The sequence below is a fragment of the Superficieibacter sp. BNK-5 genome, assembly GCF_047456055.1.
Taxonomy (GTDB): domain Bacteria; phylum Pseudomonadota; class Gammaproteobacteria; order Enterobacterales; family Enterobacteriaceae; genus Superficieibacter.
Genome location: NZ_CP179893.1, coordinates 1,717,175 through 2,639,920, shown reverse-complemented (window position 1 = coordinate 2,639,920; position 922,746 = coordinate 1,717,175). Strand labels below are relative to the sequence as shown.

Annotated in this window: 868 protein-coding genes, 10 tRNA genes, 7 rRNA genes, 12 pseudogenes, 1 riboswitch and 1 other annotated feature (1 of these 899 running past the window's edge); of the genes and pseudogenes, 328 read left to right on the top strand and 569 right to left on the bottom strand. The window is 53.8% G+C overall.

Translation table 11 applies throughout. The features are described from left to right. The first annotated feature begins 101 nt into the window (after positions 1–101). The 3 genes from ACMGGS_RS12705 (at position 102) to ACMGGS_RS12695 (ending at position 2,438) form a co-directional block, all read left to right on the top strand. A complete protein-coding gene (locus tag ACMGGS_RS12705; protein ID WP_414162965.1) occupies positions 102–413 on the top strand; it encodes a DUF1778 domain-containing protein in 312 nt (103 codons plus the stop codon). Beyond that, the gene (locus tag ACMGGS_RS12700) at positions 397–939 is read left to right on the top strand and encodes a GNAT family N-acetyltransferase (RefSeq protein WP_414162964.1); all 543 of its coding nucleotides are present in this window, start codon (positions 397–399) and stop codon (positions 937–939) included. The genes ACMGGS_RS12705 and ACMGGS_RS12700 overlap by 17 nt, the downstream gene beginning before the upstream one ends. A gap of 134 nt (positions 940–1,073) precedes the next feature. Further along, on the top strand, positions 1,074–2,438 hold the full coding sequence (locus ACMGGS_RS12695; protein ID WP_414162963.1) for an MFS transporter: 1,365 nt from the start codon (positions 1,074–1,076) through the stop codon (positions 2,436–2,438). A gap of 37 nt (positions 2,439–2,475) precedes the next feature. Here ACMGGS_RS12695 and ACMGGS_RS12690 read toward each other — a convergent pair whose 3' ends face one another. Continuing rightward, a complete protein-coding gene (locus tag ACMGGS_RS12690; protein ID WP_103674902.1) occupies positions 2,476–2,967 on the bottom strand; it encodes a YajQ family cyclic di-GMP-binding protein in 492 nt (163 codons plus the stop codon). Between the two features lie 124 nt (positions 2,968–3,091). Here ACMGGS_RS12690 and panE point away from each other — a divergent pair, with 124 nt between their 5' ends. Continuing rightward, a complete protein-coding gene (gene panE / locus ACMGGS_RS12685) occupies positions 3,092–4,003 on the top strand; it encodes a 2-dehydropantoate 2-reductase (RefSeq protein WP_414162962.1) in 912 nt (303 codons plus the stop codon). Further along, a complete protein-coding gene (gene yajL / locus ACMGGS_RS12680) occupies positions 3,966–4,556 on the top strand; it encodes a protein deglycase YajL (protein ID WP_414162961.1) in 591 nt (196 codons plus the stop codon). Before panE ends, yajL begins: the two co-directional genes overlap by 38 nt. A gap of 61 nt (positions 4,557–4,617) precedes the next feature. On the opposite strand, the gene thiI is transcribed toward yajL, so the two are convergent. After that, positions 4,618–6,066 carry a tRNA uracil 4-sulfurtransferase ThiI gene (gene thiI / locus ACMGGS_RS12675; protein WP_414162960.1) on the bottom strand — a complete coding sequence of 483 codons (1,449 nt, stop codon included), beginning with the start codon at positions 6,064–6,066 and terminating at the stop codon, positions 4,618–4,620. Between the two features lie 208 nt (positions 6,067–6,274). Here thiI and xseB point away from each other — a divergent pair, with 208 nt between their 5' ends. The 4 genes from xseB to ACMGGS_RS12655 are packed head-to-tail and all read left to right on the top strand — an operon-like array spanning position 6,275 to position 10,332. Next, on the top strand, positions 6,275–6,517 hold the full coding sequence (xseB, locus tag ACMGGS_RS12670) for an exodeoxyribonuclease VII small subunit (RefSeq protein WP_414162959.1): 243 nt from the start codon (positions 6,275–6,277) through the stop codon (positions 6,515–6,517). Further along, positions 6,518–7,417, top strand: coding sequence for a (2E,6E)-farnesyl diphosphate synthase (gene ispA / locus ACMGGS_RS12665; protein ID WP_414162958.1), 900 nt, complete (start codon positions 6,518–6,520; stop codon positions 7,415–7,417). A 22-nt stretch (positions 7,418–7,439) separates the two neighbouring features. After that, on the top strand, positions 7,440–9,302 hold the full coding sequence (gene dxs / locus ACMGGS_RS12660; RefSeq protein WP_414162957.1) for a 1-deoxy-D-xylulose-5-phosphate synthase: 1,863 nt from the start codon (positions 7,440–7,442) through the stop codon (positions 9,300–9,302). A 55-nt stretch (positions 9,303–9,357) separates the two neighbouring features. Next, positions 9,358–10,332, top strand: a complete 975-nt coding sequence (locus ACMGGS_RS12655) for an aldo/keto reductase (RefSeq protein WP_414162956.1) — start codon at positions 9,358–9,360, stop codon at positions 10,330–10,332. 1,136 nt (positions 10,333–11,468) lie between these two features. On the opposite strand, the gene thiL is transcribed toward ACMGGS_RS12655, so the two are convergent. From thiL to nrdR, 5 genes are all read right to left on the bottom strand, one after another. Further along, positions 11,469–12,440, bottom strand: coding sequence for a thiamine-phosphate kinase (gene thiL, locus ACMGGS_RS12650; RefSeq protein WP_414162955.1), 972 nt, complete (start codon positions 12,438–12,440; stop codon positions 11,469–11,471). 74 nt (positions 12,441–12,514) lie between these two features. Continuing rightward, positions 12,515–12,934, bottom strand: a complete 420-nt coding sequence (gene nusB / locus ACMGGS_RS12645) for a transcription antitermination factor NusB (protein WP_176916802.1) — start codon at positions 12,932–12,934, stop codon at positions 12,515–12,517. A gap of 19 nt (positions 12,935–12,953) precedes the next feature. Next, complete coding sequence (gene ribE / locus ACMGGS_RS12640; protein WP_414162954.1) at positions 12,954–13,424, bottom strand: 6,7-dimethyl-8-ribityllumazine synthase; 471 nt, start codon at positions 13,422–13,424, stop codon at positions 12,954–12,956. 85 nt (positions 13,425–13,509) lie between these two features. After that, positions 13,510–14,613 (bottom strand): bifunctional diaminohydroxyphosphoribosylaminopyrimidine deaminase/5-amino-6-(5-phosphoribosylamino)uracil reductase RibD, encoded by a 1,104-nt coding sequence (gene ribD, locus ACMGGS_RS12635; protein WP_414162953.1) that lies wholly within the window; start codon positions 14,611–14,613, stop codon positions 13,510–13,512. A 4-nt stretch (positions 14,614–14,617) separates the two neighbouring features. Further along, positions 14,618–15,067, bottom strand: a complete 450-nt coding sequence (gene nrdR / locus ACMGGS_RS12630; protein ID WP_176916805.1) for a transcriptional regulator NrdR — start codon at positions 15,065–15,067, stop codon at positions 14,618–14,620. A gap of 155 nt (positions 15,068–15,222) precedes the next feature. Between nrdR and ACMGGS_RS12625 the strand changes: the two genes are divergently transcribed. Together ACMGGS_RS12625 and ACMGGS_RS12620 are read left to right on the top strand one after the other, a co-directional pair. Beyond that, positions 15,223–15,765, top strand: a complete 543-nt coding sequence (locus ACMGGS_RS12625; protein WP_414162952.1) for a DUF3251 domain-containing protein — start codon at positions 15,223–15,225, stop codon at positions 15,763–15,765. 405 nt (positions 15,766–16,170) lie between these two features. Next, the gene (locus ACMGGS_RS12620; RefSeq protein ID WP_414162951.1) at positions 16,171–17,025 is read left to right on the top strand and encodes a nucleoside-specific channel-forming protein Tsx; all 855 of its coding nucleotides are present in this window, start codon (positions 16,171–16,173) and stop codon (positions 17,023–17,025) included. Between the two features lie 121 nt (positions 17,026–17,146). Here ACMGGS_RS12620 and secF read toward each other — a convergent pair whose 3' ends face one another. Genes secF through queA form a run of 5 tightly spaced genes read right to left on the bottom strand, consistent with a single transcriptional unit; the run spans position 17,147 to position 22,611 of the window. Beyond that, complete coding sequence (gene secF / locus ACMGGS_RS12615) at positions 17,147–18,118, bottom strand: protein translocase subunit SecF (protein ID WP_414162950.1); 972 nt, start codon at positions 18,116–18,118, stop codon at positions 17,147–17,149. A gap of 10 nt (positions 18,119–18,128) precedes the next feature. Further along, positions 18,129–19,976 carry a protein translocase subunit SecD gene (gene secD, locus ACMGGS_RS12610; RefSeq protein WP_414162949.1) on the bottom strand — a complete coding sequence of 616 codons (1,848 nt, stop codon included), beginning with the start codon at positions 19,974–19,976 and terminating at the stop codon, positions 18,129–18,131. Between the two features lie 27 nt (positions 19,977–20,003). Continuing rightward, positions 20,004–20,336: a preprotein translocase subunit YajC gene (gene yajC / locus ACMGGS_RS12605; RefSeq protein WP_176916817.1), complete on the bottom strand. Its 333-nt coding sequence runs from the start codon at positions 20,334–20,336 to the stop codon at positions 20,004–20,006. Between the two features lie 22 nt (positions 20,337–20,358). After that, the gene (tgt, locus tag ACMGGS_RS12600; protein WP_176916818.1) at positions 20,359–21,486 is read right to left on the bottom strand and encodes a tRNA guanosine(34) transglycosylase Tgt; all 1,128 of its coding nucleotides are present in this window, start codon (positions 21,484–21,486) and stop codon (positions 20,359–20,361) included. A 42-nt stretch (positions 21,487–21,528) separates the two neighbouring features. Beyond that, positions 21,529–22,611, bottom strand: coding sequence for a tRNA preQ1(34) S-adenosylmethionine ribosyltransferase-isomerase QueA (gene queA, locus ACMGGS_RS12595; protein WP_414162948.1), 1,083 nt, complete (start codon positions 22,609–22,611; stop codon positions 21,529–21,531). Positions 22,612–22,701: 90 nt separating this feature from the next. Here queA and acpH point away from each other — a divergent pair, with 90 nt between their 5' ends. Next, positions 22,702–23,283 carry an ACP phosphodiesterase gene (gene acpH, locus ACMGGS_RS12590; protein ID WP_414162947.1) on the top strand — a complete coding sequence of 194 codons (582 nt, stop codon included), beginning with the start codon at positions 22,702–22,704 and terminating at the stop codon, positions 23,281–23,283. 242 nt (positions 23,284–23,525) lie between these two features. Here the strand turns inward: acpH and malZ are convergent, their stop codons facing one another. The 5 genes from malZ to phoB form a co-directional block, all read right to left on the bottom strand. Further along, positions 23,526–25,343 (bottom strand): maltodextrin glucosidase, encoded by a 1,818-nt coding sequence (gene malZ, locus ACMGGS_RS12585; protein ID WP_414166265.1) that lies wholly within the window; start codon positions 25,341–25,343, stop codon positions 23,526–23,528. 210 nt (positions 25,344–25,553) lie between these two features. Further along, entirely contained in the window at positions 25,554–26,906 is a 1,353-nt protein-coding gene (gene proY, locus ACMGGS_RS12580; RefSeq protein WP_414162946.1) for a proline-specific permease ProY, read from the bottom strand. Between the two features lie 81 nt (positions 26,907–26,987). After that, positions 26,988–28,307 carry a branched-chain amino acid transporter carrier protein BrnQ gene (gene brnQ / locus ACMGGS_RS12575; protein WP_414162945.1) on the bottom strand — a complete coding sequence of 440 codons (1,320 nt, stop codon included), beginning with the start codon at positions 28,305–28,307 and terminating at the stop codon, positions 26,988–26,990. Between the two features lie 410 nt (positions 28,308–28,717). Beyond that, positions 28,718–30,007 carry a phosphate regulon sensor histidine kinase PhoR gene (gene phoR, locus ACMGGS_RS12570; protein WP_414162944.1) on the bottom strand — a complete coding sequence of 430 codons (1,290 nt, stop codon included), beginning with the start codon at positions 30,005–30,007 and terminating at the stop codon, positions 28,718–28,720. Positions 30,008–30,028: 21 nt separating this feature from the next. After that, complete coding sequence (phoB, locus tag ACMGGS_RS12565; RefSeq protein WP_103674858.1) at positions 30,029–30,718, bottom strand: phosphate response regulator transcription factor PhoB; 690 nt, start codon at positions 30,716–30,718, stop codon at positions 30,029–30,031. Positions 30,719–30,894: 176 nt separating this feature from the next. Here phoB and sbcD point away from each other — a divergent pair, with 176 nt between their 5' ends. Next, entirely contained in the window at positions 30,895–32,097 is a 1,203-nt protein-coding gene (gene sbcD, locus ACMGGS_RS12560; protein ID WP_414162943.1) for an exonuclease subunit SbcD, read from the top strand. Beyond that, positions 32,094–35,237: an exonuclease subunit SbcC gene (gene sbcC / locus ACMGGS_RS12555; RefSeq protein WP_414162942.1), complete on the top strand. Its 3,144-nt coding sequence runs from the start codon at positions 32,094–32,096 to the stop codon at positions 35,235–35,237. Before sbcD ends, sbcC begins: the two co-directional genes overlap by 4 nt. A gap of 244 nt (positions 35,238–35,481) precedes the next feature. On the opposite strand, the gene mak is transcribed toward sbcC, so the two are convergent. Continuing rightward, positions 35,482–36,390 carry a fructokinase gene (gene mak, locus ACMGGS_RS12550; protein WP_414162941.1) on the bottom strand — a complete coding sequence of 303 codons (909 nt, stop codon included), beginning with the start codon at positions 36,388–36,390 and terminating at the stop codon, positions 35,482–35,484. Positions 36,391–36,514: 124 nt separating this feature from the next. Between mak and rdgC the strand changes: the two genes are divergently transcribed. Next, positions 36,515–37,426: a recombination-associated protein RdgC gene (rdgC, locus tag ACMGGS_RS12545; RefSeq protein ID WP_176916889.1), complete on the top strand. Its 912-nt coding sequence runs from the start codon at positions 36,515–36,517 to the stop codon at positions 37,424–37,426. A gap of 50 nt (positions 37,427–37,476) precedes the next feature. On the opposite strand, the gene ppnP is transcribed toward rdgC, so the two are convergent. From ppnP to ACMGGS_RS12520, 5 genes are all read right to left on the bottom strand, one after another. After that, a complete protein-coding gene (gene ppnP / locus ACMGGS_RS12540) occupies positions 37,477–37,761 on the bottom strand; it encodes a pyrimidine/purine nucleoside phosphorylase (RefSeq protein WP_414162940.1) in 285 nt (94 codons plus the stop codon). Between the two features lie 74 nt (positions 37,762–37,835). After that, the gene (locus ACMGGS_RS12535) at positions 37,836–38,513 is read right to left on the bottom strand and encodes an AroM family protein (RefSeq protein WP_414162939.1); all 678 of its coding nucleotides are present in this window, start codon (positions 38,511–38,513) and stop codon (positions 37,836–37,838) included. A gap of 255 nt (positions 38,514–38,768) precedes the next feature. Next, positions 38,769–38,960, bottom strand: coding sequence for a YaiA family protein (locus tag ACMGGS_RS12530; RefSeq protein WP_276163968.1), 192 nt, complete (start codon positions 38,958–38,960; stop codon positions 38,769–38,771). Positions 38,961–38,988: 28 nt separating this feature from the next. Next, positions 38,989–39,531, bottom strand: coding sequence for a shikimate kinase AroL (aroL, locus tag ACMGGS_RS12525; RefSeq protein ID WP_414162938.1), 543 nt, complete (start codon positions 39,529–39,531; stop codon positions 38,989–38,991). Between the two features lie 204 nt (positions 39,532–39,735). Continuing rightward, the gene (locus tag ACMGGS_RS12520; RefSeq protein ID WP_414162937.1) at positions 39,736–40,185 is read right to left on the bottom strand and encodes a YaiI/YqxD family protein; all 450 of its coding nucleotides are present in this window, start codon (positions 40,183–40,185) and stop codon (positions 39,736–39,738) included. A gap of 120 nt (positions 40,186–40,305) precedes the next feature. Between ACMGGS_RS12520 and proC the strand changes: the two genes are divergently transcribed. Beyond that, complete coding sequence (proC, locus tag ACMGGS_RS12515) at positions 40,306–41,115, top strand: pyrroline-5-carboxylate reductase (protein ID WP_414162936.1); 810 nt, start codon at positions 40,306–40,308, stop codon at positions 41,113–41,115. 39 nt (positions 41,116–41,154) lie between these two features. Here the strand turns inward: proC and psiF are convergent, their stop codons facing one another. From psiF to ACMGGS_RS12490, 5 genes are all read right to left on the bottom strand, one after another. After that, a complete protein-coding gene (gene psiF, locus ACMGGS_RS12510; RefSeq protein ID WP_414162935.1) occupies positions 41,155–41,472 on the bottom strand; it encodes a phosphate starvation-inducible protein PsiF in 318 nt (105 codons plus the stop codon). Positions 41,473–41,565: 93 nt separating this feature from the next. Beyond that, complete coding sequence (phoA, locus tag ACMGGS_RS12505) at positions 41,566–42,981, bottom strand: alkaline phosphatase (RefSeq protein ID WP_414162934.1); 1,416 nt, start codon at positions 42,979–42,981, stop codon at positions 41,566–41,568. 91 nt (positions 42,982–43,072) lie between these two features. Beyond that, on the bottom strand, positions 43,073–43,333 hold the full coding sequence (iraP, locus tag ACMGGS_RS12500) for an anti-adapter protein IraP (RefSeq protein ID WP_414162933.1): 261 nt from the start codon (positions 43,331–43,333) through the stop codon (positions 43,073–43,075). Between the two features lie 264 nt (positions 43,334–43,597). After that, positions 43,598–44,794 (bottom strand): multidrug efflux MFS transporter, encoded by a 1,197-nt coding sequence (locus ACMGGS_RS12495; RefSeq protein ID WP_414162932.1) that lies wholly within the window; start codon positions 44,792–44,794, stop codon positions 43,598–43,600. Positions 44,795–44,902: 108 nt separating this feature from the next. After that, positions 44,903–45,586 (bottom strand): extensin family protein, encoded by a 684-nt coding sequence (locus ACMGGS_RS12490; RefSeq protein ID WP_414162931.1) that lies wholly within the window; start codon positions 45,584–45,586, stop codon positions 44,903–44,905. Between the two features lie 97 nt (positions 45,587–45,683). Between ACMGGS_RS12490 and ddlA the strand changes: the two genes are divergently transcribed. Further along, entirely contained in the window at positions 45,684–46,784 is a 1,101-nt protein-coding gene (ddlA, locus tag ACMGGS_RS12485; RefSeq protein WP_414166264.1) for a D-alanine--D-alanine ligase, read from the top strand. Here the strand turns inward: ddlA and ACMGGS_RS12480 are convergent. After that, the gene (locus ACMGGS_RS12480) at positions 46,781–46,999 is read right to left on the bottom strand and encodes a DUF2754 domain-containing protein (RefSeq protein WP_414162930.1); all 219 of its coding nucleotides are present in this window, start codon (positions 46,997–46,999) and stop codon (positions 46,781–46,783) included. The genes ddlA and ACMGGS_RS12480 overlap by 4 nt on opposite strands. 250 nt (positions 47,000–47,249) lie before the next feature. On the opposite strand from ACMGGS_RS12480, the gene ACMGGS_RS12475 reads away from it, so the two are divergent. Further along, the gene (locus ACMGGS_RS12475; RefSeq protein ID WP_276163959.1) at positions 47,250–47,552 is read left to right on the top strand and encodes a DUF2755 family protein; all 303 of its coding nucleotides are present in this window, start codon (positions 47,250–47,252) and stop codon (positions 47,550–47,552) included. Here the strand turns inward: ACMGGS_RS12475 and ACMGGS_RS12470 are convergent. Continuing rightward, positions 47,549–48,646 (bottom strand): DUF1615 domain-containing protein, encoded by a 1,098-nt coding sequence (locus ACMGGS_RS12470; RefSeq protein ID WP_414162929.1) that lies wholly within the window; start codon positions 48,644–48,646, stop codon positions 47,549–47,551. The two genes, ACMGGS_RS12475 and ACMGGS_RS12470, sit on opposite strands and share 4 nt — an antisense overlap. Positions 48,647–48,665: 19 nt before the next feature. Further along, positions 48,666–49,886, bottom strand: coding sequence for a peptide antibiotic transporter SbmA (sbmA, locus tag ACMGGS_RS12465; RefSeq protein WP_414162928.1), 1,221 nt, complete (start codon positions 49,884–49,886; stop codon positions 48,666–48,668). A gap of 310 nt (positions 49,887–50,196) precedes the next feature. Here sbmA and ampH point away from each other — a divergent pair, with 310 nt between their 5' ends. Beyond that, complete coding sequence (gene ampH, locus ACMGGS_RS12460) at positions 50,197–51,354, top strand: D-alanyl-D-alanine-carboxypeptidase/endopeptidase AmpH (protein WP_414162927.1); 1,158 nt, start codon at positions 50,197–50,199, stop codon at positions 51,352–51,354. A gap of 1 nt (position 51,355) precedes the next feature. Here the strand turns inward: ampH and ACMGGS_RS12455 are convergent, their stop codons facing one another. Together ACMGGS_RS12455 and ACMGGS_RS12450 are read right to left on the bottom strand one after the other, a co-directional pair. Continuing rightward, the gene (locus ACMGGS_RS12455; protein ID WP_414162926.1) at positions 51,356–51,982 is read right to left on the bottom strand and encodes a helix-turn-helix domain-containing protein; all 627 of its coding nucleotides are present in this window, start codon (positions 51,980–51,982) and stop codon (positions 51,356–51,358) included. A 95-nt stretch (positions 51,983–52,077) separates the two neighbouring features. Next, a complete protein-coding gene (locus ACMGGS_RS12450) occupies positions 52,078–55,032 on the bottom strand; it encodes an autotransporter outer membrane beta-barrel domain-containing protein (RefSeq protein ID WP_414162925.1) in 2,955 nt (984 codons plus the stop codon). 600 nt (positions 55,033–55,632) lie between these two features. Between ACMGGS_RS12450 and hemB the strand changes: the two genes are divergently transcribed. Beyond that, entirely contained in the window at positions 55,633–56,604 is a 972-nt protein-coding gene (gene hemB / locus ACMGGS_RS12445) for a porphobilinogen synthase (RefSeq protein ID WP_414162924.1), read from the top strand. 136 nt (positions 56,605–56,740) lie between these two features. On the opposite strand, the gene ACMGGS_RS12440 is transcribed toward hemB, so the two are convergent. Genes ACMGGS_RS12440 through ACMGGS_RS12430 form a run of 3 tightly spaced genes read right to left on the bottom strand, consistent with a single transcriptional unit; the run spans position 56,741 to position 59,256 of the window. Further along, on the bottom strand, positions 56,741–57,553 hold the full coding sequence (locus ACMGGS_RS12440; RefSeq protein ID WP_414162923.1) for a MetQ/NlpA family ABC transporter substrate-binding protein: 813 nt from the start codon (positions 57,551–57,553) through the stop codon (positions 56,741–56,743). 19 nt (positions 57,554–57,572) lie between these two features. Next, complete coding sequence (locus tag ACMGGS_RS12435) at positions 57,573–58,241, bottom strand: methionine ABC transporter permease (protein ID WP_276163953.1); 669 nt, start codon at positions 58,239–58,241, stop codon at positions 57,573–57,575. Further along, positions 58,234–59,256, bottom strand: coding sequence for an ATP-binding cassette domain-containing protein (locus tag ACMGGS_RS12430; RefSeq protein WP_176916849.1), 1,023 nt, complete (start codon positions 59,254–59,256; stop codon positions 58,234–58,236). The genes ACMGGS_RS12435 and ACMGGS_RS12430 overlap by 8 nt, the downstream gene beginning before the upstream one ends. Positions 59,257–59,683: 427 nt before the next feature. Between ACMGGS_RS12430 and ACMGGS_RS12425 the strand changes: the two genes are divergently transcribed. The 8 genes from ACMGGS_RS12425 (at position 59,684) to ACMGGS_RS12390 (ending at position 67,378) form a co-directional block, all read left to right on the top strand. Continuing rightward, the gene (locus ACMGGS_RS12425; RefSeq protein WP_414162922.1) at positions 59,684–61,051 is read left to right on the top strand and encodes a pyridoxal-phosphate dependent enzyme; all 1,368 of its coding nucleotides are present in this window, start codon (positions 59,684–59,686) and stop codon (positions 61,049–61,051) included. A 12-nt stretch (positions 61,052–61,063) separates the two neighbouring features. After that, complete coding sequence (locus ACMGGS_RS12420; RefSeq protein WP_414162921.1) at positions 61,064–62,209, top strand: trans-sulfuration enzyme family protein; 1,146 nt, start codon at positions 61,064–61,066, stop codon at positions 62,207–62,209. Between the two features lie 142 nt (positions 62,210–62,351). After that, positions 62,352–63,170: an ABC transporter substrate-binding protein gene (locus tag ACMGGS_RS12415; RefSeq protein WP_414162920.1), complete on the top strand. Its 819-nt coding sequence runs from the start codon at positions 62,352–62,354 to the stop codon at positions 63,168–63,170. 1 nt (position 63,171) lies between these two features. Then, positions 63,172–63,990, top strand: a complete 819-nt coding sequence (locus tag ACMGGS_RS12410) for an amino acid ABC transporter ATP-binding protein (RefSeq protein ID WP_414162919.1) — start codon at positions 63,172–63,174, stop codon at positions 63,988–63,990. Continuing rightward, the gene (locus ACMGGS_RS12405) at positions 63,987–64,739 is read left to right on the top strand and encodes an amino acid ABC transporter permease (RefSeq protein WP_414162918.1); all 753 of its coding nucleotides are present in this window, start codon (positions 63,987–63,989) and stop codon (positions 64,737–64,739) included. The genes ACMGGS_RS12410 and ACMGGS_RS12405 overlap by 4 nt, the downstream gene beginning before the upstream one ends. Beyond that, the gene (locus ACMGGS_RS12400) at positions 64,739–65,440 is read left to right on the top strand and encodes an amino acid ABC transporter permease (RefSeq protein WP_414162917.1); all 702 of its coding nucleotides are present in this window, start codon (positions 64,739–64,741) and stop codon (positions 65,438–65,440) included. The genes ACMGGS_RS12405 and ACMGGS_RS12400 overlap by 1 nt, the downstream gene beginning before the upstream one ends. Positions 65,441–65,546: 106 nt before the next feature. Further along, positions 65,547–65,795, top strand: coding sequence for a glycine zipper domain-containing protein (locus ACMGGS_RS12395; RefSeq protein ID WP_414162916.1), 249 nt, complete (start codon positions 65,547–65,549; stop codon positions 65,793–65,795). A gap of 290 nt (positions 65,796–66,085) precedes the next feature. Beyond that, positions 66,086–67,378: a glycoside hydrolase family 28 protein gene (locus ACMGGS_RS12390; RefSeq protein ID WP_414162915.1), complete on the top strand. Its 1,293-nt coding sequence runs from the start codon at positions 66,086–66,088 to the stop codon at positions 67,376–67,378. 34 nt (positions 67,379–67,412) lie between these two features. Here ACMGGS_RS12390 and zinT read toward each other — a convergent pair whose 3' ends face one another. After that, positions 67,413–68,066, bottom strand: coding sequence for a metal-binding protein ZinT (gene zinT, locus ACMGGS_RS12385; RefSeq protein ID WP_414166263.1), 654 nt, complete (start codon positions 68,064–68,066; stop codon positions 67,413–67,415). 259 nt (positions 68,067–68,325) lie between these two features. Here zinT and ACMGGS_RS12380 point away from each other — a divergent pair, with 259 nt between their 5' ends. Genes ACMGGS_RS12380 through ACMGGS_RS12360 form a run of 5 tightly spaced genes read left to right on the top strand, consistent with a single transcriptional unit; the run spans position 68,326 to position 73,195 of the window. Beyond that, a complete protein-coding gene (locus ACMGGS_RS12380; protein WP_414162914.1) occupies positions 68,326–69,648 on the top strand; it encodes an MFS transporter in 1,323 nt (440 codons plus the stop codon). Between the two features lie 17 nt (positions 69,649–69,665). Further along, positions 69,666–70,829, top strand: coding sequence for a mandelate racemase/muconate lactonizing enzyme family protein (locus tag ACMGGS_RS12375; protein ID WP_414162913.1), 1,164 nt, complete (start codon positions 69,666–69,668; stop codon positions 70,827–70,829). Next, positions 70,823–71,716: a dihydrodipicolinate synthase family protein gene (locus tag ACMGGS_RS12370; protein WP_414162912.1), complete on the top strand. Its 894-nt coding sequence runs from the start codon at positions 70,823–70,825 to the stop codon at positions 71,714–71,716. The genes ACMGGS_RS12375 and ACMGGS_RS12370 overlap by 7 nt, the downstream gene beginning before the upstream one ends. Further along, positions 71,716–72,609, top strand: coding sequence for a 2-dehydro-3-deoxygalactonokinase (locus ACMGGS_RS12365; RefSeq protein WP_414162911.1), 894 nt, complete (start codon positions 71,716–71,718; stop codon positions 72,607–72,609). Before ACMGGS_RS12370 ends, ACMGGS_RS12365 begins: the two co-directional genes overlap by 1 nt. Continuing rightward, the gene (locus ACMGGS_RS12360) at positions 72,599–73,195 is read left to right on the top strand and encodes a 2-dehydro-3-deoxyphosphogluconate aldolase (RefSeq protein WP_414162910.1); all 597 of its coding nucleotides are present in this window, start codon (positions 72,599–72,601) and stop codon (positions 73,193–73,195) included. The genes ACMGGS_RS12365 and ACMGGS_RS12360 overlap by 11 nt, the downstream gene beginning before the upstream one ends. On the opposite strand, the gene ACMGGS_RS12355 is transcribed toward ACMGGS_RS12360, so the two are convergent. Continuing rightward, entirely contained in the window at positions 73,175–73,867 is a 693-nt protein-coding gene (locus tag ACMGGS_RS12355; RefSeq protein WP_276163938.1) for a helix-turn-helix domain-containing protein, read from the bottom strand. The two genes, ACMGGS_RS12360 and ACMGGS_RS12355, sit on opposite strands and share 21 nt — an antisense overlap. 164 nt (positions 73,868–74,031) lie before the next feature. Here ACMGGS_RS12355 and ACMGGS_RS12350 point away from each other — a divergent pair, with 164 nt between their 5' ends. Beyond that, positions 74,032–74,589 (top strand): sterol desaturase family protein, encoded by a 558-nt coding sequence (locus ACMGGS_RS12350; protein WP_414162909.1) that lies wholly within the window; start codon positions 74,032–74,034, stop codon positions 74,587–74,589. Here ACMGGS_RS12350 and crtB read toward each other — a convergent pair. The 37 genes from crtB to ACMGGS_RS12165 form a co-directional block, all read right to left on the bottom strand. Continuing rightward, the gene (crtB, locus tag ACMGGS_RS12345; RefSeq protein WP_414162908.1) at positions 74,516–75,448 is read right to left on the bottom strand and encodes a 15-cis-phytoene synthase CrtB; all 933 of its coding nucleotides are present in this window, start codon (positions 75,446–75,448) and stop codon (positions 74,516–74,518) included. The two genes, ACMGGS_RS12350 and crtB, sit on opposite strands and share 74 nt — an antisense overlap. Further along, on the bottom strand, positions 75,445–76,923 hold the full coding sequence (locus ACMGGS_RS12340) for a phytoene desaturase (RefSeq protein WP_414162907.1): 1,479 nt from the start codon (positions 76,921–76,923) through the stop codon (positions 75,445–75,447). Before ACMGGS_RS12340 ends, crtB begins: the two co-directional genes overlap by 4 nt. Continuing rightward, positions 76,916–78,088: a lycopene beta-cyclase CrtY gene (gene crtY / locus ACMGGS_RS12335; RefSeq protein WP_414162906.1), complete on the bottom strand. Its 1,173-nt coding sequence runs from the start codon at positions 78,086–78,088 to the stop codon at positions 76,916–76,918. Before crtY ends, ACMGGS_RS12340 begins: the two co-directional genes overlap by 8 nt. Continuing rightward, positions 78,070–79,356, bottom strand: coding sequence for a glycosyltransferase (locus ACMGGS_RS12330; RefSeq protein WP_414162905.1), 1,287 nt, complete (start codon positions 79,354–79,356; stop codon positions 78,070–78,072). The genes crtY and ACMGGS_RS12330 overlap by 19 nt, the downstream gene beginning before the upstream one ends. Beyond that, positions 79,356–80,381 (bottom strand): type 2 isopentenyl-diphosphate Delta-isomerase, encoded by a 1,026-nt coding sequence (gene fni / locus ACMGGS_RS12325; RefSeq protein WP_414162904.1) that lies wholly within the window; start codon positions 80,379–80,381, stop codon positions 79,356–79,358. Before fni ends, ACMGGS_RS12330 begins: the two co-directional genes overlap by 1 nt. Beyond that, positions 80,381–81,292, bottom strand: coding sequence for a polyprenyl synthetase family protein (locus ACMGGS_RS12320; protein ID WP_414162903.1), 912 nt, complete (start codon positions 81,290–81,292; stop codon positions 80,381–80,383). The genes fni and ACMGGS_RS12320 overlap by 1 nt, the downstream gene beginning before the upstream one ends. Before the next feature lie 450 nt (positions 81,293–81,742). Next, entirely contained in the window at positions 81,743–82,060 is a 318-nt protein-coding gene (locus ACMGGS_RS12315; protein ID WP_414162902.1) for a DUF1493 family protein, read from the bottom strand. Further along, positions 82,060–82,512 carry an STM2901 family protein gene (locus tag ACMGGS_RS12310; protein ID WP_414162901.1) on the bottom strand — a complete coding sequence of 151 codons (453 nt, stop codon included), beginning with the start codon at positions 82,510–82,512 and terminating at the stop codon, positions 82,060–82,062. The genes ACMGGS_RS12315 and ACMGGS_RS12310 overlap by 1 nt, the downstream gene beginning before the upstream one ends. 408 nt (positions 82,513–82,920) lie before the next feature. Then, positions 82,921–84,186, bottom strand: coding sequence for a Y-family DNA polymerase (locus ACMGGS_RS12305; RefSeq protein WP_414162900.1), 1,266 nt, complete (start codon positions 84,184–84,186; stop codon positions 82,921–82,923). Next, the gene (locus ACMGGS_RS12300; protein WP_414166262.1) at positions 84,170–84,607 is read right to left on the bottom strand and encodes a LexA family protein; all 438 of its coding nucleotides are present in this window, start codon (positions 84,605–84,607) and stop codon (positions 84,170–84,172) included. The genes ACMGGS_RS12305 and ACMGGS_RS12300 overlap by 17 nt, the downstream gene beginning before the upstream one ends. A 199-nt stretch (positions 84,608–84,806) precedes the next feature. Then, positions 84,807–86,660, bottom strand: a complete 1,854-nt coding sequence (locus ACMGGS_RS12295) for a hypothetical protein (protein WP_414162899.1) — start codon at positions 86,658–86,660, stop codon at positions 84,807–84,809. A gap of 21 nt (positions 86,661–86,681) precedes the next feature. Continuing rightward, a complete protein-coding gene (locus ACMGGS_RS12290; protein WP_414162898.1) occupies positions 86,682–87,122 on the bottom strand; it encodes a tail fiber assembly protein in 441 nt (146 codons plus the stop codon). A gap of 1 nt (position 87,123) precedes the next feature. Next, on the bottom strand, positions 87,124–87,762 hold the full coding sequence (locus tag ACMGGS_RS12285; protein ID WP_414162897.1) for a hypothetical protein: 639 nt from the start codon (positions 87,760–87,762) through the stop codon (positions 87,124–87,126). Next, positions 87,762–88,535: a DUF2612 domain-containing protein gene (locus ACMGGS_RS12280; protein ID WP_414162896.1), complete on the bottom strand. Its 774-nt coding sequence runs from the start codon at positions 88,533–88,535 to the stop codon at positions 87,762–87,764. The genes ACMGGS_RS12285 and ACMGGS_RS12280 overlap by 1 nt, the downstream gene beginning before the upstream one ends. Then, positions 88,532–89,731: a baseplate J/gp47 family protein gene (locus ACMGGS_RS12275; protein WP_414162895.1), complete on the bottom strand. Its 1,200-nt coding sequence runs from the start codon at positions 89,729–89,731 to the stop codon at positions 88,532–88,534. Before ACMGGS_RS12275 ends, ACMGGS_RS12280 begins: the two co-directional genes overlap by 4 nt. Beyond that, the gene (locus tag ACMGGS_RS12270; RefSeq protein ID WP_414162894.1) at positions 89,731–90,084 is read right to left on the bottom strand and encodes a hypothetical protein; all 354 of its coding nucleotides are present in this window, start codon (positions 90,082–90,084) and stop codon (positions 89,731–89,733) included. The genes ACMGGS_RS12275 and ACMGGS_RS12270 overlap by 1 nt, the downstream gene beginning before the upstream one ends. A gap of 3 nt (positions 90,085–90,087) precedes the next feature. Continuing rightward, positions 90,088–90,741, bottom strand: a complete 654-nt coding sequence (locus tag ACMGGS_RS12265; protein ID WP_414162893.1) for a Gp138 family membrane-puncturing spike protein — start codon at positions 90,739–90,741, stop codon at positions 90,088–90,090. Between the two features lie 57 nt (positions 90,742–90,798). After that, positions 90,799–91,173: a hypothetical protein gene (locus tag ACMGGS_RS12260; protein ID WP_414162892.1), complete on the bottom strand. Its 375-nt coding sequence runs from the start codon at positions 91,171–91,173 to the stop codon at positions 90,799–90,801. 6 nt (positions 91,174–91,179) lie between these two features. Continuing rightward, positions 91,180–91,452, bottom strand: a complete 273-nt coding sequence (locus ACMGGS_RS12255) for a hypothetical protein (RefSeq protein WP_414162891.1) — start codon at positions 91,450–91,452, stop codon at positions 91,180–91,182. Continuing rightward, entirely contained in the window at positions 91,449–92,009 is a 561-nt protein-coding gene (locus tag ACMGGS_RS12250) for a hypothetical protein (RefSeq protein ID WP_414162890.1), read from the bottom strand. Before ACMGGS_RS12250 ends, ACMGGS_RS12255 begins: the two co-directional genes overlap by 4 nt. A gap of 209 nt (positions 92,010–92,218) precedes the next feature. Beyond that, a complete protein-coding gene (locus ACMGGS_RS12245) occupies positions 92,219–92,533 on the bottom strand; it encodes a hypothetical protein (protein WP_414166261.1) in 315 nt (104 codons plus the stop codon). A 32-nt stretch (positions 92,534–92,565) separates the two neighbouring features. Next, entirely contained in the window at positions 92,566–93,597 is a 1,032-nt protein-coding gene (locus ACMGGS_RS12240; RefSeq protein ID WP_414162889.1) for a hypothetical protein, read from the bottom strand. A 2-nt stretch (positions 93,598–93,599) separates the two neighbouring features. Then, positions 93,600–93,902 (bottom strand): phage baseplate plug protein, encoded by a 303-nt coding sequence (locus tag ACMGGS_RS12235; protein WP_414162888.1) that lies wholly within the window; start codon positions 93,900–93,902, stop codon positions 93,600–93,602. A 1-nt stretch (position 93,903) separates the two neighbouring features. Next, on the bottom strand, positions 93,904–94,497 hold the full coding sequence (locus ACMGGS_RS12230) for a phage baseplate protein (RefSeq protein WP_414162887.1): 594 nt from the start codon (positions 94,495–94,497) through the stop codon (positions 93,904–93,906). Beyond that, positions 94,497–96,521: a transglycosylase SLT domain-containing protein gene (locus ACMGGS_RS12225; protein ID WP_414162886.1), complete on the bottom strand. Its 2,025-nt coding sequence runs from the start codon at positions 96,519–96,521 to the stop codon at positions 94,497–94,499. The genes ACMGGS_RS12230 and ACMGGS_RS12225 overlap by 1 nt, the downstream gene beginning before the upstream one ends. Then, on the bottom strand, positions 96,511–96,663 hold the full coding sequence (locus tag ACMGGS_RS12220; RefSeq protein WP_414162885.1) for a DUF6889 family protein: 153 nt from the start codon (positions 96,661–96,663) through the stop codon (positions 96,511–96,513). The genes ACMGGS_RS12225 and ACMGGS_RS12220 overlap by 11 nt, the downstream gene beginning before the upstream one ends. A 35-nt stretch (positions 96,664–96,698) precedes the next feature. Next, positions 96,699–97,130 (bottom strand): phage tail assembly chaperone, encoded by a 432-nt coding sequence (locus ACMGGS_RS12215; protein WP_414162884.1) that lies wholly within the window; start codon positions 97,128–97,130, stop codon positions 96,699–96,701. A 3-nt stretch (positions 97,131–97,133) separates the two neighbouring features. Beyond that, on the bottom strand, positions 97,134–97,574 hold the full coding sequence (locus tag ACMGGS_RS12210) for a DUF3277 family protein (protein WP_414166260.1): 441 nt from the start codon (positions 97,572–97,574) through the stop codon (positions 97,134–97,136). A 10-nt stretch (positions 97,575–97,584) separates the two neighbouring features. Further along, positions 97,585–98,730, bottom strand: a complete 1,146-nt coding sequence (locus ACMGGS_RS12205; protein ID WP_414162883.1) for a DUF3383 family protein — start codon at positions 98,728–98,730, stop codon at positions 97,585–97,587. A 3-nt stretch (positions 98,731–98,733) separates the two neighbouring features. Continuing rightward, complete coding sequence (locus ACMGGS_RS12200) at positions 98,734–99,279, bottom strand: hypothetical protein (RefSeq protein ID WP_414162882.1); 546 nt, start codon at positions 99,277–99,279, stop codon at positions 98,734–98,736. After that, on the bottom strand, positions 99,269–99,655 hold the full coding sequence (locus ACMGGS_RS12195) for a head-tail adaptor (RefSeq protein ID WP_414162881.1): 387 nt from the start codon (positions 99,653–99,655) through the stop codon (positions 99,269–99,271). Before ACMGGS_RS12195 ends, ACMGGS_RS12200 begins: the two co-directional genes overlap by 11 nt. Next, on the bottom strand, positions 99,642–100,136 hold the full coding sequence (locus ACMGGS_RS12190) for a hypothetical protein (protein ID WP_414162880.1): 495 nt from the start codon (positions 100,134–100,136) through the stop codon (positions 99,642–99,644). The genes ACMGGS_RS12195 and ACMGGS_RS12190 overlap by 14 nt, the downstream gene beginning before the upstream one ends. After that, positions 100,133–100,537: a DUF4054 domain-containing protein gene (locus tag ACMGGS_RS12185; protein WP_414162879.1), complete on the bottom strand. Its 405-nt coding sequence runs from the start codon at positions 100,535–100,537 to the stop codon at positions 100,133–100,135. Before ACMGGS_RS12185 ends, ACMGGS_RS12190 begins: the two co-directional genes overlap by 4 nt. Continuing rightward, positions 100,503–100,883: an STY1053 family phage-associated protein gene (locus tag ACMGGS_RS12180; RefSeq protein WP_414162878.1), complete on the bottom strand. Its 381-nt coding sequence runs from the start codon at positions 100,881–100,883 to the stop codon at positions 100,503–100,505. The genes ACMGGS_RS12185 and ACMGGS_RS12180 overlap by 35 nt, the downstream gene beginning before the upstream one ends. Positions 100,884–100,920: 37 nt before the next feature. Next, entirely contained in the window at positions 100,921–101,859 is a 939-nt protein-coding gene (locus tag ACMGGS_RS12175; protein WP_414162877.1) for a DUF2184 domain-containing protein, read from the bottom strand. A gap of 14 nt (positions 101,860–101,873) precedes the next feature. Continuing rightward, a complete protein-coding gene (locus ACMGGS_RS12170; RefSeq protein WP_414162876.1) occupies positions 101,874–102,368 on the bottom strand; it encodes a hypothetical protein in 495 nt (164 codons plus the stop codon). A gap of 10 nt (positions 102,369–102,378) precedes the next feature. Then, positions 102,379–103,620: a DUF2213 domain-containing protein gene (locus tag ACMGGS_RS12165; protein WP_414162875.1), complete on the bottom strand. Its 1,242-nt coding sequence runs from the start codon at positions 103,618–103,620 to the stop codon at positions 102,379–102,381. 66 nt (positions 103,621–103,686) lie between these two features. On the opposite strand from ACMGGS_RS12165, the gene ACMGGS_RS12160 reads away from it, so the two are divergent. Next, a complete protein-coding gene (locus ACMGGS_RS12160; protein ID WP_414162874.1) occupies positions 103,687–104,139 on the top strand; it encodes a hypothetical protein in 453 nt (150 codons plus the stop codon). Here ACMGGS_RS12160 and ACMGGS_RS12155 read toward each other — a convergent pair. From ACMGGS_RS12155 to ACMGGS_RS12135, 5 genes are read right to left on the bottom strand one after another with little or no spacing between them, the layout of a single operon-like run. Further along, positions 104,105–104,743, bottom strand: coding sequence for a phage minor head protein (locus ACMGGS_RS12155; RefSeq protein WP_414162873.1), 639 nt, complete (start codon positions 104,741–104,743; stop codon positions 104,105–104,107). The two genes, ACMGGS_RS12160 and ACMGGS_RS12155, sit on opposite strands and share 35 nt — an antisense overlap. Continuing rightward, positions 104,703–106,175, bottom strand: coding sequence for a DUF1073 domain-containing protein (locus ACMGGS_RS12150; RefSeq protein WP_414162872.1), 1,473 nt, complete (start codon positions 106,173–106,175; stop codon positions 104,703–104,705). Before ACMGGS_RS12150 ends, ACMGGS_RS12155 begins: the two co-directional genes overlap by 41 nt. A gap of 2 nt (positions 106,176–106,177) precedes the next feature. Further along, the gene (locus ACMGGS_RS12145) at positions 106,178–107,581 is read right to left on the bottom strand and encodes a PBSX family phage terminase large subunit (protein ID WP_414162871.1); all 1,404 of its coding nucleotides are present in this window, start codon (positions 107,579–107,581) and stop codon (positions 106,178–106,180) included. Beyond that, complete coding sequence (locus ACMGGS_RS12140; protein WP_414162870.1) at positions 107,505–108,293, bottom strand: hypothetical protein; 789 nt, start codon at positions 108,291–108,293, stop codon at positions 107,505–107,507. Before ACMGGS_RS12140 ends, ACMGGS_RS12145 begins: the two co-directional genes overlap by 77 nt. Positions 108,294–108,295: 2 nt before the next feature. Further along, a complete protein-coding gene (locus ACMGGS_RS12135) occupies positions 108,296–108,481 on the bottom strand; it encodes a hypothetical protein (RefSeq protein WP_414162869.1) in 186 nt (61 codons plus the stop codon). 226 nt (positions 108,482–108,707) lie between these two features. Here ACMGGS_RS12135 and ACMGGS_RS12130 point away from each other — a divergent pair, with 226 nt between their 5' ends. After that, on the top strand, positions 108,708–109,400 hold the full coding sequence (locus ACMGGS_RS12130) for a hypothetical protein (protein WP_414162868.1): 693 nt from the start codon (positions 108,708–108,710) through the stop codon (positions 109,398–109,400). Positions 109,401–109,605: 205 nt separating this feature from the next. Here ACMGGS_RS12130 and ACMGGS_RS12125 read toward each other — a convergent pair whose 3' ends face one another. The 15 genes from ACMGGS_RS12125 to ACMGGS_RS12055 form a co-directional block, all read right to left on the bottom strand. Beyond that, positions 109,606–110,040, bottom strand: coding sequence for an Rz lytic protein (locus ACMGGS_RS12125; RefSeq protein ID WP_414162867.1), 435 nt, complete (start codon positions 110,038–110,040; stop codon positions 109,606–109,608). Next, entirely contained in the window at positions 110,037–110,474 is a 438-nt protein-coding gene (locus ACMGGS_RS12120; protein WP_414162866.1) for a lysozyme, read from the bottom strand. The genes ACMGGS_RS12125 and ACMGGS_RS12120 overlap by 4 nt, the downstream gene beginning before the upstream one ends. After that, positions 110,458–110,817 (bottom strand): phage holin, lambda family, encoded by a 360-nt coding sequence (locus ACMGGS_RS12115; protein WP_414162865.1) that lies wholly within the window; start codon positions 110,815–110,817, stop codon positions 110,458–110,460. Before ACMGGS_RS12115 ends, ACMGGS_RS12120 begins: the two co-directional genes overlap by 17 nt. A gap of 164 nt (positions 110,818–110,981) precedes the next feature. Next, positions 110,982–111,557, bottom strand: a complete 576-nt coding sequence (locus ACMGGS_RS12110; RefSeq protein WP_414162864.1) for a DUF1133 family protein — start codon at positions 111,555–111,557, stop codon at positions 110,982–110,984. A 33-nt stretch (positions 111,558–111,590) separates the two neighbouring features. Then, positions 111,591–111,875, bottom strand: a complete 285-nt coding sequence (locus ACMGGS_RS12105; protein ID WP_414166259.1) for a hypothetical protein — start codon at positions 111,873–111,875, stop codon at positions 111,591–111,593. Between the two features lie 2 nt (positions 111,876–111,877). After that, entirely contained in the window at positions 111,878–112,480 is a 603-nt protein-coding gene (locus tag ACMGGS_RS12100) for a DUF1367 family protein (RefSeq protein WP_414166258.1), read from the bottom strand. 133 nt (positions 112,481–112,613) lie between these two features. Further along, positions 112,614–113,150 (bottom strand): hypothetical protein, encoded by a 537-nt coding sequence (locus tag ACMGGS_RS12095; RefSeq protein ID WP_414162863.1) that lies wholly within the window; start codon positions 113,148–113,150, stop codon positions 112,614–112,616. Between the two features lie 460 nt (positions 113,151–113,610). Further along, positions 113,611–114,087, bottom strand: coding sequence for a class I SAM-dependent methyltransferase (locus ACMGGS_RS12090; RefSeq protein WP_414162862.1), 477 nt, complete (start codon positions 114,085–114,087; stop codon positions 113,611–113,613). Continuing rightward, entirely contained in the window at positions 114,080–114,424 is a 345-nt protein-coding gene (locus ACMGGS_RS12085) for a hypothetical protein (RefSeq protein WP_414162861.1), read from the bottom strand. Before ACMGGS_RS12085 ends, ACMGGS_RS12090 begins: the two co-directional genes overlap by 8 nt. 124 nt (positions 114,425–114,548) lie before the next feature. Further along, on the bottom strand, positions 114,549–115,160 hold the full coding sequence (locus ACMGGS_RS12080; RefSeq protein ID WP_414162860.1) for a hypothetical protein: 612 nt from the start codon (positions 115,158–115,160) through the stop codon (positions 114,549–114,551). An 8-nt stretch (positions 115,161–115,168) separates the two neighbouring features. Then, positions 115,169–115,492, bottom strand: coding sequence for a DNA-binding protein (locus ACMGGS_RS12075; protein WP_414162859.1), 324 nt, complete (start codon positions 115,490–115,492; stop codon positions 115,169–115,171). Between the two features lie 2 nt (positions 115,493–115,494). Continuing rightward, a complete protein-coding gene (locus tag ACMGGS_RS12070) occupies positions 115,495–116,190 on the bottom strand; it encodes a replication protein P (RefSeq protein ID WP_414162858.1) in 696 nt (231 codons plus the stop codon). Further along, a complete protein-coding gene (locus tag ACMGGS_RS12065; protein WP_414162857.1) occupies positions 116,187–117,110 on the bottom strand; it encodes a replication protein in 924 nt (307 codons plus the stop codon). Before ACMGGS_RS12065 ends, ACMGGS_RS12070 begins: the two co-directional genes overlap by 4 nt. A 330-nt stretch (positions 117,111–117,440) precedes the next feature. Continuing rightward, positions 117,441–117,761, bottom strand: coding sequence for a CII family transcriptional regulator (locus ACMGGS_RS12060; protein ID WP_414162856.1), 321 nt, complete (start codon positions 117,759–117,761; stop codon positions 117,441–117,443). 39 nt (positions 117,762–117,800) lie between these two features. Then, positions 117,801–118,016, bottom strand: coding sequence for a helix-turn-helix domain-containing protein (locus ACMGGS_RS12055; protein ID WP_414162855.1), 216 nt, complete (start codon positions 118,014–118,016; stop codon positions 117,801–117,803). A gap of 103 nt (positions 118,017–118,119) precedes the next feature. On the opposite strand from ACMGGS_RS12055, the gene ACMGGS_RS12050 reads away from it, so the two are divergent. Continuing rightward, entirely contained in the window at positions 118,120–118,746 is a 627-nt protein-coding gene (locus tag ACMGGS_RS12050; protein ID WP_414162854.1) for a LexA family protein, read from the top strand. A 196-nt stretch (positions 118,747–118,942) separates the two neighbouring features. Beyond that, on the top strand, positions 118,943–119,161 hold the full coding sequence (locus tag ACMGGS_RS12045) for a hypothetical protein (protein WP_414162853.1): 219 nt from the start codon (positions 118,943–118,945) through the stop codon (positions 119,159–119,161). On the opposite strand, the gene ACMGGS_RS12040 is transcribed toward ACMGGS_RS12045, so the two are convergent. Further along, on the bottom strand, positions 119,127–119,321 hold the full coding sequence (locus ACMGGS_RS12040; protein WP_414162852.1) for a hypothetical protein: 195 nt from the start codon (positions 119,319–119,321) through the stop codon (positions 119,127–119,129). The two genes, ACMGGS_RS12045 and ACMGGS_RS12040, sit on opposite strands and share 35 nt — an antisense overlap. A gap of 276 nt (positions 119,322–119,597) precedes the next feature. Between ACMGGS_RS12040 and ACMGGS_RS12035 the strand changes: the two genes are divergently transcribed. From ACMGGS_RS12035 to ACMGGS_RS11995, 9 genes are all read left to right on the top strand, one after another. Continuing rightward, entirely contained in the window at positions 119,598–119,876 is a 279-nt protein-coding gene (locus ACMGGS_RS12035) for a hypothetical protein (RefSeq protein WP_414162851.1), read from the top strand. Continuing rightward, positions 119,876–120,058, top strand: coding sequence for a DUF1482 family protein (locus ACMGGS_RS12030; protein WP_414162850.1), 183 nt, complete (start codon positions 119,876–119,878; stop codon positions 120,056–120,058). Before ACMGGS_RS12035 ends, ACMGGS_RS12030 begins: the two co-directional genes overlap by 1 nt. An 18-nt stretch (positions 120,059–120,076) precedes the next feature. Then, entirely contained in the window at positions 120,077–120,238 is a 162-nt protein-coding gene (locus ACMGGS_RS12025; protein ID WP_414162849.1) for a YdaE family protein, read from the top strand. 85 nt (positions 120,239–120,323) lie between these two features. Next, complete coding sequence (locus ACMGGS_RS12020; protein WP_414162848.1) at positions 120,324–123,278, top strand: RecE family exodeoxyribonuclease; 2,955 nt, start codon at positions 120,324–120,326, stop codon at positions 123,276–123,278. 12 nt (positions 123,279–123,290) lie between these two features. After that, positions 123,291–124,376, top strand: coding sequence for a RecT family recombinase (locus ACMGGS_RS12015; protein WP_414162847.1), 1,086 nt, complete (start codon positions 123,291–123,293; stop codon positions 124,374–124,376). 34 nt (positions 124,377–124,410) lie between these two features. Next, on the top strand, positions 124,411–124,590 hold the full coding sequence (locus ACMGGS_RS12010; RefSeq protein ID WP_414162846.1) for a hypothetical protein: 180 nt from the start codon (positions 124,411–124,413) through the stop codon (positions 124,588–124,590). Continuing rightward, the gene (locus tag ACMGGS_RS12005) at positions 124,587–124,829 is read left to right on the top strand and encodes a DUF4060 family protein (protein ID WP_414162845.1); all 243 of its coding nucleotides are present in this window, start codon (positions 124,587–124,589) and stop codon (positions 124,827–124,829) included. The genes ACMGGS_RS12010 and ACMGGS_RS12005 overlap by 4 nt, the downstream gene beginning before the upstream one ends. A 9-nt stretch (positions 124,830–124,838) precedes the next feature. Beyond that, entirely contained in the window at positions 124,839–125,189 is a 351-nt protein-coding gene (locus ACMGGS_RS12000; RefSeq protein ID WP_414162844.1) for a helix-turn-helix domain-containing protein, read from the top strand. Then, positions 125,111–126,229 carry a site-specific integrase gene (locus ACMGGS_RS11995; protein ID WP_414166257.1) on the top strand — a complete coding sequence of 373 codons (1,119 nt, stop codon included), beginning with the start codon at positions 125,111–125,113 and terminating at the stop codon, positions 126,227–126,229. The genes ACMGGS_RS12000 and ACMGGS_RS11995 overlap by 79 nt, the downstream gene beginning before the upstream one ends. A gap of 14 nt (positions 126,230–126,243) precedes the next feature. On the opposite strand, the gene ACMGGS_RS11990 is transcribed toward ACMGGS_RS11995, so the two are convergent. The 3 genes from ACMGGS_RS11990 to proB form a co-directional block, all read right to left on the bottom strand. Next, positions 126,244–126,319, bottom strand: a tRNA-Thr gene (locus ACMGGS_RS11990). Between the two features lie 117 nt (positions 126,320–126,436). Beyond that, positions 126,437–127,690, bottom strand: a complete 1,254-nt coding sequence (gene proA, locus ACMGGS_RS11985) for a glutamate-5-semialdehyde dehydrogenase (RefSeq protein WP_414162843.1) — start codon at positions 127,688–127,690, stop codon at positions 126,437–126,439. Positions 127,691–127,700: 10 nt separating this feature from the next. Then, positions 127,701–128,804, bottom strand: a complete 1,104-nt coding sequence (gene proB, locus ACMGGS_RS11980; RefSeq protein WP_414166256.1) for a glutamate 5-kinase — start codon at positions 128,802–128,804, stop codon at positions 127,701–127,703. A 291-nt stretch (positions 128,805–129,095) separates the two neighbouring features. Between proB and phoE the strand changes: the two genes are divergently transcribed. Further along, positions 129,096–130,163 carry a phosphoporin PhoE gene (phoE, locus tag ACMGGS_RS11975; protein ID WP_414162842.1) on the top strand — a complete coding sequence of 356 codons (1,068 nt, stop codon included), beginning with the start codon at positions 129,096–129,098 and terminating at the stop codon, positions 130,161–130,163. 68 nt (positions 130,164–130,231) lie between these two features. Here the strand turns inward: phoE and crl are convergent, their stop codons facing one another. From crl to gpt, 3 genes are all read right to left on the bottom strand, one after another. Beyond that, positions 130,232–130,624 (bottom strand): sigma factor-binding protein Crl, encoded by a 393-nt coding sequence (crl, locus tag ACMGGS_RS11970; protein ID WP_414162841.1) that lies wholly within the window; start codon positions 130,622–130,624, stop codon positions 130,232–130,234. Between the two features lie 57 nt (positions 130,625–130,681). After that, positions 130,682–131,926 carry an esterase FrsA gene (frsA, locus tag ACMGGS_RS11965; RefSeq protein WP_414162840.1) on the bottom strand — a complete coding sequence of 415 codons (1,245 nt, stop codon included), beginning with the start codon at positions 131,924–131,926 and terminating at the stop codon, positions 130,682–130,684. 100 nt (positions 131,927–132,026) lie between these two features. Then, a complete protein-coding gene (gene gpt / locus ACMGGS_RS11960) occupies positions 132,027–132,485 on the bottom strand; it encodes a xanthine phosphoribosyltransferase (RefSeq protein WP_276163927.1) in 459 nt (152 codons plus the stop codon). Positions 132,486–132,741: 256 nt separating this feature from the next. On the opposite strand from gpt, the gene pepD reads away from it, so the two are divergent. Next, the gene (gene pepD, locus ACMGGS_RS11955) at positions 132,742–134,199 is read left to right on the top strand and encodes a cytosol nonspecific dipeptidase (protein ID WP_414162839.1); all 1,458 of its coding nucleotides are present in this window, start codon (positions 132,742–132,744) and stop codon (positions 134,197–134,199) included. Positions 134,200–134,275: 76 nt separating this feature from the next. On the opposite strand, the gene prfH is transcribed toward pepD, so the two are convergent. The 3 genes from prfH to dinB all read right to left on the bottom strand — a co-directional run bounded on the left by prfH (position 134,276) and on the right by dinB (position 137,296). Then, positions 134,276–134,893 carry a peptide chain release factor H gene (gene prfH / locus ACMGGS_RS11950; protein ID WP_414162838.1) on the bottom strand — a complete coding sequence of 206 codons (618 nt, stop codon included), beginning with the start codon at positions 134,891–134,893 and terminating at the stop codon, positions 134,276–134,278. Next, positions 134,890–136,029, bottom strand: coding sequence for an RNA ligase RtcB family protein (locus tag ACMGGS_RS11945; RefSeq protein WP_414162837.1), 1,140 nt, complete (start codon positions 136,027–136,029; stop codon positions 134,890–134,892). Before ACMGGS_RS11945 ends, prfH begins: the two co-directional genes overlap by 4 nt. 211 nt (positions 136,030–136,240) lie before the next feature. Then, the gene (gene dinB / locus ACMGGS_RS11940; protein ID WP_414162836.1) at positions 136,241–137,296 is read right to left on the bottom strand and encodes a DNA polymerase IV; all 1,056 of its coding nucleotides are present in this window, start codon (positions 137,294–137,296) and stop codon (positions 136,241–136,243) included. Between the two features lie 271 nt (positions 137,297–137,567). On the opposite strand from dinB, the gene dpaA reads away from it, so the two are divergent. After that, entirely contained in the window at positions 137,568–138,299 is a 732-nt protein-coding gene (gene dpaA, locus ACMGGS_RS11935) for a peptidoglycan meso-diaminopimelic acid protein amidase (RefSeq protein WP_414162835.1), read from the top strand. Here the strand turns inward: dpaA and ACMGGS_RS11930 are convergent. Beyond that, the gene (locus tag ACMGGS_RS11930; protein WP_414162834.1) at positions 138,270–139,037 is read right to left on the bottom strand and encodes a class II glutamine amidotransferase; all 768 of its coding nucleotides are present in this window, start codon (positions 139,035–139,037) and stop codon (positions 138,270–138,272) included. The genes dpaA and ACMGGS_RS11930 overlap by 30 nt on opposite strands. A gap of 38 nt (positions 139,038–139,075) precedes the next feature. Further along, positions 139,076–139,657 (bottom strand): D-sedoheptulose 7-phosphate isomerase, encoded by a 582-nt coding sequence (gene lpcA, locus ACMGGS_RS11925; protein WP_176916876.1) that lies wholly within the window; start codon positions 139,655–139,657, stop codon positions 139,076–139,078. A gap of 239 nt (positions 139,658–139,896) precedes the next feature. Between lpcA and fadE the strand changes: the two genes are divergently transcribed. Both fadE and ACMGGS_RS11915 read left to right on the top strand, forming a co-directional pair. After that, entirely contained in the window at positions 139,897–142,344 is a 2,448-nt protein-coding gene (fadE, locus tag ACMGGS_RS11920) for an acyl-CoA dehydrogenase FadE (RefSeq protein WP_414162833.1), read from the top strand. 93 nt (positions 142,345–142,437) lie between these two features. Continuing rightward, positions 142,438–143,208, top strand: coding sequence for an amidohydrolase (locus ACMGGS_RS11915; protein WP_414162832.1), 771 nt, complete (start codon positions 142,438–142,440; stop codon positions 143,206–143,208). Between the two features lie 121 nt (positions 143,209–143,329). Here the strand turns inward: ACMGGS_RS11915 and ACMGGS_RS11910 are convergent, their stop codons facing one another. The 35 genes and pseudogenes from ACMGGS_RS11910 to tssH form a co-directional block, all read right to left on the bottom strand. Further along, positions 143,330–144,931, bottom strand: coding sequence for a gamma-glutamyltransferase family protein (locus ACMGGS_RS11910; protein ID WP_414166255.1), 1,602 nt, complete (start codon positions 144,929–144,931; stop codon positions 143,330–143,332). A gap of 9 nt (positions 144,932–144,940) precedes the next feature. Then, on the bottom strand, positions 144,941–145,816 hold the full coding sequence (locus ACMGGS_RS11905; protein ID WP_414162831.1) for an ABC transporter permease: 876 nt from the start codon (positions 145,814–145,816) through the stop codon (positions 144,941–144,943). A gap of 2 nt (positions 145,817–145,818) precedes the next feature. After that, entirely contained in the window at positions 145,819–146,760 is a 942-nt protein-coding gene (locus ACMGGS_RS11900) for an ABC transporter permease (RefSeq protein ID WP_176916880.1), read from the bottom strand. Between the two features lie 18 nt (positions 146,761–146,778). Continuing rightward, entirely contained in the window at positions 146,779–148,293 is a 1,515-nt protein-coding gene (locus ACMGGS_RS11895; RefSeq protein WP_414162830.1) for an ABC transporter substrate-binding protein, read from the bottom strand. Between the two features lie 2 nt (positions 148,294–148,295). Next, positions 148,296–149,378, bottom strand: a complete 1,083-nt coding sequence (locus ACMGGS_RS11890; protein WP_414162829.1) for an ABC transporter ATP-binding protein — start codon at positions 149,376–149,378, stop codon at positions 148,296–148,298. After that, entirely contained in the window at positions 149,375–150,388 is a 1,014-nt protein-coding gene (locus ACMGGS_RS11885; protein ID WP_414162828.1) for an ABC transporter ATP-binding protein, read from the bottom strand. The genes ACMGGS_RS11890 and ACMGGS_RS11885 overlap by 4 nt, the downstream gene beginning before the upstream one ends. Then, the gene (locus ACMGGS_RS11880; protein ID WP_414162827.1) at positions 150,385–151,104 is read right to left on the bottom strand and encodes a FadR/GntR family transcriptional regulator; all 720 of its coding nucleotides are present in this window, start codon (positions 151,102–151,104) and stop codon (positions 150,385–150,387) included. The genes ACMGGS_RS11885 and ACMGGS_RS11880 overlap by 4 nt, the downstream gene beginning before the upstream one ends. Before the next feature lie 471 nt (positions 151,105–151,575). Next, positions 151,576–152,025 carry a hypothetical protein gene (locus tag ACMGGS_RS11875; RefSeq protein WP_414162826.1) on the bottom strand — a complete coding sequence of 150 codons (450 nt, stop codon included), beginning with the start codon at positions 152,023–152,025 and terminating at the stop codon, positions 151,576–151,578. After that, positions 152,012–156,688, bottom strand: coding sequence for an RHS repeat-associated core domain-containing protein (locus ACMGGS_RS11870; protein WP_414162825.1), 4,677 nt, complete (start codon positions 156,686–156,688; stop codon positions 152,012–152,014). The genes ACMGGS_RS11875 and ACMGGS_RS11870 overlap by 14 nt, the downstream gene beginning before the upstream one ends. A gap of 19 nt (positions 156,689–156,707) precedes the next feature. Then, positions 156,708–157,163, bottom strand: a complete 456-nt coding sequence (locus ACMGGS_RS11865) for a DcrB-related protein (RefSeq protein ID WP_414162824.1) — start codon at positions 157,161–157,163, stop codon at positions 156,708–156,710. 49 nt (positions 157,164–157,212) lie between these two features. After that, a complete protein-coding gene (locus tag ACMGGS_RS11860) occupies positions 157,213–159,156 on the bottom strand; it encodes a type VI secretion system Vgr family protein (RefSeq protein WP_414162823.1) in 1,944 nt (647 codons plus the stop codon). Positions 159,157–159,582: 426 nt separating this feature from the next. Beyond that, positions 159,583–160,431 (bottom strand): hypothetical protein, encoded by an 849-nt coding sequence (locus ACMGGS_RS11855; RefSeq protein ID WP_414162822.1) that lies wholly within the window; start codon positions 160,429–160,431, stop codon positions 159,583–159,585. Between the two features lie 102 nt (positions 160,432–160,533). Then, positions 160,534–161,007 (bottom strand): hypothetical protein, encoded by a 474-nt coding sequence (locus tag ACMGGS_RS11850; protein WP_414162821.1) that lies wholly within the window; start codon positions 161,005–161,007, stop codon positions 160,534–160,536. Further along, positions 160,992–161,462 carry a glucosaminidase domain-containing protein gene (locus tag ACMGGS_RS11845; protein WP_414162820.1) on the bottom strand — a complete coding sequence of 157 codons (471 nt, stop codon included), beginning with the start codon at positions 161,460–161,462 and terminating at the stop codon, positions 160,992–160,994. Before ACMGGS_RS11845 ends, ACMGGS_RS11850 begins: the two co-directional genes overlap by 16 nt. A 14-nt stretch (positions 161,463–161,476) precedes the next feature. Further along, positions 161,477–161,605: pseudogene (locus ACMGGS_RS11840) on the bottom strand (hypothetical protein); the annotation flags it as partial. An 8-nt stretch (positions 161,606–161,613) separates the two neighbouring features. Continuing rightward, a complete protein-coding gene (locus ACMGGS_RS11835; RefSeq protein ID WP_414166254.1) occupies positions 161,614–161,970 on the bottom strand; it encodes a hypothetical protein in 357 nt (118 codons plus the stop codon). Positions 161,971–162,059: 89 nt separating this feature from the next. Further along, positions 162,060–162,530 (bottom strand): glucosaminidase domain-containing protein, encoded by a 471-nt coding sequence (locus ACMGGS_RS11830; RefSeq protein ID WP_414162819.1) that lies wholly within the window; start codon positions 162,528–162,530, stop codon positions 162,060–162,062. An 11-nt stretch (positions 162,531–162,541) separates the two neighbouring features. Beyond that, positions 162,542–162,673, bottom strand: a pseudogene (locus tag ACMGGS_RS11825) (hypothetical protein); the annotation flags it as partial. A gap of 8 nt (positions 162,674–162,681) precedes the next feature. Then, positions 162,682–163,140 carry a hypothetical protein gene (locus tag ACMGGS_RS11820; protein ID WP_414162818.1) on the bottom strand — a complete coding sequence of 153 codons (459 nt, stop codon included), beginning with the start codon at positions 163,138–163,140 and terminating at the stop codon, positions 162,682–162,684. Between the two features lie 147 nt (positions 163,141–163,287). Beyond that, entirely contained in the window at positions 163,288–163,596 is a 309-nt protein-coding gene (locus tag ACMGGS_RS11815; RefSeq protein ID WP_414162817.1) for a hypothetical protein, read from the bottom strand. 25 nt (positions 163,597–163,621) lie between these two features. Further along, positions 163,622–164,404, bottom strand: coding sequence for a TagF domain-containing protein (locus ACMGGS_RS11810; RefSeq protein ID WP_414162816.1), 783 nt, complete (start codon positions 164,402–164,404; stop codon positions 163,622–163,624). Then, entirely contained in the window at positions 164,404–168,273 is a 3,870-nt protein-coding gene (gene icmF / locus ACMGGS_RS11805) for a Type VI secretion protein IcmF (RefSeq protein ID WP_414162815.1), read from the bottom strand. Before icmF ends, ACMGGS_RS11810 begins: the two co-directional genes overlap by 1 nt. Positions 168,274–168,496: 223 nt before the next feature. Beyond that, on the bottom strand, positions 168,497–168,928 hold the full coding sequence (locus ACMGGS_RS11800) for a Shiga toxin A subunit (RefSeq protein WP_414166253.1): 432 nt from the start codon (positions 168,926–168,928) through the stop codon (positions 168,497–168,499). 13 nt (positions 168,929–168,941) lie between these two features. Beyond that, the gene (locus ACMGGS_RS11795; RefSeq protein WP_414162814.1) at positions 168,942–169,310 is read right to left on the bottom strand and encodes a tlde1 domain-containing protein; all 369 of its coding nucleotides are present in this window, start codon (positions 169,308–169,310) and stop codon (positions 168,942–168,944) included. Continuing rightward, positions 169,310–170,110 carry a Rap1a/Tai family immunity protein gene (locus ACMGGS_RS11790; RefSeq protein WP_414162813.1) on the bottom strand — a complete coding sequence of 267 codons (801 nt, stop codon included), beginning with the start codon at positions 170,108–170,110 and terminating at the stop codon, positions 169,310–169,312. Before ACMGGS_RS11790 ends, ACMGGS_RS11795 begins: the two co-directional genes overlap by 1 nt. A 4-nt stretch (positions 170,111–170,114) precedes the next feature. After that, positions 170,115–171,419, bottom strand: coding sequence for a type VI secretion system protein TssL, long form (tssL, locus tag ACMGGS_RS11785; protein ID WP_414162812.1), 1,305 nt, complete (start codon positions 171,417–171,419; stop codon positions 170,115–170,117). Next, the gene (gene tssK / locus ACMGGS_RS11780; protein WP_414162811.1) at positions 171,416–172,759 is read right to left on the bottom strand and encodes a type VI secretion system baseplate subunit TssK; all 1,344 of its coding nucleotides are present in this window, start codon (positions 172,757–172,759) and stop codon (positions 171,416–171,418) included. The genes tssL and tssK overlap by 4 nt, the downstream gene beginning before the upstream one ends. Before the next feature lie 3 nt (positions 172,760–172,762). Next, entirely contained in the window at positions 172,763–173,296 is a 534-nt protein-coding gene (gene tssJ, locus ACMGGS_RS11775; protein WP_414162810.1) for a type VI secretion system lipoprotein TssJ, read from the bottom strand. Positions 173,297–173,362: 66 nt separating this feature from the next. Beyond that, positions 173,363–173,848 carry an Hcp family type VI secretion system effector gene (locus ACMGGS_RS11770; RefSeq protein WP_276163893.1) on the bottom strand — a complete coding sequence of 162 codons (486 nt, stop codon included), beginning with the start codon at positions 173,846–173,848 and terminating at the stop codon, positions 173,363–173,365. Between the two features lie 219 nt (positions 173,849–174,067). Continuing rightward, positions 174,068–174,508, bottom strand: coding sequence for an STY0301 family protein (locus ACMGGS_RS11765; RefSeq protein WP_414162809.1), 441 nt, complete (start codon positions 174,506–174,508; stop codon positions 174,068–174,070). Positions 174,509–174,518: 10 nt separating this feature from the next. Next, positions 174,519–174,902: a BPSL0067 family protein gene (locus ACMGGS_RS11760; RefSeq protein ID WP_414162808.1), complete on the bottom strand. Its 384-nt coding sequence runs from the start codon at positions 174,900–174,902 to the stop codon at positions 174,519–174,521. Positions 174,903–174,957: 55 nt separating this feature from the next. Then, complete coding sequence (tssC, locus tag ACMGGS_RS11755; RefSeq protein WP_276163892.1) at positions 174,958–176,466, bottom strand: type VI secretion system contractile sheath large subunit; 1,509 nt, start codon at positions 176,464–176,466, stop codon at positions 174,958–174,960. Positions 176,467–176,489: 23 nt separating this feature from the next. Next, positions 176,490–177,035 carry a type VI secretion system contractile sheath small subunit gene (tssB, locus tag ACMGGS_RS11750; RefSeq protein WP_414162807.1) on the bottom strand — a complete coding sequence of 182 codons (546 nt, stop codon included), beginning with the start codon at positions 177,033–177,035 and terminating at the stop codon, positions 176,490–176,492. A gap of 61 nt (positions 177,036–177,096) precedes the next feature. Further along, positions 177,097–177,387: a hypothetical protein gene (locus tag ACMGGS_RS11745; RefSeq protein WP_414162806.1), complete on the bottom strand. Its 291-nt coding sequence runs from the start codon at positions 177,385–177,387 to the stop codon at positions 177,097–177,099. A 306-nt stretch (positions 177,388–177,693) separates the two neighbouring features. Further along, positions 177,694–180,402, bottom strand: a complete 2,709-nt coding sequence (gene tssH / locus ACMGGS_RS11740; protein WP_414162805.1) for a type VI secretion system ATPase TssH — start codon at positions 180,400–180,402, stop codon at positions 177,694–177,696. 377 nt (positions 180,403–180,779) lie between these two features. On the opposite strand from tssH, the gene tagK reads away from it, so the two are divergent. Genes tagK through ACMGGS_RS11710 form a run of 6 tightly spaced genes read left to right on the top strand, consistent with a single transcriptional unit; the run spans position 180,780 to position 186,944 of the window. Continuing rightward, on the top strand, positions 180,780–181,685 hold the full coding sequence (tagK, locus tag ACMGGS_RS11735; protein WP_414162804.1) for a type VI secretion system-associated protein TagK: 906 nt from the start codon (positions 180,780–180,782) through the stop codon (positions 181,683–181,685). Continuing rightward, on the top strand, positions 181,672–182,496 hold the full coding sequence (locus ACMGGS_RS11730) for a type VI secretion system accessory protein TagJ (RefSeq protein WP_414162803.1): 825 nt from the start codon (positions 181,672–181,674) through the stop codon (positions 182,494–182,496). The genes tagK and ACMGGS_RS11730 overlap by 14 nt, the downstream gene beginning before the upstream one ends. After that, positions 182,493–182,987 (top strand): type VI secretion system baseplate subunit TssE, encoded by a 495-nt coding sequence (gene tssE, locus ACMGGS_RS11725; RefSeq protein WP_414162802.1) that lies wholly within the window; start codon positions 182,493–182,495, stop codon positions 182,985–182,987. Before ACMGGS_RS11730 ends, tssE begins: the two co-directional genes overlap by 4 nt. Before the next feature lie 15 nt (positions 182,988–183,002). After that, complete coding sequence (gene tssF / locus ACMGGS_RS11720; protein ID WP_414162801.1) at positions 183,003–184,886, top strand: type VI secretion system baseplate subunit TssF; 1,884 nt, start codon at positions 183,003–183,005, stop codon at positions 184,884–184,886. Continuing rightward, positions 184,883–185,878, top strand: a complete 996-nt coding sequence (gene tssG, locus ACMGGS_RS11715) for a type VI secretion system baseplate subunit TssG (protein WP_414162800.1) — start codon at positions 184,883–184,885, stop codon at positions 185,876–185,878. Before tssF ends, tssG begins: the two co-directional genes overlap by 4 nt. A 10-nt stretch (positions 185,879–185,888) precedes the next feature. Next, positions 185,889–186,944, top strand: a complete 1,056-nt coding sequence (locus ACMGGS_RS11710) for an ImpA family type VI secretion system protein (protein WP_414162799.1) — start codon at positions 185,889–185,891, stop codon at positions 186,942–186,944. A 605-nt stretch (positions 186,945–187,549) separates the two neighbouring features. Here ACMGGS_RS11710 and ACMGGS_RS11705 read toward each other — a convergent pair. Both ACMGGS_RS11705 and dnaQ read right to left on the bottom strand, forming a co-directional pair. Next, a tRNA-Asp gene (locus ACMGGS_RS11705) sits at positions 187,550–187,626 on the bottom strand. Positions 187,627–187,756: 130 nt separating this feature from the next. Then, on the bottom strand, positions 187,757–188,485 hold the full coding sequence (gene dnaQ, locus ACMGGS_RS11700) for a DNA polymerase III subunit epsilon (protein ID WP_176918691.1): 729 nt from the start codon (positions 188,483–188,485) through the stop codon (positions 187,757–187,759). Here dnaQ and rnhA point away from each other — a divergent pair. Next, positions 188,433–189,006: pseudogene (rnhA, locus tag ACMGGS_RS11695) on the top strand (ribonuclease HI). The gene dnaQ and the pseudogene rnhA overlap by 53 nt on opposite strands. A 2-nt stretch (positions 189,007–189,008) precedes the next feature. On the opposite strand, the gene ACMGGS_RS11690 reads toward rnhA, so the two are convergent. Then, on the bottom strand, positions 189,009–189,725 hold the full coding sequence (locus ACMGGS_RS11690) for a class I SAM-dependent methyltransferase (RefSeq protein ID WP_414162798.1): 717 nt from the start codon (positions 189,723–189,725) through the stop codon (positions 189,009–189,011). 32 nt (positions 189,726–189,757) lie between these two features. Between ACMGGS_RS11690 and gloB the strand changes: the two genes are divergently transcribed. Beyond that, positions 189,758–190,513, top strand: coding sequence for a hydroxyacylglutathione hydrolase (gene gloB / locus ACMGGS_RS11685; protein WP_414162797.1), 756 nt, complete (start codon positions 189,758–189,760; stop codon positions 190,511–190,513). A 70-nt stretch (positions 190,514–190,583) separates the two neighbouring features. After that, positions 190,584–191,951 (top strand): murein transglycosylase D, encoded by a 1,368-nt coding sequence (gene mltD, locus ACMGGS_RS11680; protein ID WP_414162796.1) that lies wholly within the window; start codon positions 190,584–190,586, stop codon positions 191,949–191,951. Positions 191,952–191,998: 47 nt separating this feature from the next. On the opposite strand, the gene ACMGGS_RS11675 is transcribed toward mltD, so the two are convergent. Further along, positions 191,999–192,769 carry a class I SAM-dependent methyltransferase gene (locus ACMGGS_RS11675; RefSeq protein ID WP_414162795.1) on the bottom strand — a complete coding sequence of 257 codons (771 nt, stop codon included), beginning with the start codon at positions 192,767–192,769 and terminating at the stop codon, positions 191,999–192,001. A gap of 74 nt (positions 192,770–192,843) precedes the next feature. Beyond that, entirely contained in the window at positions 192,844–193,644 is an 801-nt protein-coding gene (locus ACMGGS_RS11670) for an endonuclease/exonuclease/phosphatase family protein (RefSeq protein WP_176918697.1), read from the bottom strand. Positions 193,645–193,873: 229 nt separating this feature from the next. On the opposite strand from ACMGGS_RS11670, the gene yafC reads away from it, so the two are divergent. Next, positions 193,874–194,758, top strand: coding sequence for a DNA-binding transcriptional regulator YafC (yafC, locus tag ACMGGS_RS11665; RefSeq protein WP_414162794.1), 885 nt, complete (start codon positions 193,874–193,876; stop codon positions 194,756–194,758). A gap of 73 nt (positions 194,759–194,831) precedes the next feature. Here yafC and ACMGGS_RS11660 read toward each other — a convergent pair. The 6 genes from ACMGGS_RS11660 to gmhB all read right to left on the bottom strand — a co-directional run bounded on the left by ACMGGS_RS11660 (position 194,832) and on the right by gmhB (position 200,909). Then, a tRNA-Asp gene (locus ACMGGS_RS11660) sits at positions 194,832–194,908 on the bottom strand. A gap of 55 nt (positions 194,909–194,963) precedes the next feature. Beyond that, positions 194,964–195,079: ribosomal RNA gene (rrf, locus tag ACMGGS_RS11655) — 5S ribosomal RNA — on the bottom strand. Positions 195,080–195,175: 96 nt separating this feature from the next. After that, positions 195,176–198,082: ribosomal RNA gene (locus tag ACMGGS_RS11650) — 23S ribosomal RNA — on the bottom strand. A gap of 186 nt (positions 198,083–198,268) precedes the next feature. Then, positions 198,269–198,343: transfer RNA gene (locus tag ACMGGS_RS11645), tRNA-Glu, on the bottom strand. Between the two features lie 88 nt (positions 198,344–198,431). Further along, positions 198,432–199,973, bottom strand: a 16S ribosomal RNA gene (locus tag ACMGGS_RS11640). Together the 16S, 23S and 5S rRNA genes with 2 tRNA genes alongside form the textbook arrangement of a ribosomal RNA operon. Positions 199,974–200,348: 375 nt before the next feature. Continuing rightward, a complete protein-coding gene (gene gmhB, locus ACMGGS_RS11635) occupies positions 200,349–200,909 on the bottom strand; it encodes a D-glycero-beta-D-manno-heptose 1,7-bisphosphate 7-phosphatase (protein WP_194207730.1) in 561 nt (186 codons plus the stop codon). 189 nt (positions 200,910–201,098) lie between these two features. Here gmhB and metN point away from each other — a divergent pair, with 189 nt between their 5' ends. The 6 genes from metN to proS all read left to right on the top strand — a co-directional run bounded on the left by metN (position 201,099) and on the right by proS (position 206,675). Continuing rightward, complete coding sequence (metN, locus tag ACMGGS_RS11630) at positions 201,099–202,130, top strand: methionine ABC transporter ATP-binding protein MetN (protein WP_176919732.1); 1,032 nt, start codon at positions 201,099–201,101, stop codon at positions 202,128–202,130. Beyond that, a complete protein-coding gene (locus ACMGGS_RS11625; protein WP_176919733.1) occupies positions 202,123–202,776 on the top strand; it encodes a methionine ABC transporter permease MetI in 654 nt (217 codons plus the stop codon). Before metN ends, ACMGGS_RS11625 begins: the two co-directional genes overlap by 8 nt. A gap of 37 nt (positions 202,777–202,813) precedes the next feature. Then, complete coding sequence (gene metQ, locus ACMGGS_RS11620) at positions 202,814–203,629, top strand: methionine ABC transporter substrate-binding lipoprotein MetQ (RefSeq protein WP_414166171.1); 816 nt, start codon at positions 202,814–202,816, stop codon at positions 203,627–203,629. 107 nt (positions 203,630–203,736) lie between these two features. After that, positions 203,737–204,141: an Rcs stress response system protein RcsF gene (gene rcsF, locus ACMGGS_RS11615; RefSeq protein WP_414166170.1), complete on the top strand. Its 405-nt coding sequence runs from the start codon at positions 203,737–203,739 to the stop codon at positions 204,139–204,141. Beyond that, positions 204,138–204,845: a tRNA (N6-threonylcarbamoyladenosine(37)-N6)-methyltransferase TrmO gene (tsaA, locus tag ACMGGS_RS11610; RefSeq protein WP_414166169.1), complete on the top strand. Its 708-nt coding sequence runs from the start codon at positions 204,138–204,140 to the stop codon at positions 204,843–204,845. Before rcsF ends, tsaA begins: the two co-directional genes overlap by 4 nt. 111 nt (positions 204,846–204,956) lie before the next feature. Further along, on the top strand, positions 204,957–206,675 hold the full coding sequence (proS, locus tag ACMGGS_RS11605; protein ID WP_414166168.1) for a proline--tRNA ligase: 1,719 nt from the start codon (positions 204,957–204,959) through the stop codon (positions 206,673–206,675). A 51-nt stretch (positions 206,676–206,726) separates the two neighbouring features. Here the strand turns inward: proS and nlpE are convergent, their stop codons facing one another. Genes nlpE through ACMGGS_RS11590 form a run of 3 tightly spaced genes read right to left on the bottom strand, consistent with a single transcriptional unit; the run spans position 206,727 to position 208,404 of the window. Continuing rightward, positions 206,727–207,407, bottom strand: coding sequence for an envelope stress response activation lipoprotein NlpE (gene nlpE, locus ACMGGS_RS11600; RefSeq protein WP_414166167.1), 681 nt, complete (start codon positions 207,405–207,407; stop codon positions 206,727–206,729). A 32-nt stretch (positions 207,408–207,439) separates the two neighbouring features. Further along, the gene (gene arfB / locus ACMGGS_RS11595) at positions 207,440–207,862 is read right to left on the bottom strand and encodes an alternative ribosome rescue aminoacyl-tRNA hydrolase ArfB (RefSeq protein ID WP_414166166.1); all 423 of its coding nucleotides are present in this window, start codon (positions 207,860–207,862) and stop codon (positions 207,440–207,442) included. After that, positions 207,859–208,404, bottom strand: a complete 546-nt coding sequence (locus ACMGGS_RS11590) for a YaeQ family protein (RefSeq protein ID WP_414166165.1) — start codon at positions 208,402–208,404, stop codon at positions 207,859–207,861. The genes arfB and ACMGGS_RS11590 overlap by 4 nt, the downstream gene beginning before the upstream one ends. 196 nt (positions 208,405–208,600) lie before the next feature. Here ACMGGS_RS11590 and ACMGGS_RS11585 point away from each other — a divergent pair, with 196 nt between their 5' ends. Next, positions 208,601–208,801, top strand: a complete 201-nt coding sequence (locus ACMGGS_RS11585; RefSeq protein WP_176919742.1) for a YaeP family protein — start codon at positions 208,601–208,603, stop codon at positions 208,799–208,801. After that, positions 208,788–209,048 carry a Rho-binding antiterminator gene (gene rof / locus ACMGGS_RS11580; RefSeq protein ID WP_414166164.1) on the top strand — a complete coding sequence of 87 codons (261 nt, stop codon included), beginning with the start codon at positions 208,788–208,790 and terminating at the stop codon, positions 209,046–209,048. The genes ACMGGS_RS11585 and rof overlap by 14 nt, the downstream gene beginning before the upstream one ends. Positions 209,049–209,081: 33 nt before the next feature. On the opposite strand, the pseudogene tilS reads toward rof, so the two are convergent. From tilS to rpsB, 21 genes and pseudogenes are all read right to left on the bottom strand, one after another. Then, a pseudogene (gene tilS, locus ACMGGS_RS11575) lies at positions 209,082–210,380 on the bottom strand (tRNA lysidine(34) synthetase TilS); the annotation flags it as partial. 63 nt (positions 210,381–210,443) lie between these two features. Continuing rightward, on the bottom strand, positions 210,444–210,833 hold the full coding sequence (locus ACMGGS_RS11570; protein WP_414166163.1) for a VOC family protein: 390 nt from the start codon (positions 210,831–210,833) through the stop codon (positions 210,444–210,446). A 58-nt stretch (positions 210,834–210,891) separates the two neighbouring features. Next, complete coding sequence (gene ldcC, locus ACMGGS_RS11565) at positions 210,892–213,030, bottom strand: lysine decarboxylase LdcC (protein WP_414166162.1); 2,139 nt, start codon at positions 213,028–213,030, stop codon at positions 210,892–210,894. 76 nt (positions 213,031–213,106) lie between these two features. Next, positions 213,107–214,867, bottom strand: coding sequence for a glycoside hydrolase family 19 protein (locus ACMGGS_RS11560; RefSeq protein WP_414166161.1), 1,761 nt, complete (start codon positions 214,865–214,867; stop codon positions 213,107–213,109). 163 nt (positions 214,868–215,030) lie between these two features. Next, positions 215,031–215,990 carry an acetyl-CoA carboxylase carboxyl transferase subunit alpha gene (gene accA, locus ACMGGS_RS11555; protein ID WP_176919748.1) on the bottom strand — a complete coding sequence of 320 codons (960 nt, stop codon included), beginning with the start codon at positions 215,988–215,990 and terminating at the stop codon, positions 215,031–215,033. A 12-nt stretch (positions 215,991–216,002) separates the two neighbouring features. Further along, a complete protein-coding gene (gene dnaE / locus ACMGGS_RS11550; RefSeq protein WP_414166160.1) occupies positions 216,003–219,485 on the bottom strand; it encodes a DNA polymerase III subunit alpha in 3,483 nt (1,160 codons plus the stop codon). Between the two features lie 40 nt (positions 219,486–219,525). Then, positions 219,526–220,122 (bottom strand): ribonuclease HII, encoded by a 597-nt coding sequence (rnhB, locus tag ACMGGS_RS11545; RefSeq protein ID WP_414166159.1) that lies wholly within the window; start codon positions 220,120–220,122, stop codon positions 219,526–219,528. After that, entirely contained in the window at positions 220,119–221,267 is a 1,149-nt protein-coding gene (gene lpxB, locus ACMGGS_RS11540) for a lipid-A-disaccharide synthase (protein ID WP_414166158.1), read from the bottom strand. Before lpxB ends, rnhB begins: the two co-directional genes overlap by 4 nt. Continuing rightward, a complete protein-coding gene (gene lpxA / locus ACMGGS_RS11535) occupies positions 221,267–222,055 on the bottom strand; it encodes an acyl-ACP--UDP-N-acetylglucosamine O-acyltransferase (RefSeq protein ID WP_414166157.1) in 789 nt (262 codons plus the stop codon). Before lpxA ends, lpxB begins: the two co-directional genes overlap by 1 nt. A gap of 3 nt (positions 222,056–222,058) precedes the next feature. Beyond that, a complete protein-coding gene (gene fabZ / locus ACMGGS_RS11530) occupies positions 222,059–222,514 on the bottom strand; it encodes a 3-hydroxyacyl-ACP dehydratase FabZ (RefSeq protein ID WP_049842007.1) in 456 nt (151 codons plus the stop codon). 105 nt (positions 222,515–222,619) lie between these two features. After that, positions 222,620–223,645 carry a UDP-3-O-(3-hydroxymyristoyl)glucosamine N-acyltransferase gene (gene lpxD, locus ACMGGS_RS11525; protein ID WP_414166156.1) on the bottom strand — a complete coding sequence of 342 codons (1,026 nt, stop codon included), beginning with the start codon at positions 223,643–223,645 and terminating at the stop codon, positions 222,620–222,622. A gap of 3 nt (positions 223,646–223,648) precedes the next feature. Continuing rightward, entirely contained in the window at positions 223,649–224,134 is a 486-nt protein-coding gene (gene skp, locus ACMGGS_RS11520; protein WP_176919754.1) for a molecular chaperone Skp, read from the bottom strand. A gap of 122 nt (positions 224,135–224,256) precedes the next feature. Then, a complete protein-coding gene (gene bamA / locus ACMGGS_RS11515) occupies positions 224,257–226,692 on the bottom strand; it encodes an outer membrane protein assembly factor BamA (protein ID WP_414166155.1) in 2,436 nt (811 codons plus the stop codon). 31 nt (positions 226,693–226,723) lie between these two features. Then, positions 226,724–228,073: a sigma E protease regulator RseP gene (rseP, locus tag ACMGGS_RS11510; RefSeq protein ID WP_414166154.1), complete on the bottom strand. Its 1,350-nt coding sequence runs from the start codon at positions 228,071–228,073 to the stop codon at positions 226,724–226,726. Between the two features lie 11 nt (positions 228,074–228,084). After that, positions 228,085–228,942, bottom strand: a complete 858-nt coding sequence (cdsA, locus tag ACMGGS_RS11505; RefSeq protein WP_176919757.1) for a phosphatidate cytidylyltransferase — start codon at positions 228,940–228,942, stop codon at positions 228,085–228,087. Between the two features lie 12 nt (positions 228,943–228,954). Further along, entirely contained in the window at positions 228,955–229,713 is a 759-nt protein-coding gene (gene ispU, locus ACMGGS_RS11500) for a (2E,6E)-farnesyl-diphosphate-specific ditrans,polycis-undecaprenyl-diphosphate synthase (RefSeq protein ID WP_176919758.1), read from the bottom strand. A gap of 189 nt (positions 229,714–229,902) precedes the next feature. Further along, entirely contained in the window at positions 229,903–231,099 is a 1,197-nt protein-coding gene (ispC, locus tag ACMGGS_RS11495) for a 1-deoxy-D-xylulose-5-phosphate reductoisomerase (RefSeq protein WP_414166153.1), read from the bottom strand. 92 nt (positions 231,100–231,191) lie between these two features. Further along, the gene (gene frr / locus ACMGGS_RS11490) at positions 231,192–231,749 is read right to left on the bottom strand and encodes a ribosome recycling factor (protein WP_176919760.1); all 558 of its coding nucleotides are present in this window, start codon (positions 231,747–231,749) and stop codon (positions 231,192–231,194) included. Between the two features lie 153 nt (positions 231,750–231,902). Then, positions 231,903–232,628 (bottom strand): UMP kinase, encoded by a 726-nt coding sequence (gene pyrH / locus ACMGGS_RS11485; RefSeq protein ID WP_176919761.1) that lies wholly within the window; start codon positions 232,626–232,628, stop codon positions 231,903–231,905. A 146-nt stretch (positions 232,629–232,774) separates the two neighbouring features. Next, complete coding sequence (tsf, locus tag ACMGGS_RS11480) at positions 232,775–233,626, bottom strand: translation elongation factor Ts (RefSeq protein WP_414166152.1); 852 nt, start codon at positions 233,624–233,626, stop codon at positions 232,775–232,777. Positions 233,627–233,762: 136 nt separating this feature from the next. Continuing rightward, positions 233,763–234,488 carry a 30S ribosomal protein S2 gene (gene rpsB, locus ACMGGS_RS11475; RefSeq protein ID WP_103678247.1) on the bottom strand — a complete coding sequence of 242 codons (726 nt, stop codon included), beginning with the start codon at positions 234,486–234,488 and terminating at the stop codon, positions 233,763–233,765. 323 nt (positions 234,489–234,811) lie between these two features. Between rpsB and map the strand changes: the two genes are divergently transcribed. Continuing rightward, positions 234,812–235,606, top strand: coding sequence for a type I methionyl aminopeptidase (map, locus tag ACMGGS_RS11470; protein ID WP_414166151.1), 795 nt, complete (start codon positions 234,812–234,814; stop codon positions 235,604–235,606). A gap of 85 nt (positions 235,607–235,691) precedes the next feature. Here the strand turns inward: map and ACMGGS_RS11465 are convergent, their stop codons facing one another. Continuing rightward, positions 235,692–235,838 (bottom strand): hypothetical protein, encoded by a 147-nt coding sequence (locus ACMGGS_RS11465; protein ID WP_414166150.1) that lies wholly within the window; start codon positions 235,836–235,838, stop codon positions 235,692–235,694. A gap of 23 nt (positions 235,839–235,861) precedes the next feature. Here ACMGGS_RS11465 and glnD point away from each other — a divergent pair, with 23 nt between their 5' ends. The 5 genes from glnD (at position 235,862) to ACMGGS_RS11440 (ending at position 244,076) form a co-directional block, all read left to right on the top strand. Next, complete coding sequence (glnD, locus tag ACMGGS_RS11460; RefSeq protein WP_414166149.1) at positions 235,862–238,537, top strand: bifunctional uridylyltransferase/uridylyl-removing protein GlnD; 2,676 nt, start codon at positions 235,862–235,864, stop codon at positions 238,535–238,537. A gap of 30 nt (positions 238,538–238,567) precedes the next feature. Further along, positions 238,568–239,392 carry a 2,3,4,5-tetrahydropyridine-2,6-dicarboxylate N-succinyltransferase gene (gene dapD / locus ACMGGS_RS11455; protein ID WP_176919765.1) on the top strand — a complete coding sequence of 275 codons (825 nt, stop codon included), beginning with the start codon at positions 238,568–238,570 and terminating at the stop codon, positions 239,390–239,392. Positions 239,393–239,449: 57 nt separating this feature from the next. After that, positions 239,450–240,277, top strand: a complete 828-nt coding sequence (yaeI, locus tag ACMGGS_RS11450) for a phosphodiesterase YaeI (RefSeq protein ID WP_414166148.1) — start codon at positions 239,450–239,452, stop codon at positions 240,275–240,277. Positions 240,278–240,517: 240 nt separating this feature from the next. After that, entirely contained in the window at positions 240,518–240,907 is a 390-nt protein-coding gene (locus ACMGGS_RS11445) for a DUF3461 family protein (RefSeq protein WP_194207752.1), read from the top strand. Between the two features lie 208 nt (positions 240,908–241,115). Then, the gene (locus ACMGGS_RS11440; protein ID WP_414166147.1) at positions 241,116–244,076 is read left to right on the top strand and encodes a putative mucin/carbohydrate-binding domain-containing protein; all 2,961 of its coding nucleotides are present in this window, start codon (positions 241,116–241,118) and stop codon (positions 244,074–244,076) included. Positions 244,077–244,267: 191 nt separating this feature from the next. Here the strand turns inward: ACMGGS_RS11440 and cdaR are convergent, their stop codons facing one another. From cdaR to dgt, 3 genes are all read right to left on the bottom strand, one after another. Next, positions 244,268–245,425, bottom strand: coding sequence for a DNA-binding transcriptional regulator CdaR (gene cdaR / locus ACMGGS_RS11435; RefSeq protein ID WP_176919769.1), 1,158 nt, complete (start codon positions 245,423–245,425; stop codon positions 244,268–244,270). A gap of 154 nt (positions 245,426–245,579) precedes the next feature. Next, positions 245,580–247,010, bottom strand: coding sequence for a serine endoprotease DegP (gene degP, locus ACMGGS_RS11430; RefSeq protein ID WP_414166146.1), 1,431 nt, complete (start codon positions 247,008–247,010; stop codon positions 245,580–245,582). A gap of 134 nt (positions 247,011–247,144) precedes the next feature. Continuing rightward, entirely contained in the window at positions 247,145–248,659 is a 1,515-nt protein-coding gene (dgt, locus tag ACMGGS_RS11425; RefSeq protein ID WP_414166145.1) for a dGTPase, read from the bottom strand. An 83-nt stretch (positions 248,660–248,742) separates the two neighbouring features. Here dgt and mtnN point away from each other — a divergent pair, with 83 nt between their 5' ends. From mtnN to ACMGGS_RS11410, 3 genes are read left to right on the top strand one after another with little or no spacing between them, the layout of a single operon-like run. Then, positions 248,743–249,441 (top strand): 5'-methylthioadenosine/S-adenosylhomocysteine nucleosidase, encoded by a 699-nt coding sequence (gene mtnN, locus ACMGGS_RS11420; RefSeq protein WP_414166144.1) that lies wholly within the window; start codon positions 248,743–248,745, stop codon positions 249,439–249,441. Next, positions 249,434–250,231, top strand: a complete 798-nt coding sequence (gene btuF, locus ACMGGS_RS11415) for a vitamin B12 ABC transporter substrate-binding protein BtuF (protein WP_414166143.1) — start codon at positions 249,434–249,436, stop codon at positions 250,229–250,231. Before mtnN ends, btuF begins: the two co-directional genes overlap by 8 nt. A 2-nt stretch (positions 250,232–250,233) precedes the next feature. Next, entirely contained in the window at positions 250,234–250,845 is a 612-nt protein-coding gene (locus ACMGGS_RS11410) for a TRIC cation channel family protein (RefSeq protein ID WP_414166142.1), read from the top strand. A 93-nt stretch (positions 250,846–250,938) separates the two neighbouring features. Here the strand turns inward: ACMGGS_RS11410 and erpA are convergent, their stop codons facing one another. After that, positions 250,939–251,283 (bottom strand): iron-sulfur cluster insertion protein ErpA, encoded by a 345-nt coding sequence (gene erpA / locus ACMGGS_RS11405; RefSeq protein WP_097162931.1) that lies wholly within the window; start codon positions 251,281–251,283, stop codon positions 250,939–250,941. Positions 251,284–251,364: 81 nt separating this feature from the next. Beyond that, on the bottom strand, positions 251,365–252,774 hold the full coding sequence (gene clcA / locus ACMGGS_RS11400; protein ID WP_414166141.1) for a H(+)/Cl(-) exchange transporter ClcA: 1,410 nt from the start codon (positions 252,772–252,774) through the stop codon (positions 251,365–251,367). Between the two features lie 168 nt (positions 252,775–252,942). Here clcA and hemL point away from each other — a divergent pair, with 168 nt between their 5' ends. Continuing rightward, complete coding sequence (gene hemL, locus ACMGGS_RS11395; RefSeq protein WP_414166140.1) at positions 252,943–254,223, top strand: glutamate-1-semialdehyde 2,1-aminomutase; 1,281 nt, start codon at positions 252,943–252,945, stop codon at positions 254,221–254,223. Between the two features lie 57 nt (positions 254,224–254,280). Here the strand turns inward: hemL and fhuB are convergent, their stop codons facing one another. From fhuB to hrpB, 6 genes are all read right to left on the bottom strand, one after another. Further along, a complete protein-coding gene (fhuB, locus tag ACMGGS_RS11390) occupies positions 254,281–256,263 on the bottom strand; it encodes a Fe(3+)-hydroxamate ABC transporter permease FhuB (protein WP_414166139.1) in 1,983 nt (660 codons plus the stop codon). Next, the gene (gene fhuD / locus ACMGGS_RS11385) at positions 256,260–257,141 is read right to left on the bottom strand and encodes a Fe(3+)-hydroxamate ABC transporter substrate-binding protein FhuD (protein ID WP_414166252.1); all 882 of its coding nucleotides are present in this window, start codon (positions 257,139–257,141) and stop codon (positions 256,260–256,262) included. The genes fhuB and fhuD overlap by 4 nt, the downstream gene beginning before the upstream one ends. 8 nt (positions 257,142–257,149) lie before the next feature. Then, positions 257,150–257,947 carry a Fe3+-hydroxamate ABC transporter ATP-binding protein FhuC gene (fhuC, locus tag ACMGGS_RS11380; RefSeq protein ID WP_414166138.1) on the bottom strand — a complete coding sequence of 266 codons (798 nt, stop codon included), beginning with the start codon at positions 257,945–257,947 and terminating at the stop codon, positions 257,150–257,152. Positions 257,948–258,000: 53 nt separating this feature from the next. Then, positions 258,001–260,193, bottom strand: a complete 2,193-nt coding sequence (gene fhuA, locus ACMGGS_RS11375; RefSeq protein WP_414166137.1) for a ferrichrome porin FhuA — start codon at positions 260,191–260,193, stop codon at positions 258,001–258,003. 225 nt (positions 260,194–260,418) lie between these two features. Beyond that, positions 260,419–262,965 carry a bifunctional glycosyl transferase/transpeptidase gene (gene mrcB / locus ACMGGS_RS11370; protein WP_414166136.1) on the bottom strand — a complete coding sequence of 849 codons (2,547 nt, stop codon included), beginning with the start codon at positions 262,963–262,965 and terminating at the stop codon, positions 260,419–260,421. 214 nt (positions 262,966–263,179) lie between these two features. After that, positions 263,180–265,609 (bottom strand): ATP-dependent helicase HrpB, encoded by a 2,430-nt coding sequence (hrpB, locus tag ACMGGS_RS11365; RefSeq protein WP_414166135.1) that lies wholly within the window; start codon positions 265,607–265,609, stop codon positions 263,180–263,182. A 73-nt stretch (positions 265,610–265,682) separates the two neighbouring features. Here hrpB and thpR point away from each other — a divergent pair, with 73 nt between their 5' ends. From thpR to panC, 15 genes are all read left to right on the top strand, one after another. Beyond that, on the top strand, positions 265,683–266,213 hold the full coding sequence (gene thpR / locus ACMGGS_RS11360) for an RNA 2',3'-cyclic phosphodiesterase (RefSeq protein WP_414166134.1): 531 nt from the start codon (positions 265,683–265,685) through the stop codon (positions 266,211–266,213). Positions 266,214–266,223: 10 nt separating this feature from the next. Next, positions 266,224–266,928 (top strand): DNA/RNA nuclease SfsA, encoded by a 705-nt coding sequence (gene sfsA / locus ACMGGS_RS11355; RefSeq protein ID WP_414166133.1) that lies wholly within the window; start codon positions 266,224–266,226, stop codon positions 266,926–266,928. Between the two features lie 175 nt (positions 266,929–267,103). Further along, the gene (gene dksA / locus ACMGGS_RS11350) at positions 267,104–267,559 is read left to right on the top strand and encodes an RNA polymerase-binding protein DksA (RefSeq protein ID WP_002463986.1); all 456 of its coding nucleotides are present in this window, start codon (positions 267,104–267,106) and stop codon (positions 267,557–267,559) included. 59 nt (positions 267,560–267,618) lie between these two features. Beyond that, positions 267,619–268,503, top strand: coding sequence for a tRNA glutamyl-Q(34) synthetase GluQRS (gluQRS, locus tag ACMGGS_RS11345; protein ID WP_414166132.1), 885 nt, complete (start codon positions 267,619–267,621; stop codon positions 268,501–268,503). 44 nt (positions 268,504–268,547) lie between these two features. Beyond that, on the top strand, positions 268,548–269,945 hold the full coding sequence (gene pcnB, locus ACMGGS_RS11340; protein ID WP_194208073.1) for a polynucleotide adenylyltransferase PcnB: 1,398 nt from the start codon (positions 268,548–268,550) through the stop codon (positions 269,943–269,945). Further along, positions 269,942–270,421 carry a 2-amino-4-hydroxy-6-hydroxymethyldihydropteridine diphosphokinase gene (gene folK / locus ACMGGS_RS11335; protein ID WP_414166131.1) on the top strand — a complete coding sequence of 160 codons (480 nt, stop codon included), beginning with the start codon at positions 269,942–269,944 and terminating at the stop codon, positions 270,419–270,421. Before pcnB ends, folK begins: the two co-directional genes overlap by 4 nt. Before the next feature lie 407 nt (positions 270,422–270,828). Beyond that, positions 270,829–271,425, top strand: a complete 597-nt coding sequence (locus ACMGGS_RS11330) for a fimbrial protein (protein ID WP_414166130.1) — start codon at positions 270,829–270,831, stop codon at positions 271,423–271,425. A gap of 115 nt (positions 271,426–271,540) precedes the next feature. After that, complete coding sequence (locus ACMGGS_RS11325; RefSeq protein WP_414166129.1) at positions 271,541–272,278, top strand: fimbrial chaperone; 738 nt, start codon at positions 271,541–271,543, stop codon at positions 272,276–272,278. 59 nt (positions 272,279–272,337) lie between these two features. After that, positions 272,338–274,920, top strand: coding sequence for an outer membrane usher protein (locus ACMGGS_RS11320; RefSeq protein ID WP_414166251.1), 2,583 nt, complete (start codon positions 272,338–272,340; stop codon positions 274,918–274,920). Positions 274,921–274,933: 13 nt separating this feature from the next. Next, positions 274,934–275,500 carry a fimbrial protein gene (locus ACMGGS_RS11315; RefSeq protein ID WP_414166128.1) on the top strand — a complete coding sequence of 189 codons (567 nt, stop codon included), beginning with the start codon at positions 274,934–274,936 and terminating at the stop codon, positions 275,498–275,500. A gap of 14 nt (positions 275,501–275,514) precedes the next feature. Continuing rightward, a complete protein-coding gene (locus ACMGGS_RS11310) occupies positions 275,515–276,108 on the top strand; it encodes a fimbrial protein (RefSeq protein WP_414166127.1) in 594 nt (197 codons plus the stop codon). A gap of 212 nt (positions 276,109–276,320) precedes the next feature. Continuing rightward, on the top strand, positions 276,321–276,902 hold the full coding sequence (locus ACMGGS_RS11305) for a fimbrial-like protein (protein WP_414166250.1): 582 nt from the start codon (positions 276,321–276,323) through the stop codon (positions 276,900–276,902). A 16-nt stretch (positions 276,903–276,918) separates the two neighbouring features. After that, complete coding sequence (locus ACMGGS_RS11300) at positions 276,919–278,172, top strand: fimbrial protein (RefSeq protein WP_414166126.1); 1,254 nt, start codon at positions 276,919–276,921, stop codon at positions 278,170–278,172. 117 nt (positions 278,173–278,289) lie between these two features. Then, on the top strand, positions 278,290–279,084 hold the full coding sequence (gene panB, locus ACMGGS_RS11295) for a 3-methyl-2-oxobutanoate hydroxymethyltransferase (RefSeq protein ID WP_414166125.1): 795 nt from the start codon (positions 278,290–278,292) through the stop codon (positions 279,082–279,084). Positions 279,085–279,095: 11 nt separating this feature from the next. Beyond that, the gene (gene panC / locus ACMGGS_RS11290) at positions 279,096–279,947 is read left to right on the top strand and encodes a pantoate--beta-alanine ligase (protein ID WP_414166124.1); all 852 of its coding nucleotides are present in this window, start codon (positions 279,096–279,098) and stop codon (positions 279,945–279,947) included. 26 nt (positions 279,948–279,973) lie between these two features. On the opposite strand, the gene ACMGGS_RS11285 is transcribed toward panC, so the two are convergent. Further along, positions 279,974–280,939 carry an Rpn family recombination-promoting nuclease/putative transposase gene (locus tag ACMGGS_RS11285; protein WP_414166123.1) on the bottom strand — a complete coding sequence of 322 codons (966 nt, stop codon included), beginning with the start codon at positions 280,937–280,939 and terminating at the stop codon, positions 279,974–279,976. 266 nt (positions 280,940–281,205) lie between these two features. Between ACMGGS_RS11285 and panD the strand changes: the two genes are divergently transcribed. Further along, on the top strand, positions 281,206–281,586 hold the full coding sequence (gene panD / locus ACMGGS_RS11280; protein WP_414166122.1) for an aspartate 1-decarboxylase: 381 nt from the start codon (positions 281,206–281,208) through the stop codon (positions 281,584–281,586). 34 nt (positions 281,587–281,620) lie between these two features. On the opposite strand, the gene ACMGGS_RS11275 is transcribed toward panD, so the two are convergent. Both ACMGGS_RS11275 and ACMGGS_RS11270 read right to left on the bottom strand, forming a co-directional pair. Continuing rightward, the gene (locus ACMGGS_RS11275) at positions 281,621–282,850 is read right to left on the bottom strand and encodes a polysaccharide deacetylase family protein (RefSeq protein ID WP_414166121.1); all 1,230 of its coding nucleotides are present in this window, start codon (positions 282,848–282,850) and stop codon (positions 281,621–281,623) included. Between the two features lie 67 nt (positions 282,851–282,917). Continuing rightward, entirely contained in the window at positions 282,918–283,355 is a 438-nt protein-coding gene (locus ACMGGS_RS11270; RefSeq protein WP_414166120.1) for a PTS sugar transporter subunit IIA, read from the bottom strand. A gap of 310 nt (positions 283,356–283,665) precedes the next feature. Here ACMGGS_RS11270 and ACMGGS_RS11265 point away from each other — a divergent pair, with 310 nt between their 5' ends. From ACMGGS_RS11265 to ACMGGS_RS11250, 4 genes are all read left to right on the top strand, one after another. Beyond that, positions 283,666–284,250: a fimbrial protein gene (locus tag ACMGGS_RS11265; protein ID WP_414166119.1), complete on the top strand. Its 585-nt coding sequence runs from the start codon at positions 283,666–283,668 to the stop codon at positions 284,248–284,250. Positions 284,251–284,312: 62 nt separating this feature from the next. Next, the gene (locus tag ACMGGS_RS11260; protein ID WP_414166118.1) at positions 284,313–284,993 is read left to right on the top strand and encodes a fimbria/pilus periplasmic chaperone; all 681 of its coding nucleotides are present in this window, start codon (positions 284,313–284,315) and stop codon (positions 284,991–284,993) included. Positions 284,994–285,013: 20 nt separating this feature from the next. Continuing rightward, complete coding sequence (locus tag ACMGGS_RS11255; protein WP_414166117.1) at positions 285,014–287,542, top strand: fimbria/pilus outer membrane usher protein; 2,529 nt, start codon at positions 285,014–285,016, stop codon at positions 287,540–287,542. Between the two features lie 9 nt (positions 287,543–287,551). Then, positions 287,552–288,625 carry a fimbrial protein gene (locus tag ACMGGS_RS11250; RefSeq protein WP_414166116.1) on the top strand — a complete coding sequence of 358 codons (1,074 nt, stop codon included), beginning with the start codon at positions 287,552–287,554 and terminating at the stop codon, positions 288,623–288,625. 250 nt (positions 288,626–288,875) lie between these two features. On the opposite strand, the gene ACMGGS_RS11245 is transcribed toward ACMGGS_RS11250, so the two are convergent. Beyond that, positions 288,876–289,646, bottom strand: a complete 771-nt coding sequence (locus ACMGGS_RS11245) for an ABC transporter permease (protein WP_176918020.1) — start codon at positions 289,644–289,646, stop codon at positions 288,876–288,878. Beyond that, complete coding sequence (locus ACMGGS_RS11240) at positions 289,643–290,569, bottom strand: ABC transporter ATP-binding protein (RefSeq protein ID WP_414166115.1); 927 nt, start codon at positions 290,567–290,569, stop codon at positions 289,643–289,645. Before ACMGGS_RS11240 ends, ACMGGS_RS11245 begins: the two co-directional genes overlap by 4 nt. A gap of 108 nt (positions 290,570–290,677) precedes the next feature. Between ACMGGS_RS11240 and can the strand changes: the two genes are divergently transcribed. Next, complete coding sequence (can, locus tag ACMGGS_RS11235) at positions 290,678–291,340, top strand: carbonate dehydratase (protein WP_414166114.1); 663 nt, start codon at positions 290,678–290,680, stop codon at positions 291,338–291,340. Positions 291,341–291,477: 137 nt separating this feature from the next. On the opposite strand, the gene hpt is transcribed toward can, so the two are convergent. After that, positions 291,478–292,014: a hypoxanthine phosphoribosyltransferase gene (gene hpt / locus ACMGGS_RS11230; RefSeq protein ID WP_414166113.1), complete on the bottom strand. Its 537-nt coding sequence runs from the start codon at positions 292,012–292,014 to the stop codon at positions 291,478–291,480. A gap of 205 nt (positions 292,015–292,219) precedes the next feature. On the opposite strand from hpt, the gene ACMGGS_RS11225 reads away from it, so the two are divergent. Then, on the top strand, positions 292,220–294,610 hold the full coding sequence (locus ACMGGS_RS11225; RefSeq protein WP_414166112.1) for a glucose/quinate/shikimate family membrane-bound PQQ-dependent dehydrogenase: 2,391 nt from the start codon (positions 292,220–292,222) through the stop codon (positions 294,608–294,610). A 235-nt stretch (positions 294,611–294,845) separates the two neighbouring features. Here ACMGGS_RS11225 and citG read toward each other — a convergent pair whose 3' ends face one another. The 8 genes from citG to ACMGGS_RS11185 are packed head-to-tail and all read right to left on the bottom strand — an operon-like array spanning position 294,846 to position 302,162. After that, on the bottom strand, positions 294,846–295,646 hold the full coding sequence (citG, locus tag ACMGGS_RS11220) for a triphosphoribosyl-dephospho-CoA synthase CitG (protein WP_414166111.1): 801 nt from the start codon (positions 295,644–295,646) through the stop codon (positions 294,846–294,848). Then, the gene (gene citX, locus ACMGGS_RS11215; RefSeq protein WP_176918014.1) at positions 295,624–296,163 is read right to left on the bottom strand and encodes a citrate lyase holo-[acyl-carrier protein] synthase; all 540 of its coding nucleotides are present in this window, start codon (positions 296,161–296,163) and stop codon (positions 295,624–295,626) included. The genes citG and citX overlap by 23 nt, the downstream gene beginning before the upstream one ends. After that, complete coding sequence (citF, locus tag ACMGGS_RS11210; RefSeq protein ID WP_414166110.1) at positions 296,163–297,686, bottom strand: citrate lyase subunit alpha; 1,524 nt, start codon at positions 297,684–297,686, stop codon at positions 296,163–296,165. The genes citX and citF overlap by 1 nt, the downstream gene beginning before the upstream one ends. Before the next feature lie 10 nt (positions 297,687–297,696). Beyond that, a complete protein-coding gene (citE, locus tag ACMGGS_RS11205) occupies positions 297,697–298,572 on the bottom strand; it encodes a citrate (pro-3S)-lyase subunit beta (RefSeq protein WP_176918012.1) in 876 nt (291 codons plus the stop codon). Continuing rightward, positions 298,569–298,862: a citrate lyase acyl carrier protein gene (gene citD, locus ACMGGS_RS11200; RefSeq protein WP_176918011.1), complete on the bottom strand. Its 294-nt coding sequence runs from the start codon at positions 298,860–298,862 to the stop codon at positions 298,569–298,571. Before citD ends, citE begins: the two co-directional genes overlap by 4 nt. 16 nt (positions 298,863–298,878) lie before the next feature. After that, positions 298,879–299,901, bottom strand: a complete 1,023-nt coding sequence (citC, locus tag ACMGGS_RS11195; protein WP_414166109.1) for a [citrate (pro-3S)-lyase] ligase — start codon at positions 299,899–299,901, stop codon at positions 298,879–298,881. Positions 299,902–299,914: 13 nt separating this feature from the next. Then, entirely contained in the window at positions 299,915–300,778 is an 864-nt protein-coding gene (locus ACMGGS_RS11190) for a fumarylacetoacetate hydrolase family protein (protein WP_414166108.1), read from the bottom strand. Positions 300,779–300,800: 22 nt separating this feature from the next. Continuing rightward, a complete protein-coding gene (locus tag ACMGGS_RS11185; protein ID WP_414166107.1) occupies positions 300,801–302,162 on the bottom strand; it encodes a 2-hydroxycarboxylate transporter family protein in 1,362 nt (453 codons plus the stop codon). A gap of 344 nt (positions 302,163–302,506) precedes the next feature. Between ACMGGS_RS11185 and ACMGGS_RS11180 the strand changes: the two genes are divergently transcribed. Both ACMGGS_RS11180 and ACMGGS_RS11175 read left to right on the top strand, forming a co-directional pair. Next, positions 302,507–304,132, top strand: coding sequence for an ATP-binding protein (locus ACMGGS_RS11180; RefSeq protein ID WP_414166106.1), 1,626 nt, complete (start codon positions 302,507–302,509; stop codon positions 304,130–304,132). Then, complete coding sequence (locus tag ACMGGS_RS11175) at positions 304,122–304,814, top strand: response regulator (protein WP_414166105.1); 693 nt, start codon at positions 304,122–304,124, stop codon at positions 304,812–304,814. Before ACMGGS_RS11180 ends, ACMGGS_RS11175 begins: the two co-directional genes overlap by 11 nt. Positions 304,815–305,028: 214 nt before the next feature. Here ACMGGS_RS11175 and cueO read toward each other — a convergent pair whose 3' ends face one another. Continuing rightward, the gene (gene cueO / locus ACMGGS_RS11170) at positions 305,029–306,600 is read right to left on the bottom strand and encodes a multicopper oxidase CueO (protein WP_414166104.1); all 1,572 of its coding nucleotides are present in this window, start codon (positions 306,598–306,600) and stop codon (positions 305,029–305,031) included. Positions 306,601–306,744: 144 nt separating this feature from the next. Here cueO and ACMGGS_RS11165 point away from each other — a divergent pair, with 144 nt between their 5' ends. The 3 genes from ACMGGS_RS11165 (at position 306,745) to speD (ending at position 308,882) form a co-directional block, all read left to right on the top strand. Beyond that, positions 306,745–307,092: a YacC family pilotin-like protein gene (locus ACMGGS_RS11165; protein WP_176918004.1), complete on the top strand. Its 348-nt coding sequence runs from the start codon at positions 306,745–306,747 to the stop codon at positions 307,090–307,092. A gap of 114 nt (positions 307,093–307,206) precedes the next feature. Further along, a complete protein-coding gene (gene speE / locus ACMGGS_RS11160) occupies positions 307,207–308,067 on the top strand; it encodes a polyamine aminopropyltransferase (protein WP_194207794.1) in 861 nt (286 codons plus the stop codon). Between the two features lie 20 nt (positions 308,068–308,087). Continuing rightward, a complete protein-coding gene (gene speD / locus ACMGGS_RS11155; protein WP_194207795.1) occupies positions 308,088–308,882 on the top strand; it encodes an adenosylmethionine decarboxylase in 795 nt (264 codons plus the stop codon). Between the two features lie 32 nt (positions 308,883–308,914). Here the strand turns inward: speD and yacL are convergent, their stop codons facing one another. Further along, a complete protein-coding gene (yacL, locus tag ACMGGS_RS11150) occupies positions 308,915–309,277 on the bottom strand; it encodes a protein YacL (RefSeq protein WP_414166249.1) in 363 nt (120 codons plus the stop codon). Between the two features lie 158 nt (positions 309,278–309,435). Continuing rightward, complete coding sequence (gene acnB / locus ACMGGS_RS11145; RefSeq protein WP_414166103.1) at positions 309,436–312,033, bottom strand: bifunctional aconitate hydratase 2/2-methylisocitrate dehydratase; 2,598 nt, start codon at positions 312,031–312,033, stop codon at positions 309,436–309,438. A gap of 393 nt (positions 312,034–312,426) precedes the next feature. On the opposite strand from acnB, the gene ACMGGS_RS11140 reads away from it, so the two are divergent. Beyond that, entirely contained in the window at positions 312,427–314,085 is a 1,659-nt protein-coding gene (locus tag ACMGGS_RS11140; RefSeq protein ID WP_414166102.1) for a DUF3300 domain-containing protein, read from the top strand. Between the two features lie 11 nt (positions 314,086–314,096). After that, positions 314,097–314,894: a DUF2950 family protein gene (locus ACMGGS_RS11135; protein WP_414166101.1), complete on the top strand. Its 798-nt coding sequence runs from the start codon at positions 314,097–314,099 to the stop codon at positions 314,892–314,894. Positions 314,895–315,052: 158 nt separating this feature from the next. On the opposite strand, the gene lpdA is transcribed toward ACMGGS_RS11135, so the two are convergent. The 4 genes from lpdA to pdhR form a co-directional block, all read right to left on the bottom strand. Continuing rightward, complete coding sequence (gene lpdA / locus ACMGGS_RS11130) at positions 315,053–316,477, bottom strand: dihydrolipoyl dehydrogenase (RefSeq protein WP_176918029.1); 1,425 nt, start codon at positions 316,475–316,477, stop codon at positions 315,053–315,055. Between the two features lie 198 nt (positions 316,478–316,675). Next, positions 316,676–318,577, bottom strand: a complete 1,902-nt coding sequence (aceF, locus tag ACMGGS_RS11125) for a pyruvate dehydrogenase complex dihydrolipoyllysine-residue acetyltransferase (RefSeq protein WP_414166100.1) — start codon at positions 318,575–318,577, stop codon at positions 316,676–316,678. Between the two features lie 14 nt (positions 318,578–318,591). After that, positions 318,592–321,255, bottom strand: a complete 2,664-nt coding sequence (gene aceE / locus ACMGGS_RS11120) for a pyruvate dehydrogenase (acetyl-transferring), homodimeric type (protein ID WP_414166099.1) — start codon at positions 321,253–321,255, stop codon at positions 318,592–318,594. Between the two features lie 164 nt (positions 321,256–321,419). Then, positions 321,420–322,184: a pyruvate dehydrogenase complex transcriptional repressor PdhR gene (gene pdhR / locus ACMGGS_RS11115; RefSeq protein WP_414166098.1), complete on the bottom strand. Its 765-nt coding sequence runs from the start codon at positions 322,182–322,184 to the stop codon at positions 321,420–321,422. 542 nt (positions 322,185–322,726) lie between these two features. On the opposite strand from pdhR, the gene aroP reads away from it, so the two are divergent. The 3 genes from aroP (at position 322,727) to ACMGGS_RS11100 (ending at position 326,608) form a co-directional block, all read left to right on the top strand. Continuing rightward, a complete protein-coding gene (gene aroP / locus ACMGGS_RS11110; RefSeq protein ID WP_414166097.1) occupies positions 322,727–324,097 on the top strand; it encodes an aromatic amino acid transporter AroP in 1,371 nt (456 codons plus the stop codon). 154 nt (positions 324,098–324,251) lie between these two features. Continuing rightward, positions 324,252–325,658 carry a glycoside-pentoside-hexuronide (GPH):cation symporter gene (locus ACMGGS_RS11105; RefSeq protein WP_414166096.1) on the top strand — a complete coding sequence of 469 codons (1,407 nt, stop codon included), beginning with the start codon at positions 324,252–324,254 and terminating at the stop codon, positions 325,656–325,658. Next, complete coding sequence (locus tag ACMGGS_RS11100) at positions 325,658–326,608, top strand: family 43 glycosylhydrolase (protein WP_414166095.1); 951 nt, start codon at positions 325,658–325,660, stop codon at positions 326,606–326,608. Before ACMGGS_RS11105 ends, ACMGGS_RS11100 begins: the two co-directional genes overlap by 1 nt. An 18-nt stretch (positions 326,609–326,626) precedes the next feature. Here the strand turns inward: ACMGGS_RS11100 and ampE are convergent, their stop codons facing one another. Together ampE and ampD are read right to left on the bottom strand one after the other, a co-directional pair. After that, complete coding sequence (gene ampE / locus ACMGGS_RS11095) at positions 326,627–327,481, bottom strand: beta-lactamase regulator AmpE (protein ID WP_414166094.1); 855 nt, start codon at positions 327,479–327,481, stop codon at positions 326,627–326,629. Beyond that, positions 327,478–328,041, bottom strand: a complete 564-nt coding sequence (gene ampD / locus ACMGGS_RS11090) for a 1,6-anhydro-N-acetylmuramyl-L-alanine amidase AmpD (RefSeq protein ID WP_414166093.1) — start codon at positions 328,039–328,041, stop codon at positions 327,478–327,480. Before ampD ends, ampE begins: the two co-directional genes overlap by 4 nt. Positions 328,042–328,128: 87 nt before the next feature. Here ampD and nadC point away from each other — a divergent pair, with 87 nt between their 5' ends. From nadC to hofC, 4 genes are all read left to right on the top strand, one after another. Next, a complete protein-coding gene (gene nadC, locus ACMGGS_RS11085) occupies positions 328,129–329,022 on the top strand; it encodes a carboxylating nicotinate-nucleotide diphosphorylase (protein ID WP_414166092.1) in 894 nt (297 codons plus the stop codon). A 277-nt stretch (positions 329,023–329,299) separates the two neighbouring features. Beyond that, a complete protein-coding gene (ppdD, locus tag ACMGGS_RS11080; protein WP_414166091.1) occupies positions 329,300–329,737 on the top strand; it encodes a prepilin peptidase-dependent pilin in 438 nt (145 codons plus the stop codon). A 12-nt stretch (positions 329,738–329,749) separates the two neighbouring features. Next, complete coding sequence (gene gspE, locus ACMGGS_RS11075; RefSeq protein ID WP_414166090.1) at positions 329,750–331,135, top strand: type II secretion system protein GspE; 1,386 nt, start codon at positions 329,750–329,752, stop codon at positions 331,133–331,135. After that, positions 331,125–332,327 carry a protein transport protein HofC gene (hofC, locus tag ACMGGS_RS11070; RefSeq protein ID WP_414166089.1) on the top strand — a complete coding sequence of 401 codons (1,203 nt, stop codon included), beginning with the start codon at positions 331,125–331,127 and terminating at the stop codon, positions 332,325–332,327. The genes gspE and hofC overlap by 11 nt, the downstream gene beginning before the upstream one ends. A gap of 29 nt (positions 332,328–332,356) precedes the next feature. On the opposite strand, the gene ACMGGS_RS11065 is transcribed toward hofC, so the two are convergent. Continuing rightward, positions 332,357–333,400, bottom strand: a complete 1,044-nt coding sequence (locus ACMGGS_RS11065; protein ID WP_414166088.1) for a GMP reductase — start codon at positions 333,398–333,400, stop codon at positions 332,357–332,359. Positions 333,401–333,623: 223 nt separating this feature from the next. Between ACMGGS_RS11065 and coaE the strand changes: the two genes are divergently transcribed. Genes coaE through yacG form a run of 3 tightly spaced genes read left to right on the top strand, consistent with a single transcriptional unit; the run spans position 333,624 to position 335,194 of the window. Beyond that, positions 333,624–334,244 (top strand): dephospho-CoA kinase, encoded by a 621-nt coding sequence (coaE, locus tag ACMGGS_RS11060; RefSeq protein WP_414166087.1) that lies wholly within the window; start codon positions 333,624–333,626, stop codon positions 334,242–334,244. Continuing rightward, positions 334,244–334,990, top strand: coding sequence for a cell division protein ZapD (zapD, locus tag ACMGGS_RS11055; RefSeq protein ID WP_414166086.1), 747 nt, complete (start codon positions 334,244–334,246; stop codon positions 334,988–334,990). The genes coaE and zapD overlap by 1 nt, the downstream gene beginning before the upstream one ends. A 9-nt stretch (positions 334,991–334,999) precedes the next feature. Then, complete coding sequence (gene yacG / locus ACMGGS_RS11050) at positions 335,000–335,194, top strand: DNA gyrase inhibitor YacG (protein ID WP_176917982.1); 195 nt, start codon at positions 335,000–335,002, stop codon at positions 335,192–335,194. A gap of 229 nt (positions 335,195–335,423) precedes the next feature. Here the strand turns inward: yacG and mutT are convergent, their stop codons facing one another. From mutT to leuO, 23 genes are all read right to left on the bottom strand, one after another. Further along, positions 335,424–335,816 carry an 8-oxo-dGTP diphosphatase MutT gene (gene mutT / locus ACMGGS_RS11045; protein WP_414166085.1) on the bottom strand — a complete coding sequence of 131 codons (393 nt, stop codon included), beginning with the start codon at positions 335,814–335,816 and terminating at the stop codon, positions 335,424–335,426. A gap of 58 nt (positions 335,817–335,874) precedes the next feature. Continuing rightward, a complete protein-coding gene (gene secA, locus ACMGGS_RS11040; protein WP_414166084.1) occupies positions 335,875–338,580 on the bottom strand; it encodes a preprotein translocase subunit SecA in 2,706 nt (901 codons plus the stop codon). 58 nt (positions 338,581–338,638) lie between these two features. Next, complete coding sequence (gene secM, locus ACMGGS_RS11035; RefSeq protein ID WP_414166083.1) at positions 338,639–339,139, bottom strand: secA translation cis-regulator SecM; 501 nt, start codon at positions 339,137–339,139, stop codon at positions 338,639–338,641. A gap of 257 nt (positions 339,140–339,396) precedes the next feature. Further along, positions 339,397–340,314, bottom strand: a complete 918-nt coding sequence (lpxC, locus tag ACMGGS_RS11030) for a UDP-3-O-acyl-N-acetylglucosamine deacetylase (protein WP_176917978.1) — start codon at positions 340,312–340,314, stop codon at positions 339,397–339,399. 100 nt (positions 340,315–340,414) lie between these two features. After that, positions 340,415–341,563, bottom strand: coding sequence for a cell division protein FtsZ (gene ftsZ, locus ACMGGS_RS11025; protein ID WP_176917977.1), 1,149 nt, complete (start codon positions 341,561–341,563; stop codon positions 340,415–340,417). Positions 341,564–341,626: 63 nt separating this feature from the next. Beyond that, entirely contained in the window at positions 341,627–342,889 is a 1,263-nt protein-coding gene (ftsA, locus tag ACMGGS_RS11020; protein ID WP_176917976.1) for a cell division protein FtsA, read from the bottom strand. Next, a complete protein-coding gene (gene ftsQ, locus ACMGGS_RS11015) occupies positions 342,889–343,719 on the bottom strand; it encodes a cell division protein FtsQ (RefSeq protein WP_176917975.1) in 831 nt (276 codons plus the stop codon). Before ftsQ ends, ftsA begins: the two co-directional genes overlap by 1 nt. Before the next feature lies 1 nt (position 343,720). Further along, complete coding sequence (locus ACMGGS_RS11010) at positions 343,721–344,641, bottom strand: D-alanine--D-alanine ligase (RefSeq protein WP_414166082.1); 921 nt, start codon at positions 344,639–344,641, stop codon at positions 343,721–343,723. Further along, positions 344,634–346,109 carry a UDP-N-acetylmuramate--L-alanine ligase gene (gene murC, locus ACMGGS_RS11005; protein ID WP_414166081.1) on the bottom strand — a complete coding sequence of 492 codons (1,476 nt, stop codon included), beginning with the start codon at positions 346,107–346,109 and terminating at the stop codon, positions 344,634–344,636. Before murC ends, ACMGGS_RS11010 begins: the two co-directional genes overlap by 8 nt. Before the next feature lie 53 nt (positions 346,110–346,162). Next, positions 346,163–347,230, bottom strand: a complete 1,068-nt coding sequence (gene murG, locus ACMGGS_RS11000; protein ID WP_176917972.1) for an undecaprenyldiphospho-muramoylpentapeptide beta-N-acetylglucosaminyltransferase — start codon at positions 347,228–347,230, stop codon at positions 346,163–346,165. Continuing rightward, the gene (gene ftsW, locus ACMGGS_RS10995) at positions 347,227–348,471 is read right to left on the bottom strand and encodes a cell division protein FtsW (RefSeq protein WP_176917971.1); all 1,245 of its coding nucleotides are present in this window, start codon (positions 348,469–348,471) and stop codon (positions 347,227–347,229) included. Before ftsW ends, murG begins: the two co-directional genes overlap by 4 nt. After that, the gene (gene murD, locus ACMGGS_RS10990; protein WP_414166080.1) at positions 348,471–349,787 is read right to left on the bottom strand and encodes a UDP-N-acetylmuramoyl-L-alanine--D-glutamate ligase; all 1,317 of its coding nucleotides are present in this window, start codon (positions 349,785–349,787) and stop codon (positions 348,471–348,473) included. Before murD ends, ftsW begins: the two co-directional genes overlap by 1 nt. 2 nt (positions 349,788–349,789) lie before the next feature. Then, a complete protein-coding gene (gene mraY, locus ACMGGS_RS10985) occupies positions 349,790–350,872 on the bottom strand; it encodes a phospho-N-acetylmuramoyl-pentapeptide-transferase (protein ID WP_176917969.1) in 1,083 nt (360 codons plus the stop codon). Continuing rightward, on the bottom strand, positions 350,866–352,224 hold the full coding sequence (gene murF / locus ACMGGS_RS10980) for a UDP-N-acetylmuramoyl-tripeptide--D-alanyl-D-alanine ligase (RefSeq protein WP_414166079.1): 1,359 nt from the start codon (positions 352,222–352,224) through the stop codon (positions 350,866–350,868). The genes mraY and murF overlap by 7 nt, the downstream gene beginning before the upstream one ends. Then, positions 352,221–353,708 (bottom strand): UDP-N-acetylmuramoyl-L-alanyl-D-glutamate--2,6-diaminopimelate ligase, encoded by a 1,488-nt coding sequence (gene murE, locus ACMGGS_RS10975; RefSeq protein WP_414166078.1) that lies wholly within the window; start codon positions 353,706–353,708, stop codon positions 352,221–352,223. Before murE ends, murF begins: the two co-directional genes overlap by 4 nt. Further along, on the bottom strand, positions 353,695–355,461 hold the full coding sequence (locus ACMGGS_RS10970; protein WP_414166077.1) for a peptidoglycan glycosyltransferase FtsI: 1,767 nt from the start codon (positions 355,459–355,461) through the stop codon (positions 353,695–353,697). Before ACMGGS_RS10970 ends, murE begins: the two co-directional genes overlap by 14 nt. Before the next feature lie 14 nt (positions 355,462–355,475). Next, complete coding sequence (gene ftsL, locus ACMGGS_RS10965) at positions 355,476–355,841, bottom strand: cell division protein FtsL (RefSeq protein ID WP_414166076.1); 366 nt, start codon at positions 355,839–355,841, stop codon at positions 355,476–355,478. Beyond that, positions 355,838–356,779, bottom strand: coding sequence for a 16S rRNA (cytosine(1402)-N(4))-methyltransferase RsmH (gene rsmH, locus ACMGGS_RS10960; RefSeq protein ID WP_414166074.1), 942 nt, complete (start codon positions 356,777–356,779; stop codon positions 355,838–355,840). Before rsmH ends, ftsL begins: the two co-directional genes overlap by 4 nt. A 2-nt stretch (positions 356,780–356,781) precedes the next feature. Further along, complete coding sequence (mraZ, locus tag ACMGGS_RS10955) at positions 356,782–357,240, bottom strand: division/cell wall cluster transcriptional repressor MraZ (RefSeq protein WP_414166073.1); 459 nt, start codon at positions 357,238–357,240, stop codon at positions 356,782–356,784. 616 nt (positions 357,241–357,856) lie between these two features. Beyond that, complete coding sequence (gene cra / locus ACMGGS_RS10950) at positions 357,857–358,861, bottom strand: catabolite repressor/activator (protein WP_176917962.1); 1,005 nt, start codon at positions 358,859–358,861, stop codon at positions 357,857–357,859. A 173-nt stretch (positions 358,862–359,034) separates the two neighbouring features. After that, on the bottom strand, positions 359,035–359,526 hold the full coding sequence (gene ilvN / locus ACMGGS_RS10945; protein ID WP_176917961.1) for an acetolactate synthase small subunit: 492 nt from the start codon (positions 359,524–359,526) through the stop codon (positions 359,035–359,037). 2 nt (positions 359,527–359,528) lie between these two features. Further along, positions 359,529–361,253, bottom strand: coding sequence for an acetolactate synthase 3 large subunit (gene ilvI / locus ACMGGS_RS10940; RefSeq protein ID WP_414166071.1), 1,725 nt, complete (start codon positions 361,251–361,253; stop codon positions 359,529–359,531). Between the two features lie 370 nt (positions 361,254–361,623). Further along, positions 361,624–362,568, bottom strand: coding sequence for a transcriptional regulator LeuO (leuO, locus tag ACMGGS_RS10935; protein WP_176918027.1), 945 nt, complete (start codon positions 362,566–362,568; stop codon positions 361,624–361,626). Positions 362,569–363,187: 619 nt separating this feature from the next. Between leuO and leuL the strand changes: the two genes are divergently transcribed. From leuL to leuD, 5 genes are all read left to right on the top strand, one after another. Continuing rightward, positions 363,188–363,274 (top strand): leu operon leader peptide, encoded by an 87-nt coding sequence (gene leuL, locus ACMGGS_RS10930; protein WP_176918421.1) that lies wholly within the window; start codon positions 363,188–363,190, stop codon positions 363,272–363,274. A gap of 91 nt (positions 363,275–363,365) precedes the next feature. Next, positions 363,366–364,937 (top strand): 2-isopropylmalate synthase, encoded by a 1,572-nt coding sequence (gene leuA, locus ACMGGS_RS10925; protein WP_414166070.1) that lies wholly within the window; start codon positions 363,366–363,368, stop codon positions 364,935–364,937. Then, the gene (leuB, locus tag ACMGGS_RS10920; protein ID WP_176918314.1) at positions 364,937–366,028 is read left to right on the top strand and encodes a 3-isopropylmalate dehydrogenase; all 1,092 of its coding nucleotides are present in this window, start codon (positions 364,937–364,939) and stop codon (positions 366,026–366,028) included. The genes leuA and leuB overlap by 1 nt, the downstream gene beginning before the upstream one ends. 2 nt (positions 366,029–366,030) lie before the next feature. Continuing rightward, complete coding sequence (gene leuC, locus ACMGGS_RS10915) at positions 366,031–367,431, top strand: 3-isopropylmalate dehydratase large subunit (protein ID WP_176918315.1); 1,401 nt, start codon at positions 366,031–366,033, stop codon at positions 367,429–367,431. Positions 367,432–367,441: 10 nt separating this feature from the next. Further along, entirely contained in the window at positions 367,442–368,047 is a 606-nt protein-coding gene (leuD, locus tag ACMGGS_RS10910; protein WP_176918316.1) for a 3-isopropylmalate dehydratase small subunit, read from the top strand. Positions 368,048–368,112: 65 nt separating this feature from the next. On the opposite strand, the gene ACMGGS_RS10905 is transcribed toward leuD, so the two are convergent. Next, complete coding sequence (locus ACMGGS_RS10905) at positions 368,113–368,265, bottom strand: Hok/Gef family protein (protein ID WP_176918317.1); 153 nt, start codon at positions 368,263–368,265, stop codon at positions 368,113–368,115. Between the two features lie 306 nt (positions 368,266–368,571). Here ACMGGS_RS10905 and aroD point away from each other — a divergent pair, with 306 nt between their 5' ends. Further along, complete coding sequence (gene aroD, locus ACMGGS_RS10900; protein ID WP_414166248.1) at positions 368,572–369,327, top strand: type I 3-dehydroquinate dehydratase; 756 nt, start codon at positions 368,572–368,574, stop codon at positions 369,325–369,327. Positions 369,328–369,390: 63 nt separating this feature from the next. Here aroD and ACMGGS_RS10895 read toward each other — a convergent pair whose 3' ends face one another. From ACMGGS_RS10895 to sgrT, 4 genes are all read right to left on the bottom strand, one after another. Beyond that, the gene (locus tag ACMGGS_RS10895; protein ID WP_414166069.1) at positions 369,391–369,543 is read right to left on the bottom strand and encodes a Hok/Gef family protein; all 153 of its coding nucleotides are present in this window, start codon (positions 369,541–369,543) and stop codon (positions 369,391–369,393) included. Between the two features lie 421 nt (positions 369,544–369,964). Continuing rightward, positions 369,965–370,117, bottom strand: coding sequence for a Hok/Gef family protein (locus tag ACMGGS_RS10890; protein WP_194207830.1), 153 nt, complete (start codon positions 370,115–370,117; stop codon positions 369,965–369,967). A gap of 234 nt (positions 370,118–370,351) precedes the next feature. Next, positions 370,352–371,530 carry a sugar efflux transporter gene (locus ACMGGS_RS10885; protein WP_414166067.1) on the bottom strand — a complete coding sequence of 393 codons (1,179 nt, stop codon included), beginning with the start codon at positions 371,528–371,530 and terminating at the stop codon, positions 370,352–370,354. 122 nt (positions 371,531–371,652) lie between these two features. Beyond that, positions 371,653–371,838, bottom strand: coding sequence for a glucose uptake inhibitor SgrT (gene sgrT / locus ACMGGS_RS10880; protein ID WP_414166247.1), 186 nt, complete (start codon positions 371,836–371,838; stop codon positions 371,653–371,655). Positions 371,839–371,926: 88 nt separating this feature from the next. On the opposite strand from sgrT, the gene sgrR reads away from it, so the two are divergent. The 4 genes from sgrR to thiQ all read left to right on the top strand — a co-directional run bounded on the left by sgrR (position 371,927) and on the right by thiQ (position 377,007). Further along, a complete protein-coding gene (gene sgrR, locus ACMGGS_RS10875; protein ID WP_414166066.1) occupies positions 371,927–373,582 on the top strand; it encodes an HTH-type transcriptional regulator SgrR in 1,656 nt (551 codons plus the stop codon). A 36-nt stretch (positions 373,583–373,618) separates the two neighbouring features. Next, positions 373,619–373,711: riboswitch (TPP riboswitch) on the top strand. Between the two features lie 32 nt (positions 373,712–373,743). After that, positions 373,744–374,727 carry a thiamine ABC transporter substrate binding subunit gene (thiB, locus tag ACMGGS_RS10870; protein ID WP_414166065.1) on the top strand — a complete coding sequence of 328 codons (984 nt, stop codon included), beginning with the start codon at positions 373,744–373,746 and terminating at the stop codon, positions 374,725–374,727. Beyond that, positions 374,703–376,313 carry a thiamine/thiamine pyrophosphate ABC transporter permease ThiP gene (gene thiP / locus ACMGGS_RS10865; RefSeq protein WP_414166064.1) on the top strand — a complete coding sequence of 537 codons (1,611 nt, stop codon included), beginning with the start codon at positions 374,703–374,705 and terminating at the stop codon, positions 376,311–376,313. The genes thiB and thiP overlap by 25 nt, the downstream gene beginning before the upstream one ends. Beyond that, positions 376,297–377,007 carry a thiamine ABC transporter ATP-binding protein ThiQ gene (gene thiQ / locus ACMGGS_RS10860; protein ID WP_414166063.1) on the top strand — a complete coding sequence of 237 codons (711 nt, stop codon included), beginning with the start codon at positions 376,297–376,299 and terminating at the stop codon, positions 377,005–377,007. The genes thiP and thiQ overlap by 17 nt, the downstream gene beginning before the upstream one ends. Here the strand turns inward: thiQ and ACMGGS_RS10855 are convergent. Then, entirely contained in the window at positions 376,975–377,751 is a 777-nt protein-coding gene (locus ACMGGS_RS10855; RefSeq protein WP_414166062.1) for a DedA family protein, read from the bottom strand. The two genes, thiQ and ACMGGS_RS10855, sit on opposite strands and share 33 nt — an antisense overlap. A 120-nt stretch (positions 377,752–377,871) precedes the next feature. Then, complete coding sequence (gene araC, locus ACMGGS_RS10850; RefSeq protein ID WP_176918326.1) at positions 377,872–378,717, bottom strand: arabinose operon transcriptional regulator AraC; 846 nt, start codon at positions 378,715–378,717, stop codon at positions 377,872–377,874. Positions 378,718–379,052: 335 nt separating this feature from the next. Here araC and araB point away from each other — a divergent pair, with 335 nt between their 5' ends. From araB to rluA, 8 genes are all read left to right on the top strand, one after another. Continuing rightward, on the top strand, positions 379,053–380,762 hold the full coding sequence (araB, locus tag ACMGGS_RS10845; RefSeq protein ID WP_414166061.1) for a ribulokinase: 1,710 nt from the start codon (positions 379,053–379,055) through the stop codon (positions 380,760–380,762). A gap of 10 nt (positions 380,763–380,772) precedes the next feature. Then, positions 380,773–382,275, top strand: a complete 1,503-nt coding sequence (gene araA, locus ACMGGS_RS10840) for an L-arabinose isomerase (RefSeq protein WP_414166060.1) — start codon at positions 380,773–380,775, stop codon at positions 382,273–382,275. 248 nt (positions 382,276–382,523) lie between these two features. Further along, a complete protein-coding gene (gene araD / locus ACMGGS_RS10835) occupies positions 382,524–383,219 on the top strand; it encodes an L-ribulose-5-phosphate 4-epimerase (protein ID WP_176918329.1) in 696 nt (231 codons plus the stop codon). 238 nt (positions 383,220–383,457) lie between these two features. Continuing rightward, the gene (locus ACMGGS_RS10830) at positions 383,458–383,967 is read left to right on the top strand and encodes a hypothetical protein (protein ID WP_414166059.1); all 510 of its coding nucleotides are present in this window, start codon (positions 383,458–383,460) and stop codon (positions 383,965–383,967) included. A 21-nt stretch (positions 383,968–383,988) separates the two neighbouring features. Continuing rightward, positions 383,989–384,618: a YdcF family protein gene (locus ACMGGS_RS10825; protein WP_414166058.1), complete on the top strand. Its 630-nt coding sequence runs from the start codon at positions 383,989–383,991 to the stop codon at positions 384,616–384,618. A gap of 43 nt (positions 384,619–384,661) precedes the next feature. Next, on the top strand, positions 384,662–387,019 hold the full coding sequence (gene polB, locus ACMGGS_RS10820) for a DNA polymerase II (RefSeq protein ID WP_414166057.1): 2,358 nt from the start codon (positions 384,662–384,664) through the stop codon (positions 387,017–387,019). 131 nt (positions 387,020–387,150) lie between these two features. After that, on the top strand, positions 387,151–390,057 hold the full coding sequence (gene rapA, locus ACMGGS_RS10815; protein ID WP_414166056.1) for an RNA polymerase-associated protein RapA: 2,907 nt from the start codon (positions 387,151–387,153) through the stop codon (positions 390,055–390,057). An 11-nt stretch (positions 390,058–390,068) separates the two neighbouring features. Continuing rightward, a complete protein-coding gene (rluA, locus tag ACMGGS_RS10810; protein ID WP_414166054.1) occupies positions 390,069–390,728 on the top strand; it encodes a bifunctional tRNA pseudouridine(32) synthase/23S rRNA pseudouridine(746) synthase RluA in 660 nt (219 codons plus the stop codon). A gap of 178 nt (positions 390,729–390,906) precedes the next feature. On the opposite strand, the gene djlA is transcribed toward rluA, so the two are convergent. Beyond that, on the bottom strand, positions 390,907–391,731 hold the full coding sequence (djlA, locus tag ACMGGS_RS10805) for a co-chaperone DjlA (protein WP_414166053.1): 825 nt from the start codon (positions 391,729–391,731) through the stop codon (positions 390,907–390,909). Between the two features lie 184 nt (positions 391,732–391,915). Here djlA and lptD point away from each other — a divergent pair, with 184 nt between their 5' ends. From lptD to apaH, 6 genes are read left to right on the top strand one after another with little or no spacing between them, the layout of a single operon-like run. Beyond that, positions 391,916–394,261, top strand: coding sequence for an LPS assembly protein LptD (gene lptD, locus ACMGGS_RS10800; RefSeq protein WP_414166246.1), 2,346 nt, complete (start codon positions 391,916–391,918; stop codon positions 394,259–394,261). Positions 394,262–394,314: 53 nt separating this feature from the next. Continuing rightward, positions 394,315–395,607 carry a peptidylprolyl isomerase SurA gene (gene surA / locus ACMGGS_RS10795; RefSeq protein WP_414166052.1) on the top strand — a complete coding sequence of 431 codons (1,293 nt, stop codon included), beginning with the start codon at positions 394,315–394,317 and terminating at the stop codon, positions 395,605–395,607. Continuing rightward, positions 395,607–396,596 carry a 4-hydroxythreonine-4-phosphate dehydrogenase PdxA gene (gene pdxA / locus ACMGGS_RS10790; RefSeq protein ID WP_414166051.1) on the top strand — a complete coding sequence of 330 codons (990 nt, stop codon included), beginning with the start codon at positions 395,607–395,609 and terminating at the stop codon, positions 396,594–396,596. Before surA ends, pdxA begins: the two co-directional genes overlap by 1 nt. Beyond that, positions 396,593–397,414: a 16S rRNA (adenine(1518)-N(6)/adenine(1519)-N(6))-dimethyltransferase RsmA gene (gene rsmA, locus ACMGGS_RS10785; protein WP_414166050.1), complete on the top strand. Its 822-nt coding sequence runs from the start codon at positions 396,593–396,595 to the stop codon at positions 397,412–397,414. Before pdxA ends, rsmA begins: the two co-directional genes overlap by 4 nt. 3 nt (positions 397,415–397,417) lie before the next feature. After that, positions 397,418–397,795 carry a Co2+/Mg2+ efflux protein ApaG gene (gene apaG, locus ACMGGS_RS10780; RefSeq protein ID WP_176918339.1) on the top strand — a complete coding sequence of 126 codons (378 nt, stop codon included), beginning with the start codon at positions 397,418–397,420 and terminating at the stop codon, positions 397,793–397,795. Between the two features lie 4 nt (positions 397,796–397,799). Beyond that, on the top strand, positions 397,800–398,648 hold the full coding sequence (gene apaH / locus ACMGGS_RS10775) for a bis(5'-nucleosyl)-tetraphosphatase (symmetrical) ApaH (RefSeq protein WP_414166049.1): 849 nt from the start codon (positions 397,800–397,802) through the stop codon (positions 398,646–398,648). A 127-nt stretch (positions 398,649–398,775) separates the two neighbouring features. On the opposite strand, the gene ACMGGS_RS10770 is transcribed toward apaH, so the two are convergent. The 6 genes from ACMGGS_RS10770 to carA all read right to left on the bottom strand — a co-directional run bounded on the left by ACMGGS_RS10770 (position 398,776) and on the right by carA (position 405,915). Next, positions 398,776–399,402: a plasmid pRiA4b ORF-3 family protein gene (locus tag ACMGGS_RS10770; RefSeq protein WP_414166048.1), complete on the bottom strand. Its 627-nt coding sequence runs from the start codon at positions 399,400–399,402 to the stop codon at positions 398,776–398,778. A 51-nt stretch (positions 399,403–399,453) separates the two neighbouring features. Then, positions 399,454–399,933, bottom strand: a complete 480-nt coding sequence (gene folA, locus ACMGGS_RS10765; protein WP_414166046.1) for a type 3 dihydrofolate reductase — start codon at positions 399,931–399,933, stop codon at positions 399,454–399,456. Positions 399,934–400,139: 206 nt separating this feature from the next. Beyond that, complete coding sequence (locus ACMGGS_RS10760; protein ID WP_194207851.1) at positions 400,140–400,373, bottom strand: YgdI/YgdR family lipoprotein; 234 nt, start codon at positions 400,371–400,373, stop codon at positions 400,140–400,142. A gap of 133 nt (positions 400,374–400,506) precedes the next feature. Beyond that, positions 400,507–401,364, bottom strand: a complete 858-nt coding sequence (locus tag ACMGGS_RS10755) for a hypothetical protein (RefSeq protein WP_414166045.1) — start codon at positions 401,362–401,364, stop codon at positions 400,507–400,509. A gap of 159 nt (positions 401,365–401,523) precedes the next feature. Beyond that, positions 401,524–404,748: a carbamoyl-phosphate synthase large subunit gene (gene carB, locus ACMGGS_RS10750; protein WP_414166044.1), complete on the bottom strand. Its 3,225-nt coding sequence runs from the start codon at positions 404,746–404,748 to the stop codon at positions 401,524–401,526. 18 nt (positions 404,749–404,766) lie between these two features. After that, complete coding sequence (gene carA, locus ACMGGS_RS10745; RefSeq protein WP_414166043.1) at positions 404,767–405,915, bottom strand: glutamine-hydrolyzing carbamoyl-phosphate synthase small subunit; 1,149 nt, start codon at positions 405,913–405,915, stop codon at positions 404,767–404,769. Between the two features lie 65 nt (positions 405,916–405,980). On the opposite strand from carA, the gene ACMGGS_RS10740 reads away from it, so the two are divergent. Further along, positions 405,981–406,220, top strand: coding sequence for a hypothetical protein (locus tag ACMGGS_RS10740; RefSeq protein ID WP_414166042.1), 240 nt, complete (start codon positions 405,981–405,983; stop codon positions 406,218–406,220). 151 nt (positions 406,221–406,371) lie between these two features. Here the strand turns inward: ACMGGS_RS10740 and dapB are convergent, their stop codons facing one another. Further along, positions 406,372–407,193, bottom strand: a complete 822-nt coding sequence (dapB, locus tag ACMGGS_RS10735) for a 4-hydroxy-tetrahydrodipicolinate reductase (protein ID WP_414166041.1) — start codon at positions 407,191–407,193, stop codon at positions 406,372–406,374. Between the two features lie 133 nt (positions 407,194–407,326). After that, entirely contained in the window at positions 407,327–408,355 is a 1,029-nt protein-coding gene (locus tag ACMGGS_RS10730; RefSeq protein WP_414166245.1) for a LacI family DNA-binding transcriptional regulator, read from the bottom strand. A 169-nt stretch (positions 408,356–408,524) separates the two neighbouring features. Between ACMGGS_RS10730 and ACMGGS_RS10725 the strand changes: the two genes are divergently transcribed. The 7 genes from ACMGGS_RS10725 to ACMGGS_RS10695 all read left to right on the top strand — a co-directional run bounded on the left by ACMGGS_RS10725 (position 408,525) and on the right by ACMGGS_RS10695 (position 415,697). Continuing rightward, positions 408,525–410,273, top strand: coding sequence for a class I mannose-6-phosphate isomerase (locus ACMGGS_RS10725; RefSeq protein WP_414166040.1), 1,749 nt, complete (start codon positions 408,525–408,527; stop codon positions 410,271–410,273). 2 nt (positions 410,274–410,275) lie between these two features. Further along, positions 410,276–410,704, top strand: coding sequence for a PTS sugar transporter subunit IIA (locus tag ACMGGS_RS10720; RefSeq protein WP_414166039.1), 429 nt, complete (start codon positions 410,276–410,278; stop codon positions 410,702–410,704). Between the two features lie 9 nt (positions 410,705–410,713). Continuing rightward, positions 410,714–411,208 carry a PTS system mannose/fructose/N-acetylgalactosamine-transporter subunit IIB gene (locus ACMGGS_RS10715; protein WP_414166038.1) on the top strand — a complete coding sequence of 165 codons (495 nt, stop codon included), beginning with the start codon at positions 410,714–410,716 and terminating at the stop codon, positions 411,206–411,208. A 10-nt stretch (positions 411,209–411,218) separates the two neighbouring features. Beyond that, positions 411,219–412,019: a PTS sugar transporter subunit IIC gene (locus ACMGGS_RS10710; protein ID WP_176918352.1), complete on the top strand. Its 801-nt coding sequence runs from the start codon at positions 411,219–411,221 to the stop codon at positions 412,017–412,019. After that, positions 412,019–412,837 (top strand): PTS system mannose/fructose/sorbose family transporter subunit IID, encoded by an 819-nt coding sequence (locus ACMGGS_RS10705; RefSeq protein ID WP_176918353.1) that lies wholly within the window; start codon positions 412,019–412,021, stop codon positions 412,835–412,837. The genes ACMGGS_RS10710 and ACMGGS_RS10705 overlap by 1 nt, the downstream gene beginning before the upstream one ends. A gap of 183 nt (positions 412,838–413,020) precedes the next feature. Continuing rightward, a complete protein-coding gene (locus ACMGGS_RS10700; RefSeq protein WP_414166037.1) occupies positions 413,021–414,283 on the top strand; it encodes a PTS sugar transporter subunit IIC in 1,263 nt (420 codons plus the stop codon). A 10-nt stretch (positions 414,284–414,293) separates the two neighbouring features. After that, the gene (locus ACMGGS_RS10695; RefSeq protein WP_414166036.1) at positions 414,294–415,697 is read left to right on the top strand and encodes a glycoside hydrolase family 1 protein; all 1,404 of its coding nucleotides are present in this window, start codon (positions 414,294–414,296) and stop codon (positions 415,695–415,697) included. Positions 415,698–415,745: 48 nt separating this feature from the next. Here ACMGGS_RS10695 and ACMGGS_RS10690 read toward each other — a convergent pair. From ACMGGS_RS10690 to ACMGGS_RS10655, 8 genes and pseudogenes are all read right to left on the bottom strand, one after another. Beyond that, positions 415,746–416,515 (bottom strand): annotated as a pseudogene (locus tag ACMGGS_RS10690) (glucose-6-phosphate isomerase family protein). Beyond that, positions 416,508–417,071 (bottom strand): glucose-6-phosphate isomerase family protein, encoded by a 564-nt coding sequence (locus ACMGGS_RS10685; protein ID WP_414166035.1) that lies wholly within the window; start codon positions 417,069–417,071, stop codon positions 416,508–416,510. The pseudogene ACMGGS_RS10690 and the gene ACMGGS_RS10685 overlap by 8 nt, the downstream one beginning before the upstream one ends. Before the next feature lie 156 nt (positions 417,072–417,227). Then, positions 417,228–418,178, bottom strand: coding sequence for a 4-hydroxy-3-methylbut-2-enyl diphosphate reductase (gene ispH / locus ACMGGS_RS10680; RefSeq protein WP_414166034.1), 951 nt, complete (start codon positions 418,176–418,178; stop codon positions 417,228–417,230). A gap of 1 nt (position 418,179) precedes the next feature. Beyond that, entirely contained in the window at positions 418,180–418,629 is a 450-nt protein-coding gene (fkpB, locus tag ACMGGS_RS10675; protein ID WP_414166033.1) for an FKBP-type peptidyl-prolyl cis-trans isomerase, read from the bottom strand. A gap of 257 nt (positions 418,630–418,886) precedes the next feature. Continuing rightward, positions 418,887–419,387: a signal peptidase II gene (lspA, locus tag ACMGGS_RS10670; protein ID WP_103678444.1), complete on the bottom strand. Its 501-nt coding sequence runs from the start codon at positions 419,385–419,387 to the stop codon at positions 418,887–418,889. Further along, entirely contained in the window at positions 419,387–422,203 is a 2,817-nt protein-coding gene (gene ileS / locus ACMGGS_RS10665) for an isoleucine--tRNA ligase (RefSeq protein ID WP_414166032.1), read from the bottom strand. Before ileS ends, lspA begins: the two co-directional genes overlap by 1 nt. Before the next feature lie 33 nt (positions 422,204–422,236). Next, positions 422,237–423,175, bottom strand: a complete 939-nt coding sequence (gene ribF / locus ACMGGS_RS10660; RefSeq protein WP_414166031.1) for a bifunctional riboflavin kinase/FAD synthetase — start codon at positions 423,173–423,175, stop codon at positions 422,237–422,239. Positions 423,176–423,182: 7 nt separating this feature from the next. Beyond that, entirely contained in the window at positions 423,183–423,353 is a 171-nt protein-coding gene (locus ACMGGS_RS10655) for a hypothetical protein (RefSeq protein WP_370529683.1), read from the bottom strand. A gap of 150 nt (positions 423,354–423,503) precedes the next feature. On the opposite strand from ACMGGS_RS10655, the gene rpsT reads away from it, so the two are divergent. Next, the gene (gene rpsT / locus ACMGGS_RS10650) at positions 423,504–423,767 is read left to right on the top strand and encodes a 30S ribosomal protein S20 (protein ID WP_061497808.1); all 264 of its coding nucleotides are present in this window, start codon (positions 423,504–423,506) and stop codon (positions 423,765–423,767) included. A gap of 161 nt (positions 423,768–423,928) precedes the next feature. Here rpsT and ACMGGS_RS10645 read toward each other — a convergent pair whose 3' ends face one another. From ACMGGS_RS10645 to ACMGGS_RS10585, 13 genes and pseudogenes are all read right to left on the bottom strand, one after another. Further along, the gene (locus ACMGGS_RS10645) at positions 423,929–426,088 is read right to left on the bottom strand and encodes a glycosyl hydrolase family 18 protein (RefSeq protein WP_414166030.1); all 2,160 of its coding nucleotides are present in this window, start codon (positions 426,086–426,088) and stop codon (positions 423,929–423,931) included. A 188-nt stretch (positions 426,089–426,276) separates the two neighbouring features. Further along, on the bottom strand, positions 426,277–426,564 hold the full coding sequence (locus tag ACMGGS_RS10640; protein WP_414166029.1) for a hypothetical protein: 288 nt from the start codon (positions 426,562–426,564) through the stop codon (positions 426,277–426,279). A 113-nt stretch (positions 426,565–426,677) separates the two neighbouring features. Then, positions 426,678–427,535: a DsbA family protein gene (locus ACMGGS_RS10635; protein WP_414166028.1), complete on the bottom strand. Its 858-nt coding sequence runs from the start codon at positions 427,533–427,535 to the stop codon at positions 426,678–426,680. A 43-nt stretch (positions 427,536–427,578) separates the two neighbouring features. After that, positions 427,579–428,274, bottom strand: coding sequence for a fimbria/pilus periplasmic chaperone (locus ACMGGS_RS10630; protein WP_414166027.1), 696 nt, complete (start codon positions 428,272–428,274; stop codon positions 427,579–427,581). Then, the gene (locus ACMGGS_RS10625) at positions 428,267–428,782 is read right to left on the bottom strand and encodes a fimbrial protein BcfF (RefSeq protein WP_414166026.1); all 516 of its coding nucleotides are present in this window, start codon (positions 428,780–428,782) and stop codon (positions 428,267–428,269) included. Before ACMGGS_RS10625 ends, ACMGGS_RS10630 begins: the two co-directional genes overlap by 8 nt. 9 nt (positions 428,783–428,791) lie before the next feature. Next, positions 428,792–429,295, bottom strand: a complete 504-nt coding sequence (locus ACMGGS_RS10620) for a fimbrial protein BcfE (protein WP_414166244.1) — start codon at positions 429,293–429,295, stop codon at positions 428,792–428,794. A gap of 39 nt (positions 429,296–429,334) precedes the next feature. Next, complete coding sequence (locus ACMGGS_RS10615) at positions 429,335–430,336, bottom strand: fimbrial protein BcfD (protein ID WP_414166025.1); 1,002 nt, start codon at positions 430,334–430,336, stop codon at positions 429,335–429,337. Continuing rightward, positions 430,337–432,958 (bottom strand): annotated as a pseudogene (locus ACMGGS_RS10610) (fimbrial biogenesis usher protein). A 4-nt stretch (positions 432,959–432,962) separates the two neighbouring features. Continuing rightward, positions 432,963–433,679 carry a fimbria/pilus periplasmic chaperone gene (locus tag ACMGGS_RS10605; RefSeq protein ID WP_414166243.1) on the bottom strand — a complete coding sequence of 239 codons (717 nt, stop codon included), beginning with the start codon at positions 433,677–433,679 and terminating at the stop codon, positions 432,963–432,965. A gap of 93 nt (positions 433,680–433,772) precedes the next feature. Continuing rightward, complete coding sequence (locus ACMGGS_RS10600; RefSeq protein ID WP_414166024.1) at positions 433,773–434,315, bottom strand: fimbrial protein BcfA; 543 nt, start codon at positions 434,313–434,315, stop codon at positions 433,773–433,775. A gap of 440 nt (positions 434,316–434,755) precedes the next feature. Beyond that, positions 434,756–435,457, bottom strand: a complete 702-nt coding sequence (locus ACMGGS_RS10595) for a helix-turn-helix domain-containing protein (protein WP_414166023.1) — start codon at positions 435,455–435,457, stop codon at positions 434,756–434,758. Positions 435,458–435,755: 298 nt separating this feature from the next. After that, entirely contained in the window at positions 435,756–438,806 is a 3,051-nt protein-coding gene (locus ACMGGS_RS10590) for a chitinase (protein WP_414166022.1), read from the bottom strand. 89 nt (positions 438,807–438,895) lie between these two features. Continuing rightward, a complete protein-coding gene (locus ACMGGS_RS10585) occupies positions 438,896–441,001 on the bottom strand; it encodes a glycosyl hydrolase family 18 protein (RefSeq protein ID WP_414166021.1) in 2,106 nt (701 codons plus the stop codon). 387 nt (positions 441,002–441,388) lie between these two features. On the opposite strand from ACMGGS_RS10585, the gene ACMGGS_RS10580 reads away from it, so the two are divergent. Both ACMGGS_RS10580 and ACMGGS_RS10575 read left to right on the top strand, forming a co-directional pair. Beyond that, the gene (locus tag ACMGGS_RS10580; protein WP_414166020.1) at positions 441,389–441,835 is read left to right on the top strand and encodes a winged helix-turn-helix domain-containing protein; all 447 of its coding nucleotides are present in this window, start codon (positions 441,389–441,391) and stop codon (positions 441,833–441,835) included. An 18-nt stretch (positions 441,836–441,853) separates the two neighbouring features. Further along, positions 441,854–442,387 carry a glycoside hydrolase family 108 protein gene (locus ACMGGS_RS10575; protein ID WP_414166019.1) on the top strand — a complete coding sequence of 178 codons (534 nt, stop codon included), beginning with the start codon at positions 441,854–441,856 and terminating at the stop codon, positions 442,385–442,387. Positions 442,388–442,469: 82 nt separating this feature from the next. Here ACMGGS_RS10575 and ACMGGS_RS10570 read toward each other — a convergent pair whose 3' ends face one another. From ACMGGS_RS10570 to dnaK, 4 genes are all read right to left on the bottom strand, one after another. Next, entirely contained in the window at positions 442,470–442,817 is a 348-nt protein-coding gene (locus ACMGGS_RS10570) for a phage holin family protein (protein ID WP_414166018.1), read from the bottom strand. Positions 442,818–442,934: 117 nt separating this feature from the next. Then, positions 442,935–443,882 (bottom strand): LysR family transcriptional regulator, encoded by a 948-nt coding sequence (locus tag ACMGGS_RS10565; protein WP_414166017.1) that lies wholly within the window; start codon positions 443,880–443,882, stop codon positions 442,935–442,937. Between the two features lie 343 nt (positions 443,883–444,225). Further along, positions 444,226–445,362, bottom strand: coding sequence for a molecular chaperone DnaJ (dnaJ, locus tag ACMGGS_RS10560; protein ID WP_414166016.1), 1,137 nt, complete (start codon positions 445,360–445,362; stop codon positions 444,226–444,228). A gap of 85 nt (positions 445,363–445,447) precedes the next feature. Then, on the bottom strand, positions 445,448–447,361 hold the full coding sequence (gene dnaK, locus ACMGGS_RS10555) for a molecular chaperone DnaK (RefSeq protein WP_176918377.1): 1,914 nt from the start codon (positions 447,359–447,361) through the stop codon (positions 445,448–445,450). Between the two features lie 391 nt (positions 447,362–447,752). Here dnaK and ACMGGS_RS10550 point away from each other — a divergent pair, with 391 nt between their 5' ends. The 3 genes from ACMGGS_RS10550 (at position 447,753) to satP (ending at position 449,642) form a co-directional block, all read left to right on the top strand. Further along, entirely contained in the window at positions 447,753–448,157 is a 405-nt protein-coding gene (locus ACMGGS_RS10550; protein WP_414166015.1) for a DUF2541 family protein, read from the top strand. Between the two features lie 50 nt (positions 448,158–448,207). After that, a complete protein-coding gene (gene msyB, locus ACMGGS_RS10545; RefSeq protein WP_414166014.1) occupies positions 448,208–448,921 on the top strand; it encodes an acidic protein MsyB in 714 nt (237 codons plus the stop codon). Positions 448,922–449,075: 154 nt separating this feature from the next. Further along, positions 449,076–449,642 (top strand): acetate uptake transporter, encoded by a 567-nt coding sequence (gene satP / locus ACMGGS_RS10540; RefSeq protein ID WP_414166013.1) that lies wholly within the window; start codon positions 449,076–449,078, stop codon positions 449,640–449,642. Between the two features lie 48 nt (positions 449,643–449,690). Here the strand turns inward: satP and ACMGGS_RS10535 are convergent, their stop codons facing one another. Continuing rightward, the gene (locus ACMGGS_RS10535) at positions 449,691–450,992 is read right to left on the bottom strand and encodes an MFS transporter (RefSeq protein ID WP_414166012.1); all 1,302 of its coding nucleotides are present in this window, start codon (positions 450,990–450,992) and stop codon (positions 449,691–449,693) included. A gap of 121 nt (positions 450,993–451,113) precedes the next feature. After that, positions 451,114–451,701 (bottom strand): molybdopterin adenylyltransferase, encoded by a 588-nt coding sequence (gene mog, locus ACMGGS_RS10530; protein ID WP_414166011.1) that lies wholly within the window; start codon positions 451,699–451,701, stop codon positions 451,114–451,116. 17 nt (positions 451,702–451,718) lie between these two features. Between mog and ACMGGS_RS10525 the strand changes: the two genes are divergently transcribed. Continuing rightward, positions 451,719–452,342, top strand: coding sequence for an Rpn family recombination-promoting nuclease/putative transposase (locus tag ACMGGS_RS10525; protein WP_414166242.1), 624 nt, complete (start codon positions 451,719–451,721; stop codon positions 452,340–452,342). A 52-nt stretch (positions 452,343–452,394) separates the two neighbouring features. On the opposite strand, the gene tal is transcribed toward ACMGGS_RS10525, so the two are convergent. Beyond that, positions 452,395–453,348, bottom strand: coding sequence for a transaldolase (gene tal / locus ACMGGS_RS10520; protein ID WP_414166010.1), 954 nt, complete (start codon positions 453,346–453,348; stop codon positions 452,395–452,397). 204 nt (positions 453,349–453,552) lie between these two features. Between tal and ACMGGS_RS10515 the strand changes: the two genes are divergently transcribed. Both ACMGGS_RS10515 and yaaA read left to right on the top strand, forming a co-directional pair. Continuing rightward, entirely contained in the window at positions 453,553–454,983 is a 1,431-nt protein-coding gene (locus ACMGGS_RS10515; RefSeq protein WP_414166009.1) for an alanine/glycine:cation symporter family protein, read from the top strand. Between the two features lie 78 nt (positions 454,984–455,061). After that, entirely contained in the window at positions 455,062–455,835 is a 774-nt protein-coding gene (gene yaaA / locus ACMGGS_RS10510) for a peroxide stress protein YaaA (RefSeq protein WP_414166008.1), read from the top strand. A 25-nt stretch (positions 455,836–455,860) separates the two neighbouring features. Here yaaA and ACMGGS_RS10505 read toward each other — a convergent pair whose 3' ends face one another. The 7 genes and pseudogenes from ACMGGS_RS10505 to yjjY all read right to left on the bottom strand — a co-directional run. Further along, a complete protein-coding gene (locus ACMGGS_RS10505; protein ID WP_194207890.1) occupies positions 455,861–456,160 on the bottom strand; it encodes a DUF2502 domain-containing protein in 300 nt (99 codons plus the stop codon). Positions 456,161–456,364: 204 nt separating this feature from the next. Continuing rightward, complete coding sequence (gene thrC, locus ACMGGS_RS10500) at positions 456,365–457,651, bottom strand: threonine synthase (protein ID WP_414166007.1); 1,287 nt, start codon at positions 457,649–457,651, stop codon at positions 456,365–456,367. Between the two features lie 3 nt (positions 457,652–457,654). Continuing rightward, positions 457,655–458,584, bottom strand: a complete 930-nt coding sequence (gene thrB / locus ACMGGS_RS10495; RefSeq protein WP_414166006.1) for a homoserine kinase — start codon at positions 458,582–458,584, stop codon at positions 457,655–457,657. Between the two features lies 1 nt (position 458,585). Further along, entirely contained in the window at positions 458,586–461,048 is a 2,463-nt protein-coding gene (thrA, locus tag ACMGGS_RS10490) for a bifunctional aspartate kinase/homoserine dehydrogenase I (protein WP_176918390.1), read from the bottom strand. A gap of 25 nt (positions 461,049–461,073) precedes the next feature. Further along, positions 461,074–461,194, bottom strand: a sequence feature (Thr leader region). Next, positions 461,130–461,195: a thr operon leader peptide gene (gene thrL / locus ACMGGS_RS10485; protein WP_103678381.1), complete on the bottom strand. Its 66-nt coding sequence runs from the start codon at positions 461,193–461,195 to the stop codon at positions 461,130–461,132. It overlaps the preceding feature by 65 nt. A 211-nt stretch (positions 461,196–461,406) precedes the next feature. Then, positions 461,407–462,093, bottom strand: coding sequence for a tRNA/rRNA methyltransferase (locus ACMGGS_RS10480; protein WP_414166005.1), 687 nt, complete (start codon positions 462,091–462,093; stop codon positions 461,407–461,409). Positions 462,094–462,493: 400 nt separating this feature from the next. Next, positions 462,494–462,631 (bottom strand): annotated as a pseudogene (yjjY, locus tag ACMGGS_RS10475) (protein YjjY); the annotation flags it as partial. A gap of 99 nt (positions 462,632–462,730) precedes the next feature. On the opposite strand from yjjY, the gene arcA (ACMGGS_RS10470) reads away from it, so the two are divergent. Next, complete coding sequence (gene arcA / locus ACMGGS_RS10470; RefSeq protein ID WP_176918392.1) at positions 462,731–463,447, top strand: two-component system response regulator ArcA; 717 nt, start codon at positions 462,731–462,733, stop codon at positions 463,445–463,447. Between the two features lie 36 nt (positions 463,448–463,483). Here the strand turns inward: arcA (ACMGGS_RS10470) and creD are convergent, their stop codons facing one another. From creD to creA, 4 genes are read right to left on the bottom strand one after another with little or no spacing between them, the layout of a single operon-like run. Next, positions 463,484–464,851 (bottom strand): cell envelope integrity protein CreD, encoded by a 1,368-nt coding sequence (gene creD, locus ACMGGS_RS10465; RefSeq protein ID WP_414166004.1) that lies wholly within the window; start codon positions 464,849–464,851, stop codon positions 463,484–463,486. Between the two features lie 57 nt (positions 464,852–464,908). Beyond that, complete coding sequence (gene creC / locus ACMGGS_RS10460; RefSeq protein ID WP_414166003.1) at positions 464,909–466,333, bottom strand: two-component system sensor histidine kinase CreC; 1,425 nt, start codon at positions 466,331–466,333, stop codon at positions 464,909–464,911. Further along, complete coding sequence (creB, locus tag ACMGGS_RS10455; protein ID WP_414166002.1) at positions 466,333–467,022, bottom strand: two-component system response regulator CreB; 690 nt, start codon at positions 467,020–467,022, stop codon at positions 466,333–466,335. The genes creC and creB overlap by 1 nt, the downstream gene beginning before the upstream one ends. Positions 467,023–467,035: 13 nt before the next feature. Then, positions 467,036–467,509: a protein CreA gene (gene creA / locus ACMGGS_RS10450; protein WP_414166001.1), complete on the bottom strand. Its 474-nt coding sequence runs from the start codon at positions 467,507–467,509 to the stop codon at positions 467,036–467,038. A 209-nt stretch (positions 467,510–467,718) separates the two neighbouring features. Here creA and robA point away from each other — a divergent pair, with 209 nt between their 5' ends. Next, entirely contained in the window at positions 467,719–468,588 is an 870-nt protein-coding gene (gene robA, locus ACMGGS_RS10445) for an MDR efflux pump AcrAB transcriptional activator RobA (protein ID WP_414166000.1), read from the top strand. On the opposite strand, the gene gpmB is transcribed toward robA, so the two are convergent. Further along, complete coding sequence (gene gpmB, locus ACMGGS_RS10440) at positions 468,585–469,232, bottom strand: 2,3-diphosphoglycerate-dependent phosphoglycerate mutase GpmB (protein WP_414165999.1); 648 nt, start codon at positions 469,230–469,232, stop codon at positions 468,585–468,587. The genes robA and gpmB overlap by 4 nt on opposite strands. A 52-nt stretch (positions 469,233–469,284) precedes the next feature. On the opposite strand from gpmB, the gene yjjX reads away from it, so the two are divergent. Then, entirely contained in the window at positions 469,285–469,800 is a 516-nt protein-coding gene (yjjX, locus tag ACMGGS_RS10435) for an inosine/xanthosine triphosphatase (RefSeq protein WP_414166241.1), read from the top strand. Positions 469,801–469,821: 21 nt separating this feature from the next. On the opposite strand, the gene trpR is transcribed toward yjjX, so the two are convergent. Then, on the bottom strand, positions 469,822–470,148 hold the full coding sequence (gene trpR, locus ACMGGS_RS10430) for a trp operon repressor (RefSeq protein WP_194207901.1): 327 nt from the start codon (positions 470,146–470,148) through the stop codon (positions 469,822–469,824). Between the two features lie 91 nt (positions 470,149–470,239). Beyond that, entirely contained in the window at positions 470,240–472,177 is a 1,938-nt protein-coding gene (gene sltY, locus ACMGGS_RS10425; protein ID WP_414165998.1) for a murein transglycosylase, read from the bottom strand. A gap of 201 nt (positions 472,178–472,378) precedes the next feature. Here sltY and ettA point away from each other — a divergent pair, with 201 nt between their 5' ends. Continuing rightward, a complete protein-coding gene (ettA, locus tag ACMGGS_RS10420) occupies positions 472,379–474,046 on the top strand; it encodes an energy-dependent translational throttle protein EttA (RefSeq protein ID WP_194207903.1) in 1,668 nt (555 codons plus the stop codon). A gap of 118 nt (positions 474,047–474,164) precedes the next feature. Here ettA and nadR read toward each other — a convergent pair whose 3' ends face one another. The 3 genes from nadR to serB form a co-directional block, all read right to left on the bottom strand. After that, positions 474,165–475,421, bottom strand: a complete 1,257-nt coding sequence (gene nadR, locus ACMGGS_RS10415; protein WP_414165997.1) for a multifunctional transcriptional regulator/nicotinamide-nucleotide adenylyltransferase/ribosylnicotinamide kinase NadR — start codon at positions 475,419–475,421, stop codon at positions 474,165–474,167. Positions 475,422–475,506: 85 nt separating this feature from the next. Beyond that, positions 475,507–476,889, bottom strand: coding sequence for a DNA repair protein RadA (gene radA, locus ACMGGS_RS10410; RefSeq protein WP_414165996.1), 1,383 nt, complete (start codon positions 476,887–476,889; stop codon positions 475,507–475,509). Positions 476,890–476,945: 56 nt separating this feature from the next. Continuing rightward, positions 476,946–477,914, bottom strand: a complete 969-nt coding sequence (gene serB / locus ACMGGS_RS10405) for a phosphoserine phosphatase (protein WP_176918412.1) — start codon at positions 477,912–477,914, stop codon at positions 476,946–476,948. A gap of 135 nt (positions 477,915–478,049) precedes the next feature. Here serB and lplA point away from each other — a divergent pair, with 135 nt between their 5' ends. Further along, a complete protein-coding gene (lplA, locus tag ACMGGS_RS10400) occupies positions 478,050–479,066 on the top strand; it encodes a lipoate--protein ligase LplA (protein WP_176918413.1) in 1,017 nt (338 codons plus the stop codon). A gap of 6 nt (positions 479,067–479,072) precedes the next feature. Then, entirely contained in the window at positions 479,073–479,333 is a 261-nt protein-coding gene (locus ACMGGS_RS10395) for an XRE family transcriptional regulator (RefSeq protein ID WP_414165995.1), read from the top strand. Between the two features lie 189 nt (positions 479,334–479,522). Here the strand turns inward: ACMGGS_RS10395 and deoD are convergent, their stop codons facing one another. From deoD to deoC, 4 genes are all read right to left on the bottom strand, one after another. Beyond that, the gene (deoD, locus tag ACMGGS_RS10390) at positions 479,523–480,242 is read right to left on the bottom strand and encodes a purine-nucleoside phosphorylase (protein WP_176918415.1); all 720 of its coding nucleotides are present in this window, start codon (positions 480,240–480,242) and stop codon (positions 479,523–479,525) included. A 124-nt stretch (positions 480,243–480,366) separates the two neighbouring features. Next, complete coding sequence (gene deoB / locus ACMGGS_RS10385; protein WP_414165994.1) at positions 480,367–481,590, bottom strand: phosphopentomutase; 1,224 nt, start codon at positions 481,588–481,590, stop codon at positions 480,367–480,369. Between the two features lie 113 nt (positions 481,591–481,703). Continuing rightward, complete coding sequence (gene deoA, locus ACMGGS_RS10380; protein ID WP_414165993.1) at positions 481,704–483,026, bottom strand: thymidine phosphorylase; 1,323 nt, start codon at positions 483,024–483,026, stop codon at positions 481,704–481,706. A 126-nt stretch (positions 483,027–483,152) separates the two neighbouring features. Further along, positions 483,153–483,932: a deoxyribose-phosphate aldolase gene (gene deoC / locus ACMGGS_RS10375; RefSeq protein WP_414165992.1), complete on the bottom strand. Its 780-nt coding sequence runs from the start codon at positions 483,930–483,932 to the stop codon at positions 483,153–483,155. Positions 483,933–484,182: 250 nt separating this feature from the next. Between deoC and ACMGGS_RS10370 the strand changes: the two genes are divergently transcribed. Continuing rightward, positions 484,183–485,733 carry a YjjI family glycine radical enzyme gene (locus ACMGGS_RS10370; RefSeq protein ID WP_414165991.1) on the top strand — a complete coding sequence of 517 codons (1,551 nt, stop codon included), beginning with the start codon at positions 484,183–484,185 and terminating at the stop codon, positions 485,731–485,733. Beyond that, entirely contained in the window at positions 485,705–486,568 is an 864-nt protein-coding gene (locus ACMGGS_RS10365; protein ID WP_414165990.1) for a YjjW family glycine radical enzyme activase, read from the top strand. Before ACMGGS_RS10370 ends, ACMGGS_RS10365 begins: the two co-directional genes overlap by 29 nt. 143 nt (positions 486,569–486,711) lie before the next feature. Here ACMGGS_RS10365 and ACMGGS_RS10360 read toward each other — a convergent pair whose 3' ends face one another. The 8 genes from ACMGGS_RS10360 to ACMGGS_RS10325 all read right to left on the bottom strand — a co-directional run bounded on the left by ACMGGS_RS10360 (position 486,712) and on the right by ACMGGS_RS10325 (position 493,204). Beyond that, positions 486,712–487,494 (bottom strand): metal-dependent hydrolase, encoded by a 783-nt coding sequence (locus ACMGGS_RS10360; protein WP_414165989.1) that lies wholly within the window; start codon positions 487,492–487,494, stop codon positions 486,712–486,714. Continuing rightward, positions 487,491–488,564 (bottom strand): patatin-like phospholipase family protein, encoded by a 1,074-nt coding sequence (locus tag ACMGGS_RS10355; RefSeq protein WP_414165988.1) that lies wholly within the window; start codon positions 488,562–488,564, stop codon positions 487,491–487,493. The genes ACMGGS_RS10360 and ACMGGS_RS10355 overlap by 4 nt, the downstream gene beginning before the upstream one ends. A gap of 123 nt (positions 488,565–488,687) precedes the next feature. Further along, on the bottom strand, positions 488,688–488,849 hold the full coding sequence (locus tag ACMGGS_RS10350; RefSeq protein WP_007373037.1) for a DUF1328 domain-containing protein: 162 nt from the start codon (positions 488,847–488,849) through the stop codon (positions 488,688–488,690). A gap of 125 nt (positions 488,850–488,974) precedes the next feature. Next, positions 488,975–489,592, bottom strand: coding sequence for a molecular chaperone OsmY (gene osmY, locus ACMGGS_RS10345; protein ID WP_414165987.1), 618 nt, complete (start codon positions 489,590–489,592; stop codon positions 488,975–488,977). 407 nt (positions 489,593–489,999) lie between these two features. Continuing rightward, positions 490,000–491,589, bottom strand: a complete 1,590-nt coding sequence (gene prfC / locus ACMGGS_RS10340; protein ID WP_414165986.1) for a peptide chain release factor 3 — start codon at positions 491,587–491,589, stop codon at positions 490,000–490,002. Positions 491,590–491,683: 94 nt separating this feature from the next. Further along, entirely contained in the window at positions 491,684–492,361 is a 678-nt protein-coding gene (gene yjjG / locus ACMGGS_RS10335) for a pyrimidine 5'-nucleotidase (protein ID WP_414166240.1), read from the bottom strand. 14 nt (positions 492,362–492,375) lie between these two features. Further along, the gene (gene rimI, locus ACMGGS_RS10330) at positions 492,376–492,822 is read right to left on the bottom strand and encodes a ribosomal protein S18-alanine N-acetyltransferase (RefSeq protein WP_414165985.1); all 447 of its coding nucleotides are present in this window, start codon (positions 492,820–492,822) and stop codon (positions 492,376–492,378) included. After that, positions 492,791–493,204, bottom strand: coding sequence for a DNA polymerase III subunit psi (locus ACMGGS_RS10325; RefSeq protein ID WP_176920251.1), 414 nt, complete (start codon positions 493,202–493,204; stop codon positions 492,791–492,793). Before ACMGGS_RS10325 ends, rimI begins: the two co-directional genes overlap by 32 nt. A gap of 103 nt (positions 493,205–493,307) precedes the next feature. Here ACMGGS_RS10325 and rsmC point away from each other — a divergent pair, with 103 nt between their 5' ends. The 4 genes from rsmC (at position 493,308) to ACMGGS_RS10305 (ending at position 494,842) form a co-directional block, all read left to right on the top strand. After that, positions 493,308–494,336: a 16S rRNA (guanine(1207)-N(2))-methyltransferase RsmC gene (gene rsmC / locus ACMGGS_RS10320; protein ID WP_414165984.1), complete on the top strand. Its 1,029-nt coding sequence runs from the start codon at positions 493,308–493,310 to the stop codon at positions 494,334–494,336. Between the two features lie 186 nt (positions 494,337–494,522). Continuing rightward, positions 494,523–494,608, top strand: a tRNA-Leu gene (locus tag ACMGGS_RS10315). Positions 494,609–494,636: 28 nt separating this feature from the next. Next, positions 494,637–494,722 (top strand) — tRNA-Leu (locus ACMGGS_RS10310). Positions 494,723–494,755: 33 nt separating this feature from the next. Continuing rightward, a tRNA-Leu gene (locus tag ACMGGS_RS10305) sits at positions 494,756–494,842 on the top strand. A 26-nt stretch (positions 494,843–494,868) separates the two neighbouring features. On the opposite strand, the gene ACMGGS_RS10300 is transcribed toward ACMGGS_RS10305, so the two are convergent. After that, complete coding sequence (locus ACMGGS_RS10300) at positions 494,869–495,147, bottom strand: DUF1435 domain-containing protein (protein ID WP_414165983.1); 279 nt, start codon at positions 495,145–495,147, stop codon at positions 494,869–494,871. Positions 495,148–495,357: 210 nt separating this feature from the next. On the opposite strand from ACMGGS_RS10300, the gene ACMGGS_RS10295 reads away from it, so the two are divergent. Further along, entirely contained in the window at positions 495,358–496,422 is a 1,065-nt protein-coding gene (locus tag ACMGGS_RS10295) for a GGDEF domain-containing protein (protein WP_414165982.1), read from the top strand. Positions 496,423–496,516: 94 nt separating this feature from the next. Next, the gene (fhuF, locus tag ACMGGS_RS10290; protein WP_414165981.1) at positions 496,517–497,308 is read left to right on the top strand and encodes a siderophore-iron reductase FhuF; all 792 of its coding nucleotides are present in this window, start codon (positions 496,517–496,519) and stop codon (positions 497,306–497,308) included. A gap of 38 nt (positions 497,309–497,346) precedes the next feature. Here fhuF and ACMGGS_RS10285 read toward each other — a convergent pair whose 3' ends face one another. Beyond that, positions 497,347–498,684, bottom strand: coding sequence for a PTS sugar transporter subunit IIC (locus ACMGGS_RS10285; protein WP_414165980.1), 1,338 nt, complete (start codon positions 498,682–498,684; stop codon positions 497,347–497,349). Positions 498,685–499,023: 339 nt separating this feature from the next. On the opposite strand from ACMGGS_RS10285, the gene ACMGGS_RS10280 reads away from it, so the two are divergent. After that, entirely contained in the window at positions 499,024–499,482 is a 459-nt protein-coding gene (locus ACMGGS_RS10280; protein WP_414165979.1) for a YbaK/EbsC family protein, read from the top strand. A 45-nt stretch (positions 499,483–499,527) separates the two neighbouring features. Here the strand turns inward: ACMGGS_RS10280 and bglJ are convergent, their stop codons facing one another. The 3 genes from bglJ to ACMGGS_RS10265 form a co-directional block, all read right to left on the bottom strand. Further along, positions 499,528–500,166 carry a DNA-binding transcriptional activator BglJ gene (gene bglJ / locus ACMGGS_RS10275; protein WP_414165978.1) on the bottom strand — a complete coding sequence of 213 codons (639 nt, stop codon included), beginning with the start codon at positions 500,164–500,166 and terminating at the stop codon, positions 499,528–499,530. An 11-nt stretch (positions 500,167–500,177) separates the two neighbouring features. Further along, positions 500,178–500,900: a helix-turn-helix transcriptional regulator gene (locus tag ACMGGS_RS10270; protein ID WP_414165977.1), complete on the bottom strand. Its 723-nt coding sequence runs from the start codon at positions 500,898–500,900 to the stop codon at positions 500,178–500,180. Positions 500,901–501,250: 350 nt separating this feature from the next. After that, on the bottom strand, positions 501,251–501,430 hold the full coding sequence (locus tag ACMGGS_RS10265) for a hypothetical protein (protein WP_414165976.1): 180 nt from the start codon (positions 501,428–501,430) through the stop codon (positions 501,251–501,253). Between ACMGGS_RS10265 and ACMGGS_RS10260 the strand changes: the two genes are divergently transcribed. The 8 genes from ACMGGS_RS10260 to opgB all read left to right on the top strand — a co-directional run bounded on the left by ACMGGS_RS10260 (position 501,412) and on the right by opgB (position 508,223). Beyond that, on the top strand, positions 501,412–502,188 hold the full coding sequence (locus ACMGGS_RS10260) for a threonine/serine ThrE exporter family protein (protein ID WP_414165975.1): 777 nt from the start codon (positions 501,412–501,414) through the stop codon (positions 502,186–502,188). The two genes, ACMGGS_RS10265 and ACMGGS_RS10260, sit on opposite strands and share 19 nt — an antisense overlap. Then, positions 502,179–502,652: a threonine/serine exporter gene (locus ACMGGS_RS10255; RefSeq protein ID WP_414165974.1), complete on the top strand. Its 474-nt coding sequence runs from the start codon at positions 502,179–502,181 to the stop codon at positions 502,650–502,652. The genes ACMGGS_RS10260 and ACMGGS_RS10255 overlap by 10 nt, the downstream gene beginning before the upstream one ends. A 66-nt stretch (positions 502,653–502,718) precedes the next feature. After that, positions 502,719–503,174: a MarR family winged helix-turn-helix transcriptional regulator gene (locus ACMGGS_RS10250; protein WP_414165973.1), complete on the top strand. Its 456-nt coding sequence runs from the start codon at positions 502,719–502,721 to the stop codon at positions 503,172–503,174. Between the two features lie 75 nt (positions 503,175–503,249). After that, the gene (locus ACMGGS_RS10245) at positions 503,250–503,678 is read left to right on the top strand and encodes an organic hydroperoxide resistance protein (RefSeq protein ID WP_414165972.1); all 429 of its coding nucleotides are present in this window, start codon (positions 503,250–503,252) and stop codon (positions 503,676–503,678) included. Between the two features lie 227 nt (positions 503,679–503,905). Beyond that, the gene (gene dnaT, locus ACMGGS_RS10240) at positions 503,906–504,445 is read left to right on the top strand and encodes a primosomal protein DnaT (RefSeq protein ID WP_414165971.1); all 540 of its coding nucleotides are present in this window, start codon (positions 503,906–503,908) and stop codon (positions 504,443–504,445) included. Between the two features lie 2 nt (positions 504,446–504,447). Further along, complete coding sequence (gene dnaC / locus ACMGGS_RS10235; RefSeq protein WP_414165970.1) at positions 504,448–505,185, top strand: DNA replication protein DnaC; 738 nt, start codon at positions 504,448–504,450, stop codon at positions 505,183–505,185. Between the two features lie 67 nt (positions 505,186–505,252). Further along, complete coding sequence (locus tag ACMGGS_RS10230) at positions 505,253–505,717, top strand: DUF2501 domain-containing protein (RefSeq protein ID WP_414165969.1); 465 nt, start codon at positions 505,253–505,255, stop codon at positions 505,715–505,717. Positions 505,718–505,931: 214 nt separating this feature from the next. Further along, a complete protein-coding gene (opgB, locus tag ACMGGS_RS10225) occupies positions 505,932–508,223 on the top strand; it encodes a phosphatidylglycerol--membrane-oligosaccharide glycerophosphotransferase (RefSeq protein ID WP_414165968.1) in 2,292 nt (763 codons plus the stop codon). 43 nt (positions 508,224–508,266) lie between these two features. Here the strand turns inward: opgB and ACMGGS_RS10220 are convergent, their stop codons facing one another. The 20 genes from ACMGGS_RS10220 to pduA all read right to left on the bottom strand — a co-directional run bounded on the left by ACMGGS_RS10220 (position 508,267) and on the right by pduA (position 528,704). After that, on the bottom strand, positions 508,267–508,638 hold the full coding sequence (locus ACMGGS_RS10220; protein ID WP_414166239.1) for an Rpn family recombination-promoting nuclease/putative transposase: 372 nt from the start codon (positions 508,636–508,638) through the stop codon (positions 508,267–508,269). A 99-nt stretch (positions 508,639–508,737) separates the two neighbouring features. Then, entirely contained in the window at positions 508,738–509,748 is a 1,011-nt protein-coding gene (locus ACMGGS_RS10215) for an SIS domain-containing protein (protein WP_414165967.1), read from the bottom strand. A 16-nt stretch (positions 509,749–509,764) separates the two neighbouring features. Then, positions 509,765–510,829, bottom strand: a complete 1,065-nt coding sequence (locus ACMGGS_RS10210) for an SIS domain-containing protein (protein WP_414165966.1) — start codon at positions 510,827–510,829, stop codon at positions 509,765–509,767. Positions 510,830–510,841: 12 nt separating this feature from the next. Continuing rightward, positions 510,842–511,684, bottom strand: coding sequence for a PTS system mannose/fructose/sorbose family transporter subunit IID (locus tag ACMGGS_RS10205; protein ID WP_414165965.1), 843 nt, complete (start codon positions 511,682–511,684; stop codon positions 510,842–510,844). Further along, positions 511,662–512,441 carry a PTS mannose/fructose/sorbose/N-acetylgalactosamine transporter subunit IIC gene (locus ACMGGS_RS10200; RefSeq protein WP_414165964.1) on the bottom strand — a complete coding sequence of 260 codons (780 nt, stop codon included), beginning with the start codon at positions 512,439–512,441 and terminating at the stop codon, positions 511,662–511,664. The genes ACMGGS_RS10205 and ACMGGS_RS10200 overlap by 23 nt, the downstream gene beginning before the upstream one ends. A gap of 16 nt (positions 512,442–512,457) precedes the next feature. Further along, positions 512,458–512,928: a PTS sugar transporter subunit IIB gene (locus tag ACMGGS_RS10195; RefSeq protein WP_176918621.1), complete on the bottom strand. Its 471-nt coding sequence runs from the start codon at positions 512,926–512,928 to the stop codon at positions 512,458–512,460. Positions 512,929–512,943: 15 nt separating this feature from the next. Continuing rightward, positions 512,944–513,366: a PTS sugar transporter subunit IIA gene (locus ACMGGS_RS10190; protein WP_414165963.1), complete on the bottom strand. Its 423-nt coding sequence runs from the start codon at positions 513,364–513,366 to the stop codon at positions 512,944–512,946. Between the two features lie 91 nt (positions 513,367–513,457). After that, entirely contained in the window at positions 513,458–516,226 is a 2,769-nt protein-coding gene (locus ACMGGS_RS10185; RefSeq protein WP_414165962.1) for a sigma 54-interacting transcriptional regulator, read from the bottom strand. A 405-nt stretch (positions 516,227–516,631) separates the two neighbouring features. Beyond that, on the bottom strand, positions 516,632–518,296 hold the full coding sequence (gene tsr / locus ACMGGS_RS10180) for a methyl-accepting chemotaxis protein (RefSeq protein WP_414165961.1): 1,665 nt from the start codon (positions 518,294–518,296) through the stop codon (positions 516,632–516,634). Positions 518,297–518,379: 83 nt separating this feature from the next. Next, entirely contained in the window at positions 518,380–519,270 is an 891-nt protein-coding gene (locus tag ACMGGS_RS10175; protein WP_414165960.1) for a PocR ligand-binding domain-containing protein, read from the bottom strand. Between the two features lie 198 nt (positions 519,271–519,468). Next, complete coding sequence (locus ACMGGS_RS10170; protein WP_414165959.1) at positions 519,469–520,578, bottom strand: 1-propanol dehydrogenase PduQ; 1,110 nt, start codon at positions 520,576–520,578, stop codon at positions 519,469–519,471. Between the two features lie 17 nt (positions 520,579–520,595). Further along, positions 520,596–521,987 (bottom strand): aldehyde dehydrogenase family protein, encoded by a 1,392-nt coding sequence (locus ACMGGS_RS10165; RefSeq protein WP_414166238.1) that lies wholly within the window; start codon positions 521,985–521,987, stop codon positions 520,596–520,598. A 162-nt stretch (positions 521,988–522,149) separates the two neighbouring features. Beyond that, positions 522,150–522,425, bottom strand: coding sequence for a EutN/CcmL family microcompartment protein (locus tag ACMGGS_RS10160; protein ID WP_414165958.1), 276 nt, complete (start codon positions 522,423–522,425; stop codon positions 522,150–522,152). Further along, entirely contained in the window at positions 522,425–522,907 is a 483-nt protein-coding gene (gene pduM / locus ACMGGS_RS10155; protein ID WP_414165957.1) for a PduM family microcompartment protein, read from the bottom strand. Before pduM ends, ACMGGS_RS10160 begins: the two co-directional genes overlap by 1 nt. Next, positions 522,907–523,548: a phosphate propanoyltransferase gene (locus ACMGGS_RS10150; RefSeq protein ID WP_414166237.1), complete on the bottom strand. Its 642-nt coding sequence runs from the start codon at positions 523,546–523,548 to the stop codon at positions 522,907–522,909. Before ACMGGS_RS10150 ends, pduM begins: the two co-directional genes overlap by 1 nt. Next, complete coding sequence (locus tag ACMGGS_RS10145) at positions 523,548–523,997, bottom strand: BMC domain-containing protein (protein ID WP_414165956.1); 450 nt, start codon at positions 523,995–523,997, stop codon at positions 523,548–523,550. The genes ACMGGS_RS10150 and ACMGGS_RS10145 overlap by 1 nt, the downstream gene beginning before the upstream one ends. Positions 523,998–524,048: 51 nt before the next feature. After that, a complete protein-coding gene (locus ACMGGS_RS10140) occupies positions 524,049–524,969 on the bottom strand; it encodes a glycyl-radical enzyme activating protein (RefSeq protein WP_414165955.1) in 921 nt (306 codons plus the stop codon). A 100-nt stretch (positions 524,970–525,069) separates the two neighbouring features. Further along, on the bottom strand, positions 525,070–527,592 hold the full coding sequence (locus tag ACMGGS_RS10135; protein ID WP_414165954.1) for a glycyl radical protein: 2,523 nt from the start codon (positions 527,590–527,592) through the stop codon (positions 525,070–525,072). 15 nt (positions 527,593–527,607) lie between these two features. Next, on the bottom strand, positions 527,608–528,423 hold the full coding sequence (pduB, locus tag ACMGGS_RS10130; protein WP_414165953.1) for a propanediol utilization microcompartment protein PduB: 816 nt from the start codon (positions 528,421–528,423) through the stop codon (positions 527,608–527,610). Then, complete coding sequence (gene pduA / locus ACMGGS_RS10125; protein ID WP_176918634.1) at positions 528,420–528,704, bottom strand: propanediol utilization microcompartment protein PduA; 285 nt, start codon at positions 528,702–528,704, stop codon at positions 528,420–528,422. The genes pduB and pduA overlap by 4 nt, the downstream gene beginning before the upstream one ends. A gap of 435 nt (positions 528,705–529,139) precedes the next feature. Here pduA and ACMGGS_RS10120 point away from each other — a divergent pair, with 435 nt between their 5' ends. The 3 genes from ACMGGS_RS10120 to yjiA all read left to right on the top strand — a co-directional run bounded on the left by ACMGGS_RS10120 (position 529,140) and on the right by yjiA (position 532,550). Then, positions 529,140–531,290 (top strand): carbon starvation CstA family protein, encoded by a 2,151-nt coding sequence (locus tag ACMGGS_RS10120; RefSeq protein ID WP_414165952.1) that lies wholly within the window; start codon positions 529,140–529,142, stop codon positions 531,288–531,290. Between the two features lie 95 nt (positions 531,291–531,385). Next, entirely contained in the window at positions 531,386–531,580 is a 195-nt protein-coding gene (locus ACMGGS_RS10115; protein ID WP_103675748.1) for a YbdD/YjiX family protein, read from the top strand. Positions 531,581–531,593: 13 nt separating this feature from the next. Beyond that, positions 531,594–532,550: a GTPase gene (gene yjiA / locus ACMGGS_RS10110; RefSeq protein WP_414165951.1), complete on the top strand. Its 957-nt coding sequence runs from the start codon at positions 531,594–531,596 to the stop codon at positions 532,548–532,550. A gap of 507 nt (positions 532,551–533,057) precedes the next feature. On the opposite strand, the gene ACMGGS_RS10105 is transcribed toward yjiA, so the two are convergent. Then, positions 533,058–533,222 carry a DUF1127 domain-containing protein gene (locus tag ACMGGS_RS10105; RefSeq protein ID WP_414165950.1) on the bottom strand — a complete coding sequence of 55 codons (165 nt, stop codon included), beginning with the start codon at positions 533,220–533,222 and terminating at the stop codon, positions 533,058–533,060. Between the two features lie 177 nt (positions 533,223–533,399). On the opposite strand from ACMGGS_RS10105, the gene ACMGGS_RS10100 reads away from it, so the two are divergent. After that, a complete protein-coding gene (locus tag ACMGGS_RS10100; RefSeq protein ID WP_414165949.1) occupies positions 533,400–534,812 on the top strand; it encodes a PLP-dependent aminotransferase family protein in 1,413 nt (470 codons plus the stop codon). Positions 534,813–534,867: 55 nt separating this feature from the next. Here the strand turns inward: ACMGGS_RS10100 and ACMGGS_RS10095 are convergent, their stop codons facing one another. From ACMGGS_RS10095 to ACMGGS_RS10085, 3 genes are all read right to left on the bottom strand, one after another. After that, a complete protein-coding gene (locus tag ACMGGS_RS10095; RefSeq protein WP_414165948.1) occupies positions 534,868–535,323 on the bottom strand; it encodes an RICIN domain-containing protein in 456 nt (151 codons plus the stop codon). Between the two features lie 242 nt (positions 535,324–535,565). Next, complete coding sequence (locus ACMGGS_RS10090; RefSeq protein WP_414165947.1) at positions 535,566–536,939, bottom strand: NAD-dependent succinate-semialdehyde dehydrogenase; 1,374 nt, start codon at positions 536,937–536,939, stop codon at positions 535,566–535,568. Between the two features lie 178 nt (positions 536,940–537,117). Further along, positions 537,118–538,032: an Rpn family recombination-promoting nuclease/putative transposase gene (locus tag ACMGGS_RS10085; RefSeq protein ID WP_414165946.1), complete on the bottom strand. Its 915-nt coding sequence runs from the start codon at positions 538,030–538,032 to the stop codon at positions 537,118–537,120. 212 nt (positions 538,033–538,244) lie between these two features. Here ACMGGS_RS10085 and ACMGGS_RS10080 point away from each other — a divergent pair, with 212 nt between their 5' ends. The 6 genes from ACMGGS_RS10080 (at position 538,245) to ACMGGS_RS10055 (ending at position 543,029) form a co-directional block, all read left to right on the top strand. Next, positions 538,245–539,525: a DUF445 domain-containing protein gene (locus ACMGGS_RS10080; protein ID WP_414165945.1), complete on the top strand. Its 1,281-nt coding sequence runs from the start codon at positions 538,245–538,247 to the stop codon at positions 539,523–539,525. A gap of 8 nt (positions 539,526–539,533) precedes the next feature. Further along, positions 539,534–539,773, top strand: coding sequence for a DUF2164 domain-containing protein (locus tag ACMGGS_RS10075; RefSeq protein WP_414165944.1), 240 nt, complete (start codon positions 539,534–539,536; stop codon positions 539,771–539,773). Positions 539,774–539,867: 94 nt separating this feature from the next. Beyond that, complete coding sequence (locus tag ACMGGS_RS10070) at positions 539,868–541,019, top strand: double-cubane-cluster-containing anaerobic reductase (RefSeq protein WP_414165943.1); 1,152 nt, start codon at positions 539,868–539,870, stop codon at positions 541,017–541,019. A 9-nt stretch (positions 541,020–541,028) separates the two neighbouring features. Continuing rightward, positions 541,029–541,796 (top strand): putative 2-hydroxyacyl-CoA dehydratase activator YjiL, encoded by a 768-nt coding sequence (gene yjiL / locus ACMGGS_RS10065; protein WP_414165942.1) that lies wholly within the window; start codon positions 541,029–541,031, stop codon positions 541,794–541,796. Further along, positions 541,793–542,047 (top strand): DUF3343 domain-containing protein, encoded by a 255-nt coding sequence (locus ACMGGS_RS10060; RefSeq protein WP_414165941.1) that lies wholly within the window; start codon positions 541,793–541,795, stop codon positions 542,045–542,047. Before yjiL ends, ACMGGS_RS10060 begins: the two co-directional genes overlap by 4 nt. A gap of 100 nt (positions 542,048–542,147) precedes the next feature. Further along, positions 542,148–543,029 carry an SdiA-regulated domain-containing protein gene (locus ACMGGS_RS10055; protein ID WP_414165940.1) on the top strand — a complete coding sequence of 294 codons (882 nt, stop codon included), beginning with the start codon at positions 542,148–542,150 and terminating at the stop codon, positions 543,027–543,029. On the opposite strand, the gene ACMGGS_RS10050 is transcribed toward ACMGGS_RS10055, so the two are convergent. The 5 genes from ACMGGS_RS10050 to betC form a co-directional block, all read right to left on the bottom strand. After that, positions 543,026–544,090 (bottom strand): DUF2955 domain-containing protein, encoded by a 1,065-nt coding sequence (locus ACMGGS_RS10050; protein ID WP_176918653.1) that lies wholly within the window; start codon positions 544,088–544,090, stop codon positions 543,026–543,028. The genes ACMGGS_RS10055 and ACMGGS_RS10050 overlap by 4 nt on opposite strands. Beyond that, on the bottom strand, positions 544,080–545,147 hold the full coding sequence (locus ACMGGS_RS10045) for an HlyD family secretion protein (protein WP_414165939.1): 1,068 nt from the start codon (positions 545,145–545,147) through the stop codon (positions 544,080–544,082). Before ACMGGS_RS10045 ends, ACMGGS_RS10050 begins: the two co-directional genes overlap by 11 nt. 2 nt (positions 545,148–545,149) lie before the next feature. Beyond that, positions 545,150–545,620: a MarR family winged helix-turn-helix transcriptional regulator gene (locus tag ACMGGS_RS10040; protein ID WP_414165938.1), complete on the bottom strand. Its 471-nt coding sequence runs from the start codon at positions 545,618–545,620 to the stop codon at positions 545,150–545,152. A 414-nt stretch (positions 545,621–546,034) separates the two neighbouring features. Further along, positions 546,035–546,985 carry a choline ABC transporter substrate-binding protein gene (choX, locus tag ACMGGS_RS10035; RefSeq protein WP_414165937.1) on the bottom strand — a complete coding sequence of 317 codons (951 nt, stop codon included), beginning with the start codon at positions 546,983–546,985 and terminating at the stop codon, positions 546,035–546,037. Next, positions 546,982–548,526 (bottom strand): choline-sulfatase, encoded by a 1,545-nt coding sequence (gene betC / locus ACMGGS_RS10030; protein ID WP_414165936.1) that lies wholly within the window; start codon positions 548,524–548,526, stop codon positions 546,982–546,984. Before betC ends, choX begins: the two co-directional genes overlap by 4 nt. Positions 548,527–548,631: 105 nt before the next feature. Between betC and ACMGGS_RS10025 the strand changes: the two genes are divergently transcribed. The 3 genes from ACMGGS_RS10025 (at position 548,632) to ACMGGS_RS10015 (ending at position 551,343) form a co-directional block, all read left to right on the top strand. Then, the gene (locus ACMGGS_RS10025; protein WP_414165935.1) at positions 548,632–549,555 is read left to right on the top strand and encodes a LysR substrate-binding domain-containing protein; all 924 of its coding nucleotides are present in this window, start codon (positions 548,632–548,634) and stop codon (positions 549,553–549,555) included. Positions 549,556–549,666: 111 nt separating this feature from the next. After that, entirely contained in the window at positions 549,667–550,503 is an 837-nt protein-coding gene (locus ACMGGS_RS10020) for an ATP-binding cassette domain-containing protein (protein ID WP_414165934.1), read from the top strand. A gap of 12 nt (positions 550,504–550,515) precedes the next feature. Continuing rightward, complete coding sequence (locus tag ACMGGS_RS10015; RefSeq protein ID WP_414165933.1) at positions 550,516–551,343, top strand: ABC transporter permease; 828 nt, start codon at positions 550,516–550,518, stop codon at positions 551,341–551,343. Positions 551,344–551,504: 161 nt separating this feature from the next. Here the strand turns inward: ACMGGS_RS10015 and ACMGGS_RS10010 are convergent, their stop codons facing one another. Together ACMGGS_RS10010 and ACMGGS_RS10005 are read right to left on the bottom strand one after the other, a co-directional pair. Continuing rightward, a complete protein-coding gene (locus ACMGGS_RS10010) occupies positions 551,505–552,725 on the bottom strand; it encodes a TerD family protein (protein ID WP_414165932.1) in 1,221 nt (406 codons plus the stop codon). A gap of 54 nt (positions 552,726–552,779) precedes the next feature. Further along, entirely contained in the window at positions 552,780–553,676 is an 897-nt protein-coding gene (locus ACMGGS_RS10005) for a LysR family transcriptional regulator (RefSeq protein WP_414165931.1), read from the bottom strand. A gap of 87 nt (positions 553,677–553,763) precedes the next feature. On the opposite strand from ACMGGS_RS10005, the gene ACMGGS_RS10000 reads away from it, so the two are divergent. After that, the gene (locus tag ACMGGS_RS10000; protein WP_414165930.1) at positions 553,764–554,540 is read left to right on the top strand and encodes an NAD(P)H-dependent oxidoreductase; all 777 of its coding nucleotides are present in this window, start codon (positions 553,764–553,766) and stop codon (positions 554,538–554,540) included. A gap of 222 nt (positions 554,541–554,762) precedes the next feature. On the opposite strand, the gene ACMGGS_RS09995 is transcribed toward ACMGGS_RS10000, so the two are convergent. The 6 genes from ACMGGS_RS09995 to ACMGGS_RS09970 all read right to left on the bottom strand — a co-directional run bounded on the left by ACMGGS_RS09995 (position 554,763) and on the right by ACMGGS_RS09970 (position 563,497). Next, positions 554,763–559,958 (bottom strand): RecQ family ATP-dependent DNA helicase, encoded by a 5,196-nt coding sequence (locus ACMGGS_RS09995; RefSeq protein WP_414165929.1) that lies wholly within the window; start codon positions 559,956–559,958, stop codon positions 554,763–554,765. Positions 559,959–560,186: 228 nt separating this feature from the next. Further along, positions 560,187–561,221 (bottom strand): ParB/Srx family N-terminal domain-containing protein, encoded by a 1,035-nt coding sequence (locus ACMGGS_RS09990; protein ID WP_414165928.1) that lies wholly within the window; start codon positions 561,219–561,221, stop codon positions 560,187–560,189. Between the two features lie 75 nt (positions 561,222–561,296). Continuing rightward, positions 561,297–561,581, bottom strand: a complete 285-nt coding sequence (locus tag ACMGGS_RS09985; protein WP_414165927.1) for a hypothetical protein — start codon at positions 561,579–561,581, stop codon at positions 561,297–561,299. Next, entirely contained in the window at positions 561,559–562,074 is a 516-nt protein-coding gene (locus ACMGGS_RS09980) for a DUF2778 domain-containing protein (RefSeq protein WP_276163580.1), read from the bottom strand. Before ACMGGS_RS09980 ends, ACMGGS_RS09985 begins: the two co-directional genes overlap by 23 nt. A 116-nt stretch (positions 562,075–562,190) precedes the next feature. Next, entirely contained in the window at positions 562,191–562,673 is a 483-nt protein-coding gene (locus ACMGGS_RS09975; RefSeq protein WP_414165926.1) for a hypothetical protein, read from the bottom strand. 14 nt (positions 562,674–562,687) lie between these two features. Beyond that, on the bottom strand, positions 562,688–563,497 hold the full coding sequence (locus ACMGGS_RS09970) for a winged helix-turn-helix domain-containing protein (RefSeq protein WP_414165925.1): 810 nt from the start codon (positions 563,495–563,497) through the stop codon (positions 562,688–562,690). Positions 563,498–564,196: 699 nt separating this feature from the next. Here ACMGGS_RS09970 and fimA point away from each other — a divergent pair. From fimA to ACMGGS_RS09930, 8 genes are all read left to right on the top strand, one after another. Continuing rightward, entirely contained in the window at positions 564,197–564,742 is a 546-nt protein-coding gene (fimA, locus tag ACMGGS_RS09965) for a type 1 fimbrial major subunit FimA (protein ID WP_276163577.1), read from the top strand. Between the two features lie 71 nt (positions 564,743–564,813). Next, positions 564,814–565,326 carry a fimbrial protein gene (locus ACMGGS_RS09960; RefSeq protein ID WP_414165924.1) on the top strand — a complete coding sequence of 171 codons (513 nt, stop codon included), beginning with the start codon at positions 564,814–564,816 and terminating at the stop codon, positions 565,324–565,326. A 33-nt stretch (positions 565,327–565,359) separates the two neighbouring features. Continuing rightward, entirely contained in the window at positions 565,360–566,058 is a 699-nt protein-coding gene (locus tag ACMGGS_RS09955) for a fimbria/pilus periplasmic chaperone (protein WP_414165923.1), read from the top strand. A 65-nt stretch (positions 566,059–566,123) separates the two neighbouring features. Further along, the gene (locus ACMGGS_RS09950) at positions 566,124–568,739 is read left to right on the top strand and encodes a fimbrial biogenesis usher protein (RefSeq protein WP_414165922.1); all 2,616 of its coding nucleotides are present in this window, start codon (positions 566,124–566,126) and stop codon (positions 568,737–568,739) included. Positions 568,740–568,749: 10 nt separating this feature from the next. Beyond that, the gene (locus ACMGGS_RS09945) at positions 568,750–569,280 is read left to right on the top strand and encodes a fimbrial protein (RefSeq protein ID WP_414165921.1); all 531 of its coding nucleotides are present in this window, start codon (positions 568,750–568,752) and stop codon (positions 569,278–569,280) included. A 12-nt stretch (positions 569,281–569,292) separates the two neighbouring features. Continuing rightward, positions 569,293–569,796 carry a fimbrial protein gene (locus tag ACMGGS_RS09940; protein WP_414165920.1) on the top strand — a complete coding sequence of 168 codons (504 nt, stop codon included), beginning with the start codon at positions 569,293–569,295 and terminating at the stop codon, positions 569,794–569,796. Between the two features lie 12 nt (positions 569,797–569,808). Continuing rightward, entirely contained in the window at positions 569,809–570,714 is a 906-nt protein-coding gene (locus ACMGGS_RS09935) for a fimbrial protein (protein ID WP_414165919.1), read from the top strand. Next, positions 570,701–572,095 carry an EAL domain-containing protein gene (locus ACMGGS_RS09930; protein WP_414165918.1) on the top strand — a complete coding sequence of 465 codons (1,395 nt, stop codon included), beginning with the start codon at positions 570,701–570,703 and terminating at the stop codon, positions 572,093–572,095. Before ACMGGS_RS09935 ends, ACMGGS_RS09930 begins: the two co-directional genes overlap by 14 nt. A gap of 67 nt (positions 572,096–572,162) precedes the next feature. Here the strand turns inward: ACMGGS_RS09930 and ACMGGS_RS09925 are convergent, their stop codons facing one another. Continuing rightward, positions 572,163–572,423 carry a helix-turn-helix domain-containing protein gene (locus ACMGGS_RS09925; protein WP_414165917.1) on the bottom strand — a complete coding sequence of 87 codons (261 nt, stop codon included), beginning with the start codon at positions 572,421–572,423 and terminating at the stop codon, positions 572,163–572,165. A 126-nt stretch (positions 572,424–572,549) separates the two neighbouring features. Here ACMGGS_RS09925 and ACMGGS_RS09920 point away from each other — a divergent pair, with 126 nt between their 5' ends. Further along, a complete protein-coding gene (locus tag ACMGGS_RS09920; RefSeq protein ID WP_414165916.1) occupies positions 572,550–572,795 on the top strand; it encodes a helix-turn-helix transcriptional regulator in 246 nt (81 codons plus the stop codon). A gap of 379 nt (positions 572,796–573,174) precedes the next feature. Here the strand turns inward: ACMGGS_RS09920 and ACMGGS_RS09915 are convergent, their stop codons facing one another. The 10 genes from ACMGGS_RS09915 to ACMGGS_RS09870 all read right to left on the bottom strand — a co-directional run bounded on the left by ACMGGS_RS09915 (position 573,175) and on the right by ACMGGS_RS09870 (position 579,193). After that, positions 573,175–573,546 carry a TA system toxin CbtA family protein gene (locus tag ACMGGS_RS09915; RefSeq protein ID WP_045141661.1) on the bottom strand — a complete coding sequence of 124 codons (372 nt, stop codon included), beginning with the start codon at positions 573,544–573,546 and terminating at the stop codon, positions 573,175–573,177. 38 nt (positions 573,547–573,584) lie between these two features. Then, positions 573,585–573,950, bottom strand: coding sequence for a type IV toxin-antitoxin system YeeU family antitoxin (locus ACMGGS_RS09910; protein ID WP_045141662.1), 366 nt, complete (start codon positions 573,948–573,950; stop codon positions 573,585–573,587). 25 nt (positions 573,951–573,975) lie between these two features. Further along, positions 573,976–574,197 carry a DUF987 family protein gene (locus ACMGGS_RS09905; protein WP_045141663.1) on the bottom strand — a complete coding sequence of 74 codons (222 nt, stop codon included), beginning with the start codon at positions 574,195–574,197 and terminating at the stop codon, positions 573,976–573,978. Then, positions 574,194–574,736, bottom strand: coding sequence for a RadC family protein (radC, locus tag ACMGGS_RS09900; protein WP_045141664.1), 543 nt, complete (start codon positions 574,734–574,736; stop codon positions 574,194–574,196). The genes ACMGGS_RS09905 and radC overlap by 4 nt, the downstream gene beginning before the upstream one ends. Positions 574,737–574,748: 12 nt before the next feature. Then, a complete protein-coding gene (locus ACMGGS_RS09895; RefSeq protein ID WP_045141665.1) occupies positions 574,749–575,189 on the bottom strand; it encodes an antirestriction protein in 441 nt (146 codons plus the stop codon). A gap of 31 nt (positions 575,190–575,220) precedes the next feature. Then, the gene (locus ACMGGS_RS09890; protein WP_045141666.1) at positions 575,221–576,042 is read right to left on the bottom strand and encodes a DUF932 domain-containing protein; all 822 of its coding nucleotides are present in this window, start codon (positions 576,040–576,042) and stop codon (positions 575,221–575,223) included. 97 nt (positions 576,043–576,139) lie between these two features. Continuing rightward, on the bottom strand, positions 576,140–576,604 hold the full coding sequence (locus ACMGGS_RS09885) for a hypothetical protein (RefSeq protein ID WP_045141667.1): 465 nt from the start codon (positions 576,602–576,604) through the stop codon (positions 576,140–576,142). Between the two features lie 56 nt (positions 576,605–576,660). Continuing rightward, positions 576,661–577,203, bottom strand: a complete 543-nt coding sequence (locus ACMGGS_RS09880; RefSeq protein WP_414165915.1) for a hypothetical protein — start codon at positions 577,201–577,203, stop codon at positions 576,661–576,663. A gap of 38 nt (positions 577,204–577,241) precedes the next feature. Further along, a complete protein-coding gene (locus ACMGGS_RS09875; RefSeq protein WP_045141675.1) occupies positions 577,242–578,129 on the bottom strand; it encodes a GTPase family protein in 888 nt (295 codons plus the stop codon). A gap of 104 nt (positions 578,130–578,233) precedes the next feature. Continuing rightward, positions 578,234–579,193 (bottom strand): hypothetical protein, encoded by a 960-nt coding sequence (locus ACMGGS_RS09870; RefSeq protein ID WP_414165914.1) that lies wholly within the window; start codon positions 579,191–579,193, stop codon positions 578,234–578,236. A gap of 1,041 nt (positions 579,194–580,234) precedes the next feature. Here ACMGGS_RS09870 and ACMGGS_RS09865 point away from each other — a divergent pair. Further along, on the top strand, positions 580,235–580,819 hold the full coding sequence (locus ACMGGS_RS09865) for an inovirus-type Gp2 protein (protein WP_045141670.1): 585 nt from the start codon (positions 580,235–580,237) through the stop codon (positions 580,817–580,819). Here the strand turns inward: ACMGGS_RS09865 and ACMGGS_RS09860 are convergent. After that, a complete protein-coding gene (locus ACMGGS_RS09860; RefSeq protein ID WP_045141671.1) occupies positions 580,816–581,361 on the bottom strand; it encodes a hypothetical protein in 546 nt (181 codons plus the stop codon). The two genes, ACMGGS_RS09865 and ACMGGS_RS09860, sit on opposite strands and share 4 nt — an antisense overlap. A 157-nt stretch (positions 581,362–581,518) precedes the next feature. Between ACMGGS_RS09860 and ACMGGS_RS09855 the strand changes: the two genes are divergently transcribed. The 5 genes and pseudogenes from ACMGGS_RS09855 (at position 581,519) to ACMGGS_RS09835 (ending at position 584,771) form a co-directional block, all read left to right on the top strand. Continuing rightward, positions 581,519–581,983 carry an inovirus-type Gp2 protein gene (locus ACMGGS_RS09855; RefSeq protein WP_080336124.1) on the top strand — a complete coding sequence of 155 codons (465 nt, stop codon included), beginning with the start codon at positions 581,519–581,521 and terminating at the stop codon, positions 581,981–581,983. An 85-nt stretch (positions 581,984–582,068) separates the two neighbouring features. Continuing rightward, positions 582,069–582,275: a helix-turn-helix transcriptional regulator gene (locus ACMGGS_RS09850; protein WP_045141672.1), complete on the top strand. Its 207-nt coding sequence runs from the start codon at positions 582,069–582,071 to the stop codon at positions 582,273–582,275. A gap of 165 nt (positions 582,276–582,440) precedes the next feature. After that, a complete protein-coding gene (locus ACMGGS_RS09845) occupies positions 582,441–582,848 on the top strand; it encodes a putative zinc ribbon protein (RefSeq protein ID WP_127350906.1) in 408 nt (135 codons plus the stop codon). 670 nt (positions 582,849–583,518) lie between these two features. Beyond that, positions 583,519–584,456 (top strand): annotated as a pseudogene (locus ACMGGS_RS09840) (glycosyltransferase). Positions 584,457–584,567: 111 nt separating this feature from the next. Further along, positions 584,568–584,771, top strand: coding sequence for a putative zinc ribbon protein (locus ACMGGS_RS09835; RefSeq protein ID WP_127350908.1), 204 nt, complete (start codon positions 584,568–584,570; stop codon positions 584,769–584,771). Positions 584,772–585,262: 491 nt separating this feature from the next. Here ACMGGS_RS09835 and ACMGGS_RS09830 read toward each other — a convergent pair whose 3' ends face one another. From ACMGGS_RS09830 to ACMGGS_RS09810, 5 genes are all read right to left on the bottom strand, one after another. Further along, positions 585,263–586,216 carry a hypothetical protein gene (locus ACMGGS_RS09830; protein WP_202813208.1) on the bottom strand — a complete coding sequence of 318 codons (954 nt, stop codon included), beginning with the start codon at positions 586,214–586,216 and terminating at the stop codon, positions 585,263–585,265. Beyond that, the gene (locus tag ACMGGS_RS09825) at positions 586,206–588,002 is read right to left on the bottom strand and encodes a hypothetical protein (RefSeq protein ID WP_142462379.1); all 1,797 of its coding nucleotides are present in this window, start codon (positions 588,000–588,002) and stop codon (positions 586,206–586,208) included. Before ACMGGS_RS09825 ends, ACMGGS_RS09830 begins: the two co-directional genes overlap by 11 nt. Before the next feature lies 1 nt (position 588,003). Next, positions 588,004–589,236 carry a metallophosphoesterase family protein gene (locus ACMGGS_RS09820; RefSeq protein ID WP_072044166.1) on the bottom strand — a complete coding sequence of 411 codons (1,233 nt, stop codon included), beginning with the start codon at positions 589,234–589,236 and terminating at the stop codon, positions 588,004–588,006. A 240-nt stretch (positions 589,237–589,476) separates the two neighbouring features. After that, positions 589,477–590,805: an McrC family protein gene (locus ACMGGS_RS09815; RefSeq protein WP_045142662.1), complete on the bottom strand. Its 1,329-nt coding sequence runs from the start codon at positions 590,803–590,805 to the stop codon at positions 589,477–589,479. Further along, positions 590,802–592,958, bottom strand: coding sequence for an AAA family ATPase (locus ACMGGS_RS09810; RefSeq protein WP_045142663.1), 2,157 nt, complete (start codon positions 592,956–592,958; stop codon positions 590,802–590,804). Before ACMGGS_RS09810 ends, ACMGGS_RS09815 begins: the two co-directional genes overlap by 4 nt. Positions 592,959–593,188: 230 nt before the next feature. Here ACMGGS_RS09810 and ACMGGS_RS09805 point away from each other — a divergent pair, with 230 nt between their 5' ends. Beyond that, complete coding sequence (locus tag ACMGGS_RS09805) at positions 593,189–593,908, top strand: hypothetical protein (protein WP_045142664.1); 720 nt, start codon at positions 593,189–593,191, stop codon at positions 593,906–593,908. Between the two features lie 9 nt (positions 593,909–593,917). After that, entirely contained in the window at positions 593,918–595,030 is a 1,113-nt protein-coding gene (locus ACMGGS_RS09800) for a helix-turn-helix domain-containing protein (RefSeq protein ID WP_072044167.1), read from the top strand. A gap of 270 nt (positions 595,031–595,300) precedes the next feature. Here ACMGGS_RS09800 and ACMGGS_RS09795 read toward each other — a convergent pair whose 3' ends face one another. From ACMGGS_RS09795 to ACMGGS_RS09765, 7 genes are all read right to left on the bottom strand, one after another. Beyond that, the gene (locus ACMGGS_RS09795; RefSeq protein ID WP_089528226.1) at positions 595,301–596,461 is read right to left on the bottom strand and encodes a hypothetical protein; all 1,161 of its coding nucleotides are present in this window, start codon (positions 596,459–596,461) and stop codon (positions 595,301–595,303) included. Further along, positions 596,461–598,164 carry an AAA family ATPase gene (locus tag ACMGGS_RS09790; protein ID WP_045141869.1) on the bottom strand — a complete coding sequence of 568 codons (1,704 nt, stop codon included), beginning with the start codon at positions 598,162–598,164 and terminating at the stop codon, positions 596,461–596,463. Before ACMGGS_RS09790 ends, ACMGGS_RS09795 begins: the two co-directional genes overlap by 1 nt. Continuing rightward, positions 598,164–599,531, bottom strand: coding sequence for a restriction endonuclease subunit S (locus ACMGGS_RS09785; RefSeq protein ID WP_142462376.1), 1,368 nt, complete (start codon positions 599,529–599,531; stop codon positions 598,164–598,166). Before ACMGGS_RS09785 ends, ACMGGS_RS09790 begins: the two co-directional genes overlap by 1 nt. Next, positions 599,531–601,096, bottom strand: a complete 1,566-nt coding sequence (locus tag ACMGGS_RS09780; RefSeq protein ID WP_045141867.1) for an N-6 DNA methylase — start codon at positions 601,094–601,096, stop codon at positions 599,531–599,533. Before ACMGGS_RS09780 ends, ACMGGS_RS09785 begins: the two co-directional genes overlap by 1 nt. Before the next feature lie 79 nt (positions 601,097–601,175). Further along, entirely contained in the window at positions 601,176–604,700 is a 3,525-nt protein-coding gene (hsdR, locus tag ACMGGS_RS09775) for a type I restriction-modification system endonuclease (RefSeq protein WP_045141866.1), read from the bottom strand. Positions 604,701–605,037: 337 nt separating this feature from the next. Further along, on the bottom strand, positions 605,038–606,291 hold the full coding sequence (locus ACMGGS_RS09770; protein WP_045141865.1) for a tyrosine-type recombinase/integrase: 1,254 nt from the start codon (positions 606,289–606,291) through the stop codon (positions 605,038–605,040). A gap of 186 nt (positions 606,292–606,477) precedes the next feature. Next, a tRNA-Leu gene (locus tag ACMGGS_RS09765) sits at positions 606,478–606,562 on the bottom strand. 211 nt (positions 606,563–606,773) lie between these two features. On the opposite strand from ACMGGS_RS09765, the gene ahr reads away from it, so the two are divergent. Next, a complete protein-coding gene (ahr, locus tag ACMGGS_RS09760) occupies positions 606,774–607,793 on the top strand; it encodes an NADPH-dependent aldehyde reductase Ahr (protein WP_414165913.1) in 1,020 nt (339 codons plus the stop codon). Between the two features lie 120 nt (positions 607,794–607,913). On the opposite strand, the gene ACMGGS_RS09755 is transcribed toward ahr, so the two are convergent. The 3 genes from ACMGGS_RS09755 to lptF form a co-directional block, all read right to left on the bottom strand. Continuing rightward, positions 607,914–609,554: a dihydroxyacetone kinase subunit DhaK gene (locus tag ACMGGS_RS09755; protein WP_414165912.1), complete on the bottom strand. Its 1,641-nt coding sequence runs from the start codon at positions 609,552–609,554 to the stop codon at positions 607,914–607,916. A gap of 107 nt (positions 609,555–609,661) precedes the next feature. Continuing rightward, positions 609,662–610,744: an LPS export ABC transporter permease LptG gene (gene lptG / locus ACMGGS_RS09750; protein WP_414165911.1), complete on the bottom strand. Its 1,083-nt coding sequence runs from the start codon at positions 610,742–610,744 to the stop codon at positions 609,662–609,664. Further along, a complete protein-coding gene (gene lptF, locus ACMGGS_RS09745; RefSeq protein ID WP_414165910.1) occupies positions 610,744–611,844 on the bottom strand; it encodes an LPS export ABC transporter permease LptF in 1,101 nt (366 codons plus the stop codon). The genes lptG and lptF overlap by 1 nt, the downstream gene beginning before the upstream one ends. A 264-nt stretch (positions 611,845–612,108) precedes the next feature. Between lptF and pepA the strand changes: the two genes are divergently transcribed. From pepA to ACMGGS_RS09730, 3 genes are all read left to right on the top strand, one after another. Next, on the top strand, positions 612,109–613,620 hold the full coding sequence (pepA, locus tag ACMGGS_RS09740) for a leucyl aminopeptidase (protein WP_414165909.1): 1,512 nt from the start codon (positions 612,109–612,111) through the stop codon (positions 613,618–613,620). Positions 613,621–613,958: 338 nt separating this feature from the next. Next, positions 613,959–614,402 (top strand): DNA polymerase III subunit chi, encoded by a 444-nt coding sequence (gene holC, locus ACMGGS_RS09735; RefSeq protein ID WP_194207985.1) that lies wholly within the window; start codon positions 613,959–613,961, stop codon positions 614,400–614,402. After that, entirely contained in the window at positions 614,402–617,257 is a 2,856-nt protein-coding gene (locus ACMGGS_RS09730; RefSeq protein WP_414165908.1) for a valine--tRNA ligase, read from the top strand. Before holC ends, ACMGGS_RS09730 begins: the two co-directional genes overlap by 1 nt. 217 nt (positions 617,258–617,474) lie before the next feature. Here ACMGGS_RS09730 and ACMGGS_RS09725 read toward each other — a convergent pair whose 3' ends face one another. After that, positions 617,475–618,671, bottom strand: a complete 1,197-nt coding sequence (locus tag ACMGGS_RS09725) for a YjgN family protein (RefSeq protein WP_414165907.1) — start codon at positions 618,669–618,671, stop codon at positions 617,475–617,477. Positions 618,672–618,865: 194 nt separating this feature from the next. Between ACMGGS_RS09725 and ACMGGS_RS09720 the strand changes: the two genes are divergently transcribed. Beyond that, positions 618,866–619,363 (top strand): GNAT family N-acetyltransferase, encoded by a 498-nt coding sequence (locus ACMGGS_RS09720; protein ID WP_414165906.1) that lies wholly within the window; start codon positions 618,866–618,868, stop codon positions 619,361–619,363. A 112-nt stretch (positions 619,364–619,475) separates the two neighbouring features. Here ACMGGS_RS09720 and ACMGGS_RS09715 read toward each other — a convergent pair whose 3' ends face one another. From ACMGGS_RS09715 to rraB, 3 genes are read right to left on the bottom strand one after another with little or no spacing between them, the layout of a single operon-like run. After that, positions 619,476–620,198, bottom strand: coding sequence for a topoisomerase II (locus tag ACMGGS_RS09715; protein ID WP_414165905.1), 723 nt, complete (start codon positions 620,196–620,198; stop codon positions 619,476–619,478). A 16-nt stretch (positions 620,199–620,214) separates the two neighbouring features. Further along, entirely contained in the window at positions 620,215–620,973 is a 759-nt protein-coding gene (gene miaE, locus ACMGGS_RS09710; protein WP_414165904.1) for a tRNA isopentenyl-2-thiomethyl-A-37 hydroxylase MiaE, read from the bottom strand. A gap of 50 nt (positions 620,974–621,023) precedes the next feature. After that, positions 621,024–621,437, bottom strand: coding sequence for a ribonuclease E inhibitor RraB (gene rraB, locus ACMGGS_RS09705; protein WP_414165903.1), 414 nt, complete (start codon positions 621,435–621,437; stop codon positions 621,024–621,026). A 164-nt stretch (positions 621,438–621,601) separates the two neighbouring features. On the opposite strand from rraB, the gene argF (ACMGGS_RS09700) reads away from it, so the two are divergent. Then, positions 621,602–622,606 carry an ornithine carbamoyltransferase gene (gene argF / locus ACMGGS_RS09700; RefSeq protein WP_414165902.1) on the top strand — a complete coding sequence of 335 codons (1,005 nt, stop codon included), beginning with the start codon at positions 621,602–621,604 and terminating at the stop codon, positions 622,604–622,606. 41 nt (positions 622,607–622,647) lie between these two features. Here the strand turns inward: argF (ACMGGS_RS09700) and ACMGGS_RS09695 are convergent, their stop codons facing one another. Continuing rightward, the gene (locus ACMGGS_RS09695) at positions 622,648–623,100 is read right to left on the bottom strand and encodes a YhcH/YjgK/YiaL family protein (protein ID WP_414165901.1); all 453 of its coding nucleotides are present in this window, start codon (positions 623,098–623,100) and stop codon (positions 622,648–622,650) included. A 664-nt stretch (positions 623,101–623,764) separates the two neighbouring features. Between ACMGGS_RS09695 and arcA (ACMGGS_RS09690) the strand changes: the two genes are divergently transcribed. The 10 genes from arcA (ACMGGS_RS09690) to ACMGGS_RS09645 all read left to right on the top strand — a co-directional run bounded on the left by arcA (ACMGGS_RS09690) (position 623,765) and on the right by ACMGGS_RS09645 (position 631,907). Continuing rightward, positions 623,765–624,985, top strand: coding sequence for an arginine deiminase (gene arcA, locus ACMGGS_RS09690; protein WP_414165900.1), 1,221 nt, complete (start codon positions 623,765–623,767; stop codon positions 624,983–624,985). Positions 624,986–624,995: 10 nt separating this feature from the next. Continuing rightward, a complete protein-coding gene (gene arcC / locus ACMGGS_RS09685) occupies positions 624,996–625,931 on the top strand; it encodes a carbamate kinase (RefSeq protein WP_414165899.1) in 936 nt (311 codons plus the stop codon). Positions 625,932–625,951: 20 nt separating this feature from the next. Next, complete coding sequence (gene argF, locus ACMGGS_RS09680; protein WP_414165898.1) at positions 625,952–626,956, top strand: ornithine carbamoyltransferase; 1,005 nt, start codon at positions 625,952–625,954, stop codon at positions 626,954–626,956. A 47-nt stretch (positions 626,957–627,003) separates the two neighbouring features. Further along, positions 627,004–628,407, top strand: a complete 1,404-nt coding sequence (locus tag ACMGGS_RS09675; RefSeq protein WP_414165897.1) for a YfcC family protein — start codon at positions 627,004–627,006, stop codon at positions 628,405–628,407. Positions 628,408–628,542: 135 nt separating this feature from the next. Next, entirely contained in the window at positions 628,543–629,022 is a 480-nt protein-coding gene (locus ACMGGS_RS09670) for an arginine repressor (RefSeq protein ID WP_176919505.1), read from the top strand. A 98-nt stretch (positions 629,023–629,120) separates the two neighbouring features. Then, positions 629,121–629,258, top strand: coding sequence for a pyr operon leader peptide (pyrL, locus tag ACMGGS_RS09665; RefSeq protein WP_176919504.1), 138 nt, complete (start codon positions 629,121–629,123; stop codon positions 629,256–629,258). Between the two features lie 2 nt (positions 629,259–629,260). Beyond that, on the top strand, positions 629,261–630,196 hold the full coding sequence (gene pyrB / locus ACMGGS_RS09660; protein WP_414165896.1) for an aspartate carbamoyltransferase: 936 nt from the start codon (positions 629,261–629,263) through the stop codon (positions 630,194–630,196). A 10-nt stretch (positions 630,197–630,206) separates the two neighbouring features. Next, positions 630,207–630,668 carry an aspartate carbamoyltransferase regulatory subunit gene (gene pyrI, locus ACMGGS_RS09655; protein ID WP_414165895.1) on the top strand — a complete coding sequence of 154 codons (462 nt, stop codon included), beginning with the start codon at positions 630,207–630,209 and terminating at the stop codon, positions 630,666–630,668. A gap of 340 nt (positions 630,669–631,008) precedes the next feature. Then, positions 631,009–631,395 (top strand): 2-iminobutanoate/2-iminopropanoate deaminase, encoded by a 387-nt coding sequence (ridA, locus tag ACMGGS_RS09650; protein WP_046495614.1) that lies wholly within the window; start codon positions 631,009–631,011, stop codon positions 631,393–631,395. Between the two features lie 59 nt (positions 631,396–631,454). After that, entirely contained in the window at positions 631,455–631,907 is a 453-nt protein-coding gene (locus ACMGGS_RS09645; RefSeq protein WP_414165894.1) for a transposase, read from the top strand. A gap of 150 nt (positions 631,908–632,057) precedes the next feature. Here the strand turns inward: ACMGGS_RS09645 and ACMGGS_RS09640 are convergent, their stop codons facing one another. Genes ACMGGS_RS09640 through ACMGGS_RS09630 form a run of 3 tightly spaced genes read right to left on the bottom strand, consistent with a single transcriptional unit; the run spans position 632,058 to position 635,356 of the window. Continuing rightward, positions 632,058–632,951: a PHP domain-containing protein gene (locus tag ACMGGS_RS09640; protein WP_414165893.1), complete on the bottom strand. Its 894-nt coding sequence runs from the start codon at positions 632,949–632,951 to the stop codon at positions 632,058–632,060. A gap of 17 nt (positions 632,952–632,968) precedes the next feature. Next, positions 632,969–634,204 (bottom strand): DegT/DnrJ/EryC1/StrS family aminotransferase, encoded by a 1,236-nt coding sequence (locus tag ACMGGS_RS09635; RefSeq protein ID WP_414165892.1) that lies wholly within the window; start codon positions 634,202–634,204, stop codon positions 632,969–632,971. A 9-nt stretch (positions 634,205–634,213) separates the two neighbouring features. Continuing rightward, positions 634,214–635,356 carry a radical SAM protein gene (locus ACMGGS_RS09630; RefSeq protein WP_414165891.1) on the bottom strand — a complete coding sequence of 381 codons (1,143 nt, stop codon included), beginning with the start codon at positions 635,354–635,356 and terminating at the stop codon, positions 634,214–634,216. A gap of 343 nt (positions 635,357–635,699) precedes the next feature. Between ACMGGS_RS09630 and ACMGGS_RS09625 the strand changes: the two genes are divergently transcribed. Continuing rightward, a complete protein-coding gene (locus ACMGGS_RS09625; protein ID WP_414165890.1) occupies positions 635,700–636,587 on the top strand; it encodes a LysR family transcriptional regulator in 888 nt (295 codons plus the stop codon). Between the two features lie 29 nt (positions 636,588–636,616). Here the strand turns inward: ACMGGS_RS09625 and mgtA are convergent, their stop codons facing one another. Both mgtA and mgtL read right to left on the bottom strand, forming a co-directional pair. Next, the gene (gene mgtA, locus ACMGGS_RS09620) at positions 636,617–639,325 is read right to left on the bottom strand and encodes a magnesium-translocating P-type ATPase (protein WP_414165889.1); all 2,709 of its coding nucleotides are present in this window, start codon (positions 639,323–639,325) and stop codon (positions 636,617–636,619) included. A 145-nt stretch (positions 639,326–639,470) separates the two neighbouring features. Next, positions 639,471–639,524: a mgtA regulatory leader peptide MgtL gene (mgtL, locus tag ACMGGS_RS09615; RefSeq protein ID WP_414166236.1), complete on the bottom strand. Its 54-nt coding sequence runs from the start codon at positions 639,522–639,524 to the stop codon at positions 639,471–639,473. Positions 639,525–639,718: 194 nt separating this feature from the next. On the opposite strand from mgtL, the gene treR reads away from it, so the two are divergent. The 5 genes from treR to nrdG all read left to right on the top strand — a co-directional run bounded on the left by treR (position 639,719) and on the right by nrdG (position 647,039). Next, entirely contained in the window at positions 639,719–640,666 is a 948-nt protein-coding gene (treR, locus tag ACMGGS_RS09610) for a trehalose operon repressor TreR (RefSeq protein ID WP_414165888.1), read from the top strand. Positions 640,667–640,799: 133 nt separating this feature from the next. Next, entirely contained in the window at positions 640,800–642,218 is a 1,419-nt protein-coding gene (gene treB, locus ACMGGS_RS09605; protein ID WP_414165887.1) for a PTS trehalose transporter subunit IIBC, read from the top strand. 47 nt (positions 642,219–642,265) lie between these two features. Then, the gene (gene treC / locus ACMGGS_RS09600) at positions 642,266–643,918 is read left to right on the top strand and encodes an alpha,alpha-phosphotrehalase (RefSeq protein WP_414165886.1); all 1,653 of its coding nucleotides are present in this window, start codon (positions 642,266–642,268) and stop codon (positions 643,916–643,918) included. Between the two features lie 368 nt (positions 643,919–644,286). After that, a complete protein-coding gene (gene nrdD / locus ACMGGS_RS09595; RefSeq protein WP_414165885.1) occupies positions 644,287–646,425 on the top strand; it encodes an anaerobic ribonucleoside-triphosphate reductase in 2,139 nt (712 codons plus the stop codon). A gap of 149 nt (positions 646,426–646,574) precedes the next feature. Next, complete coding sequence (nrdG, locus tag ACMGGS_RS09590; RefSeq protein ID WP_176920447.1) at positions 646,575–647,039, top strand: anaerobic ribonucleoside-triphosphate reductase-activating protein; 465 nt, start codon at positions 646,575–646,577, stop codon at positions 647,037–647,039. 29 nt (positions 647,040–647,068) lie between these two features. Here nrdG and ACMGGS_RS09585 read toward each other — a convergent pair whose 3' ends face one another. From ACMGGS_RS09585 to ACMGGS_RS09545, 9 genes are all read right to left on the bottom strand, one after another. Continuing rightward, positions 647,069–648,979, bottom strand: coding sequence for a BglG family transcription antiterminator (locus ACMGGS_RS09585; RefSeq protein WP_414165884.1), 1,911 nt, complete (start codon positions 648,977–648,979; stop codon positions 647,069–647,071). A 76-nt stretch (positions 648,980–649,055) separates the two neighbouring features. Then, complete coding sequence (dagF, locus tag ACMGGS_RS09580) at positions 649,056–649,796, bottom strand: 2-dehydro-3-deoxy-phosphogluconate aldolase (RefSeq protein WP_414165883.1); 741 nt, start codon at positions 649,794–649,796, stop codon at positions 649,056–649,058. Then, positions 649,793–650,911, bottom strand: coding sequence for a DgaE family pyridoxal phosphate-dependent ammonia lyase (locus ACMGGS_RS09575; protein WP_414165882.1), 1,119 nt, complete (start codon positions 650,909–650,911; stop codon positions 649,793–649,795). Before ACMGGS_RS09575 ends, dagF begins: the two co-directional genes overlap by 4 nt. Further along, positions 650,895–652,028, bottom strand: a complete 1,134-nt coding sequence (locus tag ACMGGS_RS09570) for an amidohydrolase/deacetylase family metallohydrolase (RefSeq protein WP_414165881.1) — start codon at positions 652,026–652,028, stop codon at positions 650,895–650,897. The genes ACMGGS_RS09575 and ACMGGS_RS09570 overlap by 17 nt, the downstream gene beginning before the upstream one ends. A gap of 42 nt (positions 652,029–652,070) precedes the next feature. Further along, positions 652,071–652,715 carry a DUF4310 family protein gene (locus ACMGGS_RS09565; RefSeq protein WP_103675663.1) on the bottom strand — a complete coding sequence of 215 codons (645 nt, stop codon included), beginning with the start codon at positions 652,713–652,715 and terminating at the stop codon, positions 652,071–652,073. A gap of 11 nt (positions 652,716–652,726) precedes the next feature. Beyond that, a complete protein-coding gene (locus ACMGGS_RS09560) occupies positions 652,727–653,503 on the bottom strand; it encodes a DUF4311 domain-containing protein (RefSeq protein ID WP_194208017.1) in 777 nt (258 codons plus the stop codon). A gap of 22 nt (positions 653,504–653,525) precedes the next feature. Beyond that, entirely contained in the window at positions 653,526–653,825 is a 300-nt protein-coding gene (locus ACMGGS_RS09555) for a DUF4312 family protein (protein ID WP_176920441.1), read from the bottom strand. A 2-nt stretch (positions 653,826–653,827) separates the two neighbouring features. Then, positions 653,828–654,190, bottom strand: a complete 363-nt coding sequence (locus tag ACMGGS_RS09550; RefSeq protein ID WP_103675660.1) for an SFCGS family glycine-rich protein — start codon at positions 654,188–654,190, stop codon at positions 653,828–653,830. Positions 654,191–654,200: 10 nt separating this feature from the next. Beyond that, complete coding sequence (locus ACMGGS_RS09545) at positions 654,201–654,539, bottom strand: glycine dehydrogenase (protein ID WP_414165880.1); 339 nt, start codon at positions 654,537–654,539, stop codon at positions 654,201–654,203. A 547-nt stretch (positions 654,540–655,086) separates the two neighbouring features. Between ACMGGS_RS09545 and ACMGGS_RS09540 the strand changes: the two genes are divergently transcribed. Further along, positions 655,087–656,067, top strand: a complete 981-nt coding sequence (locus tag ACMGGS_RS09540) for an IS110 family transposase (RefSeq protein ID WP_414162998.1) — start codon at positions 655,087–655,089, stop codon at positions 656,065–656,067. Between the two features lie 213 nt (positions 656,068–656,280). Here the strand turns inward: ACMGGS_RS09540 and ACMGGS_RS09535 are convergent, their stop codons facing one another. Continuing rightward, positions 656,281–657,114 (bottom strand): DNA/RNA non-specific endonuclease, encoded by an 834-nt coding sequence (locus tag ACMGGS_RS09535; RefSeq protein WP_414165879.1) that lies wholly within the window; start codon positions 657,112–657,114, stop codon positions 656,281–656,283. 307 nt (positions 657,115–657,421) lie between these two features. After that, positions 657,422–658,003, bottom strand: a complete 582-nt coding sequence (locus ACMGGS_RS09530; RefSeq protein WP_414165878.1) for a nuclear transport factor 2 family protein — start codon at positions 658,001–658,003, stop codon at positions 657,422–657,424. A 111-nt stretch (positions 658,004–658,114) separates the two neighbouring features. Between ACMGGS_RS09530 and ACMGGS_RS09525 the strand changes: the two genes are divergently transcribed. Beyond that, positions 658,115–658,993 (top strand): LysR substrate-binding domain-containing protein, encoded by an 879-nt coding sequence (locus tag ACMGGS_RS09525; RefSeq protein WP_414165877.1) that lies wholly within the window; start codon positions 658,115–658,117, stop codon positions 658,991–658,993. Between the two features lie 18 nt (positions 658,994–659,011). Here ACMGGS_RS09525 and cybC read toward each other — a convergent pair whose 3' ends face one another. Further along, positions 659,012–659,401, bottom strand: a complete 390-nt coding sequence (cybC, locus tag ACMGGS_RS09520) for a cytochrome b562 (protein ID WP_414165876.1) — start codon at positions 659,399–659,401, stop codon at positions 659,012–659,014. A 175-nt stretch (positions 659,402–659,576) separates the two neighbouring features. Beyond that, positions 659,577–660,929 carry a metalloprotease PmbA gene (gene pmbA, locus ACMGGS_RS09515; RefSeq protein ID WP_414165875.1) on the bottom strand — a complete coding sequence of 451 codons (1,353 nt, stop codon included), beginning with the start codon at positions 660,927–660,929 and terminating at the stop codon, positions 659,577–659,579. Between the two features lie 94 nt (positions 660,930–661,023). Here pmbA and yjgA point away from each other — a divergent pair, with 94 nt between their 5' ends. The 3 genes from yjgA to ACMGGS_RS09500 all read left to right on the top strand — a co-directional run bounded on the left by yjgA (position 661,024) and on the right by ACMGGS_RS09500 (position 663,693). Beyond that, positions 661,024–661,575 carry a ribosome biogenesis factor YjgA gene (gene yjgA, locus ACMGGS_RS09510; RefSeq protein ID WP_194208023.1) on the top strand — a complete coding sequence of 184 codons (552 nt, stop codon included), beginning with the start codon at positions 661,024–661,026 and terminating at the stop codon, positions 661,573–661,575. Between the two features lie 283 nt (positions 661,576–661,858). Beyond that, positions 661,859–663,067: an aldose 1-epimerase family protein gene (locus ACMGGS_RS09505; RefSeq protein WP_414165874.1), complete on the top strand. Its 1,209-nt coding sequence runs from the start codon at positions 661,859–661,861 to the stop codon at positions 663,065–663,067. Positions 663,068–663,249: 182 nt separating this feature from the next. Further along, complete coding sequence (locus ACMGGS_RS09500; protein ID WP_414165873.1) at positions 663,250–663,693, top strand: DUF2628 domain-containing protein; 444 nt, start codon at positions 663,250–663,252, stop codon at positions 663,691–663,693. A gap of 26 nt (positions 663,694–663,719) precedes the next feature. Here ACMGGS_RS09500 and ACMGGS_RS09495 read toward each other — a convergent pair whose 3' ends face one another. After that, positions 663,720–664,055, bottom strand: a complete 336-nt coding sequence (locus ACMGGS_RS09495) for a hypothetical protein (protein WP_414165872.1) — start codon at positions 664,053–664,055, stop codon at positions 663,720–663,722. Positions 664,056–664,182: 127 nt separating this feature from the next. Beyond that, a complete protein-coding gene (gene mpl / locus ACMGGS_RS09490) occupies positions 664,183–665,559 on the bottom strand; it encodes a UDP-N-acetylmuramate:L-alanyl-gamma-D-glutamyl-meso-diaminopimelate ligase (RefSeq protein ID WP_414165871.1) in 1,377 nt (458 codons plus the stop codon). Positions 665,560–665,732: 173 nt separating this feature from the next. Here mpl and fbp point away from each other — a divergent pair, with 173 nt between their 5' ends. Continuing rightward, the gene (gene fbp / locus ACMGGS_RS09485; protein ID WP_194208028.1) at positions 665,733–666,731 is read left to right on the top strand and encodes a class 1 fructose-bisphosphatase; all 999 of its coding nucleotides are present in this window, start codon (positions 665,733–665,735) and stop codon (positions 666,729–666,731) included. A 60-nt stretch (positions 666,732–666,791) separates the two neighbouring features. On the opposite strand, the gene ACMGGS_RS09480 is transcribed toward fbp, so the two are convergent. The 5 genes from ACMGGS_RS09480 to ytfQ all read right to left on the bottom strand — a co-directional run bounded on the left by ACMGGS_RS09480 (position 666,792) and on the right by ytfQ (position 672,589). Next, complete coding sequence (locus ACMGGS_RS09480; protein ID WP_414165870.1) at positions 666,792–667,907, bottom strand: methyl-accepting chemotaxis protein; 1,116 nt, start codon at positions 667,905–667,907, stop codon at positions 666,792–666,794. 94 nt (positions 667,908–668,001) lie between these two features. Then, entirely contained in the window at positions 668,002–669,003 is a 1,002-nt protein-coding gene (gene yjfF, locus ACMGGS_RS09475; protein WP_414165869.1) for a galactofuranose ABC transporter, permease protein YjfF, read from the bottom strand. Beyond that, a complete protein-coding gene (ytfT, locus tag ACMGGS_RS09470; protein WP_414165868.1) occupies positions 668,990–670,015 on the bottom strand; it encodes a galactofuranose ABC transporter, ATP-binding protein YtfT in 1,026 nt (341 codons plus the stop codon). The genes yjfF and ytfT overlap by 14 nt, the downstream gene beginning before the upstream one ends. Positions 670,016–670,025: 10 nt before the next feature. Further along, positions 670,026–671,522, bottom strand: coding sequence for a galactofuranose ABC transporter, ATP-binding protein YtfR (ytfR, locus tag ACMGGS_RS09465; protein ID WP_414165867.1), 1,497 nt, complete (start codon positions 671,520–671,522; stop codon positions 670,026–670,028). A gap of 110 nt (positions 671,523–671,632) precedes the next feature. Next, positions 671,633–672,589, bottom strand: a complete 957-nt coding sequence (ytfQ, locus tag ACMGGS_RS09460; RefSeq protein ID WP_194208032.1) for a galactofuranose ABC transporter substrate-binding protein YtfQ — start codon at positions 672,587–672,589, stop codon at positions 671,633–671,635. A 402-nt stretch (positions 672,590–672,991) separates the two neighbouring features. On the opposite strand from ytfQ, the gene ppa reads away from it, so the two are divergent. Then, positions 672,992–673,519, top strand: coding sequence for an inorganic diphosphatase (gene ppa / locus ACMGGS_RS09455; RefSeq protein ID WP_103675641.1), 528 nt, complete (start codon positions 672,992–672,994; stop codon positions 673,517–673,519). Positions 673,520–673,561: 42 nt separating this feature from the next. On the opposite strand, the gene ACMGGS_RS09450 is transcribed toward ppa, so the two are convergent. Continuing rightward, positions 673,562–674,485 (bottom strand): TIGR01212 family radical SAM protein, encoded by a 924-nt coding sequence (locus ACMGGS_RS09450; RefSeq protein WP_176920422.1) that lies wholly within the window; start codon positions 674,483–674,485, stop codon positions 673,562–673,564. A gap of 675 nt (positions 674,486–675,160) precedes the next feature. Here ACMGGS_RS09450 and gltB point away from each other — a divergent pair. Continuing rightward, positions 675,161–679,621, top strand: coding sequence for a glutamate synthase large subunit (gltB, locus tag ACMGGS_RS09445; RefSeq protein WP_414165866.1), 4,461 nt, complete (start codon positions 675,161–675,163; stop codon positions 679,619–679,621). Between the two features lie 9 nt (positions 679,622–679,630). Further along, positions 679,631–681,049: a glutamate synthase subunit GltD gene (gltD, locus tag ACMGGS_RS09440; protein ID WP_414165865.1), complete on the top strand. Its 1,419-nt coding sequence runs from the start codon at positions 679,631–679,633 to the stop codon at positions 681,047–681,049. A 359-nt stretch (positions 681,050–681,408) separates the two neighbouring features. Here the strand turns inward: gltD and nanQ are convergent, their stop codons facing one another. The 6 genes and pseudogenes from nanQ to nanR form a co-directional block, all read right to left on the bottom strand. Next, complete coding sequence (gene nanQ / locus ACMGGS_RS09435) at positions 681,409–681,876, bottom strand: N-acetylneuraminate anomerase (protein WP_414165864.1); 468 nt, start codon at positions 681,874–681,876, stop codon at positions 681,409–681,411. After that, the gene (gene nanK / locus ACMGGS_RS09430) at positions 681,873–682,748 is read right to left on the bottom strand and encodes an N-acetylmannosamine kinase (protein WP_414165863.1); all 876 of its coding nucleotides are present in this window, start codon (positions 682,746–682,748) and stop codon (positions 681,873–681,875) included. The genes nanQ and nanK overlap by 4 nt, the downstream gene beginning before the upstream one ends. A 44-nt stretch (positions 682,749–682,792) precedes the next feature. Next, positions 682,793–682,900: pseudogene (locus ACMGGS_RS09425) on the bottom strand (N-acetylmannosamine-6-phosphate 2-epimerase); the annotation flags it as partial. 45 nt (positions 682,901–682,945) lie between these two features. After that, a complete protein-coding gene (locus ACMGGS_RS09420) occupies positions 682,946–684,436 on the bottom strand; it encodes an MFS transporter (protein ID WP_414165862.1) in 1,491 nt (496 codons plus the stop codon). Between the two features lie 106 nt (positions 684,437–684,542). Further along, the gene (gene nanA, locus ACMGGS_RS09415; RefSeq protein ID WP_414165861.1) at positions 684,543–685,436 is read right to left on the bottom strand and encodes an N-acetylneuraminate lyase; all 894 of its coding nucleotides are present in this window, start codon (positions 685,434–685,436) and stop codon (positions 684,543–684,545) included. Positions 685,437–685,570: 134 nt separating this feature from the next. Next, complete coding sequence (gene nanR, locus ACMGGS_RS09410) at positions 685,571–686,341, bottom strand: transcriptional regulator NanR (protein ID WP_414166235.1); 771 nt, start codon at positions 686,339–686,341, stop codon at positions 685,571–685,573. A gap of 184 nt (positions 686,342–686,525) precedes the next feature. Between nanR and ACMGGS_RS09405 the strand changes: the two are divergent. Further along, positions 686,526–686,630: pseudogene (locus ACMGGS_RS09405) on the top strand (nuclease); the annotation flags it as partial. Positions 686,631–686,704: 74 nt separating this feature from the next. On the opposite strand, the gene sspB reads toward ACMGGS_RS09405, so the two are convergent. From sspB to zapE, 5 genes are all read right to left on the bottom strand, one after another. After that, complete coding sequence (gene sspB, locus ACMGGS_RS09400; RefSeq protein WP_176920408.1) at positions 686,705–687,199, bottom strand: ClpXP protease specificity-enhancing factor; 495 nt, start codon at positions 687,197–687,199, stop codon at positions 686,705–686,707. A gap of 5 nt (positions 687,200–687,204) precedes the next feature. Further along, entirely contained in the window at positions 687,205–687,843 is a 639-nt protein-coding gene (sspA, locus tag ACMGGS_RS09395; RefSeq protein ID WP_176920407.1) for a stringent starvation protein SspA, read from the bottom strand. Positions 687,844–688,157: 314 nt separating this feature from the next. Further along, positions 688,158–688,550: a 30S ribosomal protein S9 gene (rpsI, locus tag ACMGGS_RS09390; protein ID WP_000829815.1), complete on the bottom strand. Its 393-nt coding sequence runs from the start codon at positions 688,548–688,550 to the stop codon at positions 688,158–688,160. Between the two features lie 15 nt (positions 688,551–688,565). Beyond that, positions 688,566–688,994 (bottom strand): 50S ribosomal protein L13, encoded by a 429-nt coding sequence (gene rplM, locus ACMGGS_RS09385; protein ID WP_103675632.1) that lies wholly within the window; start codon positions 688,992–688,994, stop codon positions 688,566–688,568. A 250-nt stretch (positions 688,995–689,244) separates the two neighbouring features. Further along, a complete protein-coding gene (gene zapE, locus ACMGGS_RS09380) occupies positions 689,245–690,369 on the bottom strand; it encodes a cell division protein ZapE (protein WP_414165860.1) in 1,125 nt (374 codons plus the stop codon). 191 nt (positions 690,370–690,560) lie between these two features. Here zapE and zapG point away from each other — a divergent pair, with 191 nt between their 5' ends. From zapG to degS, 3 genes are all read left to right on the top strand, one after another. Beyond that, on the top strand, positions 690,561–690,959 hold the full coding sequence (gene zapG, locus ACMGGS_RS09375) for a Z-ring associated protein ZapG (RefSeq protein ID WP_414165859.1): 399 nt from the start codon (positions 690,561–690,563) through the stop codon (positions 690,957–690,959). Positions 690,960–691,198: 239 nt separating this feature from the next. Continuing rightward, the gene (gene degQ, locus ACMGGS_RS09370) at positions 691,199–692,566 is read left to right on the top strand and encodes a serine endoprotease DegQ (protein WP_414165858.1); all 1,368 of its coding nucleotides are present in this window, start codon (positions 691,199–691,201) and stop codon (positions 692,564–692,566) included. 90 nt (positions 692,567–692,656) lie between these two features. Further along, on the top strand, positions 692,657–693,724 hold the full coding sequence (degS, locus tag ACMGGS_RS09365; RefSeq protein ID WP_176920403.1) for an outer membrane-stress sensor serine endopeptidase DegS: 1,068 nt from the start codon (positions 692,657–692,659) through the stop codon (positions 693,722–693,724). Between the two features lie 128 nt (positions 693,725–693,852). Here degS and mdh read toward each other — a convergent pair whose 3' ends face one another. Beyond that, positions 693,853–694,791 carry a malate dehydrogenase gene (mdh, locus tag ACMGGS_RS09360; protein WP_414165857.1) on the bottom strand — a complete coding sequence of 313 codons (939 nt, stop codon included), beginning with the start codon at positions 694,789–694,791 and terminating at the stop codon, positions 693,853–693,855. 418 nt (positions 694,792–695,209) lie between these two features. Between mdh and argR the strand changes: the two genes are divergently transcribed. The 3 genes from argR to yhcN (ACMGGS_RS09345) all read left to right on the top strand — a co-directional run bounded on the left by argR (position 695,210) and on the right by yhcN (ACMGGS_RS09345) (position 696,684). Then, positions 695,210–695,680, top strand: a complete 471-nt coding sequence (argR, locus tag ACMGGS_RS09355; protein ID WP_103675627.1) for a transcriptional regulator ArgR — start codon at positions 695,210–695,212, stop codon at positions 695,678–695,680. A gap of 376 nt (positions 695,681–696,056) precedes the next feature. Beyond that, on the top strand, positions 696,057–696,320 hold the full coding sequence (yhcN, locus tag ACMGGS_RS09350) for a peroxide/acid stress response protein YhcN (RefSeq protein WP_414165856.1): 264 nt from the start codon (positions 696,057–696,059) through the stop codon (positions 696,318–696,320). 97 nt (positions 696,321–696,417) lie between these two features. Beyond that, the gene (gene yhcN / locus ACMGGS_RS09345; RefSeq protein WP_414165855.1) at positions 696,418–696,684 is read left to right on the top strand and encodes a peroxide/acid stress response protein YhcN; all 267 of its coding nucleotides are present in this window, start codon (positions 696,418–696,420) and stop codon (positions 696,682–696,684) included. Positions 696,685–696,736: 52 nt separating this feature from the next. Here the strand turns inward: yhcN (ACMGGS_RS09345) and ACMGGS_RS09340 are convergent, their stop codons facing one another. The 5 genes from ACMGGS_RS09340 to aaeX form a co-directional block, all read right to left on the bottom strand. Beyond that, the gene (locus ACMGGS_RS09340; RefSeq protein ID WP_414165854.1) at positions 696,737–697,009 is read right to left on the bottom strand and encodes a hypothetical protein; all 273 of its coding nucleotides are present in this window, start codon (positions 697,007–697,009) and stop codon (positions 696,737–696,739) included. A gap of 43 nt (positions 697,010–697,052) precedes the next feature. Continuing rightward, a complete protein-coding gene (locus ACMGGS_RS09335) occupies positions 697,053–698,507 on the bottom strand; it encodes an NAD-dependent succinate-semialdehyde dehydrogenase (RefSeq protein ID WP_414165853.1) in 1,455 nt (484 codons plus the stop codon). 214 nt (positions 698,508–698,721) lie between these two features. Then, positions 698,722–700,689, bottom strand: coding sequence for a p-hydroxybenzoic acid efflux pump subunit AaeB (aaeB, locus tag ACMGGS_RS09330; protein WP_414165852.1), 1,968 nt, complete (start codon positions 700,687–700,689; stop codon positions 698,722–698,724). A gap of 5 nt (positions 700,690–700,694) precedes the next feature. Continuing rightward, on the bottom strand, positions 700,695–701,627 hold the full coding sequence (gene aaeA, locus ACMGGS_RS09325) for a p-hydroxybenzoic acid efflux pump subunit AaeA (protein ID WP_414165851.1): 933 nt from the start codon (positions 701,625–701,627) through the stop codon (positions 700,695–700,697). Between the two features lie 7 nt (positions 701,628–701,634). Continuing rightward, complete coding sequence (gene aaeX / locus ACMGGS_RS09320) at positions 701,635–701,838, bottom strand: p-hydroxybenzoic acid efflux pump operon protein AaeX (protein ID WP_414165850.1); 204 nt, start codon at positions 701,836–701,838, stop codon at positions 701,635–701,637. Positions 701,839–701,967: 129 nt separating this feature from the next. Here aaeX and aaeR point away from each other — a divergent pair, with 129 nt between their 5' ends. Then, positions 701,968–702,900: an HTH-type transcriptional activator AaeR gene (aaeR, locus tag ACMGGS_RS09315; protein WP_176920395.1), complete on the top strand. Its 933-nt coding sequence runs from the start codon at positions 701,968–701,970 to the stop codon at positions 702,898–702,900. A 149-nt stretch (positions 702,901–703,049) separates the two neighbouring features. On the opposite strand, the gene tldD is transcribed toward aaeR, so the two are convergent. The 8 genes from tldD to csrD all read right to left on the bottom strand — a co-directional run bounded on the left by tldD (position 703,050) and on the right by csrD (position 715,314). Further along, entirely contained in the window at positions 703,050–704,495 is a 1,446-nt protein-coding gene (gene tldD, locus ACMGGS_RS09310) for a metalloprotease TldD (RefSeq protein ID WP_414165849.1), read from the bottom strand. Between the two features lie 86 nt (positions 704,496–704,581). Continuing rightward, positions 704,582–708,373: an AsmA2 domain-containing protein YhdP gene (yhdP, locus tag ACMGGS_RS09305; protein ID WP_414165848.1), complete on the bottom strand. Its 3,792-nt coding sequence runs from the start codon at positions 708,371–708,373 to the stop codon at positions 704,582–704,584. A gap of 40 nt (positions 708,374–708,413) precedes the next feature. Beyond that, positions 708,414–709,883, bottom strand: coding sequence for a ribonuclease G (gene rng, locus ACMGGS_RS09300; RefSeq protein WP_414165847.1), 1,470 nt, complete (start codon positions 709,881–709,883; stop codon positions 708,414–708,416). Further along, positions 709,873–710,466, bottom strand: coding sequence for a Maf family nucleotide pyrophosphatase (locus ACMGGS_RS09295; RefSeq protein WP_176920147.1), 594 nt, complete (start codon positions 710,464–710,466; stop codon positions 709,873–709,875). The genes rng and ACMGGS_RS09295 overlap by 11 nt, the downstream gene beginning before the upstream one ends. An 8-nt stretch (positions 710,467–710,474) precedes the next feature. Further along, on the bottom strand, positions 710,475–710,963 hold the full coding sequence (gene mreD / locus ACMGGS_RS09290) for a rod shape-determining protein MreD (protein ID WP_103675614.1): 489 nt from the start codon (positions 710,961–710,963) through the stop codon (positions 710,475–710,477). Beyond that, entirely contained in the window at positions 710,963–711,967 is a 1,005-nt protein-coding gene (mreC, locus tag ACMGGS_RS09285) for a rod shape-determining protein MreC (RefSeq protein ID WP_176920148.1), read from the bottom strand. The genes mreD and mreC overlap by 1 nt, the downstream gene beginning before the upstream one ends. 68 nt (positions 711,968–712,035) lie before the next feature. Continuing rightward, the gene (gene mreB, locus ACMGGS_RS09280; protein WP_176920149.1) at positions 712,036–713,079 is read right to left on the bottom strand and encodes a rod shape-determining protein MreB; all 1,044 of its coding nucleotides are present in this window, start codon (positions 713,077–713,079) and stop codon (positions 712,036–712,038) included. Positions 713,080–713,373: 294 nt separating this feature from the next. Continuing rightward, positions 713,374–715,314, bottom strand: a complete 1,941-nt coding sequence (gene csrD, locus ACMGGS_RS09275) for an RNase E specificity factor CsrD (protein ID WP_414165846.1) — start codon at positions 715,312–715,314, stop codon at positions 713,374–713,376. A gap of 221 nt (positions 715,315–715,535) precedes the next feature. On the opposite strand from csrD, the gene ACMGGS_RS09270 reads away from it, so the two are divergent. The 5 genes from ACMGGS_RS09270 to accC all read left to right on the top strand — a co-directional run bounded on the left by ACMGGS_RS09270 (position 715,536) and on the right by accC (position 720,482). Next, entirely contained in the window at positions 715,536–716,510 is a 975-nt protein-coding gene (locus tag ACMGGS_RS09270) for an MDR family oxidoreductase (RefSeq protein ID WP_414165845.1), read from the top strand. A gap of 122 nt (positions 716,511–716,632) precedes the next feature. Next, on the top strand, positions 716,633–717,637 hold the full coding sequence (gene msrP, locus ACMGGS_RS09265) for a protein-methionine-sulfoxide reductase catalytic subunit MsrP (protein ID WP_414165844.1): 1,005 nt from the start codon (positions 716,633–716,635) through the stop codon (positions 717,635–717,637). Continuing rightward, positions 717,638–718,237 carry a protein-methionine-sulfoxide reductase heme-binding subunit MsrQ gene (msrQ, locus tag ACMGGS_RS09260; RefSeq protein ID WP_414165843.1) on the top strand — a complete coding sequence of 200 codons (600 nt, stop codon included), beginning with the start codon at positions 717,638–717,640 and terminating at the stop codon, positions 718,235–718,237. Positions 718,238–718,651: 414 nt separating this feature from the next. After that, positions 718,652–719,122 (top strand): acetyl-CoA carboxylase biotin carboxyl carrier protein, encoded by a 471-nt coding sequence (accB, locus tag ACMGGS_RS09255; protein ID WP_176920153.1) that lies wholly within the window; start codon positions 718,652–718,654, stop codon positions 719,120–719,122. Positions 719,123–719,132: 10 nt separating this feature from the next. Then, positions 719,133–720,482, top strand: a complete 1,350-nt coding sequence (gene accC, locus ACMGGS_RS09250; RefSeq protein ID WP_176920154.1) for an acetyl-CoA carboxylase biotin carboxylase subunit — start codon at positions 719,133–719,135, stop codon at positions 720,480–720,482. 91 nt (positions 720,483–720,573) lie between these two features. Here the strand turns inward: accC and ACMGGS_RS09245 are convergent, their stop codons facing one another. From ACMGGS_RS09245 to ACMGGS_RS09220, 6 genes are read right to left on the bottom strand one after another with little or no spacing between them, the layout of a single operon-like run. Further along, on the bottom strand, positions 720,574–721,620 hold the full coding sequence (locus tag ACMGGS_RS09245) for an aldose 1-epimerase family protein (RefSeq protein WP_414165842.1): 1,047 nt from the start codon (positions 721,618–721,620) through the stop codon (positions 720,574–720,576). Then, on the bottom strand, positions 721,617–722,579 hold the full coding sequence (locus ACMGGS_RS09240) for a sugar kinase (protein WP_414165841.1): 963 nt from the start codon (positions 722,577–722,579) through the stop codon (positions 721,617–721,619). The genes ACMGGS_RS09245 and ACMGGS_RS09240 overlap by 4 nt, the downstream gene beginning before the upstream one ends. A 21-nt stretch (positions 722,580–722,600) precedes the next feature. Further along, entirely contained in the window at positions 722,601–723,590 is a 990-nt protein-coding gene (locus tag ACMGGS_RS09235; RefSeq protein ID WP_414165840.1) for an ABC transporter permease, read from the bottom strand. Next, positions 723,591–725,090 carry a sugar ABC transporter ATP-binding protein gene (locus ACMGGS_RS09230; protein WP_414165839.1) on the bottom strand — a complete coding sequence of 500 codons (1,500 nt, stop codon included), beginning with the start codon at positions 725,088–725,090 and terminating at the stop codon, positions 723,591–723,593. A 60-nt stretch (positions 725,091–725,150) separates the two neighbouring features. Then, positions 725,151–726,041: a substrate-binding domain-containing protein gene (locus ACMGGS_RS09225; protein ID WP_414165838.1), complete on the bottom strand. Its 891-nt coding sequence runs from the start codon at positions 726,039–726,041 to the stop codon at positions 725,151–725,153. Positions 726,042–726,075: 34 nt separating this feature from the next. After that, positions 726,076–726,930 carry a tagatose bisphosphate family class II aldolase gene (locus ACMGGS_RS09220; protein ID WP_414165837.1) on the bottom strand — a complete coding sequence of 285 codons (855 nt, stop codon included), beginning with the start codon at positions 726,928–726,930 and terminating at the stop codon, positions 726,076–726,078. A 327-nt stretch (positions 726,931–727,257) separates the two neighbouring features. Between ACMGGS_RS09220 and ACMGGS_RS09215 the strand changes: the two genes are divergently transcribed. The 10 genes from ACMGGS_RS09215 (at position 727,258) to ACMGGS_RS09170 (ending at position 738,180) form a co-directional block, all read left to right on the top strand. Continuing rightward, complete coding sequence (locus tag ACMGGS_RS09215) at positions 727,258–728,091, top strand: DeoR/GlpR family DNA-binding transcription regulator (RefSeq protein ID WP_414166234.1); 834 nt, start codon at positions 727,258–727,260, stop codon at positions 728,089–728,091. Positions 728,092–728,122: 31 nt separating this feature from the next. Further along, on the top strand, positions 728,123–729,067 hold the full coding sequence (locus ACMGGS_RS09210) for a sugar kinase (RefSeq protein ID WP_414166233.1): 945 nt from the start codon (positions 728,123–728,125) through the stop codon (positions 729,065–729,067). A gap of 292 nt (positions 729,068–729,359) precedes the next feature. Next, positions 729,360–731,297 carry a M60 family metallopeptidase gene (locus tag ACMGGS_RS09205; protein WP_414165836.1) on the top strand — a complete coding sequence of 646 codons (1,938 nt, stop codon included), beginning with the start codon at positions 729,360–729,362 and terminating at the stop codon, positions 731,295–731,297. A gap of 110 nt (positions 731,298–731,407) precedes the next feature. Continuing rightward, on the top strand, positions 731,408–731,650 hold the full coding sequence (locus tag ACMGGS_RS09200; protein ID WP_103675597.1) for a YhdT family protein: 243 nt from the start codon (positions 731,408–731,410) through the stop codon (positions 731,648–731,650). After that, positions 731,640–733,091: a sodium/pantothenate symporter gene (panF, locus tag ACMGGS_RS09195; protein WP_414165835.1), complete on the top strand. Its 1,452-nt coding sequence runs from the start codon at positions 731,640–731,642 to the stop codon at positions 733,089–733,091. The genes ACMGGS_RS09200 and panF overlap by 11 nt, the downstream gene beginning before the upstream one ends. Before the next feature lie 11 nt (positions 733,092–733,102). Continuing rightward, entirely contained in the window at positions 733,103–733,984 is an 882-nt protein-coding gene (gene prmA / locus ACMGGS_RS09190) for a 50S ribosomal protein L11 methyltransferase (protein ID WP_414165834.1), read from the top strand. 357 nt (positions 733,985–734,341) lie between these two features. After that, a complete protein-coding gene (gene dusB / locus ACMGGS_RS09185) occupies positions 734,342–735,307 on the top strand; it encodes a tRNA dihydrouridine synthase DusB (protein WP_176920159.1) in 966 nt (321 codons plus the stop codon). Between the two features lie 24 nt (positions 735,308–735,331). Beyond that, positions 735,332–735,628 carry a DNA-binding transcriptional regulator Fis gene (gene fis, locus ACMGGS_RS09180; protein ID WP_000462905.1) on the top strand — a complete coding sequence of 99 codons (297 nt, stop codon included), beginning with the start codon at positions 735,332–735,334 and terminating at the stop codon, positions 735,626–735,628. Positions 735,629–735,812: 184 nt separating this feature from the next. After that, a complete protein-coding gene (locus ACMGGS_RS09175) occupies positions 735,813–735,974 on the top strand; it encodes a DUF2556 family protein (RefSeq protein WP_414165833.1) in 162 nt (53 codons plus the stop codon). Positions 735,975–736,119: 145 nt separating this feature from the next. Next, the gene (locus ACMGGS_RS09170) at positions 736,120–738,180 is read left to right on the top strand and encodes a putative bifunctional diguanylate cyclase/phosphodiesterase (RefSeq protein WP_414166232.1); all 2,061 of its coding nucleotides are present in this window, start codon (positions 736,120–736,122) and stop codon (positions 738,178–738,180) included. A gap of 17 nt (positions 738,181–738,197) precedes the next feature. On the opposite strand, the gene envR is transcribed toward ACMGGS_RS09170, so the two are convergent. Next, positions 738,198–738,848 (bottom strand): acrEF/envCD operon transcriptional regulator, encoded by a 651-nt coding sequence (gene envR, locus ACMGGS_RS09165; RefSeq protein WP_414165832.1) that lies wholly within the window; start codon positions 738,846–738,848, stop codon positions 738,198–738,200. Positions 738,849–739,211: 363 nt separating this feature from the next. On the opposite strand from envR, the gene ACMGGS_RS09160 reads away from it, so the two are divergent. The 7 genes from ACMGGS_RS09160 to ACMGGS_RS09130 all read left to right on the top strand — a co-directional run bounded on the left by ACMGGS_RS09160 (position 739,212) and on the right by ACMGGS_RS09130 (position 748,457). Then, positions 739,212–740,357, top strand: coding sequence for an efflux RND transporter periplasmic adaptor subunit (locus tag ACMGGS_RS09160; protein ID WP_414165831.1), 1,146 nt, complete (start codon positions 739,212–739,214; stop codon positions 740,355–740,357). An 11-nt stretch (positions 740,358–740,368) separates the two neighbouring features. Continuing rightward, positions 740,369–743,482 carry an efflux RND transporter permease subunit gene (locus ACMGGS_RS09155; protein WP_414165830.1) on the top strand — a complete coding sequence of 1,038 codons (3,114 nt, stop codon included), beginning with the start codon at positions 740,369–740,371 and terminating at the stop codon, positions 743,480–743,482. Between the two features lie 232 nt (positions 743,483–743,714). Next, positions 743,715–743,936 carry a hypothetical protein gene (locus tag ACMGGS_RS09150; RefSeq protein ID WP_176920164.1) on the top strand — a complete coding sequence of 74 codons (222 nt, stop codon included), beginning with the start codon at positions 743,715–743,717 and terminating at the stop codon, positions 743,934–743,936. A gap of 365 nt (positions 743,937–744,301) precedes the next feature. Next, a complete protein-coding gene (locus tag ACMGGS_RS09145) occupies positions 744,302–745,327 on the top strand; it encodes an amino acid ABC transporter substrate-binding protein (protein ID WP_414165829.1) in 1,026 nt (341 codons plus the stop codon). Positions 745,328–745,396: 69 nt separating this feature from the next. After that, entirely contained in the window at positions 745,397–746,578 is a 1,182-nt protein-coding gene (locus ACMGGS_RS09140; protein WP_414165828.1) for an amino acid ABC transporter permease, read from the top strand. A gap of 9 nt (positions 746,579–746,587) precedes the next feature. Beyond that, on the top strand, positions 746,588–747,691 hold the full coding sequence (locus ACMGGS_RS09135) for an amino acid ABC transporter permease (protein ID WP_414165827.1): 1,104 nt from the start codon (positions 746,588–746,590) through the stop codon (positions 747,689–747,691). A gap of 7 nt (positions 747,692–747,698) precedes the next feature. Continuing rightward, a complete protein-coding gene (locus ACMGGS_RS09130; protein ID WP_414165826.1) occupies positions 747,699–748,457 on the top strand; it encodes an amino acid ABC transporter ATP-binding protein in 759 nt (252 codons plus the stop codon). 142 nt (positions 748,458–748,599) lie between these two features. On the opposite strand, the gene rrf (ACMGGS_RS09125) is transcribed toward ACMGGS_RS09130, so the two are convergent. From rrf (ACMGGS_RS09125) to ACMGGS_RS09095, 7 genes are all read right to left on the bottom strand, one after another. Beyond that, a 5S ribosomal RNA gene (gene rrf / locus ACMGGS_RS09125) occupies positions 748,600–748,715 on the bottom strand. A 38-nt stretch (positions 748,716–748,753) separates the two neighbouring features. Next, positions 748,754–748,829 (bottom strand) — tRNA-Thr (locus ACMGGS_RS09120). Positions 748,830–748,843: 14 nt separating this feature from the next. Continuing rightward, a 5S ribosomal RNA gene (gene rrf, locus ACMGGS_RS09115) occupies positions 748,844–748,959 on the bottom strand. Positions 748,960–749,055: 96 nt separating this feature from the next. Beyond that, positions 749,056–751,962 (bottom strand): 23S ribosomal RNA (locus ACMGGS_RS09110). Positions 751,963–752,145: 183 nt separating this feature from the next. Then, a tRNA-Glu gene (locus ACMGGS_RS09105) sits at positions 752,146–752,221 on the bottom strand. A gap of 72 nt (positions 752,222–752,293) precedes the next feature. Continuing rightward, positions 752,294–753,835: ribosomal RNA gene (locus ACMGGS_RS09100) — 16S ribosomal RNA — on the bottom strand. A 266-nt stretch (positions 753,836–754,101) separates the two neighbouring features. Further along, positions 754,102–754,311, bottom strand: coding sequence for a hypothetical protein (locus ACMGGS_RS09095; protein ID WP_414165825.1), 210 nt, complete (start codon positions 754,309–754,311; stop codon positions 754,102–754,104). Here ACMGGS_RS09095 and ACMGGS_RS09090 point away from each other — a divergent pair. Then, positions 754,310–754,864: a gamma carbonic anhydrase family protein gene (locus ACMGGS_RS09090; protein ID WP_414165824.1), complete on the top strand. Its 555-nt coding sequence runs from the start codon at positions 754,310–754,312 to the stop codon at positions 754,862–754,864. The two genes, ACMGGS_RS09095 and ACMGGS_RS09090, sit on opposite strands and share 2 nt — an antisense overlap. Here the strand turns inward: ACMGGS_RS09090 and ACMGGS_RS09085 are convergent. Genes ACMGGS_RS09085 through dprA form a run of 6 tightly spaced genes read right to left on the bottom strand, consistent with a single transcriptional unit; the run spans position 754,840 to position 758,632 of the window. Beyond that, positions 754,840–755,097 (bottom strand): DUF1488 domain-containing protein, encoded by a 258-nt coding sequence (locus ACMGGS_RS09085; RefSeq protein WP_414165823.1) that lies wholly within the window; start codon positions 755,095–755,097, stop codon positions 754,840–754,842. The genes ACMGGS_RS09090 and ACMGGS_RS09085 overlap by 25 nt on opposite strands. Next, positions 755,094–755,912 (bottom strand): shikimate dehydrogenase, encoded by an 819-nt coding sequence (aroE, locus tag ACMGGS_RS09080; RefSeq protein ID WP_414165822.1) that lies wholly within the window; start codon positions 755,910–755,912, stop codon positions 755,094–755,096. Before aroE ends, ACMGGS_RS09085 begins: the two co-directional genes overlap by 4 nt. 4 nt (positions 755,913–755,916) lie before the next feature. Further along, positions 755,917–756,489 carry an L-threonylcarbamoyladenylate synthase type 1 TsaC gene (gene tsaC, locus ACMGGS_RS09075; RefSeq protein ID WP_176917747.1) on the bottom strand — a complete coding sequence of 191 codons (573 nt, stop codon included), beginning with the start codon at positions 756,487–756,489 and terminating at the stop codon, positions 755,917–755,919. Then, positions 756,479–757,036, bottom strand: coding sequence for a topoisomerase DNA-binding C4 zinc finger domain-containing protein (locus ACMGGS_RS09070; protein ID WP_176917746.1), 558 nt, complete (start codon positions 757,034–757,036; stop codon positions 756,479–756,481). Before ACMGGS_RS09070 ends, tsaC begins: the two co-directional genes overlap by 11 nt. A 26-nt stretch (positions 757,037–757,062) precedes the next feature. Then, positions 757,063–757,536, bottom strand: a complete 474-nt coding sequence (smg, locus tag ACMGGS_RS09065) for a DUF494 family protein Smg (RefSeq protein WP_176917745.1) — start codon at positions 757,534–757,536, stop codon at positions 757,063–757,065. Next, complete coding sequence (gene dprA / locus ACMGGS_RS09060; protein WP_414165821.1) at positions 757,508–758,632, bottom strand: DNA-protecting protein DprA; 1,125 nt, start codon at positions 758,630–758,632, stop codon at positions 757,508–757,510. The genes smg and dprA overlap by 29 nt, the downstream gene beginning before the upstream one ends. 129 nt (positions 758,633–758,761) lie before the next feature. On the opposite strand from dprA, the gene def reads away from it, so the two are divergent. The 5 genes from def to mscL all read left to right on the top strand — a co-directional run bounded on the left by def (position 758,762) and on the right by mscL (position 763,533). Beyond that, positions 758,762–759,271 (top strand): peptide deformylase, encoded by a 510-nt coding sequence (gene def, locus ACMGGS_RS09055; RefSeq protein ID WP_414165820.1) that lies wholly within the window; start codon positions 758,762–758,764, stop codon positions 759,269–759,271. A gap of 14 nt (positions 759,272–759,285) precedes the next feature. Next, a complete protein-coding gene (gene fmt / locus ACMGGS_RS09050) occupies positions 759,286–760,233 on the top strand; it encodes a methionyl-tRNA formyltransferase (RefSeq protein WP_414165819.1) in 948 nt (315 codons plus the stop codon). 52 nt (positions 760,234–760,285) lie between these two features. Beyond that, entirely contained in the window at positions 760,286–761,575 is a 1,290-nt protein-coding gene (rsmB, locus tag ACMGGS_RS09045) for a 16S rRNA (cytosine(967)-C(5))-methyltransferase RsmB (RefSeq protein ID WP_414165818.1), read from the top strand. A 19-nt stretch (positions 761,576–761,594) separates the two neighbouring features. Further along, complete coding sequence (trkA, locus tag ACMGGS_RS09040; protein ID WP_414165817.1) at positions 761,595–762,971, top strand: Trk system potassium transporter TrkA; 1,377 nt, start codon at positions 761,595–761,597, stop codon at positions 762,969–762,971. A gap of 148 nt (positions 762,972–763,119) precedes the next feature. Further along, complete coding sequence (mscL, locus tag ACMGGS_RS09035) at positions 763,120–763,533, top strand: large-conductance mechanosensitive channel protein MscL (protein WP_414165816.1); 414 nt, start codon at positions 763,120–763,122, stop codon at positions 763,531–763,533. Here mscL and ACMGGS_RS09030 read toward each other — a convergent pair. The 31 genes from ACMGGS_RS09030 to rpsJ all read right to left on the bottom strand — a co-directional run bounded on the left by ACMGGS_RS09030 (position 763,530) and on the right by rpsJ (position 778,371). Then, entirely contained in the window at positions 763,530–763,748 is a 219-nt protein-coding gene (locus tag ACMGGS_RS09030; RefSeq protein WP_414165815.1) for an alternative ribosome-rescue factor A, read from the bottom strand. The two genes, mscL and ACMGGS_RS09030, sit on opposite strands and share 4 nt — an antisense overlap. A gap of 56 nt (positions 763,749–763,804) precedes the next feature. Further along, the gene (gene zntR / locus ACMGGS_RS09025) at positions 763,805–764,230 is read right to left on the bottom strand and encodes a Zn(2+)-responsive transcriptional regulator (protein ID WP_414166231.1); all 426 of its coding nucleotides are present in this window, start codon (positions 764,228–764,230) and stop codon (positions 763,805–763,807) included. Continuing rightward, positions 764,230–764,601: a DUF1992 domain-containing protein gene (locus ACMGGS_RS09020; RefSeq protein WP_414165814.1), complete on the bottom strand. Its 372-nt coding sequence runs from the start codon at positions 764,599–764,601 to the stop codon at positions 764,230–764,232. The genes zntR and ACMGGS_RS09020 overlap by 1 nt, the downstream gene beginning before the upstream one ends. Positions 764,602–764,709: 108 nt before the next feature. After that, positions 764,710–765,096, bottom strand: a complete 387-nt coding sequence (rplQ, locus tag ACMGGS_RS09015; RefSeq protein ID WP_015960703.1) for a 50S ribosomal protein L17 — start codon at positions 765,094–765,096, stop codon at positions 764,710–764,712. A 40-nt stretch (positions 765,097–765,136) separates the two neighbouring features. Continuing rightward, positions 765,137–766,126, bottom strand: coding sequence for a DNA-directed RNA polymerase subunit alpha (locus ACMGGS_RS09010; protein ID WP_001162094.1), 990 nt, complete (start codon positions 766,124–766,126; stop codon positions 765,137–765,139). 25 nt (positions 766,127–766,151) lie between these two features. Beyond that, positions 766,152–766,772 (bottom strand): 30S ribosomal protein S4, encoded by a 621-nt coding sequence (gene rpsD / locus ACMGGS_RS09005; RefSeq protein ID WP_176917736.1) that lies wholly within the window; start codon positions 766,770–766,772, stop codon positions 766,152–766,154. A gap of 33 nt (positions 766,773–766,805) precedes the next feature. Next, entirely contained in the window at positions 766,806–767,195 is a 390-nt protein-coding gene (rpsK, locus tag ACMGGS_RS09000; RefSeq protein ID WP_001029758.1) for a 30S ribosomal protein S11, read from the bottom strand. A 16-nt stretch (positions 767,196–767,211) separates the two neighbouring features. Beyond that, positions 767,212–767,568 (bottom strand): 30S ribosomal protein S13, encoded by a 357-nt coding sequence (gene rpsM / locus ACMGGS_RS08995; protein WP_049839675.1) that lies wholly within the window; start codon positions 767,566–767,568, stop codon positions 767,212–767,214. A gap of 147 nt (positions 767,569–767,715) precedes the next feature. Then, complete coding sequence (gene rpmJ, locus ACMGGS_RS08990; protein WP_000868187.1) at positions 767,716–767,832, bottom strand: 50S ribosomal protein L36; 117 nt, start codon at positions 767,830–767,832, stop codon at positions 767,716–767,718. A 31-nt stretch (positions 767,833–767,863) separates the two neighbouring features. After that, positions 767,864–769,195, bottom strand: coding sequence for a preprotein translocase subunit SecY (secY, locus tag ACMGGS_RS08985; RefSeq protein ID WP_176917735.1), 1,332 nt, complete (start codon positions 769,193–769,195; stop codon positions 767,864–767,866). A 7-nt stretch (positions 769,196–769,202) separates the two neighbouring features. Next, positions 769,203–769,637, bottom strand: a complete 435-nt coding sequence (gene rplO, locus ACMGGS_RS08980) for a 50S ribosomal protein L15 (protein ID WP_176917734.1) — start codon at positions 769,635–769,637, stop codon at positions 769,203–769,205. Between the two features lie 3 nt (positions 769,638–769,640). Further along, positions 769,641–769,820 (bottom strand): 50S ribosomal protein L30, encoded by a 180-nt coding sequence (rpmD, locus tag ACMGGS_RS08975; RefSeq protein ID WP_003863301.1) that lies wholly within the window; start codon positions 769,818–769,820, stop codon positions 769,641–769,643. A 3-nt stretch (positions 769,821–769,823) separates the two neighbouring features. Continuing rightward, positions 769,824–770,327, bottom strand: coding sequence for a 30S ribosomal protein S5 (gene rpsE / locus ACMGGS_RS08970; protein WP_044373820.1), 504 nt, complete (start codon positions 770,325–770,327; stop codon positions 769,824–769,826). 14 nt (positions 770,328–770,341) lie between these two features. Further along, a complete protein-coding gene (gene rplR / locus ACMGGS_RS08965; RefSeq protein WP_038158510.1) occupies positions 770,342–770,695 on the bottom strand; it encodes a 50S ribosomal protein L18 in 354 nt (117 codons plus the stop codon). 9 nt (positions 770,696–770,704) lie between these two features. Further along, positions 770,705–771,238 (bottom strand): 50S ribosomal protein L6, encoded by a 534-nt coding sequence (rplF, locus tag ACMGGS_RS08960; RefSeq protein WP_176918764.1) that lies wholly within the window; start codon positions 771,236–771,238, stop codon positions 770,705–770,707. Between the two features lie 12 nt (positions 771,239–771,250). Further along, positions 771,251–771,643, bottom strand: coding sequence for a 30S ribosomal protein S8 (gene rpsH / locus ACMGGS_RS08955; protein ID WP_049839672.1), 393 nt, complete (start codon positions 771,641–771,643; stop codon positions 771,251–771,253). A 33-nt stretch (positions 771,644–771,676) separates the two neighbouring features. After that, complete coding sequence (gene rpsN, locus ACMGGS_RS08950; protein ID WP_049839671.1) at positions 771,677–771,982, bottom strand: 30S ribosomal protein S14; 306 nt, start codon at positions 771,980–771,982, stop codon at positions 771,677–771,679. Between the two features lie 15 nt (positions 771,983–771,997). Further along, on the bottom strand, positions 771,998–772,537 hold the full coding sequence (rplE, locus tag ACMGGS_RS08945) for a 50S ribosomal protein L5 (protein ID WP_176918763.1): 540 nt from the start codon (positions 772,535–772,537) through the stop codon (positions 771,998–772,000). A gap of 14 nt (positions 772,538–772,551) precedes the next feature. Then, complete coding sequence (gene rplX / locus ACMGGS_RS08940; RefSeq protein ID WP_000729185.1) at positions 772,552–772,866, bottom strand: 50S ribosomal protein L24; 315 nt, start codon at positions 772,864–772,866, stop codon at positions 772,552–772,554. Positions 772,867–772,876: 10 nt separating this feature from the next. Continuing rightward, positions 772,877–773,248, bottom strand: a complete 372-nt coding sequence (gene rplN / locus ACMGGS_RS08935; protein ID WP_020322771.1) for a 50S ribosomal protein L14 — start codon at positions 773,246–773,248, stop codon at positions 772,877–772,879. Between the two features lie 167 nt (positions 773,249–773,415). Continuing rightward, a complete protein-coding gene (gene rpsQ, locus ACMGGS_RS08930; protein ID WP_002438707.1) occupies positions 773,416–773,670 on the bottom strand; it encodes a 30S ribosomal protein S17 in 255 nt (84 codons plus the stop codon). Next, positions 773,670–773,861 carry a 50S ribosomal protein L29 gene (gene rpmC, locus ACMGGS_RS08925; protein ID WP_049839668.1) on the bottom strand — a complete coding sequence of 64 codons (192 nt, stop codon included), beginning with the start codon at positions 773,859–773,861 and terminating at the stop codon, positions 773,670–773,672. The genes rpsQ and rpmC overlap by 1 nt, the downstream gene beginning before the upstream one ends. Further along, the gene (rplP, locus tag ACMGGS_RS08920; RefSeq protein ID WP_049839667.1) at positions 773,861–774,271 is read right to left on the bottom strand and encodes a 50S ribosomal protein L16; all 411 of its coding nucleotides are present in this window, start codon (positions 774,269–774,271) and stop codon (positions 773,861–773,863) included. The genes rpmC and rplP overlap by 1 nt, the downstream gene beginning before the upstream one ends. 12 nt (positions 774,272–774,283) lie before the next feature. Next, complete coding sequence (gene rpsC / locus ACMGGS_RS08915; protein WP_000529945.1) at positions 774,284–774,985, bottom strand: 30S ribosomal protein S3; 702 nt, start codon at positions 774,983–774,985, stop codon at positions 774,284–774,286. A gap of 17 nt (positions 774,986–775,002) precedes the next feature. Next, positions 775,003–775,335, bottom strand: a complete 333-nt coding sequence (gene rplV, locus ACMGGS_RS08910) for a 50S ribosomal protein L22 (RefSeq protein ID WP_002919773.1) — start codon at positions 775,333–775,335, stop codon at positions 775,003–775,005. 13 nt (positions 775,336–775,348) lie between these two features. Then, on the bottom strand, positions 775,349–775,627 hold the full coding sequence (gene rpsS, locus ACMGGS_RS08905; protein ID WP_001138115.1) for a 30S ribosomal protein S19: 279 nt from the start codon (positions 775,625–775,627) through the stop codon (positions 775,349–775,351). A gap of 16 nt (positions 775,628–775,643) precedes the next feature. Next, the gene (rplB, locus tag ACMGGS_RS08900) at positions 775,644–776,465 is read right to left on the bottom strand and encodes a 50S ribosomal protein L2 (protein ID WP_414165812.1); all 822 of its coding nucleotides are present in this window, start codon (positions 776,463–776,465) and stop codon (positions 775,644–775,646) included. Positions 776,466–776,482: 17 nt separating this feature from the next. Further along, positions 776,483–776,785 carry a 50S ribosomal protein L23 gene (rplW, locus tag ACMGGS_RS08895; RefSeq protein WP_000617546.1) on the bottom strand — a complete coding sequence of 101 codons (303 nt, stop codon included), beginning with the start codon at positions 776,783–776,785 and terminating at the stop codon, positions 776,483–776,485. Continuing rightward, positions 776,782–777,387, bottom strand: a complete 606-nt coding sequence (gene rplD, locus ACMGGS_RS08890; RefSeq protein ID WP_015960716.1) for a 50S ribosomal protein L4 — start codon at positions 777,385–777,387, stop codon at positions 776,782–776,784. The genes rplW and rplD overlap by 4 nt, the downstream gene beginning before the upstream one ends. A 10-nt stretch (positions 777,388–777,397) precedes the next feature. After that, positions 777,398–778,027 carry a 50S ribosomal protein L3 gene (gene rplC, locus ACMGGS_RS08885; RefSeq protein WP_123650841.1) on the bottom strand — a complete coding sequence of 210 codons (630 nt, stop codon included), beginning with the start codon at positions 778,025–778,027 and terminating at the stop codon, positions 777,398–777,400. A gap of 32 nt (positions 778,028–778,059) precedes the next feature. After that, positions 778,060–778,371, bottom strand: a complete 312-nt coding sequence (rpsJ, locus tag ACMGGS_RS08880) for a 30S ribosomal protein S10 (protein WP_001181005.1) — start codon at positions 778,369–778,371, stop codon at positions 778,060–778,062. 385 nt (positions 778,372–778,756) lie between these two features. On the opposite strand from rpsJ, the gene ACMGGS_RS08875 reads away from it, so the two are divergent. Then, positions 778,757–779,242 carry a prepilin peptidase gene (locus tag ACMGGS_RS08875; RefSeq protein ID WP_414165811.1) on the top strand — a complete coding sequence of 162 codons (486 nt, stop codon included), beginning with the start codon at positions 778,757–778,759 and terminating at the stop codon, positions 779,240–779,242. Here the strand turns inward: ACMGGS_RS08875 and bfr are convergent. From bfr to fkpA, 13 genes are all read right to left on the bottom strand, one after another. After that, positions 779,223–779,702, bottom strand: a complete 480-nt coding sequence (gene bfr / locus ACMGGS_RS08870) for a bacterioferritin (protein WP_176919484.1) — start codon at positions 779,700–779,702, stop codon at positions 779,223–779,225. The two genes, ACMGGS_RS08875 and bfr, sit on opposite strands and share 20 nt — an antisense overlap. Before the next feature lie 72 nt (positions 779,703–779,774). Further along, a complete protein-coding gene (bfd, locus tag ACMGGS_RS08865; protein WP_103678681.1) occupies positions 779,775–779,969 on the bottom strand; it encodes a bacterioferritin-associated ferredoxin in 195 nt (64 codons plus the stop codon). A gap of 159 nt (positions 779,970–780,128) precedes the next feature. Then, complete coding sequence (locus ACMGGS_RS08860) at positions 780,129–781,850, bottom strand: flotillin domain-containing protein (protein WP_414165810.1); 1,722 nt, start codon at positions 781,848–781,850, stop codon at positions 780,129–780,131. A 29-nt stretch (positions 781,851–781,879) separates the two neighbouring features. Further along, the gene (locus ACMGGS_RS08855; RefSeq protein ID WP_414165809.1) at positions 781,880–782,509 is read right to left on the bottom strand and encodes an OB-fold-containig protein; all 630 of its coding nucleotides are present in this window, start codon (positions 782,507–782,509) and stop codon (positions 781,880–781,882) included. A 216-nt stretch (positions 782,510–782,725) separates the two neighbouring features. Continuing rightward, on the bottom strand, positions 782,726–783,910 hold the full coding sequence (gene tuf, locus ACMGGS_RS08850; protein WP_276159198.1) for an elongation factor Tu: 1,185 nt from the start codon (positions 783,908–783,910) through the stop codon (positions 782,726–782,728). 68 nt (positions 783,911–783,978) lie between these two features. Continuing rightward, positions 783,979–786,093: an elongation factor G gene (gene fusA / locus ACMGGS_RS08845; protein ID WP_176916734.1), complete on the bottom strand. Its 2,115-nt coding sequence runs from the start codon at positions 786,091–786,093 to the stop codon at positions 783,979–783,981. A 95-nt stretch (positions 786,094–786,188) separates the two neighbouring features. Then, a complete protein-coding gene (gene rpsG / locus ACMGGS_RS08840; protein ID WP_004106370.1) occupies positions 786,189–786,659 on the bottom strand; it encodes a 30S ribosomal protein S7 in 471 nt (156 codons plus the stop codon). Between the two features lie 95 nt (positions 786,660–786,754). Next, a complete protein-coding gene (rpsL, locus tag ACMGGS_RS08835) occupies positions 786,755–787,129 on the bottom strand; it encodes a 30S ribosomal protein S12 (protein ID WP_003023654.1) in 375 nt (124 codons plus the stop codon). A 125-nt stretch (positions 787,130–787,254) separates the two neighbouring features. Then, positions 787,255–787,542: a sulfurtransferase complex subunit TusB gene (gene tusB, locus ACMGGS_RS08830; protein ID WP_414165808.1), complete on the bottom strand. Its 288-nt coding sequence runs from the start codon at positions 787,540–787,542 to the stop codon at positions 787,255–787,257. A gap of 7 nt (positions 787,543–787,549) precedes the next feature. Continuing rightward, positions 787,550–787,909 carry a sulfurtransferase complex subunit TusC gene (gene tusC, locus ACMGGS_RS08825; protein WP_414165807.1) on the bottom strand — a complete coding sequence of 120 codons (360 nt, stop codon included), beginning with the start codon at positions 787,907–787,909 and terminating at the stop codon, positions 787,550–787,552. Continuing rightward, positions 787,909–788,295, bottom strand: coding sequence for a sulfurtransferase complex subunit TusD (gene tusD / locus ACMGGS_RS08820; protein ID WP_414165806.1), 387 nt, complete (start codon positions 788,293–788,295; stop codon positions 787,909–787,911). Before tusD ends, tusC begins: the two co-directional genes overlap by 1 nt. Next, positions 788,295–789,017, bottom strand: a complete 723-nt coding sequence (locus tag ACMGGS_RS08815; protein ID WP_176916738.1) for a transcriptional regulator — start codon at positions 789,015–789,017, stop codon at positions 788,295–788,297. Before ACMGGS_RS08815 ends, tusD begins: the two co-directional genes overlap by 1 nt. Before the next feature lie 252 nt (positions 789,018–789,269). Next, a complete protein-coding gene (gene fkpA, locus ACMGGS_RS08810; RefSeq protein WP_414165805.1) occupies positions 789,270–790,115 on the bottom strand; it encodes an FKBP-type peptidyl-prolyl cis-trans isomerase in 846 nt (281 codons plus the stop codon). A gap of 230 nt (positions 790,116–790,345) precedes the next feature. On the opposite strand from fkpA, the gene ACMGGS_RS08805 reads away from it, so the two are divergent. Then, positions 790,346–790,564, top strand: coding sequence for a protein SlyX (locus ACMGGS_RS08805; protein WP_414165804.1), 219 nt, complete (start codon positions 790,346–790,348; stop codon positions 790,562–790,564). A 45-nt stretch (positions 790,565–790,609) separates the two neighbouring features. On the opposite strand, the gene slyD is transcribed toward ACMGGS_RS08805, so the two are convergent. The 4 genes from slyD to kefG all read right to left on the bottom strand — a co-directional run bounded on the left by slyD (position 790,610) and on the right by kefG (position 793,858). Continuing rightward, positions 790,610–791,197, bottom strand: a complete 588-nt coding sequence (gene slyD, locus ACMGGS_RS08800; RefSeq protein WP_276163428.1) for a peptidylprolyl isomerase — start codon at positions 791,195–791,197, stop codon at positions 790,610–790,612. Between the two features lie 94 nt (positions 791,198–791,291). Further along, entirely contained in the window at positions 791,292–791,492 is a 201-nt protein-coding gene (locus ACMGGS_RS08795; protein WP_414165803.1) for a YheV family putative zinc ribbon protein, read from the bottom strand. A gap of 3 nt (positions 791,493–791,495) precedes the next feature. Next, positions 791,496–793,307: a glutathione-regulated potassium-efflux system protein KefB gene (gene kefB, locus ACMGGS_RS08790; RefSeq protein ID WP_414165802.1), complete on the bottom strand. Its 1,812-nt coding sequence runs from the start codon at positions 793,305–793,307 to the stop codon at positions 791,496–791,498. Further along, on the bottom strand, positions 793,307–793,858 hold the full coding sequence (gene kefG / locus ACMGGS_RS08785) for a glutathione-regulated potassium-efflux system ancillary protein KefG (RefSeq protein ID WP_176916768.1): 552 nt from the start codon (positions 793,856–793,858) through the stop codon (positions 793,307–793,309). The genes kefB and kefG overlap by 1 nt, the downstream gene beginning before the upstream one ends. 170 nt (positions 793,859–794,028) lie before the next feature. Here kefG and ACMGGS_RS08780 point away from each other — a divergent pair, with 170 nt between their 5' ends. Together ACMGGS_RS08780 and ACMGGS_RS08775 are read left to right on the top strand one after the other, a co-directional pair. After that, a complete protein-coding gene (locus ACMGGS_RS08780) occupies positions 794,029–795,933 on the top strand; it encodes an ABC transporter ATP-binding protein (RefSeq protein WP_414165801.1) in 1,905 nt (634 codons plus the stop codon). Between the two features lie 25 nt (positions 795,934–795,958). Beyond that, positions 795,959–796,891 (top strand): LysR family transcriptional regulator, encoded by a 933-nt coding sequence (locus tag ACMGGS_RS08775; protein WP_414165800.1) that lies wholly within the window; start codon positions 795,959–795,961, stop codon positions 796,889–796,891. A gap of 189 nt (positions 796,892–797,080) precedes the next feature. On the opposite strand, the gene mdcH is transcribed toward ACMGGS_RS08775, so the two are convergent. The 10 genes from mdcH to prs form a co-directional block, all read right to left on the bottom strand. Continuing rightward, positions 797,081–797,983, bottom strand: a complete 903-nt coding sequence (mdcH, locus tag ACMGGS_RS08770; protein WP_414165799.1) for a malonate decarboxylase subunit epsilon — start codon at positions 797,981–797,983, stop codon at positions 797,081–797,083. Next, a complete protein-coding gene (locus ACMGGS_RS08765; RefSeq protein WP_414165798.1) occupies positions 797,980–798,600 on the bottom strand; it encodes a malonate decarboxylase holo-ACP synthase in 621 nt (206 codons plus the stop codon). The genes mdcH and ACMGGS_RS08765 overlap by 4 nt, the downstream gene beginning before the upstream one ends. Before the next feature lies 1 nt (position 798,601). Beyond that, a complete protein-coding gene (locus ACMGGS_RS08760; protein WP_194207326.1) occupies positions 798,602–799,561 on the bottom strand; it encodes an AEC family transporter in 960 nt (319 codons plus the stop codon). 163 nt (positions 799,562–799,724) lie between these two features. Next, the gene (gene mdcE / locus ACMGGS_RS08755; RefSeq protein ID WP_414166230.1) at positions 799,725–800,525 is read right to left on the bottom strand and encodes a biotin-independent malonate decarboxylase subunit gamma; all 801 of its coding nucleotides are present in this window, start codon (positions 800,523–800,525) and stop codon (positions 799,725–799,727) included. After that, the gene (locus tag ACMGGS_RS08750) at positions 800,525–801,358 is read right to left on the bottom strand and encodes a biotin-independent malonate decarboxylase subunit beta (RefSeq protein WP_414165797.1); all 834 of its coding nucleotides are present in this window, start codon (positions 801,356–801,358) and stop codon (positions 800,525–800,527) included. The genes mdcE and ACMGGS_RS08750 overlap by 1 nt, the downstream gene beginning before the upstream one ends. After that, positions 801,351–801,650, bottom strand: coding sequence for a malonate decarboxylase acyl carrier protein (mdcC, locus tag ACMGGS_RS08745; RefSeq protein ID WP_414165796.1), 300 nt, complete (start codon positions 801,648–801,650; stop codon positions 801,351–801,353). Before mdcC ends, ACMGGS_RS08750 begins: the two co-directional genes overlap by 8 nt. 9 nt (positions 801,651–801,659) lie before the next feature. After that, positions 801,660–802,514 carry a triphosphoribosyl-dephospho-CoA synthase gene (locus ACMGGS_RS08740; RefSeq protein WP_414165795.1) on the bottom strand — a complete coding sequence of 285 codons (855 nt, stop codon included), beginning with the start codon at positions 802,512–802,514 and terminating at the stop codon, positions 801,660–801,662. Next, positions 802,514–804,169 carry a malonate decarboxylase subunit alpha gene (gene mdcA / locus ACMGGS_RS08735; RefSeq protein WP_176916751.1) on the bottom strand — a complete coding sequence of 552 codons (1,656 nt, stop codon included), beginning with the start codon at positions 804,167–804,169 and terminating at the stop codon, positions 802,514–802,516. Before mdcA ends, ACMGGS_RS08740 begins: the two co-directional genes overlap by 1 nt. A gap of 330 nt (positions 804,170–804,499) precedes the next feature. Next, positions 804,500–805,990: a nicotinate phosphoribosyltransferase gene (locus ACMGGS_RS08730; RefSeq protein WP_414165794.1), complete on the bottom strand. Its 1,491-nt coding sequence runs from the start codon at positions 805,988–805,990 to the stop codon at positions 804,500–804,502. Positions 805,991–806,002: 12 nt separating this feature from the next. Beyond that, positions 806,003–806,863 carry a ribose-phosphate diphosphokinase gene (gene prs / locus ACMGGS_RS08725; protein ID WP_414165793.1) on the bottom strand — a complete coding sequence of 287 codons (861 nt, stop codon included), beginning with the start codon at positions 806,861–806,863 and terminating at the stop codon, positions 806,003–806,005. A gap of 198 nt (positions 806,864–807,061) precedes the next feature. Here prs and ACMGGS_RS08720 point away from each other — a divergent pair, with 198 nt between their 5' ends. The 4 genes from ACMGGS_RS08720 (at position 807,062) to ACMGGS_RS08705 (ending at position 809,995) form a co-directional block, all read left to right on the top strand. Then, entirely contained in the window at positions 807,062–807,781 is a 720-nt protein-coding gene (locus ACMGGS_RS08720; protein WP_414165792.1) for an NUDIX hydrolase, read from the top strand. Positions 807,782–807,862: 81 nt separating this feature from the next. Continuing rightward, positions 807,863–808,879, top strand: a complete 1,017-nt coding sequence (locus ACMGGS_RS08715; RefSeq protein WP_414165791.1) for a hydrolase — start codon at positions 807,863–807,865, stop codon at positions 808,877–808,879. Between the two features lies 1 nt (position 808,880). Beyond that, positions 808,881–809,099, top strand: coding sequence for a YheU family protein (locus ACMGGS_RS08710; RefSeq protein ID WP_176916756.1), 219 nt, complete (start codon positions 808,881–808,883; stop codon positions 809,097–809,099). A gap of 26 nt (positions 809,100–809,125) precedes the next feature. Continuing rightward, positions 809,126–809,995, top strand: coding sequence for a phosphoribulokinase (locus ACMGGS_RS08705; protein ID WP_194207333.1), 870 nt, complete (start codon positions 809,126–809,128; stop codon positions 809,993–809,995). Between the two features lie 196 nt (positions 809,996–810,191). Here the strand turns inward: ACMGGS_RS08705 and ACMGGS_RS08700 are convergent, their stop codons facing one another. After that, on the bottom strand, positions 810,192–810,596 hold the full coding sequence (locus ACMGGS_RS08700) for an OsmC family protein (RefSeq protein ID WP_176916758.1): 405 nt from the start codon (positions 810,594–810,596) through the stop codon (positions 810,192–810,194). A gap of 307 nt (positions 810,597–810,903) precedes the next feature. Here ACMGGS_RS08700 and crp point away from each other — a divergent pair, with 307 nt between their 5' ends. Together crp and ACMGGS_RS08690 are read left to right on the top strand one after the other, a co-directional pair. After that, the gene (gene crp / locus ACMGGS_RS08695; RefSeq protein WP_103677200.1) at positions 810,904–811,536 is read left to right on the top strand and encodes a cAMP-activated global transcriptional regulator CRP; all 633 of its coding nucleotides are present in this window, start codon (positions 810,904–810,906) and stop codon (positions 811,534–811,536) included. Positions 811,537–811,580: 44 nt separating this feature from the next. Beyond that, entirely contained in the window at positions 811,581–813,668 is a 2,088-nt protein-coding gene (locus ACMGGS_RS08690; RefSeq protein WP_414165790.1) for a YccS/YhfK family putative transporter, read from the top strand. Here the strand turns inward: ACMGGS_RS08690 and argD are convergent. Beyond that, positions 813,658–814,878 carry a bifunctional acetylornithine/succinyldiaminopimelate transaminase gene (gene argD, locus ACMGGS_RS08685; RefSeq protein ID WP_414165789.1) on the bottom strand — a complete coding sequence of 407 codons (1,221 nt, stop codon included), beginning with the start codon at positions 814,876–814,878 and terminating at the stop codon, positions 813,658–813,660. The two genes, ACMGGS_RS08690 and argD, sit on opposite strands and share 11 nt — an antisense overlap. An 87-nt stretch (positions 814,879–814,965) precedes the next feature. Next, positions 814,966–815,529 (bottom strand): aminodeoxychorismate synthase component 2, encoded by a 564-nt coding sequence (gene pabA / locus ACMGGS_RS08680; RefSeq protein ID WP_414165788.1) that lies wholly within the window; start codon positions 815,527–815,529, stop codon positions 814,966–814,968. 154 nt (positions 815,530–815,683) lie between these two features. On the opposite strand from pabA, the gene ACMGGS_RS08675 reads away from it, so the two are divergent. Continuing rightward, complete coding sequence (locus tag ACMGGS_RS08675; protein ID WP_414165787.1) at positions 815,684–816,043, top strand: type II toxin-antitoxin system RelE/ParE family toxin; 360 nt, start codon at positions 815,684–815,686, stop codon at positions 816,041–816,043. After that, on the top strand, positions 816,027–816,350 hold the full coding sequence (locus tag ACMGGS_RS08670) for a helix-turn-helix domain-containing protein (RefSeq protein WP_414165786.1): 324 nt from the start codon (positions 816,027–816,029) through the stop codon (positions 816,348–816,350). The genes ACMGGS_RS08675 and ACMGGS_RS08670 overlap by 17 nt, the downstream gene beginning before the upstream one ends. A 52-nt stretch (positions 816,351–816,402) precedes the next feature. Here ACMGGS_RS08670 and ACMGGS_RS08665 read toward each other — a convergent pair whose 3' ends face one another. The 3 genes from ACMGGS_RS08665 to ppiA all read right to left on the bottom strand — a co-directional run bounded on the left by ACMGGS_RS08665 (position 816,403) and on the right by ppiA (position 817,841). Next, positions 816,403–817,005 carry a putative adenosine monophosphate-protein transferase Fic gene (locus tag ACMGGS_RS08665; protein ID WP_414165785.1) on the bottom strand — a complete coding sequence of 201 codons (603 nt, stop codon included), beginning with the start codon at positions 817,003–817,005 and terminating at the stop codon, positions 816,403–816,405. Next, the gene (locus ACMGGS_RS08660) at positions 816,995–817,162 is read right to left on the bottom strand and encodes a YhfG family protein (RefSeq protein WP_414165784.1); all 168 of its coding nucleotides are present in this window, start codon (positions 817,160–817,162) and stop codon (positions 816,995–816,997) included. The genes ACMGGS_RS08665 and ACMGGS_RS08660 overlap by 11 nt, the downstream gene beginning before the upstream one ends. A 106-nt stretch (positions 817,163–817,268) precedes the next feature. Beyond that, positions 817,269–817,841, bottom strand: coding sequence for a peptidylprolyl isomerase A (gene ppiA / locus ACMGGS_RS08655; protein ID WP_176916764.1), 573 nt, complete (start codon positions 817,839–817,841; stop codon positions 817,269–817,271). A 278-nt stretch (positions 817,842–818,119) separates the two neighbouring features. On the opposite strand from ppiA, the gene tsgA reads away from it, so the two are divergent. From tsgA to ACMGGS_RS08620, 7 genes are all read left to right on the top strand, one after another. Further along, a complete protein-coding gene (gene tsgA, locus ACMGGS_RS08650; RefSeq protein ID WP_414165783.1) occupies positions 818,120–819,301 on the top strand; it encodes an MFS transporter TsgA in 1,182 nt (393 codons plus the stop codon). A gap of 282 nt (positions 819,302–819,583) precedes the next feature. Beyond that, entirely contained in the window at positions 819,584–822,127 is a 2,544-nt protein-coding gene (nirB, locus tag ACMGGS_RS08645; protein ID WP_414165782.1) for a nitrite reductase large subunit NirB, read from the top strand. Further along, complete coding sequence (nirD, locus tag ACMGGS_RS08640; protein WP_414165781.1) at positions 822,124–822,450, top strand: nitrite reductase small subunit NirD; 327 nt, start codon at positions 822,124–822,126, stop codon at positions 822,448–822,450. The genes nirB and nirD overlap by 4 nt, the downstream gene beginning before the upstream one ends. 70 nt (positions 822,451–822,520) lie before the next feature. Then, the gene (gene nirC / locus ACMGGS_RS08635; protein WP_414165780.1) at positions 822,521–823,327 is read left to right on the top strand and encodes a nitrite transporter NirC; all 807 of its coding nucleotides are present in this window, start codon (positions 822,521–822,523) and stop codon (positions 823,325–823,327) included. Between the two features lie 13 nt (positions 823,328–823,340). Next, positions 823,341–824,714 (top strand): siroheme synthase CysG, encoded by a 1,374-nt coding sequence (cysG, locus tag ACMGGS_RS08630; RefSeq protein WP_414165779.1) that lies wholly within the window; start codon positions 823,341–823,343, stop codon positions 824,712–824,714. Between the two features lie 316 nt (positions 824,715–825,030). Then, a complete protein-coding gene (locus ACMGGS_RS08625; RefSeq protein WP_414165778.1) occupies positions 825,031–830,586 on the top strand; it encodes an autotransporter adhesin BigA in 5,556 nt (1,851 codons plus the stop codon). A 216-nt stretch (positions 830,587–830,802) separates the two neighbouring features. Continuing rightward, positions 830,803–830,973, top strand: coding sequence for a YhfL family protein (locus ACMGGS_RS08620; protein WP_414165777.1), 171 nt, complete (start codon positions 830,803–830,805; stop codon positions 830,971–830,973). Between the two features lie 50 nt (positions 830,974–831,023). On the opposite strand, the gene ACMGGS_RS08615 is transcribed toward ACMGGS_RS08620, so the two are convergent. From ACMGGS_RS08615 to ACMGGS_RS08520, 20 genes are all read right to left on the bottom strand, one after another. After that, entirely contained in the window at positions 831,024–832,109 is a 1,086-nt protein-coding gene (locus ACMGGS_RS08615; RefSeq protein ID WP_414165776.1) for an aminotransferase class I/II-fold pyridoxal phosphate-dependent enzyme, read from the bottom strand. 10 nt (positions 832,110–832,119) lie between these two features. Then, positions 832,120–833,424 carry a YhfT family protein gene (locus tag ACMGGS_RS08610; RefSeq protein ID WP_414165775.1) on the bottom strand — a complete coding sequence of 435 codons (1,305 nt, stop codon included), beginning with the start codon at positions 833,422–833,424 and terminating at the stop codon, positions 832,120–832,122. Between the two features lie 10 nt (positions 833,425–833,434). Next, on the bottom strand, positions 833,435–833,788 hold the full coding sequence (locus ACMGGS_RS08605; protein WP_414165774.1) for a DUF2620 domain-containing protein: 354 nt from the start codon (positions 833,786–833,788) through the stop codon (positions 833,435–833,437). A gap of 9 nt (positions 833,789–833,797) precedes the next feature. Next, positions 833,798–834,688 carry a phosphotriesterase-related protein gene (locus ACMGGS_RS08600; RefSeq protein WP_414165773.1) on the bottom strand — a complete coding sequence of 297 codons (891 nt, stop codon included), beginning with the start codon at positions 834,686–834,688 and terminating at the stop codon, positions 833,798–833,800. Further along, positions 834,681–835,922 (bottom strand): phosphopentomutase, encoded by a 1,242-nt coding sequence (locus tag ACMGGS_RS08595; RefSeq protein WP_414165772.1) that lies wholly within the window; start codon positions 835,920–835,922, stop codon positions 834,681–834,683. Before ACMGGS_RS08595 ends, ACMGGS_RS08600 begins: the two co-directional genes overlap by 8 nt. Next, the gene (locus tag ACMGGS_RS08590; RefSeq protein ID WP_414165771.1) at positions 835,915–837,090 is read right to left on the bottom strand and encodes a YhfX family PLP-dependent enzyme; all 1,176 of its coding nucleotides are present in this window, start codon (positions 837,088–837,090) and stop codon (positions 835,915–835,917) included. Before ACMGGS_RS08590 ends, ACMGGS_RS08595 begins: the two co-directional genes overlap by 8 nt. A gap of 93 nt (positions 837,091–837,183) precedes the next feature. Continuing rightward, positions 837,184–837,540 carry a PRD domain-containing protein gene (locus ACMGGS_RS08585; protein ID WP_414165770.1) on the bottom strand — a complete coding sequence of 119 codons (357 nt, stop codon included), beginning with the start codon at positions 837,538–837,540 and terminating at the stop codon, positions 837,184–837,186. A gap of 8 nt (positions 837,541–837,548) precedes the next feature. Further along, on the bottom strand, positions 837,549–838,451 hold the full coding sequence (gene yhfZ, locus ACMGGS_RS08580; RefSeq protein ID WP_414165769.1) for a GntR family transcriptional regulator YhfZ: 903 nt from the start codon (positions 838,449–838,451) through the stop codon (positions 837,549–837,551). A gap of 157 nt (positions 838,452–838,608) precedes the next feature. Then, positions 838,609–839,613: a tryptophan--tRNA ligase gene (trpS, locus tag ACMGGS_RS08575; RefSeq protein WP_176917783.1), complete on the bottom strand. Its 1,005-nt coding sequence runs from the start codon at positions 839,611–839,613 to the stop codon at positions 838,609–838,611. Next, positions 839,606–840,367 carry a phosphoglycolate phosphatase gene (gene gph, locus ACMGGS_RS08570; RefSeq protein WP_414165768.1) on the bottom strand — a complete coding sequence of 254 codons (762 nt, stop codon included), beginning with the start codon at positions 840,365–840,367 and terminating at the stop codon, positions 839,606–839,608. The genes trpS and gph overlap by 8 nt, the downstream gene beginning before the upstream one ends. Next, positions 840,360–841,037 carry a ribulose-phosphate 3-epimerase gene (rpe, locus tag ACMGGS_RS08565; RefSeq protein ID WP_194207349.1) on the bottom strand — a complete coding sequence of 226 codons (678 nt, stop codon included), beginning with the start codon at positions 841,035–841,037 and terminating at the stop codon, positions 840,360–840,362. The genes gph and rpe overlap by 8 nt, the downstream gene beginning before the upstream one ends. A 17-nt stretch (positions 841,038–841,054) precedes the next feature. Further along, positions 841,055–841,894 carry an adenine-specific DNA-methyltransferase gene (gene dam / locus ACMGGS_RS08560; protein ID WP_414165767.1) on the bottom strand — a complete coding sequence of 280 codons (840 nt, stop codon included), beginning with the start codon at positions 841,892–841,894 and terminating at the stop codon, positions 841,055–841,057. Positions 841,895–841,967: 73 nt separating this feature from the next. Further along, positions 841,968–843,266, bottom strand: a complete 1,299-nt coding sequence (gene damX, locus ACMGGS_RS08555) for a cell division protein DamX (RefSeq protein WP_414165766.1) — start codon at positions 843,264–843,266, stop codon at positions 841,968–841,970. 93 nt (positions 843,267–843,359) lie between these two features. Beyond that, positions 843,360–844,448 carry a 3-dehydroquinate synthase gene (aroB, locus tag ACMGGS_RS08550; protein ID WP_414165765.1) on the bottom strand — a complete coding sequence of 363 codons (1,089 nt, stop codon included), beginning with the start codon at positions 844,446–844,448 and terminating at the stop codon, positions 843,360–843,362. A gap of 55 nt (positions 844,449–844,503) precedes the next feature. Then, a complete protein-coding gene (aroK, locus tag ACMGGS_RS08545; RefSeq protein ID WP_103677226.1) occupies positions 844,504–845,025 on the bottom strand; it encodes a shikimate kinase AroK in 522 nt (173 codons plus the stop codon). 292 nt (positions 845,026–845,317) lie between these two features. After that, positions 845,318–846,556: a DNA uptake porin HofQ gene (gene hofQ, locus ACMGGS_RS08540; RefSeq protein ID WP_414165764.1), complete on the bottom strand. Its 1,239-nt coding sequence runs from the start codon at positions 846,554–846,556 to the stop codon at positions 845,318–845,320. Beyond that, the gene (locus tag ACMGGS_RS08535) at positions 846,468–846,872 is read right to left on the bottom strand and encodes a HofP DNA utilization family protein (protein ID WP_414165763.1); all 405 of its coding nucleotides are present in this window, start codon (positions 846,870–846,872) and stop codon (positions 846,468–846,470) included. Before ACMGGS_RS08535 ends, hofQ begins: the two co-directional genes overlap by 89 nt. After that, on the bottom strand, positions 846,862–847,332 hold the full coding sequence (locus ACMGGS_RS08530; RefSeq protein ID WP_414165762.1) for a hypothetical protein: 471 nt from the start codon (positions 847,330–847,332) through the stop codon (positions 846,862–846,864). The genes ACMGGS_RS08535 and ACMGGS_RS08530 overlap by 11 nt, the downstream gene beginning before the upstream one ends. Beyond that, positions 847,313–847,852, bottom strand: a complete 540-nt coding sequence (locus ACMGGS_RS08525) for a PilN domain-containing protein (protein WP_414165761.1) — start codon at positions 847,850–847,852, stop codon at positions 847,313–847,315. Before ACMGGS_RS08525 ends, ACMGGS_RS08530 begins: the two co-directional genes overlap by 20 nt. Before the next feature lie 2 nt (positions 847,853–847,854). Beyond that, the gene (locus ACMGGS_RS08520) at positions 847,855–848,646 is read right to left on the bottom strand and encodes a pilus assembly protein (protein ID WP_414165760.1); all 792 of its coding nucleotides are present in this window, start codon (positions 848,644–848,646) and stop codon (positions 847,855–847,857) included. A 119-nt stretch (positions 848,647–848,765) separates the two neighbouring features. Between ACMGGS_RS08520 and mrcA the strand changes: the two genes are divergently transcribed. Next, positions 848,766–851,318, top strand: a complete 2,553-nt coding sequence (mrcA, locus tag ACMGGS_RS08515) for a peptidoglycan glycosyltransferase/peptidoglycan DD-transpeptidase MrcA (protein ID WP_414165759.1) — start codon at positions 848,766–848,768, stop codon at positions 851,316–851,318. A 177-nt stretch (positions 851,319–851,495) separates the two neighbouring features. Here mrcA and nudE read toward each other — a convergent pair whose 3' ends face one another. Beyond that, complete coding sequence (gene nudE / locus ACMGGS_RS08510; RefSeq protein ID WP_176917771.1) at positions 851,496–852,056, bottom strand: ADP compounds hydrolase NudE; 561 nt, start codon at positions 852,054–852,056, stop codon at positions 851,496–851,498. A 302-nt stretch (positions 852,057–852,358) separates the two neighbouring features. Here nudE and ACMGGS_RS08505 point away from each other — a divergent pair, with 302 nt between their 5' ends. The 6 genes from ACMGGS_RS08505 (at position 852,359) to pckA (ending at position 859,183) form a co-directional block, all read left to right on the top strand. Next, entirely contained in the window at positions 852,359–854,488 is a 2,130-nt protein-coding gene (locus ACMGGS_RS08505; RefSeq protein ID WP_414165758.1) for an intracellular growth attenuator family protein, read from the top strand. 56 nt (positions 854,489–854,544) lie between these two features. Then, complete coding sequence (gene yrfG / locus ACMGGS_RS08500) at positions 854,545–855,228, top strand: GMP/IMP nucleotidase (protein ID WP_414165757.1); 684 nt, start codon at positions 854,545–854,547, stop codon at positions 855,226–855,228. Next, complete coding sequence (hslR, locus tag ACMGGS_RS08495) at positions 855,225–855,626, top strand: ribosome-associated heat shock protein Hsp15 (RefSeq protein ID WP_414165756.1); 402 nt, start codon at positions 855,225–855,227, stop codon at positions 855,624–855,626. Before yrfG ends, hslR begins: the two co-directional genes overlap by 4 nt. A 23-nt stretch (positions 855,627–855,649) precedes the next feature. Further along, the gene (gene hslO / locus ACMGGS_RS08490; protein WP_414165755.1) at positions 855,650–856,528 is read left to right on the top strand and encodes an Hsp33 family molecular chaperone HslO; all 879 of its coding nucleotides are present in this window, start codon (positions 855,650–855,652) and stop codon (positions 856,526–856,528) included. Positions 856,529–856,542: 14 nt separating this feature from the next. Next, positions 856,543–856,977, top strand: a complete 435-nt coding sequence (locus tag ACMGGS_RS08485; RefSeq protein ID WP_414165754.1) for a hypothetical protein — start codon at positions 856,543–856,545, stop codon at positions 856,975–856,977. A 586-nt stretch (positions 856,978–857,563) separates the two neighbouring features. After that, a complete protein-coding gene (gene pckA / locus ACMGGS_RS08480) occupies positions 857,564–859,183 on the top strand; it encodes a phosphoenolpyruvate carboxykinase (ATP) (RefSeq protein ID WP_414165753.1) in 1,620 nt (539 codons plus the stop codon). Between the two features lie 223 nt (positions 859,184–859,406). Here the strand turns inward: pckA and envZ are convergent, their stop codons facing one another. Both envZ and ompR read right to left on the bottom strand, forming a co-directional pair. Beyond that, a complete protein-coding gene (gene envZ / locus ACMGGS_RS08475) occupies positions 859,407–860,759 on the bottom strand; it encodes a two-component system sensor histidine kinase EnvZ (RefSeq protein ID WP_414165752.1) in 1,353 nt (450 codons plus the stop codon). Then, on the bottom strand, positions 860,756–861,475 hold the full coding sequence (gene ompR / locus ACMGGS_RS08470) for a two-component system response regulator OmpR (RefSeq protein ID WP_001157751.1): 720 nt from the start codon (positions 861,473–861,475) through the stop codon (positions 860,756–860,758). Before ompR ends, envZ begins: the two co-directional genes overlap by 4 nt. A gap of 223 nt (positions 861,476–861,698) precedes the next feature. Between ompR and greB the strand changes: the two genes are divergently transcribed. From greB to feoC, 5 genes are all read left to right on the top strand, one after another. After that, a complete protein-coding gene (gene greB, locus ACMGGS_RS08465; protein WP_414165751.1) occupies positions 861,699–862,172 on the top strand; it encodes a transcription elongation factor GreB in 474 nt (157 codons plus the stop codon). 90 nt (positions 862,173–862,262) lie between these two features. Beyond that, the gene (locus tag ACMGGS_RS08460) at positions 862,263–864,590 is read left to right on the top strand and encodes a Tex family protein (RefSeq protein WP_414165750.1); all 2,328 of its coding nucleotides are present in this window, start codon (positions 862,263–862,265) and stop codon (positions 864,588–864,590) included. Between the two features lie 365 nt (positions 864,591–864,955). Further along, a complete protein-coding gene (feoA, locus tag ACMGGS_RS08455) occupies positions 864,956–865,183 on the top strand; it encodes a ferrous iron transporter A (protein ID WP_176917761.1) in 228 nt (75 codons plus the stop codon). Positions 865,184–865,201: 18 nt separating this feature from the next. Next, complete coding sequence (gene feoB / locus ACMGGS_RS08450; protein ID WP_414165749.1) at positions 865,202–867,520, top strand: Fe(2+) transporter permease subunit FeoB; 2,319 nt, start codon at positions 865,202–865,204, stop codon at positions 867,518–867,520. Then, complete coding sequence (gene feoC / locus ACMGGS_RS08445; RefSeq protein ID WP_414165748.1) at positions 867,520–867,756, top strand: [Fe-S]-dependent transcriptional repressor FeoC; 237 nt, start codon at positions 867,520–867,522, stop codon at positions 867,754–867,756. The genes feoB and feoC overlap by 1 nt, the downstream gene beginning before the upstream one ends. 162 nt (positions 867,757–867,918) lie before the next feature. On the opposite strand, the gene ACMGGS_RS08440 is transcribed toward feoC, so the two are convergent. Both ACMGGS_RS08440 and bioH read right to left on the bottom strand, forming a co-directional pair. Then, the gene (locus ACMGGS_RS08440) at positions 867,919–868,188 is read right to left on the bottom strand and encodes a YdgH/BhsA/McbA-like domain containing protein (RefSeq protein WP_276162001.1); all 270 of its coding nucleotides are present in this window, start codon (positions 868,186–868,188) and stop codon (positions 867,919–867,921) included. Positions 868,189–868,294: 106 nt separating this feature from the next. Continuing rightward, on the bottom strand, positions 868,295–869,065 hold the full coding sequence (gene bioH / locus ACMGGS_RS08435; protein ID WP_414165747.1) for a pimeloyl-ACP methyl ester esterase BioH: 771 nt from the start codon (positions 869,063–869,065) through the stop codon (positions 868,295–868,297). Positions 869,066–869,102: 37 nt separating this feature from the next. On the opposite strand from bioH, the gene gntX reads away from it, so the two are divergent. The 3 genes from gntX to gntT all read left to right on the top strand — a co-directional run bounded on the left by gntX (position 869,103) and on the right by gntT (position 872,043). Further along, a complete protein-coding gene (gene gntX / locus ACMGGS_RS08430; protein WP_414165746.1) occupies positions 869,103–869,786 on the top strand; it encodes a DNA utilization protein GntX in 684 nt (227 codons plus the stop codon). A gap of 58 nt (positions 869,787–869,844) precedes the next feature. After that, positions 869,845–870,420 carry a Fe-S biogenesis protein NfuA gene (gene nfuA / locus ACMGGS_RS08425; protein WP_176917755.1) on the top strand — a complete coding sequence of 192 codons (576 nt, stop codon included), beginning with the start codon at positions 869,845–869,847 and terminating at the stop codon, positions 870,418–870,420. A 306-nt stretch (positions 870,421–870,726) separates the two neighbouring features. Next, positions 870,727–872,043 carry a gluconate transporter gene (gene gntT / locus ACMGGS_RS08420; RefSeq protein ID WP_414165745.1) on the top strand — a complete coding sequence of 439 codons (1,317 nt, stop codon included), beginning with the start codon at positions 870,727–870,729 and terminating at the stop codon, positions 872,041–872,043. 41 nt (positions 872,044–872,084) lie between these two features. Here gntT and malQ read toward each other — a convergent pair whose 3' ends face one another. Further along, a complete protein-coding gene (malQ, locus tag ACMGGS_RS08415) occupies positions 872,085–874,175 on the bottom strand; it encodes a 4-alpha-glucanotransferase (protein ID WP_414165744.1) in 2,091 nt (696 codons plus the stop codon). An 8-nt stretch (positions 874,176–874,183) separates the two neighbouring features. Further along, entirely contained in the window at positions 874,184–876,574 is a 2,391-nt protein-coding gene (gene malP, locus ACMGGS_RS08410; protein WP_414165743.1) for a maltodextrin phosphorylase, read from the bottom strand. 636 nt (positions 876,575–877,210) lie between these two features. Between malP and malT the strand changes: the two genes are divergently transcribed. The 3 genes from malT to ACMGGS_RS08395 all read left to right on the top strand — a co-directional run bounded on the left by malT (position 877,211) and on the right by ACMGGS_RS08395 (position 880,738). Next, positions 877,211–879,916, top strand: coding sequence for an HTH-type transcriptional regulator MalT (malT, locus tag ACMGGS_RS08405; protein ID WP_414165742.1), 2,706 nt, complete (start codon positions 877,211–877,213; stop codon positions 879,914–879,916). Between the two features lie 70 nt (positions 879,917–879,986). Then, positions 879,987–880,265: a DUF1778 domain-containing protein gene (locus ACMGGS_RS08400; RefSeq protein ID WP_414166229.1), complete on the top strand. Its 279-nt coding sequence runs from the start codon at positions 879,987–879,989 to the stop codon at positions 880,263–880,265. Beyond that, positions 880,256–880,738: a GNAT family N-acetyltransferase gene (locus ACMGGS_RS08395; RefSeq protein ID WP_414165741.1), complete on the top strand. Its 483-nt coding sequence runs from the start codon at positions 880,256–880,258 to the stop codon at positions 880,736–880,738. The genes ACMGGS_RS08400 and ACMGGS_RS08395 overlap by 10 nt, the downstream gene beginning before the upstream one ends. A 7-nt stretch (positions 880,739–880,745) precedes the next feature. On the opposite strand, the pseudogene ACMGGS_RS08390 reads toward ACMGGS_RS08395, so the two are convergent. The 5 genes and pseudogenes from ACMGGS_RS08390 to glpE form a co-directional block, all read right to left on the bottom strand. Beyond that, positions 880,746–881,216 (bottom strand): annotated as a pseudogene (locus ACMGGS_RS08390) (RNA 3'-terminal phosphate cyclase); the annotation flags it as partial. 91 nt (positions 881,217–881,307) lie between these two features. After that, entirely contained in the window at positions 881,308–882,522 is a 1,215-nt protein-coding gene (locus tag ACMGGS_RS08385; RefSeq protein ID WP_414165740.1) for an RtcB family protein, read from the bottom strand. A gap of 209 nt (positions 882,523–882,731) precedes the next feature. Further along, positions 882,732–883,490, bottom strand: coding sequence for a DeoR/GlpR family transcriptional regulator (locus ACMGGS_RS08380; RefSeq protein ID WP_176919398.1), 759 nt, complete (start codon positions 883,488–883,490; stop codon positions 882,732–882,734). 17 nt (positions 883,491–883,507) lie between these two features. Further along, positions 883,508–884,338: a rhomboid family intramembrane serine protease GlpG gene (gene glpG / locus ACMGGS_RS08375; protein ID WP_414165739.1), complete on the bottom strand. Its 831-nt coding sequence runs from the start codon at positions 884,336–884,338 to the stop codon at positions 883,508–883,510. Positions 884,339–884,381: 43 nt separating this feature from the next. Next, positions 884,382–884,711, bottom strand: a complete 330-nt coding sequence (gene glpE / locus ACMGGS_RS08370) for a thiosulfate sulfurtransferase GlpE (RefSeq protein ID WP_176919400.1) — start codon at positions 884,709–884,711, stop codon at positions 884,382–884,384. Between the two features lie 212 nt (positions 884,712–884,923). On the opposite strand from glpE, the gene glpD reads away from it, so the two are divergent. Then, positions 884,924–886,432 (top strand): glycerol-3-phosphate dehydrogenase, encoded by a 1,509-nt coding sequence (gene glpD, locus ACMGGS_RS08365; RefSeq protein ID WP_414165738.1) that lies wholly within the window; start codon positions 884,924–884,926, stop codon positions 886,430–886,432. 248 nt (positions 886,433–886,680) lie between these two features. On the opposite strand, the gene glgP is transcribed toward glpD, so the two are convergent. The 6 genes from glgP to asd form a co-directional block, all read right to left on the bottom strand. Further along, a complete protein-coding gene (glgP, locus tag ACMGGS_RS08360) occupies positions 886,681–889,128 on the bottom strand; it encodes a glycogen phosphorylase (protein WP_414165737.1) in 2,448 nt (815 codons plus the stop codon). Positions 889,129–889,145: 17 nt separating this feature from the next. Next, positions 889,146–890,579, bottom strand: coding sequence for a glycogen synthase GlgA (gene glgA / locus ACMGGS_RS08355; RefSeq protein ID WP_414165736.1), 1,434 nt, complete (start codon positions 890,577–890,579; stop codon positions 889,146–889,148). 89 nt (positions 890,580–890,668) lie between these two features. Beyond that, entirely contained in the window at positions 890,669–891,952 is a 1,284-nt protein-coding gene (glgC, locus tag ACMGGS_RS08350) for a glucose-1-phosphate adenylyltransferase (RefSeq protein ID WP_176919407.1), read from the bottom strand. A 14-nt stretch (positions 891,953–891,966) separates the two neighbouring features. Further along, positions 891,967–893,943 carry a glycogen debranching protein GlgX gene (gene glgX / locus ACMGGS_RS08345; protein ID WP_414165735.1) on the bottom strand — a complete coding sequence of 659 codons (1,977 nt, stop codon included), beginning with the start codon at positions 893,941–893,943 and terminating at the stop codon, positions 891,967–891,969. Beyond that, positions 893,940–896,126 carry a 1,4-alpha-glucan branching enzyme gene (gene glgB / locus ACMGGS_RS08340; protein WP_414165734.1) on the bottom strand — a complete coding sequence of 729 codons (2,187 nt, stop codon included), beginning with the start codon at positions 896,124–896,126 and terminating at the stop codon, positions 893,940–893,942. Before glgB ends, glgX begins: the two co-directional genes overlap by 4 nt. Before the next feature lie 298 nt (positions 896,127–896,424). Next, a complete protein-coding gene (gene asd / locus ACMGGS_RS08335; RefSeq protein WP_414165733.1) occupies positions 896,425–897,531 on the bottom strand; it encodes an aspartate-semialdehyde dehydrogenase in 1,107 nt (368 codons plus the stop codon). Positions 897,532–897,729: 198 nt separating this feature from the next. On the opposite strand from asd, the gene yhgN reads away from it, so the two are divergent. Both yhgN and ACMGGS_RS08325 read left to right on the top strand, forming a co-directional pair. Next, positions 897,730–898,323: an NAAT family transporter YhgN gene (gene yhgN, locus ACMGGS_RS08330; protein WP_312952613.1), complete on the top strand. Its 594-nt coding sequence runs from the start codon at positions 897,730–897,732 to the stop codon at positions 898,321–898,323. Further along, positions 898,323–898,994, top strand: coding sequence for a DUF4440 domain-containing protein (locus ACMGGS_RS08325; protein ID WP_414165732.1), 672 nt, complete (start codon positions 898,323–898,325; stop codon positions 898,992–898,994). Before yhgN ends, ACMGGS_RS08325 begins: the two co-directional genes overlap by 1 nt. A 1-nt stretch (position 898,995) precedes the next feature. Here the strand turns inward: ACMGGS_RS08325 and ACMGGS_RS08320 are convergent, their stop codons facing one another. Continuing rightward, positions 898,996–899,730 carry a metallophosphoesterase gene (locus ACMGGS_RS08320; protein ID WP_414165731.1) on the bottom strand — a complete coding sequence of 245 codons (735 nt, stop codon included), beginning with the start codon at positions 899,728–899,730 and terminating at the stop codon, positions 898,996–898,998. A 316-nt stretch (positions 899,731–900,046) separates the two neighbouring features. Here ACMGGS_RS08320 and ACMGGS_RS08315 point away from each other — a divergent pair, with 316 nt between their 5' ends. Together ACMGGS_RS08315 and ACMGGS_RS08310 are read left to right on the top strand one after the other, a co-directional pair. Further along, on the top strand, positions 900,047–900,499 hold the full coding sequence (locus ACMGGS_RS08315; RefSeq protein WP_414165730.1) for a hypothetical protein: 453 nt from the start codon (positions 900,047–900,049) through the stop codon (positions 900,497–900,499). A gap of 153 nt (positions 900,500–900,652) precedes the next feature. Continuing rightward, entirely contained in the window at positions 900,653–901,348 is a 696-nt protein-coding gene (locus ACMGGS_RS08310; protein WP_414165729.1) for a TIGR00266 family protein, read from the top strand. 15 nt (positions 901,349–901,363) lie between these two features. Here the strand turns inward: ACMGGS_RS08310 and ACMGGS_RS08305 are convergent, their stop codons facing one another. The 7 genes from ACMGGS_RS08305 to ACMGGS_RS08275 all read right to left on the bottom strand — a co-directional run bounded on the left by ACMGGS_RS08305 (position 901,364) and on the right by ACMGGS_RS08275 (position 909,749). Continuing rightward, complete coding sequence (locus tag ACMGGS_RS08305; RefSeq protein ID WP_414165728.1) at positions 901,364–902,551, bottom strand: DNA-processing protein DprA; 1,188 nt, start codon at positions 902,549–902,551, stop codon at positions 901,364–901,366. Then, positions 902,548–904,641, bottom strand: coding sequence for a RecQ family ATP-dependent DNA helicase (locus ACMGGS_RS08300; protein ID WP_414165727.1), 2,094 nt, complete (start codon positions 904,639–904,641; stop codon positions 902,548–902,550). Before ACMGGS_RS08300 ends, ACMGGS_RS08305 begins: the two co-directional genes overlap by 4 nt. Before the next feature lie 144 nt (positions 904,642–904,785). After that, positions 904,786–906,126 carry a gluconate transporter gene (gntU, locus tag ACMGGS_RS08295; RefSeq protein ID WP_176919415.1) on the bottom strand — a complete coding sequence of 447 codons (1,341 nt, stop codon included), beginning with the start codon at positions 906,124–906,126 and terminating at the stop codon, positions 904,786–904,788. Then, positions 906,123–906,656 (bottom strand): gluconokinase, encoded by a 534-nt coding sequence (gntK, locus tag ACMGGS_RS08290; RefSeq protein WP_414165726.1) that lies wholly within the window; start codon positions 906,654–906,656, stop codon positions 906,123–906,125. Before gntK ends, gntU begins: the two co-directional genes overlap by 4 nt. 151 nt (positions 906,657–906,807) lie before the next feature. Beyond that, positions 906,808–907,803 (bottom strand): gluconate operon transcriptional repressor GntR, encoded by a 996-nt coding sequence (gene gntR / locus ACMGGS_RS08285; protein WP_414165725.1) that lies wholly within the window; start codon positions 907,801–907,803, stop codon positions 906,808–906,810. 93 nt (positions 907,804–907,896) lie between these two features. Further along, complete coding sequence (locus ACMGGS_RS08280; protein WP_414165724.1) at positions 907,897–908,592, bottom strand: pirin family protein; 696 nt, start codon at positions 908,590–908,592, stop codon at positions 907,897–907,899. Positions 908,593–908,714: 122 nt separating this feature from the next. Next, positions 908,715–909,749, bottom strand: a complete 1,035-nt coding sequence (locus ACMGGS_RS08275) for an oxidoreductase (RefSeq protein ID WP_414165723.1) — start codon at positions 909,747–909,749, stop codon at positions 908,715–908,717. Between the two features lie 138 nt (positions 909,750–909,887). Between ACMGGS_RS08275 and ACMGGS_RS08270 the strand changes: the two are divergent. From ACMGGS_RS08270 to yhhY, 4 genes and pseudogenes are all read left to right on the top strand, one after another. Further along, positions 909,888–910,972: pseudogene (locus tag ACMGGS_RS08270) on the top strand (LacI family DNA-binding transcriptional regulator). A 329-nt stretch (positions 910,973–911,301) separates the two neighbouring features. Further along, entirely contained in the window at positions 911,302–914,388 is a 3,087-nt protein-coding gene (locus ACMGGS_RS08265) for a beta-galactosidase (protein ID WP_414165722.1), read from the top strand. Positions 914,389–914,451: 63 nt separating this feature from the next. After that, positions 914,452–915,711 (top strand): MFS transporter, encoded by a 1,260-nt coding sequence (locus ACMGGS_RS08260; protein WP_414165721.1) that lies wholly within the window; start codon positions 914,452–914,454, stop codon positions 915,709–915,711. A gap of 222 nt (positions 915,712–915,933) precedes the next feature. Further along, positions 915,934–916,422: an N-acetyltransferase gene (gene yhhY, locus ACMGGS_RS08255; RefSeq protein WP_414165720.1), complete on the top strand. Its 489-nt coding sequence runs from the start codon at positions 915,934–915,936 to the stop codon at positions 916,420–916,422. A 1,176-nt stretch (positions 916,423–917,598) separates the two neighbouring features. On the opposite strand, the gene ggt is transcribed toward yhhY, so the two are convergent. Continuing rightward, the gene (gene ggt / locus ACMGGS_RS08250) at positions 917,599–919,332 is read right to left on the bottom strand and encodes a gamma-glutamyltransferase (protein WP_414165719.1); all 1,734 of its coding nucleotides are present in this window, start codon (positions 919,330–919,332) and stop codon (positions 917,599–917,601) included. A gap of 123 nt (positions 919,333–919,455) precedes the next feature. Here ggt and ACMGGS_RS08245 point away from each other — a divergent pair, with 123 nt between their 5' ends. Then, positions 919,456–919,836 (top strand): DUF2756 family protein, encoded by a 381-nt coding sequence (locus ACMGGS_RS08245; RefSeq protein WP_176919425.1) that lies wholly within the window; start codon positions 919,456–919,458, stop codon positions 919,834–919,836. Here the strand turns inward: ACMGGS_RS08245 and ugpQ are convergent. The 4 genes in view from ugpQ to ugpA are tightly spaced (at most 1 nt apart) and all read right to left on the bottom strand, a layout consistent with a single transcriptional unit that may run on beyond the window. Beyond that, positions 919,833–920,576 carry a glycerophosphodiester phosphodiesterase gene (gene ugpQ / locus ACMGGS_RS08240; RefSeq protein ID WP_414165718.1) on the bottom strand — a complete coding sequence of 248 codons (744 nt, stop codon included), beginning with the start codon at positions 920,574–920,576 and terminating at the stop codon, positions 919,833–919,835. The two genes, ACMGGS_RS08245 and ugpQ, sit on opposite strands and share 4 nt — an antisense overlap. Continuing rightward, a complete protein-coding gene (locus ACMGGS_RS08235; RefSeq protein WP_414165717.1) occupies positions 920,573–921,646 on the bottom strand; it encodes a sn-glycerol-3-phosphate import ATP-binding protein UgpC in 1,074 nt (357 codons plus the stop codon). The genes ugpQ and ACMGGS_RS08235 overlap by 4 nt, the downstream gene beginning before the upstream one ends. A 1-nt stretch (position 921,647) precedes the next feature. Further along, a complete protein-coding gene (gene ugpE, locus ACMGGS_RS08230) occupies positions 921,648–922,493 on the bottom strand; it encodes a sn-glycerol-3-phosphate ABC transporter permease UgpE (protein WP_414165716.1) in 846 nt (281 codons plus the stop codon). After that, on the bottom strand, positions 922,490–922,746 hold the final stretch of the coding sequence (gene ugpA / locus ACMGGS_RS08225; RefSeq protein WP_414165715.1) for a sn-glycerol-3-phosphate ABC transporter permease UgpA. 631 nt of this gene lie beyond the right edge of the window; 257 of the gene's 888 nt are visible here — the last part of the coding sequence; its start codon lies off the right edge, out of view; it ends in the stop codon at positions 922,490–922,492. Before ugpA ends, ugpE begins: the two co-directional genes overlap by 4 nt.

Here is a 922,746-nt window from a genome sequence, read left to right as displayed (position 1 = left end):
CGAATAACTTTTTTGCACGTAGGTTAATCACACGGCTAATAGCCGTACCATGTATGAAATTCATTGTCAGAATTTCGTACAGCTAATCTAAGAGGTCAATCATGCCTGGTAAAACCGCCACCCAACCCAACGTCGAGAAAGCGCTAAAAAATGCGCGAGTTGAACTTAAAACCAGCTCCGACGCAAAAATCAGACTTCGCGAAGCTGCCGAAGCCGTCGGGCTGGATTTAAGCGCCTTTATTCTGAGCGCCGCCATGGAACGCGCTGAAAGCGTGCTGGATAACCAGCGCCGCCGCGAGCTTTCAAATCAAAGCTGGGAACTGATGAACCAACTCATCGCAGAACCTGCTCAGCCGACGCTCGCCCTTAAGGCGTTAATAAGAAGGAAAAAGAGCGATGGTCAATCAGCCTGAAGAAAGCGCCCTCCCCCAGGTGCTCTCCTGTAATTATCAATCCGATATTACCTACCCTGGGCAAAAACACTTCGATTGCGGTAATCCCATTATCGATAAGTTTGTCCGGGCATCGTTAAAGAAAAGCGTACGTAACAGCGACTGTGCCGCGAAAGCACTTATTGACAAAAACAGCGGTGAGCTTATCGGCGTCTACACTTTTACCGCCTACTCGCTGGAAAAACAGCGCGTCTCCGGCGTACTACCAGGCTCCCAGCCTTCAGAAATTGGCGTAGTGAGACTGGTAATGCTCGGTGTCGCACGCAAATATCAAAATCAGGGCTATGGTCAGGATCTGCTTTGTGACTTTTTCGAGCACGTTAAGATCATCCATCAGGCGCTGCCGATTAAAGGGGTTTATCTCGACGCTGACCCGGCGGCCATTAATTTTTACTCGCGTCTGGGTTTCGTTCAGCTTTCAGCCACACCTAATGCCTTTGAGGCTATGCCAATGTTTTTGGCGATTCAGCATATTCTTGCTGCGTAGGCGTTTTGCCGGATGGTGCCAGCCTTTTCTATACCGCACGAATGATTAACTCATGTAATATTTACTAATTAACACCTTGTTTACCCTGCCTGCGCTCCGCACTACACTATGGGGTGATTAATAACGAGGTGGGAATGAACGATTACAAAATGACGCCAGGCGAATTGCGCGCCACCTGGGGTTTAGGGACCGTATTTTCTTTGCGTATGCTCGGCATGTTTATGGTCCTGCCGGTTCTGACCACTTATGGCATGGCCCTCCAGGGCGCAAGCGAGGCTCTGATTGGTCTTGCGATTGGCATCTACGGGCTGGCGCAGGCCGTCTTCCAGATCCCTTTTGGTTTGCTCTCCGACCGTATCGGCCGTAAACCGCTGATCGTTGGCGGGCTGGCGATTTTTATCGTCGGCAGTATTATTGCCGCACTCTCCAGTTCCATCTGGGGCATTATTCTTGGGCGCGCGCTCCAGGGGTCCGGTGCGATTGCTGCCGCGGTGATGGCGCTGCTTTCCGATTTAACCCGTGAGCAAAACCGTACCAAAGCGATGGCGTTTATTGGCGTCAGCTTTGGCATCACCTTTGCGATTGCCATGGTTCTGGGACCGGTGATCACCCATAAGCTCGGGCTGAACGCGCTGTTCTGGATGATTGCCATCCTCGCCTCGGTCGGTATTGCCCTGACGTTATGGGTGGTGCCCAACAGCACCAGTCACGTGCTGAACCGCGAGTCCGGAATGGTAAAGGGCTGCTTTAGCAAAGTGCTGATGGAGCCGGGACTGCTGAAGCTTAATTTCGGCATTATGTGCCTGCATATTCTGCTGATGTCGACCTTTGTCGCCCTCCCCGGCCAGATGGAGGAAGCGGGTTTTCCGGCGGCAGAACACTGGAAGGTTTACCTGGTCACCATGCTGATCTCGTTCGTGTCCGTGGTGCCGTTTATTATTTATGCTGAAGTAAAACGGCGGATGAAGCGGGTATTCCTGGTGTGCGTCGCGGTCCTGCTGATTGCCGAAATTGTGCTGTGGGGCGCGGGTCCGCACTTCTGGGAACTGATCGCTGGCGTTCAGTTGTTCTTTCTGGCATTTAATTTGATGGAAGCACTGCTGCCGTCGCTGATCAGCAAAGAGTCTCCGGCGGGCTATAAAGGCACGGCAATGGGCGTCTACTCCACCAGCCAGTTTATCGGCGTGGCGATTGGCGGCTCGCTGGGCGGCTGGGTCGATGGCTTTTTTGACTCGCAGACCGTGTTTCTCGCCGGCGCGTTACTGGCGACGCTCTGGCTGCTGGTCGCCAGCACCATGAAAGAGCCGCCGTATGTCAGCAGCCTGCGGGTGGAAATTCCGCCGGAGGTCGCGGCTGATGAAACGTTGAAGGAACGTTTGCTGGCGAAAGAAGGTGTTAGCGAAGTGCTGGTCGTGAAAGAAGAACATTCAGCGTACGTCAAAATCGACAGCAAAGTGACGAACCGCTTTGAGATTGAAATGGCAATAAAACCGGTATAAAAACGTCAGGGCGATATTACGCGCCCTGACGACAGCATTAATCGCGGAAATTCTTAAACTGGAACGGCTGCCCCAGATCGCCGCCGCGCACCAGCGCCATCACCGACTGCAAATCGTCGCGGGATTTTCCGGTAATGCGGATCTCTTCGCCCTGGATCTGCGCCTGCACTTTCAGCTTGCTGTCTTTAATCAGCTTGACGATTTTCTTCTGAATCGCGCTTTCAATGCCCTGCTTCAGCTTCGCTTCAACGAACCAGGTTTTGCCGCTGTGAACGAACGTTTCCGGCACGTCCAGCGACGTCCCTTCAATGCCGCGTTTGAGCAGCTTGGCGCGCAAAATATCCAGAAGCTGATTAACCTGGAAATCAGATTCGCTCAGTACCTTGATTGTCTTATTTGCATCGTTCAGCTCAAATGTGGCTTCAACGTTGCGAAAATCAAAGCGTGACTCAACTTCGCGGCTGGCGTTATCTACCGCGTTACGTGCTTCCTGAAGATCAACTTCAGAGACAATATCGAAAGATGGCATCTTTTCCTCTCCCTTCGTTTCTTTTGCGATGCATAATACCCGCCACACGGCATAACTCAACTTGTTCTGTCCAGAAGCATAGCTGAAAACGCTATACTGGACGTATTGCAGGTGAGGAGGATGAATGAAAATTACCGTACTCGGATGCGGTGCACTGGGACAATTATGGCTAACCGCGCTGCATAAACGCGGGCATGATGTACAGGGCTGGCTACGGGTGCCGCAACCGTATTGCAGCGTTAATCTGGTTGAGCTGGATGGCTCTATCTTTAACAAATCCCTGATAGCCAACGATCCCGACTTTCTGGCGCAGAGCGATTTACTGCTGGTCACGCTTAAAGCCTGGCAAGTTTCTGACGCCGTGCGAACGCTGGCAGCGATCCTTCCTGAAACGTCCCCTATTCTGCTCATCCATAATGGGATGGGTGCCGTAGATGAGCTGCGTAACCTGAAACAGCCGCTGTTAGTCTCTGCGACCACCCACGCGGCGCGGCATGATGGCAACGTGATTGTTCACGTGGCGAGTGGGATCACTCATATTGGCCCGGCTCGCAGCTACCCGAAGGATTACAGCACGCTGGCAGATATCCTGCAAAAGGTCCTCCCCGACGTCGCCTGGCACAACAATATCCATTCAGCCCTCTGGGGGAAACTGGCGGTTAATTGCGTCATCAACCCGATTACTGCGCTATGGAACTGCCGCAACGGTGAACTGCGTGGTCATCCAGAATTAATTGAATCTCTGTGCCAGGAGATAGCAGCCGTGATGGAACGCGAAGGATTCCATACTTCGCTGGAAAATCTGCTTTACTATGTTTATCAGGTCATTGATAGCACAGCGGATAATATCTCTTCCATGTTGCAGGATATCCGCAGCCAGCGTCATACCGAGATTGACTATATTACCGGCTACCTGCTTAAGCGCGCTCGCGCGCATGGGATCGCCGTTCCGGAAAATACCCGCCTGTTTGAACAGGTGAAACGAAAGGAGAGTGAATATGAGCGCAGCAGCACTGATATGCCTCGCCCCTGGTAGTGAAGAAATCGAAGCTGTCACCACCATCGACCTGCTGGTTCGCGGCGGTATTAACGTCACGGTTGCCAGCGTCGCCAGCGATGGCAACCTGACTATCACCTGTTCACGCGGCGTGAAAATCCTCGCCGATGCGCCGCTGGTCGAAGTGGCCGACGGCGACTTCGACATGATTATCCTGCCCGGCGGCAATAAAGGCGCGGAGTGTTTCCGCGACAGTCCGCTGCTGGTCGAAACCGTGAAGCAGTTCCACCGCTCCGGTCGCATCGTCGCCGCTATTTGCGCGGCTGCCGCCACGGTGCTGGTGCCGCACGATATTTTCCCTGGCGCGAATATGACCGGTTTTCCGGCGCTCAAAGATAAGATCCCCGAAGCACAGTGGCAGGACAGACGCGTAGTGTGGGATGCGCGCGTGAAGCTGTTAACCAGCCAGGGACCGGGAACCTCGATTGATTTCGGCCTGAAGATTATCGATCTGCTGGTCGGGCGTGAAAAAGCGCATGAAGTGGCATCGCAGCTGGTGATGGCGGCGGGGATTTACAATTACTATGAGTAAAACGTGCCCGGCGGCAGATGCCTGCCGGGCGGTAACGCTGCGAGATAACACAGCGTAAGTATTAAGGCCGATACACCTTCACATTCTTAAATCCCTGCTCGCGCAAATAGAGCGCCTGCAAACGGCTCATCACGCCGCGCTCGCACCACAGCAGCCAGGTTTTATTCTGATCGAGATCGCCGAATTTGGTGCTCAGCTTGTAGAACGGCAGTGTCACCACGTCGATGCCTTCCACTTTCAGCGGCTTATCGTCCTGCTCATCGACAGAGCGGATGTCAAGGATCACGTCATTCGGACCAAAGCCGCTGACGGTTTCGACTTCCACCACCTCCTGCTCCGTCTGGGCCGCGATGTCGCGAATGTCGACGTTGCTGGCTTCTTCAACCACGCGGTCGAGGATGCTGAAATCAAAGTGCGCTTCTTCGGCCTCGATCTTCTCTTTTACCGCTTTCACGGTAGGGCTTTTCGAGATCACGCCGCAGTATTCCGGCATGGTGCGGGCAAAATCTTCCGTACCAATCTCGCGCGCCAGATCGATGATGTGCTCTTTGTCATGTGAAATCAGCGGACGCAGGATCAGAGTATCGGAAACGTTGTCGATCAGGCGCAGGTTAGTCAGCGTCTGGCTGGACACCTGGCCCAGCGCTTCACCGGTCACCAGCGCCTGAACGCCGTAACGCTCCGCCACTTTCGAGGCGGCACGGATCATCATGCGCTTAAGGACCACGCCCATTTGGCCGTCATCCACTTTTTCGAGGATCTCGCCGACCACCGGCTCGAAGTTGATTGCCACAAAACGCACGCGATGCGAACTGCCGAAGCGGTTCCACAAATAGTGCGCCACCTGACGAACGCCAATTTCATGCGCCGCGCCGCCCAGATTGAAGAAGCAGTAGTGGACGCGACAGCCGCGACGCATCAGCATGTAGCTGGAGACGCCGGAGTCAAAGCCGCCGGAGATCAGCGACATCACGTCTTCCTGAGTACCAATCGGATAACCGCCAATCCCTTCTACGCGGTTGTTCACCAGCAACAGACGGTCGTTTTCAATTTCGAGATTAACCGTGACGTCTGGCTTCGTCAGCTTCACGCGGGCGGATTCAATATGCTGATTCAGTCCGCCGCCGACATAGCGTTCGACCTCAATGGAGCTAAACTCATGGGTGCCACGACGCTTAACGCGCACACAGAAGGTTTTGCCTTCCAGTCGCTCGCGATACAGCGCCAGTGCTTTTTCAAAGATGTCATGTACCGAGGTAAAAGGAACATCCTCAACCTCCAGAACATGATGGATACCCGGAATGCGGGTTAGCGCGTCGCGAATAACGGGACGCAGATTTTCGTCTTTAGCACGAACTTCGATATGATCCCAGTGGCGAATGATGGCAAGATCGTCTTTATGGGATTTAAGAACGTTACGAATGTTACCGGTTAAAATTTTAGTAAAGCGCAAACGCACAGATTGGCTTTTGATAGTGATTTCCGGGAACAATTTAATGATAAACTTCATGGCGGCAATGGTTCTTTGGCAAGTCTAAAGCGACTTGTAGTGGGAATAGTACAGCAGCCCATACCTGCGGCTGCATCCAGGTGCGCAAGTATACCACCATCGCGGTCATTCTGTGCATCTGCCCTCACCATTGCGCGTTATTTGCTAATCACTCCGGGTCCGTTACCATAGCCCCTGAGCTGAAACTACTGAGAGTCAGACATTTACTATGCCTAAGAAAAACGATGCACCTGCCAGTTTTGAAAATGCGCTAAGCGAACTGGAGCAAATTGTCACTCGTCTGGAAAGCGGAGACCTGCCGCTGGAGCAGGCGCTAAACGAATTCGAACAGGGCGTGCAGCTGGCGCGTCAGGGGCAGAAAAAACTGCAGCAGGCCGAGCAACGGGTGCAGATCCTGCTGGCAGATAATGAAGAGGCCCCGCTTACCCCCTTCACGCCGGACACCGAGTAAATGGACTTTAGCCAACAACTGCACGTTTGTGTTGAGCGGGCGAACGGCGCGCTGCGTCGGTTTATTGAGCCGCAGCCATTTCAGAACACTCCGCTAGTGGAGGCGATGCACTATGGTGCATTGTTAGGCGGCAAACGCCTGCGCCCTTTTTTGGTTTATGCCACTGGCGAGATGTTCGGCGTCAGTTCGCAGACGCTGGACGCGCCCGCAGCGGCCATTGAATGTATTCACGCCTATTCGCTGATCCATGATGATCTCCCGGCCATGGACGATGACGATCTGCGCCGTGGTCAGCCTACCTGCCATATTAAATTTGGTGAAGCGAGCGCGATCCTGGCTGGTGATGCGTTGCAGACGCTGGCCTTCTCGATCCTCAGTAGCGCCCCCATGCCGGACGTTGCCGACCGTGACCGCCTGGCGATGGTCGCAGAACTGGCGCAGGCCAGTGGCGTCGCAGGGATGTGCGGCGGACAGGCGCTGGATCTGGAAGCGGAAGGACAGCATGTTGATCTGACGGCGCTCGAACGTATCCATCGCCATAAAACCGGGGCGCTGATCCGCGCAGCAGTCAGGCTGGGTGCGCTGAGCGCTGGCGATAAAGGACGTGACGCACTGCCCATTCTTGACACATATGCGGAATCTATCGGTCTGGCCTTCCAGGTTCAGGATGACATTCTCGATGTGGTGGGCGATACTGCAACCCTGGGTAAACGTCAGGGTGCCGATCAGCAGCTTGGCAAAAGTACCTACCCCGCACTTTTAGGCCTTGAGCAAGCTCGCGATAAAGCCCGGGATCTGATTGACGATGCCCGCCAGTCACTCAGTCAACTGGCCGCACAGTCTCTCGACACCTCAGCACTGGAAGCACTGGCGAATTATATAATCCAGCGTGATAAATAAACAAACACCGCGATGAGTCTCTATGAGTTTTGATATAGCCAAATACCCGACCCTGGCGCTGGTCGACTCCACCCAGGAGTTACGCCTTTTGCCGAAAGAGAGCCTGCCGAAGCTGTGCGATGAACTGCGTCGTTACCTGCTCGACAGCGTGAGCCGTTCCAGCGGACACTTTGCCTCCGGGCTTGGCACGGTTGAGCTTACCGTGGCGCTGCACTATGTCTATAACACCCCGTTCGATCAGTTGATTTGGGACGTCGGCCATCAGGCTTATCCGCATAAAATTCTGACCGGTCGGCGGGATAAAATCGACACCATCCGCCAGAAAGACGGGCTGCATCCTTTCCCCTGGCGCGGTGAGAGTGAGTATGACGTCTTGAGCGTCGGCCACTCCTCAACCTCGATCAGCGCGGGCATCGGTATCGCAGTCGCGGCGGAAAAAGAAGACAAACAGCGGCGCACGGTCTGTGTGATCGGCGACGGGGCGATCACCGCTGGCATGGCGTTTGAGGCGATGAACCACGCGGGCGATATCCGCCCGGACATGCTGGTGATCCTCAACGACAACGAAATGTCGATTTCAGAGAACGTTGGCGCGCTGAATAATCATCTGGCGAAAATTCTCTCCGGCAAGCTTTACTCCTCCCTGCGCGAAGGCGGCAAGAAGGTCTTCTCCGGCGTGCCGCCGATTAAAGAACTGCTCAAGCGCACCGAAGAACATATCAAAGGCATGGTAGTGCCGGGCACGCTGTTTGAAGAGCTGGGTTTTAACTATATCGGCCCGGTTGACGGTCACGATGTCCTGAGCCTGGTGAGTACGCTGAAGAATATGCGCGGCCTGAAAGGTCCGCAGTTCCTGCACATCATGACGAAAAAAGGCCGTGGCTATGAGCCTGCCGAGAAAGATCCCATCACCTTTCACGCGGTGCCGAAGTTCGATCATACCAGCGGCGTACTGCCGAAAAGCAGCGGCGGATTGCCTTCTTACTCGAAAATCTTCGGCGACTGGCTGTGTGAAACGGCGGCCAGAGACGACAAGCTGATGGCGGTGACGCCCGCAATGCGTGAAGGCTCTGGCATGGTCGAGTTCTCGCGCAAATTCCCCGATCGTTATTTTGATGTCGCCATTGCCGAACAGCACGCGGTGACGTTTGCCGCCGGACTGGCAATTGGCGGCTATAAGCCGATCGTCGCGATCTACTCCACGTTCTTACAGCGCGCTTACGATCAGGTGATCCACGACGTTGCCATTCAGAAACTGCCGGTGCTGTTTGCTATCGATCGCGCGGGGATCGTCGGGGCCGATGGTCAGACGCATCAGGGCGCATTCGATCTCTCGTTCCTGCGCTGTCTCCCCGATATGGTGATCATGACGCCGAGCGATGAAAATGAATGCCGCCAGATGCTTTATACCGGCTATCACTATCACGATGGCCCGAGCGCGGTGCGTTATCCGCGCGGTTCAGGTACTGGCGCGACGCTGGAGCCGCTTCACTCCCTGCCCATCGGCAAGGGGGTCGTGAAACGTGAGGGCGAGAAAGTCGCTATTCTGAACTTTGGTACCCTGCTGGCAGACGCCGCACAGGTGGCGGAATCGCTGAACGCGACCCTGGTGGATATGCGCTTTGTGAAGCCGCTCGATGAAGCGCTGATCCTGCAACTGGCCGAACAACATGAGGTGCTGGTGACGCTGGAAGAGAACGCGATTATGGGCGGCGCGGGCAGCGGCGTGAACGAAGTGTTGATGGCGCAGCGCAAAGCGGTGCCGGTGCTGAACCTCGGCCTGCCGGATTTCTTTATTCCTCAGGGAACCCAGGAAGAAGCCCGCGCCGAAATTGACCTGGATGCTGAAGGGATTGAAACGAAAATCCGCAACTGGCTCGCATAACTCCCCTCCCCACTCCTGCTATGCTTAACGATACCCTTATAGCAGGAGTGGAACCATGCAATACAACATGTTAGGAAAAACAGACCTCAGGGTTTCCCGCCTTTGTCTCGGCTGTATGACCTTCGGCGAACCGGATCGCGGTAAGCACGCCTGGACCTTACCGGAAGAGAGCAGCCGTCCCATCATTCAACGCGCGCTCGAAGGCGGCATCAACTTTTTCGATACGGCAAACAGCTATTCTGACGGCAGCAGTGAAGAAATTGTCGGACGCGCGCTGCGCGACTTTGCGCGTCGTGAAGAGGTCGTTGTCGCCACCAAAGTGTATCACCAGGTGGGTGATCTGGCAGAAGGGCTTTCCCGTTCGCAGATCCTGCGCTCCATCGACGACAGCCTGCGCCGTCTGAATATGGAGTATGTTGATTTACTGCAAATCCACCGCTGGGATTACAACACGCCGCCTGAAGAGACGCTGGAAGCCCTGAACGACGTGGTGAAAGCGGGTAAGGCGCGTTACATCGGCGCATCATCCATGCACGCCTCCCAGTTCGCCGGGGCGCTGGCGCTGCAAAAACAGCACGGTTGGGCACCGTTCGTCACCATGCAGGATCACTACAATCTTATCTACCGTGAAGAAGAGCGTGAGATGCTCCCGCTGTGCTACCAGCAGGGCGTCGCGGTGATCCCGTGGAGTCCGCTGGCGCGAGGTCGTCTGACTCGTCCGTGGGGTGAAACGACCGCCCGCTCGGTCTCCGATGAGTTTGGCAGCACGCTGTATAGCACCACGGAAGATAACGACGCACAGATTGCCGAACGGCTGGCGGGCGTGGCGGAAGACACTGGCGCAACGCGGGCGCAGGTGGCGCTGGCGTGGTTGCTCAGTAAACCCGGCGTCGCCGCACCGATTATTGGCAGCTCGCGGCAGGAGCAGCTTGATGAGCTGTTGCAGGCGGTGGATTTGACGTTAACACCTGAGCAGATTGCCGAACTGGAAACGCCGTATCAGCAGCACCCGGTGGTGGGTTTTAAATAAGACAGCCACTCGGCAAAACTGCGCTGAAGCACCCGCTGTGGTTCTGCCCGGTGGCGCTGCGCTTACCGGGCCTACAGGTTATGTGTAACGCATTGATATTTCATATATTGTAGGCCGGGTAAGGCGAAGCCGCCACCCGGCAAAGCTGCGCTGAAGCACCCTCTGTGGTTCTGCCCGGTGGCGCTGCGCTTACCGGGCCTACAGACTGTGTAACTCATTGATATTGCATATATTGTAGGCCGGGTAAGGCGAAGCCGCCACCCGGCAAAACTGCGCTGAAGCATCCGCTGTGGTTCTGCCCGGTGGCGCTGCGCTTACCGGGCCTACATACTGTGTAAATCATTGATATTGCGTATATTGTAGGCCGGGTAAGGCGAAGCCGCCACCCGGCAAAGCTGTGCTGAAGCATCCGCTGTGGTTCTGCCCGATGGCGCTGCGCTTACCGGGCCTACAGACTGTTTAACACATTGATATTTCGTATATTGTAGGCCGGGTAAGGCGAAGCCGCCACCCGGCAAAGCTGCGCTGAAGCACTCATTGGAACTCTGCCCGGTGGCGCTGCGCTTACCGGGCCTACAGACTGTGTAACTCGTTGATATTGCGTATATATTAGGCCGGGTAAGGCGAAGCCGCCACCCGGCAAAAGTGCGCTGAAGCATACGCTGTGGTTCTGCCCGGTGGCGCTGCGCTTACCGGGCCTACAGACTGTGTAACTCGTTGATATTGCATATATTGTAGGCCGGGTAAGGCTAAGCCGCCACCCGGCAAAAGTGCGCTGAAGCATCCATCGGGATTTTGCCCGGTGGCGCTGCGCTTACCGGGCCTACAGACTGTGTAACTCGTTGATATTGCATATATTGTAGGCCGGGTAAGGCGAAGCCGCCACCCGGCAAAGCTGTGCTGAAGCCCCCCGCTGTGGTTCTGCCCGGTGGCGCTGCGCTTACCGGGCCTACAGGTTATGTATAACCCATTGATATTGCATATATTGTAGGCCGGATAAGGCGAAGCCGCCACCCGGCAAAACTGCGCTGAAGCATCCACTGGAACTCTGCCCGGTGGCTCTGCGCTTACCGGGCTTACACATTATGTGCAAATCATTGATATTGAATATATTGTGGCCGGATCAACAATGCGCATTACGCGAAATGATCGTACCCTTTCCAGTCAAACGTGACGGGTTGACCGTCGCGTAAAAACTGTAATCCCTCGCTTTCAGGAACCACCTGTCCAATACAGGTAAACGCCGCGCCCAGATGCTTCAGCGCCACGTCCAGCGCGCCGCGATTAAGCTCCGGCACGGTGAAACAGAGTTCATAATCTTCCCCACCCGCCAGCGCCCAGCGCAGCGCCTGTTCAGGCTCCACATGGCGCAGCATGGGTGCAGAGAAAGGCAATGCATTCAGCTCAAGACGCGCGCCGCAGCCGCTGGCCTTCAGGATATGCCCGAGATCGGAAATCAGACCGTCAGAAAGATCGATAGCCGAACTGGCGCGGTCACGCAGCGCCTGCCCGTGCAGCACGCGTGGGGTCGGCCGCAAATGCCGTTTTACCAGATACGCGGCGTCAGCCTCATCATTAACCTGAAGCCGGTCCTGCAATATCGCCAGCCCGGCGGCACTGTCACCCGGCGTACCGGTAACATAGATCCAGTCACCCGGTCTGGCACCTGAGCGCTTAAGGGCGCGCCCCAGCGGCACGAAGCCGTGAATACCCAGCGTCATCGACAGCGGACCACGGGTAGTGTCGCCGCCAATCAGCTGCATATCATAATAATTAAGCTGTTCAAACAGACTGTCGCTAAACGCCGCCAGCCACGGCTCGTTCACTTCCGGCAGCGTCAATGCCAGCGTCAACCATGCAGGATCGGCTCCCATGGCGGCAAGATCGCTAACGTTCACCGCCAGTGCCTTACAGGCCAAATCAGCAGGATCGATATCAGGAAGGAAGTGGATACCACAGACCAGCGTATCCGTACTGATTGCCAGCGTCTGTTTTTCAGGAATATTGAGCAGCGCGCAGTCGTCGCCGATGCCGGTTTCTACATCCAGGCGGGAGCTTCTTACTCGGTCAAAATAACGGGCAATCAGGGAAAATTCGCCACATGCCATACGTTATGCCTCAGCAGTAACAAAGAATAAGGCCGGCGACAGAGCGAGACCGCTCTGCCCTTCCGGCCTGGAGATTACTTTTTGCGGGGACGGATCGCCGGGGCTGCTTTATCCAGCACGCCGTTTACGAATTTGTGGCTGTCTTCAGCGCCAAAGGTTTTTGCCAGTTCGATGGCTTCGTTGATGGCCACTTTATACGGCACATCATCACGTTTGGACAGCTCGAACAGCGCGATACGCAGTACGGCTTTCTCAACCTGGCCCAATTCTTCAAGCAGACGGGACAGGTACGGCTTCATCAGGCCGTCGAGATATGCGCTATTAGTCGCCACCCCGGAGAGCAGTTCGCGGAAATACACGATGTCGACATCTTTGACATCCTGTTCCGCCAGGAACTGATATTCAACATCAGAGATGTCGTTCTGGGACAACTGCCAGGAGTAAAGCGCCTGGACGGCACACTCACGGGCGCGGCGACGAGCAGCAGGTTTCACGGAATTCCCCTTACAAAATTCAGGCCTTGATGGCTTTCAATACATTAATCATTTCGAGCGCGGTCAGTGCAGCTTCTGCACCTTTGTTACCGGCTTTGGTTCCCGCGCGCTCAATAGCTTGCTCAATACTTTCCGTAGTGAGTACGCCAAACGCAACCGGGATTTCGCTCTCCTGAGCGACATGCGCCAGACCGTTGCTTGCGCCACCCGCCACATATTCGAAGTGGGCAGTACCGCCACGGATCACCGTGCCAAGCGCCACGACAGCATCATATTTACCGGTTTTGGCCAGCGCGCCCGCCGCCAGTGGCAGCTCGTAAGCACCTGGAACCCACACAACGGTGATGTTGTCGTCTTTCATCTGACCAATACGCTTGAGGGCGTCAATCGCGCCATCCAGCAGACTGTCGTTAATGAAATTGTTAAAACGCGCAATGGTGATGGCGACGCGAGCGTCCGGGGCAGCAACGTTAGCTTCAATAATGTTCATATTCTTCCTATGGGTTCATATGGCCCCGCAGGGGGGCGGATTTTATCATAATAATTCAGGCGCTGCTTCTCTTTTACCGCAGGCGCTACAGGTTAGTCAGATGCAGACAAATATCCGGGCCAACCTGACGTATCTCGTTGAATTTAAAATGGGGCGCAGCGGACAGTTTCTCAAGCCCTGGCAGAACGCACAGGCCACGGGCATCGCTGCCCAGTAGCTTAGGCGCAATATAGACCACCAGTTCATCCACCAGTCCGGCCTGAAGCAGTGCACCTGCCAGCGTTGCGCCCGCTTCGACCCAGACGCTGTTAATCTGTTCACGACCCAGTTGCATTAGCAATACGACCAAATCCAGATGCCCGTTATGCGGCGGAATTTTCAGCGTACGGACACCCTGCGGCCAGTCACGCGCATCGTCCTGGGTGCGGGCAAACCAGGTTTCTCCCGCCTGCTGTACGATGCGATGCTCAGGCGTGACGCGGTTATGGCTGTCCACTACGATACGGACCGGCTGACGCAGGCTTTCTTGCGGATAAAGCGCTTGCGTATCGGAGGAGAGTTCGTCCCAGCGCACGTTAAGCTGCGGATCGTCCGCCAGTACCGTCGCGCTGCTGGTGAGGATCGCATGGCTTTGCGCGCGCAGGCGCTGCACGTCGCGTCGCGCTTGCGGGGAGGTGATCCACTGGCTTTCCCCGCTCGCCATCGCCGTTCGACCGTCAAGCGATGCGCCGAGCTTAAGCTGTACATACGGGAAACCGGTGCGCATCCGCTTGAGGAATCCTTTGTTTAACGCTTCGGCTTCGCTCATCATCAGCCCGTGGCTGACGTCAATACCTTCCTGCTTCAGGCGATACAACCCGCGTCCGGCGACCTGCGGATTAGGATCCTGCATGGCGGCAACCACGCGCGTCACGCCTGCGGCAATCAGCGCCTCACAGCACGGCGGCGTGCGCCCGTGATGGCTGCATGGCTCCAGCGTAACGTAGGCCGTCGCGCCGCGAGCATTCTCCCCCGCCATACGCAGGGCGTGAACTTCTGCATGCGGCTCACCGGCACGGCGATGATAGCCTTCACCGACAATGCGACCCTCTTTCACAATGACACAACCCACATTAGGGTTGGGATGAGTCGTAAAACGACCACGCTGCGCCAGCTTCAGCGCTCGAGCCATGAATGTTTCATCCTGCATGAGGTTAATCCTGTAAGCGGGCGATCTCTTCGCCGAACTCTTTAATGTCTTCAAAACTACGGTAAACCGAAGCAAAACGGATATAGGCGACTTTATCGAGTTTTTTAAGTTGGTCCATCACCAGGTTACCGATCATCTTACTGGCAACTTCGCGTTCACCCGTTGCCCGAAGCTGCGATTTAATATGATTCAGCGCCATTTCAACATCGTCGGCGCTTACCGGACGCTTTTCCAGCGCCCGAAGAATGCCGTTGCGCAGCTTGTCTTCGTTGAACGGTTCGCGCACGTCGTTACTTTTTATCACGCGCGGCATGACCAGTTCAGCCACTTCAAAGGTGGTAAAACGTTCATTACATACCAGGCACTGTCGCCGACGGCGCACGGAAGATCCCTCACCCACCAGACGAGAATCAATGACTTTGGTATCTACGGCTAAACAAAATGGGCAGTGCATATCGCGTCCTGACGAGGGGTGAATGTGACATACAGTTTACCCTGAACTGGCGGGACTACAAAGGAAGAGCTTTTTTGAGACTATGGATCGATGGCAGACGCGCCATTATCCTCTACCATAATGACAATAATTGTCCTTTTGAAGGGATCGACACGATGACAAGACGTTATTTGAAAGTGTTTGCGCTGGGAAGCCTGTTTGCTCTGACCGCCTGCGCACCGCAAAGTGAAGTTCGCCAGTTGCATCAGAGCGTCAGTACGCTCAATAAAGAGATGACGCAACTCAATCAGGAAACGGTAAAAATTACCCAGCAAAATACGCTGAATAAAAAATCGGCCAGCGGCGTCTACCTGCTGCCGGGAGCGAATACGCCAGCCCGCCTGAATAGCCAGATTGGGATGCTGCGTATGTCGCTGGCCAACATCGCTCCGAACGCAGACGGTACGCGCGTCACGCTGCGGATTCAGGGGGAGTCTGCCGATCCTTTACCGGCCTTCAGCGGCACGGTTGAATGGGGACAAATTCAGGGTACGACGCAGGATTATCAGGAAGTTAACGTTCAGAACCAGCTGATCAATGCTCCGGCCAGCACCCTGGCACCAAGCGACGTTGATATTCCGCTCCAGCTTAACGGCATTACACCTGAGCAATTAGGTTTCGTTCGAATCCATGATATTCAGCCTGCGCCGCAACCCTGATAACGCACTGTAAGCCGCCAGGTTCAGAATAATAGCCCCAACCCGACGCAGCTCTCGGGTTGGGGCTTTTACCGGCGGTCCTGTTCCTGCTTGTCCTCACCAGACGCTGTCGTCATCTGCTTCTTCTCGCCATCATTTTTCTGCTCACTGATGCGTCGTTACCATCACTCATACTTATTTAAACCCGGTAAAGATTGGCAACAAAGCCGCTTATCAGTACAATCGCCGCCGTTAATGTACGCAAACGTGAACGCAATCGATTACGTGTGTGACAGGAATGTGAAACAACACATATTTTTGTGAGCAATGATTCTTATAATAGGCACCACAGAAATTCGAAATATTTAGTAACGCGCAGTCATCTTTTTCATTCCCGTCAGGGATTTTTCAAACAGTGGCATAACTATGAAACATACAATTCTTGCAGCAGGCGCAGTGCTGGCGCTCTCTTCTGGCTTCACCGCTCAGGCAGCCGACGCGGAAAAACCGCAGTTCCTCTCCGACTGGTGGCATCAGAGCGTCAACGTGGTCGGCAGCTATCACACCCGCTTTGGGCCAGCGTTACGTAACGATACCTATCTGGAATACGAAGCGTTCGCTAAGAAAGACTGGTTTGACTTCTACGGCTACGTGGATGCGCCGCGTTTCTTCGGCGGTGACGGCGATTCACGCGGCATCTGGAACCACGGTTCGCCACTGTTTACCGAAATCGAACCGCGTTTTTCAATTGATAAACTGACCAACTCCGACCTGAGCATTGGCCCGTTCAAAGAGTGGTACTTCGCCAACAACTATATCTACGATATGGGCCGTAACGAGGCGGGTCGTCAGAGCACGTGGTACATGGGTCTGGGTACGGACGTGGAAACCGGTCTGCCGATTGGCCTTAATCTGAACATTTATGCCAAGTATCAATGGCAAAACTACGGTGCCTCTAACGAAAACGAGTGGGATGGCTACCGCTTCAAAATTAAATACTTTGTACCGATCACCGACGTCTGGGGCGGCCACCTGAGCTACATCGGCTTCACCAACTTTGACTGGGGTTCAGATCTGGGCGACGATCAGTATCGCACCAGCAATTCCATCGCTTCCAGTCACGTTCTGGCACTGAACTACGATCACTGGCACTACTCTGTGGTCGCGCGTTACTTCCACAACGGTGGTCAGTGGAACGATGGCGACCAGCCGGTATGGCAGGCAGAGCCGATCAAGTCTAACGGCTTCGGCTGGTATCTGGTTGCAGGGTATAACTTCTAATAACAACGCATGTTAAAAAGCCGATCTGAAGATCGGCTTTTTTATTTATACCTCGCGTCCTGAGCTTAACGCATAAAAAAGCCCGGCACAGCGCCGGGCTTTTTTGATCGTAAAACGACCGTTACGGCAGAAGCGACGGCTGATCCGCCCCTTCTTTCTCGACTTTCTGCTGGAGCATATGCTCGCGCTTCATACCCAGTTTCAGCGCCAGCGCCGAAGCCACGTAGATTGACGATGCGGTACCGATGGAAACACCGATCAGCATGGTCAGCGAGAAGCCTTCCAGTACCGGACCACCGAAGAGGTACAGCATCAGAATAACCACCAACGTTGTACCGGAGGTAATCAACGTACGGTGCAGCGTCTGGGTCAGCGACACGTTAAAGATTTCGTAAGGCGTCCCGCGACGAATCTTGCGGAAGTTTTCACGAATACGGTCAGATACCACGATGCTGTCGTTCAGTGAGTAACCGATAACCGACATTAACGATGCAACGATGGTCAGGTCAATCTCAATATGGAACAGCGACAGGATCCCTAAGGTGATGATCACGTCGTGCGCCAGCGCGATAACCACCCCTGCCGCCAGTCGCCACTCGAAGCGGAAACCGACATATACAAGGATGGAGATCAGCGCCACCATCAGCGCCATCGCACCGGTTTGCGCCAGATCGGCACCGACGCTCGGCCCGACGAATTCAATGCGCTTAACCGCCGCGTTCTGGCTGGTGGCTTCATTGATGACGTTCAGCACCTTGCTGCCCAGTACCTGCCCGCCGTTTTCACCTTCGGTTGGCGGCATGCGCACCATAATGTCGTGGCTGCTACCAAAGTTCTGCAACTGCGGCTCTTCAAAGCCCGCCTTTTGCAGCGCTTCGCGCATCACGTCCATATCCGCCGGTTTTTCCAGGGTGATTTCAATAACGGTACCGCCGGTGAAATCGAGACCCCAGTTAAAGCCGCGCACGCCCATAATGACAATGGCCGCCACCAGCAACAAACCGGAGATGCCGAAAGCCCAGTAGTCCCAGCGCATAAAGTCGTAGACTTTACGGCCGTGGTTCAATTGTTCAACACTATATTCCTGTGCCACATCGCACTCCTCAGATTGACAGCTTGTTGACGCGTTTGCCGCCATACAACAGGTTTACGATGGCACGCGTACCGACAATCGCGGTAAACATCGACGTCGCCACACCAATACCGGTAGTGATCGCGAACCCTTTAATGGCCCCGGTGCCTACGGCATAGAGGATCAGAACTTTAATCAACGTGGTAATGTTCGCATCAAAGATGGAGCTGAACGCGCCGGCATAGCCTTCGTGGATCGCCTGCTGCACCGAACGTCCGTTGCTTAACTCTTCTTTGATACGCTCGTTGATCAGTACGTTAGCATCCACCGCCACCGCAAGGGTTAGGACGATACCCGCGATACCCGGCATACTCAGCGTCGCGCCCGGCAGCAGCGACATGATACCGACGATCAGCACCAGGTTCGCCACTAACGCACTGGTCGCAATCAGACCAAACTTCTTGTAGAAGACCAGCATAAACAGGATGGACACCACCAGACCGGCCAGGCACGCTTCCAGACCCTGCTTGATATTCTGCATACCCAGCGTTGGCCCGATAGTACGTTCTTCAACAATCTGAATCGGCGCAATCAACGCACCGGCACGCAGCAGCAGCGAGAGCTGGCGCGCTTCATTCGGGTTGTTAATACCGGTAATACGGAAGCTGTTACCCAGACGAGACTGGATATTGGCGACGTTAATCACCTCTTCCTGTTTCACCAGAACCGCACGACCGTTGGCGTCTTTTTTACCGCTGTCCTTATACTCCACGAACAGCGTCGCCATCGGTTTACCGATGTTGTCTTTGGTGAAGTTAGACATGATGTTACCACCTGCGCTGTCGAGCGAGATGTTAACCTGCGGCTGGTTGTACTCATCCTGATTAGAGGTGGAGTCGGTGATATGGTCACCGGTCAGGATCACGCGTTTGAACAGCACAACCGGCTGGCCTTCACGCATCTGCTTCACTTCTGAGTCGCCGGGAATACGGCCAGACGCGGCGGCAGCCTGATCGACGTTGGTGTTAACCAGACGGAATTCCAGCGTTGCGGTTGCACCAAGGATTTCTTTCGCCCGCGCGGTGTCCTGAATACCTGGCAGCTCGACCACAATACGGTCAGCGCCCTGGCGTTGAACCACCGGCTCGGCAACGCCCAGCTGGTTTACACGGTTACGCAGAATGTTGATGTTCTGCTGGACCGCATATTCACGGGCTTCGCTCAGACGCGCGTCGGTCATCACCGCACGCAGCGCGTTATCACCCTGGCTCGAAATCACCAGATCCTGATGACGCTTGCTCAGATAAGAAACCGCTTCATCACGGGCAGTCGCATCACGGAAAGTAATGCTCAGGCCATAATTATTTTCTTTACGAACGGTAGTATAAGGAATGCCTTTTTCACGCAGATCGCTGCGCAGGCCGTCGATATTCTGTTCCTGGAGTTTACCCAGCGCGGTGTCCATATCCACTTCCATCAGGAAGTGAACGCCGCCACGCAGGTCAAGACCGAGCTTCATCGGCTCTGCTTTGAGGGCCGCCAGCCAGCGCGGGGTTGCCGGTGCGAGGTTAAGCGCCACGACGTATTTGTCACTCAGCACGCTAACCAGCGCTTCACGTGCGCGCAGTTGAGTATCCGTGGAGTCGAAGCGCACTAAAATAGCACCTTCTTCCAGCGCCATGGACTTCGCGGTGATTTTTTCTTTTTGTAACGTATTCTGGACCTGGATCAGCGTTTGCTCACTGGCGGCGCTGCCGCGCGCGCCAGTGACCTGAACAGCCGGATCCTCACCATAAAGGTTGGGAAGTGCGTAAAGCAGGCCGACGATAATCACGACGACCAGCATAATGTACTTCCACAAAGGATAACGGTTTAACACGGCAGTTCCCTTTGGGAAATCAATAAATTACAGCGCCTTCATCGTGCCTTTCGGCAGAACGGCAGCTACGAAATCACGTTTGATAACCACTTCAGTGGTGTCGTTCAGAGCGATGACGATATAACCCGTCTCAGCCACTTTAGTGACGCGACCAACCAGGCCGCCGTTGGTCAATACTTCATCGCCTTTCGCGATAGAGCTCATCAGATTTTTATGCTCTTTAGTACGCTTCTGCTGAGGACGTAAGATCATGAAGTAGAAAATCAGACCAAAAACCACCAGCATCGGAATCAACGTCCACTGGCTTTGGCCTGCACCTGCGGCTGGTGCTGCTATCGCATCAGAAATAAAAAAGCTCATTCAAATTCCCTCATTATTAAAATTAATCAACGTTGACAGGTGGTACGGGTCGCCCCTGACGCTGGTAAAAATCGGTGACGAAGCTCTCTAATTTACCCTCTTCAATAGCCTTGCGTAAACCAGCCATTAAACGCTGATAGTATCGCAGGTTATGAATGGTATTGAGACGCGCGCCCAGTATTTCGTTACAACGGTCGAGATGATGCAAGTAGGCGCGTGAATAATTGCGACAGGTGTAGCAATCACACTCGGCGTCGAGCGGGCTGGTGTCGCTTTTATACTTCGCGTTACGGATTTTCACCACGCCATCGGTCACAAACAGATGACCATTGCGGGCGTTACGCGTCGGCATCACGCAGTCAAACATATCGATACCGCGACGCACGCCTTCAACCAGATCTTCCGGTTTGCCGACGCCCATCAGGTAGCGCGGTTTGTCTGCCGGGATTTGTGGGCAAACGTGCTCCAGAATACGGTGCATATCTGCTTTCGGCTCGCCAACCGCCAGTCCGCCGACAGCGTAGCCATCAAAGCCAATCTCCACCAGACCTTTGACGGAGATATCGCGTAAATCTTCGTAAACGCTGCCCTGAATAATACCGAACAGCGCGTTTTTATTGCCAAGCCCGTCGAAACGGTCGCGGCTGCGTTTTGCCCAGCGCAGCGACATTTCCATTGAGCGCTTCGCATAGTCCCAGTCCGCCGGATAAGGCGTACATTCGTCGAAGATCATGACAATGTCTGAACCGAGATCGAACTGGATTTCCATTGAGGTTTCCGGATCGAGGAAGATCGGATCGCCGTTGATCGGGTTGCGGAAATGCACGCCCTGCTCGGTGATCTTGCGAATGTCACCCAGGCTAAAGACCTGGAAACCGCCGGAATCGGTGAGAATCGGCCCTTTCCACTGCATAAAATCATGCAGGTCGCCGTGCAGCTTCATGATTTCCTGCCCCGGACGCAGCCACAGGTGGAAAGTGTTACCGAGAATGATTTGCGCGCCGGTCGCTTCCACTTCTTCCGGCGTCATGCCTTTAACGGTGCCGTAGGTACCAACGGGCATAAACGCAGGCGTTTCCACTACGCCACGATCAAACACCAGGCGGCCGCGGCGGGCGCGTCCGTCGGTGGTATCCAGTTCGAATTTCATTTTTTCTCCAGTACGCCGGAAAAACAGTCCGACGTGAAAAGCTTATGTCGCGGAGTCATCCCCGACACGTTCATTAATCGCCGACGGATTGTACGTGATATACATCGCATCGCCATAACTAAAAAAGCGATATTCGGCGTTAACCGCCTGCTCATACGCATTCATGGTGTGTTTATAACCCGCAAATGCCGAGACCAGCATAATCAACGTGGATTCTGGCAGGTGGAAATTGGTCACCAGCGCGTCAATCACCTTGAATTGATAACCCGGATAGATAAAGATTTGCGTATCGCCAAAGAACGGCTCGATCAGGTCGTTTTTCGCCGCCTGCGCCGCGCTCTCCAGCGAGCGTACCGAGGTCGTGCCCACCGCAATCACCCGGTTGCCGCGCGCTTTGGCGGCCAGCACCGCGTCAACCACGTCCTGCGGCACTTCAGCATATTCAGAGTGCATGATGTGATCTTCAATGCTCTCAACGCGCACTGGCTGGAAAGTCCCCGCGCCGACGTGCAGGGTGACGAACGCCATCTCAATGCCTTTCTGACGCAGACGTTCCAGCAGCGGTTCATCAAAATGCAAACCGGCGGTCGGCGCGGCTACCGCGCCTGGCTTTTGACTGTAGACGGTCTGATACAGTTCGCGGTCAGCATCTTCATCCGGGCGGTCGATATACGGCGGTAGCGGCATGTGACCGATGGCGTTGAGGATATCCAGCACCGGGCGCTCATCGTGAAGCTCAACTTCAAACAGCGCATCGTGACGGGCGGTCATCGTTGCGTTAATGCTTTCATCATCGCCGAGCAGCAGTTCCGCACCGGGCTTTGGCGCTTTAGAGGCGCGAATATGTGCCAGAATACGTTTATCATCCAGCATCCGCTCGACCAGCACTTCAATCTTGCCGCCGCTGGCTTTACGGCCAAACAGACGCGCCGGGATCACGCGGGTATTGTTAAAGACCAGAAGATCGCCGGGGTTGAGCTTGTCGAGCAGATCGGTGAAAGTACCATGCGTCAGTGCCCCTGTCGGCCCGTCCAGCGATAACAAGCGACACGCGCTGCGTTCAGGCTGCGGATAGTGAGCAATCAGGGATTCAGGGAGTTCAAAGGAAAAATCGGCAAGACGCATGACGGTAACCAGGACAAATAAAGAGGCGGGTAGTCTAGTGCCGGGGCGTTTTCCCTGCAACCTTTACCCTGCCGGAGATAGCAACAAACCATGAATTTTCTCGCTCACCTGCACCTCGCCCATCTCGCTGACAGTTCGCTGTCGGGCAATTTACTGGCGGATTTTGTCCGCGGTAATCCTCAGTCGCTCTACCCACAGGCGGTAGTGGACGGCATTCATATGCACCGGCGTATCGATGTGCTGACGGATAACCTGCCGGAAGTGAAAACGGCGCGGGAGTGGTTTCGCCCGGAGACACGCCGGGTTGCGCCGATCACGCTGGATGTGATGTGGGATCATTTTCTTTCCCTGCACTGGGAGAAGGTCTCGCCGGGCCTGCCGCTGGCGGAGTTTATCGGCTACGCCGAGGCGCAGATTGGCGAAATTCTGCCGGATTCGCCGCCGCGCTTTATTAATCTTAATGATTACTTATGGTCCGAACGCTGGCTGGAACGCTATCGCGATATGGCCTTTATTCAGAACGTACTGAACGGTATGGCCAGCCGCCGTCCGCGTCTTGATGCGTTACGCGACTCCTGGCACGATCTGGATGCGCATTATGAGAAGCTGGAGACGCTGTTCTGGCAGTTTTATCCGCGGATGATGGTACAGGCGCAGCGGGGAGAGTTGTAGCGCGCATTGCCCGGTGGCGCTGCGCTTACCGGGCCTACGTTTAACATCCGCCTTCTGAATCACAGCAGATCGTAGGTCCGGTAAGGAGAAGCCGCCACCGGGCAAAGTATTGTCGCGCCGTGATGCCCGGTGGTGCTGCGCTTACCGGGCCTACGTTTAACACCCGCCTTCTGCATCACAGCAGATCGTAGGCCCGGTAAGGCGAAGCCGCCACCGGGCACGTTTTACGCTGATTGAGCGCGTTAGTTCCCCACCCACACCGAAGCCGAAACCGCGGGCAGCGTCAGGAGATCTCCCTCAAACGTGCCTTTCCCCTCTTTCAGATACCACGCCTTAACGTTTAACAGCGGCGAATCACCAACCACCACTTCACACGCCTGACCACGGTTAATCGCCACCAGCACACGCTGCTGCTTCAGCACCCGCACGAAAACCACCACGTCGCCCTCGGCATAGATCACCTGGCAAGCGCCGCGACGCAGCGCCTGACTGCGCCGACGCAGTTTTGCCATCCGCTGATAAAGTGCTAACAGTTCACCGTCCTGCTGACGTTTATCCCACGGGAACGGTTTGCGGCAGAAGGGATCGTTCGCGCCGTCCAGCCCCACTTCATCGCCGTAATAAATACAGGGCACGCCGGGCCAGGTAAACAGCCACACCACCGCCAGCGGCAAACGCGCCACGTCTTTACCAAGCAGCGTTTTAAAACGTGAGGTATCGTGGCTGTCGAGCTGATTAAACATGCGTAGCTGCTGCTGATGGGAGAGCGAGGCGCGATAGTTATCCATCCACGCCATGCAGATTTGTGCATCGATATCCTGTGGATCGTAAGAGAGATCGGTGTTCGCCAGAAACGCCCACAGCGGCTTGGTGAAGCCCATGTAGTTCATGGCTGCATCTTCTGCATCGTTTTGCAGCCACTGGCGGGCGTCGCCAAAATGCTCACCAAAAACAAACGCATCCGGGCGCGCTTCTTTCGCCGCACGCGTAATCCCGGCGATATGATGCATATTATTGCGCGCTCCGCCGTTCTCGCCGAGCATATGCACGACGTCCAGCCGCCAGCCATCCATATTCCACGGTGCTTTCAACCAGTGGCGAACAATGCTGTCCTCGCCGCCGTAAATTTCATCGACCAGCGTTTCTGACTGATAATCCAGCTTCGGCAGGCTCGGATAGCCCAGCCAGTCCAGAGCGCGTCCCTCTTCGGAAAAACTATACCAGTCACGCCAGGGGGATTCCGGGTTATGGCACGCGCCGCCGGTTCCCCGGTTATGGCGATCGAACCAGCCATGGGAATCGCCGCTATGGTTAAACACGCCGTCGAGGATCAGCCGCATTCCCTGCGCCAGCGTTGTCTGCCGCAGGCGCAGCAGCGCAACGTTGCCGCCAAACTGCGGATCGACCTGGCGATAATCTTCGGTATCGTATTTATGCACGCTGGGCGCGACAAAAACCGGGTTCAGGTAAAGGGCGGTAACACCAAGCTTTTTCAGATAAGGGAGTTTCTCGCCGATCCCGTCGAGATCGCCGCCGTAAAAGGTCGATCCCCCGGCTTCGGCGGTCAACGGCTCATCCCACTCGCGCAGAACAATCTCCCGCCCGGCCGCGTGGTGATAGTAGACGTTGTCTTTAGCAATCGGCCCCGGTTTGCTGCGCGCGAAGCGATCGGGAAAGATCTGGTAAAACACCTGGTCAGCCACCCAGTCCGGTCCGCTATCGGGCAAATCCAGTGCGAAATGTTCAAGGCGCGCAGGCGGAAACTGACTGATTCCCTGCGGGCCAAACCACCGCTGTCGATTTTCCCACAGTAGCTTAAACAGATAGCGGCGACGGGGCTGCCCTTCGTTCAAATTGATGTCCGCGCGCCACGCGACAACCCCCGGATGCGGCGCATGCGCGGAACGCCGCATGGGCAGTGAAATCTCTTCGTTATCCAGCTCGCTGCGCAGGACAACACGCGTTGGCAGGTGTTCCCCACTCAGCCACAGCGTAATGGTAAGCCGTTCCTGTCGCTGCGCGATAAAAGGCGCAACGGGAAGATGCCAGGCATGTAACATCATCAATCCTCTTTCCTTAAAAATCAGCCCACCATGACACAAGCCGCGCCGCTCCCCCTCCTCTTTTGGCTGTTTTTCCAGGGGTGACGCCGGGGGCGCAGAACATTCAGGATAGATCGGTTTTTAGTGCAAAAGAGAATGCAAATGTAAGCAAAAAAAGACCGGGATATCTCCCGGTCTCAGATTGCGGACAAACGTTATACCGCGGAATTATGCCTGGCGGCGCTTAAACATCCAGCCAATCAGCAGCAGTACAATCCAGCCGAAGCCGACGTACAGCGAAATACGCGTGTCCGGATGATAGCCAATCAGCGCGATGATAAAGACCAGGAAAATCAGCCCGACAACCGTCGTCACCACGCCGCCCGGCACCTTAAATTTCAGCGCTTTGGTCTCTTCCGGCGACAGGCGGCGGCGGAAAGCCACCTGCGACAGGAGGATCATTATCCACACCCACACCGTCGCGAAGGTTGCCAGCGAGGCGATCACCAGGAAGACGTTCTCCGGAATGATGTAGTTAAGATAAACCGCCAGCAGCAGCGCGAAGGTCATCACCACAACCGTCACCCACGGAATACCGCGGCGTGAGGTTTTGGCGAAAAACTTCGGCGCACTGCCCTGCTCTGCCATGCCGTGCAGCATACGCCCCACGCCGAAAACGTCGCTGTTGATAGCGGAAAGCGAGGCGGTCAGCACCACAAAGTTCAGGATACTGGCAGCAAAGGTGATCCCCATATGCTGAAACGTCAGGACAAATGGACTGCCGTCTGTGCCGACCTGGTTCCACGGGTAAATGGACATAATGACAAACAGCGTACCAACGTAGAACACCAGAATACGCATCGGTACAGAGTTGATGGCCCGCGGAATGGAGGTCTGCGGATCTTTCGCTTCGCCCGCGGTAATACCGATAATCTCGATACCGCCGTAAGCAAACATCACCATTTGCAACGACATCACCATCCCCAGCCAGCCATTGCTGAAAAAGCCGCCGTTGCTCCACAGGTTATGGATGCCGGTCGGTTGTCCGCCGTTGCCAATCCCCCAGACGATGATGCCGACGCCCGCCACGATCATAATAATAATGGTGGCGACCTTAAAGAAGGAAAACCAGAACTCCAGTTCGCCGAACACCTTCACGCTCATTAAGTTGACCGCGCAGATGATCATCACCACGCTAAGCACCCAAATCCAGTGCGGCACATCGGGGAACCAGACGCCCATATAGATACCGAACGCCGTGACGTCGGCAATGGCGACGATCAGGATTTCGAAGCAGTAGGTCCAGCCGGTGATATACCCCGCCAGCGGGCCGAGGTTATCCTGAGCGTAACGTGAAAACGAACTGGCAGAGGGGTTGTGGACCGACATCTCCCCCAATGCACGCATGATGATATACGCGGCGACGCCGCCAATAATATAGGCCAGCAGCACGCTGGGTCCTGCCATTTTTATAGCATCTGCCGAGCCATAAAAAAGGCCGGTGCCAATTGCCGACCCGAGTGCCATAAAGCGGATGTGACGGGTGCTCAGTCCCCGCTTCAGCTTGTTAGTACTTTCCATCGTTTCAAATGCCATTCAACACAAAAAATAAAAAACCACGGAACCCTAAGTACCGTGGTTAAACGAACCGCCGAGCAACGATTAATGTGCGCTGGAAGTTACCTGACGCCCCATGAGGCGATCGCAGATAACAGCCAGAACAATCATCACCACCGTTGGCATCAGCCACGCCAGCCCCTGCTCGGTAAGCGGTAAACGCTCAGTCCACGCAGGCAGGACATCTTTCAATGCCGAGGCTTTAATGCCGTCAATGATACCAAAAAGCAGGCTGATAAACATGGCGGGCGCAATCACGCGCGATGAATTATGCCACCATGGGCGGGTGAAGCTTAACACAACCAGTGCGATACACGGCGGATAGATCGCCGTTAACACCGGCACTGAAATCTGAATCAGCTGGTCCAGCCCCAGATTGGAGACCGCCATCGAGAACACGCCAAGGATAAAGACCAGCGAGCGATAGGAGAACGGCAGATACTGCGCAAAGAACTCAGCGCACGCACAGGTCAGGCCCACAGCCGTCACCAGACAGGCGAGGAAAATTAGCGCCGCCAGCATCAGGCTGCCTGCGCCGCCAAAGGTATGCTGAACATATGCATGCAGGATAGCTGCACCGTTAGCAGACTGGTCAACTAACGTAGCGCTATCGGAGCCGAGACGGAACAGCGCCAGGTACAGCAGCGTCAGCCCAATACCCGCCATCAGCCCCGCCCAGACCGTATAGCGAGTCAGCAGCCGCGCTTCGGTCACGCCGCGAGAACGAGCAGCGTTGACAATCACGATACCGAAGACCATTGCGCCCAGGGTATCCATCGTCAGATAGCCATTAACGAAGCCGTTAGAGAACGATCCCGTCTGATAAGCGTCAATCGCATGACTGATCGGGCCGGCAGGCCATACCAGCGCGGCGACTGAAAGCACCGTCAGGGCGAGAATTTTCATCGGCGCAAGGAAGTTACCCACCGTATCCAGCAGCTTGCCGGGATAGAGAGAGACCACGATCACCAGCGCAAAATAGACCAGGCTGTAAATGAAGGTTGGCATCGCCCCGTCACCCGTCAGTGGTGCAATCCCCACTTCAAAGGAAACCGTCGCGGTACGCGGGGTGGCAAACAGCGGCCCCACCGCCAGATAGCAGACCGTCGCCAGCAGGATGCCCGCACCTTTACCGATCGGCGTGCTGAGGCTATCAATCCCGCCGCCGACTTTCGCCAGCGAAATGACCGTCAGTACCGGCAGGCCGACCCCGGTAATTAAAAAGCCAATTGCCGCCGTCCAGACGTGCTCGCCCGCCTGTAAACCAACCATCGGAGGAAAAATGATATTGCCAGCGCCAACAAACAGCGCAAAGGTCATAAAGCCCAAAGCAATGATGTCGCGAGATCTTAACTGATGGGTCATAAATATTTACTGCCTGTGGATGTGGTGTTGTAAATGAATTGTTGCTTTCCATGCGGGACGATAGCGCAGCAATTGCATATATTTCCAGCGGGATATGCTCCCTGACTGACGTGATGAAGTATAGTTTTTCGATTTATCACGCAAAAGCAGTCGGTATGACAGCCTCTGGGGCGCAATTTAAACGCTTATAACGTTTTAAAGCAAGGTGGGATCGTAAAACCAGATGATTATGCTAATTCATAATATTCAACCAGCATGATGGACCAGTTATCAGAAAAACTGATGGCTGATCATTCGAACAAAAAAGCAGCAGGCGCGAGGAAATGGTATCCGTTTCGCTTGCCTGCAAAGTAAACAGACCAGCCTGGGCTGGTCTGCGGAAAGTTACTCTTACAAGCGCGATAAATACGCTAATTTCTGGCAATGAATCGTTCCGGAAGCAAAAAGCTAAATTGCGTTCCTTCTCCCGGCTTACTGGCGATATTCAGGCGGCTGTCATGATGATTTAAGGCATGTTTCACGATGGCCAGCCCCAGACCGCTACCGCCAGTCTGCCGTGAGCGGGCCTTATCGACACGATAAAAACGCTCGGTCAGACGCGGAATGTGTTCGGCAGCAATACCCGGTCCGTTATCGTCAATCGCAAACAGCGCGCCATGCGGATCGCGCTGCCAGTTGACCGAAATGGTGGTTCCGGCAGGCGTATGATTCACCGCGTTGTACACCAGATTAGAGATAGCGCTACGCAATTGTTCTTCATTGCCCAGCACTTTCAACGAATCATCCACGGTAAAGCGTAGCGTATGGCGATCGTGGCTGAGGGTTTGCGCCTCGCGCTCGATCACACGCAGCATCATCGGCACATCAATCTTTTCATTGAGGGCCAGCGCAGGTGCCGCTTCGATTCTCGAGAGGGTTAATAATTGTTTCACCAGTGATTCCATGCGCTGCGTCTGCTCGCGCATGGTATGCAGCGCTTTATCACGCGGTGCTCCCTCCAGCGTTTGCTCCTGCATCATCTCCAGATAACCCTGTAATACGGTCAACGGCGTGCGCAGCTCATGACTGACGTTGGCAAAGAAATTGCGTCTTGCGCCTTCAAGCTGGTGCATTTGCGTGGTATCGCGCGCCACCATCAGCCGCTGGTTTTCACTGTATGGCATCACGCGAAATTCAAGATGACGGCCATTATTGAGGACCAGATTTAATGGCCGACTAAAATCGCGATGCTTCAGATAGAGCGTAAATTCGGGATAACGCAGCAGGTTAAGAATATTTTGTCCGTTATCGTCCGGCCAGCGCAGCCCCAGTACCTGTTGCGCCAGGCCGTTACACCAGAAAATCGTGCCTTCTTCGGTCGTCAGCACTACCGCATCCGGCAGCGATTCTGCGCCGCTGCGAAAACGCTTGATCAGGTTGCCCAGCTCACGCCGACGCTTTTTATTGCGTAGCTGCATCTGATGCAGCCCGTAAAGCAGAGGTTCCCAGCTACCGCGCCCCGGCGGCGGCGTCATGCTGCGATCGACCCACAGCCACCAGGAAAGACGCAGCAAATTCAGGAAATGCCAGACCAGAAGCCCGGTCACCGCCGCCAGCAAAAACCACGGCAGATAGCCGAAAAATGCCCCCAGTATCAGCGCAGGCAGACAACAGATAATCAGTTCAAAAACCAGCGTTTTCCATGACAGACGTTCCAGCACGCGTCACACTCCTGTCAGATATCAGAAACGGGTCGAAAAACGATAACCCGTGCCGCGAACGGTTTGAACCATGCGATCGTGCCCGCTCTGCTCCAGCGCTTTGCGCAAGCGGCGGATATGGACATCCACCGTTCTGTCTTCAACATACACGTTTGTTCCCCAGACATGATTCAACAGTTGTTCACGGCTGTAAACACGTTCGGGATGGGTCATAAAGAAATGCAGGAGCTTAAATTCAGTCGGCCCCATGTCGAGCGGGCTTTCACCCGTCATAACCCGGTGCGAGGAGGGATCGAGACTCAATCCCTGCATTTCAATGACCTCGTCAACGGCCATCGGGGAAATACGGCGCATCACCGCTTTGATACGCGCCACCAGCTCTTTTGGCGAGAACGGCTTGGTGATGTAATCATCCGCCCCGGTTTCCAGTCCGCGAACGCGATCTTCTTCTTCACCGCGTGCGGTGAGCATCACCACCGGGATTTCGCGCGTCAGTGCTTCACGCTTGATATGTTTAATAAACTGAATGCCGGAACCACCGGGAAGCATCCAGTCCAGCAGGATCAGGTCTGGCCAGGGTTCATTGAGCTGATTTACCGCGCTGTCATAATCTTCCGCTTCTACAGGCTGAAAGCCATTTTGCTCGAGAACAAAGCAAACCATCTCACGAATTGGAGCTTCATCTTCTACGACCAGAATACGTCTCGCCATTTTTTACCCTGTTTATCATCATTATGGATAGCGACGTCATTATGCGTCAGATTTATGACAGATTTATGAAAAAGATGACCATGTGACGATTGCGTAAACGCGATGTGACAGTCGGCTTCGCCCCACCTGCTTCAGGGGGTATAATCCGCTATACGCTTTTTTGCCACGGAACCGACATGCGCATCATTCATACCTCAGACTGGCATCTCGGCCAGAATTTCTACAGTAAAAGCCGTGCCGCTGAGCATAGCGCTTTTCTTGACTGGCTGCTGGAGACCGCTCAAACGCAGCAGGTTGATGTCATTATTGTGGCAGGCGATATTTTTGATACCGGGTCGCCGCCGAGCTATGCCCGCGAGTTATATTATCGCTTCGTGGTCGATTTACAGCAGACCGGCTGTCATCTGGTGGTGCTGGCGGGAAACCATGATTCGGTGGCCACGCTTAACGAATCCCGCGACATTCTGGCGTTTCTCAAAACGACCGTCATTGCCAGCGCAGGCGATAAACCGCACCTTCTGTTAAAGCGCGACGGCACGCCGGGCGCGGTGTTTTGCCCGGTGCCGTTTTTGCGTCCGCGCGACATGGTGATTAGCCAGGCAGGTCAATCCGGCAGCCAGAAGCAGCAACGTCTGCTGACGGCCATCACAGATTATTATCAGCAGCAGTATCAGGACGCCTGCGAGCTGCGGGGTGAGCAGCCATTACCGATTATCGCCAGCGGACACCTGACGACCGTCGGAGCCAGCAAAAGCGATGCCGTGCGCGACATTTATATCGGCACGCTGGACGCCTTCCCGGCGCAAAATTTTCCGCCCGTCGATTACCTCGCGTTGGGCCACATCCACCGCGCGCAAAAAATTAACGGCAGCGAGCACATTCGCTACTGCGGTTCGCCCATTTCACTGAGCTTTGATGAGACGGGAAAAAATAAAAGCGTCAACCTGGTCACCTTTGCGGAGGGCAAACTCGCTGAAGTGACACCGCTTGAGGTTCCCGTCATGCAGCCGCTGGCTGTGATCAAAGGCGATTTTGCCAGTATCAGCGAGCAGCTTATACAGTGGCGTGATGCGCCCGCGACGCCGAAGGTCTGGCTGGATATCGAAATCACCAGCGGGGAATACCTGCATGATATTCAGCGACGTATTCAGGCCCTGACCGAGGGTTTACCGGTTGAGGTGCTTTTAGTCAGACGCAGCCGCGAGCACCGCCAGCGTATTCTGGAAGGTGAATTGCGCGAAACGCTCAGCGAATTGAGTGTTGAAGACGTGTTTGAGCGCCGACTGACGCAGGAAGATCTCGATGAGGCACAGCAAAAGCGGCTGTTTACCCTTTTCGGTCAAACGCTGGAAACCCTGTCCGGGGAGGATGAAGCATGAAAATTGTCAGTCTGCGCCTGAAAAACCTGAACTCACTGAAAGGCGAGTGGAAAATTGACTTCGCTGCAGAACCGTTTGCCAGCAACGGCCTGTTCGCCATCACCGGCGCGACGGGGGCAGGTAAAACGACGCTGCTGGATGCGATCTGCCTGGCGCTGTATCACCAGACGCCGCGCCTTAGCACGCTGTCGCAATCGCAAAATGATCTTATGACCCGCGACACCGCCGACTGTCTGGCCGAGGTCGAATTTGAGGTTAAAGGCGAAGCCTATCGCGCTTTCTGGAGCCAGAACCGCGCGCGCAATCAGCCAGATGGTAATTTGCAGGCTCCGAGGGTAGAGCTGGCGCGTTGTGCCGATGGCAAAATCCTTGCCGATAAAGTGAAAGATAAGCTGGAACTGACCGCCACATTGACCGGGCTGGATTACGAGCGTTTTACCCGCTCAATGCTGCTTTCTCAGGGTCAGTTCGCGGCCTTTTTGAATGCCAAACCCGGCGAGCGTGCGGAGTTGCTGGAAGAACTGACCGGCACCGAGATTTACGGTCACATCTCAGCGATGGTATTTGAAAAGCATAAAACTACCCGTACCGCACTGGAAACGCTGCAGGCGCAGGCCACCGGCGTGGCCCTGCTCAGCGCGGAACAGCAGCAGACGCTGGAGCAAGGTTTGCAGGCGCTTACTGACGAGGAACGTCAGCAGTCAGGCCTGCAAATGCAGACGCAACATCATCTTAACTGGTTGACTCGCCAGCATGAACTGGATGAGGAGCATCAGCGTTCACAAACGGCCCTCGCCGCAGCGCAACAGGCGCTGGCTCAGGCGCAACCGCAACTGACCGCATTAACGCTGGCCCAGCCCGCAGAACAATTGCGTCCTCTGTGGAGCCGCTGCCAAGAGCAGACCAGCGCCGCGGAGCAAACGCAGCGGCAGACGCAGGAAGTGAATGCTCGCTTACAGAGCGCATTAACCCGGCGCGCTCAACTGCGGGCCAGCGCGGAACATCAGCAGGCGTCGCTGCAAACGACGCATAAACATCTGACTGACTGGCTTCAGGAGCACGATCGCTGGCGTTTGTGGAGCAGCGAACTGACAGGCTGGCGGCACGCCTTTACCCAGCAAACGCGCGACAATGCTCAGCTACGACAACACCAGCAGCAATTAGCCGGCCATCAGCGTGAACTGGCTGCGCTGCCCGCCGTGACGCTCAGCCTTACGCCGCCAGAAGTCAGCGAGGCGCAGGCGCGTCATACACAACAGCGCCCGCTGCGCCAGCGACTAAACGCATTACATATGCGTCTGTCCGCTGTCCATCAGAACCTGCAAAAGCTACACGGCACCGTTCAGGCATCCCGGACGGAATACGCCGCGTTAAATGAAAAAATTGTCAATCTGCGCCAGCGTTATAAAGAAAAAAATCAGCAGCTTGTGGATGTGCAGACCCTTTGCCAGCTTGAAGCGCGCATTAAGGATCTGGAGAGCCAACGCGCGCTGCTGCAATCCGGCCACCCTTGCCCGCTCTGCGGCTCCACGACCCATCCTGCCGTCGAGCAGTATCGCACGCTCGAACCCAGTGTGAATCAGGCCCGCCGTGATGCGCTGGAAAAAGAGGTCAGATCGCTGGCCGATGAAGGTGGCAAACTTCGCGGCCAGACAGATGCGCTGCAACGCCAGCAGCAACGCGACGAAAGCGAGATCCAGACGCTCACTCAGGAGGAGCAAGCACTTACCCAGGAATGGCAGACGCTTAGCGCCACGCTGCAAATAGCCCTGCAACCGCAGGACGACATCACGCCGTGGCAGCAGGAGCAGGATCGCTATGAAGAGCAGCTCCATCAGTTGAGTCAGCGTCAACGTCTGGAGATTCAGATTGCTGAGCTGAGCCAGCAAATCGCCGGGTTCGCCCAACACATCACTGCCCAGCGGACGACGCTGGAAACGGCGCTGCAAGCGCTGTCGCTGAGCTGGCCTGCTGAAGGCGATGAATCCGCCTGGCTGGCGGCGCGGGAAGAAGAAGCCCGGACGTGGCAAACCCGCCAGACGGAATTGACCTCCCTTCAGGAGGCGCTGGCGCAGCTTATTCCGCTACTGGAAACGTTGCCGCAAACCGGGGCAACGCTTGCTTCAGGGCCAGAGTCGCTGGAGGACTGGCGCAGCACGCATGACGACTGCGTGAAGCTGGAGAGCCAGTGGCAAACCCTGCAGCAACAGGAAACGCTGGAAAAATCGCGTTTACACCAGGCGCAGGCGCAATTTGATGCCGCGCTTAGCGCCAGCCAGTTCGCCGATCGCCAGGCATTTCTGGCCGCGCTACTGGATGAACCAGCCCGTCACCAGCTGGAGTCCCTGAAACAAACGCTGGAAAGCCAGCTTCAGCAGTGTCAGACGCTGGCGGTACAGGCGCAAAACCAGCGACAGGCGCATCAGCAGCACATGCCCGAAGAACTCTCGCCGGAGCAGAATGGGGAGCAAATCCGGCTCACCCTGGAGCAGTTGAATCAGCGGCTTCGCGACATCGGCTTACGGCAAGGCGAGATCCGCCAGCAGTTAAAACAGGATGCGGATAACCGCCAGCACCAGCAGACGCTGATGCAGCATATTGAGCAAGCCGCGCGAGAACTCGCCGACTGGAGCCTGCTTAACGGTCTGATTGGTTCCCGTGACGGCGATAAATTCCGTAAATTCGCTCAGGGCCTGACGCTCGACAATCTCGTCTGGCTGGCGAATAAACAGCTTAACCGTCTGCACGGCCGGTATTTGCTCAAACGGAAGGTTAGCGATGCGCTGGAACTGGAGGTGGTTGATACCTGGCAGGCAGATGCGGTACGCGACACGCGTACTCTGTCCGGCGGTGAAAGCTTCCTCGTCAGCCTCGCGCTGGCGCTGGCGCTCTCTGACCTGGTAAGTCATAAAACGCGCATTGATTCCCTCTTCCTCGACGAAGGGTTCGGCACCCTGGACAGCGAAACGCTGGATGCCGCGCTGGACGCGCTGGATGCGCTGAACGCCACCGGCAAAACCATTGGGGTCATCAGTCACGTCGAGGCGATGAAGGAGCGCATCCCGGTGCAGATTAAGGTGAAAAAAGTGAACGGGTTGGGGTATAGCAAGCTCGACAGAGTATTCGCCGTCGGGGAATGACGATGCGTCATTCGCGCGGGTGGGCAAGCGAAACAGAGTAAAACAGGGTTGGGGTACGGCGCTGGCACGGCGGCGTTATATGCCCGGCGGCGCTGCGCTTGCGCGGGCCTACGGTCGGGGTATGGCGCTGGCCCGGGCCTACGATGAATGCAAACGGTTGATATTGTTGCCTTTGTAGGCCGGGTAAGCGCAGCGCCACCCGGCATAACAGGGTACAGAGCAAAACCGTTCTCACCACCTGTCATTAACGCTGCGGCCACAGCCAGGCGGCACCACGTACGCCGCTGGAATCGCCGTGCACTGCTTTGCGGATCGGCGTTTCACACTCGCCGCCAAATACCCAGTTTTTAATAAGCTGCGGCACCGTTTTATACAACCTGTCGACATTACTCATCCCGCCGCCCAGCACAATCACGTCCGGATCGAGAATATTAATCACGTGACTCAGCGATTTTGCCAGCCGCACTTCATACCGACTGAGCGCCAGCTCCGCCAGCGGATCCTGCTCATCCACCAGGCGCATGATTGCATCACCTTTTAAGGAGCGACCGCTTAACCGCTGATAATCGGTTGCAAAACCGCTGCCGGAAATAAAGGTTTCAATACAGCCCTGCTTACCGCAATAACAGGGCACTTCGGCACGATAGCGCAGTTCGTCCTCATCCATCCACGGCAGAGGATTATGCCCCCACTCGCCTGCGGTACCATTGCCACCGCTATACGCCTGCCCGTTCAACGCAATGCCTGCCCCGCAACCGGTGCCGATAATCACCGCAAAAACCGTTTCTGCCCCGGCAGCGGCCCCGTCCACGGCTTCAGAAGCAGCCAGACAGTTGGCATCGTTGGCGATTCTTACCTCGCGTTTCAGCCGCGCGTTCAGATCCTTATCAAAAGGCTGACCGTTCAGCCACGTCGAGTTGGCATTTTTCACCACTCCACTGAAAGGTGAAATCGATCCCGGAATACCGACACCGACCGTGCCCTCCATGCCGGTCGTTTTTTCTGCCATCGCCACCAGCGTGGCGATGGTCTCAATCGTCTGCGCATAGTCATTGGCAGGGGTCGGCAGACGGTGGCGGAAGAGTTGCTGCCCGTCATCACCCAACGCAATAACTTCAGTTTTGGTGCCGCCTAAATCAATCCCGATTCGCATACTTTCCTCCTCAATTGTTCACAATATCAAAGCGTAAAACCGTCAGCCCGGATTAACAATGCAAGCAAAGCGACAATTCGTTATCATGCCGGCTGGATTTAACGACAACGCCGTGGAAATTATCATGCTGTGGTTCAAAAATTTAATGGTTTACCGTCTTAGCCGCGACATCTCCTTACGCGTCGAGGAGATGGAAAAGCAGTTAGCCGAGCTGTCGTTTACCCCCTGCGGGAGTCAGGATATGGCGAAAACCGGCTGGGTGCCGCCGATGGGTTCACAGAGCGACGCATTTACCCATGAAGTTAACGGGCAGATTATTATCTGCGCGCGTAAAGAAGAGAAGATCCTTCCTTCCCCGGTGATCAAGCAGGCGCTGGAAGCTAAAATCTCGAAGCTCGAAGCCGATCAGGGCCGTAAACTGAAGAAAACCGAAAAAGATTCCCTGAAGGATGAAGTGCTGCACTCGCTTTTGCCGCGGGCTTTCAGCCGTTTTAACCAGACAATGATGTGGATCGACACCGTAAACGATCTGATTATGGTGGACTGCGCGAGCGCCAAAAAAGCGGAAGATACCCTGGCGCTGCTGCGTAAGAGTCTTGGCTCGCTACCGGTCGTCCCGCTGGCGCTGGAAAACCCAATTGAGCTGACGCTGACCGAATGGGTCCGCTCCGGCACCGTCGCGCAGGGTTTTCAACTGCTGGATGAAGCTGAACTGAAAGCGATGCTGGAAGATGGCGGCGTGATCCGGGCAAAAAAACAGGATCTGGTCAGCGATGAGATTGCCGTGCATATAGAAGCAGGTAAAGTGGTAACGAAATTGGCACTGGACTGGCAGCAACGCATTCAGTTTATGATCTGCGAGGACGGTTCACTCAAACGCCTGAAATTTGCGGATGAACTGCGCGATCAGAACGATGATATCGAACGCGAAAACGTGGCCCAGCGCTTTGATGCCGACTTTACGCTGATGACCGGCGAGCTGGCTGCCCTGATCAAAAACCTGGTAGAAGGGTTGGGCGGCGAAGCTCAGCGTTAATGACGCAGTGGGATGACAGCCTCATCCCACCGTTGACGAGAAAGGCGATGTTACAGATAGCGGCAAAGGTAAGAGGTAGGCTCCGCCACCTGCAAATGAAATTCACTGTGGCCCGGCACGTTGAACACCTGGCCGGCGGCATACACTTTCCACTCGGTTTCATTCGGTAGCAACACATTCAACGCGCCGCTCACTACCGTCATCTCTTCCGGCGCAGCGGTACTAAACGTATATTCACCCTCGGCCATCACACCGACGCTGGCCCGGCCAGTGCTGCTGCTGGTAAAGCCAATAGATTTCACTTTTCCTGAAAAGTATTCGTTACTTTGAAGCATAGCTGACCCTTATAAGCAATTGATGATTAACCAATATAGGGGGCAAACTCCCTCGCTGTCACGCAAAATTAACATCATACCAGCAGCTCGGAGGCCAGCCGGGTGATCAGGACATTGGAAAGTAAAACCGGCACATCCAGCGCTTTTTGCAGCAGATCGCGATGATGTTGATAAAAGCCCAGGCAATCAAGCATTAATACGTCCGCGCCACGCCCAATCAGTTCTAGTCCTGCCGCAATCAGCTCGTCATCGGAGGAATAGAGCGGATGCGCCAGCGAATAAAGCGGCGGATTTTCCAGCACCTGCCATTTAATTTTCTGGGCGGGGATCAGTTCCTCCATCGGCACAATGACGCCAACCTGATGACCGTCCACAATTGAGGCAACCAGCGGCGGGATGATCCGCAAGGGTTCGAGAAGGATAGCGTTGTGCGCCTTCATGCCGATAATTTGAGCGGTACTCATCAGGATGATGACATCATACCCCTGCGTATCCAGCACCTCGATGACCGCCTGGAGATCGCGCTCAACTTTCGAGCGTGAAACGGCAGCAGGTTGCAGATCGCTAAGCATGGTCAGGAGCGCTTCTTCTCCCGGCTCAACGGCGTAATCTTCCATAACATCTTCACGCGACATTTTGCCCAACAGGCTGATATGGGTGATTTGGTCTTCCCTGATATGTTCGGTCAGGAGCGGCAATACTTCACGAATGGGAACTACACCAATCGTTAACATCGCCAAAGTCGCACTCATGTCTGTCACCTTATTCACTACCGTTACTACGAAACTTATACAGCCCTGCTGCACCCAGGATGCGAGGAGTAAACGCTCACCAGACGAAGCCGCAGATGAGCGTTTAAAGTACATATAAATTCCTGAATGCTTCCGGAATGTACCAGTAAAGCTTGATACTAATCGTTTGGTAACATTTTCAACAGGTGAAAAATGTGATTCATACCAGGTTAATCATGCTTTAGGAATATATTCAGGTACGGGCACTCGCCTGATTCAACTCTTATCGGGATCTTCATAGCGCCGCTTGGCGTCCAGCGCTTCCTGCTCAGTATTATGCTCGCTTATCAAGGAATCCGGCTCCGGATGATCCGCTCGCAGTTGATACCAGGTCACTTTTGGATGATCAGTCCCTTTTTCAACCACCTCAATACGGGCTTTACGCGGATAGGGAGGGTTAGTCGGCATAGATGTTCCTCATTATTCGTTATCAGAACTATGAGTATAGACGCAGGCTGTCTGACGCGGACAGGCTTAGCGCCGCCAGCACCTCAGCAATAATGCATTCAAGAGACTGCGCGGCATCGACAATATAATGAGCCGCTTCGCAGTACAGCGCTTCACGTTCTGCCAGCACGTCACGGATTTCTTCCCCGAGCGGTTTAGCGGTTAACGCCGGGCGCTGCCCTTCTTGTGGAAAGGCCTCAAGGCGAGCCGCCAGGACAGAGACCGGCGCGCGCAGATAGATGACCTGACCTGTCTCGCGCATAAAGCGACGATTGACGTCAGCCAGCACCATTCCGCCACCGGTGGCGATCACCGTGGACGGCGCAGCCACCGCTTGCAGCGCCTGTGTTTCGCGCGCCCGGAATCCTTCCCACCCTTCTTTCGCAACGATCCCTGCGACGTTCATTTGCGCCCGTTCCTGAAGCCAGTGGTCGGTATCAACAAAATGCCAGTTTTGCTCTTGTGCCAGCGCCTGACCAACGGTGGTTTTACCGCAGCCGCGTGGGCCAATGAAGAAAACGGGTTGCGTCATAAAATGGAATTCTCCCGGATACTGCGAGGCAATGAATTTGCACCAAAGAACGATATACTATCAAACTAGTACAAAAAGACATGTAAATTTTTAGTTACAATATGCGATTAATACCCTGAGAACAGCGAGATTGTCGCGCCAGAGGGTAGCAAAGGTGTAAACATATTATTGCATAATTTGTTACTCATCTCCTGGGCGCACGTTCTATTTCTTTTGCTGGAGGAGCCATTTATCCAGCTCGGCGGCAAAACGCTGGCGGTCGCGTTGCGTAAGACTGTCCGGGCCACCGGTCTGGATCCCGCTGGCGCGTAGCGTGTCCATAAAATCACGCATCGTCAGCCTTTCGCGGATAGTAGCCTCTGTGTAACGTTCACCGCGCGGATTTAATGCCGCGGCGCCTTTGGCCAGCACTTCGGCAGCCAGCGGAATATCTGCGGTGATCACCAGATCGCCTGCCGCACATAGACGAACGATTTCGTTATCGGCTACATCAAAACCGCTTTCGACGCGCAAAGTGCGGATCACGCGTGACGGCGGCGTGCGCAGCGTCTGATTCGCCACCAGCGTAAGCGTGGTTTGCGTGCGCTCGGCAGCGCGGAATAAAATTTCTTTTATGACATTCGGACAAGCGTCCGCATCAACCCAAATGGCCATCCTCACTCCTGTTTGTTCAGTTACCTCTGCAACCTGCCGCCAGGGCGCAGGAAGCTTTAGCCCTGAAGAATAATCCGCGTTAAGCTTATCGCCCAGATAAATTACACGCGGAGAATGGTGATGGAAAAAAAAATTGGGTTTATCGGCTGCGGGAATATGGGCAAAGCGATCCTCGGCGGGCTTATCGCCAGCGGCCAGGTACAGCCAGAAAAGATTTGGGTTTATACCCCTTCACCGGAAAAAGTGGCGGCGCTGCATGAGCAGTATGGTGTAAACGGCGCGCACAGCGCTCAGGAAGTGGCGCAGGCAGCGGATATCGTCTTCAGCGCGGTAAAGCCCGCCATCACGGTTAAAACGCTTAATGACATTGCCTCCAGTTTTAATAAGGATTCGGTAGTCATTTCCATTGCGGCTGGCGTGACGCTGGCACAACTGGCTACCGCGCTGGGCCACGATCGCAAAATTATTCGCGCCATGCCGAACACACCGTCGCTGGTTAACGCCGGGATGACCTCACTGACGCCCAACGCGCTGGTCAATGATAACGAAACGCAGGAAGCACTGGCAATTTTTCGCAGCTTCGGCGAAGCGGAAGTCGTTGCCGAAGCCATTATTCACCCGGTTGTCGGGGTGAGCGGCTCGGCACCAGCTTATGTCTTTATGTTTATTGAGGCGATGGCTGACGCTGCCGTTCAGGGCGGCATGCCGCGCGCGCAGGCGTATAAGTTTGCGGCCCAGGCGGTAATGGGTTCGGCAAAAATGGTGCTGGAAACCGGTAAGCATCCGGGCGAACTGAAGGATATGGTGTGTTCACCTGGTGGGACGACCATTGAAGCGGTACGCGTATTAGAAGAACGCGGTTTTCGTGCGGCGGTGATCGAAGCGATGGTCAGTTGTATGGAAAAATCAGAACAGCTTAGCCGCTCCTGATGAAGAACGGGTGAAGCTCCTCGGCCTCACCCGCTTTTTTCAGGCCTGTTTTTTCAGGCAACCGCTCATAAATTTGCTGCGATCTTCACCTTTCAGCGACTGCTGAGTCGCCTGCGAGCTGCAATCACGCATTTTTAACTGTTGCGGCGTGAGTCCTTTTTCATCTTTTGCTTTTCCACCTTTCAGGCACTCGCTCATAAAACGCTTACGCTCGTCCCCTTTCAGCGTTTTATCCGATGCCTGCTGGTTACAGGTTGCCATCCGCTGTTGTTGAGGGGTAAGCGTCTTTTCAGCCGCACCCACCGTGGAAAGAATAACCATGCCAAAGACCAGGGTAACCAGAAATATTATTTTCATTATCTTGTCCTTCAGTAAGAGGTTCACCCTAAGTCTGGTCCGTTGCGCTAAAAAAACCACCCTGCGAAGTAAATTTCATCGCCGGGTCGCGCTTTATTTCAGCCCCAGCGCGGACTTCATGGTGTAGAAAAGATCGGTTTGATCGGTCAGACCCACAACGTTAGCCGCGTGTGGTCCATACGCGGCGATACGCAATTGTGCTCCGGTATGTTCCATCGACTCTTCTTCCGAGTTGCCATATGTCATTGCCATCACCGCGCCATCTTTAGTGGTCAACGCCTGGGAAAGGCCCGGCGCTTTAGTCTCAGGGGCGATTATCTGACTGGCATGAGCGTGGTCGGCGGTGACGATCACCAGGGTATTACCGTCTTTTTTGGCAAATTCCAGCGCCTTCTGTACAGCTTCGTCCAGATCCACCGTTTCACCGATTTGTCCGCAAGGATTGGCCGCGTGATCCTGTTTATCAATCGACGCGCCTTCTACCTGCAGGAAGAAGCCTTTTTCATTGCGGCTCAATAATTCAATCGCTTTGCTGGTCATCTGCGCGAGGGTGGGATAACTGCTGTTGCGCTCCGGATTAGGGGCGCAAGTTACTGCGGGATTATCCAGGTTGCCATGCAGCGTCGCTTTGGGTCCCTGCCAGCGAACCGGCATATTGCCAGCAGAGAACAGACCCAATAGTGGTTTGTTCTGATCTGCAGCACCGATGGCATCCAGTGAGGATGCATCAAAAACTAACTGATAGCCACGCGCCTGTGCCTGTTCAAACAGGCTTTTTCCCTGCCATTCTCCAGCGGTTGCCAGTTCGGTAAAAGTTGTCGCGCCACCGCCGAGAGTGACATCAGGACGGGTATTCAGCATTTGCTCGGCAATCGATCCTTTCCCACCTTTATCCAGCGCATTGGCAGGACACAGCGTGCTGGTCAACTCAGGGCCGTAACATTTACGCGAAGTGACATGTGACATTAGCGCCGCAGGGGTCGCATCTTCCAGTTCTGCCGTAGAGACATTGCCGGTTGCCAGCCCTGCTATTTTTGCCATTTCCAGCAGCGTTGGGTGGTCCTTTTCGTGAATATCGACGCCCAGCGCGCCGTTATAGGTTTTTACGCCAGTACTCCAGGCGGTTGCTGAGGCGGCTGAATCCGTCACGTAATCCGGTTTCCCACTTTTTTTGTCCAGTGCATAGTGGGTATATTGTCCGGTCAGCGGTAACGCATCAATACCTTTAAAATAACCGCCAGCACCTTCCGCATAGTTTCGCGCCGAGGTTATTTCCGAATCGCCCATGCCATCGCCAATAAGCAAAATAATATTTTTAGCAGGTTTATTATTTAATGATGCACGCAATGCCTCCGTTTGATCTTCACTAAGGCGGCGCGCTCCGCCAGGCAACGTGATATCGCCCTGTGCACCCCGATTATCCAGCACGGGTATTGATGGCGCTTGCGCCCAGCAAAAGGAAGAAGTTAACAGCGGAAATAACGCGATAAAAATGGCGGAATGTTTCACTTATACAGTCTCCATGTAGAAATAAATAAAACACGGAGACTGTATAAACCTGAAATGACAAAACGATGACAGGGTTATCGTTTTATTGCTATCAGAAGCGGGGATGCCTTAACAGCTTTTTTACGTATTGTCGCAGGAGTTCACTATCACCGTCAGGAATGGAAGGTTGCGGGCTGGCACCATCCATCGCAGACTCAACACTATGTATAAGCTTTTGCTGTTCATCCTGTGCCATATGGCGCACCAGCGCAGTAACAACAATTTCGAGCGCTTCAACCTGCGCCAACAGTTCCTTTGATTCTTCTTCCTTTTCCCCCAGTTTGACCATTAATTCCGCAATAAGATTTTTCATGGCGCGATGTCCTTACGAATCCGGTTAAACCTGTGATTAAGCCGTGCTAATAAATACATGAGAATGCGGGTTATTTCAAGACAGCCGCGTCATTTTGCGCGACCAGTCATGGAGACGCTATTGTTATCAACAAAATGTAAAATGAGCATTTAATTTTACATTTTGTTGTTTTCAGGATTCATTAATAACGCAGCCTATTTTCGCCACATTAAACCCACGCTAAAAAGCGATTAACTCACGGTCTGTACACAAGTAGCGATGAGATTACGTGTTCTGTCGGGTGCGCCGCAACATAACGATCAGTTGCCACAGGTTAATCAACACCACGATAGCGGTAGCAAGGAATACCCAGCGGAACCCGGCAACGGCGGAGACTGAAGCGCCAATCAATGGCCCTGCTACGTTGCCCAGATACATAAAAGACTGGTTGTAGCCAAAAATTCGTCCCGTCACCTGATCGCTGCAATATTTCAGCAGCAGCGTCTGCACAGCAGGCAACATTGCGCCGTCGGCAAAACCAAGCATGAAGCGCAGGATCCCAAGCTGTAGCGGCGAAGTGACAAACGACATAGCGAAAAACATCACCACCGCGCAGCATAACGTCGCGACCAGAATACGCGCGGTGCCAATGCGGTCGCCAAGCTTGCCGAGCCGGGGCGCGGAGATAAGCGCTGAGACACCGGGCACCGCGGCAATCATACCGCTTAAAAAAGCGATGTTATCGCTGTCCGGACGCATTGATTTAATGAACAGCGCCAGGATAGGCCCAATGGAACCGTTACAGAGCTGAATAACCATGGTGGTGACAAACAGGCTGATCACCAGCCCGGGATAAGGCAGCGTAGCGAAAACCGCTTTACCGCTCAGGCGGTCAGCTTTATTCACCTGCGGCCTGACTCCTTCTTTAATCAGGAAAAGCGTGACCAGAAAACTCACGGTGAGCAGGATGGCGGTAATAAAAAATACCGCGCGCAGACCAACATGATCCGCGAGAAAACCGCCGAGCAGCGGCCCGCCAATCACGCCGCTGATTTGTGCCGTCGACAGGGTGCTCAGCGCCCAGCCGCTGCGCTCACGCGGTACCTGTGAGGCTACCAGCGCCATAGCGTTGGGTATATACCCGGATGTCAGACCCATTACCGCACGCAGGAAAAAGAGCTGCCAGACGTTAGTGGCGAAGGCCTGGAGCAGGATCGCAATCGCCATACCCAGCGACGCGCGAAGCAGCATCAGTTTCCGGCCTTTGCGATCGGCCAGGCTGCCCCACATCGGCGAGACGATAGCCGAAACCAGAAACGTCACGCTGAAGGTCAGGCCAGACCACAGAGAAAGCGCCTCATGTGAGGTGACGCCCAGTTGTGAGACATAAAGCGGCAGGAAGGGTAAAATTTGGCTGATCGCCAGCCCGGTAAAAAAGCAGCCGAGCCAGACCGAAATAAGATTAACCTTCCAGGATTCCATAAGCGTATATAGTAATTAAGTTTTTACTCATCAGCCGACAGTGTAACAAGTTATGCTTCGTCCTTCAGGACCAGAGATGCGTTTTACGCATTTTGATACCATTTCACTTTATCGGCACAGGCCATATCCACGCATGCCAAGATGAAAATGGTTGGCATGCGCGGCGTTATATTCCGGCCCCAGACCGTTGCCGTAATAATGGCAGCTGCTGGAAAGTAACGTGCGTAAAAAGGGCTGCGTTTGCGGGTTGGGCCAGCCTTTCAACACCGTTACGCGTTTACCATTGGCGAAGCGAAAACCGCTCACATCCAGCGCTTCCGCCGTCGCATGTTCGCTCAGACGGGCATTTTCACGATGATAAATATTACGACAGGCATAGCTACCAAAATGATCAATCTGCCGCAGCGGGCTGCCAATAAGCTGCTGCGCAAGCGGCCTGGCCTGCTGTTCAACAAACAGTGCGCTACTGAGTGCCAGAGGGCAACTGGCGAGAAAACTGCTGCTCAGTCTGACATCACCAAAATCACGCACTCGCACGATATTGGTTAACGGGCAGGTCCCGGCACTGTCGGCCACCGCCTGAGTGGTAATAAGGTGTTGCTTATTTGCCTGCGCCAGTAATGACTGGCACGCATCTTCAGAAAGTCGACGTAATTTGATTTGCGTGATGCGCCCCGGAGGATCGGTAAGCTGAAGCGGCGCAAACGGATTGTAGTATGAGGGCAAATAGCGATATCCCCACCACGCAGCGCCTGCCAGTATGACGAAAACAATCAAGCCTTTTCCTTTCACTGCACCTCCTTTATCGATTTACTTAAGATTATGGCAGAAGGGCTGATTTTGACGTGATATGTTATGGGTTTTACGTTTATCAGGGATCAGTGTGGAAATGGCTAAGTTGCGGGTAGGTATCGTTTTTGGTGGGAAATCAGCAGAGCATGAAGTCTCATTACAATCGGCAAAAAATATTGTCGAGGCGATTGATATATCACGCTTTGAGGTGGTGCTTTTAGGAATCGATAAACAAGGCGGCTGGCATATTAATGATGAAAGCCACTATTTGCTGAACGCTCACGATCCTGCGCACATCGCGCTCGCGCCTTCCACGACTACCCTCGCCCATATTCCCGGTAAGCAAACGGAACAATTTATTGATGCCGCTAACGGGCAGTTGTCTGCCAGCATCGACGTTATTTTTCCCATCGTCCATGGCACGCTGGGAGAAGATGGTTCATTGCAGGGCCTGCTGCGCATTGCTAATTTGCCCTTTGTCGGCTCGGACGTATTAAGCTCCGCCGCCTGCATGGACAAAGATATCACCAAGCGCCTGCTGCGTGATGCCGGGCTGGCTATTGCTCCTTTTGTGACGCTGACCCGCGCTAATCGCCACGCCGTAACCTTTGCCGACGTTGAAGCGCGTTTTGGCCTGCCGCTCTTCGTGAAGCCAGCGAACCAGGGGTCCTCTGTTGGCGTCAGCAAAGTGACCAGCGAAACGCAGTACCAGCAGGCCGTTGCACTGGCGTTTGAGTTCGATCATAAGGTTATTGTCGAGCAAGGCATTAAAGGGCGTGAAATCGAATGCGCCGTGCTGGGGAATGATTATCCCGAGGCCAGCACCTGCGGTGAGATTGTGCTTAATAGCGAGTTTTATGCTTACGACACCAAATATATTGATGATGGCGGCGCACAGGTCGTGGTCCCGGCCAATATTGATGCGGCTATTAATGACCACATTCGTGACGTCGCGGTTCAGGCATATCAAGCGCTTGGATGTAGCGGCATGGCGCGGGTGGACGTTTTCCTCACCGCAGAGAACAAGGTGGTGATTAACGAAATTAACACCCTGCCCGGCTTTACCAATATCAGCATGTATCCTAAGTTATGGCAGGCCAGCGGCCTTGGCTATTCTGCGCTAATCACCCGGCTGATCGAACTGGCTCTGGAGCGTCATCGCGCCAACAGCCAGTTAAAATGCACGATAACTCCCTAATCCTTTGTCGCCGTCGTCTCTTCTTCGGGGCGGCGGCGAATGATTAATCCGGCCAGCCAGAAGCCGATAACCCAGGTCACCAGCCCGACAGCGTAAGTTTGCCAGCCCTTCGCCTCAAATCCCAATAGCCCCACCACACCATTCAAAATAAAGATCAGGCCAATCGCAAACGCGTAATAGTGCCAGTCACGACGGATTTTTACAGGCAGCTTCATGACAACTCCGACAGAGGAAAAGCGCATCCTCGCATATTTTCAGCCGGGAGTCTGTGCCCGGTGCGGAAATTCTTAAAAGCGGCATAAGTTAAACTTAAGTTAAAAATTTGTGACACAACACTAACTTATGAAACCAGGAGAATTCCAGCGTCGAAATTACCATGAATCTGATATTGACAACGGTAATGACCTGTCAAACTAAGCATCAGTACGGGCATGAAGTCTGAAAGAATGCGTCCGGGAGGTCGGTATGACAGAGTTCACCTTTTCCAAACCTATGTTGCGTGGAAAAAAGAAAGATCGGTCCACTCCAGGGAATATTGCATACGCGCTATTCGTATTGCTCTGCTTTTGGGTGGGTGCACAGATGCTTAATCTGGTGGTGCATGCGCCAGGCGTGTACGAGCAGTTAATGCAAATACAGGATACCGGTCGACCGCATGTTGAAATGGGGCTGGCGGTGGGTACCCTTTTTGGGCTGGTACCCTTCCTGATAGGTTGTATGATCCTTGGCGTTGTGGCATTGCTTCTGCGGTGGCGTCACTATGGTTAATTCTGCGCCATGCATTTAGCCCGTCGATCATCGACGCGTTTTGCGAACCATGCGGTCGTGAGATTGCGCGTGATCTTCGGGCTTTCCAGTTGAATACCTGGTAACAATTCCTTCGGTAAGGCTTTCCCGCTTTTTTTCTCCGCCAGTTTGAACACCCCACGATAAAGATCGGTTTTCTCAAAAGCGAGTGAGTCGCCTTTTTCAAGTTGATTGCGGATCTCGCTATCGCTCATCTCAAGCTGCCCCGCCAGCTTTCTTACCGCCAGTTCTGTTTTTCCCGCCTCACGACTGTCGTAACGGATTAAATCACCGTCCAGTGCCAGCTTCACACCGCTGGCTTTGCTGACCGCATTCTGGAATGCGGCGTTGCGGCTGGCGTACCAACCGGCGTTAAAATCGGCGAAGCGGTAAAGTGGCGCAGAATAATTAGCAGGATAATTTAACAAATGGTATGTGCCAAACCACAGGCCGCCACGCAGGGTAAATACCTCCTGACGCACAGTACCCTCCATTTTCCATGGATAGCCGCGCGTGTGCTCCTGGGCAAAAGCAATGCTGACCTGCATCGGCCCGCCGGTATGGACCGGATTAAATGAACCAAAAAGCTGCTGACCGAGCGGCACGGTATCAATTAAATCGTCGAAGATCGCGCTGAGTTGTTTTTCAGTTTTAACCGTATCCAGCCGGTCACTGTAGCTCTTGCCATTGGGTGATTTTATCTTCAGCGCGGTATGCACCAGCAGCGCCGGAATGTGTAGTTTTGCCGCACGACGTTCGATTTCCTGCCAGGCAATTTTATTCAGGCCGGGCACGGCAGGATCGGCCTGATAGTTTGATTCCTGCTGTGCGACGGCCAGCACCGAGCAGACGTTTTCTTCCGTTGGGGCCAGCTTCTGACTCTCAAAGGTGCGAGCAAGGGTCTGTGCCCATTCATCACGATTTTTAACACTGGCCGGCATTTTTTTCTTCACCAGACTTGCCACATCAATGGCCTTTTCGCCTTTTTTCAACGGCGCTTTTTCTGTGCTACAGCCTACCAGGACCAGGGCGGCTAATACGGTGATTACGGCAGAGCAAGTGTACGGTGCGGCCATTATTCAGGCATCCCTGTAGTTAAAAATACGTGTTAACAGCCTCTCCTGCGTCCGGCTGATCCAGTTCGCGTTCAAAGCTGCGCAGACGTTTATAAATCGACATCAACTCTACCAGAGTAGGCCATGAATTGATGAGATACTGGAAGGATTCGCGTACCTGGCCAAAGACGTCGAGGATCTGGCGCATCAAACCCAGTGTTACTGTACCGGCAACAATGGACGGAAACAGCAGGAACAAACCGAAAACATTATCCACCTGCAGGTACAAAATGCGGGCAATATTGAAATACATATAGTGAAAATAAAGGCGAAAATAGTTCTGCCGCACCGCCGCGAACAGTTCATACAGGGTCGGTGGCGTGGCGCGAGTCGGATCGTCTTCGCCGTACACCAGCTCCTTACGATACGCCGCCTCGCTGCGCTGGTTTTTAAACTCCAGCCCTGGTAGCTTAATGCCGACCGCCGCCAGCAGAGTGGTACCCAATAACGCCCAGACGATCCCGGCGATCACCAGTCCATAGTGCAGACGTCCAATCACCGGTAGTTCAGGAACGTGTGCTGACAGCGTGACCAGCACGGGGAGAAACGCAATTAAGGTCACTATCGCGTTCAAAAAACTGACGCCCATATCTTCAAGCGTGGAGGAAAAGCGCATGGTATCTTCCTGCACGCGCTGAGCAGCCCCTTCAATGTGCCGCAGTTTTGGCCAGGAATTCGTATAGTATTCGTTCATTGCGCTACGCCAGCGAAAAACGTAATGGCTAATGAAGAAATTGTTCAACACGCCAATGACCACTGCAATCAGCGCGATACCGAGGAAGGTAACAATGCCATGGTAGAACTGTTCAATATTGACCGAATCCGGCTTGCTCAACGCCTTTTGAATCAGATCATAAAAAGGACCCGACCAGGCGTTTACGGCCACACCGACTTCTACCAGAAACCAGGTGACAAAAATAATCAGTGCCGTGCCCCAGATGGACCAGCGTTGCCAGCGATGCGGACAGTATTGCTGCCAGAACAGGGCAAAAAGCGCGACGCAAACTGCATAGTAAGCATAAAACACCAGATAGCCAGCAGACCAGAATCGCGCAGCGCTGATGGGTGCGTCAGCAGTGGCGGAAAAAAGATGCAGCAGCCAGGCCCCACCTTCGGTTTGCCAGAACAGCACGGCGGCCAGTCCCCAAAGGAAAGCAGAGAGAAAAAATGGCCCCGGTTTCGGGAAAAAAGAGTTAAACATATGTGCTCCCGGATGGATCCTATGATGATCGTTCACGCTACAGGTGGCGCAGCATTCGCCGCAAAACAGGCCTGAAGCGTAAAGCGTTGTTCTCTGACGATGCGTGAGGAATTGTATCGACGGGTTACAGGCGATGCGGCGTTCAGACCGACGTAAATGCCTGAGTCGGGACCGCTTTACTGTAAAAAAATGCGTTGTTTTTCCGGGGTTCGTTTTTTCCCTTATCGATCTGCCTGAAAGACGCTTTGCAACGGCGGATTAAGTAGTATAAATAGGCATAGTTTTCTCAATTCATTTATGGATCCTCTCGTTGAAACGTTGTCTTCTCTTGTTAGCCGCGCTTTATGCGGCCGCGGTGCCAGTCACTCATGCCGCACAAACCTCACCCGATCCGGTTTTTGCCTCTGATATTGTTGATCGTTACGCTAACCATATTTTTTATGGCAGCGGGGCGACCGGGATGGCGCTGGTGGTTATTGATGGTAATCAGCGCGTATTTCGCAGCTTTGGCGAGACGCGACCGGGTAATAACGTCCGTCCTCAGCTTGACTCAGTGATCCGCATCGCCTCGCTCAGCAAATTGATGACCAGTGAAATACTGGTGAAGCTGCTCGATCAGGGGGTGGTAAAACTGAACGATCCGCTGAGTAAATACGCCCCGCCTGGCGCAAAGGTGCCCACCTATAAAGGCTCGCCCATTACCCTGGTCAATCTGGCGACGCATACCAGTGCGCTTCCACGTGAACAGCCCGGCGGTGCAGCGCATCGTGCGGTCTTTGTCTGGCCGACCCGTGAGCAGCGCTGGAGCTGGCTTTCCACCGCGACGCTAAAATCCGCGCCTGGCTCTCAGGCAGCTTATTCTAATCTCGGCTTTGATTTGCTGGCTGACGCACTGGCGAACGCCGCAGGTAAACCTTATTCGCAGCTTTTCGAGCAGCAAATCACCCGCCCGCTTGGAATGAAAGACACCACCTTCACGCCGTCGCCGGATCAGTGCAAACGTTTGATGGTCGCGGAGAAAGGTGCCAGCCCGTGCAATAACACACTGGCGGCGATTGGCAGCGGCGGCGTGTATTCCACGCCCGACGATATGATGCGCTGGATGCAGCAGTTCCTTTCTTCCGATTTCTATACCCGTAATACTCAGGCAGACAGAATGCAGACGTTGATTTATCAGCGTAGTCAGCTGACCCGCGTAACGGGAATGGACGTGCCAGGCAAGGCCGATGCGTTAGGAATGGGCTGGGTGTATATGGCCCCGAAAGATGGCCGGCCGGGGATCATCCAAAAAACGGGTGGCGGTGGTGGATTCATCACCTATATGGCGATGATCCCCCAGCATAATATTGGCGCTTTTGTGGTGGTCACTCGTTCGCCGTTGACTAAATTTGTGAATATGAGCGACGGCGTAAACGATCTGATAAGCGAGCTGAGCGGTAATAAGCCGCTGGTCGTGCCCGCTTCTTAACTTAATAGTCATAAGGCAGACGGTTGATATTAACCAGTTTGCCTTTATGCATTTCGATGTAGCTTCCGCGACGCAGCGCTGAGAGCACCTCAGCAATGACGGAGCGGGAGACGCGTGTCCGCCGCTGAATATAATTAATCACCCCAATGCGGGAACGTAACGCGTCGTCCCATTGCGCCATTGTTAATAGCGTTGAGCGGATCTGATTATAGTTGCTGGTGCCTACCAGATGGATATCGCGTTTTTCCAGCAGTCGGTGCTGCCAGGTCATCCAGTAAAATGCCTCGCGCCACAGCCCGCCCTGCTCCAGCAGCGTCAGCGTGGCTTCTGCGGGCAGGTAATAACCACTGCACTCGCCCTCCGCCACTAAAATATAGTCGCTGGTATTTTTTATCGCGCCAGCAGAGAGCCCGACAATGAAGGGAGCGTTGGCGAAGCCAAGCAGAATATCGTTGTATTTACGGCTTAATGAGATGACGCCCTGCTGAATGACAATGGTGTAATTTTGCGTTTGATCGCCCTCAACGGCAATGATCTCACCTTCGTTGCACACGAAGCGGGTGCCATGAGCGGACAGGTATTTATCAAGCGCGTTGAATTCGTTTAACGGTTTACTCAGAGTAGTCATGTCTATGCCTTCCTTGCGAAAAATGCCCGTCATATCCATGACAGGCATTGTGACAAAAGGGTAAAACAGGGGAGTTTCCTCCCCTTTGCACCTGATTACCAGGTGTATTTAACACCAGCATTTGCTGCCCAATCCTGGTCAACATCGCCGCCACCGAGGTAGGTAACACCGGTATAACCGCTGAAGTTTTTGGTGAAGCTGAACTGTCCGCCCGCACCAACACGTACCGCCGAACCTTTAACGCCGTTATCAATGTTATCGCCATTGAAGTCGGAATCGTTGTCAGAGTCGTCGTATACGTAGGCCAGGTTGAAGTAAGGAGTCAGCGCCTGGTCACCGTAGTTGAAGGTGTAACCTGCATTCAGACCCGCTTCATAGCGCAGGCTGTCGTAATCCTGACCACCGACGTTGGCGTCGTTGCTCAGACGATAGCTGTCGCCAGACTGGAACAGACCATTGATGCTGGCGTAAGGCGTTACATAACCTGCATCATTGATTTTCCAGTCGTAACCCAGTTTCAGGCCAAAGCCCCATGCATCAGCAGTGGTGTTGCCATCAACATATGCGCCGTTGCTCATGGTCGCAGTCAGGTCGTTGTCGAAACGGCTGTAGCTCAAGTTGCCATCAACAAAGATGTTGTTAGCGAAGCGAGCAGAAGAGTAGATGTAGGCAGACTGGCTGTCCTGATCTACCTGACCGGTACGGTCGCTCATGTCGCCTTTCGCGAAGGAAGCCGCAGCACCGACGATCCATTTAGCGTTGTTACCATCAACTTTGGTATCAACACCGACCATGATGCCGTTAACGTCCTGATCGTAGTTGATCGTGCCGTTATCAGCGTCGAAGCTACCACCGAAGTAGCTCACCCATGCGCCGCCGTTGTCATCAAAGCCATGACGAGAGCTGGTCAGACGGTCGGACAGAGTATCCTGTTGCAGGTTCCAGATGTTGGTGTTTGCAGAAGGAATGCTCAGTGCCATGTTAGCGTAGTCGGTCAGCTCCATCTGGCGCAGAACAACAGTGTTGCCTTCCTGCTGTGCCTGATAGGTGTAAGCACCCAGGTCAGCTTTGTTGGCAGCGCTGAAGGTAGCGTTGGTGTTTACATCGTTGACATAGATAATTTCTTTACCTTTGTAGTCAGCGATAGCGCCAGCGCCGGTTGCGTTGTCGATACGAACTTTGTAGTTACCGGTTGCAGCTACAACATTGTCTACAGAGCTGTTATCCAGTTCGTCGCCATTGTTGATATCGCCGTTACCGTTGATGGTCAGATGACCGTCAGAGTTCATCGCGATAGTACCATAACCGTAGTTAGCCTGAGTGGTATCCCAGGTACGGTCGTTCACCAGATCGGCGTTCAGTACATAGTCGCTGCTATGGATGTCGAAGACACCGGAAACAACGTGGTTGTAGTTGTCAGCAATATTGCCGCTGGTCAGTTCAAGAGTATCAGTCTGGAACGGATTGTCATCAAACTGATCAACGTTCACATCCAGCACGCCGCCGTTGGTCACGGTGATGGTGTTAGCGTACAGAGACGGTGCATAGCTATATGCCACAATTGAATTATCTTCACTGGACAATGCAACGGTACTGTAGCTGTCGATAGTCAGATGATCGGTTGCTACCTGGCCTTCATCACCAATGTTCATGGAAGAACCATTGGTCAGGCTGATGGTGTCAGAGATCAGGCTGGATTCAGCAACGTTAACCTGAGAACCATTGTTTACCGCTAACGTATCAATGTTAGATTGGTTAACAGTATCCCATTCAGAACCATTGTTCAGCGTTACGTTGAATACGCCGCTCTGGAATACCTGATCGTCAATCGCACGTCCCCAGTCGTTAGCTTCAACCACTACGCCTGGGTACTGGCTATTGCCGGTGACATCATACCAGTCAGCGGAGGCAATAGAATTCTCATCAACGTTGTTCATAGTAGCAGAACCGACCCACTTACTGCCGTTGTCCAGCGTAATGTTCAGTTCATCAACGTTCAGAGAGTCATCGGCCCAGCCACCGTTGGTGTCCAGAACACCATCGCCATTGCTGTCATGACCATGCGGATAGAAGTTTGCATTCCATGAACTATTAAATACAACATCGCCCAGCAGCGTGGAGTTGCTGAAGTAAACGTTGTTTTTCATCGAATAGTCAGAAGCTGAATTATCGCTGAAGTACATCGCAACATCGTTAACGCCGCCGTTGCCAGTGTAATCGCTTGGCTCGGCTGAATTGCCGTAGAAACCGGTGTTTTCCAGCGGCGTCACTGCACCAGAGGTCACTGTAGAATTAGTAACGTTGATGTTGTTGTCCCAGGTATGGGACTCAGTGGTGTAGGTAGAGTTAGTAGTGTCACCCTGTACCAAGCTGATGCCTGCAACGCGAGAGTTATTGGAAATATTAATGTTGCTTTCTACATCAAGCTGGACAGCCAGACCAAGACCTGCATCTTCACCTAGAGCCGTATAGAAGGTTTCATTTGTATATTTCGTGACGTCTCCATCCAGATAAGAATCTGTGAAATAGAGCGCCTCATAATCATCGTCAATGGTAGAGTTAGCGATGTTCAGCGTAAAGACATCACCATCATGCCACGTTGTGTCGATAACATCGTCGCCAGCCTGATAGAAATAGTAGCCGCCATCATAATCAGTACCGCCATTATAACCGTAATAACCGTCAGGCAGCATTGAGGTGATTGAACCATGAATTACTGAGTTAGCAATATCCAACTGGTTCGCGTTACCATTTGTACCGTCAGTATAATCGTGGTTCAGATAGTAAGTAGAAATTGTGCCGTTAACGGTATCGCCGTTGAAAGACTGATCGAAGTCACCGTTAGCATTGTTGTAATAAACAAAGCCGTTATAGGTAACATAGTTGCCGTCAGAACCCGGCGCATCCATATTTGACCAGTCAAGCGCAGTTGTAGCGTTATCGTGATACCCCCAGGTATCATAAGTTGTAGCATTTGCCTGAGAAGCGATCGCCAAAGTGCAGGCCAATGCTAATTGAGATACTACCAGTTTCTTTTTCCAGGTTTGCATTTGTCATCCCTCCTCAGGGACGTAATCTAGTTGGTCCATCAATAATTAATGCAATCAAAATAAGTAATGTTACATTGCAACCCGAATTATGCGGTTTTAAGGGTAGAAGGTTCAATTAATCTTTGCCCAAAGTCCGAAATCGGACAAATTATCTTTAAAGACAAGCCACCTCAAAATTAAGAACAACTTAAAACCCCTAAATATCTTACAAAAACCCCTTAAAAAGCATTAGGTTAAAGAAATAAATACATTGACCACTTAATATTATTCCCATAAATACATAAAAAAGCATTCATAAAATAAATAACAAAAATTGTTCACTTGAAACTGCAAAAGCATGGAACAAGGAGCAGCACGCCGCTTGCCCCCTTGAAAATCGTCAGCCATTAATTGCCCACCACCATTAACCGAATATATAATAGATAATATTGAAAGCCGTATTTATATTCACTCAAACTATTTAAAAATATTTCAGCGCCGCGAGAGATGACTGTAATCAGTGGAATTGCCGGACGGCACGGTTAAACGGCAACTTTAGTAAAACACAATAGAGATAATTCAGGTACAATAACATCATATTTCACAAACATCAGGCATATCATGACCGATTTAATCACTCGCCCCCGCCGCCTGCGCAAGTCTCCCGCGCTGCGCGCCATGTTTGAAGAGACAACACTAAGCAAAAACGACCTGGTGTTGCCGATCTTTGTTGAAGAAGAGATTGATGAGTACAAGGCCATCGAGGCGATGCCGGGCGTGATGCGCATCCCCGAGAAGCATCTGGCGCGCGAGATTGAACGCATCGCCAACGCGGGGATCCGCTCGGTAATGACCTTCGGGATCTCCCACCACACCGACGCCACCGGCAGCGATGCCTGGAAAGAAGACGGTCTGGTCGCGCGTATGTCCCGCATCTGCAAACAGACGGTGCCGGAGATGATCGTGATGTCCGATACCTGCTTCTGCGAATATACATCTCACGGCCACTGCGGCGTGCTGTGCGAGCACGGCGTGGATAACGATGCAACCCTTGCCAACCTCGGCAAGCAGGCAGTCGTGGCCGCCGCCGCGGGCGCGGATTTTATCGCCCCTTCCGCCGCGATGGATGGACAAGTTCAGGCGATCCGTCAGGCGCTGGATGCCGCTGGATTTTTTGATACGGCGATCATGTCCTATTCAACCAAGTTCGCTTCTTCCTTTTATGGTCCGTTCCGCGAAGCCGCCGGGACCGCGCTGAAAGGCGACCGCAAAACCTATCAGATGAACCCGATGAACCGCCGGGAAGCGATCCGTGAGTCGCTGCTGGATGAGGCGCAGGGCGCGGACTGTCTGATGGTTAAACCGGCGGGTGCCTATCTGGATATTCTGCGGGATATTCGGGAACGCAGCGATCTGCCGCTGGGCGCTTATCAGGTTAGCGGTGAGTACGCGATGATTAAGTTCGCGGCACAGGCTGGTGCTATTGATGAAGAGAAAGTGGTGCTGGAGAGTCTGGGCGCGATTAAACGCGCGGGTGCGGATCTGATTTTTAGTTATTTCGCGCTCGATCTGGCGGAAAAGAAAATCCTGTAAGATTTGGTGTGGCGCTGCCCGGCGGCGCTACGCTTGCACGGGCCTGCATCAGGCTGGCGTAAAAGCGTAAGTCAGGTGAGGCGCGGGTGGTAACAAGCTTGCGCCATCCGCCGTAAAAGCGGATGGCGCTGCGCAATTAGTTGTTTACCGGAATGACTGCGCCTTTATATTTGGTGCGGATCCAGTCCTGAATCTCTTTTGAGTGCAGTACCTTCACCAGTTCCACGATGTCTTTTTTCTTCTCGTCGCCGCGATGCACGGTAATGATGTTGGCGTACGGGTTGTTCTCACCACTTTCTACGGCGATAGGATCGTGAACCGGATCCAGACCAGCGTCGATGGCGTAGTTAGCGTTGATCACCACCGCATCACCTTCGTCATTGTTATACATCTGCGGCAGCAGCGCAGCTTCTACATTCGGCTGGAACTGCAATTTTTTCGGGTTATCCACGATATCGCTGATACGTGCATTTACTTTATCGATGCCCGGTTTCAGCTTGATCACGCCCTCTTTTTCGAAAATGGAGAGGATACGCCCTTCTTCAGACACCGCATCACGCATAATCACTTTCCCGCCCTGCGGCAGATCCTTCAGCGATTTGTATTTTTTAGAGTAAATGCCGATCGGCTCAATATGGATCGCCCCGGCACTGACGAAGTCGAACGTCTTATCGCCAGCATGATCTTTCAGGACGCTGTTCAGATAAGGGATGTGCTGGAAGTAGTTGGCGTCGATGTCGCCGCTGGCCAGCGCGGTGTTCGGCAGGATGTAGTCCTGGAACGGTTTGATTTCGAGATCGATGCCTTCTTTCGCGAGGATCGGCTTCGCCTGCTCCAGAATTTCAGCGTGCGGCACGTTGGACGCGCCCACGGTCAGGGTATCGGCCCAGGAGGCAAAGCTCATGGCGCTTAAGGTTGCGGCGGCGATCAGTGTCAGTGTTTTCGTCATGATGTTGGTTTCCGTATTATTAGCGTTTGTCTAACAGAGAGGTAATAACGTCGCCGCAGAACTGGATGATGAAGACGACGATCAGAATAGTCACCGTCGCCACCAGCGTGACGTCGCTATGGTTGCGCTGGAATCCTTCCAGATAAGCAAGATTCCCTAATCCACCGGCACCAATGACCCCTGCCATCGCGCTGTAGCTGACCAGCGCAATCAATGTCACCGTAATGCCTGACACCAGGGCAGGAGAGGACTCCGGCAGTAAAACCCGAAAAATTAAAGTACTGAGACGTGCACCCATCGATCGCGTGGCCTCAATAACGCCTTTATCCACTTCGCGCAGGGCAATCTCCACCAGCCGCGCGTAAAATGGAGCCGCGCCGACAATCAATGCTGGCAGCGCCGCATTGGCACCGAGAATGGTGCCGACAATCGTTTTGGTAAACGGGATCAGCAGCACGATTAAGATAATGAACGGAATGGAGCGAAACACGTTCACGAGAATCGAAATCACGCTGTAGAGCGTACGGTTCTGGAACAGGCCGCCCCTGGCGGTTAAAAACAGTGCCAGCCCGAGGATAATCCCCAACACAAAGGTTGCGATGCCGGAGAGCGCCGTCATGTACAACGTTTCCTGCGTGGCCGCCCACAGCTGGTCCCATTTCAGATGGGGTAAAAGTTGATCAAGCATGTTTAACCACCTCGCATTCAATACCGCTGTTGTGCAAATCCGCGAGGATGTTATTCAGTTGATCCTGGTTTGCAATTACGTGAAGCCACAGTTGCCCAAACACGCCGTGGGCGGTTTGCGACATCTTGCCGTGCAGAATATTAAACGGCAGACCGTAACGCAGGGTCAGTTCCCCCACTATCGGCTGATGGGTATTTAATCCGGTAAACGTCAGCTTAATGACCGCACCAGCCAGATCGCTGGTCAAATCCGGGTTAAACGCTTCCTCTTCTTTATATTGACTTACCTGACGCACAAACTGCTGAGTGATCGGCTGCTGCGGACGGGTAAATACCTCCAGCACCTCGCCCTCTTCCACCACTTTGCCGTTTTCCATCACCGCCACGCGGTCGCAGATCTTCCTCACCACGTGCATTTCATGGGTGATCAGCACGATGGTCAGCTTAAAGCGACGATTAATATCCAGCAGCAAATCCAGGATCTGATCGGTGGTCTGCGGATCCAGTGCCGACGTCGCTTCATCACAGAGCAGGACGTCCGGACTATTGGCCAGCGCGCGGGCAATGCCAACGCGTTGCTTTTGTCCGCCGCTAAGCTGGGAAGGATAAGCGTCTTCCCGCCCGGTTAGCCCCACCAGCTCAATCAGCTCCGCCACACGGGCACGAATTTGCGCTTTCGGCGCGCCAGCGATTTGCATGGAAAAGGCAATGTTTTCCCGCACGGTGCGCGACCACAGCAAATTAAAGTGCTGAAACACCATGCTGATTTTCAGCCGGGCCTGGCGCAGCGCCTCGCCTTTTGCCGACGAGATCTCGTGCCCATTGATGGTCACACTGCCCGAGCTGGGTTTCTCCAGCCCGTTTAACAGACGGATCAGCGTGCTTTTTCCCGCGCCGCTGTAGCCTATAATGCCGTAAATCTGCCCCTGTTCGATTGTTAAATCTACGCTGTCCACGGCGACCACGGGCGTCTTACCGTGGTCAAAAATCTTCGAAATATTCCTGAGTAGGATCATCTTATCTGGTTACCCGATGCTTCTTATCTGTTGCGTAATTATGATGCGAACGGCAGTTTAGCAGTATGGACGTCCATATGATAGTAATCAGCCTAAATTATCTTTTAAATAAACAGATTGATATTAGTTATAACAAAAGGCGCTATAGAGCAGCGTTAGCGGCTTCGCTGGCTATGAGAGAATTCGGCAAAGCATATATGCGGCCTGAATAACGTCTCTCTGAGTAAGACGGCTGATAGCGCTGTAAAGCGCATTCTTCCGCTGCAAGTAGCCATCTATCCATACGCACCCCCGCACGGCTTTCCTTCCTGATGTCCAATTATTTGTTTATATTACCTTTTCGCATAAATCCCAGAGAAAGATTCTTTATCAGCGCTTTTTTGCGCATCTACTATTCCGCCATGTTCTTAAATGCTGGTGGAATACCATGACCGTTTTTCATTCTGTGACCGATTTAATCGGCAATACGCCGCTGCTCCAGCTACATAAGCTGGACAGCGGACCGTGCGAACTGTTTTTAAAACTGGAAAACCAGAACCCCGGCGGGTCGATTAAAGACCGGGTCGCGCTGTCAATGATTGCGCAAGCCGAGCGAAAGGGTCTGCTCAAGCCTGGCGGGACGATTATCGAAGCAACGGCAGGCAATACCGGCCTCGGCCTGGCGCTGATCGCCGCGCAGAAAGGCTATTCGCTGCTGCTGGTCGTGCCGGATAAAATGAGCCGCGAAAAAATATTTCATCTGCGAGCGCTTGGCGCGCAGGTGTTACTCACCCGCTCGGACGTCGGCAAAGGTCATCCGGCTTACTATCAGGATTATGCCCGGCGGCTGGCGGATGAAATGCCCGGCGCGTTTTATATCGATCAGTTTAACAATGCCGCCAATCCGCTGGCCCACGCCACCACTACCGCGCCGGAACTTTATGAGCAGCTGGACGGACGTATTGACGCCATCGTGGTCGGCGTCGGTTCCGGCGGCACCCTTGGCGGATTGCAGGAGTGGTTTGCTGAGCACTCTCCGCATACGGAGTTTGTGCTGGCCGATCCGGCAGGCTCTGTCCTTGCCGATCAGGTTGAACACGGTCGTTATGATGACGCTGGCTCCTGGCTGGTCGAAGGTATTGGCGAGGATTTTATACCTCCCCTCTCGCATCTCGACGGCGTAAAACAGGCACTGCGCGTGACCGATGGCGACGCGTTTACCGCCGCCCGGGAATTACTCAAAGTTGAAGGCATACTGGCAGGCTCCTCTACTGGTACGCTGCTCACCGCCGCGCTGCGCTACTGCCGGGCGCAGTCCACGCCGAAGCGCGTCGTGACCTTCGCCTGCGACAGCGGCAATAAGTACCTCTCCAAAATGTTCAATGACGACTGGATGCGCCAGCAGGGATTTATTTCCCGTCCGCAGGCAGGCGATCTCAGTGATTTTATCGCGCTGCGTCACGATGAAGGTGCCACCGTCACCGCTGCGCCGGACGATACCCTAGCCACCGTGCTGGCCCGCATGCGTCTGTACGATATCTCTCAGCTTCCGGTGCTGAACAACGATGAGGTGGTGGGGATTATTGATGAGTGGGATCTGATTAGCCACGTCAAAGGCGACAGCCAGCGTTTTGCCCTGCCGGTTAAAGACGCCATGACCCGCGAGGTAGAAATTATCGACCGCCGCGAGCCGGAAAGCGCTCTCAAACCCATTTTCGATCGCGGCCTGGTCGCGATTATTGTCGATAACCATCGTTTCCTGGGCCTGGTGACCCGCAGCGATGTGTTAACTACCTGGCGTAACCGCCTGTCATAACAGGGAACTCCTATGAAAAACTTAGCCACCCTTAGCGTTCACAGCGGCGCCTTTAACGATCAGCACGGCGCGGTCATGCCGCCAATTTATGCCACTTCTACCTTTGCCCAGCCTGCGCCGGGCCAGCATACCGGCTACGAATATTCACGCAGCGGCAACCCGACCCGTGATGCGCTGGAGGCGGCCATCGCTGAACTGGAAGGCGGCAGCCGCGGCTATGCGTTTGCCTCCGGGCTGGCCGGGATCGCCACCGTGCTCGAACTGCTTGATAAAGAGAGTCATATCGTGGCGGTAGACGACGTGTACGGTGGAACTTACCGCCTGATCGAGAACGTGCGAAGTCGCACTGCCGGTCTACAGGTGAGCTGGGTGAAACCAGACGATTTACAGGCGATTGAGGCGGCGATCCGCCCGCAAACCCGAATACTCTGGGTAGAAACGCCGACCAACCCACTGCTGAAACTGGCCGACCTGGAGGCGATTGCCGCCATTGCCAGACGGCATAATCTGATTAGCGTGGCGGATAACACCTTTGCCTCACCGATACTGCAACGCCCGCTGGAGCAGGGTTTTGATATCGTCGTGCACTCGGCGACTAAATACCTCAACGGCCATTCCGATGTCGTGGCGGGACTGGTCGTGGTCGGCGATAACCCCGAACTTGCGGAAAAGCTTGGCTACCTGCAAAACGCCATCGGCGGCGTGCTTGACCCGTTCAGCAGCTTCCTGACGTTGCGCGGTATTCGCACGCTGGCGCTACGTATTGAGCGTCACAGCAGTAACGCGCTGGCGCTGGCCCGCTGGCTGGAGCAGCAGCCGCAGGTGGAGAAAGTGTGGTATCCGGGGCTGGAATCGCATCCGCATTTTGAACTGGCGCGCAGGCAGATGTCGCAGGCGGGCGGGATGATCTCCATCGTAGTGAAGGGCGATGACCAGCGTGCCACAGCGATTATCCAGAAACTGAAACTGTTCACCCTGGCTGAGAGCCTGGGCGGTGTGGAAAGTCTGGTCAGCCAGCCCTTCAGCATGACCCACGCCTCCATTCCGCTGGCGCAGCGGCTGGCGAACGGCATTACGCCGCAGCTTATTCGTCTGTCGGTGGGTATTGAAGATCCGCAGGACTTAATCAATGACCTTCGTCAGGCTCTGGCGATGTAAACTCATTCAATTTACCTGGTCATAACATCGCGTTTACTTATAGTTTTTCTGACATAAATAAGAACTTTTTCTTCTTTGTGGTCGATGAAACATTGTGGGAGCGTAGCGCTACAAAACAAAAACAGGGTATGCAGAGGAATCTATGGCACATCAATTACACACAATAAAAACGCTGGCGCTGGCGTTGAGCCTGTTAACGTTTGGCTCCGCCGCTCATGCCGATCAACTGGCGGATATCAAAACCGCTGGCGTAGTAAAAGTGGCGACGTTTGACGCCAACCCGCCGTTTGGCTCGGTGGATCCAAAAAGTCACGACATCGTCGGCTACGATGTGGATTTCGCGAAAGCACTGGCTAAAGCGCTTGGCGTGAAGCTGGAACTGGTGGCGACCAACCCGGCGAACCGTATTCCGCTGCTGCAATCCGGTAAAGCGGATCTGATTGTCGCGGATATCACCATTACCCCGGAACGCGCGCAGGTGGTTGATTTCTCTACGCCGTACTTCGTCACCGGACAGCAGTTCCTGGTGCCGGCGAAATCCCCGGACAAACTGGATGAGTACAGCCGCGCCCGTATTGGCGCGGTAAAAGGCACCACCGGCGAGCAGGCGCTGCATCAGCGTTATCCGCAGGCTCGCGTGCTGGCCTATGACGATATTCCGCTGGCGCTGACCGCGCTGCGTAACGGTAACGTGCAGGCAATCACTCAGGACAGCACCATTCTTGCGGGCCTGCTGGCGGAAGCGCCGGACAAGGCGAAATTTAAGATCCTGCCGGATCTGCTGAGTAAAGAAGAGATCGGCGTTGGCGTGAAGAAAGGCGAGACGGCACTGCTGAAAGCGGTGAATGACGAGCTGGTGAACCTGGAGAAAAACGGCCAGGCCGCCAAAATTTACGATACCTGGTTTGGTCCTTCCACCAAAACCCCACAGCCACGTTCATTTACTATCGAAGCAAAGTAATATGTTGTCAGGTTTACTCTCCCAATCCGCAGCAGGGCCTGCGGATTTTTCACGTCTGGAAAACGCCAGCGTTGAGTTTCGCGATGTGGTGAAAGCGTTCGGCGATCACCGCGTATTAAACGGTATCAATTTAACGATTAACCCCGGCGAAGTGGTGGCGATCCTCGGCCCTTCCGGCTCCGGTAAATCCACGCTGATTCGCCTCATTAATCAGCTCGAATCGCTGAGCGGCGGCGATATTCTGATCGACAATAAATCGACCCGCCAGTTGCAGGGACGCGCGCTACGTCAGCTTCGCAGCCGGGTGGGATTTGTGTTCCAGCAGTTTAATCTGTATGCCCATCTTAACGCGGTACAGAATATTTCCCTGGCGCTGGAGGCGGTGCACGGCTGGAAAAAAGCGGATGCCGAAAAGCGCGCGCTGGAACTGCTACATCAGGTTGGACTGGCTGACAAAGCGCAACATATGCCGTCGCAGCTTTCCGGCGGCCAGCAACAGCGTGTGGCGATTGCCCGCGCCCTTGCCTCCTCGCCGCAAATCATCCTGTTTGACGAGCCGACCTCGGCGCTGGATCCGGAGATGATCGGCGAAGTGCTGTACGTCATGAAAACCCTCGCGCACAGCGGGATCACGATGATCGTAGTGACCCATGAGATGCAGTTCGCCAGGGAAATCGCCGACCGGGTGGTGTTTATTGACGGCGGCGATATCTGCGAAGTGGCACCCCCTGCGGAATTTTTCACTCAGCCACGCCATCCCCGCGCCCGGCGTTTTCTGCAGAAGGTGCTGGACCCGCTGCACCAGGAGCGCCCCGAGTGATACCGCTACTTGACTGGCATGGGGTGCTGACCGGGCAACCCCTGCAATGGATTATTTCCGGTTTTCTTACCACTCTATGGGTCACGGTGGCGGGTATCTTGCTGGCGACGGTGTTAGCGGTGCTGTTTCTGGCGTTACGTCTGGCAGGAGGCCGCATCGGCAATGGTCTGGTCGCCGTCTGGGTCTCGCTGTTTCGTAATACGCCGCTACTGGTGCAGCTGTTGTTCTGGTACTTCGCCGCCTGGAACCTGCTGCCGCTGGCTTTCCGCGACTTTATTAATGCCGATCATCGCTGGTCAATTCTGCCGGGCGATGTCTGGTGGCTGACGCCGGAGTTTATCTGTTCGGCATGGGGACTGGGCGTGTTTACCTCCGCCTTCCTGATTGAAGAGATTGAATCCGGTCTGCGGGCGGTGACGAGCGGACAGCGTGAGGCGGCGCTGGCGCAAGGGTTCTCCACGTGGCGGCTTTTTCGGCTGATCCTGTTACCGCAGGGGCTGGCAAACGCCTGGCAACCCATCATCGGACAGTATCTCAACCTGATGAAGCTCTCGTCGCTGGCAAGCGGCATTGGCTTCGCCGAGCTAACCTATCAGGTGCGCCAGATCGAAAGTTATAACGCTCACGCGCTGGAAGCCTTTGCCGTTGGGACGGTGCTTTATCTGTTAACCGGTATTATCGCCGGGGCGATTCTGGTCCGTCTGGGTCCGAAACATGCCCGCGTTGCAGCAAAAAGGAGGAATGCCTGATGCTGGCGAATATTACCGTTATTAGCGATAACCTCGATTATCTGCTGTGGGGACGGCTGGCTGACGGCGAGCCAGGCGGCGTGGTACTGACGCTGCTCATGGCGCTGGGTGCCGGGATCCTCGCCCTGCCCGGCGGCATTGCGCTGGCCTGCGCTGCGTGGCGCTATCCCGGATTCATACGGCGAATCCTGTTTTTGTGGGCCGAGCTTATTCGCGGCATTCCGCTGATTTTTGTCATCTTCTGGCTGTGGTATTTGCTGCCGATGCTTACCGGCAGCGATCTGCCCGGCGCGGTTACCGTTACGCTGGCGCTGGCATGGTTTACCGCCGCCTCGGTGATGCACTCGGTGCTGGCGGGGCTTCAGGCGCTGCCGGCCGGCCAGTATGAAGCCGCGCAAACGCAGGGTTTTAGCCCCGGCCAGACACTACGGCTTATTTTGCTGCCGCAGGTGCTGCGCAACGTGCTGCCCTCGCTGGTCGGTATTTTTATCAGCCTGATGAAAGACACTTCGCTGGCGTTTATCGTTAACGTACCGGAACTCACCACCGTCGCCGGGCAGGTTAATAACCGGGTACAGATCTACCCCACCGCCATTTTTATTTTTACCGGCGTAGTGTATTACCTGCTGTGCAGCGGCCTGGGCCTGTTGGCAAAACGCTGGCAGCGGCGCGATGTTCGCGCCTCGCTGGCGCGGGGGTAGTCGGCACGTCAGGCAAAAGACGAGGCGATGAGAATTTTCCGGACTTGCTACACACTGGCATAAGGACTCCTATACTTAAGATACACACGTACCTAAGGAGCCTGACATGTTTGAGAAAGCTGAGAACAAAGTAAATGAAGCCGCAGGTAAAGCGCAGGAAGTATTTGGCCGCGCGACTGACAGCCATGATGACACCGTGAAAGGTGCCACGCGCAAATACGCATCGCAGGCAGGCTATGCGGTACGTGACGCAGCCGATACGGTACGCGATCAGGTTTCGTCTAATCCGCTGGGCGGTTTAGCTATCGCGGGTGCGGTCGGGATTGTGCTGGGTTTTCTGCTCGCCCGTAAATAATTTACGTGCAACGTTATCTTCAGGGACCGCCTCAGGGCGGTCCTTTTTTATGCCTGCGCATTGCCATCTGCCCGGCGGCGTTGCGCTTGCGCGGGCCTACAATGCACTTAATCCATTGATATGACGTGACTTTGTAGGACGGGTAAGCGAAGCGCCACCCGGAAGGTTGCCCGTGCTGGCAGGTTAACGGCCTTTTTGCCACTCTCCCGATAACGATGTCCATCAGAAAAAGGTTTTCCTGGCAATAATCCGCTACAACCGTAGGTAAGTATCAGTCTACAGGACACCTTATGGCGCAGCTTACGTTTGATCATCCGGGTCCGCTTGCCAACGGACAATTTGTCATCACCCCTCTTCTCCAGCGCATGATCGATGATGCGCAGCCTGGCGATACCCTCGTTATTCCTGCTGGCCGCTTTTTAACCGGCGCGCTGTTTCTGAAAAGTGGCTTATCGCTTTATCTGGCGGAAGGCGCGGTATTGCTGGGCAGCGAAAATCTGGCCGACTATCCCCTGATTGAGACACGGGTCGCCGGGATTGATATGGTCTGGCCTGCCGGGATCGTGAATATAAATCACTGTCATGACGTACAGATCGGCGGTCCGGGTACTATTGATGGTCAGGGTGCAGTCTGGTGGCATCGCTTCTGGGGCGAAGATGAACAGAGTGGTATGCTGGCCGACTACAGCGCCCGCGGTCTGCGCTGGGTGGTGGACTACGACTGTCAGCGTCCGCGCAATATTGTGGTTTACCACAGTAAGAATATCACCCTGAATAATTTTACCAGTCGCGAGTCCGGTTTCTGGAATCTCCATCTTTGCTATTCATCGCACGTTACCGTGACCGGCGTGCAGATTGCGAATTCCGCGGGTCCCAGCACCGATGGTATTGATATCGACGCCTGCGAACAGGTCCGCGTGGAAAAGTGCGTGGTCTCCTGTAACGACGACAATATCTGTATCAAAGCAGGCCGGGGTAAGGAGGCGGCGCAAAAGGCCGTCAGCGCCAGGGATATTACTATCCGCCACTGCACGCTTAATAAAGGTTCCGGGATTACGATCGGCAGCGAAACCTCCGGCGGTATTGAGCGGGTGACCATTGAACACAATCAGTTTAACGGCACCGGCGTCGGTTTTCGCATCAAATCGGCCCGCAATCGCGGCGGGTTTATCCGCGATATCACGGTACGACATCTGTCGCTCACCGACGTCACTTTTCCGGTCATGATCCAGCTCAACTGGTTTCCGCAGTATAGCTACGGCGAGAAAAGCAATCTGGCCGATAAACCGCCGCACTGGCAAAAACTGGCGGAGGGCGTTGACGGCGAAGCGGGCTTAACGCAGGTATCACGTTTGACGCTGGACCATATTTCCGCGCGCCGGTCGGGAGATGCGATTTTTTCGCGTGCTTTTTTTATTGAAGGCTATCCTGAACGGCCCGTTGACAAGCTTCAGTTGTCATCCATTACGATTGAGGCGACCGAGTTTGGTAAAATTTCTGGCGTGAGCAGGCTGTCGTTTAATGATGTACAGGTGAGCGCATCCGCGGCAACCTGCGATGATAACGATAGCTATGAGCGGTAGTTGGCCCTGCGCCGCCAGGCACAGGGCAGGAGGATCAGTGGTGCAGCATCTCGTCAACCACCTGCTCGTTGGTCAACTGGAACGGGTAATACGTCGGCCAGTTATCCATCTCCTTAAGCAAGGCGTCCTGTGAGGTGTTGCCCATAAAGATATGGTAGTGAGCCGACTGGCGGGGCGCGATAATATGATCGCTGAACTGGACGTACTTCGGCGCTTTGCTGCTGGCGTCTTTACACTCGAATAAGTAGCGAACGCCCTTCTTGCCAGAGGTATAGGTCAGGATCTTATGTCCGGCGTAGTCGTACTTACAGGAATCCACTTTGTCGCCGGTATGGAATTCCATAACCCCATTTTCAATGCCGATAGTCGCAACATCAGTGACGTATCCCTTACGGTAATATTCCTTAATGTCCTCGAAGGTTTTGCTTTTATCCTTTTCAGCTTTCTTTTTGAACACCGGGTCCAGATCGCCACTGACCAGCAGCGGATAAACGGACTGCCATACGCCGTCCCAGTCCGACAGAGTGCGGTCCTTAACGTCCTTATTGTCAAAAACGCCCTCTGCTGCTTTCTGTTCTACCTCAGTTAACGGTTTGCCGTGTGAATGGTGTGCGTGAGACAGCGCCTGTCCGCTGACCAGCAGCGCGCCCAGTGTCATCGCCAGAGTTTTGTAATTAACCGCCAAAATAGTTCCCTCAATGTGCTGTTGATATTTGTTGTTACAATATAACATAACAAATCATGACGCAATGATAGTCTTCCTTCACGCATTACGTGGCGCTGGAGGTTAATGCTTCACTATGTGAAGCACTTTGCGCCAGCAATCTTTGATAAACCTCACGCAACCTGTTACTGCACTCGCCAGCCTGCCTGCAATCCCTACACTCAGCGTACTGACAACAACAACATCACACCGACTGCTACCCTGCTTAACCTCAGGAGGTTACATGGAACAAACAGGTATTCACTACGCCGGAGACGATGCTGCCGGGCAGCAGAAAATGCCGGCCAGACGCACCGCCAAAATTATGCTGTCAGCGGGTGTCGGTCACTTTATCGAGTGGTTTGACTTCGGGCTTTACGGCACGCTGGCCGCGATTATCGCCAGCAACTTTTTCGTCAGTAGCGACCCGGCGGTCGCGCTGCTGAAATCTTTCGCCGTATTTGGCTCAGGCTTTCTGATGCGTCCGCTGGGCGGGCTGTTCTTCGGCTCAATGGGTGACCGCCTCGGACGACGCAAAGTACTGGTGACGGTTATCGTCATTACCTCGATCTCAACCTTCGTGATGGGGATCCTGCCGACCTGGCAGCAGGCGGGGATCCTCGCTCCCATTCTGCTGGTGCTGACTCGTCTGGTACAGGGTTTTGCCGCAGGCGGCGAAAGCTCGGGCGTCATTACTTATCTGGCGGAAAGCGCGCCGCCGCACCGCCGGGCGACGCTCACCTGCTGGAGCGAAAACTTCAGCTTTATGGCCTTTGTTTGCGGGTCCGGGCTGGTGCTTTTCCTGACGCATATGCTGGGCGAGGCGGCGATGAATGACTGGGGCTGGCGCATACCGTTCCTGCTGGCGGCGCCGTTGGGCCTCGGCGGGCTGTATATGCGGCGCAATATGGAAGACTCCGCCGAATTTCATAAGCTGAAAGCCAGCGGCAAACTGGAAAAATCGCCGCTGCGTAAAACCCTGTCCACCTCCATGCGCGCGCTGCTGTTCTGTACCGGTTTTGTGGTGGTCAAAGCGGTGAGTAGCTGGGTGCTGCAATCTTTTATGCCCGGCTATCTGTCTACGCATCTGCACTATAGCCGCACCGATTCGTATCTTATCACTACACTGGGACTGTTAAGCGTGGCGATCTGTATGCCGCTTACTGGCTATCTTTCTGACCGCTGGGGAAGACGCCCGCTGATGCTGATGGGCTGTGGTGGATTCATGCTCCTGACGTATCCGGCGATGCTGGTGATGAGCCAGGGTTCGGTTGCCAACGCCATTGCCGCCATGAGCATGCTCGGCGTCTTTGTTGCCATGTTTAACGGCGGCTGCGGCGCGGCAATGGTGGAACTGTTCCCCACCGCGATCCGCTACGGCAGTATTGCCATCGCCTATAACCTGACCGTTGCGCTGTTTGGCGGCGTCACGCCGCTGGCCTCGGCAAGCCTGATTTCCTGGACCGGCGACCCGCTCTCTCCTGCATGGTACGTCATGATTACCGCGCTTATCTCTTTTATCGCCGTGTGGTTCGCCAAAGAAACCGCCGGCAAGATCCTCGATTAACGTGACCTGGAGTTGTTATGAAAATCAGCCAAGTTGAATGCTTTCCCCTCAGGATCACGCCGCAACAGGCGTATCTGGGCGGCAGCGTCAGTGAAGAGCAGGCGGATTACTACTACCGTCCCGAGTATCGCTGCGTCTATTCACGCAAAATGGAAACCTGCCTGGTAAAAATCACTACCGACGATGGACAGGTTGGCTGGGGCGAAGCGCTGGCGCCGGTGGTGCCGCAGGTGATTGCCGAACTGATTACCCACTTATTCGCGCCGCTGCTGACCGGGCAGTCGCCCTTCGCCAGCGCGGTCCTGAATTCACAAATGTATGACGCGATGCGCGATCGTGGGCATATCACCGGCTATCACATTGATGCGCTCGCGGCGGTGGATATCGCACTTTGGGATCTGAAAGGCAATATTCTCGGCCTGCCCGTTTATCAACTGCTTGGCGGCGCGTATCGGGACACGATTCCCTGTTATGTTTCAGGGCTGCCGGAACCCGATCTTGCGGCACGTTGCGCACTGGCAAAACGCTGGCAGGAAAAAGGCTTTACGGCAGTAAAACTCGCGCTGGGCTACGGCGTGAAAGAAGACGTCGAGAATGTCCGCGCCATCCGGGAGACCCTGGGCAAGGACGCACAGATTTTTCTCGACGCCCACTGGAACTACAGCGTCGCGCAGGCGGCGGAACTGGCGAACGCGCTGCATCCGCTGGGACTGGGCTTTCTCGAAGCGCCGTTACTGCCGGAAGATATCGCCGGACACCGCGAGCTGCGCGCGAAAAGCCCGATCCCTGTGGCTCTGGGCGAAACGGAGCGTACCCGCTACCAGTTTAAACCGTTTATTGAGCAGCGCGCCGCCGACATTCTCCAGCCGGACGTGGGCCGTACCGGCATCAGCGAACTCATGCATATCGCCGCGCTGGCGGAAACGTGGAATTTGCAGGTTGCACCGCATCTCAGCGTCGGGCTGGGTCCGTGCATCGCGGCTTCCCTCCATGTGGCGGCGGCAATCCCGAATCTTTTTATGCTGGAGTATCAGCCGCCCGTCTTCGCCATCGCTAACCAGTTACTTAACACGCCGCTGATTTGCGAACAGGGGCATTATCAACTCCCGCAGACAGCCGGGTTGGGTATTGAAATCAATGAAGATCGCGTTCGCGCATCCGTTATGGGGGCAACATGTTAAAGGGTAATGTGCCAATTCTGGCAACGGCGTTTGATGAAAATGGCGAGGTGGATTTCGCTTCCATTGAGAAGCTGGTGAGATTTCTGCTCGATCAAGGCGTGGACGGGCTGGCGCTGTTCGGCAATGCATCCGAGGGCTACGCGCTCACCGGCGGTGAAAAAGAGGCGCTGTTTGCCTGCGTGAAGCGGCTGACGGGCGATCTGCCGCTGGTAGCCGCTGCGGGCGGTGCTTCTGCCGCGGTGGCAATCGAGGATATTCAGCGCGTCCAGCGCTGGGGCGCGCAGGTGGCGATGGTCAACCCGCCGTCGGTGGTCAAACCCGGTCCGGAAGAGATTTACCATTTCTGGCGCGATATCTGCCATGCCTGCGACATCGACATTATGATCCAGGATGCGCCGCTGATGACCGGCGTCACGCTGCCGGTCCCGACGCTGGTTAAGCTGTGCCAGGATTTCCCGTCCATCAAATACATCAAAGTGGAACAGCCGCCGACCACCTTAAAAATCACCGCGCTGAAGACGGCGCTGGGCGACAGCATCGGTTTGTTTGGCGGGCTGAACGCTGGTTTTCTCTATGAAGAACTGCGCCGGGGGATAATTGGCACCATGCCCGCCTGCGAATTTCCCGATGTGATCAATGCTATTCTCCACGCCTGGCAGCGAGATCGCCGCGAAGCGCAGGCGCTGTTCTATCGCTACCTGCCTTTCCTGCGCTATGGCGTTCAGCCTGGCATCGGTGTGGCGGTACATAAAACAGTGCTACATCAGGCCGGGATCTTCGCCACCGATGTGGTGCGCGAACCGGCAAAACGCATTGATGACGTGACGCGGGAAGAACTGCGCGACCTGACCGATGCGCTGTCGCTGGCGGCGCTGGGGGTCAATTGATGAACTATATTGCCGTTGACTGGGGCACCAGCAATTTTCGTGCGATGAGCGTGCGCAATGGCGAAGTCATTCGCACCGTGCAGGACACCTGCGGCGTTGGCAAATGCCAGCGCGAGGCGCTTGCGGCTATTCTGCGTGAACAACTGCTTCGGCTGGGCGATGCGTGGGATGAACGCCTGCCGGTGCTGTTATGCGGGATGATCGGCAGCAATATCGGCATTGCCGACGCTGGCTATATGGAACTGCCGCTCAGCTTCTCCGATTTAACGGGCAAAGGGCGGGCGCTGCCGGGCATATTGTCCAACCCACTGACCCTGCGTCCCGGCATCTGCGATCGCCGGGCCAACGAGGTATGCCGGGGCGAAGAGATGCAACTGGCTGGCGCGCTGACCCTGAGCGATAGCACAACGTTTGCCGCCGTCGGCACCCACAGTAAATGGATGACGGTGGATCGTCAGCAGCAGCGCGTCGAAAGCCTGCAAACGCTGATGACCGGTGAGCTTTATCACCTGGTCCTCAATCACTCGGTGGTCGGTAAAGGGCTGCCTGCACAGATAGCGTCGCCCGAGGCGTTTCTCAACGGAGTGGCGACGGCTCAGTCCATTGAACGCCATGAAAAGGTGCTGGTTAGTGAACTGTTCCGCTGTCGCGGTCGGTATATTCTTGGAGAACTGGAGCCGTCGGCGGCAGGCGCATGGCTGTCCGGGCTGCTGATTGGTCATGAAATACTTCAGGGCCATCCGGGGGACGCGCCGGTTTGCTTTATCGGCAGCCGTGAACTGCTTGCCCATTACCAGCAGGCCAGCGACGCGCTGGGACTTCCCTGCTCTATCCTTGAGGCTGAAACTGCGCTCATTGCCGGACTGAATGAGGTCTTCCGTCATGATAGTTGATAAGCAGATCGTTGCCATTTTGCGCGGCATTACGCCGCCAGAGAGCGTGGAACAGGTCGCGTGCCTGCTGGATCATGGCATTACAACGGTAGAAATCACCACCAATTCGCCCGACTGGGCGATCAGCCTGAAACGCGTGCGTTCAGCCTTTGGTTCGCGCGTGCAGCAGGGTGCGGGAACCGTCTTAACGCCTGACCATGTTGAAACCTGCGCAGCGGCGGGCGCGGAATTTATTCTGACGCCGAATCTCGACTCGCGCGTGGTGGAAGCCGCGAAACGCCACGGCCTGCGCGTGTGCGCGGGCGTGTTTACCGCCAGCGAGATTTTCACCGCCTGCGAACTGGGCGTGGAGGTACTGAAGATATTTCCGGCCGCCGCGCTGCCGTTGAATTATCCGCAGATAATCAAAGGCCCGCTGTCTTCCGCCGCTATGTTCTCCGCGGTGGGCGGCGTGGATGTGAATAACGCAGCGGAATATCTGCGTTATTACGACAGCGTGGGCATTGGCTCATCCCTTTATCGCCCCGGCCAGCCCGTTTCACTCACCGCCGAACGCTGTCAGATATTATTGAACGCCGGGAAATGACTCCCCGCTAATTTTTCGCGCCGCCGAGACTAAAAACTGGCGCAGGCTCTCAATATTTACGCGATCGCCCTGAATATTCGACAACGCGATCGCCGCCTGCATGCCAGGAATAATACAGGCCAGCCGGTAATCATCAGGTCCGTAAGCTTTGCCAAACACCTGATGATGTCTGGCCTCTTCAATGTCTTTTTTCAGCAGGTGGTAATCATGTATGCCGAGGCGATCGATAATTTCCTCATCGCTCATTGTCGCCAGCAATTTAATCCCAATCACTGAATCGCGTACCGGAAACGATTCATAATTACCGATCGCACGGGCGATACTTTTCCCGCCGCGCGTATGCAGCAAATAGACCACGTCCTTGCCGCTCAACACGCCAATAACGATGGAGACCGAATGGCTTCCGGTCTCCTCCAGCATATCCAGCACCGCCGTATAAAACGCCGAGTTATGAATAGCGCTGGCGGAGAGGCGGTGGATCCCCATTCCCAGGCTGTATTTTCGTTTGGCGTTTTGCTGCACCATTTCCAGCACCAGCAATGTTTGCATCAACCGTGTTACTTTTGCCGAATCCAGATCCAGCATACGACCGATTTCACGGATGCCGAATGGCCGGGAGCCGGTAGCCAGTAGATTCAGACAACGGAAGGCATCGTAAACGGTGCTGTTCATGTTACTCGCCTGGTAAGTGAGAAAGGCGTATTTTGACGTAATAATGACCGGGCAGGCCAGCATATTTAATTATCACCACCGGAGATAAATCACGCTTTTCGCAAAGACAGCTACTATTACGCAAGCGATTGAAACTCGCTTTACAGGTCTTAAGAGGAATGCCGATGCTTGTGCTGTGGAACACCCTGATCGTTCTGGCAACCGTCGCCGCGATGGAAATCATCGCTACGCTGGCGCATAAGTACATCATGCACAGCTGGGGCTGGGGATGGCACCTCTCCCATCATGAGCCGCGTACCGGCTGGTTTGAGGTCAACGATCTTTATGCCGTGGTGTTCGCGCTACTGGCGATTGCGTTGATTGCCGTGGGGACCGCAGGCGCCTGGCCGCTGCAATGGATTGGCGCGGGTATGACGCTGTACGGCGCGCTCTACTTTATGGTCCATGACGGGCTGGTGCACCAGCGCTGGCCGTTTCGCTATGTGCCGCGCCGGGGCTATCTGAAACGATTGTATATGGCGCATCGTCTGCATCATGCGGTGCGCGGTAAAGAAGGCTGCGTCTCGTTCGGCTTTCTGTATGCGCCGCCGGTGGAAAAATTACAGGCGACGCTGCGCAGCCGCAGGCGGGAAGCGCACCGTGAGACGCTTAACGCACGGGGCGCTGCCACAGCCCGGACGGACGTGGCAGAGGAGAAGACACACGAGAGCGGAGTGCCATAGATGCCCCTTTCAGCAGCAGCGCCAGCTTCTCCGATCGTGATGTACCCTGCCGTGTATCCCAGGCGCGTGCGCCCGCCGCGCTCACTTTAATGCCAATTTCACGGTAGACGCCATGCGCTGAGGCAATCGCCCAGGCAGAGCGCAACGGTAGCCCGGAAAGCCCTGCCCGCGCTGAGTCATAGTACGGCTCGGCTTCCGTCACCAGCCGCTGCGCCAGTCGGGCAACTTTTTCCCGCTGTGCCGGATCGCTGACGTGCGCAACCGCTATCTTCTCAGCCGCCAGCCACTCTGCGGGAAGATAACAGCGCCCTGCCTCAGCATCCTCCACGATGTCACGGGCAATATTGGTTAACTGAAACGCCAGTCCTAAGTCACAGGCCCGGTCCAGCACCGCCTCATCACGTACTCCCATAATGCGCGCCATCATCAGACCGACCACCCCCGCGACGTGATAACAGTAGCGCAGAGTGTCTGCGAAGGTCTCATAGCGGGTTTCACGCACGTCCATCGCAAAACCGTCCAGATGATCGAAGGCCAGCTGTGGGAGAAGCGCGTGCCGCGTCGCCACCTCCTGGAGAGCCGCAAAAGCAGGTTCCTGCACCGGCGCGCCGGAAAACGCGCGCTGTGTCTGCGTTTCAAGCATCAGCAGGCGCTGTGACGCAGTGGCATCATTCTGCGTCCGGGAGGGAAATCCCAGAGCCTGACCATCAATTACATCATCACAATGACGGCACCACGCATACAGCATCAGCGCGCTACGCCGGGTCGTCGCATCAAAGAGCTTCGCGGCGGTGGCGAAGCTTTTCGAGCCTGCCGCCATGGTATCAGTCGCGTGATCCATCAGGGTACTGTTGCTCATAAAAGCGCCTCCAGCATCAGTCCGGCGGTCGCCTTCGCTGAGCCAATCACGCCAGGGATCCCTGCGCCAGGATGCGTTCCCGCGCCGACAAGGTACAGATTCGAAATTTGGCTATCGCGATTATGCGGCCGGAACCAGGCGCTCTGCTGCAGGATCGGCTCAATGGAGAATGCCGATCCCAGATGGGCGCCTAACTGGTCGCGAAAATCAAACGGCGTAAACATACGGTGCGTGACCAACTGCTCGCGCAGGCCGGGCATATAATGCTGTTCAAGATAGGCAAAAATACGGTCGCGCAGACGCGGTCCTTCGACCGTCCAGTCCAGATTAGCCGTGCCTAAATGCGGTACGGGAGCCAGCACGTAATAACTGCCGCAGCCCGGCGGCGCGAGGGACGGATCGGTGACGCACGGCGCGTGCAGGTAAAGCGAAAAATCCTCCGCCAGCGTAGCCTTAGTAAAAATATCGGCAATGAGTTCTTTATAGCGCGGGCCAAAACACACGGTGTGGTGGGCTAACTGGCTGTGGTGATGATTCAGACCAAAATAAAGTACAAACAGCGAGTTGCTCATCCGTTTGCGCTTCAGAGAAGCCGCGCGCTTCGCGCCCACAGGATGATGGCCCAGTAATGTTTCATAGGTATGCACCACATCTGCGTTTGACGCCACGGCGGCGGCTTCAATGCGTCGGCCATCTTTTAGCTGAACGGCTTTGATGCGCGAGTCTTCCACCTCCATTCCACTGACCTGGGCATTCAGTTCCAGCGTGCCGCCTAAATCCTGAAAAAGTTTCACCAGCCCCTGCACCAGCGCTCCGGTGCCGCCGCGAGCAAACCAGACGCCCCACTCCCGCTCCAGGGCGTGAATAAGTGAATAGATAGAGGAAGTAGCAAACGGATTGCCGCCGACCAGCAGCGTATGAAATGAGAAGGCCTGCCGCAGTTGCTCATTCTGAATAAATGTCGACACCATACTGTACACGCTGCGCCAGGCCTGCAGCTTCGCCAGTTTGGGGCCGGCACGCAGCATATCGCGGAAGGATAAAAACGGTACGGTGCCGAGTTTCAGATAGCCTTCTTCGAACACAGCCTGCGAATAGGCGTGAAAACGCCGGTAGCCGTCGACGTCCTGCGGATTAAAACGTCGAATCTGCGCTTCCAGCCTCTCCTGATGGTTATCATAATCAAAAACCTCCCCCGTCTCCCAGCACAGGCGGTAAAACGGCGTGACCGGCAGCAGATCCACATACTCTTCCATTCGCTTCCCGCTGAGCGTAAAAAGCGCTTCAATTGCCCCAGGATCGGTGATCACCGTTGGCCCGGCGTCAAAGGTAAACCCCCGATCCTGATAAACGTAGGCGCGTCCGCCCGGCTTATCGCGCTGCTCAAGCAATACCACGGGAATACCATTGGCCTGAAGACGAATGGCTAAGGCGAGGCCGCCGAAACCGGCGCCGATGACTACTGTTTTACTCATTATGGAAAGCTCGCAGCCGGGAAGAAGAGTTGAGCACGACCCGCAGGGCTTCCCCCACCGGTACCGGTGGTTTCCCCATCAGGATCCGCGCCATATCGGTCAGCCTGAGCTGACCGGCGTAAAAGCGGGCAATCAGCCCATCATTTAAACCGTAAAAACGCTGCATGACCTGCCACCGCCGATCGGGGCGTCCGGCAAGGAACAACATGCGGTTAAGCAGGCGGAAAAAACGCTGTCTACGCCACTGATGGAGCGCCGTCTGCTGGATCAGGTGAAACAATGCCGCGGACGAGAGATCCTGTTGCCGGCTAATGGCATCGGCAAGCTGAACCGCCTGCGGCAGAGAGTAGCCGGTTGTCGCATGAAAAAGCCCGGCCCGCAGGCCGCTACAGGGCTGATCCTGTGCCTCATTCCAGAAGGCGCGGGCATTGCCGGCGAGCGTAATCGGTAAACTTCCCTGTTCTTCACGTACCAGCCGATCCAGCCTCCAGCCCTGCTGCTGCGCGTATTCCGCGATATGCTGACGCAAGACCGTGTTATCGAGAGTGGCGCGATCGATGTAATGGGTATCTTCGATTAACAGCTCGGTGGGCGACAGGGGCAACGTATAAACAAATCGATATCCGCCGCGCTGATCGACCGTGGCATCCATCAAAATGGGCCGCGTCAGACCGTGCGGTTGACGGAGCCGCCACTGCTGGCCTAAAAAAGCCTGACGGGCGGCGATCAGATGCGCGCTGGCGCGATACCCGCGCCCGTCAATCACTGCCGTCGCCGTCAGCGTCCGCCCGTCGTCAAGCGTAACCGCCTCCGGCGTCACGCTGATAGCAGAAACCCCGGTCAGCAGGTCATCGCCCATCGCCTGCGTGATAACCGGCGCAAAGCGTTCTGAGGTTACGCTAAAATAGTCGCCGGGCAGGGTACGACGGTGTGTCGGGAAACGAACGTCATAACCGGACCAGCGGTACGCTACCAGCGGGGCCAGCCAGCGATGTTGTTCGGCTGAGAGATCGTCCTGATGAAACGACCAGGTATGATTGCCGCCGGGCCGCGCGCCAGCCTCCAGCATCAATACCCGCAATTCCGGGCGCTGCTGCCGCAGCCGCAACGCAATAAGCCCATTTGCCAGACCGCCGCCAACGAAAATCAGATCCCAGTGCTGCATTGTGCCCTCCCTGCCAGCACCGGGCGACGGGTGGTTAACGCCTGTTCAACGATGTGGGCGGCCAGGACGGCGCCTCCCGCCTGCCCGAGCGCGGGTTGCAATGCCGTCAGGCGCTCCCGGTAGCGCGGATTATTCAGCAGTTCATCAAGATGCGCAGATAGCGTATGGCGGCTGGCATAGCGTGATGCCCGACGACCGATACCGCTGTAGACCACGCGCGCCGCCACGCCTGGCTGATCGAACCCCAGCGGGATAGCCAGCACCGGCGTCGCGCTGGCTATCGCATCCATCACGGTATTCAGTCCGGCGTGGGTGATCACAACCTGCGCCTGACGCAATATCGCTGGCTGATCGGCAAAGTCGACGGTCCTGGCACCGATAGCATTCAGCCGCGTCGTCTGCGCCAGCGTTAATCCCCCACAGTGGGCAATCAGCAGCCGCGCCTCAGCCCGTTGACAGGCGTGCGCAATGGTGCGAAATAAACGGAAGCGATGGCCCTGAAGCGTTCCCAGCGACGCAAAAACCAGTGGCTTTTCACTCTCCATTTCGGCAGGCGTGAACGGTGCAGGCTGAGCAGGACGCAGCGGCCCTACCGCATGAAAGCATGCGGGCAGCCTGCGCGGAAAATCGAAGCCGGGAATGGTCTGACCGATCTGCGCCAGCGATGAGAGGCAGTCGTGCAATCCGCGACGTTCGCCGAGGCCAAACGCGCGGGCGTAACGCGCAATCACGTTGCTCTGTCGCCGCATGAGTACGTCATAAACCCGGGTGCTGGAGCGAAAAATCTTTTTGCTGCGCGCATCGGTGGCATAGAGAAACGGCATTACCGCCAGCGGGATAGTCGCATCGCGATTGACCGGCAGCGCGCAGGCCACCGACACAAACGGCAGGCCCAGCATCTCAGCGACCAGCCCGCCTGAGGGTTCCATCTGATCAACAATCACACCGTCGACGCCATTTTTTTCCAGCGCAGCAGGCAGTTCCCGGCACAGCATGTCGGTGGTGTACGCCAGATTATCAATCATCCGCAAAATGCCCATTCCCGAAGGCCGGGCGGCAAGCGCCAGCGTTCGCGCCAGACTGCCGGGCGGATGACTGCGTGCACCCACGGCATAAAACGCGATCCGCTTATCACTGAGCAAGGTGCAGGCTTCCGCCTGCTGGATAAACGTAATCCGATGCCCACGCGCCATAAGCTGCTGGGCCAGCGCTTCCAGCGCGCGGACATGACTATAAAAAGGAGGGGTAATGACCGCAAAGTGGCCCATTACACACGCACCAGCGTAGCCTGACGAAGCTGTTCGAGGCTGGCGCTACCGGTGCAAAAGCAGGCGATACGTAACTGATCGATGATAATCTGAAAATGGTCCACCACCGCCTGCGCAGAGGAAGTTGCGCTTCCCAGAACGCCTGCAGCCTGGCTTACGATGCTGGCCCCTAGCCGTAACGCTTTCGCTACATCGATACCGTCCACGATCCCTCCGGATGCGATCAACTGCGCCTGCGGTAATGCCTGATGTAGCTCATGTAGCGCCTGTGCAGTGGGGATCCCCCAGTCGGCAAACGCCATTGCCACGGTACGATCGTGAGCCGTCGTCGCTCGCTCTCCCTCTACGGCTGCCCAGCTGGTGCCGCCAGCGCCAGCCACATCCAGCATGGCGATACCTGTTTCCAGTAAACGACGCGCGACGCCAACGGATACCCCGGCACCGACCTCTTTAACGATCACCGGAACCGGCAGGGCTTTTACCGTCTCTTCAATCGCATTGAGTACGCCGCGCCAGTCGCGATCGCCGTTGCGTTGCAGAGCTTCCTGTAAGGGATTGAGGTGAACGATCAGCGCATCAGCATCAATCATTTCTACCGCCCGGCGGGCGTAATCCTGGCCTTTCCGGGACGCAATTTGCGCTGCGCCCAGGTTGGCCAGCAGAACGATGTCGGGCGCAAACTTGCGCAGCTCACGCGTCAGGCCGCTGTTCACATCGCTCTCCAGCGCAACGCGCTGCGATCCTACGCCCATCGCCAGCCCCAGGGTTTGCGCGGCTTGTGCCAGATGACGATTAATCTCCGCTGCGCGGCTGGCACCTCCGGTCATCGATCCGATGAGCAATGGCGCACTGAGGGTTTTACCAAACAGCGGGGTCCGAAGATCAATATCATCCAGGTTCAGCTCAGGCAGCGCACAATGGTCAAAACGCCACTGCTCGAAGCCCGTTGTGCACTTCCTCACGGCCGCCGTCGGATGAAACACGATATCCAGATGGTCGTTTTTACGTTGAATCAGATCCTTCATCAGCACTCCGGTAAAGACCAGTCCAGACCAAACATCGCTTTTTGTTTATCAAACCAGGCCCGCATAAATCGCCTTGTCGAAGTGCCTTTATCACAGGCGCTTGCCAGATGCTCGTCGGCACTCCGCAGATGTTCGCGCAACCGCTGGTGCACGGCCTCCGCGCCCAGCATTTCAACCAGCGTGGATTTACCGTTATCCTGATTGATATCTTTACCGGTGCCGCTTACCCCATCGGTTAAATCATCCATCAGTTGAAAAACCAGCCCCAGATCCTGCGCAAAACAGCGCAGACGCTGGCGCGCCTGTACAGGCGCATCGGCAACAATCGCCGCCATTTGCAGCGTGGCATCGAATAAACGGCTGGTTTTAAGATCGTTCGTCAGGAGGATAGCTTCAGCGCTGCGCGCCTGCTTACCTTCAACAAGATCGCGATACTGGCCCTGAACCAGCCCCTGCATACCCACCGCCGAAGAAAGCTCCGTGACCGCCTGCGTTTTGACGCCGGGCGGCAGCGCGTTCGCCTCCGCCACCACGCCGAACGCACGGCTGAGCAGCCCGATTGCCGCGAGGATGGCAACGCTTTCGCCATATTGGCGATGAATCGTCGGCATGCCGCGCCGCTGCATGGCATTGTCCATGCACGGGATATCATCCAGCATCAGTGAGGCAGCGTGGATCATTTCCACCGCACAGGCCAGATCGAGAAGCCCGGGCTTTTCAACGTGACACCCTAAGTCTTGCGCCGTTAACAGCAATAACAGCGGACGTATGCGTTTCCCCGCTGCCAGCGTCCCTCCCCGCATCGCCTCACAGACCAGATCCTGCTGATTGCCGACGGGTAATAACTGCTCAAGGCGTTGCTGCAGTGCAATACGCAACGCCTTCATTTCATCTTCGTCATTTACATTCATTTGCGGCTACTTACTTGTCGACAGGTTGCATTGGCAAAGCGTAGCGTAACATTGTGAAATTTGCTTTTGAGAGAAGAGATTATGCGAGGGCTTTACATAAGATTAATTTTTAAAGAAGCTCGATGAAAGCGCATATGAACAGGGGCAGTGCTGCAAACGGGAGTATGACGGAAAACTACGCTTTATTAGCCTGGATACCTTCATCATTATTTTTACTTACCCTGGTTAGTTCTATAAAGGATGCGTTGAAAAAAATGGAGTGTGTCGTTCCAGAACGGGTAGCTTGCAATGCGTCGTTTTATTATCGAGTTTGACAACCGCCTGAGCGTTCATTTTTAATGCGGTGGGCTGTTATACAGAACTGTCTGCAGGATCCTAAATACATAATACCCGAAATATTATCTTTACCATTTATGAATTGACGGCCTGCCAATAGAAGCCTTTTTGTCACTAGTCATACAACCATCGTCCCGCCTTTGCTGATTCAATAATCATCTCGAGCGTCAGCGGCTTAAATTGGCGACCTTGCCACGCCTTCCTGAGCTTACGCTGCCACCAAAATAACTCTGGTTCAAAATAGTTATCCAGAACAAAATTGTTATGTTCAATGCCATACCTGGTAAACAAATCGATGAGCATATCCTCCAGATCTTCTGGCACAAAATTGAAATACTCCTGAAACGTCCATTCTTTCTTCGCTGGGCGTTTGCGTTCGCTATAGTTCTCAGTGACATACTCTAAGAATTCTTGCTCGTCTGGCAATAACATTAGAAATAAGTCCATGCGATTCGATCTTTCGGTCTGGTTATCAGATTATATTTGTTTCTTGTTTCTCTGGCGACAACCCCAAATATCATCATAGCCTGAGCATAGCCAACATACGGAACAGCCCTGCCCACTGCTGCTCCAATTTTATTGGTAACACGAGTTTTCCCCATACCAATAGAAGTTTCAACTCTCATTCCATCCGGAAAGCGAGCATCCTGAAAAATGCGACGGGCTACCTTTGAGGCTATACTGGTTCGCGAGCCAGATGCTCCCAGAACCTTACGTTTCGGTATCAGAGGTTGACCTGCCAGAATGGTTGCAGCTGTCTCTGCTGAAACGCCTAAATGATTTGCCTGGTTTTCAGCGAATATGAGCCAGAATAGTTCTTCCGGTGTTACGTTTGCGTTTCCTTGATAGAAATACGTACCGCCAGGTTCCTCGATAGTATCCATTACATGCTCCCTGCTAATCATTTATGTCAAAATAAATCCGATTATTTAAAACGTCAATAAAAAATCTAAGTTATTATAAGGACTTATCATGTAGGTATTGAAAGTTAGCGAGAATTGATCTGAACCAATATGCCGGAGGAGGCAATGTCGAATATAGCAACAATATTTTATAAGAAATCAATAACAAACATTATTTTAATAAAAACCTAAAGAATGCTTGTTGAAGTGGTGCCGATAAGAGGAGTCGAACCTCCGACCTTCGCATTACGAATTATAAGTACCGCCTTTTAAGACAACTACTTACCGCGTCATGCCTGCGCTCACACGTCCCATGATGCAAAAACATGCAAAGGCTTTTCAACTCACAAAAACCCTTGCATGTCTCATTTTTGTCCCAGCATATGAATATTATTTTGCCTTCACGATCGGTAAATCTTCAAGACGCGTCGTATAGCACGGTGACAACATTTCCCGCTTCATCTTCCACGCCTGCTGGATGCCCTGCCCGGCAAAATACAGCGTTCCCCTTCCCTGTTTGTTCAGCTTGTCCATCAGCGCCATCAGCGCCTCGCTGTCTGCACGTGGGGCTATATCGTCGAACAGGTTCAGTTGCGCGACGCCCTGGCTGAAAAAGTCCCCCAACATGATCCCCCCTTTCTGATATATAAGCCCTTCTCGCCAGATGGCTTCCAGGCAGCGCGTCGCGGCGGCAATGATGTCCCTGGTATCCTGCGTCGGTGTCAGCAGCTTCATACCTGCGCTATTGCCATAGTAAGGCTGGCTGGCGAACGGCGACGTTTTGACGAACGCAGAAACGTATCGGCAATACTGATGCTCTTCCCGCAGCTTCTCCGCTGCGCGGGCTGCGTAACTGCATATTGCCTGGCGCATCGCCTCATACTCGGTAATTTTCTCTCCAAAAGAACGGCTGCACACCAGCTCCTGCTTTGCGGGCGCGAATTCTTCAAGTTCCAGACAAGGCTCACCGCGCAACTCACGCACCGTGCGTTCGAGGACAACATTGAAGTGTTTCCGGATAAACCTCACATCGGTATCAGCCAGCTGCAGGACATTTTTGATGCCCATTGCCTCGAGCTTTTTCCCGATGCGCCGACCCACGCCCCAGACTTCATCGATAGGCATTATCGCCATCAACTTGCGCTGGCGCGTTTCGTTCGACAAATCCACCACACCGCCAGTTTGTCGCCATTGCTTTGCGGCATGGTTCGCCAGTTTCGCCAGCGTCTTTGTCGGCGCGATGCCGACGCCGACGGTCAGCCTGGTATTTCGCCTGATGGTCTCGCGGATCTCTTTCCCGAAATCTTCCAGATCCCGGCAGTTCCTGACACCTGTCAGGTCGCAAAATGCCTCATCGATGCTGTACACCTCGACGCGCGGGCATATCTCCTCGAGCGTATCCATCACGCGCTGGCTCATATCGCCATAAAGTTCGTAGTTGCTTGAAAAAGCGATTACCCGTTCTGCAAACTGCATTTCGCGAAGCTGGAACCAGGGCAGGCCCATTTTTATGCCCAGCTTTTTGGCTTCCGCGCTACGCGCTATAACGCACCCATCGTTATTGGACAGCACGACCACCGGACGGCCGGCAAGATCCGGACGCCAGGCAGTTTCGCAGCTCGCGTAAAACGAGTTCACATCAACGAGGGCGAACATTGCGGTGCAGCGTATTAATAACGGTGATCACCACGCCGACGATCTCAAGATCTTCGCCGTCATGAATAGGAATGGAGGGGTATGCGGGATTTTCTGCCCTGAGTTGAGCGTAGGGATGTGTGACAAGCCGTTTTACCGTGAATTCGCCCCCGATATTGGCAACGACAATATCGTTATGCTGGGCGTGGAGGCTGAAGTCAACCAGCAGGAATGAGCCATCAAGAATGCCAGCATTGACCATAGAATCGCCTGAAACTTTAAGCGCATAGGTCGATGAAGGTCGGGCAATCAAATACGAAACAAGGTCTATTCCGCTGTCTATATAATCAGCGGCCGGACTCGGAAAACCTGCGGAAACAACGTCATTGTAAACGGGGATGCCAGCCGGTTTTATCGGCTGGCTAATTGGTTGGAATTGCATCATATGCCTCCTTCTTATTATCACTGTGTATACATACAGTAGTTTTAAGAGGAGAGAAGATCAATATGGCCGCAACTATCAATTTTTAGCACTGTATAACCTTCAAGCCTGGTTAAGCGGCTTATGCAGGCCTGTACCATTCACAGCGATAACAGCTTTCAGAGAGCTATAGCTGTCAAGATGAACTGTGGGTGTGAGGTTAGCTTGCAGTATCAATACTGAACACTTTTGTTGTTTCAGGACAATGACCTATGAAGAATGTAACATCTGAATTCCATTTTTCCCCTACATTCACAAGGCCTGAGAATTTACGAAGGTAAATTTTAAAGTCAGATGACCGATCCCAGATATAAAGGCCAATATAATTCGGGTTTTCAAAACGCATCCCATACTCATTATTGGCATAAAATCCGGAAACCCAGTCATCAACCGTATGATAAGCCATCGCATTACAGGCATCCTGATAAACGTTAATATACTCTCCATTACGTAAGGCGGAATATTGCTTTTGCATTCCGCCCAGAATAGCCCGGTCAGCAGTAGATGGCCACATTGCCTGATAACTACGACTAATCAAAGCCGGGTATGTCCAGGTCAGGTTTGTTTTAACGTTACAGCCATTATTTTTAAAATGATGAGACATCAATACGTCAGCAATAGTAGTGTCCGTATTTGAGAGAATTAAATCCTGCTGCATACGCAAATCATTGGCAACAATGATCTCTCCAGCTACCATCGAGTCAAAATCAACCATCACCCCATCAATGTAAAGCTTCTGATTATCTGGAGCCCTTGGGTAACAGTACTTGTGGTATGCACCAGAAAAAACCTTATTGCCGTTAACTGTAGTCTCTATCGCAAGTTCTGATGCAGCCTGTCTCAATTTGTAAGTGGTGTTACCACTTTTCATGGGAGCATCAAAAACCCCGAACGCAGCAACATTATCGAAATCCTGCAAACCTACACCTGTGACCGAGCGAAGCCTGACAATACTAGCACTGCTATTCGCATTCTTATTACCTGATACTTCAACTTTTACCACATGGTTTGCATTCGATAGATTTTCAGCAATTTTCGCCCTGGTAAGAACCCCGCCTGACGAAGAGTTATACTGGTCCAGCGTGCCATATAGCACCCCGTCAATATAGATGTTGGCAATTCCGGAGTCTGCTCTGGCAACATAATCAAGGAAGACGGTTTTACCAAATACCGTAGTCTCTGCGTAACCAGAATTTATCCTTAAATCTTGACCTGAAACCAGAGTAGAACCACTTGTGTTCATAGCCGAATCAATAGCGGCAACAGTTTTAACCGGACCTACAATTACATTGTTAATTCCTGCTATAAACCACATATTACCGTTCGGATTCGTCGGTACGTTGTTGTCAAACCCATCACCTGAACCACCACCGCGAGTAAATTCCCATTGCTGATATTGGTTTGATTTATGATTTAAATAAACATATATACGATCAAACTTATCCCCTCGCTGAATAAGAATTCTCGCGTCATTTGCTGTTCTGGTGTCTGCGCCAGTACGACCCCAATCCTGCTTTTCTTTAAATTGATTAAATTCAGTCTGTACCGTCTTGCCTGACTGCGTACCAATCATCACTGAACCGCCAGAAGAAATTAATTCCTGACGAAGTGTATCACCATCAATAAGAGTAAAGTGAGTCTTATCGTTACCCCAGGATAAAAGGGTATTGCCTGATGTGGTAAATCCTGTATTGGTCTCTTTATTTATTTTCCAGTATTGATTGTCGAATCGAATGTACTGATTCCTTGCCGTAAAAGTGTATGGACCTCCCTCATAATCTCCGAGAAAATTATAACCTGAGGATTCAAGGAAAGACTGAAAGGCCGCATCCTGTTCATCCATCCTGCGCAAGTGTTCGGCCTCAATGCCTGACCATGTTTTTAGACTCTTGCCTTTTCTGTTCACTACTGACAGGCTGTCACCATTGAGAATTTCATCCTGAATAAGATTGTCATCCCATATATCACGCATATCTGAGGACGGTACCGGATTATCAGTATCATATCTCGCCATTTTTTATACTCTTCAAGGTTGTCACAGTGATGGCGCTACTGGCCAGTTGAGATTATCAAATAAGTCTTTATTATTAATACCTGAAATATCAACATCCTTAAGCTCCTTAATATAGCTCATCCATTCTGATAACTTACCTTTATCTTCTTCGGATATAATCCCCAGTTGAAGTTCGGTTCTCCAGTCAGAGGTTATACCTGCGGCGATAGATAAATAATTATCTTTTTTTGTCTGAGCGGATCTCATCCAGTCTATTACAGGCTCTGAGAGGAAAGGCATGCCATTTTCACCAGGTAAAATAACAAGTCCTCTTTCTTGCCCGGCTAGCAGCTCTGCATACTCCTTATCTGATACAGCAAGGGCATCAGAGGGCCACCCCGTAACTGAATCCTCGTACTCTTTTTTGTTAATGGAATTATAGAATCCGCCGGTTAATGGGCTGTAAAAATTCTGACTGGACATATTAATAGCCTATAGCAAGGTATTTACCAGAGCGCGGTTCTGTATCACTCGCGCCTTTCTGAATGACTGCCTGAGTATTAGTAAAGCTCTGGCATCCAATTTGTTCAGAAGCACCACCTGTAGAGGGTACAGGAATTACAATGAGACAAGCATCGGGAAATGCCTGGGGAAAAATGACAGTAGTTCCGGTCCCCCCAGTAGTGTTCGGAATGTTCCAGCCACCTATCCTTATGCGCAAAGATGAAAGCGCTGCGTTCCACCATAGTCCGTAATTATCTGTGCTCATTGTATCGTTGAGGCCAAGATTGTTGCGAAATGATAATTCATTGTTATCTTCAGCTATATCAGCACCTGGATTATTTCTACTTAACGACTGGAAAGCCAGAGCGCTTTGAAATTTTGAAACGAAGCTTTCAATGTTACCGTTATCAAGGATGTCTGCATTTGTTTTTGAAATAATGAACTGAGCCATAGCTGAAGCAATAAATGTTGATTGCCTTAAAGCCTTATTAATCTGCGCACTTGATGCTTTCCCTGAGCTGAAGCCAGTTACCAAAGCCTGAAGGGCAGCCCATTCAGTTTGTGATGTAACATTAGCTCCTGCTCCAATAGCAAATGGTAAAAATTCGTTCTTAGCCATCAGAAATTTTCCTCCCACGCGCCGTTATCCCAACCGGCTATATAGTCATTTTCAACATCGAACCCAAAAAAATAGTATCCGTCAGATGGAGTTATAAATTCCCTTAGCCTTACGCCAGCCGCTTTTACTGTCAGGTAGTTATTTTTGATAACCCATACAAGTTCAGCAGGAAGCCTGTCTACTGGATTAACGCCATATTGTGACGGCAAGAATCCGTCAGGGATCATGATAATTTCACCATCATTCATGGCAGAATCGAAAATCAGGCGCTCAGTTATGTTGAGGAAATACTCCTTATCTGGTACCAGCCAGACTGAAATACTCATATCCTGATTGTCAACAATCGCCATTTTGATGCCGGTGCCAGTTAAAGCTTTGTCCAGGATATAGGGTATTGTGTCGTTCTGTCCATCCCAGTTGTTGATGGCAATTTTTACCTTCAAAACTGTGCGATATGTTTCATCCGACAAATCAGTAAATCCTTCATCTGGATCGAATGGTCCCTGCCATACCCCCTGATCCCAGCCTACCTTTTCTTTGTCAAACTCCAGATATATACCTGCAATAGGCGCTGAGACGGTACGAGAAAGCCCTATCCATTTGCCCAGAACGTCGAGCTGCACCCCCGTCGCATAATCAATATCAAACGCCGACACCAAGTCGCTCATAACCAGCGACACATCCACCAGCGGGCGCGTGGACAAATCGACATGCTGGTAAAAGAGCGGCTTTGTGGCGTGGTAGTTGGTTATCAGTCCGGTGTATTTACTCATGGCTCCACCGTGATAATGATATGGCCTGTGTCACAACTGGCGGCTTCATCGTACGCGAGATGAATATTTGCGGGTGCCACGGTACCTGCGGATTTACCGATCGTCAGTTCGCTGATGTCGTAATAACGCGCATTACCGCCGCTGACCACGCCGAGGTTTGCCGGGGAGTACACGCGGCTCAGCAAAACGTCCTCGCCAATGCCCAGCCCGTTAATATACGCGGCGATCTCCGTTTTCATCTGCTCGGCAATGAGCGACGTATAGCCAGTGAAAACCTTTATCTTTATGTCCACAAAGACAGGGACATCATCGGGACGAGAAAAATTGATGATGTGCGGGTTGCCGTATTTGTCCTGAACGATAATTGCCGTCTTACCGTAAGTGGCGACACCCTGCCCTTTCTTACCGCGAATGGTCTGCGCGATCAGTTCGGCATCGCCGCCATCGATGATCGCGGAAATGGAATGCGCCGGCAGGCCGTTGCTGTCGACCTCACCCGTGTCATTCTCAAACAGTTTGTGACGGGTCACGCCAGCAATATTGGCAATAGCACCGTCGACAGCATCGAACGGCGTCACCGATGGCAGCGCCACGCTTTTATTCTGCCGGACGCGCAGCGCAGCATCACTTTCCACCGGCGCGCCCACCGTGGCCGCCGTCGGGTTAGTCACTGATGACCAGCCCCGCGTGGGCGTGTTGATATTGGTCACGGTGTCCGGCAGGGCCGCTACTGCGCCGCTGGTTGTACAGGTGGCCGTTACCGTCACGGTACCGTCAATGCCAATCACCGCCTGCGCCGGCAGCCGCCAGATAACGTTGTTCGCATCCTTCACCGTACCGTTGATGATTGTCGTTCCGGCAGTACCGGTCAGTTCCAGATCAACCGTGGAGTTGGTCGCTGATTTACGGGAGATGCCATTAATCTTCACATTGCTGGTGAGCGCGGCGCCTGATGCAGTAGCGGGTGAGAAGCTGTTATAGACGGAAATGGCCGTGCTGTTCGCATCATGGATGGCCAGCGCCACCAGCGCGACCATCTGACCGTCCTTACTGTCAGGTTCCAGATAAGCATCGGTGCCATATATTTGCTGGAAATAACCGGTGATCGTGGTGAGGACAGTCTGGTAATCAGGCGCACTGATCCCCTGTGCGGTTACCGTGGCGGCTAACCCCAGCGTGTCAAGATTGAGAGCCATTAAGCCTCGCTTGTAACGGTCGTTGTTCCGTAGAGAGTGTCAATCGTCGCCGTGAATACCACGCGGCGGGAGGAAGAGTTAAGCACGGTATCAAATGCAGTAATTGCTTTAACGCCCTGCGTTTCAAGAATGCGCTTTCGGATTGCCAGGGTATAAGTTCCTGGTCTTTGCTTACCGAGAACGGACTGAATCCACGGTGTTCCCTCTTTAGTGTCGAGGAACCACTGACCGTACCAGAGAAGAAACCGCGTACGCACTGCCTGCGCGACGGCTTCGGGTGAGTTAATCAGCCAGGTGTCATCGCCATGGCCGAAAGTATAATCGCCATCATCATCTTCACGGCGGTATCGCATCGGTTATCCTCCCAGCGGTGCCGTATTATCCCCGCCACGCTCAACGCCGCCATGCGTGTGCTTATCGACAATGGAGCCGTCCACCAGTTGCAGGCGACCGTCAGATAGGATCTGAAGACCGTTCAGGTTAAACCCGCTAGGCGCGGTACCGGCTATTACACCCGTTGACGGGTTGAGACTCAGTTTTGTTTTGCCGTCGTCGCTGCGCAGTTCTACCGCGCTGGCGCTGATGCCGCTGATTTTCTTCGCCTGCGACTGCGGGCCTACAATGGCGAACGCATCAGACAGATCGTGCATGCGGGAATCAACCGGCTCCTGCACACCACCGCTCTGCCACCAGAAATCGATACAGCGATCGGCAAAAATCACCAGGCACTCATCGCCGGGTTTTACCGGAAAGGTAAGCGTGCAGCCGCCGCCGCGCGGGAAGACTACCGGCACGTCCACCAGCAAGGGGAGCACCTCTGGCTGCGGGATGCCGTCGTTATCCGGCTCATAGCCTTTGATAGCTAGTTGGATAACGGCGGTAACGGTATCGGGATCAAAAGACTGGATAATACCAGGCAACGATACCCGCATTTCACACATAATCGCCTGTGCCAGATGGGCGCCGGCTTGTTCTTTGCTGCCGAGTTGAGAGTTGAGAGATACCGCCATTTACTTTTCTCCGGGCAATAAAAAACCCGCCGGAGCGGGTTTTGATGAAATCGACGACTACTTAAGTATTAATGGTATGCCGGGGCGTGCATAGCCAGCACCCATTATGAAATTTGTTAAGTAAGTGTTTATGTAAGGATATAGCAATCTTTCAGTATCGGCCTCAAGGAGCATTTTCTCTAGCTCTTCCTCAGAGGTTTTTTCCTTAAATTTAAAAATGAAAGCGATTTTTCCATCGAGATTATAGCGGCCTGGCGCGTTAAGTTCGATGCTAATGACCATGCGAGCATATGCAGGACTGTCAATGCTCGCCTCCATCGCAGCATCAATTTTAAGCATGCTGGCTTTCTTTGAATCTCCCTCCACTTCCTCATGTTCTTCATGAAAATTCATGCTTAAAACTTGCATTTTAATTAGGCGGAAGTCCATCATTTTTCCTTAAAAAACAAGAGATAGCTCAGAGTGCAGGCCGAAGTCATTGCGAATTACAGTATAGGCAAAGTCATCATAATTAGTTTCCTCGACAACATAATCTTCGGGTGCATATTCCACTGGAACAGACACGCGAACAATCTTGCTGAACAGCATATGCGTTGCACTTACACCAGTTTCAATAGCTCCAGCAGCGACAAGTGTCGCTCGAAATTCATCGGAACTCATAGCGTTCAAACGTGCGATGGCTTCTTGTACAATCTGCATTTGGGTTTTCATACAACCCCCCTCGTAACTACGTTTAACTTTTGGACATCAATTGAGGCTTTCGGTTCCTTAACACTTAAGACCTTACAATTAGGGATCCTGGAACCATATTTTTTTAACCTAGACCACCGATCAAGTTTGATGTACTCGCAATTTACAATGGCATCGAACTCTGCGTTAGCTAAAATGTGATTAAAAACAGCACAATCATTTACTATCAAGCTTTGTGAAACACTTTTTCCCTTCGTTCGAAGATCGTTTTTTATGTATTCACGATAGACATTAAAGGCGTTTTTCCCCTCGTCTGTATCCATACGCAGAACACTGTCGACCTCAATTTTAGCAGAAATAACAACATAATCGGTGTAACGATTTCTCTTGCTTTTTTTATCGTAGGCGTGCAGCTTTGCCCAACTATCAGCATGGTCTGTAGGATTCCCTACACCATCTATAAAAAAGTAGGCTCCGGTTCCCAACCACTCATCGGTTTTGGCACTAACTGTAAAATTTAACTGAAGAATTGACGTCTCATTAGCGCTATCTGTGCCGTGAAAACCAACAAACTCCATGTGCACACACCTTTTAATCAAACATATGAGATTGCGAGCGGATGTTACGTGAATCAAAAAATTCTGGACACTCTACCACTTACTAAAAAACGGTCAACACATAATCAGCAGTATAAGCTATGTTATAAATCACTCAGCCACTTTCTTACACGGGAACGAGCCGATCACCCGCGTCGTGTCCATGCTGTCGGTAACATTGGCTTTGGCGACTACTTAACTTTTTGACAGTCATACGTCCAGAACTGGCGCGGCTCGTCCATGTTCTTGCGGATAACTTCAACGTTGAGGATTGGCTTGCCGTTTCGCCTGACGTAGTCCATGCCAACCCAGCGACCGATTTCTTTTGAAGGCAACATCCATTGGATCTTAACGTTGTCATAGTCCTGAGCGGCCTTCAAAAAGGTTATTTTCTGCGTCTCTGGCTCTTGTCCATTGATTCGCGTCATACCCGTTGAATCAGCTTTCAGATAGAAATCACCGCATTGCAGCGCTGCATTGGCTGCGAACGAGCACAAAATCAGCATCGCTGGAACTGTTGCGAATGATTTTCTTAATTTCATCCCAAATCTACCTTAGCTACAGTGGATTGATTCATGAGATCTCTGCTCCCCTTCGCCAGACAGAGAAGATCCATATACCATGCCTGGCCCCGTGTATCGCCAGTATAATCAATGCTGCCGACAAAGTAATCACCATCGGTGTTTATCGCTGCCAGTTGAGCATTACCAGGGATGCCGTCAACGTAGATATTGCCCTCAGTATCCTGCTCTCCCAACCGCCCCGGCGCGGCGCCGATCTGGTCGTTTGAAAGTTGGGTGCGATAAACTGACGCCTGGTCGAGTCGAATCAGGCCACCGAGTCTGATATTCGGGTTTATCAGGCAGCGTACGTTAACGCCTGCGCCCAACGTCTGTTGCGGCATGCCAATAAGACCAGTGTTGGCGCTGAGTACTATTGCCTCCTGGATATACTTCTGCTCAGGGACAATATGCACCTGATTATTCTCGTACCACCAGTTAGCCTTACACTGCCCGGCGATGTCGTACATGAGACGGCCGGTGCCTTTATAAATTGTACGCCCACGCGGGAAAACGGTGCTGCCAAAATCAGGAACGCTGCCCTCGGTGATGCCGTAAGGACTCAGTGACTTCATGCCCAGGTCAAATAAATCAGCATGTCGCCAGCCAGCCGCGACCGTAGTTTTAACACTGGCATTAAGATGTCCTTCCCAGCTGTCGATGCACTGGATGAGGATCCAGCTATCGGTTACGTTTTCTTTTCCGGTTATAGTGAAACGGATGTCGCCGTTAAAGATCATCCCGATGTTTCTGTCAGGGTAATTTCCGCTCTCATCCGGGTTTCCGTCATAACCGGCAATGACACGAACCCGGGTAAATTCGTTACCCATAATACGGTTTTGTGTCTCTGCTGAGAGATTATAAATTTTGATGTTACCGACGAACCCGTTAAAAATGGTGGCGGGCATTTTCTGGATATTGAAGGTGACTTTAAAGTCTGACAGCGAAATGCCTTCGCCCTTATCATTAACCAGCTGCAACTCGAAATGCCTGATCCAGTTTTTCGACATAATCACTCCATCACTGCATATAAATGGCTTTGTGTGCCCAGGTCATCCTGAGTCGGGTATTCCTGCCCCTCAATATCGCAAATCACGAAAAGTGAAAATCCCAATCCCAGATATTTATATTGAGTCAGCAGATCCATCCCCGGGATGAGGGGAATTCCTGCGATAATCAGTGAGCCGGTGGCATCCATGATATCCAGTACCCAGAATGCTTCACGCCACACAACACGCATTTGATAACTCACGCCATCGATAACAATGCTGAAAGCCTGGTTATCAGGGGTGAACCCTATTTCTGTTGCTTCCATACTATCCGCCTGAGAATAAGTCGCTGAGCTTACTTAGTACTGACTGACTGGTGACAGGCTTCGGGGTTTTCATACCACTATTTTGCACTGCAGAGGTATTTGCTCCCTCTTTCATGTCATCTTTGGCAGCCACATTTACCGTTTGGGTTTCCGAAATAATCAACTCTCTCAGGGTAAGAGTGGCCATAAGAACATTTTCACTGGTTTTGTCTGTAGTAACATCCAGAACTTTGATGAGCATGTTCTCGTAGAGTTTTTTGCCGGTAGTCACGCTAAAAGGCTTTCTGGAGCGCTGTAGATCGAGCAGCTTTTGATAGGTCTCCCGGGGGCTTATACCGAGCGACAGACCGATGCGGGAAGTATCCAACAAATCCAGGAGTGTCCCACCACCTGAAAAACCGATTTCCATTACTACCTCAGACGGACGACGGTAAGCATGATCTGCAATGAATCCAGCACCCGTGGAGGTTTGGCGCTCTACTGGATGCTCAGTAATTTCTAAATTGTCACTGTGTTTTTCAGTAATAACGACATCGGGAATGAGAATGTCGATTTTTCGACTCTGCTGATGAAACAGCGTTGAGAGAATATCCACTATCTCGGGCTCCGGTTAAGTTGCTGAGTTGCCATGGAGTTAACATTATTCTGGCTGTCAGAGACGATTTTCCCTGCCTCGCGTGGATCGCTGACGCCATGAATATGGATGTTTGTTTCCTGGTTTAGTATTGCCCCGGCGCCGGGCATATTGCTCAGAACCCGGGGGACGTAGTTCCGCGTCTCCTGCGGCATCAGCGCCATGCCATATTTCTGAACGTTACCGATCCCCCAGTTATACGACGCCAGTGCTTTGGACAGGTCACCGCCATTCGCCTGTAAGAGCTGGCTAAGGTATTTTGCCGCCGCCTGCGCTGACTTCATCGGATCGAAAACGTCATTACCTCGCAGACCCAAATCACGAGCCGTGCCATCAACGATCTGGAACATCCCTTTAGCCTGGCCGTATTTGGTTTGCGGACCAACAGCATATTGATTGCCACCAGATTCTATTATTGCAACGCTGCGCAGTAATCCCTCAGGAAGGCGATAGAGCTGTTCAAGCTGCTGTAATGCAGGCTGCATCCATCCCAGAAGCGCCGCGCCCGACGCTGTAGGCTGTGGCCGTTTGACTGACTGGCCAAACTGCGTGGCTTCGTCACCGTAACCAAACTGATTTTTCAACCAGCGGCCTGCACCACGCGGATCAAAGCCAAAGTTTTCTTTCATCCAGTCAGCAGTACTGTTCGCGCTATTACTAACAGCAGGCATAGCATCGCCGTTACTGCTGCCCTGGTTTAGCAACCGCCTGCCAATACTGGCGGCATCAGCCCAACGTCCGTCATTCACAGCATTCAGCAGGTCAGCGATCATGCTCAGCATTTTACTGAACGCGCTCATCTGCGATATGAAATTGCTGAAGTCCCATTTAAGGGACCATGAACCGGGATCGATGTTGAGCAGTTTCGCCAGCGAGGTAGTCAGTTCGCCGACCGTTTTGCGCAGGTCGCCCGCCATTTTCACAGCGGCATCGATCTCAGGTTTCCACTTGCTCCAGTCGATAAGCGACTTGCCGCCCTCTTTCCACGTCCTGAAGTCGTCATACAGGAGCACCAGCGCCCCCGCCAGAGCGAGCACCCACGTAACCGGTGATGCCAGCATAGCCGCGTTAAGCAGCTTCCAGGCGACCACCAGCCCGCCGATGAGTTCTATCAGATCACGGGTGCCTTTATCGAGTTGCCCCCACCAGTCCCGGATATCGCCCGCCGCCTGTATCAACCGGTAGATGACACGACCGAGCGCATCCCCGAGCCAGAGAATACCCTTCACGACAGTGGTGATGCCCTGCTCAATTTTCGGGAAATTATCGAGAATAAGCTTGCGCAGGTTGTCGAGGGACCCCGCCAGCCCGTCGGCCAGATTTGAGCCAATTTTGTCCCGCGCCATTCCGGCCATCTGACCGAAGGCGTTCAGGGAGGTCATAAAGCGGTTGGCACTGACGGCGGCCGCATCGGAGTTATAACCGATTGCTTTTGCCATCTGCGAATACTGGGCGCTGAATTCACCCACGCCACGGCGCATCGCCATCAGGGTGTTTTCATCAATGCCCAGCATCTGCGCATACTGGTTCGCCCGGTAATACGGCATGCTGCTCAGGCGCTGACCGACACCTGTGAAGATCGTCGCCATGTCGCGCATATTGCCGCTGGCGTCGCGCGTCTGCACACCCAGGCGGTTCAGGAAGCCTTCCGCGCCGGGGTTGTTACGCACAAACCTCGCCAGATTTTCCAGCGAGCCGCGCGCGGCATCGACGCTGCCGCCCATCTGAGAAACGGCGTAACTGATTTGCCGGATACCGTCTACCGTGGCGCCCGTTCTCTGCGACATCCAGTAGAGGTTATCCAGGCCGCTGGCGACTTTGGCCGTAAACGCCACAACGGAGAGCGCGGCAGCCTCAACAGCCGTACCCAGCTTTATGGCCTGCACCGTTGCGCCAGCAATCGTTGCCTCAAACTTACGGGAACCTGCATCATCAACCTGAAAGCCGAGGCTAATCAGAAAGTCCTTGATAGTCTCAGCGTTCATTGGCGTTTCTCCATCGTTCTATACGGGCGTCGTTATCTGCTTTCAGGTCGAGCCAGTCATTCATCCTGGCGAAATCGGCAAGGTCGAGGGTGCCATCCTTCAGGGATTCGTACCGACACACCCCGCTGATAACGGGGCGCATCAGAAAGTCTTCACCATCCGGCAGCGTGTCCAGCGTCAGCCCTGCGGCTGCTGGCCCTCCGTCACGCTGGCGGGGGACGCGGGCAAAAAATTTCCCAGGCTGTCGCCGACAACCCGCCCGACCAACTGGAGCATGCTCATCAGGTCGATATCATCAAACGCCAGCTCGCCATCGCTAAAGACTGGCACCCATGCATCTTTACCATGACGACGGGAAACCACCGCGAGACAGGGATGGATCACCGCGTTGGTATCGTCATCGCTCATGCTCGCCACGGCATCGGCAATTTTCGGCAGCACCGTTTCCATAGCGCGGGCCATATCACCTCCCTGTGACGCAGCACGCAGCGACTGAAAGTCTGCCAGCATACCTGCCAGTACAGGCAGGAGTTTGCGCGATACTTTCAACTGGTCGAAAACGCTGAGTTTTTCCGTACGGTACTGAACACCTTTGATTTCAAATTCCATCGGTTAAAACTCCCCGAGTAACTGGTCGATTTTGCCGCAATCGAATACCCAGGCGACCATTCCGGCCACTTTCGGGTTATTCCAGTCCGGCTGTTTCTGGAACGCCGCAGCGCGGGCGGTAACAATGTCGCCTGAGGCTTTGTTACGCAGCAGGATCACGTTATTTCCCCACAGCGCAGACGACTGTGACTGCGCGTTGTACATCAGAGAGAGCTTTTTATTTACAGGGGAGGTTTTCAGGAGATTGATGGTGACAGTGCCGCTTTTCCCGGCGTGAAGGCTGTGCATCACTTCCCCGTCAGCGCCAACCGTCATCGTGTTTTTGGCCTCGGTCATAGTGACCGTGATCCCCTCGTCTGAGTTGGCAGAGCCATAACCCAGATCGATAATGCCCGTTGGGCCGGTCAGAGAAGCCGAGACGTCAATAAAGCTGTAAGTGGACATCATTTTCCCCTTAGCGGACTACGTTGATTTGGACGTCGGCATAATGAGTTGCACCGGCGAGTTTGATTGCGCACTGGATCAGCGGCGCTTTACGCTTCTCGCGGTCAGCCTGCGCCTGGGTGGACAGAGGCTGCGCCCAGGCGTAATAGCCCTTCGTCAGCGTTACGCCTGCTGTGATTTGACCGATATCCCCGCCGTTCCATACGCCCGGCGCGATCAGGCCATTCGATGCGGCCTGATCGAGGGATTGCTCCACGTTGGTCAGCAGCCGGGTAACACCTGCCTCTGTCTGAGGAATTTTGGTGGTTGAGGTGTAGAGCAGGTCATAAAGGTTGGTCTGCACGTAGTTCTGCAGCCAGTCGAGGCCGTGACGCTCGTCGAAGAAATCGCCGTTCGCCATTACACCCTGCTGAAGAATGGCCGTGTCATTCGCGTAGTAAACGTAGACATTGGCATTTTTGGCGTCGACAGCAGCCGCCTGCGCGGTGGTCAGCGTTTCGTACGTTACGCCCGGTTCAGTCTTGAATTTCAGCGTCAGCGTGGTGTTATTGCCGGAGAAATTGACAGTAAACGCACGACCAAACGCGGACAGCGCGGCGTATTTACTTTCCGATGAATACTGCACAAAAGTACGGCCATAACCTGCTTTTTTCAGCGTTGAGGCAATATCCGTGGTCGACGCAGGGTCGATAATACCGGAATCGTCAGACGTGACAGCAAACACGCGGCTGACACCAGCAGCCTGAATCGCCGCCGCCGTCGCCGTAATCTCAGCGGCGGTCAGATCGTCATCGCTGGCAATGCCGAGACCATACCAACTGGTATATTGCAGCGCTGCGGTGACAGCCTGCGCCAGCGTCTCAACGCTACCCGCTTCGCCGGTGGCAAGCGTTTTAGCCCAGCGGCCGATATAAACCTGCGTCGGCTGCGGAGACTGCGAGAAGAAGATAAGCGCGGCCTCATATTCCGGGCTGTCTTCCCCGAGATCCGCACCGATATCATCCGCGCTGGAGTAAAGGCGAACACGTTCTTTTACAGGAATGACGGTGGATGTACCAAGAATGAGCAGCGAACCGAAATTACGGCCCGTCGCCGCCGTGGGCGACATGATCACATCAACGTTGACCACGCCGGATACAGGTAAGCCCTGTTGCATAGATTAATCTCCGAAAAAGGATACTGGCGCACTGGCCAGCGATTTGATGCCGTAATCGCGGATAACTTTGCGGCGCAGACGCACGGTGATGTCGTAGCGGCGCACCCACTGGTTATTGATGAGTTCGGGAAAGGGGATCAGGTCACTGTAGCCAGCGAGTGAAAGCTCATGCTGCTTAAGCGTTTCGTTATTTTGTTCGACCGTCAGCCCGTCACGAAACAGCGTCGCTATCGACTGACCCGACGGCCCGTAAAACGATGCCAGCGTTTCGATCACCTCGTGGCGCCACAGCTGATCGCTTTCATCGCTCTGACTGACGAACGCCGGTGAATCATCTGAGGTAAAGCCGGTAATACCAAATCCGCACCAGTTCACGTCGGCGGCGGGCAGTGCCGCCTGTACAGGAGTCCAGCGCGGGCGAACCATGCCAGGTGGCAGACCAGACACTGCCCCGACCCACCGGCTCAGCTCACGTTCCAGCGCCTCATCGTAAGCCTGAGGTACGCTGGTCGGCGTCAGGTATCCTGGAGAAGTGCTGTCATTGCTCACCTGGCCCCCCGTCGAATGGCATCAGTTCAAAGTGGGCCTGCACGAAGCCAGCACCGTAGCGGGTGTAGGGATCGACGAACGTCACGCGGTAGTCAGCGCCTTCATACTCCACGATGTCGGAATCGAGTCCGGTTTTACCGCTGATTAAGCGCGTCTGAGTGATGATCAGGATCGCCCCCGCGATGACCTGCCCGGACTGCATGCGCCGCGCTTCCAGCGAGCGGTCAACAGTCACCACGCCGCCAAACTGCTGCCTTAGGGGCGTATTGGTGGTGAATCCATCATTGTCCACGGTTTGAGCATTACGCCTGTACCAGAGGTTCGGATCGTAAAACTCCGGCGACAGTAGTACATCACTGACATCAAGAGTCGGCATCTTTATCCCTCACAATATGAGTGACTGAGCGGCGATACTCACCAGTGTCAATCAGTGGTTTATTTCCGTTTCTTCCACGGCGGCGGCGCGCGGCGATGGTTGCGTCAGCCAGGGGAATAAAGCCAGTGATCGTGATGTAACGTTTCACGCCGTTCGCAGCAACAGTCCCGGCTCGATCAAGCGACATAACCGCGCCTTCCGTATCGCCTTCCAGCGCTTTCTGTGCGGCCGCCTTCAGATGAGGAAGATAATCAGGCTGTGATGCCCTTACACCTGGCTGAAGATGCGGGCGCGCCGGAATATTCTGCGCCGGCGACCCGTTCTCGTTGATATAGCCGATGGCAGCGTTTCCGATCTCGCCCTCTTCGCGCTTGCTGGCGTCTTCTGGTATACCCACCAAAACATCCTTTTTCATAAGGGCTTTGAGGGCATCCAGAATGCTCTGCGCGTTGTCATTACGCACCGACAGACCTGATCTCATAACTGAATCCCGCCATATCCAAAGAACTGAAGCATCTGCCAGAACTCAGCGCCGTAGCGCGAGAAGTTCCAGAACCCGGCGTCAGCACTGAGTGTTGAACTGTTGTCGTAGCTCACACTGACTTTATCGACCGATTTCGACGTGACGACGCCACTGGTTGATCCACCAGCACCACCCAGAACACCCGCCGCGGTATCCGCCGCATGCAGCACCATGTAATGCGCAACGAAAAGCTCAGCCAGATAGGGGAACATGTCCCCCATAGCGGAGCCGTCGATTAACGTATCAGCCAGGCTGAGTCGGAACTGGATTACCGGATCGGGATACTTCGTGGTGTCGGAGAACTGCGGGAAGTCGCGGCGAAAATCATTTATTGCTGGCAGATTTCGGTTTCTTGGCATCGTCATTACCTTCCGCTGCCGGGTTATTCACGGGAGCCTGCAAAGCCGCCAGCTGCGCGGTCAGGTCAGCAATAGTCGCGTCTTTTTCATCAGAGGACTGCTGAAGCAACGCGTATGCCCTGTCTTTGTCCGCCAGCTGCGCGGTCAGGCTGTCAATCTGCGCCTGCGTCTCTTTGGAGTCAGCCGGGGACTGAGCCTTGCCGGACACTTCGGCATGGGCCAGCACAAACCAGTGTCCGGCCACATTTTCTTCAACGGTGTGCTCTCCGGCTTCAAAATGCTGGCTGGTACCGTCTTCAGAACTGAAGGTAAACGGGGTATGCACCCGGATAGTTTTCTTAGACATTTATTACTCCTGATGGCCCCTGCCGGGGCCGGATTCGTCAGATACCGTCCACGTAGGCCATGGTTTCCGGGTACGGGGATTCAACAGCACCGAGCTTGCCGTAGTAGGTGGTGAGCTGGTAAATACCGCGATACTGAATAGGCACGTTCAGCAGTGGCACCATCGGGAAACGCACATACTTCTTATCGTTGGTGTAAGCCACCATGCGATCGGTACCGCCCACGCCTGCGCCTTTCAGCCATTTCACCGCACGGATATTCAGCGGTACGCCGTTCTGATGGTAGGCGATGGTGTTTTCACGCAGATAGCTCAGCAGTGACTGGTTGCCGGCGCTCGATACGATGATGCTCGAAAGCAGCGCAAACTGCTCAGGTGGCAGCAGCAGATCGCGCGGTACCAGCGTATAGCCCGTCGCCGCCCAGGCATCCGACAGCACCTTATTAATTGAGGCGCGGATTTCGTCAGGTGTTGATACCGCCCAGGCCTTCGCGGCGTTGGTCAGCGCTGCACCAAGATAATTGGTCAGGCCTCTTACGCCGAGCTGGGTATCACCACGATAAACCTGTTCGTCAGTGTCCATGTTCCACTTGAGTTGCATCGCATCGTACTTCTGGGTGTCGATCGGACGGCCAACCTGTGCAGCAGCAGCCAGTTCGACAACGGTCCAGCCCAGTTCCATGCCCCACAGGGTCAGCGGGAAGCCAGTTTTAGCGATATCGATATTCGGGCCAGCGATAGCAGTCGAATCCTTGCCGATCCAGTTCTTACCGTTCGGGTTCGGCGTACCGGCCGCCGCAAAGGTGGAGTTGGTGAAAGAACTGATGTCATCGGCGATCGATACGTCTTCGCGCAGCTGTACATCGCGCGACCACGTAAAGCCGACCAGAGGCATATTCAGCCCCTGATCGATGCGTTCAAGCTCGCCAACAAGGAAAGCGCCGGTACCGTCAACGGTGGCTTGGTCAAAAGTTAACATATGTTGCGGTTCCCTTAGATGTTGTAAGCGATTTCAGCGTTGCCATCAGCATCGCCTGCGCCCGTGAAAGTTGCGTTTGGCAGCAGGACCGATTGATCTTCGATTTCTGCACCGAGAATTGCGCCAAGCGGGCTTGCGTCGGTCGGATTAGCGTTGCGAACATAAACCGGCGCACCTTTGGTCAGGTTTACTGCGGTGCCGCCAATGTTCACAGTCATGTAGCCACGCTTCATGACATCGCCGGTGAAATTCTTACCCGTTCCCACCTGGCGGACCATATCCGGGGTTGAGGTGGTCGGGTAAGGACGGATATAAAGCCCGGTGATCACTGTGGCCGCGTCATTTGCCGCCAGCGGAATGAACTTGCCGTCAGCGCTGTCTTTACCGGCGAGGCCGTAGGCACTGAAGGTATTGGCAGAATTCAGGATCACCGGTTCAGCGGTCAAATCCTGCGGGCGTGAGATAGCCCCGGGAATGCCGACAGGCATCCGGTAAAGTAATGAAGGCATTTTTTATCCCTTATTTATTCCAGTGGGCGGCGTATGCCTTATTCAGGGCTGCCGGTGAATTTTTGTTGGAAGCGTCATATGCGCTGGCGCGCATGGTGGAGGATGGAACGGAGTTACGGGCTTTGGCGATCTCACTGGCCGATACGAATACCGCATCCAGCGTGGCTTTGGGCATTTTGGCAAAGTCCGGAGAGGAACCAACCAGCGGTGACAGCAGCGACTGGCCTTCCGGCGTTTTAAATGCCGCATCCATAGTCGCGCGCTTGAATGCCGCCAGCTTGCCACCTTCAGGCAGCCTGACACCGGGCAGGATGAGTTCTGCACGTGCCACAACGCCCTGATGGTAAGCGGCATCGTTGGTCGCGCGGGTTTTCTCTTCCTTTTCATCCGGATCGTCACTGTCAGTGGTGATGGTCGAAGAAGGGTTCATGAGTTGCTGAACGAGAATAGTCAGCGCATCAACTTTCTTCTCAAGCTCACTGGTCGTCTGCGCCCCGCCTTCACCTTCTTCGTTGTCAGTGGTCAGCCCGCCGAGCGGTTTTTCCGGCGGTAAAGGCTGTGCCGGGTTAATCACGATATTGAGCGCGCGTGGCAGGACCAGCTCCGGCTCAATCAGTTCTTCAGGTGCGTTGGCCACCAGCTCTTCCACTGTCGCGGAATCGCGGGTTTTAATCGCGCGTTTCAGCTGGGTTAACCAGCCCTGTTTTTTACTTGCCATTGATATGCTATCTCCGATTGAACAGCGAATGCCTGCGCGACCATTAGGGACGCCCGCACAGTGGTTACCGATAATTGTGTGCTGACGTGCCTGACCTGGCCCCTGCTGGTCATAATCGGCATCGTAGCCCATGGAAATTTGTTCGAGTCCGCCCATAACGGCCTGGATGGCTTCTGACGTTTTGATATGAATGTCACCAAGCATCAGATCGGACTGGTCGCCGGTACCGCGCCGCACGTTCTGAATATGTCCGTGTGCATAGTCTTTCCAGTTACCAGGGTTAACCATGTCCTTCGGGTGGCCCAGCGTGAAGGCCATCCCCTCAAACGATGCCAGCGTCTCAGGCCGGAACACCTCGTCAGCGCCGCGGTTGACTACGATCTCGCCGTCGTCATCGCCGATAATGCCGTCCAGCTCGCTCTCGTCGTAGACCTGCGCGCCAGTCCGTGCAATGGGAACGTCTTTGCATAGCAGCGAGCCGTCGGCCATCTCAAAGCGAGTGTTGCCGAGGCGGGTTGTGTAAAAATATTGCATTCGACCACCCAAAGATATATTTAAAGAACAGTTAATCTAATCAAATTACCAAAAAAGGATTTATGAATGACTAATCAAGAAGTTCAGACCACTTCAAAACCTAAACAGATTCCCTCTTGGATCTCTATCGTAATGGCCTTTTTAAGTACATTCATTTACACAGGGCTATTCCTTTATTTCAAATATGGAAATTTAGGAGCAGGCGTAATACTGCTTAATATTGTTTACGCTGCTTATGCTTTTTTTACATTGTGGCTTGATAGAAAAAATAAATTCTCAAAATCAAGTGACGCCAGATTAGTTACCTTAGGAACAGGGCTAGCTCCGGTTGCAGTAGCTTTAATGGATGCATTGTTAACCTACCAAACATACATTCAACAAAGTCCCACCTGGCTACTACTCCTGTCATTTGGAATCGTATTTGTTATTTGGTTTTGCATGATGCTTGTCGCATCGGCAATCCCAAGTGAGCTGAAAAATAAACTTAAAATACCGGCTCACAATAACAGCGACAGTTAGGGAACTGCCCTGCATGTCCGGTCATGCCGTCGAGCGTCGGCGGCTTGCCCCATTCGACATATTTGCCTTCCATTTGCTGATGAGAGTTACGAACATCGCTATCTTCAGCGGTACGCCAGATATAGCCACGCGATCCGATAGCAACTGCCCTCGCCTGGGTGATCGCAGTAGACGCCCGTCCAACCTCTGTTCGTGCAATAGTGCGTGCCCGCGCCTCAGTGACTTCGCCGGTACGCATGATTTCATCCACCAGCGAACTGGAGCGCCTGCCAGCAACAACGGTTTCAATAGCCTGATTGTGAATATCGTAAACGCGATCAGCGGCATGAAGGGGGAGCGATTTGAACAGCTTTACCTGCTCTTCCACAATGCTGCGCGCCACCTGTCCCTGACTGCCAGACATCAGCTCGCGCATACCGGAGGATATCTGGTAAGAGCGTTCACGCCATACTGCATTGTCAGCGATTTCAAGCGTATCAATCAGGCGCTTTGAAACAGATTCTGCCCAGGGTTCAATGAGGTCGGCGTAGCGGCCGAGGCGATTAAGAATATCCGTTACGCTGTCATTTGAACCATCGTAAGAACCCTGAACGATTGCGCCCACGGTACGCGCTATCTGTTGTAGCTGCGTTCTTAACTGCCGCTCTGCTCTCTTCAGGTTTGGTGGCTTCTGCATCATCGAGGTCTTTCTCCGACGGCGGCGGGATGTCGCTGGCATTCTCTATATCCTCATCGCTGATAGTGCTGCCAATCCCGGTTACACGTGCGGTTTCCTGAAGATGCATTGCACCAGCTTTCTCGGTCATCAGCCCGGCATCCACGGCTTTAACAGTGGCATCCACCACTTTATTAGCCGTTTCAGCGCGTTCGCTGTCTGGCGTCTGCCACAGTTCGTTAAACTCGAACGAGAAATCATCAGGAAGCGGTGAAGAAAACAGGCTCATATGCAGTACCTGGAACAGCTTACGCACCGGGCGGCGCAGCTTTCTTTCCTGCTGCGTCGACACGTTGTCGTAGTAGTTCGCCAGGTCAGTATCACCCGTTGAGAAACCCGCGGGTGATTGCCCGAACAGGCGAACCAGGGGGATACCGAAAGCGCCCGATACCTGCTGGCCGAACTGAGCCAACACGTCGCTCAGCCCGGCGTACGAATAGCTGTGCGCCTCAAACTTGTCTTTGGCATCCATGATCGTAAGTCCCTCGTTACTCTGGTACTGACGAATCATGTCCATGTGCGCCATCAGCGCTTTAAATGCCGGGTTGTCTTTTCCCAAGGCTAACAGGGAGCGAAGTCCATCAATGCTGTAGGTGCGCAGGTGTGCCTTATAGATCAGCTGGGCGACGCCCGTCGTCGTGGAATCGAAAGCCAGCAACCGATCAAAGCAGCGCTCAATCACTGACATCCCCCAGTCGTTCTCTGTCAGCTTCTGCTGATAGGGAAGCGGGATACCATCGAAGCGGATCAAGCGTGAGTGATGGATGCGCCACGGCGGGATGCCTGTTGCAGACGTCACAACGCGGTAAAATTCCGGCATACCAAAATCCGGCCCCAGCTCGGTAACGCGCCGCTCGGTGGCCGCATTAAGCATCCAGCGATCCATAACCATGATGCCTTTGAACGCTCCCGGCGCGATGGTGTCGATTCTTAGCGGCGTTGAATAATTCTGCCCGTCGATAAGAATGACGCCCACCGCTCCGCCGTAAAGACGGGACCACTTCAGGGTGTCGTTAAGCGCTTCCCACAGCCCCATTTCATCCCAGGCGTTATCGAGCTGCTTCTTACGGCCATCTTCCAGCTTTGAAGTGATCGTGACGCCCTTTCGCGTCATATCGTCGGGAATGGCATCAACGCCGACGCCCACCAGCCAGGAAGAACGGTATGCCTGCTCAACCAGCAATCTGTTGCGTGAGGTCCAGTTATTTTTATAGGTGCTGGCGCCGGACTGGTTAGATTCGTTCAGCCCAAGCCGGGCCACGAAATTTTCATAGCTGTCCCGCGTCGGCACAGGCTGCGACACGTTTTGTACTTCTGACATATTCAGCCTCTGCCAAGTTGGGCCCAGATATCCAGTGCTGTATCAGTAGGCGCAAAAGCCATAATGAATGCGTCTGCAATATTCGGAGAAGGAACATCACGCTTAGCGAGGTCTTTTTTGGACTCCACCATTACCCGACCGTTTTTGTCGAAATCGCGATGTGGGGTTGATAATTCATATTTCAGCTTTTCCAGAAGCGGGCAGCTGCTGTCGATGCTAATCAGATCATCAACATCGAAGTTTTCGCCGTTTTTGATAGCGTTGTAGGTATTCCTGAATCGGTCAGCCACCAGCCACCAGGCCTGAGCCTTGAGGTTGGCGAAGAAATCTTTGTTCAGGATGTTGAGTTGATAAACCTGGTCAGGTTCATGCACGCTATCACCAGCATTGAATTTGCTGTACTGAAGGTAGGGGGAATCGGGATTTTCTTTCCGACGATCTTCGTTTATCTCCTGAAATTTAGAGCCGCTGCCAGCGCCAACCCCGATTGAGTCATAAACGATTTCAGCGCCCCGCTCTAAGGCGACATTGTATGTCCGCGAGCAGCTTTTCATCAGCTCGTCTTCTTTCGCCTTCCATTCATCCGCCCAGTAGACAACAGAGCCATAGCGGTACACGTTAGCGCATTTATCAGCGCCACTGTCGGCAACGTCGAACCCAATACGCTTGCGCCCGTTAGGGTCAAATCCGAGCTTCTTATGCGCATCAATGGCGGCTTCCACCCACGACAGCTTAATAACAGCGTTATCATCATCGGTGCGCGGCACGCCAAGATAGACATACTCAAAAGACTCTTCATCGCGTGCTTTAGCCGCTTCAATTACGTCCTGCATGGTGCTGCTGAGAAAAGGGTTTTCGTCATAGTTAATTTTTCTGACGAGCGTATTAGCTGGTGGATCCACAACGAAATTTCGCCAGACAAAATCTGTAACCAGGCGCGGGTTAAAGATAAACCAGCATTCAGACCCTTCTTTACGAATTGTTGGCTCAAGGATTTCCCACTGGGCCTCTGTGATGGCGTGTGCCTCTTCGTTCCACAGCACATCTACACTTTCGAGCGACTTAATTTCCTCGATGTGACGCCACAGACCATAGAAGATGAACTCCGCCCCGGTGTGGCGGTTAATAATTTTATTGTCGAGGATGCGGAAGCGGTGGCGCAGGCCAAAGCGGTTAATCTGTATTTTCAGCAGTGCGTATACTGATTCCTCAATTTTGTTCTGGATCTGGCGCGTACACAGAAAACGGAGTGGGTAATTGTCTGCGAGGAAGATAGCAATCCCGGCAGCATCCCATGATTTTGATGAAGAACGACCACCAAATAGAACTTTATTCCTCGCCTTCGTTGTCCAGAACGGACGCAGTGCCGGATTGAGCGTCGGTTTCGATATCTGCATAGAAGTCATTCAGGCCGCGTGGAGCGTTGCTATTAGGATCGCCAGCTTCACGTTTAAGGCGGTCAGCCTCCAGGCTAACTTTCTCAGTGGCAGCCAGACGATAATCGGTGTCAGCGTAGATTTTGCCGACTGTGGCCAGCGTCCCTGTAATGGATTCAATACGCACGGTGTTGCGCATCATGGCCTTTTCAGCGCCGCTGATATTTTCAAGGAGTACCTTTCTCGCCTGGTCTTCCTGAGCATCTTCCAGAAGCGTTATCCACCGACCAATGTTCTCAGCTGCGACCAGGTTGTTTGCCCGGAGACGGAATAACTCATCCTCCAGCGTTAACGCTCTGGCATCCTCTATCACTTCATCTTTAAACAGCAGCCGGCGCGCATAGCCACCATGTTTAAGAGCGTGCTGGTTACCAGGTGGAAAAGGATTAACAGGGGGAGCGGTACGCGCGCCGCGAATCGGTTTCGTTTCTGCGGTACGTTCGGTGTTCTCTTTTGCGTACTTTGCGTCAACATCAGGCGCGGCGGGCTTTGAAGAGGTACGCGATAATTTTTGCGTACCATTTTTGCGTACCTGCGTACCGCCTTTGCGTACCCATTCAAACTTTTTGGCTCTCTTCCTGATTGCCCCTTCCGTCACGCCGTATTGAGCACCTATATCACGAAGGCTCAATACTCCGGCCTGGTATGCCGTCTCAATGGCCTCCCAGTCCGGCTTTGCCATAATTAACCCTTAACAAATGTCACTTTGGTTTTTACCAGACGACGAATGAGGCGGGCAGCTTCGCGTTCCATCTCATCAATCACTGTCGGCGTTGCTGGTAAGCCTGCGTACTTCCGCTCCATCTGCGCCAGCACCGCGTTAACATCGGCATTGGCCGGGGGAACAATTTCTACATTAAGTTTTGCCAACTAAAGATCCTCAGTAAACGCGATTATGACGCCCACAAGCGGAAGGTCGGGACAATAGAATGCTTAGAGTGACTGTAAAAGCGTCATATGTTGTGAACTCGCTAAAGGTTTTATACTTGCTTGCAGATTATGATTAAGAAAGAGTGTTGAATGCGATTTTTACGCACGCTTTCCATTCCGACCTCTAGGTTAAAGTTTCATAAAATTAATTTAAGGTAGATATAAAATGGATCGAAAAGGTTCTCTAGAACTGTTAGAAGAAGTACAGGATACACTTACATCACTTCATGGCGAAGGTGTGATGAAACCTGTGAAAATTAAAGCTATCCTTGAACATCTCAGAAGTGCATTGGAGTATGTAGCAAATGATACATATGATAAATTGAATCCTGGGATAAGAAGTAATGAAACCAGAATTTATTTTCCTTATGGGAAAAAGTCCCATATTGAGAATTTTTTTAAAAAAAAATTGAGAGTTGCTTCCCCTGAAACGTTTCCCCTTTATGAGGTTTTCAGTTCAATCCAAGACTTCAGGACAGGTGACACATGGCTTGAAATGATGTGTAACTTGACAAATGAGGTAAAACATAGAAATCCAATTCCCTTAGATGAACAAGATGTCGTCACTGGGCGCAAAATCGTTGCTGAAGGCATAAATATCGCAGAGATTACTGGTAACGGTAGTATTACAATAGGAAATCTTGAAATTAACGATAAAAAATCAAAAGGATTTACATTTAAAGACAATAACCTTGATGCATCACAAGCCAGTATAGCTATCAACTTAGTAATTACGAAGGAAAAAAAGATTCGATTTCACGGCTCTGAATATGAAGTTATTCCCTTCATTGAAAAATGCCTTGCTCATATAAAAAAATTCGTTAACGACGCTTATGATATTTTAGAGAAAGACATTTAGTCCGCATTCGTAAAGGTGGCCTTTTATTATGGCCACTTCCCAATATTAAATAACTTATAGCGATCACCTTGAAGAAATCACCCTTATAGCAGCACGATCAATATTGCACTGCGCTATTACTCCATAAAGCTGGGCATTCAGCCCCACGCTGTCTGCAAACGTCATGTTTGCTGGTGGCTGAGGTACATCAATCTGGCTGGTGAGGTCAGCGGGCAGGCTTATCGCCGGCTGCTTTATCGTCTGATACTCCACCAGCGGCTTCTGCTGCACTGCGCAACCGTTCAACAGCATCGCGGTTAACAGGAGCAGAGGCGCACACGTCCTTTGAAAGATAGGCTTTGATTTCATCCTGGAGTTTCCTGTTTTGCTGTGCGGTGGATGCCCGCTGTACGGCCACTTCTGACATCACCTCGTTTTGCTGGTTAACCGCTTTAACAAGGTCGCTGACGCTGGCGGCCAGACCGTCATTCTTCGAGCGCAGATCGTTAATCTGGTCATCTTTACTGTTCGCCAGCTTTTCCAGCCGTTCGTTGGTGGCAGTCAGCTGTGAGTTACGGGCATTCAGCCCCCAGAGCGCCACGCAAATCAGGCCGATCACAATGACGTGTGAATAGTTCTTGATGAAGTTGATCGGGTTCATGTAAGAAACACCTCTCTTTCTCGCTGGCGGCGCGGCAGAAGAATATCCGGATCTTTACCGGAGCGCTTCCACATCAGGAATGCATCGGCCGCACCGTGATACTCATGGTTGTTGAGGCGCTTCAGAACGGTTGATTCAGCGAAATTCGGTTCACCGATATTGAAGACCAGACAGCACAGCGCATCGTACTGGTTCTGGGTGAGCGGCACCTTAACCCTGCTGTTGATGGCTTTCTCTACCCAGGCAATGTCTGCCACCAGCAGCGCAGATGATTTGTCTTTGCTGATTGTCAGGGTGGGAGTGATAGCCCGGCCATCCACCAGCCCGGCGTGACCGACGCCAATCGTCAGAATGCCTTTCGTATCAGGATAGGCTTTCAAACGCTCGCCCTCTTCGCGCTTAATCAGGGCAATACCTTCAGGACTGATTTTCACTGTTACCTCCCGCTCTGCGGTTAATCCAGCCGCGCAGTTTCTCGCTGATATAGTCATTGCCGACGTACCCGATATAGACCGCAAATACCTGGGCGGCGGCATCAGGGACATTCCAGTTAAGTACGCCACCAACTACCTGAAGCGTCGGCGCGGCGAAGAAAGCCAGTGCGCTGCACGATACGGCATCAAGAACACGTTTACTCCATGAGGACTGGGCATAGGCGCTGCGCAGCAAAGAGAACATGCCCGCGACGCCCGCATATCCCCACTCTGTTTTGTGGCTGTACAGCCAGGCTACCAGGCTTGCCCAGAAGCCGGGGTCTTTTTCGGGCATGCGTTTCATCTCCACCTCCGTTGGAATCGGAAGCGCCAAATTTTTGAAGGAGAAAAAGAAAAGGCCCGCCGAAGCGAGCCTTAGAAATGGAAAAAACCCGCTCAGTGGCGGGCTTCTAAAAATATTTGTTTGTAATTCCGCTTGCGATACAGCTTTGCGAAGCATATACATATTTAGGCTTTTTCTGGCTCACTTTGCAAGTAAAATCTCTCGCTGTTTGTGTGGAATGCGTCACACATTGGCTTGTAAAGAATCGACTCTGCCATTCCCAGCCAGGTATCTATACGCCTCCGGCACGTTATAAAGCTCCACTCTGGATGGCTGGCGTTCAGCTCCTCCGCTATAGCACGCACGCTCATTTTTCCCTGATAGCGTTTTTCTAACAGCCTCAGCAACGGCTTATTCTCTGTGAAAGCGACGGCGATCGTTCTGTCCATCACCAGCCCTTCATCATCTGTGCAGAAAACCAGATTGCTGTGACGCTTCTGCTGAAGCATATCGTTCACCCAGGCTTCCAGTTCAGCGGACGAACAGCCTTTTTTGCGCAATGTGTTTAGCGCTTTGCTCAGGTCGTCCTGAGTAATCACGTATTTACCCAGCAGTTTTTTAAACATATCGCTTGCCACCGGGTCCGTATTAATTGCTGACCAGCGCCCCCACATGCGCAGCTTACCCTGTATCCAGACACTTTCGAGAGTGCGCAGGCGCACCATCTCTCCGGCCTTACCCACTTCTGACGGATTAATCATGCCCTGCTCCTTTAATTGAGTTGTTGTTCACTTTCACGCTGGCACCACCAGCCCACGGCGGGCAATCTGAATGAGAGTCAGTACGATGGCGCGATCCATCAGCTGACGACGATCATCTCGCGTTAAGCTGTTGCCGTTGTCGATCTCATGATGGCAGTGCACACAGAGTGCGGCGCAGGCGCAATCGTCGACTTTCATACCGGTGCCTTTGCCCTCGTTTCTGTGAGCTACCTGCGTACCCCATGCGCCGCAAAGTACGCATTGCTCAATCTGGCCGACGGCGGCCAGCCACTTTCTATTTCGATAGACTGTTCTCATCATCACCCCGCGAAACTCATCAGCTGCGCGGCGGCGTTCTGCGCTTCGCTCTGGTTGCGGAATGCTCTGGAGAGGATCCAGCGCCACAGCACATCGAGCGCGGCCCGGTATAGTTGCTGGAACTCGGTTTCGTCCATATTTGCGAAGGAGATACTGCGGGGATGTTTTCGAAGTGTGCCGTCCGGCAGCTTGATGGTGTCATAGTGCCCGGACTCGATAGTCACCCAGGCACGATATGCATCGAAGGACTTGCAGATGCTAATGCCGTTGGTAACGCGGCGGCTTCCTACCTGCTCGAGGTATTGTTCAGCAGCATTCAGCAGCGCTGGTTCACTGCCACCGAAGGAGGCCAGAAATTTAGCGTATCCGGTCACCAGTTTGCGTTCGTTTGATGAGATAGCGCCGCCGGTGGGTTCCCAGTATTCAAAGCCAAGATTAAGCAAAGCGAAGAAACGACGATGAAATGCCGGGTTACGGAGCTGTCTGAAGTCGGCTTCGAGCACCGCACCGAGCCTGATTTTAGATTGCAGAATATCGCTGGTCTCCGGCGTGGCGGGGATCAGGATACCTGATGACTGCTTGATAAGTTGTAACTGCGCCATAATGTCCCCATCTGGCGCATAAGGGTGTCAGGTGTTCAGGCTGACGGAAGGATTATCGCTAAGCATGCCTTCAAAAGCAATGCGAGAGGAGGAAATAGTCTCATATGTAACATGCCTGAATAATGTAATCATTTGATTAAGTAATAGAACTTTTACATCGATTACTCGAATAAAGCAAAGAGGCTAGAAGTGAGTAGGCCACAGACAGCAGTTCTGTTTGATCATTTGGGTTATTATTCATGGCTTCATATTTATTGGCGTGCAAAAGATTATTGCGGAGTCTTATAATCACCATAAGGTTGACACTTAGCATTTTTTCAACATCACCCCCTTCATCACTAAAATAATTGGTCATTTTATCGCTGAGGTTATGACTGTCGCCATTAGATTCCATTGTTAGTGCATAGATTCTATCTTGAGCATTACCCCCGAGTAGATATCTCTGTTTGAAATAAGTAAAAGCTTTTAAAATTTCCTTAGAGGAAGAGTCACCAATTAAATCCAATATCTTTTGGCTATAATTTTCAGCATATGCTATCCGGCAGTAACGATTAAAAAACACATCTTCACAATAATAATAAGCCATTGTGAATTTCATTGAAATTTCCAACAACTCAATTGAATAAAGTTCTGAAAACCCTAACTCATCAACAATAAAAGAATTATCTATCATAATTAAGTACCTTTAAAAAAAGGATTGACCAAGAATGAGATATCTGGCCAATCCGTAGATTATATGAAACACTACTATCCATTAGGATGTGTTGTGAAAAGGTACTCTTGCGATGTACCCCCGACATAAAAAAGTTCTGAAATTGATCCATCGTCCATAATGAACGTTACCACTTGCGCAAATGATAAACTGCTAAAGTATTTAATGGACTGAGGATCAGTTTTTATACGCGCCTCGCAATATATCACCGCGCCATTTTTACCATAACCTATTGAAGTAGTAACTTCGGCTTTTAGAATAACATTTGGATAGTCACTAAGGCGTAAGTTTTGCTGTGTTGTAGACATATGTTACCGACTCAAGTAGTTGAAGGTCTGCTCATGATAACCATCTAATCTAAACATTTATGTGACAGTTATCACCACCCTCACTTCAAATGTAATCTTGTTAAATCCGGTATTCATTTTCTTTTCACGAAAATTATCCAATGAGTTTTGTCTGTCTTTCCGGTACGCTGCCAGATAGCTGGTTTCTGGTCAGTGAGCGCAATAATCTGGCTGACGGGAATTTGCGTTTCATTCCATTTGAAGATCAGCGTTCCATATGGGCGCAACACACTGAATGCTTCAGAGAAGCCAGCACGCAAATCATCGCGCCAAGTATCACGGTTAAGCTTCCCGTATTTCTTACCCATCCATGCGTTTTCACCAACTCGTTCAAGATGAGGCGGGTCAAACACAACAATCGGGAAAGAGGCATCGGCGAACGGCAGCGCGCGGAAGTCAGCGATAATGTCCGGGCTGATAACCAGGCTTCGCCCGTCGCACAGCGTATGCTCCTCGGTTCGGATATCGGTGAACACGACACGGGGATCAGTTTTGTCGAACCAGAACATACGGCTGCCGCAGCACATGTCGAGAATGGTTTTTTCAGTCATTCCATGCCTCCAGCTCGTTCTGTATCTCTTCATCGATTTCATCGCTGGTGGCCTCAGCATTCAGAAAGTCCAGTGCCTCTTTGCGATAACGCTCGCGCCGTTCGTCATACCAGACAGAGAACTCAGGAGACCAGCCTAACGCACTTCCCTGGAAATCTACCCTGGCGTTATCCTCTGCCATACTCTCAACCATGCAATCGGCAGTGGTGAGAGCACATTCGCGGATATACCCTCTCAAATCGCGCTTGCGCCACCAGGGGCTTATCTTCGAATCGCAGACCGATTTAAATTCAACCTTCCAGCGACGGATGCAGCGGCCTTTCAGAGATTTGCTCATGCCTTCCTCCACTCGATGTACATCATGACAAAAGCAGCTGCGGTGTAGATATCAGATCGAACATCGTCACCAGTAGCCATAAAAAAAACCGCCAGAATGAAAGTAAGAAACAGGTATGTAAATCTCATGGCCTTACCTCATCGCGCAATCTCACAGCGTAACCCAGGCATAATTCCTTAGCATCCTGGAGAACCAAACGCGCTTCCTCATGAAGCCCCTGTGCGTAACCTCTTAGATATTCTCCAACTTTCTCCACCCCGATAGCCTGCTGATCTGCGATGAAGCGATCCGTGGCTGAGGTTTCGACATCTCCACGCAGGATGTTATATGCAATTAGCATTGCGCTTTCAGGTACTTCTTCATCAGCATAAAATGCATCCAGAGCTGACATCATTGCTTTCAATGACGGTTTGCTTTGCTTCAGCGCCGCGTTCTCAGCCGACAGAGCCGCACCATCCGTCTTCATATTCTCAATCGCGCTCACAACATCGGCTATTCCATCTGCGCCAACGGCCTGCATCATCGATTTTTCCCAATCAATTTCAGCGGCGACTGCGGCCTTAAGCTCGAGGGATTGCGAATCAAACTGCGCGTAAGCATGGCGCAGCGCCGCAGTCGTGACGTCCAGTTGAGAAGCCAGACGCGTTACCATTTTCGCGATATCGATGATCGGCGTGTCGCTGCTCATGTGCCGCGCGAACTCGTGGCCCGCGGCGACTAATTCTTTGTTGTTCATTGTCTCGTTCACCGTAAGATTCTCCGTTCGAAATAGATAAACTGCTTTACCGCACCACGAGGCATTTCGAGTTTTTCCGCAATGTCATGTCGGGAAATACCCGCCGCGTGCATCTGGCGCGCCAGCTCAATGTCCTCCTGGCGATAACGCGCCGACTGATGGCGATCGCCGTGGAGACGAAGAGAAACGCCCAGCTCCGCAGCTTTACAACGAACGGCGGTATCAGTCCGGCCAATCAGCGCGGCGATTTGCAGCGCTGTCATGGTTCCGGCGCACTGGCGGACGATCATGATTTCAGCGTGTACCCATGCGTAACGTCTGGTTTTTGGCATGCTTAAATCCTCCCCTGCGCTTTGCGGCGGTCATACTCAGCCTTCATGATTTCTGCCGGGGTTGGCCCTTTCGCCTGCGCTGGGGCGGCCAGCGCGCGGCGAACGGGCGGGATCGGCTTGCCACTGGCAACACGCCGCTCCCAGCTTCCGAGCAATGCGCCTGCTTCCGCTAAAAGTTCTCTCTCGGTCATCTGCCGATCAACGCCGCGGCGGCGCAGCTCCAGGCAAATGTGATACATCACCGGCTGAGACCACGGGTATTGCTCGCTGGTGGGATAGCGGAAGACCAGCTTGCGCCACTTCCAGAACTCGTCCATGACGTCCTGCGAGCTGATCCCCAGCGGCCCTCTTCCCTCCCGGCACCACGCCACGAACTGCCCCGGCGACGGCATGAACGGTTTTTCCTGGCGGCGCGCGATACGCATGCCAGCGTTCACCTGCTCAATGCTGACAATCCCGTTTTCTCCGAACGCCAGAAGCCACTGAAGGCGGAACTCGTTCAGGTCCTCCTGCGTGCGAATAGTCGCCATAACCGCCGGGAACGTGGCTTTGAGCTGGGTAAACAGCGCATTGAAAAGCGCGGCTGTCTTCTCAACTTCAGCCTTAGGCTGCTCATCCTGAATTTCCGGCATCCCGTACGCTACGCGGCGCATATTTTCGCGGTCATAGTCGTGCATCTGTTCAGCGATACTTTTCATTCGAACACTCCGTTGATCCAGTCAGTGTTATTCCAGTCGAGCGCCTGCGGTGCATGCACGCTGGTGGAAGGATTCTGATTACGGTTACGCTTCGTTGTGAGCCTGTCCCACTTCTTGCGCAGGCTGGAGGGGCTGAGAATGTTCTCGCTCCAGAAATCGTCCTTGCTGGCCCACTGCAGTAATTCGCAAATTTCGTAATGCGTACGGTGGTCCTGCATGCGCATCAGGCGGATGGTATTGGCCCACTCAACCCATTTCGGTGTGGTCAGGCTGGCGTTGACCTGCAGCAACTGCGCATAAATCCACTGCGCAGCTTTGAGATCGTCAGCAGTCCCCCAGGATTTTCCTGCCGGGGTATAAACCCCGTTGGCTGCTTCGGGATGGCGGGAAAGAAACTTTTCAGTAACCTCGTTTCGGGATTCGTCAGAATTCCGGGACATAGATCTTTTAATATTGTTATTGTTCTTGTATTGGGTGTCTCCCATTTCCGGGAAAGGTTTTCCTGTTTTCGGGAAGGATTTTCCCGTTTTCGGTAAAAGTTTTCCCGTTTTCGGTTTGTCTAAAATCCAGGCAGATAGCTCAGTATTTATACCGACTGTTTTCATCACACCCTGCTTATGAGCGAAGATGATTTTTCTCGCAGCCAGCGACTTAATGGCTTCAGAAATATGCGAATCGCCTAAATTTGTCAGCTCGGCAATAACCGTGTTTGTCACACGGTCCTGCTTCTTGTTCCACCCATAGGTAAGCCAGATAATCGCCTCAAGGCACTGCCACTCACGGCCCGACATACGCAGACGTGGTTTAAGTTTTTGTATCTCGTTAGCGGTCTTGGTATACCCGTTAGCCAGGTCGGCCATTTGACCTCCCGAACGATCGGTATTTATTGGGAAATTGAATATTTCAGCAGTATTTGACATACTCACTCCGCAGTTAACTCGCATTGATTGCACCCGAAAGCCGCTGGTGTTAGAGCACCTCGGCTTTCACCCTTTCAGAACAGTCCGGCCTGTTGACGGCTACCCTTAACGCGCTTCCTCCCGAACTTGTCTGAAGGCAGTTGTTGTTTCTCTGCCCACAATTTTGCGTGACGTAAAACATCCTCGAAAATCCTCCCCTTACGGCTAGCCTGAGACATGCGCTTGTACAAGTCGACCGCCTGCCATGCCCCCCCTGAGCCACAGCCACGCTGAAGCCCTGTTTAATGAGTTCTTCGCAAACATGCTTTTCGATAAACTCGATATGATTCATCAGTCCCACCCCAGCGGCCCCGGCCTGCAACGTTCTGCGCGTAAACCGATATCAGCCAGCGTCTCGACCGATGCCAGGTAGTCACGGGAAACCACAACCGCTTCCGGCGGTACAACCTGCAATCCGAGCGCAGAAAGCTCTTTAGCCATCTCGGCAAAGTGGCCATCTGATTTGCGCTTGCTCACCGTTGATTCACTGATGCCGATCTGCTCGGCGTAGTTTTTTTGGCCCACCGACGCAAGCCGGTTGAGAAAAACGCTCTCAATTTCAAGCGGGTTGAGAATCGGCGGTTCTAACTTTCGTGCTATTGCGTTGTGCATGATGGAAACTCCTTGGTGTTTGCACAGACGATAAGATCTCTAATGGGCTGCTTTCTGGTCTTCTCCATGCAGCAACCAATACGACTCACAATCCAATGCCTTAGCCAATTCCGCGAGATACCGCGGACGTTTAGTTTTGCCGGATTCGATGAGCTGAATTGTTTGCTGCTTAACTCCAGCCAAATTGGCTAACTCTTCCTGAGTTAGAGACAGAGACTTACGACGATCTTTTAAGCGGTCTGAAATGGTTTTCATTGAACCTCCTTACAAATTATCTTGTATTTAAAAACAATATAACTTGTTTGTCAATTACAAGCTTACTTGTGAACATGGGAGGATGAAAATAAAGGAGTAGAAAATGTCTATTTCGGCGAGAGTAAGAGCCAAAAGAGAGCAGTTAGGTCTAACCCAAACAGAACTCGCTGAAAAAGTTAAAGCTTCTCAGCAAGCAATAGAGCAGCTGGAAAATGGGAAAACCAGGAGGCCTCGATATCTTCCTGAGCTGGCTAAAGCCCTTGGAGTCAGCGTTGACTGGATTCTTAATGGTGATGAAAATTTTTCACAAATATCCCCATATGTGCCGGGTAAAAAATATCCTGTATTAAGTAAGATACAGGCAGGTGCATGGCTTGAGGCTGTTGAGGCGTACACGCTAAAAGATATTGATAACTGGCTTGAGTCAGATGCACACATTCAAGGTGAGGCATTTTGGCTTCAAGTTGATGGAGACTCAATGACAGCGCCGGCAGGATTGAGTATACCTGAAGGGACTTTTGTGCTTTTTGACACTGGTCGTGAAGCGATTAATGGTAGTCTCGTTATAGCAAAACTATCTGATTCTAACGAAGCAACATTCAAGAAGCTTGTTATTGATGGTGGACAAAAATATCTTAAGGGACTGAACCCTCAATGGCCCTTGGTATCCATCAACGGCAACTGTCGAATCATCGGCGTCGCCATTGAAACAAAACTTAGATTGGTTTGACCCCTACCATATGAAGCCCTGGGCTAAGATCAGGGCTTTCCCAGCCTCTACCACCCAAAACTTTAACAACTAAATTCGTTTTTAATACAATGAATTAGGTTTTTCACATCAAAAATTACAAGTTATATTGTTTACTAAAAACTAGTTTTCTTGTATTTTTATTTCATCCAAACAGCAACAGATAACGAGGTGGGTGATGGAAGAACACGAATCGGTATTGCTTAACGGTCAGCTTTGCCACAAAGACATCGCGATTATTGTGATCGACAAGGTTTTGCCAACAGTGCTCGAAGTGGTAGCCGAATTAACGAAAGCCGGAAAACGGTCAGATGTAGTAGATGAAGCGGCGAAAACTGTTGTTAACGCCGCGCTGGGTGCAATCAGTTTGAGGAGCCTAATTTCTCCCAAACCTTGAGAGCCTCATTTGACTTGTCTTCTTCCTGCCTGGTTAACAGCGATAGAAAGTCGACTTCTGAGCGCTCAACCTCTGAGAGAAATTCTTCGGGCGTGACGTCGTCAGGTTGAGTGGTCGCATAAGCGACAGCGAGAAGCCAAGCCTTATCTTCTTTTTTCATGATTTTTCCTTGCTGGTTGTGTAGGAACTCCAGCATACCACCGCGCCGGGCGTGGATAAAAGACCGGCGGTAAGCCACTTACGAGTGGCGTTACCAAAGCCAGTTTGCGAACTGGTTTTGGTATCCAGAAGCGGTCTTCGCGGTGGTGAATTGCAGCCCTGAGAGGCAAGCCGAAGATAAGCGCCGGCCATCACCAGCGAAGACCACTTAACACAGAAATGTGCGCATAAGGTTTTTCAACGTTCCGCCAGCCGGGCGATAACGGCAGAGGATGAGATGGAAGTAATTCACAACTCTACGCAATACAAAGTCACGCCGCTGGCCAATGGCAGTTTGTGGCGCCTGACTTCAACAGAGCACCCACGCGAAAGCGTCGTTCTCACCCGCGATCAGATGGTCAAGGCTGGCCTCGGCTACGTATTTGAATCCGTCGTTGTCGACGTGAACAAGGTGCGCGCGGCTCAGAACAAGATCGTTATCGCCCGTTTTTTACAGGATGACCTGATGTGGTACCACGCCGTTCAGGAATTCCGCCAGGCAACCGGAGCGTACTGATGAATACCCTTTTTGCATTAGTGCTGACGGTTGGCATGACCAACGGTGATTTTCAGGATGTGGTGCTGGGTGTGTATGACAACCAGCAGCAGTGTGAAGCGGCAGCGGTTGAGCAGCAGGTTAACGGTGAATGCTATCCGGTTGACGGCATTGTCCGCGCTGATGAACAACCAGCCAACTAAAGGTTAATTTCGGGAGGGATGATGGAAATCAGATGTGGTTATTGCAGTAAGCCAGTTAAGCCTGAGGAAGTGGTGAAGAGCACACTTCTTTACCGCCGGGGGCGGGAACTGGCCCGAAAAGAAAAAGAGTACTGCTCCGAGAAATGCGCCAGTCACGATCAGATGGCCCACGAAGGCTAAACGCAAAAACCCGCCGAAGCGGGCTTTACGTCCAGCGGAACCGACCAAAGCACGCTGGAAATTACCAAAAACCAAAGAACACCCGATGGGCGCTATCAATGGCTCCGGGATTCTAACACCCAAAATTGAGGATCCTGTATGGAATTTTTCAATCTTATTAAAGCCAGCCAGAAATCAAAAAAACCGAACGGTGTTTTCTGGTATTCAGCTAAAACAGAGACGCGGTAAGCTTCAGGCGCAGGTTATCCTTGAAGATGCTGGAATTGAAACTGGACGTGGGCAGGATTATCAGTTGCCTGTTCTGACCAATTTCCCGGTGGTTGATGATCTGCCTGAAGAAGGCGTAATCGACTTTACCTGGTGCGATCGCTACGAACTGCAGGAAGACGGGCGTACCTGGCTACCGATTGCCGGCAACCCGCAGAGCAACAACATTCAGGATGAACACGCCAGCTTAAAGGCGGACAATGCAGCCACAACCAGTGGCAAGGATGATGGCATTCAAGATCGCGCCTTCACTCATCAGCAATACACCTTCGAGCAGCGTGCGCTCGGTACCTGGCTCTATGGTCTCTTCGACGAGCTGAGCGACGATCAGAAACGGGAAATCTCACGCCTCAGCATGGATATGGACGCCACCTATCCGCAAAATGTGCTGCTGGCCTGCCGCAATAACGACATTCGCCAGCTGCAGCATGTTTTCCCTGAAACGCTGGCAGACCTTTTCACCGATACCAAATCCATCTGGCCTGCTGATGGCAAATCACCTCAACTGCGGCAACTCGTTTCATTCTTTTCTGAGTGGATCAACGGTCATAACTCAAATACTGCCAGCATTGATGGCAGAAAGCCTGGTCGTGATGCCGTGACCGCAAAGTGGCTTAAGAAATCAGGTAATGCAGTCTTACAGCGCACTGACACTGGTACGAACGCAGGCGGCGGTAATAAAACTGACCGTAATCCCGACTATGTTCACACCCTGGACACTTTGGATGTTGAGATCGCGCTGGCCACGCTGCCAATGGATTTCAACATTTATGACATCCCGGGTGGGGTTTACCGTCGGGCAAAAGAGATCGTAACCAAAAAAGAAAGCCCTTTCAAAGAATGGTCGGCGGCCCTGCGCAAGTGTGCCGGTATTCTTGATTATTCTCGTGCTGCGATTTTCGTGCTGATTCGCAGTGCGGCGGAGAATGCCCATCATTTCCCGGTCAGCCTGCAGACCTATATCAATGCAAATTTAACGGAAAGCAATCACAAAGCTCCAACCGAAGAAACCCTGGCGGCAGCTGGTCATACGCCGGAGGTGAGCTGGGAGAATGAAATAAACGAGCGGGTTGTTGCAGAACGGAAAGCAGCGGTCGAACAACCTGAAATCGCCAACATGGGCGATGGCGTATTCTCCATCGAAGGCCTGCTGGGTACCCCCTCAAATGAAGTCGCAAAACAGGAAGTGGAGAAAGTCGATCATGTGCAGATGGAAGAGACTCGCAACAGCCAGAGCGAGACTGAAGCTCCGGTACCAGCAGTCGAAAGCGTTGATGCAGCTGATACGCCGGCAGTTACCTTAACCGGTGCCGACATTCTGGCAGCCAACGCGCCGCATCTCGCTGACCAGGCGGAGACGGATCAGAACCAGAATACTGATATTCCGCACCAGACCGGGCCAGAAACGAAACAAAAGCAGCCAAAAGCGCAACAAATCGAGCCACCAGTGCAACAACCTGAACCATCGGTACCGGAGTTTCCGGCGTACTTCGAATCGGGCCGATATGAAGGTCTGCCGAACGAGGTTTACCACGCTGCGAACGGTGTCAGCTCTACTCAGGTAAAGGATGCCCGCGTCAGCCTGATGTACTTCAATGCCCGTCACGTTGCCAAAACCATCCCGCGCGTGCCGTCTAAGGTTCTGGACATGGGTAACCTGGTGCATGCACTGGCACTGCAGCCGGAAAAACTTGAAGAAGAGTTCAGTATCGAGCCGGTGATCCCCGATGGTGCATTCACCACCACGGCCACCCTGCGTGCCTTTATCGATGAGTACAATAACGGACTGCCAGTGCTGCTTAGCACAGACGATATCAAACGATTCATTGAGGAGCACAACGCCACCCTGCCCGCGCCGGCGTCGCTGGGTGGTGATAAAGATGCACTTGGCCTGGCATATCTTGAGTTACCCGCTGAGTTTAAGCGAATTGTTGGTGACGATAAAAACTTTACCGCCACGGCAATGAAAGCCTGCATCAAGGAGTACAACGCCACTCTGCCCGCGCCGGTGAAAACCACCGGAAGCCGTGACGCGCTGCTGGAGCAGCTGGCGATTATCAATCCTGATCTGGTTGCGCAGGAGGCTCAGAAACCAGCACCGCTGAAAGTTTCCGGCACCAAAGCCGACATGATTCAGGCTGTGAGATCCGTTAAGCCAGATGCAGTATTCGCTGACGAGCTGCTGGACGCCTGGCGCGAGAATCCGGGCGATAAAATTCTGGTGACACGCCAGCAATTAGCGACCGCAGTGGCCATACAATCCGCTCTTCTGGCGCACCCGACTGCAGGCATGCTGCTGACGCACCCGAGCCGCGCAGTTGAAGTCAGTTATTTCGGCTTTGACGATGAGACCGGCCTTGAAGTGCGAGTACGCCCGGACCTCGAAATCGACCTGGACGGTGTTCGTATCGGCGCTGACCTCAAAACCATCAGCATGTGGAATGTTAAGCAGGAAAGTCTGCGCGCCAGACTGCACCGGGAAATTATCGACCGCGATTATCACCTGAGTGCGGCTATGTACTGCGAAACTGCAGCGCTGGATCAATTCTTCTGGATATTCGTCAACAAAGACGAGAACTACCACTGGATCGCGATCATCGAGGCATCCGTAGAACTGCTGGAGCTGGGCATGCTCGAGTACAGAAAAACCATGCGTGCCATCGCTACCGGCTTCGATACAGGGGTATGGCCCGCGCCGATCACCAGCGACTACACCGATGAACTGAACGACTTTGATATGCGCCGCCTTGAAGCGCTGCGCGCCCAGGCATAAGGGGAAATGAAAATGACCACATCAATTTCTAATACTGAAAACAAAACGCAGATGATCGACAACGTTTCTATCCTGACCAACGGTGAACTGTTCGATCGCCTCCGCACCCTGTCAGTGGTAATGGCGAACAGCGAATCGTTCGTGCCAGCGCATTTTCGCGGCAAGCCTGATGCCTGTATGGCGGTTGTAATGCAGGCCGCGCGCTGGGGAATGGACCCGTTCGCGGTGGCTCAGAAAACCTTCATCGTCGGAAACAGCGGCGTGCTCGGTTATGAAGCCCAGCTGGTCAACGCAGTCGTTACCAATATGTCTCCCACGAAAGACCGCCTACATTTTGAGTGGTTTGGTGCCTGGGAAAACATTGTCGGCCGGTTTGTTGAGAAAACCAGTGCGAAAAACAATACCTACATAGCTCCTGGCTGGGATCTGAAGGATGAGGCTGGCGTGGGTGTGCGAGTATGGGCAACGATGAAGGGTGAGGAAGAGCCACGTGAACTGGTGCTGATGCTGTCTCAGGCGCAGGTGCGTAATTCAACACTGTGGGCGAGCGATCCACGCCAGCAACTTGCTTATCTGGCAGTGAAACGCTGGGCGCGCCTGTACTGCCCTGATGTGATCCTCGGCGTTTATACCGCTGATGAAATCGACGAGCGCCAGGAAAAAATCATTAACCCGGCACCGGCAAAGCGCGTCAGTGTCTCCGAAATAGCGGAAGAGACAGCCACCAGCAGCGCGCAGGAATCCACAGTCAATATTGACGCAGCGGCTGATGAATTCCGCGATCGCATCGAGAAGGCAGAGGACGTGGATGCCGCCAAAGCCGTTCGCGCCGATATCGAGACGGCAAAACAGATGCTGGGATCTGCGCTGTTCACCGAGCTTAAAAACAAAGCGGTTAAGCGTTATTACCTGGTGGATGCACGCAATAAAGTCGAAGCGGCGATCAATTCCCTGCCCCAGCCCGGCGAGCCTGAGGCGGCTGAGCTTTTCGCAAAAGCTGAACAGACGCTGGCGGCCGCTAAACGTCACCTGGGCGATGATCTGTACGAGCGGTTCAGTATCAACCTGCTCGATATGAAACCAGAATACGTTAGCTGAGGGAGGCGGGAGGGTTCGCCCTCCCGAAATAACGATGGCAGATAAAAATACTACCCGCTGGAGCATGCACGAGCTGGCGCTGCTGATGAAGCACAGCAACGAGGAAGTAGTAAGCATTACGGGCCGCACGGTGGAGGATGTGGAAGAACGCCGCCTGCGTACCAACATCGAGCGCAACTGCTGGGACCGTTTCGATCCGGAGCGTGCCGTATGAAGCTGGTTAACCGAGGCAGTAAACAATCACCGATTGCCCGGCAGGCATGCGATGCGGCGCTGGCGGAACACGTCGCACGCTTCGGGGAGTTTGGACGACGCGCTACCGTCAGCACCTACACGGTGCAGGTCGAGGGGGCAAAGGTGGTGGTCGAGGTGACGAACCGGCGTACCAGCTATGTGGCCACGGCACTATGCGGTGCGCGCAGATTAAAGCGATTGCCAGGGCAGAAAGCCTGAGGAGGAAGCATGGAACCATATAGCCTGACCCTGAAACAGGCATGCGAAATGCTGGGTATTTCGCGCCCTACCGTGACGAACTGGATAAAGACTGGGCGGCTCAAGGCAACACGTAAAGATCCAAATAAGCCGAAATCACCTTATCTCACCACCCGACAGGCATGCATTGCTGCGATCAATTCTCCGCTGCATACTGTCAGCGTGAGCGCGGGTAATGGCATAACAGAGGAATTGAAATGTCACTCTTCCGCAGAGGTGAAACCTGGTACGCCAGTTTCACATTGCCGGACGGCAAAAGATTTAAGCAGTCTCTTGGCACAAAGGACAAAAGGCAAGCCACGGAACTCCATGACAGGTTAAAGGCTGAAGCCTGGCGTATCAGTAAACTCGGCGATAAACCGAGTATGAGTTTTGAAGATGCGTGCATACGCTGGCTTGAGGAAAAAGCCCATAAGAAATCGCTGGATGATGATAAGAGCCGGATAGGATTCTGGCTCCAGCATTTTGCGGGATCGCAGCTGAAGGACATAACTGAAACACGCATATACAGCGCTATCCAGAAAATGACAAACCGGAGGCATGAAGAAAACTGGAAGTTGCAGGCAGAAGCATTGAGGAAAAAAGGGAAAGTAGCACCAGAATATGTTGCTCGCCCGGCGGCTGCCGCGACCAAAGCGACACATCTGGCCTTCATCAAGGCATTATTGCGCGCCGCCGAACGTGAATGGAAAGTGCTTGATAAAGCGCCTGTTATTAAGGTACCTCAGCCAAAGAATAAGCGTATTCGCTGGCTGGAACCTCATGAAGCAAAAAGACTGATTGATGAATGTCCGGAGCCGTTGAAGTCGGTGGTTCAGTTTGCTCTTGCTACCGGCCTTCGCAGGTCGAACATCATCAATCTTGAGTGGCAACAAATCGATATGCAGCGCCGGGTTGCGTGGATCCACCCGGAGGAGAGCAAATCGAACAGAGCTATTGGGGTAGCCCTGAACGATACTGCATGCCGTGTGCTTAAAAAACAAATCGGAAATCATGCCAGGTGGGTTTTTGTTTACAGGGAAAGCTGCACTAAACCGGATGGCAGTAAAAGCCCGGTGGTAAGGAAGATGCGTTACGATGCTAACACAGCCTGGCGCGCGGTTCTGCGCCGAGCTGGTATCGAGGATTTCCGCTTTCACGATTTACGGCATACCTGGGCAAGCTGGTTAGTTCAGGCCGGAGTACCGATATCAGTGTTGCAGGAAATGGGTGGGTGGGAGTCCATCGAAATGGTTCGTCGGTATGCTCACCTGGCACCGAACCATCTTACGGAGCATGCAAAGCAGATAGACGCTATTTTTGATGCGAGTGTCCCAAATCTGTCCCATGGGGATAAACAGGAAGGAGCGAAATATGGATAACTATTTGATTTCACTGGTGCCGATAAGAGGAGTCGAACCTCCGACCTTCGCATTACGAATGCGCTGCTCTACCAACTGAGCTATATCGGCCCTGAGAAGGGAGTGACTTACCAGCGGTAAATCACGGGGTAGAAGGTTAAAACTAACCGGGCGATGCGTCAATGGTCTTATGAATCAACCGACTATTTTTGCATCACCCGGCCGTATTTAAGCACGAATAGTATCGTCGCCGTAGCCGATCCACTTATAGGTGGTCAGGGCTTCGAGTCCCATCGGGCCGCGCGCGTGCAGTTTTTGCGTGCTGACCGCCACTTCTGCGCCGAGACCAAACTGGCCGCCGTCGGTGAAGCGGGTGGAGGCGTTAACGTAAACGGCGGAAGAATCCACCTCGTTAATGAAACGTCCGGCATTACGCAGCGTGCGCGTCAGGATGGCGTCGGAGTGCTGCGTGCCGTGCTGACGGATATGGTCAATGGCATCATCTAAATCAGTGACGATTTTGACGCTTAAATCCAGCGACAGAAATTCGTTGTCATACTCGTCTGCTTTGACTGCAACAACCTGCGCCGGACCCGCTTGTAACATTTCCAGCGCGTTAGCGTCGGCGTGCAGCGTAACGCCGCGTTCCGCCATCCGCTCGCTCAGCGCAGGCAGAAAACGCGCCGCGATCCCCTGATGCACCAGCAGCGTCTCTACCGTGTTGCAGGTACTCGGGCGCTGGGTTTTTGCATTCACAAGGATGTCGAGGGCTGGCGCGATTTCTGCGGAATCATCGACGAAAATATGGCAGACGCCAATTCCGCCGGTGATCACTGGGATTGTCGACTGCTCGCGGCACAATTTGTGTAGCCCCGCCCCGCCGCGCGGGATCAGCATATCGATGTATTTGTCCATGCGCAGGAGTTCGCTTACCAGCGCGCGATCAGGGCTTTCAATCGCCTGCACCGCGCCTGCGGGCAGGCCGCACTCTTCCAGCGCCTGCTGGATCACTTTCACCGTTGCGGCGTTAGTGCGCCAGGTCTCTTTCCCGCCGCGCAGAATCGCAGCGTTGCCGGTTTTCAGGCACAGGGAGGCAACGTCCACCGTCACGTTCGGGCGCGCTTCATAAATAACACCGATGACGCCCAGCGGCACGCGGCGACGTTCGAGACGCAGGCCGCTATCCAGCAGGCCGCCATCGATCACCTGCCCGACCGGATCGGCCAGTTGGCAGACCTGACGGACATCGTTGGCCATCGCGCTCAGACGCGCCGGGTTCAGCGCCAGGCGATCGAGCATCGCGTCGCTGAGGCCGTTGCGGCGTGCTTCCAGCAGATCCTGCTCGTTGGCCGTCAGAATTTGCTGTGCTTCCACTTCCAGATAATCAGCAATTTTTTCCAGAACGCGGTTTTTCTCTTTACTGCCGAGCAGCGCCAGCTGGTAAGAGGCCGCTTTGGCCGCCTTACCCATTTGTTCCAGCATACTTCGCTCCTTAACGGGTGATCATATCGTCGCGATGAACCGCCACCGGGCCATATTCATAGCCGAGAATAGCGTCAATCTGTTGAGAGTGATGCCCGGCGATGCGTCGCAGCGCATCGCTGTTGTAGCGGCTGACGCCGTGGGCAATGTCGCGACCATCAAGACTACGGATACGGATCACTTCACCACGGGAGAAGTTTCCTGTCACGCTTTTAATGCCTTTAGGAAGTAATGAGCTACCGCGCTCAAGGATGGCAGAGGTGGCGCCCTCATCAACGGTGATTTCGCCCGCAGGCGGCGCGCCGAAGATCCAGCGCTTACGGTTTTCCAGCGGTGATTCCTGCGCGTGAAAGCGCGTGCCGACGGAGAGATTTTCCATCACATCGCCAATCACACCGGGGCGGCTGCCAGCGGCAATGATGGTATCAATACCTGCCCGGCAGGCGATATCGGCGGCCTGAAGTTTGGTACCCATGCCGCCGGTTCCGAGGCCCGAGACGCTATCGCCCGCGATGGCGCGCAGGGCGTCATCGATGCTGTAAACATCTTTAATCAGTTCAGCATCGGGATGGCTGCGCGGATCGGCGGTAAAAAGCCCCTGCTGATCGGTCAGCAGCAGCAGTTTATCCGCACCGGCGAGGATCGCCGCCAGCGCCGAGAGATTATCGTTGTCGCCGACTTTGATTTCGGTGGTCGCCACGGCGTCATTCTCATTGATGACCGGCACAATATTGTTGTCGAGCAGGGCGCGCAGGGTGTCGCGTGCGTTGAGGAAACGCTCTCTGTCTTCCATATCGGCGCGGGTCAGCAGCATCTGCCCGATATGAATGCCATAAATGGAGAAGAGCTGTTCCCAGAGCTGGATCAGGCGACTCTGCCCTACGGCGGCCAGCAACTGTTTGGAGGCGATGGTGGCCGGAAGCTCCGGATAGCCAAGGTGTTCGCGTCCGGCAGCAATCGCGCCAGAGGTTACGATAACGATACGATGCCCGGCGGCATGTAGCTGCGCGCACTGGCGCACCAGCTCAACAATATGGGCGCGATTGAGGCGGCGCGATCCGCCCGTTAATACACTGGTGCCCAGTTTTACCACCAGCGTCTGGCTGTCACTCATCATTTTCTGCCGTTATACAAATCATAAATGGATATCAGGCAAATGTTGTAACAGGAGTGAGAGCGCTTGCCAACTCTCGCGGTATCGGGCGTGACATTTTGTTGCGCAGGATCAGCAAGCGTAGCGGCTGATGTTTACATTTAGATTACAAACATAATTAAAATGAATATTTTAGAAATAATCTGAAACTGTCATAAATCTTTCATCCTCAAACGTTAAAACCCTTCATGTTTTCAACGGGGCAGTCGCCCGATATTTATTAGCGTGTCTTTCAAAGAAGCAGGGTTAAAAATGAAAAAAAGTATTCTGGCATTAGTGGTAACGGGTGTTGTCGCGTCCTCTGCGGTTCATGCGGCTGAAGTTTATAATAAGAACAGCAATAAACTTGATGTGTATGGCAAAGTAAAAGCTATGCACTACTTCAGTGATAACGACAGTAAAGATGGCGACCAGACTTATGTGCGTTTCGGTTTTAAAGGCGAAACGCAAATTAACGATCAGTTGACCGGTTTCGGTCGCTGGGAAGCCGAATTCGCCGGCAATAAAGAAGAAGGCAACAGCAGCACGCAGAAAACACGTCTGGCTTTTGCCGGTCTGAAATTTAGTAAATTTGGTTCAATTGATTACGGTCGTAACCTTGGCGCGCTGTACGACGTCGAAGCCTGGACCGATATGTTCCCGGAGTTCGGCGGCGACTCGTCCGGTCAGACCGATAACTTTATGACCAAACGTTCCAGCGGGCTGGCAACGTATCGTAATACCGACTTCTTCGGCGCAATCGACGGTCTGGATTTGACCATTCAGTATCAGGGCAAAAACGAAGGTCGTAGCGACGTGAAGAAACAGAACGGCGACGGTGTCGGCACCTCTCTGACCTATGATTTCGGCGGCAGCGATTTCGCCATCAGCGGCGCGTATACCAACTCTGACCGTACCGACGATCAGCAGAATCTGACGCTGGCTCCCCGCGGTCACGGCGATAAAGCGGAAGCCTGGGCTACCGGCCTGAAATATGATGCCAATAATATTTACCTGGCAACCATGTATTCCGAAACGCGCAATATGACGCCAATTTCCGGCGGTTTCGCGAATAAGGCTCAGCATTTTGAAGCGGTCGCGCAGTATCAGTTTGATTCTGGTCTGCGTCCGTCTCTGGGCTATGTACAATCCAAAGGAAAAGATATTGAAGGCGTCGGTGACGAAGACATCGTAAAATATATCGATGTGGGCGCGACGTATTATTTCAACAAAAACATGTCCGCCTTTGTTGATTATAAAATCAACCAGCTTGATGACGATAACAAACTTGCTATCAACAGCGATGACATCGTGGCCGCCGGCCTGACCTATCAGTTCTGATGAAGCTTAAGCTTCAAACGAAAAAAGCCCTGTTGATACAGGGCTTTTTTATTCATCGTCCAGACAGGTTACTTCAGGACTCGCTCGGAGAAACCGTCTGCTGGCTCCAGAGAAAGTTCAAGCGTCTTCAGCAGATCGCGCGCTCTTTCATGGAACTGACGTAAGGTGTGCTCAAGACGTTCGCTGACTTCAGGATCTTTGATCTCAGTGGGCTGCCACTTGCCTTCTTTGTCGAACAAGCCGAAATGATAACGGTAAGTAAATCGTTTTTCCTCGGCATCCATCTCCATCCACCATCCCCAGAACTCACGCTTTTCAGGTGCCGGTTTGACATTGACGCAAACTGCCAGGCAATCGAAAAAGAAGCGGGTATCTTCACATTGCTCCTCACGGATGTAAGGGCCAAGCGCCGTGAATTTCTTAATCAGTCTGCTTTTCGGGTGTCCACTCGGTAACGTCATTGCTATCTCCTTTTGTGATGCAACTGTTTTACCAAATCAATGGAAATTAGCAAACTATTAACCAAATCTATGATTAATCCAGGCGGTAATTTCTCTCAACGCCTTGTCAAAGTTGCGATACACCGGGCTAAAGGCGATCGGCAGCAGCTTGCCGTCAGCGGATGACGAAACGATGAGTCGGGACTCCTCTTCCGGGCTGAACGGATCGTTTTTCCAGAAGCCGGACAGCATCGGTGTCGGACAGCGGCGACCCAGTAGCCCCTGCGTTTTCAGCGAATAGCGGTTCAGTTCAACGCGTAGTGCTTCATCGGAGGCGTCGTGCATCCCAAGACGGCTGGCTAACACATCCAGGTACATTTCCGGCACGCGTCCCTGACGCAAGGGATCGTTGAGCAGCGAGTGCACCACTGGCCCGAGACAGGCGACAGCCTTCAGCCGCGGCGATTCAAGATAGGCCAGTCGCACCGCGACGTTGGCTCCGAAACGAAATCCAAACAGCGCCACGCGGGTATGGTCGATCCACGGGATATTCGGCAGGGTTTTTAATACCTGCTGATGCAGCATGCTGGAGTCCTGTGTCAGCTTCCATTTTGAAGAGAAGCCGATCGAGGGCATATCCAGCGTCAGCATGGCGATTCCCTGCGGCGCAAAATAGCGCTCAAACAGGCTGTAGTAGTCAAATTGCAGAGAGTCGAGGCCGCCACACATGAGGATGGTGGGAAAAGGGCCTTCCCCTTCCGGCATATGTAAAAAACCGGTCACGGGAGAGCCGCCGGGAATAGCGAATTCCATTTCACGCATCTGTCCCGGCAGACGCTGAGCCGCTTCTTCGTAGGCGCGACTTGCCAGCACCTGCGCCTGCTCAGCCAGTTCATCACCTTTCAGATGAGGATAGGCCGCAATACTGTAAAGGTTAGAGGCGTGCAGCCAGTGGCGACCGCAGAGGGTCGCATCTTCTTCCTGACTGGCTTTTTGCTGCCAGAGCATTGCCTGTTTCGACCATTCATAGATCCAGTTGCCGCCGCGATAGCCGACCACCGTATCATAAAGGTTGGGATCGGTACGTTCGGCGGTACTCATCACGATACGCGACTGCACGTCGAGGATTTCACGCGCATCAACGCCGCGCGAGATCCACATCAGGCGGTTAACCATGCGATACCAGTGTGGAACGTTTTTACCGTCCAGCGTGGATTGCATCAGCGGTTGTTCGCCCGGATTAAACCGACGCACCAGCGTCGACGTTTCAGGATGTTTAAAACGAGGTTTGAACAGGGTTTCGCTGAGATTGGCCTGGGTCATTGCGCGCAGCCTCCATGATGACGTCATTGAGGCTCATTGTAACGCGTCAGAGGCTAAAATGAACAACGCCCGGTAAACCGGGCGCTGAAAAGCATGGAAATTAACGACCTGAGATAGGCGGAATGAAGACAACGCCCATATCCCACGGCTGTTCGATCCAGGTGTCCTGAGGGATATCAACAACATAATCGTCCACCAGCGGACGGCCAGCCGGTTTTGCAAAGATAGTGACGAAATGTGCTTTCGGGTACATTTCGCGGATCGCAACGGCGGTGCCGCCGGTATCAACCAGATCGTCAATAACGATGAAGCCTTCGCCATCGCCTTCGGCGCGCTTGAGGACTTTCAGCTCACGCTGGTTATCGTGGTCATAGCTGGAGATGCAAACGGTATCTACATGACGAATACCCAGTTCACGCGCCAGCAGCGCGCCAGGAACCAGACCCCCACGGCTAACGGCAATAATGCCTTTCCACTGTTCTGAGGGCATCAGGCGAGTGGCCAGTTTGCGTGCGTGAATCTGCAACATGTCCCAGGTGACGACGTATTTTTCGCTCATGTGAAGTGTCCCAGCCTGTTTTTACGGCTTAAAAAGTGTTCGAGGGGGAAATAGGTTGCGCGAGATTATAGAGATCTGAAACGTTAAAAACCAGTGTTAAGCGGTATTGCGGGGTGTTTTTGCGTGCTTAATACTGGTCGTAACCGGATAAAGTGGTATTCTCAAGCTCATCCCGCAAGCCTGACTTGTCGTGTGATCTTTTTTGCTAACCCTTGACCTGCAAGCGTCTTTGCAGAAAGTCGAAAGGAGACTTATCGTGTCTGAACTGTCTCAACTATCTCCGCAGCCGCTGTGGGATATTTTTGCCAAAATTTGTTCCATTCCCCACCCTTCTCACCATGAAGAAGAACTCGCACAGCACATTATGGGCTGGGCAAAAGAGAAAGGTCTGTTTGTCGATCGCGACGCTGTGGGCAATATCCTGATTCGTAAAGCCGCGACGGCAGGTATGGAAAATCGTAAGCCGGTGGTTTTACAGGCGCATCTGGATATGGTGCCGCAGAAAAACAACGATACGGTACACGACTTCGCGAAAGACCCGATCCAACCGTATATCGACGGTGAGTGGGTTAAAGCGCGCGGCACCACGCTGGGGGCGGATAACGGCATCGGTATGGCCTCCGCGCTGGCTGTTCTCGCTGACGATAGCGTTGAGCATGGTCCGCTGGAAGTTCTGCTGACCATGACCGAAGAGACCGGCATGGACGGTGCGTTTGGTCTGCAGGCAGGCTGGTTGCAGGCGGATATTCTGATTAACACCGACTCTGAAGAGGAAGGTGAAATCTATATGGGCTGCGCGGGCGGTATCGATTTTACCTCCAACCTGAACCTGACGCGCGAAGCGATCCCGGCGGGCTTCCAGAACGTTAAGCTGACGCTGAAAGGTCTGAAAGGCGGCCACTCCGGCGGCGATATCCATTTAGGTCTGGGCAACGCCAACAAACTGCTGGCGCGCTTCCTGGCGGTCCACGCGGCTGAACTGGATCTGCGCCTGGTGGATTTTAACGGCGGCACGTTGCGCAACGCGATCCCGCGTGAAGCCTTTGCCACCGTTGCCGTCTCTGCCGATAAAGCAGAACAGTTGAAAACGCAGGTTGCCACTTATCTGGACATCCTGAAAAACGAACTGTCGATCAAAGAAAAAAATCTGACCATCGTGCTGGAACCCGCTACCACCGATAAAGGCGCGCTTAACGCCCAGTCTCGTGACAGCTTTGTACATTTGCTGAACGCTACGCCGAACGGCGTCATCCGCAATTCCGACGTGGCGAAAGGCGTGGTGGAAACCTCCCTGAACGTGGGCGTGGTGACCATGACCGACGATAACGTTGAGATCCACTGCCTGATCCGCTCGCTGATCGACAGCGGTAAAGACTACGTGGTGAGCATGCTGGAATCGCTGGGTAAACTGGCGGGAGCCAAAACCCAGCCGAAAGGCGGCTATCCAGGCTGGCAGCCGGATGCCAGCTCACCGGTAATGCAGCTGGTGCGTGAAACTTACCAGCGTCTGTTCAACAAAACGCCGAACATTCAGGTGATCCATGCCGGTCTGGAATGCGGTCTGTTCAAGAAGCCGTATCCGCAGATGGATATGGTGTCTATCGGGCCAACCATTACCGGTCCGCACTCCCCGGATGAGCAGGTGCATATCGAAAGCGTGGGCCAGTACTGGACGCTGCTGACCGAACTGCTGAAGGCGATTCCGCAGAAGTAATAATATCCGCGCCATAACAGAGGCGCGGATTTTTGATGATGAACCCGGCGACAAATGCTTGCCGGGTTCAGGACCGTTACGATACCACGCTGAAATTCATCCCCTTAAACGTCCGCACAGGATCCCCCCGCTCAATTTGGTGATGAAACATCCGCCGCTGCGATTTTAATTCCGCGCCTTGTTCCTGCTGACGCTGCTCCAGCTTGTGTGCTATCAGCAAACAGGCCAGCCGCTTATTGGCATGCTGGCTGCGCTCCGACTGCACTTTAACGCTGATCCCCGTCGCAATATGCGTGGCGCGCACCGCCGAGTCGGTTTTATTAACATGCTGCCCGCCCGGCCCGGACGAACGCAGGGTTTCAAAGCGTATCTCTGCGGAAAACGCCTGCTCCGAAGGGGTAAAACGCGCCGCGCCAACGTACCAGTTTTTGCGTCCGTGGTGCGGGCGATACGGGCTGGCACAAATCCACTGTAGCGTGCCGCACCAGCGTTCGCTGAGTGCCATTGCCTTTTCGCCGTCCAGCGAGACCAGCGCGGAGCGCAACGTGTCGGGTAATCTTCCAGGCTCCGTTTCGAGCAGCGTCAGCGAGACCTTCTCACTGGCGGCCTCTTTAACCAGACGGTTCAGCGCTTTTTGCACCGCCAGACAGCACTCGTCCGGCCCCTGATCAGACGAGAGTTGCAATAAGATCATGCGTTTTTCTCCCCTGCGGTTTTCAGTGTCAGTACCGGACGCAGGCGGGCAACCGGCGTAATCAGTCCGGCATCGAACAGACAATCCACGACGCTGTCGACAGATTTATACGCCTGCGGCGCTTCTTCATAAATCAGCTGGCGATCGCGGCAAATCACCCGACTGCCCATGTCGGTACGGCTGAGCTGGAGCGGAGTAAATTTTGCCGATAACCGGCCCTTACACTCGGTGCGCATCCACTTACGCCCCGCGCCGTGCGCCAGTGAGAAGAGACTCTCTTCGCTGACAATCGGTTTCACCAGCCAGCTAAAATCGCCACGCGAACCGGGAATGATCACCAGCCCCTGCCCGTCAGGCGTGGCCCCTTTGCGATGCAGCCAACCTGCTTCACCCGCTACCGTGCAGGGTTCGACGAAGTTATGCGCTACATCCAGCAGCGGTTCGCCCTCTGCTTTGATCTGTTGCAGGATCCGCCGGGCAATCATTTCACGATTGCAGCGGGCAAAGGCCAGTGCATCGTTATGCTCATCAAGATAGCGGCGTGCATCGTCGCTCTCTTCCGGCAAACCGTCATGTGAGAACGCCTCGACGTGACGACGTAAAATAGCCTGCCCCAGACCGCGCGAACCGCTGTGCACCAGCAGTAATAGCTGCGCTTTCTGTAAACCTGACAGAGCGAAGGTCTCTGCATCGGCGATGCTATCGATCTGCTGCAACTCGGCAAAATGATTGCCGCCGCCAATCGATCCCAGCGCGGAGCGCCAGGGATGATGTTGCATTGCGGCGGGAACGTTTTCCGCCAGCCACTGCGCGTCGGCCACATCCGTTAGTTCAGCCAGCCGCTTTTCCGTTTTGTCGGCGTTGTACTTGCGGGACAGTAAATCGGTTTGCCACAGCGCCATTCCGCAGCCGATATCGTTGCCCACCAGCGCCGGGTAAAAACGCCCACGGGAGAAGAATGCCGCGCCAATGGGATAGCCACGTCCCGGATGCAAATCGGGCATCCCGACGACGCGCGTCATGCCCGCTAATTTAGCGGTAGTATGTAATTGTTGGATCGCAGAACCTTCGATCCACAGAGTATCTGATGCGATGGAAAATACCGCATCCGATAAAGGACGAATATAATTGCCCATATACCATTCCATATATGAATTAAAAAATCAGGAAATGGCAGACGAATCCAGGGCAATAAAGGAAGATTAATCCTGGAAATGTCTGCAAAGTGCGTTCAGGGAATTAAATGTCATGATGAACCTCCTTTGCAGTTATTGAGAGTAGAAAACGCGCGTATAGTAATACTCAAATTCGGGTTGTGCAATGGTTATTAAGTCTTAAAGGTCTGACTTATAATCCCAGCAACAGCTGTCGCTCCAGCTGCGGGTCAAGCAGCGTGACGTGCAGCCCGACCAGCCTGACGCCTCGCCCGCCCCGGCGTTCATCCCAGGTTTTGCGTGCGGTAGCGATCAAATCTTCTTTATTGAGCCGCGGCCAGACGTGTTCCTGGGTCGTCTGCTGAAAATCATTAAATTTGAGTTTAACGCCCTGACGAGCGATAAGCAGATCAGGTTTCACTTTTGCCAGCCGGCGTTCCAGTTCCGGATAAAGACGTTCAATAATGGCTTCGCAGTCGTGCCATTCGTGAATATCCTCCGCCAGCGTGCGCTCGACGCCAACCGATTTTCGCAGCCGTTCGTTATTGACCGTGCGTTCATCAATGCCCTGGCTACGCTCCCACAATACGCGACCAAATTTGCCAAAGCGCTTAAGTAGCAGTGCCAGATCGCTATTTTGCACGTCTTCACAAGTCCGCAGCCCCATATTTTCCAGCTTCGCCGCCGACACCTTGCCGACACCGGGAATTTTACTTAACGGCAGACTTTTAATGAAAGTCGGCACATCTTCCGGCGTAATAACATATTGTCCGTTGGGCTTATTCAGGTCAGAGGCGATTTTGGCGAGGAATTTAATCGGCGCAATACCCGCCGAAGCGGTGAGATTGAGTTCATCATAAATGGTCTTGCGGATCGCCTGCGCCATTAAGGTCGCGGAGCCGTGGCAGTGAAGGCTATCAGTGACATCCAGATAAGCTTCATCCAGCGAAAGCGGTTCAATCAGCGAAGTGTAGCGGGCGAAGATTTCGCGAATATGATCAGAGGCTTCACGGTAGGCTTCAAAGCGTCCCGGCAATAGCGTCAGGTGGGGGCACAATTTTAGCGCCATTGCCGTGGACATTGCGCTGCGCACCCCAAATTTACGCGCCGGATAGTTGGCGGTGCTGATCACGCCACGCCGCTCGCGGCTGCCGCCGATGGCGAGGGGGATATCACGCAGGGACGGGTTGTCGCGCATCTCTACCGCCGCGAAAAAGCAGTCCATATCGACATGTATGATCTTACGCATGAGAAGCCCCCCATCACTCACTGGATAAGTATACAGTGACATTGAAGTTATTGAGAAGCGTGTTTATTCTTGTTCGGCGAATCCGCCAGCCGTTTCGTTCGAAAGTCCGTAAAAAGACGTTTAAACGCAAACTCGTTTGTAAACGCTGCACGTCAGGCTTGCGAAAAAATACGGTGGTGCTAATGTGAGCGCTCCTAATCCAGATAAGTCTGATTTCGGGTCTCTTTTGCCGTTCTGGCAATGTGGTAACGTTTATCAAGGAACAAGCAGTATGCGCATAATCGCATTTTTTCTTGCGATGCTTCTGATGCCGTGTGTCTCTTTTGCCGGCCTGACCGGTTCAGCAGCGCCGGTGAACAAAGAGTATAAGCAGCAGTTAATGGGGTCGCCGGTTTACATCCAGATCTTTAAAGAAGAGCGCACCCTCGATCTCTACGTCAAGATGGGCGAGAAGTATCAGCTCCTTGATAGCTACAACATCTGCAAGTATTCCGGCGGGCTGGGACCTAAGCAGCGTCAGGGCGACTTCAAGAGTCCTGAAGGGTTCTACACCGTACAACGTAGCCAGCTAAAACCCGACAGTCGCTTCTATAAAGCCATTAACATTGGTTTTCCGAACGCTTACGATCGCGTGCACGGTTATGAAGGCAAGTATCTGATGATCCACGGAAACTGCGTGTCTATCGGCTGCTATGCTATGACCGATTCCGGCATTGATGAGATCTTCCAGTTTGTTACCGGAGCGCTGGTGTTTGGTCAGCCGGTGGTGCAGGTCAGCATCTATCCGTTCCGCATGACCGATGCCAATATGCAGCGGCATAAGTATTCCGCCTATAGCGATTTCTGGAAGCAATTGAAACCCGGCTACGATTACTTTGCGCTGACTCAGCAGCCGCCAATGGTGTCTGTCGTTGATGGCCGCTACGTGGTCAGCAAGCCACTGAGCCACGAGATTGTGCATCCGCAGTTGGCGTCAAACTACTCGCTCACCGAGGCAAAATAACGCCCACTCGCCTGGCATAATCTTTTGCCAGGTTTCATTGCCCGTTAAGGGCTGAGTCGCGATCACGGAGACCACATCGTTCGGTGTGGTTTCCCGCTGAAAATCAATTTCCATATCCTGATCGATAAGCGTTGCCAGCCCAAACGGCGCGCGACGGGTGATCCAGTACAAATTCGTCGAGCAGAATGCCATCACATAACGCCCGTCTGACAGTAGCATGTTAAAAACGCCCTTCTGACGCATTTCTCCGGCAAGACTCGCAATATATTTAAATACCGCCAGCATGTTGCCTGGCGTGCGCGGATAGCGCTGAGTCAGTTTGTGCAGCAGCCAGCAAAATGCTTTCTCGCTGTCGGTCTCACCCACCGGACGAAACATCCCCGTTTCAAGCGATTTATACCCCGTCATCTGCCCGTTGTGCGCGTAGGTCCAGTTGCGTCCCCACAGCTCGCGGGTAAAGGGGTGCGTGTTTTCCAGCGCCACTTCACCCCGGTTGGCCTGCCGAATATGCGCTACCACGGAGCAGGACTTAATCGGATAGTCCTGCACCAGTCTGGCGATCGGTGAGTTAAAGCTCGGTTGCGGATCTTTGAATGTACGACAACCTTTGCCTTCGTAAAAGGTAATGCCCCAGCCGTCTTTATGCGGCCCGGTGCCTCCCCCGCGCTGTACAAGCCCGGTAAAACTAAAGCAGATATCAGTTGGCACATTCGCGCTCATCCCGAGCAATTCACACATAGCTCACCTCATACAACAGTGCGGGTCGCCCCGCAACATCAGGCTTTAACCATCTCTTTTTCGATCAGCTGGATCAGGATATGAATGACTTTGATATGGATTTCCTGAATGCGATCGGCATAACCAAAATGCGGCACGCGAATTTCAATATCCGCCGTTCCTGCCATCTTACCGCCGTCTTTCCCGGTCAGGGTAATCACTTTCATTCCCTTCTCGCGAGCGGCTTCAATAGCCTTAATGATGTTCGCAGAGTTACCGGAAGTAGAAATCCCCAGCAGCACATCGCCTTCACGCCCCACTGCTTCAACGTAGCGGGAGAAAATATAATCATAGCCAAAATCGTTGCTCACGCAGGAGATGTGGCTGACGTCGGAAATGGCGATCGCCGGGTAGCCCGGACGGTTTTCACGGTAACGTCCCGTCAGCTCTTCCGCAAAGTGCATCGCATCGCAATGAGAGCCGCCGTTGCCGCAGGAGAGCACTTTTCCGCCCGCCTTGAAGCTGTCGGCCAGCAGCACTGCCGCGCGCTGCACCGCGTGAATATTGGCTTCATCTTTCAGAAAGTTAGCCAGCGTTTCCGCCGCTTCGTTCAATTCATTACGAATCAGATCCTGGTACATGAGGATATCCTTCAGCTTTTATAAAAATGACACTATGCAGTGTACCCAATCGCACCAGAAGCGGGAAGCAGAAGCCGGTGCGATTCCCGTCTGTTTTGATTTTCCGTGCGCTGAAAAACGGCAACAATGTGAGCGAGGTTGTAATTATATTGTAAATACATTGATAAAAAAAATAACATCCACTACAACCATATCATCACAAGTGGTCAGACCTCCTACAAGCCAGGGAGCTTTTCTTTATGATGATTTTGAGTATTGTTGCAACCGTTGTGCTGATCGGCGCGCTGTTCTATCACCGGGTCAGCTTAGTGCTAAGCAGCCTGATTTTACTCGTATGGACGGCGGCAATTGGCGCGGCTGGCATCTGGTCTCTATGGATGCTGCTGCCGGTGGCGTTGATTCTGTTGCCGTTTAACCTGAAACCGGTACGCAAATCAATGATTTCCGTTCCGGCATTCCGCAGTTTCCGTAAAGTGATGCCGCCAATGTCGCGAACGGAAAAAGAGGCGATTGACGCGGGGACAACCTGGTGGGAAGGCGATTTGTTCCGCGGCACGCCGGACTGGAAAAAGCTGCACAACTATCCGCAGCCGCATCTGACCGCAGAGGAACAGGCTTTTATTGATGGCCCGACGGAAGAAGCCTGTCGTATGGCGAATGATTTCGAGATCACGCATGAACTGGCCGACCTGCCGCCGGAACTGTGGGCGTTTCTGAAAGAGCATCGCTTCTTCGCGATGATTATCAAGAAAGAGTACGGCGGTCTGGAATTCTCCGCTTATGCACAATCTCGTGTGCTGCAAAAATTGTCAGGCGTTTCCGGGATCCTGGCCATTACCGTCGGGGTACCAAACTCTTTAGGGCCGGGCGAGCTGTTACAGCATTACGGTACTGAAGAGCAAAAAAATCATTACCTGCCGCGTCTGGCCCGTGGCCAGGAGATCCCTTGCTTTGCGCTGACCAGCCCGGAAGCTGGCTCCGATGCGGGTGCCATTCCTGATACCGGCGTCGTCTGTATGGGCGACTGGCAGGGCGAGCAGGTGCTGGGTATGCGCCTGACCTGGAACAAGCGCTACATTACACTAGCCCCTATCGCTACCGTACTGGGTCTGGCCTTTAAGTTAACCGATCCGGATAAACTGCTGGGCGGCGAAGAGAACCTCGGTATCACCTGCGCGCTGATCCCCACCACCACGCCGGGCGTTGAGATTGGTCGCCGTCACTTCCCGCTGAACGTGCCGTTCCAAAACGGGCCAACCCGCGGTCAGGACGTGTTTGTCCCGATTGATTACATCATTGGCGGGCCAAAAATGGCCGGTCAGGGCTGGCGTATGCTGGTTGAGTGTCTGTCCGTTGGACGCGGGATCACCCTGCCTTCCAACTCGACGGGCGGCCTGAAGTCAGCGGCGATGGCGACCGGTGCTTACGCCCATATTCGCCGTCAGTTCAAAGTCTCCATCGGCAAAATGGAAGGTATCGAAGAGCCGCTGGCACGTATCGCCGGTAACGCCTATGTCATGGATGCGGCGGCGTCGCTGATTACTTACGGCATTATGCTGGGTGAAAAACCCGCCGTGCTGTCTGCTATCGTGAAGTACCACTGCACCCATCGCGGACAGCGCTCGATTATTGACGCTATGGATATCACCGGCGGTAAAGGCATTATGCTGGGCGAAGGCAACTTCCTGGCGCGTGCCTATCAGGGCGCACCGATTGCGATTACCGTTGAAGGCGCGAATATCCTGACCCGCAGCATGATGATCTTCGGTCAGGGGGCGATCCGCTGCCATCCTTACGTGCTGGATGAGATGGCCGCCGCGCAGAATAACGATGCCGACGCGTTTGATACTCTGCTGTTTAAACATATCGGCCATGTCGGTTCTAACGTGATGCGGAGTTTCTGGCTGGGGCTGACGCGTGGGCTTACCAGCGCGTCGCCGGCGCAGGATGCGACTAAACGTTATTACCAGCATATTAACCGTCTGAGCGCCAACCTGGCCTTGCTGTCAGATGTGTCAATGGCGGTACTGGGCGGTAGCCTGAAGCGTCGCGAGCGCATTTCCGCCCGCCTGGGCGACGTACTTAGCCAGCTTTACCTCGCTTCCGCTGTACTGAAACGTTATGACGATGAAGGTCGCCACGAAGCGGATCTGCCGCTGGTGCACTGGGGCGTGCAGGATGCGCTGAATCAGGCTGAAATCGCCATCGGCGAACTGCTGCGCAACTTCCCGAATCGCGCGGTGGCCGGGCTGCTGGGCGCGACGATTTTCCCGACAGGTCGCCACTATGATGCGCCATCCGATAAGCTGGATCATAAAGTTGCCCAGATCCTGCAAACGCCGTGCGCTACCCGTGCACGTATCGGTCGCGGTCAGTATCTGACGCCGGACGAGCATAATCCGGTAGGGCTGCTGGAAGCGGCGCTGCGCGATGTGATGGCCGCCGATCCCATCCACCAGCGCATCTGTAAAGAGCTGGGTAAAAATCTGCCATTTACCCGTCTGGACGAACTGGCGAAAAATGCGCTGTCTAAAGGGCTTATCAATCAGGATGAGGCCGAGTTGCTGAACAAGGCGGAAGAGAGCCGCTTGCGCAGCATTAATGTGGATGATTTTGAGCCTGATGCGCTGGCGACTAAGCCGGTAAAAAAGCCGCCGGTGAAGTTGCGTAAGCCTGAAGCGGCATAACGTTCACTCACTTATCAGCCCCGCTCAGGCGGGGTTTTTTATTTTTTATGCCATGCTAGAGTGACTGGATGCTGTAAAACGAGGAGTACGATCGTGCCTGGCCTGAAAATTACCCTGTTGCAACAACCGCTGGTCTGGATGGACGGTCCGGCTAACCTGCGCCATTTCGATCGCCAACTGGAAGGGATCGCCGGGCGCGATATCATTGTGCTGCCGGAGATGTTTACCACCGGGTTTGCGATGGAGGCCGCGCAGCAATCGCTGGCGCAGGATGACGTGCTGGCCTGGATGCATACTAAAGCTCAACAAACTAACGCGCTGATTGCCGGTAGTGCCGCATTGCAAAGCGAACGCGGCCCGGTGAACCGCTTCCTGCTGGTGGAGCCGGACGGGAAAGTTCACTATTACGATAAGCGCCATTTGTTCCGCATGGCGGAGGAACATCGTCATTATGAAGCGGGCAGCGAGCGCGTTATTTTTGAATGGCGAGGCTGGCGGATCTTGCCGTTGGTCTGCTATGACCTGCGCTTCCCGCTGTGGTCACGCAACCGTAATGATTACGATCTGGCGCTGTATGTCGCCAACTGGCCCGCGCCGCGTTCCCTGCACTGGCAGGCGCTGCTGGTAGCGCGCGCCATTGAGAACCAGGCGTATGTCGCAGGCTGTAACCGCGTCGGCACCGATGGTAACGGCCACCATTATCGTGGGGATAGCCGGGTGATCACCCCACAGGGTGAGATCCTCGCCACCGCTGAGCCACATCAGGCAACGCGGATTGACGCCGAGCTGTCGCTGACGGCGCTGAAGGAGTATCGGGAGAAGTTTCCTGCCTGGCAGGATGCGGACCCGTTTAGCCTTGGGTGAGTCAAAAATGCCGGGTGGCGGCTTCGCCTTACCCGGCCTACGGACGCATAAAAAACCTATTACATCAGCAACTTATGAAAATTCGTAGGCCCGGTAAGCGCAGCGCCACCGGGCATTAGCGTCAGCTGACCAGCGCCTGACCATCTTTGCGGCTTTCGGACGCCGCCACGTAGTGCCCTTCCGGCATCCGGTAAATCACCTGCGCACCGCCGAAGTTATAATCCTGTAACGGATCTTCCACCGTAATCTGATGCCCACGTTCACGCAGCCCGGCAATGACGTTGCGGCTGAAGGTCGATTCGACAATCACTTCTCTCCCCTGCACCACACGCCAGCGCGGCGCGTCAATCGCCGCCTGCGGATTTTGCCCGTGCAGCATAATGCGCAACGCCATTTGCATATGCCCCTGCGCCTGCATCGGTCCGCCCATCACGCCAAACGACATCAGTGGTTTACCGTCGCCGCCCATTGCAAAACCCGGAATGATAGTGTGGAACGGTCGCTTGCTGCCCGCCAGCGCGTTCGGATGATTCGGGTCGAGTACAAAACCGCAGCCGCGGTTTTGCAGGCTGATGCCTGTATCCGGCACCACGACGCCGGAACCAAAGCCCATAAAGTTTGACTGAATAAACGACACCATCATGCCGCTGGCATCGGCGGTAGAGACATACACCGTCCCACTTTGCGTCGGCGAACCGTAGGTGAAATCAGAGGCGCGATCCGGGTCGATCAGCGCGGCACGGGATTTCAGATAGGCGTCGCTGAGCAGCTCTTTGGCGGCAAACTCCATGTGCACTTCGTCCGCCACGTAGCGATCGAGATCCGCCAGCGCCAGTTTCATCGCCTCAATGGAAAGATGCAGCGACTGCACCGAGTCCGGATCGTAGCGGCCGATATCGCACTGCTCCAGGATCCCGAGCGCGATCAGCGTGGCGATCCCCTGCCCGTTCGGCGGCAGTTCCTGCACCGATCCGCCAGCAAAATCGCGCGACAACAGTTCGACCCAGTCGACGCGATGATCTGCCAGATCTTGTGCCGTCAGGTGCGCGCCATGCTCATGCGCAAAAGCAGCAATTTTCTGCGCCAGTTCGCCACGATAAAATGCTTCACCTTTGGTTTGCGCAATCAGTTCAAGGGTTTTCGCCTGCGCCGGGTTACGGAAAATTTCCCCGATGCGCGGCGCACGCCCTTCCGGGGCAAAGCAGGCGCTGAAGCCCGGCTGATCTTTCAGTTTGTTATAGCCGCGCTGCCACAGATGACCGATCAGCGGCGATACCGGAAAGCCGTTACGGGCATAGTCAATCGCAGGCTGCGCCAGGGTAGTCAGCGGCAGCGTGCCAAAACGCTCCGCCAGCGCTACCCAGCCGGAGACCGCGCCAGGTACGGTTACCGCGTCCCAGCCGATTTCCGGCACCGCCGTTTTACCGGCAAACAGGTCGGCATGCCAGCTCGCCGGTGAACGCCCGGAGGCATTCAGGCCGTGCAGCTTTTCCCCATCCCAGATAATCGCGAACGCATCGCTGCCGATACCACAGCCTGTCGGCTCTACCACCGTGAGCGCCATCGCCGTGGCGATAGCCGCATCCACCGCATTGCCGCCCAGTTGCAGCATTCGCATCCCGGCCTGTGCCGCCAGCGGCTGAGACGTCGCCACGGCATTATGACCGAACATCGGCGGGCGTCGTGAAGCGTAACCGGTAGAAAAATCAAGCGCTTTGGTCATCATGACTCCTTAGTCGTGGCGCGGATCGAGCGCGTCGCGCAGCCCGTCGCCGAGTAGATTAAAGCCCTGCACCGCCAGGAAAATGGCAACGCCGGGGAAAACGGACATCCACGGTGCCTGTTCGAGAAATCCTTTCGCCGTATTAAGCATGGACCCCCACGAGGGGTTGGGCGGTTGCTGTCCCAGCCCTAAAAAAGAGAGACTGGCTTCGGCGATGATGGCTGAGGCAATCGCCAGTGTGGCCTGCACGAGGATCGGCGACATCACATTCGGCAATACGTATTTCACGATGATCCAGCGGTCCGGCAGGCCGATGGCCCGCGCGCCGTCGATATACTCTTCGTTACGGATCGCGATCACCTGCCCACGCGTCAGACGGGCGAAGATCGGCATGGCGGAAAGTCCGATAGCGATCATCGCATTGCTCAGGCTCGGCCCGAGAAATGCGCCCAGGGCGATGGCCATGATCAAAAAGGGACAAGCCAGCAGCGCCTCAATAAAACGCGAGATCACCCCGTCCCAGATCCCCTGGAAATAGCCCGCCACCAGCCCGAGAGGCACGCCGATGACGACCGCGATGATCACCGACACGCAGCCCGCCATTAGCGAGGTACGCGCGCCCCAGATAATGCGCGAGAGAATATCGCGCCCCAGTTCATCCGTGCCGAACCAGTAAAGCTCTGACGGCGGTTTACGCACCGTCAGGAAGTTAGCTTTGACCGGATCGAACGGGGCGATCCACGGTGCCAGCAGCGCAATCAGCACGAAGATACCGACCACAATCGCGCCGATCATCGCGCTTTTATTGGCGAGGAATTTTTTCAGCACCCGGTTTTGCGCGCGCGGTGTTGTCAGCGCCACGTTTTGCGTTGTGAGTTCCGCCATAATTAGCCTCGCATTTTCGGGTTGATAAGCACGTAAAGCACATCCGCCAGCAGGTTGAGCAACAAGAAGCCAATGGCCACAATCAGCACTACACCCTGCACCACCGCATAATCACGGTTAAAAACGGAATCGACGATCATCTTGCCGAAGCCCGGAATGGTGAAAACCTGTTCGGTTAACACCGCGCCGCCCAACAACTCACCAAACAGCAAAGTGGTCAGGGTGATTACCGGCACCAGCGCGTTGCGGAAGGCGTGCTTTAAAATCACTGCTTTTGGCAGCAGCCCTTTTGCCCGCGCGGTGCGGATGTAATCAGCTTTCAGCACCGCAATCATTGAGGCGCGGGTATGACGCATCAGGGTTGCCGCCAATCCTGTCCCCAGCACCGATGCCGGAAGCAGCAGCGTGCGCAGGTTTTGCAGCGGATCTTCGCTAAACGGCACATAGCCTGACGCAGGTAACCACTGCAAATTCACGGAAAACACCAGGATCAGCAGGATCCCTAACCAGAAATGCGGTATTGAGATCCCCGAGATCGCCACAAAGTTAGCCCCGTGATCGACCCAGCTATTTTTGTTGACCGCCGCGAGGATCCCCATGCTGATACCGAACACCAGCGCGATGATCATCGCCAGCAGCGACAGTTCCACCGTCACCGGCAGTTTGCTGGCAATAAGCTGCGTCACCGGCTCGTGGGTGCGCAATGACGAACCGAGGTCACCCTGCAGCGCACGGGTCAGCCAGTTGTAGTACTGCACCGGTATCGGCGCGTCCAGGTTCAGCTCCGCACGAAGCTGGGCAATGACCGCCGGGTCACGCTCCTCACCCGCCATGGCGATCAGCGGATCGCCGGGCAGCAGTTTTTGCAGGCCGAAGACCATCATGCTCACCAGCAATAAGGTGGGGATTGCCAGCAACAGCCGTTTGCAAATCAGTTCCAGCATGGTTTCTCCTCGCGCCGGTTATTGCGCCAGCGTCAGACCCGCTACACGCACAATGCCGTCCGGGTAAGGTTTAAAGCCCTGCACTTTTTTATTCAGGCCAAAAATGCGCGGTTCAAAGTAGAGATAAGCAATCGGCATATCGGTTTGCAGTTGTTTCACCACCTTGTCGTACAGCGGCTGGCGCACGGCCGGATCGTTGCTCAGGCGCGCCTGGGCCAGCCATTCGTCAACCTGCGCATTGCTGTATCGGCCATCGTTGAGGGTGCCTTTGCTGTTAATAAAGCTGTAGATGCTGCCGTCCGGATCCGGGCGACCAGACCAGCCGGAGAAACTCAGTTGATAATCACCGCTCTGCTGACGGTCGAGCAGCGTGGCGAATTCGGTCATTTGCAGGTTAAGGGTAAAGCCAGCTTCGCCGACCATCGCCTGCAATACCTGGCCGACTTGCTGTGATGTCGGGTTGTTCGGCACCAGCAGGTTAACCTTCAGTGGCGTGGTCACGCCGGCCGCTTTCAGCAGCGCCTGCGCTTTTTCCACATTACGTTGCGGCACCGGCACTTTTACGTGATAAGGGCTTACCGGCGAGAACGCCTGGTTTGATGGCGTGTATAACCCTTCAAACACCACTTGATTCAGCGCGTCACGGTCGATTGCCAGCGAAAAGGCTTCGCGCACGCGGGCATCTTTAAACGGATCGATAGCCGGAACCTTGCCGTTATTGATATTGAAGGTAATGCCTTGATAGCCGAGGCCGGTGACTTTGGCGAGCGCCAGTTTACTGTCCGCCTCAACGGTTTTTACGTCGCTGGCGGCAATGCCTTCGGTGAGATCCAGATCGCCCGCGCGCAGGTTAGCCAGCCGCACCGAGGCATCCGGGATCGGCAGATAGATAATTTTGTCGAAGTGATACGCGCCTTTGTTCCAGTAATTATCGAAACGGCTTAGTACGATGCGATCCTGAGACACGCGGCTGTCAAATTTGTACGGACCGGAGCAGACCGGATGGGCGGCAAAGTCAGGTTTTTTGGCAGCTTCCGGTGCCAGCATCGCCCCGGCGCGATCGGTCAACTGCATCAGCAGTGCGGCGTCCGGCGTTTTCAGATGCAGGACGATTTGCGTCGGGCTGGTCACTTCCACCGATTCGATAGAGGAGATTTCACTTTTGCGCAGCGAACCTTTTAGCGTTAATGCCCGGTCGAGGTTGTATTTGGCCGCCGCCGCATCAAATTTCTCGCCGTCGTGGAACGTCACCCCTTCACGCAGGTTCATGGTCAGGGTTTTGCCGTCGTCGCTCCACGCCCAGTCTTTCGCCAGGCCCGGCACCACTTTCAGATTTTCATCCACGTCCACCAGCCGATCACACAGCGAGGCGAAGACAAATCGGCCATAGTAGGTCCGCGCCAGATGTGGATCGAGCATATCCGGATCTGCACCCAGACCAATTCGCAGCACATTATCTGCCTGTGCAGGCAGCGCCGCGCCAAGCAACATAACGCTTCCCAGTACGGTCAAAAGAGAGTTACGCATTGTCATTATCATGAGTTCCTTGCTGGAAGAGAGGAGTGGGTTGCCGCCTGTTCAAACAGCGCGCGGCGACGTAAAAAGGCGGCAGAGGGCGGCGCAATCTGGATCACGCTGCGATCGCGGTTAAGCTCCTGCCAGCGGTGGCAGGCAATTTGCCGTCCACCCTTCAGAACCTGATTAATGGGTTCAATCTGGCGGCATTGATCGGTCACGTAGGGACAGCGTGTATGAAAGCGGCATCCGCTGGGTGGACTGGCCGGATTCGGCAAATCACCTTGTAACAGCGGCGCATCGCGCTGCATACCCGGCTGCATTTGCGGCGCGGAGGCAATCAGCGCCTGGGTATAAGGGTGCAGCGGCGCATCAAAAATTTCATCGACGGTGGCAAGCTCCACAATTTGCCCGAGATACATCACCGCCACGCGGTCGCTCATGTGGCGGATCACCGCCAGACCGTGAGCAACAATAATCATTGTCAGACCAAGCTGATGTTTCAGGCTTTCCAGCAGGTTGACCACCTGCGCCTGAACCGAGACGTCCAGCGCCGAGACCGGCTCGTCACCCAGTAGCAGCTTTGGCCCGGACGCCAGGGCGCGGGCAATGCCGATGCGCTGTCGCTGCCCGCCAGAGAATTCATGCGGAAAGCGGTCAGCCCATGCGGCGGGCAACCCGACGGTTTTCAAGAGTTCGGCCACCTGATAGCGACGGTCGGACTTGTTCATGTTCTGATGCAGCCACAGCGGCTCGCCGACGATTTGTTCTACCGTCATGCGCGGATTCAGCGAGGCGAAGGGATCCTGAAAAATGATTTGCAGCTCACGCCGCAGCTGATTCAGGCGTGCGCCGGTGGCGCTGGTGATCTCTTCACCCTGATAAAAGACCCGTCCTTCGCTGGCGGCCAGAAGACGAAGCAACAGGCGACCGAGCGTCGATTTACCCGAACCGGACTCGCCGACAATGGCCAGGGTTTCTCCCGGCATCACGGCGAGCGAAACGCGGTCGACCGCCGTCACATAACGCGCCGGGGTAAACAGTTTTTTCGGCCCCGGAAAGCGTTTGCTCAGGTCGCGGGCTTCAAGGATCGGTATAGTCATGCGATTTCTCCCAGCGCGATATGCTGTTCCAGCGGCGCACGGAAACAGGCGACCTGATGATTCGTGCCCATTGTCTGTAAGGAAGGTTTATGCTCATGGCAGCGGGTTTGCGCAAAAGGACAGCGGGTGGCAAAACGACAGCCCTGCGGCATTGCTTCGGGTAGCGGTACGGAACCGGGTATGGTTGAAAGCTGCCCTTTGCGTGCGCCAAGAGACGGGATCGAGCCCATCAGACCGATGGTATAAGGATGCTGCGGATCGGCAAAAATGGCCTCGACGCTCCCCTGCTCCACCACCTGCCCGGCGTACATCACCGCTACCTGCTGCGCCACTTCGGCGACCACGCCTAAATCATGGGTGATCATCAGAACTGCCGTGCCGGTCTCTTCCTTAAGGGTATTTAACAGAGCGAGGATCTGGGCCTGAATCGTCACGTCCAGCGCGGTTGTGGGCTCATCGGCAATTAACAGACGAGGGTGATTGATCAGCGCCATGGCGATCATCACACGCTGGCGCATCCCGCCCGAGAGCTGGTGCGGATACGCTTTCAGGCGCATTTCAGCCGCCGGGATCTGCACTTTTTCCAGAATTTGCAGGGCAATCGCCATTGCTTCAGTACGGCCAATATTCTGATGACGCATCACCGCTTCGCTCAGCTGATCGCCAAGCGTAAAGGCGGGGTTCAGCGAGGTCATCGGCTCCTGAAAAATCATCGCCAGTTCGCGTCCGCGAAGATCGGCATATTCACGGGGGGAGAGTTTACGCAGGTCGTGACGGCGGAACTGCATGTCGCCACTGACAATCTGTGCGCTGGCAGGCAGCAGCCCCATCAGCGCCAGCGAGGTAATACTTTTTCCGCAGCCGGACTCGCCTACCAGCGCCAGCGTTTCTCCCGCCTCGACGGTCAGGGAAATGCCATCCAGCACGCTGACCGGCGAACCGGCAAATTTGACGTTAAGGTTTTGCAGGCGCAGTACGGGTTTGGACTCCTTAAAGGGGATCGTCGTCATAGCGTGATATCGTCCTCAAGGTGAATGGCCTGGATCAGGGCATTTTGCAGGGAGAGCAGATGTTCGCGCATCGCGGCCGCCGCCTCGTTGGGCTGACGTTGAACGATCGCATTGATAATGTCGTGATGATGGGAGTTATAGTGATCGACACGTTCGGGCGTCCGCGCCAGTTCACGCAGATGCTGCCAGGCAGGTTCACGACGCACAGCATCAATGGCGTCAAAAAGCCCCAGCAGCAGGCGATTTCCGGCGGCCTCGGCAATAGCCCGGTGAAAAGCACTGTCCCACAATTCGTTGAGATCGCGGTCGTCCGGGCTGACCTTATTAATACGTTCCAGCATGCGCTGCATCAGCGCGAGGTTTTCCCTGGTGGCGCGTAACGCCGCAAGACGGGCTAAGCCGGGTTCGAGTTGCAGGCGAGCTTCCATAATTTCCAGCAGGTTGGTTTGCTGCACCAGTCCCTGAAGCGCCAGCGGCTCTACCGGAGCAGCAGGACCGATAAATGTCCCCTTCCCCTGCTTGCGCCAGATGCGGCCCTCTTCTTCCAGCACGTCCAGCGCACGGCGAACTTCGCGTCGCCCCACGCCGAGTATTTCCGCCATCTCACGCTCGGTGGGAAGCGGAACGCCTGGTGTTGACTCATGCTGGTTGATCAGCCCGCGCAGTTGTTCAAGCGCGGTGCTGGAATTTGCCAGAAACCGTGACGGTTTTTCCATATTGGTTCGCCTGCTCTCATCATTGCTTTATTTTTATTAACAATAAGTTATTAGTATGGATGTTTACTTATCGCTCTAATGAATAAGCAATTTACGAACCAATAACGTATTGGTTCGGGAGTTTTTTGGATTTTTTGGGTAAGGGGTTGATTACGGGAAGGTTATTTTTTACAGGGAGGTTACAGCGAGGGGTGGAGTGGGAGTAAAACGGGTGGGGGATTGCACGTTATTAGTGCGCAAAATGCACTAAATGCGTGCAAATGTTAATTAAATGCACATTTTTGGTTTGTGTTTTGTTAATTTAGGCGGAGTGCGTGAAAGACATACGAGGTGCAGGAACTGCGCGAGCAGCTTTATCAGGCTAAACAGGTGGTTAAGGGAATTAAGGATGTGCTTGTTTAGTGTGCTGAACGGAGATTGAATAATAAAAAAGCCGGGAAGATAAACTCTTACCCGGTTTTTCTTAAGCAATTATCTAGTTACAATAAAAAAACGTTCTTCATAAGAAAACAGAAAATGACTATTTTGGGGTGTGATAATTATAGTTGTTTCATCTGATGGTAAAAAATAATAATTCCAGTATTTTTGCAGGGTAATATATGGAGTTACACAAAGATATTTTTCACTAAAAAATAAAAAAACAGATTGAGGATAACCAGATAACTTATTAAAGTTACAGAATAACTCATCAGCAGATTCTTTCTTGTCAAAATCGACATCATAATGTTCTATTTTTGAGAATATATTCATATCCATTCTCATCAAATGTTTTGCATTCGATGAAACAAACATAGACCAGAGAGTTTTACTCTGTTCTTGATTGAATAATGTAATATCTCCACACCCAACGGCCCGCACTAGAGCAGGACATTCTTCAAAACGCCACATTTCAAAAAAATCTTTATCTTTAGAAAAAGACATGGCCTCTCCCTCCGCTAGATTTTCCTGATTCCCAGTCTTTCCATTTGACATGAGGTATATTATTTTCTGGTGCGTTCTGCGTGTGTGATTCATTCGGATGAACTTCATACCCTTTCTTATAAGGTCCACCCATCTCATTATAGGGATCGTTAGGAGCGCCTTGTTTTTGCATCCGTCCACGGCCCTGACTAATAAGGTCTATAGCATCTTTTTCATTTGCCACCCTGAAGTTAGTATTCTTACCATTCCTAATAGCCTCAACAGCCTGTCGCCATTCTTTAGTTCCTGGCCGTATAACAGGTAAATTTGACGCATTGCCAACTTCATTACCAGTCAGACCACATCTTAATAAACCAAGTGGGTCAATCCAACTCAGCGGATTCGGCCCATATGCATACTGGTTCAGTCCCCCCGCCAGCCCTGTCGGGTCACTGCTCAGGAATCTTCCGACATCCGGGTCAAAATACCGGTGTAAATTGTAATGCAGCCCCGTTTCCCTGTCCAGATATTGCCCCTGAAAACGCAGGTTCTGCTGTACCGACCGGCGCTCTTTTTCATACGTCAGGTTCCCCCACACCTGGTAGCCCGCCTCCCACACGATATTCCCCTCAGCGTCCGTCATTTCCTCCGGCGCACCGTTCACATCCGTGTGGTAATACAGCACCTCATCCGGCTCCCCCGGTGCCGCCCTGTCCACCCGCGCCAGCGGCTCATAACTTCCCTGGTCACTGTAGATATACAGGCTGCTGCTCCTTCCCAGCCTGCACTCCTGTGCCAGCCGCATGCCGTCCCATAAAAATGTTGTCCGGTTATAGGGCTGGTTGTCTGCGTCCAGCTCATGCTTCTCCACCCGCCTCCCCAGCGCGTCGTACACGTATCCGTAACGCCGTACGGTACTCCCCCGGATAACCCTCACTTCCGTCAGCCGGTGCTCCGCGTCCCAGCGGTAGTGCTGCGTTCCGTTGCGGCCCCGCTTCTCCACCGTCCGGCCATGTTCATCGTAACGGTAATGCAGGCCCCGGTATGATGTCAGCCGGTTGAACGGCACCACGCTGCCTGTGCCTGCCTGACCGGCCTCTCCCTGCCGCCGGTCCAGCAGGTTCGCCGCCGCGTCGTACTGCCAGCTGTCCAGGTACGCTTCATTCCGGCACGCCGTTATTCGTCCCGTCGTGTCGTAAAAATAATCCGTCACCCCCTGACGGCTGTGCCGCTTTTTCAGCAGTTCATCCTGGCCGTTGTACGCATACTCCCGGCTGATAAACGTCTCCGGCACCACACCTCGCATTCCTTTACAGGTCAGTTTGCGCGTCAGCCGTCCCGTCTGGTCATACACCCGCCGCGTGTCCAGCCTCCCCTGGCTTCGCTGTACCTCACGGTGCAGGTGGTCCCGCGTGAACTCGCTGATGACCTCCCGCCCCAGGTTTATCTGCTGAAGATGTCCGCTCCCGTAGTACAGGTGCCGCAGCGTCCGCCCGTCCGGCAGCCGGGTCGCCGTGCGGTTGCCCAGCGCATCGTACTGGTGCTGTAACGCGCCCTGCACCGTCTCCTCGCTCAGCAGGTTCCCCGGGCTGTCATAGCTGAACCGGATAACTTCCGGCTCCCCGCCTTCCGCCGCATCGTGTCGCCTGCGGCGGATTTCCAGCAGTCGGTCCGCCGCGTCGTACCGGTATTCCGTGCGCGTTTCCGGCGTGATTTTCGCCGTCAGCCTGCCTGCCGCGTCGCGCTCAAGCCGATGGTGCAGTTCACTGGCGCTTCCCGTCGCGAACGTCACCGCCGTCACCGCACCCAACGCGTTATAGCCAAACTGCTCCCGCCGCCCGTCCAGGTCCGTCTGCTCCGTCACGCGGTCCAGCGCGTCGTAGCAGAACCCGTAACGCTCGCCGTTCCCATTCTCCAGTGCCGTCAGCCTGCCGTAAGCGTCATACTCAAAGCCCGTCTGCCGCCCCATTGAATCGGTACGCACCCGCACACGGCCCAGACTGTCGCGACGGTAGCGCGTTATCTGCCCTGTCGGGCTGGTATAGGCCGCCAGTCTCCCCGCCGCATCCGGTAAAAAACGCTCTTCCCTCCCGTCCTGGTACACCCGCCGCACCAGGTTGCCCGTGCTGTCGTGGTGGTAACGTGTTGTGTTGCCCTCCGCATCCGTGACCCTTTCCAGTTGTCCGTGCGCATCGTAAAACCAAGCCGTCTGCGAGCCGGAACAGTCCGTGTGCCGTATCAGCTGGCCGTCTTCGTTCCACCTGAGATAATTATTGCCGCCCCGCGCATCCGTTATCTGCTCCAACTGCCCGTGACGGTCGTACCGGTACTGCGTTTTCTGCTGCGCCGGGTCCGTCACGCTCAGCAGGTTACCGCGTTTGTCGTACTCATACCTCCACGCCGCCCCCGCTGCGTCCGCTTCCGTCACCGGCTGGTGCCATATCTCATGCCACTGCATCTGCTCCACCCGGCCCAGCGGGTCATGCGTCTCCGTCAGATGCCCGAGACGGTCATAGACATAACGCCAGCGTCCGCCCTGCGGGTCCGTCATCCCCAGCAGCAGTCGTTCTTCACCACTCCACGTAAATTCAGTGACCTGCCCGGAAGCATCCTGATAACGGGTTATCTGGTTTTGCGCATTCCACCAGTGGCGGCGCGTGCGTCCCAGACTGTCGGTAACGGTCAGCGCCCGCTGGTCTAACTGCCAGTCCAGCCGGTAATGCTCCCCGCTGTCCGTGTGGTGCTCCGTCACCCGCCACGCCTTATCGTCCGGACCGTCAAACCACGCCCAACGGTAATAATACCGTTCGCCACCTGCCTGCCGGTGCATCGTCATACAGTCGTTGTCGTCATACGCAAACTCGCGCTGGTACTGGCCTGCGCTGTCCACCACCCCGTTCAGCCGTCCCGCCTCATCGTAGCGGTAGCGGCGCAACTGATTCGGCTCCCCTTCCGGGGTGTGGCGGAAGATACGCGTCACGCGCTGCGGGTACTCTGCCAGCTCATAGTACAGCCGGATACAGGGACGTTGCTGGTCACTGCTGATTTCCGTCAGCCGCCCACGGTCGTCATATTTCAGGTGCAGACAGTTGCTGTTACGGTCGCCCAGCATTTTCAGCCGCTGGCGCTGTGGGTTATGCGGGTCCGTCTCAAACAGGCGGTAAACCCCGTCGTCACTGCTTATCAGCCAATGGCCTTGTTCGCTGCGCCGTACCGCCAGCCCTTCTCCGGGGCTGTAAAAACCGCTCCCCGGCTCCACCGCCTGCAAGTCAATTCGCCGCCCCATAGGGGCAACATACGTCATGCAATTATCGTCCGTGCTGTCCGGCGTAGGCTCCAGACTTACCTCATATGGCACGCTCCAGCCGCGTCCGAACATCCCTTCCGTCCGTTCATCGCGGCTGCTGTAGGTCCGCTGCCAGTCCAGCGGGTAGTGGCCGGGCAAGCTGAAATCGAAATCCTCCTCATCCGCCAGGTATTTGGCTCCGGTGGCGGCATTTACCGGATTAAGCAGAGCGTCTCCCAGGCGCTGGGTCAGCATCCCCAGTGCTACACCTCCCAGAAAACAGGGCAATTCCGCCAGTGCCTTGCCAGGACGCAGGAACATCAGGGCTATCGTCGCCACCAGTGTTATCTGCGACTTGCCGCTTTTGATGTCCCTCACTACCAGCAGCGGCCCACCAATACGCACATCGGGCGATACAAATTCTCCCCCGCCAGGCTCATCTACTACCTTCGCCTCACAGGTGCAGCGTACGCCGCTGCGCGCGGCGGGCTGATCGTTGATGCGTACATCCCTTGCTCCTTCGGCGATATACTCCGCCGCAGGGGGTTCCTCGTCGCCTTTGAAAAGATTCGACACACTGCCGATAAGTCCGCTTACCGCCTGAAAAGCATTTTCCAGCGCCCCGATGGGATTCAGCGCCCCCAGTATCGTGCCCACGGGGTCATCCATCAGCGCCTGCTGCTTTTGTTCCAGGAACTGCGTAAAAGAGGACGGGTGCTTCTCACAGTTGATTTTGTCATTCGGTTTCGGGGTTGAACCAGGAAAAGCTTCAGTAACCGTTGGTTGCCATAACTCAGAGAAAAAGTGTTTTGTATCGTCCCACAACCCCTCCCGCCCTTCTTCCGTACTGAGCTGATCGATCAGATTAAGAGGAGCCATTACAGGAGCCGTTACTATGGATGTGGCTATCGTCCCGGCGGCCTCCAGGTATTCCTTCGCCACATCCCACGCCGATTTAGCATCCTCTTTGCGTTGTTCTTCCTCTGCCTTTCGCCGCGCCGCTTCTTCCAGAGCCTCAATTTCTTTACGTGATCCGGTCGTCGCCGCCGCTCGTGCTGCTCGTTTACCGTTTATCCAGGTATCATTTGAACCGCTAATGATATGGCCCTCGATCTTTGGAGGAAAGATAGCGTTGGCAATCTCTTCACTGGCATTGCTGATACTCTCGCTCCAGCCTTCGTAGTACATGGCTACACCGGTCACAAAACCGATCATTAACACCGTACTACATCCCAGCGAGGCTACCTCGACTCCCGCCAGAAACGCCATGGTCCCCACCACTATCACATCCACCAGGATATTGGCCGCGACCTCCAGCGCAGCCCCCAGCATGTCCGCCATAAAGGAGGTATGCAACAGCGCATCCCCCTCTCTTGCCGCCCAAAATGCATCTCCCATCTCCCTTCTCCCTGTTCTGTTATTCCACTATGTTGGTGTCCGGGGTCATTCTGAAACGCAGGTTCTTTTTGATCTCCTCCCAACGCGCAATATCGATATCCGTCAGCGCCGCTGCACGGGCGTATGTCACAGCCATCATGATACGGCTACCTGGTAATACGAATGCCACCTGGCATTGGCAGACACTTTCATATCCTCGAAGGAACTGACTATGTATTTCAAGCCCTTCAGTCTGTTGGTTAATACCCAGCAGAACTTTCTTCGCTGGCGTATAACGCAGATCCTTAACCTGCTTCTCTAATTTTTTCATTTGCTGTTCAACCTGAGCAGATAACTCATCCTCAATATGCATCTGCCCACGACTAACAATAAGCGCCGCATCAGGGTCGCTTAGTCTTAACATATTAATAGTGCTATCCTGAATAACATCACCAGAAAACCAGAGAATAGCCTCATTGATATAATAACTTGTCATAACGATGTAATCCCTTTATATTAATTCCATTATCAAAACTCAGAAATCATTATTTTTTTGACATGAATGTCACATCCACAGCTAATTGCATAGCCGTTTTTGCAGCTGTTGTAGGTGGAGCTATTGCCGCAGTTCTGTCACCCATATTCAAGTCCAGTTGTCCTGTCTGGGTATTAATTTGCCCGCTATCTGTAGCAGTAATATTAAATGTTTTACATGTCACAAGGATCGAACCACTACTGTTCATTCTTAATATTGTATCACCGCAACCCAGCGTTATTGAGTCACCAGCCATCAGACACAAATTTTGCACAGTCTGAATAGTTTTATCTCCCCCCGCAAGGGATGTATCGTTGCTCTGAACTGTAAGGTAACGCTCAAGGCCAATAATCGCTTTTTCTGTTTTATCAACTACCTTAGTTCGATTATTTCCTACCCAGTGACTTTCATTATTATTGACTTCAATACGCTGATCTTTTTCAGCATGTAACCAGACCTCTTCACCACCAGGTTTATCTTCAAAACGCAGGGCGTTGGCATTGGTCGGCCCGCCGCCGATAGTGTGGCTGTATATCCCGCTCTGTGTCGCCGATCCCGGCAGTCCCCACGGCGGCATGGTGTCCTGGTTGTAGGTGCGCCCCACGATGATCGGCAGATCCGGATCGCCGTTTTTGAAGTCCACCAGCACTTCCTGGCCGATACGCGGGATCTGGATCATCCCGAAGCCTTTGCCCGCCCACGGGTAGCTGACACGTATCCAGCAGGAGCTGTTTTCATCCCGCTTGCCGTAACGGTCCCAGCCAAACTGTACCTTTACCCGCCCGTACTGGTCCGTCCAGATTTCCTGCCCCGCCGGGCCGGTGACAATGGCGCTCTGCGGGCCTTTGGTGTGCGGTTTGCTGATGGTTCGCTGCGGGCGATAGACTTCGCTGGTCGGGTGCAGTTCAAAACTGGTGGAAAAGGTAAAGTGCTGGTCCTGCCCGCTGTGCTGCGCGTTGTCCTGCACAAACAGCGTGGTCTGGACCAGCAGGTATTCCTGGTTGAGTTCTGCCGTCGGATGATTTGTCAACGTGAAAGCATAGCCTGTCATCAGCGTGCGGATATTCCCGGCACCATGAACCCGGCTACCGGGACTGCGCTGCGCCTCCATACGGATGCGCGTCAGCATTTCACCTTCACCCTTGTCGAAATAATCGCCCGGCCACTCGTAGTGCTCATAGTCGGCGTGGCCCGTTTCACGTGGTTCTGCCACGGTGTTCGTCAGCACTGAACGTGGCTTTGTGAAGTCGAAGTCATCCAGCACCCATTGCCCGGTGCGGAGGCTTTCTTTTGCTGTGATGGTATGGATAAACTCCTTGTCCAGCTTCAGCCCTCCCTGATGCCACTCCAACATCGGTGAGTCAGGACACGTCTTATGAACACTGATGGCGTCCGCCAGCACCAGCGTGTGGCTGTCCTCACTGTGTTCAAACCACCAGTAAATGCCCCACTCCTGCATCAGCCGCTGGAGGAAATCAAAATCGGTCTCGCCATATTGCACCTGCCAGGCGCGCACCGGGTAGTTTTCCATCAGCCGCTTTTCCACCGGGTACGGGTATTCGCCCAGCACTTCATCGAGAATGTCCACCACCGTTTTGTTCTGAAATGCCTTGTAATCACTGGTGTGGGTCAGCAGTTTCAGCCACGGCTCCATGCGCAGTTCATAGGTGACAGAGCGCCCTTCATGCCCCACCACCCGCGCCGCCGTGACCAGTCCGCTGATATGCCGTTTACCGCCACCGTCCAGTTCAATGCTGACGCACAGGTCTTTACCCACCATCGGTTTGAGCGGCAGATTGGCCGCAGGGGAGACGTAACCTATGTTCAGGCTGTCCGGCGTCTTTAACTGGACGATATAGGTAAACAGGCTGCCGAGGGCTTCCGAGCCGTTCAGACTGGCAAACAACAACATCTGCGGCGGCACGGCGCTGCCGCTGACGGTGACGTTATGCATGATGCCCTCCCGTAGCGGACGTGTTGCCCGTGGATATAAAAATCATGGTGTTCGCTCCTTTAATACCAAATTTAAGCGTAGTATCTGGCTGTCGGTAAATAACACTCCAGTTGTAACGAATATTTAAAGCCAGTGTGAAACATCTCTTAAACGTCAAAAAATATAAAACACAACGTTTATCTTATTTTTTTGGAAGTTAGCAAAATAAGTAGCAAGCAAATTGGAAACCCCACAAATGAAACAATTGCCACACGGTTATGATCCGACAATAATTGCTGTGCAAACCAGACACACTGAGACGAAGTGAAATCACCTCCCATACTCATCGTTTCCGAGTAATTCACTACAAATATAATATTGAAATAAAAAATGACAACATAATAAATAATAACTATAAGAAAAATAATGGTCCAGCGCAGCCAGAATTTATTTTTCACTATATGAACTCCCCAGTGAACCGCCAAACGTAGCACCGGAATAAGGCGATTCCAAGCCGGATAAAGCCGAACTTTCCGTAATTAATTTCAGAGTCGTGGTACCTGACCCTTGTGCTGCCGGAGCTTTATCGTCGATATTATGATACTGTTGTTTGAACTCACTTGTCATATCTATCACCAGCATTGATGAAAAATCGGAATTTTTTTCAACAAGATATCGTTGCAATGAATAAGGGATCGTAAAATCTATTTCCGTATCGACAAGTGGCTGTGCCTGTAACAATGTGCCGGAAGGCAATGGAGTGACAGGTAATACATAAGTAGTCTCAAATATTTTTGAGCCAGAATATTTAATCCCTTCAACTGAGTGTGTCGTGCAATTATTTCCTGTCACATCATAAACATCAATTGTTCGTCCCCGTAACTTTACCCTGTCTGTCATTGATTTTGTCGGGATAGGTGGTTTTGCTGCATTCCACAATTTTTCAAAAAACTCACGGACCAATATCGGATTAGCATCATTTATTTTAAACACATGCGCTTCCATCTGATATAGCTCAAAACGATAATAAGATCGGGCATCCTCATTTTCAAAAAAGTTTAAAATACCATCTCCGACAGTCGCGCTGGAGCCAGTCCTTCCATACCGCCCGTAAGTGTACAGATAAACAGAATTATTCATATGTACAGAGACAAAAGCATGACCTGCACCTGTGGTTTCAACCCATAAAAACACACCATTTAACAACAAATTATCTTCTGGCTTACAAATAGCAGAGAATTTATTTTCCTCTTTCGAACTCATTGCTATCTGCCATAAATTTTTCGCATTTTTCACTATTCCCCCTTCTATTTCCCTTAAGCTGAAGCGCATACTTATACTTTATTTCTCTATCCTGCTGCCAGCGCCAGTGTCTTATCCGAAACACCACCTGCCCCGTTATTCATCTGTACACCCTAACCCCCGCCGCTGTACCGCTTCACTGGCAAATGTCGCGCCAGTTTTTTCCATTATTTCCTGTTGTATTTTTTGCAGCGCCGGGAATGATATTCTCTCACATGAATATTCCTCCCAGATATCACCTGTTTTCGGACTGACAGAAAATAGCCCCCAGATATCCGTGGCGCTGGCAGAAGGAGAATCATAGCCTACACCAAAGCTATAATATCCAGAATGAAATGGCTTATTCTGATCATTTTTTAATGCCTCATCCATAAAAACACCGGGCAACGTAATATTATACTTTTCATTTTTTAATGATAAAACTAATAATGCCTGAGCCTGTGTCTCAGTAAGACCTTCCTGATTTAAGTCAGTCAAATCAAACATGGGGATGTTTGATACAAGAACCTCGGCATAACTGTTCACGGATAAAATAGCAAACAAAAGTAATGACACTATTTTACTGAACATGCCATTCTCCGCTTAACCATACTAATCATCGTCACCAGTTCACTGGCATATCCGGTATGCCCTCCATTACTAGTTTTACCTGAATTAAATCGTGAATCAATCAATGCCTTTGCAAATTCTTTAGGGTCCTTTATTTTTCTGACTGCACTGCCAAACCTGATGGCGAATGATTTCGCGCAATTCAAAAAAGACGTATAGGTAGCGACCCATACGTCATTACTTCCCTGAGGATGAACTTTACTCAGTTGCAATGGTGCCGGACCATGCATTGAAAAAAAATTATTATATTCAGTTGCAATTCTTCCCTGTCCATAACGACTTTCCTTTGCTGCAACCGCCAGTATAAACTCCACTGGCACTTCAAGTTGATTAGCAATCATCTCGCAATCATTCTTATATTTTTGAATAAACCTTACCGCCTCTGTGTTATTACACGCTTTATCATAAGTACCCATTTATTCATTCCTTATTAGATATTTTTAAAACCGCCATGCCAGTTACTCCCTGCCAGCCGCAGCGCATCCACATACCGCCCTTCACTATTCTGCTGCCAGAACCATCCCTGCCACGACTGGTGACGCACACCTGGTACTGCCACCTGCCCTGCTATTCATCTGTACACCCCAGCCCCCGGCGCTGTACCACTTCACTGGCAAATGTCGCGCCCGTTTTTTTCATTATTTCTCGTTGAATTCTTTGTAACTCAGGAAATTTAATCCTTTGACACTGATTTATTTCCCATATATCACCAGTTTGAGAACTGACCGAAAACAACCCCCAATATTCTATCGCCCCGGCATTCGGCGTATCATAGCCAAGGCTAAAGTCATAATATCCCGAATGGGGAGGGTTTCCGTGTTTATCCTGCAAATCACCGTCAACAAAAACACCGTCCAGCGATAAATCATATTTTTGATGTTTGAGTGCAATAATAAGCAATTTTTCTGCCTGCGCTTTCGTCATTCCACCATGACTTATATCTGACAAACTAAATTCAGGAGCATTACTTTGGGCGTAACAAAGAGCAGATACAAGAGAGATAACAACAAATATTAACTTACGGGACACATTATCCTCCTCCCGACCATAATGATAATATCTGACGTTATTTTAACGTAATTATCAGTGCCGCCTGTTTTATGATCCCCTGAGTTAAACCCGGCTTTTACAAGAGCCTTAACGAAATCTACAGCATCCTTTTTTCCTCTTACTAAATTACCAAATCGACTGGCAAAAGAACGACCACAGATTAAAAAAGAGGGGTACGTAGCCACCCAAACTTTGGCACTTCCCTTTGGATGGACCTGACCTGACTGAAATGACGCAGGTCCGTGCATGGAAAAGTAGTTATTATATTCTCTGGCAATACGACCTGTGCCATACTGACTCTCCGCAGCAGCAAGTCCGAGTATATTCTCCACTGGCACACCGAGTTCTTTTGCAATTATTTCACTATCCCGTATGTGCTCCTGAACAAACCTTACCGCACCTGCGTTATTACACGCCTTATCATAAGTACCCATTTCGTCATTTCTCACCGGCTATTTTTAAAACTGCCATGCTCATTATTCCCTGCCAGCCGCAACGCATCCACATATCGCCCTTCACTGTTGTGCTGCCAGAACCATCACTGCCACGGCTGGTGACGCACACCAGGTACTGCCACCTGCCCCGCTATTCATCTGTACACCCTAATCCCCGCCGCTGTACCACTTCACTGGCAAATGTCGCGCCCGTTTTTTTCATTATTTCTTGTTGAATTTTTTGCAGCGCCGAGGACGATATTCTCTCACATGAATATTCTTCCCAAATATCACCTGTTTTCGGACTGACAGAAAATAACCCCCAGTACTCTACAGCACCTGCTTTTGGTGTGTCATAACCGACACCCATTTCATAATAATAAGGGTCTGCGGGACTCAAATCATCATCAATAAAAACACCAGATAATGATAAATTGTACTCTTCATATTTTAACGCAGTAATAAGCAAAGCTTCTGCCTCTGTTTTAGTTAAACCATCCTTGTTTATTTTAGTTAAATTAAATTCAGGTATATCGGATACATTTACCCAGGCACTGCACATCACTGGTGTTAGTAAACAAAACAATAAACATGCTATCTTACAGGGCATGTCATCCTCCTTTTCACCATACCAATAATACCCACAACTTTATCCACATAATGATCTGTTCCACCGGTCTTGCTATTACCGGTATTATAGCCAGCTTTAACCAGTGCTTCGACAAAAGCGACAGGATCTTTTTTACCTTTAACTGCATTACCAAACCGACTGGCAAAAGATTGTCCCCCCGACTAAAAAAGAAGGATATGTGGCCACCCAGGTTGTAGTACTCCCTTTTGGATGAACCTGCTTTAACTGATATGATGCAGGTGCATGCATGGAAAAATAGTTATTATACTCTCGGGCAATACGTCCTTTACCGTATTCGCTTTCCGCTGCGGCAAGCCCCAGTATATTTTCAACCGGCACATCAAGTTGCCCGGCAATTGTCTCACAGTCCCGAAGATGTTTTTGTATAAAAGTGACTGCCGTTGTACTGTTACATGCCGAGTCATAAATACTCATTATTAAATTCCTTATTCCATTATCTTTACAATCTGTAGACTTCTTTCCCCGCCAGCCGCAGCGCATCCACATACCGCCCTTCACTGTTTTGCTGCCAGAACCATCCCTGTCCCGGTTGCGCCTGCACCAGCGTCTTGCCCGGCCAGCCCGGCCACGGCAGGTAACGCACGCCCGGCAGTTCCACCACCGGCGCTTCTTCCGGTAAGCCGGTCAGTTCCCGGCTGCGCTGCGATGTACGCCGTAATCCACGAAACCACTGCGTCCACCACGGCCCCGGCTGCCACATTGACCACAACTGGTCCACCTGCTCTGTCAGTCTCCCGCGTCGCATTGTGTCCGGCGAAATGTGCTGCGCGGCCAGCCGCGCCAGCCAGTAAAGCCAGCCCTGAATCTCCGGCAGACTTTCTTCCAGCCACTCCCGTCCGCAGCGCTGGTAAATCACCAGTGGCCACGGACGCCCGACGCTGTCGCGTGACGCCATCAGCACGCCGGCCAGCCAGTCATTTGTCCCGCCCACAGGCAAAAACCCCGGCGACATCACAAAGCTCCACGGCAGCGGATGGTGTTCCGGCGCGGGCTTGTCATGTTCACCACGCGGCGACAGGTGCATCCAGCCATCACGCTCTTCATCTGCCACCTGGCCTTCCGGCAGCACAATATGCCGCCCGTGGCCTACCCACGTCTGCCGGTTCAGCCAGGCCTGCCATATCCGTCCCTCTTCGGCGCTTACCCGCCAGCGCACGTAGTCACGCTGGTCCGGTAGCCTGCCGAACATCGCAGGTGTTGATACCGCCGCTGACCGGCGCATCACAGCGCCCTCGCCGGACAACTGAAGTCCTGTAACAATTCCCGGTTCACCGGATCAAAATCCCGTCCGGCGGTGATTTCCAGCACCACCCGGCGACCGTCAAAATCATATTCCACCAGTTGCTGCCCCCGCACCGCCGTTTCCTGTACCTTTCCCGCATCCAGCAGATGAAACAGCGCCCACGGGCCGCCGGTCAGCAGCGTTGAGGTGTCCTGGCTAATACGCGGGCTGGCGGTGATTTCCGCCATTGAGCCATTGCGCGGCCCCGGCCAGTTCACCTTCAGCGGTCTCACCGGGCCGTGGGCGTAACGCAATACCTGGCCGTCGATATCAATCACCAGTTCCGTGATGGCCGGGTCCATGTCCACCACGCGAATCTGCATTGCCCAGGAGAACTTTTTCCCGCCCTCACCGTTAAAAAACACACTGCGGATCTGCTTCGCCTGCTGGAACGGCACCAGATCCGGCCCCTGCAATATCATATTGCCTTCGGTCGGTTTGTAGCGCCACGGATCGCTGGCGGTGTCTGCCAGCGGGGCCAGTTGTTTGCTCCAGAAGGTATCCAGTACGCCGCCGGTGGCAAAAATCCGGTTGAAGTCCTCAGCGCTGACCTCCTGCGGACTGTCGGTAAACGGGTAACGCCCGTCGATGGCGTCGCGGCAGTCGTCGCCGATCATCGCCTCCATCTGGGTATTTAACACTTCGCCGGTTCCGGCGTTAATTTTACGGGTTCCCTGCTGCGTCAGATCCAGCAGAATGTTTTTCAGTGGCGCGGGCAGTTTCGCCGCCTCCAGTTGCAGTTTGTCTGCGGCGGTAATGCGCCCCGGCAGCGTGCTCGCCGCCAGCGCAGTGTCAGCAATGGTAAGCTGGGTGTAATACTCATTAAGCATCGTCAGCAGCGAATTGATCTGCATCGTTCCGCCGCCGCCCTGTCCGCCGTCCGTTCGCCCGGAAACCACCTCACGTAACGCAGCAAAACGGTCATCCACCAGCGTTTTTTCCAGCCGCTCTTCAGGGTGAATATCCTGAAAAAGCTTCGCCGTCTGTACCACTTTCCCCGCGTTACCGGACGCGCGCTGCGCCAGTTGCTTCTGTTTTACCTGCGGATCCAGCGGCGGCACCAGCGTGGTTTGCGCCACCACCGCTTTTCCCAGCCGCATCAGCGGCGAATCCGGCGATGCCAGGGTGCGTAACACCTGTAAATCATACGCCAGGCCGGAACTGCCCTCTTCACCGGCGCTGTTGATGCTGTGAATACTTTCCAGAAATGCCTGCCAGCGGCGGGTATATTCGGTCAGGTACAGGCGGCGGACTTCACGGGTGACAGCCTGTTCCTGTCCCGGCATCTGGCTGCGCAGGCTGTCAGTCAGCTTTTTTGGCGTGCTCTCCCGCCCCATTACCCAGTCATCGTCCGCTGACGCTGCCGCAACAAACTCCGGCAGTCGCTTGTCAAACAGATCCCGGTAGCCTTCACGGGTAAAGATACCCGGCACGCCCCTGTCCAGCGGCGCTCCGTTAGTGCGCACAAAGACCGTTCCCGCATCTGCGCCCACGGCGCGCACCAGCGTAAACTCCTGCGGCGCTTCGCTCTCCATTGCCGCCAACGCCCGCGTATAGATACGCTCGGTACTGGTGTGGCCGTCGAGGAACGCCCGTGCCTGGCGGATCAGCCGTTCATCTTTTTCATACGGCGAATGCACCACCCTGCTGCCGTCAAACAGCGCTTCGATATGCGTCAGTACGGCAGCACGTCCGCCGAACCCGGCCACGCTGTCGTTGTTTTCCAGGTCCTTAAGCACCCACGACTGGATTTCCGCCGCGTTGTATTTGTCCTCATGATCTTTATCCAGATTCAGCAGCAGATAGACGCGCAGGGCATCATAAGCCGCCTGGCTGTCCTGACGGGCGATGGCGTCCTCCAGCACGTACTCCATCCGTTTCACCAGTGGCGGTAATAACAGTTGATCCAGCAGGCGGTTGTACAGCGATGCCACGCTGTCTGTTACCGGTGGGACACTGTACAGACCGTAGCGCCAGGCCAGCGGCGGCGCGTCCGGGTCCAGTTCCGGCCAGGCGGACAGTTCCCTTGCGCTGTCCAGCAGTACCGGGACGGGAGCCATCGCCGGTTTGCCGGTGTAGGCTTTTATCTCGCTGTCCAGCCGGGTTGTGCGGGCGCTAATTTCATTCAGATAGTCACCGTTGATCTTCTGACTGGTCTGCATCCCCTGCCACAGCAGGAATGCCAGCACCAGCACCAGCAGGTGTCCGCCAAGGCGCAGTAAGCGATAACGCCATGCCCACTGAAGGTTTGGCTCCACCAGGTGCGCTTCACGGAAAATAAACTGCGTCAGCAGATCGTGCAGAAAGAAGCTACGGTTGCCGTCTGGCAGAGTGTGTGGGCGGGAAGCTGCGGAGTCGCCACGGGCGGTTTTTATTGCCCGGACAAAACGCTGCCAGATACTTAACTGGTCAGCCACCGCGTCGGCCTGCGCCTGCGCAGCACTGGTGAAAAACCCCCCCCGCAGCGTGTTATTCAGTTGCGTGGCATCGAATTTCGAATCCAGGAAAATTTGTTCAATAGCCTCCAGCAACGGCGCGCCAAGGGCGGAGAACTCACGCGGGAAAGTATACAGCCGCTGGCGGCTTTTAAGGTCGTACTCTTCCTGTAAGCGGGTATCCAGCCCCTGATCCAACCGCAATGTCAGGCGCGCCAGTTCCCGTTCACAGGCGGCGTGCAGCGCCTGGGGATCGCCCGCTTTTCGCCTGCGGCTATAGGGCAGAGTGAAGCCCCAGATTTGTGCACGAAGATGGCTGGTCAGCGTGCGAAAATATTCGCTGAACCCCGGCAGTAAATCCATTTTAGTGACCACCAGATAGACCGGAAAGCGAATCCCCAGGGTCTCGCGCAGTTCTGCCAGTCGCGCACGCAGAGCGGCGCAGGCTGCCAGGCGTTCAGCCGGAGACTGCGCCGTCAAATCCGCCACGTTCAGCGTCAGGATCACGCCGTTGAGCGGCGCGCCGGGACGGTGTTTACGCAGCAGGCCGAGAAAGCCCTGCCACTCTCCGGCGTTGCGTTGCGTCGCACTTGCTTCACCACCGTCATCGTGGCGGGCATAGCGTCCGGCGGTATCAATCAGTACCGCTTCATTGGTAAACCACCAGTCACAGTGCAGCGTACCGCCCCCCGGGACCGTCAGGATGCGCGAGGTCTGCTCCATCTGTTCCGCCAACGGGAACTGCAATCCGGTATTCAACAGGGCCGTGGTTTTGCCGTCGCCGGGGCTACCAACCACCATGAACCACGGCAGCTCATACAGAAAGCGTTTGCCTTCAAAGACTTTACGCCAGCCGGGCATGTCCACACGAAGTTGTTTCAGTTGGCGCACAGCCTGAGTGACAATATGGCTGACAGTGCGCAGATCGGCTTTGATTTCCCCGGCCACCGGCACCTCCTCCCCGCGCGGATGCAGGAAGCGGCGCAGCAGTTGTTCATCCATGCGCAGCGCGCGCCACAGCCGGTACAGGCCGTACAGTGCGTACACCAGCAGGATGAAACCAATCAGGGTCAGGCGGACCCACAGCGGCGCAAACGGATGAACGTCGCCCAGGGCTAGCAGCGGTGTGACAAAGCCAATGACCAGGCACAGGATACTGATGCCAATGATGCTCATCGACCAGTTCACCAGCCACAGCACCAGCAGCATTAGCAGCAGAGCAATGGTCACCACCCGGCTGCCCACGGAGGCCAGAGGACGCAGAGTATCAAATGACACCAGCGGCCCGACAAACCAGACAAGCAGCGCCAGCACTATCACGCCCACAATAGCCAGCGCGCGCCGGGAAAAAAGCAGACTGAGAAATTTTTGCATTATTGTTCAGAACTCCACATTGTAATCATCAACAATAAAAGGCCAAAAGCTGAAAATGCTTTCCTGATTTGGAAAAAAAGAAACAAAATAAATGGCAACCTGAACCATCACCAGAGTAGAAAGAAAATACCGCACCATCATTCTATTTCCATTATCCTGCAAGAGCACTGTTATTGTTGGGTCTATATCCTGAATAACTTTGAGCGCAATATTTCAATTTACATTAAAACTCTCTGGATAAAGTAATATAACCATTAAATCTTACAGAGCACTCATCGGCATTCATAAGGCTTGATGCAATAAAAACATCTTTTTTTCTATCATTGTTAATATAGGTATACTTTGCCGCAATAGACTTAACTTGATTCTCATAGTAACTAGCAAAATAAGATCTTTCATCTAACATTGCCGTCTTATTTCTGGCTTTGTCCTTTTCATAATCAATCTTAGCCAGGGACTCTGCATAGAGTTTAGACACAGAAGAAATATCAAGGATTTCTACTTTCGTTTTATCTTTTATAATAGTTGAGGGATTGATATTCAGGTCGCGTTTCATTGCATCAAATAACGATGACTCCATTGATGCTCCAACCGTGGCACACCCATAATCTTGCGCATGAGAAGCTGCAGGAATAACAGCCAACAGGTAGACTATCACCTTCAACATATTAATCCTCTACTACTAATATTTTATCAGAACTGGCAGCGATAATCTTACGATAAAGTAAATCCAGGATTATACAGCCATCAGAAGCTTCTCCCGGATGGGCAGAACTCTCTCCATGTATCATGAACGCGCCACGCCCGCACATTTGATTTTCCGGATAAGGCATGAGCCTCATAGTCCATGCTCTTGTTCTGACATGAAAAAATGCAGGTCCAATTGTGTATGTACCTCTTGGCAGTGGTCCCTTTCCTGATACACACTCATTAGCAGAGTCATTTTTAAAACCTGGTCTACCAGAATATCTGGCGTCGAACTGATATGTACCATTTAAGTAAAATGAATGTGCATTAATTTTATATACCCAGGTCATTACACTCTCTCCTTTTTGTTAAAAAAATCTGTATCACATGGATACTCCATTAATTTATTCACAATAAGTTCAGTCGCACGATAATTCCGTTCTTCATGTGTTTTATTTTTAAGAAAAACATAGACTAATTCATTTAATGTTAACGTCTTAAATAAATCGTATCCACACCATAGGTTTTTCTCCGTTGCATCTTCCACGCCGAGCAGATAGATACCCGCCCTGAGTTTATCCAGTTGATTACCTGACACCCATAATTCAAAAAAGTCATTGCCTGAAAGATTAAGGGTATCCGGTGTCAGGGATAAAATGGGAGATGACCGGGAAGCAATTTTTACGGATGGTTCAGTCCCCTGACAGGGGAAATTTTTGACTAATGCTTCCTCTATTAGTATTGAAGCTCTTACATCTGGCTTTTTCACAGAGTACCGTTCAAGCCAAGCCAGCACAGTATGGTTTATTGTTATACTGTCAACCTGACCATATCCACACCAGTTTTTACCTTCTGTAGCATCTGCCACTCCCAACATATATATCAGTGTATTGTCTTTTTCCTGTGAATTATCACTGGCATAAAATCGCAGAAAATCCCGTGTACTGAGGTTGACATTATCGGGAGAAATTACTCCTGTATTAATCAGGGATCCGGCAAAAGCACCACCGGGTAATAAACAGCATAAACTGATCAAAAAAACACGGAGAGATCGTTTTATGCGATATGTCGCTGATATCCGGTAATCGTCACCCGTCACATCACCTGCTGACGAACGATGAGACGTACCACGGACTGATTTTTTCATCATTCATTCACTCCACCACCAGAATTTCCACCCGGCGATTTTTCGCCCGCCCGGCTTTGCTGCCATTATCCGCCACCGGCACCGTGTCTCCCTTCCCGACGATATGTACCCGTCCGACAGGTACACCACCGGACGTCAGTAACGCTGCAACTTCCGCTGCACGTTTTTCCGATAGAACCTGATTGGACGGGAACTCCGCCGAATGAATAGGCTGGCTGTCCGTGTGACCTGTTACAGTGACTGCGCCACCCACTCGAGCGATTTCACGAGCCGCTTTATTAATCACCGGGCGAATAGTGTCATTGACCGTTTTCTGTCCCGGTACAAACATTGCGTCGCCGCGGAACACTACCCTGCTATGACGGTCATCCTCATCCACAGTTAGCAGACCACGGGCTATTTCGTTTGCCAGCAGGATCTTCAGGCGTAGTTTGTGAACCGGGACTGGCGGTGGCGGCAGGTTTTTACCAATTGCGTCAATATGATGTTGTACAGTGACGGTTTGCACGTCCACCCGGTGACTATAAAGACCAAAAAGCGTAAGTATCGTCAACAGCGCAATACCGGCGCTTAACCAGACCGGCACCCGGCGCATTCGCCGCAATCGTCCGTTTATTGCCCCCTGAAAATCAGGCGAGAGCGCGGGCATTACCGGATCGCGACGCTGTGAAAGCTGTGTCAGCAGTTGCTGACGAATATTATCCAGCTGTTTACGCCCGTCAGGCTGTACGCTGTAACGGCCTTCAAACCCCAGCCCGAGCAAGTGGTAGATAACTTCCAGCACATCGCCATGTTCCTGGAAGCTGGCTGCCAGACGCCCGATTATCTGGAAAAGTTTTATCCCGCCTTCGCTTTCACCATGAAAGGTTACCAGCAGGCTTTTTCCGGCCCAGACGCCCCGCCGTCCCCAGGATGTGTTATTGGCGGCCTCATCAAGCGCTGTACACAGGCAGTAACGTACCGCCAGTACGTGCTCGCGCCGCAGGTTCGCCTGATCGCACAGCGTCTGGTACAGATGCACCTCACGTACCAGCAGAGTCCGGTATGGTTCTACCAGAGCCGCATCCAGTGTAGTGGGCATGGCTGCCAGAGCACACAGTAAAGGCCGGGCAGCGGCGAGCAACGGGTTAGCCGCCGCGCTGATTTCGGCCAGCCGGAGTTTACTGTCCGGGCCGTCTTCAACGATGATATTGATTTCTGTGCGCGGGCTGGTTTGTACCGGCGTTTCATATTCACTGTCCTTATGTTCCGTCGTGGTGGACAAAAAGGACATCATATCCGCCGCTGGCGGCGTCAGGGTACTGTCTGTCATTTATCGCGCACTCCCCACAATTCTATCTCCAGTCCCGGAAATTCCCCGGCGGTATGCATGGCCATCCCACCGTAACGGGCGATATGCTCCCACAGCGCTCCGTCGCGACGGATATCGTAATAGAGGTATCCGGACTGGAACGGGATCTGGCGCGGTGGTACGGGCAGAACCTGTAAGGCCAGCCCCGGCAGATGCGAACGGATCAGCTCCGGCAGGCGTTCGGATGGCCCAATTTTGGTCTGCGCCGCAAAATGTTGCAGCAGCACATCGGAAGCCATTTGCGCCTTCACTGCCAGCACCAGCGTGCTGAAGTCGGCAAGATCGGAAGGGGCTACTACCGCATTCAGAATGCCGTAAGTGCCCTCTTCCAGCGTGATACGTTGCGCTCCACGGATTAGCACTGCGTTTAGCAGGTACTGCACCTCATCAACCACCGATTTCAAACCGGCATACGGTGTCAGGTGTTCATACTCTTTATATTCGGCGGGCCGCCGCGTCTGCGGACGCACATAAGTGGACAGCTCTCCTGCCAGCTCGCACAGGTAACGATACAATACCTCCGGGGCCAGAGGCGTTCTCGCCAGATGGATCAGCAGCGGTTCAAAACGGTTGAGAATTTGCAGCAGCAAATAATCAGAAACTTCCGCCGCTTCGTGGCCATGGTTGTCACTGCCCGTCAGCCGTTCCGCCAGGGAATCAGCACGCATCCGGATCAGATCGTTAATCCACGACAGCCAAGTTCGCATCAGCGGACTGGCTTGGTAATGAATGATGGGCGGGATCATATCGTGGTCGATATCCACCCGCCCGTCAGGATTCAGCCCGGTGATACGGGTCAACGGCAAACCAATCCAGGCGCCTGTCACCGCCTTTTCCGGCAGCAATCGCAGCCGCAGATGGCTGAGCTGTAGTAACTGCGCGCCACGTCCCAGCGAGTTAGCGTCACGGATTTCGTGTTCATGCACCGAAAAACGCGCCAGTGATTCCGGGTTGTTATCAAAGCTGGTTTCTTCGCTGTTCGGCGTGCGTACCGGCACAGCAAGGCAGATTTGCTGGTTGAGATGCTCCGGAAGAATGGTCAGCGGCGGCGGTAGTGGAGTATGATCTGGCGCGTTAAACGGTGTGCCGTCGGCAAAAACGCCCGACGCTTCTTTCAGAATCAGCTTACCGATGTTCAGCGCCTCGCCATCAATACTGTATTCGCTGAATCCCCAGAAAAAGGGAGTCAGCGGCAGGCTGCGGTAATGAATGACATGTTCCAGGTAACGCTCCTGCTGCTGAAACATCTGCGGCAGCAAAAATTGCCCCTCACTCCATACCACCCGATCATTCCAGCTCATAATTCATTCATCCCTTTCAGTAATCACAATGGCGCTTTGTTCCAGCTCCGCATCCAGTTGTATTTTTTTCCCTGGCGTAATGCGGCTATACCAGGTTTTTTCCGGGGCTTCCGGAATTTTATACGTGGCTCTCCAGACGGACTTTCCCAGATTGCGGTATCCGGCCAGCACACCTATTGCCGTGGTCTGGGCATTAAGAGGACGACGCAGCTTTTTCTCCTCACCCGGGCGCAAAATAAAGCTGTCGCGGTGCAGCAAATCGTCGGTGAGGACAGCTTTGTCATTGTCATTGAGCGACCAGTAATCGGCAGCAATGAAAGCGGCATCATTTTTCAGTTCATAAACACGTATCTCTACAGGCGCGGCCTTCTTCTGATTGTCAGGATTTACCTTATCGGAGGCTTTCACGCTCAGGTCGAGTCGCTGCGTTTCAGGATCAGGTTGCTCGTTGTTGCTGCCGCACCCGGAAAACAGGATCAGAGCAAAAGGCATAGCTACCGCACATAACCGCCCGCCGGGGTTACGCCATTTATTCACTGTAAATTCCTTAAAAATCAATAAATAAAACCGACCAGACATGTCGTCTGGCCGGCGATACGGTCGTTAAATTTCTTTGTTGGCCTTGAAGTCGTAACCTGCGGTAATGGTACCGCCGCTGCCACCTTGCTGGTTCTGTACCACGTATTCCTGTTTCACGGTGCTGAAAGAAAGCTCCACCGTTTCACGGGAGGCGATTTCACCATCGTGGCTGCCACTCGGGGAAACCACTGCGACAATCAGGTCGGTGAAGGTATATTTGAGGTACTCCAGCGGGTTGCCGCCAGCTTTACGCATCACGAGGATCGCCTGAGGAATATGCTTGCCGGAGGCGCAGTACTTGAACAGGTTCGGGCTGGCACGGTCGATGTAGTGATCAAAGTCAAGATTGGTGACGGACACCTTACCGGAACCGAGGCCGCTACCGGCGTGCATGGTGGATTCCTGATGGATATTCCAGCGCCAGCTCAGTACCTCAATTTCATTTTTGTGCTTGTCATCCATCGACTCGCCTTCAATGCCGTCAATTTTCAGAAAAATGTCATAAGCCATTTTCATATCCTTATTAAGTTTTGCTAAAAAATAATCTCTGATTTACTTACATAGATACATGTTAATAAATCGTTGCCGTACAGAATCCCCTTCCCCTTTATTTCAGGAGAACAGAAAGCTGTCTGTTTTCTCGGTGTTAACCGATGAATCATTTAGTTATTAAATAAAAACACCCTAACAAATTAATAATAAAAATGAATAATATCGGTCGTTCCATTTTCAATTACATGTCAATGACACTGGCTTTTCCCTTGGTGGTTCATCAAAATAACGTGTTTTACAAATTTTAGATGACACTGGTATGGACTGAGATAACCAAACCTGTCCATCGTTATAAACACAGGAAAACCAATATCTGTCGCTTTCTTTTCCTGTCGCATCCCCCATCTGCCATATCAACCACGTTTTATCCCTTACTTTTTCCAGTTCAGGCTTCTGATCCCCGAATTTTTCAGGTTTATCCTGTGTTACATCAACATGCGTTAACCACAAGCGTGATTCATGCCGGGGAGAAACCCGCCATTGTCCCTGAGGTGACTTGAGAACAGCAACAGAAGGCTCAGTTTCAATAAATATGGGACAGGTCACCTCCCACGCCCCAACACACTGGACATAAAACAATGCGATGCCAGAAAATAGCGGAAAAAGAAAACGCATCATCACCCTCCCGCTATTCAATAACGAAAAAAGCCTCAGCATTGCTGCTGGCGCTGGGGTACGAACCATTAGGGTTTGGCCCCCCTTTTGGTCTTATCTGATGCTTTTCAATTTTGACCAGGGTTCTCCATTGGTCCATAACCCAGATCCCGTGCTCATCCTGATCCAGGTAAAATGCAGCATGGTTGCCCGTGCTACGCCCAGGCCACCGACCATTAAAAAAGGTTGCGATTGCCGTTCCTCTGGGAATAGATTTATCACCCCACACTTTTTTCCCAGCACGCCAGGTTGCCGTTGGCCCTAAATGGGCATATCTTCTGACCAGAGTTACACATTCACCGTCCCCCACCAGAGGCTGCGATTGCAATAAATCTACTGAGTTGTAAACATATGCCATATATGCCCCTGTATATTCGCTGGCATCATTCGTTGACATTCACAAAATAAATACATCAGGCACTGCCCTGCTTCACTGACGGCAACTTTGTCACCAGACGCAGTGAACCCGTCAGCCCCTCAAGCTGGAAATGCGGGCGCAGGAAGAATTTTGCGTCGTAATAACCTGGATTACCTTCTACCTCTTCCACCACAACTTCAGCGGCAGCCAACGGACGGCGGGCTTTAGTTTCCTGTGAAGAGTTCACCGGATCGGCATCGACATAATTCATAATCCATTCATTCAACCAGCGCTGCATGTCCTCACGCTCTTTAAAGGAGCCGATTTTGTCGCGTACGATACATTTCAGGAAGTGAGCAAAGCGCGAACAGGCAAACAGGTAAGGCAGACGGGCGGACAGGTTGGCGTTGGCCGTCGCATCCGGATCGTAGTACTCCTGTGGTTTTTGCAGTGACTGCGCACCAATAAATGCCGCATAGTCTGAGTTTTTGCGGTGAATTAACGGGATAAAGCCGTTTTTCGCCAGTTCAGCCTCGCGGCGGTCAGAGATGGCGATTTCGGTCGGGCATTTCATATCAACGCCACCGTCATCGGTCGGGAAGGTATGGCAGGGCAGATTTTCCACCGCTCCGCCTGATTCCACACCGCGGATCAACGTACACCAGCCGTAGTGTTTGAAGGAACGGTTGATGTTTACGCCCATCGCGTAAGCGGCGTTGCTCCAGACATATTTGGTATGATCAGAACCATCCGCATCCTCTTCAAAATCAAACTCGTCCACCGGGTTGGTTTTTGCGCCATAGGGCAGGCGGGCAAGAAAACGCGGCATCGTCAGCCCAATGTAACGGGAGTCTTCGCTGGCACGCAGTGAGTTCCATGGCGCATATTCCAGGTTCTGGGTAACGATTTTCGTCAGGTCGCGGGGATTCGCCAGCTCCTGCCAGGAGTCCATTTGCAGCACAGACGGTGAGGCACCGGCAATAAACGGTGCGTGAGCCGATGCGGCAACTTTGGCAATGGAACCAAGCAGATCCACATCTGGCGGCGTATGGTCAAAATAATAGTCGGCGACTATACAACCGTAAGGTTCACCACCCAATTGACCATATTCAGCTTCATACAGTTTTTTGAACATCGGGCTTTGATCCCAGGCGATACCTTTGTAACGCTTCATATTGCGTCGCAGCTCGTCTTTCGACAGGTTCATGAAGCGGATCTTCAGTTTTTCGTCGGTTTCGGTGTTGTAAACCAGGTGCTCCATCCCGCGCCAGGAGGACTCCAGTTTCTGCCAGTCTGGATGCTGTAGGATCAGTTTGATCTGTTCCGTCAGTTTAAAGTCGATCTGCGCAATAATGGCACTGATGCTTTTATAGGCGTCATCGCTGACGGTGATGGTATTTGCCAGCGCCTGCTGCGCCAGTGTCTGCACCGCCACTTCTACGGCCTTAGCCGCCTGTGTCGTTTTGGGCCGGAAAGCCTGATTCAGTAGCGCATCAAATTCACCGCTTGCGGAGGCGGTATCCTGAGCAACCACGCCAGTCGCCTGCATATTACTGTTTGCCATGAAAACTCCTTAAAAATTCGTCATTATTCCGCTGATTCAGCATCATCCACTGACACACCTTCCTGCGCAGCGGCAGATTTCGGGGCATTCGCCAGCGTTTTCAGCAGGGTCGGATCCTGCAACAGTTTATTGACCAGATTTTCCGCACCGGCCTTACCGTCCATATAGGTTTGCAGATTCGCCAGTTGGGTACGGGCTTCCAGTAACTGGTTCAGGGCGTCTACCTTGCGGGCAATCTGTGCAGGCGAAAAATCGTCCATATTTTCCAGCGTGATATCGACCATCAACTGGCCTTCGCCCGTCAGCGTATTCGGTACGGCGAACGCCACGCGCGGTGCAATGGCCTTCATACGCTCATTAAAGTTATCAATATCAATATCGAGGAATTTACGATCCGTCACTGGTGGCAGTTCTTCACGCGGTTTACCGGCCAGATCGGCCAGCACCGCCATAACGAACGGCAACTCGATTTTTTTCTCGGAACCGTAAATCTCCACGTCATATTCAATCTGCACGCGCGGTGCGCGGTTGCGCGCGATGAACTTTTGCGCGCTGTTGTTGATAGCCATACTCTTTCATTTCCTTATCAATCTACCGACGACCGCCCGGACAGCGGTACAACGGTACAGTTTAAAAATCATACTCAGAGAGCTTTTTTATAATCTCTTTGTTTTCTTTGTACTTTTCCCGCAACCCAGGAAGCGCTTTTTTCGCCGGAGGACACCATGCATTAACGCCCTTTTCTATGTCCTTTTTTTCCTCTTCCGGTAAAGGACTGTCCCATTCCCCGGCCAGATGCTGGCACATCTCTGCATTACTCAGAAAATGCTGCACATCCTGCGGTAAAGGGAGTTCTCCACGGACACTGAAAGCGAACACCATTAACAGGGGTGTCAATAACACCGGGTAACGTAATGTCATGTTTAATGCCCATCAATTGACCAATGAGGTTTATCTGTATTTCCGCCGATAACTTAATAACGCTGTAACCTTTACCCACTGCATGTAACTGAGCATTCATCCCTGTCCGTGGTAACATGTTGATAACTATATTCTTACCATCGGCACCAGTATGCTGGTTCAGAAGGGCGGTACGTTGCAGCAACACTAACGCTCGCTCCGGCCGTGTTGAGCGCCTGTAAAAAATTTTTACCGATGAACGGAACGTTCCCTGTAAATCATTCGTGAACGAACTTCCCGGAAAACAGCTAACCCATTGCGCACCACTTAACTCTTTTGGCATATCTCCTCAGGCGATTTTGTTTCAAAAACAATCTGCTCATCACCATTAACGCCGATATCAATCTGCCTGATAACGGCTTTTTCCGTCATGGCCTGCAACCAGTAGCGCGACAGCTGTGGCAAAATGTGCTGTTCGATATAGCCAATAAGCAGCCGGGCGCCCGTTTCATGCATTGGACAGCACGCCACAATATGCGCGACCAGTTCCTCACCATACGTCAGCGTCACGCCATGCTGTTCACGCATCCGCGCGACCAGCCGATCAAGATGCAGGCGGGCAATTACGCCACGCGCTGTTTCATCCAGCGGCAGGTAAGGGATCACCGTCACACGGCCCAGAAATGCCGCCGGGAAATGCTTGCGCAATTCCGGCATTAGCGCTTCTTTAAGCCCTGCAACATCGGGCGTTAATGCCGGATCTTCGCAAAGCTGGCTGATGAGGTCGGAACCCACATTCGTGGTCAGCAATAGCGTGGTGTTTTTAAAATCGACATGGGTACCTTCGCCGTCCTCCATTCCGCCCTTATCAAACACCTGATAGAACAGTTCGTGAACGTCATGATGAGCTTTCTCGATCTCATCAAGGAGCACTACGCTCCAGGGGTGCCGACGCACCGCTTCCGTCAGTACACCGCCCTCGCCATAGCCTACATAGCCGGGGGGCGCACCTTTCAACGTGGAAACGGTGTGGGCTTCCTGAAACTCGCTCATATTGATGGTGATCAGATTCTGTTCGCCACCGTAGATAGCTTCAGCCAGCGCCAGTGCAGTTTCGGTTTTACCAACACCGGACGGTCCGGCAAGCATAAAGACGCCTATCGGCTTACGCGGGTCGCTAAGCCCCGCTCTGGCGGTCTGGATACGTTCGCCAATCTGCGCCAGTGCGCTGTCCTGTCCGGTGACGCGTTGCGCCAGCCTTGTGGGCAGTTCAAGCACCTGGCTGGCCTCATCCTTCACCATCCGTCCGGCAGGGATGCCGGTCCAGTCGGCAACAATCGCCGCGATCACCGCTGCGCTGACTTCCGGAAATACCATCGGCTCTTCACCCTGCCATGCTCTTAACGCGGTTTCAGCCTGTTGTAGGGTGATTTTGTTTTCAACATTCGTTTCTTTAGCAAGCTGTTGTTGTCCGGTATCGATCTCAACTTCTGACTCTGTAACGCGCCGTTCCTGTAACGTATGTACCAGCTCCAACTCTCCCAGCCAGCGCGATTCGGCTGCAACCAGTTGAGTATTCAGCGAAGCGATCCGCGCCTCCAACGCGTCACGCCGCTCATCAGCCCGAATCCCCATTTTTTCCTGCTTTCGCAGTAGAACTTGCTCCATGTCAGCCGCTTTTAGCTGCTGACGCAGGTACTGTACATTGGCGGGTGGTGTATGTAGCGACAGCGCCACTCTGGCACAGGCAGTATCCAGCAGGCTGATGGCCTTATCCGGCAACTGCCGGGCGGGAATGTAGCGGTGAGAAAGCTGCACCGCCGCACGCACTGCCTCATCCAGAATCAGTACGTTATGGTGTTTTTCCAGCGTTTCCACCAAACCCCGTACCATTTCCATTGCCGGGATCTCTTCCGGTTCGGCGATCTGCAACACCTGGAAGCGTCGGGTCAGCGCCGGATCTTTCTCAATATGGCGCTTGTATTCGCTCCAGGTGGTGGCACCGATAGTCCGCAGGGTGCCACGCGCCAGCGCTGGTTTCAGCAGGTTAGCAGCGTCACCCGTACCGGATGCGCCGCCTGCACCTACCAGAGTGTGGACTTCATCGACAAACAGGATAACGGGCTGCGGTGAGCGTCCGGCTTCTTCCAGTAATCCTTTCAGACGGGATTCAAATTCGCCTTTCATGCTGGCTCCGGCAAGTAATGCGCCGACATCCAGCGCCAGCAACCGAACTTCCCGCAATGCAGGTGGCACTTCTCCCTGCGCAATCGCCAGGGCAAAGCCTTCAACGACTGCCGTTTTCCCGACACCCGCTTCCCCGGTCAGCAGCGGATTATTCTGGCGACGACGCAGCAGGATATCGATCATTGTGCGAATTTCATGTTCACGGCCTGTTACCGGGTCGATTTTGCCGTCACGCGCCTGCGCCGTCATATCCTGACAGTATTTCGCCAGCGCGGATTTACCGTCTGGCACGCTACCGGAAATCGCCTGGCTGCTTTCGCCGGGAATGGCTGACGCCAGACCGGAACCGTCGTAAGGACGCTCTTGCGCTTCGGGTGATGTTTCTATCAACGAGGGAATAATTTCAAACAGCTCGTCAACTGGTAGCCCCATTAAAGGCTCACAGATACTTTCCAGCACACGGCGAAGTTCCGGTGTGGTCAGCAAGGCCAACAGCAACCAGGCGCTGCGAATTTTGTTGTCGCCGTAGCGAACACTCGCCAGCATCCAGGCTTTTTCAACACTGAGATCGATATGGTGGGAAAAATCGCTGATGGCGCTGGCTCCGGAGGGCAGCATATTCAGTTGCCGGAGTAACGCCTTTTCCACATCAGAAAAAGGTATCTGATAATGCCGAAGAACATGGAGGATATCGTTATCGGGTTGCTGCGTTAACTGGTGTAGCCAGTGGGTCAGTTCAACCCAGGGATTAGAGCGTAGTTTGCAAAACGCCGTCGCAGATTCCAGAGACCGAAATAACGATTCAGCCAGTTTTCCATACAACGCATTACGTGAAACAGGAGCGTCCATTCGTCACACCTTATGACTTAAAATCCATGAGAAAACAACATGTAAATCTGTATAAACATATAAAAAAATATACACATACAGGATCATCAAATTATAGGGACAAAACAATGATGCAGATCACAGAATATAGTATATTGCGGTGGTTAATATTATTGAAAGGCATAATGAGTGATATAAAAGATCGAGTCATTTATTTTTGAAATGTAACGTTTGAAAAATGATAACCACGAGCTAAGAATTAACATTAATATATTCACAAAATATATGACACAAGCTTATCCTGGCCGCTAATTAAATCGCATTTTTGGTTAAAAAAATGCATCTGTTAAGTACTGATAAATATCGCATTCATATGAGAAAAAGATTTAAATAACGTAATGAAACAAGAAAAAGCATGGATACTGCAAAAAATCCAGGCGCAGGGTATTGCTGATGACACACAGTACCCTGCCGGAGCGCATATTATTTTTACTACCGCTGCTCCCTATACCCCTGATTTTGAGCAGCATAAACAAGATGATATCGCCCTCAGCCTTCTTCGCCACGAAGAGGCCTGGTGGATAGTCAATCACTCTGATGAGTTGTGTTGCGCCGTCAATGAACAAGTGATGGAACCTCACCACCGTATGCGACTGAATGATGGAGATACGATTGAATGGGGTCTGTCTTCCTGGCGTCTTGCCCGCGCCGGTGAAAAATCACGACCCGATGTGCAGGAGTCTCTGCCAACCCGGTTGCCTGAATCTGTTGCTGAATATCTGGATCTGGACTGGTTTAGACAGCAACAGATCAATCCACAAAATCCGTTTGATATTATCCCTGTCCGCGAGACCGCGCCCTCTTACGCAGGCCAGGAAGCTGATAACCCGCTACTCCAGCTTTATCAGGAATATCAACAAGCATTATTGTCCCCCGAACAGGAAAGACGCCTCCGGGCGGAGCCATTGCCCCTGAATGAAGATATGCAAGCTCAGGATCTGACATGGCTATACGATTGGAAAACTGAAAACGATACCTTACAAGATATGGTAGCGGGTGCGCCTGGGATTGATGCCATTCTGGACTCGCTCGACGCCACCGGTGAAGGTGAAATAGCCTGGCTAACGACCGAATCACTGCCAGAGATCCTACATCTGCTCTCTCCGGAGCAGGCATTAAGGGCCGCGCACAATAGCATATTGCCCGAACTGACCCGCCGCGAGCATTGTATTATCGGCATCGATAGCCACTACCGAATCACCCCTGCGCAGAAAAATGGAGACACCTCTCATGAAAAAAACTGATACGCTTCCTACCACTCTGTCCGCCCTGATACAGGAACATTCCATTGCGGAGGGAATTCAGATGGCGGAGCAGCAGATACGGGAAAATCCGGCGAAAGCGCTCTGCCGCCACAGTCTTTTCCAGTTATTGTGTGTGGCCGGTGACTGGGCACGGGCGCTACACCAACTTCAGCTATGCGCCAGGATGGATGCAAATTATAGCCAGGAGGCCCGATTGTATCGGGAACTGGTTCGTTGCGAAATGTTCCGTCATACCGTTTTTCAGGGCGAGCAGCAGCCGGGTTTTCTTCTGCCGCAGCCTGTCTGGGTGGAGTCATTACTCGCGGCGCTCGGCAGTAACGGTGATATCCACCAATCCGATGAACACCGTAACACCGCACTGGAAGCCATAACGGATACCCGCGGGCAGTGGAACGGGGGTACATTTGACTGGGTGAGCGACAGCGACTCCCGTCTCGGTCCGGTACTTGAACTGATTACTGGCGGCGTATATATCTGGCTGCCGTTTTCACAAATCCGCTCGCTGGAATCACCGTCGCCAGCACGTCTGACCGATCTGCTCTGGAAGCCGGTTAATATCACGCTAGTGAATGGTGATACGCACGGTGCCTGGTTATTTACCCGCTATAGTGGTTCGGAAAGCGCGTCCGACGCCCTGCGTCTGTGCAGGGAAACCATCTGGCAGGACGGTCCCGGCGAAACCACCGTGCGGGCGCTGGGACAGAAAGTGTGGCTTACCAGTCACGGGGATATCAGTCTGCTGGACATGACCCACTGTACCTTTTACACACAGGAAGGCGATGGCGCATGAGCACCACCCGCTTTACCCCGGCTAACCACCTGCTCCCCACACTGTTTGACCGACTGTGCGACAATGCCCCGTATCAGAAACTTGACAGAGATATCAGCGTTACGCCAGTGCAACTGAAGGAGATCATTCGCCGGGATCTCTCTTTCCTGCTCAATACTATCAGCCATGAGGATGACATTGATGCCTGTCGCTATCCACAGGCGGCAGCGTCGGTACTTAACTATGGACTGCCGCCGCTGGCGGGCAGTTTTATGTATGAGCACAAATGGGACGACATCAGCCAGGCGATCCGGCGCGCCATCATCCGTTTCGAACCCCGGCTGAGAGCCTCCACGCTTCAGGTCACGCCATTACTGGATGAAACCCGGCAGGGTACCCACAACACGCTACAGTTTGAAATTCGCGGACAAATTCTGACGCAGCCGTATCCCACGGAGTTTCTGGTGCGCAGTGCGCTGGACATGGAACAAAACCGCATTACGTTCTTTTAATACAAGGCATTATTCATGGATCCACGGCTACTGGAGTATTACAACCGCGAGTTGAGTTATCTGCGGGAAACAGGCGCTGAGTTCGCCGCTCTCCACCCCAAAATTGCCGCCCGGCTGGGGATACAGGGAAACAGTATCGCTGACCCGTATGTGGAACGCATGATCGAAGCATTCAGCTTCCTGACCGCACGCACCCAGCTAAAAATTGACGCCGAGTTTCCCCGCTTTACGCAGCGGTTGCTGGAAGTCATTAGTCCCAATTATGTCACGCCCACGCCGTCGATGGCGGTGGCAAAGCTGTATCCCGACACGCAGGAAGGCGATCTGGCGAAAGGCTTCACCGTGCCGCGCAATACCACATTCGTTTCCCCTGTCCCGGAAGGCGAAAATACCGCCTGTCAGTTTCGCAGTAGTCAGGAGGTCACGTTGTGGCCGCTGTCCATAGAAGAGGTGCGTCTGACTGCCGCGCCACCGGATATGCCAGCCCTGCACCGCTATCTACCGCCCAATATTCATGTCGCCGGGGCGCTGCGCATCACCCTGCGAACCTTCGGGGAGCTGACCTTCAGCGAGCTTGCAGGACCGGATAAACTCCCCTTTTATCTCTGTGGTGAAGAGCGTATTGCGTCGCATCTGTTTGAACTGTTGCATACCAGCGCCGTCGCCACGCTGGCCGGAGAACCCGGCCACTTTGACGGTGAGCTGAATGTGAACCTGAAGCAGCCAGTGAGACACGAAGGACTGGAGCCTGGCCAGGGACTGCTGCCGCTGACCTGGAATGTGTTTCATGGTCATAATCTGTTGCATGAATTTTTCGCCTGCCCGGAACGGTTTTATTTTTTCACCCCGACCGGTCTATCTACCGGACTGCAAAAAGTGAAGGGTAACGTGGCGGAGATTGTTGTACTACTCAACCATCTGCCGCCGGACTGGCTTATTCACCAAACGGATGCCACACAATTCAGCCTGTTCTGTACGCCAGTGATTAATCTATTTCCTCGCACAACCACCCGAATCGAAGTCACTCACAGTGTGACGGAACAGCATTTGGTAGTAGATCGTACCCGTCCGCTGGATTACGAAGTGTTTTCCGTTCAGGAAGTGGAAGGGCTGGAAGCGAACACCACACGGAAGATGACTTTCCGTCCGCTGTACCACACACGAAATAACGATGAAGGCAATCACGGACGTTATTTCTCACTGCGCCGCGAGCCCCGCCGGTCTTCGGAAAACGCCCGCCGCTATGGCACCCGTACGCCCTACACCGGCTCGGAGGTTTTTCTGTCTCTGGTCGATCAGCACGAAGCGCCATACCCTGAAAATCTGCGTCATATCACCGTCACGGCAATGGTAACAAATCGCGATTTGCCCTGTCTGCTTCCGCGCAATGGCCGGGATGACCTGACTGTGGACGCCGCTATTCCTGTCGCAAGTGTTGGTCTTATCAAACCTCCCCGCCCACCGCAGCCGCCACTGGCTGAATGCGAAATGGCCTGGCGGTTGATCCGGCAGTTATCGTTTAACTATCTGCCGCTGGCCGATCTGGATCACCGTACTGGCGGTCAGGCGCTACGCGACTTGCTGAACCTGTTTATTCCACTCCATGACAGTCCACAGTCACGCCAGGTACGCAGTCTGATTGGCTGCCAGACCACCCCAGTGACCCGCCGCCTCCCCGGTTCGGCTCTGCTGGTTTACGGGCGGGGCGTCAGTTGCGAGCTGACTGTGGATGAGGAAGGATTTTCCGGCATCAGTCCTTATCTATTCGGACTGGTGCTGGAACACTACATCGCCCGCCATGTTTCCATTAACACGTTTTCGCAGATGACGCTGCACTCAATGCAGCGCGGGAAAATCATGACCTGGCCGGTAAGAACCGGACAAAGAGGGAACGTATGACTGGTGCGCTTGATCAGGCACAGAAAACCCCCTGGCGTTACGGATTCCTGAATCTGATGCGGCGTGTGGATGCGCAGCTCTGTGATGCTCCGTCAGGAAGTATCTGGCAGCCAAGGATGGAAAAATTTCGTCTGGGACAGACGCCGACGATGACCTTTGCGCCACGGGAAATCGCGCAGATCACCTGGCAGGACGGGCGTCTGCATCTGAGTCTGTACAGCCTCGGATTGTGGGGACCGAACGGCCCCCTACCGCTGCACTATACGGAGCTGGCGCTGAATCGCTCAGAGAGCCGCCACGATCCGACACTGGTTCATTTTTCCAATATTTTTCACCACCGCTGGCTGACACAGTTCTGGCAGGCATGGCGTAGCGGCCAGTCTGCTGGTGGCGGGCTGGACAAACCAGAATATGACCGTTTCGCATTTTATATTGCCAGCCTCAGCGGACAGGATCTGCGGGAGAGCGCCGGAAGTCCACTGTCAGATCATGTCCGCCTGGCCGCCTCCGCCCATCTGGTGCGCGAATCTCGCAATCCTGACGGGCTAGCTGCCACGCTGGCACATTATTTCAGTGTACCTTTTGCGGTAAAAGAATTCGCCCTGCACTGGATAGCCGTGGCAGACGATGAAATTACCCGCCTGGGTGCACCAACGCAGTCCTCAGTAATTGGTTATGGTGCGCTTATTGGTCAGGCTGTACTAGATATGCAGTACAAATTCCGGCTGGTTATCGGCCCGCTCACGCTGGAAGATTACCTTCGCTTTCTTCCCGGCGGCAACAATCTGCCTGCGCTGACTGAGTTGGTGCGCACATTTATCGGTTTCGAATATTGCTGGGAAATCGAACTCCAGCTTAAACCTCACGTCGCGCCACCTGCGGTGATCGGCGGTGCACAGCAGCTTGGCTGGACAACTTGGGCAGGCAGAGCCATGCATGACCGCCCGGTTACCGGTATGATTTTTGAACCTGAAGACGACTTAACCTACTGAGAGCAATTATATGGACATGTCCCTGACCGAACCGGTAAGCGCTGAACAGCCCTGCGGCATCGATCTAGAGTACGACCCGGAATACCTGCTACTGTTCAATCGCGCCGCCCCCCAGGCGGAGGCACAATATGGTGATTTTGTTAGTACACCGGAAACCGTTAACTGGCCGGAAATTGAACGCGATGCGCGCCGCCTGCTCGCCCGAAGTAAAGATATACGTGTGCTGATCCTGTTATTGCGTTGCCGCACGCAATTAGCTGGAGCCCAGGGACTTGCAGAAGCATTTTTACTGCTGGAAAAACTGTGTACGGTATATTCCGCTACGCTACACCCACAACTTCTTATCGATGAAGACATCTCCACTGAAAGCGCAGAAGATGCGATTGTGGCCCGCAGCAACGCGCTAGCAGCATTACTGGATCATGAAGGAGTAATGGCGGACATCCGTAGTATCATATTGTCGAACAATGCTGCCATGCGGCTGCAGGTAAGAGATGTAGAGCGGGCCCTGTCAGCGCCACATCCTGCCGATGCGCTCTCCCCGGAGTCTGTAAGCCAGCAACTGGCCGATCTGGAAGCGAGAGGGCTGCTGCCATTAGCCGCATTTCGCCAGGCCGCAGAGAGCATCGAACATCTCCAACAATGGGCGAACGACACATTGCGCGATTTCGCGCCTGATTTCTCCCGTTTGAAACAATTGTTGTCGCTTTTACCTGACAGGGTAAAAGCGACAACAATAGAAGTTTCGCCACCACAAATACAGACGTCGGCCCCGGAGACCACGACTGCGGTCAACCTTCCCCCGACGCTGACGAAAGATATTGCCCCTGTAAATACGCCCGCAACTTTACCAGTGTTAACAAAAGCAATACCGGAAAATATCCGTGACCGCAACGATGCGCTTGAACGCCTGAGGATCATCCGCCGCTGGTTTGAAAGCAGTGAGCCAAGTAGCCCCACAATCCCACTGTTGCGCCAAGCGGAGCGATTGGTTGGAAAACGATTTTCGGAAGTAATCAATGAAATTCCGGTAGAGTTACTGGAGAAATGGGACCCATCAGAGTAACAGAATTCGTATGACTGAACATAGCCATCTGTAATATGCACTGATGATGTCGGGCTGGTCTGGCGATAACGATATTTGGAACATTATTACTGTTACGGTGCTATTTGCTCTACCATTATTGTCAATGTTACACACCGCTGGTGAATGATGTCAGCGGTAAAACAGCAGTGGTATCTGATATATGACAATATCTGGCGCTGCTTTCTGTCGTTTTCGGCCAGCATTCGACGGTCTTCCTCGTACTTCCCTCGGGCGGTGCGGTAAAGGTGACCGCAGAATATTCACCAAAAAGCGATACAGGTTTCTTTACCGCCAAAGCGATGCCGGAGATACTAAGGTTTTGCACCACTAGTTTTAACAAGGATATATAAACCACCAGAAATGGTGACTTTGTGAGATTAGTTGAGGGAGTTTAACGCGCGGATTTGTGGTTTGGTTAATACCATTGGGGCCGCTCCTTTATAGAACTGGACAGCCCCTACTTTGAACCACTTTTACACCAAATACGTAGAGAAAACCATATACGTATCGGGAAGATTTTTCGGTCTAACTGAGTGATATCTCTAACAAATAAAAAACACACCTACACCAAAAAACAAATAATTTGGCGGAACGGACGGGACTCGAACCCGCGACCCCCTGCGTGACAGGCAGGTATTCTAACCGACTGAACTACCGCTCCGCTGTGTTCCCTTGGGAACGTTGCGAATAGTACGGTGTGCCTTTCAGATCGTCAACGGTTTTTCTCATGTTTTGAATTGTTTGCTGCAAAAATCGCCCGGACGATGGTTTAATCAGCATCTTCCGGCTTATCAGGCGCGCCAGAGACAGCTGCCACCTTTTTTCTGCACTAAATCCAGCCGTGATTCATGCTCGGCCTGCTCTTCATCACTGGCAGAAATAACGCGTAATTTGCTGGCCGCACGAACGATACGTTGAATACCGGTATCGACCTGCTGCTTGCTCTCTCCTTCCATGGCGAAGGCTATGGAGGTCTGGCCGCCGGTCATCATCAGATAAACATCGGCGAGGATCTGGGAGTCAAGCAGTGCCCCGTGGAGGGTTCGCTTACTGTTATCTATTTCATAACGTGAGCATAGCGCGTCGAGGCTGTTACGCTTGCCGGGGAACATTCTCCGTGCCAGCGCCAGGCTGTCGGTCACTTTACAAAACGTATCTGTTTTTGGGATCCCGCGATTCAGCTTACTGAATTCATAATCCATAAAACCGATATCAAACGATGCGTTATGAATGACCAGTTCAGCGCCGCGAATATAATCAAGGAACTCATCCGCAACGTCGGCGAAGGTGGGCTTATCAAGCAAAAACTCATCGGCAATACCGTGAACGCCGAACGCTTCCGGATCCACCAGCCGGTCCGGTTTCAGATAGACATGAAAGTTATTACCGGTCAGACGGCGGTTGATCACTTCAACGGCACCGATCTCAATGATCTTATGGCCTTCATAATGAACGCCAATTTGGTTCATACCGGTTGTTTCGGTATCGAGGACGATCTGTCGTGTAATAGCAGTGCTCATATCGTTCATTTGTGTCAGACTTGTCGTTTTTAATCACAGGAAGTCTACCAGAGATGCTAAAAAAGGTAGAAGTTTTCACCGATGGTTCTTGTCTCGGCAATCCAGGACCGGGCGGCTATGGCGCTATTCTACGCTATCAGCTGGCTGAAAAAACTTTTAGCGAAGGCTATCGTTTGACCACCAATAATCGTATGGAACTGATGGCGGCAATCGTGGCGCTGGAAGCCTTAAAAGAACATTGTGAAGTGGTTCTGAGCACTGATAGCCAGTATGTCCGTCAGGGGATTACCCAGTGGATCCACAACTGGAAAAAACGCGGCTGGAAGACGGCAGAGAAAAAGCCGGTTAAAAATGTCGATCTCTGGAAGCGACTTGATGCCGCGCTCGGGCAGCATCAAATTCACTGGGAATGGGTGAAAGGACATGCCGGACATCCCGAGAATGAGCGCTGTGACGAACTGGCGCGTAAGGCGGCGTCTCATCCCACTCAGGAGGACATCGGCTATCAGCCTGATGCCTGACCTCAGGGCTTACGATATTGCCTGGTCGCGCCTACGGCCTGTCTTATCGGCCGCTTAGCTTTACTCTGTTTCATCGGATTGAGGGTAAGCGGTATGGTGCGTTTACGGGCCACAATCACTTGCAGGCATCCCAGGGCGGGAAGATGCGTACTCAATAACTTCCCGCCCTGCCGCGTCCACGGCAAAACCTGAAAGCGGCTATAATGCATTACTTCAAAATTAAGTAGCGTTAACCAGTCCATCTGGCGCATCAGGGTAAACATACGGCTGTTTGACGGCGGCCTTTTTCGCATGAACGGCACAAGCTTACGCAATCCCATCAGGCTCAGCGGGTTAAAGCCCGTGATGATAAGCCAGCCATCATCGATGAGTACGCGATCGGCTTCGCGAAGTAGTTGATGTGGATCCTGACACCAGGGCAACGTATGCGCTAACAGGCAGGCATCGATCGATTTCTCAGCAAACGGCAGATGCAAGGGATCGGCTTTGACCTGCATCGGTTCGCCGCTTAACGAGACATTAACCTGATGGGAGATGGCGCAAGCATCAGTATTGATTTCTGCGCTCAAATTGCCGATTTTAAGCAAGTGAAATCCATACATTTTTGCCAGCCACGGTTTAAGCTGATGCTCCAGGGCCTCACGATAGTATTCCCCCCTGGGCAGTTCGCTCCAGCGATTAGGGGATGGCGCTGTCTGGGAAATCCTTGCCGGTTTCATCACACTCTTCCGCTTCGCTTTATGAGGTCATTATGAATCTTAACAGTATTCCCGCATTTCAGGACAACTACATCTGGATATTAAGCGACGATGACGATCGCTGTATCATTGTGGATCCCGGAGAAGCCCGTCCGGTTCTGGACGCTCTGACGCAAAATAAGTGGCAGCCAGCGGCAATCTTTTTGACGCATCATCATAACGATCATACGGGGGGCGTGAAGGAACTCGTCCAGCATTACCCGGATATAGTGGTATATGGGCCACAAGAGACGCTAAATAAAGGAACTACCACGCTTGTTAATGACGGTGACAAGATCTCTGTTTTGGGCAGCGAATTTACTATTTTTTCTACGCCTGGACATACCGCGGGCCACGTTTGTTTCTTCAGTAATCCTTACCTTTTTTGCGGCGACACACTGTTTTCTGGCGGTTGCGGACGCCTGTTTGAAGGCACTCCTGCACAAATGTATCAATCCTTTCAAAAGATTAACGCATTACCAGAAGACACGGTTATTTGTTGCGCACATGAATATACTTTATCAAACATGGAGTTTGCCAAAAGTATCCTTCCGCACGATTCGTTCATAAACGATTATTACCTTAAAGTTAAGGGGTTACGCGCGAAGAAACAGATGACACTTCCGGTTATTCTGAAAAATGAGCGCCAGATAAATTTATTTTTACGAACTGATGACATTGATTTGATTAAAGTAATTTCAGAAGAAACAAATTTGCAACAACCTGAACAGCGTTTTGCCTGGTTAAGGGCAAAGAAAGATAATTTCTGACATTCGGACTTGTGTTTTGCCAGCTTCACCTTTATGATCGGTCGTCTTTTAAGCAACTATTGACACACACATGAAGGCAAAAGCGATATTACTCGCCTCTGTCTTGCTTGTAGGTTGCCAGGCGTCTCAGCACGATGGCAACGTTACACAGCACGCACAGAGCCTTTCTGCAGCTGGTCAAGGGGAAGCAGGTAAGTTTACCAGTCAAGCGCGGTGGATGGACGATGGAACATTCTCTGGGCAGGATCAGGACTTGTGGGCTTTTATCGGCGACGAGCTAAAGATGGGGATTCCGGAAAACAGCCGGATTCGCGATCAGAAACAGAAGTACTTACAGAACAAGAGCTATCTCCACGATGTAACTTTACGGGCAGAGCCGTATATGTACTGGATAGCCGGGCAAGTTAAGAAACGTAACATGCCGATGGAACTAGTATTACTACCCATAGTGGAGAGCGCTTTTAACCCGCACGCAACGTCTGGTGCCAATGCCGCAGGCATCTGGCAAATCATACCGAGCACCGGGCGCAATTACGGTTTGAAACAGACCCGCAATTATGATGCGCGTCGTGATGTTGTGGCCTCAACAACGGCCGCACTGGACATGATGCAGCGTCTTAACCGCATGTTTGACGGCGACTGGTTGTTAACCGTTGCAGCCTATAACAGCGGCGAAGGTCGGGTCATGAAGGCAATCAAAGCGAATAAAGCTCGCGGTTTACCCACGGACTTTTGGTCGCTCTCATTGCCACAGGAAACGAAGATTTACGTGCCTAAAATGCTGGCCTTGAGCGAGATTCTCAAAAACAGCAAACGGTATGGTGTTGTCTTGCCTGGCACCGATGAAAGTCGTGCACTGGCACGAGTACGCCTGAATAGTCCGGTAGAGATGGCACAGTTGGCTGATATGGCAGGTATTTCAGTCGCTAAGCTGAAGACATTTAATGCAGGCGTTAAGGGGTCGACCCTCGGTGCCAGTGGTCCTCAGTATGTGATGGTGCCGCAAAAGCATGCCAGCCAGCTACGTGAGTCGTTAGCCTCAGGTGAAATCGCCGCTGTCCAGCCAGGTCTGTTGGCTGACAATACGCCGCTCACCAGTCGCAGCTATAAAGTGCGCTCAGGCGATACGCTTTCCGGCATTGCTTCACGCCTTGGCGTGACGTCGAAAGATTTGCAACAGTGGAATAATCTACGTGGTGCAGGTCTGAAAATTGGTCAAAATCTGACGGTGGGTGCTGGTAGTAGCGCACAGCGTCTGGCCAACAACGATGACAGCATTACCTATCGCGTGCGTAAAGGCGACTCCCTCGCCAGCATTGCAAGGCATCACGGCGTAAACATCAAGGATGTGATGCGCTGGAATAGCGATACGGATAATCTGCAACCAGGCGACCGGATAACACTGTTTGTTAAAAATAGTGCTACGCCAGATTCCTGATGACAGAACGATAAAAAAGGCACCGTTTCCCCCGGTGCCTTTTTTATTTATGCCGTTTTGTGAGCTTCAAACATGATGGTGTCGCTGGTAAATGATCCGTCTTCCTGCAATTCAAAATAGTTTTTCACCTCCTGAGAAGCACTCTCCTGATACAGCCGAATGGCGTCGCTCAATGGCTGTGGGGTGCGCATCCGTGCAATCCAGGATGAGAACTCCAGCGGCAGACGATCAGTTGTCAGCCCGTCCGTAATAAAGCCCGCCTCATTCGCCAACGCCAGCCATTCCCCACTGGCGTAGTTTCTGACGTGTGAGGTATCCCGCAGCGCCTCAACGGTTTGCAACCAGATATCCCGCACCGGGTGGCCGGGAGACATGACATCCATAATAATCAAGACGCCGCCCGGTTTTAAAACCCGTTTTGCTTCCCGCAGCGCCTGCCCGACATCATGCCAGTGATGAGCGGAGTAGCGGCTAATTACCACATCAAAGCGCTCATCATTAAAAGGTAAGTGCTCTGCATAGCCCTGTTGGGTTGTAATATTATGCAGCCCTTTTTCCTGCGCGGCCCTGGCAACCACTTCCAGCATGCTCGCTGATAAATCATAAGCTGTGACCTGAGCGACCTGACTGGCGGCAGCAAAACTGGCGTGCCCTGCTCCACAGCCCAGATCCAGTACTTCAGCATGTGGCAGAGCAGCAAGACGCTTAGTCAACTGTTGCAAATCGCGGCCGGCAGCATGGACCGCGCTGGTCAGATAGGCCCCGGCCTGTGAGCTAAATTGTTTATTGATATGATCGTGGTGGGTAGTGGTGGTCATGGTGTGTCCTTTTGTGAGTGAGAGTAAAAGGGCAGCACCATTACAGGTCTGCCCGACGGCAGACCTGACATCCTTTATCTATCAGGTTTGCCGGGCGTGAATTCAACGAGTAGTGGATTATGATCGGAGGCGCGGGTCACCAGAACCGATGCTTCCCCGACGTTTAAACCGCGATAAAAAATAAAATCCAGCGGACGTCCAAAAGCACGGCGACGCTGGTCATCGGTGAAACGAACCTGGCGCAGCGACATTTCCCGGGAAAAGCGATAAAGCGCGTTCATCCGCTGACGGCTCCAGGCATTAAAGTCTCCAGCCATGATCACCGGACCGCTGTGATGCGCAATCTGATCGCCAATCGGCAGCAATTGTTTGCTGTAGACATCAACGCCCAGACTAAAGTTGACCGCATGAACGTTCACAACCATCAATAACCGGCCATCAGGCAGCGGATAAACTGTCACCAGTGCCGATTTAGACAGGCGTAACAGCGGCTCACGCTCGCGCAATGGGCAGCAGTAGACCGGATGTGCAGCAGAGAGCGTCATCACGCCTGAGGGATGCTGAGGCAGAACAAATGCCGGCACCTGGTCGGCGGCAAGATAGTTCGAGGTCGCGAATCGGATGAGTTCGGGCGTGGTTTGCGCTTCCTGAAGTAATACCAGATGGGCATCTTTACCAAAGTTTTGCAGCACCGACTGCCACTCCGCGCGTTGCTGCTTAAAAATGTTCCAGACTAAGACCCGAATCTTTTCTTCACTGCTAAGCGGTGCGCCTGCTGGCAATGCCTGGCCGATACTCGCAAACGATCCCGGCGGCAAAATTCGCTCCGCAGGTTGCCCGGCGACATAACGCATTGCATAAGTATTTTTTCGCACTTTTGGCATTACACCTCAATTACAACCCGGTCCGGAAAACGAACAACTCCTACTGTTATAGGGATTTTAGCGCATACTTTCAACGCTAACCGACAGAAAGATTGATGAGTTTGGTAAACAAAAGATTCCTCATAGCGCTTTACATAATGTTTTTAGCCTGCAAAAAACGTTAATGTTTAAATAACAAAGATCGCTAAAATAGCGTTATAGCTTTGCGTTTGGGGCAATAATGAAAGCAACATCTGATGAAATCGCAACATTTGTGGCGGTTGTGGAAAGCGGAAGCTTTAGCCGTGCCGCTGAACAGCTACGCCTGGCAAACTCGGCTATTAGCCGGACAGTTAAGAAGCTGGAAGCAAAGCTTGGTGTAAGTCTGCTAAACCGGACTACCCGCCAGCTCAGCCTGACTGAAGAGGGAGAGCGCTATTTCCGGCGCGTGCAGGTGGTTTTACAGGAAATGACGGCGGCTGAGAATGAGATTATAGAGACGCGACATTCACCGCGTGGTTTGCTACGTATAGATGCAGCCACTCCCGTGCTTCTGCATTATTTGATGCCGCTCATCAAACCCTTTCGCGAGCATTATCCGGATATTACGCTTTCACTGGTTTCTTCAGAAACGTTTATCAATTTGATCGAGCGTAAGGTGGATGTCGCTATCCGCGCCGGGATCCTGACTGACTCCAGTCTGCGTGCTCGCCCATTAATGACCAGCTATCGCAAGATTATCGCCTCTCCGGATTATATCTCCCGGCATGGGAAACCGAAGACCGTGGAAGAACTTAAACAACATGTCTGCCTGGGTTTTACTGAGCCTGGTTCGCTGAATACATGGCCCGTTTATTGCTGTGACGCACAGCTTTATGAAGTTGTTTGTGGCATCTCTTCCAATAGCGGTGAAACGCTTAAACAACTTTGCCTTAGCGGTAATGGCATTGCGTGTTTGTCTGACTATATGATTGATAAGGAAATTGAGCGCGGGGAACTGGTAGAACTGCTGGAAGATATACGCGTGCCTGTTGAAATGCCCCTTAACGCTGTCTACTACAGCGACAAAGCGGTGAGTGGGAGGATCAGAGCGTTTATTGATTTTCTCAGTGAGTACGGCCATTAACCGGCGTTTAAAAGGGCGGGATAAATAAAGTATAAAAAAAAGCCCTGAGTAAATACTCAGGGCTCTTAATAAGTGGCGGAACGGACGGGACTCGAACCCGCGACCCCCTGCGTGACAGGCAGGTATTCTAACCGACTGAACTACCGCTCCACCGAATTTCGTTGTCACTGACCAGATGTCACTCCGGTTTACTGCTTAATTTGATGCCTGGCAGTTCCCTACTCTCGCATGGGGAGACCCCACACTACCATCGGCGCTACGGCGTTTCACTTCTGAGTTCGGCATGGGGTCAGGTGGGACCACCGCGCTGTTGCCGCCAGGCAAATTCTGTTTATCAGGGTGCATGCTGCACACTGATTAATCTGTGATCAGGCTGAAAATATTCTCTCAAATCCGCCAAAACAGCTTCGGCGTTGTAAGGTTAAGCCTCACGGTTCATTAGTACCGGTTAGCTCAACGCATCGCTGCGCTTACACACCCGGCCTATCAACGTCATCGTCTTTAACGTTCCTTCAGGAGACTTTAAGTCTCAGGGAGAACTCATCTCGGGGCAAGTTTCGTGCTTAGATGCTTTCAGCACTTATCTCTTCCGCATTTAGCTACCGGGCAGTGCCATTGGCATGACAACCCGAACACCAGTGATGCGTCCACTCCGGTCCTCTCGTACTAGGAGCAGCCCCCCTCAGTTCTCCAGCGCCCACGGCAGATAGGGACCGAACTGTCTCACGACGTTCTAAACCCAGCTCGCGTACCACTTTAAATGGCGAACAGCCATACCCTTGGGACCTACTTCAGCCCCAGGATGTGATGAGCCGACATCGAGGTGCCAAACACCGCCGTCGATATGAACTCTTGGGCGGTATCAGCCTGTTATCCCCGGAGTACCTTTTATCCGTTGAGCGATGGCCCTTCCATTCAGAACCACCGGATCACTATGACCTGCTTTCGCACCTGCTCGCGCCGTCACGCTCGCAGTCAAGCCAGCTTATGCCATTGCACTAACCTCCTGATGTCCGACCAGGATTAGCTGACCTTCGTGCTCCTCCGTTACGCTTTAGGAGGAGACCGCCCCAGTCAAACTACCCACCAGACACTGTCCCCACGCCAGATTATGGCGCCAGGTTAGAACATCAAACATTAAAGGGTGGTATTTCAAGGTCGGCTCCACGCAGACTGGCGTCCACGCTTCAAAGCCTCCCACCTATCCTACACATCAAGGCTCAATGTTCAGTGTCAAGCTATAGTAAAGGTTCACGGGGTCTTTCCGTCTTGCCGCGGGTACACTGCATCTTCACAGCGAGTTCAATTTCACTGAGTCCCGGGTGGAGACAGCCTGGCCATCATTACGCCATTCGTGCAGGTCGGAACTTACCCGACAAGGAATTTCGCTACCTTAGGACCGTTATAGTTACGGCCGCCGTTTACCGGGGCTTCGATCAGGAGCTTCTCTTGCGATAACCCCATCAATTAACCTTCCGGCACCGGGCAGGCGTCACACCGTATACGTCCACTTTCGTGTTTGCACAGTGCTGTGTTTTTAATAAACAGTTGCAGCCAGCTGGTATCTTCGACTGGTTTCAGCTCCATCAGCAAGTGACTTCACCTACGCACCAGCGTGCCTTCTCCCGAAGTTACGGCACCATTTTGCCTAGTTCCTTCACCCGGGTTCTCTCAAGCGCCTTGGTATTCTCTACCTGACCACCTGTGTCGGTTTGGGGTACGATTTCGTGTTACCTGATGCTTAGAGGCTTTTCCTGGAAGCAGGGCATTTGTCACTTCAGCACCGTGGTGCCTCGTCATCACGCCTCAGTGTTAACAGCGTTCCGGATTTACCTGGAACACCCACCTTCACGCTTAAACCGGGACAACCGTCGCCCGGCCGACATAGCCTTCTCCGTCCCCCCTTCGCAGTAACACCAAGTACGGGAATATTAACCCGTTTCCCATCGACTACGCCTTTCGGCCTCGCCTTAGGGGTCGACTCACCCTGCCCCGATTAACGTTGGACAGGAACCCTTGGTCTTCCGGCGTGCGGGTTTTTCACCCGCATTATCGTTACTTATGTCAGCATTCGCACTTCTGATACCTCCAGCAGCCCTCACAGGCCACCTTCAACGGCTTACAGAACGCTCCCCTACCCAACAACGCATAAGCGTCGCTGCCGCAGCTTCGGTGCATGGTTTAGCCCCGTTACATCTTCCGCGCAGGCCGACTCGACCAGTGAGCTATTACGCTTTCTTTAAATGATGGCTGCTTCTAAGCCAACATCCTGGCTGTCTGGGCCTTCCCACATCGTTTCCCACTTAACCATGACTTTGGGACCTTAGCTGGCGGTCTGGGTTGTTTCCCTCTTCACGACGGACGTTAGCACCCGCCGTGTGTCTCCCGTGATAACATTCTTCGGTATTCGCAGTTTGCATCGGATCGGTAAGTCGGGATGACCCCCTGGCCGAAACAGTGCTCTACCCCCGAAGATGAGTTCACGAGGCGCTACCTAAATAGCTTTCGGGGAGAACCAGCTATCTCCCGGTTTGATTGGCCTTTCACCCCCAGCCACAGGTCATCCGCTAATTTTTCAACATTAGTCGGTTCGGTCCTCCAGTTAGTGTTACCCAACCTTCAACCTGCCCATGGCTAGATCACCGGGTTTCGGGTCTATACCCTGCAACTTAACGCCCGGTTAAGACTCGGTTTCCCTCCGGCTCCCCTATACGGTTAACCTTGCTACAGAATATAAGTCGCTGACCCATTATACAAAAGGTACGCAGTCACCCCATAAAAGAGGCTCCCACTGCTTGTACGTACACGGTTTCAGGTTCTTTTTCACTCCCCTCGCCGGGGTTCTTTTCGCCTTTCCCTCACGGTACTGGTTCACTATCGGTCAGTCAGGAGTATTTAGCCTTGGAGGATGGTCCCCCCATATTCAGACAGGATACCACGTGTCCCGCCCTACTCTTCGAGTTCACAGCATGTGCATTTTGGTGTACGGGACTATCACCCTGTACCGCCGGACTTTCCAGACCGTTCCACTAACACGCATGCTGATTCAGACTCCGGGCTCCTCCCCGTTCGCTCGCCGCTACTGGGGGAATCTCGGTTGATTTCTTTTCCTCGGGGTACTTAGATGTTTCAGTTCCCCCGGTTCGCCTCATGCCACTATGTATTCATGACATGATAGTGTGACGAGTCACACTGGGTTTCCCCATTCGGGTATCGCCGGTTATAACGGTTCATATCACCTTACCGGCGCTTATCGCAGATTAGCACGCCCTTCATCGCCTCTGACTGCCAGGGCATCCACCGTGTACGCTTAGTCGCTTAACCTCACAACCCGAAGATGTTTCACTTCAGTGTTGCGAAAATTTGAGAGACCCACGAACAACTCGCGTTGTTCAGTGTTTTTCAATTTTCAGCTTGATCCAGATTTTTAAAGAGCAAATATCTCAAACGTGACTGATACAGTCAGTTTTGAGATACGTTTGGTTGTGCCTTTCACCCACAGCCAGCAAGTGGCGTCCCCTAGGGGATTCGAACCCCTGTTGCCGCCGTGAAAGGGCGGAGTCCTAACCGCTAGACGAAGGGGACACGGAGTGTCACGACTTCGCAGCCGTCTTGCTCGTTACTTTTTCATCAGACAATCTGTGTGAGCACTTCAAAGAACGTTTCTTTAAGGTAAGGAGGTGATCCAACCGCAGGTTCCCCTACGGTTACCTTGTTACGACTTCACCCCAGTCATGAATCACAAAGTGGTAAGCGCCCTCCCGAAGGTTAAGCTACCTACTTCTTTTGCAACCCACTCCCATGGTGTGACGGGCGGTGTGTACAAGGCCCGGGAACGTATTCACCGTGGCATTCTGATCCACGATTACTAGCGATTCCGACTTCACGGAGTCGAGTTGCAGACTCCGATCCGGACTACGACATACTTTATGAGGTCCGCTTGCTCTCGCGAGGTCGCTTCTCTTTGTATATGCCATTGTAGCACGTGTGTAGCCCTGGTCGTAAGGGCCATGATGACTTGACGTCATCCCCACCTTCCTCCAGTTTATCACTGGCAGTCTCCTTTGAGTTCCCGGCCGGACCGCTGGCAACAAAGGATAAGGGTTGCGCTCGTTGCGGGACTTAACCCAACATTTCACAACACGAGCTGACGACAGCCATGCAGCACCTGTCTCACAGTTCCCGAAGGCACCCCGGCATCTCTGCCAGGTTCTGTGGATGTCAAGACCAGGTAAGGTTCTTCGCGTTGCATCGAATTAAACCACATGCTCCACCGCTTGTGCGGGCCCCCGTCAATTCATTTGAGTTTTAACCTTGCGGCCGTACTCCCCAGGCGGTCGACTTAACGCGTTAGCTCCGGAAGCCACGCCTCAAGGGCACAACCTCCAAGTCGACATCGTTTACGGCGTGGACTACCAGGGTATCTAATCCTGTTTGCTCCCCACGCTTTCGCACCTGAGCGTCAGTCTTTGTCCAGGGGGCCGCCTTCGCCACCGGTATTCCTCCAGATCTCTACGCATTTCACCGCTACACCTGGAATTCTACCCCCCTCTACAAGACTCTAGCATGCCAGTTTCGAATGCAGTTCCCGGGTTGAGCCCGGGGATTTCACATCCGACTTGACACGCCGCCTGCGTGCGCTTTACGCCCAGTAATTCCGATTAACGCTTGCACCCTCCGTATTACCGCGGCTGCTGGCACGGAGTTAGCCGGTGCTTCTTCTGCGGGTAACGTCAATCGACAAGGTTATTAGCCTTGTCGCCTTCCTCCCCGCTGAAAGTACTTTACAACCCGAAGGCCTTCTTCATACACGCGGCATGGCTGCATCAGGCTTGCGCCCATTGTGCAATATTCCCCACTGCTGCCTCCCGTAGGAGTCTGGACCGTGTCTCAGTTCCAGTGTGGCTGGTCATCCTCTCAGACCAGCTAGGGATCGTCGCCTTGGTGAGCCGTTACCCCACCAACTAGCTAATCCCATCTGGGCACATCCGATGGCAAGAGGCCCGAAGGTCCCCCTCTTTGGTCCGAAGACGTTATGCGGTATTAGCTACCGTTTCCAGTAGTTATCCCCCTCCATCAGGCAGTTTCCCAGACATTACTCACCCGTCCGCCACTCGTCAGCGAAGCAGCAAGCTGCTTCCTGTTACCGTTCGACTTGCATGTGTTAGGCCTGCCGCCAGCGTTCAATCTGAGCCATGATCAAACTCTTCAATTTAAGTTTGATGCTCAAAGAATTAAACTTCGTAATGAATTACGTGTTCACTCTTGAGACTTGGTATTCATTTTTTGCCTTTCGGCATTAAGAATCCGTATCTTCGAGTGCCCACACAGATTGTCTGATAAATTGTTAAAGAGCAGTTGCGACGCGGCTTACAGCTCACCGTCGCGAGGTGGCGTATATTACGCTTTCCTCTTTCAGAGTCAACCCTGAATTTCAGGATTTTTCTCTTCAACCGAAACGGCTGTTTGTGTGAAGTGATTCACATCCGCCGTGTCGATGGAGGCGCATTATAGGGAGTTCGCGCCGTATGACAAGGGGAAAAATGCAATTTTATTTCAACCGCTCACCTTTTGAGCATAACGCCTGTTTTTAGCGCTTTTTGATAGCCGATGGCAGGTCTGCAAGGCTGTTAATCACCCAATCAGCCGCTTTTTCTGCGTCTTCGGTTACCGGCTTACCGGTTCGCACCAGCACTTTTGTGCCGACGCCCGCTGCCGCTGCCGCCTGCATATCCTCCATTTTATCGCCCACCATATAAGAAGCGGCCATATCAATGTGCAGATAGTCCTTTGCCGAGAGCAGCATGCCTGGATGAGGCTTACGACAATCACAGGTCTGACGGAATTCTTCCACGCTGCCCTGCGGGTGATGAGGGCAATAGTAGATGCCATCTAAATCGACACCACGATCTGCCAGCGACCAGTCCATCCATTCTGTCAGCGTTTCAAACTGCTCTTCGGTGAACTTACCGCGTGCGATACCGGACTGGTTTGTCACCAGCACCAGCGCATAGCCCATTTCTTTTAATTCACGCATGGCGTCGATCACGCCATCAATAAATTCAAACGCATCAATTTCGTGTACATAACCATGATCGACGTTAAGCGTGCCGTCACGATCGAGAAATATAGCTGGTACTGATTTTGCCACCGCATTGCTCCTGAAAAAGGCATGTTCCGTTAGTATCGCATGTTTCAGCGACCATTAAAGCGCTGAAAGCATAAAGCCAGATTGATTTAGCCGTCTGGATGCCTTAACATCCATCACATTAGCGGGTACTCCCCGTCTATGGCAGAAGAAAATGCCACGGCTAACACCAGAGCGATAACAAATACTCTAATGATTAAACTTTCCAATATTACTAAGGTTTTCCAGCAAGGAAATCACACTATCCAGGCTCTGAACGATGTCAGCCTGCATATTCCTGCCGGACAAATCTACGGCGTCATTGGCGCCTCTGGCGCGGGTAAAAGTACGCTTATCCGCTGCGTAAACTTACTTGAGCGCCCGACACAGGGGAGCGTGCAGGTTGACGGCCAGGAACTCACCACGCTTTCTGCTTCCGCCCTCACAAAAGCGCGTCGTCAGATAGGCATGATTTTCCAGCATTTTAACCTGCTGGCCTCGCGCACCGTTTTTGGTAATGTAGCGCTACCGCTTGAACTGGATGCTACGCCGCGCGAAGAAATCAATCGCCGGGTGAAAGAGCTGCTCGACCTGGTGGGGCTGAGTGATAAACATGACAGCTACCCGGCCAATCTTTCCGGCGGCCAAAAGCAGCGTGTGGCCATTGCCCGCGCCCTTGCCAGCAATCCGAAAGTTCTGCTGTGTGATGAAGCCACCAGCGCCCTCGATCCTGCCACAACGCGTTCCATTCTCGAACTATTAAAGGATATCAATCGCCGTTTAGGGCTGACCATTCTGCTGATCACACATGAAATGGATGTGGTGAAGCGTATCTGCGATTGCGTAGCCGTGATTAGCAACGGCGAGCTTATCGAACAGGATAAAGTCAGCGAAGTGTTTTCTCACCCGAAAACGCCGCTGGCACAACAGTTTATTCAGTCCACGCTGCATCTGGATATTCCGGAAGATTATCTGCTGCGTCTGAAAGCCGAATCTACTGCGGATAGCGTGCCGATGCTGCGCATGGAATTCACTGGCCAGTCGGTCGACGCCCCGCTGCTGTCAGAAACCGCTCGTCGTTTTAACGTTAACAACAATATTATCAGCGCGCAGATGGATTATGCCGGTGGCGTTAAGTTCGGCATCATGCTGACCGAAATGCACGGCGCGCAACAAGATACACAAGCTGCCATTGCCTGGTTGCAGGAACACCACGTGAAAATAGAGGTACTGGGTTATGTCTGAGCCAATGATGTGGTTATTACTGCGTGGCGTATGGGAAACGCTGGCCATGACCTTTGTTTCCGGTTTCTTCGGCTTTGTCATCGGCCTGCCGGTAGGGGTACTTTTATATGTGACTCGTCCGGGACAAATCATTGAGAATGCGAAGCTTTACCGCACCCTGTCGGCGCTGGTAAATATTTTCCGTTCCATTCCGTTCATTATCTTACTGGTATGGATGATCCCCTTTACTCGTGTCATTGTCGGCACCTCTATTGGGTTACAGGCCGCTATTGTTCCGCTTACCGTCGGTGCAGCACCGTTTATTGCCCGTATGGTTGAGAATGCGCTGCTGGAGATCCCCGCCGGGCTGATCGAAGCCTCGCGCGCAATGGGAGCCACCCCAATGCAGATCGTGCGCAAAGTGCTACTGCCGGAAGCCTTGCCGGGCCTGGTGAATGCCGCAACGATCACGCTGATCACCCTGGTCGGCTACTCCGCAATGGGCGGTGCTGTCGGTGCAGGTGGCCTCGGGCAGATAGGCTACCAGTATGGTTATATCGGGTATAACGCCACGGTAATGAATACGGTGCTGGTATTGCTCGTCGTTCTGGTTTATTTAATTCAGTTCGCAGGCGATCGTATCGTCCGTTCTGTCACTCATAAATAGCATCACACAACACTAATACGCTAAGTAAGGAAATAGTATGACGTTCAAATTTAAAACCTTTGCGGCAGTCGGAGCGTTGATCGGTTCTCTGGCCCTGGTGGGTTGCGGCCAGGATGAAAAGGATCCCAACCATATTAAAGTCGGCGTAATTGTCGGTGCTGAACAACAGGTTGCCGAAGTCGCGCAAAAAGTGGCGAAAGAAAAATACGGTCTGGATGTCGAACTGGTGACGTTTAACGACTATGTCCTGCCGAACGAAGCGCTGAGCAAAGGTGATATCGACGCCAATGCCTTCCAGCATAAACCGTATCTGGATCAGCAAATTAAAGATCGTGGTTATAAACTGGCTATCGCTGGCAATACGTTTGTATATCCGATTGCAGGCTACTCCAAAAAAATCAAATCGCTTGATGAATTACAGGATGGCTCACAGGTTGCTGTGCCTAACGATCCGACCAATCTCGGACGCTCTCTGCTGCTGCTGCAAAAACAAGGTCTGATAAAACTGAAAGACGGCGTGGGCCTGCTGCCAACCGTCCTTGACGTTACGGAAAATCCGAAAAACCTGAAGCTGGTTGAACTGGAAGCACCTCAACTGCCGCGCTCGCTGGACGATGCACAAATCGCGCTGGCGGTCATTAATACGACCTACGCCAGCCAGATCGGTCTGACACCGGCGAAAGACGGTATCTTCGTTGAAGACAAAGATTCCCCGTATGTGAACCTGATCGTGGCGCGTGAAGATAATAAAGACGCGGAAAACGTGAAAAAGTTTGTTCAGGCTTATCAGTCGGATGAAGTTTACCAGGAAGCTAACAAAGTGTTTAACGGCGGTGCTGTTAAAGGCTGGTAATCTTTTCTCGCTGTAATATCATTCAGGACGGGCTTATGCCCGTCTTGTCATTTATGCGGGCACCTGATTCAATAGTTCACCACCCAGTTATTCATTGAGGAAATATTATGCGTGCTTTACCGATCTGTTTAGTCGCACTTATGCTCAGCGGCTGCTCCATATTAAGCAGATCTCCCGTCGAACCTGTTCAAAGCACCGCTGTCCCGCCAAAAGCGGAACCCGCAAAACCAAAAACAACCTATACCGCGCCAGTAAAAATCTATACGGATGCGGAAGCATTAGTCGGAAAACCTTTCCGCGATCTGGGTGAAGTCTCGGGTGATTCCTGCCAGGCCTCGAATCAGGATTCACCGCCGAATATCCCGACCGCCCGTAAACGTATGCAGATTAATGCCTCTAAAATGCATGCCAATGCCGTTCTGCTGCACAGTTGTGAAGTCACCAGCGGCACGCCAGGCTGCTATCGTCAGGCTGTTTGCGTCGGATCCGCACTTAACGTTTCGGCAAAATGAGTGCATTTCAGTTTGAGCAGATAGGCGTTATCCGCTCACCTTATAAAGAGAAGTTTGCCGTACCGCGTCAGCCAGGGCTGGTAAAAAGCGCAGGCGGCGAACTTCATCTGCTTGCGCCCTACAACCACGCTGAAGCAGTACGTGGTCTGGAGACATTCAGTCATTTGTGGATTGTCTTTGTGTTTCATCAGACCATGGAGGGCGGCTGGCGTCCCACGGTACGCCCTCCCCGGCTTGGCGGTAACACCAGAATGGGCGTTTTTGCCACCCGCTCGACCTTTCGCCCGAACCCTGTCGGCATGTCGCTGGTTGAGTTAAAGGGGATACGTTGCCACAAAGAACAGGTGATCCTGCAATTAGGTGGGTTGGATCTGGTCGATGGCACGCCGGTCATTGATATCAAACCCTATCTGCCCTTCGCCGAATCACTGCCTGACGCCCGTGCGGGCTATGCGCAACAGCCGCCATTAGCAGATATGGCCGTCACCTTTACTGCCGACGTTGAACACTACCTCCTCTCATTGCAAACGCAGTATCCGCATTTTAGAACGTTCATTAGTGAGGTGCTGGCGCAGGATCCACGCCCGGCCTATCGGAAAGAGGAAGAAACGGGTAAAACCTACGCGGTATGGCTGGAGGACTTCAACGTGCGCTGGCGTGTCAGTGATGCTGGATTTGAAGTCTTTGCCCTGGAAGCACGCTAATTTTATCGCTCTCTCTTTTGGCATCCCCGCCACACTGGTAAACTAAACCACTTTTTTTGCGTCAGGCTCGCACTGAGCCTGTTCCGATCGTCCAAATGGAACCGTAATAACATGCGTACTAGCCAATATCTGCTCTCCACTCTGAAGGAGACACCTGCCGACGCCGAGGTCATCAGCCACCAGCTGATGCTGCGCGCCGGGATGATCCGCAAGCTGGCCTCCGGGTTATATACCTGGCTGCCGACCGGCCTGCGCGTTCTGAAAAAAGTCGAAAACATCGTGCGTGAAGAAATGAACAACGCCGGTGCCATCGAGGTGTCGATGCCAGTGGTTCAACCGGCCGATTTGTGGGTTGAGAGCGGTCGTTGGGAGCAGTACGGCCCGGAACTGCTGCGTTTCGTTGACCGTGGCGAGCGTCCGTTCGTCCTCGGTCCGACACACGAAGAAGTGATCACCGACCTGATCCGCAATGAACTAAGCTCCTACAAGCAACTGCCGCTGAACTTCTTCCAGATCCAGACCAAGTTTCGCGACGAAGTGCGTCCGCGCTTTGGCGTCATGCGTTCCCGCGAATTCCTGATGAAAGATGCCTACTCTTTCCATACCTCCCAGCAATCGTTGCAGGAAACCTATGATGTCATGTACGCCGCGTACAGCAAAATCTTCAGCCGCATGGGTCTGGATTTCCGTGCGGTACAGGCAGATACCGGTTCTATCGGCGGTAGCGCCTCACATGAATTTCAGGTACTGGCGCAGAGCGGCGAAGATGATGTGATCTTCTCCGATACTTCTGACTACGCCGCCAACATTGAATTTGCTGAAGCTGTCGCACCAAAAGCACCCCGTGCCGCCGCCACTCAGGAAATGACCGTGGTGGATACGCCGAATGCCAAAACCATTGCCGAGCTGGTTGAGCAGTTCAATCTGCCGATTGAAAAAACGGTCAAAACGCTGCTGGTGAAAACCGTTGAAGGCAGCAAATCTCCGCTGATTGCCCTGCTGGTTCGCGGCGATCATGAACTGAACGAAGTCAAAGCAGAAAAACTGCCGCAGGTTGCCAGCCCGCTGACCTTCGCGACGGAAGAAGAGATCCGCGCGCTGGTGAATGCCGGTCCGGGTTCCCTCGGCCCGGTAAATATGCCGATGCCGGTGGTAATTGACCGTACCGTTGCCGCCATGAGCGACTTCGCCGCGGGTGCGAACATCGATGGCAAACACTATTTCGGTATTAACTGGGATCGCGATGTGGCGACGCCAGAAGTGGCTGATATTCGTAACGTGGTAGCTGGCGATCCAAGCCCGGATGGACAGGGCACGCTGCTGATCAAACGCGGTATCGAAGTGGGCCATATCTTCCAGCTCGGCACCAAATATTCTGAAGCGCTGAAAGCGTCGGTACAGGGTGAAGATGGTCGCAACCAGACTCTGACTATGGGCTGCTATGGCATCGGGGTAACCCGCGTGGTAGCCGCCGCTATTGAGCAGAATAATGATGAGCGTGGCATTGTATGGCCTGATGCTATCGCCCCGTTCCATGTCGCCATTCTGCCGATGAATATGCACAAGTCTTTCCGCGTTCAGGAGCTGGCAGAAAAGCTGTATGCCGAACTGCGCGCGCAGGGCATTGAGGTGCTGATGGACGATCGTAAAGAGCGTCCGGGCGTAATGTTTGCCGACATGGAGCTGATTGGCATTCCGCACACCATCGTGCTGGGTGATCGTAACCTCGACAACGACGATATTGAATATAAATATCGCCGTAACGGCGAGAAACAGCTGATCAAGACTGGCGACATCGTTAGTTATCTGGTCAAAGCGATCAAAGGCTAACGCCTGAATTTCGCTTTACGCAGCCCCGCGCCAGTCAGCGCGGGGCTTTTTTTATTCCTTACAGCCTTTATCAGGTACAAATGTCATTTTGCTGTCAGGCGTTAACACTTTTATCTGCTCGCGGCTACCAGGCTCGGCCTTAAACGAAAAGTGTCCTTCAATCAGCAACAGTACCGGCTTATCTTCACCACGTGTTCCTGCGTCCTGGACGGCGTTGTCCATCCTCACCGATTTCTCAGTCGTACAGTCGGTAAAGGTCGCAATACCTGCGACGGAGCGATACATACCGCGCATCGCCATCGGCGTGTCCGGCAGACTGGCTGTCACCGGTTCAAGCGTATGGTTAAACTGTGACGTAATTGGATTACCATCACGATCGAGCATCTCCAGCGCCTCGCCCTTCGCATGATAGTAATATTTTTCACCCTGGGTATCCGTCAGTACCAGCTTATCAGCGGTTCTTGCCCATGTACCATAGGTGGCAAAAGCAGCATTTTTTTCTGCGCTACCGAGATAATGCGAGTTCATCACCCAGCTACCATCTTTCTCCAGAAACAAGGACGTTTCAATGCCTTCACAATCGGCGCAGGGCAACACGCCACGCCAGCTTTGCTGCATCGGCTTCAGTTCCGCCAGGTCAGGTTGAACTGTCTCAACCTCGGTGCGGTGATTACAGCCGATGAGCGCAACCAGCGCCCACGCCGCTACAGCGGATAATATGACTTTTTTCACCTCAGGTTCCTTATGATGTTATCTTCCCCGACTTATTCCGTTGAGCGTTTCACTTTCCCACGCAGCGATTTTACCGAAGATTTCTGCGCTTTTGACGCCAGCCGCCGCTCTTTCGAAGCGCGCGTAGGGCGTGTCGGTCGGCGGCTTTTTTGCACCACCGTCAGCTCCTGAATCACCGACACCAGCCGGGCAATCGCCGCTTCCCGGTTCATCTCCTGCGTCCGGTGCTCCTGCGATTTAATAATGATTGTCCCGTCATCGGTGATCAAATGGTGACTGGCGGCAAGAAGGCGCTCTTTATAGTAATCTGGCAGCGTTGATGCCCGGATGTCAAAACGTAAATGGATCGCCGTTGAGGTTTTATTCACATTTTGTCCGCCCGCCCCTTGCGCGCGAATGGCCGTAATGGTGAATTCATCTTCACTAATCGCCACGCTACCGGATAGGGCGATCATGCGGGCTGCTGCCAGGCAGTGAACTGAATTTCCAGATTATTATCGTTATCCGATAACCAGATCGCCCCTTCCTGAATCGTCGCCTGTAAGGTCATGGTGCGGGCGGCGAAAGCGCTTAATTGCGCCAGCTGCGCATCGTCGAGATACCAGATGCTCAGATTTTTAAACGATGACAGTTTACTTTGGTTCTGCTGCCACCAGATATCGGCCGCGCGGCTGTTATAGGTAAACAACGCCACCTCGGCGGACTGAGAGCAGGCTTTTTTAATCCGCCGTTCGTCCGGCAGACCCAGCTCAATCCACAAATCAATGCCCAGATGATCGTTGCGCAGCCACGCTTCCGGCTCCTCTTCGGCACTCAGCCCACGCGTAAACTGAAGACGTTCATTGGCGTACTTAATCCACGCCAGCAGACGCAACATCATGCGTTCCTGTGTCTCAGAGGGATGACGCGCCAGAGTGAGTGTCGCATCAAGATACTGATGGCGATCCATATCGGCCACGTTAACTACCGCTTTATAAATTGTCGCTTTCAGCGCCATGAAACTGCTCCTTCAAAAAGTAGCCTCTATTGTAGCGAAAATGGCGGCAAAAGGCTGTTCCCTGTGATCCAGGTACGTTTTCATCCCGCTGATATTGCTTACTTGATTATGGTATAGTCGCCTTGCTAAACAGGGTTTATCTTCGTAGGCTTAAACTTGCATCCACGGTGAAGTCAGGACATTGACAGGAGGGAATGTGGAACAATATTGTGAGTTAATACGCAAGCGATATGCGGAAATCGCCAGCGGAGATTTGGGGTATATCCCGGATGCGCTGGGTTGCGTACTAAAAGTGCTCAATGAAATGGCTGCGGATGATGTCCTTTCAGAGTCGGTCAGAGAAAAGGCGGCGTATGCTGCCGCGAACTTACTGGTGAGCGATTATGTCAATGAATGAAACGTATCAACCCATCAATTGCGATGACTATGACAATCTCGAGCTCGCCTGCCAGCAGCATCTTTTGCTGACGCTGGAACTGAAAGACGGTGAAGTACTGAAGGCGAAAGCCGCGGATTTAGTCTCGCGCAAAAACATCGAGTATCTGGTTGTGGAGGCGTCCGGCACCAGCCGTGAACTGCGCCTGGACAAAATTTCCAGCTTTAGCCACCCGGACATCGGCACCGTAGTGGTGAGTGAATCCTGAGTCCTCCTCTTGTCGGGTAAGCATTGCGTTACCCGACTTTTCCCGATCCTGCACCAGCGTCACGCCAGTACCGACCTCTGCCTGCCCATCCCGCGTGATAAAGTAACCTGCCGCAGCCACCAGCGTTTCGCCGTAAAACAGGAGTGGCGTGGTATCCCGATGCCAGGGCGCGACGCCCAGTTCCTGCCAAATTTTCTTGAGCTTGCGCCCGCCGTTGCGCCCGACAATATGCAATGTTCCCGCGGCCTTAAAACGGACCGAAACCGGCTCATCGGCCAGCGGCAGACGCATATCGCCGCCTGGCACCAGCGATAACTGGCCCAGCCCGTCGGGCAGCGATAACGTCTGGCGGATATCAGACCAGGGAAAAATATTACCTGTCTGTGGCGGAAGCGGTGTCACCCACCATAACTTGCTCCGATACCGGCGAAGCTCAAATCCCCCCATTCGCAGGCAGGGCGAGGCATCTTCACGCGCCAGGGCCATTTCCTGCCAGATGCGCGCCAGCATCTCGCGCGACGGCATCGGCGCACCGTGGCGTGCCAGCCAGCGACGCAGTATCGCGGCGCGAAACACCGGGCTTTTGGCCTGCAACGGCGGCAGATCCAGCGCGCCGTGTTCATCCACCAGCGAGCCTAATTCATCGCCAAGCAATTCATCCAGCAACTGCTCCTGCTCGGCGCACAGTTCCGCGCTGCGCGCGGTGGCCTGAGCAAAATGTGGCCAGCGCGCGTTCAGCCGTGGCAATACCTGTAAGCGCAGAAAATTGCGGTCATAGGCCTCATCCTGATTGCTCTCATCTTCTATCCAGCGTAGATGGTGACGTTCAGCCCACTGGCTTAACGCATGCCGGCTTTCACCCAGAAGGGGGCGGATCAATACGCTGTCAGCAAACGGCGAAACGCGGGCCATCGCGGATAGTCCCGCCGGGCCACTGCCGCGCTTGAGCGCCAGTAAAAAGGTCTCACATTGATCGTCAAGGTGCTGCGCCGTCACCAGCACCTCCCCTGGCCGCAGGGCTTCACGAAAAGCCTGATACCGCGCCTGTCGGGCATGCGCCTCGGTCCCCAGCCCTTCATCCACCAGCGTAACCCGTTTCACACTCAGCGGCACTTGCCACTGCTGGCAGATGTCCTCGCAATGCGTCACCCAGTCATCGGCAAACGGACTGATACCGTGATGAATATGAATAGCGCGCAGGGTGACATCTGGCGACTGCCTGCGCCAGCACACCATCTGATGCAGCAGAACCGTGGAGTCAAGTCCCCCGCTGAAGGCAATCAGAAACTGGCGGTGAGGATGAAGAGAATGGGCTATGGCTGGCACTGTCATGATCGAACTGGCTTAAGGAACGTTGCCCGGAACGTTACCGGGCAATGTCGCGCTTGGCAAGCGTTACTGCTGGTACAGCTCCAGCGGCAGGCCGTCGGGATCGTTAAAGAAGGTGAAGCGTTTATCGGTGAAAGGATCGATACGAATCGGCTCACACACAACCCCGTGGGCACTCAGATGGGCAACGGCCTGATCAATATCGTCCACGCTGAACGCCAGATGGCGCAAACCACATGCTTCCGGACGACTGGGACGCGAGGGCGGGAAAGGAAACGAAAAAAGCTCGATAACATATTGACCATTAAGCGCCAGATCGCCCTTCCACGAGTCGCGTTCAGCACGATAGAACTCGCCCTGTAGCGTAAACCCCAGAATGTCGCAGTAAAACGCCTTACTTCTGGCGTAGTCCGTGGCAATAATCGCAATATGATGAACCTGTTTTAAACCCAGCATAATCTTCTCCTTAGCATATGCCAGCACGTTACTGCCCTGCCCAAAGCTCTGCAAGTGCTCATGCGCTTTTTAAGACTCTCACCCGATAAACGCCCTCTTCATCACGCTTCGCGCCGTGAATATCGGTTTCAAAACCGGGATAATGACGGCCGACAGAGCACAGCATCAGCAGGAAATCGAGCACCGCACGACTTTCTTCGGTGATCATCTCCCCCGGCATCAGGAGTGGCACGCCCGGTGGATACGGCAGGATCATGTTTGCCGAGATACGCCCCACCAGCTTCTCCAGTTCAATCGTTTCCACATCGCCCTTGATCTGTCGCTGCCACGCCTGATGCGGGGTCATTTTCATTTCCGGTAACACGTCAAACGCCCGCAGCATCAGGCGGGAAAGATCGTGCTGGCGGATGAGCTTGTGGATCCCCTGCGCCAGATCCTGAATGCGCATATTGCGATAGAAATCGGGATCTTCAGCATAGAGATCCGGCAGCATGTTTTTCACCCGCAGATTAAGATCGTAGGCGCGCTTAAACTCGGTCAGCCCGCGTAATAATCCCATCGCCCGGGTTTTATCGATGCCGATGCTGAACAGAAATAGCAGATTATAGGGGCCGGTTTTCTCCACCACCACGCCGCGCTCGTCGAGGAATTTGGCCACCAGCGCAGCGGGGATCCCCTCCTCGCTCATGTTGCCCTGCTCGTCCATTCCCGGCGTTAAGATCGTCACTTTGACCGGATCGAGAAACATATGATCGGCGTCGGCGTCGTTAAACCCGTGCCACGTCTCTCCGGGTGCCACCGGCCAGCATTCCGCCTCATCGACCTCTTCCGGTTGCCAGATATCGAAGAACCAGCCTTCGGATTCTTCTCTTAGCCGCTGTACCTCTTTACGAAAATGCAGCGCCCGTTCGACGGAGCGGTTAATGAGCCGTTTACCCGGATTGCCGCGCAGCATGGCCGCCGCCGTTTCAATCGAGGCGACAATCGGGTAGCTTGGCGACGTCGAGGTATGCATCATAAAGGCTTCGTTAAAGGTGTCCTCATCGTAATCACCTTTAATATGGATAAGCGAGGCCTGGGAAAGCGCGGCGAGCATTTTGTGCGTCGACTGGGTTTCAAAAATCACTTTCCCCGGTACGCGCTCGCCGCTCATCCCGCTTTTTCCCTGATAAATCGGGTGGAAGTGAGTATAGGGAACCCAGGCCGAATCAAAATGGATCGACGGCACATCCAGCGTCTGCTTGATCCAGTTGGTGTTGTACAGCAGGCCATCATAGGTAGAATTGGTGATCACCGCGTGTACCGGCCACTGCGCCTGCGGCGTGGAGGCGACCTTTTCGCTCAGGCTGTCACGGGTAAACTCACGCCGTGGAATGCCGCCGAGGATCCCCAGCGCGTTACGTGTCGGCTTCAGCCACAGCGGCACGACGTCGCTCATCATCAGCAAATGCGCCAGCGACTTATGGCAGTTACGATCAATCAGCAGCGTACTGCCGGTCGGCGCAGCATACATCCCGACAATTTTATTCGAGGTCGATGTGCCGTTGGTGACCATATAGCTTTGCTCCGCGCCAAAAGTGCGGGCGATATACTCTTCAGCTTCGAGATGCGGGCCGGTATGATCGAGCAGCGAGCCAAGCTCGGTGACAGAAATCGACACGTCCGCTTTCAGCGTATTGCCACCAAAAAAATCATAAAACAGACAGCCAACCGGGCTTTTCTGATAGGCCGTTCCTGCCATATGTCCGGGCGTACAGAACGTGTACTTTCCCTCTTTGACATAGTTGAACAGTGCTTTGGTAAACGGCGGCGTGATGTTGTCCAGATATTCACCGGTATATTGCCGAATCCGGCCCACAATATCTTCAGCGACGCCGAGGGAATATTCAAAAAACCACAGCGCCATTCGCATATCATGCACGCTGACGTCCAGCGTCGAATGCGTATTGATAAAGGCATACAGCGGAAGATATTCGTTGAGCTGGTTAATGTCGCTGCATAAATCAACGGAATATTCATCCCAGTCGAAAATGACGCCGCAAATACGTGGATTATGCTCGATAAACTTCAGCAGATCGGAACTGTTTTGCGGCCAGATGATTTTGAAGCCCTGCGCCAGAAGCGCACTTTCAAGCTCTTTGATCGGCTCGTCTTTATAATAGACCCCGTGCGGCCCCATGATAGCTATGATATTCACGCGTTACTCCTGAAAAAACCATAGCTAAGCATAGTAACAATCACGCCAGCGCGTTGCACCGGCGTGATTTATTTCATTACAGCGCTTTCCACGCATCCTGCCAGGCAATACCCGCACCAGGCTCGTAGTAGGACGGCGCGACGTTACACCAGGCCCCTGCCGGCAGCGGTTTGCACTGGTAGAGCACTCCGTGGTTATTGACGATATCGTCAGCTTTCCACTGTTTAGTGGCGCTCCATGCCGGGTAGTCGATGGTATCGTCCTGCGACCCTTTCGCTTTGACGTTCAGCGTATAGCTGGTCATGCTGCTAAGTGAACCATCGCTCACTTTCAGACTAATGACATACTGTGCGTCTTTGTCTTTCGCCGGAGCATTGAAAGTGATAACGGCTTTATCCGCACCGCTGAGGGTCTGACCATCCTGCGACATCCAGGTGTAGGTGAGTTTGTCACCGTTGGCATCCGACGATCCCGCTGCGCTCAGAGATACCAGGCTTCCCGCTTCGACTGCGCCAACCGGTCCGGCAATGTGGGCGACCGGCGCAACGTTGGCGGCAGGCGCTGGGGTCGGCGTTGGCGTTGGAGCAGGCGTGGGTTCCGGCTGCACGTTGCCGCTGTCATCAACGATATTAACGTTGAAAAAGTGCTGGACGCATTTTGCGTAATCACCCTGTTTGAAGGCGGTGAAAGGCGTCTGATAGCCCACCAGCTGACAGGAGTAGGTTTTGCCGTCGGCAGTATCCGCGCTCCATCCCCAGTCCTGCTCCCAGTAAATCGGCAGCGCGCCTGCACCACCTTCGTCGAACTGCTTCATGTTCTTGCAACCCAGCACTTCGTCAGCAGGAACCGGGACTTTCAGGTAATTAGCGAACTCTTTGTAATAGGCAATACGGTTGAGTGACTGCGCCATCTCATTCGCACCACCACATTCAACGCCGCCGTTAATGATTTGAATGGTTACGCCAAAGCCAGAAACCAGGCCATTTGCTTTATCGTGATCGTTCGGCTGCCAGGTGCCATCAATAACATGCAGCATGGACGGCTTCGGCGGCTGCGGGTAAACAAAGAAGAAGACCGCGCTCGCGAGGTTCATCCAGGTATCCGCGACGATTTCAGGTTTATCCAGCAACGGACGGACGTCGCCATACATTGCATCAGAGAACGGACCGTAGTTGTAGTTATAGGAAAGCTGTTTTGCCCCACGACCAAAGTAGCTGACAAAATCGCCGTCTTTGTCTTTACCGCACGGCCAGGTCTGTCCCTGCCAGACATCAGGGTTACATTCGCCGTTATAGCCGCCTTTCTGACCTTCTACCCAGCCCACTTCGCGCAGGTAGACCAGCGCCTGACGCCATTCAGGAATATCGCGCCAGCTTTCATGACCGCCGGTTTCCTGAGCAAAGTGCGCAAACATCGTTGCCATCGTCTTACGGCAGATCGCATCGCTGTCCCGGCCATCGGTATAAGTCCCGCAGACGGCAGGAAATTTGCCAATCGCTTTCAGGAAGTTAAGGTAGGTGTATTCCGGTGCACGCAGCGGGAACAGAAAATCCCAGTCTTTTTCGCTCAGAATGCTTTCTACACGTTTAACGTTAGCCGGGTTTGCTGCCCGTCCTGGCGTGATTTTTTCCACTTCCGCGTTATCGAGGGTCGCGATGGAGGATTTCACCGCCGCCATTAACGGGGAACTGGTAAGCGCTTTTTCTTTCGCCGCCAGTTCGCTGGTTTTGATGGTGACCGCCGCGCTGTCGCTAAGTAATGCCGCATGAGCGGTTGATAAACCGAGCAGGATCCCTGCTGCTATGGCGCTCAGCGCCATGTTTTTTTGCAATGCCATATTCTTCTCCTTGATGGTATTCACTGCCGAATGCCTGGCAGTGCCTGTAGTCTCAGGGAGAAATAGCCTCATTGGCTAATCATATGGTCTCATCACAATCTCATTTTTTAGCTATAAAAAAGCCGGGAAAATCCCGGCCTTCAGTGATAACGTCATCAAAAAATCAGGCGTAACCGTAGCTCATCAGGCGATGATAACGACGGTTGAGCAGATCGTCTTTGCCCAGCACATCAAGATCAGCCAGATCTTCCAGCAGTTGTGCTTTCAGTGATGCGGCGATGGCTTCCGGATTACGGTGCGCGCCACCCAGCGGTTCCGGGATGATAGAGTCGATGAGTTTCAACTCTTTCAAACGCGGCGCGATGATGCCCATCGCATCAGCGGCCAGCGGCGCTTTATCGGCACTTTTCCACAGAATAGATGCACAGCCTTCCGGCGAGATAACGGAATAGGTGCTGTATTGCAGCATATTCACTTTATCACCTACGCCAATCGCCAGCGCACCGCCGGAGCCACCCTCACCAATAACGGTACAGATAACCGGCACGCGTAAACGCGACATTTCACGCAGGTTACGGGCAATCGCTTCCGACTGGCCGCGCTCTTCCGCGCCGACGCCAGGATAGGCCCCAGGGGTGTCGATGAAGGTAATGATCGGCATATTAAAACGCTCGGCCATCTCCATCAAACGCAGCGCTTTACGATAACCTTCTGGTGCGGGCATACCGAAGTTACGGCGGATTTTCTCTTTGGTCTCACGCCCTTTTTGATGACCAATGATCATCACCGGACGTCCATCCAGACGCGCAATGCCGCCAACGATAGCTTTATCATCAGCGTAAGCGCGATCCCCTGCCAGCTCATCGAATTCATCAAATGCCAGGCGGACATAATCCAGGGTGTAGGGGCGCAGCGGATGACGCGCCAGTTGGGCTACCTGCCATGCGCCGAGATCGGCAAAGATTTTGCGCGTCAGCTCTACGCTTTTTTCGCGCAGACGATGCACTTCTTCGTCGATGTTAATATCCAGTTTCTCATCCTGACGGCCAACCGCAGTCAGAGAATCGATTTTCGCTTCCAGCTCTGCAATCGGCTGTTCAAAATCTAGGAAATTCAGACTCATAGTATTCCTGTATTAGTCAAACTCCAGTTCCACCTGCTCCGAACCAATGAGGCCACGGAGATCGTTAAGTAAACGATCGCTCGGAGAGACGCGCCACGTTGCGCCAAAGCGCAGTCGCGCACGCGCATCCGTCCTCTGATAGTAGAGATGTACTGGAATGGTCCCCGAGCGATGGGGTTCCAGAGACTGACGGAGTCGGTTTAAAAGCTGGTCATCAATTTGCCTGTCCGTCAGCGAGATAGCAAGCCCGCGAGCATATTTTTCGCGAGCTTCGTCAATGTCCATCACTTCACGGGCCATCATTTTAAGCCCGCCGCTGAAGTCATCAAAGCTGACCTGTCCGCTGACGATAAGTATGCGGTCGTTTTCCAGCAAATGCTGGTATTTTTCCAGCGCTTCGGTGAATAGCATCACCTCCAGCCGCCCGGAACGGTCATCCAGGGTACAGATGCCGATGCGATTGCCGCGCTTGGTGACCATAACCCGCGAAGCAATGACGAGCCCCGCCGCCGTGGTCATTTTACCACGTTCGGTTGGATGCATGTCTTTTAGCCTCAGGCCGCCGACATAACGCTCAATTTCTTTCAGATACCGGTTAATCGGATGCCCCGTCAGGTATAACCCTAACGTTTCCCGCTCACCTTCCAGTACCGTATGTTCCGCCCAGGGCTGACAGTTGGCGTACGATTGCTCGATCTGCTCTGGCTCTTCCGCCAGAACGCCAAACATATCCGCCTGACCAATCGCTTCCGCCTTTGCGTGCTGATCGGCGGCCTTGAGTGCATCGCCAAGCGAATTCATCAGCGCCGCGCGATGCGGCCCAAGACGGTCGAACGCCCCGGACATGATCAGTTTTTCCAGCACCCGGCGATTCAGTTTTTTGGTATCGGTGCGGGCGCAGAGATCGAACAACTCGCGGAAATAGCCGCCGTTATTACGCGCTTCAATGATAGCTTCAATCGGGCCTTCGCCCACGCCTTTGATCGCGCCAATACCATACACGATTTCCCCGTCATCGTTGACGTGGAAATGATACAGCCCGGAGTTAATATCCGGCGGCAGGATTTTCAGCCCCATCCGCCAGCACTCATCGACCAGCCCGACGACTTTCTCAGTGTTATCCATGTCCGCGGTCATCACCGCCGCCATAAACTCGGCCGGATAGTGCGCTTTCAGCCACAGCGTCTGATACGACACCAGCGCATAGGCGGCGGAGTGCGATTTGTTAAACCCGTACCCGGCGAATTTCTCCACCAGGTCGAAGATTTTCATCGCCAGCTCGCCGTCGACGCCGCGACTCTTCGCGCCCTCTTCGAAGGTGCCGCGCTGCTTGGCCATCTCTTCCGGCTTTTTCTTACCCATCGCACGACGCAGCATATCCGCGCCGCCGAGGGTATAGCCGGAAAGCTCCTGGGCAATCTGCATTACCTGTTCCTGATACAGGATGATGCCGTAGGTCGGCTCCAGCACTGGCTTCAGGCACTCATGCTGCCACTGCACATCCGGATAGGAGATCTCTTCCCGCCCGTGCTTACGGTCAATAAAGTTATCTACCATCCCCGATTGCAGCGGGCCAGGGCGGAACAGCGCCACCAGTGCGATCATATCTTCGAAGCAGTCAGGCTGCAGACGCTTGATCAGATCTTTCATGCCGCGCGATTCAAGCTGGAACACCGCAGTGGTTTCCGAGCGTTGCAGCATATCGAAACTTTTTTTATCTTCCAGCGGAATGGCGGCGATATCCAGCGGCGGCTCACCCTGTTTCGCCCGGCGCTTGTTGATCATCTCCAGCGCCCAGTTAATGATGGTGAGTGTACGCAGCCCAAGGAAGTCAAACTTCACCAGTCCGGCATACTCTACGTCGTTCTTATCGAACTGGGTGACCGGATGCCGCCCCTCTTCATCGCAATAGAGCGGAGCGAAATCGGTAATTTTGGTGGGGGATATCACCACACCGCCCGCGTGTTTACCGGCGTTACGCGTGACCCCTTCCAGTTTGCGCGCCATATCGATCAGCGCTTTAACTTCTTCGTCAGCCTCGTAGATTTCCGGTAGCTGCGGCTCGGCTTCAAACGCTTTCGCCAGCGTCATGCCCGGATCGGGAGGAACCAGTTTGGAGATCCGGTCCACAAAGCCGTACGGATGCCCAAGCACGCGGCCCACATCGCGGATAACGGCTTTCGCCGCCATCGTACCGAACGTAATAATCTGCGATACCGCATCGCGACCATACATTTCCGCGACGTGATCGATAACCAGATCGCGTTTTTCCATGCAAAAGTCGACGTCAAAGTCGGGCATAGAAACACGTTCCGGGTTAAGGAAACGTTCGAACAGCAGGTCAAATTCCAGCGGATCGAGGTCGGTGATTTTTAGCGCATAGGCGACCAGCGATCCCGCGCCGGAGCCACGCCCCGGACCAACCGGCACACCGTTATCTTTCGACCACTGGATGAATTCCATAACAATCAGGAAGTAGCCAGGGAACCCCATCTGATTAATCACCTGGAGTTCAGTATCCAGACGCTCATCATAAGGTGGCCGCTTCTCTTTACGCACAGCCTCGTCCGGGAACAGGAAAGCCAGACGCTCTTCCAGCCCCTCTTTCGACTTAACGACGAGGAAATCTTCAGTCGTCATGTCTCCGGTCGGGAACTGCGGCAGGAAATATTCGCCGAGACGGACGGTGACGTTACAGCGTTTGGCGATCTCCACGCTGTTTTGCAGCGCCTCCGGGATGTCGGCGAACAGCTCGCACATCTCTTCTTCGCTGCGCATATACTGCTGCGTGGAGTAATTACGCGGCCGTTTCGGATCGTCCAGGGTAAAGCCGTCGTGAATGGCAACGCGAATTTCGTGGGCGTCGAAATCATCTGTGTTAATAAAACGCACATCATTGGTCGCCACTACCGGCAAACCACGCGCTTCAGCCAGTTTGATGGCGGCATGCAGGTAGTTTTCTTCGTCCTGCCTGCCGGTGCGGATCAGTTCAAGGTAAAAGCGATCCGGGAAATGCTCTTCATAAAAAGAGAGGCACTGATCGACCAGTACGTTATTACCGCGCATTACGCTGCGGCCCACGTCGCCCAGACGCCCGCCGGAAAGCAGGATCAGCCCCTCGTTTAATTCCACCAGCCAGTCGCGATCGATGCACGGACCGAGCGGACCATAGCCGCGCTGATAAGCACGGGAAATTAACAGCGTCAGATTTTGATAGCCAACGTTGTTCATCGCCAGCACCGTCAGCTGGGTCATTTCATCGGCCAACAGCTCGCTCTGCACATGAAGATCGGCACCAACGATAGGCTTGATCCCGGCACCGTGTGCCGTTCCGTAGAACTTCACCAGACCGCACAGGTTCATAAAATCGGTGATCGCCAGCGCAGGCATGCCTGACGAGGCCGCCTTTTTCACCAGCGGCCCGACTTTTGCCAGCCCGTCGATCATGGAATAGTCGCTGTGCACCCGCAGGTGGACGAAACGTGGTTCAGCCATCTATAGAGAGATTCCGGTTGATTAAATTACGTCACAAGAATCAGGACACCAGGCCCAGCGCGCGTTTAACCGGCGCAAAGCTACGTCGGTGATGCTCTGTCGCGCCGTGCTCCGCCAGCTTTTCAAGATGAAAAGCGGTCGGGTAGCCTTTATGCTGCGCAAAGCCATATTGAGGAAAAGTCAGATCAAGCGCCGCCATTTCAGCATCACGCGTCACTTTAGCAATGATAGAGGCCGCGCTGATCTCCGCCACCCGGCTGTCGCCTTTCACCACCGCTAATGAGGGCATGGCCAGCACCGGACAGCGATTTCCGTCAATCAGCACATATTCCGGTACCACACTTAACCCGGCAACGGCACGCTGCATCGCCAGCATCGTGGCATGTAAAATATTCAGCTCGTCGATTTCGTTCGGCTCAGCGCGTCCGAGACTCCAGCATAATGCTTTTTCGGTGATCTCATCAAACAGCGCCAGACGACGTTTTTCAGATAATTTTTTTGAGTCATTAAGACCGACAATCGGGCGCGCCGGATCGAGGATCACGGCAGCAGTGACCACCGCACCAACCAGCGGGCCACGGCCAACTTCATCCACACCCGCAACCAGATGCGTGTGCGGATAAACAAATTCTATCATGGGACTAACTCCAGTACCGCGTCGGCTGCCTGCTCATCGGCATTGCAGCGGATCTGCTGATGCAGTTCGCGGAAAGTGTCATGCATAGCATGGCTGGTTTTGCCGTTTGCCAGCAACGGTAACAGCGCGTCGGCAAGTTTTTGCGGTTCGCACTCGTCCTGTAATAGCTCTTTGACTAATTCTCTGCCTGCCAGCAGATTGGGCAGCGATACGTAATCAGTTTTCACCAGCCGTTTCGCCAGCCAGAAGGTGAAGGGTTTCATCCGGTATCCCACCACCATCGGGCATTTTGCCAGCATACACTCCAGCGCCGCCGTACCGGACGCCAGTAGCGCAGCATCGCTGGCGACCATCGCTTCCCGTGCCATGCCATCCAGCAGGTGAACGGAAAGCTCGGGGGCAACATCCGCTTTGATACGCTCAAACTGCTCGCGACGTTTGGCATTTACCAACGGCACCACGACCTCAAGATCGGGATACGTCTGGCGTAAAATCTGCGCGGTTTTCAGGAAATCAGCGCTGAGCATTTCCACTTCTGCGCCGCGACTGCCAGGCAATAAGGCGAGGCAGTGGGCCTCATGCGGGATGCCCAGCACATCGCGCGCCGCATTTTTATCCGGGTCCAGCGGCATCGCATCCGCCATGGTATGCCCGATAAAGCGGCACGGTACGTTAAATCGGTCATAAAACGCTTTTTCGAAAGGCAGAAAAGCCAGCACCATATTGGTGGATCTGCCGATTTTGAAAACGCGTTTCTGTCGCCACGCCCAGACGGACGGACTGACGTAATGAATCGTTTTGATACCCTGCTTTTTGAGATTACCTTCAAGGGTAATATTGAAGTCAGGCGCATCAATACCCACAAACACATCCGGTTTGAGGTCAGTAAATCGACGGGTTAAATCGGCACGAATATGCAGTAAGCGACGTAAACGCCCCAGCACTTCGACAATGCCCATCACTGCCAGCTCTTCCATCTCGTACCAGGCTTCACAGCCTTCGGCCTGCATGCGAGGCCCCGCCACACCAACAAAACGTGCGTCAGGTACGCGAGCTTTGAGCGCACGAATTAGACCGGCACCAAGAATATCGCCGGAGGTTTCTCCGGCGACCAGGGCAATCGTTAACGGGCGTTGCTCTGCCATTAACGAATCAGACCGCGCGTTGAACGCTCAAAGAAGTCCGTAAAGGCTTTCACTTCCGGGTATTGCCCGGCCAGTTCGGCGATTTCTGGTTTCGCTTCTTCCAGCGTTTTTCCGCTGCGATAAAGCAGTTTGTAGGCATTACGGATAGCGGTAATCGCTTCCCGGCTAAACCCACGGCGCTTCAGCCCTTCGATGTTGACCCCGAACGGCGTGGCGTGGTTGCCCTGCGCAATCACATACGGCGGAACGTCCTGCGCCACACCGGAGCAGCCACCGACCATCACGTGTTCACCAATAATGCAGAACTGATGGACGGCAGTTATGCCACCGATAATGACGAAATCGTCCAGTGATACGTGTCCTGCCAACGTGGCGTTGTTGGCAAGAATACAGCGATTACCCACCGTACAATCATGCGCCACGTGGGCGTTAATCATCAGCAGGTTGTCGCTGCCCACCTTCGTCAGTCCACCGCCCTGTACTGTGCCACGATGAATGGTGACGCTTTCGCGGATGCGGTTGCGATCGCCAATTTCTACCTGCGTCGGTTCGCCAGCGTACTTAAGATCCTGGTTAACTTCGCCGATAGAAGCGAACTGATAAATCTCGTTGTCGCGGCCAATTTTAGTGTGACCATTCACAACAACATGGGATTTCAGTACGGTACCCTCGCCGATGTTGACGTTGGGTCCCACAATACAAAACGGGCCAATGTGCGCGTTGGCACCGATGACGGCACCCTCTTCCACAATGGCGGTCGGATGAACAAAGGCAGTATTATCAATCACGTATCAGGCCTCCCGGCTACGCGCACACATCATCGTAGCTTCACAAACAACTTTACCGTCGACCAGCGCCACGCCCTTAAAGCGGGTCAGGCCACGGCGGGTTTTCTCGAAAGTGACTTCCATAATCATTTGATCGCCAGGCACAACCGGGCGCTTGAAACGCGCTTCGTCAATACCTGCGAAATAGTACAGCTCGCCTGGCTCCAGTTTGCCAACGCTTTTAAACGCCAGAATACCGGTAGCCTGGGCCATCGCTTCCAGAATCAGCACGCCGGGTAAAATCGGCTTGCCAGGAAAGTGGCCCTGAAAAAATGGCTCGTTAACGGAGACATTTTTCACCGCGCGCAGAAAACGACCTTCTTCAAAATCCAGCACGCGGTCAACCAGCAAAAACGGGAAACGGTGCGGCAGAAGCTCAAGAATCTCTTCAATATGCAGAGTATGAGTGTCAGTAGTCAAAATACTCTTCCTGTCTAAATATAATGAACAGCAATAATAACACGGCCTGTGGCAATCTGATGAATGCCAACAGGCCGGAATGTACAGACACGATCGAGTGACGTTTTAGTCTTGTTGATTGACCTTGCGCTCAATAGTTTTGAGACGCTTACTCATATCATCAATATTCATCACCAGAGCGGCGGTTTTACGCCATGTCTTGTTGGGCTGAAGCGGAATACCGGATGAGTAAACGCCTGGCTCAGTAATGGGACGCATGACCATACCCATTCCCGTAACCGTCACCTTATCGCAGATTTCCATATGCCCGTTGATTACGCTGGCACCGCCAATCATGCAGTAACGGCCAATTTTCAGGCTGCCTGCCATGATAACGCCGCCCGCAACTGCGGTATTGTCGCCAATCACAACGTTATGTGCAATCTGGCACTGATTATCAATGATAACCCCGTTGCCGATGATCGTATCATCCAGTGCGCCGCGGTCAATAGTGGTACATGCGCCGATCTCAACACGATCGCCGATAATAACCCGACCTAACTGCGGGATCTTCACCCAGTTACCCCGATCGTTTGCATAGCCGAAGCCATCGGATCCGATCACCGTACTGGACTGGATCAGGCAATTTGCGCCAATTTCAATCTCATGGTAAATGCTAACGTTGGCCCAAAGCCGGGTACCCGCGCCGATTTTCGTCTTTTTACCGATGAAGCAACCCGCGCCAATGACCACGTTATCGCCCAGCTCAACATCGGATTCAATCACGGCATTGGCGCCGATAGAAACGTTGTTACCCAGTCTTGCCGTAGGATCAATGACCGCACCCGGCGCGATATCCTGCGCAGGCTGTGGGGTGGTATCAAGAATTTGTGCCATCCGCGCGTAGGTCAGGTAGGGATTTTTCACTACCAGCGCTGCGCTCCTGGCAAAAGGAAGATCGTCAGGGGTCATCACGACAGCGGACGCCTGGCAGGCGGCCAGGTGTTCACGGTACTTAGGATTTACCATGAAAGTGATATGACCTGCTTGAGCAGATTGCATGGACGCGACAGCGGTGATGACGATATCGCCATCACCGTGTAACTCTGCATCCAACTGCTGGGCTAAGTCAGCCAGTCGAATTGAAGGCATTACTTATTTAACCTGTTTCAGCACATCAGCGGTGATGTCTTTAACATCGCTGCTGTTGTAAGCAACGGTATTGGCGTCGACAACCAGATCGATGTTCTGGCTGTTAGCTACAGATTTCACTGCAGTCTGGATACGAGTAACCAGTTTGGTGCGTTCCTGGTTAGAACGTTGCGCACGATCTTTCTCAAAAGCCTGTGCTTTCTGAGCGAAGGTCTGGCGCTGCGCCATGACGTCTTTTTCCAGCTTGGTACGTTCAGAACCCGCTTTCATAGACTGTAAACGCTGCATTTTGCTTTGCAGGTCGCCTTCCATTTTCTGTAGCTCAGCCGCGCGGCCTTTAAACTCATTTTCAAGAGAGTTAGAGACGCCCGTTTTCTGTGCTACCTGCTGGAAGAGGCTACCCATGTTAACAACTGCGATTTTGTCCGCTGCCTGAGCAGAGGTAACCATTGCTAAACCAAGACCTGCCGCTAATAACCACTTTTTCACAATAAACTCCTTACCATCCCATTGGTACCCGCAGGTACCGTTCTTTGCGTGACCAGAAGATCCCTTGCGGGATCAACTGATGTCAGCGCTACACTGCAATTGCATTCCTTTGCGGGGCGCAATTACCAGGTTTTACCAATATTAAACTGGAACTGCTCTGCCTTGTCTCCATCGTACTTTTTAAACGGCTGGGCGTAGGAGAAGACCAACGGCCCCAATGGGGACATCCATTGTAATGCGATACCCGCAGACATACGGATATTGCTCGGATCGCTATAGTCCGGCACATCTGATGGAGCAGAACCGGTATCCCAGTTCGTATCCCAGACGGTACCCGCATCCCAGAAGAACGAGGTACGGACCGAATTCGCATATTTTTCGCTAATAAACGGCGTTGGAGTGATGAACTCCAGGCTTGCCACCGCCATCGCGTTACCGCCTACGGCATCATCGGACTTACAAATATCCGTCGCACCATTTTCAACAGCGCAGTCATAGTCATTGTCACTGTCGTAGTCATTAACTGAATGCGGATAATAGACCGCTTTCGGACCGATAGTGTTTGACTGGAAACCACGAACGGTACTGGAACCACCGGCATAGAAGTTTTCATAGAACGGCATTTCTTTACCGCCTAAGCCATCACCGTAGCCCACTTTCGTACGGCCGAGGACCACCCACTTATGGTCGTCGTCTACCGGCACATAGGTCGCGGTATCCAGCGTCGCTTTGTAGTATTCGTTATCAGAACCTGGAATGGTCACTTTACCGTTCAGGTTGACACGCGTACCTTCCGTCGGGAAGAAGCCACGGTCCAGTTTGTTATAGGTCCAGCCGTAGTTAAAGGTGAAATCGTCTGACTTGAAGCTGTTATCTTCATCTGTCGTACTTGGATCTTCACCCATTGAATTCAGATAACGCCACATCGCAACCTGCGGTTCCATATTGGACAGGGAGTTGTGAACGTAGCCCACCCCCGCACGCAGCGTGTTGTATTCATTAATCGGGAAGCCGAGCGTTAAATCCGTACCATAGCTTTTATTGGTATAGCCGGACAGATCCGCGTCATCTGCTTCGAAGTCGTTATAGAACACACGGCCGCCGAGGCTTACACCGTCAACGGTGAAGTATGGATCGGTGACTGAAAGTTCTGTGTAGGTCTGGTAGTCGTTTTTGGTACCGTTGATGCCAACAGAGTAACCGGTACCTAACCAGTTATCCTGCTGAACGCCTGCCTGGAAGCTGACGCCACTTTCCGTACCGTAACCCACACCAAAGTTAAAGCTACCGGTGTTACGCTCTTTGACTTTATAAACCACGTCAACCTGATCCGGACGTCCAGGGACGCGCTGCGTATCCGTATCGACGGTTTCAAAATAGCCAAGACGGTTCAGACGCTCTTTACCCTGATCGACGAGGTCGCTGCCCAGCCACGCGCCTTCCATCTGGCGCATTTCACGGCGCAGGACGGCATCTTTCGAGGTATCGTTGCCTTCAAAGCGGATCTTACGCACGTAGTACCGGTTACCCGCATCCACGTTGACATGCAGTTTAACGGTTTTATCTGCATCGTTGATTTCCGGCTGCGACTGGACGCGCGGATAAGCGTAACCATAGCGACCCAGAAGCTTTTTAATATCATCTTCCATTTTGGTCACTTTGGTGCCGTTGTAGAGTTCACCCGGCTCAATTTTGGTCAGCCTTTCAATGTCGGTAGAATGACCTGCCAGATTACCGCTCACTTCTACGCTTTGCAGCTTGTACTGATCGCCTTCGGTGATATTCACCGTGACGTAGATGCCTTTTTTATCTGGCGTCAGGCTGACCTGAGTAGAATCAATATTAAAACGAGCATAACCGCGGTCAAGATAGTAGCTGCGCAGGGTTTCGAGGTCGCCCGCCAGTTTCTGCTTCTGATATTTACGATCGCCAACCACGTTCCACCACGGCACTTCATCACGCAACTGGAAGTGAGAGATCAGTTCTTCCGTGCTGAAGGCATGGTTGCCGACAATGTTAATCTGTTGGATTTGTGCCGAGACGCCTTCCTGGAAAACCAGCTTCAGGTCAACGCGGTTACGCGGCAGCGGTGTGACAACCGCCTTCACGCTGGCGCTGTATTTACCCACGCTGTAGTAGAAGTCTTCCAGACCCTTCTCGATGTCGGAAAGGGTGGTACGATCCAGTGATTCGCCGACACGGACGTTGGATGCCTCAAGGTTTTGCTTGAGCATGTCATCTTTCACCGATTTGTTACCGGAGAAAGTGATACTGGCAATAGTCGGACGTTCTTTGACCTGGACCAGCAACGTATCGCCATCGCGCAGGACACGAACATCCTCAAAGTTGCCGGTAGCAAACAGAGCACGAATGGTATTACTGATATCTTCATCATTCACCGTGTCGCCTGTGCGCACTGGCATACTGAGAAGGGCCGCACCAACGGCGACTCGCTGCAAGCCTTCGAAATGAATATCCTTCACTACGAACCCGTCAGCACCGTATACGGTCGCGCTGCTAAGCAGCAGCGACGCTATGAGCAACTTTTTCATCGCCATCGTTATTATGCATTCTTCCTAACACTCTCTCTTACAACCGAGAGAAATCATTGAAAAGTGCAAGCCCCATTAACAACACCAGCAAAATCGAGCCAATGCGATAACTAAAGTCTTGAACTCGCTCGGATACCGGAGCGCCTTTTAGCTTTTCAATCGCCAAAAAGAGCAGATGACCCCCGTCAAGAACGGGCAGCGGGAACAGGTTGATGATGCCCAGATTCACACTGATGAGCGCAAGGAACATCAGATAGTAAATCAACCCAAACTCCGCTGACATCCCAGCCCCCTGAGCGATAGAAATCGGCCCACTAAGGTTGTTCAGTTTTACGTCACCGGTTATCAATTTTCCCAGCATCCTGACCGTCAGCGACATCAGTTGCCACGTTTTATCCGTGGCCTGCGCGATGGCGCTGAATGGCCCATACTGGCGTACTGTCTTATACTCATCCGGGAGCGGGATCACTCTGGGTACAACTCCCGCAAACCCTTCAGCCTTATTACCGGGTTTTGTATCTGGTATTAAGGTCAATGACAAGGGGCTTCCCTGTCTTTCTATCTCAAGTGCCAACCCTTTACCCGGATTGTTGCGCACCAGTGTGACAAAAGTCGACCACTGCGTGAGCGGCTGACCATCGACTTTAACGATCCTGTCGCCTGCTTGCAAACCTGCTTTTTGTGCAGCTGAGTCAGCCTGCACTTCTGCCAGCACTGATTCTATCTGTGCGCCGCGCGGACGTATACCCAAAGAAGCAATTGGATCTTCTTTGTCCGGTTCAAAACGCCAGTGACGTAAATCGAGAACTTTATCCTGTCGTTTATCGCTGCCCGGCGGGGCAACACTGACAGTGGTTTGTTCTTCACCGATTTTCGCTACCAGCTCCAGACGCACAGCATCCCAGTCAGGCGTTTCGATACCGTCAACGGCTTTAAGTTCCGTACCTGGTGCAATTTGTGCTTCGGCAGCCACCGAATTGGGTGTTATTTCACCAATTACCGGACGAATACCGGGCACGCCGATAATAAATACCAGCCAGTAAGCAAAGATAGCAAAGATGAAGTTTGCGACGGGACCGGCGGCAATAATCGCCGCACGCTGGCCAACCGTTTTGTTATTGAAGGCGTAGTGACGCATCTCCGGGGCAACCGGCTCGACGCGCTCATCCAGCATTTTGACGTAACCGCCCAGCGGGATCAGAGCGATGACGAATTCGGTTCCCTGGCGATCGGTACGCCGCCACAGCGCTTTGCCGAAACCGATAGAAAAGCGTTCAACACGAACGCCACAGCGGCGAGCAACCCAGAAATGGCCAAATTCATGCACGGTGATCAGCACACCCAGCGCGACGATGAACGCGGCCAGATTCCAGAGAATGCTCAGCATAAAACCTTCCGTTAAACCATCCTGAAGACTAACAACAGCAGGCAGGCAAAGACCGGTACCGCCGCAGTCAGGCTATCGATACGATCCAGAATCCCACCATGTCCTGGAATCAAATGACCACTGTCTTTGATCCCGGCTTCACGCTTAAACATACTTTCCGTTAAATCACCCAGCACAGACGCCAGCGCGGCAACAATGGAGCAAATAAGCAGCGTTGCAGGCGCAACATCCAGATTAGCCCATTGCCCATAGGCCCAGGAGATAATGGCTGCCGTAAATAGCCCGCCAATAAAGCCCTGCCAGGTTTTGCCCGGAGAAACCTTCGGTGCCAGCTTATGTTTGCCAAACAGCTTACCAAACATGTAAGCACCGGAATCCGCGCCCCAGACGAGGATCATAACATACAGTAGCCACAGCGCGCCGCTATAGGGATTGATAGTGTAATGCCAGGCACGCAGCACCACCATACCCCAGAAAAAAGGAATAATAGTGAGCAAACCAAAAATCAGGCGTAATGTTTTTGAGTTTCGCCACATTGCGGCCGAGGCCGGGTAGAACAGCACCAGCACCAGTGCCACAATCCACCAGGCAAGCGAGGCCCACAGTGAGATCTCAATCACCGGCTGATGGAGATTATTATGGTACTCCGGCAGCATAAACAGCATTAACGCCAGCAGCAGGCCACAGAGCACGGCCAGCCAGACGCGCTGGGTTCTGGAAGTAAAGCCGCTTAGTTGGCCCCACTCCCACGCGGCCAACATACAAACCACCAGCGTCACAATGCCAAAGCCCATTGGGGGCAATAAAAACAGCGCCGCAATGACGATGGGAATTAATACAAAAGCAGAAATCAGGCGATACTTCAGCAAAAGCGACCCCCATCAGGCGTTGTCAACACCGGGCTCCGTGCCGCCGAAGCGACGCTCTCGATTGGCAAAGGCATGCAGCGCACCTTCAAAGTCTTGTTCATCGAAATCAGGCCAGAGAACATCCGTAAAGTAAAGCTCGGCATACGCAATTTGCCAAAGCAAAAAGTTACTGATGCGATGCTCTCCCCCCGTCCTAATTACTAAATCTACAGGAGCCAGTTCATGCATGCAGATTTGCTGATTTAGCATCTCTTCATTAATTTGATCGGGTCGGAGAAGCCCTTCCTGAACCTGCGCGGCAAGTTGCTGCACTCCCTGAATAATATCCCAGCGTCCACCATAATTAGCCGCAATATTGAGCGTCAGCCCGGTATTTTTCTCGGTCAACGCTTCAGCTTTATGGATCCGATCCTGCAAACGTGAGTTGAATCCATTGATATCGCCGATGATACGTAAACGGACATTATGGCGGTGCAGGCTTTTGACTTCGCTATCCAGCGCCCACACAAACAACTCCATCAATGCACTCACTTCCTGCGCCGGACGATTCCAGTTTTCACTACTGAAAGCGTAGAGTGTCAACGCATCTATGCCGTTATTCGCCGCAAAAGAGACCGCACGCCGGACTGATTTTGCCCCGGCCTTGTGTCCGAAGGCACGAATCTTGCCCTGTCTCTTCGCCCAGCGACCATTCCCATCCATGATTATCGCAACGTGGCGGCAGCCATGCGCAGGCAAACTTTCGCCGATTGGTTGATTAGCAGACAACATAACGCGTTTTTAGTCCATGAAAAGGGATTAGCGATGCTCCGGAATAGTGACGCTTTCTCGTAAAAAAGCCGTGTTTCACCACGGCTCACGTGATTACAAATGATTAATTTTATGCAATCAGGTGGCGCAGACTATATCACTGAAGCACAGCGCTAACAAATACCACAGCGATGCCTGCGTGGATTATCGTCAACTGGCGAGACGCGCAACCTGTTGGTGTGCAATCTCACGCGCCCTGGCGTCAACGGCCAGCACATCCTCGATGCTTTGCGGTTCTTGCGCGTCGACCTGTTCCAGCACCGCCAGATTCAGGGCCGCAATATCCGTAAAGCGGATCTGCGAGGCCAAAAACGCCGCCACCATGATTTCATTTGCGGCATTCAGCGCCGTTGTTAGCGCCTGCCCCTGCTCGAACGCGTCCATAGCCAGTTTCAGACACGGATAACGATCATAATCAGGCGCGGCGAACGTTAACTGGCTCAGCTTACAGAAATCCAGCGGCTTCACACCGGAGGTGACACGCCCCGGCCAGCCCATCGTATGCGCGATTGGCGTGCGCATATCCGGCTCGCCAAGCTGAGCCAGCACGCTGCCATCACGATAGCGTACCATCGAATGAATCACCGACTGCGGATGGATTAAGACTTCCATCTGCTGTGCTGAGGCGTTAAACAACCAGCGGGCTTCAATGTATTCCAGACCTTTATTCATCATGGTGGCCGAATCGACAGAGATTTTACGCCCCATCGACCAGTTCGGATGACGGCAGGCTTGATCCGGCGTCATTGCCGCCAGTTCTGCGATTGCCGTCTCACGAAATGGACCACCCGATCCAGTAAGCAGAATAGATGAAACTCCATTCTCCTTGAGATCAGCGTATCCCAGGTTGTGTTGAATTGTTTCCGGCAAACTCTGAAAAATGGCGTTATGTTCGCTATCTACCGGCAGTAATCGCGCTTTACTCTGCTGTACAGCTTCCATGAACAGGCGTCCACAGGTCACCAGCGATTCTTTATTCGCCAACAGCACCGTTTTTCCCGCACGAATTGCCGCAAGCGTAGGCACCAGCCCGGCAGCACCGACTATCGCGGCCATCACCTGATCGGTGTCGTCCAGCGCAGCCATATCACTGGCTGCCTGTTGGCCGCTCAACACTTCGGTATGGCTGCCATGCTCACGCAGTCTCTCTTTGAGGATCCGCGCGCTTTGCGCATCATCCATCACGGCGTAACGAGGAGAGAACTCGAGGCATTGCTGGGCCATACGCTCAACGTTTTTGCCAGCGACCAGGGCGTTAACAGAGAAGACATCAGGATTGTGGCGAACCACGTCAAGCGTGCTGCATCCGATAGAACCGGTCGAACCCAGAACGGTTAATTGCTTCATGAGGCGTCCAGAGAGAGGTAAGACAAAAAGCAAAACGCCGCCAGCAAAGCCTTCTCAGGCTCCCTGTACGGCGTTCAGATTATCATGGCAGATTAGAACTGCATCAGTTCCGCTTCTTTTTCTGCCAGCGCCGCATCCACTTTCTTGATCGCGGCATCGGTCATTTTCTGCACGTCGTCCTGAGAACGACGGTCATCATCTTCACTAATTTCTTTGTCTTTCAGCAGCGCTTTCACTTTGTCGTTAGCATCACGACGCACGTTACGCACAGCCACGCGCGCCTGCTCAGCTTCACCACGGACGATTTTAGTGAGATCGCGACGACGTTCTTCGGTGAGCGCCGGCAATGGAACACGGATGTCGCTGCCAGCAGAGCTTGGATTCAGACCGAGATCGGAAGCCATGATCGCTTTTTCAACGGCGGCGCTCAGGCTACGATCGAAGACGTTGATTTTCAGCGTGCGGGAGTCTTCCACGGTGACGCTGGCCAGCTGACGCAGCGGGGTTGGCGCACCATAATATTCAACAATGATGCCGTCCAGCAGGCTTGGGGAAGCGCGGCCAGTGCGAATTTTGCTGATTTGGTTTTTGAACGCTTCAACGCATTTGTCCATGCGCACTTCAGCATCTTTTCTGATATCGCTAATCACGTTACGAATCCTTGAAAACTTGTCTCAGACAGACCAGACGGTAGCACTCCGCCAGGCGGGTATGCTAAGTATAGTCCTGTTTATAGTATGCCACCGGGTAAGCGGCCTGCGTAATTAAAGCGGAATCTTACCCGGATTTAGCCTCAACGGAAATTATTCCGTGATTAATGTGCCTTCTTTTTCGCCCATGACGACGCGACGCAATGCGCCAGGTTTGTTCATGTTGAAGACACGAATTGGCAGTTTATGGTCGCGTGCCAGCGTAAACGCGGCCAGATCCATCACTTTGAGTTCTTTATCCAGCACTTCGTTATAGGACAACTGATCGTACATTGTCGCCGTCGGATCGGTTGCCGGATCGGCGGTAAATACGCCGTCTACTTTCGTCGCTTTCAGCACCACGTCAGCTTCAATTTCAATACCGCGCAGGCAGGCAGCGGAATCGGTGGTAAAGAACGGGTTGCCGGTACCGGCGGCCAGGATCACCACGCGGTTGTTGCGCAGCAGGCTAATCGCTTCCGCCCAGCTGTAATTGTCACACACGCCGTTCAACGGAATCGCTGACATCAGGCGGGCGTTCACATAGGCGCGATGGAGCGCATCACGCATTGCGAGGCCGTTCATTACCGTCGCCAGCATGCCCATGTGGTCGCCCACAACGCGGTTCATCCCCGCTTTCGCCAGACCCGCCCCACGGAACAGGTTACCGCCACCAATCACCACCCCAACCTGAATACCCAGTTCAACCAGTTCTTTGATTTCCTGAGCCATACGATCGAGTATGCTTGCATCAATACCGAAGCCTTCCGAACCCTGTAGAGCTTCGCCACTTAGCTTGAGCAGAATGCGTTTATAGACGGGTTTTGCATTGGTAGCCATGTTTCTTTCCTGAGACTGTCAACGAGTGATATGAATGAATTCTGGCGACATTGTACGTCGCATTTCAGCGCTATCCCTATAGGGTTTGGCTGATTTTACAAGACGGGTGCAAAAAGAAGCCGCCCTCAGGCGGCTGCTTGTAAAAATTAAGACTGCTTGGACATGGCAGCAACTTCTGCTGCGAAGTCAGACTCAACTTTTTCGATGCCTTCACCCACTTCAAAGCGGATGAAACCCGTTACGTCAGCGTTGTGCTCTTTCAGCAGCTGACCAACCGTTTTGCTCGGTTCCATAACGAAAGGCTGACCGGTCAGAGAGACTTCGCCGGTGAATTTCTTCATACGGCCTTCAACCATTTTCTCTGCGATCTCTTTCGGCTTGCCAGACTGCATGGCGATGTCCAGCTGTACCTGGAACTCTTTTTCTACCACGTCAGCAGACACGTCTTCCGGCTTAACGAATTCCGGCTTGCTCGCAGCAATGTGCATTGCCAGATGCTTAACCAGCTCTTCGTCAGCGCCAGTTGCAGCAACCAGAACGCCGATGCGCGCACCGTGCTGGTATGAACCCAGAACGTTGCCTTCCAGAGATGCTACGCGGCGAATGTTGATGTTTTCACCGATTTTAGCGACCAGAGCCACACGTTCTTCTTCGAACTGTGCCTTCAGCACTTCAACGTCAGTGATTTTGCCAGCAACAGCAGCGTCCAGAACTTTGTTAGCAAATGCCTGGAAACCAGCATCTTTTGCAACGAAGTCAGTCTGGCAGTTAACTTCCAGAATGATGCCGTAGTTGCCGTCGATCTTAGTGATGATCACGCCGTCAGCAGCCACGTTGCCTGCTTTTTTCGCCGCTTTAATCGCACCAGATTTACGCATGTTTTCGATTGCCAGCTCGATGTCGCCGTTAGCTTCGGTCAGCGCTTTTTTGCAATCCATCATGCCTGCGCCGGTACGCTCGCGCAGCTCTTTTACCAGGGATGCGGTAATTTCAGCCATTCTAAAATCCTCGGGAGATGATATCTGCCCGGCCACAGACCGAACAGATTTAAAAGTGAAAAAGGGGGCCATTAACAGGCCCCCTAACCAAACGTGATACTACCTGGTTTATAAGGGCTCGAAAGAGCTTTCCTTATTACTCAGCTTCTACGAAGCTTTCTTCCGCCTGGGAAGCCAGATCCTGAGAACGGCCTTCACGAACGGTGGTCGCAACAGCGCTCAGGTACAGGGTAACAGCGCGGATTGCATCGTCGTTACCCGGGATAACGAAGTCAACGCCGTCCGGATCGGAGTTGGTATCAACGATAGCAAATACCGGGATACCCAGGTTGTTTGCTTCTTTGATAGCAATGTGCTCGTGGTCAGCATCGATAACGAACAGAGCGTCCGGCAGACCGCCCATGTCTTTGATACCGCCCAGGCTGTTTTCCAGTTTGTCCAGCTCACGGGTGCGCATCAGCGCTTCTTTCTTGGTCAGCTTCTCGAAAGTGCCGTCCTGAGACTGAGTTTCCAGGTCTTTCAGACGTTTGATGGACTGACGAACGGTTTTCCAGTTAGTCAGCATACCGCCCAACCAGCGATGGTTCACGAAGAACTGGTCGCAGCTGTTAGCAGCATCTTTCACCGCTTCGCTTGCAGCGCGTTTAGTACCAACGAAAAGGATTTTACCTTTACGAGAGGCGATCTTGTTCAGTTCAGCCAGAGCGTCGTTGAACATCGGTACAGTCTGCTCAAGGTTGATGATGTGAACTTTGTTACGTGCGCCGAAGATGAAAGGCTTCATTTTCGGGTTCCAGTAACGGGTCTGGTGACCGAAGTGAACACCAGCTTTGAGCATGTCGCGCATGGAAACAGTTGCCATGATTTAAAACCTCTATATAAAGTTTGGGGTTAAGCCTCCACGCATCCCATATTACCGACCCCAAAGGGCACCCCGGAATATGTGCCGATACGTGTGTGTTGTTACACAAAGTGAGATTTGTCGCTTCCGTCCATTCTGTGTATTGCAAATGGAACGGAAGTCCGGCGCGCTTTATACCATAAATCCGCTACGGACTCCAATAGTTGTTGGCGACAAGTGCGCTTAATCATTCTCAATTTGGCAGGCTATGCCTCACGCTGTTAACATTGACATCACTAATACACAATTATTGTCGAAATTTTCGACGCTACTGGACATCATCCATGGCTATCTCTATTAAGACATCTGAAGACATCGAAAAAATGCGCGTCGCGGGCCGCCTGGCCGCCGAGGTGCTGGAAATGATTGAACCCTACGTTAAACCGGGCGTCAGCACTGGCGAGCTGGATCGTATTTGCAACGATTACATCGTCAATGAGCAGAAAGCGGTATCGGCCTGCCTCAACTATCACGGCTTCCCGAAATCCGTCTGCATCTCAATTAATGAAGTGGTCTGTCACGGCATCCCGGACGACGGCAAACTGTTAAAAGATGGCGACGTCGTTAACATTGATGTCACGGTGATTAAAGATGAGTTTCACGGTGATACCTCGAAGATGTTTATCGTCGGTAAACCGACCATCCTTGGCGAGCGTCTGTGCCGCGTTACCCAGCAAAGTCTGTATCTGGCGCTGAAGATGGTGAAGCCGGGCATTAACCTGCGTGAGATTGGCGCGGCAATCCAGAAATTTGTCGAAGCGGAAGGTTTCTCCGTGGTGCGCGAATATTGCGGGCATGGTATCGGCCGCGGCTTCCATGAGGAGCCGCAGGTGCTGCATTATGACTCCAGAGAGACTGACGTGGTGCTCAAGCCGGGCATGACCTTCACCATCGAACCGATGGTCAACGCCGGTAAAAAAGAGATCCGCAGCATGAAAGACGGCTGGACGGTAAAAACTAAAGACCGGAGCTTGTCTGCGCAGTACGAGCATACTATTGTGGTGACCGAGAACGGCTGCGAAATTCTGACGCTGCGTAAGGATGACACCATCCCGGCGATCCTCTCGCACGACGAATAAGACAAAGCCAGAAACCGTCGGCTTCAGACTGCTGACAAACGTTATACCGTGGGATCATGCTTGGCGGCGCTTCGCTTGCACAGGCCTACGGATTGCGGATAACCTGTTGATATTGATATTTTTCGTAGGCCGGGTAAGGCGAAGCCGCCACCCGGCAAAACGCTACGCAATAGCAGACAGGTTTGTCATCGACCTTAAGCCGGCAAACGCCGGCTTTTTTAATGGTCATCATTTTTTCTTATAGGTGGCGCGACGATGAGTTACACCTTACCTGAACAGTACGCGAATACGGCCCTTCCCACCCTGCCAGACCAGCCTGAACATCCGGGCGCCTGGCCGGAAGAGATGCTGATATGCGCAGAAATCAAATCCCGTCTCGATTGCTTCCAGCACTGGCTCGGGACGGCCTTTGACAGCGGCATTTCCGCTGAGCAGTTGATCGACGCGCGCACCGAATTTATCGATCAGCTCTTGCAGCGGCTATGGCTGCACTATGGCTTCGGGCAAATCGGCGACGTCGCGCTGGTGGCAGTCGGCGGCTACGGTCGCGGCGAACTGCATCCCCTTTCCGATATCGACCTGCTGATTTTAAGCCGTAAAAAACTGTCGGACGAACATGCGCAGAAAGTCGGTGAGCTGCTCACCCTGCTATGGGACGTCAAGCTGGAGGTGGGTCACAGCGTGCGCACGCTGGAAGAGTGTTTGCTGGAAGGGCTTTCCGATCTCACCGTCGCCACCAACCTGATTGAAACACGCCTGCTGATCGGCGACGTAGCCCTGTTCCTCGAACTGCAAAAGCACATCTTCAGCGAAGGTTTCTGGCCCTCGGCGAAGTTCTTCGCCGCCAAGGTGGAAGAACAAAACGTTCGCCATCAGCGCTACCACGGCACCAGCTATAATCTGGAGCCGGATATCAAAAGCAGTCCCGGCGGCCTGCGCGATATTCACACCTTACAATGGGTCGCCCGCCGCCATTTTGGCGCGACCTCGCTCGACGAGATGGTCGGCTTTGGTTTTTTAACCCCGGCTGAGCGCGCGGAACTTAACGAATGCCTGCATCTGCTGTGGCGCATTCGCTTTGCCCTGCATTTAGTGGTGACGCGTTATGACAACCGTCTGCTGTTTGATCGGCAGCTTAGCGTCGCCCAACGCCTGAATTACGAAGGTGAAGGTAACGAGCCGGTTGAACGGATGATGAAGGATTTTTTCCGCGTCACCCGGCGGGTCGGCGAACTTAACCACATGCTGCTGCAACTGTTTGATGAGGCGATCCTCGCCCTGCCTGCAGATGAGAAGCCGCGGCCGATTGACGACGACTTTCAGCTACGCGGCACGCTAATTGATTTACGCGATGAAACGTTATTCATCCGCGAGCCGGAAGCGATCCTGCGCATGTTTTACACCATGGTACGCAACAGTACCATCACCGGCATCTATTCCACGACGCTGCGCCATTTGCGCCATGCCCGCCGCCATCTGAAACAGCCGCTGTGCTATATCCCCGAAGCGCGCGCGCTGTTTTTAAGTATGCTGCGCCATCCCGGAGCGGTCAGTCGCGGCCTGTTGCCGATGCATCGCCACAGCGTACTGTGGGCGTATATGCCGCAGTGGTCGCATATTGTCGGCCAGATGCAGTTCGATCTGTTTCACGCCTACACCGTTGATGAGCACACCATCCGCGTGATGCTAAAACTGGAAAGCTTTGCCCAGGAAGAGACGCGCCAGCGCCATCCGCTGTGCGTCGACCTCTGGCCGCGCCTGAGCCATCCGGAACTGATCCTGATTGCCGCCCTTTTCCACGATATCGCTAAAGGTCGGGGGGGCGATCACTCGGTGCTCGGCGCGCAGGATGTCCTGACTTTTGCCGAACTGCACGGGCTGAATTCACGGGAAACGCAGCTGGTCGCCTGGCTGGTGCGCCATCATCTGCTGATGTCGGTCACAGCCCAGCGTCGTGATATTCAGGATCCGGAAGTCATCAAGCAGTTTGCTGAAGAGGTGCAAACGGAAAACCGCCTGCGTTTCCTCGTCTGCCTGACCGTCGCCGACATCTGCGCCACCAATGAAACGCTATGGAATAGCTGGAAGCAGAGCCTGCTGCGCGAGTTGTACTTCGCCACTGAAAAACAGCTGCGCCGCGGCATGCAGAATACGCCGGACATGCGCGAGCGGGTGCGCCACCATCAGCTTCAGGCGCTGGCCCTGTTGCGCATGGATAATATTGATGAGGAATCGCTGCATCAGATTTGGTCCCGCTGTCGCGCCAACTACTTCGTGCGTCACAGCCCAAACCAGCTCGCCTGGCATGCGCGTCATCTGATGCAGCACGATCTCAGCCACCCGCTGATCCTGCTCAGTCCGCAGGCGACGCGCGGCGGCACCGAGATTTTTATCTGGAGCCCGGACCGCCCTTACCTGTTTGCCGCCGTCTGTGCGGAGCTGGACCGACGCAACCTGAGCGTCCACGACGCGCAGATCTTTACGACCCGCGACGGGATGGCGATGGATACCTTTATCGTTCTCGAGCCGGACGGCAGCCCATTATCGCCGGATCGTCACGAAGCGATCCGCTTTGGGCTGGAGCAGGCTATCACCCAGCGAAGCTGGCAGCCGCCGCAACCGCGTCGTCAGCCCGCGAAACTTCGCCACTTTACCGTGGAAACCGAGGTGAATTTTCTGCCTACCCATACCGACAGAAAATCGTTTATGGAACTTATCGCCCTCGACCAGCCAGGCTTGCTGGCACGGGTCGGGCAAATTTTTGCCGATCTGGGAATTTCGCTTCATGGCGCCCGAATTACAACCATTGGCGAGCGAGTAGAAGATTTATTCATAATCGCCACGGCGGAGCGGCGCGGCCTTAATAATGCCCTGCAACTTGAGGTGCAACAACGGTTGACAGAGGCCCTCAATCCAAACGATAAAGGGTAGTGTGTTTATTTATATGGAAAGAGTTTAACAATGCAGCAGTTACAGAACGTTATTGAGACCGCTTTTGAGCGTCGCGCCGACATTACGCCAACGAATGTGGATACCGTTACCCGCGAAGCGGTTAATCAGGTGATATCCCTGCTGGATTCCGGCGCCCTGCGTGTCGCAGAAAAAATCGACGGCCAGTGGATCACTCATCAGTGGTTGAAGAAAGCGGTCCTGCTCTCTTTCCGTATTAACGATAACCAGGTTATCGACGGTGCGGAAAGCCGCTACTTCGATAAAGTGCCGATGAAATTTGCTGATTACGACCAGGCGCGCTTTCAGAAAGAAGGTTTCCGCGTGGTGCCGCCAGCCGCCGTGCGTCAGGGCGCGTTTATCGCCCGCAACACGGTACTGATGCCCTCCTATGTGAACATCGGTGCTTACGTTGATGAAGGCACAATGGTCGATACCTGGGCCACCGTCGGTTCCTGCGCACAAATCGGCAAAAACGTCCACCTGTCCGGCGGCGTTGGCATCGGTGGCGTTCTGGAACCGCTGCAGGCGAATCCGACTATCATTGAAGATAACTGCTTTATCGGCGCGCGTTCTGAAGTGGTAGAAGGCGTCATCGTAGAAGAAGGCTCCGTGATTTCCATGGGCGTTTATATTGGTCAGAGCACCCGTATTTACGATCGCGAAACTGGCGAAGTGCATTATGGCCGCGTCCCGGCAGGCTCTGTTGTCGTCTCCGGCAACCTGCCATCGAAAGATGGCAAGTACAGCCTGTACTGTGCGGTGATCGTGAAGAAAGTAGACGCTAAAACGCGTGGCAAGGTAGGTATCAACGAGCTGCTGCGTACCATCGACTAAGCGCATTAAGCCGGGGACATGATGTCCCCGGCTATTCCAGCGCGTAATGGGTTGAAGATGATTTCACGAAGAAACCTTTTGCTCGGTGCGGCCGCAGGGCTGGCTAGTGGAACCGGCGTCAGTTATGCGCACTACTACGAACCGACGCGGTTTGAAGTCACCCATCCTCGGATCCGCTTTTTCCCGGAAAAATCCACCGATGCGCCGCTCAAGGTATTATTTCTTACCGATCTACACTATTCCCGCTACGTTCCGTTCTCGCTGATATCGCAAGCTATTGCGCTGGGCCTGGCCGAAAAGCCCGATCTGATCCTGCTGGGTGGTGATTATGTCACCTTTGATATGCCGCTCGATTTTCCTGCGTACAGCAAGGTGCTGGCACCGCTTGCCGCTTACGCGCCCACCTTTGCCTGCTATGGCAATCACGATCGCCCGGTCGGAAAACCCCGCAACGGCTATATCACTAAAATGCTGACCGATGCGGGCATCACGATTTTATTTAATACCTCAACGCGGGTGAGCCTGAGGCAACGTCAGTTTATGATCTATGGCACAGGGGATTTATGGTGTCGGCAATGTCACAGCGAGTTCATTCCGCCCTGGCGTGACGATGCCCTGCCCCGGCTGGTGCTGGCTCATAATCCGGACAGTAAAGACGTCCTGCGCAAGTCCGACTGGGATCTCATGCTCTGCGGGCATACGCACGGGGGACAAATGCACATCCCGCTGGTCGGCGAGCCGTTCGCGCCGGTAAAAGATAAACGTTACGTCGCCGGTCTCAACGCGTTCGGCAAACGGCACATCTACACCTCACGCGGCGTCGGTAATTTATACGGTCTGCGCGTCAACTGCCGCCCGGAAGTGACGATACTGGAGCTAATGTAGATCGGCTCAGACTGGACAAACGTGGGTTATCAAGGGAAACGCCGGGATTGGGTTCCCGGAGGGAGGCCCAACCCGGTGGTTACCCCGATATCCACGGACGGCTGGCTGGCAACCTCAGCCGATATAGATCAGCTTAACATTCAGGAGAAAAATCCCTTTCCGGCGAGCCGGATAGTGTAAAAGCAGATATGCTTAATGACAAAATGAGCAAAATCCACTGTTTCTCTTTGAGGTACCGCTATGTACGACAATCTGAAAAGTCTGGGCATTACGAATCCTGATGAAATTGATCGTTACAGCCTCCGGCAGGAAGCCAACAACGATATCCTGAAAATCTATTTTCAAAAGGACAAAGGCGAATTTTTCGCTAAAAGCGTAAAATTTAAGTACCCGCGCCAGCGCAAAACCGTGATCGCCGACGGCGTGGGACAGGGTTACAAAGAGGTGCAGGAGATCAGCCCTAACCTGCGTTATGTTATCGACGAACTCGACCAGATCTGCCAGCGGGATCGCAGCGATGTCGATCTGAAGCGCAAGATCCTCGACGATCTGCGCCACCTTGAAAGCGTGGTCGCCAACAAAATCACCGAGATTGAATCCGACCTGGAAAAATTAACGCGCAATAAATAACATTAACGGGCCAGTCCTGGCCCGTTATTATTCCCACGCCGATACTCGCTAAAATAATCACCTCGTATCAATATTATCATTTTTTCCGGATGATTTATTTTCATTCACTCTTCTGTTTTCTCATTTCATCTCATCGAATATTGCCTTGTATTATCAAAGCCTTCCCGCTCCTGTATTTTCATCGGACCCTATACAGGAGGAACACAACATGACTCAGGAAATAACACAACGTTGCTATACCCTTCAGGCTGCGCCCTGGCTGGATAATGCAGGATTTGAAAAAGGAAGGCAGCAGGATCGTCAGCCGCTGGGATTTATATTACCCGCGAATACTTCACTGCGCGTGCGCCAGGCGGATATGGCAAAAGGCAAAGCGACATTCCGTTTGCTTTGCGACGACTCGCAGGTTGAAAAAACCATCACCTTAAGCGCCAGCTGGCAAACTATCAGCGCCACGGTAGACACCGTACCGTTTGTTGATACCCTTTATACGGACCAGCCCGGTGAATTTACCGTGCTCTATGAACTGCCGCAGACCATCAAGCCTCTGCCGTACTGGAGCAAGGGACAGTCCGAGAGCGACTTCTTTAGCCACTGGCGGCAAAACGCCTCGCCGTTTGCGCTGGTAGACGCCGATGTGGTCTGCTTCCTGCTTCCACTGGCCGACCGGGATAATCTGCAGAAAACCGGTCTGGCGACGTTGCAGGCATTCTATACGGATATTTTTGGCGCCTATAATGAATGGGCCGGATTAAGCGATAACCCCGCCTCAGCGCTGAATAAAAATGTTCCCAACAGTTATTTTATTAAAGCTGACAAACATGGCGTCGGCTCGGCTTATTATTTACCCTGGTGGTGCGCCCAAACCTCATCAACGGTCAGCCAGGGGTGGATTGATAATATCACTACCCAATGGACCATCCTTCATGAAATTGCCCACGGCTACCAGGGTAAATTTATGAAGGACACCGAAATTCCGGTCGGCGAAGTGTGGAATAACATTTACGCGGCGTATTTTCAGCAGGCTACCTTAAGCGTCAATAACCGGCTTTATACTGACGGCTGGCTTTATAACTTCGGCCAGCAACCCGCGGAAGAGCTGAAATTTATTACCAACGTCAGAAGTCACCTTCCGGTGGCGCAATGGGGCGGACGTACCCGCTTGTTAATGCTGATGATGATGCTTTTCAGGGCCAACACGCCCGCGTTTAGCGCCTTTAACCAACAGTACCGGGAGCTGGCCAACAGTGAATGTTTCCTGGCCACGGAGCATCATCTGACGGATTTACTGGCCAGCGCTATCGCCTCTGAAACCGGGTACGATATGACGCCGTTTATGATTTTTTGCGGCCTTAAGCCCGACGCGTTTACCTTTGAAAAGGTGGCGGCGGCAAAACCCGTCTGGCCGCTCTTTGACCTGCTGGCGGAAAGCGAGTGGGAAAGCGCGCGTCAGCGTCTGAACCTGGACTCCTTCGTCTGGCTGGTGGATAACCAGCAACTGGCGATACTGGGGAAAAAAGGCAAACTGGCGCTCACGTTAAATATCGATCGCCCTGAGCAGGTTTATGGGCAGTCGCTCACCCTGCGCGATAACGGCGGACAATCTTTCACCGCGACTATCGTCGATAAACAGATCGTCTTCAGCGATCTTCCTGTGGGCGTTTATCAGCTTGATCTCCCCCAGGGCCGCTCGCAGAAATACCGTGTCGATGCCACCTTCGTGACGGTCCGCGAAGGCACGAACGCCGTGACGGTGAACTATACCCCGCTGGCGGATACCGCTCTGCGTAACCAAACCCTGCATTTTCAGGGCTATGACAACACGCCTTTCGCCAGCCTGTGCGTGGATTATGAAAACCAGACGCTGACGCTGGATATTTTTAGCGCCACGCCGCATCTCTATTTTTCCAGCCAGCGCTACGCCAGCGTGACCGTATTTTCTGACAGCGGTGAGCAATTGCTGAAGCGCGATATGAGTGGCACGAACTGCGCGACAGGAAAGATCCAACTCCCTTTAAAAGAGAATTACCATCTTTCCGTTTACCACGCTGAACCGGGCCGCCTGAAGGCCGCGCCAGGCTATTTAACGCTGGTTGCACCTCAGCCGAATCAATTACTGCGTATCGACAGGGAAGGTCTTTATAACTTTGTCCTTAACAATCGCCCTGTAGACGATCTCAGGACTGTTTTTGTACACCATGCGCAGGCGCTGCGGGACCTCCCCTCTTTGCAAAATAAGCGCTATTCCGCGCGCAAAAATGACCTCTGGCTGATGCTGCAAAACGTCCCTGACGCAGAACGTCAGTCGCTGCTGAAGGAGTATAACGATGTGCTGCCTGCTGATAACAGCGTACCCGGCGCGTTAACAGGTAAAAGCGTTACGCTAAAACTACAGGGATTGAAAAATAACGAATTCTGTCAAATCGCCATTGATAACGCGAAACGGGAGATAGTGGTGCAGACCCGTGCGGGCCAGCCCCATGCGTATTACCTGCCTGGCGCAACCTATGCCAGCATCGACGTCAGAAACGCGGCCGGGGAAGCACTCTATCACCGCCAGTATCAGGGCGCGGAAAACTATCAGGCGCAAACTGAACGCATTGCGCTGGAGGAAGGCTTCGCGATCGATATCTTCCATGATGAACCGTTCAGGGTCAGCGCGTTTAACCTCACGCAAAACACGCTGGTCCCGGTGAAGAGAACTAACCTCTGGTACGTCACGCCGTTCGGCCTGGAAGAGCAGCAGACGGCGTTACCGGCGCAGGAAGATGTGAAAGATGAGACCGCGCTGTATGGCGATCGCTTTGCCTGGGATCTGCTTGGCGACAACGACGCTTGCTTTGCCAGCATGGCGCTGGACATCGGCGGTAAACAGTTCACCTTCAGCGCACACGCTGGTGTCCCGCACAGCGCGTTCAGCACCGTATATGCGACGGTCAACGTCTACAATACGCGAGGTTCCGTTGTCGCCCGCCAGGCGATTAAAGGCACCTCTGAGCTTGGTGACTATGTGGATACCGCGGCGCTGGAAGAGAATTATATTATTGAAGTCTTTCACGCCGAAGCGGGACGCCGCTCGCTTATCGCTAACCCGCGAAACGGTGAAACCTGGCCGCAAGCAAACAGCGTGAGCTGGCGCGTGACGGCGCGGGGTTTAGAGCGTCTGTAAAGCAAGCACCCGCCTCGCGGCGGGTGCTTGAGGTTGATGACAAACCTGTTTTTCTATTGCATGCGTCGCTTTGCCGGGTGGCGGCTTCGCCTTACCCGGCCTACAAAAATCATCAATATCAATCGGTTATTCGCAACCCGTAGGCCTGTGCAAGCGAAGCGCCGCCAGGCATAATTCCACGGTATAACGTTTTAATGCTGCTCATCCAGTTGTAGCGCCACATACAGCAGCAGCCTGTCATCGAAATTCCCCAGATCCAGCCCGGTCAGCTCTGAAATACGGTTCAGCCGGTACTCCAGCGTATTACGATGAATAAACAAGGCTTTTGACGTCGCCAGCGGCTGTACATTATGGCGGAACCACGCCTGTAATGTACGCCGCAGCAGACCGTTATTATCCATCGCTTTAAGCCGGGTGAGCGGGCGCGCCAGTTCGTTGGCCTGCCAGCCGCCGCGCAGGCTGTCGAGCAGCACCGGCAGCATCAAATCCTGATAAAAATAACTGCGGCTTTCCGGCATCCGCTGCTTGCCGACCATCATCGTGGTACGCGCGGTACGATAGGAACGGGCGATGCTGCCCGGACCGGTAAAATAGTTGCCTAGTGCCACGCGAAAACGCAGTTGGCCGTTCTCTTTCATTCGGGAAATAAGCTGTTCCACGCGCTTGCGATGATCTTCCGCATCCCAGCGGCCAAACGGATTGAGTGCCGGTTTTAATACCACCATCTCGGTCAGTGAGACAATGGCGATCAGGTTATTGCGCTCGGGCGTGGTTAACGCGCTCTGCAACTGCTGGAGTTCCGCCATGGCGCTATCGACGCCAAGCTGACCACTATCCACCTCCAGTACGGCGACCACGCGCGGCTGATTAAGATCGATACCCAGACGCTGCGCCCACTCGGTGAGCGCCGGCGTATGCTCTTCCGCCTGGATAAGGTTCATCACCAGCTCTTCACGCAGACGGCTATCCTGGGCGAGCAGGTGCATCAGGCGCGATTGCTCAAGCATCATCTCCGCGGTCATACACACCAGTTCGCCATATTTACGCAGCGTCTCCGGCTCCCCCGTCAGGCCGATAACCCCGACGATTTCCCCTTCCAGCCGCAACGGCAGATTGATCCCCTGTCGCACGCCGTGCAGGTGCCGCGCCACGGCATCGTCAATATCCACGACCCGTCCCTGAGACAGCACCAGCAGCGCGCCTTCGTGCAATTCACCAACTCGTTCGCGATCGCCGCTGCCGATAATGCGTCCACGGGCATCCATTACGTTGATATTGGTATCAATGATGCGCATCGTGCGTGCCACGATATCCTGTGCCATTTTGGTATCAAGATGCCAGCCAGCCATGTTTCCTCCCGTAAGCAGTGCTCCAGCATAAGGAAGATAGCAGGGTGCCGCATTGTGCATATGCACAAAGCAGAGCGGAGAAGTATGGAGTTGTGGGGAGAGTCACAAATTGCGGGTAAAACGCCCTCCTCCACCAGGAGGAGGGCCGGGGATATTACTGCATCAGCAGGTAGATGGAGGTGTCGCCGCGCTGGATATTCAGCGCCAGCACGCCCGGTTTCGCATCGAGGATCTTACGCAGCTCGGCAATATTTTTCACCGACTGCTGGTTTGCGCCAACGATCACGTCGCCTTTCTTCAGACCGATTTGCGCCGCCGGAGAATTAGCTTTCACGCTGCTCACCACCACGCCTTTATCCTGACCTTTATTGCTCATCTCAGCGCCTTCAATACCGCTGAAAATGGTGCTGGAATCAACCTGATTCTGGCTGCTCTGCTGCAACTCCACGTTGACATTAACCGGTTTGCCATCGCGCAGCAGGCCGAGGGTAACTTTGCTGCCAATCGGCATGGTGCCGACCTGGGCGCGCATCGCAGCGAAGCTGCTGATCGGCTTGCCGTTAAGCGAAGTGATCACGTCACCGGCTTTAATGCCCGCTTTCGCCGCCGCTGAATTCGGCATCACCTGGCTGACAAACGCGCCACGCTGGGCATCCACTTTCATCGCTTTTGCCAGCTCAGAACTCACTTCGGTGCCCATAATGCCCAGTTCGCCGCGGCGTACCTGGCCGTACTCGACCATCTGTGCCGTCAGGCTTTTCACCATATTACTCGGGATAGCAAAGCCGATGCCGATGTTGCCACCGTCCGGCGCGAGGATCGCCGTGTTAATGCCGATCAGTTCACCGTTCAGGTTCACCAGCGCGCCGCCGGAGTTACCGCGGTTAATCGCCGCATCGGTCTGAATAAAGTTTTCGTAGTTCTCGGCGTTCAGGCCGCTACGACCCAGCGCGGAGACAATCCCCGAGGTCACCGTTTCGCCCAGACCAAATGGGTTACCGATGGCGACGGTATAATCCCCTACGCGCAGGGCGTCGGAGTCGGCAATCTTAATCGCCGTCAGGTTTTTCGGATCCTGAATCTGGATCAGCGCGATATCAGAGCGCGGATCTTTGCCGACCATTTTGGCGTCAAGCTTGCGGCCGTCGCTCAACTGGACTTTGATGGTGGTCGCATTCTCGACAACGTGGTTGTTGGTGACGACATAGCCTTTGGCCGCATCAATAATCACCCCGGAACCCAGCGCCATAAATTTCTGCTGCTGACTGCCGCCATTACCGCCGTCACCGCCACCCTGACAGAACGGTGAACTCTGGAACGGGGAACCTTCCTGACAGAACGGCGAGTTATCGCCAAAGAACTGCTGGAAGTTTTTCGGCATACGTGGCGTATTAACGCTGGTACTGCCTTCAACGTTAATGCTCACCACCGAAGGCATGACTTTTTCAAGCATAGGAGCCAGGCTTGGCATCTGCTGCGCAGTCACCGTGGACGAGGCGGTTTCCGCTGCGTTTGCGGCTAAAGGAGATAATGCCAGACTTAAACTTAATGCCAGGGCGCTCATTGCTAATGTGGTCTTTTTCATCTTTTTTCCGTCTCAATATCAGATAACGCAAGTCGCTATGTGTGATGCTAAGAGTCACTTTATAACGCTAAGTTCCGGAATTAAGTTGCTGGAAAAAGTAAAAATTTATTGTCCGTCTTTACAAATCTTAGCGCTTATTCCACGGCCATCAGCCGACGATATTCATCCCATGCATACAAATCGGTCATCCCGCTGATATAGTCCTGAATCAGGCGACAGCGGTAATAATATTCCATCACCGGAAACTCGCTGGAATCGCGTGCGAGTTTATTAACGGCCTCCACATAGGCCAGCCGATGACGGGTCGAGAGTTTATTAAACAGCCGCGATTCAATCGGCAACCGGCGCAGGCGCTCTTTTTCCACCAGTTCGCTAAAATCGGTTAATGGTAATTGTAACAGCGGCTGGTAAATCTCCAGCAGGCCGCGAATAACGCGATAGCCCTGTAATTCCAGTTGTTCGACGTCAGGGTGGCTAAATACGTGCTGGACCGCGACGTTTTTATATAGCTCAAGCAGTTGGCTAAAGGCACTATCGTCCTCCAGCAGGGCGTGATTAAACTCGCCGTCAAAAATCTGCGGCAGATTTTCAATAAACCGCGAGGCGGCATAGGGCACCAGTTTGTTGAGCGTATTGACCCGCAAATACATAAAAAACTGATCTTCCGCGCTGCGACTCAGCGAATTAGAGCGCGATTTCTCCCACGCATTTTCGACCACCTGCGCAAACAGCGATCCTTTTTCATGCGCGCCCCAGGCGTCGTGCAAATGTTGATAAAGCTGTTCGACGGTGAAAATACGTTTTTCAACGGCGTCTTCCAGATCGGCAACGCAATAAGAGATATCGTCCGCCGCTTCCATAATCCACGTCAACGGGAAACGACTAAACGGAGCCAGCTCAAGCTCTTTGCGCAGTCGCTCAATATAGGCCTCTTCGGAAAGATAGTAGCCCGGCTTTTTCATCAGGTAATCGTGTGAGGGGGGAATATCATCTGCCCACCATGCCGGGCGGGTATATTTAAGAATGCACCCTACCTGCGCCCAGGTCAGATTCATACGCATCAGCGCCTGCACCAGGCGGATCCCCTGCGCGTTACCTTCAAAATGACAGAGATCCTGCCGCACTTTGCGACGCTGGTCGTTCAGCGCATCCTCGCCTTCGCGTAAACGGAGCGCGACCACCTGACAGCGATCGTTGCTCAGCGGCTGGCTGGCGGCGTCCGCAGGTGCCAGACGCTGACTGAACCAGTCGTTGATCGCCGCCTCGCCAAAATGCCCAAACGGCGGATTGCCAATATCATGCATCAGGCAGGCCATCTCGACGATGCTTTCAAAGGGTCCGGTCAGTTCATCGAGGCCATATGTCTCAAGCAGGCGCTGCTCTTTCAGACGGCTCAGCACCTCTTTGGCGATATAGCGCCCAACCTGCTGAACCTCCATCGAGTGTGTCAGCCGGGTGCGCACCGCTGCATTACGCTCCAGCGGAAAAACCTGCGTTTTCTGCTGCAAACGCCGGATGGCGGGAGAGTTGATAATACGCCCGCGATCGCTTTCAAAAATACGCAGGATCTCATGCTCCGTTTTCACCCCGGTGGGTGAACGGTAGCGGCGGTGCCAGTTAATTTTTCTGCGAAAATCGATGTGTGCCATATTCTCTCCCGCGCGAGAAATGCGCTTCCCCTTACCCGCATGATAGACTATGCCTTTAAACCTGACACATCGCGAGTAAATCAATGAAAATTGGCATTATTGGTGCAATGGAAGAAGAAGTTACGCTGCTGCGTGACAAAATCGTTAACCGCCAGACCCTGACGTCAGGCGGCTGCGAAATTTATACCGGTCAGCTCCACGGCACCGATGTTGCACTGCTGAAATCAGGTATCGGTAAAGTCGCTGCGGCGCTGGGCACCACCCTGCTGCTGGAGCACTGCAAACCTGACGTGATTATTAATACCGGCTCGGCGGGCGGCCTTGCCGCGACGCTGAAAGTGGGCGATATCGTGGTCTCTGACGAAGTACGCTATCACGATGCCGACGTCACCGCGTTTGGCTACGAGTACGGCCAGCTTCCGGGCTGCCCGGCGGGTTTTCAGGCCGATCAGAAGTTAATCGATGCCGCCGAAGACTGCATCGTTGAACTCAACCTCAACGCGGTTCGCGGCCTGGTCGTCAGCGGCGATGCCTTTATCAACGGCTCCGTCCCGCTGGCGAAAATTCGTCATCACTTCCCGCAGGCGGTTGCGGTTGAGATGGAAGCTACCGCGATTGCCCACGTTTGCCATAACTTCGGCACGCCGTTTGTGGTGGTGCGCGCCATCTCCGACGTGGCGGATCAGCAGTCCCACCTGAGCTTTGATGAATTCCTGGTGGTAGCGGCGAAGCAATCTACCCTGATGGTTGAAACCCTGGTGCAGAAACTGGCGCGTGGCTAACGTCCTGCTCAGAGCAGTAGCCCTGCTGTTGCTGGTTCCGGCGTGGCTTTTTGCCGCGCCGCGAGTGATCTCGCTCTCGCCTGCCAATACCGAACTGGCGTTTGCCGCCGGGATCGTGCCGGTCGGCGTCAGCAGCTATTCCGACTATCCCCCGGAGGCCGTCCGCATTGAGCAGGTTGCCACCTGGCAGGGGATGAATCTGGAGCGTATCGTCGCCCTCAAACCTGACGTGGTGCTGGCCTGGCGCGGTGGCAACGCTGAACGTCAGGTGAATCAGCTTACAACCCTCGGCATCCACGTGATGTGGGTAGAAAGTAACAGCATCGAACAAATCGCTGACGCGCTGCGCCAGTTAGCAGTCTGGAGTCCTGCGCCGGATAAAGCCCGTCAGGCGGCGAAGACGCTGCTTGATGACTACCAGACGCTCAAATCCTCCTATGCACAACGGCCCAAAAAACGGGTATTTCTCCAGTTTGGCATGACGCCGTTGTTTACCAGCAATAAGAATTCGATTCAGAACGAGGTGCTGGAAACCTGTGGCGGGGAAAATATTTTTGCTGACAGCCGCGTACCGTGGCCGCAGGTTAGCCGCGAGCAGGTACTGGCCCGCCAGCCACAGGTCATTATTACCACCGGTGATGCGGGCGTTATTCCGAAAATCAGCCAGTTCTGGCAAAACCAGCTTACTATCCCGGTAATTTCCCTGAACGGCGACTGGTTTGAGCGCGCAAGCCCGCGTATTATCCTCGCCGCAAAACAACTCTGCGACGCGCTCTCACAGGTAAAATAAGTATGCTGGTCTACTGGCTTGATATCATTGGCACTGCCGTCTTCGCTATCTCCGGCGTACTGCTGGCAGGAAAATTACGCATGGATCCGTTCGGCGTGCTGGTGCTGGGCGTGGTCACCGCCGTCGGCGGCGGGACGATCCGCGATATGGCGCTGGCTCACGGCCCGGTATTCTGGGTAAAAGATCCCACCGATCTGGTGGTGGCAATGGTCACCAGCATGCTGACGATCCTGCTGGTTCGTCAGCCCAGGCGTCTGCCGAAATGGATATTACCGGTGCTGGATGCCGTTGGTCTGGCGGTGTTTGTCGGTATTGGCGTCAACAAAGCCTTTCTTGCCGAAACTGGCCCGCTGATAGCGGTCTGTATGGGCGTGCTCACCGGCGTAGGCGGCGGAATTATTCGCGACGTGCTGGCCAGGGAAATCCCGATGATCTTACGCACCGAAATCTATGCTACGGCCTGCATTGCTGGCGGCATCGTTCACGCGACGGTGTTTTATACGTTCGGTGTACCGCTGGAAAGTGCAAGTATGATGGGGATGGTGGTCACGCTGGTCATTCGCCTGGCGGCGATCCGCTGGCATCTGAAACTGCCGACTTTTGCGCTGGATTAACCCGGCCGGGTAAGGTTTTGTTGAGGCGTAGTGCCCGGAATGGTTTACCGGGCACCGTAGTCCCATCGTCTTTGTCAGACGAGGTAGAAAAAATCAAACGCTGAACGACGATCCGCAGCCGCAGGTGCTTTTGGCATTCGGGTTGGTGACAATGAAGCGGGACCCTTCCAGCCCTTCGGTATAATCAACCGAACCGCCGACGAGGTACTGCAGGCTCATTGGATCAACCACCAGGCCCACGCCCTGTTTCTCAATGGTCATATCGCCATCATTGATTTGATCGTCAAAGGTAAAACCGTACTGAAAGCCGCTGCAACCACCGCCGGTGATATAGACGCGCAATTTCAGATTCGGGTTATCTTCATCGGCAATCAGGTTTTTTACTTTGCTGGCTGCTGCATCGGTAAATTGCAGGGGCAGCGCTACGTCATCACTCATTTTTTGCTCCCAACGACATTGCTAATTGGGCAAATATTAACCCAACCATGATGGGCATTATCTAATACCCTGGTAATTCATTCAAGTATTCTCGCCCACTGGCCGCACGGACTGCTCAGCTTCCTGCCTGGCCAGCGTCCGGGCAAGGATGGTGGAGTATAACGGTTTGCCGCCGACAAACTGGGCCAGTAGTGTTGCGCCAAGACAGGTAATAATCATTGGCAAAATGAGCTGGTAATTATCAGTCATCTCCAGCACCAGTACGGTTCCGGTTAACGGTGCACGCACCGAAGCGGCCAATAGCGCGCCCATTCCGGCAATCGCAAAAGTGCCCGCGTCCAGATGGTACGCCGGGAAAATACCGGCCGCCGTCATGCCGAACGCGGTGCCCAGTAGAGTGCCCAGCGCCAGCATCGGTGCAAAAATACCGCCGGGCGCGCCGGAACAAAAACACAACAGCGTGGTGACGACGCGGGTGATAAAAATCACCAGCAGCAAACCAACCGTGTAATGCCCCGCCAGCGCCAGCGGGATCAGAGAGAAGCCGCCGCCCGTCGCTTCTGGATCGATCAGGCCAATCAAGCCGCACATGCCGCCGATCAACCCGCCCAGCAATACCCATTTTTTGATATTGCCGCCGTGGACGCGCTGAAACAGATCCTGCATGCGCAATACCAGGGTATTGAACAGGGGACCAACAAGACCAAAAATCATTCCCAGAATTAAATACAGCCACAGGGTATTAACCGGCGCGTTGCTCAGTTTACCGACTTCAATGACCGCCCCCTCGCCGTTAAACAGGCGAAAGACGATGCTCGACATAATCACCCCGGTAAACACCGCTTTAATCGAGATCAGGCTATAGCGGAACTGCGGGCGCATTTCTTCCAGAATAAAAAGTATTCCGGCCAGCGGCGCATTGAATGCGGCGGAAAGCCCTGCCGCCGCCCCGGTCGCCAGCAACGTGTGACGCGCTTCGCCGCTGCGCAGACGAAAGATATCTAAGACCATTCGGCCAACGTTACCGCCGAGCTGCACGGTCGGCCCTTCGCGTCCCAGCACCATTCCCGCACCCAGCGTCCCCATTCCGCCGATAAATTTAACCGGCAACACCCGCCACCAGCGTACCGGGCGAAGTTCTTCCAGCGCGCCTTCAATTTCCGGGATCCCAGAGCCACCGGCTTCCGGCGCGAAACGGCGCACCAGAAAATAGCCCACCATTGCCAGCAGGGCTGACGAGACAAACGCCAGCGGCCAGATCCAAAAACCGTGGTGGGCGGTGTCGGCAAGCATCCCCACACGTAGCGCCTGCACGCCATCAACGGCTTTTTCAAAGCCCACGCCGACCAGCCCGGCCAGCGTACCGACCAGGGCCGCCAGCAGTAAAACGGCTAACGGCGTTTTGTCACGCCGTAATAGCCGACGGATCTGCCTGCCACGCCTTAAGCGGCCCACCTGCCGGTTTGTAAGAGAAGGAGTTTCAACATTCATCGTTAATCATTTATGGGTAAAAATGCATTCCGGAACGGCATTGTACCCGCCTGTTCTTTAAAAATCCCTCATAAAAAATGTTGTTTCAATTGGGCAAAACTTTCATAACGTTCCTGGAATACTTTAGAATGGAGTGGACTACTTTTTCGATAAACCAGGAACCACGCCATGAGCAATTCTGAAAACCTTTACAGCGCCGCGCGCCAGGTGATCCCTGGTGGCGTTAACTCCCCCGTTCGCGCCTTCACCGGCGTCGGCGGCACGCCGCTGTTCGTTGAACGTGCAGACGGTGCCTGGCTGTACGATGTCGATGGCAAAGCCTATGTCGACTATGTCGGCTCCTGGGGGCCGATGGTGCTGGGGCATAACCATCCGGCGATCCGTAACGCGGTGATTGAAGCCACGCAGCGCGGCTTAAGTTTCGGCGCACCGACCGCGATGGAAGTCAAAATGGCCGAACTGGTGACTGAACTGGTGCCGACGATGGACATGGTACGAATGGTAAACTCCGGTACCGAAGCAACGATGAGCGCCATCCGTCTGGCGCGTGGTTTTACGGGCCGCGATAAAATCATCAAGTTCGAGGGCTGTTATCACGGTCACGCGGATTGCCTGCTGGTGAAAGCAGGCTCCGGCGCGCTGACCCTCGGTCAGCCGAACTCACCGGGCGTTCCGGCGGATTTTGCTAAACATACCCTGACCTGTACCTATAACGATCTGGCTTCCGTGCGCGAGGCGTTCGAGCAGTATCCGCAGGATGTTGCCTGTATTATCGTCGAGCCAGTGGCGGGCAATATGAACTGTGTGCCACCGCTGCCGGAATTCCTGCCGGGCCTGCGTTCATTGTGCGATGAATTTGGCGCACTGCTGATTATTGATGAAGTGATGACCGGTTTCCGCGTTGCGCTGGCGGGCGCGCAGGCATACTACAATGTCGTACCTGACCTGACCTGCCTGGGCAAGATCATCGGCGGCGGAATGCCGGTGGGCGCGTTTGGCGGTCGTCGTGAAGTGATGGACGCGCTGGCTCCCACCGGACCTGTCTATCAGGCGGGCACCCTCTCCGGCAACCCGATTGCAATGGCCGCAGGCTATGCCTGTCTGAGCGAAGTGGCTAAGCCGGGCATTCATGAAACGCTGGAGGCGCTAACCACCCAGCTGGCCAGCGGCCTGCTGGACGCCGCGCAGGAAGCGGGTATTCCACTGGTGGTGAACCATGTCGGCGGGATGTTCGGTATTTTCTTCACCGAGTCAAACGCCGTTACCTGCTATCAGGATGTGGTGGCCTGTGACGTTGAGCGCTTTAAACGTTTCTTCCATCTGATGCTGGAAGAAGGCGTGTACCTGGCACCGTCAGCGTTTGAAGCGGGCTTTATGTCGGTTGCGCACAGCGAAGAGGATATTAATAACACCATCGACGCTGCGCGTCGGGTGTTTGCGAAGCTGTAACCCTGCATGCCCGGTGGCGCTGCGCTTACCGGGCCTACAACTGGATCACCTCAATGATTACCGGCTCTGCTTTCTCAACAGATAAACAAAATACGGTGCGCCGATAAAGGTCGACAGCAGCCCCGCCGGGATCTGGAACGGGAACATCACCATTCTGCCGCACCAGTCGGCAAACACCAGAATCAGCCCCCCTACCAGTGCCGACATGACGATATGCGGAATAGTGCGGCGGAACCCCATCATTCTGGCGATATGCGGAGCCATCAGGCCGATAAAACTCAGCGGTCCAATGGTCAACGTGGCGGTGGCGGTTAAGGCGGATGCCAGCAGCAACAGCGCGATACGCGACGGCGTCAGCGCCACGCCCACGGCGCGGGCGGTGTCGCCGCCCAGCGGCAGGATGGTGAGCCAGCGGCTGCACAGGGGCACCAGCGCCAGCAGGACGATCATCATCACCAGCGTCTGCACCGCCTGCCGTTCTGTGGCGTTATAGGTCGAGCCGGAAATCCACGTCAGGATCTGCGCCATGCGTGGATCGCCGCTTGCCTGTAACATCATCAGCAGCATGGTAAAAGCCGTGCTCAGCGCCATCCCGGCCAATAGCATCCGGTGCGGCGAGAAGCCACCGCGCCCGGCGGCAATCATAATGATCAGCAGCGTGCCCGCCGCCCCCAGGCTTCCGGCGGGCAGCAGCCAGCCAAAGGCGTTGCCCGGAACCAGGAACAGCATCAGCACGATGCCAAACGCCGCGCCGGAACTGATCCCCAGCACTTCCGGGCTGGCCATCGGGTTGCCGGTCAGACGCTGGATAATACAGCCCGCCACTGCCAGCAGGATCCCGGCGAACAGCGCCGCCAGAATGCGCGGCCAGCGCCACTGCATTAGCTCGCTGAGCATGTCGCCGCTGGCCCACTGCCAGCCCTGCGCATCACGACCAAAGGAGAGCGCCGCGAAAACGGCCAGCAGTAACACCATCAGCCCGATGATGGCATAGCGCAACACATGCTGACGTTCGGCGGAAATCGTATCCCCGGCGTTCATCGCTGGCGCGCTCATGCTGCGCAGCCGTGGCAGCAGCCACAGCAGGAGTGGCGCGCCGATTAGCGCCGTCACCGAGCCGGTGGAAACCTCCATCCACACCCGCGTCAGCCAGATGATGAGCTGGTCGGATAGCCAGAGGATCAGCGCCCCAATCAGCGGGGCCAGCAGCAGGCGGGAGAGCAGGCGACGCGCGCCGAGCATTTTTGCCAGCAGCGGCGCAAACAGGCCGATAAAACCAATAATGCCAACCGCGTTGACCAGTAAAGCGCTCAGGACGATAGCCAGCGTGAGCGCCGCCAGTCGCGCCAGCGACAGCGCCAGACCAAGATTACGCGCCACGCCGTCATCCAGCCCCATTAACGTCAACGGACGCAGCAGCAATAGGGTAAGCATCACGCCGCCAATCAGTTGCGGCCATAGCCGCTGGACAATGCTCCAGTCGGTCTGGGTGAGCGTGCCGGTGCTCCACAGAAACATGCTCTGAAGCTGATCGTGATGGAAAATAACCAGCAGCTGATTAATCGCCCCGCAGTACAGGCTGACCACCAGCCCCGCCAGGATCAGCGTGACCGGCGAAAGCCGTTTTCCCCACGCCACGCCAAACACCAGCGCGCCGACAATACAGGCCCCCGCCAGCGCGGCAAACTGTGATACCAGCACGCCGGGGATCGCCCACAGCGAGGTGATGGTCATCCCTAACTGCGCCCCGGTTGCCACACCGAGCGTCGTCGGCTCGGCCAGCGGGTTACGCAGCACCTGCTGAAACAGCACGCCGACCAGCCCCAGCCCCGCGCCTACCAGCAGCGAAATCGCCAGACGCGGCAGCAGGCTATAGTGGAACAGCATCTGCTCCACCACATCAATATTCGGTTGCCACAGCGCCTCACGCCACTGCGCGCGCGGCAGCGCCTGGGTGAAGTTAAATACCGTCAGCGCCAGCGCGCTAATAAACAGCAGAAGCAGCAGCGCGGCGGGTAATGGTGCAATCCGTTGTCTCATGACTTACCTCCCAGCGCGCGATCCAGCACGCGGGCGAAGTGCATTGCAGAGAGGGTCGCGCCGTAGAACCAGACTGCCGGCACGCGCTGAAAGCGCCCGCCACGTACAAACGGCATTGACTGCCACAGCGGCGTCGCAGCAAGTTGCTGCATCTCGGCGTCATTGCCGTGATCGAAGCACAATACATCGACATCGCGAAACGCGGCGAGGCGATCCACGCCAATCGGCGTGCTGCCCCAGAACGTTGATTCGCCATGCCAGGCGTTTTTAATGCCGTAACGATCGAGTACTTCCTGGAACAGACAGTTTTGCCCAAACACCAGCACGTGACGCACGTCCATCACCGTGATCATCAGCAAAGGACGATCGCCACGCCGGGCGAAGCGCGGAATGAAGGAGTCAATAAAACTATCGAAATCAGCAAGATGTTTTTCCGCTTCGGCTTCCCGATCAATAAGCTGCGCCATCTCCACCAAAGAGCCACGCGCTTTGGTCAGCGGTTTTTTGCCGTCGCTGAAAGTGAATCCCCTGCCCGGCGCAATTTTCGCCAGTTGCGCGTCCGACGGGCCGTAGCCCGCCGACCACACGAGGAAGGAGGGTTTCATCTGCGCCAGCAGTTCAAGGTTTGGCTCAGTACGCAATCCCACGTCGATGACGGAAGACGGTAAGGAAGGATCGTTCACCCACAAATTGTAGTTTTGCACGTCCGCCACGCCGTAAGGCATCACGCCCAGCGCCAGCAGAAACTCCACCGGCAGCCACTCCAGCGCCACAATACGATGCGGATCGTATGAGGCCGCGCGGGCCTTGCCCATCTGCCACATCAGCGGTGAGAGCGCCATCGCTGTCAGCAAACGCCGACGCGTCATTGAAGTCATCATCGCCATCAGTAAACAAAGCTCACCGGGGCTGCGCCTGCCGGATGCGGCAGGATCCCCATCGGGATGCCGTAAATCTGCTCCAGCGTTTCGCTGCGCATCAGCGTTTCCGGCGTGCCCTGAGCAATCATCTCGCCGCCACGCAGGGCAACCAGATAATCGCAGTAGCGGGCGGCCATGTTGATATCATGCAGTACGGCAATCACCGTTAACCCGCGCTGCTGGCTCAGACGATGGACCAGTGCCAGCACGTCGACCTGATGGGCGATATCCAGCGCGGAGGTTGGCTCGTCAAGCAGCAGGCAGCGGCTGTCCTGCGCCACCAGCATGGCGATCCACGCCCGCTGCCGCTCGCCGCCGGAAAGGCTATCCACCAGCCGGTGCGCCAGCGGTTTCAATCCTACCAGCGCAATCGCTTCTTCGACTTTCTCTCTGTCGGCCACGCCAAATCGTCCCAATGCGCCGTGCCACGGATAGCGACCAATCGCCACCAGCTCGCGGACCGTCATCCCCTCCGCCTGCGGCAGTTGCTGTGGCAGATACGCCACCTTGCGGGCAAACGCTTTGCTGTTCCAGCTCATTAGCGGCTGATCATCAAGCAGAATATCCCCTTCTGACGGCGGCTGATGGCGTCCGAGCATTTTAAGCAGCGTGGATTTACCGGAGCCGTTGTGGCCGATCAGTCCGGTCACTTTTCCCACCGGGAACGTCATCGACAGCGGATGCAGCAGCGTGCGCCCCGGCACACGGAAGGTGACATCGGAAAGCGCGAACGTGGTATCGGGTTGGGTGATTTTTTCCTGCATGTTGGCCAACTTGAAAATGAAAAGGGCACGCCGAAACGTGCCCTGAAAGAGAATTAGAAGCGGAAAGTCGCGGTGGCAACCACCTGACGCTCTGCGCCCCAGAAACAGCCGTAAGTCTGGAAGCAGCTGGCGACATATTCACGATCCAGCACGTTGTTGACGTTAATCGCCACGCTGGAACCCGCCATGCCGAAGCGACCCAGATCGTATTTCACCACCGCATCCATCACGGCAGCGCTGCCGACTTTGAACGTATTGGCCGGATCGCCATAGCTGGAGCCGATAAAGCGACCGCCAGTACCCAACGTCAGGCCGGAAAGCGCCCCTTCGTTGAAAGTATAATCGCCCCACAGCGACGCCATATGCTTAGGCACCTGCTCCGGGGTATGGCCTTTCAGCGAGGTATCTTTGGTATATTCCGCATCGGTATAGGTATAAGACGCGGTCATATTAATATTGGCATTCAGCGCCGCTTTCGCTTCCAGCTCCACACCCCGTGCGCGAATTTCACCGGCCGGAACTTGTCCCAGCGGATTATTCGGATCGGCAGTCAGGTTGTTGGTTTTGGTCAGCTGATACAGCGCACCGGTAACGACGACCGGCATGTCTTTCGGTACGTATTTCACGCCCGCTTCATACTGCTCGCCTTTTGACGGCTCGTAAGAAACACGCGGCACACTCCACAGATCGAAGGCGCTCGGCTCAAACGACTGGCTGTAGCTGAAGTACGGCGTGATGCCGTTATCAAACAGGTAGTTAATCCCGCCGCGCCAGGTGAACTGATGGTCATTACGCTCAATATAACCTTCGGTCGGCGTATAGGAGTTCTGACGTACCGTGGTCGCCTGCTGAGACCAGTCGTAGCGACCGCCAAGCGTCAGCACCCACTTATCCCACTCCGCCTGATCCTGCACGTAAATCCCGGTCTGCTTGCTTTCATTCATCTGGTACGGTTCGGTACCGCCGAAAGCAAAATATTGCGGGCTGTAATCGTTATAAAGATCGATGGACGGCGCGCTGCCGAAGGTGGCGTCGATATCATTACGCATGCGCATGAAATCTACCCCGGTCAACAATGTGTGATCGACCGCGCCGGTGGCGAATTTGCTTTCCAGCTGGGTATCGACGCTGAAGTTTTGCAGACGCTCATCATCCACCACCGTCCCGCGGTTCAGAGTATGACCATCCGCCGCGATCCCGGTGCCGTAGACGCTTTTCTGCGAGGTTTTCATTTCAGCGAAACGCAGGTTCTGCCGCACGGTAAAGGTATCGTCAAAGCCGTGTTCGAAGCTGTAACCCACCATTTTCTCGTTACGGGAATAGGTGTTGTTCGACGCGCCTTCGTTAAAATCGGTCGGTAAACGTTTTCCATTAGGGAGTGGCTCAACCGTTCCTTCCTTGGGCAGCCAGCCGTAATAACCAGTTTCCGGCTCGTTCTGGAAATAAGACAGGAAGGTAAAATTCGTTTTGTCATCCGGACGCCATGAGAACGACGGCGCGATGGCATAACGCTGTGATTCCGAGCTTTGCTGCTGCCCATTGGCCGAATGGGCCACCCCGGTCAGGCGGTAAGAGTACACGCCATCATCATCCAGCGCATCGCTGAAATCAAAGCCGGTCTGGAACAAACTGTCCGTTCCTACCTGGAACTGCACTTCTTTCAGCGGCTCAGTGGTCGGGCGTTTGCTGACCATCGAGATAATACCGCCAGGATTGCTTTTACCATAAAGTACGGAGGTCGGTCCGCGCATCAGTTCAACGCGTTCAAGCATGTACGGGTCGATCACCGCATCGTTATAGAAGTTGCCCTGCAACTTCAGGCCGTCCAGGTAGTTATTCTGGTTCAGGCCAACCGAGGAAAAGCCACGGATGATCACGAAGTCATAGGTGTTGGATGCGCCACGGCTGCTGACCGTCACGCCAGGCGTATAGCCCAGCGCTTCTTTCACCGACTGGAACTGGTGCATTTCCATCTCTTCGCTGGTCACGACAGAAACGGACTGCGGCGTTTTTTCGATCGGCGTATCCGTTTTGGTGGTCGTGGCGGAGCGCTTCGCGGCAATGGTCGGAGCCGGCCCCCACGCGCTTTCCTGCGCGGCAGGCGCTGCGGTTACGGTAATGGTTTCTTCTTTTTTCGGTTCAACCGCCGCCTGTGCATAAACAGACATGCCGCTAACCGCTGTGGCTACTACAACTGCGATTTTACGCAGCGAGGAGTTTGGCTGAGCAGTTTTATGACGCGCCATTGGTATATCTCTGATGGAAAGTGAATGATAACGTAAACGAGAATTATTATTATGACGGCAGCATAATATTCGAAACGTTGAACGCATAGCAAGCGATATGCGCCCCTGCTAAAACTAAGGGGATAATAAATAACCAGATGAGTGGTGTGGCTAACGGATGCGCCTGTAAGACATAAAAAAGCCCCCGATTGAGGTTTTCAATCGGGGGCTTTTACGCATTACGGCTCAGTTACTACCGAACATATCCTTGATCCAGCCTGCAACGCCGTCGCTCTCTTTTTTCTCCTGCTGAGGCGGCTGCTGTTGTTGCTGCTGTGGCTGCTGCTGTTGCGGCTGCGACGACTGGTCGAACGGATTGCCCTGTTGCTGCTGTTGCAGCATTTCGCTCTGCTGGCACAGCGCGTTCGGATCGGACGTCCAGACCGGCAACGCGCGCGCACCGCCGCTACAGAGCAGGTTGCCGCCGTCATCCACGCCCATATCCACCACGTCTTCCGGCGGCGTCAGCACCAGCGGGATCGGCGACTGATTTGTCAGATAGCGCTGGTAAATAGACATCGCGCCGCTGGCTCCGTAGAGTTTGGTCGGCTGGTTATTGTCACGTCCTACCCAGGTAATGACCACTTCACGCCCGTCGATGCCCGCAAACCAGGTATCGACGTTGTTATTGGTGGTCCCGGTTTTACCCGCCAGATGCAGCCCCGGATACTTCGCGCCCAGTTGACGACCGGTTCCGCGCTGAACCACCTGCTGCATGGTCCACAGCGTCATATACGCTGCCTGCGCCGGTACCGCGCGCTCCGCCTGCGGGAAGCTCTGGTACAGCACTTTACCATCTTCAGAAATGACCGACCGCAGCGCCGAAAGCGGTGCGCGGTTGCCGCCGCTGGCGATAGTCTGGAACGCCTGCGCCACTTCAACCGGCGTCAGGTTCAGCGCCCCCAGCAACATCGCAGGAACCGGATGCAGCTGATTTTCCGGCACGCCGAGTTTTTTCCAGGTCTCTGTCACGGCAGGCAAGCCGAGCGTCATCCCCAGGTTTACCGTCGGCACGTTCATCGAACGGGTCAGGGCATCCACCAGCATCACCTGGCCGCTCTCGCTATAGCGATGATCGTCGTTCTGCGGCGACCACACCTGACCATTCGGCTGACGCAGCGCCAGCGGCGCATCCGCAATCCAGGTATTCAGACGGAAGCGGTTCGGCTGGCTCAGCGCGGTCAGATAGGTCGCCGGTTTTGCCAGAGAACCAATCGAACGGCGCGCCTGCATCGCACGGTTATAACCCGCGAACTGCGGCTCGGCCCCACCGACCATCGCGCGGACTTCGCCGCTAAAGCGGTCCACGACGACCATCGCCGTTTCGAGATCGGCAAGCTTACGCTGTTTCTTCAGCGCCGGAATGCCTTCGGTCGCTGCTTTTTCCGCTGCATCCTGGGCAACCGAGTCAAAGGTGGTGAAGATCTTCACGCCGGAGAGATCTTTCACCTTATCGCCCAGCTTCGCCTGCAACTCCTGACGCACCAGTTGCATAAAGGCTGGCTGCGGTGAAATCACCCCGCCGCGCGGCTGCACGCCCAGCGGACGGGCGCTCAGCATGTCATACAGCTCCTGGTCGATGATTTTCTGCTGTTGAAGCAGACGCAGCACCAGGTTACGCCGCTCCAGCGCCAGTTTCGGGTTGCGCCACGGGTTGTAGATCGACGCGCCCTTCACCATACCGACCAATAGCGCCTGCTGATCGAGACTCAGTTCCTCCACCGGACGGCCAAAATAGTACAGGCTCGCCAGCGGGAAGCCGCGGATCTCATTGTCGCCGCTCTGACCGAGGTAGACTTCGTTCATGTACAGCTCAAGAATGCGATCTTTGCTGTAGCGCGCATCCATCAGCAGCGCCATGTACGCTTCATTTGCCTTACGCACGTAGGAGCGCTCGCTGGAGAGGAACAGGTTCTTCACCAACTGTTGCGTCAGCGTACTCGCGCCCTGAACGGTGCGCCCGGCGGTCAGGTTCGCCAGCACCGCGCGGCCGATGGAGTACAGGCTCACGCCATCGTGCTCGTAGAAGTGACGGTCTTCCGTCGCCAGCAGCGTATCCACCAGCAGATCCGGGAAGCCGTTACGTGCCACGAACAGACGCTGCTCACCGTTCGGCGAAGAGAGCATGGTGATCAGGCGTGGATCGAGACGGAAGAAGCCGAACTGCCGATGGTTCTCCATGTTCTCAATGCTTTCAAGGTGATCGCCATCAAAGGTCAGACGCGCCCGCACCTGCCCTTCTTTGCTGTCCGGGAAGTCGAACGGACGGCGGATCATCTCAATGCTATTCGCCTGCACGGTAAATTCGCCGGGCCGCGTCATTGCGGTGACCTGGCGGTACTGTGTCGCCGTCAGCAGCTTGACCATCTCATTCTTGCTGATGGCCATGTCCGGCTCAAGGTTAACCATCCGGCCATAGACCGCCGCAGGCAGTTGCCAGACTTTACCGTCGATACGGCTACGGATCTTCTGATCGAGATACACGCCGTAAATGGCAAACAGCACCACAAACACGATAAATATTTTCAGCAGCAGCCACAGCCAGCCGCGTTTACCGCGCCGCTTACGCCCGCCGCCGCCGTTGCCTTTGCTCCGGGTTTTACGCGGTGGCGGCACGTCATCTTCGTCGTCTTCATAATCGTCGTCATATTGCCGACGACGAGTCACTTTTTGTTTTACCGGACGCGCAGGTCTTCCTTTGCGTCCAATCGGTTCGCGGTCATTCCCCGCCATGCTTTCTCTCCGCAAATGTCAGGCGCAATGCCTGATTCTCAGTTCTTCATCCCGCAGGAAAAAGAAGAAATCTCTCAAATGTCGTTTTTGCTTAGCCCACGTTACCGGGGTTGCCGGGTGGCGGCTTCGCCTTACCCGGCCTACGGGTTGGTGAACTCAACGCATCCCCTTTCGTAGGCCCGGTAAGCGCAGCGCCACCGGGCATTAAACCCACCTACGAATACTTTTTGACGCGCCGCGTCGGGGCCGTATTCGCCGGATCGTCAGGCCATACGTGTTTTGGGTAACGCCCCTTCATCTCTTTTTGTACCTCACGGTACGCACCCTGCCAGAACGCGCTTAAGTCGCGCGTGATCTGCAACGGGCGCTGAGCGGGAGATAATAGTTCAAGAACCAGAGGAATGCGCCCCCCGGCAATCGTCGGCGTGCTGGCCTCGCCAAACATCTCCTGCATCCGCACCGCCAGCGCCGGGGGATTATCTTCATGATAGCGAATGGCTATCCGGCTTCCCGTCGGCACAGTGTAATGCTCCGGCAGCTCACTATCCAGCCGTTGTCGGGATGACCAGTCCAGCAGGTTGCGCAGCGCCTGGGCCACATTCAGCGCCTTCAACGCGCGCAGCGAATGCACGCCCGTCATTTCCGGCAGCAGCCACGTCTCCAGCGTCGCCAGTAGCGTGGCGTCGTCCACCGCCGGCCAGTCGAACTCCGGCAGCCACATCGCAGCACAGTGTAACCGCAAACGCAATTGTTCTGCCTGCGGCGTCCAGTGTAATACATTCAGTCCTTTATCACGGATACCGTTAAGCATCGCCTGGTGCAGTTCCACCTCCGACGGTTTCGCCAGCGCTCGGACATTAAGCGTCAGCCCCCCGATTCGCGTGCGTCGCAGCGCCTTCAACGTTCCCTGAGCGTCATCCCACTCCACCGTATCAGACTGCTGCAACAGCGCCGGGCAGTCGGCGATAAATTTATCAATATCCAGCGGTAGCGCCAGCAGAATGCGCGCATCCGGCGAGGCGCTGCCCTGCAACAGCAGCGGCGCTATCAGCCATTCGTGGCGGTTCATCGCGTCATCAGCGTCCAGCATCGCCCCCATGCCGTTCGCCAGTTGATAGCGGCCATCCTGCCCGCGGCGACGGGCGATCCGGTCGGCAAACCCTTTCGCCAGCAGCGGCGCAAGGCGATCGGCATCCGGCTGTCCGCCTTTGCTGCCCAGCCGTTTACACAACTGTTGGCTGCGCTGCCGCCAGTGCGGTTGCTGGCGTGAGAAAGCGACGTGGATATCGGCGATACCGCCGCGCGGCGGCTCTTCCAGAATGGCCGCCAGCGTGGCCGCGCTGGCAATGTCATCGTCATTTTCCGCCGCCACCAGCATTGCCGCCAGCCTGGGGTCGTTGCCGAGCGCCGCCATACGTTGACCGCTCACGGTCAGGCGCTCGCCCTCCAGCGCGCCCAGTTGTGAGAGCAAATCACGGGCCGCATTGAGATTAACAGCGGGAGGCCGATCCAGCCATGTGAGCTGATCAACGTCCGTACAGCCCCACTGCAATAGTTCCATCAGCAGACCGGACAGATCGCTGTGCAGGATCTCCGCCTCTCCCTGCGCCGCCGCGCGCTCCGCCTGCTCCTTACTGATGAGATGCAGGCATATCCCCGGTTCCAGACGCCCCGCACGCCCGGCGCGCTGGGTCATCGATGCCTGGCTGACGCGCTGAGTGATGAGCCGCGTCAGGCCGGTACGCGGATCAAAACGGGCGACACGCTCCAGGGCGCAGTCCACCACCAGTCGGATGCCTTCGATGGTCAGACTGGTTTCGGCGATATTGGTCGCCAGGACCACCTTCCGTTTACCTGCCGGCGCAGGAAGGATCGCCTTTCGCTGTTCTGAGAGCGGCAGCACGCCGTACAGCGGACAAAGCAGCACATCGCTGGCGACGCGTTCCGCCAGCTGTTCCTGAACCCGCAGGATCTCCCCCACGCCCGGCAGAAACAGCAGCATTGAGCCGGTTTCCGCCCGCAACAGTCCGGCCACCGCCGCTGCCGTCGCCTCGGCAAAGCGCAGGTTCGCCGCCAGCGGCTGATAGCGTCGCTCGACCGGAAACGCGCGCCCCTCGGATGAAATCACTGGCGCGTCGGGCAGCAGCGCCTGTAATCGCGCGTTATCCAGCGTAGCAGACATAATCAGCAGCTTCAGATCGTCGCGCAGCCCCTGCTGGACGTCGAGCAGCAGCGCCAGCGCCAGATCGGCCTGTAAACTGCGCTCGTGAAATTCGTCGAGGATCACCAGCCCCACGCCAGCAAGCTCGGGATCGCGCTGGATCATACGGGTGAGTATTCCCTCTGTTACCACTTCCAGCCGGGTCTGCGGACCGACGCAGCTTTCGGCGCGCATCCGGTAGCCTACGGTCTGTCCCGGCGTTTCATTAAGCAGTTCGGCCAGACGCTGTGCAACGTTACGTGCCGCCAGGCGACGCGGTTCAAGCAGAAGAATGCGCCCGTTGCTCTCCCCCTGCTGCAACAACTGTAGCGGCAGCCATGTCGACTTACCCGCGCCGGTGGGCGCATTCAACAGGATCTGCGGCGCGGTTTTCAGCGCGCGAAGAAGTTCAGGCAGGACAGCGGCGACCGGTAAAGAGGACACGAATGGCTCCAGAGGGTTAACATTCAACGGCGGTCATTGTAGCATCGCCACAAACCATAACCGAGTATCCCCGATGTCTGAGTCGAAAAGGCTGTTTTTCGCGCTGGCACTGCCGGACGAGATCCAGCAGCAGATTATCCACTGGCGCGCCGCCAGCTTCCCTCCTGACGCCGGGCGTCCGGTGGTGGCGGCGAATCTGCATGTGACCCTGGCATTTCTCGGCGAGCTTAGCGCGCAGAAGCAGGCCGCGCTTGAAACCCTGGCCGGACGCATTCGCCAGCCGGGATTTACCCTTACCCTTGACGATGCGGGCCAGTGGCTGCGTTCACGCGTGGTCTGGCTGGGCACGCGCCAGCCGCCGCGCGGCCTGCTGCAACTGGCGAACATGCTGCGCGCTCAGGCCGCCCGCAGCGGTTGCTGGCAGAGTCCGCAGCCTTTTCACCCTCATATCACCCTGCTGCGCGACGCCAGTCACGCGGTGGCGATCCCGCCGCCGGGCTTCTGCTGGTCCTTTCCGGTGAGGGAATTTATGCTGTATGAATCACAGTTCGTGCGCGGACGCACCCGCTATACGCCGCTACAGCGCTTCCCGTTGCAGCCCTAAAAGGAATCCGATGGAATTTTCTCCCCCGTTACAGCCCGCCACGCTGGTTCGGCGCTACAAGCGCTTCCTGGCGGATGTCGTCACTGCCGACGGCATAGCGTTGACGCTACATTGCCCGAATACCGGCGCGATGACCGGATGCGCCACGCCCGGCGATACCGTCTGGTATTCGACATCAGAAAATCCTAAACGCAAATACCCGCATACCTGGGAAATTACTCAAACCCAAAAAGGCGCATTTATTTGTGTCAATACGTTACGAGCCAATGTTTTAACGAAAGAAGCTATTCTCGCTGAACGTCTTTTGCCGCTTACCGGCTATAGCATTCTGAAAAGCGAAGTAAAATATGGTACAGAACGTAGCCGGATAGATTTTATGTTACAGGCAGAAGATCGCCGGGACTGCTATATTGAAGTCAAATCAGTTACGCTTGCGGAGCAGGACAAGGGGTACTTTCCCGATGCGGTAACTGAGCGGGGCCAGCGCCATCTGCGCGAGCTGATGAGCGTGGCCGCAGGCGGTGAGCGGGCTGTGATGCTCTTTGCGGTACTCCATTCAGCCATCACCTGTTTTTCACCCGCGCGGCATATTGATGCTACTTACGCGCAATTGTTGTCTGAGGCACACAAAAAGGGCGTAGAAATTCTGGCGTATAAGGCCGATATTTCTGCGAATAATATGACGTTAAGAGGGCCTCTCCCCGTTGCGTTATGATTGACGCCGGGATGGTTAAATAGTGTTCTGGACGCGCGTGTAAATACGCTTTTCCTCACAGGGTTGTCAAGTGTAACGTTTAGATAATTGCTATCCGGAAAAGCTTCTGCTATTTATAGCGGCCTGATTTTCCCCCGACTAAGGGGATCGATAGTGCGTGTTAAGGAGAAACAACATGCAAGAAGGGCAAAACCGTAAAACATCGTCCCTGAGTATTCTCGCCATCGCTGGGGTGGAGCCGTACCAGGAGAAGCCGGGCGAAGAGTATATGAATGAAGCCCAGCTGGCGCACTTCAGACGTATTCTTGAAGCATGGCGTAATCAACTCAGGGATGAAGTCGATCGCACCGTAACGCATATGCAGGACGAAGCCGCAAACTTCCCCGATCCGGTAGACCGTGCCGCTCAGGAAGAAGAATTCAGCCTCGAACTGCGTAACCGTGACCGCGAACGCAAACTGATCAAAAAGATCGAAAAAACGCTTAAGAAAGTGGAAGACGAAGATTTTGGTTTCTGCGAATCCTGCGGGGTTGAAATCGGGATCCGTCGCCTTGAAGCGCGTCCAACTGCCGATCTTTGCATTGACTGCAAAACGCTGGCAGAGATCCGCGAAAAACAGATGGCTGGCTAACGGCGCTGATATTCATGGCGGGAGTCTCTCCCGCCTTAATAAGATCGTCATACCGTACCATGTCTGATTCACGCTATATCGGGCGTTTCGCCCCTTCCCCTTCCGGTGAACTACATTTTGGCTCGCTGATAGCCGCCCTTGGCAGCTATCTACAGGCGCGCGCCCGGCAGGGCATCTGGCGTGTGCGTATTGAAGATATCGATCCGCCGCGTGAAGTGCCCGGTGCCGCAGAAACCATCCTCCGCCAGCTTGAACATTACGGCCTGCACTGGGATGGGGAGGTACTCTGGCAATCACAGCGTCACGATACCTACCGCGAGGCGCTGGCCTGGCTGCAACAGCATAACCAAAGCTATTACTGCACCTGTAGCCGCGCGCGGATCCAAAGCGTCGGCGGTATCTATGACGGTCACTGTCGCGACCTGCATCAGCCCGCGGAACACGCTGCCGTGCGGCTGCGCCAGCAGCATCCAGTGGTCTCTTTTTATGATAATCTGCGCGGCGAAATCCACGCGGATGCGCGTCTGGCGCGGGAAGATTTCATTATTCACCGTCGCGACGGGCTGTTTGCTTATAATCTCGCCGTGGTGGTGGACGATCATTTTCAGGGCATTACGGAAATCGTGCGCGGCGCAGATCTGATTGAACCGACGGTGCGGCAGATTTCGCTGTATCAGCAGTTTGGCTGGCAGCCGCCTGAATATGTGCATTTGCCGCTGGCATGCAATGAACACGGCGATAAACTTTCCAAGCAAAACCATGCGCCCGCGCTGCCGGAAGGCGATCCGCGCCCTGTCATCATCAACGCGTTATGCTTTTTACATCAGCCGGTTATCAACGACTGGCGGGATCTTAACGTGGAGCAATTGCTCCGTCAGGCCATCCTCAACTGGTCGCTAAACCGGGTGGCAGAAAATCCGCCATTCTCAAACGCGCTACGCTGAGCTATGATTAGCCGCTATTTTTTGTTACACAACCGAGGTGCACTATTTTTACCCGAGTCGCTAATTTTTGCCGCAAGGTGCTCAGCCGCGAGGAGAGCGAGGCCCAACAGGTCGTCGCCCGTCCGCCTATGACGGTTATCCCGCGTGAACAGCACGCTATTTCCCGCAAAGATATCAGTGAAAATGCCCTCAAGGTACTTTACCGCCTGAATAAAGCGGGTTACGAAGCGTATCTGGTCGGCGGCGGGGTGCGCGATCTGCTGCTGGGCAAAAAACCCAAAGATTTTGACGTCACGACCAGCGCCACGCCGGATCAGGTACGTAAACTGTTTCGCAACTGCCGTCTGGTGGGGCGTCGTTTCCGTCTCGCTCACGTCATGTTTGGCCCTGAGATCATTGAGGTGGCCACTTTTCGTGGGCATCACGAAGAGAATCAGGCCGATCGCACTACGTCCCAGCGCGGGCAGAACGGTATGCTGCTGCGCGACAACATCTTCGGTTCGATCGAAGAAGATGCCCAGCGCCGCGACTTCACTATTAACAGCCTCTATTATAGCGTGGCGGATTTCTCCGTACGCGATTACGTCGGCGGCATGCAGGATCTCGAACAGGGCGTTATCCGCCTGATTGGCGATCCGGAAACGCGCTACCGTGAAGATCCGGTGCGAATGCTGCGCGCCGTGCGCTTTGCCGCCAAGCTGGGCATGACCATCAGCCCGGAAACGGCTGAGCCTATTCCCCGCCTGGCGTCGTTAATGAATGACGTACCGCCTGCGCGCCTGTTTGAAGAGTCACTCAAACTGCTTCAGGCCGGTCACGGCTACGATACCTACGTCCTGCTGTGCAAATATAGCCTGTTCCAGCCGCTGTTCCCGACGATTACCCGCTACTTCACTGAAAACAGCGACAGCCCGATGGAGCGTATTCTGGCGCAGGTGCTGAAGAATACCGATAACCGCATTCAGAATGATATGCGCGTTAACCCGGCATTCCTGTTTGCGGCGATGTTCTGGTATCCGCTGCTGGAAATGGCGCAGAAACTGGCGCAGGAAGGCGGTCTGACCTGGCAGGACGCGTTTGCCCTCGCCATGAACGACGTGCTGGACGAAGCCTGCCGTTCGCTGGCGATCCCCAAACGCATTACCACCTTAACGCGCGATATCTGGCAGCTACAAATGCGCATGTCCCGCCGTCAGGGTAAACGCGCCTGGAAACTGCTGGAGCATCCTAAATTCCGTGCCTCTTACGATCTGCTGGCCCTGCGCGCCGGGATCGAAAATAACGCCGAATTGCAGCGTCTGGTGACATGGTGGGGTGAGTTTCAGGTTTCTGCGCCGCCGATGCAAAAAGATATGCTGAACAATCTGGATGACGAGCCTGCCGCGCGTCGTCGCCATCGCCGTCCGCGTAAGCGCACGCCGCGTCGCGAAGGAACCGCGTGACCGTCGCGTATATTGCTATCGGCAGCAATCTGGCCTCTCCGCTGGAGCAGGTCAATGCTGCCGTGAAAGCGATTGGCGATATTTCTGAGAGCCGCATTCTTGCGGTATCGTCGTTTTATCGTACACCGCCGCTGGGTCCGCAGGATCAGCCGGACTACCTGAACGCCGCCGTGGCGCTGGAAACGTCTCTTCGTCCTGAAACGCTGCTCGACCATACCCAGCGCATTGAGCTACAGCAGGGCCGCACCCGAAAAGCTGAACGCTGGGGACCGCGCACGCTGGATCTCGACATAATGCTGTTTGGCGATGAGGTGATTCATACCGGGCGCCTGACCGTACCGCACTATGATATGAAAAATCGCGGTTTTATGCTGTGGCCGCTGTTTGAGATTGCCCCCGAACTGACCTTTCCTGATGATGGCGTAACGCTGACGCAGCTTATCCAACAACACTCCCCTGCCCCGGCGCGCTGGTAGCAAGTAATTCATCCAGATTATTAGTCGTTCTTGTATTGACCCCGTTAAAACCAGCCAATCGCTGAGATTTGATCGTTACTTTTTCTAACATCACTCTTTAGCCATAGTTAATATTTTTTCATACATTTTCTGTATAATTCATACAATCAATTCGACAAGCCAAATACTTTCCGAAAACCCTCTTTTTGGAGAGAATCATCACAACGGCACGATTATTAATATCATTTGAAATTATAATTACCCCCCCATCATTTTCCGCCCCAAAAAACATATTCATTTAAAAAATATTTAGAGCCGATAAATAATTATTCAATATTTTACATATTGAAACCTTTGCATAAAATATGCCATCCCTCTTTAAAGCTTATTGAGGGTATTTTTCTATCTCATTTTGTAAGGATACAAGCATGAAAAAAGTTCTCCTGGCGACAGCCGTATTTATGGCTTTAGGTTCATCTTCAGTTATGGCTGCCGAAGGTGGCCGTATTAACTTTGAAGGTTTTGTTAGCGCTGAAACCTGTAAAAAAGTCGTCAGTTCTTCCGTTGGCGATAGCGTAACCGACGGTACCGTTACCCTGGAAACCGCGCACGTCAGCGATCTCTCAGCTGAAGTGCAGCCCACTACCGCTGGCGTAAACGCAAAAGATTTCTCCATCACTATCGACTGTTCCGAAACAGGCAACAACCTTGTTAAAGCGCATCTGAACATGTCCTCTACCTATGGCAACACCAAAGGTACTCTGGATAACGACGAAACGCTGTCCCGCAACGGTCAAGCGGCGGCGAAAGCAGTTGATATTGCAGTTCACCGCGTTGACGATGCAACCAGCGCCCTCTCTCAGGTAAAAATCAACGACCTTTCCACCACCCTGGATCAGCCGTTCACCAACAACGTTGCCACCTACAACTTTAAAGCGTCTTACGTAAAATCGTCTGATGCGGGTGCTGAGGTAACTACCGGTCTGGTCGCCACCAACGCGATGTACACCTTTACTTACGAGTAATAGCAAACCCCGTTTTTAATAACGGGGTTCCAGGTCGTGCATATAAATATTGGGGAATAGCGTATATCCGCGCTATCTCCCCTTAATAAGACATTAACGATAGCAAGGACGGCTTATGTCTCACTCTTTAAAATTGACCCTGTCAGCGCTCGCGCTGACGGGGGCATTATTCAGTACGGCCAGCCAGGCCGATATTATTATTTCCGGCACGCGCATTATTTACGACGCAGATAAAAAAGATGTGAGCGTGCGTCTGGAAAATAAAGGAAACAGCCCGTTACTGGTGCAAAACTGGATAGACCTCGGCAACGATAACGCCGAGCCGGGCAGTATTAAAGCCCCCTTCGTCGCCACGCCCCCGGTTTCGCGCATTGAGCCTAAGCGCGGGCAGTCGGTGAAAATTATGTTTACCGGCGCGCAGGCGCTGCCGAAAGATCGCGAAAGCGTTTTCTGGTTTAACGTGCTGGAAGTGCCGCCGAAAGCGGATATGGGCGGCGCAGAAAACAAAAACCTGCTCCAGCTGGCGTTCCGTACCCGCATTAAACTGTTTTATCGCCCAGCGGGTTTACCTGGCGCCTCAGCAGAAGCGCCAAAACAGCTGAAATGGCAGGTCGCCAGCGAACAGGGCCATGCGGTCGCTCGCGCCGATAACCCCACCCCGTATTACGTCTCCTTCAACAGCGTCACCTATACCAGCGGCGGAAAACGCTATGACGTCGACGCCACCATGGTCTCCCCGTTTAGCAAAGCCTCATTTACGGTGAAAGGCCTGCAAAGCGCCAGTTCGGGCAAGCTGGAGTATCAGGCAATCAATGACTACGGCGGCCTCGTCTCAGGTTCAGCTTCGCTGTAATGAATCAACCCGATATCAGGATGAAAAAAACGGTGCAAAACGTATCCACGCCAGGGACTATGCCAAAAAAGACGCTGCTCGCGGTGTGCTGTGCGCTGCTTTACAGTCAGCCAGGCCTGACCGCTGAGGTTGTTGAATACGACAGTTCGTTTTTGATGGGCGATGGCGCATCGGCGATCGACATTAGCCGCTACTCCGATGGCAACCCCACGCCGGTAGGAACGTATAGCGTAAGGGTGTTTGTCAATGAGAAGCCCGTTACCAGCCTGACCATTCCTTTTGTCGACGTGGGTAAAAAAAGCGCCGAAGCCTGCCTGACGCCCAAAAATCTGGCGCAGCTGCACATTAAGCAGCCGGAGATCGTGGGCGATAAGGCCATTCTGCAAAAAGGCGACGAAGAGGGCGGCGACTGCTTAAATCTGTCGGCGCTTATCGAACAGTCGAACGTCAGCTTTGACATGGGCGATCAGCGCCTGGATATCACCGTGCCGCAGGCCTGGGTCAAACAAGGCTATGACGGCTATGTCGATCCCTCCCTCTGGGAGACCGGCATTCCGGCTGCGCTGCTCTCCTACAACGTTAACGCCTATCACAATACCAATCACGGTGTGGATAACGACACGATGTACGCCGCCTTCAATACCGGTTTTAACCTCGGCGGATGGCGTTTTCGCGCCAACGGTAACTATAACTGGAACAAGGACAGCGGCAGCAATTTCGATTTTCAAAACCGCTATGTGCAGCGCGATCTGCCGGGCATACGCTCGCAGCTGGTTATGGGTGAAGCGTATACCACGGGGGAGACCTTCGACTCCGTGAGTATTCGCGGCATGCGCCTGTACAGCGACTCCCGAATGCTGCCTTCGCAGCTGGCCAACTACGCGCCGGTTATTCGCGGCGTTGCCAATACCAACGCCAAAGTGACGATTACCCAGGGCGGCTACAAAATTTACGAAGCCACCGTGCCGCCGGGTCCGTTTGAGATTAACGATCTCAGCCCTTCCGGCTACGGTAGCGACCTGATCGTCACCATTGAAGAGGCCGACGGCAGCAAGCGTACCTTCAGCCAGCCCTTCTCCTCGGTGATGCAGATGCAAAAACCCGGCGTCGGGCGCTGGGATATCAGCGCCGGGGAAGTGAACGACGACACGCTTCACGATAAGCCCTACGTCGCGCAGGGGACCTACTACTACGGTCTGAACAACTACCTGACGGGCTACACCGGCGTACAGGCTACCGACAATAAGTATCTGGCCGGGCTGCTCGGCGTGGGCCTCAATACCCCGTTTGGCGCTCTGGCGCTTGACGTCACCCACTCGCGCGCCGAAATCCCCGACGATAGAACCTATCAAGGGCAAAGCTATCGCTTAACGTGGAACAAGCTTATCGAAGCGTCCGAGACCTCGTTTAACGTGGCGGCCTACCGCTATTCAACCCAGAATTACCTCGGGCTAAACGATGCGCTGCAGCTGATCGACGACGCTAAATACAAAGATGATGACCAGCGCAGCACGATGAGAAACTACGCGCGGCTGAAAAACCAGGTCACCCTCAGCGTCAGCCAGCCATTGCAGGATGGCGAAACGGATTACGGCTCGCTTTATCTGTCAGGCTCGTGGAGCAACTACTGGGCCAACGGCGGCAGCCGCAGCAACTACACCGCCGGCTACGGCAAAGGGTTTTCCTGGGGCAGCATGAGCGTCAACCTGCAGCGCACCTGGGATGAAGACGGCAGGAAAGATGATTCGCTGTATATCAACCTGAGTATTCCGCTGGCCAACCTGCTGGGCGGCGACAAAAACCGTCGGTCAGGCTTTGACATGCTCTCCAGCCAGATGCGCACGGATTTTGACGGCGGCCATAGCCTGAGCATGAACAGCAGCGGCAGCAGTGAAGACAACACCGTGAACTATAGCGTGAATACCGGCTATACCATGCAGAAAGAGGGTAAGAGCATCTCTGACATCGGCGGCTATGCCAGCTACCAGTCGCCGTGGGGGGATATTTCAGCCTCCGCGTCGGTCAACAGCGACAGCAACCGTCAGTATTCACTCGCCACCGACGGCGGCTTTGTTTTACACAGCGGCGGCCTGACCTTTACCAATGACAACTTCAGCAACAGCGACGCCATTGTGCTGGTCAAAGCGCCCGGTGCGAAAGGCGCGCGCCTCAACGGCGGCAGCAGCTCCGTTGACCGCTGGGGCTATGGGGCCAGCAACTCCCTTTCCGCGTACCGGGAAAATCAGGTCAGCCTGAATATCGACACCCTGGACAACGACGTAGAGCTGAAAAGCACCAGTACCACGCTGGTGCCGCGCGACGGCGCGGTGGTCTTTGCCAGCTTTGAGACCGATGAAGGGCGCTCGGCCATCATCAACATGACCCGCAGCGACGGCAAAACGATCCCGTTTGGCGCGGAAGTGTACGAAGGCGAGGCGCAGATCGGCAATATGGGCCAGGGCGGCCAGGCTTTCGTTCGCGGCATTAATGATAGCGGCGAACTGTCGGTGCGCTGGTTTGAAAATAACCAGCCGGCTCGTTGTTCAGCCACCTACCAGCTGCCAGCAGACCAACAAACGGTAGGCACCAGCCAGACGGTGATGTTAAGCAACATCACGTGTCGTGTTATCAACCACAACTAAAATGGAACCCACAATGAAAAGGAATAAATGCCTTTTGGCGGCCACCGCGCTAGCGACACTATTCCCGCTAGTCGGACAGGCTGAAACGATCAACGTTGATTTTACCGCCACGGTCGTCGCGACAACGTGCAGTATGTCTATCGCCTCGCTGGACGGCTCTTCCATTTCGGGCGATGCCACCAGCGGCTATAAGCTCACCGTCGGAAACGTTGGGCTGGATAAAATCGTCAATAAAACGGCCGAGTCGCAAAAAAACTTTAAGTTTGTCGCCAGCGATTGCAGCGCATCGTTAGGCAAAATTACGACCACCCTCGCGCCCTCATCTTCTGCCAGCGGCAGCTATATCAAGAACGAGTCTGCTGCCAGCGATGCCGCCACGAATGTAGGTATGGGGTTCAAAAAGAAAAGCACTACCGGCGAAAGCTGGCTGACGCCAGGTACCGGAACGTTTGACTGGACAGAAGATGAACTCAAGGCCAACGCGGTGGAAATGACCGTGGGCCTGCGGGAGCTGACGGAAGGCGCAAGCACCATTGGCCCCTTCAGCGCTAAAGCCACCTTCAGTTTCACCTATCAATAACAGGGACGATGAGAATGAAAAAGCAATTGTTATGTGGCGTCGTTGCTGGCGCGCTGACCATCATTAATCTGGCAGTACTGCCCGGCGCGCATGCCGCCAACGGCACCCCAAGCCTGGATTTAACGGTCGAGGCAAATCTTACGACGGGCACCTGCTCTGCCACAGTAATGGACGGTGAGACGGAAACCAACACCATTAACCTGGGTGATGATATTGCCTTATCTGAAGTGTTAAGAAAAAGCCGCGTAAAACCCTTCAAAGTGCGCTTCAAAAACTGCGCCGGTTTACCCGAAAGTACGGCCTCACTCAGGCTCGCGCGACGCTCAGGGAGCTGCGCAGGCTCTAATGGTCCGGCATTCCGCAACCTGGCGGGAACTTCGGCTGGAATCGGGCTGGAGGTCTGGACAACCGCAGTACCTGAAGGGACTGACAGCGTTCAACTCGTCTGCAATTCGCCAAATACGGTGACGGTGGATGTGTCTACGGCAAAAGGTGCTACAAACAAGGATTACGATCTGAGCGCCCGATTAGTGGATGTAACGGGGGCGAACGCAGCTACCGCAGGGTCGTTTACATCCCCAACGGTACTCACGATCAGTTACAAGTAACCGTATTGCGATAAGAGACGGTCAGATGTTGCCGTTAAACAACCTGACGTGTCATTAGCCACAACCAGAATGGAACGCCACAATGGAAGGGAATAACGACTTTTTGGCCGCCTCTTCGTCTGTCAGCAGTCGCGCTCTCAAAAATACGCCTGCTGCAAGTCACGCCGGTAATACCGGATCAACGCCGCTGACCAGGATCGGTGAAAGAAATGATGTGTCTGCGTAAAGTGCTCCGCGTCGCGATCTTCTCAGGGCTGGCGACGGCCTTGTTCAGCGCCCCGCTGTATGCCAATACCAACGTGGATTTTAAGGCTACCGTACAAAAGGACACCTGTCAGATTGAAGTTGATGGCAATGGTACGGTCAGTTTAGCAACCGTCGGGCCAGGCTATTTTGCCGATGGCGTTACGGCGGAAACGGACTACGAGGGCGGCAAAGAGTTTCTGATTAAGTTGATAAGCTGCCCCGTCAGCGATGGAGAAATCACTAACGTTACGTTCAACTTTTTACCGCAGAGCGGGCAGTTCGCCACCGGTAATCAACAGGTGTTTGCCAACGACTTAGCGGCCAGCGCAGGCGGTGCCGCCAACGTCGGCGTGGTGATTTTTACCACCGAGTCGCCCCGCCAGAACGTCCTGAATGCCGATGGCTCCTCGCGGGCGACCTTTGCCGCAGCGACCTACAGCGATACCTCATGGACGTTTTATGCCCGGATGCAGAAAATCCTCAGCGCCGAAGGCGTTGGGACAGGCATGCTGCGTAGCAAAGTCCTTGTTAATGTTTATTATCAATAACTTAAGGAAGAGAATAATGATGATAAAGATGAAAAAAATCACCAGAACCGCCGCCTGTCTGGCGGTGGTTGCCCTGCTGTCGCCGCCGACGTACGCCGTGACCTATATCGTGGGTAAACTCATGCCCCAGGACGGTAAAAATGTGCGTATCACTCCGCCGGACAGCGATGGTACGCCTAACTGGAAGGGATTAATGTCACGAACGGTAGCAGTACATACCCAGGGGCCGGATCCCACATTGATCGTGAAATATGACTGGTCAGGCGGACACGACTCGGGAATGCCGGACGACGGCGGAACGCCGGGGGCGCTTTATTGCAGACGGGACGGCAATAGCACGAAGCTGAAGGTAGATCATGGCTACGGAGCCGCATTTGGCTCCGTGGATGGACATCCAATATGGAAAACCAGCGTTCCGGGCTTATATTTCTCCATAGAGATCTCCCGTGTTTTTTTACCCATGACCGCTAATCTTCAACCCTCAAGCCCGTTCTGGCTAACGGGGCAATTTGTGATACAAGGCACTACGACAGACGAGTCATGTGACGATGAAAGGGCCGCGGGTGAAGGTAAGGTTATTTTAATGGGCGGCGTTCAGATGGGCTTCAATGTTTATCTCTATGCCGATGAAACCTTTACTCCAACGACTTCCCTCGCTGACCTGCGATTCTATGAGCGTGGCGGTTACGATTTTCGCGTACATAATGATGATGTTTCAGGTTTAGGGAGTGGGCATTCTATTAAATATATATTAAATCTCTCAGGCTTTAATATGACGTGGCCAACGTGCGCCGCCAACAGCGTCACCAGCAAAGGGAAAACGGGATATACCGTCGATTTAGGCTCCTACTATCCGCAGGCAATACTAAAGGATCAAACCGAAACCGTGCCTTTCACCATCAACCTGAAGTCCTGTCGCTATGTGAGTAATATTGAAGTCAAACTGAATAGCAATAACGTCGGTACTCAGGATAAAACCCTGCTCGGCAATGGCGCAACGGAGACGCCAGCGAGCGGTGTTGGGGTGCAGATCAAAGGGCTGAAAAACAAAGTGAGCGAAGACATGGTGCTGGTTCCAGGCGATAGTGCCTCAATCTACAAAGACACCAACCCGCTTCCCAGCAGCTCTGGTAACAGGAATGACAACAGCGACCCGGGCAGCGCAACGAAGGACCTGAATTTCAACGCCACCTTAAAGCAAGATGGTGATGCGACTATCATGCCCGGTAAATTTAAAGCCACCGGCAGATTCACCCTCACCTATCCGTAACCTTTCTTTTCCCGGCGGCCCCGCCGCCGGGATTTCCCCACAAAGGGCTAACACTCTCTTTCCCGTTCCTTCTACAATGCGGCGATTATATTCATTCATATTATGGACGGAGAGGTTATGACCAAACCCACTACCATCGCCCTGCTGCAAAAATGCAAACAGGAGAAGAAACGCTTCGCCACCATCACCGCTTACGATTACAGCTTTGCCAAACTGTTTGCCGATGAAGGGCTGAACGTGATGCTGGTTGGCGACTCTCTGGGCATGACGGTTCAGGGCCACGACTCCACCCTGCCGGTGACCGTCGAAGATATCGCCTACCACACGTCAGCCGTACGCCGCGGCGCACCGAACTGCTTACTGCTCGCCGACCTGCCGTTTATGGCCTACGCCACGCCGGAACAGACGTTTGAGAACGCCGCCGTTGTGATGCGCGCGGGCGCGAACATGGTCAAAATCGAAGGCGGCGCCTGGCTTGCGGATACGGTCAAAATGCTGGCCGAGCGCGCGGTGCCGGTGTGCGGCCATCTGGGGCTTACGCCGCAGTCGGTTAACGTCTTCGGAGGCTATAAAGTGCAGGGGCGCGGCGATGCGGGCGATCGTCTGCTGAGCGATGCTCTGGCCCTGGAGACCGCTGGCGCGCAGCTGTTGGTGCTGGAGTGCGTGCCGGTTGAGCTGGCAAAACGCGTGACCGAGGCGCTGGCGATTCCGGTTATCGGCATCGGCGCGGGCAACGTCACCGACGGACAGATCCTCGTGATGCACGACGCCTTCGGCATTACCGGCGGCCACATCCCGAAATTTGCCAAAAATTTCCTCGCGGAAGCGGGCGACATCCGCGCGGCGGTGCGGCAGTATATGGCTGAAGTCGAGTCCGGCGTTTATCCGGGCGAAGAACACAGTTTCCATTAAGGAGTCACGTGGTGTTAATTATCGAAACCCTGCCGCTGCTGCGTCAGCATATTCGCCGTCTGCGTATGGAAGGCAAGCGTGTGGCGCTGGTGCCCACGATGGGCAACCTGCACGATGGGCATATGAAACTGGTTGATGAAGCGAAAGCCCGCGCCGATGCGGTTATCGTGAGCATCTTCGTCAACCCGATGCAGTTCGATCGTCCGGAAGATCTGGCGCGCTACCCGCGCACGCTGCAGGAAGACAGTGAAAAGCTGAACAAGCGTAAAGTGGATCTGGTTTTTGCGCCGTCCGCGCAGGAAATTTATCCGCAGGGGACGGAAGCCCATACGTTTGTAGATGTTCCCGGTCTTTCCACCATGCTGGAAGGCGCCAGCCGTCAGGGCCACTTCCGCGGTGTCTCCACTATCGTCAGCAAGCTGTTCAACCTGGTGCAGCCGGATATCGCCTGCTTCGGCGAGAAGGATTTTCAGCAGCTGGCGCTGATCCGCAAAATGGTGGCAGATATGGGCTACGATATTGAGATTGTCGGCGTACCGATTATTCGTGCGAAAGACGGGCTAGCGCTCAGCTCGCGCAACGGTTATCTGACCGCTGACCAGCGTAAAATCGCACCGGGCCTGTATATAGTGATGAACGGCATCGCCGATAAACTTCAGGCGGGCGAGCGCCAGCAGGAAGAGATCGTTGCGCTGGCCGAACAGGAGCTGAATGAAAAAGGCTTTCGCGCCGATGAGATTCAGATCCGCGATGCCGATACGCTGCTGGAACTGACGAACGCCAGCAAACGCGCGGTGATCCTCGCCGCCGCCTGGTTAGGTCAGGCGCGTCTTATCGACAATAAAATCGTCGAGCTTTCCTGAATGATCGCCGCTGGCGCACGGGGCCGTTAGCGCCAGCGGATAATCTGCTCGATTTCGTCGTCGGTTAAGGTGGTGATTTCCGCTACCGCCTCGCGCGTCATTCCGCTCTCCAGCATACGGCGGGCGATATTGCGCCGCTCCTCCGTTTTACCTTCCTGGAGGCCTTCGCGCTTACCTTCCTGTATGCCTTCGCGCTTACCTTCCAGCATGCCCTCCCGCACGCCCTTTTGCATTCCCTGTTCTTCAAACCATTCAGCGAGCGTCATCATAGATTCCTCCTGCGGCAATCGGTTCGCCAGTTCCCTGTAAAATACCTGCGGTTGGTCGGTATGCCCGCGCTGCACCATATAGCTGAGCAGCGCGTTCAGCTGACTTTCGGTAGTGTACTCTGCGCTTATCAGCGTGACCAGCCGCTCCAGCAGGTTCATCAAATCCCGCTGGCGGATATGCTTTTGCAGCAGCTCCAGCAGCGCGATCCGCCGATGCTGCATGATGTCATCGTCCGGGATAACGGTAATATCCACCAGCGGAAACGGCTCGCTGTAGATACGCCGCGCCAGTTCGGGTAAGGCGAACATATCCAGCCAGCTCATCGAAAGCGGATAAGGCGAGGTTTTCCCCTGATAAAACAGCAGCGGCACCACTAGCGGGAGCGGCCCGTTCTCATCTTTTAAAAGACGATGCATCGCCGCTATCGCATAGCGCATCATCCGAAACGCCATCTTCTTGTCCGCTGAACTCTGATGTTCAATCAGGACATGGATATAGCCGGGCGTGCCCTGCATTTTCACCGAATAAAGCACATCGGAATACTGCTCCTGTAGGTTCTCCTCAACAAAGTGGCTCGACTCCAGCCGCAGCGTATTCAGATCGCAAACCGCGCGTAATTCCGCAGGCAGATGAATATCCAGAAAATCGCGGGCCGTGTCCGGGTGCATTAAAAACTGCTTAAAAACGGCGTCATGCGGTGTATTGCTTATGGGTTTCATCATCCTGACCTGCGCGTTATCGTCCTGTGCGCAGTATCCGCGCGCAGGTTCACAGCGTCAGCCAGCTATTTTCACTTCTACGAGACGGCTCGGGATAAAAATCAATAAGATACAAGCATTGCAGGAGGCTCTGGAAAATAGCGCACAAACCGCGCCAGGAAACGTCGTCAGACATATGGACAGTTAGCCAAAATCGGGCAATACTGCCTGAGAATTTTCTCAAAGCAGGGCTTCCTGCTTCGTATTGGTAAGATTTAAAGGTAGACGTTATGATTCGCACTATGCTGCAGGGCAAGCTTCACCGTGTCAAAGTGACGCAGGCCGATCTGCACTATGAAGGCTCCTGCGCCATCGATCAGGATTTTCTTGACGCGTCCGGTATTCTTGAAAACGAAGCCATTGATATCTGGAATGTAACCAACGGCAAGCGTTTCTCGACCTATGCGATTGCGGCTGAACGCGGTTCCAGAATCATCTCCGTGAACGGCGCAGCCGCACACTGCGCTGACGTGGGCGATATTGTCATTATTGCCAGCTTCGTCACCATGTCTGATGAAGAAGCCCGCAGCTGGCGGCCTAAGGTGGCCTATTTCGACGGCGATAACGAAATGAAGCGTACCGCGAAAGCGATTCCGGTACAGGTTGCCTGATACGCCTCCGGCGCTCTGCCCCTGACGAGCCGCCTTACCCCTGCGGCTGATTACTGATCAGCCGCGCCATGGTCTCCAGCGAATCCGTTCTTAGAATATAAAGCCGTTTCAACAAGAACGGATTATCGCCCGGCTTCACCTTCCCTTTTACCGTCGTCACCGCCATATGAAACCCGGCGGCACCCGCCGCTTTTACCGCCTTTGCGTCATAGCCGCCAAACGGATAAGAGAGGTAAAGGACATGGGGATTAAACTGCGCCAGCGCGCGGCGCGAGCGTTCAAAATCAAACAGAATATTGTGATAGCTACGGCTAAGCAGGATGGGATGGTGTAGCCGATCCACCCGGTGTAAGAAATGCGTATGCGATTGGAAGTCAAAAACATCGCGAATCGCATTCAGTTCAGACACGCTCATAAACTGGAGCGATTTCGGGTCCCACTTCTGCGGATGACGCTTAATACGTGAAGAAATAATAAAAGCCGTGGCCTTAAAACCATACTTTTTGAGGATGGGATAGGTGTAGCGGCTAACCGATTTCAGTCCATCGTCAAACGTAATCACCACCGCTCGCGCAGGCAGATTGATATTATTACGCACATACCCTTCCAGTTGATACATCGTCAGGGTGGTATAGCCCGTATCGCGCAGCCAGGTCATCTGGTTGCTAAAAGCGCGTACCGAGGTGGTGGTGGAGGTATGGCGAAAACGGGTATTCTCTTCGTCGCGCAGAATATGGTGGTACGTCAGCACCGGAATGCCATTATCAATCTGCGCGTCCAGCGCGCTAATCCAGGCCAGCCGGTTGCCAATGCGTATCTGGAACCATGTCTGGTTCAATCTGTCTTTGAGTTTATTGATGATGGGATAACGCAGGTTGTCCGTCAGTGTGCCAAACGGTGCGCTGCCCGCATCCGGCGCGTTATAAACCGGCGTATCTTTCCAGGTGATCAGGTTCTGGTTACTTAACGGTTTGTTTAAATCGCCCAGCCCGTCCTGTACCCGCTGCTTCCCCTGTACCGGCTCAAGATGGCCTTTATCAATAAAGCCGTTGCCAAATCCGAAGCTGAATTCATAATATTCGGCAGCCATAGGCTCTACGGCCAGGATCTGTCCCGCGCGGATATTCCCTACCGTCACCACGCGATCGCCAATTTTAGCCCAGATGGCAGCATCTTGCGTGGTTTGCATATAGCGAACGGGCAACGCAGCAAAAAGACTGCCGGAGATCAGCAGCAGGAAAACAGCAACAGCGTGCTTTATCATAGATAAGTAACCAGGGAGAGAACCACCGCCGCTATTGTAACAAAAGTTGCATCAATACCTATGGTTATTACTCATACAAATTATGCAGCAGGACAAACGGCGGATTTTTTTGCTGCTGGTGCCACAGGCTGCTCACTTCCGGCCCGCCAAGCTCAACAATACGGTTGCGAAACTCAGCGCTGTCGAGCGAGGCCCGGGTGGGAAACATTTGCTCCATCAATGCATAACGAATTCCGGAGATGACCTCGCATCCGGAGTGTTTATGGCTTAGCAGCGAGGCGATGCGGTACGGAGCCGATCCTGCACGATCGGTTAAAAAGATAACCCCCTCTCCGGAGTCAGTTTGATGTAACGCATCGCACATCATGCGACTTAGCATATTGCTGCTTAGTCCCTGCCAGTAGTTTACCGCCCGGCACTGCGTCAGCGTTCCAAATTGCGTTTCCAGGCGTTCCAGTAAAGCCTGCGCCCGGTCGTCATGACAGGTAATCACCCACCCCAGCATAGTCTTCCCTCCTTTGCGGAAATATCAGTCTACTATTCTCTGCACAGCGCCATAGTGATATAGATCTATTTATAAAGGAAATAGTGACCGCCAGACCAATTCATTAAAAACCGTTATCAATTAAAAAAGGATGTTTATTATTAAAGGTTTATTTAATAAAATGAAGAAATAGCCATCATTAATTCATTCATAAAACGTATTAATATATTCCTAAAGTGTTTTAGTGAACACAAATACACTAAACGCGGATCATCATTGAATATAAAATATGCCATTTCAACACAACCTATAATTTTCTTAAGGAATGAGAATGATGAACTTTTCCATAAAAGCGCTCGTTCTGGCAACGGCGGCAATGAGCGTTGTTCCCGCGGCCTTCGCTGATGATGTCACCTCCAGCGGTACGGTAACAATAACGGGCGAAGTGAAGCAGAACGCCTGCGTCGTTGATGACGACTCAAAAAATTTAACCGTCACGCTGGAAGATGTTTTTGCCAATATCTTTACGGCAGCCGGCAACACGGCGGCGGAGAAAGACTTCACTATCAATCTGAAAGACTGCAACAACGTCCAGTTCAAAAACGCGCAGCTGCGCTTTGAAGGCCCCGTTGACTCTCGCGTCTCCAACAACACGGTTTTAGAGAATACCGATGGCGACTCCCTGAATATCGGCGTGCAAATCCTCGATGCGTCCGCATCAGGCGGCAACAGCCCGATGGTTTTCACGCATACGGATGACGCATGGTCCGGGGCAACTAAATTGCCGGACGGCGAAGCGACAACCGTTAAGCTCCCCTTCAAGGCACGCTATTACGCGATCGCCCCGGACGATGGCAACGGCAACCTCACCGGTACCGTCGGCGCAACCGCGACGTTCTATCTGCGATATAACTGATTGTGTCATCGGGCCAGCGCCCCAGGGCGCTGGTTTATCCTATTTATCAGACCGTTTTCACCATGAAAAAATACCTTCAGGCTGCCTTTATTGTTTGTACTTTATTTAGCCCGCTGGCGCAGGCGGGCATCACCATAGGCACGACCCGGGTGATTTATCATGGCAACGCCAAAGATGAATCCGTGGCGATCGTTAACTCGGACAACAAACCTTTTTTAATTCAGTCGTGGGCGCAGTCTATTGACGCTCAGGGTAACGTCGGCGATGCGCCATTTATGGTCACGCCGCCGCTGTTTCGCCTGAACGCCGGGCAGAAAAACGTGCTGCGCGTCATACGAACCGGCGGCACTCTTCCTGAAGATCGTGAATCGCTGTACTGGCTGGATATTAAATCCATTCCGCCCAGCGATTCCGGCGACCATGACAACCAGCTGAAGCTGGCGGTAAAGGCGGAATTCAAGCTGATTTATCGCCCCTCCTCGCTTAAGCAGACGCCGGATCAGGTCGCCGACCAGCTGAAGTGGCGCATCCAGGGTAATAATCTGGTGGTCGATAACCCGACGCCGTACTACATGAACTTCGCTACCGTGAAGGTCGACAACAGCGCGATTAACACGCCGCTGTATATCGCCCCCTTCGGCTCCACGCATTACGCATTACCGAAAGGAAGCCATCATGCGGTGAGCTGGTCGCTGATTACTGATTTTGGTGGGACCAGCGCAACGCATCAGCAACCGTTGTAATCGCCGACAAGGATGAAGGCATGAAATATGGAAAGAAAATATTCCCTCCCTGCATCTGGTTAATTCTGCTCAACGGCCTCGTCGTGCCCGCAGCCCGGGCCGACGACTATTTTGATCCGGCGTTTCTTGAGAGCCGCGGCGGGCATAAAACGCAGCCCGTCGATCTCTCCGTGTTTAATTCCGCCACGGGGCAGCTTCCCGGTCGATACCGGGTCAACGTGCTGCTCAACGACACGCCGCTTGGCATTCACGATATTGATTTTACCGACGCCACGCTGTCGGACGGCAGCCGCGCGCTTCAGGGGTGCCTTTCCGTTGCGGAACTGAAAAGCGCGGGCGTCAAAACGGAGCTGTTCCCGACGCTTACCGACGCGCAGCGCTGCGCTGACCTTACGGTCATCCCGGCGGCCAGCCAGCGTTTTGATTTTGATAATCAAACGCTTCACGTCAGCATCCCGCAGCTGTATATCGCCAATAGCGCGCGCGGCTATGTACCGCCAGAGCGGTGGGATAACGGCATTCCGGCGCTGTTACTAAACTACAGCTTTAACGCTTATCAGGACTCCTCGGACAGCAGCGACGAGGCGTCCAAATTTCTCGCGCTACAGCCGGGTGTCAATATCGGCCCCTGGCGTCTGCGTAACTACTCTACCTGGAGCTCGCAGTCCGGCAATAGCGACTGGAACAACGTCTATAACTATCTTCAGCGCGATATCCTTGCGCTGAACAGTCAGCTAACCGCCTGGGACAGCACCACGCCTGCGGATATTTTCGACAGCGTCTCGTTTCGCGGCGTGCAGATAGCCTCTAACGATCAGATGCTTCCCGACAGCCTGCGCGGCTACGCCCCGGCGATTCACGGCGTGGCGCGGACGAATGCGCAGGTGATTATTCGCCAGAACGGCTATGTCGCCTACCAGACCGCCGTGCCGCCGGGCGAGTTTGAAATCAACGATATGTTCCCCACCGGCAGCAACGGCGATTACGACGTCACGGTCAAAGAGGCGGACGGCAGCGAGCAGCACTTTATCGTGCCCTATGCCTCGTTGCCGCTGCTGCAACGCGAAGGCCGGGCGAAATACAGCGTGACCGCCGGAAAATATCGCGATAGCGACAATCAGATGAAAGACAATTTTGCCCAGGCGACGCTGCTGTACGGCCTGCCGTGGGGCGTTACCGCCTACGGCGGCGGGCAGATTGCGGGCGATAAATACCAGTCCGCCGCGCTCGGCCTTGGGCAAAATATGGAGATGCTGGGGGCCATTTCGCTGGACGGTACCTGGTCGCATGCCCGGTTCGATGACGGGCGCAGCGAAACCGGCCAGTCGTGGCGTGTGCGCTACAGCAAAGGCGTGATCAGCACCGGCACCAACGTCTCCATTGCCGGTTATCGCTATGCCAGCCAGCACTATAACTCGCTGGAAGATGCGCTCAGCCCGGACGAGGATTTTTATCAATACTACGGCAAACGGCGCAATCGCTTTGAAGCCTCCGTCAATCAGACGCTGGGGGAAGATCTGGGCACGCTCTCGCTCAGCTGGGTAAAAGAAGATTACTGGCAAAGCGCGCAAAAAATGGCCTCGCTGACCGTCGGCTATAACAATAGCTGGGGGCCGGTTAGCTATGCGATGAACTACAGCTACAACAAAAACACTTATCAGCGTTACGCCTCTGAACGTGACGATGACGATCGCTATCAGCAGAACGATCGTCTGTTTACCTTTTCAGTCAGTGTGCCGTTCTCGCTGTTTGATTCCCGGCTGTACGCCAGCTATATGCTGAATACCCGTCAGGATCGCGCCACCGTGAACAGCACCACGCTCAGCGGCAGCGCGCTGCGCGACGATAATCTGAACTGGTCAATACAGCAGAGCCACAGCAACGAAGATGGCGATTCCGCCGGTCTCAGCACCAGCTATAAAGGCACCTATGCCAACCTCAACGCGGGCTATAGTCAGTCGCCGAATGCCCATCAGGTGAGCTACGGTATTTCCGGCGGGGTGCTGGCGCATGAAAACGGCATCACTCTGAGCCAGCCGATTACCGGTGCCGCCGTGCTGGTTAAAGCGCCGGGGGCCGCGGGCGCGAAGGTAGAAAACCAGAGCGGGATCAAAACCGATTTTCGCGGCTATACGGTAATACCGAACGTGACACCCTACGCCCGCTACGATATCTCGCTCGATAGCGCCTCGTTTGCCGACAATACCGATGTTCCGCTGAATAATCAGACGGTTTATCCCACCAGCAACGCGGTGGTTCGCGCCGCGTTTGAGCCGCGCATCGGTTATCGGGTGCTGATGACCTTAACCCGCCGCAGCGGCGAGGCGGTGCCGTTCGGCGCGACCGTCAGCGTTAATCATGAGCAGGATAACAGCCAGGCCAATATCGTCGGCGACAAGGGCCAGGCCTTTCTGAGCGGCCTGCCGGAAAAGGGCGAGCTGCAGGTGACATGGGGCGCGGACGCTAGCGCCAGCTGTAATGCAACTTACCGCCTCGATCCGACCAAAAACCTGAATGGCATCGTGACGGCAAACGCCGTCTGTCAATAAAGAGAACCTATGAATATGCGCTGGATTAACCTTAGCTTTATCGCCCTCGCCCTGCTCTCCGCGCAGGCGACGGCGGAGAGTTTTGGCAACGGCACCGGCTGGTGTGAACCGACCACCGGCAGCCATAGCTTTGCCTTCCATTTTGATCAGACTATTACCGATAGCGATGAAAACCGCACGGGGAAAATCGTCGAGGAGCACTGGAACCTGGGCGGCGAGTACGCCACGAAGTGCGACTGTGATAATGCCGATTACAAAGGCCCCAACTATTTTACCGCCACGACCGGAAATCTGACGCAGAAAGGGACCTTCAGCGAATCGCGCTACTACGGTCATATGGATTACTACGTGCTGGTTCCCGGAAAGCTGGAGATTGGCACGGAGGCGCTTGTCGCCGGGAAATTAAGTCAAACGTTGCCCATCCCCTTCACCGCCGTCAGCAATGAGGATTACAGCGCCCAGGGCTGCAAAGGGGCGGAGATGAAGGCGATAACGGCTGGCAATAAAGGCACCGTCAGGCTCTACGTCACCCATCCGCTGGTCGGGCAGATAATCATCCCTGAAACCACCATTATGAATCTGTATCTCTCGAAGGCGAATACCGCTGGCGGCAGCAACATCCCGCCTGCGGTGCCGCCCGTCGCGCACGTGACGCTCTCCGGTACCATTACTGTGCCGCAAAGCTGCACCATCAACGCCGGGCAGATCATCGAAGTAAAGTTCGATCCGATTATGGCGAAGGACATCAAAAACGTTGGTGATAGCCCTACGCGCAAGACTACCGCCGTCAACTTTACCTGTAGCAACGTGGCGGACGGCACCAACCTGTCGATGTCGCTGAGCGGAGAAAACGATCCGCATAATACCGACTATCTGAAAACCACCAATGACAATATCGGCGTTCGGATTTCAGATAAGTACGACAATACCATTGTGCCGAACGGCAGCGCCGAACTGCCTGTCGATAACTATGCTGACGGCAAGGGCAGCACCGAGTTTACCGCCGCGCCGGTGAATACCACGGGCTATATTTCTGGCGGTGAGTTTCAGGCGACCGCCACGCTGGAAGTGCAGATCCGCTAAAAAGAGAGGCGGGTCTGGCGTCCACAGACTGCTGACAAACGAGGCCGGGTAAGGCGAAGCCAGCACCTGGCAAAACTACGCTGAAGCACCCGGTGTGGTTTTGCCCGGTGGCGCTGCGCTTACCGGGCCTACAGGTTACGTGCAACCCGTTGATATCGCTTAATTTGTAGGCCGGGTAAGGCGAAGCCGCCACCCGGCAAAACGGCGCGCACAATAGCAAAATCCGGGCGATCTCTCGCCCTTTCCCCCTTTAGCTACGCAGCCCACGTCCGCGCTGGATCAGATACCAGCACAGCAGGTAGAATGCGGCGATAAACACCACCAGCACGCCGAACGTTGTCACCAGCGGCACATCGTGAATGCCGAGGAAGCCATAACGGAAGCCGCTGATCATGTACACAATCGGGTTCAGTTGCGACAGCGCCTGCCAGAATGGCGGCAGCAGAGTCAGGGAATAAAACACCCCGCCAAGGTAGGTCAGCGGCGTCAGCACGAAGGTCGGGATCAGGCTGATATCGTCGAAGCTTTTGGCGAAGACGGCGTTCAGCAGGCCCGCCAGCGAGAACAGCACCGCCGTCAGCACCAGGGTTAACGCCACGAATACCCATGAATGAACCTGGAAAGGAACAAACAGCAGCGAGATGGCGGTGACCAGGATGCCCACGCACAGCCCACGCGCCACGCCGCCGCCGATGTAGCCGATGATAATGACGTGCGTTGGCACCGGCGCGATCAGCAACTCTTCGATATTGCGCTGGAACTTGGCGCTAAAGAACGAGGAGGCAACGTTGGCGTACGCGTTGGTGATCACCGACATCATAATCAGCCCCGGCACGATAAACTGCATATAGCTAAAGCCGTGCATCTCCCCAATACGCGAACCGATTAAATTACCAAAAATAATGAAATAGAGCGTCATGGTGATGACGGGCGGCACCAGCGTCTGGATCCAGATACGCATAAAACGGTGGATCTCTTTCGCCCAGATGCTTTTTAGTGCGACCCAATACAGCTGCATCATGCGCGATCTCCTTGCTTATCATGAACCAGTGAAACAAACAGCTCTTCCAGGCGGTTCGCCTTATTACGCATGCTCAGTACCTGAATACCCTGCGCGCTGAGCTGGCTGAACACGCTATTAATACCCTGCTCGCGCAGCACTTCGACCTCCAGGGTGGAGGTATCGACCAGCCGGTACTGATAGCCTTCGAGTTTCGGTAGCGGGCTTTTCTGTGCCAGATCGAGAATGAAGGTTTCCGACTTCAGCTTAGCGAGCAAATCTTTCATTGAGGTGTTTTCCACCAGCTCGCCGTTCTGAATAATGCCGATGTTACGACACAGCATTTCTGCCTCTTCCAGATAGTGCGTGGTGAGGATGATGGTAGTGCCTTTATCGTTGAGATCTTTCAAAAAGCCCCACATCGAGCGGCGAAGTTCGATATCAACGCCCGCGGTAGGCTCGTCAAGGATCAACAGTTTTGGCTCATGCATCAATGCACGAGCAATCATCAGGCGCCGTTTCATGCCGCCGGAAAGCATTCGCGCACGTTCGTTACGCTTTTCCCACAGATCGAGCTGTTTAAGGTATTTTTCGCTGCGTTCAACCGCGTCTTTGTGTTCAACGCCGTAGTAACCCGCCTGATGAACGACAATCTGCTGTACGGTTTCAAACGGGTTGAAGTTAAACTCCTGCGGCACCAGACCAAGCTGGCGTTTGGCGTTGACCACATCTTTTTCCAGATCGTAGCCAAACACGTTTACCCGTCCGGAGGTTTTGTTTACCAGAGAACTGATAATGCCGATAGTGGTCGACTTCCCCGCCCCGTTAGGCCCCAGAAGCGCGTAAAAATCCCCCGCTTCTACCTGTAAATCAATCCCGCGCAACGCCTGTACGCCACCGGGATACGTTTTTTTAAGCTGCTCAATTTCCAGTGCAATGGTCATGAATTTTTACTTACCTTACGTTCTGACACTTTATATGTGGTTTAAATAATCCCGCAGTTGACCTATATTAGCTCAACGCAATTATTTGGTTACAGGTCGTTAACCTCCATGAAAGATATAGATACACTCATCAGTAACAATGCACTATGGTCAAAAATGCTGGTGGAAGAAGATCCCGGATTTTTCGAAACGCTGGCGCAGGCACAAAAGCCGCGTTTTCTGTGGATTGGGTGCTCCGATAGCCGCGTTCCTGCTGAACGTCTGACCGGGCTTGAGCCGGGCGAACTGTTTGTCCACCGTAACGTGGCCAACCTGGTGATCCATACCGATCTTAACTGCCTCTCCGTAGTTCAGTACGCCGTTGACGTACTGGAAGTTGAACATATTATCATTTGCGGCCACTCCGGTTGCGGCGGTATCCAGGCAGCGGTAGAAAACCCGGAGCTGGGTTTGATTAATAACTGGCTGCTGCATATCCGCGACATCTGGCTTAAACATAGCTCGCTGTTGGGAGAAATGCCCGAAGAACAACGCCTGGATGCGCTGTACCAATTGAACGTAATGGAGCAGGTCTATAACCTCGGACATTCCACCATTATGCAGTCAGCGTGGAAACGCGGACAGAATGTGACCATTCACGGCTGGGCGTACAGTATCAATGATGGCCTGCTGCGCGATCTTGACGTTACCGCCACTAACCGCGAGTCGCTGGAGCAGCACTACCGCCGGGGCGTTTCCAACTTGCGTCTGAAATACGTTAATCAAGAATAGTTCGCTCCGGGCAGCCTCCAGGCACCGTGCCCTTTCTGCCGGGCGGCGCAAGCTTGCCCGGCCTACAAAGCTGTACCAGACGCCTCCAGATCGTAGGCCTGATAAGCGCAGCGCCATCAGGCATTCACGCGTCGGGCTTATTCGTCCAGCAACACCACTTTCCCCACATACGGCAAATGGCGATAACGCTGAGCGTAATCAATCCCGTAGCCCACCACGAACTCATCCGGAATCGAAAAACCGATGTACTCGACGTTAACCTCCACCTCACGGCGTGACGGTTTGTCCAGCAGCGTACAAATCGCCAGCGACTTCGGCTCGCGCAGGCTTAAAATTTCACGCACTTTCGACAACGTATTGCCGGAGTCGATGATGTCCTCAACAATCAGCACGTCCTTACCTCGGATATCCTCATCCAAATCCTTGAGGATTTTGACGTCGCGGGTGGTGGACATCCCGCTGCCATAACTGGAAGCGGTCATAAAATCGACTTCATGGGAGACCTGCACTTCACGGCACAGGTCGGCCATAAACATAAACGAACCTCGCAGCAGTCCCACCAGCACCATCTCGCTGCCGCTATCTTTGTAATGCTCGGTAATCTGGCGACCCAGCTCGGCGATACGGGTTTTGATTTCCGTTTCCGGGATCATCACTTCAACAGTATGTTTCATTTAACTAACCATATGATTTTCAGGTAAATCACTCAATACGCCCCCATCCGGTAACCGCATTGATTAGTAAGCCACGCAGTATATCAGTAAAACAATTTTAGCGGGGGATAGCGTAAGAAAGCTCATTTTGTGATGACGATCACACATGTTAAATCCTATAATAAATTGCTATCAGAATATTAATTAATTTAACGAGTGTCTTTTTATGGCAGAAACAAAACCACATACGTCACGCATTCTGGTGACGTTAACAGCGCTGTTCGCCGCTTTTTGCGGACTGTATCTGTTAATCGGCGGGGTCTGGCTGGTCGCGATTGGCGGCTCCTGGTACTACCCCATTGCAGGCATCATCATGCTGGGGGTTACCTGGCTGTTGTGGCGCAGCAAGCGCTCGGCGCTGTGGCTCTATGCCGCGCTGCTGCTGGGTTCAATGATATGGGGCGTCTGGGAGGTCGGCTTTGACTTCTGGGCGCTGACGCCGCGCAGCGACATCCTGGTCTTCTTCGGCATCTGGCTGATCCTGCCGTTTGTCTGGCGTCGGCTGATTTTCCCTTCCGGCGGTGCGGTAGCGGCGCTGGTAGTGGCACTGCTGATCAGTGGCGGCATTCTGACCTGGGCGGGCTTTAACGATCCGCAGGAAGTGAACGGTACCCTCAGCGCCGATGCCACGCCTGCCGCGCCGATCTCGCCGGTAGCCGATCAGGACTGGCCTGCCTATGGCCGCAATCAGGAAGGCCAGCGCTACTCTCCGCTTAAACAGATCAATGCCGATAACGTGCATAAGCTGAAAGAAGCGTGGGTGTTCCGCACCGGCGATCTGAAAAAAGAGAATGACTCGGGTGAAGTGACCAACGAAGTGACGCCGATTAAAGTGGGCGACACGCTTTATCTGTGTACTGCGCACCAGCGTCTGTTCGCGCTGGATGCCGCCACCGGTAAAGAAAAATGGCATTTTGATCCGCAACTTAATTCAACGCCGTCCTTCCAGCATGTCACCTGCCGCGGCGTGTCGTATCACGAAGCGAAAGCGGACAGCGCACCGGCGAACGTGATGGCGGACTGCCCGCGTCGTATTATTCTGCCGGTCAACGATGGTCGCCTGTTCGCGCTGAACGCCGATACCGGCAAGCTGTGCGAATCTTTCGCCAACAAAGGTATTCTGAACCTGCAAACCAATATGCCGGATCAGACACCGGGGCTGTATGAACCAACGTCACCGCCGATCATTACTGACAGAGCGATTGTGATTGCCGGTTCGGTCACCGATAACTTCTCGGTGCGTGAAACGTCGGGCGTGATTCGCGGTTTTGACGTTAATACTGGTGATCTGCTGTGGGCCTTTGATCCGGGTGCGAAAGATCCAAATGCGATTCCGTCGGATGAGCATACCTTCACCTTTAACTCGCCGAACTCCTGGGCACCAGCGGCCTATGACGCCAAATTGGATCTGGTCTATCTGCCGATGGGCGTGACCACGCCGGATATCTGGGGCGGCAACCGTACGCCGGAGCAGGAGCGTTACGCCAGCTCTATCGTCGCGCTGAATGCCACCACCGGTAAGCTGGCCTGGAGCTATCAGACCGTTCACCACGATCTGTGGGATATGGATATGCCGTCCCAGCCGACGCTGGCGGATATTACGGTCAACGGCCAGACGGTGCCGGTGGTTTACGCTCCGGCGAAAACCGGTAACATCTTCGTACTGGATCGTCGTAACGGCGAACTGGTGGTTCCGGCACCAGAAAAACCGGTTCCGCAGGGCGCGGCGAAAGGCGATTACGTCAGCAAAACCCAGCCGTTCTCCGACCTCAGCTTCCGTCCGAAGAAAAATCTGAGCGGCGCGGATATGTGGGGCGCGACCATGTTTGACCAGCTGGTCTGCCGGGTCATTTTCCAGCAGATGCGCTATGAAGGCATCTTCACACCGCCGTCCGAACAGGGCACGCTGGTGTTCCCGGGCAACCTGGGGATGTTCGAGTGGGGCGGTATCTCCGTCGATCCGAACCGTCAGGTGGCGATTGCAAACCCGATGGCGCTGCCGTTTGTTTCGAAACTGATGCCGCGTGGTCCGGGTAATCCGATGGAACAGCCGAAGGATGCCAAAGGTAGCGGTACAGAAGCCGGTATTCAGCCGCAGTACGGCGTGCCGTATGGCGTAACCCTGAACCCGTTCCTGTCGCCGTTTGGTCTGCCGTGTAAGCAGCCTGCCTGGGGTTATATCTCCGCGCTGGATCTGAAAACTAACGAAGTAGTGTGGAAAAAACGTATTGGTACGCCGCGCGACAGCCTGCCGTTCTCAATGCCGTTTAAGGTGCCGTTTAACCTCGGTATGCCGATGCTGGGCGGTCCTATCTCTACGGCCGGTAACGTGCTGTTTATCGGCGCAACCGCAGATAACTACCTGCGTGCTTATAATATGAGCAACGGTGATAAGCTGTGGGAAGGTCGTCTGCCTGCGGGCGGACAGGCAACGCCGATGACCTACGAAGCGAATGGCAAGCAGTATGTTGTCATCTCAGCGGGCGGTCATGGTTCGTTTGGTACGAAGATGGGCGACTATATCGTGGCCTATGCGTTGCCGGACGACGAGAAGTAAGTTATCCCTCCCCTCTTCCGCTGGAAGGGGGGAATGATTTACGGCTTCGTGTGTAAACCTGCCGGGTGGCGGCTTCGCCTTACCCGGCCTACCGATCCCATCATATCAAGCCGCTGTACCCCGTAGGCCCGCGTAAGCGCAGCGCCACCGGGCAAAACGCACACCCCGCTAAACGTCGTACCACCCCACAGGCCCGCTTAAGCGCAGCGCCACCGGGCAAAACGCCAACGGGCTTTCAGCACTGTCCTAACACCCACGCCACTGATAACAAATCTGCGCTGCCGCCGGGACTTAAATGCCGTCCTATCAGCGCCTGGTCCATTTTTTCCAGCGCCTCGCCATCCCAACCGTTGGTTAACAATCGTCTTGCATAATCCTGCACGTAGCGCAGCCCGCTCATCCCCCCGCGTGACACCAGATTACTGTCCGGATTCATCGCCATCAGGCGCAGCAGCATTTCATGTTGTCGGTCACGTCGCCAGTGCGGCAGAATCGACCGCACGGTGGCAAAACCGCTTTCCGCCTCACCGCGCGCGCCCGTCAGGCCAAATTGTTGAAATTGCCGTTCGCCCGCCGTTGCCGCGACGCTGCGGGTACGTAATTCCCGCGTGACCAGGCCACGGCAAATTTCACTCACTTCATGGCACAGGTTATTCGCATTGACGACGGCAACCCGCCCGGCAGCAAAACAGAGCAGCCCGAGGGCAAACACGCCGCCTTTGTGCGTGTTAATCCCGCCGGTGGCGTTATACATTGCCTGTTCACACGCAATGCCCATCGGGCGTAAAAGGCGTAACTGCATATCGGCAGGTTTATTCGCGTGTTCTTCCCCCAGCCCGGCAAAGCGAGCAAACCACGGCGCAATCGCGTCAATACTGCGCACAAATAGCGCGTGATCCATATCCTGATGGGAACCGTTGTTAAGCCGGTCCACCAGCCCCGGCTTGGGCGTCAGATCCAGCTCGTGCCACAGCGCGTCTTCCGCCAGTTGCGGCACATTGATAACGCGCGCGTTAGTCGCGAGCAAACCAGTCATCGACCATTTTCTCCACCCGCGCTACGACCTCTTCCACCGGATGACGGCGCGAACGGGCGCAGGCGTGAGCGGGTTCATCGCAGATCAGACAACGGCGCATGTGCGATCCCAGCGACAGCCGTCCTACATGCCCCGCTTTCGGGCAGATAACATCCAGATCCCACAATCGGCCCAGCGGATGCGTTTGCTCCAGCGCCGCGCAGTGAGCCTTAATTTCCGGGGCCTGGTGCGCCACGCACCACATCGCCTCCGGCCCTGTCGGCAGCCATAAAACCTGCCTGTCGAGCACCTGCCAGTGATGCTGCCACAGCATCTGGTCGCACATCTGTAACGCCACGCCCATTGTATTGCGATAGCGCAGGCTGTCTTTAATTTCGCCGGGGGTGACCAGCGTCAGGGAGATCACCGGTTGTTGATAGTGCGTGAGCCAGTCTGCCTGCCGTGCCGCGCGACGCTCTTTCGCCGCCAGCAGCGCATCAAGACTGACACCCGCACGCACGGGTGTCGCAGTTTCCATTATTCACACTCCTTTACCTGTCGAACGGTATCTATCACGCTGCCGTCACGGTAGCGGATCACGCCGACGATCTTATCGGTAAATTCTATGGGTTTTGGTGCGCCGGTTAACGAAATGGCGCGTTCATACAGCGCGTTGATATCAATAACGTTCAGCCCTGCCGCGACCAGGCGCTGACGGATCTCCGGCCGGGCCGGGTTAACCGCAATTCCGTGGTCGGTAACCAGCACATCAATGCTTTCACCGGGCGTCAGACGCGTCGTTACCCGTTTCACCACCGTCGGAATGCGGCTGCGCAGCAGCGGCGCGACCACAATCGTCAGGTTAGCTGCCGCCGCCACGTCGCAGTGTCCGCCGGATGCGCCGCGCATCACGCCATCTGAACCGGTGATCACGTTAACGTTAAAATCCACGTCAATCTCCAGCGCGCTGAGGATCACCACGTCCAGTTGGTCACAGCTGGTGGCTTTGCTACCGGGGTTGGCGTAAACGTTGGTAGAGATCTCCACGTGGTGCGGGTTACGCGCCAGCGAGGCCGCCGCCTGACCATCAAAGCACTGGGTGTCGAGCAGTTTTTCGATCAGCCCTTTTTCATGCAGATCCACCAGGCTGCCGGTGATCCCGCCCAGCGCGAAACGGGCTTTTACGCCGTTGCGCTCCATTTTCTCTTCCATAAAACGGGTACAGGCGGTCGCCGCCGCGCCGGAACCGGTCTGCATTGAGAAACCGTTTTTGAAAAAGCCGGAATGTTCAATGACGTCCGCCGCATAGCGGGCGATCATTAACTCACGCGGATTGCTGGTGACGCGCGCCGCGCCGACGCTGATTTTCGCCGCATCGCCAACGCTTTCGACCTGAACGATATAATCCACCTGATCCTGCCCGAGGCTGGCGGGCATATTCGGGAACGGCACAATCTCTTCCGTTAGCAGCACAACCTGACGGGCAAACTGCGCATCCACCATTGCGTAGCCGAGCGACCCGCAGCAGGATTTACCCTGCGTGCCGTTGGCGTTGCCAAATTCATCGCTGCACGGTACGCCGAGAAAAGCGACGTCGATTTTCAGTTCGCCATCCTGAAGCAGTTTGACGCGCCCACCGTGAGAGTGGATTTGAACCGGCTCGTCCATCAGGCCATGCGAGATGGCATCCGCCAGTTTGCCGCGCATCCCGGAGGTATAAATACGGGTAATGACGCCGCTTTTGATGTGCTCAATCAGCGCATCGTTGCAGGTCATCAGGGAACTGGACGCCAGGGTCAGATTTTTAAAGCCCATCTTCGCCAGCAGCGCGACCACTTTATTAATGACCCGATCCCCCTCGCGAAACGCGTGATGAAAGGAAATGGTCATTCCGTCCTTAAGCCCGCTGCGGATCACCGCCTGTTCCAGCGATGCGCACAGCTTGCGGTGATGTTTAGTGTCATTATCGGCAAGCCAGGGCGTAGCGCTGTGGGCCGTATCAAAGGGTTTCAAATCCCGCAAATGGGGAAAATTAACGTGAAGAAGTTCTGTCTGATTCATTGCTTTATCCTTAACGACGCACGCCGGACGCGGCGGCGCGTTCCAGCACCCGCTGTGCGTGATCGATAATCGGCGCATCCACCATTTTGCCGTTGAGCGATACCACGCCCAGCCCGTTACGCTCGCCCTCTTCTGCCGCTTCAATCACTAATTTCGCGTGATCAACCTCGTGCTGCGTGGGCGCGTAAGCGTTATGCAGCAGATCGATCTGCCGCGGATTAATCAGCGATTTGCCGTTAAAGCCCATTTTGCGGATCAATTCGACCTCGCGCAGGAACCCGGCCTCGTCGTTCACGTCCGACCATACGACATCAAAAGCATCAATACCGGCGGCGCGCGCGGCGTGCAGCACGGCGCAACGGGCGTAAAACAATTCGGTACCGTCGCCGCGTTCGGTTTGCATATCCATTACGTAGTCGAAGGCCGCCAGCGCAATACCAATCAGGCGCGGCGTGCTGCGGGCTATGGCTACCGCGTTAATCACGCCAATCGCCGATTCAATGGCGGCCATCACGCGGGTTGAACCCACTTCGCGGCCACAGTCACGCTCAATGCGCTCCAGGTGGCCTTCGAGTTCAAAGATATCGTCCGGGGTATCGGTTTTTGGCAGGCGGATAACATCCACGCCGCCCCGCACTGCCGCTTCCAGATCCAGCAAGCCGAACGGCGTGCTCAGCGGATTAATACGCACCACGGTTTCGATATCCTGATACATCGGATGCTGGAGCGCGTGGTAAACCAGCAGACGGGCGGTATCTTTCTCGCGCAGCGCCACGGCATCTTCCAGGTCAAACATGATGGAGTCCGGGCGATAGATAAACGCGGTGGAGAGCATGGCGGCGTTAGCGCCCGGCAGGAACAGCATACTGCGACGGAGTTTGCTCATGACAGCGCCCTCCAGTTGATAACCTGTTCTTCGCCAGCACGCAGTAATGCCCCCTGGAGACGGGCGCGGATCACACAGTCCAGCGCGCCTTTATCTTCAATAATAATCAGCCCCTGGCGCACCTCCATTGCCTGCAAGGTTTCCTCAACGACCCGACGGATCTGATCGCCAAACTGCTTCATCACTTCACTGTGGATGATAATCTCCAGCTCGCCGTCAGCAGGGGCGATTTTCACCATCAGGTCGCTGGATTCCTGCGTACCGGCCAGCGCCTCCCTTACAATTTTCATAATGCCTTCCTGAATGTTAAACGGCTTCCGCGCTGCGGTAATGCGCTTCAAGGTGCGCGAAAGTCGATTGCGGAACGATTTCCTGAATACGAGAAAACCGTTCTGTTTTAAGTAAGCGGCGTACTTCTGAAGCCGAAATAGGATTTCCGGCAGCCTTAATGCGCGGCAGTTCCACAACGTCAATCCGGTCGCATAACAGCGTATGCAGCGTCTGGTTGTACTCGCGGGTAACATCGCAGAACGGCTCCGATCCGACGAAGCGGTGGGTAATGCCCAACGCCGGAGCGATGCGATCGCGAAAAATCAGCGCGTCGATTTCGCTCCATGCCTGCTGCACCTTTCCGCTCTCCTTGAGAAAATAGGCCGGAAACGTGGCGCGGGAGATGATGTATTGCGAGCCTTCATGCACCGTCACGTTCGGCAGATGGGCGACACCCGCGCGCACCATTCTCAGACGATCGGGGAACGGGAAAAACGACGCGTCCTCCTGCACCACAAACAGATGCAGCCAGTCGCAGCGCTGCGCGGCCTGCTCCACCAGATAACGATGCCCGAGCGTAAACGGGTTGGCGTTCATCACGATCGCCCCAATCCGTTCGCCGGGCTGACGCTGCTTTTGTAGCAAACGGCAATAGCGGGCGATTCCCTGCGGCGTGTTTTCCATCAGCACCGCATTGTTGCCGCTTTGCGCCACTGGCCAGAAGCCGCTGCGGGCAAAGCGTTCTTTATTACACGGGCGGGTACACAAGAAGAGATGGAAATGGCCGCGGGTCAGCGCGGCATTCTCCACTTCCGCCAGCAGGCGCGCGCTCAGGTTTTCCCCGCGCTGCGTCTCATCCACCGCCACGCATTTAATGACGTTGGCGGCAAGTCCGGCGCAGCCGACCAGACGAGAACCGGACCAGGCCTCAACAAACAGCGAAATATCGCTATCTAATCCCAAACCGCTGTCCGCCAGCAAAAGACGGATCTGACGCAACCGTTCGGGATGTTGCGAAACGAACGCCAGGCGGAAGTTGATATCGGTTTGTGAGTACATCGTGCCGCCTTACTTAGTGCGCTGCCGTCAGCATTTGCGCTGGCGCTTCCATGATGATATTGCTCAGATGACCGATATGTTCGATCTCCACTTCAATACGATCGCCCTCTTTCATAAACAACGGCGGGTTGCGCTTTTTCCCTACCCCACCAGGTGAACCGGTGATGATCACATCGCCGGGACTTAATCGGGTGAAAGTGCTGATATATTCAATCAGTTCGGCGACCTTGTGGATCATGCTGCTGGTATTGTCCTCCTGCACCATACGGCCATTCAGCCAGGTGCGAATCGCCAGTTGGTGCGGGTCGGGAATTTCATCGGCGGTCGCCATCCATGGGCCAAACGCACCGGTCTGACGCCAGTTTTTCCCGGCGGTAAACCAACTGTGCTGCCAGTCGCGGGCAGATCCGTCCATGTAACAGCTGTAGCCTGCAACGTGGCGTAGCGCATCCTCGCGGCGAATGTTCTCACCGCCTTTGCCGATAATGACCGCCAGCTCGCCCTCATAGTCGAATTCGCAGGAATGGCGCGGTTTCAGTACCGGCGCGTTATGTGCTGTCTGCGAGTCGGGAAAGCGCACGAACAAGGTGGGTGCCGGGTTATGCTGATCAAACTCCTTGCGCTTGTCGGCATAGTTCATGCCGACACAGAGGATTTTTTCCGGCTGCTCAATGACCGGCAGAAAAGTAACGGCCTCCATTGCCACGTCTACCGCGTCGTTAAGATAGCGGGTCGCTTCAGTCAGTCCATTCCCCTGAAGCAGCGCTTTGAGGTCGCTGTAGCGGTCGCCCAGGCGTCGGCGTAAATCAATCATGCCTTCGGCTTTCACAATGCCGTAGCTGCGAACGCCCTGATAAAGAAAACTTGCGAGTTTCATGTTTATTTCCTGAGTACATCAATTAAACGAGGAAGTTGCCCAGTACCAGCAGCGAGACCGAGACGTTAATCGCCCCGCCGATACGCGTCGCAATCTGCGCGAACGGCATCAGGCTCATACGGTTACCGGCGGTGAGGATGGCGACATCGCCGGTACCGCCCTGCCCGCTCTGACAGCAGGAGACAATGGCGACATCAATGGGATGCATGCCGATTTTTTTGCCCACCAGAAAGCCCGTTCCCACCAGCATGCAGACGGTGCTGACAATTACCAGCAGGTTGCTCAATGTGAAGGCATTGACCAGCTCCTGCCACGGGGTGATGGCCACGCCAACGGCAAACAGGATGGGATACGTCACTGACGTCTGGAAGAATTTGTAAACGACCTGCGAACCTTCAAGCAGTCGTGGAGATGCGCCGTTGCACAGCTTGACCAGCACAGCGACGAACAGCATGCCGACCGGCGCAGGCAGGCCAATCAGTTTATGGCCCAGCATACCCAGCATATACAGCAGCACAGCCAGCAGCGCCCCTGCCGCAATGGTAGTGACGTCTGTTTTGCCGGAGAACGCCGGTTGTGAAGACTGGCTATCGGCATTGGCGCGATTTGGCATCAGTTGACCTTCACCCGTCAGATGCGGATAGCGCTTGCCAAGCTGATTAAGGCAGCCAGAAATAATGATGGCCGTCAGACCGCCCAGCATGACCATCGGCAGTACGCGTCCGAGCGCAACGCCCTGATCCATATGCAGCAACGTGGCATAACCGATGGAAAGTGGAATGGCCCCTTCCCCGACGCCGCCCGCCATGATGGGCAGAATGATAAAGAAGAAGATCTGGAACGGCTCAAGTCCCAGCGCCATCCCCACGCCCATGCCGACGATCATGCCGGCGATTTCACCGCACAGCATCGGAAAAAAGATCCGCAGGAAGCCCTGGATAAGCACGGTGCGGTTCATGCTCATGATGCTGCCAACAATAATGCAGCAGATATAGAGATAAAGAATGTTGGTGGATTTATAGAATTTGGTGGTCGATTCCACCACCACGTCCGGCAGCAGACCATAATGGACCAGCGCGGAGGGAATAAACGTCGCGCAAATCGCCGCCGCGCCCAGCTTGCCGACAATCGGCAGACGCTTGCCGAATTCACCGCAGGCAAAGCCGAAGAAAGCCAGTGTGGCGACCATCACCACAATGTCGCTCGGCAGCTTACCGCCCAGACAGTCAATGGCGATTAACGCCCCGGCTAACAAAAACAGCGGCAGCGGAATGATACCGATTTTCCAGCTGTCCATGATGTGCCACCAGCGCTCTTTCAGCGACGGACGAGGGATATCGATCGGATCGTGGGTAACAATAAATGAATCGTCAGTTGTGCTCATAATCAAGCCCCTTAGTTATTTTGTACGGCAAGCTTAATGTTGCAGCCCCTGACATAATGTGAGATTCAGCATATTAAAATCGAAGTTTTAATGGCCTCTATGGTTTTAATGGTTTTATTTTTCCGGTGTGATTTAACTCTTATTTATTGGCGTGGTTTTTATGGTTTCTTTTCCAATTTGAACAAACAAATAACATTTAATTCGCTACCCGTTTTAAAACGCCATTTCGGGATTAAGCCGCAGCAGATGGGCTGTGCAAGGGATCACAACTTTCTGGTAAAAAGCATGACCTCCGCCAAAAAGGTGATACATTACATTCCTTTATTGCTACCGTTGTGAGAACAATGAAATTATCCTTTCAGATAAAGTTATTTATTTCGCTGGTTGCATTTTTCTCAGTGCTATTCGTTCTGCTGGGTAGCTATTATTATATCGACGTTGGCCGGCAGCTCTATCAGGAAATGAGTTTACGCGCCAAAATACAGGCAGCAGAGATCGCCCTTATTCCCGGCTTGCCTGAGGTGACGGCCCAAAAAGATATCCCGGCCATTCATGCTTTTATGCAAAAAATAGCGACCCAAAGCGATGCCAGCTTTATTGTCATTGGTGATAATAAAGGCGTGCATCTCTTTCACTCGGTCTATGCGAATCGCGTAGGAACCACCCTGGTCGGTGGCGATAACGAAGAGGTGCTCAACGGTAAAAGCACCACCACTATCCGTAAAGGCGGGCTGGGCATTTCGCTGCGCAGCAAAGCACCGATTTTCAACGCCGCAGGCCAGGTAGTAGGGATTGTGTCAGTGGGCTATCTCACCAGTTATCTTGACACCATCACCGTCAGTAAAATGATCAATATCCTGGTTGCCGCCGCGCTGTTGCTCGTTGCGCTGTTTGTTTTTTCATGGTTTTTTACCCGCAGCATTAAAAAGCAGATTTTCTCCCTGGAGCCACGGGAAATCGGCCTTCTGGTACGCCAGCAAAAGGCGATGATGGAATCTATTTATGAAGGCGTTATCGCTATCGATAGCCAGATGCGGATCGAAGTCATTAATCAGGCCGCCAGGAAACTGCTCGGCTTAAGCCAGCCTGCGCGCGAGCTGCGCGGCCAGTTAATCAGCGAGGTGATTGCCCCAGTTCCTTTCTTCGCTGCGCGGACGCTGCTGGCGAAGGATACTCACGACGAGATTTGCCGCTTTAACGAACTGACGGTGATCGCCAGTCGGATTCGGATCATGCTGGAGGGCGCATTGCAGGGATGGGTAATTACCTTTCGCGATCGCAACGAAATCGACTCGCTTAGCGCGCAGCTAAGTCAGGTGAAGCGCTACGTGGATAACCTGCGTATTATGCGTCACGAACAGCTAAACCGCATGACCACGCTTTCCGGGCTGCTGCATATGGGACGGTATGACGAGGCTATCCGCTATATTCAGGCACAGTCGGAGCACGCCCAGGAGCTACTGGATTTCATCTCCTCACGCTTTAGCTCGCCGACACTGTGCGGTCTGCTATTGGGCAAAGCGGCACGCGCGCGGGAAAAAGGCGTTGAACTGAATTTTGACCCGGCCTGTCGAATGGACAGACCGTTCACCGGCCTGGCTGAAGCGGAACTGATCTCTATCATCGGCAACCTTCTGGATAATGCCATTGAAGCGACCCAGCGCGCCCCGCTCCCGCATGAGCCGGTCGAGGTGCTGATTAAACTCAGCGACAGCGAATTGATTATCGAAGTGGCGGATCGGGGCGTCGGTATTACGCCTGAGATCCGCGAGCGAATTTTTGAGCGCGGCATGACCACCAAAACCCGTGGCGACCATGGGATTGGGCTTTACCTGATTGAAAGCTACGTCACCCAGGCGGGCGGTTCCATCGAAGTTGCCGATAACATGCCGCGTGGCGCTATTTTTTCGTTATTTATTCCCGCCCGGCACCCCACTCAGGAACTGGAAGAGACCCACTATGCAACATAAACTTATCGATGTACTTGTCATTGAGGACGAACCGACCCTGGCCCAGCTTCACGCCGATCTCATCAATAAGCATCCTCGCCTGCGGCTGGTCGGGATCGCCTCATCACTGGCCGATGCGCAGGAAAAGCTGACCGCGCTTCAGCCACAGCTGGTCCTGCTGGATAATTATTTGCCGGATGGCAAAGGCATCACGCTTATCAGTCACCCTTTGCTGCTAAGCGCCAATTGCACGGTGATTTTCATCACCGCCGCCAGCGATATGGACACCTGTAGCCAGGCCATACGCAACGGCGCGTTCGACTATATTCTTAAACCCGTGTCGTGGAAACGCCTCAGTCAGTCGCTGGAGCGCTTCGTGCAGTTCGCCGAGCAGCAGCGGGTCTGGAAGATTGTCGATCAGCAGAACGTGGATTCGCTGTACCAGCTTCAGGCTAAAAACTACCGGCTGGATAACAGCAATAAAGGCATCGAAGAGAATACCCTGGCGCGGGTGCAGAAACTGTTTAACGACCGGGCCACGCACTGTTTTTCGGTGGACGAGGTAGTGAGCGAGACCGGATTAAGTAAAACCACCGCCCGGCGTTATCTTGAACACTGTGTGGAAGCGGGATATTTAAACGTTGAGATGCTGTACGGTAAAATTGGCCATCCACGGCGGATGTACACCCGGACGCAGACATAGAACAGGCGGACGTGTGGAGCACATGGCTGGCGATGAGGTACGGCGTTAGTCCGGTGCCACCTGCCTGCCGGATGGCGGCTGCGCCTTATCCGGCCTACAAAACCTACATTATCAACACGTTATCTCATTACCGTAGGCCCGGTAAGCGCAGCGCCACCGGGCATCAGGGCACAGCGTTAACATAATTGTCGCCGCCAGCGCCTGGAGTAAAGTGCTACACCGTAAACCCCATCATCATGCCAGTATCCTCGTGCTCCAGCAGATGACAGTGCGCCATATAGGCAAATTCCTTCGGCGCGTCATGATCGAAGCGCACCAGCACCTCGCTCACGCCGCCGTCAACGTTAACCGTATCCTTCCAGCCGGAACGGTGCGCGGCGGGCGGACGGCCGTTTTCTGAGAGAATACGGAACTGGGTGCCATGAATGTGGAACGGATGTAGCATCATGTCGCCCTCGCCGGAAATCACCCAGCGCTCGAACTGGCCTTTCTGCGCGGCGAACAGCGGCGTGGTCATATCAAAGGCTTTACCGTTAATCCGGTTGGCATTGTGGAAGTCAAAACCGTGTCCGCCATGCTGCATCCCGGCCATGCCGTCGTGATTCATCCCGCCATGATTCATGCTGCCGTGATTCATATCGCCGTGCGCCCTGCCGCTCATCGCCTGCGCGCCGTATTTCTCCTGCAACGCCTGCATTCCCATCATGTCGAGCATCGGGTCCATGGAAAGCTGGAATTTACGCTGAGTGAGGTTATCAAGCGCGGGTAGCGCAGGCACGTTGACCAGCGCATCCGGAAGCGTCCCCGAGGCGGCAATACGCAGCGGCTGCACGCGCAGCACCGGCTGCGGCTGGTCGAAAGGCGCGACCGTCATCCCCATCTGGTCAACCGGCAGCGTCAGCAAATCAAACGGCTTGCCGTCGCGGGTATCGACCAACACTTCAAAACGCTCGCCCATCAGCATCGGCAGCTCCGTGACCTTCACCGGCTCGGCCAGCAATCCGCCGTCGCTGGCAATAACGTACAACGGGCGTTTATCGCTGGCGGCGATGTTCAGCGATCGTGCGTTACAGCCGTTCAGCAGACGCAGGCGCAGCCAGCCACGCGGCGCGGAATGCTGAGGATAGCGCGCGCCGTTGGTCAGCAGCGTATCGCCAAACCAGCCGACGGCAGCGGTCATAATATCCAGCTGATAACCAATTTCGCCGCTGGCGGTAAACCGTTTGTCCTGCATAATCACCGGCACATCATCAATGCCCCACTGCTGCGGCAGGCGCAACTGGCGGCTGTCGTCATCCTCAATGAGTACCAGTCCCGCCAGCCCCATCGCCACCTGATGCCCCGTTTTACCGTGCTGATGGGGATGAAACCAGCAGGTCGCCGCCCGCTGCGTGGGGGTGAAGGTCACCGAACGCGATTCTCCCGCTTTTATCACGCCCTGAGGACCACCGTCGACTGCGCCGGGCACTTCCAGCCCGTGCCAGTGGACGGTGGTCTCCTCGGCCAGCGTATTATGAATATCCACGCTGACGGCTTTCCCCTGACGCAGGCGAATAGCGGGGCCGAGCAGCGATCCGTTATAGCCCCACGTCTGCGCAGTAATTTCGCCAAAGGTTGATTTCCCGGCCTGGACGATAAGCCGGATGCGGTTGCGCGCATCGGCGGTTAACAGTTCCGGGATCGGCAATGCCGGACGTTCAGCGGCAAGCACGCTCCGGCTCCAGAGAGGCAGTGCGCTAAACGCTCCAATTACAGCGGAATATTTTAAAAAATCGCGGCGTTGCATGGTATCTTCCTCATCTTCAGCGGGCAGGTTACTGAGCTTAAACCCTCCCCTAACCGGAACGTCAAGCGCAACAGCGATAATAAAATTCACCACCCTGACCCGAGGTGTGCTAACGTTGCATTTCCGTAAGTAGTGGTAGATATAATGAAGACTTTTTTCAGAACAATCGTTCTCGGAACCCTGTTGGCATTATCCACAAACAGCTATGCGCTTAGCGAGTCCGAAGCCGAAGATATGGCCGATCTGACGGCAGTGTTTGTGTTTCTGAAAAATGACTGCGGCTACCAGAACTTACCTAATACGCAAATCCGTCGGGCGCTGCTTTTCTTTGCCCAGCAGAACCAGTGGGATCTGAGTAACTACGAAACGTACAACATGAAGGCGCTGGGTGAAGACAGCTACCGCGATCTGAGCGGCATCAGCATTCCTACCGCCAAAAAATGTAAAGCGCTGGCGAAAGATTCCCTCAGCCTGCTCGCCTACGTCAAATAATCTTCCTTCGCTATACTCATTCTCTTTGTGGTGAAACATTGACCGTGCATACTCGGTCAATGTTAGCTATTATGTTGCGCCCATTTTTCATGGGTGTTAACGAGGGAGAAAATCATGACCGATAACAACAGGTGGCATGAAACGCTGCACGACCAGTTTGGTCAGTATTTTGCCGTGGATAACGTGCTGTACCATGAGAAAACCGATCATCAGGATCTGATTATTTTTGAAAACGCCGCCTTTGGCCGCGTGATGGCGTTGGATGGCGTGGTGCAGACCACCGAACGCGACGAATTTATCTATCACGAAATGATGACCCACGTTCCGCTGCTGGCGCACGGCCATGCGAAGCGTGTACTGATCATCGGCGGCGGCGACGGTGCCATGCTGCGAGAAGTGTCGCGCCATAAAAACATTGAAGCCATCACGATGGTGGAAATCGACGAGGGCGTCGTCTCCTTCTGCCGCCAGTATTTGCCGAACCACAATGCGGGCGCTTATGACGATCCGCGCTTCAGCCTGGTGATCGACGACGGCGTGAATTTTGTTAACCAGACCACGCAAACGTTTGATGTGATCATCTCCGACTGCACCGATCCGGTCGGACCGGGCGAAAGTCTGTTTACTTCAGCGTTCTACGAAGGCTGTAAACGCTGCCTGAACCCCGGCGGAATTTTCGTTGCGCAGAACGGCGTCTGTTTTCTCCAGCAGGATGAAGCCATCGGCAGCCACCGCAAACTGAGCCAGTATTTTAGCGACGTGAGCTTTTATCAGGCGGCGATCCCAACCTACTACGGCGGCATCATGACCTTCGCCTGGGCGACTGACAACGAGGCGCTGCGCACACTCTCCACCGAGATTATTCAGGCCCGCTTCCATCAGGCGACTCTCACCTGCCGCTATTACAATCCGGCGATTCATACGGCAGCCTTTGCCTTACCACAATATTTGCAAGACGCACTGTCCGCACAGTGATTCTAAGGGGGTGATAAAAATTGAAAAAAATAAAGCTGCATGGCTTTAACAACCTGACCAAAAGCCTGAGTTTTTGTATTTACGATATCTGCTACGTCAAAACGGCAGAAGAGCGTGATGGTTATATCGCCTATATCGACGAACTCTATAATGCCAACCGCCTGACCGAAATTCTCTCTGAGACCTGCTCCATTATCGGCGCGAATGTGCTTAACATCGCCCGCCAGGATTATGAACCGCAGGGTGCCAGCGTCACGATTCTGGTCAGCGAAGAGCCAGTCGATCCGCAATTAATTGATAAAACCGAGCACCCCGGCCCGCTACCTGAAGCGGTCGTCGCGCATCTGGATAAAAGTCATATCTGCGTACATACCTACCCGGAAAGCCATCCGGAAGCCGGTTTATGCACCTTTCGTGCAGATATCGAAGTATCTACCTGCGGCGTAATTTCCCCGCTCAAGGCGCTGAATTATTTAATTCACCAGCTTGAATCCGATATTGTCACCGTGGATTACCGCGTGCGTGGATTTACCCGCGATATTAACGGCATGAAGCATTTTATCGATCATGAGATCAACTCCATCCAGAACTTTATGTCCGACGATATGAAGTCGCTGTATGACATGATGGACGTGAACGTTTATCAGGAAAATATCTTCCATACCAAAATGCTGCTTAAGGAGTTCGATCTTAAGCACTATATGTTCCATACCCGCCCGGAAGATTTGACGGCAGAGGAGCGCAAAGTGATTACCGATCTGCTGTGGAAAGAGATGCGCGAGATTTACTACGGCCGCAATATTCCTGCGGTGTAAGCAAGTCGCGGAGCAGGGAAGCTCCGCCAGAATTATTTTTGCTGTACAAATACCCGGTATGCTGCCACCACCTGCAAAAAGTCCTCGACGCCGCACAGCGACAGGCTTTCTTCATCGTAGTAGCTCATTCCTTCTTCAATCTCGTCGCCGGAAAACTCCAGCTGATTGGCGCGGATCAGCACCTCTTCTTCGTCCATCCATAGCGTGTATTCATGGCCGGTACGCTGCCAGCTGCGCTCGCTGCCTTTAACCGCTTGCGCTGCCTGCTCCACTTCATCCAGCAGGGCAAAATTTTCTTTCACTTCTTCGTTAAACCAGTGCCCCACAACTTCGTGGCCCATCGACATACGCACTTTTACCACTCCGGTAACATCGCGCAAAAATTCGTATTCCATCATGTATTCCTCTGCAATCACAATGCGCCACTGCTGCATTGCCAATAGGGTAATTATCGCAGCACGGAGGAAGAAAAACAGCGGGACGGACACAAGGAATGCAATAAAAAAACCCTTCCGCCAGGGAAGGGTTTTATCGCGTGCCAACAGCCTTACGCTTACACCGCGGTCTGGAAAATCACCCCATCCGCTTTCTCAGTATACTGTTCAAGCTGATCGAAGTTCAGATAGCGGTAGGTATCCACCGCCGTCTTATCCACCTGCGCCACGGAGTTCAGGTACTCTTCGCGCGTCGGCAGGCGGCCAATCAGTGCCGCAACCGCCGCCAGTTCGGCAGAGGCCAGGAAGACGTTCGCGCCGGTACCCAGACGGTTCGGGAAGTTACGGGTTGAGGTGGAAACCACCGTCGCACCGTCCGCCACGCGCGCCTGATTCCCCATGCACAACGAACAGCCCGGGATTTCGATACGCGCACCGCTCTTACCGAAGACGCTGTAGTAGCCCTCTTCTGTCAGTTGGGCCGCATCCATACGGGTTGGCGGTGCTACCCACAGACGGGTCGGCAACTGGCCCTGATGCGCATCCAGCAGCTTGCCTGCCGCGCGGAAGTGACCGATGTTGGTCATACAGGACCCAATAAACACTTCGTCGATCTTCTCGCCCGCCACGTCGGAGAGCAGACGCGCATCGTCCGGATCGTTCGGTGCGCAGAGGATCGGCTCGTGAATATCCGCCAGATCGATTTCAATCACCGCCGCGTATTCGGCATCGGCATCAGCTTCCAGCAGTTGCGGATCGGCCAGCCATTTTTCCATGCCCTGAATACGACGCTCGATGGTGCGACGGTCGCCGTAACCTTCGGCGATCATCCACTTCAGCAGCACAATGTTGGAGGTCAGGTATTCGGTGATCGGCGCTTTATCCAGCTTGATGGTACAACCTGCCGCCGAACGTTCGGCGGAGGCGTCCGCCAGCTCGAATGCCTGCTCAACTTTCAGCTCCGGCAGACCTTCAATTTCCAGGATGCGGCCGGAGAAGATGTTTTTCTTGCCCTTCTTCTCAACGGTCAGCAGGCCCTGACGGATGGCGTACAGCGGAATGGCGTGAACCAGGTCGCGCAGGGTAATGCCCGGCTGCATAGTGCCTTTGAAACGCACCAGCACCGACTCCGGCATATCCAGCGGCATGACGCCAGTCGCGGCGGCAAACGCCACCAGACCAGAGCCTGCCGGGAAGGAGATCCCAACCGGGAAGCGGGTGTGGGAGTCGCCGCCGGTGCCGACGGTGTCCGGCAGCAGCATACGGTTCAGCCACGAGTGAATGATGCCGTCGCCTGGACGCAGCGACACGCCGCCACGGTTCATAATAAAGTCCGGCAGCGTATGGTGGGTGGTCACGTCAACCGGCTTCGGATAGGCCGCCGTGTGGCAGAAAGACTGCATCACCAGGTCCGCGGAGAAGCCCAGACAGGCCAGATCTTTCAGTTCGTCACGGGTCATCGGGCCGGTGGTGTCCTGGGAGCCTACTGAGGTCATCTTCGGTTCGCAGTATTCGCCAGGGCGCACGCCGGCGGTACCGCAGGCGCGGCCCACCATTTTCTGCGCCAGGGAGAAGCCTTTGCTGCTGGCCTCAACCGGTTTCGCAGAGCGGAAGACGTCGCTGTGCGGCAGGCCCAGCGCTTCACGCGCTTTGGTGGTCAGGCCGCGGCCGATAATCAGCGGAATACGGCCACCGGCGCGCACTTCGTCGATCAGTACGTCGGTTTTCAGTTCAAAAGTCGCCAGCAGCTCATCGGTCTGATGATTACGGACTTCACCTTTGAACGGGTATACGTCGATGACGTCGCCCATGTTCAGTTTATTAACATCCACTTCAATCGGCAGCGCGCCCGCATCTTCCATGGTGTTAAAGAATATAGGCGCGATTTTGCCGCCCAGCACCACGCCACCGCCGCGCTTGTTCGGCACGTTCGGGATGTCGTCGCCCATAAACCACAGCACCGAGTTGGTGGCGGATTTACGCGAAGAGCCGGTGCCCACGACGTCGCCGACGTAGGCCAGCGGGAAGCCTTTTTGCTGGAGCGCTTCGATCTGCTGGATCGGGCCAATGCTGCCGGGTTTATCCGGGTAGATGCCATCGCGGGCGTTTTTTAGCATTGCCAGCGCGTGCAGCGGGATATCCGGGCGCGACCAGGCATCCGGTGCCGGGGAGAGATCGTCGGTGTTGGTTTCGCCGGTCACTTTAAAGACGGTGACGGTAATTTTTTCGGCCAGTGCCGGACGGCTCAGGAACCAGTCGGCATTTGCCCAGGAGAGCATCACCTGCTGCGCGTGTAAATTGCCCGCTTTGGCTTTTTCTTCGACGTCATAGAAGTTATCGAACATCAGCAGGGTATGGGACAGCGCGTTAACGGCCAGCGGGGCCAGCGCGTCGTTGTCCAGTGCCTCGATCAGCGGATGGATGTTGTAACCGCCCTGCATGGTGCCCAGCAGTTCAATCGCTTTTTCCGGGGCAACCAGAGGAGACTGGGCTTCGCCTTTGGCGACAGCGGCCAGAAAACCGGCTTTAACGTAAGCGGCTTCATCAACGCCTGGCGGGACACGGTTTTCTAACAGATCTAACAGGAATTCTTCTTCGCCAGCAGGCGGATTCTTCAGCAGCTCAACTAACCCGGCCATCTGGGTTGCATCTAAGGGCTTCGCTACAATCCCTTCAGCGGCACGCTCAGCTACGTGCTTACGGTATTCTTCTAGCACGACGGTTCTCCTCGCTCTCATTGTCATAGTGCGGTAGGCGATTCTCTTCACGCTCCTGTGAGACAGCAGTTTGTAGGGTAAATGCCCGGTACCGCAACGGGCAGAATAGCAGGATTTTAGCGGTGTGTTAATCTGTTTACAAAAAAGCAACATTAAATATTTGCTGAATCGTGAAAAGAGATATACGGCTGGCAAAATCCGCTTTTTGTCGGGCAAAAATAGGGGCCTTGCAATGTTTGTATACACTCTATTTGTCCGGATCCCGCCAGGTTAAGCACCGATCCCTGTTTACGTCAAAAAACAATCGGAACGGAGAATATACTGCCGCCATTGTTACGCCATTCGGCGCGGCGCTCTTTACTGACGGGTATCTATCGATACCGGGAGACAAAAATGACATTGCCGTTTAAGCCACACGTCATTGCTTTAGCGTGCAGCCTGGGATTATTTGCGGCATCCGGGGCGTTATACGTAAAAAGCCGCCAGCCAGCCACCACCAGCGAGATCGTAGCAACGCCTGCTGCGGACCCTGCTCCCGCGGCGGCTGCAACAACCTTTACCCCTGCACAAATCGATCAATGGGTTGCGCCGATCGCACTCTATCCTGATGCTCTGCTGTCTCAGGTGTTGATGGCGTCTACCTACCCGGCAAGCGTGGTCCAGGCGGTTCAGTGGTCGAAAGATCACCCAACGTTACAGGGTGATGCCGCTATTCAGGCCGCTGCAAATCAGCCCTGGGATGCCAGCGTGAAATCGCTGGTTGCCTTTCCACAGCTGATGGCACTGATGGGACAGGATCCACAGTGGGTTGAGAATCTGGGCAATGCCTTTCTGGCACAGCCGCAGGACGTAATGGATTCAATACAAAAACTGCGCGCGCTGGCACAGCAAACGGGCACGCTGAAATCGACGCCGCAGCAGAAAGTCACCAGTGAGCCAACCGTTACCAGCGCAGCGAACACCAGCCCCGCCAAAAGCGGAACCACGATGGTAGTCCATTCTGCACCGTCGACAATAATCAAAATCGAACCTGCCGATCCGCAGGTGGTGTATGTTCCCACCTACAACCCGACCACGGTCTACGGCACCTGGCCGAATACCGCATATCCGCCCGTCTATCTGCCACCGCCTCCGGGACAGCAGTTTGCCGACAGCTTCGTCAAAGGCTTCGGCTACAGCCTGGGTGTGGCAACGACCTACGCCCTTTTCAGCAGTATCGACTGGGATCATGACGATCATCATCATCACGACGATGACCACCACCATCATGACGATCACGATTACCATAACGGCGGCTATATCCATAATGGCGATAACATCAATATTAACGTCAATAATTACAACCGGATCACGGGTGAGCATCTGACCGACAATACCCGCATCTGGCAGCATAACCCGGCTTACCGTAATGGCGTGCCTTATATAAATAATGCGCACCCGGTAAATGTCAGCGGTGGTTTAAGCGCAACGGCTGGCCCCGGTGGCCAGCGACAAGCGGCGCTTTCACAGTTACAAAATAAAACCGCTCAGCCTTCGGCTAAAATCAGCCGGGATGCGCAGCGTCAGGCTGCCTCAAAACAGCTTGAGCAAATTGCCCAACGCAATAACTACCGGGGGTATGACACCAGTAACGCCAGCCGCGATGCTGCCAGAACGCAGCTTCAGCAACACCTTGCCAGCGCGACACCAGAACAACGTCAACAGCTGCGGGAGAATGCCCGGCAGCGGCTAAATTCGTCAACGCAGGAACAGCGCCAGCAGGTGAAAGAAAGTCTCCAGCAGCGTCTGAACTCGGCGACGCCGGAACAGCGCCAGCAGGCGCGGGAAAACGTCCAGCAACGTCTGAACGCCGCCACGCCGGAGCAGCGCCAGCGGTTGCGGGACAACGTTCAGCAGCGCCGCGCCAACGCGCTGAGCGGTAACGATAGCCGTTCCCCTTCGTGGCAATCACAGCGACAGCGTGGCAGCGAAAGCCGCAGGCTGGAAAACCATTTCAGCAATGAGCAACGTTCAGCCATCCGGGAACGCGTCGCAGAACATCGTCGCCATTAAGAGGAGGAAATATGAAAAAAGTAACGCTACTCGGCGCGCTGATGCTGCTGATGCCCGTCCTGGCACAGGCGCAACAATCCTTCAGCACGCCTGAAAAGGCCGCCGACACGCTGGTGACAGCGATTTCCTCTCACGATCAGGTCGCACTCGAACAACTGTTGGGTGAAAACTGGCAGGGTTATTTCCCGCCGGAAGGCGTCGATCCACAGGCCGTTGCCCGCTTCTTGCGCGACTGGAAAGTGAATCACCACATTGAACAGCAGAATAATACCGCGCATATCAACGTCGGCGATGAAAACTGGCAACTGCCGATCCCGCTGCTTAAAACCGATGCTGGCTGGCATTTTGATATGGCGGCGGCGGCGGACGAAATTCTCACCCGCGCCATCGGGCGCAACGAACTGGGTGCGATTGAGACGATGCATGCCTGGGTGGATGCGGAACAGGACTATTTTCAGCAGAAGAAAATGTGGGCGCACAAGCTGATTAGCAGCGAAGGCCAGCAGGACGGTCTCTACTGGCCGGTTCAGCCCGGCGAGGCCCCCAGCCCGCTTGGCCCGGCCTTCAGCAATTCCCAGCCGGGCGAAGGCTACCATGGCTATCATTTTCGTATTCTGGCGGATGAAAGCGGCAGCGGCGTGGCGCTCATCGCCTGGCCCGTTACGTGGGGTCAGACCGGGGTGATGAGTTTTATGGTGGATATGCAGGACCGGGTTTATCAGGCGAACCTGGGGGAAGAGACCGAAAACAAAGCGCAAGCCATCACGCAGTTTACGCTGGATAACTCATGGCAGCAGGTGCAGCCGTGAGCTTGCCGGGCCTACAGGTAAGTCTGGCTTCACGCCGTATGCCTTGCCTGTGAAATGAATACCTGGGCGGCCTCTGTCTTCAGACCCGATCCCGGCAAAACGCCGTTCACGCGCATAAAAAAAGCGGCTGATTCAGCCGCTTTTTTCACATCCGAAGATTACTTCTTCTTCGCTTTCGGGTTCGGCAGGTCGGTGATGCTACCTTCGAACACTTCCGCCGCCAGGCCAACCGACTCGTGCAGGGTCGGGTGAGCATGGATGGTCAGCGCGATATCTTCCGCATCACAGCCCATTTCGATCGCCAGACCGATTTCACCCAGCAGCTCGCCGCCGTTGGTGCCGACAATCGCGCCACCGATCACACGGTGCGTTTCTTTGTCGAAAATAAGTTTGGTCATACCGTCAGCGCAGTCGGAAGCGATAGCACGGCCAGAAGCTGCCCACGGGAAGGTGGCGGTTTCGTAGCTGATGCCTTTCTCTTTCGCTTCTTTCTCGGTCAGGCCAACCCATGCCACTTCTGGTTCAGTGTAGGCGATGGACGGGATCACTTTCGGATCGAAGTAGTGTTTTTTACCGGCGATAACTTCAGCGGCAACGTGACCTTCGTGGACACCTTTGTGCGCCAGCATCGGCTGACCGACGATGTCGCCGATAGCAAAGATGTGCGGCACGTTGGTGCGCAGCTGTTTGTCAACGCGGATGAAACCACGGTCGTCCACTTCAACGCCTGCTTTGCCCGCGTCGAGGTTTTTGCCGTTCGGCACACGGCCGATCGCCACCAGCACCGCGTCGTAACGCTGCGGTTCAGCCGGGGCTTTTTTACCTTCCATGGAAACGTAAATACCGTCTTCTTTGGCTTCAACGGCAGTCACTTTGGTTTCCAGCATCAGGTTGAATTTCTTGCTGATACGTTTGGTAAAGACTTTAACGATGTCTTTATCCGCCGCCGGGATCACCTGGTCGAACATTTCAACCACGTCGATCTGAGAACCCAGTGCATCGTAAACGGTGCCCATTTCCAGACCGATGATACCGCCGCCCATCACCAGCAGACGTTCCGGGACAGATTTCAGCTCCAGCGCATCGGTGGAATCCCACACGCGCGGATCGTCATGCGGAATGAACGGCAGCTGAATCGGACGGGAACCTGCGGCGATGATCGCGTTGTCGAAGTTGATCACGGTTTTGCCGTTCTCGCCTTCCACTTCCAGTGTGTTCGCCCCGGTGAATTTACCCAGACCGTTAACCACTTTCACTTTACGACCTTTCGCCATGCCTGCCAGGCCGCCGGTCAGCTGAGTGATAACTTTTTCTTTCCAGGTACGGATCTTGTCGATATCAGTTTTCGGCTCGCCGAAGACGATGCCGTGTTCAGCCAGCGCTTTGGCTTCTTCGATCACTTTTGCAACGTGCAGCAGCGCTTTAGAAGGGATACAGCCAACGTTCAGACAAACACCGCCGAGGGTGTTGTAACGTTCAACAATTACGGTTTCCAGACCTAAATCAGCGCAACGGAAGGCAGCAGAGTAACCTGCGGGGCCTGCCCCAAGTACCACGACCTGAGTTTTGATTTCAGTACTCATCATGACCTCTTATTGATTTCCGGCGGTCCAGGATACGTGTCGCCCTTCATCCACCGGGACGTTCTATCCGCCCGTATTTTACAAAATTGTTAACAATTTTGAAACAACAAACGGTTCACGAAAACTCGCTTTCACCAGTAACCTCACAAACCTTATGAGATTACCAGAAAAAAGCCGGCCGTCAGGCCGGCTTTTCAATTACATCACCAGGCGGCGAATGTCGCTCAGCATGTTATTGATGATGGTGATAAAGCGCGCACCATCAGCTCCGTCAATGACGCGGTGGTCGAAGGAGAGAGAAATCGGCATCATCAGACGCGGCGTAAACTCTTTCCCGTTCCATACCGGCTCCATCGCAGACTTGGACACACCGAGGATAGCCACTTCCGGCGCGTTCACAATCGGTGCGAAGTGAGTGGTACCCAGACCGCCGATGCTGGAGATGGTGAAGCAACCGCCCTGCATTTCGCCAGCCGTCAGCTTGCCATCACGCGCTTTTTTGGAGATCACAGTCAGTTCGCGGGACAGCTCGGTAATGCTCTTCTTGTTCACGTCTTTAAAGACCGGAACCACCAGGCCATTTGGCGTATCAACTGCCACACCGATGTTGATGTATTTCTTCAGCGTCAGACGCTGTGCATCTTCGGACAGCGAGCTGTTGAAGCGTGGCATCTGCTCAAGCGCCGCAGCAACCGCTTTCATGATGAAGACCACTGGCGTGAATTTCACGTCCAGTTTACGCTTCTCGGCTTCGGCGTTCTGCTGTTTACGGAACGCTTCCAGATCGGTGATATCGGTTTTGTCGAAGTGCGTAACGTGCGGGATCATCACCCAGTTACGGCTCAGGTTAGCACCAGAGATTTTCTGGATGCGGCCCAGTTCCACTTCTTCAATTTCACCAAACTTGCTGAAGTCCACTTTCGGCCATGGCAGCATGCCAGGGATACCACCACCGGCTGCGGCAGCAGGTGCGGCTTCTGCGCGCTTGATAGCATCTTTCACGTAAGCCTGAACGTCTTCGCGCAGGATACGACCTTTACGGCCGGTACCTTTCACTTTCGCCAGGTTAACGCCGAACTCGCGCGCCAGACGGCGGATCAGCGGAGTTGCGTGGACGTAAGCGTCGTTTTCAGCGAACTCGGTTTTGCCTTCAGCTTTCTGAGCCGGAGCCGCTGCCGGTTTGTCCGCTTTCGCCGCCGGAGCCGGGGCTGCCGCTTCCTGCTTAGCCGCAGGGGCCGCAGGCGCTGCGCCTTCCACTTCGAAGACCATGATCAGCGAGCCGGTAGACACTTTGTCGCCGGTGTTGATTTTGATCTCTTTCACGGTACCCGCGAACGGTGCCGGAACTTCCATAGAGGCTTTGTCGCCCTCTACGGTGATCAGCGACTGTTCAGCCGTCACTTTATCGCCGACTTTCACCATCACTTCGGTGACTTCAACTTCATCGCCGCCGATATCCGGGACGTTGACGTCTTTCGCGCCCGCAGCGGCTGCCGGTGCAGAGGCCGCTTCTTCTTTCACCTGCGGTTTGGCTTCGCCTGCCGCAGGCGCTGCGCCTTCCACCTCGAAGACCATAATCAGCGAGCCGGTAGAGACTTTATCGCCGGTGTTGATTTTGATCTCTTTCACGGTGCCCGCGAACGGTGCCGGGACTTCCATAGAGGCTTTGTCGCCCTCTACGGTGATCAGCGACTGTTCTGCTTCGACTTTATCGCCAACTTTCACCATGATCTCAGTGACTTCAACTTCGTCGCCGCCGATATCCGGTACGTTGACTTCTTTAGCCGCCGCAGCCGCTGCCGGAGCGGCGGCTTTCGGTTCTTCTTTTTTCTCTTCTGCCTTAGCAGGCGCAGCGTCAGCTGCACCGTCGGCGGAATCGAAAATCATGATCAGTTTGCCAGTCTCGGTTTTGTCGCCGACAGAGACTTTGATCTCTTTCACGACGCCAGCCTGCGGAGACGGGACTTCCATAGAGGCTTTGTCGCCTTCTACGGTGATCAGCGACTGTTCAGCTTCAACTTTGTCGCCCACTTTGACCAGGATCTCGGTGATTTCAACTTCATCAGCCCCGATGTCCGGTACGTTGATTTCGATAGCCATTATTCTCTTACCTCTTACGCCAGACGCGGGTTAACTTTTTCTGCATCGATGTTGAATTTAGTGATGGCTTCCGCAACCACTTTCTTATCGATTTCGCCACGTTTAGCCAGTTCGCCCAGCGCTGCTACGACCACATAGGAAGCATCAACTTCGAAGTGATGACGCAGGTTTTCACGGCTGTCGGAGCGACCGAAGCCATCGGTACCCAGTACGCGGTAGTCATCAGCCGGTACATAAGTACGAACCTGCTCGGCGAACAGTTTCATATAGTCAGTGGAAGCCACTGCCGGTGCATCGTTCATCACCTGGGCGATGTACGGTACGCGCGGAGTTTCCAGCGGGTGCAGCATGTTCCAGCGCTCACAATCCTGGCCATCACGCGCCAGTTCAGTGAAGGACGTTACGCTGTAAACGTCAGAACCCACGCCGTAGTCTTTCGCCAGGATCTCAGCCGCTTCACGAACGTGACGCAGGATAGAACCGGAGCCTAAGAGCTGAACTTTACCTTTGCTACCTTCAATGGTTTCGAGTTTGTAGATACCTTTACGGATACCGTCCTCGGCGCCTTCCGGCATCGCCGGCATGTGGTAGTTTTCGTTCAGGGTGGTGATGTAGTAGTAAATATTTTCCTGCGCTTCACCGTACATACGCACCAGGCCATCATGCATGATGACAGCGACTTCGTAGGCATACGCCGGGTCGTAAGAGATGCAGTTCGGGATAGTCAGCGACTGAATGTGGCTGTGACCATCTTCGTGCTGCAGACCTTCACCGTTCAGGGTAGTACGACCGGAGGTTCCGCCGACCAGGAAGCCGCGAGCCTGCTGATCGCCTGCCTGCCAGCACAGATCGCCGATACGCTGGAAACCGAACATTGAGTAGTAGATGTAGAACGGGATCATCGGCAGATTGTTGGTGCTGTAAGAGGTCGCCGCAGCCAGCCAGGATGCGCCTGCGCCCAGCTCGTTGATACCTTCCTGCAGGATCTGACCTTTCTCGTCTTCTTTGTAATACGCCACCTGCTCACGGTCCTGCGGGGTGTACTGCTGGCCGTTCGGGCTGTAGATACCAATCTGACGGAACAGACCTTCCATACCGAAAGTACGCGCTTCATCGGCGATGATCGGCACCAGACGGTCTTTGATGGATTTGTTCTTCAGCATCACGTTCAGGGCACGAACAAACGCGATGGTGGTGGAGATTTCTTTGTTCTGCTCTTCCAGCAGCGGTTTGAAGTCCGCCAGCTCAGGCAGTTCCAGCTTCTCGGTAAACTTCGGCTGACGCGTCGGCAGATAGCCGTTCAGCTTCTCACGCTGGGCGTGCAGGTAAGTGTGCTCTTCAGAACCTTCGGGGAAGGTGATGTAGGACAGTTTTTCAACCTGCTCATCGGTCACCGGCACATTGAAACGATCGCGGACGTAGCGAACGCCGTCCATGTTCATTTTCTTCACCTGGTGAGCGATGTTTTTACCTTCGGCAGAGTCGCCCATGCCGTAACCTTTGATGGTATGGGCCAGGATGACAGTCGCTTTGCCTTTGGTTTCCTGCGCTTTTTTCAGTGCAGCGTAGACTTTCTTCGGATCGTGACCACCGCGGTTCAGGCCCCAGATCTGCTCATCAGTCCAGTCTGCGACCAGCGCAGCGGTTTCCGGGTATTTACCGAAGAAGTGTTCACGGACGTAAGCGCCGTCTTTGGATTTGAAGGTCTGATAGTCGCCGTCAACGGTCTCTTCCATCAACTGCATCAGTTTACCGCTGGTGTCGTTACGCAGCAGTTCATCCCAACGACCGCCCCACATCACTTTGATTACGTTCCAGCCAGCACCTGCGAAGATGCCTTCCAGTTCGTTGATGATCTTGCCGTTACCGGTGACCGGGCCGTCAAGACGTTGCAGGTTACAGTTGATAATGAAGCACAGGTTGTCCAGCTTCTCACGGGTGGCGATGGTGATCGCGCCTTTAGATTCTGGCTCGTCCATTTCGCCGTCGCCGAGGAACGCGTAAACGGTTTGCTCAGACGTGTCTTTCAGACCACGGTGTTCCAGATATTTCAGGAATTTAGCCTGATAGATCGCCCCAATCGGACCCAGACCCATGGATACGGTCGGGAACTGCCAGAATTCCGGCATCAGTTTCGGGTGCGGATAAGAAGACAGACCTTTGCCGTGAACTTCCTGACGGAAGTTGTTCATCTGCTCTTCAGTCAGACGACCTTCCAGGAACGCACGTGCGTAAACGCCCGGAGAGATGTGGCCCTGGAAGTACACCAGGTCGCCGCCATCTTTTTCGCTGCGTGCGCGGAAGAAGTGGTTAAAGCACACTTCGTAAATAGTCGCAGAAGACTGGAAGGACGCCATGTGGCCACCCAGCTCCAGATCTTTTTTGGACGCTCGCAGAACGGTCATGATGGCGTTCCAGCGGATAGCAGAACGGATGCGGCGTTCCAGATCCAGATTGCCCGGGTATTCCGGTTCGTCTTCAACGGCAATAGTGTTTACATAGTTGCTGGCCCCTGTACCTGCCGCCACTTTCACGCCGCCTTTGCGAGCTTCAGAAAGCAGCTGATCAATCAGATACTGAGCGCGCTCAACACCTTCTTCACGGATGACCGATTCGATCGCCTGTTGCCAGTCGCGAGTTTCGATCGGATCCACGTCATTTTGGAGACGTTCTGACATGGGGGTATTCCTTATCTATCTAATACGTTGATTTATCTGGAACCTGTCCCATTGCGTTTTCGCCGGAAAGCGCAATAAGACAGGTTCTGCGTTTAGTTGCCGCGCTCTAAGTTATGGCGCTGTTGGTACAACATCTTCTGGTACACGTTCTGCCAGAAAAATCACTAATTCTTACGCTGCTCAAGACGGCGCATAGACCGTTCACGACGGCTCTGTTCACGACTGCGGTCGAGCAGGATTTCTTCGATAAAGGCCAGATGGCGATGCGATGCTTCGCGTGCGCGTTCCGGCTCGCTGGCCATGATGGCTTCAAAAACCGTGGTGCGATGGTTGCTGACCAGCGGGAGCATTTCCCGGCGCGCGTAAAGCAATTCAAAGTTTTGCCGCACGTTTTGCGCCAGCATCGGCTCCATGCAGCGTAGCAGATGAAGCAGAACCACGTTGTGTGCCGCCTCAGTGACGGCGATTTGATACTGGACGACAGCGTCGGATTCGGCGTCAAGATCCCCCGATTGCTGTGCCCGTTCGATGGCCTGATGCAACTCGCTCATTCGCGCGCGATCTTCATCATTGCTGCGCAGCGCCGCGTAATAAGCGGCAATGCCTTCCAGCGCGTGACGGGTTTCCAGCAGGTCGAACTGGGATTCAGGATGGTCGGACAGTAGTTCTACCAGCGGATCGCTGAAACTCTGCCACAGGCGGCTCTGCACAAAGGTTCCACCGCCCTGACGACGCAGTAGCAGGCCCTTTCCTTCGAGACGTTGAATCGCCTCACGCAGGGAGGGACGGGAAACGTCGAACTGTTTTGCCAGTTCGCGTTCTGGCGGAAGTTTTTCACCGGGGCGAAGCGTCCCCTCAAGGATGAGAAACTCCAGCTGCTGCTCTATCACGTCGGATAGCTTAGGTTGGCGGATTTTGCTGTAGGCCATAGTTCCCTGTCTTACGCCTTTTGCCCGAAGTCAATTGGTCTTACCAATTTCATATTCTTGACGCTAAAGTAACAAAGTATTCACCTTATGTCTATACAGGTTTTGACTCACATCATGAAACACGCCACATTTTAACAACCTTACAGAAATAACGTTTCAGAAATGTAACTTTGCACAAATGTTGTGTTTACTCAGGAAGAGGTAGATTTAACTTTGGTGAAACCTTAATTATGGAGATCTGAACCGATTCAACAGGAGCTTATGCGCATATTTATTCAAATAAGTGAATGGCTGTGAATAAAGCGAGTAAGTGGTGAAAAAATGAGGGGTTTACAAATGGTTTCTTTTTACCCAACTGCTCTGTGTCCCTTCATAAAGCAGGTGCATTCCGGGTCGCATACCATTATTGTGTGGCTGTTAAAAGGATTCTGAGAATAATTCAGATACCGCTGCTGTAAATAAAATAATACAAGAACTGGAATTCCAGACATACAAACGCACAACAGCGTCAACCACATTATAAACACTCACGAGGTTTCAAGATGGAAGGTCAACAGCATGGCGACCAGCTGAAGCGCGGACTAAAAAACCGCCATATTCAGCTCATTGCGTTAGGAGGGGCCATCGGTACGGGGCTGTTCCTGGGCAGCGCATCCGTTATCCAGTCCGCCGGCCCCGGTATTATTCTGGGCTACGCCGTCGCCGGTCTTATTGCCTTTCTGATCATGCGTCAGTTGGGTGAAATGGTCGTTGAAGAGCCGGTCGCCGGTTCGTTCAGCCACTTTGCCTATAAGTACTGGGGCGGCTTTGCTGGCTTTGCTTCCGGCTGGAACTACTGGGTTCTTTACGTGCTGGTGGCGATGGCGGAACTGACGGCGGTCGGAAAATACATTCAGTTCTGGTGGCCGGAAATCCCGACGTGGGCCTCGGCGGCGGTGTTCTTCGTTGTCATCAACGCGGTTAACCTGACCAACGTGAAAGTGTTTGGCGAAATGGAGTTCTGGTTTGCCATTATTAAAGTCATCGCGGTAGTCGCGATGATCCTGTTCGGCGGCTGGCTGCTGTTCAGTGGCAACGGTGGTCCGCAGGCGACCGTTCGTAACCTGTGGGAGCAAGGCGGGTTCCTGCCGCACGGGATTAACGGGCTGGTGATGATGATGGCGATTATCATGTTCTCCTTCGGTGGGCTGGAACTGGTCGGCATCACCGCGGCGGAAGCGGATAACCCGGAGCAGAGCATTCCGAAAGCCACCAATCAGGTGATCTACCGTATTCTGATTTTCTACGTAGGCTCGCTGGCCGTGCTGCTTTCCCTGCTGCCGTGGACGCGCGTCACCGCAGATACCAGCCCGTTCGTGCTGATTTTTCATGAACTGGGCGATACCTTCGTGGCAAACGCGCTGAACGTGGTTGTCCTGACGGCGGCGCTGTCGGTGTATAACAGCTGCGTATATTGCAACAGCCGCATGCTGTTTGGCCTCGCTCAGCAGGGCAACGCGCCCAAAATGCTGATGCGCGTGGATAAGCGCGGCGTGCCGGTAAACACCATTCTGGTCTCGGCGCTGGTGACCGCGCTGTGCGTATTGATTAACTATCTGGCACCGGAATCGGCCTTTGGTCTACTGATGGCGCTGGTGGTCTCGGCACTGGTGATTAACTGGGCGATGATCAGTCTGGCGCACATTAAGTTCCGTCGTGCTAAACATCAGCAGGGCATTACCCCACGCTTCCCGGCGCTGTTCTATCCGGTAGGTAACTGGATTTGCCTGCTTTTTATGGCCGCAGTGCTGGTAATTATGCTGATGACCGACGGGATGGCGATTTCGGTCTATCTGATCCCGGTATGGCTGATAGTGCTCGGTATTGGCTATATGTTTAAACAGAAAAGCGCCAGAACCGTTAAAGTACATTAATCTCTTCCCCTCACCCTGCCGGGTGAGGGGTGTTATCTTCCTCACACTTTCTTCTCAACAGCGATTTTGTCCATATCAGCGCCTCTATCCTGCAACGCATTTATTCGATAGCCAGCAAATAATTCTCTTCATCTAACAAGGGAGAGATCTGGCAATGAACACGAGTAAACTGTCAGTAAAAGAGAAAATTGGCTACGGAATGGGTGACGCCGGATGTAACATCATCTTCGGTGCCATCATGTTGTTTGTTAATTACTTTTATACGGATATCTTCGGTCTTGCGCCAGCGCTGGTCGGCGTATTACTGCTCTCCATCCGGGTAATCGACGCGGTTACCGATCCGATTATGGGCGCACTGGCCGACCGGACGCGCAGTAAATATGGGCGTTTCCGGCCCTGGCTACTGTGGGTGGCCTTTCCCTACGCGCTGTTCAGCGTATTAATGTTTACCACCCCTGAGTGGAGCTATAGCAGCAAGGTTATCTATGCTTTTGTGACCTACTTCCTGCTGTCGATTACCTACACCGCCATCAATATCCCCTACTGCTCACTGGGCAGCGTGATCACCAACGACCCGAAAGAGCGTGTTGCCTGTCAGTCTTATCGCTTCGTGATGGTCGGCATTGCCACGCTGCTGCTGTCGCTGACCTTGCTACCGATGGCCGACTGGTTCGGCGGCGCGAATAAAGCGAAAGGCTACCAGATGGCGATGACCGTACTCGCGTTTATCGGTATGTGCATGTTTCTGTTCTGCTTTGCTACCGTTCGCGAGCGCGTGCGTCCGGCAGTACCTACCAATGACGAGCTGAAAAAAGATCTGAAAGACGTGTGGAAGAACGATCAGTGGGTGCGCATTTTACTGCTGACGCTGTGCAACGTCTGCCCCGGCTTCATCCGTATGGCCGCCACCATGTACTACGTCACCTGGGTGATGGGCCAGAGCACGCATTTTGCTACTCTGTTCATCAGCCTCGGCGTGGTCGGGATGATGATCGGCAGTATGCTGGCGAAAGTGCTCACCGACCGCTGGTGCAAGCTGAAAGTCTTCTTCTGGACCAACATCGCACTGGCTATCTTCTCCTGCGCTTTTTACTTCTTTGATCCGCACGCTACGGTCACCATCGTTGTTCTCTATTTCCTGCTCAATATTTTGCACCAGATCCCTTCCCCGCTGCACTGGTCGCTGATGGCGGACGTGGACGACTACGGCGAGTGGAAAACCGGCAAGCGTATTACCGGTATTAGTTTCTCCGGCAACCTGTTTTTCCTGAAGCTGGGCCTGGCGATTGCCGGAGCGATGGTTGGGTTTCTGCTCTCCTGGTACGGTTATGATGCGGGCGCGAAGGCGCAAAGCGCAACGGCGATTAACGGCATTGTCCTGCTATTTACGGTTATTCCCGGTATCGGCTATTTGATTACTGCAGTCGTCGTCCGGTTGCTGAAAGTGAACCGTGAATTTATGCAGCAGATCCAGACGGATCTGGAAAAACGCCGCGTTAACTATCGCGAACTGCACGAGTACCAGGAATTGCCAACGACCGAAAAAACAAGGAATGCCTGATGGAAAACTGGCCGAATCCCTTTATTGAACAGCGTGCCGATCCGTTTATTCTGCATCATGACGGTAGCTATTATTTTATCGCCTCCGTGCCGGAATACGATCGGCTGGAGATCCGCCGCGCCAGCAGCATCGATGGGCTGCGCTGCGCCGAGCCTGTGGTCGTCTGGCGCAAACCTGCCACCGGACCGATGTGCGAACTTATCTGGGCACCGGAACTGCATAACATCAACGGCATGTGGGTGATCTATTTCGCGGCTGCCCACACTCAGGCGCTGGATTCACTCGGGATGTTCCAGCACCGGATGTACGCGCTGACCTGCGAGGATAGTGACCCGCTCAGCGGCAAATGGATTGAGCGCGGTCAGATCAAAACGCCGTTTGACACTTTCTGCCTGGACGCCACCACCTTTCACCATCAGGGCAAACAGTGGTATCTGTGGGCGCAAAAAGCGCCGGATATTGCCGGAAACTCTAACCTCTATCTAGCAGAACTGGAAAATCCCTGGACGATTAAAGGCGAGCCGGTGATGCTCAGTAAGCCGGAATATGAGTGGGAATGCCGGGGCTTTCTGGTCAACGAAGGGCCAGCGGTGCTGGTGCACGGCGATAAGCTCTTTGTCAGCTATTCCGCCAGCGCCACGGATGAGAACTACTGCATGGGGCTGCTGTGGATTGACCTGAACGCCGATATGACCAGGCCGGAGAACTGGCATAAATCCCCGCAGCCGGTATTCAGAACCAGCTATGAAAATCGCCAGTACGGGCCGGGGCACAACAGTTTTACCCGTACGCCGGAGGGCGATGACGTGCTGGTTTATCATGCGCGTAATTACACGGAGATTGAGGGCGATCCGCTGTACGATCCCAATCGCCATACCCGCCTGAAGCCGATCCGCTGGCAGCAAAACGGGATGCCGGACTTCGGCATCCCGCCTGCGGATACGGAGTAAGCGGTTACGGCACGCGGCTCAGATTAGCGTGCCGTAAATCGTCAGTAACGCCACAATGACGACCAGCACGAACGAGGTCTTCTTCGCCATTGAAACCGCCGCTTTCGGTGTCTCAACCCGATCAATATGCGGTTCGCGGGCCAGCGAGAACTGCGCCAGCCGCGTCAGCACCTGATACTGCGCAGTGTGACGATCGCCCAGCGAGGCAAACCACGCGGGCAGCGCTTTTTCTCCGTGTCCGATCAGCGCGTAAATCACGCCGACCAGCCGCACCGGGACCCAGTCCAGAACATGCAGAATAAAATCGATTCCCGAATGCAGGCGATGATGCGGCGTCTGATAGCGCGCCAGCCACGACTGCCAGGCGCGCAGAAACGCGTAGCCCACCAGCGTCACCGGCCCCCACACGCCGCCGACGATAAACCAGAACAGCGGGGCCAGATAGTAGCGAAAGTTGATCCATAGCAGCGCGTTTTGCAGCTCGCGCAGATACTCACGTTCGTCGCAGCCGGGCGGCACGCCGTGGATCAGCGTTAGCTCGCTGGCCATGGCGTCACGTGCGTGGCTGTCATTGCGGGCCGCGGCTTTCAGATAGGCATGATAGTGCAGGCGCGCTTTGCCTGCGCCAATACACAGAAGCCCGAGCAGGATCCATGCCACCATTAGCGGCACGTTAAAAAACAGGCCGTACAGCGCGCGCAGCAGCAGAAACGTCACCAGCATGATGGCGATAGTCATCAGCAGGGTTCGCGCCATGGAAAAACGGTGGACGCGTCGGAACAGCACTTCCAGCCGGTGATCGAGCTGCCAGTGTTCTCCCAGCTTAAACAAGCGCTCGGCAATCAGCACCAGCAAAATGGTAAAAAGCGTCATGGCATCTCCTTTTCTGACGAGGCAGTGACCAGGGTCCGAAATTTTGCCCAGTCAAATGCGGAGCCGGGATCGGTTTTACGTCCGGGGGCAATATCGCAGTGTCCGGTCATATTGTTGGCGATTGCCGGGTAAAGCTTAATCAACGTGCGGGTAATAGCGGCCAGCTGTTGATATTGTACATCGGTATACGGCTGCGTGTCCGTCCCCTCCAGTTCAATACCAATGGAAAAGTCATTACACTTCTCGCGCCCTTGATAGCAGGAAACACCCGCGTGCCAGGCCCGTTTATTGAAAGGAACATACTGCACGATTTCACCGTCGCGGCGAATCAGACAATGGGCAGAAACGCGCAGATGAACAATTTCAGCAAAAAAGGGATGCGCGTGCGGGTCGAGGATGCCGGTAAATAACGCGTCAATCCACGGGCCGCCGAATTCGCCAGGAGGAAGGCTGATATTGTGCACCACCAATAAAGAAGGAGACTCGTCATCCGGGCGGCAATCGAAATGCGGGGATGGAACCCGTCGCGCCTCTGCCAGCCAGCCCTCGTGTAAATACATACAGAATCTCCTTATTAGTGGTGCGAATATGCGCTTCAGAGTAGCATGTTTCAACCTCAAGCCTGGTTACCAATTTGGAGTTTTATCATGCCCGCACGCCGTTATAACCCTGACCATCGACGTGACGCTCTTCTGCAACGTATTGCCCTGGATATCCCTGCCGCGGTCGCGCAGGCGCTGCGTGAAGATTTAGGTGGCGAGGTCGATGCGAATAACGATATTACCGCGCAGTTATTGCCGGAAGAGAGCCGCGCTCATGCGGTGGTGATTACCCGCGAACACGGCGTATTTTGTGGCAAACGCTGGGTTGAAGAGGTATTTATTCAGCTTGCAGGTGATGACGTTCAGGTGAACTGGCATGTTGAAGATGGCGATAGCGTCGTCCCTAATCAGCCGTTATTTGAACTGGATGGCCCATCACGCGTGCTGTTAACCGGTGAGCGGACGGCGCTGAATTTTGTGCAAACGCTGTCCGGCGTGGCCAGTGAAGTCCGCCGCTATGTCGATCTGTTGGCGGGAACCAAAACTCAGTTGCTCGACACGCGCAAAACCCTGCCCGGCCTGCGTACCGCACTGAAATACGCGGTATTGTGCGGCGGCGGTGCCAACCATCGTCTCGGCCTCTCGGATGCTTTTCTGATCAAAGAAAACCATATTATCGCCTCCGGTTCAGTACGTCAGGCGGTGGAAAAAGCGTTCTGGCTGCACCCGGATGTCCCGGTTGAAGTCGAGGTTGAAAATCTTGATGAGCTGGACGACGCGCTGAAGGCTGGCGCTGACATCATTATGCTGGATAACTTTACCACCGACCTGATGCGTGAAGCGGTGAAACGGACGCGTGGGCAGGCGCAGCTTGAGGTTTCCGGCAACGTCACGCATGAAACGCTGCGTGAATTCGCCGAAACCGGCGTGGATTTCATTTCCGTTGGCGCGCTGACCAAGCACATTCGTGCGCTGGATTTGTCGATGCGTTTCCGCTGATGTTTCCTCATTTTGAATAGCGGTTGAGAGTGATGTCAAATAGCCCGTAGTCATCGGGGCGACCGCCGGGTTGGGCCTCCCTCCGGGAACCCAATCCCGGCGTTTCCCCTGTTAACCTTTGATGTTAACCATCGTTTTTCGTATCGCCTCGCAAACCGATGTAACGCCCATGCAACGCGGTCAAAAAGTCGGGAAGCCATCTTCACGATTGGACTTTTACCGCTCGTCGCTTCGTCTTTCCCCTGCCAGAGTGCTCGCATTTACTAAGGAGCACACGATGAACAGACAGCAAGGATTTACGCTTATTGAACTGATGGTGGTGATTGGCATCATCGCCATCCTCAGCGCTATCGGCATTCCAGCCTATCAAAACTACCTGCGCAAGGCCGCGCTAACCGACATGCTACAAACCTTCATACCCTACCGCACCGCAATTGAGCTTTGTGCGCTGGATCATGGCGGGTTAACCGACTGTGATGGTGGTAAAAATGGCATTCCCTCACCGACCACGACCCGTTACGTTTCAGAGATGAGCGTGGCGCAGGGCGTCGTCACGCTCACCGGGCAGGAGAGTCTCAACGGTCTTAACGTGGTGATGACGCCCGGCTGGGACAATGCCAGTGGCATAACGGGCTGGCAACGGGTGTGCAATATTCAGCAGGACAGCGCGCTCCAGCAAGCCTGCGAAGACGTTTTCCGCTTCGATATACAGTAAGGAGACAAAAAGATGAAACGGGAACAGCTCATCGCGTTATGTAAACGTTATGGCGCAGTGTTATTGGATAGCGACGACGACACGCTCAACATTGCTGTTGTCGGCGATCCCGGTAGTCAGCTACTGGAATCCTTGCGCTTTGCCACGCAAAAGCGGATCGATATTGAATGCTGGTCACAGGAAAAGATGGATCAGCACCTGCACCTGTCCACACAAAGCCACCTGCCTGCCGTAAGTGAAGGAAGCGGCACGGCCGTGGAGTTACTTAATCAGGCGCTGGAGCAGGCGCTTTTGCAGCGGGCTTCGGATATCCACTTTGAACCCCTGGCCGATCGGATGCGCATCCGCTTGCGGGTGGACGGCGTGCTGCATCAACTGACGACTATCCCACCCGCGCTTGTCGCCAGCGTCATCGCACGGTTAAAAGTGCTGGGCCATCTCGATATTGCCGAGCGCCGCGTGCCGCAGGACGGGCAGTTTACGGTTGAACTGACGGGAAAATCGGTTTCTTTTCGTATTGCCACTCTTCCGGGGAAATATGCTGAAAAAGTGGTGCTTCGCCTGCTTCATCAGGTGGAGCAGGCGCTGGATATCCGGCAACTGGGCATGACGGCCCTTCAGGAGAAAGCGTTCAGCGACGCGCTGAAAATGCCGCAGGGTCTGCTGCTGGTCACTGGCCCCACCGGTAGCGGTAAAACCGTCACGCTTTATAGCGCGCTTCAATCGCTCAATACGCCTGAAGTGAATATTTGTAGCGTCGAAGATCCGGTAGAGATCCCGCTTGAGGGCATCAACCAGACACCGATCAATCCGCGGGCCGGGCTGACGTTTCAAAAGGTCCTCCGCGCCCTTCTGCGTCAGGATCCGGACATCATTATGGTGGGAGAGATCCGCGATGGCGACACCGCGGAAATTGCGATTAAAGCCGCGCAAACCGGGCATCTTGTGCTTTCAACATTACATACCAACTCCACTACCGAGGCACTGGTCCGTTTGCAGCAAATGGGCGTCGCACGCTGGATGCTCTCTTCCTCACTGTTATTAGTGGTGGCTCAGCGACTGGTACGCAAACTGTGTCCGCACTGCCGCACGCAAATTGGCGAGCATACCGCCGTGCCCTCCTCTCTCTGGCGGCGTCCCCTGCCCCACTGGCGGGCAACTGGCTGCGACCGTTGCTATCACGGATTTTATGGCCGAATAGCCTTGTTTGAAGTGTTGCCTGTTGAGGGCAAGCTGCGTCAGGCGATCGCCAGCGAACACAGTGCGATAGACATTCAATCTCAGGCGCATCGCGACGGAATGACCACGCTATTCGAAAATGGCTGTCTGGCGGTAGAACAGGGTCTGACAACGGTGGAAGAGCTACTGCGCGTACTGGGAACACCGCATGAAGATTAAACAACTCTGGCAGTGGCGTGGGCTGACCCCGGCGGGCGAGATGCAGGAGGGCATCATATGGGATGCCAACCGTATGGCGGCGCTCATAGCGCTTCAGCAGCAGCATATCACGCCGATAGTGCTGAAACGCTGCGCGGTACGCCCCTCTCTCTGGCGTAGGGAGCATAGTTGCCGTGTTATTCGACAACTGGCGACGCTGCTTCATGCCGGGCTTACCCTGCCAGAGGGATTAATGCTACTGGCGCAACAGCAACCGGGTAAACAATGGCAGGCACTGCTTCAGCACGTCGGTCAGGAGCTGGAAAAAGGTATCGCGTTTTCCCTCGCCCTCAAACAGTGGCCGCAGGCTTTTCCTCCGCTATGGCTGGCGATGATCCGCACCGGTGAGCTGACCGGCAAACTTGAGCAGTGTTGCTTCCATCTGGCGGAACAGCAGGAAGCTCAGCAGCGTCTGGCGGCAAAGGTCCGAAAGGCGCTACGTTACCCTATTATCATTCTGACGCTCGCGCTGGCGGTAGTGATGGCGATGGTATGCTGGGTATTACCGGAATTTGCGGCAATCTATCAGACGTTTAATACACCGCTGCCGGCGTTGACGCGCGGCGTGATGGCGTTTGCACACGTTATTCAGCAATGGGGAATGGTGCTTTTTGCCGCCCCGGTACTGGCGATCGGGATCCTGAACAGGCTACGGCATCATACGGGCTGGCTGATATTCAGGCAGAAATGGCTGCTGGCATGTCCAATCGCCGGTGGCCTTATCCGCGGACAAAAGCTTAGCCATATCTTCAGCGTGCTGGCGCTGACTCAAAGCGCCGGGATCGCTTTTTTGCAAGGTTTGCACAGCGCCAGCGAGACGCTGGACTGTCCTTACTGGCAGCGCATCCTGCGTCAGGTACATCAGGATATCACTCAGGGTTCGCCTGTCTGGCAGGCCATGGAAAGGAGCGGCGAGTTTAGCCCGCTATGCCTCCAGTTGATCAGAACTGGCGAAGCCTCGGGTGCGCTGGATACGATGTTGGAAGATCTCGCACGTCATCACAGCGAGAAAACACAAACGGTGGCGGATAATCTGGCGTCGTTGCTGGAGCCAGTACTCCTGATTGTCACCGGAGTGATTATCGGAACGCTGGTGGTGGCGATGTATCTGCCCATTTTTCATCTGGGAGATGCCATGAGCGGGATGGGGTAATTGCGCTGGCTTACGCCAGCGCCAAAGTATTACAGGCTGTTGAAAACGCGGTTTTCCTGTTCCTGCACGCGAATAAAGGTCGTGCGCTTGGTTAGCTCCTTCAGACGGGAAGCCCCAACGTAGGTACAGGCTGAACGCAGACCGCCAAGGATATCGCGCGCGGTATTTTCTACCGGGCCACGCAGAGGCAGCTTCACGGTTTTCCCTTCTGCCGCACGATAACCGGCAACGCCGCCGACGTGAAGGTTCATCGCGGACTCGGAACTCATGCCGTAGAACAGCATAAATTTTTCACCGTCCTCTTCGACCACGGTGCCGCCGCTCTCTTCGTGTCCGGCCAGCATCCCGCCCAGCATGACAAAATCAGCACCGCCGCCGAAAGCTTTGGCCACGTCGCCCGGCATCGTGCAACCGCCGTCGCTGACGATCTGCCCGCCGAGACCGTGGGCCGCGTCCGCGCATTCGATCACCGCGGAAAGCTGCGGATAGCCGACGCCCGTTTTCACACGAGTCGTGCAAACGGAACCGGGGCCGATACCAACTTTAACGATGTCCGCGCCGGAGAGGATCAGTTCTTCGCACATTTCACCGGTCACCACGTTGCCCGCGCAGATAGTTTTGTTCGGCCAGGCTTCACGCGCTTTGGTTACGAACTGCACAAAATGCTCGGAATAACCATTCGCCACATCAATACAAATAAAGCTCAGCGCGGGGTGCAGGTTAAGAATTTGGATGGTTTTTTCAAAGTCTGCGTCAGAGGTTCCTGTGGAGACCATAACGTGTTTCAGCACATCTTCAGACACGCTCTGAACAAACCCTTTCCAGTCTTCCGGGGTATAATGCTTATGTACCGCCGTCAGAATACCAAATGAGGACAGCGCTTTTGCCATACCAAAGGTGCCCACGGTATCCATATTCGCCGCGATAATCGGCACGCCTGACCATGTCAGACCGGAGTGTTTAAAAGTGATTTCGCGCTCCAGCTCGACGTCGGAACGGCTTTTAAGGGTGGAGCGTTTTGGGCGGATAAGAACGTCTTTAAAACCTAACTTCAGATCTTCTTCGATACGCATGTAGGGTTCCTGGGGTTAAGGGCAATAGAAAAAGCGCAACTCCAGTGACGCTATCATACGCACTAATAGTGTTACCGCAAGACTGCGATTTTCTCTTTTTTTACGCTACAATCCTATAAATTTACCTGGTGAACGGCGGGAATATAATTATCATCTCTCGCTATAAATTCTCCTTTTTTAACCTTCTGATTTTGAATATCAAATTATTCCGGGACTGGCTTTTATGAGGTATACGGTAGCGTTAACTGGCGGTATTGGCAGCGGTAAAAGTACGGTTGCGGACGCCTTCGCCCTGCTGGGTGTTAACGTAATTGATGCCGATGTCATTGCCCGTCAGGTCGTGGAGCCTGGCACTCAGGCGCTCAATACCATTACTGAACGTTTCGGTCCGTCGATTCTTAAGGCTGACGGAGGGCTTAATCGCCGTCTTCTGCGCGAGCGTATTTTTGCCCATCCCGGCGATAAATCGTGGCTCAACGCGCTACTGCATCCATTGATCCAGCAGGAAACTCAGCGGCAATTTCGCCAGGCCACCTCCCCCTGGGTGCTGTGGGTGGTGCCGCTGCTGGTAGAAAACCGGCTTTATGAGAAAGCCGATCGCGTTCTCGTGGTAGATGTTTCTCGAGATACCCAGCTGCAAAGAACGATGCAGCGTGACGGCGTGACGCGTGAACATGCCGAACAAATTCTCTCTGCTCAGGCAACGCGCGAACAGCGTCTGGCCGTGGCGGATGACGTCATTGATAACAACGGCGCGCCTGATGCGATAGCATCGGACGTTGCCCGCCTGCACGCGCAGTATCTGAAATTCGCGGCGCAGGCTGTTTCACAGGAAAAATCGTAATGCATCATACGCACATTCTTTTTGAACACCCGCTAAACGAAAAAATGCGCACCTGGCTGCGCATTGAATTTTTAATTGAGCAGATGTCCGCCGCGCTGCCGGTCACCGACCATGCGGGTGCGTTGCATTTTTTTCGTAACGTCGGAGATTTACTGGACGTACTCGAACGCGGTGAAGTCCGTACAGAACTGTTGAAAGAGCTGGAGCGTCAGCAGAAAAAATTACAGGCATGGGCCGACGTGCCCGGCGTAGATGTAAATCGTATTGACGCGTTACGTCAGCAACTGAAGGCGTGTGGCAGCACGCTGATGTCCGCGCCACGAATGGGTCAGCTATTACGCGAAGATCGCCTGATTGGGCTGGTACGCCAGCGTCTGAGTATCCCCGGCGGCTGTTGCAGTTTCGATTTGCCCACGCTGCATATCTGGCTTCACCTGCCGCAAGAACAGCGCGATGCACAGACTGAACAATGGCTTTTCAGCCTGCAACCGCTTCAGCAGGCGCTGACGTTAATTATGGATCTGATCCGCAATTCAGCGCCGTTCCGCAAGCAAACCAGCCTGCATGGTTTTTATCAGGATAACGGTGAGGATGCCGATCTGCTGCGCCTGCAATTGCCGCTGGACGGGCAGCTTTATCCGCAAATCTCCGGGCATAAAAGCCGCTTTGCGATCCGTTTTTTGCCACTGGATAGCGAAAATGGTCAGATCCCTGACCGTTTCGATTTCGAGCTGGCTTGCTGTTAAGGAGGATTTATGTCTGAAGCCACCGTGGTTAATTGCCCCACCTGCGGCAAAGCGGTTATCTGGGGTCAGGAAAGCCCGTTTCGTCCTTTTTGCAGCAAACGCTGCCAGTTGATCGACCTTGGCGAGTGGGCTGCCGAGGAGAAGCGTATTCCCAGCGCGGGCGATCTGTCTGATAGCGATGACTGGAGCGAAGAAAAGCAGTAAATACAATCCTGCCGGGTGGCGGCTACGCCTTACCCGGCCTGTGGTCTGGCGCTGTTTGTAGGCCCGCGTAAGCGAAGCGCCACCGGGCAAAGGTGGCACGGTGTCTGCGCCTGGATGGCCGCGTTGCCGGGTGGCGGCTGCGCCTTACCCGGCCTACGGTCTGGTGCTGTTTGTAGGCCCGTGTAAGCGAAGCGCCACCGGGCATTATTCGACACCCGGCGTCCTAATCTTAAACGGCGTTCACAAGCTTCGCGATAATCGGTGCATTCGCCGGCGGGAAATCGTCCGCCTTTAACTCGCTTACCGCAATCCAGCGGCCCGGCTGCCCCTCTTTGCCCCACGGCTCCCCTTCCCAGCGTTCTACCAGCCAGAACCAGAGCGTGATATGCCGGTCAGGAAACGCATATTCCAGCTTATCAAATAACGTAGCGCTATGCGGCGTGATCCCTACCTCTTCCTGCAACTCCCGGATCAGCGCCTGTTCCGGCGTTTCGTCGGCCTCAATTTTTCCACCGGGAAATTCCAGCTTGTTGGCCATATGCGCATCAGCCGCACGCTGGGTGATGAAAATCTCATGCTGTGAATTACGAATAATCCCTACGGCAATTTGCAGTTTTTTCATATTGTTACTTCCATAAAAAAGGCGCAGTCGCCTGCGCCTTTCGTGGTTAGCCCGGCCCTTAACTCAGACGGCCATGACACTGTTTGTATTTTTTACCGGAACCGCACGGGCACGGATCGTTACGGCCAACTTTGCGTTCGCCGGTCTGTTCCGCAATCGCTTCAGCCGCTGCGGTGTGATCGTCCTGATGGCTGAGCTGCTGCATCTGCGCCAGACGTTCGGCTTCTTCGCGGCGCTGCTGTTCCATCTCTTCCACTTCTTCCGGCTCGCGCACCTGTACTTTGCTCAGGGTGCTGATCACTTCATATTTCAGTGATTCCAGCATCGCGGCAAACATAGAGAATGACTCACGCTTGTACTCCTGCTTCGGATCTTTCTGCGCATAGCCACGCAGATGGATACCCTGACGCAGATAGTCCATTGCCGCCAGATGCTCTTTCCACAGCGAATCGAGAGTTTGCAGCATGACGCCTTTTTCGAAATGACGCATCATTTCGGCACCCACAACGTCCTCTTTACGCTGATAAACCTCAATCGCGCTGGCAAGGATACGCTCACGCAGCGTCTCTTCATGCAGTTCCGGCTCTTTATCCAGCCATTCAGTAATAGGCAGGTCGAGATCGAAATCGTTCTTCAGACGTTCTTGCAGACCAGGGATATCCCACATCTCTTCCAGTGACTGTGGTGGAATATGGTTATCAATGGTCGCTTTGAATACGTCTTCACGGATGCTGGCAATAGTTTCGCTTACGTCCGACACGTCCAGCAGCTCGTTACGCTGGGTGTAGATGGCACGACGCTGATCGTTGGCCACATCATCATATTCGAGCAGTTGCTTACGAATATCAAAGTTACGGCTTTCCACCTTACGCTGAGCGTTAGCAATCGCCTTGGTCACCCACGGGTGCTCAATGGCTTCGCCCGGTTTCATCCCCAGTTTACGCATCATCCCCGCCACGCGATCGGAAGCGAAAATACGCATCAGCGCATCTTCCATCGACAGGTAGAAACGGGAAGAACCCGCATCACCCTGACGACCGGAACGGCCGCGCAGCTGGTTATCGATACGACGCGATTCATGGCGTTCAGTACCGATAATATGCAGGCCACCGGAGGCCAGTACCGCATCGTGACGCGTCTGCCAGTCGGCTTTGATTTGGGCAATCTGCTCCTGGGTCGGCTCTTCCAGTGCCGCAACTTCCGCCTGCCAGCTCCCCCCGAGCACGATATCCGTACCACGACCAGCCATGTTGGTAGCAATGGTCACGGCCGCCGGATAACCCGCCTGGGCGACGATATCTGCTTCGCTGGCGTGGAATTTAGCGTTCAGAACGTTATGTTTGATACCAGCTTTCACCAGTTCATTCGACACCACTTCGGATTTCTCAATCGAAATAGTACCCACCAGTACCGGCTGACCATTTGCCGTGCGTTCTTTAATGTCTTCAATGATCGCCTGGATTTTTTCCGCTTCGGTCATATACACCAGATCCGCCATATCCTTACGGATCATTGGACGGTTAGTGGGGACGACCACGGTATCCAGTTTATAGATAGAGCTAAATTCGAAGGCTTCAGTATCCGCCGTACCGGTCATACCGGCCAGTTTTTCATACAAACGGAAGTAGTTCTGGAAGGTGATGGACGCCAGCGTCTGGTTTTCATTCTGAATTTCCACGCCTTCTTTGGCTTCAACGGCCTGATGCAGGCCATCTGACCAGCGGCGACCCTGCATGGTACGACCGGTGTGCTCGTCGACGATGATGACTTCGCCATCTTTAACGATATAGTCAACGTCGCGGGTAAACAGGGCGTGAGCGCGCAGTGCGGCGGTCACATGGTGCATCATCATGATGTTGCCCGGCGAGTATAGTGATTCGCCTTCTGCCATGATGCCTTCTTTCACCAGCAGCTCTTCGATCAGCACCAGGCCGCGTTCGGTTAAGTTAACCTGACGCGCTTTTTCATCCACGGAGAAGTGCCCTTCACCCTGGAAGGTGTCGGAATCTTCTTTTTCCTGACGGATCAGATGCGGGATGATTTTATTCATCTGCTTGTACATTTCTGAACTGTCTTCCGCCGGACCGGAGATAATCAGCGGTGTACGCGCTTCATCGATCAGGATGGAGTCCACCTCATCCACCAGCGCGTAGTGCAGTTTACGCTGGACGCGCTCTTCCGGACTAAACGCCATGTTGTCGCGCAGATAGTCAAACCCGTATTCGTTGTTGGTCCCGTAGGTGATATCGGCTGCGTAAGCTTCACGCTTTGCCGGTGCAGGCAGGCCTGACATGTTGATACCAACGGTCATGCCGAGGAATTCAAACAGCGGGCGGTTATTTTCGGCGTCACGCTGTGCCAGATAGTCGTTGACGGTAACCACGTGAACGCCTTTGCCCGACAGAGCATTAAGATACGCGGGCAGCGTAGCGGTCAGGGTTTTACCTTCACCAGTACGCATTTCCGCGATGCAACGCTCGTTCAGCACCATACCACCGAGCAACTGGACGTCGAAGTGACGCATACCAAAAACGCGTTTACTCGCTTCGCGCACCACGGCAAAGGCTTCCGGGATAAGGCTTTCAACGGTGTCACCTTTCGCCAGACGCGCGCGGAACTCTGCGGTTTTGGCTTTCAGCTCTTCATCAGAGAGCTTTTCCATTGCCGGTTCCATGCTGTTGATCAGGTTTACCGCTTTGCGCATACGGCGCAGGGTACGATCGTTACGACTACCGAAAACTTTAGTTAATAATTTGATTAGCATAATAAAATCTCAAACGCCCCGCTGTGCGGAGTCAAAAATTAGTTGAAGGAGGAATAATTCAGCTAAGGCGTTGAGGTCCGGCGCGAATGCCCTGCGCCTGGCTTATCCAGGCGGAGACGCTAAAAGCGGATTTGGGTACGAAGAACGCAATGGCAACCTGGCGGACAATGACCGGCGGCTTGCTCTCCTGCGTCAGCATTGCGCTAAGGGTGTTCAGCAGCGCAATGTGGTCCGCTTCAAGCGTTAATGGTTCCTCGGCTACCGGCAATACCTGCGGAGCCATGGCAAAGGAAAGGTGGCGGATCACCGTGCGGATGGCGTGTTGATGCCAGTAGTCCACGGTGAAAGACGGGCGACGGTTCGCCTCGAGCAGCGCCAGATGAGTAAAGTTAACGCCTGAAGGACGATCGTGACTGCTGGCCGCGGCTTTTGCCGGGACGGCAGACTCGGTATTACAGAGAGCGGGCAGGCCAAAACCAGCCGCGACCATCCCCAACAGGAGATGCGGCCAGAAATACCGTCTGCCTAACTGTCGCCAGCGCGTCAGCAACCCACTCACTCAATTCACCACTCTGTCAAATCTACAAGAGCCTGACGCTCTGCAATTTATATCCTGTAATGATATTACCATTAATGCTTTGACCCGGCAGTAGCAATAAAGCCTGGAAAAGAGATAAACAGATTAAGAAAACGGCAATCAGACGGCGGATAAAGCAGAAAGGCGAGTAAAGAGAATATGGCGGAGAGCAGAAATGAAAAACGACTGGTTTCCCTGGACGGAGAGGGTGCCAGGTTAACCAGTCGAATTTTAGGGGGTTATGCCAGAACCAGGGAAGGCGCTTTGAATGCCAGCGGCAGTTCGGCGTCGTCTTCGAAGGTGACATATTCCCAGGCTTCCTGTTTTGCCAGGACTGCCTGTAGCAGTTTGTTGTTCAGCGCATGACCAGATTTATAGGCGGTAAACGCGCCAATAATATTATGACCACACATGAACAAGTCGCCGATAGCATCCAGCATTTTGTGACGAACAAATTCGTCTTCAAAACGCAGGCCGTCATCGTTCAATACACGATAATCGTCAACAACGATGGCACAATCGAAGCTACCGCCCAGGCACAAGCCGCGGGACTGTAAATATTCGATATCGCGCATAAAACCGAAAGTACGTGCACGACTGATCTGACGCATAAAGGCGTCCGCAGAGAAGTTCATCGCGTAGCGCTGGTTGCTGGAATCAATCGCCGGATGGTTAAAGTCGATGGTGAAGTCCAGCGAAAAACCATTAAACGGTTTGAATTCAGCCCATTTGTCGCCATCTTCGACGCGAACGGTCTCTTTAATGCGAACGAATTTCTTCGCGCAGTTAAGCTCGTCGATGCCTGCGTCTAACAGCAGGTAAACGAACGGCGCAGCACTGCCGTCCATAATCGGCACTTCAGGCGCATCGACTTCAATAACAATGTTGTCGATACCGAGGCCCGCCAGGGCGGCGTTCAGATGCTCTACCGTTGAAATCCGCACGTCATGCTCATTGACCAGGCAAGTACAGAGCATGGTATCACGCACAGATTTGGCATCGGCCGGAAAATCTACCGGTGGATTCAAGTCGGTGCGACGATAGATGACCCCGGTATTTGCCGGCGCAGGGCGCAACGTCAGCGTGACTTTCTTGCCGGTATGTAAACCGACGCCAGTCGCCTGAACGATACGTTTTAATGTCCTTTGTTTGATCATCGTATTATCTCGCCAAATTACCTATCCAACCGAAGTGTACTATACATTCGGGCGAGCAGTTTAGCACAAAGAGCTAAGATGCCCAACTTCCAGCCAATTCTTAGTCGGCCTGCTTACGCAAAAAGGCAGGAATATCCAAGTAATCCGGCTCTTTTGCCTGAGACGTATTGTCGTTAACCACTTTCGCCGCAGGCTTCTGCTCCTGCGTCAGCGGTGCCATACCGTGCTGCTGATAGCGATCCAGTACCGGCTGCTGCGTCTGCTTATTGGTCACCAGAGTAATTTCAGGACGTTTGTCCATGCCAATACCGGTCGCAACCACAGTAACGCGCAGTTCGTCGTTCATGTCCGGATCCAGAGACGTACCGATAACCACGGTTGCGTTGTCTGAAGCAAATGCACGGATGGTGTTACCGACCGTTTCGAACTCATCCAGACGCAGGTCGAAGCCTGCCGTAATGTTGACCAGAACGCCACGCGCGCCGGACAGATCGATATCTTCCAGCAGCGGAGAAGAGATAGCCATTTCAGCCGCTTCTTCCGCACGATCTTCACCGCTGGCAACGCCGGAACCCATCATCGCATAGCCCATTTCGGACATCACCGTGCGCACGTCCGCAAAGTCGACGTTCATCAGACCCGGACGGGTGATCAGTTCGGCGATACCCTGCACCGCGCCTTTCAGTACGTCATTCGCCGCACCAAACGCATCGAGAAGCGAAATACCTCGACCCAGCACTTTGAGTAGCTTGTCGTTCGGAATGGTGATCAGGGAGTCCACATGCTTGGACAGTTCGGTGATCCCCTGCTCGGCAAATGCCATGCGCTTCTTGCCTTCGAAGTTGAAAGGCTTGGTCACAACAGCAACCGTCAGGATACCCAGATCTTTTGCCACTTCAGCTACCACAGGCGCAGCACCGGTACCTGTACCACCACCCATACCGGCGGCGATAAAGACCATGTCTGCCCCGTCAAGCGCTGCACGCAAGGCTTCACGGTCTTCGTCAGCTGCGTTGCGCCCTACTTCCGGGTTAGCCCCAGCGCCCAGACCTTTGGTGATACCACCACCGATCTGAATCGTCTGGCCAACCGCCGTTTTACGCAGCGCCTGAGCGTCGGTATTAACCGCGAAGAATTCAACACCTTCGATGCGCTCACGCACCATGTGTTCAACGGCATTGCCGCCGCCGCCACCGACGCCGATGACTTTAATCACCGCGTCGTTGGTCAGTTCCATAGGTTCAAACATAGTTTCTCTCTCCGTTGTGCCTGTCGCCTGAGATCGCTAATTTTCTGCGTTCTCTTAAAAAAATCAAAACTCTTTTCGTAGCCAACTATTCAGCCGTTTAATCCACGAGCTGACGGATGCCGTCACCCGTTTTTCAACTTCCGCTTCACCGCTTAAATGGGATTCTTTCCCGTAGTGCAGCAGTCCCACCGCCGTGGAATAGTACGGCTCCTGGGCATAATCCGTTAATCCGGTAATATTCAGCGGTGCGCCAATACGCACCTGCGTGTGAAATACACGTTGCGCACAGGCCGCCAGGCCTTCAATTTGCGCCGCGCCACCGGTTAATACAATGCCTGCTGCCAGATGGTGTTTCACCCCTTTTTCACGCAGCATTTCCTGCAATTGCAAAATTTCTTCATTCACCAGATTTAGCAGTTCGGTATATCGCGGTTCGATAACCTCTGCCAGCGTCTGACGTTGCAGGCTGCGCGGCGGGCGTCCACCTACGCTTGGGACTTCCACGCTCTCGTCTTTACCGACGATGGAGCCAAACGCACAGCCGTGACGAACTTTAATGGCCTCGGCATCGCTCGGTGGCGTACCGAAGGCATAGGCGATATCGCTGGTCACCACATTCCCCGCATAAGGGATCACTTTCGTGTGACGCAGCGCTCCGCCTGTATAGACGGCGATGTCCATTGTACCACCACCGATGTCAACCACACAGACACCCAGCTCACGTTCGTCTTCAGTTAATACGGAATAACTGGACGCCAGCCCGGCAAAAATCAGTTGGTCAACTTTTAAACCACAACGTTCCACGGCTTTGACAATATTTTTCGCCATATCGTTGTGACAGGTAATCAAGTGCACTTTTGCCTGCATACGCACGCCTGATAAACCCACCGGGTTTTTAATACCTTCCTGGTAATCAATGGCATATTCCTGAGGAATAACATGCAGCACGCGATGCTCATCACGCACACGGACCGATTTCGCCGTATGCACGACGTTTTCTACGTCTTCCTGCGTCACTTCTTCTTCTGAAATCGGCACCATGCCAATTTCATTCTGACAGCTAATATGTTTACCTGAAAGCGCCAGATAAACCGAGGAGATTTGGCAGTCAGCCATCAATTCGGCCTGATCGATAGCGCGTTGCACGCATTTTACTACCGATTCGAGATCGTTTACCCCACCTTTATCCATACCACGCGACGGGCAACTGCCCACGCCAATGATATTGACCATACCGTCGGGCAGAACCTCCCCTACTAAAGCAGCTACCTTTGCGGTGCCAATCTCCAGTCCAACTACCAGTTTTCTGTCCGTCGCCTTGATCATTATTGCTCTGCCTGTGCCTGATTCTGTTGTTGATTAGGTTCCTCAGCCGGTGCCGGTACCCAACCGACTGCCGCACCCGAGTCATAGCGCAAATCAACGTAGCTAATCCGTTTGCCTTCGGTCTGCGCTTGCTGTTGTAAAACTGGATACAGTTCTATAAAGCGCTCCAGACGTTTCATCGTATCACCGCGTCCCAAATTAAGCCTGATATCGTTATCAAGGGTTAATTGCCAGGAGCGGCGCGCGGTCATCGCCGCCATTTTTAACGTGAACTTGTCCTTTGCCAGCACCTTACCCATATCGCGATAGCCTTGCAGTACTTCGTTTTCGCTTCCTTCAGGACCTGACAACATCGGCAAATTTACGTTGCTGGTGCGATCTGAAGGTACGCTGAAAGAATTACCATCAGCATCGACCATATGCTGATCATTCCATCGTGCTATCGGCACATATTCAACCAGATGAATCTTTAATTCGTCCGGCCATTGCTTTCTGACGCTCGCCTGTTTTATCCACGGAAGACGTTCAATTTGGCTCTGGATAATATTGACATCCTGAGTCATAAACGTGCCCGGTGCGCCAAGTGCCAGAATAGATTGCCGAATATCATCATTACGGGTGTAGTGACGATCGCCGGTTACCACCAGTTTCGAGAGCGGCAAACGCTGCGCGTCATCCATCCAGCCCAATATCATCCAGCCGCTCATTAACACGGTACATAACACCGCCAGCAGGAAAATAATTCCCGCCAGACGCGTTCCATTATTTCGCCGGGAAGAAGAAGCTACTTCCTCTTCACGGTTTCGCGTGTTCAGCGCAGCCTGCGACATATCAACCCGCCAGGTCCAAAATTCGTACTACCAACTGCGAGAAGCTCATCCCAGCCTGACGCGCCGCCATCGGCACCAGACTGTGATTGGTCATACCCGGAGAGGTATTCGCTTCCAGCAGATAAAACTGGCCATCGCTGTCCAGCATGACGTCGATTCTTCCCCAGCCGCGACAGCCGAGAACATTCCATGCATTCACTACCAGAGACTGTAATTGTGCTTCACGTTCTGCTTCCAGACCGGCTGGACAAAAATACTTTGTCTCATCAGAGAGATACTTCGCCTCATAATCATAGAAGGTTCCAGCAGGTTGAATACGAATTGACGGTAAAATTTCTTCACCGAGCATCGCAACGGTAAATTCTGGCCCGCTGAGCCATTTTTCGATTAAAACTTCTTCATCATGCTGAAAAGCCAGCGTTAACGCAGCATGTAAAGTGTCAGCTTCTGTTACCTTTGACATGCCGACGCTGGAACCTTCCCGACTCGGCTTAACAATAAGCGGAAGTCCAAGATCGGCAATACGCCGTTGCACGTCTGAAGAAAGCCCGTCAGTAAACGTTTTACGTGTTAATGCCACCCAGGGAGCCACAGGTAAACCGGCACCCTGCCAGAGCAGTTTGCTACGCAGTTTATCCATGGAGATAGCAGACGCCATTACGCCACTACCGGTATAGGGCAGATCTGAAAGTTCCAGTAGTCCCTGTAAAGTTCCATCCTCACCCCCACGTCCGTGCAAGGCTATAAATACTTTCTGAAACCCCATATCTTTGAGATGGGTGATGTCCGTTTCACGCGGGTCGACGGGCCAGGCATCAACGCCAGCTTCGCGTAAACCTGCCAGCACCGCAGCGCCGGAATTGAGTGAAACATCACGCTCTGCGGAGGTACCGCCGAGCAGGACTGCTATCTTATCAGCCATGGCGCTCTTCCTCCTGGGTTTGCGGCTTCAGTTTGATTTCCGATAAATTACGCGCGATTTTGCCTATGTTTCCCGCGCCCTGAACCAGAATCAGATCGTTGCCGGTGAGTACCGGCGCTAACATGTCGGCGACCTGCGCCGGATCGGAAACCAGAATCGGATCGACCTTGCCACGTCCACGGATAGTACGACATAAAGAGCGGCTGTCCGCGCCAGGAATCGGGGCTTCTCCGGCCGGATAGACCTCCAGCATCAACAGCGCGTCGACCTGTGTCAATACCCTGGCGAAATCATCGTAAAGATCGCGGGTGCGCGTGAAACGGTGCGGCTGGAACAGCATGACCAGATTTTTATCCGGCCAGCCTGCCCGCGCAGCTTTAATCGTCGCGTCGACTTCAGTCGGATGATGGCCGTAGTCATCAATGAGCATGGCGGTACCTTGCTTGCCGTTGACCTCTTCCAGCGGATATTCACCAAGGAAATCAAAGCGGCGTCCGGTGCCCTGGAAATTTTCCAGCGCATGCAGGATGGCATCGTCTTCAATGCCTTCTTCTGTGGCTACCGCTACCGCCGCTGCCGCATTCAGGGCGTTATGACGGCCCGGCGCATTCAGGGTCACCCGCAGCTCGGTTTTGTCCTGACGCAGCAGGGTAAAGTGGCCCTGCGGACCGTTTTGTTCGTAATTCTCAATGCGGACGTCCGCATCGTCACTAAAGCCGTAGGTCGTCGTCTGGCGCCCTACGCGCGGCAGCAATTCGCGGATCACCGGATCGTCGACGCACATCACCGCACGGCCATAGAACGGCAGGTTATGCAGGAAGTTAATAAACGTCTGCTTCAGATTTTCGAAGTCGCCCTGGTAAGTATCCATATGGTCAGCTTCGATGTTCGTCACGATAGAAACCATCGGCTGCAAATGCAGGAATGACGCGTCGCTCTCATCGGCTTCGGCAATCAGATAGCGGCTGTGGCCCAGACGAGCATGTACACCTGCGGCTTTTACCAGGCCACCGTTAACAAAAGTTGGGTCCAGCCCTGCTTCGGCATAAATACTGGCGACCATCGCGGTCGTTGTAGTTTTACCGTGCGTACCGGCAATGGCGATGCCGTGACGAAAACGCATCAGTTCGGCCAGCATTTCTGCACGGCGGATCACCGGGATGCGCGCTTCATGCGCGGCAACGATTTCCGGGTTATCGGCAGAAATGGCGGTAGAGACCACCACCACGCTCGCATCAAGCACGTTTTCCGGACGATGGTTGAAATAGATGGTCGCCCCAAGCGACGCCAACTGCTGCGTGACCGGGTTCGGTGCCAGGTCAGAGCCGCTAATCTGGTAGCCTTCATTGGCCAGAACTTCGGCAATACCACCCATGCCAGCACCACCGATGCCGACAAAGTGAATGTGCCGGACGCGACGCATCTCGGGCACAATTGAACGCAGTTTAGCCAGTTGTTGTGTATTCATTCTTTAACGCCATAACTTCAAATATTCATGCGGTGCAAACGGCACCACCACAGTTAAGCCCGGGCTGCCAGGCTCACTTCATTTGCGACACGTTCTGTCGCATCAGGAATGGAGGCCGCGCGCGCGCGTTCTGCCATTTTTAACAGGGTTTCCCTGTCCCAACCTGCCAGCGTTGCAACGATGGCCTCCACGGTAAATTGTGGCTGCTCAAGAATTTTTGCCGCGCCCGCTTTTTCCAGCGGCAGCGCATTCCAGTACTGCTGGCGATCTTTATGCTGAAACGGGACGAATAGCGCTGGTAAACCAGCGGCAGCGATTTCACTCACCGTCAGCGCGCCAGAGCGGCAAACCACCACGTCCGCCCAGGCGTAAGCGGCGGCCATATCGTCAATAAACTCGGTCACTTTATGCTGCGGCTGGCCCGCTGCGGCATACGCCTGCTCCACGGTTTGCTGCCCGCCTTTCCCGCTCTGGTGCCAGATAGTGACTTTTTCACCCAGTTTCGCCGCCACTTCCGGCAGCGTCTGGTTTAACACGCGTGCGCCCTGCGAGCCGCCGATAACCAGCACCCGCACTGGGCCTTCACGTCCGGCCAGCCGCGTCTGTGGCAGCGGTAGCGCCAACACATCGGTTCTGACCGGATTGCCGACGACATCCGCATGCGGGAACGCGCCAGGGAACGCCTGCATCACTTTTTTAGCGATTTTCGCCAGCCATTTATTCGTCAGGCCCGCAATGCCGTTTTGTTCATGCAGTACCACCGGGATACCCAGCGACCATGCCGCCAGCCCGCCCGGTCCGGAGACATACCCCCCCATCCCCAGCACCACGTTCGGCTGAAAACGTTTCATAATCGCCCGCGCCTGACGCCAGGCGTGATAAATGCGCAGCGGAGCCAGCAATTGCGCTTTAATACCTTTACCGCGCAGCCCCGAGATCTGAATAAAATCGATCTCAATACCATTTTTTGGTACCAGGTCCGCTTCCATACGATCGGCGGTTCCCAGCCAGCGCACCTGCCAGCCCTGCTCCATCAGATGATGGGCGACCGCCAGTCCCGGGAACACGTGTCCGCCGGTACCGCCTGCCATCACCATCAACCGCTTACCCTGACCGCTCATCGTTGACCTCGTGTAAACGCCTGGGCTTTTTCCAGACGCGTTTCATAATCTATACGCAATAACATCATGATGGCTGTCGACATAATTAACAGACTCGACCCGCCGTAACTGATTAATGGCAACGTCAGCCCTTTGGTCGGTAGCATGCCCGCTGCCGCGCCGACGTTGACCAGTGCCTGAAAGCTAAACCAGACGCCGATTGAACAGGCCAGAAAGCCGGAAAAGCGTTGATTAAGCTCCAGCGCCTTACGGCCAATCGACATGGCGCGAAAAGCGACGAAGAATACCATCAACAGCGCCAGCGCCACACCGATATAACCCAGTTCCTCGCCAATAATGGCGAAAATAAAGTCGGTATGTGCTTCCGGCAGGTATTCCAGCTTCTGCACCGAGTTACCCAGCCCCTGTCCCCATAGCTCGCCGCGACCAAACGCCATCAACGATTGGGTTAACTGATAGCCGCTGCCAAACGGGTCCGCCCACGGATCCCAGAATGCCGTCACGCGGCGGATACGATACGGCTCTGCCAGGATCAGCAGCACCACCGCCGAAATTCCCATGCCGATGATGGCGATGAATTGCCATAGCTTCGCCCCGGCCAGAAATAGCATCGCCAGCGTGGTGACGAACAGCACCACCACCGTACCGAGGTCCGGCTGCGCCAGCAGCAGAATCGCCAGCACAAAAATGACGCCCATCGGTTTCAAGAAGCCGCGTAAGTTATTGCGGACCTCATCCCCTTTGCGCACCAGATAGTTGGCGATATAGCAAAACAGCGACAGCTTGGTCAGTTCCGCAGGCTGTACGCGCAGCAGGCCAAGATCGATCCAGCGCGATGCCCCTTTTACGGAACTCCCTACCACCAGTACGATCATCAACAGAATGATCGACCCCAGCAGCATCGCCGTGCTGTAGCGTTGCCAGAATTCCATCGGCAGACGTAGCGTGACCAACGCCAGCAAAAATGCCATCACCAGATAGGCACCATCGCGTTTAGCAAAAAAGAAAGGATCGTTCGTCAGTCGTTGCCCGATGGGCATTGACGCCGACGTCACCATAATAAAACCGATCGCCGCGAGGCCGAATGTCAGCCAGACCAGCGTGCGGTCGTACATAATCAGGCTGTCCGCATCTTTCTGACGCGACGCCATTACCCAGCCTTTCATTGCCGTGAATAGCCATGCCAGGACGCTAAATCCGGGCAGGCGCGGCATTCTCGGGCGTGGGAGGGATAAACGCATCAACCAAGCTCCTTCGCCAGACGGGTAAAGAGTTCGCCCCGTTGCTCAAAATTCTTAAACTGGTCCAGACTGGCGCAGGCGGGCGACAGCAGCACTATATCGCCAGGCTGGACGCGCGTGGCAATCAGGCGCATCGCCTCTTCCATCGTCTCCGTCTGCTCCGCGATTTCCGGACGCAATTCCGCCAGCTCCGCGCCGTCGCGGCCAAAGCACCACAGGCGGATATTGTCGCCGCCGAGATAGCGCTTCAGGGATGAAAAATCTGCGGATTTTCCGTCGCCGCCCAGCAGCAGGTGCAGCGTGCCGTCGACCTGTAAGCCGTTAAGCGCGGCTTCCGTGCTGCCGACGTTGGTCGCTTTCGAGTCGTTGATCCAGCGCACGCCGTTATGCACCAGCGCGGTCTGAAACCGATGCGCCAGACCGCTAAAGGTGGTCAGCGCTTTCAGACTGCTGGCGCGCGGCAGATTCACCGCATCCGCCAGCGCCAGCGCCGCCAGGGCGTTGGTGTAGTTATGCTGTCCGGTGAGTTGCATTTCGGCCACATTCAGCACTTTCTCACCTTTTGCGCGCAGCCAGGTTTCGCCCTGCTGACGGTTAAGATGATAATCGCCGACATCGACGCCAAAGCTGACACAGCGCGCATCGGCACCACGCACCGGCATGGTCAGCGCATCATCAGCGTTTACCACGCAGACGGTGGCATTTTCATAAACCTTCAGCTTCGCCGCACGATACTGTTGCAGACCAAACGGATAGCGATCCATATGATCTTCCGTGACGTTGAGGATCGTCGCCGCTGCCGCCTTAAGACTGGACGTGGTCTCCAGCTGGAAACTGGACAGTTCCAGTACATAGAGTTCACGCGCCGGATCCAACAGCATCAGCGCGGGCAGACCAATATTGCCGCCGACGCCAACATTCACCCCTGCCGCTTTGGCCATTTCGCCGACCAGCGTCGTGACAGTGCTTTTACCGTTCGAGCCAGTGATCGCAATAACCGGAGCCTGCGCTTCACGGCAAAACAGCTCAATGTCACCGACAATCTCAACACCCGCCTCAGCGGCCGCGCTGAGCGAAGGATGCGCGAGCGCAATACCAGGGCTGGCAACAATCAGATCGGCGGCCAGCAGCCAGTCATCATTCAGGCTGCCCACATGGCTTTCGACGCCCTCCGGCAGCTTATCCAGCCCGGACGGCGCGGCGCGGGTATCCATCACGCGCGGCGTCACGCCACGCGCCATGAAGAAATCCACGCACGACAGTCCGGTCAGCCCCAGACCGATGATGACCACTTTTTTATCCTGGTAATCTGCCATGATTAACGTACCTTCAGCGTTGCCAGGCCAATCAGCACCAGCATCAGCGAAATAATCCAGAAGCGCACAATCACACGCGGTTCCGGCCAGCCTTTCAGTTCATAGTGGTGGTGGATAGGTGCCATACGGAAAATGCGCTGGCCGCGCAGTTTGAACGAGCCAACCTGTAGGATCACCGACAGGGTTTCCACCACGAAAACGCCGCCCATAATGACCAGCAAAAATTCCTGACGCAGCAGTACGGCGATAATCCCCAGCGCGCCACCCAGCGCCAGCGAACCGACATCGCCCATAAACACCTGAGCCGGATAGGTGTTAAACCACAGGAAACCTAATCCTGCGCCAACGATAGCGGTACAGACGATAACCAGTTCGCCCGCGTGCCGCAGATAGGGAATATGCAGGTAGTTAGCGAAGTTCATGTTACCCGTCGCCCAGGCGACCAGCGCAAAGCCGCCGGCAACAAAAACGGTCGGCATAATCGCCAGACCGTCCAGGCCATCGGTCAGGTTGACGGCGTTGCCGGTACCGACGATGACGAAATAGGCCAGCAGAATGTAGAGAATGCCCAACTGCGGCATGACATCTTTAAAGAATGGCACCACCAGTTGAGTGGCTGGCGTATCATTCCCCACCAGGTAAAGCGCGAACGCCACGCCCAGCGCAATGACCGACATCCAGAAATATTTCCAGCGGGCAATCAGGCCTTTAGTATCTTTGCGCACCACTTTGCGGTAGTCATCGACAAAGCCGATAATGCCGTAACCCACCAGCACCACCAGGACGCACCAGACGTAAGGGTTAGACGGATAGGCCCACAGCAGCACAGAAATCACGATGGAAGTGAGGATCATGATCCCGCCCATCGTCGGCGTACCGCGTTTGCTGAAGTGGGATTCCGGGCCGTCGTTACGGACAACCTGACCAAAAGAGAGCTGTTGCAGGCGGGCGATCATGCGCGGGCCCATCCACAATGAGATGAACAGCGCGGTCAGCAGGCTGACAATGGCGCGAAACGTCAGATAGGAAAAGACGTTAAAGCCGGAATAATATTTGACCAAATGCTCGGCCAGCCAAACTAACATGTCCCATTCTCCTGTAGTGCAAGGACCACCTCTTCCATGGCGGCGCTACGTGAACCCTTCACTAAAAGGGTAATAATCTGCTGTTCTGCGATCAGTTCTTTCAGGCGCGTAATCAGAGCGTGCTTGTCGGTGAAATGCTCGCCGACGCCGCTGGCCTGGCTGATAGCCTGGCTTTGCTTCCCGACGCTAATGACCCGATCAATTCCGGCGGCTTTCGCCGCTTCACCCACCTGTAGGTGACAGGCTTCGCTTTCATCGCCCAGTTCGGCCATATCGCCGACCACCATCACGCGGTAACCGGGCATTTCAGCCAGCACCTGCACAGCGGCGGTCATCGAACCAACGTTCGCATTGTAGGTGTCATCCAGCAGGAGTTGATTTTCGGCCAGTTGCACCGGGAAAAGGCGGCCCGGCACGGCCTGTAACGTTGCCAGCCCTTTTTTGACCGCGGGTAAATCCGCACCGACCGCCATTGAGAGCGCCGTTGCTGCCAGCGCGTTGGCAATGTTGTGCCGTCCAGGCAGCGGCAATAGCACCTCAACACTGCCGGTAGGGGTTTGCAAAGTAAATTCAGTGCCGTGGGAGGTCACATGGATATTCGTGGCGGTAAAATCGCTGTTGGCTGCATTCGGCGAAAAGCGCCAGACTTTGCGATCGCCGATGATGGTTTGCCAGTTCAGCCAGTCATTATTATCGGCATTCATGATGGCGATACCGTCAACCGGCAGACCGCTGTAAATTTCGCCTTTCGCTTTTGCCACGCCCGCCAGCGACCCGAAACCTTCCAGGTGCGCGGCGGCCAGGTTGTTGACCAGTGCCGCTTCCGGCTGCGTCAGCCCTACGGTCCAGGCGATTTCGCCCTGATGATTGGCACCCAGTTCAATGACCGCGTACTGGTGCTCCGGCGTCAGGCGCAGCAGCGTCATCGGCACGCCGATGTCATTGTTGAGATTTCCGGCGGTATACAGCGTATTGCCGCACTCGCTGAGAATAGAGGCGGTCATCTCTTTGACCGAGGTTTTACCGGATGATCCGGTCAGCGCGACAACGCGCGTTGGCACCTGCTGACGCACCCACGCCGCTAATTCGCCAAAGGCCCGGCGGGTATCGTTAACGATTAACTGCGGCAGGTCGATATCCAACTGGCGACTGACCAGCAACGCCCCTGCCCCACTCGCTTTGGCTTTATCGGCAAAATCATGTGCATCAAAACGCTCGCCTTTCAGCGCGACAAACAGACAGCCTGGCGTGATCTTGCGAGTGTCGGTAGTGACGGCATCAATCGTGACATCGCGGCCCTGTAACGTGCCCTTCAGAACAGAGGCAAGCTGGTTCAGCGTTACGTTAATCATGCTATGGCTCCCAGCAGGCGCGCTGCGGTGACACGATCGGAATAGTCCAGACGACGAGCGCCAACGATTTGATAATCTTCGTGACCTTTCCCGGCCAGCAGCACGACGTCATTCTCTTTGGCCTGCATGATGGCGTGCGTCACCGCTTCAGCGCGTCCTTCCATCACTTTCGCCCGACCCGCGTCGAGCATCCCGGCCAGAATGTCGTTGATGATCGCGCGTGGTTCTTCGGTGCGCGGATTATCGTCTGTAACCACCGGAATATCGGCAAACTGTTCGGCAATCGCGCCCATCAGCGGACGTTTACCTTTATCGCGATCGCCGCCGCAGCCAAATACACACCACAGCTTACCGGTGCAGTGCAGACGCGCCGCGGCCAGCGCCTTTTCCAGCGCATCCGGCGTGTGGGCATAGTCAACCACCACCGTCGGTTTACCCGGCGCGCTGAAGACTTCCATTCGTCCACAGACCGGCTGTAATCGCGCAGCGGTTTTCAGCAGATCGCCCAGCGGATAGCCCAGCGCCAGCAGGGTTGCCAGCGCCAGCAGCAGATTGCTGACGTTAAATTCGCCCATCAGGCGGCTTTCAATTTCACCTTCGCCCCAGCTTGAGTCGAAGCGGATAGTTGCGCCACTGTCGTGGTAGTCCACATCCACCGCTTTCAGCCAGCGGCCATGACAGTTCGGGTTGATATGATCGCCCATGGCTACCGCAACCGCATCCGGCAGTTTAGCCAGCCAGCGGCGTCCCACTTCATCATCGGCATTTACGATGGCCTGACCGAAGTGATGGGTGGAATAAAGCAGCCATTTCGCCGCTTCGTAATGATCCATATCACCGTGATAATCGAGGTGATCGCGGCTTAAGTTGGTAAACACCGAGGCAGCAAATTTAAGCGCTGCCACACGGTGCTGCACCAGCCCGTGCGATGAGACTTCCATTCCGGCAAAGGTGGCGCCCTGCTCTACCAGACCGGCCAGCACCTGCTGAACATCTACGGCTGAACCAGTGGTATTTTCCGTTGGACTCACTTTACCCAATAAACCGTTACCGACGGTTCCCATTACCGCGCTGGTTTCGCCCAGTAACTGACTCCACTGGGCCAGCAGTTGCGTGGTGGTGGTTTTGCCGTTCGTGCCGGTGACCCCTACCAGACGCAGTTGTTCAGAAGGCTGATGATAAAAACGCCCTGCCAGCGCAGAGAGACGTTCGTTAAGCTGGCTGAGATAAATAACCGGTACGCCGTGGATTTCGCGGATCTCACCGTCGGTTGCCTCATCTTTTGCTTCAGCAATAATGGCAGCCACACCTTGCGCTATCGCCTGCGGGATATATCGACGCCCGTCCGCCTGATGACCCAATACCGCAACGAAAAGATCGCCCGATGCCGCCGTGCGGCTATCGAGCGTCATTTCCCGCAGCGCCCGCGCAGGCAGTCCAGCTACCCACGGAGCAAGAAGGTCGCGCAAATTACGATCTGCCACCTGTACCCTCGCCTTGATTAGTTACGAATTCACTTTTTTCACCCGTTGCCAGCGCATCCGGTTCAATGTTCATAGTGCGCAATACGCCGCCCATGATGGCACCGAACACCGGCGCGGAAACGGCACCGCCGTAATATTTACCTGCCTGCGGGTCATTAATGACCACCACCAGCGCAAAACGCGGCTGGCTGGCTGGTGCGACGCCCGCGGTGTAAGCAATGTATTTGTTAATGTACCGGCCATCCGGCCCGACTTTTTTCGCCGTACCGGTTTTAATTGCGATGCGATAGCCTTTGATGGCCGCCTTGACCCCGCCGCCGCCGGGCAGCGCCACGCTCTCCATCATGTGCACAACGGTGCGCACGATAGACTCCGGGAAAATACGCTCGCCGGGAACCGGCGGGTCAACTTTGGTGATCGACAGCGGACGATACACGCCGTAACTGCCAATCGTTGCGTAGACTCGCGCTAACTGTAACGGGGTTACCATTAGCCCGTAGCCGAAAGAGAAGGTGGCCCTCTCTATGTCAGACCACCGTTGTTTTTGAGGATATAAGCCACTGCGTTCTCCGACCAACCCCAAATTGGTCGCTTTTCCCAGCCCAAAACGTGAGTAAGTATCTACTAACGCTGAGGACGGCATCGCTAACGCCAGCTTAGAAACACCGACGTTACTCGACTTCTGTAATACCCCGGTAAGGGTAAGTTCGCTATAGCGCGCCACGTCTTTAATTTCATGACCATTGACGCGATAGGGAACGGTATTCAGGACGCTGTTTTCACGCACCACGCCGCGCTGTAGCGCGGTCATGACCACCATCGGCTTCACGGTGGAGCCTGGCTCGAAGACGTCGGTGATGGTGCGGTTACGCATCACCTCTTTCGCCGTTCCGCTCAGGTTGTTTGGGTTGTAAGAGGGACTGTTGGCCATGGCCAGCACTTCGCCAGTATTGACATCCACCAGCACCGCGCTGCCTGATTCCGCTTTGTTGAAGGCCACCGCATTGTTCAGCTCACGATAAACCAGCGCCTGCAAACGTTCATCAATGCTCAGCGCCAGGTTATGTGCGGCCTGGCTGTCAGTTGAAGAGATATCTTCAATCACGCGTCCGTAGCGGTCTTTACGTACAATACGCTCGCCTGGCTGGCCGGTAAGCCATTTATCAAAGCTATTTTCAACGCCTTCGATACCCTGGCTGTCAATGTTGGTAAAACCAATGAGGTGAGCGGTCACTTCGCCGGATGGATAATATCGACGCGACTCTTCCCGCAGATGAATGCCCGGCAATTTGAGTTTTTTGATGTAATCACCCAGGTCCGGGTTGACCTGACGCGCCAGATAGATAAAGCGCCCTTTCGGATTGGCGTTCACGCGAGCAGAAAGCTGATCGAGTGGCATTTTCAGCGCATCCGACAGCGCTTTCCAGCGGCCGTCAAGGGTGATCCCGCCTGCGTCATGCAGCTCTTTAGGATCGGCCCAGATCGCTTTTACCGGCACGCTGACCGCCAGCGGTCGACCGGAACGATCGGTGATCATGCCGCGTGAAGTAGAAACTTCCTGCACGCGCAGCGAGCGCAAATCGCCCTGACGCACCAGCATATCCGGCGCGATAATCTGTAACCAGGCGACGCGTCCGAGCAGAAAGCCCAGCGCCACCAGAATGCAGCCGCACAACAACGCAAAACGCCAACTGATAAAGTTGGCTGGTTCGTCCTGGCGTTTTAACTTAAGCGTCTTAGCCGCTGCTTTCATGCGTTACACTCGTCCTATTTCTGTACCACGATATTTTCTTGCGAAGGATCAACATGCTGCATTTGCAGCTTATCCGTTGCGATCCGCTCAACCCGGCTATGATCGCCGAGCGCATTTTCTTCAAGGATCAGGTTGCGCCATTCAATATCCAGCGCATCCCGCTCCACAACCAGTTGCTCACGCTGCGCGGTGAGTAAGCGCGTATGGTGTGCCGTGGTGACCACCGTAACCGCTGTGATAATGATGCAAACAAACAGACAGAGTGGCAGTTTGCCGAAGCGCAGGAGATCGTTGCCGATCACGCCATGCAAGGCATGGCGCTCGTTGCCTGCTAACGATCCCTTCACTTTGCCTAAGGCTTCTGTCACTCTGGCGATCATGCATTCGTCCTTTCTGCGATACGCAGCACTGAACTACGGGCGCGTGGGTTTTCTGCCACTTCGTTTTCGCCCGGCATCAATTTACCTAGCGCTCGTAACTGTCGGCCGCCCAGCTTGCTGAGCTGTGCTTCGGTCATCGGCAACCCCGCCGGAACCTGCGGACCACGGCTTTGCTCACGCATAAAGCGTTTTACGATGCGGTCTTCCAGCGAGTGAAAACTGATGATGGAAAGACGTCCGCCCGGGGCCAGCACGTCAATTGAGCTTTTTAGCGCCTGTTCGATTTCTTCCAGTTCGCTGTTCACCCAAATGCGTACCGCCTGGAAGGTACGGGTCGCGGGATGTTTAAATTTGTCTTTTACCGGCGTTGCGGCGGCAACGACTTCCGCCAGTTCTTTAGTGCGGGTCATGGGTTCTACGCGGTTACGCTCGACGATGGCGCGGGCGATACGTTTAGCAAAGCGTTCTTCGCCAAAAGTTTTCAGTACCCAGGTGATGTCGGCTTCTTCTGCCTTCAGCAACCATTCGGCGGCGGATTGCCCGCGGGTGGGATCCATGCGCATGTCCAGCGGACCGTCACGCATAAATGAGAAGCCGCGCTCAGCATCATCAAGCTGGGGTGATGAGACGCCAAGATCGAGCAGGATACCGTCGATCTTGCCAATAAGATCGCGTTCTTGCACATAGTCTGCCAGCGCAGAGAAAGGACCATGAATAATGGAAAAGCGCGGATCGTTGATGGCTTGCGCCACGGCAATCGCCTCGGGATCGCGATCGATCGCCAGCAGGCGTCCCTCCGGCCCAAGCTGGCCGAGGATCAGACGTGAGTGCCCGCCGCGCCCAAAGGTGCCATCAATATAGATACCCTCCGGACGAATGTTCAGACCGTTAACGGCCTCGTCCAGCAGTACCGTTGTATGTTTAAAATTTTCCATCATTTTTATAAGGATAAGTCCTGCAATCGCTCCGATAACTCTCCGGTCGCGGATTGCTCAGCGTCGATATCTTCCCTGACACGTTGATACCAGGCCGTTTCGTCCCACAATTCAAACTTGTTGAACTGTCCAACCAGCATCACTTCTTTGGTCAGTCCGGCGTGTTGCCGTAAAACCGGCGCTATCAATAAACGGCCAGCGTTGTCCATCTGACATTCGCTGGCATGTCCCAAAAGCAAACGCTGCACGCGGCGCTCAAGGGGATTCATGCCCGACAAGCGAGACAATTTACGCTCGATAATTTCCCATTCGGGCAGCGGGTAAAGCAGCAGGCATGGGTGATGGAGATCAATGGTACACACCATTTGACCGGAGGCGCTTTCAATCAGCATGTCCCGATATCGGGTAGGTACGGATAACCGCCCTTTGCTATCAAGATTGACCTGTGCCGCTCCACGGAACATGCCCGCTCACCCCTTCTCGCCACTTTATCCCACAAATTCCCACCAGAGGGAGTTTACGGAGCGGAGGAAAAGCTTGTCAAGCCAGCAAAAACCCCAGGGCGAGTAAAAAACGCCCTTCAGGCAGTTAATAATGGCTTTGATTAAATATCGAGCAATACGTGAGGCAAATTAACGCTATGAATATTTGTAAGAAAAAAGCGACATCTTTCCTTTCGGAGTGGAAGAGTTCGATCTTATCAGGCGAAAATATAAAGTGTCAGTTTGCGACGCGAGCGGCATTTTAGGACATTCTTGCTTTTGTTAACAGCACATCCTAGTCATTCAGGCTATGTAGTGGCTTCTGCTGCGCACTATTCATACGGTTGATTGATTAAGCCGGGTTCGCGGGCATTGTCGCCAGGGAGTCGTGTAACAAATTAATACAATAGAAATAGAATTTTACCTATAAAGAAAGGACCAGGCATATTTAATTGCCCGATTAAAAAATGAATAACAGGCAGGAGCAAAAATAAGGATTTATCCGAAAAGCCATAATAGGGTTTAAATGTTGCACGGCGTGGGCAAGAAATCGTCCATCGTGCAGCCCGACGGCGTTCACCGCCGGACCTTCACAGGCTTAGTGCCGACTTAACACACCACGGCGGTAGAGGTTACGGCGGATGCGGCTCAACCCCGGCTTAGGTTTGCGTGGCTCATCAAGACTTGCCAGCACAATTTCCAGCACCCGTTCCGCGACGTCGCGATGACGCTGGGCCACGGCCAGCACGGGACATTGCAGAAAATCGAGCAGCTCGTTATCGCCGAAGGTCGCAATCGCCAGATCGGACGGCAATTTGCCATCGCGTCGCAGGGTCACATCCATCACGCCTTGCAGGAGCGCGAAAGACGTGGTGAACAACGCCTGCGGCATCGGGTGCGTTTCCAGCCATTTTTCAAAAAGCTGCGCGGCCGCTTCCCGCTCATAGCTATTAGCATATAAATAATGCACTTCGCGCGGATCGTCTTTCCAGGCGGTACGGAAGCCCTGTTCTCTCAAGAAGCTGACGGAAAGCTCTGGCAGTGCGCCTAAATACAGCACGTTCTCTGCCGGAAAGGTGCGAAGTTCTGCGGCCAGCATTTCCGCATCATCCTGATCGGCACCCACCACGCTGGTAAAATGTTCGCGATCCAGCGCGCGATCGAGGGCGACAATCGGGAAAGTATCATTCGCCCAGCGCTGATAGAACGGATGTTCGGGCGGCAAAGAGGTGGAAACAATGATGGCGTCAACCTGACGCTGTAACAGATGTTCAATACAGCGCATTTCGTTATCGGGCTGATCTTCCGAGCAGGCAATCAATAACTGGTAGCCGCGCTGACGGGCCTGACGTTCAAGGTAATTAGCGATGCGAGTGTAGCTGGTATTTTCCAGATCCGGGATCACCAGACCAATGGAGCGCGTGCGTCCTGCGCGTAGCCCTGCCGCCACCGCATTCGGGTGGTAGTTGTGCTCGCGAACAACGGCCATGACTTTTTCGACGGTTTTGTCGCTGACCCGGTACTGTTTCGCTTTACCGTTGATCACATAGCTGGCGGTAGTTCGTGAGACGCCGGCAAGCCGGGCGATTTCATCCAGTTTCACAATTGCCCCTTAAGAGAAAAGATACTCCATAACCTTTTTAAGGTTAAATCCTTTAACATGCTAAGCGCAGAATAATCACATGGGCAACCGCTTTTCTATGCGCTCGTCCCGGTTTTCGCAAAAAAAAGCCCGACCAGCGCATGTCGGGCTTCCTGACAGGTCATTTTTTTACATTAACGCATGATTTTATCGCCGCGAGATAACCCGACAATCCCGGAGCGCGCTACTTCAACAATCCTGGCGACATCGCGCAGCGTCGCCAGAAAGGCGTCCAGCTTATCGCTGGTGCCGGCCAGTTGAACCGTGTAGATCGAGGGCGTAACGTCAATGATCTGCCCGCGGAAGATTTCCGTATTGCGTTTGACCTCTTCACGACCGTAGCCGCTGGCCTGCACCTTTACCAGCATAATTTCCCGCTCTACGTGCGGCCCCTGCCCCAGTTCGTTCACCCGCAACACATCCACCAGCTTGTGCAGCTGTTTCTCGATCTGCTCAATGACCTTTTCGTCGCCGACGGTCTGGATGGTCATACGCGAAAGGGTGGGATCGTCCGTGGGAGCCACAGTTAGGCTTTCAATGTTATAGCCGCGCTGCGAAAAGAGGCCAATCACGCGCGACAGTGCGCCAGACTCATTTTCCAGTAAAACCGATAATATCCGGCGCATAATCAGGTCCTCTCCGTTTTGCTCAGCCACATTTCGTCCATTCCCCCGCCGCGGATCTGCATCGGGTAAACGTGCTCACTGCCATCAACGGTCACGTCGACGAACACCAGCCGTTGATTGCGCACCTGCTCCAGCGCCTCTGCAAGCTTCGCTTCCAGCTCATGCGGATGGTTAATCTGGATACCGACGTGTCCATAAGCTTCTGCCAGGCGAACGAAATCCGGCAGCGACTGCATATAAGAGTGCGAGTGGCGACCTGAATAGATCATATCCTGCCACTGTTTCACCATACCGAGGTAGCGGTTGTTGAGGTTGAGCACCAGCACCGGCAGATCGTATTGCAGCGCGGTTGAAAGCTCCTGAATGTTCATCTGGATGCTGCCGTCGCCGGTTACGCAGACCACCGTTTCATCCGGCAGCGCCATTTTCACGCCGAGCGCCGCTGGCAGGCCAAAGCCCATAGTGCCGAGGCCACCGGAGTTGATCCAGCGGCGCGGTTTATCGAACGGATAATAGAGCGCGGCAAACATCTGGTGCTGACCGACATCGGAGGTGACATATGCTTCCCCTTTTGTCAGACGCCAGATTGTCTCGATCACCGCCTGCGGTTTAATGTTCTCGCTCTGCGTGTCGTATTTCAGGCACTGACGGGCGCGCCACTGCTCAATGTGCTGCCACCAGTCGCGGATCTCATCCAGCGGCTGAGCGGCGTTCTCCTGCTCCAGCAGTTCGAGCATCTGTTCCAGCACCCGGCGGGCATCGCCGACAATGGGTACATCGGCCGCTACGGTTTTTGAAATAGAGGTCGGATCGATATCAATATGCAGCACGGTGGCGTCAGGGCAGTATTTCGCCAGATTATTGGTCGTCCGGTCATCAAAGCGAACCCCGACGGCAAAAATCACATCCGAATGATGCATCGTCATATTGGCTTCGTAGGTGCCGTGCATGCCCAGCATGCCCAGCGCCTGACGATGCGTGGCGGGAAACGCGCCCAGCCCCATCAGCGAAGAGACCACCGGCAGATTGAGTTTCTCAATCAACACGCGCAGCTGATCATGGCATTCCGCATTGATCGCCCCGCCGCCCACGTAGACCACCGGTTTTTTCGCGGCGATCAGGGTTTGCAGCGCGCGCTTGATCTGCCCTTTATGTCCGGACGTCGTGGGGTTATAGGAACGCATACTGACCGACTCCGGCCAGACATAAGGCAGTTTATTGGCGACGTTCAAAATATCTTTCGGCAGGTCAACCACGACGGGTCCGGGACGGCCGCTTGCCGCCAGCCAGAACGCTTTTTTCAGCACGCCCGGAATATCTTCCGTGTGCTTGACCAAAAAACTGTGTTTCACCACCGGGCGGGAAATGCCCACCATGTCACATTCCTGGAAGGCATCGTAGCCAATCAGCGACGAGGCCACCTGCCCGGAGAGGATCACCAGCGGAATGGAATCCATGTAGGCGGTAGCAATGCCGGTAATTGCATTGGTCGCGCCAGGACCTGAAGTCACCAGCACCACCCCCACCTCACCGGTCGCGCGGGCCAGGCCGTCAGCCATATGCACCGCCGCCTGTTCGTGGCGTACCAGAACATGATCGATACCCCCCACCGTATGCAGGGCATCATAGATATCGAGGACCGCGCCTCCGGGATAGCCGAATACCTGCTTTACGCCCTGATCGATAAGCGATCGGACGACCATCTCGGCTCCTGACAACATCTCCATGATTTGCCTCCAGGCTTTTGTTTTTAATCAATGGCGAAACTCATTTCCCTGAGAACGCCAGTGCTCACTCAGAACTTTCACGTTTCTCTAACATAACCGCTTGATATGAGGCAGGCAATGAATTAGCGGGTGGCAATATGAGGTATGAGAAGAGGAAATAACACGAATCAGGGGAAAAATGGTATAAAGCTCGGATAATGAGAAAAGGGAATGTGCTTTACTCGGCGGATCAACAAAAATACAGGAAATCCTCCATTTTTTGCATCCGGTCAGCGCAGTGCAATGTGTGCTAACAGAGTAATATTCTAAAAAAATAACCATAAAAAGAATAAACCGGACATGTGTGTCCGGTTTATTTCAGGCGTGGAGATTAACGGCGGCAGACGGAAATTAACAGCTCTTCCATCCACTGATGGCCTTTATCGCGGCCTGCGGCTTCATGCCATGAGAGGTAGCAGGTGCGGCTGTTCAGTTTCAGCGGCAGCGGCTGTATTTGTAGCTCCAGCTTGCCGGCAAACTCTTCTGCCAGCCAGCGTGGGGCAATACAAACAAGGTCCGTTTTAGAAATAACGTTCAGCACGCTAATTAATGCCATCCCCTGATACGCAATAGAGGACTGTTTTTCCGGCGTGTCGTACCACGGTGCACTGAAAGAGGCAAAGCGGTCCAGGGCAACCACTGCATGTTCTTCACGATAAATATCACTTTCCAGCAGCGGTCCTTTTAAACGCGGATGCGCTTTACTGGCCACCAGCACCATTTCATCTTTAAATAAGGGGACGCAGGAAAACTCCGGACGGCGGAAATCTTCATAACCGATAACAAATTCCGTTTCCTGATAACGCAATTGATGCTCGGTATTTTGATTCAGTGAAGATTTGAAGACTAAATGAATGTTTGGTGCGATCTCTTCAACTTTATTGTAAATGATCGATGTCAGATAGTTATCGAGCGGGCTACAAACGCAAAGATTGAAAACTCGCTCACTACTAACGGGTTCAAAGCCGGAGCCAGGCAGCTCATTTTGCACCAGTTGCAGCGCCTGCCTCACCGATCCAAAAAGCTGGAAAGCTCTGGCGGTTGGCTGAATGCCACGCCCGTAACGCACAAAAAGCTCATCATTAAACATCACTTTAAGACGCGCCACCGCATTGCTGACCGCAGGCTGAGACATACCCAGTGTATGTGCAGCCCGCGTGATATTTTGCTCCTGCATAACTGCATCAAATACAGTGAGAAGGTTGAGATCGACCATGCGAAGCTGTGGCTTAATCTCTTCGCGGGTTTGAGGATGTTCCATTTTTTCAGCCTGCATATTTAACTCCACTGTCACACTAGCTCCCTTTGCCATTACGCAGCGATAAATCCTGTTAATATGATTTACCATGCATATAGAATTAGCAAAAGAGAAATATTGATTTTTAGGAATATATAAAGGTTTGCATGATGGAAATGGAGATAAAAATCAGGCCAGAAACGCTAAATATTTATCCAAAGCATAACCATTACTTGATGAATATAGTTTAATCATAAACATCATCAATACACAATCAGCCATCTGGTTAATTACATTTTAAGTTATACTTACGCGTTCAATATTTTTATACTTTTATTTCACATTACGTTATCAAAAAAGTCCCTGGTTCGTTAAAAAACCTTATCAGCATTAGCAAATCACAGGAAAATCAAAGAAATAAAAAAATATCAAAAATTATCAAATTGCAAACATTGTTATCAATGTTGCCTCTGCGATTTTATTGACGACCAGCGGCAGCCTGGTTATCTCTCAGGACACCCTTTTTCCAGCACAATTAGCTAAAGAATGCATTAGCGATAACGCGGAATGATGTCCATTTTCGGCCATAAGGGTTGACATCGTCCTGGCTATCCAGTACCACTAAAGGTATATCGTATTCATCTGGAGCATGGCTTAAATGATTTCCACTACTCGCTTCACCGGTCTACTACTACTAAACGCAACTCATCTGCGCGGTAGACTGGCGGGCGACAATCAACATTAAGCCTCTTCAGTAAGATAAGAACCCGCGCCATTGCGCGGGTTTTTTTATGCTCGTAGCAAAGCGCCCCGGACAGACAACAAGGACCTAAACCATGAGCCAGCAAGTCATTATTTTCGATACCACCTTACGCGACGGTGAACAGGCGTTACAGGCAAGTCTGAGTGTGAAAGAGAAGTTACAGATTGCGCTGGCCCTTGAGCGTATGGGCGTTGACGTAATGGAAGTGGGCTTCCCGGTCTCCTCGCCTGGCGATTTTGAATCAGTGCAAACCATCGCACGCCAGGTGAAAAATAGCCGCGTTTGTGCGCTGGCACGTTGTGTAGAGAAGGACATTGACGTGGCGGCTGAGTCGCTGAAGGTCGCAGAAGCATTCCGGATCCATACTTTTATTGCCACCTCGCCAATGCATATCGCCACCAAGCTGCGCAGCACCCTGGACGACGTGATCGAACGTGCGGTGTATATGGTGAAGCGCGCACGCAATTACACCGACGATGTCGAATTCTCCTGTGAAGATGCAGGCCGCACGCCGATTGCCGATCTGGCCCGCGTCGTGGAAGCGGCGATCAACGCTGGCGCGAAGACTATCAATATTCCCGATACCGTTGGCTACACCATGCCGTTTGAATTTGGCGGCATTATTCAGGGCCTGTACGAGCGTGTGCCGAATATCGACAAAGCGATTATCTCCGTCCATACCCATGACGATCTGGGTCTGGGCGTCGGCAATGCGCTGGCGGCGGTACATGCCGGTGCGCGTCAGGTTGAAGGGGCAATGAACGGCATCGGCGAGCGCGCGGGCAACTGCTCGCTGGAAGAAGTGATCATGGCGATTAAAGTTCGCCAGGACATTCTGAACGTACAGACGCGCATCAATCACCAGGAAATCTGGCGCACCAGCCAGATGGTCAGCCAAATCTGCAATATGCCGATCCCGGCGAACAAAGCGATTGTCGGCACTGGTGCCTTCGCCCACTCCTCCGGTATTCACCAGGACGGCGTGCTGAAGAACCGTTCTAACTACGAAATCATGACCCCGGAATCCATCGGCCTGAACCAGGTGCAGCTGAACCTGACCTCCCGCTCGGGCCGTGCCGCTGTTAAACATCGGATGGATGAGATGGGCTATCAGGAAAGTGATTACAACCTGGATAACCTGTACGACGCCTTCCTGAAGCTGGCGGATAAAAAAGGTCAAGTGTTCGACTACGATCTGGAAGCGCTGGCCTTCATTAACAAACAGCAGGAAGAGCCTGAGCACTTCCGTCTGGACTTCTTTAGCGTGCAGTCCGGCTCTGCGGATATTGCCACCGCCGCCGTGAAATTAGGCTGCGGTGAAGAAGTCAAAGCGGAAGCGGCCAACGGCAATGGCCCGGTAGATGCTGTCTATCAGGCGATTAACCGTATTACCGGCTATGACATCGAACTGGTGAAATATAGTCTGACTGCGAAAGGCCACGGCAAAGACGCGCTCGGCCAGGTGGATATCGTGGCTAACTATAACGGTCGCCGCTTCCACGGCGTCGGCCTGACCACCGACATCATTGAATCGTCGGCAAAAGCGATGGTACACGTCCTGAACAATATCTGGCGTGCCGCCGAAGTGGAAAAAGAGTTACAGCGTAAAGCGCAAAATAAAGAGAACAACAAGGAAACCGTGTAATGTCGAAGAACTACCATATTGCCGTTTTGCCGGGTGATGGCATTGGCCCGGAAGTGATGGCGCAAGCCCTGAAAGTACTGGATGCGATCCGCAACCGTTTTGACCTGCGCATTACCACCAGCCACTACGATGTCGGCGGTATTGCGATTGACCGTCACGGCAACCCGCTGCCGCAGGCCACCGTCGCCGGTTGCGAGCAGGCCGACGCGGTGTTATTTGGCTCCGTTGGCGGCCCGCAATGGGAACATTTACCCCCTGCGCAGCAGCCGGAACGTGGCGCACTGCTGCCGCTGCGTAAGCATTTCAAACTGTTCAGCAACCTGCGCCCGGCTAAGCTGTATCAGGGACTGGAAGCGTTTTGTCCGCTGCGCGCAGACATCGCCGCCAACGGCTTTGATATTCTGTGCGTGCGCGAATTGACCGGCGGCATTTACTTTGGTCAGCCGAAAGGCCGTGAAGGCAGTGGCCAGCATGAAAAAGCGTTTGATACCGAGGTTTATCACCGTTTCGAAATCGAACGCATTGCGCGGATCGCTTTTGAGTCCGCCCGTAAGCGCCGCCATAAAGTCACGTCAATCGATAAAGCCAACGTATTGCAGTCATCTATCCTGTGGCGCGAAATCGTTAATGAAATCGCCGGCGACTATCCGGACGTTGAACTGGCGCACATGTACATCGACAACGCGACCATGCAGCTGATTAAAGATCCGTCCCAGTTTGACGTGCTGCTGTGCTCCAATCTGTTTGGCGACATTCTTTCTGACGAATGCGCGATGATCACCGGCTCGATGGGAATGCTGCCCTCCGCCAGTCTGAATGAAGAAGGCTTTGGCCTGTATGAACCGGCTGGCGGCTCCGCGCCGGATATCGCCGGGAAAAATATCGCCAACCCTATCGCGCAGATCCTGTCGCTGGCGCTGCTGCTGCGCTATAGCCTGGACGCCGACGATGCGGCAAGCGCTATTGAAGCGGCGATCAATCGCGCGCTGGAAGAAGGCATCCGTACCGGGGATTTAGCCCACGGCGCGGCGGCTGTCGGTACTGATGAAATGGGTGACGTCATCGCCCGCTATGTGGCTGAAGGGGTGTGATCATGGCTAAGACGCTGTATGAAAAATTGTTTGACGCCCATGTGGTGTATGAAGCGCCAGACGAAACCCCGCTGCTGTACATTGACCGCCATCTGGTCCATGAAGTGACATCGCCTCAGGCGTTTGATGGCCTGCGTGCTCATGGTCGCCCGGTTCGCCAGCCGGGTAAAACCTTTGCGACGATGGACCACAACGTCTCGACGCAAACCAAAGATATCAACGCCTCGGGCGAAATGGCCCGTATCCAGATGCAGGAACTGATCAAAAACTGCAACGAATTTGGCGTCGAACTGTACGATTTGAACCACCCTTATCAGGGCATTGTTCACGTGATGGGGCCAGAACAGGGCGTAACGCTGCCGGGCATGACTATCGTTTGCGGTGACTCGCACACTGCGACTCACGGCGCATTTGGCGCACTGGCTTTTGGCATCGGCACGTCAGAAGTGGAACACGTGCTGGCAACGCAGACCCTGAAACAGGGCCGCGCAAAAACCATGAAAATTGAGGTTCAGGGCACTGCCGCGCCGGGCATTACCGCCAAGGACATCGTGCTGGCGATCATTGGCAAAACCGGCAGCGCGGGCGGCACCGGTCACGTTGTCGAATTCTGTGGCGATGCTATTCGCGCCCTGAGCATGGAAGGTCGTATGACCCTGTGCAATATGGCGATTGAAATGGGGGCCAAAGCGGGCCTGGTTGCGCCGGATGAGACCACCTTTAATTATGTCAGAGGGCGCCTGCATGCGCCGAAGGGTAAGGATTTTGACGACGCGGTAGCGTACTGGAAAACCCTGAACACCGATGACGGCGCGCATTTTGACAGCGTCGTTACGTTGCAGGCAGAAGAAATTGCGCCGCAGGTGACCTGGGGCACCAACCCCGGCCAGGTGATCTCCGTCAACGAGATCATTCCCGATCCTGCCTCCTTTAACGATCCGGTTGAACGCGCCAGCGCCGAAAAAGCACTGGCCTATATGGGGCTGAAACCGGGCATTCCGTTGACTGACGTAGCGATCGATAAAGTGTTTATTGGCTCCTGCACCAACTCGCGTATTGAAGATCTGCGCGCGGCGGCGGAAATCGCCCGCGGTCGTAAGGTCGCTCCTGGCGTTCAGGCGCTGGTAGTGCCGGGTTCTGGTCCGGTGAAAGCGCAAGCGGAAGCGGAAGGCCTGGATAAGATTTTTATCGACGCCGGTTTCGAATGGCGTCTGCCGGGCTGCTCAATGTGCCTGGCGATGAATAACGATCGCCTGAATCCCGGCGAGCGCTGCGCTTCCACCAGCAACCGTAACTTCGAAGGACGTCAGGGTCGTGGTGGACGCACTCATCTGGTCAGCCCGGCAATGGCCGCCGCCGCGGCAATTTCCGGTCATTTTGCCGATATTCGCAGCATCAAATAAGGAAAACATCATGGCAGAAAAATTTACGCAGCATACTGGCCTGGTGGTTCCGCTGGATGCCGCAAACGTCGATACCGACGCGATTATCCCAAAACAGTTTTTGCAGAAGGTCACCCGCACCGGTTTTGGCGCACATCTGTTTAACGACTGGCGCTTTCTGGACGAAAATGGTCAACAGCCCAACCCTGAATTTGTGCTGAACTTCCCGGAATATAAAGGCGCTTCGATTCTGCTGGCGCGGGAAAACTTCGGCTGCGGCTCGTCGCGCGAGCACGCACCGTGGGCGCTGACCGATTACGGTTTTAAAGTGGTGATCGCCCCGAGCTTTGCCGACATTTTTTATGGCAATAGTTTCAACAACCAGCTACTGCCAGTCACGCTGAGCGATGAACAGGTCGACGAACTGTTTACGCTGGTGCAGGCGAATCCGGGGATAACCTTCGAAGTTGACCTGGAAGCGCAGGTAGTGAAGGCGGGAGATAAAACCTACGGCTTTACTCTCGATGCATTCCGTCGCCACTGCATGCTGAACGGTCTGGACAGTATCGGCCTGACGCTCCAGCATGATGACGCCATTGCCGCCTATGAAAATAAGCAGCCTGCGTTTATGGGGTGAAAAAAGGGGTGCGTTGAGGCTGCCTTAACGTCACGATCGGCGGGGATTGCTCCCCGCCTGAGCTCTTAACGTTTAACTTCGTAGGCCAAAATCGCCGTGAACTCTGTATTTCCCCGTTTCAGGTGCAGCTCACATAGCGTGTCGCGCACTATCCAGGTGAATATCAGCATGGTGAAGCACATCACCATTAATCCATACAGCAGATTACGTTTCGGCATTCCGGCCTCCGTCGTTGCCTTGCGGCAGTTAAAAGGCTATTCTCATGTTGTTTGGGCATGAAACTGGCCTCATTCGATTTATAGTCGGGTGGGGCTTTTCTCTGCATGCCATTCAGCCAGCGCCTAAGGCATACAGCCTCAAGCACCCGCCGCTGACTCTATCCCTGTCCTCGCCTGCTGTAACCCCTGCCGTGTCGTTTTCACGAGTTGCCTTCCAGAATTTTTCTGCTTTTAAGTTTTTGTGCTTGAACGTGACTTCGGCTATCGTCAGCATCAGAGAGGCGATTGATGATGGCAGAGAATAAAATGGATAAATCGGTTAGCGTTAAAAATATTACCTTTCGCGAAGGAGAAACGCGTATTTGCGTCCCCCTGGTGGGCAAATCTCTGGAAGAACTACAGCAGCGAGCGCAGGCCCTGACCGACGCGGGTGCCGATATTATTGAATGGCGCGTCGATCACTATGCCGATGTTGCCAACCCGGAGCGAGTGATGCAGGCGCTACAGACAATTCACCGGACATTGGCCCCGATACCGCTCATCTTTACTTTTCGCAGTAAAAAGGAAGGCGGAGAAAGCGAACTGTCCGAGGAGGCCTACTTTGCTCTGAACCATCTGGCAGCGAGCAGCGGCCTGGTCGATATTATTGATATCGAACTGTTTAATGACGAGATGCGTATTCGGAAGGCTGTTGATGCGGCGCATGCGGCAGGGATTAAAGTCATTATGAGCAGCCATGACTTTGTGAAAACCCCGGCCAAAGAAGAGATTATCCACCGCCTGTGCCGGATGCAGGATTTAGGTGCAGACCTGCCGAAAATCGCCGTTTTGCCGCAGTGTGCTGAAGACGTACTGCGGCTGCTGGAGGCGACATTAACCATGAACCAACAGCATGCCACGCGCCCTGTCATCACCATGTCGATGGGTAAAATGGGCGGCGTCAGCCGGGTAACTGGTGGCCTCTTTGGCTCTGCGATGACCTTTGGTATGGCAGGTCAGGTCTCTGCACCTGGGCAGATTGAAATCGGCAAGCTGCGCGAGATAATGTCAATTCTCTCGTGAAAAGGGGTGCGTTGAGGCTGCCTTAACATCACGATCGGCGTGGATTGCTCCCCGCCTGAGCTCTTAACGTTTAACTTCACAGGCCAAAATCGCCGTGAACTCTGTATTTCCCCGTTTCAGGTGCAGCTCACACAGCGTGTCGCGCACTATCCAGGTGAATATCAGCATGGTGAAACATACCACCATTAATCCATACAGCAGATTACGTTTCGGCATTCCGGCCTCCGTCGTTGCTTTCCAGCAGTTAAGAGGCTATTCTCATGTTGTCTAGGCATGAAAGTGGCCTCATTCGATTTATAGTCGGGTGGGGCTTTTCTCTGCATGCCGTTCAGCCAGCGCTTCAGGCATCCAGCCTCAAGCACCCGCCGCTGACTCTATTCCTGCCGGAGCCTGCTGTAACCCCTGCCGTGTCGTTTTCACGAGTTGCCTTCCAGAATTTATTTACGATGCGTAAATGAGCGCGATAGTCTGCCCTGCGGGAACAATATGTATGTTGGATGACACAATCAGGTAATAGCGTTCAGGAGAGAGAGGAACCGGCAGGCTGCGCGAGATGATACCGATTCTCGCGTGAAAACGGGTGCGTTGAGGATGCGTCAACTTCACGATCGGCGGGGATTGCTCCCCGCCTGAGCTCTTAACGTTTCACTTCACAGGCCAAAATCGCCGCGAACTCTGTATTTCCCCGCTTCAGGTGCAGCTCACATAGCGTGTCGCGCACCATCCAGGTAAATATCAGAACGGTGAAGCAAATCACCATTAATCCATACAGCAGATTACGTTTCGGCATTCCGGCCTCCGTCGTTGCTTTACAGCAGTTAAGAGGCTATTCTCATGTTGTTGATGCATGGAATTGGCCTCATTCGATTTATAGTCGGGTGGGGCTTTTCTCTGCATGCCATTCGGCCAGCGCCTAAGGCATACAGCCTCAAGCACCCGCCGCTGACTCTATTCCTGCCGGGGCCTGCTGTAACCCCTGCCGTGTCGTTTTTACGAGTTGCCTTCCAGAAAATATATCCGCCCTTTATCCCTCTTTCACCCGGCTGGTAATGCCTGTCGTGAGTAGCGAGATCGCCGCAATCGCCCAGTAGACCGCCGTATGACCAAAACTTTGCGCCAGCGCCCCCTGAATCATGCCCGCCAGGATCACGCCAGTCGAAATGCTGTTCGTAAAGAGCGTCGTTGCCGCTCCTGCCCGACCCGGCATCAAATCCTGAAACCACAGCATGCCAATACCCGCCACGATGCCGATAAAAACGGCGTTGAAAAGCTGCAAAAAGAGTAATGCCTCACGACTATGGAAGAAGAGCAATCCACTATAGAAGAGCACGCCAGCGGCGGTGGCGACGAGCATCATTTTGCGCTTGCCGAAGCGCTTAACGTAATAACCTGCAATAATCATCGCCGGGATCTCAAGACCAGCAGCGGTGCCCATCAATATACCCGCCAGCTTATCGGGCAGACCTAAATCCTGACTGATCCACAGTGGCATATCGATAATATACATGGTGTTACAGGTCCACATCAGCGTGGAGGCGATAAACAACATGCGGACGTTCTTATTCTGCCCGCCGCTGACCTGCGTTATCGCCACATCGGTGGGCTGTTCGATCCTTGCAACGGAAGGCAGCATTAGCGCGATCAGCGCCAGGCTGATGATAAAAATCCCGGCGGCGACAGTGAACATGGTAGTAAAGCCATAATTCAGCGCCAGCATAAAGGCCAGCGGCGGGCCGATGACCCATGCCAGCGAGAGTTGCGCACGCATAACCGAACTGAACATCACCACTTCGCGCGCCGAGTTATCAGCATATTCCCGTGCCAGCGCAAAAAGCTGCGGCATGGCCGTATTAGCCAGCGAGGCGAGCAACACGCCGCAGGTAATTAGCGTCAGGTAGTGGCGGTTAAAAGCGAATAGCAGCGCGTTGCCCACCGCCATCAGGCAGCAAAACATGATTAATTTACGCCTGTCGCCCCGGCTGTCGGAACGCTTTGCCAGCAGCAGACTGATCAGGATCCCGGCGATGGCGTTAACGGTATAAAATAGCCCAACCCAGAACGGTTCTGCCCCGACTTCACGGCTCAAAAACAGGCTCAGCGTGGGTGCCTGTAACGCTCCCGCGATGCCCATCATAAACGCTACGATCATAAATGCGGCATACACACCATTAAGCCGCCGTGCCATCGTCATTACCCAGAGCATGAGATATCCCTTACGCGCACAAGCAAAAATGAAAACGAAAAAAGCCAGCAGAAATAATCTGCTGGCGGGTGATATTACACCAATACTCAGTCACACATGATGTCTGCAAGTCAGCGATGCGTTCATCGTTCAGGCAATGTCGCCTCCTGAGGATGAGCAGAATCAGAGACAGGATTTGTAACGTCCCACTGCATCAGTTCTTCAAGCAACTTCAGTCGCTGCCGTGCGCTCTGACGGGCCAGCCAGGACACTCCCTGTGTTGCAATAAAATAGCGCAGGTAAAACTGACGGGTGAATGATCTCTGCATATTCCACCTCCTTGCTTCATCGCTGATGATTATTGGCTTAATATAGGGATAAATAAATTGCTGGGTTTTCATCAGGAGTTCCCCTTTTATGTCTTCTGGCCGTCTGCAACAACAATTCATCCGCCTGTGGCAATGCTGTGACGGGAAGTCGCAGGAGACCACGCTCAACGAGCTGGCGGAATTGCTGAACTGCTCTCGTCGTCATATGCGCACGCTGTTAAATACCATGCAGGCGCGCGGCTGGCTGACATGGGAGGCGGAAGCCGGGCGTGGTAAGCGCTCACGCCTGACGTTTCTCTACACCGGGCTGGCACTCCAGCAGCAGCGCGCGGAGGATTTGCTGGAACAGGATCGGATCGATCAGCTGGTGCAACTGGTGGGCGATAAAGCCACGGTGCGTCAGATGCTGGTCTCCCATTTAGGCCGCAGCTTTCGCCAGGGACGACATATTTTGCGTGTGCTGTATTACCGCCCGATGAAAAGCCTGCTGCCCGGTACCGCCCTGCGCCGCTCGGAAATCCATATGGCGAGGCAGATCTTTAATGCCCTGACCCGGGTAAATGAGGAAAATGGGGAACTGGAAGCCGATATTGCCCACCACTGGCAGCGCATTACGCCGCTGCACTGGCGCTTTTTTGTGCGCCCCGGGATCCATTTTCACCACGGCCGCGAGCTGGACATGGAGGATATTATTACCTCCCTGCAACGGATTAATCCTCTGCCCCTCTTTTCGCACATCGTCAACATCCATTCACCTACCGCCTGGACGTTAGATATACACCTCACTCAGCCCGATGACTGGCTGCCCTGGCTTCTGGGGCATACTTCCGCAATGATCCTGCCGCGGGAATGGGAAACGATGAGCAATTTCTCTAGCCTGCCTGTCGGTACCGGCCCGTATGCTGTCGGGCGTAACAACCAGAATCAGCTTAAGATCCACGCCTTCGACGACTATTTTGGTTTTCGAGCCCTCATTGATGAAGTTAACGTCTGGGTGCTACCGGAAATCGGCGAGGAGCCAAATGGCGGGCTGACGCTCCAGGGCACCACGCAGAGTGAAAAAGCGGTAGAAAGCCGTCTTGAGGAAGGGTGTTATTACCTGCTCTTTGATGCCCGCAGCCCGCGCGGCAGCAATCCGGCCGTGCGCCAGTGGCTGAGCTACCTTTTTCAGCCAGCAAATATGTTGTATCACGCGGGAGAACATTACCAGAGCACCTGGTTTCCGGCCTATGGTTTGCTGCCGCGCTGGCATCACTCGCAGAGCCGCGCCTGTGAAAAACCCGCCGGCCTGGAAACCGTCACCCTGACGTATTATCAGGATCACGTTGAACACCGGATGATGGGCGGCATTATGAAGGCCCTGCTGGCGGAGCATCAGGTAAAGCTGGAAATTCAGGAGCTGGAATATGAAGAGTGGCATCGCGGCGAGGCGGTCAGCGACGTCTGGTTAAACAGCGCTAACTTCACCCTCCCCCTCGATTTCTCCTTGTTTGCCTATCTCTATGACGTGCCGCTGATCCGCCACTGCATTCCGATTGACTGGGAGGAAGACGCCAGCCGCTGGCGGGCGGGCGAGTTAAATCCGGCCACCTGGAGCCAGCAGCTCCAGGTGAATCAAAATATTGTGCCGCTGATTCATCACTGGCTGGTACTACAAGGACAGCGCAGTATGCGCGGTCTGCGGATGAACACTCTCGGCTGGTTTGACTTTAAATCCGCCTGGTTTGCGCCGCCGGAGCCATAATGCTTTCAGAAAACTGACAAAATTATTACACTGTTAACGTGCTCAACGGGGTGCTGATGAAAGCTGAGAAAATACCCGTCGAACCTGATCCGGATAATGCCGGCGAAGGGATTTGAGGCTACCGCTCAAAATCCTTTGCCACCCATCTACTGAGGTGCAAAGTGTTAAAAAAATATCTGCCGCTGCTGGCGCTGGTCGCCGCGCCTGTCTTCGCCAAACCGGTACTCACCGTCTACACCTACGACTCGTTCTCCGCCGACTGGGGACCGGGGCCAGTGGTCAAAAAAGCCTTTGAAGCCGACTGCGGCTGCGAGCTGAAATTCGTGGCGCTGGAAGACGGCGTGTCGCTGCTCAACCGCCTGCGTATGGAGGGTAAAAACAGCAAAGCCGACGTGGTGCTGGGGCTGGACAACAACCTGCTGGAAGCCGCCACGCAAACTAAGCTGTTTGCGAAAAGCGACGTGCCGGCCAGTGCGGTTAAGGTGCCGGGCGGCTGGGACAACGATACCTTCGTGCCGTTCGACTACGGCTACTTCGCGTTTGTCTATGACAAAAACAAGCTGAAAAATCCGCCGAAAAGCCTGAAGGAGCTGGTGGAAAGCGACCAGAAATGGAAAGTGATTTATGAAGATCCACGCACCAGCACACCAGGTCTGGGCCTGCTGCTGTGGATGCAAAAAGTCTACGGTGATAAAACGCCGGAAGCCTGGCAGAAGCTGGCGGCAAAAACCGTTACCGTCACTAAAGGGTGGAGCGAAGCCTACGGGCTGTTCCTAAAAGGCGAAAGCGATCTGGTACTGAGCTACACCACCTCTCCGGCCTACCATATTATTGAAGAGAAAAAATCGCAGTACGCGGCCGCGGATTTTGCCGAAGGACACTATCTTCAGGTTGAAGTGGCGGCCCGCACGGCGGCCAGCAAGCAACCGGAACTGGCGAAGAAATTCCTTACCTTCATGGTTTCCCCGGCGTTCCAGAATGCCATTCCAACCGGCAACTGGATGTATCCGGTAACTGACGTGACGCTGCCGGCAGGTTTTGCCGATCTGGCAAAACCGAAAACCACGCTGCAGTTTTCCTCGCATGATGTCGCACAGCAACGCGCGCAGTGGATTAGCGAATGGCAACGCGCCGTCAGCCGTTAATTCCCGGCTGGCTGATACCAGGCCTCGCCGCCGCCACGCTCATGGTGGCGGTGGCGCTGGCCGCATTTCTGGCGCTATGGACCAGCGCGCCGCAGGCGGCATGGCGTACTCTGCTTGAGGACAGCTATCTATGGCATGTGGTGCGATTCTCCTTCTGGCAGGCGTTTTTGTCGGCGCTGCTGTCGGTAGGTCCGGCCATTTTTCTTGCCCGTTCCCTCTACCGCCGCCGCTTTCCCGGCAGGTTGATGCTGCTGCGCTTGTGCGCGATGACATTGATCCTGCCAGTACTGGTGGGCGTATTCGGCATTCTGAGCGTCTATGGACGTCAGGGGTGGCTGGCGTCGCTGGCGCAGCTCTGCGGCCTGGAATGGACCTTTTCCCCGTATGGTCTGCAGGGTATCCTGCTGGCGCATATCTTTTTTAATCTGCCGATGGCGACGCGCCTGCTGCTTCAGGTGCTGGAGCAGATCCCCGGTGAACAGCGGCAGCTGGCGGCGCAGCTGGGGATGCGCGGCTATGACTTCTTCCGCTTTGTGGAATGGCCGTGGCTGCGTCGGCAGATCCCGCCCGTCGCCGCGCTGATTTTTATGCTCTGCTTCGCCAGCTTCGCCACGGTACTGTCGCTCGGCGGCGGTCCGCAGGCGACAACGATTGAACTGGCAATCTACCAGGCGCTTAATTTTGATTACGATCCCGGCCGCGCGGCGATGCTGGCGCTAATCCAGATGATCTGCTGTCTCGGTCTGGTGCTCTTAAGCCAGCGCCTGAGCAAAGCGATTGCGGTGGGCAATACCCAGCTTAAGGGTTGGCGCGATCCGTACGACCGCCGCGTCAGCCGGATCGCCGATATACTGCTGATCGGCTGTGCTTTGCTGCTTCTGCTGCCGCCGCTGCTGGCGGTCATCATTGAAGGCATTAACCGCGATCTCCCCGAGGTTCTGCAACAGCCCGCCATGTGGCAGGCGCTGTGGACCTCGCTGCGTATCGCCCTCGCGGCAGGCACGCTGTGCATCGTGCTGACCATGATGCTGCTGTGGAGCAGCCGCGAACTTCGCGCCCGGGCACGTCCGCTGGCGGGTCAGGCGATGGAGCTTTCCGGTATGTTAATTCTCGCCATGCCGGGTATTGTGCTGGCGACGGGATTCTTTTTACTGCTCAATAACAGCGTGGGACTGCCGCAATCGGCGGATGGCATCGTAATTTTTACCAATGCGCTGATGGCGATCCCCTATGCGCTGAAGGTGCTGGAAAATCCGATGCGCGATCTCACCGCCCGCTATACGATGCTATGTCAGTCGCTGGGCATGGAAGGTTTTACCCGCCTGAAAGTGCTGGAACTGCGCGCGCTGAAGCGTCCGCTGGCGCAGGCGCTGGCGTTTGCCTGCGTGCTGTCGATTGGCGATTTTGGCGTCGTTGCCCTGTTCGGCAACGATGATTTCCGCACGCTGCCCTTTTATCTTTATCAGCAGATCGGATCTTATCGCAGCCAGGAGGGGGCGGTGACCGCTCTGCTGCTACTGCTGCTTTGTTTTGCGCTTTTTACCGTTATCGAAAAACTTCCGGGACGCCATGCTGAAACTTACTGATGTGATCTGGCTTTATCAGCATCTGCCGATGCGCTTTACCGTCTCCATTAAGCAAGGGGAACAGGTGGCAGTGCTGGGTCCCAGCGGCGCGGGGAAAAGTACGCTGCTCAATCTGATCGCCGGTTTTCTCAACCCGCAAAGCGGCACGATCCTGATTGAAAATAAGATCCATACCCACACGCCGCCCGCACGCCGCCCGGTGTCGATGCTGTTTCAGGAAAATAACCTTTTCAGCCACCTCACCGTGCGGCAGAACATCGGACTGGGGCTGCATCCGGGTCTGAAACTGAACGACGCGCAGCGGCAGAAACTGCAACTGATTGCCAGTCAAATGGGCATTGAATCGCTGCTGGACCGCCTGCCATCTGAACTCTCCGGCGGCCAGCGCCAGCGGGCCGCACTGGCGCGCTGCCTGGTGCGTGAGCAGCCGATATTGCTGCTGGATGAGCCGTTTTCTGCCCTCGATCCGGCGCTGCGTCAGGAGATGCTCAGCCTGGTCAACGATGTCTGTCGCCGCCAACACCTGACGCTATTGATGGTCTCACACAGCGTAGAGGATGCTGCGCGTATTGCCTCGCGCTCACTGGTGATCGCCGACGGCAGAATAGCGTGGGATGGCGCAACCGCTGAACTACTGAGCGGTCGCGCCAGCGCCTCGTCACTATTGGGGATTGCCGGACACCACTCTGACTAAAATATCAGCGTAGATCGGCATGGATGGATGACGGATCGCCGCTACCAGTGCCACGGCGGCGATACCGCTGACCAGCGGTGCCAGCCAGATCAGCCGCGCGCGCGGAAGGAGTTGCGAAAGGCGATCGCGGCCACTTTTCCCGCTGCGCCATAAGCGCCAGCACAGCCAGGCGGCAATCCATAGCAGTAGCGCCGCCGTCAGCAGCAGCCATTTAAACCCGCTGCTCTGCGCATCGGCAGGAATATCAATCGCCGCGCCGGCGAGAATACCTGGCAGGAAGTAAACCGGCGGCCAGAACAGGCAGCCAATAATATTCGGCACCACAAATTTAGTAATCGGCAGATCGAGCATTCCGGCGACCATCGGCACCAGGGGGCGCGTCGGCCCGACAAAGCGGCCGACCAAAATGGTAAACATGCTGTGCTGATGCAGCGCGTGCTCGGTTTTATCCAGCAGGGACTTATTCTTCTTCATAAACGACCAGCGGTGCAGCGGCTTTTTAAAGCGCCAGCCCAGCCAGAACGAAATCCAGTCGCCCAGCAAGCAACCGACAATCCCCGCCAGCCACGCCTGCCAGAAGTTAACCTCACCGCTGCCAATCAGCGCGCCCAAACCGGCCATCATCACCGTACCCGGCAGGATCAGTCCCACCAGCGCCAGCGATTCGAGAAAGGCGACCAGCGCGATAGCGATCAATGAATAACTGGCTGATTGAGTGACAAAATGTTCCAGCAATGCTTGCATAATGTGTCCGTCGGGGTTTTTGAAGCAGGGATTCTGCGCAGCGACGCCTGTGTCGTCAAGACATCAATTGTCTGAAGTGATTAACGGTTATGACAAGTACCCGGACACATCATTCACTTTTTATTCACAACCTGAGCGAAATTCGCTGGGGCTGGCCCCGGTACATTTTTTAAAAACGCGGGAAAAGTAGAGCTGATCCTCAAAGCCAATATTGCGCCCGACGCTGGCGATCGGCATCCGGGTGGTACTGAGAAGAAATTTGGCCTGGCTGATACGCTGATCCTCACGCCAGCTCAGCACGCTGACGCCAAGCTGCTGACGGAAAAGATGCGAGAGGCGGGAAGGCGAAAGGCAGACGTGCTGCGCGACGCTGGCGATATCAAAATGGCTGTCGGAGAGATGATCGCTGATGTACTGGCACGCTTCACGCACCCGGTGATCCAGCGGCGGGTGCAGAGACTCATTCACCGCTTCCAGACGCCGCAACAGCAATTGCTCCAGCAGATTAATCGCCAGCAACTCTGAATAGCGCCCGGCTCCCTGGCCGGCATCAATAATTTGCGCGAATAACTCGCGAAATATCGGTTCATGCGACGCGTCAGGACGGTGAAAACCGGTCTGAGCGAAGATGGTCGGCCACGCCAGCCACTCCTGCCAGTAGGCGCGGGGACGGAAATAAACCCACTGATGATACCACTCCTTCGCCTCCGGGTGACGACCGTAGTGGTGGATTTCGCCCGGCGGGAACAGCAGCATATCCCCCGGACGGCAGACAAAGCGCTGGCCGTGATTATCAATCACCCCTTCCCCACGCACGGTCAGATTGAGGATATATCCTTTCATTCCCAGTGGCCGGTCGATAAAAAAATCCAGATAACCGCCCGCCTCAATTGGCGTTAAACCTGCCACCAGATGAGCATTGAATGAATAGCCTGGCAATAAAGGATCGTTCTGCGTTTCAGCCATTACCACTACACTCCCGATAAAGTTTTAGAAACCAATTGTCCATATTACAATTTAAGGCGGTTAATGCAGGGCAACGTTAACAAAAATATCGAATTCAGCGCACCAACCCGCTCCGGAGAAGCACTTCCCCCGCTAACAGGCTACATAGCAGTTCCAAAGTAGTAACAAGAGTGTCTATAAAGAAGGTTGAAAAGTCCACATTGAATATTTGCACACCGTCACACTTTGCAACGCCATAGCGATTTTGTCCATAAGATTAGCGGTTCCGGCCTGACGCTTTTTTTCGCCAGTCTCTACTGTTTCACCATCACTGTTTTTCTGGATGGAGTTATACGATGGCGATTGCAATTGGCCTCGATTTTGGTAGTGATTCTGTACGCGCGCTGGCGGTAGATTGCGCCACCGGTAAAGAGATCGCCACCAGCGTGGAATGGTATCCGCGCTGGCAGGAGGGGCGTTATTGCGACGCCCCGAATAACCAGTTCCGTCATCATCCGCGCGATTATATTGAGTCGATGGAAGCCGCGGTCAAAAGCGTGCTGGCGGAGCTGAGCGATGCGCAGCGCCATGATGTCGTCGGCATTGGCGTCGATAGCACCGGTTCCACCCCTGCCCCCATTGATGCCGAGGGTCATGTACTGGCGCTCAGAGAGGAGTTCGCCGATAACCCGAACGCCATGTTCGTACTGTGGAAAGATCACACCTCGGTGGAAGAAGCCGAAGAGATTACCCGCCTGTGCCATACGTCGGGCAAAGAGGATTACTCACGTTATATCGGCGGTATTTACTCAAGTGAATGGTTCTGGGCCAAAATTCTGCACGTTACCCGTCAGGACAGCGCCGTCGCACAGGCGGCGGCGTCATGGATCGAATTATGCGACTGGGTGCCCGCTCTGCTCTCCGGCACGACGCGCCCTGCCGATATCCGCCGCGGCCGCTGCAGTGCCGGGCATAAATCACTGTGGCATGAAGGCTGGGGCGGACTGCCGCCTGCCAGCTTCTTTGATGAACTGGATCCGCTGCTCAACCGCCACCTGGCGTATCCAATGTTCAGCGAAACGTACACTGCCGATCTGCCGGTCGGCAACCTGAGTGCCGAATGGGCGCAGCGTCTGGGCCTGCCGCAAAGCGTGGTCATTTCCGGCGGCGCATTTGATTGCCATATGGGCGCAGTCGGCGCGGGCGCACAGCCTAACGCACTGGTGAAAGTGATCGGCACCTCCACCTGCGACATTCTGATTGCCGACAAAGACAGCGTCGGTGAGCGCGCCGTAAAAGGTATCTGCGGCCAGGTCGACGGCAGCGTGGTACCTGATTTTATCGGCATGGAAGCCGGGCAATCGGCGTTCGGCGATATTTATGCATGGTTCGGGCGCATCCTCGGCTGGCCGCTGGAACAGCTCGCCGCGCAGCATCCTGAACTGAAAGAGCAGATCAAAGCCAGCCAGAAGCAACTACTTCCGGCGCTCACCGAAGCGTGGGCGAAAAATCCCTCGCTCGATCACCTGCCGGTGGTGCTCGACTGGTTTAACGGCCGCCGCACGCCCAATGCCAATCAGCGTCTGAAAGGGGTGATCACCGATCTCAATCTGGCGACCGACGCGCCCGCGCTGTTCGGCGGTCTGATTGCCGCCACCGCCTTCGGCGCGCGCGCCATTATGGAGTGCTTTACCGAACAAGGCATTGCGGTCAATAACGTAATGGCCCTTGGCGGTATCGCGCGTAAAAATCCGGTGATTATGCAGGCCTGCTGCGACGTTCTGAACCGGCCGCTGCAAATTGTCGCCTCGGATCAGTGCTGCGCGCTGGGCGCGGCGATCTTCGCCGCCGTCGCGGCAGGCGTGCATACCACTATCCCCGCCGCGCAGGCCAGTATGGCCAGCGCCGTAGAGATCACCCTGCAACCGCGCCCTCAGCAGGCGCAGCGTTTTGAACAGCTCTATCGCCGCTATCAACAGTGGGCGGTCAGCGCCGAACAGCAATACCTTCCTGATGCCGCGCCGGTACAAAAGACGGCGGCTAACCAGACATCTCTGACCTGTTAAGGACACGACAATGACGATTTTTAATAACTATGAAGTATGGTTTGTAATTGGTAGCCAGCATCTTTACGGCCCGGAAACGCTGCGTCAGGTAACGCAGCACGCGGAACACGTAGTCAATGCGCTGAACAGCGAAGGCAAACTGCCGTGCAAGCTGGTGTTAAAACCGCTGGGCACCTCGCCGGATGAGATCACCGCCATTTGCCGCGATGCCAACTACGATGATAAATGCGCGGGGCTGATGGTCTGGCTGCACACCTTCTCGCCAGCCAAAATGTGGATCAACGGGCTGACGATCCTCAACAAACCGCTGCTGCAATTCCATACCCAGTTCAATGCCGCCCTGCCGTGGGACAGCATTGATATGGACTTTATGAACCTCAACCAGACCGCGCACGGCGGCCGCGAGTTCGGCTTCATCGGCGCGCGGATGCGTCTGCAACACAGTGTCGTGACCGGCCACTGGCAGGATCAAGACGCCCACCAGCGTATCGGCGCGTGGATGCGTCAGGCGGTGTCGAAGCAGGATACCCGCCACCTGAAAGTATGCCGCTTTGGCGACAATATGCGTGAAGTGGCAGTGACCGACGGCGATAAAGTCGCGGCGCAGATTAAATTCGGTTTCTCCGTCAATACCTGGGCGGTTGGCGATCTGGTGCAGGTTGTTAATGCGGTCAGCGATGGCGATATCAGCGCGCTGGTTGACGAATATGAAAGCAGCTATCGCCTGACGGAAGCGGCGCAGATCCACGGCGACAAACGGCAGAACGTGATCGACGCGGCGCGTATTGAACTCGGCATGAAACGCTTCCTTGAGGAAGGTGGTTTCCACGCCTTTACCACCACGTTTGAAGATTTACACGGCCTGAAACAGCTCCCGGGTCTTGCCGTGCAGCGACTGATGCAGCAGGGCTATGGCTTTGCGGGCGAAGGCGACTGGAAAACCGCCGCTCTGTTACGCATCATGAAGGTGATGTCAACCGGTCTACAGGGCGGCACCTCTTTTATGGAGGACTACACCTATCATTTCGAGCAGGGCAACGATCTGGTGCTCGGTTCGCATATGCTGGAAGTGTGTCCATCCATCGCAACGGCTGAAAAACCGATCCTTGAGGTTAAACCGCTTGGCATCGGCGGCAAGGCCGATCCGGCCCGCCTGATCTTTAATACCAACACTGGCCCGGCGATCGCCGCAAGCCTTATCGATCTTGGCGATCGCTTCCGTCTGCTGGTCAACTGCGTTGATTCAGTTGAAACCCCACACGCGCTGCCGAAGCTGCCGGTGGCTAACGCCCTGTGGAAAGCCCAGCCGGATCTCCCTACTGCATCGGAGGCGTGGATCATCGCCGGTGGCGCACACCATACCGTCTTCAGCCACGCGCTGACGCTGGACGATATGCGCCAGTTCACCGAACTGCACGATATTGAGATTGCCGTCATCGATAACGATACCCGCCTGCCAGCGTTTAAGGACGCGCTGCGCTGGAACGAAGTTTATTTCGGCTCAAAACGGTAAGCGTAATGCCCGGTGGCGCTGCGCTTACCGGGCCTACGAGGCGTCATTTTGTTATGGAAACCACCAAACGTAGGCCGGATAAGCGAAGCGTCATCCGGCATCAGGCAACAGAACGTAGGCCGGATAAGCGCAGCGTCATCCGGCATCAAGGCAACAGAACGTAGGCCGGATAAGCGCAGCGCCATCCGGCATCAAGACCACCGACCACAGGCCGGATAAGCGCAGCGTCATCCGGCATGGAGAGCAACATGCTAGAAGATCTCAAACGTCAGGTGCTGGAAGCGAACCTGGCATTACCAGAACACAATCTGGTGACCCTCACCTGGGGTAACGTCAGCGCCGTCGACCGCGAGCGCGGCGTCTTTGTTATCAAACCTTCCGGTGTCGATTATCGTGTAATGAAAGCCGAAGATATGGTGGTCGTCAGCATCGCCACCGGCGAAGTGGTCGACGGCACGAAAAAACCCTCCTCCGACACGCCAACGCATCGCCTGCTATATCAGGCTTTCCCCACCATTGGCGGCATTGTGCACACCCACTCGCGCCATGCGACCATCTGGGCACAGGCGGGGCAATCCATTCCGGCTACCGGCACCACCCACGCCGACTATTTCTACGGTACTATCCCCTGCACGCGCAAAATGACCGACGCAGAAATTAACGGCGACTATGAATGGGAAACCGGCAACGTAATTGTCGAAACTTTTGAAAAACAGGGCATTGACGCCGCGCAAATGCCGGGCGTGCTGGTCCACTCCCACGGCCCGTTCGCGTGGGGTAAAAATGCCGACGACGCAGTGCATAACGCCATCGTGCTGGAAGAAGTGGCCTATATGGGTATCTTCTGCCGCCAGCTCGCCCCGCAATTGCCGGACATGCAGCAGACGCTGCTGGATAAACATTATCTGCGCAAGCACGGGGCGAAGGCGTATTACGGGCAGTAAACGTCTTATGCCGCTGTTGCGCTTCCGGCGGCACGTCGCTCACGCGGATATAAATAATGAATCTAGTCGGGGCACATGAATACGCCCCGGCAAAAAAGCTTGCGTGTTCCCGGCAACAAACCGATCTTTTCTGAAAATGGATCCCTCATCGCATTTCTTGTCTTCTCGTTTTATTTGCCTCTTTTGCGACTAAAAGTAATCATGCTATTTTAGCGCCGTTAAATCAGAGATAATGATCATGACGGAAACAAAATATACACTTAACAAATCAATCATCACAAAATCATTAATAAAAGATAACTATTTTATCTTTGCCACCATTCCTTGCAGCGTGCTTTTATTAGTTATCATTGCCTGTTTTCTGGGGTTGCCGATTATGGAGATGATTGTCAAAGGCATTATCGTGGTGATCATCGCCGAACTCTGCTTACTGGTACCGATTTATGCCTGGGGCCGCTGGCGTAAATCCACTACACCTGCGGAGATCGGCATCACGCCAGGCCACCTGCGTATTGATAACCATCACTGGGCACTGAACGAAATACAGACTTTGCGATTAACGCCTAATATTCACCCTACAAATAAAAAGTGTTATTTAACGGTTATTGAAACTACCGGGAAACAATATCGCTATTATCTGGGAGCGAGTTTACCCTCTGAAGAAACTGTCTTTACACAATATGCTGAATTTTGTGACCGCATTGCGTTTTTATGCAAGGATAACCCCAATCAATTTCAGGCAGGATAACGTGTTCAGGGGCTGGCAGAAATGAAACTAAAATATGCAGGGCGTGGGGTAATACTGTTTATCGTCATCATCGCCATGGTATTTATCTACAATGCCATCGCCATTTATCATTTCAGCCTGCAGGATCAAACGCAAAAAGCCGACTGCGCCATTGTCGCGGGCGCGGGTATTCAGGGCGACCAGCCCTCGCCGGTGTTTCAGGCACGGCTCGATCACGCCGTTCATCTCTGGCAACAGGGGCTGGTGCGGATGGTTATCTTAACCGGCGGCCTCAGCGCTCATGCACAGCGATCCGACGCCGCCATCGCCCGCCAGTACCTGCTGGCGCAGGGGATACCCGCCTCTGCTATCCTGATGGAAGAGACCTCAACAAAAACCCGCGAGAACGTAAAAAACGCCAAAGCGCTCATGCAGACACAGCATTTAACCACCGCCCTAATGGTCAGCGATCCTCTGCATATGCATCGCTTAATGTTGATGGCCTGGGATAACAATATTCAGGCCTGGTCGTCCCCAACGCCCGGCTCGCAGTTCCGCAGCTGGTCTACTCGTCTTCCGATGCTGGCACAGGAGTCGTTCTGGTATACCGGTTATCGTATCTACCGCCTGATGCCGCAGACCGCTGTACAAAAAGTCAGTACCCAGCGCTGAAAACGGTTATAATAACGTCTGATTTTATTGACGAGAACTGAGCGTGGCGCAGGCGCGAGAAGGCTTTATTTTAACCCGGCACTGGCGGGATACCCCGCAGGGGACAGAGGTGACATTCTGGCTGGCGACGGATAACGGTCCGCTGCACGTCACCCTGCCGCCGCAGGAATCTGTCGCTTTTATCGCTGCCGACCATGTTGCCCGCGCGCAGCAAACGTTAAGCGCCGAACATGGTTTTCGCCTCACGCCGCTTGAACTAAAAGATTTTCACCGTCGCCCGGTTTACGGGCTGTACTGCCGTTCTCATCGCCAGTTAATGAACTACGAAAAACGGCTGCGCGAGAACGGCGTTACCGTGTATGAAGCTGACGTGCGCCCGCCAGAGCGCTTCCTGATGGAGCGTTTTATTACCGCACCCGTCTGGGTTGACGGTGATGAGCACAATGGCGCGCTGATTAACGCTCGCCTGAAACCCAATCCGCACTACCGGCCACCGCTGAAATGGGTGTCGCTGGATATCGAAACGACCCGCCACGGTGAGCTGTACTGTATTGGTCTCGAAGGCTGCGGTCAGCGCGTAGTGTATATGCTCGGCCAGCCCAGCGGCGAGGATCCGCCCCTCGACTTTCACCTGGAGTATGTTGCCAGCCGTCCACAGTTGCTGGATAAACTTAACGCCTGGTTTGCAGAGCACGATCCGGACGTGCTGATCGGCTGGAACGTGGTGGGGTTTGACTTACGCATGCTGCAAAAACATGCCGAACGCTATCGCATTCCACTGCGTCTGGGACGCGGTAATAGCGAGCTGGAGTGGCGCGAGCACGGATTTAAAAACGGCGTGTTTTTCGCGCAGATGAACGGCCGGGTGATCATCGACGGCATTGACGCGCTGAAATCAGCATTCTGGAACTTCTCCTCATTCTCGCTGGAATCGGTGTCGCGAGAACTGCTGGGCGAAGGGAAATCGATTGATAACCCGTGGGACCGGATGGACGAAATTGACCGCCGTTTCGCCGAAGATAAGCCTGCATTAGCCACCTATAATCTCAAGGACTGCGAGCTGGTGACCCGTATCTTCCATAAAACGGAGATCATGCCCTTCCTGCTGGAGCGGGCAACGGTCAACGGCCTGCCGGTCGATCGCCACGGCGGGTCGGTCGCCGCCTTCAGCCATCTCTATTTCCCGCGGATGCATCGTGCCGGATACGTTGCGCCGAATATGGGGTCGGTGCCGCCGCAGGCCAGTCCCGGCGGCTACGTGATGGACTCCCGGCCTGGCCTGTATGATTCGGTGCTGGTACTGGACTATAAAAGCCTGTATCCGTCGATTATCCGCACCTTTCTGATCGACCCGGTCGGGCTGATTGAAGGCATGGTGCAGCCCGATCCCACCCACAGCACCGAAGGTTTTCTCGACGCGTGGTTTTCCCGCGACAAACACTGTCTGCCGGAGATCGTCAGCCAAATCTGGCACGGGCGTGAAGAAGCCAAACGTCAGGGCAACAAGCCATTGTCGCAGGCGCTGAAGATCATTATGAACGCTTTCTACGGGGTGCTCGGCACCAGCGCCTGCCGCTTTTTCGATCCGCGTCTGGCCTCGTCGATCACCATGCGCGGCCACGCGATCATGCGTCAGACCAAAGCCCTGATCGAAGCGGAAGGCTATGACGTGATCTACGGCGACACCGACTCCACTTTTGTCTGGCTCAAACGTTCCCACGGTGAAGATGACGCCGCGCAGATTGGTCAGACGCTGGTGAAAAAAGTGAATGAATGGTGGAAGGCGGAGCTGAAAAAAGAGAAGTTAACCAGCGCGCTGGAACTGGAGTTTGAGACGCACTTCTGCCGCTTTCTGATGCCAACCATTCGCGGTGCCGAGACCGGCAGCAAAAAACGCTACGCCGGACTGATTCAGGAAGGCGAAAAACAGCGGATGGTATTTAAAGGGCTGGAAACCGTGCGCACCGACTGGACGCCGCTGGCGCAGCAGTTCCAGCAGGAACTGTACCTGCGTATTTTTCGCCGCGAGCCTTATAAAGATTTTGTGCGTGAGACCATCGACAAACTGATGGCGGGTGAACTGGACGAACGGCTGGTTTATCGCAAACGTCTGCGCCGTCCGCTGAGCGAATATCAGCGCAATGTCCCGCCGCACGTGCGCGCCGCGCGGCTGGCAGATGAGGAGAATCTGAAGCGCGGCCGGGCGGCGCAGTATCAAAACCGCGGGACCATTAAATACGTCTGGACCACTAACGGGCCGGAGCCGGTTGATTATCAGCATTCACCGTTAGATTACGACCACTACCTGACCCGCCAGCTTGAGCCGGTCGCCGAAGGGATACTCCCCTTTATGAACGATAATTTTGCTACACTAGTGACGGGGCAACTGGGGCTATTTTGATACGTGACGAATCCGTTGCCATCCAGTACCATAGCGCCCTTTCCATTCCTGGACCCAATTCAGACTGCTGCCACCTTCGGATGGCAGAGGTCAGTTATTGCCTGCAATCAAAGAGATAGAGCCGAACACATATGCCTTTTACACTTGGTCAACGCTGGATCAGCGACACCGAAAGCGAACTAGGACTTGGTACTGTTGTCGCGATGGACGCGCGTACTGTCACGCTGTTATTCCCGGCCACCGGCGAAAATCGCCTGTATGCGCGCAGCGACTCTCCCGTGACCCGCGTCATGTTCAATCCGGGCGATACCGTAACAAGTCATGAAGGCTGGCAACTGCACATTGATGACGTAAAAGAAGAAAATGGTCTGCTCGCCTATACCGGAACGCGCCTGGACACTGAAGAAAAAGACGTTTTGCTACGCGAAGTCTTCCTCGACAGCAAACTGGTGTTCAGTAAACCGCAGGATCGTCTGTTCGCCGGGCAAATCGACCGTATGGATCGCTTCTCGCTGCGCTATCGGGCGCGTAAATACCAGAGCGAGCAGTACCGTATGCCATACAGCGGCCTGCGCGGCCAGCGCACCAGCCTGATCCCGCATCAGTTGAATATCGCCCATGACGTTGGTCGCCGTCACGCGCCGCGCGTGCTGCTGGCAGATGAAGTCGGATTGGGTAAAACCATCGAAGCCGGGATGATCCTGCATCAGCAACTGCTTTCCGGTGCGGCTGAGCGCGTACTGGTGGTGGTACCGGAAACGTTGCAGCATCAGTGGCTGGTAGAAATGCTGCGTCGCTTTAACCTGCGCTTTGCACTGTTTGACGATGAGCGTTATGCCGAAGCGCAGCATGATGCCGACAATCCGTTTGAAACTGAACAACTGGTGATCTGCTCGCTGGACTTCGTGCGTCGTAATAAACAGCGCCTTGAGCATCTCTGTGATGCCGAATGGGATCTGCTGGTAGTCGATGAAGCGCACCATCTGGTGTGGAGTGAAGACGCACCAAGCCGCGAATATAGCGCCATTGAAGAACTGGCTGGTCACGTACCGGGGGTTCTGCTGCTGACCGCCACGCCGGAACAGCTCGGAATGGAAAGCCACTTTGCGCGCCTGCGCCTGCTGGATCCAGATCGCTTCCACGACTTCGCGCAGTTTGTGGAAGAACAAAATAACTACCGCCCGGTCGCCGATGCGGTCGCCCTGCTGCTGGCGGGCAATAAACTCAGCGACAGCGAACTGAATATGCTGGGAGAGCTGATCGGCGAGCAGGATATTGAACCGCTACTGCAAACGGCAAACAGCGACCGCGACGGCGCACAATCCGCCCGTCAGGAACTGGTCTCGATGCTGATGGACCGTCATGGCACCAGCCGCGTGCTGTTCCGCAACACCCGTAACGGTGTGAAAGGCTTTCCGAAGCGCGAGCTGCACACCATCAAACTGCCGTTGCCGACCCAGTACCAGACCGCGATTAAAGTCTCCGGCATCATGGGCGCACGCAAAAGCGCGGAAGACAGAGCGCGTGACATGCTCTATCCGGAGCAGATTTACCAGGAATTTGAAGGCGATACCGGCACCTGGTGGAACTTCGATCCGCGCGTGGAATGGCTGATGGGCTATCTGACCAGCCACCGCTCGCAGAAAGTGCTGGTGATTTGTGCCCAGGCCACCACCGCTCTGCAACTGGAGCAGGTGCTGCGCGAGCGCGAAGGCATCCGTGCCGCGGTCTTCCACGAAGGCATGTCGATCATCGAACGCGACCGCGCCGCCGCGTGGTTTGGCGAAGAAGACAGCGGCGCGCAGGTACTGCTGTGCTCGGAAATCGGCTCTGAAGGGCGTAACTTCCAGTTTGCCAGCAACCTGGTGATGTTTGACCTGCCGTTTAACCCGGACCTGCTGGAGCAGCGTATCGGTCGTCTGGACCGTATCGGTCAGGCGCATGATATTCAGATCCACGTTCCTTACCTTGAAAGAACCGCACAGTCGGTACTGGTACGCTGGTATCACGAAGGTCTTGATGCCTTTGAACATACCTGCCCGACCGGCCGTGCGATTTATGACACGGTATATAGCGATCTGATCACCTATCTGGCGGCACCGGAAAATACCGACGGCTTTGATGAGCTGATCAAATCCTGCCGCGCGCAGCACGATGCGCTGAAAGCCCAGCTTGAACAGGGGCGTGACCGTCTGCTGGAAATCCACTCCAACGGCGGCGAGAAAGCGCAGGCGCTGGCAGAAAGTATTGAAGAGCAGGATGACGATACCAGCCTGATCGCCTTCGCCATGAACCTGTTTGACATCGTCGGCATTAACCAGGATGACCGCGGTGAAAACCTGATTGTCCTGACGCCGTCCGATCACATGCTGGTGCCGGATTTCCCCGGTCTGCCGGAAGATGGCTGCACCATTACGTTTGAGCGTGATATCGCGCTGTCGCGTGAAGACGCGCAGTTTATTACCTGGGAGCACCCGCTGATCCGCAATGGTCTGGATCTGATCTTGTCCGGCGATACCGGCAGCAGCACCATTTCACTGCTGAAAAACAAAGCGCTACCGGTGGGCACGCTGTTACTGGAACTGATCTACGTTGTCGAAGCACAGGCACCGAAACAGCTCCAGCTTAACCGTTTCCTGCCGCCGACGCCGGTGCGCATGCTGCTTGACAAAAACGGCACTAACCTGGCCGCGCAGGTCGAGTTTGAGACCTTCAACCGCCAGCTCAGTGCGGTTAACCGTCATACCGGTAGCAAACTGGTTAACGCCGTGCAGCAGGAGGTTCACGCCATTCTGCAACAGGGCGAAGCGCAGATTGAAAAAGCCGCCCGCCTGCTTATCGATGCGGCGCGCAGCGAGGCCGATGAGAAATTGTCTGCCGAATTGTCGCGTCTGGAAGCGCTGAAAGCGGTCAATCCAAACATCCGTGAGGATGAACTGGAGGCCATCGACAGCAACCGCCAGCAGGTGATGGAAAGCCTGAATCAGGCGGGGTGGCGTCTGGACGCGCTGCGTCTGATTGTCGTCACGCATCAGTAACGGAAACGCACATGGGGATGGAAAACTACAATCCGCCGCAGGAGCCCTGGCTGGTCATTCTGTATCAGGATGAACACATTATGGTGGTCAACAAGCCGAGCGGCCTGTTATCCGTGCCGGGGCGGCTTGAGGAGCATAAGGACAGCGTGATGACGCGCATTCAGCGCGATTATCCGCAGGCCGAATCCGTGCATCGTCTGGATATGGCCACCAGCGGCGTGATTGTGGTGGCGCTGACCAAGGCCGCCGAGCGGGAGCTGAAACGCCAGTTTCGCGAGCGCGAGCCGAAAAAACAGTACGTGGCGCGGATCTGGGGCCATCCGGCGAAAGCGGAAGGGCTGGTGGATTTGCCGCTGATCTGCGACTGGCCAAACCGGCCAAAGCAGAAAGTCTGTTTTGAGACCGGTAAAGCGGCGCAGACGGAGTATGAGGTGGTGGAGTACGCGGCGGATAACACCGCTCGCGTGGTGCTAAAGCCGATTACCGGGCGCTCACACCAGCTACGCGTGCATATGCTGGCGCTGGGTCATCCGATCCTCGGCGACCGATTCTACGCCACGCCAGAGGCGCTGGCGTTAGCGCCACGCCTGCTGCTGCATGCGGAGATGCTGACCATTACCCATCCGGCGTATGGCAGTTCGATGACGTTTAAGGTGCCAGCGGATTTCTGATAACGGTCCTCGTTGGCGCTGGCGAGGTGCCATAATGCCCGGTGGCGCTGCGCTTACCGGGCCTACGATTTATAAGGCAACCCTCTGATATTGTGGATTTTGTAGGCCGGGTAAGGCGAAGCCGCCACCCGGCATTATCATGGGATAAGGGCTTTGATTCCGGGCCACGTTGTCGACCTTACTTAAATCCTTTCTGCTCTTTAATTAGCTCGTATGCCTTCTGGATCTCCTGCGCTTTCTGCTTCGCCATCTCCATCATCTCCGGCGGCAGACCTTTTGCCACCAGCTTGTCCGGATGATGTTCGCTCATCAGCTTACGGTAAGCGCGCTTGATGGTGGTCCCGTCATCGGTCGGCTTCACGCCCAGCACGTTACAGGCATCCTCCAGCGTCGGTCCGCGCTGCGCCTGCTGCCAGCCGCCGCCGGACTGCTGCTGATACTGCTGCTGATATCCGCCACCAAACTGCGCTCCACCCTGCATCATGCGCAGGAACTGATCGAACTGCACGCGGGAAATGCCTAACTCCTCGGCAATCACATACAGCACCTCGCGTTCATTGGGATGCAATTGCCCGTCCGCAAACGCCGCCTGGATTTGAATTTCCAGAAACATCCGAATCAAATCGGCACGGCCAAAACAGATGCTGCGAAAGGCACGCATTTTTTCACGCAGCGGGTAGTTATCCGCTTTACCCACGCGAAATGCCTGCTGAGCAGCACTGCGTGATTCGCCGTGAAGATTCATGCGATCCATAAAGACGCTGGCAATTTGGATATCCGCTTCCGTGACGCGGCCTTTCGATTTGGTTAAATGGCCCATCACCTCAAAGGTGGTGGCGAAAAACAGCGATTGTCGCTCCTGTTGATTGGCAAACCAGTTCAGCCGACGGCTTCGCGCCTTATCAAACATATGACCTATCAGCAGCCCCAGCACCGCGCCCCAGAAGCCGCCGCCCATCATTAATGCCACTGCTACGCCAATCACTTTGCCCCAATACTGCATATACTCCCCAAATCGTCATGCCTGCGACTAAAATATGTTTTATCATACCCGTCATTCAATGCCGTGCCTAACACAAGGGCATGAAACGGGCAGGATTAAGACTAGCGCGATGCGGATGAGTAAGTTAGTCTCTGACCGTTTGCTAGTCGCTACGCCACTGATGACGGAACAACATATAAAACGTATGAAAAAACGTATTCCCACCCTTCTGGCCACCATGATCGCCAGCGCCCTGTATAGTCAGCAGGGTATGGCCGCCGATCTCGCCTCGCAGTGTATGCTGGGCGTGCCGAGCTATAACCGTCCTCTGGTGGAGGGCGAGCCAAACGAATTACCGGTCACGATCAACGCCGATCATGCCAAAGGAAATTATCCCGATAACGCCGCTTTTACCGGCAACGTGGATATCAATCAGGGCAACAGCCGCTTGCAGGCCGATGAAGTCCAGCTTCATCAAAAAGAAGCTGAAGGTCAGCCTGAGCCGGTGCGTACCGTCGATGCGCTCGGCAACGTGCACTACGACGATAACCAGGTGATCCTGAAAGGGCCGAAAGGCTGGGCCAACCTGAACACCAAAGATACGAATATCTGGGAAGGAGACTATCAGATGGTGGGCCGTCAGGGACGCGGTAAAGCGGATCTGATGAAACAGCGTGGCGAAAACCGCTATACCATCCTGGAAAACGGCACCTTTACCTCATGTTTGCCGGGATCAAATACCTGGAGCGTGGTGGGCAGCGAAGTGATCCACGACCGCGAAGAGCAGGTTGCGGAAATCTGGAACGCCCGCTTTAAGCTCGGTCCGGTTCCGGTCTTTTACAGTCCCTACCTGCAATTACCGGTGGGTGATAAGCGTCGCTCTGGTTTCCTGATCCCCAACGCCAAATACAGCAGCAAGAACTACTTTGAGTTCACCCTGCCGTATTACTGGAACATCGCGCCCAACATGGACGCCACCATTACGCCGCACTACATGCACCGTCGTGGCAACGTGATGTGGGAGAACGAATTCCGCTACCTGACTCAGGCGGGCGCAGGTCTGATGGAGCTGGACTACCTGCCGTCAGATGACGTTTATCAGGACGATCACGATAAAGAAGGCAGTCGCCATCGTTGGTTATTCTACTGGCAACACGGTGGCGTTCTGGACCAGGTATGGCGCTTTAACGTCGATTACACCAAAGTCAGCGATTCTAACTATTTTAACGACTTTGACAGTAAATACGGTTCCAGTACCGACGGTTATGCCACGCAGAAATTCAGCCTTGGCTATGCGGTGCAGAACTTTGACGCCACCGTATCGACCAAGCAGTTCCAGGTCTTCAGCGATCAGAACAACAGCAGCTATTCCGCAGAGCCGCAGCTCGACGTCAACTACTATCAAAATGATGTCGGTCCGTTTGATACCCGTATTTACGGTCAGGCGGTGCATTTCGTTAATACCGAAAGCAACCAGCCGGAAGCCACGCGTCTGCACCTTGAACCGACTATCAACCTGCCGCTCTCTAACGGCTGGGGAAGCGTGAATACGGAAGCCAAACTGCTGGCAACGCATTATCAGCAGACTAACCTGGATACCTATAACCGCAATAACACCAATCAGCTTGATGATTCGGTCAACCGCGTGATGCCGCAGTTCAAAGTCGATGGCAAAATGGTTTTCGAGCGCGATATGAACTGGGCGGAAGGCTATACCCAGACCCTTGAACCGCGCGCCCAGTACCTGTACGTGCCTTATCGCGACCAGAGTCACATTAATAACTACGACTCATCATTACTGCAATCAGACTACACCGGCCTGTTCCGCGACCGTAGCTATGGCGGCCTCGACCGTATCGCCTCGGCAAATCAGGTCACCACCGGTTTGACCTCGCGAATTTATGATGATGCCGCCGTGGAACGTTTTAACGTTTCCGTAGGTCAAATCTACTACTTCACCGAGTCGCGTACCGGTGATGACGATAATATTAAATGGGAAGATGACGACCAAACCGGCTCGCTGGTCTGGGCAGGCGATACTTACTGGCGCATCTCCGATCGCTGGGGTCTGCGTGGCGGTCTTCAGTACGATACGCGTCTGGATAACATTGCTACCAGTAGCAGTACCATTGAATATCGTCGTGACCAGGATCGTATGTTACAGCTGAACTACCGTTACGCCAGCCCGGAATATATTCAGGCGACGCTGCCGTCATACGCCACGTCGGATGAGTATAAAGAAGGTATTTCTCAGGTCGGCGCGGCGGGCAGTTGGCCAATTGCCGATCGCTGGTCGGTGGTGGGCGCATGGTATTTCGATACCAACGAGAAAAAAGCCGCTGACCAGATGATAGGCGTGCAATATAACTCCTGCTGTTATGCGATCCGCGTCGGTTACGAGCGTAAACTTAACGGCTGGGAAAACGACCAAAGCGTGTACGATAACGTCATCGGCTTTAATATTGAACTGCGTGGCCTGAGTTCGAACTATGGTCTGGGCACACAGCAGATGCTGCGCTCGAACATTTTGCCTTACCGTAGCTCTCTGTAATGCAGTTGTTTGAAAACGTAATCCGCATTGCGGTTAATTGAAATGGAAAATGTATGAAGAACTGGAAAACGCTGCTTCCTGCTTTCGCCCTCGCACTGGTGGTGAATTCAGGGTTCGCTGCCCCACAGGTTGTCGATAAGGTAGCAGCCGTCGTCAATAACGGCGTCGTTCTTGAAAGCGACGTCGATGGCTTGATGCAGTCGGTAAAAATGAACGCGGGTCAGGCCGGGCAACAGCTGCCGGATGATGCCACGCTGCGTCACCAAATCCTCGAACGTTTGATCATGGATCAGATCATTCTGCAAATGGGGCAGAAGATGGGAGTGAAAATCTCCGATCAGCAGCTCGACGAGGCCATTGCTAATATAGCTAAACAAAACAACATGACGCTGGATCAGATGCGCAGCCGTCTGGCTTACGATGGGCTGGATTACAATACCTATCGCAGCCAGATCCGCAAAGAGATGACCATCTCTGAAGTGCGTAACAACGAAGTGCGTCGTCGCGTTACCGTCCTTCCGCAGGAAGTGGATTCCCTGGCGAAGCAAATCGCCAACCAGAACGATGCCAGCACCGAGCTTAACCTGAGCCACATTCTGCTGCCGCTGCCGGAAAATCCGTCTTCCGAGCAGGTCAGCGAAGCACAGCAACAGGCAAACTCCATTATTGAGCAGGCCCGTAACGGCGCTGACTTCGGCAAACTGGCTATCAGCTACTCTGCCGACCAGCAAGCGTTGCAGGGCGGGCAAATGGGCTGGGGCCGTATTCAGGAACTGCCTGGACTCTTCGCGCAGGCGCTGAGCACGGCGAAAAAAGGCGACATCATCGGCCCAATCCGCTCAGGCGTCGGCTTCCATATCCTGAAAATTAACGATATGCGCGGTCAGAATCAGAACATCTCTGTGACTGAAGCCCATGCCCGTCATATCCTGCTGAAACCGTCACCGATCATGACGGACGATCAGGCGCGTCTGAAGCTGGAAGAAATTGCCGCGGACATTAAGAGCGGTAAAACCACGTTTGCTAACGCAGCGAAAGAGTTCTCTCAGGATCCAGGCTCGGCAAACCAGGGCGGCGATCTGGGTTGGGCAACGCCAAATATGTACGATCCGGCGTTCCGCGATGCGCTGATGAAACTCAACAAGGGCCAGATGAGCGCCCCGGTGCACTCCTCCTTCGGCTGGCATCTGATCGAAATGCTGGATACGCGCCAGGTTGATAAAACCGACGCAGCCCAGAAAGACAAAGCTTACCGTATGTTGATGAACCGGAAGATGTCTGAAGAAGCGGCGACCTGGATGCAGGAACAGCGTGCGACGGCCTACGTTAAAATTCTGAGCGAATAATGTCTTATCCTCACCGTGTGGTGATCACTCCCGGCGAACCTGCCGGGATTGGCCCGGACCTGGTGGTCCAGCTTGCACAGCGCGACTGGCCGGTAGAACTGGTTATTTGCGCCGATGCAACCCTCCTGACAGACCGGGCAGCGATGCTCGGTCTTCCGCTTTCTCTACGGCCCTATAGTGCCTCAGAACCGGCTCAACCGCAGCGTGCGGGAACGTTGACACTGCTACCCGTTGCGCTTCGTGCGCCTGTCATCGCGGGTCAGCTCAGCGTGGAAAACGGGCACTACGTGGTAGAAACGCTGGCCCGTGCCTGCGATGGCTGCCTGAGCGATGAGTTTGCCGCGCTGATCACCGGCCCCGTGCATAAAGGGGTGATCAATGACGCAGGTATTCCTTTCACCGGGCATACTGAGTTTTTTGAAGCGCGCGCGCAGGCAGAAAAAGTAGTGATGATGCTGGCAACGGAAGCAATGCGCGTGGCGGTAGCGACGACGCATTTGCCACTACGCGATGTCGCTGATGCGATCACCCCGGATTTGCTGCGCGAGGTCATTACCATTCTGCATGGCGATCTTCAGAGCAAGTTCGGTATTAAACATCCGCATGTGCTGGTGTGCGGCCTGAATCCTCATGCGGGTGAAGGCGGCCATATGGGTACAGAGGAGATCGACATTCTGATCCCGGTGCTGGAAGAGATGCGCGCCAAAGGCATGAACCTGAGCGGGCCGCTGCCCGCCGACACGCTATTTCAGCCGAAATACCTCGATCATGCAGACGCCGTGCTGGCGATGTACCACGATCAGGGCCTCCCCGTGCTAAAATATCAGGGCTTTGGCCGGGGCGTTAATATCACCCTCGGCTTGCCCTTTATTCGTACTTCCGTTGACCACGGCACCGCGCTGGAACTGGCGGGCCAGGGGAAAGCGGATGTCGGCAGTTTTATTACGGCGCTTAACCTCGCCATCAAAATGATTGTTAATACTAAATGAATAATCGAGTCCATCAGGGCCACTTAGCCCGTAAACGCTTCGGGCAGAACTTCCTCAACGATCAGTTCGTGATCGACAGTATTGTCGCGGCCATTAATCCGCAAAAAGGTCAGGCGATGGTCGAAATCGGCCCGGGCCTTGCCGCATTGACCGAGCCTGTCGGTGAACGCCTTGATAAAATGACGGTTATTGAGCTGGACCGCGATCTGGCTGCCCGCCTGCAAACGCACCCGTTCCTCGGGCCAAAGCTGACGATTTACCAGCAGGATGCGATGACCATGAACTTCGGCGAGCTGTCGCAGGAGCTGGGTCAGCCGCTACGCGTGTTTGGCAACCTGCCGTACAACATCTCCACCCCGCTGATGTTCCACCTGTTTACCTATACTAATGCCATTGCCGACATGCACTTCATGCTGCAAAAAGAAGTGGTCAATCGACTGGTTGCAGGGCCAAACAGTAAAGCGTATGGTCGATTAAGCGTCATGGCACAATATTACTGCCAGGTGATCCCGGTGCTGGAAGTGCCGCCAACGGCGTTTACGCCTGCGCCAAAAGTGGATTCCGCCGTGGTACGTCTGGTGCCGCATGCCGTTATGCCGCACCCGGTAAAAGAAATTCGCGTGCTGAGCCGTATTACCACCGAAGCTTTTAACCAGCGCCGTAAAACCATCCGTAACAGTCTCGGCAATGTGTTTAGCGTTGAGGTACTGACGGAGTTGGGTATCAATCCGGCGATGCGCGCAGAAAATATCTCGGTTGCACAATACTGTAAGCTGGCCAATTATCTGGTGGATAACGCGCCACCAAAGGAGAGCTAAACCATGATCGACTCGCCCCGAATTTGCGTACAGGTCCAGAGCGTCTACATTGAATCGCAATCCTCTGCGGACGATGAGCGTTACGTTTTTGCCTATACGGTGATTATTCGTAATCTGGGGCGACATCCGGTTCAGCTTTTGGGCCGTTACTGGTTGATTACCAACGCTAACGGCCGCGAAACCGAAGTACAGGGTGAAGGTGTGGTTGGCGTACAGCCCCACATCGCGCCAGGCAGTGAATATCAATACACCAGCGGTGCCGTACTTGAAACGCCGCTCGGCACGATGCAGGGCCACTATGACATGATCGATGAAGATGGCAACGCTTTCACCATCGATATACCCGTTTTCCGTCTGGCAGTTCCAACTCTGATCCATTAAAACTATGTCGACATATCTTATTGGCGATGTTCATGGTTGCTACGATGAACTGATCGCACTCTTAAACCAGGTGGAATTTACCCCTGAGCAAGACACCCTGTGGCTAACCGGCGATCTGGTGGCCCGCGGCCCCGGTTCGCTGGAAGTGCTGCGTTACGTCAAGTCGCTCGGTGACAGCGTGCGCATGGTGCTGGGCAATCATGATCTGCATCTTCTGGCGGTGTTTGCTGGCATCAGCCGCAATAAGCCAAAAGATCGTATTACGCCGCTGCTGGAAGCGTCGGATGCCGACGAGCTGATTAACTGGCTGCGCCGTCAACCGCTGCTCCAGGTGGATGAAGAGAAAAAACTGGTGATGGCGCATGCGGGCATCACGCCGCAGTGGGATCTGCCGACCGCCATCGCCTGCGCGCGCGATGTCGAAGCGGTACTCGCCAGCGACTCTTACCCTTTCTTCCTCGACGCGATGTATGGCGATATGCCGAATAACTGGTCGCCTGAGCTGACGGGCCTGGCGCGTCTGCGTTTTATTACCAACGCCTTTACCCGGATGCGCTACTGTTTCCCGAACGGCCAGCTGGATATGTACGCGAAAGAAGCCCCGGAAAACGCCCCCGCGCCGCTGAAACCGTGGTTCGCCATCCCCGGACCGGTATCAGAAGCGTACAGCATTGCCTTTGGTCACTGGGCGTCGCTGGAAGGCAAAGGCGCGCCGGACGGCATTTACGCGCTGGATACCGGCTGCTGCTGGGGCGGCGATTTAACCTGCCTGCGCTGGGAAGATAAACAGTATTTCATCCAGCCGTCGAACCGGCAGATGGATTTAGGCGAAGGCGAGGCTGTGGCGTCGTAAAAGCACAGTAAAGGAAATAATGAGGTTGATGACCAACCTGTTTTCCTGTTGAATGCGCCGTTTTGCCGGGTGGCGACTTCGCCTTACCCGGCCTACAAAAACCATCAATATCAATAAGTTATGCGACTCAATAATCATCCACCAAAGGCAGCTCACGATCCCGTGACCAGCGGGCATATAAGGCTAATACCGCATTAACGGCGCCAGGATCATACTGGAATACTAATGACTGAACGTCAGTCTCGTGAGCATCAGTCAGGCCGGTCATCTCAAGAAAGGATTCATAGTCCTCTTCATTATTTTGCGGATCGAAAACGGCACGCAAAATACGCATATAACCAGAAGGTCCACCGCACTCCTCGGGCGGACAGGCCATCAGCCCTTCGATACATTCAAAAGGCGTGAGCATCTCATCATAAAAATAATTTTTATCTTCGAGAACAATTTCATGTTCCCAGCCGTCACCAAAATCATAGAGATAGGCCAGTTTATTACCCCGGCTTTTCAGCAGCGTATTTAAACGAACGCCAGCTTCGTCCTCTTCTTTTATTGATTCAGGAGACTCGCTAAATATTTGCTTCTTGAATTTGAAGTGATGCAGATGGCTATCTTCCCACCCCATCACAATCTGAACCACATCATGCAGCCGATCAAGGGACAGGTTGGCGGGCACCACAAACCGCCGCCAGATGACAGGCTCAATATTATTAAGCGTAATTTTTAGCTGATAAAATGTATTCATACCCTTCTCCATACGGTATGTGTACCTTCTCCCGGCGACAGGATATCGCCGGGAGGATAATCATTAACGCCGCTCCAGAATCTCAAAACAGTAGCTGTGCGAGTTCTGCGCGTCCGCATCGTGAAATTCGCTGAACACCGATTCCCACTCATCCGGCTCGTAGTCCGGGAAGTGCGTGTCCCCTTCCACTTCGGCATCAATATGTGTCAGGTAGAGTTTATTGGCTTTGGGGAGGAACTGCTCGTACACGCGCCCGCCGCCGATCACCATAACCTCTTCGGCATCGCCGCAGGCGGCAATCGCTTCATCAACCGACTTCACCCACTGCACGCGATCGTCAGTGCCTGGCTGGCTGCTGATAATAATATTTTTACGTCCGGGCAACGGACGGCCGATGGATTCCCAGGTCAGACGACCCATGACGACCGGCTTGTTTAAGGTGTTGCGTTTAAACCAGGCGAGATCTGCGGGTAGATCCCAGGGCATGGCGTTTTCCATACCGATGACGCGATCTACCGCTAACGCCGCAATCAGACTGATCATTGAAGTTTTCCTGGATACTAAAAATGTCGCCACTATACGTAAAGCCTAATCTTTCGTCGACTGGTGCCAGGGTAAAGAATGAGAAAAATTTCTATTTTGCGGGACATCCACGACAGGTTCCCCTTCTTCAATATGGATCCGCAGGAGCAATAAAGCAAAAAGCCCCGACCCAGTCTTCACTGGTCGGGGCTTTTTGCTTTGAATCATCAATTATCGAGTTCGTTCATCCCTTTAACCTGATCGCGGTTAATCTGCTCTGTTTTACCGGTTTCAGCATTTTCATAAGAAACCAGGCCAGTATCGCTGTCTACTTCCGGCTTACCATCCGTCACAATGGTTTTGCCATCAGTAGTTTTAACCGCCTGGTTGGAAGTACAACCGGCAACGGTAAACAGGGCTGCGGCAGCAAAAATCGAAGAGATGAGTAAGTTATTGCGCATGGTGTACTCCCTTGCTTTCAGTTGGATTTAATTACTTACCTGATTATTTTAGGCTAAATTACTGAAAGCGGATGGAAATACAGAAGGTTCTGAAGTCAGGCATCCTGGCTGACAGATGCCTGACCGGCTGACGCTATTTTTTCAACTCAAGAATCGAGCTCATCATGGTGTGATTTATGTTGCTCATGATTTCATAATACGTCGTCGTCTCTTCGCCGCCCGTTTTAGGATTGCGCCATTTCTCGCGATTCTGTTTTTCAAACTCCTTCAGTAAATCCTTTTGATCGCTCGCCGAGTCTGCATGAATAAACGCGGTGTAGATCTTCGTGGCGTCGTCCAGGTTTTGCTGTAGCTCAGGAGAACTGAAATGCGCGGTTATTTCAGGCTGCTGATAACGCGACTCGGTGATACGCATGTCCTGAGTGTAATCGGTGGCCGGAGAGAATTCATTGGTGTAGTAATGCTTGAAATCCTCGACCCGGAAGATTTTGGTTTTGTAATTGTCTTTGGAAGTAGAAGACATCGACTCCGGGAACGCCTCGGTCGGGTTTAGCTCCCAGCTATGCTCGAAGTTATCAATAAACAGCTCGCTACCCAGATCGTTGAATGGCCCGGTGACGGTTTGACCATCGATAGTCAGGGTGTGGACATCGCTATTTTCAGTCGTGGGCTGTACACCTTCCGCCAGGTATTTTTGTACGACGTAAACATAACGAGTGCGGGTCGGGTTGATAAGCCCGCTAACGCCCGAGCGGGGCCACGCGTCAAAGACGCTGAACTTGACGCTTTCACCATTTTCCAGCGACAGGGTATGTTGCCCGGCATCCAGTTTAATATTTTGCGTTTCTTTTGCCGGAATGGTTATTTTTTCATTATCAATCGAAATAGCTAATGGTTTCTCCGTGGGATTATCAATGAGGAATTCTTTACTGTCCCCAAAGCAGGCGGTCAATGTAATGCAGGCACCCAGAAGCAATATTCTTTTTAACACGCGTTTCTCCTTCAACGTAAAACGAAAATTCATTAAACAAACGTTTTTAATGGTAAAGGATGCCCCTGCCGTTGTGAAAAACAAATTGGCTATTAAATATAGGGGGGCAACAGAGACAAAAAAGCCAGCTTGCGCTGGCTTTTTGTTAATGCCTGATTTTTACTTCTGAATCTGCGCGTGCATTTCCTGCACTGAGGTCACCTTCTCAGTGGCATCCGCATTCAGCGCCATCGCGGTAGCAAAACCGCCATTCAGCGTGGTGTCATAATGCACTTTATATTGCAGCGCGCTGCGGCGGATCAGTTTGGAGTCCTCAATCGCCTGGCGCCCTGCGGTGGTGTTGATGATGTAGGTGTATTCGCCATTCTTGATACGGTCCTGAATGTGCGGACGGCCTTCATGCACCTTGTTCACCAGCCGCGGGTTAATCCCGGCTTCACCGAGCACCACCGCCGTACCGTGAGTCGCATCCAGCTCAAAGCCCTGCTTGAGCAGCTTCGCCGCCAGATCCACCACCCGCTCTTTATCACCCTCACGAACCGAGAGCAGCGCGCGACCTTTTTTCTTCATGGTCGAATTGCTGCCCAGCTGCGCTTTGGCAAAGGCTTCGGCGAAGGTGCGTCCGACGCCCATCACTTCCCCGGTAGAGCGCATTTCTGGCCCTAACAACGGGTCAACGCCGGGGAATTTGTTGAACGGTAGCACCACTTCTTTCACCGAGAAATACGGCGGAATGATTTCTTTAGTTACGCCCTGTTCGGTCAGCGTTCTTCCCGCCATCACCCGCGCCGCGACTTTCGCCAGCGGTACGCCGGTGGCTTTAGAGACGAACGGGACGGTACGCGCTGCACGCGGGTTAACTTCAATCAGGTAGACTTCGTTGTCTTTAACGGCAAATTGTACGTTCATCAGACCACGTACTTGCAATTCAAAGGCCAGCTTCTGCACCTGCTGGCGCATCACGTCCTGAATTTCCTGGCTCAGGGTGTAAGCGGGCAGCGAGCAGGCAGAGTCGCCGGAGTGGACGCCCGCCTGTTCAATATGCTCCATGATGCCGCCAATCAACACGATTTCACCGTCGCAGATAGCATCCACATCCACTTCTACCGCATCATCAAGGAAGCGATCCAGCAGCACCGGCGCATCGTTAGAGACGCTGACGGCGGTCTGGAAGTAGCGACGCAGGTCGATTTCATCGTAGACGATCTCCATCGCCCGACCGCCGAGTACGTAGGACGGGCGCACCACCAGCGGGTAGCCAATCTCTTTCGCTTTTTCGACAGCCATTTCAATCGCGGTGACGGTGGCGTTCGCCGGCTGTTTCAGCTTGAGACGGTCAACCGCCTGCTGGAAGCGCTCGCGGTCTTCCGCACGGTCGATAGCATCCGGGCTGGTGCCGATAACCGGTACGCCAGCGGCTTCCAGTGCGCGCGCCAGTTTCAGCGGTGTCTGGCCGCCGTACTGGACAATAACGCCTTTTGGTTTCTCGATGCGCACAATTTCCAGCACGTCTTCCAGCGTAACCGGTTCGAAATACAGACGGTCGGAGGTGTCGTAGTCGGTAGAAACGGTTTCCGGGTTACAGTTGACCATAATGGTCTCGTAGCCGTCTTCGCGCAGCGCCAGCGAGGCGTGGACGCAGCAGTAATCGAATTCGATGCCCTGGCCGATACGGTTCGGACCGCCGCCGAGGACCATGATTTTGTCGCGGTCAACGGACGGGTTGGCTTCGCATTCGTCTTCATAGGTGGAGTACATATACGCGGTATCGGTAGAGAATTCTGCCGCGCAGGTATCGACGCGTTTGTAGACCGGATGCAGGTTGTACTGGTCGCGCAGTTTGCGTACTTCCGCTTCGCGCACGCCCGCCAGTTGAGCCAGACGCGCGTCGGCAAACCCTTTGCGTTTCAACTGGCGCAGGAAATCGGCGTCGAGGCCATTAATGCCAACTTCAGCCACTTTTTCTTCCAGACGCACCAGCTCTTCAATCTGCACCAGGAACCAGCGGTCGATGTTGGTCAGGTTAAACACGCCATCGACGGACAGGCCCGCGCGGAAGGCATCGGCGATGTACCAGATACGCTCGGCACCGGCATCTTTCAGCTCGCGGCGGATTTTGGTCAGCGCATCGGCGTCGTCAAGATTCACTTTCGGATCAAAGCCGGTCGCGCCTACCTCTAGCCCACGCAGCGCTTTTTGCAGCGACTCCTGCTGGGTGCGGCCAATCGCCATCACTTCGCCGACCGATTTCATCTGGGTGGTCAGGCGGTCATTCGCGCCGACGAATTTTTCAAAGTTAAAGCGGGGGATTTTGGTGACGACATAATCAATGGACGGCTCAAACGAGGCCGGGGTACGGCCGCCGGTGATGTCGTTCATCAGCTCGTCAAGGGTATAACCTACCGCCAGTTTCGCCGCCACTTTGGCAATCGGGAAGCCGGTCGCTTTCGAAGCCAGCGCCGAGGAGCGGGAAACACGCGGGTTCATTTCGATAACAATCAGACGACCATCTTTCGGATTGACCGAGAACTGAACGTTAGAGCCGCCGGTTTCAACGCCGATTTCACGCAGCACCGCCATCGAGGCGTTACGCATGATTTGATACTCTTTATCAGTCAGGGTCTGCGCCGGGGCAACGGTAATGGAGTCGCCGGTGTGGATGCCCATCGCATCGAAGTTTTCAATGGAGCAGACAATGATGCAGTTGTCGTTCTTATCGCGCACCACTTCCATCTCGTACTCTTTCCAGCCGATCAGCGATTCATCAATCAGCAGCTCATTGGTCGGCGAGAGATCCAGCCCGCGGGCGCAAATCTCTTCAAACTCTTCGCGGTTATAAGCGATACCGCCGCCGGTGCCGCCCATAGTAAAGGAAGGGCGGATAATGCACGGGTAGCCCACATCGGCGGCTACGGCCAGCGCCTCTTCCATGTTGTGCGCGATACCGGAACGTGCGGTATCCAGGCCGATTTTTTTCATCGCCACGTCGAAACGGCGACGGTCTTCGGCTTTATCAATCGCGTCCGCGGTGGCACCAATCATGGTGACGCCGAACTCGTCGAGCACGCCCTGGCGCTCCAGTTCCAGCGCACAGTTCAGCGCCGTCTGGCCGCCCATGGTCGGCAGCACCGCGTCCGGGCGCTCTTTTTCGATGATTTTACGCACCACTTCCCAGTGGATCGGCTCGATATAGGTCGCATCGGCCATTTCCGGGTCGGTCATGATGGTGGCCGGGTTGGAGTTCACCAGAATGACGCGGTAGCCCTCTTCACGCAGTGCTTTACACGCCTGCGCGCCGGAGTAGTCGAATTCACACGCCTGGCCGATAACAATCGGGCCAGCGCCCAGAATCAGGATACTTTTTATGTCTGTACGTTTTGGCATGGCTCTATTAACTCCTGATTATTTCGCGGACTGACGGTAAAGCTCGATTAACGCAATAAAATGGTCGAACAGCGGCGCGGCATCGTGCGGGCCGGGGCTGGCTTCCGGGTGCCCCTGGAAACTGAACGCCGGTTTATCGGTACGGTGAATGCCCTGCAGGGTGCCGTCAAACAGCGATTTATGCGTCACGCGCAACGTGGCGGGCATAGTCGCTTCGTCAACTGCAAAGCCGTGGTTCTGCGCGGTGATCATCACGGTGTTATTGTCGATATCTTTCACCGGATGGTTGCCGCCGTGGTGGCCGAACTTCATCTTCACGGTTTTTGCGCCGCTCGCCAGCGCCAGCAGCTGATGGCCGAGGCAGATGCCGAAGACCGGAATGTCGGTCTCAAGGAATTTCTGGATTGCCGTGATGGCATAGTCGCACGGTGCCGGGTCGCCGGGGCCGTTGGAGAGAAAAATGCCGTCCGGGTTCATCTTCAGCACCTCTTCGGCAGAGGTTTGCGCCGGGACGATGGTCAGGCGACAGCCGCGATCCACCAGCATACGCAGAATGTTGCGCTTCGCGCCGTAGTCATAGGCAACGACGTGGAATGGCAGTTCTTCTTCAGCTTTCGCTTCCGGCAGTTCGCCAGCCAGCGTCCAGCTGCCCTGCGTCCAGCTATAGGTTTCCGTTGTCGTCACTTCTTTTGCCAGGTCCATCCCGTTCAGGCCGGGAAACGCTTTCGCTTTTTCCAGCGCCAGCGCCGCATCCAGGTTATCCCCGGCGATGATGCAGCCGTTTTGCGCGCCTTTCTCACGCAGCAGACGGGTCAACTTACGGGTATCAATATCGGCGATGGCGACAATGTTATGGCGCTTGAGATAAGAAGAGAGGTCTTCGGTATTGCGGTAGTTGCTGGCTATCAGCGGCAGGTCGCGAATGATAAGCCCTTGTGCATGGACCTGAGAGGATTCTTCATCAGCTTCATTGGTGCCGACATTGCCGATATGGGGATAAGTTAGAGTGACGATTTGGCGGGAGTAGGAAGGATCAGTGAGGATTTCTTGATAACCGGTCATTGAAGTATTGAAAACGACTTCCCCAACCGCCGAACCCGTTGCCCCGATGGCCCGACCGTGAAACTGGGTTCCGTCTTCCAGAACCAATAGCGCTGACTTAATCAAAACACCCTCCAGAGAATATTCACTCACTTTATTTGCATATTAATTCATAAATACGGCATGGATCAATGCAAATTTCGTTTACCGGTGGATTTCTGGCAAACGGCGGCATTCTGCAGATAAGTCGTCTCAAAGTCAACTTAAAGCGCGTTTTATACTGTTGTTTTGTGTCACCCGTGTTGAATACAGGCTTTTTCCGCCAAAAATCATTACCAGACTTAAGACGAAAACGCTTGCGCGCTATGTTCAATGAAGAAAAAAAGAGAAAAGGACAAAAAATGAGTTATCAGGAAGCGAAGGGGCAATAAAAGCGGCGAAAAAGCCATTTAAAATTAACTTTTACTCTATCAGGAGAGCTTTTCAGTGCTTAAAGGCTAAAATAATAGGGCAATAAAATATTGCCCTTTGTAATCAATAAACTGTGATTACAATAACCACATCACGATGGGTAATAAATGCCTACAGGCTGTGTAAATCAAGCACATCTCGCATATCAAAAAGGCCGTTATTCTTACCTTTAAGCCATAAAGCCGATCTCACCGCACCGTTGGCGAAGGTCATCCGGCTTGACGCCTTGTGAGTAATTTCCACGCGCTCGCCGATGTCAGCAAACATCGCCGTATGCTCACCAACGATATCGCCAGCCCGCACGGTGGCAAAACCGATGGTGCCCGGTACGCGTTCGCCGGTATGCCCTTCCCGGCTATAGACGGCACAATCCTTAAGATCTTTGTCCAGCGCCTGAGCAATCGCTTCGCCCATTGCCAGCGCAGTGCCTGACGGCGCATCGACTTTATGTCGATGGTGGGCTTCAATAATTTCAATATCGGTATAGTCGCCCATCACTTTCGCCGCTTTCTCCAGCAGCTTCAGCATGACGTTAACACCGACGCTAAAGTTGGCGGCAAAGACAATCCCGATATCCTCGGCGGCCTCGCGGATCGCCTGTTTACCAGCCTCATCAAAACCAGTCGTGCCGATCACCATGCTTTTGCCATGTTCGCGGCAGAATGCCAGATGCGTCAGCGTCCCTTCCGGACGGGTGAAATCAATAAAAACGTCAAAGTCGTCTTTAACGCTTTCGAGGCGGCTTTGCACGGCAACGCCCGCGTTTCCCGCGCCAGCCAGTTCGCCCGCGTCGCTGCCAATGAGAGAAGAACCTTCCCGCTCAAGGGCCGCGCCCAGCGCCACGCCGTCCATTGCCAGAGCCGCCTGAATTAGCTGGCGTCCCATACGCCCGCCCGCGCCCGCGATGGCGACGCGGATTTGTGCATCATGCATAGTCTTACTCTTATGTTAAAAAATGATTACAAAACGTTCTCAGGTTAACCAGCCCGACGAAAAGCTGCCAGCCGAAAACAGCGATAATAAGAAATTTATGTTAAAGCGACGCCAGTATCAGTAAAAGACATAGTTAACGAAAGCCGCACGACTCGCGCACTACTAATGCCGGAGGCAGAATGATGCTTTTAGGCGGTTCGTCATTGCCCTGGATGCGGCTAAACAACAGTTCTCCGGCCTTACGGCCAATCTCTTTCGCGGCGACCGATACGGTGGTTAACGCTGGCTGCACTAACGCCGCCTCGCTGATGTCATCAAATCCTACCAGCGCAAAGTCGCGCCCCGGCTCCCGCCCCAGTTTACGCAGCGCCTGCATAACGCCCAGCGCAACGATATCCTGATAACATACCGCGGCGGTAATTTGCGGATACTGGTTAAACAGCTTCTCCGCCACCCGTGAACCGTCGCTTTGGCTGGCCTCTGCAGTCACCAGCCATTCTGCTTTTGGCGCAATGCCATTTTCCAGCAGCTTACTGGTAAAGCCGCCGATGCGCTGCGCGCGCGTCCCGGAGCGCTGGCTGCCGCCAATAAAGGCAATATGTCGGTGCCCCAGTTTCAACAGGTGCGCGGTCGCCATTTGCGTTCCCAGAAAATTATCCGTGCCGACAAAGTCAAACCCCGGATCGTCCGGCGGACGTACCACCATAATGGCCGGGATATTGCGGCGTTTTAACGCCTCGAAAAAGGCGCGGGGCGTCTCGCGAGCCGCACAGAGCACCATACCGCAGGCGTTATTACGCATTAATGAATCGACAAACTTTTGCTGCCGCTCGCAGGACTCTTCGCTGTTCGCCAGAAACAGCAACAGCTCATGGCGTTCCATTTCATGACTTAATCCCGCCGTCATTTCGCCATAAAACGGGTTGGTAATATCATGCAGCAGCAATCCGACCTGGTTGCTGCTGCGGTTACGTAAGTTGGCAGCGGTCTGGTTATAGACGTATCCGGATTCATCCAGCGCTTTAAGCACCCGTTCACGCGTCGCCTGCGAAATGCGCCCCCGGTTACGTAACACCATGGATACCGTTGCCGTTGACACCCCGGCGCGCTTTGCGACCTCCGCCAGCGTAATTGTGGTCATCATCTCCTCCCTCTTTTTTATAATAGATTAATCGAATAACCTTCTTAATGCCTGATTCTTTGTGACTCGATTCACATATCCCACCGCGGATCGCCCTGACCTGCCATAAATGACGGGTTAATCGCGTTAACCACTCTTTTCATATGAGGTTAATCGATTAATCTTAGCGTAGTCATTATGGAGAGATAACATGAACAAAACCCGGTATGACAGATTCCCGGAGGTGGCCGTTGCGGGATATCCCAATCAGGCCTGGCGCGGCTGGGAATCGATTATGGCGGTGCTGAAGGCGCGGCTTTCCGGCGCGACGCGCACGGTGTTAGTTATCGATTGTTACCCCGGTGTACGGCTTAACGAACTGCAATCACAGCTATTGGCGGATCTCAATGCTGCGCTGACGATCAATAGTGAGACCGCACGAAAAAATACGCAGGCGCTGCATCATCTTCTGGCCCGTAATCTGACGGATGACCGGGTATTTGGCGTTCTCTCCTGCCATCAGCTTCACGAATTTTTCGACGAAGCGCAGCTAGATACCTTGCGTTTACAGGTTGAAAATATCCGGAGCGGGCTGGTGATCGTCTACGGGCCTGGCGCATCGCTGGTCCATCCCGGCGACGTGCTGATCTACGCCGATATGCCGCGCTGGGAAATCCAGCAACGCATGCGCAGCGGCGAACTGGGCAACTGGGGTGCGGAAAATAGCGATGAAGAGTTGCTCAGGCGTTACAAACGCGCCTTCTTCGTCGAATGGCGCGTCTTCGACAGGCATAAAACGCCGCTGCTCAAACGCATGGATTATCTGCTGGATACGACCGTCGCCGATGCCCCCGCGATGGTTAGCGGCGAGGCGCTGCGCGCGGGGCTGGAACAAACGACCCGGCGGCCCTTCCGCGTCATGCCGTTCTTCGATCCCGGCGTGTGGGGCGGCCAGTGGATGAAAGAAAGATTCGATCTCGATCCCTCAGCGCCAAACTACGCATGGTGTTTTGATTGCGTGCCCGAGGAAAACAGCCTGCTGCTACGTTTTGGCAATGTGCGGATCGAGATCCCCTCTCAGGATCTGGTGCTGCTCTACCCCCGTCCGCTGCTGGGGGAGAAAGTCCATGCTCGTTTTGGCGCAGAGTTTCCGATCCGCTTTGATTTTCTCGACACCATCGGCGGTCAGAACCTGAGTTTCCAGGTGCATCCCCTGACGGAGTACATTCAGCAGCAGTTCGGCATGCATTATACCCAGGATGAGAGCTACTACATTCTGGATGCCGAACCCGGCGCAACCGTGTATCTGGGTATCAAAACCGGAACGCAGCCGCAGGCGATGCTGGCGGATCTGCATGCGGCGCAACGCGGCGAAAAATCCTTTGCCGACGATCGTTTCGTTAACGCGATCCCGGCCCGCAAGCACGATCACTTTCTGATCCCGGCAGGCACGGTGCACTGCTCCGGCGCGGGAACGATGGTGCTGGAGATCAGCGCTACGCCGTATATTTTTACCTTCAAGCTGTGGGACTGGGGCCGCCTGGGAATGGACGGTATGCCCCGTCCGGTGCATCTGAACCACGGCGAGCAGGTGATTGACTGGCAGCGCGATACCGACTGGGTGATGCAAAACCTGGTCAACCGTATCGAACCGCTGGCGGAAGGCGACGGCTGGCGTGAAGAGCGTACCGGCCTGCATGAGCGTGAATTTATCGAAACCCGCCGTCACTGGTTTACCGCCCCCGTCCTGCACCATACCCACGGCGGGGTGAACGTGCTGAATCTGGTGGAGGGTGAAGAAGCGCGGGTGGAAAGCCCCTCCGGCGCTTTCGAACCCTTTATTGTGCGCTATGCCGAAACGTTCATCATCCCGGCGAGCGTGGGCGAGTACCGCATTTCGCCGTGGGGGAAAGGTCAGGGTCAGCAACTGGCGACGATCAAAGCCTGGGTAAGGGGGTAATCATGATCCATTTTATTGTCGCCACGCATGGGCCGCTGGCGTCGGCTCTGCTGGAGAGCAGCCGGATGGTGTATGGCGAGCTACCCAACGTTCGGGCGGTGACGCTGACGGAAGAGGCGGGTATTGACGGTTTTCAACAGGCGTTTTCCCGCGTGCTGGCCGACGCCAGCGAGGGTGCAGATGGCGTGCTGGTGCTATGCGATATGCAAAGCGGCACGCCGTGGAATGTCGCCTGCCAGTTTGCATTTTCGCCTAAGACGACGCCGCCCGTGGCGGTCGTGGCGGGCGTTAACTTCCCGATGCTGCTGCAAACCGATGAGGTGAGTCATTTTTGTGACGTGCACGCCGCCACCCGGCAACTTATCGCGCTGACTCACCCTACGCTGATCCAGGCGGAGCTGACGGTATCAGCCCCGCCGGATGATTTTTAAGGAGTTGCTATGAGTATTTCATTTGTTCGCATCGACGACCGGGTTATTCATGGACAGCTGGTGACGCGCTGGGCGAAAGAATTGCCCTGCGACGGCATCGTCGCGATTGATGACGCCGTCGCCGCCGATCCGCTCCTCTCCTCAGTGATGAAAGGTGCCGTGCCGGATACTAAAGTCTGGCTCTTTACGACCGCCACGGCGATCGAAAAATTGCCAAAGGTGATCGCCAGTGAAAAAAATTACTTCGTGATCGGCAAATCGCCGGTCACGCTACAGCGCCTTGAACAGGCCGGGATCAGCCTGAAAAACGCCAACGGCAAAATTAACGTCGGCCCGATGAGCGCGCGTGCCAACACCACTACCATTGGCCCAAACCAGTCGGTCAATGGCGACGAGATTGCCGCGTTTAACTGGCTGACGGAGCACGGGCACATTGTTGAATTCCGCCTGGTGCCCGATGCCAGCGCTTATCAGTGGCAGGATGCCCGGCAAAAACTGAAATAAGGAGGCGACGATGTTTATTGAAGCTACATTGATCGGCATTCTCTGCTATCTCGGCGCGCTTAGCTGCCCCTGGCTACTGGGGCTGACCGGCGGCTGGTATCTGATCACCCGTCCGCTGGTCTCAGGGTTACTGGTCGGCCTGATCCTTGGCGATGTGAAAACCGGCATTATGATTGGCGTGGCGGTGCAGGCCGTGTATATCGCGATGGTGACGCCGGGCGGCTCAATGCCCGCCGATCTGAACTTCGTCGCTTACCCGGCGATTGCGCTGGGGGTGCTCTCAGGCCAGGGGCCGGAGGTGGCGGTCGCGCTGGCGGCGACGATTGGCATTGCAGGCACTATTCTGTTTAACGCCATGATGGTGCTGAACTCCTTCTGGAATCATCGTGCGGATACGGCGATAGAACAGGACAACGCACGCGGTATTTACCTCAACAGCGTGATTTTTCCGCAGGCCACCAACTTCGTGCTGCGCTTTGTGCCTACGTTTATTGCCGTCTATTTTGGCGCGCAATATATCAGCGGCTTTATGGAGAGCCTGCCGAAAATCGTGCTTTCAACCATGAACGTGCTGGGCGGCATCCTGCCTGCCGTCGGGATCGCCATCTTGCTTAAGCAGATCATCAAGAGCTACTCCCTGCTGATCTACTTCCTTGTGGGCTTCGTCTGCATTGTTTTTCTCAAGCTGAATATGGTGGCGCTGGTGATTGTCGGCGCGCTGCTGGCGCTGATCCACTACAACTACAAACCGGAACCGCCGCAGAGCGTTAATGCCCCGCGCGCGGCCGATGATGATGAGGATGAATTCTGATGGAAGAGCGCAAACTTAACCGTCGCGATCTGCGCCGATGCTGGCGGGCGTGGATGATGCACAACCTGTCGTCAATGAGCTTTGAACGCCTGCAATCGCTCGGTTTTTGTCTTAGCCTGCTGCCGGTCGCTCGCAAACTTTATCCGGATGCGGCGCAGCGCACGGAGATGCTGCGGCGTCACGCCTCATTTTATAATACCGAACCCCAGCTCGGGGCCATCGTTAACGGCATGGTGCTGGGGCTGGAGGAGAAACGTGCTAACGGCGAACCTATCGACGGCGAAACCATTAACACGTTAAAAGTCGGGCTAATGGGCCCGGTGGCGGGCATCGGCGACTCGATGATCCCCGGTATGTTAATTCCCATTTTGTTGAGCATCGGGATGGCGCTGGCGGCGGGCGGCAGCATTCTCGGCCCCCTGTTTTATACTATCGCCTGGCTGGCGATCATTATCCCCGGATCGTGGCTGCTGTTTCTGAAAGGCTACAAAATGGGTTCCGGCTCGGTAGAGATGCTGGTAAGCAGCAAATCCACGCGCCTGCGCGAAGCATTATCATTGCTCGGCGTCTTTGTGATGGGCGGCGTGGCGGCCAGCTACGTTAAGCTTGGCACCGGCCTGGAGTTTATTACCAAAGAGGGGGTGAACATCCACGTTCAGCAAATGCTGGATGGCATTTTCCCCCAGCTGCTCCCGCTTATCGTTGTGCTGGGAACGTGGTATCTGATGGCGAAACGGGGCGTATCGCCAGTAAAAGCGATGTTGCTCCTGCTGGTGCTGGCCGCCATCGGCGTGCTGACCGGCCTGTTCAGCGGATAAACCGCAGGCATTTTCAGCCTTTCTGATTAATGAAAAGAGAGGCTGAAATAAAGTAATACGACAAATAGCACGCTAATAACTCTTTTTATAATCTGGCTTCTTTACTCAAATAAAAACCACAGCGGGAATTGCTGTTATCGCTTTGTGCAGCCAATTTTTTATTCTGAACATCAGGAGATAATCATGAATAAGATAGAGGGATTTCTGGAAAAATGGCTTATCCCGACAGGAAACTGGGTGTCGCGCAACAAAACACTAACTATATTAAAAAACGCAATGGTCTCTTTAATTCCGATTACCATCGGCGGATCGTTTGCACTGATTATTATGTATTTCCCGTTTATTGAATCCGTGGTAAACGCAGAGACGCTTTTATTAGTGAGGCAAATACTTTCCCCTATCGTGGATATCACACTAGGATTAATTTCGCTTTACCTTATCGTCTGTATCGCCTGGTTTTATGCTAAAGAATACGAAATTTCGGTACTGTTTACCCTGTTTGTGGTCTTAGGCTCGTTCCTGATTTTAATTCCTTTTACGGTGGTATCGGAAAACGGCACCACCAGCGTAAGCATTCCCACTCAATATCTGGGTTCTGCCGGCATGTTCGTCGGTATTTTTTCCGCTTTTTTCTCCTGTACGCTCTATCGCTGGCTAACGTCAAAAAACCTGGCGATTAAGCTGCCTGATATGGTACCTCCGAATGTCGCAAACTCATTTTTGTTTCTGCTGCCGTTGATTATCACTTTCCTGGTGATGGCGTTCGTTCGCTTTGGCTTCTCGCTCACGCCTTACGGCAGTATGAACAAATTCATTTATGAGGTGCTGCAATCGCCGATGGTGAATATCGGTACCGGCCTCATTCCCACCGTGATCGCCGCTCTTTTCGTCCAGTTGTTCTGGTTTATGGGGTTGCACGGGCAAAGTCTGGTCGGGGCGATTATGTCGCCGCTCTGGCAGGTGGCCTCCACCGCCAACGCCTCGGCATTTGCGGCCGGCGAGCCGCTACCGTACATCGTCACCCAGCAGTTTATGGAAGTGTTTATCTGGCCGCAATTTTTCTCGTTGGTTATCGCGCTGGTGTTATTTGCGAAGAAAGCCACGGCGGGGGCCGAAATCGGTAAAATTTCCGTACCCGCCGGTATATTTAACATATCTGAGCCGGTGGCGTTCGGGCTGCCGGTGGTATTGAACGTCTTTATTCTTATTCCCTGGGTGCTGGTTATGGTGGTTTTTGTGATCAGCACTTATAGCTTTATGCATTTTGGTATTGTTCCCCGGCCTACAGGCGTCCAGATCCCCTGGACCACTCCGCCATTAATATCCGGCTTCCTCGCCACCAACTCGATTATGGGCGCGGTATTACAGGCTTTTAATTTATTCATTGGCGTACTCATATGGCTGCCATTTATCAGAATCATTAATAAACAGAATACGGTTAAATAAGAAGGAGCGAATGATGTTTTACCCATTTCCGAAACATTTTTCCTGGGGCAGCGCGATTTGGGCGCAGGGAACCGAAGGTGCCTGGGACCAGGATGACAAGGCCGCAACGGTATATGAAAAATATCACCAGCTACAGCCAGAACGCTTTTATCAGCAACAAGGCCCTGATGAGACCGTAGACTGGTATCATCGTTATCCCCTGTATCATGATTATCTCTCACAATTAAACCATCAGAGCTTTCGCACGTCGATCCTGTGGGCAAGATTGATGCCTGACGGCAAGAACGTCGATCCGCAGGCGAGAGACTACTACCAGACCATCTTCCGTGACTTAAAACAGCGCGGTATGGATGTTTATGTTGTGCTGTACTGGTTTGATATGCCGGTACTGTTTGAAGATCGCGGCGGTTTTGGCAATCGTGAGGTGATTGATGATTTCGTGGCGTATTGCCATACGTGCTTCGCGTTGTTCGACGATCTGGTGGATATCTGGCATATCTATAATGAACCGCGGGTGGACGCCGACCTTAAGTATTTAGATAATCGCTGCTACCCAAATATTGTCGATTTTCGCTATCACAGCCAGGTGATTTTCAATATGGTGCTGGCACACGCTCGCGTCGTCGAGTGTTATAAACAGCATCATTTTAAGAAAAAAATCGGTTCGGTTATCGACATTAACCACGTCTATCCCCGCAGCCAGAGCGCGGAAGATGTCCAGGCCGCGGAGATCTTCGCGCTGTTAAACTATCGCTGTTTTCTCGATCCGCTGATCCACGGGCGCTTTGCGGAAAACTATTTCACCACGCTTGCAGAGATCGACGCCGCGCCGCAGTTTACGCCTGACGATTTGCAGATCATCGCCAACAATACGATTGATGTCCTCGGCATTAACTACTATTTCCCCGCCAGGGTAAAAGCGAAACAACGTGCGCCTGAAGCGGGCGAAAAAAAGGATCGCAACGCTTTTTATGATTTCTATGACATGCCGGGCCGGGTGATGAACACCTCCCGCGGCTGGGAGATTTATCCGCAGGCGCTATACGATACGCTGATGATGATTAAGCAGGACTATCGCAACGTCGAATGCTACATCAGCGAAAACGGCATGGGCGTGGAAAAGGAGTGGAACTTCCGGGGTGCAAACGGCGAGATTCAGGACGATTACCGAATCGAATTTTTGCAGCAGCATTTGCGCTGCGTACACCGGGCGGTGACAGAAGGCGTTAACCTGCGCGGTTATCACCTGTGGTCGTTTATCGATTTATGGTCGCCGAGCAATCAGTTTAAGAATATGTATGGCCTGGTTGAGTTTAATCCGCAGACGAAAGAAACGCGGCTGAAAAAGAGCGCCCACTGGTATCGCCAGCTGATTGCCGATAACGGGTTTACGTTGCCGGATACTGAGGAGTAGTCATTTTCAGGTTGCAGGGTACGCTCTGCAACCTGATATTTTCATCGATCAGGGATGAAAATGGTGCCACAACGGTGCCGCTTTTTCCGGCGTAGAAATAAACTGAAAGCGCGCCGGGTCGGTAATAAATTGTTGATAGACAGGCTCGTCCGTAATACCAAACTCGGTGTATTTGCGCGGCGTGATCACCTGTAGCCGTCCGGGTACATAATGGGCGTTATGCTGCCAGATGATATTGTTATCCTGCACCAGCGGATACCATGCCAGCCCTTTATGCGCCCTTACCGCCTCATACTCAAATCCGTATTCACGATCGCACCATGCGCCGAAGGTCAGCGCCTCGTCCGGGCTGGCCGAAATCGTGGCATGCCCCCAGCCCGGCGGCACCAGCACTTTTCCCCCGGCCCGGCAAGGACAGCAAAGCAACGCCCCGGATCGTCTTCAACGTACTCCTGCATATAGATGATGGCCTTACCCTGCCAGATTTCATACAGCTCCGGCGGCGACCAGCCGCTGTGCTGGCTGATACGGTGGATGTGGCCCTGGCTGCGAATCGGCTCATCGCCAAGTTGACCTGCCGCATAGGTGACCACGCCAAACAGCAGCATCCGTTTTTCCAGCTCCTGACGATCCTGTAGCCGGGCCACGTCCATCGCGATGGCATAGACCTGATCCGGCCCGTCGCAGTCGGGATCGCGCAGCGAAGCGCGGATCTGATCGAGAGTGCGGATCTCCGGCATCGGCCCGGTAACGTCATTACCGTAGCTGAATCCCAGCGGCTGAGCGTGGATCGACATATCCAGACCATAATCAGTCATGGTTTATCTCCTTAACCTGAGCCTCTCCGCCTTCCTCCACTACACGCACCGAGAATCCCTGCGCCAGAGCGGCGTAATCGTGCCCTGCCGCGCTCGGCCAGACGGCCAGTGCGGAGAGAATATCGCTACCGGTGTTAATCAGACGATGGGCGGTAAAGCCGGGGATAATATGCACCGATCCGGGAAAGACGTGTTCAAGGCGCGCCGCGCCCTGCTCATCCTGCAACAGCAATAACCCGGTTCCTCGCAGGCCACAATACACTTCGCCCTGCTCGCGCCGCGCATGAAAATGCCCGCGCGTCATAAAGTATTCATCGCCGACTTTTCCGGGGTTCAGATGAGTCACGCCGGTGTATAGCGCGCCTTCTGTAGAAGCGGTATCCAGCATCTCCACCTCATAAACAACTTCATGAGGCGGGTACGCCTGCCACGCGTGTTCATCGGTAAAGACGTTTGCCAGGCTGCTAATACAGGTCGATTTGCGAATGAGCGGCCCGCCAGAGAACAGGCCGCTGGCCCACGCCACCTGCGGCGGCTGGGTGATTGAAATGTTCATATTTTTCTCCGGCCCAAGGAGAACAGCGGGGAAAGGATAACAGATTAATCGATTAACCTTGACGGGCGTCGTCCGGTTTTGCTGAAGCGATCACATTTACGGGGGAAAGTGCCGGACGGCGCTAAAACGGCGGCGTCCGGCTGAGTTACGGCAGGCTTACTCTACTTCACGCACGTCCACGCGCAGCTCTTTCGGGACTTCAAAGACGATATTCTCTTCACGCCCTTCCAGCGGGATGGCTTCGCCGCCGCCGAGTTCCTGCAGGCGGGCAATCACGTTCTGCACCAGAATGTCCGGGGCAGATGCGCCTGCGGTAACGCCGACGCAAGCGGCGTCTTTTACCCACTCTTCCTGGATATCGGTAGCATCATCAATCAGATAGGCGGCTTTGCCCATCCGTTGCGCCAGCTCTGCCAGGCGGTTGGAGTTAGAGGAGTTTTTCGAGCCGACGACCAGCACGACATCCGCCTGCTCCGCCAGCGAGCGTACCGCTTCCTGACGGTTGGTGGTGGCGTAGCAAATGTCGTCCTTACGCGGGCCGACGATTTTCGGGAAGCGTTCGCGCAGCGCGTCGATGACGTCGGAGGTATCGTCCACCGAGAGCGTGGTTTGGGTCATAAACGACAGTTTGCTATCGTTTTTGACATCCAGGGTGAGAACGTCTTCCGGCGATTCGACCAGATACATACCGCCTGCCGGGTTGCTGTACTGGCCCATCGTGCCTTCCACTTCCGGATGCCCGGCGTGACCGATAAGTATGGACTCTTCACCGCGACGGCTGGCGCGCGCCACTTCCATATGCACTTTGGTTACCAGCGGGCAGGTCGCGTCAAAGACCGTGAGATCGCGGCTTTTGGCTTCGTTACGCACCGCCTGTGAGACGCCGTGCGCAGAGAAAATCAAAATAGCGCCGTCCGGCACTTCGCTGATTTGCTCAATGAAGATCGCGCCGCGCTCGCGCAGGCTGTCGACCACATAGCGGTTGTGCACCACTTCGTGACGCACATAAATCGGCGCGCCGTAAATCACCAGCGCGTTCTCAACAATGCTGATAGCGCGGTCTACCCCGGCGCAGAAGCCACGCGGGTTGGCCAACAGGATCTGCATTTTATGCCTCCAGTACCGGATCGATTTCCAGTACTTCAATATCAAAATGGACGGTTTGCCCGGCCAGCGGATGATTAAAATCGACGGTGATGGAATCGCCGTTAATTTCACGGATCACGCCCGGCATTTCGCTGCCATCCATAGCGGTAAAGAGCATAATCGCCCCGATCTGCGGTTCTCCCGCGTCCATAAACTCGCGGCGCGAGAAGTACTGAATGAGATCCGGGCTGGGAATACCAAACGCCGCATCCGGCTCCAGGGAAAAAGCGGTTTTCTCCCCGGCCTTCAGGCCCAGCAGATGCTGCTCCAGCCCTTCGGAAAGCGAGGCATCGCCGAGGCGAAACAGCGCAGGCTTGCCGTTGTTGCGGGTTGACTCAGCGGTAGAGCCATCTTCCAGTTTCAGCGTGAAATGCACCAGCACCGCGCTGTTGCTCTGTACAGATTTAGACATGCAGATTGCTCACTTGTTTTAGCCGGTGACGCAAGGCGATCCGGGCTTATAAGGTACCGATAGTACCGGACACGCTGGCCTGGCAATACCGCGTGCCCGGTGGCGCTGCGCTTACCGGGCCTACAAAAGACCAAACAAACGCAACGCCACCGGACATTACATCCACAACACCCCAGGCCGGGTAAGCGCAGCGCCACCCGGCATCACAACCACAACACCCCAAGCCGGGTAAGCGCAGCGCCACCCGGCATTACCCGCTACGCCCGCTCTTTCGCGGCGGCCTTCGGCAAAAAGCCTTCCAGCACAATCAGCGCCGCGCCGATACAGATCGCGCTGTCGGCGAGGTTAAAGGTCGCAAAGTGCCAGTTGCCGACGTAGAAGTCGATCATATCGACCACGAAGCCATGCCATAGGCGGTCGAACAGGTTACCCAGCGCGCCGCCGATAATCAGCGCGTATGCGATGTTATTCAGCTTTTGCGTGGCCTTTGTGCGGTACATCATGACGGCGAGGATCACGCTGATCCCTACCGCAATACCGGCAAAGAACCAGCGCTGCCAGCCGCCGCTATCCGCCAGAAAACTAAACGCCGCGCCATAGTTACGCGCATAATGCAGATTAAGCGACGGGAACAGAGACACCGTATCCCCCAGAGCAAAGTTCTGGAGGATCAGGTATTTACTGCCCAGATCGATAATCAGCACGACTACCACCAGCCACAGCCAGCGTAGCCCTGTTGAAAAGATCGGTTTACTCATCAGGCGAACTTACGTTTTTCGCCGTCACCGGCGACGTTGACTACACAGCGTCCGCAAATTTCTGCGTGTTCCGCCACCTTACCGACGTCCTGAGTGTAATGCCAGCAGCGCGGGCATTTCTCACCTTCGGCTTTGCTCAGCGAGACTTTCAGTCCCTTGAGCAGTTCGCTCTGCTGGGCATCAGCAGGCGCGTTCGCATAATCCGCGACCTGCGCCCCGGAGGTCAACAGGACAAATCGTAATTCGTCGCCCAGTGCCACCAGTTTAGCCGCCAGTTCCGGTTCAGCAAACAGCGTGACCGTCGCTTCCAGCGAGCCACCGACTTTCTTGTCGGCACGCGCCTGTTCGATGACCTTGTTCACTTCGCCGCGCACTTTCAGCAGCTCATCCCAGAAGGCATCGTTCATCGCTTCGGTTTCCGCGAGGCCGAACAGCCCCTCGTACCACTCGCCGGTAAAGACGTACTGTTCACGTTCGCCCGGCAGGTAGCCCCAGATCTCATCCGCGGTGAAGGACATGATCGGTGCCATCCAGCGCACCAGCGCTTCTGCGATATGGTACAGCGCGGTCTGGCAGCTACGACGCGCCACGCTGTCCGCTTTTGCGGTGTACTGGCGGTCTTTAATGATGTCGAGGTAGAACGAGCCCATTTCGACGGAGCAGAAGCGCATCAGGCGCTGTACTACTTCATGGAAATCGTAGCTTTCATAGGCTTTAAGGATCTCCTCTTGCGCGGCTTTCGCGCAGCCGACGGCCCAGCGGTCCAGCACCACCATCTCTTCTGGTTTCACCATGTCTTTCGCCGGATCGAAACCATTCAGGTTTGCCAGCAGGAAGCGCGCGGTGTTACGGATACGACGATAGCTGTCGGCGGCACGTTTGAGGATCTCATCAGAGACCGCCATCTCGCCGGTATAGTCGGTAGATGCCACCCACAGACGCAGGATATCCGCGCCCAGCTTGTTCATTACGTCCTGCGGCGACACGGTGTTGCCGATGGATTTGGACATCTTGCGGCCCTGACCATCGACGGTAAAGCCGTGGGTCAGCACCTGGCGATACGGCGCTTTGCCTTTCATCGCCGTGGAGATCATCAGCGAGGACATAAACCAGCCGCGATGCTGGTCGGAACCTTCCAGATACATATCCGCCGCGTGACCGGAAAATTCCGGGCGCACGTCAACCACTGAAGAGTGGGTAGACCCGGAATCGAACCACACGTCGAGGGTATCCGGCACTTTGACATAATTGTCTGCGTCGTCGCCGAGAATATCGCGGCTGTCGAGATCCCACCATGCCTGGATACCGTCCACTTCAACGCGCTTCGCCACGTCTTCCATCAGTTCGAGGGTGCGCGGGTGCAGCTCTTCGGTGTCTTTATGCACGAACAGCGACATCGGCACGCCCCAGGTACGCTGACGGGAGATGCACCAGTCAGGACGGTTGGCAACCATCGATTCGATACGCGCCTGGCCCCAGTCCGGGATCCACTGCACGCCTTTAATTTCAGAGAGCGACTGCGCGCGCAGACCTTTTTGATCCATGCTGACGAACCACTGCGGGGTGGCGCGGAAGATGATCGGCGTTTTGTGACGCCAGCAGCACGGATAGCTGTGCTGCATTTTTTCGACGTGCAGCAGCGCGCCTTTTTCACGCAGCAGTTCAACAATCAGGTCGTTCGCTTTGAAGACGTTAACGCCGTCCAGCCCCGGATACGTCCCCGGCAGATACGCGCCGTCCGGGCCAACCGGGTTAGCGATTTCCAGACCGTATTTCTGGCTGATGGTGTAGTCGTCAGGACCGTGGCCGCCTGCGGTATGCACCGCACCGGTACCGGCATCCAGGGTCACGTGATCGCCCAGAATGGCCGGCACGTCGAAGCCCATAAACGGATGGGTAAAGCGCATCAGTTCCAGCTCGGAGCCTTTTACGGTGCCGAGAATGGTGTGATCCGCCACACCGATACGCTGCATTACGCTTGCGACGAGGTCTTTCGCCAGGATCAGCGCCTGGCCGTCGATTTGCACCAGCGCGTAGTCAAACTCAGGCGACAGGGAGATCGCACGGTTCGCAGGCAGGGTCCACGGCGTCGTGGTCCAGATCACCAGTGAGATCGGGCCGCTGACGCCCGGCAGGCCAAATTTCGCCTGGATGGCATCCTGATCGACGGCTTTAAAAGCCACGTCGATAGACGGAGAGGTTTTGTCGTAATACTCCACTTCCGCTTCCGCCAGCGCAGAACGGCAGTCCACGCACCAGTGCACCGGCTTCGCGCCTTTGTGCAGGTGGCCGTTGCCAATAATTTTACCCAGCGCGCGGATGATGTTGGCTTCGGTTTTGAAGTCCATCGTCAGGTACGGATGCGACCAGTCGCCCAGCACGCCCAGACGGATAAAGTCTTTACGCTGGCCTTCAACCTGAGTGGCAGCATATTCGCGGCATTTAGCGCGGAACTCGGCGGCGGTGAATTTCTCGCCCGGCTTGCCAAATTCCTGCTCCACTTTCAGCTCGATCGGCAGCCCGTGGCAGTCCCAGCCCGGCACGTACGGCGAGTCATAACCGGAAAGCCCTTTGGACTTCACGATAATGTCTTTCAGAATCTTGTTAACCGAGTGACCTATATGAATGCTGCCATTCGCATAAGGAGGGCCATCATGCAGAATGAAGGTTTTTTTGCCTTTTTTGGCTGCACGGATGATGCCGTACAGGTCATCATCGGTCCAACGCGCCAGCATTCCCGGTTCGCGTTTGGCGAGATCGCCACGCATCGGGAACCCTGTTTCCGGCAAATTCAGGGTTGATTTAAAGTCACTCATCAGATTCTCGTTTCCGTATTTATCACTCAGGCGTTAAGCCGGGTTTGATAGCCCAAAAAACTCGCGGGCGGTTAATTCATCTTTCGCGATTTGCGCTTTTAGCTCGTCCAGCGAGGCAAATCGCTGCTCGCTGCGTATCTTTTTACGCAGTATCACATCTATATGGCGACCGTAAAGGTCCATTACAACGTCCAGCAAATGCACTTCCAGTTGCTGACGTACACCCGCCACCGTCGGACGGGTGCCAATATTGGCGACGCCTAAAAAAGGCTGTTCGCCGAGGCCCATCACCTCAACCGCGTAGACCCCTTTGACCGGGGAAACCTGACGGCGCAACGGCACGTTCGCCGTCGGAAAGCCGATGGTGCGCCCCAGCTCATCGCCGTGGACCACGCGCCCGGAGAGAGTAAACGGGTGCCCGAGCAGGCTGGCGGCAAGATCAAGATCGTCGCTGGCCAGCGCCTGCCTTACGGCGGTACTGCTGATCCGCACCCCGTCTTCGCAGAACGTTTGCGTACTGGTTACGTCAAAGCCAAATTCCGCGCCAGCTCTCTGTAATAACAAGAAATCGCCCTGCCGACCAGCACCAAAGCGGAAATCGTCACCCACGGCGAGAAACTGCACGCCGAGGCGGTCCACCAGCAGGTCGCTGATAAACGCCTGGGCAGTTAAGGCGGCAAAGCGGCGGTCGAATCGCAGGCACAGAACATAGTCGACGCCGCACTCCGCCAGATAGCGCAGTTTTTCACGCAGCCGGGTCAGGCGGGCGGGCGCTTTGTTAGCGGCAAACAGTTCCAGCGGCTGCGGTTCAAAAATCATCACCACGACCGGGAGATCGCGCGCTTGCCCCTCGGCGCGCAGGTTTTTCAGCAGCGCCTGGTGTCCGCGATGCACGCCGTCGAAATTACCAATGGTTAGCACACACCCGCGCGGGGCCTGGCTGAGGTTATGTATGCCGCGTATCAGCTTCATCTCTGGCTCAAAACAGTGAAAATCGTCGGATTATACCTTGTACAGGGGTCGACGTTAACCCGCGATTGCATCGTAAAGCAGAAAGGACCAGGGATTTCATCAACCTTACCGCCGGATACAGGAAAATCTGTCGCCGCAGTGCGAATTTTATGGCGGAAAAGCTGTATTCACGCCGCACAAGCTGGTAGAATCCTGCGCCATCACTACGTAACGAGCGTCGCCATAATAACGGCGCTTATTTGCACAAATCCATTGACAAAAGAAGGCTAAGAGGGCATATTCCTCGGCCTTTGAATTGTCCATAAAGATCACATTTGGGAGTTGGACCTTGGCTAATATCAAATCAGCTAAGAAGCGCGCCGTTCAGTCTGAAAAGGCTCGCAAACACAACGCTAGCCGTCGCTCTATGATGCGTACTTTCATCAAGAAAGTATACGCAGCTATTGAAGCTGGCGACAAAGCTGCTGCACAGAACGCATTTAACGAAATGCAACCGATCGTGGACCGTCAGGCTGCTAAAGGTCTGATCCACAAAAACAAAGCTGCGCGTCATAAAGCTAACCTGGCCGCTCAGATCAGCAAACTGGCTTAATCGCCTGCTTGTTGTCGCTTTGTGAAAAACCCGCTGAATGGCGGGTTTTTTTATGGGCGTAAAAGCATCAGTTTGCGTATTTGCTGGTAAGGTAAACGATCGGCAAAAAAGGCCCCGGATTTCTCCGGGGCCTTGTGCTATTTATGCCTTATTGTGAAAACTTAGTAAGCGCCCAGATCGGTCCAGACATCGCCCTGGCTGCAATGTTTATCCGGCTGCTCGCCACAGCACCACCATTTCACCTGGTAGTTATGGCCTTTCCAGCTGACAATTTCGAAAGAGCCCCAGGTCGCGCCGTAGACGGTAGTTGCATTCCACAACGGATGAGGCGTCTCTTCGTCTGCGGTATCGTCTTCCGGCTGTGGTTCAACATCGTCCTGGTTGTCTGCTTCATCTTCTTCGCGCTCGTCTTCTTCCTCGTCAGGATCGATACTGGAAGAGGCCGGTACGACGGTGAGTACAAAGCGCTGCTGCGTTGACGGCTCACCGTTAACATCGCGCACGAACAGCGTAAAGGTGAACTCGGTATCTACAGCAACCTTCGGCACGTTGAACTCAATAACTTCAGCCGTTTTATCGTCGACCTCGATATCCGCAGGCACGCCCCAGCTATAGTGCAGCGCATCGTTGTCTTCATCGGACGATTTCGCGCCGGAGAGACGGATGCGGGAGCCACCAACCACCAGCAGCTCAATGGCCGCTTTAGGCGCGTGGTTTACCGTCGGAACGTCATCTTCTTTTTCGTCTTCAGACGGCTCCTGGTCTTTGTCATCCTCTTTTTCTTCGTCGCCCTTGTCTTCTACGTTGATGCCTTCGAAGTAGAACGGCTCCATATCAATGACTTCTTTGCTGATTTCATAGCCCAGACCTTCGCGCACCGCGTTGACCAGCACGCCGTTGTCCTGATCGACCGTCCAGGTAAACACGCCGCCCAGACCCAGGTTCGCCGCATACTCGCCCTTGGCTTTAACTGAACGCGGGGTATCCAGCGACATAAACAGTTTGGACTGCGGATTGAACAGGTAGTCCGCATTCGCTACCTGGTCGGTGTAAACGTTGAAACCGTTACGGCCTTTCTGGTTTTCCAGATCCAGGTAGTTGTAAATGATGTCGTACCATTCAGAGGTGCCGGATTCAAACGTACCGGTCGTGGATTCATAGTCACCGTTTGCCAGTTTTTTACCTGGGTTATAAGTCCCTTCCAGCGGGGAAAAACTGGTGATTTCGGTGTTGCGGCTGTTACGGGTATAGCCCGCATAGCCGATGTTGATACGTTCCGCCGGGAAGCCTTCCGCCAGCAGGTAGTTAACAATCGTTTCAACAGACCAGCCGCCTGCGGTCAGCGCCTTCAGGTTGGTATGGTGCGCCAGCGTTTCTGCCCACGGGGTACCGAAGAAGTCGTAGGTCATCACGTTGATGTAATCCATACCGGCGTTAATCATCGTTTTGAGATCGATAGATTGCAGCTTTTGTACCACGGCGGAGGCAGCGATGGTGATTTTCACGTCGCTGCGGCCAGCCGCGTCCAGCTGTTTACGCACTTCAGCGATCAGCAGGGCAAAGTTCGCACCATCTTCCGGTCCATACGGGTTGCCGACAGCTTCATCGTTCGGGTATTCCCAGTCCAGATCCACGCCGCTGAACATCGGGAACTGTTTGAATAGTTTGACCAGCCCTTTGGCGAAGATCTTACGCGAAGCATCTTTCGACGCCGTTTCATGGAAACCGTTACTCATGGTCCAGCCGCCGATGCTCATGGACAGCTCAAGGTTATGGCCCTGCTTTTTCGCTTTAGCCTGTAAATCACGCAAGCCACCAAGGAAACCTTTGGTATTCGCCTGGGTTACGGTTTTCGGATCGACATCCCAGCCGCTAACGTCAAAACCGACGTTGGTGTAGGTCTGGAAATCGCCCCATGGGTCGAGGAAGGTCGGTTCGTATTTCACTTTGCCGCAAAGTGCAGCCGCTTCCGCCACTACGTCGCGGGAGTCTCCGTCCATTTTATGAAAGCCAACGATACCAACGAAGCCCGCAATAATTTTGTCGTAAGCGGTCGGCGACACGTTGGTCAGGTCGTAGCCGCGGCCACGGTTTTTAGGAATATCATCGCCTTGCAGACGCGAGTCGTACTGAGACCAGTCGGTAAAGTAACCAAATACTTTTGGTTTAGTGGTATCTGCTTTGTACTGGTTATAGACCGGCTTAGCGACGCGTGCAGAGGTGTAGCTCAGTTTACTGTCGTCAATTGCCGGGTTAAAGCCGTCAGCGGCATTACTGGTTTCCGTCAGCGTATCGCTCTGAATTAATTTACTTTTAGCCATTTTAATATCCTTTTAATGTGAATGGATTGCGGTTTGTTGTCCGTGGCAAATCATCCGTTAACAGGCGATCGAGGGCTAATCACAAAGCAACACAAATTATCGCCGGCGCGTGTGATGGGGGAATGAGAGTCGTGCTGACAGTAATAAGGCAGCCGGAAAGCTGCCTGTGAGGGATAACTCAACAATTGTTAGTCATAGATGATACGCAATAACGTCAGTTGCTTATCCTCATCAAGAAAGGTTTGCTCAACCGTGGCATTAGGTGAGGTGATACTGGTGCTCAGGTTTTCAATAATGATATGACGCTCAATCGTATTTCTTTTCTGGCAGAGGATCATCGGCACACTGGATTCATGCCAGCAGCCGGACTCAATCACCGCGCCTTTAAAGTTAAGCTGCCCGTCAGCGCTGGCGTCATCCGCTAACGCACACAGTGAAAAAAAGAGAACGCCTGATGTTAATAGCCTGATATTCATAATACGTGACACTCCTTTGTATCAGCACGGTATCATTCATATCATCAATTCGCTGGTGACAGGATGATGCCTGCAACATTACGCCGGGAAGCCGCTCCGGCTTCCCCTGCCAGTTAGCCTTTCGCTTTCTGAATTGCCATCAGCAGCATATCCTGCGAGGTGCTGCCTGGAATGACGGTAATTTGTTTTACATCTGCCTCTTTTGCCTGCGGCATCACTACAAATGCTGGCGTTCCGGTAAAGCCCATATGCTGCGCCAGCGCGCGGTTAACCATCAGAGCATCATGTACCGGTCCGCTATCGTGCATCTGTTTCACCGCCGCGATCTGCTCCGCCGTTAAATACCGCTCCGCGCTGGTCAGGATTTCCGGCTCTGTCAGATCGCCCTCCACTTTCCCGGTGGCATACAGCGCATTATGCCAGGCCAGATACGCTTCGCCCCCTTTATTCAGCCAGATTTGCTCACCGATGCGCGCTGCCAGACCTGATGCGGGCCAGCGCGAGGCGAAGATCGGGAACTCTTTAAAGACAAAACGAACATCCGGGTTAGATTTAATGACCTGCTCAACCACCGGGGCCATTTTACTGCACCACGCGCACTGGTAATCAAAGAACATCACCACCGCCGCTTTGGCATTTTTAGGGCCGACGGAGGGGCTGTCCGTTGACAGAAGATCCGCCTGATACTGACGGGCAAGCTGCACGTAAGCCTGCTGTTGGGCAATTTGCTGACGCTGATGCAAACTTTCGCTGGCTGCGACCAGAAATTCCGGGTGATCGGCCAGGTAAGTTGCCACGGCTTCGCCCATTTTATCCGGATGGGCGGTTAAGTACGCTTCTGCGATTTGCCCAATTTGCGCCTGTTGCGCAGGCGTGAATGCGTCAGCATCTGCGGCATTGGCTGCTGGCACCGCGCCCGCCAGGGTCAGGAGAAGGGCCAGACGACTCATTTTTACTGCTTTACGGGACATAACACATTTCTCTTTTCATATCATTGGAGGATTGAGTACACATTTATCGGCGCTCCCGCACGTCGGCGTTCAGCGGTGGCATTACCCGCCCGTAATCGTTGAGGGTTTGCCACTGAAGCTGACAGGCCGCAGTACCTTTGCACCACGCCAGCGCCCGCGTACTAAAGGGCGCGACCACCCCGGCGTTATCCACGGGCTTACCGTTGACGCGAACGTTAAAAAGGGTGACGTAGAATGGCGTGGGATTGTCTACCGCGACGCCATCCGTAGTTCGCAGCCAGCGTAATTGACCATAAGCCTGCTGCGGATCGCCCTTCAGCCCGGCGGGGCGATAAATCAGCTTCAGCGCTGAACGGATCGCCATTTGTACGCTGTCCGGCCCGGCTTTCCCGGACGGTATCGCGGCAACGCTCAGCGTAAACAGACTTTCCCGATCCGGAGGGAGCGGTACGGCGGTACGGATCAGGCGGACTCTATTTTCCTGTCCGGCAGAGAGCGCAAACAGCGGCGGCGTGGCAATAAACGGCGCATCCACAGCGGCAGACACCTTCGCCCCCTGCCAGCGTTGCGCAGAGAGAATTTTGGTATTGATCAGCCATGGCGCGGGCGAGTCGTTGCGGACAGGCACGTCCAGCGCCTGACGTCCCTCAGGGTAAATAAAGCGCGTGCCACCTATGACCACGCCCGCGTTCGCCGTGACGCTGAGCATCAGCAGGCTTAAAAACAGGAAATTACGCATACGTTAAGATAAATGTCGCCGAGGCGTTGGCCGTTCCGGCGGCGACCGTGCTGCCATCCGCCACATAACGCGCATAAAAGTTAAGATGCGCCGACTGCTGCCCCGGTATCAGCGGCTGTATCTGGCTATTTTCGCCGAGGGGAATGGGGCTTTTGTCTTTATTGTAGAGCGCAACGCCGACGCCCGACGCGTTACCGGCACCGGCGGTGAGCGCCAGCAGGTCCGGGTTCTGGCTATCCGCCGCACCGCTAAAGCTGACCGTGACGCCGCTGGCGGTGCTGCCGCAGTTTTCCAGATTGATGGTGAACGACTGCCAGTCGGCCCCTGCCCCGGGCTGATAGAACTGACGGTTCGATACGCTGCCCATGCCAACCGTAATCGTTTCCGAATCGGGCGACAGCGTGCAGGTGTTATCCGTAATGGAACCGGTAACGTAGACTCGCCCGGCGTGCGCCTGCGCCCCCGTGGAAACGATCGTCACCAGTACCAGACTCAGCAAATACTTCATGACCAATCCTTATTGATATTCGAGGTCAAAATACATCACCGCCGTGGCGTTACCGGACGTCACCTGCGGGAGAGTCGATTTGTAGCGGATATAGAAAGAGAGCGTATTTCTTCCCGCCTTTAGTGGATAAACCGCCGAATCGGTATTATTGATACTTACGGGGTCCTGGTTTTCATCCAGAATTTCCACCCCCACCCCGGTGGCCATCATCGCTTCGTTGCCCATTCCGGTGTCGGTCAGCGCCAGCAGCGACGGGTTATTGCTGTCGGCCTCACCGGTAAACCAGACCTTCGTGCCGCTGATACCGCGCGAACAATTGCGCAGGTTAATGTTGAAGGGTTTGAACTTTGTCGTGGTGCCCACGGACTGAAATTCATCGATGGGAAACTGCCCTAAATCGATACTCTGACTCAGACTGGAGAGATCGACATTGCAGGTTTCCGCCTGAATGGTGCCGGTAAATTCAAGGTTATAGCTGTCGTCCGCGCGGACAGCGCCACCGCCAAGCAGCATGCACAGCACGCTTCCCTGTAGCCATTTCAACGTATTCATTTAATCGAAATCCACCCGTAAGCTGGCAAGCGAGGTAAAGGTCCCCTCCTCCGGCGTTTCGCCGGTGGTGCTGACCGGGTAAGCCTGTAGCACAATATTGGCCGCGCCGGTGTCATCGGTGGTAAAAGGAACGGCGCTGGCGATATCATTGGGCGTCAGGGCCGTTCCCTGATTATTGGTGACAACCACGCCGACGTCCGGGTTATCTGAGGCGATAGCCTGGGAAAAATGGGGATCGGGCGTCGCCTGAACGCGCATGCTCAGGTTGACCTGCGAATTAGTACCGCTGCATTTCACCGGCACGTTAAAGGTTCTTGTCCGCACGCCCTCGGGTTTTTCGCCCGCATGTTTAAAGCTGCCGCTATTCAGGGTGCCAAAATCGACAAGAATGGTTTGTCCGGCATTAATTTCACAACTCTGAGGCACGGTAACGCTGCCGCTGTAGGTGATGTTGTAAACCACCTGCGATAGCGGATCGTTGTGGGTCGTGGTGACGTAAACGCTAAACATGTTTTTGGGTGGAATAACTACCGTCCCAATAAACGACTTAACGATTTTAATCTGGAACAGTAAATTGGAATCGCGAATATAAAACGGCGTACCGGCGTTCACATTTTCGTCGTATCCCATATAGACGTAATCAACAGGCGGATAAATCGTGCCTGCCGCAGAATCCTGAATTTCCATCGCGCCTTCCAGGTAGTCAGGATCCAGTTTTAAATATTGCCAGGGACCATTGGTCTCAACCACGGTAAATGGCGTGGTATAAGAACGAAAGGTTCGCCCGGAGGGTGAAGTTCCCGCCGGACAGGTCGCCTGCACATTCACTTCCTGGCTTTTCGCCAGTTGCACCGTCGCCCCCGCCTGATTCTGCGCGGCGGTCAGCGTGGTGCTTAAATCATAATTAATCGCCGACGGCACACCGTTAACGTTTTGACAGACGGCGGCCAGACAATGATTTGCCAGAAACAGAGCCGTGAACAATAAAATACGCGCGTTCATTTAATTGCATTCCACTTTTTGCCGCACCAGCGGTTGCTGAGTATTGGGGAGTTGATAATGCGCCACGCAGCGCTGATCGGGTCCATCGCCCCACTGGGCGGTCAGGGTGCCGTGTTGGCTTAAGCCGGACAGATAGGTTTCGCCATCTTCGCCTGCGATCGTTTCTCCCTGCATATCACCACGCGTGATCGTTGTGCCGAAAGGCACCGGTTTTCCAAGGTGGAGGATGGTCAGCAGGGCGCGCTCGCCGACGTGCGCGTTAAACGTCGCCCGTACCAGCGCGCCTTCGGTAGGCACCACATTGGTGACCGCATCATCGACGTCCACATTGTCGGCCATGGAGTCGACATCCAGCGCCAGACGATTTTGCCGGTAGGTGGTGGCGTAGGGAACCACGGCATAGCCGCGCCAGTCGGTGTGAATGCCCGGCTCCCCTTCGACCTTGACGTTACTCGCGCCGGGAGCTGCGATGAGCACATTGGTGTTACCGAGCGGCTGGCTAAAGGTAATACCGTGCCCGTGTGCCACAATGCCGCCGTTCAGGCCGTAGTTGACCTGTCGGTAGTCACCGTTATTGCTGTCGTTGTAGCCCACATTGGCGTTGCCCCAGGCCCCGTCATACTCAAGGCTGGCATTGCCGCTGGCACCCACGCCGTGATTCTGGTATCCCTGCTGAACGCTGTAGCTCAGATTGTTGTCATCCAGCAGCGTGCCGCTAATCCCGGCGTTTTGCGTCACGTTATGCTGTTTATCGGTGCTGGCGCTGTAGGTCGCATAGACGTTGTGATGGTGCCCCGTCACGTCGCCGCCCGGCTGCAGCCACTGGCTTAACGGTAACGACAGGCTGAGCGCGAGGATTTGGTCGCTCTCATTCTCACCCGGCGCTTTGGTGTAGTTGTAGGTCAGGCTCCAGTTGATACTGTCCAGCGTGCCGCTATAGCCGATTTGCAGCAGAGAGTTAGTTTCATCGGTGTGCCAGTAGCTCTGCTTACTGCCGGTAAAAAAGATCGACCCCATCTGGCCCAGTGGCTGAGAAAGGTTGATCTGCACTTTGCCGCGTTTGGTGTAATAGAGGCTGTAGTAATCCTGCCACTGCGGCTTGTCGTCGTCATCCGGCTGGCCGGTATAGCCTTCCATATGACGCCAGGCAGTTTCATCCAGCGTATAAAAGCCGGACGTCGAGTAGCGATAGCCCATCAACTGAATATGGGTACCGATGTCTTCAAGCGATTTAGCGTACAGAAGTCTTACGGACTGGCCCTGATGTGAGCTGTCATCCGCCAGGGTGCTGCGCGCCTGGGTAATATCCGCCGAAATCGCGCCGAGATCGCCCATATTGACGCCGCTGCCCAGCGCGGCGGCGGTGTAACGATCGGAAAACTGCGTTCCGCCATAGAAGGTAAACCCGTGCGATAAGCCCCACAGCAGAGTCGCCTGGCCGAATTTCACATCCTCTTTCTGACTACTATCGCCCCGGTACTCAGCCGCCGTTACGGCATATTTCATGCGGCCTTAACGCTGGAGTACCGGCACGGCGGAGTACGGCACGACATAACTGTGCAGCGTGCCGTCCGACTCTTTCACCTCTACCGTCAAATCGCCGCTGGAAGCGGTCGGATAGAGATCTTTAATGGTAAATGCGCCCGGCGGTACATAGCTCTGATAAATGGTGTAGCCGTTCTGTTTGATGGTGACCTGGGCATTACTGTTGGCAATGCCGTAAATGGTCGGGGCAAATCCTTTCATGCTGTCCGGCAGCATATTATCGTCGGAGGCGATCTGCATTCCGCGAAAAGGCAGGCTGTCGAACACATCGGCAGGGGTATAGCTGTCGCCTGCCGTTAACTCGCCTTTAAGGGGAATAACATCGCGTTCAACGTAGGTGCTGATGTGCTGCCAGTCGCTTTTTTTCTCTTCGCCGCCGCTATTGTAGTTCCAGGTAGAATAGTCGCGGAGCCGCCACGCGCCGAGGTTCAGGCCGCTGTTTACGCCAAGGAAATAATTATTGCTGGTCGTGCCGCCTTCACTGTTATCGCGGCTGTTCGCGCCGGTGAAATCGTAGTTCAGCGTCAACGCATTAATGCCTTCGTCCCACTGCGCGGGCGGAATGTAACCTCTGGCACTATTTTTCATGGCCGCCTGCGGGATGCTGATATCCAGCCGCTGCCGGGCAAAATCGAAGCGTGAAGAGGCCGCCGGAATGGCAGCGCCAATATCAATGCAGCTATCCGGCGCGGCGGCGGCCAGGGCGGGAAACGCCGCCAGATTCACGCCCATTTGCGCCAGCGCGCCGGGCGTCAGGCAGGCGCTCAGGCCGGTATCATCCCGCAGCGCCTGGATGGAAGCAGAAAGCACCGGCTTCGCCGTCGTAAAGCGAATATCCCGGCTGGCGAGGAAATTTTTATTCAGATAAACGTCGACCCGGTAAGTACCGGGTGCCTGTTCATTGCCCTCAAAATGCGACAGATCGGCCACCGCAGCCGGATCGTCCGAAAGAAAGGCCGGGTTAAAGTAATTCTCAGCCCAGCCTTTCGCGGGCGTCAGTACGCTCGCCATTGCCAGCGCCAACGGCGTCAGCCAGCACTGCACGGCGGGTTTTACGCTCTGCTTATTGCCTTTCATCGCATCAACTGCCGGCGCAGATCTGCGCAGGGGTATTGGCCCCAAAGTCATTGACGGTCTCATACTTCACGCGACCGTCGCCCGCAGCGTTCAGTATCAGGCTGCCCTTTGGCGGCACCATCGTGTTGGCCTGTTTTACCTTGCCGATGTAAAGCTCCACCAGCGACAGGTAGTACGGCGAAGGATTAGAGAGCGTGACCTTGCCGTTAGCTACGTGACAGCGCAGAGAAGCTGGCGCATCAATGGAAGACGTCGGCAGATTTTTCGGGCGGATAAACAGCTTAATCACGCTCTGGGTAGCAATTTGCAGCACGTTGCCCTGGAGCTTACGCTTGTCAACGGAGGGGATCGCTTTGCTGTTGAGGTAAAAGACGCTTTCCCGGTCAGTAGGCAGCGGCGGCCCGACATACATAATGCGCAGCACGTTTTCTCTTTTCGGCTGGATCACAAACAAAGGCGGCGTCACCACAAAATCCGGAGACTTTGTTCCATCGGCATTGGCCACCCATGACTGGATCAGGAAAACGTTGTTTGCAGAAGAGTTGGTGATGGGCAGGGAGACCTGCTTTTCGCCCTGCGGATAGATAACGCGCGTTGCGCCGAGCGCCACGCCGCCCGCGTAAGCCTTCACCGTCGCCCCCATCATGACGATGCCCAGCATCAGCACCGGCGTGAAGGCGATGGCCCGCAGTACAAGCCGTTTTAACATCTGTTTTTTCATCATCGTTGTTCTTTTTCGTCTGGCCCGCGCGGCTTTTTAACGTAAATAGTGCACCGCCTTCCCCCGCAAGGAGGAAGGCGGAAAAACATGAAATCAGGAATACACCATGCTGAAGGTCGCGGTGGCCTCAACGTTACCGGACGTCGCCGCACCGGTAGCGATGTAGTCAACGCTCAGCGGAATGGTATTTCCGCCGTCGATCAGCGTTACGGTTGAGGACGTTTCGCCCACATTCAGAACCTGGCCATCCGGTCCATACAGTTGCAGGGCGACATTAGTCGCAGAACCTGCGCCTGCCGTGTTCGCCAGTGAACCCGGCTGGTTAGCATCTTCCTGGCCGTTAAAAATAACGGCGGCATTCTGGCTAACGCTGGTGTCGCAATCTTCCAGCTTAATGTTGAAGTCTTCTTTCTGGTTTGCGACCATCCCGGCAGTGGTTAATTTCGTGGAACGCACCTGGCTCAGGTTAACCGTCTGATCGACAGAATCAGCCGTTACAGAACAGGCAGCATCAACCACCTGGCCCACGAAATTAACGGTACCGCCGTTCACCGTTGTGGTATCGGCTTCTGCCGCCGACGCCGTTCCACCCGCAGTGATGGCCGTTACTACCATCGCGAATAAATATTTTTTCATACATCCTCTGTTAATCTTAATTACGTGTTAATGACCCTCTTATTAAATACCTGAGCAATGGCCCACCCGCCTGCCCGGCATATGTCTTATACAAAAGGTATAAGAAGAGATCGAACCCCTGGAGCAGGATTCTGGTCGTCGTTAATTTGGGTCAATCAGCTTTTCGAGAGTAAATCGGGAAAAGCGAAGCCTTTCTTTACGTCTCCCGATTTGAATTTTATTATTACTAACAACGGGTTAAGAGGCAATTCTGACGTAATGCCTTTAAAGGACCAGAGTTAACTTGTTGATTTTCGGTAATTAAATTTTTTCTATTTGGCATGGACTGCATGTCATATTGACCGCATCATAAGATTATGCTAACGACAAATATCGTCATGGTAACCATAAGCAGGCGATAAATATTAGGTACAGATGGCACTTATCGCTAATAAAAATAATTAAAAAGCGGCCGGGAGTTTTTTTACCTGGATGAGTTTCCCGTTATCAATACTGATATAGCCGCCTTTCCTGAGTTCAGAAAGGATCTTCATGATGCGGCTTTTCGACAATCCCGTACGGCGCTGAATGAATTTCAGGATATTTATCTGTTGGCGATAATCCTCCGGATAAGCCCATACTTCGATCAGTAGCACCCTGACCTTCAGATAGGAGTCAACGCCCACCTGCTCCTGCTCACGGGCACCCATTAAGATCAGGCGCTGCATCAGGATACGGGCGATGTCATGCCACAAATCGAACTTGTCGGCGCAGGATAAAAAATCCGTTTGGCGGATGACATAATATTTACAGTCCGTCTCGGCAATCATAGCGTACAGCGGCTGCTTAGAGATGTTGTAGTGAGCGGCATAACTGTCCCCCATTCCGGTTACGGAAGGGGCAAAAATAACGCCGGCATGGAGCTGTGTTTTCGTATAAAAAACCGAACAAATGCCCTCTTCAAGCAGGATAATATTGTTTTCTCCATCCTCCCGAACAGACGGAAAAATTTCACCGGCTGACAGAAAAAGAGGAGTACAGAAAGGGAGTAATGCAGTAAAGATGCTATTGATGGCAGCAAAGGGTTTTGACTGTTGCGAAAAAATGAAAGAATGTAATGCTTCAACATTATTTGAAATATCTTTTAAATTTTCTGTATTCATTTTTATGCAGACTGGAAATCAAAAGCATACCATACGGGTTAAAGTCGCTGTTATCAATTGAGTAAAATTAACATCAATTTATAGATTTACTTATTTACATGGCAAAAAAGAGATAAATTACCGCATGATAAAATAATAACTCAGGTAATCATTTTAGATGCATAACTAACATAAGCAAATTCTTAACACAAATAAACAACAACGCTCACAAAAAGAATAATCTCGTTGGTTTGCGACGATCCGGAACAGGTGTTTGCGGATCGTCGCTGAGGCGCTTTAACGCTCAGGTTAAAATGGATTAAACAAGGCGGCGAGGCGCTCCATAATATTCGCGCATCTTCTCTGCCAGCCAGCCGCCATCTTCACCGTTGGAGTGAATAGTGGTAATGCTGACGGTTGAACCGCCGCCCCAGAGGATAGAAAAGACATTATAGTCAGGCAGATTTAACGCCTGCATTTGTCCCCAGTCATACCCCTTATCTTTACGCAAGAAGTCTCCTGCCGTTGCCGCGCCGTAGGTGCCCTGATTGATCGCCGTATTTTTCAACGTCCCGGTAATCGCCTCCACATTGGTACCAATACGCTTGTCGCCCATAAAGAAGGTGCCGCCCGACGCAAAATGGTTTTCGCTAATCATCGTGGTGCCTTCCTCTACCGTCGGCATATGCCCGCCGGGGATCTGCCAGAGCATAGCGGGTTTATTCAGATCTTTTGCCGCCTGTTTTACCATTCCCAGATAGTTAAGCCAGCAGGTCGCATTCCAGCCATAGTGCGCCAGCGCGTCCGGGCTAAAGCAGTCGCGTTCAAACTTATCGAAAGCGATAAAATCGGGTGCGTAGTTGCCGCTGTAAACGCCAAGCTCATTAATAAAGGCCGCAATCTGTTTTCCCTGCGCCTGCGGATCGGCACCTTCGCGCAGTACCCAGTCGGCCGTGCCGGTTGACCAGACGTTAGTCTGCCAGCCGAACGCCACATCCGGCGCAAACTGGTGAACAAGGTAGTTGATCGCCTGAATGTAGCCATACAGATCGTCACTGAACGTCGGCAGCGCTGGCGCACTGTATTTCAGCTCCGGGGCAAGCGCCTTCACCGCCACGGCAAGCTGGGCATTCACCGGTACGCTGTTTTTCTGCCGCACCGCCGTGTAGCCGTAAGGCTCCTGTTGCATCGCGCCCAGGAAATCGGGGTTCAGGACAAATGTCGCCGGGACCGGATGCGCGTCATCTTTATAAGACTGCGCGGCCATACATTGGGTAATAAAGTTACCGAAGTGGTTACGCAGCTTCTGGCTATCCTGCAGATCGCTCACGGCGCTACCACCGCTGGCGTTAGCGGTATAAACCACCATCACCGGCATCACCGATCGGCCCGCTTCTTTCTCAATTTGACGCACCAGCGGCACGGTTTTGTGGATCGGCAGCAGGTCGTAATCCAGGAAGCCGTCACTATTTAGATCCATCTCTTTTGCCGGGATCGGGTCGCCGCCGCCGTCAAAACCGTCATATTTAAACAGCGCGCTGACGGGTACATCGCGGTAGAGCGTGGCGGTATCCGCCGCATTCACCGTGACGCCGCCGTGAGCAACGTAATCCGGCCAGCCGCGCACCTGTAAAACAACGCCTTTTTCAAAGCAGAGCGTAATCACATTGCTGCTTTGCAGCAGGCGCAGACCGGCGTCGGTTTCGCAGCGCCAGATGGCCCCATCGCAATGCACGTCGGCGACCTCCACGGCATACAGCCCCGGCGCAATGCGCAGAGGAAACGCCTGTTGCTGGCTATGGCTTTCCAGGGTCAGCAGATACTGGTACTCCCCTTTTCCGTTTCCGCTGCGGAAACGGTAGCGCTGAGCCGCGGCACCTTTTGGCAGACCAAGCACGGTGGCTTTCACCTCGACAAAGCCAGCGGTATCGGCGCTTTTCTGCTGATAGCCAACGTTCACCACGGTGGTTTTACCTGCTTCAGGGATCGCTGCGGTCGGCTGCGCCGGAGAGCTAATCATCAGATTGTTAATACATGCGGGAAGCAGACGCACCTCATAACGCTGACCGGCGGTCAGGCGAGTCACCTGTAATGCCTCTCCAGCCGTAAGCACCACGGTACGCGCGACGGTGTTATCGCTGCCCCATAGCTCGGCGTTTATCTGGCCGCCGTCGCAGGAAGGGAGATCCAGTTTGAGCGTTATCGCGGCAAAACGTACCGTTTCCTGAAAGGCGATTGGGCAGCTCTTGCTGTCCTGGCCGGAGGCGAGCGTAACGGTCAGCGTCTCTTTTACCGGCGCAATGCGCATGTCATCATTTTCAAGAGACTGGACGTTAACGGTGTACTGCCCTGCCGCGAGATCGGCCACCGTTAGCGACTGGCCCCACTCGCCGGTGACGTTTTTAACGCTGCCGTCCGGATAAACGATATCCAGCACCGGCTTTAGGGTGGTCGCCTCTTTCCGCGCCGGGAAGATGAATTCGATCTTGCCCTGACGACCTGGATCGTGCGCCAGTGTCGCCTGTAGGTCTTCGAGCACTACCGGGGTTTGCGTTGCCGCCAGATAAAACTCCAGCTCCGCCGATTTACCTGCGCCCAGCTTCATTGCGCTGTCATTATTGATAGTGATGCTATTTTTTTCGACAGGCCAGCCGCCGTCGCTGCCAAGTTTAACCGGCTGGTTTCCCATTAACGTCCCGCTGAACGGGCTGTAAGGGTCCGGATGCGCGCTGGCGGTAAAGGTAATTTGCAGCGTGTTAAGGTCGATGGCACGCGAGTAGCCGTTTTTCAGGGTCATTTTGACACGCTGATACCAGCTGTTAACGTTAATCTCGCTGACGGTTAAGACGATGTCCTCGCCGGTGACTGGTTCTGGCTGAGGCTCTGGCTCGGGTTGAGGCTCCGGCTCAGGCTGTGGTTGTGGCTCCGGCTGAGGCTCCGGCTCAGGCTGTGGTTGTGGCTCCGGCTGCGGTATTTCTTCCTCTTCTTCCTCATCCGGAACAACGTCCGCCGCCTCTGACGCCAGCGTTAATGTGAATGCCGACAGCGTCACCGGGACTTTTGCCACCGCCAGACTAAAAAAGAGTTTGCCGCTTTTTCCCGGTGCCAGTAAGAGTTCGCCGCGGTTATTGATGGTCATCTCAATGGCGTTTAATCTTCCCTGCGGCTGTTCGCGCAGCGTCAATGGAAGATCGCCCTTCAGATTACCGCCAAAATTACCCCACGGATCCGGATGACCCGATGCTGTGAAATGAATGATGGCATGATTGAGATCAACGGCGCGATCGCTCTTGTTCGTGAGCGTCAGCGTCATCTTTTGATACCAGCTTTGCGCATTGAGCGCGCTGCTCTTAATTGAAATGGCCGACATGATAAATCCTCTGTCCTTAGGGGAAAAAAGCCCCGAGTCACCGGGGCTTCCATTTAGCAAAATTCAACAACTATCCGTGCTACGGTCGATTAGTAAGCGCCGAGGTCAGTCCATGCGCCGCCAGCGCCGCAGTTCAGATCCGGCTGGTTGCCCTGGGACCACCAGTTAACCTGGTAGTTATGGCCTTTCCAGCTCACGATTTCGAAAGAACCCCAGCTAGCGCCATAAACTTTGGTCGCATCCCACTCGGCGTAAGGCGCAGCCTTATCGTCCGGCGTGGTATCGGTCTCTTCTTCTTTATCTTCTTCTTTATCGTCCGGTGCCGGGATAACGTCTTCGTCTTCCGGTGCAGGGATCACGTCGTCTTCTTTCGGCTGCGCGTCTGCCTGAGCGACAACCGCGGTCAGAACAAAGCGTTGTTGCGTTGAAGGCTCGCCCCAGCAATCGCGAACAAAGAGAGTGAACTGGAACTGCGTCTCTTCAGTCACCTGCGGAATTTCAAACTCAATGATTTCTGCTGTTTTGTCCGCTACGGTAATGGCAGACGGCACGCCCCAGCTGAAGCTCAGTTCGTCTTTGTCTTCATCAGAAGAGTTCGCACCAGACAGTTGAACGCGGGAACCGCCCACAACACGCAGTTCAATAGCGGCTTTTGGCGCATGGTTCACTTTTTTACCGTCTTCTTCTTTTTCTTCAACGTTGATGCCTTCGAAGTAGAACGGCTCCATATCAATGACCTCTTTGCTCATCTCATAACCCAGACCTTCACGCACCGCGTTGACCAGCACGCCATTGTCCTGATCGACCGTCCAGGTAAACACGCCGCCCAGGCCCAGGTTCGCTGCATATTCGCCCTTGGCTTTAACTGAACGCGGGGTATCCAGCGACAGGAACAGTTTAGATTGCGGGTTGTACAGGTAGTCCGCGTTCGCTTTCTGGTCGGTATAGACGTTGAAGCCGTTACGTCCTTTCTGGTTTTCCAGGTCCAGGTAGTTGTAGATCACGTCGTACCATTCGGAGGTACCGGATTCAAACGTACCGGTGGTCGTGCCATTGCCTGGGTTATAGGTGCCTTCCAGCGGGGAGAAGCTGGTGATTTCGGTGTTGCGGCTGTTACGGGTGTAACCAGCGTAACCGATGTTGATACGCTCAGCCGGGAAGCCTTCCGCCAGCAGGTAGTCAACAATAGTTTCAACAGACCAGCCGCCGGCGGTCAGCGCTTTCAGGTTAGTATGATGGGCTACGGTTTCTGCCCACGGCGTACCGAAGAAGTCGTAGGTCATGACGTTGACGAAATCCATACCGGACTTCATCAGGGTGTTAACGCCAGCGTAAGCGAGGTTAGCGACAACCGCGGAAGCAGCGATAGAAATTTTCACGTCGCTGCGGCCTGCGGCGTCCAGCTGTTTGCGCACTTCAGCGATCAGCAGGGCAAAGTTTGCACCATCTTCCGGTCCGTAAGGGTTGCCGACCGCTTCCACGTTCGGGTATTCCCAGTCCAGGTCCACGCCGCTGAACATCGGGAACTGCTTGAACAGTTTGACCACGCCTTTAGCAAAGATTTTACGGGAAGCGTCGGAAGCCGACGTTTCATGGAAGCCGTTACTCATGGTCCAGCCGCCGATGCTCATGGACAGCTCAAGGTTATGGCCCTGTTTTTTCGCTTTCGCCTGCAGATCACGCAGACCGCCGAGGAAGCCTTTGGTGTTGGCCTGAGTTACGGTCTTAGGATCGACATCCCAGCCGCTAACGTCGAAACCGACGTTTACGTAAGTCTGGAAATCGCCCCACGGATCGAGGAAGGTCGGCTCGTATTTCACTTTACCGCACAGCGCTGCGCCTTCAGCAACAACGTCGCGGTCCTGACCATCCTGCTTTTTAAAGCCGGTGATGCCCACGAAACCAACAATAATTTTGTCGTAAGCGGTCGGAGACACGTTGGTTAGATCGTAGCCGCGACCACGGTTAAGTTCGGTGTCATCGCCCTGCAAACGAGAATCGTACTGCGACCAGTCAGTATAGTAGCCAAATACTTTCGGCTTCGATGCATCAGCTTTGTACTGGTTATAGACAGGTTTCGCGACACGAGCAGAGGTATAGCTCAGTTTACTGTCGTCAATTGTAGGGTTAAAGCCGTCAGCCGCGTTGCTGGTTTCTGTCAGGGTATCGCCCTTAATTAATTTGCTCTGTGCCATGATTATTTCCTTATGATTTAAAATTAATCGCAGTTCGTTCTGCGGGGTCCATAATCCATCCGCATCGGCCAAATGGCTAATCACAAAACATCACATATTCAGGTGATGCTCAAATCACTAAAATAGTGAGACTCCTCAGATAAACACTCCATTCTCATCACGCTAATGACCATTGGGTGAATTAGCAAAACCCGGCGCTACGTTACGTATTAAGTTTCATTAAAGTTGATAGTAAACCTCATTTAATAAGGTCGCTTTTTTGTGACGTAAGTTGGTTTTCCAGCGTTTAACTCAATAAAATCATTGGGAAATAATGGATTGAGCAAATTCTTATAATTAATATCAACCGCACTCAAAACAGGATGTAAATTTCTAAAGGATGACGTTATGAAAACCTACATGATTAATAACAATTGTATCTACAATGAAAGGAATCATGAGTTAAGAAGTATCTCGAATTCGCTGGTTATCAAAATGACCGCAATGCGTGCAAGATGCCTTAGCTTTATTATTGAGAACGCACAAATGGATGTGATTGAACGCCAGCAGCTCACTACGGCGCTATGGGGAAGTCGGGGGAACTTCGTTAATGATGCCAATTTAACGCAGATACTCTATCTCATTCGTCGCGATCTAAAATCATTAGGAGTGAATGATTTTTTGATTACCGTGCCGCGAAAAGGCATTCAGGTTAATAACCAGATTCCGGTAAAACCAATAGACAATAAAGCAGGCAAGCGCTGGGCATGGCTAAATAAAACGCCAGTTAAAGTCATGCTTACCGTTGCTGCCGCTGCCGTATTAGCAGCCGCCTGTTATGTGAATATCCACTAATATTGTTGAGGTGAAAAAATGAATCCAGTTATTGACGGCATTTTAATGACAGAAGGCAGTTACACAAATAACCCTAACGATCGGGGCGGCGCAACCAATTGGGGAATTACCGAAGCGACAGCGCGTGCGAATGGTTATCAGGGCAATATGCGGGATATGACGCGCGCAGAAGCGTACTCTATACTCGAAAATGATTACTGGATAAAACCGGGCTTTGAACTTATTTCGCAGATTTCCTGGCCGGTTGCTTTTGAACTCTGCGATGCCGCTGTGAACATTGGACCGCGACTTCCCTGCCTGTGGTTGCAGCGCTGGCTGAATGCCCTGAACCGCGAGCAGAAAAATTATCATGATATTAAAGTTGATGGGCACATCGGACCTATGACCATCACCGCCTTGCAGGTCTTCATCGCCTGGCGCGGCAGAGAGGGCGAGCATGTGCTGGTCGAAGCGCTGAACTGTAGCCAGGGTGCCTACTACCTGAACATTACGGAAGAAAGACCGCAAAATGAGGATTTCGTCTACGGATGGATTAAAAACCGGGTAACGTAAAAAACGAAAAAATGCATTGCTACGCCTTTGCGTAGCAATATAAAAACGGGCTGTATAAGGCTCAGCAATGAGCCTTATGTTTTTATTTTATGATACTGTTATCTTCGATGGTTTTCTTTAGTTTATCGCCGAGGAATTTAAGTATCGGCGCGGCGAATACGCCGCCAACACCTGCGGCCAGTAAAATCATATTGAAGCTAAACCCTTTTTCAATCGCAATAGCACTTAATAAAAAACTGGTAAAGCAGGAGATCACAATTTGCGTAAGACAGCTCATAATGCCTTTATGCATTGGTTCCGTCTTTTTCCTGTTGGACTTTAACAGATAACTGACAAAACCGCCCCACGCGCCCGTCGCGACAACGGTTAATAAAATTTCCATCTCCAGAAGTACAACTTCTGAGGTTTCTAAATGATTGGGAATAGACATTTTAACTTCCTGTATTGAAATGACATGGTAGGAATGTAATAAAAATAGCGCTAAAGCCGTAATCAAACCGCATCATTGAATACCAATTTTTATCACTCGTCCCTGAAGGTACTACTCCTAACGTCTGAATGAGGAAAGGGTATGAAGCATATCTACCAATTCCTTTACGTCCTGTTTTTTACTGCTTTTATTATTCCATGAAGCATACACATTCAGCGGTTTAAAAACCAATTCCGGCGGCGGCTGGACCATTTTAATCGCGTAGCGGCGCTGATTTTTATAAAAAAGCGCCAGCTTTAAAGGTAATATGGCAATTAATGAGGTTCGCTCAACGATACTGATGATGCCGCTGATGGAATCACTGCGGTATCCCTTCACCCGGTACCCCTTATACTCGTCATTTTTTTCATGCAGATCGTCATCATTGATCATAATGGGCGAGAAGATCCCGGACTGATAGACGGCATGACGTGCAGAATAAAAGCTGTGCAGCGTGAGCTGCGACAACTCGCCAAGCAGATTATCGGCGCTACAGATGCAGACGAAGTTTTTAAAGCTGTCGATAAGTTGGTTTTCGATACCCGGCTCGATGATGGTGTCGGGGCTGATAACAAGATCGCAATCACCGACTATCAAATGTTCTTTGAGAGTATCTTTATGTATATTTCTGGCAGAGAAATGACGCAGAGAGAATCGCTCAAAAATATCGTCTTCATATAACTGAGACAGATAATAGTTTTCAGCGATCTCGCTACCCAGCACGGTGATTTTCTGGCTGCGCGTACTCGTCTCTTCGGGGACAAAGGTATCATTTACCAGCGCCATAGCCTGACGAAAAGCCTGATGGATCTCGAGGGCTTTTGCCGTAGGAACAAGACCATCTTTGCTTCTGACAAATAATTCTTGCTGATAAAAGCTCTGCAAACGGGACAGCGCCAGAGAAATAGCAGCAGGCGTAACGGATAATCTTTTGGAGGCTTTGGTGGCATTGCCTGCCGATATGACAGCGTCAAGGACTTTGATTAAATTATAATCAAAGTGCTTGTTGGCACCTTTTGAGCCCATCCATTGTCAGCCTCTTAAATTTAAAAAATGCAATATAGATAATACTCAAAATAAAGCAAATAACAGTTTATCAAAAGAATAATAAATTATTACGATGAGAGACATCGTTTTTTTATAAACAATAAATCCACAAAATGTTGCATATAAACCAACAACTCTATTTAGCTAAACAACATATCATTTTTAATAAAACTTAATATATCTATCTCTTTTGTGGCGGTACTGAAACCTGAACGCCAGGGATACAGGCCGTTCTGAGGGCGGACGCTGGCCGACTCAGTAATAAACAGGCAAAAAAAAGCCTGAGAGTGAACTCTCAGGCCGATGAATTGCAGGGATGATATTAACGCGTCAAATCATCAAAAAACTTTTTTACACCATCAAAGAAGCTTTTAGAGCGCGGGCTGTTATGTTCGCCCGTCGGACCGCCAAAACTGTCCTGCAGATCTTTCAGTAGCTGTTTCTGCTTGTCATTGAGACCTACCGGCGTTTCGACAACCACGCGGCACAGCAAATCGCCCTGCGCCCCGCCGCGTACCGATTTCACCCCTTTGCCGCGCATACGGAACAGTTTACCGGTCTGCGTTTCACCGGGCACTTTCAGTTTCACCCGGCCATCCAGCGTCGGCACTTCGATTTCACCGCCCAGCGCCGCCATGGCAAAGTTGATCGGCACTTCACAATACAGGTTGTTGCCTTCGCGTTCGAAGATCGGATGCTGTTTTACCTGCACCTGAACGTACAGATCGCCCGCTGGCGCGCCGTGCTCGCCCGCTTCGCCTTCGCCTGACAAACGGATACGGTCGCCAGTATCCACACCTGCCGGAATTTTAACCGACAGCGTTTTGCTTTTCTCGACGCGCCCGTGACCGTGGCACTTATGGCACGGATCTTTGATCAGCGTACCGCGGCCCTGACAATGCGGACAGGCCTGCTGTACCGCAAAGAAGCCCTGACGCATTTGTACCTGGCCGGAACCATGACAGGTCGGGCAGGTCTGCGGCTGCGTGCCGGGTTTAGCACCGCTACCGTGGCAGATATCACACTCTTCTAGCGTCGGAATGCGAATTTCTTTGGTAACGCCGCGTACCGCTTCTTCCAGCGTCAGATCCATGTTGTAGCGCAGATCGGCACCGCGTGAGGCACGCTGACGACCACGGCCGCCGCCAAAGATATCGCCAAACACGTCGCCAAAGATATCGCCGAAGTCAGCACCGCCGCCGCCGAAACCGCCACCGCCGCCCATGCCGCCCTGCTCGAACGCGGCGTGGCCGTACTGATCGTAAGCCGCACGCTTCTGGGCGTCGGTGAGGATTTCATACGCTTCTTTGATTTCTTTAAATTTGGCTTCGGCTTCTTTATCGCCCTGGTTACGGTCCGGGTGATACTTCATCGCCAGGCGTTTGTACGCCTTTTTGATTTCACGCTCTTCCGCTGTCCGGGAAACGCCTAAAATCTCGTAATAATCTTGTTTCGCCATTGTCTTTTTCAGCCCCTAACATGCGAGCACGGGCGGAGAGGAAACCTCTTCGCCCGTGCCAGTTCATAACCCATTCAAAGGGCGATTATTTTTTGTCTTTTACTTCTTCAAACTCAGCGTCGACCACATCGTCATCCTGCGCATTGTTTGCAGAAGCATCAGCGCCAGCCTGCTGCTGTGCGTGCTGCTGCTGAGCGATTTCCATCAGCTTCTGGGAAACCTGTGCCAGCGCCTGCATCTTCGCTTCGATATCCGCTTTGTCTTCGCCTTTCAGCGATGTTTCCAGCGCGCTCAGTGCAGACTCGATAGCGGTTTTGTCATCAGCTGGCAGTTGATCGCCCGCTTCTTCAACCTGCTTACGGGTGCTGTGCAGCAGATGGTCGCCCTGGTTACGGGTCTGAACCAGCTCTTCGAACTTACGGTCAGATTCCGCGTTGGCTTCCGCTTCGCGGACCATCTTCGCGATCTCGTCTTCGTTCAGACCAGAAGACGCCTTGATGGTGATCTTCTGCTCTTTACCGCTGTTTTTGTCTTTCGCGGAAACGTGCAGGATACCATCAGCATCAATGTCGAAGGTGACTTCGATCTGCGGCATACCGCGCGGTGCAGGCTGAATACCATCGAGGTTAAACTGGCCCAGATCTTTGTTATCAGAGGCACGTTTACGCTCACCCTGCAGCACATGGATCGTAACAGCAGACTGGTTGTCTTCCGCAGTCGAGAACACCTGGCTGTGCTTGGTCGGGATGGTGGTGTTTTTGCTGATCAGCGCTGTCATTACGCCGCCCATGGTTTCGATACCCAGCGACAGCGGGGTAACGTCCAGCAGCAGTACGTCTTTTACTTCACCGGTCAGTACACCACCCTGAACTGCGGCACCAATCGCCACTGCTTCATCCGGGTTAACGTCTTTACGCGGCTCTTTACCGAAGAACTCAGCCACTTTTTTCTGCACCATCGGCATACGCGTCTGACCACCGACCAGGATCACGTCCTGAACGTCAGAGACGGACAGACCCGCATCCTGCAATGCCACTTTCAGCGGCTCGATAGAACGGTTCACCAGGTCTTCGACCAGGCTTTCCAGTTTCGCACGCGTCACTTTAATGTTCATGTGTTTCGGACCGGTCGCATCTGCAGTGATGTACGGCAGGTTGACGTCGGTCTGCTGTGCAGAAGACAGCTCAATTTTCGCTTTTTCTGCGGCTTCTTTCAGACGCTGCATCGCCAGCGGATCGTTACGCAGGTCGATACCCTGATCTTTCTTAAACTCGTCAACGAGGTAGTTGATCATGCGGCTGTCAAAGTCTTCACCACCCAGGTGGGTATCACCGTTGGTTGCCAGAACTTCAAAGGTTTTTTCGCCGTCAACGTCGTCGATTTCGATAATAGAAATATCGAAAGTACCACCGCCGAGGTCATAAACCGCAATGGTACGGTTACCCACTTCTTTATCCAGACCGTAAGCCAGTGCGGCAGCGGTAGGTTCGTTGATGATACGTTTGACTTCCAGACCCGCGATACGGCCAGCGTCTTTGGTTGCCTGACGCTGCGCATCGTTAAAATACGCCGGCACGGTAATAACCGCTTCAGTTACCGCTTCACCCAGGTAATCTTCCGCCGTTTTCTTCATTTTTTTCAGCACTTCAGCAGAGATCTGCGGCGGTGCCATTTTCTGACCTTTAACGTCAATCCACGCATCACCGTTATCGGCGGCGATGATTTTGTACGGCATGATAGCTTCATCACGCTGAACTTCTTCGTCCTGGAAGCGGCGGCCAATCAGGCGTTTAATCGCAAACAGGGTGTTTTGCGGGTTTGTCACTGCCTGACGCTTAGCCGGCTGACCAACCAGAGTTTCACCATCCTGAGTATATGCAATGATAGAAGGCGTAGTACGGTCGCCCTCAGCGTTCTCCAGCACACGTGCCTGCGTGCCATCCATAATCGCTATACAAGAGTTAGTTGTACCCAGGTCGATACCAATAATTTTACCCATCTAAACGTCTCCACTAAAAATTCGGTCATCATGTGGTTGTGAACCTGTAATAAGGGCGAAACGTGCGGTTTCAACTGCCTTAAATCGTTTTTTTTCAGGTTCACTCACTGCGGTTGACTACAAGATGGGGTCGCCGCGACCTGCATCAAGGGGGGAAGTGAAAAAAATTTTGCCGATCGGGATCGTCTCAGACGGCTCACTGGCTCCTGTGGACGCGTTCCGCTCACAGGCGATAAGCAACACATTCATAATGTGAATATAAATAACAAATACATTCACAAAATTATTGAAATAAATCGAAAGCATTACGAACTCGAAGAAAAAAGACATTAAGTGTTAAAATAAACGGCCCTGCTACAGCGCCATTGAATACATTTACAAAGGAATAGAAATGAACCGGGTATTAATAATCTCTTTAGGCTTACTGTCCGGCTTATTGATCAACCTGCCTGCTATGGCCAACGATCATAAAGCGATGGGCATTATTGCTATGCCGCGTAATGAAACGAATGATTTAACGCTGAGAATGCCCGTTTGCCGCGTGGTGAAGCGTATCCAGATTAAAGCCGATCACGGTGATGTGCAGCTTAGCGGCGCGTCGGTCTACTTTAAAGCCTCACGCAGCGCCAGCCAGAGCCTGAACGTGCCTTCCACCATTAAAGAAGGTGAGAGCACGGGCTGGATCAATATTAATAGCGATAACGATAATAAACGCTGCGTGTCGAAGATCGTATTTTCCGGCCATACGGTGAACTCCTCAGATATGGCGCGGCTAAAAATCATTGGTGATGATTAAGTATTAACAGTCCATTGTTGTTAACACTATTTTTTTGGACATTAACATTCATGAACGTCACTTATTTACACGACGACGATCTGAGCTTTTTACAGCACTGTAGCGAAGAACAACTGGCCGATTTTGCCCGTTTATTAACCCATAACAGCAAAGATAAGCCGCGTCTCTCAAGCATGCTGCTGCGCAATGAACTTTATCAGTCGATGGAAGGGCATCCGGAACGGCATCGTCATAGCTGGAAGCTTATCGCCGGCGAACTGCAGCATTTCGGCGGCGACAGCATCGCCAATACGCTGCGCGGGCACGGTAAACTGTATCGGGTGATCCTGCTGGATGTCTGCCATCGCCTGAAGCTGAAAGCGGAAAAAAACCAGCCTACGTTTGAAATCGAACAGCACCTGCTGGAGCATTTTCTGCGCAATACGTGGAAGAAAATGAATGAGGAGCAAAAAGCGCAGTTCTTTGCTGCGGTTAAGCTTAAAGTAACCGAGCTGGAGGAGATTTTGCCCCGGTTACTCGAGGATAAAAAACTGATTGGCGGCGTTTCTCTATTGCTCTCCGGCCAGCTAAACCGCATCCTGCGCACCCATGCGGCTGTCAGCGTGATTGGACACGGTTTACTGCGCGGTGCCGGGCTGGGTGGCCCGGTGGGAGCCGCGTTAAACAGCGTAAAAGCCGTGAGTGGTACTGCGTATCGGGTGACTATCCCCGCCGTATTACGAATAGCCTGCCTGCGCCGAATGATTGCGGCTCAACACGCCTGATTTCGCCATCACTGTGCGGGGGTAAAAATCACCTGTTTACCCCCGGGAGATCATAGACAGTACAAATGCCGCCGATTATGATGCTGCGCCCTCCCCGTAGCGGGTTTGATGGGCAAACACCTTTCACTATAAATCGATAAGTTTTTGAGGAATTATGGGCAACACTAAGTTGGCTAATCCGGCTCCGCTGGGCCTGATGGGTTTCGGCATGACCACTATTCTGCTGAACCTGCATAATGCAGGCATTTTCCCTTTCGACGGTATTATTCTGGCGATGGGTATTTTTTACGGTGGTATCGCGCAGATTTTTGCCGGCCTGCTGGAATTTAAAAAGGGCAATACCTTTGGTTTAACCGCCTTTACCTCTTACGGCTCTTTCTGGCTAACGCTGGTCGCCATCCTGCTGATGCCCAAAATGGGCTTAACCGATGCGCCAAACGCGCAGTTCCTCGGGGCTTACCTCGGTCTGTGGGGCGTATTTACGCTGTTTATGTTCTTCGGTACGCTGAAAGGCGCAAGAATGTTGTCGTTTGTCTTTTTAAGCCTGACCGTCCTGTTTGCGCTGTTGGCAGTCGGTAACATCGGCGGCGATGAAGGCATCATTCACATTGCTGGCTGGGTCGGTCTGATCTGTGGTGCAAGCGCAATTTATCTGGCGATGGGTGAAGTGCTGAACGAACAGTTTGGCCGTACCGTGTTGCCGATTGGCGAGCAGCACTAATCGACGCTGGCGGATACCGCTCAGGGTATCCGCCATGAATCATCAGCATTAAGAACGCTGTAAAACCTTCTCCGTATTATCTTCACCGCTCTCATGCCTTAAGGCTACGCCCAGCGCTATTCCCATCAGTGATACCCCCAAAATGTACCAGGCCGGAGCCATCGGCGAAACGCCCATCAGCATGGTGACCGCGACTGGCGTCAGGCCGCCGAAAATGGCATACGACATATTGTAGGAAAAGGAAATGCCGGAAAAACGCACCGCGGGCGGAAACGCTTTGACCATCACATAAGGCACGGCGCCCACTACCCCCACGCAGAGTCCCACCAACCCGTACAGTAAAAAAAGCTGCTGTGGATAGACGCCGGAGAGGTGATAGAACATCCAGCCGGAGCAGACCAGCATTATGCTGCCAATAATAAAGGTTTTACTGGCTCCAAAACGATCGACCGCCAGCCCGGCCATCAGGCAGCCAAAACAGAGCATGATGGTAGCAATGCTGTTAGCCTTCAGGGTAAGTGCTGACGCAAAGCCATACTGTTTTTGCAGCCAGACCGGCGACATCAGGATCACGACCACAATGCCGGCAGAAAGCAGCCCCGTCAGCAGCATAGAAAGAATGACCGCTTTTTTATGCCTGACAATGACCGATTTCACCGGCAATTCCTTTGCCAGAACTTTACGCTGCTGCATCTCCAGGAAGATGGGCGTCTCCTGTAACCAGCGGCGCAGATACATGGCAATCAGCCCGAACGCGCCGCCCAGCAGGAACGGTAAACGCCAGCCAACATCATGAATCGCCTGCTGGCTCAGGGTAGTATTGACGATAGTCGCTACCACCGAGCCGAGCAGAATGCCAACCGTCAGCCCGGCCGTCAGCGTGCCGCAGGCTATGCCAATGCGGCGCTCCGGCACATGCTCAGCGACGAACACCCACGCTCCCGGCACCTCGCCACCAATGGCCGCGCCCTGAAGGATACGCATTAGCAGCAGGAGCAATGGCGCAGCTAAACCGGCCGTGGCATAGGTGGGCAACAGCCCTATCGCCAGGGTTGGCAGGGCCATGAGCAGAATGCTCAGGGTAAACATCTTTTTACGTCCGACCAGATCGCCAAAGTGGGCCATGACGATGCCGCCCAATGGTCGTGCCAGATAACCGGCGGCAAAAATCCCGAACGTCTGCACCTGACGCAGCCATTCAGGAATATCATCAGGAAAGAAAAGATCGCCGATTAACGCCGCAAAGAAAACGAAGATAATAAAATCATAAAATTCCAGCGCGCCACCAAGGGCGGCGAGCGTCAGCGTTTTATAATCCTGGCGATTCAGAGTCCGTGCGTTTTTCGACATAGCCGACCATTCGTAAGCAGGAGAGAAGATGCTCACTATACTATGTAAATTAAAAATTACTGAATAGTAAATAAATCGCTACGCCACGGACATTTTTGTTAAAGCCTGGCAACCCACCGGCTCAGGAAAGACTCTCTCTTCTCGCGCTTTTCGGCCGGAAAGCGTCTACTACCTGACTGTCCGTTTCGATATAAGGCCCTTCAAGCAACTGTATACAATACGGTACACTTGCAAAAATACCCGGTACCACCGATTTACCCTCTGCATCTTTAACGCCTTCCAGCGTTTCCTGAATAGACTTAGGCTGGCCCGGTAAGTTGAGGATCAGCGCCTGCTTGCGAATGACCCCGACCTGACGGGAAAGGATGGCGGTCGGAACGAATTGCAGGCTGATTTGCCGCATCTGCTCGCCAAAACCAGGCATTTCACGATCGGCCACTGCCAGCGTGGCGTCCGGCGTCACATCACGCCGCGCCGGACCGGTTCCGCCCGTGGTCAGGACCAGATGACAGCTCATTTCATCCACCAGCTCACATAGCGTTTGTTCAATGATACTCTGCTCGTCAGGGATCAACCGTGTCTGGATGTCGTAAGGGGTGGTGAGCGCTTTTTCCAGCCACGATTCAAGCGCCGGAATGCCTTTATCCTGATAAACGCCGCTGGAGGCGCGATCGGAGATGGAAACTAAGCCAATGCGTAAGGTGTCCATGAGTATTCCCTTCTGTGATGCTATTTCCAGGAATAATACACGCGAACGTCACGCAATACGACGCATCTGAACATCACCTTTCACGAGAGGGCTACAGCCCCTATCCCTGGGCGATGAACTGGCTGGAAGACTTTACCGATCCCCAACTTGCCTGTCAGATCTATAGCCATGATTTTACCCTGGTCGATATCACGACGATCCCGGACGATGATATTATGCAGCATCGAAGCATGGCGGCATTGACGCTTATTCAGAAACATATTCGCCAGCGCGATCTGGCGCAATTACTGGATAAACTCGCCAGCCTGTTGATAATGGAGCATATTGACAAACAGCAGGTAGTTGCCCTGGTAAACTACATGTTGCAGACCAGCGAAACACAAAACGCCACCGTGTTTTTGCGCAAGCTTGCACAACGCGTCCCCCGACATGGAGATGAATTGATGACAATGGCAGAGCAGTTGGAAAATATCGGTCTCTTAAAAGGTCTTGAAAAAGGTATTCGTCAGGGCAAGCAGGCAGGAGAACGCGAAGCCACGCTCAAAATTGCACGAGCGATGCTGGAGAATGGGTTAGAGGAACAGGCGATCGTCAAGATGACGGGCATTGCAATAGAAGAGTTACGGCAGTTTCACCACTGATTTTGCCTGCAAGATAAAAAAATGGCCGGTAGAATGTTACCGGCCATCATGATTACAGCAGGTCGCCGATCATTTTTTCCAGTTTTTCCTGGTCAACGGCGAACTTGCGGATACCGTCCGCCAGTTTATCGACCGCCATCGGGTCCTGGTTATGCTGCCACAGGAACTCGGCTTCAGTAATACGCTCCGGACGCGCTTTAACCTCGCCGCTAAACGACAGTTTACGCTCGATCGCGCCTTCGCTTTCCGCCAGCTCTTTCAGCAGCGCCGGTGCGATGGTCAGACGATCGCAGCCCGCCAGCTCCAGGATTTCACCCAGGTTACGGAAGCTTGCGCCCATAACCACGGTTTCATAGCCGTGCTGTTTATAGTATTCGTAGATTTCCGTTACCGATACTACACCCGGATCTTCTGCTGGCGCATACTCTTTCTTATCGGTATTGGTTTTGTACCAGTCGAGGATACGACCGACAAACGGAGAAATCAGGTATACGCCCGCTTCGGCGCAGGCGCGAGCCTGAGCGAAGGAGAACAGCAGCGTCAGGTTACAGTTGATCCCCTCTTTTTCCAGCTGCTCGGCGGCACGAATGCCCTGCCAGGTAGAGGCCAGTTTGATCAGAATACGGTCGTTGCTGATACCAGCGTCGTTGTACAGCTTGATCAGACGTTTGGCTTTAACGATGGACGCTTCGGTGTCATAAGAAAGACGCGCATCGACTTCAGTCGAAATACGGCCCGGCACCAGTTTCAGAATTTCCAGACCAATGTTTACGGCCAGTTTATCGCTCGCATCAACGATCTGCTGCGCACGATCGCTGCTCTGGCTACGCGCCCAGGTCACAGCATCGTCAATCAGTTTACGATATTCAGGGATTTGTGCAGCGCCAAGGATCAGAGAAGGGTTGGTTGTTGCATCCTGCGGCTGATACAGCTTCATTGCCGCGATATCTCCGGTGTCAGCCACCACGGTGGTGTACTGACGCAGGGAGGTCAATTTATCCGTCATGATAGTGTTTCTCTTTAAACAGCTTGTTAGGGGGATGTAACCGGTCTGCCCTGATGATATCACGACCCACTCTCAGCGCAACCGCGACGGTATGCCCGCAGAGAGTATGGTAGACTTCGCTGGCTGATTACCTGAAGGGTAATCATTTATCCCGTAAGTGGTAGCGCTTACATCAGCGCACCGGCATAAACAAGAGGATGTTTAATGCCTGATTTTCTTCAGTTTATGAGCGATGTCATGTGGGGATCGATAATGATCTACCTCCTTGCCGGGGCTGGCATCTGGTTTACCTGGCGTACGGGATTTATTCAGTTTCGCTATCTTCGTCACTACCGTAAAAGTCTGAAAAACAGCCTGACACCGCAACCGGGCGGCTTGACCTCGTTTCAGGCGCTGTGCACCAGTCTGGCCGCGCGCGTCGGCAGCGGCAACTTCGCCGGAATTTCACTGGCTATTGCCGCAGGCGGACCCGGAGCTGTCTTCTGGATGTGGATATCGGGGCTGACCGGTATGGCGATAAGCTTTGCTGAATGCTCGCTTTCCCAGCTTTATAAACAGCGCGATGCTTCGGGACAGTTTCGCGGTGGACCTGCATGGTATATGGATCGCGGGCTGGGGATGCGCTGGATGGGAATACTCTTCTCCCTGTTTTTACTGCTCTCGTATGGCCTGGTTTTTAATACGGTTCAGGCGTATTCCGTTGCCAGTGCGGTAAACTACGCTTTCTCTGTGCCGTCACTGGTAACGGGCGTAATGCTTGCCGCGCTGGTGCTGTTGTCGGTGGCGCGCGGTATTCGCGGGGTTGCCCGGATGCTGCAGTGGCTGGTACCGGTAATGGTTGTTATTTGGGTTATCGCCAGTCTTCTTATCACCGCATGGCATATTACAGCCCTCCCCGGTACTCTCGCGGCTATTGTCAAAAGCGCCTTCGGCTGGCAGGAAGCGGCGGCTGGCGCGGCGGGTTACACCGTTAGCCAGGCACTCACCAGCGGTTTTCAGCGCGGGATGTTCTCCAATGAAGCCGGAATGGGTTCGACGCCTAATGCCGCGGCGGCCGCAGCGTCCTGGCCACCGCATCCTGCTGCCCAGGGTATTGTGCAGATGATCGGCGTGTTTATTGATACGTTTATTATCTCTACCTGTAGTGCGCTAATCGTGCTATTGGCAGGCACAAATACGCAGCATACCGCGATAGAAGGCATTCTACGGATACAGCAGGCGATGGGGATGCTTATTGGTGATGCCGGTGCCGGACTGGTCGCCATCGTCGTCATGTTGTTCGCCTTTACGTCCATCGTCGGGAATTATCTCTACGCTGAAAACAACCTGATTTTCCTGCGGCTTGATGCACTCTGGGCACGCTGGGTGTTACGTGCCGCTACGTTAATGATGGTTGTGGCAGGCTCGCTTCTAAGCTTTCCGGTGATATGGCAACTGGCGAATATTGTGATGGCGTTGATGGTCATTACCAATCTGACCGCCATCCTGCTCCTGTCGCCGGTGGTGCGCCTTATCGCCAGCGATTATCTGCGTCAGCGTAAATTAGGCGTGCGGCCGGTATTTGATCCGCAACGCTACCCGGATCTCCAGCGGCAATTAATGCCGGATTCGTGGGAAAATCCACCAAAGCAATAAGGCGACAATCGCAGTCATCGCCCACATCGCCTGCTTTTTTTGCTACAGTCGCAGAATATTTTGCCGCAAGGATTAACTATGCTGATTCTGATTTCACCTGCAAAAACGCTGGACTATCAAAGTCCGCTGGCGACGAAACGCTTTACCCTGCCTGAACTGCTGGACCATTCACAGCAGTTGATTAAGGACGCGCGCAAGCTGACGGCACCGCAAATCGCCAGTCTGATGAGCATCAGCGATAAGCTGGCGAGCCTGAATGCCACCCGTTTCCACGACTGGCAACCCGACTTCACGCCGGAAAACGCCCGCCAGGCAATTCTGGCGTTTAAGGGTGACGTCTATACCGGGCTTCAGGCAGAGACCTTTAGCGAGGCGGATTTCGATTTTGCCCAGCAGCATCTGCGGATGCTTTCAGGTCTCTACGGGGTGCTGCGTCCGCTGGATTTGATGCAACCTTATCGTCTGGAGATGGGTATCCGCTTTGCCAATACTCGCGGCAAAGATCTTTATCAGTTCTGGGGCGATATCATTACCGATAAGCTTAATGAGGGACTGGAGGCACAGAACGATCGCGTGGTGATCAACCTCGCTTCAGATGAATATTTTAAATCAGTGAAGACGAAAAAACTGGCTGGTGAGGTGATTAAGCCGGTGTTCCTTGATGAGAAGAATGGCAAGTTCAAAGTCATTAGCTTCTACGCCAAGAAAGCCCGTGGCCTGATGAGTCGCTACATCATTGAAAACCGTCTGACGACGCCGGAGCAGCTTACCGCATTTAACAGCGACGGCTATTTCTTTGATAAAGACGCATCCGGCAGTGGCGAGTTGGTGTTTAAACGTCATGAGCAGTAAGTAAAGCGCCCGAAGGCGCTTTAGATTAGCGATGATGATCGTCCGGTCCCGGGCGGTAATCGTCGCGGCGATCGTCATGATGATCGTTATGGCGCTGTTCTGCACGCGGACCATGCGGCTGCCAGCGATTTTCTCGCCAGTCATAGTGTTTCTCCCACCAGCCATGATCCCGCCAGTGGCCGCCATCCCAATAGTTCCCGTGATCATCGCGGTCGCCAATTTGCAGGGTGACTGCCGGAATGAGGGTGATTTCTGCTGCCTGTACCGCGACGGGAGCCACCAGCAGCATCGAAAGCGCCAGAAGCGCGGGTTTCAGTGTAGACATGGGTTACTCCTTTTCATTCTTGCCCAATGTGGGCCGATGTAAGGAGAATACGTGAGGGGAACGCGGGTTGTTATTCTCTGCAATCCTAATCTCTAAGTTACCGCATTTATTGGGAATTTCTCCTTTTTGCCTGCTTTTTTCCTCCTTAATTTCTCCATAAAAAATGCCGGGTAGCCTCAATGCTCACCCGGCACGTCCGAATAGTTACCCTTGCGCCATCATCAACTGACGCAAAGCGGCAAAATCCGCCGGTAAATTATGCGACAACAACGGTAAATCCGCCCGCTCGGCCAGCTCTTTTGGCAGCGGCAGCGTATCGCCAAGGATCGCGTCAACGCTTTCCTTGAATTTGGCCGGGTGCGCGGTGCCGAGGAATAAACCATATTCGCCCGGTTTCAGCTGATCGCGTAGCGCCCGATAGGCAATGGCCGCATGCGGCTCAGACACGTAGCCAAGCCCCTGAAGCTCACGCATCGTGGCTTTGGTGGTTTCATCATCCACCGCAGCGTAACCCAGCTCGTTAAGACGCCAGATTTTACGCCGGAAGATCTCCTCCACCCGCGGCCAGTTGTTTGGCTGGCTGACATCCATCGCATTAGAGAGCGTCGCCTGCGTCGCATTCGGCTCCCATTTCCCGGCGAGCAGGAAACGCGGCACGGTGTCATTGGCGTTGGTGGCGGCAATAAAGCGTTTCACCGGCAGACCGAGCGATTTTGCCAGCAGACCCGCCGTCAAATCGCCGAAGTTGCCGCTGGGAACGGAAATCACCAGCTGATTACGCGCTTCCTGCGGCAGCTGCGCCACCGCCTCGAAGTAATAGCAGATCTGCGCTAACAGGCGGCTGATATTAATCGAGTTGGCAGAGTTCAGCCCCAGCGCCGCTTTTAATTCTTCATCGTCAAACGCCTGTTTGACCAGCGCCTGACAGGCGTCAAAATCGCCGTCAATGGCGACGGTTTCGATATTACCGCCGAGGGTGCAGAACAGTTTTTCCTGTAGCGGGCTGATTTTGCCGCGCGGATAGAGGATCACCACCCGGATATTTGGCAGGCCGTAAAACGCATGGGCGACGGCGGCCCCGGTATCGCCGGAGGTCGCGGTCAGGATGGTCACCGGCTTGTCACCGCTGATGTGCGTCAGCATCTGCGCCATAAAGCGCCCGCCGAAATCTTTAAACGCCAGGGTCGGGCCGTGGAATAACTCCAGGCAGCCAATGTCTTCGGTCACCGGCTTCACCGGAGCCGGGAAAGCAAATGCCGCCCCCACGCGCTCTTCAAGCACCGCAGGCGGGATCTCATCGCCAATAAACGCGCTGAGGATTTTAGTACTGCGGCTGACGAAATCCTGCTTCAGCATCTCATCAATGTCGGTCAGGCCGAATTCGGGCAGATCGTGCGGAAAGAACAGCCCCTGCTGCTTGCCCAGCCCCTGCGTAACGGCCTGCGCAAAGCTGACCTGCTCGTTGTGATCTTTGAGGTTATAGAGTTTCATTGGTTATCCCACTACTCGTGCGCCCGCCGTGTCCAGCCGGCAAATATGAACAAAGCCTTCCTGATTTTGCAGATAGTGCCTGCTGAGCCAGTCCGCCACGCGCTGCGCGGTATCGGTTTTATCACACAGGGCGAACAGCGTTGGCCCTGAACCAGAGATACCGCAGGACAGCGCCCCGATTTCCGCAACAGCCTGCCGCGCTTCATTAAAGCCCGGCAGCAATTTTGCGCGATACGGCTCGGCAATCACATCTTTCATCAGTTTCGCCGCCAACTGCGGCTGACGTGAATAACAGGCGTGAATAAATCCCGCCAGATGACGACCGTGCGCGATGCAATCCTGACGGCGATACTGCGCGGGCAGAATGGCACGCGCTTCCGCCGTAGAGACGACGATCCCCGGATAAGCCAGCACCCACAGCCATTCATCAAAGCCTGGCACCTGCTCGCTGATAATGCCGTTTTCTTCGATCATTAACTGCATGCCGCCAAGAAAACAGGGGGCGACGTTATCATAGTGAACGCTGCCGGAAATACGCCCCTCCAGCTCGCCCATTAACGCCAGCATCCGCGTGTCATTCAACGGCTTGCCGCAGTATTCATTCATGGCGACCAGCGCGGCCACCACCGAGCAGGCGCTGGAGCCAAGCCCGGAGCCAATCGGCATATTTTTTTCCAGCGTCATGGTCACCGGAACGGTTTTGCCGATCTCCTGACAAAAGCGTTCCCAGCACTGATAAACGATATTCTCACGCGGTTCAGCGGGGAGCTTACTGGCAAAACGGCCTCTATTTTCCACACTGAAACGATCTGCGGCTTCAACGGCAACGGTATCGCCCAGTAGCGAACCGTCAACGGGCGTTACCGCCGCCCCCAGCACGTCAAACCCGACGCTCATATTGGCGCTGGAAGCCGGGGCATAAACTTTAACCATGTTAAACTCCTAACTTCCATGAAAGGGTGCGCAGCAGATCGGCGAATACGCCTGCCGCGGTCACGTCGTTGCCCGCACCATAACCGCGCAGCACCAGCGGCAGCGGTTGATAGTAATGGCTGTAAAAAGCCAGCGCGTTCTCACCGTTTTTCACTTTATACAGCGGATCGTTACCGTCCACCTCGGCGATTTTCACCCGGCACACACCGTCGTCTTCAATATTGCCAACATAGCGCAGAACCTTGCCCTCATCACGCGCTTTTGCCACGCGGGCAGAAAAACCGTCATCAAGCTGCGGCAGGCGGGCCATAAAACTGTCGGTATCGCCGGTGGCGTCAAAACTCTCCGGCAGCACGGACTCAATCACGATATCGCTCAGCTCAAGGCTGCGCCCGGTTTCACGCGCGAGGATCAGCAGCTTACGCGCCACGTCCATACCAGAGAGATCGTCCCGCGGATCGGGTTCGGTATAGCCCATTTCCCGCGCGACGCGGGTCGCTTCCGAGAGGCTCATGCCCTCATCAAGCTTGCCGAAAATAAACGACAGGGAACCGGAAAGGATGCCGGAGAAACGCTGGAGTTCATCGCCCGCGTTGAGCAGATTTTGCAAGTTTTCAATCACCGGCAGGCCCGCGCCGACGTTGGTATCGTAGAGGAATTTGCGGCGCGAATGTCCCGCCGCATGGCGTAACTGATGGTAGTAATCCATTGATGAGGTGTTGGCCTTTTTATTCGGCGTCACCACGTGGAAACCTTCGCGCAGGAAATCGGCATACTGATCGGCGACCGCCTGGCTGGAGGTACAGTCAACAATCACCGGATTCAGCAGGTGATACTCTTTCACCAAGCGGATCAAACGGCCAAGGTTGAAAGGCTCTTTCGCTTCCGCCAGTTCATTCTGCCAGTTTTCCAGATTCAGACCGTGGACGTTGGTTAACAGCGCTTTTGAGTTCGCCACGCCGCAGACGCGCAGATCGATATGCTTGCCCTTCAGCCACGCCTGTTGCCGTTTGATCTGCTCCAGCAATGCACCGCCGACGCCGCCGACGCCGACCAGGAAGACCTCAATCACCTGATCGGTATTGAACAGCATCTGATGGGTGACGCGCACGCCGGTCGTGGCGTCATCATTGCTGACCACCACGGAAATAGAACGCTCGGAAGAGCCCTGCGCAATGGCGACAATATTGATATTGGCCCGTGCCAGCGCGGCGAAGAATTTGGCGGAGATCCCGCGCAGGGTGCGCATGCCGTCGCCGACTACGGAGATAATCGCCAGCCGTTCCATAATCGCCAGCGGCTCCAGCAGCCCCTCTTTCAGCTCAAGATAAAACTCGTCACCCATCGCGCGCTGCGCACGGGCGCAGTCGGACTGCGGCACACAAAAGCTGATACTGTACTCGGAAGAAGACTGGGTAATTAACACCACCGAAATCCCGGCACGTGACATCGTGGCAAACACACGCGCCGCCATGCCCACCATCCCTTTCATGCCAGGACCGGAGACGTTGAACATCGCCATATTATTAAGATTCGAAATCCCTTTGACCGCCAGACCGTCTTCATCACTGTTAGCGCCAATCAACGTACCGGGAGCCTGAGGATTGCCGGTGTTTTTAATCAAACAGGGGATCTGAAACTGGGCAATCGGCGCAATCGTGCGGGGATGCAGCACCTTCGCCCCAAAATAAGACAGCTCCATCGCCTCCTGATAAGACATGGATTTCAGCAGACGTGCGTCCGGGACCTGACGCGGGTCGCAGGTATACACGCCGTCGACGTCGGTCCAGATCTCACAGCAATCTGCGCGCAGGCAGGCCGCCAGCACCGCCGCCGAGTAGTCTGATCCGTTACGGCCTAACACCACCAGCTCGCCTTTCTCATTACCGGCAGTAAAGCCTGCCATCAGGATCATATGGTCAGCCGGGATCTGACTGGCCGCGATGCGCCGGGTGGATTCAGCGATATCCACGGTGGATTCAAGGTAGTGTCCAACGGCCAACAGTTTTTCAACCGGATCGATGACCGTTACGTTGTGGCCCCGGGCCTGTAACAGGCCAGCCATAATGGCAATAGAGAGTTTTTCGCCACGGCAAATCAGCGCAGCGTTGACGCTGTCCGGGCACTGGTTGAGCAGGCTGATGCCGTGCAGAACATGTTTGATCTGCGCGAACTCCTGCTCGACAACCGTTTTTAGCCGGGCAAGAGGAAACCCTGGCTGAGCATCGGCAAGGCCCTGAAGAAGTTCGGCGAAAATTCGTTCGGCGTCGCTGATATTGGTGTGAGCGTCCTGGCCGCCAATGGTTTTTTCAATCATCGCCACCAGGTGATTGGTGATTTTTGCCGGGGCAGAGAGGACGGTCGCAACCTGCCCCTGCCTGGCATTACTCTCCAGAATATCGGCAACGCGCAGAAATCGTTCTGCATTTGCCACTGATGTACCGCCAAACTTCAACACTCGCATGGTAATGACCCCTTGATTTTTGCCCGAAAAAAAAGCCCGCACTGTTCAGGTGCGGGCTTTTTTCTGTTTTTCCTGTACGCGTCAGCCCGCACCGTTACCTGTGGTAATTGTGATGGTGGTAATGGTGGTTGTGCTGATGCGGATCATGATGTTGTTTGCTCTGTAATAGTTATCTGTCTGTCCTGTATACCTATATTGGTTAAAGTATCTGCCTGGCTAAGTCAATGAATTTTTAAATTCGTCACATTTTTAACCTGCTCGCCATCCGACCACCATCAGCGCATTTTTTAATGTTCCAATGAGGCTAATTGCCAACAAAGCAGATTATTAATCTGAAATAGAAACTAAGTACAGGTTTTTACTCTACCAGTTTTTTTTCGATATCGTGGAGTAAACGATGCAGCATTGCCGTATCACGCTGCTGCAACAGACCGATACGCTGCTGTAACCAGTCGGCCAGTTTTTCATCATCCGTCACCCCAAGTGACTGCAGCAGAGTCATAATGCGGGAGCGTAACGCCAGCAATTGATTTTCATCGCCAGGTTTGGACGTGACGGAACGTTGTTGTATTAGTGGCGCTAATTGATAGCAAAAAACCATCACCGCCTGGCCCAAATTAAGCGAAGGATAATCCGCGACCATTGGAACGCCGGTGAGGATATCGGCCAGCGCCAGCTCTTCATTGGTCAAACCGGAATCTTCCCGACCAAATACCAGGGCGGTATGGTTCAGCCACCCGGCCTTCTCTTCCAGCAGTGGAACCAGCTCTGGCGGCGTGGCGTAGTAATGAAATTTCGCCCGGCTCCGCGCGGTAGTGGCAACGGTAAAGTCCACATCGTGCAGTGCTGCCTCAAGCGTCGGATACGTGGTCAGGTTGTCCAGAATATCGGTAGAACCATGCGCGACGCGGCGCGCGGCAGGTTGCAAATGCGCTTCGCTATCAACAATCCTTAACGCTTTGAATCCCATAGTTTTCATCGCCCGGGCGGCCGCGCCGATATTTTCCGCTCTGGCGGGGGCCACCAGTACAATCGTGAATCGCATTTGTGATCTCTTATTAATTAGTTTGATGGCGAAAAAGGGCCTGCCGGGCAACTTATTTCGCATCGAGAATTTACAAGTTTGCAACAACCATCACTATCACCCGCTTTCCCCATCCATAAAAGGAGCTAAACTGTTTTAAAGCAGTAAGTGAGTGTAGTATGTTAACAGAACATGCTTATCTATATGTTTAGTATTGATATTTATATTTTGTATGTTTCAACTTCATTAAATTCACCATACTTATAAATTATCATAGGTAACTTGTTGAGTTGTTGATAGATTGTGATAGACGCTAGCATTTCGCTGCAAGAGTTTCTGCAAAATGTTAACGTGCTACAATTGAACTTGATATATGTCAACGAAGCGTAGTTTTATTGGGTGTCCGCTGTCTCCTGCCCTGTTATGTTGCTGTTAAAATGGTTAGGATAACAGCCGTTTTTGACACTGTCGGGTTCAGAGGGAAAGTACCCACGACCAAGCTAATGATGTTGTTGACGTTGATGGAAAGTGCATCAAGAACGCAATTACGTACTTTAGTCTTGTTATGCTGCGCATGTTAATTTTCGCCATGCATCAGCCAGGTCAGGGACTTTTGTACTTCCTGTTTCGATTTAGTTGGCAATTTAGGTAGCAAACCATGCAGATCCCGCACATTCTGATTGTTGAAGACGAGTTGGTAACACGCAACACGTTGAAGAGTATTTTTGAAGCGGAAGGTTATGATGTTTTCGAAGCCACCGATGGCGCAGAAATGCATCAGATCCTCTCCGAGTACGACATCAACCTGGTGATTATGGACATCAATCTCCCGGGCAAAAATGGCCTGCTGCTGGCGCGTGAATTGCGCGAGCAGGCAAACGTTGCCCTGATGTTCCTGACCGGCCGTGATAACGAAGTCGATAAAATCCTCGGCCTCGAAATTGGTGCTGATGATTACATCACTAAACCGTTCAATCCGCGCGAACTGACGATCCGTGCCCGCAACCTGCTGTCGCGTACCATGAACCTGGGTACCGTTAGCGAAGAGCGTCGCAGCGTTGAGAGCTATAAGTTCAACGGATGGGAGCTGGACATTAACAGCCGCTCTCTGGTGAGTCCTAACGGTGATCAGTACAAGCTGCCGCGCAGTGAGTTCCGCGCTATGCTCCACTTCTGCGAAAATCCGGGCAAAATTCAGTCACGTGCCGAGTTGCTGAAAAAAATGACCGGACGCGAGCTGAAGCCGCATGACCGTACCGTTGACGTGACTATCCGTCGTATTCGTAAACACTTCGAATCCACCCCGGATACCCCGGAAATCATCGCCACCATCCATGGTGAAGGCTATCGTTTCTGCGGTGACTTGCAGGAATAATTTGATTAAAAAAAGCGGCGCCAGGCGCCGCTTTTTTTATTTCCACAATCGTAGTTGATCGTCGGTTATTTCTGGCTGCATCACTTTTTTCCTGCGCCCATAAACACTGTGCCAGTCGACATTTTTGGTCAGCAGCATAATGGCGCTCAGCGCAATAAACAGCACCCCGCTTCCCAACAACAATGCATTCTCTTCAGAACGTAATAGCTGCCACATCACGCCATCCAGCGCCAGCAGCGCGCCAGTAAACAGCAGACTGTTCCGCCATCCTTTCAGCACGGCGTGCAGGTAAAACGCGTTCAGCATCGCCCCGGCAAGGCTGGCACAAATCCAGGCCGCCGTAAAGCCAATATGCTCGGAGAGGGCGAGTAAAATCAGATAGAACATCACCAGTGACAGCCCTACCAGCAAGTACTGCACCGGATGCATCCGTAACGTCGTCAGGGTTTCGAAGACAAAGAAAGCCATAAACGTCAGGCCAATCAGCAGGATGGCGTACTTGGTTGCCCGGTCAGTGAGCTGATACTGGTCTGATGGCGTGGCAATATTGACGCTAAAGGCGGGCAACGATTTCCAGCTATCGTCAGCATCACGCAAAAATCGGCTGTCGAGGTTATTGGCAAACCACGAGCTTTGCCACTGCGCCTGAAAACCGCTGGGGGTAATTTCACGTTTTGCCGGGAGATAATCGCCGGTAAAGCCGGGATGCGGCCAGTTACCGATAAGCGACATTTCGCTATTACGGCCCACCGGCACCAGCGCCAGTGGCCCCGTACCGCTGAGGTTTAGCGACAACTCCACGCTAAGACGCTTTTCATCGATCACCCGTGAAGGCAGCGGAATGTGGATCCCCTGTTCCTCAATCAACATGCCGGGTCCAGGCTCAGCGTTAAAGACTTCACCGTTCACGTTTGCCGGATCAACCCGGCCGATCCCTCGCGCATCGCCCACGCTCAGCACGATGAAAGGTTCACCGGCAATGGTACCGGCATTGATAATATCCTTCAGCCGGGCCGGATCAAACTCGGCCTTTAGCGACAGATCGCCGTGCCAGACATTGCCCTCATAAATACCAATTTTCCGCGATTCAACGTCCTGATTGCCTTTCACCATGAGCGACTCGGGAAGCCAGTAATGCAGAGCTATCCGCTTTTCCTGCACCTCCTCGCGAGTGCCATCATCGCGCGGGCGCAGGACGGTATAAAGCTCCGTGACTGGAATCGCAATCAGCGGCCCCACCACCTTTTGTGGGCCACTGGTGCTTTGCCGTAGCGTAGCTTCAACGTCATCGCGGTAATTGGCGCGTTCGGTGATGACGTTATGTAGCATCATAAGCGGGACTAACAGCAGTAGTATACACCCCATGAGGGTAATAATTTTGATAAAAACCGGTGACTTCAGCATAGCGTTCTCCTCTGTAATGCCCGGAGAGTAAAACGGCTATGTGTGCAGAGGTTGAAGCTATGTGAAGCGACGGTGAAGCGTCAGTGTGGCTTCTGCGCCTGTCGGCGACACATTCACCAACTGGATATTACCGCGATGCAGGCGGGCGACTTCACGCACGAAAGCCAGCCCCAGCCCGCTGCTCTTGTGGCCGTTTTCACGCGGCAGGGAATAAAAGCGCTCAAAGAGACGGTCGATGGCATAGTCAGGAATACCGCTGCCGCTATCGGTCACGCGAATAAACACCAGTGCTTCCTGCGCACGTGCCGTCAGCCAAATCCTGCCGCCGGAGGGGGTAAAATCAATGGCGTTATCCAGCAGATTTCCCAGCGCTTCGTCCAGCAGTTCCGCCTCTCCTTCTACCTGAAGGTCGCTCTCGTCGTACTCAAGCACAATGCCTTTACGCTCGAGCTGAATGCTGCGCGATTCACGCAACCGGACGAACAGGGCATTCACCGCAACGGCAGCCAGCGGGATTTCAAGGCGACTTTCGACTTTCGCCTGGAGCAACAGTTTTTCAACCAGCACCTGCATCCGCGCATTCTGCGTCAGAATATTGTCGGTAAAACGCGCCGCCACCTGCGGGGGAGGCGCTTCCTGCAGGATCTCCGCCGCACCACGAATAGCGGCCAGCGGGCTTTTTAATTCATGCGTCAGCGCGTGAACGTAGTGCTCAATATAGTTTTTCCCCTCAAGCTTGACGCGCATACTTTCCAGTGCGCTGGCCAGCTTACGTAGTTCGCTGCTGCCGACATCCGGTAGCGGCACGGGCTGTTCAAGGGTCACGGAATCGGCATAGCGAACCAGCTTGCCGATGGAGCGGTTGATCCACCAGACCATCACGCCACCAATCATCAGCGCAATGCCAAGCAGCGCGCCACCGGCCCACAGAATGCGACGCTCGCTGCGTTTAATCACCGGAGCCATAGTATTATTGGCTTTACCAACGCTGAGCACCCCAATAATTTTCCCGTCGTTAATAATGGGAGCAGCAACGTACATCACCGTACTGTCGATATCGTCAGGATCGCTCTGTGTGCTGCGCGCGCCATATTTTCCGCGCAGCGTCAGCCAGACGTCATTCCAGCGGGAGTAATCCTGCCCTACCGCACGTCCGGCAGAGTCGAACACCACTTTACCCTGCGCATCAGTCATGTAGAGAAGGTATTCGTTGCGCCTTTTTTTAATGCCGCTAATGCTCGCGTTAATAGGTTGATAACGCAGATCGGCGAACGCTTTGGCCAGACGTCCATTCTGCGTATTACCGGAGAGCAGATCGTCTTTCGCCAGTTCAGCCATCAGCGTGGCGGTATCAATCAGCGTTCCTTCCATCGCCCGCCGCACGCCGGGTTTTACTTCCTGCACGAAAATGGAGAACACAAACCAGCCTGCGACGGCGACGATCAGAAAGTAACCAAGCAGCAAACGCATCCCCATGCGCATTACTGGATCCCCAGGCTGTAGCCGAGACCGCGATGGGTATTGATGGGCGAAAGATCGGGATTAATGGTGCGCAGCTTGCCACGCAGGGTTTTGATATGGGTGTCGACGGTGCGATCAAAACTTTCCTGTGCATCAACCCATACCTTGTCCATCAGTTGCTGACGCGAAAAAACCTGGCCTGGCGATTTCAGCAGCGTTTTCAACAGCAAATATTCATAGCGGGTGAGCGGTAACGTCTGTCCGCACCAGCGGATCTGCGCGCCCGTTTCGTTCAGTTCAAACAAACCGATACGTTGAAGGGGCGGCGGCTCGCTGCTTTTTTGCAGACGGCGCAGCACAACGCGTACCCGCGCGCAGACTTCACGCGGGGAGAACGGCTTCGCGATATAATCGTCCGCCCCCATTTCCAGCCCCAGCAGCTTATCCACCTCGTCATTGCGGGCGGTCAGGAACAGGAGCGGCAGCCCCGGATAATGGGCCTGCAGCTGTCGGCACAGTTCGAAGCCGCTGATATCCGGTAACCCGATATCAAGGATTGCCAGATCCGGCACCTGATGCTGCGCCGCCTCAAGTACCGGTAGCCCGCGTTCGAAGGCTCTGACAGCAAATCCTTCCTGTTGCAGCGTATAAATAAGCGTTTCCGCAATGCTGACTTCATCCTCAACTAACCAGATTAATGGCTGCTGCATACGGGGTCCCTGTTTACTCTCTCCACGGCATGATCGGCACCGCACTCAGTGCGTTTTTCGGTGAGCCTTCAACGACTTTGTCCGAATAGGCCAGATAAGCCAGCGTGTTACGTTTTGCATCGTAGAATCGTACCACCTGGAGTTTCTTGAATACCAGCGAGGTTCGTTTCTGGAATACGACATTACCCTGCGTTTTGCCGGATTTGATTTTATCGCTCAGCTCGATCGGCCCGACCTGCTGACAGGAAATCGCCGCGTCGGAGGTATCTTCCGCCAGACCCAGGCCGCCTTTGATACCGCCGGTTTTAGCGCGGCTGATATAACAGGTCACGTTTTTGATATCCGGATCGTCGAACGCCTCCACGACGATCTTATGATCGGGGCCAAACATTTTGAAGACGGTATCGACGGAACCCACCTCTTCAGCATGGACAAGCTGGGCCGTTGTGGCTAACAACAGGGAAAGAATCAAGCGCTTATATTTCATATTGTTACTTTTTCCAAAGATTTAACTGCGTGATTATTCAACTTTTCTAAAGAAACTGTTTATAGATCACAGGATTAGAAAGATCATCTTTTTTGGCTATCCACAATCGCACTTATTCGCAAAAAAAACACTGAATGCTAAAACATCAAAAAATGCTATCATCCGCTACCTTAGTATCAGGCAACTGCTTTTATGGATGAGGACATTGTATGGATCAGGCTGGGATCATTCGCGATCTACTTACCTGGCTGGAAGGTCATCTTGACCAACCCCTGGCACTCGATAATGTGGCGGCAAAAGCGGGTTATTCCAAGTGGCATCTGCAAAGGATGTTTAAAGATGTGACCGGCCATGCCATCGGTGCCTATATTCGTGCGCGTCGTTTATCCAAATCCGCTGTTGCCCTGCGCCTGACCGCGCGTCCGATCCTTGATATTGCCCTTCAGTACCGCTTTGATTCGCAGCAGACGTTTACTCGTGCGTTTAAAAAGCAGTTTAACCTGACGCCCGCGCTTTATCGCCGCTCGCCGGACTGGAGTTCATTCGGCATGCGTCCGCCGCTGCGCCTGTCTGAATTTAGCATGCCTCAGTATGAATTTGTGACGCTACAGCTAACAGAGCTGGTCGGGGTAACCCAGAGTTATACCTGTAAACTGGAAGAGATTTCCGATTTCCGTAATCAGATGCGCATCCAGTTCTGGCGGGAGTTTCTGGGGAATTCGCCATCGCTGCCACGCGTACTGTACGGCTTGCATGAACCGCGCCCCAGTCTGGAAAAGGACGACGAACAGGAAGTGTTCTACACCACGGCACTAACCACTGACATGATCAATGGTCATCTGCAAAACGGACAAGCGGTGAAACTGGAAGGCGGCGAATACATTCAGTTTACTTACGAGGGGCCGGGGACTGGCTTGCAGGAATTTATCCTTACCGTCTACGGCACCTGCATGCCGATGCTAAATCTGACCCGCCGTAAAGGCCAGGACATCGAGCGCTTCTTCCCGCAGGATGAAGCGCGGAATCAGGAGCCGCCGATTCAGATTCGTTGCGAATACCTGATCCCGATCCGCCGTTAACGCTGCAATTCGTCCAGCGCAGGGGCGTCAAGATGCGAGACATCCCCTGCCGTCTCAACGACCCACCCGGACGCCAGCCACGGGCTTTGCTGGTAATCAATCCGCGAGATCGAACAGTTCCGCAGACGCAGGCGACGTTCTGCCCAGGCTGGCAGACCAAGAATGGTGCTCACCAGACAGCCAAGCGCCATGCCATGACTGACCACCAGCGGACGACTGCCTTCCGGTAATTCGAGACACTCTGCCAGCGCCGCGTGCATACGGTCGCTCAGTTCCTGCATAGACTCACCATCAGGAATGCGTCCGTCTGACGTACCGTTGACCAACTGACGACGCCACGCTTCTTCTTCGCCGGTCAGGGAATCAATGTGCCGCTCTTCCAGCACCCCCATATCCAGCTCGCGCAGGCGCGGATCCAGCGTGACCTTACAGCCACAGGCCTCGGCGATAATCGCTGCCGTCTGGCGGGTACGGCCTAAATCACTGGAAATGATATGAGTGATGCCCAGTGCTTTCGCCCGTTCCCCCACCTGATACGCTTGCTGTTCGCCCTTTTCAGTGAGTGGACTGTCAGACTGGCCCTGAATACGTCGCTCGGCGTTCCACTGCGTCTCACCGTGGCGAACAAGGTATACCTGTAACATGTTGTTTATCCGTTATACTGCGATGATATTTTATTGAGAGTTAATGATGATTATGCACAATGTTGTCGTCGCTACCACTAATCCCGCCAAAATTCAGGCAATTCTCCAGGCATTTAACGAGATCTTCGGCGAAAGCGCGTGTCATATTGACGCCGTTTCCGTCGCCAGCGGCGTTCCTGAACAGCCTTTCGGTAGCGAAGAAACGCGCGCCGGGGCCAGAAATCGGGTGAAGAATGCCCGGCAACGGCGCCCGGATGCTGATTTTTGGGTCGCTATTGAAGCCGGAATCGACGATGGCAGCACCTTTAGCTGGGTAGTGATTGAGAGTCGTCAACAGCGCGGTGAAGCCCGCTCTGCCACCCTGCCACTGCCAGCGGCAATCCTCGAAAAAGTCAACGCGGGGGAGGCGCTGGGTCCGGTGATGTCACAGTATACCGGCATTGATGAAATCGGCCGGAAAGAGGGTGCGATTGGGATTTTTACCGCCGGAAAGCTGACCCGCAGCAGCGTGTATCATCAGGCGGTCATCCTGGCGCTGAGCCCGTTTCACAATGCGGTTTATCGGTAACGCTTTGCCTGGTATCAGCCCTCAGTCATTCCTGAGCAGAACGGTCTCCAGCCACTGACGTAATTCTACCGGCGCGGATTTCAGGCTATTGGAACCACGAGTAATGGTGGCAATCCCCGCGCCTAACTCGTTTTTAAGCTCGCGCTGGCTCATTTCACCGCGCAGCAACTCTTCAATAATACGTACCCGTGTGCCCAGAGCTTCGCGCTCATCGGGCGTCAGCATCAGTTGCAGAAGCGGGATATGTAAATTTTCCCCACAGGACTGTTGAAGCAACTCCACAAAACGAAGCCACTCCTGATTACGCTGCTCGGCCAGAGCCGGTGAGTAAGGTGATTGCTGGGTCATGTCACACCGCCTTGTTATAACAGGAGATACCGGGGTATCTCCTGCCTGATGTACTCTTAAACGAGTACAAGCATAACATAACTCGCCGGGATCAGTAACGATGATCCCATTCCGCGTCGTTAAGGATGACCGGCTTCTGACCCATGAAGTAGCGATAGTAAGCATCATAGGCGAGCACGTTCTTTACGTAGCCGCGCGTTTCAGAGAATGGAATGCTTTCCACGAACGCCACCGCGTCAATACGCCCGGCGCTATTGCCCAGCCAGGTGCGCACGCGCCCCGGACCGGCATTATAGGCCGCTGAGGCAAAAATACGGTTATTGCCAAACTGCTGATACACATACTGGAGATAGCTGGTGCCGATCGTAATATTGGTTTGCGGATCCAGTAGCTGCCCCTGATTGCTATAACCGGCAATAGAGAACATCTTCACCGTATGCGTGGCGGTCGCAGGCATAATCTGCATCAGACCAGACGCACCGACTGGTGAGCGAACTTTTGGATTCCAGGCGCTCTCCTGGCGGGCAATCGCCATCGCGTAGCTTTGCGGAATATCCTTGTCACTGGTGTAGCGGGCGAAGAGATCGTTCCACGCCAGCGGGAAACGTTCTTCCAGTTGATCCCACAGTTTACCGGCGATGGTCGCCTGCACGCTCAGATCCCACCATTGGCGGTCAAAAGCGTAACGCGCCAGCTGGGCCTGCTCCGTTTTCGTCCGGCTGCTGACCAGATTCGCCCATTCGCCGCGGGCGGTGTTATCCAGTCCCCAGTACATCAGCTCGCGCACCCTGGCCATTTCTGCGCCCTGAACCAGCGCAGGATCGGCATTGCCCGGCGCTTTATCGATTTTAAGCTGGTAATCTTCGCCGAGGCGGCGGGCAGCAACCATGGGATAGAATCCGCGCTCCTTCATTAGCGCATGCAGGATTTCTTTAGCTTCCGCATCCCGCCCACGCTCCAGCAGCAAATCGGCCTGCCAGTAGCGCCATTCATCTTTCTCTTTGGCTTCCATCGGTAAACGCGCCAGCCAGGTATTGAGGCCCTTACGATCGCCGGAACCCAGCGCCATACGCACGCGGCGCTCCAGTAACGAGACCGACTGTGAGCGCATAATGGCATCATCGCGCCAGCGTGCCTGCTCGTCGGTAACATCATTACCCATCAGTCGCCAGGCGACGATATCGCGTAACTCCTGGGTTTGCTCCTCATTTAACTCCTGCGCCTGAACCAGCGAAGGGATCATCAGGCGCGCGTTTTCCGCATCCTGACGTGCGACGCTGGCGAACGCGACGGCCGCCATCTGACGAGTGAAATCGGTGGCACCGGTCATCCGGGCGAATGTCAGCACGCTATCCGGCGCATTCGCCAGCGACATCACAGCGGTAGAGATAGTCTGGTAGTCAGACGGCATTTGTCCGGCCAGCACGTTGACCAGTCCGGTATTGCCGGCTTTCATCGCCAGGCGAATACGTTCCAGATACGCGCGCGGATCCTGCGTTCCTGACGCTCGCCAGGCGCCAAATAGTTTATCGCAGGCATTAGGCTGACTTTTCCCGGTTAGCCACAGATCTTTAGCCCCGTCCCAGGCTTCCTGCGCCTGTCCGGTATTCCACTTCGCAAAGTAATAGTTACATTGTGCCTCGGTAGAGCCAGGTTTATCCGGGCTGAATGCCAGCAAGCCGCGCCAGTCTTCACGACGCGCCAGTTCATTCACAAAGCGGGATTTCAACGCTCGGGCCGACGGCAGGGTCGGATTGGCCTGCACAAAATTACTGACCGCTATCGCCGTCTGATTTTGCAGATTGTCGGTGATTTGACGGTATTCGAGATAAGGATAAAGGGGATAGCTCTGCAACGTCGGCATCAGTTGATCGACCGTCTCCATCTGATGGTTGTCCCACGCCTGCTTCACCTGAGCATAGCGGTTGCGCTGTTCATCCAGTGAATCGGCATGGACCTGGTAGCTAACGCTCATCAGACAAGCGCTAACGGCCAGAAGACGCCAGGCCACATTGTTGGCTCTCTTCACAAGCTCTTCCTCTTTATTTAATGAATTACTCAGGCAGCATCGTGCCGCGTAAACTGTTTATGCTAATCAGACATTGCACATTCCGCCACGTTCCGGACATTTTTTTACTTTAGCGCAACAGCCTGGTCCGCTGGGATTCAGACAGGAAAACGGCTACACTTCGCCTTTGAACTCCTTACCATAAAAGAGGCGAAGTCCAACGTGGCTCAATTCGTTTATACCATGCATCGTGTCGGCAAAGTGGTTCCGCCGAAACGTCATATTTTGAAAAACATCTCCCTGAGCTTCTTCCCTGGCGCAAAAATCGGTGTACTGGGCCTGAACGGTGCCGGTAAATCCACCCTGCTGCGCATCATGGCCGGTATTGATACCGATATTGAAGGGGAAGCTCGCCCACAGCCGGGTCTCAAGATTGGCTACCTGCCGCAGGAGCCGAAGCTGAACCCGGAACATACTGTTCGTGAATCCGTTGAAGAAGCGGTTGCCGAAGTAGTTAACGCGCTCAAAGGTCTGGATGAAGTGTACGCGAAGTACGCCGAGCCGGATGCGGACTTTGATAAGCTGGCTGCGCAACAGGGTAAATTTGAAGAGATCATCCAGGCGCATGACGGTCACAACCTGAACGTGCAACTGGAACGCGCCGCCGACGCCCTGCGTCTGCCGGACTGGGATGCGAAAGTTGAGAAGCTTTCCGGGGGCGAGCGCCGCCGCGTCGCGCTGTGCCGCCTGCTGCTGGAAAAACCAGACATGCTGCTGCTCGACGAACCGACCAACCACCTGGATGCTGAATCCGTCGCCTGGCTGGAACGCTTCCTGCACGACTTCGAAGGCACCGTGGTGGCGATCACCCACGACCGTTACTTCCTCGATAACGTTGCCGGCTGGATCCTGGAGCTTGACCGCGGTGAAGGTATTCCGTGGGAAGGTAACTACTCCTCCTGGCTGGAACAGAAAGATCAGCGTCTGGCGCAGGAAGCCTCTCAGGAAGCGGCGCGCCGTAAATCCATTGAGAAAGAGCTGGAGTGGGTCCGTCAGGGCGCGAAAGGCCGTCAGTCGAAAGGCAAGGCGCGTCTGGCACGCTTTGAAGAACTCAACAGCACCGAATACCAGAAACGTAACGAGACCAACGAACTGTTTATCCCACCAGGACCTCGTCTGGGCGATAAAGTCGTTGAAGTCAGTAATCTGCGTAAATCTTACGGCGATCGTGTACTGATCGACGATCTGAGCTTCTCAGTACCGAAAGGCGCGATTGTCGGCATCATCGGTCCGAACGGCGCGGGTAAATCTACCCTGTTCCGTATGATGTCCGGCCAGGAACAGCCCGATAGCGGCACCATCACCCTGGGTGAAACGGTGAAACTGGCTTCCGTCGATCAGTTCCGTGATGCGATGGACAACAGCAAAACCGTATGGGAAGAAGTCTCCGGCGGGCTGGATATCATGAAAATCGGCAACACCGAAATGCCAAGCCGCGCCTACGTGGGCCGCTTCAACTTCAAAGGTGTCGATCAGGGTAAACGCGTGGGCGAACTGTCCGGCGGTGAGCGCGGTCGTCTGCACCTGGCGAAGCTGCTACAGGTTGGCGGCAACATGCTTCTGCTCGATGAACCAACCAACGACCTGGATATCGAAACCCTGCGCGCGCTGGAAAACGCCCTGCTGGAGTTCCCGGGCTGCGCGATGGTGATCTCGCACGACCGCTGGTTCCTCGACCGTATCGCCACCCACATTCTGGACTATCAGGATGAAGGCAAAGTCGAGTTCTTCGAAGGTAACTTTACCGAATACGAAGAGTACAAGAAACGCACGCTGGGCGCGGATGCGCTGGAGCCGAAGCGGATTAAGTACAAGCGTATCGCGAAGTAATCTGTACATGCCCGGTGGCGCTGCGCTTACCGGGCCTACGGTTGATGCATGCAACACGCTGATATTATGTAGTTTTTGTAGGCCGGGCAAGGCGAAGCCGCCACCCGGCACATATTCTCTATCCCTGCTCGCCCATCAACTCTTTCACCAGATCCACGCAACGCAAAAAGCGCGAATCGTAATCCGACTCTTCGACATGAACAAAGTCGATATTATTGGCTTCCAGCATAGTAACCAGTAACCGCTGAAACTCTTTACGATCCACCGAGCTGCCCAGACTGCGCAGACCATCGGCCACCCACGGCGTATTGTTTTCCAGCAGGATCACCAGGTCAAAGCGATACTCATCGATCAGCGCCTGAACGAACGGATGCTCACGCCCTTCATATTTTTTGCAGAAGGCCTGAGTGGTCACAAAATCGGTATCAACAAACGCGACTTTATTGGCATATTTCACGGCGAAATCAATATATTGCGCCTGGCCCAGCGCGATTTTATCGTAGTCGGAATACTGGAGCGCCATTTCGTCACCGCCAAGGTGAGAAAAAACGTAGTCGCGTCCATATTCCCAGGCGCTGGTGGTATTGAAGATATTTGCCAGCTTGTTGACCAGCGTGGATTTACCGCTGGATTCCCCGCCCAGTACCGCGATGGTACGCACGAAGAACGGCTTCACTTCTGTCGGAATATATTCCCAGTAGCGGAAGGGGTTGGCGCGGATTTGTCCCCCGCTGATATTCATAAAGGTACGTTTCGGATCGATGAGCACCGCCTCGGTGCCGAGATGCTGCGGGTACTGCGCCGCGTCGGCCTCTTCGGAGGTGTAGATCCAGTTAGGCTGGATGCCCTTCTCTTCCATAAACGCACTGATGCCCCGGCTCCAGACGTCCCAGCCGTGCGGGTAAGGCTCCATCCCTTCTTCATTAAACGCATGGATGCGAATATTTTTCTGGTATTTGAAGGTCTGAAGTAGCCAGCGCAGGCGGTCTGACACTGTTGGCTGCTGCGACATCGCGCTGGCCTCAAACAACTGGCGGTCGCGCGTCTCATCGTAGCCCATGATGATATGCAGTTCATCAACCTGACTACAGGCGCGCTGGATCAGATAAATATGCCCGGTATGCAGCGGATAGAATTTGCCGAACACCACGCCGACGCTCTTTTGTTTACGCGGGAACTCCAGCCCAAGGAAGCGATGCAGCGCTTCCAGCTTCTGCGCGCTGGGGCTTTTGATCTTGGCATTGAGAAGCTGGCTTAGATAACCTTTAGTCATACCGCTGGCGTCCGCCACCTGCTGAAGGGTGCAGCCTTTTTGCTTTATCGCGGTTTTCAGGTAATCAAATGACACAAGAGCCTCCTGCTGAGTTGGGGTCATACCATCCGGCTTCCTCGCCCGCGGCCTGATAGCGCTGCACGCATCAGGCTACGAGACGACCGCCGGAAAGACGGCGAGTCTTTTATTATAAGTCGTCAAATGCGCTGAGGGCGTCAGAAAGTTTTTTAACACCAAAAACTTGCATCCCTTCCGGCGGTTTTTTGGGTACGTTGGCCGCCGGAACAATGGCACGTTTGAAGCCGTGTTTTGCCGCTTCTGAGATACGCTCCTGACCACTCGGCACCGGACGGATTTCGCCCGCCAGTCCCACTTCGCCAAACACCACTAAATCGTGCGGCAATGGTCGATCGCGCAGGCTGGAGACCATCGCCAGCAGCAAGGCCAGATCGGCACTGGTTTCTGTGACCTTCACGCCGCCGACCACGTTGACGAACACATCCTGATCGGACATCTGTAGCCCGCCGTGACGATGCAGCACCGCCAGCAGGATCGCCAGACGGTTTTGCTCCAGCCCCACCGCCACCCGACGCGGATTCGCCATCATCGAGTGATCGACCAGCGCCTGAATTTCTACCAGCAGCGGACGCGTGCCTTCCCAGACGACCATCACCGAACTGCCAGAAGTGACCTCATCGCCACGGCTGAGGAAGATAGCGGACGGGTTACTGACTTCGCGTAGCCCCTGTTCAGTCATGGCAAAAACGCCAAGTTCATTTACCGCGCCAAAGCGGTTTTTATGGCTGCGCAGGGTACGGAAACGGGAATCTGCGTCACCGTCCAGCAGCACCGAGCAGTCGATGCAGTGCTCCAGCACTTTCGGCCCGGCAAGCGATCCGTCTTTGGTAACGTGGCCAACCATCACAATCGCCACGCCGCGCGTTTTGGCGAAGCGGGTTAAATACGCGGCGGTCTCGCGGACCTGTGCCACGCTTCCCGGCGACGACTGAATATCCGCCATATGCATCACCTGAATAGAGTCGATGACCATCAGCTTCGGCTGCTCTTCATCAGCAATCATGCAGATCTGCTCGATGCTGGTTTCCGAGAGCATATTCAGGTTGGCTGTCGGCAGTCCCAGACGGTGCGCGCGCATGGCAACCTGCTGGAGTGATTCTTCCCCGGTGACGTACAGTGTTTTCATACCTTCCGCCAGTCGACACAGGGTTTGCAGCAGCAGCGTGGATTTGCCCGCGCCAGGATTACCGCCGATCAGGATTGCGCTCCCCGGCACGACGCCGCCGCCCAGTACGCGGTCGAATTCTTTAAAGCCGGTGGAGAAGCGTGGTAATGCTTCCAGGCTGATATCGGAAAGCTTTTGCACTTTCGACACGCCCGCGCTGCCGGCATAGCCGCTCAGTTTTTCATTACGCGCCACGGTTGGCGATGCCGCGACGCGCACTTCGGTGATGGTGTTCCAGGCATGACAGGCGCTGCACTGCCCCTGCCAGCGCGGATAATCCGCACCACATTCATTACAGACAAATGCGCGTTTTGGAGCTTTCGCCACGTTTTACCTCGTTTTTTCATACCATTGCCGGCGGGTCGCCTGCTCTGGCATTTCAGTTATTTCTGGTTCAGGCTGCCGGACAGGATGCAGAACACGCCCATCAGGTCAGCATGACGGATAGTCACTTCCGTCTTTTCATTCACTTTCGGTTTCGCATGATAGGCAATACCCAGCCCGGCGGTTTTAATCATCGGCAGGTCGTTTGCACCATCGCCAATCGCCACAGTTTGCTCATGGGGAATGCCGTACTCTTCGGCCAGACGCACCAGGGTCATGGCTTTATATTGCGCATCGACAATATCGCCGATCACATGCCCCGTGAACTTGCCGTCCCTCATTTCCAGCTCGTTGGCAACCACCGCCGACAGTCGAAGTTTGTCACGCAGATATTCAGCAAAGAAGGTGAAGCCGCCGGAGGCAATGGCCACTTTCCAGCCCAGCGATTCCAGTTTGAGTACCAGTTGGGTTAAGCCTGGCATCAGCGGCAGCCCGTCGCGAACCTGGTGCAGGATATTGGCATCTGCGCCTTTCAGCGTTGCCACACGGCTGCGCAGGCTGGCAGTGAAGTCCAGCTCGCCACGCATCGCGCGCTCGGTCACTTCCGCGACCATTTCGCCGGTGCCGGCCAGTTTGGCAATTTCGTCAATGCACTCAATCTGGATGGCGGTGGAATCCATATCCATCACCAGCAAGCCCGGTGTCCGCAGATGCGGAATTTTACCCAGCGGTGCCACGTCCAGCCCCGCATCGTGCGCCAGACGCGTCGCACGCGCGGTCAGCGATCCGGCCAGGCGGATGACCTGATAATCTTCCACGCACCACGCGGTGACGATCACCATGGCCGCGCCCAGCTTACGCTGATACTGGGTTAAGCGTTGTTTATCAAGGCTACGACCATATAGCAGCCAGCCGCTACGCCCTGCGTGATAATCCAGCGGCATCACCTCATCACCACTCAATGAGAGCGGTAAACCAGGCCATAAAGACACATCATCGGGCAGATCGCACCAGGTAATGTTGGGCATTACAACTCCTGTCTATCCGGGGTAAAACGACGCATGAGGCTACCCCGACAATAGCGCTTCTGGCAATATAGAAAAGACAATTTTCCGCAATATGGCGCTTATTTGCCGCAAAGCGATGATGAAAAGGATAGTTTGATGCCGACATTACGCCTGCTTCTTTCCGACTCGTACGATCCCTGGTTTAACCTGGCTGTAGAGGAGTCTATTTTCCGCCAGATGCCCGCCACGCAGCGGGTACTGTTTTTGTGGCGCAATGCCGACACGGTAGTCATCGGGCGCGCGCAAAATCCGTGGAAAGAGTGTAACACTCGCCGGATGGAAGAAGATAATGTCCGGCTGGCACGGCGCAGTAGCGGTGGTGGCGCGGTATTTCACGATCTCGGCAATACCTGTTTCACCTTTATGGCCGGGAAGCCGGAGTACGATAAAACAGTTTCCACCGCGATTGTACTTAATGCATTAAACGCGCTGGGCGTTACGGCGGAGGCGTCCGGGCGTAACGATCTGGTGGTGAAAACAGCTGAAGGCGATCGGAAAGTCTCCGGCTCAGCCTATCGCGAAACCAAAGATCGCGGTTTCCATCACGGTACGCTGCTGCTCAATGCCGATCTCAGCCGTCTGGCTAATTATCTGAATCCGGACAAAAAGAAGCTGGCAGCCAAAGGCATTACTTCCGTTCGTGGCCGGGTCGCGAATCTGGTGGAGCTGCTACCGGGCATTACCCATCAGCAGGTCTGCGAGGCGGTCACCGAAGCCTTTTTCAGCTACTATGGCGAGCGCGTGGACGCCGAGATTATTTCACCGGAGAAAATGCCGGATCTGCCAAATTTTGCCGAGACCTTTGCCCGCCAGAGCAGCTGGGAGTGGAATTTCGGCCAGGCCCCTGCCTTTAGTCATTTGCTGGATGAACGCTTCACCTGGGGCGGCGTGGAACTGCATTTCGACGTTGAAAAAGGCCATATTACCCGCACGCAGGTCTTTACCGACAGCCTGAATCCCGCGCCGCTGGAGGCGCTGGCGGGCCGTTTGCAGGGCTGCCTGTATCGGGCGGATATGCTACAGCAGGAGTGCGAAGCGCTGCTGGTTGATTTCCCGGAGCAGGAAAAAGAGCTGCGGGAGGTATCAGCGTGGGTGGCAGGGGCGGTAAGGTAAAGCAAGGTGATTGATCTGCTAAAACAAGAACAAGCGATTGCGTTAACCATGGTTAGTCAAAAAGTTTCCTGGCTTGCCGCAGTACGCCTCTATAAAAATGTATCACGTACTGATGCAGCGAAAATGTTAAACATCACTCCAGACGCGCTTAAACGTATCGAAAAAGAACAAATAAGTGCACATATGAAAAGTAGAATGGCAGAAATTTATGAATGTCCGGATACGTTGCTTGTATGCCCATCCTGGATGCATGGCCGTACCGAATGAATAGATTCCTGGATAGATTTGAAACGCCACGCCACTGAAAAATAAAGGTAAATTTTTAAAAAATTAAAATTGGTGAATAGATACTTTGGGGAAAAATAAGCCGGATGGCGGCTAATGCCTTATCCGGCGTGCAGATTTTGCGCAGTTTTGCAGGCCCGGTTTAGCGCTGCACCACCGGGCTAAAAAAACTTACGCTTTATCGCCCAGCAGCACAGATTCCAGCGCGATTTTGATCATATCGTTGAAGGTGGTCTGACGTTCAGCCGCCGTCGTCTGTTCGTGGGTACGGATATGGTCAGACACGGTGCAGATGGTCAGTGCTTTCGCACCAAACTCAGCCGCCACGCCATAGATGCCCGCCGCTTCCATTTCCACGCCCAGAATGCCATATTTTTCCATCACGTCGAACATGGACGGGTCCGGCGTGTAAAACAGATCGGCAGAGAAGATATTACCGACGCGCGCTTCCACGCCCAGCGCTTTCGCCGCCTCTACCGCGTCACGCACCATGCCAAAGTCGGCAATGGCGGCGAAGTCATGGTCTTTAAAACGCAGACGGTTCACTTTGGAGTCGGTGCAGGCCCCCATACCGATCACGACATCACGCAGTTTCACGTCGGCACGCACCGCGCCGCAGGAGCCTACGCGGATGATTTTCTTCACGCCGAAATCGGTGATCAGCTCTTTGGTGTAGATGGAGCAGGACGGGATCCCCATACCGTGACCCATCACGGAGATTTTACGGCCCTTATAAGTACCGGTGAAGCCCAGCATGCCGCGGACGTTGTTTACTTCACGCACGTCTTCGAGAAAGGTTTCAGCAATGTGTTTCGCGCGCAGCGGGTCGCCCGGCATCAAAACGACGTCAGCGAAATCACCCATTTCTGCATTAATGTGGGGAGTAGCCATTTTCAGGTCCTTATTCATTATGTATTTGTTCAGCGCAATAGTGCCGGGTGGCGGCTTCGCCTTACCCGGCCTACAAGTCGATAAAACCGCAGGCCGGTAAGCAAAGCGCCACCGGGCAATGCGATCACAGCATGTTTTTGCCGTATTCCATTGGCGACGTACCGAAATAGCTCGCTACTGTCTGACCAATATCCGCGAAGGTTTCACGGTGACCCAGCGATCCCGCTTTCACTTTCGGGCCGTAGATCAGCACCGGAATGTGTTCACGGGTATGATCGGTCCCGGTCCAGCTCGGGTCACAGCCGTGGTCAGCGGTCAGGATCAGAATGTCGTCCTCTCCCACCAGTTCCATCAGCTGCGGCAGACGGCGGTCGAACAGCTCCAGACCGGCGGCATAACCGGCGATATCGCGACGGTGGCCCCATGAAGAGTCGAAGTCGACGAAGTTAGTGAACACGATGGTCTCATCACCCGCTTCTTTCATCTCTTTAATGGTGGCATCGAACAACGCGTCCAGACCGGTCGCTTTCACTTTTTTGGTGATGCCGCAGTTGGCGTAGATATCCGCAATCTTACCAACAGAAACCACCTGGCCGTTTTTCTCATCGACCAGTTTTTGCAGCACGGTCGGTGCAGGCGGTTCAACGGCCAGATCGTGACGGTTGCCGGTACGCTGGAAGTTACCGGCTTTATCACCGACAAACGGACGGGCGATAACGCGGCCAATGTTGTAACCGCCTTCGGTCAGCTCTTCACGGGCGATTTCGCATAACTGGTAAAGTTTATCGAGGCCAAAGGTCTCTTCGTGACAGGCGATCTGGAATACGGAGTCGGCGGAGGTATAGAAAATCGGCTTACCGGTTTTCATATGCTCTTCACCCAACTGGTCCAGGATCACCGTACCGGAAGAGTGGCAGTTGCCGAGGTAGCCCGGCAGGTTGGCGCGTTCCACCAGCTTATCAAGCAGTTCCTGCGGGAAGCTGTTGTCGTGGTCGCTAAAGTAGCCCCAGTCAAACAGCACCGGTACACCAGCGATTTCCCAGTGACCGGACGGCGTATCTTTCCCGGAGGAAAGTTCATGCGCCCAGGCATAAGCGCCGATGACTTCAGCATTGCCATCGAGACCAGCAGCAATTTTACCGGTCGAACCTTCATGAGCTTTCGCCAGCCCCAGACGGGTCAGGTTAGGCAGGTTTAACGGGCCTTTACGACCATGGTCAGCCTCGCCTTTGGCGCAGGCTTCTGCGATATGACCCAGCGTATCAGAGCCTGTGTCACCAAAGTTTTTCGCATCTTCGGTAGCGCCGATGCCGAAAGAGTCCAGCACCATAATAAATGCACGTTTCATAGTTTCTCCGTACGTAGTGCTCATAAAAAAGCGATCAGATCAGTATACCCTAAATCATTGGCGTTTTGGGAAGATGACCGCGACCGGCACCGCCACAACGCGAATGATGTACGCTATTCAGTGATGCGACGATAGACCGTTGGCGTGGTTTCCGGTGCCTTATCGTCAAGAACAATAGCCGCTTTGACGGCTTTCGCCGCCTCCTGCCAGCTGGCTTCGTCTTTGGCATGGATGACCGCCAGCGGACGCTGTCCGTCAACGCTGTCGCCCAGACGCGCCATATCGGTAAAGCCGACGCTGTAATCAATGGTATCGGATGCCTGACGACGCCCGCCGCCCATAGACACTACCGCCATCCCCAGCGCACGGGTATCCATCGCGCTAACGAACCCTTCGGTATCGGCGTAAACGGCCTTGCTGAGCATCGCCGTCGGCAGATATTTCGCGTAGTTCTCCACGAAGTCATTCGGGCCTTTCTGTGCCGCCACCATACGACCGAAGATTTCCGCCGCTTTACCGTTATCCAGCACCGTCTGCAATTTCGCCCGCGCATCGGCATCGTCTTTGGCAAGCTGACCGGAGATCAGCATCTCAACGCACAGCGCCATCGTGACGTCAAACAGACGCGGGTTGCGGTACTCACCGGTCAGGAACTGGACGGCTTCACGCACTTCCACCGCGTTACCCGCGCTGGAAGCCAGCACCTGATTCATATTGGTCAGCAGGGCGGTAGTACGCACGCCCGCGCCGTTCGCCACGCCGACAATCGCCTCTGCCAGCGCGGCGGAAAGTTCGTAAGTCGGCATAAACGCACCGCTGCCCACTTTGACGTCCATCACCAGCGCATCCAGCCCTTCCGCCAGCTTTTTAGCGAGGATAGAACCGGTGATCAGCGGGATGGAATCCACCGTTGCGGTAATATCGCGGGTGGCATAAAAACGTTTATCCGCCGGTGCGAGCGAGCTGGTTTGCCCGATAATCGCCACACCAACGTCTTTAATAATCTCGCGGAAACGGTTGTCGTCGGGGAAGATATCGAAACCAGGGATCGCTTCCAGTTTATCAAGCGTGCCGCCGGTATGACCGAGGCCGCGCCCGGAGATCATCGGAATGTAGCCACCGCATGCCGCGACCATCGGGCCGAGCATCAGCGAGGTAACATCGCCCACGCCGCCGGTAGAGTGTTTATCGACAATCGGCCCGTTCAGATTCAGGCTCTTCCAGTCCAGTACGGTTCCTGAATCTCGCATCGCCATAGTGAGCGAAACGCGTTCAGGCATCGTCATATCGTGGAAGAAAATGGTCATCGCCAGGGCAGCAATCTGTCCTTCGGAGACGGTGTTATCACGGATACCGTTGATGAAAAACCGAATTTCTTCGTCGCTTAGCGCGTGACCATCACGTTTTTTACGAATAATTTCTTGTGCGAGAAACAAGGGACCTCCAGAGGAAAAGAGTGGAAGGATAACGTCAGGCCGGATAAGGCGCAGCCGCCATCCGGCATCAAACCCACTTGCCGGGTGGCGCTACGCTTACCCGGCCGACAAAAGGAGAGGCAACGATTAGTAGCTGCTGGCGCTCTTACCGTCGCCGTGGCCCAGCGCTTTCAGCAGACTGGCCAGCAGGCTGGATGCGCCAAAGCGGTAGTGGCGGGAGTCCGCCCAGTCAGCTCCGAACAGTTCGTCCGCAATCGCCAGGAATTGCTGCGCATCTTCCGCGCTACGCACACCACCCGCCGGTTTGAAACCCACGGTTTTTGCCACGTTCATATCGCGGATCGCTTCCAGCATGATGCGCGCGCTTTCCGGCGTCGCATTCACCGGCACTTTACCGGTCGAGGTTTTGATGAAATCCGCACCCGCTTTGATGGCGATTTCCGACGCTTTACGAATGAGCGCTTCTTCTTTCAGTTCACCGGTTTCGATGATCACTTTCAGCAGTACATTAGCCGCTGCGCAGGCGTCTTTACAGGCTTTCACCAGATCAAAACCAACCTGTTCGTTACCGGCGATCAGCGCGCGGTACGGGAACACCACGTCAACTTCATCAGCACCGTAAGCAATCGCTGCGCGGGTTTCAGCCAGCGCGATATCGATATCGTCGTTGCCGTGCGGGAAGTTGGTGACGGTCGCGATGCGGATATCCGGCGTCCCCTGTTCTTGCAACGTCTTACGCGCAATGGGGATAAAACGCGGATAAATGCAAACGGCGGCGGTATTACCCACCGGGGTTTTCGCCTGATGACACAGCGCGATCACTTTTTCATTAGTGTCGTCGTCGTTCAGGGTGGTCAGGTCCATCAGTTTCAGTGCACGCAGGCTACTTGCTTTTAAATCGCTCATTTGATTCTCCAACGGCGTCGCCGTATAAAATTTCATCGTGCGAGTCTGTTATTATTCTAACATCCACTCGCGATTACATATCGACATACATCACAGTTAATGAAAACTTCGTACAAATTTGCATTGCTGTAATGAGATCTACATCACTTATTACCCTCGTGTTTCTGGAGATGAAAGCATCCGGATCAAAAGCGCCTTCTCTCCCTTTTCTTAGAATAGAGCATCATTACGGCATACTAAGGACGCGACGATGCCCACCTCATGCGAAAACACGCTGCAACAACGTTGCCAGCAGATTGTGACCAGCCCAGTGCTCAGCCCCGAACAAAAGCGCCATTTTCTCGCGCTGGAGGCAGAAAATGCCCTGCCTTCCCCGGCGCTGACGGTTGAAGCGCAGGCGGCGCTGGATGACGGCGTGATTTGCGATATGTTTGAAGGTCATGCGCCGTTCAAGCCACGTTATATTCTGCCGGATTACGCCCGGTTTCATGAACACGGCTCAGCGTGGCTGGAACTTGAAGGGGCGCAGGATCTTGATGACGCGCTTTCATTGTTGACCATTCTGTATCATCACGTCCCTTCCGTGACCTCAATGCCAGTCTATCTGGGTCAGCTTGATACATTGCTGCAACCATATGTTAGAATCCTAACACAAGAAGAGGTCGATATTCGAATTAAACGTTTCTGGCGCTATCTCGACAGGACGCTGCCCGATGCGTTTATGCACGCCAATGTTGGCCCGGCGGATACGCCTGTCACCCGCGCTATTCTGCGCGCCGATGCGGAGCTGAAGCAGGTTTCCCCTAATCTCACCTTTATTTACGATCCTGAGATTACCCCGGACGATTTACTGCTACGCGTGGCGAAAAACATTTGCGAATGCAGTAAGCCGCACATCGCTAACGGGCCGGTAAATGATAAAATTTTCACAAAAGGACATTATGGCGTGGTGAGCTGTTACAACTCACTGCCGTTAGCCGGGGGCGGTAGTACGCTGGTCAGGATGAACCTGAAAGCGGTCGCAGAGCGCAGCCAGTCGCCAGAGGACTTCTTTTCGCGTGCCCTTCCCCACTACTGTGAACAGCAACTGGCGATTATCGATGCGCGATGTGAATTTCTCTATCAGCAGTCACATTTCTTTGATAACAGCTTCCTGGTGAAGGAAGGGCTAATCGATCCACAGCGGTTTGTTCCCATGTTCGGCATGTATGCGCTGGCGGAGGCCGTCAATATTCTGTGTGAAAAAGCGGGCGTGACTGCGCGTTACGGTAAGGACGATGAGGCCAATCAACTGGGCTACCGCATTAGCGCACAGCTTGCTGAATTTGTTGAGAATACATCGGTAAAATACGGCTGGAAAAATCGGGCCATGCTGCACGCTCAGTCCGGCATTAGTTCAGATTCCGGCACCACACCGGGTGCGCGCCTGCCCTACGGCGACGAGCCGGATCCGATTACCCATCTGCAAACCGTTGCCCCGCATCACGCCTGGTATCAGGCAGGCATCAGCGATATTCTGACCCTCGACGAAACCATCAAGAACAATCCGCAGGCGCTGGTCCAGCTGTGCCTCGGCGCGTTTAAAGCAGGAATGCGTGAATTTACCGCCAACGTGTGCGGCAACGATCTGGTCCGCGTAACGGGCTATATGGTGCGGCTGTCGGATCTGGAGAAGTATCGTGCCGAAGGCTCGCGCCTGAATACCACCTGGCTGGGCGAAGAGGCGGCGCGCAACACGCGTATTATGGAACGTCAACCCCGCGTGATAAGCCATGAACAGCAGATGCGCTTCGGTCAGTAAGCTTATCCCCTTCTCCTGCGTAGACGGGCCGGGCAGCCGCCTGGCCCTGTTTTTACAGGGCTGCAATCTGCGCTGTAAGAGCTGTCATAATCCGTGGACGATAGGATGTTGTAACTATTGCGGAGAATGCGTGCCGCAGTGTCCGCATCAGGCGCTTTCATTTGTCGATGGACGGGTCATCTGGAATGCAGGTGCCTGTCAGCAATGCGACACCTGTCTGCACCTGTGTCCTCAGCAGGCGACGCCGATGGCGCAAACCATGAGCGTGGAGGAGGTGCTCGCGCATATGCGTAAAGCACGGTTTTTTATTGAAGGCATTACCGTCAGCGGCGGCGAGGCGACAACACAATTACCCTTTTTGCTGGCGCTGTTCAGCGCGATCAAAGCCGACCCGCAATTACGCCAGCTAACCTGCCTGGTGGACAGCAATGGCCTGCTCAGTGAAACCGGCTGGGAAAAGTTATTACCCTTGTGCGACGGTGCGATGATCGACCTGAAAGCCTGGAGTAGCGAATGCCACCTTGCGCTTACCGGGAGGGATAACGCGCCGATCAAGCGCAGTATCCTGCTGCTGGCGGATAGTGGAAAGCTGGCCGAGCTACGGCTGCTGGTTATTCCGGGTCAGGTGGATTACCTGGAGCATATTGAACCTCTGGCGGCGTTTATATCCCAACTGGGCGAGGTTCCGGTGCGTCTCAATGCCTTTCATGCTCACGGCGTCTATGGCGAAGCGAAAACGTGGCCGGGTGCCACGCCGGAGGAGGTGAACCAGCTTGCGGCAGCATTAAGGGCGCGGGGCGTAAAGAAATTGATTTTTCCGGCACTGTATTTGTAATTTTGCAGCACCAGAGACAGGTTGCCGGATGGCGGCTTCGCCTTATCCGGCCTACCGTTCCGGATATGAGTCATCGACTTGTCGGCCGGATAAGACGCCCCAGCGTTGCCATCCGGCAAAAAGCCAACGGTACGATTTGTTTACTATCCGGCAAATTTAAACAGCGCCACCGTATTCCGCCATATTGTCCCGGCAATCACTTCCGCAGGCTCCGGGCGCAGCTCGCATAATGTCGCAAACACCCGCGCCACCTGCTCGGGCCGGTTCGGCTGGCCCTGAAAACCGTTTAGCGGCATATCCGGCGCATCGGTTTCCAGCAGCAGCGCCTCCAGCGGTAACTGCGCCATCACGTTGCGGGTTTTACTGGCACGAGGGTATGTAATCGTACCGCCGACGCCGATTTTATATCCCAGTTGAATAAAGCGTTCTGCCTGTACCAGACTTCCGGCAAAACCATGCACCACTCCGGTACGTGGGAGATCGTGACGTTTAAGATGCATCGCCAGCTTGTCGTGAGTCCGACGGGAATGCAGGATCACCGGCAAATCGTAGCGCTTTGCCAGCGCAAGCTGCGCGTCCAGTAGTGTTTCCTGACGTTCGAACTGCGGATCCTGCCGATAGAGATCGAGGCCGATCTCGCCGATCGCGACCAGCTTATCCGCTGGCGCGGCAAGCTGATCTTCCAGCCGTCCGAGGCACGCGTCGCTATGACGCTCAATAACGATGGGATGCAGACCCAGCGCCATATAAAGGGCGTCGTACTGTTCTGCCAGCGCCGTCACGCGTTCAAAGTCATTGGCTTCAACGGCAGGAAGGATGATTTTTTCTACCCCGGCCTGCGCGGCCTTCTGCAAACTGGCGCTTTCATCGCCGGTAAAAGGCGGAAAGTCGAAATGGCAGTGAGTATCGATAAAGCGCGCCGTCACGCCAGATCCTCATGATTAAAGCTGGCGTCGTTAGCCTGCGGCACATCGACGAGAGGCGTATGAAGCGTATCATTGGCGACAGGCGCGGGCGGCACCACCACTGTCGCAGGGACCTGGATACGCGGCGGGTGGCGCATCAGCGGCGGGCTTTCCGCCAGCAGTTTACCGACGGTCGCGAGGAAATAGCGTCCGCACAGCCGCCCGGTTTTATAATCTTCTCGCAACGCGGGTAAGCTGCTGCCCAGCGCCATACTGTTCAGCGCTTTCGGCGGATAGATTTCGAAGATCCGCAGGTCGTCCGGCGGCTGTTCAATAAACTGCTGGATCGCGTGATAGCTGGTTTCATGATGCTGTACAACGTTCACCAGCGGTTGCAGGCTACTTTCGCCCAGCCAGCGCTCCATCCGTTTGAACCATTGCGGCGTATAGTACATTTGCGACGGGACGGTTCGGATCACCACGATGGTTGTCGCCCCGCGTCTGGCGGCCTCCTGCACCGGGATAGCATCGCTGACGCCGCCGTCCAGGTAGTTGATGCCATCCAGCAAAACGCCGCTGCGATAAAAGCCCGGAATGGCGCTGGAAGCGCGGATCAGGTCCAGCCAGTTTTTCTCGTCTGGGGCAAAATAGCCCGGCGTGTAGTCATCCTGACGACAGGCGCACATATAGAACGTTTTGCCCCGTTCAAACTGGTCTGCCGCGTAGCCCATCGCCAGCGGCATTTTGCTGGCGGTGGCGTCCACCAGCCAGTCAAGATCGATAAGATTACCGCCGCGCACGAAGCGCAATGGATTGAAGAAATCGCGGGTGGTGGTGTAGCGCATAATGACTTTACGCGCATAGCCGGGCTGGTTACACAGGTAAGCGGAGAGATTTTGCGCCCCGGCAGAGGTGCCGAGAAAGAGATCGAACGGGTTGAATTGCGCGCGCATGAATTCGTCCAGAACCCCGGCAGTAAAAATACCCCTTTGGCCTCCCCCTTCACACACCAGCGCAAGCTTTTCAGGACGGAAGGGTTCAACCGATAACGGCGCTATGTTGCCGAGCGTCACGGGAATTCGTTGTCCCACCCTGCTTTCCTGTTTTCATTTTTCTTAGTTATACGACTAAGGTAGCGCAATTTACCCGGCGCTGAAACTGCAAAAGCCAGTCCGGAGACTGGCTTTTACATTTTTACCACATCTAATTCGTCGCTATGGACGTCGACGGCCCATAAACAGGCTGACGAGGAACAGAATAATACCGACGATAAAGACGATTTTTGCTGCGCCCGCTGCCGTACCTGCCAGTCCACCAAAACCCAGAGCGGCGGCAATTAACGCGATAACCAGAAATATAATGCCCCAACGAAACATACGTTTCTCCTTTACCATAGTCATTGTCGACCGCTAAACATGAGCGCTCAGGCTGCTCACTGCATTGTCGTTTACTTTTAGTTTACACGCCCCCGGATTCAAATCCGGGGATCGTATTCTGCGATTTACTTCGCTTTAAGGTCATTCTTAACGCTTTTCACACCGTCAACCGCTTTGGCGACGCTTTCAGCGCGATCAATCTGCGCCTGGGAATCTACGGTCCCGGAGAGCTGGACAACGCCGTCAGTGGTTTCCACTTTCACTTTACGTGCCGGGACAATATCATCGGCCAGCAGTTTGGCTTTGATCTCACTGGTTGTTGCCGTATCGCCTGCGTAGCCTTTCACGCCCTGTGACTTGCTGTCACGCACGTGAAGTTTGTCGCTGACAGATGAGACACCTTCAACTTGTTTCGTCACTTTCACAGCTTCTTCAGCCTGTGCCTGACTCTCAACAAAGCCGCTCAACGTGACCACCTTTTTCTCAGTTTTCACGGAGATATCGGTGCTCTTAATCGTTTCGTGATCAACCAGCGCCGCTTTAACTTTAGCTGTAATCGCGCTGTCGTCCATGAAATTGCCGACTTTATTCATAGAGCTATCGATTTTTTGCCCTGCGCTGTCAGAGGTTGCTTTCGCTTTATCCGCAGTGGAGCTTTCCGCCAGGGCAGAGCCGCTCACCAGCGCAGTACCTAACATCACAGCCAGCAGAGATTTAGAAATCATCAGTCTTTTCATAGTCATCGAACTCATCCTGTAGGTTTGTCCATTATCTGAACGTTTGCGACCACAACGCCGCTTTGCTGTAGCGGTGAAAACTCACCTAATAGCAGTCAGTGTGCGTTCTCAACATAAGCGAAGCTTAATGGTAAGAAGTGGGTAGTGACCGCCGTGCTTCAGTTATTAATATTGTGATTAACAAATTAACTGGCTCATAAACCTGCTATTCACGCATTGAACAGAGCATTCAGCCAGTCAACTTGTCATCACTTTGTTAAATATAGATCACAATGGTAATTCCGCTTGCGCAGATGACTAAAAAAAGACCATTCGAAGCGAAAAAGCGTTGAATTAAGATATTTCCGCAAGGGATTAATAAGGCAGGGAAAGTAACGGGCGCGGCGGCTGCCGCGCCCGGCAAGGCGTAGAGATTAGTGCTCGCGAGTTTTACGGAACTGCACGTCAGGATAACGCTCCTGGGTGATGTTCAGGTTGACCATCGTCGGCGCGATATACGTGAGGTTATCGCCACCGTCGAGTGCGAGGTGAAGTTCGTTCTTACGTTTAAACTCTTCGAATTTCTTCACATCCGTGCTTTCCACCCAGCGGGCGGTCGCCACGTTAACCGATTCGTAGATAGCTTCTACGTTGTATTCGCTTTTAAGACGGGCCACCACCACGTCAAACTGGAGAACACCGACTGCACCAACAATCAGATCGTTGTTGGCGATCGGGCGGAATACCTGCACCGCGCCCTCTTCCGAGAGCTGCACCAGCCCTTTCAGCAATTGTTTCTGCTTCAGCGGATCTTTCAGGCGAATGCGGCGGAACAGTTCCGGCGCAAAGTTCGGGATACCGGTGAACTTCATCATCTCGCCCTGGGTAAAGGTGTCGCCGATCTGAATGGTGCCGTGGTTATGCAGGCCGATGATATCGCCTGGATACGCCTCTTCAACGTGTGAGCGGTCGCCAGCCATAAAGGTCAGGGCATCAGAGATCACCACGTCTTTACCAATACGCACCTGACGTAGCTTCATGCCTTTTTCATACTGACCAGAAACCACGCGCATAAAGGCCACGCGGTCACGGTGTTTCGGATCCATATTGGCCTGGATCTTAAAGACGAAGCCGGTGAACTTTTCTTCAGCCGCCGTCACTTCTCGGGTGTCGGTTTTACGCGGCATCGGCGCAGGCGCCCACTCCACCAGACCATCCAGCATATGATCGACGCCAAAGTTACCCAGTGCGGTGCCGAAGAAGACCGGGGTAATTTCGCCCGCCAGGAAGAGGTCTTTATCGAACTCATTCGACGCGCCCTGAACCAGTTCCAGTTCATCACGCAGTTGCTGCGCCAGATCGTCGCCGACCGCCGCGTCCAGATCCGGGTTATTCAACCCCTTAACAATACGGACATCCTGGATGGTATGACCTTTACCGGTCTGGTAAAGATAAGTTTCGTCTTTATAAAGGTGGTAAACACCTTTGAACAATTTGCCGCAGCCGATAGGCCAGGTGATCGGCGCACAGCCGATTTTCAGTTCGTTCTCGACTTCATCCAGCAGTTCCATCGGATCGCGGATGTCGCGGTCGAGCTTGTTCATAAAGGTGAGGATCGGCGTATCGCGCAGACGGGTAACTTCCATCAGCTTACGGGTCCGGTCTTCTACCCCTTTCGCGGCGTCAATGACCATCAGGCAGCAGTCCACCGCCGTCAGCGTGCGGTAGGTATCTTCCGAGAAGTCTTCGTGCCCTGGGGTATCCAGCAGGTTCACGAGGCTGTCGTGATACGGAAACTGCATCACCGAGGTGGTGATCGAGATCCCACGCTGCTTTTCCATTTCCATCCAGTCGGATTTGGCATGCTGGCTGGAGCCGCGGCCTTTCACCGTACCGGCGGTCTGGATCGCCTGTCCGAACAGCAACACTTTTTCAGTGATGGTCGTTTTACCGGCATCCGGGTGAGAGATAATGGCAAAAGTACGGCGCTTCGCCACCTCTTGCAAATAAGGAGACAACGTCATAGTTAACATCTTCTGTGTAAGTGCGCGGCAGCAGGCCACGCAGCGTAAAATACGAAAATTGCGGCTATTGTACTCAAGAGCATCGGTCAGACAATCAATGTTTACACAGGAGCTGCTCCAGTTCGCGTAATGAGGTGACAGTCCAGGTCGGCTGAAGGTCCGATGGCAGGACGTGACCGTGCGCGTTCAGCCAGCAGGTCGATAGCCCGGCGTTGATGCCGCCGCGAATATCAGACTCGGCGGTATCGCCCACCATCAGCACCCGCGAACGATCCGGGTTGCCCGCCTGCGCCAGCGCGTAATCAAAGAGGCGCGCATCGGGTTTGGCGATGCCCACTTCTTCAGAGACGATCAGCAGATCAAAATAATCGCGCAGGCCGGTGCGTTCAAGACGAATTTGCTGTAGCGCGGTGAAGCCATTGGTAATAATGCCAAGCTTCGCTTTACCACGCAGCGCATCAAGCAACGACACCGCGCCTGGCAGCGGCGCGCAGATTTCCGCCATCGCATTCAGAAAAGCGGCATTAAGATCGCCCGGCGGAACGCTAAGACGCTCGGACCAGCCCTGAAAACGCTGATGCTGTAACTGTAGTGAAGTGATGGCACCGTTCTGATAATCCACCCATAGCGGTTTATTAACGGCCTGGTAGTCCTGAAAATCGTCTGCGGTGAAGGTCACGCTGTAGTCGAGAAACATCCGCTGTAAGCCGCCGAACGAATCAAAGGTAAACAGCGTTTCGTCCGCGTCAAAAAATATCCAGTCCCACTTCATCATTTCACCTTCTGTTACATGCTTATTGGCAGCGCCATTATTATTGCGTCTTCCCGCCCGTCGGCGGTGGGGTAATAGTTGCGGCGGATCGTCGCCTCGTTAAAGCCCAGGCTTTCATACAGCGCAATGGCGGCGGCATTCGAGGCGCGCACCTCAAGCCACAGCGTGACGACGCCGCGTTTTTCCAGCTCATCGATCAGGTGTTCCAGCAGTTCGCGGCCAAAACCCCGGCGTTGAAACGCGGGGTCGACGGCAATATTGAACAGCGTCGCTTCATCCAGCACCACCTGAGTGATGGCAAATGCCGCCATTTCTCCCTCAGTAATAAGCTGGTAGTTGAGATAACGCTCACCCTGATTGCTGGCAAAGGTGGCTTCGCTCCACGGAAAAGCATGGGCGCGTTTTTCAATGTCCCAGGCGCGGGGGAGATCAGTCGTGTTGAGGAAAGAAATCGTGTTCATAGGTGCAAATTTGTTGCCATAACGCGGCACGGGCCGCCGGATTAGAACGTAAATCAGCCCAGGTCGGTGTTGCCATTTGCGCGCCCTCAAGCAACACCGGCTCGTCGGTGCCCAGTCGCCAGCTATTACAGCGACTGCCTTCAGGCAACATGGCAACCCGGTCCGGCGTCAGTTGCAGGACCTGATCGGGCGTCAGGGCTAAGGCCCGCAGAATATCGCGGATTAAAGGCTCGTTAAGCGCGGGCAGATCGTTGCCAGCCATCACCAGACGTACATGCGCTGGCAGCGTAATGGCGATTTCACCCTGTAGCGCGCCGGGACGGCGCAGCGACCACCGGGTGATCCCCAGTTGCTGTAATTGCCACTCTCGTCGGGTTGTCATAGGGGAACGCTCCTGTCTGTCAGGGGCGCAAATATAGCAAATTCGTCGAAACTGCGCCAACAAACCTCTATAATCGCCGTCAGGTACAATAGAGGAACCTTTCATGTCTGCTTTTACCCCGGCAAGTGAAGTCTTGCTGCGCCACAGTGATGATTTCGAACAGAGCCGTATAATTTTTGCCGGTGATTTGCAGGATGACCTGCCCGCTCGCCTTGAAACGGCATTCAGCCGCGCCCATACGCAAATGTATCATCACTGGCAGGTGCTGGATCGCCAGATGGGCGACCGCGTGCGTTTCAGCCTGGTGGCTGAAGCCGCGGATGTCGCCGACTGCGATACGCTGATTTACTACTGGCCGAAGAATAAACCGGAAGCGCAGTTCCAGTTGATGAATCTGCTCTCCCTGCTCCCCGTCGGCACCGATATTTTTGTGGTCGGTGAAAACCGCAGCGGCGTGCGTAGCGCCGAGCAGATGCTGGCCGATCTGGCTCCGCTTAACAAAATTGACAGCGCGCGCCGCTGCGGTCTGTATCACGGTCGTCTGGAAAAACAGCCGACGTTTGATGCACAGGCGTTCTGGAATGAGTACGCTCTTAACGATCTGACCATCAAAACGCTGCCGGGCGTCTTTAGCCGCGACGGTCTGGATGCAGGCAGCCAGCTTCTGCTCTCCACGCTCACCCCGCACACGAAAGGTAAAGTGCTGGATGTCGGTTGTGGTGCAGGCGTGCTGGCAACGGTGCTCGCCAGCCACTCGCCTAAAGTGCGTCTGACCTTGTGTGATGTCAGCGCTCCGGCGGTAGAAGCCAGCCGTGCGACGCTTGCTGCCAATGAACTGGAAGGCGAGGTATTTGCCAGCAATGTCTTCTCTGAAGTGACGGGACGTTTTGACATGATTATCTCCAACCCGCCGTTCCACGACGGGATGCAGACCAGCTTCGAAGCCGCACAAACCCTGATTCGCGGTGCGGTACGCCATTTAAATAGCGGTGGCGAATTGCGGATTGTGGCTAACGCTTTCCTGCCTTATCCGCAGGCGCTGGATGAAACCTTCGGCTTCCATGAGGTGCTCGCGCAGACGGGGCGTTTTAAGGTGTATCGTGCGATCATGACGCGTCAGGCAAAAAAGTAATCATGGCCAGCTAACCCACGCTGTTAACGCCGGATGGGGCTTCGCTTATCCGGCCTGCGACCGCTGTCTATAAATGACCGTTTTTGCAGCAATCAAATCATCCTGCGTAATTAACTATTGACGAAAAGTTGAAAACATCTAGAATGCGCCTCCGTGGTAACGATACTTTTTGAGTGTCGATGGTATGCGAAGGTGGCGGAATTGGTAGACGCGCTAGCTTCAGGTGTTAGTGTCCTTACGGACGTGGGGGTTCAAGTCCCCCCCTCGCACCATAATCCACGTTGATATTGCTCGCACTGGGCGAAGGTGGCGGAATTGGTAGACGCGCTAGCTTCAGGTGTTAGTGTTCTTACGGACGTGGGGGTTCAAGTCCCCCCCTCGCACCAACGAGGCGATATCAAAAAAAGTAAGATGACTGTGCGAAGGTGGCGGAATTGGTAGACGCGCTAGCTTCAGGTGTTAGTGTCCTTACGGACGTGGGGGTTCAAGTCCCCCCCCTCGCACCAGATATCTTACCTTCTCCCTTCTTTCCTTATCCCATAAGCTTCAGATTCATCATCACCAGCATAATACCGCCTATCAGCGCAATGCCCGACGGCAGCAGAACAAAATGACGCAACCGCTTGTGCCAGATCATACCGGACGTTAGCAACAGCCCCAGCACAATTAACCCGCGCCAGGCACTCATAGACAGATCGGCAAATGTCAGACCCGCAATAATAATGCCAGGGATCAACACCCCCCAGCCACTTCCCAGCGCTCGCTGCAACATGCTCCCGCCTCTCACAGTGATAATGATAACCAATATCATATGGCATATTTTCTCATTTGTCAGCGCTAATTAAAAAAGCAGCCGTACATTTACTTTCGCGGTAATGACAGACATTCCTTAAGGTGATAAATTGTGCGCCCTAAAAACGAGACCCATGAATACCTGATATTTGCGCCTGTTTTCACGCGCGTTATTTTTCATTTTGGCGATGTACACTTTTAACCCTAAGTAAAATAACGAATTACTGATATGACAGCACACACATGGCGGTCCCTGAAGAACAAGAAATATCAGCTTTCACTGCGGCTTTTTTTGTTCCTGAACATAGTCTCAACCATCTTCATCATCCTCAGTCCGCTGTATAATGCGCGCGCGCTGACGCTGCCGATTGGTATTATTACCCTGGTAAGCTCAGGGCTATTGGTATGGCATTTCCTGCACCCGCATAAGAAAATAAATATAGATGCTATCTCGATAGTCTCGGGTTGCCTGTGGGCGTGGCATGTCGCTATTAAATATGCGCAGATCGACCCGTCAGATTTTAGCTATCTGATTATTGCCTTATTAAGTGTGCTATTTATTGGCACGATCTCGTTTCCCAATAACATTAGTGCCTTCACCCTGCACTCTCTGCCAATTTTTTTAACCTGTCTGTGGCTCAATGACGGCGAGCTGTGGGCGCGGATGGTGTACTGCTTCGCCCTGCCGATGGTGGGGATTGCGATTCAGCACGTTATTCAGAAGCGTAATGACCACTTTGCGCAAAGCCTGATGTATAAACTGCTGGAAGAGCGGGAGACGCTGAACGATCTCAGCATGCTGGATCCGTTGACCGGGCTGTATAACCGGCGCGGCCTGAAAAACCGCCTTGATACTCTTCTGACACCCGACTCCGGGCAGCACTACGTGCTGCTGATCGACATCGATCATTTTAAAGCCTACAACGATCACTATGGGCATATGATGGGTGACCAGGCGCTGATCCGCGTTTCCGCGGCGATACGTGACGCCGTGCGCTCGCGTGATATTGTCACCCGCTTCGGCGGGGAAGAGTTTATGGTACTGGTGACAAATATCGATGCAGCGCGGGCCAGGGACACCGCCGAGCGGATCCGCCAGCAAGTCTACGATCTGAAAATACCGCATATGTTTAACGAAAGCGTTGCGACCAATGTCACAGTCAGTATTGGTATTGCTGACCTGCAAGGTAATGCGGTCGATCTCGCCCTCGAAAATGCCGATAAGGCGCTGTACGAAGCTAAGCATCTGGGGCGTAACAATATTCTGAGCAGCGACCAAATTCGCTTCGCCTGAGCCGCGTTCACGAGGTGAAAAAGAGTTGCGATTGGGTTTATCTATAGCTAGGATTGGAAATCATTATCATTTAGATTCCTGTCTTTCTTTGCATATGGCCTATCGTTCCGCACCGATCATTGAAGATGTCATCTGGCTGCCCTCTTTTACAGAGAAAAGAGCAACGCTGGCGGAAGCTATACGCAATACGATCGCGGAAAACCGGGCGCATATGCTCGATTTCATCCGGCTTGATGAGTTGCCTCCCGTCCATGCGATGACACTGGCGACCTGGTCGCGTCCGGCAGCGTTAAGCCGTCTGCTGGCAATCTATGGCGATCATATCTACCGCAATCAACCCTTGCTGCCCCGTGAAGACAAGCCGCTGATTTCGCTGTGGGCACAATGGTATCTCGGATTACTGGTCCCACCGCTGATGCTGGCCCTGCTGACCGGCCAAAACGCACCTGACCTTTCACCTGAACATTTTCACGTTGAGTTTCATGAGACGGGCCGTGCGGCCTGCTTCTGGATTGATGTTATTGAAGATCCACAAGGCTCAGCGCTCTCCCCTGTCGGACGTATAGAAAAGCTGGTGACTCAGGCGTTAATGCCGGTAGTCAACGCCCTGGAAGCGACAGGGGAAATTAACGGCAAGCTTATCTGGAGTAATACCGGCTATCTGATTAACTGGTATCTGGGTGAGATGAAACCGCTGCTGGGCAATGCGCTGACGGAGACGCTCCGCCAGCATATTTTCTTCAGCAAAGCACTTGCGGATGGCAGCGATAATCCGCTGTGGCGTACCGTGGTTCCGCGCGACGGGCTGCTGGTACGTCGTACCTGCTGTCAGCGTTATCGCCTGCCGGATGTCCAGCGGTGCGGCGACTGCACGTTGACCAAATAACTCGCCCGGCAGCCTTGCGCCACCGGGCGATGTTTCTGTTATGCGACCTGTTCCCCTTCTATACGTGCGGCTTCCTGTGCCTCCTGCTCCAGCAGTTGTTTCTCGTACACTTTAAAGAACGGGAAATAAATGATTGCAGAGACAATTGCCAGCACAATGACCAGAAGCGCGGCCCGGAAGTCCCAGCCCAGTGCCCATGCGGCACCAATTGGCGCGGGCGCTGTCCATGGTACGACAGAGATAACCCGACCAATCAAATCCATCTTCATCACGCCCCAGGCGAGAATGGCGTTAACCATCGGAGCCAGCAGGAAGGGGATAAAGAACACCGGGTTCATCACGATAGGGGTGCCGAAAATCACCGGTTCGTTGATGTTGAAAATACTTGGCACGATACTCAGGCGACCAATCGAACGTAAGTGGGCAGAGCGGCTACGCAGATAGCAAATCACCAGCCCCATGGTTGCGCCGGAGCCGCCCACCACGATAAAGAACGTCCAGAACGCTTCCATAAAGATATGCGGCAGCGGAGCACCTTGTGCCAGCGCACTCTGGTTCATGCCCAGATTAGTCAGCCAGAACATTTGCAGCATCCCGGAGACAATCGCCGCACCGTGAATACCCGCAAACCACAGCAGGTGGCCGATCAATACCGCCAGCAAAATGGCCGGCAGGGAATCCGCCGCTGAAACCAGCGGTTTAAAGATAGACATGATCGCCTGTGGGATCAGCATACCAAACTCGCTCTGAAGCCACAGACTCAGCGGATAAAGCGTCACTACCACCACCAGAATCGGGATCAGCAGGTCAAACGAGTTTTTGATCATCGGTGGCACGGCGTCCGGCAGACGAATACCGATATTACGCGCTTTCAGAAAACGCATCACTTCGACACAGTAAATTGCGACCAGAATTGCAGTGAAAATCCCTGTGCCACCGAGGCTATCTACCGGCAGCGTACCGTTCGTTTTTGGTGAAGCCACCAGCAGAAAGGCCATAATAGACAGCATCGCGCCCATAAAGGGATCAAGCTGGAATTTTTTCTCGTAGTGTTTACCCAGGTTATAGGCAATAGCCGCACAGATATAAATCGACATAATGCCCATCGTCATATCGAACGGCGTCAGAATACGACTTTCATACTGCTTTGCCAGATCCAGCCACGCACGCGCAAACCCCCAGGTGGTATCCGGAGAGAACGGTGGGTAAACAAAAACCAGTAAAAACGATCCGACAATCATAAATGGCATGGCGGAAATAAAACCATCCTTGATTGCCATGACGTGACGCTGCGCAGAAACGCGCCCAGCGATGGGACTCACGTAGTTTTCAACGAAGCGGAATATCAGATTAAACGCAGCATTGTTAGCAGACATAGCAGCCCTCCTGACAGGCTATAGACGTAAGCATAGCGGCCCTTATTTTATAGCCGTACATGCTGTCGCCCTGTGAGCGCGGTTCCATGCCGAACAATTTTCCAGCGCGTTGGTTCACAAAGGTATTAATCATGCACGGCTCTTATTATTTCAATACAGTGGAAGTTACAGCCGTAGTAATAAACTGCATTTCGCCAATCTGCAACCGGTTACTGTAACCGGTTGCAGCGAATGTGAAGGGGATCGATAAATCTCAATATTCATGACATCCGAGGGTGGTTATTTACATTGACCTGGCGTATGTGACAGATTAAACCGGATAATAGTCAGGAGATCCTCATGAGTCTGCAATCTGTGCGACAGTTTTTTGCCGATCGCGCGCCCGATGTTGAAATAATTGAACTTAGTCAAAGTACTGCCACCGTGGCGCTTGCCGCTGCCGCTCACCGTGTTGAGCCGGGGCAAATTGCGAAAACGCTATCGCTTAAAATCAAAGATGAAGTGATTCTCGTCGTGGCGAAAGGCGATGCACGACTGGATAATAAAAAACTGAAATCGGTATTTGGTGCGAAAGCACGGATGCTAAGTAGCGATGAAGTCGTCATCCTGACGGGTCATCCGGTGGGCGGCGTCTGCCCTTTTGGGCTGGAAAATCCGCTGGCTGTGTATTGTGATATCTCGCTGCGACAATACCAGGAGGTTTTACCCGCCGCAGGCGCAATTCATAGTGCGGTGAGGATCGCGCCGGAGCGCATGGCCCAGTTGACTGATGCAACCTGGGTAGATGTTTGTCTGTAGAGAAAACTGGCAAAGGAGGGTGTCCTTTGCCAGAGTCGTGTGGCCTTAATGCGCGACGATGGAGCCTTCCCCCAGCGCACATTCCTCACCCGCAAGCGGGATGTTGATCAGAATATCCGCCGCGTGCAACAACCCCATATCAGAGCTTACGCCCAGTTTGGTCATGGCATTAAACTTATGCGCGCGAATCGTCTTGATGTTGCGCTCAAGCTGCGCGGCAATTTCAGGCATGGAATACCCGTAAGCCATAAACTGAAGAATGGCGCGTTCCGTTGGGCTGAGCATCCGGGAACTGCTGACGTACCAGTGATTATGGGCATTTACATTAACCCGACGGGTTTCGCGCAGCAGCGTAACCAACTGGGCCTGTAATACATCCAGAGGTGCCGTTTTACTGATAATGCCATGTAAGCCTGACGGGGCCAGGTGACTGACCAGGCGGGCTTCACGCTCATCATTTGCCAGCATGATCCTCTGCGTTTTTGGATACAGTTGACTCAACTCACTTAACAGCATCAGTCCTTCACGCCGCTGTTCCCTGCTGCCTGAAAGTGAGTAAATGACTGAAAAAAAACCACGCGTGCTGAGCGCCTTTTTCAACTCAACGTAGTCTCTAAAAAAATGTATCGTATAGCTATTAGTAGACGCCGTTCCAAAAAGATGACGAAGCCCAACTTCGGTCATTCTGCAAGGTTCTACGATAGCGACATGTCGCTTTGCGGGGCTTTTTTCCATTCGATTGAATCTCCATAGGCTGAAAATAAATTCAGCTCTTTCATTCCCTGTGCGCTATTTATCCATGCGTACATCTCCGCATTGCTGCGTAACGCTAAACGGCGCATTGCACTATTTTTTTGCGCGCTAATGGTTTTATTGCTTTTTTTCAGTAATGCCGCAATCTGGTTAATTCCCCAGCCCTTACCAAGAAGACGCAGCACTTTACGTTCAGACAGCGTCAGCACAGCCAGGGATTCTTCTTCGCCAACGGTTTCTTGCGTCTCTGCCGCCAGTAGTGTCTGGCTGATACGTTCTGCAGAAAGCCCACCCGCATGAATCGCTTTGACCACGTGATCGACAGGCTCTGCATCGGAAAGCAATGTACTTTCAGGACGCATTAAAAATTCGACGGCTAAAGGGTAAATGGAGCGGGAAACGAGAAATATCCAGTGAATATCACGGTATTGCGATATTAATGCATAGTACTGCTCACAGATGGTGCGGGCATGGCGAAACTCACCAGAAAGATCGACCAGAACCAGGGCGGCACGGCGAAGCTGGAAAAGCGTTAACTCTTCAGGAGATTGACATGAGGTAAGTTCATAGTCAGGGAAATGCAGTTCCATTATCCCGCTGAGTCCGGTTTGCATTACCGGTATCTTGCTGATAATGACTCCATACTTGCAATGTCCTGATACCATACAAATAACCTCCGCATCCTGTCGAAGAATCACTTTATTTTATGACCGCATACATCATCCATATGAATAAATAAAAGTTATATATTCATATGCAACTTAGTGAATCTTTCTCTTCCCTGTAAGTGTCCATTATTGTACATTTAACAACATACAACAGTTTCTTGTATTACATTATACCTTTCGCAGGATAATGTGAACCTCGTAAATATCTCACAACACCAAAAAAAAATTAATCTGTTTCAAATTAGAAAAAAAGAAATGTTTTTTAAGAAAAACTAAAAGCATTCATTAAGTAAATATTTACTGTTTTTTTTAAAAGCGAGTTTGCTACTTTAACACCGCTCGCCATCTCAGGCACTCTCTTTCTGATCTGCCGCTGCAGTAAGTCCGATTTCAGAACAGGGGATTTTTTGCACGTTTTTTGATCTTAGCCACAGCCATCGCATAGTCACTTCATGGTAAAACAGTTTTATGCGCTGCATTTTTCCTTTTTTCCATTTCAGGGCGATCCATGCAAGTTGATCAGTCATTACAACGAACCATTACGCGATTATGTATTCAATGTGGGCTTTTTCTATTGCAGCACGGCGCGGAAAGCGCATTAGTGGAAGAGCTATCAACGCGTCTGGGACGCGCACTGGGAATGGACAGCGTTGAAAGTTCGATCTCCTCTAATGCCATCGTTTTAACGACGATTAAAGACGGTCTCTGCCTGACTTCGACACGTAAAAATAGCGATCGCGGTATTAATATGCATGTGGTGACCGAAGTTCAGCATATTGTCATTATGGCGGAACATAAGCTGCTGGATTACCGTGATGTTGAAAAAAGGTTCAGCCATATTAAACCGCTACGTTATCCGCGCTGGCTGCTGGTGGTGATGGTCGGACTCTCTTGTGCCTGCTTCTGTAAATTGAATAACGGTGGCTGGGATGGTGCTTTTATCACCTTTTGCGCCAGCGCGGTGGCCATGTATGTGCGCCAGGTGTTGACCCATCGCTCTCTGCATCCACAAATTAACTTCTGCATTACCGCCTTTGTCGCCACTACTGTTTCCGGATTGCTGTTGAGACTGCCTTTGTTCCGTGACACCCCGAGCGTCGCCATGGCCGCCAGCGTTCTGCTACTGGTGCCGGGGTTTCCACTGATTAACGCGGTGGCGGATATGTTTAAAGGACATATTAATACCGGGCTTGCCCGCTGGGCCATCGCCAGTTTGTTAACCCTGGCGACCTGTATTGGCGTGGTCATGGCACTGACATTATGGGGGCTGCGCGGATGGGCGTAATCGATTTTCTGCTGGCGCTAATACAGGACATGCTCCTCTCCGCTATCCCTGCGGTTGGCTTTGCGATGGTGTTTAACGTGCCTCACCGGGCGCTTCCCTGGTGTGCGCTACTGGGCGCTATTGGACATGGTTCGCGAATGGTGATGTTTACTGCCGGTTTTAATATTGAGTGGTCAACGTTTATGGCGTCGATGCTGGTGGGGACGATCGGTATTCGCTGGTCGCGCTGGTATCTGGCGCACCCGAAAATTTTCACTGTGGCAGCGGTGATCCCTATGTTCCCCGGTATTTCGGCGTATACCGCTATGATCTCGGCGGTGAAAATTAGTCACTTTGGCTATTCAGAGGATCTAATGATTATGCTGCTGACCAATTTTCTGAAGGCGTCTTCTATTGTGGGTGCGCTTTCCATCGGGCTGTCGATCCCCGGTCTGTGGCTCTATCGAAAGCGTCCACGGGTGTAATAAAGTTCTCAGAGGCGATGTTTATAATCGCTTGCAATTAAATTGTGCGCTATCTATATTGAAAGGATGAAAACGACATCGACCCGGTCTTCGGACTCACCGCTGCATCTGGATAATCAGCTCTGTTTTGCGCTTTATTCTACTAATCTGGCGCTGCATAAGCTCTACCGGCAGTTGCTGGCACCGCTTAATCTGACCTATCCACAGTATCTGGTTATGCTGGTGTTGTGGGAGCGAGATGACATTACCGTATCAGAGATTGGCGAAAAGCTGTTTCTGGATTCGGCCACGCTGACGCCATTACTGAAGCGGCTGGAAGTGGCAGGCTTGTTGCAGCGCCAGCGTTCGCATCAGGATGAGCGTCAGGTGAGGGTGACATTAAGCGAGAACGGTCGCCAACTGGAGCAGGAGGCACAAAATATACCGGATTCGGTGGGTTGCGCCCTCGCCTGCGACACTGATTCACTGGCGACGCTCAAGCAGCAACTTGAAGATCTCCGTGAACAATTACATCGCATTTAATCCTGCGTTTCGCAGGATTAAGGCACCATTTAAATCGCACGCTATTTTATAGTGAACAACAATGAGGAACCTGCCATGTCTTTAGAAAAAGTGATTTATACCGCCAAAGCCAAAGCAACCGGGGGCCGTGACGGCCGTGCCACCTCTTCAGACGGTTTTCTGGACGTCAAACTGGGGGTACCGAAAGAGATGGGCGGTGCCGGTGCTGAAGCAACCAATCCAGAGCAGCTGTTTGCGGCGGGTTACTCTGCCTGCTTCCTGGGTGCCATGAAGTTTGTTGCCGGTCGCGATAAGATCGCCATCCCGAAAGATGCTTTTGTAGAAGGTGAGGTGGGTATCGGTCCGCTGCCGACCGGCTTTGGCATTGAAGCGACGCTCAATATTCATCTGCCGGGGATGGATCAGGCTGAAGCGAAAAAACTGGTCGATGCGGCGCACATTGTCTGCCCGTACTCTAATGCGACCCGTGGCAACATCGACGTGACGCTGAATATCGTCGCATAAGCCTGAAAGTTGCCATTGAAGCAGGCGGTTATTAAACGCTCCGTAGTCATCGGGGCGACCACCGGGTTGGGCCTCCCACCGGGAACCCAATCCCGGCATTTCCCCTTATTGAGCCGGGATACCAGTACGCTTTTTTAATCCCTTCGCCGCCTGCCAGCCATCCGATGCACTGTGTTACTATGTGCCATTATTACCCCAGTCGCCCCTTTTATGTATTGAGATAGCGTATGTCTTCCAGAATCTTGACGCCTGATGTTGTCGGTATCGACGCCTTTATGCAGAATTATGCCAGCGTGCTGGCAAAGGCAGAGGGGCAGGCGGTCGCGGTATTTGCCAATAACGCCCCGGCGTTTTACGCGCTCTCCCCTGCCCGTCTGGCGCAATTGTTGGCACTGGAGGCTAAACTGGCGCGCCCGGGCAGCGATGTTACGCTGGACGAGCGTTTGTATGAAGAGCCGGCCGCCGCACCGGTGGCCGTGCCGATGGGTAAATTCGCCATGTATTCCGACTGGCAACCGGATGCAGATTTCCAGCGCCTTGCGGCCTTATGGGGCATCGCCCTGTCTCAGCCCGTCACGGCAGAAGAACTGGCCTCGTTTATCGCTTACTGGCAGGCCGAAGGCAGAGTCTTCCATCATGTCCAGTGGCAGCAAAAACTGGCGCGTAGCGTGCAAATAAGCCGGGCCAGTAGTGGCGGGACGGTAAAACGTGATATCAATAGCCTGAGTGAACCAGACGATCATATCCCCCCCGGCTTCAGAGGTTGAACATGAAAAACGTCGGCGAATTAATGAAACGTTTGCAGAAAGTGATGCCATCGCACGTTAAACCCGCATTCAAAACGGGTGAAGAACTGCTGGCCTGGCAAAAGGAGCAGGGGGACATCCGCTCCGCCGCCATAGAACGTGAAAATCGGGCGATGAAAATGCAGCGAACCTTTAACCGTTCCGGCATTCGTCCTCTGCATCAAAACTGCTCTTTTGAAAATTACCGCGTGGAAAACGAAGGGCAAATGAACGCGCTGGCCAAGGCGCGGCAGTATGTTGAAGAGTTTGACGGTAATATCGCCAGCTTCATCTTTTCCGGCAAGCCCGGCACCGGTAAAAATCATCTTGCAGCGGCGATCTGTAACGAGTTGCTGCTGCGCGGCAAATCGGTACTGATCATTACGGTAGCCGATATCATGTCGGCGATGAAAGACTCATTCGGTAATCGGGAAACGAGCGAAGAACAACTGCTCACCGATCTGAGTCGTGTCGATCTGCTGGTGATCGATGAGATTGGTATGCAGAACGAATCGCGCTATGAAAAAGTGATCATTAATCAGATCGTCGATCGCCGTTCCTCTTCCAAACGCCCGACCGGGATGCTAACTAATAGTAACATTGAAGAGATGAACAAACTGCTCGGCGAACGCGTTATGGACCGAATGCGTCTTGGCAACAGCCTGTGGGTGATCTTCAACTGGGACAGCTACCGCAGCCGCGTGACAGGCAAAGAGTATTGAGATAATTCTTGCCCGCAGGCGAGGTATACTCAGAAGAAATCGGCCCTGTTTCAACGTGAGTATGACTATGAAATCTGCAAAATCTCTGCTTTGCGGCGCACTCCTCAGCGCCGCGTGCTTCTCCCATGCCGCCAGTTGGCAGGATTCACTCTCCAGTGCGGCCAGCCAGTTAAACAGCCAGAATGGTAACCAGCTCTCTTCGCTGGGAAGTCTGCTTAACGGTGGTAATCAGGCATTAAGCGCTGACACAATGAATAACGCCGCGGGGATCCTGCAATACTGCGCCAAACAGAAACTGGCCTCGGTAACCAGCACCGAAAACATCAAAAATCAGGTGCTGGATAAATTAGGCTTAAATCAGCAGGAACAGAAAGAAGATACCAACTATCTGGAAGGTATTCAGGGTCTGCTGAACACCAAAAATGGCGAGCAGCTTAACCTGAGCAATCTCGGTGATACGCCGCTGGCTCAGAAGGTGAAAACCAAAGCCTGCGATTTAGTATTAAAACAGGGCGTTAACTTCCTTTCCTGATTTTCCTCTGTGGCCGCGCCAGCAACTGCGCGGCTATTTCCTCCTGCCGCACAATAATGCGATAACCATCGTAAAACGCCCCTTTCAGGCGAATTCCGAACCACAGCACATTTTTATGACGCCATAATTGCAGCAATGCGGCAACACCATTACATTGTAGGCGCTTAAAAACGATGTTAAGCCAGGTGGGCCTGGCGCTGTTGAGGATACCTCGTTGTCAGAACTCATTTCTATTGCTCTGTTCCTGGCCTCCGTGGTGATTTACGCCTGGAAAGCTGGCCGTAATACCTGGTGGTTTGCCGTCACGCTGGCGGTACTGGGCGTGTTTGTCGTATTAAATATCACGCTTTACGCCAGCGATTACTTTACCGGCGACGGCATTAACGATGCGGTCCTCTATACCCTGACCAATAGCCTCACCGGCGCAGGCATCAGCAAATATATTTTGCCGGGTGTTGGCCTGATACTGGCGCTGGTCGGCGTGTTTTTCGCGCTCGGCTGGGTATTACGCCGCCGCCGTCATCATCCGCATCATCTGGGATACAGTTTGCTCGCACTGGTGCTGGCGCTGGCTTCGGTTGACGCCAGTCCCGCGTTTCATCAGATCACCGAACTGGTAAAATCGCAATCCCGCGACGGCGATCCGGATTTTGCCGACTGGTACAAAGAACCGGCGAAAAGCATTGCCAATCCGAAGCTGAACCTGGTTTATATTTACGGCGAGAGTCTGGAACGCACCTATTTTGATGAAGAGGCTTTTCCCGATCTGGCTCCTGAACTCGGCGCCATAAAAAAAGAAAGCATCGACTTTAGCCATACTGCGCAACTGCCCGGCACCGACTACACGATTGCCGGTATGGTCGCCTCCCAGTGCGGTATTCCTTTGTTTGCCCCGTTTGAAGGCAATGCATCGGCTTCGGTGTCCAGCTTCTTCCCGCAGAATATCTGCCTCGGCGACATCCTGAAAAACTCCGGCTATGAAAACTATTTCATGCAGGGGGCCAACCTGCGCTTTGCCGGAAAAGATGTGTTTTTGAAATCCCACGGCTTCGATCACCTTTACGGCGCAGAAGAACTCAAAACCACCGTTGCCGATCCGAGCTACCGCAACGACTGGGGCTTTTACGATGACACCGTGCTGGATGAAACCTGGAAGAAATTCGAGGAGCTTTCCCGCAGCGGTAAGCGTTTCTCGCTGTTTGCCCTCACCGTCGATACCCATCACCCTGACGGCTTTATTTCCCGCACCTGTAAGCGTAAAAGCTACCAGTACGACGGTAAACCGAACCAGTCGTTCAGCGCCGTAAGCTGTAGCCAGGAACACATCGCCGCACTCATCGAAAAAATTAAAGCGTCGCCGTGGTTCAAAAACACGGTGATTGTCGTTTCGTCCGATCATCTGGCAATGAATAACACCGCCTGGAAGTACCTGAATAAACAGGATCGTAACGATCTGTTTTTTATCCTGCGCGGCGATAAGCCCCAGCAGGATGTCTCGGGCGTAAAACGCAATACCATGGATAACGGCGCAACGGTGCTGGATATTATGGGTGGCGATAATTTTATCGGTCTCGGGCGCAGTAGCCTGTCCGGGGAGTCGCTTTCCGAAGTCTTCCTGAATATGAAAGAGAAAGTGATGGGCTGGAAGCCCGATATCGTGCGGCTATGGAAATTCCCCAAAGAGATGAAAGAATTTACCCTCGACAGCGAGAAAAAGACTATCGCCTTCTCGGGTACGCATTTCCGTCTACCGCTGTTACTGCGTATTTCGGATAAACGCGTCGAGCCGCTACCGGAGAGTGAATACTCTGCACCATTGCGCTTCCAGCTGGCGGACTTTGCCCCGCGTGACAACTTCGTCTGGGTCGATCGCTGCTATAAAATGGCGCAGCTATGGGCACCTGAGCTGGCACTCTCAACCGACTGGTGCGTTTCGCAGGGCCAGTTGGGGGGAGAGCAAAAGGTACAGCACGTTGATAAAGCCCAGTGGCAAGGAAAAACGGCTTTCAAAGACACGGTGATCGATACCGATCGCTACAAGCACAACGTCGATCTGCTCAAAATCGTCGATAACGATATCCGTTATAAAGCCGACAGCTTTGTCTTTAACGTGGCAGGCGCACCGGAGGAGGTGCAGCAGTTCAGCGGCATCTCGCGTCCGGAGTCCTGGGGACGCTGGTCCAACGCACAGCTCGGCAAAGAGGTGAAGATTGAGTACAAAGCGCCGTTGCCGGAGAAATTCGATCTGGTGATCACCGCGAAGGCCTGGGGACCCAACGCTAATCGTCCCATTCCGGTACGCGTGGGCAATCAAGAGCAGATACTGACTTTAAGTAATGAGGTCTCTACCACCACGCTGCATTTTGACAATCCGTCGCGCAGCAAAACGCTGGTGATTGTCCCGCCAGAACCGCAGTCCACTAACGAGGGCAATATTCTCGGCCATTCTCCACGTCAACTGGGGATTGGGATGGTGGATATCAAAGTGGTTAAATCGGAAGGATAATCTGACTTTGCCGCCCGGCGGGAACTACCTGCCGGGCGTTTACTTACTGCGGCAAAAGGTGTTGTAAATCGCTGGTGCTTAAGCCCGTGGCGCGCAGCACACTTTCCTGGCCTACGCCATCACACAGAAGATTACGGGCGATCCTCAGCGCTTCCGCGCGGCGGCCTTCTTTATGGCCTTCCTCGCGTCCTTCCTCGCGGCCCTTCTGCTCCAGCTGTTCAGCAATGGTCATCAACGTTTCCTCATGTTGCGGTAAACGGCGCGCCAGCTGGCGGAAAAAGGTGCCAGCATCCAGGGTGCTGCCGTACTGACCGATATAGTTAAACAAGGTTACTAGTTGCCTGTGCGTAGTATATCCCGGCAATAATAGCGTGACCAGTTGCTCGAGTAATCCGGCAAGATCGCGCTGGCGGATATGTTTTTGTACTCACCCTCACGTCCATTTCGGGTAAAGATATTTACGAGCCTCCTCGGAAAAAAGTTGCCCGGCGCGGAAAACGCCGGGCAATCTCGGTTAATAATCGAACTGCCGGTAATAACGACGAATATTCAAATCGTGCCCGGTATTATGTTCAAAGTGCGCCGCCAGACGATCGACCAGCAACGTTGAGGCCACGCAGGGCGCAAGGATCCAGCGGAAGGCGTCATCAATCCCGTTCAGCGGGTAATCACGTGGGTCGATGACCACCAGATGCCCGGTGATCTTCTGCGCGAAACGCTCCACGCGATCGTCCAGCGCCCGGCATTTGCCCTCGCCTTTCACCAGGAACAGCGGCACGTCTTTTTCCAGCAGCTCCAGCGTGCCGTGGAAAAATTCAGCGGAAGAGACAGACTTGGTTCGTTTCCACTGCATCTCCTCCAGAATACACATTGAGAAGAGATAGACTTCCCCCCACATCTCTGCGCCGCCAATCCACATCATATAATCGCTGTTATGATACTGGCGGGCAATTTCCGCGGCGCGCGGATCGAATTCACGTTTCGCCTGTAGTAAATTCTCCGGTAGTAATTCCAGCTGTTGCGCGAAACGGTCATAGTCATCAAATTCACCATTAAGCGCCACAAGGCGGAAGAATACCCAGTAAAGCAGCATATATTCATATTCCACGCCATTTTTATGGCGCATCGGAATATGCCAGGTAGCGGCACGCGCGAGCGGCGACCCGGCATTTTTGGTAATAGCGACTACGCGAATACCCTGCGCTTTACACCACTCAGCAATCGCTACCGATTCTTTAGTATCGCCGGATTTCGACAGGGTAATAACTACCGAATCTTTATTGAGCTTTTTACTGCCCTTGCTGATTAATTCCGCCGCCTGCTCTACATATACCGGCAGCGTGGTGACTTCTTTGGCAAATTCATTAATCGCCATCATCGGGGCCAGCGAACCGCCTACGGAGGCAAAGAATACATTACTGAATCCGGCCTGATGAATATCTTCAGCCGCCTGCTCCGCCTGTTTGCGCGCAGCAACGATCTCACGAGCACTGGTCAGGTACTCGTCCTGATTAAACCCTAACATATTATCTCCTGACTATTCAGATTTTGCTTTTTAATACCCGGTCAAAGTCGTCGAATATCCGGACGGATAAATCGATCCCTTTTAATGCCGCAATGTGGCAGGCCAGAATTTGTATCGGGACAATTAATAACAGCGGTGCCAGGTGATGATCGAGCGGACAATTCAGCGCCAGCGTATTATCGTCATCCTGGTCTCCTTCCAGCGTCAAAGAGAACGCCTTTTTCACCGCCGGGGCCATATATGTCCGCAGCGCCTCGCTGCGCGGATCGTGACGATCGCTGATAAAAAACATCACATGCTCGCGATTCGCCTCCAGATACGGCCCGTGCATATACGCCTCAAGCTCAAACCCGCTGGAGGGAACTCGCACGGTTTCGGTAAACTTGGTTTCACACTCCTTCGCCACCCCAACAAGCGCCCCGTAGCCGACCGCGACGAACCGCGAGCCTGTGCGTAGCGTCTCCTGATGCCGTTGAATAAACGCCTGCGTCTGTTCGATCGCCGCAGGCAACGCATCAATCAGACGTTCCAGTGCGGCGAGCCAGTCGGCACACGCTTGCGCCGTCGCTTTACCCTGCGTCCGGGCAATCGTCAGCGCAATAAGCAGCAGGTTGAGCACCGTCGCGCTGAAGCCACGGGTAACGAAGCCGACGGTCTCAATGCCGGTATTAATGTCGATAATCTGATCGCACTCCCGCGCTATCGGGCTTTGCGGATCGGAGGTCAGGGCCAGTACCGGCAGCGAGGCGGCGCGGATCTTGCGCACGGCCTCAAGCGTCGAGGCGCTTTTACCACTTTGCGATACCGCAATCACCATGTCGGTATGCGGATCAATGCGCTCATAGTGGGTAAAGTTATACGGTTCTTTGATTTCTACCAGCATGTCAAACTGCTGTTCAAAGAAGTAACGTGCACATAGCGCCGCATTCAGCGACGATCCGGTCGCCAGGATCAGGATGCGGTTGATCGCGCGCGTCTGCGCAACCGTCTTAACGGCCTGGAGCTTCTGTGCATGGTCGCGCAGGATCTGCGTCAGCGCAGCAGGCTCCTCGCGGATATAGGTCATCATTGTGGGTTTCATTATTTTCTCCGGTTAAAATAAGCCAATCCATGAACCTGAAATGCCGACCAGCGCCATCCCACCGATAATGGTCAGCGGTTTGACTTTGCGCCCGAGCAGCCAGTAAACAATGCCAAAACTCACCAGCGGCAGCAGGCAGGGCATAATGTCATTGATGATCCCCTGCACCTCAGTCTTTGCCTCACCGGCACCGAAGGTAATGGGAATGGTGATGTCGATCATGGAGGCGGTCATTGCCCCCACCACCATCAGGCCGATAATCGACGCGCCGTAGGTCAGGCTTTCCATCATGCCGCTCTGCTGGATACGTTGCAGAACGCCGGTTCCCAGCACATATCCCCAGCGGGTAAACAGCCAGCGCACCAGCAGATGCGGCACGTTGAACACCAGCAGAAAAAGGATCGGGCCAAGAATATTGCCTTTCAGCGCCAGGCTGGTACCGATGCCGGTGGCAATCAGACGCAGCGTGCCCCAGAAGAAAGAGTCGCCCAGCCCGGCCAGCGGCCCCATCAGCGACGCTTTAACGTTATCAACGGCGTTGGCATCCATATTGTTGTTCTGGCTGTTCTTCTCCTCCATCGCGGTGGTAATGCCGAGGATCAGCGTCACGATATGCGGCGTGGTATTGAAAAACACCAGATGACGTTTCAGCGCCACCACCAGATCCTCTTTACGTGGATACAGCTTTTTCAGCACCGGCATCAGGGCATACACAAACGCCAGATTCATCTGCCGCTCGTAATTCCAGGAGAACTCCATCTGAAAAGAGCGCCAGAACACGCGACGTAAATCCCGGGCAGTAATGACGCTTTCTGGCGTCTGCGCGGTGTCTTCAGAAATCATCTTCGTTGTCATCCGGAACTCCTTGTGCGGTAGTGGGACGAGGTGAGTTAACGGCGGCGACATTCACCATAATGACCGCCACGATGGCACCGAGAATGGCGATGCCCGTCACCGGGATTTTGAGATAGGCCATCAACACAAAACCGAGGAAAAAGTAAGGCGCGACTTTTTTATTGATCAGCAGCCGTGCCAGCATTGCGAAGCCCAGGGCCGGAATAATGCCGGTCGCCACGCTCAGGCCGTGCTTAATGAATTCCGGGATCGCATCCAGCAGCCCTTTCACCGCGCTGCTGCCGACGAGGAAGGACACGGTGACCACCGTCGCCAGCATCAGCGACAGGCCGAAACCGGCGATCAGGTGCATTCTTTCAATGCCGCGTGTGTTTGCCTGTTCCGCATAGCCATCCGCCTTCTGGCTCAGCATCGGAATAAACAGCCCCAAATAGACGTTTTTCAACACCAGCGTCAGGGTGGCAATCGGCAAGCCCAGCAGCAAGGCCGTTTCCGTCCCTGCGCCGGAGGTAATGGCAAACGCCACGCCCAGAATGCCGCCGGTCACCACATCAGGCGGGATCGAAGCCCCCACCGAAAATGAGCCAATAAACGCCAGTTCCAGCGTCGCGCCCATAATGATGCCGGTCTGCACATCGCCCAGCACCAGCCCGGTCAGCAGGCCGGTAACGATGGGACGCGACAACAACGAGGTCCCCATCGCGTATTCGGACTGGGCGATAAACGCCACCAGCCCAAGTAAAAGTGCCTCAACCATAATGTGTCCTCAATAATTAAACGCACTCGGTAAATAATTGCTTGCGGTCGTTTGGCACCAGACGAATTTCCACTTCGACGCCCGACTGTACCAACGCCTGCAACTTTTCGATTTCATCCGGCAGCAAATTAATCGCTTTGGAGATATTTTTACTGCCCTCTTTGGCTTTAATACCGCCGAGGTTAATACTTTTTATCTCTGGCACCTCGCGGAGAATTCGCCAGGCATCATCAACCGATTCCACCACAATAAAGAGCTGGTATTTATCCGTCACACCGCTTTTTATGGCTTCGATAGAGTCGTGAATATTTTTAATCACCAGCTTTACCGACGGCGGCTTCGCCAGCTTAATGGTGGTCTTTCTTAGTTCATCATTGGGCACATCGTCATTGGCGATGAGGATACAATCCGCCCCGACATACTGGGTCCAGGAGAACGCCACCTGCCCATGTAACAGTCGATGATCTACGCGTAAAAAAGTAATCATAATCGTCCCTCAGTGTCAGAATTCTTTATCAATATGCATTGCATCCTGAATAGTTTGATTGCAATACTGAATACTCTCTTTTGAGTTTATTAACGCCTCGTTAATATATTTAAGGGTATCTTTCTCTTCCGCTGAAATTAATAATTCAATCACCAGCGGCAAATTCAGCCCCGCCAGCAGGTGAAAACCAGGACGATGAATAAAGTGAATAAATTCGTTATTGACGCTACCGGCAAAAATATCGGTGATCACAATAATTTCATCGCCGTCGGGAAAACGCGCCAGCAGATCGTTCACCTGGCGACTGACATCCACGCCTTCATCCACATAGGCACACAGCGTATGAATATCTGGCTGCTTACCCAGAATAAGCTCCACGGAACTCAATATGCCGCTGGCAAGCAGGCCGTGGCTGGCAAAAATAATGTGTCGTTTCATCCTGACCTCGTTAAACCCCTTTACTGGGGAAACAAGGTTGCAACCGGCGTGCCAGGAAAAGTGGCGCGCCGGAAGAGGAAGAAGGAAATGACTAAAACTCTTGATCCTGCTCGATTAATTCCGTTTCAAGAAACAGGATATCGTGGATGTAAAGCAGCTCGGAGCCAGGGATTTTGACACTATAACTATTCTCGATGACACTAAACGCGTCGCGCAGGACATCCAGTTCATGCGCCTGACACTGCCCGCTGCCGCTGTAACGCTGAATGGCGGCATTGCGGATCAGGCGCTCAATAAGGCAGCTAATATGAACGTACAGGGCGACCTTGCGATCGTTCGCCACCTCAATACCGGCAAGATGTTCATAGCGGGCTAAAAACTGTTCCACCTGATTGATCACCTTGCTGGTATCCAGAATAGTGACCGATTCAATCACCCTGCGCAGGGAGATATTTTTCAACATCAGGTTGTTGATCTCAGTGACGCGCTCCGGAGTCGTCACATCGCCAAAAATCCGCATCAAGTGACGATTCCCTTCGCCGGAAACCAGCGAATCCAGCGAGATCCACGGTACCGCAGCGATATGCGGATCAAGAGTGCCCACAATTGCCAGAACGTCATAACGGGTAAACATCGCTTCGTCGCCGCGATGGCCTGCCAGCGAATCGTAGTCGCACGCGACGACATCAATCGCCAGATCGTCTGGAATACTGCCCTTCAGCAAGGTGGAAAGATTAGACGCCGCGCCGATACCCGTGGCGCAGACGGTCAGGATCACCTTTGGCTTATTGCTTTCCGGCCAGAGTATTTGATGCTCAACCGGCAACCCGTTCGCCACATCGCAGGCGATATCCTCAATAAAATGCCCCTGTAAAATGCGATCGCCGACATAAAGCGCCATACCGGTAGAGACGTTATTGATGATGGCGACCGGTGTGGTGATCGCGCGGTTGAAGTGGCGGTGGATCTCCTTGAGCGATCCCATATCGACAAGGATCACCAGTCCGCTGGCCAGCGCGTTGCGTTCAATGTAGTTCATCACTTCTGCGGCGATGGCTTCCGGCGTAACGTCGAGCGGCATATCAAACGACTCAAACAGGTTGCTTTTTAACAGTCGGTTTGCCACGTTGGCGATGCTGCTGGCAGTCGCATAGCCGTGGGCGAGGATCACCGCCCGCGTCACCGGCTGCTGGTTCATGGTGCCGGCCTTCTGGAGCCACAGCATCAGCAGAAGAGCGTCAAGGCGCTGCGGCTCGATATCCAGCTTACGCCCGACCGCCTCCAGCACCTCCTGACAAAAATGCCACAGCAGCGGGTATTTTTGCGCCAGAAACGCCTCCATTTGGCGGGTTCGCTCATTGCTCAACCGCGAGGTTACGCTGGCAGAGCGATGCACCAGATAATGACTTAACGCATACAGGCAGTTACCGTTGAACTGGATGTTGAAGCGTTTCTCCAGCCGGTAAAACTCCTCACGTACCTGACTTAGGGTCAGCAGCAACAGGGTCGAACTTTGTTTATGGCGGTTATCAAAGATTAGCCGATCAAAAAGGGTCTCAATCTCCTCGCCAATCCGCTTTTGAATATCCTCCCATTTTGCCTGCCCGTCGGCGAGATGGCCGAAAAGCGCCAGCACGCGGCACTGCACGTCATAAATAATGCCCTGGACGCTGTCTCTGGCGTTAAGCAGCCACAGCAGACTGGTATGCGGATCAATGGTCATCGGCTGCTCTTCGTTTAGCGGCTCGGATAAGGCCGCCATTGAGGCCAGCACGTTCTCGGGAAGATCGTGAATCGATACCGTCAGCGCCTCACTGCCGGGCTTTTTCGCCCATGCAGAGGCGACGGCATATTTCACTACATTTTTCAGCTCGCCGACGTTGCCGCGGTAAACCGTGCCGTTCAGCACCTGTAGTAGCCGCGCGCTTAGTGTCAGCGGGACCGCCACTTTTTTCGCTTCCTGCCAGAAGAACTGCGAAATCAGGGCTTCTTTCTCCTTGCGGCTGCGGTTTTGCAGGTCCGGCAGCGTGACCTGAATGGGGATGCGCCGCAGGAAAGTGGTCAGGAAGGTGCTGTGAATATCCTCGGTGGTGGCGAAGACGATCCGAACCTGCACGGCGCGCCCCTGCGCCGTTTCGCCCAGGCGGTAAATTTCACCGCAATCAAGCCAGGTAAACAGCTTCTCCTGGCCGTCGGCGTTCAGACGATGCACCTCATCAAGGAAAAGTATCCCGCCGTTCGCCGCTTCAAACGCGCCCTCCCGGTCGCTCTGTGCGCCGGTAAACGCGCCCTTCACGTAACCAAACAGATTGGCAGCAAGCAGTTCCGGGTTACTGGCATATTGTGCGCAGTTAAAACTGACCAGCGGTGCATCCGGTTCCAGAATTCCCTGCGCCAGCGCGTACTCATGCATGAGCTGCGCCATATAGCTTTTTCCGGTCCCGCTCTCGCCGGTGATCAGCAGCGGCAGGCCACCGTCCGGGTAAAACAGCGCCGTCTTCATCTGTTCAATCGGTTTCTTCAGGCTTTCATCATGGCCAATCAACAGCGAGAAATGGTCGGGTGGTGGCAGTTCCTGCTCTCCTTCCGCTAACAAATCTGCCACGCTGGCATATTCCTCACGGCTTAACGGAAAGTAATGCTGACAAAAGGTCTGTTTATGCAGGAAGTAGACAGGGCGCGTGTTTATTTTGATCAGCTCACCTTCTGCTACCAGCTGATTAAGATAGTGGCTGGCGGTATTGCGCTGCATGGCAAAACGCCCGGCCAGGTAGCTCGCCGTAAAGACCTCGCTTACCGCCTGTGGGTTGAAAAAATCCGTTTGATTGCTGAGGAAGGCCAGCAGTTCTTCTTTGCGCATCGACTCCACCCTGTTGAATGCATGGGGAGGCTATGATGCCGTCAAATGTGGGTGCTTTCGTAAATCGATTTCACGTTCTGCGGCGCAGGACACAAAACTGCCTTATGTTGAAAGGGCATCAACGCGGTCTGGACATGGAGATAGTGTGTTGGGGGCAGGATAAGCGGCCTGCCATATTCCCGGCTTATTCAGCCGGGCATGAGGTTGATGAAAAACCTGTTTTGCTATTTTATTCGCCGTTTTGCCGGGTGGCGGCTTCGCCTTACCCGGCCTACAAAATGCATCAATATCAATAGCTTATTCTTAATCCGTAGGCCTGTGCAAGCGAAGCGCCGCCAGGCATCATTCCACGGTATAACGTTTGTCAGCAATCTGATGCCCGGCTTATTCAGCCGGGCATTTGCATCAGAAGGTTTCCCAGTTTTCGCCGCCCTCGGTGGCAACCGCTTTACGCGCCATCACCGGAGCCGCAGCGGTAGCGACCTTCGCTGTAGCCGCTTCACGCTGCTGTGCCTGCATAATACGGAACACGGCGACCGCCTGGGTCAGACGGCTGGCTTGTTCTTCCAGCGCGGCGGCAGCGGCGGCGGACTCTTCCACCAGCGAGGCGTTCTGCTGAGTGACGCGATCCATCTCGGCGACCGCCAGCCCGACCTGGTCGATACCACGGCTCTGCTCGTCGGATGCAGACGCAATTTCGCCCATAATGTCGGTCACGCGGGTTACCGCATTAACGATCTCGTCCATCGTTTCGCCTGCGCTTTCGACCAGCGTGGAACCCAAATCGACACGGTTTACTGAGTCTTCAATCAGGCTTTTGATTTCACGCGCCGCCTGGGCACTGCGCTGTGCCAGATTACGCACTTCACCCGCAACCACTGCAAAACCACGGCCCTGCTCGCCCGCACGCGCTGCTTCGACTGCGGCGTTGAGCGCCAGAATGTTGGTCTGGAAGGCGATACCGTCAATCACGCTGATAATATCGGCGATTTTCTGCGAGCTACCGGCGATGTCGCGCATAGTTTGCACCACGTTGTCGACCACTTTGCCGCCTTTCTGCGCGGTTTCCGAGGCGCTCAGCGCCAGCTGGCTGGCCTGACGGGCGTTCTCGGCGTTCTGCTTCACGGTAGCGGTCAGTTCTTCCATACTGGCAGCGGTCTCTTCCAGCGAGGCCGCCTGCTGCTCGGTACGGGAAGAGAGATCGTTGTTGCCCATCGCGATTTCACTGGCACCGCTATAGATGGCATCCGCACCGTCGCGCACATCACCAACGGTACGTACCAGCTCGCCCTGCATATGACGCAGGCTGTTCGCCAGTTGCCCCATCTCGTTGGAGCCTTCCACGTCGATGGGCTTGACCAGGTCACCGCTGGCAATATGACGGATACTTTCAATAATACGGTGCAGCGGGGTCAATAACGCGCGGGTGATCCCCATCCACACCACCATGATGACCAGCAGCACAACCAGTAACGTGCCCCCCAGCACCCACAGCGTCTGGTTATACGACCCCTGGTTTTCTTCAACTGCCTGTTGATAGAGGGTATCGTTCTGTTGCAGATATTCGCGATACTGCTTCTCAAAGCCATCCTGATAACTCTGGGTCGGCTGATCGAAGAACTCGTTAATTTTGCCCGCGCCCAGCAGGCGAATCAGGTCCGCCAGCGCATCGTGGTAAATACCGTAGTTGCGCTTGATCTCCATCGCCGCCACGTTGCTTTGACGCGGATCGCGCGGCTGCGCTTCGTACTCCGCCCATGCTGCTTCAGCCTGCTTCAACGTGCGGCTGGCAATCTGCGATAAATCAGAAACGGTCGCACCGCTACCGATATTGTTCTGATCCATCATATAGCGGATACCCGCGCGGTTAAGCGTATTGCGGGTCTGCAACAGCGCGACCCAGCTCTCATTGAGCGTGGACTGCTGCTGGCGGATGGTTTGCAGGACGGTGAAATTCTCTTTGTCATGCTTGAGGGCGTTGAAGAACAGACCGCCCGAGGTGAGTTGTAAAAGGCCGAATAGTCCCAGCACCAGCATTAAGCCGGTGACAATCTTGATACGATTTAACATGTTTTCTCTTCCATTGAACTGATATCGGGTTTTCGGCCCGGGAAGAGAAAACTTTACGGAAAATCGTGCTGGCAGGGTGCTGGCTACAGGTTAATGACCGGAATACCGACGTTCTGCTGTTGCAGGCGATGGGGAGAAACACCGTAGTGCTTTTTAAACACCCGGACAAAGTAGGCGCTATCGTTGTAGCCTACAGAGCGGGAAATTTTTTCTATGCTCCAGTGGGTGTTTTCCAGCAGATAACGTGATTCGTTGAGGCGCACGCGGTTGAGATAAGCGCTGAATCCTTCGCCAGAGACGCGCTTGAAGAAACGTGAAAAATAACACGAGCTAAAGTTGGCGACATTGGCGACTTTTTCCAGCGTTAAATCTTCTGCAAAATTATCATGAATATATTTAATGATTTTATCCATTCTGGCACGCTGCGCATCGCTTATCAGTTCTTCCGAAGGCGAACTGGCATTGATTCCCCGCACCACCTGAATATTATATTCCTTACTCAGATAATTCTCCACGATAGTATTCAGCAGATGCGCTGCCGCATCGACCTTTATTTGTTCCATAACCGGAACTTCATGCCATAAATCATTGAGCCTGGATATGCGTTCAATATTATTTTTAGTGGGCAGAATGCTGGGTAATAACATGCTGTTTTCAACCCGCGCCTGGCCGCAGGCGAGAAAACCCACCATGCTATTATTAATCACAATAGGAATAGAAAAATCCACTAACCCGGCATGGCAACGGTAGCAACTGACCTGCTTTGTTTTAAAACTTTCCAGCCCGCCGCAGCGATCGCACTGCTGGCACAAGGGATAAAACTCCGCCATTTTGCGGATATGCTGGCAGAAAGGCGTAAAGTTATACCACGGCGATATCTCTTTGCCATTGACATCAACAACGACGGAACCCAACCCGGTCGCCCAGGCGAAATCATACGAAATTTTATCAATGATATCTTTTGACGGTTTCATGAAATTAAACATTCAGTTAATGAATAGACCAACCGAAAATGTCCGGTCATGTAATAACAGTCTTAAATGAGTCCCGCCTTCGCAAAAACCTTCACACTAATTAATGTATTAAAGGCAACGGATAAATAAGGCAAAATGGTTATTGTGATAACTGCTTTGCCTCATAATTAACATGCACCACCTTTAAAGTCAACGCAGCTATATTATCGCCTGAAGCAACGTTCCAATATCTTTTTCAGTTGCCGTTACAGGATTCGTTATAAAGGTGGCATCCTTTAAAGCCGCCGCCGCAATAGTGCTCAGCGCGCCAGTGAGCGCTTGCGCATCAATATTGAGCGCGGTCATGTTTTTCGCAATATGCAATTCGGCGCTTAATTGTTCTATCGCCTTAAGCAGATATTTTACAGCCTCCTCTTCAGTCGCATGGGCTGGAGAAAGCCCGCATTCCCGGCTGAGCTGAGCATATTTCTGCCGGACACTGAGATCGCGGGCGTTGAACCTCACCACGTGCGGCAACAATAGTGCGTTGGCCAGCCCGTGCGGCAGATGGAACTGGCCGCCTAACTGGTGAGCGATGGCATGATTCAGCCCAAGCCCGGCCTGGCTGAACGCCATTCCTGCGAGGGTAGAGGCGTTATGCATTTTTTCCCGCGCCACAAGATCCTGCCCGTCACGCCAGGCACGCGGTAAGTATTGCAGCACCAGCCTGACCGACTTCGCCGCGAAAGCATCGGTAAAATCACTGGCCCCGGTAGCGACCCAGGCTTCCAGCGCATGCGTGAGCACATCCATACCGGTATTCGCCGTGACACCCGGCGGCACGCTGACCACAAATTGCGGCACCAATAGCGCGACATCCGGATAAAGCGACACATCAAACAGCGGATACTTTATTTTTTTCTGCGGATCGCTGATCACGCTGGCATGAGTGACTTCCGAACCCGTACCGCTGGTCGTCGGGATGGCGATAAAGGTTTCAATGCTCGCGCCCTGCATACGGGCGAAGTAAATCATCGCCTTCGCCGCGTCGATGGCGGAGCCGCCGCCGACGCCAATCACCACCTCCGGCTCTGTGGCTTGCAGGTTGACCACCCCTGCGGCAATGGTGGCAATTGGCGGGTCCGGAATAATGTCAAAGAACAGGGAGACGGTGCACGTCTGTGGGATGGCCTGCTGTAGCTGGCGCAGCGCGTCGCTATCACGTAAGAAAGGGTCGCAAACTATCCACACCTTTTTATTGGCAAACGTGTTCAGATAGCCCAGACTCTCTTTCCCGCTGTATATCCTGGTTCTGACGGTAAAAAGCATCCTCTCCCCCTCCCGGATTAACGAATAGAAAAGCCGCTGGTCAACACGCAACGTCTGTGGCGCGTAAACGTGCGCGCTGAGGTCGTGCCTTCACCGGTTGGCGTGGCGATGGTGAACGTGGTAAATCCCTCGCCGCCAATGCCCAGCCCGGCGTAGGAAGGACCATTTTTCACAAAAATTGAGGTCTGCATGACTTTGGCGGCGGTATTCAGCCGGGTGATATTCTGTGAATGCATCATCGCCGTATGGTGCTGCTCATTCTCCACCGTCAGCGCCAGCTTAAGCGCACAGTCAAAATCACTGACTTTAACGATCGGCAGAACCGGCATCAGTTGCTCGACGCTGACCAGCGGATCGTTTGCCGGGACTTCAGCGATGATCAACCGCGGCGCAGGCGTGATGGCAATGCCAGCCGCTTTCAGGATCACGGCAGGGGTTTTACCGACCAACGCTTTATTCGCTTCGCCACGTTCATTAATGACCACCCGGCGCAGTTTCTCCAGATCCTCTGCTTTAGTTACCCGCCATGCGCCCTCTTTTTCCATCATGATCATCAGGCTTTCCGCAATGCTTTCCACGGCAATAACGCATTTTTCGGCGATGCACAGTACGTTATTATCAAACGATGCGCCGTCGACAATATCTTTCGCCGCCTGCGGTAAAAACGCGGTCTCATCGACGATGACTGGCGGATTACCTGGACCCGCGCCAATCACTTTTTTACCCGTTTTCATCGCCATGCCGACAATCGCCGGCCCACCGGTTACCGCCAGCAGCGCAATTCGCGGGTGCGCCATCATCGCCTGCGTGGCGGCAGCCGTCGGTTCTGCCACCGTCACCACCAGGTTGTGAATACCGCTGACGCGCCAGGCAATCTCTTCAATTTTGGCAATCAGCCATAGCGAAACCGCCTTTGCGCCCGGATGTGGACTGAAATAAATGGCATTACCCGCCGCCAGCATACTGATGCTGTTATTCAGGATGGTTTCGGTAGGGTTGGTGCTTGGCGTAATCGCACCGATAACGCCAAAAGGTGAGCGTTCAAACAGGACCATTCCGCCATCGCCCGTTAATGCCGTGGTGGTTAAATCTTCAACGCCGGGGGTATTGAATAACGAGGCCTGATTTTTAGCGACCTTATCCATTACGTTGCCCATGCCCGTTTCCGCTGCAGAACGCATCGCCATTTCACTGATCAACGGTTCCAGCTCCTGACGCATCAGGGCAATAATATCGCTGCGGATTTTCAGCGGCTGCTGCATATACGCTTTACTGGCTTCATACGCGGCGTCAATGGCGCGATCGACCTGGCTAAATACACCCGATGACGTAGCCTCAGGGCTGGTGGTCTGCGTTGATTTTTCAGCCAGAATGGCGCGGATCATATTTTCCAGTTCACTGCTGTTCATAGGTACCTCTGATTTATGCTGTCCATGATCGGGACCCGCGCAAGCGGACTCCACCACGGAAGAATTCCGGACAATGTCTTTGATAACGTGCTCAATAAGCACCCGATGCTCGACCAGTACGTCGTTATGTTGCGGCGGCGTTTTCATTTATTTTTCCGACTGCTATCGCTCAACTGAATCCACGATCCCGACAATCCCCAAATCAATACCCTGGTTTGGTTCCGGGAAAAGATGACGGACCGGTGAACCCCGCGCGATTAATACGGTTTCGCCCTCCCCTGCGCCGACGAGATCGACCGCGACCTCTGCCGCGCCCCAGAGCGTTTCTTCACCCGCCTCATCAAATGAAATCATCCTGAGCAACATCAGTTTCTTCCCGGTCAGGGAACCGATTTTTTGCGTGGCGACAACTGAGCCAATCACTTTTGCCAGATGCATCACGACTCCTGTCTGATTAAGGTAATGTTATTTTTCTTGCACAATTCCTGCGCCATCGCGGTCATTACGGTTTTTTGACTGACCAGCAGCCAGCAATCATGAAAGGTCACTAAATCGCTCCACGTTACGCAGTTGCTGGCCATCAGTTGCACCGCGACGCCGCGATGGTCCTCCAGCACCAGTGGCACAGAGGCCAGCGCCGCTAACGGCAGTGACGGGAGCAGTTGACGATGTACCATCACACGCAGGCGGACGCCGTAAGACCACGATTGCAGCACGGTGGCAACGGAGGCATCGGTATCGTCCCAGGCCGCCAGCCGCGGAATAAACCCGGCGTCAGGAAGTTTCAGGTACAGTTCATCGTGAAACAGATAAACGACGCGGTTCAGCCCCCGGGCCAGTTCCTCAAGCGTGACTTCACGAGCGTGGTTCTGCCGCTGGCTGAGGATCTGCTGTAATTTGCCTGCCGCCTTGTCTGCCATTACACCACCTGAGACTTCCCGCACAACCGTGCGACCACACCGCCTGCGCCAATTTGAGCCGCATTGGCTTCATCGGTATCAATGTGCATCTCCAGACACATGTCGTCGGCCACGCGGATCGCGACATCATCGAAAATCAGACGGCGCTCGCTGCCCGTCACCGCCACCTGAACGGTGTCGCCGTGGCTGACGCCATAGAGCATCGCCTCTGCCCGGGACATATGAATGTGGCGACGGGCAACGATGACGCCTTCCGTCAGTACCACTTCCCCCTGTTGACTTTGCAGGGTAATACCGCCACTTTGTGACAGCTCACCGGAGAGCCGCAGTGGAGCATCCACCCCCAGCACGCGGGCGTCGCTGAATGACACTTCAACCTGCGTCTGCGCACGAAACGGTCCGAGCACGCGGACCTGAGCAATCTGGCCTCGCGGACCCTTTAAGGTGAGCGTCTGCTCGGCCGCAAACTGGCCCGGCTGCTGCAGATCTTTTTTTACCTGCAGCGATTGCCCAGGAAAGAGCTGCTGGAAATCACGTTCCGATAAATGGACATGGCGACTGGAAACCCCCAGCGGAATGGGCTGCTGCCGAATGCGCTGAGTCAGCGTTGCCATTACTTGTTGAATAGTGTCCTGGACCATCACTGCGCCCTCCCGTCATCCGCAAAGCGGGCATGGTGAATACAGGTGCTGCGAGGTTCGCCTTTGATGCGGGTACAGACGGGATCGTTGCAGATATTGCACGTTGCCCCCGCCAGCTCATGCTCTGACGTGGCATCCTCGCTTTCGTCGGCAATGATTTCTGGCGTGACCACGCGGTTGATGATTAGCGCGTTGAGGACCTGTTCAGCCGCCCTCGCCAGAACGCTATGACCGCGATAGCACTCTTGCGCCAGCGCCATCTGGCGACCGGTATCCACTGCCGCCTGCACCGATGCCACATCGCCAGTGACGCGAATTTGCACACAGCCAGCACCAATGGAATAGTCCATTGGCAATAGCTGGACCGATGCCACTTTCGCCATCGCATCGGCAATAATAATGGCGGGCGACAGCCCGTAGACTTCAATTAACCCCAGCGACTTTGCCATTTTTTCTCCTTTGGCTGAACACGTCCTGCTCAACGGTAAAAATAAAATCAATCAGCCACCGATAACGCACGAAATACCTTCCTGCTCAACGATATTTTTTAGCGCATGCATTTCATCATCCGTTGGCGTATGAATATCGATCAGTCCGTATTTCCTGCCCAGCAGGGCATATTTATTTTTGCCAAAGCTGTGATAGGGTAATAAATGCAATCGGGACACATGGCTCATGTGTTTTGCAAATAACGCGATAGCCCGAATACTCTTTTCATCTTTATTAAATCCCGGGATCACCGGAACACGAATGGCGACCTCTTTCGCCATTGCCGAAAGATAGAGCGCATTTTGCAGCACCACATCATTCGGGTAGCCGGTAAACTGTTCGTGGCGTCCGCGAAAAAAAGTTTTCAGATCGAGTAACACCACATCAAGCAGCGGGATAACCTGGTCGAGCACCTTCTGTGAGGCGATGCCGGTGGTTTCCATGGCGGTGTGCCAGCCGCGGGCTTTACAGGCCGCCAGGAGTTCAGCCGCAAATTCAGGCTGCGCCAGCGCCTCACCGCCGGAGAGCGTAATGCCGCCGCCAGAGCGTCGGTAGTGCACTTCATCTTTTAGCAGTTCAGCCATCACCTGTGCCACGGTCATTGTCTTACCGGTAAGCACCATTGCTCCGGCTGGACAAACGCTGGCACATGCGCCGCATCCGTCACAGCGTTCACGATCCACCATCCCTGCGCGTTGAGGGTCGATCGCCTGTAATGGACAAGCCTGGACGCAGCGTCCACAGTGAAGGCAATTGTCAGGCTGATAAAAGACCTCCGGCTGCGTGTTTTGCGATTCCGGATTACTGCACCAGCGGCACGCCAGATAACATCCCTTTAAAAAAACAATGGTCCGAATCCCTGGCCCGTCATGTAATGAAAACTTCTGGATATTAAAAACGGTACCCGTTTGTTGATAATTGATATCGGACATTCGCTGGCCCTGAATTATTCGTCGCGATTAATTAATTCTGACGACAAAAGTTCCGCCATAAAAACTGGCGCTATGCCCTTCTGCCGTCAGAGCCGGCTAATTAAAAGGAGTGCTCGGTTCGCATAATAATGTCGTCCTGCACGCTCTTATCCAGTGAGACAAATTGCGCGCTATAACCTGCAACCCGAACCACCAGATCGCGATATTTTTCCGGTTCCTTTTGGGCGGCTAGCAAAATGGAGCGATCTACCACGTTAAACTGTACGTGCATCCCTTTCTGATCAAAGAATCCACGCAGCAGCGCCGCCAGATGATGCAATCCGTCTTCGCCTTTTAACGCGGCTGGATGGAATTTCTGGTTAAACAAGGTGCCGTTAGACGCCAGCGCATGATCCAGTTTTGCCACCGAGTTGGCAGCAGCGGTCGGCCCGCTACAGTCCATGCCGCGACTTGGCGAAACGCCATCGGGCAGCGGTTCGCCTGCCAGGCGTCCATCGGCGGTTGCCCCAACGGCGGTGCCCATCGCCACGTTCGCCGATACCGGATACAGCCCGGCCTGGAATACACCGCTGCGCGGGTTGCGGTATTTCTCCACTTCGCGGCAATAGATTTCGGCTGCGGCACGCGCCATCATATCTACTTCATCAATATCGTTACCGAACTTCGGTACGCCATTGATTAGCATTTGCCGCAGCGCTTCCAGGCTTCCCTGGGCGACAGGTTCCGCCGGTTTTGCCAGCGCAGAAAGGTCTATGCCACTGTTCTCGCCGAGAATTTTCTTCAGCGCACCAAGAACCATATCGTAGGTGACTTCACCCTCTTCGGCCTTCGCAGGTACGGAAGGTGTTTCAGCAGAAAGACCAAAGTTGCTATCCAGCGCCTCTTTCAGATGTGCCAGAGAGACGCGGCCTTCTTCAAACACCAGGCGTTTAATCGCCATCAGCGAATCACCAACGTTGGCCACCCCCACGCCCTGCGGCCCGGTGAAGTTATAGTGCGCACCGCCTTCCTGAACCGTCTTACCCCGGCTGATGCAGTCATCGACCATACAGGACAGGAACGGCAGCGGCGCACGTTCAGCGTGGGCGAGATCAACGCTATTATCGGCGGCGGTCAGATGATGAACGAACCATGCCATCTGCTTACGGTAGGCTTCCAGCACATCGTCAAAGCAGTGGAAATCAGCGATTTCACCGGTTTTTGGCCCCAACTGGCGCGTACCGCTACGACCATTGTTGAGGGCGATCTCCAGCACTTTACTCATATTGAAGAACGCTGCATCGTGCCAGCCTTCGGTTTTACCGGGACTTTGCGGCTCCACACAACCGATAATGCCGTAATCACGCGCATCTTCGAGGGACAGTCCCCGATTAATCAGCGCCGGAATGATGACTTCATCGTTGTAATAGGCCGGAATGCCCATGCCAAGACGGCTGACCTCGCAGGCTTTGAGCAGAAAATCATCGGGTGATTTTGCCCAAATACGCACCGAGAAAGAGGGTTCATGCAGGCTGACATGCGCCGTCGCGGTCATCGCCATATAGGAAAGTGGATTGGTGGCATCCAGACCGCCGCGCGTTTGCCCACCGACGATCAGGTTCTGGAACATCGGGTAGCCGCCAAAACCTTTGGTCGAATCCTCATCGCGGACTTTGTTGATATCGTTGAACTTGATCCACAGACAATCCAGTAATTCCTGCGCCATCTCCGGCGTGATGGAGTGATCCTGGGCGAGAAAAGGATACATGTACTGGTCAAAACGGGCCGGAGAGATGGAATGGCCGTTTGATTCGATCTGGATGATGGCATGCGTCAGCCAGAAAGACTGGCAGGCTTCGTAGAACGAACTCGCACCGTTTTCCGGGACGGTTTCGCAGATGCGGGCAATTTCCATCAGTTCGCTGCGGCGCTGAGGCGAAACGTCATCTGCCATCTCACGTGCTTTACGGGCGTAGCGATGGGCAAAATTGATTGCCGCATTGCAGGAGATGAGCACCGCCTTGAAGAACGCCTCCTGCTTCAGATAATCCGGGCTGCGTTTGTCGGCGGCATCCATGGCGGCAAGCACATCCTGCATAATCCCTTTAAAACCTTTATGCAGCACTTTGGCGTAATCGACGGCGATATGGCCGACGCCGTTGAAATAGTAGTTACCAACGGTAAAAACGTTCTCTTCAATACTGGCGAGGGTATCCTGCATCATATAGGACGTCGCCAGTTCACTGGTGGTCTTCCCCTGCCAGTAAGGGAAAATCGCCGCCAGCTCGCGTTTAGCTTCTTCAGAGATAGTAAAGCGGTCGCCGGTACGCTGGTTCAGGCGGTCGAATTCATTCAGCAACCACTGGTTTGAAAACTCCGGGAAGACCTGCGCAGAATGCGGTTCAACGGTCAGACTGCCGACAATTAATTCGCCGGAACGAATTATCACCGGCAGTTCGGCAAGGATCTTCTCCAGCGCTTTGGCGCGGCGCAGCACCATCGGCAGCGATTCAGTTTCTTTGTAGGATTCAGTAAGAATACGGGCACGGTCGGTTTCTATACGCGGCGAGGCATTGAGGATTTGTTCCCGTAACGCCTGCACGCGTTGTGTTGGCTCACCAAACCCGCGGGAGAGATTATTCATATCGTTTGTCCGTAATCAGATATAAGGCGTGGTTGCCGACGGCGCTTTTCCACCCAGTGTTTCCAGTAGCATCAGGCCGGTATCGCGTGCGGAGCAAACCGCCTGACGAACGGCGCCGGAATCGCCGGACACAACCAGGATCGATTCATTGCTGTAACTGGTCCCTTTCGCCGGTGAGCTGTAGGAAACCACCTCGACATTGGCTGCTTTGATCGCGGTATCGGCCATCAGCACGCCAATCGCGGCTGGCGCACCCACAATCACGCCGCAGGCGCGGCCCAGCGGCGCACCGAACGCCTTCTCCAGCGCATAGCTGGCACGCGCGGTATACTGAAACTCGACGTGGCCGACGTCATTGGCATAGATATCGCCAAACGTCCGGTTCAGCTCGCCCAGCGCGACTTCAACCGCACGCTTAACGTCAGAGACATCCTGCCCACCCAGCAAAATCAGGGAGCCATGCCCGGCCCCGCCTTTGGTGTCGCGAGGCAGTTCAATACTGATCACTTCGGTATTGGTGGCTTTAACCGCTTCATCCGCCGCCATAATATGCGGACCCGCGCCGGTACGCGCGCCAAGGATACCGATAGAGTGGTATGATTTTTCCAGCTTCATCGCGTCCAGCAGGGCACTGTCTACGTTGGCGATCACCAGACCTATGGTGTCGCCAATAGCAGTGCCGACGAACTCCGTTAATGGACAGGTTTTCTTAGTCATCGTTGTTCCTGATTGAGAGCGGTCTTCTTTTGGCGTCACACCCGGCGCAGGCGGCTCGCCCACCTTGCCGAGCACCTCAGCAATGATTGATTCGACGAGCCTCTGCTGACTCATTTGTTAGGCCCTTTTGGCAGCAGGATCTCAACATCCGTATGCGGACGCGGGATCACATGGGTAGCGATCACTTCACCCACCTGACGTGCCGATGCACAGCCTGCATCTGTCGCCGCTTTTACCGCGCCCACGTCGCCACGGACCAAAACAGTGACCAGACCGGAGCCGATTTTTTCATAGCCAATCAGTACCACATTGGCGGATTTCACCATGGCATCCGCCGCTTCAATGGCCGCCGTGAGTCCTTTTGTTTCAACCATGCCCAGCGCTTCTTGTTGCATTGCATTCTCCTTACGACGAAAAGTTAAGATGTGTCAGATATCAGGAGGCATCATAAGAAAAGGGCAACGCAAAAAATTGCCGACTTACTTTTTTTGGCAAGAGCAAACTTGTCACTGACGGTTTATATTGCGCAGACAGTATTTATTCGATTGATTTAAAAAGTTTTATTTTTAAAAGAAGAGGGAAAAGATTGTCTTTTTTCTTTTTGCATTTACAAAAAGGACCTTGAACAACGCCGGGGAGACAAACCATCTCACAACCACTCGCGCCCCTCCCTGACCGCTTAATTTTGCATACGACCACTCATTCAGATTGCCCATTTTTCACACGCATCCTTCTGGCATCATCCGCGCTGACATAGCAATTTCAGAACACTTCTTACCCATACCTACGCAGCTACGGCTGCTTATTCTCTTAAATAGCCAGGTTTCACTATGGATACTAAAAAACTTTTCAGGCACATACCCTGGGCGATCCTCGGGATCATCGGTGCATTCTGTTTGTCGGTTGTCGCCCTGCGGCGGGGTGAGCACGTCAGCGCCCTGTGGATCGTAGTGGCCTCCGTCTCGGTCTATCTGGTGGCGTACCGCTACTACAGCCTTTACATCGCCCAGAAGGTGATGCAGCTCGACCCGACACGCGCGACACCAGCGGTTATCAATAACGACGGTCTGAACTACGTTCCGACTAACCGTAACGTGCTTTTTGGACACCACTTTGCGGCCATCGCGGGCGCGGGTCCGCTGGTCGGCCCGGTGCTGGCAGCGCAGATGGGTTATCTGCCCGGCACCTTATGGCTACTTGCCGGGGTGGTCCTCGCCGGTGCGGTCCAGGACTTTATGGTGCTGTTTATCTCTTCCCGTCGTAACGGCGCGTCTCTCGGCGAGATGATCAAAGAAGAGATGGGTCCGGTCCCCGGCACCATCGCGCTGTTTGGCTGCTTCCTGATTATGATCATCATCCTCGCCGTGCTGGCGCTGATCGTGGTGAAAGCGCTGGCCGAAAGTCCGTGGGGCGTGTTTACCGTCTGCTCAACGGTGCCGATTGCGCTGTTTATGGGAATTTACATGCGCTTCCTGCGCCCCGGTCGCGTGGGCGAGGTGTCGGTAATCGGTATTGTGCTGCTGGTGGCCTCTATTTATTTTGGCGGCGTGATTGCACACGACCCGTACTGGGGTCCGGCGCTGACCTTTAAAGACACCACCATCACCTTTACCCTGATAGGTTACGCGTTTATCTCCGCGCTGCTGCCGGTATGGCTGATCCTGGCTCCGCGTGACTACCTTGCCACCTTCCTGAAAATCGGCGTGATTGTCGGTCTGGCAATTGGCATCGTGATCCTCAACCCGGAACTGAAAATGCCCGCCATGACCCAGTACATTGATGGTACGGGTCCACTGTGGAAAGGCGCGCTGTTCCCGTTCCTGTTTATTACCATCGCCTGCGGCGCAGTCTCCGGCTTCCATGCGCTGATCGCCTCCGGCACCACGCCGAAACTGCTGGCCTGCGAAACCGACGCGCGTTTCATTGGTTATGGCGCGATGTTGATGGAATCCTTCGTAGCGATCATGGCGCTGGTGGCGGCCTCTATTATTGAACCTGGCCTCTACTTTGCGATGAACACCCCGCCAGCGGGCCTTGGCATCACCATGCCGAACCTGCATGAGCTGGGTACTGAAAACGCGCCGGTGATCCTGGCACAGCTTAAAGACGTTACCGTTCATGCGGCGGCAACCGTCAGCAGTTGGGGCTTCGTGATCTCGCCTGAGCAGATCCTGCAAACGGCGAAAGATATCGGCGAACCTTCCGTCCTGAACCGTGCCGGTGGCGCGCCGACGCTGGCGGTCGGTATCGCTCATGTGTTCCACAAAATCATTCCGGCGATGGATATGGGCTTCTGGTACCACTTCGGGATCCTGTTTGAAGCGCTGTTTATCCTGACCGCACTGGATGCAGGCACCCGTTCCGGCCGCTTCATGTTGCAGGATCTGCTGGGTAACTTTGTACCGTTCCTGAAGAAAACCGACTCGCTGGTAGCAGGTGCTATCGGTACCGCGGGCTGCGTGGGCCTGTGGGGATATCTGCTGTATCAGGGCGTGGTCGATCCGCTGGGCGGCGTGAAGAGTCTGTGGCCGCTGTTCGGCATCTCGAATCAGATGTTGGCCGCCGTCGCGCTGGTGCTGGGCACCGTGGTGCTGGTTAAAATGCAGCGCACCAAATACATCTGGGTCACGGTGATCCCGGCGGTATGGCTGCTGATCTGCACCACCTGGGCGCTGGGCCTGAAACTGTTCAGCTCCAACCCGCAGATGGAAGGTTTCTTCTACATGGCGAACCAATATAAAGAACGTATTGCCGCCGGTGGTGAACTGACCGCACAGGAAGTCGCGAACATGAATCATATCGTGGTGAACAACTACACCAACGCGGGCTTAAGTATTCTGTTCCTGGTGGTGGTCTACAGCATTATCTTCTACGGTCTGAAAACCTGGATGAAGGCACGCAATACCAACGGTCGCACGGATAAAGAAACGCCGTTCGTTCCGGTGCCGGAAGGTGGCGTGAAAACCTCTTCACACCATTAATGTTAATGCCGGATAGCCTTTTGCTTATCCGGCCTGAACCTGAGCCAGACGGGGCGCAAGCCGACGTCTGGCTTTATTCATATCTGGATGGCGCAATGTTTGGTAACTTAGGACAGGCAAAAAAATACCTCGGCCAGGCGGCAAAGATGCTGATTGGCATTCCGGACTATGACAACTATGTTGATCATATGAAAACCAACCATCCGGATAAACCTTACATGACCTACAACGAGTTCTTCCGCGAGCGCCAGGAAGCGCGCTACGGTAGCGGCGGAAGCAGTTGCTGTTAATAAAGGAACGATTATGACGCCGATTGCTGTCACCCTCCTTACTGGCTTTCTTGGCGCAGGTAAAACCACCCTCCTGCGCCATATTCTCAATGAACAACACGGCTTAAAAATTGCCGTGATCGAAAACGAGTTCGGTGAAGTCTCCGTTGACGATCAGCTGATTGGCGACCGTGCCACGCAGATCAAAACGCTGACGAACGGCTGCATCTGCTGTAGCCGATCCAACGAACTGGAAGATGCCCTGCTGGATCTGCTCGACGGTCTCGACCGGGGCGATATCGACTTTGACCGCCTGGTGATTGAATGCACCGGCATGGCCGATCCCGGCCCAATTATTCAGACCTTCTTCTCGCATGAGATCCTCTGCCAGCGCTATTTGCTGGATGGCGTGATAGCGCTGGTCGATGCCGTTCACGCCGACGAGCAGATGAACCAGTTCACCCTCGCCCAGTCGCAGGTGGGCTATGCGGATCGCATTCTGCTGACCAAAACCGACGTCGCCGAAGAGACGGAAAAACTGCGTGAACGTCTGACGCGCATCAACGCCCGCGCGCCGATTTATACTGCCACTCACGGCGATATCGACCTTTCCCTGCTGTTTAACACCAACGGTTTTATGCTGGAAGAGAAAGTGGTCGCTGCTAAACCGCGCTTTCATTTTATGGCCGACAAGCAGAACGACATCTCGTCTATCGTGGTCGAGCTGGATTACCCGGTCGATATCAGCGGCGTGTCGCGCGTAATGGAGACGCTGCTGCTGGAGTCAGCGGAAAAACTGCTGCGCTATAAAGGTATGCTGTGGATCAAAGATGCGCCGAACCGCCTGCTGTTCCAGGGCGTCCAGCGACTGTACAGCGCCGACTGGGACCGCCTATGGGGCGACGAGCCGCCGCACAGCACGCTGGTGTTTATCGGTGTTCAGTTGCCGGAAGAGGAAATTCGGGCGGCGTTTGAGGAGTTACGGGGGTAGACGTGAAAGCCACCAGATGGAGACCAACCTGATTTTGCTATGGTGTGCCATTTTGCCGGGTGGCGGCTTCGCTTTACCCGGCCTGTGAAAACTATCTATATCAATAGGTTACTTGCTGGGTTTTGAACGTAAAGAGCGCCACGCGCGTGCATGGTTTATTGACGTCCGTGATTGCGGGCCGTCCCAGGTTAATCCCTGTAGTTCGGTTGTCATTGTTCAGCCCTTTGTCACTCTTTAGTAAGACAGTATTCCATATCACATGCCGTTGCCCAATAAGCTTTTCACCCAGGCTGCTGTTGCAAAATCAGAAATCAAGTTTATTTATGCCTCATACATTATCTCAGTCATCCTTGACACTGGCTGAGATAATAAGACGCAAACCAGAAAAGTGTCACAACTTCGGGACAACAACGCTATCGTGCATGGCAAAACCGCGGCACGTAATACCGTAAAATCGGCACAGTAATTGAACAAGGCATTTGCTCTTTATCCCTTTATCCGCCCCCCTCAGCACACATCATCCCGCTTCAGCCCCACGTCCCGTAGCTGCGCGTCGCTCATCCTCTGCAACACCTTTTTCGCCTGCGCCTGACGACGCCATTGTTTGAACGACTGCCAGATCAACACGAAACCGATAAAAGGCCGTTTAGCCCGATTCTCATGAAATTCCATCGTCTGTCTCCTCACCGTGTCTGTGAGGCTATTTTCAGCGAGATAGAGCGGAACAATACAGATTCAAAAAACACTTTTATTTAACATACAGATTGCGTACAACGGTATCTGCATGGCATTCATCGCCGTTATCTGTACTGGTTTTTGAATCTGTATGGTGCAATAAAAGGATACAGTATGACGCGTTATCAACATCTGGCGAATTTACTGGCAGAGCGTATCGAGCAGGGGCTATACCGCCACGGAGAAAAGCTGCCGTCGGTGCGCAGCCTGAGTCGGGAGCATGGCGTCAGTATTAGCACCGTCCAGCAGGCGTATCAGACGCTGGAGAACCTTCAGCTGATCATCCCGCAGCCGCGTTCTGGCTATTTTATTGCACCGCGTAAGGCGCAGCCACCCGTCCCGGCAATGAGTTCGCCGGTGCAGCGCCCGGTAGAGATTACCCAGTGGGATGAGGTGAATACGCTGCTGGCCGACCATCATGATAAATCGCTGATTGCTTTCGGCAGCGGTGCACCAGATGTCAGTCAGCCGAGCCTGAAACCGCTGTGGCGCGAGATGAGCCGCATCGTGCAGCATAATCCGTGCGATGTGCTGGGCTACGATGAACTTTCAGGACGGCAGGATCTGCGCGAGCAGATCGCCCGCGTGATGCTGGACAGTGAGACCGTGATAGCGGCAGACGATATCGTCATCACCAACGGCTGCCATAGCGCTATCGCCATCGCCCTGTTGGCGGTCTGCAAGCCGGGCGATATTGTGGCGGTAGAATCGCCGTGCTACTACGGCACCATGCAGATGTTGCGCGGTTTCAATATTAAAGCCATTGAGATCCCGACCGATCCGGATACAGGCATCAGCATCGAAGCACTGGAACTGGCGCTGGAACAGTGGCCGATCAAGGGCGTGATCCTCGTGCCGAACTGCAATAACCCGCTGGGTTTTATTATGCCGGACGCGCGCAAGCGGGCGGTGCTTTCTCTCGCCCAGCGTCACGATATCGTCATTTTTGAAGATGATATTTATGGCGAGCTGGCGCGCGAGTATCCGCGACCGCGCACGATTAAATCCTGGGATATCGACGGGCGGGTACTGCTGTGCAGTTCATTCACTAAAAGCATCGCGCCGGGCCTGCGCGTTGGCTGGATCGTACCGGGTCGCTACCGCGATCGCGTGCTGCATATGAAGTACGCCACCAGCAGCACCAGCGTGCCCGCGATGCAAATGGCGGTGACGGCCTTTATCCGCGACGGGCACTATCATCGCCACGTACGGCGGATGCGCCTGATTTATCAGCACAATATGGAAACCTGGACCTGCTGGGTGCGCCAGTATTTTCCCTGCGATATCTGCGTGACCCGGCCACAGGGCAGTTTTATGCTGTGGATCGAGTTGCCGGAAATGGTTGATATGGTCTGCGTGGCAAAACAGCTCTGCCGCCTGAAAATCCAGGTGGCACCAGGGTCGCTGTTCTCGGCCTCGGGGAAATATCGTAATTGCCTGCGGATTAACTGCGCGCTGCCGCTGACGGAAAAGAATCGTGAGGCGCTGCGACAGTTGGGTGAAGCGGTGAGTATTGCGATGGAATAAATAGTAAGGTGAAGGCTTCAATATTTAAAAATCATTGAAGCCTTCATTATTATTATCAGGCGTGAGACGGTTCGTCTTCTGCCATCATTTCTTCGGTAATATTATTGAGGGTCATCATGTCCATAGGCACAAATTTCCACTGCTGCGCCTCAGAGCCATTATAGGGGTAAAGGATAATGGCATTACCTTCACCCGTCCCACGATTATAGCTATCAATAACATTACTGCTGCTTTGTTTGCTGCGAATAAAACCGCGCGTTGTTGCCATATCCCATTTTTGGGAAAGTTTACCAGCATCACGCTGCTGTAAAACAATACGATTACCGCTAATATCCACCAACAGTGAATCACTGGCTACCAGCGAAATTTCGCCAGTTTTCTCATTTACAGACCACAGGATTTTTCGCAGCTCGGATTCAATTTTTCTTAAAGCCAGCGGCGCTCCGGTTTGCTGATCGGAAACGCCTAAAACCATTGTTGGGCAAGCAGCATATTTAAACATGCCAATCATGATAAACTCCTTGTATTTAGATTAGATGCACATATTTATTAACGATAAGATACGCACTACAGTAAGCTTATTTATCTCTGCGGCGTGAGAAAATAATGGGATAAAAATAAAGAGTAGAATGTGATCGAGATCGCTATTTTTAATGGCAACTAACAGAACAAATAAAAACAAGAAATTTATATTATTAATAATATCCAGATAATTAAACTCCCGCAATAATATTGCGGGAGCAATACGCTTATTTACTGATGACTCACCACCACCAGTTTCTGATTCACGAACTCTTTAATCCCTAAATCAGACAGCTCGCGCCCGAAGCCGGAGCGTTTAACACCTCCGAAAGGCAGTTCCGCCGCCGTATCGGTCAGAGAATTGATATAGACCATCCCGGTTTCAATACGCGATGCCAGACGTTTTGCGCGTTCAATGTTCTGGCTGAAGATCGCCCCGCCCAGTCCGTAGTGCGAATCATTAGCCAGTTTCACGATCTCATCGTCATCTTTCACCACATATACCTGAGCAACCGGGCCGAAAAATTCCTCAAAGTAAGCCGGGTTATTGCGGCTAATATGGGTCAGGATGGTTGGCTCGAAGAAGTTCCCTTGATGCTCGACCGGCTTGCCGCCAACATGCACTTTCGCACCGTTTTTCACCGCTTCATCGACCTGTTTAGTCAGTGTATCCACGGCATCTTTTGAGGAGAGCGGGCCAAGCGTGGTGCTCTCATCCAGCGGATCGCCGAGTTTTACTTCGCGGAAGGCGTCGGTGAATTTGCTGAGGAAGGCATCGGCCACTTTCACATGGATAATAAAGCGCTTGGCAGCGGTACATACCTGCCCGGCATTTTGCAGACGCGCCTGTACGCCGACCTTCACCGCTTTTTCCAGGTCGCTGTCGTCCAGCACCACAAAGACATCGTTGCCGCCCAGCTCCAGGGTGGCTTTTTTCAGCTTCTTCGCGGCTTGTGCAGCCACGATGCCGCCGGCTTTTTCTGAACCCGTCAGCGCCACGCCCTGCACGCGGTCATCATCGATGATCGCGGCGACCTGATCGGAAGAGATAAACAGATTGGTATAAGCACCGTCAGGTGCGCCCGCCTCGCGGACCAGATGTTCAAATGTTTCGGCACAATGCGGCACGATGCTCGCATGTTTAACGATAATCGGGTTACCTGCCGCCAGGTTCGGTGCCAGCACGCGCATCAACTGATAGTACGGGAAGTTCCACGGTTCCACCGCCATCAGTACGCCGATAGGATGATGTTCCACCCATGCGTCGCCCAGTTCAGAGTCATACTTCACAGGGGCCAGGAAATCTTTCGCGTGATCCGCGTAATAACGCGCAATCTGGGCACACAGCTTCACTTCGGCGCGACTTTGTTCAATAAGCTTACCCATCTCGCGGCTGGCGATTTTTGCCAGTTCTTCGTTTTGCGTATCCAGCAGATCGGCTAGTTTGTGCAGGACCGGCAGGCGCTGGTCGATATCGCCTTTCGCCCAGGCGGAATGATAGAGCGCATCGGCTTTTTTCAGCGCGGCTTCCACATCCGCGTCGCTGTGCGTAGGATATTCTTTAATGAGCTGATTGGTAAAAGGATTTACTGTCTGGTAGGCCATAATACCTTTCTCCTTATACTGGTGAATGTTGCAGCAAAACGTACTGCGAAGAGTATTAAGGGTAGTCAAAACAGGGGGTAATACGGGGAAAAAGGCGAATAAAACGGAGGTTTCTGAAGGCGGCCTGCTGATGGATGCCGCCTTACTATAGATGCACGGTTACGGTAACAATGCGCGGTTAATGGCTCACCGCGTCAAGCTCACTCGCAGGGAGTCCGGTGATTTTTAACACTGTATCGCGATCCAGCCCATTCGCCAGCATGGTGCGGGCGATGCGTAACGCTTCAACGTGTTTCCCCTGCTGCAAGCCTTGCTCTAAACCGTCTTTTAAACCTTCCTGGCGCAATCTTTCTGCGAGAGTCATCATCTCCTCCTTATGTTGGGGCATTCGATGGGCAAGCTGACGGAGAAACTCGCGATGGCGAGATACATCGCCGTGCACCATCATGTAGTTAAACAATGCTTTTAACTGATTGTCGGTAGTGTATCCCATCCCCAAAAGTGAGACTAGCGGGTCAAGCAAAGCCAGCAGATCGCGCCGGCGGATATGTTTGAGCATGAATTCAAGTAGCGCGACGTGTCGGTGCGCCATGATGTCATCATCCGGTGTGACGGTGATATCGACCAGCGGAAACGCTGTCGAATACAGCTGCCGCGCCAGCGCCGGATCGGCAAATTCATCCAGCCAGCACAGGGAAGACGGATACGGGCTGATGTCTCCGTGATAAAACAGCATTGGCACCACCAGCGGCAAGGTTTTATGCCCGGCATCCAGATGGTTCTGCATGGCGGCTATCGCATAGCGCATCATGCGAAATGGCATATGCGCCACCGACGAACTTTGATGTTCAATGACGACATAGATATAGCCCTCGCCCGCCGTCGTTTTCATTGACCACAACATATCGGAGTAATAAGCGCGCAGATCTTCTTCGATGAAGCTGGTGGACTCCGGCTTAAGGGTACGCAAATCGCAATGTTGCCGTAGCGCAGGCGGAAGATGGATCGCCAGAAAATCGCAAACCGCCGCTTTGTGCCGCATAAAATGTTTGAACACCGCATCATGCGGCGTAGAAGTGGTACTTTGTGCCATGGCGTTCCATCACCGGGTAAAACAACGTGATGCGACTCTACCCCTCTGCGATCCGTACAGCACCTCGCTATTTTCGGCATTGCGAGGAAGTACGAAGGGAAATTATGCACGTCCGCAACGATTGCCGATTCGCTGGAATCAGCCTCGCAAAGTGACACATCTCACCGCGCCGCTATTTTGCGAACCTGCCGTCAGGTTATATGCTTAACTTCATGGACAAAATCACTGAACTTAAACGCGCCAAGCGCCTGGCGCTATCGCTACTGCTGATTGCAGCGGCAACCTTCGTCACCACGCTATTTTTACCGCCGAACTTCTGGGTCAGCGGGGTGAAGGCGATCTCAGAAGCGGCGATGGTCGGCGCGCTGGCGGACTGGTTCGCCGTGTCGGCGTTGTTCCACCATCTGCCGATCCCGTTTATCTCCCGGCACACGGCGATTATCCCGCGCAATAAAGATCGCATCGGCGACAATCTCGGTCAGTTTGTGCAGGAGAAGTTTCTGGATACCCAGTCGCTGCTGACGCTAATTCGCCGTCACGAACCGGCGAAAATGATCGGCGTCTGGTTTAGCCAGCCGGATAATGCGCGCCGGGTTGGGCAGCATTTACTTCAGGTAATGAGTGGCTTTCTGGAGCTGACCGACGACGCGCGGATCCAGCGCCTGCTGAAACGTGCGGTGCATAAAGCGATCGATAAAGTCGATCTAACCCAGACCAGCGCGATGATGCTGGAGAGCATGACCAAAAATAACCGTCACCAGTGGCTGCTGGACGCCATTATCGCTCAGTTGATCGCCCTGCTTAAGCGCGACAATTCGCGGGAGTTTATTGCCCGACAAATCGTCCACTGGCTGAAAACCGAGCACCCGCGTAAGGCGATGCTGCTGCCGACCGAATGGCTGGGCGAGCACAGCGCGGATCTGGTCTCTGACGCGGTAAATTCGCTGCTCGACGATATTACCCAGGATCGCACCCATCAGATCCGCCGGGCGTTTGATCGCGCGACGCTAAAACTGATCGACAATCTGAAAACCGATCCGGAGATGCTCGCGAAAGCAGAAAATATTAAAAGCTATATCAAGAATGATGACGCCTTTAACCGCTATCTGGGCGAGCTGTGGGCGGACCTGCGCAACTGGCTAAAAGAGGATATGCGCAGCGAAGACTCGCGGGTGCAAAAACGTATCGCCGAGGCGGGCCTGTGGTTTGGTGAAACGCTGACCGCCGATGATGCGCTGCGCACCTCGCTGAACGGTCATATGGAGCAGGCGGTGATCCGCGTCGCGCCGGAGTTTGCCACCTTCCTGACCCGCCATATCAGCGACACGGTAAAAAGCTGGGATGCGCGGGATATGTCGCAGCAAATTGAGCTTAATATCGGCAAAGATCTGCAGTTTATTCGCGTCAATGGGACGCTGGTAGGCGGGTTTATCGGGCTGGTGCTGTATCTGTTGTCGCAACTTCCCGCCCTGCTGGCATTCCCCAATTTTTAAGGAAAAAAATGGCTGACATCACCCTGTCCCCAACGGAGCGCGAACGTCTGCGCAGCGAACTTGCCGCCTATTGCAGCGACCATTTTGAGCTTGAGCTTGAACAGTTCGATACTGAGTTTTTCATTGATTTTATTATTGAAAAACTCGGGCCTGCATTTTACAACGCCGGTATTGAAGAGGCGATCGGCACGCATATAGCGTACAGTGAGCGGATTCAGGAAGAGATGGATCTGAAGAAAATTTTATAACCGAATGCCCGAAGGGAGATCAATATTCACGCAGTTATTGCAGGGTTATAATGGGTGATCTTTCACTCTCTCCCGTGTCACGGGGAAGGAAACCATGTCACTTATTACCGATCTCCCCACCATTTTCGATCACTTCTCCGACGCCCGGCAAAAGGGCTTTCTCACCGTAATGGATCTTAAAGAACAGGGCGTTCCGCTGGTTGGAACCTACTGCACCTTTATGCCGCAGGAAATCCCGATGGCGGCCGGCGCGGTGGTCGTGTCGCTGTGCTCAACCTCTGATGAAACCATCGAAGAAGCCGAAAAAGATCTGCCGCGCAACCTCTGCCCGCTGATTAAAAGCAGCTACGGCTTCGGCAAAACCGATAAATGCCCCTATTTCTATTTTTCCGATCTGGTGGTGGGCGAAACCACCTGCGACGGCAAAAAGAAAATGTATGAGTACATGGCGGAGTTCAAGCCGGTACACGTCATGCAACTCCCCAACAGCGCTAACGACGCCGCCTCCCGCGCACTGTGGAAAGCCGAAATTTTGCGCCTGCAACAGGCGGTGGAAGCGCGGTTTGGCGTGCCCATCAGTGAAGCAGCGCTGCGCGACGCCATCGCGCTGAAAAACAGGGAACGCCGCGCGCTGGCGAATTTCTACCGCGTCGGCCAGCTTAATCCGCCCGCGCTGAGCGGCAGCGATATCCTGAGGGTGGTCTACGGCGCGACCTTCCGCTTCGATAAAGACGCGCTCATTGCCGAACTCAATGAAATGGCCGACCGCACCCGGCAGCAGTGGCAGGAAGGCAAACGGCTGGAAGCGCGTCCGCGCATTCTGATCACCGGCTGCCCCATCGGCGGCGCGGCGGAAAAAGTGGTTCGCGCGATTGAAGACAACGGCGGCTGGGTGGTTGGCTATGAAAACTGCACCGGGGCAAAAGCCACCGAGCGCTGCGTGGAGGAAAGCGGCGACGTTTACGAGGCGCTGACCGACAAATACCTCGCCATCGGCTGCTCCTGCATTTCACCAAACGACCAGCGCTTAACGCTGCTCAGCCAGATGGTAGAGGAGTACCAGGCAGACGGCGTGGTGGATGTGATTTTACAAGCCTGCCATACCTACGCCGTTGAATCGATGGCAATTAAACGCCACGTGCGCCAGCAGCATGGTATTCCCTACATCGCCATTGAGACCGACTACTCGACCGCAGATATTGGTCAGCTTAGCACCCGCGTCGCGGCCTTTATTGAGATGCTTTAAGGAGCGCGCGTGACCTTTACGATTGGCATTGATTCCGGCTCCACCGCTACCAAAGGCATTCTGCTCGAAGACGGCATTATCCGTCGCCGCTTTCTCTGCCCGACGCCGTTTCGTCCTGCCGACGCGATAAACGAGGGCTGGGAAACGCTGCGCGCCGGGCTGGAAACGCGCCCGTTTTTGACGCTGACCGGCTATGGTCGACAACTGGTCGATTTTGCCGATAAACAGGTTACGGAAATCTCCTGTCATGGGCTGGGGGCGCGCCTGCTGGCTCCGGCTACCCGCACGGTCATCGACATAGGCGGTCAGGACAGTAAGGTGATCCAGCTCGACCGCGACGGCAATCTCTGCGATTTTCTGATGAACGACAAATGTGCGGCGGGGACCGGACGCTTTCTGGAGGTCATATCCCGCACGCTGGGAGCCAGCGTAGAACAGCTTGATGCCATCACCGACGGCGTTACGCCGCATGCCATCACCAGCATGTGCACCGTGTTTGCCGAGTCCGAAGTGATCAGCCTGCGCTCGACGGGCGTGCCGCCGGAAGCGATTCTTGCAGGCGTCGTGAATGCGATGGCCCGGCGCAGCGCCAACTTTATCGGTCGGCTTTCAGCGCAGGGGCCGCTGCTGTTTACCGGCGGCGTCAGCCACTGTGCGGCCTTTGCGCGGATGCTGGAAAGCCATGTGGGGATGGCGGTGCATACGCACCCGGACGCGCAGTTTGCCGGAGCCATTGGCGCGGCGCTGATCGGCCAACGTCAGAGGAAACGTGGATGACGGAGCACCTGTTTTTATTTCATTCAACGGTCGGCGTGGTGCTCACCCGCAAGTCGCTACAGGCGGCGGGAGCAACGTTTCGGGTAGCGGATATTCCCCGCCAGTTGCGTGGTGGCTGCGGGCTGTGTATTTACCTCCGTTGCCCGGAGGCCGAAGCGCAGCAGTGGGTGCTTGCTGGTCATACGGAAGCGATTTACCGCCGTGGCGAGGATGAAGCCTGGCACTGTGTGGCAACATTTGCCAACGGATAACCGTATTCTCTGCTGGCAACAACATAACCCGTTAAGAATAATTTAAGATTAGCGAGTATAATCGGGAAAATAATTTTGCATTCTTTCCTGTGGAGCCTCAATGTTCAGGGCCGTGACGTTAAAACAGCATCCCAAAAAGCTATTCGTTTTTCTCTTTTTAATACTTATAGGGATAATCTGTATCGGCTGGCAGCTGTATTCACGCGCTAACGCGGAAAGCTGGACCAGTCACCATTCGTCGCTGCGTAATTATCATATCGCGATTGACGGTAAAAAAATCGCCGGCGTGGATAACAACATTTCCTCCCTCACCTGGTCGGCAAAAAGCGATACGCTGTTCAGCACCATTAACCGTCCGCCGACCATTGTCGAGTTGAGCAAACAGGGCGAGGTTATCCGCACTATTCCCATTGATTTTGCAAAAGATATTGAGACAATTGAGTACGTTGATGACAACGTTTTCGTTATTACGGACGAAAAGGACTATTCGATTTATGTCATCACTCTCGACGCCGCCTCACACGTTTCGGTGGTAAAAAAACTCCAGATCGCCCTGCAAAAAACGCCTACCAATACCGGCTTTGAAGGGCTGGCGTATTCCGCCAAAGATCACGTATTTTATTTCTTTAAAGAGAAAAAACCTGTCGCTATCTATCGTATTGAAGGTCTGCTCGACAATAACGATCTGCAAATCTCCGATGACAAAAATCTGCAAAGCCAACTGGACGTAAAAGATATCTCCGGCGCGGATTTCAACGCTGAAAATAATTCACTATTAGTTTTATCTCATGAGTCAAAAAACCTTCAGGAAGTGACACTTTCCGGGGATATTCTCGGCGAAGTATCGTTAAAAGAGGGTGAAAACGGGCTGACGCACGATATCAAACAGGCGGAAGGGATCGCCCGCGACGGCGCGGGCAATTTGTATATCGTCGGCGAGCCGAATCTGTTTTATCTGTTTACCAAAGCGCCGCCGCGTTAGTCGGCAATCACAAATCGGGTGGCGGCGAAGCGGTTAAGGATCAGATGTACCAGGAACACCATTGTCAGCGTCGCCAGCAGCGCGACGGTCACCGAGGTCACGCGGTACAGATCGCTGAACACCAGATCCTGCTCCGGGTGCAGGTTCTGGCCAAACATAATGCCAATGGTGGTAATGCTGGAAAATCCGACGCCTGCGCCCACTTTTTCCATCACGTGCAGGCGCGCGCTGAACGCCAGCCCGAGGCCGATCAGCGGCATCATCAACAGCATATGACTGCTGTGATCGTAAAGCAGCAACTGCACGATCAGGATATAAAGACAGGCCAGCACCACGCCCACCACGCGCCATAATGAACTCATCACCGCGCCGCGATAGTTCATTGGAAAGAGAATTAAGATCCCCGCCATCAACGCTGAAAGCGAATCGCTGAGATCGCTTACCTGAAAAATCACAAAGATGATGGTCGCCACCGTACCGGAAAGGAGCGATTCGTGGCGCACCCGCGCCGCGTCTTTGTCGATCAGCGGCGGACGACCGCGCGGCTCGACGTCCGGGATCAGGTAGTTCATCAGCGCACTCAGGCACACCGCCATCACGCTGGCTTCAACGTTGGAGAACATCAGCGTATGCCAGTCGTTAGTGGGATAGCTCATAAAGTTGAGCATCACGCTCTGGCAGACCACGCCCATTGAGCCGAAGAGAAACAGCGGTCCCTGACTCATAAAGCGAAAGCGCATCACGTACAGCGCGAACACCACCAGCGTCATGATCACCGGCCAGCGCGACAGAAAGCCGATAATGAACACCATTTCAATACAGTTCAGCACCGCGCTGAAGATGAACTGCTTCGCCACATGACGATTAAATACCGGCACCAGCGAGAGCAGCATGATCGGATAGACCACGAAAAAGACGCCGTACTGCACGTTGTAGAACGTGGAAACGCTGAGCGCGAGCGTGCCCGCCACCACAATGCGCAGCGTCTGGCGGAAATCATTGGCCGTAAAGGTGATATTGCCATGCGGCGTAAAAACGCGCGCCAGAGTGTTAATAGACATAGTGCAGCAGGCTCACCAGGTGAATTTGCAGCCCGGAAAAGAAGTGGGCAAACGGGCCTTCACTGTTATAGAGCTGAACGGTAGCACGCGCGCCGGTCGGCAGCGGCTGCGTCAGCGGCTCATCCAGCGCTACGTGAATGCGCATCCGCTGCGCGTCACGCACCCAGCGGTTAGACTGCTCGGGCTGCGAAAGCTGACCGTTAACCGCCTCCTGTCCGGCAAGGATCCCGGCGTCGCTGCTGGTGACGTGGGCGGCAAAAACTTTGCCGGGCATGGCGTCAAACACCACGGCGGCATCGGTACCGGGACGGGTATGGCGCAGGCTTTTTTCCCGGAAATCGGCCACGATATCGGTGTGAGCGCTTACTAACGCAAGCAAAGGCGTGCCTGCTGATGCATAAAGTCCTGGGCTAAGCTGAAGGTTACTCACAGTGCCGTCGGCCTCGGCGCGGATTTGCGCCCAGCCGAGATTCAGCTGCGCTTCATCCAGCGCATTGCGGTATTTTTGCAGGGTGACGTTGCGTGCGTCGTCACGTTCACCACGCTCAATGGTCAGTTGATGGATCGTCGCGTTTAGCGAGGTCACCGACTGTTCGCTGCTCTGCCAGGTGGTGCGTGCCTTATCCAGTTCCTGCTGCGATACGTTCTGGCTGGCGCTCAGCCGCTGATAGCGCTGAAACGTCACCGCATCGTTACGGGCGGTTAGCTGTGCCGTTTTGAGGTTCGCGCGCGCGGCGGCGATCTGCGCATCAAGCTGCTGGTTGGTGAGTTGCGCCTGATGCAGGGCGATTTGCGCGGCTTCGACGCGATTAAGAAACGGCGTGGTATCCAGTTCATACAGCAGATCGCCCTTCTTCACCGGGCTGTTGTTGCGCACGTGTACTGCGGCGACGTAGCCGGAGACGCGGGCGGAAACTGGCGTAACGACGCGCATTACCGTGGAATCCGGCGTCAGGGGGATCCAGATATCCGCCACGATAAAATAGACGAACATCAGCAGGAAAGAGGCAATACTTACCCTTACCCAGCGGGCAAATTTTTGTTCAGGGGTCATCATAATTATGGTTTTGTCTTGTTATCTTCTTCGCGGATAGACCGCAAATTGCAGGCGATTTGATTTAATGTGGCGTTAAACAGGTCCCTGTCCGGAGCCGGAATATTATGCGTAACGCGTTCCTGGAACTGGTCAATGACCCGGGTCAGCTTTTCCAGTACCGCTTCCCCGGCAGGCGTCAGCGCCAGCAGGCGTATCCGCTTATCGTAAGGCGATATGCTCCGCAGCAGATATCCCTGTTTTTCCAGCAGCGTGAGGGTCCGCATCAGCGGCGGCAGTTCAATGCCCTGCACTTCCGCCAGTTCGGTGACCGAGACGTGATTACCCAGTTGATGTAGTTGCATGAGGACCGTCCAGCTTGATTGTGTCAGGCCGGTATCCAGCACTGCCTGATCGATGACGGAACGCCACTGGCGTACCACCATCGCCATGCGCATCCCTAACGGACGGCGGGCAAACAGTTCATCTTCGGTCATCGCGTCTCCTCTCATTGCGCAGGATAAAGTAATACTTATCAGAGTAAGTATCAAGAAACGGGAGGGTTAAGCGCATGGATTGCGAAAAGGTGGCCAGATTGCGATCGAGGCCAGGCCGGGGCCGCCATGCCCGGTGGCGCTGCGCTTACCGGGCCTACGAGGTGGATCATTATCCGCCCAAATAGCGCAAACGCTCCCCGTAGGCCGGGCAAGCGCAGCGCCGCCCGGCATTACAGCGCGGAGGATAACCATCCGCTCAAATAGCGCAAACGCTCCCCGTAGGCCGGGCAAGCGTAGCGCCCCCGGCATTACAGCGCGGAGGACAACCATCAGCTCAAATAGCGCAAACGCCCCATCGTAGGCCGGGCAAGCGCAGCGCCGCCCGGCATTACATGAACACGGCTGAAAGCCCTTTTACAACCCCAGCGCCTTTTTCACCGCCGGTTCCGCTGGCTGACCGTCGCGGCTGGTCACGCCGTTTAACCACTGGCTCAACAGTTCAGGCCGTTTCGCCAGCTCGGCGCGGGCGGCCTCGTTGACGTCCTGCTTATCGTCCAGCACGCGGGTGATCACCGCGTTCTCCACCGCCACGTCAAACTTCAGCTGGCTGAAGAAACGGTTGAGGTTCGGGCAGTCGCTGGCGAAATCCTTGCGCGTGACGGTATTGACCGTCGCGCTACCGTAATTCGGCCCAAACCAGGTATCGCCGCCGCTCAGATAAGTCAGCGGGAAGCGGGTATTCATGGCGTGCGGCTCCCAGCCGAGAAACACGATCCACTCCTTGCGGCTCACCGCGCGGCTCACCTGCGCCAGCATCCCGCTCTCACTCGACTCCACCAGGTTCCAGTCCTTCAGCCCGAAATCATGCTTATCCAGCATCTTTTTAATATTCTGGTTCGCTGGTGCACCCGGCGCGATACCGTAAATTTTATGCCCGAACTTATCAGCATATTTTTGCAGATCGGCAAAATCCTTCACGCCCGCGTCGGAGACGTATTTCGGTACCGCGAGGGTAAACTTCGCCGCAGGCAGGTTGGCACCCACCACCTTAATATCCTGGCCCGGATTAAACTTGCTAATCACCGGTTCCTGCGCAGGCATCCAGTTGCCGAGAAACACATCCAGTTGGCCGGATTTCAGCCCCTGAAAGGCCAGCGCCACCGACAGGTTCTGCACTTTCTGCTGATAGCCCAGCGCATTCAGCACCACGCCGGAGAGCGCGTTGGTCGCCGCGATATCGGTCCAGCCGGGATCGGACTGGTTCACCACCGCGCAGCGATCCGCTTCGGCGGCCGAAACGGTGATGGGCGCTATCGCCGTCGTTGCCAGCAGCAGTAAAGGGGTCAGGTTTCTTGCTTTCATCATTGCTCTCCGACGCTATTTTTATGGGGACGTGGATAGCGGGCAAAAGCCTCCTGCTCATCCAGCGTCTGATGGTTACGAATAAAACGCTGCGAGGCCTGCTGATGGGGCTGAAAATCCCACTGCGGGATCGCATCCCGGCCCGCCACGCGGGTCAAAAAAAGTCGTTTTTGCTGGCTGGCCAGCACCTGTTGATTCAACTGCGCCAGATCCCAGCGCGACGCCACTTCTTCTGCAAACGCCTGCGCGACCTCCTGATAGCGATCATCGGCAGCCAGATTGTGCAGCTCATGCGGATCGTCCGGTAAATTGAACAGCTGCGGCGCTTCATTCCAGACACAGACATATTTCCACGGCCCACGGCGGATCATCACCTGCGGTCCCACCGCGCCCTCCGCCAGATATTCGGCGCAGGCTCCGTCCGGGCCAGTCTCCCCGCGCAGATGCGGCACCAGGCTATGCCCGTCGAGCGGCGCAACCGCACTGGCGCGACGATCTTCCCCGCTTGCCAGCTCGACAAATGTCGGCAACAGATCGACCAGCGATACACTCTCTGCCACACGGCGCGGCGCAAAAAGATGCGGGTTATGCACAATCAGCGGCACCCGCACGGCATTCTCAAAAAACGACATCTTGTACCACAGGCCGCGTTCGCCGAGCATTTCGCCGTGGTCGGCAATCACAAACACCACCGTATTCTTCGCCAGCCCGGTCTCTTCGAGGGTGTTGACGATCTCGCCAAAACAGTCATCCACGTAGGCCAGCGCGCCATAATAGGCGTGACGCGCGCGGCGGATGTGCTCGTCGGTCAGCAGCCCTTCTTCAAGCTGATACATGGCGCGCAAACGCTCTGAATGCGGATCGTTTTCCACATCCCGCGCACCGATCTGCGGCAGATCGACGTCCGCTTCGCTGATCCTGTCAAGATAACGCTTGGGGATCGCGAACGGATCGTGCGGGTGGGTCAGCGACAGGTGCAGCAGGAACGGCTGCTCGTCCGGGCGACGGGCGGCGTCATACAGCCGCTGACGGGCGAGAAACAGCGCTTCATCATCAAAATCGAGCTGGTTAGTGCGCACACACTCTCCCGCCTCCAGCACCGAACTCATGTTGTGATACCAGTCGAGCCGACGCTCTGGATGTTTCCAGTCCGGCGTCCAGCCAAAATCCGCCGGATAGATATCGGTGGTGAGACGCTCGTCAAAACCGTGCAACTGGTCCGGGCCGCAAAAGTGCATTTTGCCGGACAGCCAGGTGCGATAGCCCTGCTCGCGCAGATAGTGGCAGAACGTCGGCGAATCGGCGTGAAACTCGGCGGCATTGTCATAAACCGCGTTACGCGAGATAAACTGCCCGGTCATCAGCGATGCGCGCGACGGCGCACACAGCGGGCTATTACAATAGGCCGATTCAAATACCACCCCTTCCCGCGCTAATTTATCAATATTCGGCGTCAGGCTGACATTATTTCCATACGCTTTTAAAGCACTCGCCGTTAACTGATCCGCCATAAGAATAACGATATTCGGTTTATTTATAAGCATTGTTCCGCCAAAGATAAAATTAATTCTGTAACCGTGATATTTTTATCGCACGCGATTTACGCGCTGTGAAGTCATTATTTTATTATCGTGGCATAAGGTGCAATTATGGCTGGAAAATTACAGCTCCCTCCATTACAGGTTTTAGTGGTATTTGAAGCGGCGGCGCGCCACGGTAATTTTACCGCCGCCGGCAATGAGCTTGGTCTTTCGCAACCGGCGGTGAGTCAGCGCATTCAACTGCTGGAAAGCCAGCTGGATGCGCCGCTGTTCGAGCGCCGTCACCGTGGGGTCCAGCTTACCGAAGCGGGCAATAATCTGTATCACATTGTACGCAACAGCCTGAACGATATTAGCGAGCAACTGGAGCGCACCCGCCACCAGCGCAGCGTGCTGCGCATTGATACCGACATGGGCTTCGCCAGCTACTGGCTGATGCCGCGCCTTAACGCTATTCAGGCGTTGATCCCCGGCGTCGAAGTGCAGGTTTCCACCTCGCCCAACGACTACAATTTTCGCGACAGCAATGCCCCGCTCACCATCTGCTTTGGCAGCGGACACTGGCCGGGAACCCAGAGCCAGCGCCTGTTTCCCGAGCATGTGGTTCCCGTGTGTAATCAACAGATTATGCAGACGCTGGGTGATAATCCCACGCCAGCATCGCTGCTGCGTTTTCCGCTGCTGAAACTGCCGGAGACCCGCCCGCAGCGCTGGCTGACCTGGGATGACTGGTTTCGCCAGCAGCGGCTACAGCCCGGCAATATCAATGCGTCGCGCACCTTTAACGCCTACTCGCTGGTGATCCAGGCGGCGCTTGAGGGACAAGGTATTGCGCTGGGCTGGCGACCGCTGATCGCCCCGTTAATCGCCAGCCGCCAGTTGTTTATCTGCGGCCCGGAAATGCGCAGTGAACGCGGCTATTTTTTAATTTCTTCCGCCAGTAAGCCTTTATCGCCGCAGCAGCAAAAAGTGAAATCGTGGCTGCTGGATGAAGCGTGGAATTTTCACTATTCCGATCTCGCTTTGTCATAATTGTTATAACTTAAGCAATAAAATGACTATTAAAAAATAGCAAAACACTTTCCGTCTGATACTTATTTTAAGGTAGGGTAGCATTGCGCCCATTAAATATGTGATTGCATTATGACAAAACCGATAATTGAACTGCGCAAGGTGAATAAATACTATTCGACCCCGGCGCAAGGCTCCTTTTTTTCACGCCAGGATCCCAACGCCACGGTGCAGGCCCTGAATGACATTAACCTGCAGATTTTCCCCGGTGAGATTTTCGTCATCGTCGGTCTGTCCGGTTCGGGTAAATCCACGCTGTTGCGCACGCTTAACCATTTGATCCCGCCTGAAGAGGGCGAGGTCACGTTTGAACAGCAGCCGCTGGCGAGGCTGTCCGCAGCCAGCCTGATCGCTCTGCGCCGCCAGCATATCGGGATGGTCTTTCAGTCCTTCGCGCTGTTCGACGAGCGCACGGTGCTGGATAACGTTGCTTTTGGCCTTGAAGTTTCTGGTGTCGAGAAGACGGAGCGTCACCAACGCGCCCGCGTGATGCTGGAGAAAGTCGGCCTTGCCGCCGTTGCTGACCAGTATCCACATCAGCTTTCCGGCGGGATGCAGCAGCGCGTTGGCCTCGCACGGGCGCTGGTGGTGAATCCTTCGGTGCTGCTGATGGACGAAGCGTTCTCGGCGCTGGACCCGATTATTCGCCGTGAGATGCAGTCCCTGCTGCTGAACCTACAGGCTGAGCATCAACGCACGGTGGTGTTCGTCACTCATGATATGGAAGAGGCGCTGCGGCTCGGTTCGCGCATCGCCATTATGGAGAAGGGCCAACTGGTACAGGTCGGCTCGCCGGAAGCGCTGATTAACGCGCCCGCGACGCCCTACGTGCGCCACTTCTTCTCCGGCGTTGATGTCTCCCGCTGGCAACTTGCGGAGAACTACGCCGACGTCTGGCCCTCGCACTAAAAAGAGAATGATATGGCTTATCCCTTAGATTTCAGCCGTGAGATCGACCACGGTATTCAGGCGTTGCTGACGCACGCAGGCGGTTTTTTTGACGGTCTTGCCGCAGTGATTGACGGTTTTGCCGGTGGGCTGGAGACGGTGATTAACTGGCTCAACCCGTGGGGGCTGGTGGTACTGACGGTAGCGCTGGGGCTATGGCGCATCGGCAAGGGCTTTGCGATTTTCGCCCTGCTGGCGATGCTGTACATCATTTATAGTGGCTACAGCGATCACGCCGCGGTGACGCTGGCCCTGACGCTCTCCTCCACGTTTTTCAGCCTGCTGATCGGCATCCCGCTCGGCATCTGGAGCGCGCGCCGGGCGGCGGTGGGCAGCATAGTACGTACCCTGCTCGACTTTATGCAGACCATGCCCGCGTTTGTTTATCTGATCCCGGCGACTATTCTGTTCGGGCTGGGACGACCGCCGGGGATTTTTGCCACTGTGTTGTTCTCCATGCCGCCAGTAGTCAGGCTGACCGACCTCGGCATTCGCCAGGTCAACGCGGCGCGTATTGAAGCCGGGCTGGCGTTTGGCTGTACGCCGCGACAGCTGCTGTGGAAGGTCCAGCTTCCCGCTGCGCAGCCTGCGATGATGGCCGGCGTGAACCAGACCATCATGATGGCGATGTCGATGGTGATTATCGCCTCGATGGTCGGCGCGGGCGGACTGGGCAATGATATCCTGAGCAGTATTCAGCAACTGGATATCGGCCCCGGCCTGCAAAGCGGCATTGTGGTGGTGCTAATGGCGATCCTTCTCGACCGGCTCTCCGCCAGTCTGGCCCGCCGCCAGCGTTAAATTACAGCTTCGATAGTCGCGGAATGACTATGCGGAAGCATACTCATTCCGCTGACCGCGCGGCTATTCGGAGTAGCATCGCGGCTGAGGAGAAGTGTAACCCGGCGGCGGCACGGCGCAACCGCCGGGTTCAGGTTTTGCGAGACGGCTTCAGAAAGACGTTATACGTAGCGCTTGCCCTTTTTAGTGCTGGCTGGCTTACCCTTGAATACCCACGGGCCGTCAACGGTCAGCACCACGTTATCGCCCTTGCGGGTCAGCCACGGCGTATCTTCGCTGCCCTCTTCCGAGGTGACGCCTGCCGGACGCAGCACGATGCTGTCTTCATCAATTTCAATCAGGCCGATAACGTAGGTATAAATACCTTCGTCATCGTCGCCGTTGTTGAAGTCATACGCACACTCAACGACCTGCTCGCCATACTCCATGCGCATCGTCGGTTGCAGCGAGGCCACGGATACCGCGCCGTTGCTGACCGCAGAGTACACGCTGCACACGATAGCCACTTTCCCGCCCATCAGGCGTGAAATGGCCGGATTGATCTCCACGGTTTCCGTGCCGGGTGCCGAAGCGCTGGCGGCGACCACATCGCCACCGTGGAGGATCCACGGATACGCATCAAACGCGCCAGGATTATCCGGCGCGCAGACCAGCGACATCTGACCGTCCGGGCGCAGAATACCGATGCGCAGATCGAGATCGTCGTTATCCTCACCGTCGCCGTTATCAATCCAGGTCGCGCTGACGCGAATACTTTTTGGTGCGCCCGCGCCCTTAACAAGTGAGACTTTATGCCGGGCATCGGGTTTGGTAAGGGTAACTTTTTTCAGGCTGACTGGCGGGGTGACCGGCGCGGGCGCTTCCACCTCAATGCCGTACAGATTACATAATCCTTCAAGCCCGGAGTTGAACCCCTGCCATACCGCACGCGCTTTGTTCTCGCCGTTACGCACGTACAGGTCGAGCACGATGATCCCGGTCTCCGCACTAAACGCGCCGGGAGCAAGTTCAAGCGTCTGGCTGCCCGCGACGATCTGCGCTCGCAGATCGTTTACGCTGGCGAACCCTGCCGCACTGCCATCCTGAGTTAACGTTACGGCAATTTTGACGATCTCCGCCGGCAAACGTGAGAGATCAAAATCAATGCAGTGGCTTAATGTTGCACCGCTGGCGGCAGGCGCAATAAAAGAGGCGGCTCCCGAAGCGTGCTGCGGCGCGTTGAAAAAAACCATATCGTCATCGTTGATCACCTTTCCGGAAGCGGTGACCAGAAACGCCGTCAGGTTGACGTCGAGATCGGCGCTCGCGGTGTGACTTACGCGCACTTGTCCGCGCGCCTGCGCCAGCGTGGTATTCTGGCCGGGTTGTAATGATTGATTCATCGGGTCATCCTTTCCTTCGCTGTAAATTTACCTCCCCCGGTTTATCACAGCCGCTCACCGGAGGGAATCGACAATGTGCTGTCGCAGCCAGATATGACCGGGATCGCGATGCACGCGTTCGTGCCACAGCATCATCATGTCGAACCCGGCAATCTCCAGCGGCGGCTCGACAATTTTCAGCGTAGTGGTTTGTTTTACCAGCCGTTCCGGCAGCACCGCCACCAGATCGGTACGCGCCAGCGTCTCCAGCATCACTAAAAAATGCGGTACTGACAGCACCACTCGCCGCGACAGGCCCTTATTTGCCAGCGCCACATCGGTCGCCGCATGAAAGCCGCCGCCATCCGGAGAGACGATGACGTGCTCCAGCTGGCAGAACTGCGCCAGCGTGGGCTGTCGTTTTAGCGCCGGATGATCGACCCGCCCTGCCAGTACATAACGTTCGGTAAACAGATGCCGCTGATGCAGCGACAGCGGCGCGCCGTCGCGGGTATGAAAAACCAGATCGACGTCCTGCTGCTCCGCCTGGCGGACAATCTGATCCGGCCGCAGTTCCAGCACCGCCAGCCGGGCGCCCGGCGCAACGCGACGTAATTCGTTTAATGCCGGAAGGATAATCGCCGACGCCATGTAGTCGGTGGCAACGATACGCCAGGTGGCCGTCGCCTGCGCCGGATCGAAGGCTGTAGCGGGTGCAATAGCCTGCTCCAGCACCTCCAGCGCCTGACGCAGCGGTTCACGCAGCGCCTCAGCTCTGGCGGTGGGCTGCATACCGCGCGGGCCGGGCAACAAGAGCGGATCGGCAAAAATATCCCTCAGCCGCGCCAGCTGTACGCTGACCGAAGGCTGCGACAAATTCAGCCGCCGCGCGGCACGCGTGACGTTGTGCTCGGTCAACAGCACGTCCAGCGTCAGGAGTAAATTCAGATCCAGGCTGCGGAAATTAACCATCACTATACCTGTAATTTAAGCAATCAATTTCTACTATAGCGGCCTGCAACTTATCCTGCAGTGACTTTCTCATGTCAGGTAACGCTTATGAATATCCTTATTGTTTACGCTCACCCGGAACCACGCTCGCTGAATGGATCGCTGAAAAATGTAGCGGTTACGCACCTTGAGCAGACAGGTCATCAGGTACAGGTGTCCGATCTCTACGCTATGCAGTGGAAATCGCAAATCGATCCTGCTGACAGTCTTGCGCCGGTTCAGGGCGATCGGTTTGATCCGTCGCTGGATTCAAAATATGCGTTTGAACACGGCGTGCAGAGTGACGATATCGCCCGCGAGCAGGAGAAATTGCGCTGGGCCGACGCGGTGATTTTCCAGTTTCCGCTATGGTGGTTTTCGATGCCCGCGATCCTCAAAGGCTGGTTCGATCGGGTATATGCATATGGCTTTGCCTATGGTGTCGGCGAGCATAACGATCGTCACTGGGGCGATCGCTATGGTGAAGGGACGATGGCGGGTAAACGCGCCATGCTGATCGTCACCACTGGCGGCTGGGAGTCGCATTATAGCCCGCGCGGGATCAACGGTGCGATTGACGATATTCTCTTCCCCATCCAGCACGGGATGCTGCACTATCCGGGGTTTGAGGTTCTGCCGCCGCTGGTGGTGTACCGTTCAGGAAAAATGAACGAGGCGCGGTATGAGGAGCTGACCCGGCAGTTAACGCAGCGGCTGGATGATTTATGGCATACCGCGCCGCTGGGATATCGTAAGCAGAACGGCGGGGATTATGCGATCCCGGATCTGACGCTGCGGGAGGGTCTGGCGGCGGGTGAATCGGGTTTAGCGATTCATTTAGAATGAACGCTGCATGACAAGCCCGGCAGGAAGTTCATGCGCCTGCCGGGTGGCGCTGCGCTTACGCCGGCCTACAAAACCCTAGAATTGGCTGATATAAATGCCGGGTGGCGCTGCGCTTACGCCGGCCTACAACATTCTGCGAGATTGGCACGCTATCTGTAGGCCCGTGCAAGCGAAGCGCCGCCGGGCAAAGCGGGGAGGATGCATAACCTTAAACGCGCGGCATTACCGGGTATCCTCGGTCTCCACCAGCAGGATCGGGATCTGCCAGCTCTCGGCTTTACATTTGCTCTGGAACTTCTCCCCTTCATGGCTTTTATTGCGCTGCAACATCGCCAGTACCTGAGCATGACGAATACCGGGAATGATTTTCTCCCAGACCTTTCTGCCGTTTTTGGAAAACTGTGCGATAGTTGTGCCGTTAAACCTGATCGTAATATCGTGTTTATCAGCAACGACTTCCACGCGTTCCCCCGGCTGTAGCGCATTCAGCACCTTATGAATTTCATGTGATTCTTCATGCGCGCCAGCAAACCCAATATTAAGCTGCGCCAGACCAGTAATCAGAAAACGTCGCAGTTTTTCGGGACAGGTTGCCTGACTATGCTGAGGGCAAAGCGGTCCACCCTCCAGCAGCGGAAGATGTGGATTCTGCTGATTATCAAGCTGCATCAGCACCAGCCGGGAGATCGCACGCGTCATGCCAACATAAAATAATCTGCGTTCTTCCTCCTGACTTTGTGCGTCTTCACCAAAGGCTTGCGTCCAGCCGCCGTCGAGGATGATCACATGGTCGAACTCTTCGCCTTTCACGCCGTGTACGGTACTGAGTAAGACACCGCTACCGAAGCGCACCTGACGGCGCTGGGCGTTAAAATACTCCTGCATAAAGACATCAAAATATTCTGCGGGTAATGCCTCGTTCCCCTGGCTGGACTCCCAGTGATCGATCAGTTCATGCAGCAATTCGTGCCAGCGGTTAGCCTGCTCTACGTCAGGTAAAGGTTCGCGTAACGCATCCGGTGTCAACGGCGTCAGCCCCTGCGCCCGTAGCCATTGCTGGTAAGCCACAATTTCCCGACAGGCCCGAATCGGGAAACCCGCCTCTTTATCCAGCGTGAAGCGGCACGGTATCCCGGCATCGGTCAGCGCAGAACGTACCCGGACCAGTTCATTTTTATCAATACCGTTACGCGCAAGAATAGCGATGTGCTCAAGTGGACAACCTGCCTCTATCTCACGTATCCGCTGAATTTGCTGCACAACTTCCGCCGCCTGTTGCGCGCTGTCTTTGCATTGCACAACCTCAATGTTGCCCAGGCCCGGCTTCACCGCGTGCCATTTGCCGCCACGCGGCTCCAGATGGCGGTTTTCATCAATCGTAATCGGATGCTCACCCTTCATCCGGTTCTGATTATGCTCAATAAGCTGGTTGGACGCGGCAATGATGTTAGCCGTCGAACGATAATTCCAGGTGAGATAGTGCGTCTGGGCGTCGTAGTCCTTTTCAAAGCGACGAATAAAGGTGACGTTCGCCTCACGAAAACCATAGATAGACTGATCGTCATCTCCCACCGCCATCAGGCTCAGCTTCACATCATCCTCGTCGGCATTCATCCCTGCCAGCGCGGCGATAAGCTCATATTGCTGCTCATCAATGTCCTGATATTCATCCACCAGCAGGTATTCCAGTCCACCTAATAGGTGTTCGCGCTGCCCTTCCATCTCCAGGCCGAGCTGCGTCTCCTCGCCTTTTAACAGGGCGATGGCATCCTTCAGCAGACTGCTAAAGTTAATGTCCTCGTTATCCTGATTGCCGACGGTATGCCCGGTCAGGCTTAACGCCAGACCATGAAACGTCTGCACCGACACACGGCTGCCATCACGGCCTAATAGCGTTTTAAGCCGACGGCGCAGCGATTGCGCGGCATTGTGGTTATAACAGAGCAGCAAAATCTTGCGTGGATCGACCTGTTTCACACGCATCAGATACGCGCAGCGGTGGACAATCACCTTACTTTTACCCGATCCAGGACCGGCCAGTACCAGCATGTTTTGATCCAGACTGGCCTGTACGATCTGCTCCTGACGCTGGTTATGCAGATCTTCCACGATCCGTTTCCACGAACTTTCGCTGGTCGCCAGATCCAGCACTTTGCGGCGGCCTTTAAAGTACAGCGGCAAAAACGACTCCGCGTCCATCGCAAAGTAGTCTTTCACCAGCTGCTGCGCCGCTTTCGGCTTATCCAGCCCCAGCTTCGCATATTCGTTCATGACGTGAATTTGCAATATTTTTTGCTGGTAGTGTTGCTCCAGCGGCTGATAATCCGCCTTTACATAGCGATGCGCTTTTTCAACGTTGAGCTTGAGCGACATCGCAGAACGGAACACGGCCAGCCCGTTTTGCAAAATAATGGCATGTTGTTCATGCAGATAAAGCAGCGCGCGCTCGGCACCTTTAATTAACCACTCTTGCTCGTCACCCGTATTTCGCTCCTGGATCAGCGGAATGATGTCCACATCCTGACGCAGATAATCCAGCACCTGTTCCAGGGAAAAGGAGAGCATGATCCTTTTTACACTATTTTCATCGCTCGCCGCGGCCTGCTGATATAAGAAGCCAAGCACCGCGTTGGTTAAGCGGTGGCGTTGCTGGATAATTTTTTCAATTTTGGACCAGCTACGGTTAATGGCGATTTGATAACTGTCCCGGCTGCCGTAACGGAACTCGATTGATCCTTTTTCTCCGCTTTGCCGTCCGTCCTGTGACCAGCTATAAAGCAGATTGCGCAGCAGCGATGGATGGCTGCGATCGTGGCCCAGATCGATAATTAACTGATTAAATTTGCGCAGATGTAGCGGATAAGACACTCCCATCTCAGGATCGGGCAGCTGCTCACGCAACAACGACAGCATCGCGTTTTCTATTTCCTGGATCTGGCTGGCCATCACCCGTGCATTATCTTTCCCCTTCGGACGGATATGCGTAGTGAGCAACAAACCTTTAGTGATCAGCTTCAGATCCGCCATCTGCGTCAGCACGCGCATGACATCTTTCGCTTCAGCATGACGGGCGTTACCGGCATCCTGGCTAAGATACTTTGCCGCATCTTCCGCGATGGCATCGGCACTCAGCCCATCGTCGTCATCTGCATTAAGCAGGGCCTGCAATATGGCGTTCCATAACTGCACGGCAGGCGGATTGAGATTGAGGGCGCGAATTTTTTCCTGCGCCTCCTCCAGCGAGGCAAATGCCACCTTGCCCTGAAACACTTGGGTAATATTGTCACTGCGCTCAACGTAGCCGACCCGTTCCAGCCAGGCAATGCCGGTTTTGACTTTGGTATCTGCGCCGCTGTCATCAGCAGTGAAACTGGTTTCCACCATTGGCTGATTAATTAGTTCTGCGCTGGTGGCGACCACTTCGTTTTTCTCATTCACCTTACGTTTAATGCCGCTGAATATCTGCCGGATATCTTTAAAGCTGACTTCACTGATGGCCTCAAGCTGGAATTGTTTTTCGATATCCTGCTCGTCAAACAGCAGTACGCAGTGAGCATCCCGCGTATCACGCCCGGCACGTCCGGCTTCCTGTAAATAGTTCTCCAGCGAGCCGGGGATCTCCGCGTGGATCACCAGTCGGACATCGTCTTTATCGATCCCCATGCCAAAAGCATTGGTAGCGCAGACAATCCGGTACTGTCCGGCAATAAACCCTTCGAGGATCTCTTTTTTCTGCGCGCTCTCCAGCCGGGCATAAAATTTCGCCACCGGCAGCGACTGTTGCTGTATCAGCGCATCGGAGATTTCATCCACCGATTTGCGCGTGGCACAATAAATTACACAGGAGCCGGGCTGTCCGTTACCGAAAAACTGCTCAAGCAGGGAAAGAATTTGACTGAGTTTGCTGAGTCCCCGGCTTTCAAGGATCTCATAATGCAGGTTTACGCGCTCAACGCCGCCTTCGAAGCGCGCCAGCGGCTGCGGGATTTTATTCTGAAAATGTGAGCAGATGTCGTTAATTACATCCAGTTTCGCCGTGGCGGTGTAGCAGAATACGGGCGGAACGGGCACCTGCTGCTCTTTCGCCAGCGCCTCGATGACGCTGGCGCAGTAGAGATAATCAGGACGAAAATCGTGCCCCCATTTTGACAGGCAGTGCGCCTCGTCAAATACCCAGCCGCCGATTTGCCGCTGTTTGATAGCGTTTTTCACCGCCCGGTTGCGCAACTGTTCCGGCGAGAGATAGAGAATCGCGATATCGCCCTGCCGTACCTGTTCGAGGATCGCCCCCCGCTCCGGCAGGGTCAGCATCCCGGAGATCGCCGCCACGCCTTCAACACCCGCCTTTTGCCGCAGGTTATCGACCTGATCTTTCATCAGCGCCTGCAACGGTGAGATAACGATGGTCAGTGAACCATTGCGCTGATTGCGCACAATGGCCGGCAATTGATAGCAGAGTGATTTACCGCCGCTGGTCGGCAGGATCCCCAGCAGCGAACGGCTGGCAAGCCCGCACTCAACGATATTGCGCTGGAGCGGCATGCCGTCAGGAAGATTACGAAAATCCGGCAGTTCAAAAATCCGCTGCAGATGCCGTTTCGCATCATGATTTTGCAGGCAATAAGGACAGGCGGGATCCTGGCACTTTACCTCCCGTAGCTCGCGGATGATATCGGCTGTCGCCGGGAATCGCCGCCACACCCACGGCGGTAGCACGGAGTTTCCACCAGAGACCGGTAGCCACGCGCAGGCAAACGCCAGCGGCAGCAGCTTTTGCGGCTGGCGTAACGCGTCGCCAATGACCCGGTTAAGCTGGTTTGGACACACTTTATTTTGTGCGATCGCTTTTACCAGCGTCGGCAATGCCGCCGCCTGGATCGCCTTCTTGGCGGTCAGCGCGGCAAACACCTGCGCCAGACCTCGGGTATTAAATTCCGTCGAGACGCCGTGTGCGAACAGATACTGGTATAGCTGAAGCTGCTCCAGCGGCTTATTTTTCAGCGCCACAAGTTGTTCTGTGAATATTTGCAGCGCCAGCCGTGAATCATTCACCGGATCGTTAATGCTGTCTCTGACCAGTTTGTAATCTTTGATCAGACGATGATAAGGATTAGCCGGGAAAGCCAGCGGAGAGAGATAAAGCGTATCGATGATGGGTTTATCAAGCAGGATATGCGGGCGCACCGGCTGACTGGAAAGCCACGGCAGATCAAAATCTAAAACGTTGTGGCCAAGAATAACATCGGCCTCTTTTGCCAGATGATCCAGGCGGGCAATAGCGTCTTCTTGATTGTCTTTAACATTCAGCATCTCATCGGCCAGCACTGCGCCAAGGTGCCTGAATTTATTATCCCGGCTTAACTCCAGATCGAAAGAAAGGATCCGCTGTAGATCCAGTACATCAGTGGTTTGTTCCATTAACCGACTCCATAATCTCCCGCTGAGATACATGAAATCGATAAATCTGGCCGGAGATAACAGGTTTATTTTGCAGAGATTAAATCATGAGAGACGGAGGATAGCCAGCAACAACGTGATTTGTAAGGCAAACAGAATGATTAGCATTGTTGAAGAGAGGGTTTTCATACACAGGCAGAGGGTCGCTAAACGCGAAAGCACTATCTTCCGGCAACAATCATGCCTCTCTCACTCCTCCCGGTTAAGGATTTTCTCCAGATACGCCTCAAGCTGATGCCGCTGCAGATAGTCACTAACTTCCCGCGTCCAGCCTTCACCATTGCCCAGCACCGCGCGACTGCTGGTGGAGGCATGCAGGTAACGGTTGTCGTAGAGATTAATCAACGTCTGATTCATCGAATCAACATTGAAGCCCGGCTTTTTGCGCTGCTGATGCTCCAGCGAACGCAGTATTCGCTCTTGTTTCTCAGGGTCCGGGGTAAAAACCTGCTCGTTCAGCTCGCTGATCACGAGGAATTCGGGCGGGATGCCCTCTTCCCGCGCCGCCTGAAAACGATAATGCCCGTCGAGGATCACAAAAGACGCCAGCCCGGCGATATACCAGACGAGGACAGGCGGAAGCTGCCCCTCGCGGCATTTTTTTCGCCACCACTTCAGCCGTCCGGCATCGGTCTCGACCGCATAACGGCCCAGCAGTAAATTCCCTCCCCACCACCAGTCCACCATTTTCACTTTCTCTGGCTGGCTGAGATCGGCCATATCCTCGGCATAAAGCATCCAGTCGCAGCCCATTTTATCGGCGCTGGCCGGAGAGCGAAAATGCCAGTTTTCCGGAGTAAACGGCTTTTTGAGCGAGTACGGGGCGCTGTCTTTCACCTGCTCCATCGGGCGCATCAGCCAGCGGCGTGCGGGCAACAGCGGCGAAGGCGATTCCATTAACTGACGGGCAAAATAGCGGCACCACTCGCGAGTCCAGGCCTCAGGGCCTTTGCGGAGAATGGTTTCGATATCCTGCGAAGTGATGGGCGGCAGCAGGTTTTGCTGGTCCGGGTGATCGGCGTTAAACACCAGCCAGACGCCGGAATAGTCGTTGAGTACCGTCGCCCAGAATAGCGTATCACCGCGCACGTTCAGCGCCATCCGGCCATGGTGACCGCTCAGCATCTCCAGAGTTTGTGCTTTTTCGCTATCGCGGACGATAAGTTCAAGGCCTTGCCAGTGATCGTTGCGGTCAAGGAAATCTTTCCACCAGTAGTGAGGCATGCAGGGGCTCCGGTTAGGTACCAGGATATGTACTGTTCAATGTCTGCCTCTATTGTAATCACAAATATCGTTAACTTATCGCTTTATGGTTTTTACTAACATCGTTATAAATATATAAAGGAGAGTGGTCATTGATAACACACTGATAACAGAGAGATAAAACCATGTGTCATAAAGCGATTCTATATTCACATCCCCATAGAGAAAACATGCTACTTTGTCTGCAATCCCGTCATTAATCCAGTCTTCCGGCTTTCCCAGAAGACGGCCAACGGCGATTGAAAGCAGGATGAAGAATACTGCTTTAAGTAGCCTGAGCCCCCACAGAAGCAGGCTTTTAGTTATTGCGGCTGATTCCATTCGCGACAACCTCGATAAAACCACGTGCCTTAAGAAATCTCATACAAGGAACCTGCACGGGACTGCTGTTCATCAATGCATTCCTTATCCTGGCATAATCAGAATTATGAGGGATTGTTATGCATCCCTCCGATATGTGTCCGGGATGAAGTCTGAATAAGCCACGATGAACACTGTTTACCCATGTACTATCATCAATTTCCCAATCATCTCTATACAGTGCAAACCATTCATCACGGCCAAATGCTGCGCCATGCCACGTTTTGTTCCATCCATCCTGCACATTAGCTTTTAGCCCTGAAAAAAAACCACCTGAGCCACGCTCCACAACCCAGTATTTACCCACCGGTAATGGGCCATTTTTGAGGACATGACTATAAGCGGCTTTATTACGATAAATTCCATTTCCCGAGAAAGCCAGAAATGTACCAGCACCGTAGATTGTTAAGGGCGCAAAATCCGCATTATTTAAAATGAAATTCCCTTTAAGCATCGAATACCCATTAAAAAGTATGGTTAATATTTTTTTATCCTATACCGCATTCGGTGCTAAAAAGTGACATCTCGTGCTAAAAGATAAGAGAAACTTACAGGTCCTGAAATATTGGCTTACCGCACCTCACAAACAAACAGCGGCGTATCGACAATCATAAACACCAGCAAATCGTCGCTGCTCCTGACGACACGGGTCAGCATTTTCATATCGCTGCGGGTGGTGAGGAAAAATGCCGGCAGGTACTTTTTAAAGGCGTTGAAGCTCTCCACGCTACTGTAATTCATCACGCTCGCGTCATTAGACATCACCATCACGTTATTCTTTTTGAGTTCATAGTTGAAGGTTTTGCGCAGCCTTAGCACGGCTGCGCTGGCCGAATCTTTTCCGACCAGCGTGATAAATCCATCACCATTATCAAATGAAATAGCCATCCGAAAAGCGATGATTCTGTCGTTATCAACGATGCTCAATCTGGCATCGCAGGCAATGGCATCACGCTCTGAGCGCAAATGGCTAACGAGGTAGAGGCAAATCATCAAAAACATCAGGGAGAGTACGGCGACCGCGTAGTTAATATTCACATTTATATTCAACATAGATCGTCCGTCCATCAATAAAAAAAGTAAACTGACTGGCAGCCGGGGCTGAGTCCTGAACCGGGTTGATTGCGGCAGGCAATCATTGATGGATAGTCAGCGGCATGATTACCGGTGATATACACCCAGCGGCTGCTACGACAATCCACCATCGATCGCCTGACTAGCCCCTGAAAAATCGTATCGTCTTCAGCGATGCTATTAACAAAGACCTTGCAGCCCTCAATATCATTGATTTCAATATAGGCAGAAAAATAGTTTTTTTGCGGCGTGGTGATATGCCACCAGGCGATCAGCAGCAGCAATAAAAGCCCCCCTGCGACAGCAATAGTCCTGGCGCCAGGTCTTATCCGGGACACGTTTTTTTCAGCGGGAGGCGCGGTTATTACCGCCAGCGGTGCGGAGACTTCAGCCATTTCATTGCTGGCAGGTTCAGTACCTCTATCCTGATCTTTATGCAGAACCGTAATGTCAGCCGGAATGGTAAACCCGCGCTTTGGGATCGTCTTTATAACCTCTCTGCCACCTTCTATTTGTGCCAATGCTTTTCGCAATAGCGAAATATTCTGGTGTAACGTATTCGCATTCACATTCATTCCCCGTGCATTCCAGACGCGGGTAAGTAATGTTTCCTGGCTAATAATCTCACCCTGGTTATCGAGCAGAATTTTAAAACAGTTACTGGCGGGAATGGGTAACGTCACCATTTTATCGCCGTCAGTATAATGCAGTAAATGTGCCTGAGCATCATAGATAAGCGCTTCATTTATAATATAAACCACGGCCACTCTACCAACCTCCTCCATTAAGATAGCGTCAGACACATTCCCCCCGTCGCTATATATCCATAGTTTCAGGTTATCTTCTTAGTTCATTTAATTGAATTTAATTATATTAAAATCCCTTAAGCCACTCAAACAAAATAACACTGTTCTTTGTAGAGGCATTGCATCCCCCTTTACCTTTTCTTCATAAATCACAACAAAATCAGGGCATTGAATTTATCATACAAATAAATAAATCATTAATTTCATAAATACATGAGTGGCAAACCCGCACCGTTAGCAAGTACATTTTGAAGCCTGAGCGGGTGCTGTGCTGGCTCGCGGGGGTGTTAACAACTAATAACGCCAGAAACTAACGATGCACTTCAATGCATCCTCAAAACGACATGACTAAACCTGAATACGCTAATCGTCCAGCAGGAACCTATTATGGAAAATAGCAAGTTAATGATCGCACTCCCTGTTATCGCGACAGTGAATAAAAAAGCCACCTACCTCCGCTCAGCCCTTCTGGCTCTGCAATTTATTACGCCAAAAAGCTCATGCAAAAATAAGGGCGTAACGATAATCACTTGCCCACTGCCAAATACATCCTAATCCACACTCAATATTGGCGTTGATCAGGATGCCAAATGCAGAACCGGCGGTCGGCTCATTCTCTAAAAAGGGAATACCTGAAGGCCAGGACGACCCCTTAATTTGATTCGTAGTCTTTCTCTCGATTAAAAGGAATATAGCATGAAATTGAAAACTCTGGCGCTTACCGCCCTGTCAGCGCTTTCTCTGAGTTCAGCCGCCTTTGCTGATACCACTGCCGTTAACGGCGGTACGGTGCATTTTAAAGGTGAAGTGGTTAACGCCGCCTGCGCGGTGGATGCCGATTCTATCGAACAGACCGTGCCGATGGGCCAGGTACGTACCGCCAAGCTTGCCACCGTGGGCAGCACCAGCACCGCCGTCGGCTTCAATATTCAGCTGAACGACTGTGATACCACCGTTGCCACTAAAGCCTCCGTGGCGTTCTCCGGCACGGCGGTTAACAGCGAGAATGCTAACGTGCTGGCGCTGCAAAACTCTGCCGCCGGTGGCGCGACTAACGTCGGCGTCCAGATCCTCGATAAAACCGGCACGCCGCTGGCGCTGGATGGCGCATCGTTTAGTTCTGCCGTGACCCTGATCGACGGCACCAACATCCTGCCGTTCCAGGCACGCTACTTCGCTACCGGGAAAGCAACCGCCGGTACTGCGAACGCTGACGCCACGTTTAAGGTTCAGTACGAGTAATTCAGCGTAACGCACGGAAGCGCGACGGGCCAGGACGGCCCGCTCTGTTTAACGCGCGCAAGGTGATACCGATGCAAAGGATGATAACCGGTCTGTTGATATTGCTGATGCCCTCGCTGGCGCTGGCCGAAGGCACGATGCGCTTTCAGGGCGTCATTATTGCTGAGGCCTGCCGCGTCGAGGCGGGAGATCGCCAGATGACGGTCAATATGGGGCAAATCGGCAGTTATCGTCTGCATTCGCCGGGCGAAGACGCCAATCCCGTCCCCTTTGACATCCACCTTCAGGATTGCACCATAGCGGTCAGCGAACGCGTCGGCATCGCCTTTCGCGGGGTGGCCGACGGTAAAAATCCGGATGTGCTGTCCGTTGGTGAAGGCCCCGGCATCGCCAGCAATATCGGCATCGCGCTGTTTGACGCAGACGATAACCTCATCCCGCTGAACAGCCCGCCACTTGCCTGGACGCGACTGTATAACGGCCCGATGACGCTGCATTTTGTCGCGAAGTACCGGGCCACTGGTCGGCAAGTGACCGGCGGCGTCGCGAATGCCCAGGCGTGGTTCGCCCTGACTTACCAGTAAGCAAAAACAATGTTGATAACCAAAGAGCATGACATGAAGAAGATGATGACGCGTCGCCTGCTGGCAGGATTGCTGATGATGTTAACGTTTGGCTATGCCGCGCGAGCCGGGGCGGGCGTGGCACTGGGCGCTACGCGGGTGGTGTATCCCGCCGGGCAAAAACAGGTCCAGCTACCGGTCACCAGTAACGCCGAAAACAGCACTTATCTGATCCAGTCATGGGTCGAGAATGCTGACGGACAAAAAGAGAGCCGCTTTGTCATCACCCCGCCGCTGTTTGCGATGCAGGGCAAAAAAGAGAACACCCTGCGCATTATCGATGCGACCAATCATCAGTTGCCGCAGGATCGCGAAAGCCTGTTCTGGATAAACGTCAAAGCTATCCCCTCCATGGATAAGGCAAAGCTGAGCGACAACACGCTACAACTGGCGATTATCAGCCGCATCAAGCTCTATTACCGCCCGGCTAATCTGGCGCTGCCGCCAGACCGGGCCGCGGAGAAGCTGCGCTTTCACCGCAGCGCATCGCGCCTGACGCTGAGCAATCCGACGCCGTATTACCTGACCGTCACCGAACTGAATGCCGGAACGCGGGTGCTGGAAAACGCGCTGGTGCCGCCGATGGGAGAAACCTCGGTGCAACTGCCGTCAGATGCCGGAAGCACCATCACTTACCGGACCATCAATGACTACGGCGCGCTGACGGCCAGAATGCAGGGCGTCATGCACTAACGCCGCCCCACCGCTGAACTCATGCAATCGCAATTATCACCGGACGACGACGGACCGGAGGGACTATGTCACAGTTGAAATATGGATCGCGCGGATACGTCAGCCGCCTTTACCCGCGTCCGGGACGCCATTTTATTCCGCTGCCGCTCGCGCTGCTGATCGCCTCGCAGGTCTTTTCCGCGCGGGCCGAGCTTTATTTCAATCCGCGCTTTTTATCCGACGACCCTTCCACCGTGGCCGATCTCTCCGGGTTCGAAAAAGGTCAGGAAGTGCCGCCCGGCGTCTACCGCGTGGATATCTATCTGAACGACGGCTTTATGACGACCCGCGATGTAACGTTCAACGCGGGTAATGACGGCGATGGACTGTCACCGTGTCTGACCCGCGGGCAGCTCGCCAGTATGGGCGTCAATACGTCCAGTGTTGCAGGAATGAACGCGCTGGCGGTTGATGCCTGCGTGCCGCTGACCTCAATGATTAACGACGCGACCACCCGGTTCGATGTCGGGCAGCAGCGCCTGTATCTGACGGTCCCGCAGGCGTTTATGGGCAACCATGCGCGGGGCTATATCCCGCCGGAGCTATGGGACGACGGGATCACTGCCGCGCTGCTCAATTACAACCTGACCGGCAACAACGTCCGTAACACTCCCGGCGGCTCCAGCCATTATACGTACCTCAACCTGCAAAGCGGCCTTAACGTCGGCGCATGGCGGCTGCGCGATAATACCAACTGGAGCTACAGCGGCGGCGGCGCATCGTCGAACCATGAGAACCGCTGGCAGCATGTGAACACCTGGCTTGAGCGCGACATCACCCCGCTGCGCTCGCGGCTGACGCTCGGCGATACCTACACCAGCGGCGACATTTTCGACGGCATTAACTTTCGCGGCGCGCAGCTGGCCTCCGATGACAATATGCTGCCGGACAGCCAGAAAGGATTCGCCCCGGTGGTGCACGGTATCGCGCGCGGCACGGCGCAGGTCTCCATCAAACAAAACGGCTATGAGATCTACCAGAGCACGGTGCCGCCCGGCCCCTTTACGGTTAACGATCTGTACGCGGCGGGTAACGGCGGCGATCTGCAGGTGACCATCAAAGAAGCCGATGGCAGCAGCCAGATCTTCAGCGTGCCGTGGTCGACGGTGCCCTTCCTGCAACGCGAAGGCCATACCCGCTACGCCGTCACCGCCGGTGAATACCGCAGCGGCAACGGGCAGCAGGACAAGCCGTCGTTCTTTCAGACTACCCTCCTGCACGGCCTGCCGGCGGGCTGGACGCTGTATGGCGGGACGCAACTGGCGGATCGCTACCGCGCCTTCAACCTTGGCGTCGGGAAAAATATGGGCACCTTTGGCGCGCTGTCGCTGGACGTCACCCAGGCCAACGCACATCTGGCGGATGACAGCGATCACCAGGGGCAATCGCTGCGTTTTCTGTACAACAAATCGCTGACCGAAACGGGCACCAACATTCAGCTGGTCGGCTACCGCTATTCGACGCGCGGCTACTTCAGCTTCGCCGACACCGCTTATCGCCGGATGAGCGGTTATCGCATTGAGACGCAGGACGGGCCGATTGAGGTGAAACCCAAAATTACCGACTACTACAACCTCACCTGGAATAAACGCGGTAAAGCGCAGGTCAGCGTGACCCAGCAGCTTGGCCGCACCGCGACACTGTATGTGAGCGGCAGCCACCAGACTTACTGGGGCACGGACGGTGCCGATGAACAGTTGCAGGCCGGGCTGAACACCGTGGTCAACGATATCAACTGGACACTCAGCTACAGCCTGACCAAAAACGCCTGGCAGCAGGGACGCGATCAGATGCTGGCGCTCAACGTCAACATCCCCTTCAGCCACTGGCTGCGATCTGACACCTCTTCCACCTGGCGACACGCCAGCGCCAGCTACAGCATGTCGCACGATCTTAATGGCCGAATGACCAACCTCGCGGGTCTCTACGGCACCCTGCTGGAGGACAATAACCTGAGCTACAGCGTGCAGACCGGCTACGCCGGCGGCGGGACGGGCAACAGCGGCGGCAGCGGCTATACGGCGCTGAACTATCGCGGCGGCTACGGCAACGCCAACCTCGGCTACAGCCACAGCGAAGGCATGAAGCAAGTCTATTACGGCATGAGCGGCGGCGTGCTGGCCCATGCCGACGGCGTCACCTTCAGCCAGCCGCTGAACGACACCAGCGTGCTGATCAAAGCGCCGGGCGCTAAAAACGCGAAAGTCGAAAATCAGACCGGCGTCTTCACCGACTGGCGCGGCTACGCCGTCATCCCCTACGCCACCGAGTACCGGGAGAACCGGGTGGCGCTGGATACCAACTCACTGGCGGACAACGTCGATCTGAATGAAGCCGTGGCAAGCGTGGTGCCGACTCACGGCGCCGTGGTGCGCGCCGAGTTTCGCGCCCAGGTGGGCCTGAAAGTGCTGCTCACCCTGATGCACAACGGTAAACCGGTGCCGTTCGGCGCGATAGCCACCTCCACCACCCGCCACAGCAGCAGCATCGTGGCGGATAACGGCCAGGTCTATCTCAGCGGCATGCCTGTCGCCGGTCAGGTCGGGGTGACGTGGGGTAACGGCGCGGACGCCCGCTGCGTGGCGGACTATCGCCTTGACGCGCGCCAGACGCTCAGCCAGATCACGGCCATATGCCGCTAAGGAACCGACCATGATAATTCTGCAACGCGCGCTCTTTGCTCTTCTGTCCGGCCTCGCCGCGACGCCCGGCCTCGCCGCAGACAGCACCATCTCTGTCAGCGGCCTTGTCCGCGACAACGGCTGCGCGGTGGCGACGGACTCAAAAGAGTTTACCGTCATGATGGGCACCGAAGCCGATAAACAGTTTCCCACGGTCGGCGCGGCTACCCGGCCGATGCCGTTCAGCATCGTGCTGTCGCCGTGCGGTACGGCGGTAACGGCGGTGAAAGTGGGCTTTAACGGCCTCGCAGATAACGACAACCCTGCGCTGTTAAAACTGGCCGACGGCGCGACCTCCGCTGACGGCATCGGCGTGCAGATCCTTGATAGCCATCGCCTCGCCCTGCCGCTTAACGCTGGTTCATCGGCGCTTGAGTGGATCCCTTTGACGCCAGGCCAGACCAACATTCTCAACTTTCACGCCCGCTTAATGTCCACGCGGGTTCCGGTCACCGCCGGGCAGGTTAATGCCACGGCCACCTTCACCCTTGAATTTCAATAGCCGGAGGCTGACATGCAACGGACTTTTTCCCGCTTCCTGCTCGCGGGATTACTGGCAGCGGTCATCGTGCCCGGCCACAGCGCCGACGTTACCATCACCGTCAACGGCAGGGTGGTGGCCAAACCCTGCACCATCGCCACCCCCACTGCGAACGTCACCCTGGAGGAGCTTTACACCTTCAACATGATCTCGCCGGGAGCCACTTCCGCCTGGCACGACGTGATCCTTGATCTTACCAACTGCCCGGTGGGCACCTCGACGGTCACCGCCACCTTCAGCGGCACGGCCGACAGTACCGGCTATTACCAGAACCAGGGCACCGCCGGGAACATCCAACTTGAGTTGCAGGATGAGGACGGCACCACGCTGAACAACGGCACGCTCAAAACCCTGCCGGTGGATGACGCCAGCCAGTCGACGCGCTTTCCGCTCAAAGTGCGGGCGCTGACGGTCAACGGCGGCGTCACCCAGGGTACGATCCAGGCCGTCATCAACGTCACCTACACCTGGGCCTGACAGGAGACCCCCATGCAAAAACTCATCGCTTTTGTTACCTCGCTACTGCTGCTCGGCTGGTCTGCCAGCGCGTGGTCCTTTGCCTGCCAGACCGCAGCGGGCGTGACTATTCCCATCGGTGGCGGCTCGGCGGACGTGTACGTCACCATGGCCCCCTCCGTCAGCGTGGGCCAGAACCTGGTGGTCGATCTCTCAACGCAGATTTTTTGCCATAACGACTACCCGACTTCGATCACCGACTACGTGACGCTCCAGCGCGGTTCGGCCTACGGCGGCGTATTAAAAAACTTCACCGGTACCGTTAAATACAACGGCGCGAGCTACCCGTTTCCGACCACCAGCGAGACCGCGCGGGTGATCTATAACTCCAAAACTGACAAGCCGTGGCCAACCGTGCTCTACCTGACGCCGGTCAGCACCGCCGGCGGCGTGGCGATCAGCGCCGGGTCGCTGGTGGCGGTGCTGATCCTTCATCAGACCAACAACAAGGACGCCGACGACTTTCAGTTTATCTGGAACATCTACGCCAGCAACGATGTGGTGGTGCCGACCGGCGGCTGCGACGTCTCCGCCCGCGACGTGACGGTCGACCTGCCGGACTATCCCGCCAGCGCCACCATTCCGCTTACGGTACGCTGCGCACAGAACCAGAACCTGGGCTATTACCTCTCCGGCAGCACGGTGGATTCTGGCAACTCGATTTTCAGTAACACCGCCGCTGGCCTCGCGGCGCAGGGCGTCGGGGTGCAGATCTCACGCGGCGGCACCATCCTGGCGGCCAACGATACGGTGTCCATGGGCGTGGTCGGCCCCTCGCCGGTAGATCTGGGACTTACCGCCAGCTACGCCCGCACCAGCGGACAGGTCACCGCAGGCAACGTGCAGTCGATCATCGGGGTGACGTTTGTCTACCAGTAGCACGATGATCCTCTCCCCCTGCACGCTGGCCGCCGGAGGGCTGGCATGGCTGATGGCGGACGCGCATCCGCAGAGGGTACACCCGCAGGCGAACGAGTTTCCGCCATTGCCCGCCCGCCGGGTGGTGGTGTATCTCCCGGACGATCCCTACTGGCTGCTGCTAACCCTGCAACACGCCGCCTCGCTGCTGCGCCAGATGCGCCGACCGATGAGCATGCTGATCCTCAGCCGCCTCCCCGCCAGCTGGCTGTGGCCGACGCTGCAAAAACTCACTAAAAATCCGCAGGCGCTGGCCTGCGTCAGGATGAGCAGTTCCGACCTGCCGTGTGCGCAGCTTGCCGCCCTGCTGCGCGGCGGATGCCGGAGCAGTCCGCGACTGGCGTTGCAGGCGCAACGGGAGCGGCAGTCGGGATTTCCTCATCAAGAGGGCCTCACCCCCAAAGAAGTGCTGGCGCTGGTGGATCTCTTCCACGGCGACAGCATCCGCCAGCAGTCGCAGGCCCACCAGCGCAGCCATAAAACCCTCTATTGCCAACGGATGTCAGGACTCAGAAAAATGGCCGGACCGTTTCCCTCCCTCACCGCCCACCTGCCGCATGCCCGACAAATGCCGCAGACCGAAGCCCTCAGCGCTTTTGAACGCGAGTTTATGCAGGCGATCCACAGCCGCCAGTGGTATACGGTGTTTCAGCCCATCGTTAATCAACACCTCCGGCTTCAGGGCTTTGAACTGCTCGCCCGCTGGTATCGCGACGGGCACATCCTCACCCCCGGTGAATTTCTGCCGCCGATCCGCTCGCACTACACCTGGATACTGTTAACCGCCTCCACGATCCAGCAGGCCGTGCGGCAGATTAACGCCTGTGAAGGCCGCTACTATTTTTCCGTCAACATCCCGCCCTGCCTGGCCAACCATCACGCCCTCGTACCTATGATGGACGCCGCCCGCCGCCAGCTTCACGATCCCGCATGGACACCCCAACTGGTGCTGGAATGCGCCGAGACCACCGACCTGCGCCCGGACGAACAACGCGCTACCAGCCTGCTGCGCCTACAGTCGCAGGGTTTTCGCATCATGCTCGATGACTGCTTTTCCCACAACAGCGTGATATTGCCGGTCAGAACGCTGCGGTTCAGCGACTACAAGCTGGATAAAAGCATCGTCGACGACTGCCAGCACGACGCCCACGCCCGCGCGTTGGTTAAAAGCCTGGTGTATTTCGCTGAACTGACGGGAAGCGGGTGTATTGCCGAAGGGGTGGACAGTGAGAAGAAGCTTGAGATGCTGCGCGGGATGGGAGTGACGAGTTATCAGGGGTATTTTATTTCGTTGCCGGTGACGGAGCGGGAACTGGGTGGGGTGATGGGGAGGTATGGGTGAGAGTTTATGACGTCCTGATCGCCCCGGGCTAAGCAAAACGATAGCCCGGTAGTGACGGTGATGATCATTATCTATTCATAAAACGCATTAATTTACGGCGATCGATTAATGTTCCATTCTCGTCATAATAGCGGCTGGGCCAGATCGCCGAGGGTTCCATTTCCAGCGCCTCCGCAATCAAATGCTCCCCTTTCGGCCATGGGCGGATCAACGCATTCGCCAGCGTGGAAGAACGCAGCCCTGCCTGACGGGACAGTTCGGCCATCGATAAATGCTTTTTCTTAAGCTGGGCAATAATATCCGCCGGATGCATATCGGTTCTCTTCATCTCCTGCTCTCCTTCGTGGTCAATCAACAGTTCAAATTTGCGACACAAATACTAAGTAATACTTAGTACATTTTCAACTATCAGATCTCAAAATTGCGATTCCGTTTCCAGACTTACAGGATCATCATGCTGCCGCACCGTTTGAAAGAAGCGCGTCTCAAAGCGGGTTTATCTCAGCAAAAATTGGGCATTCTGGCGGGCATTGATGAAGCCACGGCCAGTGCAAGAATGAATCAGTATGAGCGAGGGATTCACACCCCTGATTTCGCGCTGGCGTGTCGGCTGGCAGAGGTGCTGAAGGTCCCGGCGTGCTATTTTTACACGGTTGAGGATGATTTGGCGGAAGTGGTGATGGGGTGGCTGGAGAGGTGATTGACGGGGGGAGATTGATACGGAGGAAAGAGATGGGGAGTGTAGATAGTTAGGGGAATTGGACAGCTTGGTTTGAGAAGATGGTGCGAAGGCCGGACTCGCACATTAAAATTAACTCCTTGATTTAAAATAAATAAAAACAAAATCATTGTTTGTGTACCAACATAGATACCAACACGTAAATTCATTGAATTTGGGACTCGAATCGGGGCAAAGCCAAGTGAACAAAAATCCCCCTAAGAGTAGATGATGCAGATAAAGATGAGGAGCAGGCTTTAGCCTTGGCGAACTCCTCATTATCTTTTTACTGGTAGCTTCCCTACATTGGACAGCATTGTATCAATGATGTCGATATCAACATTAATTGACTTCCCATTGCTTATAGCTCCTGATGATGACCTGCCGTTACCCTGGTAACAGTTTTGTGATCGCTGCGTTTCATCAGGCCAGAGGCTTTCCGGGCACGTAGAATATCGATACTGGTGATGAACGGTGACTTCTCCATGACAGAGCAATCATTACAGTCAATTCTCACCAGTTCATATTTTTCGACAAGAAAGTTCACCGCATCGCAGAGCGATACTCCAGCATCAATGTGTTCCAGTATGGTGGTTTCATTACTGAACGGTGTGTCATTCAGCGTCAGACCATAGTGCTGCGACAACAGATGAGTCAGTAACCGCTGCCAGATTTCAACGGGTGACAGACAGCTCTTAGCCGCCCGTGTCAGGTGTGATGATAAGGTTTGCATGATGTTTACTCCGTGATGCTCAGGGGATAAGCGTTAAGTTACTGGAACTCAATCTGATCAGGATAGATAGCAATGTAGACATAGCCGCAGGAGCCGAGTGTGTCTGCTTCGCAAGTAAGTCCATTGTGATATAGCGTGACGCAGTGCTGATGCCGGGGAGAGAGTTCTCCGCTGGTAAGCATCAGCTCCAGTTGTTTGAGTATCAACAGAAAGGCCTGATCCAGGTGCAACGCCTCATCGTCGCTGAAAGCACCGTTGAATCCGGCCCGGTCAGCGAGAAAATGCAGGCAGTTGCCTTCCTGCACCAGACGAGCTCCAAAACAGGGTGTGATCGTACTCTGTAGCCCCCACTGCTGGCAGGCGGGATTCTCCGGCTTTGTACCGGATTCTGAGTGATTGTTCATTATTGTTCCTGATTAAAGGGAAGGATTAATTAAGAGTAACGCTTCGAAGAATGACATAGGGACCATTGCGGTCCTGACGACGTTCAGCAAATACAGCCAGAACGCCGCGTATATCTTCCAACTCGCGGCCAGCATAATGGCAGATACTGCCTGACCATTTATATTTGCCCGTACGGAAGCGAAACAGTCGGGAGCCAGGATGTCGCCGGTACAGGGTCATTGCCTGACGTTTACTGATGATTTTCATATCCAGCCTCGCTCAGCGAACGACACAATGCCCTCTGAGCCGATGACCAGATGATCGAGCGTGTTCACATCGACCAGTCCCAGCACCTCCTTCAGTTTGTCAGTCATCTGGCGATCGGCATTGCTGGGCTCCGGATCGCCGGAGGGATGGTTATGCACCAGTACGACAGCTGCAGCATTGAAGCGAAGCGCTGACTTCACAACCTCACGTGGATGAACCTGTACCTGATTAACCGAACCGGCAAACAGCGTTTCGCTCTCCAGTAAACAGTGCTGGTTATCGAGATAAAGCACCATGAACACTTCCCGTTCTTGTCCCGCCAGCAGTAACCGAAGCCAGTCACGGGCAGCAGTGCTTGAGGTAAAGGCTATACCGGGCTGGCGCAAATATTTATCCAGTAGGTTGATAGCGCGGCGGATAGTCTGTTGGGCATAGGGTGTCAATCCGGAAGTCGCAGGGAGCAGATAACCATGTTGTGCCAAAACCGTCAGCGGAAAGAGTTCAGGCTGCGATGGCACCGGGGATAATGCAGCATTCATGTTCGGCATTCCTCAGTCGATAAGATGCATAATAGCGCTGCATTCCGGATGGTTCAGCGCGTAGCCGCGTAAGCGATAATAGTGCTCAGTCATCGCGTCACATTCGATACGACAGGCATGGTGGCTGTATGCCATCAGGCAGACCGCTATACCGGCAGCCTCTCCGCTCATCTCCGCATCGTTGCCATTCATCGGGTTGAACAACGTCCATTTCTCACCATCGGGCTCTGGAGCCATAAATGCGCCGCCGTTGCTGAGTGTGTAAAAGCTCCAGACGCCGCCGCTGTAATCAGCGTACAGACGATCCATCCAGCCAAATATTCGGGGCTCAAGGGTTATCCATTGTGGGATGGAGCCAAAGTGCTGTGGCCAGAAGCCGATGCGTAACTCGTCAGGGACCACCGAGGCAGTAATTGCTGTCTGCTCAGATAACTGAAGGTGTTGTATAACCATTAAACTATCTCCTTATGCCGTAACTGTTTTTTTAACGACCGAAAAACGCAAGCATGTTTTCTGCCATCACCCACAGGGCGCGATTGAGCTTCACATCGCCATCAATACCGATAACGGCACGGGTGCGGCTGTTTTTCCCCTGTGCGGTTCGCCCTGACAGACCACCTTTCATCAGGTTCTCCTGCACCCGCTGATAGACGGTCCACAGGTCATCGCTGTAGTCCTCCTGGCGACGTGGGGTCAGCAACTGCGATACCGTGACCGGCTGGTGGTCCTCACCAAATCGATACTTCAGTGCGGCATTTGCCAGCGCGTGACGGGCCGGGGCTGGTAGCGCCAGCGACTGCATTGCATCACGTTTCTCATCCACCCGATCAAAGACCCCGAGCACTTCGTAAGCTCCCTCAATCACCTTCTCGACAACATTACCCTTATGCGGCACCCGCACTTCGCCAAATGACTGACCGCAGACCAGTCCGTTGGTACAAACACCACGAAATAATCCCGGCAACATCTGGTAGCTTGATGAGCCGTCATGGCTATTAAGCAGAATGATTTCCGGCACCTGATGCCCGGTCAGTTGACCGGCACGGCGCAGGCGCAGCATGTGTTTGGTGTGCTCCCGCTTGCTCTGGTCCCGAACCTTTGTCTGACAGGCAAAGAACGGCTCAAAGCCTTCCCGCTGCAGACTTTCAAGGATGGTGATGGTCGGGATGTAGGTATAACGGTCTGAACGAGATTCATGTTTGTCACTCCCGAACACACTGGGGACATGACTCATCAGCTCTTCGTGTGTCAGAGGCCGGTCACGGCGTATCTGGTTGATACGGCCAAAACGGCTGGCTAATTTCATGATTAGTTCCTTTAAAAGAGACAAAAGAAAACGCCCTGCTCGAATGAGCAGGGCGCTGGTGGTGTATTGCTGATGTTTTAAGCGTTGTGGGTAAGACTTACGGAAGGGCAAATTTCGGTACGCAGCCATTATCGCCAAATTCAGGAATAACGGCAGCTGTACCGTTGAGCGTAAATGCGGCTGGTTTTGCGCCGGTTCCCGAGACAATAACGCGCTTGCCGCTACGTAATTTATTCCATGCCCACATCACATTGTCTGAGCCCACATGAGATTCGCTTTCGCTGATATTCGCTTCTTCTTCGTTATCAATTTTCATGGTCAGCTTCTGGCCACCGTCCATGCCGACCTGGTGGCCGTTTACATCAGTGAATATAATGGTCACCGCCTGTGAACCAGTACTTTCGCAGGCAAGGTATAACTGTGACTGTCCCTTACCGAGGATGGTATATTCAGTGGTGCCCTGAGCGTAGCCGCTTGTCCAGGCATCGTGGCTACCAAATGCCATTGCTTGGGCGGATAAAAGAAGAGTGAGAGCAAAGGGGATACAAAATTTAAGTATCATAGTTTTAGTCCTTTAAATGAGTGATGAAGGGAAACACTGCTGATAAGGCGTTTATTTCATTCGCTGATAGTGAAGGTTCCCTTGTTGGTAAACACACGGGCTTCAACGAAGCTGCAGTTAATCCCCTTCTGCTGAAGCGGGTTGCCGAAATGCCACGTCAGGCCATCGGCAAACTGCATAGTAGTGGGGGTAAACTCTCCCTTTTTAGGCACCCAGCCTTCAACCGTAATGCCCTGATAGGTGACTGTTCCTTTTGCCAACAGCAGGCACCTGCCCCGGTTTACGTCAATGTTCTTGATCTGGATGTTGTCAGTCCTGGCGATAACAGTGACAAGCAGCTCGAAACCACTCTTCTGAACATCGAGTTTAATAACATCATTTTCAGCTGCTCCGGCAGGCAAAGACACAGTTGCCAGTAGTGCCATGACGGCGGTGACGGGATAAGTTGTTTTCATATGAGTCCTTAAGACATGATCAATCCTGCGATTCATCGCATTGATTTTTAATAAATAAAATTTCAGGCTCAGCAATCCCTGAGAGATTCTATAACCTGATATTAATAGTGGATAATGAATAAACCCGATCGGTTCGATCGACAAAATCGATCGTGATTCAGCAAAATTGCTTGTTGATGGTATTAACCGAAAAAGAACGACCAGACACTACGTGCTGCCCGGGCGACGGTATGGGTCACCGCATGCAATGCCGACCGTGCCACCAGCGGCAACGGGGCCAGGTCAATGACCTTATCAATAACCTCCACCACGGCATCGCCAAAACTGCTGCTGGCGGTGCTGACGACGGCTTCGGTGCGATACGCGGTCTGCAGATGTGGCACCAGTGGGCTGCGGGCCTGCTTTGGGAGACGGGTAATCATCGCCTCCACCAGACGGGACAGACGATAGCGACCCCGGACCGAGACCGGCAGAATATCGGCTTCGGCAATACCAAACTGTCGGGCCACTGACTGTTGCTTCTGCGAGATGCGTACAGCCTGTAATGCCGATGGCTGCGCGGAAAGCCAGTTCCATTGCTCTGCTGGTTCGGTCTTGTCCGCCTGGTTGAGCACCCACAATACCGGCGGTAGCGGCCCGCAGAACTGCGCGAATACGTCCTGATAAAACTGCTCTTCGACTGAGAAAGCACGATCATCGGCTTTGAGCACCCACAGCACCATATCAAGTTGTGGCATCAGTTCGCGGTAGAGCTCACGATATTCGTCATCACGTGCCTGACTCTCGCCAACGCCGGGCAAATCGACCAGGGTCAGGAAGTGGTTGCCGAAACGCAACCGGACACGCTGCGGCTGACGGGTACAGGCTTCCACAGCGTTCACGGCACAGACTTCACTGCGGAACAGGGCGTTACAGAGCGACGACTTGCCGACACCGGTTTTCCCCATAATGCCAATCACAGGTTCATACGTGACCAACTGGTTAAGCTCCTGCAGCAAATGCTGACGTAGTGCATGTGGGTAACGTCGCAGATGGCGTCGAATAAGGGCGTAGCCCGAGGGATGTTTCATACCGGCCTCTGAATGAAAAAAGGCCATCCGGTGGGGATGGCCTGTTGGAGTTAAACGGGAGGGAATTCAGTAAGGTGATATATAACTGAGAAAAGGTTAAAAAATTAAGTCTTATTATACTGCTCGTAAAATTTCTCAATTAGTTCATTAACCACTTCTTTTTTTGAGTAAAGCCTGAGGATTTTCTGAAGCTCCTCTAGTTTTGGAATATTTTCTTTCTTGATGTCAAAATGCAGATCGGAATATTCTTCTTTATTCTTCCTGTTTTTCCAGGATGATAATCCGCTCGACATTTTTCCCTTAAGGCTTTCTGCGACAATGTCACCATTGGCTGAATACCCATGAATATAATCAAAAAAAGCCATAACAATGTCTTTGTGACTAAATCCTGAGGCTTCACAAAATTCAATAATTAATGCAACCTCTCTTTCCGACATTGTGGAAAGTATGATATTCATCCCTTTATCTTTAAGGTAGCTATAACAATACTCTATTTCATTTTGCTCTTTTTTTTGCTCTAACCAGAGATGCATCTTGTTTATTTTTATTTTTCGCCAGTCGTCTGCGTAATTCATGATTTTTTTCGGAACATCATCATGGCACCATGAATACATTTCTTTATCAATCCACGCAAGAATTGAATAATACTCTGAGTCAGAGTGTGTATTTAATGATTTGTTATTAATGATGTCTCTTAAGAATCCATATTGAGTATCTTTGATGAGTATATTAAAAAGAAGCCAGAGACATGCTCTCCGATCCCCTTTTAACCAGTTGGTGTTTTCTTCTGAAATAGCAAGCTCATGATAATCTTCAAGCATTCTATTGATTGTGTTGTCAATATCACCAGTTCTGGCATCTGATTTATACAATGCATTTCGGATGAGTTTTTTAACTAAATTAAAATCAGTATAATTCACGCCTGAGATGTAATGTCTGGTTTTATTTCGTTTTTGTAAATAATGAACATAATACACAAGTTCTCGTTCACTGCTCTTTAGAAGTTCTTCAAGTTTGGTGACTACGGGAACCTCAACACGTTTACCATTCTCATTAAATGCCATTTCATTCTCCATGCAACACATCAATCACGGCGTGACTATGTAGTGATGTTATCATGATAACTCCATGTCTCAACCATTGTTTTTACGTTATCTTTCCATTCATTAGACGTATGATTGCCATCCTGATTTACTGCTGGCAGGCTCAAGAAACAGCTCTTTTGTCGGCTATCGTTCTTCTGTTATCCGCAATTTTCAGCAAACAGGGTGATCTGAGTGCACTTTGGTGTATGCAAGGCAATGATGGATCTCCATTCGTACCAGGAGCAACCGATATGAGAACTAACAGAATGATCAGTTCACAGTGTCATCAAAAATTTTGATTACTCAATAAAAGCATTCTGTAGTGGGCTTATGGCGGTACGTTGTTTACATTCGAAAATAGCATCGGGATGTCTCTGCTGGCAGCACGCTTGTGATGTCTCAGAATGCTGGATAATTCCCCCGATATCGGCGCACGTTCCTGGATGATTAATTTTTTACACCGCCCAGCAATTTTACGACGCGTTACCCTTTCAGGCCCCTGAGCCGGAGCAGTCGTTATTCCAATATACGATACGGGAGGTGGGGTACCCGTCACGCTGACGTAAGAGTGAAAATATATTATACGCCGATGTATCACTGAGTTGAAATGAAGAGGTGATAAAATGTCGTTTGTCTTCATAAGTGCCGCACAGTGGAAAACCGACAGTTCGCTGACCAGACCTTCAGAATAAATTCATTTAGGTTATTAGTGTTATTTTATAAAGTCGCTATCTCCTGCCGCTGCTTAAGCCACTCAACGAGAGATCAGTGGACGACTTGCAGCTCAGCTTGATTAAACGTATCTCCTGTCCCTGGTACACTCATACTGACCGGTCTCAGATATTATCTTGCGAACGACAAGCACAATACCTCCTCACGTCGATAGTGTACGTCCAGTTACAGCGCGTAGGGTAATTATCCAACGTACCAGCATCCGATCGATAACCGAATTCATCCCACTCGGTAAAAATTCACATCCTGGTGTAATCCCATGACCACTATTCATCATGGGATAACATCATGCGTCACAATATCAATCGAAACCACATATCAGATCATTCGCTACAGAGCGTGTTATTCGCTCATCATAACCAGCTATTTGATTGCTACTCGAAACTCTTAATGCTGCGAGTGGACTTTGCTTACCGCCGGAACAGTAAGTCGTTTCACCACGCCGATGTAAATCAACTTGTCGCCGAAATGACCTGGCTGACAGAGCAATGCCATGAGTTATCCGGGCTGGTGGGGTATGCCTGGGTATTGGAATACGGGGAAGATCACCGCTACCACATTCATGCTGCGTTTTATCTCAATGGTCAGCGCCACAGGAAGGTCTGGTGCTTCTGGGAGTCCATAAGGGACCTGTGGGAGGACATTACGAACGGAGAAGGCTACGCGCACAGGTGTGAGCCTAAGGGACATTACAGGGTACGGGGAGAGCGTGTTATCAGTTTTTCCGACAACAGAGGGCGGGAGGGCATGCAATACATCCTGAGCTACCTGGGCAAGCAGTCGCAGCGGACAGAACGCCGGATTTACAGAGTCAGCGCTGTTCCGGCACCGGTGTCGAGCGGCAGACGTCGCTCATATGTTCCCGGACGTTAATCCAGTTTTACTTGGCGGTTCTGAGAATAGGTATAACGGAACTTATCACCGTAGATGGATTCCGTATCCAGCACAAAGTCCAGCTGTTCTGGGTCCCGTGAGGCCCACTTCAGGCGCAGCAGGTCTTCCGCACAGCTTTTATCTGCCCCTCTGGCTTCCACCAGAAATATTTCCTCTCCCACCCTGAAGGAATCATTCGGGCGCGGGCCACCAATCACGAAACATTCAGCGTGAAGGCCCAGTGCCCGAATCGCCCCTACGAAGATATTGTTATCGATGGCATCTACGGGTTTGCCATTGACCGTCACGGTAATCCCGTTAACAAAGGCCGCTCCCATACCGTTGTTGATGGCATAAATGCCCCATTGATTTTTGCGACCATCGTTAGAGAAATAGGCATTTATTCTTGGCTCTACAGAAATATGGTTGTGCCTGATTTCCTCTCTGCCCTGCCAGATAGCGAATCCAAGTGAGATCATGGCAATGATGATGCCTGCAGATGCGAGGATCGAGTCCCGGTACGTTGTCAAAAAATGGCGCATGAATGGTGTTTCCTTACGATAAATCAGCTGCGTCGCTGCAATTTTGCAGGTGAGTACAGATTGTAATTAAGGTAAATAATACTGTTTCTAAAGAAGAAATCTTTCTAATTAGCATCCCTTCTCCTGAATTTTCATCACATTACCCCAATGCTGATGGATGATGCTATCCAGTCGTGGTACTCCATCAATCTCCCCAACAGCGACATCTAACGATGCCGATCCTCAGTCTCATGATCTACTTACCATTGCCATCACCATCAATGGGCTGGTGGGTTACGCATGGGTGCTGGAGCAAACCGAACATCATGGTTATCACATCCACGCAGTGTTTTACCTCAACGGTCAGAAGCATCGCCAGGTCTCGACTGTCTTTGAAACACTCAGGGATACCTGGAAGTATGTGACATGGGAAGAAGGACATACACACCGTTATGAGCCTAAAGAGCGTTATCGCTTGCGAGGTGAATGGGTGACGGCGTATGACGATATCAAGTGCCGTAAGAACATGCAGTACATCCTGAGCTATCTCAGTAAGCAGGAGCAGAAGACTCTGGGCGTAATCTGCCAGTTGAGTGATATCCCTGCCCCACCGGGGGCGGGTAGACGGCGGAAAGCAAGTTAAAAATTACGCCGGAGCCCCATCGTTTGAAGGAGTCTGCGTTCACCATACCTGGCTCCTTCTCCTCATTCACTCTAGGAGAAAAACGATGACAACTGATTACAGCGTTCTTAACGACCAGTTGGTGACGATGGCGTTTATCACCCGGCGCACGGGCCTGACGGATAAATGGTTCTATAAGTTGATAAAAGACGGCGAGTTTCCGAAGCCCATTAAGCTGGGCAGAAGCTCTCGTTGGTTGCAAAGCGAAGTAGAAGCCTGGCTACAGCAGCGTATCGACCAATCCCGCCAGTGATATCAAATCAAACCTTACCTCCTCTCATGTTTATCTGAATTCCCCCCACAGCATACTCGCCAGACTGCCTGACATAGGCGGCTTTCGCCTGCGTGCTGTATGGCGAAGGTCCCATACTATGAAACTAAAGATGCTTATTGAATCGGCACAACGGGGGGCATCGTCATGATGCAATTCCGTGCCATTGAACACGCCATCACCGAAGACGGTGAGTGGGTGACGCCAGAAGAGCTTCCTCTGGATTATCGGGGGCGGCTGTTATGCGATTCCTGCCATGCAGAGGTTGCTATCGACGAGGACAAGTCAGGCAAAGAGATTTTTATTCACTCCCGACATAATCGCAGCGAACGAATCAAAAACCAAAGCTGCCACTACGTAATCCGTCCACCGAAGCAACCAGCATCGACAAGCGCCGGTCACAGACGAAAACAACCGCCTGCAGGTTATGCTGGTCTACGAGGTCCTTTGAATACCCGAAGGGGGCTGTGGCGATGCAATCAATGCGAACGTTCCTACTACGGCGGCAAGAAATGCCCCCATTGCGGCGAGTGGGTTTATACGATATCGCGCTAATCGGTTGCCAGAGGTCTGGCGAATCAGGAGGGCATATTGCATTCCGCTATGATCGGATATATTGCCCTCCTGCCAAGCTTAAGATTTAACTGCTCACAATGAACATCATTCACTTCTTCTGGGCCTGTCAGTTCGGAGATGCCCATACGTTCTCCCTTTGCAACGTGGTCCATCTCTGGCAACGTACTGACGTTGGTGGCTGCTGCGCTGATACAGACGCATTCTCAAGATTATTCCATTTAGCAAAACGCTCGTTTTCATGAGCTGACTCCGTGGACATGCCTATAACTTAACCGCACTTGTTATCGATCGGTGCCAACGATCAATATCGAAAAACTGATCTATCAAAACGATTATCTTTCATGCGCCCTGCCTGGTTATCCTTGTCTTAACTTACTCGCAGAAAAGCCTTTTATTACGGTTAGTTATCTAGCCGAGGCTTGCTACGCCCATTTTCCATGTATCCCAAATTACGAGGTCGCAAAGACGCGGAAAGATGAAGAGATGCGCACGTTGCAACAAAAAAAGAAGTGTCCTTGAGCGATGGCTCTCACTCGATAAAGAATTCTGCGACGAGTGCTTGTTTGATATCGACCAGGAAATCAGGGAAAGACGGATGATCCCGATCACAAGGCTTAAAGATGACGATGAAGGGAAATAGTTACTCGTGATGAAGAATAAAATCGACGTTAGTGTCATTATCCCTGCTTACAACGCCGTTGAGACCATTGGTAATCTGGTTAATAAAATCCTCAGCGAAACCCACGTGGCTATTGAACTTATCATTGTCGATGACGGTTCTACTGATGGAACAGCCAACGCTCTTCGCCAAATCCATGATGACCGACTCATTCTGATTGAGCAGGCCAATCGAGGTGTCTATGCTGCCCGAAATGCTGCTCTAGCCTTGCATCAAGGAGAGTGGGTAATTTTCCTCGATGCTGACGATGATATAGCAGACGGGTTCATTGAAAAACGATGGCAAGCAGCTACTGCGTCGCAAGCCGACGTCATGATCTTTAATGGCTGGCATTCTAGTGCTGACCTACATCGAAGAGCAGTCCACCGAAAGCAGCCATATGGGGCGACCCTGTCAGGTCATGAGTGGATTAGACAGTGCGTTACACGCCGTGAATGGCCACATTACCTGTGTTGCAGATGATCAAGTCAGCCTATATCAGACAACACTCACTGCACTTCCAGTACGGTAAGAGCCATAAAGACATTATCTGGACGGTTCATCTTGCAGCTAGAAATGGCCGTCTCTGCGTATTGGATGTTAAGGACTATATCTATAACAGCAATAGGACCTCTATTACGCACCGACCGGATTACTACGATGTTCGTGCAATAAGCTATGTTGAAGTGATCGCCGAAATCATCCAGCTAGCGGGACAGGAACAAAACAAAAAAATAAAGGTATTTTTTTACAGACATGCGCTGGTGGAGGCTCGTCATTTTCTGGGGCTGTACCGGAATCGAGTTTGGGATAAATCAGGAGTGAAAACCTGCTTCAAAACAAGCATTTCGTTCGCTAGTTTATTCAGAGGCATCAGCAGTTTTAGCGATGTATTTTTCTTTATCAAACTCGTGGCTAAACTCAAATAATACCGACCCGTTACAATGCCATATAAAATCACCTAGACACGCGCACCTTGATTAATCCAAAAACATTTTGAATCGCCACGTGTTTAACAGACATCTCTAAGTCCAGTCTGCGTGATACCTCAGGCCTGGTACAGCGTCTGGTGTGGTCGTCATTATGTGAGAGAGAAGCACTGTGCGGTATGCAACACGGGTATCTACAGCATCGAAGAAACCACCTGGCGGGAGAACTATACCTGCTCGATTGACGGCCCGCCTCCATACCCTCCTGAAGACAGGCATTCATCACCTGTAGCGGCGGGAGGTGGCAGAAGATGACGATACGATTCAGGCCCACTGAATATGTGATTACGGTTGACGGGGAATGGGTGGCTGTTGATGCGGTTTCATTTCAGCATGCCAGACCGCTGTTATGCGGATCCTGCCACATACTGGTGTCTGTGAATCGAAACACATCTGGGCGATTTGAACTAATTCACCGTCCACACTCTGAGACTGATAGAAGGAGAATGATACGCTGTCGTTACAATAAATCCTCGATATCTGCAGTAACATGTAGATTATAATTTCTGGATATCTAGCAAGGCGGACATCCATGTTAGTGAATCCGTAGCGGATTGAGATATCACTCGACCCGCCTTTCGCTCACAGCAGACTTTAAGCTCAGTTAACGTGTCCGTTCCGTGCCAGAAGCTGACATTACGTATGTTATTGATCGTTAGGTCACAACATGTGACCCGCTTGGGTGAGATGCTTAGAACATCTTACACCCAAACTAAATCATCTAGTAATGTAGTAAATTAAATAAGTTATTCATATTTTTTAACATGCAAGCGAGATATTACAAAATCACCGGAGGATTCAACTTTCGTAGTTTCATTTCGGATATATTCAGAGTATAGACAGGTAACATTAGGATAATTAAAGCTACATAAAATCGCCGCTAAAATATGTGGCTTTGGTCCAAACGGAATAATGGAAACGTTATATTCAGATCTAAGAGGAGAGAGCATCTGTGACATATTATCATAACATGTTGCAATACTGTTAATTGGCAATTTTATGAGTTTATCCTCACCACCAAGGTAGTGTAAAATAAAGTCTTTGTTTTTTTCTAAACAAGTATTTTCATAGTCATAGCTTGCAGCTGGTGCAGCCATGATACCAAAGCATTTATTTGGATTTAATAAGTTATACAAACGTTGAGGACCATATCTATCAAATCCCAACATAAATATTGCTGCATTATGTCTTTTAGTTAATGAAATACCTTCACATCCTGGAATTATTCGTAACTCACCAAGTTCAACGTTGAGATCTAAATTTCTATACACTGCAGTTGCGTATATCAAATCAATTGTTACTCTTAATTCACAAAAATTGACTAGGTAGTTTAAAACCGCTGCATACCAAGCTCGAGACATCGAAGTGTAGTCAATTAGTATTTTTAATTCCGTAACATTAACCTTGTTAATTATTTCACTTAGTGTTTTTTGTATTTCAGAAATTTCCCTTTGTGAAATCTCTAGCAATTTGAAGCCAGTCCAGCTTTCTGAAAAATAACTCAAACTATCGATACGGACTGGATCTTCTTTATGTTGATCAAAAGCTAAAACAATCACATTGTCGATATTATCCTTATTCAATCGTGTAGCCACATCAATACAGCGTTCTTCGTACCCACAAGAAAATAATGCGATATCATATTTTGACTGACTTAGCTCGCCTATTGATAAGTCATCTACATGTAATTTATTCATCATTCTCCTCCCAGTCTAGGCTATATTGTCCATCATCATTGTTTTTATTTATAGCTTTAAACCGGCTATAAGAAGAATTGTTCATTATCACAGATAATTTGATTGAGTTTCCTTTTCTTGGCATTAAGTAAAAATGAGGTGATAGACAGAAGGCCAAGGAAAATCTACCTTTCCTGTTTGGCATCTTGTTATCGTTGTCCAACCCTCTAAAATCTGGGTAAATTAAACCTAAATCTACAGCTGTTTCTATATACTTCCATACGTTATCATCTTCAACATCGAATGAAAATGAGTTGTATGTATCTGTATTTATTTTGTCTGTATGAAGTTTGTCTTTTAAAAACCGCCCAATTGTTGTAAACAAATCGAAAGCTTTCTTTCCATCTACCTCTAGGTTTAAACCATCTAGCTCTGAGTATGAAAACTCTTTTAGTTTCGCACCTTGCTCCTTGTCTGATAGAGGCTTAAGTTCAGTACAAGATTCAATATTCTTTGAAAAAAGATAATTAAATAATCGTAATAGTCGACGGGGGTTTCCATCAGAACACCTTACTATCAGTGAATACCCAGAAAATATAAATGGCGAAGCATTTCCTTTATAACGCTGAAAGGAATCTTTTAATATCAGTGTCCCTCTCAATTTCCTCGATACTGAGCTTTCAAAAAGAGAATAGTCTTGTTCGAATAACCTCTCCGCTCTTTTGATTGTACTGGAATCACAATACTCTCTCACCTTCTCCATCAGTTTATCATCAGGAAGTACATCTTTAGGGGAGTCGATTAATATCGAATTACCCAAAAGACTCTCAAGTGTAATATCTTTATTTATAATAGATGAATTATTTATTCTCTTTCTAAAAAGCTTATCTGCGAAATTTTCAAAGAAATCATGAGAGTTATTATTTGAGCTACCATGGAGGCCTTGCTTATCAATATTTAAATAATCAAAGTCGTGTCCCATGTTTAATGGAGTGCCGGTAACAGTTTCCAGAGTGTAGTGCCGGTATGGCATTGTTGTTATTTTGAATACGATTTCATTATATGATCTCATATGTGTATTCAATATTCTATGATGTTCTTTAGTTAAGAATTCAGCTTCATCAATACAAACACAGAATGTAGAAGAATTAGAAAGACCTATTTCTTTCCTTACCGTGGACAGTGCCATTATTAAAGGTTTAAATAGATCTGTATTAAAGTTAAGTCCAACCATAAGATCATCATCATTTAGTGCAAGACCTAACTTCATCTTATTAAAGATAATATTCTTTTTATATTCGGTAATTTCTAAATCGTCATAAATATCGGTAATTGTGTTTAACTTCTTAGACAACCATAATTCTGATATTTTATTACAAATAGACTTTTCTTTTATGATCCTATCTATTTCATCTTCAACATATGAATGAAGACAGCTTCGTATGGTATCTAGAAACCTTGCGCATGATGATAAGTTCAAACTCCACTTAAAAAGCAGGTTATTATCATCAATATCACCAATTGAGTTTACCCATTCAACTTTCAATGGAATATACGTCGCAATAAACGAGCGTTGCTCTATGATTTTTCTTGCTTTTTCATCTTTTAACTTAGTAAGACATTCATGAGAAAGCATTTTAATTAAAGCAGTCTTACCCGAACCTCGAGAACCTAGTATTATATGATTTTTGTTAGATATTAGAGATTCAAATGCTGGAGTCCAAACAAACTCTTCAGCTAGTTGGTCTGAAGTGAAGTATCTAGCATTAGAGTGTTCAAATATATTATTAAATCCAAATAAGTTATGCATATTATTTATCCTTCAACAAAATAAACAATTCATCTTGCCCTGGAGTTTTAAATATTGTAAAGCCGATCTCACCTGATAAATCTACAATGGTTTTTTCAAGTAGTTTTCTCGAAGTATATATTATATCAGCATAATGATTAGATAATTCACTCCACTTTACATGTGTCTGTGTCTCGAAAAAACTCTCAATAGATTTTTTTAGCTGATTTTTTAGTTCAATAGGTAACATACGATTACCAAAAAATTCTTTATGCGGTATCCCGTTAATGGACTCATCTTTTGTCCACCCATGCCCTGTGTTGTGTGACCAAGTCACTACCTTCCCTAAAGGTGTTTTGTTTACATCACAAATTTTATCAACTTCAATTTGATGAATAGTATTCGGTACCCCTTGGAACCATCTATCATCTAAACGAGCAGAGAAACTACCAGCACAAAGTATATTAATAGGATGCTGATAGTCGTCAGAATACTGTGCAAGCCTAGGTATATGTTTATGCCCATGAACGATAAAATTAATGTTATGCTTAGACGCAATATCCATCAGGATAGCTGCATTTTGTAAGATGCTATGGTCAGCGACGTCAAAAGGTAAATCAGGCTGCTGGATTGGATGGTGATGTACGACGAGCAGATTAATCTTCTCGCTATATGCAATCTTTAGTTCTTGAAGCTTTCTATCCAGTTCGGTTAAATCCTGTTTGCGAATAATACCATGATGAGGTTTTCTATCATAGTGATCATAAACCGAACTGTTCACACCAATAATATTGAGGTTCTCATCGCTCCAAATAGCAAAATATGGTTCATTGTAATAACTGCCAAAATGAGCTCGATCTAAACATTGTTTAAAAAAGTCATTGAAGCGCAAGTTGCTGTATTTGCGTTCAATTGTTATATTAATGTTTTCATTTGAGGTCATTGAGAGTTCCTCTTCAATCCAGTTACCATCGTGGTTCCCTGGAACAAAAAAGACTTTTTCTTGCTCTACTCCCAGAATCATCGCTATTTCTTTCAAGCGTGTAGATGCAAGTTCAAATTCGTCACTGGTTGCTCTGTTGGTGATGTCACCCGCGATAACAAGATAGTCAGCTCGTATATCCTCTTGTTTAGCAAGATGCCTTAATTCATTCAGAAACTGATTTTTTACAGCGTTGTTAGAGCTCCCTACTGCAAACTCAGTTGAAACAGCTGCATCACCAACATGTAAATCACTAATGATTATTATTTTCATATGCCAGATACCTGTAGGTATACTAATATTGTTGCATGATATCACAGTTGTGTAAGCATCCGGTTTTAAAGGATAAATCATTTATAGAGACCGTTCACCTCCTCCCAGAGATAAATGTTCAAAGCACACGTCCTACTCCTCAATTTTCCCCCTTTGAACCTAAAGTGTAGATCCGGACTCTTGGGGGCATTGCAATAGTAAGTCTGAATCGTGAATGAGATTTATTGAGGGGGCAAGATCTCAAGGTATGCCAATTCCCCCCCTCTGTGTATTAATGCGGATATGATGAATCAACTGCTCGACAATTGCGGCTTCATCTGGAATCAGATCAACACTAGCCACCTGTAATTGTTCTTCGCCCGCAAGAATCCTATAGCTTACATTCAGAGGTTGCGTTCCCAGACCTGCATGATGTGGATAGAGAAGCATAACTTGTGGGCAGTGATAAATCCGGGCGTAGGCCATCATCTGGTAGACATCTGTCTGCGACATGCCATGCCTGGTATCTTCGGGATGACGCCCAATACGCTTCCATTTAGTGTCTATGATCATAACAATCTGATGGTCCCTCTCGATAAGCAGATCCGGCCGGGTCTGGAAGCGTGGTTTGCCTTCTTTTACGTCCTCGATCAGACAGTATAATCTGCCTGCCTGTGCACGAACCGTCCATTCCGTACCGCGTACAGCACGCTTCGCCAGCGCCGCTATATATGCCTCGAACAGGTCGTTCATTGGGAAAAGCAGTGTAATCCCGTTCTGCGCTCGTTTATCGTGGTGAGTAGCTTGCCAGTCGCGTCGCAGGAGAAGACGTGCCAGATTGTAGAGTGCTTCCCAGCGATGATTGGTTCGGTCGATCCGAACCTGTGACCAAGGCAGGTGACTCAAGGGGGGGGCGCTAACACCCGCCAGCAGGATGCGCAATTCATTCAGACGACGGAGCGTATCAGCAGCGCGGGCATAATGGTGAAGCAGAACTACACACGCCTTCATAATTCGAAGTAGGGCGGTATCAGCCGACAGTTCGTCGTAACGACAGGCGAGACGGTCGGGGCGGACGGCAAGCGTAGTGAATTGTCGTTTGATATTGAGCCTTCCGCGCAATGAGGGCAAATCGTCTTCCTGTGCCAAATAGGTGCGCGGTAATCCCCGATGTACTTCAGATAAGAGTCGCTCGGCGAACAAGCGGATGAGTATCTCTAGCAAGCTTTCAGCTTGTCTCGCCATTGTTGCAGCCTGCCCATTGCCGAGTTTAAGGCCGAGAGCGACATCAAGCATACGTATCAGGCGATTGCGTATTGTGGCGTCCGGTTCTATCGTCTCGTCGTCGAATTTGGGCAGGATCTCAAGGCTACATCCCGGAGCGGCAATGACCCCAACCATTTGCCCGGCAATAATTTTGTTATGGCGATCGATTAAGATATTGGTACCGTGCTGATTTGCCAGCGGATGCTCGCGCGCCGCTGTAAGCAGCGCGTTAGCCTGAGGACGGGTAAAAGCATGAGGAGCGTTTATGTTGCTTTCAGTGTTCACACAAACACCACCCCATTCGCGAACCGTGAGGTGAGTCATTCTTTCGATTCACCAGCCACCTCAAGATCGGTGACATTTAACGTTCTGGCTTTGCCTATCAGCCGATCAAAGGCGTCATTTCTGAACGGTGCACGTACCGACCAGCTTGATAATGGTTCCCCCTCTATTCCTGGTGGCGGAAAAATCTGCGCTTCCTGCATAAAACCATCGCCCAGCACTGCCGCTATTCGGCTCCAGTCCTCGAAGAAATACTCTTGTAACAGTGGTATGACCTTATTGCGCACTGCATCTTCAACTTGTGTCCTGGATTCACAATTGATAAAGAAGGCGTGTCCAATGCGATATTCCCGGCCTATAAGATATTCAATACGCTGGTTGATGGTGGTAAGAACGGCTTTGAGATCGATCCCCTCTACTTCACTTAGCAGGGTCGCGTCGGGAGCCATTTCCCGGAAGTTGAATCGCCGCCTTAATGCTGTGTCGAGCAATGCGATGGATCGATCGGCGGTATTCATGGTACCTATGATATGAAGGTTGGCGGGGATGCCAAAATCTTTCTTTTTCGAATAAGGCAAAGTTACGGTGAGTGCATCAGGCATTCCCAGACGTTTATCCGGCTCAATTAACGTAATCAGTTCGCCGAACACTTTCGAGATATTTGCCCGGTTGATCTCATCAATGATGAGGACGAATTGTTCTGGTTGTCCTTTAACATCGGAACTATTATCCAAGTTCTCTGTACTCGAGAGCAGTCTGCCTAGCGCCGGGATATTCACACGACTGGTGGCAATGGAATAAAGCGTCCGCATGGTGAAGTTACCATCGATAATGGTATCGAGTGGCAGTGGTTCATCAAGGGTCAATAGCCAGCGAACTGGGCGGCGGTGGGCATAGTAACCTTCGGCTTCAGGAACGAAATAGTAATCACCAGTGATTTCAGCGATAGCGCGAAACGCAGTGTTCCCGTAAGGGACAATCACGATATCACCAGGCTTCATTTCGCAACGGAAGGGGTAGGTTTGCGTCCAGTTACTAGGCGTCAGATTCCCTGGATTTTGCTTGCTCCATTCATCATGAATCGCGTTGAACGATGAAAATCTATCCGCGCTCCAGTCTATCGTCCCACCCCAACCCAGAGCGATATACCCATTGTCGCGGGCATCTTCATACACATCGTCTTCGGTGCCAATTGTCCCTTGCCCCATTTTCCAGAAGCGTTTATGGGATAGTTGCAGTGCCGAGGCATCTGTCTGTGCACGGGGTTGTGTTCTGGCCTGATCGGCAAGGGCACAAATTTCTCTGAAGAGACCCGGCGTAGGCATGAGTCTGAATCCAGCAGACGAAGACTCATCTTCACCGATTTCGGGACGAAGGCCCTCAACGAAGGTTTCGTAGTCATAGCTCTGGTGGAATGTGACGAAAGAGATCCTCTTTTCTGCCATCAGTTCGTTATAGCGCACCATCAGGGCCGCCCGCCCATCTTTTGAGTTCGGATAGGCATCTTTGCCATCGCAGAGCGCTACGGCTTCCCTCGCCGTGTTATAGGTCTTTCCGGTACCTGGAGGACCGTAAAAAATAAGGTTAGTCGGAGTTGGTTTATTCTGGGCCACTAGTTCGCTTCCTTCCGTAAGGATGAACGTATATTTCCGGGTTGTGCTCTTTTTAGGCCCTTCCGTCACCGGAGGGGGAACATCCGCTAGTTCCTGAAATTTTTGACCATCAAGAGCCTGACAGATGTTCGGCCATCCCTTGTCGAGACCCATTTCAGTATTCAGAGGGCCAACGACTAGGGTGACACTTGCGTCACCTCGCTCTCTGGCTGGGGTGATGTAGTTTTCAAGGACATAATCCCGAATTTCGTCGGCCTGAGAGTCATCACCGCTCAGGAAGCGTCCATATTGTCCGAGCCAGCTATTCCAGTTGGACAATCGGTTAAGCGGTTGCTCTGATTCAGGCATTAGTAACCGATAGTCATTGCCGTTGTCTTTGGCATCACGGCGAATCTCTTTGATCCGCTGTCTCAATTGCGCAAATCCATCCGCTTCGTAGGCTGCATCCAGATCTGCATGAGGAGAACCAAGTGCTGCGAGATTTTTTTCTATAGTTTTGACAGCATAAATACGGGAGTTGAGGCCTGCTAGCGTTTTGGCTCCTTTGCTTTTCAACCATTCCTGAAATTCAACTTCGAGCATTCCCTATGTCCTCTCTTCAACGCTAACTAGCTAATAGCTATCATCGTGGATGACGGTAAAGTCGGCAAGGATATTGTGTAATTCGAGAGATAGTGAATTGCCACAGGTTTTACAGCTATTTAAATAGGCTGGCTTGGCTGCCCTCACACTGGTATTGCATCCAGTAATTTTCTTGTTTTCACACCTCAAATGAGGTATAAAAAACAGAAAATCCATAAGAGGCACTGCCAATGTACTCTCATAATCTCGCAAAAACTGTCGTGCTGGCTGACCTTGGTGACGTTGAATCCTATCTGCAGCCTATGAATCTTAGCCAAAGTGATCTTGCCCGTATCCTCGAACGAGGGTTATCAGGTCGTTACTCAACGACTCAGAACCATCCTGCAATTTCACGTGGGCAGTATTTTTATGGTGAGGGAATTAGCGGCGCTCGTGAGATTCTTGCGCCAAAAGGGTATAAACGGCTATCTATTCGAAATGTTGAATTAACCGTTAGCGATAATGTTGCAATTTACCTATGCCGTGGCTGCGATCAAACTGGACTTCTTCATGGATACCCCGAATCTCGCCTGAAGAAAGGTGACTTTACTTGCGATCTGATGGGGTTGATTCACAACAATACTCCAGGGCAAGGAAATCTCAAGTTCGACGATAACCAACTTAAATTGGACCTTGATCTACCCGAAGGTGATGTTGTCCCTCTCCTACCGAATAAAATCGGAATGGACTTATGGTTTTTACTCTACGATTTTTATGAAATCGATGACTTTCACCGGGTAGGTATCCGTGCAGAGCTTTCTCGACCGATCTCGTACAACGATAAAAATGTAGTTAATAGCTTTTCTACGCGCTTGATACTTGATATTCACGGACCAGAGCCGATTATCCAGAGTAATGATGCACCACTATTTACGCCAGATATCGACCTCGACATTTCAAAAGTAGGCTAAGTATGTACCATGTTTAATTCAGAGCGTTTACGTATAGCAAGAGAACGAAGAGGTCTGACACAAAGAGCTTTAGCCGAAGCAGCTGAATTGACCAGCAGAACGATTTCTAACTATGAGAAGGCTGGTATCTTTGATGCTGTAGCCAGTGACAGTATGGATAAAATCTCTGCTGTTCTTGGTTACCCTGTTGAATTTTTCCTCGACAGAGACGTCCCTTCTCTTTCTCCTGAATCGGTTAGTTTTCGAGCAATGACTAAGCTAAGTGCACAGAAGAGAGATTCCGCGCTTGGAGCAGGCAAACTTGCCCAAGAGTTATCAATCTGGATTGAAGAACAATTCAAACTACCGAAACCCAATATTCCTGATTGTAGCTTCGATGGTTATTCGGAACCTGATCGTGCCGCCCGAGCAGTGAGAGAACACTGGGGAGTCGGTGAACTATCGATTTCTAACTTAATTCACCTTCTGGAGGCTAATGGTGTACGTGTATTCTCGCTCGCTGAAAATTGCGTTGAAGTTGATGCTTTTTCGTTTTGGATTGACGAAAAACCATTTGTTCTTCTGAACACAATGAAAACACCGGAGCGTAGCCGCTTCGATGCAGCTCATGAATTAGGTCATTTAGTTCTTCACAAACATTCAAGCAATAATGGCAGACAAGCTGAACTAGATGCCGACCGCTTTGCATCAGCTTTTTTGATGCCTGAACGTAGTGTTTTGGCGACGGTCCCAAGAATGCCATCGCTGGATCTACTTATCTCATTGAAAAAAAATTGGAAAGTGTCACTTGCAGCTTTGGTCCGTCGCACATTCGATGTGGGTTTATCTACCGAATGGCATTATCGACAATTATCAATTGAGTTAGCTCGACGGGGGTATCGAACCAGCGAACCACAAGGTATGGACGATCGTGAGAGATCACTTGTATTAGAAAAGGTGTTTTCAGCACTGCGTTCAAATGGGATCAAACGTAGTACGATCCTCGAACAACTACGGTTCCCTGCGGATGAAGTAAGTGCCCTTACGTTTAGCAATAGCTTCTTTATGGGCTCCATCACTGGGGAAGGCTTGACTGAGCAAAACTCAGGTAAACGTCCTCCACATTTAAGTTTGGTTAAATAGATCCAAAAACATGGTAACTATTTACCATGTTTTTAACAGCTGCCGACCTTGTAAAGCATTAGATATCATGCTCATTTCTATCCAAAAAATTATTATATCAATGTACAACTCTTTGAAAATTATAGAATTGGTCGACATTGTTATTAATATTTACTGTACGTGCTAAAAAACATTTTCATTTGGACATTTTTCTGGCATCTCTTCAAGCGGAAGATTAATATAACCATCCAATTAACTCAAGGATAATGCGCATAAGTCCAATAGCATTTATTAACTAAATTCATGTGCCATATCAGCATCATTTGATTGTCTTTGTTTCCACTCAACCATTAACCATACATCACGCAAATAGAGTTGATTTTGGTTTCCTAAGAATTCATAAACTTTCTGCCACCAAAATCTCCATTCTGACTGCTTATAATCTGGTGGAGTATTTCTTGTACGCCTTTGTAATTGTTGACAGAAGTCATCAAAATTTGTTGGCTGAAGATCAGATGCTATGCGTGTGAAAAAATTAGCCTTAAGATGTTGCTCAACTCTTTCAGGTACTTGATAAATCTCTTTCCAAACTTCTATCTTGTTCAATACTTCTGCCGGAGCATTTACATATGAAATTGAAACTGATGTTAAAGGCGTTTCCCAAGAGTCTGTAACTAAATCACTACGACTACTTAGCTGGGGTGTCACTGATATATATGGTTCACATGACTCTTGTGCTGGTGGAAGTGGATAAAATGCTGTTCTCCGTTGGCCGCTTTGAGCTCTCAATACATCTTTTGCCCCTTTTGCCTTGCTATTACAGATGTGGCAGGTAGGAATAAAATTGCCTGGATGGACACTGTAAACTGGATACTTATCTTTGCAGAGCACGTGGTCATAATCTGAACGCCACTGTTCTTCATCTGCCACGCTTTCCCTATTTTGAGAGAGAAGAGCTGTGCCACAAATAGGACAAAGATGACCATTGTTATTTCCCACAACAAAATTCTGATAATGTATTTCAATAGAGTTATTGGATTGTGACTTTGCTTGAGCGAGATCTTTGGTACGCGTAAACAGATGAGTTGTTAATGCCTTACACGCTTTGAATAATGAGGCTGGCACTAATTCTGGCAACACTGTTTGGGTATCGTTAAAAAATACAACAATATCCTGAGCCTGGCTTATTTGAACCGACAATCTCCGGCGATTAGCAACGGTATTAGGTAGAGCTTCCCATAAGTCCTGAAATTTCTCTCTTGTGGGTATATTACTCCAACATACACTGGGAACAGCTACCTCTACATTGTCTATTATCTCAAAAAAAGTTCGAAATAATCCCTCTGAGAAAGCATCTGCATTAATACTGGAGTCCAGAAAATGAAGAAACTCAGCATTAAGCAATGCAAATACAGAACATTGAGGCGTCTGTGGGTTGAGTGAGAATAACATTAGTTCTCTAGTTTCCTTAGCAGATAAGCCTTTTCCATTGAATCTCCCAAATTTTCCTCAATCCAGCGTCGCGCAACTATAACTGCTTCAGGATCATTATCTTCTGGTAATCGATTTTTAACATCCTCTACCACTGTCTGTGAAATAAGGGATCGTAAACCATAGTGATTCTTAACCAAGATATCAAATGAAGTACCGTAAGTCTGGCTGGATACCGGTTCCATACTGATATAACCCATGTCATTACGCTCGAAGAAAAATACGTTCTCGCGTTTGAGCGAGGAAATCATGAATGGTGAGTGAGTAGATAAAAAGAACTGTGATTGCCCTTTACTTTCATTTTCCGGTGTAAAAGCTTCGGTCAAACGCTGGTGAAAATAGGTTCGCCAAGAAGGATTAAGGTGTGTTTCAGGCTCATCAAAAAGAAATATAGCCTGAGCCTGACTGAATATCCGCGTAGCCGCGATAACCTGAATCAATTGAGCTTCACCGTCAGATAAATCATCAAACTTAACGGTATCACCCTGTTCATTAGCCATTAATAATTCAACAACAGATAAAGGTAATCTTGACTGGAGTGGTTTTTTTACCGTACCTATAAAATCATCTTTCATCAATTTCAAACGAGATGTACGATCCCAGTTCTTTATGCCAAGCTGTTGAATATTGTTAAGCCTTTTAAATAATGCGAAAGAATCATAGTAGTTATCTTCACGAAGTCTGTTTAAGACAGTCTCATCACTTAATTCGAGAGTGATTTCTCCAGACAGATATTCTAACTCATAAAGCTCATACTGGTTATCTGTCGTTCGGCCTCCTGTTGGCTTTACTTGATCGGAGCCTGCTATACGGATCAACATTTTCACATCACGAATGGCATCATCTTCTATGATACCGGAACGAAAGTCGTAATGAAGTACGGCTTTGACGGGATGCTTATATGTTATTTCATCCAACAGTTGAAATACTGTCTCTGTCGGAAGAATCGATAGTGATAAAATTAAGAGCCCAACATTATCGTAATCAAGGTAGTTGAAATTGCTAGAGGCAGGGTTTACTTCTCTCAAATTCAGGTGATAATTTGGAAAAAAATCACCTTCTGATAAAGGATCAAATATGTGTGGGTATTTTTTAAGATACTTTTTATTGATTTCAGCCAACTGTTCATCATTGATTTCTCGTGATAGCATTTTTAGACGCTGGCTACTAATTCGACGAACTTCAAAATATTGCACAGCATTTTTCATAAAACTTCGCTGTAAATTTTCGTTTAGCCCCGAAGCATAACCAACCACGAGAGGGATGGGAAAATGGCGCTCACCAAGCTGTATTACATGCCACTCATCAGCACCACGAACATTTAAAACCACAGCTCCGTCAAGCTCAATAGTTACCTTTAGCTCAATACTCTCACCATGATTCATGAGCTCGTCTGGGTAAGACATAACAGCACTATCATTTCTAAGATCCCATTGATAGTGTACCGCAACGCTAAAACCTAACGATGTTTTATTTTTGAACTCTGCACGTTGCCATCGCTCTAGATAAGCAAAAGTTTCCCCGATTAACTCAAGCAATTGAGATTTACCAGAACCATTAAGGCCAATCAATGCAAATATATTATCTTGGGCATAACTAAAATCAAAGAACTGATCTTTCAAGCCTTTGTAGCCGCCACTCAAGTTTAAAGATATCAGTCTCATTAACTTTTACCTTTTCTTTGCTTGATGTTTTTTATACTTTTACGCTGCTGTTGAATTCTTACCAGCAATGATTGTGCGCTATTTTCACCGCTGATTAATTCGGGATTTTCTGCCCGCCATTGTGCCGTGAGTTCCCCACGAAATGCTTTAGCCAAGATCGAATGTGTGAGGTTGTTGACGCGCTCAAGGGCGTTTTGTACCTGCTTTTCGATGCCGTCAGCACAGGCGAAGAGTTGTTCTATGCGGCGGACAATTTCGTTTTGTTCTTTGATTGGTGGTACTTCTAAAGGGTACGCCGCCAGTTTTTGAGCATTAATATTTGATTGACTAACGCCATCAGATTTAACTTCATAACAGTATTGCTTCGCTATATGGCTATTAAGATGATAATTGAGATATTCAGGATTTAGTTCCTCTAAACACTGGATTTTAATCAAATACCCAGCATAAATTGCTTGTTTTTCTCCTCTATAAATAGAGGTCTTACCTACTAACTCGGGGCTGTTTGTTCGATTAAATAATATATCGCCAGCTATTAGGTTATATTTTTCAATTTCATTTTCATCTGATGTATAAACTAAATCAGACCAATTCAATTCACCATTTTGAAGGTTCCCCATTCTTAGCACAGGGATTAACCCTTCTTTTTGAGACTTTGCAGAAGTACCGTAAGACGGTTTCTTTATGAAATTCTTAAGTACCCCGCTTTTCCAGTTATTTAGGATAGCTGTACCACGCCACTCCTCCGTCAATTTCCCACTCACCGCTGCCGCCAACACCGCCTGACGAAAATGCTTTAGGATTTGTGGTATTTTCTCAAGGCGTACTTTGGTGCTATCGACCTGTGCCAGCAGAATGTCGAGTTTATCGGCGATGATTTTTTGTTCTGCAAGAGGGGGAAGCATCAAAGGAAAACTTTCAACGAAAGCCCTTGGAACACGGCGCAGACCAACAGCACCTGTCATATTTTCTGCACCTTCCTGCATAAATTTTCTGGTCTTAATAATCCCAAGTAAATAACTGGCTGGTATCTCTTGATTACGAGCGCGTAGAACATAAAATTCAGAGCTGCCTGCTCCGATATTATTTGGCATGTCTTTTACAATTGCTGCTTTACCATTTTCAAAACAGGGCGTTACTTTTGCAAAAATCACATCATCATTTTTAAAGTTAGTGTAAGACTTGCCAATCTCACCCCACGTTTTTTCTTCAAACTCTAATTTCCCATTATAGTTTGTTGGGGCATGGGACATAGAAACAAAGCCTGCATTTATGTCTTGTTCAGCCTCTATTTTTTTAGGGTTAACTTCAGCAATATCTGCAAGAGTACAATTGGACCACCCTTCAGGTAGAATAATCTCACTCATCAGCGAGTTGCTCCTAATACAGTCAATAAAGCATCCAGCTCTGCTAAAGCAGTGGTTAATTCTTCCTTTGCTTCAATCGCTAATACGCTAGGTTCAGGCAGGTTAGCAGCATCAACGCTGCTGTTATCTTTCAGCCATGAGATATCTAATGAATCACCTTTAACATCGCGGATCCATTCGCGGCTGAATGTGCGCCAGCGGCTGGTCGCCATGCGGTCATCAACGTGCTGATTTTCGGCGTTATCGGGCGCGTCGAGCTTGTCGGAGCTAAAGCTCCATTCCCCTTCGCTACGCGGGCTTTGGCCGTTGGAATCATCACCATAAACCGCTTCAAAGGGTTTTAAATGTTGCTCACCAAACGGGGTGCGTTTGCCAAAGCTTGGCATGTTGCTGCGCAGGTCATAAACCCAGACGTTTTCGGTACAGTTTTCATCCTGATGTTTGTTGTTGGCGCTGCCTTTGGTGAAGAACAAAACGTTGGTTTTCACCCCTTGGGCATAAAAAATCCCGGTGGGTAAACGCAAAATGGTGTGTAGGTTGCATTTGTTCATCAGGTCGCGACGAATTTCGGTGCCGACCCCCGTTTCAAATAGGACGTTATCGGGCAGCACCACTGCGGCACGTCCACCCGGTTTTAAGTTATTATAGATGTGCTGCAAAAATGCCAGCTGTTTGTTACCGGTTGGGTGTGTAAAATCTCGGGTAATGCTGGCTTCGCCTCCCTTCGCCGTACCAAATGGCGGGTTAGCAAGAATGATATCAGCTTTAGGCAAACTAGCCCCCGCCATACCCAGCGCGTTCCCCTGATGCACGACGCCTTCGTCATCCCCTTCCATGCCGTGCAGCAGGCAGTTCATCAGTGCCAAGCGGCGCGTAGACGGAACCAGTTCCACACCAACAAAGGCTTTATTTTTTTGAAAGGTTCTCGCTTTGGCCGTCAGGTCGTAGAGGTTGTCGGTTTGTTGCTTGATGTATTGATCGGCGGCAATCAAAAATCCTGCGGTCCCCGCAGCGGGATCTTGGATCACTTCTCCAGCCTGTGGCTTAATGCAGCGTACCATGCTGTTAATTAAGGCTCGCGGCGTAAAATATTGTCCTGCGCCAGATTTTGTCTCTCCGGCGTTTTTCTCCAGCAGACCTTCATAAAGATCACCGAGACCGTCTTTTTTAGCACTAAACCAGTCAATTTGGTCGAGGGTGCGGATCATCTGTTCGAGATGACGAGGCTCACGCAGGCGAGTCTGCGCATCGTCATAAATGGCGCTAATCAGCGGGTCGGCATGAACCGAATTACCTTCAGCGTCTTTGCCGCTGGAGAGCTTCAACAGCATTTGTTTGTAATGGTTAAGCAGGTTGAGGCCCGATAAACTGTTGAGATCGCCCCAGCGGCAGCCCTGCGGTAAAGTGTGCTGATCTAATATTTCTGCTTCGGTATTTTCATGCACCATTTTGATAAACAGTAGTAGCACTAGTTCGGTGACGTAATCGCTGTAGTTGATGCCGTCATCACGCAGTACATCACACAGGTTCCACAGTTTTTGTACGATATCGTTATTATTACTCATTATTTTTCCTGCATTCGCTCGCGAAATATGCCGCAAGCGCGATTAAAAAGGCGAGTTTCGCTAGCGAATTTTACCAGAATCAGGCGCTTTGTTGTGGCCATATCGCACCGTTAAGTTCATCCAGCACGCTGTCCAATTGGTCTACCAATATCTTATTGAGCTGTTTTACGCCGCCATCGTCAGCAAAACTACTGTTAATAAATTGGTGATCAATGATCACTTCATGAACCAGCTGTTTTGCCAGACGATCCAGCCATTTTCGTTGCTGGGTTGTCCATGCGCGGCTGTTATAAATGTTGATCATTGCCTGTGATACGCGCTGTGCAAAAGGCACAAGAGGCTCCCCTAGTGCAGCACGGCGAATATGGCCGACAATGCTTGCGGCGATATCCTGATTGGTTTGATTACGCACGGCAGTTTGTAGTTTAGCTTCGGAATAACCCGCACCGTCTAATAATAAGCGGATCTCTTTAAGCTGTTCACGAGTGAGGTCGCGGGGTTTGTTGACAACCACGGCCAGCGCAGTGGATTGGTTAAGCTGCTGCTGAATAAAATCCGCAAAGCTTTCCAAGTAATCTTCTGGCCGCTGATGGCTACCGTAGCTCTGATTACGTTCCTGTAGTTGGTCATGATGCTCAGAAATAATCGGCCGGTATTCACTTCCGAGTAATGTAGTTATCTCGTTGAGCTGGCTAATTAGCCCTTGCTGTTGTTGGATGAAAGCTGCCGCCTGACGCGGCCCTAAGTGATGCAGATGTTGATGCAGCTGTTTTGGCTCAACGCCCCACAGTTGATGGAGGTCAGCCAATTTTTGTTTCACCGCTGGGCGATTTTCTGACCGTTTTTCCGCTTTACGCAGGATGCGCATCACCTTTTGGCTTAACTGACTGAGCACCACATCGGCCTGAGTTTCACCTGTCTGTTCGCCGGGGCTGTTGAGCGCTTTTTCAAGCTGTTCAGTATCGGTTAACTCGCTGACCAATTGCTCAAGCGTGATATTGGGGTCTTTGACCAACGGTTTCATAGTGTTGACGTCGCTGAGGGCCTCATAAATATCCACTGGATCGTAAATACGGAAGACCGTTTTGCCAATGTCATCACAGCGGCGCGTTGCGCGGCCTATCATCTGTTCAAATAAAATACGTGACTTCACCCGACGCAAGAAAACCAGATTACAAATCTTCGGCACATCAATGCCGGTACTAAGCAAATCAACGGTGACTGCAATATTCGGATAGCGCTCATTTTTATAACGTTTGATCAGCTGATTGACTTTGTCACTTCCACCAGTGATTTTTTCTACGGCCGCTTGATTATAGTTTTCATATTCGGCAGAGAACGCTTCATCCAGCAGGCGTTTGACCATGTCGGCATGTTTGTCTGTAACGCAGAAAACCAACGTTTTCTCTTCGCCAAAGGGGTCGAGCTCTTTCACGAGTTGTTGGCAAATAACCCGATTAAAGTTTTCACTGATGACGCCACGGTTAAATGCATCGACGTTGAAATCCAGCTCGTCTTCTAGCTGGTCAATCTCAACCTCTCCGGTGTGGATATTAATGGCATGTACCTGACTCCCTTTGTCAAAGTGGATGCCATTTTGCGTCAGCAGCGTTTCATAACGGATTGGAGGTTCATGATCGATAAGCCAATCATCAGCCACGGCTTCTCGGTAGGAGTAGATGTAAATCGGTTTGCCGAAGATATCGCTGGTGTGTTTCGCCGGGGTGGCGGTAAGGCCGATTTTTACCGCGTCGAAATAATCGAGCACCCGACGGTAGCTAGAGAGGTATTGGCTGGCGTCACGGGTCGAGAGCTCCCCTTCCGTCATTTCTTGATCTAAGGTGTAGCCTCGGTGGGCTTCATCAACGATGATGCAGTCGAACTCATCCACCGGCGGGGGTGTGTCCGAGGCAAAAATGCGGCTAACCATGGCCTGTACCGTCGCGACCTGTACTCGAGTTTCTGCCTGTGTCGCCATATCGCCGAGCTCAGCGATATTGTAAATCTGAGACAGCGTCTGGTTTTGCTCCAGCGGCGCTTCTTTGAAGGTGTCCGTGGCTTGGTCGCCCAAAGCCGTGCGGTCAACCAGAAACAGGATGCGCTTGAAGCGTTCAGTTTTCAGAAAACGGTACATCAAGCCAACAATGGTGCGTGTTTTCCCGGTGCCGGTCGCCATCGCCAGCAGGGCATTGCGGATGTTTTGCGCCAATGTGCTTTCAACGGCGAGAATGGCCTTTTGCTGATAATCACGTAACCGGAGGTAAGCGAAGCCTTCTTGCTTTAACTTCTGTTCGGCGCTGTCTTTGCTGCGTTCGAGCTTATCCAGCAAACCCTGTGGGGTATGAAACTTTTGCAGCGCACGGCGGATGTTGGACGGTTCTCGCACATCCCTGAACCAAGTTCCTGATGACTCGGCCAACTGTGGCACGTAGGGGCGACCGTTGCAGGAGTATACAAACGGGATAATGTAATGCCCGTCAGTTTCATCCGCCCATGCAATGGTTCTGCCTTCCCGCTCCCATGCACCGATCATGGGGAAAGTGATTTTGAAGCCTTTACTGTAGCGCTCTGCCTGCGGAATTTTTCCCGCAACATCGGTGTTTTCTTTTTTGGCTTCGACCGTGGCCAGCGGAGTTAAACCGCAAAAAAGAACGTAATCAGCGCGGCCTTTTTTACCCTGATGCTCCGTAGGCCATTCGGCAATGGCTTTGTTGATCCCCTTTTCAGGGCGAGTTCCGTTAGCCCAGGTCAGTTCCTGACTGTCAGCAAGCCAGCCCGCATCATTTAAGTTTTGGTCAATTAGTATACGGGTGAGTTCTTCATTTAACGCGATATGTTGGCTGGCACGGCGGCTCTTCTGGGTAAACTCTTGCCGTCTTGTTCGGGCCTGCTTTTCATCTTTTTCGGTCAGCTGTGCTTGTAGGTTTTTTAGTTTTTCATCGTATTGTTGTCGAAGCTTTTCGAGTTCAATTTCCTGTTCTTTCGCCTGCGATGCTAACACCTTGGTTTCATCATCCATGGCTAGCGCCAGCGTTTCATATTCACTCTTTTCCTGCACCAGTAACTTTTGCAGCTGTTGGCTGGAATCTAGCTGTATGTTGGCGTTAGTGAGCTCACTTTTGAGGCGATCGATTTCCGTTTGGAGTTGCCTGAGCTGATTGCTCGGGTCTGGGGGAGCAATAAAAGCGCCGGGTTTAAAGGCCGCGCCCTGCTTTCCGAAAGATTGGTGGAACCAGATAGCTAGCGCTCGCGCCACTTTTAAGCCATCCAGCGCCTCTTTGTGCTTGGTTTTGAACTGGTGAGTGGCCTTGTTGCCCTCTATCCGCAATAGATGAAATAGCTCGCGTACCATGGGTTCAAATTTTAGCTCGCGATTGAGGCGGTAGAGTAAATCAGCCTGAGTGGGCGGTTCATCAAACGTGAGCCCGACCAGCGCAGCAATATGTTGTGCTAAGGCTTCACCTAGTTGGCGCAATTTAATCAAGGTGGTGTTGGGATCGCCTGAGAAGGCATTTTCTGCAGCAGCGGCGATTTGTAGAAACAGCGGGTCATGTTCAGCGAGAAAACTGAAATTTGTCGATGTTGTAGCCCTTAAAGCATCCATTCAATCGCCTCTCGATTATAAAGCGCCTGTGCTTAGAATTAGTTAAATACTGGTAGCATTGTATCGAAAAAAACCGGTCCGAACAGGTAAGTAAACACTCCCCACTTAAATCAATACCTTCTTTCGATTCTTCATTGCGGCAGACTGGCCCTATCGATATTTAACACAGGGTTACTATCGAGAGACATAACGCATATTGCAAAATAGACAAAAAATTAGCAGCGTCATTAACTAGCAGCACCAGCATCACTGCTGGCACTGTTGGTCTCCTTTGGATAGACTGCTTTAACTTATGCAAAATCCCCACTCCGCATTTTGTGGGAGAAACCGCGGCTAATCACAGCCCAAGCTTGGCAAAGTCAAACGGACTCACCGCCTTATCCCTATTCGCATCCAGAAAATCAGCCCACCATTGCAGCATCAGTTTGCGCTCATCAAGATGCTCAGCTTTGTGAATGTAAGCCGCTCGCACAGAGTTACGCTCCATATGGCTCATCTGCCGTTCGACTGCATCCCTCGACCATAATCCTGACTCAATCAATGAACTACACGCCATGGTCCTGAAACCGTGGCCGCAGACTTCAAGCTGTGTGTCATATCCCATCACTCGCAAAGATTTGTTAACCGTGTTTTCACTCATCGGTTTACGAGGATTATGATCGCCAATAAAGATCAGTTCATGATCACCACTAAACGTCTTTATCTGCTCCAGGATATTTAATGCCTGTCGGGAAAGCGGTACCAGATGAGGTGTACGCATTTTTGAGCCACGCTGGGAGTGCTTTACTCCTTCGATAGCTTCACGCTCGGCTGGAATCGTCCACATAGATGTTTCGAAATCGATCTCTGACCAACGGGCAAAACGCAGTTCACTGGAACGAATAAAGACAAGGAGGGTTAGCTCAACGGCAAGGCGAGTTAAAGGCCTACCGGTATAGCTGTCAATTCGTTGAAGAAGCTCGGGAATACGTTTCAGTTCAAGAGCTGCTCGATGCTGTCTGTTACTTGAAGCAACGGCACCCACCATCTCCTGCGCGGGATTATAGTCAAGCAAACCGCTCTGAACGGCATAACGCATAATTGCAGTAGTTCGCTGTTGTAGCCGGGAAGCCACTTCTAGTCTCCCCGACTGTTCTACAGCTTTAATAGGGGCTAACAGGTCTCGCGTTTTTAGTTCGGCAATATTACGTTTGCCAATGGCAGGAAAGAGGTTGTCTTCCAGGCTTTTCAACACCCGTCGACTATGTTCTTGCGACCATTTTTTATTTGTGGCATGCCACTCAACAGCGATCTCTTCGAAAGTGCGCGCTTCTTCCAGTTCAACCTTATCATTTTTCTTTTTGTCTCCCGGATCGATACCATTCGCCAACAGCTTACGTGCTTCGTCACGACGAGTTCTGGCATCCGCCAATGTGATTTCAGGATAAACCCCAAGTGCCAGCATCTTTTGCTTGCCGTCATAACGGTACTGCAGACGCCAGTATCTTGAACCATTTGGGTGGACGAGAAGATGCATACCGTTGCCATCGGTCAGCTTGTATTGCTTATCCATTGGCTTGGCTGTTCTGACTTTGATATCTGTTAGAGCCATGCTTATCCCCTCCCTGTTGGTACAAGCATTATCGAACCGGAAATACCATCATCTGTACCAACATCTGTTGGTAGATGTACGTTGAAGTCGGTTGACCTTGAGAGAGTTAATATAGCGGGAATGATGTGTAAATACTGGATTTCAGGCACAAAAAAAGACGTCCGTTGACGTCTATTGATGTTCCTATGGTGCCGAAGGCCGGACTCGAACCGGCACGTATTTCTACGGTTGATTTTGAATCAACTGCGTCTACCGATTTCGCCACTCCGGCACTGGAAGAGGTATGCGGAAAACGTTGTGGATTATACCTGTCATACGCAACCTTGCAAGCGGCAGCGTACATACGCCGCGCTAAGTGTCGAAAAAAACAGCGTAATCAACTCATTCCTAAAATAGCTCCCTCCCCTCATGCCCTCTTCAGCCAAGCGCCCCCTCTTCCCATGCTCTACACTTCCCATTCAACACCACACGAGGGGTAAACCATGTCCACAATTAAAAGCTATGCCGCAAAAGAAGCCGGGAGCGATCTGGAACTGTACGAGTACGACGCGGGTGAACTAAAGGCGCAGGACGTCGAGGTGCAGGTGGATTACTGCGGGATCTGCCACTCGGATTTGTCGATGATCGATAACGAGTGGGGAATGTCGCAGTATCCGCTGGTGGCCGGTCATGAGGTGATTGGTCGCGTGGTGGCGCTCGGCAGCGATGCGCAGGACAAGGGCCTGAAAGTGGGGCAGCGCGTGGGAGTTGGCTGGACGGCGCGTAGCTGCGGGCACTGCGATGCCTGTATCAGCGGTAATCAGATTAACTGTCTCGAAGGCGCGGTGCCGACCATTTTAAATCGTGGCGGTTTTGCCGATAAGCTGCGCGCGGACTGGCAGTGGGTTATTCCGCTGCCGGAGAGTATTGATATTGAGTCGGCGGGTCCGCTGCTGTGCGGCGGGATCACCGTGTTTAAGCCGCTGCTGATGCATCATGTGACGGCCACCAGCCGCGTCGGGGTGATTGGGATTGGGGGGCTGGGGCATATCGCCATTAAGCTGCTGCATGCGATGGGTTGCGAGGTGACGGCGTTCAGTTCTAATCCGGCGAAAGAGCAGGAAGTGCTGAAAATGGGCGCGGATAAGGTGGTGAACAGTCGCGATCCGGAGGCGCTGAAGGCGCTGGCGGGTCAGTTCGATCTGATTATTAATACCGTGAACGTCGATCTGGACTGGCAGCCGTATTTTGAAGCGCTGGCGTATGGCGGTAATTTCCACACGGTGGGCGCGGTGCTGAAGCCGCTACCGGTACCGGCGTTTACCCTGATTGGTGGGGACCGCAGTATCTCCGGGTCGGCGACGGGTACGCCGTATGAGCTGCGTAAGCTGATGAAGTTTGCCGGTCGGGCGAAGGTTGCGCCGACGACCGAGGAGTTCCCGATGTCGCAGATTAACGAGGCGTTGCAGCACGTGCGCGAGGGAAAAGCCCGATATCGCGTGGTGTTGAAGGCGGATTTTTAAGGGCAAGGTTCAGGCTTTCGGCGCGTAACTGCCGGGCGGCGCTGCGCTTGCACCGGCCTACAGCCTGGAGTGGTTGAGCGAGTTAATTAACTGGCCGGGGTAAATGCCCCGGCCTTTTTATTAGCCTTTTACCAGCGCGGCGAAGACGTCGGCGACCGCGACGGCACCGGGGTCGGTGACGCCGTCGAGGTTCTGGCTGTTAACGTAAGATGAGCGTCCTGCGCCCGCTTTCTGCATTGTTGCGGTGTTGTCAGCGCCCTGCTGCGCGGCTTTGGCGGCGGCCTGAATATCGCCTTTGCGCAGCGCGTCCAGCGCCGGTTGCAGGGCGTCGATCAGCGTTCGGTCGCCCAAATCGGCTCCGCCGTAGTGTTTCATCTGCTTCAGTCCGGTGAGCAGCGCTTCCGGCAGCGCGGTATCATCCTGTACTGCCTGCCCGGCGGCGGTGAAGAAGATCGACATCAGTACGCCGCTGGAGCCGCCCATCACCGTGGCCAGCCGCTCGCCGACCAGTTGCAGAAGCTGGGCGGGGTTGTTGAGCGGCAGTTTGCCCTTCTCAAGCAACTGCGCGATGTCGCGCGCGCCTTCGGCGAAGGTAGAGCCGGTGTCGCCGTCGCCCACTTTGGCATCCAGCGCGTTAAGGCGGTTCTCAAGCTCGATCAGCGTCCGGGTGGCGGTGGCAACGATCTGTTTTACCCGCGGGTTGTCCGACGGTTCGACCTCTACGCTGTCATGAATTTTGGTATGCGGCGCGGTTTTTAACGGCGCGAAGGCCACCGGTTTTTGCCAGCCGACGGTCTCGACGCTGGCGTTGAGCGCCTGCTCAACGCGCTCGTTAAGACGCAGCAGCGAGAGGGAAAAGCCTTTCATGTCCAGCGAACTGACCAGCGGCGCGGGGCCGATCAGATACGCAATCCGATCTTTTAACGCCGAGTGCGCCAGCTCTCTGGTGAGCAGCGCCATCTCCAGCGCTGAGACGCCGCCGAGGTTGTTAATCAGGACGGCAAAGCGGCCCTCGCCCGCCTGTTCGCGCAGCGGAGCGACAAGCGCGTCGATGATGGCTTTGCTGTTATGCGTGTCGAGGGTGGACGCGCCCGGCTCGCCGTGGATGCCGAGTCCCAGCTCGGCCTGGCCCGCTGGAATGCGGCCTTCCTCGTCGTCGCTGCCCGGCAGGTTGCAGGTCTGCATCGCCACGCCAAGGCTGTACAGGTTGTCGCAGGTCTCCTGCGCGATGTCGCGCACTTCGTTCAGGCTTTTGCCCTGCTCGGCGGCGTAGCCCGCAATTTTATGTACCAGCGCCGTTCCGGCAATGCCGCGCGGCTGTTTGTTGTCCGGCAGGGCGATGTCGTCGGCGACGATCACCATCTCGACCTTCAGGCCGTGGCGTTTGGCTTTCTCGGCGGCAAGACCAAAGTTAAGGCGGTCGCCGGTGTAGTTTTTGACGATCAGCAGGCAGCCGCGATCGCCGGTGACGGCGACGATGGCGTTCAGTACCGCATCAACGCTCGGCGAGGCGAAGAGGTCGCCGCAGACGGCGGCGGTGAGCATCCCTTTACCGACAAACCCGGCGTGGGCCGGTTCGTGGCCGGAACCGCCGCCGGAGATCACCGCCACGCGGCTTTTATCCCAGTCGGCGCGAGCGACGACGCGGATCGCCGGGTCGATGTCGAGGCGAACGAGGTTAGCGTGCGGGGCGGAGAGGACAATCCCTTCGATGGCGTCGTTGACCAGTTGTTTACGGTCATTAAAAAAGAATCTGGACATAATTTCCCTGAAATAAGTGGAACACAGGGAAAGCATAGTTCGCGCAGCGGGATAAACCGAGAAAAGCAGAAAATCCCTTCACCCGCAGGCGGATGAAGGGAGAGGCGTCAGGCCCGTTTCATCATCAACAGCAGGCTGATAACGAAGAACAGCGCGCTGGGCAGCAGTGCGCCGAGGATCGGCGGAACGTTGTATAACGGCGTTAACGGACCGAATACCTGATCCATTACGTAGAAGAGAAAACCAAAGCTGATACCGGTCACGACCCGCACACCCATTGGCACGCTACGCAGCGGACCAAAGATAAACGACAGCGCCATCAGCATCATCACCGCCACCGACAGCGGCTGGAAGATTTTACTCCACATCTTAAGCTCATAGCGTCTCGCATCCTGACCGCTGGACTGCAAATAGTGGCTGTAGCTGTAGAGGCCGCTGATGGAGAGCGCATCCGGCTCCAACGCCACCACGCCGAGTTTGTCCGGCGTGAGGTTGGTTTTCCAGGTGCTGCTCACGGTCTGGGTGCCGGTGATCTGCTTCGGATCTTTCAGGTTGGACTCGTCGACCTGCGACAAATTCCACTGCCCGCGGTCTTTGTCGAATTTGGCCGAGGCGGCGTAGCGCACCGACTGCAAGCGACGCTGGTCGTTAAACGCGTAAATGCTCACGCCGCCCAGTTCATCGTCACCTTTAATGCGTTCGATATACACAAAGTCGTTACCGTCTTTCGCCCATAAACCCTGCTGCGTTGACAGCAACGAGCCACCGTACATCGCCTGGGCACGATAGTTACGCGCCATCTGTTCGCCCTGCGGGGCAACCCATTCGCCAATCGCCATCGTCAGTAGTACCAGCGGAATGGCGGTTTTCATCACCGACAGCGCTACCTGAAGTCGGGTAAAGCCGGAAGCCTGCATCACCACCAGTTCGCTGCGCTGCGCCAGCATCCCCAGCCCCAGCAGGGCGCCAAGCAGCGCCGCCATCGGGAAGAAAATCTGAATATCTTTGGGCACGCTGAGAATAGTAAACATCCCCGCGCCCAGCGCGTCGTAGCTCCCCTGCCCGGCTTTTTTTAGCTGGTCGACGAACTTAATGATGCCGGAGAGCGACACCAGCATGAACAGCGTCATCATGATGGTGTTGAAAATGGTCTTGCCGATATAGCGGTCAAGTACGCCAAATGCCTGCATTATACCGCTCCTTTACGCGTGAAACCGGCACGCAGACGGCGCATCGGCACCGTATCCCACAGGTTCAGGGCCACAGCGACCGCAAAGTAAAGCAGGTTCACCGCCCACATCCAGATCATCGGGTCAAGCTTGCCTTTGCTGCCGTTGGATTTTAGCGAGGTCTGTATCAGGAAGAAAATCAGGTACAGCAGCATCGCCGGTAGCATCGACAGCACACGCCCCTGACGCGGGTTAACCACGCTCAGCGGGACCACCATCAGCGCCATGATAAACACGGTCGCCACCAGCGTGATACGCCAGTGCAGTTCGGCCCGCGCCCGATCGGTGTCGGTGTTCCACAGGGTACGCATAGTCATCTGATCGGTATCGTCAGGGTCGAGCGTCACCGCCTGATGGCCGATAATCGCCTGGTAGTTCTGGAAATCGGTAATACGGAAATCACGCAGCATCGCGGTGCCTTCAAAGCGGGTGCCTTTGTTTAAAGTCACGCTCTGGGAACCGTCTTTATGCTGGGCCATCTGGCCCGAGTCCGCGACCACGACAGAAGGACGCGCGTTGCCTTTTGGCCGCAGCTGGGCGAGGAATACGTCGTGGAAACTGCTGCCGCTGACGCTCTCAATAAACAGCACCGAGTTGCCGTCAGTGGCCTGCTGGAACTGGCCCTGCGCCAGCGCCGCCATGCCGGGGTTGGCTTTGGCGTCGGCCAGCACTTCATCCTGATGCCGGGAGGACCACGGCCCCGCCCACATTACGTTCACCGCTGCGACGATGCCGGTAAACAGCGCCAGAATCATGGCCGCTTTCACCAGTACGGCTTTACTGAGGCCGCAGGCGTGCATCACCGTAATTTCACTTTCGGTATACAGTTTGCCCAGCGTCATCAACAGCCCGAGGAACAGGCTGAGCGGCAGGATAAGCTGCGCCATCTCAGGCACGCCCAGTCCCAACAGCGACAGCACCAGGTTTGTTGGGATTTCGCCGTCAACCGCCGCGCCCAGAATTCGTACCAGTTTCTGACAGAAGAAGATCAGAAGCAGGATGAAAAGGATCGCCAGCTGGCTTTTGAGCGTCTCCCGCACCAGATATCTTATGATTATCACTTTAAATACGCCTGTAAAAACCCGTCTTTTTGCTGGAAAATCGCTTGTTTCATGGCTTAAACGTCATTTATGCTCTTGAGTCGTTGAAAACATCGCTAAGATAGTTTTACTTAGCAGTATGGTCGCTTCAGAAACGCTCTGAGGTGTTTAAACCGTCACAGTAAGATTATCACGAAGTCACCGCAACAGCGGACATGAGTTACGAAAGCTTGCAATTCTATCCGCAGCTTCCGCTGTTGTCTTTAAGATTCAGGAGCGTAGTGCATGGAGTTCAGTGTAAAAAGCGGTAGCCCGGAGAAACAGCGGAGCGCGTGTATCGTCGTGGGCGTCTTTGAACCGCGCCGCCTCTCCCCGATTGCCGAACAGCTCGATAAAATCAGCGACGGCTATATTAGCGCGTTGTTGCGTCGTGGCGAGCTGGAGGGTAAACCGGGGCAGACCTTGCTGCTTCATCATGTGCCGAACGTCCTGTCAGAGCGTATTCTGCTGATCGGCTGCGGCAAAGAGCGCGAACTGGATGAGCGCCAGTATAAGCAGGTGATCCAGAAAACGATCAACACCCTTAACGACACCGGTTCGATGGAAGCGGTCTGTTTCCTGACCGAACTGCATGTGAAAGGGCGCAATAATTACTGGAAAGTGCGTCAGGCGGTGGAGACGGCGAAAGAGACGCTGTACACCTTTGATCAGCTCAAAACCACCAGGAGCGAGCCGCGTCGTCCGCTGCGTAAGATGGTGTTCAACGTGCCGACCCGCCGCGAGCTGACCAGCGGCGAGCGCGCCATTCAGCACGGCCTGGCGATTGCCGCCGGGATCAAGGCCGCGAAAGATCTCGGCAATATGCCGCCGAATATCTGTAACGCCGCCTACCTGGCTTCTCAGGCGCGCCAGCTGGCAGACAGCTACAGCAAAAACGTCATTACTCGCGTGATTGGCGAGCAGCAGATGAAAGAGCTGGGAATGCACTCCTATCTGGCGGTCGGCGCGGGTTCGCAGAACGAGTCGCTGATGTCGGTGATCGAGTACAAAGGCGCTGCCTCCGAAGACGCGCGCCCGATTGTGCTGGTGGGCAAAGGGCTTACCTTCGACTCCGGCGGTATCTCCATCAAGCCGTCCGAAGGGATGGACGAGATGAAGTACGACATGTGCGGCGCGGCGGCGGTGTACGGCGTGATGCGTATGGTGGCGGAACTTCAGCTTCCGATTAACGTCATCGGCGTGCTGGCGGGCTGTGAAAATATGCCTGGCGGCCGCGCGTATCGTCCTGGCGACGTGCTGACCACCATGTCCGGTCAGACGGTCGAGGTGCTGAATACCGACGCCGAAGGCCGTCTGGTGCTGTGCGACGTGCTGACCTACGTTGAACGTTTTGAGCCGGAGACGGTGATTGACGTGGCGACGCTGACGGGCGCCTGTGTAATCGCTCTGGGCCACCATATTACCGGCCTGATGGCGAATCATAACCCGCTGGCGCACGAACTGATCGGCGCGTCCGAACAGGCAGGCGATCGCGCGTGGCGCCTGCCGCTGGCCGACGAGTTCCAGGATCAGCTGGAATCCAATTTTGCGGATATGGCGAATATCGGCGGGCGTCCTGGCGGCGCAATCACCGCGGGTTGCTTCCTGTCGCGTTTTACCCGTAAATATAACTGGGCGCATCTGGATATCGCCGGTACTGCCTGGCGCTCCGGCAAGGCTAAAGGCGCGACCGGTCGCCCGGTAGCGTTGCTGTCGCAGTTCCTGTTGAATCGCGCCGGGTTTAATGGCGACGAGTAATGCACCATGCCGGGTGGCGGCTTCGCCTTACCCGGCCTACAAACGGCACCAAATCCCAGGCCGGGTAAGCAAAGCGCCACCCGGCATTAAGGCACCAAACCGTAGGCCGGGTAAGCGAAGCGCCACCCGGCATTAAGGCACCAAATCGTAGGCCGGGTAAGCAAAGCGCCCCCCGGCATTAAGGCACCATATCGTAGGCCGGGTAAGCGAAGCGCCACCCGGCATTAAAAGCACCAAAACGTAGGCCCGGTAAGCGCAGCGCCACCGGGCATGAAAGGCACCAAACCCAGGCCGGACCACCCGGCCTTCACCGGTAACGTCATCACAAGAAGCCCTATATGAAAAACGCAACGTTCTACCTTCTGGACAACGACACCACTACCGACGGCCTGAGCGCCGTGGAACAACTGGTGTGTGAAATTGCCGCAGAACGTTGGCGCAACGGCAAACGCGTGCTGATCGCCTGCGAAGATGAGCAACAGGCGATCCGCCTTGACGAAGCGCTGTGGGCGCGCCCGGCGGAGAGCTTTGTGCCGCACAATCTGGCAGGCGAAGGTCCGCGCGGCGGCGCGCCGGTGGAGATCGCCTGGCCGCAGAAGCGTAACAGCAGCCCGCGCGATATCCTCATCAGCCTGCGGACAAACTTCGCAGATTTTGCCACCGCTTTCACAGAAGTGGTAGACTTCGTCCCTTATGAAGACTCTTTGAAACAACTGGCACGCGAGCGCTACAAAGCGTACCGCGTGGCTGGTTTTAACCTGAATACGGCAGCCTGGAAATAATGGAAAAGACATACAACCCGCAAGATATCGAACAGCCGCTTTACGAGCAGTGGGAAAAGCAGGGCTATTTCAAACCCAACGGTGATGAAAGCCAGGACAGCTTCTGCATCATGATCCCGCCGCCGAACGTCACCGGTAGCTTGCATATGGGTCATGCTTTCCAGCAAACCATCATGGATACCATGATCCGCTACCAGCGCATGCAGGGTAAAAACACCCTCTGGCAGGCGGGCACGGACCATGCAGGCATCGCCACCCAAATGGTGGTTGAGCGTAAAATCGCCGCCGAAGAGGGTAAAACCCGCCACGACTACGGTCGCGATGCCTTCATCGACAAAATCTGGCAGTGGAAAGCAGAATCCGGCGGCACGATTACCCGTCAGATGCGCCGTCTCGGCAACTCCGTGGACTGGGAGCGCGAGCGCTTCACCATGGACGAAGGTCTTTCCAATGCCGTGAAAGAAGTCTTTGTCCGCCTGTACAAAGAAGATCTGATTTACCGCGGTAAGCGTCTGGTCAACTGGGACCCGAAACTGCGTACCGCCATCTCCGATCTGGAAGTGGAAAACCGCGAGTCAAAAGGCTCGATGTGGCACATCCGCTATCCGCTGGCCGACGGCGCAAAAACCGCCGACGGTAAAGATTATCTGGTGGTCGCCACCACCCGTCCGGAAACCCTGCTCGGCGATACCGGTGTCGCGGTAAACCCGGAAGATCCGCGTTATAAAGATCTGATCGGCAAATTCGTGGTGCTGCCGCTGGTTAACCGTCGCATTCCGATTGTTGGCGACGAACACGCCGATATGGAAAAAGGCACCGGCTGCGTGAAAATCACCCCGGCGCACGATTTCAACGACTACGAAGTCGGCAAGCGTCATCAGCTTCCGATGATCAACATCCTGACCTTTGACGGCGATATCCGGGAAAGCGCGCAGGTGTTCGATACCAAAGGCGAAGAGTCAGAGGTTTATGCCAGCGACATCCCGGCGGAGTTTCAGAAGCTGGAGCGCTTTGCCGCGCGTAAAGCGGTGGTCGCCGCCGTTGACGCCCTCGGCCTGCTGGAAGAGATCAAACCGCACGACCTGACCGTACCTTACGGCGACCGCGGCGGCGTGGTCATCGAACCGATGCTGACCGACCAGTGGTACGTCCGTGCCGACGTGCTGGCGAAACCGGCGGTTGAAGCGGTTGAGAATGGCGATATTCAGTTCGTACCGAAACAGTACGAAAACATGTACTTCTCCTGGATGCGCGATATTCAGGACTGGTGTATCTCTCGTCAGCTATGGTGGGGTCACCGTATCCCGGCATGGTACGACGAAGCGGGCAACGTTTACGTGGGCCGCACCGAAGAAGAAGTGCGCCAGGAAAATAACCTGAGCGCCGATATTGCGCTTCGTCAGGACGAAGACGTGCTGGACACCTGGTTCTCCTCCGCGCTGTGGACGTTCTCCACCCTCGGCTGGCCGGAGAATACCGACGCTCTGCGTCAGTTCCACCCAACCAGCGTGATGGTTTCCGGCTTCGACATCATCTTCTTCTGGATTGCCCGCATGATCATGATGACCATGCACTTCATCAAAGATGAAAACGGCAAGCCGCAGGTACCGTTCCATACGGTGTATATGACGGGCCTGATCCGCGATGACGAAGGGCAGAAGATGTCCAAGTCCAAGGGCAACGTCATCGACCCGCTGGATATGGTTGACGGTATCTCTCTGGCGGATCTGCTGGAGAAACGTACCGGTAACATGATGCAGCCGCAGCTGGCGGATAAAATTCGCAAGCGCACCGAGAAGCAGTTCCCGAACGGCATCGAGCCGCACGGCACCGACGCCCTGCGCTTCACCCTGGCGGCGCTGGCCTCTACCGGCCGCGATATCAACTGGGATATGAAGCGTCTGGAAGGTTACCGTAACTTCTGTAACAAGCTGTGGAACGCCAGCCGTTTTGTGCTGATGAACACCGAAGATCAGGATTGCGGCTTCAACGGCGGCGAAATGACCCTGTCGCTGGCAGATCGCTGGATCCTGGCGGAGTTTAACCAGACCATCAAAGCTTACCGTGACGCGCTGGATAACTACCGCTTTGATATCGCGGCGGGCATCCTGTATGAGTTCACCTGGAACCAGTTCTGCGACTGGTATCTGGAGCTGACCAAGCCGGTGATGACCGGCGGTTCTGAGTCTGAACTGCGCGGCACACGTAACACGCTGGTGACCGTGCTGGAAGGTTTGCTGCGCCTGGCGCATCCAATCATCCCGTTCATTACCGAGACTATCTGGCAACGCGTGAAAGTGATTTGCGGTAACACCGGCGACACTATCATGCTGCAACCGTTCCCGCAGTACGATGCGGCGCAGGTTGATGAAGCGGCGCTGGCCGATACCGAGTGGCTGAAGCAGGCCATCATCGCGGTGCGTAACATTCGCGCTGAGATGAATATCTCCCCGGGTAAACCGCTGGAACTGCTGCTGCGCGGTGCGAGCGCCGACGCAACCCGTCGCGTGAACGACAACCGCAGCTTCCTGCAAACCCTGGCGCGTCTGGAAAGCATTACCGTGCTGCCTGCTGATAATAAAGGTCCGGTTTCGGTCACTAAAATCATCGACGGTGCCGAGCTGCTGATCCCGATGGCGGGGCTTATCGACAAAGAGGCCGAGCTGGCGCGTCTGGCGAAAGAAGTGGCGAAAGTCGAGGGTGAAGTGAGCCGTATCGAAGCCAAGCTCTCCAATGAAGGCTTTGTGGCGCGCGCACCGGAAGCGGTGATTGCCAAAGAGCGCGAGAAGCTGGAAGGGTATGCAGAGGCGAAAGCGAAGCTGATTGAGCAGCAGGCGGTAATTAACGCGCTGTAAGCCCGCTCTGCCCGGCGGCGCTTCGCTTGCACGGGCCTACAGGAATGCGTAACGCGTTACTATCGCAGGTTGTGTAGGTCAGGTAAGCGCAGCGATTTCAACGGACTGAAAGCGTTCCACACCGTAGGCCGGGTAAGCGAAGCGCCACCCGGCATGCTTCCCCGGAATAACGTTTGATAGCACGCTGAGGCCGGACCTGTTCCGGCCTTTTTTATGATTACAGGAACGGCAAGGTGGGCATGATACCGCGCGACACTTTCGCCAGGACGCCAGCATCGGCTTGCTGGTCATTATTCTCTAACGCCAGCGCGTCCAGATCGCCAATCACCTGCGTGTTTTGCGCCTGCCAGGAGATCATCCAGATTTTCAGCAAAGGATACGCCAGGCCGCCAGTAATACCAGAAACCACCACTAATGCACACATCCGGTAAAGCATACCGGAGTAGTTCATCGTCGAGCGAAAGCGAATACGCCCGCCGTCCAGTGAAAGTCGACTCATGAAATGGTTACGCAGGGAGACCGTTAAATAACTGGTACTGACCGCAATACCAAAATAATAAACCACCTGCGCGATAATCCTCTTACGCAGCCCCTCCATAAACCCGCTGATGTCCATTATGTCACTGGCTCCGTATAAGGAACCGCCCCGCATTTCATCCATAACCTGATCGAACATGATATACCCCGCCACGCCTATAAAGGGGAGCAGAGTAACAAACGCCAGAATCGCGAATTTAATACAGTAGCCAGTATCTAATTTTACCTCGAAACGATGTATGCCAAAACTGATATTATTCCAGAGGAACGGCATGATCTTACTGAACAAGGTGCCGTTAAAAATGCCAATCGCCACTATACATACCAGCGCCAGGACAATGCCCGATATAATCATTTCGCTCGCACTGTCTGCCGGACACATCTTTGCAATGAGCAAAACGCACAGACCCAGTCCGATAGCCAATACGATCGGCAAGCCCACAATTATCCACCAGAACCGTTTCATCGAACAGGTAAAGCCGAAACGTACGCCATTCAGACTGGTCATCACCGCCTGATAGCGTAGCCCTTTCATGACCATAAAAGGTAACAGAACAAATAAGGCAATCGTCAGGACAATACCCAGAGCGGGAAGGGTGACTATCGACATCAGAATAGCGACATAAATAACCATAACAAACAGGAAACTGACAAAAATATTCCCGCCGGTCACGCCAAAACTAAAACCCTGACCGTTAACTTCCATATTAGAATAAATATAGCGGCGGCATTTCATCAGCGCCCACGGGGTATAAATACCCAGCGTAATAATGCACAATAAAACATTCACCAAACAAATAAGAAAATATTTTCCGCCATCGCCGCGAAAGACAAACGGATGACACTGAGCATCCGTGCTATTTATAGCTTCGTTCATAAAACGTCCCTAAATTAACAAATCCATAACTATGATAACTATTTTTAAAACAGGATAGCGCCTGTGGCAGTACAATACTCTCTTCCCGTCCTGGCTGACAAAAACTTTTATTGCTTTCTAAGTCGCTTGCGCCGCATTAGAGAGAATGGTATTAAATAAATGTATAAGTATGATATGTGCAATTGGGTAATGTTATGAATGTAGTCAGCACGCTCGCGCTGCGCCGCCTGACGGCTCAGGATAACCCGGCTATTGCCGCCGTTATCCGTCAGGTTTCCGCCGAATACGGCCTCACGGCCGATAAAGGCTATACGGTAGCCGATCCGAATCTGGATGAATTGTATCAACTCTATAGTCAGCCGGGCCACGCCTATTGGGTGGTTGAGCAGGATGATCATGTGGTGGGCGGGGGCGGCATTGCGCCGCTGGCCTGTAGCGAGCCGGATATCTGTGAACTACAGAAGATGTATTTTCTGCCGTCGATTCGCGGTCAGGGGCTGGCGAAAAAGCTGGCGCTGATGGCGCTGGATCATGCCCGCGAGCAGGGGTTTAAACGCTGTTATCTGGAAACTACCGCCTTTCTTAAAGAAGCGATAGGGCTATATGAACGTCTGGGCTTTAAGCATATTGATGGTCCGCTGGGCTGTACCGGGCATGTAGATTGTGAAGTGCGGATGCTTAAAGATCTTTAAACCACGCTTATTGTCTTTTTAATTACTCTCAGCGTTTTACACGCTATTTTGGAATAAGCAACGTAAAATAAAAAATCGTGGGCCAGACGTTATTTACTCAGGCCCACCCGCATTATTTTGAGCTATCAATCGCAAAACGAATCACGCCCGCCGCTTTATCCTGCGGCAGCGTCAGGACGCTATTCCACAGATCCTGCACGATATTACAGGTGATTTTCTCTTTGCCAACACCGCTGGCCGGATTGGACATAATCGATAAATCCTGCCCATATTTTTTGCTCATCTGCTGCGCAACAGGCTGGATATCCTGCTGCGCATGTTCCCGCTCCTGCGGCGTCACGGTATGCTTGTTCGGCCCCATAGCGGCACGCATCATAGCGGCGTCAATCTCCATGCGACGGTTGAACATCTCCTGCGACAGAATGCGCATCGGGTTAATTCCCCCTTTCACGTCCGGGAACAGAAAACGGTAGCAGTCATCATCGCTGACTTTCTGCACGGCGGCGGTCTGCTCCATATTGATTTTCATGTAGGCCACCACGTTTTCATCTGGCGCAGTTTGCAGACGCTGCATTTGCAGGTTCAATACCTGCGGCTGGATCGCATCGACGATCTGCTGCTCGGTTTTCCCTTCTTTTTGCATGGTCAACGCGCGGGTCCGAATAGAATCCCAGAGCTGCGGCTCCTGCTCTTTCAATACCTGATAAGTCGGCATGGTACTGACAATCGCGTCAAATTGTTCATCGTCCGTTTTAGCCGGAGAGCGATGGGCAATCCAGGCAAAAGCCATAAAGGAGATGATGCCTGCCAGCACGGCGGTTGACCATTTTTTCATGAGATGTCCTGTGTTGTCAGACCGGAACCCCGCTATGAAAACGGAACTCATTGTCCTCAGTCGTAATAAGCGCCGCCTCAATGTGCCCGAAATGCCGCACGCGTGGCGCGATGTCATCACCGGCAATCTGCTGCGCCAGCGCGAGGTAATCCTGATAATGGCGCGCTTCAGAACGTAGCAGGGAGAGGTAAAACTTCTGCAAATCCTCTTCCAGATGCGGCGCAAGCGCGGCAAAGCGTTCGCAGGAGCGGGCTTCGATATACGCACCGCAAATCAGCTTGTCGATCAGCGTCAGCGGCTCGTGAGTGCGTACCTCTTTCAGCATGCCTTTAGCATAGCGGCTGGCGGTGATTTTGACGTAAGGAATACTACGCACCGCCATCGCCTCGCGCACCTGCCAGAAATGGTGTAATTCTTCTTTGATTAACAGCAGCATGCTGTCGATCAGCTGGCGTCCCCACGGATCGTCGGTACGGGGCATCACGCTTTTACCAATTTGCTTATGCAGCGCCAGGAAATCAGGCTCCGGCCCTTCGCGGAAAGTAAAGGCTTCATAAGGTTGCAGCCACGCCAGCAGCGCGTCGCCGCCCTCTTTATCGGCAACATATTTACGCACCAGTAGCATCGCGGTTTGCGCGGCTTTCAGTTCGCAGACCATATGATCGGTGAGTAACAGCGGGAGGTTTGCCGGATCGCGGGCTTTATCGATCCACGCCTGAGGCGTCGGGCAGTGCAAGAATTGGGTAACGGGAGAAAGTAAGTGCTGGTTATTCATGAACGGTCCTGAGCGTGCGGCAGCCGGGGCTGCCGCACCGGGTCGGTAGCTTAGTGACGCACGCCGTCGTCATCTTCGTCGATGTCATCCTCGTCGCCGTCTTCCGCGTCGGGATCTTCGAAGTAGGTGCCCCAGCCGTCATATTCGACGTTAAATTTTTCAGCCAGATTCATCAGCTGTTCCACCTGCGCGTCGATCAGATCGGCGTTCAGCGCACATTCGCTGAGGATGTCGCAGCAAATAACTGTATCGCCCTCTTCCACTTCCAGCTCTTCCGGCTCGGTTACTTCGTAACCCAGTTTGAAGGCTTCTACCGCGAATTTCTCCAGCGTATCGAAGTCGTCAGCGGAAAGATGATGTTCAATGGTGTACAGGGCATCAGGATCGCTGCCGTCTTCAATTAATTCTTCAATGGTCAAGCGCGTCTCTTCGCGCTGCTCTTCCAGGTATTCCGGGTTTGCCATGGCGAGTTCCTCATAAATTGCCGCAGTTACTTCTATTGTCACACACCGCTGACATTGCCTCCAGTCTATCCAGCAAAGATTTATGCACAGGGCTTGCAATTGCATATTCATACAGATAAATTGAATTTTAATGCAACTAGTGACCTGCGTCATGAGAGGGAAATATGTCGTCGTTCTACCAGAAACACTTTTTAAAGTTACTTGATTTCACCCCTGCGGAAATCAACACCCTGCTGCAACTCGCCGCCAGACTGAAGGTGGAGAAAAAACAGGGCCAGGAAGTGCCGCAGCTTAGCGGTAAAAACATCGCGCTCATCTTCGAAAAAGACTCCACCCGTACACGATGCTCTTTCGAAGTTGCCGCATACGACCAGGGCGCACGCGTCACGTATCTTGGCCCCAGCGGCAGCCAGATTGGTCATAAAGAATCGATCAAAGATACCGCCCGCGTACTGGGCCGGATGTATGACGGCATTCAATATCGCGGCCACGGGCAGGAAGTGGTCGAAACGCTGGCAGAGTTTGCCGGCGTGCCGGTGTGGAACGGGCTGACCAACGAGTTTCACCCAACGCAGTTGCTGGCGGACCTGCTGACCATGCAGGAGCACCTGCCGGGTAAAAAATTTAATGAGATGACGCTGGTCTACGCGGGCGATGCACGCAATAACATGGGCAATACTATGCTGGAAGCGGCGGCGCTCACCGGGCTTGATTTGCGTCTGGTCGCACCGAAAGCCTGCTGGCCGGAAGAGCGTCTGGTTGCCGAGTGCAAGGCGCTGGCGGCGCAGACCGGCGGTAAAATCACCCTGACGGAGGATGTCGCGGCGGGCGTGAAGGGCGCGGATTTTATCTATACCGACGTCTGGGTATCGATGGGGGAAGCCAAAGAGAAGTGGGCCGAGCGTATCGCCCTGCTGCGTGATTATCAGGTCAATAGCCACATGATGCAGTTAACCGGCAATCCGCAGGTGAAATTTCTGCACTGTCTGCCCGCATTTCACGATGATCAAACCCTTCTCGGCAAACAAATGGCGGAAGAGTATGGGCTACACGGCGGGATGGAGGTAACGGATGAGGTGTTTGAGTCTGCGGCCAGCATTGTGTTCGACCAAGCGGAAAACCGGATGCACACCATTAAAGCAGTGATGGTGGCGACGTTGGCGAAATAAATGCTTCAGCGCTGCGATCGTTCGCAGCGCTAATTCCCGCCTCACTCGACCAGCAGTTTCACCACCACTTTACGCCCCTGCGCTGGGGTACCGACCGCGCACAGCGGCTTGTGGACTTCGCCCGGATAGAACACCACAAAATCCCCTTCGCTCAGCACTACCGTTTTCTCCTGCTCGCCCTCCGGTAAGAAGGCGATGTCTTTATCCGCCAGCCAGTCCGTGTCCGGTGTACCTGCCGGAAGCGTACTGAAGGTCATCCCTTCCTGACCTTTCAGAATGATTTGGATGTCGAGATAACGGGCATGGTATTCCGCGCGACGCTTTTCGAAAGGCTCGGTCATATCTTCAGAAAGGATATAGAACAGGCGGCTGCCGTCGATCTCATATTTGCCCGTTGCGGTAGCATCGGTGACGTGCGCTTTAACGTGTTCAATGGCCTGACGCAGTTCCGGCGGTAGCCAGCTTTGCAGATGGTGAATGTTGCCAACAATCATGATAACCCCTCTTAATTAAAACGATGTTTCATTTCCTCCGTTATACGATCAATCAAACCGCCCCGCCACCCGTTTCTGTCGAAGACTTGCGATAGCGCATGTTTATCGGATAAGAGATTAATCAGCTGTGATCGCGCTTCGCTTTTTATGCACTAATTATGCATACTCTGAAAAATGTAAATACAGAATCTACTTTTAACCGATTGAAAAACAAATTTTTATAATAAAAACAATTGTTCCATCACACTTTAGATGTCAGGATTTTTGCAGCAACAAAGCATAATTATTTACTGATTTGGCTTAGGAGCTAAATAATATCGTGGTATTTCTGCATAACGATAAAAGATAACTTAGTAAGTCACTTATTTTCAACGACTTACGGCATTAAGATATATTTAACAGAACAACATATTATTAACAAACAAGAATAATCCAGGCCATTAAAGCGTATTCATTCATTCTCTATAGTAATTTAAATAACGAATTTCTGACAACCGTCATAAATAATAAACAATTCTTCCAGAGGCTATTGTCGCGTGACCTGCATCACATTTTCAGGCTTTAAAAATCCTATTATCCATCACGACATTAATTGCTACCGGCAAACGCGAAATACATTTTCGCCGATCCTCTTTTTATTTATAAAAAGCATTAAGGAATAATTATGGAAAAAAATTATGTCGGTTCCGAGGTGGGAACATTGCGAAGCGTAATGCTTCATCGACCTAATCTGAGCCTGAAAAGATTAACTCCGTCAAATTGTCAGGAACTGCTGTTTGATGATGTTTTATCCGTTGAACGAGCGGGAGCCGAGCATGACATTTTTGCCAGCACCCTGCGCGATCAGGGCGTGGAAGTGCTGTTATTGACCGATCTCCTGGCGCAAACGCTTGATATTCCTGAAGCAAAAGAGTGGTTGCTAACCACTCAGGTATCGGATTATCGCCTCGGGCCGGGCTTTGCTTCCGACGTTCGCGGCTGGCTGGCGGATATGCAGCATCGGCAACTGGCCCGTCATTTAAGCGGCGGTCTGACCTACGGGGAAATTCCTTCATTTATAAAAAATATCGTAGTGGATACCCACGACGCGAATGATTTTATTATGAAGCCGTTGCCCAATCATTTATTCACCCGCGATACATCATGCTGGATTTATAACGGCGTGTCGATTAATCCCATGGCAAAACGGGCGCGTCAACGGGAAACCAATAATTTGCGGGCTATTTATCGCTGGCATCCGGCATTTGCCAACGGCGATTTTATAAAATATTTCGGCGACGAGAATATTAATTACGATCACGCCACGCTTGAAGGGGGCGATGTATTAGTCATTGGACGCGGAGCCGTCCTGATTGGTCTCTCCGAACGGACGACTCCGCAGGGCGTGGAATTTCTTGCCACCGCCTTATTTAAGCATCGCCAGGCCGAACGCGTGGTGGTGGTTGAACTCCCCAAACATCGCTCCTGTATGCATCTCGATACGGTGATGACTCACATCGACGTTGACACCTTCTCCGTTTATCCCGAGGTGGTGCGTAAAGAATCCCAGTGCTGGACCCTGACGCCGGACGGACGCGGCGGGCTGGATCGCGTTCAGGAAACCAGCCTGCTGCACGCCATCGAAAAAGCGCTGGGTATTGATCAGGTGCGGCTGATCACCACCGGCGGCGATGCTTTCGAAGCCGAGCGCGAACAGTGGAACGACGCCAATAACGTGCTGACCCTGCGCCCCGGCGTGGTGGTGGGCTACGAGCGCAACGTCTGGACCAATGAAAAATATGACAAGGCCGGTATCACCGTGCTGCCGATCCCCGGCGATGAACTGGGACGCGGACGCGGCGGCGCACGCTGCATGAGCTGCCCACTGCAACGCGATGGCATTTAAGGAGCCTGTGATGGACATGAAACCGACTCTGGTCGTCGCGCTCGGCGGCAACGCCCTGTTAAAACGCGGTGAACCGCTGGAAGCGGATATTCAGCGTAAAAATATCGATCTGGCGGCGGCGACGATTGCCAGCCTGACCCGACAATGGCGCGTCGTACTGGTGCATGGCAACGGGCCGCAAGTGGGCCTGCTGGCGTTACAGAACAGCGCCTGCGATGCCGTTACGCCTTATCCGCTCGACATTCTCGGCGCGGAAAGTCAGGGGATGATTGGCTATATGCTTCAGCAGTCGCTTAAAAATCAACTTCCTGAACGCCATATCAGCGTGCTGCTCACCCAGGTTGAAGTCGACGCCGACGATCCGGCCTTCAGCAACCCGACCAAATACATTGGTCCGGTGTATGACCAGGCGCAGGCCGACGCCCTCAGTCAAGAGAAAGGCTGGACGTTTAAGCCCGATGGCCGCTGGTTTCGCCGCGTCGTGCCCTCACCTCTCCCCGCTCACATTGTGGAAAGCGATGCCATTCAGGCGCTGCTCGAACGCGATCACCTGGTGATCTGCAACGGTGGTGGTGGCGTTCCGGTGGTGCAAAAAGCCGATGGCTACCACGGCGTTGAAGCGGTGATCGACAAAGATCTCTCTGCCGCGCTGCTGGCCCGCCAGCTTCATGCCGACGCGCTGCTGATCCTGACCGATGCAGATGCGGTGTACCTCGACTGGGGCACGCCGGGGCAGCGTCCCTTAATTCAGGCGACGCCGGAGTTGCTCAGAAATATGCAGTTCGATGCCGGGTCTATGGGGCCAAAAATCGCGGCCTGCTGCCGCTACGTTGAAGCCTGCCATGGTCGCGCCGGGATCGGCGCGCTGGCAGATGGTCCGGCCATTTTGTCCGGGGATAAAGGCACGTTGATTCGCATGGAAAACATGACGTCTGCGGCCCTGTAATTTAAAAAAAGGAATGAATCATGGCTATCTCTCTAAAAAACCGCAATTTTTTCAAACTGCTGGACTATACCCCGGCAGAAATACAGTACCTGATCGATCTGGCCATTGAACTGAAAGCCGCCAAAAAAGCGGGACGCGAAAAGCCGATGCTGAAAGGCAAAAATATCGCGCTGATTTTTGAAAAAACCTCCACCCGTACCCGCTGCGCCTTTGAAGTCGGGGCCTTCGATCAGGGTGCTCAGGTCACCTACCTCGGCCCCAGCGGCTCGCAGATCGGCCATAAAGAGTCGATGAAAGATACCGCGCGGGTGCTGGGACGGATGTACGACGGTATTGAGTACCGCGGCTACGGCCAGCAGATTGTCGAGGAGCTGGGCGCTTATGCAGGCGTGCCGGTGTGGAACGGGCTGACGGACGAATTTCACCCGACGCAAATCCTCGCCGATCTGATGACCATGCTGGAGCATGCGCCGGGTAAATCGCTGGCGGAACTGCGCTTTGCTTATCTTGGCGACGCGCGCAATAACATGGGCAACTCCCTGATGGTCGGCGCGGCGAAGATGGGGATGGATATCCGCCTGGTGGCCCCGAAATCCTTCTGGCCCGACGAGGCGCTGATCGCACAGTGTCAGACCATCGCCCGGGAAACCGGCGCACGCATCACCCTCACTGAGGACGTTGAAGAAGGCGTCCACGGCGTCGATTTCCTCTACACCGATGTGTGGGTGTCGATGGGCGAGCCGAAAGAGGCATGGGCGGAGCGCGTCAGCCTGATGAAACCCTACCAGATTAATCAGCAGGTGCTGGAAGCCACCGGCAATGCGCAGGTGAAATTTATGCACTGCCTTCCCGCCTTCCATAACGAACACACTAAAACCGGTCGTGAAATCGAAATGGCCTACGGCATGAAAGGGCTGGAGGTCACGGAAGAGGTGTTCGAGTCGCCAAATTCCATCGTCTTCGATGAAGCGGAAAACCGTATGCATACCATCAAAGCGGTGATGGTGGCGACACTCGGCGAGTAATCACACTCCCGGCCTGCTAAACAGCGGGCCGGGACAGGGAACCTATCATGAGTAAATTCAAATTCCCCTCGGCTTACACGATTTTGTTTATTCTTATCGCCCTGGTTGCCGTGCTGACGTGGCTGATCCCGGCCGGGCAATATCATATGGCGATGAACGACGCGCTGGGCAAAGCGGTGCCGGTGGCCGGCACCTACACGCACGTGGCGGCGCATCCGCAAGGCATTATCGCGGTAGTGATGGCCCCGATTAGCGGACTGTACGATCCCGAAACAGGCCAGGCGGGTGCCATTGACGTGGCGCTGTTTATTTTGATCATCGGTGGCTTTCTCGGCATTGTGACCAAAACCGGAGCCATTGATGCCGGGATCGAGCGCGTTACGCTGCGTCTGCGCGGACGCGAAGAGTGGATGATCCCTATCCTGATGGCTCTGTTTGCCGCCGGCGGCACCATTTACGGGATGGCAGAAGAGTCGCTGCCTTTTTATACTCTACTGGTGCCGGTCATGCTGGCGGCACGGTTTGATCCGGTGGTTGCCGCCTCGACGATCCTGCTTGGCGCGGGGATTGGCACGCTGGGATCGACAATTAATCCTTTTGCAACGGTTATTGCCGCTAACGCTGCCGGTATTCCTTTTACCGCGGGGATCGGGATCCGCGCGGTGTTGCTGGTGGCAGGCTGGATCATTTGCGTGGTCTGGGTGATGCGCTATGCCCGCCAGGTCCGACTCGACCCTTCCCGCTCTATCGTCGCCGATAAACAAGAAGAAAACCGGGCGCATTTTCTCGGGGAAAAAACCCAGGACTCGCTGGCATTTACGCCAGTACGTAAGCTGATCCTGGTGATTTTTGCCCTCGCGTTCGCCGTGATGATTTATGGCGTGGCGGTGCAGGGATGGTGGATGGCGGAAATTTCGGCGGTTTTTCTCGTCGCGGCGATTATCGTCGGTATCATTGCCCGAATGAGTGAAGAGGAACTGACCTCGACCTTTATCAACGGCGCACGGGAGTTGCTGGGCGTGGCGCTGATTATCGGTATCGCGCGCGGCATTGTGGTGATTATGGATAAGGGCATGATCACCCACACGATCCTGCACAGCGCGGAGGAGACCGTCAGCGGCCTTTCCAGCATAGCCTTTATCAACGTGATGTACTGGCTGGAGGTGGTACTTTCCTTCCTCGTGCCGTCGTCGTCGGGTCTTGCCGTGTTAACCATGCCCATTATGGCACCGCTGGCGGATTTCGCTGGCGTGCCGCGCGACCTGGTGGTCACCGCTTACCAGTCCGCCTCCGGGATTGTTAACCTGGTGACGCCAACCTCTGCTGTAGTAATGGGCGGGCTGGCGATTGCTCACGTTCCTTACGTGCGTTATCTGAAGTGGGTTGCGCCGCTGCTCGTCATCCTGACGCTGGTTATTATGGCAACTTTAAGCGTGGGGGCATTACTATAGGTTAACGATCGTGCGGTGGCGCTGCGCCTGACGGACGCTGCGCCATTCATTCGAACTCAATGGCATCATACGGTATCCCTTCGCATGCGGGAGAAGGGAAAGGCTGATAACAAATTGATATTACAGGATAAAAGAATGAAGGAATATGGTGAATACTCCCCCAAAGAACAGCTTCAGCTCACCGTGTGTCAGCGTTTGATTGCCGAAAAAAGCTACTTTTCGCAGGAAGAGATTCGCCGTGATTTACAGCTGCATGGCTTCGAAAATATTAGTCAGTCTTCAGTCTCTCGCCTGCTTACGCTGCTGGGGGTGATAAAAATTCGCAATGCCCGGGGGCAAAAAATTTATTCGCTAAACCCTAAACTGCGCCCCGCGCCGGACGCTGCGCGATCGGTGGCGGAGATGGTGGTCAGCGTGGAGCACAACAGCGAATTTATTCTTATTCATACCGTGCCGGGCTATGGCCGGGCGGTGGCGCGGATCCTCGATCATCGTGCGTTGCCGGAAGTGCTGGGCATTGTGGCGAGCGGCAATATCGTCTGGGTCGCGCCGCGGGCGGTGAAGCGCACCGCGCTGGTCCACAAGCAGATTAATTACATACTAAATATGAATTAATATTCAATAGAACCGTTTGCGTTGAATAAAATCGCCATGAATCGCTTGATCCCGCTTTAGAGCTGAGTATAATCGCCGACAATTTGCCGGGAGGAAGCATGGTCCAGTGTCTACGACATACTGTCTTAGCGCACCTGAAACAGGGTGCAGGCCTGCCGTTTTTCTTTCCGTTGCTCAATATATTCTCAAAGCCCCTCATTGCAGGGGCTTTTTTTTGCCCAGGCGTCAGGAGATAAACATGGCTAATCCGTTATTTCAGAGACATATCATTTCCATAAACGATCTCAGCCGCGAGGAGCTTGAGCTGGTGCTGGTGACCGCGGCGAAGCTTAAGGCCAGCCCGCAGCCGGAGCTTCTGAAGCATAAAGTGATCGCCAGTTGTTTCTTCGAAGCGTCGACGCGCACCCGTCTGTCGTTTGAAACATCGATGCATCGCCTGGGTGCCAGCGTGGTCGGCTTTTCGGACAGTGCTAACACTTCACTTGGCAAAAAAGGAGAGACGCTGGCGGATACCATCTCCGTTATCAGCACCTATGTGGACGCCATCGTAATGCGCCACCCGCAGGAAGGCGCGGCGCGTCTGGCCACCGAGTTCTCCGGCGCGGTGCCGGTACTGAACGCGGGCGACGGGGCGAACCAGCATCCAACGCAGACGCTGCTGGATCTCTTCACCATCCAGGAAACCCAGGGGCGGCTGGAGAATCTCACTATCGCGATGGTCGGCGATTTGAAATATGGCCGTACCGTGCATTCGCTGGCGCAGGCGCTGGCGAAATTCAGCGGCAACCGCTTCTGCTTTATCGCCCCGGACGCGCTGGCGATGCCGCAGTACATCCTGGATATGCTGGATGAGAAAGGGATCGCCTGGAGCGTGCATCACGCCATTGATGAGGTGGTGACTGAGGTCGATATTCTCTATATGACGCGCGTGCAGAAAGAGCGCCTGGACCCGTCGGAGTACGCCAACGTGAAAGCACAGTTCGTCCTGCGCGCCAGCGACCTTACTGGTGCACGCGCAAATATGAAGGTGCTGCACCCGCTACCGCGCATTGATGAAATCGCCACCGACGTTGATAAAACGCCGCACGCCTGGTATTTCCAGCAGGCCGGCAACGGAATTTTCGCCCGCCAGGCGCTGCTGGCACTGGTTCTGAATCAAGACTTAGTACTGTAAGGGGAAGACCATGACACACGATAATAAACTACAGGTTGAAGCCATTAAACGCGGCACCGTTATCGATCACATCCCCGCGCAGGTCGGCTTCCGGTTACTGACGCTGTTTAAGCTGACCGAAACCGAGCAGCGCGTGACGGTCGGCCTGAACCTGCCGTCTGGCGCGATGGGCCGTAAGGACATCATCAAGATTGAAAACACTTTTCTGACCGATGAGCAGGTTGATCAACTGGCGCTGTATGCTCCGCTGGCGACGGTTAACCGTATCGACGATTATGAAGTGGTGGGGAAATCGCACCCTAACCTGCCGGAGCGGATTGATGCGGTGCTGATCTGCCCGAACAGCAACTGCATTAGCCATGCGGAGCCGGTGAACTCCAGCTTCAGCGTTAAAAAACGCGCAGACGATATTGCGTTGAAGTGCAAATACTGTGAGAAAGAGTTCTCGCATCAGGTGGTGCTGGCAAATTAATTTCGTCGCCGGCACTGATTCAGATGTGCCGGGGGTGGATGACAGACTATGCTGGCTATTGTGCCGGGTAATGCCGGGTGGCGGCTGCGCCTTACCCGGCCTACAAAACCCACCATATCAACGACTTACAAACGTAGGCCCGCGCAAGCGAAGCGCCGCCGGGCAGGTTGCCTCCCGCGTCCGCGTCCGCGAAACCGCATGGCCCCGCTGAACATCCCGGACGTGGCTGCAACAACACTGGATAACACTTTACGTTACCCACTTTCTCGCCTGTGCCAGAAGAATGTTTGTATAATGGTCCCATCCTACGTGAACACATTGAATAACTTCAGGAGAGAGTATGTCTAAAACTATCGCGACGGAAAATGCACCGGCAGCTATCGGCCCTTATGTTCAGGGCGTTGACCTTGGCAGCATGATTATCACGTCAGGGCAGATCCCGGTCGATCCAAAAACCGGCAGCGTGGCAGATGATGTTTCTGCTCAGGCGCGTCAGTCGCTGGAGAACGTGAAAGCCATCGTCGAAGCGGCGGGCCTGAAAGTCGGAGATATCGTGAAAACCACCGTTTTCGTGAAGGATCTGAATGATTTCGCTACCGTTAATGCGACTTATGAAGCATTTTTCACCGAGCATAACGCGACTTTCCCGGCACGCTCCTGCGTGGAAGTGGCCCGTCTGCCGAAAGATGTGAAGATTGAGATTGAAGCCATCGCCGTGCGTCGTTAATGACGTAATGTGATGATGCTATGCCGGGCGCTTGTCCGCCCGGCCAGGGAGGGATGTTAATGGCAAAAGCGCGCTTTACTGAGGAACAAATCGCTGATTTTCTGCAGCAGTCCAAAAGCGGTGTCCCTGATAAGGTCTTGTGCGAAACCTATGGCTTCAGCATCAGCACGCTCCGGCGCTGGCGAGAGTTGCACGCGGCACGGGTACGCAGCGAGTTAAAAAAATTAGAATCCACCGCAGCGATAGTTTATCCGGGTTTCCTTATTGTCGCCGTATTACTCAGCGTCGCTTTTTCAAAAATGGCGGGCGCGCTGATCCTTCCCCTCTTACTGTTATATTGCATTTATTATATTCGCCGTTTTCGTGACATCTCTGCCCGGCACATCAACGAAGAAAATACCGTTATCGCTCGCATGGGAAGAGGCGCAAATAATGCGTTTTATCTGTTTTGCTGGGTGGTCATTATTTTAGTAATCTTTACTGTTGGATACGGCATCGTTCGACTGGGGTGAATCAAACGGTCCATTTGCGGGCACACAAAACTCCTTTTAAAACACAGGGTAAGTATATCACCCGGTATAAAATAAACGTCTTTATACGGACCAGGCGAGTGATATTATGCCCGGCACAACGACTGGCCGGGCGCAGGTTAAGCGACAGACTTAATAAAGCGTGACGCGCTCCAAAAAGGCTTCCACTTTTTCACTTTCAGCCTGATTTAGCTGGCAACTTCCCATCCGAATGTTGGGCTTATTCTTACCGTGAAAGTCACTCCCGCAGGTCATTAACAGCGAGCGATCCAGCGCATAGTCATATAGCTGCTGGCGAAGATCGTTATCATGGTAACTGGAGAAAACTTCCACCCCTATCACCCCTGATTTCACCATCTCGCTAATCACATCGGTATGCCCGCTCTTCACGTTGGCACCGATATGCGCAATAACAGGAATTCCCCCGTTACTGCGGATAATCTCAACCATGTCCTGTAAGGGAGGAAACGCAATCTCTACATGACAAGGTTTTCCCTTACCAAAAAAATCCCAGAAGAAATTGATCAGCGGCATATCTCCCCGCGCATTGCCTTTTCTGTAGGGAATAAGCAGCGCGTTTCCGGCGTTGCGTTCATCCTCAAGGATCAGCTCCGCCATCTCCTCTTCCTGCGGTACACGATCTCCCGCCAGCGCAAAAAGCCGCTCTTCATCAAGGAACAAGCCGAGCGCTTTTAACTTCTCAATCTTTACCGGCGTTGCCGCGTGTTGTAGCCGATCAAAATTACGCTTAACCTCGGCAAAGTCAGTACTATGGCGGCGATAACCATAGCCCAGGAGGTGATAGTTATTATTGCCAAATGAGCAGTCAATCTCAATACCCGGCAGTACGTGGATATTATACTTATGCCCCCAGTAGATAGCCTCTTCCACCGAGGAAGATGAGTTATGATCGGCGATGGATAATACAGAAACATTCTCTTTTTCTGCGATTTTCATCAGCTGACTGACGGAAAAGTCAGCATCATCACTCCATGAGGAGTGAACGTGAAGGTCGATATTTTGCATAATTTCTTTCCCTGCCATTATAAATCTTGTTTGCATTTATCAAAAACCTGCTTAACACCTTTAATACAGGTATTAATATGCTCCACACTCCATGTCGGATGAAGATAAAGACTGAAGGTAACAGGCAGCAGGCTTCTTGCTTTTTCACAAACAACCTTTGAATACTCTACGGACTTTGGATCGGTATACTCTTTTGATTTAAATGGGAAATCGACGCTACCAAAGCCGTTTAACTCACGGTAAACTTTTTCGCCATAAGCTTCAGGCCACTGAATTTTAAATGCAGGAATGCCTGCTTTTTTGAGTTCAGATAAAACCTTTGCCGCATCAACAGGAAAGGTATCGTGATTTAATACTAACGGATACAACCAGTATGCGTTCTCTCTCTCCTCAGACGTGAAAGGGAGAGAGGCGATCTCAGGCATATTTGCAAATGCCTCATCGTAAATAGCCGCAAACGTTTTTCTGCGTGTTAAATTCCAGCTATCAAAGCGTTTAAGTTCATTTATCCCAATAGCAGATTGCATTTCAGTCATGCGATAATTAAAACCAATGCGGTTATGCACATGGAATGTTTGCTCCTCTAACGTCAACAAATCTATTTTGCGTTTTACATCGAAACCATGATCGCGGAATGCCCGACATTCCCAGGCAACATCCTCGTTATTCGTGACAACCATTCCGCCTTCGCCGCCGGTAGTAAAATGCTTACCCTGACAGAAGCTAAATGTACCGATATCACCGATATTGCCTGTCTTTTTCCCTTTATACCGCCCACCAAGACACTGTGCGCTATCTTCAATAACTTTTAAGTTATGGCTTTTAGCAATAGCCATAATAGGGGCCATGTCACATACCACACCATACAGATGAACAACAATAATCGCTTTCGTTCGGGGCGTGATGAGTCCGGCTATTTTATTTGGATCAATAGTATGATCAGGCGTTACATCACAAAAAACCGGAATCGCACCAGCCTGTAACACCGCGAAAGACGTGGCGATAAACGTGTATGAAGGGACAATGACTTCATCACCTGGCCCTATATTTAATGAACTCACCGCAATGTGTACCGCTGATGTTCCTGATGAGCAGGAAATAGCATATGCCGAACCATTCCACTCAGCAAAATCTCGCTCAAACTGCACCCCTTTTTTTCCGGTCCAGTAATTTACCTTACCACTGGACAAGATCTCTTCGATATCAGCATAACTTTGTTTATCGAACTGAGGCCAACCTGGAAAATTGTTCATTACAGCTCCTCAATAAAAATAATCACTAATATTACTATCGTTATTCGGTATAAATCCTTGCTGTGCTGCCTTTTCTACTGTTTCATTCACGACTCCAGCTAAGCGACAACATACTTCACAACCCTGGCAAAATTCAGGCGATAAATTATAATAGCCCTTCAGGTTATTATTTATCTCGTCAACCGAAAGAGAAGATAGATTTCCCACAGGTAATCCCTCGTTGGTTGCCTTCATCACGCATGGATAAATATTACCATCTGCCCGGATTAGCCAGCGAGCTAAACTAGAATAACAATGTGCGAAACTAAGCGATCGTTCCCCTGTATTGGTCAGTACATTTGATAAATTTGTATTATTGACAACAAAATTATATAAGGCTTCATCTTCGCTGGCCGTCGCTGATAGCTGCTCCTTTAACTGTGCAATACTTTCCTGCCAAAAAAGTTCGCGATCGGACGTAAAGCTTTTATCAGTCGCATAATTCTGTGAGGGACAATCACATGACTGAATACGGCATATGGGTCTGAACTGAATATTGACATGGTGATTAAAGTCGCTAAAAATATCATGACAAATACTAAGCAAATTATTAATATTATGATCACCATATAAAAAACCAATCCCTACATGCTGGCATTTCGAATTTATTGCCGCATGCAGAAACGTTTTGCGGACAGATAGCTTACCATGCTTAAGGTTAAAAAAATCCGCTTCGGTGATTGCATCCAGAGAAACGCGAAGCCAGCTTAGTTTATCCAGGGTGGCCTTCTCTAATTTTCGACTACCATTGGTAATCAGCCCTACCGCAATATTATTTGCCGATAAAAAATCAATAACATCATTTAAGCTAACACCGTCATTTTTGTAGAGGGTGGGTTCTCCTCCGCCCGCAATAACCACGGCTTTAGGCTTCAACCTCAGTATATTTTTAACGGTATTAAAATTAAGCGACCCTCTGTGCTGCTGATTTTTATAACTACAATAGCTACACTGCAAATCACAAATGTCAGTGGGATGAATTTCAATAACATTTATTACAGGGAGTTCAGAAGAACCATTCTCTCCGTGAATTAACTTTGCGTTACTTATAATCTCCGAAAATGAATTTAATATCCTCTTTGAGTTTCGCAACTTAGAAGTCACTATCGACATGCTGTTTTCCTTGCATCATAAAAAAAATGCACATAGCAATGTTCCACATAAATGACGGTAAATTCTTTTAAATCATTACCATTTTCTATATATAAAATCGAAAACATTGCTTAAGTGAATATTAATAATCTTCCAATAAGGGAATTAACCCGCAAAAAGTCGGTAAACGTGCTCATTCAGCATTTTAAAAATTAAAGTCTGGCAACAATCCGCCTGCGGCTTACATTAGCTAATTAATAAAAAAACTAACGTTTCTCGCCCGGATTCAACATTTATCTTTTTACATACCGCTTAATCGTTTGTATAATGAAAAAAAAATAATTGACTGTTTCCTCAAACGAATATGAATCAAAAGGTTCTCAAAGCTTTTATTGAGCTAGCCAATACTGGCAATTTTCAACGTGCGGCAGAGCGTTTGTGCGTTACACAGTCAACGCTAACAAAACAGATACAGGCGCTTGAAGGGGAGTTAGGGCTTAATCTTTTTTCCAGAATCAAGAGTGGTACAATCTTGAATAAGAATGGGCAATTGTTATTTAATGAAATAAATAACATATTAACCGCTTATGATTTATTAAGACACAAAGCCATCACCTTAACTAACCCTAATGATTTGACGGTTGGCTTTGGCATGGCAACACGAGACCTGGCCCCTGCCTTAATTAATGAATTCACTAAAAAGTGCCCACAAAAGAACATTACTCTTATCGATCTTTCAACGTCCTTACAAAATGAGAAGCTGCTTTCCGGTGAACTGGATCTGGCATTTATGCGTGAACAAAGCAGTACGCCGCTAAAACAAATGATTGTCAGGCGCGATCGTCTACTTTTAATTTACCACCCCAGTAAAAAATCATTTGTTGAAACACATGACATTAGCGATATTTTAAAAAACAACAAAATCTTTTGCATTGATGCCCATGCCTGCTCAGGCACACACCATATCACCTCTACTTTTGTGAAAAGTATCACCTCAGCGTCAAACCTTAAAGAGATCAGTAGCTATACAAATATTTTCTCACTGGTAAAAGAAAATTTTGGCAACGCTCTCGTTCCTGAAAGCGCATGGTATGATGAGCACAAGGATATATTATCATTGACGATAAACCATCCTTTGACCGAGTGGAATATTGTTATGGCATGGAATGAGAAGTTCAATAACACGTTAAGAGATGATGTTATTGATTATTGCCATGCCGCTATCATGAATACCTCCTGGCGGTCAGTATAATTGCTATACCGCACCGCCGGAGGTGATATTTACTGCCAGCCGTACCGACGACTATAAATTCCTTTCACCAGTTGCGTCAGCGTCATATACCCCGCCAGAATTGCGATCAGCCACGGGAAGTAGCTCAGCGGCAGCGCCTGGAGCTGTAAATAACTTGCCAGCGGCGAGAACGGCAGCGCAATGCCGACCACCATCACCAGCAGCGTCATCAGCATCAGCGGCCAGGCGGCGCGGCTCTGGATAAACGGCAGGCGGCGGGTGCGGATCATATGCACAATCAGCGTTTGCGACAGCAGCCCTACCACAAACCAGCCGGACTGGAACAGGGTCTGCGACTCCGGCGTGTTGGCGTGAAACACCCACCACATCAGGCAGAATGTGAGGATGTCGAAAATCGAGCTGATCGGGCCGAAGAAGATCATAAAGCGCCCCAGATCCGCCGGATTCCAGCGTTGCGGCTTCTGGATCTGCTCATCGTCAACGTTATCAAATGGCAGCGCCACCTGGGATACATCGTATAGCAGGTTCTGGATCAGCAGATGCAGCGGCAGCATCGGCAGGAATGGCAGAAAGGCGCTGGCCACCAGCACGCTGAAGACGTTGCCGAAGTTTGAACTGGCGGTCATCTTGATATATTTGAGCATGTTGGCAAAGGTGCGACGTCCTTCGATAACGCCCTCTTCCAGCACCATCAGGCTTTTTTCCAGCAGGATGATATCCGCCGCCTCGCGAGCGATATCTACCGCGCCGTCTACAGAAATCCCGATGTCTGCGGCACGCAGCGCGGGAGCATCGTTAATGCCGTCGCCCATAAAGCCGACCACGTGGCCTTCACGCTTGAGCAGGGTGACGATGCGTTCTTTATGCAGCGGCGTCAGGCGGGCAAACAGCGTGGTGCATTGCGCCAGTCGCGCCAGTTCGTCATCGCTTAACCCTTCCATATCGCTGCCGATCACCACCTGCCCTGCATCCAGTCCTACTTCATGGCACACTTTCGCCGCCACCAGTTCGCTGTCGCCGGTGAGGATTTTCACGGTGATGCCGCTGGCTTTCAGCGCTTTCAGCGCAGGCGCAGTCGTCTCTTTCGGCGGATCGAGAAAGGCGATGTAACCTTCGAGGATCAGATCCGACTCGTCTATCCGCTGATAGTCGCCTTCACGCGCCGGAAGGTATTTAGTAGCAACCGCCACCACGCGCAGCCCCTGACGGTTCAGGGTATCAGTAACGCGTTTGACGCGGCGCAGCATGGCGTCATCCAGCGGCACGATGTCGCCATTATGGCGGACGTGCGCGCAGACATTGAGGATCTCCTGCAACGCTCCTTTGCAGACCAGTTGATGCACGTCCGGTTGTTCTGCCACCACCACTGACATCCGGCGACGCTCGAAATCAAACGGGATTTCGTCAATTTTTTGCCAGCGCTCTGAAAGCCCGCGCGCCGCTTCTTCGTCCACCCCTTCGAGCACGGCAGTATCCAGCAGGTTTTTTAGCCCGGTTTGATAGTGACTGTTCAGCCACGCGGAATGCAGCACGCGATCGCTGGCTTTCCCGGCGATATCGGTGTGGGTCTCCAGCACGATTTTATCCTGGGTCAGGGTGCCGGTTTTATCGGTGCAGAGGATGTCCATCGCGCCAAAGTTCTGAATAGCGTCCAGGTGTTTGACGATGACCTTCTGTTTAGACAGCTTCACCGCGCCACGCGCCAGCGTCGAGGTGACGATCATCGGCAGCATTTCCGGGGTCAGGCCGACCGCAACCGAGAGGGCAAACAGCGCCGCTTCCCACCAGTCGCCTTTGGTGTAGCCGTTAATCAGCAGTACCAGCGGCGTCATCACCAGCATAAAGCGGATCAGCAGCATGCTGACGCGGCCAATCCCCTTCTGGAAGGCGTTTGGCTCGCTGGCCTGCTCGCTCACCCGCCCCGCCAGTTGACCAAACCAGGTATTGCCGCCGGTGGCAATGACCAGCGCCTGCGCGGTGCCGCTCACTACGTTGGTGCCCATAAAACAGAGGGTATCGCACTCCAGCGGATTGGTTTGCTGCACATGGCGGCTATGCGCGACTTTCTCCACTGGCAGAGATTCTCCGGTCAGCGACGCCTGGGCGACAAAAAGATCGCGGGCCTGAAGCACGCGCAGGTCCGCCGGGATCATATCCCCCGCCGCCAGTTTGACAATATCGCCCGGCACCAGGCGATCGATGGGCAGCTCCACCCAGCCGTTTTCCCCTTTCTCATTGCTGACGCGCAACACCGTGGCGGTATTGCTGACCATCGCTTTCAGGGCATCGGCCGCCTTCGTTGAACGCGCTTCCTGGATGAAGTTAAGCAGCGTTGAGATCCCCACCATCAGGCCGATCACACCCGCGGCAAAGAGATCTTCCGTCGCATAAGAAACGATGCCGAGCACGGTCAGCAACAGGTTGAACGGATTGCGGTAGCAGATCCACAAATGTACCCACCACGGTGACGGCTGCTCGGCGGGAAGCTGGTTTTCACCGTGCCGGGCGCGGGCGGCCTCGACTTCTGCCGCATTCAACCCTTCCGGATGGCTGTCGAAGGCGTGCCAGAGATCGCGCTCGCGCATCGTTGCGACCTTCAGACACTGTTCGCTGAGCGATACAGGGATCGCCGCGCCGGTGATATTTTGGGCCTCGGGCAGCGGATCGCGCTGCACCAGACGGCGGGGTAAATGGCGGTTCAGCCGGGCAAAAAGCTGGCGGGTAATATTTTTCAGCATAATCAGTCCCTCCGCGCCCGTTAGTCACGGGCGCAGAAATTCCTTCAGGCGTGGCGAAGCCTTGCCTGACAGGCAAATACATTTTTACAGGGACGCGGATAACGTCACTGCCTTACGCTTCCGCTAAGGCAGTGAAAAGACTGGCTTACCGGAAGTTGGGGGTTCTCCGTCGCGGGAGAGGGGTGGGATCGGGATCCATACGGCCTCCGGTAAGTTAATGGGGTAATAAAACGCCGCGAATTATATAGCCTTATCAATATAATTTGTGGCATTTATGGCGGTATGATACCGCCACGTGACTAAACCGAACATAAACCAGACTTTGCCCATTGTTATTAAGCCGGGTAAAGTTAAGCTCTTTTACGACGTGGCTTCACCTCATGGGACGACAGGATGCAAAACCGGCTGACGATCAAAGACATTGCGCGCTTAAGCGGCGTGGGGAAATCTACCGTATCCCGCGTGCTGAATAATGAAAGCGGCGTCAGCGAACGTACCCGCGAACGTGTTGAAGCCGTTATGCAGCAGCACGGTTTCTCCCCTTCCCGCTCCGCGCGTGCCATGCGCGGACAGAGCGACAAAGTGGTGGCCATTATTGTTACCCGTCTGGATTCGCTGTCGGAAAACCTGGCCGTACAGACCATGCTGCCGGTGTTTTATGAGCAGGGCTACGATCCGATCATGATTGAAAGCCAGTTTTCGACGGCGATGGTCGAGGAGCATCTCGGCATGCTGCAACGGCGCAATATCGATGGCGTGGTGCTGTTTGGCTTTACCGGCATTGGCGTGGAGATGCTGGCGAGCTGGCAGTCTTCGCTGGTCCTGCTGGCGCGCGATGCGCAAGGCTTTGCCTCGGTATGCTATGACGATGAAGGCGCGATTCAGATCCTGATGCAGCGTCTTTACGATCGCGGCCATCGCCATATCAGCTACCTTGGCGTGCCGCATCGTGACATCACCACCGGTCAGCGCCGCCATCAGGCCTGGCTGTCCTTCTGCAAAAAGCATCGCCTGCCGCCGGTCTCCACCCTGCCGGGCCTGACCATGAAGCAGGGCTATGAGCATGTGGCGGACGTGCTGACGCCCGACACCACCGCGCTGGTCTGCGCTACCGATACGCTGGCGCTGGGAGCCAGCAAGTATTTACAGGAACAGCGCATCGACACCGTTCAGCTCGCCAGCGTCGGCAACACGCCGCTGATCAAGTTCCTGCACCCGGAGATCGTCACTGTCGATCCGGGCTACGCCGAGGCCGGACGTCAGGCTGCCTCACAGCTGATCGATCAGATCAACGGTCGCAGCGAGCCGCGGCAAATCGTGATCCCCGCCACCCTCTCGTAATTCGCAAAACACGATTTATGTGATCGTCGCTACGTTTCGGGAACGTTCCCGTTTTCACTTATTCATTGAAGATATACTCTCTCCGCCAGTTATCACCCCGACCCCTTCTTTACATCTGCCACGAGGCTTTAAGATGAGTAAAGTTAATCAACAGGATATCGATCGGCTGATCGAACTGGTCGGCGGCCGCGAAAACATCGCCACCGTCAGCCACTGCATTACCCGCTTGCGCTTCGTGCTCAATCAACCGGCGAAGGCCGATCCGAAAGCGATTGAACAACTGCCGATGGTCAAAGGCTGTTTCACCAACGCCGGACAATTTCAGGTAGTGATTGGCACTGACGTCGGCGACTATTATCAGGTTCTGCTGGCCTCCACCGGGCAGGCGCGCGCCGATAAAGAGCAGGCGAAAAAAGCCGCACGGCAGAATATGAAGTGGTACGAGCAGCTCATCTCCCACTTTGCCGAAATCTTCTTTCCGCTGCTGCCTGCGTTGATCAGCGGCGGCCTGATTCTGGGCTTCCGTAACGTGATCGGCGACTTGCCAATGAGCAACGGGCAGACGCTGGCGCAGATGTTCCCGGCGCTGAAAACGATTTACGACTTTTTATGGCTGATTGGCGAGGCGATCTTTTTCTATCTGCCGGTCGGCATTTGCTGGTCAGCGGTGCGTAAGCTGGGCGGGACGCCGATCCTCGGCATCGTGCTGGGTATTACGCTGGTTTCACCGCAGTTAATGAACGCTTACTTACTGGGCCAGCAGACGCCGGAAGTGTGGAATTTCGGCCTGTTCAGCATCGCTAAAGTCGGCTATCAGGCGCAGGTGATCCCGGCGCTGCTGGCGGGTCTGGCGCTTGGTTTTATTGAAAATTACCTTAAGCGTATCGTGCCCAGCTACCTGTATCTGGTGGTGGTTCCGGTCTGTTCGCTGCTGCTGGCGGTATTCCTCGCCCACGCCTTTATCGGTCCGTTTGGCCGCATGATTGGCGATGGCGTGGCCTTTGCAGTTCGTCACCTGATGACCGGCAGCTTCGCCCCGATTGGCGCGGCGTTATTCGGTTTCCTTTATGCGCCGCTGGTGATCACCGGCGTGCATCAGACTACGCTTGCCATTGACATGCAGATGATCCAGAGCCTCGGCGGCACGCCGGTATGGCCGCTGATCGCGCTGTCAAACATTGCCCAGGCGTCGGCAGTGCTCGGCATTATTATCGTCAGCCGCAAACATAACGAGCGGGAAATCTCCGTGCCGGCCGCCATCGCCGCCTTCCTCGGCGTCACCGAACCGGCGATGTACGGCATCAACCTGAAATATCGCTTCCCGATGCTGTGCGCGATGATCGGATCCGGCCTCGCGGGCTTGCTGTGTGGGCTTTACGGCGTGATGGCCAACGGTATCGGCGTCGGCGGCCTGCCGGGCATTCTCTCCATCCAGCCCGGCTACTGGCAGGTCTTTGGCATTGCGATGCTGATCGCGATTGTGATCCCGGTGGTCCTCACCACGGTGATGTATCAGCGTAAGCACCGTCAGGGTACGTTACAGATTGTCTGACTTTTTCGGGGCGCAGTTGCGCCCCTTCGCATTTGCAGGAAATAACCATGAATACCCTTCCTCACTGGTGGCAAAACGGCGTCATCTACCAAATTTATCCGAAGAGCTTTCAGGACACGACTGGCAGCGGCACCGGCGATTTACGCGGCGTAACGCAGCGCCTGGATTATCTGAAAACGCTGGGCGTTGACGCACTCTGGTTGACGCCGTTTTATATCTCCCCGCAGGTCGATAATGGCTACGATGTCGCCAACTACACGGCCATCGATCCTACCTACGGTTCGCTGGATGATTTTGACGAACTGGTGGCAGAGGCCAAAGCGCGCGGCATGCGTATTATTCTGGATATGGTGTTTAACCATACTTCCACTCAGCATCCGTGGTTTCGTGAAGCGCTTAATAAAGAAAGCCCTTATCGCGAGTTTTATTTCTGGCGCGACGGCACGCCGGATGAAGCGCCGAATAACTGGCGTTCTAAATTCGGCGGCAGCGCCTGGCGCTGGCAGGCGGACAGCGAGCAGTATTATCTGCATCTCTTTGCGCCGGAACAGGCGGACCTGAACTGGGAAAACCCGCGCGTGCGCGACCAGTTGAAGCTGGTGTGCGAATGCTGGGCCAATCGCGGCGTGGATGGCCTGCGCCTCGACGTGATTAATCTTATCTCCAAAGATCTGACGTTCCCAAATGATGAACTGGGCGACGGTCGCCGTTTTTATACCGACGGACCGCGCGTGCATGAATTTTTGCAGGAGATGAGTCGCGACGTGTTTATGCCGCGCGGGCTGATGACCGTTGGGGAAATGTCCTCCACCACCCTGGAGCACTGCCAGCAGTATGCGTCTCTGGACGGCAGTGAACTGTCGATGACCTTTAATTTTCACCATCTGAAAGTGGATTATCCTGGCGGTGAAAAGTGGACCCAGGCGAAGCCAGATTTTGTAGCGCTGAAAGCCCTGTTCCACCACTGGCAGCAGGGGATGCATCAGCGGGCGTGGAACGCGCTGTTCTGGTGTAATCACGACCAGCCGCGCATTGTGTCGCGCTTTGGCGACGAAGGCGAATACCGTGTCCCCGCCGCTAAAATGCTGGCGATGGCGCTGCATGGGATGCAGGGCACGCCGTATATCTACCAGGGCGAAGAGATTGGCATGACCAATCCGCACTTTACCCGCATCACAGATTACCGCGACGTTGAAAGCCATAATATGTTCGCCGAACAGCGGGTGAACGGGCGCGATGCGCAGGAACTGCTGGATATTCTCGCGGTCCGCTCGCGGGATAACAGCCGCACGCCGATGCAGTGGGACCGCGGTCCCAATGCAGGTTTTACCACCGGTGAACCGTGGATCGGCGTAAACACCAACGCAAGCGAGATCAATGTCGAGGCGGCGCTGGCGGACAAACAGTCGGTATTTTATACCTATCAGGCCTTAATCGCGCTGCGCAAAACCGAGCCGGTGCTGACGTGGGGGGACTATGAGGATCTGCTGCCGGACCATCCACATCTGTGGTGTTACCGCCGCCAGTGGCAGGGACAGACATTGCTGGTCATCGCCAACCTGAGTCGCGAATGCCAGAACTGGCAGCCGGAGAAGATGAACGGTACGTGGCAGGTGCTGATAAACAACTATCAAGAAGTGGCCGCGCAGCCAGCGGCAATGACCCTTCGCCCGTTCGAAGCGGTGTGGTGGCTACAGTAGTCTCGTGCAGCCCGGTCAAACCGGGCTGCTTTATTTCCATGCTCTTTTTATGGCTTTTTGCAGTCATAAATAAGTCCGAAAAAATCTTTCCCCCTACAGCGCCCGTCCTCTGTACTGTCTCCTTTTTACTTTGTCCTGCATCAATAAAACTGCAAACATCTTTGATGCAAATCACTACATATAGAAATTAGAATGCCCATCGGCCCTATATATGGTGTTTATCGTCTATTATTGCACCATAGCCTTTTTTATAGGCTGTGGATAAAAGGGCCGAGCCTGACGGAAGTCTCTGGATACAGTAACGATTAAAACCGCCCGGAGCGTTCTTTCCTTTGTGGATAACCTGTTCTTTTAAATATGGAGTGATCATGACACCGCATGTGATGAAACGAGATGGCTGTAAAGCGCCGTTCAAATCAGAGCGCATTAAAGAAGCAATTCTGCGTGCAGCTAAAGCAGCGGGAGTCGATGACGCAGACTATTGCGCCACCGTCGCAGAAGTCGTTAGCAACCAGATGCAAAGTCGCAGTCAGGTCGATATCAATGAGATCCAGACGGCGGTCGAAAACCAGCTGATGTCCGGGCCGTATAAACAGCTCGCGCGCGCCTATATTGAATACCGACACGATCGCGACATTCAGCGTGAAAAACGCGGTCGTCTGAACCAGGAAATCCGCGGTCTGGTCGAGCAAACCAACTCCGCGCTGCTCAACGAAAACGCCAACAAAGACAGCAAAGTGATCCCGACCCAGCGCGATCTGCTGGCCGGTATTGTCGCCAAACACTATGCCCGTCAGCACCTGCTGCCGCGTGACGTGGTGCAGGCGCATGAGCGCGGCGATATTCACTATCACGATCTCGACTACTCCCCGTTCTTCCCGATGTTCAACTGTATGCTGATTGACCTGAAAGGCATGCTGACGCAGGGCTTTAAGATGGGTAATGCGGAGATCGAACCGCCGAAATCCATCTCTACCGCCACGGCGGTAACCGCACAGATTATCGCCCAGGTTGCCAGCCATATTTATGGCGGCACCACCATTAACCGCATCGATGAAGTGCTGGCTCCTTTTGTCACCGAGAGCTTCAATAAACACCGTAAAACGGCAGAAGCGTGGCAGATCCCGGACGCTGACGGCTACGCGCATTCCCGTACTGAAAAAGAGTGCTACGACGCGTTCCAGTCTCTTGAGTACGAGGTGAACACGCTGCACACCGCCAACGGGCAGACGCCGTTTGTCACCTTTGGTTTCGGCCTCGGCACCAGCTGGCAATCCCGTCTGATTCAACAGTCGATTCTGCGTAACCGTATTGCGGGCCTCGGCAAAAACCGTAAAACGGCAGTGTTCCCGAAACTGGTCTTTGCGATCCGCGACGGCCTGAACCACAAGCCAGGCGACGCCAACTACGACATCAAACAACTGGCGCTGGAGTGCGCGAGCAAGCGCATGTATCCGGACATCCTGAACTACGATCAGGTGGTGAAAGTTACCGGCTCGTTCAAAACGCCAATGGGCTGCCGCAGCTTCCTCGGGGTGTGGGAAAACGAGAACGGCGAGCAGGTTCACGATGGTCGTAACAACCTCGGCGTGATCAGCCTTAACCTGCCGCGCATCGCGCTGGAAGCCAAAGGTAATGAAGCGGCGTTCTGGAAATTGCTGGACGAGCGTCTGGTACTGGCGCGTAAAGCGTTGATGACCCGTATCGCCCGTCTGGAAGGCGTCAAAGCGCGCGTCGCACCGATTCTCTATATGGAAGGTGCCTGCGGTGTGCGTCTGCAAGCGGACGACGATGTATCGGAGATCTTCAAAAACGGCCGCGCGTCTATTTCGCTGGGTTATATTGGCATTCACGAAACCATCAATGCGCTGGCGGGCGACACGCATATGTACGACAGCGAAACGCTGCGTGCGAAGGGTGTGGCGATTGTTGAACGTCTGCGTCAGGCGGTGGATCAGTGGAAAGACGAAACCGGCTACGGCTTTAGTCTGTACAGCACGCCAAGTGAGAACCTGTGCGACCGCTTCTGCCGTCTGGATACCGCCGAGTTCGGCGTGTTGCCGGGCGTCACCGATAAAGGCTACTACACCAACAGCTTCCACCTCGACGTGGAGAAGAAGGTGAACCCGTATGACAAAATCGATTTCGAAGCGCCGTACCCGCCGCTGGCGAACGGGGGTTTCATTTGCTATGGCGAGTATCCGAACATCCAGCACAACCTGAAAGCGCTGGAAGACGTCTGGGACTACAGCTATCAGCACGTACCGTATTACGGCACCAACACGCCGATTGACGAATGTTACGAGTGCGGCTTTACCGGCGAGTTCGAATGCACCAGCAAGGGCTTCACCTGCCCGAAATGCGGCAACCACGATGCGGCGCGTGTGTCGGTTACCCGTCGCGTGTGTGGGTATTTAGGCAGCCCGGACGCACGTCCGTTTAACGCCGGCAAGCAGGAAGAAGTGAAACGCCGCGTGAAGCATTTGGGGAACGGTCAGATCGGCTGAGTCCGTGGCATCAATGCCCGGTGGCGCTGCGCTTACCGGGCCTACGGGTACTGGCAACTGGCAGCGCGCCACACATGTAGACAAGATACCCGGCGGCACGCCACACATGTAGGCCGGGTAAGCGCAGCGCCACCCGGCAGGAAACCACTATGAACTACCATCAGTATTACCCCGTCGACATCGTCAACGGCCCCGGCACGCGCTGCACCCTGTTTGTCTCAGGGTGCGTACATGAGTGCCCCGGCTGCTACAACAAAAGCACCTGGCGGCTGAACTCCGGTCAACCGTTCACTCAGGCGATGGCCGATCAAATCATCCACGATCTGAACGACACGCGAATCAAGCGCCAGGGGATCACCCTCTCCGGCGGCGATCCGCTCCATCCGCAAAACGTCCCGGAGATCCTGACGCTGGTGCAGCGGATCCGCGCCGAGTGTCCCGGGAAAGATATCTGGATGTGGACCGGCTATAAACTGGATGAACTGAACGAGGCGCAAATGCAGGTGGTGGACCTGATCAACGTGCTGGTCGACGGCAAATTTGTACAGGATTTGAAAGATCCTGCGCTAATCTGGCGCGGCAGTAGCAATCAGGTGGTGCATCATTTGCGTTGAGGGTAACAGCTTTAGCACCGTCTCTCCGCTCAAAACCGACTCACGCACGCCATCGCCACCGCTTTAAACTCGTCAAAATCCCGGCAGGCGCAGAGCCGCGCCATGGCGCGCTCGCGCAAAAAAGTGACGAAAATATCGTAAATCGCCATTGCCTCTTCGTATTCGCTCTTGCTGATGGCGAGTAAAAAGATGACGTGCGCGGTCTCATCGCCCCAGGCGATCCCTTGTGGAGCGAGCACCGTATAGACCACCGTTTTCTTCGCCAGCAGCCCCAGGGCGTGCGGCAGGGCGATGCCGTCGCCGAGCATGGTGCTGACAATCGCCTCGCGCTCGGTGACGGAGTCGAGAAACTCCGCATCGACAAAATCTTCATGCCCGAGTTGATCGCACAGCCTTTTAAACAGCGTCTGCTGGTCGATGGGTTCGTTGATAATCGTAAAGTGCGCGGCGTCGAAGTATTTATTGAGCATCCACGGGCGGGTACGGTCGACCAGCACCAGTTTACCAATCTGCTCCAGCTGATAGTCGGAGGGAAACGGCGCGATGATCACCACCGGCTTGTCTTTTTCACTGACGCGCGCAGTAGCAATCACGAAATCTTCACTGAGCGTTTCGCACTGCTCGTAATCGCGCAGGGTCAGGGTACGCGTGACCTCAATTTGTGGGTATTTACGCGCCAGTACCGCTTCGATCATCCGCACCATCGCATTGCCGGCATCGCAGACCAGCAGCACACGCGGCTGGCGCTGATAGCCGATGTTGTAATGGCGCTCCAGGCCGACGCCGATATGCAGTACCAGAAAGCCGATCTCATTTTCACTGATGGTGTAAGGCGTGTATTTCCCCCAGCCGGAAACCGCTGCCAGGGTCATATCCCACGCCATCGGGTAGTGCTGTTTGATATTCTCCAGCAGCGGATTGGGGATCATGATCTGATAGCGCACGCGGGCGATCATGGTTTTAATGTGGGTCAGCAGGTCCGCATGCAGCTGGGCGTCATTAAGCAGGTTGTAGTTATAGTGAGTGTTGATGTAGTGCAGGATGTAGTTAGCCAGCGCTTCATCGTCATCGGCGTTGATCGCGCTGGGCGCTATGTCCTGAACCTGACGGGCGGCGATATGCACCCGCAGCCAGTTTTCTTCCGATGCGGCGAGCGGTTTACCGGCAAGCTGCGCCAGCGCGGCAACGATGTCGCGCGCCGCTTCACGCACGTTTTCGTCAACCTCTTCTGTCGCAAATTCCGGTAGCGGATACCCTTCGCTGATGCGGCGCACCGCCACCGCGCAGTAGAGACGCAGAAATAGCTCACCTTCGTCGGTCAAACGAATATGATGGCGGGTAAAACAACCGTCAAGCCACGTCGCCAGCTGTTCCGGCACGCCCGCGTTCAGCGCGACTTCGGTCACCAGCGGGTTGAGATTATCCTGCTGCGCCAGCTTCCACAGCAGATCCGTCAGGCAGGCGCGGATCGCCATTTCGCTACCGAACAGCTTCATGCCGTGACGCGGACGCGTTTCAAGGGTCAGATTGTAGCGCTGGAGCCACTCGCGCACTTCTGCCATATCGTTTTGTAATGTGGCGCGACTGACGAACCATTCATCCGCTAAATCCTCAAGCTTCAGCGAGAAGGCGGAAGTGAGGAAACGCACCATCAAATAATGTACCCGCTCCTGCCCGCTGCGCGGGATACGCAGCGCGCGCGGCTGGGCGCTTTTCAGGGTCTGATAGCGGGTGGGATCGTCGATTTTAAGCTGATAACCGTTGCCGCGACTGAGGATAAACTGTGCACCGTGCTGCGCCAGCAGCGCGTTAAGCGCGGTGATGTCGGCCCGAACGGTGCGCGTGGAAACCGACAGCCGCTGCGCCAGTTCATCTTGCGGCAGCGTCTCGTTTTGCAGCATGTCGAACAGCTGCGCTAAACGTTGGTTCGGGAATCGCACGTCAGTTTCCTCTTGTATCGCAGAGCGGATAGGTTTTCCCCTCTCTCCCTGTGAGAGAGGGCCGGGGTGAGGGTGGTTACCCCACCAACCGCTTCGTTATCGCCAGCAATTGACGTACATCGTCCGGCCGGGTATCGCCGCTTACCTTATCAATAATCGAACTATAAATGTGAGGAATGATTTTGCTCACCCCGGCATCCAGCGCTATCTGCAAAATCTCGCCGAAATTATCGAGATCGATACCGCCGGTCGGCTCCAGCCAGAAATCATAACGGGCGCAGGCTTCGGCCACCGCCTGATATTCGTCACGGCATTGCAGCCCACCCATCGGGAAGTATTTAATCGAACTGCCGCCCATATCTTTCAGCAGAGCGATGGCCGTTTCTACCGGCACGACGCCTTCCGGCGCTCCGCTGCTCAGCGGACCGGTGGAGATTTTCACCTTGCCCGGCGTGCCAGTCGGCGAGACCAGACCATTGACCACGGTCTCGTTCTGCCCCAGCAGCGCGCGGCTCGGCCCGACGCCGGTGAAGACCTGATTGACGTGCTGCGGCTGCACTTCGCGTGAAATGGCGCTGACCATCGCGGACTGGTTTGGATCGCCTGCGCCCAGCCCGACGGAAAGCGCGTTATCAATCAGCGCGGCATATTCGCGCATATCGGCCACTGCGCTCGCCACGTCAGGGTAGTTTTTGGAGAGCACGCCCACCAGCACATGGCCTTCCGCCGCTTCATAGATGGCGCTGGCGTTAGCTTTAGAGCCTGCCAGCACGTTCAGACAGACGCGGTCGCGGTAAAAATGGGGGGTGAGTTTCATGCGGTTTTCTCCTGATTAATAACCTCGGCGATACGGCGCGCCACAATCTCAAGCTGGGCAGCGTTCACGCTGCGCACATCGGCTTCAATGATCCCTTCATTGGCTTTATAGCCGCGGAAATAAATGGCGTACTCGCCCTGCTTTAGCGCCGCGACCAGATCGCCCGTTGCCACACTGGTCACCGCCTCGTCAAATTTGATCTCGGCGCGGGCGATATCACGCCCGGCGCTGTCCCACACCACACGGGCGGTAATGCCGCTCAAAGCATTCAGCGAATCAATAAATGGCGTCATTTTGTCGACCATCTCCGCCCCGCTTTCTTTCTCGGCGGTGAGATAGTGCTCAATCGCGCAGGTCAGGCCGAGAATGCCCTCTTTCCCCACCTTCATCGCGCGGCCAATGCCCGCCGTCTGGCGCTTCACCCATTCAACATACTGAGTTTTGCCGATCACCAACCCGCTGGTCGGCCCTTCAATCGCTTTCGCGCCGCTGTAGATCACCAGATCCGCACCAGAACGGTAATAGGCGTGCAGATCTTCTTCCGCCGCCGCATCGACGATCAGCGGCAGGTCGTGCTTACGGGCGACCACTGCCGCCTGCTCCACGCTGAGCATGCTTTTTTGCACGCAGTGATGCGATTTAATATACAGAATGGCGGCGGTGCGCGGAGTGATGGCCGCCGCCAGCTGATCGGCGGAGCATTCGTTGGCATAGCCCGCTTCGACGATTTTGCCGCCGCCCAGCGCCACCATGGTGCCGACCGGTGCGCCGAAGTTGACGTTGTGGCCCTTCGGCAGCACGATTTCGTTGTTTTCAACGGGGGTGACGTGCAGGTTTTCCAGCAGCCAGTCGCTGTCTTTCACCAGCACGGCGGCCACGGATTGCGCGATGCCTGCTGAGGCGCAGGAGACCACCGTCGCGCCTTCCACCTCCAGCAGTTGCGCAATGTAGTCGCCGGTTTTGTTGACCAGATCTTTCATCTCGAAATAGTGGTTCATGCCGTCCATCGCGGCCTGCACCACTTCCGGACGCGGGGTGGAGACGCCAAGCGCCGTCATGCGTCCGGAGGTGTTAATTACCTGTTTTAAACCGTACTTCTCATAAATTGAAGGCATCTTCCGCACTCCCTTGTTCGGTCGGATAAATCGTGCCCGCGCGCACGGCGGCAAGCGGGACCAGTAATTTGTCAGCCTGTAAGCTGTCGTTTTCCGCATCCACCAGCAGCGTGGGCTGGCGTTTTAAGGTAAAAATGGTCAGGTCGGCATCGAAGCCGACGGCCAGCCGCCCTTTATTTTTCAGCCGCAGCCCCTCTGCCGCACTACCGGTCACGCACTCGATCACCTGCGGCAGCGACATGCCGATGGCGAGAAATTTCGACATCACGTTCGCCAGCGAATGCACCGGCCCGTTGATGCGGTTGCGGCAGTAGATATCCGAGCTGATGGTGTGCGGCAGAATGCCCATGCTGATGGCCTTCTGCGCCACCGCAAAGCTGAGGCTGGCGGTGCCATGGCCCACGTCCAGCCGCACGCCGCGCTGAATGGCGCGTGTAACGGACGCCCGCAGTTCGCCCGCGGGAGTGAGAATGCGGTTGGGTTTGCCGTTATAGCAGTGGGTGATGATGTCGCCGTGGGTCAGACGTTCGGCGATATCGTCGAGATCCGGCGGATTGTTGCCGATATGTACCATCAGCGGGACATCGCCGTTCTCTTTTTGCATGGCCTTGGCCTGCTCCAGCGGCGCGATACCGTTGTCGCCAACCACGCTGCTGCTCATCCGCGCCTTCAGGCCGACGATAAAATCCGGGTAACGTTTAACGGCGTCGCGCACGGCGTCGCGGTCGATATTGGCCATATTCGCCAGTTCGTTCTGCGCGATCAGCCCGACGCGGGAGATATTCAGCAGCGCATAAACCTCAGTGGTTGCCTGACGGGTAATGGCATAAAAATCATCGATATCATCCGCGCCGGTACTGCCCGCGTCGACCACGGTGGTGACGCCGGTGGCGATGCCGATGCTGTCCGGTTCATCGTGATAAATCGGGGAGTTGGGGTAGCAGTGGACGTGGGAATCAATCCAGCCTGCGCTGACGTAATATTCGCCCTGAAGATCGATGTCGGCGGATGCCGGGCCATTAATCTCGCCCAGCGCCGCAATTTTGCCGTCCTGCAGAGCGATATCGGTGACGGTATCATCGACCAGACGCGCGCGGCGCAGGAGTAAATCAAACATAGCTTTCTCCTGTAAAGGCGGGCGCGGCTGCGCCCGCTCGGGTTAACTGATGGCGACCGGAAAAATCGAGCCTAAGATCATCGCGCCGAGGATCGCGCCGCCGGTGATCGGCTTCTGCCAGATATAGAACAGCAGTGCCCCCACCAGCGAGCCGATACCGATAGGAATCGACGCCGCCATCGCGCTGAGGATAATCAGTGGCCCCAGGAAACGCCCGGAGGCGTTGCCCGCGCCCATCATCACGTCCGCGCCGTAGGTGGAATCGCTCTGGTTGATGGTGAACTTACGCGCCAGAATGATCAGGTAGCCAATCGCCAGACCAATCACCAGCCCGGTGATCAGCGACGCAATAAAGTTGGTCACCGGGAACATAATGCCCGCCCCCAGCAGCAGCGCCGGAACGCCAAGGCCCACGCCGGTCTGGATCGCGCCGCCGATATCGAGGATCCCTACCAGCGAGCCTTCGATAATTCGGGCAAAGAGGAAGCTGGCACCGAAGGCCGCTACCGCGCCATACGCGCCGGTATCAATCCCCGCGCGCAGCATCGAGACAAACGCCACTTCGTTAAACGCGCCGATCCCATAGAGGTAGTACATGTGTGTCCCGGCAAACACGCCGGACGAGAGCAGGCCAACGAAGATCGGGAACGACCAGTCGGCATACCAAAACCCTTTATTCTGTTCCATTGCCGTCTCCGTTATTTACCGCTGAGCGAGTTGTGGATCAGATCGAGCCAGTTCGGCACGGTCAGATGGAAGGATTCGATCATTTTCATGTCGAAGCCGCGGAAGAAGGCGCTCAGCACGAACAGCGCGACGATAGCGCCCATCATCACTTTAGTGACGCGGTTCCAGCCGCTCTCTTCTACGCCTTTACCAATCAGGATCCCCAACACCAGGCCCGGAACGGCGTTGCCCATGATCAGCTGCGCCGCGCCGCCGAAAATCGTTGCCCAGAAGCCCGATTTTTTGCCGGCGTCGATGGCGGCCAGCCAGAAGATCACCGGCATGACGGTGTTCACCAGCAGGTTAGCGGCAGGCACCAGTACCTTAACGGCGGTGACCTGTAAGGATTCCGGCACGGAAGAGGCCGTGAGGTTGAGGAAGGTCACGACGATGGTGCCGATGATGCCGCAGGCGATTGCCATCTTTTTCGGATCGTGCAGCGTCTCGCCGACGTTGCGGTTTTTGATCATCAGCGCCGCCGCGCCCCAGTTCGGGATAATGCGATGATCGACATCCTGGGTGAACGACCCTGCCGCGACCGACGATGCCCAGGCGTTAAAGAAGAAGCCCAGACCAAATGAGAAGTGCGACGCCGGATCGCCTTCACAGGAGTTCAGTTCGCCCAACGTGCGAAATGCCCCCATCCCCTGCGTGGTGGGTGCATGAAACATGCGTGCAGCCCCGGCTCCCACACCGACACCAACCAGGCCGCCGATGATGAGCGATTTTATTAATATTATCAGGAACATGGTTCCGCCCTTTTATTGAGGATCAGCGTTGCGTGACGAAATCGACCTTATCAAGATCGATGGCGGTCACGTTGACGGTGACGTCCAGCTCCACGCTGTACGTGCGTCTTTCGCGGCGCAGAAAGAAGAACAGAAAGGCTTCTTTACGCACCGTTTCATGCGCATGAACGACCTGCACATCCTGTGGCTCAATACGCAGTAAAATATGCGGCGAGGACTTCATCACCGCCGCCTGTACATGGTTCAGGGCATCGGCAAAGGCACGCGATTTGGCCTCGCCTTTGCCCTTCACTCTCACCGTGGTGGTGAATTGCTCTTTCATGCTTATGCGCCGTGCTTCTTCTGCCACGCCTGCACCAGGCGTTCGCCCAGTTCTTCTTTATCCATAAAGCCGAAGCCCAGCACGTTGCAGCCTTCGTTGATGGCGGTAACGCCCTCATCGACCGAACGCATACCGTATTTCGCTTTATAGCCGTACTTGTTCTGCGCGGTGATCGCGCCCGCGCCGCCGCTGCCACAGAAGGAGATGCCGAAGGTGGCGTTCTCCGCTTTCATCACGTCGCCGAGCTTCATATCCGCCGCCACGCCCGGCACGACCACCGCGCGTCCGCCTGCTTTCTCTACGCCTGCCGCGACTTTCTGGCCTTTACCCAAACGGTCGCCAATCACTACGGTAATCTGTTCCATCTTTTGCTCCTTAAAGGTTTTCTTTTGCGACTTCGAAGTGCACCGACAGCAGCCAGGCTTCTTCTTCAGGAAGGTTGCCGAATGCCGCGACCACTTCGCGGGCAAGCGCCATTGAGTCTTGCGAAATTTCCTCGAACAGGCTGGCGTCCACCTCCGGCAGCGGCTCGCCGGTCACTGACCGCAAGGCCATCGCGCGGACGTGGGAGGTCAGCATCTGCTCCTGTACGGCGTTGGGAATAATGTGATGACGGCGTAGCAGCGCATACACCTGCGGCAACATACGATCGGCCAGTTGACCAATCTGCTCCGTCTGTTCTCCAGCGTCGTTCATGACTGCTCCGTTATTCACTCGTCGTACCCCATTTATGGCTCTGGGATAAAACTACCGCCGGAGGTTAATAGTTTGTAGCGAGTTGTTTTCCACTTCGAAGTGGAAAGGCGGGGGCAGACAGTGATCTGTTCCACATAAATGGGCTGGTTAGCGATTTTTGACTTGATTAGCGTGATATGGGTCACATAAAAATGCGGAAATTATCGGTTTTTTAAAGCGAAAGACGTGGTGAACCGGGGAGAAGAAATGTGAAGTCGATAAGGTTTGCTTATGTACAAAGGAGATAATAGCGTTTCGTTTCCAGGCTAATAACCGCTTTTTTGCAAATGTGTGCGCCTTTATGCCGGGTGGCGGCTTCGCCTTACCCGGCCTTGTATTATCCTTTCTGAGCAGAGAGAGCCGGCCAGTTCTCACTGCCATGCAGTCCGCATGCCGGACCCGGCCTCAGGCTCAAAGCCTGTTTTGTAGATCTATGCAGCGGACTGCCCTTCTCCACAGGTGACAAACCGGACAGTATCATGGACCGGTTTTCCCGGTAATCCGCATTCACAAGGTTGGTCTCACTATGGAACAGGAACTGCATTTTATTGGTATCGATGTCTCTAAAGCGAAGCTGGATGTTGATGTGCTGCGGCCCGATGGCCGTCACCGCAGTAAAAAGTTTGCCAACACCCCGAAGGGCCACGATGAGCTGGTCCGCTGGCTGAACAGCCATCAGGCTGCGCCTGCACATATCTGTATGGAAGCCACCAGTACGTACATGGAAGACGCCGCCGCGCATCTCAGCGATGCGGGGTTCACGGTATCGATCATCAATCCCGCCCGCGGTAAAGCCTTCGCACAGAGCGAGGGACTGCGCAGCAAAACGGACGCCGTCGACGCCCGGATGCTGGCAGAGTTCTGCCGCCAGAAGCGGCCTGCTGCATGGCAGGCGCCTCATCCGGTTGAACGGGCGCTGCGGGCACTGGTGCTGCGCCATCAGTCGCTGACGGACATGCACACCCAGGAGCTTAACCGGCTGGAGACAGCGCGGGACGTTCAGATGCCGAGTATTGACGCGCATCTTCTGTGGCTTGATGCCGAACTGAAACGTCTTGAAAAACAGATAAAGGACCTGACGGATGATGACCCGGATATGAAGCACCGCAGGAAGCTGCTGGAAAGTATCCCGGGTATCGGGGAAAAGACGTCAGCGGTGCTGCTGGCGTACATCGGTCTGGAAAACCGGTTCGGCGGAGCGAGACAGTTCGCGGCCTTCGCGGGACTGACGCCCCGCCATCATGAATCAGGGAGCAGCGTGCGCGGCGCAGGGCGGATGAGTAAGGCGGGCCATGTGTCGCTTCGCAGGGCGCTGTACATGCCGGCGATGGTGGCAGTAAGCAAAACGACCTGGGGGCGGGCGTTCCGTGACCGTCTGGCAGCTAACGGCAAACGGGGAAAAGTCATCATCGGGGCGATGATGCGTAAACTGGCGCAGGTGGCATACGGTGTGCTGAAATCGGGCGAGTCGTTCGACGCGTCCAGGCATGTACCGGTAGCGGCTTAACCGGGTCGTGAAAGGAAAAAACAGCGCCTGACGGCGCTGTGGTTGTCATGCCTGTAATCCGGGAAACCGGAAGCTAAAAAAACTTGCGGGCTATAACAGTATCTACAAAACCCACCATATCAAAGAGTTACCAATATCCCGTAGGCCCGTGCAAGCGCAGCGCCGCCGGGCATGGTGTAGGGGAGTTCTTTGATCAGCAAGCTATACCTACGCTCATGGACACCCCATTTCCTGTGCTAGCGTGCCTTTATGGTTTTTAACCATCTCAGCAATATTTTTCGGTAATGCCGACCAGAGAGTAAGTTTTGGATCTGTTTGTTGCTCAATCGTATTTACCGTCACCTGATAATCACAAAAACTGGCGTTTTTAGGCGTCGATTGCTTCAGCAGAAACGCAGCGTATTTGCCTTTATCCGGACTGGTGCCGATAAAAATAACTTTCCAGTAAGCCTCCGGAATAATCACGCCGGGACGTGCAGGCAGCGCCACGCCCGTTTTTTCAAAAAGCGGTCCGGTCACAGAATATACCGCGGAGACATCGCTCCGATTGGCCAGCGCACGCTCCTGATCTTCTAATCGGCTCCACGCCCCCTGATTCAGCGCGGCTTTCTGCGGCGTGATATTAGAAAGGTAATTTAATGCCTGCCAGCCCGCCGTACCGCCCAGGCTGGCGAGCGGGGCCTGATGCCCGCGATCCACCGCCAGCACTTTATTGGCGTTTTGATAGGCAGCAGGAGCCAGCGTATCGGAGGCGGGCAAATCAGGATCCTGCTTCCAGTTCCGCGTCCGGTTACTGGCCTGACTGGTTTTGGTTATTTTATAGGCTACCCAGTTGGCAAACTTTGTGCTGCTGTTGTTATTCAGCGTATAGACCTCACGGATCAGCGTTTGCGTGCCGCCGCCAGTGGGGCAGCCAACTGCGCAATTATCAGGTCCATGAGCGCTGGTTAATACATGATTTTTTTGCGTTGGTGGGGTAACGGAACACGCAAATAAAAAAAATACCAGCGCTAAATAACTCCGTTTAAACCTGTAGGTAAAATGCATTGTCTGGTTTCTTCAATGAGTAAGGTACAGCCAATTCTGTACGCCAAAAAATCAGGCCCATTTGCCCTGGAATATCCTGATGAGCGTAATGGCTTACTCTAAAAAGCGATAGTGCGTCCTCTTGCCGAATACGTAAAAATGAGATAATGAGATAATTTTTTACCTACGGGTGAACTTACCGTGATATTTAAAAAATATTTTGAGTTGTCGATGATATTTCGACATTGCGGAAAAGCGATAACAAGGGGTGGAATTATTTCCACCCCTTACAGTGCAAACAGCGTATTTTATATGACAGCTGACGATGTCAGGCATTCAGCCATTGTGCCGCGTCGGCTTTCATTTGCTGCTCAAGCTCGCTCCCGCGCGTCGCAAAGACGCGCTGCACCGGGAAGCCGCTTTTTTCCAGCAGATACGCCAGCGCAGCATATTCGCGCGGATATTTCGCTACCGTTTGCTGATCGATATCGACCACGCCGAGCGGGAAGGTAAAACTGGCCATATCGTAAATACTCTGGCGTTTAAATAGCTTCCACACACCATCGCGCTTTTCCGCCATATCGTAAAAGCGGTTATGGCCGACGCAGCCCAGATTCAGCTTTACATGCTCGCCAATAATCATCGCGTTGGTCTCGACGATGGCCCTGGTCGCCGCCGGATTAAAGGTCACGACCGGCGTACCGACCATGTGTTTGGTACGCACGTCTGACGCGCCCATGCGCATTGAGCCATCGACAAAATCGCTGCCCAGCCCTTCAAACCAGGTGATCTCAATGGTGCCGTCCGGATGAAACAGATCGCGTAACTGATCCCACTCACCTAAATCACGGTGCATCCAGCCGGTCAGTAAATCGTTAATTTGTTGACGATCGTTGAGGTAGTTTTGCATGACAGATTAGCTCCAGCAGAAAGGTGATTTTAGTTTCCTCGCTATTCGCGTTAAGATCCATTAGAGGTAATTGAGCAATCGTTCATATTAAATGAACAATGGAGCAACCCTATGGATCTGCGTCATTTGCGTTATTTTCTTGCCGTGGCGGAGGAGAAGCATTTTGGCCGCGCCGCCGAACGGCTTAATATCGTTCCGCCAGCCCTGAGTATGCAGATCAAAAGTCTGGAAGACGACCTCGGCGGCCCGCTATTTATTCGCACCAGCCGTAGCGTGGAGCTGACCGAAGCCGGGCGGCTGCTACAGGTGGAGGCCCAACGCACTTTGGATCAGGCTGACCACGCGCGTCAGACCGTGCAGCGCTCGCTGCGCGGCGAGACTGGCCAGGTGCGGATCGGTTTTGCCGGCAATGCGGTGTTTAGCGGGAAATTAACCGACGATCTACGCTCCTTTCGCGCCCGTTTTCCGCAGGCGGAGTTGATCGCCAGCGAAGTTTCGCCTCTGGCGCAGGCCGATGCCATTCTGGCCGGACAACTGGACGTCGGCTACACCCCGGACCACGGCAAATTACATATCCCGGCACTAAGATGTGAAAAGATCGGCATCTGGAACCGCGTCGTCGCGCTTGCCGATGATCATCCACTCTCCAGTCAGCCGCGGCTGACGGTGGCGATGCTGGCGGCGGAACCGCTCATTTTCTACGATACGCACGGCGCTGACGAGTCGCTGTATACCGCGCTTACCGCGCTGCTCGGCCAGCCTCCGGACGTCGCCCATTGCTCATCCAGTTCGCTCAGCGTTCTGGCGCTGGCCGCCGCCGGTCAGGGGCTGGCGCTGGTGCCTGAACCGCTAACGAATATTTGCGTTCCGGGCGTGGTCTATCGACCGCTGGATGCGCCAGCGCTGGCGGCGAACCTGATGCTTATCAGCAGACAAAAAGAGAATAACGGCGCGGTGGAGGCGTTTTTGAAGATCGCCACGCCCCGCTGAGATCGGGGCGTGTCAGGATTAACGATACTTTTTGTGATACGTATTGCGGGTGGTTTTAAATTCTTCCGCCGCCGCCCTGGCTTCTTTTACTTTGCCTTCATTCGCCAGTTTGATCGCGCCGTCGATCTGGCTGACCAGAATATCAAAACCGTGGCGGAAGTCTTTCATTTCCGGACTGTCAGCGGCGCTGTCTTCCAGCTTCGGCGGCGTCGCTTTTTGCGCATCGAGCGCGGCGGTACGCATGTTGGTCAGGGCCGCTTTCATTTCGGCAGCATTATCTGTCTTTTGCACCACGTTCAAATTTTCATTGAGCGTATCCATGTCATCTTCAAGGTCGGCGGCCATAGCATGTGCTGAACTCAGCACAAGCGTTGACACCGCCAGCATTGCTAACAGCTTTTTACGCATTGCTTACTTCCTTATTTTTATTATTAAGGGTGATGATAAACCTGATTTTGCCGTTTTGCCGGGTGGCGGCTTCGCCTTACCCGGCCTACAAAAAGCAGCGATATCAACAAGTTGTAGGCCGATGCAAGCGCAGCGCCGCCAGGCCTAATGTCACGGTATACCCTTTTCAGCAGTCTTACTGTCCGGCGATTTTCATCTCCGGCAATAAGACCGATCCACACTGTATATTGCTGCGCGTTTCAATATCATTACCGATGGTCACCATATTGCGCCACATATCCTTAAGATTTCCAGCGATGGTGATTTCACTTACCGGATACTGGATTTCCCCGTTCTCAACCCAGAAGCCCGCCGCACCGCGCGAGTAGTCGCCGGTGATGCCGCTAACCCCCTGCCCCATCAATTCCGTCACCACCAGACCGGTGCCCATCTCTTTCAGCAGCCCGGCAAAATCCAGCCCGCGTCCGGCGATCCGCCAGTTGTGGATGCCGCCAGCGTGGCCGGTGCTTTTCAGGCCCAGCTTGCGGGCGGAGTAGTTAGTCAGCAGCCACTGGGTCAGGACGCCGTCTTTGATGATATCGCGACGCTCGGTGCGCACGCCTTCGCCGTCGAACGGCGTCGAGGCCAGCCCCTTCAGCAGATGCGGATGTTCCTCAATGGTCAGCCACTCCGGCAGGATCTGCTCGCCGAGCGAGTCGAGCAGGAAGGTCGATTTACGGTAGACCGCACCACCAGCGATGGCGCCGACCAGATGGCCAAACAGCCCGGTCGCCACTTCATTGGCGAAGATCACCGGCGCTTTCATGGTGGAGAGCTTACGCGGCGACAGGCGCGACAGGGTACGACGAGCGCACTCTTCGCCCACCCATTCCGGGCTTTGTAAATCACCCAGCGCACGGCCGATGGTATAAGCGTAGTCGCGCTCCATATCGCCGTTCTCTTCGGCGATCACACAGCTTGAGAGCGAGTGGCGCGTGGAGCAGTAGCTCTGCAACATGCCGTGGCTGTTGCCAAATACTTTCACACCGTAGTGACTGTTAAAACTGCCGCCTTCGGTATTAGTGATGCGTTTATCCGCCTTAAGCGAAGCCTGCTCCGCACGTGCCGCCAGTTCGATGGCTTCATCCGGAGAGACTTCCGCCGGGTGGAACAGATCGAGATCCGGCGCGTCAAAGGCCAGCAGTTCTTTCTCCGCCACGCCCGCGCATGGGTCCGGCGAGGTGTAGCGTGCAATGTCCAGCGCCGCCTGTACAGTACGGGCAATGGCATCCGGGCTCAGGTCGGTTGAGGACGCACTGCCTTTGCGGTTCTGGTGATACACCGTAATGCCCAGCGCGCCGTCGCTGTTAAATTCAACATTTTCCACCTCACCGTAGCGGGTGCTGACACCAATCCCGGTGGTCTTGCTGACCGCCACTTCCGCACCGTCAGATTTGCCGGAAGCCAGCGCCAGTGCGGTGGAGACGGCTTCTTCCAGGGCTTTACGCTGCTCTGCAACTTGTGTGATTACTTTCATTACTATTGCCATAATGTAAGGTGACGTTTATTGAAGTCTAACAGAGAACCCATTCTCAGTGTGCGCTCACGGTGTTAGTATTAGCCTCTTTTTTAAGGAGCCAAATATGACTAAGCAGCCCGAAGACTGGCTCGACGATGTTCCCGGTGATGACATCGAAGACGAAGATGATGAAATTATCTGGGTCAGCAAAAGTGAAATTAAACGTGACGCTGAAGAGTTAAAGCAACTCGGTGCAGAAATGGTGGGACTGGGTAAGAACGCGCTGGACAAGATCCCGCTCGATCCCGATCTGCGTGCCGCCATTGAACTGGCGCAGCGCATCAAGATGGAAGGCCGTCGCCGTCAGCTACAGCTAATCGGCAAAATGCTGCGTCAGCGCGACGTCGAACCGATTCGTCAGGCGCTGGATAAGCTGAAAAATCGCCATAATCAGCAAGTTGCGATGTTTCATAAGCTTGAACAGCTTCGCGACCGCCTGATTGCTGAAGGTGATGACGCCGTACCAGAAGTGTTGCGCCTGTGGCCTCAGGCTGACCGTCAGCAACTGCGTTCGCTTATCCGTAACGCGAAGAAAGAACAAGAAACCAATAAACCGCCTAAATCTGCCCGTCAGATTTTCCAGTATCTGCGTGAACTGGCGGAAAACGACCAGTAATTCCTCTGGCTAACGCGGCCTCGCTGCGTTAGCACTTCCCCCTTTCCTGCTCTTTCCTGAACTGCTTACGCCTTAGCTGAATCGTTAAAGCTAAAGTTGATCCATCTCTCGTTATTCAATGTAACAAACGTGCTTATATGCATATTTATACGATTTCAATCATAGTTCAGGAGACAAAATTGCCTGTTTCCTCACCAGGTGAGACAAGTCACATTTTCATTACGCTGAAGTCACTAAATTTTACCCACCCAAACATAATCGATTCAGCAAAAAGGATGTTTTAATGAAAAAGATACTGACATTGTCTACATTAGCCCTGCTTATTTCCGCGCCTGCAATGGCGCACACCTGGGTGCTGACGGGTGCTGAAAACGGTACTGAGCAAGGAAACTGGCAGATCAGCAGCGACAAGCTGAACATCAAAGACAGCCACTTCAGCATTGAGCAAAAAGTGTTGCATGGTGGTAAGCAGGAAGGCAGTAAAGTGCTGACCATCAGCAGTAAAGATGGCCTCACCATCGCGCTTAGCCCGACGCGTGGGATGAACCTGCTACATGTTGAAGGTTTCGGCGTGCGGATGGGCTGGGATTCGCCAGTGAAAGAGGTGGTCAACCCGGCGTTTATTAATCTGGAAAGCCGTAACGGTCTGGGGTGGCTGGAAGGGTTCAACGAAATGATGGTTCGCTGCGGCTATGAGTGGACCGGTCATCCGGTAGCGGCGGACGGGCAGATTTATACGCTGCATGGCAAGGTGGGGAATACCCCGGCCTCGCAGGTCGAAGTGGAAGTTAGCGACACGGCACCGTATGAAATCCGCGTGCGCGGACTGGTGAAAGAGAGCACCTTCAAGAAAGCCGATCTGCAAACCATGACCGAACTGCGCTATGTGCCCGGCAGCAACAGCTTCAGCCTGCACGATGTGTTAACCAACCATGCCGATTATCCGCATGATTACCAGATCATCTATCACAGCAACTTCGGCAAGCCGATCCTTGAGGAAGGCGCGCGCTTCCTGGCCCCGATGGAAAGCATCAGCCCCTTTAACGACTACGCCAAAGGCGGCCTGAAGGAGTGGCAAACGTACTTGGGTCCGACCAAAGGTTTTGATGAGATGGTATTTAATATCAAACCGCTGTCGGACACTAACCACCGCACCCTCGCCGCCGTGGTTAATAAAGCGGGCGATAAAGGCGCATCTATTCAGTTTGATACCCGCCAGCTACCGGTGTTAACACTGTGGAAAAACACCGATACCGAGAAGCAGGGCTACGTGACCGGCATTGAGCCTGGTACCAGCTATGCCTATCCGGTGACCATTGAACGCGAACAGAAACGTGTGAAACAACTTCAGCCGGGCGAAAGCACTCAGTTCGATCTGACGTATACCCTGCTCCATAGCAGCAGTCAGGTCAGCGAGACAGAAAAAGCCATTAAGGCTATTCAGGGGCAAACAACGTTGAAAACGGATGAAACACCGATAGCCAAAGAATAATAACCGCGTGGCCTGCCCGGTTATATCGGGCAGGCTTGCTTTCATTATTAATGATCATTGTCAAATATTCTCCGACTTACCCCACCTGATTTAGGAGGCGGTAGCTGACCTGCGAATTTGAATAGTCTATCCTTGCTCGGGCAACCAGTACATCTGGTATTCTCTGGGGAAAGGAACAACACATGACACAAAAAACGTATAGCGATAAGTGGAAAGATCGCTTTGACTTCTTTGAGCGTAATGGCCTGCCAGGATCGCCTGGTTACCGTGATGCGATTAAGAAATTAAAATTTTTGCAGCGCCCACGTTACATGTATAACTTTTACGCTTTCTTCTTTGGCTTTATCTACTTCTGTATTCTTGGATTATGGAAAAAAGGGCTGACGTTATTTGTTGGTATTGCCGTTATTAACCTGCTGTTAGGCGTCATTGAAGTCGCAGGCGATCTGAATCTGGAAGGCATTGTCAGGGGCGTTAACCTGGCCTATGCGGCGTTTTGCGCCATGTCGGTGAATAGCGCCTATTATCTGCATACCATTAAAGGCATCGATAGCTGGAACCCCTTCCAGGGCATGACCCGTAAGAGTTCAGCAGAACTTGAGAAAGTCCCGTCACGCCAGTATTAATGACATGTAGGGAGCGCATGCGCTCCCTACATTGAGTCCGCCAGAAAGATGCTCCCCACTAATAATGTCATCGTAATGCCCGAAATAAAGAAGGCCAAAAAGGCTTTTAGCCGTCGTGTTGAGGCGATCATGCCAGCGATACTCATGGGAAGGCTGACCGTTATTAACAGAAAGACGATGCACCATATTATCATTATTGCCAGATCAACAGCGGGTATCCATTCATCGCTGTAATTTGAAAAAACCGCAAACAGGACCATCACGGCAAATAACACCAGTGAAGCAATGCTTACGCCCAGCGCGACGCTGACCATTTTCACATTTTTTTCTATTGGCGTGGCAATCTCTGGCAATACAGTCATGGTAGACGTTCCCGTTATATTATTTATTATCTGAAGAGAATAATAGGATAACCAGGTTGTGCTTGTAAACACGCATTAAAAAGGGCCTGACTGAGCAGGCCCTTTAGAGAACAATATTAAATACCCATTAATATTGCGCGGCTTCCGCCTTTTTCGCCAGTCGGTCAAGCAGCTTCTGATGAATGCCGCCAAAGCCGCCGTTGCTCATGACCAGAATATGATCGCCCGGCTGCGCAGTTTTCACCACCATGTCTGCCAGGGTATCGACATCCGCATGCCAGTGCGCGGGCTGAACGCAGGCGTCAGCCACTTCAGCCACCTGCCATGGAATATGCTGCGGCTGAAGCAGGAAGACTTCATCCGCTCGTCCCAGCGACGGCGCAAGATCGTCTTTGCAAATGCCCATTTTCATGGTGTTAGAACGCGGCTCCAGCACGGCCAGAATGCGCGCGGTGCCGCCCACTTTCCCGCGCAGCGCGGCAAGCGTGGCGAGGATCGCGGTCGGGTGGTGAGCGAAGTCGTCATACACCGTGACGCCGTTAGCTTCGCCGCGCAGTTCGAGACGGCGGCGGGCGTTAATAAACGCGCCGAGCGCATTGGCGGCATCCGCAGGCGCGACGCCAACATGACGCGCAGCGGCGATCGCCATCAGGCCGTTATACATATTATGCTCACCGACCAGCGTCCATTTCACTTCACCGGCTTTCTCACCGTCAAGCCACACTTCCCAGTGCGAGGCATCGGTATTCAGCTTTTTCGCCTGCCAGTGCCCCTGTTCGCCGACCAGTTCCTGTTCGCTCCAGCAGCCCATCGCCATGACCTGTTTCAGGTTAATGTCGTTCTCCGGCAGGATGATTTTGCCCTGCCCCGGTACGATGCGGACTAAATGATGGAACTGTTTCTGGATCGCTTTCAGATCGTCGAAAATATCCGCGTGGTCGAACTCAAGGTTATTAAGGACCAGCGTGCGCGGGCAGTAATGCACGAACTTGGATCGCTTGTCGAAGAAGGCGCAGTCGTATTCGTCCGCTTCAATGACAAAGAACGGGCTGTCGCCGAGACGCGCGGAGACCTCAAAATTGCCCGGCACGCCGCCGATGACAAAGCCGGGCTGATAGCCACACGCTTCGAGGATCCAGGTTGCCATGCCTGCGGTGGTGGTTTTCCCGTGGGTGCCAGCGATAGCAATAACCCAGCGGTCACGCAACACAAAATCATGCAGCCACTGAGGGCCGGACATAAACGGAATGTTTTTCTCCAGCACGGCTTCCACACACGGATTGCCGCGCGTCATAGCATTACCGATGATCACCAGATCCGGCTGAGGGTCGAGCTGGTTAACGTCATAACCCTGAATCAGGGTGATGCCCTGCTTTTCGAGCAGCGTGCTCATCGGCGGGTACACGTTGGCATCCGAACCTGTTACTTCGTGGCCCAGAGAGCGTGCCAGCATCGCCAGCCCGCCCATAAACGTGCCACAAATTCCTAAAATATGAATGCGCATTCGTCAGTTCCTTTTTTTCAATTCCTGCATTTTACCCATATGTTTGACGGCACGGAACTGCATTTCAGGATTTTCCTTGCCCGGCTGGCGCGATTCACCTGTGCGCGTTCTTTTGAATCTTTGTTAAGATTGTTGCAACAACATTACTCCACATACAATGCAGGGAAAGTGTTATGAAAACGTTAGGTGAATTTATTGTCGAAAAGCAGCATGAGTTTTCACATGCTACCGGTGAGCTAACGGCGTTGTTATCGGCAATAAAGCTGGGCGCTAAGATCATCCACCGCGATATCAACAAAGCGGGGCTGGTCGATATCCTCGGTGCCAGCGGTGCTGAGAATATTCAGGGCGAGGTTCAGCAAAAACTTGATCTGTTTGCCAATGAAAAACTGAAGGCCGCCCTGCGCGCCCGCGATATCGTGGCCGGTATTGCCTCAGAAGAAGAAGACGAAATTGTGGTTTTCGAAGGCTGCGAGCACGCGAAATACGTGGTGCTGATGGACCCGCTGGACGGATCTTCCAACATTGACGTTAACGTTTCTGTCGGCACCATCTTCTCTATTTACCGTCGCGTCACCCCCGTCGGCACGCCGGTGACGGAAGAGGATTTCCTGCAACCGGGTAACAAGCAGGTTGCGGCGGGCTATGTGGTTTACGGTTCGTCCACGATGCTGGTTTACACCACCGGCTGCGGCGTACATGCTTTCACCTACGACCCGTCGCTGGGCGTATTCTGCCTCAGCCAGGAACGTATGCGCTTCCCGGAGAAGGGCAATACTTACTCGATCAACGAAGGGAACTACATTAAGTTCCCGGCCGGGGTGAAGAAATACCTGAAGTTCTGCCAGGAAGAAGACAAGCTGACGCAGCGCCCTTATACCTCGCGCTATATTGGTTCGCTGGTCGCCGATTTCCACCGCAACCTGCTGAAAGGCGGGATCTACCTTTACCCAAGCACGGCCAGCCATCCGGAAGGGAAACTGCGTTTGCTGTACGAATGCAACCCGATGGCGTTCCTGGCTGAGCAGGCGGGCGGTAAGGCCAGCGACGGTAAAGAACGCATTCTGGATATCATGCCGGAAACCCTGCACCAGCGCCGCCCGTTCTTCGTCGGCACCGGGCATATGGTGGAAGATGTTGAGCGCTTTATGCGCGAGTTCCCGGACGCGTAGCACCGGCCCCTCACCCTCTCCCGCAGGGAGAGGGGATTGTCCGTGAACAGGCGAGTCTGACTACCCCGCAGTCTGCAATCTGAACGAGGCGACGGCGTTAATCACTTCGTATGACTGCTCTTCCAGCGAGCGGGTCGCGGCGGAGGATTGCTGGACCAGCGCGGCGTTCTGCTGCGCAGTCTCATCCATCTGATTCACCGCGATATTTACCTGCTCAATGCCCCGGCTTTGCTCCTGCGACGCGCTGGCGATCTCGCGCATCAGTTTTGTCATCCGCAGTACTTCGGTGGCGATTTCGTCCATCGTCTCACCCGCCTGCATCGCAAGGCTGCTGCCCTCGCCGGCATGGGTTTGCGAGTCGCTAATCAACTGGCGGATCTCTTTCGCCGCGTCGGCGCTACGGCTGGCGAGATTGCGTACTTCGCCAGCGACCACGGCGAAACCGCGTCCCTGCTCGCCTGCCCGCGCCGCTTCAACCGAGGCATTCAGCGCCAGAATATTGGTCTGGAAAGCGATGCCGTCAATCACGCCGAGGATGTCAGCGATGCGGTTGGCACTGCCAGAAATATCGCCCATTTTTTCAATGACGTAGCAGACCATTTCACTGCCGCGATCGGCGGTATCGGAGACCGATTTCGCCAGCTGATGTGCCTGTTCCGCGTTGGCGGCGTTCTGTTTCACCGTGGCGGTTAGCTCTTCCATACTGGCCGCAGTCTGCTCAAGCGAGGTGGCGGTGGATTCGGTACGCTGGGCCAGATCCGAATGCCCGGCGGTCAGCTCACGGCTGCCGGAACCGATATGCGCCCCCGCATCGCGCACGCGGGTAACGGAGTCAGTCAGGGCGAGACGCAGCGTTTCAATGGCCTGCGTCAGTCGGGTAAATTCGCCGCTGTGGGCCGCGCTGATAACGTGGGTTAAATCGCCGGTGGTGACCTGCTCCAGCGTCGCTACCGCCTCATTCAGCGGGCGCAGCAGCAGCATTTGTAATCCCAGCCAGAGCGCCAATAGCAGCCCAAGGGAAGCCAGCGTCGCCAGGCCCGCCAGCGTTATCGCGCCCCAGCCTGCGCTGTGGTGTGCCAGAAGGTAAAGCGCCGTGCCGCCAGTCAGAACGATCAGCAGCGCCAGCGTCGCCAGTAAAACCAGTAAACCTGTTCTAAGAGAGAGTGTTCTTAACATAGTTATTTTCCGGTTACAGAGGAGGAATGCATCTATCCACTGGGGATATCGGCAGTAACCGGAAAATATTTAGATATTTTGCCAAATCAATATGTTACTGATTTGTTGATGTTACGCTAACGCGCGTCACTGGCGAACTTTGCCGGTTTTCCCACAGCACCGTCAGGCCGCGCTGCAAGGCGATAAAAATAAACAACAAAATACCGATGGCGATCTTAGTCCACCAGCTACTTAGCGTGCCGTCGAAGTTAATATAGGTCTGGATCAGCCCCTGGATCGCCACGCCGAACAGCGTCCCCAGCACCGTACCCACGCCACCGCTCAGCAGCGTCCCGCCAATCACCACCGAGGCGATAGCGTCCAGCTCCACGCCGACGCCCGCCAGCGCATAGCCTGCCTGGGTGTAAAGCGAGAAAACAATCCCGGCAAGCGTCGCCAGCCCGGTGGAGAGCATATAAATGCGAATCGTGGTGCTGCGGGTGGAAATCCCCATCAGGTTGGCGGAGATGGCGTTACCGCCGATAGCATAAACCTCATTGCCAAAACGCGTGCGCCGGGCGAGGAAAATGCCGATCACTACTACACCGAGCATCAGCAGCCCCATCGCACTCAACCGCCCGCCGCCGGGAATTTTCCACGCAAGGCTGGACAGCGTATCGTAGATCGGGTGGTTAATCGGAATCGACTCTTCCGAGACCAGATAGCTGACGCCACGCAGAAAGAACATTCCGGCCAGGGTAATAATAAACGCCGGAATTTTCAGCGCGTCGATCAAAAGCCCCATAAATGCGCCAAATGCGCACCCCATCGCCAGCACCAGCGGGAACGCCACCAGCGGCGACAACCCCCAGAAGCCAATCGCCTTCGCCAGAAACACGCCAGTAAAGGCGATCACCGAGCCGACGGAGAGATCGATACCGCCGGAGAGGATCACAAAGGTCATGCCGACGGCAATGATCCCCAGAAAGGCGTTATCGGTCAGAATATTGCAGATCACGCGCGTAGAAGCGAAGCCGGGAAACTGGGTCAGGCAATACAGATACCCCAGAATAAAGACGCCGAGCGTGATCATCAGCGGCAGGTTACGTTTTATCATGACCACCTCTCCTTTTTAACAGACTGATAAAGCGTGGCGACTGGACAATCAGCACGCACATGACCACTACCGCTTTCACCACCTGATTAAGCTCCGGCGGAAAACCGGAGAGCAGGATCCCGGTGTTCATGCCCTGAATAATCAACGCGCCGACCACTGACAGAAACAGGTTAAAACGCCCGCCCATCAGTGAACCGCCGCCGATCACCACCGCCAGGATGGCATCCAGTTCCAGCCACAGCCCGGCGTTGTTAGCATCGGCACCGCGAATATCCGCCGCCACGATGATCCCGGCAATCGCCGCGCAGAGGCCGCTTAACACATAAGCCAGCATCACAACGAGACGGGTATTCACCCCGGCGTTTTTCGCCGCGCGAATGTTAATCCCCACCGCTTCAATAAACATGCCGAGCGCCGTTTTGCGGGTAAACAGCCAGAAAACCAGCAGCGCGGCCAGCGCAATCATCACTGGCGTCGGGAACAACAATAGCGAGCCGCTACCGATCCACGCCAGGTGTGGCGAGTTGAACGTAACGATCTGCCCGGAGGTAATTAGCTGCGCCACCCCGCGCCCGGCGACCATCAGAATAAGCGTGGCAACAAAGGGCTGGATTTTGAGGATCGCCACCAGAATGCCGTTCCACAGTCCTGCCAGCGCGCCCGCGCCCAGCGACGCCAGTAGCACCATCGGCAGCGAATGCCCGGCCACGGTCATGGAGGCCGCCGTGGCGCCGGCAATCGCCATCACCGCGCCGACCGAAAGGTCAATGCCGCCGGTGGCAATCACCAGCGTCATGCCAATCGCCAGCAGCGCCACCGGGGCGGCGCGGTTAAGAATATCAATCGGGCTGCCGAACAGCCGCCCGTCCTGTAAGACTATCTGGAAAAAGTGCGGGGCCACCAGACTATCAACCACCAGCACCAGCAGCAGGGCAATAATCTGCGGCATACCCACCGGCCAGGAAAAGCGCCGCTTCGGTGGTGTCGTTTGCGGAAGGGATCGGGACATCACGGGGTTCTCCTTATGCCGCAATGGCATTCATAATCGCCGGAACGGAAAGCTGATCCAGCGGGATCTCCGCCACCTGCTTGCGATCGCGCATAATAATCACCCGGTCGGCATAGCCCACTAACTCTTCCAGTTCAGAGGAGATAACCAGCAGCGCCAGCCCGTCGGCGCACAGGGTTTCGATCAGGCGAATAATTTCGGCGTGCGCGCCGACGTCAATGCCACGCGTCGGCTCATCGAGGATCAGGAACTGCGGGCGGGTCAGCAGCCAGCGCGACAGCAACACTTTTTGCTGATTGCCGCCGGAGAGAAACTCAATCGGCTGCTCAGCGCTGGGAGTACGGATACCCAACTGACGGATAAAGCGCTCGGCAATTTCATTTTGCTCGCGGCGAGAAATAGGCCGCAGCCAGCCGCGCTGAGCCTGAAGCGCGAGGATGATATTTTCACGCACCGAGGCGGCGGCAATAATGCCGTCGGTTTTCCGATCTTCCGGACAGAAGCCAATCCCCAGACAGGAGGCCTGATGCGGCGAGCGCAGGGTTTGCGGCTTGCCTTTAATCATCGCACTGCCGCTGTCGGCGGGCTTGATGCCGAAAATGACCTCCGCCGTTTCCGTGCGCCCCGATCCCAGCAGCCCGGCGAGACCCACGATCTCTCCCGGCCTGACCTCCAGATCGAACGGGTTAATGACCCCTTTTTTGCCAAAATCTTTAAACGCGGCAACCGGTTTTTCGCTTAGCAACGTGCGCCCGGCGCGCTGGAGGGCGTTATTATCCAGCTCGCGCCCCAGCATCATTTTTACCAGCTCAATCTGCGGTAGCTCGCGTGTCTCACGGCAGCCGACAAAGCCACCGTTACGCAGAACGGTGATCCGATCGCTGACCTCATACACCTGATCGAGAAAGTGGGTGACAAACACCAGGCTGACACCGCGATCGCGAAGCTGGCGCATGAGGGTGAAAAGCATCTCGACTTCCTGGGTGTCGAGACTGGCGGTGGGTTCGTCGAGGATCAGCACTTTCGCCGAAAGATCGATAGCGCGGCAGATCGCCACGATCTGCTGCATCGCGACCGAAAAACGGTTGAGCGGCTCGCGTACATCGAGCGAAAAGCCGTAGGACGCCATCAGATCAGTCGCCCGACGCTCCATCTCTTTGCGCCGCAGAAAGCCAAACCGCCTGGGTTCACGGCCAATAAACAAGTTATCCGCCACCGACATATTTGGCAGCAGGTTAACTTCCTGATAGACGGTGCCGATGCCGAGCTGTTGCGCATGGGCGGTATTTTTCGGGGAAATCGTCGCGCCATCCAGCCAGATGGTGCCGCGATCGGCATGGTAGACGCCGGTCAGCGCTTTAATCAACGTCGATTTTCCGGCACCGTTTTCGCCGAGCAGCGCCATGATTTCACCGCGACGCAGGTTAAAGTCAACGTTGTCCAGCGCTTTAACGCCGGGAAAGAATTTACTCAGTCCTTCGGTGCGCAGAATGTCCTGGTCTGTGTGCATAATGTCTCCTCTACCCCTCACCCTGGCCCTCTCCTACAGGGAGAGGGCACGGGACGGCGCTCGGTGTGGCAGGGTTCCCTCCCTCATGGAGAGGAAGGGATGAGGGTGGTTTAGTACCCCATGTTTTTCTTCTTCTCTAACTCTTCTTTCGCCGTATCCGGCAGGTAAAGCGTCGATTTAGTGATGGTTAGCTTCTCAGGCTGGGTACCGTCTTTTTTGAATTTTTCCAGCGCGTCAAACGCCGGGCCGGCCATGTTTGGCGTCAGTTCCACGCTGGCGTTAGCTTCGCCGTCCATCATAGCTTTATAAATATCCGGTACGCCGTCGATTGAACCGGTGAGGATATCTTTGCCCGGTTTCAGACCCGCTTCTTTAATGGCCTGAATAGCACCGATGGCCATATCGTCGTTATGGGCGTAAACCATGCAGATGTTTTTGCCGTTGTTTTCCGCTTTGATAAAGCTCTCCATGACTTCTTTCCCTTTACTGCGGGTAAAGTCGCCGGACTGAGAGCGGATGATTTTAATATTCGACGCTTTAGAGATGGCTTCCGCGAACCCTTTTTTACGGTCGATAGCGACGCTGGCACCGACCGTGCCTTGCAGTTCGACGACATTACACGGCTTGCCCGCCACGGTTTTCACCAGCCAGTCACCGATCAGGCGGCCTTCCAGTACGTTGTCGGCAGTGACGGTGGTCATGTAGAGAGATTTATCTTTTACGTCGATAGAGCGGTCGAGCAGGATCACCGGGATCTCCGCGTCTTTCGCCTCTTTCAGCACCGGCTCCCAGCCCGTAGCAACGACTGGCGCGATAAAGATGGCGTCAACGCCCTGGGCGATGAAAGAACGGACGGCTTTGATTTGGTTTTCCTGCTTTTGCTGACCATCAGCAATCTTCAGGGTGATACCGCGTTTTTCAGCTTCGCTTTTCGCAACGCTGGTTTCAGCGGCGCGCCAGCCAGATTCAGAACCGACCTGAGAAAAACCAACGGTGAGGGGGGCGGCCATTGCCATAGACGACATGGCTGCCGAAACTGCTGTGACTAAAAGTAAGCGCTTCCACATAAGAGCGTCCTCGTAGGGTTATTGTTAGTAAAAAGTCACCTGCGCTTGAACTATAGACAAACGAGGATGTAACAAAATGAGTTACATCACACTTCAGAAAAAAGAACACTTCATTAACAAGGGCCTTTGGCGTAAGGGCCGGGAACGCGGGGCATAGCGGGATACAGCGACAGCGATAAAATTGAATAAATTTCAGCCAGTTATTACTCACAGCGCCCGCTTTTGTAAGCGGTTACACAAACTTATTCAGTAAGTAGCTGACTTTATGGATTTTCCTGTCATGAAAAGGACGTCAAAGCATGTTCTGAAAAAAGAGGAGCGAGAAAAAGAGGTCAAGACATTCCGTGCCAGTTGGCTATAATACCGGGCACTTGTTTGCCATACATTTTAAAGGAAACAGACATGAGCTTACTCAACGTCCCGGCCGGTAAAGATCTGCCGGAAGATATCTACGTTGTTATTGAGATCCCGGCGAACGCGGATCCGATCAAATACGAAGTCGACAAAGAAAGCGGCGCGCTGTTCGTTGACCGTTTCATGTCCACCGCGATGTTTTATCCGTGCAACTACGGTTACATCAACCACACCCTTTCTCTGGACGGTGACCCGGTAGACGTTCTGGTCCCGACCCCGTACCCGCTGGAACCTGGTTCAGTGATCCGCTGCCGTCCGGTTGGCGTGCTGAAAATGACCGACGAGTCTGGCGAAGATGCCAAACTGGTTGCGGTTCCGCACACCAAGCTGAGCAAAGAGTACGATCACATTAAAGATGTGAACGACCTGCCGGAACTGCTGAAAGCGCAGATCACCCACTTCTTCGAGCACTATAAAGATCTCGAAAAAGGCAAATGGGTTAAAGTCGACGGCTGGGACAACGCCGAAGCGGCGAAAGCAGAAATCGTGGCCTCTTTTGAGCGCGCGAAGAAGTAAGTTTTGTTTCGAATATTCAGCCCGGCCACAGCGCCGGGCTTTTTATTGCCCGCTCCACGGCCGCCCCAATGCGCTGCCCTGTACGCCATATTCGTTCAGGTACTTATCCAGCTCGACCATCCCCGTCCAGCGGTTTTCGCACCACAGCGGGGCCAGTAGCGTCGGACGACGGGCGCTGGCGGAGATACGATGGAAAATCACCTCCGGCGGCGTGTGGCGGATCATCTCGCCTGCGGTCACCGTGTAATCTTCCAGTGCAATGCCGTTCAGCCGGCCTGCTTCCCACGCTTTCGCCATGATGCTGCCTTTTACGATATGCAGGGGGTGAAGCTTGATACCGTCAACGCCGGTTTCAACCACTCGCTCCAGCGTTTGCAGGCATTCAGCCTGCCCTTCGCCTGGCAGGCCGACAATCAGATGCGCGCAGACATTGAGGCCACGTTCGCGCGCCAGGCGGGTGGTTTGTTGATAACAGGCGAAATCATGGCCGCGGTTAATACGATGCAGGGTTTTATCCTGCGCGCTCTGCAACCCCAGTTCCAGCCAGATTTCATAGCCCTGTTCTTTATAGTCGCTGAGCAGATCGAGCACCGCCTCCGGCACGCAGTCCGGGCGCGTGCCAACACATAGCCCAACGATACTGGCCTGACTCACCGCCTGCTGATACATCGATCGCAGCACCTGCACCTCGGCAAACGTGCTGGTATAAGCCTGAAAGTAAGCCAGATAGCGTTTGGCGCGATTCACCAGCATGCCCTGATGGGCGAGCTGCTCGGCAATCGAGCGGTACTGCTGCGCTTCGTCAGCAAATGAGGCAACATTACAGAAGGTGCAGCCGCCGCGCCCGATGGTGCCATCGCGATTCGGGCAGCTAAAACCGCCGTGCAGCGCCAGCTTATGAACTTTTTCGCCATAGCGACGCGCAAGATCGCCGCCAAACATATTGACTAATTTTTGTAACTGCATAATCTGATAGACCGCCCTGATGAATGGGGCCAAGCCTGCCACTTTTAGCCGCTGTCGGCGATGACCTGGATCAATCGCCCGGGACGGCTTTTATCTATTGAATAATCAGTCACAATTACCGCTATTTCATGCACGCATCCGGTAATGACTTTTGCTTATAGTCAGCAGAAATATTTCATTTATTACGTCAGCGTTTAAAAACAGTGCGATCGAGCGATGTCTTCCGACTTATGCAGCATAAAATGCTAACCTCACGCTAATAATAAGCAAATTAGATTTGCAGCGTGCTTCTCTGATAGTGAGACAGATCACACTCTTCCGCCCTCTGATATGGCGTTTAATGCCGATTTATAAACTTTATTTTTAAGTAATTTCAATGCATTAAGTCACGTTTAGCACATTTTTGCATAAATAAGAATGTCATTTGACCTGTGTACCAATTCCCGATAACTTGGAAATCCGCTGGAAGCTTTCTGGATGAGCCGCTGGCTCATCATATTTATGCAGTAATTGAGATTCCCTCTTAAGCAAGTCCTCAACACTTGTGTGACCTACGCGAAATGGATATTTAAAGAGGGCGAATGCGAGGCAGGTCAGCCCCGTCGCCATGCTCTTTCTGTGCCCGTGCGCCGCAGTCAGGAGGGTCTCCCGTAGAGCCTGGGGAGGTTCACTGATATGTTGTACGATAAATCCCTTGAGAAGGATAACTGTGGTTTCGGCCTGATCGCCCACATAGAAGGCGAACCTAGCCACAAGGTAGTGCGTACCGCCATACACGCGCTGGCCCGCATGCAGCACCGTGGCGCGATCCTCGCTGATGGTAAAACCGGCGACGGTTGCGGCCTGTTGCTGCAAAAACCCGACCGTTTCTTCCGCATCGTTGCCGAAGAGCGCGGCTGGCGTTTAGCCAAAAATTACGCCGTCGGGATGCTGTTCCTGAATAAAGATCCTGAACTGGCAAAAGCCGCGCGAGACATCGTTGAAGAAGAGCTTCAGCGTGAAACGCTGTCGATTGTTGGCTGGCGCGAAGTGCCGACCAATGAAGGCGTCCTTGGTGAAATCGCCCTCTCCTCTCTGCCGCGTATTGAGCAGATTTTTGTCAACGCGCCCGCGGGCTGGCGTCCGCGCGATATGGAACGCCGTCTGTTCATCGCCCGCCGCCGCATTGAAAAGCGTCTTCAGGAAGATAAAGACTTCTACGTTTGTAGTCTGTCTAACCTGGTGAACATCTATAAAGGTCTGTGTATGCCGGCGGATCTGCCGCGCTTCTACCTGGACCTCGCGGACCTGCGTCTGGAATCGGCCATTTGCCTGTTCCACCAGCGCTTCTCCACCAACACCGTACCGCGCTGGCCGCTGGCACAGCCGTTCCGCTACCTGGCGCACAACGGTGAAATTAACACCATTACCGGTAACCGCCAGTGGGCGCGCGCCCGTACCTATAAGTTCCAGACGCCGCTGATCCCGGATCTGCACGATGCTGCACCGTTCGTCAACGAGACCGGCTCTGACTCAAGCTCTATGGATAATATGCTTGAACTACTGCTGGCCGGCGGGATGGATATCGTGCGCGCCATGCGCCTGCTGGTACCACCCGCCTGGCAGAACAACCCGGATATGGATCCTGAGCTGCGTGCTTTCTTCGACTTTAACTCCATGCACATGGAGCCGTGGGACGGCCCGGCGGGAATCGTGATGTCTGATGGACGTTTCGCAGCCTGTAACCTCGACCGTAACGGTCTGCGTCCGGCACGCTATGTGATCACCAAAGATAAGCTGATCACCTGCGCCTCAGAAGTGGGCATCTGGGATTATCAGCCGGATGAAGTGGTCGAGAAAGGCCGCGTTGGTCCGGGCGAGTTGATGGTAATCGACACTCGCGGCGGGCGCATTCTGCACTCGGCGGAGACCGATGACGATCTGAAAAGCCGCCATCCGTATAAAGAGTGGATGGAGAAAAACGTCCGCCGTCTGGTGCCGTTTGAAGATTTGGCAGACGATCAGGTGGGTCAGCGTGAGATGGACGACGATCTGCTTGCCAGCTACCAGAAACAGTTTAACTACAGCAACGAAGAGCTGGATTCGGTGATTCGCGTGCTGGGTGAAAACGGTCAGGAAGCGGTCGGCTCAATGGGTGACGATACCCCGTTCGCCGTGCTCTCCAGCCAGCCGCGCATTATTTACGACTATTTCCGCCAGCAGTTCGCACAGGTGACTAACCCGCCGATCGATCCGCTGCGCGAAGCGCACGTGATGTCACTGTCGACCAGTATTGGCCGCGAGATGAACGTCTTCTGCGAAGCGGAAGGCCAGGCGCACCGTCTGAGTTTTAAATCGCCGATCCTGCTGTATTCCGATTTTAAACAGCTCACCACCATGACCGAGCATCACTACCGCGCGGACGTGCTGGATATCACCTTTGATGTGGCCGAAACCAGCCTCGAAACCACGGTGAAGGCGCTGTGCGATAAGGCCGAACAGATGGTCCGCGACGGCACCGTACTGCTGGTGCTTTCCGACCGTAACATTGCTAAAAACCGTCTGCCGGTACCGGCTCCGATGGCGGTAGGTGCGATCCAGACCCGTCTGGTTGAGAAGAGCCTGCGCTGCGACGCCAACATTATTGTTGAGACTGCCAGCGCCCGCGATCCGCATCACTTTGCGGTATTGCTGGGCTTTGGTGCGACGGCGATCTATCCGTACCTTGCCTACGAGACGCTGGCAAAGCTGGTTGACAGCAAAGCGATTGAAAAAGCGTACCGCACCGTGATGCTGAACTACCGCAACGGCATCAATAAAGGTCTGTATAAGATCATGTCCAAAATGGGCATCTCTACTATTGCCTCTTACCGCTGCTCGAAGCTGTTTGAAGCGGTTGGTTTGCATAAAGATGTCTCCAGCCTGTGCTTCCAGGGCGCAATCAGCCGTATCGGCGGTGCAGGTTTCAGCGACTTCCAGCAGGATTTACTGAACCTGTCGAAGCGTGCCTGGCTGGCGCGTAAGCCGCTGGAACAGGGCGGGCTGCTGAAATATGTCCACGGCGGCGAATATCACGCCTACAACCCGGACGTGGTGCGTACTCTGCAACAGGCGGTGCAAAGCGGCGAGTACAGCGATTATCAGCAGTACGCGAAGCTGGTTAATGAGCGTCCAGCGGCCACGCTGCGCGATCTGCTGGCGATTAACCCGAATGGCGAAGCGGTAAGCCTCGATGACGTTGAACCGGCGACGGACCTGTTTAAACGCTTTGATACGGCGGCGATGTCCATCGGCGCACTCAGCCCGGAGGCGCACGAAGCGCTGGCGGAAGCGATGAACAGCCTCGGCGGCAACTCCAACTCCGGCGAAGGTGGCGAAGATCCGGCGCGCTATGGCACCAATAAAGTGTCGCGCATCAAGCAGGTCGCCTCCGGTCGCTTTGGCGTGACTCCGGCGTATCTGGTCAACGCCGACGTTATTCAGATTAAAGTTGCTCAGGGCGCGAAGCCGGGCGAAGGCGGTCAGCTACCGGGCGATAAAGTCACCCCGTACATCGCCAAACTGCGCTACTCGGTGCCGGGCGTGACGCTGATCTCCCCGCCGCCGCACCACGATATCTACTCTATCGAGGATCTGGCACAGCTTATTTTCGACCTGAAACAGGTCAACCCGAAAGCGATGATCTCCGTGAAGCTGGTCTCCGAGCCGGGCGTGGGCACTATCGCGACTGGCGTGGCGAAAGCCTACGCGGATCTGATCACCATCGCCGGTTATGACGGCGGCACCGGTGCCAGTCCGCTCTCCTCGGTGAAATACGCCGGTTGTCCGTGGGAACTCGGTCTGGTGGAGACCCAGCAGGCGCTGGTCGCCAACGGTCTGCGACATAAAATTCGTCTCCAGGTGGACGGCGGCCTGAAAACCGGTCAGGACATTATTAAAGCGGCGATCCTCGGGGCGGAAAGCTTCGGCTTCGGCACAGGACCGATGGTGGCGCTGGGCTGTAAATACCTGCGTATTTGCCACCTGAACAACTGCGCGACCGGCGTGGCTACCCAGGATGAGAAGCTGCGTAAGAACCACTATCACGGTCTGCCGTTCAAAGTGACCAACTACTTTGAGTTCATCGCCCGCGAGACCCGCGAGCTGATGGCGCAGCTCGGCGTGAAGCGTCTGGTGGATCTGATTGGCCGTACCGACCTGCTGAAAGAGCTGGACGGATTCACCGCCAAACAGCAGAAACTTGACTTAAGCAAACTGCTGGAGACCGCTGAGCCGCATCCAGGTAAAGCGCTGTACTGCACCGAGCATAATCCACCGTTCGATAACGGCGTGCTGAACGCGCAGTTGCTGGCAAATGCAAAACCGTTTGTCGACGAGCGGCAGAGCAAAACGTTCTGGTTTGATATCCGCAACACCGACCGTTCGGTGGGCGCGCTGCTCTCCGGCTATATCGCACAGACGCACGGCGATCAGGGGCTGGCCTCTGACCCGATCAAAGCGCACTTTAGCGGCACCGCAGGCCAGAGCTTCGGCGTGTGGAACGCGGGCGGCGTGGAGCTGTATCTGACCGGCGATGCCAACGACTACGTGGGCAAAGGCATGGCGGGCGGTCTGCTGGCGGTACGTCCGCCGGTCGGTTCCTCCTTCCGCAGCCATGAAGCCAGCATCATCGGCAACACCTGTCTGTACGGGGCAACCGGTGGACGTCTGTATGCGGCAGGCCGCGCGGGCGAGCGTTTCGGGGTGCGTAACTCCGGGGCGATCACCGTGGTGGAAGGCATTGGCGACAACGGCTGTGAATACATGACCGGCGGCATCGTCTGTATTCTTGGCAAGACGGGCGTCAACTTTGGCGCAGGCATGACGGGCGGCTTTGCCTACGTGCTGGATGAAGATGGCGAATTCCGCAAACGCGTGAACCCGGAACTGGTGGAAGTGCTGAGCGTCGATGACCTCGCCATTCACGAGGAGCATCTGCGCGGTCTGATCACCGAGCATGTGCAGCATACCGGCTCTTCACGCGGCGAGGAGATCCTGGCGCACTGGTCAGCCTTCTCGACGAAATTCGCGCTGGTTAAACCGAAGTCCAGCGATGTTAAAGCACTGTTGGGTCACCGTAGTCGTAGCGCAGCAGAGCTGCGTGTGCAGGCGCAGTAAGGGGTCATTATGAGTCAGAATGTCTATCAATTTATCGACCTGCAACGCGTTGATCCGGCCAAGAAAGCGCTGAAGATCCGCAAAATTGAATTTGTTGAAATCTACGAGCCGTTTTCAGAAGGCCAGGCTAAGGCGCAGGCAGATCGCTGCCTGTCCTGCGGCAACCCCTATTGTGAGTGGAAATGCCCGGTGCATAACTACATCCCGAACTGGCTGAAGCTGGCCAACGAAGGACGTATTTTTGAAGCGGCCGAGCTGTCGCACCAGACTAACACCCTGCCGGAAGTCTGCGGTCGTGTTTGCCCGCAGGACCGCCTGTGTGAAGGGTCGTGTACGCTGAACGACGAGTTCGGCGCGGTCACCATCGGCAACATCGAACGCTATATCAATGATAAAGCGTTTGAGATGGGCTGGCGTCCGGACCTGACCGGCGTGAAGCAGACCGGCAAGCGGGTCGCGATTATCGGCGCGGGTCCGGCGGGCCTCGCCTGTGCCGACGTGCTGACCCGTAACGGCGTGAAGGCGGTGGTCTTTGACCGCCATCCGGAAATCGGCGGTCTGCTCACCTTCGGCATCCCGGCCTTCAAGCTGGAGAAAGAGGTGATGACCCGTCGCCGTGAAATCTTCACCGGCATGGGGATTGAGTTCAATCTTAATGTCGAAGTGGGCCGCGACGTCCAGCTTGACGATCTGCTGGCGGAGTACGATGCGGTATTCCTCGGCGTCGGCACCTATCAGTCGATGCGCGGCGGGCTGGAAAACGAAGACGCCGACGGCGTGTTCGACGCCCTGCCGTTCCTCATCGCCAACACCAGGCAGATCATGGGCTTCGGCGAGACCAGTGACGAGCCGTATGTCAGCATGGAAGGCAAACGCGTGGTGGTGCTCGGCGGTGGCGACACCGCGATGGACTGCGTGCGCACCTCCGTTCGCCAGGGCGCAACGCACGTCACCTGTGCCTATCGTCGTGACGAAGAGAACATGCCGGGTTCCCGCCGTGAAGTCAAAAACGCGCGTGAAGAAGGCGTCGAGTTCCAGTTCAATGTGCAGCCGCTGGGCGTGGAAGTGAATGCCAACGGTAAAGTGTGCGGCGTGAAGATGGTGCGCACTGAGATGGGTGAACCGGATGCGAAAGGCCGCCGTCGTGCGGAAATCGTCGCCGGTTCCGAGCACATTGTTCCGGCGGATGCGGTGGTGATGGCGTTTGGTTTCCGTCCACACAGCATGGAGTGGCTGGCAAAACACAGCGTCGAGCTGGATTCTCAGGGCCGTATCATCGCGCCGGAAGGCAGCGACAACGCCTTCCAGACCAGCAACCCGAAAATCTTCGCCGGTGGTGACATCGTGCGCGGATCGGATCTGGTGGTGACGGCGATTGCCGAAGGCCGCAAGGCGGCGGACGGAATTTTGAACTTTATGGAAGTGTAAGTACCCCCTCCTGACGCCGCCATCATTTGAATAAGCCGGGTGATGGCGGCGCTAAAAAGGGTATGCGCCGTTTTGCCGAGTGGCGGCTTCGCCTTACCCAGCCTATGAAAACCTACAATATCAGCAAGTTACATCATAAACGTAGGCCCGGTAAGCGCAGCGCCACCGGGCAAAATTCCACGGAATAACGTTTGTCAGCAGTCTGAAATTCTCCAGACAGTGTCTGGTGAATTTGAACCTCAGGTTGGTGGCAAACCTGTTTTGCTCATGTATGCGCCGTTTTGCCGGGTGGCGGCTTCGCCTTACCCAGCCTGCGAAAGCTATAAAGCTGCGCTATCCGATACCATCTCGCTACGTTGTCAGGACTGTAATACGCTGGCGCGGACCTTAATCACCACCTTCTTAATGTCTGCCGATGCGTTCACAACGCAGCCCGGTTTATGCGGCTCGCCCGGCATAAAAATCGCAAACATTCCCGGCTTTAGCGCGATGGCCTGCTCATCGGCAATCTGGCTGCAAAGCTGATAATCCTCTGCAACATGCATCTCTTCGCACTCGCGGGCAGAATCGGTCATGCCGAAGAGAATGCGCTCTTCCCCCGCCAACAGTAGCTGAATATCAATGTACTGCTGATGCAGCTCCGCTTTCTTTTGCTCCGGCGGCTGCGTGACAAACTGCATCACATTCATAAAGATATTCTCGCCCTGTAGCTCATAGCGCCCCGGCGCTTTCTCCTGCGGCCTTGCGGCAACGGCCAGCGTGAGCGCATTCAGCAGTAGCGGATGCAACCCGGCTGATGAGAGCGAACGTAGATCACCTGTCATCATATTTTTTTCTCCTGAGCCAACAGCACAGCTCCCAGTAAACCGGCGTCATGACGGTAATGTGCCGCCAGTAACGGCACGCGGTAAGCCGCTGGTTCTTGTGCAAGGTCGTTTTCCACTAACGCCAGATAACCGTCTGCCAGCCCGACGCTACCGCCAATAACGACGCACTGGCAGTCGGTCGTCGCCTTCACATCGGCGATAAGCTTTGCCAGGGTACTGGCTGAACGATGGATCAAGCGAATCGCCTGCGCATTCCCCAACCCGGCACGATTAAAAATGGTTTTCGCGTCATATCCGGCAAGCTCGCCTTCGGCAGCGGCCGCTATTCCCCGTCCGGAGGCAATGGCTTCCACGCAGCCGCGACGCCCACAGCCACACATCGGCCCGTTTGGATCGGCTAGGGTATGTCCGAGATGCCCGGCCAGCCCACCGGTGCCGGTAAGAAGCCTGCCGTTGCTCACCACACCGCCGCCCACCCCCGTTGAAACGGTGAGGAAGACCATATCGCGATACACCCTCTGTAACGCGTGATATTCCGCCCACGCGGCGGCTTGTGCATCGTTGACCGCCATCGTCGGCAGGCCGGTTATCGTTGCTACCGTTTCCGTCAGCGGGAAATGCAATAAGCCGCCGAGGTTATGCGGATTGATCGCCCGCAGCGCGCCGTCGCGGATGATCCCGGTTGAGGCAATCGCCACGCGCTGCGCTGCGGAAACAAGCGGGGCGACCAGCGTCTGAAGCGCCGTTTGCAGCGCGTCGGCGGTTTTACTGGCAGGCGTGGGTAATTCACGCCGTTGGTGAAGATTCAGCGCTTCATCCACCAGCGCGGCGGCCAGTTTCGTGCCGCCAATATCAATCGCCAGCGTGGTCATAACACCGCCTTTTGTAGCGCCGTGTTGTACCACGGGCAGATATCAGCAACGATTTCGGGTTTATCCATCGGCCTATTAAGTATCGGCTGGCAGGAGACGATCAGGCCGCCAGATCCCGCAATCCTGTTATTCAGTTTTTCAAGTACAGTCATCATGACATCCCCGGCGAAATGCCCGGCACGCGCCGGGCTTCCTGGTTAGCTCTTACTTTTCATTAATCCGTTTTTGTTGCCGCCAAACGGCACCGCGCCGCTAAACGGCTTACCGTCGATCGCATCATGCGTGCGCAGCGCTTCCGGGCGGATCCAGCGCTGGACGCGCGTTGGCATGTCGAGGCCGATCAGCAGGATCACTACGAAGGTGAGGCCAAAGGAGAGCGAACCGAGTGCGGTGCCCAGATCCAATCGTTGCGCGATCAGCGCCCCGAGGATCGGAGCCAGCGCGCCGCCCAGCGCCCCTACGTTGTAGGTAAACCCCAGCCCTGCCGCACGTTGATCCGTTTCGAAATAGCCGCCGATCAGTTTCGGTAAGATCCCCGAGATCCCCTGCCCCAGCATCTGCTGGAAGAAGAGTAATAAGCCAAGCACCCAGACGTTTGTGCCGCCAATCGCAAAAACCGGAATGATCAGCAGCTGCGAGGCCAGCAGACTACAGACATAGGCTTTGCGGGTGCCCAGCCAGTCGCCGAGAAAACCCCCCACGCAGCAGCCTACCGCCGCGCCGAAGCCGCTGAAGAACAGCACGTTGGCGACCGTATGCGGGTTATAGGCCAGTTCGGTTTTCAGATAAGTCGGCAGCAGCGCCTGAATTGGCCACGAGTAGAGAAAGGCAAACAGCACCACCACCATCAGCATGACGCCGGTCGGCCAGCGTTTGCCGCTGCTCTGCACCATAAAGCTGATGAAGATGATGGCGCACACCAGGCCCAGCAGTGCCACCAACCCGGCGATACGCGCTTCGCCAGCGAAGCAGTACCACAGCGACGCGCCCGCGACGCAGGTCATAAGGATGTTTATCACCCGATGCTGGCCGCGATAGAGAATATCGACCATCGTGCGTACCGGCGCTTTACCTTCGTGTTTCGCTTTCCAGTCTTCGGCCTCCGGGATGTTTTTACGCAGCCAGAGCGCAAAAACGATGGGGATAATGCCGATGAAAAAGAGCGCGCGCCAGCCCCAGACCGGCACCACCAGGCTATAGACCTGTGCGGCAACCACCGCGCCGACGGAGAAGCCGGAAATCAGGAAGCCGCTGGCTTTATTGCGCAGCTGTTTCGGCCAGCTTTCAATGACATAGGTAGCACTGGAGCCGTATTCCCCGGCCATCCCCATACCGATCACCAGGCGGGCGATAAACAGCGAGGTGTAACCCGGCGCAAAGCCGCAGGCGAGCGTGCCCATGGAAAAAAGAATGATGCTGGTGACCATCGCCAGGCGACGGCCATAGCGGTCGCCCAGCGCGCCGAGCATCAGGCCGCCAAACCAGCGAGAGATAAAGGCGGCGGAAATCAGGCTGGCCGCCTGAACCGTAGTCAAACCGAATTCACCCTGTACTTCGGTCAACACCAGGGCAATCAAGACAAAATCAAAACCATCAAGCAGATACCCCAACCAGGCGGCGGAAAATGCCCGCCACTGCGCCCGGTTGAGATGGCGATACCACGGGATATTCTGGGCTGTAGTACTCATGGTGAGACTCCCGCGGTGGGCTGTGCCCACACGCTTTGGTATGAATATGATAGAGATGCCTTAACGGATACAGGCCAGCGACGCGTTAACGCCGTCCGGCCAATACTTATCCGCGCTCCTGCATCAGCAGCTGCGCCAGGGTTTTCAGTTCCGGCAGATATTTCTCTTCTACCGGTGCGAACGGTTTGCGGCACAGCGGGACAGAGACCACATCCATGTAATGCAGCACCGTCTTCAGCCCGCGGAAGACGCCTACTTTGATCAACAGGTCGATCACTTTGTTACACTCGCGCTGCAACTGCTGCGCCTTCGCAATATCGCCCTCTTTCAGCGCCTGCACGATCCCCTGGTAGCGCCAGCCCATAATGTTATAGGTGCTGCCGATGCCGCCGTCCGCACCGGCCAGCAGGCCAGACGCGAAGATTTCGTCGTAACCGTTGTAAAGCACCAGATCCGGATGCGCGCGGCGGATCTGTTCCATCTGAAAAAGATCGCCCGAGGTTTGCTTCAGTGCGCCGACACCCGGCAGAGTGACCAGCGTGTTGATCTGATCCAGCGTCAGTTTTACCCCACTGAGCGCCGGAATGTTGTAGACCACCATCGGTAATCCATCAGCGGAGTCGATAATTGCACGATAGTGTTCGCAGTGCTCATCAAAGCTGAACGGGTAGTAGAACGGCGTGACCGCCGAGACGGCATCAAAGCCATAGCGTTTTGCGGCAGACGCCAGTTGCTGACTCTCCGCCGTACTGACGCAGCCCACGTGAGCAATCAGGGTGATTTCGCCTTTCCCCTCTTCCGCCACTATTTCAAGCACTTCTTCGCGCTCTGCCAGGCTCTGGACAAAGGCTTCCCCGGTAGAGCCGCCCACGTAAAGCCCGTCAATGCCCTGCTCAATGTTGAACCGTACCAGGCGGCGCAGACTGGCTTTATCTATCTGCTGCTGGGCATCGAAAGGGGTGAGAAGGGCGGACATCACGCCCCGTAAATGGTTAGCCATACATACCTCGTAGTGATGTTTTGTTGGATTAACTATGTACCTTTATACCTGTTATACCAGATCACTTTTGCGGCAGCGTAATACTGAAAGCTTATTGTGCGATCAACTTCACTAAATCGATCGCAATTAGCCGATCATTGACGGGATTTTTTGGCCTTGCCGAAGGCGTGCCAGGTCGCAGAGACGCTATTGAGGTGAGCTTGCAGCGCACGATCCGCGTCGTCCGGATCGCGGGCGCGGATGGCATCGACAATGGCAATATGCTGTTGATAGCTAACGCTGTTGTGCTCGTGGAGCTCTTGATCCGCCACTTTCGGGCGAGCCGCTATCAGCCAGTCGAGCAGCGCGACGTGGATCGCCATAAAGATTGGATTTCCGGGGATCTCCGCCAGCACGCGATGGAAGTCGACGTCGGAGCGAATAAACTGCGCGTTGTTGTCCAGCGACTGGCTGTTAATTTCCAGCGCTTTACTCAGCAGCGCGATTTGTTCATCGGTGGCATGTTCGGCGGCGTAGCGCACCAGGCTCGATTCAAAGAACAGGCGCAGCTGTTCGAAGTGGGCGATACCGCCGGGGTGTGAGAGGAAATCTTTCGCCATGCCGGAAAGCTCGCCAATGATGGTGTCCGCTGAAGGGCGGGAAACGCGCGCGCGTTCACCGTTGCTTATTTGCACCAGCCCTTTGCGCTTAAGCGCCGCCAGCGCTTCGCGCACCGAGGGGCGGCCAACGTTAAAGAAGGCCATCAGCTCGCGTTCGGAAGGCAGCTGCTCGCCTTCGCCAAACTCGCGACGGCGGATCATCTGCTCCAGCTCCTCTTCCACCATTTCAGAGAGTTTTTTGCGCGCCAGCGGGCGGCGAAAGCTACGGCCGATGAGGGTTGTCTGTTCTTCGCCTGATGTCTTCATAAACGCCGGGTTACCATGAGTATCAATCAGATGCTTCATCATAACACAGGATTTTTCGCCATGGGCAACGCGGCCCCGCAAGGGGTTGATGACAAACCTGTTATGCTATTTTATGCGACGTTTTGCCGGCTGGCGGACGGGATGTTGAACTTTATGAAAGTGTAATCCCCTCAGGCTCCCTGACAACGATCATATGGCGAGCGAGTACGAAGTGCAGTTGCCCGATGAAAAATTACTGGCAGACGAACTCATTCGATCGCAGATAGCGCTGAAGGAACAGAAACGCTGAAGCCCGAATGTTCCTGAGTTGAATGAGACAGAGAAAAGCCCTCTCCCCGCCAGGAGAGAGGGTTTAAAACGGTGTTACTTCACGACGCGTAGTGCCGGACGGCCACCGCGCGGCGGCGGATCGTCATCGGGATCGTTGTCATCCTGATGGTCGGGCTTGTCGCCGTCAATGACGGACATCACCGTTTCATTTTCAACCTCAGACTCGCCGTCATCATTCTGACTGACAACGTCTTCGTCGTAGGCGGTTTCCGGCTCGAACATGGTGCCTGCGCCGTTTTCACGGGCATAGACCGCCAGCACCGCAGCCAGCGGCACGGAGACCTGACGAGGTACGCCGCCAAAGCGCGCGTTGAAACGCACTTCGTCGTTCGCCAGTTCCAGATTACCGACCGCACGCGGCGCGATATTCAACACAATTTGCCCGTCGCGCGCATATTCCATTGGGACATGCACGCCGGGTAGCGTCACATCCACTACCAGGTGCGGCGTGAGCTGGTTATCCAGCAGCCATTCATAGAATGCGCGCAGCAGATAAGGACGGCGTGGGGTTAATTGTGACAAATCCATGCTGTTTAGCCCCGGCCAAGGCGTATTTCACGCTCGGCTTCAGTCAGAGAAGCGAGGAAAGAGTCACGTTCGAAGACGCGAGTCATGTAGCCTTTCAGCTCTTTCGCACCCGCGCCGCTGAATTCAATCCCCAGCAGCGGCAGACGCCACAGCAGAGGTGCCAGGTAGCAATCTACCAGGCTGAACTCATCGCTCAGGAAGTAAGGCTTCTGACCAAATACAGGCGCAATAGCCTGCAACTCTTCGCGCAATTGTTTACGCGCGGCGTCTGCTTCGGAAGAAGAACCGTTAACGATGACGTTCATCAGCGTGTACCAGTCCTTTTCAATACGTTGCATGTAAAGACGGCTTTCACCACGCGCGACCGGATAAACCGGCATCAGCGGCGGATGCGGAAAACGCTCATCAAGATATTCCATGATGATACGAGATTCCCACAGGGTCAGCTCACGATCCACCAGCGTCGGAACACTCTGATTCGGGTTGAGGTCAATCAGATCCTGAGGCGGGTTGTCCTTCTCCACGTGCTCGATTTCGAAGCTAACACCTTTTTCAGCCAGCACGATGCGGACCTGATGGCTATAGATGTCAGTAGGACCAGAAAACAGCGTCATTACCGAACGTTTGTTGGCAGCGACAGCCATGAAAACCTCCAGGTATATTCAGAATTTTTACTGCTGCCAGCCACAACGTGACTGACCAGATGTTTACGCCTCATTTCCGTTGAACGACATTCCTGTTCAGTTAGTAAACAAAAAATGAACAATCCCCGGTATTTGGGCAGAAAATTGGATGATAGTTTACCAGATTTTGACGCCTTTGTGGTGAGGGGATTCTGGAAATGTGGAAAAAGAGGCCCGATAACGGTCATGAATGTGGATAAACGTCGTTTAGTCCATAAAAAAACCCGCCGAAGCGGGTTTTTTCGCCAATGGTTGTCTGCCTGAGCAGAAACCCATTAACGTTTGGAGAACTGAGGACGACGACGTGCTTTACGCAGGCCGACTTTCTTACGTTCAACCTGACGAGCGTCACGAGTAACGAAGCCTGCTTTACGCAGTTCGCCACGCAGGGACTCGTCGTACTCCATCAGAGCGCGGGTGATACCGTGACGGATCGCACCAGCCTGACCAGAGATACCACCACCTTTAACGGTGATGTACAGATCCAGTTTCTCAACCATGTCGACCAGTTCCAGCGGCTGACGAACTACCATGCGGGCAGTTTCACGACCGAAGTACTGTTCCAGAGAACGTTGGTTGATAACGATTTTGCCGTTGCCCGGTTTGATGAACACGCGAGCTGCGGAGCTTTTGCGGCGACCAGTGCCGTAGTATTGATTTTCAGCCATTGCCTATAATCCCGATTAGATGTCAAGAACTTGCGGTTGCTGTGCCGCGTGGTTGTGCTCGTTACCTGCGTAAACTTTCAGTTTACGGAACATAGCACGACCCAGTGGGCCTTTTGGCAACATGCCTTTAACCGCGATCTCAATCACACGCTCAGGACGGCGAGCAATCATCTCTTCAAAGGTCGCTTGTTTGATACCACCGATGTGGCCAGTGTGGTGATAGTACACTTTGTCAGAACGCTTGTTGCCGGTAACAGCAACTTTGTCAGCGTTCAGAACGATGATGTAATCACCGGTATCAACGTGCGGAGTGTATTCCGCTTTGTGCTTACCGCGCAGACGAAGCGCCAGTTCGGAAGCCAGACGGCCCAGAGTTTTACCGGTCGCGTCAACAACATACCAGTCGCGTTTTACGGTTTCTGGTTTAGCTGTAAAAGTTTTCATTAAAAGCTTACCCAAATAAATTAGTTACACGTTGGTGAACACCCAAACGCTTCAAAACACATGAGGCTCACACGACATTGTCCAGTAAACCTACCCCCTCGGATATGTTTAAACCGGCACACAACGTTCTGGGAAAAAAACGTTGTTGTAACGTGGGGTCGCAGGATTATAGAGAAGTCAGGGTCAAAGATCGACCCCTTTTTGTGATTTGAAGCAGGGTTTTTGCGCACAACAGACGGCCTGTTGCGCCTTACGGCATATGTTCAAGCCGTAAATACTCTTCGCTCTGCATCTCCTGCAGGCGCGACAGGCAGCGGCGGAATTCGAACTGTAGCGCGTTCCCCTGATAGATCTCGTCCAACGAACGTTCGGCGCTGACCACCAGCTTCACATGCCGCTCGTAGAACTCATCGACCAGCGCAATAAAGCGTCGGGCTTCGCTCTCCATCAGCGGCGTCATCACCGGTACATCAAATAGCAGCACGGTGTGGAACAGGCGTGAGAGCGCGATGTAGTCATGCTGGCTGCGGGCATCCACGCACAAGGTGGTAAACGATGCCGCCAGCGTCTGATTTTCAACGCCCAGCGTCGGGAACGGGCGATGGTTAATTTCAAGCTCCGGCGCACGCTCGCGTTTAGCGCCCGCCAGTGCCAGCCAGAGACGGTCCATTTGATGTTGTGTATCGGCATTCAGCGGCGACAGCCATAAGTGCGCCTGAGTCAGCGTGCGCAGGCGATAATCAATACCCGCATCGACATTCATGATATCACAATGGGTTTTGATCGCCTCAATCGCAGGCAAAAAGCGCGCGCGCTGTAAGCCGTTGCGATACAGCTCGTCCGGCGGAATATTAGAGGTGGCGACCAGCGTAATGCCGCGGGCGAACAATGCTTTCATCAGCCCGCCCAGCAACATCGCGTCGGTAATATCCGAGACAAAGAATTCATCAAAGCACAACACATCGGTTTCGGCCTTAAAGCGGTCGGCAACAATCTCCAGCGGATCGCTCTCGCCCTGCAAAGCCGTTAGCTCTTCATGCACGCGCAGCATAAAGCGGTGAAAATGCAGACGCTGTTTACGCGCGCCGGGCAAGCTCTGGTAAAAGAGATCCATCAGCCAGGTTTTGCCACGTCCAACGCCGCCCCACATATAAAGGCCGCGTGCGGGGGGAGCGGTGACGATTTCCTGCTTACTGAGCAATTTGCCAATTTTCGCAAATAACCCGCCGTTTTGCCTGACTGGCTCAGGCTGCATTGCCAGTTGCTGATAGATTGCATCCAGGCGCTCCACAGCCTCCCGCTGGACGTCGTCGGGTTGGTGAGTGCCCTCACGCAGGGCCTGTTGATAACGCGATGTCGGTGAAGTGCTTTGCATGGCTTATTATTATCCCTTGTAAATCAGAGTGCCACTGTTCACGGTTGGCGAAAAAAAGGCCGTTCTACACTACGCGATGTGCGGCCGGGATTCCACTTCTGAGGATTTAGCGGTTATAGTGGCATAATCGGGCACGGGCATGGAGCCTCGCGGCCAACACCCTACGGAATCACACACAACGGGAGATGTACATGACCTGGGAATATGCGCTAATTGGTTTAGTTGTCGGTATCATCATCGGTGCCGTTGCCATGCGTTTTGGTAATCGTAAATTACGTCAACAGCAGGCTTTGCAGTACGAACTGGAAAAGAACAAAGCAGAGCTGGAGGAGTATCGTGAGGAGCTGGTGAGCCACTTTGCCCACAGTGCCGAACTGCTGGATAACATGGCTGATGATTATCGTAAGATTTATCAGCATATGGCAAAAAGCTCCAGCAACCTTCTGCCGGGCATGGCGGCGGAAAATAATCCTTTCCGCAACCGTCTGGCTGAATCGGAAGCCAGTAACGATCAGGCTCCGGTGCAGATGCCGCGCGACTACTCAGAAGGCGCATCTGGCCTGCTGCGTAACGGCGTGAAGCGCGATTAATCAGATTGATGGCAAACCGTCCGTGGACCGCCGGGTTGGGCCTCCCTCCGGGAACCCAATCCCGACGTTTCCCCTGACAGTCCCCTTTTCTTCCCGGGCGCACGCGCTGCGCCCGCTTCAACTATTCTTATCCCAGCTATTATTTAATCATTATCGCATTGTGACCCGGCCACATTTTCAATAACATCAAACTGTTTTGGGATGGTCTTCTTTCACTTCAGGTATGAGAGCCAGCATCAATGAAGAAACAAACCCTGCTGTTGAGTGCGTTAGCGTTGAGTGTCGGGTTATCTCTTTCGGCACCCTTTACGGCTGCTGCGGCGCTGCCGTCGCAGGTTCCTGGTCAGGCGGCGCTGCCGAGTCTGGCCCCCATGCTGGAAAAAGTTCTGCCTGCGGTGGTCAGCGTTCAGGTTGAAGGCACCGCCGTACAGGGGGCAAAAGTACCGGAAGAGTTGAAAAAATTCTTCGGCGACGTCGCCCCGGATCAACAGCCGCAGCCGTTTGAAGGGCTGGGTTCCGGCGTGATTATCGACGCGGCGAAAGGTTACATTCTCACTAACAATCATGTGATTAATCAGGCGCAGAAGATCAGCGTTCAGCTCAACGATGGCCGCGAATTTGACGCGAAACTGATTGGCAGCGACGATCAGAGCGATATCGCGCTGTTGCAAATCCAGAACGCCACCAATCTGACTCAGATTGCGATTGCCGATTCCGACAAACTGCGCGTCGGTGACTTTGCGGTTGCGGTCGGCAACCCGTTTGGCCTTGGGCAAACGGCGACCTCCGGGATCGTCTCGGCGCTGGGGCGCAGCGGTCTGAACCTGGAAGGGCTGGAAAACTTTATCCAGACGGATGCTTCCATCAACCGCGGGAACTCCGGCGGCGCGCTGCTGAATCTTAACGGCGAGCTGATCGGCATCAATACCGCGATCCTCGCGCCAGGCGGCGGCAGCGTCGGTATCGGCTTTGCCATCCCGAGTAATATGGCGCGCACGCTCGCTCAGCAGCTGATTCAGTTTGGTGAAATCAAACGCGGCCTGTTGGGCATTAAAGGAATGGAGATGTCATCGGATATCGCCAAAGCCTTTAATCTGAACGTCACCCGTGGCGCGTTTGTCAGCGAAGTGCTGCGTAATTCCGGCTCGGCGAAAGCAGGCGTTAAATCCGGCGACGTCATCGTCAGCCTGAACGGTAAGCCACTGAACAGCTTTGCCGAGCTGCGCTCGCGTATCGCCACGACCGAGCCAGGCAGCAAAGTTAAGCTGGGCCTGCTGCGCGACGGCAAACCGCTTGATGTGGAAGTGACACTCGATAAGAGCACCTCCTCTTCCGCCAGCGCGGAGATGATTGCACCGGCGCTTCAGGGTGCCAAACTCAGCGACGGCCAGTTGAAGGACGGCTCGAAAGGCATCACGGTGGATGAGGTCGAGAAAGACAGCGCCGCAGCCCAGGCCGGTCTGCATAAAGGCGATGTGATCACCGGGCTTAATCGCGAACGCATTCACTCTATCGCCGAAATGCGTAAAGCGCTGGAAACGAAGCCGTCTATCATCGCACTGAATATCGTGCGCGGTAATGAGAGCATCTATTTGCTTCTGCGTTGATTAATGGCGGTTCCGGACGTCACCTGACGTGTGATGTCCGGATAAGTCGTGCTATGCTGCGACGGTTTACTTATCAATGATATCCGCATCATGCTTGTGAAGCTTTTACGCTCGATTGCTATCGGTTTAATTGTCGGCGGCCTGTTACTGGCTGCCATGCCCTCTTTACGCCAGTGGAACGTCAATTCCACCCCGCACTATGACAGCGCCGACGAGTCGCCCGTCAGCTACAACCAGGCTGTTCGCCGCGCCGCGCCTGCGGTGGTGAACGTCTATAACCGCGGGATGAACAGTTCCAGCCATAATCAACTGGAGATCCGCACGCTGGGTTCCGGGGTGATTATGGATGAACGTGGCTATATAGTGACCAACAAGCACGTGATTAACGATGCGGATCAGATTATCGTTGCGCTGCAGGACGGGCGCGTTTTTGAGGCGTTGCTGGTCGGTTCGGATAGCCTGACCGATCTGGCGGTGCTGAAAATTAACGCCACCGGTGGCCTGCCGGTGATCCCAATTAACCGTAAGCGCATACCGCACATCGGTGACGTGGTGCTGGCGATTGGCAACCCCTATAATCTCGGGCAGACCATCACCCAGGGCATTATCAGCGCCACCGGGCGCATCGGCCTGAATCCCTCGGGGCGGCAAAACTTCCTGCAAACCGACGCCTCCATTAACCACGGTAACTCCGGCGGTGCGCTGATTAACTCGCTCGGCGAGCTGATGGGGATTAACACCCTTTCCTTTGATAAGAGCAACGACGGCGAGACGCCGGAAGGCATTGGCTTTGCCATTCCTTTCCAGCTGGCAACCAAAATTATGGACAAGCTGATCCGTGATGGCCGGGTGATCCGCGGCTATATCGGCATCGGTGGGCGTGAAATTGCGCCGCTCCACGCTCAGGGCGCGGGGATCGATCAGATTCAGGGGATTGTGGTTAACGAAGTGTCGCCGGGCGGCCCGGCAGCGGAAGCGGGCATCCAGGTCAACGATGTGATTGTGTCGGTGAATAATAAACCGGCAGTCTCCGCGCTGGAGACAATGGACCAGGTGGCAGAAATCCGGCCGGGTTCGGTGATCCCGGTGGAAGTCATGCGCGAGGATAAGAAGCTGAAGCTGAACGTGACAATTCAGGAATACCCGGCAACCGAGTAGCCGCGTTTTGCCGGGTGGCGGCTGCGCCTTACCCGGCCTACGTTTTATCTATCAATTACTTACATGAAATTCGTAGGCCCGGTAAGCGCAGCGCCACCGGGCATCGCATTACCGGGTCGTCACACAACTTACTTATTGACGAACTCTTCGCCCAGCTGAATATCTTTCTTCAGCGTTTCCAGCATACCTTCCAGCGCCTGTTGCTCAAACGCGCTCAGCTCGCCGTAGGATTGACGCTCTTCGATACCGTTTTTACCCAGCAACAGCGGCTGTGAGAAGAAACGCGCGTGCTTGCCGTCACCCTCAACATAAGCGCACTCAACCACACCCTGCTCGCCCTGGAGCGCGCGCACCAGCGACAAACCAAAGCGTGCCGCCGCCTGCCCCATCGAGAGCGTTGCGGAACCGCCACCGGCTTTGGCTTCCACTACTTCCGTACCTGCGTTCTGAATACGTTTGGTGAGATCGGCAGTTTCCTGGCTGGTGAAGCTCACACCTGGGATCTGCGAAAGCAGCGGCAGAATGGTCACGCCGGAGTGTCCGCCGATAACCGGTACTTCGACTTCCGTCGGTTTCTTGCCTTTCAGTTCCGCGACAAAGGTGTTTGAGCGGATGATATCCAGCGTCGTGACGCCAAACAGCTTGTTCTTATCGTAGACGCCCGCTTTTTTCAGCACTTCCGCCGCAATGGCGACCGTGGTGTTAACCGGGTTAGTGATAATACCGATACAGGCTTTCGGGCAAGCTTTGGTGATTTGCAGCACCAGATTCTTGACGATGCCAGCGTTAACGTTAAACAGATCGGAACGATCCATACCCGGTTTACGCGCCACGCCTGCCGAAATTAGTACAACGTCAGCACCTTCCAGTGCCGGAGTCGCGTCTTCGCCGCAGAAACCTTTAATCTTAACGTCGGTAGGGATGTGGCTAAGATCAACAGCGACGCCAGGAGTGACTGGCGCGATATCATACAGGGAGAGTTCTGAGCCTGAAGGCAGTTGGGTTTTCAGTAGTAGGGCAAGCGCCTGGCCGATACCGCCCGCAGCGCCGAGGACTGCAACTTTCATCCTAAACTCCTTATTATGGTTAATATAATTGACCGTTACTCCATTGCAGTGACAGTAGTTAACGGAACCTGCAAATACAAATGCCTTACGCCTGGAATGCGTCATCACACGCATTATTGCAGTCGAAAAAAGCACGATATGCTTTGCTTATGAAGGCCGTAGTCACTTTCGATAGCGTATCAACACGCGGTTACATTACACCGTGGAGGGCAACCAAAACAACATCAATTTGATAACAATTATTTTACTTTTAAGCCGATCCCTTTCTTGTGATTCAGACGTGTTTCTTAATAACGAAATTTGATAAAATCAGTCTCTTTCATAACATTATTTCAGCCTTATTCACGGCAGATAGTTTGCATAAAAATTCATCAGTATGCATAATAATGTTGTTTCTACCGCCATGATTGGGTGACTTATGCGAAGCTCGACTAAACAAGAAGAGTTAGTCAAAGCGTTTAAAGCGCTACTTAAAGAAGAAAAATTCAGTTCTCAGGGAGAGATCGTCCAGGCGTTGCAGGAAGAGGGCTTCGAAAATATCAATCAGTCCAAAGTGTCCCGCATGCTGACGAAGTTCGGCGCGGTACGCACGCGCAACGCGAAAATGGAAATGGTCTACTGCCTGCCCGCAGAACTGGGCGTGCCAACGACCTCCAGCCCGTTAAAGAATCTGGTGCTGGATATCGACTATAACGATGCCGTTGTGGTTATTCATACCAGTCCCGGTGCGGCGCAGCTAATTGCGCGTTTGCTGGACTCGCTGGGTAAAGCGGAAGGTATCCTTGGCACTATCGCGGGCGATGACACGATCTTTACCACGCCTGCCCGCGATTTTACGGTGAAAGAACTGTACGAGGCGATCCTGGTCCTGTTCGAACAGGAGCTGTGATCCCCCTTCCCTCCAGACTACGCTGGGGGGAAATCTCCTTTCTACGCGGCATCAACCCGATAATCCCCTGCTTTTCCTTTAACACTTAGTGCGATCTGCGACTTTAATTCATTCACAAGGTGAATGATTCTTGAAGAAACCGCACGAAAAATCAAATGCCTCTATCCTGCTGATTTTTAATATCTTGTTAACATCTCTGCGCACAAATCATCCTTTTTTTATTCCATCGTGTTATAGCACGGGTTATCGTTAAAACTTATTAACGCAGGTTATAATTAGTCTGTTATTAATTTTCCGGGTGATTAGTGTATACTTGATTTTGTGATGAGGGTCACGAAATAAGACCCTTGCAAAAAAATTCGACGAGGTAAATAACATGAAAATGACAACGACTGTAGCCACCCTGAGCCTGCTTTCCGTTCTTTCCTTTGGCGCTTTTGCCGCTGACTCTATCTCCAGCGAACAAGCACTGAATCGCGAAGCTATCGGTACCGTCTCTGTAGGTGCGGTTGGCACCGCCCCGATGGACATGCGTGCCATGCTGGATGAGAAAGCTGCCGAGCAGGGCGCGTCCGCCTACCGCATTATCGAAGCGCGTACCGGCGACCAGTGGCATGCCACTGCCGAACTGTACAAATAAGTTAATTAAGTAAAACCATTTTCTCTACTGCGGCATCCCATAAAAAAGCGACACAAAACGCCATGCCGCGTGAATACACCTGTAAGGAATATAGATTATGAAAAACGTAATGATTATCGCATCCCTGGGCCTGGCTTCCCTTCTTTCCTTTGGTGCCGGAGCGGCTGCCCATCAGGTTAATGCTGAACAGGCACAGAACCTTCAGTCGATGGGTTCCATCTCAGCATCTGCTGTCGCAGGTAGCCCGATGGATATGCGTCATGAACTGGCAGTAAAAGCGGAAAAAGAAGGTGCCAGCAGCTATCGCATTACGGAAATGCGTACCGGCGACCACTGGCACGCGACCGCAGAATTGTACAAATAAACCCTCGTCGTCTGAACCGACGACCTTGCCCCCGTTCGCCGGGGGCTTTTTTTTAATGGCGCACGTTAAAACGTAATTGCCCTTCCAGTTCTTCTTCTACCTCATCAAATAACAGGATCAACGCACCGTAGCGGCGACGTTTCGTTTCGTTGAGATGGACGAAGTTGATCTCCAGCGGCAGAGGCAGCACATTGCCCATCATTACGTCCCATAGTGAATCCAGATCGTTTACCTGCTCGCTTCTCAGCGCAAACACGCGAGTGAATTCACGATAGAAGTCGCTTTGATTTTTTATTGTCGTAAAGTCAAAAGTATAAATTTTCATTGCCCGGTCCAAACCCAATGGGCAGCATCTGCCGCCCGGCTGCTTATAATCCCCCAATGTGCAGGGTTTTCACTTCCAGAAACTCATCCAGTCCCAGCACGGAACCTTCACGTCCCAGCCCCGACTCTTTTACGCCACCAAACGGCGCAACTTCGGTGGAGACCGCGCATTCGTTGACGCCAATCATGCCGCTTTCCAGCGCCTGAGAAACGCGGAAAATACGCTGCATATTCTGGGTATAGAAGTAGGCGGCAAGGCCAAACGGCGTATGGTTTGCACGCTGGATCACTTCATCTTCCGAGGTGAAACGGAAACAGGCCGCGACCGGACCGAACGTCTCTTCCTGTGCCAGTTTCATGCCGTCATTACAGTCGCCCAGCACCGTGGGCTGCCAGAAGTTACCGCCCAGCGCGTGCGCTTTGCCGCCGGCGAGGATTTTCGCGCCTTTACTGACAGCATCATCAATATGTTCACGCACTTTATCCACGGCAGATGGCTCAATCAGCGGGCCAACAATTACGCCCTCTTCCAGCCCATTTCCTACTTTTAGCGCACCGACGGCATCACTCAGCTTCTGGACAAAGCTGTCATAGATACGTTCATGGAGATAGAAACGGTTGACGCTCACGCAGACCTGCCCGGCGTTACGGAATTTGTTGGCGATGGCCCCCTGCACGGCAGCGTCAATGTCTGCATCGTCGAAAACGATATAAGGTGCGTTGCCCCCCAGTTCCATAGAGATTTTTTTCATGGTATCGGCGGAGTTGCGCACCAGCGTTTTGCCTACGGCGGTGGAGCCGGTAAAGGTGATTTTCCGCACGTCCGGGCTTGCCATGATCGCATCGCTGATCTCAGAGGTACTACCGGCCACCGCATTCAAAACGCCATCCGGTACGCCCGCTTTTTTTGCCAGTTGCAGTAGGGCGAAGGCGCTAAGCGGCGTATTATTTGCCGGTTTGATGACGCCAGTGCAGCCCGCCGCCAGCGCCGGGCCGAGTTTGCGGGTAAGCATCGCCATCGGGAAGTTCCATGGAGTGATCGCCGCCACCACGCCAACCGGTTCGCGCGTCGCCAGAATACGTGATCCTGGCTTCGCTGGCGGAATGATCTCACCGTTGGCGCGTTTCGCCTGCTCCGCAAACCACTGAATAAAGCTGGCGGCGTATTCCACCTCACCTTCAGCTTCTTTCAGCGGCTTCCCTTGCTCGGTGGTCATTAGCTGACCCAGCCAGCGTTTGTTTTCGATAATCAGTTGGTACCAGCGGTAGAGGATTTCCGAGCGCTGTTTGGCCGTTTTCGCCCGCCAGCCAGGAAAAGCCCGGCTGGCAGCGGCGATAGCCTCTTCGGTCTCTTTTTTACCGGCTTTTGCAACGCGGGTAATGACCTCGCCTGTTGCCGGGTTGACGACATCAAAGGTCGCGTCGAGCGTTTTCCAGACGCCATCTACCAGATACCCTGTTTGAAAGAGTTCGTGCTCCTGAAGTGTCTGTGCTGCCATGTGCCCTCCCGATGTGTTTCTTTTATAGCGTTTAAGTATAGCCATAAAAAAACCGACGCTTCTGGCGTCGGTTTAGATGGTTGGCAAAATAGCGTAACAGGGGAAACGCCGGGATTGGGTTCCCGGAGGGAGGCCCAACCCGGTGGTCGCCCCGATATCCGCGGGCGGTTTGCATCAACCTCAGCCGATGCGTTTTCCATTGAGTGCCAGATACTTAGCGGGTGGTTAAAGCATGTTGATATTTATGCAGCATGTCGACCAGCCGGTAAACCGGCTCGGTAACCTGTGGCGAGGCCTGCCAGTAGCGCAGTTTTTCCTGATAAACATCAAGTTCCTCAAGCAGTTCGGTAAAACAGAGACGACGCTTATCGTCATTACTGGCGGAAATGACCCGGTCAGCAGTATGCCTGAGCCGACGATGGAAGGCCGAGAGATCGTCGTTAATCGGGACTGGCGCGTCACGCAGGCGTTGATGCGCGATGATCAGCGTCAGCGCCAGGCGGAATTTCGCCACGTCGCCGGGAAATTTGTTCAACAGCAGAAAGAGTTGTTGATAGAGCGCGGGCAGATGATTCTCTTTACGCCGGGCCATGTTGGTCGTCATCGCCGATACCGCCGCAGAAACAAACTGGTTTAACAGCACACGTCCGGTACGCGTCCGGGAGTTATCACGCACCAGCAGGATCACCATCAGCGCCAGTGAACACCCCACCAGTTGCCCCAGCGCGCTGTCGAGAAACTGGCTAAAATGGAACGTCATCGGGTTATCCAGCACGATGATATTAATGGTGCTCGCCAGCGCCCCCAGCGATCCGAGGCGTCTTTTCTGCACTTCAATTCCGATAAAGAAGGCCAGCACCGCCAGACTGATACACAGCAGCAGCATACTTTGCTGGGTAGAAGGTATGATGACCAGGAAGAACAGTGCCCCCAGCGGCAGCGCCACCAGTGTGCCAAAAAGGAAATCTATCGCCACCATGCGCGGATTTGGCAGGCGCATCGCCAGAGCAGTCACGACGGCAATCATCACCATTGCACCGCTACCGGAGGTCCAGCCGGTCCACAGCCAGAAAAGCGTACCGAGAATGCACGACAGCGTGGTGCGCCAGAAGTTAACCATCGCATGATGGCGCTCGGCTGAGTCCAGCCTGACGATCACTTCTCCCTGCAGGACGTCCTCTTCTACCGCGCTGATTTTGGCATTTCCCACCACGCCCCGTTTTAAAAGCTGATAGCGCGTAGCCGCGGCGACCCAGCTATAGACGGTAACGGGAGTTTCGCGCTCGCCGGTCCAGACCAGCAGGCGGCGAATACGCTTCAACTGCTTATGCACGTCCTGCGCGTTCTCCACCGGCGTGGAAAAAATCTCGCGCCAGGTATCTGTCACCAGTTCCGGGCGCGTATTCTGCATAATATAGGTTTCGCACGCCTGGGTAATGAGCGTCAGAGAGACCGTGTTAAGCGCTTTCAGGCGGCGGCCCGCGCGCGACCAGCGGGACGATTCCATCAGCAAATTCCCGCGCATCCCCTCCAGAGCCGCTGTGCGGCGTACCAGCGTCCCCCAGGCATTATCCAGCTCCTCGCTATCCCCGTGCTGAATACAACGCTGCATCAGGCGATACTGTTCCACCAGCAGATTATCCAGCTCAAGATCGATAACTTGCTTAATGGAACGTGGGGAGAACAGCAGATCCGCGACAATAGCGCAGACGATACCAATGACGATTTCGCTACAGCGCTCGACGGCAAACTGCGGCGTCAGCAACGGTTCCGTCTGGATGGTGATGACGATGATCAGCGCCGTATAGCCCGCCAGCCCCCAGGCATAGGAGTTTTCGACGCGCACCAGCGACGAGACCCAGGTACAAAATCCGGCCCAGACGCAACACACCAGCACCATCAGCAGCGGCGCGCGGATCATCAGGATGATGATGGTCAGCGCGGCGATACAGCCGATAAACGTCCCGACGATACGCAGCATACCGCGATAGCGGATCGCCCCGGACCAGGGTTCGCCACCCGCCGCAAATGCCGGACCTGCCGCGACAATTGCCGCCGTCAGCACCGCCCAGCGCGGAGTTTCAAGCTGGAAATGAAAACCGACAAACAGCGCCAGCACGATGGCACAGGCCAGCTTGATAGCAAAGCGGACATGCTGAGTGGCAATGGAGAAAATACCCATAGCGCTTAGCCGAACTCACGCAGGCGCAGCGCCAGTTTCTGAAAGAATGACATCTGCCGGACATCACGATCCTGGGCACCGGTAATAACGACCGTGGCTGTCGTCCCCGCCGGCCAGACATTTTCCCCCTGACTGTCCAGACGGATGCGTACCGGCACGCGCTGCGCCAGACGAACCCATTCCAGGTTTGAATCAACGGTCGCCATGCCTTTTGCATCGTTGCTGCTGCTGGCATTGGTTACCCCAGCCGAAATGCTGTCGACGGTGCCTTTAATCACCCGGTTACTGCCCAGCGGCGTTATTTCCGCCCGGTAGCCGGGACGCACGCCCTCAAGTTTGGTCTCTTCCATATAGGCCTGAATGTAAAAGCTGTTTTGTTTCACCAGCGCCACGGCGGTAGAGCCACGGGTAATAAACTCACCGCTGTATACGTTCAGGTTAGTTACCCAGCCATCTGCGGGGGCACGAATGACCGTGCGTTCTAAATCAAGTTTCGCCAGATCGCGCGTGGCCTCGGCTTTCGCCAGTTGATGTTCTACGGTTTGCAGAACGTTGTTGGCCTGGTCAATTTCTTCGCGCGACATTGCCTGGACGCCTAACTGATTGCGTCGTCCGGCCTCGCGGCGTTTTTCACTGGTCAGCGCCTTATAGTAGGCAACGTCAGCATCCGCTTCTTCAACGGCTTTCTGATAGCGCGGCTGGTCGATGGTAAACAGTACCTGATCCTTTTTGACCAGTTGGTTATCGTGCACCTCAACCTGAGTGATCAGCCCGGCGACATCCGGGGCAATAGCCACCACGTCCGCGCTAAAGCGGGCGTCACGCGTCCACGGCGATTCCGTGTAATAGACCCACGCGTGGAAGATGGCCGTAAAAGCCAGCAGTACCAGTATCAGCGTAATGGCCGTACGGGAAATTTTTCTTGTTAGTGTTTTCACATCCACCTCAGACGAACAAACGCGATATTAAATAGAACAGGCAGCAATACAACGCGGTATTGAAAAGTGCAGGATGCCAGACAAAATCGTAGATCCCGGTGGGGACCAGCACACGATGCACCACCCAGAAGAGGGCCAGAGACAATAGCAATTCAAAGAAGATCGGCGGAAACGACAAGCCGAAAATCACAATGACGGGAAACAGACTCATGTTGACCTTGATTAGAGAGAGTGCAGGCGAGTGCGATGTATTAGTTATATGGCTAACAATATATTAGCGTAACAGTTATGCAGTGATCTATATTATGTGATCTAAATCACTTTTAAGCCAGAGTGAACAATGGAACGACTTAAACGCATGTCAGTTTTTGCCAAAGTAGTGGAACACGGCTCGTTTACCGCCGCGGCCAGACAGCTACAAATGAGCGTTTCTTCGCTCAGCCAGACGGTATCCAAACTGGAAGATGAATTGCAGGTTAAGCTGTTAAACCGCAGTACGCGTAGCCTCGCCCTGACCGAAGCCGGCAAAATTTACTACCAGGGCTGTCGCCGGATGATGCATGAAGTACAGGATGTTCACGAGCAACTCTATGCGTTTAATAACACGCCGATTGGCACCTTGCGGATTGGCTGTTCTTCAACCATGGCACAAAATGTCCTTGCGGGCCTTACTGCCGGGATGCTGAAAGAGTATCCGGGGCTGGCGGTGAATCTGGTCACCGGCATTCCCGCGCCGGATCTTATCGCCGACGGGCTGGACGTGGCGATCCGGGTGGGCGCGTTACAGGATTCGAGCCTGTTTTCCCGGCGGCTGGGCGCAATGCCGATGGTGGTGTGCGCGGCGCAAAGCTATCTTCAGCATGCAGGTATGCCGGAGAAACCCGCAGATCTTGCCAGTCATTCGTGGCTGGAGTACAGCGTGCGTCCGGATAATGAATTCGAGCTGATCGCGCCGGAAGGCATTTCAACCCGTCTGATCCCCGAAGGACGGTTTGTGACTAACGATCCCATGACCCTCACCCGCTGGCTGGTGGCCGGAGCCGGGATCGCCTATGTGCCGTTGATGTGGGTAATTAATGAGATTAACCGTGGCGAGCTGGAGATCCTGCTGCCGCGTTATCAGTCCGATCCACGCCCGGTTTATGCGCTGTATACCGAAAAAGATAAGCTGCCGCTGAAGGTGCAGGTGTGTATTAATGCGCTGACGGATTATTTTGTCGATGTGGCGAGGGTATATCAGGAGATGCGCGGGCGGGGGAAAGAATTACGCTAGCGCTGCCGCACCGTGTTGCTCTGCCCGGTGGCGCTGCGCTTACCGGGCCTACGGATATGTGCAACGAATTGCTGTTAACTATTTGATATACAATGAACTCCAGGCCGGGTCAGGCGCAGCCGCCACCCGGCAACGCGGTGGTAAAAGCGTTACGCCGTGCCGCCTACCGTCAGATTGTCAACTTTCAAGGTTGGCTGGCCGACGCCCACGGGCAGACTCTGCCCCTCTTTGCCGCAAACACCCACGCCTTTATCCAGCTTCAGATCGTTACCGACCATTGAGATTTGCTGCATCGCTTCAATCCCGGAACCGATAAGCGTCGCGCCTTTTACTGGCGTGGTTACTTTGCCGTTTTCGATCAGATAAGCTTCAGAGGTAGAGAAAACGAATTTGCCGGAGGTGATATCCACCTGACCACCGCCGAAATTCGGCGCATAGATGCCGTATTCCACAGATTCGATGATTTCCTGCGGCGTGGATTTGCCTGCCAGCATATAGGTATTGGTCATGCGCGGCATTGGCAAATGGGCATAGGACTCACGGCGGCCGTTGCCGGTCGGCGCGACGCCCATCAGACGTGCATTAAGTTTGTCCTGCATATAGCCTTTCAGCACGCCGTTTTCGATCAGCGTGTTGTACTGACCCGGCACGCCTTCGTCATCAATCGAGACTGAGCCACGGCGATCGGCAATGGTGCCGTCATCCACCACGGTACACAATTCAGATGCCACCAGTTCCCCGATATGACCGCTGAACACCGACGTACCGCGACGGTTGAAATCGCCTTCCAGACCGTGACCGACCGCTTCGTGCAGCAGTACGCCAGGCCAGCCTGCGCCCAATACCACCGGCAGCGTTCCCGCCGGTGCCGCAACGGCGGAGAGGTTTACCAGCGCCATCCGCACCGCCTCTTTCGCCCACGCATCGGCACGCACGTCGCCGTCTTCATCGGAGAGGAAATACTCATAGCCGAAGCGACCGCCGCCACCGCTGGCCCCGCGTTCACGTTTGCCGTCCTCTTCCACCTGGACGCTTACCGATAAGCGCACCAGCGGACGCACATCAGCCGCCAGCGTGCCGTCAGTGGCCGCCACGAGGATGAGTTCATAAACGCCGGTCAGACTGGCGGACACTTCCTGCACGCGTTTGTCTGCCGCACGTGCCACGCCGTCAACCCGACGCAGAATATCAAGCTTCTCTTCGCGACTCATGCTTTGCAGCGGATCGATGCTGGTATACAGCGCGCGATGTTCCACAGCCCCCAGCGTCTGCACACGACCGTCGCCCGCATCACGCACGATAGTGCGAGCCGCCAGCGCGCTCTGCTCCAGCGCCAGTTTGCTGATCTGATCGGCGTAGGCAAAACCGGTTTTTTCGCCGCTCACCGCGCGCACGCCAACGCCCTGGTCGATGTTGTACGAGCCATCTTTAATAATGCGGTCTTCTAAAACCCAGGATTCGTGGTAGCTCGACTGGAAATAGAGATCGCCATAATCCAGGCGACGCTCAGTTAACTGGCCAAGAATGGCAAACAGATCCTGATGGTTCAGGCCGTTTGCAGAAAGCAGGTGTTCACTTACCAGGTTCAGACTCATTATTTTGCTACTCTTTGGTTGCCAGCGCGGCTGGCGATAAAAAAACGTCTCTATTGAGAGTGAGGCAATTCATAGCTGACGTCAAATCATTGCTTTTTACTGTCGCGCGTTTGACGCAGCACTTCGTTGATTTGCGGCTTGTCTATCGGGCCGGTAATGCGGTAGCGCAGAATAGAGACTTTGTTCCATAGCGGCCCCAGCACTTTACTGGCCGCGAAGACAGCTGCACCGACAATCGGGTTAACGGCAAATGCGGCGGCAACGCCGACGGTGGCGGAGATTTCCGGGGCGACTACCGCTTCCATATCCAGCTCGCGGCGCACCAGGTTGACCGAGCCTTTCATCGCGATATCTGCTTCCAGGCCGTCGACCAGCGTGTCGTCGGTATGCAACGTGCCGTCTTTGATCCAGGCGGTACTGTGGATGGAGTCAAACCAGAAACCTTCGCTGAACGTATCACTGAAATCAAAGCGCAGCTTACGCAGCAGCGCATCGACGCTAATCAGACGCAGCAACTGCCCGGCATGGCCGGTGCTGATATCGGTGAATTCCCCTTTACTTAGCCGCGTATGGAGCACGCCGTTTAACGAAGAAACATCCGGCTGCCACGGCGCGTCGCGCCAGTGCAAATCGTAATCGACATTGAATGAGGAGTCGCGGATTGGCGTAGCAACGCCGAAGAATCCCAGCGTCGCATCCAGCTTGCGGCCGTTAATTTTTCCTTTCAGCGATGTACGCTCGTTGCCCTGACCGTTAACCCATACGCCGTCGGCGGTCAGACGACCAAAGCCCGTATCAATCAGGCCATTCGCCAGCGTCAGCGTGTCACCTTTAATCGTGAAATCGCCGTCGATTCGACCGTATTTTTGCCCCCAGAACCAGCATTCTGCACAGCGTAACTGCACATCAGGCCAGCCGCTAAAATTGACTTTACTGGTGCTGAACGGCGCACTGGATGTTGCATTACTGGTCGCTTTTGCGCTCGGATTAAAATAGAGATAGCGGATCGCAGCCAGCCACGGGGCGTTATCACGCATGGTCAGCGTGGCGTTGATCTCACGGCCCTGGGCATCAACTTGCGTGCCGCCCGCGATCGGCTGCGAGACGAGGCTCAGGTTATTCCACTGCTGTCCCCCGAGGGCCAGCGCTGGCGTGCGTAACGTAATGTTTTGCGGGAAACGCGCCGCGCCACTGACATTATCTGCGGCCCCTTTCTGGAACAGCGCCAGCCATTCGGCACCATCCATCGGCGGTAAATTAAGCTCAATCCCCTGCTGTGGCGGTAATGGCGGCACGGTACGGCTGTCAGTGGTCAGAATGGCGCGATCCAGCGTCAGCTTCTTATCGAGTAACCAGCGGCTGTTGAAGTGGCTTTCTGCCCCGAGGCTACCGGTCAGATCGAAATGATTCAGGTCGCCTTTTGCATTTACGGTCATCGGCAGAGGCGTTCCTGCGGATTTGCTCGCTGGTGCAGGTAAGTGACTGCTTACATTTTTCAAATCGCCGGTCAGCGCGACGTCATAATGGGTCCCGCCGCGATAAGGCAATTCGACGCCGACTTTGCCCTGCCACGGAATAGTGCCGCTTAACGCATCGTTAAGCTGCTTCGGCAGGATCCCGGTACGCGCAGGCTGCCAGTTAGCGTCCATATTGACCGCGACCTGATACGCTTTTTCGCCTTCCGTGGTGGAGAAATTCACATTGAGCGGCTGATTAAACCAGTTAGCCTGCATCGGTTCACTTTGCAGATTGCCGTTCACAAAGCGAAAAGCACCGCTCAGATTTTTTAACGTCGAATCCAGCGGTTTGATATACAGGCTATTGTTTTTCAGCACCACATTGCCTTCCGCGGTCACCTTCTCACCGTCCAGCGGAATATCGAGATGTAAGCGAGCATTCACATCGCCATCAAGCTGGAGCTGTTGCAGGGTTGCGCCCAGCGAGTCATCCAGCGGCGTTTTTTCAAAGTAAGGACCCACTTCTTTGCCCGGACCGTTCAGATCGGCGTCAATCAGCAGTTTTTCTTTAACGTAGTCGGGGATAACAGCATGAACATTCCGTGCATTGACGCCGCCAAGCTGCGCGGTATCGGCTTTCATCCACAGGCCATCGTTAATGAAGTCGAGATCGATATCCTGTTTAGTCAGCGCAGGCCAGTTTGGCTGGAAGGCAAAGGTAGCGTTACGTACCGGGACATAAATCTCAAACTGACCTTCATTATGCTTATAAGGGAACAGGCGTGGGTTACCGCCATACACTATCGTTGCGTTTTCAGCCTGGCCCCCCTGAATGGCGCTGCTGAGATAATCCACCAGCTTTTTGCCCATCAGGTTCTGTGGAAAATAGCGCCATGCCTGAGATGCGTCGCTGGCATTTGCCCCCGCCAGGATGCCCAGCCAGGGCTGATCGCCCTTCGGTTGCAGGTAGCGGAAGTTCCCTGCGCCGCGTACCCCTTTCGCCTGAACATCAATATTACGTCCATCGAGCATGAAACCGTGTTCATTCTTGATCCAGTTAAGCGTGGCCACCCCTTTTTCGATTTCCAGCGGCGCACGGAAGACCAGATCGTAAGGCATTTTCGCTTCGGTCATGGAGGCCGTCAGTGAGGCATTATCCACGCTACCAGTCAGTTGACCGGAGAAGTGTTCGGCACCGGGCAGCATTTTCCACTGCTTCCATTGCAGATTTTGCCAGGAAGCGTTGAAGCGCGTTTTGTCCGTTGCCTTTAACGGAATATCCAGCGCAAGCGCGTCAATCTGTCCCGCAGGCTGGGTCGCCCGCCAGATCTCTCCCAATTTGGGCGAAATCTTTTCGGCGATGGGTAGCAAACCGTCGAGACCGCTCAGTTCCAGATGGCTGGCACGAACGCGGAACTCATCACTCTGGACACGATTACTGCCCCCCACGTCCTGCGCGGGGATCCACGCCAGCGCCAGCGCGCCTCGCGGCCAGGGTTTATCGTCAATGGTAATGCGGGTATCGGGAATGCGGAATTCCCATCCGGCCTTGCCGCCTGAAACGTGGGCCGTCAGGTTATCAACGGAAAGGTGATGCATTTCCTCACCGCCCTTCCAGCTTGCGCCGCCTTTTTTCAGCCAGACGTCGCCGCCTGAAATATCACCTTTAGTGAGATCGACCCAGCCTTCGAGGCTGAATTGTGCGGTTTCAAACGCGACGTTATCCTGCATCCAGCGTCCTAGCCACGGCTTGACGTCAATATCGTCTGCCTGCACCCAGACTTTACCGTCGTTCAGCAGACCGTTATCGTCGCGTAAGTCCATGCGCACTTTCATGATGCCGTGCTGCCCGGTGAGGCTGGATAAGCTGACTTCGCCTTCCGCACGATGGCGGTTGCGGCCATTAAGCCAGGTAAGCTGGGGGATCGCCAGTTCCGCACGTTGTCCGGAAAGGGTCAGAAAGCTGATATGGCTGTCGCGCAGGTCGAAATGGTCGAACTGGCGCAGAAAGAGATCGCTGATGCGATCGGTTTTGATGCCTTCACCACTGTTTTGCAGTAAAGGCGTGTTGGTAGTGAACTGAAGCTGCCAGAACGTGAGGTCGCGAAATTGCCAGCGCATATGCAGCAGGCTTTGCCATACGTCGAGCGCCAGCGTAACCCGCTTTATCGAAACCTGACCGCCATCTTTGAGCCGGGCGCTGATATCGCGCGCATCCAGCGTCGGGCCAAAGTTTTCCCAACTGGCATGAAGTTTACTGGCATCAACCGGCACGCCGGTGGAGGATTCAATTTTTGCCAGCAGCGCCGGACGCCATTTATCCAGCTGTGGCAGGGCAAGGCGCAGGCCGCTCACTGCCAGGGCAACGATGACAGCAAGCGTGGCACCTGTAAGCAGTAAAATCCCCGGCAATCGCCTCACGCCTTTCTCCTTGTCCGCCGTACCACGGCAGACTGTTGTATTACATCATCACCACATCAAACTGCTCCTGATTATAGAGCGGTTCAATCTGGACTTTGACTTGCTTACCGACGAAGATTTCGACTTCAGCCAGCGCGTGAGACTCTTCACCTTTGAGGGTTTCTGCCACCGCAGGAGAAGCGTAGACCAGAAAACGGTCGGAGTCGTAGGCATGATGCACGCGCACGATTTCGCGCATGATTTCATAGCACACGCTTTCCACCGTTTTCACCGTCCCGCGACCGTGGCAGGTCGGGCATTCATTGCACAGCACGTGCTCGACGCTTTCGCGCGTGCGCTTGCGGGTCATCTCGACCAGGCCGAGCTGCGAGAAGCCGTTGATGCTGGTTTTCACCCGATCTTTGCTCAGCGCCTGCTCAAGGGAATGGAGCACCCGGCGGCGGTGGTCATCGTTACTCATATCGATAAAGTCGATGATAATGATACCGCCGAGATTGCGCAGCCGGAGCTGACGCGCAATCGCCTGTGTGGCTTCGATGTTGGTGTTGAAAATGGTGTCGTCGAGATTACGGTGGCCGACAAACGCGCCGGTGTTGATATCGACGGTGGTCATCGCCTCGGTTTGATCGATGATCAGATAGCCGCCGGATTTCAGTTCAACTTTACGCTCCAGCGCCCGCTGTATTTCATTCTCAACGTCAAAGAGATCGAAAATTGGCTGACGTCCGCTGTAATGTTCCAGCTTGCTGGTCATTTCCGGAATGTACTCGGCGGTAAACTCCAGCAGCGCTTCAAACGTCAGGCGGGAATCCACGCGAATACGATCAAGATGCGCATCGGCGAAATCACGCAGCACGCGCTGCGCCAGCGCCAGTTCCCCGTAGAGTTGATAACGGGTTTGATGGCGTTTTTTACGCTCCATCACTTTGGTCCAGACGCGCTTCAGGTAAGCTGCATCGGCCGCCAAATCCTCATCACACACGCCTTCAGCCGCGGTGCGGATAATAAATCCGCCCTGCTCGTCACAATAGTCAGCGACGATTTTTTTCAGGCGGTCACGTTCCACTTCGCTCTCAATACGCTGTGAAACGCCGACGTGAGAGGCACCCGGCATAAACACCAGATAACGGGAAGGAAGGGTGATATCCGTGGTCAGACGCGCGCCTTTGGTGCCGAGCGGATCTTTGACCACCTGCACCATCAGATCCTGCCCCTGACGCACCAGTTCGGAGATGTCACGGACGATAAATTGCTTTTGTTCTTCACCGGCCACGCATTCGGTATGCGGCATAATGTCGGAGGCGTGAAGGAACGCGGCTTTGTCGAGGCCAATATCTACAAATGCCGCCTGCATACCGGGAAGGACACGACTCACGCGACCTTTGTAGATATTGCCTACAATTCCACGTCGGGCTTCACGCTCAATGTGAATTTCCTGGAGAATACCGCCGTCAATATACGCCACACGGGTTTCCGAAGGCGTTACGTTTACCAACAATTCAGCCGTCATGTTTATCCCTTTGCTCACGCAGTGAGTTAAAGTTATTCAGCAACTCATACGTTTCCACCAGCGGTAAGCCGACTACGGCGTGATAGCTGCCATTAATCTTCCTGACGAAACAGCCACCCAGCCCCTGAATACCGTATGCACCTGCTTTATCCTGAGGTTCACCGCTGGCAACGTAGCCGGCGATATCCTCTTCAGAGAGTACCCTGAAGGTGACCTCTGTCGCTACAAGACTTTCAAGCACCGACTGCCGGTCTGCCAGCGCCACCGCAGTCAGCACCTGGTGCGTCTGCCCGGAAAGGCCGCGCAGCATGGCGGCGGCGTGTGCGTCATCTCGCGGTTTTTCAAGCACCTCGCCGTGCAGGACGACGATGGTATCCGCCCCCAGCACCGGGCGGTCGGTGGCCGCCATTGCGACACCCGCCTGCGCTTTTTCCCGCGCCAGACGGGTGACGTAATGCGCCGCACTTTCGCCCGGCTGACGCTGCTCTTCAATGCCAGGAACGATGCGCTCGAATGATACGCCCAGTTGAGTCAACAGCTCCTGACGACGCGGGGAACCGGAAGCAAGATAAAGCACTGTCATGAGAGACCTTATTGCACCGCAAATTGCTGGCGGATTTTGCGCATCAGCAGGAACAGCCAGGGCCAGAGTACGCCGTTTACGACACTACTCCAGAATACTTCCGGCCGGAAAGAGACGTTGATCACTAAAAACTCGGCCCAGAACACGATGATATCGGTGGCAAGCGAAAGCAGCATCACCACCAGCGCCTGTTGCCAGAGCGCCAGGTTGCGGAATAACTGATATTTCAATGCCACCAGATAAGCAATGATGCTTAATGCCAGGGCGCGAACGCCCAGCGTGGAACCGCTGATGAGATCCAGTATGGCACCCATTAATAAACCGGTGCCCACATTGACCCGATGCGGCAGCGCCAGCGCCCAGTACAGCAGGATTAGCAATACCCAGTTTGGCCGGAAAACAATGATGTTATCCGGCCAGGGCATGATCTGTAACAGCAGTGCGACCAGGAAAGAGAGCCAGATAACCCATCGCCCCTGACTACGGTAACTTGCCACTACTGCCCTCCTGAAGAGGGAGGCTGCGGCTGCGGTGCAGGCGTAATGCCCGTTGCTGGCGCAGGTACGGGGGCAGGCGGCCCCATAGCGTCAGGTGCGGGAAGCACCTGCGGCATCATCTGCATCAGGCGCTCGTTCGCCACGCGATGCACATCTTCCGGCGTCATGGGATTGGTGCCTTCACGATCCGCTCCCCACAGCAGCAGCAAATAGCGCAGACGCTGCAAGCCAGCAGTAGGACGGGCCTGGATCACCGTATACGCGCGCTGGGTGTCAAGCTTCACCGATGACACCACGCCGACCGGATAACCTTCCGGGAAACGGCCGCCAAGACCTGACGTCACCAGCACGTCGCCGACGCGAATATCGGTGTTTGCAGGCAGATGTTCAAGCTGGAGGTCGTCGGTGCAGCCGTTACCGGCAGCAATGACACGGATGTCATTACGCAGCACCTGAATCGGCAACGCATGGGTGGCATCACAAATAAGCAGTACGCGGCTGGTCAGCTTCGCGACGGCAATAACCTGCCCGACCACGCCTTTATCACTAATGACCGGCTGGCCTTCGTAGACGCCGTTGGCACTTCCTTTGTCGATCACCACCTGATCGCTATAAGGATCGTTGACCGTTGAGATCACCTGAGTGACCATTTTTTGTTCATCCTGACGCAGCGGGGAACCCAGCAGCTCGCGCAACCGCGCGTTCTCCTGTTTGTACTGCCCCAGCATCAGCAGGTCGCTGTTTTTCAACAGCAGTTCCTGACGCAGCGCCCGGTTTTCAAGTTCGAGTTGATCGCGCGAGGCCAGCGTTTGCGACACGCTGTCGAGTAATTCGCGGGGACCATTTGAGACAAAATAGAAAGGACTGACGGCAGTGTCCATGTACGTTCGGATTTGGCTGAACGTACCAAGGCGGCTGTCGGCGATAATTACGCCGAGCGCCACCAGCACCGCCAGAATAAGGCGAATCTGTAGCGACGGGCCACGGCTAAAAATGGGCTTCATAGGCTATGCGTATTCTCGCGTCAGTTCAGGCTGGGGCGGCAGATAACGTCGCCCCAGCCTGAAGCCGACTACTCTTCGCTAAACAAGTCGCCGCCGTGTATGTCGATCATTTCCAGCGCCTTGCCGCCACCGCGCGCCACGCAGGTCAGCGGTTCTTCAGCAACAACAACTGGAATACCGGTTTCTTCCATTAACAGGCGATCGAGGTTACGCAGCAACGCACCGCCGCCGGTCAGAACCATACCGCGCTCGGAGATATCGGACGCCAGTTCCGGCGGACACTGCTCAAGCGCCACCATCACCGCGCTTACGATGCCGGTCAGCGGTTCCTGTAATGCTTCGAGGATTTCGTTAGAGTTTAGGGTAAAGCCACGCGGGACGCCCTCGGCCAGGTTACGACCACGAACTTCGATTTCGCGTACTTCGTCGCCCGGATAGGCAGAGCCAATTTCGTGCTTAATACGTTCTGCGGTCGCTTCACCAATCAGCGAGCCGTAATTACGACGCACATAATTAATGATGGCTTCATCGAAACGGTCACCGCCGATACGCACGGAAGAGGAGTAAACCACGCCGTTCAGGGAGATAACCGCGACTTCGGTTGTGCCGCCGCCGATATCCACCACCATAGAACCGGTGGCTTCAGAGACCGGCAGGCCAGCACCGATTGCCGCAGCCATCGGTTCTTCGATCAGGAACACTTCGCGGGCACCTGCGCCCTGCGCGGATTCACGGATGGCACGACGCTCAACCTGGGTAGCACCAACCGGTACACACACCAGCACGCGCGGGCTTGGACGCATAAAGCTGTTGCTGTGCACCTGCTTAATAAAGTGCTGAAGCATTTTTTCGGTCACGAAGAAGTCGGCGATAACACCGTCTTTCATCGGGCGGATCGCCGCGATGTTGCCCGGCGTACGGCCCAGCATTTGCTTCGCGTCATGACCGACAGCGGCGACGCTTTTCGGTGAACCGGCACGATCCTGACGAATGGCCACGACAGAAGGCTCATTCAATACGATGCCTTGTCCTTTTACATAAATAAGGGTATTCGCGGTACCCAGGTCAATGGACAGGTCATTGGAAAACATGCCACGAAATTTTTTCAACATACTAAGGGATAATCCTGAAAGCTGGGGCGGAGTACAAAATCCGCTTACTTTACCAACCACACGCAGCAGCGACAAGGCGCAAAAATCATCTGCTACGGTGAAAATTAGTGCAGTTCGTCACCTTTGTTACAAACTGATGCCTGACTCCTTCAAATTTAAAATCATCAGCAGCGCTCCCTGCTTTCATTTGCAACCTGTGAAAGGTCGTTAACTGCGTGATCCTGGCGGGCAGACAAGCACACCCCCAAAGATGCAGCGCGCGTTATTCTACGTGAAAACATAGTAAACGGCAGGTCAAACCGAATATCTTTGCGAATATTTTTTTAGATTAGAGTCAAGTGGCTGGGAGGCGGCAAAAAAATCGCCCTGTCCACCCGCTACACCACACTTAGCCAGAATTAGCCATTCGCTTTTTGTCCTAATTCCACAGGCAAAAACCTGCGCCGAGGTTCCTTTGCAGGCTTCAACCAGACTTTGTACCAGCAGTTGATTTTCGCTACGTTTTTCAAAATTGCGCACCAGGCCGGGATGCAATTTGATCAACGCAACGTCCAACTGCTTGATCCAACTGGTGCTAACCATCGTTAACCCCGCCTGCGTGACCGCGACTCTAACCCCCAGCGCGTTAATTAAACGAACGACAGGTTGTAAACGGCTGATATGTTGACAGACATCCGCCTCAGCAAGTTCAAAAATAATGCGTTTTCGATGCGATTTTTCGCATTGCATTAATGTATCGCGTAGCCAACGCTGGAATCGCGGGCGGATAAGCGCTTCAACTGACACCTGCAAGGCCAGATTCTCCTGCGGCCAGAAGCCCAGGAAAGGGAGCATTCGAGAAATTTGTAAACGTTCGTATTCTTCCGCCAGGCCGAACTGCTGGACAAAAGGCATATATTCCGCCGCCAGCAATTCTTCACTGCCGTCAAAGATCCGGCACAGTAATTCCCGGTGATCAACGTGACCATCTGCCAGCACGGCCGGCTTCTGATAAAAACGCGGACCGCCACGGCTGAGTACCTGTTCAATAAGCGTACGCCAGCGCACGTTACCACGTCCTTTCTCAGGGAGTGAATCATCATAGACCAGCCAGCTATTACCGCCCTGTAGCACCGCGTTACGCGCTGCCGTTTCTGCATGCCCCATCACCTGTTCCGTGGTTTGCCCGCTGCGCCAGGCACAGATGCCGATGTGCATACTGTCTTCCCGGTCGAGTATTTTGGATGTCGGCAACGCATCCACAGTTTTCAACAATTGCGAGGCGATACCATCGGCCTCTTTTAAGGTGCGATGCGGCAACAAAACGGCGAAATCGCTACGGTGATAGCGGGCCAGCAGCGCGCCGGGATAGCGCATAATAAAGGTAGAAATGAGGTTAATTAAGGTAAAAGTATGCTCCTGGGCGGCGGCACGGCCCCAGTTATCCGATAACAGATCGAAATCCGGCAGACGAATAAGCATCACAATACCGTGCGTGCCGGTTTTCTCCTGATCTTCCAATAGCGTCGCCAGTTGGCTATCGAAAAACAGGCGGTTATTCAGCCCCGTCTTAGTGTCCTGCGCGGCATAGGAGCGGATAAGCGTATCCATTCGGCTGCGCTGTTCGCTGGCAAAATGAATTTCGGAGAGCAGCATGTCCAGTGCGCTGCTGGCACGAGCGGGCCATTCATAGACCGTACCGCGAACGCCATGCCCCCGCTCGCCGTTGAGGATCCTTGTGGCGCGCATTTCCAGCAGCTCGCCTCCGGCCAGTTGACGCCGCAGCCAGCGGACAGCAAGGAAGATCACCAGCACCATAAAGCCTATCGCCAGGGTTAGCGGCGCGGTTGTCATCAGGGAGTGAAAATAATTGGCCATCGGATCCTGATAGACAAGATGGATAGTCATACCGGGATGCTTCAATGAAGAGACGGTCTGCTCACGATAAAGGCTGCTGCTACCCAGCAACCGATAGCTTCCGGTGCGGGCATGGCTGTAAAGCACCTCTTTGCCATGGAAAAAATCAATGCGCACGATATCTGCAGGCACCATGATCTCATCCATCTGGATTTGCAGTTGCTTAAAGGAGCGTGTGATCAGCCGGGTGTCGAGGATCGTAGCAACGGCGCGTACACGCCCATCAACTTTGCTATGGATGGCGTTATAAAAACTGAGCGAACACCCTATTAAGGTGACCAGAATGGTTAACCCTATCAGCAAGGTGATAAAAGCGGAAAACTTCGTCGTTAAACGCATCCCTGAGTTAACTCCGTTTTGTGATATACAGCCCGGTTAATGTAAGGCCCCTCAGCCAGCAGCACTTACCTTAACGTAAGCGCTAACTCGCAGATGAACTGAGAATACTATCAAACCTGAGGGATCTGGCAATTTATTGCGTAAAGTCGGCATCGTATTTTGATTAACGAGTATAGTCTGCTGAGTAGTATTTCTAATCATTAGGCAAGTGAGGGCGGATTATGCAGGCTTTACTCTTAGAACAGCAGGAAGGAAAAACGCTTGCATCGGTGCAAAACATCGATGACAACCAGCTACCGGAAGGCAACGTCACCGTAGATATTCAGTGGTCAGGCCTGAATTATAAAGATGCACTGGCCATCACGGGTAAAGGCAAAATCATCCGCCAGTTTCCGATGGTGCCAGGGATCGACTTCGCCGGAATGGTTCACGCCAGCGAAGATCCCCGTTTTCACCCGGGACAGCAAGTGGTGCTAACCGGCTGGGGCGTGGGAGAAAATCACTGGGGTGGTCTGGCTGAACGCGCTCGTGTGAAGGGCGACTGGCTGGTGGCGCTCCATGAAGGTCTTAGCGACCGCAAGGCAATGATTATCGGCACCGCTGGCTTTACCGCGATGCTCTGTGTGATGGCGCTGGAAGAAGCCGGTATCCGTCCGCACAGCGGTGAAATCCTCGTGACCGGCGCCAGCGGCGGTGTCGGTAGCACCGCGATATCGCTGCTGCACAAGCTGGGCTATCAGGTAGTAGCCGTCTCCGGCCGCGAGAGCACGCATGACTATCTGCGTAATCTCGGTGCCAGCCGCATTCTGGGCCGCGATGAATTTGCCGAAACGCGTCCGCTGGAAAAACAGCTCTGGGCTGGTGCGATCGATACCGTGGGCGATAAGGTGCTGGCGAAAGTGCTGGCGCAAATGAACTACGGCGGCTGCGTCGCGGCCTGCGGTCTGGCGGGCGGCTTTGCACTGCCCACGACCGTAATGCCGTTTATTCTGCGCAATGTTCGCTTGCAGGGCGTGGATTCGGTCATGGCTCCCGCCGCACGGCGTGCCGAAGCGTGGCGTCGTCTGGCGCAGGATTTGCCGGAAACCTTCTACACGCAGGCGACAACGGAAATCACCCTTGATGAAGTACCGAAGCTGGCTGAAGCCATCATTAATAACCAGGCGCAGGGGCGGACGCTGGTCAAAGTGAAGTAACCGGATGCGCGCAAAAGTTTACATTTAATTAACCAATTTTCTCGCGCGCTGACAGACTCCCTGCCATGATTGAAGGTGCGCCGCTGCCGTTCTGCTGATGGCGTACTCGCCGGGAGTCCGTTATGAAAAAAGTACGTCGCTTTACGGAAGCCGATGTCACCGCCGAATCGGCTTTTTTTATGCAGCGCCGCCAGGTGCTGCAAGCGCTGGGCATCAGCGCCGCCACCCTTAGCGTGCCCGCGATGGCGCGAGCCGATCTGCTGGACTGGTTTAAAGGCCACGATCGTCCCCCGGCGCCTTCCGGTAAGCCGCTGGATTTTACGCGTCCCGCTGAGTGGCAAAGTAAACTTCCTCTCACGCCAGAAGATAAAGTGACTGGCTATAACAACTTCTACGAATTCGGGCTGGATAAAGCCGATCCCGCCGCCAATGCGGGCAGTCTGAAGACCGATCCGTGGACGCTGAAAATTGATGGCGAGGTGGCGAAACCCCTCACCCTCGATCATGACGATCTGACGAAACGTTTCCCACTGGAAGAACGTATTTACCGGATGCGTTGCGTTGAAGCATGGTCAATGGTGGTGCCGTGGATCGGATTCCCGCTGCACAAATTGCTGGCACTGGCCCAGCCCACCAGCGACGCGAAGTATGTGGCATTTAAAACGATTTATTCACCGGAACAAATGCCGGGGCAGAAGGATCGTTTTATCGGCGGCGGTTTAAAGTATCCCTATGTTGAAGGATTACGGCTTGATGAAGCGATGCACCCTCTCACCATGTTGACGACCGGCGTGTATGGTAAAGCTTTGCCGCCGCAAAACGGTGCGCCAGTCCGTCTTACCGTGCCATGGAAATACGGCTTCAAAGGGATCAAATCGATCGTCAGTATTACGCTCACGCGAGAACGCCCGCCAACAACGTGGAATCTCTCGGCACCGGATGAGTATGGTTTTTACGCCAATGTGAATCCCCACGTCGATCATCCCCGCTGGTCACAGGCGACGGAACGCTTTATCGGTTCCGGCGGTGTACTTGACGTGAAGCGTCAGCCAACACTGCTGTTTAACGGCTATGCCGATCAGGTGGCATCGCTCTATAAAGGGTTAAATTTGCAGGAGAGTTTCTGAGTGCGATTAACGGCAAAACAGATCGTCTGGCTGAAAGTGGTGCTGCATCTGGCCGCCTTTTTGCCGCTGGTATGGCTGTTCTGGGCAGCGTCGCAGGGCTATTTTAGCGCCGACCCGGCCAAGGATATTCAGCATTTTACCGGTAGGATGGCTCTGAAATTACTGCTGGCGACCTTGCTCGTCACGCCGCTGACACGATACGCTAAACAGCCATTATTGATACGCACGCGTCGTCTTTTGGGCTTATGGTGCTTTGCCTGGGCCACGCTGCATTTAACCAGCTATACGTTACTGGAACTGGGTATCAATAATCTGTCGCTGCTGGGACAAGAACTGGTTACACGCCCTTATCTCACGCTGGGCGGTATAAGCTGGCTTATCTTGTTGGCACTGGCGGTTACCTCTCCTCAGATTATGCAGCGAAAATTAGGCCGCCGCTGGCAAAAGGTGCATAACTGCATCTATCTTGTGGCGATCCTTGCCCCGATACATTATTTGTGGTCAGTGAAGATTTTGTCACCGCAGCCGCTGATTTATGCGGTGCTGGCGCTGCTGCTTTTAGCGTGGCGTTACAAAAAGTTCCGTCAATGGCTGCGTTAGTGTTGAAAATGTGCAGTTTCCCGCAGATCTTCCCTCTGTTGCGCCTCTCAGAGCGAACGCGGTTGATTATCTTCTCTGATAAGACCAGTATTTAGCTGCGAAATGCTACGAACTCGTTATAATGTGCGACTTCATTTTTCCTGACCGGGGATTTATCACCCCGAAAAGGTGACAATTGCGCATTGAAGGTATATTTTGTTTTTTGCCGGACAATTGCCGACGATGGCGACACAATAACTGGCTACTCAGCTATTTTCCATGTGAATGGTTGATAGCGGTTCTGCCCGGTAACCGGGCGGCAACGAGGGGTTTGGCTCCTCATTGACCGTAAAAAACCGGTTATTTTTATGCTTTACAGACGGCGATAACAAGCCTGTCACAATCACACTAAACAAAAGAGTACGGAACCCACTCATGGATATTCGTAAGATTAAAAAACTGATCGAGCTGGTTGAAGAATCAGGCATCTCCGAACTGGAAATTTCTGAAGGCGAAGAGTCAGTACGCATCAGTCGTGCTGCGCCGAACGCTGGTTTTCCAGTGATGCAACAGGCGTATGCTGCGCCCGTTATGCAGCAACCAGCTTTATCTAACGCTGTAGCTCCAGCGGCAGCTCCCTCCATGGAAGCGCCAGCAGCGGCAGAAATCAGTGGTCACATCGTACGTTCCCCGATGGTCGGTACGTTCTACCGCACCCCAAGCCCGGACGCTAAAGCGTTCATTGAAGTGGGCCAAAAAGTGAATGTGGGCGACACCCTGTGCATCGTTGAAGCAATGAAAATGATGAACCAGATCGAAGCCGACAAAGCGGGCGTGGTGAAAGCCATTCTGCTCGAAACAGGGCAACCGGTAGAATTTGACGAGCCGCTGGTCGTCATCGAGTAACGAGGCGAACATGCTGGATAAAATTGTCATCGCTAACCGTGGCGAGATCGCACTGCGTATTCTTCGTGCCTGCAAAGAGCTGGGTATCAAGACCGTCGCGGTACACTCCACTGCGGATCGCGATTTAAAACACGTATTGCTGGCGGATGAGACCGTTTGTATCGGCCCTGCTCCGTCTGTTAAAAGCTATCTGAATATCCCGGCTATCATCAGCGCCGCTGAAATCACCGGCGCGGTGGCAATCCATCCGGGTTACGGCTTCCTCTCTGAGAACGCCAACTTTGCCGAGCAGGTTGAACGCTCCGGCTTTATCTTCATCGGTCCGAAAGCCGAAACTATTCGCCTGATGGGCGATAAAGTGTCCGCGATCACCGCCATGAAGAAAGCAGGCGTGCCGACCGTTCCGGGTTCTGACGGCCCGCTGGGCGACGATATGGATCTTAACCGTGCCCATGCCAAACGCATTGGCTACCCGGTGATTATCAAAGCGTCTGGCGGCGGCGGCGGTCGCGGTATGCGCGTTGTGCGCAGCGACGCTGAACTGGCGCAGTCCATCTCCATGACCAAAGCTGAAGCGAAAGCGGCTTTCAGCAACGACATGGTGTACATGGAAAAATACCTGGAAAACCCACGCCACATCGAAATTCAGGTGCTGGCTGACGGTCAGGGTAACGCTATCTATCTGGCAGAGCGCGACTGCTCCATGCAGCGCCGTCACCAGAAAGTCGTTGAAGAAGCGCCAGCGCCGGGCATCACGCCGGAACTGCGTCGCTACATCGGCGAACGTTGCTCGAAAGCGTGCGTGGATATCGGCTATCGCGGCGCGGGTACGTTTGAGTTCCTGTTTGAAAACGGCGAGTTCTACTTCATTGAGATGAACACCCGTATTCAGGTTGAGCACCCGGTTACCGAAATGATCACCGGCGTTGACCTGATCAAAGAACAGTTACGTATTGCGGCGGGTCAGCCGCTGTCGATCAAGCAGGACGAAGTCCAGGTAAGAGGCCATGCGGTTGAATGCCGTATCAACGCCGAAGACCCGAACACCTTCCTGCCAAGCCCGGGTAAAATTACCCGTTTCCACGCGCCAGGCGGTTTTGGTGTGCGCTGGGAGTCTCATATTTACGCCGGTTATACCGTACCGCCGTATTATGACTCAATGATCGGTAAGCTGATTTGTTACGGAGAAACCCGTGACATCGCTATTTCCCGCATGAAAAATGCGTTGCAGGAGCTGATCATCGATGGCATTAAAACCAACGTTGATCTGCAAACGCGCATCATGAACGACGAGCACTTCCAGAATGGTGGAACCAACATTCACTATCTGGAGAAAAAACTCGGATTGCAGGAAAAGTAACGGGTTAGTGTCGGCGCGGTTCGCCGCGCCTGACGATGATCTGATTAACGCCAGGCTTTTTATTACAGCCTGGCGTTTTTATTTGATGGGATTAGCAGTAACCCGCAATCTCTTCTTTTAATGTGTTCAGCGCTTCCTCCCCTTCCACAATGCCCAGTTCAAAGCAGTAATCCAGCGTTTCGCCGGGTTGAACAAACTGGAGCCGTCCTACTGCACGCTCTTTATCGCGTCCGTCAGGAAAACTGTTACTGACTTCCAGGCCCATCACATATTCGCCCGCGCCTAAATTCTTCCACTGGATCACGTTTGGTAACTGCCGGGTGCTGAATTTTTCATAGATCCCCCAGCCTAACTGCCGATTGATCAGCGCAATTTTGCTCATACCCTCGCTATCGCTGCCAGGCGTTATGTAATAAACCTGCTCGGCAAAGCCTGGCTGCGGCGCGGTGATGTCCAGATGCCCGGTTAATCCCTCCTCCGCTCGCGCCGTACGCGGCACGACATTTCTGGCCGACAGGAGAATTTCCGCATCCGGTGACAATAGCGGCCAGCCATAATTAAAGTGATACAGGATCTGTAACGGCTGCTCGCTAAACCCGTTATTGGTCACTTTATCCGTGATGTGCAGAACGTTCTTCCCGTATTCACAACGAAGGGTTCTCTCCAGCGTCAGGTTTTCGCCAAACAGACGCGTCTCACGTATTTTGCCATTGATGATAAATTCAATACCGTCTTCAGTCCGCTCGGTACGATAGCCCACCTCTTCCGCTGGCGTCGCAGCCAGACGCCCATGCAACCCCAGCGCCTCGCCATTATCTTCGCAGGGCGTGCCGATATAACTCAGGCCGCAGGTCGTAAGCAGTCCCGCGTAGAAACTGCGAAGAAAACCATTACCCTGTGGTTCAAAGAACGTTGGAGCGACCATACCGTTAGGTGTAATAAAAGAAAGCGCGGTATCTTTATAACTAGCCCAGGCAATATCCAGGGCGCGATCTTTTACCACGGTGAAAGCCAGCCCCGCCCCGGTACGCACATCAAACGCTTCCGTGCCTTTCGCTTTGCCGCTACGCAGCTCATAGTGCTTAATACCCGCCACCTGAGAGAGATCGCCGATCCACGGCCAAATAGCCTTTTTCATAGCGACGCTTCCCTGGCAGGCGTGGTGTGACGGCAGATAAAATCCCTGATCTCTTCAAGCCGGGAGGTGCCTTCCATCGGCCCTCGTCGCGTGACGGCCAGCGCGCCGCAGACATTGGCGTATTGCAGCGCCTGATGCGCATCAAAACCTAACTGACGGCACGCGATATAAGCGCCGCCAAAGCAGTCCCCTGCGCCAGTAGGATCCACTTCCTGTACCGGATAACTATCGACATGAAAATGTTCCTCCTGCGAATAGTAACTGGCACCTTTATTACCGCGTTTAACGATGACCTCTTTAACACCTTCATCAAGAAAACCCATAATGGCGCGTTCAGGCGTAGAATGCGGTGAAAGTAACAGCACCTCGCCCTCGCTGGGCATATAAATATCCGTTAATTCAAGAACAAAATGCAATGCATCGCGCATTTCGGGAATATCGAGCATTTCTTTACGGATATTGGGATCAAAAGAAATGATCCCGCCATTATCTTTAACCAGCGTCACCGCTTTTTTTACCGCATCCACCATATGAAACGAAAATAACGATGACCCCATAATATGAAAGTGCGTGCAATCTTTCAGTAAGTTTTCATCTACGTGTTGCGCCGATAATTTACCGCAGGCGGCATTTTTAATATTAAAAATAAAATCACGGTCGCCCGACTTATGGTAGGTGACAAACGCGCTGCCGGTTGCCTCCAGGGGTAAAACGGAAATTCCTCGTATATCTACCCCGTCGTCAGCCAGGCGATGTAAGTTAATATCGCCAAAACCATCCCTCCCCACACAGCTGATAATGCCGCAAGGCACCCCAAGGCGTGTCACCTGATCGATAAAAATCGCAGGTGCGCCGCTGGGATACGGACCGTTCCAGACGCCTGGTTGATCGAACGGCTGGCCAATTTTATGCGCCATAATTTCAACCAGAATTTCTCCAATCGTGAAGACCTTACTCATATGATTAATCCCCTGAAATAATTAGCTGCGTTTTCTTTTATTTCTGACATCAACATAAACCGCCACCAAAATGACTAATCCTTTCACTACCATCTGATAGAAATAGGGGACATTCATTAAGTTCATGCCGTTATTGATAACGCCAATGGTTAACGCGCCGATCATGGTGCCGATAACCGTACCGTAACCACCATTCAGACTGGTACCGCCCAGCACGGCAGCGGCGATTGCATCCAGTTCATAGCTCAGCGCAGAATTAGGCTGCCCGGAGTAAAGGCGTGAAGCGAGGATCATGCCGCTGATGCCCGCCAGAACGGCGGTGATCATAAAGACCTTAATCTTCAGCCGGACAACGTTAATGCCAGAATAAATCGCAGCCTCTTTATTACCGCCAGTAATATAAATTTTGCGGCCAAATGTTGTCTTAGTCAGGATGAAATGGTTCACCAGCAATAAAATCAGCAGGATCCAAATCGGAACAGGAATATATAAAAACTCGCCGTTGCCAAGCGCCAGAAAGGCATTATCCTGGATCATAATCGGCGTGCCATCCGTTACGATATAGGCAATACCGCGAAAGATCCCCATGGTGGCGACGGTGACAATAAAAGAGGGTATTCCCGCAAAGGCTGTTAACCCTCCGTTAATCATTCCCAGCACCAGTGCCGCCATAATGGATAGAGGCACCAATAATATAAAAGGAACGCCCCACGACGCGCCCAGGGCGGCAAACGTACCAATTAAGGCGATGGTCGAACCTACCGATAAATCTATATCACCCAGCAGTAATACATATGTCATGCCATACGCCGTGATGGCGATGATAGAAACCTGAAGAATGATATTGGTAATATTATTGGTGGTGAAAAAGCTGTCATTCATAAAACTGAACAGAATGATCAGCACCACCATGCCGCTCAGAATACCGCCATATTGTTTCAGGGCTTTTTTAAATCCGCTGGCTGCGGGCAAAGCCGGGGCTTTTGACATAGGGATAGTCTTCTCAGTCATTTACCGTACTCCTGTTGCAGCGGTCATCACCTGCGTCTGCGTTAAATTTTCACATGAAAAAATTTCAGCGATGGTTTTGTTGCGCATCACAACCAGACGATCGCTTAGCGCCATCACCTCCGGCAGCTCAGAGGAGACCAGAATAATGGCCGTGCCTGCCGCCGCCAGCTGGCGTATCACGTTATAAATTTCAAATTTTGCACCTACGTCCACACCGCGCGTCGGTTCATCAAGCAATAAAATGCGCGGCGTTTTTTCCAGCCATTTCGATAACACGATCTTCTGCTGATTGCCGCCGCTTAATGCGCCTGTCAGTTGATGGATTGAATTCACTTTCGTGTTCATGCGGGCGATCGACGCCAGCGTTCGCTTCTCCTCCTCCTGATGATTGATGAGGCCCATCGCCGACGCGTTATACTGAAAGGCAACGTGATGTGTATTCATGTTCACGTCATGCATCAGTACCAGCCCTTCTTCCTTACGGTTTTCCGTCACAAACGCAATGCCATGATCGATCGCCTGCTTCGGGTTTGAGAGGGTGACTTCCTGACCGTCAATTAAAAGGATCCCCTGATACGCAATCAGCCCAAATAACGCTTTCATCACATCTGAGCGTCCCGCGCCTACCAGACCAAAAAATCCCAGCACTTCACCTGGCCGCACGGTAAAACTCACCTGCTGAAACAGTGTCGGGTGAGTAAGATCCCTGACCTCCAGTTTTGGCGTAACGCTTTCATCCGGCTTTTGCCCAATGCGCGGCGGCCAGATATTTTTCATTTCCCGCCCGACCATTTGCGCTATCAGGTGCTGGATATCGCTGTCTTTTTTCTCATGGGTGGCAATATATTCTCCATCGCGAATCACGGAGATATCGTCAGAAATGCGCATGATTTCATCCATCCGATGAGAGATATAAATGACTGCGCTGCCGCGTGCTTTTAGTTTGGCAATAATATTAAATAAAATTTCAGCTTCGTTATCGCTCAGCGAAGAAGTCGGCTCATCCATGATCACTACATCCGCTGGATAACTTAATGCTTTGGCAATTTCAACCAATTGCCGATGCGCCATCGACATATTACCGACCACGTCCTGCGGATCCAGAGGAATTCCCAGCTCGGTTAATAGCTGCTGACAATCAGCAAGCATTTTTTTGTCATTAATAATCCCGAAGTGCATCGGTTCATTATTAGCATAAATATTTTCCGCCACCGTCATATTATTGCTCAAACTAAGCTCCTGGAAAATAATGGCAATGCCAAGTTTGCGTGAATGCTGTGGGCTATTAATCGAAATTTCTTTACCGTGTAGCGTTATCGTTCCTTGTGTTGGAGGATAAACACCCGCAAGGATCTTCATTAACGTTGATTTGCCTGCGCCGTTTTCACCCAATAATGTATGTACACGTCCTTTGCGGATGGTCAGGGTAATATCCTTTAACGCCTGGACGTGACCAAATGTCTTCACTATATGCGAAACATCAAGAATAACATCTGTCATTGTTACCTCAGTATCACAACAAAACGCAGGATGCGTTTTGTTGTGAGGTAAAGATAATTTTTATTTCCCTGTATAGACACCAGGCTGGACTGGGATCAGTTTTGCCACCGGTTTACCGTTAAGGTGATCAACCGCGGCATCAATTGCTTTTTCGCCCATTTGATCGGGATATTGACGGATCACCGCGGCAAAGGTTTTTTCGCTATCGACCGCATCACGCGCTTCTTTCATGCCGTCAAAACCAATGATCCTGATATTGTCGTTACGCGCGGATTTAGCTGCAATCACCGCCGCCAGCGCCGCATCATCGCCAAATCCAAACAAGCCGCTAAGACCAGGATTCGCCTGCATAATGTTTTGGGCAGTGGTTAACGCCTCGGCCCGGGTGATCCCCGGCTGTTCCGCGACAATTTTGATATCGGGAGTCTCGCCTAATCCTTTCTTAAAGCCCTCTACCCGTGCCACGACCGACTGCAGTGCCGGATAGGAAATAATGGCGACCGTACCTTTACCGTTTAACATTTTCCCCATTAACTTACCGGCTTCTACCCCTCCCGCATAATTATCGGTTGCCACATGCGTCACTACCGGCACCCCTTCGGCAGCCACATCAACAGTAATCACAGGGATGCCTGCTTTATCCGCTTTGATAATAGCGGCCTGTACGCCCTTTGAATCGACGGGAGAGATAATAATGGCATCGACTTTTTTAGTGATGAAGTCTTCCACATCAGACAACTGTTTATTCAAATCCTGGTTAGCAATCGAGATGCTCAGGTTAACATTGTCTTTTTTGGCCTCGCTTTTCATTGCGTTAGCCAAATCAATATAAAAAGGATGTTGCTGTGTTAATAGTGAAGCGCCAATTTTATATTCTTTGGCAAATGAACTTTGTGAGAACAATGCCAGGCTCACTAACATGGCAGAGCCAAGTAATTTTATTTTTTTCATAACGTTCCTCATTGTTTTGTAGGGTCAGATATTTTTACATCTTTCCTGCGCTGCCGCAGACGCCAATAATACGCGCCACCACCTCCTTCATTGCCGCCTTAGCAGGCTGCATATAGTGACGCGGATCGTTAGCACCGGGGTTATTATGGAAATAGCCTTTCAGCGCATCGGCAAAGGCTATTTTTAATTCAGTGGCGACATTCACTTTACAAATACCGCGCTGAATACATTTTTGCACATCCTGCTCTGTTAAACCGGAAGCGCCATGCAAAACTAATGGGATATCTACGTGCTGGCGGATCTGTTCCAGGCGTGAAAAATCTAAGCGAGGCTCCTGGGTATAAAGACCATGCGCGGTGCCAATCGCGACCACCAGTGAATCGATCCGTGTGCGCTGAACGAATTCTGCCGCCGCTTCCGGTGAGGTGTAGGCAGAATCTTTTGCGTCAACCACCAGGTCATCTTCCTGCCCGCCGAGACGTCCCAGTTCGGCCTCCACGCTAACATCATAGGCATGACAAAAGATCGTAACCTCTTTAACGCGCGCGATATTTTCTTCGAACGGCAGATGAGAGCCGTCAATCATGACAGAGCGGATCCCGGCGCGCACCTTATTAAAGATATCTTCGCACTCTTCATGATGGTCAAGATGTAACGCCAGCGGCAACTGATATTCACGGGCCAGTGCTTTCACCAGCGATATTAAATTTCCCACGCCCCCGTAGCGATACGTGCCCGGCGTCCCCGCAAGCATTACCGGAGAGCGATACTGCGCTGCGGTTTCCACAATGACCTGAAGGGTTTCCAGGTTATGAATATTGAACGCCGGTACAGCGTATGCCTCACATTGCGCCTTCTTCAGCATGTTTTTACTTGAAATAATAAACATTTCTTCTCCTGGCTTTTGCTTACAAAACGAAGAAAGCTAACCTTTACTTTCATTTTGTAAGAAAACTAGCACAAGCGAAGAGGCGAAAAGCGTGATTGAGTTCAAAAAACCGAGATAAAACTTACAAAACAAAACCAAAATAAATTTTCATTTTGAAAGTAAAAAATAAAAAATCGATGATACTTGTTTAAATATCATTATATTTCAATAGGTTGTATTTTAAGAATGCAAAACAGGATTCTGGAGCGCTTTTCAAATTACCGCTTTACTGAAGGATAACTTTCAAAGAAAAAATCATGAGATTATAGTGATAGACATTACAGGCCAATTACGAGTGTTAACGTGCCGAGAAAATCCTCTAATCTTTTGAAACGCAGGCTGAAGATTGCTGAAATTGTCGCTGCGCAAGGAGAAATCAAGGTTGATGACTTATCTGCTCAACTCGGTGTTTCTGGGGTAACCATTCGCGGCGATTTAAGTTATCTGGAGCAACAGGGCTACCTGAAACGCTCATTCGGCGGGGCAATCGCCACGCCGACAACGCCTGCGGAGCCAGAAGCCGTTCTACAGGCAGCGACGCCGTCACTGACGCAACAGATGGAGATTGCCCGCCACTGCGTTCGTCTCATTCGCGACCGGGATACGTTATTTCTCGGCCATGGTGCGTTCTGCCGCAAAATTATCCCGCTGTTAAGCGAGGTGAAAAAACTTCGCCTGATCACCAACGATCCTGAGCATGCGCTTTTAGCAAATCAGTTTATTGACGGAGAGATCATCCTGGCCGGCAGTGAAATGTTGCGCCCGGATACCGCGCTGGCGGGAAAATCGCTGGAGCAGGCATTTCAGCATTACACACTGACCCACAGTATTCTGGAGGTCAGCAATATTGATGCGGAGGGGGCGTTGAATATTGCTATGCCCCGCCTGGCACCTGCCTGGCAGCTTTGTTTTGATCACGCGCAGAACAAAACTGTTATCGTGACCGCAGATTCGGCCTCTGCCACCGCGTCTATCGGCCATGTCGATCAGGCGGAAAATGTGATCGTCTGCCGCAGCATTAATGAACATTATCAGCAACAATTACAGCACGCTGATTTTGTTATTCTTTATACCAGTAATGAGTGCTTTACCTGGACTAATCGCGAAAGGCTTCAGGAATGAGAGGGCGTTTGTGACACTTACCATTTGTACCATGGGTGAATTATTGGTCGAGTTTTTGTCCCGGGATCCGCAGCAAAAATTCACTCAGCCAGGCGAATTTGTGGGGCCATTTCCCAGCGGGGCACCTGCGATTTTCGCCGCTCAGGTCGCAAAGCTCGCCCATCGGGCAATCATATTTGGTTGCGTGGGCAGCGATGATTTCGGTCGGCTGAATATTGAGAGATTGCGTCATGAAGGCGTGATTACCGATGGTATTCATGTGATAGATAATGCTGTTACAGGTACGGCGTTCGTAAGCTACCGTACTCCGGAGGATCGCGACTTCGTTTTTAACATTCCCAATAGCGCCTGTGGCCTGTTTGCCGCTAAGCATATTGATACCGAGCTGCTGCGCCAGTGTACGCATATTCATATTATGGGTTCGTCATTATTCTCTTTCCGAATGATTGACGCGATGCGTAAAGCAATTACCGTCATTAAAGATGCTGGCGGTACCGTGTCCTTCGATCCCAATATCCGTAAAGAGATGCTTAATATTCCTGAAATGGCGCAGGCTCTTGATTATCTGGTTGAATACACAGATATTTTTCTGCCCAGCGAAAGTGAGCTACCTTTTTTCGCACGTTATAAAAATCAGCCTCCGGAAGAGATTATTAGCGAGCTTCTCCATAGCGGCGTAAAACACGTAGCGGTAAAACGCGCGCAGCAAGGCGCAAGTTATTATCGGCTTGAGAAGAATACGCTACAGGCATTGCATATTGCCGGTCACAGGGTTAATAGCGTCGACCCGACAGGCGCGGGCGGCTGTTTTGGCGCAACCTTTGTCGCCCTGTTTCTGGCGGGCTTTTCGGCACAGAAAGCGTTGCAATACGCCAACGCCAGCGGCGCGCTCGCCGTAATGCAACAGGGACCCATGGAGGGAATATCGTCTCTTTCCGACATTGAAAATTTTCTACGGGATCAACCTCGCCCGTAAAGCCTACCCCGGCTACAGATGTCTTCAACGCTGCGCTACCGTGAAGCGGGCCGGGGTCAAATTCAGCATGCATCAGCGTCGGCTGATTCGCCAGAAAACCCAAGCCTGATATACCGTTAATTAATCACAATCAAACAAAACGACTGATTCATTATCTTCAGCAATAAACTCTTTTCCTAACCTCCTTTAATTTTCACGCTTACCTTATCAATTTAGCATAACGACGTGAAAGACAAGCTCGCCAGATAAAAACCTGGTTATTGCTTGTTTATATTAAAAAAGGAGTTATTTCATGAGTAGATTTAAAATCAATATCGCGAAAGTATTAATGTTACTTTCGCTGTCGCCAGGCATGGCTTCTTTTGCCAACGCGCAGGACGTTAGTAGCGCATCTGAGGACGCCGCATGGTGGACGCCTTATAAAAATAGCGTGGCATTTAATGAAACGCTCGATCAGTTTGGATTAACATATCAACAGCTTGAAAATAATCAGGAACAGATGCTTTCCCGCTCGGCCAACGTCAACGATCCGCTTTTCTGGCAGAAACGCACTATGGCTATTTATGCGGATGCACAGGAAGGTACCTATCATCTTCCTGTTATTGAAGAACACGATCATGCCAGAGCCAGGACAACGACTGATGGACGTACTCCGGCTTTTTTTATTCACCGTTATGCTGACGTTGGCGATACCATAACACTCAGAACAGAAAACCAACCTTCTGATGTAAAATGTCTGTCCATGCTTGAAAATAATTATCAAGAGCCACAGGCAGTCGATGCAGTTACATTAAATCCTAACGCTGAAACAACGATTACATTTACCCATAAAGGTGTTGTACTTCTACAGTGCCGTGGCACGAGCGAAGAGGCTTCTCTTAACCATATAAATACGTTGGTTCCTGTTCATATCGTTTCGACGACGACCAGCGCTCATCCGCTATTTATACTGGGTATTAATAGTCTGGAAGAATGGAAAAGTATGAGTCAGGAAGCCACTGTGAGTGGACAAACATTACTCTTTGATGGGCGAACTCGTTATTACGCAGCCAATAACGTCGCAAAAGCTTCACGTGACCATAATATTGAGCAAACTCTGCGTGAGCATGTTCTCAATACGATGGTTTACGACAAACTGAACGGCATTGATGGATCATCCTCGTTGCACGAAGCGCTACGCGGTTTAGATATCGCCTCATACAATAGCTGCTGTTGGGCTGAAGGTGGAGATGGCCGGATTGGCATCGGGTTTGGCGGCAGCATCCCTACCCAATCCAGCTGGGGCGAATGGCATGAGTTTGGTCATCAGAATCAGATGGGATGGTCATGGAGCGGCTTAACGGAAACAACAGTGAATATCTACTCGATTGCCGCATGTCGTGCCACTAAAGGCGAAGTGGATGTCAAGACGTGCCATGAAAACCTTCTGTATAATGGATTTCAATGGGATCAGCAAGCGGTAGGCAATTTCCTGAAGTCTGGAGAAACGTGGGATATTGACACAGATACCAATGTCTTCCACCAGCTAATGATGTTCGCACAGCTAGAAACCTCCTGGCCCGATCTTTACCCTGCACTTGGCAAAGCGTACCGGGAAATCAATGACTACAACAATGGAAGCGGCAAAGTTGACTCTAAACAGGAAAAAGTCGATTTCTTTGTGGTGAACGCCAGCAAATATTCCGGTCACGATCTGCGTAAGTTTTTTACCCACTGGGGCGTCGATTTCTCGACCGATGCCAGCGATCAGATTGCCGCGATGAAACTGCCTCAGGTCATCGAGCCTTCTGAAGAGTTGCAAACCACGCTGGAATTACAGAAAGGGCAAACATCCGTCGAAGCAGAGCTGAAACTCAAAAACACCGACGGTCGTTACAACACGGCTTTTGTTACCAACAGTCAGTCAACTGGTCCGACAAAACTGGTGTGGTCAGATCCTGACTGGAGCTGGACGACATTGACCGTCCCGGTCGTCGATAAAAACGATCGCCAGTTTTTCATAAAACTTCGCGGGCAACGTTATGCTGGCCTTTGCGATACACAGCAAGTCAATGACGCCGTTGGCTGTTCCGAAGGTTCCACCACCACGCTGGTGACTCGCTATTATGCTGCGGATAATCCCGAGCTGCCTGCGGGCGAATATCATGGCACGCTGCATCTGATTGCCCTCGACTGGCACGATGAAAACTGGTCTGCCAATGTGAACGTCGCCCTCCATTTGACTATTTAACCCTCGCTTTCCGCTGTATCCTCGCCGGATACAGCGGAAAATCTTTGGGTAATGCCCTCTCTATCCGTACAATCACCGCAGAATAACGACATTCCTGACTCTGGAAAGCTATGAATAAACGTTTTGCTCAGGCTCATAAAGAGGCGCGCTGGGCGCTGTGGTTAACGCTTCTTTACCTCGCCGCATGGTTAGTGGGTGCTTACTTACCAGGTTCAGCGCAGGGTATAACCGGTCTGCCGCACTGGTTTGAGATGGCCTGTCTGCTGGTGCCGCTGATCTTTATTGTGCTGTGCTGGGCGATGGTGAAATTTATCTATCGCGATATTTCGCTGGAGGACGACGATGCAGTCTGAAGTGATCCTGCCGCTTATCGCGTACTTACTAATCGTATTTGGCCTGTCAATTTATGCCATGCGTAAACGGGCATCAGGCAATTTTTTAAACGAATATTTCCTCGGCAGCCGCTCAATGGGTGGCGTGGTGCTGGCGATGACGCTGACGGCGACGTATATCAGCGCCAGTTCGTTTATCGGAGGCCCGGGCGCGGCATATAAATATGGCTTAGGCTGGGTGTTGCTGGCGATGATCCAGCTTCCTGCTATCTGGCTCTCACTCGGTATTCTCGGCAAAAAATTCGCTATACTTGCCCGCCGTTATAATGCCGTCACGCTTAACGACATGCTGTTTGCCCGCTACCGGAGCCGTCTGCTGGTCTGGCTGGCGAGTCTGAGCCTGCTGGTCGCGTTTGTCGGCGCGATGACGGTACAGTTTATCGGCGGCGCGCGTCTGCTGGAGACGGCCGCCGGTATACCCTATGAAACCGGTTTGCTGATCTTCGGTATTAGCATCGCGTTGTATACCGCCTTCGGCGGTTTTCGCGCCAGCGTGCTTAACGACACCCTACAGGGCATGGTGATGCTGATTGGCACCCTGGTGCTGCTGGTGGGCGTCGTGCATGCGGCTGGCGGTTTAGGCCACGCGGTTGAAACGCTAAAGACTATCGATCCGAAACTGGTTTCCCCCCAGGGCGCGGAGGATATTCTCTGGCCAACCTTTATGACCTCTTTCTGGGTACTGGTATGCTTTGGCGTAATCGGCCTGCCGCATACTGCCGTGCGCTGCATCTCCTATAAAGACAGTAAAGCCGTTCATCGCGGGATTATTATCGGCACCATCGTTGTGGCGATCCTGATGTTCGGCATGCACCTGGCCGGCGCGCTGGGACGCGCGGTGATCCCCGGCCTGACGGTGCCGGATCTGGTTATTCCGACGTTAATGGTTAAAGTCCTGCCGCCGTTTGCCGCCGGGATTTTCCTCGCCGCGCCGATGGCGGCGATTATGTCGACCATTAATGCCCAACTGCTGCAAAGTTCTGCGACTATCATTAAAGATCTGTATCTGAATATGCGTCCGGAGCAGTTGCAAAACGAGCGTCGGCTCAAACGTATGTCGGCGGTGATTACGCTGGTTCTGGGCGCGTTGCTGCTGCTCGCCGCGTGGCGTCCGCCTGAGATGATCATCTGGCTGAACCTGCTGGCCTTCGGCGGGCTGGAAGCAGTGTTCCTCTGGCCGCTGGTGCTGGGGTTGTACTGGGAACGCGCCAATGCCGCAGGGGCGCTAAGCGCGATGATGGTCGGTGGGGTGCTTTATGCCGTACTCGCCTCCTTTAATATTCAGTATCTGGGCTTTCATCCGATTGTCCCTGCATTGCTGTTAAGTTTGCTGGCGTTTGTGGTGGGTAACCGTTTCGGTCAACCTGTACCGCAAGACGCCGTCATTTCTCCTGATAAATAAAGAGTTTTTGCATGCCGTGGATCCAACTGAAACTAAATACAACTGGCGCGAATGCCGAAGAGCTGAGTGATGCGCTGATGGAGACCGGTGCGGTGTCCATTACCTTCCAGGACACGCATGACACGCCGGTGTTTGAACCGCTGCCGGGCGAAACGCGCCTGTGGGGCGATACGGACGTTATTGGCCTGTTCGATGCGGAAACCGATATGAAAGAGGTTGTTGCCGCGCTGGAGCTGCATCCGCTGCTGGGTGCCGGTTTTACGCACAAAATCGAACAGCTGGAAGATAAAGACTGGGAGCGCGAATGGATGGATAATTTCCACCCGATGCGCTTTGGTGAGCGTTTGTGGATCTGCCCGAGCTGGCGCGATGTGCCGGATGAAAACGCCGTCAACGTGATGCTCGATCCGGGTCTGGCGTTTGGCACTGGTACGCATCCCACCACTTCACTGTGCTTACAGTGGCTCGACGGGCTGGATCTCAACGGTAAAACGGTGATCGATTTTGGTTGCGGTTCCGGCATTCTGGCGATTGCTGCATTGAAGCTGGGCGCAGCGAAGGCCATCGGTATTGATATCGATCCGCAGGCCATCCAGGCCAGCCGTGCTAACGCCGAGCGTAACGGGGTTTCTGAGCGCCTTGAGCTTTATTTGCCGCAGGAGCAGCCGGAGACAATGGAAGCAGATGTCGTGGTCGCCAATATCCTCGCAGGCCCGCTACGCGAGCTTGCGCCGCTTATCAGCGTGCTTCCGGTTCAGGGCGGCCTGTTAGGGCTATCGGGCATTCTGGCAAGCCAGGCCGATAGCGTATGCGAAGCTTATGCCGACCGCTTTACGCTCGACCCGGTGGTTGAGAAAGAGGAGTGGTGCCGGATAACCGGGCGTAAAAAGTAATCCCAACGCGGCCTGCGGGCCGCGTACTTATTGATAGTTTCGATATATTTTTAGCTAAAAATGAGAGCACGATCGCATTCATAAACGTTTTTTTGCTCATTAAAACAGCTTTTTATCCCGTCAGCGCGGTACTTTCGGCAAGAAAAAAAGAGAAGTTTTACGAATTTATAATTGCATACAAAATCGCCGTAATTTGTTAATAACTTGATATTTAAAGCAATTTATTTAAAAGAAGCCCTCCTGACTGCGATTCATTGATCCAGGACAGAGGATTGGTCAAAGTTTGGCCTTTCATCTCGTGTAAAAAATGCGTAATATACGCCGCCTTGCAGTCATAGTGTGGTCATTTCTTAACTCATGCGTATCGGACACCACCAGCTCAGAAATTGCCTGATCGCAGCGCCGATGGCTGGCATTACCGACAGACCATTCAGGACGCTGTGTTATGAAATGGGAGCAGGGTTAACCGTTTCCGAGATGATGTCCTCCAACCCGCAGGTTTGGGAGAGCGACAAGTCCCGTTTACGGATGGTGCATGTCGATGAGCCAGGTATTCGCACCGTGCAAATTGCCGGAAGCGATCCTGAAGAGATGGCCGGAGCCGCACGGATTAACGTGGAAAGTGGCGCTCAGATTATTGATATCAATATGGGCTGCCCGGCGAAGAAGGTGAATCGTAAGCTTGCAGGTTCAGCCCTGCTACAATATCCGGAGTTGGTGAAGTCTATCCTGCTCGGTGTTGTGAAGGCGGTGGACGTTCCTGTGACGCTAAAGATTCGTACCGGATGGGCTCCAGAACACCGTAACTGCGTAGAAATTGCCCAACTGGCTGAAGACTGTGGCATTCAGGCTCTGACTATTCACGGACGCACACGCGCCTGCTTGTTTAACGGAGACGCTGAGTACGACAGCATTCGGACGGTTAAGCAGAAAGTTTCCATTCCGATCATCGCGAATGGTGACATTACTGACCCGCTTAAAGCCAGAGCTGTTCTCGACTATACAGGGGCTGATGCCCTGATGATAGGCCGCGCAGCTCAGGGAAGACCCTGGATCTTTCGGGAAATCCAGTACTATCTGGACACTGGGAAGTTGCTGCCCCCTCTGCCTCTGGCAGAGATTAAGCGCTTACTTTGCACGCATGTTCGGGAACTGCATGACTTTTATGGCCAGGCAAAAGGGTACCGAATTGCGCGTAAACACGTCTCCTGGTATCTTCAGGAGCACGCGCCAGATGACCAGTTTCGGCGCACATTCAACGCCATAGATGATGCCAGCGAACAGCTGGAGGCGTTGGAGGCATACTTCGAAAATCTTGCGTAATAGAAATAAAGAGCTAACAGAACTATGTTCGAACAACGCGTAAATTCTGACGTACTGACCGTTTCTACCGTTAACTCTCAGGACCAGGTGACTCAAAAACCCCTGCGTGACTCGGTTAAACAGGCACTGAAGAACTATTTTGCTCAACTGAACGGTCAGGACGTTAATGACCTCTACGAGCTGGTACTGGCTGAAGTAGAACAGCCCCTGTTGGACATGGTGATGCAATACACCCGTGGCAACCAGACCCGTGCTGCCCTGATGATGGGCATCAACCGTGGTACGCTGCGTAAAAAATTGAAAAAATACGGCATGAACTGATACTAATCAGTTAACTGCTTGTTTTAAAAGGCGCTCTTCGGCATGGGGAAGCGCCTTTTTTATTGCCTTTTGCCCGCAAAAATCCTCTCCTCATCCGGTGTAAGTAAAGTCCTGCGCTTCTCCTTTCCCTTACCCTTTTTTCGTGTATATTGCCTGCACTTCGCCCCGATCGCAGGATGAGAAAATGGTTCGTAAATATGGATGGCTGATTTTGTTTGCCGTTTTTATCTTTGTTTTCGACGCCTTGATCGTGCAGTGGATCGAGTGGTTGATGACGGAAAACGCCAAATGCCGGAACATGGACTCCGTTAACCCGTTGAAACTGGTGAATTGTAGTGACATCTAGCGCCTGGAGTCCCTGATTACGCGGCGTTTTCCGCATAAAAAGCGCGGACTAAAATTCCTTTGCGCTATCTCAGGACAGTGATAATGTCTTTGCCCCCTCAAACAGGTATTGCCTGAACGTTCCACTGCGAATGGGTTAAGACATGATGCCGGTTAACCACTACGACCAAATCCTCGTTGTTGTCTCTTTTATCGTTGCCATTCTGGCTTCTTACACAGCCCTGAACATGGCTGGGAGAGTGGCCGATTCTGCCGGTAAAGTCGCTTACATCTGGCTGGTTGGTGGCGGTTTCGCAATGGGAACCGGCATCTGGGCGATGCACTTTATTGGCATGCTGGCGATGGAACTGACCATGAGCCAGCGTTACGATCCTGTTCTGACGACGCTCTCGTTAGGCATTGCTATCAGTGCATCCCTTTTCGCCCTCTGGCTGGTCAGCACCGAGCGGCTACGACTCCGCCGTCTGCTGCCCGGCTCCCTGATTATGGGGACGGGCATCGTCACTATGCATTACACCGGTATGGCCGCCCTTCAGCTCTCAGAACCTGTCGTCTGGGATCTTTTCTGGGTGGGTGTTTCGATACTGATTGCTATGCTGGCCTCGCTGGTTGCGCTATGGCTTACGTTCAGACTTCGCCGCGAGGCTGCCCAGGTTGCCGTTTTGCGCGCGGGTGCCGCATTGCTGATGGGGGTTGCGATTGCTGGCATGCATTATACCGGCATGATGGCGGCGCATTTTTCTCCTCATACGCATGCCCTTCATCAGGGCATGAATGGCAACTGGCTTGCCGTGCTGGTCAGCGTGATGGCGCTGGCTATTCTGGCGATTACGCTGATCGTTTCAATGCTCGACGCCCGCTTGCAGGCTCGCACCTCTTTGCTGGCATCCTCGCTGGCGCAGGCCAATCGTGAACTGGCTGAAATGGCGCTCCACGATACATTAACGCGTTTACCCAACCGCATTTTGTTGCAGGACCGTCTTGAACAGGCGATCCGCAAAGCAGATCGTGAAGCATCGACGTTTGCGCTGATGTTTATGGATCTGGATGGCTTTAAGAATGTAAACGATGGCTACGGACATGACATCGGCGACAAGCTGCTCATCGCCGTCACCGCTCGCCTGCACGCTATCCTGAAAGGGCAATATACGCTGGCGCGGATTGGCGGCGATGAGTTTGTCCTGCTTGCGGAGAGTAAAACGCCTGAGGAAGCGGCTTCGCTGGCGAGTGCGCTGGTAAGCGTGATTGATCGGCCATTTAATCTGGATCCGTATGAAATTATGGTGACGCTTAGCGTAGGCATCACGCTCTATCCTTACGATGGTCAGGATGAACGAGAACTGATGTTTAACGCGGATGCGGCGATGTATCACACCAAACATATGGGCCGTAATGGCTATCATTTTTTTCAGCCGTCAATGAATCATCTGGCGCAGACGCAACTGCAACTGATGAATGACTTGTGGCAGGCGATGGAGCGAGAAGAGTTGCGGCTCTATTATCAACCCAAATTTCAGGCTCCGGCGGGTCCGGTCATCGGTTTTGAAGCCCTGCTCCGCTGGCAGCATCCAAAGCAGGGGCTTTTAACGCCGGACATTTTCCTGCCGCTGGCAGAAAAAACGGGTCTCATTGTGCCTGTTGGAAACTGGGTTATCGACGAAGCCTGCCGCCAATTGCGCGAGTGGCATTTACAGGGCAATACGGATTGGTCGGTGGCGGTGAATCTTTCGACGCTACAGTTTGAGCAACCCTCGCTGGTGAAGACGGTAATGGATAGCCTTGAGCGCCATAAGGTTTCCCCGGAAATGCTGATCCTGGAAGTGACAGAAACGACGGCCATGAGCAATCCGGATGAAAGTGTGCGCATACTTACTGCGCTCACCCAACTGGGCGTCAAAGCGTCAATCGACGATTTTGGTACCGGCTACTCCAGCCTGCTCTACCTTAAACGATTGCCCGCCTGCGAACTGAAGATTGATAAGGCGTTCGTCAATGAGCTTAGCGGCGAAGGAGAAGATGTCACCATCGTTTCCGCGATTGTCGCGCTGGCAAAGACGCTGGATCTGAAAGTTGTCGCGGAAGGCGTGGAAACGGAAATGCAGCAGCAGTTTCTGACGGCATTAGGCTGCAATACGTTACAGGGCTATTTGCTTGGTAAACCGGTAACCGCAGACGCTGTCATGGGATTTACCCAGGGCCTGAAATAGCCGTGGCCTGTATCCTTTTAGCAGGCGACGGCTTCTTTAATTATCGGGCGGGTGGATGTGGCCTTCACGGCCAGCATAATATTATCCACCAGCTCTGGCGCATGGCGATAAAGGTCAAACTTCTCCGGTGCCATTAGCCAGTTTTTTATTACACCGCTAAAAAAACCATGCAACATAATTAATACAATATTGATGTTAATATCTGCCGGAAGTATGCCTGCCTCTATCGATTCCGTTAACACCTGACGCACATTTTCGTAACTAAACCCGATTTTTTGGCGGATTTTTTCTTCAGGCATCATGTCATCAATAAATTCGCATCGGTGATACAAAATTTGCATGAGTGCGCGTAAACGCGTATCCGCTGCAATATATTGTAATGCGGTAACAAACTGGTTACGTAAATGGATTAACGGATTAGCATGAACATCTTCTTTGGTTTGCTGATAAATGATATCCCGCAATGGTGCCTGCTGCTCCCAGATAGCATTAAAGATGTCAATTTTGCTGGTGAAGTGCCAGTAGACTGCACCGCGCGTGACGCCTGCGGCATCAGCAATGTCCGTTAGCGTGGTGTTTGCCACCCCATTCAGTGCGAACTGTTCAATAGCAGACTCGATCAGCATCTGTCGGGTCTTAAGTGCTTCTGCTTTTGTTTTCCTCGCCATAGGATGTCGCCCTCAACACAACGAATACAATGACTACTCAACGATATTAATATTTACGTATTAATAAGCATTATTAATGACACAAAGGAATATTTTTACACAAAAAAAAGGGCAATAAAAATAATTGAGGGGAATACATTTTGTAATTATATTCACCACGTAAATATAACATCCTCCTCCCGGCATTAAATAAGTGTCGCAATGGCGCACATTTTTTGCTTTTATGTGCCGTGAGCATGCTCAATAAATAAGTATTTCTTACATCCAGCGATGATTATTTGTAGGATACCATCTGCTTTTTTATTAATCCTTTTCTTTCACCGATTTTCGGCGAATCTGGTTTTCGGTTTTTAAGGAACAGCAATGACGATCCACGCCAGGACTACACTCCTTTCCGGTTTAATCATCTCTGCCGCGCTTCTTGCAGGGTGTGATGATAAAGGGAAACAACAGCCGCAGTTACCGGCTCCGCAGGTCACAGTTCATGTTGTGAAAAGCGCCCCTTTGACAGTCACAACTGAACTGCCAGGCCGCACCACCGCGTTTCGTATCGCCGAAGTCCGCCCGCAGGTGAACGGCATTATCCTCTCGCGTAATTTTACGGAAGGTAGCGACATTGAGGCTGGGCAATCTCTCTATCAGATCGATCCGGCAACGTATCAGGCCGCCTGGGACAGCGCGAAAAGCGATCTCGCGAAAAGTGAAGCCGCGGCTAACATCGCTCATCTGACGGTAAAACGCTATACGCCGCTGCTGGGGACCAAATACATCAGCCAGCAGGAATACGATCAGGCAGTGGCGGACGCCCGTCAGGCTGACGCCGGCGTTCTGGCCGCAAAGGCGGCGGTTGAAACCGCGCGTATCAACCTGGCATACACCAAAGTCACCTCGCCGATTAGCGGTCGCATCGGTAAATCGTTCGTAACCGAAGGCGCGCTGGTGACGAACGGTCAGGCGAATGCGCTGGCCACCGTGCAGCAGTTAGATCCTATCTATGTTGATGTGACGCAATCGAGCAACGATTTTATGCGCCTCAAGCAGGCCAGCCTGCAGAAGGGCAATGAGGCCAGCAGCGTTGAGCTGGTAATGGAGAATGGTCAGCCTTACCCCGAGAAAGGCACCCTGCAGTTCTCTGATGTGACGGTCGATGAAAATACCGGATCCATTACGCTGCGTGCGATTTTCCCGAACCCTCAACATCAACTCCTGCCGGGGATGTTTGTCCGTGCGCGTATTGATGAGGGTGTTCAGCCTGATGCCATCCTGGTTCCACAGCAGGGCGTAACCCGTACTCCACGCGGTGATGCCACGGTACTGGTGGTAAATAGTGAAAATAAAGTTGAACTGCGTAACGTTACGGCTTCGCAGGCGATTGGCGATAAATGGTTGATCAGTAGCGGTTTGAAAGAGGGTGACAAAGTCATTGTCAGCGGGTTACAAAAAGCCGCGCCGGGCGCTACCGTCAAGGCTGTGGCCGATGATGAACCTGCGGTTAAACCAGCACAATAAGGCGACCGCAAATGGCTAACTTTTTTATCAGACGACCTATTTTTGCGTGGGTGCTGGCCATCATCTTAATGATGGCGGGCGTGATGGCGATCTTACAAATGCCCGTTGCGCAGTATCCGACGATCGCGCCGCCGGCGGTTTCCGTCTCGGCCACCTATCCCGGCGCAGACGCGCAGACGGTGCAGGATACCGTAACGCAGGTTATCGAACAGAATATGAACGGTATCGATAACCTGATGTACATGTCCTCCACCAGCGACTCCGCGGGCGGGGTAACGATTACCCTCACCTTCCAGTCCGGTACCAACCCGGATATCGCTCAGGTGCAGGTGCAGAATAAACTCCAGCTGGCAACACCGTTACTGCCGCAGGAAGTTCAGCAGCAGGGGATTTCCGTTAAGAAATCTACCAGCAGTTTCCTGATGGTGGCGGGCTTCGTCTCTGACGATCCGAACACTACACAGGAAGATATTGCCGACTATGTAGGGTCGAACGTCAAAGACCCGCTGAGCCGCCTTAATGGCGTAGGTGACGTCCAACTGTTTGGCGCACAGTACGCGATGCGTATCTGGCTGGATGCTAACCTGCTGAATAAATATCAGCTGACGCCGGTTGATATTATTAATCAGCTTAAAGTGCAGAACGACCAGATCGCCGCGGGCCAGCTCGGCGGTACGCCTGCGGTCAAAGGGCAGCAGTTGAACGCCTCGATTATCGCCCAGACGAGACTGAAAGATCCGGAAGAGTTCGGCAAAGTAACGCTGCGGGTCAATGCGGATGGTTCGGTTGTTCGCCTGAAGGATGTCGCGCGCATTGAGCTTGGCGGCGAAAACTACAACATGGTGACCCGCATCAATGGCCGTCCTGCTACAGGTCTGGGGATTAAACTGGCGACGGGCGCCAACGCGCTGGATACCGCAGCCGCGGTTAAAACTAAACTGGCCGAACTGGCGCCGTTCTTTCCGCACGGCGTAAGGGCGGTTTATCCCTACGACACCACGCCTTTCGTGCAAATCTCTATTCGCGAAGTGGTTAAAACGCTTTTCGAAGCGATTGTCCTGGTGTTCCTGGTAATGTACCTGTTCCTGCAAAACATCCGCGCCACGCTGATCCCAACCATTGCGGTGCCGGTTGTGCTGCTGGGTACTTTCGCTATCCTTGACGCCTTCGGCTTCTCCATCAATACCCTGACGATGTTCGGTATGGTGCTGGCGATAGGGCTACTGGTGGACGACGCCATTGTCGTCGTTGAGAACGTCGAGCGCGTGATGCATGAGGAGCATCTGCCGCCTAAAGAGGCGACGGAGAAATCCATGACGCAAATCCAGGGCGCGCTGGTAGGTATTGCGATGGTGCTGTCCGCCGTATTTGTGCCGATGGCGTTTTCCGGCGGCTCTACAGGGGCCATTTATCGCCAGTTCTCCATCACTATCGTCTCGGCGATGGCGCTTTCGGTACTGGTGGCGATGATCCTGACGCCCGCGCTGTGCGCCACGCTGCTTAAACCTGTTTCTCCTGAGAAGCACAGTAATAAAGGTGGCTTCTTTGGCTGGTTTAACCGGGTATTTGATGGCAGCATCAGCCACTACACCAATAGCGTAAGCGGCATTGTGCGTAAAACTGGCCGCTACCTGGTGATTTATCTGCTGATCGTCGTCGGCATGTCGGTACTGTTTGTCCGCCTGCCGACCTCTTTCCTGCCGGATGAAGATCAGGGCGTCTTCATGACGATGGTTCAGCTTCCTGCCGGGGCGACGCAGGAACGCACCCAGAAAGTCATGGAACAGGTAACCGATTACTACCTGAAAAATGAGAAAGCCAACGTCCAGAGCGTCTTTACGGTTAACGGTTTTAGCTTTAGCGGTCAGGGGCAGAATGCCGGGCTGGCATTTGTCAGCCTGAAGCCGTGGGAGGAGCGTAGCGGTAAAGAAAATAGCGCACAGGCCGTTATCGCTCGCGCCATGAGAGCGCTTAGTCAGATACGTGACGCTCGGGTAATTCCATTCAACATGCCGGCGATTTCAGAGCTGGGTACCGGTACGGGCTTTGACTTTGAGCTTATCGATCAAGCTGGTCTCGGTCACTCTGCACTCACTCAGGCGCGCAACCAGCTTTTGGGTATGGCAATGCAGCATCCTGACACGCTGATTAATATGCGTCCGAACGGGCTGGAAGATACACCGCAGTTCAAACTGGATGTCGATCAGGAGAAAGCCCAGGCGCTTGGCGTTTCGCTCTCCGATGTTAACGAGACGATTTCCTCAGCGCTGGGCGGAACTTACGTGAACGACTTTATCGATCGTGGCCGTGTGAAGAAGGTTTACGTTCAGGCCGATGCAAAATTCCGTATGCTGCCATCAGATATCAACAATCTGTATGTCCGCGGTGCGAACAATGAGATGGTCCCCTTCTCCGCGTTCAGTACCGCTCACTGGGCCTACGGTTCGCCGCGTCTGGAACGTTATAATGGCCTGCCTTCAATGGAAATTATCGGGGAGCCTGCTCCAGGAAAAAGTTCGGGCGACGCGATGGCATTGATGGAAAGCATAGCCTCGAAACTGCCTGCCGGTATCGGTTACGACTGGACAGGGTTGTCCTACCAGGAACGGCTATCCGGAGACCAGGCCCCGGCGTTGATCGCGCTGTCGATGGTGGTGGTGTTCCTGTGTCTGGCGGCACTTTATGAAAGCTGGTCGATTCCATTCTCCGTAATGCTGGTGGTGCCGCTGGGGATTGTCGGCGTACTGCTGGCGGCTGCCCTCTTTGATAAGAGTAATGACGTTTACTTTAAAGTGGGGCTGCTAACGACCATTGGCCTTTCCGCCAAGAACGCCATTCTGATCGTTGAATTTGCCAAAGAGCTGATGGAGAAAGAGGGCAAGGGGCTGATTGAGGCCACTATTGAGTCTTCACGTATGCGTCTGCGCCCTATCCTGATGACCTCGCTGGCATTTATTCTCGGCGTATTGCCACTGGCCAAAAGCAGCGGTGCCGGGAGCGGCGCGCAAAATGCTGTGGGTATCGGGGTAATGGGTGGTATGATCTCCGCAACGTTACTGGCGATTTTCTTTGTGCCCGTCTTCTTTGTGGTTATCCGGGGCTGGTCAGCCCGCCGCACGAAGTAAGTACCACAACAAAGGCACCGCTGGTGCCTTTGTTGATTATGCTTTCTTGTTTTGCCTTCATCATTTCTCCATAGTCCACCCGTTTTGCTGTCTCTCCCTCCATAATATTTACAGACCAAATAATTTGAGAGTATTCCCCCCATAACAATAATTACGTTGAATGGTAAAATATCCTTAACGCCCGATGCCGCGACTCTGCGGCGCTGAACGAGGCTTTTTTAGAGGTAACACCATGAAGAACTTTATTGCCGTTGCACTGCTGACTACTTTTCTCGCGGGCTGTGCTCATGATTCTCCGTGCGTACCGGTTTATGACGATCAGGGCCGCCTGGTGCACACGAATACCTGTATGAAAGGGACAACCCAGGATAACTGGGAGACCGCAGGCGCGGTCGCTGGCGGGGCCGCTGCACTTGCCGGCCTGACGCTGGGGATTGTTGCGTTAACAAAATAACTCCCTACAGCGCGGATCGTTTCCGCGCTGTTGCTTTCACCTTTCTCCGCCCGAATCCGCTTTTAACGTCTTCACCGACGCTTCCATAGTAACGTTATATTCACGCGCTTTATTACCTGATATCAGCCTCTCATTTATGAAACATTTTTGCTCTGATTTGTGGCATACGTTTCATTTTCGCACCAGACCGGGGCGCTAAAACACGTTTCTTACTTCTACACTCAGCCTGATGTGTTCGCTTTTCAGCGCACGCAAAACTGGCACTACCTTTGCTTTATAAAGTATGGCCACAGCCACAGACCGGGTTCAGCCGCTGTCCCGGACGCCTCTATATAACGATAAATTTTCGCCACACAGGATGCTTTATGAAAAAGATGATGTTAGCCAGCCTGGCCGCTGCCGGTATGCTTCTCGCGGTTACCAGCCAGGCACATGCGGGTGCCACTTTTGATGCTGTGAAAAAGAAAGGTTTCGTGCAGTGCGGGATCAGTGACGGACTGCCTGGTTTTTCTTATGCGGATGCTGACGGTAAGTTTACCGGTATTGATGTGGACATCTGCCGGGGCGTTGCTGCTGCCCTGTTTGGTGACGATAGCAAAGTGAAATATACCCCGCTGACGGCGAAGGAACGTTTCACCGCGCTGCAATCCGGTGAAGTAGATATGCTGTCACGTAATACCACCTGGACGTCATCACGCGATGCCGGCATGGGAATGGCTTTCACTGGCGTAACGTATTATGACGGTATCGGTTTTCTGACGCACAATAAAGCCGGCCTGAAAAGCGCCAAAGAACTCGATGGTGCGACGGTATGTATTCAGGCAGGGACGGATACAGAACTGAACGTGGCGGATTATTTTAAATCCAACAATATGAAATACACTCCTGTCACCTTCGATCGCTCCGATGAATCGGCTAAAGCGCTGGAGTCCGGCCGTTGCGATACGCTGGCTTCTGACCAGTCGCAACTTTATGCCCTGCGTATCAAGCTCAGCAATCCTGCCGAATGGCTTGTCCTGCCGGAAGTGATCTCTAAAGAGCCGCTGGGTCCGGTGGTGCGTCGCGGTGACGACGAGTGGTTTGCCGTCGTGCGCTGGACGCTGTTTGCCATGCTGAATGCTGAAGAAATGGGCATCACCTCGAAAAACGTCGATGAAAAAGCAGCAAATCCTGCCACACCGGATATGGCACATCTGTTAGGTAAAGAGGGTGACTATGGCAAGGATCTGAAGCTGGATAATAAGTGGGCTTACAACATTATCAAAGAAGTCGGTAACTATGCCGAAGTTTTCGAACGTAACGTGGGTTCTGAAAGCCCACTGAAAATTAAACGCGGTCAGAACAATCTCTGGAACAACGGCGGGATTCAGTACGCTCCACCGGTACGTTAAGACAATGCGATGTAACGGGTGCCGCGCCAGCGGCACCCAGCCCAGAGTCATGGTAACAGAGGTTTGCTTATGTCCCATCGCCGCCCAGCCGTAAAAGGATCGTGGTCCTTTTCTAACCCTGCGGTTCGTGCCTGGCTGTTTCAGATTATCGCGATAGTTGCTGTAGTCAGCATCGCGGTGTATTTAATCCATAACACGATAACTAACCTGAATAATCGTGGTATTACGTCTGGTTTTGCGTTTCTCGATCGCAGCGCCGGGTTCGGTATAGTGCAGCATCTTATTGATTACGAACAGGGAGATACCTACGGTCGGGTATTCCTCGTCGGGCTATATAACACGTTGCTGGTGTCTGCGCTGTGTATTGTTTTCGCGTCTTTTTTAGGCTTTTTTCTCGGCCTGGCTCGTTTATCGGATAACTGGTTGCTGCGTAAAATATCCACGGTTTATATCGAGACCTTTCGTAATATTCCGCCACTGTTGCAAATTTTCTTCTGGTATTTTGCTGTGTTACGCAACCTGCCCGGTCCACGGCAGGCGGTTAATGCCTTCGAACTGGTGTTTCTGAGCAACCGTGGGTTATATATTCCAGCTCCGCAAATGGCAGAAGGTCTGGTCGCGTTTCTTATGGCGCTCGTGCTCGCTGTCGCGCTCTCGGTTGGCCTGTATCGCTATAACAAAGCGCATCAGCTCAAAACCGGACAGCTGCGACGTTCCTGGCCGATCATCCTGATACTGTTTATTGTTCTGCCACTGATTGCGCACTGGATATTTGGTGCCGCATTGCACTGGGACGTCCCTCAATTACGCGGCTTTAACTTCCGCGGCGGGATGGCGCTAATCCCGGAACTGGCGGCGCTAACGCTGGCGTTGTCGGTGTATACCTCGACATTTATTGCTGAAATTATTCGTGCCGGGATCCAGGCTGTTCCCCACGGTCAACATGAGGCGGCGCGCTCTTTAGGTCTGCCGAATCCGGTCACATTGCGCCAGGTGATTATTCCACAGGCGCTGCGGGTGATCATACCTCCGCTCACCAGTCAGTATCTTAATATTGTCAAAAATTCATCGCTTGCGGCCGCGATTGGCTATCCGGATATGGTTTCCCTTTTCGCCGGTACGGTGCTGAATCAGACCGGTCAGGCCATAGAAACCATTGCTATCACGATGTCGGTCTATCTGATTATCAGTCTCATCATCTCCCTGCTGATGAATATCTATAACCGCCGCATTGCGCTGATTGAGCGTTAAGGACCGGGAATGACAAAAGCCTTGCTGTCTCACCCTCCACGCCCGACCAATGCCAGAACGGGTCGGGCAATTGTCTGGATGCGAAAAAATCTATTTTCGAGCTGGTCAAATAGCCTGCTGACGATAGTGTGCCTGTGGCTGATGTGGGAGTTGATCCCACCGTTACTGAACTGGGCTTTTTTGCAGGCCAACTGGGCCGGTACAACCCGGGCGGATTGTACAAAAGCAGGCGCATGCTGGGTGTTTATCCATCAGCGCTTCGGCCAGTTTATGTATGGACTTTATCCACACGATCAGCGCTGGCGTATTAATCTGGCGCTGATTATTGGCCTGATCTCTATTGCCGTCATGTTCTGGAAAGGAATGCCCCATCGCGGACGTTATATCGCGCTCTGGGCCGTGATTTATCCGCTCATCGTCTGGTTTCTGCTGTATGGCGGTTTTGCCGGGCTGGAACGGGTGGAAACCCGACTTTGGGGTGGTCTGACGTTAACGCTAATCATTGCCTCGGTCGGTATTGCCGGAGCCTTGCCACTGGGTATTCTGCTCGCGCTGGGCAGACGTTCCACCATGCCCGTGGTGCGCATTCTGTCCGTCATTTTTATCGAATTCTGGCGCGGTGTACCACTAATTACCGTTCTGTTTATGTCATCGGTCATGCTGCCGCTATTTATGGCGGAAGGGACCAGCATTGATAAGTTAATCCGCGCGCTGGTCGGGGTGATCTTATTCCAGTCCGCCTATGTGGCGGAAGTGGTGCGCGGCGGCTTACAGGCCTTGCCGAAAGGACAGTATGAAGCGGCAGAATCGCTGGCGCTCGGCTACTGGAAAACGCAGGCGCTGGTGATTCTGCCTCAGGCATTGAAGTTAGTGATCCCCGGCCTTGTGAATACCATTATTGCGCTGTTTAAAGATACCAGCCTGGTGATCATCATCGGTCTGTTCGATCTCTTTAGCAGCGTGCAGCAGGCCACGGTCGATCCCGCCTGGCTTGGAATGTCGACAGAAGGGTATGTGTTTGCCGCACTGATCTACTGGATCTTTTGTTTCAGCATGTCGCGCTATAGCCAGCATCTGGAGAAGCGCTTTAATACCGGGCGTACACCGCACTGAGGATTTTATGAGCCAAATTACAATGCAACCTGCCGACGCGATGATCACGCTGGATAACGTCAATAAGTGGTACGGTCAGTTTCATGTTTTAAAGGATATCAATTTGAAGGTGAAACAGGGGGAACGTATCGTCCTCTGTGGCCCCTCCGGCTCAGGCAAATCGACAACGATTCGCTGTATTAATCACCTGGAAGAACATCAGCAGGGCAGAATTGTGGTCGATGGTATCGAGCTTAATGGCGATATCCGTAATATAGAGAAGGTGCGTCAGGAAGTGGGAATGGTGTTTCAGCATTTCAATTTATTCCCCCATTTAACCGTACTGCAGAATTGTACTCTGGCACCGATTTGGGTACGTAAAATGCCAAAAAAAGAAGCGGAAGCACTGGCAATGCACTACCTGGAGCGAGTACGAATTGCTGAACACGCGCATAAATTTCCCGGACAGATTTCCGGTGGGCAGCAGCAGCGTGTTGCCATTGCCCGTTCGCTGTGTATGAAGCCTAAAATTATGCTGTTTGATGAACCGACATCCGCGCTGGATCCCGAAATGGTGAAAGAGGTGCTGGATACTATGATTGGGCTGGCGCAGTCCGGTATGACGATGCTTTGCGTCACGCATGAGATGGGTTTTGCCCGTACCGTCGCAGATCGCGTGATATTTATGGATCGGGGGGAGATCGTGGAACAGGCTCCGCCGGATGAGTTCTTCGCCCGGCCGAAATCGGAGCGGACACGCGCCTTTTTGTCTCAGGTGATCCATTAAGTTTCTGTTGGCCCGAAGGATTTTTACTTCGGGCCTGTTTCAGCTAAGCACAGTTTTGTCAGAAAAGGCTTACACACGGGCTTATTCGTTGCGCTAAACGCAAAAAGGCCATCCTTTCGGATGGCCTTTTCACTTAATTGATGTCTGGCAGTTCCCTACTCTCGCATGGGGAGACCCCACACTACCATCGGCGCTACGGCGTTTCACTTCTGAGTTCGGCATGGGGTCAGGTGGGACCACCGCGCTACTGCCGCCAGACAAATTCTTTTCTTAGCGCCGAACTTTAACCTTAAAACTGGTGCTGATACCCAGAGTCGAACTGGGGACCTCACCCTTACCAAGGGTGCGCTCTACCAACTGAGCCATATCAGCACGCTTAATTTGATGCCTGGCAGTTCCCTACTCTCGCATGGGGAGACCCCACACTACCATCGGCGCTACGGCGTTTCACTTCTGAGTTCGGCATGGGGTCAGGTGGGACCACCGCGCTAGTGCCGCCAGGCAAATTCTGTTTATCAGGGTGCATTCCGCACACTGATTAATCTGTAATCAGGCTGAAAATATTCTCTCAAATCCGCCAAAACAGCTTCGGCGTTGTAAGGTTAAGCCTCACGGTTCATTAGTACCGGTTAGCTCAACGCATCGCTGCGCTTACACACCCGGCCTATCAACGTCGTCGTCTTCAACGTTCCTTCAGGAGACTTAAAGTCTCAGGGAAGACTCATCTCGGGGCAAGTTTCGTGCTTAGATGCTTTCAGCACTTATCTCTTCCGCATTTAGCTACCGGGCAGTGCCATTGGCATGACAACCCGAACACCAGTGATGCGTCCACTCCGGTCCTCTCGTACTAGGAGCAGCCCCCCTCAATCTTCCAGCGCCCACGGCAGATAGGGACCGAACTGTCTCACGACGTTCTAAACCCAGCTCGCGTACCACTTTAAATGGCGAACAGCCATACCCTTGGGACCTACTTCAGCCCCAGGATGTGATGAGCCGACATCGAGGTGCCAAACACCGCCGTCGATATGAACTCTTGGGCGGTATCAGCCTGTTATCCCCGGAGTACCTTTTATCCGTTGAGCGATGGCCCTTCCATTCAGAACCACCGGATCACTATGACCTGCTTTCGCACCTGCTCGCGCCGTCACGCTCGCAGTCAAGCCAGCTTATGCCATTGCACTAACCTCCTGATGTCCGACCAGGATTAGCTGACCTTCGTGCTCCTCCGTTACGCTTTAGGAGGAGACCGCCCCAGTCAAACTACCCACCAGACACTGTCCCCACACCAGATTATGGCGCCAGGTTAGAACATCAAACATTAAAGGGTGGTATTTCAAGGTCGGCTCCACGCAGACTGGCGTCCACGCTTCAAAGCCTCCCACCTATCCTACACATCAAGGCTCAATGTTCAGTGTCAAGCTATAGTAAAGGTTCACGGGGTCTTTCCGTCTTGCCGCGGGTACACTGCATCTTCACAGCGAGTTCAATTTCACTGAGTCCCGGGTGGAGACAGCCTGGCCATCATTACGCCATTCGTGCAGGTCGGAACTTACCCGACAAGGAATTTCGCTACCTTAGGACCGTTATAGTTACGGCCGCCGTTTACCGGGGCTTCGATCAGGAGCTTCTCTTGCGATAACCCCATCAATTAACCTTCCGGCACCGGGCAGGCGTCACACCGTATACGTCCACTTTCGTGTTTGCACAGTGCTGTGTTTTTAATAAACAGTTGCAGCCAGCTGGTATCTTCGACTGGTTTCAGCTCCATCAGCAAGTGACTTCACCTACGCACCAGCGTGCCTTCTCCCGAAGTTACGGCACCATTTTGCCTAGTTCCTTCACCCGGGTTCTCTCAAGCGCCTTGGTATTCTCTACCTGACCACCTGTGTCGGTTTGGGGTACGATTTCGTGTTACCTGATGCTTAGAGGCTTTTCCTGGAAGCAGGGCATTTGTCACTTCAGCACCGTGGTGCCTCGTCATCACGCCTCAGTGTTAACAGCGTTCCGGATTTACCTGGAACACCCACCTTCACGCTTAAACCGGGACAACCGTCGCCCGGCCGACATAGCCTTCTCCGTCCCCCCTTCGCAGTAACACCAAGTACGGGAATATTAACCCGTTTCCCATCGACTACGCCTTTCGGCCTCGCCTTAGGGGTCGACTCACCCTGCCCCGATTAACGTTGGACAGGAACCCTTGGTCTTCCGGCGTGCGGGTTTTTCACCCGCATTATCGTTACTTATGTCAGCATTCGCACTTCTGATACCTCCAGCAGCCCTCACAGGCCACCTTCAACGGCTTACAGAACGCTCCCCTACCCAACAACGCATAAGCGTCGCTGCCGCAGCTTCGGTGCATGGTTTAGCCCCGTTACATCTTCCGCGCAGGCCGACTCGACCAGTGAGCTATTACGCTTTCTTTAAATGATGGCTGCTTCTAAGCCAACATCCTGGCTGTCTGGGCCTTCCCACATCGTTTCCCACTTAACCATGACTTTGGGACCTTAGCTGGCGGTCTGGGTTGTTTCCCTCTTCACGACGGACGTTAGCACCCGCCGTGTGTCTCCCGTGATAACATTCTTCGGTATTCGCAGTTTGCATCGGATCGGTAAGTCGGGATGACCCCCTGGCCGAAACAGTGCTCTACCCCCGAAGATGAATTCACGAGGCGCTACCTAAATAGCTTTCGGGGAGAACCAGCTATCTCCCGGTTTGATTGGCCTTTCACCCCCAGCCACAGGTCATCCGCTAATTTTTCAACATTAGTCGGTTCGGTCCTCCAGTTAGTGTTACCCAACCTTCAACCTGCCCATGGCTAGATCACCGGGTTTCGGGTCTATACCCTGCAACTTAACGCCCGGTTAAGACTCGGTTTCCCTCCGGCTCCCCTATACGGTTAACCTTGCTACAGAATATAAGTCGCTGACCCATTATACAAAAGGTACGCAGTCACCCCATAAAAGAGGCTCCCACTGCTTGTACGTACACGGTTTCAGGTTCTTTTTCACTCCCCTCGCCGGGGTTCTTTTCGCCTTTCCCTCACGGTACTGGTTCACTATCGGTCAGTCAGGAGTATTTAGCCTTGGAGGATGGTCCCCCCATATTCAGACAGGATACCACGTGTCCCGCCCTACTCTTCGAGTTCACAGCATGTGCATTTTGGTGTACGGGACTATCACCCTGTACCGCCGGACTTTCCAGACCGTTCCACTAACACGCATGCTGATTCAGACTCCGGGCTCCTCCCCGTTCGCTCGCCGCTACTGGGGGAATCTCGGTTGATTTCTTTTCCTCGGGGTACTTAGATGTTTCAGTTCCCCCGGTTCGCCTCATGCCACTATGTATTCATGACATGATAGTGTGACGAGTCACACTGGGTTTCCCCATTCGGGTATCGCCGGTTATAACGGTTCATATCACCTTACCGGCGCTTATCGCAGATTAGCACGCCCTTCATCGCCTCTGACTGCCAGGGCATCCACCGTGTACGCTTAGTCGCTTAACCTCACAACCCGAAGATGTTTCGCTTCGTGTTGCGAAAATTTGAGAGACCCACGAACAACTTTCGTTGTTCAGTGTTTTTCAATTTTCAGCTTGATCCAGATTTTTAAAGAGCAATATCTTAAACACGACTCGAAAGTCATCTTTAAGATATTCAGGGATAATGTCTTTCACTCATTATCCGGTATGGCGTCCCCAAGGGGATTCGAACCCCTGTTACAGCCGTGAAAGGGCAGTGTCCTGGGCCTCTAGACGATGGGGACTCTGATACTGTTTGCTCGATACTTTTTCATCAGACAATCTGTGTGAGCACTACAAAGGCAGGTTCTTTAAGGTAAGGAGGTGATCCAACCGCAGGTTCCCCTACGGTTACCTTGTTACGACTTCACCCCAGTCATGAATCACAAAGTGGTAAGCGCCCTCCCGGAGGTTAAGCTACCTACTTCTTTTGCAACCCACTCCCATGGTGTGACGGGCGGTGTGTACAAGGCCCGGGAACGTATTCACCGTGGCATTCTGATCCACGATTACTAGCGATTCCGACTTCACGGAGTCGAGTTGCAGACTCCGATCCGGACTACGACATACTTTATGAGGTCCGCTTGCTCTCGCGAGGTCGCTTCTCTTTGTATATGCCATTGTAGCACGTGTGTAGCCCTGGTCGTAAGGGCCATGATGACTTGACGTCATCCCCACCTTCCTCCAGTTTATCACTGGCAGTCTCCTTTGAGTTCCCGGCCGGACCGCTGGCAACAAAGGATAAGGGTTGCGCTCGTTGCGGGACTTAACCCAACATTTCACAACACGAGCTGACGACAGCCATGCAGCACCTGTCTCACAGTTCCCGAAGGCACCCCGGCATCTCTGCCAGGTTCTGTGGATGTCAAGACCAGGTAAGGTTCTTCGCGTTGCATCGAATTAAACCACATGCTCCACCGCTTGTGCGGGCCCCCGTCAATTCATTTGAGTTTTAACCTTGCGGCCGTACTCCCCAGGCGGTCGACTTAACGCGTTAGCTCCGGAAGCCACGCCTCAAGGGCACAACCTCCAAGTCGACATCGTTTACGGCGTGGACTACCAGGGTATCTAATCCTGTTTGCTCCCCACGCTTTCGCACCTGAGCGTCAGTCTTTGTCCAGGGGGCCGCCTTCGCCACCGGTATTCCTCCAGATCTCTACGCATTTCACCGCTACACCTGGAATTCTACCCCCCTCTACAAGACTCTAGCATGCCAGTTTCGAATGCAGTTCCCGGGTTGAGCCCGGGGATTTCACATCCGACTTGACACGCCGCCTGCGTGCGCTTTACGCCCAGTAATTCCGATTAACGCTTGCACCCTCCGTATTACCGCGGCTGCTGGCACGGAGTTAGCCGGTGCTTCTTCTGCGGGTAACGTCAATCGACAAGGTTATTAACCTTATCGCCTTCCTCCCCGCTGAAAGTACTTTACAACCCGAAGGCCTTCTTCATACACGCGGCATGGCTGCATCAGGCTTGCGCCCATTGTGCAATATTCCCCACTGCTGCCTCCCGTAGGAGTCTGGACCGTGTCTCAGTTCCAGTGTGGCTGGTCATCCTCTCAGACCAGCTAGGGATCGTCGCCTTGGTGAGCCGTTACCCCACCAACAAGCTAATCCCATCTGGGCACATCCGATGGCAAGAGGCCCGAAGGTCCCCCTCTTTGGTCCGAAGACGTTATGCGGTATTAGCTACCGTTTCCAGTAGTTATCCCCCTCCATCAGGCAGTTTCCCAGACATTACTCACCCGTCCGCCACTCGTCAGCGAAGCAGCAAGCTGCTTCCTGTTACCGTTCGACTTGCATGTGTTAGGCCTGCCGCCAGCGTTCAATCTGAGCCATGATCAAACTCTTCAATTTAAGTTTGATGCTCAAAGAATTAAACTTCGTAATGAATTACGTGTTCACTCTGAGACTTGGTATTTCTTTTTTCGTCTTTCGACGTTTAAGAATCCGTATCTTCGAGTGCCCACACAGATTGTCTGATAAATTGTTAAAGAGCAGTTGCGACGCGGCTTACAGCTCACCGTCGCGAGGTGGCGTATATTACGCTTTCCTCTTTCAGAGTCAACCCTGAATTTCAGGATTTTTCTCTTCAACCGAAACGGCTGTTTGTGTGAAGTGATTCACATCCGCCGTGTCGATGGAGGCGCATTATAGGGATCCCAGTTTTTAGCACAAGCCTTTTTTCGATCTTTTTTTCTAACTGGTGTTTTATCATTCTTTTTGCCGTGATCCTGCTCGATCTGCTTAAATTTTGGTGCATGAAGGGCTTGCTCCCGCCAGCTAAAGCCCCCAAAGTTAACATTACCGTTAGCCGTCGCAGAGGTAATCATGCCCGCAGTTCTACGTCCCTATAGAGATCTTTTCCCAAAAGTTGGTCAACGCGTGATGATCGACAGCACCAGTGTTGTTATTGGTGACGTTCGCCTTGCTGAAGATGTCGGCATCTGGCCGCTGGTCGTTATTCGCGGTGATGTCAATTACGTTGAGATTGGTGCCCGTAGCAATATTCAGGATGGCAGCGTGCTACATGTTACCCATAAATCTTCTTTTAACCCGGAAGGCAACCCGCTTCTTATTGGTGAAGACGTGACAGTAGGACATAAGGTCATGCTGCACGGATGCACCATTGGCAATCGGGTGTTAGTGGGAATGGGATCGATTTTACTTGATGGCGCAGTAATAGAAAATGACGTGATGATTGGAGCAGGTAGCCTTGTGCCACAGAATAAGCGTCTGGAAAGCGGTTATCTTTACCTCGGCAGTCCGGTAAAACAGATCCGCCCCCTGAAGGAGGCGGAGATCGAAGGGCTGAAGTATTCCGCAAACAACTACGTAAAATGGAAAGATGAGTATCTGGATCAGGATAACCAGATCCAGCCCTGATCGTCTTCTTGCTGATCCCGGATAAGCGCTTCGGCCTCTTCTTCGAGATCCCAGCGCTGTTCCCGGAAGGCCGCAATCCAGCTCGCTGGCGTATCGCCGCCAAAACGGTGCGCCAGCGTAGTGTCTTTTATTGCACACGTTAACTGCATTCCGTTGACCAGTGCCGGAAAACACAGCGCTCGCACGCTATCCCGCCACTCCTCACGATCGGGAAACTGAATTGCCTGATTCATTGCGCCAGTTCCAGCTTTAGTTTTTCAATCACCGGCAGCACATCAGGCAAAATGCCGTGCCACAGTAGCACTGCATGTGCCGCCTGCCCCACCAGCATTCCCAAACCATCCGCACATTGAAGCGCCCCCTGTTGTTCGCACCAGTTGAGGAAAGGCGTCTTCCCCTTCTGATAGAACATGTCATAGCAATAAATGTCCGGATGAATTAGCGAGCCAGGAATATCCGGCACGTCACCGACAATGCCGCTGGATGTTGCATTAATGATGAGATCAAATTCATGTTCGCCCAAATCACTCATCGCTACGGCTTTTACGCTGCCGGTATGGGCAAAAAGCTGCGCCAGCTCCTGCGCACGTGTAAAAGTACGATTGGTGATGGTTACGGCACAGTCCAGAGAAAGCAAAGGCAATAATACTCCGCGTGACGCGCCTCCTGCCCCTATCAGCAAAATGCGCGCGCCCGGTCTGATAAATGCCAGCCGTTGCAGATCGCTTAACAAGCCAATGCCGTCAGTGTTGTCGCCCAACAGGCGGCCATCCTCAAGACGTTTAAGCGTATTCACCGCGCCAGCCAGTGCCGCCCTTTCGGTAAGCTCATCGGCATGAGCGAAAGCCTGTTCTTTAAAAGGTACGGTTACGTTTGCCCCCTTCCCCCCGGCGGCAAAGAAATCGTCCAGCGTCGCGATGAAGTTATCCAGGGGAGCCAGTACGCGCCCGTAAGGATGTTCAATCTGTAACTGCGCGGCAAATTGCTGATGAATAAAAGGCGATTTGCTATGCGCGACCGGATGACCAAAAACGGCATAAGTTTCCATATAACTACCCTTGTCGAAACTGTTCGCCCGTCAGGGCATCGCGGATCTCTGATGGATTCTGACGACCGCCTGTTGCGCCCTCGAGGACCGGAAAATCGTCGCCAAACTGCGCACGGACTTCTTCTACCGTACGACATGGCGGAAGGGTCGTGAGGTTCGCGCTGGTTGATACCAGCGGTTTTCCATAGGCCTGGCACAGTTCAACCACCAGCGGATGATCGGTAACACGCACCGCCAGAGAATCAAAACGTCCCGTTAACCAGCGCGGGGTGGTCGCCTTTGCCGGAAAAACAAAGGTAACCGGGCCCGGCCAGCGAGCGAATATCGCTTCACGCTGTGTCGGCGTCAGCACTTCATCATTAATATAGGGCTTAAGCTGTTCAAAATTAGCCGCGATGAGGATCAATCCCTTTTCTACGGGACGCTGTTTTAATTCCAGCAGGCGGTTAACGGCAATTTCACTATCAGGATCGCAACCGACACCAAACACTGCTTCAGTCGGGTAGGCGATCACGTGTTGATTTTTTAGTATGGCCACTGCTTCAGCGATGGCCTCAGGGAGCAGGTTATTCTTCACTAGTCTGTTTCGCCGCAACCGGCTTTCCACATTGTTTACTCGCACAAAAAAGTTTTACACCCTGCGCGGTTTTCTTTTCTATTAACAGCGGATAATGACATTCAGGACATTCACCCGCTACGGGTTTGAAATTAATAACAAACTGACACTCCGGATAGCGATCGCAGGAGTGAAAGGTTTTGCCGAAACGAGAGCGGCGCTGGACAAGGTGTCCGACCTGGCACTGCGGACAGGTAATGGCGGTATCGTCAGGTTTATCGATAAGTTCGGTATGTTCACATTCCGGGTAGCGGCTACAGCCGATGAACATACCAAAACGCCCCTGACGAAGTACAAGCACCGCGCCGCAAGCAGGACACAACTGTCCCTCCAGGACTTTAACGATATGTCCGTCGGCCTGACTTTTCAGGGGACGGACATAATCGCATTCCGGATAATGGGAACACCCGAGAAACGGACCGTGTTTCCCGGACCGAATGACAAGTTCAGCCCCGCACTGCGGGCAGGGCTCATTTTTACGCACTGTAAAGAGTGCTGATTTGGCCATAACAACTCTTACTGCTGCACAAAAGATTAGTGCAGCATACCTTCATTCACTTCAAAGAGTAATTCTTCCATCTGCTGATACGCATTCTCGCAGCCGGGAATATTGAACAGAACCATCAGGATCACCCATTTAAGATCGTCAAGTTCAAATTCGGCGGTATCCAGCGCCAGCGCACGCTCAATCACCATTTCACGCGTATCGAGGTTGAGCACCTGAATCTGCTCCAGGAATAACAGGAATCCCCGGCAACTGGCATCCAGTCTTTCGCACTCTTCTGCGGTATAAATACGCACGGAGAGCGGATCGGAAGCGAGCTGCATCGGTTCGACAAGACCTTCCTGATAATCTGCCAGCTTTTCAAGCCACACCAACGCGCTGTAGATATCTTCACGGTCAAAACCAGCGTCGGTAAGATCCCGCGTCAGTTTATCCTGGTCCACACGCATCTCTGCTTCGTTATGGATGTAAGTCTCAAACAAATACATTAGTACGTCGAACATGGCTTGCCCTCCTTAATCGGACATAGCCGCCGGGTACAGCTGCGATCCACCCTGCTAACTCCAGTTCAAGTAGCTGAGCCACTGTCACTGGCACAGGTTGGCCGGCACGTTCAGCGACGACGTCAACAGGTGTTACCTCATCTCCTACGTTAGCCAGGAGCTCAGGAAATGGCAATGCCGCGGCTTCGTGTTCTGGTGAATAAATTGTAATTTCCGCCTTATCTGGCAACGATTGAAACGGGAATTGCAGGTTTTCAAGGATATCCTCAAGCGCAGTCACAGGAATGGCTCCCTGCTTAATTAACCAGTGGGGACCTTCGCTGCCGGGATTACCTAACGGCCCCGGCAGGGCGAAGACATCCCGTCCCTGCTCCAGAGCACAACGCGCAGTCACCAGAGAGCCGCTGCGAATAGCAGCTTCTACCACCAGCACGCCAAGGCTTAATCCACTAATAATACGGTTACGCTGAGGGAAATTCTCCGGCCGGGGTGGTGTGGAAAGCGGGAATTCTGAGATGACCGCCCCGCCAGATTGAACGATAGCCGCCGCCAGTGAGGCGTGGCTTCGCGGATGAACGGTGAATAAACCATTCCCAAGAACCGCGATACTTTTCCCGTTTGCGCTAAGCGCCGCACGATGTGCGATACCGTCGATACCTCTGGCAAGCCCACTGGTAATAATCAGTCCGCTGGAGACAAGCGCTTTACAAAAGCTTTCCCCCCAGCGCTGCCCGTACCATGAATGATTACGGCTACCAACCACCGCCAGTTGTGGCGAAGCCAGGCACGCCGGATCGCCATGAATAAAGAGCGCTCCTGGGTAGTCACTAATGGCGCGCAGTTGCGGTGGATAACGGGAGTCATCAGCGCTTATCAGGTAATGTTCAGGATGATCGAGCCAGTTCAGGCTACGGTCGAGATCCGCAGGCGTTAGCGCCATAAACGTAGCGCTTTGCTTTGGCGTTAACCCCGCCGCCAGCAGGCTGTCTCTTTCAATACGCGGTTGTTTCATTAAGGTCTGCGCCAGGCGAACCATTCGGTCGCCATAAAGCTGGCGAATATTTAACAGGCGTAGCCAAATTTCGGTGGGCGTCATCCGTTTCCCCTTGCCACAAGCACTTCCGGCAATCTTTGCGATTGGTCACTGATGCTGTCAATCAAGGGGAGATTTGTCTAGAATAGAGGTAATAATCTTTTCTACTCCTGAACTCAACTCTGGAAATTTATGGCAGTTTTGCACGTGTTACATATTCCGGACGAGCGCCTTCGCAAAGTCGCTGAACCGGTAAAAGAAGTGAATGCAGACATTCAGCGTATCGTTGATGATATGTTCGAAACGATGTACGCCGAAGAGGGTATTGGTCTGGCCGCGACTCAGGTCGATATCCACCAACGTATTATCGTGATTGATGTTTCCGAGAATCGTGATGAGCGTCTGGTGCTGATCAATCCAGAACTGCTGGAAAAAAATGGCGAAACGGGCATTGAAGAAGGCTGCCTGTCTATCCCGGAACAGCGCGCGCTGGTTCCGCGTGCGGAGACCGTTAAAATCCGCGCCCTCGATCGTGATGGCAATCCTTTCGAGTTAGAGGCGGATGGCCTGCTGGCAATCTGTATTCAGCATGAAATGGACCATCTGGTTGGCAAACTCTTTATTGATTATTTGTCGCCATTAAAACAGCAGCGTATCCGGCAAAAAGTGGAAAAACTGGATCGGATGAACGCGCGAGCGTAAGGACAAGGAATATCGTGTCAGAAAAACTTCGCATTATTTTCGCGGGTACTCCCGACTTTGCAGCGCGTCATCTTGACGCGCTGTTGTCATCTGAGCATCAGATCGTTGGCGTATTCACCCAACCGGATCGTCCGGCAGGCCGTGGCAAAAAACTGATGCCCAGCCCGGTAAAAGTTCTGGCTGAAGAGAAAGATCTGCCGGTATTCCAGCCCGCTTCGCTACGTCCGCAGGATAACCAGCAGCTTGTGGCCGATCTGAATGCTGACATTATGGTTGTCGTCGCTTATGGATTGATCCTGCCAAAAGCCGTACTTGAGATGCCGCGCCTGGGCTGCATTAACGTTCACGGTTCGCTGCTGCCACGCTGGCGTGGTGCCGCTCCTATTCAGCGTTCGCTGTGGGCCGGCGACAGCGAAACGGGTGTAACCATTATGCAGATGGATGTGGGTCTGGACACGGGAGACATGCTTTATAAACTCTCCTGTCCCATTACAGCCGAAGATACCAGCGCCACGCTGTATGACAAGTTAGCGCAGCTTGGCCCGCAGGGTCTGATCGAGACGCTCCAGCAGTTAGCAGAAGGACGCGCGCAGCCGCAGGTTCAGGATGAAACACTGGCGACCTACGCAGAAAAGCTAAGTAAAGAAGAAGCGCGCATTGACTGGTCGCTATCCGCCTGCGAGCTTGAGCGCTGCATCCGGGCATTTAATCCGTGGCCGATGAGTTATCTGATGATTGACGAGCAGCCGGTGAAAGTCTGGAAAGCCTCAGCACTGGATATTCAAAGCGATGCGGCACCGGGCACAATTATCGACGCTACAAAGCTGGGTATTCAGGTCGCCACAGGTGAAGGTGTACTGAATCTGGAGTCATTACAGCCTGCCGGTAAAAAAGCGATGAGCGCCCAGGATCTCCTGAATTCACGTCGGGAATGGTTCACCCCTGGCAATACGCTGTCCTGACACTTATCTATTCATAAGCCCGGTATGACCGGGCATTTTTATTTTTACGGTTATGAAAAAACAACTTAATTTACGCAGCATGGCGGCCCAGGCCGTTGAACAGGTCGTTGAGCAGGGCCAGTCATTGAGCCAGGTGCTACCTGCGTTGCAGCAACAGATCTCCGATAAAGACAAATCACTGTTACAGGAATTGTGCTTTGGCGTCTTACGCACCCTTCCCCAGCTTAACTGGCTTATCAATAAATTAATGTCACGCCCGATGACGGGCAAGCAGCGTACCGTCCACTACTTAATTATGGTCGGTTTTTATCAGCTGTTGCATACCCGCATTCCTCCTCACGCGGCACTGGCGGAGACGGTTGAAGGCGCGGTGGTCATTAAGCGTCCGCAGCTTAAAGGCTTGATCAATGGCGTACTACGTCAGTTTCAGCGCCAGCAGGAAGAATTGCTGGAAGAATTTACCCGCAGTGATGAGCGTTTCCTGCACCCGGCCTGGCTATTAAAACGGTTACAGAAAGCTTATCCCACCCAGTGGGAAGCGATTATAGACGCTAACAATGCCCGCCCGCCGATGTGGCTGCGCGTTAATCGTCATCATCACTCCCGCGATGAATGGCTCGCTCTGCTGGCAGAGGCCGGGATGGAAGGCTTTGCACATGCCGATTATCCGGATGCGGTGCGTCTTGCTTCACCCGCTCCTGTCCATGCGTTGCCCGGTTTTGATCAGGGCTGGGTCACGGTACAGGACGCGAGCGCACAGGGTTGTATGACGTTCCTGGAGCCGCAAAATGGTGAACAGATACTGGATCTTTGTGCTGCACCGGGCGGAAAAACCACGCATATTCTGGAGGTCGCTCCAGAAGCGCAGGTACTGGCGGTTGATGTTGATGAGCAACGGTTATCCCGCGTTTACGACAACCTCAAGCGTCTCGGTGTGAAAGCTGAAGTTAAACAGGGCGATGGGCGATTCCCGGCACAATGGTGTGGCGAGCAACGGTTCGATCGCATCCTTCTGGATGCCCCCTGCTCAGCCACCGGGGTGATCCGCCGCCATCCTGATATTAAATGGCTGCGTCGCGATCGCGATATCGCTGAACTGGCAAAACTTCAGGCTGAAATACTGGATGCCGTCTGGCCGCATCTGAAACAGGGTGGAACGCTGGTTTATGCTACCTGCTCAATATTGCCGGAAGAGAATAACCAGCAAATTGCCGCGTTCCTGGCTCGCACACCAGATGCGCGCCTCAGCGTTACCGGTACACCAGATCGCCCCGGACAGCAGAATCTGCCAGGTATGGAAGATGGCGACGGCTTCTTTTACGCTAAGCTAATCAAACAGTGAAGATAACGGGTCGCGACTGATGAAAATTATCATTCTGGGTGCAGGACAGGTCGGCGGTACGCTGGCAGAAAACCTGGTCGGGGAAAATAACGATATTACCGTTGTCGATACCAATGGTGAACGCCTGCGCATATTACAGGATAAGTTTGATCTGCGCGTAGTACAGGGGCATGGCTCGCATCCTCGCGTACTGCGCGAAGCCGGGGCGGATGACGCAGATATGCTGGTTGCCGTCACCAGTTCAGACGAGACCAATATGGTTGCCTGCCAGGTCGCCTATTCGCTATTTAATACGCCAAATCGTATTGCCCGTATCCGTGCGCCGGATTATGTTCGCGATGCCGAAAAACTTTTTCACTCTGAAGCCGTACCTATCGATCATTTGATTGCCCCGGAGCAATTGGTTATCGACAGTATTTATCGTCTGATTGAATACCCCGGCGCTTTGCAGGTAGTGAATTTCGCTGAAGGAATGGTCAGCCTGGCCGTTGTCAAAGCTTATTATGGCGGACCGCTGGTAGGGAATGCCCTTTCGACTATGCGCGAACATATGCCGCATATTGATACCCGCGTTGCCGCCATTTTCCGCCACGATCGCCCCATTCGTCCCCAGGGATCTACCATTGTTGAGGCGGGCGATGAGGTATTTTTTATTGCGGCTTCACAGCATATTCGCGCGGTAATGAGTGAGTTACAGCGTCTGGAAAAGCCTTATAAGCGCATCATGCTGGTTGGGGGTGGCAATATCGGTGCCGGACTGGCGCAGCGGCTGGAAAAAGACTACAGCGTTAAACTGATCGAACGCGATCAACAACGCGCGGCAGAGCTGGCTGAGAAACTGCAAAATACCGTTGTCTTTTTTGGTGATGCTTCGGATCAGGAATTACTGGCGGAAGAACATATTGATCAAGTTGATCTCTTTATTGCCGTCACCAACGACGATGAAGCGAATATCATGTCCGCCATGTTAGCCAAACGCATGGGCGCTAAAAAAGTCATGGTCTTGATCCAGCGAAAAGCCTATGTCGATCTGGTTCAGGGTAGCGTGATCGATATTGCCATCTCTCCTCAACAGGCTACCATCTCAGCCCTGCTTAGCCATGTACGTAAAGCAGATATCGTTGGGGTATCTTCCCTGCGCCGTGGAGTAGCTGAAGCTATCGAAGCCGTAGCGCACGGAGATGAAAGCACCTCGCGCGTAGTCGGCCGTGTCATTGATGATATTAAGTTGCCGCCAGGCACGATTATCGGCGCGGTCGTTCGCGGTAATGACGTTATGATTGCTAACGATAACCTGCGTATTGAGCAGGGCGATCATGTCATCATGTTTTTAACCGATAAGAAATTTATTACCGACGTCGAACGCCTCTTCCAGCCCAGCCCCTTCTTCTTATAATTGTCAGGCATCCCCAGGATGCCTCACTTTTAACCTTTAACCCTTTATTTAATATGGGGTAATTTTATTAACATTATGTTTTCGCAAATGGAAATTGTGATGACATTTGTTAAACTTGTTATTATTTAAAAGTGTTAAGGAGAAAAAAATGAGCTTTTTTAAAGAGTTCCGCGAGTTTGCGATGCGCGGAAATGTTGTCGATTTGGCAGTTGGTGTAATCATCGGTGCGGCATTCGGTAAAATCGTATCGTCGTTGGTTGCCGATATCATCATGCCACCACTGGGTTTGCTAATCGGGGGAGTCGATTTCAAACAGTTTGCATTAACGCTGCGGCCAGCCGTCGGCGAGACGCCTGCGGTTGTGATGCACTACGGGATCTTTATCCAGAACATTTTCGACTTCGTGATCGTCGCTTTTGCCATTTTCCTGGCAATCAACGTGATAAATAAACTGCATCGTCGTAAAAAAGAAGAACCAAAAGCGCCACCGGCACCCTCGAAAGAAGAAGTCTTACTGACTGAAATTCGCGATCTTCTTAAAGAGCAGAATAACCGCCCTTAACAGGCACGCAAAACAGGAAGGCCAGTGGTAAAAAAGCAGTTTGCTTGTTTGCCACTGGCCTCCCAGTTCCCTTTCTTACCGTGCTTCGCTTTACGCAAGAAGCTGCCTTTTCCTTTTTTATTTTTCTCAACACGTTGCCTGAACAGCGGATCGTGCAGTAGCGCTTCAAGCGCGTTATCGTTTATCTGCCCTTTGGTATGCTGATAGCGACTCATAACTTCTCCAGATTGTAGTAAAAACGGCGCGAGTGTAGATCTGTAAGACGAAGAAATCAACAGCCCTTTGTTACGCCACTGGCACCCTGTTCGAGCGCCTCAAGTATCGAGCAGTACACGCTACTGTGAGCCGTACCGCAACAAGCATCATTTAATCTTTGTAAAGAACGGCGCATCGTCTGTAGCTCATCGATTCTTGCCTCCACGTCTGCCAGCCGACTTTGCACAATACTCTTTGATTCCTGGCAAGTGTGATGCTCAGGATCGATACGGATCGAAAGAAGCTCACGGATCAATTCAAGCGTAAATCCCAGTTGTCGACCATAGCGAATAAACTTCAGACGCTGAAGATCCTGTTCGCTATAAAGTCTGAACCCCCCTTCCGTGCGAACTTCATGATCCATCATCTGCTGCTTTTCATAATACCGAATGGTATCAGGCGTCACTTCCGCCAGTTTGGCCAGTTCACCAATGCGATACATCATTCTTCCTCGCTTATTTTCTGCTGCAATTTGTTGGCATAATCACCGTGAAGAAAATCGGTATTAATTCCTGCCTGACGCAGCTTAAGCTCAAGCAACGCCAGATGACGACGTAGCTGCGAATACTCGGGGCTGTCACGCTGAATATTTTTCAATAAATCAGCAAGCGCTACCGCCTCTTTCCGCTGCTCAAGTTCTGGTGGCAGGCAACCGGCATTTATTAACAGCCGATATCCTGCTCGCAGTTCAGCCGGCACATGGGAATCATCATCCAGCGTTAATGGCTCACCGCTACCGGCAAGGTTATCAAACTCACCTTTACGTTGGGCATCGAGAATATGGCGTTCTGCCCACTGGTCTGTTAACCACATAACCATTCTCCAGGGGATGAACAAAAAGAGTACAAACATTGTAGATAAGTGGGGATAGGACGGATATAAAAAAACCCGCCGGAGCGGGTTTTTTTACGTTACTGCAAATTACTCTGCAGTAGCTTCTGCTTTCGATTCAGAACGATCAACCAGCTCGATGTATGCCATCGGCGCATTGTCGCCTGCACGGAAGCCACACTTCAGAATGCGAGTGTAACCACCGGCACGGCTCGCGAAACGCGGGCCCAGTTCGTTAAACAGTTTTGCCACGATCTCGTTATCACGAGTACGGGCGAATGCCAGACGACGATTAGCTACGCTATCAGTCTTGGCAAGAGTAATCAGCGGCTCAACTACGCGGCGCAGCTCTTTCGCTTTAGGCAGAGTCGTCTTGATGATCTCATGACGAACCAGTGAACCTGCCATATTGCGGAACATAGCCTGGCGATGGCTGCTGTTGCGGTTCAGTTGACGACCACTCTTACGATGGCGCATGACCTTATCCTTCTCAGTAAAACCTTAACCTGCGATCCGGTTACTCGTCAGCGATGCTTGCCGGTGGCCAGTTTTCCAGGCGCATGCCCAGAGACAGTCCACGGGAAGCCAGCACGTCTTTAATCTCGGTAAGAGATTTTTTACCCAGGTTAGGCGTCTTAAGAAGCTCAACCTCGGTACGCTGTACCAGATCACCGATATAGTGGATAGCTTCTGCCTTGAGGCAGTTAGCAGAGCGGACAGTCAATTCCAGATCGTCAACAGGGCGCAGCAGGATCGGATCGAATTCTGGTTTCTCTTCTTTCACTTCTGGCTGACGAACATCACGTAAGTCAACAAAAGCTTCCAGTTGTTCAGCCAGAATGGTTGCCGCACGACGAATCGCCTCTTCAGGATCGATTGTGCCGTTGGTTTCCATTTCGATGACCAGCTTGTCCAGGTCGGTACGCTGTTCTACACGCGCTGCTTCAACATTGTAGGCAATACGCTCTACAGGGCTGTAACATGCGTCGACCAGCAGACGGCCGATTGGGCGCTCATCTTCTTCCGAATGAATTCGGGTAGAAGCCGGCACATAACCACGACCGCGCTGAACTTTGATACGCATGCTAATAGACGCGTTCTCATCGGTCAGGTGGCAGATCACGTGCTGCGGCTTGACGATTTCGACATCACCGTCGTGGGTGATATCGGCTGCAGTCACAGGGCCAATGCCAGATTTATTCAAGGTAAGAATAACTTCATCTTTACCCTGAACTCTCACCGCCAGCCCTTTCAGGTTGAGCAGGATTTCCAGGATATCTTCCTGAACGCCTTCTTTGGTGCTGTACTCATGTAGTACACCATCAATCTCAACCTCGGTCACCGCGCAACCCGGCATCGATGAGAGCAGAATACGGCGCAGTGCGTTACCCAGAGTATGGCCAAAGCCACGCTCTAAAGGCTCAAGGGTCACCTTGGCGTGCGTCGAACTCACTTGCTCGATATCTACCAGGCGCGGTTTTAGAAACTCTGTCACAGAACCCTGCATTGTGTCCTCTCTTTGGTACTAAGCTTTACTTGGAGTAAAGCTCGACGATCAGGTGTTCGTTAATGTCCGCAGACAGATCAGAACGCTCCGGCTTACGCTTGAACGTACCTTCCATCTTGCCAGCATCAACTTCCAGCCAGGTTGGCTTTTCACGCTGCTCAGCCAGCTCCAGAGCGGCTTTCACGCGAGACTGCTTCTTCGCTTTCTCACGAATGCTAACAACGTCATTCGCTTTAACCTGATAAGAAGCGATGTTAACAACACGACCGTTTACCATAATAGCTTTATGGCTAACCAGCTGACGTGCTTCTGCACGAGTGGCACCGAAGCCCATACGGTATACAACGTTGTCCAGACGACCTTCCAGCAGAGCCAACAGGTTTTCACCGGTGTTGCCTTTCAGACGTGCTGCTTCTTTATAGTAGTTACGGAACTGACGCTCAAGCACACCGTAGATACGACGAACTTTTTGCTTCTCACGCAACTGCACACCATAGTCAGACAGACGCGGTTTACGCGCACCGTGCTGGCCAGGAGCTTGTTCAATTTTACACTTGGTATCGATCGCGCGAACGCCAGACTTAAGGAATAAGTCGGTGCCCTCACGACGGCTCAGCTTGAGCTTAGGACCCAAATATCTTGCCATTTTCTTTCTCCAACAAACCTGGAAAACGAAGCGTTATACGCGACGTTTCTTCGGCGGACGACAACCGTTATGAGGGATCGGAGTCACATCAGTAATATTAGTGATGCGGAAACCAGCGGCGTTCAGAGCACGAATAGTAGATTCGCGGCCTGGACCCGGACCTTTGACCATAACTTCCAGATTCTTGATGCCGTATTCTTTTACGGCGTCAGCGCAACGCTCTGCTGCAACCTGAGCTGCAAACGGAGTAGATTTACGCGAACCACGGAAACCGGAACCACCGGCTGTTGCCCAACCCAGCGCGTTACCCTGACGATCGGTAATGGTCACGATGGTGTTGTTAAAAGAAGCATGGATATGAGCCACGCCGTCAGAGACTTGTTTTCTTACACGCTTACGTGCACGAACTGGTGCCTTTGCCATTATTCAATCACCCCGATTATTTCTTGATCGGTTTGCGCGGACCCTTACGGGTACGTGCGTTGGTCTTGGTACGCTGACCGCGTACTGGAAGACCACGACGATGACGCAAACCGCGATAGCAACCAAGATCCATCAGGCGCTTGATGCTCATGCTAACTTCACGGCGCAGATCACCTTCAACGACAAATTTGGCAACTTCGTCACGCAGCGTGTCGATTTGTTCTTCAGACAGCTCACTGATCTTAACATTTTCAGCGATACCCGCTGCAGCCAGGATGGCTTTAGAACGGGTCTTGCCGACGCCATAGATCGAAGTTAATGCGATCACAGCGTGTTTCTGATCAGGAATGTTAATGCCTGCTATACGGGCCACTATGCACTCCTACTATTTAATATGTACGCACCATGCTGAAAAGCCCGTTTTCAGGATACTCAAATGGATACGTACAGACATACAAAAGATTGGCTGGCTAATCTAGCCAGCTCAACCCAACTTTGCAAGAAAAATATGCGATTAAAATCAGCCTTGACGCTGTTTATGTTTCGGCTCGGCACTGCAAATCACGCGGATGACGCCATCACGCTTAACGATTTTGCAGTTACGGCATAATTTCTTGACGGAAGCACGAACTTTCATTTTTACTCTCCGTAACTTCTCGAGCGAACTGTTAGCGGCCGTAGCCTTTCAGATTCGCCTTCTTCAATGCAGACTCGTACTGACTTGACATCATCAGAGTTTGCACTTGAGCCATAAAGTCCATAATCACGACAACAACAATAAGCAGCGAGGTCCCACCGAAGTAGAACGGCACTTTCATTGCATCACGCATGAACTCCGGGATCAGGCAGATAAAAGTAATATACAACGCACCAACCAGGGTCAGGCGGGTCATTACTTTATCGATATACTTCGCCGTTTGCTCTCCCGGACGAATTCCTGGTACAAATGCACCGGACTTCTTCAGGTTATCTGCTGTTTCACGCGGGTTGAAAACCAACGCCGTGTAGAAGAAACAGAAGAAGATGATTGCAGACGCATAGAGTAACACATAAAGCGGTTGCCCAGGCTGCAAATACAGCGAAATTGTTGTCAGCCAGTTCCAACCAGTACCGCCCCCGAACCATGACGCGATGGTTGCCGGGAACAGAATAATACTGGAAGCGAAGATTGCCGGGATTACCCCCGCCATATTCACTTTCAGCGGCAAATGTGTGCTCTGTGCAGCATAGACACGACGACCCTGCTGACGTTTCGCGTAGTTTACCACAATACGGCGTTGACCACGCTCAACAAATACAACAAAGAACGTCACTGCAAATACTAATACTGCAACCAACAGCAACAGGAGGAAGTGCAGGTCGCCTTGACGCGCTTGCTCGATAGTGTGGGCGATGGCTGGCGGGAGTCCCGCAACGATACCAGCGAAGATAATGATTGAGATACCGTTGCCGATACCACGCTCAGTTATCTGTTCGCCGAGCCACATCAGGAACATCGTTCCTGTGACCAGACTTACAACAGCGGTGAAATAGAATGCAAAGCCCGGATTCATTACCAGGCCCTGCATACCAGGCATATTCGGTAAACCGGTAGCAATACCGATCGACTGGAATATTGCCAGCACCAGAGTGCCGTAACGGGTGTACTGGCTGATCTTACGACGACCAGACTCCCCTTCTTTCTTCAGTTCTGCCAGCGGCGGATAAACCACCGTCAGCAGCTGCACGATAATCGATGCCGAAATATACGGCATGATACCCAGCGCAAAGATAGAAGCACGGCTGAGAGCACCACCAGAGAACATGTTAAACATTTCAATGATGGTGCCTCGCTGTTGCTCAAGCAGTTTGGCAAGTACAGCGGCATCAATACCAGGGATCGGAATGAAAGAGCCAATACGGAACACAATAAGCGCACCGATTACAAACAGCAGTCTGCGTTTCAGCTCGCCTAAGCCACCTTTGGCACTTTGAAAATCTAATCCCGGTTGTTTAGCCATCTGCTACTTATTCCTCGATTTTACCGCCAGCAGCTTCGATAGCAGCACGAGCGCCTTTAGTCACGCGCAGGCCACGAACAGTTACCGGAGTAGAAACTTCACCAGAAAGAATCACTTTCGCGAACTCGATCTGAACACCGATAATGTTAGCTGCTTTCAGCGTGTTAAGGTCTACTACACCGCCTTCTACTTTCGCCAGGTCAGACAGACGAATTTCGGCTGTAATCGCTGCTTTGCGAGAAGTGAAGCCGAATTTCGGCAGACGACGGTACAGAGGCATCTGGCCGCCCTCGAAACCACGACGTACGCCACCGCCAGAACGAGACTTCTGACCTTTGTGACCACGACCGCCGGTTTTACCGAGGCCAGAACCGATACCACGACCCAGGCGTTTACCCGCCTTTTTAGAGCCTTCGGCCGGAGACAGAGTATTTAAACGCATCTCTTACTCCTCAACTTTAACCATGAAGTAAACCGCGTTGACCATACCACGAACAGCGGGAGTATCCTCGCGTTCTACGGTGTGACCAATACGACGCAGACCCAGGCCAAGCAGCGTTGCCTTGTGTTTCGGCAGACGACCGATTGCACTGCGGGTTTGAGTAATTTTAATAGTCTTTGCCATGGTTTATTTCCCCAGAATTTCTTCAACGGATTTACCACGCTTGGCAGCGACCATTTCTGGAGAATTCATATTTTCCAGGCCATCAATAGTTGCACGAACCACGTTGATCGGGTTGGTGGAACCATAGGCTTTAGCCAGAACGTTATGAACTCCAGCAACTTCCAGAACGGCGCGCATTGCACCACCGGCGATGATACCGGTACCTTCGGAAGCTGGCTGCATGAATACACGAGACCCTGTGTGAACACCTTTAACCGGGTGCTGCAGAGTGCCGTTGTTCAGCGCGACGTTAATCATGTTGCGACGGGCTTTTTCCATCGCTTTCTGGATCGCTGCTGGAACTTCACGCGCTTTACCGTAACCAAAACCAACGCGACCGTTACCATCGCCAACTACAGTCAGAGCTGTGAAGGAGAAAATACGACCACCTTTAACGGTTTTAGATACGCGGTTAACCGCGATCAGCTTTTCCTGCAGTTCGCCAGCTTGTTTTTCGATGTGAGACATCTTACACCTCTACCTTAGAACTGAAGGCCAGCTTCACGGGCAGCATCTGCCAGTGCCTGGACACGACCATGATATTGGAACCCGGAACGGTCAAAGGACACATCTTTAATGCCTTTTTCCAGAGCGCGTTCAGCGACAGCTTTACCCACAGCTGCTGCAGCGTCTTTGTTACCGGTGTACTTCAGCTGTTCAGCGATAGCTTTTTCAACTGTAGAAGCAGCTACCAGAACTTCGGAACCGTTTGATGCGATTACCTGTGCGTAAATATGACGCGGGGTACGATGTACCACCAGGCGAGTCGCACCCAGCTCCTGGAGCTTGCGGCGTGCGCGGGTCGCACGACGGATACGAGCAGATTTCTTATCCATAGTGTTACCTTACTTCTTCTTAGCCTCTTTGGTACGCACGACTTCGTCGGCGTAACGAACACCCTTGCCTTTGTAAGGCTCAGGACGACGGTAGGCGCGCAGATCTGCTGCAACCTGGCCGATCACCTGCTTATCAGCGCCTTTCAGCACGATTTCAGTTTGAGTCGGACATTCTGCAGTGATACCGGCCGGCAGCTTGTGCTCAACAGGATGAGAGAAACCTAAAGCCAGGTTTACTACATCCCCTTTGACCGCTGCACGATAACCTACACCAACCAGCTGCAGCTTCTTAGTGAAGCCTTCGGTAACACCGATAACCATTGAGTTCAGCAGGGCACGCGCGGTACCAGCCTGTGCCCAACCGTCTACGTAACCATCACGCGGACCGAAAGCCAGTGCATTATCTGCATTTTTAACTTCAACAGCATCGTTGAGAGTACGAGTCAGCTCGCCGTTTTTACCTTTGATCGTAATAACCTGACCGTTGATTTTTACGTCAACGCCGGCAGGAATAACGACCGGTGCTTTAGCAACACGAGACATTTTTTCCTCCGATTAGGCTACGTAGCAGATAATTTCGCCACCAAGACCAGCCTGGCGCGCTGCACGATCAGTCATAACACCTTTAGAGGTAGAAACAACTGCGATACCCAGACCCGCCATAACTTTCGGCAGCTCATCTTTACGTTTATAGATGCGCAGACCTGGGCGACTGATACGCTGAATGCTTTCTACAACAGCTTTACCCTGGAAATACTTAAGCGTAAGTTCCAGTTCCGGCTTGGTGTCGCCTTCAACTTTAAATTCTTCAATAAAGCCTTCTTCCTTCAGCACGTTGGCAATTGCCACTTTCAGCTTGGAGGAAGGCATGGTGACCGCAGCTTTATTCGCGGCCTGACCGTTACGGATACGGGTCAGCATATCCGCGATCGGATCTTGCATGCTCATCTGTCTTTACTCCCGTGATTCAATTGGTGACAATTACCAGCTAGCCTTTTTCAGACCCGGGATTTCACCGCGCATAGCGGCTTCACGGACCTTAATACGGCTCAACCCGAACTTCCGCAGGAAAGCGTGCGGACGACCAGTTTGACGGCAGCGGTTACGCTGACGAGACGGGCTGGAATCACGCGGCAGAGTCTGCAGCTTGAGAACAGCGTCCCAACGATCTTCGTCGGAAGCGTTCACATCAGAGATGATTGCTTTGAGTTCAGCGCGTTTAGCGAAGAATTTTTCAGCTAAAGCCACGCGCTTTACTTCGCGTGCTTTCATTGATTGCTTTGCCATGAACGTAACCCTGGTTTACTTGCGGAACGGGAAGTCAAAGGCAGCCAGCAGAGCACGGCCTTCTTCGTCAGATTGCGCAGTAGTGGTGATAGTAATATCCATACCACGTACGCGGTCGACTTTGTCATAGTCGATTTCTGGGAAGATGATCTGCTCACGGACACCCATGCTGTAATTGCCACGACCGTCGAATGACTTAGCGGACAAGCCACGGAAGTCACGGATACGCGGTACAGCAATAGTGATCAGGCGCTCAAAGAACTCCCACATGCGTTCGCCACGCAGAGTTACTTTACAGCCGATCGGATAGCCCTGACGGATTTTGAAGCCTGCAACTGATTTGCGTGCTTTGGTGATCAACGGTTTTTGACCGGAGATTGCTGCCAGGTCAGCTGCTGCGTTATCCAGCAGTTTCTTGTCAGCGATCGCTTCACCAACACCCATGTTCAGGGTGATCTTCTCGACCCGAGGGACTTGCATGACAGAATTGTAGTTAAACTCAGTCATGAGTTTGTTAACTACTTCGTCTTTGTAGTAATCATGCAGTTTCGCCATCGTACTACTCCAAATTACTTGATAGTTTCGCTGTTAGACTTGAAGAAACGGACTTTTTTGCCGTCTTCGAATCTAAAGCCTACACGGTCAGCCTTGCCGGTTGCCGCATTGAAGATTGCAACGTTAGAAACCTGAATAGCAGCTTCTTTTTCAACGATGCCGCCTGGTTGGTTCAGAGCCGGAACCGGCTTCTGGTGTTTCTTAACCAGGTTGATACCTTCAACGATGACCTTGCCGGAAGACAGGACATTTTTCACTTTACCGCGTTTACCTTTATCTTTACCGGTTAACACGATAACTTCGTCATCACGACGGATTTTCGCTGCCATGATTCGCTCCTTAGAGTACTTCTGGTGCCAGAGAGATAATTTTCATGAACTTCTCGTTACGAAGTTCACGAGTTACCGGCCCAAAGATACGCGTGCCGATTGGCTGCTCACTGTTATTGTTTAAAATAACGCATGCATTACCATCGAAGCGAATGACAGAACCGTCAGGGCGACGAACACCCTTCCTGGTGCGCACCACTACCGCCTTCAGCACATCGCCTTTTTTGACCTTACCACGCGGAATTGCTTCCTTGATGGTGATCTTGATGATGTCGCCGACGCCTGCGTAGCGACGGTGCGAGCCACCCAGAACCTTGATACACATTACGCGACGTGCACCGGAGTTGTCGGCGACGTTCAGCATAGTCTGTTCTTGGATCATTTTAGTGCTCCGCTAATGTCAACTACTACCTGAGACTCCAAAATCAGAGCCATTAAAAAGCCCCATATATCGAGGGCGCGGCATTATAACACCGGTTATCGAATATGGGTAGAAAAAATAAACGGCTCATTGCTGAGCCGTTTATTTGTATTGAGAACGGTACTGTATTACAGAACCGCTTTCTCTACAACGCGAACCAGCGTCCAGGACTTAGTCTTGGACAGCGGACGGCATTCACGGATTTCAACCTTGTCGCCGATACCGCATTCGTTGTTCTCGTCGTGTACGTGCAGTTTGGTCGTACGCTTGATGAATTTACCGTAGATCGGGTGTTTCACAAAACGTTCGATAGCAACAACAATGGATTTCTCCATTTTGTCGCTAACAACGCGACCTTGCAGAGTACGGATTTTATCGGTCATTACGCACCCGCCTTCTCAGTCAGTAAAGTCTTAACGCGTGCGACATCGCGACGCACTTGCTTCAACAGGTGAGACTGTTGCAGCTGGCCACTTGCTGCCTGCATACGCAGGTTAAACTGCTCACGCAGTAAATTCAGCAGTTCGGCATTCAGCTCTTCAACGCTTTTCTCACGCAGCTCTTTTGCTTTCATTACATCACCGTCTTAGTTACAAAGGTGGTTTTAATCGGCAGTTTCGCTGCTGCCAGCTTGAATGCTTCACGGGCCAGCTCTTCCGGTACGCCGTCCATTTCATAAAGGACTTTACCCGGCTGAATCAAGGCAACCCAATACTCCACGTTACCTTTACCTTTACCCATACGCACTGCCAGCGGCTTTTCAGTGATCGGTTTGTCCGGGAATACACGGATCCAGATCTTACCTTGACGCTTAACTGCACGGGTCATAGCACGACGTGCTGCTTCGATCTGACGGGCAGTCAGACGACCACGGCCAACAGCTTTGAGACCGTAAGTGCCGAAGCTAACATCCGCGCCCGCAGCCAGACCACGGTTGCGGCCTTTGTGCATCTTACGGAATTTTGTACGCTTTGGTTGTAACATCAGCGACGCTCCTTATTTACGGCCTTTACGCTGCTGCTTTTTAGGTTGAGCAGCCGGTTTTTCCGGTTGTTCAACAGCAGCCATACCACCCAGGATCTCGCCTTTGAAGATCCACACTTTAACGCCGATTACACCGTAAGTGGTGTGCGCTTCAGAGGTGTTGTAGTCAATGTCAGCACGCAGAGTGTGCAGCGGTACGCGACCTTCGCGGTACCATTCGGTACGTGCGATTTCCGCGCCGCCCAGACGGCCGCTAACTTCAACTTTGATACCTTTAGCGCCCAGACGCATTGCGTTCTGTACAGCACGCTTCATAGCACGACGGAACATAACGCGACGTTCCAGCTGAGAAGTGATGCTGTCAGCAACCAATTTTGCGTCCAGTTCAGGTTTACGAACTTCGGCGATGTTGATCTGTGCAGGAACGCCAGCGATATCCGCTACGACCTTACGCAGTTTTTCTACGTCTTCGCCTTTCTTACCGATAACGATACCCGGACGAGCGGTGTGAATAGTCACACGGATGCTCTTAGCCGGACGCTCGATAACGATACGAGATACAGACGCTTTAGCCAGTTCCTTAGTCAGGTACTGACGTACTTTAAAATCGCTGTCCAGGTTGTCAGCGAATTCTTTGGTGTTCGCAAACCAGGTAGAGTTCCATGGTTTTACAATACCCAGGCGAATACCATTAGGATGTACTTTCTGACCCATTGCTAGTCTCCAGAGTCTCAGCGATCGGACACAACCACAGTAATGTGGCTGGTGCGCTTCAGGATGCGATCTGCACGACCTTTTGCACGCGGCATAATGCGCTTCATGCTCGGGCCTTCGTCTACGAAAATTTTCGCAACTTTCAGATCGTCAATGTCAGCGCCATCGTTGTGTTCAGCGTTAGCAATGGCAGATTCGAGGACTTTCTTGACCAGTACAGCCGCTTTCTTATTGGTGTAGGTCAAAATGTCCAGAGCCTGCGACACTTTCTTACCGCGGATCAGGTCAGCAACAAGGCGAACCTTCTGAGCAGAAGAACGAGCGTGGCGATGTTGAGCTAAAGTTTCCATCTCTTCCTCCTACTTATTTCTTCTTGGCTTTTTTATCAGCCGCGTGACCGCGATAAGTACGGGTCGGTGCAAATTCACCCAGTTTGTGACCGACCATTTCGTCGGAAACAAATACCGGAACGTGCTGACGACCATTATGGACAGCGATGGTCAAACCGATCATGTTAGGAAAGATCGTTGAACGACGGGACCAAGTGCGCAGGGGCTTCTTGTCTCCGCTTTCCACCGCTTTCTCTACCTTCTTCAGCAAGTGCAGGTCAATAAAAGGACCTTTCTTGAGAGAACGTGGCATGGCTTATCCTCTAAAATTATTTGCTACGGCGACGTACGATGAATTTATCAGTACGCTTGTTGCTGCGGGTCTTCTTACCTTTGGTCTGAACGCCCCACGGAGTTACCGGGTGCTTACCAAAGTTACGACCTTCACCACCACCATGTGGGTGGTCGACCGGGTTCATCGCAGTACCGCGAACGGTAGGACGAACACCACGCCAGCGAGCAGCACCTGCTTTACCCAGAACGCGCAGCATATGCTCAGCATTGCCAACTTCGCCCAGAGTTGCACGGCATTCAGCTTCGACTTTACGCATTTCACCAGAGCGCAGACGCAGGGTGACATAAGCACCATCGCGAGCAACGATCTGAACGTAAGTACCAGCGGAACGCGCCAGCTGACCGCCTTTACCTGGTTTCATTTCTACGTTATGAACGGTAGAACCAACCGGGATATTGCGCATCGGCAGAGTGTTACCTGCTTTGATTGCAGCATCAACGCCAGACTGAATCTGGTCGCCAGCTTTCAGGCCTTTAGGGGCCAGGATGTAACGGCGTTCGCCATCTTTGTACAGAACCAGCGCGATGTTCGCGGAACGGTTCGGATCGTACTCAAGACGTTCAACAACTGCCGGGATACCGTCTTTGTTGCGTTTGAAGTCAACAATACGATAAGCCTGCTTGTGGCCACCACCGATGTGACGAGTGGTGATACGGCCATTGTTGTTACGACCACCGGATTTGCTGTTTTTTTCAACCAGCGGAGCAAAAGGTTTGCCCTTGTGCAGCTCTGGGTTGACCACTTTAACGACGTGGCGACGACCCGGAGATGTCGGTTTACACTTAACAACTGCCATTGTATTACTCCTCCGACTTACTCAGCGCCGCCAACGAAGTCCAGATTCTGGCCTTCTTTTAAGGTGACGTAAGCTTTTTTCCAGTCGCTACGACGACCGATACGCTGTCCGTGACGTTTAACTTTCCCTTTAACTACCAGGGTGTTAACGACTTCGACTTCGACTTCAAACAGTTTCTGCACAGCAGCTTTGATCTCTGCTTTGGTCGCGTCTTTAGCAACTTTGAGAACGATGGTATTGGTTTTTTCCATCGCAGTAGACGCTTTTTCAGAAACGTGCGGTGCACGAAGCACCTTCAGCAAACGTTCTTCACGAATCATGCCAGCATCTCCTCAACTTGCTTAACAGCATCAGCAGTCATTACGACTTTGTCGAAGGCGATCAGGCTAACCGGGTCGATACCAGTTGCATCGCGTACGTCAACCTTGTGCAGGTTGCGCGCAGCCAGGAACAGGTTCTCGTCCAGCTCACCGGTGATGATCAACACATCTTCCAGAGCCATGTCTTTCAGTTTCTGTGCCAGCAGCTTGGTTTTCGGTGCTTCAACAGAGAACGTCTCGACAACGATCAGACGATCCTGACGTACCAGTTCGGACAGAATGCTTTTCAGCGCGCCGCGGTACATCTTTTTGTTAACTTTTTGACTGTGGTCCTGCGGACGCGCAGCGAAGGTCACGCCACCTGAACGCCAGATCGGGCTCTTGATAGAACCTGAACGCGCACGGCCGGTGCCTTTCTGACGCCACGGCTTTTTGCCGGAACCAGTTACTTCAGCACGAGTCTTCTGAGCACGAGTACCCTGACGAGCACCAGCTGCATAAGCAACAACAACCTGGTGAACCAGCGCTTCGTTGAAATCACGACCGAAGGTAGTTTCGGAAACAGTCAGCGCGCTCTGCGCGTCTTTCAATACTAATTCCATTGCTATCCCCTTACGCCTTCACAGCTGGTTTAACGATCAGGTCGCAGCCGGTTGCACCCGGGACACCACCTTTAACCAGCAGCAGGTTGCGCTCAGCGTCAACACGTACTACGTCCAGGCTCTGAACGGTTACACGTTCGTTACCCAGCTGACCTGCCATTTTCTTGCCTTTGAACACTTTGCCCGGAGTCTGGTTCTGACCGATAGAACCCGGAACGCGGTGAGACAAGGAGTTACCGTGAGTAGCGTCCTGGGTACGGAAGTTCCAGCGCTTAACGGTACCTGCGAAACCTTTACCTTTAGAGGTACCGGTTACGTCAACTTTTTTAACGTCAGCAAACAGTTCAACGCTAATGTCCTGACCAACGGTGTATTCTTCACCATCTGCCAGACGGAATTCCCACAGGCCGCGGCCAGCTTCAACGCCAGCTTTAGCAAAGTGGCCAGCTTCCGGCTTGGTTACACGGTTAGCTTTTTTAGCACCAGTGGTAACCTGAACAGCGCGATAGCCATCGTTAGCCAGATCTTTGATCTGAGTAACGCGGTTTGCTTCAACTTCGATAACGGTTACTGGGATAGAGACGCCATCTTCAGTGAAGATGCGGGTCATACCCACTTTTTTACCGACTAAACCAATCATTGTATCAACCTCTCAATCGCTTGATGACCTGATTAACCCAGGCTGATCTGCACGTCAACACCGGCAGCCAGATCCAGACGCATCAGAGCATCAACGGTTTTTTCAGTTGGCTCAACGATGTCAACCAGACGCTTGTGAGTGCGGATCTCGTACTGATCGCGCGCGTCTTTGTTAACGTGCGGAGAGATCAGAACGGTAAAACGCTCTTTGCGGGTCGGCAGCGGGATCGGACCACGAACCTGCGCACCAGTGCGCTTGGCAGTCTCGACGATTTCCGCGGTTGATTGATCGATCAGACGATGATCAAACGCTTTAAGACGGATACGGATTCTTTGGTTCTGCATGAGACCAGAAGCTCCAGTTATTTATAGACGAAAATAATTACTCCTCACACCCATTACGATTGATGGGGGAGTGTAATCGTTCTTACGTAGCTCCCCAATTGGGAGCATTGTTGGCAACAAAATGCGTTACCGGGGTTCATATCGAACCAGCCGTCAATTACGACAAGCCCGCGCATTATACGTAAATCTGGTGTCGACGCAAGTGATGTTTAGAAAACAAGCAGGTTAATTGTGTTTTCAGGCGCAGTGTCGCAACTACAGATGCAATTGCATCCGGCATCGTAGGTTGTTCTGAAGACGCCACGCAATTATCTATTTTCTGAGTGGTGAACTGATTTCTTCTCCCTGAGACTGACGTCACGTCAGGGAACAAAGGCTGCAACGGATGGCATGTGCTATTGGGTTTATCATCGTCTACATCGCACTATCGTTTGCTTTGGCTATCGTCGATATACGCCAGGGACTGCTTCCTGATGCCCTCACCTGCCCTCTGTTATGGTGTGGGCTGCTGTGGCATTTACTCTGCCAGCCGCAAGAGTTAGCCAATGCCGTCTGGGGAGCAATCGCAGGCTATGCAGGCTTCGCGCTCATTTACTGGGGTTACCGCGGCGTAAGACGGCGGGAGGGACTGGGCTATGGTGACGTAAAATTTCTTGCGGCGTTAGGGGCATGGCACGGCTGGCAAAACTTACCTTACCTGATTTTACTTTCTTCCTTACTGGCCTGCGCGTTCCTTACTGTCTCCGTTCTGCGCACCGGTCAATGGCAGACAATAAAAAACCCGCTGCCCTTCGGCCCTTATATGGCCGCAGCGGGTTTGATCGCCGGTTGGCAGACGTTTTATCTGTCGGCTATTTTGCTTCGACTCTGATTTGCGATTGAATGTAGTTCTGCAAACCGATTTTGCCGATCAGATCCAGCTCGGTTTCCAGCCAGTCAATATGCCCTTCTTCATCAGCAAGGATTTCGATCATCATGTCGCGGCTTACGTAATCATGAACACTATCGGCATACGCGATCGCTTCACGAAGATCCTGTGCACCTTCAAGCTCAAGACGTAAATCCGATTGCAGCATTTCTTCGACATCTTCACCGATCCCTAACTTACCGAGATCCTGAAGATTGGGGATGCCTTCGAGAAACAAAATACGCTCGATGTACTTATCGGCGTGCTTCATTTCATCAATGGACTCATGGTATTCAACATCATTGAGGCGCATCAGGCCCCAGTTTTTAAACATTCTCGCATGGAGAAAGTACTGATTGATTGCGACAAGCTCATTTCCCAATAATTTATTGAGATAACTTATGATTCTAACATCACCTTTCATTATATAGTCCCTCCGCTTCCACTTATTGAAGCGTAGATGGGGCTACCGGGATGTCAAAAAAAAGTTGGGGCTTCAGGCAATCTCTTTGTATTCCGGGATCTGGGTCAATTCATCCTGCATTATTTCTCGTGCCGCGCGGATACATTTCCCACACTGATTCCCCACCGGAATGAATTTACGTAGCTGCTGAAAGGACTGGGGGTGAAACTGACGCACCGCCTGGCGGATTTTTTTATCACTGACACCATTACACAAACAAACGTACATGATCACTCCCGTTCAATTTATGCGCAAAGTGTAAATGAGAATAGTTATGATTACAATAGCTGCATATTAACGTTTGTATCAAATAATAAGTACCAACAGAGATGCATCCATTCGCTACATAAGTTGTTATGCCCCGGTATCACCGGGGCATAATGGCGTTTATTCTTCAGTTGAAAGGCTGGCTTCCGGGACGCAGTTTATCAATGTTTCCCTCCGGCTAGTTTCGGTAGTTTGGCTTACGGCCGGCGATGCTTTCAGCGGTTCGGTCAGGGAAGTCAACGAGCCGCCGGAAATCCCTATCTCTTTTAACAACGAATCGATTAACGGTGCCTGGGTACGATAGGAAAGCGCAGCGGATAACGCTTGCTCAGCAAGGTTTCCACCGCTCGCGCCGCCAGCGGTCACGTCTCCGGCCACGCCACCACGGTTCAGGCCATCGACCTGAATGATCTTAATACCGTCGATCGACTTCATCGGCTCAACGGATTTTTCAATAACAGCTGGCAGGGATTGCAGCAGCGCCAGTTTGAACTTGAGGCTGGTTTGCTCATCGGAAAGCACGTTGATAGCGTCATTAATCGCCCGCTGGGCTTCCGCTTCCGCCAGCCCTTTTTTACGCGTCGCCTCCGCCAACTCCACGATAGCGGCGGCCTGCATCTCTGCCGCTTCTTTCTCTGCCTTCGCCCGCACGGTCAGTTCAACCGCTTTGGTTTCCGCATCCTGCTCAGCGGCAATTAGTGCTACCTGTTTTGCACGATCCGCTTCCGCCGTCTGGCGCGTGGTTTCAACGTTTTGCTGCGCACGAACTGCTTCAGCTAAGGCATCGTTGGCGCGCGCTTCCGCCTGGGATTGCAGCTCGGATTTGGCGGCGATGGCAATGGATTTTGTCTGGTTGGCGATTTCCGTGACCTGTTGCTGTTCGATCTCTTTGATTCGCACCTCACGCTCGGCCTCGACCTTTCTGGTACGGACCGCCTGCTCGCGTTCAATTTCGCTTTCCTGAATCTGCCGTTCGGCCAAGATGCGCGTCTGCTCTGCCTCACGATGGCGTTCAGCTTCAAAGGCGGCAATTTTGGCATTCTGCTCGGCAGTGCGGGTTTTTACCTGCTGCTCCTGCTCAAGCGTCATAAAGGCTTCCTGCTGTTCAATCTCCAGTTTGCGCGACAGGGCGTCACGGTTTTTCTCACGTACCGCCACTTCTACGTCTTGTTCAACCTCGTTACGTTCACGGCGGCGACGCTCGGTTTCCTGCGTCAGCTTGGTCAGACCCTCGGCGTCAAAGGCGTTATTGGGGTTGAAATGCTCTTTCGAAGTCTGATTAAAGTTGGTCAACGAAACGCTCTCCAGCTCCAGGCCGTTTTTCGACAGATCTTCCGCGACTGTGTTCTGTACGCCCTGAACAAAATTTTCGCGGGTATCCTGGAGCTCATGCATGGTCATCTGTGAGGCAGTAGCGCGCAGGGCATCGACGAATTTATCTTCAACCAGCATACGTAAATCTTCTGGCGAAAGCGTACGTTGTCCCAGCGTCTGCGCGGCGGTAGCAATACCTTCTACAGAAGGTTTAACCCTGACAAAAAACGCCACGACGACATCAACGCGCATACGGTCTTTGGTAATCAGACTATCAATGGCTGCGCGGCTCACCTCAAGTTTGAGGGTATTCATATTGATAGGAATAATTTCATGAAAAATGGGCATCACAATGGCACCACCGCTCATCACCACTTTCTGCCCGCCAAGGCCGGTACGCACAAACGCCTGCTCAGCGGAGGCCCGGCGATATAGCCTTGCGAAAATAATACCGATAATTAACAAAATGATAACCACAACAATCGCGGAAACCATCCATGATGGCAGCATGCCTAATACATCATCCATTATGTGTGTCCCTTTAATTAATAACGCTATTACAAAACATCCGGCCAGGGGTTCAGCTCTGCTAAATAGCGCGTAGCTGAAAGCCGACAAACGATCAGCACCTTGTCCCCTTTATTGAATTCTTTGCCCTCTTCAGGTTCCAGCAGTAAATAGTGCACCTGACCAAATTTATCGACAAATTTGCCTTCGCAGGGCAAGCCAGATTTACCCGCATGACCAGTAATAATGGCCATACACCCTATATAATCATCTTCCGTAATGGCGGTAGTTTCATCCCGGGGCAACCAGGGTGCAACGGCGTTGCCGGTATAGTGCGTGGCCACGACGGAAACAGCCAGGCTAATCGGTGCCAGCAGGAGATTGTTCAGGGGAGTTTGCCAGAACGTAACCCAGCCGTGCTGTGCGAGTATGCCGAACAGTCCAAAGTACCCGGCCAGTAAACAGAGTGCCACAAGCGCGGGGAGCCGCCCAATATTCAGATAATGAAGTACCTGCCCAATGTTGCCTTCGCTTAATGCATCATAATGGTCAAGATGGGCGTCAAGCGCGCCGGAGAGGAGGTGACCACAGAGGAGGGAAATAATTTCCAGCAAACCGATAAGTAATATGAATGAAATAGCGAACAGGTAAGGTCCGTTATATGGCGTAAATAAAAGCATGCATCCACTCCTGTGACGACATTCCATATTGGTACAGCAACAACGCTTTCGACGCTTCTTATTCCTCTTACAATATCATATTCAACAACGAGAAATGAATTTAAACGGTCTCAGATACAATGCCTGCTGGCGCTCCTGACTCTTGTCAGGCAGAATATTTTATAAAAGCCATAAAAAAAGAGCGCCGAAGCGCCCTTTTCAATTCAAAGCTAAATATTAGCCCAGAACTTTAGCAACAACGCCCGCGCCAACGGTACGGCCGCCTTCACGGATTGCGAAACGCAGACCGTCGTCCATCGCGATCGGGTGGATCAGGGTAACAACCATTTTGATGTTGTCGCCCGGCATTACCATCTCAACACCTTCCGGCAGTTCGATGGTGCCAGTCACGTCAGTTGTACGGAAGTAGAACTGCGGACGGTAGCCTTTGAAGAACGGAGTATGACGGCCGCCTTCATCTTTGGACAGGATGTACACTTCAGATTCAAACTTGGTGTGCGGCTTGATTGAACCCGGCTTAGCCAGTACCTGACCACGCTGGATTTCTTCACGTTTGATACCACGCAGCAGAACACCACAGTTCTCGCCTGCACGACCTTCGTCCAGCAGTTTGCGGAACATTTCAACGCCGGTACAGGTGGATTTCGCAGTATCTTTGATACCAACGATTTCAACTTCTTCACCTACTTTAATGATACCGCGCTCTACACGACCGGTAACAACGGTACCACGGCCGGAGATGGAGAATACGTCTTCGATCGGCAGCAGGAACGGCTTGTCAATCGCACGCTCTGGTTCCGGGATGTAAGAATCCAGGTAGCCTGCCAGTTCGATGATTTTTTCTTCCCACTCTGCTTCGCCTTCCAGCGCTTTCAGAGCAGAACCACGAACGATCGGAGTATCGTCGCCCGGGAAGTCGTACTGGGACAGAAGTTCACGAACTTCCATTTCTACCAGTTCCAGCAGCTCTTCGTCATCAACCATGTCGCATTTGTTCAGGAACACGATGATGTACGGAACGCCTACCTGACGACCCAGCAGGATGTGCTCACGGGTCTGCGGCATCGGGCCGTCAGTCGCAGCAACAACCAGGATCGCGCCGTCCATCTGCGCAGCACCGGTGATCATGTTTTTAACATAGTCGGCGTGGCCCGGGCAGTCTACGTGCGCGTAGTGGCGAGTCGGGGTGTCATATTCAACGTGAGAAGTGTTGATGGTGATACCACGAGCTTTTTCTTCCGGTGCGTTATCGATCTGGTCGAATGCACGTGCAGCACCGCCGTAGGTTTTAGCCAGTACGGTAGTGATTGCAGCGGTCAGAGTAGTTTTACCATGGTCAACGTGGCCGATAGTACCGACGTTGACGTGCGGTTTTGTACGTTCAAATTTTTCTTTAGACACGGCTATATTCCTTACTATAGCGCCCCCTCTCTGAGGGGGCACGGGACATTGGTTTTTAACCCCGGGGCTTATTTACCACGGGCTTCGATTACGGCCTGAGCAACGTTGTTCGGTGCGTCATCATACTTCAGGAATTCCATCGTATATGATGCACGACCTTTGGTCAGAGAACGCAGCTGAGTTGCATATCCGAACATTTCAGACAGCGGTACTTCAGCATGGATCTTAACGCCCGTTACTTCAGATTCCTGACCACGCAGCATACCACGACGACGGCTAAGGTCACCGATGACATCACCAGTGTTCTCTTCCGGCGTTTCTACTTCAACCTTCATGATCGGCTCAAGCAGAACAGGTTTCGCTTTCTTAAAGCCATCTTTAAAGGCGATAGAAGCGGCCAGTTTAAACGCCAGCTCAGAGGAGTCAACGTCATGGTAAGAACCGAAGTGCAGACGCACACCGAGGTCAACTACCGGGTAGCCAGCCAGCGGACCAGATTTAAGCTGTTCCTGGATGCCTTTATCAACGGCCGGGATGTATTCACCAGGAATTACACCACCTTTGATGTCGTTGACGAACTCGTAGCCTTTCGGGTTTGAACCCGGCTCCAGCGGGTACATGTCGATAACAACATGACCGTACTGACCGCGACCACCAGACTGCTTGGCGTGTTTACCTTCGATATCGGTAACTTTCGCGCGAATCGCTTCACGGTAAGCAACCTGAGGTTTACCGACGTTCGCTTCAACGTTGAATTCGCGTTTCATACGGTCAACGATGATGTCGAGGTGCAGCTCACCCATACCGGCGATAATGGTCTGGTTAGATTCTTCGTCAGTCCATACGCGGAAAGACGGGTCTTCTTTAGCCAGACGGCCCAGAGCCAGACCCATTTTTTCCTGGTCAGCTTTGGTTTTCGGTTCTACAGCGATGGAGATTACCGGTTCAGGGAATTCCATACGCTCCAGAATGATCGGCGCATCCGGGTTACACAGAGTGTCACCAGTGGTTACGTCTTTCAGACCGATCGCAGCAGCGATGTCGCCCGCGCGAACTTCTTTGATCTCTTCACGTTTGTTAGCGTGCATCTGTACGATACGGCCAAAACGTTCACGAGCAGATTTCACAGAGTTCAGTACGGTGTCACCGGAGTTAACCACGCCAGAGTACACGCGGAAGAAGGTCAGGTTACCCACGAACGGGTCGGTAGCGATTTTAAATGCCAGCGCCGCAAACGGCTCTTCATCGCTAGCGTGACGCTCAGCCGGAGTATCTTTACCGTCGTCCAGCATACCGTTGATCGCAGGAACGTCAGTCGGGGACGGCAGGTAATCAATTACCGCATCCAGCATCGCCTGAACACCTTTGTTCTTGAACGCAGAACCACAGGTTACCAGGATGATTTCGTTGTTCAGAACGCGCTGACGAAGAGCAGATTTGATCTCTTCTTCAGTCAGTTCTTCACCACCCAGGTATTTTTCCATCAGCTCTTCAGAAGCTTCAGCTGCGGATTCGATCAGGTTCTGGTGCCATTCTTCAGCCAGGTCCTGCATGTCAGCCGGGATATCTTCGTATTCGAAGGTAACGCCCTGATCTGCATCGTTCCAGTTGATGGCTTTCATTTTCACCAGGTCAACAACACCGGTGAAACCTTCTTCAGCACCAATCGCCAGCTGCAGCGGAACCGGGTTCGCGCCCAGACGGGATTTGATCTGACCAACAACTTTCAGGAAGTTCGCACCCATACGGTCCATTTTGTTAACGAACGCGATACGTGGAACTTTATATTTGTTTGCCTGACGCCATACGGTTTCAGACTGTGGCTGAACACCACCAACTGCGCAGTAAACCATTACCGCACCGTCAAGAACACGCATGGAACGTTCTACTTCGATGGTGAAGTCAACGTGCCCCGGGGTGTCGATGATGTTGACACGATGCGGTTCATACTGCTTAGCCATACCAGACCAGAATGCAGTAGTCGCTGCGGACGTGATGGTGATACCACGTTCCTGCTCCTGCTCCATCCAGTCCATGGTTGCTGCGCCGTCATGAACTTCACCGATTTTGTGGTTCACACCGGTGTAGAACAGAATACGTTCGGTAGTGGTGGTTTTACCGGCGTCGATGTGCGCACTGATACCGATATTACGATAGCGTGCGATGGGTGTTGTACGAGCCATTTGATTCCTCGTTTATTGCATTAGGCGTTCAGATAAGTTTTCCAGTGCGGACGCTTACCTGAAGCGCCCGCCTGTTGACTATGACTCCGAAGGGATTACCAACGGTAGTGTGCGAACGCCTTGTTGGCTTCTGCCATACGGTGAACGTCTTCACGTTTCTTAACTGCTGTACCTTTGTTGTCAGCAGCGTCAGAAAGTTCGTTCGCCAGGCGCAGAGCCATGGATTTATCACCGCGTTTACGAGCAGCTTCAACGATCCAACGCATTGCCAGGGCATTACGACGAACCGGACGAACTTCAACTGGAACCTGATAAGTAGAACCACCAACGCGGCGAGACTTAACTTCTACAGTCGGGCGCACGTTGTCGAGAGCGACTTCGAAGGCTTCCAGTTCATTTTTACCAGAACGCTGAGCCAGGGTCTCCAGCGCGCTGTATACGATTGCTTCTGCAGTAGATTTTTTACCATCTACCATCAGGATATTGACAAATTTAGCCAGCAGTTCTGATCCGAACTTCGGATCCGGCAGAATTTTACGCTGACCAATGACGCGACGACGTGGCATGGAAATACTCCGTTGTTAATTCAGGATTGTCCAAAACTCAAAGAGTTTAGTTTGACATTAAGATAAAACGTTTGGCCTTACTTAACGGAGAACCATTAAGCCTTAGGACGTTTCACGCCATACTTGGAGCGTGATTGCTTACGGTCTTTAACGCCGGAGCAGTCAAGCGCACCACGAACGGTGTGGTAACGAACACCCGGGAGGTCTTTTACACGACCGCCACGGATCAGGATCACGGAGTGCTCCTGCAGGTTGTGACCTTCACCACCAATGTAGGAAGTCACTTCAAAACCGTTGGTCAAACGAACACGGCAAACTTTACGCAGTGCAGAGTTCGGTTTTTTAGGAGTGGTAGTATATACACGAGTACATACGCCACGTTTTTGCGGGCATGCTTCCAGCGCAGGCACGTTGCTTTTTGCAACTTTGCGAGCGCGTGGTTTGCGTACCAGCTGGTTAACTGTTGCCATTAAATAGCTCCTGGTTTTAGCTTTTGCTTCGTAAACACGTAATAAATCGTCCTCATACAATATGAGGACGCAGAATTTTAGGGCTGTGCAGAAAAGGTGTCAAGAAATATACAGCGATCTTGTCATCACCAGGCCAATTGGCCTGAATGTTTTATCGTGAGTCTGACGAAACCAGTATAGTCAACCCTGACGACACTGGTCGAAATTTGAGCAGAAAAACCACGCGCATTAACGTCTTCTTCAAGCACATAGACTGATATGGGGGCGGCGCTCAGCATTTCAAGAAAGCGGTTGCCCTCAACGCCTGCCTGCACGCCGTCGGAGATCAGTAGCAGATCGTCGCCCTCACGCAGCATGCGCAGTAAGCTCGTCATATCACAATGCCAGGGAGAGTGGCGCAAGGTGTGCAGCATGTCAGCCTCAAAACGTCATAATGACGTCGTAGTTATCCAGTTTTTCCCGCAGAGCATCAGGCTCCAGCACTTCAGCGTCCAGTACGCGTGGCGTAGCGGCACTGAATCCGCGCTCACGCAGCGAAGCTGCGCACAACCAGCAGTTATCGATATCGTACAGCGGGAGCACTTTAAACGTGGCGATATAATCACGCGCCAGGATCGTCGCGGGCTGCTGACCGGCCAGCAGTTGCAATACGCCGTCGCCGAGGAAAAAAACGCCCGTGTCGTCAGTCAGTGCCGAGGTAGCCAGCAGTGCATCCAGCCCTTCCCGTCCGGCGGAAGAACCGTGCGGCGCGGTGGTAAAAACAAAAGCGACGCGTTTCATCAGAACTGCACCACTCTGTCACAGGTGAGCGCCGCTTCCGCCAGTGCTCCCAGACCGGTGAGGGAAAATCCCTCTTCGAGGTTTGCGCCCGGCAGTTCCAGATGTCCGGATTCGGACTCATCGGTGATCCCACGACGTAACGCCGCCGCCACACAAATATGCAGCGCTACCCCGTGCTCCTGATGCAAACGCTGCCACGCCCGCACCAGATCAAACTCGTCGCTGGCCGGAGAGGTGAGCTGATTCGCGTTATAAACACCTTCTCGGTAGAAGAAGACGCAGGCCAGTTCATGCCCCTCAGCCAGCAGCGCCTGGGCAAACTGCCACGCGCTCGATGCCTGTTGAGTTCCGTAGGCCGGGCCTGTCACCAGCAGGGCAAAACGCATTATTTATCCTGCCCCAGAAAATCGCCGCTTTTGAACTGGCGGATGTAGAGATAAACGGTGTGCTTCGAAATGTTCAGGCGGTCGGCGACCTGGTTAATCGCATCTTTAATATCAAAAATGCCTTTTTCATAAAGATTCAGCACGATCTGGCGGTTCTTGGCGTTATTCGACACGTTGCGATCGGCGTTCACCTCTTCAATCGTGAACTCAAGGGTTTGCGCGACCAAATCATCTACCGAGGAGGCGAAGTTAACCGACGATCCCACGTCTGGCGTTTCCGGGGGGATAAAGGTATTCATGATCTGCGAGAACGGCACGTCAAGGTTCATGTTGATGCACAGCAGGCCGATCACCCGCTGATCGCGATTGCGTATCGCGATAGTCAGCGACTTCATTAGCACGCCGCTTTTGGCGCGCGTAAAGTAGCACTTCGACACGCTGCTGTCCGCGCCGGTCATATCATGTAGCATCCGCAGCGCAAGGTCGGTGATCGGAGAACCAATTTGCCGCCCGGTATGCTCGCCATTAGCGATACGAATGGCGGAACACTTTAGATCTTGTAGAGAGTGCAGCACGATTTCGCAATGGGAGCCAATAAGCATCGCTAACCCGTCCACTACCGCTTCGTAGGATTTCAGGATATCGAAGTCGGTCTGATCGAATGGACGTTGATCCAGTAAATCAAGTTCGCTGGTTTCGTTGGTTAAAAGCGACCTGGACATGAAAGAAAGCACTCCTTTTCAGGAACCTGTCGTTATGTTTTCAGGGCAGGCTCGATTAACACCAATAACTATACGCAAAATCATTCAGGATGCGTCAAGGGAGAGCTTATAGGCGGGCGAGTGTAGCCAACGCAGAGGCAGCCTGAAGAATGACGAGTATAACCTAATACAGCAGAGGTTCTGCTGACCAGATTTAATTATACCGTTCTGCAATAAAAAACCGCCGCCTGAAGCGGCGGCGATAATCATTTTTTATTTTTTAGCAGCATCTGCGGCTTTATCATCGGCGGCGGCAGGAGCATCCGCGTTGGCAGGGGTGGCCGGTTTGATGTCCAGCAGTTCTACGTCAAAGACCAGCGTAGAATTGGCCGGGATACCCGGTACGCCGTTTTTGCCGTAAGCCAGTTCAGGTGGGATAACCAGTTTGATCTTGCCGCCTTTCTTGATGTTTTTCAGGCCTTCAGTCCAGCCCGGGATCACACCATCCAGACGGAAAGACAGCGGCTCGCCACGGGTGTAAGAGTTATCGAACTCTTTACCGTCCGTCAGCGTACCTTTGTAGTTTACAACCACGGTATCGCTGTCCTTAGGCGCGTCACCGCTACCCGCTTTTTCTACTTTATACAGCAGACCGGTAGAGGATTTTTTCACCCCTTTCTCTTTGGCGAACGCATCGCGGTAGGCTTTACCTTTGGCTTCGCTTTCAGCCGCGTCTTTTTCCATCTTCGCCTGAGCGGAGGCTTTTACGCGGGTTTCAAACGCTTGCAGAGTCTGTTCGATTTCCTGATCGGACAGTTTGCTCTTGTCAGCAAAGGCATCCTGAACACCGGCGATCAGTTGGTCTTTATCCAGTTTAATACCCAGTTTTTCTTGTTCTTTCAGGGAGTTTTCCATGTAGCGGCCCAGCGATGCACCCAGCGCGTAAGCAGACTTCTGGTCGTCATTTTTGAACACAGCTTTGCTGTCAGCGGCCGGAGCAGCTTTGCTCTCAGTAGCCGGTGCAGCGGTAGTTGCAGTTTCTGCGGCAAAGGTCAGCGGCGCGTTCAGCGCGACAGCCATTGTCGTCGCCAGCAGAGTAACTTTAAACAGTGATTTCATCCATATCTCCAGGGCCGGGGCATCTCACCCCAGGTTAACTTTCAAATTAGAAGCGTACTATAAAGCGTTGCAGAAGAAATCTACAGACGGACTCTCCCTAATTACGGATCTTTTCAGACTATTTTTGTTTAAATTAGTTTCCTCTGGAAAGAGGTCGATGCTGCGCGACAAGACAAAGTTGGGTAGAATCCGCCCGCCAGCTACCACAAGCCGCAGAGAAGAGGTGAATCATGCAGGATAAAACGATGGAAGCGCGTCTGGCGGAACTGGAAAGCCGACTGGCATTTCAGGAGATCACGATTGAGGATCTTAACCAGACGGTGACCGCACACGAAATGGAAATGGCGAAACTGCGGGAACACGTGCGCCTGATGGCGGAAAAACTGAAAGCCAGCCAGCCGTCGCACATGGCGTCGCCTTCAGAAGAAACGCCGCCGCCCCATTATTGAGGCGTAAAAAAAGCGGGTTGCCCCGCTTTAGTATGATAACGACAATTAGTGACAGCCGCAGCCGCCGTGACCGCCGCAACCACCTTTACCGTGGTCGTGATCGTGGTCATGGCCGTGACCGCCGCAGCAGCCATCGTGACCGTGGTCATGATCGTGGTGATGATCGTGCGCGCCATGTACGTGACCATGCTCAAGCTCTTCAGCCGTAGCTTCACGAATCGCAACCACTTCCACGCTGAATTTCAGGTTCTGACCTGCCAGCATGTGGTTACCGTCAACCACGACGTGATCGTCTTCAACGCCAGTGATTTCAACCGGCACCGGACCCTGGTCGGTTTCCGCCAGGAAACGCATGCCCACCTGCAGTTCATCAACGCCCATAAAGACGTCTTTAGGTACGCGCTGAACCAGGTTTTCATCGTACTGGCCGTAAGCGTCATTTGCTTCCACAGCAACGTCAAATTTATCGCCTGGTTCATGGCCTTCCAGCGCATTTTCCAGACCAGAAATCAGGGAGCCGTGACCATGCAGATAGTCCAGCGGCGCACTTACCGGAGACTCATCAACTAATACACCGTCTTCTGTACGTACCTGATAGGCCAGGCTGACCACCAGGTCTTTTGCTACTTTCATGATATCTCCTGAGCAAGGGAAGAATAGTGGCGCAGATTGTAGCGGAATTCTGCACGCGTGTACCCTTTAGCTTAAAAAAACCTGCGGCATCTCGCTAGTCCGGATGAAAAATGCCGATCACTTGCTCTTCTTTGCGCACATGATCGCGGGCCTCTTTATCGGCCTCACGCATCTGATGGCCGCACTTAACGCATTCAACTATATCGACATTATTTTCCCGCCATATAGCCAGCGTGTCCTGCGCCTGGCAGGAGGGACATTTTGCGCCTGCAATAAAACGTTTACGGACTGGCATTATTTACTCCTGATCTGATCCATCCCAGCCGTCAAGCTGGTGACGCTCCTGATGCATTTCACGCTGGAAGATCTCTTCCAGCTCCCGCCGCGCTTCCTGTACGCGAGAAATTTGCACCGTGTCGGTGTGTACCGGCATAAGTTCACGCAGCATTCGCATATCCAGACGACGAAAATGAAGCTGCGCGCGGTGCGCCTGGTGCGGATGCACGCCTAACGAAATCAGCGCCTTACGCCCCAGTTCCAGGGCGCTGGAAAAGGTTTCACGGGAGAACTGGGTAACCCCCGCCTGGAGCAATTCGTGGGCCTCCACACGGCCTCGCGCTCGCGCCATAATCTTTAACTGCGGAAAATGCTGCTGGCAAATTTCCACCAGCTTCATGGTATCTTCCGGCTCATTACAGGTGATAACGATGGACTGCGCCTCTGCCGCACCCGCTGCATGCAGCAAATCTACCTGGGTAGCGTCGCCGTAATACACTTTATAGCCGTATTTACGCATCAGGCCCACCGCGCTGATATCGCGCTCCAGCACCGTAATGCGCATTTTATTGGCCATCAGCAAACGCCCGATCACCTGACCAAAACGGCCAAACCCGACGATAATGACCTGCGGTTTGTCGTCATCTACCCACGGTTTTTCATCTTCGTCATCCGGACCGTTAAACTGCCGCGCCAGCCGTTTATCGATGGCTTTCATCAACAGCGGCGTGGTCATCATCGACAGCGTGACCGTCACCAGCAGCAGCGCCATCTGATCGTTCTGAAACAGTTTTTGCGACGAGGCCGTAGAGAACAGCACAAAGGCAAATTCACCGCCCTGACTGAGTACCCCGGCAAACTGCAACCGCTCAGAGCTTCGCAGTCCATACACCCGCGCCAGCAGATACAGCACCAGCATTTTGACCGCCACCAGCGCAAACACGCTGAAAGCCACCCACAGCAGATGCGTGTAGAGCACGCCCAGGTTGAGCGACATGCCGACCGAAATAAAGAATAGCCCCAGCAGCAGGCCTTTAAACGGATCGATGGACGATTCCAGCTCGTGCCGGTATTCACTTTCCGCCAGCAATATCCCGGCGATAAAAGTGCCCAGCGCCATCGACAGCCCCAGCGCATCCATAAACAGCGCCGAGCCGAGCACCAGCAGCAGCGTGGCGGCAGTAAACACTTCGCGCACGCCAGAGGCGGCGATAAAGCGGAACACCGGACGCAGTAAATAACGCCCGCCAATCAGCATCCCGGCAAACGCCAGCACTTTCATGCCGATTTTGATCCAGTCAAAGTGATCGTCGCCGGCTCCCGCCAGTAGTGGCACCAGCGCCAGCGCCGGGATCACCGCCAGATCCTGAAACAACAGCACCGAAAAGCCGAGCTGCCCGGATTCGCTGCGGTTCATCCCCTTCTCACGCATAAGCTGAAGCGCCATCGCCGTCGAGGACATGGCAAGGCCAATCCCACCAACCACCGCCGCCTGCCACGAAAACTGCGTCAACATCAGCAACCCGCCGAGGATCGCCGCGCTGAAGATCACCTGCGCCGCCCCGACGCCAAAAATCGAGCGCCGTAACTCCCAGAGCTTGCCGGGGTTCAGTTCCAGCCCGATGATAAACATCAGGAACACTACGCCCAGTTCCGAGAAGTGCAGGATCTCGTCGACGTCACTGATAAAACCCAGCCCCCACGGACCGATGGCAATTCCCGCCAGCAGATAACCCAGCACCGCGCCGATGCCCAGACGCGCCGCCAACGGTACCGCCACGACCGCCGCAAAAAGAAACAGGACGCCAGCCAGTAACAGATTGGATCCCTCCATTACTGACCTCCATTGTTAAGCGGTGACGCCAGCCACTCACCGTAAGCTTTGGCCCGACTGGCCAGCTCCTGCGGTGTTTGTCGTCTGGCCCAATACACGATAATCGGGTTAAGCCAGTGCATACGGCACATGGCGGCGGTTAACTCAAAAGGGCGCAGAACATCGCTCATCGGGTAGCGATTCAGCGCGTCGTGCCGATAGGCGCTCTCCGGCTCACCGGTGGTGATCACACTCCGCCAGTACTTTCCCGCCAGTTGGTTCCCTCCCGGACCGCTGGAAAACCCCCGGCTCAACACACGATCCAGCCACTCTTTCAGCAGCGCCGGGCAGCTATAGGTATACAGCGGATGCTGAAACACGATGACATCGTGCTCCAGCAACAGCGCCTGTTCGCGCGGAATATCAATAAAAAAATCGGGATACTGCGCATAGAGATCGTGCACAGTAACATTTTGCAGCTGCGTGGCCGGCTTAAGCAAAACCCGGTTGGCTACCGAGTCCTGTGATTCCGGATGGGCATACAGCAGCAGTACTTTCGCTGTCTGCGACATCATTCCCCTCCCGGGTTTGTCGTTCTGTCTCATTCGGGCCATATTGCTGCCAGAATGATTTTGTCTATCGTCTTCATTATGGGCTACCATTGCGCCCCGGTGCGGCATTTTGCCAGCAACCTTACATTATCATAATGACAAATTAACATAGTCTGAACATACGGCACCTTATGATTGTTTTCTCCTCGTTACAAATTCGCCGCGGCGTGCATGTCCTGCTGGACAACGCCACGGCCACCATTAATCCGGGCCAGAAAGTCGGCCTGGTGGGTAAAAACGGCTGCGGTAAATCCACCCTGCTGGCGCTGCTGAAAAATGAGCTGAGTGCCGATGCCGGTAGCTTTACGTTTCCCGGCACCTGGCAGCTCGCCTGGGTGAATCAGGAAACGCCCGCCCTGCCCCAACCGGCTCTGGATTATGTTATCGACGGGGATCGTGAATTTCGCCAGCTCGAAGCGCAATTACAGGCGGCGAATGACGCCAATGATGGACACGCGATTGCCACTATCCATGGCAAACTGGATGCGGTTGACGCCTGGACTATTCGTTCACGCGCGTCCAGCCTGCTGCACGGCCTTGGCTTTTCTAACGAACAGCTGGAACGTCCGGTCAGCGACTTCTCCGGCGGCTGGCGGATGCGTCTTAACCTGGCGCAGGCGCTGATTTGCCGCTCCGACCTGCTGTTGCTGGATGAACCAACCAACCACCTCGACCTTGATGCGGTGATCTGGCTGGAGCGCTGGCTGAAAAGCTATCAGGGCACGCTGATCCTGATTTCCCATGACCGCGACTTTCTCGATCCGGTGGTGGATAAAATCATTCATATCGAACAGCAGTCGATGTTTGAGTATACCGGCAACTATAGCTCGTTTGAGATACAGCGAGCTACGCGCCTGTCGCAGCAACAGGCGACGTATGAAAGCCAGCAGTTGCGCGTGGCGCATCTGCAAAGCTTTATCGACCGCTTCAAAGCCAAAGCCAGTAAAGCAAAGCAGGCGCAAAGCCGCGTGAAGATGCTGGAACGGATGGAGCTTATTGCGCCGGCGCACGTTGATAACCCATTCCACTTCAGCTTCCGCGTCCCGGAAAGCCTGCCTAATCCGCTACTGAAAATGGAAAAAGTGAGTGCCGGCTATGGCGAACGTACCATTCTCGATTCCATTAAATTGAATCTCGTGCCTGGTTCACGCATTGGCCTTCTTGGTCGCAACGGCGCAGGGAAATCGACGTTAATCAAGCTGTTGGCAGGTGAACTGGCCCCGACGCACGGCGAAATCGGCCTGGCGAAAGGGATCAAGCTGGGTTATTTCGCTCAGCACCAGCTGGAATTTTTACGCGCTGATGAGTCCCCGTTACAGCATATGGCGCGGCTGGCACCGCAAGAGCTGGAGCAGAAGCTGCGCGACTACCTTGGTGGCTTTGGCTTCCGGGGCGATAAAGTCACCGAACGAACCGAACGTTTCTCCGGCGGTGAAAAAGCGCGTCTGGTGCTGGCGTTAATTGTCTGGCAGCGCCCGAACCTGTTGCTGCTCGATGAACCCACCAACCACCTCGACCTCGACATGCGTCAGGCGCTGACCGAAGCGCTGATTGAGTTTGAAGGCGCGCTGGTGGTGGTGTCGCATGACCGTCACCTGCTGCGTTCCACTACCGATGACCTTTATCTGGTGCACGATGGCAAAGTCGAGCCGTTCGACGGCGATCTGGAAGATTACCAGAAATGGCTGAGCGACGTTCAGAAGCAGGAAAGCCAGCCTGACGATACGGCGAAAGACAACGCCAACAGCGCTCAGGCGCGTAAAGATCAGAAGCGTCGTGAAGCGGAACTGCGTACTCTGACCCAGCCGCTGCGCAAAGAGATTGCCCGTCTGGAAAAAGAGATGGAAAAACTTAACGCGCAACTGGCGAAAGCAGAAGAGAAGCTGGGCGACAGCGAGTTGTACGATCAGAGTCGTAAAGCCGAACTGACCGACTGTCTGCAACAGCAGGCCAGCGCGAAAGCGGGTCTGGAGGAGTGCGAAATGGCCTGGCTGGACGCACACGAACAGCTGGAAGCCATGACTCAGGGCGACTAATTCTTCTCTTACGGAGCGGCCATAGATGATCCCGGATATCTCCAGCGACATTACCTTTCGCAAACTCGCCATCTTCATGACGTTTATGGAGAAAGGAAATATCGCCCGTACCGCCGAGGCGCTGGCGTTAAGTGGCGTCAGCGTACATCGCGCGTTGCATACCCTGGAAGAGAATGTGCGCTGCCCGCTGTTCATTCATAAAGGCCGCAATCTGATGGCGCTGCCAGCCGCCGTGACGCTGCTGGAGTATTGCCAGGAAGTCATGCAACTGATGGCGCGCGGTCTGGAAGAGACACGCAAAACCGCTGGCGTGGGGCAGGGTCGTTTACGCGTCGGTACGCTCTATTCACTGACGCTGGAGACTGTACCGCGCCTGATTATGGGGATGAAACTACGTCGCCCGGATCTGGAAATGGATCTGACGATGGGATCCAACGACGCGCTGCTACGAATGCTGGAAGACGGCATTCTTGATGCGATCCTGATTTCGATTTCTGAAAGCGAGATCGACCATAACAGTCTCGAAGTGCTGCCGCTGTTTCACGACGACATTTATCTTGCCGCCCCTGCCAGCGCATCGCTGGATACGACAAAACTGGCTGATCTGCGCGACTACCGTGACCAGAAATTTGTCTCGCTGGCCGAAGGTTTTGCCACCTACGTAGGTTTCCAGGAAGCGTTTCATATTGCCGGTTTTGAGCCGGAAATTGTCACCCGGGTTAACGATATTTTTTCGATGCTCAGTCTGGTGCAGGCTGGCGTTGGTTTTACCCTGATGCCGGGCCGGATGAAGAAGATGTACGAAGGATCGGTAAAATTGCAGAAGCTTTCGCAGCCGTATCAAATGCAGCAGCTTATTGCCATTGTCTTCGCCCGCAACCGCGAGATGGACCCGAACCTGCTGGCGCTGGCGGCGGAAGGCCGTATGTATGCCCGCAGCTTGCAGGAAAACGCCTGAGAGATATGACGCCGGATGGCACAGCGTAAGCCACCGGGTAAACCTGCCGGGTGGCTTACGCTGTGCCATCCGGCCTACGTGAAAATCACTTACAATCAGCGATTTACCATAAATAAAGACTCAATCGTAGGCCTGGTAAGCGCAGCGCCACCGGGCAACGTGGCACAGCGCCGACAACCGCATCGGTCATCAACGCTGCGCTCGTAGCCGTTTCGCCAGATGTACCGCAACCTCTACCCCGCTGCGTTCCAGCGAGAGGGACTCCCCCTCCCACGCCGCCTGCCGCGTCAGACAGGTTAACACACCGCCCGGCGGCATCTCGATCGCCAGCCGCGCTTCGCGTTCGTTAGCGGCAATCACCGCTTCCTGCCAGCGCACCGTGCGTGCCATATTCATCGCCAGATCGTCGGCGATCTTTTCCGGTTGCCACAGCACGCGTCCGGTGCTGCCGCTCAGATAAGCGCAGCGCGGACGGGAAAGCGTCACATTGTTGAAAGCGGCCACCAGCTTCTGCGCCGGTTCTGCCAGCAGTGCGCAGTGCGACGGCACGCTTACCGCCAGACGATGCGCCTTGCTGGCCCCTTTATCCAGCGCCCGCCGGGCCACTTCCGCCATTACTTCATCGGACCCGGCAATCACAATCTGCGTTTCGGCGTTGAGATTCGCGATGTAAGCTCCGCTACCTTCAAGCAGCGCTTCCACCTGGCTGAGCGTCAGGCCCATAATCGCCGTCAGCCCATAGCCATACGGATACGCCTGCTCCATCAAATCGCCGCGCAGCGCGACCAGTTTTAACGCATCGGCAAAATCCAGCGCTCCGGCAACCACTGCGGCGGGATACGCACCGATAGAAAGCCCGCTGACGATATCCGGCTCGACGTCGCGGCGCTGCATTTCACGCCCCCAGGCAACGCCAGCGATCAACAGCGCCAGTTGCACCGCGCGGGTATGATGTAATGCTTCGGGTGAATCCAGCGTGTCGGCCTCATCGCCCAGCACCGCACGCGCCTGCTCCATTTCACTGCCGGGAAGCTGTTGCAGCATGCCAGGGCGCTGCGTCCCCTGCCCCGGAAAGGTAAACAGAATTTTCATGATCCCTCCCTGTGCCACGGGTCGCGTACCAGACGCGGCCCCCGGCTGGTTTTCAACAATACTTTGCCGTCACGTAACCATTCTGCCAGCGCGAAGCCGCCATAAGGCGTCTCCACCTGGGTGTCCGCACGGCAAAGAACTGTCGTTAATGATTGCTGCCAGCGTTCAAGTTGCGCGGGTACCAGCGGCTGCGGCGCGCGGATCAGCAAGTCCAGATCGCTCTGGGCATGAATCACCGGAATACCAGTTGCCAGCGCGTACCCTACGCTACCAGTGACTCCCCATGTCCACGGCCACGTCTGCTGGGCAAGCTGAAGTGCCACCTGTACCGGCGGCTGCGAGATAAACGGCGAACGTAGCAGCGTTTGCGGCTCGACCAGATCGTCCGGCGCAACCACGCGGGTCACAGACTCCGAGCGAACCCAGCCCGCCGCCCGCTGGTCACGGCGCATTCCGCGAACGCCTACGGGAATGCGCCCTTGCGCGTCAACATCACGCCGCACCACTACCGGCAGGCCGGTATGCCAGACGTCATCCACCCAGGATTCCGTGATACCGTCCAGCGCGTCACGCGCGGTAAGCCAGATAAGATCGTGCGGGCGTAATGTTGAAGTCATTTTAGAGTCCTGAAGTCAGCGAGATAAACAGCGGCAGCGACAGGATACACAATACGGAACTGAGCAGCAGCACGGCTTCGGCATCCGGCGATTGCACGCCAAAGCGGTTACCAAAGACCACGCCGAAGAAGCCCGCCGCCAGCGCAATCATCAGGATCGCGGTGATGGCTACTGAACCATGCAGGCCAAACGCCAGCACCAGGCCCCAGGCAATGACCGGCTGAATCAGCAGCTTGGTAATGGTCGCGCTGATCACCATGGTGTTGATTTGCAGCTTACGGGCAGAAAGGATCACCCCGGTCAGGAACAGCGCGGCAGCCGTCGCCGACAGTCCCAGCGGTTTAATTGCCGCCAGCACCAGTTCCGGCATTTTGATGCCGATAGCGGAGAGGATCACCCCCAGCAGCGGCCCCATCACGATTGGTTTCTTCAGCGAACGCCACATCAGCACCGGCAGCATCGCCAGCGTGGAGCCGGTGTTATTGCCTTCCGCACGCGCTTTTTCACGTTCCAGAATCAGCAGGCAGAACGGCGTCATCAGCACGGAACCACAGGCAATCGACACGGCAACGGAAAGTGATGTTGCCGCCCCTTCGCCCAGCACGCTACCCAGAATCGGCAGGCCGAGCGCCGCGTAGTTCGGCAGGGCCACGGTCAATGTCAGCACCGCAGCATCCTGCGGCGATTTTTTGAAGACTTTAGTCGCCAGGAAATAAATGGCAGCGTAGGTGATCCACATTGCCAGGGTCAGTACCAGCACCAGCGGTGACTGCGCAAGAATACCGGTCCACGGCGTTTGTACCGTCGCGCTGAACAGCGTCGCCGGTAACGCAAAATCCATCACAAAGATGTTAAGCAGGGAAACATTCTTGTTATCCACCATTTTGGCCTTCCCGGCCCAGAACCCCAGCAGCATGATGATAAAAATCGGTGCAAGAGCATGAACAATCACATAAGTCATAAATCACCTGTAGTTAAAAAGAAAATCACGTCATCCTTCAGGCTGCCTTCCCCTGCGCGGGCTGAAGCACGTTGTGGTTAGTACTGGCGCGATGATTATTATTTTTCAGTTGCCTGCTCAGCGTGTTACCACGCGGCAGGCAATCCGGCAGGTCTCTTATTGCTTACCAGCTCGCCTTCATACGTTCGCGCACGAGGGCGGAGCTGCGGCGATTGTCAGCGCCCAGACGGCTTTTCAGCGTCGGATCCTGACGAGCATCGTTGATGGCCCGTTGCAGCGTGGTTAATACCAGCGTCAGATCGCTTGCAGACGGGGCATCCGGGTTGCTGATATCCAGCAGATCGGCGAGCAGCCCCAGGGTGGCGTAGTTATCGATGTCATACGCCATTGGCGGAATAGTCGCCGCCAGTTTCTCCAGCGATTCAACGCTACGCAGGGTGATACGTGCGGCGGATTCTTTGCCCATCGCATGAATCAGCACGCCGTTATCGTTGAAGGCAATCAGACGGTTTGCCTGGTAGCCGTGCGCCAGAAACGCGCCGGACATCGCTTTACCGACGATCAGGCCAATCACCGGATGCCCTGCCAGACGCGCGTTGGCATAGGCTGCCGCCGCACCGGCCAGCGCCTGATGAATACCAAAACCTTCTTCACGACGACCGTAGGCCTGGCTTGGCACGTCGATCACTGCCACAATCGGGCGTTTGACGGCTTTCTCTGCATCGGCGGCGATGGTTTCACTGACCACTTTCGCCAGCGTCCAGCCTTCCAGCAGCCCCACTTCGCCTTTGGCGGCGCGCGGGTAATGGTTGTTCGCATCCGGCACTACGGCAATAAAGCGCACCGTTTCACCGTTCAGCTCACCGTCCGCGGCCTGCACAGACGGGCACAGCCCTTCCAGACGTTTCGCATTCGGTACGAGAGTTTCCAGCCATAATTCGCCACGGCTTATTGAAGTGCTCATCATTTCACCTCCCGGGCAAAGAGCGCGTTAATCTGTTCGGCATCGGCCTGTTTGCGGGTGTCGAAGTTGGTCAGACGGTTAAGATAATCGTCGTAGTTGTCGGTGCGATGTTTCGCCGGAACGCCTTTCGCCAGCGCGTCGTTCATCGCCGCTTTCACTGCGTTTATGCCATCGCCTACTAATGCATCCACCAGTCCGCTTTGATAGCGCACTTCACCGCCGGTCATGCTCCAGATAAACGGACGGTCGCGGGAGTCGTACTCTTCAATCCCGGCTTCCTGTTCGATCACCTGCGGGCCGTTCAGACCCAGACGCGCTTCACGGGTGACAATCAGATAGCTGCACAGCGCGGCGGCGATGGACATCCCGCCGAAACAGCCCACGGTCCCGGCCACGATACCGACCACCGGGGTATAGCGACGCAGATCGACAATCGCCGCGTGGATATCAGCAATTGCCGCCAGCCCGAGGTTCGCTTCCTGTAAGCGCACGCCGCCGGTTTCGAGGCACAGTACTGCCTGAGTGGGGATGCCTTTGCGGTTATCTTCCGCCGCCAGTTCCAGCGCCGCCGCCATTTTGGCCCCGGAGACTTCGCCCATGCTGCCGCCCTGGAACGCGCCTTCAATGGCAACCACAACCGAAGGTTTGCCGTTGATGGTGCCTTTGGCCACCACCATGCCGTCATCGGCCTGGGGGACAATGCCCTGCGCACCCAGCCACGGAGAGACAATCCCTTCAAACGGGTCAAGCAGTTCGCGGTAGCTGCCGTCGTCCAGCAGCGCCTGCGCGCGCTGGCGCGCTTTTAATTCAATAAAACTGCGATCGTCACGCATAGCTCACCTCTTCAAATACCTGTTCGATACGGATACGCGCCACACCGGGCGTTGCGCCGAAATCGTGGATCGTCAGTTTCCCGGCAGGCAGGCTGCTGACCGTTTCTAAACGGCTGAACAGCGCTTCCCAGCGGCTACGGCTGTTATCGACAGAAGTGGTGATATCAATGGTTAACGTCTGGCCCTGGTCGGCGGTGAATAACACCTCCATATCCCCGGAGCCAACAACGCCAGCCAGCGCTTTACCGCTTACGGTGCGGCTGGCCGGTACGGTTAACGTAATGTGTTCCATAACATCCTCTTAATGAGTTAAATAAGGCGACTCAATGCGATCGAGAAACAGGGTGGCGGCGAGCAAGTCTGCGGCCCCGCCCGGCGAGGCGTTCAGTGCCAGCATGTGCCTGTCGAGTGCGGCTAATGCCGCCTGACCCGCCGGATGAGCGCTGCCGCCGGCATTAAGCACTGTGCGGGCACCATCCTGCATAGCCTCCAGCCCTTCCAGCCCGGCGCGGGAGAGCACGCAGGTGTCGGTCAGCGAGGTCATGATGGCCATCAGGGCATCCAGCCGGGCATGCGTTTCGCTGCCGTGCAGTCGGCTTAAGCGCAACTGCGGTAATGCCCGCTGCATAATGTGCGGAAACGCCTGCTGTGCCTCTTCACGCGCGCCCGGCACCCGATAGCGGTGCGTGGCGCGTAGCCCTTTACTGAAGACTCTGGGCGCAGCGTCATCCGGCAGTTTTGCCAGTTCAGCGGCGGTGTTCGCCACCTGCTGTGCGCTACCCGTGCCACCGTGCATTGCCACGGCACTCACCAGTAATCCCAGCGCCCAAATCGCACCGCGATGGGTATTGACGCCGTGGGTCGCCGTCATCATCTGCTGCTCGCCTTCGCGGCCGAGTCGCCCTATGGTTTGTCTGAGCGCAATGTCCGCGGGCCGCAGCCAGCTTTGTTGCGCCAGCGCCTGAAACGTGGGGGTGAGGCTGTGCGCGGAGCGCTCCATCAGCGCGAGTGATAAATCGTGGTGCGCGCCGTTCCCCCGACTGTCCACCAGACCGGGTTTCGGGCTTAATCGCGCTTCGTCAATCAGACACTGCGTGGCGGCTCGCGCCAGCCATTCGGCACCGCCTTCAACCTGGATCCGGGGCAGAAGTTTCATTACCAGCTCCGGAATTTCGCAGGTGGGTTGTAGAGACCGCCGGACCATTCAACCAGATCCGATACGCTACCGGCCGCCAGCAGAGAACGGGTGGCGTCGGTGCGACGAATCCCCATATCTTCCGGGTAAACCACTTTTCCACTCTGCCGCAGTGCGGCAACGCGTTTAGCGTCCACGCCCAGCCCGATGTCGGTGATACCGGCAACCGCCGCAACCATTGCGCGACGTTCTTCAAGGCTTTCGGCACGATAGAGATAGGCGATACCCTCTTCGGTCAGGACATGGGTCACGTCGTCGCCGTAGATCATCACCGGAGCCAGCGGCATCCCGGAAGTTTTCGCCACCTCAATGGCATCGAGTTTTTCGACGAAGGTTGGTTTCACGCCGGCCTGGAAGGTCTCGACCATCTGGACGACCAGTTTTTTCCCGCGCTGCATTGGGTCTGGTTCGGTGATCATATTCAGCCATGCCGGGGTGGCATGACGACGACCGTGCGGATCGTGGCCCATATTCGGCGCACCACCGAAGCCGGAAAGGCGACCACGGGTCACGGTTGAGGAGTTAGCGTAACCATCGACCTGCAAAGTAGAGCCGATAAACATATCGACCGCATACTGACCGGCCAGCTGGCAGAAGGCGCGGTTAGAACGCATGGAGCCATCAGCCCCGGTAAAGAACACGTCCGGACGGGCGCGGATATACTCTTCCATCCCCAGTTCGCCGCCGAAGCAGTGCACGCTCTCCACCCAGCCGCTTTCAATGGCCGGGATCAGCGTCGGATGCGGGTTCAGGGTCCAGTGTTTGCAGATTTTGCCTTTCAGGCCGAGCTGTTCGCCGTAGGTCGGCAGCAGCAGTTCGATAGCAGCGGTATTAAAGCCGATGCCGTGGTTCAGCGACTGCACCTGATGCTCCGCGTAGATACCCTTGATCGCCATCATCGCCATCAGGATGTGTTCCTGTTTGATCAGGCGCGGGTCGCGGGTAAACAGCGGTTCGATAAAGAACGGTTTGTCGGCGACCACCACGTAGTCAATCCACGAACCGGGGATATCAACACGCGGCAGGTCACACTCGTCATCGACCAGTTCGTTAACCTGGGCGATAACAATGCCATCATGGAACGCGGCCGCTTCAACTAATGCAGGGGTATCTTCGGTGCTCGCCCCCGTATAGAGGTTGCCTTTACGGTCAGCTTTAAAACCAGCAATGAGCGCCACGTTCGGCGAGAGATCGACATACAGACGGGAGTAAAGCTCAATGTACGTATGGATAGCGCCGATTTCCAGCAGGCCATCTTCCAGCAGCTGCGAGATGCGCAGGCTTTGCGTCCCGGAGAAGGAAAAGTCCAGCTTGCGGGCGATACCTTTTTCAAAGATATCCAGATGCTCGCTGCGCCCGACGCTTGGCATAATCATGTGCAGGTCGTGCACAATCTGCGGGTTGACCTCAGCCAGCATGCGGGACAAGAAATCAGCCTGCTTCTGGTTGTTCCCCTCAAGAACCACGCGGTCACCCGGCGCGATCAGTTTTTCCAGCATCGCGGTGAGATCTGCGGTTGGCAGTACCTTACCCTGCACGGGTACGGAAGCCAGACGCCGCTGTTTTTCAGTGCGGCGGGTATTCCAGACGCGTGCTGGCGTTTGCCCAGATAACATTATGAACCTCCTGATTCAGCAATCAGTTTGATTGGCTTAACACTGAGAAGAGTCTGGGCTTTGGTGAGAAATGCATCAATTAAGCGGCGGGCAGAATCATTAGCCTGAGAGTAATGATTAGAATTGACGTTATGTGATGGGGATCAATTTAGATTGGGAAAAATGGATTTAATGGATGGCGGCGTCAGGCGCGGTAAGCCAGGCAATGGCGCACCGCCTGCCCGGTGGCGCTGCGCTTACCGGGCCTACAATAAGCGTAACATTTTGATATGTAGGATCAAACGTAGGCCGGGTAAGGCGAAGCCGCCACCCGGCATGTCATGTGGAGAGTTAGCCCTGTGCCGCCAGACGCTGACGGATCTGTTCAAAATGTTCGCGGTTAAAAAGCTTACCGTCGAGGAAACGGGTTTTCAACTCGCCTTCCTGTTCCTGTTCCCAGGTTTGCTCGTCATGAAGCACCAGCTCTCCCTGCGCATCACGTTCAACGCGCAGCAGGCCGCGGGCGGAACGTTTCATACCGTTATCGGTTTTCGGTTCTTTAAAAATGGTGCGCCCTTCGCCGTTTACCTGTCCCCAGGTGGCTTTCATCGCAAAACCGAAGGTATCACGCGTGTTGTACTGGTAGGTGAAGGAGCCGATGCCAAACACCACGTTAGAGCTGGCAAAACCTTTTGCTTCCAGACGGCGCAGGATCTCATTGGCCCGCTCAAGGGTAATGGAATCGCCGTAAATCAGTCCCACGTGCGGGTCGAGGACTTTATACCCTTTCTCATTCACCGTGCCGCCAAAAATCTCCCACAGCACTTCCACCGACCCTTTTTCTTCCGGGCTACGCTCGGCACGCGTATCGTCATCAGCCCCGGTGCCACAAAGAATATCTACCGGGTCGCCGCTGTCAGGACGAAATACCACGCGCCCTTCGCGGCTCATAATCAACGACTTCAGTTCGCGGGTATATTCGGTCAGCACGCGCCAGTAGTCCCAGGTATCCGAAACGATTGAAACGAATCCCTGCGGGTAGAGGTCGGCAATCAGACGACGAAACGTCTCAATCTCGCCTTCATGCTGGCCCATACACATCACGCTGTGTTCCGTCGCCGGGATGCTGGCACCGATAAAGTACTCTTCGCCTTCGGTGTAGTAATCCCGCGCATACAAAATAGACGGAATGCTGTCGGTGCCTTTAAAGCTCAGCAGATGGCCGCTGCCCGCCTGCATGGTGTCCTGTAAACCGGCCATCCCACGGAAAGAAAAGTCGTGGCACTGAAAATCCAGGTGCGAAAGATCGCTACAGGTTTTTGCCGCCCATTTTTCGCAAATCTTGCGGTAGTGGTGCGCGATAGTGGCATTGGTCGACGTTTTCCACAGCTCTGCGGAGAGCACCGTTTCCAGATAGTTCACCAGCCAGAACGCATCGTCGCGGGTGTTGGTGATCGTCAGGACTGGCACCTTCATCGGCACTTTGCTGCCTTCATCCAGCGCTTTAATGTGCAGCGGAAGATAACCTGTGCGGTGCAGGGTACGAATGTGATCCACCGCCACCGCGTCGCGCCCAAGATAGCTGTCCATCACCTGTTTGTATTCATTCACGACCTCATCTTCCGGACGGGAGAAAAAGGCATCGTTAAACAGATCGACCAGGAACCACTGCATAAAGCCCTGTAAACCGAAAAATACCAGCTTGCCATCGGCAAGCGGAGACTGAAAAAAGCGATCGCTGCGCGGCGTAAAGTTGGAGTAAACCTTCGTGGTGCCCTGCGGATACTGCACGCGGTGCGAAACTTTGTAGCCATCGATAGCCAGAATGGGATTCATTTTCATGATGTTTCTCCGTTAAGCGCCGTAAATAGCAGCGATATCAATCAGTTCAAGGTTCGGGTGCGCAAGCGCGGGTGAAGTAAACGAGGTGGTGGTATAAATTGCGTCGATACCGTTTGAAAGCAGATTTTCCACACCTTTAGAAAAGATACCGTGCGTGACGTACAGGCTGACGCTGCGAGCGCCTGCATCGCGCAGGACCTGGGCGGAGCCAATAAACGTCCCTCCGGCATCACACAAGTCATCAACAATCAGCACATCCCTGCCCCTCACATCACCGGAAACCAGCGCGAAACCGGTGAGATTGCCGCTCGCCACATCGCGCTTTTTCGTTAATACCGCGTATTCAGATGCCCCTGTCGCTCTGGCAACCGCGTCGATTTTTTTCAACGCGCCCGCATCCGGGGCGACCAGCATTAGTGCCTGCTGCTGAAACTGACGTGCCAGTGTGGGGCTATGCAGCAGACAAATTTCCTGCGGGATAGCGACAAAATTATCAATCGCTGCCCCCGCTGCATCGCTGTGCGGGTCGAGCACCTTAACTTTATCGAAACCCAGGGTATTGAGTTGACGGGCAAAAACCTTCAGTGCAAAGCTGTCGCCTGCGACCATATGACGGTCCTGACGCGCCCACGGCAGCCACGGAAGCTCAAGGTGGCTGACCAGCACATCGGTAACATGGCGCACGGCGTCAACCAGTTGGGCCAGCAACATGAAATCATTCATATCACGCATGGCGGCGGCACGAACACGCATCAACTGCGCGCGTTCTGGCAGTTTGCCTGTCACCTTCAGCCATACCGCACCGTCAGGGAAAATGCCGGTTGTTAAGGCAATCTCTTGATTATCAATGAATAACTGCAACCGTTTTTCCATTTTCTTGCCCTCTCAATTAATTAATGTCCCTGTGACAATTTAATAATGTCCCTAAGACATATATTATGCAAGTTATTTTTTGAACAAAAAGCAAAATAACGTTAATTGCCTGATAACAGAAATAAAAAAAGCGTATGTTTTGTGCAGGCCCGGGCTGGTAAACTGGGATTTTCCTGCCACGGTGAACGGCCACGACAAATGACGACAGAAGCGGAATACCTGAAAAATTACGACGCCAGCCGTTTTCCTTCGCCGCTGGTAACGGTCGACAGCGTGCTTTTTACCCTCCATCAGGGCGAACTTTGTGTGCTGCTGGTGGAGCGAGCCAGCCAGCCGCAACAGGGCTGCTGGGGATTACCGGGGGGGTTTATTGATATTGCCCGCGATACCTCCACACGTGATACGGCGTTGCGCAAGCTGACGGAAAAAACGGGGGTGCTGCCATCGTGGCTGGAACAACTCGATACCTTTTCCGGCCCGGATCGCGACCCGCGCGGCTGGAGCCTGACGGTAAGCTGGTTTGCGCTGATATCATGGGTGGACTGTGCGCCGCATATCGAGACCGTCAGCGATGCGAAATGGATCCCGGTGCAGGCGCTTCCCCGCTATGAACTGGCGTTTGATCATGCCGCGATTGTGCAGGCGGGTCTGCATCGCCTGCGGCAGAAGACTATGTATTCGCTGCTGCCCGTCTATTGTTTGCCTGAAAATTTTACCCACGCGCAGCTCCAGGAAGCGACGGAGATCATTCTCGGCCAGCCGATCCAGCGCAAAAGCCTGATCCGCCGTATTGAGGCGTCGGGTATGCTGGAGGAGACCGGCGAGAGCATCGCCACTGGCGCACGTAAAGCCCGATTATGGCGGCGCAAGCCCGGCGTGGATATTCATCTTTTTTCCCGCAATTTGCTGGCTGAATAATGACTACCACGTTAAATGCATAAACCGCACTAATAATTACGGGTTATAGTACGGCGCAATTTCCTTAAACTATCCTCTGTCATGGCTCAAATTTCATCTGAACAACCGCTCGTCGGACAAGACGATATGCACTCTTTTCACCCCATGCCGGGGGCGCGCAATCCGCATCTGCAAACCATGCTGCCGCGCCTGCTGCGTCGCCGGGTGCAGTTCACGCCGGTGTGGCAACGTCTCGATCTGCCGGACGGTGATTTCGTCGATCTGGCGTGGAGCGAAGATCCGCAGCAGGCCAGGCATAAGCCCCGGCTGGTGGTTTTTCATGGGCTGGAGGGCAGCCTGCATAGCCCCTATGCGCACGGCCTGATTCACGCGGCGAAAGCGCGCGGCTGGCTTGGCGTGGTGATGCATTTCCGTGGCTGTAGCGGTGAGCCAAATCGTCTGAACCGTATCTATCATTCGGGAGAAACCGAGGACGGCACCTGGTTTTTGCACTGGCTGAAGCGCGAGTTCGGCAATGTCCCTACCGCAGCGGTGGGTTACTCGCTGGGGGGCAACATGCTGGCGTGCCTGCTGGCAAAAGAAGGCAGTAACGCACCGCTTGACGCGGCAGCGATTGTCTCCGCCCCCTTTGTGCTGGAAGCGTGCAGCTATCACATGGAGAAAGGCTTTTCCCGCGTCTATCAGCGCTACCTGCTGAACCTGCTGAAAGGGAATGCGACCCGGAAACTGAAGGCGTATCCCGGCACGCTGCCGATTGAACTGGCCCAGCTAAAGCAGGTACGCCGCCTGCGCGAGTTTGATGATTTAATCACCGCGCGTATTCATGGTTTTGCCGACGCTATCGACTATTATCGTCAGTGCAGCGCGATGCCGTTGCTCAATCAGATCGCCAAACCGACGCTGATCATCCATGCTAAAGACGATCCGTTTATGGATCATCACGTTATCCCCGATCCCGACACCTTACCGCCACAGGTAGAGTATCAGCTCACCGAGCATGGCGGGCACGTCGGATTTGTGGGTGGCACGCTGCGGCGTCCGGAAATGTGGCTGGAAAAACGCATTCCCGACTGGCTGACAACATACCTCGGAGCCTAATATGATTATTCCCTGGCAGGATCTCGCCCCTGAAACGCTCGACAGCCTGATCGAAAGCTTTGTCTTGCGTGAAGGCACTGATTATGGTGAACATGAGCGTTCGCTCGAGCAAAAAGTCGCCGACGTTAAACATCAGCTTAAAACGGGTGACGCCGTGCTGGTGTGGTCTGAGCTGCATGAGACGGTCAACATCATGCCTCGCAAGCAGTTTCGCGACTAAATTTACTGATTACTCAGGGAGTTGCTATGTCTGCCAAACATCCGGTGATTGCGGTAACGGGTTCCAGCGGTGCGGGAACCACCACCACCAGTCTCGCCTTCCGTAAGATTTTTTCCCAGCTCAACCTGCATGCGGCGGAAGTTGAAGGGGATAGCTTTCATCGCTATACCCGCCCGGAAATGGACATGGCGATCCGCAAGGCGCGCGATCTGGGTCGGCATATCAGCTACTTCGGCCCCGAGGCCAACGACTTTGGTCTGCTGGAACATACGTTTACTGAATATGGTCATTCCGGCACAGGCCAGGCGCGAAAGTATCTGCATACCTATGACGAAGCCGTGCCGTGGAACCAGGTGCCGGGCACGTTTACCCCGTGGCAACCGCTGCCGGAACCGACCGACGTCCTGTTTTATGAGGGATTGCACGGCGGCGTGGTCACTCCGCAGCACGATGTTGCACGCCATGTCGATTTGCTGGTGGGCGTAGTACCGATTGTTAACCTCGAATGGATCCAGAAGTTAATTCGCGATACCAGCGAGCGCGGACACTCCCGCGAGGCGGTGATGGACTCGGTGGTGCGCTCAATGGAAGATTACATCAACTTCATTACGCCGCAGTTTTCGCGCACGCATATTAACTTTCAGCGGGTGCCGACCGTCGATACCTCCAACCCGTTCGCCGCGAAAGGCATCCCGTCACTGGATGAAAGCTTTGTCGTCATTCATTTTCGCAATCTGGAAGGGATCGATTTCCCGTGGCTGCTGGCGATGCTTCAGGGATCGTTTATTTCCCACATCAATACATTAGTGGTGCCCGGCGGGAAAATGGGGCTGGCGATGGAACTGATTATGCTGCCGCTGGTGCAACGGCTGATGGAAGGCAAAAAAATAGAATAGCGAAAGAGTGGCTGGCGGCGTGCCCTTTGCCCGGCGGCGCTGCGCTTGCGCGGGCCTGTGGATTGCGATTAAAGTGTTGATATTGATGGTTTTCGTAGGCCGGGTAAGGCGAAGCCGCCACCCGGCATAACAACGATGCGGCTGCCCGCGCTATACCGCAAACGCGGGCAACATAATAACAAGGTGGACGTTAACCCTACCCTGCAACCACCTCATACGAATGGGTAATATTCACCGCTTTACCCAGCATCAACGCCACTGAACAATATTTCTCCGCAGAGAGATCGACTGCCCGGGCTACCGCCGCATCTTTCAGGTCATTGCCGGTAACGATAAAGTGCAAATTGATATGGGTAAATAAACGCGGGGCTTCTTCACGGCGTTCAGACGTCAGTTTCACCTCGCAGTTTGTCACCGCCTGACGCCCTTTTTGCAGGATCGACACCACATCAATCGCGCTGCATCCTCCTGCGGCCATCAGCACCATCTCCATCGGGCTGGGCGCTTTATCACCGGAGTTACCATCCATCAAAATCTGGTGCCCGGAGGCCGACTCACCCAGAAACGTTAACCCCTCTACCCATTTCACTCGCGCTTGCATAACATCCACTCCAGTGTCGCCATTTTCTTCACAGATTACGCGTACATAACAATTCTCGCAACGGAAGGCGACCTGCGTCATGCTGAAGCGAGACACCAGGAGACAGGCGGCAAAAGCTATGCTAAAACAGACGGGATGCTACAGTGATATATTGACTTTGCGCATACATAGATGCAAAGGACATCAGATTAACGGCTGCGGAGCATACCGACAGTCAGCTTCCCGCCCGAGGGAAGAAAACGATTGCAACCCCGGAGGCAACGTCGTTTAGCCGCCGGAGATAGCTTATAACAGAGGATAACCGCGCATGGTGCTTGGCAAACCACAAACAGACCCGACTCTCGAATGGTTCTTGTCTCATTGCCACATTCATAAGTACCCATCGAAGAGCACGCTGATTCACCAGGGTGAAAAGGCGGAGACGCTGTATTACATCGTCAAAGGCTCCGTGGCAGTGCTGATTAAAGATGAGGAAGGGAAAGAGATGATCCTTTCTTACCTCAACCAGGGCGATTTTATCGGTGAACTGGGCCTGTTCGAAGAGGGCCAGGAACGTAGCGCCTGGGTGCGTGCAAAAACCGCCTGTGAAGTCGCGGAAATTTCCTATAAAAAATTCCGTCAGTTGATCCAGGTGAATCCGGATATCCTGATGCGTCTTTCCGCACAGATGGCGCGTCGCTTGCAAGTGACGTCTGAAAAAGTGGGCAACCTTGCCTTCCTCGACGTCACCGGTCGTATCGCGCAGACGCTGCTTAACCTGGCTAAACAGCCGGACGCTATGACCCACCCGGACGGTATGCAGATCAAAATCACCCGCCAGGAGATCGGCCAGATCGTCGGTTGCTCTCGTGAAACGGTAGGCCGCATCCTGAAAATGCTGGAAGATCAGAGTCTGATCTCCGCGCACGGTAAAACTATCGTCGTTTACGGCACTCGCTAAGCTCGACACCCGGCGCATTCACTGCAATGCGCCGATAAACTTCTATGTGGCGCAGGCTTATCTATCACCCGGAAGTGAACTACGCACTACGTCAAACGCTGGTGTTGTGTTTGCCCGTGGCTACAGGTCTGATTATCGGCCAGCTCCAGTACGGTCTGTTATTTTCCCTGGTTCCCGCCTGCTGCAATATTGCCGGTCTTGATACGCCGCATAAGCGGTTTTTTAAACGTCTTATTATTGGCGGTTCGCTGTTTGCCGGCAGTAGCCTGGCCGTACAGATCCTCCTGGCACAAGATGCGCCGCTACCGCTGGTCCTGACCGCGTTGGCACTGATACTCGGCGTTACGGCAGAAATCAGCCCTCTCCACGCACGCCTGCTTCCCGCTTCGTTAATTGCCGCTATATTTACTCTCAGCCTGGCCGGTTCAGTGCCGGTATGGGAGCCGATGCTCTTGTATGCCACAGGCACGCTCTGGTATGGCCTTTTCAACTGGTTCTGGTTCTGGCTATGGCGCGAACAGCCGTTGCGCGAATCGCTAAGCCTGCTTTACCGTCAGCTGGCGGACTACTGCGAGGCCAAATACAGCCTGCTGACCCAGCACGCCGATCCGGAAAAAGCGCTGCCGCCACTGCTGGCGCGTCAGCAAAAGACGGTGGATCTCATCACCCAGTGCTATCAGCAGTTGTATATGCTGTCGGAAAAGAAACATCACAATTACAAACGGCTGCGCTGGATGTTCCAGATGGCGCTGGATTTGCAGGAGCATATCTCCGTCAGCCTCCACCAGCCGGAAGAGGTGCAAAAGCTGGTGGAGCAAAGCCACGCGGAAGCGGTGATCCGCTGGAATGCGCAAACCGTGGCCGCTCGCCTGCGCGTGATGGCCGACGATATTCTCTATCACCACTATTCCGGGCGCTTCAACATGGAGAAGCAGATTGGCGCGCTGGAGAAGATCGCCCGGCAGAATCCGGATAATCCCGTCGGCCAGTTTTGCGCATGGCATTTCAGCCGCATCGCCCGCGTGCTGAAAACGCTGCGTCCGCTTTATCCGCGCGATTTGATGGCTGACCGCCAGCGTCGTCTGCCCTTGTGGTCGGCACTCAAAAACTATTTATCACTGAAGTCTCCCGCGCTGCGCACGTCGGCCCGCCTCAGCGTGATGCTCAGCATCGCCAGCCTGGCAGGAAGCGTGCTGCACCTGCCCAAGCCTTACTGGATCTTAATGACCATTATGTTCGTGACGCAAAACGGCTATGGTGCGACGCGGGTGCGGATCCTGCACCGGACGCTGGGCACGCTGGTCGGGCTGGTGATTGCGGGCGCGACCCTGCACTTTAAGGTGCCGGATGGTTTTACGCTGTGCGCGATGCTGGGCATTACGATTATCAGCTATTTGATCCTGCGGAAAAATTACGGCTGGGCGATGATTGGTTTTACCGTCACCGCCGTATATACCCTCCAGCTTATCAACCTTAACGGCGAACAGTTTATTTTGCCGCGGATGATCGACACCGCGCTGGGCTGCCTGATCGCCTTCGGGGGGATGGTCTGGCTGTGGCCACAGTGGCAAAGCGGCCTGCTACGGCAGAATGCCCACGGTGCGCTGGAAGCGGATCAGGAAGCGCTGCGTCTGATTTTAAGCAACGATCCGCAGGCCCCCACCCTCGCGTATCAGCGGATGCGGGTAAATCAGGCGCATAACACTCTATTCAACTCATTGAACCAGGCGATGCAGGAACCGGGTTTTAATACGCAGTACCTGGCTGATATGAAGCTCTGGGTTACCCACAGCCAGTTTATCGTCGAGCATATTAACGCGATGACCACCCTGGCACGCGAGCATAATATGCTGACGCCGGATCTGGCGGAGCGTTATCTGCAATCCTGCGAAATTGCCATTCAGCGCTGCCAGCAGCGTCTTGATTCGGAAGGGTCGGGAAGCGCGGGGAGTGTAAATATTCTGGAAGCACCGGAGGGCGCACCACAAGGGCCATTAAGCACCATGGAGCGCCATCTTGAGCGCATACTCGGGCATCTGAACACCATGCATACTATCTCTTCAGTCGCATGGCGTCAGCGCCCGCATCACGGGATTTGGCTCAACAGAGCGTCCAGCGGCGTTAAGCGTTAACGATGTGTCCCACCGCCTGCGCAAAACGTTGCATCCCTTCGTCAATATCGGCCTCCTCCACCACCAGCGACGGGGCGAAGCGCATGACGTCAGGACCAGCGTTAAGTACCATCACGCCTTCGTCTGCGGCAGCGTACAGCAAATCCCGCGCCCGGCCTTTAAATTGCGGCTTCAGCTCAGCACCGATCAATAACCCCATCCCGCGAATATCGCTGAATAGCGCGTATTTCTCGTTAATCTGCTCAAGATGTTCAACGAACCGCTGACGTTTTGTCGCGATACCGTTCAGCACCTCCGGCGTATTGATAATATCAAACGCCGCGCCCGCCACGGCGCAGGCCAGCGGGTTGCCGCCGTAGGTCGAACCGTGCGATCCGGCGTGGAAGGCGCTGGCAATCTCGTGGGTAGTCAGCATCGCGCTAATCGGAAAACCGCCGCCGAGTGCTTTAGCGCTGGTGAGGATATCCGGCGTCACGCCATAGTGCATATAGGCAAACAGATCGCCGGTACGGCCCATCCCGCACTGTACTTCATCAAACACCAGTAGTGCCTGATGTTGATCGCACAGGTCGCGCAGACCTTGCAGGAATTCCGGCGTCGCTGCCGTCACGCCGCCCTCGCCCTGGATTGGCTCAACGACCACGGCGCAGGTGTGATCGTCCATCACCGCTTTTACCGCATGCAGATCGTTAAACGGCACGTGAATAATATCTGCCGGTTTTGGTCCAAAGCCGTCAGAGTATTTCGGCTGTCCGCCAACGGAAACGGTAAACAGCGAGCGTCCGTGGAAGGCATTGTGGAAAGCAATGATTTTGGTTTTAAAAGGGCTATGACGCACGCAGGCATAATGACGGGCCAGCTTAAAGGCGGTCTCGTTAGCTTCGGTGCCAGAGTTCATAAACACCACGCGCTCGGCAAAGGTGGCATCGACAATCTTACGTCCCAGGCGCAGCGCAGGCTCGTTGGTAAATACATTACTGGTGTGCCACAGCGTCTCGCCCTGGGTTTTCAGCGCTTCCACCAGCACCGGGTGACAATGTCCAAGCGCGGTCACCGCAATCCCACCCGCGAAATCAACGTACTCTTTACCCTGCTGATCCCACACCCGGCTGCCCTGACCTTTGACCGGTATAAATTCCGCCGGTGCATAAATCGGCAGGATCACTTCATCAAACGTTGCGCGCGTTATTGCCGGTTGTTCAGTTGCCATGTCATGCCCACCCTTCTTCATACAGAAATGAATGTGATATTATAATCACAAAATATGCATAAAAAATCACTCGATGGCAACTATAAATCAGCGATGCAGGAAATTAGCCAGCAGCTGATGCCCCTGCTCGCTGAGAATACTCTCCGGATGAAACTGTACGCCTTCCAGATCCCACTCCCGATGCCGGATGCCCATAATCTCCTGCGTGTCACTCCAGGCAGTCACCTCGAAACATGCCGGCAGCGTCGGCGGATCGATCACCAGCGAATGATAGCGCGTCACGGTCAGCGGATTGTTTAGCCCACGAAATACACCGCTGCCGTTGTGGGTGATCGGCGAGGTTTTGCCGTGCATGACGTTTGCCGCCCGCACAATGGTCGCCCCAAATGCCTGGGCGATGGCCTGATGCCCGAGGCAGACGCCAAGAATAGGCAATCTGCCCGCATAGCGACGGATCGTTTCCAGCGAAATACCCGCTTCATCCGGCGTACAGGGACCGGGGGAAATGACAATCTTGTGCGGATTAAGCGCGGCAAGTTCTGCCAGCGTCAGCTCGTCATTGCGGCGCACCAGCACCTCAGCCCCCAGTTCACTGAAGTACTGAAACAGGTTCCAGGTAAAAGAGTCGTAGTTGTCGATGATGAGCAGCATAGTGTGATACACGAGTGGAGTAAGGCAGGTATGGTAACAAATTGCTGATAAAGCGCCACGCTACAAGGCAGAGCATAATTGCATTAGAAATAAAAAAACATGCGATGTAGTGTAGCACCAAGTGCTATACTACCAGGTGCAGGATGCCAGCCTTATGCGTACGTTTAAAACAAAATGGTTTGCCAGGACAGCTAAAGCGCATGCGATCAAAGACAGCGACTTATGTCAGGCCATTACTACAGTCACAGAGGGGAAAGTCGACGATCTGGGCGGTGGGGTATATAAAAAACGCCTTAATCAAAATCGCGATCGTGCGATTATCCTGGCGAAGGGAGGTGAGCACTGGTTTTATACTTATCTATATGCCAAACAAGATATGGCAAATATAGATAATCATGAACTGGCCGCATTTAGGGAGCTTGCTAAACATTATGCCAGCCTGACAGAGGCAAATATCATTACATTAGTGAAAAGAAAAGAACTCGTGGAGATCTGCCATGACTGCAAAAAATAAATTTAAAAGCCCTGCCTTTGAAGCTATCCATAGCGCCGCGTCAGGACTGTTTAACGCTAATGTTATCCCGCAAGAAACGATGCGGAACTTCGATAAAGCCTGTCTTACGAACGTAAATGAGCTTCAACCGGTTGAAATAAAAGCGTTACGCGAACAGTTTAACATCAGCCAGCCTGTATTTGCCTGTTACCTGAACACCAGTGTATCTACCGTTCAGAAATGGGAAAGTGGCCTGAAACGCCCCAGCGGTTTATCATTAAAACTGCTTTCGATAGTACAAAAGTACGGTCTCGACATTTTAGCTTAACTCCCCCGCACGGCCGCGGATATCGCCGATCCGTGCGGAGTCTTAATGGCCGTTATGCCGGTTCACCCGCCTCGCTCACCACGTCGGCGAAAATCGCTTCCAGCGGCGCGAGATCGCCCATAGCACCGCTCTGGTTGGCCTGCCGCCAGGCTTCGACGTCAATATCGCGCCAGTCAAGCACATAGCCCGCGTGGATCGCCAGTTGTTCGAAGAAGATACGCTGCGCCAGACCGTTACCAAGGCGGAAAGGATGCAGGACGTTAATCTCGCAGTAGTAGTGCGCCAGACGGGCGATAAATTCACTTTTCTCCAGCCCCGCCAGATACTCTTCCTCTTCCAGCGCCTGCATCAGGGCATTGCCTTCGTTTTCGATATACTGGAAATTACAAAAACGCGTGTCGTCCTTGTAAATGTCGATTTCCCGCAATTGTCCGGCCCAGTCGAAAACATCCTGATAGAGATGGCGGTGAATGGCGCACAGATGCGGCAGTCCCCGAACCTGCGGCCCCAGATCAATAGTGGCCGCCCGCAACGCGGTCAACTCATATGCCGCCTGTTCCAGCCGTTTATCCTGACGAATGCCGAGCCGGTTACGCAGCACGTTTATGCCAGGATAGAGATAAGGGTCGCGCCCGTCACCGTATTTATCGCTCATAGTGCCTCCTGAGTTCCTCAAGGCGCGCCTGTGCCTCTTCCCCTGTCAACGACTGCAAAGGAATATCGACGCCCTCAAGCCGGCGGCTGGCCTGGAAATTTTCATTACGCCGTTGTTCCCAGAGACGGGTTTTTTGTTTGTCAGTGAGCTTTTTCATGCTGACCTCCCTGATTGTGCCCTTATGTGCCTCAAGTATAAGCATCATTTTCAGGTTACGCAGGGAAGCAGAATGACGCGGATCGGGCGATCCGCGTCGGAAACGGTTACGGCAGCACTTTCGCGGACAGGATCACAATCGGTTTTGACGGTACGTTCTGGTAAGGACCGACATCGTGCGTAGGCACCTGGGAAATTTTATCGGCAACGTCCATACCTTTCACGACTTTGGCAAAAACGGCGTAACCGAAGTCGCGCTGGCCATGATCGAGGAAGGCGTTATCCGCAACGTTGATGAAAAACTGGCTGGTGGCGCTGTCTTTGTCGGCAGTACGTGCCATCGCAACGGTGCCGCGGGTATTACGTAAGCCGTTGTCCGCTTCGTTTTTAATCGGCGGATTCGGCTGCTTTTGCTGCATCTGCTCATTAAAGCCGCCGCCCTGCACCATAAAGCCTGGGATCACGCGGTGAAAGGTGGTGTTGTTATAGAAGCCGCTATTGACGTAATCAAGAAAGTTTTTGACCGAAACCGGCGCTTTCTGGCTATCCAGCTCCAGCTCAATATTGCCCGCCGAGGTCGTTAACAGGACGTGCGGGTCGCCTTTTGCAGCGAGCGCTGCCGGAGAAAGTGCTGAGAGTGTGAAAACGGTAACAACCGCAGCCAGAGTGGTTTTGAGCATGTGATTTCCTTAACGGGGGCAGCAACGAAAGCAAGTGGCTTGATTCTAAAGAGGCTTTCCCCCCCAGGCCAGCCTTTTACTTAATTTTACGATGCTGAAACAGTTGTAACTGCCTTAACAGTGTTACGCCGGATAACATAATGTGATTAACATCACGATAACGAATGTAAACGTGCAAACTTTTTGTAATAAAGATTTAAATGCGTCACTTGATTGCATAAAATCTATCCGCCCGGCGCAAAGTCAACGCGCTTTACATATCTATTCACAGGCCAGACATGACTAACAGCAACCGAATCAAGCTCACATGGATAAGCTTTTTCTCCTATGCACTTACCGGTGCACTGGTGATTGTCACCGGAGTGGTGATGGGCGATATCGCCAACTATTTTCACCTGCCCGTTTCCAGCATGAGTAACACCTTCACTTTTCTTAACGCAGGGATCCTGATTTCTATCTTCCTGAATGCGTGGCTGATGGAAATCGTGCCGCTGAAAACGCAGCTGCGCTTTGGCTTCGTGCTGATGGTGCTGGCGGTTGCCGGACTCATGCTCAGCCATAGTCTTGCCCTCTTCTCTGCCGCCATGTTTGTGCTGGGGCTGGTGAGCGGGATTACCATGTCGATTGGTACTTTCCTCGTTACGCAGATGTATGAAGGCCGTCAGCGCGGTTCGCGCCTGCTGTTTACCGACTCCTTCTTCAGCATGGCAGGGATGATTTTCCCGATGGTCGCCGCTTACCTGCTGGCGCGTAGCATCGAATGGTACTGGGTGTATGCCTGCATCGGCCTGGTGTACGTGGCGATTTTCATCCTGACCTTCGGCTGTGAATTCCCGGCGCTGGGTAAACATGCGCCGAAAGAGAACCAGCCGGTTACGCGGGAAAAATGGGGCATCGGTGTTCTGTTTTTGTCCATCGCAGCGCTGTGCTACATCCTTGGCCAGTTAGGTTTCATTTCCTGGGTGCCGGAATATGCGAAAGCCCTCGGAATGAACCTCAACGATGGCAGTAAGCTGGTCAGCGATTTCTGGATGTCATACATGGTCGGTATGTGGGTATTCAGTTTTGTTCTGCGCTTCTTCGACCTGCAACGCATTCTGACCGTGCTGGCCGGGGTAGCGACGGTACTGATGTATTTCTTCATCAAGGCCCAGCCGGAGCATATGCCGTGGTTTATTCTGACGCTTGGTTTCTTCTCCAGCGCCATCTACACCACCATCATTACCCTCGGATCGCAGCAAACTAAATTGCCGTCGCCGAAGCTGGTTAACTTTATTCTGACCTGCGGGACCATTGGCACCATGCTGACCTTTATCGTGACCGGCCCTATCGTGGCGCACAGCGGCCCACAAGCAGCGCTTTTGACCGCAAACGGTCTTTATGCTGTGGTGTTCGTGATGTGTCTGGCACTGGGTTTCGTCACTCGCCATCGTCAGCATAGCGTGGCAACTTCGCACTAATCTTTCCCACCCCTTTTCGTTCTGAAAAGGGGTTTCATTTTCCCCCCTCCAAATGTGTACTTCCTGTTAACTTAGGGAGTATTTGCTATTGCTTAAAAACCTCACAATTTGCCTGCAAATTAATCAAAAAAGAAAAGCCAGCATTATCCGCCACTTATAAAAATCCTGACAAATCAGTTATCTACCCATTAAGTAGTAGTAAAAGGCGCATTTGATCTACATCAATAAGTGCCGTTGCTGAATCGTTAAGGTAGACGTATTAGAATAGAAATCGAGGCAAAAATGAGCAAAGTCAGACTCGCAATTATCGGTAACGGCATGGTTGGCCATCGCTTTGTTGAGGATCTCCTTGATAAAGCCCCGGCGGACCAGTTCGATATTACCGTGTTCTGTGAAGAACCCCGCATCGCCTACGACCGCGTCCACCTGTCATCTTATTTTTCACATCATACCGCTGAAGAACTTTCGCTGGTACGCGAAGGCTTTTATGAAAAACATGGCATCAAGGTGCTGATTGGCGAACGTGCGATCACCATCAACCGCCAGGAGAAAGTCATTCACTCCAGCGCCGGGCGTACCGTCTTTTATGACAAGCTGATTATGGCGACCGGCTCCTATCCGTGGATCCCGCCGATTAAAGGCTCTGAGACCCAGGACTGCTTTGTTTACCGCACTATTGAAGACCTCAATGCGATTGAAGCCTGCGCGCGTCGCAGCAAACGCGGCGCGGTGGTTGGCGGCGGCCTGCTCGGTCTGGAAGCCGCGGGCGCACTGAAAAACCTCGGCGTGGAAACCCACGTGATTGAATTCGCGCCAATGCTGATGGCGGAACAACTGGACCAGATGGGCGGCGAGCAGTTGCGCCGTAAAATCGAAAGCATGGGCGTGCGCGTCCACACCAGCAAAAACACCAAAGAGATCGTCCAGGAAGGCGTTGAAGCGCGCAAAACCATGCGCTTCGCCGACGGCAGCGATCTGGAAGTCGATTTCATCGTTTTCTCCACCGGTATCCGTCCACGCGACAAATTAGCTACCCAGTGTGGCCTGGCCGTCGCGCAGCGCGGCGGTATTATCATTAACGATACCTGCCAGACCTCTGACCCGGATATTTACGCCATCGGCGAATGCGCCAGCTGGACCAACCGGGTTTACGGTCTGGTCGCGCCGGGCTACAAAATGGCACAGGTGGCGGTTGATCATATCCTCGGCACGCCGAACATCTTTGAAGGGGCCGACCTCAGCGCCAAGCTGAAACTGCTGGGCGTGGACGTGGGCGGTATCGGCGACGCGCATGGCCGCACGCCGGGCGCGCGCAGCTACGTTTACCTCGATGAAAGCAGAGAGGTCTACAAACGCCTCATCGTCAGCCCGGATAACAAAACGCTGCTCGGCGCGGTACTGGTCGGCGATACCAGCGATTTCGGCAACCTGCTGCAACTGGTGCTGAACGCCATTGAACTGCCGGAAAACCCGGATGCGCTGATCCTCCCTGCTCACGCGGCAGGTGGCAAACCGTCCATTGGCGTTGATAAACTGCCGGATAGTGCGCAAATTTGCTCCTGCTTTGACGTCACCAAAGGCATGCTGATTTCGGCCATTAATAAAGGCTGTCATACCGTGGCCGCGCTGAAAGCGGAAACCAAAGCTGGTACCGGCTGCGGCGGCTGTATTCCGCTGGTGACTCAGGTGCTGAACGCAGAACTGGCGAAACAGGGTATCGAAGTGAACCACAACCTGTGTGAACACTTTGCCTTCTCCCGCCAGGAGCTGTACCACCTGATCCGCGTTGAGGGGATCAAATCCTTCGACGAACTGCTGAAAAAATACGGCAAAGGCTACGGCTGCGAAGTCTGTAAACCGACCGTCGGCTCGCTGCTGGCCTCGTGCTGGAACGACTATATTCTGCAACCGGAGCACACGTCATTACAGGATACTAACGATAACTTCCTCGCCAATATCCAGAAAGACGGTACCTATTCGGTGATCCCGCGCTCTGCTGGCGGCGAAATCACGCCGGAAGGGCTGATGGAAGTGGGCCGCATCGCCCGCGAATTCAACCTGTACACCAAAATCACCGGCTCCCAGCGTATCGGCCTGTTTGGCGCGCAGAAAGACGACCTGCCGGAAATCTGGCGTCAATTGATAGAGGCGGGCTTCGAAACCGGACACGCCTATGCCAAAGCCCTGCGCATGGCGAAAACCTGCGTCGGCAGCACCTGGTGCCGTTACGGCGTCGGCGACAGCGTCGGCTTCGGCGTCGAGCTGGAAAACCGCTACAAAGGCATCCGTACCCCGCACAAAATGAAATTCGGCGTTTCCGGCTGTACCCGTGAATGTGCGGAAGCCCAGGGTAAAGACGTGGGTATCATCGCCACCGAAAAAGGCTGGAACCTGTACGTCTGCGGTAACGGCGGGATGAAACCGCGCCATGCGGACCTGCTGGCGGCGGATCTCGATCGCGACACGCTGCTGCACTATCTCGACCGTTTCATGATGTTCTACATCCGCACCGCCGACAAGCTGACCCGTACTGCCTCCTGGCTGGAGAGTCTGGAAGGCGGCATCGACTACGTGCGCAGCGTCATCATCAACGACAAACTTGGCATTAATATGCAGCTTGAAGCGGAGATGGCTCGCCTGCGTGACGCGGTAATTTGCGAATGGACCGAAACCGTCAATACCCCTGCGGCGCAGGTTCGCTTTAAACACTTTATCAACAGCGACCAGCGCGACCCGAATGTTCAGGTCGTCCCGGAACGCGCACAGCATCGCCCGGCTACGCCGTATGAGCGTATTCCGGTCACTCTGGTGGAGGAAACCGCATGAGCCAGTGGCACACTATCTGCAAACTTGATGACATCATCCCGGCAACCGGCGTCTGTGCATTAGCCGGATCGGAACAGGTCGCCATTTTTCGTCCGCGAGCTGATGACCAGGTGTTTGCTATCAGCAACATCGATCCGTTTTTTAACGCCAGCGTGCTGTCACGCGGTCTGATTGCCGAACACCAGCAGGAGCTGTGGGTGGCAAGTCCGCTGAAAAAACAGCGCTTCCGGCTGCGCGACGGGCTGTGCCTGGAAGACGAAAGTCATTCGGTAAAACACTTCGATACGCGCGTAAAAGAAGGCGCGGTTCAGATTCGGCTTTAATGCTTTTCCCCTCTCCTCACGGAGAGGGTATTTACTCTTTTTTCATTTTTTCATCTTTGGGATAATCAATATGTTTACCGACACGATTAATAAGTGTGCGGCCAACGCTGCGCGCATCGCACGCCTCAATAGCAATAATCCTTTTGGCTTCTGGATAAGTTCCGCCATGGCGGGCGCTTATGTAGGGCTGGGGATCATCCTTATTTTTACTCTCGGCAACCTGCTCGACCCTGCGGTGCGTCCGCTGGTGATGGGCGCGACGTTTGGCATCGCCTTAACGCTGGTCATTATTGCCGGATCCGAGCTTTTCACGGGCCACACGATGTTCCTGACGCTTGGCGTCAAAGCAGGCACCATCAGCCAGCGCCAGATGTGGGCAATTCTGCCGCAAACCTGGCTTGGCAACTTAATTGGTTCGGTCTTCGTCGCCCTGCTTTACCACTGGGGTGGCGGCAGCCTTCTCCCGGTTGACACCAGCCTGGTGCATACCGTCGCGCTGGCAAAAACCGCCGCGCCGGCTTCGGTGCTGTTCTTTAAAGGCGCGCTGTGCAACTGGCTGGTTTGCCTCGCGATCTGGATGGCAATTCGTACCGAAGGCGCGGCGAAATTCCTTGCTATCTGGTGGTGTCTGCTGGCCTTTATCGCTTCTGGTTACGAGCACTCGGTGGCCAATATGACGCTGTTCGCGCTGTCCTGGTTCGGTCACCACAGTGACGCCTACACACTGGCAGGTATCGGTCATAATCTGCTGTGGGTAACGCTTGGCAATACCTTCTCCGGAGCAGTGTTTATGGGCTTAGGTTACTGGTATGCTACGCCGCGCGCCGAACGTCCAGCTCCCGCTACGTCAGCCACGCAAGCAACCGTTAGCCAGTAAATAAGGAACCGCCGTGGATCATTTGCCCATTTTTTGTCAGTTACGCGACCGCGCCTGCCTGCTCGTTGGTGGCGGCGACGTCGCTGAACGTAAAGCGCGACTGCTGCTGGAAGCGGGCGCACGGCTTACCGTTAATGCACTCGCTTTTGTGCCGCAGTTTGCTGTGTGGGAAAAAGCGGGCATGCTCACCCTGACGGAGGGCGAATTTGCCGAATCGCTGCTGGATGAGAGCTGGCTGGTGATTGCCGCCACCGATGATGCTGAGGTTAACCAGCGGGTCAGCGACGCCGCTGAGGCGCGGCGCATCTTCTGTAACGTGGTAGATGCGCCGAAGCAGGCCAGCTTTATTATGCCGTCGATCATCGATCGCTCGCCGCTCATGGTGGCAGTTTCCTCCGGCGGCACCTCGCCGGTACTGGCACGCCTGCTGCGCGAGAAGCTGGAATCCCTGTTACCGCAGCATCTGGGTCAGGTAGCACAATACGCCGGGCAACTGCGTGCGCGGGTGAAAAAGCAGTACGCCACCATGAGCGAACGTCGTCGCTTCTGGGAAAAGCTGTTTGTTAACGATCGGCTGGCACAGTCGCTGGCGAATCAGGATCGGCAGGCCATTGAGACAACAACCGAGCAACTACTGAACGAGCCGCTGGATCATCGCGGTGAAGTGGTGCTGGTGGGCGCAGGTCCTGGCGATCCGGGGCTATTAACGCTGAAGGGATTACAACAGATCCAGCAGGCGGATATCGTAGTCTATGACAGGCTGGTGTCTGACGAAATCATGAATCTGGTACGCCGCGACGCGGATCGGGTCTTCGTCGGCAAGCGTGCAGGCTACCACTGCGTGCCACAGGAAGAGATTAACCAGATCCTGCTGCGCGAGGCGCAAAAAGGCAAACGTGTGGTGCGTCTTAAAGGCGGCGATCCGTTTATCTTCGGGCGCGGTGGCGAGGAACTGGAAACGCTGTGCCAGGCCAATATTCCGTTCTCCGTGGTACCGGGCATTACCGCCGCTTCCGGTTGCTCAGCTTATGCTGGCATTCCGCTGACCCATCGCGATTACGCACAAAGCGTGCGGCTGGTTACCGGGCATCTGAAAACTGACAGTGAACTGGACTGGAAAAACCTGGCGGCAGAAAAGCAGACGCTGGTCTTTTATATGGGACTCAGTCAGGCATCAAATATCCAGGAAAACCTGATAAAATTCGGCATGTCCGCCGATATGCCGGTGGCACTGGTCGAGAATGGCACCGCCATCAAACAGCGCGTGGTCAGCGGCGTGCTCTCGCAATTAAGCTCGCTGGCGCAACAGGTTGAAAGCCCTTCGCTGATTATTGTCGGCCGAGTCGTTGGGCTGCGCGATAAGCTTAATTGGTTTTCAAATCATTGATAAAAATAATGCCATGTTATTCATGGCATTTATTTATTGCGTATTTCCAACGCTGATTTTATCTAACATCGTCTTTTATCCCTCCTTAATTTATTTACCAGAAAAATAAGTTTAAAACCATTCCCGCGCTGAAATCGCCAGTACAGCGTTCAACATTGTATTTTTTGTTCGCCATATATCATCGAAATAAATATTACTCAACCGCTTAATGTATTGACAGGCATTGGGAATGGCGCGACAACATTATAAACTTATTAGCCATTACCATTCTGTAAATCCTCTTCGTACCTACCCCTTAATTAAGAAGGAAGATACTATGCAAAGGAAAACGCTACTGGCGGTCGGTATAGCCATTGCGCTGCAAACCTATTATTACCCGGCGATGGCCACCGAAAATAACGATGAAGACAAAAAATGTCCTGTCAATATTTCCTCCTTATCACAAGCAGAGCGCGACAAACTCCCTGAAGAATGCCTGGCGGCAGTTGCCGCACAGGACGATCATAAATGGGCGTGGGTTGCTGGCGGCGTGGCGGCGCTGGCCACGGGTATGGCAATAGGCGTAAACGATCACGATGGCAACTCGCATCACGACGACAATGCACCTGCTCCGGCTCCCGATCCTGACCCAACTCCAGATCCGTCTCCGGCCCCAACGCCTGACCCGGACCCGGCACCTGACCCTGCGCCAGACCCAACGCCCGATCCGGAGCCTGACAATACCGTTATTCACTACAGTAACGGCGTCACGCTCAATAAAGGTGAGAAAACGCTGTATTTCGACGACATCAAGCTGGATAACGGCAAACATATCGGCGAAGCCACGCTCAGCTATTCAGAGCAGGACGATCAATGGCAGCTCACCACTAAGGACGGCAAAACGCTGAACGTCTCCGGCTGGCACGTTACCGATGCTAATGCCGCAGTGATCGAAGGCACCCAGGGCGACAGCGGTCTGTACTGGAAATATGACAGTCAGGGATATCTGATTCTGGCCGACGACCAGACGCAGGTTGTCACCGGCGATGGTGAAAAACACGACGCCGATCGTGGGATCGTCGTCAGTGGGGAAAATAAAACCGGGGTGATTATTTCCGGCAACAGTACCGAAAACACCCTGACCGGGGACGCGAACGTCACCAACGGTGCAGTCGGCATGGTGATCACCGGCGATACCACCGTGAACACCATCACCGGCCATACCACGGTAGACAACGCTATCGGCGCGCTGATCTCCGGCGATAACACCGTGACGAATTTCACCGGCGACCTCAACGTCACCGGCGGCGGCACCGGGTCGATTATCGATGGCGATCGCGTCAGAGTCGATAACAAAGGTACGTCTAACATTAGCGGGGAAGGTTCTACCGGCTCTGTGATTATCGGCAATTACGCGCATCTCAAAAACCAGGGTGAACTGAACGTTTCCGATGGGGCCACCGGGGCGATCATTTACGGTGATAACGCCAGCGTGGATAACAGCGGGACATCAACGACAAGCGGTGCTGGTTCCACGGGCCTGTATATTGAAGGCGACGATGCCTATGTGGTGAACGCCGGTGAGCAAACCATTCTTGATGGCGCGACGGGCACCCACATTAAGGGCGACGGCGCCCGTATGCTGAATATGGGTGATGTCAACGTGGACGGCAAAGGCTCCACCGTTGTCTACATTGACGGCGATAACGCACGGCTGACGCAGAACGGCGACCTGCTGGTCACGAACGGCGCGATGGGTATTATTACCAATGGTCAGAACGGTAGCCTCATCAATAACGGTGACGCCACGGTTCGCAACGATGACTCCATCGGTTTTGTCGTCGCAGGCCAGCAAAATACCTTTGACAACAAAGGCAGTATTGATGTCAGCCTCAACGGTACCGGCACCCTGATTAGCGGCACCGCGTCGCAAGTTAAGCTGGAAGGTGATATCAACGTCACCGCCGCTCAGGATAGCGATGGTATCTTCCGGGGTGCAACCGGTGTGAACGTTTCCGGCGATGCCAATACCACAACCGTTATTGGCAACGTGAATATTAATGGCGATTTTGCACAGGATGCTCTGTTTAAGGACGAGGTAACTGAGTCGTTACGGGGTATTACCGTCAGCGGTAGCAATAACAGCGTAAACCTGGACGGCACGCTGAATATCCATATTGATGATGCGTCTAACATCAATGCTGAGCATCTGGATACTATCGGTGTCGACGTCAGCGGCGACGGCAATACTGTGGATATCTCAGGTGGTATTAATGTTGATTACTCGCAAATTGATTGGGATAAAAATATCAGCGTTACCGGTATAAATATCAATGGCGACAGTACCGTCACGCTCAGCGGCAAATCCTCGCTGGATACGACAACGATTATGGGTAGTAAGGTCACGCTGGCCAGAGTCAGTAACGGCGGCTCTCTGTTACTTACCGACGACGCCGAGGTTGATATTAACGTCGATTATCTTGGCAACGTTTATTATGTTAACAACGCCTTGCTGGTGGCAGATGGCGAGGGATCGACCATCGAGAGTAACGCTGATATTACCAGCCACGGCGTCAGCAGCATTATCCTCACCAGCAATGGCGCACAGGCCGGCAACAGCGGCAATATTCTCGTCTACGCCACGAGCGGCGGGAACGTCGAAGATCGGGCCGCAATTACCCACGCCAGTGGAAAGAACTCCGTCGTTCACAACAATGCCGACGGCGATATCACCGTTATCTCTAACCAGAAACCACAGTCGGGAAATGGCTTCGTCATATATCCGGATGTATGGGTCACCCACACCTTCTACGCCATGCTGGCGACCAATTACGGCAGCGTGATCAATGAGAAAGATGCCACCATCCATTTGCAGGGGGCCGGTGTTTATGGCATTAGCGCCAGCAAGGGAACGGGCCTGAACGCTGGTGATATTTATCTGGATGGTTTCATCCCGACGCTGGATGACGAAGGGAATGTTATCAGCTCCGCCTACTGGTCTCCGACCCAACTGTATGCAACCAGTGCGGGGATGGTCGCCGGGTCAACGGATAACAACGGCGATGCCACTATCACTAATACAGGTACCATAACGGTTAACAATGCCGGGTTTGGCATGATGGCGCTCAACGGTGGTACTGCCATTAATCAGGGCACCATCACGCTGACTGCGGACCAAGGCGTTATGCAAAGCGATGAAAACCAGCTAGTGGGTATGGTGGCGCTCAATAAGGGCACGGTGATTAACGACGCCAGCGGTACGATTAATATCAACGCCGGCTTCGGTAAGCCGTTCTATGCCGACCAGAATAGCTTCGTTGTTAACTATGGCACCATCTGCATTCAGGGCGACTGTCAGGACAGCGAAACCTATAATCCCACGGACAGCAGCGTCTCTAACGCGTTTAAAGATGGCGCTGTCATTACGGCGGAGGGTGAAACCCGAACCGGAGAAGCACTTATCACCGATCCGCTGGCGACGGACACCGTTCATGTCACTAACGCCGGTACGGTTAGCGGCGGCAGCGTCATCATTAAAAATTATGGTGATTTGACCAACGAATCCACCGGCAGTATCAGCACGGTCAACATTGATAAGGGCGGACGCTATACCAACGATGGCACCACGGGCACCGTCTCGGTGGATGGCGGCGTATTCAACAATACCGGCACCGTCACAGGAAAAACGGGGACAACGGTAGCGGGTTCCATCATCAATAACAGCGGCTCGATGGCCTCGGTTGAGCAGTGGGCCAGCACCATGAACAACTCTGGCATGGTCACCGCCTGGACAGGCTCATCCGGCAGCGCCGTGCTGAACAACAACGCAGGCGGCGAGGTGGATAAGCTCACCTTCAGCGCGGCGGCCACCGTTAACAACGCCGGAGTCATTAAAAACGGCTCGGTAGATAAAGGTGGTACGCTTAATAACCTGGCTGGCGGCACCATGACCCTGATAGATAAAGGGTTATGGGCCGGAGCGTTCAACAACTGGGGAACCGTCAACAGCGACGCCGACATTGCCACGGGCGGGAACGGTCACACGCTGTATAACGGCTCCACCGGCGTGATTAACGGCCAGATCACCACCTCCAACAACAACGGCGGCAGTAAAGCCATTAACGACGGCACCATCAACATTGATAAAACCGGCAATGTGGCGATGTCGGCGCACGGCAGCGCGAAGATGGTCAACAACGGCACCATCAACGTGGGGACCAAAGGCACTGACCAGATCAATATGATCGGGATGCAGCTGGAGTCTGACGCCAAAGCCGATGCGGTGATCGAGAACAACGGCGCGATTAATATCTACGCCAGCAACTCCTATGCCTTCAGCCAGTTGGGCAGCAACGGTCATATCGTTAACAACGGTACGGTCTATATCGACGACAGCGTAACCGGCTCCGGCTTTATCAAGCAGGACGGTAAAAGCATTGAAGGCAGCGGCGAAAACGGCGACGGTACGGAAGTGCACTACATCGATTTTACCGCGCCAGATGAACCGACGATCGATCCGAACGCTGGAATCGCCAATACCGACAGTTCTACAGCAGGCGGTTCCTCTTCAGGATCTTTCGACCTGAGCGGTTACGTGGTCGGCACCAGCGCCGACGGCAGCGCCGGTAAGCTGCACGTCAGCAACGCCAGCATGGACGGCGTCGGCATCAACACCGGCTTTACCGCGGGCACCGCCGATACCACCGTCACCTTCGACAACGTGGTTGAAGGCAGCAATCTGTCCGACGCCGGTGCTATTCAGTCCACTTCCGTGGTCTGGAACGCGCAGGGCCGCACCGACAGTGACGGCAACGTTGACGTTACTATGACTAAGAACGCTTATGTGGACGTGGCAACCGACGGTTCCGTCAATGAGATAGCCAAAGCGCTCGACGCGAGCTATACCAACAACGAGCTGTTCACCAGCCTCAACGTCGGTACTACCGCTGAACTGAACAGCGCGCTGAAGCAGGTTAGCGGCAGTCAGGCTACCACCGTGTTCCGCGAGGCCCGCGTGTTAAGCAACCGCTTTAACATGCTGGCCGATGCCGCGCCGCAGGTGAAAGATGGACTGGCCTTCAACGTCGTAGCGAAAGGCGACCCGCGCGCCGAGCTGGGCAACGATACCCAGTACGACATGCTGGCGCTGCGCCAGAAGCTGGACTTAACCTCCAGCCAGGATCTGACGCTGGAGTACGGTATCGCCCGTCTGGACGGCGACGGCTCGCAGAAAGCGGGCGACAACGGCGTTACCGGCGGCTACAGCCAGTTCTTCGGCCTGAAGCACAGCATGGCATTCGACAACGGCATGCGCTGGAACAATGCCCTGCGCTATGACGTTCACAACCTCGACAGCAGCCGCTCCGTCTCCTATGGCGACGTCAGCAAGGTGGCGGATTCCGATGCGCGTCAGCAGTATATGGAATTCCGCAGCGAGGGGGCGAAGACCTTCACGCTGATGGACGAGGCGCTGAAAATCACGCCGTATGCAGGCGTTAAACTGCGTCACACCATGGAGGATGGCTACAAAGAGCGCAGCGGCGGTGACTTCAACCTGTCGATGAACAGCGGCAACGAAACGGCCGTGGACTCCATCGTCGGCCTGAAGCTGGACTACGCAGGCAAAGACGGCTGGAGCGCCAATATGACGCTGGAAGGCGGTCCGAACCTGAGCTACAGCAAGAGCCAGCGCACCGCTTCGCTACAGGGCGCGGCGGGCCAGTCGTTCAGCGTGGATGACGGTCAGAAAGGTGGCGGCGTGAACAGCCTGGCAACGGTTGGCGTGAAGTACGGTAGCAACGACAGCGCGCTTCATCTGGATGCCTATCAGTGGAAAGAGGACGGCATCAGCGATAAAGGCTTTATGCTGAACGTTAAGAAAACATTCCGTTAATTAAATAATCACCCTGGCCCGGCAGAGATAGTATTACTCTCCGGGCCATTGACTCTATCTTCACTGATATTTCACCGTTAACCATAATTCACTGGCAGTATAAAGTCCTGATCAGGACTATTTCTAATAAGAATTTATTGTTATGGTGTCAACGCAAAATGGATTTTTCCATTTATTCCCTCGTTATATGAATATTGTCCCAAGAAGGATTTTGACATGTTAAAAGTTGTAAAAATCGCTATTGTTGCTGGTGTTCTGGCAACCCTGACCGCATGTACTGGTCATATCGAAAACAAAAAGAACAACTGTAGCTATGATTATTTACTGCACCCGGCAATTTCTATTTCTAAAATTATCGGTGGTTGCGGCCCGGCTGCTGATCAGTAATCGACAGCCTTATTGCATCGATAAAAAACCGGGCACTCCCGGTTTTTTTATTATAATGTCAGGCAACTCTCGCGTAAGATCCGCAATACCGTTTCTTCGCCACTTCGATTCGGATTAATACGGATCGTATCATGCTCAGCTCCCGGATTTGCTTCCCGAAACGTTCCAGAAAGCCGATAAAACAGCGGCGGGATCTCGTATTTAGATTCAGCGCCAACCGGCCATGGTAACGCACCAAAACGCGGGGCATTTTCCAGCACCTGGCTGGCAATAGGTTTCTGAAAAGTTACCAGCAACACTTTAGACTGCGCATTGGCGATTATGGCATGCTTCACCTGCGGTATGGCCCCCTGATTCAACATGAAGCACAGGCGTTCGGTTACGCCAGCCTGCACTGCATGCATCACCGGTGCCGTAACCATACCACGTAACACCTCCAGAGCCTGGTTACCCTGGATCTGGCTCCCACCGGAATACATTGTCGTGCGAATACGCTCAATAGCGTCACTGTTACCCACTACCGCGCCTACCCCTTCCGGCCCGAAAAGCTTAAAACAGGAAAAGGTTGAAAGCGCTGCGCCATATTCGCAGCCAATCGCCGCCACTTTCATAACCGCATAATTGTCATCAGTGAGTACAGGAATAGTCTGTGCAGTAAGGCTTTTTACTACGTCGGCAAGATGATACCGATCCGCTGGCTGCTGCCGGGTGTGCTGCACCAGCGCGGCATGCGGTTGATAGTGAAGTGCCGCCTGTGCTAACGCTTGCGGATCGTTAAAATCTACCCGTATCAGTTCAAACCCCATCTGTTGAGCAATAGTCGCCGTCGTCGGATAAACCGGTGCATCATGCACCAACAACCGCCCACCCGCTGAGAGCAGTGCTGCCAGACCCGCTCGTATTGCTCCTGTTCCAGCCCCTTGTACCAGCACCGCGGCTTCTGCATGGAAAGCCTCTGCCAGCACGGCTTCAACACGCCGTGTCACCTGTGGCTGGTTAAATCCGGCGGTTAAACCCACATCGCCCCCGCGCAGGAACTCCGCATCGGGAAAATGGCGGCAGATGGCGTCTACCAGCGCAAACTGCTTATGCTGTGCTTCTGTAAGCGTGAGGCTTTGCAGTGGGTACGTTTCCATATTGGCATCCTCAGGCCGGGACAAAGAGTCCACACCAGTACAAAATATTTAGCACGATCCCGGTGATTAGAACGGCGACGACAGGCGATGCCATTTTTTGCACGGGACGGCCCAGCGATTCATTGAGAAAATAGAGCGCCGCCGCGATTGTAAAGCCGGTATAACCCGCCATTTTGATAGCGGCAAAAATGGAGCCTACCAGCAGCGCCATTTCCATCAACATATTCATTGCGTTACGGATATTGTCTGAAGCATTACGCACGGAGGGGTAGCGTCCCAGCCATTTGCCAATCGATCGCAACAGCAGAACTTCAGCGGAAATCACGACTGCGCCGACGAGGAAAGCAAGAAAAGGATTGGCGATCAAATAACCCACGGCATACACAAAGGTGAAACCTGCCACCGCATAGACACCTGTCGCCAGCGCTGTCGTGGCAATTAATGGGACAAATCCCAGACCACGCATAAATTCCGCCAGCGCCGCCTGATGGATCAACGTCTGCGATTCAACTGGATCCAGTCCGGCCGTATAGGCCTTCTCCAGCGTAAAGATAGAAACTTCAGAACCGGCAAAAATCTTCATGCTGGCGACAACCGCAATCAATCCGCCTACCACCGCGATGAACGGCAGATTTTTGATAATTCGCGATGTTCGCTCTTCAAATACAGATATACCCACATCATCTTGTTCCCTTTCGCTGCGGGTACGGTGATCCTGCACAATCGCGATAGCCAGCAGCATGACCATACCGACAAAAATCTCAATCGATTCGGGGTTCAGATGCGGAAAGAAGCGAACGACCAGAACGCGGGTCATTAACACCACAACCGCCGCAAACAAGCTATTTTTCCAGCCAAACTGATAAAAAATGGCCACCAGCGGAAAAAGTGCGAAAGCGGACACTACCGGAGAGCTTAACTCCCCCAGCGACCCAAGAACGTCCACTGGCAGCGCGGTCAGCAGATGGTTTACCGGGATCAGGCAGGTGAGGATCAGCACACCCCATACTGCACCAAGGCCGAACGCCAGCCAGCCATTGATCGCCAGTACGCCCAGAATGTCGGTGGGCAAAAATAGCAGCCAGCTATTCAACAGACCGGTCTTCAGAGTAAAAGAGATCCCCACCGAAGCGACAAAACCAATGCTCAGGCCAAAAGCAATACTGCCCGCTTCACGGCGGTTCATGTTGCCCTCGATCAGCTGTGGCAGGATGGGTCGGATACCATCATGAAACACCGCCGCCGATTTATGTGCCAGCAACGCGGTCATACCGGTTAAACAGGCCACGACCAGAATCTGAATGTAGAAATCCATCGCAGTGTCCCTATTTTAAGTGGGCGACCAGCATCGGTATCGCATGTTCGATATGCTCAACCGACAGACCAAAGGCAACTTTGCCTTCCGCAACCATTTTGGCGATCTGGTCGTCTTTCGCTTTAATGCCCGGTTTGGCAATCGTTCCGCTTTTGTTATAACCAATAACGGCAATGGCAATAGACAACGCGGCTCCCGCGCCGGTATTGCACGCGCCGATGTAGTAATCCAGTTGTCCGGATTTCACCTTCATCGCCGCCTCCATATCGTTATAAATAAAGATTTCAAAACAGCCCGGCGCGGCGGTTTCGATCGTTTTCTTTATAAGTTCACGCTGTAAGCCAGCAACACCGATCTTTTTCATGGGAAATCCTTATTTAAAGAAGACAGAGGGGTTGTCACGTAACATCAAATCAACGTCGGCCTGCGTGAAGCCTGCTTCCAGTAGTAATGGCACGAACGTCGTCAGCAAATAATCAAAACCGGGGCCACCGTTGCCTTTCAGATGGGAGCGGCGGGTAATATCCATGGACAGCATGACGTGGTCGAGCAGGCCGCGACGGGCAATTTCGCCCAGCATGGCGACACGCTTTTCATCCGGGTAATAGTTGTTTTTACCGATGGTGTCGAACTGGACATAAGCCCCCAGATCGATCATGCGAAAGATATTGTCGAGGTTGTCCTTCAGGTCGCAGTGCCCGATCACCACGCGAGAAAGTTCGACGCCATGGTTCTTCAATAGCGCCAGTTGCTCCAGCCCCATGGTGCTGAAGGAAGTATGGGTAGAAATAGGACGCCCGGTTTCTCGGTGCGCTATCGCGGCGGCGGCAAACATTTTTGCCTCATCCGGGGTAATGACATCGACGCTGGAGCCGATCTCCGCAATGATGCCGGCTTTAAGTTCAGTACCTTCAATGCCGATCTCAATTTCGTTGATCATCTCCTGCGCCAGTTTCTCTGTTGGTGTACTAACAACATGAGCAGGATAAAAATCATGCTGGTAATAACCGGTACAGGCCATCACATTCATGCCTGTATCGCGCATAATATCGAGCATAAACTGCGGATTACGCCCCATATAGCGGTTGGTCATTTCAATAATATTGCGCACGCCCAGGGCATAAAGCGTTTTCATTTCCCCGCAAATGAGATCGTACTGATCCAGACGGCAATCAATATTATTTTTAAACGACGATAGATCGATATGCAGATGCTCGTGAGCATAGGTATATCCTGACGCATCAATATATAAGGACTCAGACATGATTGCCCCCGGTCGTCTGTGAGCGCGGCTTTAGCAGAGGAAGAAATGACGTACCGTTTTGCGGGGCCGCGGCCGAAAAGAAGTCGCAGGCCGTGGCCCCCACGTCAGACAGCGTGGTTCTTGCGCCGAGACTAGCAGGTGTGATACCCGACTGCCAGACGAGAAGCGGCACCTTTTCACGGGTGTGCTTGCTGTGACCAATCGTTGGATCGTTACCGTGATCTGCCATCACCACCAGACAGTCATCAGGCTGCATAGCATTCATCAGCCGTTCAAGATTTTGATCGACCACCTGCAAGCGCTCTGCGTAACGCGCGACATCCTGCGCATGACCAGCCAGATCGGTTTCCTGAATATTGGTGCAGATAAAAACATCGCCTGTTCCCTGCAACTCTTTCAGAGTGAGATCCATAATGCGCTGGGTATCCACCAGATTTTGATAGCTCACGCCGTAAGGATTGCTGGCGATATCGGCGACTTTGCCCACCAGCACGGTTTTAACGTTCGCTTCATGCAATTTTTGCGGTACCTGAACGCTGGCATCCACGCCGTAGCCCATATGCACTACCTGGAAATCATGCTGATAAACGCCCGAACGCGGCGCATTAATGCCGATATAGATGCCCTCTTTCTCTTCAGCGGCATCATGAAGTTGCTGGCTGTTCTCAAGCCGTCCGCCAAACGCAATGACTCTTCCGACCTGAACGCAATGGCGGACCACCTCCCCGATGGCGCGTACTTCATCAAACGTAATCGCGTTCAGATTAGCGCTGACGTTAAAGACCTGCCCCAGATCGGCTTCCAGGTTATCGCCAATAGCGACCGCCTCGTTTACCCACAGGTATTGCAGGGTGCTACCGACACGTTTAACCTGCCAGCCCCGGATCATCAGCGACTGTTCAACCTCATCAATCACCGCTGAAAAGGGCATGGTCAACGGCGGTTGTGGTCGGGTGCCGAGGATCTCCTGATGTCCCATAAAGGTATCTCCGCCTTCATGTTGCAGGTCCGCCGTACCGTAAACCGCGCTTGGGGAGTGTGCCAGATTACCTGTCGTAAAGCCGAGCGCGTTAATAAGACCCAACTTTTCCAGCACCGGTAAACGTAATTGCGGGACGTGCTGCAAAATATGTCCGCAGGTGTTTGCACCGGCATCCTGCGGCCTGACCTGCGGCACATCATCCATGGCCCCGACGCCAAAACTATCTATCACTACCACCACAAACTTACTCATGCAGACCTCCGGAAACGGGATTGCCGAGACTGTCATACAGCGCGTCGAGTACCGGTTTACCGCTATGAATACCGGAAACCAACGCAACATCGCTGCGGGTTACAAAAATCTGGGTGCGATAACACATCACTACCGGGCTGCCGACCGGGAATTCGCCTGCCAGCGGAAGGTGATAATCAATGCTGCTTTCATCGACGGGTAAAAGGCGAGCCGCAACGCGATGACAGGTATTCGCCGGGTAGACCAGCGCATTTTGCAGATGTCCCCGTCGATAATACCCGCCACCGAAGCAGTAACTGTTTCCACGGAAGTGATGAGAAATTTCAGTAAGATACAGCATGGCGATCTGCTCAGGCTGATCGCCATATTGATTTGCAGGAATGGTGCCGGTCAGCGCATGGCCCGGTTCAGCATGTGTAACACCGTATTCGGCCAGCAAAGGTAGCGTGCTACAGCTTGATGCCGACGGCGCGTTGATCTGCGCAATATTCACACCCATGGCGGCAATACGATCCCGGGCCTGGAGAAGCGTATGGAGATTGGGCGTTGGCAATGTTTGACGGGCATCCTCATCCCAGAGTAAACAGGGGAAATGGGTGAGTCCGACGAGTCGTACTCCCGGCAGCGTTTTAATTACGGCAACAACGTTGTCGAGTTCTGTTATGGAAAAGCCAGCCTCCTGCCCCGGATAGAGCTTGTCATGCTCCGCGAACACCTTGAGCATAATGGGCTGAACAACGTGATTGCGCCTGGCAGCAGCGGAAATGGCGGCGATCTTATCCAGTGAAAAAACGGTGATAATCTCCGTTGAGGCGATAATGCTTTTATCCACCTCGCTTTTTGGGATCTGCACAAGATGCCCCACATGCGATACCGTGACGCCGGCATTACGCAGGGTTCGTGCTTCTTTGAAATCTACCGCCACCGCGCCGTGAAAACCCAACGCCATAAGTTTGTTTGCTAACCACGGATTGCGGCCAAGCTGCTTGGTCATCACATAAAGCGTTATGTTATAGCGCGCAGCCACCTCAAGCAGACGACGCCCGTTTTCCATGACCTGATCAACATCGATGACCCACGTATCCGGTAGTATCGCTCCCTGCTGCCATAGCTCGCGCGCGGTCTCTATCAGCGCCGGATTTTGAGCCTTGAGTGCTTCAATAAACATATCCTTGCCTCTCGCTGACCTGTTGATGAAAACCTTTTAAATAATCATTTTTTTGAATATTTAAGGTGCAGGATTAAAATGACGCTTCATCCGCTACGCTTTCGCCACCATCCACAGGCTATAAAGGTTTGCCAGCAGATAGCCCTCTTCGTTCGGATGCAGAGGGGTATCAAACGGAGCCAGCAGCGTTTGATGGATCCTCAATAACTGTGCGTAAGCCTCTGAGGATCGAATCTCCTCCATGAGCTCTTCATCCAGCGGACTAATAATCTCTCCCCGGCGACTGCGCATCAGGGCACTGGCCATGTGGGTAATAGCCATTTCGCCCTGTTCATTACGCACCGGCAATGCCCATACGGTTTCCAGTTGCCCCACAACCTCCAGCATGCCATCACAAATATCCTTATCAATAACGCCAGCCTCGCACAGCAGATTTAACCGCTTTTCCATAGGATCTCCTAATAACTTGGCTCAGCCAGACCGTTAAGTACGCGCTGCTGATGGTCAAGAAGCGCATGTTTATCCACCACCGTGCGCAGTAGCTGCTGGATGGGTACGTCATCGCTACGGGTGAGAACCACCGCTTCCGATGCCTGTATAAAACGCAGATCGCCGGTAAGGGGTTTTGCCACCAGGCCATGAGATGCCAGATCCGCCGCATTGGCCACGTTCCAGATTGCTGCATCGATATCACCCCGCGCAATGTGGCTCAGACAGTCGTGATACGGCACATCGAGCCGTTCAACCTGCTGATGACCAAAACAAATATCGGTCATAATGCGCTGGTCGGCAGAACGAGGATCCAGTCCTACTCGCTGAATTTGCTGGCTATCAGCACGGCAAATCAGCGTGTGTTCCCCGACATAGGTATGCGCTCCCAGCTCCAGCGCCATACAGACGTCGCCGTTATCAAGGTAGCTTTGCGCCGCCAGCCGGGATACGACCGCCAGGTCATACACGCCGTTGAGCAGGCACTCCACGCGCACGTCTGAACCGCGCATATGTGCGTAATAAAACGGAATGCCGTCAAACTGCGCCTTCAGGCCGCTCGCCAGCCCCTCATACAGCCGGGTGTACGGCAGGGGCATCGCACACACTACAGTACCGATATCTGCAAATGCCAATAGGGCTTTGTTATCCATACTGACGAGATAACTACCGTTACGCCCGCGCCGCTCGACGGTAACAGCGCTGGCCTTCTCCAGGGTCTTCAGCGCCGCCTGAATGAGTCCAACGGAAAACTGACATTCCGTCGCCAGCTCATCTATCGTTTTCAACCGGTTACCACACTTTTCCCCCAACAGGTAACGTGCCAGCGTGGCCTGGGCAAGGCCCTCTTTTTTGATAAAGCTACGGCTCATGTTTAATCTTCATTTTATTGAATACATATATCTTCATAAAAATGAATATAAATGGCAAACGGGAAAAGGTCAAAAAGCGAAGAGGATCACAGAAAGGAAATAATGCAAAAAGGAAGTTACTTTCGCCCTCTCCGTGAAGAAGAGGGCGGAGGTGATTTTAGGGCTTCGCTACAAATCCAATCGCTTCGTAGACCTTTTTCAGCGTTTCAGACGCGCGCGCGCTGGCTTTTTCCGCGCCCTCTTTCATGATCTTTTGCAGGAAGGCTTCGTCGTTGCGGAAGCGATGATAGCGCTCCTGCAACTCGGTCAGCATCCCTGATACGGCATCCGCAACTTCACCTTTCAGATGACCATACATCTTGCCTTCGAAATGCTGCTCCAGCTCAGCGATGCTCTGACCGGTTACGCCGGAAAGAATATCCAGCAGGTTGGACACGCCCGCTTTATTCTGCACATCGTAACGAACCACCGGCGGCTCTTCGGAGTCGGTGACCGCGCGCTTGATCTTCTTCACCACTGATTTCGGATCTTCCAGCAGGCCAATCACGTTATTACGGTTATCGTCCGACTTGGACATTTTCTTCGTCGGATCGAGCAGCGACATCACGCGTGCGCCGGATTTCGGAATAAACGGCTCAGGCACTTTAAACACCTCGCCGTAGAGCGCATTGAAGCGGGAGGCGATATCGCGGCTCAGCTCCAGATGCTGTTTCTGGTCTTCGCCGACCGGCACCTGGTTGGTCTGGTATAGCAGAATGTCCGCCGCCATCAGCACCGGATAATCAAACAGACCGGCGTTGATGTTTTCGGCATAGCGCGCAGATTTATCTTTAAACTGCGTCATCCGGCTCAGTTCGCCGAAGTAGGTATAGCAGTTCAGCGCCCAGCCAAGCTGCGCGTGTTCAGTCACGTGAGACTGAACGAAAATGGTGCTTTTTTCCGGGTCGATGCCGCAGGCCAGGTAAAGCGCCAGAGTATCCAGCGTCGCCTTACGCAGCTTTTCAGGATCCTGACGCGCGGTAATGGCATGAAGGTCAACGATGCAATAGATGCAGTGATAGTCATCCTGCATGTTTACCCACTGACGCAGCGCACCCATGTAATTACCAATGGTCAATTCACCTGAGGGCTGTGCGCCACTAAAGACGATGGGCTTAGTCATTTTTTAATTCCTGGTTTTCACTGTGCAAAAGCCCGAGTGCGGGCAGAAGTTCATTGAAGCGATCGAAAATATAGTCTGGATTGCTTAACGTAATCGCTTCGCCATAATTGTAGCCGTAGGTCAACCCGACTGAGCAGCAGCCAGCGGCGGCAGCGGCCTGGATATCATTGCGCGAATCACCCACGAAGAGCAATGCTTGCGGCGCGATGCCCAGCCGACTGGCGACCAGCAGCAGCGGTTCCGGATGCGGCTTTTTATTCTGTACGTCGTCACCGCCAATCACCACGCTGAAATATTTGCTGATATCCAGCGCCTCCAGCAACGGCGCGACAAATGGGGTCGGCTTATTAGTGACCAGCGCCAGCGGCAATCCCTGCGCATTCAGCGCGGCTAAGGTGTCGGCAACGTCAGGAAATAGAAAGCTGCCCTCTTCGGCGAACTGCGCGTAATAGCGATCAAACAACTTGCGCAGAATACGTACCTGCTCTTCCTGCGGGATATCACCCTCATCGACGGAAGGTTTGCCCGAAGCGGCACGCTGTGTGGCCCGTTGCTGACGCGCCCAGGTCAACGCCCGCTCCATCAGGACATCCGCGCCGTTGCCGATCCACGTCACAACTCGCGCTTCGCCAGCCTGTGGCAGTTCCAGCGCATAGAGCGCGCTATCAACGGCAGAGGTCAGGCCTGGCGCGCTGTCGACCAGCGTACCGTCGAGATCGAATGCGACGCCCTGAATAGTTTTTAGCTTATCCATGACTTACCTTCGCCAGTTCACGGCGCATCTCATCGATAACCTGCTTGTAATCCGGCTTGTCGAAAATGGCAGAACCGGCCACGAACATATCTGCGCCAGCCGCCGCGATCTCGGCAATATTGTTAACCTTCACGCCACCATCCACTTCGAGGCGAATATCAAAGCCGGAAGCATCGATGCGGCGGCGCACTTCACGCAGTTTATCCAGCGTATGCGGAATGAATGATTGACCGCCGAAGCCGGGGTTAACGGACATCAGCAGGATCACATCAAGCTTATCCATGACGTAATCCAGATAGCTCAGCGAGGTCGCCGGGTTGAACACCAGACCCGCTTTACAACCGTGCTCTTTGATCAGTTGCAAGGTGCGATCCACATGCTCAGACGCTTCGGGATGGAAAGTAATAATGCTGGCACCGGCCGCGGCGAAGTCAGGCACCAGACGGTCGACCGGTTTGACCATCAGATGAACGTCAATCGGCGCGGTAATACCGTAGTTGCGTAAGGATTTCAGTACCATCGGCCCGATAGTCAGGTTAGGTACATAGTGGTTGTCCATGACATCGAAATGAACAACGTCCGCACCTGCCGCCAGCGCTTTTTCGGTGTCTTCACCCAGACGGGCGAAATCCGCTGACAGAATCGAAGGGGCAATTAAGTACTGGCTCATCCGCATCTCCTTGAAATTTATTTAATGTCGGGCAAAACGAGCTCTGGATGATACAGCGCCAGCAGTTCGTTCACCTTCTTACGTGTTCCGCCGTTGCTGCTAATGCTCCGGCGTACTTTAATGACATTGGTCCTGGCCGCTAATTTATACCACTCGCGCGTCAGCGCCGTATCGTGGTTGGAGATCAGCACCGGGATCTGATTACTGACCAACCCTTCCGCCAGTTGCGCCAGATGGGCCTGCTGTTCCAGACTAAAACTGTTGGTATGGTAAGCGGTAAAATTTGCCGTAGTGGAAAGCGGTGCATACGGCGGATCGCAATACACGACCGAACCATTCATCGCCCGCGCCATGCTGTCTGCGTAGGTTTCACAGAAGAAAAAGGCGTTCTGCGCTTTCTCGGCAAAGTGATACAGCTCCGCTTCCGGGAAGTAAGGCTTTTTATAGCGGCCAAAGGGGACGTTAAATTCGCCGCGCAGGTTATAGCGACACAGGCCGTTATAGCCATGACGGTTCAGATATAAAAACAGCACCGCCCGCCGAAAGGGGTCGTGGCACTGATTAAATTCTTCCCGAAACTGATAATACTGCTCCGCCACGTTGGTGGCAGGCGTGAACATCTCGCGTGAAGCCGCCACATACTCGCCGGTTTGCGATTTAACGATGTTGTAAAGGCTTATCAGGTCGCTGTTGATATCCGCAAGGATATAACGAGAAAAGTCGGTGTTTAAAAACACCGACCCGGCACCCACAAAGGGTTCAATCAGGCACTCGCCGTGCGGCAAATGCTTTTTGATATCGTCGAGCAGGGAGAACTTCCCCCCTGCCCATTTCAGAAAAGCGCGATTCTTTTTCATGCTGGCTGATTACATTTTCTCCGGCTGTGGAGAACGCTCCGACAGCATACTGCGCTTTGTCTATGCCCAACCATTACTTCAGATCGGCCTGAACCTGATGCAGTGGTTTTGCCCACGGGTTTTTCGCCTGTACATCAGCAGGCAGTCCGGTCACGGCACGTTTAGCATCGTCTTTCGAAGCATAAACACCGCTAACCAGCACATACCAGGGCTGCCCGTTACGGGTAGTCTGATATACCACGTAATTTTTCAGGTTTTCTTTCTTCGCCCAACCGTTCAGGTTGTCGTAGCTGGAAGAACTGCTGAGCTGCAAGGTGTAGTGGTTGGACGGCGCAGACTTCAGCGAACCCACATTACCTGCAGATTTTGCCTCTGTCGTGGCGGCAGGGGCACTCGCAGCCGGAGCAGCGGTCGTGGCGGCTGGCGTAGACGCGGTTGCAGTCGGCGCTTTTGCTGCCGGTGCAGTGGCGGCTGGCGCAGTCGTCGTGGCAGTCGCCTTCGGTGCAGTCGTGGTTGCCGCTGGCGCTTTCACCGGTGCAGTGGTGGTTTCAGTGCGTTTAGGCTGAGCAACCGGTTTTGGCTCGGTAACCGTTTGTTTTGCCGTTTGCTGCGGCTTACTTTGCGGTTTCGGCTCAATGACCGCCTGCTTACGTTCAGGGCGCGTGGTTGCGTTATGACGTTCAGTTGTCTCGCCAGTAGTGGCCTGACGTGGAGCATTGCCATTACGCACAGCGGCAACGGTCGCAGGCTCCGTCGGCAGGGTTGAATTCACCGCGCTATCAACCTGGCCCTGTTGCTGCGTCAGCGCATTATTCAGATCGCCCTGAACCTCAACACGCTGCTGATTTTCAGGCGCGGCCGTAGGCTGCCCTTCCGTTGGTGTAGAGGAAATCGGCGGTAAAGAGACATCCTGTGAAGCAGTATTTGCCGTTTGGTTTGCAGCAGGCTGAGTCGCGTTTTGCTGATCGCCAGAGAGCGAGATGTCTTTCTCTGCGGTAGTGAACGGCTCATTCTTCGACGGCGATTTTAGAGCGGAACCAATGCCAGCAATCAGCAGCAGTAGCACCACAATACCAACCCCCATCATAATGTACTGACGAGAAGCAGGTTTTCGCGCTGGCGCTTTCTTACGCTTGCGCGGGCGACGCTCTACCGGCTCTTCGTCATCAAAAGCCTCGTCCTCTGCCTCATACTCTTCTTCTTCACGCGTTCTGCGCGTTGCACGCGTAGAACGCGGTTCATCGGCATCCAGCTCTACGTCGTCAAAATTGATCTGCGGATCGTTATCGCGATCGGAAGCTTGCCGAGAACGACCAGTACGACGATCGCTGGGATCGGGTTTCAGCTCGTCTTCTGGTTTGAATTCATCCATTTAACACCCCACTAAAAGGCTTATGCCCACTACGATTGCACATTGCCCGACGTTAAAACGCCACGTAAAAACGTGGCAGACACTTCTTATTTGTTACACCCGCTGACAATCAGCAATGGCACTCAGTACGATATCATGCCCTACGCCGCCGCGAACTTCACTCTTGCCAATGCCGAGCGGCAATACCAGACGCATCTCGCCCGCAAGCACTTTTTTGTCTCGCAGCATATGCGGCAAATACGCGTCGGCAGACATCTCTTGCGGTCCGTGGACTGGCAGACCTGCACGCTCCAGCAGAGTGATAATACGCTGCGTTTCCTGCGCTGCAAACTGTCCCAGACGTTCTGCCGTTTTTGCAGCCATCACCATGCCTGCGGAAACCGCTTCACCATGCAGCCAGTTACCGTAACCCATCTCGGCTTCGATAGCATGACCAAATGTGTGTCCAAGATTGAGCAACGCACGCAATCCTGTCTCACGCTCGTCAGCAGCGACAACCTCTGCTTTGATTTCGCAACAGCGGCGAATGCAGTACGCCATCGCTTTTTCGTCCAGCGCCAGCAGAGCATCAATATTATTTTCCAGCCAGCCGAAAAAGTCGCCATCAAGAATGATGCCGTATTTAATGACTTCAGCCAGCCCGGAAGAGAGTTCACGCGTCGGCAGGGTTTTCAGACAGTCGAGATCGACAACCACAGAAGCGGGTTGCCAGAACGCGCCAATCATATTTTTGCCGAGAGGATGATTTACCGCCGTTTTGCCTCCAACAGAAGAGTCAACCTGCGACAGTAACGTGGTAGGAACCTGAATAAAACGCACACCACGCTGATAGCTGGCGGCGGCAAAACCGGTGAGATCGCCTACAACACCGCCGCCAAGGGCGACCAGCGTCGTATCGCGACCGTGCGGTTTTTGCAATAGCGCAGTAAATACCGTGTCCATCACCGCGAGGCTTTTATACTGCTCGCCGTCGGGAAGGATCACGCTATCGACTTTTACACCCGTCTGTTGCAGGACCGAACTTACTTTGTCCAGCCAGAGCGGAGCCAGCGTCTCATTGGTGACCAGCATAACCTGATCGCCTGACTTAAGCGGCAAGAAGGAAGCTGGATCGTTAAACAAACCAGCCGCGATGGTAATCGGGTAACTACGTTCCCCGAGAGTAACAGTAAGCCTCTCCATAACGCGACGTCTACCTTAGTTGCTTATACTCGCTGGCCTGTGTATTTAGCCAGAATCAGTTGCTTTCCAGCATATGAATAATCTGGTTTGCGACTACTTTAGCGCTCTGATCATCAGTGCGAATGGTGACATCAGCAATCTCTTCGTACAGCGGATTACGTTCATTCGCCAGGGCTTCCAGGACTTCACGCGGCGGCGTTTCTACCTGTAACAGGGGACGCTTTTTGTCACGCTGTGTACGGGCGAGTTGCTTTTCGATTGTCGTTTCAAGATACACCACAACCCCGCGAGCGGAGAGCCGATTGCGCGTTTCACGTGATTTTACAGAGCCGCCGCCGGTTGCCAGCACAATGCCCTGTTTTTCCGTCAATTCATTGATGACTTTTTCTTCGCGATCGCGGAAACCTTCTTCACCTTCAACATCGAAGACCCAACCTACATCAGCACCAGTGCGTTTCTCGATCTCCTGGTCTGAGTCGTAAAATTCCATATTAAGCTGTTGAGCTAACTGACGCCCAATAGTGCTTTTGCCGGCACCCATAGGCCCAACCAGAAAGATATTGCGTTTCTCTGCCATTTTTTCGGTACTACTAAGACTATTCGTTAATGATAAACCTGCTTTGCAGACTTCCAGCGGTGCAGGAAATGAACTGAAACCTCTTATGCGATAGAGCGAGAGTCAGACTAAAAATTATCTCAATACTCTGACGGGTTTGGCAACTGAATAAATTACCCTGTCCAGGAAATCATCACTTCTACTTAAGCCGCGAGACTGACTCTCAAATCGGTACTCCTTGTATGCTAAATCCTTCCTCACGTCAAACGCCTGACGCGGATTTAACACAAAGCGCCATCACCAAAAACGGCGTTCAGGCTCCGGGAACCAGACGTGGAGTGATGAATACTACCAGTTCACGACGCTCATTGTCTTTTCCATCGTGACGAAAAAGTTGCCCTACCCAGGGAATGTCGCCAAGTAGCGGGATGCTATCGCGGGCCGATTTATTTTTTTGTGAGAAAATGCCGCCTAACGCCAGCGTTTCTCCACTTTTCACTTCTACCTGCGTTTCAATTTCCTGTTTATCAATCGTCAGTACTTCCCCGTCTGCCTGTTGCAGGACCTGACCCGGCATATCCTGACTGATACGCAGCTTAAGGCGGATCCTGCCCTGTTGCAGTACCGTTGGCGTGACCTCCATCCCCAGCACGGCTTCCTTAAATTCCACCGAGGTCGCGCCGCTCTCACCACTGGAGACCTGATAGGGGATCTCGCTCCCCTGCTTGATGCTGGCAGGCTGAAGATGCGAGGCCAGAAGACGCGGACTGGCAATAATATCCAGTTGCTGCTGTTGCTCCAGTGCCGAAAGCTCCAGCTCCAGCAACCGTCCGTTGATCCGCCCGATGTTAAACCCGGCGCGGGTGGACGCCGAACTGACGGATAAATCGCTGCTGAGCGTGGTGATTTTACCTGCGCCGGGGGGTTGCGTGGCGTCAGCCAGACTCCATTTTACGCCCAGTTCACGCAGGCTTTTTTCATTGATAGTGACAATATGCGCGGCCAGCTCGACCTGACCGACCGGCAAATCCATTTCCGCGACCCAGCGCTGAAGCACTTCCAGATTCGCTTTATCATCACGCAATAATAGCCGGTTCATCCGTTTATCAACGGTCATCGTTCCTCGTGAGCTAAGAAGTTTTGCCCCGGCTTTCGCCAGTTCGTCTGCATCGGCATATTGCAGCGTAATACTCTGTCCGGTGAGAGGCAGGTTCTGCTGCTGTCTGAGACGATCCGCTTCCTGCTGCGCAAGCCGCGCCGTTTGCCAGGACTGCGAATGTACGTGCATCACCGTTCCCTCCTGGCGCAAAACCAGACCGGCGCTGTTAAGCACCGTTTGTAGCGCCTGCTTCCAGGGAACCTTAACCAGACGCAATGACAGCGTGCCGGTGACATCGGGAGCAATAATAAGGTTTTGCTGCTCTAAATCCGCCAGCGTCTGTAGTACCTGCGCGACGGGGACATCATCTACTACCAGCGAGACTGGCTGCGTTTTTTGCGCCCACGCCACCGGCATTAACATCAGCAGCAGAATGCTTATCCCTGTTTTCATGTTGCTCTCCTTTCCGTGACCATGACCAGTGCGCGGGATCGCATCCCGCCCCGGTTTCAATTTCTAATGTTTGTGATGTGAGTTGTATGACTCGCCAGCCCGCAGGCAACTGACTGCCCATTTCCACCCGCCGCCATTTCCCCTGGGCATCACGGACTATGCCAATTCGTCTGGGAGGATGATCAATCGTTCCCTGATAACGCCATTGCGCGAGCTGCGCTGTCTGGCAGCGATCTTCCGGCGGCTGAAAAGGATCGCGCATGCCAACGATCATGGGCAGGGTGATGAGCAGCAGGATCCCGTGTTTAGCGCGCATCGTTTGGTTCCAGTTGCAACGTGAAACGTAACCTCCCGGCGACAGGTTCCAGCGTGAACGCCGTGACCCCCATATTCTGCTGCGCCAGCAGGGCGAAAATGCCCGGCACAGGCTGCCATGCATTCTCCAGCACCAGCGTGCCGCCCTTCACCGCAGGCTGCCAGCTCACCAGTCGGGCGTCTGTAATCTGAAAGTCGAGGGGCGAAAAAGGAGACGAGGTTGCGTGGTCATCGACCCGCGCGTCATCTGGCGTTTTCAGCAGCAGAACCTCGCGCCAGCGCATTGTCAGACGCTGGCGCTGAAGAGAGAGTTGGGCCACTTCAGCCGACATTTGCAGCCGTTGCGGATGAAGCCAGCACCACCAGGACAGGCCCGCCAGCATAAGCGTAAAAAGGAGCCAGCACAGGCCGCGGCCTGCCGACGACAGCGCGTACCAGCGTTCAGGGTTGAACGTCATCATCGCTCTCCCGGATAAGCTGATAGCTAAACTCCCAGCGCCCCTGTTCATCGCGCCCGGTTTTACCCGGCGTCCCTGCGTGAAAGCCGGGTAATGCTTGCAGGGCGTCATTTACTTTTTTTAGCGCCGTGAAGGTGTTCGCGCGACCCGTCAGCGTCAGTACCTTTTGCTGAACGTTGAGGTGCGTGAGCCATGCCTGCTCCGGCAGATGCAAAGCAAGGTCGGATAACGTCTGCTGCCATCGTTGGGTTACGGCACGCTGTTTCTGACGCGCCAGGTGTTGCGCCTGCACGGCCTGACGCGCCTTCCACAGGACCTGACGCTGGGCCAGCGCATCGAACAGCGCGCGGTCCGTCTGCCGCCACAGATGCTGCGCCGTGCTGGCCGCTCCGGCGTCGGCACGCAGGGCGAGAACTGCCGCTGCCACGCTAAGCACAGAAGCTGCGCAGCACAGCCCCCAGAAATTCAGGCATTGCTGACGACGACTTTGCCGCCAGGGTAAAAAATTGATGACGGTCGACATGACTACCGCTCCCCCAGCGCCAGTGCCAGTGCAATGGCAAAGCGATCGCCGCAGGTGGGCAGCGGCGGTTGCTGAAAGCTTACCGCGCTCCACGGATCAAGATGCGGGGTCCTCATGGCTTGAGAGGTACACTGCACCAGTTGGTCAGTCTCACAGGCCAGGTGTTTAGCAAGATGACCAGGAGAAGGCGCCTCATGCAGGTTGCAACTTCCCCAGTTATGGCGCGTCGCCCACAGCCATCGATTATCATGACACCAGGCGAGGCACCGTTCTTCGGCGCTCAGCCATGGCAGAAAACGTTGTAGCGCACAGGCATCCGGCGTAATCGCTGTCAGGTTTAACCGCAGCATTTTTGCCAGTCGGGAGAGGCTTCCGACATCTTGCTGCCAGGCGGCGGTGACGCTGTAGAGGTTTTCCTCCTCACGCTCAAGATAGTCAAAACAGAGCGCTTCAGGCTCCATATCCAGCGACTGCGCCATAGACTGTGTTATCCACTTCGCCTGCTCACGCTCACGCAGCACGAGCGTCGGTCGAGGAAGCACTTTTTGCAGCGTTCTGTCGGCAGGCAGTGCCATGCGAATACAGTGCTGAATCGGCAGCTCCCGTCGCCAGTCGCGTAATGCATCAACCAGCGCCTCCAGTTGCACAATTTGCCCCTGCTGCACGATGCCGGAAACCAGGGGGATCTGCCACCAGCGGCGCAGCGACCAGCGCGCGCGAGTATGCTCAAGCGCAATGATAACTACCTGATCCTGCTGAATATGTAAGCCAGTTTGCCAGAGCCGAAATGCCATAAAAAACGATCTCCTTATCCACCGTCAAATGACGGCTATATCAATGCATCTGGCTTGCCTTTATACTACCGCGCGGTTGTTTATAAACTGCCCAGACCAAACTAAATGGGAAATCTCCGGTGAAGTTCGTAAAGTATTTATTCATCCTTGCAGTTTTTTGCATTCTGCTGGGAGCAGGCTCGATTTATGGCCTTTATAAATTTGTTGAGCCACAGTTGCCTGATGTCGCGACGCTCAAAGATGTGCGCCTGCAAATTCCAATGCAGATCTACAGCGCCGATGGTGAACTGATGGCGCAGTACGGCGAAAAACGGCGTATCCCGGTCACACTCGCCCAGATGCCGCCGGAAATGGTGAAAGCCTTTATCGCTACCGAAGATAGCCGCTTCTACGAGCATCACGGCGTCGATCCGGTGGGGATCTTCCGTGCCGCCAGCGTGGCGCTTTTTTCCGGTCACGCTACGCAGGGTGCCAGTACGATTACCCAACAGTTAGCGCGTAATTTCTTCCTGAGTCCGGAACGCACCCTGATGCGTAAAATCAAGGAAGTGTTCCTTGCGATCCGCATAGAGCAGTTAATGAGTAAAGATGAGATCCTCGAACTCTATCTGAACAAAATTTATCTGGGTTATCGGGCTTATGGTGTGGGCGCTGCCGCGCAGGTTTATTTCGGTAAAACGGTCGATCAACTGACATTAAGCGAGATGGCGACCATCGCGGGTTTGCCAAAAGCGCCCTCGACGTTTAACCCGCTTTATTCACTGGATCGGGCAACTTCACGGCGTAATGTCGTATTATCGCGTATGTTGAGCGAAGGCTATATCACCCAGGATCAGTTTACTCAGGCGCGTAGCGAGACCATTGACGCCAACTATCACGCCCCGGAGATCGCCTTTTCTGCGCCGTATCTGACGGAACTGGTGCGTCAGGAGATGGTTACCCGCTACGGCGAGAAAGCCTATGAAGACGGTTATCGCGTTTACACTACTATCAGCCGTAAAAATCAGCAGGCCGCACAGAATGCCGTGCGCACTAACGTGCTGGATTACGATATGCGTCACGGTTATCGCGGCCCGGCAAACGTGCTGTGGAAAGTGGGCGAAGCCGCATGGGATACCAAAAAGATCACCGACTCGCTGAAAGCGCTACCGTCATACGGTCCGCTGGCTCCGGCGGTCATTACGTCCGCCTCACCGCAGGAAGCGACCGCCATGCTGGGCGACGGGACGACGGTCTCGTTACGTATGGAAGGGGTTCGCTGGGCGCGTCCATGGATTTCTGATACCCAGCAGGGCCGCACGCCGGGTAAAGTTACCGATGTGGTGCAGACCGGCCAGCAGGTGTGGGTACGTCAGGTGAATGATAGCTGGTGGCTGGCGCAGGTTCCGGACGTCAACTCGGCACTGGTATCGATTAATCCGCACGACGGGGCGATCCTCGCCCTGGTCGGCGGTTTTGATTTCAACCAGAGCAAGTTTAACCGCGCCACGCAGGCGCTACGTCAGGTTGGGTCGAACATCAAGCCGTTCCTTTATACCGCGGCGATGGATAAAGGCCTGACGCTGGCCAGTATCCTGAATGACGTGCCGATTTCCCGCTGGGACGCCGGCGCCGGTTCAGACTGGCGTCCGAAAAATTCGCCTGCCGAATATGCCGGTCCTATTCGTCTGCGTCAGGGGCTGGGTCAGTCGAAAAACGTGGTGATGGTGCGCGCAATGCGGGCAATGGGCGTGGATTACGCGGCGGAGTATTTGCAGCGATTCGGTTTTCCGGCACAGAACATCGTACACACGGAATCACTGGCGCTGGGTTCCGCCTCCTTCACACCGATGCAGGTTGCGCGCGGCTATGCGGTGATGGCGAATGGCGGTTTCCTTGTCGATCCTTACTTCATCACCAAAATTGAAAACGACCAGGGCGGGGTGATTTTCGCGGCTAACCCGAAAGTCGCCTGTGCAGAGTGTGATATTCCGGTGATTTACGGCGAGACGCAAAAATCTAACGTGCTGGAAAATCAGGATGTTGAAGATGTTGCGACATCGCAGGAGCAAAAAAACCTGGCGGTGCCAATGCCGCAACTGGAGCAGGCGAATCAGGATCTGGTGGCCCGCACCGGCAGCCAGCAGTATGCGCCGCACGTCATCAATACGCCGCTGGCCTTTTTGATCAAAAGCGCACTGAACACCAATATCTTTGGCGAACCGGGCTGGATGGGAACGGGCTGGCGCGCGGGGCGCGATTTACAACGCCACGATATTGGCGGTAAAACCGGCACCACCAACAGTTCGAAAGACGCGTGGTTCTCCGGCTACGGTCCGGGCGCGGTGACGTCAGTATGGATTGGCTTTGACGATCATCGCCGCGATTTAGGCCGGACCACCGCTTCGGGCGCGATTAAAGATCAGATTTCCGGTTATGAAGGTGGTGCCAAAAGCGCTCAGCCTGCCTGGGATGCCTTTATGAAGTCGATTCTGGATGGCGTGCCGGAAGATCCGCTCACGCCGCCGCCGGGGGTTATCACGGTGAATATCGATCGCAGCACCGGACAGCTCGCGAACGGCGGCAACAGCCGCGCGGAGTATTTCATTGAGGGCACCCAGCCAACGCAGCAGGCGGTGCATGAAGTGGGTACGACGATTATTGATAACGGCGAGACGCACGAACTGTTTTGACAGATAGCTGCTCGCTGTATCGCGGCGTGACTCTATGTCATCACATGCCGGGTGGCGCTGCGCTTACCCGGCCTACAACATGTGCAATATCAAAAAATTACGCATTACCGTAGGCCCGGCAAGCGCAGCGCCGCCGGGCAGGACGCCAAACGCGGCATGAGAGCGTTGTGATTGGTGCTACAGCCGTCCCTGCCCTTTCAGCCATTCACGGACCAGAAACAGTGCGCTGACGTTGCGCGCTTCGTTAAAGTCCGGCTCCTCCAGCAGATCCATCAGATGCGCCAGCGGCCAGCGAACCTGCGGCAGCGGTTCAGGCTCATCGCCTTCCAGCGATTCCGGATAGAGATCTTCCGCCACCAGGATATTCATTTTGCTGGAAAAATAGGACGGTGCCATGCTGAGCTTTTTCAGGAAGGTCAGATTATTCGCGCCGAAACCGACCTCTTCTTTCAGTTCACGGTTGCCAGCCTCAAAAATAGTTTCACCGGGATCGATAAGCCCCTTTGAGAAACCCAGCTCGTAAGATTCAGTCCCGACCGCATATTCACGGATCAAAATCAGATGGTCGTCGACGATGGGCACAATCATTACCGCCTCTCGCGTCGAGGGCCGCATTCTTTCATAGACACGACGCACGCCGTTACTGAATTCCAGATCGACACTTTCAACGTTAAAAAGACGTGAGCTGGCGACGGTTTCAACGTTGAGGATGGTGGGTTTTTGTAATGGTTTGCTCATGGGGCCGGGTCTTTGCTGTGGTAACAGGCATTATTGTGCGACATGCCGCACGGTTTCGGCAATCCATATTGCTATTTCTTTACATTTTTGCAACTTCATTAACTGCCCCACATTACCCACAAAAGTCAAGAGGTTGAAATGTAATTAAGAATAAACTGATACACGCTCTAAAGTGAGTTTGTTACCATCGCGCGTTGCGGAATAACAGGTTAATTCTTGCGCGCCACAACAGACCTGCTGGGCTGCTGCCACCTTACGTAAATTATTCATAAGACCTGTAAGAAAAGTAAGATAGGAAAAGCATGAGCACCTTTTTAATTTTTTTTGCTGCTGTGCTGGCCTGCGTGCTGCTTGCAGGATGGTTTTTCAGACATAAATTTCATCGGCATCATTTGCCCTGGCTGCATACTTTCGCCAGCGCCACGACGCGTAAGCTGACGGCGGAAGAACAGAGTGCCGTTGAAAATTATCTGGATAGCCTTAGCCGCATCCAGCAGTTACCCGTATCCGGTGCCAGCGCGCCGCCGGTCTCGCTAAGCCTGAATGCGCAAAGTTCTACCGTCATGGCCGTGACGCGCTCCATTACACGCTATGGCATCACCACGGACGATCCGAATAAATGGCGCTATTTTCTTGATTCAGTCGAAGTCCATCTGCCCCCGTTCTGGGAACAGTATATTAATGATGAAAATAGCGTTGAGTTGATTTACACCAGTTCGTTGCCGCTGGTGATTTCATTGAATGGTCATACCTTAAACGAGTATATGCAGGAGGCACACGGTTACGCACTGGAGCGCCCGGCATCCACTGAAACGTCTATTCGTGGTGAAGAAAGCGAGCAGATCGAACTGCTCAATATTCGCCAGCAAACGCGCGAAGAATACGCCCTGAGTCGCCCGGATGGACTGCGCGAAGCATTACTGATTGTCGCCTCTTTTCTATTTATGTTTTTCTGTCTCATCGCCCCCGACGTTTTTTTGCCGTGGCTGACAGGTGGTGCAATCCTGTTGCTGGCCGCCGGGCTATGGGGACTTTTTGCGCCACCGATGAAGAGTATGCGCCGTGAAATCCATTGTCTTCGTGGCACACCTAAACGCTGGGGACTTTTTGGCGAAAATAATCTTGAGCAGATAAATAATATCTCGCTAGGCATTATCGATCTCATCTATCCACGTCACTGGCAGCCGTGGATCACTCAGGATTTAGGTCAGCAAACCAATATTGATATCTATCTCGACCGTCACGTGGTGCGTCAGGGACGTTTTTTATCACTGCATGATGAGGTCAAAAACTTCCCGCTCCAGCACTGGCTGCGTAGCACGGTGATTGCGGCAGGTGCATTGCTGGTAGTGATTATGCTATATGCGACCGTACCGTTAGAGATGCCGTTTAAATTTACCCTTTCCTGGCTCAAGGGCGCACAAACCGTTGAGGCCACCAGCGTTAAACAACTGGCTGAAAAAAGCGTGCGTACCGGTGATACGTTGCGTATTCAGGGCAGCGGCATGTGTAATATTCACCCAAACGGAAACTGGGGTTCCCGCACCAGCTCGCCTTTCATGCCGTTTGATTGTTCACAAATCGTCTGGAATGATGCGCCTCCGCTGCCGTTGCCGGAATCGGAAACCGTCAATAATGCGACCGCACTGATGCAGGCGATGAACCAACAATTGCATCCAGGCCCCGATGAAATCACGCGCGTCAGCCCGGCGCTGCGCTCGGCAATCCAAAAATCAGGCATGGTATTGCTGGATGACTTTGCGGATATCGTGCTGAAAACGCAGCAACTCTGTGCAGCGGCGGACGAATGCGTCAGGCTGAAAAACGCGCTGGTGAATCTCGGTAATACTAAAGACTGGGAAACACTCACCAAACGCGCCAGCGCAGGCAGGCTGGATGGTGTTAATGTTCTGCTACGTCCGGTCAGCGCAGAATCGCTGGAAAATATGGTGACGACCACCGCCGCGCCGTTCGTGACGCGTGAAACCTCGCGCGCGGCCCAGGCGCTCAACAGCCCGGCCCCCGGTGGTTTTCTGATTTCCAGCGACGAAGGCAGCGATCTGGTGAATCAACCTTATCCGCCGGTGACGCTGTATGACTATCCGGCGCATGAACAGTGGGAAGAGTTTCAGCGTCTGGCAGAAATGCTGATGCACACGCCGTTTACGGCTGAAGGCATCGTCACGAAAATTTATACTGATGCGAACGGCACTCAGCATATCAGCCTCCATCGTATGCCTGACCGCGCAGGGCTATGGCGCTACCTGGCAACGACGCTGCTGATGCTGGCGATGATCGTCTGCGCGGTTTACAACGGTGTGCAGGCCATTCGCCGCTATCAGCGTAACCGCAGCCGTCTGGCAAAGATCCACGACTATTATGACAGCTGCCTGAACCCGGTATTGATCCCCTCGCCGGATAAGCTCCCCTGATTCTGAATGACGACAGTTGTGGTACGCTGTCGCCTTTCTTCCGCCTGGAGAGTGATATGCATCCCGATATTCGCTGGCAGGACGTCGACACAGTCCTGCTGGATATGGACGGAACCCTGCTCGATCTCGCCTTTGACAACTATTTCTGGCAGCAACTGGTCCCTGAAACCTACGGCGCGGCACGCGGCGTCAGCCCGCAGGAAGCCCAGGCGCTCATCCGCCAGGAATACAGTGCCGTGCAGCATACGCTAAACTGGTATTGTCTGGATTACTGGAGCGAACGTCTGGGGCTGGATATCTGCGCGATGACCACCGCGCAGGGACCGCGTGCGTTATTACGTGAGGATACGGTTCCCTTTCTTGACGCGCTAAAAGCATGCGGGAAACAGCGCATTCTGCTGACCAATGCGCATCCGCACAATCTGGCCGTGAAGCTGGAGCATACGGGATTAGGGGCGCACCTTGATTTATTACTTTCCACCCACACATTTGGTTATCCGAAAGAGGATCAGCGGCTCTGGCAGGCGGTCAGGCAGGAAACCGGACTGAACCCTGAGAAGACGCTATTTATTGATGACAGCGAGCCGATTCTGGATGCCGCCGCACAGTTTGGCATTCGCTATTGCCTTGGCGTCACCAACCCGGACTCCGGTCTGGCGGACAAGCACTATTTGCGCCATCCGTCGCTCAATGATTACCGGCGTCTGATCCCCTCACTTACCGTGAAGGAGTTGCCATGAAAGAAAAGCCCTCTGACGCCGTCAGACTGGATAAATGGCTGTGGGCAGCCCGTTTTTATAAAACGCGTGCGCTGGCGCGCGAAATGGTTGAAGGCGGCAAGGTGCATTACAACGGTCAACGCAGCAAGCCGAGTAAAATCGTCGAGCTGAATGCCACCCTCACGCTGCGTCAGGGCAATGATGAACGCACGGTGATTGTGAAAGCGATTACCGAACAGCGCCGCCCCTCTACGGAAGCGACCACGCTTTATGCAGAGACGCCAGAAAGCGTGGAAAAGCGAGAGAAGATAGCGCTGGCGCGTAAAATGAATGCCCTGACCATGCCCCATCCCGACAGGCGACCGGATAAAAAAGAACGTCGCGACCTGATGAGATTTAAACACGGCGAAAACGAATAACGTCGCCCGCAAGAGAGACCACTATGACTCAACACGATCAACTTCACCGTTACCTGTTTGAAAATTACGCCGTGCGCGGCGAAATGGTAACCGTGTCGGAAAGCCTGCAAGCGATCCTTGCCAACCATAGCTATCCGCTGCCGGTGAAGACTATTCTCGCCGAGCTGCTGGTCGCCACCAGCCTGCTGACAGCAACGCTGAAATTTGACGGTGATATCACCGTTCAACTTCAGGGCGATGGCCCGATGAATCTGGCGGTAATTAACGGTAATAACCGTCAGCAGCTGCGCGGCGTAGCGCGTATCCAGGGCGAGATCCCGGAAAACGCCGATATGAAAACGCTAATCGGCAACGGTTATCTGGTGATCACCATTACGCCGGATGAGGGCGAGCGTTATCAGGGCGTGGTAGGTCTGGAAGGTGACACGCTGGCTGCCTGCCTGGAAGATTACTTTATGCGTTCTGAACAGCTGCCAACGCGTCTGTTTATTCGCACCGGTGAAGCGGATGGCAAACCGGCGGCAGGTGGCATGCTGTTGCAGGTGCTTCCGGCACAGGAAACGCAGATGAATGACTTTGAGCATCTGGCGACCCTGACCGAAACCATCAAGGCCGACGAGCTGTTTACGCTGCCCGCGAACGATGTATTGTGGCGTCTGTATCACGAGGAAGAAGTCACGCTGTACGAGCCACAGAAGGTGGAGTTTAAGTGTACCTGCTCCCGCGAGCGCTGTGCCGCGGCGCTGAAAACGCTGCCGGATGAAGAGCTGGACAGTATTCTGGCGGAAGACGGTGAAATCGACATGAACTGCGATTACTGCGGTAGTCACTATGTCTTTGACGCTATGGACATTACGGCCATCCGCAATAACGCCTCACCGGGCGATCCGCAGGTGCATTAATTTCAGGGGCGGCGATGCTCCTGATACCCGGCGGCGCTGCGCTTGCACGGGCCTACGCAAACATCAACCGATGGATAGCGCAGGCCGATGAAAATGGCTACCGCGTACCGTTAATGCCCGGCGGCGCTGCGCTTGCACGGACTTACGCAAACACCAACCGATGGATGGCGCAGGCCGATGAAAATGGCTACCGCGTACCGTTAATGCCCGGCGGCGCTGCGCTTGCGCGGGCCTACGCAAACATCAACCGATGGATGGCGCAGGCCGATGAAAATGGCTACCGCGTACCGTTAATGCCCGGCGGCGCTGCGCTTGCGCGGGCCTACGCAAACATCAACCGATGGATGGCGCAGGCCGATGAAAATGGCTACCGCGTACCGTTAATGCCCGGCGGCGCTACGCTTGCACGGGCTTACGCAAACACCAGCCGGTTGATGTTGCAATATTAAACGGTTGATATTTCCGGTTTAACTGGTTGATATTGCTGTATTTGTAGGCCGGGTAAGGCGAAGCCGCCACCCGGCATTATCCAGCCACAGTAGCCGCAAAGGGGCATTGACCCCCTTTCTTTTACTCATCCGAATAATAATTTATTCTCACGCGCTCGCCGTTAATGCTGAGATCCTGCCATACCTCAGGCGTCAGCTTAACCTGCCCCTGTCCATCGCAATGTCCGAAGTGGTTAAGAGACAAAGATTGTCTCACTTCATGCTTATAAAGATGAGCCTGTTATTGGATAAAAATGAAGCTGAGTTAACGAGCATCACTGAAACCCTTACGTAATTAACTTACATGAATGCGATTACACTCACAAACTGTCAGATTTATGCTCTGCTATTTAACGTTTTAAAAACATATTCGGTAAGAAAACACCATTTACTGCCATAATCATCACCGCTTTATAACCGGAGTGGTAGCGTTTTACGTCAAGCAGAGTTTTGTCCGGATACGTAAATCTATGAGCCCCGTCGCGGTTAATCGACCCAGAACAACCCTACAATTCGAGGCAGTACATATTGGCTAAGGAGCAGTGACATGCGCGTTAAAGAATTAACCCCGCAAGATCTCAAGGCTTATGGTATCAACGACGTTCAGGATATCGTTTACAACCCCGATTACGACACGCTGTATCAGGAGGAGCTTAATCCAGACCTGGAAGGATACGAGCGCGGGGTACTGACGAATTCTGGTGCTATCGCCGTCGACACCGGTATTTTCACCGGACGTTCGCCGAAAGATAAGTATATTGTTCGTGATGACACTACCCGCGACACCGTGTGGTGGTCCGATAAAGGTAAAGGTAAGAACGACAACAAGCCGCTCACACCGGAAACCTGGCAGCATTTGAAGGGAATCGTTACTCAGCAACTCTCAGGTAAACGGCTTTTCATTATTGATGCCTTCTGCGGCGCTAACGCAGACACTCGTCTGTCAGTACGTTTTATTACTGAAGTGGCCTGGCAGGCGCACTTTGTGAAAAATATGTTTATTCGCCCCACCGATGCGGAACTGGCGGATTTCACGCCGGACTTTATCGTCATGAACGGTGCGAAATGCACTAACCCGCAGTGGAAAGAGCAGGGTCTGAACTCAGAGAACTTCGTCGCTTTCAACCTGACCGAGCGCATCCAGCTTATTGGCGGGACGTGGTACGGCGGTGAAATGAAGAAAGGGATGTTCTCAATGATGAACTACCTGCTGCCGCTGAAGGGAATCGCTTCCATGCACTGCTCCGCTAACGTCGGCGCGGACGGCGATGTAGCGGTCTTCTTCGGTCTCTCCGGTACCGGCAAAACCACGCTGTCCACCGATCCGAAACGCCGTTTGATTGGCGATGACGAACACGGCTGGGACGACGACGGGGTCTTTAACTTCGAAGGCGGCTGCTACGCCAAAACCATCAAGCTTTCCGAAGAGGCTGAGCCGGATATTTATCATGCCATCCGCCGCGACGCCCTGCTGGAAAACGTCACCGTGCGCGATGACGGCTCAATCGATTTTGATGATGGTTCGAAAACGGAAAACACCCGCGTTTCCTACCCGATTTATCACATCGAAAACATCGTCAAGCCGGTATCAAAAGCCGGACATGCAACGAAGGTCATTTTCCTGACCGCCGACGCGTTCGGCGTGCTGCCGCCAGTGTCTCGCCTGACCGCGAACCAGACGCAGTACCACTTTCTCTCCGGCTTTACCGCAAAACTGGCCGGAACGGAGCGCGGGATCACCGAACCGACCCCCACCTTCTCCGCCTGCTTCGGCGCAGCGTTCCTGTCGCTGCATCCGACGCAGTATTCCGAAGTGCTGGTGAAACGCATGCAGGCTGCGGGCGCACAGGCGTATCTGGTGAACACTGGCTGGAACGGCACCGGCAAGCGTATTTCCATTAAGAATACCCGCGCCATTATCGACGCCATTCTTAACGGTTCGCTGGACGATGCCGAAACCTTCACGCTGCCGATATTTGATCTGGCCGTGCCGACCAGCCTGCCGGGCGTGGATACGCACATCCTCGATCCGCGTAATACCTACGCCTCCCCAGAGCAGTGGCAGGAAAAAGCCGATGCGCTGGCGAAGCTGTTTATCAGCAATTTCGAGAAGTATACCGATACGCCAGCAGGCGCTGCGCTGGTGAGTGCGGGACCGAAGTTATAAACCTCTGCCCGGCGTGCCGGGCATATCACCTTTTTAACGCATAACACATGCCCGGTGGCGCTTCGCTTACCGGGCCTACATTATGGCGCAATATCAATGTAATACCTGCCCGGTGGCGCTTCGCTTACCGGGCCTACAGGGTAGAACGGCATAGGATGTGGCCCTTGTTTTGTAGGCCGGGCAAGGCGAAGCCGCCGCCCGGCATTATGGGTAAAATGCCGCGTTAACTCTCTTTCAGCGCCCCGCCAGAACGCATCACCGGTACCGGCAGCCAGGCGCGGATCAGTAAGCCGCCCCGCTCACTGGTACCCAGCTCGAGCACGCCGTTATGGTTATCGATAATACGCTGTACAATCGCCAGCCCTAGTCCGGTCCCGCTGATGGTGCGGGCGCTGTCGCCGCGTACAAACGGCTGGAACAGGTGCTTGCGCTGCTCGGGCTTAATGCCGGGACCGTCGTCCTCCACCTGGAACCAGGCGCGATTGGCTTCGCTGCCGCTGCTGACCTTGATCCAGCCGTTACCATAGCGAGCGGCGTTTACGACCATATTGGCAACCGCACGCTTGATTGACAGCGGATGCATCCGCACCGGGATCTCTTCGTCCTGAAGCGCGGTTTCAATTTCGCGCTCGTAGCCGCTTTCTGCCGCCACGACTTCACCCAGCACGCCGTTGAGATCCGCCAGCTCCAGCGGCATCTCCTGACCGGTTCGTAAATAATCAATAAACTGCTCGATAATGGCGTTGCACTCTTCGATGTCTTTATTGATCGATTCGGCAAGATAACCATCCTGCTCGCCCATCATCTCGGTGGCGAGGCGTATTCGGGTCAGCGGCGTGCGAAGATCGTGGCTGACGCCCGCCATTAACAGGGTACGGTCGTCGGCGAGCTGCTTCACGCCTGCCGCCATATGGTTAAAGGCGCGGGTCACGGAACGGACTTCCGATGCGCCGTATTCCCGCAGCGGCGGCGGAATAATACCTTTCCCGACCTGTAGCGCGGCATGTTCGAGATCCACCAGCGGTCGGTTTTGTATTCGGATAAACAGCCATGCGCCGCCTATCGCCAGCAGCATAATCGCCAGCGTGTAACGGAACAGCGGCGAGAAGTCACCCTGATGGATTTCAGTAAGGGGGACGCGTACCCAGATGTTTGGTGACAGCCAGGTTTTCAACCAGACGACCGGCGAGCTTTTGTTCACCTCGACACGCACTTCCGTCGGGCCGCCAAGCTGTTGCGCCATCTGGTGACTTAAAAATTCATAGTGCTGCGCCCAGCGCAGGCCAGCATCTTCCGCCGCTTCGTCAGAATAGAGGGAGATGCCCAGTTCGCGATAAATCTCGCGACGGAAGGCGGGCGGAACTACCAGTTGCGTACCGTCCTCCAGTTGCAGCTTATCGGTCATCAGCATACGGACTTCGTAGGCCAGCACCTTATTAAACTGCTGGAGGCTCGGCAGAATGGCGAAGTTCAGCACCACCAGATAGGTCGTCACCAGGCTGACGAACAGCAGGGTGACGATGAGTAACAGCGTGCGGGCAAATGAACTTCGTGGCGAGAAGCGCATTCGCCTCATGCTTTAGAACCGTCCGGCACGAAGACGTAGCCCAGGCCCCAGACGGTCTGGATATAGCGCGGATGCGCCGGATCTTCTTCCACCATGCGACGCAGGCGGGAGATTTGTACGTCGATGGAACGCTCCATCGCCGAATATTCACGGCCACGGGCAAGGTTCATCAGTTTGTCGCGGGACAACGGCTCGCGCGGATGGCTCACCAGCGCCTTCAGCACCGCAAACTCGCCGCTGGTCAGCGGCATTGGCTCATCTTCACGGAACATCTCGCGGGTGCCGAGGTTCAGCTTGAATTTACCAAAGGCAATCACCGCTTCTTCCTGCGACGGCGCGCCCGGCAGCTCGTTCGCCTGACGACGCAGCACCGCGCGGATACGCGCCAGCAGCTCACGCGGATTAAACGGTTTCGGGATGTAATCGTCGGCACCAATTTCCAGACCGACGATGCGATCCACCTCTTCCCCTTTTGCCGTGACCATAATGATCGGCATCGGGTTGCTCTGACTACGCAGGCGACGGCAAATGGAGAGACCATCTTCGCCCGGCAGCATCAGATCCAGCACCATCAGGTGAAAGGATTCACGGGTTAACAGGCGATCCATCTGTTCGGCGTTAGCAACGCTTCGAACCTGGAAGCCCTGTTCGGTCAGATAACGTTCCAGCAGCGCACGCAGGCGCATGTCGTCATCTACAACCAGGATTTTATAATTCTCTTGCATGGTTTTTACTCCCAAAGGTTCGCAAAAGTCGTGATAACGTATTCTTAAGAAAGGCCACGCTTGCCACCAGCGAAATCTGGTATAAATTTCAGTCTAAATTGTTACAAAGCATATTTAACAGTAGCTTAAGTATACATATAAGCATAAATCATATTATTTATTCTGTCGGCAGCGTTGCGTGTTACGTATTGTGCGCAGGATCGGATAAAAAAGGTAAGAGACGATGAAAACGCCATTAATCACCCGTGAGGGATACGAAAAATTAAAGCAGGAGATGGATTATCTCTGGCGTGAAGAGCGTCCGGAAGTCACGAAAAAGGTGACCTGGGCGGCGAGTCTTGGCGATCGTAGTGAAAACGCCGATTACCAGTACAACAAAAAGCGTCTGCGCGAGATTGACCGCCGCGTGCGCTATCTCACTAAGTGTCTGGAAAACCTGAAAATCGTCGATTACTCGCCGCAGCAGGAAGGGAAAGTTTTTTTCGGCGCGTGGGTTGAGGTAGAGAATGATGACGGCAACGTTAAGCGTTTTCGCATCGTTGGCTACGATGAAATTTTTGGTCGTAAGGATTACATCTCCATCGATTCGCCCATGGCGCGAGCGCTGCTGAAAAAAGAGGTCGGCGATCTGGCGGTGGTTCAGACGCCTGCGGGTGAAGCGAGCTGGTACGTCAATGAGATTGAGTATGTGAAATAGAACTGTCTGAAGCCGCTGTCTGCGACTGGCATTTTTGCCTGTCAGTCCGTATAACTATCCGCTGATTTTGACCCAAAGATGATACTAGCCATGATGAATGATTCGCTGTGCCGCATTATTGCGGGTGAACTTCAGGCCAGAGCTGAACAGGTAGAGTCTGCCGTTCGCCTGCTTGATGAAGGGAACACCGTGCCGTTTATTGCACGTTATCGTAAGGAAGTCACCGGCGGTCTGGATGATACCCAGTTGCGCCAGTTGGAGACGCGTCTGAGCTACCTGCGCGAGCTGGAGGAAAGGCGTCAGGCCATTCTCAAATCTATCGGCGATCAGGGCAAACTGACCGATGAACTGACAAAAGCAATCAACGGCACGCTAAGCAAAACCGAACTCGAAGATCTTTATCTTCCCTATAAGCAAAAGCGTCGCACGCGCGGACAGATCGCGATTGAAGCCGGTCTGGAGCCGCTGGCCGATCTGCTGTGGAGCGACCCCTCCCATACCCCGGAAACCGCTGCCGCGCAGTATGTCGATACCGATAAAGGCGTCGCCGATGTCAAAGCCGCGCTCGACGGGGCGCGTTATATTCTGATGGAGCGTTTTGCCGAAGACGCCGCGCTGCTGGCGAAAGTGCGCGATTATCTGTGGAAAAATGCGCATCTGGTCGCCACCGTTGTGAGTGGCAAAGAAGAAGAAGGCGCGAAATTCCGCGACTACTTCGATCATCACGAACCGATTTCTTCCGTACCCTCTCACCGTGCGCTGGCGATGTTCCGCGGACGCAATGAAGGCGTGCTGCAACTCGCGCTGAATGCCGATCCACAGTTTGACGAGCCGCCAAAAGAGAGTTATTGCGAACAAATTATTATTGACCATCTTGGCCTGCGCCTGAACAACGCCCCGGCGGATAGCTGGCGTCGCGCCGTAGTGAGCTGGACCTGGCGCATTAAAGTGCTGATGCACCTGGAAACCGAGCTAATGGGCACGGTGCGCGAACGCGCGGAAGACGAAGCGATCAACGTTTTCGCCCGTAATCTGCACGATCTGCTGATGGCCGCCCCGGCGGGACTGCGTGCGACGATGGGTCTCGATCCGGGTCTGCGTACCGGCGTAAAAGTCGCGGTCGTGGACGGCACCGGCAAGCTGGTTGCCACCGATACCATTTATCCCCATACCGGACAGGCGGCAAAAGCGGCTGTTGCGGTGGCGGCGCTGTGTGAGAAGCATAACGTCGAACTGGTGGCGATTGGCAACGGCACGGCCTCACGCGAAACCGAGCGTTTCTTCCTCGATGTGCAGAAACAGTTCCCGAAAGTCACCGCGCAGAAGGTGATCGTCAGCGAAGCGGGCGCGTCGGTGTACTCCGCGTCCGAGCTGGCGGCGCTGGAGTTCCCGGATCTGGATGTTTCCATTCGCGGCGCGGTGTCCATTGCCCGTCGTCTTCAGGATCCTCTGGCGGAACTGGTGAAAATCGATCCGAAATCGATCGGCGTGGGTCAGTATCAGCATGACGTCAGCCAGACGCAGCTTGCCCGCAGGCTGGATGCGGTCGTTGAAGACTGCGTAAACGCCGTTGGCGTCGATTTGAATACCGCTTCCGTGCCACTGCTGGCTCGCGTGGCCGGCCTGACCCGCATGATGGCGCAGAATATCGTCTCCTGGCGTGATGAAAACGGTCAGTTCCAGAACCGCCAGCAGTTATTAAAAGTGGCGCGTCTGGGGCCGAAAGCCTTTGAGCAGTGTGCGGGCTTCCTGCGCATTAACCACGGTGATAACCCGCTGGACGCTTCTACCGTTCACCCGGAAGCCTATCCGATCGTCGAGCGTATCCTGGCCGCTACCGAGCAGTCGCTGCGCGATCTGATGGGTAACAGCAGCGAGTTAAAAAACCTGAAGCCGTCGGAATTTACCGATGAACGTTTTGGGGTGCCGACCGTCACTGACATCATCAAAGAGCTGGAAAAACCGGGCCGCGATCCGCGTCCGGAGTTCAAAACGGCGACCTTTGCTGAAGGCGTGGAAACGATGAACGATCTGCTGCCGGGAATGATTCTGGAAGGCGCGGTGACCAACGTCACCAATTTCGGTGCGTTTGTCGATATCGGCGTTCACCAGGACGGTCTGGTGCACATCTCTTCTCTTTCGACGAAGTTCGTTGACGATCCGCATACCGTGGTGAAAGCGGGCGATATCGTGAAGGTCAAAGTGCTGGAAGTTGACCTGCCGCGTAAGCGTATCGCGTTAACCATGCGCCTGGACGAGCAGCCGGGCGAAACCAACGCCCGCCGCGGCGGTAACGATCGTGCTCAGGGCAATCGTCCGACGGCAAAAGCGGCGAAGCCACGCGGACGCGAGGCGCAACCCGCCGGTAACAGCGCGATGATGGATGCGCTGGCGGCAGCAATGGGTAAAAAGCGGTAAACCCGCGATGATCAGGCTCTCCTTTTCAGGAGGAGAGTCTTATTCCCATATTAATAGCGTCAATTAATTAACAATTAAAACACAATTAACCGTTGATATTAATATACTGGAAACCAGTATTTCACCTTCCTTAAATATCGCCTCCCCCGCACAAATAATGAAACCGCGCTATTTTTGCGCCATATCAAATTTACCGTGATTTATTATCGAACAGAATACTTCGACACATTTTAAAGATTGAAGATAAAAACTATTATCATTACCATTGCACTGTTGATTAATTAACCTTCCTGGTCAGGCTCCGCCAGGCCTCTTGTGCCTGCCGTGCGTGACGTTATTTTGTTAGCGATATATAAGTAGGCTTTATGCAATTTACGCCATTAAGTGCCTGGAAAATCACCGGATTTTCCTGCGAGATCAGCCCGGCTTATCGTCAAAAACTTCTTTCGTTAGGTATGTTGCCCGGCTCGTCATTTAACGTAGTACGCGTTGCGCCATTAGGCGATCCCGTTCATATCGAAACACGACGCGTTAATCTGGTATTACGTAAAAAAGATTTAGCATTATTGGAAGTGGAACCGGTTTCCTCTTAATACAGTGAGTGAAATACAATGAAAAAACTTACCATTGGCTTAATTGGCAATCCGAATTCCGGTAAGACCACGTTATTCAATCAGTTGACCGGTTCGCGCCAGCGCGTAGGCAACTGGGCAGGTGTCACGGTTGAACGTAAAGAAGGCAGTTTTCAAACCACGGATTGCCAGGCCACCCTTGTCGACTTGCCTGGCACCTATTCCCTGACCACTATCTCCTCGCAAACGTCGCTCGATGAGCAAATCGCCTGCCACTATATTTTGAGCGGCGATGCGGACATGCTGATTAACGTCGTGGACGCCTCCAACCTTGAGCGTAACCTTTACCTTACGCTGCAACTGCTGGAGCTGGGAATGCCCTGCGTGGTGGCGCTCAACATGCTGGATATCGCGGAAAAACAGCAGGTCCGTATAGATATTGATGCCCTCTCCGCCCGGCTGGGCTGTCCGGTGGTGCCGCTGGTCTCCACGCGTGGCCGTGGAATAGACGCCCTGAAGCTGGCGATTGACCGCCATACCCGTAATCAGGACGTTGATCTGGTGCATTACGCGCAGCCGCTGCTGCGTGAAGCCAGTCACCTGGCGCAACTCATGCCAGAAAATATGCCCTTACAGCAGCGTCGCTGGCTGGGACTGCAAATGCTCGAAGGCGATATTTACAGCCGCGCTTACGCGCAGAGTGCCGCGCATCACATGGAAGATGTGCTGACCCGCCTGGAGAGTGAAATCGACGATCCGGCGCTGCATATTGCCGATGCACGTTATCAATGTATTGCCGCCATCTGCGACACCGTGAGTAATTCACTGACCGCGGAACCGAGTCGTTTCACCGCCGCGATGGACAAAATCATCCTCAACCGTTTTTTTGGCCTGCCGATTTTCCTGCTGGTGATGTACGTCATGTTCCTCTTCGCCATCAACATTGGCGGTGCGCTGGCCCCTATTTTTGACGCCGGTTCGGTGGCTATCTTTATTCATGGCCTTCAGTGGCTTGGCTACACGCTGCATTTCCCGGAGTGGTTGACCATCTTCCTGGCGCAGGGGATTGGTGGCGGGATCAACACCGTGCTGCCGCTGGTGCCGCAGATCGGCATGATGTATCTGTTCCTCTCTTTTCTGGAAGACTCCGGCTATATGGCGCGCGCGGCGTTCGTGATGGACCGGTTGATGCAATCGCTGGGGTTGCCGGGGAAATCCTTCGTGCCGCTGATTGTCGGCTTTGGCTGTAACGTACCGTCGGTAATGGGCGCGCGTACTCTCGATGCTCCGCGTGAACGTCTGATGACCATCATGATGGCTCCCTTTATGTCCTGCGGCGCACGTCTGGCGATTTTCGCCGTCTTCGCCGCCGCCTTCTTTGGACAGGAGGGGGCGCTGGCCGTCTTTTCGCTCTACATCCTCGGCATTGTGATGGCGATCCTCACCGGCCTGATGCTCAAACATACCATCATGCGCGGCGAAGCCTCACCGTTCGTAATGGAGCTGCCGGTCTACCATGTGCCGCTGATTAAAAGTCTGCTGATTCAGACCTGGCAGCGCCTGAAAGGGTTTATCCTGCGCGCCGGTAAAGTCATCGTTATTGTCAGTATTTTCCTCAGCGCGCTAAATAGCTTCTCACTCAGTGGCAAAGCGGTGAATAACATTAACGATTCGGCACTGGCCTCCGTCAGCCGCGTCTTTACCCCGCTGCTGCAACCGATTGGTATTCAGGGCGATCACTGGCAGGCGACGGTCGGCCTGTTCACCGGCGCGATGGCGAAAGAAGTGGTGGTCGGTACGCTTAATACGCTGTATACCGCTGAAAATATTCAGGAAGAGGAATTCAACCCGGCAGAATTTAGCCTTACCGCTGAACTGTCTGACGCCGCCGGAGAAACCTGGCAGAGCCTGAAAGATACCTTCAGCCTGAGCGTGCTGGCAAACCCTATTGAGGCCAGCAAAGGCGATGGCGAGATGGCAACCGGCACCATGGGCGTGATGAGTGAGAAATTCGGCAGCGCGGCAGCAGCCTATAGCTACCTGATTTTTGTGCTGCTGTACGTGCCGTGCATTTCGGTGATGGGGGCCATTTCCCGCGAATCCAGCCGCGGCTGGATGGGGTTCTCTATCCTGTGGGGGCTGAATATCGCGTATTCGCTGTCGACACTGTTTTATCAGGTCGCCAGTTTTCATCAGCATCCGCAGTACAGTATGATCTGTATCCTGGCGGTAGTGGTATTTAACGTGCTGGTGATTGGCAGCCTGCGCCGTGCCCGCAGTCGAATTGACGTTAATCTACTGGCGACACGCAAAACGCCAGCGACCTGCTGCGACAGCCCGGCCGGGGAGTGCCACTAATGGCCTCGCTGATTGACGTGCGCAATATGCTCGCCTTGCAGGGGCGGATGGAAGCCAGCCAGCTTAGCGCCGCGCTGCATCTTCCCCGTCCTCTGCTTGATGCCATGTTGAATCGCATGGAGGCAATGGGCAAAGCCCAGCGGATGCAGGACGAGGTTGACAGTTGTCTGACCGGAAGCTGCAAAAGCTGTCCGGAAGGAAAAGCCTGCGCGCGGGAGTGGTGGACGTTAGGCTGAAGGCATTGCCGCCTGGCGATAGCCCGGCCTTTGGGAGGCTTTATGCCGGGTGGCGGCTTCGCCTTACCCGGCCTACAAATTTAAATAATATCAATCTATTACGCGTAATTACCGTAGGCCCGGTAAGCGCAGCGCCACCGGGAATTCCAGCAATTTTCGTACTTATTTATACACTTCAGCCGTGGTGTGAATATCTTTCTCTGATTTCTTCGCGCTGGTGATCACATAATACTTCCCGCCCAGCTCGTCAGCTTTTTTCGACAGCTCGCGCTGCGCATCCATCGGTGCCGTGCCTTTATCGGTACTGATGTCGCCCACTTTCGTCAAATTCATCTCTTTCAGTTTATCTTTGTGCAGTTCTTCCGCAGCCATCACGCCAAAGGACAGCGATCCTATAACCAGAGACGCAACAATACCGGTGACCAGTTTCATAGCCTTTACTCCTTAAGGTTGAATAGTATGCCATCCGGCTTTTGCACTGATTAAAGCACTCGATGACGACCTAAGTATTGTTGCACTCCGTCACTTTTTCCAGCCGCTAAAGGCGGGCTTTCAGGGCGAGAAGCGCCTGACAAAACTCCGCTGGATGAGAGATAAATGGTGCATGCGCCGCCTTCTGAATCGTCAACGACTCGCTGGCCGGCCACGCGGCGTCCAGTAGCGGAATGACTTTGCGCGGCACCAGGCCGTCAAGATAGCCGTAAATACGCAGGAACGGCACACTCAGTCCGGCGAGCGGCTCGCGTAAATCACTCTCTTTCAGAATGTCCAGCCCGCCGTTGAGTACCTCGACCTCTGGCATAGGCAAGGCCAGCACGGCACTTTTCAGGCGGCGGGCATCCTGCCTTGCGCTCTCGGTTCCCATGGTTTGCAACGCCAGAAAACGCTCAACCGTGCGCTGAAAATCCTCACTTAACTGCTGCTGAAAGCCGGAAAGCACCTCGGGCTTGATCCCCGGCCAGTCGCCATCCGCACAAAAACAGGGAGACGACGCTACCGTCACCAGCGCCTGTACGCGCTGCGGAGAGGTCAACGCAACCTGACTTGCCACCAGCCCACCCAGACTCCAGCCGAGCCAGATGGCTTTTTCCGGCGCGTGCATCTGAATGCGCTCCGCCATTTCCGTAAGCGACATGGCACCAAAACCACGGCTACGACCGAAGCCCGGCAGATCCACCAGATGCAGCGTAAAATGCGCGCTTAATTCCGGCGTAATGCAATCCCATACCTGCGCATTCAGTCCCCATCCGTGCAGCAGCACAAGATGGCAATTTCCTTCCCCTTTGGTTTGCCACCAGATCTCATTCATCAGGTACTGTTCTCAATTATTTTATCCGAGGTGAAATATGTTAACAGTCTGTGGCTTATGCTGGCTATGTCGAATGCCGCTCGCCCTGCCGTCCTGGGGATTATGCTCCCGTTGCGTCAACGCGATCTCTCATCAAACCAACATGTGTCCTCAGTGCGGTTTACCCGCGCAGGATCCCCACTTGCCCTGCGGCCGTTGCCTGCAAAAAGCGCCGCCGTGGCAGCGCCTGCTCGCCGTCAGCGATTATGTTGCGCCCCTGAGTTCACTCATTCATCGCTTCAAATTTTCAGGCAAAGCGGAACTGGCCCCTGCGCTGGCGCGCCTGCTGCTGCTGGAATTTATACACGCCCGACAGCTATTTGGTCTGCCGCGTCCGGACCGCATTGTCAGCGTCCCGCTATGGCAAAAAAGGCACTGGCGCAGAGGGTTTAATCAGAGCGACCTGCTCTGCCGGCCTCTGGCACACTGGCTGGGCTGCCGATACGAGATGGATGCCGTTACACGAATTCGGGCTACGGCCACACAACATCACCTCCCGGCGCGACTGCGCAGGCGCAATTTGAAAAATGCCTTTCGCCTTGAATTCCCGGTTTGCGGACTCCATATCGTTATTGTGGATGATGTCGTCACCACGGGCAGCACCGTCGCAGAAATTTCCCGGCTGCTTTTACGCGGCGGCGCGGCGACAGTCCATGTCTGGTGCCTCTGTCGGACCTTGTAGACCCTCGACGATGGGCGTATTATAACTGACTAAAATAGTCAACTATTAGGCCAATGCTATGATCCGTATTTCCGATGCTGCACAAGCGCACTTTGCCAAACTGTTGGCAAATCAGGAAGAAGGGACGCAAATCCGTGTATTTGTCATCAATCCCGGCACTCCTAACGCTGAATGCGGCGTTTCTTATTGTCCACCCGATGCTGTGGAAGCGAGCGATACTGCCCTGAAATTTGATTTGCTGACTGCCTACGTGGATGAGTTAAGCGCCCCGTATCTGGAAGATGCAGATATCGATTTCGTGACCGATCAGCTCGGCTCACAACTGACGCTGAAAGCGCCAAACGCCAAAATGCGTAAGGTCTCTGACGATGCCCCACTGATGGAGCGCGTAGAGTATATGCTCCAGGCACAGGTGAACCCGCAGCTTGCCGGACACGGCGGCCGCGTTACGCTGATGGAAATCACTGACGATGGCTACGCTATCCTGCAATTTGGCGGCGGCTGTAACGGCTGCTCAATGATCGATGTCACCCTGAAAGACGGCATTGAAAAGCAGCTGCTGGCAGAGTTTCCGGACCTGAAAGGCGTGCGCGATCTCACCGAACACCAGCGCGGCGAGCACTCTTACTATTGATTTGCCTTCTTAAAGCGTCTCTTTCCTGTGAAAGAGGCGCTTTGTCGTAAATGTTACAACCTCCCCCATAATATGACCTGCCTCCCAGTTTTTAAATTTTGCCTGCCTGGGGTGTTTTCTTTCGATGAATGTTACCCGTATCATCCTTTCTGAGCACTATTCTTCTGGAAACAGCCCGCGACTCTTAGCCTTATAAGAAGCGACTTGTTGAAGTGCTACTCGCCTTCTGTTCTGAATTACAGCACAAAGGCCCCTTTGCTGCTAAGACAGCAAAGTTACCCATAACAAATTAAAGGCCAGTAAATCATGCCATTAGTCATCGTTGCTATCGGTGTTGTGTTGTTATTGTTGTTAATGATCCGTTTCAAGCTAAACGGTTTTATTGCCCTTATCCTGGTGGCCCTTGCGGTGGGGCTGATGCAGGGAATGCCTGTCGATAAGGTTATTGCCTCCATTAAAACGGGGGTCGGCGGAACCCTGGGCAGCCTGGCGCTGATCATGGGTTTCGGGGCGATGCTGGGCAAACTGCTTGCTGACTGTGGCGGCGCACAGCGCATTGCCACGACGCTGATTGCGAAGTTTGGTCAGAAATACATTCAGTGGGCGGTGGTGCTAACCGGTTTTACCGTCGGTTTCGCCCTGTTCTATGAAGTCGGTTTCGTACTCCTGCTGCCGCTGGTATTTACCATCGCTGCTGCTGCCCGTATTCCGCTGCTTTTTGTTGGTGTTCCGATGGCGGCAGCGCTTTCCGTGACTCACGGCTTCCTGCCACCGCATCCCGGCCCAACCGCGATTGCGACTATCTTCCACGCCGATATGGGCAAAACCCTGCTCTACGGTACGCTGCTGGCCATCCCGACCGTGATTCTGGCAGGCCCGGTCTATGCTAAATTCCTCAAAGGTATCGACAAGCCGATCCCGGAAGGACTGTACAATGCGAAAACGTTCAGCGAAGCGGAAATGCCCGGCTTTGGCGTGAGCGTCTGGACTTCGCTGGTCCCGGTGATCCTGATGGCGCTGCGTGCGGTCGCCGAGATGGTCCTGCCAAAAGGCCATGCGATCCTGCCCTACGCTGAATTCTTCGGCGATCCGGTCATGGCAACGCTGATTGCGGTCATTATTGCGATCTTCACCTTTGGCCTGAATCGCGGTCGTTCGATGGATGATATTAACGACACTCTCACCACCTCGATCAAAATCATCGCCATGATGCTGCTGATCATCGGCGGCGGCGGTGCGTTTAAGCAGGTACTGGTCGACAGCGGCGTGGATAAATATATCGCGTCGATGATGCAGGCCACCAACCTCTCGCCAATCTTTATGGCCTGGTCAATTGCCGCCGTGCTGCGCATCGCGCTGGGATCGGCTACCGTAGCCGCCATCACCGCCGGTGGGATTGTGGCCCCGCTGATTGCGACTACCGGTGCCAGTCCTGAATTGATGGTGATCGCGGTTGGCTCCGGTAGCGTGATTTTCTCGCACGTTAACGATCCGGGTTTCTGGCTGTTTAAGGAGTATTTCAATCTGACGATTGGTGAGACCATTAAGTCATGGTCAATGCTGGAAACCATTATTTCAGTGTGCGGTCTGGTAGGGTGTTTGCTGCTGGCGATGGTGGTGTAAGACCCAAAAAGAACCCGCCGATAAGGGCGGGTTCTTTATTTTTACGTCTTCTTCACTCCAGCCTTACGCCGCTTATCCAAATCCTTAATCAGCTTATTTACGCTCTCATCCGCAAACATTTCTTCAAGCGTTGCAGACAGCTTGCGTCGCCAGTTTTTGTACTGATAGCTGGTCCCCGGAATATTGACCGGTTCCGCCATCTGTAGCCAGTCTTCCGGCTGGAGACCCAGCAGGGCACTGTTGCTGTCAGCAATATAGCGTTGCATTCCGCGATTAAGCGTAGAGGTCATCGACATCCGCGAGGCTTTATGACCGACGCTTTTCGCCAGGCAACCGTGTCGGTGCAGCGCATCCAGTAATCCCTGCTTCGCCAGCTCGCGATCCTGATACAGTTCGCGCAGCACCACCGGGTCCGGATACAGCCCCAGCGTTTTTCCGAGCGTCAGGTCGCCGCTTTCCCAGTAGCCGCGCAGCGTCGGCAGGTCGTGCGTTGCCGCCACGGCCATCGACTGTGCAGGCCACGCTTCCGGCGCGCGGACCGTTTTCTCGTGATCGCTTTCGAAATAGAGCACTTTGTAGGAGTAAACGCCGCTCTTACGCAGCTTGCCGACGATCTCCACCGGTACCGTCCCCAGATCTTCGCCGATCACCATACACTGATGGCGTTTACTCTCCAGTGCGAGGATCGACAGCAGATCGTCAACCGGATAATGCACATATGCGCCATGATCCGCCGTCTCGCCGTAGGGGATCCACCACAGACGCAGCATCGACATGACATGATCGATACGTAGCGCGCCGCAGTCTCGCATATTGGCGCGCAGTAGCAGAATAAATGGCTCGTAGGCGCGAGCGGTGATGACATGTGGATCCATCGGCGGCAGGCCCCAGTTTTGCCCCAGCGGACCGAGGATGTCTGGCGGCGCACCGACCGACGCCTTCAGGCAGTACAGTTCGCGATCGCACCAGGTTTCCGCGCCGCCTTCCGCCACGCCGACCGCTAAATCACGGTACAGACCAATCGGCATGTTCATGCTCTGGCATTCTTGCCAGCAGGCTGCAAATTGCGTACAGGCCAGCCACTGAAGCCACAGGTAAAACTCCACCTCATCCTGATGCGTTTTACAGAATTTTTTCACTTCCGGGGTATCAGTGGACTGATAGACTTCCGGCCAGACCGGCCAGCCCCAGCGCATCGGATCCTCTTTCACCTGCGAAGCGTGCAGGGCATCAAATGCTGCCTGCCAGTAAAGGCTTTCCCCTTCGTCGGTAACAAACTGGCGAAACGCCTGCATTGTGGCGTCATCGTTAGCGCGTTTCACAAACTGTCGCCACGCCATACTTAGCCCGGCCAGCTTCAGCGCCGTGACGGCGGAGTAATCTACCCACTCGCCCTGGCGAGCGCCTTTCAGCTTCTCCTGGGTGGTGGGCATACGCCACCACTCCTGGGCTTCCTCGCTGTGCTGAAAATCCTCAACGGCATTAACGTCGATGTAGATTACATTCAGCCAGCGGCGTGAGGACGGACTGTAAGGGCTGGCGCTCTCCGGATTGGCCGGATAAAGCGCATGGATCGGATTAAGACCGATAAACGCCCCGCCCCGCTTCGCTACCTCAGGCAGCATCGCTTTCAGATCGCCAAAATCGCCAATCCCCCAGTTTTTGCCGGAGCGTAGCGTATAAAGCTGGACGCAGGCTCCCCATAGTTTATGCCCGCTCAGCAGCGCGTCAGGCTCGTGGCAGCGCTGGGGAGCGATAATGACCCGGCAATCCCATTGCTGCGCATCCTGGGATAACGTCAGCGTGTGATACCCTTCCGGCAGACGCATCGGCAGGCTCAGCTTGCTGCCGCCGGCCGCCTGACCTTGATACTGACGGCCTGCTTCCGTCAGTAGCGTCCAGCTAAACTCGCCGCTGCCTTCCACTTCCAGCGCCATCTTCTTGCCGTAGGTATAAACCATCACGTTCGGCACGGGGGTAACGGCCACTTTTGTGGCCGCCGTGTGATGCATGGCATCCAGCAAACGCTGTTTGGTATCGACGCCAATCGACTGCGGCTTACCGTGGGCGTTAATGTAATCAGGGCTTATCCCCGCCGCTAAAGCGGCTCTATCGAGGCGTTTGCGTTCCATAGCTGTCCTTATCGTTTGGCCTGCCAGATACGGCTCTGGTAGTCGCGAATAGAGCGATCGGAGCTGAACATGCCGCAGCGTGCGGTGTTGAGGATCGCCGCGCGGGTCCAGGCTTCCGGGTCACGGTAGAGCACATCGACCTGCTTCTGCGCGTCAACATACGCGGCAAAGTCGGCCAGTACCAGATACGGATCGCCGCCCTGCTTGCCAATACTGTGCAGCATCTGGTCAAAGGCGTGTTTGTCGCCGTCGCTGTATTTACCGCTTTCCAGTTCTTTCAGCACCGCATTCAGTAATTTGTCTTTCTTACGCCATTTCAGCGGATCGTAGCCTTTCGCCTTCAGCGCCTTCACTTCTTCAACGGTATTGCCGAAGATAAAGATGTTTTCATCGCCGACTTTCTCGGCAATTTCCACGTTCGCGCCGTCCAGCGTGCCGACGGTGAGCGCGCCGTTCAGCGCCAGCTTCATATTGCCGGTGCCGGAGGCTTCTTTACCAGCAGTAGATATTTGCTCGGAAATATCGGCGGCCGGGATCAGCATTTCGGCCACAGACACACAGTAATCCGGCAGGAAGACCACTTTCAGTTTGTCGCCTACCAGCGGATCGTTGTTCACCGCCGCCGCGACCTTATTAATCGCCAGAATAATGTTCTTCGCCAGGTAATATCCCGGTGCCGCTTTCGCGCCAAACAGGAACACACGCGGTACGCGGTCTGCCTGCGGATTTTCGCGGATCTCTTTATAGAGTGCCAGAATGTGCAGCAGGTTCAGGTGCTGGCGCTTATATTCATGCAGACGTTTGATCTGGATATCAAAAATCGCCTCAGGACTGATTTCAATACCGGTACGCGCCTTCACAAACGCGGCGAGACGCACTTTATTCGCCCGTTTGATCTCACGATACGTCTGACGGAATTTTTTATCGTCGGCGTACTTTTCCAGCGCAATCAACTGGTCGAGATCGTTCGCCCACTCTTTCTTCAGCGTTTTATCCAACAATGCGGCAAGCGCCGGGTTACACTGTTTGATCCAGCGACGCGGGGTAATGCCGTTGGTGACGTTATGGAATTTGTTCGGCCAGAGCTGATGGTATTCCGGGAACAGATCTTTCACCACCAGCTCGGAGTGCAGAGCCGCCACGCCGTTCACCGCAAAGCCGCTGACCACGCACATATTCGCCATGCGCACCTGCTTGTTATACACCACCGCCAGCTTCGCCCAGACCGCTTCATTACCCGGCCAGGTTTTCTCAACCAGCGTTTTAAAGCGGTTGTTGATCTCATTGATGATCTGCATATGACGCGGCAACAGCGCTTTAATCAGTTTTTCGTCCCAGCACTCCAGCGCTTCCGGCATCAGCGTATGGTTAGTGTAGGCGAAGGTTTTACTGGTGATGGCCCAGGCATCGTCCCAGCTTAGCTGATGTTCATCAATCAACACGCGCAGCAGTTCAGGAATGGCGATGGTCGGGTGCGTATCATTCAACTGGATGACTTCGTAATCCGCCAGTTCGTGCAATTGACGGCCTGCCAGATGATGACGACGCAGGATGTCGGCAACCGAACAGGCGCACTGGAAGTACTGCTGCATCAGGCGCAGCTTTTTGCCCGCCGTATGGTTATCGTTCGGATAAAGAACTTTAGTGAGCTTATCTGCGTCAATACCCTGCTGCTCGGCACGCAGGAAATCGCCGTCATTAAATTTAGTCAGATCGAAAGGATGAGCGTGCGTCGCCTGCCACAGGCGCAGCGGCTGGGTGATGCCGTTGCGGTAGCCCAGCACCGGCAGATCCCACGCCTGGCCAGTAATGATAAATCCGGGCTGCCATGCGCCTTTCACTACTTTACCGCCGATGCCCACCTGCACATCAAGCTGCTCATTATGGCGGAACCACGGGTAGCTACCGCGATGCCAGTCGTCCGGCGCTTCCATTTGGTTGCCGTCGGCGAAAGACTGGCGGAACAGACCATACTGATAGTTCAGGCCATACCCCGTTGCTGCCTGGCCTACCGTCGCCATAGAGTCGAGGAAACAGGCCGCCAGACGCCCGAGGCCGCCGTTGCCCAGCGCCGGATCGATTTCCTCTTCCAGCAAATCGGTCAGGTTGATGTCGTGTGCTTTCAGCACATCGCTCACATCCTGATACCAGCCGAGGTTCAGCAGGTTGTTACCGGTCAGGCGACCAATCAAAAACTCCATAGAGATATAGTTAACATGGCGCTGATTTTCAGCGGGCGCACTGACAGGCTGGGCTGCCAGGCGTTCAGCCAGGGCGCTGCTCACCGCCTGCCACCACTGACGTGGCGTCATTTTCTCTGCGGAATCTAAACCAAAATGCTGCCACTGACGCGTCAGGGCAGCCTGAAATTGTGCTTTGTCGAACGTAGGCTGTGACATAAAGGAACCGGATCCTGTTCAAATGAAAAACGTTAGCGCTAGTTTGCCTGGCTACCCGTCTGGCTTCCTCATCCCGCCAGGGATTAGGCAGGGAGGAGCACCAGGGATGAGCGAAAAATGTGATCGGCACCACTATAACGTTAGCCGCTTACGCCATCCTTGCCGACTATATTGAACAGGGAGGAGCATTCCTTCGCTCACATCTCAGTCTCTACCTTTAACGCACGCAGAACGTTGGCGTAGGTCAAAGAATTGAAATGCCGTTCCGCAAACAAAATGTAAAATAACGAAATGATTTTCCGTATAAAATACCAACAGCGGATTTACTTAAACGTGTTACAGGTTATTTTTTGCTACTCAATATCCAGGAAATTAATTGAGTTAAGAAAATCCTTTCATTGAAAGCGTAATTCTCGCCTTATCAGCAATTCAGCCTAAGCCAGACGCCATGCCTGCTGGCACCGGTTTCATTAAAATAATTCACTTCCTTTAATAATTTGTGACACAGTGCAAATTAAGAAGCACTCAAAAACGACATAACTTGCAATACATTGCAATCTGAACGACTTTAGAGTTATTAATTACGAAGCGCAAAAAAAATCCCGCTTTCTTTTATGCACAGTGAAAGTGATAACTATGTTGATTCCGTCTAAATTAAGTCGCCCGGTTCGCCTTGATCATACTGTGGTCAGGGACCGCCTGTTGGCTAAACTTTCCGGCGCGAACAATTTCCGTCTGATCCTGATCACAAGCCCGGCGGGCTATGGAAAAACGACCCTCATTTCACAATGGGCCGCAGGCAAAAACGATCTTGGCTGGTTTTCACTGGATGAAGGCGATAACCAGCAGGAACGTTTTGCCAGTTATTTGATTGCCGCTATTCAGCAGGCAACGGGCGGCCACTGCAACGCCAGCGAAGCGATGGTACAAAAGCGCCAGTACGCCAGCCTGACATCCCTTTTCGCTCAGCTTTTTATCGAACTGGCTGAGTGGGATCGCCCGCTCTGGCTGGTGATTGATGATTACCATCTGATCACCAATCCGGTGATCCATGAAGCCATGCGTTTCTTCCTGCGTCATCAGCCGGAAAATTTAACGCTGCTGGTGATGTCGCGTAACCTCCCCCAGTTGGGGATTGCCAATTTGCGTGTTCGCGATCAACTGCTGGAGGTCGGCAGTCAGCATCTGGCATTTAATCATCAGGAAGCGCGACAGTTTTTTGAGCGTCGTCTGACCTCGCCGCTGGAAGCCTCCGAGAGCGGCCGTCTGTGTGACGAAGTGGCAGGCTGGGCCACTGCGCTTCAGCTTATTGCCCTCTCCGCCCGGCAGAATAATAACGCGCCGCATCAGTCTGCGCGTCGGTTGTCGGGCATTAACGCCAGCCATCTTTCCGATTATCTGGTCGATGAAGTACTGGATAACGTTGATTTAAGTACCCGTCATTTCCTGCTCAAAAGCGCGCTGCTGCGCTCGATGAACGATGCGCTGATTGTGCGTGTGACCGGGGAAGAGAACGGGCAGATGCGGCTGGAAGAGATTGAACGCCAGGGCCTGTTTTTACAGCGCATGGATGATTCCGGCGAGTGGTTTAGCTATCACCCGCTGTTTGGCAGTTTCCTGCGCCAGCGCTGTCAGTGGGAACTGGCGACCGAACTGCCGGAGCTGCACCGCGCCGCCGCCGAAAGCTGGATGGCGCAAGGCTTCCCGACCGAAGCTATTCATCACGCGCTGGCCTCCGGCGATGCGCCGATGCTGCGCGATATCCTGCTTAACCACGCCTGGGGACTGTTTAATCACAGCGAACTGACACTGCTGGAAGAGTCACTGGCGTCACTGCCGTGGGAAAGTCTGCTGGAGAATCCGCGCCTGGTGCTGCTTCAGGCATGGCTGATGCAAAGCCAGCATCGCTACAGCGAAGTGAATACTCTGCTGGCCCGCGCCGAGCAGGAAATGCAGATTACCATTGACGCTGCGCTGAGCGGCGATTTCAACGCCCTGCGCGCGCAGGTGGCGATCAACGATGGCGATCCGGAAGAAGCCGAGCGTCTGGCGAAAATTGCCCTGGATATGCTGCCCGTCGCCAGTTATTACAGCCGTATCGTTGCCACCTCCGTGCATGGTGAAGTTCTGCATTGCAAAGGGCTGCTGCTGGAATCGCTGTCATTAATGCAGCAGACAGAGCAGATGGCGCGCCGCCACGACGTCTGGCATTACGCGCTATGGAGCATGATCCAGCAAAGCGAAATTCTGTTTGCTCAGGGCTTTTTACAGGCCGCGTGGGAAACGCAGGAAAAAGCCTTCCAGCTGATCCACGATCAGCACCTGGAACAACTGCCGATGCACGAATTTTTGCTGCGTATTCGCGCCCAGCTACTGTGGGCGTGGGGACGGCTCGATGAAGCGGAAAGCGCTGCACGCAGCGGCATGACCGTACTCTCCACCTATCAGCCGCAGCAACAGCTTCAGTGTCTGGCGCTGCTGGTTCAGTGCTCGCTGGCGCGCGGGGATCTGGATAACGCACGCAGCCAGTTAAACCGACTGGAGAATCTGCTGGGCAATGGCCCTTACCACAGCGACTGGGTATCAAACGCCGATAAAGTGCGGGTAATTTACTGGCAGATGATCGGCGACAAAAAGTCTGCCGCCAACTGGCTACGCCAGACGCCAAAACCGGAATTTGCCAATAACCATTTCCTGCAAAGTCAGTGGCGCAACATCGCCCGCGTGCAGATCCTGCTTGGCGAAACCGGCCCGGCGGAAATGGTGCTTGAAGAGTTAAACGAAAACGCGCGCAGCCTGCGCCTGATGAGCGACATCAACCGCAACCTGCTGTTGCTGAACCAGCTTTACTGGCAGGCGGGCCGTAAAAACGAGGCGCAGAATGCCTTGATGGAAGCGCTGACCCTCGCCAATCGCACCGGTTTTATTAACCATTTTGTCATTGAAGGCGAGGCGATGGCGCAGCAGTTACGCCAGTTGATTCAACTCAACACGCTGCCGGAGCTGGAACAGCACCGGGCGCAGCGCATTCTGCGGGATATCAACCAGCATCACCGACATAAATTTGCCCATTTTGACGAGAACTTCGTCGAACGGTTGTTAAATCATCCGCAGGTGCCTGAACTGATCCGTACCAGTCCGCTGACCCAGCGCGAGTGGCAGGTGCTGGGGCTGATCTATTCCGGCTACAGTAACGATCAGATTGCCGGAGAGCTGGACGTCGCGGCGACCACCATCAAAACGCATATCCGTAATCTGTATCAAAAGCTCGGCGTCGCGCACCGGCAGGACGCGGTGCAGCATGCGCAGAAGCTGTTGAAGATGATGGGTTACGGGGTGTAGGCAATTCTCGTATAGCGTTTCTATGTACAGAGCGTATAATCGTATATACATTCACTATACGATCTCTATGATGAAACCTGAAACCAGAGAAGCTCCGATCAATATCCGGGCAAAAGCATCCCAACGGGACTTGATTGACATGGCCGCCAACCTCGTATCGAAGTCGCGCACCGACTTCATGCTTGAGGTGGCCTGTCGCGAAGCGCAGGATATCCTGCTTGATCAACGTCTGTTCGTGCTTAATGACGAACAATACGACGCCTTTCTGGCAGAACTGGACGCTCCCATTACGGCTGAGCGTCAGGCCCGTATTGATGACTTGATGAGCCGTAAGTCGCCATGGGAATAACCGCGCCGGAACCGCTATCTATCAGCCATTGCACCGCAGAATTTTGTTGTGCGGAACCCGGCCTTAATGAGTGGCTAAAAAAGAGAGCCTTAAAAAATCACAGCAATGGCATTTCGCGTGTCTACGTTGTCAGCGACAAAGAGACTCAGCAGGTTATTGCTTATTATTGTCTCTCAACCGGTAGCGTACAGAGAAATATGGCACCGGGCGCTTATCGACGTAATGCCCCGGAATCGCTCCCGGTAATCATTCTGGGCAGACTGGCGGTCGATCAGGCGTGGGCAGGCAAAGGACTTGGCGCAGCGCTATTAAAAGATGCCATCTATCGCACTGAAAATATTACCCATCAGGTTGGCGTCAGAGCATTAATGGTTCAGGCGCTGGATGACAATGCACGAAATTTCTATATAAAATTCGCTTTCGTGCCGTCACCCGTGCAGCCTCTGACGTTACTCTATCCTATAAAAATATAGGTCCCTGTTACCCTTTTCCCTTAACCGTCACCCGCGTCATCCCGCCCTCTTCCTCCAGGCTAAACGTCACCGGCAAAAACTGCCCGACCACAGCGATATTGGTTAACAGATGAGAGGAAGCCTGCGCCACGGTGAACGCGCCTTCTCCTGCCAGCGCCAGCGGGAGGATCAGTTGATCGGCGAGATATTCGCCCACCGCCGCCTCGCTCGCCAGATAGCGGCGAGCCTCTGTCACCAGCTGGTTCGCCACTGCTTCGGCGCTCATCCGTTTCTCACCAAAAGCGATAAACCGTTCCGTTACGTGAGTGCTTTCGATCTCAAGCGAGACGGTGTTTCCCGATCCCCTGTCGCCCGGCAGCATCTGAATACTCTGCTCAGCCAGCGAAAAATGCGCCGCCAGCACGTCGTTTTCACGCTGGCCGACGTGATGAGGTACTCCGGCCAGTAAAACGTCGGCTTTCATGCCCACAATCTGGCCGGTGATCATCGATAAGCTCAGCGCCGAACGTAAGATCTGCCCGCCGCCTTCTCCCTGCGCGCCATTCAGCGCAATTGTCCTTTGCATCGTATTATCCTTTAACGCACACCACCTGACGCAGCGTATGTACAACTTCAACCAGGTCGGCCTGAGCAGACATTACCGCTTCGATATCCTTATACGCCATCGGAATTTCATCGATCACATCGGCATCTTTACGGCATTCCACATGAGATGTCGCGCGGATCTGATCCTCAACGCTGAACAGCTTTTTCGCTTTGGTACGGCTCATCACGCGTCCTGCGCCGTGGCTACAGGAACAGAATGATTCTTCGTTACCCAACCCGCGGACGATAAAGCTTTTCGCGCCCATCGAACCGGGAATAATACCGTACTGTCCGGCGCGCGCCGACACCGCCCCTTTACGCGTTACGAAGATCTCTTCACCAAAGTGCTGCTCTTTCTGCACATAGTTATGGTGGCAGTTGATCGCTTCCATGCTGAGCGTAAACGGCTTAGCGATCGCTTTATGCAGCGCGGCGACTACGTTTTCCAGCATCGCTTCACGGTTGGCGCGGGCATAATCCTGCGCCCAGCCGACGGCTTTAACATAATCGGCGAAATGTTCGCTTCCTTCTTCAAAATAAGCCAGATCGCGTGACGGCAGATTAGCGATATGCTGTTCCATATCTTTCTGCGCCATTTCGATAAAATAGCTCCCGATGGCGTTGCCAATTCCGCGCGATCCGGAGTGCAGCATCACCCACACCCGATCCGCTTCATCAAGGCAGATTTCGATAAAGTGGTTACCGGTTCCCAGCGTTCCCAGGTGCTTATAGTTATTGGTGTTCAAAAAACGCGGGTACTTTTGCGTCAGCCACTGGAAACCTGGCTGCAACGTCGCCCACTGCGCATCAACGTTGGCAGGCGGGTTTTCCCACGCGCCAACGTCACGCCGTCCGCGTCCGGTAGTACGCCCGTGCGGCACGGCCGCTTCAATGGCACTACGCAACTGAGCCAGACTATCCGGCAGATCCGCCGCCGTTAAGCTGGTACGCAACGCGTTCATTCCGCAGCCGATATCCACCCCAACTGCCGCCGGGATAATCGCCCCTTTGGTCGGGATCACGCTACCAATAGTCGATCCTTTTCCCAGATGCACATCAGGCATTACCGCCACATGGCTGAAAATAAACGGCATTTTGGCCGTATTAATCAACTGCTGACGGGCATCGTCTTCTACCGGTACGCCGTGGGTCCACATTTTTACCGGGGCGTTTGAGGTGGTCATTGTTTCGTAAGTCATGCGGGTTCCTTTTATTCGCTTTATTACATGACTACTGGAGTGCAATTGAGATGCCAAAGAGGGGGGATAAAAATAAAATTTTTATAAGCGAATGAAATTTATAACATTATAAAAAAACAAGCGATTAAGGATAATATCAGAGAACGTAAAACCGCGATAAATCACGATAGTCTATTATCGTGATTTATCTTGCAGGATAGGGAAATTTCTTAGCACAGCTCCAGCTGCACTTTATGTTCAGCAATCACCTGCATCACCCCCGCGGGCGGCATAACATCGGTATAAACCGCGTTCACCATACTGATGCTGCCCATATTCACCATCGCGTTGCGGCCAAATTTCGAATGGTCCACCACCAGCATCACGTGGCGTGAGTTTTCGATAATCGCGCGTTTGGTGCGCACTTCGTGGTAATCAAACTCCAGCAGCGAGCCGTCGCTGTCGATGCCGCTAATGCCGAGGATGCCAAAATCGAGACGGAACTGGGCGATAAAATCCTGCGTCGCCTCGCCGATAATCCCGCCGTCGCGGCTGCGCAGCTCGCCGCCAGCGAGGATGATGCGGAAATCATCCTTCACCATTAGCGTATTCGCCACGTTCAGGTTATTGGTGACAATACGCAAATTGCTGTGTTCCAGCAGCGCATGCGCCACCGCTTCCGGCGTGGTGCCGATATCGATAAATAACGTTGAGCCGTCCGGGATCTGTTCAGCCACTTTGCGAGCGATACGCTCTTTCTCAGCCGTCTGCGTCGCTTTACGGTCATGCCACGAGGTGTTGACCGAGCTGGAGGGTAGCGCCGCGCCGCCATGGTGACGCAGAATCAGGTTCTGATCGGCAAGGTCGTTGAGATCGCGACGGATGGTCTGTGGGCTGACGGAGAAGTGCTCCACCAGTTCTTCAGTGCTGACATATCCCTGCTTTTTTACCAGTTCGATAATCGCACTGTGACGCTGTGTCTGTTTCATGAATAATCCCTGGAAAATTATGTTCGTTTTCGCGCATTCTGCGAATCAACAAAGGCCATCGCCAGCCCTACCAGCAACCCGGCCACGTGAGCACCGTTCGCAATCGACATACCGAAGAGATCAAACCAGCCGGCAATTAGCCATATTAAAGCAAAGCCTATCAAACCACGCGGTAAAAAAACGCCACTCTGCGGATCGCGTTCGCCCCGCAGCCATGCATAGCCCATCAGGGCATACACCACGCCAGATAACCCGCCAAACCACGGGCCACTGAAATGATACTGCACAAATCCGCTCAACAGGGCGCTGATGACGGTGATCACCACCAGCTTGCCGCTGCCCAGACGCTTTTCTACCGTGCCGCCAAGATACCACCACCACAGTAGGTTAAAGAGAATATGCAGCACAGAGAAGTGCATCAGGGCATGGGTAAAGTAGCGCCAGACGTCAAATTTCAGGGAGGGATCGTAGGGCCAGGCCAGCCATATCATCACCGGCTGGTCGCCAATGATGCTCATCAGCAGAAATACCAGTATCGTGATGACGAGAATACCGAGCGTAAACGGCCCGGCGTTCTCCCTGAGCGTGGCAAGGAACGGAAAACGGCGATAGTGCAAACCACTGTTGGTCTGCCCCGACTGCCAGCTCGCCGCCAGATAACGCGGATCCGCCGGGTTTTCCATAAATCGCGCCAGCTCAGCCTGCACACGCGCGGCCTGACTTTCATCCGCCAGCCAGATATCCCACTGCGTATGTTGCTGGATCGTCAGTACAACGCCCTGCGTCGCCATATAGTCTACAAACGCCTGCGCGATGCGCGGGTTACTAAAAGAGGTGATCATCAACATACTGGCGGTCGCTTATTCCACACAAAAGGGGACAGTATAACGGCTAAAACAGCGTGCGCTCCACTTCTGCCGGGAAATGGCGATGCCAGGCGTCAAAGCCACCATCCACGCTATAGACGTGATCGTAGCCTTGTTGCAAAAGATACTGCGCGGCACCTTTACTGCTGTTGCCGTGGTAACACATTACCATCACCGGGGTTTCGGGGTCCGTTTCGCGCATAAACGCGCCAAGCGTGTCGTTAGTCAGATGAAAAGCGCCCGGCGTATGGCCCAGCGCGTAACTTTGCGGATCGCGGATATCCACCAGCACGGCGCTTGCCTGATGCAGTTTTTGATGGGCTTCTTCAACATTAATACATTCAAAATGGTCCATAGTTTCTCTTTCTGACGCCTTTTTCGCCGCCGCATTCAGATGGGCAGATGATCAATCACTCTCTCAGTTTACGTCGTCAGGGGAGATAAACGCCATTATGTTATGCATATCACTCTAAATTGTTTTTTTGATGTTACCAAAAGCGCGATTCCTTGCTATTATGAGCGATATCGAACATTTATGCGCTTTAACGAAAGTAATGAGGTGGCAGCATGGAAACCAAAGATCTGATTGTGATAGGTGGCGGCATCAACGGTGCCGGCATTGCGGCGGACGCTGCCGGGCGCGGTTTATCCGTGCTGATGCTGGAGGGACAGGATCTGGCCTGCGCCACCTCTTCTGCCAGCTCAAAACTGATCCATGGCGGGCTGCGCTACCTTGAACACTATGAATTCCGCCTGGTGAGTGAAGCGCTGGCTGAGCGTGAAGTGCTGTTAAAAATGGCACCGCATATCGCTTTCCCGATGCGCTTTCGCCTGCCGCACCGCCCGCACCTGCGTCCGGCGTGGATGATCCGCATCGGTTTGTTTATGTACGATCATCTGGGGAAACGGACCAGTCTGCCGGGTTCAACCGGTTTGCGATTTGGCTCAGAATCGGTTCTCAAGCCGGAAATCGTGCGCGGGTTCGAATATTCTGACTGCTGGGTGGATGATGCGCGGCTGGTACTGGCGAACGCCCAGATGGTCGAGCAGAAAGGCGGCAAGGTATTAACCCGCACCCGCGCCACCTCTGCGCGCCGGGAAAATGGCCTGTGGATCGTTGAAGCGGAAGATATTGATAGCGGCAAAAAATATGTCTGGCAGGCACGCGGTCTGGTGAACGCCACCGGCCCGTGGGTGAAACAGTTCTTTGATGACGGGATGCATCTGCCCTCGCCTTATGGCATCCGCTTAATCAAAGGCAGCCATATTGTCGTCCCGCGTGTTCATACCCAGAAGCAGGCCTATATCCTGCAAAACGAAGATAAGCGTATTGTTTTTGTGATCCCGTGGATGGATGAATTCTCTATCATTGGCACCACCGACGTGGAATATCAGGGCGATCCGAAAAGCGTCGCTATTGATGAGAAAGAGATTAATTATCTGCTTAACGTATATAACGGGCACTTCAAGAAACAGCTTACGCGCGAGGATATTGTCTGGACTTACTCCGGCGTGCGTCCGCTGTGCGATGATGAATCTGATTCACCGCAGGCCATTACCCGCGATTACACTCTTGATGTGCATGACGAGGATGGCAAGGCTCCGCTGTTGTCCGTGTTCGGCGGTAAGCTGACTACCTATCGCAAGCTGGCGGAACACGCGCTGGAAAAACTGACGCCGTACTATAAAGGCATCGGTCAGGCGTGGACGAAAGACGCTGTATTACCGGGGGGCGATATCGGTGGCGATCGTGATGATTATGCCGCGAAGCTGCGTCGCCGTTATCCGTTTATCAGCGAATCGTTAGCACGCCACTATGCCCGCACCTACGGCAGCAACAGCGATATTATTCTTCGTGACGCGACTTCAATTGCCGACCTGGGCGAGGATTTTGGTCATGAGTTTTATGAGGCGGAATTACGCTACCTGGTCGAACACGAATGGGTCCGCCGCCTCGACGATGCGATCTGGCGTCGTACCCGCCTCGGCATGTGGCTGGACGCTGATCAACAATCGCGCGTGGCACAATGGCTGCTCCAGCATACGGCGAAACGTGAGCTGTCGCTGGCTTCGTAGTTAAGCAGGTAATGCCGGGTACAACCCGTGCCCGGTGGCGCTGCGCTTACCGGGCCTACGAAGGCCTTACAGAACGCCGGTATTCTGCATCCCGTAGGCTGGGTAAGGCGAAGCCGCCACCCGGCATTACCCGGTACACGCCGTGCCCGGTGGCACTGCGCTTACCGGGCCTACGAAAACCTTACAGACGCCGATATCCTGCATCCCGTAGGCTGGGTAAGGCGAAGCCGCCACCCGGCATAACAGCCTTACAACCTGACCGGGGTAATCCCCCAGATTTGATCCGCATACTCCTGAATCGTCCTGTCGGAAGAGAAATAGCCCATGTTGGCGATGTTGCGCATCGCTTTATTGGTCCACTCTTCCGGCTGACGGTAAAGAGCATCCACCTTGTCCTGACAGTCCACATAGCTGCGGTAGTCCGCCAGTACCTGATAGTGGTCACCGAAGTTGATCAGCGAGTCGACCAGATCGCGGTAGCGGCCCGGCTCTTCGGGGCTGAACACGCCAGTGGCGATTTGGGTCAACACCTGACGCAGCTCGTCATCTTCTTCGTAATAGTCGCGCGGTTTATAGCCCTGCCGACGCAGTTCTTCGACCTCTTCCGCGGTATTACCGAAAATAAAGATGTTCTCCGCGCCGACGTGCTCCAGCATCTCGACGTTTGCACCATCCAGCGTGCCGATGGTCAGCGCGCCGTTCAGGGCAAATTTCATATTACTGGTGCCGGAAGCCTCGGTGCCCGCCAGCGAGATCTGTTCAGAAAGATCTGCCGCCGGAATGATCACCTGTGCCAGGCTGACACTGTAGTTAGGGATAAACACCACTTTAAGCTTGTCGCCGATTTGTGGATCGTTGTTGATCACCTTCGCGACATCGTTGATCAGATGGATAATATGCTTCGCCATATAGTAGGCCGAGGCGGCTTTACCGGCGAAAATATTGACACGCGGCACCCACTCCGCCGACGGATCGTCTTTAATGCGGTTATAGCGGGTGATCACATGCAGCACATTCATCAGTTGACGTTTGTATTCGTGGATACGTTTGATCTGCACGTCAAACAGCGCGTGCGGATTGACCACCACGTTAAGCTGCTGAGCAATCACCGTCGCAAGGCGTTTTTTATTCTCCAGCTTCGCCTGATGCACCGCCTGATTGACCAGCGGGTAATCAATATGCTGCTCGAGTTCGCTAAGCTGGCTGAGATCGGTGCGCCAGGTACGGCCAATGTTCTCATCCAGCACGCCGGAGAGCGACGGGTTCGCCAGCGCCAGCCAGCGACGCGGCGTAACGCCGTTTGTTACGTTGGTAAAGCGGGTCGGGAAGATGGTCGCAAAGTCGGCAAACAGCGACTGGACCATCAGGTTGGAGTGCAGTTCCGATACACCGTTAACCTTATGGCTCGCCACTACCGCCAGCCAGGCCATGCGCACGCGGCGACCGTTCGATTCGTCAATAATCGAAACGCGGCTCAGCAGGCCGGTGTCTTCCGGATGCTGCTCCTGAACCGTTTTCAGGAAGTAATCGTTAATTTCAAAGATGATTTGCAGATGGCGCGGCAAAATTTTACCGAGCATATCTACAGGCCAGGTTTCCAGCGCTTCACTCATTAACGTGTGGTTGGTATAAGAGAAGATCTGGCAGGTCACCTCAAACGCGTCGTCCCAGCTAAATTTGTGCTCGTCAATTAACAGACGCATCAGCTCGGGAATCGACAATACCGGGTGAGTATCGTTAAGGTGGATCGCGGTTTTCTCCGCCAGATTGGCATAGGTTTTATGCAGCTGATAGTGGCGGCTTAAAATGTCCTGGATGGTCGAGGAGACAAGGAAATACTCCTGACGCAGGCGCAGTTCGCGCCCGGAATAGGTCGAGTCATCCGGATACAGAACGCGCGAAACGTTCTCAGAGTGGTTTTTATCCTCCACCGCCGCAAAATAATCGCCCTGGTTAAATTTACCGAGGTTGATTTCACTACTGGCCTGCGCATTCCACAGGCGCAGCGTATTGGTGGCATCGGTATCGTAACCAGGGATGATCTGATCGTATGCGACCGCGAGGATCTCTTCGGTCTCTAACCAACGGCTTTTTTTTCCTTCCTGCTGAATACGGCCGCCAAAACGCACTTTATAGCGCGTGTTATGGCGTTTGAATTCCCACGGGTTGCCGTATTCCAGCCAGTAGTCCGGCGACTCTTTCTGCCGACCATCGACGATGTTCTGTTTGAACATGCCGTAGTCGTAACGAATACCGTAGCCCCGGCCCGGCAGACCCAGCGTAGCCAGCGAATCAAGGAAGCAGGCCGCCAGGCGTCCCAACCCCCCGTTGCCTAACCCTGGGTCATTCTCTTCGTCAATCAGCTCTTCAAGGTTAAGCCCCATCTCGTCCAGCGCATTGTTAACGTCGTCATAGACGCCCAGCGATAGCAGCGCGTTGGAGAGCGTTCGCCCAATTAAAAACTCCATCGAAAGATAGTAAACCTGACGCGTCTCCTGAGAGAGTTGCGCCCGGTTTGATCGTAACCAACGTTCTACCAGACGATCGCGTACCGCAAACAGAGTGGCGTTAAGCCACTCATGCTTATTGGCGATCGCTGGATCCTTCCCTATGGTGAACATCAACTTGTAAGCAATGGAATGCTTCAATGCCTCAATGCTGTGCGTGGGGGAGGCATAAGTAAAAGGTGCATTCATCAACATGATTCCTGTTGTTACATCAAACGTTGATAGAGATCGCGATAGGCCTGTGCGGCAACGTGCCAGCTAAAGTCCATGTGCATCGCCTGACGCTGTACATAACGCCAGAGCGACGGACGCGACCACAACACAAAAGCGCGCCGGATCGCCCGTAACAGGGACCAGGCATTGCTGTCTTCAAATACAAAGCCACTGGCGACTCCATCCGCCAGGTTTTCCAGAGAACTGTCTGCAACGGTATCGGCAAGCCCGCCCGTGCGGCGCACCAGCGGCAGCGTGCCGTATTTCAATCCATAAAGTTGGGTCAGGCCGCACGGTTCAAAGCGGCTGGGGACCAGAATGACGTCTGCGCCCCCCATAATGCGATGCGAGAAGGCTTCGTGATAGCCAATCTGTACACCGACCTGCCCGGAATGTTCAGCAGCGGCAGCCAGAAACCCTTCCTGAAGTACCGGATCGCCCGCGCCCAACAGCGCCAGTTGCCCGCCCTGCTCCAGTAGTCCCGGCAGCGCCTCAAGCACTAAATCCAGTCCTTTCTGGCTGGTCAGACGGCTCACCACCGCAAACAGCGGCACTTTGTCATCCACTTTCAGGCCCATTGCAATTTGCAGCTGGCGCTTGTTTTCTGCCTTGCTTTCCAGTGTATCGCGACCATAGCGGGAGTTAAGCAGTAAGTCGGTTTCCGGACTCCAGATCTTTTCATCCACGCCGTTAAGGATACCCGTCAGGCGACCTTCCATTTGCCGCTGGCGAAGCAAACCTTCCATGCCATAGGCAAACTGCGGCTGAGTGATTTCGAGAGCATAGGTCGGGCTGACGGCGGTAATATGATCGGCGTAAAATAGCCCCGCTTTCAGGAACGAGATTTGCCCGTCGAACTCCAGCCCATGCATGTTATAGAACGACCATGGCAGTTGGATGTCATTCATATGATGGGCATAGAACAGCCCCTGGTACGCCAGGTTATGCACGGTGAAAATGGATTTCGCCGGATGGCCACGAGCCGCAAGATAGGCCGGAGCCAGTCCTGCATGCCAGTCATGCGCGTGCACCACGTCCGGACGCCAGAACGGATCCAGTCCGCAGGCCATTTCGCAACCCACCCACCCGAGCAGCGCAAAGCGCAGCACGTTATCGGTGTAGGCATACAAGTTAGTATCGTGATAAGGGCTACCCGGGCGATCGTATAAATGCGGGGCATCTATCAGGTAGATGCCCACATCATTGTAGTGCCCAAACAGCAGCGTGATAGGTCCGGCAAACGTGTCACGCCGCGTCACCACTTGTGCATCAGGGATGCCCCGGCGAATATCAGGAAACGCAGGAAGCAGTACGCGTGCATCAATACCTTCCGCTTTTTGTGCAGCGGGTAACGCACCAATCACGTCTGCCAAACCGCCGGTTTTTAACAGCGGGAACATCTCAGAACATACATGTAAAACCTGCATTATCGCTCCTGTCACCACCACAAGGCACTCTGGCGCTTGCAGTAAAACAGCGCGCGGACCCCTTCCGCGCAAGGTTATTATTTGAGTTTCTAGATTTTCAGTTTATTCAGCATGTCTCGGGTGACCAGCACGATCCCCTCTTCCGAACGGTAGAAACGACGCGCATCTTCTTCGGCGTTTTCACCGATCACCAGGCCTTCCGGGATCACACAAGCACGGTCGATTACGCAACGACGCAAACGACAGGAACGCCCCACCCATACATCCGGTAATAGCACGGATGAGTCAATGTTGCAGAACGAATTCACCCGGACACGCGGGAATAGCACAGACTGCACAACTACCGAACCCGAGATGATACAGCCGCCGGACACCAGCGAGTTGAGCGTCATGCCGTGGCTACCGGAGCGATCCTGAACAAATTTCGCCGGCGGCAGCGATTCCATGTGCGTGCGGATCGGCCAGTCCTGATCGTACATATCCAGTTCTGGCGTGACTGATGCCAAATCAAGGTTAGCCTTCCAGTAAGCTTCGAGCGTACCCACATCGCGCCAGTAGGGTTCAGCTTCTGGGTCTGATTGCACGCAGGAGAGCGGGAAAGGATGCGCATAGGCCATGCCCGCTTTGGTGATCTGCGGAATAATGTCTTTGCCGAAGTCGTGGCTCGAGTTTTCGTCGAGATCGTCCTGCTCCAGCAGCTCATAGAGGTAGTCAGCGTTAAAAACGTAAATCCCCATACTGGCGAGCGATTTGGTGTCGTCGTTAGGCATGGTTGGCGGATTAGCCGGTTTTTCAACGAAATCGATGATTTTGTCATCTTCGTCAACGTGCATAACGCCAAACGCCGTCGCCTCTGCCTTAGGCACCGGCAGGCAGGCCACGGTGCAACGCGCGCCTTTTTTCACGTGGTCGATCAACATCCGCGAGTAATCCTGCTTGTAGATATGATCGCCCGCGAGGATCACCACGTACTCGGCTTTGTAGCGGCGAATAACGTCCAGGTTCTGCGTGACCGCATCAGCGGTTCCGCGATACCAGTTTTCACCGTGTACACGTTGCTGCGCAGGCAGCAAATCGACGAACTCATTCATCTCTTCGCTGAAGAATGACCAGCCGCGCTGGATGTGCTGTACCAGCGTATGCGATTGATACTGAGTGATTACACCAATCCGGCGAATGCCGGAATTAAGGCAGTTTGATAATGCAAAATCAATAATACGGAACTTACCGCCAAAGTGGACCGCGGGTTTTGCCCGCGTGACCGTCAAATCTTTCAGGCGCGTTCCGCGTCCTCCTGCCAGAATCAGGGCAACAGACTTCATTGGCAACTGGCGCGACAGCATCAGCAAATTATCATTTTCAAGCCTAACCATGTCGAACTCCTTTTTTATGACCTTTCAAAAACGCACACTCCATGCGCGGGCCCGTGCCAGATAGCCATGACAACCGGATTATCCTTTCCGGCAAACGGAGGAATGGCATGCCATTCCCCATCAGGTAAAACCATATCCACAACGTTCTGCGTGGCATTGAGGGTAATGAGCCAGCGGTCTGAGAGCAGAATTTGCATCTGCCGCGTCCCGCCCTGCCACTCGCTGACGCTTAACGGCTGCGCCTGCGCGTTTAACCAATGCACGTTTCCGTCCCCCTCCTGCCACCAGCTATCGCGGGTAAGTGCCGGGATGCGCTGACGCAGGTGGATTAACGCCGCAGTAAATGCCGTCAATCCTTTATTCGCCTGGGCCCAGTCAAGCCAGGTCAGGGTATTGTCCTGGCAATACGCGTTGTTATTGCCATGCTGACTATGACCGTGTTCGTCCCCGGCGAGCAGCATCGGTGTGCCCTGAGCAAGCAATAACGAGGTCAACAGAGCATGGACGCTGGCCCGTCGACGCTCAATCACATCAAGAATGCCGTCAAGTCCTTCTATACCATGATTATTGCTGTAATTTTTGTTAGTGCCATCGCGATTTTCTTCACCGTTTGCTTCGTTATGCTTTTCATTGAAGCAAACGCAGTCGCGCACAGTGAATCCATCATGAGCGGTCACCAGGTTGATGGTCGCTGACGGCAGGCGACCGTTAACCTGAAAGACATCGCTTGAGGCGGCAAAACGTCTGGCGAGGTCGCCAGGCGTCAGATCCTGATGGAGCCAGAAGCGGCGTATGGCATCGCGAAAATGGTCGTTCCATTCCGCAAAAAGCGGCGGAAAATTCCCGACCTGATACCCTCCATGGCCAACGTCCCACGGCTCCGCAATCAGCTTTAACGACGCTAATTGCGGGTCGTTTTTTATCGCTTCAAACAGCGGCGCATCCTGGCGGAATTCCGGGGTGCGGCCCATGACGGAAGCAAGGTCGAAACGAAACCCGTCAACATGGCATACGTCAACCCAGAACCGCAGACACTGATGCGCATACTCCACTGTGCCCGGCGAACTGAGGTTGAGCGTATTGCCGCAGCCGGTCCAGTTTTCGTAGTCGCCATCCTCTCTGATCCAATAATAGCTACGGTTATCGATTCCGCGCAGCGAGAAGGTAGGACCATCAAGATCGATCTCCGCGCTGTGGTTAAGTACGATGTCCAGAATGACTTCAATTCCGGCCTTGTGCAGCGCCTTTACCGTATCGCGAAATTCATTCAGCGCTTTTGCCGGTTCGCTGGCGTAGCGTGGATCAACGGCAAACATCGCCAGCGGGTTATAGCCCCAGTAGTTGCTTAGCCCCATACGTTGCAGGCGTGGCTCACTGCTAAAGTGGGCCACCGGGAGCAGTTCCAGCGCGGTAATGCCCAGCGATTTGAAATAGTCGAGCATGACCGGATGCGCCAGCGCCTTGTAGGTGCCGCGCATTTCCGGCGGGATCTCCGGATGCAGATACGTCAGCCCTTTAACGTGGGCTTCGTAGATAACGGTATTGCCCCACGGCGTGTGCGGTCGCGCGTCGTCGCCCCATTCATAGCCCAGGTCAACCACCACGCACTTAGGCGCAACGGGCGCGCTGTCATGGTGATCCGGCGCATCGTAGCCGCCATGAAAGAGCGGGTCGTCTTTTGGATGTCCATCAACAGCGTGGGCGCAGGGATCGAGTAGCAGCTTCGCCGGATTAAAACGATGACCGTGCTCAGGTTCCCACGGCCCGTACACGCGATAGGCGTAGCGTAACCCGGGACGAGCATCAGGAAGATAACCGTGCCAGATATCACCGCTACGGGCAGGGAGATCGTAACGCTGCTCAAAACCTGCCTCATCAAATACACACAGTTCAACCCGTTCGGCATGAACAGAGAACAGCGTAAAGTTCACCCCGTTGCCGTCAAAACATGCTCCGAGCGGTTCAGGTTTTCCCGGTGCCAGTTTACTCATTCCGCCTCCCGGACCAGCCAGATCGTCGACAGCGGCGGCAGGGTCAGGCTCAGGGAATTCGGTCGACCGTGGCTTTCAATCTCATCGCTATGCACCGCACCGCCATTGCCTGCGTTGCTGCCGTGATAGTGCATGGAGTCGGTGTTTAGCGCTTCACGCCACTGGCCCGGCTGGTTAATGCCGAAGCGGTAATCATGGCGCGGAACCGGGGTAAAGTTGCTGGCGACAATGATTTCATTACCCTGCTGGTCACGGCGAACAAAAATCAGCACCGAGCGTTCTTTATCGTCCACCACCAGCCATTCAAAGCCATACGGATCGAAGTCCAGTTCGTGCAACGCCTTGTGATGCCGGTAGGTCTGGTTGAGATCGCGCACCAGCCGCTGAACGCCGTGGTGCCAGTTGTCTTCCCCTTCCAGTAGGTGCCAGTCGAGGCTGACGTCGTGGTTCCACTCGCGCCCCTGGGCGAACTCATTGCCCATAAACAGCAGTTTTTTACCAGGGAAAGCCCACATCCAGCCGTAGTAAGCGCGCAGGCTGGCGAATTTCTGCCACGCGTCGCCCGGCATCCGGTCGAGGATCGATTTTTTACCGTGGACGACTTCATCATGCGACAGCGGCAGCACGAAGTTTTCGGTGTAGTTGTAGAGCATGCCGAAGGTCAGCTTATCGTGATGATGCTGACGGTAGACCGGGTCGAGCTTCATGTAGTCGAGGGTGTCGTGCATCCAGCCAAGGTTCCACTTGTACCAGAAACCGAGGCCGCCGGTATCTGACGGACGAGAAACGCCCGCGAAATCGGTCGACTCCTCCGCCATGCTGACGGCACCCGGCACCTGCTCGCCTAAAATACGGTTAGTGGTACGTAAAAACTCAATGGCTTCGAGGTTTTCACGCCCGCCGAATTCGTTCGGGATCCATTCGCCCTGTTTGCGGCTGTAATCGCGGTAAATCATCGAGGCCACGGCGTCCACACGCAGGGCATCAATGCCGAAACGCTCGATCCAGTACAACGCGTTACCTACCAGATAGTTGCGTACTTCACGGCGACCGTAGTTGTAGATCAGCGTATTCCAGTCCTGATGATAACCTTCGCGCGGATCGCTGTGCTCATAGAGATCGGTGCCGTCAAATTCGGCCAGCCCGAAGTCGTCCGCCGGGAAGTGGCCGGGCACCCAGTCAAGGATCACGTTCAGTCCGGCAGCGTGCGCGGCGTCGATAAAATAGCGGAAGTCGTCGCGGGTGCCGAAACGGCGCGTCGGTGCATAGAGACCGGTGGGCTGATAACCCCAGCTGCCGTCAAAAGGATGCTCATTCACCGGCAGCAGTTCCAGATGGGTGAACCCCATCCATTTGGCGTAAGGCACCAACTGGTCCGCCAGTTCACGATAGCTCAGCCAGAAGTTATCGTCGGTATGGCGACGCCAGGAGCCGAGATGCACTTCATAGATAGAGATTGGCGCGTCAAACTGATTGGCTTGTTTGCGCTCATCGCTCTGTACCACTTTTTCCGGCAGGCCGCAGATCAGCGAGGCGGTTTCCGGACGCATCTGGGCTTCAAAGGCATACGGGTCGGCCTTAATCCGCATCTGCCCGTGTGCGTCGATGATTTCGTATTTGTAGAGTTGACCATTGTGCGCACCGGGAATAAATAGCTCCCAGACGCCGCTCTCTTTGCGCAGGCGCATGGGGTGGCGGCGGCCGTCCCAGAAGTTAAACTGGCCGACCACGGAGACGCGCTGGGCATTCGGTGCCCAGACGGCAAAACGCGTACCGGTCACGCCGTCCATCGTATCGCCATGTGCGCCAAGCGTCTCATAGGGGCGCAGGTGCGTACCTTCCGACAGCAGCCAGGCATCCAGCTCCTGAAGCAGAGGGCCAAAACGGTAAGGATCGTCAATCAGATTCTGCTGACCGTGCCAGATCACGGCAAGCTGATAGCGAAAAGCATTTTTGCGGCGCGGCAGAATGCCGCTAAAGAAGCCTCGTGAATCCAGGCATTCGAGTTTACCTACCTTGCGGCCCGTTTTCGGCTCAATGACCCAGACCTCAGTGGCGTCGGGTAACAAGGCCCGGACTTCCAGCCCGGCATCAGTTCGATGCATGCCCAGTACGGAAAAAGGATCCGCAAAGTGCCCGGCAATTAGCGCGTTAATCACGTCTCTGTCTACATGATTCGACATGGATCTCATCCTGTTTTATATGTGTCGCTTCATTCCTGCGGTATGCACAATCGTCATACGTGGGGAGCCAAAGTATGTTGAGTACAGACACCCGGTTGCGACATTTTTTGACCTGAACGGGGACTGCATAATGTGCGTCCATCTCCGCCGTTCGACCTTCAGCCAAAGTGTATAAGCACCTTGCTTAAGCATAGCCAACGTCTTATTGCTCTCCCGAAAAAAAATGAAACATTGCGTTACTCCTTGTTTAGCGCAAAAAAAGGGGGTGTTATTACACCCCGTTGTTTATGCTACGTCATTATGCCAGTTGGCGGAGAATACGGCGGAGCGGCTCTGCTGCCCCCCACAATAGCTGGTCACCAACGGTAAAGGCCGACAAATATTCTGGCCCCATATTCAGTTTACGCAAGCGGCCAACCGGCGTAGTGAGTGTGCCGGTCACGGCAGCCGGGGTCAGTTCACGCATGGAAAGCTCACGGTCGTTTGGAATGACTTTCGCCCACGGATTGTGCGCCGCCAGCAGTTCTTCAATGGTTGGGATCGAAACGTCTTTTTTCAGTTTGATGGTGAAGGCCTGGCTATGGCAGCGCAGCGCGCCGACGCGTACACACAGGCCGTCTACCGGAATGGTCGTGGTGGTGCCGAGGATCTTGTTGGTTTCTGCCTGGCCTTTCCACTCTTCGCGGCTCTGACCGTTATCCAGCTGTTTGTCGATCCACGGGATCAGGCTGCCTGCCAGCGGCACGCCGAAGTTATCAACCGGCAGATCGCCATTGCGGGTCAGTGTCGTGACTTTACGTTCGATATCAAGAATAGCGGAAGCCGGATTCGCCAGCTCGTCGGCGACATGATTATAAAGCTGCCCCATCTGTGCCAGCAGTTCGCGCATGTGACGCGCGCCGCCGCCGGAGGCCGCCTGATAGGTCGCCACGGAGACCCAGTCCACCAGATCGTTAGCAAACAGGCCGCCAAGGGACATCAGCATCAGGCTGACGGTACAGTTACCGCCGACAAAGGTCTTCACGCCGTTGTTAAGTCCGTGGGTGATCACGTCCTGGTTGACCGGATCGAGGATAATGATTGCCTCATCTTTCATGCGCAGCGACGAGGCCGCATCAATCCAGTAGCCCTGCCAGCCGCTTTCACGAAGCTTTGGATAGATTTCATTGGTATAATCGCCGCCCTGACAGGTGACAATAATGTCGAGCGCCTTCAGCGCCTCAAGATCGAAGGCATCCTGAAGCGTGCCTGCCTGGGTGCCACCAAATGTCGGTGCGGGTTGCCCCAGTTGAGAAGTAGAAAAGAAGACGGGGCGAATGGCGTCGAAATCGCGCTCTTCAACCATGCGTTGCATGAGTACGGAGCCGACCATACCGCGCCAACCAATAAAACCAACATTTTTCATAGCGTTTTTCCTGCGAAGATGTGTGCTGTTGTGCAAGCCAGTCACCTGGTGTTATATCCTTCACCATACAAAAAGCAGCCAAAGTCGCAAGTGAAATTAATCAATGATGGCAAGGCCATCAGAAGAGCGACTTATCACGCCCGCTGTCGTTCTGAAAACGAATAATAAATGCATACTGATTATCAGGGATAATAGTTAATGAATGAAATCATTTCAGCCGCCGTTTTGTTGATCCTGATTATGGATCCGCTGGGAAATTTACCGATTTTTATGTCGGTCCTGAAGCATACGGAACCAAAACGTCGGCGGGCGATCATGATCCGCGAGCTGTTCATCGCGCTGCTGCTGATGCTGATTTTTCTGTTCGCGGGTGAAAAAATTCTCGCCTTCCTCAGCCTGCGCGCCGAAACGGTCTCTATCTCCGGCGGGATTATTCTGTTCCTGATCGCCATCAAAATGATTTTTCCCAGCGCCTCGGGCAACAGTACCGGGCTGCCCGCCGGTGAAGAGCCGTTTATCGTACCGCTGGCGATCCCGCTGGTAGCCGGTCCGACGTTGCTGGCAACGCTGATGCTGCTCTCGCATCAGTATCCAAATCAGATGGGCCACCTGGTGATTGCGCTGTTGCTCGCGTGGGGCGGTACCTTTGTGATCCTGCTGCAATCGTCGCTGTTCCTGCGTCTGCTGGGTGAGAAAGGCGTTAACGCGCTGGAGCGTCTGATGGGGCTGGTGCTGGTGATGCTTGCCACGCAGATGTTCCTCGACGGCATCCGGATGTGGATGAAAGGCTAATGCAAACGCTGCCGATTGTGTCTCGCCTGCTGCCCGAGGTCCGGGCAGGCCACAAACGTCACACGATACGCTGGCGGGAGCGCGCGATTTCACCTGGACCGCTGTGCTATATCAACGCCGACGATGCGCACGACACGGTGAATGTCTGGGTCACTGCCGTTGTGCCTATGCCGCTTTCAGCGGTGGCGGAATATCTCGGCAAGTCCGATGAATGGCCCGACCCCGTGTTGCTGGAAGGCATGAGAGAGCACTATCCGGTGATCCGGCTGGATTCAGTCGTAGAGGTTATCCACCATTCAGCCCCTTTGGGCAGGGAAACGGACGAGGACGTGTTGCTTACGTTACTGACGCATCTGGAATGCAGTCTTCACCACTCGCAACGCCATAACCGGGCCTGGCTTGAGGCAATCCTGCATCCCCACTTTACCGAAATCACGCGCTCTGGTGTGCTGGTCACTCGCGATGAGACTATTGACGCTCTTAGTCAGGAGAGCACTGCGCCTGCGTTGCGAGCCTCGGATTTTCAGCTTCTGATAACGGGCCGAGGCTGTGCCACACTGATTTACCAAACCCTCGGCCCCCACCCCGCGCTCCGCTCATCATGCTGGGTGTTGTCAGCGGAAGGATGCTGGCAGATGATCTTTCATCAGGGCACACCGACGAACGAATGAATCAGACCGAAATCGTGTGACTGACCAGCACACCGTCACGAAACCGGTGGATCATCAGCATGGCAGGATCGTTGACGGGCGGCACCTTATCGCCACCAAACCATAAGGGATTAGCCGGGCACACCGAGCCGCAAATATAGGCGGGTATCCCTGCAAGGCTACCAGCCATGGGCCGGTGAACGTGCCCGGTGGCGATGGCCAGCGGTTTGTGGGGAAGTCGGGTCAGCATATCGGCCAGCTCTGCGCTACCGCCACACATGATCTCATCCATGGTCGGGATGCCGCTCGCAAATACGTGATGATGCATAAAGATCACGGAGTCAGTTGCATTGCCGGTAGTTAGCGCATTTTCCAGCCAGTCAAGTTGATGGCGCAGACTTCCCGCGGCGGTGCCCACAAGCGTGGTATCAATACCGATTAAGCGTAGCTCTCCGGTATCCATAATGATATTCAACACGCCAGCCGGGGCGTCACTGACCCACATACCGTTCCACGTCCGCTTCATTGCCTCGCGGTCATCTGCGTTACCGGGAAGGATAAGCACAGGATACGTTAACCGGTTAAGCAGGTGGGCAATGGTGGAATACCCCTCGTGCCAGCCGTCATCGATCAGATCGCCGGTCAGGACCAGGATGTCCGGTCCCACCGTCTCCAGCCATGCCAGGGCGTGTTCAAACCGCGCCAGATTGGTATTATTCGGCGAGGCATGAATATCTGAAAGCTGGGCAATGATCATGGCGTCTCCTGACAGGCTGGCTGAAAAAGCATCACGCTGAGTGTAGAAAATGATGACCAGCGCGTCATGCTGGCACCGGATAAAATGTCCGGGGCATCAGCGAGGAGAGGGACTGGCCGCTTTTTACCTTTCATCCTGTATGTAATACCTGCAAAAATGGCTTTTCATTTCTGCGAGCCTCCTTCAGAAAAGCCCTCTTGTCACCGTTCCGGCAACGCGGTATCTTCCTGCCGCGCTTGCAAAATCAGGCGTCGGGATTAGCCTCCTGATCTTCTCGTCGGTGACGGATAAACACGACTCATCGGAGAATTTTCTTATGTGTGCAGCCTCAGCCTCTTCTCTTTCATCACTAACAACCCCTTTTAACCACACCACTGACTTTACCGAGCTGGCGGATCACTGCCAGTGCTTTGCCGACGAACTGGGTGCCTGTAGCGATCCCGCGCATAAAATGGCTCTCTACGGTCGCTTATCTGCCTGCCTGGCGCTATTGCAGCCCACGCTTTTTGAACCTGTTCCGCTCCATCTACAGCCGGGCCTGACGGTTGATACCTTACCCACCCGGCATCCCGCTTTCGAACCGGATGCCGATCAGTTAGCCGACTACTGCCAGTTTTTAACCCAGCTTCTGCTCGGCGGATCGCTTTCTGCACAGATGGAAAATACCGCCGAGGCGCTATTACAGGATTTAGTTATTTATTTTGTCGATACCCTGAAAGCGCCGCGCTGGCTCAATACCCCACAAGGCCGGGTCGCAATCGAGATGTAAAACGTATAAATTCAGGTCACTGTCTACTACTGGACTTGTTGGACAAAATTAATTTATATCGATACAAGAAACGATATTATTTGTCCCCACGACACTGTATCAGGCGTATCTATTCAGTAATGGAATGCACTTATCCAATAACGGAGATGACTCATGAAATACGAACTCTCAAGCGACGGCTCTTGCCCGCTGGTATTAATTTCTCTCGGCATGGGCGAACAGGTCAGTATTGAACGCGGTTCAATGGTTTTTCATAACGGCAAAGTGAATCTTGAAGGCCGCATGAACCAGAACGGCTCAGGAATGTTAGGCGGTATTATCAAAGCCGCCGCCAGATCGGTCGTCAGCGGTGAAAGCTTCTTTGTCACTACCGCCACCGGTACCGCTAATGACGGACTGCTGGCGATCTCCTCCGGCAGTATTGGCAATATCAAGGCGCTGGAAGTTGGCAAAAGCACCTGGCGACTGAACGACGGTGCCTTCCTGGCCTGCGACGGTGGCGTCACTTACAGCATGAAAAGCCAGTCCGCTGGTCGCGCGATTTTCGGCGGCACCGGGGGGCTGTTCGTGATGGAAACCGCCGGAACAGGGACGCTGCTGGTGAACGGTTTTGGCGAAATCGTCGAACTGGATCTGGACGGTAACGATACGCTGGTCGTGGATAACCTCCACGTCGTCGCCTGGGAAAATACACTCTCGTATAATATTAAAATGGCGTCCGGCATTTTTGGCTTCAAAACCGGCGAAGGCGTGGTCAACGAATTTTCTGGCAGAGGTAAACTGCTGGTGCAGTCGAAGAATATTAAGGAATTTGCCTTAACGCTTGCGCCTTATTTAGTGAAAAAATAAATCCCCGCGGTTGCGTTATTGGCGAAGCTGATAACGCACCGGGTCAGACAAGCATTCAACTGAGCCTTCAATCATGGCTTTTTCAAGCCAGACAGTAATCTGCTCTTTATGCAGCTTCGTTTCGCTCAGCAGCACCTCCAGGGTTACCGGCGTTTGCGCAAGTCGATTTAGTTCACGGAGAAACAGGGAATAAAAATCTACGCCTGAAGTACTATAAGGTGCAGAAGGCTCCTGTAGGGAGAAAAGCATCGGCTGAGTTTGAGCAGGAGTATAATTGCGGGAGGCACGCAAAGTCGCAGGCAAGATATCATGGGCATCTTGTGCGCACCATCGTCCTCCCTTTTGTACAAGCTGAACATTGGACGATTGTTGATCGTCGGTAGGTTTCACCCACAGCGGCACCCACTGATGCTTTAACGCCTCCAGCGCACCGCTCAGCGTGCCGCCTTTCATTCCGGCATGAACGACCAGTGAACTGTCCGCCAGGCAATAAATATACTTATTGCGCGACATAGCATTCGCCACGCTAAAACCCGCTTCAGGGTAAAAAGGCGAGATCAGGACCAGATTACTGCTCATTAATCCCTGCCGCCATTTTGCAAAAGTGGCGGCTTTTATCAGGCTATCAGCTAAGATCCCCGTTGCGGTTCCTCCGGCCGCCAGCGCCGCCAGCATGGCGTGTTCATCAACGCCTCTGGCCCCACCGGACACAACATTCATTCCCTCCTCAGCCAGCTTTTGTGCCAGCGTTTCCGTGAAATGAAGATCGTCGTTTATAGCATTGCGCGATCCTACTATTGCCAAACCGCCTTTACTTAATAACGCTCGATTGCCACAGCCAAAAAGGACAGGAGGAGAATCATTTTTAAGCTGATTTTTTAATCTGACGGGATAATCAGCATCAGCTCGGGTAACAATCCATAATCCCGCGCGTTGCCACTTTTCGACAGCCAGCGCCAGGCTATGGCTGCGTCCTAATAACGTCATAATGCGCGAAACGGGAATGTCGCTATCATTCCAGTGTGCCAGATGCGTTTCGGCACCCGCCGCCAGTAAATCCGCAGGGACCAGTTGCTGATGCCTGAGCCATAGCGCGAACCGCCCCCATTCTGTATTACTAAGAGGCTTACATTCTTCATTTTTTGCCGCTGAGAAGTAGCTCGTAAGCAGCAATGTAGCCTGGGCTGTCGCGGTCAGATTCATCCATTTTTCACCGAGGTTGTCGCCAGCGCGAGCGGGAAAATCTCACCGCTACCCGCCTGACGGAGCATGGCTGCAAGTATTGTTAAGGTCCAGCCTGAATCGACAACATCATCAACCAGCAGGACATTACCTGACGGAAGAGGTGTAATGATGTTGAAAACACCGTCCAGATTTCGGCACTGGTGATAACGATTTTGCTGTAGTTTCTGGGGTTGATTGTCTATGACCTTTGCCACAACATCAACAAAAGGTAACTCCAGTTTCTCAGCCAACCTTTTGGCAAACGATGACACAAGATCCGGATGGTGTAACGATGGAACGCAGCAAACCCATTCTGGAGACGGCTGCCAGCGCTGTAGAATCATCCCGGCAGCGGCGCTCACAAGCGCATCACTAAAGTACCCGGCATGTTTATCCTGCGCAACGAGTTGTCCCCAGCCTGCCTCCCCCCAACGCGACAATATTCGTCCTTCCTGCGCTCGTAGGGTAGCGGGAAAGTTGCCACGAAAGGGATAAGTGTTAAACGCACCTGCTGCCACCTGTTTGTTCAAATGCAAAGGGATTTCTGAGCGCTGTAGGAAAAGATTTGCGTGGTGAATCAGCTCATCGTTACGGGAGGGATCAAACAATGACATCTGTGTACATGCACTGCATTTACCACAGAAAGTAGGGTTTTCTTCATCCAGCGAAGAACGCAAAAAAGCCATTTTACATCCTTGAGTGTCTATATACTCCTGAACTTCGGCTAACTCCTGCTCACGTTGCCGGGTCAAATGATCGATGCGTTCCTGATCTAACACAAAAGGAACCGCTGTCCTGCGCCAGCGCTTATTGTCATAAAGTACAGGAGAAGGAAACTCCACGCTTAGAAGCTTGAGTGTTTTTTCGATTTGGCCCCGACGCAAATTACTTTGCACCTCAATTTCACTTATCGTTAGCCCATCATTGTTTTCCAGTACGTTCAGGATCTCCTGTACATGCGCCAGGGATGGAAACGCGTTTTCCCAGAAAAAATCATGAATGGCACGATCTTCAGCCCCGGAAAGCAATATGCCCACAGCATGTTCAATACCACGGCCTGCACGCCCTACTTGCTGGTAATAGCCAACAATAGATGCGGGCATTTGATAATGGATAACAAAGCTCAGATCCGATTTATCGTATCCCATACCTAATGCCGTTGTAGCGACGAGGACTTTAATGCTGTTTGTCTGCAATGCCTCTTCAAGGTAAATGCGCCAGGCGTTACTGTCAGTAAAATCAGGATGAGTGGCATCGCTATAATAAGCATAAGCCTCAATGTGGTTCTGCTGTAGCCATGCAGCAACCCAGTCAGCATCGCGTGTCGTCAGGGTATAGACAATACCTGAACCAGGAAGCACAGGGATTACACTGGCAAGCCATGCCAGCCTTGAGGATCGATCGGGCAAGCGCAGCGCATCCAGCGCCAGACTCTCACGCGCCAGCGTGCCGCGTTGAATAATAATGTCGCCCAGTTGCTGCCGGATATCTGCAATAACCCGGTTATTCGCCGTTGCCGTTGTCCCCAATACCGGTGTGCCAGGAGGTAACTGCCGAAGCGTATTCAGAATACGTCGGTAGTCGGGTCGGAAATCATGACCCCAGTCAGAAATACAGTGTGCCTCGTCAACGACCAGCAGGGCGATACTGGCGGCAATCGGCGCAAGTACGGCATCGCGAAATTCATCATTGGCAAAACGCTCTGGAGAAACCAGGAGGCAATCAATGTCGTTAGTTCGAATTTGCCGCACGATCGCCTGCCACTCGTCTTTGTTAGTAGAGTTTAGCGTTTGCGCTTTAATCCCTAATCGTGCGGCGGCAGCGATTTGGTTACGCATCAGTGCCAGCAGAGGCGAAATAATGATGGTTGGCCCCATCCCCCGCTGTCGAAAAATTTTACAGCTAATAAAATAGACGGCGCTTTTACCCCAGCCGGTTCGCTGTACAACCAGTAATTTGCGTCGTTGGTTAACAACGGAGTCAATCGCTTCCCATTGCCCTTCACGAAATTGAGCCAAAGGATTATTGAGCATATGTTGTAACAGTTGTTCAGCGTCTCGCTTGTGCATATTGTCATTCCCGCGACAAAATTAATGCACGATTAAACCGCTGAAAAAGGCGTTATCAGGATGATGTAAATCAAAGTTAATGAAGGAATAAAAAAGAGAAGAGCATTGCTGCGAGCATGCTCGCAGCAACAGATGCAACAGTAACTAACTCAACAAACTAAACGCAATCGCCCCGACAATCGCTCCGACGGTGCCGAGGATGGTTTCCATCATCGTCCAGGTCTTCAGCGTTTGCGCTTCGGTCGCGCCGGTAAATTTGCCGAACAGCCAGAAACCGGCGTCGTTAACGTGGCTGACCACAATTGAACCGCCCGCGATGCAGATAGACAGGGCCGCCATCTGCGCGCCGCTGTAGTGCAGTTGTTCAATCACCGGCATCACCAGACCGACCGCCGTTAAGCAGGCCACCGTGGCTGATCCCTGAATAATACGCACCGCCGCCGCCAGCACAAAGCAGGTGATAGCGATCGGTAATCCCATCCCGGTCAGGGCTTCGCCCAGCGCCGGGCCGACGCCGGAATCCACCAGCACCTGTTTGAATACGCCACCGGCACCGATGACCAGCAGAATAATCCCCGCCGGTTGCAGCGCGTGACCGCAGATTTCCATCACCCGATCTTTCGCCATGCCCTGACGCATCGCCAGGCCGTAAATCGCCACCAGACAGGCCACCAGAATCGCGGTGAACGGATGGCCGATAAACTCGAACCATTCATACGCCGTGGAACCTTCAGCAACAAAACGTGCGGCGATAGTTTTCAGGCCGACCAGCACCAGCGGCAGCAAAATAAGTGAAAGGCTAAAACCAAATGATGGCATTTTGCCTTCGCCCAGATGCGGCTCGGTAATGTCAGCAGGCACATGCAGTTCCACGTAGCGGCTGATGAAATTGCCCCACAGCGGACCGGCGATAATCATGCCGGGAATGGCCGCGCACAGGCCAATGAGGATCATCCAGCCAAAGTCAGCGTGCATCTGGGAAGCCAGCAGCATCGGCGCAGGCCCCGGCAGCAGGAAGGCCGCCGCCGCAGCGACCCCGGCAAACAGCGGGATCACCAGTTTTACCAGGTTGGTATTCGTGTGGCGCGCCATGGAAAACGCCACGCTGATAAGCAGGACGATTGCGACTTCGAAGAACAGCGGCAGCGCACAAATCAGCCCTGCCAGGCCAATTGCATAGTGTGCACGACTGTGGCCGAACGATTTAAGCATTTTGACGGCGATCTGATCGACCGCCCCTGTTTCATGCAGGATCTTACCGAACATCGCGCCCAGCGCGACCACAATCGCCAGAAAACCCAGCGTGCCTCCCATCCCTTTTTCCATGGTCGCGGCAATTTTGTCGAGCGGCATACCGGAAAAGAGACCTGCACCAATAGAAACCACCATCAAAGCGACGAAGGCGTGCATACGCGCCTTCATCACTAAAAACAGCAGCAGCAACACCGAGCCGACTGCTGTTAAAACAAGCGTTAATGTACTCACTGATTACTGCCTTTGTTGATTACCTCAATCGTGCTGGCGACGACGCCATCCAGCGGCTGATCAATATCCACGACCAGCACATCACTCTCGTCCGCGCCCGGCTCCTGAAGGGTTTCGAACTGGGTCACCAGCATCTGAGTCTTAAAGAAATGACCTTTACGCGCTTTCAGGCGACTTTCGATCACTTCGAAATCGCCTTTCAAATAGATGAAAGAGAGATTCGGGTTGCCTTCACGCAGTTGGTCACGATAGTGCTTTTTCAGCGCCGAGCAGACGATCAACGACACTTTGTTGGTGCGCTGCATGGCAAAGGCAGCGTCATTCAGCGCCTGTAGCCACGGCTTGCGATCATCGTCGTTCAGCGGCTCGCCGGAGGCCATTTTGTTAATGTTGCTGCGCGGATGGAGAAAATCGCCATCCAGGAAAGCAGCGTGTAATTGATGTGCCACTTCGCTGGCAACCGCAGATTTACCGCTGCCGGAGACGCCCATCAGGACATAAATGTGGTGATCGTGATTCGTCGTGCTCAAAGCGCCCTCCCACCAGGATTGATTAGCTGATTGTTTTAAAGATTTGTTACGGGTAACTGTTATCGGTAACATTGTCCGGTCGCACACCTACAGAAGCAATAACCATTGGTCGCAGAAGTGAATAAGTGTGAGCTACGTCAAATTTGTCAGACTAAATAGATCCACCTGGTGACAATGTGAAACCTAAATCTAACATTTTCGGCGTCACGACCTCGCCCCGGATGCGGGCCAGCAGGCGTTCAGCGCCGATGCGTCCCATCCGCTCGCGCGGCGTCAGCACGCTGGCAAGCCTCGGCTCCATCACCTGACCGATATCGTGGCCGTGAAAACCGGCAATCGCGATATCGTCGGGGATTTTCAGCCCCAGCCGCTGACACTCGAATGCAGCACCAACCGCGAGGTCATCGTTGGTACAGAAGATCCCGTTGAGCTGCGGATACTCGCGACGCGCCTGGCGCATCAGCTCAATACCCGATGAATAGGAGGAGGACTGCTCGACCATCACGCTGTAAGGCGTCAGTCCGACATCCAGCATCGCCTGCTCATAGCCCTTCTGTTTGATGATAGTACGTTCATCGAGACGTGCGCCGAGATAGGCGACATGGCGGTGACCACGGGCGATGATCGCGGCGGTCATCTGGCGGGCAGCCTCAAAGTTGTCGAAACCGACGGCAATATCCAGACACGGTGACTGGCTGTCCATCAGTTCTACCACCGGAATACCGGCAACTTCGATCATCTTCAGGGTGCGGGGCGTGTGGGTGCGTTCGGTGAGGATCAGCCCGTCGATGTTCCACGAGAGCATCGACTCCAGCCTTTCCTGTTCCATTTCAGGCTTATAACCGTAGTGCGCCAGCATGGTCTGATAGCCGTAAGCGTCGGTCACGCTTTCAATACCGCGCAGCACTTCGGCAAAGACCTGGTTGGTTAATGAGGGAAGCAGAACCCCCACCGCACGGCTGGTGGCATTGGAAAGAATATCGGGGGCGCGGTTGGGAATGTAACCCAGTTCGTCAAGGACGGCGGCAATCTTGCCACGCAGCGCAACGGAGACCTGCTCCGGGTTACGTAAAAACCGGCTGACCGTCATTTTGGTCACGCCGACGCGATCGGCCACATCCTGAAGTACGGGTCTTTTCTTTTTCATCGTCCGCAAAGAGATAAAGAGGGAAACATTTCCTCAGTTTACCACGGACGACGCTCAACCTTTCCTGCCATCAGGAAAGGTTGAGCAAATTATTTATACCGGTGGCAAATCAAACAGCAAAATTTCACTGCCGCTGTTGGCATGAACGGAGATGGCCTGTTCATCCCAGATTGCCAGTCCGTCCGCGGTGGTGGCTTTGGTGCCGTTGATGGCCACGTCGCCTTTCACTACCTGGATCCAGACGCGGCGGTTGGCGGCAATCTGATGCACCGACTGCTCGTCTTTCGCCAGCGCCCAGCGGTAGAGTTCCATATCCTGATTCACTTTCAGCGATCCGTCCCGCGCATCCGACGAAAGCACCAGCTGTTTGCCCTGCGCGGCGTCAAAGCGGCGCTGCTCATAGCGCGGCGCGATGCCGTTTTTTTCCGGCATAATCCAGATTTGATACAGATGCAGACGTTCGGTGTCACTCGGGTTGTACTCCGAATGCCGCACGCCGGTTCCGGCACTCATGATCTGGAATTCACCTGCAGGCACCTGCTCTTTATTGCCCATGCTGTCCTGATGCTCTACCGCGCCTTCCAGTACATAGGTCAGGATTTCCATATTTTTATGCGGATGGGTACCAAACCCCTGTCCCGGGTCAATGACGTCATCGTTGATGACGCGCAGCGCCGAAAAGCCCATAAAGTTAGCATCGTAATAGTTGGCAAACGAGAAGGTATGCCAGGAATCCAGCCAGCCGTGATTAGCATGTCCGCGGTCGCTGGCGTTGCGTAAATAGATCATTTTTTTACTCCCGTATGCTGTCGATGGAGTAAGTCTGGACCGAAAGCAGACGGGATCATAGAGGGTGAAAATTGACTCCTCTGTTCAAAAATTATGAACAATTGAGGAGCCAATCTACGCTATCAGACGAGGGTGACAGTGGCAGGTGACGCCTGCTCGAATCCGCGTTCAAGGATTTCGAGATTGGTCATTACCTCAGATTCTTTGACGTAATTCTCCGCGCCAGTGGTGATGGTGGCATACAGCGCATCATATACCCGTCCATAGTCGCCGATTTCCGGCGTAACCTCTTCACGCACGGTTAAACCTTCGTCGTTGATATACTCCAGTTGGCCGATACTCTCATCAGCGGCAAAACCCGGCTCGCCTGGCATCACGTTGGCTTTCAGGCTGGTCTCCTGCTGGTCGATGCCGTATTTAATAAACGAGCCTTTGGTGCCGTGAACGATAAATTTCGGATAATCGATTTTCACCAGATGACTGGTTTTCACAATCGCCTTCAGATCGCCATAAAAGAGCTGTGCTTCGAAGGTATCGTCCGGATTCTCTTTATTGCGCAGGCTGCGGATGTCATACGCAACATGGTCAGGGCGACCAAACAGCGAGATGACCTGATCCAGCGTATGCACGCCGAGTCCGTAAAACATGCCGTCCTGCGGCAGGCCGGGTTTGGTTTCTGCTACCGGGCGGTAATAGTCAAAATGGCTTTCAAACTCCACAATGTCGCCAAGCTTACCGCTTTCAATCACTTTTTTAGCGGTCAGGAAGCAGGCGTCAAAACGGCGGTTCTGGTACGGCGTCACCGTCAGCCCTTTGCTTTTCGCCAGTTCAAATAGCGTTTTTGCCTCGGCCATGGTGGGGGTGAACGGTTTTTCCACCAGCACGTTTTTACCCGCTTCCAGCGCGCGTTTCGCGTAGTCGAAGTGGCTGTCGGCATGAGTACAGACAATCACCAGTTTGACCTTTTCGTCGTTTAGCACCTCATCCAGATCGCTGGTGAAGTGAATGTGCGAATACTGCGGCTGCTGCTCTTCCGGCTTTGCATGGCGGCGAAAGATATGGGCCACATGCCAGCTGTCTTTGCGGTTCAGTACATAGGGAAGATGGTAACGGGTGGTGCTCTTGCCGAAACCGATAAATGCACACTCCAGGGTCATGGTCATATCCTTTTTTGACGTCGAATACCATTAACCTTAATGCATTTTCGCGAGGGATGGCATGTTGATTATCCGGCGCGGAAGCGGAATATGTGTAAAATAGCCCGGTCCGTTATGTCCGCTCTGAGGAAACCCGGTATGAAACCCAAATCTGTGACGCTGTACGATGTAGCCGATGCTGCCGGTGTCTCCTATCAGACGGTTTCACGGGTGATTAATCAGGCCAGCCACGTCTCACAGAAGACCCGGCTTAAGGTTGAGGAGGCGATGCAGGCACTGAACTATGTGCCTAATCGGGTCGCGCAGCAACTGGCGGGCAAGCAGAGTCAAACGATCGGTCTTGCCACCACCAATCTCTCTCTTCATGCCCCTTCACAAATTGCGGCGGCCATCAAAACCCGGGCGGGCGAGCAGCATTTCAATGTCGTGATTTCGATGGTTGAAAAACCGGGGCTGGAGGCATGCAAAGCCGCCATAAATAGCCTGCTTTCCCAGCGGGTCGATGGCCTGATCGTTAATATCCCGCTGGAGAATGAGGACGCGCAGGCGGTGCAATCTGTGTGTGGCGGCGTTCCGGTGCTGTTCCTTGATGTTTCCCCGATCTCCCGGCACATCATATTATTTTCGACCCGTTTGAGGGCGCACGGCTCGGTGTCGATCATCTGGTCAACCTGGGTCATCGGGATATTGCTTTACTGACCGGGCCGCTGTCGTCAGTGTCGGCACGACTGCGTTTTGAGGGCTGGCAGCAGCAGCTCGCTCATCATCAACTCCACGCCACCGCCGTGCTGCACGGCGACTGGAGTTCGCTGTCCGGATATGAACAAACCCTGCGTTTGCTTCAGGGGAAGACCACGCCCGGGGCCATTCTGGTGGCTAACGATCAAATGGCGCTCGGCGCGCTGCGGGCATTCTCGGAAGCGGGCCTGAAGGTGCCCGGGCAAATGTCAGTTATTGGTTATGATGATACCGAAGACAGCGCCTGTTTTATTCCGCCGCTGACGACCATAAAGCAGGATTTCAAAGTGCTGGGCCGGGCGAGCGTCACCCGCCTGATGTCGTTAATCTCCGGGGGCGATGAAGACTATGCTTCGCAGATGCTGCCGGTAACACTGGTGGAACGTAAAACGACCGCCGCGCCTGGCAATAATATCTCGCCAACCCCTCAGGCGCTGGCCGAGGCGCTGGCAACGCTGGCACAGCAGGTGGCGCGCCTGCGCTGAATGTCAGCACCATTACAAAGTGATTTTGTCTTTGTGCCGCTCTGCCTGGCGGCGTCGCGACATCCTAATTTTCCCTCGTGCCACGTTGCCCGGCGGCGCTGCGCTTGCGCGGGCCTACAAATAGTCTAACCGGCTGAATTTTCTGTAATTGTAGGCCGGGTAAGGCGCAGCCGCCACCCGGCAGGCCATGCCACGGATGCCATCAACGTAACAGAAAAGTTTGTGACGTTAGTCACCTAAACTCCTTCTCCTGCTTTACAGCCTTTCCATCGGAAACCATAGTCGATCCAAATTGTGAGCGCATCGCAAAAAATTAAAGGAACACGACTATGACTATTCACGCGGGCACGTCCGGTGCCACTCTTGCTTCCATCCTTGCTCGCCGCGACTGGGAAAATCCGGCGGTAACGCACCTCAATCAGCTTGCCGCACACCCTCCGTTTTCCAGCTGGCGCACTCCGGACGCCGCGAGGAAAGACACCACGTCTGATAATATTCAGTTGCTCAACGGGCGCTGGAAATTCAGCTATTTTACCCGCCCGGAAGCAGTACCGGAAAGCTGGATCGCTCAGGATGAAGCGACCGCGGATGAGATAACCGTACCATCAAACTGGCAGATGCTCGGTTATGATGCGCCGATTTATACCAACGTCACCTACCCTATCCCGGTAAACCCGCCGTTTGTGCCACAGGAAAATCCGACAGGATGTTACTCGCTCACATTTGATGTTAATGCGGACTGGCTGAGCAGCGGTCAAACGCGGATCATCTTTGACGGTGTGAACTCCGCCTTCCACCTGTGGTGTAACGGTCACTGGATAGGCTACGCGCAGGACAGCCGCCTGCCCTCCGAATTTGATTTGAGCAGCGTGCTACAGCCTGGCGAAAACCGTCTGGCGGTGATGGTGCTGCGCTGGAGCGACGGCTCCTATCTGGAAGATCAGGATATGTGGCGGATGAGCGGTATTTTCCGCGATGTTTCTCTGCTGCATAAACCACAAATGCACCTGAGCGATATCCGCATTACAACACAACTAAACGAAGATTTTACGCGAGCAACCCTGGAAATGCTGGCGATCGTGAGCGGCAAGGCGGCTGCGAAGACCCAAATAGCCCTGCAACTGTGGAAAGGCGACACGCTGGTCGAGGAAACGCAGCAGGCCATCGGCAGCGAGATTATTGACGAGCGTGGTGCTTACAATGACCGTACTACCCTGCGCCTGCCCGTTGACCATCCGCTGCTGTGGAGCGCCGAAATGCCGCAGCTTTATCGCGCGGTGGTGGTGCTGAAAAACGCCCAGGACGAAGTGATTGAAGCCGAGGCGTATGACGTCGGCTTCCGCAAGGTAGAAATCTCTCAGGGGCTGCTAAAGCTCAACGGTAAACCGCTGCTCATTCGCGGCACCAACCGCCACGAGCATCATCCTGAAAACGGTCAGGTGATGGATGAAGAGACCATGCGCCGCGATATCCTGCTGATGAAACAGCATAACTTTAACGCCGTGCGCTGCTCGCATTACCCCAATCATCCGCTGTGGTATCGCCTGTGCGATCGCTACGGTTTGTATGTGGTGGACGAAGCCAATATCGAAACGCACGGTATGGTGCCCATGAATCGTCTGACCGATGACTCCACCTGGCTGGCGGCGATGAGCGAGCGCGTAACGCGTATGGTGCAACGCGACCGCAATCATCCTTCTATTATCATCTGGTCGCTGGGCAATGAATCCGGCCATGGTGCCAATCATGACGCGCTTTATCGCTGGATCAAGGCGAACGATCCTTCTCGCCCGGTCCACTATGAAGGCGGCGGCGCAAACAGCCCGGCGACCGACATTATCTGCCCGATGTACGCGCGCGTGGATCAGGATCAGCCCTTCCCGCAGGTACCAAAATGGTCGATCAAGAAGTGGATCGGCATGCCGGACGAGACGCGTCCGCTGATCCTCTGCGAGTATGCTCACGCCATGGGCAACAGCCTTGGCGGTTTTCATAAATACTGGGCGGCGTTCCGTCAGCATCCGCGGCTGCAGGGCGGCTTTATCTGGGACTGGGTCGATCAGTCGCTGATCAAAAACGACGACAACGGGCAGCCTTTCTCGGCCTACGGCGGCGATTTCGGCGATACGCCTAACGATCGCCAGTTTTGTATGGACGGACTGGTGTTCGCCGACCGTACGCCACATCCTTCGCTCTATGAAGCTCAGCAGGCGCAGCAGTTTTTCCAGTTCGCTCTGCAAGAAAATACGCTGCTCATCACCAGCGAATACCTGTTCCGCCACAGCGATAACGAGCGCCTGATCTGGACGCTGAAGCAGGAGGGCGAGACGCTGGCGCAGGGCGAGGCGATGCTGGATATCGCGCCGCAGGGGACGCAAACGCTGGTGCTGGATGCGTTACCCACCGCGACTCGTCCGGGCCAGGTCTGGCTCAATGTCGAAGTACAGCAGATTGCCGCTACCGACTGGAGCGAGGCCGGACACGTCTGCGCCTGGCAACAGTGGCGAATGCCGGAGGTGCTCGACGTTTCTCCCGCTACTCCGACGGGCAGCGCGCCGCAACTTAACGTCAGCGAAGCGTATTATGAAATCAACCACGGCAGCCAGCGCTGGCAGTTCAGCCGTCAGACTGGCCTGCTCTCACAGTGGTGGGCGGATGGCAAAGAGACGCTGCTCACGCCGTTGCAGGATCAGTTCACCCGTGCGCCGCTCGATAACGACATCGGCGTCAGCGAGGTTACCCGTATCGACCCCAACGCCTGGGTGGAGCGCTGGAAAGCGGCGGGAATGTACGATCTCGAATCTTCGCTGGCAAGCTGCGACGCCAATGTCTGCGGTCAGGAGATTCAGCTACGCACTACGCATCTCTGGCAGTATCAGGGCAAGACATTGTTTATCAGCCGTAAAACATACCGCATTGACGCCCGGGGTGAACTGCACATCAGCGTCGACGTCGATGTTGCCCATGGCACGCCCGCCCCGGCGCGTATCGGTTTGACCTGTCAACTGGCAGATATCCAGCCAGAGGTGACCTGGCAGGGTCTGGGGCCACATGAAAACTATCCGGACCGGAAATCCTCCGCCCGTTATGACCGCTGGCAGCGCCCGCTGTGCGATCTCTATACCCCTTACGTCTTCCCGAGCGAAAACGGTCTGCGCTGCGACACTACGCGACTGGAGTATGGCGACAGCTGCTGGCAGGGCAATTTCCATTTCAACATCAGTCGTTATGGGCAGAAACAACTGAAGGAAACCTCGCATCGTCACTTATTAAAAGAGGAACAGGGGACCTGGCTGAATCTGGACGGTTTCCATATGGGCGTCGGTGGCGATGATTCCTGGAGCCCCAGCGTTTCAGCCGAATTTTTATTACAGAAAAGTCATTACCACTATGCGCTGAGCTGGGTCCGTCGTTAACGGCAGGCTTTTATTCGGGCAGGCCTGGCAAACCTGCCTGTTGCGACTCTAAGGACAACAACCATGTACTACATGAAAAACACCAATTTCTGGATGTTCGGGCTGTTCTTTTTCTTTTACTTTTTTATCATGGGAGCCTATTTCCCTTTCTTCCCCATCTGGTTGCATGATATCAACCACATCAGCAAGAGCGACACGGGGATTATTTTTGCCTGCATCTCCTTTTTCTCTTTGTTATTTCAGCCGATTTTTGGCCTGCTGTCCGATAAGCTGGGATTGAGAAAACATCTGCTGTGGATCATTACCGGTATGCTGGTGATGTTCGCCCCCTTCTTTATTTATGTGTTTGGTCCGCTACTACAAACCAATATTCTGCTGGGATCGATTGTCGGCGGGATCTATCTGGGATTCATCTACAATGGCGGCGCGCCGGCGATTGAAGCCTACATCGAGAAAGTGAGTCGCCGCAGTCAGTTTGAATTTGGACGGGCGCGCTTATTCGGCTGCATCGGCTGGGCACTGTGCGCTTCTATCGTCGGCATTATGTTCACCATCAACAACCAATTTGTCTTCTGGCTTGGCTCAGGTTGCGCGGTGATACTCGCGATCCTGCTGTTTATCGCTAAGCCGCAAGCACAGCCTTCAGCCCAGGTTGCTGATTCGCCGGGCGCAAACCATTCACCATTCAGCTTCCGCCTGGCGCTGGAGCTGGTTAAAAACCCGAAACTCTGGTTTCTGTCGCTGTATGTGGTCGGCGTCTCCTGTACCTATGACGTTTTCGACCAGCAATTTGCCAACTTCTTTACCTCGTTCTTTACGACGCACGACCAGGGAACCCGTGTCTTTGGCTACGTCACCACGATGGGCGAACTGCTCAATGCCTGCATCATGTTTTTTGCGCCGCTGATTGTGAACCGCATCGGCGGGAAAAACGCGCTGCTGTTAGCCGGTGCGATTATGTCAGTCCGCATTATCGGTTCGTCGTTTGCATCCTCGCCGCTGGAAGTGATTATCCTGAAGACGCTGCATATGTTCGAGATCCCCTTCCTGATCGTCGGCTGCTTTAAATACATTACCAGCCAGTTTGAAGTGCGTTTTTCGGCGACGATTTACCTGGTCTGCTTCTGTTTCTTCAAACAGCTTGCCATGATGTTTATGTCGGTATTGGCAGGATACATGTATGACAAGGTGGGCTTTCACGGCGCGTATCTGGTGCTGGGTTTGGTGGCGCTGGCCTTCACCGTGCTATCGATCTTTACGCTAAGCGGCATGGGTCCGCTGGCGGCAATCCGCTCTTTTGGTAAGCGAGAAACGCTGGCCTGAGGGTAAAAAAAAGCCAGCACGCGGCTGGCTAAGATAATACTGGAAGCAATGTGAGCAATGTCGTGCTTTCAGGTTCTCCGTAAAGGACTCCCTGAACGCATGACAATAATAATCATTATCATTCGCACTTGTCTACCCCTTTTTTGAAAATTTTGGTGGTTGACAGCGTTGTGAAAGTCATTGATGTTAAAGGGGACTTCTAACTCACTGAGGATAAAAGGAATGAGCGATATCGTGATACGCCACATCGAAACGCGCGACGCAGAAGCATTACGTCAAATCAATGCGCATCCCGAGGTGTATCCTGATCTGCTACAACTTCCCTATCCTTCCGTCGAGCTATGGCAGGAACGGCTAAAACCCCAGCCGGGTCTTCGTCATCTGGTGGCCTGTATTGATGAGCAGGTCGTCGGACATCTGGCGCTGCGCGTTGAACAAAACGCGCGTCGCGGTCACGTTGCCAGTTTTGGTATCAGTACCGCGCCTGATTTTCGCCAGCGCGGCGTAGGATCGGCTCTGATGCGCGAAATGGTAAGCCTCTGCGATAACTGGCTGCGTATTGAGCGGATCGAATTGACGGTGTTTGTTAATAACCCTGCTGCGGTGGCGCTGTACCAAAAGTTCGGCTTTGAAATTGAAGGCACCGGCAAGAATTACGCGCTGCGTAATGGTCAATATGTGGATGCGTATTTTATGGCGCGGGTGAAATAATTTGCTGGTTACGGAAAGCGGTAATAAACAGCACTCCCTGGTAATATACCGAAAATGGTCAGGGGTCGCCCCCTGACCGGCTCCGGGCGCGTTGCCAGTGCGGCCAGCAACCCGTTTAATAGCCGCCGTTATTTACGGTGGCGGGCGAGGTAAATCAGGATCAGACCGGATAGCACACCCGCAAGGGTGCACACCGTCAAATCCTGCAACATCGCCATTAACACGTGCTGCATCGTATAGCCTTTTCTGGTTGCACTGGCAACCGTTCGCGGCTATTCTTAACTTGTCTGGAGATAAGAATTGCCCTCGTAAGTTGCCTTAAAAACAACGCGCGAGGGTTTTTTCTTTCCAGCAGTGACGCCGCCAGGGTTAAAGCCCCCGCAACGTTGCGCCTGGTCAGCGAATGGCTGACGTAACGTTATTTTACTCCGCCGTCTTATTTATTCCCAGTAAATAATTTTATAACGATGACTTATTGAAGTTTTATTTATCTGATCCAGTAATAATATTCTGGCTATAAAAGGAATATTAAATCCCCGGTACTATGTTATCTGGTGTTAGCAGATCTAATGAAATATAAACCCCGTGCATGAAACACATGAGCATCATTACAATAAATAATTACTGTGAAAGATTTGCGTTATTTTATGCAAGCGTTTACTAAAAAACCGAAAATGGTCAGGAGTCGCCCCCTGACCGACTCCGGGCGCGTTGCCAGTGCGGCCTGCAACCCGTTTAACTGGTGCCGTTATTTACGGCGGCGGGCGATATAAATCAGGATCAGCCCGGATAACACCCCCGCAAGGGTGCACACCGTCAGATCCTGCAACATCGCCATTAACACGTGCTGCATGGTATAGCCTCTTCTGATTGCACTGGCAACCGTTCGCGGCTATCCTTGAATTGTTTGGTTTCAAAGAATCGCCCTCGTAAGTTGCCTTAAAAACAACGTGCGAGGGTTTTTTCTTTTCCAACAGTCACATACCGCCGGGGTTAAAGCCCCCGCAACGTTGCGCCTGGCCAGCAAGAGCGCTGACGTGGCGCTATTCTACTCCGCTATCCGGCCTCTTCGCTTGTGCAACAAATGCTTACCGGGAATATTCTTCAATGCGGATATGCTGGACTTATCTGCGGCCCGTTCTCACTCTCCAGATGTCGGTAGAGCCGCAGACACCGTTAATATCCCGCCGTTAAATCATCCACCGACCGTGGATCGGATGCGCCATACAGCGTGCCGTCCGGGCCAATCATAATGCTTTGCGTACTGCCCATCGATTCCTTCACCGCTACTTTCTGCCCCTTTTGCCCCAGCAGTTTCAGCGTATCCGGGCTAAAGCCTTTTTCTACCCGCAGTTCATCCGGTAGCCACTGGTGATGGAAGCGCGGCGCGTTTGTTGCTTCGGCGACGTTCATCCCAAAATCAATGCTATTCACCACCATTTGCAGCACGGTAGTGATAATCCGGCTACCGCCTGGGCTGCCAGTGACCAGCCAGGTTTTGCCATCTTTAACAACGATGGTTGGTGACATGGATGACAGCGGGCGTTTTTTCGGCCCTACCGCGTTGGCATCGCCGCCGACAAGACCATAGACGTTAGGCACACCGGGCTTGGCGGAGAAATCGTCCATCTCATTATTCAGCAGAATACCGCTATTGCCCGCAACGATCCCGGTGCCGAAAATAGTATTCAGGGTATAGGTCACCGCGACAGCGTTGCCGTCTTTATCCACCACCGAGAAATGGGTAGTTTGATTACTTTCATACGGCGCAAGTTTACCCGGACGAATTTCGCTGGAGGGCTTAGCCTTATTAACGTCAATCTGTTGGGCAATGGATTTGGCGTAGTCTTTATTGGTCAGCGCCTGCCACGGCACTTTTACAAAATCCGGATCGCCCAGGTATTCCGAGCGGTCTGCATAGGCGTATTTCTCCGCTTCCGCCATCACCTGCATGGCATCCGCGCTACCGAAACCGTACTTCGTCAGGTCGAAGTTTTCCAGGATATTGAGGATCTGCACGATGTGGATCCCGCCGGAAGAGGGTGGCGGCATCGAAAAAACCTGATAACCACGATAGTCGCCGCTGATGGGGGTGCGCTCCACGGCGCGGTAAGCCGCTAAGTCCTCTTTGGTAATAAGACCGCCATTCTTACTCATCTCCTGCGCGATTTGATCGGCAATCGCCCCTTTATAAAACTCAGACGGACCGTTTTCGGCAATCATTTCCAGACTGTGCGCCAGGTTCGCCTGGACCAGCTTATCGCCTTTTTTCAGCGGTTCGCCGTCTTTCCAGAAGATAGCTTTACTGTTCTCATAATTTGGTAGCACTTCACTGCCATAGGTTTTCAGATCGTCCGCCAGCGCGTCGTTGACCACAAAACCTTCTTTCGCCAGCTTGATGGCCGGACGTATCACTTTATTGAGCGGCAGCGTGCCGTATTTCTCCAGTGCCAGCGAGAAGCCGGCGACCGTGCCCGGCGTGCCGGACGCTAAGTGTGAAGTCAGCGATTTTTTGCTGTCCGGGTTGCCCTGATCGTCAAGGAACATATCCCGCGTGGCACCGGCCGGAGCCATCTCACGGAAATCAATCGCGGTCGTGTTGCCATCTTTGGTACGCAGCAGCATAAAGCCGCCACCGCCGAGGTTGCCCGCCTGCGGATGCGTCACCGCCAGCGCATAGCCGACCGCCACGGCGGCATCCACCGCATTACCGCCCTCCTTCAGGATATCAACGCCTACCTGCGTCGCCATTTCATCCACCGAGGCGACCATACCCTGCTTCGCCACCACCGGATGAAAGACATCGGCCTCAACGCCGTAAGAGACTGGCGGTGCCGCCGTCACGCCAAAACATCCTCCCGCCATCAGAGCAGCCATCGCCACCCAGCGCAAAAACGTCGGTTTCATCATCGTTTTTCTCCAGAGATATGAGGGATGAGTCCCCGATTAAGCCTGGTCCACAATGCTTAAAAGATCATCGTTTTGACGGAAAGCGATTACACTTAAGAGAATCTACTGGAGGAGGAAAAGCAGATGAAACGACTTTTACTTCTGTCGCTTTTTGTACCCGCTGTCGTTCTGGCGCAGCCACTGAACACCATGAATAATCCGAATCAGCCTGGCTACCAGATCCCCAGCCAGCAACGGATGCAAACGCAGATGCAAAATCAGCAAATCCAGCAGAAAGGGATGCTGAATCAGCAGCTCCAGACGCAAACGCGGATGCAGCAGCAACATCTGCAAACGCAGATGAATAACAACTCGGAGCGGCTGCTTCAGAACCAGCCGCATGAGCAGGTACTGCCGAACACCAACGGCGGCATGTTGAGCAGCGGTCAGCAACATATGCTGACCGAGAAAAAGAACGGCGACATGCTGAATAATACCGTTACGCCGTCGTCTTCGGTGCGTTAGTCAGGCTGGAAATCTGGCCCGATCAGGTCAATGCGATCGGTACAAATGCAGTCCACGCCCCAGCGCAGCAATTGTGCCGCGCGCTGGGGCTGGTTGACGGTATACACGAGGATGCGTAAACCAGCGTCGCGCAACACGCCCACCCGCCCTTCATCCAGCAACTTATGATTAAGATGAATCGAGACGCAGCCCAGCCGCGAAATTAACTCGCGCCAGTCGTCGCGCCACTCATCCAGTAGCAGCCCGCGCGGCAGCTCCGGAGCCGCGTCCTGTGCCGCTTCCAGCGCGTCAATCTCAAAGGAAGAGAGCAGCGGCGCGGTCATGCCCTGCCACAGTTCGCGCGCGGCAAGCGCCACAACCTTGCCGGTTTGCGGTCCACTACCGGTGGTGGGTTTAATCTCGATATTGGCCATCATGCCGTGCTCATGGCAGCGATCCGCCACCTGCGACAGCAGCGGCAGCGGCTCGCCTTTAAATTCGCCGCTAAACCAGCTTCCGGCGTCAACGTTGAGCAGCTCATTCCACGTTAAGTGCCCTGCCACGCCCCAGCCGTTACTGGTGCGTTCGAGATTATCGTCGTGCAGCAAAAAAATCTGCCCGTCGCGCGACAGCTTGACGTCAAACTCGATCATCGTATGCCCCAGTCGCGCGCCAACGTCAATGGCGGCAAGGGTGTTTTCCGGAGCCAGCTTGCCGCCACCGCGATGGGCGACAATGTGAGGATAAGGCCAGTTACTCATACGCGTTGTCCTGTTTCACCATCAAAAAGATGCAGATGCGCTTCCGCCATATGCAGCCACAGCGTACTTCCCGCCGCCGGCCGCTCTTTATGCGCCAGGCGCACAACCAGCTTTTGCTCGCCCCAGCGCCCGTGGGCGAGGTTATCTGCGCCCAGCATCTCCAGCGTATCCATCACCAGCGGTACGCCTCCTTCCGCCTGCGAGCTTAGCGCAATATGCTCGGGACGAATACCCAGCGTCATTTTTCGCCCGGCATAACCGCGATAATACCAGTTGATCGGCAACGCCATCCCGCTTTCCAGCTCAAAATGACTGCCGGAAGCGCTGATGCGACCGTCTAACAAATTCATCGCCGGGCTGCCGATAAAGCTCGCCACAAAACGACTGGCCGGTTTTTCATAGACCTCTACAGGCGTGCCAATTTGTTCTACCACGCCTTTATTCATCACCATGACCCGCTGGGCGAGGGTCATTGCCTCCACCTGATCGTGCGTGACATACAGCGAAGTGGTTTTCAGGCGCTGATGTAAATGTTGCAGCTCAAGGCGCATCTGCACCCGCAGTTTGGCGTCAAGATTAGAGAGCGGTTCGTCAAACAGGAAGACCGCCGGATCGCGCACGATTGCCCGCCCCATCGCCACGCGCTGACGCTGACCGCCGGAAAGCTCACGCGGACGTCGTTTCAGCAGGCCGTCCAGCTCCAGAATCCGCGCCGCCTCTTTCACCCGCTCGGCAATATGTCCTTTCCCCATGCCACGTATTTTCAGGCCCCAGGCCATGTTTTCTTCCACGCTCATATGCGGATACAGGGCGTAGTTCTGAAACACCATCGCGATACCGCGATCTTTCGGCTCAGTTTCCGTCACTCGCTGCCTGTCGATCCAGATATCGCCGCTGGTCACGCGCTCCAGCCCGGCCACCATCCGCAATAACGTCGATTTCCCACAGCCGGACGGGCCGACCATCACGATAAACTCGCCGTCCGCCACGTCTACGGTTAACGGCTGAATAACCTGGGTTTTTCCGCCGTCCCAGCTTTTGGTGACTGCCTGTAATTTTAAACCTGCCATCTTATTTCTCACTGTCGACGAGGCCACGCACAAACGCGCGCTGCATAGCTAACACAATAATGACCGGTGGGATCAGCGTCAGCAGCATCGCCGCCATAACCTGATTCCACTGCGTCGTCCCTTCCCCGGTGGCAATCATCCCTTTGATACCCGCCACGGCGGTGCCCAGGTTAACGTCGCTGATAATCAACAGCGGCCACAGATACTGATTCCAGCCATAGATAAAGGTGATCACAAATAGCGCCGCCAGATTGGTACGTGAGAGCGGCAGCACAATGTCGCGAAAGAAGCGCATCGGCGACGCGCCGTCGATACGCGCCGCTTCCATTAACTCGTCCGGCAAAGTCATAAAGAACTGGCGAAACAGAAACGTCGCGGTGGCCGAAGCCATCAGCGGCAGCGTCAGGCCCGCATAGCTGTCGAGCATTTTCAGGTTGGCGATCACTTCCACCGTCGGGAAAATACGTACCTCCACCGGCAGCATCAGGGTGATAAAAATCATCCAGAAGAACAGATTACGTAGCGGAAAGCGGAACCAGACGATAGCGAACGCTGAAAGCATCGAAACGGCAATTTTGCCCACGGTGATGCCAAACGCCATGATGAAACTGTTGAGCATCATCCGCCAGAACGGCGCGCTGTTGACACCCACGCCGTTGACCCAGATGGTTTTCATGTTTTCCAGCAGGTGCGTGCCGGGAATCAGCGTCATCGGCGTGTCAAACACCGCCTGGTTATCCAGCGTCGCCGCGACAAAGGCAACGTACAGCGGAAACAGGATCGCCACGATCCCCAGGATCAGCATGGTATGGCTGAATATCGTCAGCCCGCGACGATTCTCAATCATTGGTAACGCACCTTACTTTCAACGTAGCGGAACTGGATCACCGTCAGGATGATAACGAGGAACATCAACACCACCGACTGAGCGGCGGAGGCGGAGAGATCCAGTCCGGCAAAGCCTTCGCGGTAAATTTTGTAGATTAACGTCGTGGTTGCCTGTACCGGCCCGCCTGCGGTAGCGGCGTCGATCACCGGGAAGGTGTCGAAGAAGGCATACACCAGATTGACCACCAGCAGGAAGAAGCTCACCGGCGCAA

Excerpts from the sequence above, each read along its gene's own strand:
- ACMGGS_RS12705 (WP_414162965.1), top strand. The coding sequence starts at position 102 with ATGCCTGGTAAAACCGCCACCCAACCCAACGTCGAGAAAGCGCTAAAA.
- ACMGGS_RS12700 (WP_414162964.1), top strand. The coding sequence starts at position 397 with ATGGTCAATCAGCCTGAAGAAAGCGCCCTCCCCCAGGTGCTCTCCTGT.
- ACMGGS_RS12695 (WP_414162963.1), top strand. The coding sequence starts at position 1,074 with ATGAACGATTACAAAATGACGCCAGGCGAATTGCGCGCCACCTGGGGT.
- ACMGGS_RS12690 (WP_103674902.1), bottom strand. The coding sequence starts at position 2,967 with ATGCCATCTTTCGATATTGTCTCTGAAGTTGATCTTCAGGAAGCACGT.
- panE (WP_414162962.1), top strand. The coding sequence starts at position 3,092 with ATGAAAATTACCGTACTCGGATGCGGTGCACTGGGACAATTATGGCTA.
- yajL (WP_414162961.1), top strand. The coding sequence starts at position 3,966 with ATGAGCGCAGCAGCACTGATATGCCTCGCCCCTGGTAGTGAAGAAATC.
- thiI (WP_414162960.1), bottom strand. The coding sequence starts at position 6,066 with ATGAAGTTTATCATTAAATTGTTCCCGGAAATCACTATCAAAAGCCAA.
- xseB (WP_414162959.1), top strand. The coding sequence starts at position 6,275 with ATGCCTAAGAAAAACGATGCACCTGCCAGTTTTGAAAATGCGCTAAGC.
- ispA (WP_414162958.1), top strand. The coding sequence starts at position 6,518 with ATGGACTTTAGCCAACAACTGCACGTTTGTGTTGAGCGGGCGAACGGC.
- dxs (WP_414162957.1), top strand. The coding sequence starts at position 7,440 with ATGAGTTTTGATATAGCCAAATACCCGACCCTGGCGCTGGTCGACTCC.
- ACMGGS_RS12655 (WP_414162956.1), top strand. The coding sequence starts at position 9,358 with ATGCAATACAACATGTTAGGAAAAACAGACCTCAGGGTTTCCCGCCTT.
- thiL (WP_414162955.1), bottom strand. The coding sequence starts at position 12,440 with ATGGCATGTGGCGAATTTTCCCTGATTGCCCGTTATTTTGACCGAGTA.
- ribE (WP_414162954.1), bottom strand. The coding sequence starts at position 13,424 with ATGAACATTATTGAAGCTAACGTTGCTGCCCCGGACGCTCGCGTCGCC.
- ribD (WP_414162953.1), bottom strand. The coding sequence starts at position 14,613 with ATGCAGGATGAAACATTCATGGCTCGAGCGCTGAAGCTGGCGCAGCGT.
- nrdR (WP_176916805.1), bottom strand. The coding sequence starts at position 15,067 with ATGCACTGCCCATTTTGTTTAGCCGTAGATACCAAAGTCATTGATTCT.
- ACMGGS_RS12625 (WP_414162952.1), top strand. The coding sequence starts at position 15,223 with ATGACAAGACGTTATTTGAAAGTGTTTGCGCTGGGAAGCCTGTTTGCT.
- ACMGGS_RS12620 (WP_414162951.1), top strand. The coding sequence starts at position 16,171 with ATGAAACATACAATTCTTGCAGCAGGCGCAGTGCTGGCGCTCTCTTCT.
- yajC (WP_176916817.1), bottom strand. The coding sequence starts at position 20,336 with ATGAGCTTTTTTATTTCTGATGCGATAGCAGCACCAGCCGCAGGTGCA.
- tgt (WP_176916818.1), bottom strand. The coding sequence starts at position 21,486 with ATGAAATTCGAACTGGATACCACCGACGGACGCGCCCGCCGCGGCCGC.
- queA (WP_414162948.1), bottom strand. The coding sequence starts at position 22,611 with ATGCGTCTTGCCGATTTTTCCTTTGAACTCCCTGAATCCCTGATTGCT.
- acpH (WP_414162947.1), top strand. The coding sequence starts at position 22,702 with ATGAATTTTCTCGCTCACCTGCACCTCGCCCATCTCGCTGACAGTTCG.
- malZ (WP_414166265.1), bottom strand. The coding sequence starts at position 25,343 with ATGTTACATGCCTGGCATCTTCCCGTTGCGCCTTTTATCGCGCAGCGA.
- proY (WP_414162946.1), bottom strand. The coding sequence starts at position 26,906 with ATGGAAAGTACTAACAAGCTGAAGCGGGGACTGAGCACCCGTCACATC.
- brnQ (WP_414162945.1), bottom strand. The coding sequence starts at position 28,307 with ATGACCCATCAGTTAAGATCTCGCGACATCATTGCTTTGGGCTTTATG.
- phoB (WP_103674858.1), bottom strand. The coding sequence starts at position 30,718 with ATGGCGAGACGTATTCTGGTCGTAGAAGATGAAGCTCCAATTCGTGAG.
- sbcD (WP_414162943.1), top strand. The coding sequence starts at position 30,895 with ATGCGCATCATTCATACCTCAGACTGGCATCTCGGCCAGAATTTCTAC.
- sbcC (WP_414162942.1), top strand. The coding sequence starts at position 32,094 with ATGAAAATTGTCAGTCTGCGCCTGAAAAACCTGAACTCACTGAAAGGC.
- mak (WP_414162941.1), bottom strand. The coding sequence starts at position 36,390 with ATGCGAATCGGGATTGATTTAGGCGGCACCAAAACTGAAGTTATTGCG.
- rdgC (WP_176916889.1), top strand. The coding sequence starts at position 36,515 with ATGCTGTGGTTCAAAAATTTAATGGTTTACCGTCTTAGCCGCGACATC.
- ppnP (WP_414162940.1), bottom strand. The coding sequence starts at position 37,761 with ATGCTTCAAAGTAACGAATACTTTTCAGGAAAAGTGAAATCTATTGGC.
- ACMGGS_RS12535 (WP_414162939.1), bottom strand. The coding sequence starts at position 38,513 with ATGAGTGCGACTTTGGCGATGTTAACGATTGGTGTAGTTCCCATTCGT.
- ACMGGS_RS12530 (WP_276163968.1), bottom strand. The coding sequence starts at position 38,960 with ATGCCGACTAACCCTCCCTATCCGCGTAAAGCCCGTATTGAGGTGGTT.
- aroL (WP_414162938.1), bottom strand. The coding sequence starts at position 39,531 with ATGACGCAACCCGTTTTCTTCATTGGCCCACGCGGCTGCGGTAAAACC.
- ACMGGS_RS12520 (WP_414162937.1), bottom strand. The coding sequence starts at position 40,185 with ATGGCCATTTGGGTTGATGCGGACGCTTGTCCGAATGTCATAAAAGAA.
- proC (WP_414162936.1), top strand. The coding sequence starts at position 40,306 with ATGGAAAAAAAAATTGGGTTTATCGGCTGCGGGAATATGGGCAAAGCG.
- psiF (WP_414162935.1), bottom strand. The coding sequence starts at position 41,472 with ATGAAAATAATATTTCTGGTTACCCTGGTCTTTGGCATGGTTATTCTT.
- iraP (WP_414162933.1), bottom strand. The coding sequence starts at position 43,333 with ATGAAAAATCTTATTGCGGAATTAATGGTCAAACTGGGGGAAAAGGAA.
- ACMGGS_RS12495 (WP_414162932.1), bottom strand. The coding sequence starts at position 44,794 with ATGGAATCCTGGAAGGTTAATCTTATTTCGGTCTGGCTCGGCTGCTTT.
- ddlA (WP_414166264.1), top strand. The coding sequence starts at position 45,684 with ATGGCTAAGTTGCGGGTAGGTATCGTTTTTGGTGGGAAATCAGCAGAG.
- ACMGGS_RS12480 (WP_414162930.1), bottom strand. The coding sequence starts at position 46,999 with ATGAAGCTGCCTGTAAAAATCCGTCGTGACTGGCACTATTACGCGTTT.
- ACMGGS_RS12475 (WP_276163959.1), top strand. The coding sequence starts at position 47,250 with ATGACAGAGTTCACCTTTTCCAAACCTATGTTGCGTGGAAAAAAGAAA.
- ACMGGS_RS12470 (WP_414162929.1), bottom strand. The coding sequence starts at position 48,646 with ATGGCCGCACCGTACACTTGCTCTGCCGTAATCACCGTATTAGCCGCC.
- sbmA (WP_414162928.1), bottom strand. The coding sequence starts at position 49,886 with ATGTTTAACTCTTTTTTCCCGAAACCGGGGCCATTTTTTCTCTCTGCT.
- ACMGGS_RS12455 (WP_414162926.1), bottom strand. The coding sequence starts at position 51,982 with ATGACTACTCTGAGTAAACCGTTAAACGAATTCAACGCGCTTGATAAA.
- ACMGGS_RS12450 (WP_414162925.1), bottom strand. The coding sequence starts at position 55,032 with ATGCAAACCTGGAAAAAGAAACTGGTAGTATCTCAATTAGCATTGGCC.
- hemB (WP_414162924.1), top strand. The coding sequence starts at position 55,633 with ATGACCGATTTAATCACTCGCCCCCGCCGCCTGCGCAAGTCTCCCGCG.
- ACMGGS_RS12440 (WP_414162923.1), bottom strand. The coding sequence starts at position 57,553 with ATGACGAAAACACTGACACTGATCGCCGCCGCAACCTTAAGCGCCATG.
- ACMGGS_RS12435 (WP_276163953.1), bottom strand. The coding sequence starts at position 58,241 with ATGCTTGATCAACTTTTACCCCATCTGAAATGGGACCAGCTGTGGGCG.
- ACMGGS_RS12430 (WP_176916849.1), bottom strand. The coding sequence starts at position 59,256 with ATGATCCTACTCAGGAATATTTCGAAGATTTTTGACCACGGTAAGACG.
- ACMGGS_RS12425 (WP_414162922.1), top strand. The coding sequence starts at position 59,684 with ATGACCGTTTTTCATTCTGTGACCGATTTAATCGGCAATACGCCGCTG.
- ACMGGS_RS12420 (WP_414162921.1), top strand. The coding sequence starts at position 61,064 with ATGAAAAACTTAGCCACCCTTAGCGTTCACAGCGGCGCCTTTAACGAT.
- ACMGGS_RS12415 (WP_414162920.1), top strand. The coding sequence starts at position 62,352 with ATGGCACATCAATTACACACAATAAAAACGCTGGCGCTGGCGTTGAGC.
- ACMGGS_RS12410 (WP_414162919.1), top strand. The coding sequence starts at position 63,172 with ATGTTGTCAGGTTTACTCTCCCAATCCGCAGCAGGGCCTGCGGATTTT.
- ACMGGS_RS12400 (WP_414162917.1), top strand. The coding sequence starts at position 64,739 with ATGCTGGCGAATATTACCGTTATTAGCGATAACCTCGATTATCTGCTG.
- ACMGGS_RS12395 (WP_414162916.1), top strand. The coding sequence starts at position 65,547 with ATGTTTGAGAAAGCTGAGAACAAAGTAAATGAAGCCGCAGGTAAAGCG.
- ACMGGS_RS12390 (WP_414162915.1), top strand. The coding sequence starts at position 66,086 with ATGGCGCAGCTTACGTTTGATCATCCGGGTCCGCTTGCCAACGGACAA.
- ACMGGS_RS12380 (WP_414162914.1), top strand. The coding sequence starts at position 68,326 with ATGGAACAAACAGGTATTCACTACGCCGGAGACGATGCTGCCGGGCAG.
- ACMGGS_RS12375 (WP_414162913.1), top strand. The coding sequence starts at position 69,666 with ATGAAAATCAGCCAAGTTGAATGCTTTCCCCTCAGGATCACGCCGCAA.
- ACMGGS_RS12370 (WP_414162912.1), top strand. The coding sequence starts at position 70,823 with ATGTTAAAGGGTAATGTGCCAATTCTGGCAACGGCGTTTGATGAAAAT.
- ACMGGS_RS12365 (WP_414162911.1), top strand. The coding sequence starts at position 71,716 with ATGAACTATATTGCCGTTGACTGGGGCACCAGCAATTTTCGTGCGATG.
- ACMGGS_RS12360 (WP_414162910.1), top strand. The coding sequence starts at position 72,599 with ATGATAGTTGATAAGCAGATCGTTGCCATTTTGCGCGGCATTACGCCG.
- ACMGGS_RS12355 (WP_276163938.1), bottom strand. The coding sequence starts at position 73,867 with ATGAACAGCACCGTTTACGATGCCTTCCGTTGTCTGAATCTACTGGCT.
- ACMGGS_RS12350 (WP_414162909.1), top strand. The coding sequence starts at position 74,032 with ATGCTTGTGCTGTGGAACACCCTGATCGTTCTGGCAACCGTCGCCGCG.
- crtB (WP_414162908.1), bottom strand. The coding sequence starts at position 75,448 with ATGAGCAACAGTACCCTGATGGATCACGCGACTGATACCATGGCGGCA.
- ACMGGS_RS12340 (WP_414162907.1), bottom strand. The coding sequence starts at position 76,923 with ATGAGTAAAACAGTAGTCATCGGCGCCGGTTTCGGCGGCCTCGCCTTA.
- crtY (WP_414162906.1), bottom strand. The coding sequence starts at position 78,088 with ATGCAGCACTGGGATCTGATTTTCGTTGGCGGCGGTCTGGCAAATGGG.
- ACMGGS_RS12330 (WP_414162905.1), bottom strand. The coding sequence starts at position 79,356 with ATGGGCCACTTTGCGGTCATTACCCCTCCTTTTTATAGTCATGTCCGC.
- fni (WP_414162904.1), bottom strand. The coding sequence starts at position 80,381 with ATGAAGGATCTGATTCAACGTAAAAACGACCATCTGGATATCGTGTTT.
- ACMGGS_RS12320 (WP_414162903.1), bottom strand. The coding sequence starts at position 81,292 with ATGAATGTAAATGACGAAGATGAAATGAAGGCGTTGCGTATTGCACTG.
- ACMGGS_RS12315 (WP_414162902.1), bottom strand. The coding sequence starts at position 82,060 with ATGTTATTGCCAGACGAGCAAGAATTCTTAGAGTATGTCACTGAGAAC.
- ACMGGS_RS12310 (WP_414162901.1), bottom strand. The coding sequence starts at position 82,512 with ATGGATACTATCGAGGAACCTGGCGGTACGTATTTCTATCAAGGAAAC.
- ACMGGS_RS12305 (WP_414162900.1), bottom strand. The coding sequence starts at position 84,186 with ATGTTCGCCCTCGTTGATGTGAACTCGTTTTACGCGAGCTGCGAAACT.
- ACMGGS_RS12300 (WP_414166262.1), bottom strand. The coding sequence starts at position 84,607 with ATGCAATTCCAACCAATTAGCCAGCCGATAAAACCGGCTGGCATCCCC.
- ACMGGS_RS12295 (WP_414162899.1), bottom strand. The coding sequence starts at position 86,660 with ATGGCGAGATATGATACTGATAATCCGGTACCGTCCTCAGATATGCGT.
- ACMGGS_RS12290 (WP_414162898.1), bottom strand. The coding sequence starts at position 87,122 with ATGTCCAGTCAGAATTTTTACAGCCCATTAACCGGCGGATTCTATAAT.
- ACMGGS_RS12285 (WP_414162897.1), bottom strand. The coding sequence starts at position 87,762 with ATGGCTAAGAACGAATTTTTACCATTTGCTATTGGAGCAGGAGCTAAT.
- ACMGGS_RS12280 (WP_414162896.1), bottom strand. The coding sequence starts at position 88,535 with ATGAGTAAATACACCGGACTGATAACCAACTACCACGCCACAAAGCCG.
- ACMGGS_RS12275 (WP_414162895.1), bottom strand. The coding sequence starts at position 89,731 with ATGGCTCTCAATCTTGACACGCTGGGGTTAGCCGCCACGGTAACCGCA.
- ACMGGS_RS12270 (WP_414162894.1), bottom strand. The coding sequence starts at position 90,084 with ATGCGATACCGCCGTGAAGATGATGATGGCGATTATACTTTCGGCCAT.
- ACMGGS_RS12265 (WP_414162893.1), bottom strand. The coding sequence starts at position 90,741 with ATGGCGGTATCTCTCAACTCTCAACTCGGCAGCAAAGAACAAGCCGGC.
- ACMGGS_RS12260 (WP_414162892.1), bottom strand. The coding sequence starts at position 91,173 with ATGATGGACTTCCGCCTAATTAAAATGCAAGTTTTAAGCATGAATTTT.
- ACMGGS_RS12255 (WP_414162891.1), bottom strand. The coding sequence starts at position 91,452 with ATGAAAACCCAAATGCAGATTGTACAAGAAGCCATCGCACGTTTGAAC.
- ACMGGS_RS12250 (WP_414162890.1), bottom strand. The coding sequence starts at position 92,009 with ATGGAGTTTGTTGGTTTTCACGGCACAGATAGCGCTAATGAGACGTCA.
- ACMGGS_RS12245 (WP_414166261.1), bottom strand. The coding sequence starts at position 92,533 with ATGCTGATTTTGTGCTCGTTCGCAGCCAATGCAGCGCTGCAATGCGGT.
- ACMGGS_RS12240 (WP_414162889.1), bottom strand. The coding sequence starts at position 93,597 with ATGTCGAAAAACTGGATCAGGCATTTCGAGTTGCAGCTGGTTAATGAT.
- ACMGGS_RS12235 (WP_414162888.1), bottom strand. The coding sequence starts at position 93,902 with ATGGAAGCAACAGAAATAGGGTTCACCCCTGATAACCAGGCTTTCAGC.
- ACMGGS_RS12225 (WP_414162886.1), bottom strand. The coding sequence starts at position 96,521 with ATGAACGCTGAGACTATCAAGGACTTTCTGATTAGCCTCGGCTTTCAG.
- ACMGGS_RS12220 (WP_414162885.1), bottom strand. The coding sequence starts at position 96,663 with ATGCGCCCCGTTATCAGCGGGGTGTGTCGGTACGAATCCCTGAAGGAT.
- ACMGGS_RS12215 (WP_414162884.1), bottom strand. The coding sequence starts at position 97,130 with ATGGAATTTGAAATCAAAGGTGTTCAGTACCGTACGGAAAAACTCAGC.
- ACMGGS_RS12210 (WP_414166260.1), bottom strand. The coding sequence starts at position 97,574 with ATGTCCACTTACAGCTTTATTGACGTCTCGGCTTCTCTGACCGGCCCA.
- ACMGGS_RS12205 (WP_414162883.1), bottom strand. The coding sequence starts at position 98,730 with ATGCAACAGGGCTTACCTGTATCCGGCGTGGTCAACGTTGATGTGATC.
- ACMGGS_RS12195 (WP_414162881.1), bottom strand. The coding sequence starts at position 99,655 with ATGCCGACTCTTGATGTCAGTGATGTACTACTGTCGCCGGAGTTTTAC.
- ACMGGS_RS12190 (WP_414162880.1), bottom strand. The coding sequence starts at position 100,136 with ATGAGATCAGGTCTGTCGGTGCGTAATGACAACGCGCAGAGCATTCTG.
- ACMGGS_RS12185 (WP_414162879.1), bottom strand. The coding sequence starts at position 100,537 with ATGCCAAGAAACCGAAATCTGCCAGCAATAAATGATTTTCGCCGCGAC.
- ACMGGS_RS12180 (WP_414162878.1), bottom strand. The coding sequence starts at position 100,883 with ATGTCTAAGAAAACTATCCGGGTGCATACCCCGTTTACCTTCAGTTCT.
- ACMGGS_RS12175 (WP_414162877.1), bottom strand. The coding sequence starts at position 101,859 with ATGTTAACTTTTGACCAAGCCACCGTTGACGGTACCGGCGCTTTCCTT.
- ACMGGS_RS12170 (WP_414162876.1), bottom strand. The coding sequence starts at position 102,368 with ATGCCTTCATTACTTTACCGGATGCCTGTCGGCATTCCCGGGGCTATC.
- ACMGGS_RS12165 (WP_414162875.1), bottom strand. The coding sequence starts at position 103,620 with ATGCAATATTTTTACACAACCCGCCTCGGCAACACTCGCTTTGAGATG.
- ACMGGS_RS12160 (WP_414162874.1), top strand. The coding sequence starts at position 103,687 with ATGACTAATCAAGAAGTTCAGACCACTTCAAAACCTAAACAGATTCCC.
- ACMGGS_RS12150 (WP_414162872.1), bottom strand. The coding sequence starts at position 106,175 with ATGTCAGAAGTACAAAACGTGTCGCAGCCTGTGCCGACGCGGGACAGC.
- ACMGGS_RS12145 (WP_414162871.1), bottom strand. The coding sequence starts at position 107,581 with ATGACTTCTATGCAGATATCGAAACCGACGCTCAATCCGGCACTGCGT.
- ACMGGS_RS12140 (WP_414162870.1), bottom strand. The coding sequence starts at position 108,293 with ATGGCAAAGCCGGACTGGGAGGCCATTGAGACGGCATACCAGGCCGGA.
- ACMGGS_RS12130 (WP_414162868.1), top strand. The coding sequence starts at position 108,708 with ATGGATCGAAAAGGTTCTCTAGAACTGTTAGAAGAAGTACAGGATACA.
- ACMGGS_RS12125 (WP_414162867.1), bottom strand. The coding sequence starts at position 110,040 with ATGAACCCGATCAACTTCATCAAGAACTATTCACACGTCATTGTGATC.
- ACMGGS_RS12115 (WP_414162865.1), bottom strand. The coding sequence starts at position 110,817 with ATGAAACGCATGCCCGAAAAAGACCCCGGCTTCTGGGCAAGCCTGGTA.
- ACMGGS_RS12110 (WP_414162864.1), bottom strand. The coding sequence starts at position 111,557 with ATGATTAATCCGTCAGAAGTGGGTAAGGCCGGAGAGATGGTGCGCCTG.
- ACMGGS_RS12105 (WP_414166259.1), bottom strand. The coding sequence starts at position 111,875 with ATGAGAACAGTCTATCGAAATAGAAAGTGGCTGGCCGCCGTCGGCCAG.
- ACMGGS_RS12095 (WP_414162863.1), bottom strand. The coding sequence starts at position 113,150 with ATGATAGATAATTCTTTTATTGTTGATGAGTTAGGGTTTTCAGAACTT.
- ACMGGS_RS12090 (WP_414162862.1), bottom strand. The coding sequence starts at position 114,087 with ATGACTGAAAAAACCATTCTCGACATGTGCTGCGGCAGCCGTATGTTC.
- ACMGGS_RS12085 (WP_414162861.1), bottom strand. The coding sequence starts at position 114,424 with ATGAGCAAATCTCTGAAAGGCCGCTGCATCCGTCGCTGGAAGGTTGAA.
- ACMGGS_RS12080 (WP_414162860.1), bottom strand. The coding sequence starts at position 115,160 with ATGAACAACAAAGAATTAGTCGCCGCGGGCCACGAGTTCGCGCGGCAC.
- ACMGGS_RS12075 (WP_414162859.1), bottom strand. The coding sequence starts at position 115,492 with ATGCCAAAAACCAGACGTTACGCATGGGTACACGCTGAAATCATGATC.
- ACMGGS_RS12070 (WP_414162858.1), bottom strand. The coding sequence starts at position 116,190 with ATGAAAAGTATCGCTGAACAGATGCACGACTATGACCGCGAAAATATG.
- ACMGGS_RS12065 (WP_414162857.1), bottom strand. The coding sequence starts at position 117,110 with ATGTCAAATACTGCTGAAATATTCAATTTCCCAATAAATACCGATCGT.
- ACMGGS_RS12060 (WP_414162856.1), bottom strand. The coding sequence starts at position 117,761 with ATGCACAACGCAATAGCACGAAAGTTAGAACCGCCGATTCTCAACCCG.
- ACMGGS_RS12055 (WP_414162855.1), bottom strand. The coding sequence starts at position 118,016 with ATGAAAACCATTTCAGACCGCTTAAAAGATCGTCGTAAGTCTCTGTCT.
- ACMGGS_RS12050 (WP_414162854.1), top strand. The coding sequence starts at position 118,120 with ATGTCTATTTCGGCGAGAGTAAGAGCCAAAAGAGAGCAGTTAGGTCTA.
- ACMGGS_RS12045 (WP_414162853.1), top strand. The coding sequence starts at position 118,943 with ATGGAAGAACACGAATCGGTATTGCTTAACGGTCAGCTTTGCCACAAA.
- ACMGGS_RS12040 (WP_414162852.1), bottom strand. The coding sequence starts at position 119,321 with ATGAAAAAAGAAGATAAGGCTTGGCTTCTCGCTGTCGCTTATGCGACC.
- ACMGGS_RS12035 (WP_414162851.1), top strand. The coding sequence starts at position 119,598 with ATGGAAGTAATTCACAACTCTACGCAATACAAAGTCACGCCGCTGGCC.
- ACMGGS_RS12030 (WP_414162850.1), top strand. The coding sequence starts at position 119,876 with ATGAATACCCTTTTTGCATTAGTGCTGACGGTTGGCATGACCAACGGT.
- ACMGGS_RS12025 (WP_414162849.1), top strand. The coding sequence starts at position 120,077 with ATGATGGAAATCAGATGTGGTTATTGCAGTAAGCCAGTTAAGCCTGAG.
- ACMGGS_RS12020 (WP_414162848.1), top strand. The coding sequence starts at position 120,324 with ATGGGCGCTATCAATGGCTCCGGGATTCTAACACCCAAAATTGAGGAT.
- ACMGGS_RS12015 (WP_414162847.1), top strand. The coding sequence starts at position 123,291 with ATGACCACATCAATTTCTAATACTGAAAACAAAACGCAGATGATCGAC.
- ACMGGS_RS12010 (WP_414162846.1), top strand. The coding sequence starts at position 124,411 with ATGGCAGATAAAAATACTACCCGCTGGAGCATGCACGAGCTGGCGCTG.
- ACMGGS_RS12005 (WP_414162845.1), top strand. The coding sequence starts at position 124,587 with ATGAAGCTGGTTAACCGAGGCAGTAAACAATCACCGATTGCCCGGCAG.
- ACMGGS_RS12000 (WP_414162844.1), top strand. The coding sequence starts at position 124,839 with ATGGAACCATATAGCCTGACCCTGAAACAGGCATGCGAAATGCTGGGT.
- proA (WP_414162843.1), bottom strand. The coding sequence starts at position 127,690 with ATGCTGGAACAAATGGGTAAGGCGGCCAAAGCGGCCTCTTACCAGCTG.
- proB (WP_414166256.1), bottom strand. The coding sequence starts at position 128,804 with ATGAGTGACAGCCAGACGCTGGTGGTAAAACTGGGCACCAGTGTATTA.
- phoE (WP_414162842.1), top strand. The coding sequence starts at position 129,096 with ATGAAAAAAAGTATTCTGGCATTAGTGGTAACGGGTGTTGTCGCGTCC.
- crl (WP_414162841.1), bottom strand. The coding sequence starts at position 130,624 with ATGACGTTACCGAGTGGACACCCGAAAAGCAGACTGATTAAGAAATTC.
- frsA (WP_414162840.1), bottom strand. The coding sequence starts at position 131,926 with ATGACCCAGGCCAATCTCAGCGAAACCCTGTTCAAACCTCGTTTTAAA.
- gpt (WP_276163927.1), bottom strand. The coding sequence starts at position 132,485 with ATGAGCGAAAAATACGTCGTCACCTGGGACATGTTGCAGATTCACGCA.
- prfH (WP_414162838.1), bottom strand. The coding sequence starts at position 134,893 with ATGATCTTATTGCAACTCTCGTCTGATCAGGGGCCGGACGAGTGCTGT.
- ACMGGS_RS11945 (WP_414162837.1), bottom strand. The coding sequence starts at position 136,029 with ATGGGCAATTATATTCGTCCTTTATCGGATGCGGTATTTTCCATCGCA.
- dinB (WP_414162836.1), bottom strand. The coding sequence starts at position 137,296 with ATGCGTAAGATCATACATGTCGATATGGACTGCTTTTTCGCGGCGGTA.
- dpaA (WP_414162835.1), top strand. The coding sequence starts at position 137,568 with ATGCGCATAATCGCATTTTTTCTTGCGATGCTTCTGATGCCGTGTGTC.
- ACMGGS_RS11930 (WP_414162834.1), bottom strand. The coding sequence starts at position 139,037 with ATGTGTGAATTGCTCGGGATGAGCGCGAATGTGCCAACTGATATCTGC.
- lpcA (WP_176916876.1), bottom strand. The coding sequence starts at position 139,657 with ATGTACCAGGATCTGATTCGTAATGAATTGAACGAAGCGGCGGAAACG.
- fadE (WP_414162833.1), top strand. The coding sequence starts at position 139,897 with ATGATGATTTTGAGTATTGTTGCAACCGTTGTGCTGATCGGCGCGCTG.
- ACMGGS_RS11910 (WP_414166255.1), bottom strand. The coding sequence starts at position 144,931 with ATGACCAAAGCGCTTGATTTTTCTACCGGTTACGCTTCACGACGCCCG.
- ACMGGS_RS11905 (WP_414162831.1), bottom strand. The coding sequence starts at position 145,816 with ATGGCGGAACTCACAACGCAAAACGTGGCGCTGACAACACCGCGCGCG.
- ACMGGS_RS11900 (WP_176916880.1), bottom strand. The coding sequence starts at position 146,760 with ATGCTGGAACTGATTTGCAAACGGCTGTTGCTGGCAATCCCCACCTTA.
- ACMGGS_RS11895 (WP_414162830.1), bottom strand. The coding sequence starts at position 148,293 with ATGACAATGCGTAACTCTCTTTTGACCGTACTGGGAAGCGTTATGTTG.
- ACMGGS_RS11890 (WP_414162829.1), bottom strand. The coding sequence starts at position 149,378 with ATGACTATACCGATCCTTGAAGCCCGCGACCTGAGCAAACGCTTTCCG.
- ACMGGS_RS11885 (WP_414162828.1), bottom strand. The coding sequence starts at position 150,388 with ATGACGACGATCCCCTTTAAGGAGTCCAAACCCGTACTGCGCCTGCAA.
- ACMGGS_RS11880 (WP_414162827.1), bottom strand. The coding sequence starts at position 151,104 with ATGGAAAAACCGTCACGGTTTCTGGCAAATTCCAGCACCGCGCTTGAA.
- ACMGGS_RS11875 (WP_414162826.1), bottom strand. The coding sequence starts at position 152,025 with ATGTCTTTTTCTAAAGATAAAGATTTTTTTGAAATGTGGCGTTTTGAA.
- ACMGGS_RS11870 (WP_414162825.1), bottom strand. The coding sequence starts at position 156,688 with ATGGGAGATGCATTTTGGGCGGCAAGAGAGGGGGATGCGCTGTTGCAT.
- ACMGGS_RS11865 (WP_414162824.1), bottom strand. The coding sequence starts at position 157,163 with ATGACAAGTTATTATATCAATGAGGCTATTCTCTGGTTTTCTGGTGAT.
- ACMGGS_RS11860 (WP_414162823.1), bottom strand. The coding sequence starts at position 159,156 with ATGCATAACGTCACCGTCAGCGGCAGCGCCGTGCCGCCGCAGATGTTG.
- ACMGGS_RS11850 (WP_414162821.1), bottom strand. The coding sequence starts at position 161,007 with ATGTTCAGTAAAATAGTGTCATTACTTTTGTTTGCTATTTTATCCGTG.
- ACMGGS_RS11845 (WP_414162820.1), bottom strand. The coding sequence starts at position 161,462 with ATGGGTACTTATGATAAAGCGTGTAATAACACAGAGGCGGTAAGGTTT.
- ACMGGS_RS11835 (WP_414166254.1), bottom strand. The coding sequence starts at position 161,970 with ATGACGAAAGCGCAGGCAGAAAAATTGCTTATTATTGCACTCAAACAT.
- ACMGGS_RS11830 (WP_414162819.1), bottom strand. The coding sequence starts at position 162,530 with ATGGGTACTTATGATAAGGCGTGTAATAACGCAGGTGCGGTAAGGTTT.
- ACMGGS_RS11820 (WP_414162818.1), bottom strand. The coding sequence starts at position 163,140 with ATGCCCTGTAAGATAGCATGTTTATTGTTTTGTTTACTAACACCAGTG.
- ACMGGS_RS11815 (WP_414162817.1), bottom strand. The coding sequence starts at position 163,596 with ATGAGTATTTATGACTCGGCATGTAACAGTACAACGGCAGTCACTTTT.
- ACMGGS_RS11810 (WP_414162816.1), bottom strand. The coding sequence starts at position 164,404 with ATGCGCCGGTCAGCGGCGGTATCAACACCTGCGATGTTCGGCAGGCTA.
- icmF (WP_414162815.1), bottom strand. The coding sequence starts at position 168,273 with ATGCAAAAATTTCTCAGTCTGCTTTTTTCCCGGCGCGCGCTGGCTATT.
- ACMGGS_RS11795 (WP_414162814.1), bottom strand. The coding sequence starts at position 169,310 with ATGACCTGGGTATATAAAATTAATGCACATTCATTTTACTTAAATGGT.
- ACMGGS_RS11790 (WP_414162813.1), bottom strand. The coding sequence starts at position 170,110 with ATGATGAAAAAATCAGTCCGTGGTACGTCTCATCGTTCGTCAGCAGGT.
- tssL (WP_414162812.1), bottom strand. The coding sequence starts at position 171,419 with ATGACAGACAGTACCCTGACGCCGCCAGCGGCGGATATGATGTCCTTT.
- tssK (WP_414162811.1), bottom strand. The coding sequence starts at position 172,759 with ATGAGCTGGAATGATCGGGTGGTATGGAGTGAGGGGCAATTTTTGCTG.
- ACMGGS_RS11770 (WP_276163893.1), bottom strand. The coding sequence starts at position 173,848 with ATGGCTTATGACATTTTTCTGAAAATTGACGGCATTGAAGGCGAGTCG.
- ACMGGS_RS11765 (WP_414162809.1), bottom strand. The coding sequence starts at position 174,508 with ATGATGCGTTTTCTTTTTCCGCTATTTTCTGGCATCGCATTGTTTTAT.
- ACMGGS_RS11760 (WP_414162808.1), bottom strand. The coding sequence starts at position 174,902 with ATGGCATATGTTTACAACTCAGTAGATTTATTGCAATCGCAGCCTCTG.
- tssC (WP_276163892.1), bottom strand. The coding sequence starts at position 176,466 with ATGGCAAACAGTAATATGCAGGCGACTGGCGTGGTTGCTCAGGATACC.
- tssB (WP_414162807.1), bottom strand. The coding sequence starts at position 177,035 with ATGGCTATCAACAACAGCGCGCAAAAGTTCATCGCGCGCAACCGCGCA.
- ACMGGS_RS11745 (WP_414162806.1), bottom strand. The coding sequence starts at position 177,387 with ATGACATTACGTTACCCGGTGTTATTGACACCCCTGTTAATGGTGTTC.
- tssH (WP_414162805.1), bottom strand. The coding sequence starts at position 180,402 with ATGGACGCTCCTGTTTCACGTAATGCGTTGTATGGAAAACTGGCTGAA.
- tagK (WP_414162804.1), top strand. The coding sequence starts at position 180,780 with ATGAAACAAGAAAAAGCATGGATACTGCAAAAAATCCAGGCGCAGGGT.
- ACMGGS_RS11730 (WP_414162803.1), top strand. The coding sequence starts at position 181,672 with ATGAAAAAAACTGATACGCTTCCTACCACTCTGTCCGCCCTGATACAG.
- tssE (WP_414162802.1), top strand. The coding sequence starts at position 182,493 with ATGAGCACCACCCGCTTTACCCCGGCTAACCACCTGCTCCCCACACTG.
- tssF (WP_414162801.1), top strand. The coding sequence starts at position 183,003 with ATGGATCCACGGCTACTGGAGTATTACAACCGCGAGTTGAGTTATCTG.
- tssG (WP_414162800.1), top strand. The coding sequence starts at position 184,883 with ATGACTGGTGCGCTTGATCAGGCACAGAAAACCCCCTGGCGTTACGGA.
- ACMGGS_RS11710 (WP_414162799.1), top strand. The coding sequence starts at position 185,889 with ATGGACATGTCCCTGACCGAACCGGTAAGCGCTGAACAGCCCTGCGGC.
- dnaQ (WP_176918691.1), bottom strand. The coding sequence starts at position 188,485 with ATGAGCACTGCTATTACACGACAGATCGTCCTCGATACCGAAACAACC.
- ACMGGS_RS11690 (WP_414162798.1), bottom strand. The coding sequence starts at position 189,725 with ATGAAACCGGCAAGGATTTCCCAGACAGCGCCATCCCCTAATCGCTGG.
- gloB (WP_414162797.1), top strand. The coding sequence starts at position 189,758 with ATGAATCTTAACAGTATTCCCGCATTTCAGGACAACTACATCTGGATA.
- mltD (WP_414162796.1), top strand. The coding sequence starts at position 190,584 with ATGAAGGCAAAAGCGATATTACTCGCCTCTGTCTTGCTTGTAGGTTGC.
- ACMGGS_RS11675 (WP_414162795.1), bottom strand. The coding sequence starts at position 192,769 with ATGACCACCACTACCCACCACGATCATATCAATAAACAATTTAGCTCA.
- yafC (WP_414162794.1), top strand. The coding sequence starts at position 193,874 with ATGAAAGCAACATCTGATGAAATCGCAACATTTGTGGCGGTTGTGGAA.
- metN (WP_176919732.1), top strand. The coding sequence starts at position 201,099 with ATGATTAAACTTTCCAATATTACTAAGGTTTTCCAGCAAGGAAATCAC.
- ACMGGS_RS11625 (WP_176919733.1), top strand. The coding sequence starts at position 202,123 with ATGTCTGAGCCAATGATGTGGTTATTACTGCGTGGCGTATGGGAAACG.
- metQ (WP_414166171.1), top strand. The coding sequence starts at position 202,814 with ATGACGTTCAAATTTAAAACCTTTGCGGCAGTCGGAGCGTTGATCGGT.
- rcsF (WP_414166170.1), top strand. The coding sequence starts at position 203,737 with ATGCGTGCTTTACCGATCTGTTTAGTCGCACTTATGCTCAGCGGCTGC.
- tsaA (WP_414166169.1), top strand. The coding sequence starts at position 204,138 with ATGAGTGCATTTCAGTTTGAGCAGATAGGCGTTATCCGCTCACCTTAT.
- proS (WP_414166168.1), top strand. The coding sequence starts at position 204,957 with ATGCGTACTAGCCAATATCTGCTCTCCACTCTGAAGGAGACACCTGCC.
- arfB (WP_414166166.1), bottom strand. The coding sequence starts at position 207,862 with ATGATCGCCCTATCCGGTAGCGTGGCGATTAGTGAAGATGAATTCACC.
- ACMGGS_RS11590 (WP_414166165.1), bottom strand. The coding sequence starts at position 208,404 with ATGGCGCTGAAAGCGACAATTTATAAAGCGGTAGTTAACGTGGCCGAT.
- rof (WP_414166164.1), top strand. The coding sequence starts at position 208,788 with ATGTCAATGAATGAAACGTATCAACCCATCAATTGCGATGACTATGAC.
- ACMGGS_RS11570 (WP_414166163.1), bottom strand. The coding sequence starts at position 210,833 with ATGCTGGGTTTAAAACAGGTTCATCATATTGCGATTATTGCCACGGAC.
- ACMGGS_RS11560 (WP_414166161.1), bottom strand. The coding sequence starts at position 214,867 with ATGGCATTGCAAAAAAACATGGCGCTGAGCGCCATAGCAGCAGGGATC.
- accA (WP_176919748.1), bottom strand. The coding sequence starts at position 215,990 with ATGAGTCTGAATTTCCTAGATTTTGAACAGCCGATTGCAGAGCTGGAA.
- dnaE (WP_414166160.1), bottom strand. The coding sequence starts at position 219,485 with ATGGCTGAACCACGTTTCGTCCACCTGCGGGTGCACAGCGACTATTCC.
- rnhB (WP_414166159.1), bottom strand. The coding sequence starts at position 220,122 with ATGATAGAATTTGTTTATCCGCACACGCATCTGGTTGCGGGTGTGGAT.
- lpxB (WP_414166158.1), bottom strand. The coding sequence starts at position 221,267 with ATGGCAGAGCAACGCCCGTTAACGATTGCCCTGGTCGCCGGAGAAACC.
- lpxD (WP_414166156.1), bottom strand. The coding sequence starts at position 223,645 with ATGCCTTCAATTCGACTGGCTGACTTAGCCCAGCAGTTGGATGCAGAG.
- bamA (WP_414166155.1), bottom strand. The coding sequence starts at position 226,692 with ATGGCGATGAAAAAGTTGCTCATAGCGTCGCTGCTGCTTAGCAGCGCG.
- rseP (WP_414166154.1), bottom strand. The coding sequence starts at position 228,073 with ATGCTGAGCATTCTCTGGAATCTGGCCGCGTTCATCGTCGCGCTGGGT.
- ispU (WP_176919758.1), bottom strand. The coding sequence starts at position 229,713 with ATGTTGTCTGCTAATCAACCAATCGGCGAAAGTTTGCCTGCGCATGGC.
- ispC (WP_414166153.1), bottom strand. The coding sequence starts at position 231,099 with ATGAAGCAATTAACCGTTCTGGGTTCGACCGGTTCTATCGGATGCAGC.
- pyrH (WP_176919761.1), bottom strand. The coding sequence starts at position 232,628 with ATGGCTACCAATGCAAAACCCGTCTATAAACGCATTCTGCTCAAGCTA.
- tsf (WP_414166152.1), bottom strand. The coding sequence starts at position 233,626 with ATGGCTGAAATTACCGCATCCCTGGTAAAAGAGCTGCGCGAGCGTACC.
- rpsB (WP_103678247.1), bottom strand. The coding sequence starts at position 234,488 with ATGGCAACTGTTTCCATGCGCGACATGCTCAAAGCTGGTGTTCACTTC.
- map (WP_414166151.1), top strand. The coding sequence starts at position 234,812 with ATGGCTATCTCTATTAAGACATCTGAAGACATCGAAAAAATGCGCGTC.
- ACMGGS_RS11465 (WP_414166150.1), bottom strand. The coding sequence starts at position 235,838 with ATGATGACCATTAAAAAAGCCGGCGTTTGCCGGCTTAAGGTCGATGAC.
- glnD (WP_414166149.1), top strand. The coding sequence starts at position 235,862 with ATGAGTTACACCTTACCTGAACAGTACGCGAATACGGCCCTTCCCACC.
- dapD (WP_176919765.1), top strand. The coding sequence starts at position 238,568 with ATGCAGCAGTTACAGAACGTTATTGAGACCGCTTTTGAGCGTCGCGCC.
- yaeI (WP_414166148.1), top strand. The coding sequence starts at position 239,450 with ATGATTTCACGAAGAAACCTTTTGCTCGGTGCGGCCGCAGGGCTGGCT.
- ACMGGS_RS11445 (WP_194207752.1), top strand. The coding sequence starts at position 240,518 with ATGTACGACAATCTGAAAAGTCTGGGCATTACGAATCCTGATGAAATT.
- ACMGGS_RS11440 (WP_414166147.1), top strand. The coding sequence starts at position 241,116 with ATGACTCAGGAAATAACACAACGTTGCTATACCCTTCAGGCTGCGCCC.
- cdaR (WP_176919769.1), bottom strand. The coding sequence starts at position 245,425 with ATGGCTGGCTGGCATCTTGATACCAAAATGGCACAGGATATCGTGGCA.
- degP (WP_414166146.1), bottom strand. The coding sequence starts at position 247,010 with ATGAAAAAGACCACATTAGCAATGAGCGCCCTGGCATTAAGTTTAAGT.
- dgt (WP_414166145.1), bottom strand. The coding sequence starts at position 248,659 with ATGGCACACATCGATTTTCGCAGAAAAATTAACTGGCACCGCCGCTAC.
- mtnN (WP_414166144.1), top strand. The coding sequence starts at position 248,743 with ATGAAAATTGGCATTATTGGTGCAATGGAAGAAGAAGTTACGCTGCTG.
- ACMGGS_RS11410 (WP_414166142.1), top strand. The coding sequence starts at position 250,234 with ATGCTGGTCTACTGGCTTGATATCATTGGCACTGCCGTCTTCGCTATC.
- erpA (WP_097162931.1), bottom strand. The coding sequence starts at position 251,283 with ATGAGTGATGACGTAGCGCTGCCCCTGCAATTTACCGATGCAGCAGCC.
- clcA (WP_414166141.1), bottom strand. The coding sequence starts at position 252,774 with ATGAATGTTGAAACTCCTTCTCTTACAAACCGGCAGGTGGGCCGCTTA.
- hemL (WP_414166140.1), top strand. The coding sequence starts at position 252,943 with ATGAGCAATTCTGAAAACCTTTACAGCGCCGCGCGCCAGGTGATCCCT.
- fhuB (WP_414166139.1), bottom strand. The coding sequence starts at position 256,263 with ATGAGACAACGGATTGCACCATTACCCGCCGCGCTGCTGCTTCTGCTG.
- fhuD (WP_414166252.1), bottom strand. The coding sequence starts at position 257,141 with ATGACTTCAATGACGCGTCGGCGTTTGCTGACAGCGATGGCGCTCTCA.
- fhuC (WP_414166138.1), bottom strand. The coding sequence starts at position 257,947 with ATGCAGGAAAAAATCACCCAACCCGATACCACGTTCGCGCTTTCCGAT.
- fhuA (WP_414166137.1), bottom strand. The coding sequence starts at position 260,193 with ATGGCGCGTCATAAAACTGCTCAGCCAAACTCCTCGCTGCGTAAAATC.
- mrcB (WP_414166136.1), bottom strand. The coding sequence starts at position 262,965 with ATGGCGGGGAATGACCGCGAACCGATTGGACGCAAAGGAAGACCTGCG.
- thpR (WP_414166134.1), top strand. The coding sequence starts at position 265,683 with ATGTCTGAGTCGAAAAGGCTGTTTTTCGCGCTGGCACTGCCGGACGAG.
- sfsA (WP_414166133.1), top strand. The coding sequence starts at position 266,224 with ATGGAATTTTCTCCCCCGTTACAGCCCGCCACGCTGGTTCGGCGCTAC.
- dksA (WP_002463986.1), top strand. The coding sequence starts at position 267,104 with ATGCAAGAAGGGCAAAACCGTAAAACATCGTCCCTGAGTATTCTCGCC.
- gluQRS (WP_414166132.1), top strand. The coding sequence starts at position 267,619 with ATGTCTGATTCACGCTATATCGGGCGTTTCGCCCCTTCCCCTTCCGGT.
- ACMGGS_RS11330 (WP_414166130.1), top strand. The coding sequence starts at position 270,829 with ATGAAAAAAGTTCTCCTGGCGACAGCCGTATTTATGGCTTTAGGTTCA.
- ACMGGS_RS11325 (WP_414166129.1), top strand. The coding sequence starts at position 271,541 with ATGTCTCACTCTTTAAAATTGACCCTGTCAGCGCTCGCGCTGACGGGG.
- ACMGGS_RS11320 (WP_414166251.1), top strand. The coding sequence starts at position 272,338 with ATGCCAAAAAAGACGCTGCTCGCGGTGTGCTGTGCGCTGCTTTACAGT.
- ACMGGS_RS11315 (WP_414166128.1), top strand. The coding sequence starts at position 274,934 with ATGAAAAGGAATAAATGCCTTTTGGCGGCCACCGCGCTAGCGACACTA.
- ACMGGS_RS11310 (WP_414166127.1), top strand. The coding sequence starts at position 275,515 with ATGAAAAAGCAATTGTTATGTGGCGTCGTTGCTGGCGCGCTGACCATC.
- ACMGGS_RS11305 (WP_414166250.1), top strand. The coding sequence starts at position 276,321 with ATGTGTCTGCGTAAAGTGCTCCGCGTCGCGATCTTCTCAGGGCTGGCG.
- ACMGGS_RS11300 (WP_414166126.1), top strand. The coding sequence starts at position 276,919 with ATGATGATAAAGATGAAAAAAATCACCAGAACCGCCGCCTGTCTGGCG.
- panB (WP_414166125.1), top strand. The coding sequence starts at position 278,290 with ATGACCAAACCCACTACCATCGCCCTGCTGCAAAAATGCAAACAGGAG.
- ACMGGS_RS11285 (WP_414166123.1), bottom strand. The coding sequence starts at position 280,939 with ATGATGAAACCCATAAGCAATACACCGCATGACGCCGTTTTTAAGCAG.
- panD (WP_414166122.1), top strand. The coding sequence starts at position 281,206 with ATGATTCGCACTATGCTGCAGGGCAAGCTTCACCGTGTCAAAGTGACG.
- ACMGGS_RS11275 (WP_414166121.1), bottom strand. The coding sequence starts at position 282,850 with ATGATAAAGCACGCTGTTGCTGTTTTCCTGCTGCTGATCTCCGGCAGT.
- ACMGGS_RS11270 (WP_414166120.1), bottom strand. The coding sequence starts at position 283,355 with ATGCTGGGGTGGGTGATTACCTGTCATGACGACCGGGCGCAGGCTTTA.
- ACMGGS_RS11265 (WP_414166119.1), top strand. The coding sequence starts at position 283,666 with ATGATGAACTTTTCCATAAAAGCGCTCGTTCTGGCAACGGCGGCAATG.
- ACMGGS_RS11260 (WP_414166118.1), top strand. The coding sequence starts at position 284,313 with ATGAAAAAATACCTTCAGGCTGCCTTTATTGTTTGTACTTTATTTAGC.
- ACMGGS_RS11255 (WP_414166117.1), top strand. The coding sequence starts at position 285,014 with ATGAAATATGGAAAGAAAATATTCCCTCCCTGCATCTGGTTAATTCTG.
- ACMGGS_RS11250 (WP_414166116.1), top strand. The coding sequence starts at position 287,552 with ATGAATATGCGCTGGATTAACCTTAGCTTTATCGCCCTCGCCCTGCTC.
- ACMGGS_RS11245 (WP_176918020.1), bottom strand. The coding sequence starts at position 289,646 with ATGATGCAGCTGTATTGGGTCGCACTAAAAAGCATCTGGGCGAAAGAG.
- ACMGGS_RS11240 (WP_414166115.1), bottom strand. The coding sequence starts at position 290,569 with ATGACCATTGCACTGGAAATTGAGCAGCTTAAAAAAACGTATCCCGGT.
- can (WP_414166114.1), top strand. The coding sequence starts at position 290,678 with ATGAAAGATATAGATACACTCATCAGTAACAATGCACTATGGTCAAAA.
- hpt (WP_414166113.1), bottom strand. The coding sequence starts at position 292,014 with ATGAAACATACTGTTGAAGTGATGATCCCGGAAACGGAAATCAAAACC.
- ACMGGS_RS11225 (WP_414166112.1), top strand. The coding sequence starts at position 292,220 with ATGGCAGAAACAAAACCACATACGTCACGCATTCTGGTGACGTTAACA.
- citG (WP_414166111.1), bottom strand. The coding sequence starts at position 295,646 with ATGACTGGTTTGCTCGCGACTAACGCGCGCGTTATCAATGTGCCGCAA.
- citX (WP_176918014.1), bottom strand. The coding sequence starts at position 296,163 with ATGGAAACTGCGACACCCGTGCGTGCGGGTGTCAGTCTTGATGCGCTG.
- citF (WP_414166110.1), bottom strand. The coding sequence starts at position 297,686 with ATGAATCAGACAGAACTTCTTCACGTTAATTTTCCCCATTTGCGGGAT.
- citE (WP_176918012.1), bottom strand. The coding sequence starts at position 298,572 with ATGAGCAAACTCCGTCGCAGTATGCTGTTCCTGCCGGGCGCTAACGCC.
- citD (WP_176918011.1), bottom strand. The coding sequence starts at position 298,862 with ATGAAAATTGTAAGGGAGGCGCTGGCCGGTACGCAGGAATCCAGCGAC.
- citC (WP_414166109.1), bottom strand. The coding sequence starts at position 299,901 with ATGTACTCACAAACCGATATCAACTTCCGCCTGGCGTTCGTTTCGCAA.
- ACMGGS_RS11190 (WP_414166108.1), bottom strand. The coding sequence starts at position 300,778 with ATGAAACTCGCAAGTTTTCTTTATCAGGGCGTTCGCAGCTACGGCATT.
- ACMGGS_RS11185 (WP_414166107.1), bottom strand. The coding sequence starts at position 302,162 with ATGAGCACAACTGACGATTCATTTATTGTTACCCACGATCCGATCGAT.
- ACMGGS_RS11180 (WP_414166106.1), top strand. The coding sequence starts at position 302,507 with ATGAAATTATCCTTTCAGATAAAGTTATTTATTTCGCTGGTTGCATTT.
- ACMGGS_RS11175 (WP_414166105.1), top strand. The coding sequence starts at position 304,122 with ATGCAACATAAACTTATCGATGTACTTGTCATTGAGGACGAACCGACC.
- cueO (WP_414166104.1), bottom strand. The coding sequence starts at position 306,600 with ATGCAACGCCGCGATTTTTTAAAATATTCCGCTGTAATTGGAGCGTTT.
- ACMGGS_RS11165 (WP_176918004.1), top strand. The coding sequence starts at position 306,745 with ATGAAGACTTTTTTCAGAACAATCGTTCTCGGAACCCTGTTGGCATTA.
- speE (WP_194207794.1), top strand. The coding sequence starts at position 307,207 with ATGACCGATAACAACAGGTGGCATGAAACGCTGCACGACCAGTTTGGT.
- yacL (WP_414166249.1), bottom strand. The coding sequence starts at position 309,277 with ATGGAATACGAATTTTTGCGCGATGTTACCGGAGTGGTAAAAGTGCGT.
- ACMGGS_RS11140 (WP_414166102.1), top strand. The coding sequence starts at position 312,427 with ATGACATTGCCGTTTAAGCCACACGTCATTGCTTTAGCGTGCAGCCTG.
- ACMGGS_RS11135 (WP_414166101.1), top strand. The coding sequence starts at position 314,097 with ATGAAAAAAGTAACGCTACTCGGCGCGCTGATGCTGCTGATGCCCGTC.
- lpdA (WP_176918029.1), bottom strand. The coding sequence starts at position 316,477 with ATGAGTACTGAAATCAAAACTCAGGTCGTGGTACTTGGGGCAGGCCCC.
- aceF (WP_414166100.1), bottom strand. The coding sequence starts at position 318,577 with ATGGCTATCGAAATCAACGTACCGGACATCGGGGCTGATGAAGTTGAA.
- aceE (WP_414166099.1), bottom strand. The coding sequence starts at position 321,255 with ATGTCAGAACGTCTCCAAAATGACGTGGATCCGATCGAAACTCGCGAC.
- pdhR (WP_414166098.1), bottom strand. The coding sequence starts at position 322,184 with ATGGCCTACAGCAAAATCCGCCAACCTAAGCTATCCGACGTGATAGAG.
- aroP (WP_414166097.1), top strand. The coding sequence starts at position 322,727 with ATGGAAGGTCAACAGCATGGCGACCAGCTGAAGCGCGGACTAAAAAAC.
- ACMGGS_RS11105 (WP_414166096.1), top strand. The coding sequence starts at position 324,252 with ATGAACACGAGTAAACTGTCAGTAAAAGAGAAAATTGGCTACGGAATG.
- ACMGGS_RS11100 (WP_414166095.1), top strand. The coding sequence starts at position 325,658 with ATGGAAAACTGGCCGAATCCCTTTATTGAACAGCGTGCCGATCCGTTT.
- ampE (WP_414166094.1), bottom strand. The coding sequence starts at position 327,481 with ATGACGCTTTTTACCATTTTGCTGGTGCTGATTGCCGAGCGCTTGTTT.
- ampD (WP_414166093.1), bottom strand. The coding sequence starts at position 328,041 with ATGTATTTACACGAGGGCTGGCTGGCAGAGGCGCGACGGGTTCCATCC.
- nadC (WP_414166092.1), top strand. The coding sequence starts at position 328,129 with ATGCCCGCACGCCGTTATAACCCTGACCATCGACGTGACGCTCTTCTG.
- ppdD (WP_414166091.1), top strand. The coding sequence starts at position 329,300 with ATGAACAGACAGCAAGGATTTACGCTTATTGAACTGATGGTGGTGATT.
- gspE (WP_414166090.1), top strand. The coding sequence starts at position 329,750 with ATGAAACGGGAACAGCTCATCGCGTTATGTAAACGTTATGGCGCAGTG.
- hofC (WP_414166089.1), top strand. The coding sequence starts at position 331,125 with ATGAAGATTAAACAACTCTGGCAGTGGCGTGGGCTGACCCCGGCGGGC.
- ACMGGS_RS11065 (WP_414166088.1), bottom strand. The coding sequence starts at position 333,400 with ATGCGTATCGAAGAAGATCTGAAGTTAGGTTTTAAAGACGTTCTTATC.
- coaE (WP_414166087.1), top strand. The coding sequence starts at position 333,624 with ATGAGGTATACGGTAGCGTTAACTGGCGGTATTGGCAGCGGTAAAAGT.
- zapD (WP_414166086.1), top strand. The coding sequence starts at position 334,244 with ATGCATCATACGCACATTCTTTTTGAACACCCGCTAAACGAAAAAATG.
- yacG (WP_176917982.1), top strand. The coding sequence starts at position 335,000 with ATGTCTGAAGCCACCGTGGTTAATTGCCCCACCTGCGGCAAAGCGGTT.
- mutT (WP_414166085.1), bottom strand. The coding sequence starts at position 335,816 with ATGAAAAAACTGCAAATTGCCGTAGGGATTATTCGTAATTCACAGCAT.
- secA (WP_414166084.1), bottom strand. The coding sequence starts at position 338,580 with ATGCTAATCAAATTATTAACTAAAGTTTTCGGTAGTCGTAACGATCGT.
- lpxC (WP_176917978.1), bottom strand. The coding sequence starts at position 340,314 with ATGATCAAACAAAGGACATTAAAACGTATCGTTCAGGCGACTGGCGTC.
- ftsZ (WP_176917977.1), bottom strand. The coding sequence starts at position 341,563 with ATGTTTGAACCTATGGAACTGACCAACGACGCGGTGATTAAAGTCATC.
- ftsA (WP_176917976.1), bottom strand. The coding sequence starts at position 342,889 with ATGATCAAGGCGACGGACAGAAAACTGGTAGTTGGACTGGAGATTGGC.
- ftsQ (WP_176917975.1), bottom strand. The coding sequence starts at position 343,719 with ATGTCGCAGGCTGCGCTGAACACGCGAAACCGTGAAGAGGAAGTAGCT.
- ACMGGS_RS11010 (WP_414166082.1), bottom strand. The coding sequence starts at position 344,641 with ATGGCTGATAAGATAGCAGTCCTGCTCGGCGGTACCTCCGCAGAGCGT.
- murC (WP_414166081.1), bottom strand. The coding sequence starts at position 346,109 with ATGAATACACAACAACTGGCTAAACTGCGTTCAATTGTGCCCGAGATG.
- murG (WP_176917972.1), bottom strand. The coding sequence starts at position 347,230 with ATGAGCGGTCAGGGTAAGCGGTTGATGGTGATGGCAGGCGGTACCGGC.
- ftsW (WP_176917971.1), bottom strand. The coding sequence starts at position 348,471 with ATGCGTTTATCCCTCCCACGCCCGAGAATGCCGCGCCTGCCCGGATTT.
- murD (WP_414166080.1), bottom strand. The coding sequence starts at position 349,787 with ATGGCAGATTACCAGGATAAAAAAGTGGTCATCATCGGTCTGGGGCTG.
- mraY (WP_176917969.1), bottom strand. The coding sequence starts at position 350,872 with ATGTTAGTTTGGCTGGCCGAGCATTTGGTCAAATATTATTCCGGCTTT.
- murF (WP_414166079.1), bottom strand. The coding sequence starts at position 352,224 with ATGATTAACGTAACGCTGAACCAGCTTGCCTCTGTTCTGAAGGGCACG.
- ACMGGS_RS10970 (WP_414166077.1), bottom strand. The coding sequence starts at position 355,461 with ATGAAAGCAGCGGCTAAGACGCTTAAGTTAAAACGCCAGGACGAACCA.
- ftsL (WP_414166076.1), bottom strand. The coding sequence starts at position 355,841 with ATGATCGCCAGAGTGACAGAAGCCTTAGGCAAAGTGAAGGGATCGTTA.
- rsmH (WP_414166074.1), bottom strand. The coding sequence starts at position 356,779 with ATGATGGAAAATTTTAAACATACAACGGTACTGCTGGACGAGGCCGTT.
- mraZ (WP_414166073.1), bottom strand. The coding sequence starts at position 357,240 with ATGTTCCGTGGAGCGGCACAGGTCAATCTTGATAGCAAAGGGCGGTTA.
- ilvN (WP_176917961.1), bottom strand. The coding sequence starts at position 359,526 with ATGCGCCGGATATTATCGGTTTTACTGGAAAATGAGTCTGGCGCACTG.
- ilvI (WP_414166071.1), bottom strand. The coding sequence starts at position 361,253 with ATGGAGATGTTGTCAGGAGCCGAGATGGTCGTCCGATCGCTTATCGAT.
- leuO (WP_176918027.1), bottom strand. The coding sequence starts at position 362,568 with ATGCAGGCTGAAAAAATGGAACATCCTCAAACCCGCGAAGAGATTAAG.
- leuL (WP_176918421.1), top strand. The coding sequence starts at position 363,188 with ATGATTTCCACTACTCGCTTCACCGGTCTACTACTACTAAACGCAACT.
- leuA (WP_414166070.1), top strand. The coding sequence starts at position 363,366 with ATGAGCCAGCAAGTCATTATTTTCGATACCACCTTACGCGACGGTGAA.
- leuB (WP_176918314.1), top strand. The coding sequence starts at position 364,937 with ATGTCGAAGAACTACCATATTGCCGTTTTGCCGGGTGATGGCATTGGC.
- leuC (WP_176918315.1), top strand. The coding sequence starts at position 366,031 with ATGGCTAAGACGCTGTATGAAAAATTGTTTGACGCCCATGTGGTGTAT.
- leuD (WP_176918316.1), top strand. The coding sequence starts at position 367,442 with ATGGCAGAAAAATTTACGCAGCATACTGGCCTGGTGGTTCCGCTGGAT.
- ACMGGS_RS10905 (WP_176918317.1), bottom strand. The coding sequence starts at position 368,265 with ATGCCGAAACGTAATCTGCTGTATGGATTAATGGTGATGTGCTTCACC.
- aroD (WP_414166248.1), top strand. The coding sequence starts at position 368,572 with ATGGATAAATCGGTTAGCGTTAAAAATATTACCTTTCGCGAAGGAGAA.
- ACMGGS_RS10895 (WP_414166069.1), bottom strand. The coding sequence starts at position 369,543 with ATGCCGAAACGTAATCTGCTGTATGGATTAATGGTGGTATGTTTCACC.
- ACMGGS_RS10890 (WP_194207830.1), bottom strand. The coding sequence starts at position 370,117 with ATGCCGAAACGTAATCTGCTGTATGGATTAATGGTGATTTGCTTCACC.
- ACMGGS_RS10885 (WP_414166067.1), bottom strand. The coding sequence starts at position 371,530 with ATGCTCTGGGTAATGACGATGGCACGGCGGCTTAATGGTGTGTATGCC.
- sgrT (WP_414166247.1), bottom strand. The coding sequence starts at position 371,838 with ATGCAGAGATCATTCACCCGTCAGTTTTACCTGCGCTATTTTATTGCA.
- sgrR (WP_414166066.1), top strand. The coding sequence starts at position 371,927 with ATGTCTTCTGGCCGTCTGCAACAACAATTCATCCGCCTGTGGCAATGC.
- thiP (WP_414166064.1), top strand. The coding sequence starts at position 374,703 with ATGGCAACGCGCCGTCAGCCGTTAATTCCCGGCTGGCTGATACCAGGC.
- thiQ (WP_414166063.1), top strand. The coding sequence starts at position 376,297 with ATGCTGAAACTTACTGATGTGATCTGGCTTTATCAGCATCTGCCGATG.
- ACMGGS_RS10855 (WP_414166062.1), bottom strand. The coding sequence starts at position 377,751 with ATGCAAGCATTGCTGGAACATTTTGTCACTCAATCAGCCAGTTATTCA.
- araC (WP_176918326.1), bottom strand. The coding sequence starts at position 378,717 with ATGGCTGAAACGCAGAACGATCCTTTATTGCCAGGCTATTCATTCAAT.
- araB (WP_414166061.1), top strand. The coding sequence starts at position 379,053 with ATGGCGATTGCAATTGGCCTCGATTTTGGTAGTGATTCTGTACGCGCG.
- araA (WP_414166060.1), top strand. The coding sequence starts at position 380,773 with ATGACGATTTTTAATAACTATGAAGTATGGTTTGTAATTGGTAGCCAG.
- araD (WP_176918329.1), top strand. The coding sequence starts at position 382,524 with ATGCTAGAAGATCTCAAACGTCAGGTGCTGGAAGCGAACCTGGCATTA.
- ACMGGS_RS10830 (WP_414166059.1), top strand. The coding sequence starts at position 383,458 with ATGACGGAAACAAAATATACACTTAACAAATCAATCATCACAAAATCA.
- ACMGGS_RS10825 (WP_414166058.1), top strand. The coding sequence starts at position 383,989 with ATGAAACTAAAATATGCAGGGCGTGGGGTAATACTGTTTATCGTCATC.
- rapA (WP_414166056.1), top strand. The coding sequence starts at position 387,151 with ATGCCTTTTACACTTGGTCAACGCTGGATCAGCGACACCGAAAGCGAA.
- rluA (WP_414166054.1), top strand. The coding sequence starts at position 390,069 with ATGGGGATGGAAAACTACAATCCGCCGCAGGAGCCCTGGCTGGTCATT.
- djlA (WP_414166053.1), bottom strand. The coding sequence starts at position 391,731 with ATGCAGTATTGGGGCAAAGTGATTGGCGTAGCAGTGGCATTAATGATG.
- lptD (WP_414166246.1), top strand. The coding sequence starts at position 391,916 with ATGAAAAAACGTATTCCCACCCTTCTGGCCACCATGATCGCCAGCGCC.
- surA (WP_414166052.1), top strand. The coding sequence starts at position 394,315 with ATGAAGAACTGGAAAACGCTGCTTCCTGCTTTCGCCCTCGCACTGGTG.
- pdxA (WP_414166051.1), top strand. The coding sequence starts at position 395,607 with ATGTCTTATCCTCACCGTGTGGTGATCACTCCCGGCGAACCTGCCGGG.
- rsmA (WP_414166050.1), top strand. The coding sequence starts at position 396,593 with ATGAATAATCGAGTCCATCAGGGCCACTTAGCCCGTAAACGCTTCGGG.
- apaG (WP_176918339.1), top strand. The coding sequence starts at position 397,418 with ATGATCGACTCGCCCCGAATTTGCGTACAGGTCCAGAGCGTCTACATT.
- apaH (WP_414166049.1), top strand. The coding sequence starts at position 397,800 with ATGTCGACATATCTTATTGGCGATGTTCATGGTTGCTACGATGAACTG.
- ACMGGS_RS10770 (WP_414166048.1), bottom strand. The coding sequence starts at position 399,402 with ATGGAGAAGGGTATGAATACATTTTATCAGCTAAAAATTACGCTTAAT.
- folA (WP_414166046.1), bottom strand. The coding sequence starts at position 399,933 with ATGATCAGTCTGATTGCGGCGTTAGCGGTAGATCGCGTCATCGGTATG.
- ACMGGS_RS10760 (WP_194207851.1), bottom strand. The coding sequence starts at position 400,373 with ATGCGCAATAACTTACTCATCTCTTCGATTTTTGCTGCCGCAGCCCTG.
- carB (WP_414166044.1), bottom strand. The coding sequence starts at position 404,748 with ATGCCAAAACGTACAGACATAAAAAGTATCCTGATTCTGGGCGCTGGC.
- ACMGGS_RS10740 (WP_414166042.1), top strand. The coding sequence starts at position 405,981 with ATGCAAATTTCGTTTACCGGTGGATTTCTGGCAAACGGCGGCATTCTG.
- dapB (WP_414166041.1), bottom strand. The coding sequence starts at position 407,193 with ATGCATGATGCACAAATCCGCGTCGCCATCGCGGGCGCGGGCGGGCGT.
- ACMGGS_RS10725 (WP_414166040.1), top strand. The coding sequence starts at position 408,525 with ATGAACAAAACCCGGTATGACAGATTCCCGGAGGTGGCCGTTGCGGGA.
- ACMGGS_RS10720 (WP_414166039.1), top strand. The coding sequence starts at position 410,276 with ATGATCCATTTTATTGTCGCCACGCATGGGCCGCTGGCGTCGGCTCTG.
- ACMGGS_RS10715 (WP_414166038.1), top strand. The coding sequence starts at position 410,714 with ATGAGTATTTCATTTGTTCGCATCGACGACCGGGTTATTCATGGACAG.
- ACMGGS_RS10710 (WP_176918352.1), top strand. The coding sequence starts at position 411,219 with ATGTTTATTGAAGCTACATTGATCGGCATTCTCTGCTATCTCGGCGCG.
- ACMGGS_RS10705 (WP_176918353.1), top strand. The coding sequence starts at position 412,019 with ATGGAAGAGCGCAAACTTAACCGTCGCGATCTGCGCCGATGCTGGCGG.
- ACMGGS_RS10700 (WP_414166037.1), top strand. The coding sequence starts at position 413,021 with ATGAATAAGATAGAGGGATTTCTGGAAAAATGGCTTATCCCGACAGGA.
- ACMGGS_RS10695 (WP_414166036.1), top strand. The coding sequence starts at position 414,294 with ATGATGTTTTACCCATTTCCGAAACATTTTTCCTGGGGCAGCGCGATT.
- ACMGGS_RS10685 (WP_414166035.1), bottom strand. The coding sequence starts at position 417,071 with ATGAACATTTCAATCACCCAGCCGCCGCAGGTGGCGTGGGCCAGCGGC.
- ispH (WP_414166034.1), bottom strand. The coding sequence starts at position 418,178 with ATGCAGATCCTGTTGGCCAACCCGCGTGGCTTCTGCGCCGGGGTAGAC.
- fkpB (WP_414166033.1), bottom strand. The coding sequence starts at position 418,629 with ATGTCTAAATCTGTACAGAGCAACAGCGCGGTGCTGGTGCATTTCACG.
- lspA (WP_103678444.1), bottom strand. The coding sequence starts at position 419,387 with ATGAGTAAACCGATCTTTTCAACAGGGCTACGCTGGCTGTGGCTGGTG.
- ileS (WP_414166032.1), bottom strand. The coding sequence starts at position 422,203 with ATGAGTGACTTTAAATCAACCCTGAATTTGCCGGAAACAGGGTTCCCG.
- ribF (WP_414166031.1), bottom strand. The coding sequence starts at position 423,175 with ATGAAGCTGATACGCGGCATACATAACCTCAGCCAGGCCCCGCGCGGG.
- ACMGGS_RS10645 (WP_414166030.1), bottom strand. The coding sequence starts at position 426,088 with ATGGCTAAAAGTAAATTAATTCAGAGCGATACGCTGACGGAAACCAGT.
- ACMGGS_RS10640 (WP_414166029.1), bottom strand. The coding sequence starts at position 426,564 with ATGAATATCAGGCTATTAACATCAGGCGTTCTCTTTTTTTCACTGTGT.
- ACMGGS_RS10635 (WP_414166028.1), bottom strand. The coding sequence starts at position 427,535 with ATGTCCCGTAAAGCAGTAAAAATGAGTCGTCTGGCCCTTCTCCTGACC.
- ACMGGS_RS10630 (WP_414166027.1), bottom strand. The coding sequence starts at position 428,274 with ATGCGTAATTTCCTGTTTTTAAGCCTGCTGATGCTCAGCGTCACGGCG.
- ACMGGS_RS10625 (WP_414166026.1), bottom strand. The coding sequence starts at position 428,782 with ATGAAGTATTTGCTGAGTCTGGTACTGGTGACGATCGTTTCCACGGGG.
- ACMGGS_RS10620 (WP_414166244.1), bottom strand. The coding sequence starts at position 429,295 with ATGCTGCTTGGCGGTGGCGCTGTCCGCGCGGACGACAGCTATAACCTT.
- ACMGGS_RS10615 (WP_414166025.1), bottom strand. The coding sequence starts at position 430,336 with ATGAACGCGCGTATTTTATTGTTCACGGCTCTGTTTCTGGCAAATCAT.
- ACMGGS_RS10605 (WP_414166243.1), bottom strand. The coding sequence starts at position 433,679 with ATGAAAAAACAGATGTTAAAACGGCTTGTACTGCGGGCCATCGCCTTC.
- ACMGGS_RS10600 (WP_414166024.1), bottom strand. The coding sequence starts at position 434,315 with ATGAAAAAATATTTATTCGCGATGGTAGTAACGGCCATCACTGCGGGT.
- ACMGGS_RS10595 (WP_414166023.1), bottom strand. The coding sequence starts at position 435,457 with ATGAATACAGAAAATTTAAAAGATATTTCAAATAATGTTGAAGCATTA.
- ACMGGS_RS10590 (WP_414166022.1), bottom strand. The coding sequence starts at position 438,806 with ATGTCGGCCATTTCAATTAAGAGCAGCGCGCTCAATGCGCAAAGCTGG.
- ACMGGS_RS10585 (WP_414166021.1), bottom strand. The coding sequence starts at position 441,001 with ATGGCACAGAGCAAATTAATTAAGGGCGATACCCTGACAGAAACCAGC.
- ACMGGS_RS10580 (WP_414166020.1), top strand. The coding sequence starts at position 441,389 with ATGAAAACCTACATGATTAATAACAATTGTATCTACAATGAAAGGAAT.
- ACMGGS_RS10575 (WP_414166019.1), top strand. The coding sequence starts at position 441,854 with ATGAATCCAGTTATTGACGGCATTTTAATGACAGAAGGCAGTTACACA.
- ACMGGS_RS10570 (WP_414166018.1), bottom strand. The coding sequence starts at position 442,817 with ATGTCTATTCCCAATCATTTAGAAACCTCAGAAGTTGTACTTCTGGAG.
- ACMGGS_RS10565 (WP_414166017.1), bottom strand. The coding sequence starts at position 443,882 with ATGGGCTCAAAAGGTGCCAACAAGCACTTTGATTATAATTTAATCAAA.
- dnaJ (WP_414166016.1), bottom strand. The coding sequence starts at position 445,362 with ATGGCGAAACAAGATTATTACGAGATTTTAGGCGTTTCCCGGACAGCG.
- dnaK (WP_176918377.1), bottom strand. The coding sequence starts at position 447,361 with ATGGGTAAAATTATTGGTATCGACCTGGGTACAACTAACTCTTGTATA.
- ACMGGS_RS10550 (WP_414166015.1), top strand. The coding sequence starts at position 447,753 with ATGAACCGGGTATTAATAATCTCTTTAGGCTTACTGTCCGGCTTATTG.
- msyB (WP_414166014.1), top strand. The coding sequence starts at position 448,208 with ATGAACGTCACTTATTTACACGACGACGATCTGAGCTTTTTACAGCAC.
- satP (WP_414166013.1), top strand. The coding sequence starts at position 449,076 with ATGGGCAACACTAAGTTGGCTAATCCGGCTCCGCTGGGCCTGATGGGT.
- ACMGGS_RS10535 (WP_414166012.1), bottom strand. The coding sequence starts at position 450,992 with ATGTCGAAAAACGCACGGACTCTGAATCGCCAGGATTATAAAACGCTG.
- mog (WP_414166011.1), bottom strand. The coding sequence starts at position 451,701 with ATGGACACCTTACGCATTGGCTTAGTTTCCATCTCCGATCGCGCCTCC.
- ACMGGS_RS10525 (WP_414166242.1), top strand. The coding sequence starts at position 451,719 with ATGCTATTTCCAGGAATAATACACGCGAACGTCACGCAATACGACGCA.
- tal (WP_414166010.1), bottom strand. The coding sequence starts at position 453,348 with ATGACGGATAAATTGACCTCCCTGCGTCAGTACACCACCGTGGTGGCT.
- ACMGGS_RS10515 (WP_414166009.1), top strand. The coding sequence starts at position 453,553 with ATGCCTGATTTTCTTCAGTTTATGAGCGATGTCATGTGGGGATCGATA.
- yaaA (WP_414166008.1), top strand. The coding sequence starts at position 455,062 with ATGCTGATTCTGATTTCACCTGCAAAAACGCTGGACTATCAAAGTCCG.
- ACMGGS_RS10505 (WP_194207890.1), bottom strand. The coding sequence starts at position 456,160 with ATGTCTACACTGAAACCCGCGCTTCTGGCGCTTTCGATGCTGCTGGTG.
- thrC (WP_414166007.1), bottom strand. The coding sequence starts at position 457,651 with ATGAAACTCTATAACCTCAAAGATCACAACGAGCAGGTCAGCTTTGCG.
- thrB (WP_414166006.1), bottom strand. The coding sequence starts at position 458,584 with ATGGTTAAAGTTTATGCCCCGGCTTCCAGCGCCAATATGAGCGTCGGG.
- thrA (WP_176918390.1), bottom strand. The coding sequence starts at position 461,048 with ATGCGAGTGTTGAAGTTTGGCGGTACATCAGTGGCAAATGCAGAACGA.
- ACMGGS_RS10480 (WP_414166005.1), bottom strand. The coding sequence starts at position 462,093 with ATGCGATTCACGATTGTACTGGTGGCCCCCGCCAGAGCGGAAAATATC.
- arcA (WP_176918392.1), top strand. The coding sequence starts at position 462,731 with ATGCAGATCCCGCACATTCTGATTGTTGAAGACGAGTTGGTAACACGC.
- creD (WP_414166004.1), bottom strand. The coding sequence starts at position 464,851 with ATGCTGAAGTCACCGGTTTTTATCAAAATTATTACCCTCATGGGGTGT.
- creC (WP_414166003.1), bottom strand. The coding sequence starts at position 466,333 with ATGCGCATGGGGATGCGTTTGCTGCTTGGTTACTTTCTGATCGTCGCC.
- creB (WP_414166002.1), bottom strand. The coding sequence starts at position 467,022 with ATGCAGCAGCCATTAATCTGGTTAGTTGAGGATGAAGTCAGCATTGCG.
- creA (WP_414166001.1), bottom strand. The coding sequence starts at position 467,509 with ATGAAATATAAGCGCTTGATTCTTTCCCTGTTGTTAGCCACAACGGCC.
- robA (WP_414166000.1), top strand. The coding sequence starts at position 467,719 with ATGGATCAGGCTGGGATCATTCGCGATCTACTTACCTGGCTGGAAGGT.
- gpmB (WP_414165999.1), bottom strand. The coding sequence starts at position 469,232 with ATGTTACAGGTATACCTTGTTCGCCACGGTGAGACGCAGTGGAACGCC.
- yjjX (WP_414166241.1), top strand. The coding sequence starts at position 469,285 with ATGCACAATGTTGTCGTCGCTACCACTAATCCCGCCAAAATTCAGGCA.
- trpR (WP_194207901.1), bottom strand. The coding sequence starts at position 470,148 with ATGACCCAGCAATCACCTTACTCACCGGCTCTGGCCGAGCAGCGTAAT.
- nadR (WP_414165997.1), bottom strand. The coding sequence starts at position 475,421 with ATGACCCCAACTCAGCAGGAGGCTCTTGTGTCATTTGATTACCTGAAA.
- serB (WP_176918412.1), bottom strand. The coding sequence starts at position 477,914 with ATGCCCAACATTACCTGGTGCGATCTGCCCGATGATGTGTCTTTATGG.
- lplA (WP_176918413.1), top strand. The coding sequence starts at position 478,050 with ATGCCGACATTACGCCTGCTTCTTTCCGACTCGTACGATCCCTGGTTT.
- deoD (WP_176918415.1), bottom strand. The coding sequence starts at position 480,242 with ATGGCTACTCCCCACATTAATGCAGAAATGGGTGATTTCGCTGACGTC.
- deoB (WP_414165994.1), bottom strand. The coding sequence starts at position 481,590 with ATGAAACGTGCATTTATTATGGTGCTGGACTCTTTCGGCATCGGCGCT.
- deoC (WP_414165992.1), bottom strand. The coding sequence starts at position 483,932 with ATGAGCGATTTAAAAGCAAGTAGCCTGCGTGCACTGAAACTGATGGAC.
- ACMGGS_RS10370 (WP_414165991.1), top strand. The coding sequence starts at position 484,183 with ATGCCCACCTCATGCGAAAACACGCTGCAACAACGTTGCCAGCAGATT.
- ACMGGS_RS10365 (WP_414165990.1), top strand. The coding sequence starts at position 485,705 with ATGAACAGCAGATGCGCTTCGGTCAGTAAGCTTATCCCCTTCTCCTGC.
- ACMGGS_RS10350 (WP_007373037.1), bottom strand. The coding sequence starts at position 488,849 with ATGTTTCGTTGGGGCATTATATTTCTGGTTATCGCGTTAATTGCCGCC.
- osmY (WP_414165987.1), bottom strand. The coding sequence starts at position 489,592 with ATGACTATGAAAAGACTGATGATTTCTAAATCTCTGCTGGCTGTGATG.
- prfC (WP_414165986.1), bottom strand. The coding sequence starts at position 491,589 with ATGACGTTGTCTCCTTATTTGCAAGAGGTGGCGAAGCGCCGTACTTTT.
- yjjG (WP_414166240.1), bottom strand. The coding sequence starts at position 492,361 with ATGAAGTGGGACTGGATATTTTTTGACGCGGACGAAACGCTGTTTACC.
- rimI (WP_414165985.1), bottom strand. The coding sequence starts at position 492,822 with ATGAACACGATTTCTTTCCTCAACACGACTGATCTCCCCCGCGCCTGG.
- ACMGGS_RS10325 (WP_176920251.1), bottom strand. The coding sequence starts at position 493,204 with ATGACAACCCGACGAGAGTGGCAATTACAGCAACTGGGGATCACCCGG.
- rsmC (WP_414165984.1), top strand. The coding sequence starts at position 493,308 with ATGTCTGCTTTTACCCCGGCAAGTGAAGTCTTGCTGCGCCACAGTGAT.
- ACMGGS_RS10300 (WP_414165983.1), bottom strand. The coding sequence starts at position 495,147 with ATGATATTGGTTATCATTATCACTGTGAGAGGCGGGAGCATGTTGCAG.
- ACMGGS_RS10295 (WP_414165982.1), top strand. The coding sequence starts at position 495,358 with ATGACAGCACACACATGGCGGTCCCTGAAGAACAAGAAATATCAGCTT.
- fhuF (WP_414165981.1), top strand. The coding sequence starts at position 496,517 with ATGGCCTATCGTTCCGCACCGATCATTGAAGATGTCATCTGGCTGCCC.
- ACMGGS_RS10285 (WP_414165980.1), bottom strand. The coding sequence starts at position 498,684 with ATGTCTGCTAACAATGCTGCGTTTAATCTGATATTCCGCTTCGTTGAA.
- ACMGGS_RS10280 (WP_414165979.1), top strand. The coding sequence starts at position 499,024 with ATGAGTCTGCAATCTGTGCGACAGTTTTTTGCCGATCGCGCGCCCGAT.
- bglJ (WP_414165978.1), bottom strand. The coding sequence starts at position 500,166 with ATGACCGAAGTTGGGCTTCGTCATCTTTTTGGAACGGCGTCTACTAAT.
- ACMGGS_RS10270 (WP_414165977.1), bottom strand. The coding sequence starts at position 500,900 with ATGGTATCAGGACATTGCAAGTATGGAGTCATTATCAGCAAGATACCG.
- ACMGGS_RS10260 (WP_414165975.1), top strand. The coding sequence starts at position 501,412 with ATGCAAGTTGATCAGTCATTACAACGAACCATTACGCGATTATGTATT.
- ACMGGS_RS10265 (WP_414165976.1), bottom strand. The coding sequence starts at position 501,430 with ATGACTGATCAACTTGCATGGATCGCCCTGAAATGGAAAAAAGGAAAA.
- ACMGGS_RS10255 (WP_414165974.1), top strand. The coding sequence starts at position 502,179 with ATGGGCGTAATCGATTTTCTGCTGGCGCTAATACAGGACATGCTCCTC.
- ACMGGS_RS10250 (WP_414165973.1), top strand. The coding sequence starts at position 502,719 with ATGAAAACGACATCGACCCGGTCTTCGGACTCACCGCTGCATCTGGAT.
- ACMGGS_RS10245 (WP_414165972.1), top strand. The coding sequence starts at position 503,250 with ATGTCTTTAGAAAAAGTGATTTATACCGCCAAAGCCAAAGCAACCGGG.
- dnaT (WP_414165971.1), top strand. The coding sequence starts at position 503,906 with ATGTCTTCCAGAATCTTGACGCCTGATGTTGTCGGTATCGACGCCTTT.
- dnaC (WP_414165970.1), top strand. The coding sequence starts at position 504,448 with ATGAAAAACGTCGGCGAATTAATGAAACGTTTGCAGAAAGTGATGCCA.
- ACMGGS_RS10230 (WP_414165969.1), top strand. The coding sequence starts at position 505,253 with ATGAAATCTGCAAAATCTCTGCTTTGCGGCGCACTCCTCAGCGCCGCG.
- ACMGGS_RS10215 (WP_414165967.1), bottom strand. The coding sequence starts at position 509,748 with ATGTTAGGGTTTAATCAGGACGAGTACCTGACCAGTGCTCGTGAGATC.
- ACMGGS_RS10210 (WP_414165966.1), bottom strand. The coding sequence starts at position 510,829 with ATGAAACCCACAATGATGACCTATATCCGCGAGGAGCCTGCTGCGCTG.
- ACMGGS_RS10205 (WP_414165965.1), bottom strand. The coding sequence starts at position 511,684 with ATGACAACGAAGATGATTTCTGAAGACACCGCGCAGACGCCAGAAAGC.
- ACMGGS_RS10200 (WP_414165964.1), bottom strand. The coding sequence starts at position 512,441 with ATGGTTGAGGCACTTTTACTTGGGCTGGTGGCGTTTATCGCCCAGTCC.
- ACMGGS_RS10195 (WP_176918621.1), bottom strand. The coding sequence starts at position 512,928 with ATGATTACTTTTTTACGCGTAGATCATCGACTGTTACATGGGCAGGTG.
- ACMGGS_RS10190 (WP_414165963.1), bottom strand. The coding sequence starts at position 513,366 with ATGAAACGACACATTATTTTTGCCAGCCACGGCCTGCTTGCCAGCGGC.
- ACMGGS_RS10185 (WP_414165962.1), bottom strand. The coding sequence starts at position 516,226 with ATGCGCAAAGAAGAACTGCTGGCCTTCCTCAGCAATCAAACGGATTTT.
- tsr (WP_414165961.1), bottom strand. The coding sequence starts at position 518,296 with ATGTTAAATCGTATCAAGATTGTCACCGGCTTAATGCTGGTGCTGGGA.
- ACMGGS_RS10175 (WP_414165960.1), bottom strand. The coding sequence starts at position 519,270 with ATGAAACCGTCAAAAGATATCATTGATAAAATTTCGTATGATTTCGCC.
- ACMGGS_RS10170 (WP_414165959.1), bottom strand. The coding sequence starts at position 520,578 with ATGCTTTTTACCGTCAGAACCAGGATATACAGCGGGAAAGAGAGTCTG.
- ACMGGS_RS10165 (WP_414166238.1), bottom strand. The coding sequence starts at position 521,987 with ATGAACAGCAGTGAACTGGAAAATATGATCCGCGCCATTCTGGCTGAA.
- ACMGGS_RS10160 (WP_414165958.1), bottom strand. The coding sequence starts at position 522,425 with ATGCATCTGGCAAAAGTGATTGGCTCAGTTGTCGCCACGCAAAAAATC.
- pduM (WP_414165957.1), bottom strand. The coding sequence starts at position 522,907 with ATGGCAGACAAGGCGGCAGGCAAATTACAGCAGATCCTCAGCCAGCGG.
- ACMGGS_RS10150 (WP_414166237.1), bottom strand. The coding sequence starts at position 523,548 with ATGGTCCAGGACACTATTCAACAAGTAATGGCAACGCTGACTCAGCGC.
- ACMGGS_RS10145 (WP_414165956.1), bottom strand. The coding sequence starts at position 523,997 with ATGGCAAAGTCGCTGGGGTTAATTGAAGTCTACGGGCTGTCGCCCGCC.
- ACMGGS_RS10140 (WP_414165955.1), bottom strand. The coding sequence starts at position 524,969 with ATGTCCGATATCAATTATCAACAAACGGGTACCGTTTTTAATATCCAG.
- ACMGGS_RS10135 (WP_414165954.1), bottom strand. The coding sequence starts at position 527,592 with ATGAATAATCTCTCCCGCGGGTTTGGTGAGCCAACACAACGCGTGCAG.
- pduB (WP_414165953.1), bottom strand. The coding sequence starts at position 528,423 with ATGAGTCAGCAGAGGCTCGTCGAATCAATCATTGCTGAGGTGCTCGGC.
- pduA (WP_176918634.1), bottom strand. The coding sequence starts at position 528,704 with ATGCAACAAGAAGCGCTGGGCATGGTTGAAACAAAAGGACTCACGGCG.
- ACMGGS_RS10120 (WP_414165952.1), top strand. The coding sequence starts at position 529,140 with ATGGATACTAAAAAACTTTTCAGGCACATACCCTGGGCGATCCTCGGG.
- ACMGGS_RS10115 (WP_103675748.1), top strand. The coding sequence starts at position 531,386 with ATGTTTGGTAACTTAGGACAGGCAAAAAAATACCTCGGCCAGGCGGCA.
- yjiA (WP_414165951.1), top strand. The coding sequence starts at position 531,594 with ATGACGCCGATTGCTGTCACCCTCCTTACTGGCTTTCTTGGCGCAGGT.
- ACMGGS_RS10105 (WP_414165950.1), bottom strand. The coding sequence starts at position 533,222 with ATGGAATTTCATGAGAATCGGGCTAAACGGCCTTTTATCGGTTTCGTG.
- ACMGGS_RS10100 (WP_414165949.1), top strand. The coding sequence starts at position 533,400 with ATGACGCGTTATCAACATCTGGCGAATTTACTGGCAGAGCGTATCGAG.
- ACMGGS_RS10095 (WP_414165948.1), bottom strand. The coding sequence starts at position 535,323 with ATGATTGGCATGTTTAAATATGCTGCTTGCCCAACAATGGTTTTAGGC.
- ACMGGS_RS10090 (WP_414165947.1), bottom strand. The coding sequence starts at position 536,939 with ATGGCCTACCAGACAGTAAATCCTTTTACCAATCAGCTCATTAAAGAA.
- ACMGGS_RS10085 (WP_414165946.1), bottom strand. The coding sequence starts at position 538,032 with ATGGCACAAAGTACCACTTCTACGCCGCATGATGCGGTGTTCAAACAT.
- ACMGGS_RS10080 (WP_414165945.1), top strand. The coding sequence starts at position 538,245 with ATGGACAAAATCACTGAACTTAAACGCGCCAAGCGCCTGGCGCTATCG.
- ACMGGS_RS10075 (WP_414165944.1), top strand. The coding sequence starts at position 539,534 with ATGGCTGACATCACCCTGTCCCCAACGGAGCGCGAACGTCTGCGCAGC.
- ACMGGS_RS10070 (WP_414165943.1), top strand. The coding sequence starts at position 539,868 with ATGTCACTTATTACCGATCTCCCCACCATTTTCGATCACTTCTCCGAC.
- ACMGGS_RS10060 (WP_414165941.1), top strand. The coding sequence starts at position 541,793 with ATGACGGAGCACCTGTTTTTATTTCATTCAACGGTCGGCGTGGTGCTC.
- ACMGGS_RS10055 (WP_414165940.1), top strand. The coding sequence starts at position 542,148 with ATGTTCAGGGCCGTGACGTTAAAACAGCATCCCAAAAAGCTATTCGTT.
- ACMGGS_RS10050 (WP_176918653.1), bottom strand. The coding sequence starts at position 544,090 with ATGTCTATTAACACTCTGGCGCGCGTTTTTACGCCGCATGGCAATATC.
- ACMGGS_RS10045 (WP_414165939.1), bottom strand. The coding sequence starts at position 545,147 with ATGATGACCCCTGAACAAAAATTTGCCCGCTGGGTAAGGGTAAGTATT.
- ACMGGS_RS10040 (WP_414165938.1), bottom strand. The coding sequence starts at position 545,620 with ATGACCGAAGATGAACTGTTTGCCCGCCGTCCGTTAGGGATGCGCATG.
- choX (WP_414165937.1), bottom strand. The coding sequence starts at position 546,985 with ATGATGAAAGCAAGAAACCTGACCCCTTTACTGCTGCTGGCAACGACG.
- betC (WP_414165936.1), bottom strand. The coding sequence starts at position 548,526 with ATGCTTATAAATAAACCGAATATCGTTATTCTTATGGCGGATCAGTTA.
- ACMGGS_RS10025 (WP_414165935.1), top strand. The coding sequence starts at position 548,632 with ATGGCTGGAAAATTACAGCTCCCTCCATTACAGGTTTTAGTGGTATTT.
- ACMGGS_RS10020 (WP_414165934.1), top strand. The coding sequence starts at position 549,667 with ATGACAAAACCGATAATTGAACTGCGCAAGGTGAATAAATACTATTCG.
- ACMGGS_RS10015 (WP_414165933.1), top strand. The coding sequence starts at position 550,516 with ATGGCTTATCCCTTAGATTTCAGCCGTGAGATCGACCACGGTATTCAG.
- ACMGGS_RS10010 (WP_414165932.1), bottom strand. The coding sequence starts at position 552,725 with ATGAATCAATCATTACAACCCGGCCAGAATACCACGCTGGCGCAGGCG.
- ACMGGS_RS10005 (WP_414165931.1), bottom strand. The coding sequence starts at position 553,676 with ATGGTTAATTTCCGCAGCCTGGATCTGAATTTACTCCTGACGCTGGAC.
- ACMGGS_RS10000 (WP_414165930.1), top strand. The coding sequence starts at position 553,764 with ATGAATATCCTTATTGTTTACGCTCACCCGGAACCACGCTCGCTGAAT.
- ACMGGS_RS09995 (WP_414165929.1), bottom strand. The coding sequence starts at position 559,958 with ATGGAACAAACCACTGATGTACTGGATCTACAGCGGATCCTTTCTTTC.
- ACMGGS_RS09990 (WP_414165928.1), bottom strand. The coding sequence starts at position 561,221 with ATGCCTCACTACTGGTGGAAAGATTTCCTTGACCGCAACGATCACTGG.
- ACMGGS_RS09985 (WP_414165927.1), bottom strand. The coding sequence starts at position 561,581 with ATGGAATCAGCCGCAATAACTAAAAGCCTGCTTCTGTGGGGGCTCAGG.
- ACMGGS_RS09980 (WP_276163580.1), bottom strand. The coding sequence starts at position 562,074 with ATGCTTAAAGGGAATTTCATTTTAAATAATGCGGATTTTGCGCCCTTA.
- ACMGGS_RS09975 (WP_414165926.1), bottom strand. The coding sequence starts at position 562,673 with ATGTTGAATATAAATGTGAATATTAACTACGCGGTCGCCGTACTCTCC.
- fimA (WP_276163577.1), top strand. The coding sequence starts at position 564,197 with ATGAAATTGAAAACTCTGGCGCTTACCGCCCTGTCAGCGCTTTCTCTG.
- ACMGGS_RS09960 (WP_414165924.1), top strand. The coding sequence starts at position 564,814 with ATGCAAAGGATGATAACCGGTCTGTTGATATTGCTGATGCCCTCGCTG.
- ACMGGS_RS09955 (WP_414165923.1), top strand. The coding sequence starts at position 565,360 with ATGAAGAAGATGATGACGCGTCGCCTGCTGGCAGGATTGCTGATGATG.
- ACMGGS_RS09950 (WP_414165922.1), top strand. The coding sequence starts at position 566,124 with ATGTCACAGTTGAAATATGGATCGCGCGGATACGTCAGCCGCCTTTAC.
- ACMGGS_RS09945 (WP_414165921.1), top strand. The coding sequence starts at position 568,750 with ATGATAATTCTGCAACGCGCGCTCTTTGCTCTTCTGTCCGGCCTCGCC.
- ACMGGS_RS09940 (WP_414165920.1), top strand. The coding sequence starts at position 569,293 with ATGCAACGGACTTTTTCCCGCTTCCTGCTCGCGGGATTACTGGCAGCG.
- ACMGGS_RS09935 (WP_414165919.1), top strand. The coding sequence starts at position 569,809 with ATGCAAAAACTCATCGCTTTTGTTACCTCGCTACTGCTGCTCGGCTGG.
- ACMGGS_RS09925 (WP_414165917.1), bottom strand. The coding sequence starts at position 572,423 with ATGAAGAGAACCGATATGCATCCGGCGGATATTATTGCCCAGCTTAAG.
- ACMGGS_RS09920 (WP_414165916.1), top strand. The coding sequence starts at position 572,550 with ATGCTGCCGCACCGTTTGAAAGAAGCGCGTCTCAAAGCGGGTTTATCT.
- ACMGGS_RS09915 (WP_045141661.1), bottom strand. The coding sequence starts at position 573,546 with ATGCAAACCTTATCATCACACCTGACACGGGCGGCTAAGAGCTGTCTG.
- ACMGGS_RS09910 (WP_045141662.1), bottom strand. The coding sequence starts at position 573,950 with ATGAACAATCACTCAGAATCCGGTACAAAGCCGGAGAATCCCGCCTGC.
- ACMGGS_RS09905 (WP_045141663.1), bottom strand. The coding sequence starts at position 574,197 with ATGAAAATCATCAGTAAACGTCAGGCAATGACCCTGTACCGGCGACAT.
- radC (WP_045141664.1), bottom strand. The coding sequence starts at position 574,736 with ATGAATGCTGCATTATCCCCGGTGCCATCGCAGCCTGAACTCTTTCCG.
- ACMGGS_RS09895 (WP_045141665.1), bottom strand. The coding sequence starts at position 575,189 with ATGGTTATACAACACCTTCAGTTATCTGAGCAGACAGCAATTACTGCC.
- ACMGGS_RS09890 (WP_045141666.1), bottom strand. The coding sequence starts at position 576,042 with ATGAAATTAGCCAGCCGTTTTGGCCGTATCAACCAGATACGCCGTGAC.
- ACMGGS_RS09885 (WP_045141667.1), bottom strand. The coding sequence starts at position 576,604 with ATGATACTTAAATTTTGTATCCCCTTTGCTCTCACTCTTCTTTTATCC.
- ACMGGS_RS09875 (WP_045141675.1), bottom strand. The coding sequence starts at position 578,129 with ATGAAACATCCCTCGGGCTACGCCCTTATTCGACGCCATCTGCGACGT.
- ACMGGS_RS09870 (WP_414165914.1), bottom strand. The coding sequence starts at position 579,193 with ATGGCATTTAATGAGAATGGTAAACGTGTTGAGGTTCCCGTAGTCACC.
- ACMGGS_RS09865 (WP_045141670.1), top strand. The coding sequence starts at position 580,235 with ATGCGTCACAATATCAATCGAAACCACATATCAGATCATTCGCTACAG.
- ACMGGS_RS09860 (WP_045141671.1), bottom strand. The coding sequence starts at position 581,361 with ATGCGCCATTTTTTGACAACGTACCGGGACTCGATCCTCGCATCTGCA.
- ACMGGS_RS09855 (WP_080336124.1), top strand. The coding sequence starts at position 581,519 with ATGATGCTATCCAGTCGTGGTACTCCATCAATCTCCCCAACAGCGACA.
- ACMGGS_RS09850 (WP_045141672.1), top strand. The coding sequence starts at position 582,069 with ATGACAACTGATTACAGCGTTCTTAACGACCAGTTGGTGACGATGGCG.
- ACMGGS_RS09845 (WP_127350906.1), top strand. The coding sequence starts at position 582,441 with ATGATGCAATTCCGTGCCATTGAACACGCCATCACCGAAGACGGTGAG.
- ACMGGS_RS09830 (WP_202813208.1), bottom strand. The coding sequence starts at position 586,216 with ATGATGAATAAATTACATGTAGATGACTTATCAATAGGCGAGCTAAGT.
- ACMGGS_RS09825 (WP_142462379.1), bottom strand. The coding sequence starts at position 588,002 with ATGCATAACTTATTTGGATTTAATAATATATTTGAACACTCTAATGCT.
- ACMGGS_RS09820 (WP_072044166.1), bottom strand. The coding sequence starts at position 589,236 with ATGAAAATAATAATCATTAGTGATTTACATGTTGGTGATGCAGCTGTT.
- ACMGGS_RS09815 (WP_045142662.1), bottom strand. The coding sequence starts at position 590,805 with ATGACTCACCTCACGGTTCGCGAATGGGGTGGTGTTTGTGTGAACACT.
- ACMGGS_RS09810 (WP_045142663.1), bottom strand. The coding sequence starts at position 592,958 with ATGCTCGAAGTTGAATTTCAGGAATGGTTGAAAAGCAAAGGAGCCAAA.
- ACMGGS_RS09805 (WP_045142664.1), top strand. The coding sequence starts at position 593,189 with ATGTACTCTCATAATCTCGCAAAAACTGTCGTGCTGGCTGACCTTGGT.
- ACMGGS_RS09800 (WP_072044167.1), top strand. The coding sequence starts at position 593,918 with ATGTTTAATTCAGAGCGTTTACGTATAGCAAGAGAACGAAGAGGTCTG.
- ACMGGS_RS09795 (WP_089528226.1), bottom strand. The coding sequence starts at position 596,461 with ATGTTATTCTCACTCAACCCACAGACGCCTCAATGTTCTGTATTTGCA.
- ACMGGS_RS09790 (WP_045141869.1), bottom strand. The coding sequence starts at position 598,164 with ATGAGACTGATATCTTTAAACTTGAGTGGCGGCTACAAAGGCTTGAAA.
- ACMGGS_RS09785 (WP_142462376.1), bottom strand. The coding sequence starts at position 599,531 with ATGAGTGAGATTATTCTACCTGAAGGGTGGTCCAATTGTACTCTTGCA.
- ACMGGS_RS09780 (WP_045141867.1), bottom strand. The coding sequence starts at position 601,096 with ATGAGTAATAATAACGATATCGTACAAAAACTGTGGAACCTGTGTGAT.
- hsdR (WP_045141866.1), bottom strand. The coding sequence starts at position 604,700 with ATGGATGCTTTAAGGGCTACAACATCGACAAATTTCAGTTTTCTCGCT.
- ACMGGS_RS09770 (WP_045141865.1), bottom strand. The coding sequence starts at position 606,291 with ATGGCTCTAACAGATATCAAAGTCAGAACAGCCAAGCCAATGGATAAG.
- ahr (WP_414165913.1), top strand. The coding sequence starts at position 606,774 with ATGTCCACAATTAAAAGCTATGCCGCAAAAGAAGCCGGGAGCGATCTG.
- ACMGGS_RS09755 (WP_414165912.1), bottom strand. The coding sequence starts at position 609,554 with ATGTCCAGATTCTTTTTTAATGACCGTAAACAACTGGTCAACGACGCC.
- lptG (WP_414165911.1), bottom strand. The coding sequence starts at position 610,744 with ATGCAGGCATTTGGCGTACTTGACCGCTATATCGGCAAGACCATTTTC.
- pepA (WP_414165909.1), top strand. The coding sequence starts at position 612,109 with ATGGAGTTCAGTGTAAAAAGCGGTAGCCCGGAGAAACAGCGGAGCGCG.
- holC (WP_194207985.1), top strand. The coding sequence starts at position 613,959 with ATGAAAAACGCAACGTTCTACCTTCTGGACAACGACACCACTACCGAC.
- ACMGGS_RS09730 (WP_414165908.1), top strand. The coding sequence starts at position 614,402 with ATGGAAAAGACATACAACCCGCAAGATATCGAACAGCCGCTTTACGAG.
- ACMGGS_RS09725 (WP_414165907.1), bottom strand. The coding sequence starts at position 618,671 with ATGAACGAAGCTATAAATAGCACGGATGCTCAGTGTCATCCGTTTGTC.
- ACMGGS_RS09720 (WP_414165906.1), top strand. The coding sequence starts at position 618,866 with ATGAATGTAGTCAGCACGCTCGCGCTGCGCCGCCTGACGGCTCAGGAT.
- ACMGGS_RS09715 (WP_414165905.1), bottom strand. The coding sequence starts at position 620,198 with ATGAAAAAATGGTCAACCGCCGTGCTGGCAGGCATCATCTCCTTTATG.
- miaE (WP_414165904.1), bottom strand. The coding sequence starts at position 620,973 with ATGAATAACCAGCACTTACTTTCTCCCGTTACCCAATTCTTGCACTGC.
- rraB (WP_414165903.1), bottom strand. The coding sequence starts at position 621,437 with ATGGCAAACCCGGAATACCTGGAAGAGCAGCGCGAAGAGACGCGCTTG.
- argF (WP_414165902.1), top strand. The coding sequence starts at position 621,602 with ATGTCGTCGTTCTACCAGAAACACTTTTTAAAGTTACTTGATTTCACC.
- ACMGGS_RS09695 (WP_414165901.1), bottom strand. The coding sequence starts at position 623,100 with ATGATTGTTGGCAACATTCACCATCTGCAAAGCTGGCTACCGCCGGAA.
- arcA (WP_414165900.1), top strand. The coding sequence starts at position 623,765 with ATGGAAAAAAATTATGTCGGTTCCGAGGTGGGAACATTGCGAAGCGTA.
- arcC (WP_414165899.1), top strand. The coding sequence starts at position 624,996 with ATGGACATGAAACCGACTCTGGTCGTCGCGCTCGGCGGCAACGCCCTG.
- argF (WP_414165898.1), top strand. The coding sequence starts at position 625,952 with ATGGCTATCTCTCTAAAAAACCGCAATTTTTTCAAACTGCTGGACTAT.
- ACMGGS_RS09675 (WP_414165897.1), top strand. The coding sequence starts at position 627,004 with ATGAGTAAATTCAAATTCCCCTCGGCTTACACGATTTTGTTTATTCTT.
- ACMGGS_RS09670 (WP_176919505.1), top strand. The coding sequence starts at position 628,543 with ATGAAGGAATATGGTGAATACTCCCCCAAAGAACAGCTTCAGCTCACC.
- pyrL (WP_176919504.1), top strand. The coding sequence starts at position 629,121 with ATGGTCCAGTGTCTACGACATACTGTCTTAGCGCACCTGAAACAGGGT.
- pyrB (WP_414165896.1), top strand. The coding sequence starts at position 629,261 with ATGGCTAATCCGTTATTTCAGAGACATATCATTTCCATAAACGATCTC.
- pyrI (WP_414165895.1), top strand. The coding sequence starts at position 630,207 with ATGACACACGATAATAAACTACAGGTTGAAGCCATTAAACGCGGCACC.
- ridA (WP_046495614.1), top strand. The coding sequence starts at position 631,009 with ATGTCTAAAACTATCGCGACGGAAAATGCACCGGCAGCTATCGGCCCT.
- ACMGGS_RS09645 (WP_414165894.1), top strand. The coding sequence starts at position 631,455 with ATGGCAAAAGCGCGCTTTACTGAGGAACAAATCGCTGATTTTCTGCAG.
- ACMGGS_RS09640 (WP_414165893.1), bottom strand. The coding sequence starts at position 632,951 with ATGCAAAATATCGACCTTCACGTTCACTCCTCATGGAGTGATGATGCT.
- ACMGGS_RS09635 (WP_414165892.1), bottom strand. The coding sequence starts at position 634,204 with ATGAACAATTTTCCAGGTTGGCCTCAGTTCGATAAACAAAGTTATGCT.
- ACMGGS_RS09630 (WP_414165891.1), bottom strand. The coding sequence starts at position 635,356 with ATGTCGATAGTGACTTCTAAGTTGCGAAACTCAAAGAGGATATTAAAT.
- ACMGGS_RS09625 (WP_414165890.1), top strand. The coding sequence starts at position 635,700 with ATGAATCAAAAGGTTCTCAAAGCTTTTATTGAGCTAGCCAATACTGGC.
- mgtA (WP_414165889.1), bottom strand. The coding sequence starts at position 639,325 with ATGCTGAAAAATATTACCCGCCAGCTTTTTGCCCGGCTGAACCGCCAT.
- treR (WP_414165888.1), top strand. The coding sequence starts at position 639,719 with ATGCAAAACCGGCTGACGATCAAAGACATTGCGCGCTTAAGCGGCGTG.
- treB (WP_414165887.1), top strand. The coding sequence starts at position 640,800 with ATGAGTAAAGTTAATCAACAGGATATCGATCGGCTGATCGAACTGGTC.
- treC (WP_414165886.1), top strand. The coding sequence starts at position 642,266 with ATGAATACCCTTCCTCACTGGTGGCAAAACGGCGTCATCTACCAAATT.
- nrdD (WP_414165885.1), top strand. The coding sequence starts at position 644,287 with ATGACACCGCATGTGATGAAACGAGATGGCTGTAAAGCGCCGTTCAAA.
- nrdG (WP_176920447.1), top strand. The coding sequence starts at position 646,575 with ATGAACTACCATCAGTATTACCCCGTCGACATCGTCAACGGCCCCGGC.
- dagF (WP_414165883.1), bottom strand. The coding sequence starts at position 649,796 with ATGAAACTCACCCCCCATTTTTACCGCGACCGCGTCTGTCTGAACGTG.
- ACMGGS_RS09575 (WP_414165882.1), bottom strand. The coding sequence starts at position 650,911 with ATGCCTTCAATTTATGAGAAGTACGGTTTAAAACAGGTAATTAACACC.
- ACMGGS_RS09570 (WP_414165881.1), bottom strand. The coding sequence starts at position 652,028 with ATGTTTGATTTACTCCTGCGCCGCGCGCGTCTGGTCGATGATACCGTC.
- ACMGGS_RS09565 (WP_103675663.1), bottom strand. The coding sequence starts at position 652,715 with ATGGAACAGAATAAAGGGTTTTGGTATGCCGACTGGTCGTTCCCGATC.
- ACMGGS_RS09560 (WP_194208017.1), bottom strand. The coding sequence starts at position 653,503 with ATGTTCCTGATAATATTAATAAAATCGCTCATCATCGGCGGCCTGGTT.
- ACMGGS_RS09555 (WP_176920441.1), bottom strand. The coding sequence starts at position 653,825 with ATGAAAGAGCAATTCACCACCACGGTGAGAGTGAAGGGCAAAGGCGAG.
- ACMGGS_RS09550 (WP_103675660.1), bottom strand. The coding sequence starts at position 654,190 with ATGGAACAGATTACCGTAGTGATTGGCGACCGTTTGGGTAAAGGCCAG.
- ACMGGS_RS09540 (WP_414162998.1), top strand. The coding sequence starts at position 655,087 with ATGGAACAGGAACTGCATTTTATTGGTATCGATGTCTCTAAAGCGAAG.
- ACMGGS_RS09535 (WP_414165879.1), bottom strand. The coding sequence starts at position 657,114 with ATGCATTTTACCTACAGGTTTAAACGGAGTTATTTAGCGCTGGTATTT.
- ACMGGS_RS09530 (WP_414165878.1), bottom strand. The coding sequence starts at position 658,003 with ATGCAAAACTACCTCAACGATCGTCAACAAATTAACGATTTACTGACC.
- ACMGGS_RS09525 (WP_414165877.1), top strand. The coding sequence starts at position 658,115 with ATGGATCTGCGTCATTTGCGTTATTTTCTTGCCGTGGCGGAGGAGAAG.
- cybC (WP_414165876.1), bottom strand. The coding sequence starts at position 659,401 with ATGCGTAAAAAGCTGTTAGCAATGCTGGCGGTGTCAACGCTTGTGCTG.
- pmbA (WP_414165875.1), bottom strand. The coding sequence starts at position 660,929 with ATGGCAATAGTAATGAAAGTAATCACACAAGTTGCAGAGCAGCGTAAA.
- yjgA (WP_194208023.1), top strand. The coding sequence starts at position 661,024 with ATGACTAAGCAGCCCGAAGACTGGCTCGACGATGTTCCCGGTGATGAC.
- ACMGGS_RS09505 (WP_414165874.1), top strand. The coding sequence starts at position 661,859 with ATGAAAAAGATACTGACATTGTCTACATTAGCCCTGCTTATTTCCGCG.
- ACMGGS_RS09500 (WP_414165873.1), top strand. The coding sequence starts at position 663,250 with ATGACACAAAAAACGTATAGCGATAAGTGGAAAGATCGCTTTGACTTC.
- ACMGGS_RS09495 (WP_414165872.1), bottom strand. The coding sequence starts at position 664,055 with ATGACTGTATTGCCAGAGATTGCCACGCCAATAGAAAAAAATGTGAAA.
- mpl (WP_414165871.1), bottom strand. The coding sequence starts at position 665,559 with ATGCGCATTCATATTTTAGGAATTTGTGGCACGTTTATGGGCGGGCTG.
- fbp (WP_194208028.1), top strand. The coding sequence starts at position 665,733 with ATGAAAACGTTAGGTGAATTTATTGTCGAAAAGCAGCATGAGTTTTCA.
- ACMGGS_RS09480 (WP_414165870.1), bottom strand. The coding sequence starts at position 667,907 with ATGTTAAGAACACTCTCTCTTAGAACAGGTTTACTGGTTTTACTGGCG.
- yjfF (WP_414165869.1), bottom strand. The coding sequence starts at position 669,003 with ATGATAAAACGTAACCTGCCGCTGATGATCACGCTCGGCGTCTTTATT.
- ytfR (WP_414165867.1), bottom strand. The coding sequence starts at position 671,522 with ATGCACACAGACCAGGACATTCTGCGCACCGAAGGACTGAGTAAATTC.
- ytfQ (WP_194208032.1), bottom strand. The coding sequence starts at position 672,589 with ATGTGGAAGCGCTTACTTTTAGTCACAGCAGTTTCGGCAGCCATGTCG.
- ppa (WP_103675641.1), top strand. The coding sequence starts at position 672,992 with ATGAGCTTACTCAACGTCCCGGCCGGTAAAGATCTGCCGGAAGATATC.
- ACMGGS_RS09450 (WP_176920422.1), bottom strand. The coding sequence starts at position 674,485 with ATGCAGTTACAAAAATTAGTCAATATGTTTGGCGGCGATCTTGCGCGT.
- gltB (WP_414165866.1), top strand. The coding sequence starts at position 675,161 with ATGTTGTACGATAAATCCCTTGAGAAGGATAACTGTGGTTTCGGCCTG.
- gltD (WP_414165865.1), top strand. The coding sequence starts at position 679,631 with ATGAGTCAGAATGTCTATCAATTTATCGACCTGCAACGCGTTGATCCG.
- nanQ (WP_414165864.1), bottom strand. The coding sequence starts at position 681,876 with ATGATGACAGGTGATCTACGTTCGCTCTCATCAGCCGGGTTGCATCCG.
- nanK (WP_414165863.1), bottom strand. The coding sequence starts at position 682,748 with ATGACCACGCTGGCGATTGATATTGGCGGCACGAAACTGGCCGCCGCG.
- ACMGGS_RS09420 (WP_414165862.1), bottom strand. The coding sequence starts at position 684,436 with ATGAGTACTACAGCCCAGAATATCCCGTGGTATCGCCATCTCAACCGG.
- nanA (WP_414165861.1), bottom strand. The coding sequence starts at position 685,436 with ATGGCTAACCATTTACGGGGCGTGATGTCCGCCCTTCTCACCCCTTTC.
- nanR (WP_414166235.1), bottom strand. The coding sequence starts at position 686,341 with ATGAAGACATCAGGCGAAGAACAGACAACCCTCATCGGCCGTAGCTTT.
- sspB (WP_176920408.1), bottom strand. The coding sequence starts at position 687,199 with ATGGATTTGTCACAATTAACCCCACGCCGTCCTTATCTGCTGCGCGCA.
- sspA (WP_176920407.1), bottom strand. The coding sequence starts at position 687,843 with ATGGCTGTCGCTGCCAACAAACGTTCGGTAATGACGCTGTTTTCTGGT.
- rpsI (WP_000829815.1), bottom strand. The coding sequence starts at position 688,550 with ATGGCTGAAAATCAATACTACGGCACTGGTCGCCGCAAAAGCTCCGCA.
- rplM (WP_103675632.1), bottom strand. The coding sequence starts at position 688,994 with ATGAAAACTTTTACAGCTAAACCAGAAACCGTAAAACGCGACTGGTAT.
- zapE (WP_414165860.1), bottom strand. The coding sequence starts at position 690,369 with ATGCAAAGCACTTCACCGACATCGCGTTATCAACAGGCCCTGCGTGAG.
- zapG (WP_414165859.1), top strand. The coding sequence starts at position 690,561 with ATGACCTGGGAATATGCGCTAATTGGTTTAGTTGTCGGTATCATCATC.
- degQ (WP_414165858.1), top strand. The coding sequence starts at position 691,199 with ATGAAGAAACAAACCCTGCTGTTGAGTGCGTTAGCGTTGAGTGTCGGG.
- degS (WP_176920403.1), top strand. The coding sequence starts at position 692,657 with ATGCTTGTGAAGCTTTTACGCTCGATTGCTATCGGTTTAATTGTCGGC.
- mdh (WP_414165857.1), bottom strand. The coding sequence starts at position 694,791 with ATGAAAGTTGCAGTCCTCGGCGCTGCGGGCGGTATCGGCCAGGCGCTT.
- argR (WP_103675627.1), top strand. The coding sequence starts at position 695,210 with ATGCGAAGCTCGACTAAACAAGAAGAGTTAGTCAAAGCGTTTAAAGCG.
- yhcN (WP_414165856.1), top strand. The coding sequence starts at position 696,057 with ATGAAAATGACAACGACTGTAGCCACCCTGAGCCTGCTTTCCGTTCTT.
- yhcN (WP_414165855.1), top strand. The coding sequence starts at position 696,418 with ATGAAAAACGTAATGATTATCGCATCCCTGGGCCTGGCTTCCCTTCTT.
- ACMGGS_RS09340 (WP_414165854.1), bottom strand. The coding sequence starts at position 697,009 with ATGAAAATTTATACTTTTGACTTTACGACAATAAAAAATCAAAGCGAC.
- ACMGGS_RS09335 (WP_414165853.1), bottom strand. The coding sequence starts at position 698,507 with ATGGCAGCACAGACACTTCAGGAGCACGAACTCTTTCAAACAGGGTAT.
- aaeB (WP_414165852.1), bottom strand. The coding sequence starts at position 700,689 with ATGGGTATTTTCTCCATTGCCACTCAGCATGTCCGCTTTGCTATCAAG.
- aaeX (WP_414165850.1), bottom strand. The coding sequence starts at position 701,838 with ATGAGTCTGTTTCCCGTCATTGTGATTTTCGGCTTGTCGTTTCCGCCG.
- aaeR (WP_176920395.1), top strand. The coding sequence starts at position 701,968 with ATGGAACGACTTAAACGCATGTCAGTTTTTGCCAAAGTAGTGGAACAC.
- tldD (WP_414165849.1), bottom strand. The coding sequence starts at position 704,495 with ATGAGTCTGAACCTGGTAAGTGAACACCTGCTTTCTGCAAACGGCCTG.
- rng (WP_414165847.1), bottom strand. The coding sequence starts at position 709,883 with ATGACGGCTGAATTGTTGGTAAACGTAACGCCTTCGGAAACCCGTGTG.
- ACMGGS_RS09295 (WP_176920147.1), bottom strand. The coding sequence starts at position 710,466 with ATGACAGTGCTTTATCTTGCTTCCGGTTCCCCGCGTCGTCAGGAGCTG.
- mreC (WP_176920148.1), bottom strand. The coding sequence starts at position 711,967 with ATGAAGCCCATTTTTAGCCGTGGCCCGTCGCTACAGATTCGCCTTATT.
- mreB (WP_176920149.1), bottom strand. The coding sequence starts at position 713,079 with ATGTTGAAAAAATTTCGTGGCATGTTTTCCAATGACCTGTCCATTGAC.
- csrD (WP_414165846.1), bottom strand. The coding sequence starts at position 715,314 with ATGCGTTTAACGACGAAGTTTTCCGCTTTTATCACCTTGCTGATAGGG.
- ACMGGS_RS09270 (WP_414165845.1), top strand. The coding sequence starts at position 715,536 with ATGCAGGCTTTACTCTTAGAACAGCAGGAAGGAAAAACGCTTGCATCG.
- msrP (WP_414165844.1), top strand. The coding sequence starts at position 716,633 with ATGAAAAAAGTACGTCGCTTTACGGAAGCCGATGTCACCGCCGAATCG.
- accB (WP_176920153.1), top strand. The coding sequence starts at position 718,652 with ATGGATATTCGTAAGATTAAAAAACTGATCGAGCTGGTTGAAGAATCA.
- accC (WP_176920154.1), top strand. The coding sequence starts at position 719,133 with ATGCTGGATAAAATTGTCATCGCTAACCGTGGCGAGATCGCACTGCGT.
- ACMGGS_RS09245 (WP_414165842.1), bottom strand. The coding sequence starts at position 721,620 with ATGAAAAAGGCTATTTGGCCGTGGATCGGCGATCTCTCTCAGGTGGCG.
- ACMGGS_RS09240 (WP_414165841.1), bottom strand. The coding sequence starts at position 722,579 with ATGAGTAAGGTCTTCACGATTGGAGAAATTCTGGTTGAAATTATGGCG.
- ACMGGS_RS09235 (WP_414165840.1), bottom strand. The coding sequence starts at position 723,590 with ATGACTGAGAAGACTATCCCTATGTCAAAAGCCCCGGCTTTGCCCGCA.
- ACMGGS_RS09230 (WP_414165839.1), bottom strand. The coding sequence starts at position 725,090 with ATGACAGATGTTATTCTTGATGTTTCGCATATAGTGAAGACATTTGGT.
- ACMGGS_RS09225 (WP_414165838.1), bottom strand. The coding sequence starts at position 726,041 with ATGAAAAAAATAAAATTACTTGGCTCTGCCATGTTAGTGAGCCTGGCA.
- ACMGGS_RS09220 (WP_414165837.1), bottom strand. The coding sequence starts at position 726,930 with ATGTTTATTATTTCAAGTAAAAACATGCTGAAGAAGGCGCAATGTGAG.
- ACMGGS_RS09210 (WP_414166233.1), top strand. The coding sequence starts at position 728,123 with ATGGGTGAATTATTGGTCGAGTTTTTGTCCCGGGATCCGCAGCAAAAA.
- ACMGGS_RS09205 (WP_414165836.1), top strand. The coding sequence starts at position 729,360 with ATGAGTAGATTTAAAATCAATATCGCGAAAGTATTAATGTTACTTTCG.
- ACMGGS_RS09200 (WP_103675597.1), top strand. The coding sequence starts at position 731,408 with ATGAATAAACGTTTTGCTCAGGCTCATAAAGAGGCGCGCTGGGCGCTG.
- panF (WP_414165835.1), top strand. The coding sequence starts at position 731,640 with ATGCAGTCTGAAGTGATCCTGCCGCTTATCGCGTACTTACTAATCGTA.
- prmA (WP_414165834.1), top strand. The coding sequence starts at position 733,103 with ATGCCGTGGATCCAACTGAAACTAAATACAACTGGCGCGAATGCCGAA.
- dusB (WP_176920159.1), top strand. The coding sequence starts at position 734,342 with ATGCGTATCGGACACCACCAGCTCAGAAATTGCCTGATCGCAGCGCCG.
- fis (WP_000462905.1), top strand. The coding sequence starts at position 735,332 with ATGTTCGAACAACGCGTAAATTCTGACGTACTGACCGTTTCTACCGTT.
- ACMGGS_RS09175 (WP_414165833.1), top strand. The coding sequence starts at position 735,813 with ATGGTTCGTAAATATGGATGGCTGATTTTGTTTGCCGTTTTTATCTTT.
- ACMGGS_RS09170 (WP_414166232.1), top strand. The coding sequence starts at position 736,120 with ATGCCGGTTAACCACTACGACCAAATCCTCGTTGTTGTCTCTTTTATC.
- envR (WP_414165832.1), bottom strand. The coding sequence starts at position 738,848 with ATGGCGAGGAAAACAAAAGCAGAAGCACTTAAGACCCGACAGATGCTG.
- ACMGGS_RS09160 (WP_414165831.1), top strand. The coding sequence starts at position 739,212 with ATGACGATCCACGCCAGGACTACACTCCTTTCCGGTTTAATCATCTCT.
- ACMGGS_RS09155 (WP_414165830.1), top strand. The coding sequence starts at position 740,369 with ATGGCTAACTTTTTTATCAGACGACCTATTTTTGCGTGGGTGCTGGCC.
- ACMGGS_RS09150 (WP_176920164.1), top strand. The coding sequence starts at position 743,715 with ATGAAGAACTTTATTGCCGTTGCACTGCTGACTACTTTTCTCGCGGGC.
- ACMGGS_RS09145 (WP_414165829.1), top strand. The coding sequence starts at position 744,302 with ATGAAAAAGATGATGTTAGCCAGCCTGGCCGCTGCCGGTATGCTTCTC.
- ACMGGS_RS09140 (WP_414165828.1), top strand. The coding sequence starts at position 745,397 with ATGTCCCATCGCCGCCCAGCCGTAAAAGGATCGTGGTCCTTTTCTAAC.
- ACMGGS_RS09135 (WP_414165827.1), top strand. The coding sequence starts at position 746,588 with ATGACAAAAGCCTTGCTGTCTCACCCTCCACGCCCGACCAATGCCAGA.
- ACMGGS_RS09130 (WP_414165826.1), top strand. The coding sequence starts at position 747,699 with ATGAGCCAAATTACAATGCAACCTGCCGACGCGATGATCACGCTGGAT.
- ACMGGS_RS09090 (WP_414165824.1), top strand. The coding sequence starts at position 754,310 with ATGCCCGCAGTTCTACGTCCCTATAGAGATCTTTTCCCAAAAGTTGGT.
- ACMGGS_RS09095 (WP_414165825.1), bottom strand. The coding sequence starts at position 754,311 with ATGATTACCTCTGCGACGGCTAACGGTAATGTTAACTTTGGGGGCTTT.
- ACMGGS_RS09085 (WP_414165823.1), bottom strand. The coding sequence starts at position 755,097 with ATGAATCAGGCAATTCAGTTTCCCGATCGTGAGGAGTGGCGGGATAGC.
- aroE (WP_414165822.1), bottom strand. The coding sequence starts at position 755,912 with ATGGAAACTTATGCCGTTTTTGGTCATCCGGTCGCGCATAGCAAATCG.
- ACMGGS_RS09070 (WP_176917746.1), bottom strand. The coding sequence starts at position 757,036 with ATGGCCAAATCAGCACTCTTTACAGTGCGTAAAAATGAGCCCTGCCCG.
- smg (WP_176917745.1), bottom strand. The coding sequence starts at position 757,536 with ATGTTCGACGTACTAATGTATTTGTTTGAGACTTACATCCATAACGAA.
- dprA (WP_414165821.1), bottom strand. The coding sequence starts at position 758,632 with ATGACGCCCACCGAAATTTGGCTACGCCTGTTAAATATTCGCCAGCTT.
- def (WP_414165820.1), top strand. The coding sequence starts at position 758,762 with ATGGCAGTTTTGCACGTGTTACATATTCCGGACGAGCGCCTTCGCAAA.
- rsmB (WP_414165818.1), top strand. The coding sequence starts at position 760,286 with ATGAAAAAACAACTTAATTTACGCAGCATGGCGGCCCAGGCCGTTGAA.
- trkA (WP_414165817.1), top strand. The coding sequence starts at position 761,595 with ATGAAAATTATCATTCTGGGTGCAGGACAGGTCGGCGGTACGCTGGCA.
- mscL (WP_414165816.1), top strand. The coding sequence starts at position 763,120 with ATGAGCTTTTTTAAAGAGTTCCGCGAGTTTGCGATGCGCGGAAATGTT.
- ACMGGS_RS09030 (WP_414165815.1), bottom strand. The coding sequence starts at position 763,748 with ATGAGTCGCTATCAGCATACCAAAGGGCAGATAAACGATAACGCGCTT.
- zntR (WP_414166231.1), bottom strand. The coding sequence starts at position 764,230 with ATGTATCGCATTGGTGAACTGGCCAAACTGGCGGAAGTGACGCCTGAT.
- ACMGGS_RS09020 (WP_414165814.1), bottom strand. The coding sequence starts at position 764,601 with ATGTGGTTAACAGACCAGTGGGCAGAACGCCATATTCTCGATGCCCAA.
- rplQ (WP_015960703.1), bottom strand. The coding sequence starts at position 765,096 with ATGCGCCATCGTAAGAGTGGTCGTCAACTGAACCGCAACAGCAGCCAT.
- ACMGGS_RS09010 (WP_001162094.1), bottom strand. The coding sequence starts at position 766,126 with ATGCAGGGTTCTGTGACAGAGTTTCTAAAACCGCGCCTGGTAGATATC.
- rpsD (WP_176917736.1), bottom strand. The coding sequence starts at position 766,772 with ATGGCAAGATATTTGGGTCCTAAGCTCAAGCTGAGCCGTCGTGAGGGC.
- rpsK (WP_001029758.1), bottom strand. The coding sequence starts at position 767,195 with ATGGCAAAGGCACCAGTTCGTGCACGTAAGCGTGTAAGAAAACAAGTC.
- rpmJ (WP_000868187.1), bottom strand. The coding sequence starts at position 767,832 with ATGAAAGTTCGTGCTTCCGTCAAGAAATTATGCCGTAACTGCAAAATC.
- secY (WP_176917735.1), bottom strand. The coding sequence starts at position 769,195 with ATGGCTAAACAACCGGGATTAGATTTTCAAAGTGCCAAAGGTGGCTTA.
- rplO (WP_176917734.1), bottom strand. The coding sequence starts at position 769,637 with ATGCGTTTAAATACTCTGTCTCCGGCCGAAGGCTCTAAAAAGGCGGGT.
- rpmD (WP_003863301.1), bottom strand. The coding sequence starts at position 769,820 with ATGGCAAAGACTATTAAAATTACTCAAACCCGCAGTGCAATCGGTCGT.
- rpsE (WP_044373820.1), bottom strand. The coding sequence starts at position 770,327 with ATGTCTCACATCGAAAAACAAGCTGGCGAACTGCAGGAAAAGCTGATC.
- rplR (WP_038158510.1), bottom strand. The coding sequence starts at position 770,695 with ATGGATAAGAAATCTGCTCGTATCCGTCGTGCGACCCGCGCACGCCGC.
- rplF (WP_176918764.1), bottom strand. The coding sequence starts at position 771,238 with ATGTCTCGTGTTGCTAAAGCACCGGTCGTTATTCCTGCCGGCGTTGAC.
- rpsH (WP_049839672.1), bottom strand. The coding sequence starts at position 771,643 with ATGAGCATGCAAGATCCGATCGCGGATATGCTGACCCGTATCCGTAAC.
- rpsN (WP_049839671.1), bottom strand. The coding sequence starts at position 771,982 with ATGGCAAAGCAATCAATGAAAGCACGCGAAGTAAAGCGCGTGGCTTTA.
- rplE (WP_176918763.1), bottom strand. The coding sequence starts at position 772,537 with ATGGCGAAACTGCATGATTACTACAAAGACGAAGTAGTTAACAAACTC.
- rplX (WP_000729185.1), bottom strand. The coding sequence starts at position 772,866 with ATGGCAGCGAAAATCCGTCGTGATGACGAAGTTATCGTGTTAACCGGT.
- rplN (WP_020322771.1), bottom strand. The coding sequence starts at position 773,248 with ATGATCCAAGAACAGACTATGCTGAACGTCGCCGACAACTCCGGTGCA.
- rpsQ (WP_002438707.1), bottom strand. The coding sequence starts at position 773,670 with ATGACCGATAAAATCCGTACTCTGCAAGGTCGCGTTGTTAGCGACAAA.
- rpmC (WP_049839668.1), bottom strand. The coding sequence starts at position 773,861 with ATGAAAGCAAAAGAGCTGCGTGAGAAAAGCGTTGAAGAGCTGAATGCC.
- rplP (WP_049839667.1), bottom strand. The coding sequence starts at position 774,271 with ATGTTACAACCAAAGCGTACAAAATTCCGTAAGATGCACAAAGGCCGC.
- rpsC (WP_000529945.1), bottom strand. The coding sequence starts at position 774,985 with ATGGGTCAGAAAGTACATCCTAATGGTATTCGCCTGGGTATTGTAAAA.
- rplV (WP_002919773.1), bottom strand. The coding sequence starts at position 775,335 with ATGGAAACTTTAGCTCAACATCGCCACGCTCGTTCTTCTGCTCAGAAG.
- rpsS (WP_001138115.1), bottom strand. The coding sequence starts at position 775,627 with ATGCCACGTTCTCTCAAGAAAGGTCCTTTTATTGACCTGCACTTGCTG.
- rplB (WP_414165812.1), bottom strand. The coding sequence starts at position 776,465 with ATGGCAGTTGTTAAGTGTAAACCGACATCTCCGGGTCGTCGCCACGTC.
- rplW (WP_000617546.1), bottom strand. The coding sequence starts at position 776,785 with ATGATTCGTGAAGAACGTTTGCTGAAGGTGCTTCGTGCACCGCACGTT.
- rplD (WP_015960716.1), bottom strand. The coding sequence starts at position 777,387 with ATGGAATTAGTATTGAAAGACGCGCAGAGCGCGCTGACTGTTTCCGAA.
- rplC (WP_123650841.1), bottom strand. The coding sequence starts at position 778,027 with ATGATTGGTTTAGTCGGTAAAAAAGTGGGTATGACCCGCATCTTCACT.
- rpsJ (WP_001181005.1), bottom strand. The coding sequence starts at position 778,371 with ATGCAGAACCAAAGAATCCGTATCCGTCTTAAAGCGTTTGATCATCGT.
- ACMGGS_RS08875 (WP_414165811.1), top strand. The coding sequence starts at position 778,757 with ATGGCATGTGCTATTGGGTTTATCATCGTCTACATCGCACTATCGTTT.
- bfr (WP_176919484.1), bottom strand. The coding sequence starts at position 779,702 with ATGAAAGGTGATGTTAGAATCATAAGTTATCTCAATAAATTATTGGGA.
- bfd (WP_103678681.1), bottom strand. The coding sequence starts at position 779,969 with ATGTACGTTTGTTTGTGTAATGGTGTCAGTGATAAAAAAATCCGCCAG.
- ACMGGS_RS08860 (WP_414165810.1), bottom strand. The coding sequence starts at position 781,850 with ATGGATGATGTATTAGGCATGCTGCCATCATGGATGGTTTCCGCGATT.
- ACMGGS_RS08855 (WP_414165809.1), bottom strand. The coding sequence starts at position 782,509 with ATGCTTTTATTTACGCCATATAACGGACCTTACCTGTTCGCTATTTCA.
- fusA (WP_176916734.1), bottom strand. The coding sequence starts at position 786,093 with ATGGCTCGTACAACACCCATCGCACGCTATCGTAATATCGGTATCAGT.
- rpsG (WP_004106370.1), bottom strand. The coding sequence starts at position 786,659 with ATGCCACGTCGTCGCGTCATTGGTCAGCGTAAAATTCTGCCGGATCCG.
- rpsL (WP_003023654.1), bottom strand. The coding sequence starts at position 787,129 with ATGGCAACAGTTAACCAGCTGGTACGCAAACCACGCGCTCGCAAAGTT.
- tusB (WP_414165808.1), bottom strand. The coding sequence starts at position 787,542 with ATGCTGCACACCTTGCGCCACTCTCCCTGGCATTGTGATATGACGAGC.
- tusC (WP_414165807.1), bottom strand. The coding sequence starts at position 787,909 with ATGAAACGCGTCGCTTTTGTTTTTACCACCGCGCCGCACGGTTCTTCC.
- tusD (WP_414165806.1), bottom strand. The coding sequence starts at position 788,295 with ATGCGTTTTGCCCTGCTGGTGACAGGCCCGGCCTACGGAACTCAACAG.
- ACMGGS_RS08815 (WP_176916738.1), bottom strand. The coding sequence starts at position 789,017 with ATGTCCAGGTCGCTTTTAACCAACGAAACCAGCGAACTTGATTTACTG.
- fkpA (WP_414165805.1), bottom strand. The coding sequence starts at position 790,115 with ATGAAATCACTGTTTAAAGTTACTCTGCTGGCGACGACAATGGCTGTC.
- ACMGGS_RS08805 (WP_414165804.1), top strand. The coding sequence starts at position 790,346 with ATGCAGGATAAAACGATGGAAGCGCGTCTGGCGGAACTGGAAAGCCGA.
- slyD (WP_276163428.1), bottom strand. The coding sequence starts at position 791,197 with ATGAAAGTAGCAAAAGACCTGGTGGTCAGCCTGGCCTATCAGGTACGT.
- ACMGGS_RS08795 (WP_414165803.1), bottom strand. The coding sequence starts at position 791,492 with ATGCCAGTCCGTAAACGTTTTATTGCAGGCGCAAAATGTCCCTCCTGC.
- kefB (WP_414165802.1), bottom strand. The coding sequence starts at position 793,307 with ATGGAGGGATCCAATCTGTTACTGGCTGGCGTCCTGTTTCTTTTTGCG.
- kefG (WP_176916768.1), bottom strand. The coding sequence starts at position 793,858 with ATGTCGCAGACAGCGAAAGTACTGCTGCTGTATGCCCATCCGGAATCA.
- ACMGGS_RS08780 (WP_414165801.1), top strand. The coding sequence starts at position 794,029 with ATGATTGTTTTCTCCTCGTTACAAATTCGCCGCGGCGTGCATGTCCTG.
- ACMGGS_RS08775 (WP_414165800.1), top strand. The coding sequence starts at position 795,959 with ATGATCCCGGATATCTCCAGCGACATTACCTTTCGCAAACTCGCCATC.
- mdcH (WP_414165799.1), bottom strand. The coding sequence starts at position 797,983 with ATGAAAATTCTGTTTACCTTTCCGGGGCAGGGGACGCAGCGCCCTGGC.
- ACMGGS_RS08765 (WP_414165798.1), bottom strand. The coding sequence starts at position 798,600 with ATGACTTCAACATTACGCCCGCACGATCTTATCTGGCTTACCGCGCGT.
- ACMGGS_RS08760 (WP_194207326.1), bottom strand. The coding sequence starts at position 799,561 with ATGACTTATGTGATTGTTCATGCTCTTGCACCGATTTTTATCATCATG.
- mdcE (WP_414166230.1), bottom strand. The coding sequence starts at position 800,525 with ATGAGCACTTCAATAAGCCGTGGCGAATTATGGCTGGAAACTCTCGTA.
- ACMGGS_RS08750 (WP_414165797.1), bottom strand. The coding sequence starts at position 801,358 with ATGCGTGACGATCGCAGTTTTATTGAATTAAAAGCGCGCCAGCGCGCG.
- mdcC (WP_414165796.1), bottom strand. The coding sequence starts at position 801,650 with ATGGAACACATTACGTTAACCGTACCGGCCAGCCGCACCGTAAGCGGT.
- ACMGGS_RS08740 (WP_414165795.1), bottom strand. The coding sequence starts at position 802,514 with ATGAAACTTCTGCCCCGGATCCAGGTTGAAGGCGGTGCCGAATGGCTG.
- mdcA (WP_176916751.1), bottom strand. The coding sequence starts at position 804,169 with ATGTTATCTGGGCAAACGCCAGCACGCGTCTGGAATACCCGCCGCACT.
- ACMGGS_RS08730 (WP_414165794.1), bottom strand. The coding sequence starts at position 805,990 with ATGAAAATGAATCCCATTCTGGCTATCGATGGCTACAAAGTTTCGCAC.
- prs (WP_414165793.1), bottom strand. The coding sequence starts at position 806,863 with ATGGAAAAACGGTTGCAGTTATTCATTGATAATCAAGAGATTGCCTTA.
- ACMGGS_RS08720 (WP_414165792.1), top strand. The coding sequence starts at position 807,062 with ATGACGACAGAAGCGGAATACCTGAAAAATTACGACGCCAGCCGTTTT.
- ACMGGS_RS08715 (WP_414165791.1), top strand. The coding sequence starts at position 807,863 with ATGGCTCAAATTTCATCTGAACAACCGCTCGTCGGACAAGACGATATG.
- ACMGGS_RS08710 (WP_176916756.1), top strand. The coding sequence starts at position 808,881 with ATGATTATTCCCTGGCAGGATCTCGCCCCTGAAACGCTCGACAGCCTG.
- ACMGGS_RS08705 (WP_194207333.1), top strand. The coding sequence starts at position 809,126 with ATGTCTGCCAAACATCCGGTGATTGCGGTAACGGGTTCCAGCGGTGCG.
- ACMGGS_RS08700 (WP_176916758.1), bottom strand. The coding sequence starts at position 810,596 with ATGCAAGCGCGAGTGAAATGGGTAGAGGGGTTAACGTTTCTGGGTGAG.
- crp (WP_103677200.1), top strand. The coding sequence starts at position 810,904 with ATGGTGCTTGGCAAACCACAAACAGACCCGACTCTCGAATGGTTCTTG.
- ACMGGS_RS08690 (WP_414165790.1), top strand. The coding sequence starts at position 811,581 with ATGTGGCGCAGGCTTATCTATCACCCGGAAGTGAACTACGCACTACGT.
- argD (WP_414165789.1), bottom strand. The coding sequence starts at position 814,878 with ATGGCAACTGAACAACCGGCAATAACGCGCGCAACGTTTGATGAAGTG.
- pabA (WP_414165788.1), bottom strand. The coding sequence starts at position 815,529 with ATGCTGCTCATCATCGACAACTACGACTCTTTTACCTGGAACCTGTTT.
- ACMGGS_RS08675 (WP_414165787.1), top strand. The coding sequence starts at position 815,684 with ATGCGTACGTTTAAAACAAAATGGTTTGCCAGGACAGCTAAAGCGCAT.
- ACMGGS_RS08670 (WP_414165786.1), top strand. The coding sequence starts at position 816,027 with ATGACTGCAAAAAATAAATTTAAAAGCCCTGCCTTTGAAGCTATCCAT.
- ACMGGS_RS08665 (WP_414165785.1), bottom strand. The coding sequence starts at position 817,005 with ATGAGCGATAAATACGGTGACGGGCGCGACCCTTATCTCTATCCTGGC.
- ACMGGS_RS08660 (WP_414165784.1), bottom strand. The coding sequence starts at position 817,162 with ATGAAAAAGCTCACTGACAAACAAAAAACCCGTCTCTGGGAACAACGG.
- ppiA (WP_176916764.1), bottom strand. The coding sequence starts at position 817,841 with ATGCTCAAAACCACTCTGGCTGCGGTTGTTACCGTTTTCACACTCTCA.
- tsgA (WP_414165783.1), top strand. The coding sequence starts at position 818,120 with ATGACTAACAGCAACCGAATCAAGCTCACATGGATAAGCTTTTTCTCC.
- nirB (WP_414165782.1), top strand. The coding sequence starts at position 819,584 with ATGAGCAAAGTCAGACTCGCAATTATCGGTAACGGCATGGTTGGCCAT.
- nirD (WP_414165781.1), top strand. The coding sequence starts at position 822,124 with ATGAGCCAGTGGCACACTATCTGCAAACTTGATGACATCATCCCGGCA.
- nirC (WP_414165780.1), top strand. The coding sequence starts at position 822,521 with ATGTTTACCGACACGATTAATAAGTGTGCGGCCAACGCTGCGCGCATC.
- ACMGGS_RS08625 (WP_414165778.1), top strand. The coding sequence starts at position 825,031 with ATGCAAAGGAAAACGCTACTGGCGGTCGGTATAGCCATTGCGCTGCAA.
- ACMGGS_RS08620 (WP_414165777.1), top strand. The coding sequence starts at position 830,803 with ATGTTAAAAGTTGTAAAAATCGCTATTGTTGCTGGTGTTCTGGCAACC.
- ACMGGS_RS08615 (WP_414165776.1), bottom strand. The coding sequence starts at position 832,109 with ATGGAAACGTACCCACTGCAAAGCCTCACGCTTACAGAAGCACAGCAT.
- ACMGGS_RS08610 (WP_414165775.1), bottom strand. The coding sequence starts at position 833,424 with ATGGATTTCTACATTCAGATTCTGGTCGTGGCCTGTTTAACCGGTATG.
- ACMGGS_RS08605 (WP_414165774.1), bottom strand. The coding sequence starts at position 833,788 with ATGAAAAAGATCGGTGTTGCTGGCTTACAGCGTGAACTTATAAAGAAA.
- ACMGGS_RS08600 (WP_414165773.1), bottom strand. The coding sequence starts at position 834,688 with ATGTCTGAGTCCTTATATATTGATGCGTCAGGATATACCTATGCTCAC.
- ACMGGS_RS08595 (WP_414165772.1), bottom strand. The coding sequence starts at position 835,922 with ATGAGTAAGTTTGTGGTGGTAGTGATAGATAGTTTTGGCGTCGGGGCC.
- ACMGGS_RS08590 (WP_414165771.1), bottom strand. The coding sequence starts at position 837,090 with ATGTTTATTGAAGCACTCAAGGCTCAAAATCCGGCGCTGATAGAGACC.
- ACMGGS_RS08585 (WP_414165770.1), bottom strand. The coding sequence starts at position 837,540 with ATGGAAAAGCGGTTAAATCTGCTGTGCGAGGCTGGCGTTATTGATAAG.
- yhfZ (WP_414165769.1), bottom strand. The coding sequence starts at position 838,451 with ATGAGCCGTAGCTTTATCAAAAAAGAGGGCCTTGCCCAGGCCACGCTG.
- trpS (WP_176917783.1), bottom strand. The coding sequence starts at position 839,613 with ATGACTAAGCCCATCGTCTTTAGTGGCGCACAGCCCTCAGGTGAATTG.
- gph (WP_414165768.1), bottom strand. The coding sequence starts at position 840,367 with ATGGATAAGCTAAAAACTATTCAGGGCGTCGCATTCGATCTCGACGGT.
- rpe (WP_194207349.1), bottom strand. The coding sequence starts at position 841,037 with ATGAGCCAGTACTTAATTGCCCCTTCGATTCTGTCAGCGGATTTCGCC.
- dam (WP_414165767.1), bottom strand. The coding sequence starts at position 841,894 with ATGAAAAAGAATCGCGCTTTTCTGAAATGGGCAGGGGGGAAGTTCTCC.
- damX (WP_414165766.1), bottom strand. The coding sequence starts at position 843,266 with ATGGATGAATTCAAACCAGAAGACGAGCTGAAACCCGATCCCAGCGAT.
- aroB (WP_414165765.1), bottom strand. The coding sequence starts at position 844,448 with ATGGAGAGGCTTACTGTTACTCTCGGGGAACGTAGTTACCCGATTACC.
- aroK (WP_103677226.1), bottom strand. The coding sequence starts at position 845,025 with ATGGCAGAGAAACGCAATATCTTTCTGGTTGGGCCTATGGGTGCCGGC.
- hofQ (WP_414165764.1), bottom strand. The coding sequence starts at position 846,556 with ATGAAAACAGGGATAAGCATTCTGCTGCTGATGTTAATGCCGGTGGCG.
- ACMGGS_RS08535 (WP_414165763.1), bottom strand. The coding sequence starts at position 846,872 with ATGCGCGCTAAACACGGGATCCTGCTGCTCATCACCCTGCCCATGATC.
- ACMGGS_RS08530 (WP_414165762.1), bottom strand. The coding sequence starts at position 847,332 with ATGATGACGTTCAACCCTGAACGCTGGTACGCGCTGTCGTCGGCAGGC.
- ACMGGS_RS08525 (WP_414165761.1), bottom strand. The coding sequence starts at position 847,852 with ATGTCGACCGTCATCAATTTTTTACCCTGGCGGCAAAGTCGTCGTCAG.
- ACMGGS_RS08520 (WP_414165760.1), bottom strand. The coding sequence starts at position 848,646 with ATGGCATTTCGGCTCTGGCAAACTGGCTTACATATTCAGCAGGATCAG.
- nudE (WP_176917771.1), bottom strand. The coding sequence starts at position 852,056 with ATGAGCAAACCATTACAAAAACCCACCATCCTCAACGTTGAAACCGTC.
- ACMGGS_RS08505 (WP_414165758.1), top strand. The coding sequence starts at position 852,359 with ATGAGCACCTTTTTAATTTTTTTTGCTGCTGTGCTGGCCTGCGTGCTG.
- yrfG (WP_414165757.1), top strand. The coding sequence starts at position 854,545 with ATGCATCCCGATATTCGCTGGCAGGACGTCGACACAGTCCTGCTGGAT.
- hslR (WP_414165756.1), top strand. The coding sequence starts at position 855,225 with ATGAAAGAAAAGCCCTCTGACGCCGTCAGACTGGATAAATGGCTGTGG.
- hslO (WP_414165755.1), top strand. The coding sequence starts at position 855,650 with ATGACTCAACACGATCAACTTCACCGTTACCTGTTTGAAAATTACGCC.
- ACMGGS_RS08485 (WP_414165754.1), top strand. The coding sequence starts at position 856,543 with ATGCTCCTGATACCCGGCGGCGCTGCGCTTGCACGGGCCTACGCAAAC.
- pckA (WP_414165753.1), top strand. The coding sequence starts at position 857,564 with ATGCGCGTTAAAGAATTAACCCCGCAAGATCTCAAGGCTTATGGTATC.
- envZ (WP_414165752.1), bottom strand. The coding sequence starts at position 860,759 with ATGAGGCGAATGCGCTTCTCGCCACGAAGTTCATTTGCCCGCACGCTG.
- ompR (WP_001157751.1), bottom strand. The coding sequence starts at position 861,475 with ATGCAAGAGAATTATAAAATCCTGGTTGTAGATGACGACATGCGCCTG.
- greB (WP_414165751.1), top strand. The coding sequence starts at position 861,699 with ATGAAAACGCCATTAATCACCCGTGAGGGATACGAAAAATTAAAGCAG.
- ACMGGS_RS08460 (WP_414165750.1), top strand. The coding sequence starts at position 862,263 with ATGATGAATGATTCGCTGTGCCGCATTATTGCGGGTGAACTTCAGGCC.
- feoA (WP_176917761.1), top strand. The coding sequence starts at position 864,956 with ATGCAATTTACGCCATTAAGTGCCTGGAAAATCACCGGATTTTCCTGC.
- feoB (WP_414165749.1), top strand. The coding sequence starts at position 865,202 with ATGAAAAAACTTACCATTGGCTTAATTGGCAATCCGAATTCCGGTAAG.
- feoC (WP_414165748.1), top strand. The coding sequence starts at position 867,520 with ATGGCCTCGCTGATTGACGTGCGCAATATGCTCGCCTTGCAGGGGCGG.
- ACMGGS_RS08440 (WP_276162001.1), bottom strand. The coding sequence starts at position 868,188 with ATGAAACTGGTCACCGGTATTGTTGCGTCTCTGGTTATAGGATCGCTG.
- bioH (WP_414165747.1), bottom strand. The coding sequence starts at position 869,065 with ATGAATGAGATCTGGTGGCAAACCAAAGGGGAAGGAAATTGCCATCTT.
- gntX (WP_414165746.1), top strand. The coding sequence starts at position 869,103 with ATGTTAACAGTCTGTGGCTTATGCTGGCTATGTCGAATGCCGCTCGCC.
- nfuA (WP_176917755.1), top strand. The coding sequence starts at position 869,845 with ATGATCCGTATTTCCGATGCTGCACAAGCGCACTTTGCCAAACTGTTG.
- gntT (WP_414165745.1), top strand. The coding sequence starts at position 870,727 with ATGCCATTAGTCATCGTTGCTATCGGTGTTGTGTTGTTATTGTTGTTA.
- malQ (WP_414165744.1), bottom strand. The coding sequence starts at position 874,175 with ATGGAACGCAAACGCCTCGATAGAGCCGCTTTAGCGGCGGGGATAAGC.
- malP (WP_414165743.1), bottom strand. The coding sequence starts at position 876,574 with ATGTCACAGCCTACGTTCGACAAAGCACAATTTCAGGCTGCCCTGACG.
- malT (WP_414165742.1), top strand. The coding sequence starts at position 877,211 with ATGTTGATTCCGTCTAAATTAAGTCGCCCGGTTCGCCTTGATCATACT.
- ACMGGS_RS08400 (WP_414166229.1), top strand. The coding sequence starts at position 879,987 with ATGAAACCTGAAACCAGAGAAGCTCCGATCAATATCCGGGCAAAAGCA.
- ACMGGS_RS08395 (WP_414165741.1), top strand. The coding sequence starts at position 880,256 with ATGGGAATAACCGCGCCGGAACCGCTATCTATCAGCCATTGCACCGCA.
- ACMGGS_RS08385 (WP_414165740.1), bottom strand. The coding sequence starts at position 882,522 with ATGACTTACGAAACAATGACCACCTCAAACGCCCCGGTAAAAATGTGG.
- ACMGGS_RS08380 (WP_176919398.1), bottom strand. The coding sequence starts at position 883,490 with ATGAAACAGACACAGCGTCACAGTGCGATTATCGAACTGGTAAAAAAG.
- glpG (WP_414165739.1), bottom strand. The coding sequence starts at position 884,338 with ATGTTGATGATCACCTCTTTTAGTAACCCGCGCATCGCGCAGGCGTTT.
- glpE (WP_176919400.1), bottom strand. The coding sequence starts at position 884,711 with ATGGACCATTTTGAATGTATTAATGTTGAAGAAGCCCATCAAAAACTG.
- glpD (WP_414165738.1), top strand. The coding sequence starts at position 884,924 with ATGGAAACCAAAGATCTGATTGTGATAGGTGGCGGCATCAACGGTGCC.
- glgP (WP_414165737.1), bottom strand. The coding sequence starts at position 889,128 with ATGAATGCACCTTTTACTTATGCCTCCCCCACGCACAGCATTGAGGCA.
- glgA (WP_414165736.1), bottom strand. The coding sequence starts at position 890,579 with ATGCAGGTTTTACATGTATGTTCTGAGATGTTCCCGCTGTTAAAAACC.
- glgC (WP_176919407.1), bottom strand. The coding sequence starts at position 891,952 with ATGGTTAGGCTTGAAAATGATAATTTGCTGATGCTGTCGCGCCAGTTG.
- glgX (WP_414165735.1), bottom strand. The coding sequence starts at position 893,943 with ATGAGTAAACTGGCACCGGGAAAACCTGAACCGCTCGGAGCATGTTTT.
- glgB (WP_414165734.1), bottom strand. The coding sequence starts at position 896,126 with ATGTCGAATCATGTAGACAGAGACGTGATTAACGCGCTAATTGCCGGG.
- asd (WP_414165733.1), bottom strand. The coding sequence starts at position 897,531 with ATGAAAAATGTTGGTTTTATTGGTTGGCGCGGTATGGTCGGCTCCGTA.
- yhgN (WP_312952613.1), top strand. The coding sequence starts at position 897,730 with ATGAATGAAATCATTTCAGCCGCCGTTTTGTTGATCCTGATTATGGAT.
- ACMGGS_RS08325 (WP_414165732.1), top strand. The coding sequence starts at position 898,323 with ATGCAAACGCTGCCGATTGTGTCTCGCCTGCTGCCCGAGGTCCGGGCA.
- ACMGGS_RS08320 (WP_414165731.1), bottom strand. The coding sequence starts at position 899,730 with ATGATCATTGCCCAGCTTTCAGATATTCATGCCTCGCCGAATAATACC.
- ACMGGS_RS08315 (WP_414165730.1), top strand. The coding sequence starts at position 900,047 with ATGTGTGCAGCCTCAGCCTCTTCTCTTTCATCACTAACAACCCCTTTT.
- ACMGGS_RS08310 (WP_414165729.1), top strand. The coding sequence starts at position 900,653 with ATGAAATACGAACTCTCAAGCGACGGCTCTTGCCCGCTGGTATTAATT.
- ACMGGS_RS08305 (WP_414165728.1), bottom strand. The coding sequence starts at position 902,551 with ATGAATCTGACCGCGACAGCCCAGGCTACATTGCTGCTTACGAGCTAC.
- ACMGGS_RS08300 (WP_414165727.1), bottom strand. The coding sequence starts at position 904,641 with ATGCACAAGCGAGACGCTGAACAACTGTTACAACATATGCTCAATAAT.
- gntR (WP_414165725.1), bottom strand. The coding sequence starts at position 907,803 with ATGAAAAAGAAAAGACCCGTACTTCAGGATGTGGCCGATCGCGTCGGC.
- ACMGGS_RS08280 (WP_414165724.1), bottom strand. The coding sequence starts at position 908,592 with ATGATCTATTTACGCAACGCCAGCGACCGCGGACATGCTAATCACGGC.
- ACMGGS_RS08275 (WP_414165723.1), bottom strand. The coding sequence starts at position 909,749 with ATGACCCTGGAGTGTGCATTTATCGGTTTCGGCAAGAGCACCACCCGT.
- ACMGGS_RS08265 (WP_414165722.1), top strand. The coding sequence starts at position 911,302 with ATGACTATTCACGCGGGCACGTCCGGTGCCACTCTTGCTTCCATCCTT.
- ACMGGS_RS08260 (WP_414165721.1), top strand. The coding sequence starts at position 914,452 with ATGTACTACATGAAAAACACCAATTTCTGGATGTTCGGGCTGTTCTTT.
- yhhY (WP_414165720.1), top strand. The coding sequence starts at position 915,934 with ATGAGCGATATCGTGATACGCCACATCGAAACGCGCGACGCAGAAGCA.
- ggt (WP_414165719.1), bottom strand. The coding sequence starts at position 919,332 with ATGATGAAACCGACGTTTTTGCGCTGGGTGGCGATGGCTGCTCTGATG.
- ACMGGS_RS08245 (WP_176919425.1), top strand. The coding sequence starts at position 919,456 with ATGAAACGACTTTTACTTCTGTCGCTTTTTGTACCCGCTGTCGTTCTG.
- ugpQ (WP_414165718.1), bottom strand. The coding sequence starts at position 920,576 with ATGAGTAACTGGCCTTATCCTCACATTGTCGCCCATCGCGGTGGCGGC.
- ACMGGS_RS08235 (WP_414165717.1), bottom strand. The coding sequence starts at position 921,646 with ATGGCAGGTTTAAAATTACAGGCAGTCACCAAAAGCTGGGACGGCGGA.
- ugpE (WP_414165716.1), bottom strand. The coding sequence starts at position 922,493 with ATGATTGAGAATCGTCGCGGGCTGACGATATTCAGCCATACCATGCTG.